Origin of the sequence: Trichlorobacter lovleyi (genome assembly GCF_015239775.1) — a bacterium.
Classification (GTDB): Bacteria; Desulfobacterota; Desulfuromonadia; order Geobacterales; family Pseudopelobacteraceae; genus Trichlorobacter; species Trichlorobacter lovleyi_B.
In genome coordinates, this window is sequence record NZ_CP058409.1 from 2788947 (window position 1) to 3711692 (window position 922746).

Annotated in this window: 855 protein-coding genes, 11 tRNA genes, 6 pseudogenes, 5 riboswitches and 1 other annotated feature (2 of these 878 running past the window's edge); of the genes and pseudogenes, 347 read left to right on the plus strand and 525 right to left on the minus strand. The window is 55.7% G+C overall.

The annotated features are described in order from the left end of the window. Window positions 1–141, minus strand: the 5' end (the start) of a protein-coding gene (gene hrcA, locus FY034_RS12820) for a heat-inducible transcriptional repressor HrcA (protein ID WP_265551145.1). 894 nt of this gene lie to the left of the window's left edge; 141 of the gene's 1035 nt are visible here — the first part of the coding sequence; it begins with the start codon at window positions 139–141; the stop codon falls past the left edge of the window. Between the two features lie 233 nt (window positions 142–374). On the opposite strand from hrcA, the gene murI reads away from it, so the two are divergent. From murI to FY034_RS12840, 4 genes are all read left to right on the plus strand, one after another. Continuing rightward, on the plus strand, window positions 375–1202 hold the full coding sequence (gene murI, locus FY034_RS12825; protein ID WP_265551147.1) for a glutamate racemase: 828 nt from the start codon (window positions 375–377) through the stop codon (window positions 1200–1202). Next, complete coding sequence (locus FY034_RS12830; protein ID WP_265551149.1) at window positions 1202–1798, plus strand: GerMN domain-containing protein; 597 nt, start codon at window positions 1202–1204, stop codon at window positions 1796–1798. The genes murI and FY034_RS12830 overlap by 1 nt, the downstream gene beginning before the upstream one ends. Window positions 1799–1809: 11 nt before the next feature. Beyond that, window positions 1810–2328, plus strand: a complete 519-nt coding sequence (locus FY034_RS12835; protein WP_265551151.1) for a hypothetical protein — start codon at window positions 1810–1812, stop codon at window positions 2326–2328. 101 nt (window positions 2329–2429) lie between these two features. Continuing rightward, window positions 2430–2504 (plus strand) — tRNA-Gly (locus FY034_RS12840). Window positions 2505–2740: 236 nt separating this feature from the next. Here FY034_RS12840 and FY034_RS12845 read toward each other — a convergent pair. From FY034_RS12845 to FY034_RS13105, 53 genes are all read right to left on the minus strand, one after another. Continuing rightward, entirely contained in the window at window positions 2741–3025 is a 285-nt protein-coding gene (locus tag FY034_RS12845) for a helix-turn-helix domain-containing protein (RefSeq protein ID WP_265551153.1), read from the minus strand. After that, complete coding sequence (locus FY034_RS12850) at window positions 3026–3268, minus strand: hypothetical protein (RefSeq protein ID WP_265551155.1); 243 nt, start codon at window positions 3266–3268, stop codon at window positions 3026–3028. Window positions 3269–3409: 141 nt separating this feature from the next. Further along, window positions 3410–3643 carry a DNA adenine methylase gene (locus FY034_RS12855; RefSeq protein ID WP_265551157.1) on the minus strand — a complete coding sequence of 78 codons (234 nt, stop codon included), beginning with the start codon at window positions 3641–3643 and terminating at the stop codon, window positions 3410–3412. A 148-nt stretch (window positions 3644–3791) separates the two neighbouring features. Beyond that, entirely contained in the window at window positions 3792–4178 is a 387-nt protein-coding gene (locus FY034_RS12860; protein ID WP_265551158.1) for a hypothetical protein, read from the minus strand. A gap of 1 nt (window position 4179) precedes the next feature. Next, entirely contained in the window at window positions 4180–6513 is a 2334-nt protein-coding gene (locus FY034_RS12865) for a hypothetical protein (protein ID WP_265551160.1), read from the minus strand. Further along, on the minus strand, window positions 6513–6884 hold the full coding sequence (locus tag FY034_RS12870) for a hypothetical protein (protein WP_265551162.1): 372 nt from the start codon (window positions 6882–6884) through the stop codon (window positions 6513–6515). Before FY034_RS12870 ends, FY034_RS12865 begins: the two co-directional genes overlap by 1 nt. After that, on the minus strand, window positions 6881–7324 hold the full coding sequence (locus FY034_RS12875; RefSeq protein WP_265551165.1) for a hypothetical protein: 444 nt from the start codon (window positions 7322–7324) through the stop codon (window positions 6881–6883). Before FY034_RS12875 ends, FY034_RS12870 begins: the two co-directional genes overlap by 4 nt. Next, window positions 7321–7695 (minus strand): hypothetical protein, encoded by a 375-nt coding sequence (locus tag FY034_RS12880; RefSeq protein WP_265551167.1) that lies wholly within the window; start codon window positions 7693–7695, stop codon window positions 7321–7323. The genes FY034_RS12875 and FY034_RS12880 overlap by 4 nt, the downstream gene beginning before the upstream one ends. Next, on the minus strand, window positions 7695–10247 hold the full coding sequence (locus tag FY034_RS12885; protein ID WP_265551168.1) for a hypothetical protein: 2553 nt from the start codon (window positions 10245–10247) through the stop codon (window positions 7695–7697). Before FY034_RS12885 ends, FY034_RS12880 begins: the two co-directional genes overlap by 1 nt. Before the next feature lie 9 nt (window positions 10248–10256). Further along, window positions 10257–10535, minus strand: a complete 279-nt coding sequence (locus FY034_RS12890; protein ID WP_265551170.1) for a hypothetical protein — start codon at window positions 10533–10535, stop codon at window positions 10257–10259. Between the two features lie 17 nt (window positions 10536–10552). After that, window positions 10553–10927, minus strand: coding sequence for a hypothetical protein (locus FY034_RS12895; protein WP_265551172.1), 375 nt, complete (start codon window positions 10925–10927; stop codon window positions 10553–10555). 101 nt (window positions 10928–11028) lie between these two features. Next, a complete protein-coding gene (locus FY034_RS12900; RefSeq protein ID WP_265551174.1) occupies window positions 11029–12093 on the minus strand; it encodes a phage tail tube protein in 1065 nt (354 codons plus the stop codon). Beyond that, window positions 12093–12338: a hypothetical protein gene (locus tag FY034_RS12905; protein ID WP_265551176.1), complete on the minus strand. Its 246-nt coding sequence runs from the start codon at window positions 12336–12338 to the stop codon at window positions 12093–12095. Before FY034_RS12905 ends, FY034_RS12900 begins: the two co-directional genes overlap by 1 nt. Window positions 12339–12349: 11 nt before the next feature. Further along, window positions 12350–13408, minus strand: a complete 1059-nt coding sequence (locus tag FY034_RS12910; RefSeq protein WP_265551178.1) for an Ig-like domain-containing protein — start codon at window positions 13406–13408, stop codon at window positions 12350–12352. 9 nt (window positions 13409–13417) lie between these two features. Then, complete coding sequence (locus FY034_RS12915) at window positions 13418–13831, minus strand: hypothetical protein (protein ID WP_265551180.1); 414 nt, start codon at window positions 13829–13831, stop codon at window positions 13418–13420. Further along, window positions 13831–14271, minus strand: a complete 441-nt coding sequence (locus FY034_RS12920) for a gp436 family protein (protein ID WP_265551182.1) — start codon at window positions 14269–14271, stop codon at window positions 13831–13833. Before FY034_RS12920 ends, FY034_RS12915 begins: the two co-directional genes overlap by 1 nt. Window positions 14272–14325: 54 nt before the next feature. Beyond that, window positions 14326–14505: an HI1506-related protein gene (locus tag FY034_RS12925; protein WP_265551183.1), complete on the minus strand. Its 180-nt coding sequence runs from the start codon at window positions 14503–14505 to the stop codon at window positions 14326–14328. A gap of 13 nt (window positions 14506–14518) precedes the next feature. Next, window positions 14519–15439: a Mu-like prophage major head subunit gpT family protein gene (locus tag FY034_RS12930; protein ID WP_265551185.1), complete on the minus strand. Its 921-nt coding sequence runs from the start codon at window positions 15437–15439 to the stop codon at window positions 14519–14521. 25 nt (window positions 15440–15464) lie between these two features. Beyond that, a complete protein-coding gene (locus FY034_RS12935) occupies window positions 15465–15869 on the minus strand; it encodes a hypothetical protein (protein ID WP_265551186.1) in 405 nt (134 codons plus the stop codon). Between the two features lie 3 nt (window positions 15870–15872). Then, complete coding sequence (locus tag FY034_RS12940; protein WP_265551188.1) at window positions 15873–16874, minus strand: phage protease; 1002 nt, start codon at window positions 16872–16874, stop codon at window positions 15873–15875. 304 nt (window positions 16875–17178) lie between these two features. Next, complete coding sequence (locus FY034_RS12945; protein ID WP_265551190.1) at window positions 17179–17799, minus strand: phage virion morphogenesis protein; 621 nt, start codon at window positions 17797–17799, stop codon at window positions 17179–17181. A gap of 2 nt (window positions 17800–17801) precedes the next feature. After that, a complete protein-coding gene (locus tag FY034_RS12950; RefSeq protein ID WP_265551192.1) occupies window positions 17802–18614 on the minus strand; it encodes a phage minor head protein in 813 nt (270 codons plus the stop codon). Beyond that, window positions 18611–20146 (minus strand): DUF935 domain-containing protein, encoded by a 1536-nt coding sequence (locus tag FY034_RS12955; protein ID WP_265551194.1) that lies wholly within the window; start codon window positions 20144–20146, stop codon window positions 18611–18613. The genes FY034_RS12950 and FY034_RS12955 overlap by 4 nt, the downstream gene beginning before the upstream one ends. A gap of 189 nt (window positions 20147–20335) precedes the next feature. Continuing rightward, window positions 20336–21778 carry a terminase large subunit domain-containing protein gene (locus FY034_RS12960; RefSeq protein ID WP_265551196.1) on the minus strand — a complete coding sequence of 481 codons (1443 nt, stop codon included), beginning with the start codon at window positions 21776–21778 and terminating at the stop codon, window positions 20336–20338. Further along, entirely contained in the window at window positions 21778–22347 is a 570-nt protein-coding gene (locus FY034_RS12965) for a DUF3486 family protein (RefSeq protein WP_265551197.1), read from the minus strand. Before FY034_RS12965 ends, FY034_RS12960 begins: the two co-directional genes overlap by 1 nt. 1 nt (window position 22348) lies before the next feature. Further along, window positions 22349–22681: an ArsR family transcriptional regulator gene (locus FY034_RS12970; RefSeq protein ID WP_265551198.1), complete on the minus strand. Its 333-nt coding sequence runs from the start codon at window positions 22679–22681 to the stop codon at window positions 22349–22351. A 1-nt stretch (window position 22682) separates the two neighbouring features. Further along, the gene (locus tag FY034_RS12975; protein ID WP_265551200.1) at window positions 22683–23084 is read right to left on the minus strand and encodes a hypothetical protein; all 402 of its coding nucleotides are present in this window, start codon (window positions 23082–23084) and stop codon (window positions 22683–22685) included. After that, the gene (locus tag FY034_RS12980) at window positions 23081–23293 is read right to left on the minus strand and encodes a TraR/DksA C4-type zinc finger protein (RefSeq protein ID WP_265551202.1); all 213 of its coding nucleotides are present in this window, start codon (window positions 23291–23293) and stop codon (window positions 23081–23083) included. Before FY034_RS12980 ends, FY034_RS12975 begins: the two co-directional genes overlap by 4 nt. Further along, a complete protein-coding gene (locus FY034_RS12985) occupies window positions 23283–23498 on the minus strand; it encodes a hypothetical protein (protein ID WP_265551203.1) in 216 nt (71 codons plus the stop codon). The genes FY034_RS12980 and FY034_RS12985 overlap by 11 nt, the downstream gene beginning before the upstream one ends. A 93-nt stretch (window positions 23499–23591) precedes the next feature. Next, on the minus strand, window positions 23592–24101 hold the full coding sequence (locus FY034_RS12990; RefSeq protein WP_265551205.1) for a hypothetical protein: 510 nt from the start codon (window positions 24099–24101) through the stop codon (window positions 23592–23594). Window positions 24102–24103: 2 nt separating this feature from the next. Continuing rightward, window positions 24104–24682: a hypothetical protein gene (locus FY034_RS12995; RefSeq protein ID WP_265551207.1), complete on the minus strand. Its 579-nt coding sequence runs from the start codon at window positions 24680–24682 to the stop codon at window positions 24104–24106. 644 nt (window positions 24683–25326) lie between these two features. After that, on the minus strand, window positions 25327–25980 hold the full coding sequence (locus FY034_RS13000; RefSeq protein ID WP_265551209.1) for a DNA-methyltransferase: 654 nt from the start codon (window positions 25978–25980) through the stop codon (window positions 25327–25329). Between the two features lie 144 nt (window positions 25981–26124). Next, entirely contained in the window at window positions 26125–26418 is a 294-nt protein-coding gene (locus FY034_RS13005; protein WP_265551214.1) for a hypothetical protein, read from the minus strand. Window positions 26419–26504: 86 nt separating this feature from the next. Further along, window positions 26505–26756 carry a hypothetical protein gene (locus tag FY034_RS13010; RefSeq protein WP_265551216.1) on the minus strand — a complete coding sequence of 84 codons (252 nt, stop codon included), beginning with the start codon at window positions 26754–26756 and terminating at the stop codon, window positions 26505–26507. A gap of 132 nt (window positions 26757–26888) precedes the next feature. Next, complete coding sequence (locus FY034_RS13015) at window positions 26889–27206, minus strand: hypothetical protein (RefSeq protein WP_265551217.1); 318 nt, start codon at window positions 27204–27206, stop codon at window positions 26889–26891. A gap of 54 nt (window positions 27207–27260) precedes the next feature. Further along, entirely contained in the window at window positions 27261–27512 is a 252-nt protein-coding gene (locus FY034_RS13020) for a helix-turn-helix domain-containing protein (protein WP_265551219.1), read from the minus strand. Between the two features lie 45 nt (window positions 27513–27557). After that, complete coding sequence (locus tag FY034_RS13025) at window positions 27558–27875, minus strand: Mor transcription activator family protein (protein ID WP_265551221.1); 318 nt, start codon at window positions 27873–27875, stop codon at window positions 27558–27560. Then, complete coding sequence (locus FY034_RS13030) at window positions 27862–28359, minus strand: hypothetical protein (RefSeq protein WP_265551223.1); 498 nt, start codon at window positions 28357–28359, stop codon at window positions 27862–27864. Before FY034_RS13030 ends, FY034_RS13025 begins: the two co-directional genes overlap by 14 nt. A 2-nt stretch (window positions 28360–28361) precedes the next feature. Beyond that, on the minus strand, window positions 28362–28769 hold the full coding sequence (locus FY034_RS13035) for a regulatory protein GemA (protein ID WP_265551225.1): 408 nt from the start codon (window positions 28767–28769) through the stop codon (window positions 28362–28364). Between the two features lie 3 nt (window positions 28770–28772). Continuing rightward, window positions 28773–28997, minus strand: coding sequence for a hypothetical protein (locus FY034_RS13040; RefSeq protein ID WP_265551227.1), 225 nt, complete (start codon window positions 28995–28997; stop codon window positions 28773–28775). A gap of 114 nt (window positions 28998–29111) precedes the next feature. Then, a complete protein-coding gene (locus FY034_RS13045; protein ID WP_265551229.1) occupies window positions 29112–29348 on the minus strand; it encodes an HU family DNA-binding protein in 237 nt (78 codons plus the stop codon). Between the two features lie 11 nt (window positions 29349–29359). After that, window positions 29360–29548 carry a hypothetical protein gene (locus FY034_RS13050; protein ID WP_265551231.1) on the minus strand — a complete coding sequence of 63 codons (189 nt, stop codon included), beginning with the start codon at window positions 29546–29548 and terminating at the stop codon, window positions 29360–29362. Beyond that, window positions 29548–29715: a hypothetical protein gene (locus FY034_RS13055; RefSeq protein WP_265551233.1), complete on the minus strand. Its 168-nt coding sequence runs from the start codon at window positions 29713–29715 to the stop codon at window positions 29548–29550. Before FY034_RS13055 ends, FY034_RS13050 begins: the two co-directional genes overlap by 1 nt. 11 nt (window positions 29716–29726) lie before the next feature. Next, complete coding sequence (locus tag FY034_RS13060) at window positions 29727–30560, minus strand: DUF3164 family protein (RefSeq protein ID WP_265551235.1); 834 nt, start codon at window positions 30558–30560, stop codon at window positions 29727–29729. Window positions 30561–30744: 184 nt separating this feature from the next. Continuing rightward, window positions 30745–30897 (minus strand): hypothetical protein, encoded by a 153-nt coding sequence (locus tag FY034_RS13065; protein WP_265551237.1) that lies wholly within the window; start codon window positions 30895–30897, stop codon window positions 30745–30747. After that, window positions 30890–31060, minus strand: a complete 171-nt coding sequence (locus FY034_RS13070) for a hypothetical protein (protein ID WP_265551239.1) — start codon at window positions 31058–31060, stop codon at window positions 30890–30892. Before FY034_RS13070 ends, FY034_RS13065 begins: the two co-directional genes overlap by 8 nt. A gap of 11 nt (window positions 31061–31071) precedes the next feature. Continuing rightward, window positions 31072–31380, minus strand: coding sequence for a helix-turn-helix domain-containing protein (locus tag FY034_RS13075; protein ID WP_265551241.1), 309 nt, complete (start codon window positions 31378–31380; stop codon window positions 31072–31074). Then, a complete protein-coding gene (locus tag FY034_RS13080; protein WP_265551242.1) occupies window positions 31377–31994 on the minus strand; it encodes a hypothetical protein in 618 nt (205 codons plus the stop codon). Before FY034_RS13080 ends, FY034_RS13075 begins: the two co-directional genes overlap by 4 nt. Then, window positions 31972–32166, minus strand: coding sequence for a hypothetical protein (locus FY034_RS13085; RefSeq protein WP_265551243.1), 195 nt, complete (start codon window positions 32164–32166; stop codon window positions 31972–31974). Before FY034_RS13085 ends, FY034_RS13080 begins: the two co-directional genes overlap by 23 nt. After that, window positions 32163–32900 (minus strand): AAA family ATPase, encoded by a 738-nt coding sequence (locus FY034_RS13090; protein ID WP_265551245.1) that lies wholly within the window; start codon window positions 32898–32900, stop codon window positions 32163–32165. The genes FY034_RS13085 and FY034_RS13090 overlap by 4 nt, the downstream gene beginning before the upstream one ends. Window positions 32901–32973: 73 nt before the next feature. Beyond that, window positions 32974–35085, minus strand: a complete 2112-nt coding sequence (locus tag FY034_RS13095; RefSeq protein WP_265551247.1) for a DNA-binding protein — start codon at window positions 35083–35085, stop codon at window positions 32974–32976. Then, window positions 35082–35513, minus strand: coding sequence for a hypothetical protein (locus tag FY034_RS13100; RefSeq protein WP_265551249.1), 432 nt, complete (start codon window positions 35511–35513; stop codon window positions 35082–35084). Before FY034_RS13100 ends, FY034_RS13095 begins: the two co-directional genes overlap by 4 nt. A gap of 37 nt (window positions 35514–35550) precedes the next feature. Further along, complete coding sequence (locus FY034_RS13105; protein ID WP_265551251.1) at window positions 35551–35754, minus strand: helix-turn-helix domain-containing protein; 204 nt, start codon at window positions 35752–35754, stop codon at window positions 35551–35553. A 21-nt stretch (window positions 35755–35775) separates the two neighbouring features. On the opposite strand from FY034_RS13105, the gene FY034_RS13110 reads away from it, so the two are divergent. From FY034_RS13110 to FY034_RS13120, 3 genes are all read left to right on the plus strand, one after another. Further along, a complete protein-coding gene (locus tag FY034_RS13110; RefSeq protein WP_265551254.1) occupies window positions 35776–36060 on the plus strand; it encodes a hypothetical protein in 285 nt (94 codons plus the stop codon). A 221-nt stretch (window positions 36061–36281) separates the two neighbouring features. Continuing rightward, the gene (locus FY034_RS13115; protein WP_265551256.1) at window positions 36282–36779 is read left to right on the plus strand and encodes a helix-turn-helix domain-containing protein; all 498 of its coding nucleotides are present in this window, start codon (window positions 36282–36284) and stop codon (window positions 36777–36779) included. Between the two features lie 9 nt (window positions 36780–36788). Next, window positions 36789–37340: a hypothetical protein gene (locus tag FY034_RS13120; RefSeq protein WP_265551259.1), complete on the plus strand. Its 552-nt coding sequence runs from the start codon at window positions 36789–36791 to the stop codon at window positions 37338–37340. Window positions 37341–37518: 178 nt separating this feature from the next. Here FY034_RS13120 and FY034_RS13125 read toward each other — a convergent pair whose 3' ends face one another. Both FY034_RS13125 and FY034_RS13130 read right to left on the minus strand, forming a co-directional pair. After that, a complete protein-coding gene (locus tag FY034_RS13125) occupies window positions 37519–38979 on the minus strand; it encodes an Arm DNA-binding domain-containing protein (RefSeq protein ID WP_265551261.1) in 1461 nt (486 codons plus the stop codon). A 60-nt stretch (window positions 38980–39039) separates the two neighbouring features. After that, on the minus strand, window positions 39040–39453 hold the full coding sequence (locus tag FY034_RS13130; RefSeq protein WP_265551263.1) for a hypothetical protein: 414 nt from the start codon (window positions 39451–39453) through the stop codon (window positions 39040–39042). Window positions 39454–39680: 227 nt separating this feature from the next. Here FY034_RS13130 and FY034_RS13135 point away from each other — a divergent pair, with 227 nt between their 5' ends. The 3 genes from FY034_RS13135 (at window position 39681) to FY034_RS13145 (ending at window position 41181) form a co-directional block, all read left to right on the plus strand. Continuing rightward, a complete protein-coding gene (locus FY034_RS13135) occupies window positions 39681–39872 on the plus strand; it encodes a hypothetical protein (RefSeq protein ID WP_265551265.1) in 192 nt (63 codons plus the stop codon). Between the two features lie 11 nt (window positions 39873–39883). Further along, window positions 39884–40459 (plus strand): hypothetical protein, encoded by a 576-nt coding sequence (locus tag FY034_RS13140; protein WP_265551266.1) that lies wholly within the window; start codon window positions 39884–39886, stop codon window positions 40457–40459. Window positions 40460–40605: 146 nt separating this feature from the next. Beyond that, window positions 40606–41181: a hypothetical protein gene (locus FY034_RS13145; protein WP_265551268.1), complete on the plus strand. Its 576-nt coding sequence runs from the start codon at window positions 40606–40608 to the stop codon at window positions 41179–41181. A gap of 187 nt (window positions 41182–41368) precedes the next feature. Here FY034_RS13145 and FY034_RS13150 read toward each other — a convergent pair whose 3' ends face one another. Continuing rightward, window positions 41369–41647, minus strand: coding sequence for a hypothetical protein (locus FY034_RS13150; protein ID WP_265551270.1), 279 nt, complete (start codon window positions 41645–41647; stop codon window positions 41369–41371). Window positions 41648–41649: 2 nt separating this feature from the next. Continuing rightward, window positions 41650–42459 (minus strand): hypothetical protein, encoded by an 810-nt coding sequence (locus FY034_RS13155; protein ID WP_265551273.1) that lies wholly within the window; start codon window positions 42457–42459, stop codon window positions 41650–41652. 323 nt (window positions 42460–42782) lie between these two features. On the opposite strand from FY034_RS13155, the gene FY034_RS13160 reads away from it, so the two are divergent. From FY034_RS13160 to FY034_RS13185, 6 genes are all read left to right on the plus strand, one after another. Continuing rightward, window positions 42783–45167: a type I restriction-modification system subunit M gene (locus tag FY034_RS13160; protein ID WP_265551274.1), complete on the plus strand. Its 2385-nt coding sequence runs from the start codon at window positions 42783–42785 to the stop codon at window positions 45165–45167. After that, entirely contained in the window at window positions 45158–46372 is a 1215-nt protein-coding gene (locus FY034_RS13165) for a restriction endonuclease subunit S (RefSeq protein WP_265551276.1), read from the plus strand. Before FY034_RS13160 ends, FY034_RS13165 begins: the two co-directional genes overlap by 10 nt. Further along, window positions 46365–46937, plus strand: coding sequence for a DUF1643 domain-containing protein (locus FY034_RS13170; protein WP_265551277.1), 573 nt, complete (start codon window positions 46365–46367; stop codon window positions 46935–46937). Before FY034_RS13165 ends, FY034_RS13170 begins: the two co-directional genes overlap by 8 nt. Before the next feature lie 127 nt (window positions 46938–47064). Then, window positions 47065–48222: a Fic family protein gene (locus FY034_RS13175; protein WP_265551279.1), complete on the plus strand. Its 1158-nt coding sequence runs from the start codon at window positions 47065–47067 to the stop codon at window positions 48220–48222. A 78-nt stretch (window positions 48223–48300) separates the two neighbouring features. Further along, on the plus strand, window positions 48301–51390 hold the full coding sequence (locus tag FY034_RS13180; RefSeq protein ID WP_265551280.1) for a type I restriction endonuclease subunit R: 3090 nt from the start codon (window positions 48301–48303) through the stop codon (window positions 51388–51390). Beyond that, entirely contained in the window at window positions 51377–52105 is a 729-nt protein-coding gene (locus FY034_RS13185; protein WP_265551281.1) for a M48 family metallopeptidase, read from the plus strand. Before FY034_RS13180 ends, FY034_RS13185 begins: the two co-directional genes overlap by 14 nt. A 29-nt stretch (window positions 52106–52134) precedes the next feature. On the opposite strand, the gene FY034_RS13190 is transcribed toward FY034_RS13185, so the two are convergent. The 12 genes from FY034_RS13190 to FY034_RS13245 all read right to left on the minus strand — a co-directional run bounded on the left by FY034_RS13190 (window position 52135) and on the right by FY034_RS13245 (window position 63666). Next, window positions 52135–52692, minus strand: a complete 558-nt coding sequence (locus tag FY034_RS13190) for a recombinase family protein (RefSeq protein ID WP_265551283.1) — start codon at window positions 52690–52692, stop codon at window positions 52135–52137. A gap of 224 nt (window positions 52693–52916) precedes the next feature. Beyond that, window positions 52917–53237, minus strand: coding sequence for a hypothetical protein (locus FY034_RS13195; protein WP_265551284.1), 321 nt, complete (start codon window positions 53235–53237; stop codon window positions 52917–52919). Window position 53238: 1 nt separating this feature from the next. Next, window positions 53239–53979, minus strand: a complete 741-nt coding sequence (locus FY034_RS13200) for a hypothetical protein (RefSeq protein ID WP_265551286.1) — start codon at window positions 53977–53979, stop codon at window positions 53239–53241. 148 nt (window positions 53980–54127) lie between these two features. Beyond that, the gene (locus FY034_RS13205; RefSeq protein ID WP_265551289.1) at window positions 54128–55423 is read right to left on the minus strand and encodes a WG repeat-containing protein; all 1296 of its coding nucleotides are present in this window, start codon (window positions 55421–55423) and stop codon (window positions 54128–54130) included. Next, window positions 55420–55737 (minus strand): hypothetical protein, encoded by a 318-nt coding sequence (locus FY034_RS13210; protein WP_265551291.1) that lies wholly within the window; start codon window positions 55735–55737, stop codon window positions 55420–55422. The genes FY034_RS13205 and FY034_RS13210 overlap by 4 nt, the downstream gene beginning before the upstream one ends. A 53-nt stretch (window positions 55738–55790) precedes the next feature. Next, complete coding sequence (locus FY034_RS13215) at window positions 55791–57158, minus strand: ATP-binding protein (protein ID WP_265551292.1); 1368 nt, start codon at window positions 57156–57158, stop codon at window positions 55791–55793. A gap of 87 nt (window positions 57159–57245) precedes the next feature. Further along, the gene (locus FY034_RS13220) at window positions 57246–58307 is read right to left on the minus strand and encodes a hypothetical protein (RefSeq protein WP_265551294.1); all 1062 of its coding nucleotides are present in this window, start codon (window positions 58305–58307) and stop codon (window positions 57246–57248) included. Further along, on the minus strand, window positions 58304–58612 hold the full coding sequence (locus FY034_RS13225) for a hypothetical protein (protein WP_265551296.1): 309 nt from the start codon (window positions 58610–58612) through the stop codon (window positions 58304–58306). Before FY034_RS13225 ends, FY034_RS13220 begins: the two co-directional genes overlap by 4 nt. A gap of 42 nt (window positions 58613–58654) precedes the next feature. Continuing rightward, complete coding sequence (locus tag FY034_RS13230) at window positions 58655–59749, minus strand: hypothetical protein (RefSeq protein ID WP_265551298.1); 1095 nt, start codon at window positions 59747–59749, stop codon at window positions 58655–58657. A 7-nt stretch (window positions 59750–59756) separates the two neighbouring features. After that, window positions 59757–61145, minus strand: a complete 1389-nt coding sequence (locus tag FY034_RS13235; protein WP_265551301.1) for a tetratricopeptide repeat protein — start codon at window positions 61143–61145, stop codon at window positions 59757–59759. A gap of 164 nt (window positions 61146–61309) precedes the next feature. Continuing rightward, window positions 61310–62167, minus strand: coding sequence for a CAP domain-containing protein (locus tag FY034_RS13240; RefSeq protein WP_265551303.1), 858 nt, complete (start codon window positions 62165–62167; stop codon window positions 61310–61312). Between the two features lie 23 nt (window positions 62168–62190). After that, complete coding sequence (locus tag FY034_RS13245; RefSeq protein WP_265551305.1) at window positions 62191–63666, minus strand: tetratricopeptide repeat protein; 1476 nt, start codon at window positions 63664–63666, stop codon at window positions 62191–62193. A 491-nt stretch (window positions 63667–64157) separates the two neighbouring features. Here FY034_RS13245 and FY034_RS13250 point away from each other — a divergent pair, with 491 nt between their 5' ends. After that, window positions 64158–64922, plus strand: a complete 765-nt coding sequence (locus FY034_RS13250) for a hypothetical protein (RefSeq protein ID WP_265551307.1) — start codon at window positions 64158–64160, stop codon at window positions 64920–64922. Window positions 64923–65215: 293 nt separating this feature from the next. Here the strand turns inward: FY034_RS13250 and FY034_RS13255 are convergent, their stop codons facing one another. From FY034_RS13255 to FY034_RS13280, 6 genes are all read right to left on the minus strand, one after another. After that, complete coding sequence (locus FY034_RS13255; protein ID WP_265551310.1) at window positions 65216–71245, minus strand: DUF1566 domain-containing protein; 6030 nt, start codon at window positions 71243–71245, stop codon at window positions 65216–65218. Window positions 71246–71522: 277 nt separating this feature from the next. Further along, window positions 71523–72536 carry an Ig-like domain-containing protein gene (locus FY034_RS13260; RefSeq protein ID WP_265551313.1) on the minus strand — a complete coding sequence of 338 codons (1014 nt, stop codon included), beginning with the start codon at window positions 72534–72536 and terminating at the stop codon, window positions 71523–71525. A gap of 191 nt (window positions 72537–72727) precedes the next feature. Then, window positions 72728–78133 (minus strand): RHS repeat-associated core domain-containing protein, encoded by a 5406-nt coding sequence (locus tag FY034_RS13265; RefSeq protein ID WP_265551314.1) that lies wholly within the window; start codon window positions 78131–78133, stop codon window positions 72728–72730. A gap of 251 nt (window positions 78134–78384) precedes the next feature. Then, window positions 78385–79044 (minus strand): hypothetical protein, encoded by a 660-nt coding sequence (locus FY034_RS13270; protein WP_265551316.1) that lies wholly within the window; start codon window positions 79042–79044, stop codon window positions 78385–78387. Window positions 79045–79085: 41 nt separating this feature from the next. Continuing rightward, the gene (locus FY034_RS13275) at window positions 79086–79997 is read right to left on the minus strand and encodes a sigma-70 family RNA polymerase sigma factor (RefSeq protein ID WP_265551318.1); all 912 of its coding nucleotides are present in this window, start codon (window positions 79995–79997) and stop codon (window positions 79086–79088) included. 46 nt (window positions 79998–80043) lie between these two features. Further along, entirely contained in the window at window positions 80044–80598 is a 555-nt protein-coding gene (locus FY034_RS13280; protein ID WP_265551320.1) for a hypothetical protein, read from the minus strand. Between the two features lie 125 nt (window positions 80599–80723). Here FY034_RS13280 and FY034_RS13285 point away from each other — a divergent pair, with 125 nt between their 5' ends. Next, window positions 80724–83906 carry an ankyrin repeat domain-containing protein gene (locus tag FY034_RS13285; protein WP_265551322.1) on the plus strand — a complete coding sequence of 1061 codons (3183 nt, stop codon included), beginning with the start codon at window positions 80724–80726 and terminating at the stop codon, window positions 83904–83906. A gap of 91 nt (window positions 83907–83997) precedes the next feature. Here the strand turns inward: FY034_RS13285 and FY034_RS13290 are convergent, their stop codons facing one another. From FY034_RS13290 to FY034_RS13310, 5 genes are all read right to left on the minus strand, one after another. Continuing rightward, the gene (locus tag FY034_RS13290) at window positions 83998–85074 is read right to left on the minus strand and encodes a leucine-rich repeat domain-containing protein (protein WP_265551324.1); all 1077 of its coding nucleotides are present in this window, start codon (window positions 85072–85074) and stop codon (window positions 83998–84000) included. Window positions 85075–85135: 61 nt separating this feature from the next. Beyond that, window positions 85136–86986, minus strand: coding sequence for a PcfJ domain-containing protein (locus FY034_RS13295; RefSeq protein WP_265551325.1), 1851 nt, complete (start codon window positions 86984–86986; stop codon window positions 85136–85138). A 172-nt stretch (window positions 86987–87158) separates the two neighbouring features. Further along, on the minus strand, window positions 87159–88208 hold the full coding sequence (locus tag FY034_RS13300) for an IS481 family transposase (protein WP_265551327.1): 1050 nt from the start codon (window positions 88206–88208) through the stop codon (window positions 87159–87161). 130 nt (window positions 88209–88338) lie between these two features. Further along, window positions 88339–89814, minus strand: a complete 1476-nt coding sequence (locus tag FY034_RS13305) for a WG repeat-containing protein (protein ID WP_265551329.1) — start codon at window positions 89812–89814, stop codon at window positions 88339–88341. 122 nt (window positions 89815–89936) lie between these two features. Further along, a complete protein-coding gene (locus FY034_RS13310; protein WP_265551331.1) occupies window positions 89937–91133 on the minus strand; it encodes a hypothetical protein in 1197 nt (398 codons plus the stop codon). Window positions 91134–91491: 358 nt separating this feature from the next. Here FY034_RS13310 and FY034_RS13315 point away from each other — a divergent pair, with 358 nt between their 5' ends. The 7 genes from FY034_RS13315 (at window position 91492) to FY034_RS13345 (ending at window position 98600) form a co-directional block, all read left to right on the plus strand. Beyond that, window positions 91492–92883, plus strand: a complete 1392-nt coding sequence (locus tag FY034_RS13315) for a rhomboid family intramembrane serine protease (RefSeq protein ID WP_265551333.1) — start codon at window positions 91492–91494, stop codon at window positions 92881–92883. Window positions 92884–92956: 73 nt separating this feature from the next. Further along, entirely contained in the window at window positions 92957–93460 is a 504-nt protein-coding gene (locus FY034_RS13320) for a MotA/TolQ/ExbB proton channel family protein (RefSeq protein WP_265551335.1), read from the plus strand. 241 nt (window positions 93461–93701) lie between these two features. Further along, on the plus strand, window positions 93702–95684 hold the full coding sequence (locus tag FY034_RS13325) for a hypothetical protein (RefSeq protein ID WP_265551337.1): 1983 nt from the start codon (window positions 93702–93704) through the stop codon (window positions 95682–95684). Between the two features lie 188 nt (window positions 95685–95872). Then, a complete protein-coding gene (locus FY034_RS13330; RefSeq protein ID WP_265551339.1) occupies window positions 95873–96160 on the plus strand; it encodes a nucleotidyltransferase family protein in 288 nt (95 codons plus the stop codon). Next, a complete protein-coding gene (locus tag FY034_RS13335) occupies window positions 96157–96489 on the plus strand; it encodes a DUF86 domain-containing protein (RefSeq protein ID WP_265551341.1) in 333 nt (110 codons plus the stop codon). The genes FY034_RS13330 and FY034_RS13335 overlap by 4 nt, the downstream gene beginning before the upstream one ends. A gap of 255 nt (window positions 96490–96744) precedes the next feature. Further along, entirely contained in the window at window positions 96745–97239 is a 495-nt protein-coding gene (locus tag FY034_RS13340; RefSeq protein ID WP_265551343.1) for a hypothetical protein, read from the plus strand. A gap of 14 nt (window positions 97240–97253) precedes the next feature. After that, a complete protein-coding gene (locus tag FY034_RS13345) occupies window positions 97254–98600 on the plus strand; it encodes a hypothetical protein (RefSeq protein WP_265551345.1) in 1347 nt (448 codons plus the stop codon). A gap of 707 nt (window positions 98601–99307) precedes the next feature. Here FY034_RS13345 and gptM read toward each other — a convergent pair. After that, a complete protein-coding gene (gene gptM, locus FY034_RS13350) occupies window positions 99308–100600 on the minus strand; it encodes a geopeptide radical SAM maturase (protein WP_265551347.1) in 1293 nt (430 codons plus the stop codon). Window positions 100601–100842: 242 nt separating this feature from the next. On the opposite strand from gptM, the gene FY034_RS13355 reads away from it, so the two are divergent. From FY034_RS13355 to FY034_RS13365, 3 genes are read left to right on the plus strand one after another with little or no spacing between them, the layout of a single operon-like run. Then, the gene (locus FY034_RS13355; protein ID WP_265551349.1) at window positions 100843–102690 is read left to right on the plus strand and encodes a TonB-dependent receptor plug domain-containing protein; all 1848 of its coding nucleotides are present in this window, start codon (window positions 100843–100845) and stop codon (window positions 102688–102690) included. Between the two features lie 11 nt (window positions 102691–102701). Further along, on the plus strand, window positions 102702–103574 hold the full coding sequence (locus tag FY034_RS13360) for an ABC transporter substrate-binding protein (RefSeq protein ID WP_265551351.1): 873 nt from the start codon (window positions 102702–102704) through the stop codon (window positions 103572–103574). Beyond that, window positions 103571–105157, plus strand: coding sequence for an ATP-binding protein (locus FY034_RS13365; RefSeq protein ID WP_265551353.1), 1587 nt, complete (start codon window positions 103571–103573; stop codon window positions 105155–105157). Before FY034_RS13360 ends, FY034_RS13365 begins: the two co-directional genes overlap by 4 nt. On the opposite strand, the gene FY034_RS13370 is transcribed toward FY034_RS13365, so the two are convergent. The 8 genes from FY034_RS13370 to trmB form a co-directional block, all read right to left on the minus strand. Then, on the minus strand, window positions 105154–106599 hold the full coding sequence (locus FY034_RS13370; RefSeq protein ID WP_265551355.1) for a sigma-54-dependent transcriptional regulator: 1446 nt from the start codon (window positions 106597–106599) through the stop codon (window positions 105154–105156). The genes FY034_RS13365 and FY034_RS13370 overlap by 4 nt on opposite strands. A gap of 163 nt (window positions 106600–106762) precedes the next feature. Further along, complete coding sequence (locus FY034_RS13375) at window positions 106763–107248, minus strand: hypothetical protein (protein WP_265551357.1); 486 nt, start codon at window positions 107246–107248, stop codon at window positions 106763–106765. A gap of 42 nt (window positions 107249–107290) precedes the next feature. Further along, entirely contained in the window at window positions 107291–108073 is a 783-nt protein-coding gene (locus FY034_RS13380) for an enoyl-CoA hydratase-related protein (RefSeq protein ID WP_265551358.1), read from the minus strand. Window positions 108074–108091: 18 nt separating this feature from the next. Next, on the minus strand, window positions 108092–108967 hold the full coding sequence (locus tag FY034_RS13385; RefSeq protein WP_265551361.1) for a sugar phosphate isomerase/epimerase family protein: 876 nt from the start codon (window positions 108965–108967) through the stop codon (window positions 108092–108094). Continuing rightward, window positions 108964–110175 carry a putative nucleotidyltransferase substrate binding domain-containing protein gene (locus FY034_RS13390; protein WP_265551363.1) on the minus strand — a complete coding sequence of 404 codons (1212 nt, stop codon included), beginning with the start codon at window positions 110173–110175 and terminating at the stop codon, window positions 108964–108966. Before FY034_RS13390 ends, FY034_RS13385 begins: the two co-directional genes overlap by 4 nt. Then, window positions 110175–111704, minus strand: coding sequence for a sodium:solute symporter family transporter (locus FY034_RS13395; RefSeq protein ID WP_265551365.1), 1530 nt, complete (start codon window positions 111702–111704; stop codon window positions 110175–110177). Before FY034_RS13395 ends, FY034_RS13390 begins: the two co-directional genes overlap by 1 nt. Next, window positions 111704–112054, minus strand: coding sequence for a DUF4212 domain-containing protein (locus tag FY034_RS13400; RefSeq protein ID WP_265551368.1), 351 nt, complete (start codon window positions 112052–112054; stop codon window positions 111704–111706). The genes FY034_RS13395 and FY034_RS13400 overlap by 1 nt, the downstream gene beginning before the upstream one ends. An 18-nt stretch (window positions 112055–112072) precedes the next feature. Next, window positions 112073–112702, minus strand: a complete 630-nt coding sequence (gene trmB, locus FY034_RS13405) for a tRNA (guanosine(46)-N7)-methyltransferase TrmB (protein ID WP_265551372.1) — start codon at window positions 112700–112702, stop codon at window positions 112073–112075. Between the two features lie 156 nt (window positions 112703–112858). On the opposite strand from trmB, the gene FY034_RS13410 reads away from it, so the two are divergent. Genes FY034_RS13410 through hflX form a run of 3 tightly spaced genes read left to right on the plus strand, consistent with a single transcriptional unit; the run spans window position 112859 to window position 115535 of the window. Beyond that, window positions 112859–113086 (plus strand): hypothetical protein, encoded by a 228-nt coding sequence (locus tag FY034_RS13410; protein ID WP_265551374.1) that lies wholly within the window; start codon window positions 112859–112861, stop codon window positions 113084–113086. After that, window positions 113067–113834: an enoyl-ACP reductase FabI gene (locus tag FY034_RS13415; protein ID WP_265551375.1), complete on the plus strand. Its 768-nt coding sequence runs from the start codon at window positions 113067–113069 to the stop codon at window positions 113832–113834. Before FY034_RS13410 ends, FY034_RS13415 begins: the two co-directional genes overlap by 20 nt. 12 nt (window positions 113835–113846) lie before the next feature. Then, window positions 113847–115535, plus strand: coding sequence for a GTPase HflX (gene hflX / locus FY034_RS13420; protein ID WP_265555274.1), 1689 nt, complete (start codon window positions 113847–113849; stop codon window positions 115533–115535). A gap of 30 nt (window positions 115536–115565) precedes the next feature. Here hflX and FY034_RS13425 read toward each other — a convergent pair whose 3' ends face one another. The 3 genes from FY034_RS13425 to FY034_RS13435 form a co-directional block, all read right to left on the minus strand. Next, window positions 115566–119000 carry a LamG-like jellyroll fold domain-containing protein gene (locus tag FY034_RS13425; protein WP_265551377.1) on the minus strand — a complete coding sequence of 1145 codons (3435 nt, stop codon included), beginning with the start codon at window positions 118998–119000 and terminating at the stop codon, window positions 115566–115568. A gap of 209 nt (window positions 119001–119209) precedes the next feature. Then, window positions 119210–119848 carry a response regulator gene (locus FY034_RS13430; RefSeq protein ID WP_265551379.1) on the minus strand — a complete coding sequence of 213 codons (639 nt, stop codon included), beginning with the start codon at window positions 119846–119848 and terminating at the stop codon, window positions 119210–119212. Next, window positions 119838–121697, minus strand: coding sequence for a 7TM diverse intracellular signaling domain-containing protein (locus FY034_RS13435; protein WP_265551381.1), 1860 nt, complete (start codon window positions 121695–121697; stop codon window positions 119838–119840). The genes FY034_RS13430 and FY034_RS13435 overlap by 11 nt, the downstream gene beginning before the upstream one ends. Window positions 121698–122062: 365 nt before the next feature. Here FY034_RS13435 and FY034_RS13440 point away from each other — a divergent pair, with 365 nt between their 5' ends. Further along, complete coding sequence (locus FY034_RS13440; RefSeq protein ID WP_265551382.1) at window positions 122063–123340, plus strand: penicillin-binding transpeptidase domain-containing protein; 1278 nt, start codon at window positions 122063–122065, stop codon at window positions 123338–123340. On the opposite strand, the gene FY034_RS13445 is transcribed toward FY034_RS13440, so the two are convergent. Continuing rightward, on the minus strand, window positions 123324–124040 hold the full coding sequence (locus FY034_RS13445; RefSeq protein ID WP_265551385.1) for a UDP-2,3-diacylglucosamine diphosphatase: 717 nt from the start codon (window positions 124038–124040) through the stop codon (window positions 123324–123326). The two genes, FY034_RS13440 and FY034_RS13445, sit on opposite strands and share 17 nt — an antisense overlap. A gap of 67 nt (window positions 124041–124107) precedes the next feature. Here FY034_RS13445 and FY034_RS13450 point away from each other — a divergent pair, with 67 nt between their 5' ends. From FY034_RS13450 to FY034_RS13465, 4 genes are read left to right on the plus strand one after another with little or no spacing between them, the layout of a single operon-like run. Then, window positions 124108–124548 (plus strand): UPF0158 family protein, encoded by a 441-nt coding sequence (locus FY034_RS13450; protein ID WP_265551387.1) that lies wholly within the window; start codon window positions 124108–124110, stop codon window positions 124546–124548. Between the two features lie 11 nt (window positions 124549–124559). Beyond that, window positions 124560–125633 (plus strand): AI-2E family transporter, encoded by a 1074-nt coding sequence (locus FY034_RS13455; protein WP_265551388.1) that lies wholly within the window; start codon window positions 124560–124562, stop codon window positions 125631–125633. After that, window positions 125630–128017: a heavy metal translocating P-type ATPase gene (locus tag FY034_RS13460; protein ID WP_265551390.1), complete on the plus strand. Its 2388-nt coding sequence runs from the start codon at window positions 125630–125632 to the stop codon at window positions 128015–128017. Before FY034_RS13455 ends, FY034_RS13460 begins: the two co-directional genes overlap by 4 nt. A gap of 11 nt (window positions 128018–128028) precedes the next feature. Continuing rightward, window positions 128029–128610: a flavodoxin family protein gene (locus tag FY034_RS13465; RefSeq protein WP_265551393.1), complete on the plus strand. Its 582-nt coding sequence runs from the start codon at window positions 128029–128031 to the stop codon at window positions 128608–128610. Here FY034_RS13465 and FY034_RS13470 read toward each other — a convergent pair. Together FY034_RS13470 and FY034_RS13475 are read right to left on the minus strand one after the other, a co-directional pair. Next, on the minus strand, window positions 128603–129865 hold the full coding sequence (locus FY034_RS13470) for a diguanylate cyclase domain-containing protein (protein WP_265551395.1): 1263 nt from the start codon (window positions 129863–129865) through the stop codon (window positions 128603–128605). The two genes, FY034_RS13465 and FY034_RS13470, sit on opposite strands and share 8 nt — an antisense overlap. A 398-nt stretch (window positions 129866–130263) precedes the next feature. Then, the gene (locus tag FY034_RS13475) at window positions 130264–132954 is read right to left on the minus strand and encodes a PAS domain S-box protein (protein WP_265551397.1); all 2691 of its coding nucleotides are present in this window, start codon (window positions 132952–132954) and stop codon (window positions 130264–130266) included. Between the two features lie 301 nt (window positions 132955–133255). On the opposite strand from FY034_RS13475, the gene FY034_RS13480 reads away from it, so the two are divergent. From FY034_RS13480 to FY034_RS13520, 9 genes are all read left to right on the plus strand, one after another. Continuing rightward, entirely contained in the window at window positions 133256–133510 is a 255-nt protein-coding gene (locus FY034_RS13480; RefSeq protein ID WP_416222764.1) for an STAS domain-containing protein, read from the plus strand. Between the two features lie 70 nt (window positions 133511–133580). Further along, window positions 133581–135683, plus strand: coding sequence for a chemotaxis protein CheA (locus FY034_RS13485; RefSeq protein ID WP_265551400.1), 2103 nt, complete (start codon window positions 133581–133583; stop codon window positions 135681–135683). 117 nt (window positions 135684–135800) lie between these two features. Further along, entirely contained in the window at window positions 135801–137507 is a 1707-nt protein-coding gene (locus FY034_RS13490) for a methyl-accepting chemotaxis protein (RefSeq protein ID WP_265551402.1), read from the plus strand. Between the two features lie 42 nt (window positions 137508–137549). Then, window positions 137550–138095 carry a chemotaxis protein CheW gene (locus FY034_RS13495; RefSeq protein ID WP_265551404.1) on the plus strand — a complete coding sequence of 182 codons (546 nt, stop codon included), beginning with the start codon at window positions 137550–137552 and terminating at the stop codon, window positions 138093–138095. 14 nt (window positions 138096–138109) lie between these two features. Next, on the plus strand, window positions 138110–138976 hold the full coding sequence (locus tag FY034_RS13500; RefSeq protein WP_265551406.1) for a CheR family methyltransferase: 867 nt from the start codon (window positions 138110–138112) through the stop codon (window positions 138974–138976). Beyond that, window positions 138973–140133 carry a CheR family methyltransferase gene (locus FY034_RS13505; RefSeq protein WP_265551408.1) on the plus strand — a complete coding sequence of 387 codons (1161 nt, stop codon included), beginning with the start codon at window positions 138973–138975 and terminating at the stop codon, window positions 140131–140133. The genes FY034_RS13500 and FY034_RS13505 overlap by 4 nt, the downstream gene beginning before the upstream one ends. A gap of 37 nt (window positions 140134–140170) precedes the next feature. After that, the gene (locus FY034_RS13510; protein WP_265551411.1) at window positions 140171–141232 is read left to right on the plus strand and encodes a protein-glutamate methylesterase/protein-glutamine glutaminase; all 1062 of its coding nucleotides are present in this window, start codon (window positions 140171–140173) and stop codon (window positions 141230–141232) included. 42 nt (window positions 141233–141274) lie between these two features. Continuing rightward, the gene (locus FY034_RS13515; RefSeq protein ID WP_265551413.1) at window positions 141275–143374 is read left to right on the plus strand and encodes a response regulator; all 2100 of its coding nucleotides are present in this window, start codon (window positions 141275–141277) and stop codon (window positions 143372–143374) included. Next, on the plus strand, window positions 143371–143763 hold the full coding sequence (locus FY034_RS13520; protein ID WP_265551415.1) for a response regulator: 393 nt from the start codon (window positions 143371–143373) through the stop codon (window positions 143761–143763). Before FY034_RS13515 ends, FY034_RS13520 begins: the two co-directional genes overlap by 4 nt. A 68-nt stretch (window positions 143764–143831) precedes the next feature. Here the strand turns inward: FY034_RS13520 and FY034_RS13525 are convergent, their stop codons facing one another. Together FY034_RS13525 and ligA are read right to left on the minus strand one after the other, a co-directional pair. After that, on the minus strand, window positions 143832–144620 hold the full coding sequence (locus FY034_RS13525; RefSeq protein ID WP_265551417.1) for a J domain-containing protein: 789 nt from the start codon (window positions 144618–144620) through the stop codon (window positions 143832–143834). Next, a complete protein-coding gene (gene ligA / locus FY034_RS13530) occupies window positions 144617–146668 on the minus strand; it encodes an NAD-dependent DNA ligase LigA (protein WP_265551419.1) in 2052 nt (683 codons plus the stop codon). Before ligA ends, FY034_RS13525 begins: the two co-directional genes overlap by 4 nt. A gap of 174 nt (window positions 146669–146842) precedes the next feature. On the opposite strand from ligA, the gene groES reads away from it, so the two are divergent. From groES to FY034_RS13575, 9 genes are all read left to right on the plus strand, one after another. Then, window positions 146843–147133: a co-chaperone GroES gene (gene groES / locus FY034_RS13535; RefSeq protein WP_265551421.1), complete on the plus strand. Its 291-nt coding sequence runs from the start codon at window positions 146843–146845 to the stop codon at window positions 147131–147133. Between the two features lie 192 nt (window positions 147134–147325). Further along, the gene (gene groL, locus FY034_RS13540) at window positions 147326–148972 is read left to right on the plus strand and encodes a chaperonin GroEL (protein WP_265551423.1); all 1647 of its coding nucleotides are present in this window, start codon (window positions 147326–147328) and stop codon (window positions 148970–148972) included. 163 nt (window positions 148973–149135) lie between these two features. After that, window positions 149136–150491, plus strand: coding sequence for a hypothetical protein (locus tag FY034_RS13545; RefSeq protein WP_265551426.1), 1356 nt, complete (start codon window positions 149136–149138; stop codon window positions 150489–150491). Next, the gene (locus FY034_RS13550) at window positions 150488–151024 is read left to right on the plus strand and encodes a hypothetical protein (RefSeq protein WP_265551428.1); all 537 of its coding nucleotides are present in this window, start codon (window positions 150488–150490) and stop codon (window positions 151022–151024) included. The genes FY034_RS13545 and FY034_RS13550 overlap by 4 nt, the downstream gene beginning before the upstream one ends. After that, window positions 151021–151461 carry a hypothetical protein gene (locus FY034_RS13555; RefSeq protein ID WP_265551430.1) on the plus strand — a complete coding sequence of 147 codons (441 nt, stop codon included), beginning with the start codon at window positions 151021–151023 and terminating at the stop codon, window positions 151459–151461. Before FY034_RS13550 ends, FY034_RS13555 begins: the two co-directional genes overlap by 4 nt. Continuing rightward, window positions 151443–153179, plus strand: a complete 1737-nt coding sequence (gene mshL, locus FY034_RS13560) for a pilus (MSHA type) biogenesis protein MshL (protein WP_265551432.1) — start codon at window positions 151443–151445, stop codon at window positions 153177–153179. The genes FY034_RS13555 and mshL overlap by 19 nt, the downstream gene beginning before the upstream one ends. Before the next feature lie 8 nt (window positions 153180–153187). Further along, window positions 153188–154843 (plus strand): GspE/PulE family protein, encoded by a 1656-nt coding sequence (locus FY034_RS13565; protein ID WP_265551434.1) that lies wholly within the window; start codon window positions 153188–153190, stop codon window positions 154841–154843. Next, on the plus strand, window positions 154840–156057 hold the full coding sequence (locus FY034_RS13570) for a type II secretion system F family protein (protein ID WP_265551436.1): 1218 nt from the start codon (window positions 154840–154842) through the stop codon (window positions 156055–156057). The genes FY034_RS13565 and FY034_RS13570 overlap by 4 nt, the downstream gene beginning before the upstream one ends. 4 nt (window positions 156058–156061) lie before the next feature. Further along, the gene (locus tag FY034_RS13575; protein ID WP_265551438.1) at window positions 156062–156988 is read left to right on the plus strand and encodes an ExeA family protein; all 927 of its coding nucleotides are present in this window, start codon (window positions 156062–156064) and stop codon (window positions 156986–156988) included. 4 nt (window positions 156989–156992) lie between these two features. Here FY034_RS13575 and FY034_RS13580 read toward each other — a convergent pair whose 3' ends face one another. Continuing rightward, entirely contained in the window at window positions 156993–158033 is a 1041-nt protein-coding gene (locus FY034_RS13580) for a tetratricopeptide repeat protein (protein ID WP_265551440.1), read from the minus strand. Between the two features lie 249 nt (window positions 158034–158282). Here FY034_RS13580 and FY034_RS13585 point away from each other — a divergent pair, with 249 nt between their 5' ends. The 15 genes and pseudogenes from FY034_RS13585 (at window position 158283) to larE (ending at window position 170698) form a co-directional block, all read left to right on the plus strand. After that, window positions 158283–158819 carry a type II secretion system protein gene (locus FY034_RS13585; protein ID WP_265551442.1) on the plus strand — a complete coding sequence of 179 codons (537 nt, stop codon included), beginning with the start codon at window positions 158283–158285 and terminating at the stop codon, window positions 158817–158819. 112 nt (window positions 158820–158931) lie between these two features. Beyond that, on the plus strand, window positions 158932–159591 hold the full coding sequence (locus FY034_RS13590; RefSeq protein WP_265551444.1) for a prepilin-type N-terminal cleavage/methylation domain-containing protein: 660 nt from the start codon (window positions 158932–158934) through the stop codon (window positions 159589–159591). Between the two features lie 173 nt (window positions 159592–159764). Beyond that, window positions 159765–159842, plus strand: a pseudogene (locus tag FY034_RS19055) (prepilin-type N-terminal cleavage/methylation domain-containing protein); the annotation flags it as partial. A 12-nt stretch (window positions 159843–159854) separates the two neighbouring features. Then, the gene (locus tag FY034_RS13595) at window positions 159855–160868 is read left to right on the plus strand and encodes a hypothetical protein (protein WP_265551446.1); all 1014 of its coding nucleotides are present in this window, start codon (window positions 159855–159857) and stop codon (window positions 160866–160868) included. Between the two features lie 2 nt (window positions 160869–160870). Then, entirely contained in the window at window positions 160871–163564 is a 2694-nt protein-coding gene (locus FY034_RS13600) for a hypothetical protein (protein WP_265551448.1), read from the plus strand. Window positions 163565–163574: 10 nt separating this feature from the next. After that, complete coding sequence (locus tag FY034_RS13605) at window positions 163575–163745, plus strand: hypothetical protein (RefSeq protein ID WP_265551450.1); 171 nt, start codon at window positions 163575–163577, stop codon at window positions 163743–163745. 20 nt (window positions 163746–163765) lie between these two features. Then, window positions 163766–164719, plus strand: coding sequence for a ferrochelatase (hemH, locus tag FY034_RS13610; protein WP_265551451.1), 954 nt, complete (start codon window positions 163766–163768; stop codon window positions 164717–164719). A gap of 172 nt (window positions 164720–164891) precedes the next feature. Next, window positions 164892–165335, plus strand: coding sequence for a hypothetical protein (locus tag FY034_RS13615; protein ID WP_265551453.1), 444 nt, complete (start codon window positions 164892–164894; stop codon window positions 165333–165335). Between the two features lie 112 nt (window positions 165336–165447). Continuing rightward, window positions 165448–165825: a hypothetical protein gene (locus FY034_RS13620; RefSeq protein ID WP_265551456.1), complete on the plus strand. Its 378-nt coding sequence runs from the start codon at window positions 165448–165450 to the stop codon at window positions 165823–165825. A 14-nt stretch (window positions 165826–165839) separates the two neighbouring features. After that, the gene (locus FY034_RS13625; protein ID WP_265551458.1) at window positions 165840–166541 is read left to right on the plus strand and encodes a response regulator transcription factor; all 702 of its coding nucleotides are present in this window, start codon (window positions 165840–165842) and stop codon (window positions 166539–166541) included. Beyond that, a complete protein-coding gene (locus FY034_RS13630; protein ID WP_265551461.1) occupies window positions 166531–167919 on the plus strand; it encodes a sensor histidine kinase in 1389 nt (462 codons plus the stop codon). Before FY034_RS13625 ends, FY034_RS13630 begins: the two co-directional genes overlap by 11 nt. Beyond that, window positions 167894–168547, plus strand: a complete 654-nt coding sequence (locus FY034_RS13635) for a lactate utilization protein (protein ID WP_265551463.1) — start codon at window positions 167894–167896, stop codon at window positions 168545–168547. The genes FY034_RS13630 and FY034_RS13635 overlap by 26 nt, the downstream gene beginning before the upstream one ends. A 12-nt stretch (window positions 168548–168559) precedes the next feature. Further along, entirely contained in the window at window positions 168560–169291 is a 732-nt protein-coding gene (locus tag FY034_RS13640; RefSeq protein ID WP_265551464.1) for a ComF family protein, read from the plus strand. Between the two features lie 101 nt (window positions 169292–169392). Beyond that, the gene (locus tag FY034_RS13645; RefSeq protein WP_265551466.1) at window positions 169393–169869 is read left to right on the plus strand and encodes an RrF2 family transcriptional regulator; all 477 of its coding nucleotides are present in this window, start codon (window positions 169393–169395) and stop codon (window positions 169867–169869) included. Between the two features lie 43 nt (window positions 169870–169912). Continuing rightward, window positions 169913–170698 (plus strand): ATP-dependent sacrificial sulfur transferase LarE, encoded by a 786-nt coding sequence (larE, locus tag FY034_RS13650; RefSeq protein ID WP_265551468.1) that lies wholly within the window; start codon window positions 169913–169915, stop codon window positions 170696–170698. Here larE and FY034_RS13655 read toward each other — a convergent pair. The 5 genes from FY034_RS13655 to FY034_RS13675 all read right to left on the minus strand — a co-directional run bounded on the left by FY034_RS13655 (window position 170689) and on the right by FY034_RS13675 (window position 175260). After that, window positions 170689–171561 carry a transporter gene (locus FY034_RS13655; RefSeq protein ID WP_265551471.1) on the minus strand — a complete coding sequence of 291 codons (873 nt, stop codon included), beginning with the start codon at window positions 171559–171561 and terminating at the stop codon, window positions 170689–170691. The two genes, larE and FY034_RS13655, sit on opposite strands and share 10 nt — an antisense overlap. 23 nt (window positions 171562–171584) lie before the next feature. Then, window positions 171585–172100 (minus strand): hypothetical protein, encoded by a 516-nt coding sequence (locus FY034_RS13660; protein ID WP_265551472.1) that lies wholly within the window; start codon window positions 172098–172100, stop codon window positions 171585–171587. Window positions 172101–172119: 19 nt separating this feature from the next. Further along, window positions 172120–172473 (minus strand): hypothetical protein, encoded by a 354-nt coding sequence (locus FY034_RS13665; RefSeq protein ID WP_265551474.1) that lies wholly within the window; start codon window positions 172471–172473, stop codon window positions 172120–172122. A gap of 187 nt (window positions 172474–172660) precedes the next feature. Further along, complete coding sequence (locus tag FY034_RS13670) at window positions 172661–174016, minus strand: sigma-54-dependent transcriptional regulator (RefSeq protein ID WP_265551477.1); 1356 nt, start codon at window positions 174014–174016, stop codon at window positions 172661–172663. Beyond that, entirely contained in the window at window positions 174013–175260 is a 1248-nt protein-coding gene (locus FY034_RS13675; RefSeq protein WP_265551479.1) for a sensor histidine kinase, read from the minus strand. The genes FY034_RS13670 and FY034_RS13675 overlap by 4 nt, the downstream gene beginning before the upstream one ends. A gap of 154 nt (window positions 175261–175414) precedes the next feature. Here FY034_RS13675 and FY034_RS13680 point away from each other — a divergent pair, with 154 nt between their 5' ends. Together FY034_RS13680 and FY034_RS13685 are read left to right on the plus strand one after the other, a co-directional pair. Beyond that, complete coding sequence (locus FY034_RS13680; protein WP_265551480.1) at window positions 175415–176149, plus strand: substrate-binding periplasmic protein; 735 nt, start codon at window positions 175415–175417, stop codon at window positions 176147–176149. Between the two features lie 2 nt (window positions 176150–176151). Next, complete coding sequence (locus FY034_RS13685; protein WP_265551482.1) at window positions 176152–177696, plus strand: ATP-binding protein; 1545 nt, start codon at window positions 176152–176154, stop codon at window positions 177694–177696. On the opposite strand, the gene FY034_RS13690 is transcribed toward FY034_RS13685, so the two are convergent. From FY034_RS13690 to hypE, 4 genes are all read right to left on the minus strand, one after another. Continuing rightward, on the minus strand, window positions 177691–178143 hold the full coding sequence (locus tag FY034_RS13690) for an N-acetyltransferase (protein ID WP_265551485.1): 453 nt from the start codon (window positions 178141–178143) through the stop codon (window positions 177691–177693). The genes FY034_RS13685 and FY034_RS13690 overlap by 6 nt on opposite strands. A gap of 22 nt (window positions 178144–178165) precedes the next feature. Then, entirely contained in the window at window positions 178166–179068 is a 903-nt protein-coding gene (locus FY034_RS13695) for an ATP-binding protein (protein WP_265551488.1), read from the minus strand. A 16-nt stretch (window positions 179069–179084) separates the two neighbouring features. After that, window positions 179085–179573 carry a Cys-tRNA(Pro) deacylase gene (gene ybaK, locus FY034_RS13700; protein WP_265551490.1) on the minus strand — a complete coding sequence of 163 codons (489 nt, stop codon included), beginning with the start codon at window positions 179571–179573 and terminating at the stop codon, window positions 179085–179087. A gap of 158 nt (window positions 179574–179731) precedes the next feature. Further along, complete coding sequence (gene hypE, locus FY034_RS13705; RefSeq protein ID WP_265551492.1) at window positions 179732–180742, minus strand: hydrogenase expression/formation protein HypE; 1011 nt, start codon at window positions 180740–180742, stop codon at window positions 179732–179734. Between the two features lie 173 nt (window positions 180743–180915). On the opposite strand from hypE, the gene FY034_RS13710 reads away from it, so the two are divergent. Genes FY034_RS13710 through plsY form a run of 3 tightly spaced genes read left to right on the plus strand, consistent with a single transcriptional unit; the run spans window position 180916 to window position 183595 of the window. Continuing rightward, window positions 180916–182244 (plus strand): enoyl ACP reductase FabMG family protein, encoded by a 1329-nt coding sequence (locus FY034_RS13710; RefSeq protein WP_265551494.1) that lies wholly within the window; start codon window positions 180916–180918, stop codon window positions 182242–182244. Between the two features lie 23 nt (window positions 182245–182267). Then, the gene (locus FY034_RS13715; protein ID WP_265551496.1) at window positions 182268–183014 is read left to right on the plus strand and encodes an outer membrane protein assembly factor BamD; all 747 of its coding nucleotides are present in this window, start codon (window positions 182268–182270) and stop codon (window positions 183012–183014) included. Continuing rightward, window positions 183011–183595: a glycerol-3-phosphate 1-O-acyltransferase PlsY gene (gene plsY, locus FY034_RS13720; protein WP_265551498.1), complete on the plus strand. Its 585-nt coding sequence runs from the start codon at window positions 183011–183013 to the stop codon at window positions 183593–183595. The genes FY034_RS13715 and plsY overlap by 4 nt, the downstream gene beginning before the upstream one ends. Window positions 183596–183600: 5 nt before the next feature. Here plsY and FY034_RS13725 read toward each other — a convergent pair whose 3' ends face one another. Then, window positions 183601–184224, minus strand: a complete 624-nt coding sequence (locus FY034_RS13725; RefSeq protein WP_265551500.1) for an NUDIX hydrolase — start codon at window positions 184222–184224, stop codon at window positions 183601–183603. A gap of 110 nt (window positions 184225–184334) precedes the next feature. Between FY034_RS13725 and FY034_RS13730 the strand changes: the two genes are divergently transcribed. The 3 genes from FY034_RS13730 to FY034_RS13740 are packed head-to-tail and all read left to right on the plus strand — an operon-like array spanning window position 184335 to window position 189554. Further along, entirely contained in the window at window positions 184335–187727 is a 3393-nt protein-coding gene (locus FY034_RS13730; protein ID WP_265551503.1) for an ATP-binding protein, read from the plus strand. Then, entirely contained in the window at window positions 187724–188650 is a 927-nt protein-coding gene (locus tag FY034_RS13735) for a diguanylate cyclase domain-containing protein (protein ID WP_265551505.1), read from the plus strand. The genes FY034_RS13730 and FY034_RS13735 overlap by 4 nt, the downstream gene beginning before the upstream one ends. Window positions 188651–188654: 4 nt before the next feature. Beyond that, a complete protein-coding gene (locus FY034_RS13740) occupies window positions 188655–189554 on the plus strand; it encodes a zinc dependent phospholipase C family protein (protein WP_265551507.1) in 900 nt (299 codons plus the stop codon). 100 nt (window positions 189555–189654) lie between these two features. On the opposite strand, the gene FY034_RS13745 is transcribed toward FY034_RS13740, so the two are convergent. The 3 genes from FY034_RS13745 to tpx are packed head-to-tail and all read right to left on the minus strand — an operon-like array spanning window position 189655 to window position 193467. Next, a complete protein-coding gene (locus FY034_RS13745) occupies window positions 189655–192087 on the minus strand; it encodes a response regulator (protein ID WP_265551509.1) in 2433 nt (810 codons plus the stop codon). Continuing rightward, a complete protein-coding gene (locus FY034_RS13750) occupies window positions 192084–192899 on the minus strand; it encodes a YihY/virulence factor BrkB family protein (RefSeq protein ID WP_265551511.1) in 816 nt (271 codons plus the stop codon). Before FY034_RS13750 ends, FY034_RS13745 begins: the two co-directional genes overlap by 4 nt. A 52-nt stretch (window positions 192900–192951) precedes the next feature. After that, window positions 192952–193467, minus strand: a complete 516-nt coding sequence (gene tpx, locus FY034_RS13755; RefSeq protein WP_265551513.1) for a thiol peroxidase — start codon at window positions 193465–193467, stop codon at window positions 192952–192954. Between the two features lie 178 nt (window positions 193468–193645). Between tpx and FY034_RS13760 the strand changes: the two genes are divergently transcribed. Next, the gene (locus FY034_RS13760) at window positions 193646–193978 is read left to right on the plus strand and encodes a cupin domain-containing protein (RefSeq protein ID WP_265551515.1); all 333 of its coding nucleotides are present in this window, start codon (window positions 193646–193648) and stop codon (window positions 193976–193978) included. Between the two features lie 21 nt (window positions 193979–193999). Here the strand turns inward: FY034_RS13760 and FY034_RS13765 are convergent, their stop codons facing one another. The 4 genes from FY034_RS13765 to FY034_RS13780 form a co-directional block, all read right to left on the minus strand. Further along, window positions 194000–195628, minus strand: a complete 1629-nt coding sequence (locus FY034_RS13765) for a methyl-accepting chemotaxis protein (protein WP_265551517.1) — start codon at window positions 195626–195628, stop codon at window positions 194000–194002. A gap of 105 nt (window positions 195629–195733) precedes the next feature. After that, window positions 195734–196339 carry a carbonic anhydrase gene (locus tag FY034_RS13770; protein ID WP_265551519.1) on the minus strand — a complete coding sequence of 202 codons (606 nt, stop codon included), beginning with the start codon at window positions 196337–196339 and terminating at the stop codon, window positions 195734–195736. A gap of 27 nt (window positions 196340–196366) precedes the next feature. After that, window positions 196367–196936, minus strand: a complete 570-nt coding sequence (locus FY034_RS13775) for a hydrolase (protein WP_265551522.1) — start codon at window positions 196934–196936, stop codon at window positions 196367–196369. Between the two features lie 105 nt (window positions 196937–197041). Then, window positions 197042–197359, minus strand: coding sequence for a DUF2288 domain-containing protein (locus FY034_RS13780; protein ID WP_265551524.1), 318 nt, complete (start codon window positions 197357–197359; stop codon window positions 197042–197044). Window positions 197360–197468: 109 nt separating this feature from the next. On the opposite strand from FY034_RS13780, the gene FY034_RS13785 reads away from it, so the two are divergent. From FY034_RS13785 to FY034_RS13795, 3 genes are read left to right on the plus strand one after another with little or no spacing between them, the layout of a single operon-like run. Continuing rightward, the gene (locus FY034_RS13785) at window positions 197469–198692 is read left to right on the plus strand and encodes a DUF4388 domain-containing protein (RefSeq protein WP_265551525.1); all 1224 of its coding nucleotides are present in this window, start codon (window positions 197469–197471) and stop codon (window positions 198690–198692) included. A gap of 14 nt (window positions 198693–198706) precedes the next feature. Then, window positions 198707–199780: a type IV pilus twitching motility protein PilT gene (locus FY034_RS13790; protein ID WP_265551527.1), complete on the plus strand. Its 1074-nt coding sequence runs from the start codon at window positions 198707–198709 to the stop codon at window positions 199778–199780. Window positions 199781–199806: 26 nt separating this feature from the next. Beyond that, window positions 199807–200490 carry a hypothetical protein gene (locus tag FY034_RS13795; protein WP_265551529.1) on the plus strand — a complete coding sequence of 228 codons (684 nt, stop codon included), beginning with the start codon at window positions 199807–199809 and terminating at the stop codon, window positions 200488–200490. Window positions 200491–200834: 344 nt separating this feature from the next. On the opposite strand, the gene FY034_RS13800 is transcribed toward FY034_RS13795, so the two are convergent. Both FY034_RS13800 and ovoA read right to left on the minus strand, forming a co-directional pair. After that, window positions 200835–201971 carry a MalY/PatB family protein gene (locus FY034_RS13800; RefSeq protein ID WP_265551531.1) on the minus strand — a complete coding sequence of 379 codons (1137 nt, stop codon included), beginning with the start codon at window positions 201969–201971 and terminating at the stop codon, window positions 200835–200837. Next, window positions 201971–204079, minus strand: coding sequence for a 5-histidylcysteine sulfoxide synthase (ovoA, locus tag FY034_RS13805; protein ID WP_265551533.1), 2109 nt, complete (start codon window positions 204077–204079; stop codon window positions 201971–201973). Before ovoA ends, FY034_RS13800 begins: the two co-directional genes overlap by 1 nt. A 156-nt stretch (window positions 204080–204235) precedes the next feature. On the opposite strand from ovoA, the gene FY034_RS13810 reads away from it, so the two are divergent. Further along, window positions 204236–204715: an FKBP-type peptidyl-prolyl cis-trans isomerase gene (locus FY034_RS13810; protein WP_265551536.1), complete on the plus strand. Its 480-nt coding sequence runs from the start codon at window positions 204236–204238 to the stop codon at window positions 204713–204715. 109 nt (window positions 204716–204824) lie between these two features. Beyond that, on the plus strand, window positions 204825–205802 hold the full coding sequence (locus tag FY034_RS13815; protein ID WP_265551538.1) for a tRNA-dihydrouridine synthase family protein: 978 nt from the start codon (window positions 204825–204827) through the stop codon (window positions 205800–205802). Here the strand turns inward: FY034_RS13815 and FY034_RS13820 are convergent. Together FY034_RS13820 and FY034_RS13825 are read right to left on the minus strand one after the other, a co-directional pair. Further along, a complete protein-coding gene (locus FY034_RS13820; RefSeq protein ID WP_265551540.1) occupies window positions 205782–207317 on the minus strand; it encodes a 4Fe-4S binding protein in 1536 nt (511 codons plus the stop codon). The genes FY034_RS13815 and FY034_RS13820 overlap by 21 nt on opposite strands. Continuing rightward, window positions 207318–208202 carry a DUF362 domain-containing protein gene (locus FY034_RS13825; RefSeq protein ID WP_265551542.1) on the minus strand — a complete coding sequence of 295 codons (885 nt, stop codon included), beginning with the start codon at window positions 208200–208202 and terminating at the stop codon, window positions 207318–207320. Between the two features lie 289 nt (window positions 208203–208491). Here FY034_RS13825 and FY034_RS13830 point away from each other — a divergent pair, with 289 nt between their 5' ends. From FY034_RS13830 to FY034_RS13840, 3 genes are read left to right on the plus strand one after another with little or no spacing between them, the layout of a single operon-like run. Next, window positions 208492–209010: a YeeE/YedE thiosulfate transporter family protein gene (locus FY034_RS13830; RefSeq protein ID WP_265551544.1), complete on the plus strand. Its 519-nt coding sequence runs from the start codon at window positions 208492–208494 to the stop codon at window positions 209008–209010. Then, window positions 209007–209534: a YeeE/YedE thiosulfate transporter family protein gene (locus FY034_RS13835; protein ID WP_265551546.1), complete on the plus strand. Its 528-nt coding sequence runs from the start codon at window positions 209007–209009 to the stop codon at window positions 209532–209534. Before FY034_RS13830 ends, FY034_RS13835 begins: the two co-directional genes overlap by 4 nt. A 39-nt stretch (window positions 209535–209573) precedes the next feature. Next, window positions 209574–210026 carry a phosphate-starvation-inducible PsiE family protein gene (locus FY034_RS13840; protein ID WP_265551547.1) on the plus strand — a complete coding sequence of 151 codons (453 nt, stop codon included), beginning with the start codon at window positions 209574–209576 and terminating at the stop codon, window positions 210024–210026. On the opposite strand, the gene FY034_RS13845 is transcribed toward FY034_RS13840, so the two are convergent. The 4 genes from FY034_RS13845 to FY034_RS13860 all read right to left on the minus strand — a co-directional run bounded on the left by FY034_RS13845 (window position 210017) and on the right by FY034_RS13860 (window position 215110). Continuing rightward, a complete protein-coding gene (locus FY034_RS13845; protein WP_265551549.1) occupies window positions 210017–211561 on the minus strand; it encodes a B12-binding domain-containing radical SAM protein in 1545 nt (514 codons plus the stop codon). The two genes, FY034_RS13840 and FY034_RS13845, sit on opposite strands and share 10 nt — an antisense overlap. A 105-nt stretch (window positions 211562–211666) precedes the next feature. Then, complete coding sequence (locus FY034_RS13850; RefSeq protein WP_265551551.1) at window positions 211667–212101, minus strand: hypothetical protein; 435 nt, start codon at window positions 212099–212101, stop codon at window positions 211667–211669. A gap of 201 nt (window positions 212102–212302) precedes the next feature. After that, entirely contained in the window at window positions 212303–212977 is a 675-nt protein-coding gene (locus FY034_RS13855; RefSeq protein WP_265551552.1) for a hypothetical protein, read from the minus strand. 264 nt (window positions 212978–213241) lie between these two features. After that, window positions 213242–215110 (minus strand): B12-binding domain-containing radical SAM protein, encoded by a 1869-nt coding sequence (locus FY034_RS13860; RefSeq protein WP_265551556.1) that lies wholly within the window; start codon window positions 215108–215110, stop codon window positions 213242–213244. Between the two features lie 142 nt (window positions 215111–215252). Between FY034_RS13860 and FY034_RS13865 the strand changes: the two genes are divergently transcribed. Genes FY034_RS13865 through FY034_RS13875 form a run of 3 tightly spaced genes read left to right on the plus strand, consistent with a single transcriptional unit; the run spans window position 215253 to window position 219005 of the window. Then, the gene (locus FY034_RS13865) at window positions 215253–215948 is read left to right on the plus strand and encodes a PilZ domain-containing protein (protein WP_265551558.1); all 696 of its coding nucleotides are present in this window, start codon (window positions 215253–215255) and stop codon (window positions 215946–215948) included. A 57-nt stretch (window positions 215949–216005) separates the two neighbouring features. Further along, a complete protein-coding gene (locus FY034_RS13870) occupies window positions 216006–217991 on the plus strand; it encodes a hypothetical protein (RefSeq protein WP_265551560.1) in 1986 nt (661 codons plus the stop codon). An 18-nt stretch (window positions 217992–218009) separates the two neighbouring features. Continuing rightward, entirely contained in the window at window positions 218010–219005 is a 996-nt protein-coding gene (locus tag FY034_RS13875; RefSeq protein ID WP_265551562.1) for a YhdH/YhfP family quinone oxidoreductase, read from the plus strand. Between the two features lie 81 nt (window positions 219006–219086). On the opposite strand, the gene FY034_RS13880 is transcribed toward FY034_RS13875, so the two are convergent. After that, window positions 219087–219248: a hypothetical protein gene (locus tag FY034_RS13880; RefSeq protein WP_153304697.1), complete on the minus strand. Its 162-nt coding sequence runs from the start codon at window positions 219246–219248 to the stop codon at window positions 219087–219089. A 155-nt stretch (window positions 219249–219403) separates the two neighbouring features. Here FY034_RS13880 and FY034_RS13885 point away from each other — a divergent pair, with 155 nt between their 5' ends. From FY034_RS13885 to FY034_RS13895, 3 genes are read left to right on the plus strand one after another with little or no spacing between them, the layout of a single operon-like run. Next, on the plus strand, window positions 219404–219892 hold the full coding sequence (locus FY034_RS13885) for a PaaI family thioesterase (protein ID WP_265551565.1): 489 nt from the start codon (window positions 219404–219406) through the stop codon (window positions 219890–219892). 49 nt (window positions 219893–219941) lie between these two features. Beyond that, entirely contained in the window at window positions 219942–220424 is a 483-nt protein-coding gene (locus tag FY034_RS13890; protein ID WP_265551568.1) for a YchJ family protein, read from the plus strand. After that, window positions 220421–221041 (plus strand): trimeric intracellular cation channel family protein, encoded by a 621-nt coding sequence (locus tag FY034_RS13895; protein ID WP_265551571.1) that lies wholly within the window; start codon window positions 220421–220423, stop codon window positions 221039–221041. Before FY034_RS13890 ends, FY034_RS13895 begins: the two co-directional genes overlap by 4 nt. Here FY034_RS13895 and FY034_RS13900 read toward each other — a convergent pair. After that, complete coding sequence (locus tag FY034_RS13900; protein ID WP_265551573.1) at window positions 221038–222141, minus strand: class I SAM-dependent methyltransferase; 1104 nt, start codon at window positions 222139–222141, stop codon at window positions 221038–221040. The genes FY034_RS13895 and FY034_RS13900 overlap by 4 nt on opposite strands. 72 nt (window positions 222142–222213) lie before the next feature. On the opposite strand from FY034_RS13900, the gene FY034_RS13905 reads away from it, so the two are divergent. Continuing rightward, complete coding sequence (locus FY034_RS13905; protein ID WP_265551574.1) at window positions 222214–222693, plus strand: DsrE family protein; 480 nt, start codon at window positions 222214–222216, stop codon at window positions 222691–222693. A 99-nt stretch (window positions 222694–222792) separates the two neighbouring features. On the opposite strand, the gene FY034_RS13910 is transcribed toward FY034_RS13905, so the two are convergent. From FY034_RS13910 to ald, 3 genes are read right to left on the minus strand one after another with little or no spacing between them, the layout of a single operon-like run. Next, window positions 222793–223332, minus strand: a complete 540-nt coding sequence (locus FY034_RS13910) for a nitroreductase family protein (protein WP_265551576.1) — start codon at window positions 223330–223332, stop codon at window positions 222793–222795. Continuing rightward, window positions 223325–224368: a zinc-dependent alcohol dehydrogenase family protein gene (locus FY034_RS13915; RefSeq protein ID WP_265551578.1), complete on the minus strand. Its 1044-nt coding sequence runs from the start codon at window positions 224366–224368 to the stop codon at window positions 223325–223327. The genes FY034_RS13910 and FY034_RS13915 overlap by 8 nt, the downstream gene beginning before the upstream one ends. Beyond that, window positions 224358–225464, minus strand: coding sequence for an alanine dehydrogenase (gene ald, locus FY034_RS13920; RefSeq protein ID WP_265551580.1), 1107 nt, complete (start codon window positions 225462–225464; stop codon window positions 224358–224360). The genes FY034_RS13915 and ald overlap by 11 nt, the downstream gene beginning before the upstream one ends. Before the next feature lie 375 nt (window positions 225465–225839). On the opposite strand from ald, the gene FY034_RS13925 reads away from it, so the two are divergent. Both FY034_RS13925 and FY034_RS13930 read left to right on the plus strand, forming a co-directional pair. After that, window positions 225840–226445, plus strand: coding sequence for an OmpW/AlkL family protein (locus FY034_RS13925; protein ID WP_265551582.1), 606 nt, complete (start codon window positions 225840–225842; stop codon window positions 226443–226445). Between the two features lie 90 nt (window positions 226446–226535). Next, on the plus strand, window positions 226536–227570 hold the full coding sequence (locus tag FY034_RS13930) for an MBL fold metallo-hydrolase (protein ID WP_265551585.1): 1035 nt from the start codon (window positions 226536–226538) through the stop codon (window positions 227568–227570). A gap of 26 nt (window positions 227571–227596) precedes the next feature. Here FY034_RS13930 and FY034_RS13935 read toward each other — a convergent pair whose 3' ends face one another. Beyond that, window positions 227597–228127, minus strand: coding sequence for a DTW domain-containing protein (locus FY034_RS13935; RefSeq protein ID WP_265551587.1), 531 nt, complete (start codon window positions 228125–228127; stop codon window positions 227597–227599). An 80-nt stretch (window positions 228128–228207) separates the two neighbouring features. Here FY034_RS13935 and FY034_RS13940 point away from each other — a divergent pair, with 80 nt between their 5' ends. The 3 genes from FY034_RS13940 (at window position 228208) to FY034_RS13950 (ending at window position 229549) form a co-directional block, all read left to right on the plus strand. Further along, window positions 228208–228894 (plus strand): zf-TFIIB domain-containing protein, encoded by a 687-nt coding sequence (locus tag FY034_RS13940; RefSeq protein ID WP_265551589.1) that lies wholly within the window; start codon window positions 228208–228210, stop codon window positions 228892–228894. 152 nt (window positions 228895–229046) lie between these two features. Then, complete coding sequence (locus tag FY034_RS13945; protein ID WP_012471040.1) at window positions 229047–229247, plus strand: cold-shock protein; 201 nt, start codon at window positions 229047–229049, stop codon at window positions 229245–229247. Window positions 229248–229381: 134 nt separating this feature from the next. Beyond that, window positions 229382–229549, plus strand: coding sequence for a hypothetical protein (locus FY034_RS13950; RefSeq protein ID WP_265551592.1), 168 nt, complete (start codon window positions 229382–229384; stop codon window positions 229547–229549). A 34-nt stretch (window positions 229550–229583) separates the two neighbouring features. Here the strand turns inward: FY034_RS13950 and FY034_RS13955 are convergent, their stop codons facing one another. Together FY034_RS13955 and FY034_RS13960 are read right to left on the minus strand one after the other, a co-directional pair. Beyond that, window positions 229584–231221: an ABC-F family ATP-binding cassette domain-containing protein gene (locus FY034_RS13955; RefSeq protein WP_265555276.1), complete on the minus strand. Its 1638-nt coding sequence runs from the start codon at window positions 231219–231221 to the stop codon at window positions 229584–229586. 126 nt (window positions 231222–231347) lie between these two features. After that, a complete protein-coding gene (locus FY034_RS13960; protein ID WP_265551594.1) occupies window positions 231348–231938 on the minus strand; it encodes a TetR/AcrR family transcriptional regulator in 591 nt (196 codons plus the stop codon). Window positions 231939–232178: 240 nt separating this feature from the next. Between FY034_RS13960 and FY034_RS13965 the strand changes: the two genes are divergently transcribed. Both FY034_RS13965 and FY034_RS13970 read left to right on the plus strand, forming a co-directional pair. Continuing rightward, window positions 232179–233741 (plus strand): acetyl-CoA hydrolase/transferase C-terminal domain-containing protein, encoded by a 1563-nt coding sequence (locus tag FY034_RS13965; protein ID WP_265551597.1) that lies wholly within the window; start codon window positions 232179–232181, stop codon window positions 233739–233741. A gap of 109 nt (window positions 233742–233850) precedes the next feature. Then, window positions 233851–234066: a hypothetical protein gene (locus FY034_RS13970; protein WP_265551598.1), complete on the plus strand. Its 216-nt coding sequence runs from the start codon at window positions 233851–233853 to the stop codon at window positions 234064–234066. 24 nt (window positions 234067–234090) lie between these two features. Here the strand turns inward: FY034_RS13970 and gltD are convergent, their stop codons facing one another. The 9 genes from gltD to FY034_RS14015 all read right to left on the minus strand — a co-directional run bounded on the left by gltD (window position 234091) and on the right by FY034_RS14015 (window position 245842). Then, window positions 234091–235572, minus strand: coding sequence for a glutamate synthase small subunit (gene gltD / locus FY034_RS13975; RefSeq protein WP_265551600.1), 1482 nt, complete (start codon window positions 235570–235572; stop codon window positions 234091–234093). 52 nt (window positions 235573–235624) lie between these two features. After that, entirely contained in the window at window positions 235625–240199 is a 4575-nt protein-coding gene (gltB, locus tag FY034_RS13980; RefSeq protein WP_265551601.1) for a glutamate synthase large subunit, read from the minus strand. After that, on the minus strand, window positions 240196–240345 hold the full coding sequence (locus FY034_RS13985) for a hypothetical protein (protein ID WP_265551603.1): 150 nt from the start codon (window positions 240343–240345) through the stop codon (window positions 240196–240198). The genes gltB and FY034_RS13985 overlap by 4 nt, the downstream gene beginning before the upstream one ends. A 205-nt stretch (window positions 240346–240550) precedes the next feature. Continuing rightward, complete coding sequence (locus FY034_RS13990; protein WP_265551604.1) at window positions 240551–241033, minus strand: transcription elongation factor GreAB; 483 nt, start codon at window positions 241031–241033, stop codon at window positions 240551–240553. A 29-nt stretch (window positions 241034–241062) separates the two neighbouring features. Continuing rightward, window positions 241063–241827, minus strand: a complete 765-nt coding sequence (locus tag FY034_RS13995; protein ID WP_265551607.1) for a SagB/ThcOx family dehydrogenase — start codon at window positions 241825–241827, stop codon at window positions 241063–241065. A 33-nt stretch (window positions 241828–241860) separates the two neighbouring features. Then, a complete protein-coding gene (locus FY034_RS14000; protein WP_265551609.1) occupies window positions 241861–242847 on the minus strand; it encodes a serine/threonine protein kinase in 987 nt (328 codons plus the stop codon). After that, on the minus strand, window positions 242844–244241 hold the full coding sequence (gene dbpA / locus FY034_RS14005; protein WP_265551611.1) for an ATP-dependent RNA helicase DbpA: 1398 nt from the start codon (window positions 244239–244241) through the stop codon (window positions 242844–242846). Before dbpA ends, FY034_RS14000 begins: the two co-directional genes overlap by 4 nt. A gap of 288 nt (window positions 244242–244529) precedes the next feature. Continuing rightward, window positions 244530–244745, minus strand: a complete 216-nt coding sequence (locus FY034_RS14010) for a hypothetical protein (protein ID WP_012471053.1) — start codon at window positions 244743–244745, stop codon at window positions 244530–244532. Between the two features lie 122 nt (window positions 244746–244867). Then, window positions 244868–245842, minus strand: a complete 975-nt coding sequence (locus FY034_RS14015; RefSeq protein ID WP_265551614.1) for a hypothetical protein — start codon at window positions 245840–245842, stop codon at window positions 244868–244870. Between the two features lie 189 nt (window positions 245843–246031). On the opposite strand from FY034_RS14015, the gene FY034_RS14020 reads away from it, so the two are divergent. Further along, the gene (locus FY034_RS14020) at window positions 246032–246880 is read left to right on the plus strand and encodes a mechanosensitive ion channel family protein (RefSeq protein WP_265551616.1); all 849 of its coding nucleotides are present in this window, start codon (window positions 246032–246034) and stop codon (window positions 246878–246880) included. 163 nt (window positions 246881–247043) lie between these two features. Here the strand turns inward: FY034_RS14020 and FY034_RS14025 are convergent, their stop codons facing one another. The 3 genes from FY034_RS14025 to FY034_RS14035 all read right to left on the minus strand — a co-directional run bounded on the left by FY034_RS14025 (window position 247044) and on the right by FY034_RS14035 (window position 249356). After that, window positions 247044–247565, minus strand: a complete 522-nt coding sequence (locus FY034_RS14025) for a GNAT family N-acetyltransferase (RefSeq protein ID WP_265551619.1) — start codon at window positions 247563–247565, stop codon at window positions 247044–247046. A 138-nt stretch (window positions 247566–247703) separates the two neighbouring features. Next, complete coding sequence (locus FY034_RS14030) at window positions 247704–248966, minus strand: DUF445 domain-containing protein (RefSeq protein WP_265551621.1); 1263 nt, start codon at window positions 248964–248966, stop codon at window positions 247704–247706. A gap of 117 nt (window positions 248967–249083) precedes the next feature. Then, complete coding sequence (locus FY034_RS14035; RefSeq protein WP_265551624.1) at window positions 249084–249356, minus strand: DUF1653 domain-containing protein; 273 nt, start codon at window positions 249354–249356, stop codon at window positions 249084–249086. Window positions 249357–249534: 178 nt separating this feature from the next. Between FY034_RS14035 and FY034_RS14040 the strand changes: the two are divergent. Together FY034_RS14040 and FY034_RS14045 are read left to right on the plus strand one after the other, a co-directional pair. Next, a pseudogene (locus tag FY034_RS14040) lies at window positions 249535–249804 on the plus strand (peptidylprolyl isomerase); the annotation flags it as partial. 51 nt (window positions 249805–249855) lie between these two features. After that, a pseudogene (locus tag FY034_RS14045) lies at window positions 249856–250263 on the plus strand (SseB family protein); the annotation flags it as partial. An 82-nt stretch (window positions 250264–250345) separates the two neighbouring features. On the opposite strand, the gene tsaA reads toward FY034_RS14045, so the two are convergent. Then, window positions 250346–250864, minus strand: coding sequence for a tRNA (N6-threonylcarbamoyladenosine(37)-N6)-methyltransferase TrmO (tsaA, locus tag FY034_RS14050; protein ID WP_265551627.1), 519 nt, complete (start codon window positions 250862–250864; stop codon window positions 250346–250348). A gap of 187 nt (window positions 250865–251051) precedes the next feature. Here tsaA and FY034_RS14055 point away from each other — a divergent pair, with 187 nt between their 5' ends. Next, the gene (locus FY034_RS14055) at window positions 251052–252143 is read left to right on the plus strand and encodes a phosphotransacetylase family protein (protein ID WP_265551629.1); all 1092 of its coding nucleotides are present in this window, start codon (window positions 251052–251054) and stop codon (window positions 252141–252143) included. Window positions 252144–252345: 202 nt separating this feature from the next. Here FY034_RS14055 and FY034_RS14060 read toward each other — a convergent pair whose 3' ends face one another. Beyond that, entirely contained in the window at window positions 252346–252753 is a 408-nt protein-coding gene (locus tag FY034_RS14060) for a hypothetical protein (protein ID WP_265551630.1), read from the minus strand. 270 nt (window positions 252754–253023) lie between these two features. On the opposite strand from FY034_RS14060, the gene FY034_RS14065 reads away from it, so the two are divergent. Continuing rightward, window positions 253024–254343, plus strand: coding sequence for a diaminopimelate decarboxylase (locus FY034_RS14065; protein WP_265551632.1), 1320 nt, complete (start codon window positions 253024–253026; stop codon window positions 254341–254343). 78 nt (window positions 254344–254421) lie between these two features. Here the strand turns inward: FY034_RS14065 and FY034_RS14070 are convergent, their stop codons facing one another. The 3 genes from FY034_RS14070 to FY034_RS14080 all read right to left on the minus strand — a co-directional run bounded on the left by FY034_RS14070 (window position 254422) and on the right by FY034_RS14080 (window position 255753). Further along, the gene (locus FY034_RS14070) at window positions 254422–254931 is read right to left on the minus strand and encodes a hypothetical protein (RefSeq protein ID WP_265551634.1); all 510 of its coding nucleotides are present in this window, start codon (window positions 254929–254931) and stop codon (window positions 254422–254424) included. After that, on the minus strand, window positions 254928–255353 hold the full coding sequence (locus FY034_RS14075) for a hypothetical protein (RefSeq protein WP_265551636.1): 426 nt from the start codon (window positions 255351–255353) through the stop codon (window positions 254928–254930). The genes FY034_RS14070 and FY034_RS14075 overlap by 4 nt, the downstream gene beginning before the upstream one ends. A 181-nt stretch (window positions 255354–255534) precedes the next feature. Next, window positions 255535–255753 (minus strand): hypothetical protein, encoded by a 219-nt coding sequence (locus FY034_RS14080; protein ID WP_265551638.1) that lies wholly within the window; start codon window positions 255751–255753, stop codon window positions 255535–255537. Window positions 255754–256065: 312 nt separating this feature from the next. Between FY034_RS14080 and FY034_RS14085 the strand changes: the two genes are divergently transcribed. Next, window positions 256066–257772, plus strand: a complete 1707-nt coding sequence (locus FY034_RS14085; RefSeq protein ID WP_265551639.1) for a GGDEF domain-containing phosphodiesterase — start codon at window positions 256066–256068, stop codon at window positions 257770–257772. Window positions 257773–257971: 199 nt separating this feature from the next. On the opposite strand, the gene FY034_RS14090 is transcribed toward FY034_RS14085, so the two are convergent. The 11 genes from FY034_RS14090 to FY034_RS14140 form a co-directional block, all read right to left on the minus strand. After that, window positions 257972–259114 (minus strand): M20/M25/M40 family metallo-hydrolase, encoded by a 1143-nt coding sequence (locus FY034_RS14090; RefSeq protein ID WP_265551641.1) that lies wholly within the window; start codon window positions 259112–259114, stop codon window positions 257972–257974. 254 nt (window positions 259115–259368) lie between these two features. Then, window positions 259369–259722, minus strand: coding sequence for a DUF86 domain-containing protein (locus tag FY034_RS14095; protein ID WP_265551643.1), 354 nt, complete (start codon window positions 259720–259722; stop codon window positions 259369–259371). Then, a complete protein-coding gene (locus FY034_RS14100) occupies window positions 259715–260005 on the minus strand; it encodes a nucleotidyltransferase family protein (RefSeq protein ID WP_265551645.1) in 291 nt (96 codons plus the stop codon). Before FY034_RS14100 ends, FY034_RS14095 begins: the two co-directional genes overlap by 8 nt. Window positions 260006–260200: 195 nt before the next feature. Beyond that, complete coding sequence (locus FY034_RS14105) at window positions 260201–261676, minus strand: DNA-directed RNA polymerase subunit alpha C-terminal domain-containing protein (protein WP_265551647.1); 1476 nt, start codon at window positions 261674–261676, stop codon at window positions 260201–260203. Continuing rightward, window positions 261673–262431, minus strand: coding sequence for a hypothetical protein (locus tag FY034_RS14110; RefSeq protein WP_265551649.1), 759 nt, complete (start codon window positions 262429–262431; stop codon window positions 261673–261675). Before FY034_RS14110 ends, FY034_RS14105 begins: the two co-directional genes overlap by 4 nt. 103 nt (window positions 262432–262534) lie before the next feature. Further along, window positions 262535–263767, minus strand: coding sequence for an LL-diaminopimelate aminotransferase (locus FY034_RS14115; protein WP_265551650.1), 1233 nt, complete (start codon window positions 263765–263767; stop codon window positions 262535–262537). A 27-nt stretch (window positions 263768–263794) separates the two neighbouring features. Beyond that, the gene (locus FY034_RS14120; protein WP_265551652.1) at window positions 263795–264238 is read right to left on the minus strand and encodes a DUF6036 family nucleotidyltransferase; all 444 of its coding nucleotides are present in this window, start codon (window positions 264236–264238) and stop codon (window positions 263795–263797) included. Next, window positions 264180–264368: a hypothetical protein gene (locus FY034_RS14125; RefSeq protein WP_265551653.1), complete on the minus strand. Its 189-nt coding sequence runs from the start codon at window positions 264366–264368 to the stop codon at window positions 264180–264182. Before FY034_RS14125 ends, FY034_RS14120 begins: the two co-directional genes overlap by 59 nt. Window positions 264369–264377: 9 nt before the next feature. Continuing rightward, window positions 264378–265178, minus strand: coding sequence for a 4-hydroxy-tetrahydrodipicolinate reductase (gene dapB / locus FY034_RS14130; protein WP_265551655.1), 801 nt, complete (start codon window positions 265176–265178; stop codon window positions 264378–264380). Window positions 265179–265216: 38 nt separating this feature from the next. Continuing rightward, entirely contained in the window at window positions 265217–266089 is an 873-nt protein-coding gene (dapA, locus tag FY034_RS14135) for a 4-hydroxy-tetrahydrodipicolinate synthase (protein WP_265551657.1), read from the minus strand. A gap of 102 nt (window positions 266090–266191) precedes the next feature. Next, on the minus strand, window positions 266192–267220 hold the full coding sequence (locus FY034_RS14140; protein WP_265551660.1) for a TIGR00730 family Rossman fold protein: 1029 nt from the start codon (window positions 267218–267220) through the stop codon (window positions 266192–266194). 174 nt (window positions 267221–267394) lie between these two features. Here FY034_RS14140 and FY034_RS14145 point away from each other — a divergent pair, with 174 nt between their 5' ends. From FY034_RS14145 to FY034_RS14160, 4 genes are all read left to right on the plus strand, one after another. After that, window positions 267395–268990 carry a peptidylprolyl isomerase gene (locus FY034_RS14145; RefSeq protein ID WP_265551662.1) on the plus strand — a complete coding sequence of 532 codons (1596 nt, stop codon included), beginning with the start codon at window positions 267395–267397 and terminating at the stop codon, window positions 268988–268990. Window positions 268991–269014: 24 nt separating this feature from the next. Next, the gene (locus FY034_RS14150) at window positions 269015–269905 is read left to right on the plus strand and encodes a phosphoribosylaminoimidazolesuccinocarboxamide synthase (RefSeq protein WP_012471078.1); all 891 of its coding nucleotides are present in this window, start codon (window positions 269015–269017) and stop codon (window positions 269903–269905) included. A gap of 430 nt (window positions 269906–270335) precedes the next feature. After that, entirely contained in the window at window positions 270336–272228 is a 1893-nt protein-coding gene (locus FY034_RS14155; RefSeq protein ID WP_265551666.1) for an MG2 domain-containing protein, read from the plus strand. Window positions 272229–272380: 152 nt separating this feature from the next. Further along, window positions 272381–272560, plus strand: coding sequence for a hypothetical protein (locus tag FY034_RS14160; protein ID WP_012471080.1), 180 nt, complete (start codon window positions 272381–272383; stop codon window positions 272558–272560). Between the two features lie 87 nt (window positions 272561–272647). On the opposite strand, the gene FY034_RS14165 is transcribed toward FY034_RS14160, so the two are convergent. From FY034_RS14165 to ubiE, 5 genes are all read right to left on the minus strand, one after another. After that, window positions 272648–273061, minus strand: a complete 414-nt coding sequence (locus FY034_RS14165; protein WP_012471081.1) for a bacteriohemerythrin — start codon at window positions 273059–273061, stop codon at window positions 272648–272650. Window position 273062: 1 nt separating this feature from the next. Then, window positions 273063–275540: a Lon protease family protein gene (locus FY034_RS14170; RefSeq protein ID WP_012471082.1), complete on the minus strand. Its 2478-nt coding sequence runs from the start codon at window positions 275538–275540 to the stop codon at window positions 273063–273065. A gap of 63 nt (window positions 275541–275603) precedes the next feature. After that, window positions 275604–276836, minus strand: coding sequence for a GGDEF domain-containing protein (locus FY034_RS14175; RefSeq protein WP_012471083.1), 1233 nt, complete (start codon window positions 276834–276836; stop codon window positions 275604–275606). Between the two features lie 17 nt (window positions 276837–276853). Beyond that, entirely contained in the window at window positions 276854–277642 is a 789-nt protein-coding gene (locus FY034_RS14180; protein WP_012471084.1) for an HD domain-containing protein, read from the minus strand. Then, window positions 277642–278352 carry a bifunctional demethylmenaquinone methyltransferase/2-methoxy-6-polyprenyl-1,4-benzoquinol methylase UbiE gene (gene ubiE, locus FY034_RS14185; RefSeq protein WP_265551673.1) on the minus strand — a complete coding sequence of 237 codons (711 nt, stop codon included), beginning with the start codon at window positions 278350–278352 and terminating at the stop codon, window positions 277642–277644. Before ubiE ends, FY034_RS14180 begins: the two co-directional genes overlap by 1 nt. Window positions 278353–278480: 128 nt before the next feature. Here ubiE and cdaA point away from each other — a divergent pair, with 128 nt between their 5' ends. The 3 genes from cdaA to FY034_RS14200 all read left to right on the plus strand — a co-directional run bounded on the left by cdaA (window position 278481) and on the right by FY034_RS14200 (window position 282401). Beyond that, the gene (cdaA, locus tag FY034_RS14190) at window positions 278481–279629 is read left to right on the plus strand and encodes a diadenylate cyclase CdaA (protein WP_265551675.1); all 1149 of its coding nucleotides are present in this window, start codon (window positions 278481–278483) and stop codon (window positions 279627–279629) included. A 107-nt stretch (window positions 279630–279736) separates the two neighbouring features. Continuing rightward, complete coding sequence (locus FY034_RS14195; RefSeq protein WP_265551678.1) at window positions 279737–280780, plus strand: C40 family peptidase; 1044 nt, start codon at window positions 279737–279739, stop codon at window positions 280778–280780. Window positions 280781–280844: 64 nt separating this feature from the next. Further along, on the plus strand, window positions 280845–282401 hold the full coding sequence (locus FY034_RS14200; protein ID WP_265551680.1) for a B12-binding domain-containing radical SAM protein: 1557 nt from the start codon (window positions 280845–280847) through the stop codon (window positions 282399–282401). A gap of 58 nt (window positions 282402–282459) precedes the next feature. On the opposite strand, the gene FY034_RS14205 is transcribed toward FY034_RS14200, so the two are convergent. Beyond that, complete coding sequence (locus FY034_RS14205) at window positions 282460–282927, minus strand: hypothetical protein (RefSeq protein WP_265551682.1); 468 nt, start codon at window positions 282925–282927, stop codon at window positions 282460–282462. 142 nt (window positions 282928–283069) lie between these two features. Between FY034_RS14205 and pap the strand changes: the two genes are divergently transcribed. Together pap and FY034_RS14215 are read left to right on the plus strand one after the other, a co-directional pair. Beyond that, window positions 283070–284557, plus strand: a complete 1488-nt coding sequence (gene pap, locus FY034_RS14210; RefSeq protein WP_012471090.1) for a polyphosphate:AMP phosphotransferase — start codon at window positions 283070–283072, stop codon at window positions 284555–284557. A 62-nt stretch (window positions 284558–284619) separates the two neighbouring features. Further along, on the plus strand, window positions 284620–285120 hold the full coding sequence (locus FY034_RS14215) for a chemotaxis protein CheX (RefSeq protein ID WP_012471091.1): 501 nt from the start codon (window positions 284620–284622) through the stop codon (window positions 285118–285120). A gap of 12 nt (window positions 285121–285132) precedes the next feature. On the opposite strand, the gene FY034_RS14220 is transcribed toward FY034_RS14215, so the two are convergent. The 7 genes from FY034_RS14220 to FY034_RS14250 form a co-directional block, all read right to left on the minus strand. Beyond that, a complete protein-coding gene (locus tag FY034_RS14220; protein ID WP_265551685.1) occupies window positions 285133–285765 on the minus strand; it encodes a YqeG family HAD IIIA-type phosphatase in 633 nt (210 codons plus the stop codon). Further along, window positions 285710–286618: a protoglobin domain-containing protein gene (locus FY034_RS14225; protein ID WP_012471093.1), complete on the minus strand. Its 909-nt coding sequence runs from the start codon at window positions 286616–286618 to the stop codon at window positions 285710–285712. Before FY034_RS14225 ends, FY034_RS14220 begins: the two co-directional genes overlap by 56 nt. Window positions 286619–286652: 34 nt before the next feature. Beyond that, window positions 286653–287750: a hydrogenase formation protein HypD gene (gene hypD / locus FY034_RS14230; protein ID WP_012471094.1), complete on the minus strand. Its 1098-nt coding sequence runs from the start codon at window positions 287748–287750 to the stop codon at window positions 286653–286655. Next, entirely contained in the window at window positions 287747–287977 is a 231-nt protein-coding gene (locus FY034_RS14235) for a HypC/HybG/HupF family hydrogenase formation chaperone (protein WP_012471095.1), read from the minus strand. Before FY034_RS14235 ends, hypD begins: the two co-directional genes overlap by 4 nt. 5 nt (window positions 287978–287982) lie before the next feature. Continuing rightward, window positions 287983–290205, minus strand: a complete 2223-nt coding sequence (gene hypF, locus FY034_RS14240) for a carbamoyltransferase HypF (protein ID WP_012471096.1) — start codon at window positions 290203–290205, stop codon at window positions 287983–287985. Between the two features lie 11 nt (window positions 290206–290216). Further along, the gene (gene hypB, locus FY034_RS14245) at window positions 290217–291077 is read right to left on the minus strand and encodes a hydrogenase nickel incorporation protein HypB (protein ID WP_265551690.1); all 861 of its coding nucleotides are present in this window, start codon (window positions 291075–291077) and stop codon (window positions 290217–290219) included. Between the two features lie 88 nt (window positions 291078–291165). After that, window positions 291166–293031, minus strand: a complete 1866-nt coding sequence (locus FY034_RS14250; RefSeq protein WP_265551692.1) for an ABC transporter ATP-binding protein — start codon at window positions 293029–293031, stop codon at window positions 291166–291168. Window positions 293032–293312: 281 nt separating this feature from the next. On the opposite strand from FY034_RS14250, the gene cysK reads away from it, so the two are divergent. From cysK to cobC, 18 genes are all read left to right on the plus strand, one after another. Next, on the plus strand, window positions 293313–294263 hold the full coding sequence (cysK, locus tag FY034_RS14255) for a cysteine synthase A (RefSeq protein WP_265555280.1): 951 nt from the start codon (window positions 293313–293315) through the stop codon (window positions 294261–294263). Between the two features lie 13 nt (window positions 294264–294276). Beyond that, window positions 294277–294468, plus strand: a complete 192-nt coding sequence (locus tag FY034_RS14260) for a YezD family protein (protein ID WP_265551694.1) — start codon at window positions 294277–294279, stop codon at window positions 294466–294468. A gap of 51 nt (window positions 294469–294519) precedes the next feature. After that, a riboswitch (SAM riboswitch) is annotated at window positions 294520–294630 on the plus strand. An 88-nt stretch (window positions 294631–294718) separates the two neighbouring features. After that, complete coding sequence (locus FY034_RS14265) at window positions 294719–295855, plus strand: trans-sulfuration enzyme family protein (RefSeq protein ID WP_265551696.1); 1137 nt, start codon at window positions 294719–294721, stop codon at window positions 295853–295855. A gap of 3 nt (window positions 295856–295858) precedes the next feature. Next, window positions 295859–296992, plus strand: a complete 1134-nt coding sequence (locus FY034_RS14270) for a trans-sulfuration enzyme family protein (RefSeq protein ID WP_265551698.1) — start codon at window positions 295859–295861, stop codon at window positions 296990–296992. A gap of 113 nt (window positions 296993–297105) precedes the next feature. Then, the gene (gene thiF, locus FY034_RS14275; RefSeq protein WP_265551701.1) at window positions 297106–297909 is read left to right on the plus strand and encodes a sulfur carrier protein ThiS adenylyltransferase ThiF; all 804 of its coding nucleotides are present in this window, start codon (window positions 297106–297108) and stop codon (window positions 297907–297909) included. Beyond that, window positions 297906–298964, plus strand: a complete 1059-nt coding sequence (mnmA, locus tag FY034_RS14280) for a tRNA 2-thiouridine(34) synthase MnmA (protein ID WP_265551703.1) — start codon at window positions 297906–297908, stop codon at window positions 298962–298964. Before thiF ends, mnmA begins: the two co-directional genes overlap by 4 nt. A gap of 27 nt (window positions 298965–298991) precedes the next feature. Then, on the plus strand, window positions 298992–300128 hold the full coding sequence (locus tag FY034_RS14285; RefSeq protein WP_265551705.1) for an ATP-binding protein: 1137 nt from the start codon (window positions 298992–298994) through the stop codon (window positions 300126–300128). 27 nt (window positions 300129–300155) lie between these two features. Beyond that, on the plus strand, window positions 300156–300668 hold the full coding sequence (locus FY034_RS14290; protein ID WP_265551707.1) for a hypothetical protein: 513 nt from the start codon (window positions 300156–300158) through the stop codon (window positions 300666–300668). A gap of 26 nt (window positions 300669–300694) precedes the next feature. Then, window positions 300695–301744, plus strand: coding sequence for a homocysteine S-methyltransferase family protein (locus FY034_RS14295; RefSeq protein ID WP_265551709.1), 1050 nt, complete (start codon window positions 300695–300697; stop codon window positions 301742–301744). A 75-nt stretch (window positions 301745–301819) separates the two neighbouring features. Then, on the plus strand, window positions 301820–303184 hold the full coding sequence (locus tag FY034_RS14300; protein ID WP_265551711.1) for a sigma-54-dependent transcriptional regulator: 1365 nt from the start codon (window positions 301820–301822) through the stop codon (window positions 303182–303184). 266 nt (window positions 303185–303450) lie between these two features. Further along, a complete protein-coding gene (locus tag FY034_RS14305; protein WP_265551713.1) occupies window positions 303451–304731 on the plus strand; it encodes a TolC family protein in 1281 nt (426 codons plus the stop codon). A 10-nt stretch (window positions 304732–304741) separates the two neighbouring features. After that, entirely contained in the window at window positions 304742–306124 is a 1383-nt protein-coding gene (locus FY034_RS14310) for an efflux RND transporter periplasmic adaptor subunit (protein WP_265551715.1), read from the plus strand. 218 nt (window positions 306125–306342) lie between these two features. Then, window positions 306343–309480, plus strand: a complete 3138-nt coding sequence (locus FY034_RS14315; protein WP_265551717.1) for an efflux RND transporter permease subunit — start codon at window positions 306343–306345, stop codon at window positions 309478–309480. Window positions 309481–309590: 110 nt separating this feature from the next. After that, a complete protein-coding gene (locus FY034_RS14320) occupies window positions 309591–310061 on the plus strand; it encodes a hypothetical protein (RefSeq protein ID WP_265551719.1) in 471 nt (156 codons plus the stop codon). 43 nt (window positions 310062–310104) lie between these two features. Further along, a riboswitch (cobalamin riboswitch) is annotated at window positions 310105–310236 on the plus strand. 107 nt (window positions 310237–310343) lie between these two features. Then, a complete protein-coding gene (cobU, locus tag FY034_RS14325) occupies window positions 310344–310877 on the plus strand; it encodes a bifunctional adenosylcobinamide kinase/adenosylcobinamide-phosphate guanylyltransferase (RefSeq protein WP_265551722.1) in 534 nt (177 codons plus the stop codon). Between the two features lie 16 nt (window positions 310878–310893). After that, the gene (gene cobT, locus FY034_RS14330; protein WP_265551724.1) at window positions 310894–311952 is read left to right on the plus strand and encodes a nicotinate-nucleotide--dimethylbenzimidazole phosphoribosyltransferase; all 1059 of its coding nucleotides are present in this window, start codon (window positions 310894–310896) and stop codon (window positions 311950–311952) included. An 8-nt stretch (window positions 311953–311960) separates the two neighbouring features. Beyond that, window positions 311961–312716 carry an adenosylcobinamide-GDP ribazoletransferase gene (gene cobS / locus FY034_RS14335; protein ID WP_265551727.1) on the plus strand — a complete coding sequence of 252 codons (756 nt, stop codon included), beginning with the start codon at window positions 311961–311963 and terminating at the stop codon, window positions 312714–312716. Continuing rightward, the gene (gene cobC / locus FY034_RS14340; protein WP_012471115.1) at window positions 312713–313315 is read left to right on the plus strand and encodes an alpha-ribazole phosphatase; all 603 of its coding nucleotides are present in this window, start codon (window positions 312713–312715) and stop codon (window positions 313313–313315) included. The genes cobS and cobC overlap by 4 nt, the downstream gene beginning before the upstream one ends. A 184-nt stretch (window positions 313316–313499) precedes the next feature. Here cobC and FY034_RS14345 read toward each other — a convergent pair whose 3' ends face one another. From FY034_RS14345 to FY034_RS14365, 5 genes are all read right to left on the minus strand, one after another. After that, the gene (locus FY034_RS14345) at window positions 313500–316400 is read right to left on the minus strand and encodes a hypothetical protein (RefSeq protein ID WP_012471116.1); all 2901 of its coding nucleotides are present in this window, start codon (window positions 316398–316400) and stop codon (window positions 313500–313502) included. Between the two features lie 309 nt (window positions 316401–316709). Next, complete coding sequence (locus FY034_RS14350) at window positions 316710–317096, minus strand: hypothetical protein (RefSeq protein ID WP_012471117.1); 387 nt, start codon at window positions 317094–317096, stop codon at window positions 316710–316712. A 156-nt stretch (window positions 317097–317252) separates the two neighbouring features. Further along, the gene (locus FY034_RS14355) at window positions 317253–317399 is read right to left on the minus strand and encodes a hypothetical protein (protein WP_012471118.1); all 147 of its coding nucleotides are present in this window, start codon (window positions 317397–317399) and stop codon (window positions 317253–317255) included. Window positions 317400–317444: 45 nt separating this feature from the next. Beyond that, window positions 317445–317597, minus strand: coding sequence for a hypothetical protein (locus tag FY034_RS14360; RefSeq protein ID WP_012471119.1), 153 nt, complete (start codon window positions 317595–317597; stop codon window positions 317445–317447). Window positions 317598–317616: 19 nt separating this feature from the next. Further along, window positions 317617–317964, minus strand: a complete 348-nt coding sequence (locus tag FY034_RS14365) for a hypothetical protein (protein ID WP_265551735.1) — start codon at window positions 317962–317964, stop codon at window positions 317617–317619. Between the two features lie 125 nt (window positions 317965–318089). On the opposite strand from FY034_RS14365, the gene FY034_RS14370 reads away from it, so the two are divergent. From FY034_RS14370 to proC, 5 genes are all read left to right on the plus strand, one after another. Then, window positions 318090–318506, plus strand: coding sequence for a ComEA family DNA-binding protein (locus FY034_RS14370; protein WP_265551737.1), 417 nt, complete (start codon window positions 318090–318092; stop codon window positions 318504–318506). Between the two features lie 131 nt (window positions 318507–318637). Beyond that, window positions 318638–320068 carry a hopanoid biosynthesis associated radical SAM protein HpnJ gene (hpnJ, locus tag FY034_RS14375; protein WP_265551739.1) on the plus strand — a complete coding sequence of 477 codons (1431 nt, stop codon included), beginning with the start codon at window positions 318638–318640 and terminating at the stop codon, window positions 320066–320068. Further along, window positions 320056–320922, plus strand: coding sequence for a hopanoid biosynthesis-associated protein HpnK (gene hpnK, locus FY034_RS14380; protein WP_265551741.1), 867 nt, complete (start codon window positions 320056–320058; stop codon window positions 320920–320922). Before hpnJ ends, hpnK begins: the two co-directional genes overlap by 13 nt. Further along, window positions 320915–321358 carry an EamA family transporter gene (locus FY034_RS14385; protein WP_265551743.1) on the plus strand — a complete coding sequence of 148 codons (444 nt, stop codon included), beginning with the start codon at window positions 320915–320917 and terminating at the stop codon, window positions 321356–321358. Before hpnK ends, FY034_RS14385 begins: the two co-directional genes overlap by 8 nt. Then, window positions 321358–322179: a pyrroline-5-carboxylate reductase gene (proC, locus tag FY034_RS14390; RefSeq protein ID WP_265551745.1), complete on the plus strand. Its 822-nt coding sequence runs from the start codon at window positions 321358–321360 to the stop codon at window positions 322177–322179. The genes FY034_RS14385 and proC overlap by 1 nt, the downstream gene beginning before the upstream one ends. Before the next feature lie 243 nt (window positions 322180–322422). Here the strand turns inward: proC and FY034_RS14395 are convergent, their stop codons facing one another. The 3 genes from FY034_RS14395 to FY034_RS14405 form a co-directional block, all read right to left on the minus strand. Beyond that, on the minus strand, window positions 322423–323748 hold the full coding sequence (locus FY034_RS14395; protein WP_265551747.1) for an alpha-amylase domain-containing protein: 1326 nt from the start codon (window positions 323746–323748) through the stop codon (window positions 322423–322425). A gap of 84 nt (window positions 323749–323832) precedes the next feature. Further along, entirely contained in the window at window positions 323833–323955 is a 123-nt protein-coding gene (locus tag FY034_RS14400) for a hypothetical protein (RefSeq protein WP_265551748.1), read from the minus strand. Window positions 323956–323976: 21 nt separating this feature from the next. Further along, window positions 323977–324780 (minus strand): N-acetylmuramoyl-L-alanine amidase, encoded by an 804-nt coding sequence (locus tag FY034_RS14405; protein WP_265551750.1) that lies wholly within the window; start codon window positions 324778–324780, stop codon window positions 323977–323979. A gap of 639 nt (window positions 324781–325419) precedes the next feature. On the opposite strand from FY034_RS14405, the gene FY034_RS14410 reads away from it, so the two are divergent. Continuing rightward, a complete protein-coding gene (locus FY034_RS14410; RefSeq protein WP_265551752.1) occupies window positions 325420–325938 on the plus strand; it encodes a shikimate kinase in 519 nt (172 codons plus the stop codon). A 213-nt stretch (window positions 325939–326151) separates the two neighbouring features. Next, on the plus strand, window positions 326152–327414 hold the full coding sequence (locus FY034_RS14415) for a DUF6178 family protein (RefSeq protein WP_265551754.1): 1263 nt from the start codon (window positions 326152–326154) through the stop codon (window positions 327412–327414). A 30-nt stretch (window positions 327415–327444) separates the two neighbouring features. Here the strand turns inward: FY034_RS14415 and FY034_RS14420 are convergent, their stop codons facing one another. The 3 genes from FY034_RS14420 to FY034_RS14430 form a co-directional block, all read right to left on the minus strand. After that, window positions 327445–327615 (minus strand): hypothetical protein, encoded by a 171-nt coding sequence (locus tag FY034_RS14420; RefSeq protein WP_265551755.1) that lies wholly within the window; start codon window positions 327613–327615, stop codon window positions 327445–327447. Between the two features lie 115 nt (window positions 327616–327730). After that, entirely contained in the window at window positions 327731–328519 is a 789-nt protein-coding gene (locus FY034_RS14425) for a polysaccharide deacetylase family protein (RefSeq protein WP_265551758.1), read from the minus strand. Between the two features lie 121 nt (window positions 328520–328640). Next, on the minus strand, window positions 328641–329096 hold the full coding sequence (locus FY034_RS14430; RefSeq protein ID WP_265551759.1) for a universal stress protein: 456 nt from the start codon (window positions 329094–329096) through the stop codon (window positions 328641–328643). 179 nt (window positions 329097–329275) lie between these two features. Here FY034_RS14430 and FY034_RS14435 point away from each other — a divergent pair, with 179 nt between their 5' ends. Further along, a complete protein-coding gene (locus tag FY034_RS14435) occupies window positions 329276–330058 on the plus strand; it encodes an IclR family transcriptional regulator (RefSeq protein ID WP_265551761.1) in 783 nt (260 codons plus the stop codon). 90 nt (window positions 330059–330148) lie between these two features. Here FY034_RS14435 and FY034_RS14440 read toward each other — a convergent pair whose 3' ends face one another. From FY034_RS14440 to FY034_RS14465, 6 genes are all read right to left on the minus strand, one after another. Further along, a complete protein-coding gene (locus FY034_RS14440; RefSeq protein WP_265551763.1) occupies window positions 330149–330589 on the minus strand; it encodes a hypothetical protein in 441 nt (146 codons plus the stop codon). Between the two features lie 78 nt (window positions 330590–330667). Next, window positions 330668–331792: an ABC transporter permease gene (locus tag FY034_RS14445; protein ID WP_265551764.1), complete on the minus strand. Its 1125-nt coding sequence runs from the start codon at window positions 331790–331792 to the stop codon at window positions 330668–330670. 3 nt (window positions 331793–331795) lie between these two features. Then, window positions 331796–333079, minus strand: coding sequence for an ABC transporter permease (locus FY034_RS14450; protein ID WP_265551766.1), 1284 nt, complete (start codon window positions 333077–333079; stop codon window positions 331796–331798). Then, on the minus strand, window positions 333076–334611 hold the full coding sequence (locus FY034_RS19060; RefSeq protein WP_265551768.1) for an ATP-binding cassette domain-containing protein: 1536 nt from the start codon (window positions 334609–334611) through the stop codon (window positions 333076–333078). Before FY034_RS19060 ends, FY034_RS14450 begins: the two co-directional genes overlap by 4 nt. Before the next feature lie 122 nt (window positions 334612–334733). Next, on the minus strand, window positions 334734–335717 hold the full coding sequence (locus tag FY034_RS14460) for an HlyD family secretion protein (protein ID WP_265551770.1): 984 nt from the start codon (window positions 335715–335717) through the stop codon (window positions 334734–334736). A gap of 170 nt (window positions 335718–335887) precedes the next feature. After that, window positions 335888–336079, minus strand: coding sequence for a hypothetical protein (locus FY034_RS14465; protein ID WP_265551772.1), 192 nt, complete (start codon window positions 336077–336079; stop codon window positions 335888–335890). 146 nt (window positions 336080–336225) lie between these two features. Here FY034_RS14465 and FY034_RS14470 point away from each other — a divergent pair, with 146 nt between their 5' ends. The 4 genes from FY034_RS14470 to FY034_RS14485 all read left to right on the plus strand — a co-directional run bounded on the left by FY034_RS14470 (window position 336226) and on the right by FY034_RS14485 (window position 338161). Then, complete coding sequence (locus FY034_RS14470) at window positions 336226–336672, plus strand: NfeD family protein (protein WP_265551774.1); 447 nt, start codon at window positions 336226–336228, stop codon at window positions 336670–336672. A gap of 10 nt (window positions 336673–336682) precedes the next feature. Then, the gene (locus tag FY034_RS14475; RefSeq protein ID WP_012471141.1) at window positions 336683–337531 is read left to right on the plus strand and encodes an SPFH domain-containing protein; all 849 of its coding nucleotides are present in this window, start codon (window positions 336683–336685) and stop codon (window positions 337529–337531) included. Next, window positions 337532–338005: a tRNA adenosine(34) deaminase TadA gene (tadA, locus tag FY034_RS14480; protein WP_265551776.1), complete on the plus strand. Its 474-nt coding sequence runs from the start codon at window positions 337532–337534 to the stop codon at window positions 338003–338005. Window positions 338006–338073: 68 nt separating this feature from the next. Then, window positions 338074–338161, plus strand: a tRNA-Ser gene (locus tag FY034_RS14485). Between the two features lie 164 nt (window positions 338162–338325). On the opposite strand, the gene FY034_RS14490 is transcribed toward FY034_RS14485, so the two are convergent. The 3 genes from FY034_RS14490 to FY034_RS14500 form a co-directional block, all read right to left on the minus strand. Next, window positions 338326–338688, minus strand: a complete 363-nt coding sequence (locus FY034_RS14490) for a DUF4189 domain-containing protein (RefSeq protein WP_265551778.1) — start codon at window positions 338686–338688, stop codon at window positions 338326–338328. A gap of 325 nt (window positions 338689–339013) precedes the next feature. Continuing rightward, window positions 339014–339089: transfer RNA gene (locus FY034_RS14495), tRNA-Phe, on the minus strand. Between the two features lie 48 nt (window positions 339090–339137). Then, window positions 339138–340202 carry a radical SAM/SPASM domain-containing protein gene (locus tag FY034_RS14500; protein WP_265551780.1) on the minus strand — a complete coding sequence of 355 codons (1065 nt, stop codon included), beginning with the start codon at window positions 340200–340202 and terminating at the stop codon, window positions 339138–339140. Between the two features lie 192 nt (window positions 340203–340394). Here FY034_RS14500 and FY034_RS14505 point away from each other — a divergent pair, with 192 nt between their 5' ends. From FY034_RS14505 to FY034_RS14525, 5 genes are all read left to right on the plus strand, one after another. After that, window positions 340395–340883: a roadblock/LC7 domain-containing protein gene (locus FY034_RS14505; RefSeq protein WP_012471153.1), complete on the plus strand. Its 489-nt coding sequence runs from the start codon at window positions 340395–340397 to the stop codon at window positions 340881–340883. Window positions 340884–340907: 24 nt separating this feature from the next. Further along, window positions 340908–341495 (plus strand): GTP-binding protein, encoded by a 588-nt coding sequence (locus FY034_RS14510; RefSeq protein WP_265551783.1) that lies wholly within the window; start codon window positions 340908–340910, stop codon window positions 341493–341495. 83 nt (window positions 341496–341578) lie between these two features. Next, a tRNA-Ser gene (locus FY034_RS14515) sits at window positions 341579–341671 on the plus strand. 16 nt (window positions 341672–341687) lie between these two features. After that, a tRNA-Arg gene (locus FY034_RS14520) sits at window positions 341688–341764 on the plus strand. A 64-nt stretch (window positions 341765–341828) separates the two neighbouring features. Next, a tRNA-Sec gene (locus FY034_RS14525) sits at window positions 341829–341926 on the plus strand. 75 nt (window positions 341927–342001) lie between these two features. Here the strand turns inward: FY034_RS14525 and FY034_RS14530 are convergent. The 14 genes from FY034_RS14530 to FY034_RS14595 all read right to left on the minus strand — a co-directional run bounded on the left by FY034_RS14530 (window position 342002) and on the right by FY034_RS14595 (window position 357097). Next, window positions 342002–343465, minus strand: coding sequence for an NADH-quinone oxidoreductase subunit N (locus FY034_RS14530; protein WP_265551785.1), 1464 nt, complete (start codon window positions 343463–343465; stop codon window positions 342002–342004). A 32-nt stretch (window positions 343466–343497) separates the two neighbouring features. Beyond that, window positions 343498–345105: an NADH-quinone oxidoreductase subunit M gene (locus FY034_RS14535; protein WP_265551787.1), complete on the minus strand. Its 1608-nt coding sequence runs from the start codon at window positions 345103–345105 to the stop codon at window positions 343498–343500. A gap of 37 nt (window positions 345106–345142) precedes the next feature. Next, complete coding sequence (gene nuoL / locus FY034_RS14540) at window positions 345143–347146, minus strand: NADH-quinone oxidoreductase subunit L (protein WP_265551789.1); 2004 nt, start codon at window positions 347144–347146, stop codon at window positions 345143–345145. Between the two features lie 66 nt (window positions 347147–347212). Next, on the minus strand, window positions 347213–347515 hold the full coding sequence (gene nuoK, locus FY034_RS14545; RefSeq protein ID WP_012471158.1) for an NADH-quinone oxidoreductase subunit NuoK: 303 nt from the start codon (window positions 347513–347515) through the stop codon (window positions 347213–347215). 13 nt (window positions 347516–347528) lie between these two features. Then, entirely contained in the window at window positions 347529–348035 is a 507-nt protein-coding gene (locus tag FY034_RS14550; protein WP_416222786.1) for an NADH-quinone oxidoreductase subunit J, read from the minus strand. A gap of 19 nt (window positions 348036–348054) precedes the next feature. Then, window positions 348055–348462 carry an NADH-quinone oxidoreductase subunit NuoI gene (gene nuoI, locus FY034_RS14555; protein ID WP_012471160.1) on the minus strand — a complete coding sequence of 136 codons (408 nt, stop codon included), beginning with the start codon at window positions 348460–348462 and terminating at the stop codon, window positions 348055–348057. Between the two features lie 58 nt (window positions 348463–348520). After that, on the minus strand, window positions 348521–349615 hold the full coding sequence (gene nuoH / locus FY034_RS14560; protein ID WP_265551795.1) for an NADH-quinone oxidoreductase subunit NuoH: 1095 nt from the start codon (window positions 349613–349615) through the stop codon (window positions 348521–348523). Between the two features lie 45 nt (window positions 349616–349660). Beyond that, window positions 349661–352108 carry a molybdopterin-dependent oxidoreductase gene (locus FY034_RS14565; RefSeq protein WP_265551797.1) on the minus strand — a complete coding sequence of 816 codons (2448 nt, stop codon included), beginning with the start codon at window positions 352106–352108 and terminating at the stop codon, window positions 349661–349663. Between the two features lie 38 nt (window positions 352109–352146). Next, window positions 352147–353919 (minus strand): NADH-quinone oxidoreductase subunit NuoF, encoded by a 1773-nt coding sequence (gene nuoF, locus FY034_RS14570; protein ID WP_012471163.1) that lies wholly within the window; start codon window positions 353917–353919, stop codon window positions 352147–352149. A gap of 29 nt (window positions 353920–353948) precedes the next feature. Further along, window positions 353949–354464: an NADH-quinone oxidoreductase subunit NuoE gene (nuoE, locus tag FY034_RS14575; protein ID WP_012471164.1), complete on the minus strand. Its 516-nt coding sequence runs from the start codon at window positions 354462–354464 to the stop codon at window positions 353949–353951. A gap of 26 nt (window positions 354465–354490) precedes the next feature. Next, a complete protein-coding gene (nuoD, locus tag FY034_RS14580) occupies window positions 354491–355663 on the minus strand; it encodes an NADH dehydrogenase (quinone) subunit D (protein WP_012471165.1) in 1173 nt (390 codons plus the stop codon). A gap of 40 nt (window positions 355664–355703) precedes the next feature. Beyond that, entirely contained in the window at window positions 355704–356192 is a 489-nt protein-coding gene (locus tag FY034_RS14585) for an NADH-quinone oxidoreductase subunit C (RefSeq protein WP_265551802.1), read from the minus strand. A 48-nt stretch (window positions 356193–356240) separates the two neighbouring features. Then, window positions 356241–356750: an NADH-quinone oxidoreductase subunit B gene (locus FY034_RS14590; protein ID WP_012471167.1), complete on the minus strand. Its 510-nt coding sequence runs from the start codon at window positions 356748–356750 to the stop codon at window positions 356241–356243. Continuing rightward, window positions 356741–357097 (minus strand): NADH-quinone oxidoreductase subunit A, encoded by a 357-nt coding sequence (locus FY034_RS14595; RefSeq protein ID WP_012471168.1) that lies wholly within the window; start codon window positions 357095–357097, stop codon window positions 356741–356743. The genes FY034_RS14590 and FY034_RS14595 overlap by 10 nt, the downstream gene beginning before the upstream one ends. A 299-nt stretch (window positions 357098–357396) precedes the next feature. Between FY034_RS14595 and hemL the strand changes: the two genes are divergently transcribed. From hemL to atpE, 5 genes are all read left to right on the plus strand, one after another. Further along, entirely contained in the window at window positions 357397–358683 is a 1287-nt protein-coding gene (gene hemL, locus FY034_RS14600; protein ID WP_265551807.1) for a glutamate-1-semialdehyde 2,1-aminomutase, read from the plus strand. A gap of 83 nt (window positions 358684–358766) precedes the next feature. Then, on the plus strand, window positions 358767–359009 hold the full coding sequence (locus FY034_RS14605) for an AtpZ/AtpI family protein (protein ID WP_012471170.1): 243 nt from the start codon (window positions 358767–358769) through the stop codon (window positions 359007–359009). Continuing rightward, entirely contained in the window at window positions 358987–359367 is a 381-nt protein-coding gene (locus tag FY034_RS14610) for an ATP synthase subunit I (RefSeq protein ID WP_265551809.1), read from the plus strand. The genes FY034_RS14605 and FY034_RS14610 overlap by 23 nt, the downstream gene beginning before the upstream one ends. Window positions 359368–359370: 3 nt before the next feature. Next, the gene (gene atpB, locus FY034_RS14615; protein WP_265551811.1) at window positions 359371–360063 is read left to right on the plus strand and encodes a F0F1 ATP synthase subunit A; all 693 of its coding nucleotides are present in this window, start codon (window positions 359371–359373) and stop codon (window positions 360061–360063) included. Window positions 360064–360129: 66 nt separating this feature from the next. Continuing rightward, complete coding sequence (atpE, locus tag FY034_RS14620; RefSeq protein WP_012471173.1) at window positions 360130–360405, plus strand: ATP synthase F0 subunit C; 276 nt, start codon at window positions 360130–360132, stop codon at window positions 360403–360405. A gap of 95 nt (window positions 360406–360500) precedes the next feature. Here atpE and FY034_RS14625 read toward each other — a convergent pair whose 3' ends face one another. From FY034_RS14625 to larB, 21 genes are all read right to left on the minus strand, one after another. After that, window positions 360501–361259, minus strand: coding sequence for a hypothetical protein (locus FY034_RS14625; protein WP_265551813.1), 759 nt, complete (start codon window positions 361257–361259; stop codon window positions 360501–360503). Between the two features lie 2 nt (window positions 361260–361261). Then, window positions 361262–362638, minus strand: coding sequence for an argininosuccinate lyase (argH, locus tag FY034_RS14630; protein WP_265551815.1), 1377 nt, complete (start codon window positions 362636–362638; stop codon window positions 361262–361264). A gap of 6 nt (window positions 362639–362644) precedes the next feature. After that, window positions 362645–363820, minus strand: a complete 1176-nt coding sequence (locus tag FY034_RS14635) for a hypothetical protein (protein WP_265551817.1) — start codon at window positions 363818–363820, stop codon at window positions 362645–362647. Between the two features lie 17 nt (window positions 363821–363837). Then, window positions 363838–364272: an NUDIX domain-containing protein gene (locus FY034_RS14640; protein WP_265551819.1), complete on the minus strand. Its 435-nt coding sequence runs from the start codon at window positions 364270–364272 to the stop codon at window positions 363838–363840. A 3-nt stretch (window positions 364273–364275) separates the two neighbouring features. Further along, the gene (locus tag FY034_RS14645) at window positions 364276–365493 is read right to left on the minus strand and encodes an argininosuccinate synthase (RefSeq protein WP_012471178.1); all 1218 of its coding nucleotides are present in this window, start codon (window positions 365491–365493) and stop codon (window positions 364276–364278) included. Window positions 365494–365517: 24 nt separating this feature from the next. Continuing rightward, on the minus strand, window positions 365518–366429 hold the full coding sequence (gene argF, locus FY034_RS14650) for an ornithine carbamoyltransferase (RefSeq protein ID WP_265551821.1): 912 nt from the start codon (window positions 366427–366429) through the stop codon (window positions 365518–365520). Further along, window positions 366426–367625, minus strand: coding sequence for an acetylornithine transaminase (locus tag FY034_RS14655; RefSeq protein ID WP_265551823.1), 1200 nt, complete (start codon window positions 367623–367625; stop codon window positions 366426–366428). The genes argF and FY034_RS14655 overlap by 4 nt, the downstream gene beginning before the upstream one ends. Before the next feature lie 11 nt (window positions 367626–367636). After that, window positions 367637–368218 (minus strand): hypothetical protein, encoded by a 582-nt coding sequence (locus FY034_RS14660; RefSeq protein WP_265551825.1) that lies wholly within the window; start codon window positions 368216–368218, stop codon window positions 367637–367639. Between the two features lie 21 nt (window positions 368219–368239). After that, complete coding sequence (argB, locus tag FY034_RS14665; RefSeq protein ID WP_265551827.1) at window positions 368240–369118, minus strand: acetylglutamate kinase; 879 nt, start codon at window positions 369116–369118, stop codon at window positions 368240–368242. Between the two features lie 7 nt (window positions 369119–369125). Further along, window positions 369126–370226, minus strand: a complete 1101-nt coding sequence (locus FY034_RS14670) for a hybrid sensor histidine kinase/response regulator (RefSeq protein ID WP_265551829.1) — start codon at window positions 370224–370226, stop codon at window positions 369126–369128. 5 nt (window positions 370227–370231) lie between these two features. Next, window positions 370232–372862 (minus strand): alanine--tRNA ligase, encoded by a 2631-nt coding sequence (alaS, locus tag FY034_RS14675; RefSeq protein WP_265551830.1) that lies wholly within the window; start codon window positions 372860–372862, stop codon window positions 370232–370234. A gap of 3 nt (window positions 372863–372865) precedes the next feature. Further along, window positions 372866–373186 (minus strand): hypothetical protein, encoded by a 321-nt coding sequence (locus FY034_RS14680; protein ID WP_265551831.1) that lies wholly within the window; start codon window positions 373184–373186, stop codon window positions 372866–372868. 9 nt (window positions 373187–373195) lie between these two features. Then, window positions 373196–375421 carry a fibronectin type III domain-containing protein gene (locus tag FY034_RS14685; RefSeq protein WP_265551833.1) on the minus strand — a complete coding sequence of 742 codons (2226 nt, stop codon included), beginning with the start codon at window positions 375419–375421 and terminating at the stop codon, window positions 373196–373198. Between the two features lie 23 nt (window positions 375422–375444). Beyond that, window positions 375445–377427 carry a CsgG/HfaB family protein gene (locus tag FY034_RS14690; RefSeq protein WP_265551835.1) on the minus strand — a complete coding sequence of 661 codons (1983 nt, stop codon included), beginning with the start codon at window positions 377425–377427 and terminating at the stop codon, window positions 375445–375447. Then, on the minus strand, window positions 377424–378620 hold the full coding sequence (locus FY034_RS14695) for a flagellar assembly protein T N-terminal domain-containing protein (RefSeq protein WP_265551837.1): 1197 nt from the start codon (window positions 378618–378620) through the stop codon (window positions 377424–377426). The genes FY034_RS14690 and FY034_RS14695 overlap by 4 nt, the downstream gene beginning before the upstream one ends. A 48-nt stretch (window positions 378621–378668) precedes the next feature. Continuing rightward, entirely contained in the window at window positions 378669–379133 is a 465-nt protein-coding gene (locus FY034_RS14700; RefSeq protein ID WP_265551839.1) for a regulatory protein RecX, read from the minus strand. Beyond that, window positions 379120–380283: a type IV pilus twitching motility protein PilT gene (locus FY034_RS14705; protein WP_265551842.1), complete on the minus strand. Its 1164-nt coding sequence runs from the start codon at window positions 380281–380283 to the stop codon at window positions 379120–379122. The genes FY034_RS14700 and FY034_RS14705 overlap by 14 nt, the downstream gene beginning before the upstream one ends. 27 nt (window positions 380284–380310) lie before the next feature. Beyond that, on the minus strand, window positions 380311–381321 hold the full coding sequence (gene recA, locus FY034_RS14710) for a recombinase RecA (RefSeq protein WP_265551844.1): 1011 nt from the start codon (window positions 381319–381321) through the stop codon (window positions 380311–380313). Between the two features lie 90 nt (window positions 381322–381411). Next, window positions 381412–381894: a CinA family protein gene (locus FY034_RS14715; RefSeq protein WP_265551847.1), complete on the minus strand. Its 483-nt coding sequence runs from the start codon at window positions 381892–381894 to the stop codon at window positions 381412–381414. Beyond that, entirely contained in the window at window positions 381884–383068 is a 1185-nt protein-coding gene (larC, locus tag FY034_RS14720; protein ID WP_265551849.1) for a nickel pincer cofactor biosynthesis protein LarC, read from the minus strand. The genes FY034_RS14715 and larC overlap by 11 nt, the downstream gene beginning before the upstream one ends. Before the next feature lies 1 nt (window position 383069). Then, window positions 383070–383819, minus strand: coding sequence for a nickel pincer cofactor biosynthesis protein LarB (gene larB, locus FY034_RS14725; RefSeq protein ID WP_265551851.1), 750 nt, complete (start codon window positions 383817–383819; stop codon window positions 383070–383072). 201 nt (window positions 383820–384020) lie between these two features. Here larB and FY034_RS14730 point away from each other — a divergent pair, with 201 nt between their 5' ends. The 3 genes from FY034_RS14730 to FY034_RS14740 all read left to right on the plus strand — a co-directional run bounded on the left by FY034_RS14730 (window position 384021) and on the right by FY034_RS14740 (window position 386142). Then, a complete protein-coding gene (locus tag FY034_RS14730) occupies window positions 384021–385304 on the plus strand; it encodes a 3-isopropylmalate dehydratase large subunit (RefSeq protein WP_265551853.1) in 1284 nt (427 codons plus the stop codon). A gap of 26 nt (window positions 385305–385330) precedes the next feature. Continuing rightward, window positions 385331–385858 carry a 3-isopropylmalate dehydratase small subunit gene (locus FY034_RS14735; RefSeq protein ID WP_265551855.1) on the plus strand — a complete coding sequence of 176 codons (528 nt, stop codon included), beginning with the start codon at window positions 385331–385333 and terminating at the stop codon, window positions 385856–385858. A 98-nt stretch (window positions 385859–385956) separates the two neighbouring features. Further along, window positions 385957–386142, plus strand: coding sequence for a twin-arginine translocase TatA/TatE family subunit (locus FY034_RS14740; RefSeq protein ID WP_265551857.1), 186 nt, complete (start codon window positions 385957–385959; stop codon window positions 386140–386142). On the opposite strand, the gene FY034_RS14745 is transcribed toward FY034_RS14740, so the two are convergent. The 11 genes from FY034_RS14745 to FY034_RS14795 all read right to left on the minus strand — a co-directional run bounded on the left by FY034_RS14745 (window position 386139) and on the right by FY034_RS14795 (window position 395789). Beyond that, window positions 386139–387077: a TIGR01212 family radical SAM protein gene (locus tag FY034_RS14745; RefSeq protein ID WP_265551858.1), complete on the minus strand. Its 939-nt coding sequence runs from the start codon at window positions 387075–387077 to the stop codon at window positions 386139–386141. The two genes, FY034_RS14740 and FY034_RS14745, sit on opposite strands and share 4 nt — an antisense overlap. A gap of 60 nt (window positions 387078–387137) precedes the next feature. Further along, window positions 387138–387554: a F0F1 ATP synthase subunit epsilon gene (locus FY034_RS14750; protein WP_265551860.1), complete on the minus strand. Its 417-nt coding sequence runs from the start codon at window positions 387552–387554 to the stop codon at window positions 387138–387140. Between the two features lie 48 nt (window positions 387555–387602). Then, on the minus strand, window positions 387603–389018 hold the full coding sequence (gene atpD / locus FY034_RS14755) for a F0F1 ATP synthase subunit beta (protein WP_012471200.1): 1416 nt from the start codon (window positions 389016–389018) through the stop codon (window positions 387603–387605). 52 nt (window positions 389019–389070) lie between these two features. Continuing rightward, window positions 389071–389937 carry an ATP synthase F1 subunit gamma gene (gene atpG / locus FY034_RS14760; protein WP_012471201.1) on the minus strand — a complete coding sequence of 289 codons (867 nt, stop codon included), beginning with the start codon at window positions 389935–389937 and terminating at the stop codon, window positions 389071–389073. A gap of 18 nt (window positions 389938–389955) precedes the next feature. Beyond that, window positions 389956–391464: a F0F1 ATP synthase subunit alpha gene (gene atpA, locus FY034_RS14765; RefSeq protein ID WP_265551863.1), complete on the minus strand. Its 1509-nt coding sequence runs from the start codon at window positions 391462–391464 to the stop codon at window positions 389956–389958. Between the two features lie 8 nt (window positions 391465–391472). Beyond that, a complete protein-coding gene (locus FY034_RS14770; protein WP_265551865.1) occupies window positions 391473–392015 on the minus strand; it encodes a F0F1 ATP synthase subunit delta in 543 nt (180 codons plus the stop codon). Further along, window positions 392012–392614, minus strand: a complete 603-nt coding sequence (locus FY034_RS14775; protein ID WP_416222765.1) for a hypothetical protein — start codon at window positions 392612–392614, stop codon at window positions 392012–392014. The genes FY034_RS14770 and FY034_RS14775 overlap by 4 nt, the downstream gene beginning before the upstream one ends. Window positions 392615–392618: 4 nt before the next feature. Next, complete coding sequence (locus tag FY034_RS14780; protein ID WP_265551867.1) at window positions 392619–393044, minus strand: ATP synthase F0 subunit B; 426 nt, start codon at window positions 393042–393044, stop codon at window positions 392619–392621. Between the two features lie 147 nt (window positions 393045–393191). Beyond that, the gene (locus tag FY034_RS14785) at window positions 393192–394040 is read right to left on the minus strand and encodes a ParB/RepB/Spo0J family partition protein (protein WP_265551870.1); all 849 of its coding nucleotides are present in this window, start codon (window positions 394038–394040) and stop codon (window positions 393192–393194) included. Next, window positions 394033–394806: a ParA family protein gene (locus FY034_RS14790; RefSeq protein WP_265551871.1), complete on the minus strand. Its 774-nt coding sequence runs from the start codon at window positions 394804–394806 to the stop codon at window positions 394033–394035. Before FY034_RS14790 ends, FY034_RS14785 begins: the two co-directional genes overlap by 8 nt. A gap of 98 nt (window positions 394807–394904) precedes the next feature. After that, window positions 394905–395789: an RluA family pseudouridine synthase gene (locus FY034_RS14795; RefSeq protein ID WP_265551874.1), complete on the minus strand. Its 885-nt coding sequence runs from the start codon at window positions 395787–395789 to the stop codon at window positions 394905–394907. Between the two features lie 81 nt (window positions 395790–395870). Here FY034_RS14795 and FY034_RS14800 point away from each other — a divergent pair, with 81 nt between their 5' ends. The 8 genes from FY034_RS14800 to FY034_RS14835 all read left to right on the plus strand — a co-directional run bounded on the left by FY034_RS14800 (window position 395871) and on the right by FY034_RS14835 (window position 402074). Next, window positions 395871–396473 carry a class I SAM-dependent methyltransferase gene (locus tag FY034_RS14800; RefSeq protein ID WP_265551876.1) on the plus strand — a complete coding sequence of 201 codons (603 nt, stop codon included), beginning with the start codon at window positions 395871–395873 and terminating at the stop codon, window positions 396471–396473. After that, on the plus strand, window positions 396463–397599 hold the full coding sequence (gene hpnI / locus FY034_RS14805; protein WP_265551878.1) for a bacteriohopanetetrol glucosamine biosynthesis glycosyltransferase HpnI: 1137 nt from the start codon (window positions 396463–396465) through the stop codon (window positions 397597–397599). Before FY034_RS14800 ends, hpnI begins: the two co-directional genes overlap by 11 nt. A gap of 80 nt (window positions 397600–397679) precedes the next feature. After that, the gene (locus tag FY034_RS14810; protein ID WP_265551880.1) at window positions 397680–398450 is read left to right on the plus strand and encodes an MlaE family ABC transporter permease; all 771 of its coding nucleotides are present in this window, start codon (window positions 397680–397682) and stop codon (window positions 398448–398450) included. Further along, a complete protein-coding gene (locus FY034_RS14815; protein ID WP_265551882.1) occupies window positions 398447–399199 on the plus strand; it encodes an ABC transporter ATP-binding protein in 753 nt (250 codons plus the stop codon). The genes FY034_RS14810 and FY034_RS14815 overlap by 4 nt, the downstream gene beginning before the upstream one ends. 3 nt (window positions 399200–399202) lie before the next feature. After that, a complete protein-coding gene (mlaD, locus tag FY034_RS14820) occupies window positions 399203–399655 on the plus strand; it encodes an outer membrane lipid asymmetry maintenance protein MlaD (protein ID WP_265551884.1) in 453 nt (150 codons plus the stop codon). A 14-nt stretch (window positions 399656–399669) separates the two neighbouring features. Next, on the plus strand, window positions 399670–401052 hold the full coding sequence (locus FY034_RS14825; RefSeq protein ID WP_265551886.1) for a TolC family protein: 1383 nt from the start codon (window positions 399670–399672) through the stop codon (window positions 401050–401052). 26 nt (window positions 401053–401078) lie between these two features. Beyond that, window positions 401079–401675, plus strand: a complete 597-nt coding sequence (locus tag FY034_RS14830; protein ID WP_265551888.1) for an MlaC/ttg2D family ABC transporter substrate-binding protein — start codon at window positions 401079–401081, stop codon at window positions 401673–401675. A 195-nt stretch (window positions 401676–401870) separates the two neighbouring features. Continuing rightward, the gene (locus FY034_RS14835) at window positions 401871–402074 is read left to right on the plus strand and encodes a cold-shock protein (RefSeq protein ID WP_012471216.1); all 204 of its coding nucleotides are present in this window, start codon (window positions 401871–401873) and stop codon (window positions 402072–402074) included. Between the two features lie 39 nt (window positions 402075–402113). On the opposite strand, the gene FY034_RS14840 is transcribed toward FY034_RS14835, so the two are convergent. The 5 genes from FY034_RS14840 to rplM form a co-directional block, all read right to left on the minus strand. Further along, complete coding sequence (locus FY034_RS14840; RefSeq protein WP_265551890.1) at window positions 402114–403937, minus strand: YgiQ family radical SAM protein; 1824 nt, start codon at window positions 403935–403937, stop codon at window positions 402114–402116. Continuing rightward, entirely contained in the window at window positions 403934–404974 is a 1041-nt protein-coding gene (gene argC, locus FY034_RS14845) for an N-acetyl-gamma-glutamyl-phosphate reductase (protein WP_265551892.1), read from the minus strand. The genes FY034_RS14840 and argC overlap by 4 nt, the downstream gene beginning before the upstream one ends. 3 nt (window positions 404975–404977) lie before the next feature. Further along, the gene (locus FY034_RS14850) at window positions 404978–406069 is read right to left on the minus strand and encodes an AI-2E family transporter (RefSeq protein WP_265551894.1); all 1092 of its coding nucleotides are present in this window, start codon (window positions 406067–406069) and stop codon (window positions 404978–404980) included. A 94-nt stretch (window positions 406070–406163) separates the two neighbouring features. Further along, window positions 406164–406556 (minus strand): 30S ribosomal protein S9, encoded by a 393-nt coding sequence (gene rpsI, locus FY034_RS14855; RefSeq protein WP_012471220.1) that lies wholly within the window; start codon window positions 406554–406556, stop codon window positions 406164–406166. 43 nt (window positions 406557–406599) lie between these two features. Further along, entirely contained in the window at window positions 406600–407028 is a 429-nt protein-coding gene (gene rplM / locus FY034_RS14860; protein ID WP_012471221.1) for a 50S ribosomal protein L13, read from the minus strand. A 199-nt stretch (window positions 407029–407227) separates the two neighbouring features. Here rplM and gatC point away from each other — a divergent pair, with 199 nt between their 5' ends. From gatC to rimO, 12 genes are all read left to right on the plus strand, one after another. Continuing rightward, window positions 407228–407515, plus strand: coding sequence for an Asp-tRNA(Asn)/Glu-tRNA(Gln) amidotransferase subunit GatC (gene gatC, locus FY034_RS14865; protein ID WP_265551896.1), 288 nt, complete (start codon window positions 407228–407230; stop codon window positions 407513–407515). Between the two features lie 12 nt (window positions 407516–407527). Beyond that, a complete protein-coding gene (gatA, locus tag FY034_RS14870; protein ID WP_265551899.1) occupies window positions 407528–408985 on the plus strand; it encodes an Asp-tRNA(Asn)/Glu-tRNA(Gln) amidotransferase subunit GatA in 1458 nt (485 codons plus the stop codon). Continuing rightward, window positions 408982–410409, plus strand: a complete 1428-nt coding sequence (gene gatB, locus FY034_RS14875) for an Asp-tRNA(Asn)/Glu-tRNA(Gln) amidotransferase subunit GatB (RefSeq protein WP_265551901.1) — start codon at window positions 408982–408984, stop codon at window positions 410407–410409. The genes gatA and gatB overlap by 4 nt, the downstream gene beginning before the upstream one ends. A 17-nt stretch (window positions 410410–410426) precedes the next feature. After that, window positions 410427–410792: a response regulator gene (locus FY034_RS14880; protein WP_265551903.1), complete on the plus strand. Its 366-nt coding sequence runs from the start codon at window positions 410427–410429 to the stop codon at window positions 410790–410792. 2 nt (window positions 410793–410794) lie between these two features. Continuing rightward, window positions 410795–412426: a chemotaxis protein CheA gene (locus FY034_RS14885; protein WP_265551905.1), complete on the plus strand. Its 1632-nt coding sequence runs from the start codon at window positions 410795–410797 to the stop codon at window positions 412424–412426. 3 nt (window positions 412427–412429) lie between these two features. Next, window positions 412430–413143, plus strand: a complete 714-nt coding sequence (locus FY034_RS14890) for a LolA family protein (protein WP_265551907.1) — start codon at window positions 412430–412432, stop codon at window positions 413141–413143. A gap of 10 nt (window positions 413144–413153) precedes the next feature. After that, the gene (locus tag FY034_RS14895) at window positions 413154–413639 is read left to right on the plus strand and encodes a YajQ family cyclic di-GMP-binding protein (protein WP_265551909.1); all 486 of its coding nucleotides are present in this window, start codon (window positions 413154–413156) and stop codon (window positions 413637–413639) included. Between the two features lie 170 nt (window positions 413640–413809). Beyond that, window positions 413810–414874: a hypothetical protein gene (locus FY034_RS14900; protein ID WP_265551911.1), complete on the plus strand. Its 1065-nt coding sequence runs from the start codon at window positions 413810–413812 to the stop codon at window positions 414872–414874. Further along, window positions 414864–415148, plus strand: coding sequence for a hypothetical protein (locus tag FY034_RS14905; RefSeq protein WP_265551912.1), 285 nt, complete (start codon window positions 414864–414866; stop codon window positions 415146–415148). Before FY034_RS14900 ends, FY034_RS14905 begins: the two co-directional genes overlap by 11 nt. Before the next feature lie 67 nt (window positions 415149–415215). Further along, complete coding sequence (locus tag FY034_RS14910; RefSeq protein ID WP_265551914.1) at window positions 415216–416802, plus strand: site-specific DNA-methyltransferase; 1587 nt, start codon at window positions 415216–415218, stop codon at window positions 416800–416802. Next, on the plus strand, window positions 416799–419354 hold the full coding sequence (locus tag FY034_RS14915) for a DEAD/DEAH box helicase (RefSeq protein ID WP_265551916.1): 2556 nt from the start codon (window positions 416799–416801) through the stop codon (window positions 419352–419354). Before FY034_RS14910 ends, FY034_RS14915 begins: the two co-directional genes overlap by 4 nt. Before the next feature lie 34 nt (window positions 419355–419388). Continuing rightward, window positions 419389–420729, plus strand: a complete 1341-nt coding sequence (rimO, locus tag FY034_RS14920; RefSeq protein WP_416222766.1) for a 30S ribosomal protein S12 methylthiotransferase RimO — start codon at window positions 419389–419391, stop codon at window positions 420727–420729. Window positions 420730–420921: 192 nt separating this feature from the next. On the opposite strand, the gene pelG is transcribed toward rimO, so the two are convergent. From pelG to FY034_RS14960, 8 genes are read right to left on the minus strand one after another with little or no spacing between them, the layout of a single operon-like run. Beyond that, entirely contained in the window at window positions 420922–422292 is a 1371-nt protein-coding gene (pelG, locus tag FY034_RS14925; protein WP_265551920.1) for an exopolysaccharide Pel transporter PelG, read from the minus strand. Continuing rightward, on the minus strand, window positions 422292–423809 hold the full coding sequence (gene pelF / locus FY034_RS14930) for a GT4 family glycosyltransferase PelF (RefSeq protein WP_265551923.1): 1518 nt from the start codon (window positions 423807–423809) through the stop codon (window positions 422292–422294). The genes pelG and pelF overlap by 1 nt, the downstream gene beginning before the upstream one ends. Continuing rightward, complete coding sequence (locus FY034_RS14935; protein WP_265551924.1) at window positions 423809–424804, minus strand: tetratricopeptide repeat protein; 996 nt, start codon at window positions 424802–424804, stop codon at window positions 423809–423811. The genes pelF and FY034_RS14935 overlap by 1 nt, the downstream gene beginning before the upstream one ends. Next, entirely contained in the window at window positions 424801–426114 is a 1314-nt protein-coding gene (locus tag FY034_RS14940; RefSeq protein WP_265551926.1) for a PelD GGDEF domain-containing protein, read from the minus strand. The genes FY034_RS14935 and FY034_RS14940 overlap by 4 nt, the downstream gene beginning before the upstream one ends. 1 nt (window position 426115) lies before the next feature. Further along, complete coding sequence (locus FY034_RS14945) at window positions 426116–426637, minus strand: penicillin-binding protein activator LpoB (RefSeq protein ID WP_265551928.1); 522 nt, start codon at window positions 426635–426637, stop codon at window positions 426116–426118. Between the two features lie 28 nt (window positions 426638–426665). Then, a complete protein-coding gene (locus FY034_RS14950) occupies window positions 426666–429494 on the minus strand; it encodes a tetratricopeptide repeat protein (protein ID WP_265551930.1) in 2829 nt (942 codons plus the stop codon). Further along, window positions 429491–430381 carry a hypothetical protein gene (locus FY034_RS14955; RefSeq protein ID WP_265551932.1) on the minus strand — a complete coding sequence of 297 codons (891 nt, stop codon included), beginning with the start codon at window positions 430379–430381 and terminating at the stop codon, window positions 429491–429493. The genes FY034_RS14950 and FY034_RS14955 overlap by 4 nt, the downstream gene beginning before the upstream one ends. Then, window positions 430356–433115 carry a bifunctional glycoside hydrolase 114/ polysaccharide deacetylase family protein gene (locus FY034_RS14960; RefSeq protein ID WP_265551934.1) on the minus strand — a complete coding sequence of 920 codons (2760 nt, stop codon included), beginning with the start codon at window positions 433113–433115 and terminating at the stop codon, window positions 430356–430358. The genes FY034_RS14955 and FY034_RS14960 overlap by 26 nt, the downstream gene beginning before the upstream one ends. A 194-nt stretch (window positions 433116–433309) precedes the next feature. Between FY034_RS14960 and FY034_RS14965 the strand changes: the two genes are divergently transcribed. Then, window positions 433310–433966 (plus strand): TraR/DksA C4-type zinc finger protein, encoded by a 657-nt coding sequence (locus FY034_RS14965; RefSeq protein ID WP_265551936.1) that lies wholly within the window; start codon window positions 433310–433312, stop codon window positions 433964–433966. A 3-nt stretch (window positions 433967–433969) separates the two neighbouring features. Here FY034_RS14965 and FY034_RS14970 read toward each other — a convergent pair whose 3' ends face one another. After that, the gene (locus FY034_RS14970) at window positions 433970–435097 is read right to left on the minus strand and encodes a DUF362 domain-containing protein (RefSeq protein ID WP_265551938.1); all 1128 of its coding nucleotides are present in this window, start codon (window positions 435095–435097) and stop codon (window positions 433970–433972) included. Window positions 435098–435182: 85 nt separating this feature from the next. Here FY034_RS14970 and FY034_RS14975 point away from each other — a divergent pair, with 85 nt between their 5' ends. Continuing rightward, window positions 435183–436460, plus strand: coding sequence for a diguanylate cyclase (locus FY034_RS14975; protein ID WP_265551940.1), 1278 nt, complete (start codon window positions 435183–435185; stop codon window positions 436458–436460). Window positions 436461–436472: 12 nt separating this feature from the next. Here the strand turns inward: FY034_RS14975 and FY034_RS14980 are convergent, their stop codons facing one another. The 3 genes from FY034_RS14980 to FY034_RS14990 form a co-directional block, all read right to left on the minus strand. Beyond that, window positions 436473–437453 carry a hypothetical protein gene (locus FY034_RS14980; RefSeq protein ID WP_265551942.1) on the minus strand — a complete coding sequence of 327 codons (981 nt, stop codon included), beginning with the start codon at window positions 437451–437453 and terminating at the stop codon, window positions 436473–436475. Then, the gene (locus FY034_RS14985) at window positions 437453–440842 is read right to left on the minus strand and encodes an alpha-amylase family glycosyl hydrolase (protein ID WP_265551944.1); all 3390 of its coding nucleotides are present in this window, start codon (window positions 440840–440842) and stop codon (window positions 437453–437455) included. Before FY034_RS14985 ends, FY034_RS14980 begins: the two co-directional genes overlap by 1 nt. An 81-nt stretch (window positions 440843–440923) precedes the next feature. Next, window positions 440924–442831, minus strand: a complete 1908-nt coding sequence (locus tag FY034_RS14990; protein ID WP_265551946.1) for a tetratricopeptide repeat protein — start codon at window positions 442829–442831, stop codon at window positions 440924–440926. 164 nt (window positions 442832–442995) lie between these two features. Between FY034_RS14990 and FY034_RS14995 the strand changes: the two genes are divergently transcribed. Next, a complete protein-coding gene (locus tag FY034_RS14995) occupies window positions 442996–443844 on the plus strand; it encodes an HDOD domain-containing protein (RefSeq protein ID WP_265551948.1) in 849 nt (282 codons plus the stop codon). A gap of 11 nt (window positions 443845–443855) precedes the next feature. Here the strand turns inward: FY034_RS14995 and FY034_RS15000 are convergent, their stop codons facing one another. Further along, the gene (locus FY034_RS15000) at window positions 443856–444071 is read right to left on the minus strand and encodes a hypothetical protein (RefSeq protein WP_265551950.1); all 216 of its coding nucleotides are present in this window, start codon (window positions 444069–444071) and stop codon (window positions 443856–443858) included. Between the two features lie 91 nt (window positions 444072–444162). Here FY034_RS15000 and def point away from each other — a divergent pair, with 91 nt between their 5' ends. The 3 genes from def to FY034_RS15015 are packed head-to-tail and all read left to right on the plus strand — an operon-like array spanning window position 444163 to window position 446392. Then, window positions 444163–444663 carry a peptide deformylase gene (gene def / locus FY034_RS15005; RefSeq protein ID WP_265551952.1) on the plus strand — a complete coding sequence of 167 codons (501 nt, stop codon included), beginning with the start codon at window positions 444163–444165 and terminating at the stop codon, window positions 444661–444663. Beyond that, on the plus strand, window positions 444660–445610 hold the full coding sequence (gene fmt, locus FY034_RS15010) for a methionyl-tRNA formyltransferase (RefSeq protein WP_265551953.1): 951 nt from the start codon (window positions 444660–444662) through the stop codon (window positions 445608–445610). Before def ends, fmt begins: the two co-directional genes overlap by 4 nt. Beyond that, a complete protein-coding gene (locus FY034_RS15015; RefSeq protein ID WP_265551954.1) occupies window positions 445607–446392 on the plus strand; it encodes a DUF116 domain-containing protein in 786 nt (261 codons plus the stop codon). The genes fmt and FY034_RS15015 overlap by 4 nt, the downstream gene beginning before the upstream one ends. Before the next feature lie 112 nt (window positions 446393–446504). Here the strand turns inward: FY034_RS15015 and FY034_RS15020 are convergent, their stop codons facing one another. Beyond that, window positions 446505–447506, minus strand: a complete 1002-nt coding sequence (locus FY034_RS15020) for a hypothetical protein (RefSeq protein ID WP_265551957.1) — start codon at window positions 447504–447506, stop codon at window positions 446505–446507. Between the two features lie 138 nt (window positions 447507–447644). Between FY034_RS15020 and FY034_RS15025 the strand changes: the two genes are divergently transcribed. Together FY034_RS15025 and FY034_RS15030 are read left to right on the plus strand one after the other, a co-directional pair. Beyond that, window positions 447645–449297 (plus strand): pilus assembly protein PilB, encoded by a 1653-nt coding sequence (locus FY034_RS15025; protein ID WP_265551959.1) that lies wholly within the window; start codon window positions 447645–447647, stop codon window positions 449295–449297. An 18-nt stretch (window positions 449298–449315) separates the two neighbouring features. Beyond that, window positions 449316–450386: a type IV pilus twitching motility protein PilT gene (locus FY034_RS15030; protein WP_265551961.1), complete on the plus strand. Its 1071-nt coding sequence runs from the start codon at window positions 449316–449318 to the stop codon at window positions 450384–450386. Window positions 450387–450652: 266 nt separating this feature from the next. Here the strand turns inward: FY034_RS15030 and FY034_RS15035 are convergent, their stop codons facing one another. The 8 genes from FY034_RS15035 to FY034_RS15070 form a co-directional block, all read right to left on the minus strand. Next, window positions 450653–452473 carry a KUP/HAK/KT family potassium transporter gene (locus tag FY034_RS15035; protein ID WP_265551963.1) on the minus strand — a complete coding sequence of 607 codons (1821 nt, stop codon included), beginning with the start codon at window positions 452471–452473 and terminating at the stop codon, window positions 450653–450655. 80 nt (window positions 452474–452553) lie between these two features. Further along, on the minus strand, window positions 452554–454374 hold the full coding sequence (locus FY034_RS15040) for a KUP/HAK/KT family potassium transporter (protein WP_265551965.1): 1821 nt from the start codon (window positions 454372–454374) through the stop codon (window positions 452554–452556). Window positions 454375–454483: 109 nt separating this feature from the next. Next, the gene (locus FY034_RS15045; RefSeq protein ID WP_265551967.1) at window positions 454484–455182 is read right to left on the minus strand and encodes a response regulator; all 699 of its coding nucleotides are present in this window, start codon (window positions 455180–455182) and stop codon (window positions 454484–454486) included. Then, on the minus strand, window positions 455179–457881 hold the full coding sequence (locus FY034_RS15050) for a sensor histidine kinase (protein WP_265551969.1): 2703 nt from the start codon (window positions 457879–457881) through the stop codon (window positions 455179–455181). The genes FY034_RS15045 and FY034_RS15050 overlap by 4 nt, the downstream gene beginning before the upstream one ends. Beyond that, a complete protein-coding gene (gene kdpC, locus FY034_RS15055) occupies window positions 457878–458447 on the minus strand; it encodes a potassium-transporting ATPase subunit KdpC (protein ID WP_265551971.1) in 570 nt (189 codons plus the stop codon). The genes FY034_RS15050 and kdpC overlap by 4 nt, the downstream gene beginning before the upstream one ends. A gap of 11 nt (window positions 458448–458458) precedes the next feature. Continuing rightward, window positions 458459–460528, minus strand: a complete 2070-nt coding sequence (gene kdpB, locus FY034_RS15060; RefSeq protein WP_265551973.1) for a potassium-transporting ATPase subunit KdpB — start codon at window positions 460526–460528, stop codon at window positions 458459–458461. A gap of 89 nt (window positions 460529–460617) precedes the next feature. Beyond that, complete coding sequence (kdpA, locus tag FY034_RS15065; RefSeq protein WP_265551977.1) at window positions 460618–462339, minus strand: potassium-transporting ATPase subunit KdpA; 1722 nt, start codon at window positions 462337–462339, stop codon at window positions 460618–460620. After that, on the minus strand, window positions 462339–462548 hold the full coding sequence (locus FY034_RS15070) for a hypothetical protein (protein WP_265551978.1): 210 nt from the start codon (window positions 462546–462548) through the stop codon (window positions 462339–462341). The genes kdpA and FY034_RS15070 overlap by 1 nt, the downstream gene beginning before the upstream one ends. Before the next feature lie 191 nt (window positions 462549–462739). Here FY034_RS15070 and FY034_RS15075 point away from each other — a divergent pair, with 191 nt between their 5' ends. The 3 genes from FY034_RS15075 to FY034_RS15085 are packed head-to-tail and all read left to right on the plus strand — an operon-like array spanning window position 462740 to window position 465074. Next, on the plus strand, window positions 462740–463645 hold the full coding sequence (locus FY034_RS15075; RefSeq protein ID WP_265551979.1) for a polysaccharide deacetylase family protein: 906 nt from the start codon (window positions 462740–462742) through the stop codon (window positions 463643–463645). Continuing rightward, complete coding sequence (locus tag FY034_RS15080; RefSeq protein ID WP_265551981.1) at window positions 463642–463860, plus strand: DUF4911 domain-containing protein; 219 nt, start codon at window positions 463642–463644, stop codon at window positions 463858–463860. Before FY034_RS15075 ends, FY034_RS15080 begins: the two co-directional genes overlap by 4 nt. Further along, a complete protein-coding gene (locus FY034_RS15085) occupies window positions 463845–465074 on the plus strand; it encodes a DUF1343 domain-containing protein (protein WP_265551983.1) in 1230 nt (409 codons plus the stop codon). The genes FY034_RS15080 and FY034_RS15085 overlap by 16 nt, the downstream gene beginning before the upstream one ends. Here FY034_RS15085 and FY034_RS15090 read toward each other — a convergent pair. Next, window positions 465071–466123 (minus strand): CapA family protein, encoded by a 1053-nt coding sequence (locus FY034_RS15090; RefSeq protein WP_265551985.1) that lies wholly within the window; start codon window positions 466121–466123, stop codon window positions 465071–465073. The two genes, FY034_RS15085 and FY034_RS15090, sit on opposite strands and share 4 nt — an antisense overlap. 49 nt (window positions 466124–466172) lie before the next feature. Between FY034_RS15090 and serS the strand changes: the two genes are divergently transcribed. From serS to FY034_RS15150, 12 genes are all read left to right on the plus strand, one after another. Further along, window positions 466173–467444 (plus strand): serine--tRNA ligase, encoded by a 1272-nt coding sequence (gene serS, locus FY034_RS15095; RefSeq protein ID WP_265551987.1) that lies wholly within the window; start codon window positions 466173–466175, stop codon window positions 467442–467444. A 49-nt stretch (window positions 467445–467493) separates the two neighbouring features. Continuing rightward, window positions 467494–467581, plus strand: a tRNA-Ser gene (locus FY034_RS15100). Window positions 467582–467782: 201 nt separating this feature from the next. Then, window positions 467783–468013, plus strand: a complete 231-nt coding sequence (locus tag FY034_RS15105) for an Arm DNA-binding domain-containing protein (RefSeq protein ID WP_265551989.1) — start codon at window positions 467783–467785, stop codon at window positions 468011–468013. A gap of 419 nt (window positions 468014–468432) precedes the next feature. Further along, complete coding sequence (locus tag FY034_RS15110; RefSeq protein WP_265551991.1) at window positions 468433–468768, plus strand: PepSY domain-containing protein; 336 nt, start codon at window positions 468433–468435, stop codon at window positions 468766–468768. A 229-nt stretch (window positions 468769–468997) separates the two neighbouring features. After that, window positions 468998–469594, plus strand: a complete 597-nt coding sequence (locus FY034_RS15115) for an undecaprenyl-diphosphatase (RefSeq protein WP_265551993.1) — start codon at window positions 468998–469000, stop codon at window positions 469592–469594. A 24-nt stretch (window positions 469595–469618) separates the two neighbouring features. Beyond that, window positions 469619–470425 (plus strand): hypothetical protein, encoded by an 807-nt coding sequence (locus FY034_RS15120; RefSeq protein ID WP_265551995.1) that lies wholly within the window; start codon window positions 469619–469621, stop codon window positions 470423–470425. A gap of 84 nt (window positions 470426–470509) precedes the next feature. After that, complete coding sequence (locus FY034_RS15125) at window positions 470510–470758, plus strand: hypothetical protein (RefSeq protein ID WP_265551997.1); 249 nt, start codon at window positions 470510–470512, stop codon at window positions 470756–470758. A 98-nt stretch (window positions 470759–470856) separates the two neighbouring features. Then, window positions 470857–471618: a hypothetical protein gene (locus tag FY034_RS15130; RefSeq protein ID WP_265552001.1), complete on the plus strand. Its 762-nt coding sequence runs from the start codon at window positions 470857–470859 to the stop codon at window positions 471616–471618. Beyond that, window positions 471615–472316 (plus strand): phosphatase PAP2 family protein, encoded by a 702-nt coding sequence (locus tag FY034_RS15135; protein ID WP_265552004.1) that lies wholly within the window; start codon window positions 471615–471617, stop codon window positions 472314–472316. The genes FY034_RS15130 and FY034_RS15135 overlap by 4 nt, the downstream gene beginning before the upstream one ends. Window positions 472317–472326: 10 nt before the next feature. After that, on the plus strand, window positions 472327–473544 hold the full coding sequence (locus tag FY034_RS15140; protein ID WP_265552007.1) for an MFS transporter: 1218 nt from the start codon (window positions 472327–472329) through the stop codon (window positions 473542–473544). A 4-nt stretch (window positions 473545–473548) separates the two neighbouring features. Further along, window positions 473549–474211 carry a response regulator gene (locus tag FY034_RS15145; protein WP_265552010.1) on the plus strand — a complete coding sequence of 221 codons (663 nt, stop codon included), beginning with the start codon at window positions 473549–473551 and terminating at the stop codon, window positions 474209–474211. Further along, window positions 474187–475512: an ATP-binding protein gene (locus FY034_RS15150; RefSeq protein ID WP_265552012.1), complete on the plus strand. Its 1326-nt coding sequence runs from the start codon at window positions 474187–474189 to the stop codon at window positions 475510–475512. The genes FY034_RS15145 and FY034_RS15150 overlap by 25 nt, the downstream gene beginning before the upstream one ends. 40 nt (window positions 475513–475552) lie before the next feature. Here FY034_RS15150 and FY034_RS15155 read toward each other — a convergent pair whose 3' ends face one another. Then, window positions 475553–476728 (minus strand): hypothetical protein, encoded by a 1176-nt coding sequence (locus tag FY034_RS15155; RefSeq protein WP_265552014.1) that lies wholly within the window; start codon window positions 476726–476728, stop codon window positions 475553–475555. Between the two features lie 375 nt (window positions 476729–477103). On the opposite strand from FY034_RS15155, the gene FY034_RS15160 reads away from it, so the two are divergent. Beyond that, the gene (locus tag FY034_RS15160) at window positions 477104–477457 is read left to right on the plus strand and encodes a hypothetical protein (RefSeq protein ID WP_265552016.1); all 354 of its coding nucleotides are present in this window, start codon (window positions 477104–477106) and stop codon (window positions 477455–477457) included. A 200-nt stretch (window positions 477458–477657) separates the two neighbouring features. On the opposite strand, the gene FY034_RS15165 is transcribed toward FY034_RS15160, so the two are convergent. Then, on the minus strand, window positions 477658–478374 hold the full coding sequence (locus FY034_RS15165) for a hypothetical protein (protein ID WP_265552019.1): 717 nt from the start codon (window positions 478372–478374) through the stop codon (window positions 477658–477660). Window positions 478375–478498: 124 nt separating this feature from the next. Between FY034_RS15165 and FY034_RS15170 the strand changes: the two genes are divergently transcribed. Further along, window positions 478499–479755 carry an MFS transporter gene (locus FY034_RS15170; protein ID WP_265552021.1) on the plus strand — a complete coding sequence of 419 codons (1257 nt, stop codon included), beginning with the start codon at window positions 478499–478501 and terminating at the stop codon, window positions 479753–479755. 146 nt (window positions 479756–479901) lie between these two features. Here the strand turns inward: FY034_RS15170 and FY034_RS15175 are convergent, their stop codons facing one another. Genes FY034_RS15175 through FY034_RS15195 form a run of 5 tightly spaced genes read right to left on the minus strand, consistent with a single transcriptional unit; the run spans window position 479902 to window position 484275 of the window. Further along, complete coding sequence (locus tag FY034_RS15175; RefSeq protein ID WP_265552023.1) at window positions 479902–480741, minus strand: S1 RNA-binding domain-containing protein; 840 nt, start codon at window positions 480739–480741, stop codon at window positions 479902–479904. 8 nt (window positions 480742–480749) lie between these two features. Further along, a complete protein-coding gene (locus FY034_RS15180) occupies window positions 480750–481349 on the minus strand; it encodes a PqiC family protein (RefSeq protein WP_265552025.1) in 600 nt (199 codons plus the stop codon). Continuing rightward, window positions 481346–483013 (minus strand): intermembrane transport protein PqiB, encoded by a 1668-nt coding sequence (locus FY034_RS15185; RefSeq protein ID WP_265552026.1) that lies wholly within the window; start codon window positions 483011–483013, stop codon window positions 481346–481348. The genes FY034_RS15180 and FY034_RS15185 overlap by 4 nt, the downstream gene beginning before the upstream one ends. Further along, on the minus strand, window positions 483010–483645 hold the full coding sequence (locus FY034_RS15190; protein ID WP_265552028.1) for a paraquat-inducible protein A: 636 nt from the start codon (window positions 483643–483645) through the stop codon (window positions 483010–483012). The genes FY034_RS15185 and FY034_RS15190 overlap by 4 nt, the downstream gene beginning before the upstream one ends. Next, window positions 483646–484275, minus strand: a complete 630-nt coding sequence (locus FY034_RS15195; protein WP_265552030.1) for a paraquat-inducible protein A — start codon at window positions 484273–484275, stop codon at window positions 483646–483648. A 141-nt stretch (window positions 484276–484416) separates the two neighbouring features. Here FY034_RS15195 and hemE point away from each other — a divergent pair, with 141 nt between their 5' ends. The 5 genes from hemE to FY034_RS15220 all read left to right on the plus strand — a co-directional run bounded on the left by hemE (window position 484417) and on the right by FY034_RS15220 (window position 488371). Continuing rightward, entirely contained in the window at window positions 484417–485439 is a 1023-nt protein-coding gene (gene hemE, locus FY034_RS15200; protein WP_265552031.1) for a uroporphyrinogen decarboxylase, read from the plus strand. Between the two features lie 6 nt (window positions 485440–485445). Then, window positions 485446–485805: a VOC family protein gene (locus FY034_RS15205; protein ID WP_265552033.1), complete on the plus strand. Its 360-nt coding sequence runs from the start codon at window positions 485446–485448 to the stop codon at window positions 485803–485805. Further along, window positions 485802–486275, plus strand: a complete 474-nt coding sequence (locus FY034_RS15210) for a WbuC family cupin fold metalloprotein (protein WP_265552034.1) — start codon at window positions 485802–485804, stop codon at window positions 486273–486275. Before FY034_RS15205 ends, FY034_RS15210 begins: the two co-directional genes overlap by 4 nt. Continuing rightward, the gene (locus FY034_RS15215) at window positions 486251–486841 is read left to right on the plus strand and encodes a hypothetical protein (protein ID WP_265552036.1); all 591 of its coding nucleotides are present in this window, start codon (window positions 486251–486253) and stop codon (window positions 486839–486841) included. The genes FY034_RS15210 and FY034_RS15215 overlap by 25 nt, the downstream gene beginning before the upstream one ends. A gap of 225 nt (window positions 486842–487066) precedes the next feature. Beyond that, entirely contained in the window at window positions 487067–488371 is a 1305-nt protein-coding gene (locus FY034_RS15220; protein WP_265552038.1) for a pyridoxal phosphate-dependent aminotransferase, read from the plus strand. A gap of 45 nt (window positions 488372–488416) precedes the next feature. On the opposite strand, the gene FY034_RS15225 is transcribed toward FY034_RS15220, so the two are convergent. The 19 genes from FY034_RS15225 to ybgF all read right to left on the minus strand — a co-directional run bounded on the left by FY034_RS15225 (window position 488417) and on the right by ybgF (window position 512707). Then, window positions 488417–488836, minus strand: coding sequence for a hypothetical protein (locus FY034_RS15225; protein WP_265552039.1), 420 nt, complete (start codon window positions 488834–488836; stop codon window positions 488417–488419). Window positions 488837–488991: 155 nt separating this feature from the next. Next, window positions 488992–489069, minus strand: a tRNA-Glu gene (locus FY034_RS15230). Window positions 489070–489075: 6 nt separating this feature from the next. Then, window positions 489076–489151, minus strand: a tRNA-Lys gene (locus tag FY034_RS15235). 47 nt (window positions 489152–489198) lie between these two features. Next, complete coding sequence (locus FY034_RS15240) at window positions 489199–490491, minus strand: adenylosuccinate synthase (protein ID WP_265552041.1); 1293 nt, start codon at window positions 490489–490491, stop codon at window positions 489199–489201. Between the two features lie 22 nt (window positions 490492–490513). Then, on the minus strand, window positions 490514–491803 hold the full coding sequence (locus tag FY034_RS15245; RefSeq protein WP_416222787.1) for an ATP phosphoribosyltransferase regulatory subunit: 1290 nt from the start codon (window positions 491801–491803) through the stop codon (window positions 490514–490516). Beyond that, on the minus strand, window positions 491804–493327 hold the full coding sequence (locus FY034_RS15250) for a VCBS repeat-containing protein (RefSeq protein WP_265552044.1): 1524 nt from the start codon (window positions 493325–493327) through the stop codon (window positions 491804–491806). 243 nt (window positions 493328–493570) lie between these two features. Further along, entirely contained in the window at window positions 493571–495010 is a 1440-nt protein-coding gene (locus FY034_RS15255) for a histidine kinase (protein ID WP_265552046.1), read from the minus strand. 394 nt (window positions 495011–495404) lie between these two features. After that, window positions 495405–495809 carry a methylmalonyl-CoA epimerase gene (mce, locus tag FY034_RS15260; protein WP_265552048.1) on the minus strand — a complete coding sequence of 135 codons (405 nt, stop codon included), beginning with the start codon at window positions 495807–495809 and terminating at the stop codon, window positions 495405–495407. A 13-nt stretch (window positions 495810–495822) separates the two neighbouring features. Then, on the minus strand, window positions 495823–496791 hold the full coding sequence (gene meaB / locus FY034_RS15265; protein WP_265552050.1) for a methylmalonyl Co-A mutase-associated GTPase MeaB: 969 nt from the start codon (window positions 496789–496791) through the stop codon (window positions 495823–495825). 92 nt (window positions 496792–496883) lie between these two features. Beyond that, entirely contained in the window at window positions 496884–499025 is a 2142-nt protein-coding gene (scpA, locus tag FY034_RS15270) for a methylmalonyl-CoA mutase (protein WP_265552052.1), read from the minus strand. A 147-nt stretch (window positions 499026–499172) separates the two neighbouring features. Beyond that, entirely contained in the window at window positions 499173–502070 is a 2898-nt protein-coding gene (locus FY034_RS15275) for a biotin/lipoyl-containing protein (RefSeq protein ID WP_265552054.1), read from the minus strand. Window positions 502071–502115: 45 nt separating this feature from the next. Beyond that, entirely contained in the window at window positions 502116–503840 is a 1725-nt protein-coding gene (locus FY034_RS15280; RefSeq protein WP_265552056.1) for an acyl-CoA carboxylase subunit beta, read from the minus strand. A gap of 64 nt (window positions 503841–503904) precedes the next feature. Next, window positions 503905–504471, minus strand: coding sequence for a helix-turn-helix domain-containing protein (locus tag FY034_RS15285; protein ID WP_012471293.1), 567 nt, complete (start codon window positions 504469–504471; stop codon window positions 503905–503907). A gap of 137 nt (window positions 504472–504608) precedes the next feature. Beyond that, the gene (locus tag FY034_RS15290; RefSeq protein WP_265552058.1) at window positions 504609–505892 is read right to left on the minus strand and encodes a (Fe-S)-binding protein; all 1284 of its coding nucleotides are present in this window, start codon (window positions 505890–505892) and stop codon (window positions 504609–504611) included. 106 nt (window positions 505893–505998) lie between these two features. Further along, on the minus strand, window positions 505999–507342 hold the full coding sequence (gene trmFO / locus FY034_RS15295) for a methylenetetrahydrofolate--tRNA-(uracil(54)-C(5))-methyltransferase (FADH(2)-oxidizing) TrmFO (protein ID WP_265552060.1): 1344 nt from the start codon (window positions 507340–507342) through the stop codon (window positions 505999–506001). A gap of 128 nt (window positions 507343–507470) precedes the next feature. Then, complete coding sequence (topA, locus tag FY034_RS15300; protein WP_265552062.1) at window positions 507471–509747, minus strand: type I DNA topoisomerase; 2277 nt, start codon at window positions 509745–509747, stop codon at window positions 507471–507473. 14 nt (window positions 509748–509761) lie between these two features. Further along, window positions 509762–510856: a DNA-processing protein DprA gene (gene dprA, locus FY034_RS15305; protein ID WP_265552063.1), complete on the minus strand. Its 1095-nt coding sequence runs from the start codon at window positions 510854–510856 to the stop codon at window positions 509762–509764. Window positions 510857–510919: 63 nt separating this feature from the next. Then, a complete protein-coding gene (locus FY034_RS15310; protein ID WP_265552065.1) occupies window positions 510920–511948 on the minus strand; it encodes a LysM peptidoglycan-binding domain-containing protein in 1029 nt (342 codons plus the stop codon). Between the two features lie 12 nt (window positions 511949–511960). Beyond that, on the minus strand, window positions 511961–512707 hold the full coding sequence (ybgF, locus tag FY034_RS15315) for a tol-pal system protein YbgF (protein ID WP_265552066.1): 747 nt from the start codon (window positions 512705–512707) through the stop codon (window positions 511961–511963). 198 nt (window positions 512708–512905) lie between these two features. On the opposite strand from ybgF, the gene FY034_RS15320 reads away from it, so the two are divergent. Genes FY034_RS15320 through dnaB form a run of 4 tightly spaced genes read left to right on the plus strand, consistent with a single transcriptional unit; the run spans window position 512906 to window position 518379 of the window. Further along, window positions 512906–514111, plus strand: coding sequence for a U32 family peptidase (locus tag FY034_RS15320; RefSeq protein WP_322573224.1), 1206 nt, complete (start codon window positions 512906–512908; stop codon window positions 514109–514111). Next, window positions 514108–515823, plus strand: a complete 1716-nt coding sequence (locus FY034_RS15325; RefSeq protein ID WP_265552071.1) for a phospholipid carrier-dependent glycosyltransferase — start codon at window positions 514108–514110, stop codon at window positions 515821–515823. The genes FY034_RS15320 and FY034_RS15325 overlap by 4 nt, the downstream gene beginning before the upstream one ends. A 19-nt stretch (window positions 515824–515842) precedes the next feature. Next, a complete protein-coding gene (locus tag FY034_RS15330; protein WP_265552073.1) occupies window positions 515843–517006 on the plus strand; it encodes a DegT/DnrJ/EryC1/StrS family aminotransferase in 1164 nt (387 codons plus the stop codon). A gap of 2 nt (window positions 517007–517008) precedes the next feature. Next, on the plus strand, window positions 517009–518379 hold the full coding sequence (dnaB, locus tag FY034_RS15335; protein WP_012471303.1) for a replicative DNA helicase: 1371 nt from the start codon (window positions 517009–517011) through the stop codon (window positions 518377–518379). A gap of 67 nt (window positions 518380–518446) precedes the next feature. On the opposite strand, the gene flgL is transcribed toward dnaB, so the two are convergent. The 39 genes from flgL to FY034_RS15530 form a co-directional block, all read right to left on the minus strand. After that, the gene (gene flgL, locus FY034_RS15340; RefSeq protein ID WP_265552075.1) at window positions 518447–519346 is read right to left on the minus strand and encodes a flagellar hook-associated protein FlgL; all 900 of its coding nucleotides are present in this window, start codon (window positions 519344–519346) and stop codon (window positions 518447–518449) included. 11 nt (window positions 519347–519357) lie between these two features. Beyond that, window positions 519358–520755, minus strand: coding sequence for a flagellar hook-associated protein FlgK (gene flgK / locus FY034_RS15345; RefSeq protein ID WP_265552076.1), 1398 nt, complete (start codon window positions 520753–520755; stop codon window positions 519358–519360). A gap of 1 nt (window position 520756) precedes the next feature. Then, complete coding sequence (locus tag FY034_RS15350; RefSeq protein WP_265552077.1) at window positions 520757–521254, minus strand: flagellar protein FlgN; 498 nt, start codon at window positions 521252–521254, stop codon at window positions 520757–520759. A 1-nt stretch (window position 521255) separates the two neighbouring features. Further along, window positions 521256–521642 carry a rod-binding protein gene (locus FY034_RS15355; protein WP_265552079.1) on the minus strand — a complete coding sequence of 129 codons (387 nt, stop codon included), beginning with the start codon at window positions 521640–521642 and terminating at the stop codon, window positions 521256–521258. A gap of 39 nt (window positions 521643–521681) precedes the next feature. Next, on the minus strand, window positions 521682–522773 hold the full coding sequence (locus tag FY034_RS15360; RefSeq protein ID WP_265552081.1) for a flagellar basal body P-ring protein FlgI: 1092 nt from the start codon (window positions 522771–522773) through the stop codon (window positions 521682–521684). Window positions 522774–522782: 9 nt separating this feature from the next. After that, window positions 522783–523457: a flagellar basal body L-ring protein FlgH gene (locus FY034_RS15365; protein WP_265552085.1), complete on the minus strand. Its 675-nt coding sequence runs from the start codon at window positions 523455–523457 to the stop codon at window positions 522783–522785. A gap of 13 nt (window positions 523458–523470) precedes the next feature. Beyond that, the gene (gene flgA, locus FY034_RS15370; RefSeq protein WP_265552086.1) at window positions 523471–524202 is read right to left on the minus strand and encodes a flagellar basal body P-ring formation chaperone FlgA; all 732 of its coding nucleotides are present in this window, start codon (window positions 524200–524202) and stop codon (window positions 523471–523473) included. 3 nt (window positions 524203–524205) lie between these two features. Beyond that, a complete protein-coding gene (gene flgG, locus FY034_RS15375; protein ID WP_265552088.1) occupies window positions 524206–524994 on the minus strand; it encodes a flagellar basal-body rod protein FlgG in 789 nt (262 codons plus the stop codon). A gap of 22 nt (window positions 524995–525016) precedes the next feature. After that, window positions 525017–525793 (minus strand): flagellar basal-body rod protein FlgF, encoded by a 777-nt coding sequence (flgF, locus tag FY034_RS15380; protein WP_265552091.1) that lies wholly within the window; start codon window positions 525791–525793, stop codon window positions 525017–525019. A 24-nt stretch (window positions 525794–525817) separates the two neighbouring features. Continuing rightward, window positions 525818–526570 carry a FliA/WhiG family RNA polymerase sigma factor gene (locus FY034_RS15385; RefSeq protein WP_265552092.1) on the minus strand — a complete coding sequence of 251 codons (753 nt, stop codon included), beginning with the start codon at window positions 526568–526570 and terminating at the stop codon, window positions 525818–525820. Next, window positions 526567–527496 carry a MinD/ParA family protein gene (locus FY034_RS15390; RefSeq protein WP_265552094.1) on the minus strand — a complete coding sequence of 310 codons (930 nt, stop codon included), beginning with the start codon at window positions 527494–527496 and terminating at the stop codon, window positions 526567–526569. Before FY034_RS15390 ends, FY034_RS15385 begins: the two co-directional genes overlap by 4 nt. Then, window positions 527493–528818 (minus strand): flagellar biosynthesis protein FlhF, encoded by a 1326-nt coding sequence (flhF, locus tag FY034_RS15395; RefSeq protein ID WP_265552096.1) that lies wholly within the window; start codon window positions 528816–528818, stop codon window positions 527493–527495. The genes FY034_RS15390 and flhF overlap by 4 nt, the downstream gene beginning before the upstream one ends. Then, window positions 528808–530898 carry a flagellar biosynthesis protein FlhA gene (gene flhA / locus FY034_RS15400; RefSeq protein ID WP_265552099.1) on the minus strand — a complete coding sequence of 697 codons (2091 nt, stop codon included), beginning with the start codon at window positions 530896–530898 and terminating at the stop codon, window positions 528808–528810. The genes flhF and flhA overlap by 11 nt, the downstream gene beginning before the upstream one ends. Window positions 530899–531138: 240 nt before the next feature. After that, window positions 531139–532212, minus strand: coding sequence for a flagellar biosynthesis protein FlhB (gene flhB, locus FY034_RS15405; protein ID WP_265555284.1), 1074 nt, complete (start codon window positions 532210–532212; stop codon window positions 531139–531141). Between the two features lie 3 nt (window positions 532213–532215). Continuing rightward, window positions 532216–533013, minus strand: coding sequence for a flagellar biosynthetic protein FliR (gene fliR, locus FY034_RS15410; protein WP_265552101.1), 798 nt, complete (start codon window positions 533011–533013; stop codon window positions 532216–532218). A gap of 6 nt (window positions 533014–533019) precedes the next feature. After that, entirely contained in the window at window positions 533020–533289 is a 270-nt protein-coding gene (gene fliQ, locus FY034_RS15415; protein ID WP_265552103.1) for a flagellar biosynthesis protein FliQ, read from the minus strand. A 12-nt stretch (window positions 533290–533301) separates the two neighbouring features. Then, entirely contained in the window at window positions 533302–534072 is a 771-nt protein-coding gene (gene fliP, locus FY034_RS15420; RefSeq protein ID WP_265552105.1) for a flagellar type III secretion system pore protein FliP, read from the minus strand. A gap of 38 nt (window positions 534073–534110) precedes the next feature. Further along, window positions 534111–534545 (minus strand): FliO/MopB family protein, encoded by a 435-nt coding sequence (locus FY034_RS15425; protein WP_265552107.1) that lies wholly within the window; start codon window positions 534543–534545, stop codon window positions 534111–534113. Then, on the minus strand, window positions 534542–534841 hold the full coding sequence (gene fliN, locus FY034_RS15430; protein WP_265552109.1) for a flagellar motor switch protein FliN: 300 nt from the start codon (window positions 534839–534841) through the stop codon (window positions 534542–534544). Before fliN ends, FY034_RS15425 begins: the two co-directional genes overlap by 4 nt. Beyond that, the gene (gene fliM / locus FY034_RS15435) at window positions 534825–535820 is read right to left on the minus strand and encodes a flagellar motor switch protein FliM (RefSeq protein WP_265552111.1); all 996 of its coding nucleotides are present in this window, start codon (window positions 535818–535820) and stop codon (window positions 534825–534827) included. Before fliM ends, fliN begins: the two co-directional genes overlap by 17 nt. Window positions 535821–535843: 23 nt before the next feature. Continuing rightward, on the minus strand, window positions 535844–536398 hold the full coding sequence (locus FY034_RS15440; protein ID WP_265552113.1) for a flagellar basal body-associated FliL family protein: 555 nt from the start codon (window positions 536396–536398) through the stop codon (window positions 535844–535846). Window positions 536399–536587: 189 nt separating this feature from the next. After that, window positions 536588–537478 (minus strand): flagellar hook-basal body protein, encoded by an 891-nt coding sequence (locus FY034_RS15445; RefSeq protein ID WP_265552114.1) that lies wholly within the window; start codon window positions 537476–537478, stop codon window positions 536588–536590. 92 nt (window positions 537479–537570) lie between these two features. Further along, window positions 537571–537954, minus strand: coding sequence for a TIGR02530 family flagellar biosynthesis protein (locus tag FY034_RS15450; protein ID WP_265552116.1), 384 nt, complete (start codon window positions 537952–537954; stop codon window positions 537571–537573). Beyond that, complete coding sequence (locus tag FY034_RS15455) at window positions 537951–538625, minus strand: flagellar hook assembly protein FlgD (protein ID WP_265552118.1); 675 nt, start codon at window positions 538623–538625, stop codon at window positions 537951–537953. Before FY034_RS15455 ends, FY034_RS15450 begins: the two co-directional genes overlap by 4 nt. A 20-nt stretch (window positions 538626–538645) precedes the next feature. Further along, window positions 538646–540721 (minus strand): flagellar hook-length control protein FliK, encoded by a 2076-nt coding sequence (locus FY034_RS15460; protein WP_265552120.1) that lies wholly within the window; start codon window positions 540719–540721, stop codon window positions 538646–538648. A 78-nt stretch (window positions 540722–540799) separates the two neighbouring features. Continuing rightward, window positions 540800–541354 (minus strand): hypothetical protein, encoded by a 555-nt coding sequence (locus FY034_RS15465; RefSeq protein WP_265552121.1) that lies wholly within the window; start codon window positions 541352–541354, stop codon window positions 540800–540802. A gap of 4 nt (window positions 541355–541358) precedes the next feature. Next, entirely contained in the window at window positions 541359–541802 is a 444-nt protein-coding gene (gene fliJ / locus FY034_RS15470) for a flagellar export protein FliJ (protein ID WP_265552123.1), read from the minus strand. 14 nt (window positions 541803–541816) lie between these two features. Beyond that, window positions 541817–543136 carry a FliI/YscN family ATPase gene (locus FY034_RS15475; RefSeq protein ID WP_265552125.1) on the minus strand — a complete coding sequence of 440 codons (1320 nt, stop codon included), beginning with the start codon at window positions 543134–543136 and terminating at the stop codon, window positions 541817–541819. Window positions 543137–543145: 9 nt separating this feature from the next. Further along, entirely contained in the window at window positions 543146–543919 is a 774-nt protein-coding gene (locus FY034_RS15480; protein WP_265552127.1) for a FliH/SctL family protein, read from the minus strand. Then, window positions 543906–544898 (minus strand): flagellar motor switch protein FliG, encoded by a 993-nt coding sequence (gene fliG, locus FY034_RS15485; RefSeq protein ID WP_041242978.1) that lies wholly within the window; start codon window positions 544896–544898, stop codon window positions 543906–543908. The genes FY034_RS15480 and fliG overlap by 14 nt, the downstream gene beginning before the upstream one ends. An 18-nt stretch (window positions 544899–544916) precedes the next feature. Continuing rightward, window positions 544917–546509, minus strand: a complete 1593-nt coding sequence (gene fliF / locus FY034_RS15490) for a flagellar basal-body MS-ring/collar protein FliF (protein WP_265552131.1) — start codon at window positions 546507–546509, stop codon at window positions 544917–544919. A 36-nt stretch (window positions 546510–546545) separates the two neighbouring features. Further along, window positions 546546–546845, minus strand: coding sequence for a flagellar hook-basal body complex protein FliE (gene fliE / locus FY034_RS15495; protein WP_265552133.1), 300 nt, complete (start codon window positions 546843–546845; stop codon window positions 546546–546548). An 11-nt stretch (window positions 546846–546856) separates the two neighbouring features. Further along, window positions 546857–547294: a flagellar basal body rod protein FlgC gene (flgC, locus tag FY034_RS15500; protein WP_265552136.1), complete on the minus strand. Its 438-nt coding sequence runs from the start codon at window positions 547292–547294 to the stop codon at window positions 546857–546859. Beyond that, window positions 547294–547734 carry a flagellar basal body rod protein FlgB gene (flgB, locus tag FY034_RS15505; RefSeq protein WP_265552138.1) on the minus strand — a complete coding sequence of 147 codons (441 nt, stop codon included), beginning with the start codon at window positions 547732–547734 and terminating at the stop codon, window positions 547294–547296. Before flgB ends, flgC begins: the two co-directional genes overlap by 1 nt. A 172-nt stretch (window positions 547735–547906) precedes the next feature. Then, a complete protein-coding gene (locus FY034_RS15510) occupies window positions 547907–550051 on the minus strand; it encodes a tetratricopeptide repeat protein (protein WP_265552139.1) in 2145 nt (714 codons plus the stop codon). Then, a complete protein-coding gene (locus FY034_RS15515; protein WP_265552141.1) occupies window positions 550030–551124 on the minus strand; it encodes a response regulator in 1095 nt (364 codons plus the stop codon). Before FY034_RS15515 ends, FY034_RS15510 begins: the two co-directional genes overlap by 22 nt. Window positions 551125–551198: 74 nt before the next feature. Next, the gene (locus FY034_RS15520; protein ID WP_012471340.1) at window positions 551199–551717 is read right to left on the minus strand and encodes a chemotaxis protein CheX; all 519 of its coding nucleotides are present in this window, start codon (window positions 551715–551717) and stop codon (window positions 551199–551201) included. After that, on the minus strand, window positions 551714–552082 hold the full coding sequence (locus FY034_RS15525) for a response regulator (protein ID WP_012471341.1): 369 nt from the start codon (window positions 552080–552082) through the stop codon (window positions 551714–551716). Before FY034_RS15525 ends, FY034_RS15520 begins: the two co-directional genes overlap by 4 nt. A gap of 91 nt (window positions 552083–552173) precedes the next feature. After that, the gene (locus FY034_RS15530; protein ID WP_265552144.1) at window positions 552174–553775 is read right to left on the minus strand and encodes a methyl-accepting chemotaxis protein; all 1602 of its coding nucleotides are present in this window, start codon (window positions 553773–553775) and stop codon (window positions 552174–552176) included. Between the two features lie 102 nt (window positions 553776–553877). Between FY034_RS15530 and FY034_RS15535 the strand changes: the two genes are divergently transcribed. The 5 genes from FY034_RS15535 (at window position 553878) to FY034_RS15555 (ending at window position 558466) form a co-directional block, all read left to right on the plus strand. After that, window positions 553878–554828 (plus strand): YbgA family protein, encoded by a 951-nt coding sequence (locus FY034_RS15535; protein WP_265552146.1) that lies wholly within the window; start codon window positions 553878–553880, stop codon window positions 554826–554828. Between the two features lie 93 nt (window positions 554829–554921). Continuing rightward, window positions 554922–555296 carry a response regulator gene (locus tag FY034_RS15540; protein ID WP_265552148.1) on the plus strand — a complete coding sequence of 125 codons (375 nt, stop codon included), beginning with the start codon at window positions 554922–554924 and terminating at the stop codon, window positions 555294–555296. Then, window positions 555293–555934: a chemotaxis protein CheC gene (locus tag FY034_RS15545; protein ID WP_265552150.1), complete on the plus strand. Its 642-nt coding sequence runs from the start codon at window positions 555293–555295 to the stop codon at window positions 555932–555934. Before FY034_RS15540 ends, FY034_RS15545 begins: the two co-directional genes overlap by 4 nt. Beyond that, window positions 555927–556850 (plus strand): sensor domain-containing diguanylate cyclase, encoded by a 924-nt coding sequence (locus FY034_RS15550; protein WP_265552152.1) that lies wholly within the window; start codon window positions 555927–555929, stop codon window positions 556848–556850. The genes FY034_RS15545 and FY034_RS15550 overlap by 8 nt, the downstream gene beginning before the upstream one ends. Continuing rightward, window positions 556847–558466 (plus strand): chemotaxis protein CheA, encoded by a 1620-nt coding sequence (locus FY034_RS15555; RefSeq protein ID WP_265552154.1) that lies wholly within the window; start codon window positions 556847–556849, stop codon window positions 558464–558466. Before FY034_RS15550 ends, FY034_RS15555 begins: the two co-directional genes overlap by 4 nt. 1 nt (window position 558467) lies before the next feature. Here the strand turns inward: FY034_RS15555 and FY034_RS15560 are convergent, their stop codons facing one another. The 6 genes from FY034_RS15560 to dapF form a co-directional block, all read right to left on the minus strand. After that, a complete protein-coding gene (locus tag FY034_RS15560) occupies window positions 558468–558638 on the minus strand; it encodes a hypothetical protein (protein WP_265552156.1) in 171 nt (56 codons plus the stop codon). 4 nt (window positions 558639–558642) lie between these two features. Continuing rightward, complete coding sequence (locus FY034_RS15565; RefSeq protein WP_265552158.1) at window positions 558643–560049, minus strand: phosphoglucomutase/phosphomannomutase family protein; 1407 nt, start codon at window positions 560047–560049, stop codon at window positions 558643–558645. Window positions 560050–560093: 44 nt separating this feature from the next. Continuing rightward, entirely contained in the window at window positions 560094–560369 is a 276-nt protein-coding gene (locus FY034_RS15570) for an EscU/YscU/HrcU family type III secretion system export apparatus switch protein (protein WP_012471350.1), read from the minus strand. After that, complete coding sequence (locus tag FY034_RS15575; protein ID WP_265552160.1) at window positions 560359–562479, minus strand: flagellar hook-length control protein FliK; 2121 nt, start codon at window positions 562477–562479, stop codon at window positions 560359–560361. Before FY034_RS15575 ends, FY034_RS15570 begins: the two co-directional genes overlap by 11 nt. A gap of 134 nt (window positions 562480–562613) precedes the next feature. Beyond that, the gene (locus FY034_RS15580) at window positions 562614–565178 is read right to left on the minus strand and encodes a glycosyltransferase family 1 protein (protein WP_265552162.1); all 2565 of its coding nucleotides are present in this window, start codon (window positions 565176–565178) and stop codon (window positions 562614–562616) included. Window positions 565179–565338: 160 nt separating this feature from the next. Continuing rightward, entirely contained in the window at window positions 565339–566175 is an 837-nt protein-coding gene (dapF, locus tag FY034_RS15585; RefSeq protein WP_265552164.1) for a diaminopimelate epimerase, read from the minus strand. Window positions 566176–566318: 143 nt separating this feature from the next. On the opposite strand from dapF, the gene FY034_RS15590 reads away from it, so the two are divergent. Continuing rightward, window positions 566319–566879 (plus strand): gamma carbonic anhydrase family protein, encoded by a 561-nt coding sequence (locus FY034_RS15590; protein WP_265552166.1) that lies wholly within the window; start codon window positions 566319–566321, stop codon window positions 566877–566879. A 78-nt stretch (window positions 566880–566957) separates the two neighbouring features. Beyond that, window positions 566958–567178 (plus strand) — a binding site (T-box leader). 48 nt (window positions 567179–567226) lie between these two features. Then, window positions 567227–568786 (plus strand): 2-isopropylmalate synthase, encoded by a 1560-nt coding sequence (locus FY034_RS15595; RefSeq protein ID WP_265552168.1) that lies wholly within the window; start codon window positions 567227–567229, stop codon window positions 568784–568786. Window positions 568787–568823: 37 nt separating this feature from the next. On the opposite strand, the gene FY034_RS15600 is transcribed toward FY034_RS15595, so the two are convergent. Continuing rightward, complete coding sequence (locus FY034_RS15600) at window positions 568824–571631, minus strand: GPMC system transcriptional regulator (RefSeq protein WP_265552170.1); 2808 nt, start codon at window positions 571629–571631, stop codon at window positions 568824–568826. A 206-nt stretch (window positions 571632–571837) separates the two neighbouring features. On the opposite strand from FY034_RS15600, the gene FY034_RS15605 reads away from it, so the two are divergent. Then, entirely contained in the window at window positions 571838–573919 is a 2082-nt protein-coding gene (locus FY034_RS15605; RefSeq protein ID WP_265552172.1) for a bifunctional diguanylate cyclase/phosphodiesterase, read from the plus strand. A gap of 52 nt (window positions 573920–573971) precedes the next feature. Beyond that, complete coding sequence (locus tag FY034_RS15610; RefSeq protein ID WP_265552174.1) at window positions 573972–576869, plus strand: EAL domain-containing protein; 2898 nt, start codon at window positions 573972–573974, stop codon at window positions 576867–576869. A 272-nt stretch (window positions 576870–577141) separates the two neighbouring features. Here FY034_RS15610 and FY034_RS15615 read toward each other — a convergent pair whose 3' ends face one another. Together FY034_RS15615 and FY034_RS15620 are read right to left on the minus strand one after the other, a co-directional pair. Then, a complete protein-coding gene (locus FY034_RS15615) occupies window positions 577142–578983 on the minus strand; it encodes a TIGR04442 family protein (protein WP_265552176.1) in 1842 nt (613 codons plus the stop codon). A gap of 123 nt (window positions 578984–579106) precedes the next feature. Next, on the minus strand, window positions 579107–579868 hold the full coding sequence (locus tag FY034_RS15620; protein WP_265552178.1) for a GPMC system MBL fold metallohydrolase: 762 nt from the start codon (window positions 579866–579868) through the stop codon (window positions 579107–579109). Between the two features lie 87 nt (window positions 579869–579955). On the opposite strand from FY034_RS15620, the gene FY034_RS15625 reads away from it, so the two are divergent. Beyond that, a complete protein-coding gene (locus FY034_RS15625) occupies window positions 579956–580972 on the plus strand; it encodes a GPMC system family 4 glycosyltransferase (RefSeq protein WP_265552180.1) in 1017 nt (338 codons plus the stop codon). Between the two features lie 69 nt (window positions 580973–581041). Here FY034_RS15625 and FY034_RS15630 read toward each other — a convergent pair whose 3' ends face one another. Beyond that, window positions 581042–581842: a hypothetical protein gene (locus tag FY034_RS15630; RefSeq protein WP_265552182.1), complete on the minus strand. Its 801-nt coding sequence runs from the start codon at window positions 581840–581842 to the stop codon at window positions 581042–581044. A gap of 249 nt (window positions 581843–582091) precedes the next feature. Here FY034_RS15630 and FY034_RS15635 point away from each other — a divergent pair, with 249 nt between their 5' ends. Continuing rightward, a complete protein-coding gene (locus FY034_RS15635; RefSeq protein ID WP_265552184.1) occupies window positions 582092–583165 on the plus strand; it encodes a threonine aldolase family protein in 1074 nt (357 codons plus the stop codon). Window positions 583166–583248: 83 nt separating this feature from the next. Here FY034_RS15635 and FY034_RS15640 read toward each other — a convergent pair whose 3' ends face one another. From FY034_RS15640 to FY034_RS15650, 3 genes are read right to left on the minus strand one after another with little or no spacing between them, the layout of a single operon-like run. Continuing rightward, entirely contained in the window at window positions 583249–583659 is a 411-nt protein-coding gene (locus FY034_RS15640) for a chemotaxis protein CheW (protein WP_265552185.1), read from the minus strand. Continuing rightward, complete coding sequence (locus FY034_RS15645) at window positions 583656–584948, minus strand: methyl-accepting chemotaxis protein (RefSeq protein ID WP_322573225.1); 1293 nt, start codon at window positions 584946–584948, stop codon at window positions 583656–583658. Before FY034_RS15645 ends, FY034_RS15640 begins: the two co-directional genes overlap by 4 nt. A 10-nt stretch (window positions 584949–584958) precedes the next feature. Next, the gene (locus tag FY034_RS15650; protein ID WP_265552187.1) at window positions 584959–585861 is read right to left on the minus strand and encodes a CheR family methyltransferase; all 903 of its coding nucleotides are present in this window, start codon (window positions 585859–585861) and stop codon (window positions 584959–584961) included. 281 nt (window positions 585862–586142) lie between these two features. On the opposite strand from FY034_RS15650, the gene FY034_RS15655 reads away from it, so the two are divergent. Both FY034_RS15655 and FY034_RS15660 read left to right on the plus strand, forming a co-directional pair. Continuing rightward, complete coding sequence (locus tag FY034_RS15655) at window positions 586143–586895, plus strand: hypothetical protein (protein ID WP_322573226.1); 753 nt, start codon at window positions 586143–586145, stop codon at window positions 586893–586895. Further along, window positions 586892–587716: an NlpC/P60 family protein gene (locus FY034_RS15660; protein ID WP_265552191.1), complete on the plus strand. Its 825-nt coding sequence runs from the start codon at window positions 586892–586894 to the stop codon at window positions 587714–587716. The genes FY034_RS15655 and FY034_RS15660 overlap by 4 nt, the downstream gene beginning before the upstream one ends. 56 nt (window positions 587717–587772) lie before the next feature. Here the strand turns inward: FY034_RS15660 and FY034_RS15665 are convergent, their stop codons facing one another. Beyond that, complete coding sequence (locus FY034_RS15665) at window positions 587773–588519, minus strand: uracil-DNA glycosylase (protein ID WP_265552193.1); 747 nt, start codon at window positions 588517–588519, stop codon at window positions 587773–587775. A 50-nt stretch (window positions 588520–588569) separates the two neighbouring features. On the opposite strand from FY034_RS15665, the gene FY034_RS15670 reads away from it, so the two are divergent. Beyond that, entirely contained in the window at window positions 588570–589508 is a 939-nt protein-coding gene (locus tag FY034_RS15670; protein ID WP_265552194.1) for a zinc dependent phospholipase C family protein, read from the plus strand. Here FY034_RS15670 and coaBC read toward each other — a convergent pair. Beyond that, complete coding sequence (gene coaBC / locus FY034_RS15675; protein WP_265552196.1) at window positions 589488–590693, minus strand: bifunctional phosphopantothenoylcysteine decarboxylase/phosphopantothenate--cysteine ligase CoaBC; 1206 nt, start codon at window positions 590691–590693, stop codon at window positions 589488–589490. The genes FY034_RS15670 and coaBC overlap by 21 nt on opposite strands. Window positions 590694–590697: 4 nt before the next feature. Then, on the minus strand, window positions 590698–591324 hold the full coding sequence (locus tag FY034_RS15680; protein ID WP_265552198.1) for an MBL fold metallo-hydrolase: 627 nt from the start codon (window positions 591322–591324) through the stop codon (window positions 590698–590700). A gap of 99 nt (window positions 591325–591423) precedes the next feature. Here FY034_RS15680 and FY034_RS15685 point away from each other — a divergent pair, with 99 nt between their 5' ends. Next, entirely contained in the window at window positions 591424–591615 is a 192-nt protein-coding gene (locus FY034_RS15685; RefSeq protein ID WP_265552201.1) for a ferredoxin, read from the plus strand. Window positions 591616–591657: 42 nt separating this feature from the next. Then, the gene (gene rd / locus FY034_RS15690) at window positions 591658–591816 is read left to right on the plus strand and encodes a rubredoxin (protein ID WP_012471374.1); all 159 of its coding nucleotides are present in this window, start codon (window positions 591658–591660) and stop codon (window positions 591814–591816) included. A 63-nt stretch (window positions 591817–591879) separates the two neighbouring features. On the opposite strand, the gene FY034_RS15695 is transcribed toward rd, so the two are convergent. After that, entirely contained in the window at window positions 591880–592947 is a 1068-nt protein-coding gene (locus FY034_RS15695; protein WP_265552203.1) for a pyridoxal-phosphate-dependent aminotransferase family protein, read from the minus strand. 237 nt (window positions 592948–593184) lie between these two features. Between FY034_RS15695 and nrfD the strand changes: the two genes are divergently transcribed. From nrfD to FY034_RS15710, 3 genes are read left to right on the plus strand one after another with little or no spacing between them, the layout of a single operon-like run. Then, a complete protein-coding gene (gene nrfD / locus FY034_RS15700; RefSeq protein WP_265552205.1) occupies window positions 593185–594393 on the plus strand; it encodes an NrfD/PsrC family molybdoenzyme membrane anchor subunit in 1209 nt (402 codons plus the stop codon). 40 nt (window positions 594394–594433) lie between these two features. After that, entirely contained in the window at window positions 594434–595186 is a 753-nt protein-coding gene (locus FY034_RS15705; protein WP_265552206.1) for a 4Fe-4S dicluster domain-containing protein, read from the plus strand. Between the two features lie 33 nt (window positions 595187–595219). Then, the gene (locus FY034_RS15710) at window positions 595220–595600 is read left to right on the plus strand and encodes a cytochrome c3 family protein (RefSeq protein ID WP_265552207.1); all 381 of its coding nucleotides are present in this window, start codon (window positions 595220–595222) and stop codon (window positions 595598–595600) included. A 94-nt stretch (window positions 595601–595694) separates the two neighbouring features. Here FY034_RS15710 and FY034_RS15715 read toward each other — a convergent pair whose 3' ends face one another. The 4 genes from FY034_RS15715 to FY034_RS15730 form a co-directional block, all read right to left on the minus strand. After that, window positions 595695–595865 (minus strand): hypothetical protein, encoded by a 171-nt coding sequence (locus FY034_RS15715; protein ID WP_265552209.1) that lies wholly within the window; start codon window positions 595863–595865, stop codon window positions 595695–595697. 3 nt (window positions 595866–595868) lie between these two features. Further along, the gene (gene trxB / locus FY034_RS15720) at window positions 595869–596828 is read right to left on the minus strand and encodes a thioredoxin-disulfide reductase (RefSeq protein WP_265552211.1); all 960 of its coding nucleotides are present in this window, start codon (window positions 596826–596828) and stop codon (window positions 595869–595871) included. 82 nt (window positions 596829–596910) lie between these two features. After that, on the minus strand, window positions 596911–597291 hold the full coding sequence (gene flaF, locus FY034_RS15725) for a flagellar biosynthesis regulator FlaF (RefSeq protein ID WP_265552214.1): 381 nt from the start codon (window positions 597289–597291) through the stop codon (window positions 596911–596913). Window positions 597292–597360: 69 nt separating this feature from the next. Next, complete coding sequence (locus FY034_RS15730) at window positions 597361–598551, minus strand: tetratricopeptide repeat protein (protein ID WP_265552216.1); 1191 nt, start codon at window positions 598549–598551, stop codon at window positions 597361–597363. A 131-nt stretch (window positions 598552–598682) separates the two neighbouring features. On the opposite strand from FY034_RS15730, the gene FY034_RS15735 reads away from it, so the two are divergent. The 16 genes from FY034_RS15735 to FY034_RS15810 all read left to right on the plus strand — a co-directional run bounded on the left by FY034_RS15735 (window position 598683) and on the right by FY034_RS15810 (window position 625120). Beyond that, window positions 598683–601298, plus strand: a complete 2616-nt coding sequence (locus tag FY034_RS15735) for a tetratricopeptide repeat protein (protein ID WP_265552218.1) — start codon at window positions 598683–598685, stop codon at window positions 601296–601298. Beyond that, window positions 601295–604912 (plus strand): tetratricopeptide repeat protein, encoded by a 3618-nt coding sequence (locus FY034_RS15740; protein ID WP_265552220.1) that lies wholly within the window; start codon window positions 601295–601297, stop codon window positions 604910–604912. The genes FY034_RS15735 and FY034_RS15740 overlap by 4 nt, the downstream gene beginning before the upstream one ends. Then, on the plus strand, window positions 604909–605169 hold the full coding sequence (locus FY034_RS15745; protein WP_265552222.1) for a hypothetical protein: 261 nt from the start codon (window positions 604909–604911) through the stop codon (window positions 605167–605169). The genes FY034_RS15740 and FY034_RS15745 overlap by 4 nt, the downstream gene beginning before the upstream one ends. Before the next feature lie 32 nt (window positions 605170–605201). Continuing rightward, entirely contained in the window at window positions 605202–605819 is a 618-nt protein-coding gene (locus FY034_RS15750) for a class I SAM-dependent methyltransferase (RefSeq protein ID WP_265552224.1), read from the plus strand. Continuing rightward, window positions 605816–606508 (plus strand): hypothetical protein, encoded by a 693-nt coding sequence (locus FY034_RS15755; protein WP_265552226.1) that lies wholly within the window; start codon window positions 605816–605818, stop codon window positions 606506–606508. Before FY034_RS15750 ends, FY034_RS15755 begins: the two co-directional genes overlap by 4 nt. A gap of 220 nt (window positions 606509–606728) precedes the next feature. Continuing rightward, the gene (locus tag FY034_RS15760; protein ID WP_265552228.1) at window positions 606729–609857 is read left to right on the plus strand and encodes a glycosyltransferase family protein; all 3129 of its coding nucleotides are present in this window, start codon (window positions 606729–606731) and stop codon (window positions 609855–609857) included. 75 nt (window positions 609858–609932) lie between these two features. After that, window positions 609933–610838, plus strand: coding sequence for a hypothetical protein (locus FY034_RS15765; RefSeq protein ID WP_265552230.1), 906 nt, complete (start codon window positions 609933–609935; stop codon window positions 610836–610838). A gap of 202 nt (window positions 610839–611040) precedes the next feature. Beyond that, on the plus strand, window positions 611041–613080 hold the full coding sequence (locus FY034_RS15770) for a glycosyltransferase family protein (protein WP_265552231.1): 2040 nt from the start codon (window positions 611041–611043) through the stop codon (window positions 613078–613080). Between the two features lie 50 nt (window positions 613081–613130). Continuing rightward, entirely contained in the window at window positions 613131–614867 is a 1737-nt protein-coding gene (locus FY034_RS15775) for a glycosyltransferase family protein (RefSeq protein ID WP_265552233.1), read from the plus strand. A 14-nt stretch (window positions 614868–614881) separates the two neighbouring features. Beyond that, on the plus strand, window positions 614882–615547 hold the full coding sequence (locus FY034_RS15780) for a methyltransferase domain-containing protein (RefSeq protein WP_265552235.1): 666 nt from the start codon (window positions 614882–614884) through the stop codon (window positions 615545–615547). Next, window positions 615547–616536, plus strand: a complete 990-nt coding sequence (locus tag FY034_RS15785; protein WP_265552237.1) for an NAD-dependent epimerase/dehydratase family protein — start codon at window positions 615547–615549, stop codon at window positions 616534–616536. The genes FY034_RS15780 and FY034_RS15785 overlap by 1 nt, the downstream gene beginning before the upstream one ends. A 1-nt stretch (window position 616537) precedes the next feature. Further along, window positions 616538–617659, plus strand: coding sequence for a DegT/DnrJ/EryC1/StrS family aminotransferase (locus FY034_RS15790; RefSeq protein ID WP_265552239.1), 1122 nt, complete (start codon window positions 616538–616540; stop codon window positions 617657–617659). Window positions 617660–617661: 2 nt separating this feature from the next. Beyond that, on the plus strand, window positions 617662–618804 hold the full coding sequence (locus tag FY034_RS15795) for a hypothetical protein (protein ID WP_265552241.1): 1143 nt from the start codon (window positions 617662–617664) through the stop codon (window positions 618802–618804). Window positions 618805–618819: 15 nt separating this feature from the next. After that, the gene (locus tag FY034_RS15800) at window positions 618820–619854 is read left to right on the plus strand and encodes a glycosyltransferase family 4 protein (RefSeq protein ID WP_265552244.1); all 1035 of its coding nucleotides are present in this window, start codon (window positions 618820–618822) and stop codon (window positions 619852–619854) included. 68 nt (window positions 619855–619922) lie between these two features. Further along, on the plus strand, window positions 619923–624059 hold the full coding sequence (locus FY034_RS15805; RefSeq protein ID WP_265552245.1) for a glycosyltransferase family protein: 4137 nt from the start codon (window positions 619923–619925) through the stop codon (window positions 624057–624059). After that, window positions 624056–625120: a hypothetical protein gene (locus FY034_RS15810; protein ID WP_265552247.1), complete on the plus strand. Its 1065-nt coding sequence runs from the start codon at window positions 624056–624058 to the stop codon at window positions 625118–625120. Before FY034_RS15805 ends, FY034_RS15810 begins: the two co-directional genes overlap by 4 nt. Here FY034_RS15810 and FY034_RS15815 read toward each other — a convergent pair. Continuing rightward, entirely contained in the window at window positions 625075–626805 is a 1731-nt protein-coding gene (locus FY034_RS15815; RefSeq protein ID WP_265552249.1) for a hypothetical protein, read from the minus strand. The two genes, FY034_RS15810 and FY034_RS15815, sit on opposite strands and share 46 nt — an antisense overlap. A 62-nt stretch (window positions 626806–626867) precedes the next feature. Then, complete coding sequence (locus FY034_RS15820; protein ID WP_265552251.1) at window positions 626868–628862, minus strand: tetratricopeptide repeat protein; 1995 nt, start codon at window positions 628860–628862, stop codon at window positions 626868–626870. 202 nt (window positions 628863–629064) lie between these two features. Here FY034_RS15820 and FY034_RS15825 point away from each other — a divergent pair, with 202 nt between their 5' ends. From FY034_RS15825 to FY034_RS15840, 4 genes are all read left to right on the plus strand, one after another. After that, window positions 629065–629892: a flagellin gene (locus FY034_RS15825; RefSeq protein WP_265552253.1), complete on the plus strand. Its 828-nt coding sequence runs from the start codon at window positions 629065–629067 to the stop codon at window positions 629890–629892. A 130-nt stretch (window positions 629893–630022) separates the two neighbouring features. Further along, window positions 630023–630847, plus strand: a complete 825-nt coding sequence (locus FY034_RS15830) for a flagellin (protein ID WP_265552255.1) — start codon at window positions 630023–630025, stop codon at window positions 630845–630847. Between the two features lie 303 nt (window positions 630848–631150). Further along, the gene (locus tag FY034_RS15835; RefSeq protein ID WP_265552258.1) at window positions 631151–631612 is read left to right on the plus strand and encodes a hypothetical protein; all 462 of its coding nucleotides are present in this window, start codon (window positions 631151–631153) and stop codon (window positions 631610–631612) included. A 5-nt stretch (window positions 631613–631617) separates the two neighbouring features. Next, window positions 631618–632043 carry a flagellar biosynthesis repressor FlbT gene (locus FY034_RS15840; protein ID WP_265552260.1) on the plus strand — a complete coding sequence of 142 codons (426 nt, stop codon included), beginning with the start codon at window positions 631618–631620 and terminating at the stop codon, window positions 632041–632043. Here the strand turns inward: FY034_RS15840 and FY034_RS15845 are convergent. From FY034_RS15845 to FY034_RS15935, 19 genes and pseudogenes are all read right to left on the minus strand, one after another. Further along, entirely contained in the window at window positions 631974–636257 is a 4284-nt protein-coding gene (locus FY034_RS15845) for a glycosyltransferase (RefSeq protein WP_265552262.1), read from the minus strand. The two genes, FY034_RS15840 and FY034_RS15845, sit on opposite strands and share 70 nt — an antisense overlap. A 2-nt stretch (window positions 636258–636259) precedes the next feature. Next, entirely contained in the window at window positions 636260–637180 is a 921-nt protein-coding gene (locus FY034_RS15850; RefSeq protein WP_265552264.1) for a tetratricopeptide repeat protein, read from the minus strand. Between the two features lie 58 nt (window positions 637181–637238). Further along, window positions 637239–642116, minus strand: a complete 4878-nt coding sequence (locus FY034_RS15855) for a glycosyltransferase (protein ID WP_265552266.1) — start codon at window positions 642114–642116, stop codon at window positions 637239–637241. A gap of 90 nt (window positions 642117–642206) precedes the next feature. Continuing rightward, complete coding sequence (locus FY034_RS15860) at window positions 642207–643283, minus strand: class I SAM-dependent methyltransferase (protein WP_265552268.1); 1077 nt, start codon at window positions 643281–643283, stop codon at window positions 642207–642209. After that, complete coding sequence (locus FY034_RS15865; protein WP_265552269.1) at window positions 643280–643888, minus strand: hypothetical protein; 609 nt, start codon at window positions 643886–643888, stop codon at window positions 643280–643282. The genes FY034_RS15860 and FY034_RS15865 overlap by 4 nt, the downstream gene beginning before the upstream one ends. A gap of 66 nt (window positions 643889–643954) precedes the next feature. Further along, entirely contained in the window at window positions 643955–645556 is a 1602-nt protein-coding gene (locus FY034_RS15870) for a glycosyltransferase (RefSeq protein WP_265552271.1), read from the minus strand. A gap of 41 nt (window positions 645557–645597) precedes the next feature. Beyond that, entirely contained in the window at window positions 645598–646734 is a 1137-nt protein-coding gene (locus FY034_RS15875; protein ID WP_265552273.1) for a DegT/DnrJ/EryC1/StrS family aminotransferase, read from the minus strand. 12 nt (window positions 646735–646746) lie between these two features. Continuing rightward, window positions 646747–647784, minus strand: a complete 1038-nt coding sequence (locus FY034_RS15880) for a dTDP-glucose 4,6-dehydratase (RefSeq protein ID WP_265552275.1) — start codon at window positions 647782–647784, stop codon at window positions 646747–646749. Next, complete coding sequence (locus FY034_RS15885) at window positions 647785–648492, minus strand: WbqC family protein (protein ID WP_265552276.1); 708 nt, start codon at window positions 648490–648492, stop codon at window positions 647785–647787. It lies immediately after the preceding gene. Further along, the gene (locus FY034_RS15890) at window positions 648493–649530 is read right to left on the minus strand and encodes a radical SAM protein (RefSeq protein WP_265552278.1); all 1038 of its coding nucleotides are present in this window, start codon (window positions 649528–649530) and stop codon (window positions 648493–648495) included. Then, on the minus strand, window positions 649530–649988 hold the full coding sequence (locus tag FY034_RS15895) for a GNAT family N-acetyltransferase (RefSeq protein ID WP_265552280.1): 459 nt from the start codon (window positions 649986–649988) through the stop codon (window positions 649530–649532). The genes FY034_RS15890 and FY034_RS15895 overlap by 1 nt, the downstream gene beginning before the upstream one ends. Continuing rightward, window positions 649988–650935: a radical SAM/SPASM domain-containing protein gene (locus FY034_RS15900; protein WP_265552282.1), complete on the minus strand. Its 948-nt coding sequence runs from the start codon at window positions 650933–650935 to the stop codon at window positions 649988–649990. Before FY034_RS15900 ends, FY034_RS15895 begins: the two co-directional genes overlap by 1 nt. A gap of 27 nt (window positions 650936–650962) precedes the next feature. Further along, window positions 650963–652840: an asparagine synthase (glutamine-hydrolyzing) gene (asnB, locus tag FY034_RS15905; RefSeq protein WP_265552284.1), complete on the minus strand. Its 1878-nt coding sequence runs from the start codon at window positions 652838–652840 to the stop codon at window positions 650963–650965. A 133-nt stretch (window positions 652841–652973) separates the two neighbouring features. Further along, window positions 652974–653464, minus strand: a pseudogene (tnpA, locus tag FY034_RS15910) (IS200/IS605 family transposase). A gap of 116 nt (window positions 653465–653580) precedes the next feature. Next, window positions 653581–654660: a non-hydrolyzing UDP-N-acetylglucosamine 2-epimerase gene (wecB, locus tag FY034_RS15915; RefSeq protein WP_265552288.1), complete on the minus strand. Its 1080-nt coding sequence runs from the start codon at window positions 654658–654660 to the stop codon at window positions 653581–653583. Further along, a complete protein-coding gene (locus FY034_RS15920; protein ID WP_265552290.1) occupies window positions 654657–655727 on the minus strand; it encodes a polysaccharide biosynthesis protein in 1071 nt (356 codons plus the stop codon). The genes wecB and FY034_RS15920 overlap by 4 nt, the downstream gene beginning before the upstream one ends. Then, window positions 655724–656635 (minus strand): dTDP-4-dehydrorhamnose reductase family protein, encoded by a 912-nt coding sequence (locus FY034_RS15925; RefSeq protein ID WP_265552293.1) that lies wholly within the window; start codon window positions 656633–656635, stop codon window positions 655724–655726. The genes FY034_RS15920 and FY034_RS15925 overlap by 4 nt, the downstream gene beginning before the upstream one ends. A 71-nt stretch (window positions 656636–656706) precedes the next feature. Further along, window positions 656707–658083, minus strand: a complete 1377-nt coding sequence (locus FY034_RS15930) for a sigma-54-dependent transcriptional regulator (RefSeq protein WP_265552295.1) — start codon at window positions 658081–658083, stop codon at window positions 656707–656709. Further along, complete coding sequence (locus FY034_RS15935) at window positions 658080–659501, minus strand: sensor histidine kinase (RefSeq protein WP_265552297.1); 1422 nt, start codon at window positions 659499–659501, stop codon at window positions 658080–658082. The genes FY034_RS15930 and FY034_RS15935 overlap by 4 nt, the downstream gene beginning before the upstream one ends. Window positions 659502–659623: 122 nt before the next feature. Between FY034_RS15935 and FY034_RS15940 the strand changes: the two genes are divergently transcribed. Beyond that, on the plus strand, window positions 659624–660916 hold the full coding sequence (locus tag FY034_RS15940; RefSeq protein ID WP_265552298.1) for a BamA/TamA family outer membrane protein: 1293 nt from the start codon (window positions 659624–659626) through the stop codon (window positions 660914–660916). On the opposite strand, the gene FY034_RS15945 is transcribed toward FY034_RS15940, so the two are convergent. Continuing rightward, window positions 660899–662662: an ABC transporter ATP-binding protein gene (locus FY034_RS15945; RefSeq protein ID WP_265552300.1), complete on the minus strand. Its 1764-nt coding sequence runs from the start codon at window positions 662660–662662 to the stop codon at window positions 660899–660901. The two genes, FY034_RS15940 and FY034_RS15945, sit on opposite strands and share 18 nt — an antisense overlap. A gap of 125 nt (window positions 662663–662787) precedes the next feature. Further along, the gene (locus FY034_RS15950) at window positions 662788–663726 is read right to left on the minus strand and encodes an NAD(P)-dependent oxidoreductase (RefSeq protein ID WP_265552302.1); all 939 of its coding nucleotides are present in this window, start codon (window positions 663724–663726) and stop codon (window positions 662788–662790) included. Window positions 663727–664147: 421 nt separating this feature from the next. Here FY034_RS15950 and FY034_RS15955 point away from each other — a divergent pair, with 421 nt between their 5' ends. The 9 genes from FY034_RS15955 to FY034_RS15995 all read left to right on the plus strand — a co-directional run bounded on the left by FY034_RS15955 (window position 664148) and on the right by FY034_RS15995 (window position 675151). Beyond that, complete coding sequence (locus FY034_RS15955; protein WP_265552305.1) at window positions 664148–665173, plus strand: ABC transporter substrate-binding protein; 1026 nt, start codon at window positions 664148–664150, stop codon at window positions 665171–665173. An 18-nt stretch (window positions 665174–665191) separates the two neighbouring features. Next, window positions 665192–666223 (plus strand): ABC transporter permease, encoded by a 1032-nt coding sequence (locus tag FY034_RS15960; protein WP_265552307.1) that lies wholly within the window; start codon window positions 665192–665194, stop codon window positions 666221–666223. Then, the gene (locus FY034_RS15965) at window positions 666220–667131 is read left to right on the plus strand and encodes an ABC transporter ATP-binding protein (RefSeq protein ID WP_265552309.1); all 912 of its coding nucleotides are present in this window, start codon (window positions 666220–666222) and stop codon (window positions 667129–667131) included. Before FY034_RS15960 ends, FY034_RS15965 begins: the two co-directional genes overlap by 4 nt. 78 nt (window positions 667132–667209) lie before the next feature. After that, window positions 667210–667677: a CopG family ribbon-helix-helix protein gene (locus tag FY034_RS15970; protein WP_265552311.1), complete on the plus strand. Its 468-nt coding sequence runs from the start codon at window positions 667210–667212 to the stop codon at window positions 667675–667677. After that, on the plus strand, window positions 667674–668396 hold the full coding sequence (locus FY034_RS15975; RefSeq protein WP_265552313.1) for an urea amidolyase associated protein UAAP1: 723 nt from the start codon (window positions 667674–667676) through the stop codon (window positions 668394–668396). Before FY034_RS15970 ends, FY034_RS15975 begins: the two co-directional genes overlap by 4 nt. A gap of 32 nt (window positions 668397–668428) precedes the next feature. After that, entirely contained in the window at window positions 668429–669076 is a 648-nt protein-coding gene (locus FY034_RS15980) for an urea amidolyase associated protein UAAP2 (RefSeq protein WP_265552315.1), read from the plus strand. 16 nt (window positions 669077–669092) lie between these two features. Continuing rightward, window positions 669093–672698 carry an urea carboxylase gene (uca, locus tag FY034_RS15985; RefSeq protein ID WP_265552317.1) on the plus strand — a complete coding sequence of 1202 codons (3606 nt, stop codon included), beginning with the start codon at window positions 669093–669095 and terminating at the stop codon, window positions 672696–672698. A gap of 11 nt (window positions 672699–672709) precedes the next feature. Further along, window positions 672710–674428 carry an allophanate hydrolase gene (gene atzF, locus FY034_RS15990; protein ID WP_265552318.1) on the plus strand — a complete coding sequence of 573 codons (1719 nt, stop codon included), beginning with the start codon at window positions 672710–672712 and terminating at the stop codon, window positions 674426–674428. A 12-nt stretch (window positions 674429–674440) separates the two neighbouring features. Next, on the plus strand, window positions 674441–675151 hold the full coding sequence (locus FY034_RS15995) for a type 1 glutamine amidotransferase (RefSeq protein WP_265552321.1): 711 nt from the start codon (window positions 674441–674443) through the stop codon (window positions 675149–675151). A 67-nt stretch (window positions 675152–675218) separates the two neighbouring features. Here the strand turns inward: FY034_RS15995 and FY034_RS16000 are convergent, their stop codons facing one another. Beyond that, window positions 675219–675662 (minus strand): single-stranded DNA-binding protein, encoded by a 444-nt coding sequence (locus FY034_RS16000; protein ID WP_265552323.1) that lies wholly within the window; start codon window positions 675660–675662, stop codon window positions 675219–675221. 139 nt (window positions 675663–675801) lie between these two features. On the opposite strand from FY034_RS16000, the gene FY034_RS16005 reads away from it, so the two are divergent. Genes FY034_RS16005 through FY034_RS16020 form a run of 4 tightly spaced genes read left to right on the plus strand, consistent with a single transcriptional unit; the run spans window position 675802 to window position 678865 of the window. After that, complete coding sequence (locus FY034_RS16005) at window positions 675802–676506, plus strand: lysophospholipid acyltransferase family protein (RefSeq protein WP_265552325.1); 705 nt, start codon at window positions 675802–675804, stop codon at window positions 676504–676506. Further along, entirely contained in the window at window positions 676503–676688 is a 186-nt protein-coding gene (locus FY034_RS16010; RefSeq protein ID WP_265552327.1) for a hypothetical protein, read from the plus strand. The genes FY034_RS16005 and FY034_RS16010 overlap by 4 nt, the downstream gene beginning before the upstream one ends. A gap of 3 nt (window positions 676689–676691) precedes the next feature. Beyond that, the gene (locus tag FY034_RS16015) at window positions 676692–677087 is read left to right on the plus strand and encodes a hypothetical protein (protein ID WP_265552329.1); all 396 of its coding nucleotides are present in this window, start codon (window positions 676692–676694) and stop codon (window positions 677085–677087) included. Further along, complete coding sequence (locus FY034_RS16020; RefSeq protein ID WP_265552331.1) at window positions 677084–678865, plus strand: ribonuclease J; 1782 nt, start codon at window positions 677084–677086, stop codon at window positions 678863–678865. Before FY034_RS16015 ends, FY034_RS16020 begins: the two co-directional genes overlap by 4 nt. Window positions 678866–679004: 139 nt before the next feature. Here FY034_RS16020 and FY034_RS16025 read toward each other — a convergent pair whose 3' ends face one another. From FY034_RS16025 to FY034_RS16130, 22 genes are all read right to left on the minus strand, one after another. Further along, window positions 679005–680642 carry a fatty acid--CoA ligase gene (locus FY034_RS16025; protein ID WP_265552333.1) on the minus strand — a complete coding sequence of 546 codons (1638 nt, stop codon included), beginning with the start codon at window positions 680640–680642 and terminating at the stop codon, window positions 679005–679007. Between the two features lie 21 nt (window positions 680643–680663). Continuing rightward, entirely contained in the window at window positions 680664–681884 is a 1221-nt protein-coding gene (gene cbiE / locus FY034_RS16030) for a precorrin-6y C5,15-methyltransferase (decarboxylating) subunit CbiE (RefSeq protein ID WP_265552335.1), read from the minus strand. 111 nt (window positions 681885–681995) lie between these two features. After that, entirely contained in the window at window positions 681996–683684 is a 1689-nt protein-coding gene (locus FY034_RS16035; protein WP_265552337.1) for an ABC1 kinase family protein, read from the minus strand. Next, a complete protein-coding gene (locus tag FY034_RS16040) occupies window positions 683684–684337 on the minus strand; it encodes a DUF6781 family protein (protein ID WP_265552339.1) in 654 nt (217 codons plus the stop codon). The genes FY034_RS16035 and FY034_RS16040 overlap by 1 nt, the downstream gene beginning before the upstream one ends. Window positions 684338–684531: 194 nt before the next feature. After that, window positions 684532–685713, minus strand: coding sequence for an MFS transporter (locus FY034_RS16045; RefSeq protein WP_265552341.1), 1182 nt, complete (start codon window positions 685711–685713; stop codon window positions 684532–684534). Continuing rightward, entirely contained in the window at window positions 685706–686698 is a 993-nt protein-coding gene (locus FY034_RS16050) for a patatin-like phospholipase family protein (RefSeq protein WP_265552342.1), read from the minus strand. The genes FY034_RS16045 and FY034_RS16050 overlap by 8 nt, the downstream gene beginning before the upstream one ends. 69 nt (window positions 686699–686767) lie before the next feature. Continuing rightward, a complete protein-coding gene (locus FY034_RS16055) occupies window positions 686768–687889 on the minus strand; it encodes an ABC transporter permease (RefSeq protein ID WP_265552343.1) in 1122 nt (373 codons plus the stop codon). A gap of 2 nt (window positions 687890–687891) precedes the next feature. Then, a complete protein-coding gene (rbbA, locus tag FY034_RS16060; RefSeq protein WP_265552345.1) occupies window positions 687892–690681 on the minus strand; it encodes a ribosome-associated ATPase/putative transporter RbbA in 2790 nt (929 codons plus the stop codon). Beyond that, complete coding sequence (locus FY034_RS16065; RefSeq protein WP_265552347.1) at window positions 690678–691751, minus strand: HlyD family secretion protein; 1074 nt, start codon at window positions 691749–691751, stop codon at window positions 690678–690680. The genes rbbA and FY034_RS16065 overlap by 4 nt, the downstream gene beginning before the upstream one ends. 16 nt (window positions 691752–691767) lie before the next feature. Continuing rightward, a complete protein-coding gene (locus FY034_RS16070; RefSeq protein ID WP_265552349.1) occupies window positions 691768–692841 on the minus strand; it encodes an HD domain-containing phosphohydrolase in 1074 nt (357 codons plus the stop codon). Between the two features lie 172 nt (window positions 692842–693013). Beyond that, on the minus strand, window positions 693014–693784 hold the full coding sequence (locus FY034_RS16075; RefSeq protein WP_265555289.1) for an enoyl-ACP reductase FabI: 771 nt from the start codon (window positions 693782–693784) through the stop codon (window positions 693014–693016). Window positions 693785–693834: 50 nt separating this feature from the next. Then, on the minus strand, window positions 693835–694866 hold the full coding sequence (locus FY034_RS16080; RefSeq protein ID WP_265552351.1) for a hypothetical protein: 1032 nt from the start codon (window positions 694864–694866) through the stop codon (window positions 693835–693837). 36 nt (window positions 694867–694902) lie between these two features. Then, the gene (locus FY034_RS16085) at window positions 694903–695457 is read right to left on the minus strand and encodes an acyloxyacyl hydrolase (RefSeq protein WP_265552353.1); all 555 of its coding nucleotides are present in this window, start codon (window positions 695455–695457) and stop codon (window positions 694903–694905) included. An 85-nt stretch (window positions 695458–695542) separates the two neighbouring features. After that, window positions 695543–697276 (minus strand): phospholipid carrier-dependent glycosyltransferase, encoded by a 1734-nt coding sequence (locus FY034_RS16090; RefSeq protein WP_265552355.1) that lies wholly within the window; start codon window positions 697274–697276, stop codon window positions 695543–695545. A gap of 48 nt (window positions 697277–697324) precedes the next feature. Further along, window positions 697325–698254, minus strand: a complete 930-nt coding sequence (locus FY034_RS16095; RefSeq protein WP_265552357.1) for a glycosyltransferase — start codon at window positions 698252–698254, stop codon at window positions 697325–697327. 74 nt (window positions 698255–698328) lie between these two features. Beyond that, window positions 698329–698898: an SOS response-associated peptidase family protein gene (locus FY034_RS16100; protein ID WP_265552359.1), complete on the minus strand. Its 570-nt coding sequence runs from the start codon at window positions 698896–698898 to the stop codon at window positions 698329–698331. Window positions 698899–699110: 212 nt separating this feature from the next. Then, complete coding sequence (locus FY034_RS16105; protein ID WP_265552361.1) at window positions 699111–699680, minus strand: TetR/AcrR family transcriptional regulator; 570 nt, start codon at window positions 699678–699680, stop codon at window positions 699111–699113. A gap of 95 nt (window positions 699681–699775) precedes the next feature. Further along, the gene (locus FY034_RS16110; protein ID WP_265552364.1) at window positions 699776–700600 is read right to left on the minus strand and encodes a phospholipase A; all 825 of its coding nucleotides are present in this window, start codon (window positions 700598–700600) and stop codon (window positions 699776–699778) included. Between the two features lie 113 nt (window positions 700601–700713). Then, window positions 700714–702147, minus strand: a complete 1434-nt coding sequence (adeC, locus tag FY034_RS16115; RefSeq protein WP_265552366.1) for an AdeC/AdeK/OprM family multidrug efflux complex outer membrane factor — start codon at window positions 702145–702147, stop codon at window positions 700714–700716. 1 nt (window position 702148) lies between these two features. Continuing rightward, window positions 702149–705316 (minus strand): efflux RND transporter permease subunit, encoded by a 3168-nt coding sequence (locus FY034_RS16120; protein WP_265552368.1) that lies wholly within the window; start codon window positions 705314–705316, stop codon window positions 702149–702151. Window positions 705317–705328: 12 nt separating this feature from the next. Further along, entirely contained in the window at window positions 705329–706528 is a 1200-nt protein-coding gene (locus tag FY034_RS16125; protein ID WP_322573227.1) for an efflux RND transporter periplasmic adaptor subunit, read from the minus strand. Window positions 706529–706587: 59 nt separating this feature from the next. Continuing rightward, window positions 706588–707172 carry a TetR/AcrR family transcriptional regulator gene (locus FY034_RS16130; RefSeq protein ID WP_265552370.1) on the minus strand — a complete coding sequence of 195 codons (585 nt, stop codon included), beginning with the start codon at window positions 707170–707172 and terminating at the stop codon, window positions 706588–706590. Window positions 707173–707460: 288 nt separating this feature from the next. Between FY034_RS16130 and FY034_RS16140 the strand changes: the two genes are divergently transcribed. Together FY034_RS16140 and FY034_RS16145 are read left to right on the plus strand one after the other, a co-directional pair. Continuing rightward, the gene (locus FY034_RS16140; protein ID WP_322573228.1) at window positions 707461–708057 is read left to right on the plus strand and encodes a TetR/AcrR family transcriptional regulator; all 597 of its coding nucleotides are present in this window, start codon (window positions 707461–707463) and stop codon (window positions 708055–708057) included. 49 nt (window positions 708058–708106) lie between these two features. Further along, window positions 708107–708946, plus strand: coding sequence for an OmpA family protein (locus FY034_RS16145; protein ID WP_265552372.1), 840 nt, complete (start codon window positions 708107–708109; stop codon window positions 708944–708946). Window positions 708947–708994: 48 nt separating this feature from the next. Here the strand turns inward: FY034_RS16145 and typA are convergent, their stop codons facing one another. From typA to FY034_RS16160, 3 genes are all read right to left on the minus strand, one after another. Continuing rightward, window positions 708995–710797, minus strand: coding sequence for a translational GTPase TypA (gene typA / locus FY034_RS16150; RefSeq protein ID WP_265552374.1), 1803 nt, complete (start codon window positions 710795–710797; stop codon window positions 708995–708997). 89 nt (window positions 710798–710886) lie between these two features. After that, the gene (locus FY034_RS16155; protein ID WP_265552376.1) at window positions 710887–712740 is read right to left on the minus strand and encodes a diguanylate cyclase; all 1854 of its coding nucleotides are present in this window, start codon (window positions 712738–712740) and stop codon (window positions 710887–710889) included. Window positions 712741–712833: 93 nt separating this feature from the next. Further along, a complete protein-coding gene (locus tag FY034_RS16160) occupies window positions 712834–713667 on the minus strand; it encodes a PhnD/SsuA/transferrin family substrate-binding protein (protein WP_265552378.1) in 834 nt (277 codons plus the stop codon). 113 nt (window positions 713668–713780) lie between these two features. Here FY034_RS16160 and uvrB point away from each other — a divergent pair, with 113 nt between their 5' ends. Next, entirely contained in the window at window positions 713781–715778 is a 1998-nt protein-coding gene (gene uvrB / locus FY034_RS16165; RefSeq protein WP_265552380.1) for an excinuclease ABC subunit UvrB, read from the plus strand. A gap of 71 nt (window positions 715779–715849) precedes the next feature. On the opposite strand, the gene FY034_RS16170 is transcribed toward uvrB, so the two are convergent. From FY034_RS16170 to FY034_RS16180, 3 genes are read right to left on the minus strand one after another with little or no spacing between them, the layout of a single operon-like run. Next, a complete protein-coding gene (locus tag FY034_RS16170; protein WP_265552382.1) occupies window positions 715850–718000 on the minus strand; it encodes an ATP-binding protein in 2151 nt (716 codons plus the stop codon). Beyond that, complete coding sequence (locus FY034_RS16175) at window positions 717997–718866, minus strand: HDOD domain-containing protein (protein ID WP_265552384.1); 870 nt, start codon at window positions 718864–718866, stop codon at window positions 717997–717999. Before FY034_RS16175 ends, FY034_RS16170 begins: the two co-directional genes overlap by 4 nt. Then, window positions 718853–719188, minus strand: coding sequence for a hypothetical protein (locus FY034_RS16180; RefSeq protein ID WP_265552386.1), 336 nt, complete (start codon window positions 719186–719188; stop codon window positions 718853–718855). Before FY034_RS16180 ends, FY034_RS16175 begins: the two co-directional genes overlap by 14 nt. A 134-nt stretch (window positions 719189–719322) precedes the next feature. Between FY034_RS16180 and FY034_RS16185 the strand changes: the two genes are divergently transcribed. From FY034_RS16185 to sfsA, 4 genes are all read left to right on the plus strand, one after another. Next, window positions 719323–719667 carry a nitrous oxide-stimulated promoter family protein gene (locus FY034_RS16185; protein ID WP_265552388.1) on the plus strand — a complete coding sequence of 115 codons (345 nt, stop codon included), beginning with the start codon at window positions 719323–719325 and terminating at the stop codon, window positions 719665–719667. 37 nt (window positions 719668–719704) lie between these two features. Then, window positions 719705–720460 (plus strand): ATP-binding protein, encoded by a 756-nt coding sequence (locus tag FY034_RS16190; protein ID WP_265552390.1) that lies wholly within the window; start codon window positions 719705–719707, stop codon window positions 720458–720460. An 83-nt stretch (window positions 720461–720543) separates the two neighbouring features. Further along, on the plus strand, window positions 720544–721548 hold the full coding sequence (gene pdxA / locus FY034_RS16195) for a 4-hydroxythreonine-4-phosphate dehydrogenase PdxA (RefSeq protein WP_265552392.1): 1005 nt from the start codon (window positions 720544–720546) through the stop codon (window positions 721546–721548). Further along, entirely contained in the window at window positions 721545–722243 is a 699-nt protein-coding gene (sfsA, locus tag FY034_RS16200; protein ID WP_265552394.1) for a DNA/RNA nuclease SfsA, read from the plus strand. The genes pdxA and sfsA overlap by 4 nt, the downstream gene beginning before the upstream one ends. A gap of 76 nt (window positions 722244–722319) precedes the next feature. Here the strand turns inward: sfsA and FY034_RS16205 are convergent, their stop codons facing one another. After that, a complete protein-coding gene (locus tag FY034_RS16205; protein WP_265552395.1) occupies window positions 722320–722610 on the minus strand; it encodes a Dabb family protein in 291 nt (96 codons plus the stop codon). Between the two features lie 170 nt (window positions 722611–722780). Here FY034_RS16205 and FY034_RS16210 point away from each other — a divergent pair, with 170 nt between their 5' ends. The 7 genes from FY034_RS16210 (at window position 722781) to FY034_RS16240 (ending at window position 727592) form a co-directional block, all read left to right on the plus strand. Further along, window positions 722781–723476: an AAA family ATPase gene (locus tag FY034_RS16210; RefSeq protein WP_265552397.1), complete on the plus strand. Its 696-nt coding sequence runs from the start codon at window positions 722781–722783 to the stop codon at window positions 723474–723476. A gap of 131 nt (window positions 723477–723607) precedes the next feature. Beyond that, window positions 723608–724525, plus strand: a complete 918-nt coding sequence (locus FY034_RS16215) for a transglycosylase domain-containing protein (RefSeq protein WP_265552399.1) — start codon at window positions 723608–723610, stop codon at window positions 724523–724525. A gap of 2 nt (window positions 724526–724527) precedes the next feature. Next, a complete protein-coding gene (locus tag FY034_RS16220; protein ID WP_265552401.1) occupies window positions 724528–725706 on the plus strand; it encodes a phospholipase D-like domain-containing protein in 1179 nt (392 codons plus the stop codon). Window positions 725707–725711: 5 nt separating this feature from the next. Further along, on the plus strand, window positions 725712–726467 hold the full coding sequence (locus FY034_RS16225) for a TatD family hydrolase (RefSeq protein ID WP_265552403.1): 756 nt from the start codon (window positions 725712–725714) through the stop codon (window positions 726465–726467). A gap of 57 nt (window positions 726468–726524) precedes the next feature. Then, window positions 726525–726866, plus strand: a complete 342-nt coding sequence (locus FY034_RS16230; RefSeq protein WP_265552405.1) for a cytochrome C — start codon at window positions 726525–726527, stop codon at window positions 726864–726866. A gap of 99 nt (window positions 726867–726965) precedes the next feature. Beyond that, entirely contained in the window at window positions 726966–727184 is a 219-nt protein-coding gene (locus FY034_RS16235) for a hypothetical protein (protein ID WP_265552407.1), read from the plus strand. A 72-nt stretch (window positions 727185–727256) separates the two neighbouring features. Further along, a complete protein-coding gene (locus FY034_RS16240; protein ID WP_265552409.1) occupies window positions 727257–727592 on the plus strand; it encodes a hydrogenase maturation nickel metallochaperone HypA in 336 nt (111 codons plus the stop codon). A gap of 63 nt (window positions 727593–727655) precedes the next feature. On the opposite strand, the gene FY034_RS16245 is transcribed toward FY034_RS16240, so the two are convergent. The 16 genes from FY034_RS16245 to FY034_RS16320 all read right to left on the minus strand — a co-directional run bounded on the left by FY034_RS16245 (window position 727656) and on the right by FY034_RS16320 (window position 745288). After that, window positions 727656–729557, minus strand: coding sequence for a phosphoenolpyruvate carboxykinase (GTP) (locus FY034_RS16245; RefSeq protein ID WP_265552411.1), 1902 nt, complete (start codon window positions 729555–729557; stop codon window positions 727656–727658). Between the two features lie 73 nt (window positions 729558–729630). Further along, a complete protein-coding gene (locus FY034_RS16250) occupies window positions 729631–730461 on the minus strand; it encodes an MBL fold metallo-hydrolase (protein ID WP_265552414.1) in 831 nt (276 codons plus the stop codon). A gap of 150 nt (window positions 730462–730611) precedes the next feature. After that, window positions 730612–730824, minus strand: a complete 213-nt coding sequence (locus tag FY034_RS16255; RefSeq protein WP_265552416.1) for a DUF2892 domain-containing protein — start codon at window positions 730822–730824, stop codon at window positions 730612–730614. 14 nt (window positions 730825–730838) lie between these two features. After that, complete coding sequence (locus FY034_RS16260; protein ID WP_265552418.1) at window positions 730839–734063, minus strand: efflux RND transporter permease subunit; 3225 nt, start codon at window positions 734061–734063, stop codon at window positions 730839–730841. A gap of 10 nt (window positions 734064–734073) precedes the next feature. After that, on the minus strand, window positions 734074–734385 hold the full coding sequence (locus FY034_RS16265) for a DUF2845 domain-containing protein (protein ID WP_265552420.1): 312 nt from the start codon (window positions 734383–734385) through the stop codon (window positions 734074–734076). Beyond that, window positions 734382–735512, minus strand: coding sequence for an efflux RND transporter periplasmic adaptor subunit (locus FY034_RS16270; protein WP_265552422.1), 1131 nt, complete (start codon window positions 735510–735512; stop codon window positions 734382–734384). Before FY034_RS16270 ends, FY034_RS16265 begins: the two co-directional genes overlap by 4 nt. Continuing rightward, on the minus strand, window positions 735512–736858 hold the full coding sequence (locus tag FY034_RS16275) for a TolC family protein (RefSeq protein ID WP_265552423.1): 1347 nt from the start codon (window positions 736856–736858) through the stop codon (window positions 735512–735514). Before FY034_RS16275 ends, FY034_RS16270 begins: the two co-directional genes overlap by 1 nt. A gap of 142 nt (window positions 736859–737000) precedes the next feature. After that, window positions 737001–737567: a peptidoglycan-associated lipoprotein Pal gene (pal, locus tag FY034_RS16280; RefSeq protein ID WP_265552425.1), complete on the minus strand. Its 567-nt coding sequence runs from the start codon at window positions 737565–737567 to the stop codon at window positions 737001–737003. A 109-nt stretch (window positions 737568–737676) separates the two neighbouring features. After that, window positions 737677–738969, minus strand: coding sequence for a Tol-Pal system beta propeller repeat protein TolB (tolB, locus tag FY034_RS16285; RefSeq protein WP_265552427.1), 1293 nt, complete (start codon window positions 738967–738969; stop codon window positions 737677–737679). Beyond that, entirely contained in the window at window positions 738966–739703 is a 738-nt protein-coding gene (locus tag FY034_RS16290) for an energy transducer TonB (RefSeq protein WP_265552429.1), read from the minus strand. The genes tolB and FY034_RS16290 overlap by 4 nt, the downstream gene beginning before the upstream one ends. Before the next feature lie 4 nt (window positions 739704–739707). Further along, a complete protein-coding gene (tolR, locus tag FY034_RS16295; RefSeq protein WP_265552431.1) occupies window positions 739708–740121 on the minus strand; it encodes a protein TolR in 414 nt (137 codons plus the stop codon). A 9-nt stretch (window positions 740122–740130) separates the two neighbouring features. Further along, window positions 740131–740802 carry a protein TolQ gene (gene tolQ / locus FY034_RS16300; protein WP_265555297.1) on the minus strand — a complete coding sequence of 224 codons (672 nt, stop codon included), beginning with the start codon at window positions 740800–740802 and terminating at the stop codon, window positions 740131–740133. A gap of 85 nt (window positions 740803–740887) precedes the next feature. Further along, entirely contained in the window at window positions 740888–741676 is a 789-nt protein-coding gene (locus tag FY034_RS16305; protein ID WP_265552433.1) for a carbon-nitrogen family hydrolase, read from the minus strand. Window positions 741677–741678: 2 nt separating this feature from the next. Then, window positions 741679–744021, minus strand: coding sequence for a DNA translocase FtsK (locus FY034_RS16310; protein WP_265552435.1), 2343 nt, complete (start codon window positions 744019–744021; stop codon window positions 741679–741681). A gap of 8 nt (window positions 744022–744029) precedes the next feature. Continuing rightward, complete coding sequence (locus FY034_RS16315) at window positions 744030–744437, minus strand: OsmC family protein (protein ID WP_265552437.1); 408 nt, start codon at window positions 744435–744437, stop codon at window positions 744030–744032. Then, the gene (locus tag FY034_RS16320) at window positions 744434–745288 is read right to left on the minus strand and encodes a hypothetical protein (protein ID WP_265552439.1); all 855 of its coding nucleotides are present in this window, start codon (window positions 745286–745288) and stop codon (window positions 744434–744436) included. Before FY034_RS16320 ends, FY034_RS16315 begins: the two co-directional genes overlap by 4 nt. Window positions 745289–745453: 165 nt before the next feature. Then, window positions 745454–745561, plus strand: a riboswitch (SAM riboswitch). Between the two features lie 68 nt (window positions 745562–745629). Here FY034_RS16320 and metX point away from each other — a divergent pair. The 5 genes from metX to FY034_RS16345 all read left to right on the plus strand — a co-directional run bounded on the left by metX (window position 745630) and on the right by FY034_RS16345 (window position 748683). Continuing rightward, window positions 745630–746733: a homoserine O-acetyltransferase MetX gene (gene metX / locus FY034_RS16325; RefSeq protein ID WP_265555299.1), complete on the plus strand. Its 1104-nt coding sequence runs from the start codon at window positions 745630–745632 to the stop codon at window positions 746731–746733. A gap of 3 nt (window positions 746734–746736) precedes the next feature. Next, the gene (ttcA, locus tag FY034_RS16330) at window positions 746737–747519 is read left to right on the plus strand and encodes a tRNA 2-thiocytidine(32) synthetase TtcA (RefSeq protein WP_265552441.1); all 783 of its coding nucleotides are present in this window, start codon (window positions 746737–746739) and stop codon (window positions 747517–747519) included. Next, complete coding sequence (ispF, locus tag FY034_RS16335) at window positions 747510–747983, plus strand: 2-C-methyl-D-erythritol 2,4-cyclodiphosphate synthase (RefSeq protein WP_265552444.1); 474 nt, start codon at window positions 747510–747512, stop codon at window positions 747981–747983. The genes ttcA and ispF overlap by 10 nt, the downstream gene beginning before the upstream one ends. Before the next feature lie 34 nt (window positions 747984–748017). Beyond that, on the plus strand, window positions 748018–748365 hold the full coding sequence (locus tag FY034_RS16340; RefSeq protein WP_265552448.1) for a response regulator: 348 nt from the start codon (window positions 748018–748020) through the stop codon (window positions 748363–748365). A 96-nt stretch (window positions 748366–748461) separates the two neighbouring features. Further along, entirely contained in the window at window positions 748462–748683 is a 222-nt protein-coding gene (locus tag FY034_RS16345) for a NifU family protein (protein ID WP_265552450.1), read from the plus strand. 77 nt (window positions 748684–748760) lie between these two features. Here the strand turns inward: FY034_RS16345 and FY034_RS16350 are convergent, their stop codons facing one another. Further along, window positions 748761–748907, minus strand: a complete 147-nt coding sequence (locus tag FY034_RS16350; RefSeq protein ID WP_012471508.1) for a hypothetical protein — start codon at window positions 748905–748907, stop codon at window positions 748761–748763. A 36-nt stretch (window positions 748908–748943) separates the two neighbouring features. Continuing rightward, window positions 748944–749096, minus strand: coding sequence for a hypothetical protein (locus FY034_RS16355; protein ID WP_167370378.1), 153 nt, complete (start codon window positions 749094–749096; stop codon window positions 748944–748946). A 362-nt stretch (window positions 749097–749458) separates the two neighbouring features. Between FY034_RS16355 and smc the strand changes: the two genes are divergently transcribed. From smc to tyrS, 9 genes are all read left to right on the plus strand, one after another. Further along, entirely contained in the window at window positions 749459–752992 is a 3534-nt protein-coding gene (gene smc / locus FY034_RS16360) for a chromosome segregation protein SMC (RefSeq protein WP_265552453.1), read from the plus strand. A 57-nt stretch (window positions 752993–753049) separates the two neighbouring features. Next, window positions 753050–753406 carry a roadblock/LC7 domain-containing protein gene (locus FY034_RS16365; RefSeq protein ID WP_265552455.1) on the plus strand — a complete coding sequence of 119 codons (357 nt, stop codon included), beginning with the start codon at window positions 753050–753052 and terminating at the stop codon, window positions 753404–753406. Continuing rightward, a complete protein-coding gene (gene ftsY, locus FY034_RS16370; protein WP_265552457.1) occupies window positions 753406–754434 on the plus strand; it encodes a signal recognition particle-docking protein FtsY in 1029 nt (342 codons plus the stop codon). Before FY034_RS16365 ends, ftsY begins: the two co-directional genes overlap by 1 nt. Then, window positions 754412–754702: a cell division protein ZapB gene (locus FY034_RS16375; RefSeq protein ID WP_265552459.1), complete on the plus strand. Its 291-nt coding sequence runs from the start codon at window positions 754412–754414 to the stop codon at window positions 754700–754702. Before ftsY ends, FY034_RS16375 begins: the two co-directional genes overlap by 23 nt. Window positions 754703–754705: 3 nt before the next feature. Next, a complete protein-coding gene (locus FY034_RS16380) occupies window positions 754706–754984 on the plus strand; it encodes a cell division protein ZapA (protein ID WP_265552461.1) in 279 nt (92 codons plus the stop codon). Between the two features lie 377 nt (window positions 754985–755361). Then, window positions 755362–755955, plus strand: coding sequence for a 5-formyltetrahydrofolate cyclo-ligase (locus FY034_RS16385; RefSeq protein ID WP_265552463.1), 594 nt, complete (start codon window positions 755362–755364; stop codon window positions 755953–755955). 19 nt (window positions 755956–755974) lie between these two features. Next, entirely contained in the window at window positions 755975–757540 is a 1566-nt protein-coding gene (gene rny / locus FY034_RS16390) for a ribonuclease Y (protein ID WP_265552465.1), read from the plus strand. Further along, window positions 757541–758326: a TIGR00282 family metallophosphoesterase gene (locus FY034_RS16395; protein ID WP_265552466.1), complete on the plus strand. Its 786-nt coding sequence runs from the start codon at window positions 757541–757543 to the stop codon at window positions 758324–758326. Window positions 758327–758432: 106 nt separating this feature from the next. Further along, entirely contained in the window at window positions 758433–759632 is a 1200-nt protein-coding gene (gene tyrS / locus FY034_RS16400) for a tyrosine--tRNA ligase (protein ID WP_265552468.1), read from the plus strand. A 182-nt stretch (window positions 759633–759814) separates the two neighbouring features. On the opposite strand, the gene FY034_RS16405 is transcribed toward tyrS, so the two are convergent. The 5 genes from FY034_RS16405 to FY034_RS16425 form a co-directional block, all read right to left on the minus strand. Next, on the minus strand, window positions 759815–760222 hold the full coding sequence (locus FY034_RS16405) for a hypothetical protein (protein WP_265552470.1): 408 nt from the start codon (window positions 760220–760222) through the stop codon (window positions 759815–759817). Window positions 760223–760291: 69 nt separating this feature from the next. Further along, a complete protein-coding gene (locus FY034_RS16410; protein WP_265552471.1) occupies window positions 760292–760555 on the minus strand; it encodes a hypothetical protein in 264 nt (87 codons plus the stop codon). A gap of 271 nt (window positions 760556–760826) precedes the next feature. Further along, window positions 760827–761693, minus strand: coding sequence for an archaetidylserine decarboxylase (gene asd, locus FY034_RS16415; protein ID WP_265552473.1), 867 nt, complete (start codon window positions 761691–761693; stop codon window positions 760827–760829). A gap of 294 nt (window positions 761694–761987) precedes the next feature. Continuing rightward, complete coding sequence (locus tag FY034_RS16420) at window positions 761988–762809, minus strand: nucleotidyltransferase domain-containing protein (protein ID WP_265552476.1); 822 nt, start codon at window positions 762807–762809, stop codon at window positions 761988–761990. A gap of 117 nt (window positions 762810–762926) precedes the next feature. After that, entirely contained in the window at window positions 762927–763271 is a 345-nt protein-coding gene (locus FY034_RS16425) for a hypothetical protein (RefSeq protein ID WP_265552478.1), read from the minus strand. Between the two features lie 48 nt (window positions 763272–763319). On the opposite strand from FY034_RS16425, the gene FY034_RS16430 reads away from it, so the two are divergent. The 6 genes and pseudogenes from FY034_RS16430 to FY034_RS16455 all read left to right on the plus strand — a co-directional run. Beyond that, complete coding sequence (locus tag FY034_RS16430) at window positions 763320–764753, plus strand: integron integrase (RefSeq protein ID WP_322573229.1); 1434 nt, start codon at window positions 763320–763322, stop codon at window positions 764751–764753. 48 nt (window positions 764754–764801) lie between these two features. Then, window positions 764802–765998, plus strand: coding sequence for a class I SAM-dependent rRNA methyltransferase (locus FY034_RS16435; protein WP_265552480.1), 1197 nt, complete (start codon window positions 764802–764804; stop codon window positions 765996–765998). A 3-nt stretch (window positions 765999–766001) separates the two neighbouring features. Then, window positions 766002–767804: a thiol reductant ABC exporter subunit CydD gene (gene cydD / locus FY034_RS16440; protein WP_265552482.1), complete on the plus strand. Its 1803-nt coding sequence runs from the start codon at window positions 766002–766004 to the stop codon at window positions 767802–767804. Further along, window positions 767801–769441 (plus strand): thiol reductant ABC exporter subunit CydC, encoded by a 1641-nt coding sequence (cydC, locus tag FY034_RS16445; RefSeq protein ID WP_265552484.1) that lies wholly within the window; start codon window positions 767801–767803, stop codon window positions 769439–769441. The genes cydD and cydC overlap by 4 nt, the downstream gene beginning before the upstream one ends. Window positions 769442–769459: 18 nt before the next feature. Next, window positions 769460–769801: a phage holin family protein gene (locus FY034_RS16450; protein WP_265552486.1), complete on the plus strand. Its 342-nt coding sequence runs from the start codon at window positions 769460–769462 to the stop codon at window positions 769799–769801. Then, window positions 769797–770114: pseudogene (locus FY034_RS16455) on the plus strand (peptide chain release factor-like protein); the annotation flags it as partial. The gene FY034_RS16450 and the pseudogene FY034_RS16455, both read left to right, overlap by 5 nt. Before the next feature lie 133 nt (window positions 770115–770247). On the opposite strand, the gene FY034_RS16460 reads toward FY034_RS16455, so the two are convergent. Continuing rightward, a complete protein-coding gene (locus FY034_RS16460) occupies window positions 770248–770505 on the minus strand; it encodes a hypothetical protein (protein ID WP_265552487.1) in 258 nt (85 codons plus the stop codon). A gap of 71 nt (window positions 770506–770576) precedes the next feature. After that, on the minus strand, window positions 770577–770795 hold the full coding sequence (locus FY034_RS16465) for a hypothetical protein (protein ID WP_265552489.1): 219 nt from the start codon (window positions 770793–770795) through the stop codon (window positions 770577–770579). A gap of 71 nt (window positions 770796–770866) precedes the next feature. Between FY034_RS16465 and FY034_RS16470 the strand changes: the two genes are divergently transcribed. The 8 genes from FY034_RS16470 to FY034_RS16505 all read left to right on the plus strand — a co-directional run bounded on the left by FY034_RS16470 (window position 770867) and on the right by FY034_RS16505 (window position 780436). After that, complete coding sequence (locus FY034_RS16470) at window positions 770867–772651, plus strand: ATP-binding cassette domain-containing protein (RefSeq protein WP_265552491.1); 1785 nt, start codon at window positions 770867–770869, stop codon at window positions 772649–772651. Continuing rightward, the gene (locus FY034_RS16475; protein ID WP_265552493.1) at window positions 772648–772899 is read left to right on the plus strand and encodes a VF530 family protein; all 252 of its coding nucleotides are present in this window, start codon (window positions 772648–772650) and stop codon (window positions 772897–772899) included. Before FY034_RS16470 ends, FY034_RS16475 begins: the two co-directional genes overlap by 4 nt. Next, on the plus strand, window positions 772886–774196 hold the full coding sequence (locus FY034_RS16480; protein ID WP_265552496.1) for a DEAD/DEAH box helicase: 1311 nt from the start codon (window positions 772886–772888) through the stop codon (window positions 774194–774196). Before FY034_RS16475 ends, FY034_RS16480 begins: the two co-directional genes overlap by 14 nt. Window positions 774197–774278: 82 nt before the next feature. Then, window positions 774279–775994 carry a transporter substrate-binding domain-containing protein gene (locus tag FY034_RS16485; protein ID WP_265552497.1) on the plus strand — a complete coding sequence of 572 codons (1716 nt, stop codon included), beginning with the start codon at window positions 774279–774281 and terminating at the stop codon, window positions 775992–775994. Then, window positions 775987–777396, plus strand: a complete 1410-nt coding sequence (locus tag FY034_RS16490; RefSeq protein ID WP_265552499.1) for a sigma-54-dependent transcriptional regulator — start codon at window positions 775987–775989, stop codon at window positions 777394–777396. The genes FY034_RS16485 and FY034_RS16490 overlap by 8 nt, the downstream gene beginning before the upstream one ends. A gap of 233 nt (window positions 777397–777629) precedes the next feature. Further along, window positions 777630–779066: a nicotinate phosphoribosyltransferase gene (locus tag FY034_RS16495; RefSeq protein ID WP_265552501.1), complete on the plus strand. Its 1437-nt coding sequence runs from the start codon at window positions 777630–777632 to the stop codon at window positions 779064–779066. After that, the gene (locus FY034_RS16500; protein ID WP_265552503.1) at window positions 779063–779671 is read left to right on the plus strand and encodes an isochorismatase family protein; all 609 of its coding nucleotides are present in this window, start codon (window positions 779063–779065) and stop codon (window positions 779669–779671) included. Before FY034_RS16495 ends, FY034_RS16500 begins: the two co-directional genes overlap by 4 nt. Before the next feature lie 324 nt (window positions 779672–779995). After that, window positions 779996–780436, plus strand: coding sequence for a C-GCAxxG-C-C family protein (locus FY034_RS16505; RefSeq protein WP_265552505.1), 441 nt, complete (start codon window positions 779996–779998; stop codon window positions 780434–780436). A gap of 139 nt (window positions 780437–780575) precedes the next feature. On the opposite strand, the gene FY034_RS16510 is transcribed toward FY034_RS16505, so the two are convergent. The 5 genes from FY034_RS16510 to FY034_RS16530 all read right to left on the minus strand — a co-directional run bounded on the left by FY034_RS16510 (window position 780576) and on the right by FY034_RS16530 (window position 785902). Beyond that, a complete protein-coding gene (locus tag FY034_RS16510) occupies window positions 780576–781577 on the minus strand; it encodes an aldo/keto reductase (RefSeq protein ID WP_265552507.1) in 1002 nt (333 codons plus the stop codon). A gap of 311 nt (window positions 781578–781888) precedes the next feature. Continuing rightward, window positions 781889–782476, minus strand: coding sequence for a nucleotidyltransferase family protein (locus FY034_RS16515; protein WP_265552509.1), 588 nt, complete (start codon window positions 782474–782476; stop codon window positions 781889–781891). Then, window positions 782473–783240, minus strand: coding sequence for an XdhC family protein (locus FY034_RS16520; RefSeq protein WP_265552510.1), 768 nt, complete (start codon window positions 783238–783240; stop codon window positions 782473–782475). The genes FY034_RS16515 and FY034_RS16520 overlap by 4 nt, the downstream gene beginning before the upstream one ends. Window positions 783241–783248: 8 nt before the next feature. After that, window positions 783249–785435 carry a xanthine dehydrogenase family protein molybdopterin-binding subunit gene (locus FY034_RS16525; RefSeq protein WP_265552512.1) on the minus strand — a complete coding sequence of 729 codons (2187 nt, stop codon included), beginning with the start codon at window positions 785433–785435 and terminating at the stop codon, window positions 783249–783251. Continuing rightward, on the minus strand, window positions 785432–785902 hold the full coding sequence (locus FY034_RS16530; RefSeq protein ID WP_265552514.1) for a (2Fe-2S)-binding protein: 471 nt from the start codon (window positions 785900–785902) through the stop codon (window positions 785432–785434). The genes FY034_RS16525 and FY034_RS16530 overlap by 4 nt, the downstream gene beginning before the upstream one ends. Window positions 785903–786508: 606 nt before the next feature. On the opposite strand from FY034_RS16530, the gene FY034_RS16535 reads away from it, so the two are divergent. The 3 genes and pseudogenes from FY034_RS16535 to FY034_RS16545 all read left to right on the plus strand — a co-directional run. Further along, window positions 786509–787345 carry an OmpA family protein gene (locus FY034_RS16535; protein WP_265552516.1) on the plus strand — a complete coding sequence of 279 codons (837 nt, stop codon included), beginning with the start codon at window positions 786509–786511 and terminating at the stop codon, window positions 787343–787345. A gap of 37 nt (window positions 787346–787382) precedes the next feature. Then, window positions 787383–788387, plus strand: a complete 1005-nt coding sequence (locus FY034_RS16540; protein ID WP_265552519.1) for a hypothetical protein — start codon at window positions 787383–787385, stop codon at window positions 788385–788387. Window positions 788388–788621: 234 nt separating this feature from the next. Continuing rightward, window positions 788622–789170: pseudogene (locus FY034_RS16545) on the plus strand (DsbA family oxidoreductase); the annotation flags it as partial. Window positions 789171–789247: 77 nt separating this feature from the next. On the opposite strand, the gene FY034_RS16550 reads toward FY034_RS16545, so the two are convergent. Then, window positions 789248–790435 (minus strand): iron-containing alcohol dehydrogenase, encoded by a 1188-nt coding sequence (locus tag FY034_RS16550; RefSeq protein WP_265552521.1) that lies wholly within the window; start codon window positions 790433–790435, stop codon window positions 789248–789250. A gap of 157 nt (window positions 790436–790592) precedes the next feature. Here FY034_RS16550 and FY034_RS16555 point away from each other — a divergent pair, with 157 nt between their 5' ends. Next, window positions 790593–791537 carry an AraC family transcriptional regulator gene (locus tag FY034_RS16555; protein ID WP_265552523.1) on the plus strand — a complete coding sequence of 315 codons (945 nt, stop codon included), beginning with the start codon at window positions 790593–790595 and terminating at the stop codon, window positions 791535–791537. 77 nt (window positions 791538–791614) lie between these two features. On the opposite strand, the gene FY034_RS16560 is transcribed toward FY034_RS16555, so the two are convergent. The 7 genes from FY034_RS16560 to FY034_RS16590 form a co-directional block, all read right to left on the minus strand. Continuing rightward, window positions 791615–792322, minus strand: coding sequence for a M48 family metallopeptidase (locus FY034_RS16560; protein ID WP_265552525.1), 708 nt, complete (start codon window positions 792320–792322; stop codon window positions 791615–791617). Between the two features lie 3 nt (window positions 792323–792325). After that, the gene (locus FY034_RS16565; protein WP_265552527.1) at window positions 792326–795520 is read right to left on the minus strand and encodes a type I restriction endonuclease subunit R; all 3195 of its coding nucleotides are present in this window, start codon (window positions 795518–795520) and stop codon (window positions 792326–792328) included. A gap of 3 nt (window positions 795521–795523) precedes the next feature. Beyond that, on the minus strand, window positions 795524–796366 hold the full coding sequence (locus FY034_RS16570) for an HAD family hydrolase (RefSeq protein ID WP_265552529.1): 843 nt from the start codon (window positions 796364–796366) through the stop codon (window positions 795524–795526). Further along, complete coding sequence (locus tag FY034_RS16575) at window positions 796366–797496, minus strand: restriction endonuclease subunit S (protein ID WP_265552530.1); 1131 nt, start codon at window positions 797494–797496, stop codon at window positions 796366–796368. The genes FY034_RS16570 and FY034_RS16575 overlap by 1 nt, the downstream gene beginning before the upstream one ends. Window positions 797497–797662: 166 nt before the next feature. Beyond that, window positions 797663–798700, minus strand: a complete 1038-nt coding sequence (locus tag FY034_RS16580) for a virulence RhuM family protein (RefSeq protein ID WP_265552532.1) — start codon at window positions 798698–798700, stop codon at window positions 797663–797665. Between the two features lie 151 nt (window positions 798701–798851). After that, the gene (locus FY034_RS16585) at window positions 798852–800408 is read right to left on the minus strand and encodes a type I restriction-modification system subunit M (protein WP_265552534.1); all 1557 of its coding nucleotides are present in this window, start codon (window positions 800406–800408) and stop codon (window positions 798852–798854) included. Window positions 800409–800413: 5 nt separating this feature from the next. Beyond that, a complete protein-coding gene (locus FY034_RS16590) occupies window positions 800414–800989 on the minus strand; it encodes a hypothetical protein (RefSeq protein ID WP_265552535.1) in 576 nt (191 codons plus the stop codon). Between the two features lie 277 nt (window positions 800990–801266). On the opposite strand from FY034_RS16590, the gene FY034_RS16595 reads away from it, so the two are divergent. From FY034_RS16595 to FY034_RS16630, 8 genes are all read left to right on the plus strand, one after another. Beyond that, the gene (locus FY034_RS16595) at window positions 801267–803840 is read left to right on the plus strand and encodes a sigma 54-interacting transcriptional regulator (RefSeq protein WP_265552537.1); all 2574 of its coding nucleotides are present in this window, start codon (window positions 801267–801269) and stop codon (window positions 803838–803840) included. 318 nt (window positions 803841–804158) lie between these two features. Next, on the plus strand, window positions 804159–805487 hold the full coding sequence (locus FY034_RS16600; protein WP_265552539.1) for an anaerobic C4-dicarboxylate transporter: 1329 nt from the start codon (window positions 804159–804161) through the stop codon (window positions 805485–805487). 126 nt (window positions 805488–805613) lie between these two features. Then, the gene (locus tag FY034_RS16605; protein ID WP_322573231.1) at window positions 805614–807386 is read left to right on the plus strand and encodes a flavocytochrome c; all 1773 of its coding nucleotides are present in this window, start codon (window positions 805614–805616) and stop codon (window positions 807384–807386) included. A 152-nt stretch (window positions 807387–807538) separates the two neighbouring features. Then, complete coding sequence (locus tag FY034_RS16610) at window positions 807539–808750, plus strand: LytS/YhcK type 5TM receptor domain-containing protein (protein WP_265552541.1); 1212 nt, start codon at window positions 807539–807541, stop codon at window positions 808748–808750. Further along, window positions 808747–809502: a LytR/AlgR family response regulator transcription factor gene (locus FY034_RS16615; protein WP_265552543.1), complete on the plus strand. Its 756-nt coding sequence runs from the start codon at window positions 808747–808749 to the stop codon at window positions 809500–809502. The genes FY034_RS16610 and FY034_RS16615 overlap by 4 nt, the downstream gene beginning before the upstream one ends. Before the next feature lie 379 nt (window positions 809503–809881). Beyond that, complete coding sequence (locus tag FY034_RS16620) at window positions 809882–811105, plus strand: alpha-hydroxy-acid oxidizing protein (RefSeq protein ID WP_265552545.1); 1224 nt, start codon at window positions 809882–809884, stop codon at window positions 811103–811105. Window positions 811106–811165: 60 nt separating this feature from the next. Beyond that, the gene (locus tag FY034_RS16625; RefSeq protein WP_265552547.1) at window positions 811166–812146 is read left to right on the plus strand and encodes a substrate-binding domain-containing protein; all 981 of its coding nucleotides are present in this window, start codon (window positions 811166–811168) and stop codon (window positions 812144–812146) included. An 18-nt stretch (window positions 812147–812164) separates the two neighbouring features. Continuing rightward, window positions 812165–812359, plus strand: coding sequence for a twin-arginine translocase TatA/TatE family subunit (locus tag FY034_RS16630; RefSeq protein WP_265552549.1), 195 nt, complete (start codon window positions 812165–812167; stop codon window positions 812357–812359). 64 nt (window positions 812360–812423) lie between these two features. On the opposite strand, the gene FY034_RS16635 is transcribed toward FY034_RS16630, so the two are convergent. From FY034_RS16635 to FY034_RS16645, 3 genes are all read right to left on the minus strand, one after another. After that, a complete protein-coding gene (locus FY034_RS16635; RefSeq protein WP_265552551.1) occupies window positions 812424–813092 on the minus strand; it encodes an OmpH family outer membrane protein in 669 nt (222 codons plus the stop codon). A 67-nt stretch (window positions 813093–813159) separates the two neighbouring features. Next, on the minus strand, window positions 813160–814341 hold the full coding sequence (locus tag FY034_RS16640; protein ID WP_265552554.1) for a methyl-accepting chemotaxis protein: 1182 nt from the start codon (window positions 814339–814341) through the stop codon (window positions 813160–813162). Between the two features lie 64 nt (window positions 814342–814405). Further along, window positions 814406–816415 carry a molybdopterin-dependent oxidoreductase gene (locus tag FY034_RS16645; protein WP_265552556.1) on the minus strand — a complete coding sequence of 670 codons (2010 nt, stop codon included), beginning with the start codon at window positions 816413–816415 and terminating at the stop codon, window positions 814406–814408. A 119-nt stretch (window positions 816416–816534) separates the two neighbouring features. Here FY034_RS16645 and rfaD point away from each other — a divergent pair, with 119 nt between their 5' ends. Beyond that, a complete protein-coding gene (gene rfaD, locus FY034_RS16650; protein WP_265552558.1) occupies window positions 816535–817524 on the plus strand; it encodes an ADP-glyceromanno-heptose 6-epimerase in 990 nt (329 codons plus the stop codon). Between the two features lie 26 nt (window positions 817525–817550). After that, entirely contained in the window at window positions 817551–818177 is a 627-nt protein-coding gene (locus tag FY034_RS16655; RefSeq protein ID WP_265552560.1) for a hypothetical protein, read from the plus strand. Window positions 818178–818262: 85 nt separating this feature from the next. Here FY034_RS16655 and cbiB read toward each other — a convergent pair whose 3' ends face one another. Then, window positions 818263–819210, minus strand: a complete 948-nt coding sequence (gene cbiB / locus FY034_RS16660) for an adenosylcobinamide-phosphate synthase CbiB (RefSeq protein ID WP_265552562.1) — start codon at window positions 819208–819210, stop codon at window positions 818263–818265. Window positions 819211–819336: 126 nt separating this feature from the next. Here cbiB and FY034_RS16665 point away from each other — a divergent pair, with 126 nt between their 5' ends. The 3 genes from FY034_RS16665 to FY034_RS16675 all read left to right on the plus strand — a co-directional run bounded on the left by FY034_RS16665 (window position 819337) and on the right by FY034_RS16675 (window position 821969). Beyond that, window positions 819337–819588 carry a type II toxin-antitoxin system Phd/YefM family antitoxin gene (locus tag FY034_RS16665; protein WP_265552564.1) on the plus strand — a complete coding sequence of 84 codons (252 nt, stop codon included), beginning with the start codon at window positions 819337–819339 and terminating at the stop codon, window positions 819586–819588. Continuing rightward, window positions 819585–819839 (plus strand): Txe/YoeB family addiction module toxin, encoded by a 255-nt coding sequence (locus tag FY034_RS16670; RefSeq protein ID WP_265552565.1) that lies wholly within the window; start codon window positions 819585–819587, stop codon window positions 819837–819839. Before FY034_RS16665 ends, FY034_RS16670 begins: the two co-directional genes overlap by 4 nt. Window positions 819840–820292: 453 nt before the next feature. After that, window positions 820293–821969, plus strand: a complete 1677-nt coding sequence (locus FY034_RS16675; RefSeq protein ID WP_265552568.1) for a DUF1566 domain-containing protein — start codon at window positions 820293–820295, stop codon at window positions 821967–821969. Between the two features lie 132 nt (window positions 821970–822101). Here the strand turns inward: FY034_RS16675 and FY034_RS16680 are convergent, their stop codons facing one another. The 5 genes from FY034_RS16680 to FY034_RS16700 all read right to left on the minus strand — a co-directional run bounded on the left by FY034_RS16680 (window position 822102) and on the right by FY034_RS16700 (window position 828190). Further along, window positions 822102–822689 (minus strand): DUF1643 domain-containing protein, encoded by a 588-nt coding sequence (locus FY034_RS16680; RefSeq protein ID WP_265552570.1) that lies wholly within the window; start codon window positions 822687–822689, stop codon window positions 822102–822104. 83 nt (window positions 822690–822772) lie between these two features. After that, window positions 822773–824068 carry a HipA domain-containing protein gene (locus FY034_RS16685; protein ID WP_265552572.1) on the minus strand — a complete coding sequence of 432 codons (1296 nt, stop codon included), beginning with the start codon at window positions 824066–824068 and terminating at the stop codon, window positions 822773–822775. After that, the gene (locus FY034_RS16690) at window positions 824065–824322 is read right to left on the minus strand and encodes a helix-turn-helix domain-containing protein (RefSeq protein WP_265552574.1); all 258 of its coding nucleotides are present in this window, start codon (window positions 824320–824322) and stop codon (window positions 824065–824067) included. Before FY034_RS16690 ends, FY034_RS16685 begins: the two co-directional genes overlap by 4 nt. Before the next feature lie 274 nt (window positions 824323–824596). Further along, entirely contained in the window at window positions 824597–827188 is a 2592-nt protein-coding gene (locus FY034_RS16695) for a cobyric acid synthase (RefSeq protein ID WP_265552576.1), read from the minus strand. Between the two features lie 24 nt (window positions 827189–827212). Next, on the minus strand, window positions 827213–828190 hold the full coding sequence (locus tag FY034_RS16700) for a response regulator (RefSeq protein WP_265552578.1): 978 nt from the start codon (window positions 828188–828190) through the stop codon (window positions 827213–827215). A gap of 103 nt (window positions 828191–828293) precedes the next feature. After that, a riboswitch (cobalamin riboswitch) is annotated at window positions 828294–828616 on the plus strand. Window positions 828617–828714: 98 nt separating this feature from the next. On the opposite strand from FY034_RS16700, the gene FY034_RS16705 reads away from it, so the two are divergent. From FY034_RS16705 to FY034_RS16735, 7 genes are all read left to right on the plus strand, one after another. Next, window positions 828715–829719, plus strand: a complete 1005-nt coding sequence (locus FY034_RS16705) for a zinc-dependent alcohol dehydrogenase (RefSeq protein ID WP_265552580.1) — start codon at window positions 828715–828717, stop codon at window positions 829717–829719. Next, window positions 829716–830822, plus strand: coding sequence for an anthranilate phosphoribosyltransferase (gene trpD, locus FY034_RS16710; protein WP_265552582.1), 1107 nt, complete (start codon window positions 829716–829718; stop codon window positions 830820–830822). Before FY034_RS16705 ends, trpD begins: the two co-directional genes overlap by 4 nt. Further along, window positions 830815–831639 carry an adenosylcobinamide amidohydrolase gene (locus FY034_RS16715; RefSeq protein WP_265552584.1) on the plus strand — a complete coding sequence of 275 codons (825 nt, stop codon included), beginning with the start codon at window positions 830815–830817 and terminating at the stop codon, window positions 831637–831639. Before trpD ends, FY034_RS16715 begins: the two co-directional genes overlap by 8 nt. Before the next feature lie 156 nt (window positions 831640–831795). Then, a riboswitch (cobalamin riboswitch) is annotated at window positions 831796–831927 on the plus strand. A 35-nt stretch (window positions 831928–831962) separates the two neighbouring features. After that, window positions 831963–833855 carry a TonB-dependent receptor plug domain-containing protein gene (locus tag FY034_RS16720; protein WP_265552586.1) on the plus strand — a complete coding sequence of 631 codons (1893 nt, stop codon included), beginning with the start codon at window positions 831963–831965 and terminating at the stop codon, window positions 833853–833855. A gap of 125 nt (window positions 833856–833980) precedes the next feature. Next, window positions 833981–834784: an ABC transporter substrate-binding protein gene (locus FY034_RS16725; protein WP_265552588.1), complete on the plus strand. Its 804-nt coding sequence runs from the start codon at window positions 833981–833983 to the stop codon at window positions 834782–834784. Then, complete coding sequence (locus tag FY034_RS16730; protein ID WP_265552590.1) at window positions 834781–835746, plus strand: FecCD family ABC transporter permease; 966 nt, start codon at window positions 834781–834783, stop codon at window positions 835744–835746. Before FY034_RS16725 ends, FY034_RS16730 begins: the two co-directional genes overlap by 4 nt. Further along, window positions 835743–836471: an ABC transporter ATP-binding protein gene (locus tag FY034_RS16735; RefSeq protein ID WP_265552592.1), complete on the plus strand. Its 729-nt coding sequence runs from the start codon at window positions 835743–835745 to the stop codon at window positions 836469–836471. The genes FY034_RS16730 and FY034_RS16735 overlap by 4 nt, the downstream gene beginning before the upstream one ends. 48 nt (window positions 836472–836519) lie before the next feature. On the opposite strand, the gene FY034_RS16740 is transcribed toward FY034_RS16735, so the two are convergent. Genes FY034_RS16740 through FY034_RS16750 form a run of 3 tightly spaced genes read right to left on the minus strand, consistent with a single transcriptional unit; the run spans window position 836520 to window position 838608 of the window. Beyond that, window positions 836520–836810 (minus strand): hypothetical protein, encoded by a 291-nt coding sequence (locus tag FY034_RS16740; protein WP_265552595.1) that lies wholly within the window; start codon window positions 836808–836810, stop codon window positions 836520–836522. Window positions 836811–836843: 33 nt separating this feature from the next. Continuing rightward, window positions 836844–838448, minus strand: coding sequence for an exonuclease domain-containing protein (locus FY034_RS16745; RefSeq protein ID WP_265552596.1), 1605 nt, complete (start codon window positions 838446–838448; stop codon window positions 836844–836846). A gap of 34 nt (window positions 838449–838482) precedes the next feature. Continuing rightward, a complete protein-coding gene (locus FY034_RS16750) occupies window positions 838483–838608 on the minus strand; it encodes a DUF4124 domain-containing protein (protein WP_265552599.1) in 126 nt (41 codons plus the stop codon). Window positions 838609–838786: 178 nt separating this feature from the next. Between FY034_RS16750 and FY034_RS16755 the strand changes: the two genes are divergently transcribed. Beyond that, window positions 838787–839326: a YaeQ family protein gene (locus FY034_RS16755; RefSeq protein WP_265552602.1), complete on the plus strand. Its 540-nt coding sequence runs from the start codon at window positions 838787–838789 to the stop codon at window positions 839324–839326. A 6-nt stretch (window positions 839327–839332) separates the two neighbouring features. Next, window positions 839333–839578, plus strand: coding sequence for a YheU family protein (locus FY034_RS16760; protein WP_265552604.1), 246 nt, complete (start codon window positions 839333–839335; stop codon window positions 839576–839578). A gap of 27 nt (window positions 839579–839605) precedes the next feature. Here the strand turns inward: FY034_RS16760 and FY034_RS16765 are convergent, their stop codons facing one another. The 4 genes from FY034_RS16765 to FY034_RS16780 all read right to left on the minus strand — a co-directional run bounded on the left by FY034_RS16765 (window position 839606) and on the right by FY034_RS16780 (window position 845475). Then, window positions 839606–840964 (minus strand): MATE family efflux transporter, encoded by a 1359-nt coding sequence (locus FY034_RS16765; protein WP_265552605.1) that lies wholly within the window; start codon window positions 840962–840964, stop codon window positions 839606–839608. 115 nt (window positions 840965–841079) lie between these two features. Continuing rightward, window positions 841080–841520 carry a response regulator gene (locus FY034_RS16770; RefSeq protein ID WP_265552607.1) on the minus strand — a complete coding sequence of 147 codons (441 nt, stop codon included), beginning with the start codon at window positions 841518–841520 and terminating at the stop codon, window positions 841080–841082. Between the two features lie 41 nt (window positions 841521–841561). Continuing rightward, window positions 841562–842470, minus strand: a complete 909-nt coding sequence (locus tag FY034_RS16775; protein WP_265552609.1) for a diguanylate cyclase — start codon at window positions 842468–842470, stop codon at window positions 841562–841564. Then, window positions 842467–845475, minus strand: coding sequence for an ATP-binding protein (locus FY034_RS16780; RefSeq protein WP_265552610.1), 3009 nt, complete (start codon window positions 845473–845475; stop codon window positions 842467–842469). The genes FY034_RS16775 and FY034_RS16780 overlap by 4 nt, the downstream gene beginning before the upstream one ends. Before the next feature lie 370 nt (window positions 845476–845845). Between FY034_RS16780 and FY034_RS16785 the strand changes: the two genes are divergently transcribed. After that, on the plus strand, window positions 845846–847855 hold the full coding sequence (locus FY034_RS16785) for a multicopper oxidase family protein (protein WP_265552611.1): 2010 nt from the start codon (window positions 845846–845848) through the stop codon (window positions 847853–847855). A 115-nt stretch (window positions 847856–847970) separates the two neighbouring features. On the opposite strand, the gene ppdK is transcribed toward FY034_RS16785, so the two are convergent. From ppdK to nadA, 21 genes are all read right to left on the minus strand, one after another. After that, on the minus strand, window positions 847971–850649 hold the full coding sequence (ppdK, locus tag FY034_RS16790; protein WP_265552614.1) for a pyruvate, phosphate dikinase: 2679 nt from the start codon (window positions 850647–850649) through the stop codon (window positions 847971–847973). A 317-nt stretch (window positions 850650–850966) separates the two neighbouring features. Then, complete coding sequence (gene selB, locus FY034_RS16795; RefSeq protein ID WP_265552616.1) at window positions 850967–852877, minus strand: selenocysteine-specific translation elongation factor; 1911 nt, start codon at window positions 852875–852877, stop codon at window positions 850967–850969. Next, window positions 852874–853176, minus strand: coding sequence for a type II toxin-antitoxin system RelE/ParE family toxin (locus tag FY034_RS16800; RefSeq protein WP_265552618.1), 303 nt, complete (start codon window positions 853174–853176; stop codon window positions 852874–852876). Before FY034_RS16800 ends, selB begins: the two co-directional genes overlap by 4 nt. Beyond that, on the minus strand, window positions 853173–853448 hold the full coding sequence (locus tag FY034_RS16805; protein WP_265552620.1) for a type II toxin-antitoxin system Phd/YefM family antitoxin: 276 nt from the start codon (window positions 853446–853448) through the stop codon (window positions 853173–853175). Before FY034_RS16805 ends, FY034_RS16800 begins: the two co-directional genes overlap by 4 nt. A gap of 71 nt (window positions 853449–853519) precedes the next feature. Beyond that, window positions 853520–853837: a YajD family HNH nuclease gene (locus FY034_RS16810; RefSeq protein ID WP_265552622.1), complete on the minus strand. Its 318-nt coding sequence runs from the start codon at window positions 853835–853837 to the stop codon at window positions 853520–853522. A 2-nt stretch (window positions 853838–853839) separates the two neighbouring features. Then, window positions 853840–854547, minus strand: a complete 708-nt coding sequence (locus tag FY034_RS16815) for a response regulator transcription factor (protein ID WP_265552624.1) — start codon at window positions 854545–854547, stop codon at window positions 853840–853842. Further along, window positions 854540–855769, minus strand: a complete 1230-nt coding sequence (locus tag FY034_RS16820; RefSeq protein WP_265552626.1) for an ABC transporter permease — start codon at window positions 855767–855769, stop codon at window positions 854540–854542. Before FY034_RS16820 ends, FY034_RS16815 begins: the two co-directional genes overlap by 8 nt. Further along, entirely contained in the window at window positions 855766–856296 is a 531-nt protein-coding gene (locus tag FY034_RS16825; RefSeq protein ID WP_265552628.1) for an O-acetyl-ADP-ribose deacetylase, read from the minus strand. Before FY034_RS16825 ends, FY034_RS16820 begins: the two co-directional genes overlap by 4 nt. Before the next feature lie 59 nt (window positions 856297–856355). Beyond that, entirely contained in the window at window positions 856356–857123 is a 768-nt protein-coding gene (locus FY034_RS16830) for an RDD family protein (RefSeq protein WP_265552630.1), read from the minus strand. Further along, complete coding sequence (locus FY034_RS16835) at window positions 857116–858123, minus strand: stage II sporulation protein M (protein ID WP_265552632.1); 1008 nt, start codon at window positions 858121–858123, stop codon at window positions 857116–857118. Before FY034_RS16835 ends, FY034_RS16830 begins: the two co-directional genes overlap by 8 nt. Continuing rightward, window positions 858120–859457: a DUF58 domain-containing protein gene (locus tag FY034_RS16840; protein WP_265552634.1), complete on the minus strand. Its 1338-nt coding sequence runs from the start codon at window positions 859455–859457 to the stop codon at window positions 858120–858122. Before FY034_RS16840 ends, FY034_RS16835 begins: the two co-directional genes overlap by 4 nt. Continuing rightward, on the minus strand, window positions 859454–860419 hold the full coding sequence (locus FY034_RS16845; RefSeq protein ID WP_265552636.1) for an AAA family ATPase: 966 nt from the start codon (window positions 860417–860419) through the stop codon (window positions 859454–859456). The genes FY034_RS16840 and FY034_RS16845 overlap by 4 nt, the downstream gene beginning before the upstream one ends. Next, window positions 860416–861576, minus strand: a complete 1161-nt coding sequence (locus FY034_RS16850) for a DUF4350 domain-containing protein (protein WP_265552638.1) — start codon at window positions 861574–861576, stop codon at window positions 860416–860418. The genes FY034_RS16845 and FY034_RS16850 overlap by 4 nt, the downstream gene beginning before the upstream one ends. After that, window positions 861560–863200, minus strand: a complete 1641-nt coding sequence (locus FY034_RS16855) for a DUF4129 domain-containing protein (protein WP_265552640.1) — start codon at window positions 863198–863200, stop codon at window positions 861560–861562. The genes FY034_RS16850 and FY034_RS16855 overlap by 17 nt, the downstream gene beginning before the upstream one ends. After that, window positions 863197–863517: a B-box zinc finger protein gene (locus tag FY034_RS16860; RefSeq protein ID WP_265552642.1), complete on the minus strand. Its 321-nt coding sequence runs from the start codon at window positions 863515–863517 to the stop codon at window positions 863197–863199. The genes FY034_RS16855 and FY034_RS16860 overlap by 4 nt, the downstream gene beginning before the upstream one ends. Further along, window positions 863514–864071: a hypothetical protein gene (locus FY034_RS16865; RefSeq protein ID WP_265552643.1), complete on the minus strand. Its 558-nt coding sequence runs from the start codon at window positions 864069–864071 to the stop codon at window positions 863514–863516. Before FY034_RS16865 ends, FY034_RS16860 begins: the two co-directional genes overlap by 4 nt. After that, window positions 864068–864667 carry a hypothetical protein gene (locus tag FY034_RS16870; RefSeq protein ID WP_265552645.1) on the minus strand — a complete coding sequence of 200 codons (600 nt, stop codon included), beginning with the start codon at window positions 864665–864667 and terminating at the stop codon, window positions 864068–864070. The genes FY034_RS16865 and FY034_RS16870 overlap by 4 nt, the downstream gene beginning before the upstream one ends. After that, entirely contained in the window at window positions 864667–865536 is an 870-nt protein-coding gene (locus FY034_RS16875) for an RDD family protein (RefSeq protein WP_265552646.1), read from the minus strand. The genes FY034_RS16870 and FY034_RS16875 overlap by 1 nt, the downstream gene beginning before the upstream one ends. Window positions 865537–865665: 129 nt before the next feature. Beyond that, on the minus strand, window positions 865666–866511 hold the full coding sequence (locus FY034_RS16880; RefSeq protein ID WP_265552648.1) for a deoxyribonuclease IV: 846 nt from the start codon (window positions 866509–866511) through the stop codon (window positions 865666–865668). Further along, the gene (gene glp, locus FY034_RS16885) at window positions 866512–867723 is read right to left on the minus strand and encodes a gephyrin-like molybdotransferase Glp (protein ID WP_265552649.1); all 1212 of its coding nucleotides are present in this window, start codon (window positions 867721–867723) and stop codon (window positions 866512–866514) included. 2 nt (window positions 867724–867725) lie between these two features. Continuing rightward, complete coding sequence (nadA, locus tag FY034_RS16890) at window positions 867726–868643, minus strand: quinolinate synthase NadA (protein WP_265552651.1); 918 nt, start codon at window positions 868641–868643, stop codon at window positions 867726–867728. Between the two features lie 63 nt (window positions 868644–868706). Between nadA and FY034_RS16895 the strand changes: the two genes are divergently transcribed. After that, window positions 868707–868783 (plus strand) — tRNA-Pro (locus FY034_RS16895). A gap of 182 nt (window positions 868784–868965) precedes the next feature. On the opposite strand, the gene FY034_RS16900 is transcribed toward FY034_RS16895, so the two are convergent. The 10 genes from FY034_RS16900 to FY034_RS16945 form a co-directional block, all read right to left on the minus strand. Next, a complete protein-coding gene (locus tag FY034_RS16900; protein ID WP_265552653.1) occupies window positions 868966–869649 on the minus strand; it encodes a hypothetical protein in 684 nt (227 codons plus the stop codon). Window position 869650: 1 nt separating this feature from the next. Then, a complete protein-coding gene (locus tag FY034_RS16905; protein ID WP_265552655.1) occupies window positions 869651–870031 on the minus strand; it encodes a hypothetical protein in 381 nt (126 codons plus the stop codon). 171 nt (window positions 870032–870202) lie between these two features. Next, window positions 870203–870457: a 50S ribosomal protein L27 gene (gene rpmA, locus FY034_RS16910; protein ID WP_012471608.1), complete on the minus strand. Its 255-nt coding sequence runs from the start codon at window positions 870455–870457 to the stop codon at window positions 870203–870205. 35 nt (window positions 870458–870492) lie between these two features. Continuing rightward, window positions 870493–870801, minus strand: a complete 309-nt coding sequence (gene rplU / locus FY034_RS16915; protein ID WP_012471609.1) for a 50S ribosomal protein L21 — start codon at window positions 870799–870801, stop codon at window positions 870493–870495. Between the two features lie 280 nt (window positions 870802–871081). Further along, window positions 871082–871738: a fumarylacetoacetate hydrolase family protein gene (locus FY034_RS16920; protein WP_265552658.1), complete on the minus strand. Its 657-nt coding sequence runs from the start codon at window positions 871736–871738 to the stop codon at window positions 871082–871084. A 45-nt stretch (window positions 871739–871783) separates the two neighbouring features. After that, the gene (locus FY034_RS16925) at window positions 871784–872074 is read right to left on the minus strand and encodes a nucleotidyltransferase family protein (RefSeq protein ID WP_265552660.1); all 291 of its coding nucleotides are present in this window, start codon (window positions 872072–872074) and stop codon (window positions 871784–871786) included. Continuing rightward, window positions 872067–872468, minus strand: coding sequence for a nucleotidyltransferase substrate binding protein (locus FY034_RS16930; RefSeq protein WP_265552662.1), 402 nt, complete (start codon window positions 872466–872468; stop codon window positions 872067–872069). Before FY034_RS16930 ends, FY034_RS16925 begins: the two co-directional genes overlap by 8 nt. A 12-nt stretch (window positions 872469–872480) precedes the next feature. After that, a complete protein-coding gene (gene gpmI / locus FY034_RS16935; RefSeq protein ID WP_265552664.1) occupies window positions 872481–874019 on the minus strand; it encodes a 2,3-bisphosphoglycerate-independent phosphoglycerate mutase in 1539 nt (512 codons plus the stop codon). 15 nt (window positions 874020–874034) lie between these two features. Continuing rightward, window positions 874035–875249 carry an efflux RND transporter periplasmic adaptor subunit gene (locus tag FY034_RS16940; RefSeq protein ID WP_265552666.1) on the minus strand — a complete coding sequence of 405 codons (1215 nt, stop codon included), beginning with the start codon at window positions 875247–875249 and terminating at the stop codon, window positions 874035–874037. A 385-nt stretch (window positions 875250–875634) separates the two neighbouring features. Next, window positions 875635–875710: transfer RNA gene (locus FY034_RS16945), tRNA-Lys, on the minus strand. Between the two features lie 206 nt (window positions 875711–875916). Between FY034_RS16945 and mtnA the strand changes: the two genes are divergently transcribed. From mtnA to FY034_RS16980, 7 genes are read left to right on the plus strand one after another with little or no spacing between them, the layout of a single operon-like run. Then, window positions 875917–876957, plus strand: a complete 1041-nt coding sequence (gene mtnA, locus FY034_RS16950; protein ID WP_265552669.1) for an S-methyl-5-thioribose-1-phosphate isomerase — start codon at window positions 875917–875919, stop codon at window positions 876955–876957. Window position 876958: 1 nt separating this feature from the next. Continuing rightward, window positions 876959–880153, plus strand: a complete 3195-nt coding sequence (gene glnE / locus FY034_RS16955) for a bifunctional [glutamate--ammonia ligase]-adenylyl-L-tyrosine phosphorylase/[glutamate--ammonia-ligase] adenylyltransferase (RefSeq protein ID WP_265552671.1) — start codon at window positions 876959–876961, stop codon at window positions 880151–880153. Then, entirely contained in the window at window positions 880153–882900 is a 2748-nt protein-coding gene (locus tag FY034_RS16960; protein WP_265552673.1) for a class I SAM-dependent DNA methyltransferase, read from the plus strand. Before glnE ends, FY034_RS16960 begins: the two co-directional genes overlap by 1 nt. 40 nt (window positions 882901–882940) lie before the next feature. After that, on the plus strand, window positions 882941–883507 hold the full coding sequence (locus FY034_RS16965) for a hypothetical protein (RefSeq protein ID WP_265552674.1): 567 nt from the start codon (window positions 882941–882943) through the stop codon (window positions 883505–883507). A 30-nt stretch (window positions 883508–883537) separates the two neighbouring features. Next, complete coding sequence (gene dinD, locus FY034_RS16970) at window positions 883538–884395, plus strand: DNA damage-inducible protein D (protein WP_265552676.1); 858 nt, start codon at window positions 883538–883540, stop codon at window positions 884393–884395. Then, a complete protein-coding gene (locus FY034_RS16975; RefSeq protein WP_265552678.1) occupies window positions 884392–885648 on the plus strand; it encodes a glutamate-5-semialdehyde dehydrogenase in 1257 nt (418 codons plus the stop codon). Before dinD ends, FY034_RS16975 begins: the two co-directional genes overlap by 4 nt. A gap of 12 nt (window positions 885649–885660) precedes the next feature. Further along, entirely contained in the window at window positions 885661–885843 is a 183-nt protein-coding gene (locus FY034_RS16980; RefSeq protein WP_265552680.1) for a LiaI-LiaF-like domain-containing protein, read from the plus strand. Here FY034_RS16980 and FY034_RS16985 read toward each other — a convergent pair. From FY034_RS16985 to ndk, 13 genes are all read right to left on the minus strand, one after another. Next, a complete protein-coding gene (locus tag FY034_RS16985; RefSeq protein WP_265552682.1) occupies window positions 885832–887409 on the minus strand; it encodes an NAD(P)/FAD-dependent oxidoreductase in 1578 nt (525 codons plus the stop codon). The genes FY034_RS16980 and FY034_RS16985 overlap by 12 nt on opposite strands. 6 nt (window positions 887410–887415) lie before the next feature. After that, entirely contained in the window at window positions 887416–887820 is a 405-nt protein-coding gene (locus FY034_RS16990; protein WP_265552684.1) for a response regulator, read from the minus strand. A gap of 6 nt (window positions 887821–887826) precedes the next feature. After that, window positions 887827–889026: a hybrid sensor histidine kinase/response regulator gene (locus tag FY034_RS16995; protein ID WP_265552686.1), complete on the minus strand. Its 1200-nt coding sequence runs from the start codon at window positions 889024–889026 to the stop codon at window positions 887827–887829. A gap of 29 nt (window positions 889027–889055) precedes the next feature. Further along, window positions 889056–889511, minus strand: a complete 456-nt coding sequence (locus FY034_RS17000) for a universal stress protein (protein ID WP_265552688.1) — start codon at window positions 889509–889511, stop codon at window positions 889056–889058. Beyond that, a complete protein-coding gene (locus FY034_RS17005; RefSeq protein WP_265552690.1) occupies window positions 889511–889906 on the minus strand; it encodes a response regulator in 396 nt (131 codons plus the stop codon). The genes FY034_RS17000 and FY034_RS17005 overlap by 1 nt, the downstream gene beginning before the upstream one ends. Window positions 889907–890025: 119 nt before the next feature. Beyond that, on the minus strand, window positions 890026–890865 hold the full coding sequence (locus tag FY034_RS17010) for a helix-turn-helix domain-containing protein (protein ID WP_265552692.1): 840 nt from the start codon (window positions 890863–890865) through the stop codon (window positions 890026–890028). A gap of 11 nt (window positions 890866–890876) precedes the next feature. After that, window positions 890877–891623: a tetratricopeptide repeat protein gene (locus FY034_RS17015; protein WP_265552694.1), complete on the minus strand. Its 747-nt coding sequence runs from the start codon at window positions 891621–891623 to the stop codon at window positions 890877–890879. A 68-nt stretch (window positions 891624–891691) separates the two neighbouring features. Further along, entirely contained in the window at window positions 891692–892609 is a 918-nt protein-coding gene (locus FY034_RS17020) for a PfkB family carbohydrate kinase (protein ID WP_265552696.1), read from the minus strand. Between the two features lie 13 nt (window positions 892610–892622). Continuing rightward, complete coding sequence (gene mtnP, locus FY034_RS17025; RefSeq protein ID WP_265552697.1) at window positions 892623–893477, minus strand: S-methyl-5'-thioadenosine phosphorylase; 855 nt, start codon at window positions 893475–893477, stop codon at window positions 892623–892625. Beyond that, on the minus strand, window positions 893474–894766 hold the full coding sequence (locus FY034_RS17030; protein WP_265552700.1) for a PAS domain S-box protein: 1293 nt from the start codon (window positions 894764–894766) through the stop codon (window positions 893474–893476). The genes mtnP and FY034_RS17030 overlap by 4 nt, the downstream gene beginning before the upstream one ends. A 1-nt stretch (window position 894767) precedes the next feature. Next, window positions 894768–895295, minus strand: coding sequence for a 4-vinyl reductase (locus tag FY034_RS17035; RefSeq protein WP_265552702.1), 528 nt, complete (start codon window positions 895293–895295; stop codon window positions 894768–894770). After that, complete coding sequence (rlmN, locus tag FY034_RS17040; RefSeq protein ID WP_265552704.1) at window positions 895288–896343, minus strand: 23S rRNA (adenine(2503)-C(2))-methyltransferase RlmN; 1056 nt, start codon at window positions 896341–896343, stop codon at window positions 895288–895290. The genes FY034_RS17035 and rlmN overlap by 8 nt, the downstream gene beginning before the upstream one ends. 55 nt (window positions 896344–896398) lie before the next feature. Then, a complete protein-coding gene (gene ndk, locus FY034_RS17045; protein ID WP_012471630.1) occupies window positions 896399–896815 on the minus strand; it encodes a nucleoside-diphosphate kinase in 417 nt (138 codons plus the stop codon). Window positions 896816–897010: 195 nt separating this feature from the next. Between ndk and rsmB the strand changes: the two genes are divergently transcribed. From rsmB to FY034_RS17065, 4 genes are read left to right on the plus strand one after another with little or no spacing between them, the layout of a single operon-like run. After that, window positions 897011–898381, plus strand: a complete 1371-nt coding sequence (gene rsmB, locus FY034_RS17050; protein WP_265552707.1) for a 16S rRNA (cytosine(967)-C(5))-methyltransferase RsmB — start codon at window positions 897011–897013, stop codon at window positions 898379–898381. Between the two features lie 31 nt (window positions 898382–898412). Beyond that, the gene (gene rpe, locus FY034_RS17055) at window positions 898413–899078 is read left to right on the plus strand and encodes a ribulose-phosphate 3-epimerase (protein ID WP_265552709.1); all 666 of its coding nucleotides are present in this window, start codon (window positions 898413–898415) and stop codon (window positions 899076–899078) included. Between the two features lie 13 nt (window positions 899079–899091). Then, window positions 899092–900024, plus strand: coding sequence for a diguanylate cyclase (locus tag FY034_RS17060; RefSeq protein ID WP_012471633.1), 933 nt, complete (start codon window positions 899092–899094; stop codon window positions 900022–900024). 47 nt (window positions 900025–900071) lie between these two features. Beyond that, window positions 900072–901526 carry a transglutaminase-like domain-containing protein gene (locus tag FY034_RS17065; RefSeq protein ID WP_265552713.1) on the plus strand — a complete coding sequence of 485 codons (1455 nt, stop codon included), beginning with the start codon at window positions 900072–900074 and terminating at the stop codon, window positions 901524–901526. A 132-nt stretch (window positions 901527–901658) separates the two neighbouring features. On the opposite strand, the gene FY034_RS17070 is transcribed toward FY034_RS17065, so the two are convergent. Genes FY034_RS17070 through FY034_RS17080 form a run of 3 tightly spaced genes read right to left on the minus strand, consistent with a single transcriptional unit; the run spans window position 901659 to window position 904311 of the window. Continuing rightward, the gene (locus FY034_RS17070) at window positions 901659–902936 is read right to left on the minus strand and encodes a M16 family metallopeptidase (RefSeq protein WP_265552715.1); all 1278 of its coding nucleotides are present in this window, start codon (window positions 902934–902936) and stop codon (window positions 901659–901661) included. Continuing rightward, window positions 902933–903370 (minus strand): HIT family protein, encoded by a 438-nt coding sequence (locus FY034_RS17075; RefSeq protein ID WP_265552717.1) that lies wholly within the window; start codon window positions 903368–903370, stop codon window positions 902933–902935. Before FY034_RS17075 ends, FY034_RS17070 begins: the two co-directional genes overlap by 4 nt. Continuing rightward, the gene (locus FY034_RS17080) at window positions 903370–904311 is read right to left on the minus strand and encodes a sensor histidine kinase (RefSeq protein WP_265552719.1); all 942 of its coding nucleotides are present in this window, start codon (window positions 904309–904311) and stop codon (window positions 903370–903372) included. The genes FY034_RS17075 and FY034_RS17080 overlap by 1 nt, the downstream gene beginning before the upstream one ends. Window positions 904312–904415: 104 nt before the next feature. Here FY034_RS17080 and FY034_RS17085 point away from each other — a divergent pair, with 104 nt between their 5' ends. Continuing rightward, window positions 904416–904898, plus strand: coding sequence for a hypothetical protein (locus tag FY034_RS17085; RefSeq protein WP_265552721.1), 483 nt, complete (start codon window positions 904416–904418; stop codon window positions 904896–904898). A 60-nt stretch (window positions 904899–904958) separates the two neighbouring features. Here the strand turns inward: FY034_RS17085 and FY034_RS17090 are convergent, their stop codons facing one another. The 18 genes from FY034_RS17090 to yidC all read right to left on the minus strand — a co-directional run. Continuing rightward, window positions 904959–905513 carry a hypothetical protein gene (locus FY034_RS17090; RefSeq protein ID WP_265552723.1) on the minus strand — a complete coding sequence of 185 codons (555 nt, stop codon included), beginning with the start codon at window positions 905511–905513 and terminating at the stop codon, window positions 904959–904961. A gap of 44 nt (window positions 905514–905557) precedes the next feature. Continuing rightward, window positions 905558–908074, minus strand: coding sequence for a helicase C-terminal domain-containing protein (locus FY034_RS17095; protein ID WP_265552725.1), 2517 nt, complete (start codon window positions 908072–908074; stop codon window positions 905558–905560). Between the two features lies 1 nt (window position 908075). Continuing rightward, a complete protein-coding gene (locus tag FY034_RS17100) occupies window positions 908076–908192 on the minus strand; it encodes an ABC transporter C-terminal domain-containing protein (protein WP_265552727.1) in 117 nt (38 codons plus the stop codon). Further along, window positions 908170–910047: an ABC-F family ATP-binding cassette domain-containing protein gene (locus tag FY034_RS17105; RefSeq protein WP_265552729.1), complete on the minus strand. Its 1878-nt coding sequence runs from the start codon at window positions 910045–910047 to the stop codon at window positions 908170–908172. The genes FY034_RS17100 and FY034_RS17105 overlap by 23 nt, the downstream gene beginning before the upstream one ends. Before the next feature lie 3 nt (window positions 910048–910050). After that, complete coding sequence (locus FY034_RS17110) at window positions 910051–910740, minus strand: ABC transporter ATP-binding protein (protein ID WP_265552731.1); 690 nt, start codon at window positions 910738–910740, stop codon at window positions 910051–910053. A gap of 3 nt (window positions 910741–910743) precedes the next feature. Beyond that, a complete protein-coding gene (locus FY034_RS17115) occupies window positions 910744–911205 on the minus strand; it encodes a 23S rRNA (pseudouridine(1915)-N(3))-methyltransferase RlmH (RefSeq protein ID WP_265552733.1) in 462 nt (153 codons plus the stop codon). A 12-nt stretch (window positions 911206–911217) separates the two neighbouring features. Further along, window positions 911218–911634, minus strand: coding sequence for a ribosome silencing factor (gene rsfS, locus FY034_RS17120; RefSeq protein ID WP_265552736.1), 417 nt, complete (start codon window positions 911632–911634; stop codon window positions 911218–911220). Then, the gene (nadD, locus tag FY034_RS17125; protein WP_265552738.1) at window positions 911631–912272 is read right to left on the minus strand and encodes a nicotinate-nucleotide adenylyltransferase; all 642 of its coding nucleotides are present in this window, start codon (window positions 912270–912272) and stop codon (window positions 911631–911633) included. The genes rsfS and nadD overlap by 4 nt, the downstream gene beginning before the upstream one ends. 8 nt (window positions 912273–912280) lie before the next feature. Next, window positions 912281–913321 carry a bifunctional UDP-4-keto-pentose/UDP-xylose synthase gene (locus tag FY034_RS17130; protein ID WP_012471651.1) on the minus strand — a complete coding sequence of 347 codons (1041 nt, stop codon included), beginning with the start codon at window positions 913319–913321 and terminating at the stop codon, window positions 912281–912283. 16 nt (window positions 913322–913337) lie between these two features. Beyond that, a complete protein-coding gene (locus FY034_RS17135; protein WP_265552740.1) occupies window positions 913338–914234 on the minus strand; it encodes a formyltransferase in 897 nt (298 codons plus the stop codon). Further along, window positions 914231–915169, minus strand: a complete 939-nt coding sequence (locus FY034_RS17140; protein WP_012471653.1) for a glycosyltransferase — start codon at window positions 915167–915169, stop codon at window positions 914231–914233. Before FY034_RS17140 ends, FY034_RS17135 begins: the two co-directional genes overlap by 4 nt. Continuing rightward, window positions 915166–916311, minus strand: a complete 1146-nt coding sequence (locus tag FY034_RS17145; protein WP_265552743.1) for a ribonuclease D — start codon at window positions 916309–916311, stop codon at window positions 915166–915168. Before FY034_RS17145 ends, FY034_RS17140 begins: the two co-directional genes overlap by 4 nt. Continuing rightward, complete coding sequence (gene mqnC, locus FY034_RS17150) at window positions 916311–917354, minus strand: cyclic dehypoxanthinyl futalosine synthase (protein ID WP_265552745.1); 1044 nt, start codon at window positions 917352–917354, stop codon at window positions 916311–916313. Before mqnC ends, FY034_RS17145 begins: the two co-directional genes overlap by 1 nt. Then, window positions 917351–917746 (minus strand): YbgC/FadM family acyl-CoA thioesterase, encoded by a 396-nt coding sequence (locus tag FY034_RS17155; protein WP_265552747.1) that lies wholly within the window; start codon window positions 917744–917746, stop codon window positions 917351–917353. The genes mqnC and FY034_RS17155 overlap by 4 nt, the downstream gene beginning before the upstream one ends. Before the next feature lie 218 nt (window positions 917747–917964). Continuing rightward, complete coding sequence (rsmG, locus tag FY034_RS17160) at window positions 917965–918612, minus strand: 16S rRNA (guanine(527)-N(7))-methyltransferase RsmG (RefSeq protein WP_265552749.1); 648 nt, start codon at window positions 918610–918612, stop codon at window positions 917965–917967. After that, on the minus strand, window positions 918602–920488 hold the full coding sequence (gene mnmG, locus FY034_RS17165) for a tRNA uridine-5-carboxymethylaminomethyl(34) synthesis enzyme MnmG (RefSeq protein ID WP_265555304.1): 1887 nt from the start codon (window positions 920486–920488) through the stop codon (window positions 918602–918604). The genes rsmG and mnmG overlap by 11 nt, the downstream gene beginning before the upstream one ends. Before the next feature lie 30 nt (window positions 920489–920518). Further along, entirely contained in the window at window positions 920519–921901 is a 1383-nt protein-coding gene (gene mnmE, locus FY034_RS17170) for a tRNA uridine-5-carboxymethylaminomethyl(34) synthesis GTPase MnmE (protein WP_265552750.1), read from the minus strand. 11 nt (window positions 921902–921912) lie between these two features. Then, window positions 921913–922746 carry the 3' portion of a membrane protein insertase YidC gene (gene yidC / locus FY034_RS17175; protein WP_265552751.1) on the minus strand. 759 nt of this gene lie beyond the right edge of the window, so only the last 834 of its 1593 coding nucleotides appear in the window; the start codon falls outside the window, past its right edge — the gene reads right to left on this strand; its stop codon occupies window positions 921913–921915.

Here is a 922746-nt window from a genome sequence, read left to right on the forward strand (position 1 = left end):
ACGAACCGTGGCCGAAGACAGGGACAAGGCATGACGCCGGGCAACAGCACTGCTGCCAACCGGTTCAGCCGTGGCAATGTAATCCTCTACAATTGCCTCCAAGATCTGCCTGCTTCGTTGTGAGAGTGTCAGATCAACCATGACACATCCTTTACCCGTTTCTTGCGCTGCTGTCAGACAGCCGGACAATCTGTTAGCACTCTATAAACTTGAGTGCTAACAGAGCACAAAGTAATCAGCAGGCCGTTATTTGTCAAGGCCATATTCAAACAAAACACGGCCCGCCCCAGTCGTAAAAACCAGCAAAGGACTTGCCTGGCGGAAAGAAACGCTATATATATAATTGTTCAAATAAATACAGGAGGATGATCCCGGTGTCCTGGCAGGCAATCGGCATATTTGATTCCGGAGTGGGTGGCTTGACGGTCTTGCGGGAATTGACCAAGGCCCTGCCCCAGGAAGACACCATCTACTTTGGTGATACGGCACGGGTTCCCTATGGCACCAAGTCACCGGACACGGTTATCCGCTACTCGCAGGAAATAGCCTCGTTTCTGATCAAACGTGACATCAAGCTGCTGGTGGTGGCCTGCAACACCGCCTCTGCCGTCGCATTGCCTACCCTGCGCCGTTCCCTGCCGGTCCCCGTGGTCGGCGTGATCGAGCCGGGGGCAAAACGGGCAGCAGAGGTAACCCGCAGCGGCGTTGTCGGAGTCATCGGCACCAGCGGCACCATCCGCAGCAGTGCCTACTCCCGGGCCATCAAGCGTCTGAATCCGGACATCTCGGTGCTTGCCAAACCCTGTCCACTCTTTGTCCCTCTGGCGGAGGAAGGCTGGATTGACAACGACGTCACCCGGATGACCGCCCGGCTCTACCTTGAAGAGCTGCGGGAGGCACGGGTCGACACGCTGGTACTGGGCTGCACCCACTACCCTTTGCTGAAAAAAATCATAGCCGAGGTCATGGGACCGGACGTTACCCTGGTGGACTCTGCCGAAGAGACCGCCCGCACCGTGGCGGCCATCCTGCAGGAAAAAAACCTGCTGCGCCCTCCGGCAGAACTTGGCAATCACCACTATTACGTCACCGATGTACCGGCCGGATTCATACGGGTAGGTAATCGTTTCCTGGGTGGCAAGCTGGGGGATGTGTATCAGGTTTCACTTGATGACTGCCGGCTTTCCACGGAGAAAGACTGATGGCTATACACCACAAACAACGTGTCGGCGCAGATGTGCTCGTGCCTTTTATCCTGATCGCCCTGGTATTTGGCGGATTGTTCTGGCAAAAATACCAGGAGGCCCGCCAGCTGCCTGACGCACCGCCCGGCAAACAGGGACCGGCTGCCACAAAAAAGGTGACACTCTTTTTTGGCGACAACGAATCCCACCTGGTCAGGGAAGCCCGTGAAGTTGACACGTGCGAAGACCGGACCACCTGCCTCCGCTCACTGCTGGAAGAACTGTTTGTCGGTCCGGTCGGAGAACTGGTCGCCGTTATCCCGGAATGGGCCTCAATCAACAACGTCAGGATAGAAGGGGATCTGGCCACTATTGATCTTGGCAAGGACTTTGCTGAAGCACTTGAGCCCGGCAGCTCGGCTGAAATGATGGCAGTCTACGCAATAGTCAACACAGTCTGCATCAACATGCCGGAGATACGGCACGTCAAGATCACCCTTGACGGCGATCAGGCAGCACGCCTGCGCCATCTGGATCTGTCCGAACCTCTGGAACCCGACTACTCTCTGGAACCGCCCTCACCTGCTGTAACGCCGCAGCAGAAAAGAATGTAGAGGATACCACCATGCTGCTGGGCTATAACCACAACATCAACTACAAAGGTTCTGTATTCCACATCCAGACCGAAGACAGCGGCGTTAAAAACCCCCACATCATCACCCTGCTGTATCGTGAAGGCGTGATTCTCTGCTCGAAGAAGACCAGCTATGCAGACATCCTCAAGATCGACAACCTAGAGGCTGTTGTTGAAGACCTGATGAAAGAGCAGCACAAAGACATGCTGCGCCGTCTGAAAAGCGGTGAATTTGATGATAAGGCCTTTGGCACCACTCAGCAGCAACCCCTCCAGACGCCCCCACCAGAACCACAACAAAAAGGAGAGCAGCCGGCGTCTGCCCCAGCAGCTGCAACGCCTGCCATGACAGACACCACCGGCATTGACCTGCTTTTTCAGGAAACCGTGCAGCCGCAGTCGTCCCCAGACACCACGCCCCCTCCCAAGCCCAGCGAAGCACCTGCCAAAAAGCAGGAGGCCGTTAGCCTGGATGACGCAATCCTCAATTTTTTTGGCGCCTCAAAGTAACATCCACCAAAATCTGATCTGATTTTTTATACACCGCAAAAAATATCGCAAAAAAATATTGACTCTTATCCCTACATTTGCTAAATAACTTTTCTCACCAAGCGGGAATAACTCAGTGGTAGAGTGCAACCTTGCCAAGGTTGAAGTCGCGAGTTCGAATCTCGTTTCCCGCTCCAATTAAAACAATCACTTACAGTGATGCGACCCCGGATTTTGACCATTTTTAGACCTAAAATGGACAATCCGGGGTTTCTATTTTTTGCTGTTTGCATTAGCATAGCTGTCAGCCTTGCTGTAGCGCGCGAAATGCTTTGGAAGTAATTGTGAGTGAATTGGAAGTAAAGAGGTTTATAAAAATGGGGTTGTAAAGGGGGTGTTTAAGCCCATCTTTACACCCCCTTTTTTTGTTTTTTCAGTGGGATTTTTTAAGGGTTTTTGGAGCCGCTTTTTTACCCTTCAAATAATTTCTGACGCTATTGTATTTTCTATCAAGCTTCTGAGCTATTTGATATGTATTTAAGCCTTCTCCGGCATATTTAATAATTAGTGCTTTTTCCTCATCAGTGAAGGGTTTTCTAAACTTTTCTGGTGGTACAAATTCAGTAGCATCCATAGTGCATACAAAATGGTTTAGTTCCTTTAAGAGCACCTTTAATCGGTTGAAATCGGATTCTCGGATTTTAATCATTCTTTCCATTTAACACCCCTTACCCTTAAAAGCTACGACACAGGAAGATCCCGTCATCTCACTTTCAGCATCATGAGATGCATCTGATAATTTTACAGAGAGTTGATCAAGGATCAATGACAACCCTACTTCGGCCCAATTTGACATCGGCGCAGAAGTATCTTTGGGTCGAGTAGTTGAAAATGAGTGGGATAAGAACGCGAGGACAGCCGAGCAGTCATTGGCAGTATCTACCAGCTCTTTTGTTTTCATGATTCAGCTCCTTAACATTTTGAGATTAACAGCTTGAGAGGCTGCTGGGCGTTCTCAACCGTGTTAAGGTACGGCGGGCATATTCCCTAAAAGGTATTGTATTAGCCCACACCCAGCAGCCCTTTCTACTGCTGGTACTTTTTACCTTAACATACGCGATTGAGTGTCGCTTGTAATCAACTTTATCACTCTTATTTGATTTGTCAATATATTAAATATATATTCAAACCAATAAGCCGATATTGGTTTAAGAAAGAACAGGGCTGCTCCGCCCGCAAATGGTTCGACGTAGCAGGTATGGGCCGGGAACATCGGTAAGATATGTTTTGCCAGGCGGCGCTTGCCGCCTATCCATGGGATAACTGGTTGATACATTGTGAGCCCTCCATTGTAGGTTAGGTGGTTTTATGGTAGGCTCCTCGCGCTCTGTACAGGGCGGGGCAGCCTTGGTTGGCTCACTGGGACGTACAGTGGGTCGGCGACCGGTTGGTGCTCGTAACATCAGCCGGTCGCTGCCTCTTCTTTATTTACCCTCCTTTATTATGTCTATCCCCGTGTTTTGCAGGGCCTTTTCAATCCTTGCCCGCAGTGGTGTCATTGTTGCGGGTGGTGCATGTTCGTAGCGCACCAGCTGGTCATATTTGATGTTGTTTGCCCGGCACCATTCGTGGACCGTTGTCCCGGTTGCCTTTATTGCCGTTGATAGTTGCAGCCGGTCGGATTGTTTGATATCCGGGCAAGTGGCTGGGTTGCGGGCCGGTTTGATCTTTTTTACCCTGCCCAAGGCCGATAACGGGCAGTCCAGCCGAGTGGGTTGACAATCCGGCAGAGGGCAGCCCAGGCACGCCTCTATGCACTCAGGCGGGTCAATATAGACAAATGATTCGGTGTCTGAGTACCTTGCAGACATGCTACACCTCCACAACCAGGGTGATCGTGTCCGGTGCCGAATCATCCCCGGGGGCCACGCGGGCCTCACGGACAAACCCTACCGGTGCACCGGTAATGAATCCCAGCGTTATACTATCCCCAAACTCTACCTCTATGTTGTCCAGGAACACCTCAACCTCATGAACCCAGTGGCGGGCAGCGTACCAGGTAAGGTAGGCATCACGCAGGGCCGTGGCGATAGCGCTGCTGGTGATGAATTGAAACAGGAACAGATCAGGCCGGTCCTGCACGCCGTACCGGGCCTGGCTGGTACTGTTAATGGCACTGACAGTTTGCCGGTACGGGTCAGCCGAGGTGGAGGCATAATCCAGATCAAACTTGAGGGCGATCTTGTTGATAATGTCTTCATAGGCTGATTTTCTGCGGCTGGAATGGCGGACCATGGCGGACGTGATAGGTTTTTGTGAGGCACCAGCGCCACGGGGCACCAGTTTTGAACCGGCACTGGATACCTTGAACAACGCCCAGGACTCGAACGCTATCCGCGTGAGCCAGTACAGGGCTGATTGCTGGGTGGTAATGGCCCCGTTGATGGCAGTGGTGATGTTGCTGCTGCCGGTGGCTGCAGGGTAGCCCACACGGGAGAGGATGTCATTGCAGGCCAGCAGAGGGGTGGCAACGGTGGTGCGGGCCACGTTGGCCATCAGCTGATCCATGGTGTAGACGTTGGCGATGCTGTTGCCAATTAGGGACAGATCACCGGTCAGGGCCACACCGGCAGCCGGTGAATAGGTGGTGGCAGTGCCGGTCTGGATCTCAAACCAGATCTCTTTGCAGCGGCAGTCAGATCCGTTCTGCATGACTATTTTGGCGAACGATGTTGAGGGGTAGCTGTAGAGGTCTGACATGTTGGTGAATGGATACCAGCCGGTATAAAACGTGCCGGAGGCAAACACGTTACCAATTGCCTGGTTTAGCACCATCACACCCTTGATAAACAGCTGGATACGGACAGGCGAGCCGTAATCATAGCCGCACTCGGCCACCACGCCGACTCTGATGTTGAGGCAGCTGGCAATATTATTGACGGTGGTGTAGGTGAAGCCGGGGCTGGCGTTATAGGTTCCGTCGCAGACCTGTGACAGCTGCACAGCGTTATTGCCCTGCATATAGGTGGCGGTATCGTTATCAAATGCCCGCTGGGCATAGGTGCCGTTATAGTTGTTGGCCAGGGTGCCGCCATAGACATAGATCACGTTGTTGGGACGCAGCACGGTTGTGCTGGTGCTGGTCGGGTGGGTGTGATTGCCCTGATCAACATCCAGGGCGTTGTTGATGGCCAGCCAGATCTGCTGCATCACTGCCGGGGTGGTGGCAATGGTGATGGCGGCCTTACCGGGATAGGCGGCCAGCTGGTTGCCACTGGTGCCCAGGTATTTGGTGACGCTGGCAGTGATGTTGACATCCACACCGGCCACACGGATGTAGATGTCGCCGATGGTGTCCAGGGCATGGTCGGCCAGTATAAACACAATAGGTGTGGCCTTTTTTTCGATCACCACGCTGCCCATTGAGTGATTGGCAATACTGGTGCTGTTGGCCCCCCTGGTGACCGTCAGCACCCGCGTTGTGGTATTGGCGCCGGTTACCGTGACCTGCTCGGCATCGACATAAAATGTTTTGCCTACCACGCTGGTGGAGGGCAGCTCTGAAACCGTAATGGTGGTGTCGGTTGATAATGCCTGATTGGCCAGGCTGGTGACCCACCCAGCATCAACGCAGAGGGCAGTCAGCTTGTTGACGGTGCCAAATACGATAGGCAGCAGTTTGCCGATGTGGTCAGGATCTGCCAGGGGATAGGTGACCGAATCCAGCACTGTGCCCAGGGTGCCCTGCAGTTTCAGAGTCGCGTCCTGCAGCCGCAACGAGACCCCTTCATCGTTCTGATCGACCGAGACTTCTTTGACGTACCCCACAAACTTTTTGATTGCAGCGGTACCGGCCACCATACCTTCGTACCAGTGCTGAATTTCGGCTGTACTAGTCTCAATATCGTAGGTATCTACCTGGTAGATAATGTTTGCAGCATCGGTGGGATCAGCCAGCAGGTGCAGGTCATAGTCTGCAATGTTCATCTCGCCAAGGCCGTTGGTGATGCCCTCCTTGAGCACGCCCCAGCTTGATACCCATGCCTTGGTGGTCTGGGTGGTGCCGTCTGCAGCGGTAATGGTCAGCACGCGGTCTGAGATATACAGTGCGGTGGTGCCGGTGCGGGAGAGTTTGAGCACCCAGACCGGCTTGGCACCGGCGGTCTTGTTTTTTTCGGTAGTCATTGGTGCTGGCAGGGTTTGCATTACAGGTACTCCTCGAGGGTGAACGTGACCTGGTATTTGCCGGGATGGGTCTCTACGGCCTTGACGCTGCCTTTGATCTTTGTGGTGTGGGCGGCGCTGGCATTGTCGTACCAGGTCAGGGTGTACTCATAGCCGTTACAGAGGTCGGCCAGCTGTAGCAGGCTATTCAGCAGGGCCTCTGGCACCTTTTTGTGGACCAGTTGCCAAGTGATTGACTTAACGCCCCGGTCGTACAGGTAGAGGGTCCCTCCCCGGGTAAAGTCGCTGGGTTGATTACGCCTGCTGGTGGGGGTGCAGACCGATGGTGCAGAGGGCATCTGACAGGATATGGTTGTAGCGCCTATGGTGGCGGTGAACAGGTTGGCACTCATGGAGCCCCCAGCATTTCAGAGCCATCAGCCATCAGCAGGGTATCACCATCAGCACCGATGTACGGTTCCAGATCAAGATTCAGATATTCAGCCACAGTCAAGGCCACGGTGAAGCGATCCGCCAGCGGCTCTTTAACCGTGATCGTTGAGGTGAGGTGGACAGAACGCTCACCGTAGAGCGGATCTACCCAGGTGAATGGAAGCTGTGCCCCTTTTACAGCATCGCCAAAATCAAGCAGGGCACCAACCACGGCAGGGGCCACGCGGGTGAACAACAGGCGATGTTCACGGATTTTCACGCCACGGTCGTACAGATAGAATATGCCGCCACGGCTTATGTCGTGGGGCTGCACACGGCGGACGGTTATTGGGTACGGGGCAGAGTGCAGGCGGTTCATGGCCACGGCGAGTGAAGCGGTTTTGAAGATTGATCCACTCATGGGGTGATCACCAACAGCTTGACGGTGGTCTGGAATACATCGGTGCTTTTCTCTGTAATGGTCAGTTCCGGCTCGGCAAAACGGGCGCTGATGGTGCTGCCATCGCTGAATGTTACGGTGAACAGGCTGGCCATAGCATTCATAGCTTCAAAAAACGCCAGTAGGCTGTCTCGGTTTGCGCGGGGCATGTTATCCCAGCTAACCGGGATGGTCTGGGTTTTGGCCCTGGGGGTCTGGGCAATGGGTAGGCCTGCGGTGGTTTTACCAATGGCCTGCAGCCAGGCCCGCTCGGACTGATCCGGCCGGGGCCGGTGGGTGAACGTGACACTGGCTACAGGACTGGTGCAGCTGAATGAGACAACGGCAGGCATTAGAGCGACCTACCCATGTAGGCCTTGATCTTGGGCACAATCGCCCGTGCCAGATCATCTGCAGTACGGTCGCTGATTTTGCTGAGGTTGGGAAAACTCAGCTCAATTTTTTCGATAGTAACCAGGTTGCTGTTGCCAGCTGCAGGACTGGAAGCAGCTGAACCTGATGATGGCACTACTACCGGGACATCAACCGTTGCACTGCCTAAAATAGGCGTATTGGGATCAACAAACGGTGTGGCTCCGGTGTAGTTCACGGCACTGCCCACAACCCCCTGAATAGCCGCCAACTGGTTCAGACCGTTAACCTGCAGATTGATGGTGATATCGCGGGTCATGCTCTTGAGCAGATTGTCCAGCTCAACCACTTTTTGCTTGTAGGCATCTACCTTTGACTGAGCAGTGTTCCACATGGTTTCCAGAGCGCTTTGCTCTGCTTGGGCACCTGATGTAATCTTTTCCTGTATCCTAGCACGCTCCTGCTCTACCACTGCCAGAGCTGATGATTTATCCAGCACCGTAGTGACCGTTTCAACCGTGGTCTCGGGAATGAATCCCTGAAAATTGAACGCCTGTGAAAAGTCAAAGCTGGTCTTTTTAGTAACCACGTCTACCTTTTCGCCCAGCTTGTCCCAGGCATCCATCAGCGCCAGCATTTTCTGAGTTTTACGTGCAGGGTCGCTGATCTGCTCATAAGCAGCCTCATCAGCCCGCAGCTTATCAATCATGGCCAGATATTTGGCCATACCATCCAGATTCGGGTCCAGATAGGCATAGCCGCCGCTGTAATCGCCAGATGCCTGACGCTTTTGTTCTTCAAACAGGGCGTTTGATTCGGCAAAGCGGACCTTTAACTCTTCAATCTCTTTTTTCTTGGCCCGGATCAGATCCAGCACTTTAGCGGCATATTGTTGTTCACCAGCAATCAGGGTTTTGTACCGATCTGTTTCAACCTTGATGATTTCAGTGGCCTGAGAGCGGACTTCTTTCAGGATCTCTACGCCCTGTTGCTTCACCTCTTTTGCATTGGCAGTGATCTTTACCTTGGCTTGGAATTCGGCGTACATGGCGCTGAGCTTATCCAGGGCGCTGCGCTCGTTGGCCAGCCGCTCGTTGTAAACGGCGTTGATTTCAGTGCCGTACTTACGCAGCGGTTTGATGGTCTCTTCAATCTTGCGGGCGCCCTCTCCGTACAGGAGGAACTCTTCTTCCAGTGCCTCTTTGTACTTATCATCGGCCAAGGCCAGGCGCTCTTTGCCGAGATCCTTCATGGCAGAAGCATATTCTTTGATGCCGGTAATATTGTTCCTGAGGTCGGACAGGTATTTCTTTTCAGCTGCTACCAACAGTTCTTTACCACGTTGTTCTTCTCTGGTGTTTTCGCCTGCTGCTATTCTGGCTTTTTCCTGAGCTTTAAATGCCTCTAAATTATTAGCCGCAGAATCCTTGATATTGAAATACTGGTTTGCCTTTTCCTGAAATGATGGACCAGACCATAGTTTACCCATATCATTCATAAATGCCTGTGTGGCCCCGGTCATTACCTTGTATTCATCAGCAGCGCCTTTGAAATCCAGTTTCATGGCGGAATATGCAATTTTTGAAAACGACAAAAAGCTTGAAGACAACCATGCAATGGTATTACCCATGCTGATCAACAGCTTGATTGGGAACGATATTGCATCAGCCAAAAACGCCAGACCATAGGCTGCTGATCTGCCCCATTTGTTAAGCTGATCTTTTGCAGCCATTTCATCCATTTCACCATTGGCTTTTTTTAAGCCATCAGTCATTTGCATAACAGCGATGTTCAGGGCGTCCTGGAATGTTTCTCCAACTTTGACTTTCAGGTTATCAAGATACCGCTGCATACTGGTGATCTGCTTTCCAGCGGTACCCATGGCCGCCTCATAGGCCCCAGCGATGTCTTTGCCTTTTTCCATTACTGCATTGGTACGTGCCTGCACTTTTTCAAACTCAGTTAAATCATCGGTATTTTTGCCCAACTGGGTTGCCAGTTTTTTGTAGCTATCTTCAAAATTAACGTTGATTCCGATAGTCCGCAGCACCTCGACCTGAGCCGACTGAATACCGTAGGTCATTCGGCTGAAGGCCTCAGAAGAGTTGATACCACCAATAACCGCGGCATCCTGGGCAATTCGGGCCAACTGTGCTGATTTGGATAGATCGATATGAGCAGAGGCCATGCTGATCAGGTTTTGGCGCGCCTCGACCATGGCAATACCAGTTTCTTCCAGCTTTGACTGGTATTTGTCCATCTCTGCTCGGGTGTATCCGGCATTGTTTCCGACCACAGTCATGGCCGCGCCCAGGGTTTCGTACCGGGCTGCCATAAGTGTGGCATCAGAGATCCACCCGGCAATTTTCCAGGCGCCGACTGCAGCGCCAATATTGACAAAGGCGCTTTTCATATCAAATAGAGGGCGCTGGATATCCTTTACAGCACCCTCTACCTGTTTGACACTCCCCTGTACCTTGGTCAGTACACCACTGGCCTGGTCTACGGCGGATATGACTAATTTCAGGTCCATGGTAAATCCCTATTGCTGGGCAGGCGCCGGAGCGTTTTTTCTGATCTCATCTTCCAGCACTGCCAGCAGTTCAATATCATCCAGATCCGCGCCGTACATCTTCAATACCGTCCCTGCATCAACCAGATCCTTCAGCCTCACCAGCTTGTCCCGTATCTGCATTACTCTGGCACCTCGTTCATCCAGGGCCGGGATAAGGCAGGCTTTTCCATCTTCGCAATCCGGCGTTACACCGTCCACCTGTTGAGCTTCCCGGCATGCCTCGCAGGACACGCCGGGGAAGTCCATACGAGCCCGCAGGTGGTCTAGCAGTTTTTTGCTGAGGCCTCTTTTTCCAGCCTGATCAGATTGTCAATGTCGCCGCAAACGGCGTTGATGAAATCGCTGAATGCGTTATGGCCCCTCATGGCGATCTCGATATTTTCAGGGGTGCAGGGTGCTGGCTCTTCACCATATTTAGGGCCTCTCCAGTCGTTAATTGCCTCTTTGCCCAGCAGTACGTCACCCAGGGTAGAATCAAACTCTTCAACCGGCTTATGGTTCACAAAGCGGGTGGTGGTGGCTTGTTTCATCAGCTGCCGCAAACGCTCTTTGGTAACGTGGCGCAGTTGCACTGAAACGGTTGCATCAAAATCCACCCAGAAAAGGCGGTCGTTGTTTTTCAGGTCATTCAAATTCATGGTTGTATCCTCTCTGGTTAAATGGCCCTTAAACGGGCATTAAAATGTTGAATGTTGGATGTTGAATTCAAAATTTAAAATTCAGCATTCAACATCTGTTTTTACGCCAGCGGATCTGTAGCAAACTTGTTAGTGCCTGACAGCCGGAACGGTTCGGTGATGCCGGTCATGCCGGTTGGTGCGGTGGCAGCACCATGGCAGATAAATTCAAGCGGCTCCTGGATGATACCTTTGGCATCAATGGCCTCTACGTTTTTGATCTGCAGATGTGGCCATTGCATCAGGAACAGGTAAGGTATTGCCAATTCAATAATTGGGCCGGTGAAAGTGGCGTCCATCTTATACCGGACATCATCACCCCAGGCAGTGAGCATGGTAGCGCTGGTATGGCGTGGGAAGGTCAGCTTGAGGCTAATTTCCGGCATATCATCATTGGTAGGCTCATCGACCACGCCACGGGGCGTTGTGGTGCCGGTGGTGTAGGCTCCGAAAACACCTTTCAGCTTGCGTTTGAAGGAGAATTCAAACGCACTGGGTACAATTTTATCGCCTACCCCCAGGGCCGCGCCGGACTGCACATTCATGCGGAAAACACCATGAGAAAATCTGACCCGGTTGCCTGTTTCGGCAATGGTAATGTTGTTGGCCGTGGTCAGGGTATTGGTACCAGTGGTGGTGTTACGGTTGGTATTGCTGCCGATGGTATCCAGAGACAGTTCCAGCGACCCGCCTGTTTCGCCTTTGATGGTGAATCCGTAGATTTTGAGGCTGGGCACCTCGGCGATGTAGTTTTTCATGTTCCGCACAAAGGTGGCGAACAGGCCGTCAATGTTCTTGGCAGGCTTGTAGACCCAGTCTTTAGACAGGGTGCCACCGGCATGGGTTGTAGGGACACCGGCTGTGCCGCACACCAGCGCCAGCAACAGCTCCTGCCCGGCATACCGCAGGTAGGGGGGTATAGCACCATCACAGGTAATGTCGCCTGCCGTGCCATCCGGTGAAAAATAGGTACCCAGGCTGTCGTCAATATCGACATCTGATTTGTCATTGATGGTGACCGGGCGACTGAGAAAACCGTTCAGGGCGCCGCAGGCCACAGGTGTTAACCAGGTCGCGGCCTTCTTGGCTGCATATTGAATTTCGACTCCGGCTACGCTACCGGGCATCACAGCACCTCCTGATTGATTTGTTCAGCACTGGCACCTGTTTGCAGCGGGCCAGAGGCGGCCGGCTGATCATCGGCTACAACCGGTTGCGGCCCGTAGGGTTTGGTGTCGAAACCCTTGGGCGGGATAAACAGCTCAATTGCAAAATCTGTTTCCTCGATGGTGTACTTCTGGCCTTTTCTGATGTCGCCGAACTTGGGACTGAATCCCAGATCGTCGCGGCCGGTTACAGTTATTTGTGCCATGCGGCACCTCCTTATGGTGCGGTGGTAAACGTAAATTTGCAGCTGTTACCGGTGTCGGTCCAGCCGGACGGGCAGGTGGTAATGCCGACCCGTTTTTTGATTGAAATGCCGTGGGTGGTCAAAAACGAGGAGCTGTAGCTCTTTTTGTAATTGCCCGGGAATGTCAGTGTTTGGTTATCGGATGTAGTCGGCAGTATTGTTATCAAGTTGGACGACCAGCCGCTGCCGGTCCAGTAGGTCAGATAGTACATGCAGTCATCAATAGCCCAGGTTGTCCCGGTAACCGGCGTATCCAGCGTGACGCTGATAACCGGATCAAACGGTTGGCCATCGGTGCCGGTTATGCCGCTGGCACCGGCTGCCGGGTATGAGCCGGTGATGGTGATGGGAGTGGTGGAAAACGTACTCTGACAGACACCGCCAACATCAGTCATGGCTGAACCGCAGCTGCTGGAGGTTTCGCCATCGGTCTGTACAATGTTGTTTTTGGCAACTACCACGGTGTAGGTAGTACCGTGGATCAGCGGGGCAGCCGGGATTGTCCAGATTGATTGCGTGTCCAAAGCAGCTACCGGCGCAGTGCTGTTGCCCTGCAGATAGATCTCTGCTACAGACGCCGACACAGCCTTGTTGAACGTAATTGTGGGCACGGCATTAACATCCGCACCGGTTGTCCCGTTTACCGGGTAGACCGACGCCACTGCCAGGGCCAATGGAGTACCAAACACCTGGGTACCGTTGGCAGTGACAAACATGGTGATTTTGCCGGTGCTGTCCTTGACCTCCAGTTTTCGCTGATAGGGGTTTGTGCCGGTGGCTGGCTGCACCGATAACGGCAGGTCCGACGGCTGGCTGATGGTGGTCAGAGTTTCGTCGGTACTGGGCGCTACCTGGTCGCGCAGTATTTCGCCTGTGATGTTCTTATCCGTGCCGGTGTTTGGGTCGTACATCAGGATGCGGCCTGATGGCGGCAGGCTGGTGGCGTCCGGCCTGGTGTACCAGTAACTACCGGCCAGGGCGTTGCCAGCCAGCAGGCAGCAGAGCAGTATGGTGATGATATGGCGTGTCATTGGTAACTCCTAGCGATACCAGGTGGTTTCAAAAGTCAGGGTGTATTCAATCATCCCTTCGGAATCGTCGTAATCCGTCAATTTGCGTCTGCGGCACCGGAAAGGTTCAATTTCATCCAGCCCCAGGGTTTTGCCCCTGATTGCATCACGCACCAGATCAATCAACGCATAGGCATCCAGGGCAGCCAGTTGTTCACCAGCCAGGTTGATGTTTTGCACAACCACCTGGAACACCTGTGTATCAGCAGCCTCGGCATAATCAGGTGTTTCTGCATCACCATCAAAATAGGCAAATACGGCTGGCCAAGTGTAGGTGTCTGGTATTGCCAACCGGCCACAACTCTCGACAGTGGCGAATACGCCCAGGTTGGTTATGGCGGCCAGAATGGCCTCTTCAATGGTGGTGATGGTCGGCGTAGGCATTACAGATCCCGCAGAGTGTCACGGCTGCAGAGCCTTGGTGATGAGCTGATCATAGGGGCGCTGGCGCTGGTTTGCGGTACAGTGGCACCGGCGGCGGTAACACCCAGGGAGAGCTTACCGGACTGAACATCGCGCAGCAGTTTCAGGGCATTGTCATGGGCGGCTTTTACCGCTTCGGGCGGTTCACCTTTTTTCCGACGCAGGTACAGCCGATAGACAGCCAGATCCAGAGCAATGGTTTTGATCAACTCTGGTACGCCAGTGAACGGGATGCTGTAACGCTCACCGATGTAACCATTGATCAGGGTATCAGCTGCAGCAATAGCCTGATCAATTACCGCCTGGCTGATTGCAGCAGGCGGGATAGCATCATCAGTCAGCTGGATCAGCTCACGCTGGGGGATAACGCCAAGTATGTCATCCAGGGTGCAGTAGGGCATGATTTACATTGGCCGGGGGATTGCTCCCCCGGCCTGCTCCTTTACGTTTCAGTCTTACTTGGCGGCTTTCTTTTCTTCCTTGTCCGCCACTATTTCCACCACCAGCATCGGTTCAGACTGCAGCTGTTTCAGCTGGCCAGCGGTAAAAGCGTTATTGGGATATTCGGTAGCTGCTTCGGGGTGAGCCACCCCACAACGACGGAAGCCTGCTTGTTTAGAGGTAATTCTGATCATGAGTCATATCTCCTTATGCCGTACCGGTTGAACCGTAGATCAGTTGCCAGAAACCATAACCGCCAGCCACACGGGCTTCTGCACCAAACTTGAACTTCTTGCGCATGAACACGTCATCGGCCTGCGGGTCTATCTGCTGCACGAAGACCGGTTTTTTACGCTCCTGATAGATAAACGGTCTGACCGGTTTGGTGGTATCCAGCAGGAACCAGGCAGTGTCAGAGGTAAGGCGGGGATCGCAGTCAACGACAATAGTACCTTTGAATGGGTTTGGTTTGCCGTCATCCAACTTGTCGTTGTTTGCCAGGATATTAGCGACATCCTGCAATGCAGGAGGTACCAACAACACGTTGGGAGTGATGTTCAGCGGCCTGCCTTCGTCATCGGTAAATTTTTGCATAGCCGTGCGGGCAGAGCCCAGGGAGGCGATGGCAGCGGCCTGGGTTGCAGCCGAGAGCGCAACCGTACCCTTATTGGACACAGACTGTACGTTGCCATCCTTATCAGTGACCGGGTGATCAGTGTCGCACATGTATTGGCCGTCGTAGCATTTCTGGGTGAATACGCCGTTTTCCAAATCGGAAACAATCTCATCCGGCAGTTGCTTAGCTGAGAACCCAGCCATTTCGGCCTGTGGGGCGTAGATACCAAGCTGATCATCCTCAATATCGTTACGGTCGACCTCAACGGTGGCCTCATAATCATCGTTGGTGATGGAGTAACCAAAAGCGGCCAAAGCTTTGACCTGCTTGTCGCCAATCCACTTCCGCATACGCGGGAAGTTCGCCAACCACTTATAGTCGTTAGTTTTGGTGCCGGACGGTACCAACATGGCGACCTTCTGCCAGCGGCTGGGAGCGGCATCAAATGCCTTGTTAAAGGTGGTCTTCAGATTGATGAAAATCTGAGACAGGGTGGATGCGTTGACAATCATATGATCCTCCTTGGATAGTTACGGGTTACAGAACCCAGACGCCGTCGGTATCAATGCCGACTACTTTTCCAGCTACCGATTGTGTGTTACCGCCTGCGTTGGTTTTGGATACGGTTTCATCGTCCACGATGTAACAATCCTTACCAAGGCTGGCCTGGGTAACTGCATCGCTACCGCTGTTCTTCCACTTGAACGCCTTGCCCCGGCGGACCAGCAGTTGCACCACGCCGTCGGTATAACCGGTGGCGTCGACAGCCTCTTCAGCCCGTCCAAGGTAGGTCAGGGTAGTAGCAGTTGCACCGGGTACGGCAAAACCGGTGGCGTTGGCAGCCACCATGGCCCCGGCGTGGATCACGGCATTGGCGGCAACGGGTACGGCGATCAGTTCGCCATCTTTCATTTGAGTATTGCGGTCTGCGGTCAGGGCCATGGGTTACGCTCCTTTGCCATACTTGGCGATATCGTCGGCAGTGTTGCCAAACATTGCGGCCATCTGTGATTCTTCAGCGTTCAGGGCCGTTTCACCCTCGGCTGCTTTTTTCTTATCCAGGTTCGTGTCAGCCGCTACTGTGGGAGCTGCCTGACAGAACGCCTTGAAGCGATCCAGGCCACCTTCCTGACGGCACTGCGCAATGTGGTACTCTTTGGTGGCCGGGGTGATCTTGCCAGCCTTCAACGCCGTGTCGATCTCGGCATTGATGGCGGTTTCCAGGGTGGCTTTTTCCTGGTCGGCCAGCGCGGTCTCGGCTGTTGTTGCCCGGTTCAGCGCCAGGTCGTAGTCGGCCTTGGGTACAAACTTATCCAGGGGCGGCTGGCTGGCATGGTTAAGGGCGGTAGCAAGGTCACCGTTCAACTTGGCAACCTGGTTCAGGGCCTGTTCTGCGGTGGATGTGGGAGCAAGCCCCAGGGCCACCAGCAGTGCTGCAAATTGCTGTTGATTCATAGACAGTTCCTCCATGTGTTGTTCGTGGTTCAGGGCGGGCAGATACAAATTTGGTCTATTGGTGAGGCCAACCGAGGTCAGCTTGATAATCAAATTGGTGGCGGTGTCATACATAAATACGGGGCTGATATATCGGTAGGCTTTTGATTCAACAGCCTCGCGGCCTTTGGAGGTCCATTCAATCCGACCCCAGACCGAACCATCCTCGCGGACCTGCAGTTCTTTAAACCAACCGGCTGCCGGTGCCTCTTCGCCTTTGGGGGCCTTTAACTCAGTGGCATGTTCCCAATCTAGCGGCATATCCTTGGCATCAGTGACGAACCCAGACACGACACCTTCAGGCGCGCTATTGATCCAAGATCGGCCATCACGGCCAACAAGCGCAGACCCGCCAGGCAAAAGCGGAATCCACTCTGGTGCGCCAGATGCCGACTGTGGCAGTTCAAAGTTAAGCGCCGCCCTGGTGGCGGTTTGTTGTCTGTTCAGAGCCATTGCCCCTCCCGTTAGTACGGTGCGATGTCCGCACCGTACACCGGGGGTGATGTCTGGACTAAATAAAGGGGTTTAGAAAAAACAGGGGAGAGGAAGAAGAGTGAAGGGCGAAGAGTGAAGGGGCGAAGAGTGAAGGGCGAAAAGGAGAGAGGGTTTGTTTCAAACTTCAAACTTCGCCCTTCTCACTTGGTTCACACCCCCGTTTAAACCGTCTTTAAATTTTGCCGTGTGCCAGTTTTGGGGTTTGCTGCCGGTGTCTGTTCGTCTGGCACCATAAAAACGGCTTACAGGGGCTGTGGTTGGCTTACGTCTTTTTGTTCAGCAGGTACTCGGCCAGAGCCGCTTCAATCTCTTTCCAGTCTTCTGGTTGGACCATCAGAAATTCACGCTTGGGCATGGTTATGGTGTAGGCATCAGTAGAGACCTTCATTGCATAGTGCGCCCGCTTATTGGCCCTGCTGAATCCGGCCCCGGCTTTTTTTCTGAAATACAATGTTTTGCCGTTCGTCATCCGCAACTGCCTGTTGGCATCGGCTGGGTTTGCAAACAGGTCTACCGTGTTACGCCTGAAATGTATCACCCGTTCTCTGGCCGGGTGGTTAACAGATCCGCCCAGCTGGTGGATGCGTGCATAGACCAGGTTGGTGCCGATCTCTACCGACGATTGACCGGCCTTTGATGTAATTGACTTCATCAACCGGCCAGACTTTGTAAGCGTCCGACCGCCCCTTTTTTCTGCCCTGCGGCTTTTCCTCCAGGGGGTTGGTCTACCTTCAGATTCAAAGTTTTTGACCACTGATGATCTGACGATCTGGCCGATGATCTTCATGGCCGGGGTCAGGTTGCCGGTTCGTTGCTGTATTTCCGACAGCAGCTGCTTTACAGCGGCATCAGTAATTTTAACCTCTATCGAAAAACCTGACACGGCTACCCTTCCAGATCTGCCAGCAGACGCCAGCGCAGTGGTTCAGGCATTGCTGCTGCAGATTCCCGCGCCACAGCCAGAGCATGGCCCACCGGGTCTTTGCCGGGGTTATAGGCCCAGCCGGGATCAATGCCGTTTGGCACGTAGAGCGTTTTGCCGGTTTTGGGGTTGGTCCAGGGCTGCAGATTTTCTGCGGGCATATCAGACACCCGCAGGCCATCGCGCTCAATCTCGCGCTTTGACATGGATACAACCGTGCAGCGGCAGTTCCAGCCATTGGGGGGGTAGTGGGTATCCCACCAGGGCGAATCGGCAGGCAGTATGATGTTGTGCCAGCTGCGGTGCATTGGCCGGGTCTGGCCATCCATAACAGCTGAGTAACGCCAGTACGGGCGGGCCAGCAAAACATCAGGATCAGTCATGGCCTGATAGTGGCCTACCTGCAGCGAGGTCTGGATATTGGTGTTAAAGATGGTACGCAGGCGGTAGGCGCTGCCCAGCTGCACCATGCTGGTTTCGCCTGTAACGGTATCAACCGCCTCTTGCCTGCCCCACCAGCCCTTGCGCTGTAAAAGGGGCGTTAAATCCTGTTTAAACTGTTCAAAGGTGGTGCCGTTTTCCATGGCTTCTACCAGGGAGTTACGGATATCGGCGAGGATATCGGCCCTGGTCACCTTGGCCACGGTAAAAGCCCTACTGTGGGCGGATTGCCACATTTCAGACCAGTCCCAGCTGAACTGGTAGCCTTTTGCCTTAAACCAGGCTATGGCCTGTTCTGGCGGCAGCGGTGGTATATCCAGGGCCTGGTTGATCATGGTGTGTTAATCCTGCCTGCCAGCTGCGCCATGAACATGGATTGGGCCAGTAGATCTGCCAGCGCACGGGCTTCAACGGTGCCGTAGGCGTCATCCAGCCGGGCCAGGGCTTCTTCAAACGTGGCAGCCCCGGCAATGATCTCTTTGACCTGACTTACCATCTCTTGCAGCGGACCAGCAGCAGCATCAATAGCGGCTGCCTTCAGGTTTTCTATTGATTGCTGTACTGGCGTAAATTGCGGGGTGACCTGTTCACGGTTTAAGGCGGTGTTTTTGGCACTGTCATTAACTGGCGGTTTATCGCCCAGGCAAACCGCATCCGAGGCGGCATCGGCAAAGCCCAGCCGGTCCAGCACCTGGGATGCCTCCACCCGGATACCGCCCAGCGGCACCAGCTTGGCCAGGGCCTCGGCCATGACGGTTATGTCTTCAGCCTTGGGCTCACGCAGGAACAGTTGAGGATAGTTCTCTCGTGGCCCCCAGTTGAGGTTTATGTAGGGTATAACCAGGTCACGCAGCAGGGTTTCAGCCAGCTGCTCGGCATCGGCGTCCCGCAGATCCTCGCGCACCTCATTATGCACGGTGGCCTGGCTCTGGCTGCTGCCGTTATCAGCGGTCATTGTTTGGCCCAGGATGGCCTTAGACATCTGGCGATCAAACCAATCGGCTATTCGCTCAAACGGCAGTTCCCCGGACATTTTCTGCTGGATGAACTCAATCAGCATGCCTTCAGGTATTACAGCGGCGGCATCGCTGCCCAGGTTGGCCACGGCGCTTTTGAGGATGTTGATGTTGTCCTCGGTTTCACCGGGGCGGTACTTGCCCACCCGCAACGGCATGCCAAAGACCTCACAAAACGCCACCCAGTCTTTAACGGTGAAGTTTTTAAAACAGTAGGTCCAGGCTGCCAGTCGGGCCAGGCCGTTACGCAGGGGGATGCCCATCTTGAGGCGCGGTTCGTGGACTATGAATTTGTAGGGCGGCAAGGGGATACCGTTCAACAGATCTGCTTCATCCTTCAGGCGCAGTTGAGTCAGGGTCTCACGATCATACTGGAAAAAGCGGGGATCACGCCAAGTGTAGGTCGGACGCCAGGGCAAACGTGATTTATCCCAGATCATCTCTACCACGCTGTAGCCCTTGCCCAGGCCGTCAAGGCACCCTTCAATCATAGCCTTGGTACCGGGGCGCTTGAACAGGGCGCGCACTTCATCGGCCATTTTAACGTCATCTGCACTGTCACTGGCAGCCTCTACCACAATAGGCAGCCGGGCCACGGCACGCTTGCGGGTGCCCAGCACACTGGCATAGTGCAGGTCTTTCTCTTCCATTTCTTCAGCCAGTGTCAGCTGGGCGTCTGCATCGCCTTCAGCAGCGGCCCGTAGCAGCGTGGCCAGCCGCTGAGGTGTCAGACCACCGGTGATGTAGGAGTAGTTCCAAAGACTGCGAACGCCGGACAGGGATGGCGCTGCCAGCGGTTTATCCAGGATCTGTTTTTGTATTGGGTGCCCGTAGGCATCATAGAGAGTCATTTTGTCACCTTCCCATGCTGTGGCCGAAATGATAGCCATTGCAAAACGTGCAGTAGTAGACATGCAAAAACCCGCTTCTGTGCAGGCCTTTACGGATTAGCGCATACATTGCGTCTTTTGCGAGTTTTGACGTTGTAAAGCGCTTTTTATGCCCGCACTGTTTACGGCGTATATTGCGCTTTGAGGCCATTACAGCGCGCCGCTGTGTCGGCCTATGCCGTGGGTTGTTCTGATCGATCTGGGCATGTCGGTCAGGTCCGCTTTTTTGATGCCGTGGTAGGCAAGCTTTACCGGGCCACTGTTCCCCGCCGCATGGATTGCCAGGGCCAGCGCCCAAAAACGGTCAGCATGGCCGTTTTCAGATCGCTCTGCAGTGAAACGAATATTCCCCGCCGGGGTGGTTTCTTTGGTGACAGCCCTCAGATCGGCACGGACTTCGGGCTTGTAAGGGATACGCAGCTTTTTATCTTCCATCTTGCCCCGCACCGGGTAGGCCAGAGTCTCTTTAACATGGGCCGAAAAGGTAACGTTTTCGTAGCGGTACTCACCGTAACGTTTCTTCGCATCGTCGCCCCAACCGATACCAAGACCGGTATAGTCCTGACAGGTACGGGCCATCCAGTTCACCCACGGCCACAGGATGGCTTCCTGATCAGGTTTGGCCATGTTGCGCAGTTCAATCACCTTGCGGGTGTAGAGCACATCACCTAGCAGCTCCAGCACCCAGAGTACGGTCAGGTCTTTGGTCCGGCCAATATCGATACCAGCGTAGATCTGCTTACCTTTACAATCTTCCGGTGAACCAAACTCCCAGTTATCCTGGCTGCCATACTCGCATCCGGCAATCAGGTCATATTCTAGGAAGGCGGTGGCATCGTCGGCAGGCACGCACATATATTCCTGCTGGAACGATTCCTCATCAGCGCAGCCTGACTTGATGAAATCAAAGTAAGCGGCCTCATCCATGGCCAACACTTCGTGGTCGGCAGGCAGGCTTTGCTGCAGCTTCCACAAAAAGCCCTGATCAAGAGCATCCTGCAATGTGACCCGGTGTAGGCTGATCTTCTTGGGGTTGTTGTGCTCGCGGATCTCTCGGATCAGCTGGTTGAAGAAGTTGCCGCTACCCCGGTGGGTGGAGATAACCTCCATGTTACCGCCCCAGGTAATACCGGGATAGGCGATGGACCAGAGCTTACGTGGATCAGGGTGCAGGGCAAATTCATCCAGGATACGACCGCCCCGCTTACCGGCTTGGGCGTCAGGGTTAGAAGACATGCTGTGGATACGCTTGCCATTGGCAAAGTGAAGAACGTAGGCGCTGATCTTCTTGTCCGGATCAATGACGATCTCGCCCAGATCCTGGGCTGCCAGATCAAGCACCTTTGCGAACATCTTGCAGTCTTCAATCACCAAACGGGCCTGCAGATCATCACGGCTGGAGATCCACTGGTCGAAGCGGGCGCCCTGTTCTGCAGTGCGTTCATCGGCGGCGTAGGCGGTGGACCAGGACAAACCGATCTGCCTGGCCTTTTCCATCAGCTTCAAGCGGCTGCGGTCAAGTATCCACTTTTCCTGGTATGGAAGAAACAGCCCTCCAGGGTTGGAGGGTATGAGCTTGGCGTTACCTATCATTATCCCGCCATCATCAAGACATCGCGCCGGATGCGCTGGATAGTCTCGGCAGATACGCCTGCAGCCTGGGCCACGTCTGCGGCTTTATCAGCTGCCTGTTCAACGGCCTGTTTCCTGATTTCCGCTTCGCGCTTGACGTTGATGGTGGCGGATTGTTCCAGACGCTGCATGGTAAGCGCCAGGTTCTTTAGCTGGCCGATAGTGGCGCTCATTGCTTCCGGATCTTCCACATCCGCCTCTTGCATCTTTAACGACAGTTCAAAGGCCATTGAACGGAGCATTTCATTGATCAACAGACCGGTTTGTCCCTGGGGAGCTGCACCTACCTGGGCGATGTACATCTGGGCCACTTCACGGCTCTGCCGCAGCTTATCGCCTATCTCTTTCATCTTGACGGCATAGCGGTTTACGCTGGATTTGGTGACCCGTTCTTCGTGCCCCTCAGCCGCCAATATTTCGTTGATTTTGGCGGTGGCTTCCAGCTGAGTGCAACGGGGATCCTGGAGTAGCTGCTGGAGCTGGCGCAGGATATCTTCCGGCAATCTATCAATGGTCGACGGGGTTGGCATGTTAGCGTTCCAGGCCGGGCATACCGGCTGTAGCACGTCCGGGGCTGGGGCGCTGTACGCCGGGGTTGGTGGTTACGCCTGTGGCTACATCAAGGCCGGATTCAGTAAGCATAACCCGCTGTGCGCCAGATTCACCCAGGGCGGTTAACGACACCAGGTTCTGATCAGCCAGCCATGTCAGTTCAGTGCGGACACGGTCACGGCTTACGGCCTGGCCCCATTCTGCCAGCACCATTCTTAACACGCTGTCGTTGCTGGCATAGCCGGTGGTATTGGCCAGCTCACGTAGGATAATCAGGCGGATGTTTGCGGTTACGGCGTCTGCATATCCCATACTATTTACCTCCAGTTAACAGATGCTGATTGACTATATCCATTGAGTTCCGTAGACCCTTTATTTCACCCACCAGCGTGCCGATATCACCGTGCAACTGGCGCAGGATCTGAAAAACCTCTTTATCGTTATCTTCCATCCGCTGGTGCTGACCACATACGTTTTTGCGCTCTATCTCCAGCCTCAGATCTGCAGCGGTTGTTGACAGGGCCTGTTTCTGGTCTGCAGTAGCTGTAGCTATAGCCTTTTCAGCGCTTGAGGCTGTTTTCTCGGCTGCTTCAAGCCGACTCTGGAACCCTTTGACTTCCCTTGAAATCAATATTTTGATTATCGTGACCAGGAAACCATTCCAAACCAGAAACAGACCAACAGCCCAAATAAACTGCGCCCAGGTAATCGTCACAACGCCCTCCAGTGTTCATGTAATGTCTGACAGTCTATGCATTTACGGCAGCCGGGCATGGCCATACGGCGGGCTTCCGGGATCTCTTCTCCGCAATCTTCGCACTCAACCAGGCTCTCACCTCTGGGCATGGCCCGCTGTTGTGCGGCTATTGCATCGCCTAGAAGCTGTTCGTTGATCTCCTGGGCGCGGTCAATCTCATCTGGCACGGCAGTCCTCCAGCGCCTTCAAAAGCAGCTCGTTATCCTGATAGATCCGGTCCAGCTCGCTTTTTTTTATAGTCACCTCGGTACCGCCCGCATCAATGGCCACGTACCGCGCTGAGCACCCGATCATGCTGATCAGCATGTAGATTAGCCAGCTGGCCAGCATCAGCCTGTGCAAGAGCCTTGCGGTAGATCTGGATGTTTGCATCGTGGTTTGCCCCCTTGTTCCGTGCGTCCCAGGACCGTATCCCCTCCACGATAATCGGGAGGAGATAGGCCAGGATCTGCAGTGCCGCTTCCATTACTGGACAGGCGATACGGGCGTAGCCAGCCCGACGATTGGATCACGGACCACAACCGCTTCCCGTGTGGCACCTACTCCAGGGATCTGGGCCAGCAGGGCCTCAACAATCCGTTCCGCCTGCTCTTTACTGACAGCAGGCATGGCAGCCAGAATGTGGCTGACGGCAACATCAAGTTTTTCACTGCCGGTCAGGGTTTTCATATCGCCCACCCGCTTGGCAGCCATTTCCTCAGCCAGACTGATCCCCTGGAAGGCCAGGCGTTCAATGGCGTTGTCCTTTTGCAGCAGATAGTCGATCTTGAACTTGTTACCCAACCAGTGCAGCGGAATGGCCAACAGGCCAAGCAGGGCGGCAGAGATCAGGGGAAACACTGAATCCCGCAGGAAGGTTGCCAGGGCAGCCGGGGCTGGGGAAACGGCGGGGGCAGCGGCAGGCTCGGCAGCGATCGCCAGGGCAGCTATGCAGAGGACGGACAGGGTCAACAGCAGGGTGAGCAGTTTTTTCATGGTTAGGCTCCTTTTGAAGTGGCAAACAATTTGCGGATGTTGTTGTAGCGGCGCTCCACATCGTCAGGGCGTTTCTTGCCCCAGATGGTGCCGAGCTTGTACTTATGGATATCTTGACCAGTAACCGGACGGCCCAGTTTGGCCAGGTATGAAATAGCCTTGCCGTGTGCCTTCATGTCGTACTGGTTGTGGTAATCGCAGGCGTGGATAAAGGCCTCATCATCGGCATAGACAATGCCAGCGGCCTTACTGATGCCGCGTACCCAGTTGATGGTGCCGTCGATCTGGGCGGTGTCGTACAGATCCACCACGGATTTATGCGCGGCCAGCTTGTCGTTCAGATCTCCGATAGGTCCGGTCTGAGTGCGGAGCCTGGCGATGTCTGCATCGGTAAATCCACACTCTTTTAGACATTCAATAGCTCGGTGGTTGTTGGCAATGTCAAATTGAGCAACGCCGAATGAATAGCCGGATTTGCCGGTACGGACGCCGTCTGCGTCACTGAAGCGGTAGACCAGGGCCATGTTGCCGCCCAGTTCGTTTTTGATCAGGGCCTGACGGAGTAGATCGTTGAGTTGCATACTGCCTCCTGTACTTCGGGGGGACGGCTTACGTCCCCCCTCTTGCTACGCGGGCCACTGCAGTAACGCTTACGCCTTTCGAGGGGAATTCCCGTTACCCATTCCCGGCACACCTTGCAGTTTTGAACGGCCCTTCTCGTGTGGGTTTTGATTTAACCGGTAAGGGGTTTATGGCCTCCTGTTTCGGTGCTGCAGCACCGTAACAGGAGGGAGGGGGCAGGAATAAATAAAGGAGTTTAGAAATAGAAAGCCCCGGCCGGGGTGGTCGGGGCTGGTAAAAGTTAATAAGTGGCGCGATTAAAATATTTTGCCGCAGCGGGTGCAGACACAGTCTCCGCGCGCAAAAACGTGATGGCTGGTCAGATGCCCATGGCGCGCGCACATTGTCTGTGCCCACACGTTATGTTTTTTAATGTGGATCTGAAGATCTAGCCAAATTTGTGCTTTTTTAGCTATTTTTTTCTTTACGCGTTTTCTCATGTTTGTCTCGCGGCTTATATGCCAGTTAGAGGCGGTGTGTCAATGGGGTTTTGTTGCGATAATGAATTCACCCTATTGAGCGTCAGATGTCGTTTTTTGTAGCTACATACAGGATTAGGCGACATTTTGTCGTTTTATCCTAAATTTAGGGTGTCTAATACTCGTTATAAGACTAAAACTGGCTGGCTCAACTCTTGCTCTATCCGCTTGCAGGCCGTTGCAAAATATTCTGGGTCTTTCTCAACTCCAATAAATTTTCGCCCTGTCCGTATGCATGCAATGCCGGTGGTTCCGCTGCCCATATACGGGTCAAGCACCGTTGCTTTTTGGGGAACCTTTGCCAAATCCAGACACCAGGACATGAGCGATATAGGCTTTTGCGTGGGGTGTACTCGCTCTTTAGACTCTCCCTGCAAAGATACGTCCCGCTTGCAATAGACTCCGTGCCCGCCCTTCATCCACGCAACTTCAGCATCAGACAAGAAAGAACCGAATCCTTCGTCATATCGTTTCAGCCATACCAAGGTGGTTCCAACCGGCAAACGGCAACCAAAATGGTTTGAACCCCACAAAATCACCCTGTCAAAATTAACCCACGGGGCAGGGTCAAACGGCTCGTTGTCGTGCAGTATTGTCTTTCCGTGGTGCTTAGTTGGTCCGGTCTTGCCTGTACCATTTTTGCCCCGTGTAACCTTTCCGTCCCACGCCATCCCATACGGCGGGTCAGAAATAACGGCATCAACTTCAGACATAAGCGGAAGCACGTCACGGCAATCAGCGTTGTATAAGGTCACGTTTTCAAATTCTACCTTGTGCATACAGCGTCCTTACGTCTTCTAACGGCTCAATCAACTCGGACTGACCTGCTGTGTCAGTCCCATCAGCATTCTGTGTTTCAGGTTTCCAATCAAATTTTTTCCGAGATTCACCGGTCAGCCGGTTATCTCGTTTTCGTTAGATGCCTATGCGAAACCCGGCCCACATTCATACGCAACCCAATTCTCTGCCCCTTGCCGTTGGTAATGAATCTCTGACAATGGGCCACATAGATGCACACGCCAGTCAGAATCAGGGAAATTAGCCGCTACAGCCTCCACCGCTGACATTGAAATGCAGCTGTCGTAATCAGACCCATGCGGTTCGCTGTAAAAACACTCGTTGTCTTTAGTAACAAATGCACTCCCAAAACCTACAGAGACATGCGCCGCCATCGGTATATTTGGCACACCGTCAAGCTGCTGCATTTTTTCGTACATATCATGCTCCCTTGCGGCTTCTAACCGCTCAATCAAGTGCGACTGGCTTACAGCCAGCGCCTTATCTCGTTCTCGTTAGAAACCCTTCAAAAAGGTATTTCGTCAATAGGCTCAACGCTGCAAACAACGTTAGTCACCCTACGCACCCTAGCAACAGATTCCAGAAGCACGAAATCAGTGTCCGGGTATTTGGCTCCAAGCCGCAAAAGTTCTTGTTCTGCAAGTTCTTTTGTCGGGTGCATAAATCTGGGCGCTTGTTTTTCCGGTATTTTTTCTCCGCCCCAAGCATCAACAGCATCATCAATATTAACAATCATCCAGAACTGTCCGTATGCCATACATGCTCCGGTTTCTAACCGCTCACTCAACACGGACTTGCTAACTGTACGTTGGTGTGCGGCGGTTACTTTCTATGTATTTTCAGTGTCTTAGTCATTCCAAATTACGCAAGCCGGTTACCTCGGTACTCGCTAAACAGTACGTCTCGCGGCCTGTACTTTGTCAAAATTGCCTGACTTTATAGCTGTGATAAAGCCGTCAACCAGTTTTTGAGATTGCTTCAATTCCCAAAAATCATAAATAGTTAACGAAGTGTTCGTTCCATTTAACTCAAATACATTTATCTCAAAGTGGAATCCATCAGCAGTAAAGCCTGCAGAGGCGGTCACTTGCAGTGTGCCTAGCTTTAAATTAGATACCTTAGTTAAGGCCTTGCGATACATATTCAGTAATTGCGAACGCTTGTATTCTTTTAATATCAACGCTTCTTCTCTGGTTTTATAAAACATATCCCCTCCAGCATGGTCCGGCGCTTGAGCCTTTGCATGGTTCAATTCAAGCCGTTATCCCTCAAATCTGATCCCATTCGGATACTCACGATCCAGCCTCTCTGCCTGTGCCGCTGCCAGCTCCGCCTTAATCCGGCGTTCTTTGATCTGCTCGGCCCGCAGCAGATCGGCAAACTCCTGCGGTATAGCCCTCTTTCCGCCCTCGTAGTTCTGTAATGTTCGGTACTTTTTGTGGGTGACCGCTGCCAGATCCCGCAGACTAAAGAGCATCTCTTCGCGGATTTCACGCATCTGTTCTTTGGTCATTACTGGGTGTACTTTTGGCTGTTTTTTGCTCAATTATGCACCCGCTTAAAATAGATCTTGCTGCTGGTCGTCATCACCTTGGTGGTCACAGAGCTGCCGCACCCACACCTCAGACAGGCCATACTTATGGGCGCAGCCCTTGTATCCGATCAGGGCCTTGTCGCGCCGTACCATCTGGTCGCGCAGCTGCCGCAGAACCGCATCAAGTTTGGCAACGTAGAACTGTTGACCGCCATAATGTTGAGCTATCTTAACGGCACCCTCGACGCCAACCACCGAAGCCAATTCACGCAGCTGTGGCGGCAGGTCGGCTTCTTGCAGGTCGGCTATCCATGGGCCAAGCTGCAGCTCATACTGGCTCATTGTCTTGTTCCTTTCCTAGTCCGTCCAGAATATCCTGCAGCTTTGATGCACCCTGGGCGTGCTGTTCTTCGGTACGTTGTGGCGCTGCCTGGGTTTTTTGTGGCCGTGCTGGCAAGTGGTCGATCAGGTCGATAATCTGGGGCCATTCGCGCAGCCTGGTGTACATAAGCCTGAACGCTTTGGCTATTCTCGGGTGGTCCAGTTCGGGGCAAAGATCCATGTCGCTCATCATGTTGAGCCACATTTCAGCCGTGGCCGGGAGCACTTCAACAGCCGGAGCTTTGGGCAGGGCCAAAGAGATCATCTGTTGAAAACCTTCGCCTATCAGCTGGCGCAGCCAGTAGTCTTTCTGGTCAGAGCCTTGCCGCCGCCATACCGATAGGTGCTGAATGGCCTGAACACGGCGGGGAACATGCCGGGTATCTTGTCCGGGCTGAACAGGGGCATTAAAGCGGTCTTCGAAACGTTGTATCGGGTTTTGCATGGTTATCGCTCCAGCCAAGCTTTAAGGGCTTCAATGATGCGGCCTTTTTCATAGGTGCTACACCACTTGAGGGCGTCTTTGCCTGACATACGCTTGACGTAGGCAGAGAGGGCTTTGGCGTTGTTTGATTCTACCTTGCCTGCCTTGTGCAGACTGGCCCAGAGGCCTTGTATCTTGCTGGTCTGAGGGTCATCACCCAGGCGACGCTTGACGTTTGTACGCTTTTCCCAGACACCGGCTGCCACCGCTTTATCTTCCAGATCTGCGATCAGTTCATCGGCCTTGGCAATGGATAGCCTGGTGCTGGTTTTAACGCCGTAGCCGGACAGGGTGGCACGGTAGGTATCATCATCAAGCTTTAAGGCGCCCTGAAGGGCGTGGATCTTCTTTATCTGGGCTGGGGTCGGCATGGTCTATCCCTCTATCAGGTGGTACTGGTACACGCCACGCTGTCCGGGCAGCTGGTTGCAGGTGATGGTGTGGCCGTTGGCCCGCAGTTCGGCAATGATGCTGTTGACGGCACAGACGCCGCAGCCCATGACTATTTCAAAGGTGGTTGCAGGGCCTTTGCGAAGGTAAGCCAGTACCTGCTGCAGACGCGGGCTGTTTTCTATTTTTGCGGCATGCATGCGTTTCATATTTTCCCTCTTTTCCTGTTTGGTTTGAGGTTTAACCGCTCAATGGGTGGCCGGACTCTCCCCCTCCTGATTCAGGAGGGGGCTGGGGGGTGGTACCGGCCACCGGTTCAACGGTTAAGCCGCTTTCTTTGGTTTTGCTGCTTTGAACTGCAGCACTACCTTTGCCGGTACCGCGACCTTTTCGCCTGGCTTCTGAGGGTTGACCGCCATGCGGGCCGGTTTGGTTACGGTTTTGAAGGTTCCAAAACCCTGGATGATTACCGGTTCCGGGCTGGTCTTGATTGCGTCAAGTACGGCCTTTGCCTGCTCTACGGTTACGTTTGCCACTTTTGCTACATCTGCGATTCCCATGGTTAAGCTCCTTAAGGTTTGTATTCCCGGCACGTATAGTCCGGGTTGATGGTGATGCCGAGCAGCTTGCATTTTGGTTCAGCCGCTGAAACGTTTTCCTGGTACTTTCTGTTACAGTACCGGCAGCGCTTGTTGCCGTCTTGTCTGCCTGCCGGTCGGTAGTCTGCCCTGATCTTGATGGAGGTACGCATCTGGGGCATTACGACACCTCCAGCACTTTGCCCTGGTCTGTTTCCAGCAGGGTGACCTGCAGCCCCGCCCGTTTGACGTAGTCACGTAGCGGCATGTTGTCCGGCACTGTTGTTGTAGCCCGGCGGAAATCGCCGAGGGTTAATACCTCGCGGGTGGTGATGATCTGTTCATTCATCAGGTCACCTCCTACAGCGCCGCTATATCAAGCGGGATGGCGATGTATTCGCCCAGGACGTTCCGCTCATACAGCCGGATCTGTTTCTTGCTGCTGATGACCACAATAGCTTCGTTGATGATCTGCATGGCTTCATTCCAGCGCTCGTTTTCAATCTTGAATCCGCGCAGGCGCAGGATTTCAGCTACTCGCAGCTGGCCACCATCCAGGCTAAACGCTGCCGTTACCAGTGTCCGCAGGTCTGAGGTGTCGTTGCTGGTCATTTCATCCAGGGCCTCATTAAGCTTTGCCTGGGCGGCCTGCAGTTCTGGGCCAAAGTTGATCTTTTTCTGGACGGCTATGGTGAGCTTGTAACGGCGATCAAAGGTAAAGAACTGCATGTTTCCGTCCTGACCACCCCGCTTGACCTGGTACTTTTCAAAGAGCAGATCAAGCACTGCTGCCACGTCCTCAAAGGTGTGCTGCTTAAAGCGCTGCACTTTGCCGGACAGGTCTTTCCAGATCACGGCGATGGAGAGCACCAGGTCATGATACAAAAGGTCTTTTTCGTGGATGTTTTTGACTAGTACCAGGCTTTCGTTCTGATCCAGCATCCGGCCATTAATCACCTGTGGATGCTCTGTTTCAAAGCTAAGTAAGTCCTGGCGCTTCAGGGCGTAACCGGTGTCACTGGTAGCCGCTGCCCGCTCGGTTACTTCGCCCCAGGTGACGTCTTGTAATTCAGCTGCGCTGTATTCCAGTGAGCTGATCATCGTCTTGATGGCAGTTTCAGAAGCGGTTTGCGCTTCTTTACCTGTTGCGTGGTACTGCATGCCCTCATGTGGGCTGTAGCTGTAATATTTCACTGCTTCCTCCTGTTGAGTGTGTTGTTGGTGATGATGTCGTTTGTTCTGGCTTCCCAATAACTGGCACGGGCTTCATGTAGTTCTGCCAGCGACCGGATGTAGCGGACGTTTGAGGTATGTTCCGCCCACATAAACCCAATATTTAGTCCTATTGCCAGGGCCAGCAGTATCAACCAGCCGGGTTTCATTTCCAAAGCCTCAACGCCCCACTGGCCAGCAGCCCGACGGTCATACGGCCATCATAGTAGGCGTGCTCTCGCATAAAGCGCTTGGTACGGTTCCATTTACGGCGGTTATCAAGGTGTTTAAGGACTCGTTTAAACATGCTTTTAAACATGGTCGGCCTCCTCCTCTGCTGTCTCAGTCATGATGTGTTTCAGTGCGATCGGCATTGGCAGATTTACATTTATAACGCGGCGCTCTATGGCCCAGGCGATTCGGACCAGGCCGCAGAAAATACCAATGGCGACAACGATACCGGCAAGAAATATGTAGTCCATGGTAGTCTCTCCTATCTGTTCTGTTCGCAGCTCTGGCAGGCTTTCCAGAGCCGGACGGCTTGATGGTTAACGGCGGCAAAGGGCTTTTTCCTCTCATCAGCGCAGCGGGACAGCGGTATGTCTTCAAGCACCGGGCAGGTAACGAAGAGGCCGCCAAAGGTCTCGATCACGCGGCGCAGGATGTGTTCAGGGTTTGGATAATCATCGTTTACGATCCTGCTGATAGTGGCGGGGCTGCACCCCAAAATACGGGCTACTTCGTTCTGGCCAAGTTCTTCCCGTTTTGCTTTAAGCAGCTGCATGGCGTCTGGGTAGGTCATTCGGCACCCCCTTCTACCTTGCTCCAGACAACCTTTTTAAGGTTGGGATCGTAGATCTGCTTGGTGCGCTGGATCTGAGGCGGCTGCGGCCCGGTCCACATGGTTGGTATCAGCATGTAACGGGTGGCCTGACCGCTGCCCGGTTTGCCTTTAAGCCCGGTTTTAGCGGGGGTCTTTACCGACAAATATCCAGCTCTGTGCAGGGCCTGGCAGTAGTTGCGGGCCTCTGATTCGGCGATCTCAACCTCATCGGTGGTGGCGTTGAAGGCCAGATCTACCGGCGTAAATTGCTTGATGATCCGCATGGCGTTCCACATCTGCAGGCGGCCATTACCCTGGGTGACCGGTGTGCCGTCTTTGCGTATCCGGGGGGCCTCATGACCTACGTCGTTGATCAGTCGGTAGACGTTTGATTCACCGCGTTTCCCTTCGCTGATGACTTGCAGGTACCCGGCCTTGGCCAGGGCTGCCAGATATTCGCGGATGGTGGAGGCATCAAGCATTACGTCCAGCTCTTTGGCGGTAAAGGTCCAATCTTCCTTGTTGCGGACCTCATCCCAGATGGCCTGGCGGCACTGGCTGGGCTGTTGTTTATCTATGGGCTTGCGGCTCATTAACCACCTCCAGGCCTGTGGCTATCAGTTGCCGGGCAGCCTCAGACCGGCTGCAGCGGTTCTTTTTCATAAACCTGACAAAGTGGCTTTCCTGCCGATTAGTAAGCCTGGTCTGCACATGGTAAGAACGCGGGTCATCCGAGTTCCGTTGAAAGGCCTTGTGGTGGCTCATGACAGCCTCCGTGGTTGCGGGGCTTCTCCGGTGTAGAGATCGCGCTTGCCCCATTGTTTGAGGCCAATGGTGGTTGTGCCCTGGTTGGCGGCTTCGTCTTTGATCAGTTCAAGGTTGGTGGCGATCCGGCGAACGCTGCCTTTTGCCTTGGTATGGATCAGGCTGAGCAGATCATCACCGATGGTGATGCCTGGGCAGTAGAAGTTGGCCAGTACCTTTACGTCGTTGACATCGGCTGCCGGTGCGGCGGTCCATTCCATTATTCTGCCGTGGAAGCGCTCCCACTTGACCAGTTTGGCTGGTAGACGTTCTTCCCCGATCAGCAGTATTGGGGCTTTGCTGCCTTCGTAGATGTCGCGGACGATCTCTACAGCGGCCTTTTCTACGATATGGTCCATTTCATCGATGATCAGTGGCCGCCCGGATCTGGCCAGTTGTTCGCAAACCTGGTCAAGCATGCTGGTGACGGTGTGGGCCGGAGTGATCCCCATGACCTTGAGGATGTTTTCCAGCAGGGCCTTTTTGGTCCAGACGCTTTTGCATTCGATGTAGTAGGCCCGCATCTTGTTGGCTACGAAGGCGGCTGCGGTTGATTTACCGAAGCCTGAGAACCCGTAAAGTACGGCCATACCGGGCAGGTGCTGGCGGCGTTCGGTGATCCGTTGCAGACTGGCCATGACAAGCATGACGATTGAGAGTGCGGCTGTGTTGACATCCAGTTTCTGCTGTGACATGATTCCTCCATTCGAGTTAATTGTGGGGAGCGGGCATCGCCCCCAAGGAAAGCCGGGTTGCCGCCCGGCTTTTCTATTTGACGGCCGTCAGGTGCGATTCCTGTGGCTGCATCATCTTTTGCAGGGTGTTCCACGCCTTCCATACGCCGCTGTTCTGCCAGTTCTTCCACCAGGCTATTTCTTGGTCTGACAACGTCATCCCCGCCTTTTTACGGTCATTCAGATCTTGCCAGCAGCGCAGCCGGGCCTGATCGTCTTCTGGCGGTTCCCACTCGGCCACGATCTGGGCCTCTTCAATCTGGAGCTGCTTGACGACACGCAGGCAGGTTTCCTGTATTTCTGGGGCGTGTTCGACAACAACCTGACCAGGGCCTTGCATTTCAAGCCGGACTTCTTCTGCCTGGCGTTCAAGCCGCTTTAACCGGCCTTTACCGCGCTTGACACGGGCCAGCTCAACGACTGATTCTGCAAAGTAGGCGCTGGAGTTGCCACCCAGGGTGGCGACGGCCAGCAAGCGGCCATGTTCCAGGTCACGCACCCATACTTTGCTGGCATCAGAGGGGCTGTAGGCGACCTGGACGCGCTGGCCGTTCCATTCTTCCAGATCTGCGCTGTAGTAGCGTTTGGGCTGTCCGGTGGTGAGGGTGCCAAACTGGATCTCACCGCGCACGACGGTGCGTTCAACAGCCGGGTGATAGAGGTCTGGCAGTTCATTGGCGGGGTGAAGCCATTCTTCTTGCTGCAGTTCTTGCCGCATCCGCTGCAGGCCGGATTCCCATGCCTGGTTGGGCGTCATGTGGATCCGCTTTTTGGTGTGTGGATCCCGGATGGCTGGCAGGCCGCTGTGGGGGGTGTTGTTGTAGCGGTCTATGATGGTGTTGACCTGGTTGATAAAGTCATCCCATTCAATCAGCAGGGCTGAAGCGCCTTGTTCGCGGAGCTGTTTTCGAGTGTGCTTGTAGGCCAGCTGTTTGGCATCGGTGTCCATGGGTGCGCCAATGTAGGTGCAAAGCTGCTTGGCCACTTTGATCAGTACGGTCTGGTGTGCCCGTTCTGACAGGCCGTGGGCCTGTGGGTTCCGTGGGCGGCTGTACTCAGGGGTAATTGACAGCCGGTTCAATATGCCGGTGCCTGGGGCGGTCATCATCTGGTTTTTGTATCCGCTTCCGTTATCGGTGTAAAAAATGGCCGGTACGCCCCAGGTTTCACAGGCAGCGCGCAGGGCATCCAGTACAGCCAGGCCGGATTCAGCCAGATCACAGGACCAGCCGACGACCTTGCGGGAGTAGACATCAAGCACCGGCGTGACTTCCGGCCGGAACGGGCGGCCGTGGTAGGGGTGGGCCACTTCTGCGTCTACGCAGTGGCCGTCTGCGGTGTAGGCATCCCCTGGGTACATGGTGGAGGTGTCGCGGCGGCGGAAGAGCTTCATGGCCTTGAGTTCATTGCCGGTTTTGCGGCCTTTTTCTTTATCTATGGCGCCAAGCTTTTGCAGGTAATGACGGGCCTGGCCGTAGGTTGGCATCGGCATACCCTTGGGCAGGTTGGCTTGCAGCGCCTCCAGTACCTCAGTCAAATGCGGTTTCTGCGGCCTGCGCCAGCAGACCATAAGAGCCTGCGCCCAGACCGGCTCTTGATAGTTTTCAACGTCTTTGGGTGCCAGGGCCAGGGGGTTATGGTTGCTGCTATTCCAGGTGGACCACCATTTGATGATGCCGCCGTAGGATAGGCTGCGGGCTGATCCTTTGCGGATGTTGGCAGCAGCGTAGATTTCAAGTTCGTGCCCTTCAGCGGCTTTAACGATGGTGTTAATGGCGTTGTTAACACCTACGACCGGAGCGGCCCGCTCTATCAACCGCATGATGGCCACACGGGCGTCCATGCAGTCACGCTGCCACTGTTTAAGCTGTGCGGTGGTAGTGGCTGGCTGCAGGGTGGAGCGGACGGCTGGCAGATCTGCGGCACCCTGGGTGGCCGGTACCGGCGCAGCAGCTACCAGGGCCTTGGTCAGATGGTTTTGTGTGGCTTCAGGCAGTGCAGAAAGAGGGTACTCACGCCCACCGCCACGACCGGCGCGTTTTTGGCTGGGCCAGTTGCTTGACTTAGCAAGACGGATCACTCCGCTTTCAGTCTCAGGCATGCCAGGCAGCCCTGCCAGCTCTTTGGCGGTGTAGTGGGTTTTCACTTTAAGCCACGCTTGGCCATAATGGCCTGCATCCTGGTCTTTATGGTGCGCTCTTGCTCTTGCAGGCGTGCCAGTTCAACCAGGTCTTTGTCTTCTGGGTGCAGTACATCGGCGTCAAGCGGTTCAAGCAGATATTTAAACGGGTCCAGACATCCCGTAATGTGGCATATAACCACAACCTGGACAGCAGAGGGCTGGTAATCAGGGTTGGAAGACAGGAGCTTGTCAAGGCTGTCTTTACTGATATCCTTAAGGGTAGCTTTGCTGATCTGAGCGGCCACCAGGTAACGATCATAGCCTTGCAACAGGCGCGAAAGCAGCTGCTTAAGTCCCAGAACGATATCCAGGCTACCCTCTGCCAGATCAGTATCAAACAGCGGCTGCTGTTTTGATGAACTGGTATCAATTTTCCGTGTATTTTTTGCCATGACAGGCCCCTTTGTTGCGTGGTAATGTTGCAACAGATCAGGCGTACAAGTTAGGCCACAGTTTTTCGATAGGTTTGCCTACCCGCTTGGCAACGGCTTCATGGACACGGCGGCTTTTATGCTGGCGGTAACCGCTTATGGCACCTGCAACAGAGGACCGGGCAAGGCCCAGCTCTTTTGCTATGTCAGTCTGTTTGATGCCGCGTTCTACCAGCATAGCTTTGATTTTATTAGGCGACATGGTTAATCTCCTGAGGTGGTTATGAACGAAGAAGCTATAATCAAACGATTCGCTGAAAATGCTACAGACATTGAAATGCTTAACGAGCGTGTCGAAGCCCTGGAATTAGCCGTCAGCTTCCTGCTGCACCAACTGCCTGATGGTGCAGGGCTTCGCTTTCTGAGCAGCCAGGCGAATTCTGTTGAAGAGGGCCAAAAAGCTCCTGGCGTAGTTGAGGCATTAGACTTTTTACGCGATCTTGTCGGCGGGCTTCGCGGGCAGCACGGATCTGTTCAAGTTTCTCAAAAGGGACAACTGGGATCATAAAAAGCACCCTCTCTTTTTTTATTCAGCATCCCGAACGTTTCCGGCTGCTGTTGTTTGAGAATATACCTTTTAGTTTTCTGCGCAGTCAACAAAAAAATACGCGTCAGAGTTTGGAAATCTTCGCACCCAGGGTGTATTATGAAAAACGTAATTAATTACAGTATATTACAAAACTATGACGCGTCAGAGTTTGATTGCTGTCATCGGTCAGAGTTAGGCACATGAACTCTGACGTATTCAAGGATAGGCTTCTTGCGGTTATGGGTAAGGAGTCAAAACGAGCATTCGCAGAAAAATGCGGGGTATCTGAAGGCACAATGCGCAGTTATCTGAGGGGCGACACAACTCCTGATCTAGATACACTCCAAGTAATCGCCGAAAAGAATGGTTGCAGCTTGGCGTGGTTGGCAAGTGGCGAAGGGAAGATGAAGCGGGGGGGCGAACCTGCGGTGCATGATGCGGCGCCTAGGTGGGAACCAACAAACGGGCACCCAGCGTCAAAGAGCGCCCCTCCAGACGGTCCTGAAGGATATTCTGATTATGAGTTGAGGCTTGTTCTGCTTAGGGATATCATTGAAACGTATGAAGGCATGAGACCCGGCAGGGAACCTGAACGTAAGGCGCGTGAAATAACTATCATCTATCGCCATTTTATGGAACATTTCGCACGTCATTTGGATGAAGTTGAGATCAGCGAGTATATTGATAGGTGGTTGTAAGGAGGGTGTATGAGATATTTTATGTTTTTTATGCTGTCATTGTTAGCTTTAAACGCGTCTTCTTATGCATCTGATTGTAAAATAATAGAAAAAGATGGATCTACCGAGGTTGTTTGTGTAGGCAATGATGATGATAAAATTATTTTGGACAAGGAAGAAAAGAGAGTTGATCAACTGAACAAAGAAAGGCTTATTGAAATAAAAAAGGAGTTGGAAGTATTAAAGTCAAAAGCAGATGAAGCCACAAGGCAGATGCAAGAAGAAGCTAAAACGCGGATCAATACTGTTAGGGTCGCTTCTTTAGATGTTATCGATATTTCAAGGTCGCCGTATTACGTAACATACAGCATTAAAGCGCAAATTGAAAATATAGGCCCTAAGGGCAATATATCGGTCGATATCATTGCATCAAATAATTCTGGTTATGAGTTGGAAAAGGTGGTTTTAAGAGGTTTTTTTGCTGCCGATTCATCGCGGATATTAACACACACGGTTATGGTTAAAACTGGTTTAGCAAATCGTATTGGTGGTTGGAAGGCCGTTAGTTACAGCAAGTATTAGGCTATAACGGTCTACATTACTTCCAAACCGCTCACAAAAAAGACGCTTTCAGGGGCGTCTTTGAATTTTACTTCCAAATGTCTCACAACAATGCTTCAAAATTTTTGCCACGTTTTTTTCAGTGTTTCTGGTCTGTCCCACAATATTCCATCTTATCCCGGTTCATCCCACCTACTTCCTAAGCTCCTAGCTCCTCACACTTGCCGAAGTTCAGCTTGGAAAAATCAGGCGGCTGCACAGCAGCTGTCTGCAGATGAGACAGCTGCTGCCCCCCGTGCATTTCTGTTGCCAACATGCTTGCAAGCCTTTTTATCACCTCTGTAGACATTCCTGTTGCCGGAGTTGGATCAAAACCCAGCTCCTGCAAATAGATATGCGGGAACGACCGCTTGAACTCCTCAGGATCCAGAATATCCCGTCCCAGGTGTTCCAGGATAGACTCCTTCTCTGCCAGCAAACCCTCCCTAAAATCACCGTATGTGTCTTCGGTCAGCGTTGAACGTGACGAGTGTCCCGTCAGATTTTTCAGACGCGTTGAATCTACCCCTAGTAAAACCATCCAACCGACAAACGTGTGGCGTAGGCTATACATGTTTCGGTGCGGAAGGCCTGCGGCCTTCAATGCCGGACCCCAGATCCGTTTTAAGATAGTTGTGTAATTGAGGGGAGTTTTGCCATCCTCCATGGTAAACACATACTCGCTTTGGGAAGATTCTGCTGCCTGCTGCATAATGTTGTTAAAATTTGACCCCAGTCTTAGCTCACGCGACCGGAATGTCGTTTTTGCCCGGTTTTTCTGGACACCGCGGGAGTAGGATCGCTTGATTTCAATGTGGTCATCGTGAATGCAATCTTTCTTGAGTCCCTTTAGCTCAGAGAAAATCATGCCCATCCGCATAGCCTCAAACAGAGGCCGATAATGTATCGGCACATGCATAATGAAATTCAGCCATTCACTCAGCAGCCATACTTCACGCGGTTTATGCCTGACGTCGCCGTCTTCATCGAAAAGCGCTTCAATCTTTTTGATCCGCCGGAATGCCGGTTGAAATGGATCAACATACGGCCACTCGTAATCTGAGCAGGCCTCTTGATACATTTTCCTTTGAAGATTGAGGATGTTTCGCATTCTCACCGCCGACAGGTATTGGCCCTGACGTTTACCGCTGATATGTTTAAGATTACGAACAAACATCTTCAGTGTGGATGAGGTTAGCTCTGCAAATGTCAGGTGCCCAATCATCGGCTTAATCCTTGATTCTATGAGATCCGTGTAATCTATTTCCATAGAAGCATGGATCGTTTGTTTCTCCTCCTCCAGCCAACTGTCCGCATATTCGCTGATGGTAACATCACCTGGCTTTACAACAGGCACGCCATAGAGCGACCGTTCCAATTCAGCAAACTTGTCCAACTTCTCTTGATCAGCATTAGGGAAAAATTCTTTGAATCTGAAGGTCTTGTTTTTTAGAGCTGCTCTGACGTCGTTCAAAAAAACAGCCAGGTCTCGCTGATTGTCTGGCGTATCCTCCATGCCGCTGGTCATGCGAACACGTTCTTTATAAATCCTGCAGTCAATATGCAGATACCCACGGACCACCCTGATGTTGCCAAATGTCGGTTTCACTTCCATTTTCATGTCCTTTCCATAGCCCACCCCCTCAGACGAGTTTCGTTCGCCTAAATAGGATACGCCTGTTTATGCCGCCTGTATAGCCGACCGCTTAACCTGAAATGCAGGTTTTCGACCACCAGGTCGTGAATTTGCGATCTGTGGTAATGCTCGTCTGCGATTATCCTTCGGTTTGATCAGATCCTCAGTCGACTTCATTGGCGGCTGGATTGCTAATGCCGTTTCAACCATCAACTCATTTGCAGAGTTTGGCTCTGTGTTTGCGTGAGCAACAGTCATCCCCATCTGCATGAGCAATTGATCGCGCATCACCATCTCCCGGCACGGCCAGAAAAATTTCTTTTCTGATCCGTCAGAGATGTAATCAAGACCATCGACATAGTGTCCATCCCTAATTCGCTGAAAAATAGAGGTCCGCCCCAATTTTCTGCGCTCACTGAACTCAGCCAGTGTCAGTATGTCGGTGGTTACCAGAGCCAATGAGCCGTCCTGTCCGTTAATGCTGTTGCCTGATGAATTCTATTAAAGCAAAAACCAGATCGAAAATTCCAGTCGAGGGCAAAGATTTATTTCTTGTAATATTAGTGTGTTATGATTTGAGGCAAAAATAATTGAATTTTTATTCAGAAGAATTTCTAAAAAACAATGGATATGATATAATTCAGCACACTGATTGTATGTATACTGAATTATATTAAGGAGGTCCCATGACCGAACTGTTGGAACGCTACACCGAACATCTACGCTGGTTAGCCGAATACAGCCTGCTACCAGCCCATCTTTTAGCTGTTGGACACTGGTATACGCCAGCTGTATGCGTTGGCTGCCTGGCGCTGTTGGCTCATGTTGCTGTAGCTGCCAGCCATCTCCGGTCAGGACACAATACTGTCAGGGTGTAGAGGGGGGACTCATGAATACTACTGTCGATAACATGGCATTACTGTCGAGAAACGGACATCAGCCAAGTTCTGCGGCACCTCTACGGGTGGTTGTTGTGGACGATACAGTGCTGTCTGAGCAAGCAGATGGACGGGTTCTATCCTGGCGGCCACTGTTGGTTGAAATCAGGATTCAAGAAAGTGAGCTGGCTTACCTGAACCGGGTTGCCAATTGTCAGGCCAAACGGGCCTGTGGTGCTGGTGTTGCCTGGGCATCAGGCCAGATAGTCGACCATTGTGACGAACTTATCAACGAGATTATCCATGGCATGATGGATGCACAGATACAACAGGCAGAACGCCTCGACAGGATATTTATACTGGTAGCGATAGTGGGGTTGATTATGATTCCATTCAGTCCCATGGTCGGCATGATGACTGTAATGTTCTGCATGCTGATTGGACGGGTTGTATGGTTGGTTGCACAGTACCGTAATTGCAAATTGGCAGCACTCCTGATCCAGCTGGATGACACGCATGATGCCCGGGTTGACCAGATATGCCTGCTGCATATCCGGCAGGATGTATTGCGCGGCGGTGTTCAATGAATTTGCCCTGTCGTGATTACCGGTGGCCACCATACCGGGTCATATGGCGTTCAGCGCAGATCAAACGGGTCGGATCAGTGCGACTGGCGCGAGCTCGGGTAAGGCAGGACCGGTTTCGTTGGTTTGAGAGTCATGATGTCATCGTAGTGATCATGGAGGCTGGCCCATCAGCTCCGCGGACACTGGCAACCTATGCCACACAAGACCCTGATGAGGTGATAGGCGGGCATGTCCAGCCGTTTTTGAAACTGTATCCAGGCGGGGTCGATATGTTGTCCTGTGATGAGTACTACGGCTGGCCCTGGGGCGAGGCACTGTGGTCGGCATTTCACAACGACGATCTGAGCCATATTGGCATTGAACGCCGAACTAAACTTCTGCTTGCAGATTGGATGAGCAGGCCGGTGCCCGGCTGGGAACCGGTTGATCGAGGTAAATCCGGTCTATCGATCATAAGCCATACCATCGCTCCCGATGGTGAGGACCTGATTGTAGCGGTGGAACCAGACCGGATAGCCATTTATGCAGGAGACATATTCTCAGCACCGACACTGACGCAGAAACGGTTGGCCCTGGCGGTGCCGCACTATGCGCCGGACACTGCAGTGCTGTCGAGATACCTGCCGCATCGCCTGCTACATGAGGCCAAATACATCATGCGCTGGTACCGTAAACTGATCTACGATTTAGTGTTGGCAGAGGCAAAAACGGCCATGGTCTGATCTGCACCATGATCAAGAAAATGGTAGAGTTAAATACGCAGTATTTTAAATGTGGATCTTGTCACTTGATAATTGCTCGAATCCCAGGAATTCGAGCTTTTGGCAGTGAATTTTCGGAAAATGGTCGCATAAGTAACTGCGTTACTTGTAATGTGGATTTTGTCACTGGATGAGACTGAAATAGCAGCTATGAGATACGGCCGTTTTCAGGTCGCAATGAACTAAGCCAGTCGGACCAGTGACGTTGTCCATCAGATATTGTGCCAGGAATGGCGGTCAGGTTGCTACCCAGCCGCTCACCAAACAATTTCATGGCATCATCGACCGACAGGCTGACATCCATTCGGGCACTCATTCGATCGCTGCAGTCCTGGCTAGCGATCATGACATCGGGATAGGCGCTACGGACCTGATTGGTTAGTGCATGGATGGCATTGCGCTCTCCAGACATGCGAAATTTGATCATAATTATGCCGCCTCCTGTTTAATTGTTGGAGTTGTGACACGCGGTCGGCCCCTGCGCGAACTTTTAACCGCTGCCCGTTCTCCAGCAACAGGTGTGCCGCTGGGGGACAATTCTGTGAAGGACGGATCAGCAGGTTTTTCGTCAGGTAGTTCCGGTTTTGCTCCTAAAGCTGGTTCATCAGCATGGTTTGATGAACCGGATGCAGCAAGTCCGGACAGCAGCGTTGTGTTGACCTGCTCAAATGTTGTTGCCCTGGCCCGTTCTGCAGTAGCCTCAGCCTTGGCGGTATCACGTTCGGCGGTCAAGCGCGCTACCTGTTCACGGAGTTGGCCGTTCTGCGCCAGCGCAGCCGCCACCTCCTCCTCTGCCACAGCCGTCGTCTGTGAGGCATCCTGCTTGGTTTGTTCAACCGCAACTCTCAATTTACCGGCTAACTCATCACTGGTCCGCTGCAACACATCAGCCAGTGCATTGGCCAGCTGGCCAAGCATGACCTGCCCCTGTCGGGCATATTGATCCAGCACATTCACCAGCTCACTTGGCAGGGTGGCTGGTGTGGCATTTATCTGGTCACTGCTGGTCGGTATTCGCTCTGCCATAACCTTGTCTCGCATACGGATCAAAGTAGAAGCTGATGGTGTAAGACCATCATAACGTTCAAATATCCTGGCTGATATGCTTGCGATGGTTGGTGTCATGCTATTAACCCGACTGACATTGCCTTCCGCGATCAGGTCAGCTACCACCTCAGCAACCATCGCTTCGGTGCAAACTTTGCGGACGTTCGTTGCATTGTTGTTCATCTCTTCCATCTGCCCTCCTGTTACTCGGTAGTATCGTAATACTCAGTAATACTGGTTCAGTATTACTGAGCCGACGTGACCTACTTGTTGAATATGCTGCAGGATCGGTGCCGTGAGATCATCATGGCAAATCGGATGGGCAAAAAGCAAATCACCGGAGCATTTTTTTACAACAAGCCGTTATTATGAAGTTTTATTAAATGTGATATGTCAGGCATGTATAAGCAAAAACATCGACATTTGCACTACTGGTCCAGATAGGCTAAAGAAATGAAGATGGAGTCAGTAATTTTAAAATTATCGGCCTCCATCCAACCAGCAAAGGACACTCCATGCCTATAAAAAAATCTGAACTCTACTCATCCCTCTGGAAATCCTGTGACGAGCTGCGCGGTGGTATGGATGCCAGCCAGTACAAGGACTACGTACTGGTGCTGTTGTTCGTCAAATATGTCTCTGACAAGTACGCCGGTGATCCTAATGCCTTGATTGACGTCCCTGACGGCGGTAGCTTCAAGGATATGGTGGCCCTCAAGGGTGACAAGGAGATCGGTGACAAGATCAACAAGATCATCGGCAAGCTGGCCGAGGCCAACGAGTTGAAGGGTGTCATCGATGTTGCCGACTTCAACGATGCCGACAAGCTGGGTAAGGGTAAAGACATGGTCGATACTCTTTCAAAGCTTGTGGCGATCTTTGAGAATCCCGGCCTTGATTTCAGCCGTAACCGGGCAGAGGGGGACGATATCCTTGGTGATGCCTATGAATACCTGATGCGCCACTTTGCCACCGAATCCGGCAAGAGCAAGGGGCAGTTCTACACCCCGGCCGAGGTCTCCCGCATCATGGCCAAGGTGATCGGCATCGGCAGCGCCACCAGCTCAACTCAGACAGTCTATGACCCCACCTGCGGATCCGGCTCGCTACTTCTCAAGGCCCATGACGAAGCACTGGTGGACATATCTATCTATGGACAGGAAAAGGACGTCGCCACGACAGCCTTGGCCAAGATGAACATGATCCTACATAACTGCCCCACTGCAGAGATTGCTCTAGGAGGAAGCAGCACCCTCTCATCCCCCCACTTCAAAGAGAAGGAAGGCGGCCTCAAGCGGCACGACTATGTGGTGGCCAATCCCCCCTTTTCCACCAAGGCATGGAGCAACGGCTTTGATCCGGCCAATGACCTGTACAACCGCTTTGCTGATGGCATCCCGCCAGCCAAGAACGGTGACTACGCCTTTCTGCTGCATATTCTCACCTCACTCAAGAGCAGCGGCAAGGGGGCGGTGATTCTGCCCCACGGTGTACTGTTCCGGGGCGGCGCAGAAGGCACCATCCGCACCAACATCATCCGCAAGGGCTACATCAAAGGGATCATCGGCCTGCCTGCCAACCTGTTCTACGGCACCGGTATTCCGGCCTGTATCATCGTGCTGGACAAGGAACATGCTGCCAGCCGCAGCGGCATCTTCATGATCGATGCCAGCAAGGGGTTTGTAAAGGATGGCAACAAGAACCGGCTGCGGCATCAGGATATTCACAAGATTGTGGATGTATTCACCAAGCAGACCGAGCTGGCCAAATACTCCCGTATGGTCAGCCGTGCCGAGATTGAGGCCAATGACTTCAACCTCAACATCCCGCGCTATATCGATGCCACTGAACCGGAAGACCTGCAGGATATTGAGGCTCACCTGAAAGGGGGCATCCCCAACCGGGATATTGATGACCTGAGCCGCTACTGGCAGGTCTTTCCCAGCCTGCGCCAGACCCTGTTTGCACCGCTGCAGCGCAGCGGCTACAGCAACCTGACCATCGCCGCTGCTGAGGTCAAGGCTGCCATCTTCAGCCACCCTGAGTTCAGCGCCTTCAACAGCAAGGTCACCGCCCTGTTTGAGCTTTGGAAGAACGCCAACCACCAAGAGCTAACCAGCATCAGCATTGGCGGTCATCCCAAACAGTTGATTGATACCATCAGTGAAAGCCTGCTGGACAGCTTCCGTGCTGCGCCGCTGCTTGATCCGTATGATGTCTACCAGCACCTGATGACCTACTGGAGCGAAACCATGCAGGATGATGTCTACCTGCTGGTGCAGGAGGGCTGGCAGGCAATCATTGAAGGCAAGCCTAATACCGACCTGATCCCACCCAGCCTGATGGTCAGTCGTTACTTTAAGGCAGAGCAGCAGCAGATTGAGCAGCTAGAGGCAGCACGGGATGCTATCAGCCGCCAGATGGAAGAGCTGGAAGAAGAGAACAGCGGCGAGGATGGCCTGCTGGAAGAGGCCAGGACCGACAAGGGCAAGCTGACCAGCAAGAGCATCAAGGATCGGCTCAAGGCAATCAAGAGCGACAAGGATGCTGCTGATGAACGCAAGCTGCTGGAGCAGTATCTGGAACTGCTGGAGCAGGAGGCTGCTGCCAACAAAAAGGTGAAGGATAGCCAGAAGGCGTTAGACACCACGGTAAAGGCTAAGTATGCCACCCTGAGCGAGGCCGAGGTCAAGACACTGGTGGTGGATGACAAATGGCTGGCCACCTTGGCTGCCGATGTGCAGACTGAACTGGACCGGGTATCGCAAGCCCTGACCAGCCGGATCAGGCAGCTGGCGGAACGGTATGCCATGCCGCTGCCGCAGTTAACGAGCGAGGTAGAGGCGTTGAGTGCCACGGTGGATGCACACCTTCAGCGGATGGGGTTTGTATGGAACTGAAGCCGGGGTACAAACAGACCGAGGTGGGGGTGATCCCGGAGGATTGGAGTGTAAAATGCTTCGGTGAAACTTGTTGGGTGAATCAGGGGCTCCAAATAGCAATACAAAATCGGAAAAAACATCCATCCGAAAAATCAAAGATTTATATAACTATTCAATTTTTGAATGACGGAAAAGAAGCTGAATATATCGACGTTTATACATCATCTGTCTGTTGCGGTAATGACGATGTCTTGATGACCAGAACTGGCAATACAGGCATTGTTGTAACAAATGTAGACGGCGTTTTTCATAATAATTTTTTCAAGATAAATTTTGATAAGCAACTGGTTGATAAAGACTTTCTTGTATATTCTTTGACTTCACCAAGCATGCAAAAAACCATTTTGACTAAAGCTGGAACAAGCACTATTCCAGATTTGAATCATAATGATTTCTACTCCATAAACACGCCCCTCCCCCCTCTCCCCGAACAACGCGCCATTGCCGCCGCCCTCTCCGATGTGGATGCCCTGATCGCCTCGCTGGACAAGCTGATCGCCAAGAAGCGCGATATGAAGCAGGCCGCCATGCAGAAACTGCTGACCGGCAAACGCCGCCTACCGGGGTTCAGTGGGGAGTGGGAGGTGAAGAGGTTGGGGGAGGTCAGTGAAATCTCAATGGGTAGAACACCAAGTCGTAGAAACGCTTCATACTGGGGGCGCGGTTACAAGTGGTTATCTATCGCAGACTTGCAGGAAAAGGTCGTTTCGGAATCGAAAGAAGAAATCACAGAGCTTGCAGCATCTGAAATGGCAATCATCCCCAAAGGCACTTTGTTGATGAGTTTCAAGCTGTCAATCGGCCGACTCTGCTTTGCTGGATGCAACCTGTTTACAAATGAGGCCATTTGCAGTTTCAACAAATTACAGGCAGACGCCAATTACCTCTACTATGCACTTAATCGTGTCGATTTCTCACTATATGGGAAGCAAGCCGTGAAGGGTTACACGTTAAATAAGGAGTCTTTGCAGCTTGTTGAGGTGCCATACCCAACAATCCCCGAACAAACCGCCATCGCCGCCATCCTCTCCGATATGGACACCGAGATCGCCAGCCTGGAGCAGAAGCGGGACAAGACCCGGCTGCTGAAACAGGGGATGATGCAGGAACTGCTGACCGGGAGGATTCGGCTGGTTAACAGTGCAGAGGCATTGCATGACTAGCTCTGCAGGGGCACATGATGCTGGCGGTAAATTACGTCCTGACTGGCCGGAGGATTCTGTTGTTACTGCCAGATTCTCGCCATGTGGTCGCTATCGGTATGAGTTGTCTGAGATATGGGATTGTAACAAGCCGTTGGTTCTTTGGATTTTGATGAATCCAAGCGTTGCCTGCCTAGACCATAGCGACCCAACATTGCGTAGAACCGGCAATTTCTCACGATCTTGGGGATATGGCGGACAATTAGTCGGCAATGTTCACGCCTACCGGGCAACTAACAAGCATGATCTTCTTAAAGTCGATGATCCTGTCGGGCCAGATAATGATCTGGTGATTTTGGATATGGCGAGCCGGGCTCAAACCGTTGTGCTTGCCTATGGTTCCCCACCCCGTCAGCTTAAAACACGCGGACAAAAGGTAACCCGGTTGCTGCAAGACCACCCGGGACTTTCCTACTTGAAGCTGTCAAAAGATGGCGTGACGCCGGTGCATCCGTTGTACTTGCCTTCCAGCTTGCAGCCAATCCTATTCAATAGTCATATGAATGCAACTTCCGGCATTCAGTGATTTGATATAATTTTTAACTGTATTTGAGATAATTGTTTTGCTGTATGAAAATAATATATTGATATTTAAACAGTATTAGTTATTAATTCGAGATATCCTTTTACACACCTTGAAGAAGAGTATCGCCATGCCCGTATTTAATCATCATGACCTGACGCTCCTGAAACCTTCGTACGACTCGCCACTGGTGGACGTCGTAACCGAACTGGAATATCTGCGCCGATTGGAACTACGCGGTACAACACCGGCCCCCGTATTTTTCCAGCTTAAATATATCTTTCACATTTTGGAGAGTTTGGGGTCGGCACGTATAGAGGGTAATCACACCACATTGGCCGATTACGTCGAGAGCAAACTTGAGGGCGGTCATCTGGCTCCGTCCGATCAGCTTCGTGAGATGGAGAATATCGAAATAGCTATGACATACATCGAGGATGCCATTCAATTGGGTACCGCGATAACAGAACATTTTATTCGTGAACTGCATACTCTAACGGTTAAGGAGTTAGAGCGGGAGGGAGACATAACACCGGGGGCATACCGGCAAAAGCCAGTAAGAATTGCCCAGTCCGAACATTTACCGCCCGAATCCATTCAAGTGCCTCACTACATGCAGGAGCTGGTGGCCTTCATAAATGAAGAACATCCACATAAATATGACTTGATCAAAGTTGCTTTGGCTCATCATCGCTTTGGCTGGACTCACCCGTTCAATAACGGCAACGGACGTGTGGTCCGCCTGCTCACCTATGCTTTGTTGATCAAATACGGTTTCAATGTGAGGGCTGGCGGCAGGGTACTTAACCCGACCGCTGTTTTCTGTAATGATCGCGACCGCTATTACTCCATGCTGTCACTTGCTGACATGGGAACTCCCGAAGGGCTGGAGAAATGGTGTATTTATGTTCTGGAAGGTGTTTTGAATGAACTACGTAAAGTTGACCGTTTAACCGATTCAGGTTATCTGACCAACAAAATTTTGGAACCGGCCTTGGCATATGCACGGGAAAGAGAGCTTATCACAGCACAGGAAGAGAAGGTCTTGCATATTGTTGCCAAGAAGGGTGTGGCAAAGTCTGCTGATCTTTCCGGAGCAATGCCTGATATGTCTGCACCCCAGAGAACATATCAGATCAAACGGTTGGTTGAGCGCAATATGCTGGTTCCAATCAAGGACGGGGCACGGCAATATACTATCGGTTTCAGCAACAATTATCTCATGCGGGGGATTATCCGTTCCTTGGCATCTGAAGGATTTATCCCGGCAAGTTTGAATGAGAAGTAATTCGAGAAATCTAAAATAACGCATCTCCTTATTTTAGATTCTTGTGAAAAACTAAAATAAGAGCAGAGTAACCACACTATGTCATCCGCCGTCGGACAAATCGAGAAGAAGACCCAGCAAAGAGTCATCAGACTGTTCCGAGAGCAGTTGGGGTATGACTACCTTGGCGACTGGATCGACCGCGAGAACAACCGCAATGTCGAGCCTGACCTGCTGCGCTCGTTCCTTGGCAAACAGGGGCACGATGACACTATCATCAACCGCACCCTTCACTTGCTGGACAAGGCTGCCAGTGATCAGAGCAAGAAGCTGTATGACCGCAACAAGGTGGTTTATGACCTGCTGCGCTATGCCGTAAAGGTCAAACCTGATGCTGGTACCAATACCATCGATGTCTGGCTGATCGACTGGAAGAATCCCCACAACAATCACTTTGCCATTGCCGAAGAGGTTACGATCAAGGGGGCCGATGCCAAGGCCAGCACCAAGCGGCCTGACCTTGTGCTCTACATCAACGGTATTGCCCTTGGCGTGCTGGAGCTGAAACGCTCCACGGTCTCTGTCTCTGAAGGTATCCGACAGAATCTGGACAACCAGAAGAAACAGTTTATTCAACACTTTTTTTCTACCATGCAACTGCTCATGGCAGGTAACGACACTGAAGGGCTGCGCTACGGCACCATTGAGACCCCGGAAAAGTACTACCTAACATGGAAAGAGGATGGCCCGGAGGAGAACCTGCTGGATCGCAGCCTGCTGCAGATGTGCGGCAAGGAGCGGCTGCTGGAGTTAATCCATGACTTTGTGGTCTTTGATGCCGGTACCAAGAAGCTCTGCCGTCATAACCAGTTCTTTGGGGTTAAGGCAGCGCAGCGGCATCTCGGAAGCCGTGAAGGGGGCATCATTTGGCACACTCAAGGATCGGGTAAATCCCTGACCATGGTCTGGCTGGCCAAGTGGATCAGGGAGAACATTACCGACAGCCGGGTGCTGATCATTACCGACCGGACCGAACTGGATGAGCAGATCGAGAAGGTCTTCAAAGGTGTGCATGAGGATATCTACCGCACCAGCAGCGGTGCAGACCTGATCACCACCCTCAATGCCACTGCCCCGTGGTTGGTCTGCTCGTTGATTCACAAGTTTGGCAACAAGGAAGACGGCGAAGATGTTGGCGATATTGATGCCTATATCACCGAGATTAAGCGTTCCCTGCCACCAGACTTCAGGGCCAAGGGCGACCTGTACGTGTTTGTGGATGAGTGCCACCGCACCCAGTCGGGTGAGCTGCACAAGGCTATGAAGGCGATCCTGCCCAATGCCCTGTTCATCGGCTTTACCGGCACCCCGCTCTTAAAGGCTGACAAGCAGAAGAGCATTGAGGTGTTTGGCCGCTACATCCACACCTACAAGTTTGATGAGGCGGTGCATGACAAGGTGGTGCTGGACCTGCGCTATGAGGCGCGAGACATCGACCAGAATGTTAAATCACAGAAGAAGATTGATGAATGGTTTGAGGCCAAGACCAAGGGACTGACCGATCTGGCCAAGGCCCAGCTCAAGGCGCGCTGGGGTACTCTGCAGAAGCTGTTCTCCTGCAAGGAGCGGCTGGAGATGATCGTCAACGACATTCTGCTGGATATGAACACCAAGCCGCGCCTGATGGATGGCCGGGGCAATGCCATGTTGGTGGCAGGCAGTATCTACGAAGCCTGCAAGTACTACGAGCTGTTTGCCAAGACCGAGCTAAAGGGTAAGTGCGCCATTGTCACCAGCTATAAGCCGCAGGTCAGTGACACCAAGGGAGAGACTACCGGCGAAGGTGAAACCGACAACCTGCGCAAGTACGACATCTACCGTACCATGCTGGCCGAGTGGTTCAATGAGGCACCGGAGACAGCGGTAAACAAGGTGGAAACCTTTGAGCAGCAGGTAAAGAAGCAGTTCATCGATGAGCCGGGGCAGATGAGGCTGCTGATAGTGGTGGACAAGCTGCTGACCGGCTTTGATGCACCCTCGGCCACCTACCTGTACATCGACAAGCAGATGCGGGATCATGGCCTGTTCCAAGCCATCTGCCGGGTGAACCGATTGGACGGCGATGACAAGGAGTACGGCTACATCATTGACTACAAGGACCTGTTCAAGAAACTGGAAGGGGCAGTTCAGAATTACACCTCCGGCGCACTGGACGGCTTTGACAGGGAGGATGTGGCCGGTCTGCTGGAGGATCGCCTGCAAAAGGCCAAGGAACATCTGGAAGAATCGCGGGAGTCGATCAAGGCTCTCTGTGAGCCGGTGGAACCGCCCAAGGATACGCTGGCCTATCTGCGCTTCTTCTGTGCAGTTGAGTCCGGCAATGCCGAGCAGTTGAAGGAAAACGAGCCTAAGCGGCTGGCCCTGTATAAAATGACCGCTACCTTGCTGCGTGCCTTTGCCAATCTTGCCAGCGAGCTGGCTGATGCAGGCTATAGCACCGCAGAGATCGAGACCATCAAGGCAGAGGTGGATCATTTTGAAAAGGTGCGCAATGAGGTGAAGCTGGCCAGTGGCGACTACATTGACCTGAAGATGTACGAGCCAGCCATGCGCTATCTGATCGACACCTACATTCGGGCTGATGAGAGCGAGAAGATATCAGCCTTTGATGATCTCTCTCTGATCAACCTGATTGTGGAGCGGGGCGAGGATGTGGTGGAAGCACTGCCCAAGTCAATCCGATCCAGCAAGAGCGCCACTGCTGAGACCATCGAGAACAACGTCCGCAAGCTGATTATTGACGAGCACCCGATCAATCCCAAGTACTACGATAATATGTCGGACTTACTGCAGGCCCTGATTGAGCAGCGCAGGCAGGAGGCGATCAGCTATCAGGAGTATCTGGCCAAGATTGTGGCCTTGACCAAGCAGGTCAAACAGCCGGGAACTGCTTCCTACCCATCTGCCATTAACACCAAGGCCAAGCAGGCACTGTATGACAACCTTGATAAGGATGAGGTGCTGGCAGTGGCGGTCCACAATGCCGTAAGGGAAAACATGCAGGACGGCTGGCTGGATAACGCCATCAAGGTCAAGAAGGTTAAAAACGCGATCAAGTCTACCCTGAGTGATGACAGCCGGACAGATACAATCCTAGAACTGGTGAAGCATCAGCATGAATACCAGTAGCAGCAAGCAGCTAGAGGTGAGCGATATCACGTTTGAGGTACACCGCAAGCCGATCAAGAACCTGCATATCGGGGTCTATCCGCCTGATGGCAGGGTGCGAGTCTCTGCCCCCAAACGGATGAGTTACGAGGCGATCCGGCTGGCAGTGGTCGGCAAGCTGGGCTGGATCAGGAAGCACCAGCAGAAGTTTGCCAGCCAAGAACGACAATCCCCCCGTGAGTATGTCACCGGTGAGACCCACTACTATCAGGGCAAACGCTACCGCTTGAATGTCCTGCTGACGGATGGACGTTCCTCAGTTCACCTGCGTCATGGCACCATTGAGATGCAGGTCGCTCCTGACGGTGACCACAGCTATCGCGAGGCACTGTTGTCTGGATGGTACCGCAAGCAGATGAAGGAGCAACTGCCGGAACTGTTGGACAAGTGGCAGCAGATCATCGGTGTGCAGATCGACAGCTTTGGCATCAAGCGAATGAAGACCCGTTGGGGTACCTGCAACCCCACTGCAAAGCGCATCTGGCTGAATCTGGAGCTGATCAAGAAACCGGCCCATTGTCTTGAGTACATCATTGTCCATGAACTGATGCACCTGCTTGAGAAGCATCACAATGACCGGTTTAAATCCCTGATGGACCAGTATCTGCCGCTGTGGCGGCAGTACCGTGAGGAGCTGAATCGGCAACCATTATGCAGTGATGAGTGGGTGGAGTAACCTTGTTGAGGATGAGCAGCTATGCGTGTTTACCCATTCTTGATGTACTGATATAGCGTCTCACGGCTTATACCTAAATCACGTGCAATCACGGCCTTTTTATCTCCAGCCTGCACTCTTTTTTTAAGATGATTAACCTGCTCAACCGACAAACTTTTTGCCCGCCCCCGATAAACCCCACGTCGTTTTGCCAGCTCAATACCCTCACGCTGACGCTCACGTATAATTGACCGTTCAAATTCAGCAAATGCCCCCATAACTGAGAGCAATAATGTCCCCATAGGAGTTGTTTCATTTGTGAAGGTGAGCCCTTCTTTTACAAATTCTACTGTCACCCCTTTGGTTGTCAGTTGTTGCACAATTCGTCTGAGATCATCGAGATTCCGAGCCAAGCGGTCGAGGCTATGAACTACAACAACATCACCCTCCCGGACGTAAGACATCATTGCTGATAATTCTGGTCGTTTGGTGTCCTTACCAGACGCCCTGTCGCTGAAAAGTCGATCAAACTGAACTTGGTCTAGTTGGCGATCCGGATTTTGATCGTAAGAGCTCACCCTCACATAACCAACCCGCTGCCCTGTCATATGTCACCCCCCGCAATATGTCAGATTAAGCTCAAGACATATTTTAACACATGTCAGATAAATACTAAAATGATTCTATTCTGACACTATCGGAGCATGATGCCTGACGTCAAGTTGGAGTAGACCCAAACCAGGCACGAATAACGACATGCTTTCTCCATAGTTCTGGCGAATAGGATATCAGTGTGACTTTAACCTTGACCTACATGCGTCTCCATAGAACATCAATTTTCAAACTCTTTCGATCTTTTTTTAATAACTAACCTTACGAGAATAATACATGCCCAGCAGCCCGCGATATATGGCCAACTATTCAGAGCGGGCCCCACTCCACCTTCATTGGCAGGAGGAAACCCGCCAGTAAAAATGCTTAGGATACCGATGATCAGGGAGATCAGAAGATAGCCTAACGGTTCATCAAGGCTGCAATTGCTACACATAAATATACCGGCAACAAAACCGCCGGACAGATAGGACACCACAAAAGACACTGGTAGAAATGATTTTAGGGGACCATAGAACCAGGTTGTTAGCTGTTTGCGCATACTATGCTCCCTCAGTTTTTGCTTTCGTCGTTGCTCTCATTGCTGCTTTCAATGCCAGGTATTCCTCGTCACTCTGCACAAACTCCAGATGCCCATACGGGATGCCAATCGTAATGTCATCCATTCCGTCTCGCTGAAAAATAACCGGTAGCTCTATAGACCAGTCAAACTCCCAGCCACTGATGTAGGGGCTGCCCAAGCCGATCTTCCCCGGTGTGCCGGCAGGTATTGGCAAAAAAGAGTCAGTGAATACCCTGGTAACGCACACCGGTCGGAATTGCAAAAGATGGGCAGCCAGTTGCAGGCGGTTGTATTGGTTGTAGCGGCCTTGCAGCCTGGCCAGAGAACGTGATAGCAGCTGCGGCTGCTTCTCATTGCAAAGTTGGTAGCAGGCTACCTCAGCATACTGCCAGGCATTAAAGGCATACGCCAGTTTAGAGAAACAGCCTAATTCAAACACAATGTACGGATCAGGCCCTTCATGCCGATAGAGATCGAAGAGCGTGCTACAACTCATGCCTGGCTTGATTGCCTCAGAAAGAAAGCTGTTGATCAGTTCGTGGCATTGCTGGAGCGCGCTGTTTTCATCCGTGTGTTCAGAATGCTGCTCAATAGCCTGATCAGAAGTGGCCTTGCTTGATGATGGAAGATACACAACATATCGCTCTGATTCGTCAGAACCAGGTCCAATGAACCTGCCTGCCCAAGGTCTTTGCTGGTTATGGATTACCTCATCAGCCATTGGATAGCCCTCAGTTGTGAACAAGACCAAAATACCGGCTACAGTCGTCGATCTTCTGCTGCAGGCGGGTTGCCAGGAATATACGGTTGACAGAGTAAACAGATTACACAGACAACGTGTCACTTGTTACAATCAGCATTGCATCAAATCACTCCTTCAGCAGTGCTGGCCGCCAGAGCAGTACTGCACCGCCGCTCACCAGCATGAGGCCGACTACCCAAAAGTTGAGAGTTCCCCAGACTTCCCTGCCCGTGCGGGCGCTGTCGTACATATCGCTAAAGCCGGACCAGAGGCTCTGCAGCAACCAAAGACCAATCAGCAACAGTGCCAACCCCAGTAATCGTTTACCTAATTGCATTTTTTGAGCTGGTGATTCAGCGTCTGAAAAATCCATCTCCGCTGCTCCGGCATCAACAGGTTCTGGCTCATCATCAGCCTGGTCTTGTTTTTGAAGCAGTTCCCGTACGGACGCTTCATTGCCATGTTCAAACCCAACCGCTAATTCACCCCGCATGGTAAAGGCTCCCCACATACCGGAATCATCGCAGGCCAGCACATACTCCCATGGCTCCCAGCTCTCCCATCCTGATCCGGTATAAAGAAGTCTGCTGTACTGGATCGGTACGATTGCTTCATTGGCGGTAGTGATCAGTCCATACTTCATCTGACCATCAAGCATACGGGCAACTTTAGCTAGACCATTGCTAAAGCGAATGCTGTCGGTATAGATCGGCGGAATAACCCACCTGCCGCTGCGGTCAATCTCGCCCCAGCCAGTTTCTGTCTGGGCTGAACAGATACCGTCATAAAAGAATCCCAGATGCAGATAGGCCGGTTCCAGCACCCATCTGTTGTTACGATCGATTACCCCGTAGTCCCCGTTGACCTTGGCAGCAGCAAGGTCTTCATGAAAGCCGTCAATGTTTTCGTACTGCGCTGGTATAACAATCTGCCCCTGCTGGTTAAACAGGCCGGCCAGTGGCGGGTCGGTTCTGGTAACAAAACGCTCGGTATCAGAGAGAGTGAAGTGGGCGCCGTCTTCAAACAGCACAATCCTTGTGCTATCTGCAGAAAGGTAGGCACTACTATCACGCTGCCAGAGATCAACCGGACGCGCTGCCGGATTATCAGCCAGTGCCTCGCGCACATGGCGGGCAAGCAAGTAATGAACGCGTGTATTTTGGGCCTGATTTCCAAGGATGGTTGCCTGGGTATAGATTTTCCAGGCTTCGGGACGCTGCTGTTGTGGACTGCAGGATGCAGCAAAATGGGCTTCGGGGAGTGAAAAATAAATGCCTTCGATATCAATCTGTCCGTCCAGCCTATCCTGCTCACAATGCAGGTATATCCGCTGATCAGACCAGCGTGGATCTGCAAGAACGGACTCCCACGAGGCACCATTCAAAATCTCAATACCGATATCATGCAATACTTGCTGGCTCATTTGGGATGTACCTGTTTAGCTGGTTGCGTCGAATCTGAAGCGTCATGGAGCGCCTCGGTCATCATAAACGGCTCACAGATGCGCCATGCCTGCTGGATATGCCCGGTAGCCGCCTGTAAATCGACTGCTGCATGGTTTAGCTCGGTTGCCAGCTTTATTCTGCCGCGCCCACTGTCCTTGGCTGCATCCAGTTCCAACTTACCTGCCAGCAGTTCCAGCAGTTCGGCCAGTGCATTATAGTACAGGTCCCCCATATCCTCTGCTAACTGCTGGGGACTGCCGCTGTAGTGCTGTATTGAAGTGGTATGTTTCATGACAATTCCTCTGGTGAGTTAGACGGACAGCATGATTAAATCTCAACCAGATTTTACAAAAAACCGAACGCCTTCTTTTTTGCCCCGCCTTCAGCAAGCCATAGCTTGATATCATCATACTGGCCACCCTCATTGGCAAACTCCACATAGTTTTTGGCAGTTTCCGCCCATTCACGGGTAGTTGGTTTGATAGTTGCCAAGGCAGCCTTTATATCCTGCATGGTGATGTCCCGTTCTGTGCCGGTCTCCAGCACTTCACGCAGCACCTGATCAGCAGCGGAATCAGCCAGGGCGGTCAGGTCAGCGCCGGAGAACTGGCTGGTCTGCTCTGCCAGCCAGCTAAAATCCAGCCCGCTGTGGGGGCGGTCTTTAAAGGCCAGCCGCAGTACCGCTTCCCGTCCGGTCTTGTCTGGTGGCGGCACAAAGATCAGTTGATCAAACCTGCCGGGCCGCTTGAAGGCGCTGTCCACATCCCAGGGGGCGTTGGTGGCGCCCACCACCAGCAGTTCACGGTTGTCGGTATCAGCGCCATCCATCTGGTTGAGAAAGGCGTTGATGGTGCCGGTGATGGCGGCATTGCGGGAGAGATCACGCTTGCGACCAAGAGCATCCACTTCATCAATAAAGATAATGGCCGGGCGGTGCCTGCGGGCGGTCTCAAACAGCCGGAAGACGTTGCGTTCACTGTTGCCCACATACATGTTAAGGATATCATGCAGGCCGATGCAGAAAAAGGCGGCCTGGCATTCTCCGGCAATGGCACGGGCAAACCAGGTCTTGCCGCAGCCGGGGGGGCCGTAAAGCAGAATACCGCCACCGGCGCTGGCACGGTACTTCTTGAACAGCTCCGGGTTTTTAAACGGCTGGATAATCTTCATCCGGGCGGTCTTCTTCAGCTCTTCCATGCCACCCACATCGTTAAAGGTGATGCTGCGATCACCGGGCAACAGCGGCGCAAAGTCGGACAGCTCTTCCAGCCGGTCGGCGTTTTTCTGTTTTATTCTAATCCGTGGGCGGTGTCCGTGGCGTTCAAACAGTTCCAGCAGCGGTTCCGGGTCGTAGCCCGGCAGTTTTTCCAGTAGGTCAGACAGCGCATCTTCAGCCTCTTCTGCCCGGTCTTCCTCAAGCAAGGCCCGGATCAGGGCAGGGTAGAGCTTCAGCAGCGTGGCATCGGGCAGATCTTTTGCTGTGGTCAGGGTATCCAGTTTGTCTATCGCCGCTTCAGGTTTGCCAGATTCAAGCAGGGCTATTCCCATATCCAGCAGCAGCCAGTCTTCCGGCAGCTCGCAGAGCGGCTCCAACACGGCACAGACCTCCTGCCAGCGTCCTGCCTCGGCCAGCTTGGTGGCGTACAGGCGGGCAAGATCCCGGTTGTCAGGGGTGGCGCTGTGGGCAGCCTTCAGTAGGGTCAGTTCATCCATCGGTTTATCCTCCGGTGTCGGTCGTCAATATAATCGGTTAGACGGACTATTTCCAATAATGGCATAAAATGGTTGTGTATTCCTTCGTCAAGGGGCATCTACAGTTGGAATGGATTCCTTTGCCCCACAGTCACAACCGGTAAAGCCACGAAACACAAGCCAGGACATCACCGGAATACTGATGAACGGCTCGGGGTAGATCAACCAGCCGATGCCAAACTTCTCCCGGGCGAAGTAAACCGGCAGATGAAGTACAAAACCGATCAAAATGGTGAACGCAATGCGAAAATAGGAACGTGCCCGGCAACGGCATGAACCGAGCTTGTCAGTAGCCCAGAAAAAGGCAAGCGTTAGCACGAGACCCACCACGAGCAGATCCAGCCGTGGTTGATCCTCGAACGTCATCGAAGAAAATGGGGATACACAGACCAGATAAATCACCAGGGCAAAGGCCCCGGAGTAGAGCCAGACAGTTTTTATCGGCGCGAGTACGAGCTGGTTACGGGACGTTTGCGGGGTGTCAACGGCGTAATCGTAACGGTAGCCGGACTGAATGCTTGCTTTGTCTTCTCTGGTCTCTTTTTGACGATTACCTTTTTTGCTGCTACTGCGCTGCCGGTTCAGATAGTCGGCAATCCATGCGGGGAGGTTGGCAATAGCATCTTCCCCAACCAGGTTTTCCAATTTCAGAATATTGGTAATGCGCTGTTCCTGACCATCGTAATAGGCCGCAAGATAAACGCTGGTAAGGGCATAATTTGTTGTGTTCCGCTCAATCCAGATTCTCCCGATCTTCGACAGCGTCAATCTCACCGGCTCGTTATCCTCACTGCAGGAAAAGGTCGCCACACCATCGACAACACTGACCTGGTACCAGATATCAAGCCCCTTGCGGCGTGACCTGATGCTACCCCAGGCGCCAAAGATAATGAGCCCGCCGATGACAAGATTGATGAGAATTGCGAACAGGGATGACGGTCCCTCCCATTGACTGATAAAGATAATTCCCAAGCCAGCAAACCCGGCACCGAGTAGCAGGGCGCACAGATCGCCAAAAGGCAATCCCGGTTTCTGATCCGTGTAGCGCAGTAGCAGTCCCGGATGATCAGGGTCGCTCTCAGTAAGTATGCATTCGGCGAGTTTGCTCATGGTTTCTTTCCGGTAGTTGTAAGATCCGCCACCAGTACCTGCAGACCAAAAGCGGTTGCCAGGCTGCCGCCCACAACGGCTAACAGCGCCAGAAGTGGTGGCAACGGCAGCAGCTCCGGCAACCAGCGCAGCAGATCAATCACAGGAATGTAGGCCAGCAGACAGACAAAAACCGTTCCAAAAGCGGTGCTTAGCGAGACATCGAGTACAAGCGGCAGCAGCACCAGCAGCAGTCCAAACCAGATAAGCAAGGCATTGGCATAAAACTCGCCAGATGGATCAAGCAGCGCAACCAGTGCCGGCACCAGACCGCCGCCAATGATAAACGGCAGGTGCGGGTTATGCAGTTATTCCCTGATCCAGGCAGTCTTGAAGCCACTGGAGGCTGCAGTCCGGTAGCCATGCCATAATCCTGTCATACGGCTGGCACTCCAATCAAACATGGACCGATAGAAAAAGAGCGCCACGGTAAACAGCAGACCGATCAGCAACGCAGCGGCAATGCCGACGGCAAGGCCTGGCAGCCAGTTTTCACCTTTCAGGTTATCGTGCAGCCAGACCAGCTCCAGATTAACCGCCACGTACAGGTACAGCAACCGTCTGTTCCGCATGCTGTCTTTGGCAAAGGACAGTCCGGCAAGCCCTGCAAGGTAGAGCATGCCTTCTTCAGCGACCAGCTTGGGCAGATGGGGAAACCATCCGGCTGCCAGCAGATAGCGAAACAGGGCGTGTGCCAGCGTGATCAACCCTGCTATCAGACAACTGCGCCGGAACTGGCTGGTGAGTGCGCGGTATTGTTGCTGCGCCTCTCTGCTGGTGGGACTGCTACCCAGCAGCCGTTGCAGGATGTTGGCAGCACGGGAGCGATCTTTTTCCATCTGGGCATGCAGATACAGCAACTCTTCATGATCAGGTTGCTGTGCCAGCCCTTCCTGCACCATCTGCCGGGCCTGCTCATTGTTATCCACAAACCAGAGAATCCGGGCATGATGCGCAAGGTGGTCGATATCCAGCGGATCAAGGGAACGGGCCTTCATGATAGACGATTCAGCTGCTTTCAGGTCATGCAGGTTATACTGAACCACTGACTGAAGATACCAGATGCCACTGTGCTCCGGGTTAAGCGTTAAGGCCTTATCCACACAAACAAGGGCTTCACGGTATAGTTCCAGCCGGGTAAAAAGGGTGATCTGCATCGCCAGCAGCGAGGTATCCAGAGGATGGTTTGCCAGCCCGGTATCCAGAATGGTCTGCGCTTTGGCGTGGTCTCCCAACTGTATGGCTGAGTCAGCGGCTAGCACGTATACCGCCGGCAGACTGGTCGGGTCGGCCAGCCAGGGCTGCGCCAGATCAAGCAGTTCTCGGTAACGCCCCAGATCGTGCAGCAGCAATAGTTTGTGCAGCAAGTCACTGGTCTGGTCTGTTGTCAGAATATCTTCCATTGGGTGCTCAGTCATCCTGGTTGGCTAGCCGGTACTGCCGCCAGGCACGGTAGAGGGTAAACAGGTATAGGATAATCAACAGCAACGGGCCTTTTTCTGGTTCCTGATGACCGATGATGGAGAAGAACATCAGCGGCAGGGCTGTCCAGGCAGCCAGCTTGAAACAGGCCACAAAGGCCTTGCCAAACGACATCACCCCGGCCCAGCGATAAAGTAGCGGGGCAGTGAACATGACCAGCAACAGGTGCGGTGGTGGATTGTAGAGCATGCCGTACAGAAACAGGGTGGGCAGGCCGGCCAATGCCAGTACAGCCACAATCACCTTTGACGGCAGCCATTCTTGCAGCAGCTCGCTGGCACGGCCATTCTTACGGGCAAACTGAAGCTGTTGGCGCTTTGTCTTCAGCTCTTCCACACCGTCAAACAGCTTGATGCGGAATACGGCAATCACTACGCTTGCAATCGCTCCCAGCAGGAGCCCCAGCGGGATGTTGCCGATACTGAAGTTGTTATCCCAATAACGCACTGAGCAGAAGACCGAAGCAAAGGTAACCGTAAATCCGGCCAGATGGTAGTAGCTGCGTCGCAGCATGAACAGACCGGAAACAAGCGTAAGCGGTATGGCTGCCTCTAAGAGCCAGTGAGCAGCCGGATGGGGGCGCATAATGCCGCTGCCACCCACCACAAGTGCTAACAGAAGCCAGAGTGCCAGATCACGGGGAATCTGTCTGGTATACAGAGTGTAGATGGCTTGCTTGTTGGTATTGGTGGGGTCCTGCGCAATCGCTGTACGCATCAGCCTTAAGCGATTTAAAAAGCCTTGTGCTGTTTCAGCCTTTACCGCCAACGCCTCAGCATGCTGCGGGTTATCGCGCAGCGCGGTTTCCAGAATTTCGGCAGAACGCTGCCTGTTATCAAGCCAGTATTCGATCAGTGCCAGTAGCGCCAGATAATTGGGATTTCCCGGGTCAAGGGAGAGGGCCGTCTCGATTGCTTCCTTGGCCTCCTTGCGCCTTTTCAGCCGAAACAGGGCGCCTGCCTTTCTATAGTGCGCTTCTGCCAACTCAGGGTCAACTGACAGTATCCGTTCAAGCTGCTCAAGGGCCCTGTCATACCTGCCCATAAAACTTAAGGCGCTTGCATGGAACAGATGCAGGTAGGTGTCGTCGGGGTGCTGTGCCAGACCATGTTCAGCCAGCAGCAGAGAATCTTCGTGACGGTTCAGGCGCTGGAGGGCAATAAAGCAGAGCCGGTAACCGATTGCCGAGTCTTCCTGGCTGTCAAGCTGTGGCATAAGCAGCTTCAGCAGGTCCTCGTAACGATCAAGTTCCAGCAATAGCCGCCCCTGTTCAAGGGGTGGTAATAGCTCGTTATGGAGGATGGTATCGGTGGTCATTAAGCATCTCCACGCTTTCTTTGCTTGGGCATTTTCAGTTGTATCTGTGGTTGCCTAAATGCTACGGGCCTTTCATGTCCAACAGCACTGGGTATCCCTCCCCCATCAACCTTTATGCCTGTTGAGAAGATAGACGGACAGACAATAGATAACTAAGTGTCAATTCACCTTTTACCAAACACCATCACGCTGTAGCTTCCTTCTATTGCAGCGCCAAGTTCGGTAAAATCAGGATTCATGATATTGGCACAATGGCCGGGACTGTTCAGCCAGCTCTCAACTGTGGCAGCAATCCCCATCGGATTCATAGCAATATTTTCTCCTACAGCCCTGTAGTCATACCCTTCACGCCGGGCACGATCCGATACCTGACTGCCATCACTTCCGGTATGACTGAACTCGCCTTTTGATGAAATATCTCTGGCATGCACTGCAGCAGCCGCAGCCAGCTTACTCTGCCATTGCAAAGGTTGAACCGCCTTAAATGCTCTGCTGCCACACCGGCGGGCCTCTGCCCGAGCCTTGTTTACCAGAGCCAGAAAGCCAGATACATCAACTGGTGTGGTATCTGGCTGTGACACTACGCGTTTTGCTGCATCAGCGAGAGCAGCTTGCTCTTGTTCAAAGGCCAGCACAATCCACCAACGGTTCTTTGCCCATACAGCTCCGATTTCAGTGAATTCAGGATTAGCAATATCCTCACAGTGGCGTTGCTGGAGGCGTTCAATGACCTGGTTTATTGTTCCTCCACCGACAACCAGTACTTTTGCATAAGGTGCACTGTAGCCAGTAATGTTCAACGATTCACTCAGCGCTCTACCTTCAGAGCGATACCGTGCTGCCTTCTCAAGTTTAGGATTTACGTGCAGAACTGCTGGTTTTGAAATACCGCAGCCAGTTGGGTTTTGCCGAAGCTCATGTAACCTGTGATACAGTACAGATGTATCAGGCTGTGCAGCTCCAGCTATGGCAACAGATAGTAACAGCAGGCAGAGTGTTATTATGCAACGCAAAGGATTCATGTAGTCCTCCAGAAGTAGCAGGCTTAAGGTTTCTGTTCCTTGATCATTTTGTCCCGTATCATCTGGGCTTTCAGGCCTTTGATATCTTCATATCGCAAGATGTCTTCTTCTTTTGTCAGCTTGGTGTCGGCATTTATAGTCATCCGTGCCGCTGCAAAGAGTGAATGTTTACTGGCGAAGTGCCAGGATAACAGCTCCAGCTCCTCATCAAGTCGATAGGTTTCGTGTCGCGATGCTTTGGCCAACCCCTGGTTGTAAAGTATTGTAGCTTCATCAATGTTGCCATGTATCAGATAGGCATGAGCCAGATGGAAGAGGCTGATTGCGCTGTTTATTTTTATAAACATATCTCTATTGGCAATAATGTCGGCACTTTCACCGGCCAGCAGTTGAAACCATACAGCCATTGCCTGGCACTCATCATCCTTCTTGTCGCAGTATTCTTTTCCAGCGTGGGCAGCCCTTTTTACTTCTTTCTGAACAAAAGCTGTTTCCGTATTCCGTATCCCCAGAGCCGTTGCATAAAAGGCTTTCTGCAGGTCGTAGTGTTTATTCATGAGATATTCAAGCTTAGTAGTTGAAACAGTTGCTTGCCTGCTACCACTCAAACCATCCACGCCCATACTCAAGTAATACAGAACAGCCAGACGCGGATCATCAGGAATAAAACTGAAACCCTCTCGATTTTTTCGTGCCTCTACAGCTTTTTTGAACCATCGTACCGCTTCATATTCAGACTTCAATCCGATCAGGTCGCCTTCGTAATACATAATCCCCATCCGCACTTGCGCTTGAGGGTTGCCAGCTTCAGCAGCCTTGCGATACCAGCGTTCGGCCTCCCATGGATTACGTAAATCACCTTGGGCTGATTCAAGCATCTCTGCTAGTTCATATCCGTAATATCCAGGTAAAGGCCCGGCCACGATACGCATGATTTCAATAGCCTTACGCTGCTCATTTTTGCCACCACGTCGAAACAACGTAGCCGCAGCGATGTAGTTTTTAAAAGGATCATGACTTAATTTTCTGGATACCGACTGAGCTAGCCAGTAACTTGATTGGTCAAATTCCTCTCGCTCCAGATACCATTCATCAAGTTTGGAGCAAGCCTTTGGGTCACCTCCGACGGCTCTCAGATGCAGCATACGGGCATCAGAATCCGTATTAATATTGAAGTCGCCCACAGTCGACTTCACAAGTTTCAGAGAAACTTGTGCCGGACGAAAACCTGCGGAGGCTGCTCTTTGATACCACTCATAAGCCTGCTGCGGTGTCATATTCGGCACAAGATTCATCTCTATCAACTCTGCGTACGCCCACTGACTATATGGCTTGCCCTGTCTAGCTTCTTCCAGCAATATGCTTGAGTCAATGGCAGGAAAGCCGCTAATCTCTGATGCCTGTTCATTTTGAGTTTGGCTATAATGGCAAAACAGAGCACCACCCCACGGGAGCAGCAGCACGGCTAATGTAACCACAATCCGCTTGAATACAATCATCACTGTTACCTCATTTTAAGAATAGGATATTCAAATCAATGGCCAAACATATTAGACGGACAAAGAGCACCTTAAACTAGCACCGTAGTAAGCCCAGAAGAGTTATCATACACTCTGTTATGTTAGTGGCAGTCAATACTGCTCAGTACAATATCAGGGCTTGCTGTCTCAATATACGCTACTGCGTAGTGTGAGCGCTAAAAGACAACTGTTATGACAATGTCTGTGCCGAAAACACCTTTTACATGAAAGATGTCGAAGACATCCAAGATGATCTCTTTGCACCAAGAAATAAAAATACATAAAAACAGTTTTATAAGATGTCGAAATATACTATAATAGCATATTAGGACACAGTAACGACGGCACTTGAATAACATAAAGCAGCTTAACAGTATGCCTATTATAAACCGATAAGATTATTGTGTTTAAATAGCAGTAAAACAGCACCTTAATAAAAAATATGTATAATTATTTCATTGGGGGATAAGATGGCGTATTATACTAAACCTACAGTAAAAAAAATCAAAAGAGGTTACATTTGTTTAGAATTATTAATAATTATAGTTTTATCAATCACATTTTTACACAATAACACATCAGCAATAGAAATTGAAAAAATAAATAATAAGTCAACAAATTGTACTATAAATAATTCAAAATATGTTTACGTGCCATCTGGGAGTAAAACAACAATAATATATCCGTTAGATTCAATATGGACTGACGGACTTAATATTATAAGTAGCGAAAAATCTTTAGTCAAAATTTGGGAACAAAATACAGGAATACTTAATACAAAATGCTTGACAGGAGACAGTTGGTCTAGGGTTAGCTCTGTCAGCCCAGGAAATAAGATCAAGGTAGTAGCTGTTGCAAATAGTGGCTGCGAAATCAACTTATCTCGAATCACTAGTACCGATTTGCCAGTGGCTTTCTTTGCTTTTGATATTGCAGTAAAACCAGAAATTGGAATAGAAAATGAGCCATCTACCCTTGAATATTTTTATTATGAACCTAACGATAGCTACAAACACAAACGTCAAATTTCAAATCAGATGCGGCGCAAATGGGGAAATTTAAATATACTTGATAGGGGTTGTCTTAGTGTTTATGTAAATTTCTGTGGTGACGGCAAATTAAATGTTTCTGACGGGGAAATATGTGACCCTGCAGACAATTCACATAAAGGCTGGGGGAGTGGCGGATGCAATTTTGATTGTACTCCTGTGACAGTCAACAAACAAAAAAGCTGAGGCTGGCTAAACTACACTCTTTCATATAAAAATCAGACGGTTACTCTTCGAATTGAGTAGGTAGTGTGTTATGATGTCAACAATCCTTTTGGAGGTGTCTTTCATCATGCAACCTGAACAACTCTTTGTTGGTATGCCCTTGGTATTGTTTCTCACTAGGAGATAAATGAGATTGTTTTTCCAAGGGATCCAGCCGACATATTAGACAGACAAAACTTTTAGGCACTTGATAAAAAATGGCAATTGGCGAAAACGCCAATTGCCATCTGAATCCGAAGACCGCATTAAAAATTTTAAAAATCAGGTCCGCCGGTTGGTGAGCCAATTATTATTCTATCCGCAACAACACTACCGCTACCAATAATCAGTGTCCCTTCCAGCACAGTATAACCACTGGTGCTTCTGGTATAATCTGACTTATACCCTCCTTGCAGGGTTACAGATTTATTGATTACGGTGCTAAGCGTCAGATTATCTTCCAGCAACATGATAACATCATTATTACCTGCTGCTGCATAGGCATCGGCAAAACTTCCATAACCACTGCTACCAATCTTCGCTTTAGGTGCCAGATTGAAAGTGGCAGTCACCACTTTATCAGCAGTCATGCTTAAGGCACATGTGCCTGTTAGGTTTGTGCAAGCACCACTCCAACCACCAAACGTGACAATACTGCTGGAACTGGCGGTAAGGGTGACATTTGTTGCGTCATCAAACAATGCAGTGCAGGTAGCATTGGAACAGCTGATACCTGCCGGTACACTGCTGACGGTCCCAACACCGTTAATGGTTGTGGTCAGTGTTGGGATACTAACAGCGGTAGACGCCTGCACCGGCGCAGAGACATTACCGGCAGCATCCTTGGCCCAGACATTCAACACCTTAAACCCATTTGAGCTGACCGCATAGCCAGTAGGTTTTGTTGCTAGCCAACCGGCATCTCCCGCCGATGGAGGTGTGCTTGTTTCTGTTACCACCCAACCGGTAATAGCCACGTTGTCTGTAGCAGTAAGGGTGGTAAACGGAATGGTTTTGGTCTTGACGGTTGCCGGCATGACAAAGGCGCTGATAACAGGAGCGCCACTATCAACACCGGTAACGCTCACAGGAACGGCCACCGAGGGTGTATCAGGGTCATTGGATGCAATGGTTACGGTGGCAGTCTTGGTTACCAGCGCAGTTGGGGTAATACTTACACCAATGGTGCAGGACAGCCCCGCCTGAATGGTGGGTGTCATGCCAGGGCAGGCATTGTCACCTGATGGCGCAACGGTGAATGCAGTTGCATCGGTACCAGACTTCGTAATACCGGATACAGTAAGTGGTGCGGTACCGGCATTCCGAATAGTCAACAGGGCGGTTGAAGTCTGTCCAATGTTTGCAGTGCCGCTCAGTGGATTAGGGAGCACACTGATGTCCTGCAGGTTGCCATCCAGTACTGCGGTAAAGCTGTTATTCAGTTCATCACTTTCTGCAATCAGGTTAGCTTCGTCCACCATTCCCACTACCGTATAATATGGCTGTATCGTGGCAGAGGCATCCCAGATGTATGCCAGGTCTACGCTGGCAAAGCGTTGTAATGTCGGCACTGTCAGTGTGGCAATAACCGGTCCGGTACTGCTGCCGTTATGCAGAGTAACAGTTGAGGCTGCGCTAGCAGTACCGCCAATATTGGCTACCGTAACAATCATGCTGTATTTGGTGGCTGCCAGCTTTTCCCAGGTAATGTTTCTAATAGAGAGATCCGGCTGAGCCAACGGGCTACTGATCACGTTGTTGGCACGGTTCAGGGTATCAATGGCTGAGTTTGGATCTATGACTGCATAGACCGTGAGGGGTGTTGTACCTGCCGGTGTGGTCCAGGGTACGGTCACGGTCTGTACGGCACCCGGCTTGAATGGCCCTGTAATGGTTGCCGTACCGATACTGGTGCCGCCATTGGCAGGGTCACCGTTGTAGAAGGTAACCGGTATATTCTGAGCAACCTTGTCTCCAAGGTTCTGTGCCACAGCACTCAGGGTTACGGTAGTACCGGGGGCAGGATTACGTGGATCAGAAACCAGACTACCTGCCTCAAGGGCAAGATCATCTCCCATGGTGTGCTTGAGCATATAGAGGTCGGTTAAGGCACCGGTTGTTGGGGTGCCGTCTGGGTTAATCAACAGCTTACGGTTATAGACAGAAATAATGGTGTCAGCCCCCAGGAAGGCGATGGATGGCCACTGCTCGGTTTCAGCATCAAAGGTTAATTGCTTTGGCTCACCCCAGACCTTGAAGACTGGATCATAGAACAGCCCAAAAAGGTCAGAGGTACTGTCTTCGCTGTTGTCAGCATAGATGACGGCTACCTTGCCATCAGTGGCCTGCGCCTGTTTGTAGTCTGCCAGGGTGCTAGAGTAGCTGTCTTCAGTGCGAATAACCGTCCGGTTGGCAAAGTCAAAATTCACTACGCTTGAAAGTTCATTTCCCTTAACCCAGGTCATGACTACGTTGTTGCTGCTGTCCAGAGCAAGTTGAGGGTTGTCGTCAATAACAGCGTCAGTTGTCAGCCGGGTCAGCCCCCCCCAAGTTCCGCCGCTGTTGGTCAGTCGGTACAGTTCCAGATCTTCCAGCGTGCTGGTATCGTTATTAGTATCCAAAGCCAGAACGATATTGGCAACAGTGCCGTCATAGACCACACTGTAACGCTTGATAGCATTAGGGATGCTGGCCAGTAGTTGTGGTGTACTCCAGACAGTGCCGTTAAAGATGGCGGCATACAGGCTGTTAGGCTTGGTTGCACTGCCCACAAGATCATTCTGGCTGTTGGAAATCCAAGTTAAAAGCAGATTGTTTTTGTCTTTGCCAGCAAGCTTGGGGGTTCGGTCAAGATTACCGTTATTGGTCAGACGAACAGCAGTCCCCCAGGTTTTGGTGGTGGGATCGTACACCGCAGCAGCAATCTCCATCAGCGGCGTCATATCCTCCAGTTGCGCAGTATCCGGCAGGGTGGTTTTAAGGTCTTCCCAGACCGCAACCATGCTACCATCGCTAAAGGTTAAAGAACTGGGGTTAAAGTCAGCCGTACCATTATCAGCCACAGCCACCGGTGTGCTCCAGGTGGCGCCATCAAAGCTGGCGTGTTGCAGCATGGTACGGTTCATGAGAGTTCGGGCTGTGTTATCTTTTAACCAGAGCAGGTTGACGTTACTGCCGTTGGAAGACAAAGAGGCGGAAGAAACAGGAAAGGTAGAGGTAATCACAGGGGCTGAAGCGACGCTGTATTCTTGGGTGGCAGTTGAAACCTGTTTGACCGTATAGCTGGGGGCTGCCTTGAAGTCAGCTGGAACTACGGATTTAAGGTAATCACGCGGGATGGGCTTGAAAGCACCAGGTCCCGAGCCTGACAATAATGTTTCAGCCGAAAGCTTAAATAAAGGATCATTACAACTACCAAGCAAGCATTTAGAACCAGACAAAATTACTACATCATATCGGTATAAAGTCACATATAAAGATGCCAGTATTTCAGCAGACACATTAACACTTGAATCATCAAGAGGTTTTGGTAGGCTCACACCAAAGCCGCCAGATGCCGTAATTTCACCTCCAAAGAGTTCATCAATACCCACACCAAGCGTAAAAGAAAGTTTAGGTTGTAGTGTAAGTTTCCCTGAGAGGTCTCCCCCTGTAATATCAGGACCAGTAGCAGCAAACGAGGCCTCTCCCTTACCCTCAAGTTTCATCTTGCCATACCAAGGGACTGGAACAATCACTGGAGGTGGGGTAAAAATAACGCCCTGGACAGCTTTGTTTATTTGTCCATCTATTGCCACCCCAATTTCGCCACCATATTTCCAGCCTTGATCATTATTTTGACATGAAGCGGGATTAAATTCTGCCTTGATATCGACATACGGGAAAAAAGTTAGAGAGACTGAATCAAAACCAATAGAAGGCAACTTTCCATCTAATTTATTGTCTTTTACGTATTTAAAAAAATCCTTTTTAAATGTTTCAAGCTTTCCATGCTCTTTATATTTTTCATTAAAAATATTACCTTTATTTTTGTCGCCCCAGTCTATTCTGTATTTAGCCTGATCTATACTGTCATACTCAAACGAAACAGTTGGCATCAATTTAAAAACAAATTTTTGATCTTTAAAAAAGCTCTCACTAAAATTAGCAAGATCAAGACTTAAATTATAAAAATTAAGTTGTTTTTTGCTATCATCATCTCCATAGCTTGAATTATTTCTATAAGAAAATGAACCTCCATCATCAACAAATTGATAAAGAGGAAGAGGATCACCAATATTTTTTGCCACCATGAAATCCGCAGTGGCAACAGAGGATTCATTTGAATTACTGTCTACGGCTACTACCTTTAATGTCGTGCAAGGATCAAATTCAGTAGACATGTTGAATGTTCTACTTACTGGTGCTGTTAAACCAAATGTATATTCATAATAGGTAGCACGTGGCGTTATAAATTTCACATAGTCCGGAGTTTTTCCATTCCAGTCCACATCCACAGTAAAGGTTACATTAACTGTCTGGCTGCCAATATATTCTTTGGGTAGAAAATAATACGGCTTGCCGTTGGAATACTTTGAGGTAACCGAGGTAACTCTGAGTCCACTGCTGGAAGGTTGTAAATAAATATCATGTAAAGAAGACTTATCTGGAAACAGAGTAATATTCTCTCGCTTTATTTCATAACCACTTTTTATGGCTACAAGGCTTAGGGTGCCGCTGGTAAGGTTTTCAGCAAGATACTTCCCGCCCATATCCGTTGTATAGGGACCACTACCGCCAACCGTTATGCTTGCACCGCTTATTGGCAGTTTGGTGGTTGCATCACGGACAACACCGCCCACTGCTGCAGGTCCTACACCACAGGAGCTGCCAGATAGAGCGGCTGTTAGATTGCCCTGATCTGTACCTACATTCAGGGTAGCATTCTGGATGCCACAACTGTGCGGGGTAAAGTTAACCGTAATATTACAGCTTGTTTTAGAAATGAGAGTTGTTCCGGAACAGCCGTCAGAAAGACTGAAATCGGCAGCGTTGGAACCGGTTATGCTTAAACTGGTGACGGTGGCGTTTGTTAGAAGGGTGTTGCCGACAGTAAAAACCTTTGAGGCGGTATCACTGGGATACAAGGATGGAAAGCTGGTAGTGGTAGGAGAAATAGATAAATCTCCTAACTTGCCACCTCGACCTCCACGAACTGGCCAAACAAAATAATTTTTACTTTTATAACTATTAGCATAATAAGAATGACCGTTAATGAAATGAACATATTTAGCACTAGTTGAATAAGCGGTGCTGGTAGATGTCCAATATATTGTAGTGGACAAATTTTCAAAACCTTGAGATGCCAACCAAGACACCAATAAATTTTGGCGTCTATCAACTATGCTACTTAATTCCAATACATTTGGTAATCTCCAATCGCTATACCCTTGATAATTAATTGCATTCAATGTTGAAACATAGTTTAACGCATCTTGCCATGGCATAGCAATTCCGGCTGGGTTAGTATCTTTACTCCAAATAAGAGTAGTTAGGTTATCAGTAATTGTTTTATTATCGGACTCTAGAATACTGTTATCAACAAAGCGTTGCTGCGGCAAAGAAACTCCTGTCTGCAACTCTCCATCCTGACCTGTTCCAAAACACGAAGCCAAAAGAGCCCCTTCAGCACTCCAACAACTAGTCTGACCAGTCTTTGCTATTACTTTTGACGACACTCCTCTAACTGGCCAAACATAGTAAGACGGATTTTGTTTTCCGAAGCAGTAGATATTTCCAGAAAGAGAAATATTCCAAGCACTAATAGTTTCATTGTTTGCTGCACACGTTGTCGAAGACCAGTAATAACTTAGTGCGATATTTGATATTTTTTGAGCGTTATACCATATTGGAAAATCTCCTCCTTGATAATAAATTACACTTATTAATTCATTTATATTTGGCAAACGCCAATCGTTATATCCCATATAATTTTGTATATTTAGAGCTTTTACATAATCCAAAGCTTCCTGCCAAGATTTAGTAACATTTGCGGGATTAGCATCCTTACTCCAAATCAGCCCGGTTAAATTATCCGTCACTGTACCATTGCCATTATCGGCAAAACGAGGATCTGGCCAAGCCTTACCAGCCTGTATTTCGCCATCCTGCCCTGTTCCGGCGCAGGCTATTTCAGTGCCAGTAGTGTCCCAGCATTTGGTCTGCCCGGTGGCTGGTAACTGAATAGTTGCGGCATAAGTGGAAATACTGCATAAAATGGCACATACTAAAACCATCAAAACTGTGGCAAACGATGATCGCTTCATATAAAACTCCATTCAAACATGCTGGTTCATTAAAAAGTTCACAAAGGAAAGCAACTAAAACGGTACAAACGCATTCTTATCCCACACAATGCCCCTGCAGAATCACCAACTCAAACAGACTGCGGCTGATTTTTCCAAAGCGCTCTGCCCGTTTTTTTGGCGCGGTTAGACGGACAGTTGCGACATGAGCATCAAAACACTAAAAAAATGGCAACAACCTTCTCTACGAAGATAGTTGCCATTAGATTTTCTCCTTATATCTAAGAAAATATGTTTCCTATTGAATGGTAACCCTATCCACCTTCAAGCTGCCGGTCCCGATAGTTAGCACACCTTGAAGAACAGTTGAGCCGCTGGTGGTTCTGGTGAAGTCTGCTTTGTAACCACCTTGCAGAGTTAACGCCTTGTTAATGATTGTGCTAATCGGCAGGGTGTCTTCAAGTAAATACAGCACATCTCCTGCCTGGGCATCAGTATAGGCATTTTGCAGACTATCGTATCCATAGCCGTTGCTTAAAACCACCGCCTTGGGGGCGTTGCTGAAGTAGGCCGTCACTGCCTTATTGGCATCCAGGGTAAGATTGCAACTGTTTGTGGCACTTGTGCAGCCGCCCCAACCAGTAAAGAGCGAGATACTATCCGGGTAAGCTGTCAGTATTACACTGCTGCCTTGGGTAAAACTGTTGCTACAGGTACCACTATTACAGGCTATACCTGCTGGGCTGCTGGTGACGTTACCAGAGCCGACAATACTCACATCCAGGCTTGCAGTGCTGCTACCGGCAGTCGTAAAAGTCCAGACCTTGTTTGAGCTAAGAGGATTACCGGCCTGGTCAGTTACCTGGGTTGTAATGGTTGCAGTATAGTTTGAAGCGATTGACAGAGGTACTGAAGGCGTAAATGTTGCAATAACGCCGCTGTAAGACACGATACCACTGACAGCGCCGGAAGGACCCGAGAGGGTAAAGGTAGAACTATTGAACAGCGAGGCATTCATCGCCTCTGAAAAGGTGGCGGTGATGTCGATGGAGGTTGCCACACCGGTTGCCCCATTGGCAGGAAAGGTACTTGTTACCGTCGGCGCAATGTTGTCATTACCTACCCTGGTTATCTGACTGATATTACCGGCAGCATCGTAGGTGTAGGTGATGCTGGCACCGTTGCCATAATTAATGTTGATCAGGCGGTTAAGCGGGTCATAGGTATAGCTGACCGCGGCAGATGCAGCGGTTGCAAGGGACAGCATACTGACAATGGTTACGGCAAAGACTGTTGACAAACGATATTTCATAATCAGGCTCCCTGATGGCTTGTTCTTATGAAAAGTTTTAATTGTAATTCCAATTTCCCATTCACAATTCTCAATTTCAAAACCGTTGGGTTTGCAAACGGGGGTATCGTTTGCGAACCGATTCCAGGATTCCAACATTTCAATCCGCGTGCGCAACACAAAGACGTTGCGCACCCTACGAAGCTACAAAGCTATTTTTTGAGATTGAATGAGATTTCTTTTACTGTATTAACCACCTTTTTGCCATCCTTATAAACCTCTTTAACATTCTTAACTGTTTGGTATGCCTGACAAAGCCCTACTATAAATTCTTTCTGTTTTTCATCAATTACTCCTAAATATGGGCAAGGGTCAGTTAAGTCTGAAAGAATTTCATATGTTCCACCAGCAAATACGGCAAAAACTTTTATCTTAGCGCCATCTGACTTTACATTTATTTTACTTAATTTATTTCCATAACCTTTAGCAGTGTTGTAAGCTTTGTTTAGTTTGTTGGCTGCCTCGTCATATAATTTTTCTCCCTTGTCTGTACCCCACTGAAGAGCTTCATCTTGCTTAGAGTTTAGTATTTTTTGCCAACCGCCAATCTGATAATATGTATCAAGAGATGGTGCTTTACACCCTGCAACATCACAAACCATTTTATTAGCACCATCTGCAGCTATGGAAAATGTTCCTAAAGCAATTTGAGTTATTTGAATAGACCCCCACATTATGCCTCCCCCTATTTTACCAGCCAGCCATTTCAAAATCATCCCACTCGGATCCACCTTCCCCATCGGATCCCCCTGCACATACGCAAACCGGTTCAAGCTCTGCGGTTCATCCATATCCCCCCAGACTGCATCCAGGCTCATAAACCGTGCTATCTCCGGTTTGTAGTACCGTGCCCGCATGTAGTTCAGGCCATTGCCGTCATCCATTACCCCATGTTTGCCGCTGTATTTGAACGGGTTCCAACTGCTGCCCTGCACAGTGATTTCTCCGTAGGGGGTGTAGGCGTAGCTGTCGGTTACGTTCTGGCTGCTGTCGGTCAGGGCCAGGGTGTTGCCGGTGGGGTCAAAGTGGTACCACTGCTCCTGCCCTGCTGCGTCTATCTTTGAGATCAGGCCATTGCCGTAGGTGTAGTAGGCGGTTACGGTGCCTGCGCTGTTGGTTTCTGCCAGTACATCGGGCAGGCTCTGGTTCAGGTCAAGCACATACCTTGTCTGTACGCCGTTCTTGGTCATGGCTATCCGGTTGCCATCGCCGTTGTAGATGTAGCTGTAGGTGTCGGTGCTGCCGGTGATGGCGGTGATCAGGTCGCGGTGATTGTAGCTGTAGTTTTTGGTTGCCCCTGCAGTGGTTTCAGCCACAATCCGGCCGGCAAGATCATGGATAAAGCTGGTGCTGCCACTGGTTATAATCCGGTTGGCCACATCAAAGGCAAGGCTGGTGTTTGCTGTATTGAAGGTGGGCTGCAGCGGAAGGGTTACGGTTGATTGCTGCAGGTTGCCATTGGCATCCAGGGTGTTGCTATGTGATGAGATAACCGCGTTGCTGCTTTTCAGGTTCTGCAGGCTGATAAGGCGGTTGGCATTGTCGTAGGCAAAGGTGGCCTTGGTAGCGTTAGCGTTGGCAATCTGGGTAAGCTGGTGAATCTTGTTGTAGCTGTAGGTGGTGGTGTGGTTCAACCAGTTGGTTACGGTTGCCAGACGTTCGACGGCATCGTAGTTGTAGTCAAGGTTTTTGGTGCCGGGGTAGACAACCCGCTTGACGTTACCCACGCCGTCATAAGTGTAGCTGACCACCTTACCAAAGGGGTCGGTGACGCTGGTGACCCGGTTGGCCTCATCGTAAACATAGCTGGTGGTGCCGCTGGCATCCACCATGCTGATACGGTTACCGTTCAGGTCATAGCCATACTGGACGGTGCTGCTGTCTGGCCAAGTTACCCGTGTGACTCGATTCAGTTCATCATACTGGTACTGGGTGGTTCCAGTGCCTGGCACGGTCTGGGTAAGCAAGTTACCGTTCTCATCATAGGTAAAGCTCCAGGTGCGGTTACCGGCATCAACCATGGAGGTCATCCGGTTGAGTGCATCGTAGTTGTAGGTTACCAGGTTGCCGGACTTGGGGCCGCTGACGGTTTTCAGGTTGCCAGCTGCATCGTAGGTTGCCGTGGTGACACCGCTGTTGGGGTCGGTGACGGTTTTGAGTTTGCCGTCGGCATAGTAGCTGTAACTGGTTACCTGCCCCTTGGGGTCAGTTACGCTCTGCAGGTTGCCCTCGGCATCGTAGCTATAGGTTACGGTGTTGTTCAGATGGTCTTTAACGGTCTTTACCCGGTCCAGTTCATCATAGGTGTAGGTGGTGACATGCCCCAGCGGGTCGGTTTTGGTCAGCACGTTGCCGTTGTTGTCGTAGGTGTAGGTGGTGGTGGCAGGCTGGGCATCGGTCTCGCTGGTCTTGCGCCCACCTGCGTCAAAATCACTCTGGCTGGTGTGGTTGTTTTCGTTGGTTACCTTCCAGAGACGGCCAAGTTCGTCGTAGATGTTGGTGCGAGTGTAGGTGGTGCCGCCAGAGGTGTACGATTCTGTGGCAAGTCTATTATCCTTTGTGTAGGTGTAGGTTCTGATGTTGTTGCGGGCGTCTTTTACCGTGGCAAGGTTACCGTTGACATCATAGGTATTGGTTACCGTTGCAGCCCGAGGAGTACCATAGGCGCTGGTGGTAGTAAGCACGTTGCCTGCGGCATCGTAGGTGTATTGGGTTATCACGCCACGCCGGTCGGTGGCGGTAACTACCCGTCCCAGGTTGTCATAGGTGTAGCTGGTGGCCTTACTGTTGGCATCAGTTACTGTCTGGGTATTACCATTTGCATCGTATTCAAAGGCAGTGCTGTTGTTGTTTGGGTCTTTTACACTCTGCAGTAACCCTGCTGTGCCGTAGGTGAAGTTTGTGGCAGCAGAAACCGGGGTGGTGATGGTTTTCACACTGCCGCTTGGTTCGTGGTCAAAGGCGTAGCTGTTGTTAAGCGGGGTTTTAAAGCTGCTCATTACGTTCAGGTTGGGTAGAGCGCCGGAGTAGTCAGCCTCGGTTTTGTGGCTGTAGTCGGTTTTCTGGTTTAAAGGGTTGGTGCTGCCGGTCTTGTTGCCGCGACCGTCGTCTGAATAGGTAAAAGTGGTGCTATAGTTACGCGGCGTGGTTATAGAGCCTACCAGCCCCTGATCTGCAGTACGCTTAGCGATTGTTGCACTATTATATTGTCGTTTAGCCCGATAATCTCCAATGTTTAAAGCATTGATCTCATCGGTAACCCGGCCAATAGTATCATACACAAATGCGGCATTATTATTGATTGTTCCACCGTTAGTTTTAGGACGTATAACTGCAGTTGCAGGAGCACTATCAATTGTTCCATACTGATACTCAGTACGGTTACCACTTGCATCATCAAAATATTGTACCCGCCCGCTTGCATCATAGCTGACCGTTACACTGTTGTACTGAGGTGACGCAGCAAGAGCGAGAGGCTCCCTAATTGATAGCAATTGCCTGTCAGAGTTATAAGCATACTGCGTAGTGTTTCCACGCAGATCTCTCACCGTTATTAAATTGCCATTTGCATCATACGTATACTGAACATATCTGCCGGTAAAGTCGGTAGCTTTGATTAGGCGCCCCGAAGCATCATAGTCAAGAGCATATTGACGGCCAGCAGAGTCAGTAATCAGTTTCTGAGTTGTTGAAACTGTGGTTATCAGCAACGCATTACCATCGCGGTCGCTGATTGACGCAAGACTAGCAACTCCGGAAGAATTAGGAGCAGTAAAATTCAGAATAGTGCTACCTTTAGTGTACAATGTGAAACTGCCGTCCGTTTTTTCAACAAGGCGATCAAACATACCAGATCGCCCCCCATACCACAGACCATCTACATCACGGTAATATCGATCTTCTCTTCCGTCTTCCCGATAAATCTGTATCTCTCTACCGCCCTTATTCGCGGGAAATTCAATTTTTTGATCATAATTAAACCTCCATTTACGAGCAGTAACATTCAAAGCTTTACTGGAGTTATAACTACGCCCCAGAGCAAAAGCAACACCCTTACCAGGAACCGTTATATCTGTTGCTGCTAAAAATAAATTGCCATTACTGACATCAACACCGTTAATCAGCTTACTACCACTACCGCTCTCTGCTGGGTTGCCAGTTTCCCAAGCGCTGTCTATGTAGGCTACATCCTGAACAAACTGGGTATTGCCAGCTGAATCAGTTACTACCAAGGTTATCAAACTACTTTCTTTGCTTGGCGCAACATCACCAAGTATTGTTGTGCCACTGATTGCAGTACTAAAAGCATAACCGTTATCCAACAGCCAGCGATACGTATAAGGTGCCGTTCCTCCAGAAGGAGCAGCGGTAAAGGTTACAGAGAGCTGCCCTGGCTGAGGAAATGTTATAAGCTGTCCTGATGCATTCTTCGCATTGAAAGAGGCTAAAAGAGTGCTTTGGTGAGCAAGGTTAAACACTTGAGAAGCATACATAGCACCATCGCTTTTAACAGCAATCAAGCGAAATGGAACAAATGAGGTTTCAGTTAAAATCTGGGCCCAGCTGGTTACAGGAGCACCTCCCATCGTTTTCCAACCATAGCGACCTAGATAGTTTTCTGGGAAAAGATCTGAAGCAGAAGCTATATCCGGTACTGTTGTTTTTGCGACAAACACACCATTTTTTTCAAGATAAAAGGTGTTAATTGGATTCTGAGTAGAAACAGGGATAAAGGCATCCATGAATAAGGAGCCACCGACATTCTTATTGTTGAGTGATGAAGTATCAATAGCAAGATCACCATAATTACCACCGGAAAAGCGTTCTACAGCTGTAATGCTCCAGGTGGCACCAGGGGATAGCGAAGAATAGCGCCACTCCATTGCATAACCATTGTCAACTGAATTAGTTTCTACATAATTTGAAAGTGCCCCACTACTGACATCCTGTGCTACTTGATAGTAGTATGTGCTTTCATAAGCAAAATGTGGTGTTATCGCCTGTAAATCCATTGTTATATATTGGTTATTTATTGTCCTTGAAGTACCAATGGCAGATCTTGTCGCATCATAGTAACCCGGACCTGAATCATTTCCCCCGAGATATGTGTCTCCACCATGAAAGAATCTTAGGTCGGAAACGGTGGCAAGGGATTCATTTTTAATTGTCCACTGATAGGTAATGGTATTACTTCCATCAACATATGAAACAGATTGAGCAATGTTTAGTGGACCAGCAGTCCAGGTTGTAACCACCTGATTGCCTGAACGCACGTTACTGACCGCTGTCTGGTATGAATTTGCTGCATAATACCCAAATGAGTAGCTGTTATCCGAGGTCTGGATACGTGAGCCTTTAGCGGATGTTGAGAAAAATTGATCCTGCCAACTACCACTGACATATCTCTGAACACCTATCTGCCCATTATCATAAATGGTGACTAACAGGTTGCCTTCTGTTTGAGTGCCGCCCAGAACCTGTGTTGCAGACCACGCCGTCATTACTAACGACAATACAAGAAACACAGCCAAGACCACCAGTATCGTCAATCGTTTCATACCCGCTCCTCTTGGGCTAAAATATTCTGAATTTGATACATACTATGATATCCTTTACCGCATATCATATAAAAACAAGATGTAGCATAAAGATGTGCGACATTACAAAAAGTTAACAGCACTACCCATCTTTTCCATAAACTTCTGCGCCTTCTGTTCTGCTGCAAGCGGCATCTCTGTTAAGGTCAATAGATATATTGTACTTTTTTACATGGCCGATGCTGTTGACGTTAAGAGTGTCGTTGCGAGTATCAATCAAAAACGAGTGACATCCCCTTCACCAGCCTACCCAGTTCCCCATACCACTCATCCGTGTCCTGCGGCTCTGCCAGATGCTTCACCAGTGGTTCCAGTTTGTCTGCCAGTGCCGTATCTCCCAATTGCCGGGCTTCCTGCTGAATAATTGCAGGCAGGGTTTTGTCAATCTTGTCATACTGCTTTGTCTCAATCGCCTTAATGGTCTCATCTGACCAGATTTTTAGCCGTTGATGCAGGCGAGCGGATTCTGCACTGGTGGTGTTGATGCCACCGATGGCGCTATGCCCCGCAGACTGTAATTGCCCGCTGGTTTTGCCCGGTTGCTGCTGCAGAACCAAGCCAATTGCCAGCACTGCCACAGCAGCTACTGCCAGGCCAGCGTAGAGGAATCCTTGGCCTTGTGATGCCTGTACCGCTTGCGGCGTTTCCTTGAGCAAAGTGGCGGTCATGCTGTAGCGGGCCAGGCAGCTATCACACGCAGCAATGTGGGCCATGCAGCGTTCCCGCTCCCCTGACGGCATACGGTTATCCAGCAGGCTTGCCAACTGTTGATCGCTCAGACAGTTATATGCTGCTGGCTGCTGCTGGATCGCTGAGGCAATGCTGCGTCCGATCTGCTGGTCGCGGTTATCTTTTTCAGTAGCCTGATTCATGGCGTTGGTCTCGTTCATCTAGTTAGACGGACAGTTCCGTTTTACAACAACACATTTAACGAAATTCCCTGTTTCAGCAGCAGTTCCCGGCAGGTTGTTAAGATGCGCCGGGTGCGGCGCTCCACCTCCTGCTGGTTAAGCCCCAGCATTTTAGCCACGGTGCTGTTATCAAGTGGGTCAGTGTCTTCATCAAGCGGAAAGCGCAGCCTGATCAGCAGTTTGTCCTCTGCGTTCATGCCATCCAGCACCTGTTTAAGCAGTTCTTTACGTTTGCGTTCAAGCTGTTGATCAACAACCTTCTGTTCCGGTGTGCTGCGCTGGATGCTGACCAGCACACCGCTGTCGCTCCAGGCCGTTTCATGGTCGGTATCAGTCTGGTGGCGTGTGCTACGCCCCTGCATCTCATCAAGCATGGCCTGCAACTGTTCTTGCGTAGAACTGATGTTGTGGCTGGTCTGAAGTATCGCAACAACGTCTGCCACACAATGCCCCTGCTGAATCACCAGCTCATACAGTCTGCGACCTGTTTCCCCAAACCGTTCTGCCCGTTCTTTAGCACGGTTACGGCCGGTGCGGCTGCGGATGATATCCACCACCAGTCGACTGATGATGGCGGTCAGGTAGGTGGTAATGGAGGAATTGCCCTTGAACTCCCGCAGACGGCGGTAGTCATCTTGCTGTAGATGATCCAGCACCAGCACAAACAGCTCGTCTTTATCCACTCTGCCGGGACGCTCCATCAGGTAGCGGTGTCCGCCTTCACCGGCAATGCATTGGTTGTAGGTTGATTCTGTCTGTCCGGCGGCCTTCTCGCAGACCTTGGTGATATAGTCTAGCTGCTCTGCTAATAGCAGTTTACAGGTGGCAACGTCATAGCCTCCGGTAGGTGGTGTTGTAGGAATTTCTTGTTGTTTGAATAGCTTAAGCATGGTGGTTGGGTAATGTGTATACAACTACTCCGCACCAATTGCAAGTAACGCTCTACTATTTTGTGGAGATTTAGTAGTACAGCTTCCCTCCCAGGCTACTGGTGTTTTCAATCAATAGTCCCATGCCAACCATAATGCCAATTGTGAGCCCCCAGAGCATGAGCGAACTAACCCAGCCAGCAAACCCTGTTGGCATAGACAGGCCAACGCTGACAAAACCACCAACACCGGCCAGTACTGCGGTAAAGCAGGCCGCTCCAATCAACATGAGAGCACCCATCTTCATCTTGACGTGCATGGTCTTAAACATGCCAAACTGCAGGTTTACTAGGGTGCAACAGACAAACGGCACAATACCGGGCATGGCTAGCAGCAGAGCCAGTGAGCCAAACAGGATAATCCGGTTCTTGCGGGCTGACCGTTGTTCGCAGCGGGTTTCAGTTGTCTGCTTACGCTGCAGGTTCTGAAGCTGTTCCATATTGGTGGCATGGCCGCCGCACAGACTGCAACTGGCGACATCCAGTCCACGTAGTAGCTTCTGCTGATATATTTTAACTTGACTATCAGTCAACTTGCAGCCGCACTGATTACAGCGCCAGGTATATCGTCCGCTTTCCTGTGTCATTTGCCACCTCCGATGTATGCTGCCTGAGATGGTTAGACGGACCAAACATAAAATATGTTAGTTTTTTGTTGTCACTGGCCGCTCTGTCCGTCTAAAAAAGCATAGGAACGCTGAAGGAGCCCTCAATGACCCGCTTTATCATGATGCTGCTCTGTTGTGCATTACTGGTACTTCTGACGTTGAAAACAACAGGGGCTTCACCAAGACCTGTTGTTGTTACTAAAAACAGTGTCGTTGACACACCGGACAAGGATGGCAACACGCCGCTGATGCTGGCAGCAAAAAAAGGTGACCTGGCCCGGATGAAGACACTGCTGAGCAGCGGGGCTGATCTGCACAAGCGCAATCCGCGTGGCAGTACAGCCCTGATGTTTGCTGTTGATGGTGGCCTTCCAGCGGTGGAACTGCTGTTGAAGAAAGGGGCTAAGGTCAATGACCAGCGTTATGATGGCATGGGAGCTCTTTCATGGGTAGTAGTGGGTAATCATGCTGCGACCTTCGAGCGACTGCTAGCTGCCGGAGCCAGCCCAAACATACTGGATGACCGCCAGCATACCTTGCTGCACTTTGCTGCATATAAAGGGCATGTTGCATTGGTTAAACGCCTGCTTGAGCTAAAGCTGAACCCGGATGCCCTGGACAGCTACAGCGAAACTCCGCTTATGATAGCTGCCGAGAACGGCCACGTTGAGGTTGTACGCCTGCTGGTTGCGCGCAAAGCCAATCTCTCACACTGGAATGCTGATAGTGAAACCGCACTGGTTCTGGCAGCAAAAAAAGGGCATCTGGCGGTGGTTAAAGAGTTGGTGCAGGCTGGAGTCTCTCTGAAGGGTAAAGAAGGTGATCGCGCTGTCAGCCTGGCGGTTGAATCAAAAAAGCCTGCAGTGGTGCGTTATCTGCTGGACAAAGGGGCGGATCTGAATGCCAAAGGGTTCTTTGGCAGGCCGCTTGTCAGTCTGGCAGCCTGGACCAGACAACCGGAACTGGCCATAGAGTTGCTCAAACGTGGTGCTGATCCGAATTTGCGCAGTAACGGCGGATCCACGCCACTTGAAATGGCTGTGTTCTGGACTGAATCCCCCGCTCTGGTACAGACGATCTTTAAGCGGGGAGTCAAGCCTGACCATGAAGCAACCCTGGATGCCTGCGGCACCCAGAAGCCGGATGTCTTAAAACAGTTCCTGGCTGTTGGAGCAGACCTGAGCATTACCGGTAAGTCGCTCAAGGACTCTAGCAGCGTGCTGGGCGTTACCGGTGGCAGTTGTCTGCATGTGGCAGCAATGAAGGCCAGCCCGGAAGTGGTTACCTGGCTGCTGCAAGAAACCAGAAAGCAGCGCAGAGATGGTAAGCGTCTGGATACCCTGCTTGTGCAGATGCAGGACAATTACGGCACAACCCCGTTAATGGATGCAGCCCGCCGGGAGAAGGGCTCAGCCGCAGTGGTAAAACTACTGATTGAGGCCGGCAGCCCGCTGGATATCAAAGATGGTAGCGGTAATACGGCCCTCCACCAGGCAGCAGAACATGGGAATGTAGATACCATCCGCCTGTTGCTGCAGAAAGGCGCCCACATCCAGAAGGGACAACACGATAGAACGCCGATGGAACTGGCTCTTGCCAGGGGCAAGCTTGATGCTGCGCTAACCTTTAAGGATCAGAAGCCTTCGGCTGCGATGTTGCAAACACTGTTCAAGGCGTTGGCTGAAGACAGGGACGGCGCTAAGCGGTTAAACCAGGCATTGCAACAGTACAGCAGACAACTGACACCAGAGCTGCTGGCCTCTGCCCTGTTTGCAGCAGTGTCAGAAGACCGGCTTGAAAACGCCCGCATTTTGCTACAACACAAGGCGCAGCCTAACGGTATAGGCAAGCTGGATACAGAATCACAGCGCTACCTCCAGGTGCTTTTACGCAAACACAACCTACCGGACGATTTTTTGGCAGAACCTGCCGTAGCAGCTTTGAAGAGCGTTGCCATGGCCGAGTTGCTAAGCCGGTACCATGCTGATTTTAATCAGTCAGACAGTAAAGGGGTTACCGCACTGCAACAGGCAGTTCGTTCGGAGAATCTGGCGTTGGTACGCTGGCTGATAAACAAAAAGGTAGACGTAAACAAGGCAAACAAGCGGGGAAGCGATCCTCTTGCCCTGGCAAGGTATGGTGGCCTGCCTGAACTGATCAGCCTGCTTGAAAAGGCTGGCGCTCAAACCACGTTCACCTCACCGGTACTCTGGGCATCAAGTATTACAGAAAAAGAAAACAAGACGCTCTACGGTTTTGCCTCTGGCCCGTTGCTTGTCGGAAACCTGGTGATAATCGGCCATGAAGATGGCTATCTCTACGCCTTTGACAAGGCAAACGGCTCACTGCGCTGGAAACGTCATCTTGGTGGCGAGATTAAGCACACACCCAGGCTGGTTGATGGTGATCTGTTTGTCACTGCTGATAGCCACACACTGATTCGCATTAGGCCCAAGGATGGCAGTGTTGTCTGGCAGTTTGCCTACAGTGGCAAGCAGGTGGCAGGTGGTGCCCAGTTCTGGCGTGACTTGGCATTGGTGGCTGATTATCAGGGTGGCCTGTGGGCGGTTGATCGCGCCAGTGGCAAACTGCGCTGGGAGCGCAACCTGGGCGAGCTTGAGGCAGTGGTACGCAATGAAGACGGGCTACGGATCGTCGGTGACGGGGCTTATTTCCTGAACAAGCAGGGGGTTAATCGCTATGATCTGATTAGCGGCAAGCTGAGCAACTTTAATATAAAGAATGCCGGTATGCCCGAGGTGGCTGACGGGCTGGCCTTCGTCCCCACCAAAGACAAAGAACTGCATGTACTTGACGCGGTTACTCTGCAACCAAAGCAGAAGGTGGTACTGGGGGCGGCAGCGTTGGTGCGGCCTTTACTGCACAACAGCCGTCTGATTGTTTCAGTCGAAGGCGGGTTGCAGGCATTCCGGGTACGTCCGGCACTGCTGCGCAAGATAGGCTTTAAACCGTTGGGCAATCTGGTCTGGCAGCGGGAAACCAACATAGAATCATACGCCCGTCCGGTTATTGATAAATACTGGCTGGTCGCCTATTCACTGGAGCCTGAGAATACACCGCAACCGGGCATCACCTCCATCATGAACCTGGTAACCCTGCTTTCGCTGGACCCGCAGACCGGGCAGGAGCATGACAAGGTTCCCCTGTGGGAAAGCTACCTCTATGGCGACCGGATGGTCACCCCGGCGGTGGATGACACTATTGTCTATGCTGCACCGTTGGGGCCCAACAAGCGGGTGCAGGCGGTTAAGCTGGGGTTGTGGTGAAATATTTGCAAGCAATTTAAGGAAGCAGCTTTTAGAATTCTCCGGTAGTCCAACAGGCTTTTATGGCACAGCTGAGAGGTTGCCGTGCTGGTTAATCGTTTTTATGTATAGTTGAAGGCAATCCAACTGACTTAAGATAATCTTCTAAAAATAAATAGTTTTCTACGACTGGAGTCGTATCTATTTGAAAACCGTTATCTTCAGCAACAATGTTAGGTAATGGCGTCGTAACTCGTTTACTGATAATAGTTAGATTAGGTCGATCACCCAATGCTGACGGAAGCTGAGTCACTTTGCAACGCAAGAGATTGAGCTTTTGGAGTGACGTGAGGTTAACGATGCAATCAGGTAATGCGGTTATTTTAGTACCTGATATGTCTAGTAGTTTTAGGTTTTTGAGATTAAAGAGCGAATCTGGAAGTGTCTCAACCTGTGAACTACCAATTTTTATTGCTTCAAGTGCACTTATCTCTCCGATGCTTTCAGGGAGCTGCCGAAAAGATTTGGCTTGCTCAAGATCAAGAGTGATTAATTTGGATAGTTTTGAAAATGATTCAGGCAGATCAACAATACTACTATAGGACATATCGAGACTTTCAAGGTTTACAAGGTTCCCTATCGACTCTGGTAGAGTACGTAGGCATAAACTACCAAAGAGACGGATTGCTTTCAGTGCATGGCATGTGCAAATTTCTTCAGGTAATTCGGTGAATTGCGATGTATACAAATCCAGTCTTTCCAGCTTGTTGAGTCGTCCAATGGCACACGGTAATGCAGGAATACTGGTTCTCCCAATAACAAGACACTCCAAAGGCAGATCAAACAGATTATCAGGGAGTTCAGTAAGTGGCATGTCCTCCAGGAATAGGGCTTTTAACTGTTTAAGGTTTCCGATGGTATGGGGTAGAGAGGTAATGGCATTTTTATCAAGGCTAAGTACTTTAAGCCCAGAAAGACGGTCTATGTTATGAGGAATGAAGGTTAGCGTTTCAAAATTCCCCCCGATTTGAAGCACCTCGATTCGAGTTAGATCACCGCTTGGTATGTCTATCTTTTTACGACTATATTTGTTCATCCACGCAACAAGGTCAGCTTGGTTATCTGTATCTAGACCTACCTTTATATTGTTATCGTTATTGTCTTTGCTCTTTTTATTCCAGAATGCCATTAATTCGTTACTCCTTTACCATAATATTTCCAGATACATGGTTTTGATCGGCGCATAACTTTCAAGCCTCACTCGCCTTCATCCCTAACTCCTCCAGCGCCGGATACCCGTGCAGCAGTTCCCGAAACTGGTTGATCTTGTTGTCTGACCAGGTGCGGAAGCGGACAAATTTGCTGAATGCCCTTGATTCGTCGCAGCGCTGCCGTAACTGGCGCTGAATATCATTGACCAGCTCCTGCTTCAAGGCCCAGCGCAGGTGCCACAGAAAGGCCTTAAGGGTTTGCTGGCATTCCGGTGTAGGATCGGCGTTGGCTAGGCCACGATGCTGCACAACATGTACCTTGCTGGCAAGAAAGCCTTCGTCAGACAGCTTCATCTCAACGGTTGAGAGCGATCTGTTGGTCTGGATATCACGGATTGAGAAGATCTGCGAGCCAAAGTAGAGGCAGGTGCTGGCATACCCGCCCACGCAGTGTCCCATCCGGGCACCTTCCTCCTTCAACATCAGCGCTGTGGTCAGCGGCACCACCTGCTGACGTCCGTGTGTCCAGGGGGTGTCGATCAGGCCAGGCCAGCTGGTATAGCGGTTGGCATCCTCATCAACCGGGCAGTTGGCAAACAGATCCGGCTCTGCCTCACCCACAATCCGCACCTGCCAATCATGCCAGCGCCGTGAAAGCTGCGCCAGCCTGAGGATGGAGTACTGGTGCAGGGCTGCAATGGCCTGTTCCGGGTCTGCATCCACCTGATCAGCCCAATCACGTAACGAATGCTCAAAGTCCGGCAGGGTGATGATATCCACCAGTGATGCGCCATGTTTTTCAAGTCGTTGCGGTATCCGCTCATAGCCCTCTTTGGCCAGTTCCTGCAGCCAGCCTGCCAGCTCTGGCCGATGGTTGCGGTAACGGGTGTCACCCAGAGAGAACAGAACAGGACGCAACCACTGGTTAAGCTGCTGCCACTGACCTGCATCCTTTGGCCAGTGATCAGGCGGCAGCATACCCAGCAGGTCAGTCAACAGGTGCAACTGCCCCTGCCATTCAGCGCCGATTTCATCAAGCCCTTTTCCAGACAGAAAACGGGGGATGGTCTTGCTGCAGCGGCAGTAATCAGCCACGCCGGTCAAGAGCGGATTACCGGCATCAACCCAGTTTTGCAGGCGGGTCGCGGCATGGTCGCTGGTATCACTGGCAAAGATATCTCGCAGCAGCGGAAAGGTCTGCAGAGCCTGACAACGGTAGGTGCTGATCTTGTCAATCGGATGCAGCAGGTAGTTGTATCTGGTGGTGTCAATCATGGTCTGCAGGTCGCTGATCCCCAGCAGTTGCAGCAGTTCCTGATCCAGCGCAGTATTAAACGCTGCCAGCCCGCTGATGAAACGCTGACGAAACGGCTCTGCAGCCCTGCATTTGGATTCATCGGTCAGCTGATAGCGCTGATCCCAGTTCTGGCAGGCTCTAAGTTTTTCCTGCACCAGATCCTGGGCAATCTCCCCCAGGTCTTCCCACGAGCTATAGCCGCAGGTAATCCAGCCAAACAGCTTGGCCAGATGATCCGGCAGAGTCTCAAGCTCACGCTGCTGAACGGATTCCAGCCGTTGCGCAATTTTTTCCAGTTCTCGAAAACCAAGCAGTGATGATCTGCCCCGGTAGGATAGCCCCCAGATTCTGCCGGAATCAAGTTGTAGCCAGAGCATCCGGCTAGAGACGCTGTTGTCCAGCAGAACGGCATCTTCCCGCACGGCAAGACTGGGCAGCACCAGCGCCTGTTTCCAGCCATTACCGCCAGGCAGCAGGGTGGCTTGTGTTGTCTGGCGGTTCATATCTGCTGCCACCAGCCCGGCTACTTCTTCATGGCGGGTATAGCGGTTGGTTTGCAGGGTGTAGTCCTGTGCGTATGCCTGGTTGTACATGGTCTGGCTCCCTTATCTGAATGCAGCCTCACTCAGCAAGGTTAGACGGACAGATGGGATGGGGTTGCAAAAGAAACCCCGCCACGGCAGATGCCGGGCGGGGTGAAAACCATCGCGAACAGTGTGTACTGAGATAGTATTCACCTGACAGTGCCCTTGAATGGTTTGTGATTTACGCTGCCAGTTTGTAGTCCTCAGTATCTGAATCGTCGTTCTTTGGCAAGCCGTCTATGAAAACTGCATAAGGTGTCCTGCCAAACATGTTTCTGCCCTGGTGTGGACGGTCGTAATTGTAGGTCTTGAGATAGGCTTCCAGATCAGCCTGCATCTCGTCCAGTGACTCGTACCATTTGGTACGCCCCATAATGCGGAAATGCTCGTCCAACAAGGTTCTGTGAAGCCGTTCAACAAAGCCGTTGCTCTGTGGCCTTCTGACCTTGGTTGTGCGGTGTTCGATTTCCTCAAGCTGCAAAAACAGCTCGTAGGGATGGTTGTCTGGCCTGCCGCAGAACTCTCTTCCGTTGTCTGACAAGACGGTGCTGATCTTGGCGTTATGCTCTTCAAAGAACGGCAGCACATCCTCGTTAAGGACATGCACGGCAGTGACAGGCAGCTTGTTGGTGTAGAGCCTGCCCCAGGCATAGCGTGAATAGCAGTCAATGACTGACTGCAGGTAGACCTTACCGACGCCTTTCAAGGTGCCGACAAAGAAGGTGTCGACAGCTACCAGATCGCCAGTATGCTTTGTCTCGATGTGGCGCTCACGAAACTCAGGGCTGAAACGCTCCAAGACGCGGATCTGTTCGTCTGAAAGTTCAAACGCCTGCTCTCTGACGCTCTTTTCAAGCCGGAGAAACCGTTCATGCTTGGTTAGAAGGCTGTGCCTGCTCCAAACGCCACGAACACCTCCAGAGCTAACCTGAATCCCTTTCAGCATCAGCTCATGGGCAACCCGAATAGGGCCATGGGAAGGATGAGCCAGGCAGTGATCAAGGATCGCCTGTTCAACAGCTTCATCAACCCGGTTAGGATGTGGGCCTCTGGCTCCAGGTAGCCGGTCAACTAAACCAGCTGAACCGTAGGTCTGATAATTACGACGGATTTCATAGAACTGCTGCCGTGAATAGCCCATAAGCTTACAGGCTCTGCTGACATTTGAGAGATCAGCGGCCAGGTCTAGCAAACTGAGCTTTCTTCGTGATACTTTCTCTGCGGTGGTCATACTGTTCTCCTTGATGGAAAAATGTTGTCTGAGCAACTTCATCTTTATCCATTCAAGGGCGGTATGGCCACCCCTAGAAAATGACCAACTGTCAGGTGAATACTATCTCAGTACAAACAGTGAAATAGAATCAATACTCTCGCGTTCCAGCGTCACGGCAGTCGTCGTAAACACGTATCATAACATTACATTTACCTCCACTCACATAAATCCTGCCAGAACAACCTTTACGATTATTATCCCACAGTGCGTTCCAAGTGTAGTAACCAGCCAGACTTTTATTGTAAGACCTAAATACAGTAGCTCCAGTTTTGCTATAGTCTTGTTTAACACTTCCAGTCGCATTATCTACTGCTGACATTGAGAAAACACGGTCAACTCCTTGAGTAGAAAAACCGGCCACAACATCAAAATTTACATTAATAAAATCACAGGATTTTGACACATTGCTATTTGATCCAGAATACGAACTGCGGGAGGCTTCTCGCTCCCTGCGTGCCGCTTCAGCCTGTTCACGCTTTTGTTTCTGGCATATCTGCTGAATATTGCGTGGCCAGGTAACCTTGCCGGCAGAGTCTTTTACAACCGTTACACCGCACTGGGTATCTTGCTTAATAACAGTCAGTCCTTGTTTGTTGATGTAGTTCCACTTTCCACCTTGCTTAATTTTTGCCAACCCGTTTTTAAAGTCAAACGCATGATCAAACTGCAGCTCAATCGCCATTTGACCCTGCTTGTTGATAAAGCCGTATTTATTACCTTGATTAACACGAGCCAAGCCATCGGAAAAATCGTCTGCAAAATTAAATTGCGGTCTAGCGATCATCCGCCCCTGCTTATTGATAAAGCCGTATTTATCACCTTGATTAACACGAGCCAATCCATTTTTAAAGTCAAACGCTTGATCAAACTGCGGTTCGATCACTATCCGTCCCTGCTTATTTATGTAGCCGTACTTGTCACCTTGCTTTACAGAAGCCAAGCCATCGGAAAAATCGCGTGCATCATCAAACTGCGGTTCGATCACTATCCGTCCCTGCTTGTTGATGTAGCCGTACTTGTCACCTTGCTTAATATAAGCCAAGGCATCGGAAAAAAATCCTGCACCATCAAACTGAGGTTCGATCACTGCCCGTCCCTGCTTGTTGATGAAACCGTATTTGCCACCGTGCTTAATACGAGCCAAGCCATCGGAAAAATCGCGTGCATCATCAAACTGCGGTTCGATCACTATCCGTCCCTGCTTATTTATGTAGCCGTACTTGTCACCTTGCTTAATATAAGCCAAGGCATCGGAAAAAATTCCTGCATCATCAAACTGAGGTTCGATCACCATTTTTCCCTGTTTGTTGATATAACCTATTTTTTCACCTTGTTTAGCTAAGGCCAAACCATCAATAAAAAGGCCTGCAAATGACACGAATTGTGGCTCGATCACCACCTGGCCTTGTCTGTTGAAATAACCGTATTTATCATCTACTTCGTAGGCAAAAAGTGCATTTAAATCAGAAGCTAGCGGTTTGGCTGAGGCGGCCTCGACCGCACTTGGCATGCCAGTCAGCAAACATCCCACAACTAGTAATGCTATAATTATTTGGTTCATCATCCGGTTTTCTCCCATGTTGTAAGGTAGACATTTTCGAGTCAGCGCTGTTTGATAGATCAAGGTAAATCTTTTAGACGGACAGTATCAAATATTTTCGACGGCCTCATCAAACTTTTGGCACATCACTCCTTAAAACTCCGCATGCAGGCCTCAAGCTTGTCCAGCAGTTCTTTGTCAATACCGCCAGGGTATCCCATCAGTTCCGGCAGCAGATCAACATCGGCAAACTCGGCCCGTTGAATGTCCATTGAGCGCTGCCCATCGCTTATATGCAGGCTGCCTTTGTGCCAGAAGCAGGTTGCAATCTCATCACGTTGTATCCTGCAGCCGTCAGATATGCTGGAAAGGCTGATATGGCCGTGCGTCAGCTCGATAAATTGCCGCTCACTCCGTCGTGAGGGGAAGATCAGCCTGCCTTTCTGTTCCAGTTCTTCCTGATAGCGGGGCAGGATATGCTCGTGCCAGCGCTCGATGATCTGATCGGCCAGATGCTGGATGCCGGTATCCTCGTCGTCCTTGGTGTTGTACTGGAACAGTTCACTGGTTACGGTGTCAAGTGAATGGTCGGTAAAGGTCAGGGTGTAGCTGGTGTGCATATACATGCCGCTGCAATAGTGGTTGACCGCCTCCACAAACAGATATCTGCAGTCGTTGAAATCAATCTCCCGGCGTTCTGGTGAGCTAGTGGTAACTCCGTTTTCAGTCGGCACCATAGCCACCTGCCGCTTGATCCGTGAGATCAATACGATGCCGACAAAGACCGCAACAGCGGCCAGGTACATTACCGGCAGCCCGGCGCCGGGCCATGTGTCGGTAAGGAACATGCATACCCAGAATACGATGATGCTTGCCAGACCGGCAGCCGTGGCATCAATAAACCAACGGTCGTTATCATTTGTGGGGCCGAAAGGGCGTGAACGGACCCAGCGGTTATGGAGTGCCGTGGTCATGCCAAGCGCCCAGGCCGAGGGAAACAGGCCATGCACAAAATCAAACGCCGAAGGAAAATATTTTTGCATGTCATCCGGTATTCCGGAGCGGTGCATGAAGAAACTGGCAGTCATCAGCACCGCCATGGTCGTAAAAACGGTGACGCTAAGAATCAGCCCAACATGGCTGAACAGCTTTTGCGCCGATAGCGGCAGCCCCAGTCGCCTACTTTCCACGGTAATGATAAGGCTGCTCAGGAGCAGAAATCCACTGATAATGGCTAAACCGTTGTCTGAAAGCTTCAGTGTTATGACGGCCAGTTCAAAAAGCGTGCTGATGGTCAGCGTGACAAGAAAGTAGACCAGTATGCGGCTGCGATAGATGTTCATGGATGGTCCTTGTGGCAATGGACGTTCATGCTTTTATGGTTGCCGTGTAGCATAATGCCTTGTAACCAGTGATCTGTGCAAGCCCTGGTATCGCCTTGCTGGTGGAACTTAGGCTGAAGTAGTGCCCGAAGAGTTTAGACGGACAGATGTTGTCAGTCACTAAAAATTCTGTTCAGTCCAGCAAACCAGGAATTCCCCGGTTTTGAATTTTTAAAAAATATGCTAAGGCTTTTTAAACTCCGCGCAAACTGGACCATTGATGGATTTTGACTCCTTACACAACCGTTTTGATCAATGGACAGAGCAGTTTCCTGACCGTTATTTCATCATTAAATCATTGTTGCTGCTTCTGATCGTTATGCTGGCCAAGCTGTTGCTCAGTGATACCGGCATCTTTTTTATCTTTGCCCTGTGGATACTTGGATTCATGCTGATTGATGGCGCCATGCGGGGCAAAGGTTACTTCAGGGTCCTGCGCGAAAACCTTTCACTCCTTAGCCTGCCTGCCAATGCTGACCGCGAACGCCGCAAAGAAACTCCCTACATCACCATCATCCTGATAGCGCTTAACTGCCTTTTCTTTCTGGGTACCGGTGATGATCGCGAGTCGATCAACCTGATCATGGATAATCTGGTCTGGTTCCCCCGTGATCCTGCTATTTGGAACGTTCCGGTTGCATTTGTATTCAGCTTTTTTCTCCATGCCGGATGGTTGCATCTATTAGGTAACATGGCTTTTTTGTGGGTATTTGGCTCTGTTATTGAACGCCGTATCGGCTGCCTGCTGTACCTTAAAATCTACCTGTTGTCCGGAGCCTTGGCGAACCTGATTCCTTGGTTTATCTATCTGCTGATGGGTGAACCGTTGTACGGATTGGGCGCTTCCGGTGCCATAACCGGTATAATGGGCGTTTACATGGTGCGCTGTTATTATCGACAAATGACCTTTCCGTTACCAATACTCGGTTTTCTACCCATTGCCATCAATGTAAAAATGAATGCCTTTGCCCTGATAGGCATCTACTTTGCTCTGGATCTGCGGGGAGGTTTTACCCAGATTATTGAGACTTCAGGTGGCGGCACCAACCATCTGGCCCATATTAGCGGCTTGCTTACCGGCATTATCTATGCCTACCGTATCGGTCTGCATGAAAAGGGAGTTGAAGAACGGCATCTTGAGCTTGGGCTGGGAGTAATTGAAGGTGGAACCCTGATGTCGGAGGGAATGGATAAGGCTGGCGGCACAGCTGGCGCTGAAAAGTCTTTACGGATCGTCATGACAAAAGACCCTACCAATCCGCTGCCTTGGCTGCAACTTGCCCGTATAAAATCCCACACCGTTACCACCGATGATGCTCGTGGACACTATCGGCATGCCTTTCAACTGTACCTGCATCAGCTACGAAACCTGAGACCAGGTGAAGAACGAAACCGCTATGCCGCTGAGTTAACAGAAGCGTATCGTGAATTTTGGGGAAAATACCAAGAGATAGTTGAACCGGAAATACAATATCGCATTGCCGGAATCATCTACCAGCAAGGTGATATCGATATGGCTTCCCGCATCTTGGAGCAGATTGCCAGCCACCCCGATACGGATCATTCATTAAGAGAACAGGCGCATTTTCTGTGTGCAAAAATGCTTGAAGAGATGGGTCTACATGAGGCGGCACAGGGGTTTTGGACCACATTCAGAAAACGTTTTCCCCAATCAGACATGTATGCCACGGCAAGGATGAGGGCTGAATAAAATATCGCTGAATCCGGGAAACTCATCTGTCCGTCTAACCATACAGAAGCGGTTTAATCGTATGGAGGCTGTCATGAAAATCATCTTGTTATGGGTTTGCTTTGGTCTTTGCATCATTGGCGGAATGGTGTTGCAGGGTATATCTGTCGGTGTGCTGCTGCAGCCGGCCGCAATGGTGATTATATTGCTGCCGGTACTGGTGTATCTGCTGTACAGCTATGGCAGCGGGTTGCCTAGTTTTACAGCCCGTCTGCTGAAACAGGAACTGCTGGATACAGATCAGGCTGTGCTTGATACGGTGATCAGTCTGGGGTTTGTCTTTGGAACCATCAGTATGGTGGCTGGCATGGTAATGACCATGGCTAACCTGTCAGATAGCAGCAAACTGGGGGCAGGAATTGCCATGTCATTTATCAGCGCGATCTATGGCGCTACCCCGGCAGTCTTACTGCTACCGCTGCGTAGCAATGCCACGCCTGCCGGGAATAACGCGGCAAAAGCCGGGGGCTATATGGCTGTTACTGCCTTTATGCTGGCTGCAAATGTCATGACGGTGCTGTATGCGTTGGGAAGGTAGCAAATGACTGCTTCTGTAAAAAGTTCTCTGGTTCGCCATTTGGTAACAATGCCCGCATGCGGCTGGAGCGTCTGCCCAAACCACAGACCGTTGCTGATATACTGAAACAGGCAAGAGAATATGAGACCCATGAGTACCACTATGGACTGGTACCGGAGGGTGAGTGATTTTTTTATAGGGATGTTGTGAGTAGATGTCCGTCTAATAGTTTTCAAACAACTCAAATCAAAGGAGACAATACATGTTGAGAGCAAAATTACCGCTAACATTGGCACTTGTTGTAGTGCTGTCAGGCATAGTTTATGCCGGGGAACCGGGCTACACCCCAGCTAATGATAGTGGATGCAAGGTTTTCAATTCGTCCGTGGAGCCTGACGATAGCGTTACCTGGTCAGGTAGCTGTAAAGGTGGCTATGCCTCCGGTAGTGGCACCCTGCAGTGGTTTAGCAATGGGAATCCTGCTGGCTCTTATGATGGTGAAATGAGCAACGGCAAACGTCATGGCACAGGCACCTATAAATGGACTGACGGCAGTTCGTATACTGGTGGTTGGGCAAATGGTCAAATGAATGGCAAAGGGGTATATACACTCAAAAATGGCACAAAAGATGATGCCTCTTTCAAGGATGGTAAATATGAAGGAATTGTGATCAGGCTAGACAGAAATGGTACTATTATTGAGTATAAAGCTAAAAACAATGAATTCGAATTAGTTAGAATTTACTATAAAGACATAAACGGCTGTAACGTAGGTTTTATGTACAATGGAGGTGTAAGTGAATGGGTTAAATCACAAAATGGCTCAGGATATATATTTGATTGGGTTATGAAAGAAGGTGACAGCTCTGTCCGTTTTTTGAGTGCTAGTGAAAGAATTATTCAGGCTAGGTGGAACGGTAAGTGTGTTAACAATTTGGCTGAAGGCAGAGGTAAACTTGAGTTGGATGTAAATGTTTCCAAAGGTTGGTCTGGAAGTGTAAATCTTACCTATACATTTAGCGGCACTATGTTTCGTGGAAAATTCAGGGGCCCTGTAGAAGGCTATTTTGCTGGCCGTATGGATTACAACACTCCTATAGTTAACTATCTATTTGACGATAAATATTTTGGGCAGAATCGAGTGGAATATGACACGTATGTTGCACAGCAAGGATTGTCAAATTGGAGTATAGATCCAGCCACTGAATGCAAAGTATATAATCCTGCGCCTGACCCAAATGACACATTATCATGGTCAGGAGGTTGTAAAGATGGGTATGCTCACGGTAGTGGGGTGCTACAATGGTATGTAGACAACAATCAAGCCGCCGGGCGATATCAGGGAGAAATGCTTAGGGGCAAAAGGCATGGCAGCGGAACTTATAAGTGGCAGAATGGCAATAGTTATGCAGGCGGCTGGGCATATGACAAACTTCATGGAAACGGTCGTATGACTCTTGTTGATGGCAAAATGTATGATTCCTACTATGTAAATGGTGAGGTATATACACCAGATACAAGGACAGGATGCAGAATATTTAATGCAGAGCCTAAGCCAGAACAAAAAGTTAGTTGGACAGGCAAGTGTCAAGCTGGCTACGCAACAGGTACCGGTATTTTGACATGGTATTCAAACGGACAAGTCACTTCAACATATAAAGGCGGAATGCGTTCTGGAAAGAAGCATGGCAAAGGTGAGCTTGTTATTCCTGGCGGTATTGGAAACTATACAGGTGATTATGTCGATGGCAAGCGCCATGGTAAAGGCATTGCAATCCACAAAAATGGCAGATATGAAGGAGCTTATTCAAATGATATGAGGAATGGTTACGGAGTCTATTACTTTAATGATGGGGATACACACACTGGTGAGTGGAAAGATGATATGCAGAATGGCTACGGTACTTACTACGAGGCTAGAAGTTTCTTTGGTGGCTCCAGGACATGCACGGGAACATGGGTTGATGGTAAAAAAGGTAATGATGTTTCTTGCGCTTCTCCAGATTCAAATACCTCATCCAACGCACCTTCCTCATACTGTAATTCAGGGGACACATGTTTTGAGGTGGTTAAGCAGATTGATTCTGCAGAAGTTAAGATTCGCTGTACAAAAGGATATCGAGTTGGAAGCGAATACAACATTTGTTCAAATGGTAAAAAATGGGCTGCTGGTTGTGGTATGTCTAGCTCTTTTGCCCATCATCATAACTTTAGAGAAGCGGGGAATCTTGCCTGTGGCAATTGAATGATTTTCTCCGAGTGTGCTGAGTTTCGTGAGATTACATCCATATAACTGTACTGAGATGATATTCACCTGACATTCCACTCCCGCCCCGGCACCTTGCCGTGGCGGGGTTTCTCTTCCTGCTGGCAGCAAGCCTGTTCGTATGGTAGAATTAGATTTATTACGAAAAGCGTTTATTGGAGCAACTAATGGCACACGTTACGCCGTTTGATACCACCATAATCAATTTTATGAAGGCACATGGTGCCGTAAAGGTTGGTGTGTTCGGTTCATATGCCCGCGGTGAGGCTCGCATTGACAGCGACCTTGATCTTATGGTCTGGTTTGCTGAGCAAAAAAGCCTACTTGGCGTTATCCGGCTAGAGCGAGAGCTGTCTGAGATGCTGGGTATAAAAATTGATCTTTTGACAGAGCAGGCCATCAGCCCATATCTGGTTGATCGAATCAGGCAAGAGTTAAAGGTGATTGAAGCATGATACGGGATGATATGGTCTATCATGCACACATCATGGATGCTTTGCACCAGATTGTGGAATATACAGCCGGTCTGGATTATGAGGCTTTCCGTAGCACCCGCATGGTACATGATGCTGTTATCAGACAGTTTGAGATAATTGGTGAAGCAACCAAGAATCTTTCCGATGAGTTTAGGGGCCAATTCTCGTCTGTCCCCTGGAAAGACCTGGCAGGATTCAGAGACAAGCTTATCCACCAGTATTTTGGTGTAGACCTGACGCTGGTTTGGCGCTCTGTTATTGATGATGTTCCATTTCTGATTACAGAACTGCAAAAGATAACGGGTTAGAAACGCTATCATTCTCGATGACCATTCCCCGCCCGGCATTTGCCGTGGCGGGGTTTCTTTTTAGCCCCACCCCATCTGTCCGTCTAATCCTCCAAGACCATCAATGTTATGTTCAGGAGAATGCCCATGCTATCCCTATCACTCACAGATCTGAGAAATCCAACCGCCCTGTTAGAGCACCTGACAGAACAGCAGGGTGAACGGTTTGCCATTGCTGCCCATCTACTGGCTGGCCTGCTGATCAGCAGTAGCCTGATGATCTTACCCGGCAGCTTTTTTGCTACACCAACGCTCATGTTCGTTATGACTTTTCTGCTGGCTCCCCCCCTTGGTTTTGTGCTTTCGCTGCGCACTCAACTGGAGCGGCTGGTGATTTCTCGCTTTGGCGAGGACATTGGACAGGAAACAACTCAACTGATGGTACTGCGCGCCGTTCAGATGTCAGTGGTCGGGCTGATTTTTTTGCCGGTCACAGCAGGTATCGTTGGATTGCACTACCTGGGAGGATTGGGCTTAGTGCAGTTGATAGTGCTTGGTATCGGCCTATTGCTGTTCACCTGGCTCTTGTGGGTTTCAAACCGTCTTGCAATGAAATTGCTGGGTATCACCTCTATCAGACGTTTTCTGATGCTCTCCCTTGCAGCAGACCTGGTTTGGTGTGGCGGCCTTGCCTTGGCTGGCTGGTTGTTTGTGCTGGCGCTGCGGCACAGTCTGCTGGCCGACCTGAACCTGATGATGATGTTCTTTTAACCAAGGAGATAGCCATGCGTACGATTACTGTAGGTCAGATAAGATGGTTTCTGTTTATTGGTTATTGTTTGGTGCTAGCACTGCTGGCCTGGTATGACCAGCCACTTTCACCGGAAGCACGCACGCTGCTGCAACGGCCTGAAAGTGGTGTCGCAGAGAGCAAAAACGCTTACCCCTATATGATTGGTATGAATTTCCCGGCAGCATCTGATCCAGCTGCAGAAGGTCAGGAGGTGGTGGATTGGTACCGTACAACGCTACTGCAGAAGAAGAAATTCACTGATTTCTACCAGTACCCGCCTGAGTATGAACAGAAACGATCCGCTCTGAAGGTAAATGGACGTCCTCCAGGCTTTCATGACAATGACAAAAGCGGCAGACTGTTGGAATTTGTGGCAAAGAACCCGCAAAAAGTATCTGATCTGCTGCGGAGTAACGAACTGCTGCTTAACCGTTACCGCAGGCTGCTGACATTTAGCCAGTATTATGAACCGCTGGAACTGGGCATCTGGATGCCGTTGCCAAGCACATCCGCCACGCTGGATCTGCACCGGCTGTATCTGCTGAACCTTGGACAGCAGTCCCATAATGGCAATAGTGATGCTGCTGTGCAGGGGGTAAAGCAGGTAATGGCGTTCTGGCTAGCCATAGCGAATGCCGATACCAGCCTGATGATGAAGTTCCATGCCTTCTCTGCGCTCCGTAGTTCACTGTATCTGGTTAGTGAGTTATCAGGTCTTCCTGGCCTTACAGGTGAAAAGCGTGAGGAGCTAACTCAAGCACTACAGTTTGGTGCCAGCCAATGGCAGACTGCTGATGTCTTGCGTTCTGAGGCTATTTGGGCTGAACGCACCATGGCGACTTTTCGGATGCTGGCCAAAGCATCACATAACCCAGTTGATTGGCTGCTGTTGGCGTGGCTGAAGCCCAACGCCATGGCAAATCAGCTTTATACGCAATATCGCCATGATCAGCACGTTGCAAGCCTCACTGCTCCTGCACTTGCGGACTACATTAAAAAGCAGAGCGGAGTCAGCCCGATTCAGGTCCGCAAACTCGACTTGACGTTTGTCTACAACCCGCTTGGTGAAGCACAGGCGATTAAGAGCTATAACCTGCAGTACAGTGGCTACGCACGCAAGGTGCATGATCTGGAAGGTATGCGCCGTCTGGCGCAACTGACCCAGAAGGCATCTGAAAAGAGAGTGACACCTGAGGGAATGAAGGCATTTCTGGCAACATCTGGGCCTGATTTAAACAATCCATACACCGGTCTGCCTATGTCTTGGAATGCAGACACAAAATCTATCTGGTTTGCTTCGCCCGGTAGTGAAAAACCGGTTGAGATGCGGGTGTTTTGAGATGATACAGGATTGCGGAACACCCGTGTGGTTGGTATGACCACTGTCGCCCAGATAGAACATGCTACCCAGAACCGTGTGGTTAAGCCGTTCCGGAGCGATCCTATTCTATGGCGCCAAGGTCGAAGCGGGCCAAGACCTGCGTAAGCAAGACAGCAGCAATTATATGCATACACTGAAAGCCGAATTTGACCATTTTTTTGACAACAGTGCTGAACTCTTATGGACGGCTCTGTATATTTGCGAACGATACTCGCCTACAGGAGTGCCAACACTTTTTAAATACACAAATAATAACAGATTGTTACACAGTACAAATCTTGTGTGAATTGAGAATTCGAATCTCGTTTCCCGCTCCAAAAAAAATCAAGGGTCCGGCTATACAGCCGGACCCTTTTCTTTTTTTAATATCCCGGCCCGACAAGACCGCATATTTTTTCATATCCCCAAATGACAAAAAAAATCTGACCGAACCATTTATCTACATCATGGATGCAAACAACCGCCACCCGCCCCCTCAAAAAAACGTCTCCAAGCCGCAATCGCACTGGCAAATAATTTTACACAAACCGCATCAATTTACATAACATACTGTATATACATGCATTATTAATGTGTAAAAAAACTTTACAGGATCACGGCTATTTTGAAATTATAGTGTAATTAATGTAGGTTACACAGTTGCAACCAGGTCCCAGCAGGCAATTTCAGGGGCGTTTTCTCAGGGTCAGGTCCTGAAGCAGGATCTGTTCAAGTGCAGCATCCAGATACTCACGACGGCAGTCAACGCCGTCAATGCCCCCGGTACGTAATCTTCGCAGGAACCGGCAGCCTCCAAAACAGAGCGGCAGGTAGGGGCAGTTCAGACATTCATCATTTTTCCAGATATCCAACCTGTGGGACACCCGGTAATCGTTTGTGCCATCAGCCAGCGTTCCGATACACATATCCTCCCATCCCATAAAGGCCGGGCACTTATACAACGAACCATCATAGCTGATGACAAGGTCGTTATCGAACTCAACCATACAGGCAACCAGTTTAGGTTTAGGGGCAGTGAAGCCACGGCGGAGAATCTCATGGCGCAGAAAAAGACTGGCCTCAATCAGCCACGGATCATTGGGACAGGCACATCCGCTTGAAAAATCGCTTAACCCTGCCTCACCTGCCTTGGGTGTCACCGGAGAGAACAATACTGATCCAAGCCGGTCCGCCGTGATCCCCCGTTCAGTGAGCAGATCCAACAGCAGCGGGAATTTCCGGTAGTTATCCCTGGTATAGTTGCCGCCCAACTGAACAGAAAGGATATCACAGGTCTGATTAAGGTTTTCAATGATCCGGTCAAAGCTGCCTTTACCGCTTATGAACGGGCGTTGCAGATTATGAACATCCGGTGGCCCGTCAATGGTAAAGCGGACCGAGACAAAGCCCAGCTCCTTGAGCTCCTGCGCCACCTCACGGGTCAACAGCGTGGCGTTACTGACCAGATTGAAGGAGGCCTGCGTGCCGGCCTCTGAAGCCTTATGCCTCACACGAGCAGCAATATCCTTCATCATTGCCAGGGAAAGCAGCGCCTCGCCTCCGTAGAAGTCCAGCGTGACATCCAGCCCCCGCTCAATCTGTGCAGAGACGTACTGCACCAGCAGGTCGGCCGTCTCTGGCGTCATATAGCGCTTGCCCCTGAAATGATCCTCATAGCAGTAACCGCAGGCCAGATTGCAGTCCAGGTTCATGGTAACCAGGGCGGTAAACTGCCTGCTGCGGCGGTTGCCTTCCTCAAACAGGGTCCGCATCTGCTCCTGTTCAGCCAGCCGGTCAGGGACCAGAACACCTATTTTTGCCAACAGGGCCTGTTCCTGATCAGAAAGTTTCTGGTCCCGGGCATCGGCCAGAACCGAGCTGTCAAGTTTCACAATGGCGCCACGGGCCGTTGAATAGACCAGCAGCTTTCCGGGCTCATGGGCATAGGAATAGGTTTTAAGGTAGATTGAAAGTTCCAAGATATACTCCAGACCATCAGGGGGATGCGCTCCCCCTGATGGCAGCCAGGCTGGTGTTACCGAACAATAGTCAAAGCAACGTAGCAGCAGCTATAGGTCGGGATGTCGATGAATGAACATGATCCCTGTTCAAGCACGTCGATTCGCTCCATGGTCGTTACCTCCTTTCTTTGTGTTGGTGCAAAACTCCCTCTGGTATTGGACAGGCAGGCACGGATTCTGCTAGAGTGCTTGACTGACCCATGAAAACCATTCTACGCCATAGCCTGAAGATACTGCTGCCCCTCTGGCTGCTCGCGGCACCGCTTGCTGTAGCTGCCGAGCCGGATGACAGCATCGGGCTGCTTGATGCCTGGCAGGGAGAGACCGTCTCTGCCAGCCGCCTGCCCAAGCCGGTTTCCCATACCGCTGAAAACGTCACCGTGGTAACCGCCGCTGAGATCCAGGCCATTAACGCCCATACCCTGGCCGATATCCTTGCCACCGTACCCGGCATGCAGCTTGAGTCCCTCAGGACCCTAGGCAGTGCTGCGTATTTGCATATACAAGGATCTTCCTTCAACCACATTTTGGTGATGGTTGACGGGGTACCGTTCAACAACCTTGGTGACAACTTCAGCGATATCGGCCTGATCCCAGCCCGGATCATTGAACGGGTCGAGATCGTCAAGGGTGCGGCCTCATCATCCTGGGGCCAAGCCCTGGGCGGGGTGATCAATGTTATCACCAAGGCACCTGACCGGGAGAGAAGAAGCGGCGGCAGCCTGTCCAGCTCAGTTGGCGAGCGGCGCACCAGTGACAGCGGTGCCGAACTATCCGGGAGCATTGAACGGTTCGGCTACTACCTCTCTGGGGGCTACAGCGGCTCCAAGGGGCTACTTGCCAACAATCATGGGGATTATAGCAACGCCTATGCCAAGCTTGTGTGCGACCTGCCGGGCACGGGGCAACTATCCGGCACATTCGGCTACAGCCAGGCCAACCGCGGTGACTTTGCCTTTGCTCCACGGGACTGGAAAGAGGAGACATACCCCCGCCAGCTGTTCAGCACCCTTACGCTGAGAACAGCACTAACGGATCAGCTTGAACTGGAGCTTAACGGGCGGCACGTCACCAGGAAAATCGGCAAGGAATTTGGCCTACTCAGCACCTATCAGCCTCTTCAAATCGCCACAATTGACGAGACTGTATCTGGAGCCTCTGGCAAAATCCTCTGGCGAAACCCAAAAAACCTGTTAGCTATTGGCGTAGAATACGAACACACTTGGCTCCAAGTAAATAGCATAATATACGACCCGCAGGATGCTTACAGCAGCACAACAGATAGGCAAAAGCAGAAGGCTGATCGCTGGGGTTTTTACCTGAACGACACCCTGACCGTTGGCAATTTCTCTTTTTCACCTGGCGTGCGGCTTGACCTGACCGGCACCTCCGGTGATCAGTTCAGCCCCTCCTTCGGCATTACCTGGCAGCTGACCGACACCACACTGCTGCGCGCCTACACGGCCCGAGGTTACAGCCTGCCGGCCTTTTTGCTGGATCGCACCTCAGAGAAGGTCTGGACGTCACAAATCGGTTTTGAAAGCACCACCATACCGTATCTCTGGCTGAAAGGTACCCTGTTCCGTAATGACATCTGGGATGTTGTCAGCAGCAGTTCTTCTTCAAACAATTATGAGCGCCACCTCAAGCAGGGCTTTGAGGTGGAGGCAAAGACTGCCGCGCTGCTCAACACATCACTATCAGCAGGCTACGATTATATTGATGCCCGCAACACCTCAACCCACCAGATCGTCCAGGACATCCCGCGGCATACGCTGCTGCTGGGCCTGCAGTACGATGACCGGCAGTACCTCAAGGGGGTGCTGAACGGCCGCCATATCTGGTGGAATGCAGCCGGCTACCGCAACGGCAGCTACCAGGGGATGATCTGGGATCTGCACCTGACCGCCACGCCGTTCGGCCGCAAGCAGCACGCCCCGGAGCTGTTCTTCTCCATCCGCAACATCTTTAACGGATCGCAGTATCTTGACGAGTTTTTCAAGAACACCGGACGCTGGGTTGAAGGCGGCGTGAGGATCTCGTTTTGAGGCGATGGCAGATGCTGATAGCCGCTTTAGGACTGTTGGCACTGCTGCCGCTCAGTGTTGAAGCCTATGAAGTACTGATTCTGCAGAGCAGCCGGGCGCCAGCCTACGATGAAGCCCTGAAGGGGATCAGGTCGGTACACCGCTTCACTGAACGGCTACTGGTACTAAGTGACTACATGGATGTTGACCTGCAGCGGATTGCCCGTGAAGACCACCCTCTCTTGATTATCGCCCTGGGAGACAATGCCTATCTCTCTGCGCGTAAAATCAGACAGATTCCGGTGGTGGTCCTGATGGCGCCCAACTATCGCGGCGGCTCAGGGGGGCACCCTGCCCTGACCGGTATTGAGCTGCACCTCCCCCCGGAACGCTATCTGACCGTCTTTAACGCCATGGGGCTGAAACGGGTTGGCATCATCGGCAACCCGGTCAAGAGCGGCCATTACATCCGTTTGATTCAACAATCAGCGCCTCGATACGGTATTGAGCCCATTGTACGCGAGGTCTCGTCCCCGAGGGAGGTCACGGGACAACTCGCTTCGTTACGGGGAGAGATTGACGCACTCTGGCTGCTGCCAGACGACACCGCCGTCACCAGAGAGACCACCGATGCCTACTTCCTGTTCTCCATGCAACAGCAGGTGCCGGTTGTGGCGTTTTCAAGCGCCTATCTGCAATCCGGCGCAGCAGTGGCGGTTGAAATACAGCGGCACGATATCGGGCGCCAGGCCGGTGAAATAGTCACAGCCCTGCTGGATGGCGATGATGTCTCAGCCCATGCACCTACCTTTCCCCGCAAATCGTCACTCAGGAGCAATCCCACGGTACTGCGCAGACTGGGCCTATCGCTGGATAGCGCCTCAAGGGCGGGAAGCAGCCGATGAACCAGCTCAGCAACACAAAGCAGTTTCTGCGCAGTTTCCAGAGCAGAATTTTCATTGCGTTTACACTCCTGACCCTGGTGATTGCCATCGCCTTCATGGTCATTATCGCCAACAACGAGATACAGAACTACCATCAGCGATCAAAGGAAAAAGCCCGCTTACTGGCCACCATACTGGCAGACAGTGTCAAACTGCCATTATTCTCCGGCGATGTTATCACCCTTGAAACCCTGGCTGATGCGCTGCTTGAAACACCTCAAGTAGCTCACGTGGTAATTGCTGACCACGACAAGCGTATCCTGGTTGAACGTTCTTCAAAATACATTCATGGCACCCCCTCGGACATGACAACAGAGGCGATGCCGGTACATGCAACAGCGTCAACACCTTCAGTGGATTCGGCACTTTCGGGCGGTCCTGCAACCATGCCCCCACCATTCGGTTTAGTGCATGTCTCAATCGACACCAGAGACCTGAAACTCTCCATCTGGAACACGTTGTTCAAGACCGGAGCCGCCGTGCTGCTGTTCTGGCTTGCCGTGCTTGCAGCAACCTATCCCATACTCAAGCGGATCACCAGATCATTTGACCTCCTGACCCAAGGCCTGGGAACGATGATGGAGGGGGACTTTTCCTTAAAGATCCCGGTGGAAAGCGACGACGAGGCGGGACGTGCCACACAGGCGGTCAACCGCCTGGCAGCCGCCCTGGAAGAGCGTGAGACGGAAAACCAGAATCTGCAGGCTGAACTGGTGAACGCGTTGCAACTTGAGATACAGGAAGAAAAACGCAAGTTCATGGCCAAGATGATCCAGACAAACCGGATGACGTCGTTGGGGCTGCTTATCTCCAGCATGGCGCACAACATCAACACACCGAATGGCGCCATCAAGCTGGCAGGACACTACATTCAGCGATCCTGGAAGGACCTGCTGCCAATCCTCGAAGGTGTGGCAAAAGATGAGGGGAATTTTCAGGTCGGCGGGCTTCAGTTCAGTGAAGCCAAAAACGAATTTTCAAGTGCTGCCGAGTCCATCTGCCGTAACGCGGAACGGGTTGAGCGGGTAATTCAGGATCTGAGGGCCTACAATGTGGGGGAACGAAGTGCCTTTGCCCCCGGAGTATCGGTCAATCAGGCTGTAGAGGGGGCCTTAACCATTGTGCGCGCCCATGGCAGTCAGGCCCAGGTAAAGATCGTACACCGGCTTGACCCGGCTCTCCCGACCATTACCGGCAACCAGAACCAGATTGAGCAGGTGGTCGTGAACCTCCTGCTGAATGCCATGCAGGCAACACCCGGCAACGGCGAAGGTGTCACGATTACAACCTGTCACATCCCGTCACAGCAAGAGATTCGGATTATTGTTATGGACGAGGGAGAGGGACTGCCCGAACAGGTTGCACAGAACCTGTTCAAGCCGTTTACCTCCACACGGATTGACAAGGGGGGCAGCGGCCTGGGGCTTTACATCTCCAACTTCATCATAACCGAGCACAAAGGCAGGATTGAGTTCAGTTCAAACAGCCCCCAGGGGACCATCGTGACCGTATGCCTGCCGGTTACGTCCGCCAACGACTGCTAAGACTTTGTGCCAGACCACTTCCTGCCGTCGCACTGATCCAGCTTCTTTTGCAGCGTCGGCCTGCTGACACCCAGCAGTTCGGCAGCGGCACTGCGGTTACCCTTTGCCTCTTCAATGGCTTCTTCGGTCAGGAGCAACTCCAGTTCTTCATAGGTTGGAAACTCCGAAAAGATGCCATGCAACACAAACTGGTTGCTGCCGATCCGGCGGATCATGTTGTTAAGTCCGCCACAACCGGTTGACACCCCTGGGAAATCCTCAGGCTGCAGGATGCCGGAACGGTTATTGGTGACTGCGTTGTTAATCTTGTTGATCAGCTCCCTGACATTGCCGTGGAAATCATAACACCTGAGCGACTTACGCACCTCGCGAGAAAAGCGTGGGATCACCTTTTTCAGCTCTAGTGCTATGCGGGCCGCATAATGCTCGGCCAGGGGCAGGATATCTTCGCGGCGCTCTCGCAGTGCCGGGACATGCAGGGAGTGGGCACTGATCCGGTAGTAGAGATCCTGACGGAAGGCGCCGGATTCGAAGAGGGCCTCGAAATTGGCGTTTGAAGCGGCAATGATGCGGGCGCTGCTTTTTTGCAGCACATCGGAACCGACACGGTAATATTCATTCTGCTGAATAAGCCGGAGCAGTTTAACCTGCGACTGGACGCTGATCTCTCCGATCTCGTCCAGAAACAGTGTGCCGTCCTTTGCCTTTTCGATCAACCCCTCCCGGCTTTCAGTCGCTCCGGTAAATGCCCCTTTTTTGTGACCAAAGAGGGAGTCGGAGAACATGTTGTCATCCAGCCCGGCCACGTTGACAGTCACCATGGGCCCCCTCAGGCCGCTGGATCTGTGAATGGCCTTGGCGATCAGCTCCTTGCCGACACCGGTCTCACCGGTAATCAGAACGGGCTGCCTTGAATGGCGCATGGCTTCAATAATCTTGAAAAGCGACTGCATCCGCTCACTACAGCTGATGATATCACTGAAGCATTCAGGATCTTCAAGTGGCTGCCCCTGCAGGTACCCTGTCAGCTTCTTGTTCTGGCTGGCCAGTTCTTCTGTGGTAAAGGCCTTCTGGACAATGGAAACCAGCCGATTGGCGTCAAGGGGTTTGGTTATGTAGTCATAGGCGCCCTGTTTGATACAGTTGACCACGTTCTCAAGATCAGCCACACCGGTCAGGATGATGACCGGCAGATACGGGTACTGCCTGACGATCTCCGGCAGCAGGTCTGCACCGCTCAGACCGGGCATGACCCAGTCGAGTATCAGTACGCTGTGGGCTCCCTCAGAGAGCTCCTGAAAAACCTTACTGCTGTCCTGAAGGGTTGTGATATTGGTTATCCCCTGGCTGTGCAGGGTGCGGCGGGCTTCTTCAAGGAATCCGTCATCATCATCAACCAGCAAAACTCCTTGTGCTTGTTTCGTTTGAGCAGGTTTCGACATCTCGTTTGTTCTCCTGAGGCAACAACAGATTATTGGGTGTTGGGTAACGTAGCAGAAGGTATGCCAAGATGTCAGACAGGCATGAACGAAAAAGGCACAGAATGGTTGTGTGTCGTGCCAGAGTTACCTGGGAAGATTCGATGCTGCCATTGCCGGCAAAGATTTACGGTTCCATCACGAATGTCAGGTCTCCGATCAGGCTCTCCGTAGCGGTGTCGCGATTCCAGAGATAAAACTCGATCTTCCAGGGACCGGTCTGGCCACCGGCATTGATAAAAACAGTCGTAAAGCCGGGCTTGTAAAAACTGTGGGGGCCGGACAGGCTGCTTTTGCCGGAGGGCTCGGTCAGACGGTAGCGGTAACCATAGAGGGGCACTCCGTAACGGTTCAGATAGCTGTCTACCGGAGGCCCAACCAGCCAGGCACCAAATTTCTTGTCCCGGTTGGCAAAGTAGCCCTGGTCATAGAGCTGCTTCTGTGACCAGCGTTCCCCCCGCTGAAGTACTGAAAGCACCGTGTCGTATCCTGCCGATTCGTCATAGACGCCGACCCCCATTTCCTTGAGCTGCCATTCGGCCGCAGGTGCGGTTGCCACCAGACCGCACAGAAGCGTCACCCCCATTATCAGCATACGGAAAACAGCGTGCATGTCATCTCCCCTTTCCAGGCCCGGGCCTGCTGCCATCAATACTTACCGGTCGCTAAAGACCGGCGCACGTTTTTCCAGAAAGGCGGCCATCCCTTCCTGCTGGTCAGCGGTGGCAAAGCTTAACGCAAACAGGTCGGCTTCGTAGCTGCAGGCCCGGTCAAGGTCCATCTCCAGGCCGTTTACCACCACCTCTTTGCAGAGTTTGAGGGCCATCAGGCTCTTACCGGCCAGCTTCTGCGCAATCGCGTTTGCAGCAGCCATCAGTTCTGCTGCCGGCACGACCTTGTTGACCAGGCCGATCCGCCAGGCCTCCTGGGCATCAATCATATCGCCGGTCAGAATCATCTCCAGCGCCCTGCCCTTGCCCACCAGACGGGGCAGGCGCTGGGAACCGCCAAAACCGGGCAGGATGCCGATATTGATCTCGGGCTGCCCGAACCTGGCGTTCTCCGCTGCAATCCGCAGGTCGCAGCAGAGGGCAAGTTCACAGCCGCCGCCGAGGGCATACCCGTTCACTGCGGCAATAAAGGGCTTGGGGCTCTGCTCAATGGCCCGGCAGAGCCCATGGGCCAGCAGTGCCAGCTCCCGTGCGGCAACAGGCCCCAGTTTCTGCAGCATGGCAATGTCACCACCGGCGATAAAGGCCTTTTCACCCGCACCGGTAATGATGACAGCCCGCACCGCTGCAGAGGCTGACAATTCCTGCACAACAACGCTCAGCTCCTGCAGTGTCGTAACGGTCATGGCATTCATGCTGGCCGGCCGGTTAACCGTTATGTTGGCAATACCATCCTTGTTCTCAACCATCAGTGTCGTCGTCGTCACCGTTTTACCCTCCCCCTGTCACAGTTCGCCATACACTCCCTCATCAATATCAACCGGTGTCAACACCTCAAAATCCTCCATCGCCTCAACCGGCAACATGCCGGTTTCAACCCGCATATAGGTCTGCAGCTCTTTCAGGCTTTGCAGGATGACCTCTTCATTTTTCGGAAACTCATGGGGACTGACTTCAAGGGTGACACAGCCTTTGTAGTCGGTATGTTTCAGGTGGTTCAGAAAGCGGGTCAACGGCAGGCGGCCATGGCCGGGGATCAGATGTTCGCGGTCAAAGCCATAGTCCGAGAAATGGATATTACGGATCCGTCCTGATTCGTAGAACAGGTAGAAGTCATTAATGAAGTTGGCCTTGCCTGACCCCATATGGGTGGTGTCAAAGGTAAGAAAGAGGTTGTGATCGTGAATAAAGGTGATCATATCCCGGGTGGAGGAGAGGATATTGGGATTCAGCTTGAAACGGCCGATACAGGGCATGTTTTCTATCGTAACCAGCACCTCGCCATCAATGCCGATCTCTTTTTGAAAATCCCGGATACGATACAGCCAGCGCCAGAACCCGATCTCCATCCCCATCCAGGATGGCGGATGGAAGTTTACCAGCGGGATACCGGTATCTGCAGCAAGTTCAATACTGTGAAAGAGTGATTGGATCGGTCCGCCCCAGCCGTCCAGCGGCATAAAGGGGGCATGAATGGAGTTGATCGGTGCAATTTCCTGCAGGGAGCGAACCACCTTGACCGGGTTAACCCGTTGAAAGTCCTGGTTGATGATCAGCTCAACCCCGTCAAAACCGGCTTCGGCAGACAGTTCAAAGGCCCGGCGCATCGGCAGGGTAAATAAAGATCCGCTTGAGAGCGATATCTTCAGACTGCTGCTCATCTGTAGGCACCAAAACTGACCTGCAGATAGCGCTGCAGGTCGCCAACCGTCTCCAGCGAGAGCCGCAGCCGTTCAGACTCGGCAGCCCCCAGTGCTGCCGTCGGCAGATAGAGAATATCCCTGCAGTCCAGCCCCGGCAGTGCCGTTTGCTCAAGCACAAGCCGGTGTTCACTGAAACAGTACCAGGCATGCAGGGTGCGTTCTGCCAGATCAACATCCAGCTTGCTGATCCGCACCAGCCCGCGCAGCCGTTCCGGCGTTCCTGTCAGATTGATCCCATGCATCAGGCTCAGTGCTGCCACCGCAGCAGCCAGGGGCAGAAAGGCATGATCAAGCAGCGAGAAACCGCCCCGATGGGGACCGCTTTTCTCAAGTTTAAGGCTGCCCATCATGCCGACACCGTTTGAGAGCAACAGACAGCGTTCCACCAGGTTGGCGACAAAGTCCCGCTGGCCGAGATACTGCTGACACTGGTTTCCAAAGCTGTCGGCAACGGCACTGTCACCGGCCAGCACAGTCCGGTCTGTCAGACGCAGCAGTTCAATCAGTACACGCTGGTCCTTTTTGGCTGCCGCCGCTTCAAAACGGGCCTGCCACTGGTCAAGACTGCCGCGCCAGTCAGGATTAAGCGGTGTTATGGTCTCCTCAAGGACAACACCGCAGACCCGCAACCAGGCAACCAGCGCCTCTCCCAGCTGGACCATCAACGCCTCAGGCACCTCGCCATCCCAGACCAGCGCCAGCTGCACCCGGCAAAAACGGGTCGCTTCGCGACGGCCGGCCGGCCCCATAACCAACAGGGCCAACGGCGGCAGAGGAGCGTCAATCTGTTGTCTGGCCAGACGCAGACAGCAGTCGCCCAAGGCAGACAGAAAGGTTTCTGTCATGCTGAACATCGCGATCGGAGAGCCGAAGCGGCCAAAATGCCGGTAGGCACGGTCGTAGAAATCAGCCAGCAGGGTGCGCAGCTGAGACTGCTCTCCGGCAGAGGAGAGCTCCTTGACCAGCCTCTCCAACCCTTCGCCCATGCTGCTGTTTTCACGTTCAACAGCGGCGAGCAGGTCCTCGCTCAACTCCAGCAGCTGTGCGATCCCCTCCGGGTGGCGGCGGGATGCGAGGCGGACTGCGGCCTCACGATAGGCAACCGCAAACTCCTCCACTCCGCGCCAGGAGGCAAAATCCTCACCTTTTGCAAGCAGAAGCGCCATTATTTCCCTCCGGTGTCATGGACATCACGAATCAGGAAGGCAACCATCTCGTCAGAGGGGGGACGGGTGAGCAGCGACACGACAATCATAACCAGACTGACCAGTGGTGCGCCGATAAAGGCTGAAGAGGTCAGGGGGAAGAGCACCTTGACCAACGGCACCAGATCCCCGAACAAGGGAGAGGCGGCGGTAATCAGGACACCGACCAGCATACCGCTCAGCACACCGGCGGCATTGGTGCGGCTCCACCAGATCCCCAGCAGAAAGGCCGGGAAGATCGTGTTGCCGGCCAGGGCAAAGGCTACTGCCGCAATCTCGGCAATCAGCCCCACCTGGTTCAGGGAGAACAGCATCACAATGCCGGCCAGCAGCAAAAAGGTCCCTTTGGCAGCATTGACCTTGTCACTATCGCTTGCGCTGCGATTGATAAAACGGGGGTAGATATCGTAGGCAAAGGCGGCAGCCCCGGACTGCAGCAGGCCGGCAGCGGCATAAAAGGCGGCAGCCATGCCGCCGGCCACCAAAAGCCCCAGCACCCAGCTTGGCAAGCCGGCCTGGGTAACCGCTGTCAGGGTTACCAGATCCGCCGTTGCCGGGTCCGGCAGCTTGAAGGCATTACCGGCCCGGGCATCAAACAGACGGGCCAGCACCCCGTAGGCCGGAGCCGACCAGTAGATCAGGGAGATGAAGAACAGACCCCAGACCACCCCCCAGCGGGCGTCGCGCATACTGGGGGCCAGATAAAAACGGGAAAGGACATGGGGTAGCCCGGCGGTACCGAACATCAGGGTGAAACAGAGCGCCAGCCACTGGAAGAGCGAAATCGAGGCAAACGGCTCTGACCAGTAGAAACCGAACTGTTCCTGGAGGGTGGTGATTGCCTCACCATAGCCAAACTGCGGCAGTACCCAGAAGTACCCCAGCTTGCGGTTGATGAACATCAACGGCAGGACAAAGGCGATGATCAGCACAAAATACTGCAGCCGCTGGTTCCTGATCACCCCCAGGGTGCCGGAAATAACCACAAAGGTGACCAGCAGGGCGGCACCGGTTAACACAGCCTCCCTGTAGTGCAAGCCGAAGAGCCAGGAGACCAGCAGGGCGATCCCCCTGAACTGGGCCACACAATAGATGATTGAGATAACAATCGAGATCAGCGCCACCACCGTACGGGCCGAGGCTGATTCATAACGGAATCCGACAAAATCCGGGGCGGTAAACTTGCCGAAACGCCTGATCTGGGTTGCCATCAGTACCAGCAGCAACACATAACCGCCGGTCCAGCCGATCACAAAGGCCATGGCATAGTAGCCCTTCAGATAGAAAAGACCGGCCAGCCCCAGGATACTGGCAGCGCTCATCCAGTTGCTGGCAATGGCGGCGCCGCTGCCCACCCGGCCGCTATAACTGCCTGAAAAACCGTAGTCACTGGCCTGACGCATCTTGCTGCCCAGACCGCTGACAATAAAGAGCAGGAACAGAGCAGCAACCATCAAGAGCGGTATGAACTGCACACCTTGCGCCACCATCAGGGCACCTCCCCCTTCTTGCGACCTGTTGCTCTGAAGCGAATCGTCCCCTCCATCCGCCGGAGCTCATGACGATCCATCCAGAGATTGAAGACCAGCCCCAGCACAATGAACAGCAGCGGCAGGAACTGCCCCGATATCCAGAAATGGATCGGCAGATTAAAGAAGATCAGTTCGGTCAGCCAGAAGCCGTCCAGCGACTCTTCCAGGACCCAGATGGCAACCTGGGTGCCCACCACCGCCAGCAGACAGGCAACCAGCAGCATGGCAATCACCTGCACCTCACCCTGCATGGTCCCGGGTAGCGGTTTAAAGATATTGATGCTCCGCTTCAGACCGTCATCCGACATGGCTGCACCTCCTCTGCGCTACTCCGCCACACGGCGGCGGTACTGCACAAAATAGATCTCTTTACCTTCTGCCATAAACTTCAGCATATATTTGGTGCGGGGATACCCTTCCAGGTCATGGCGCCAGTGATCAGGTGCCAGCAGATTCTCAAAACCGGGCTGCCGCCGCAGCAGATTGGCCACGTCAATGCCGTAATCATCAAAATCGGTGGCAAAGTGCAGTATCGCTCCGGGCTGCAGGTACGGCTCCAGAAAACTGACAAACTCCTGATTCACCAGCCGCCGTTTGCGCTGATAGCGCTTGGGCCACGGATCAGGGCAGTTGATGAACACCGCCTGCAGCGAGGCCGGGGCGAGGCAGCGGCGGATAAAGGAACGGGCCTCATCCCGTACGATCCTGACATTGGTCAGCTCAGCCCGCTCAGCCCGCTTACAGCTCTTCAGACAGCCCTTGTTGTAGAAATCGAGGGCAATGAAGTTAAGTTCCGGGTGCCGGGTTGCCATGGTCACCACAAAATCGCCAATACCGCAGCCGATCTCCAGCACCAGCGGATTCTGGTTGCCGAAGATCATAGCCCATGATGGTTGTTCGTCAAGCTCTGTGCCTGATAAAAAGAGAGGGGATTCAATCGGAATAAGTGTGTGCATAGTCGCCACTTGTAGCATAGCACTCCTGTTTTTTCACGTTTTTTGCATGTTTGCCATTTATCTCCAGGTATGGTATAGGCTTTGCGTTATTGCTGAAGACAGCTAAGGCAAAGGGAGTAACCAGGCCGGATGGAACTTTTTGGCGGATTCATGATCATGTCGATCCTACTGGGCCTCTTCTTCGCGGCCGTCTGGATCAGCCTGCCTGTTCTGGTGCTGGGCTTGCGTCGCCAAATCATGGAATCACACAGAACAATACTACGGCTTGAAGCCCGTATACTCAGTCTTGAACAAGAGATCTCACACCGCCACACCTCTGCCGGCCAATCGGCAGATGGTATCGACACGGTATCCGGAGGAGTTGATGGCACTGTTGGAAGGTAAAAAAGCGCTGATTCTGGGCGTTGCAAACGAAAAGAGTATTGCCTGGGCCATGGCCAAACTGTTTCAGGCCGAAGGTGCGGAACTGATGCTGACCTACGCCGGTGAGGCAATAGAGAAGCGGGTCCGCCCCCTGGCTGAATCGGTCGGTGCCCTTGTTGCCCCCTGCAACGTTACCAGCGACGAAGAGATAGCCGCCCTGATGGAGCTGGCACAGCAGCGCTGGGGCGGGATCGATATCCTGATCCACTCGGTGGCCTTTGCCGACAAGGAAGAGCTGAAAGGCACGATCCTCTCCACCACCCGGGCCGGATTTGCCACGGCCCTGGATATCAGCGCCTACTCGCTGATCGGGCTCTTAAAGGCAGCCCAGCCGCTGATGACCGGACGCAATGCCTGCGCCCTGGCCATGAGCTACTACGGTGCCGAAAAGGTATTTCCCAACTACAATGTGATGGGGGTTGCCAAGGCCGCCCTGGAGGCCTCGGTGCGTTACCTTGCCGCCGGCATGGGGGAGGACAACATCCGTGTCAACGCCATCTCGGCCGGCCCGATCAAGACCCTGGCCGCCGCCGGTGTCAACGGCTTCAACCAGATCCTCAACACCGTCGAAGAGCGCGCCCCGCTGCACCGCAACATCACCCAGGAAGAGGTGGCCAAGTCTGCCCTGTACCTCTGCAGCGACCTGGCCTCCGGGGTTACCGGTGAAATCCATTACGTTGATGCCGGCTACAACATCACCGGCATCTAACGAGGCCCTCCCATTCACGAACTTCACGGCAATCTTGCAGGGCTGAAGCAGAGCCAGATTCAGGCGGTAGAGCGACTCTACCGCCGTCGCATTCCGGCTGACGAGCTTTGCTCTGCCGAATTGGCCGGCCGCCTGCTTGAACTCTCCCTTGAACTGCGCCGCCAGATCGGCCTGCTGGTCAACCGCCAGGGCGCCATTGAACTGATCCTGATCGGCACGGAAAAAGGGTTGCTGATCCCCGACCTGAAGAACTACCCCTTGGGCCGCAAACGGTTGCGGGGGTTGCGTCTGATCCACACCCACCTGAAATCAGAACCGCTGACCGAAGATGACCTGACCGACCTGAAGCTGCTCAGGCTTGACCTGATTGCGGCCCTCAGCCCCCTTGACGGACGGCGCAGCATCGTGCATCTGGCTCACCTCTCTGCAGATCCCGGCGGCATCAGCGTGCTGCCGGCACAACTGCTGGAAAAGGCGGCAGACTACGGCAGCGATTTTATCACCACCCTGGAGCGCAGCCTTGATAAAGCGGTTCAGAGCGAGACTCCGGCGCAGGACGGCCAGGAACGGGCGATCCTGATCTCGGTCAGGGCCGGTGGTGAACGGCGTGAGGTGGATGATTCACTGGCGGAACTGCAGGAACTGGCCCGCACCGCCGGGGTGCAGGTATTGGACAGCTTTATCCAGCTGCCCCGCAAACTGAATCCCCGCACCCTGATGGGGGAAGGTAAACTGCAGGAGGTGGTGATCCGTGCCCTGCAGCGGGGCGCCACCCTCTTGATCTTTGATCAGGAACTGACACCGGCCCAGGTCAGGGCCATCTCCACCATGACCGAACTGAAGGTGATCGACCGCAGCCAGCTGATTCTGGATATCTTTGCCGGGCGGGCCAAGAGCCGGGACGGCAAGGTGCAGGTGGAGCTGGCGCAACTCAAGTACCTTTTGCCCCGCCTGACCGGCCGGGGGGTGCAGATGTCGCGGCTGATGGGGGGGATCGGCGGACGCGGTCCGGGTGAGACCAAACTGGAGATCGACCGCCGCCGGATCCGGGACCGGATCACGGCACTGGAGCGGGAACTGGTGGAACTCTCCCGCGACCGGGAACAGCGCCGCAGCCGCCGGGTACGCTCAGGCGTGCCGATCATCTCGATCGTGGGCTACACCAACGCCGGCAAATCCACCCTGCTGAATGCCCTGACCCAGAGCGAGATCTTCACCGAAAACCTGCTGTTCGCCACCCTGGACACCTCAAGCCGCCGCCTGCGTCTGCCCCGCGAACGGGAGGTGATCATCACCGACACCGTCGGTTTCATCCGCTCCCTGCCGGCCTCCCTGATGGGGGCCTTCAAGGCCACCCTGGAAGAGCTGCAGGATGCCGACCTGCTGCTGCACCTGGTGGACGCCTCCAATCCCCGTTTTGAAGACCAGATCAGCCAGGTTCACACCATCCTGGGCGAACTGGGACTGGCGGAAAAACCGGAACTGGTGGTCTTCAACAAGACCGATCAACTGGAAGGCCTCAAACGCAAGGATACCATCGCCTTTTTGCGGATCGCCCAGGCCCGCCGCCGTCACGACGCCATCAGCATCAGCGCGGTTGACCGCAAGAGCCTTGCCCCGCTGTTGGAAGAGCTCAAGCAACGCTTCTGGCCCGAGGCAGATGACACCTTCCAGGATAGCCCTGCCCCACCACAGGACTAACCCCAATCAGCACTGTTCAGCAGTAACCTCCTACGGCCCAACCACCAGACCGTTTACCAGCAGGCTGCCCCCCTGGATGAGCAGTTGCCCCTTTACCACAAGCGTATCAACGATTGAGGCGCCGCTTGTAACGGTCAGACCATCATTCAGCGTGGTGGGGAAACCGCTTTTGCTCGCGTAGGCGGCGTTCCAGCCGCCGTTCAGGATAAATCCCTTATCCAGGGCAACAACGCCATCATAGGACGCCCCCAGCAGCAGCAACTCATCGCCCGAGACCGCTGCCCTGTCTGTATCGGCCAACGCCTCGGCAAGGGTCCCGTAGCTCTTGTTATTGTAGGTTTTGTTCACTGCCCGCGGGGCCTGGATCAGGGTTGCTGAAACGGTTTTATCCGTATTCATGGTGAGACTGCAGGCACCGCTGCCGCTGCAATCGCCCCCCCACGCACCAAAGGTGGTGATGGCGTTGAGTGTCGGGGTGAGGGTAACGGGGGTGTTGTAGGGATAGCTCGTCGTACAGGTGCCTGCGGAGCAGGAGATGCCGTCCGGGTTGGTGCCCTGGGGGTCACTGGTGATCATATCGCCACCGTTGCCCGATACGGAGACCGTCAGGGTATAGGTATAGTTTTCCATCATTGCTGGAATTTCCGTTGCTGACAGCGCCCGGTTGTACCACAGCAGTTCATCGAGCTGGCCGTAAAACGGCACCTCGCTTCCCTGACTGACCCTGCCGGGGTTATAGCCCAAATACAGTTTGCCGCTGCTATTCGCCACATTCCCGCTGGCGGCAAGGCTTGCGTCCAGCACACCATCAAGATAGATCTTCATGGCCGCACCGTCATAGCTAGCCACAACATGGGTCCAGACGCCGGTCTGCAGGGCAGTGGCCGATGTCACGCCAGAGCTGGCGGTTGTGCCATACAGAACATAGTGTACCTTGCCGTCAGCATCGATGGTGACTTGCTTGTCTTCTTTTCCATCCACCCACTGGTTCACCAGGTAAAACGACTTGCCGCTAGCCGGCTTCGCGGCAAGCTTGACCCAGAAGGCAACGGTATGGGCACCGGAAATATCCAATAACGATGAATGCGGTATCGAGATATTCTGCGCGGTACCGTCAAAGTTGAACGCCTGCCCGAGCTTACCGGGCGCAAATGCATTATTATTACACACGATACTCAGCACACCTTGTTTAACATGCCCCGAATACGGATCACCACAATTGGCGTTGCTGTAGGTAACACTGCAGCTGGATGAGCCGATCTCACAAGTACCGCAGTTCACCCAGTAGGGATCCGCCCCGAAAACCGACGTGAATGACGTTATGGTAGACCCTGCGCCGCACGATAAGCTTGCGGTTTGATTTTCCGCCACAGTCACCGACTGTGTGTTGATCTGGCCATCATTGCCGTTCAAGGTGTCATTGGCATTATTCTCCGCCCGCCACCAGGATACCAGTCCAAGCCCGTTGACATTGAGAATGGGATCATCGGCTGCTGCCGTGGTGACGTTAAATACGCCGGATACGGCGCCGATCGTGAGTGTTGCGGAGGTCTGGGTGGCGGCGGTGGTAGACGATGTCAGCCGTACCCTGACCTGACTGTTGACTGCCACGGTGCCTGAGGTGTTTGTCCAGCCCCCCCAGGTGGCACCGTTATCGGTTGAAACTGAATAGTCACCGCCAGTTATCGAGATCGCCGTGGAGGCGGTAATACCGGTCACGGTGACCGGGTTTGAGACAATTGCCGTATTCAGCGGCATGCCGGTTCTGGCGGTAAAACTAAAGGCATCAGGCACCCTATTGGCGAGCAGACTAACCTCACTTGCCGACAACGTCCGGTTGTACCACCCCACTTCATCAAGCTGGCCAGTGAAAGGCTCTTCGAAGCCCTCGCTTGCCCTTAGGGGGTTATAGCCCAAGCATAAGGGACCGGTACTGTCCCCAACATCCTGGCTGGCTGCAACGCTTGCATCAAGAACACCGTTCAGATAGATCTTCATGTCCGCGCCGTCATAGGTAGCTACAACATGGGTCCAGACATTGGTCTGCACGGCTGTCGCCGATGTCACCCCCGCACTGGCGCTTGTGCCATACAGAAAATAGTGCAGCTTGCCGTCCGAATCGATGGTTACCCGCTTATCTTCTTGCGCACTCGTCCACTTGTTGACGAGATAGAACAACTTGCCCGTGGCCGGGTACGCGGCTGGCTTGACCCAGAACGCAACTGAATGGTTACCGTAAATATCCAATGTTGTAGAACTCGGTATTGCGACATACTGGCCAGTACCGTCAAAACTGAATGCCTGCCCGAGCTTGCCGGACGCAAACATGCTGCCGCACATGATAGCCAGTTTGCCTTGCTTTGCCTGAAGCGGGTACGGATCACCGCAAGCGATGTTGTTGTAGTCGACACTGCAGCTGGATGAGCCAATCTCGCAACTGCCACAGTTTACCCAGTTTGGATCTGCCCCGTAAACCGAGGTGAATGATGTTATGGTAGACCCTGCGCTGCACAATGCGGTTGCGGTTTGATTCTCCGCAACAGTTGCCGTTATCGTGTTGCTGGTGATGCCGTTATTGCTGCCTGCACTGTCAGTGGCGTCGTTCTCCCCCTTCCACCAGGAAACGGTAGGATCAGGATTGTTGCCGCTCAGCAGGATGGACGTATCAGGATTCTTGGCGGCGTTGGTGGTGTATATCCGCAGGTTGGTGGATTTGCCGCCGAGCTTGGTGGGGGTGAAACTGACGGAGACAGTACAACTGGCACCAGGATCCAGTCCCGGCGTAGCACCGCAGGTGCCGTTGGTTCCGTCCCCCTTGTCCAGGGTAAACATGCCGGTATCCCCCCCATCCAGCAGGATGTTGAGGGCGACAGTTATTGCACCGTCGTTGCTGATAGTAAAGGTCTGGCTGGCAGAGCTCGTGTTGGGTGGGACAGTGCCAAAGTCCTTGCTGGTAAGAGCAGGGGCAATCTTCAGCCAACCGATATGCCCCTCTCTGGCCGGCCAAAAGTACTCTGTGGTCGTGCTCGGATTGAAAGGGCCGAGCACTGCCCCAGGGTATAACCTCACCACCATAAAGTTATCGGTCACCTGCGAGCTAGTCCAGTAAGTTGCATAATAATAATAATCTACAGCAAATGTCGCCTTGAGCTCGGCTTCGCTCACAGATTCAGACGACATAAAACTCAGTTCGGTCGCATTCGGTAGCCGCCAGTCACCGGCAACCGAACCATCCGTCAAACCGCACTGGCCAGATGCCAGTTTGACGGTAAGCAGCATGGCATCATACCAGTTTACTTTGTTATAAAAACAGTTGGTGTCTTTCAGCCAGCGCACGTACACCCATCTGTCGAGTACCGTCCCATCCTCCATATCAACAAAGCGGGCCAGCGACGACCAGGCAGTACCGCTGTTAAAGATCAGCGCCGCGAGTAAAATCATTACAAACTGACTGAAACGTCGCATAAACGGAGCCCTCCGCTGTTGATGTCATCTCGTCTCATCCACTCATTTCAAGCGGTTGAGAGAAAAAGGTGCATCTCGTAGATACACCTTTCCGGCCCGGCTTGTCTGTCGTGGCTTGGGTGGTTTTTATGTAGGGGCTGTGTAGGGGATTTTACGGACAGAAATACAAGGAGTGCGAGGGGGCTTGGGTAGAAGGCGGCACGGTAGCGCTATGGCCTGAACATGACAGCATAACGGCGCAACGCCTTCATGCCGTCTAGTTTCAGCTTTTCAATAATCCGGCTGTAATAGGTCTCAACAGTGCGCACGCTGATGCCGAATACGGCGGCGATATCGCTGGTTGCTTCGCCGTTACCGAGTCGTTGCAAGACCTGTTGTTCTCGTTCGCTCAGCACAGCGGCATGTGCCGTTTCTGTGCCTGCCAGCACGCGACCGGCAAGACTCTGGGCTGAACAGGGGCTGACGTAACGCCTTCCAGCCAGGACAGCAGCCACCGCTTCCAGCAACAGATCCGTCGACTCACGCTTGGCAACATAGCCCAGTGCCCCGGCAGCAAAGGCGTGCTCGATGCTGTCCGGATCTTCATGCATGGAGTAGACCAGCGTTGCCACCCCCTGTTGCCGGATGGCCGGGATCAGGGTCAGGCCGCTCTCCCGGCCCAGCGTTATATCCAGCAGCGCCAGGGCTGGTCTGTTTTTTTCCAGAAAAGAGTGCACCGCAGCGCAACTGTCCGCCTCGCCGCAGATCCGATACCCTTCTTCTTCCAGCACCAGGGCCACCCCCTGTCTGACAGCGGGATGATCGTCGATCAGCATGATTCCGGCACAGGTTCCTTTGTCACTCGCCATGGTGTTGCTCCTTTATCACGTCGCAGGCAACCCTGCAGACAACAGTGGTACCGCCGCCTTCGCCATCGAGAATCTGCAGGTCGCCGTCGATTATCCGTGCCCGATGCTGCATGATCCCGGTACCGAGGCCGCCCGGAGACTCTGCTTCAGCGCTCCGCCCGATCCCATTATCCCGCACCTCCAAGACGATGCCGTTGCCGCAGCAATCAAAGCCCACCTGTATCATGCCGGCCTGGGCATGCTTGAGCGCATTGGTAATAGCCTCCTGGGCTATCCTGTGCAACTGAATGATATGCCTGCTGGTGCAGTTTTCACAGCGCTGTTTGCGGCTGAACTCGATCGGGATGCCGCTCGACTCCGACAGCCGGCGCGCCAGTTCCTGCAACGAGGGAATGGCGCCGACCGGATCAAGCTCAACCGGCCAGAGCCCGCGGGACAGGCTATAGGCATGATTTACCGCATCATCCAGCAGCGTTGCTATCGTTGTCAGCTCGGGCTGGGCCTCCCCCGCTGCCGCCTGTTTCCGCTTGAGCACGGAGAAGCGCAGCCGCGCCGCTGTCAGCTGTTGACACAAGCCATCGTGCAGATCGTGGCTGATGCGTCTACGTTCATCCTCACTGATATGGACAATTTCATGTTCAAGCCTGTTTCGCTCGAGCATCTCAGCCTCCTTTTCCCGCCGCATGATCGTGATACGGTCGGCCAGAGCAAAGGAGGTGAGCATGACCTCAAGGATCGAGCCGATCTGCAGGCCGAAGTTGGTCAGCGGGCTCGTGGAAAGCAGATTGTTTGCTCCAAAGACAAAACAGCCGATCCCCAGCACACGGAAGCTGCGGGCTGCCACATAATAGCGGGCCGGATGATACCCCCGGCGAAAACAGACCACCCCGGCAGCCAGGCCGAAAAGGGATGCGATACCCGTAATAGCGCCTATGGCGCGCTTCCAGATATCCGGAGGAACAACAAAAAATGCGGGGATAAACAGGACCGCCGCACCCAGCAATAGTTTAAAAATGCGATCGATGAAGGGGGCATTGCGGGCGGTATCCAGAAAGTTCCGGCTGAATAGCAACCCGGCAAGAAGCGCCAGTGCGGTATTCAAAGGAGCATACGTGTTAACCAACGGCCTGTTGCCGCTGACGAATTCAATCAAAAAGCCATTTGAGAAGAAAACGAACAGGGTAAAGCAACAGATATCAAAGATATAGAACAGGTAGTTTTTGTCGCGCAGGGATAGAAATACAAACAGGTTGTAGACGAACATCACCATCATGGCTCCAAAATAGCAGCCATGCACCAGGTTCCTGCGGCTATCCATCTGCGCAAACGCCTCGGGGGTCCAGAGCGTTAGCGGCATCAATATCCGCCCCCTGGCGTCAATCCGCAGGTAGAAGGTCTTGCCGGTACCACTAATGGAAATGGGGAAGACGGGATTGCGGTGCTGGAACTTCCGGATACTCATCGGCCGCATGGCCCCGGCCTGCATGAGTTCAAAGCCGCCACCTGCGGTCGGGACGTAAAAATCAAGGTAACTTGCGAGCGGAAAATTCAGCTCCAGCAGCCATTGTTTTTCCGTGGCCGCCTCACTGTCGATGGTAAACCTGACCCAGTAGACATGAGAGGTATAGCCGAAGTGCGGGACCGGCCGGGAATCGGGCTTGAACAACGCGGACGAAGCGGGAGCGCTTACCTCCCTGATCGTCAATTGTCCGGTTTTGTCTTCCAGGATGTCGATATGACCGGACAGAGGGGCTGACGCGGTAGTGGCATGGAGAACAAGTGGAGGCGAGACGGCTGCAAATGTAGAGGGTGTGCTGAACAGCAGAGACAACAGAAAAAGACCCGTCATAAACGCCATCCATAACGTATGAGTCTTTTTCATAGGCATGGCCGCCATGGTAATGGGAAATATGCGTGAAAGCAAGTGACCAGCAAAGCTTTAAACCCGGATTACCACCGTTTTGCACTATCCTGATCGAACTGAGACTGACAGGATAACCAGGACTGGTGTTTTTAAACAAGACCTACCCACCGTAAGGACTCTAGCCAAAAATCACCGAACCGCCCAGGCCAGGCACCGCCACAACGCCATCAGCATCAGCACAGTTGGCCGCAACAGCCTTACCCGCTTTTGGAAGAGCTCAAGCAACGCTTTTGGACTGACACCGATTGACACCCTCCCCCCAATTGGCCTATAGTTTTCTGATGCAAGATTTGAAACATTTGACCCGGCCCCAAAAGAACTTCTTTCAGCGCCACTGGAAAGGTGCTGTTCTCTGCATCGCCCTGGCACTCCTCTTGATTCCTTTAAGTGTCCTGCTGGTCCGGAAAGGCGCCCAGGCGGTCTCAGCCTGGCAGGATTCCCGTCAGCAGGCCGGCCGAAAGGCGCAGCCGATCTCGCTGGGGGATGACCTCTTTGCCACTGCCAGCAGCCTGATTCCCACTGCCGTTGCCAATGGAGAGATCCTGACAGCAACCGCCCCTGACGGCACGACGCTCAACCTTTCGATCAACCCGGCACTGCAGCAGCGGGTACAGGGATATCTGGAACAGACCCGCCCCCCCTACGCGATCTTTGTTGCGGTTGAACCGGCAACCGGCAGGGTGCTTTCCCTTGCCGGATATTCCGCCACAGACCCGAACTGGCAGCAGCAGGCCGCCTATCAGGTCTACCCGATGGCCTCACTGTTCAAGATGGTAACGGCGGCGGCAGCCCTGGAAAACCGCAAGATCCACCCTGCCACAGTGCTGGAGTTCCGGGGACGTCTGGTCTCTGAAACCCCCAAAAACTGGGATCCCAGTCCCAGAGGGCGCAACAACAAAATGGACGTGACCGAAGCCATGGCCAAATCGGTCAACCCGATCTACGGCATGATCGCCAGCGACCTGCTGGGCAGAGAACAACTCAAGCAGGCCTGTAACCGTTTCGGCTTCAACCGCAGCCTGTTGCTACCCGGTGTCCCGGCAGTGCCCAGCGCGGCACCTGCGGCAGAGACCACCAATGACCTGCGTTTGCAGGGCTGCGGGCTTGATCACGGTTTGCAGGTCTCACCCATTCATGCCGCTGTCATTACGGCTGCCATCGCCAACCGTGGCACCATGATGGCGCCGCGGCTGGTTGATCAGGCAGCACGTGACGGCAAGGAGCTGAAGGTTCCGACGGCCCGCGAACTGGAACGGGTGATCAGCCCAGAGACCGCCAACAGCCTGACCCGCATGCTGCTGAGCACGGTTACCAGCGGCACCTCCCGGCGGGCGTTCCGGAGCGGTGAAGGCCGCCAGCTGGTCCGCGAGATGCAGATTGCGGCCAAAACCGGTTCCATCGACGGCGACAACCCCAAGGGACACTATTCCTGGTTTGCCGCCTACGCGCCGGCCGACCGTCCGCAGATCGCACTGGTGGCGCTGGTGATTAACGGTGACAAATGGAAGATCAAGGCCTCGCAGCTGGGCGAACAGGCCCTGGCGGAATTTTTCAGGCAGGGTAGGTAAGCAGGCGGAAGGTGCCGTCAACCAGCTCGGCGTAGGAGTAGTGGGAAATCCAGTCCCCCAGTGAGACCAGCGTGAAGCCATCCTGCTGATCGATAAAGGGCTGATGAAAGTGTCCCAGCACCAGGGCCTGGGCCCCCTGGGTACGAATTGATGCCGCGTAGCTGCGGATCATGGCACTATAGTCCCAGCGTTTCCGGTCCCGGCTGTAGCGTTGTTTGCTTGTGCGCTGCAGCCTGCTGCGCAGCCCCTGCACCACTGCTGCAGGAAGCAGACGGCCGATCCGTAAGGTCAGGGGATTCCGCAGGGTGCGGTGAAGCAGACGATACCGCCAGTCGGCCCGGTTGATCAGGTCGCCATGGCAGAGAAAGACCTGCTTCCCCTGCAACGCAAGCTGTACCGGCCCGGAATGGATCTCCGCCCCCAGTCTGCTGCCAAGGCCTGCTCCAAGATGGAAGTCGTGATTCCCTTCCAGGTAGATCAGACGGGTACCGGAGGCATGCAGTTCCTCCAGCGCCGTGAGTATCGGTTCCTGTTCGGGAAAGTTCAGGGCCGGCAGACCGATCCTGAAATCAAACAGGTCGCCCAGAATGCAGAGGGTGGCGGTGCTGCCCTGTAGGGAGCGGATAAACGCAAGCAGCAGCCGGTAATTGGCATCGTCAGGGTGCTGCAGATGGGCATCAGCAAGAAAGATGGTACGCATAGTACTGCCGATTGTGCCGTTGACAGGGCTGACTGTCAACAGCAGGAATATATAAAGGAGCCTTTTTATGATACATAGTGTAGCCATCGCCTGGGATGATCTCCTGGGGGCTTTTTCAAATATGGAACAGGATCGGGTCTATTTCTTTGACCGGATGACCGGAGAGATCTTCTTTGTCGGTACTGACAGCGGTGACAGTTTCTGGGATCAGCTGGAACAGCAGCAGGGACGCTTTCTTGAGATTCCATACCTGGACTCAGCAGCTGAGCGCACACTCCTGAGCACTTTTCTTGCGAGCCAGAGCAACACGGAGCTCCGCAGCCTGCTGGATCACGCACTATCAGGGCGCCCCCCCTATGCCAGAGCGGCCGACATCCTGTCCTTCTTTCCGGATGAGGAACTGCAGCTGGCTGAACTGCGTGATACCTTCCTGAGCAACCGCGTCAAAAGCTGGCTGGAGGAGAACGAACTCTTTTCACTGAGCACCTCCCTGAACGCTGTCCACTAAAGGAGCGTCGCATGTCACCGCTGGAAACGTTTAAAAACCAGCACCCCATCAGCCATATCAGGCTGATTGCCGGCATACTGACCGTTGCTGCCGTTGCCTGGCTGGGAAATGCCCTAAGCCATACCCTCTCCTGCTTTCTGCTCTCCTTTGTGATTGCCTACCTGCTTGACCCGCTTGTGGTCAGACTGGAAAAGCGCCTCAAGCGTATTCATGCCATTGCGCTGTTGTATGTGGTACTGGGGATTATCTCCACCTTCGGTCTGGCCTTCCTGCTGCCGATGCTGACCATCAGCTGGGACAGTTTTCTGCGCAATCTTCCGCAACACCTGCAAATGATCAAACAGGCACTGCTCAGCTGGCAGGGTTCGCTCCCCACCCACTATGGGTCGGAGGAGATCAACTGGCTGCTTGACAACATCATCGGCAATGCCGACAGCATGGCGGAAAAGGCCGGAATCTGGGCCTACGGTTTTGCCACCAGGATGTTCTTCAACGTCTTCAACCTGATCCTGGCACCGATCCTGGTCTTCTTCATGCTCAACTACAAGCAGAAGATTATGGACACCACCGCGCTCTGGCTACCTGAGACACGACGTGACCTGATCCTGCAGATGGGACGTGAGATTGACAGCAGCATTGGCGGTTACCTGCGCGGGCAGGTCATGGTCTCCATCGTCGTGGCCCTGGCCACCATCCCGACCCTGATGCTGCTGGGGATCCCCCATCCGGTCCTGTGCGGCCTCTTTGCCGGGGCTGCCAGCATCCTCCCCTTTGTGGGGGTAATCCTGGCCATGCTGCCACCGTTGCTGTTCGCCTGGCTGACCTACGGCACCGGCACCATCATCATCAAGGTATTGATCGCCTTTGCCATCATCTACTTCCTGGAGGGCTATCTGGTAAAACCGCTGGTCTTCAAGGAATCGATGAACCTTAACCCCCTGCTGACCATTATTATGGTCATGGCCTTTGGTGAACTGATGGGGTTCTGGGGCATCCTGCTGGCCCTACCGATCACCGCAGCCATGATTATCGCCTCGCAACACTGGCTTAAAGGGGATTTTGCCAACCCAGGGAATGAACCATGACCAAGCTTTCTCTCCAGATCACCGGCATGTCCTGTGTCAACTGTGCAGGACGGATAGAACGGGAAGTCGGCGCACTGGCTGGCGTGGAATCCGCCGCAGTCAACTTTGCCATTGCCCAGTTGACCGTCTCATTCGATGCAACCATCATCAGCGCTGACAGCATCATGGAAAAGGTGCAATCACTGGGCTACGGCGTGGTAAAGCCGGAGCCGCCCGGTGAGCTGACCTTTTCCATCACCGGCCTGCACTGCGCCAACTGTGTTGCCCGCCTTGAAAAAATCCTGCGTGAGCAGCCGGGGATCAGCACCGCCGTGGTCAACCTGGTTTCCGCCACCGGCTTTGTCCGTTTTGACCCTGCCCTGCTGGATAAAGGGGCCATCTTCAGGATTGTGATTGATGCCGGCTACACCCCGGCCGAGACAGAGGCAGGGGAAGAGGCGGAGGCAGGAGAACTGGCCGGCCAGCGCAACTGGTTCCTGTTCTCACTGGCCCTCTCCCTGCCGATCATGGCCACCATGACGCTGCACCATCTACGCAGTGTGGGGTGGCTGAACCTGATCCTTGCCACCGTGATCCAGTTCAGCGCCGGCCTGGCCTTTTACCGTGGCGCCTGGTCAGCCCTGAAGAGCAAAAGCAGCAACATGGATGTGCTGGTGGCACTGGGCACCAGCGCTGCCTGGGGCTACTCGCTGCTGGCCTTCTTTGGGCTGTTAGGCAGCAGCCACGATGTCTTCTTTGAAACCTCGGCCTGGCTGATCACCTTTATCAGGCTGGGCAAATATCTGGAGGCACGGGCACGGGGCAAGGCCGGCGAGGCCTTGAAAAAGCTGCTGCATCTGCAGGCTGACAAGGCCCGCCTGGTTACCGCTGAAGGGGAAAAAGAGGTACCTGCCTCGGTGATCCGGATCAATGATCTGGTAGCGGTCCGCCCCGGTGAAACCATACCGGTGGATGGCGAAGTGGTTGAAGGGACCTCCAGCGTGGATGAGGCGATGGTCACCGGAGAGTCCCTGCCGGTCAGCAAACAGGTTGGTGATACGGTTACCGGCGCCACCATCAACAAGAACGGCCGCCTGATCGTCAGGGCAACCCGGATCGGTGAAGAGACCCTGCTGGCCCAGATTGTCAGGATGGTGCGGGATGCCCAGGGAGACAAGGCACCGATCCAGCGTTTTGCCGATGCGGTCTCATCCTGGTTCGTCCCCGCCGTGATCGGCTTGGCGCTGCTCACCTTTGTCGTCTGGCTGCTGATCCTAAAGGCACCGTTCCTGGTGGCCTTCAAGTTCGGCGTAGCGGTGGTGGTGATCGCCTGCCCCTGCGCCATGGGCCTGGCCACCCCCACCGCCATCATGGTGGGCAGCGGCGTCGCCCTTTCCCGCGGCATCCTGGTCAAGAAGGGCTCTGCCCTTGAGACCATTGCCAAACTGCAGGTCATGCTGCTGGACAAGACCGGCACCCTGACCAGCGGCAAGCTGGCCATGAGCGATCTGGTCACAGCGGCCGGCGTTGATGAGCTGCGGCTGTTGGAATGCCTGGCAGCTGCCGAGGCGTCGTCCAGCCATCCCCTGGCCCAGGCAGCCGTAGCGGCAGCACGCGAGCGGGGCAGCCTTCCCGGCGAGGTCAGCGACTTCCATGAGGCAGAAGGGCACGGTGTCACCTGCAGCTACAACGGCTTCCGTCTGGCCGTTGGCAACCAGCGCCTGATGGAGACGGAAGGGGTCAAGACGGCCGTCCTGGAGAACGAAGCCACCCGGCTGGCGGAAGAGGGGAAGTCCCTGATCTATGTCGCTGCCAACCAGACCCTGGTCGGCATCTGCGGTTTCAGCGACAGCATTAAAGCCACCTCCGCCCGGGCGGTGGCCGAGCTGAGACAGCTGGGTATCCGCACCGTCATGATTACCGGCGACCATGCAGCAGTGGCTGCCACGGTTGCCGCCCAGTCCGGTGTGGACAGTTTTGAGGCCCAGGTGCTGCCGGGACGCAAGCAGGAACTGGTCAAGGAATATCAGGCAGACGGCAAGGTGGTCGGCATGACCGGTGACGGCATCAACGACGCCCCGGCCCTTGCGGCAGCCGATGTCGGCATCGCCATTGGTGGCGGCACTGATGTAGCCAAGGAAACCGGCGACATCGTGCTGATCAAGGATGACTTGCTGGATGTGGTACGGGCCATCCAGGTGGGCCGGGCCACCCTTTCCAAGGTCAAGCAGAACCTGTTCTGGGCGCTGTTCTACAACGTGATCGGCATCCCGGTGGCCGCCGGTCTGTTTGCCGGTTACGGTCTCACCCTGAAGGCCGAATTTGCCGGACTGGCGATGGCCTTTTCATCGGTATCGGTCGTACTGAACTCACTGCTTTTGAAGCGGATTGCACACAAGCTCTAAGGAGGTTTCCCATGAAGGTCATCGGATTTAACGGCAGCGCCCGCACGGATGGCAACACCGCCAAACTGATCAACTATACCTTTGAGGAGCTGGTTAAAGAGGGGATTGAAACGGAGTTGGTGCAACTGTCCGGCAAGCCGATCCACGGCTGTATTGCCTGCTACAAATGCTTTGCCAGCAAGGATCGCCGCTGTGCTGTGACCGATGACTGTGCCAACGAATGTATTGAAAAAATGGATGGGGCCGACGGTATTATCATCGGCTCCCCCACCTACTTTGCCGGGATCACGCCGGAGGCCAAGGCCCTGATCGACCGCTCCGGCATGGTCTCACGGGCCAATGGTGACATGTACAAGCGCAAGCTGGGTGCTGCCGTGGTATCGGTACGCCGGGCAGGGGCCATGCATGTCTTTGACACCATCAACCACTTCTTTACCATCGGCCAGATGATCATCGTCAGCTCAAGCTACTGGAACATCGGGGTAGGCAGGAATATCGGCGATGTGGACGGAGATGAGGAAGGGATCAAGACCATGCGGGATCTGGGCAGCAACATGGCCTGGCTCCTGAAAAAGCTGGACGGTGCTAGATAATCTCCTGCACAACGGCAACCGGCTTGCAGTTATGGTAGAAACAGTAGCCGTTCTTGCCGTTACGCTTGACCTTATACATGGCATCGTCTGCCGTTGCCAACAGACCGTCACCATCCAGGGCATCTTCCGGAAAGACACTGATGCCGATGCTTGAACCGATGGCATCCTGTTGTCCACCCGGGAGGGTGATCGGCCGGCTCAATGCATCCAGAATCTTGTCGGCCACCTGACCGGCATCTTCGTAGTGGGCCAGCGTTGAGAGAATAATCGTGAATTCATCCCCCCCCATCCTGCCTACGGTATCCGACATCCTGATGCAGCCCGCCAGCCTGGCTGCAGCCGTTTTCAGCACCCGGTCACCGGCCTCGTGGCCATAGGAATCATTGATCCGCTTGAACCCGTCCAGATCAACAAACAGGAGTGCAAAACGCTGTTCAGTGCGCTGGGCAATGGCAACGGTCTGGGATAGCCGATCCAGAAACATCCGCCGATTGGGCAGGCCGGTCAGCATATCGAACTGGGCCATCTGCTCCAGCCGGTCCCGCAGCTCCTTGCGCTCGGTGATGTTTTCCTTGACGGCGACAAAGCTGAGGATCTCCCCTTTGCCGTTCAAAATCGGCGAGATGGAGGCCATCTCCCAGAACAGCGAACCATCCTTGCGCCGGTTATGAAACTCCCCGCGCCATTCCTCGCCGCGCAGCAAGACCGCCCATAACTCCCGATAAAACTCTTCCGGCTGATCTCCGGCCTTCAAAATACGTGGATTTTGCCCCAACGCCTCCTGCATGCTGTAGCCGGTCAGGCGGCTGAAGGCCGGATTGACATATTCAATCACGCCGTCCCGGTTGGTGATAACTATCGAGGCCGGACTGTGCTCAACCGCAGCCGAAAGCTTACGCAACTGTGCCTCTCGTGCCCGCCGGGCCGTAATATCCCGTAGTGTGGAGGCACGCATGGTATGTCTACCACTTTGGAAGGTCTTGCCACGCACCTCCAGCAGGTAGCGGCTACCATCCGCACGTACCCCTTCAATCTCGTAAGGGCCGTCAGCCCCATCGGCAACAGAGGCACGAACCAGTGTGTGGTACTCCGGGGCGATCAGGTCGTAGAGTGAGCATTGCAACAGCTCTTGACGACTGAATCCGCTCATCTCGGAGGCTCTTTCATTGCAGTCACAGATGGTGCCGCCATTGCGTGAGAGGATAATCCCCTCAAACGAGGCCTCAGCCAGGTTGCGGAAATGTTCTTCGCTCACACACAAACGTCGACGTGCATGCAGATACCACAGCATGATTGCCGTCAGCACACTGCAAACCAGCAGCGTCAAAGGCAGCAGCACAGCGTCCCATCGATGTAAGTAAGCCAGGTATGACTCGTAAAAACTATGCATATTGTGGCCGTCGCCATCTCATAACCAGATTGAATCAACTCAGGCGAAAAAGTCATTTGTACATGCCGATTACGACCGTATAAGAGCATAATCGGTGCCAAGCAAAGACACGCCACAACATACTGAAATAAATAAACTAATCCACGACCAGCAACAAGGACTGTATCTATTCAAGCACCATATTGTATCAAAGTGAGACAGGTTTGTTTCAGGATTAAGACTGAGACAGTGGCAGATATGAGGTGAAAGAGGAGACTAAAGTATCATGCAGCAGGTGCAGTGCTGCTGCGTGGTAACCTGACGGTGAAGCAGGCTCCCTTGCCGGGAGGGGAGTCAACGGTGATGCTTCCCCTGTGCCTGTTTACGATAATTGCATATGAGACCGACAACCCGAGTCCTGTACCTACACCAACCTCCTTGGTGGTATAAAACGGTTCAAAAATTCTGGCACGCCGGTCCTTGTCAATCCCCGGCCCGTTATCTTCAACCTCAACGCAGACGGAGCTGTCATCGTAGTAAAGCCGTACTGTAATCATCGGCCCAGCGGCTGGCGGGTGAGCAGCAAGGGCCTGGGCGGCATTTTTCAGAAGATTGAGCAAGACCTGCTCAATCTCCATCGGCACCACCTGTACCAAAGGACAATCAGGAACATACTCCCTGACAACGGTGACATTTTTAAAATCATAGTGTTTCTTCAAGTCATAATCACAAAGCGCCAGATCAATAGATTTTTCCACCAGAACGGCTAACGAGACAAATTCCGCCTGAATGGAACTCTTACGGCTAAATGTCAGCATGTTGGCAATGATGGTGGCTGCCCGTTCACATGAGCTGCCGATGGCCTCAAGCATACCCACTATCCCGCGCCGTTCCAGATAAGCCCTGAGATTGGGTAAAGACACCCCTGTTTCAACAGCTGCAGCGGTATTGGCCGGTAGCCGTGTTGAGATGCGGCGGAGAATATTCTGGGTATGCTGTGCAATCGTGCCGATCGGATTATTCAGCTCATGGGCCATGCCGGCAGCAAGTCCGCCAACGGTCATCATCTTCTCGGTCTGCACCATCACCTGCTGCATATTCTTCCGTTCGGTAATATCCTGGCCTATGCACAGGATCTCTTCAAGGGAGCCATCCGCAGCAAGGCAGGCCTTGTTCGACCAGGATATATAAATCTGATCACCATTTTTACGTTTGTTTTCCGTTTCAATCAGTGTGTACAGCTCCGGTATTTCGAGAATATTCGCAATTACTGTCAAAACTGTCTGTCGATTTTCGTCAGTATCGACGAAGATAGTCCCCAGTACCGACTGCCCCAACAGCTCATCCCCCTTATACCCAAAAAGCTGTTGAGCGAACTCATTAAAGAAGGTAATTCGTCCAGTGGTGTCCATCCGCAGAATGATGCTATTGGCGTTTTCAACCAGCTCCCGGTAGTTACGTTCGCTTTCCCGCAAGGCCTTGAGCGTATTTATCCGCTCAATGGCAATACTGGCGTAGTTTGCACTGGAAACAATCAGCCGGATATCCTCTGGCCCCGGTTCCCAGACCCGCTTTGAATACAGCGCGAGCGTTCCCAGCAGCTCGCCTTTTGAGGACAGAATCGGTTCAGCCCAACAGGACTTCAGACCGCAGGCCGAAGCACGCCGACAGTTGCGAATAGCCGCTATATCGCTTGAGATCACCCGTTTACGGGAAAATGCCGCCGTAGCGCAACAACAGCCGCCATCCTCTATGACCGTTTCAGGCATACCGGCCAGGTATTTTTCCGAAAGAGTTGGCGCGGCACCGCTGAGCAATTTGGTGCCTGCCTCATTAACCAGCATGATGGAACAGATCACCTCAGGCTGTTCCTGTTCCACCTCCAGGGCAATCGAAGCCAGCACCTCCTGCAGCGTGGCATCCTTGGCAATATGCTCCAGAATATCGGCCCGGGCATGCTCCCGCAACTCCGTCTGTTTGCGTTCAGTGATATCCAGCAAGGTTCCGATAATGGCGCAGGCACTGTCGCTATCGTCTTCAAATCTGGCTTTGTAGAAGATGACATCCCGCTCCACCCCTTCTGAGTTCCGTATTCTGGATTCGTACTGATGAGTCGCCCCCAAGGGTGCTGCCATAAGTTGTCGGTCATGTTCAACGTACTCTGCAGCGAGTTCGGGCGGCACGATATCGTAGGCCGTCTTGCCGATCACATCAGTCCGGGGCAATTTGAACATCGATTCAAAGGCCAGGTTGCAGCCCAGATAATGCCCCTGGCTATCTTTGTAAAATACCGGTGTCGGCAGGGTATCGATCAATGCCTGCAAAAATCGAAGATTGCGCTTCTGGAGCTGGTCGGCCCGGCGCCCCTGGCTCAGCAACATCCGGTACAGCACCATGGTGACCACAGCCAGAAACATAACCGGAGCCAGAAATATGATGAAGAGCTGATTGAAGTGATGAAGGAAAATTCCCTTTTCAACCCCGACATACAGTACACCGATCACCTCTCCCCGGGTATTGCGGATCGGGTCATAGGCGGTCAGGTACGGTTTGCCGAGAATCGCAACCTCCCCCCGATACGGCACCCCATGCCGTAAAACAGCCTCATAGGCCGGCCCAACCAGCTTTGTCCCCACAGCCCGGCTGCCATCATCCCTGGGAACGTTGGTGCTGACCCTGGTATCACCCATAAAGATCGTGGCCGTACCGCCAAAAATGGCCTTAACCTTGTCAGGCAGCTCATAATTTCCGTTTACCTCATAGGAGCCAATCAGAAGCTTGTTGTTCTGCACCCGGAACTGATCGCCTTTGGCATACACCAGTTCCCAAAAGGTCTTGATTTGCTGCTCCAGGCTCAGCTCGGCCTGATGGTAGGCTTCATTACGGACATGGTTGAAGGTGTAGATGCCGGCCACGACGACGGCAGCCAGAAAGGCTAAAACAATGACCGACAGATGATTACGTAGTGCGTGCATCGCAGAGCAGCTCCCCGCCTCCAAAAGCCAGCGCTAATACAGAGGTTGTCTCTCAACTACGTTTGTACAGAGAAGTATAAAAACTCTAGCAGAGCAATTACGAATCGCAACTCCAATTTTTATATTAAGCAAAGATAATTTAACCCTTCTTGACACATCTTTAAAACATGTAATAATTTAGCACATTGTTTTACAAAATCGGGCACCGAACTCAAACAACCAGACAGATACAGATGTTGTAATTTACTGTAATACTTTAAAATACGATTATCAGATCAACACAAAAGGCGAAAGGCAGCCAATGACAGGACAGGTGAAACTTACTGGAGAGCTTGGCATCAGCATGGCAGAAGAGCTGGTTGCCACCCTGCAGAATGCCCTGCAGGGCAGCCCGCAACTGCACGTTGATCTGACTGCTGTTGAGCGGCTGGATACGGCCGCGGCCCAGATCCTGGTGGCAACAAAACACCAGGCCCTTCAGAACTCCATTGCCATAACCTTCTCCTGTTCACCTGCCGTAAGCCAGCGTTTGCGAAGCATCGGCATCCAGCTCTAGACCCAGATCCGACTTTACGCGTACAGTGTAATACCACAGCGGCTTAACGGCACCACACGCCGGAGGTATCATGGACCTGTCACGATTTCACGCTGTCTTTGTTGAAGAGGCGGCAGAACATATCGAAAACCTTGAGAACGGCCTGCTGCAGCTGGAAAAGACCCCGGATGACGCTGAGCTGCTCAACGACATCTTCAGGTCGGCCCATACCATCAAAGGTTCCAGCGGCACCGTAGGGCTCCCGGACATTTCCCGTTTTACCCACGTCATGGAAGAGCTCCTTGACGACCTGCGTAACAAGGCGCTGACCCTCCACCGCGACATGATCAATGCCCTGCTTGAGGCAGTGGATATGATCAAAGAGATGATTGCCGCCGTGGGTGACAAGACCGAGTTTGAGTTTGCCCGCTGTGAGCCGTTGATGGAGCGGATTCGCGGTCTGCAGGGCAAGCAGGCGCCTGAAACCATCCCCGACCAGGAAAAAAACACGGCAGCGACACGCGAACAGGAAGGGCAGTTATTCCTGATCAGCTTTATCCCCTCCCCTGACCTCTTCAGGCAGGGCTGCGATCCTGCCAAACTGCTGGATGAGCTGGCCGAGCTGGGCAGTATCGAATCAATCCAGGCCGACACCGATACCGTTCCTGGGCTTGCAGAACTCAACCCCGAGACCCTCTACCTCTCCTGGCAGCTCAAACTACGCACCAGCCTGGACAAAGAGGCTGTGCAGGATGTTTTTGTGTTTGTCGAGGATGACTGCAGCATTGAAATCACCCCGCTCCTTACCCCTCAGCAGGAGATACCGCTCTTAGGCAAACTGCTCACCGAAGAAGGCATTGTCAGTGAGGAGGATGTGCGTAAGGCCCTGACCAAGCAGAAAAAGCTGGGTGAAATCCTGGTATCCCAAGGCAAGACCAGCCAGGCTGAGATCAGCAAGGTGCTTGAGAAGCAGGGGGTCCAGAAGGCCGAATCATTCAAAAAGGCGGTTTCATCCAGCATCCGGGTTGACCTGAACAAGCTGGACAATCTGGTTAACCTGGTGGGCGAGATGGTGATTACCCAATCCATGTTCCAGCAGGTTATGGCGGAATGGCAGCAGGGCAGCGCAAACGGATTCGGTCATGCCGCAGAACGTACCGATCGCCTCTTCTCCCAACTACAACGGATCGGCAAGGATATTCAGGAAGGCACCATGGCGCTGCGGATGCTGCCGGTGGGCGAGGTGTTCCAACGGTTTTCACGCCTAGTCCGGGAGCTTTCCACCAGCAAGGGCAAAGATATCGAACTGGTTATCAGCGGTGAGGATACCGAACTGGACAAAGGGGTGCTGGAAAAGGTGACTGACCCGCTGGTGCACCTGATCCGCAACGCCGTTGACCACGGCATTGAATCCACTGAAGAACGTACGGCAGCCGGCAAACCGGCCAGATCAACCGTATTCCTGCGGGCCTACCAACTGGGGGATGCGGTCTATATCGAAGTGGAAGATGACGGACGCGGCCTTGACCGGGACAGGATCATCGCCAAGGCGCTCAGTAACGGTGTCATCAACAGTGAAGCAGGCCTTTCAGAGGACGAAATCTGCAACCTGATCTTCCTGCCGGGCTTTTCAACCGCCGACAAGATCACCGACATCTCCGGCCGCGGCGTCGGTATGGATGTGGTCAAGCGCAATATCGAGGCCTTAAAAGGTTCTGTACAGCTGAGAACCAGAAAAGGGCACGGCACCACCATTTCCATCAGGCTGCCGTTAACCCTGGCCATTATCGACGGTCTTGCCGCCAGTGTTGGTGACGAGGTGTTCATCATACCGATCGCCTCGGTGGTTGAGTCGCTGCGACCAGCACAACAGGTGGTGCATACCGTTGAAGAACAGGGTGAGCTGGTCAATGTGCGGGGTGAATATATCCCTCTGATCCGCCTGAGCCGGGTCCTGGAGATACCGGGCAAGCAGCAGAATCCCTGGGAGGGGATCGTGGTGGTAACCCACTACCAGAGTCGCAAATACGGCCTGATGGTGGATGAGCTGCTGGGTGAACAGCAGGTGGTACTGAAAAACCTTGGTTCGGCCACCCCCAAGGTGCAGGATATATCCGGCGGCACCATCATGGGTGATGGCCGGGTGGCACTGGTACTCGACGTGGCAGGCATCGTCCAGATGGCCCACGTCTGAGACCGCTCGGCACTTTTAACGTTCCCGGTTCCGATGACAAACAGTTAAATACACTCGACAGGATCGCAGCTCCAACAGGATGACGTTTACGAAATCGCCGCACCAAGGAGGATCACAATGGGACTGAAATCGTTTAACAACTGGAAGATTCTCAACAAGATCATCAGCATCTCGGTGATTACCATCGTCATGATCTTTGCCGTCAGCATGGGGCTACTGCTGCCCTTTATTGAAAAAAAGCTGATGCATGAAAAAGAAACAGCCTTAAATGATATTACCGATATTGCAGTGACCCTGATTAAAAACCTCGACGAACGGGCTCAGAAAGGTGAGTTCACGTTAGAAGAGGCCCATATGCGGGCCAGAGAGGTAATCCGCGGCCTACGGTACGCTGAGGGCGAATACCTCTTTGTGCTCGACATGGATACCAAGATAGTCATGCATCCGATCAAACCGGAGCTGGAAGGCAAGAACGTCGCCGATTCCAAGGACCCGCACGGCAAGGCCCTGTTTGCTGAGATGGTCAAAGTTGCCAAGGACAAGGGAGAAGGTACGGTTGAGTACATGTGGCCGAAACCGGGCCAGACCGCACCAGCGCCAAAACTCTCCTACGTCAATCTGTACAAGCCCTGGGGCTGGATCATCGGTACCGGCATCTATATTGATGATGTGGCCAAAGAGATAAATACCATTCGCTACGGCATCATCATCTCACTGGTGGCCTGTGCCGTCATCATTCTGCTGTTCTCCTGGGTGGTGGCACGCAAGATCCGCCAGGCCCTGATGGAGGCGGTGGATGCCAGCAACAAGCTGGCCCAGGGAGACCTGACCATAGCCATTGATGTCAAGAGTGCAGATGAAACCGGACAGCTGCTGGGGGCCATGCAGGAGATGGTGACCGGCATCAAGGAGGTGGTTAATCAGACCATTGAGGCCTCCCATCAGGTTTCCCAGGCTGCAGACCAGATCTCCGAGGCCAACCAGAGCTTCTCGCAAAAGATCACCGAGCAGGCCGCCTCGGTTGAAGAGACCACCGCCACCATGGAAGAGATGTCGGCCTCGATCAAGAGTACGGCCGAAAACTCCCGTGAGGCCAGCAACCTGGCCCGCAGCAGCAAGAGCCTGGCTGACGGCGGCAGCGCCGTGATGGATGACACCATCAGGGCGATGGATGACATCAACAAATCGTCACGCAAGATCGCCAACATCTCCGACGTGATTGAAGAGATCGCCTTCCAGACCAACCTGTTGGCCCTGAATGCCGCCGTTGAGGCGGCCCGCGCCGGTGAGCACGGCAAAGGCTTTGCCGTGGTGGCCGCCGAGATCCGCAGCCTGGCGCAACGGACCACCCAGTCCGCCAAGGAGATCAACGGCCTGATTGAGGACAGCAGCGAAAAGACCAGCAAAGGGGTGGAGCTGGCCCAGGAGCTGAGCAAGAAACTGGCTGAGATCGGCATCAGCATCAAGAAGGTCACCGACCTGATGGATGAGGTGGCTGCGGCGTCCCAGGAACAGTCGGCCGGTATCAACCAGGTCAACACCGCCATGGGGCAGGTGGATCAGGCCACGCAGGCCAACGCCTCACTGGTGGAAGAGACCTCTGCAGCCGCAGAAGAACTGGCAGCCCAGGCCCGCTCCCTGCTGGATGTTGTTTCATTCTTCACCGTTGAAGATGCTCACCAGCGCGGCAGTTCTGTCCGCCATGAGTCGTTCAAGGCAAAGTCGGCTCCCAAGCCCAACAAGGTTGCAGCCCGGCGTCAAGCGGCGCTTCCGGCCAAGCCGGCAGCGGCCCGTGATGATCAGGATGATTTCTCGGAGTTTTAGCATGTCGCCCGGACGACACGACAAGCGACAGGGAGAAAGCTTATGAACGACCTTGAATCAGGAGTCGCCAGCAGGAACACAGGTGACACCGGTACAGCAGGAAAGGAGTACGTCACCTTTTCGCTCAACGCCGAGCTGTATGCCTTTGATGCCCTACAGGTACAGGAAATCATCGAACTGACAACGGTAACTAAAGTCCCGCATCTGCCCGGCCATCTAAAGGGGGTTATCAACCTGCGGGGGACCATCATACCGGTGATTGACCTGAAACAGAAGTTTGGCATGGAAGGGCATGGCCAGTATCGCAAGCATACCTGCATCATTGTGACTGAATTTTCTGCCGGTGTGATGGGGCTGATTGTGGACACGGTCTCCGATATCATGAACATACCTGCATCAAGCATCTCCGCTGCCCCGGATTTCGGCACCCGCATCAATACCGAATTCATCGCAGGCATGGCCAGAACCGGTGACAATCTGGTGCTGCTGTTGAATGTGGACAAGGTATTGACTGATGAGGAGAGTAGCGTGGTTGCGCAGGTAGCAGAGCAGCCACCGGAACTCCAGCCCGGCATGGCCGAGCAGTAAAACCGGCAGCAGCAATGCCCGAGCCAACGTCTTCCTTCGATCAGGCGGTCATGAGCGATGAGCTGTTCCAGCGCTTTGCCCGCCTGATCTATGATGTAGCCGGGATCCAGCTTTCCGACCAGAAAAAGACCCTGGTGGTGACACGCCTGCAAAAACGCCTGCGTGAGCTTGGCTTGGACTCATACGAAGAGTACTTTCAGCACATCAAGGACGATGATAACGAATTTGTGCTGATGTTGAATAACATCACCACCAACACAACAAAATTTTTCAGAGAAAATCATCACTTTGAGTTTTTGAAAAACACGTTACTACCGCAATTGTTCCAGCATAAACGGGCCAACCGCGAAATCCGCATCTGGAGCGCCGGTTGTTCAACCGGTGAAGAACCTTACACCATTGCCATCAGTCTGTTTGAAAAGCTGAAAACACTGACCGGCGGTTATGATCTTACTGACCCCTGCCGGGGCTGGGATATCAAGATTCTGGCAACCGACATCTCCACCAAGGTACTTGCCACGGCCCAGGCCGGCAGCTATGCCGCTGCTGCACTTCAAGAGGACCTGCCGGAAGCACTCTTGAAAACCTATTTTGATCGCAGCGCCTCCGGCAGCTATATCATCAAGGACTTTGTCAAACAGCTGATCAGATTTCGCAGGCTGAACTTCAAGGACCAGTCTTACCCCTTTAAGAAAAGCTTTGACCTGATTTTCTGCCGTAACGTCATGATCTATTTTGACGAGACCATGAAACAACATGTCCTGGCCAGGTTTCATCACCATCTTGCCCCCCACGGGCACCTGTTCCTGGGGCATTCTGAGACCATGTTCGGTAACAAACTGTTTTCACCGGTACATATCACCGTCTACCGGAAACAATGAAGCGGATACGCCTGAATATTGGCGATATTGTCGTAACACGGGAACCGGCCATCCTGGAAACCATCCTGGGATCATGCGTCGCAGTCTGTCTCTGGGATGCACGACGCCGGATCGGTGGCCTGAACCACTATCTGGTCCCTGCCGGACGGGGTGAACCGGGACGGGACAATCTCTACGGTACGACCTCAGTACGCAGGTTGATCGACCAGATCATCAATCTGGGCAGCGAGCGCCACAACCTGCAGGCGCGTATCTTCGGCGGCGGCTCAATCCTCAAATCCCTGGAGGATATCTTTACCATTGGCGCCGCCAATGTACGGATTGCACGGGAGATATTGCACGAATACGGGATTCCGGTGGTACATGACTTTGTTGGTGCCGAATGTGGTATCAGGATCGCGTTTCAGACCTGGAACGGGGCTGTTTCAGTCACCTGCTTTGATCAGGAGTCGGGCCACCGCTACCAGGATTTCATTCAGCAGCCGGTTGACAACAGTCAGGCCTACACATTCAGCTCAACCCACGCTGCCGGTTTTTTCAGAGAAGAACAGCAGTTCCGCTTCCTGGAAGAGAGGGTGCTTCCGGAACTGGCAGCCCAGAAGGGTTCTCTCCATGAGCTGAGGATCTGGAGCGCAGGCTGCGCCACCGGAGAGGCCGCCTACTCCATCGCCATCAGCGTGGGAGAGGCCTTGCAGCAGCGCCATGCTGTGACTGCTGACGATGCACCCTTTGGTAACTGGATTGTACGTATTCTGGCAACAGACACCTCCAGCAAGGCCCTGACCACCGCCATGGGGGCGACCTATGGCATTGAACAGCTGCCGGAGCTGTTGCCGGAGACGCTCAAATCACGCTACTTTCTCAAGGGCAGCGGTATCCATGCCGGTCATATCCGGGTTAAGTCTGACTTGATCAAGGTAGTAAAATTTCGGCGGCTGAACCTGAAAAATCAGAATTATCCGTTTAAAAAGCAGTTTGACCTGATATTCTGTCATGACGGCTTACGTGCCTTTGATGACAGTAGCAGACAGCAGACATTCATACGCCTGCACCGGCACCTGGCTCCACGCGGCTACCTGTTTCTGGGACCGCACGATTTCATACCGGACAGCAGCCTGTTTGAACAGATCGACACGGCAATTTTTCGCAAACACTGACACAGGTTACGCAGTCACAACAGTGGGAGTTTTCGCTATGGGAAGCAAAATAAAGGTCCTGATTATTGATGATTCAGCGGTCATCAGAACCGTACTGACCGAAATATTGAACGGTGCAGGGGATATTGAGGTAATCGGCACGGCTCCGGATCCCTTGTTTGCCAAAAACAAGCTCACCAGTCTGCAGCCGGACGTCATAACCTTGGACGTTGAAATGCCGCGCATGGATGGCCTGACGTTTCTGGAAGAGCTGATGCATACCAATCCGGTTCCGGTCCTGATGGTCAGCTCCCTGACCCAGCGGGCCTGCGACACCACCTTACGTGCCCTGGAGCTGGGGGCGATTGACTACGTTACCAAGCCGTCCATCGAAATTACGCAAGGTGTTGAGGCGCTGGCACACGAGATCATAGCCAAGGTGCGGATTGCGGCCAAGGCGCGCGTGCGCTTTGCAGCCCGCGGCAGCCTGCCGGCAACTGCTGCGGCGCCTGCAACTCCCAAGGCATCCGCCCTGGATACTAGCCGCATGGCCACCACTGACAAATTGATTGCCATTGGCGCCTCCACCGGAGGGACCCAGGCCATCACCGAGGTCATTACCCAGTTGCCGGCCTCAATACCAGGCATTGTGGTCGTGCAGCATATGCCGCCGGTCTTTACCAAATCCTATGCCGAACGCCTCAACACCATGTCGCGGGTCAACGTCAAGGAGGCCGAGCATGGTGACCGGATTCTGCGCGGCACGGCCTTTATTGCCCCAGGCGGCAGGCATATGTCCATCAGGCGGGATGGCGCCATGTACTACCTGGAGCTGTCGGACGGTCCGCCGGTGAACTACGTGAAACCGGCAGTGGATGTCCTGTTCAGATCGGTAGCCCGTTTTGCGGGTAGAAATGCCGTCGGGGTCATCCTGACCGGTATGGGCGAAGATGGTGCCCGCGGCCTGAAGGAGATGCGTGAACACGGTGCCCTGACCCTGGCGCAGGATGAGGCGTCCTGCATCGTCTTCGGCATGCCGAAACGTGCAATCGAGATGGATGCCGTAGATCGCGTACTCCCGTTGTCACAGATACCGCGACATATTCTGGAAGCGCTGTAAACAACCGGTTCAGTGAATGACAACCATCACCAGAGCAAAGCCATGGCCAATCCTGTAAAAGTGCTGATCATAGACGACGAGGCGATGCTGCGGGCAAGCTTCAGGGATTACTTTGAGGATGAAGGTTCCCTGGTGCTTGAGGCTGCCAACGGTGCTGAAGGGGTTGAGCTCTGCCTGAAGGAAAGACCGGACCTGGTGCTTACCGACCTGCGCATGCCGGTCATGGACGGTTTCGGTGTCATTGAACAGCTGAAAAAGGCCGCTCCCGAGATCCCGATCATTGTCGTCTCCGGCCAGGGTACGACCAGTGACGTCATTACCGCGGTCCGTCTGGGGGCTTGGGATTACGTCACCAAACCGGTGCTCAAGCTGGAAGAGCTCTCGATTGTGGTCGAGCGGGTCCTGGAGCGTGCACGCCTGATCCAGGACAACACCGCCTACAGAAAGAGACTTGAACAACTGCTTGACGACAACAGCGTCTACCAGGAACATCTGGAAGAGCTCGTGCACAAGCGGACTGAACAGCTCAAAGAGGCAGCCTCCAAATATAAGATCGTTGCCGATCACACCTACAGCTGGGAGTTCTGGTCAGACCCCCAAGGCCAGTTCATCTACTCGTCCCCCTCCTGTCTCAGAATCACCGGGCACAACGCAGATGAGTTCACCAAGCATCCGACGCTGCTCCATGAGATGATTCACCCTGATGACCGGGCTGTATTCAGAGCCCACCATCACTGCAGTCAGTCTGCCCATGAGCCGGGCACCCTTGAATTCAGGATCGTCAGGCCGGACGGCACGATCCGCTGGATTCACCACAACTGTCAGCCGGTCTTTGACGATCAGGGGCAGTTCCAGGGGACCCGCGGCAGCAACCGGGACGTCACCAAGCGTAAGCTGGCGCAAGAGGCGCTGCTGAAAAGTGAAAAGCGGCTGGCAGCCATTTTTGACTTCCTGCCGGATGCCACCTGGGCGATCGACAAGGAGTCCAACGTCATCGCCTGGAACAAGGCCTGCCAGGAGCTGACCGGAGTGCCTGCGGACAGGATGCTGGGGAAAAGCGGCTATTGCTATGCCGTCCCGTTTTACGGCAGCCCACGCCCGATGTTGATCGATTTTGCCTTGAACCCTTCAGCTGAACTGCTTGCCCCGTATCTTAACGGCTACAGCAACTTTGCAATCGAAAACGGCAACATCACAGCCGAGTCCGCCGGGCTGCTGCTGGCTGATGGACGCTATCTCTGGTGGAAGGCAACCAGGCTGTACGACAGTGACGGCCAGGTTGCAGGGGCGATTGAGTCGGTGCGGGACATCACCGAACTGCAACTGGCCAAAGAGGCGGCGATTGCATCAAGCCGGGCCAAAAGCGCCTTCCTGGCAACCATGAGCCATGAACTGCGCACCCCGCTCAATGCCATTATCGGTTTCAGTGACCTGATACGGGTCAAAGGTTGCGGCGAGATCAACGAAAGCCAGGAGGAATACCTGGGCTATATTCTTGAAAGCAGCAAGCATCTGCTGGCGTTGATTAACGATATCCTTGATCTCTCCAAAGTGGAGTCCGGCAAGATGGAGCTCACGCTGAGTGATATTGACCTTCGCGGGCTTATAACCGGGAGTCTGATCATCATCAAGAAGCGCGCCGAACAGCAGGAGATCACAATCCGCAGCGTTTTTGACGAACGGCTGCCCAAGGTCATTCGTGGCGATGAGCTGAGAATCAAGCAGATCCTGTTCAACCTGTTGTCAAATGCCGTAAAATTCACCCCGAGCGGCGGTTCTGTAACCGTATCCGCCTGCACCGTGATGGCTGAGTCACTCCTGTCAGCTCCCCACCACCAGGAGCTTCCCTCCGGCAACTACCTGCTGTTGTCGGTGACAGACACCGGTATCGGCGTTAAAACAGAGGACATCAAGCGGATTTTCGAGCCGTTTGAGCAGTCTGACAACTCATCCACCAGGCAACATGAGGGAACAGGGTTGGGATTGTCACTTTCAAAAATGCTGGCGCGGCTACATGGCGGGACCATCTGGGTCACGCCCAACCCCGCAGGTGCGGGAAGTATCTTTTATCTTGCCATTCCGGTCTGGCATCAGGAAGGCTGGAGAGGGTTATCAACAGACAGTGAGGAAACAAACCGATGAGAATTCTGATTGCCGAAGATGATTTCTACAGTCGAAAATTGATGATGGCCTACCTCTCACCGTTCGGCGAGTGTGATGTCGCCGCTAACGGCATTGAGGCCTGGGAGGCATTTATTGATGCCCATGACGCCGGCACCCCGTACAGCCTGATCTGCCTGGATATCATGATGCCTGAAATGGATGGTCAGGAAACCCTCAAAAAGTTGCGCGATGAAGAGGACAAACGCCAGATTGACCGCCATGAAAGGGCAAAAATCATTATGATCACCGCCCTGGACGAAATGAAGGCGATCATGACGTCATATCACTCCCTCTGTGACGGTTATTTGATGAAGCCGATCAACCATGCCATGGTTGTTGAACAGCTGAAGGAATGCGGTGTGATTTGAGTTCCTGCGACTTGCCGGGAACCGCACGCCTGCCTGCAGTACCCCGCTACCGGCCGGTCAGGCCACTGTCAGCACCCGCAGGTGCCGGCATTATGCCTGAGCCGTTCAGCGTTAAGCTGATTCATCCGGTAGTCTGAGATCCCCTGATAACGGACAAAATACTGACCAAGCCGCTCCTGACATGACTGCTGCTGCCTGAGCAGCTCCTGCTGTTGCCATGGCCTGAGCAGCCCCAACTGCACAGCCCGCTCACCGAAACGCCCCTGCACCTGCCCGGATTGCAAAATATAGTGCACGTCCGCATCATCAAGCCACCCGCTGCTGCGAGCGAGCAGACCGATTGACGGACGCTGCATACGCTGCCAGCTCAAGGCCGCCACGACGGCCTGAAATGAGGCGACCCCCGTAAAGTAGAGGTATCTGCCGATCTTCAACTCCACGGAGGGCACTGCCCCGGTATAATAAAGCGGAGTGTCCCGGCAACTCGATGCGTTTGCCGCGTTTGTGGCCGGCTGCATCCGTGGCTCCCGGGGGCGGTATCGTGCCGTGCAGGAAGCAGTGGTGCCGGATTGCGGCCGGTACTTCAAAAATGTCGACAGCTCGCGGTATGCATCTGAAACAGTGGCAAACTCATGCTTCAGGCGCTGCAGGTGTTCTCCGTCAACCCGTGGATGCGCATCGGGATGGCTTTCACGGGCTCTTTTACGGTAGGCGCTTTTTGCACCTTCGGGCTGCAGATAGGCCAGAAAGTCATCATTGAGTACCACATCAGCACCAAACAGCACACGGCATGCCGTCAGAACTGAGCTGCTTTCCGCCGCATAGCCGCACCCTGCTGCAGACTCCCAAGCACTCATGCCTTGCCTCCTGTGGCCAGCAATGTTGAAAACTCATCCTCTGAAAGCACGGTCACCCCCAGATTACGGGCCTTTTCCAGTTTACTGCCCGCCTCACTGCCCGCCACCACGTAATCGGTCTTTTTTGAGACTGAGCCAGTCACATTGCCCCCCTCCGCCTCAACCAGTTTTTTGGCTTCATCACGTCCCAGCGTGGCCAGTGTCCCGGTAAAGACAAAGGTCAGACCGGCCAGCCGGCCACCAACCCGTTTTTCCTCCACGGTTGGTGCAACGCCAGCCGCCTTGAGCCGCTGCAGCACCGCCTGGTTGGCCGGGGCATCAAAAAAGGAGCGGATACTGATCGCCACAGCCGGGCCGACATCACGGATACTGGTCAGCTCTTCCAGGGTGGCGGCCTGCAGGTTATCAATGCTGCCAAACCGCTCTGCCAGGGTCCTGGCAGTCCGTTCCCCCACATGCCGGATCCCCAGGGCAAAGATGAAGCGGGCCAGTTCCTGCTGTTTGCTGGCGCTAATGGCAGCCAGCAGGTTTTCAGCCAGCTTGTCCCCCATCCGCTCAAACTGCATGAAGTCATCCCTGGTCAAACGGTAGAGATCGGCAATATCCCTGACCAGCTCCAGGTTGATCAGCTGCTCGATATATTTGCTGCCCAACCCGTCAATATCCATGGCATCGCGGGAGGCAAAGTGGATGATCGATTCTGCCAGCTGGGGCGGACAGGCCAGCCCCCCTTGGCAGCGCACCGCCACCTCCCCAGCTGCACGGATCGCCCTGGAGCCACAGACCGGACAGGTTTCCGGCTCAGGCAGTTCCTGCTCTGCACCGTTACGCTGATCCAGCAGCACCCTGACCACTGCCGGGATCACGTCCCCTGCCCGCTCCACAATCACCCGGTCCCCTACCCGGATATCCTTGCGCCGGATCTCGTCCCAGTTGTGCAGAGTGGCCCGTGAGACCGTGACACCGGACAGTTCCACCGGTTCCAGATTGGCCACCGGTGTGATCACACCGGTCCTGCCCACCGAAAGGATGATCTCGTTGATCCGGGTGGTCGCCTGACGGGGCGGGAATTTACAGGCAATCGCCCAGCGAGGGGAGCGGCTCTTTTCCCCCAGCTCCTGCTGCAGGCGCAGGTCATCCACCTTGATCACCATACCGTCGATCTCGTACCGCAGGGAGTCACGCCGTTCCTGCAGATCCTGAAAACAGGCAACCGCCTCTGCAATACCGCTGACCTGTCTGGCCTGATCACTGACCGGCAAGCCCCAACCGGCAAGCTGGCTCATCAATTCTGTTTGTGTCCTGGCCTCCGTGTCCACCACTCCCACACCATAGCAGACCATGGCCAGGGGCCGTCTGGCCACCGCAGCCGGATCAAGCTGGCGGATGGAACCGGCTGCGGCATTACGGGGATTGGCAAAGGGCGCTTCCCCCTCTTCTTCCCGCTGCAGATTCAGCTGTTGAAAGGCCTGCAGCGGCAGGTAGACCTCCCCCCGCACCTCAAGTAGGGCGGGCAGCTGTTCTCCTGCCAGACGCAGCGGCACATTACGGACCGTGCGGATGTTGGCGGTCACCTCTTCACCGACCTCGCCGTCACCACGGGTTGAGGCCTGCACCAGCAGACCATCCTGGTAGACCAGCTCCACTGCCAGACCATCCATCTTCGGTTCACACTGGTACTGCAGCACAACCGCATCAGGCAGGGCCAGCAGGCTGCGGATACGCTGTTCAAAACCGTGAATTTCATCCTCCTGCATGGCGTTTTCCAGCGAGAGCATCGGCATCCGGTGCCGGACCTGGCTGAAACGGGCCAGGGGCTTGCCCCCCACCCGCAGGGTAGGCGAATCAGGGCTCAGCAGGTCCGGGCGCTCTGCCTCGATCGTCTGCAGTTCACGAAATAGCGCATCATATTCGGCATCGCTGATCTCCGGGGCATCCAGTTCATAGTAACAGCGGTTGTGATGTTCCAGCAGCTGGCGCAACTCTGCTGCCCGCAGCCGGGCCAAGTCAGGAATAACAGCGGGATCTAACAGGGAAAGTTGGTGCATAATAGCTCCTCTATCGGACACTAGGTTTCGTACTATAGCAAAAATTTCAAACTGACCCTTGATTTTTAACCAACCCCTCGCTATATTCCCTCTCGTTAGCACTCACCACTTCAGAGTGCTAGCAGACACAACACACACCATCACACCACCATAGCAATGAAAGGAGAAGTACCAATGAAACTGAGACCACTGCATGACCGTATCATCGTCAAGCGCCTTGAGGGCGAAGAGAAGACCGCCGGCGGCCTGTTTATCCCTGACACCGCCAAGGAAAAACCTCAAAAAGGCGAAGTCGTTGCTGTTGGCAACGGCAAGAAAAACGATGAAGGCAAGTGTGCTCCCCTGGATGTCAAGGTCGGTGATTCCATCCTGTTCGGCAAGTATGCCGGCACTGAAGTAAAGGTTGATGGCGATGAGTTCCTGATGATGCGCGAGGACGATGTCCTGGCCGTTATCGAGAAGTAGAGCGGTCTTTTTCCGCCCCGGCTTCGTCTCGTTTCACAACTGCCATTGTGCGACGTACCCTAGAGTACGCCTCCGCGCAGTTGCTTACGAACCAAACCCGGAACGGAAAAAATCCTCACTCTTGGCAAGCTGGGCAAACTAGAAAAACTAGACAAAGAATAACCAAAAACTATCAATCTGGAGGAATAGTCAATGTCTGCAAAAGAGATCCGTTTCAATGAGGAAGGCCGCAACGCCATCCTGCGCGGTGTTAATGCACTGGCTGATGCCGTCAAGGTAACCCTGGGTCCCAAAGGCCGTAACGTCATCATCGAAAAATCCTTCGGCTCCCCGCTGATCACCAAGGACGGTGTTTCCGTTGCCAAGGAAGTTGAACTGGAAAACAAGTTCGAAAACATGGGCGCTCAGCTGGTAAAAGAAGTTGCCTCCAAGACCTCCGATGTTGCCGGTGACGGCACCACCACGGCAACCGTACTGGCTCAGGCCATCTACAAGCAGGGCTCCAAGCTGGTGGCTGCCGGCCACAACCCGATGGAGATCAAGCGCGGTATCGATAAGGCTGTTGAGGCGATCGTAGCTGAGCTGCAGAAGATCTCCAAGCCGATCAAGGATCACAAGGAGATCGCCCAGGTTGGCACAATCTCCGCCAACAATGACAAGACCATCGGCGACATCATTGCCGAGGCAATGGAGAAGGTCGGCAAGGAAGGCGTGATCACCGTTGAGGAAGCCAAGGCGATGGAAACCAGCCTTGAGACCGTTGAAGGGATGCAGTTTGACCGCGGCTACCTCTCCCCCTACTTTGTGTCCGATCCGGAGCGGATGGAGGCCACCCTTGAGAACGCCACCATCCTGATCTACGACAAGAAGATCTCCAACATGAAGGACATGCTGCCGGTACTGGAGCAGACCGCCAAATCCGGCCGTCCGCTGATGATCATTGCCGAAGATATCGAAGGTGAGGCATTGGCAACCCTGGTTGTGAACAAACTGCGCGGCGTACTGAACGTCTGCGCCGTCAAGGCCCCCGGCTTCGGCGACCGTCGCAAGGCCATGCTGGAAGATATCGCAGTGCTGACCGGCGGCACCGTGATCTCCGAAGACATGGGCTTCAAACTGGAAAACGCCACGATGGACATGCTGGGCCGCGCCAAGCGTATCGTGGTTGACAAGGACAACACCACCATCATCGACGGTGACGGCACTGAGGCTGATATCCAGGGCCGCGTCAAGCAGATCCGCGCCCAGATCGAAGACACCACCTCCGACTACGACCGCGAGAAGCTGCAGGAGCGTCTGGCCAAGCTGGTTGGCGGCGTTGCCGTGATCAAGGTCGGTGCTGCAACCGAGACCGAGATGAAAGAGAAAAAGGCCCGTGTTGAAGACGCCCTGCACGCTACCCGCGCTGCGGTTGACGAAGGGATCGTCCCTGGCGGCGGCGTTGCCTACATCCGCGCCCTGAAGGCCCTTGACAGCGTGGTACTGCCTGCTGAGCAACAGTTCGGCGTCACCATCATCAAGAGCTCCCTGGAAGCCCCGATCCGTCAGATCGCCGACAACGCCGGCATCGACGCCTCCATCGTGGTGGACAAGGTCAAGAACGGCAAGGAAGCCTTCGGCTACAACGCTGCCGACGACACCTATGTTGACATGCTGGAAGCCGGCATCATCGACCCGACCAAGGTATCCCGCTGCGCACTGCAGAATGCCTCCTCCGTGGCCGGCCTGATGCTGACCACCGAGTGCATGATCGCCGAGAAGCCCAAGAAGGACAGCGGCATGCCTGCTATGCCCGGCGGCATGGGCGGCATGGGTGGTATGGGCGGCATGGACTACTAAGCCGACGACTGTTATTGCAGCACACAAAACCGGGCGGAGGAGGCTTCCTTCGCCCGGTTTTTGTATATGTAAAGAAACCGCTTTAATCTGGACATTTTTCAGTTTTTCCGGTATCCAAACAGGGTATTTAATCAACCTCCAGCACCAGATTACAGGGAAAAAAATGGGGCAACATATCACAGCTGTCAGCTTTGAAGCGGATGGTGTACAGGTCATCACTGTACAGACAACGCGATCAAGCCTGGTTGTTAAGCGGACCCTGACCCTGCAAGCTGATCAACTTGATGCCTTTCTTGCCAGTGATACTGCCTCAACCTATCTTGTTGCCATCAATCCGGCTGAGACCATCTTTGAGACCTTACAGATACCTCCTGCAGACAAGAAGCTTGAGGCGACTCTGGTGTACAGCGAGGCTGCCCGGTTACACCCGGAACTTGGACATTTTTCCTGTGCCTATCAGGTACTGGGTGATATTCCGGGGGATGGACGGATCATCCGTAAGGTGGCCTGTTGCCTGATCTCCCGCCAGGCACTACTGCCTGCCCTGGAGCCGTTCATCCGCAACAACAAAACCGTACGTCAGATGATCGCAGTTCCCCATGCCCTTGCAGCCCTTGTCGCCGAGCAGTTGGGAACCGCGCATGACCCGCTGCTCTGCGCCCATGATGATGGACACAGCAAGACACTCTTTCTGTTGGAAAATGGCGCTGTCAGCTTTTCACGTTCAATAGCCTCAAACGGCTACGGCTGGGACCCGCTTGATCGTCAAAATGTCTCCATGACCCTTGACTACTGCTTCCAGGCCCTCAGAACACGTGCCAGTCGGGTCATGCTGTTAAACTCAGACCAGCAGGATGACGCAGACCAACCGTTTCCACGTTTGGAACCGATCGACGCGCCGGCACAACTTGCGGATATAGCGCCAGAGACCAGGCAAACCATGCTGGTGCCGCTGGCACTGGCGCTGTACCGCTTTCCCGACCAGCAAAACCTGCTGCCGGAAGACTACTGCAGGGAGCGGTTCAAGCAACTGCTGTTCGGAACCGGCAGCAAACTGTTGGCCGGTATTGCTGCAATCATGCTGGTGTTGATTGTCTTTGGCCTTACCTCCATTCGATCAACCCGTACGACCATAAAAACACTACGGGCTCAGGAGGCACAGCTTGCTGAGACTGTTCAGGCCCATCAGCTCGCCCTGGCAGAAAAAAACAGCCTGCAACCGCTTCTTACCATCTGGAATGAGCATGTTGCGGGTGCAGACATTCCTCACACGTTTGCCACCATAAACAGTAGTGCAACCAGCACGGTCAATCTCACCTCACTGAAACTGAAACGTGAAAAAGAGACCGTCACCCTGACACTGGGCGGGACAATAAGCGGCACAGGCCTTGCCTCCATGCAGGAAGGGTTCGAGGCCTATATGACGGCTTTACGCACTATTCGCGGCATGCAGATCACACGCAACCAGCTCGACCCCAAAGGGCAGACGTTTACGCTTGAGGCGGCCTATAAACCATGATGGTTCAGATGCGGCAATACTCCACCAAACAGGCCCTCCGGCTGACAGCCATTCTGACGCTGGTACTGCTGCTCGGCAGCTCACTGGCACTTATTGTCCGCAAAAAACAGTCGCTCGACGAGCTGTTGCGGTATCACACCAGAATCAAGTCTAACTTGGTTGCCATGCAGGAGAATACACGGCGTCTCCAGAAACAGATGAGCGATTTCCGTACACAGCTCAAGCTGGATGAACAGCGGCATTCCAAAGAGGTCCGGCTTTTTCAGCGACTTGACCAGATCAAAGCAGCCGTGCAACCGACCGAAATGCTGGTCACCGCCATCGAGACCAAAGATGCTGCAAGCAGTATCGGCTTCACGCTGAAGCTCCCCTATGAACGTTACGAGGCGGGCGTCAATGCCATGGGGCAACTCCAGACCGAAGCGTTGCCGCTGGTCAGCTTTAATGAGGCCAGTCTCTCCAGCTCAGCAGGTAACGACATAACGATCACCGGGACGGTCCTGCTACCGGCATTACCGGGAGGGCAGCCATGAACCGCTGGCTGCAGCGCAGTGTTATCCTGGGCATACTGGCATGTATCGCATCACTGCTGATACCGGTCGTTATATTTTTCAAAACAGCGTACAGGCCGGAACTGTCAGAGGCAGAACGCACGGTTGCCAACTTCAGTCCGGCCCAGTTTGATGTTGCGACAAAGACCTGGCAGCCAACCGCCCTCCGGCAGCCAGTAACACGTGGCACACAACCAGCGGGGACCGCTGCCGCGCCGAATGCTGTCCGGACACCGCCTCCGGCGCCAGCTCCCACACTTTCCTTTGTCCTTCAGGATGGCAGCAAGAGCATGGCAATTATTGACGGCAACATGGTAAAGACGGGGTCTGAAGTGCGCGGCTGGACCGTAATCAAAATTGAACAGAACCGCGTGCTGCTCAGGAACCGAAAGGGGACCAGATGGCTCAAAATGGATTAGTGGCACGGCGCCCGACCATACTTTTTCTCACCGGCATTCTTTGCTGCGCCCTGGGGGGATGTGCCAACACCCCCCCGGCCGCTCCCCGGGTAGCAGCAGATATCCCGCTGGTCGCCTCAACACGCCCGCAGGACGCATTTATCAGGGACAATATCAAGGAGCTGAAACGCACTTCGCCACCAGCTCCACTCAAGACCCCTGACTACCAGCCGGTCAGCGATGATATCTCACCGGCCAAGACGCGCCTGGTGAACATCCAGGCCCGCAACAGTGCTTTAGGCGATATTCTGCATGTGATTGCCGATGCCGCCGGCCTGAATCTGGTGATCAATGACGGTGTACAGCAGGACCGTACCATCACCATCACCCTGAAACGGGTAACCGCTGATGACGCCCTTGCCACCATCCTCGACTCAGCAGACTATTTCTACACGATCAAGGACAACATCCTGAGTATTGAGGCCACCGGCACCAAGGTCTTTGAACTTGGTCATCCCGCCTTGATCCAAGGGTTTAACATTGATGTTGGCGGCGACATTCTGGGCAGTGCATCAGGACTGACCGCCAACGGTTCAGGAAGCGGCTCAGGAAGCGGTTCATCCAGCTCCGGCTCAGGATCCAACTCCGGCTCCGGCTCCGGCAGTTCAGGTTCTTCAAACATTAAAGGGACTATCAATCAAAGTACCAAATCAGACGCAAAGGCCTTTGACTTCTGGGAATCACTGGATAAATCCCTGCAACTGCTGCTTGGCAAGCAGGAAGCCGCTGCTACAGCAACGCAATCACAAGCAACAGCTCTCCTGCCACAACAGCGCACTACTCATTCGGCCCCCAACCAGACTGTCATCATCAACCGGCTGACCGGCACCATTGTGGTAACAGCCACCCGTCACAACCTGAATGCCATCGAAAAATACCTCGATCTGGTCAAGGCAGCCTTAAACCGTCAGGTGCTGGTGGAAGCACGGGTGATTGAGGTACAGCTCAACGATAGTCTCAAGTTTGGCATAGACTGGGACTTCCTCAACAACATCAGATGGTTCAACACAACCGGTGCAGCAGCAGGCGGTTTTGGCAATGCAGCAACCGCCGCCACCAATGCCGTGAATTCCGGTGCATTCCGCTTGGGATACGGTGGCGGTAATGTGCAGGCACTTCTGACCGCACTCAAGACACAGGGCGAGGTCAAAACGCTCTCAAATCCACGTATCAATGTCATGAACGGCCAGACCGCCCTCTTAACCGTGGGGCGGAACACCAATTATGTCGCTAAGATTTCCAGCACCATAAGTACCGGTACCGGCACAACACCGATCATCACCTATACCGCTGATACGGCCAACGTACTATCAGGAATCATGATCGGCATCGCCCCCAACATCAACAGCAAGGGGGAGATCCGCATGGCAATTACCCCCATCATTTCAGACCTTGTCAGTCTTACTCCCACCGATATCGGCAGTGGCGACTACAAGACCAATATCCAGATACCGATCGTTGACCTGCGTGAACTTTCAACCACGGTTAAGGTCAGAGATGGAGAAATGATCGTGATTGGCGGCCTCATCTCGAACAAACAGGACCTGCAGGACGAAAAGATACCGTTTGTCGGTGACATCCCCTGGCTGGGTACGCTGTTTTCCCGCAAGAACTATCAGGACAAGCGAACCGAACTGGTTGTGGTGCTGCAACCCTATCTAGTCGGTTCCGAGCAGTAAGGAGACCCATGGCTGCCCCGATCAGAATCGGAGAACTCCTGGTATCAAACGGCCTGATTACAGACCGTCAGCTTCAGATTGCCCTGGAGCATCAGAAAGTCACCGGCGCCATCCTGGGAGACCTGTTGATCAAGCTGGGGTTTGTCACGGCAACGGATTTTGCCCGCACCATCGCCCTGCAATCCGGCATAGACTTTATTGACCTGGGGGAAATACAGCCTGAAGATGAAGCGCTGCAGCTTATCTCCAAGGACACGGCTGAAAAGGCCGGGCTGATCCCGCTGGCTGTGGTTGAAGATGGACGGCTTGCCATCGGCATTACCAACCCCAGCAATATTGTGGCGGTTGACCTGGCCACCAAACTGACCGGCAAGCAACCCCGGGTGTTTCTGGTTGATAATGACCACTATCAGGAGACCCTTGAGAAGTCCTATTTCTTTTTCAGCCACCCGATTCAACAACGGATGGAAAAGATCGTCAGCTCGCTCAAACAGGCCACCGGGGCCATACCAGGTGCGATCATTGCCGAACTGGTTGAGTTGATCATGATGGATGGTGTCCGCAAACTGGCAACCGATATCCATGTCTCACCGGCTGATGACGTCACCAATGTCTTTTACCGGATAGACGGCGTGCTGCAACACGGACACTGCCTCCAAAAGCAGGCCCATACCGGTCTCATCTCCAGAATCAAGGTGTTGTCGCAACTGGACATTGCAGAACAACGCCTGCCGCAGGACGGCTCTTTTACCTACGAATTTCTTTCCAAACGGTTCGACGTCAGGGTTTCTACCGTACCCACCATCTTTGGCGAAAACCTGGTTCTCAGGCTGCTGGCCGGGGCAGGCCCGTTGCTGAGGATTGAGGCCCTGGGCATGAACCCGACAGCAACCCGCCAGGTACGGCAGCTGTTCCAGAAGTCATACGGCATCATCCTGATTGCCGGTCCGACAGGCAGCGGCAAAACAACCACGCTCTATGCAGCCCTGCGTGAATTGAACCGCCTTGAACGTAATATCCTGACCGTGGAAGACCCGGTGGAATATCGCTTGAGCTTTGTTAAACAGACCCAGGTCAATGACAAGGCAGGCTTTGATTTTGCCTTGGCTGCCCGGAACTTCATGCGCCAGGACCCGGATGTTATGCTGCTGGGTGAAATCCGTGACGAAGAGACCGCCCAGATCGCCGTACGGGCCGCCATAACCGGCCACCTGGTGCTTTCCACCATCCATACCAATGATGCGGTCACGGCTATCCCGCGTCTTCTAGATCTGAAGCTGGATGCCTTTTTACTTTCATCTGCCCTGACAGCTGTTGTGGCACAGCGGCTCGTTCGTAAAATCTGCCCTTCATGTAAAACTGAATACAGTATCACTGATGGAGAACGAGAACTGTGTACCAGCCATCACCTTGAAAAACGGCTTGCCTATCGGGGCACAGGCTGCGCAAAATGCAATCATACCGGCTACCTGGGGCGCCTAGCCATCTGTGAAGTGCTTATCCTGAATGACCAGATACGTCAGATGATCTTTGAGGGGGCCTCCACGGGCACTATTGTTGCCGTAGCCAGAAAACACGGCATGACATCAATGCTTGAGGACGGCCTGCACAAGGCAATTGAAGGACTGACGACCATTGCAGAAGTTATGCGGGTCGCCGGATGACCAGTTTCAGCTACCATGCCGTCGATGCCGCCGGACGCCTGATCAGAGGCTATATTGAGGCCGCCTCACCGGAAACAGCCTCACAGGACCTGACGGCACGGGGATACTACCTGCTCAAGCTTGACAAGAGCAGCGGCGTCTTGGCACGCCTTAGACGAAATCTTTTCAGACAGCGGGTCAAGCGTGCCGAAATAATTGAACTGGCAGGTAACCTATCGGTCATGGTTGGAGCAGGCATCCCGATAACCATATCACTCGGCGATCTTGCAGAAGCCACCACCAATACGACACTGCAAACCACTCTGACCGGTATCAAGCAAGAGATTGAGCAGGGCTCAACCTTTTCTGATGCCATTGAACGTTATGACGACATCTTCCCTGATATACTGATTCGATTGGTCCGGGTTGGTGAAGAAACCGGCCGTTTTGAAAAGAGCCTGTCTGATGTGGCAGAACACCTGCAGCGGATGGATGATCTTGCATCATCAATCAAGCGTGCCCTGATCTACCCGACCTTTGCCATCATTGCCACCGGTGGCGCTCTGATATTCTGGCTGGTCTTTGTTTTGCCCAAGATTATCGGAACGATCAAGGGCATGGGAGTCAAACTGCCGCTGTTAACCCGGATGCTGATGGCCACCAGCAGTTATACGCAACGCTACTGGTATCTGCTACCCATCATCGCTTTGTGTTGCTGGGCTCTATTCAAGCTGCTGAAGCGGAATGAAAAAGCCTGTTACCAGATTGACCGGCTTAAGCTCAAACTACCGATCTACAGCCTGATAGAATACAACCGGCTTCTGGCACTGTTTGCCGAGCAGATGCGTATTCTGATCGTAGCCGGCCTGACCGTTGACCGCACGCTGGGGATCATTGCCGAGGTCATGCGGAATCTGGTCTTTAGGCACGCCATCGACTCGGTTCGCGATGACATTACCTATGGCAGCACCATTGCCGATGCCCTCAAGAAACACCCGGTTTTCCCACTGCTACTGGTCCGTATGGTGGGTATTGGCGAGACCAGCGGTTCGCTGGATGATCAGTTCGGCTTCTTGTCAACACATTACCTGAAAAAGCTGGACGATATCTCGGACAAATTGGGCAAGATTATTGAGCCTGTCGTGATAGCTGTCATCGGTATCCTGTTTGCAATTATTATCATGGGACTCTTACTGCCGGTCTATGATCTGGTATCCACAGTAGGAAGAAGGTAGAACCATGAGCTCTTCGTACCTTGATTTTTTCAGTTTAAAGGAAGACCCGTTCGGCCTGACGCCTGACCCGGCCTTCTACTACCCCTTTAATGAGCATGCCAACGCCCTGCTGTCGCTTGATTACATCATGAACAACCGCGAGGGGTTCTACCTGCTGACCGGAGAACCAGGCACCGGCAAAACAACCCTGCTACGCATATTTATCAACAAATGGCACTCCCAGGCTGAAATTGCCCTGGTGATGACCCCGCGCCTGACCTCCGAAGAGTTTCTTCAAGCGGTACTGGATGATCTGGGGGTAATATTTCCGCTATCCGGCAACAAGAACGATATGATCAAAGAGTTCAGGGATTTCCTGCTGGAACAGGCACACTCAGGCCGGCGGGTCGCTATTGTTGTTGACGAGGCGCAACAACTGCCCGATGACACCCTTGAAGAGCTACGGCTGCTCTCCAACCTTGAAACGGAGAAGGAAAAGCTGCTGCAGATCATTCTGGTTGGCCAGCCTGAACTGGTGGATAAGCTGAATGCCCCTCACCTGCGACAGCTCAGCCAGCGGATAGCAGTCAGGTCAGCCCTGACACACTTATCCGGCAAGGCCACCGCAGATTACCTCACCACCCGCCTGCACCGGGCAGGGGCCTTAACAGGCGCCATTTTCAGCCCCAAGGCAGTCCTTGCAATACATCAGCTTTCCGGAGGGATCCCCAGACTGATCAACATGATGGCATCACGGGCACTGATGGTTGGTTTTTTGGAAGTGAAGCCGGTAATTGAAGAGAAACAGGTACAGGTTGCTGCGGCAGAAATTTTGAAGAGAGAAAAGCAGGCCCAATCAAGGACTCGGGGTTTGAATCGCACATGGCTTGGAATCGGCGGAATCTTACTGGCAGCGCTTACTGCCCTGTTGGTGCTGTTCTGGAGGCTGTGATGCCCTACTGCTCCAACGCCCTGATCCGTTCACGGGCAAGCTCCTTCGTACGTTGTCCCACATCTGCAGGAACCAGCACCTCACGATAGAGCCGCAGCGCCTCAGACGCGTTGCCACGCCGTTCCTGCATCCGACCCTGCCCTAACACCCCCCGGACATCGCCGGCCTCTGCCAGGCGTCGGTATGACACCAGGGCATCATCCAGAAGCCCGCCTCGTTCCAGAGAAACAGCCAGGCTGAACAGCGCGTTACGATTGGTAGGTTCCAAGGCAAGCGCCTTGTGAAACATCCCCCGCGATGCGGCATCATTGCCCATTTTCCCCAACGCAATACCGGCGTTCACCATGGCTGACGGGTAGTCGGGTTTGATCGACAGAGCACGGTTGGCAACAGCCAAGGCCTGTTCATTAAAGCCCAGTTGCAGCATGGTGCTGGCGACATTATTCATGATCCGGTAATTGAACGGGTCGGCATCCAATGCCTTCTGGTACTGCTTGAGTGCAACAGCAAAATCATGCCGTGCCTCAGCAGTACGGGCTGCAAACAACAAGGCATCAATGGTGGCGCGATCTTTGACAACCGGTTTTAATGCCTGCTGGGCAGCTGGTGGAGCAGATGGCGGTGCCGCACGGGTATGCTTGGCACTCCCCCCGGCAGTGAGCTGATGAGGTTTGGGCTTGACTGGCGTTTTTACTGATTCCGATCCGGCAGGCACAGACGGAGCGACAGGCTTGTTTGCGGTAACGGCTGCAGGTGTTGAAGCAGGGACACCTGCCGTTGAAAGCGGTTTTTGAACGGCTGCCGACGGCTTCGGCAGGGCCTGTTGAAGCGCAGGTGAATGGGGTGCGGGACGTTTGTCCAGGTACAGAGCCAGCAACCCGCCAACGGCAATCGACGCAACAGCCAGGATACCCAACAGCAGATATCTTTTCAGATTTACGGTACCGGCTGCCGATGACCGAACAGTCTGGAGCAAATCTGGTGGTATGTCCCCTTTAACTTGGCTTGTCTCTGCCTTCTTCAGCAGATTGGCAAGAATACTCATCCAGACACCCACTTAAGTTCAGTAATTCATTGATTATTCCGAATAACAGCCCACTGGTTGGATGTCAATACAAATTGGGCTAATAGAGCGATATCTTTGTTTAGATTTGTAAATAAGCACCAATAGGAGCTGATTTCTCTTGATATTTTTTTATGCTTGGTTGATTGTTTACAAAATTTATTTTTGCTGTATTCTTTAAACCAGTAAATATCAATTACTTACATACACCAAGCAAACAGGAGGTTTGGGATGCGCAACAACAAAGGCTTTACCCTGATTGAAATGGCTGTGGTTCTGGTCATTATCGGCATCATCCTCGGAGCGGTTATCAAAGGCAACGACCTGATTGAAAACGCCAAGGTCAAAGGCGTTATTCAGGCACCAACCAAGTGGGAAGTACCAATCATGACCTACTATGACAAAAAAGGATCTTTTCCTGGCAGCACCAGTGGACAGATTACAAGTTTTACCGCGCTCAAAACAGCTCTTGGCAACGAGAGCATTGCCTACCCTGCAGACACCATCTCCGATGTGACTTTTGACATCGCCTCAGTTACAGATCCATGTAAAGCCGGTGCTACCGTCGCACGGAACATTATGCTTATTACCAATGTTCCTGACACTACTGCAAGCCAGCTTGATCTTGCAATTGATGGTATCTCTGATGGAACAAAAGGTCGGGTTCGCTCGTGCGGAGCTGCTGGCACCGCAAATGTAGGAGCCGCATGGACTGCAACAGGAGCACTAGTGCCTGTAGTCTATTTCTTTGACAAAACTATTCCTTAACCATCTAACAGCAAGGGTCAGCAAGATTCATCACTATGCAGGGAGGCCGGAAAAGGCCTCCCTGCATAGTTTAATACGTCCACCACCTGAGGCTTACATAAGGAGAGTTTGCATGCAGAACGCAAAGGGTTTTACCTTGGTTGAACTTGCCATTGTACTGATCATTATCGGCATCCTGCTGGGAGCTATTCTCAAAGGGCAGGAGCTTGTCGACAATGCCAAAATAAAGCGGGCCGTATCAGACATGAACAGCATTTTTGTCGCCTATAACGGCTACATTGACCGCTACCAGAGAAAACCGGGGGATGACGGCCCATTGGCAACCCTGACGGCACGGGGCGGTGCATGGGCTTCTGTTACGGCTGCTGGAAACAGCGATGGCAACCTTGGTGCTTTGGTTGCCAACACCTTTACAAACGGTGCCGTTGAGACAACCAGTTTTTGGCAACATGTCAAGGCCGCCGGTTTTGTACCGGGCAGTATCACCGCAGCAGGCGCAGCAGCGCTGCCAAATAACGGTTTTAACGGCCTGGTCGGCGTATTCAACAACACGACAGCGGTCACCGGGGCAGCATCCGGTATCAATGTCTGCTTGAGCCAAGTTCCCGGCAAGGCTGCTGCAGCACTTGACAAGCAGCTGGATGATGGTGACCCCACGGCAGGCTCTGTGCGCGCAACACTGGGCACCGCAGGCACCAACACCGTACCCGGAGCTGCTGCCGCAGCCCCGTATTCGGAAGCAAGCGAATACACCTTGTGCAGAGCACTCTAGCGATGCGTTAATAACTCAGCAAAAAAAGGAGGCCAACGGCCTCCTTTTTTTATCTTTTTCGTTTCCAGCGGTGCAGTTGCCTTTTTAGACAGTTAAGGTAAGATGGCTCACGCGGTTAACCACGTTTGCCCATGGTTACAAAAACAATCAGTACTTACTACTAGGAGCATACGGTGAACGCTACGCGATCACAAGGCTTTACCTTGGTTGAACTTGCAATCTCACTCGTTGTGATTGGCCTGCTCATTGCTCTGGGTATGTCTATGATAGGCCCACTGACCGTTGCGATCAAGGTGCGGCAAAGCAGAGACAATCTGGGTGCGGCAGTGGAAGCAATCAACAGCTGGGCATCAGGTAACAATCGGCTGCCGGATAGTGCGGGTGGCACCACTGACGTTAAAAATGTTGTGCGGACACCGACTGATGCCTGGAATCATACTTTTATTTATCTGTACGATACGAACCTGTACAGTGCCACACCGACAAAAGACACTATTTGCGGGCGGCGTTCGACCTCTATCACCCTGACTGATTCAAACACCGGGGCCAGTATCCCGAATGTGGCCTATCTTATCCTGAGCCAGGGGGATGATGCAGTAACCGACACAACAAGCGGCGGAGTCGCCGTTACCACTACAGCTATTTCCTCCGCAACCACCGTTGCCGCCAATACCACCAGCGATCTGGTTCGCTGGGCTACGCTGGACGAACTGCGCAGCAAGGTGGGCTGTCAGGGGGCACAACTCAAGGTTGCGAATAACGAGCTGCCCTACGCCTATAACCAGACCACGTACACGGCAACCATCTATGCTGACGGCGGAGTTCCCTTCAGCTCCGTGGGCAGATACCGCTGGTGCCTGCAAAACAGTGCAGGTGCGGTCCCCGCCAACATGACCTTCAAAAACACAGCTGGCACCTCCAATATCCCCTTCAATACGGATTGCGCATCCCTGGCTGAATCCTCGTGGATACAGTCTGACAACATCCTGATCAGTGGCCTGCCGACCGTCAATGTAACCGGTACCGATGGCAAAATTTACACGGCCATCCAGAGCCACACCGCTGCTGCTGCCAACCAGCCAATAACCGGTGCAAACTACGCCACATACTGGCAACTTGCCTCAGGCGGCGCCGTTGGCTCTACCTGGGCAGCAGGGATATATTACACCACCATGTCACAATCACTTTCTATCTTTGTCAGAGATAATAACGATAGCTCAGGCACCAACGACAGCATTGCCTACAAGCAGTTGGTCCTGACCATCAACGCACAGTAATCATGTACTTTAGCCGCTCCAGATTCCACTTCGCATCCGCCCGCTCCGGCATGGCCCTACTCAATATTATCATGCTCCTGGTACTGATCGGCGCACTGGTCATGGCTGGGTACGCCTTGATGGGTCCGCTAATTGCCAGAGGCAAGATTACTGACACCAAAAGAACCATCAACAGTGCTGTTGAAGCGATTATCAGCTGGTCAGTAGCCCAGGGCAGGCTTCCCACCACCGCTGAATTCCAGGCTATTCTTCCAACTCCGTATGATGCCTGGGGAAAACCGCTTGTCTACCTCTACGATCAGAACCTGACGAATACGGCTACCGGTGGCGGGTTATGCGGCAGGATCACCACAAACCTGGGTGAAAGCTCCATCAGCATGGCCTTTGCGATCGTAAGCGGTGGAGACGACTACAGCATCCAGACCACCATGAACGGCACGGCTGTAACCGCATCAACAGCCATTACCAGTCTGACAACCCTGGCAAGCTACCAGACCGATCTGTACCGGATGATCCCCCTTGAAGAACTGAAGAGCAGAGCCGGTTGCTATGGAGCAACAGGCGGCCGCTTGACGATCATCAACAACGAGCTGCCACGGACCTGTTCCGGTGGCCAGTATAGTGCCACAATCTACGCTGCCGGTGGTGCGCCTTCAACTGCCGGCCAATACAGGTGGTGCATCAACGGGGTCATGCCGGGCAGCATAATTGCCAAAGGTGGCACCGAAACCATACCCGGCTGCCCAACCTTTTCAACAGGAACCTACCAGAACATACAACTTTCAGGGACAGCACCAATCCCCACCGCAACCACAGACTATCCCATAACGGTCAGAGTCCAGGATTCTGATATCAGTAACGCCTCTCCACCCTATGTTGAGCGGAGGCTCAGTATAAAAACGGTTGTAGGCGGGGTCTGCTCAACCAGCACGGGGCCTGGTGTAATCCCCCCCGGCACCACACCGGATACACCGATACAAGACCCGAGCAACCCGGGGTTCAACACCTCGGACCCAAGCCTGATTGAGTTCGGCCTCAACAACAACAACACCTCTGCCTGTGTCTGGTACCCGCAAAACCTGCCATTACCCGGCAAAACCATGCGGGCTTACTGGCATTTCTGCTATTCGGGCATTGATACTTCTGGCACCAGCTCAAACCTGGCAGACGGCTACACCTTTACCCTGATGCAGGCCAACAACCCAACCAGCTACTGCGGAACCGGCAGCAGTTACAACGCTATCACGAACCCGCGCTACGACTGCTCGGTCTGGGGGGGGCTGGGAGAATATCTGGCCTACTGCGGGTTACCCGGTAACAGCATGGCACTTGAGTTTGATATCTATCCCAGTGGAAGCCGTAACGATCCAGCCGGCAGCTATAACCATGTTGCGGTTGTCAACGGTTTTAGTCATACATCCGGCACACTGACCGGCCTTTTTAGCGACAACACCCATAATTCAGGTAGTAATCCTGCCTGCACAACAACCAGCAGCGGTTGTCTTTATGGCAACAAGACGGGCCAGAACTATCCGGTCACCTGGCTTGAAAATACCGGCTGCAACGCAACCTACGACAACCATAATGCCAGGGTTGAGCTGCATACCCGCTGTAACAGCGACTGCAGCCAGTGTGAGACAAACAGCTGTACCACCAAAGCACTGATCAAGCTGTGGGTCGACCGAGGCAACAGCAACCTGGATGCCAATGACACAACGACTCCGGACATGAGCTACTGTACTGACCTACCTACAGCCTTAAACCAATACAAGGTCGGTTTTACCGAGGCAACCGGCGGTGCCCACCAGTGGGGATACATTAAAAACTTCGCCCTGAAATCACTCGGTTCCTGCCCGCTGGCAACCATCTCGCCGAGTTCACTTCCGGCAGGGACGGTTGGCACAGCCTATTCAGCCACCTTAAGCGCAAGCGGGGGAACAGCCCCCTATTCAAACTGGCGCTGGAGTTCCGCTTCTATTAGCGGCGTTACCGCCAGCAACCTTCCACCCGGGCTATCGTTAAGCAGTGCCGGTGTAATCAGCGGCACACCGACAACGGCAGGAACCTATAATACCGTCCTAGTTTCGGTAGATGACTCCTGTACCGCCGACAAGTGCAGCAACACGGTATCCCGAAGCTATACCATTACCATTGCACCGGCACCGGTACCCAGCTGCACCTTATCCGCCTCACCGACCAGCGTTGCGTATAGTGGCACAACCACCTTCAACTGGACGATCAGCAATGGTCCGGCCAATGGCAGCTGGTCCATCGCACCGGGAGGTACCTGCTCAGACTTTACCGGCTCAACCGGAGGAAGTTGTACCAGTGGCAGCCTCACCACCCCAGGTACAACCATCTACACCCTGACGGTCAGCAATGCCGGCGGCAGCAGCAGCTGCTCTGCCACAGTCAAGGTAAGCTGCGGATCATACAGAGTCTGGAACAGCACGGGCAGCACCTATGACTTTATCATTAATGGCGTCTGTCGAAACAATGTCGGCAATGGCAGCGAAATCAGCAGTGGCACGAACCTGCTCTACCCAGGACAGAGGGTCTATCGATACCAGCGCAACCTGGGCAACTGCGGGGGAAGCGCACTGGGATCCATTGATTTCACAACAGCACAGACTGCAGATACAGATGAGCAGTGCGATATAAACTATGGTTCAGGTGATCAGGCCAACGATCATTGATAGGCTCTGCATGAAATCGACTCTCTTGTTGCTGGGTACTGTTCTTATTATTCTGGGCTATTATTTGCTGGCGGTGCCTCCCGCTGCCGGGTATGCGGAAATGTTTTCCAGGGCGCGCTATGGCACCCTCTCGGTTATGTGCGGCAGTGCCTGTATTATGCTCTGGCTTGCCAAGCGCTGACCATCAGAAAGGAGCGTTGATTGTCTGATACTACAGCCATACTTCTGCTGCAGATGGGTGGCCCCGACTCCCTGGAGGCGGTCCGCCCGTTCCTGCTCAATCTTTTCAGCGACCGGGAGATCATCAAGATCGGTCCTGCCTGGCTGCAACCGCTGATTGCACGGATGATTGTCAGGCGGCGCACCCCCGCGGTCATGGAAAAATACCGCGAGATCGGCGGCAGGTCCCCTATCCAGAAACTGACCCAGGCCCAGGCGGAGATGCTTGCTGCAGAGCTCGGTATCCCCTGCCATGTGGGCATGCGCTACTGGCATCCCTTTACGGCAGAGACGCTGGCCCGGCTGCGTAAAAACGGCGTCAGGAAGCTGGTGGCCCTGTCGCTCTACCCCCACTACTCCCGCGCCACCAGCGGCTCCAGCTTCAATGACCTGACCCGTTGTCTGGCTGATCTGGATAGCGACCTGGAGGTCGTGCGGATTCCCCACTTCTACAACCACCCGCTCTACATCGATGCCCTGGCGGAAAAGGTTGAAGCCGGGCTGGCATCCTTCCCTGACCGCGCTGGCGTACAGCTGCTTTTCTCGGCCCACTCCCTGCCGCAGTCGTTTATTGCCGAAGGCGATCCCTACCTTGAACAGATCCAGACCACCGTCCGGCTGGTGATGGAACGGTTTGAGGGGGTGCAACACCGGCTGGCCTTTCAATCACGGGCCGGGCCGGTCAAATGGCTTGAGCCATCCACCGATGACACACTGAAGGAGCTGGCAGCAAGCGGTTGCAGAAATCTGCTGGTGGTGCCGCTCTCCTTTGTGTCAGACCATATTGAAACGCTGCATGAGATTGACATTGAATATGCCGCAGAGGCCCACAAACTGGGAATCAGCAACTTCCGGCGCACGGAATCGCTCAACAGCTCTCCGGCCTTTATCAGCTGCCTGGCAGAGCTGGTCCGTCAGGCACTTAAAGCCCCCTAAGGCAGGCACAGAAGCACGCACCGCCAGCGCAGCAGACGGCCTCCGCAGCATGTTTTCAATCTTCATAATTGTTCATAATCCCTTCACAGGATCTTCCATCTGCCTTGGTATGGTAGCACCATCACACACAGGTTGGTTGCCAACCACTACCAAGACAGGGAGGAACAAGATCATGAAAAAATCACTTCTCGCACTTACCGTTGTAGCAGCAGTTGCAGTTGCCGGCGCATCCATGGCCATGCCGGGTATGGGTCCGGGTGCCGGTATGGGGGCTGGCATGGGCGCCCAAATGGGTCAGGCAGGCACGATGACCCCGCAAATGAAGAAATTCATTGCTGACACACTGCCGATCCGCGAAGAGATGCATGCCAAGCATATGCAGCTGCAGAAAGAGCTGATCAAGGACGCGCCTGATCAGGCAGTCATCAAGAAGTTGCAGGGTGAGATGGTTGAACTGCGCACGAAGATGATGGATGCCCGCACCAAGGCAGGCCTGCCGATGGGTATGATGGGCAAACGCGGCCACAAAGGGATGCGTGGTGGCGGTATGGGTATGGGTATGGGTATGATGCAAATGGACTGCCCGATGGTGGCACCGCCGGCAGCCGCCAAATAAGGGCTGACTAACTGGCGGAGATGGGGTACACAGAGGAAACAGGCTGCCGGAGTGGGCGCCTGCTTTCTCTGTGCCTTCTCTGCCTCCGGTCCCGATGAAGTCGAGGGTTTTGATGAAATATTTTCTCTCCACATACCTGTTGCTGGCACTTCTGGTGCTGACCGTTCTGCCGTCAGCAGCAGAAGAGGTTGAACCCGGCCAGGGCCCGGGATGGCGCGGCAGACATAAAGCCGGTGAAATGGGACCGCACCCCTTTGGTGATTACTGTCCCCGCCGGCATGCCGATCACTACGGTGCCCGCCAGCCGCTGCAAACACCGGATGAGGCAAAGGAACGGCTGAGAATCTTTTTTAACGTTCCAGCAGCGCAAATATCCCTGCACAGGGAGGTCCGCATGGGGTATATTGCCGATATCACCAATGCCGATGGATCACTGCTTGACCGGGTCATAATCGACAAACGCACCGGACGGATCCGTTCCATCCGCTAACTGGACAACATGCCATGCAGCCTCCCATTCTGATCGTTGAAGACGACCTGAAGATTGCCCGTATCATCAAGGCCTACCTTGAAGGGGCAGACTTTCGGGTCATCCACGCCGACACCGCACGTGCTGCATTGGAAAAAGCCGAGACGGAGCTTCCGCTGGCGGTGATCCTGGACCTGGGGCTACCGGACAAAAGCGGTGAAGAGCTCTGCCAGGAACTCAAAGACCTGGGATCGTTTCCGGTGATCATGCTGACCGCCAAATCCTCCGAAGAAGAACGGATCACCGGTTTTGCCCTGGGGGCTGACGACTATGTGGTCAAACCGGCCTCTCCCCGCGAACTGGTCTACCGTGTCAAGGCGGTTTTGAAACGCTACGACGGGGCCGGAGCCGGCGAGCATCCCATAAGCTTCAACAACGGCACGCTGATCCTGGACAGCCGCCGCCATACCGTGACCTGCCGTGGCGAGTCCTGCAGTGTCACCCCCACCGAATTCAAACTGTTGCAAGCGCTGGCAGCCTCTCCCGGCCGGACCTACAGCCGGGATGAACTGGTTTCAAAGGCGCTGGGATACCAGTTTGACGGCTATGAACGCAGCGTTGATGCCCATATCAAAAACCTGCGCCAGAAGATCGAGCTGGACAGCCGCAAGCCTGAGTTCATCAAGACGGTCTATGGGATCGGCTACCTCTTCAGCGGAGAGCGGGATGCCGTTTAACCTGCAACGCAAACTGCTGGTGCTGCTCGGTCTGGTGATCCTGATCGCCCTCTCCTCCTCCATTCTGCTCAGAAATTTTGTGATCCGTGACTTCAAGGCCTTTGGAGAAGGACGGATGCTTGATCGCCTCTACCAGGTACAGGCGGTGCTTGAGGGACGCTACGAGCAGTCGGGCGGCTGGCAGCAGGACCAGGTTGCCAATGACCTGGTCTGGGCCTGGCTTTCCGGTATCGAGCTACGGCTGTATGATGTTGACAACCGGCTGGTGATGGACACCGGGCAAGCCCTGGCAAGCCTGTCTCCGGTGATGCAGCAGCGCATTGCCGCCTCAAGCAGCAGGCGACCGCTTCCGCCGGAGACCTCCGAATTCCAGAGCTACCCCCTCTTTCTCAGGGGCGAAGAGATCGGCCATCTGGACCTGCAGCTACCCCACCCGATCTATGAAGCGTTCTTTATCCGCTCCTCAAATCAGTTTTTGATCTACTCCCTGCTGGGACTCGGACTGACAGCCGTCATACTCAGCTTTCTGGCAGCCCGGCGCATCTCGCGCCCCCTGCAGGAGCTGACGGCTGCCGCAGAGGGGCTGGCAAGCGGCGCCCCGGGCCCCAGGGTCCGGGCTGAAGGCAACGATGAAATCGGCCGTCTGGCGGCCGCCTTCAACCGGATGGCTGACAGCCTGGAGGCACAGGAGCAACTGCGCAAACAGCTGGTTTCAAACGCGGCCCATGAGCTGCGGACACCGCTGATGATCATCCGCGGAGAATTGGAAGGGATGATCGACGGGCTGCTGCCCACCACCCCGGAGGCATTACAGTCACTGCATGATGAGGCTACCCGGCTGGCAACCATCCTGGACGGTGTGGACGAACTGAGCAGGGCACAGGCCGCCGGACTGCAGCTCCAGCGCCAGGAGTTTCTCCTGCTGCCGCTGCTGCAGGGGATCATTTCCCGATTCAGCCGCAGCGCTGAAGAACAGCAGGTCACCATCACCCTGACCGGCGACCAGACGGTTAGTGCCTGGATCGACCCGGACCGCTTCACCCAAATCATCACCAACCTGATCTCAAACGCCTTGAAGGCCATGCCCCATGGCGGGCGACTGGAAATTCATCTTTCAGCAACGCCGCAGGCACGTTATATTGAGGTCAGCGATAGCGGGTCAGGTATCCCGGCTGAGCTGCTGCCCCATGTCTTTGAACGCTTCGCCAAGGGAAGGGATGGCGGCCTGGGCCTGGGACTGGCCATTGTCAAAGAGCTGGTTGCCGCCCACAACGGCACTATTGCCGCCAGCAGTTCACCCGGCAACGGCACCTGTTTCAGCATTACACTACCTGCTACTACCGGAGGATTGCATGAGCATGACCGAAGAACTGACTGACTGGAGCTGGGAACAAAAATGCCAGAAGGCGGTGGAGGCCCTGGGGACCAACGGCTTTACCGCCGTCTTCTGCCGGACCCCCGATGATGCCCGGAACTATATCCTTGAGGGAGCAGCCGATGCCGCAAGCATCGGTTTTGGCGGTTCCATGACCATTACCGACCTGGCGGTCCAGCAAACCCTTGCCGATCAGGGCAAAGAGATCCTCAACCACAGCAGCAGTGCTCTGTCGCGGGACCAGAAGATGGAGATCATGCGCCGCCAACTGACCTGCGACCTGTTTCTCTCCGGCAGCAATGCACTTACCATCTCAGGAGAGCTGATCAACATTGATGCGACCGGCAACCGGGTTGCAGCGATGTTCTTCGGCCCTCGCAGGGTGATTGTGGTGGTGGGTCGCAACAAACTGGTGGACGGCACACCGCAGGAGGCGATTCAGCGGGTAAAACAGTGGGCAACCCCGCCCAATGCCAAACGGCTCAGCTTCAACACCCCCTGCGCCAAGACCGGTTTTTGCAGCAACTGTAACTCACCCGACCGGCTCTGCCGGGTTACTACGATCATTGATCGCAAACCCCGCTTTACCGACCTGCGGGTTCTGGTGGTCAACGCTGACCTCGGTTTGTAACCACCGGTAGCCATGCAGCACTTTTTCCGCACGCTCGCAACCGCCCTGCAGGATCTGCTGCTGCCTCCGCGCTGCCATATCTGCCATAAACCGGTCCCCGATGCAGGCAGGCTGCATATCTGCCCCGACTGCCGGGCGGACCTGCCACTCGCAGGCTCGCCGGTCTGCTCAATCTGCGGCATCCCCTTTCAGTCTGCCGGGGATGACCACCCCTGTAGCCGCTGTATCGCTGCACCGCCACCCTATACGGCAGCCAGGGCCGCATTGCGCTATGAAGGTGCCTGCCGCGACCTGATTCACCACTTCAAATACAACGGCAAATCATACCTGCGTCGTCCCCTGGGACTTATAACGGCAGAGCTGCTGGCCCCGTTTGTAGCCGCCCAGCAACCAGACCTGCTGGTGCCGGTGCCGTTACATCCCAGCCGTCTGCGCAGCCGCGGCTTTAACCAGGCGGTGCTGCTGGGGGATCTGCTTTCCCGCCAATGGCAGATTCCGCTGCTGCGGCAGGGGTTGACGCGGACCCGTCCCACGCCCCCCCAGATGGAACTGAGCCGCGAACAGCGCTCCACCAACCTGCGGGGAGCCTTTGCCGTTACGGCCCCGGACAGTGTCAACAATCGCCATGTCATGCTGGTGGATGACGTCTTTACCACCGGCAGCACCCTGGCAGAATGCGCCCTGGTGCTGCAGCGGGCGGGCTGCCGCACCGTGTCGGCGGTTACCGTTGCCCACGCTCCCTGAATTCATACGTAATCATTGGATAATCCAGCCCAAAGTTCTTGACAACGACACTGCAGTATCATATACCGATAACCGTAAACAGATTTTCAGGAGGATTGTGTATGCGGTTATCTACCAAGAGTCGCTATGGTCTGCGGGCCCTTTTTGATATTGCGTATCACACGGGCACAGCACCGGCGCAAATCCAGGACATCTCACGCCGTCAGCTGATCTCCCCCCGCTACCTGGAGCAGATCTTCCAGAACCTGAAAAAAGCAGGGATACTGAAAAGCAAACGAGGGCCTCAAGGTGGCTACACCCTGGCAAGGACACCGGATCAGATCACGGTGCTCGAAATTATCCGGGCCACTGAACAGGACGCACTGCTGGTGGATTGTGCCGGCCAGGGCAAGAAAACCCGCCGCCGCAAGAATGAGTGTCCTTTTGAAGGTAACTGCGTGACCCAGACCGTCTGGAAAGATGCCAATGATCTGCTGGCTGATCTGTTTGGCAAGCTGACCCTGGAGACCCTTTGCCAGCGCGGCCAGGAGATGGGGATTGAGAAGGATCAGGCCAGCAAGATGATGTACTACATCTGACCTCGGACCCGCTTGCATCACCGCTGCACCACCATCGGAAATTGTGATCCACTACCAGCGCCTGAAAGCCATCCTGACCCGTTCAACCCCTCTTGCCGTAGCCTTTTCAGGAGGGGTTGATTCTACTCTGCTGTTGAAGGTTGCCCATGACACCCTGGGCGACCGTTGCTGCGCCATCACGGTTGATGCCCCCTATCATTTCAGACAGGAACAGGACGATGCTGCCCGGTTTGCCCGCCAGATCGGGGTCCGCCACCTGATCATCCCCTTTGACCCTGCCAGGGTGCCGGACCTGCTCAACAACCCGCCTGAACGCTGCTACCTGTGCAAGCAGGCCCTGCTCAAGGACTGTTTCAACGCCCTCCCACCGCACTGGAATCTGGCAGACGGCAGCACCTGTGACGACCAGAAGGCCCATCGCCCCGGCAGCAGGGCGCTTGCCGAGCTGGGAGTGCTCAGTCCCCTCACCGAAGCCGGCTTCAGCAAGCAGGATGTGCGCCTGCTCAGCAGGCAGCTGGGGCTGCCCGGCTGGGACAAACCGGCTCAAAGCTGCCTGCTGACCCGTTTCCCCCACCATACGACCATTACCCCGCAGGCCCTGCAACAGGTTGCGCAGACCGAGACAGCAGTCAGGGAACTGGGGTTCAGCGTGGTGCGGGTGAGAAACCTCGGAACAACGGCCAGGCTTGAGTTTGAAAAAGGGGAGCTGGCACAGGCCAAGCTCCCCGACGTACGTGATCAACTTGAGGCTATCTGCAGAAAAGCCGGTTTTGCCGAGGTCATTCTTGATCCGGCAGGCTACCGCAGTGGCAGCATGGATCAGAATTGATACATCAGCAACATGCCGCCACCGGCTGCCGGACTGGCATCGGTAAAGCCGGCCAGGGCGTAGAGTTCCCATGATATCCGGCGTGACTGCAGAAAATTAAGCTTCACGCGCCCTTCAACCGGTGCCGTACCGCCCTCCACCCTGGTCGATGAGCCTTTTGCATACAGCGAGACAAACAGGCGGTCCATTGCCTGCAGACCGGCACCGGCACTGTAACTGACGTAGTTTTTCCCCTGATAACTGCTGGTACTGTCCTGGAAGATATAGGCTGCGTCAGCAAACAGCTGGACATCCCCCAACCATTTTGAGACCGACAGCCCTGGGCCCGCCTCAAGAGTACCGGTCCCCAGCCCGCGGTCCTTATCACCGGTCGGGGCCTTCAGATACAGGGTAGGCCGGACCCTTGGACTCTGTTCCCCATCCGGCAGCACCGTCCAGCCGGCAGAGAGACTGATATCCCCCAGCCCTGCCTCAGTGACGGTAGTGCTGGTGGCAGTCGTAGTAGTGCTGGTTGTACCGCCGGCTCGACGCCCCCGGCCTCCCCCGCCGGACTGGGTGACCACAAAGCCTGACCCGCTTCTGCTGCTCAAAAAGACCATTGGCAGTTCCAGGGTCATATCAATGGCCTCGGTCGGGTTCACGGCCAGCAGCACCGGCAGGGTTACCACCGTTGCATCGGCATTGCTGCCATAATCACCATGGGTGACCTCGGCACCGATACCGGCAGCAAACGAGACCCCCTGCCCCAGACGATGTTCACTATCTTCAGCCCGGACAGGGCCGGCTGTCAGCACGATACCCAGACCGAGCACAAAACCGGAGACCATGCCACAGACCTGCTTACGATCAAGAAAACTGTTCACAACTCCCCCTCCTGTTTCAATAATCAGCGCCCTCTCCGGCCGCTGCCTGTTCCGCCATGCTGCTGCTGGCCTGCGGGCCCCTGCTGGCCGCCTTTAAAACCACCGGCCCAGCCGGGGCGTCCGTTTTCGTTGCGCAACAGCAACTGACCGCCGGATGGGCTGCTGATCCACTGGGCCAGCAGGTAGCTGCGGCCATCCTTGCCCTGGGCCTTTGAACCGCGCACCGTCACGCTGTCCCCAGCCTTCCAGTCCAGAGGATCATCCTGCAGATACCAACGCGGTCCCAACACAACGATAATCCGCTCTGCCCCGGCCGCCACCACCACCGTTAGTGGATCAAGCTCCGGGTTAACAGGAGCCGCAACACGACCGGTAACCGTTACCACCGTGTTGCGGTCATACCCCTGTACCAGATCCAGGCCGCTTGTCCCTCCATCGTTGCCGGAACCAAAGCCCCAAAAGGCTTCGGCCGGCCTCTGCAGCATGACCACCACACCCACTGCCACGATCAAGAAAAAGAAATGCCTGGTTCCGCTCATTGCTCGCTATCCTCTAGTTTTATTGTGCGGTCGTTGTTGCCGGTGTTGTTGCGTGGATACCGGTTCCATCCATGACTCCACGACCATTGGCAGGGCGGGTGGTAGAGCCGTTGGCGGTTGTACCGGTCTCCAGGAAGGTACCGTCACGGCGCTGCGAACCTTCCGGGCGGACCTGGGTCTGGGCAGAGGTTTGTGTTGCCGTACGGGTCTGCGTCCGGGTAGCCGTTTGTGTTGCGGTACGGCTCTGCGTCATGCTGCCATGCCCCATGCCGGCACCATTCCGGGCACCACCGCCACGGGCAAATGATTCACCGCCAAAGGCCAGTACTACGGTCAGGACTGCTGCTGCCATCAGAAATGCACTCGTTTTCATGGTTGTTTCTCCTTTGAAGTAGTTCGAGATTCGCTCTCGCTACCCAATCGGTTACAGCAACCATGCCAACGACCAGAACAAGACAAACAAGCTGATATTACTTGAAATAAATACCACCAGACTGATGCACGCGACAGACTTGTGGTGCAAAAGCTGCACCGGCCGTTGCAGCTTTTGCACCACGGCTTCAGGGCTTGACCAGGCCATACTCCTTGAGACGATACTGCAACGTCCTTTTCGAAATCCCCAGTTTTTCAGCAGCCAGCCTGCGGTTATTGCCACAGCTTGCCAGTGCATCCAGGATATCGTTTCGCTCACGATCCCTCAGGCTGCCGCTTGCCTTGGTCATTCCTGCGGCAGCAGGAGGCTGTCGCACCCCATCAGGCAGATCCCCAACCGTTACCTGCCCCTTGCAGAGGATAACCGCCCGTTCAATCACGTTCTGCAGCTCACGGATGTTGCCGGGCCAACCATACCCTGCAACGGCTGCCAACGCCTGTGGCTCGATCCCCTGCACCTCACGACCGGTCTGGATGGCTGCACGCTGCAGCAGGTACTGCACCAGAACCGTCAGACCATCGCGGCGGTCACGCAACGCCGGCAGATGGATCGGAAAGACATGCAGCCGGTAGTAAAGGTCTTCGCGAAAACGACGTTCCCTGACCTCTTCCCCCAAGTCCCGGTTGGTTGCGGCAATGACCCGCACATCGGCCCGCAGCTCACGGCTGCCCCCCACCCGCTCAAAGACCCGTTCCTGCAATACACGCAGGAACTTCGACTGCAACGCCAGCGGCAGTTCACCGATTTCATCCAGAAAGAGGGTACCGCCCGATGCCAGTTCAAACTTGCCCTGACGGGCCTGGGTTGCACCGGTAAAGGCCCCTTTTTCATGGCCGAACAGCTCACTCTCAAGCAGGGTCTCCGGTATGGCGGCACAGTTGAGCGCCACAAAGGGGGCATCCCGGCGGGGACTGGCCCGGTGGATCATCCGGGCAGCCAGCTCCTTGCCGGTACCGGACTCACCGCTAATCAGCACCGTGGCCTGGGTGGCGGCCACATCACCGATCAGCTTGCGTACCTGCTGCATGGCCTGCCCCGCAAACAGGACCTCGTCCGGCGGCAGTCCGGCGGCATCCCGTTCCTGCAAGACGTGCAGGCTGCGCTCCTGCATACTGCCGGCCAGGATACGACGCACCAGGAGACGCAAGGTATCAGGATCCTTTAACGGCTTGGTCAGAAAGTCAGCCACCCCTTCCTTCATGGCGGCAACCGCCTCTTCCACCGTCCCGAAGGCGGTCAGCAGGACAAACGGTGGCGCAATCCCTTCCGCCTGCGCCCTGCGAAACAGATCAAGACCGTTCAGACCGGGCAGACGCAGGTCTGACAACACCAGGTCAAAGGACTGCCTCTGCAGCGTCTTCAGCGCCGCCTTGCCATCCTCCCGCTCCACCAGCTCATACCCCTCGTCATCAAGGATTGCCGCCAGCAGCGAACGAAAGGTGGCATCATCCTCCACCAGCAGAATCCGCGCTGTTTTGCTCATGCACACTCCTTTACCAGCGGCAACTGCAGGGTAACTTCAGCCCCCCCGCCTGAACGGGCATTGGCCAGCCTCACGGTTCCGCCATAACCGGTTGCAATCTTGTGACAGACCGCCAGGCCCAGCCCGCTGCCACTGGCACGGGTGGTATAAAACGGATCAAAGGCCCGTTTCAGACTTTCCTCTGCAAAACCGGGGCCGTCATCGCTGACCATGATGGTTGCCTGTTCGCCATCATCCGACAGCTCAACCCGCAGGTTTCCCCCCTGTGGCATGGCCTGTATGGCGTTTGTAAACAGATTGAGCAGCAGTTGCCGCAAACGGTCCGCCGGACAGGCCACCGGCCTGCCAACGGCACCTGTTATCTGCAACGCCACCTTGGCCTGCAGGGCCTCCTTGGCAAGCTGGTCCCAGGCATCCTGCACCAGCTCCGGCACTACTGCAGAGCCATCCTGCAGTGTTTCCTGGCGGGTATAAGCCAGCAGGTCGCTCACCAGCCCCTCAAGACGCTCCGACTCGGCCACAATCTTCCCGGCATACTCCCGTTGTCTCGGCTCCTGCACCCGTTCCCGCAACAACTGGGCAAACCCCTTGATACCTGCCAGCGGCGTCCGTACCTCGTGGGCCAGCACCGCCCCCAGCTCCCCCAGCCGTACCAGCTGTTCATGGCGGGCCATCGCCTCAAGCCGCTGCAGATCACGCTTCTGCAGGCGCAACACCCAGACGCCAAACCCCCAGGTGACAGCCAGCAACACCACAATCACCACCACACCGCTGCGGGCCCGGCGGATAATCTGATCAGCCTGCCAGGTGTGCAATGCCAGACGCAATATCAGCGTCTCGTCCGGCAGATGCAGTTGTTGTTGCGTCTCAAACACCACCTCACCGGTGCCCAGCCTGATCCGCTCTTCAGTCACCACGGGACTGGCAACAACCGCCTGGAAGCGCTGATCATCAATCCGGCTGCCGATCAGATCCGGGTTTCTATGGAACCGGATCCTCCCCTGTTTATCGAGCAGGGAAAAATAGGCGCTATCACTGGAGCTAAAACCTGCCAACGTCTTCAGGGAGGGATCACGCACCGCCAGCGCCTCTATCGCCTGCCCAAGTGAAAGGGACATACCGCGCAGAATGGAATGGGCAACAGGCTCGGCATTACGATAGTTGGCAACCGCAAGCCAGAGTAAAAACGCCGTCAGGAGCAGGCCACCCAAAAGTATGCTGTACGTAAATTGTGAGCGGGGCATGTCCCCTATACTAACGGCCGTTTCTCCAAGGTCAAGCAGGATATCAGTTTTTTGCGCAACACTACCGGGAAGCGGGCGATAGCAATTGACAAACCACCGGGAGCAGCTACACTTTCAGCAACGTCACGTGAAGCAGAACAAAAGGAATCGTTCAATGAAGACATTCCTCCAACTTGTATGCCTGCTCCTGCTTGCAGCCCCGCTGCATGCCGGACAGACACTGGTTCTAGGTACAGCAGACCGTCCGCCGCTTTCAACCGAGGACCAGAAAGGCTTTTCTGATCAGGTGATCCGTGAGGCCTGCAGACGGCTGGGGATTGAGGTCCAGATTATTCCGGTATCCTCGGCACGTTCCTTAAGCAACGCCGAACAGGCCATTGATGACGGCAATTTCCTGCGGGTCCAGGGGATGGAAAAGAAGTTTCCCCACCTGATCAGGGTGCCGGAGGCGATCATTGATGTCCAGTTTGTGATTTTTTCCAAGCGCAAGGGACTGAAGACACCAAACTGGGCCAGCCTCAAGCCTTATCATGTCGGCTATATCAAGGGCTGGTATATCGCCGAGGAGAATATCAAGGATGTACGTCAACTGACCGTAGTGGAAAACCGTACCAGCCTGTTCAAGGTACTGGACAGCGACCGGATTGAGCTGGCCTTTGCCGAGCTGTATGGTGCGTACTACACGATCCACACACTGGGGTTAAAGGAGCTGTTTAGCGCCCAGCCTCCCCTGGCAAGCAAAGAGATGTTCCTCTATCTCAACAAAAAACATGAAAAACTGGCCCCCCGGCTGGCGGCAACCCTGCGGGAAATGAAGCGGGATGGCAGTTATGATGCCATTTTCAAGCAGACCCTGGCCCCCTATCTGCCTGCAAAGCTGGCTAAATAGCCTTGACTGCTGACCGGATCATACCGAAGTCCTTCGGCATCGCGCGCAGGTTTATCCTGGCCATCGTTATCTTCAGCACCGTCCTGACGTTGGGCGGAACCTGCCTGCAACTGTATATCGACTACCACAAAGATCTGGACAGTATCAGTCGACAGTTGACCGACATTGAAACCAGCCACCTGCCGAGCCTGATCAATGACATCTGGCTGTTTGATGATCGTGGGCTTAATGCCCAGCTGAAGGGAATTCTGGCACTGCCGATGATTGAATCGCTGCGGCTTGAACGGACGGATGAGCCGGTGCTGGTGGTGGGGCAGAGCAAGGCACGCCATCAGCTTATCCATACCATTCCACTCTCCTACCAGCACCGCGGTAAAAACATACCGCTCGGCACCCTGCAAATCACCGCCTGTACCGATCATGTCATCCAACGGATGAAGGAACGGGCACTGCTGATCCTCTTCACCCAGGCGGTCATGATTTTCTTCATCTCAACCTTTATCTTTTTGCTGTTTTATCAACTGATCGGGCGTCATCTGGCGGTTATGGCCCGCCATGCTGCAGCGCTCACCATCAGCAATCTGCATGAACCGCTCCGGCTGGAACGCAACCAAGCCAGCCCGCAGGACGCCAAGGATGAGCTTGATCTGTTGGTCGATTCACTCAACAGCATGCAGGGGCAGATCTGCGACTACCTCACGGAACGCAGACAGATTGAGGATACCCTGCATGAGCAGGCGGCGCTGCTGGAAGATGAGATTGCGCAACGCCAACAGGCCGAGGAAGAGCTGAACGCCATTAACTGTTCGCTTGAAGAACGGATTGCCGAGGCTATCGACGAACTGCGCAAAAAGGACACCCTGTTGCTGCAGCAAAGCAAGCTGGCTGCCATGGGTGAACTATTGAACAACATCGCCCATCAGTGGCGTCAACCGCTCAATAACATCGCGGTCTCAATTCAGACCATGCAGTACCTGAACAAGGCTGGGGAACTGTCACAGCAAGAGATGGACCGGGACATCAAGGCGGTGATGGACATACTTTTCTACATGTCCGGCACGATTGATGATTTCAGGAGCTTTTTCATCAAGGATCGGGAAAAACGGGAATTTGTCCTGCAGGAGGTTGTTGAAAAGACGCTGAACCTGCTCAGATCGACTCTGGATGACAAGGGGATCATGGTCAGTATAGCGGCGGAAGCGGATGTCCGGGCCATCGGCTACCCCAACGAATACGCCCAGAGCCTGATGAACATCCTCAATAATGCCCGTGACGCCCTGCTTGAGCGACAGGTGCCGGGGCCGGCCATTACCCTGGTGATCCGGCAGGAAGGCGACCGTTCTGTACTGACGGTCTCTGATAATGCCGGTGGCATTCCGCAGCAGATCCTGCCACAGATCTTCGAGCCCTACTTCACCACCAAGGGGCCGAGCCAGGGGACCGGCATCGGATTGTACATGGCCAAGACCATGATTGAACGCAACATGGGCGGCACCCTTACAGTCCGCAATACAGCCGCAGGGGCCGAGTTCAGGATCGAGTTATAAATCCAGAATCATGGCATTCTCATCGCAGTCAGGGAACTTGGGGCACTTGATACAGTCCCCCCAGACCTTGTGCGGCAGGGTTGACTTATCCACCAGCACAAAACCAAGCTTACCAAAAAACTCAGGCTTGTAGGTCAGACAGAAGATCCGCTTCAGCCCCAGGTCGCGGGCTTCATCAATGCAGGCGTTGACCAGGGTGGTCCCTACCCCTTTACGGCCGGAGTCTTCCACCACGGCCACCGAACGGACCTCGGCCAGATCATCCCAGACAATATGCAGGGCAGCGGCCCCCAGAATCCTGCCATCTTCAGCCACCTCCACATAAAAATCACGCAAGGCCTCATATAACTCCGACAGCGATCTGGAGAGCATGTCTCCTTTGCTGGCATAGGTGGTCAATAATTTCTGTATTTCCTTCACATCGCCGATCTGGGCCTTACGGAGCATGGCGTTACCCCCTGCTTTGATTTTAGTTGTTCGTCCCCTGCTTTAACAGGGTGCTGCCCACCCACTGATTGGCAAACTGCAGCGCAATCCGTCCGCTGTGATCCCCCTTCTGGCGTCCCCAGAGGACGGCAGCCTGACGGGCCTCTTCGCTCCAGCGCAGAGAGCTGCCGTTCCGCTGGCAGAGACGTTCGACCCATTGCCGGGCCACCTCCAGAAACTGATCCTGGCTAAAGGGATGGAAGCCGATCCAGAGACCGAAGCGGCCGGACAACGATATCTTTTCCTCCACCGTTTCACCGTGATGGATCTCATTATTGACCAGCATCGCGCCACGGTTGTCGCTTTCATATTCCGGCAGCAGATGGCGCCGGTTGGAGGTGACGTAGATCAGCACGTTTTCCGGCGGGGCATAGACCGAGCCATCCAGTGCGCTTTTCAGCATCTTGTAGCTGGACTCCCCTGTCTCAAACGAGACATCATCGGAAAACAGGATAAAACGGTACGGCTGACGCTTGATCTCATCCACAATCGCCGGCAGATGTATCAGGTCGTCCTTGTCCACCTGGATCACCCGTAACCCCTGCGGCGCATAACTGTGCAGCAAGGCCCGCACCAAGGAAGACTTGCCGGTGCCCCGTGTCCCCCACAGCAGGGTATTGTTGGCCGGCAGGCCGGCCAGAAACTGGCGGGTGTTCTCCTCCACCGTCCGCTTCTGCTCATCAATCCCCAGCAGGTCATCCAGATGAAACGCCTCGATCTCCGGCACCGGATCAAGATAGCCTCCGTTGCCACGGCGACGCCAGTTGGCGGCATGGGTTTCAGTCCAGTCGATCACCGGCACCGGCTTGGGCAGAACCTGCTCAACCGCCGTCAACACCCGCCGTAGCTGTTCAACCATCGCTGCATCAAGGGTTAATGAGGGCATCCTTTCACCTCTTCAATCATTTAGCATACCCGACCCGGACCGGGGTCGGCTGTAACAGCTGCATCAGATCAGCCGGTGCAAGCCCCACCAGAAAGCCGCGCTTGCCACCGTTAAGGTAAATCCTGGGCAGTTCCAGGATCGTTTCTTCCAGATAGACCGGCAGCTGCTTCTTCGTACCAAAGGGAGAAGTCCCGCCGGTCAGATAGCCGGTATGTTTCTGGGCGGTTTCCGGCTTGCACGGTTCCACGGAACGGGCACCGATCAGACGGCCAAGCTCCTTGGTGGAAACCTGCAGGTCACCATGCATCAGCACGATCAGCGGCTGCTTGCGGTCGTCCTCCATCACCAGGGTCTTGATGACACAATGTTCATCAACGCCCAGCTCCCGCGAGGAAACGGCGGTACCGCCCTTCTCTTCATAGGCATAGGGATGATCGCTAAAATTGATCCCGGCTGCCCGCAACGCCCGTACTGCCGGAGTAACCGGCGTCTTGTCCCTGGCCATGCCTAACTCCTGCAAACATGTAAATATGACCAACCTAGGAACGAGGATTTTTTTGTTCTGAGTCTGGCAAGCCAGGAATGGCGCGGAGGCGTACAGCGGAGTACGCCGCACAAGACATGCCGCAGCTTGACTGGCTCAGGGCAAAAAAGGACCGTTCCTCAACAAATACGGGGAAGCTGTTCCCCTGCCAGCATCTCCACCACCCGCATCCCGCCAACCGTTGTCCGCATCCGTACCCGCCCCGGTTCTCCGGCCTCAACCGTACCGATGATGGCGGCCTGGTGCCCCAGGGGATGCCGCTGCATCCGTGCCAGCAGCGCTTCTGCCAGCTCAGGCGCCACAATGGCCAGCAGTTTACCTTCATTGGCAACGTAGAGAGGATCAAATCCCAGTATCCCGCAGACGCCTTGCACCTGCGGATGAACCGGCAGCTGATCCTCTTCAAGCTGCAGCGTAACACCGGACTGGCCTGCAATCTCCTTCAGGGTCGTGGCCACACCACCGCGGGTCGGGTCTCGCAGCACCCTGATCCCTTCACCGGCCTCCTCCAGCATCTGTTCCACCAGATCCCAGAGTGGGGCAGAGTCACTGCAAAGCCCCTCAACCGGCAGCCCTTCCCGGGCGGCCATCACGGCAATCCCGTGATCCCCCATGCTGCCGGACAGGATAATCCGGTCGCCGGGACGGGCATTGGCGCCGTGGATGGCCAGATCATGTTCAAGCACCCCCACGCCGGAGGTGGTGATAAAGATCCGGTCCGCCTTGCCGCGGGGTACCACCTTGGTATCGCCGGTGACAATCCGCACGCCGGCAGCATCGGCAGCCTGGCGCATATCGTTCAGAATACCGGCCAGCTGGCTGCGGCTGAACCCCTCTTCAATGATCATGGCACAGGAAAGCCACAAGGGGCGTGCCCCCATCATGGCCAGGTCATTAACCGTGCCGTGGACAGCCAGAGAGCCGATTGTACCACCGGGAAAGACCGGCGGATCGACCACATAGCCATCAGTGGTAAAGGCCAGCCGGGTCTCTCCGGCAGCCAGTAAGGCTGCATCGTTCTGTTCCCCCGGTCCGTGACCGGACAGTGTGGCAACGATCAGATCATCCAGCAGGCGGTGCGAGAGCGTTCCGCCACTACCGTGTCCCAACAGAATCAGGTCATCATCCATCTGTCTACTCCTCCTGATATCGGCAAGCTTAAAAGGTAGCACCAATCCGGCAGCTTGTCACGATGGAACGTTTTCTGTTTTCAAGAGTTCGGGCTTCGTGGTAAAAAGGCAAATTCAATTCAGTAATTCCAGTCTCTGCCGAGCTGGAATTGAGATACCAAGGAGATGGAGAGATGGTTGACTACTGCCCGATGACAACCCTGCCAACAGCAGCAGGATACAAAGCTGGAGACGTACTGGTACTGGTGGGAGAGCTGTTTGGCCGCGGCTACGCCAACGGCCTGCTGGAAGAGGCCAAGCGCCTGGGAATGACCGTTCTGGGCACGACGGTGGGGCGTCGTGACAGTGACGGCACCCTGCGCCCCCTGACCGCTGAAGAACTGGCGGAGGCGGAGGCGCTGCTGGGCAGCAGGATCATCAACATCCCCCTGGAGGCCGGTTTTGACATGGAAAGCCCGAACGGCGCCCCATCCGTTGCCGAGCGGCTTAAAAAGGCCAAACCGGATGAGTGGGAGAGCATCAGCTTTGAGCCGGGCTTTCTTGAGCAGGCCTGCGCCGCCGGCAGGGCCCGCTTCTGCGCCAACCTGCAGCAGGTCATGACGGAACTGGCGCGGTTGATTCCCGCCTCAGCCAACATCATCCTGGCCCATACCATGGCCGGCGGTATTCCCCGCGCCCGCTTCTTCATGCCGCTCCTGAACCGGGTCTTCAAGGGGAGCGGCGACAAGTATCTGCCTTCCGAGCCGTTCTGGAACAGCGCCATCGGCCAGCTCTGCGACGCCAGCTTCAATGAGGTAACCGCTGACACCTTCAAATACCTGATTGACGCCTCTGCCGGACTCCGCAAACGGGCAGAGCAGGCAGGCAGCCGGGTGGCCTGCACGGCCTACGGCTATCACGGCACCGGCATTCTGGTCAACGGCAGCTACCAATGGCAGTCCTACACCCCCTACCTGCAGGGGTTTGCCAAGATGCGGCTGGAGGATCATGCTGTTGCGGCCCGCAAACAGGGCATCAACGCCACGGTCTTCAACTGCCCCGAGATCCTGACCAACTCCAGCGCCCTCTTTTTGGGGGTTGAGCTGTCGCTGTACCCATTGCTGACGGCACTCGGGCAGGTTGCCCCGGAACAGTCTGTGCCGCTGACTGAGCGCTGCAAGGCGCTGCTGGCTGATGGTTGCTCTCTTGACAGCCTGATGACCATTGCCGCCGAGTATCTGGCCGCACCGTTGATCAACGATGCGCTGGAGTTCAGCAGCTGGCCCCAGCACTCAACCCGTCAGCAGATGGAGCTGATGCTGGCCACCTCCGCAAAACTGATGGAGATGCACCGCGACCAGAAGCAGCTGATCTGCGCCGAACTGTCGCGACTGGTGTTCCGTTCCACCGGTCGTCTGATGGTGCAGGCATCCTGGAGCTGCAGCGAAGCTGCCGTCTGGCTGAACCATGATACGATTGCCGCACTGGTCACCGACCAGCGCGGTGCTGACCTGTTGGACTAAACCAGTTGCCCAAAGGACCTGCGATGAAACTGCTTCGATACAGTTTGCTGGTCGCCGGCACCGCCCTGCTGATGCTGCAGGGGTGTGCCAGCGCCCCCAAGACCGACCCGACACCGGAAGAACTCTACGCCCAGGGCGAAACCGCCTTCCAAAAAAGCCGCTACGAGCAGGCGGTTGAGAGCTGGAAAAGAGTCAAGGAGACCTTTCCTGACCCGGAACTAGCCGCCAAGGCGGAGATCGGTATTGGCAACGCCTACTTCCTAAACCACGACTTTATCGAGGCCGGAGCAGCCTACGAAGACTTTCGCAAACTGCACCCAACCCATGATCTAGTCCAGTTTGCGTTGTACCGCCAGGGGCTTGCCAGCTACAACCTGATCACCGGTATCGATACCGATCAGACCCCAACCAAAAATGCACTGGCCCTGTTTGAAAGTTTTATCCGCCAGTATCCCAAGTCACAATATGTCGCCAAGGTACAGGAGAAGATTGCCGATTGCCGAGGCAAGCTGGCCCAGTACGAGATCTATGTCGGGCGTTTCTACTACCGCACCGACCACTATCAGGCCGCCATCGGCCGCTTTGAAGGGGCGCTGGCAAACTTCCCCGATTATACCGGTAATGACGAAACCCTCTTCTACCTGGGCAAGGCCTACATTGCAAACAGGCAGCTGGACAAGATGCAGACCACCTTCAGCCGCCTGATCCGCGAATACCCTGCCAGCAAATATCTGGATGATGCCCGTAAGCTGCTGGCTGACAAACTATGACCACCGGTCTGCTCTGGATAGCAGGGGCCTACCTGCTGGGATCGGTCCCCACCGGCCTGCTGCTGGGCAAACTGTACGGCATTGATGTCCGCAACGAAGGCAGTGGCAACATCGGTGCCACCAACCTCTATCGTACCGTGGGACGCAAGGTCGGGATCATGACCCTGGTGGGTGACTGCCTGAAGGGGCTGCTGCCGGTACTGCTGGTCTGGCAGCTGGGCTATGCCGAGCCGATGCAGGCCTGGGTAGGGCTGGCCGCTTTCTGCGGCCATGTCTTCTCTGTTTTTTTGCTCTTCAAGGGAGGAAAAGGGGTTGCCACCGCCCTGGGGGTCTTCCTGGCCCTGGCCCCGCTCGCGGTGGTGGGCGCTTTGGCGGTCTTCATCCTGCTGGTGGCGATCTGGCGCTACATCTCGCTGGGCTCAATCATGGCTGCTGCAGTTATGCCGCTGATTATCTTTTTCCGGCCCCATTCACCGCAACTGCTGATTGCCACTGTCCTGATTGCAGCGGTTGTCATCATCAAGCATCACAGCAACATCAGCCGCCTGATCGCAGGGACAGAAAGCAAATTCAAGGCCTGACCGGTCTACAGCGGCAGTTCATAGGGCAGCTGCCGCTCTTCACCCGATTCCAGAATCTCCCGGAACTGTTCCACCAACCGGTAGGTGATCCCCCACAGCACCATCTTCCCCGGCAGTCCCAGGTCAATTGCCGGCGCCTCCAGCTGTTTCCCGCCAAAACTGACCCGGGCCGTTATCTGACGCTGCGGGTTGGACAACTGCTGCAGATCAAACCAGAAGGCATCATGGACCTCATGGGACAAAACCGGCATGACCGGTCTAGTGAGGCCATACACAAAACAGGAGACCCGCACCGGCAGGTTGGCCCCGATTATGTCGGACAGTCTGCCAAGCAAGGTGGCCGAAGTGAGATCGATCCCCACCTCTTCCATGGTCTCACGTTCGGCGGTATGACGCAGGCTTCTATCAACCGGATCGCGGCGGCCACCGGGAAAACCGATATTGCCTGACCAGGGATCGCCGGGATGGTGGGCACGTTCAATAAAAAGCAGTTCCGGGCTGACACGGTGGTTACTCAGAATAAGCGCGACAGCAGCCGGTTTCCGGTCATCCACGGGAAAGCACACAGGCCTGGTACGGGCAAGCCGTTGCGAGATATCGTCAAACCATTCTGAGCTGGACATGGTCATACTGTACACCGCATTTCCCCCACGGCGCAAGAATCACCGACAATCACTTGAGAATCCTGATAAACAGGGTATACTACCGCCGTCATTTCCTTTGGTGAAAGTGAGCGGCCATGACTATCCGCACACAGCTGATCATACTGGTACTGGTACCGCTGCTCTGCGCCGCAGGCGCTGCCGGCGGCATGCTCTATGGGCAACGTGCCGCCGCCCTTGCAGGCGAGGCGGTAGCCCAGACCGCCCCGCTCTCTGCAGAGCTGAATGACTTTGTCCTGTTCCTGCAGGAACCACCGCCAGGTTCCGGCAAGACAGCCCAATACCACCTGCAGGCAGCCCGCAACCGGATCAGCAGCCTGACCACAGGTCTGAAGCCGTTCTTCCCCTCCACAGATGAGCAGCAACTCCTTCAAAAACTCACCACAGCACCGCAGCACCTTTCAAAACAGCTTGATCAGATGACACGGGGCAGCAGCACCCTCTCCAGCCGCGGCGCCCTCCTGCTGACCCAGGAGATCAAGACGTTTCTCCCGGTAATTGACCAACTCAACAGCTACTACGCCCGCACCCTGCAGGCCCGCACCAACCAGATCAACACGCTGAACCAACTGTTACTGCTGGCAGCGGCAATCTGGCCTCTGCTCCTGTCCGTGCTGCTGTACCGCACCTTGGCCCACCCTCTGACACAGTTGAAAGATGCCGTGGCCGCTGTTACCCGTGGTGATCTTTCCTACCGCATCTCCGGTCAGCCAGCAGGAGAGCTGGGGCTCCTTGCAGGCTCCTTCAATAAAATGACCGAAGCCCGCCAGCGGGCTGAAGGTTCAGCAAAGGACAGTGAAGCACGACTGAAGGATGTCTTTGACAACCTGCCTATGCTGACCGTCTGCCTCGAGACCAACGGTGCCATCAGCTACTGCAATGACTACCTGCTGCAGATCACCGGCTACAGACGCCACGAGCTGATCGGTAAAAACTGGTTTGATCTCTTCATCGCAGAACCGGAGCCGGCCAGACAGGCCTTTAACCAGATGGTGACGAAAGCCGAGATCGTCCAGCACGACCAGAACGCCATCCTGACCAAATCAGGTGTACTGCGGACGGTGGCCTGGAGTAACACCCTCAACCACGACACCAGCGGGGCCATTAGCGGCGTCACCAGCATCGGCAGCGACATTACCGTCCAGCACGCTGCAGAACAGGCCCTGGAGCAAAGCCAGCGCATTCTCCGTTCTCTGGTGGACGGCAATCCTGAATCGCTCTACCTGGTGGATCGCACCGCAACGGTCCTGATTGCCAACAGCACCTTTGCACGGCGGCTTAATAAAAAAGGGCTCAGCCAGGTAACCGGCAGCAGCCTGGATGAACTGTTCAGCCCCGACGTGGCACAAAGACGCCGGGCCAGAATCGAGGAGGTCTTTTCCAGCGGCAGACCGCTGATCTTTAACGACGCCCAGGACCTCTGGCAGTTTGAACACCACCTCAACCCGGTCAGCACCCTTGACGGCGGCGTGGAAAGCGTCTCGATCCTGACCATCGACGTTACTGACCAGCGCCGTAATGAAGAGAACCTGCAGCAGGCCAATCAACTGCTCAAACAGAACAATGAAGAGCTTGAACAGCGGGTCGCTGAACGGACCCGTGAGCTGACCAGACTGAACGAAGAACTTGCCCTGGCCCGTGACACGGCAGAAGGGGCCAGCCGCTCAAAGAGCGAGTTTCTGGCCAATATGAGCCACGAAATCCGCACCCCGATGAATGCAATTCTGGGGCTGGTACATCTGGCCCTGCAAACCGACCTGAATCACAAACAACGGGAGTATCTGGATACCGTCAGCAACTCAGCCCAGTCGTTGCTGGGCATCATCAACGACATCCTTGATGTCTCCAAGATTGAGGCAGGCCGCCTGCAGATTGAAAAAACCAATTTTTCACTGGAAGGGGTGGTGACACGTGCCCTTGCCCTGCTGTCAATCAAGGCACGCGAGAAAGGGATCAACCTTGAACAGCAGGTTGACACCAGCATACCCGATGCCCTGGTGGGAGATCCGCTGCGCCTGGAGCAGGTCCTGGTCAACCTGCTGGGTAATGCCCTCAAGTTTACCGACAGCGGCACGGTCACGCTCCAGATCCGCCGGGGTGCAGAACGTGCCGACAGCGACGAGATAACAGTTGAGATCAGCATCACTGACACCGGCGTCGGGATGGATGAGCAGACGCTTGACCGCCTGTTCAAACCGTTCTCCCAGGGGGATACCTCCACCACCCGCACCCATGGCGGCACCGGCCTGGGCCTGACCATCTGCCGCCATCTGGTGGAAATGATGGGTGGCGCCATCAAGGTCACAAGCCGCCCCGGACAGGGTAGCTGTTTCACCTTCAGCGCTGTTTTCGGCATTGGAACCACCAGCGCACGCAGAAAGGCCGGATCAAACCGTAGTGCCCTGGTACAGCGCTACCGTTCTCTGCAGGGATTGCAACTGCTGGTGACGGAAGATCATCCGATCAACCGCCAGATCGCCCGCGAAATCCTTGAGGCAGTGGGTGTGCAGGTTGAAACCGCCAATAACGGCCGTGAGGCCGTCGCGTCAATGCACGACCACGGTGACAGGATTGACCTGATTCTGATGGATATCCAGATGCCGATCATGGACGGCTATGAAGCAACCCAGGAGATTCGTCGCCGCTACAGCCGCAACCGGCTACCGATCATCGCCATGACCGCCCACGCCTTGACTGAAGAACGGGAACGCTGCCTGTCTTCCGGTATGAATGAACACCTTGCCAAACCGATCGCAGTGGAAAAACTCTATGAACTGCTGGCACGCTTGACCGGCCGCGTTCCCGGCGCCCCTGCGGCCGATGAAACAGGAACCGAGTTGCCGGCAGACCTGCCGGACCAGCTGCCGCAGCAGTTGCCCGGCATCACGGTTGAAGCGGCTCTGAAGCGGGTGAATGGCAACACACGCCTCCTGAAACAACTGATCCGCATGTTTGCCCAGGAACATCAGGCAATGCCTGCCGAAGTCCGGCAGCTGATGGCAGATAACGATCTACCCTCTGCGGCGCGACTGGTCCACGGACTCAAGGGGGTTGCCGGCAATCTGGCGGCAGAGCGGCTGCATATTGCCGCTGCCAACCTTGAGGCGGCCCTCAAGAAACGGGATCCCAAGGCATCAGCGGCGTTGCTGCCGCTTTTTGAAGCCGCCCTGCAGGAGATCTGCTCGACAGCCGCCCTGCTGGACGAACCGGACACGATTTCAGCCGGTGCAAACACCGGATCTCCGGCTGAAATTGCCGCCCTGCTGGGAGAACTGCAGCATCTGCTGGAAATCCATTCGTTGGATATCACCACCCCCTTGAATCGCCTGCGCGGTCTGCTTCCGTCTGAATCGGATCGTCCCCAGTTGGCAGCCCTGGCTGACGCAGCCCAACGTCTTGATTATCAACAGGCTCTGATGCTGTTGCACACCCTGGCCGAAAAAACCGGCACCTGCGAGGAGACCCCGTGACACCGGAACGTGATGGAAAGCTCATGATCCTGCTGGTGGACGACGCCCCCACCAACATCCAGATGTTGAATGAGACCCTGAAGGACGGCTACCACCTCTTCTTTGCCACCAATGGTCGCGATGCCCTGCGGATTGCCTCAGAATCACTGCCGGACCTGATTCTGCTGGATGTCATCATGCCGGAAATGGACGGCTATGAGGTCTGCCGGAAGCTGAAGGCAGACCCTGTCCTGAGGGATGTACCGATCATCTTCATCACCGCCATGAGCCAGCAGGAAGATGAGGCGATCGGCCTTGAACTCGGGGCGGTTGATTATATTGCCAAGCCGTTCAACCCGACCATTGTCCGCTTAAGGATTCGCAACCAGATTGAACTGAAACGTCAACGTGATCTGCTGGCCCGGCTCTCCCATCTGGACGGCCTGACCGGCATACCCAACCGGCGGGCGCTGGATGAGGTACTGGAACGGGAATGGCGGCGTGGCAGCCGTTCCCTGAAGCCATTATCGCTGCTGATGATCGATATTGACCATTTCAAGGCCTATAATGACAGTTGCGGGCACCTGGCCGGTGACGACTGCCTGCGGACGGTTGCCCAGGCCCTCAAGCTGTCATTGGGGCGGGCGGCCGATTTTGTCGGGCGCTATGGCGGCGAGGAATTTCTGGCGGTTCTGCCGGAGACCGATGCAGACGGCGCCCAGGTGGTGGCCCGCGAGATCATCGAGCAAATGGCCAAGCTTGCCATTCCCCATCCTGCCTCACCACTGGGTGAACATGTCACGATCAGTATCGGTATTGCCACTGCCGTTGCCAAACGAGAGCACCAATCCGTCTGCCTGCTGCAAGAGGCGGACAGCGCCCTCTACCGGGCCAAACAGGAAGGACGCAACCGGATTGTAGCCACGCCGCTGCTCTCCTGCTGATCCCATGCCCAAGGAACTTACCCACTGGTGGCTGGCAGCAGAGGCAGTAAAACAGCTGCCGCTGGACCGGACCATCAGACAACTGCTTGAAGAGCACCAGGCAGCCTACCTGGTGGGAGCCGTGTTGCCCGACACCCTGCTGCATCTGGTGCGTGGCCCCTGGAGTGAGACCGCCCTGCAGCTGGCCCGGGGCTTTCATGAGCCTGCCGGCAGTAGCTATGCACCGCTGCTGCGTTTTGCCGAGCAAACCACACTCAGCCCTGCCGCCACCGCCTGCCTGCTGGGAATAGCCTCGCATATTGATGCAGACATCACCTTCCACCCCTACATCTGTGCCCTGGCGGGTGACGATCTGGGGCAGCATTACCGCCTGGAGACCGAGCTTGATCTCTGGTTGTTGTATCAGGGCAGGAAACCACCGGTCTTCCGGCTGGAGGAACTTTTGAGCGGGCCGGTCAGCGAGGTGGCGGCAACGGTATTACAGGGGGTTTTTGATCCGGAGAGAAAACTGCCGCAGGAGGTACTGCAGGAAACCATTCAGCTGCACAGCCGTATTCAGGCCATATACGGTTCTCCGTACTGGCAGCTCCTGGCCCGCCTGCTCGGAGTTTTACCGGTACCCAGCCTTCGTCGCTGGCAGAAACTGTTCTACCCCCCTGACTGGCAGCGGGGACGTGCGAGAGACTGGCCCGACCAATGGATCCATCACACCAGCGGTCAGCAACGTGGCGACACACCTGACGGACTTGCGGCTGATGCACTCAGCCGTATCGCAGGGTTGTTACGCAGGGTTGACGAACAGGGCAGTATCCGCAGTTTCCGGAGCCATCCCGGAGAAAACCTCATCACCGGCATGGCTCCGGCACAAACGGACCGGGATACTCCAATTCCAGATCAAGGATGATAGCAAGACGGCGAGGAACTCGGCGACGCAGGCGTACACGCAGTACGTTGAGGAGCCGATGACAAGCCAACGAAGATTGCGACTTGAAATGGAATTGAAATTACTCTTCCTGGCCGTACTCCCACAACAGCCGACGCAGCTGCTCGGTTGTAATCGGTTTGGGCAGGTAGGCATCCATGCCGGCATCAAGAAAGCGCTGTTTATCACCGATCATGGCATAGGCGGTCAGGGCAATGATCGGAATATGCCCGCCCTTCTCCGCCTCAGTGGCCCGGATAATCGCCGTGGCCTGCACGCCATCCATCTCGGGCATCTGGATATCCATCAGGATCAGGTCAAACGGCTCCTCCTGCCAGGCCTGCACGGCCTTGCGGCCGGTATCGGCAAAGCGTACCCGGTGCCCCTCCATCCGCAGGATGGCCTCCATCATTTTGCAGTTCACCACAGAATCCTCGGCCACCAGAATCCGCAGACGGCGGCAGATCTTCTGCGCTTCGTCACGGGCGGCACTGGCAAGCTCTGATGTCAGCTTTTTACTGATCGTGCACGGGATGCTACAGGTAAAGGTGCTCCCTTCGCCAATCCGGCTCTCAACCTTGATACTGCCCCCCAGCATCTCTGCCAGGTGCCGGGAGATCGCCAGGCCAAGCCCGGTACCGCCGAACTTACGGGTGGTGGAGAGGTCTTCCTGCACAAAGGGGCTGAAGACCCGTTCAATGTTTTCGGCCAGAATACCTTTGCCAGAATCCGAGACGATCAGGTCAAGCTGCACCGTATTGTCATCAAGGACACTGCCGGTCAGCCGCAGCCGGATGGCCCCCTGCTCCGTAAACTTGAGGGCATTGGACAACAGGTTGACGCCGATCTGCTGTATCCGGGCCGGATCTGACAGCAACAGCCCCGGCAGTCTGGCCCCCAGCGAGACATCAAAGCGCAGCCCCTTCTCCCGCACAATCGCGCCGAACATTCGCTCAAGCTGATTGACCAGCATGCGCGGGTCAAAGGGAACCGTGACGATCTCCAGCTTGCCCGCCTCGATCTTGGAGATATCCAGCACATCGCTGATGATATCCAGCAGGTTATTCGCAGCCGCCATGGAATCCTTGGCCAGCTCCTTCAACTCGCCGGCATCCAGGCGTTCCACCAGCAGCGAATTGATACCGATAATGGCATTCAAGGGGGTGCGGATCTCATGGCTCATGTTGGCCAGGAAGAGGCTCTTTGCCTCATTTGCCCCTTCAGCCGCCTGGCGGGCCTGCACCAGATCCTGCTGATTCTGGCGCAGCGCATTTTCCGCATCTATGCGGGCGGTGATGTCAATACCGACACTCAACATCTCAAGCACCTGGCCCTGATCATCATAAACCGGACGGTTATTCCAGGAAATCCAGACCAGACCGCCATCCTTACGCATATTCTGATTCAGGTTGACCCGGTACTGATCGGTATGTACGAAGATATCAGCCAGCAGCTGGTGCAGGTCGCGACCGTCCACCTGATTGTGCGGCACAATGGTCTGAAACAACGATTCTCCGATCAGCTCAGACGCCTCATAGCCAAAAAAACGGGCACCGTAATCATTAACAAAAATGATCAAGCCATCCCGTTTCCAGCGGAGGATGATACTGTCAGACCCCTGCACCAGCTCGCGATAGTTCCGTTCACTCTCCCGTAGTTCATGGGTCTTGCGGGCAATGATCCTGCGTAGGCCACGGTTCCAGAACAACAGCAGCAGTGCAAGCAGCGCCACACCGCCCAGTACCCACCAGAGCCAGTTATAACTGCTGTTGTATCGTGCAGCAGAACCGTACCAGGTTTCGTCGATCCGCTTAAGTTCAGCTGGTGTTATGGCGGCAAATCCTTTTTCAACCAGCTGTAGTGTCGCCATGTCTCCTTTTCTTACCGCACGGTGAAACTGTCCGCTATGCAGCGGTTCAGTCTGCTTGAAGCGGTCCACCATGCCCATTTTGTAGAGAAAATATGATGCGGGGGACTGATCAACAGAAAAGACCGCAACCTTGTCTTCTTTGGCAGCGCGTATGATCGCTTCGTAACTGGGATAGGTAACCAGGGTATCGATACCGTGCTGTCTCAGGAAGCCGATAATGGCGTCCCCTTCCTTGACGGCAATGGTAAATCCCTTCAGGGAGCCTATGTCTCGTATGCCGCTGATCTCGCGACGAAAGTAGACCGGCTGATCTATTTTCTGGTAGGGCTTACCAAAATCATACTTCTGGATGCGCTCCTCTGTTTTAAATATGGTATCAATAACATCAAACTCTCCGGCCTGCATCCGCTGCTGGGCAACGGCCCAATCCATGGCGCTCAGTTCTGCATGCACACCGGTCTTTTGTTCCCAGAGCTGCCACTGATCAACCAGAATGCCTTGCAGAGCGCCATCCGCAGACCTGAAGATAAAGGGAGGATAGTTGTCATCCATGACGACCCGGATAACCTGCTGCTGGCCCCGGCAGAGACAGGGCAGTACCAGCAACACCAGCAAACCGAGCAATAGACTACGTAGGGCCTTCATGACCGCACCTCACCTGCAGCGATAACCTCATCACCGGAAAAACCACCCTGCTGATGGCAACGAACCAGCTCAAATCCCAGCAGCACCACCAGCCAGCTGGTGTAGATCCAGATCAGCAGAAACGGCAGCAACGACAGGGCTCCGTAGATGGCATTATAACGTGTCACACCAAACTGAAAACGGAAATAGACCCAGTGGGCAAGCTGCCAGCAGGCCCCGGCGGCAACCCCTCCCGTCAGTGCCGAGGCAAACCTGACCTTTACGCCAGGCAGCAGCAGATACACCAGTACCAGCACCAGAGAACTGCAGAAGAAAGGGGTCAGCCTGAAGAGCAGCAGCACCCCTTCTCCGAGACTGGTGTTGTTGATCAGCCACTGAACCAGCCATTGGCTTTGAAGCAGCGAGGTCATGCCGATTGCCGTGGTCAGCAAAAGCGGCACTGCCGCAAGGACCAGCAGGTAGTCCAGACCGCGTCGCAGCAGGCTGCGCTGTTCGGCCCCCCCCCAGATCGCATTGAACGCCTCTCTGATGCTCTCCAGCAGAAACAACAGGGTAAGAATCAGCAGCAGGGTACTGAAAGAACCAAGCCCGGCAACCCTGGTGTTGCGTACATACTCATGCACCCTGGCAGCAATGACACTGGAATTACCGGTCAGCTGCTGCAGTATGAACGGTTCAACCAGCTCCCGCACGCCGACCGTTTGCAGCATCACAAAGACCAGCGCCAGTACCGGCACCAACGCCAGGGTTGTATCAAATGAAAGGGCAGAGGCCCGCAACATGCCCTGATGGCGTCCAAAGCGCTGCCACACGGCATGGATCGTCCTGATAGCTGTGTGCCAAGAGGGGAAAAGCACCGTCACCCTAAAGCAAGCTCTTTACCGCATCCAGCACAGCTGCATAATCAGGTTCACTGGTCACTTCCGGCACCTGCTGGATATACCGGATAACCCCCTGGGCATCCACGACAAAGATGCAACGGGAGAGCAGCAGTAACTCCTTGATCAGCACCCCGTAGTTGAGGCCGAAGGAGCGCTCACGGTAGTCGGACAGGGTCACCACCCGGTCAATTCCGGCAGCGCCGCACCAGCGCTTCTGGGCAAAAGGCAGATCGAGGCTGATGGTCAGCACCACGACATTTTCCGGCAGGCCAGCTGCTTCCTGGTTAAAGCGGCGGGTCTCGGTATCGCAGACCGGGGTGTCAAGCGACGGAACAGCACTGATCACCCTGATCTTCCCTGCATGGCTGTCCAGGCTGACCGGGGTAAGGGTAGTGTCAACCGTTAAAAAGTCAGGAGCCTTGTCACCGACCTTCAGCTCCGGTCCCAGCAGGGTCATCGGGTTACCTTTAAAAGTGATGCTGCCGCTGCGCTCATTCATGGTATTGTTCCTCCTCTGTCGATAGTTAGGAATAGTTCACGGCAAGCATACTTTTGAGTGGCAGGATGTCAAGCCGTTTCAACGAAAATGATCGGGCTTGACCTGCATCAAGGAGTTGGCGTCAACAGGGTGGTATGGTGACTCTCAGCACAACGCAACAAACCTACGGAGGCGCCAGATGAACACCACTCAACAAACCATTATCGGACAGCCATTCGACATGAACAGCCAGGTGGCCTACCAGCCCGGCTCGGTGGTCAGCCGCACCCTGATTGACAAAAAGATCGGCACCCTGACCCTGTTTGCCTTTGATGCGGGACAGGGGCTTTCAGAGCACACCGCCCCGTTTGATGCCGTGGTCCAGGTGCTGGACGGGACCGCCGCCGTTACCATCGACGGCACGCTGCATCAGGTGGCTGCCGGACAGATGATCATCATGCCGGCCAACCTGCCGCACGCACTCAAGGCCGAGGTCCCGTTCAAGATGCTGCTGGTCATGATCAGGGCGTAGAGATCAGCCAGACAGCTCCTTCTACAACCTGAACTGCCGTACCAGGGCCTGCAGCTCTTCCGCCTGATGCGCCAGACCGGCTGCAGCCCCGGCAGACTCATGGGCACCCTGTGAGGTCTGGTTCACCACCTGATTGATCTGGTTGATGTTATTGGTGATCTCACTGGTGGTCGCGGTCTGTTCTTCTGCTGCCGTGGCGATCTGACTGACCTGCATGGTCACGGCATTCACCTGTTCAAGGATTTCATTCAGGGCGGTTTCCAGCTGGATCGCTTCCGAGACCCCCTGTTCGGTGCCTCTCACCCCTTCCTCCATGGAAACGATGGCCTGCCTGGTCTCATTCTGGATGGCCCGGATCATCTCACTGATCTCTTTGGTGGCACGGGTGGTACGTTCCGCCAGGGCGCGCACCTCATCGGCAACCACGGCAAAACCGCGGCCCATCTCGCCCGCCCGTGCGGCCTCAATGGCGGCATTCAGAGCCAGCAGATTGGTCTGATCAGCAATATCTTCAATGGTTGAGACAATGGCACCAATCTGATCGGAGCGTCCCCCCAGCGATTCAACCAGCTTGGCATTGGCCTTGGTCCCCTCACCCCGCTGGCGAATGCCGTCAACGGTATGCCTGACCACATCAAACCCTTTTTGGGTGGTGTCTGCGGCATGCTGGGCGCTGTCTGCCGCCATATGGCAGTTATTGGCAATATCAGAGGAGGTGGCCGACATCTCTTCGCTGGCAGTTGCCACGGTACTGGCCTGGGCAGCCACCTCTTCGGTACCGGTGGACATCTGTTCGGCAGCAACCCGCAGCTGGCCGGAGGCTGACAGCAGTTGCGCCGATGTCTCGGTAAGCCGCCCGATCAGGTTACGCAGGTTGGTGGTCATGGTATTAAAGGCAGCACTCAGTTGACCGACCTCATCGCTGGAGTTCTGATCAACCGTGACATTCAGGTCGCCTCCGGCAATCTGTTCTGCCTTGCGGGTCAGGTCCTGCAACGGCGCGCTGATCAGGCGGGCGATCACAACCGCCTCAATCAGGCCGGCAATGATACAGACAACCAGCGCAACAAGAACCCAGGTCCGGGATGTTGCACTCAGGGAAACCATGGCAGAGCTGTCCTTGACCGTTTGCTTGACCTGTGCCGCCATAATGGCTTCAAGGGCCTTCAGGGCCCGATTGAAATTCTTGCTGGAGGCACCGCGGACAAGCTCACTGGCCTCAATATCCTTATTTTCCAAGGCCAGGGCAACAATCCTGGGGTTTTCCGCCAGGTACAAGGGGAGCGCTTCAGCAAATTCCGCATAGGCCTTTTTCTCTGCATCAGAATCCATCAATTTTTCATAGACCTGTTGCTCACTCTTCAGCTTCTCCAGCATCTCACTGTTACGTTTGACGTACTTTTCAATATCCTCTTTCTTTTCCGATAAGACCTCCAGCAGTTCTCCCCGGCGATAACTGCCGAAGTAGTCACTGATCCGGGAAATGGAGAGCAGCCCCGGCAGCTGCACCTTTGCCATATCCAGTGAGGAGGCGCTGATGCTACTGAGCCTGAGGATCATGAAAAGCCCCAGTGCTGCCATAAGAGTCAGAATAAACAGGAATGAGACAACCAGTTTGGTGCTGATCTTGAAGTTTCTGAACCATTGCATCACGATACCTCCCAAAACCTGTAATGGGACCACGTTTCAAAACGTTTCAAGCGTACCAGAGAGCGGGATACCTGCAAATGACAGCCCGCTTAAGGGTCGCAGCTGCTACCGGCAGATTATGTCGTTTTTCTGCATCACCTTGATCTCACCGCTATCCATGTCATACATCCAGCCGTGGATGGTCAGTTTGCCATCCAGCATGGCCCGCCGTACAAAGGGATATTCGTGCAGATGCTCCAGCTGCAGCCGGACGTTTTCCTCCTCAATCAGGCGCCGCCGCTGATCGTCAGTCACCTGCAGGCGCAACGAACGTAACTTGTCATCCACCCGCTCCAGCGCCTTGTAGGCATTGTTCAGCCAGATCGGGATATAGCGATCATCCGGGCTTTCATTGACCAGGGCATTGATGCCGCCGCAGTTGTAATGCCCGCAGACCACGACATCCGGTATGTTCAGGTGATTGATGGTGAACTCCAGCACCGCGGAAAGGTTCCAGTCGTTGGTGGCCACAATATTGCCCACGTTTCGGTGGACAAACACCTCTCCCGGCCTGGTCTGGGTGATGGTATTGACCGGTACCCTGGAGTCGGAGCAACCGATCCAGAGTACCGTTGGGCGTTGGTGTTTGGACAGCTCGGCAAAGTAGTCTTTCTCCCGGTCAAAGACCTCGGAGACAAAGCGCTTGTTGCCTTCCAGCAGGGTGGTGATCATGGCCGTACCTCCCGTGGAATATGGGGGCTACTTCACCAGCTTGGAAAGTTTTTTGAATGAGTCAGTACCGGCCGCCTTGAGCCATTGAAACAGCACCGATTCAGTGCAGGTGATCACCGCCCCGGCCTGTTGCATCATCCCTGTTGCCAACTGCTTGTTCTGTTCAGAACGGCTCATGACGGCATCCTGCACCAGATGCACGACATAGCCGGCATCCAGCAGCTCAACCGCCGTCTGCAGTACGCAGACATGGGTCTCCATACCGGTAATCACAATCTGCCGTCGCCCGCTGGCCCGAAGCTGCTCTACAAACTCCGTGCAGCCGCAGCAACTGAAGGTCATTTTCTCAAGCCGGGGGGCAGCCGCAGCCTTTTCCTGCAACTCCGCCAGGGTCTCGCCCAACCCCTTGACATACTGCTCCGTGATCACAACCGGCACCTGCAGTTCTGCGGCAGATTCAAGCAGAATAGCCGTGTTCGCGGTCAGACCGGCCAGCACCTGCGGGTCCATGGCCTTGCACAGCCGCTCCTGCACATCAATCACCACCAATACAGAATCTGCTGCATCGAGAAAAAAACGCTGCCGAATGGTTGTCATATCCGCCTCCTGTTTTTATAACCACAGTGTAGAGTTATTTTTCTTGTCGTGCAAGGTATAGCTGGATAGAAAACAGCAACAGGCAGAAATAGCGTTCTATTTTATTCAGGAGCAGGTGTGGGCTTTGTCCTCGTGCTGCTCCTGAATCAACACAAACGGGCTTACCACCAACATGGAGAACAGCTTGTCAGGCACGTCATTCCATGCTGCAACCTGTTCGGCAGTCGGCTTTGAGACAAGCCGTGACGCCAGCCAGGACTGCACGGCAGCAGCGTCGTCCGCCACGAGCCGTTCCCCCACCACAGCCAGCTCCAACATCCCCTCAACCAGTATTAAGGCCCCCCGTTCATTGTGGGCACGCAGCCACTGCCACTGGGCTGTATCAACCTGTGCCGCCAATCCCTGCATGGCGTCATCCTGCATAGAACATTTCCTCCTCTGGACAAAATTACGGTTCAGCTCCATTTTGTTGCTTGAATCATGGCTGTTTTCTGCTTAAATGTGAAGACAAACCTTTTCCAAGGAGCCAGCCATGGCCTTCTCAGGTGATCTGGAACACCTTTCCATAGTTGATGTGATCCAACTGTTGCATACGACCCGCAAGACCGGCACCTTGAAGGTACAGGGGCGCAAAGGGGAGATCTCGGTTGCCTTCAGCGACGGCTATATCGTGGGGGCAAGCCATTATTCAAAGGGAGCCCTGATCGGCACGATCCTGCAGGAGGCCGGGGTAATCACGGCCGAGACCCTGCAAAAGGCCCTGACTATCCAGGAACAGGCCGGCAAAGACAGAAAACCGCTGGTTGCAACGTTGTTGGAGAACGGGTTTGCTGATCGGGATGCCGCCTACCGTGGCCTTGAAACCTTGATCGAGCTGGCGATCGTCGAGATGCTGACCTGGAAAAAAGGGAGCTTTGCCCTGCAGGTGGATGAGATACTGCTCTGTGACGAATTCCGCTATTTCCCCGACAAGTTAGACCAGGAGATTACCCTGCCCACCGAGCATGTCCTGATGGATGCCTTGAGGATCTTTGACGAAAAGATGCGGGACGGCCTGCTGACGATGGAAGACGAGCCAGCCGAGATACAGCCCCCTGCTGCACCGGAACAACCGGACAGCAGCACGGTCCTCTCGGCTGATGATCTCGGTCTGGGCGATCTGGATACGGTCAAACGCAAGCTGCCTGCCTTCCATGAGGCCCTGAAAGATCAGTCCTCCCCATCGGATCTGCTGCAGTCCAAGTTCAACGCCGTCCTGAAAGACACCAGCGCCAGCCTGCAGCAGGTGGGCAGCCTGCCGGAAACCGCCAGAATCCTGTTGGAAACCGTGGCAGCCCTGTTTCCCCGCGCCCTGACCCTGGTGGCCTGGGATACCGAACTGGTGGCAGAGCGGGGGATCGGCATCACCACCCCCCGGGATGCCGGTCCCGGACCGGTCATGGGGTTCAAGATCCCGCTTGGCAGTGGCGCTCTGTTCAGTTTTATTCTTGACAAGGGGCACCTTTTCTACGGTAAATCCGATGATCAGGCCTTGCAAGAATATCTCTACCCGGTTATCGGAGCACCGGCAGACAACACGATACTCCTGCTGCCGCTGAAACTGGGTAAACGGGTTGTCTCGCTGATTTACGCTGACTTCGGCACCCAGCAGGCTGCAGAGGTGCCCACGGTTCAGCTGGAAGGGTGTGCCGAGCATGCCGGTCTGGCGATTGAAAGCGCCCTGCTGCGTAAGCAGCAAACCACGAAAACCACCTGACAGGGGAACATCACATGGACATGAACCTGCTCAACCAGATCCTGGGGATTGCCTTTGAAAAACGGGTCTCCGACCTGCACTTCGAGGTGGACAACCCGCCGTTTTTCAGGGCACACGGCCAACTGATCCGTTCAAAACTGCCCTCCCTGACCCCGCAGGACACCGAATTTATCGCCAAGACCGTGCTGGCCCAGAGCAATCGCCAGTTGCCCGAAGACCTGCGGGAACTTGATGCTGCCTACGCCCTGTCCAATGGCGGCCGGTTCCGGGTCAGCATCTTCCGCCAACGCTGCAGCGTCGGCATCGTCATGCGGGTCATCCCTCCCTACATTGCCGCCTTTAACGAGCTGAACCTGCCACCGGTGCTGGGAGAGATCTGCCAGGCCCCCAACGGCCTGATCCTGGTCACCGGCCCGACGGGAAACGGCAAGTCCACCACCCTGGCCTCCATGCTGCAGTTCATCAACCAGAACGACAGTTTCAACATCATCACCATAGAGGATCCGATTGAATTTCTGTTTGCCTCAGACAAAAGCTGCATCATTCAACGTGAAGTCGGGATCGATACCGGCAGCTTCAGCGCCGCCCTGAAGGCCTCACTGCGGATGGACCCTGACGTGATCATGGTGGGGGAGATGCGGGATCTGGAGACTATTGACTCCTGCATCAAGGCGGCCGAGACCGGCCACCTGGTCTTCTCCACCCTGCATACCCAGAGCGCCTCTTCAACCATCAACCGCCTGGTGGGGCACTTCCCCCCCGACGCCCAGGAGGTGATCCGCCAGCGGCTGGCCGACATTCTGGTGGCAACCGTGTCGTTACGCCTGATTAACGACAAGACCGGCGAACGGGTACTACCGGTGGTTGAGATCATGCGCACCACCACCACTATTCAGGCCTGCATCCGTGAGGGACGTTTCGACGAGATCGAGAAGCATATCGAGAACGGCCGCACCCAGTACCAGATGCAGTCCCTTGATCAGCACCTGGTACAGCTCTGTCAGCAGGAACTGATTACCTTTGAGCAGGCCAAACGGATCACCCGTTCCATGGACCTGGAGCGGAAACTGACATTCACCGGAGAATAGCAACGCCATCACAAGGAGGATTCGCTATGAAATTGGTTAAACTGCTGATCTTGGCACTCTGTGCCGGCCTGACCACGGTTTCTGTCTGCAGCGCCGACGAGAACGTGGAAGAGCTGCTGCAGCCCCAGGTCTACGACCTTGGTGAAACACCGAAACCGCCGCCGGTCAAGATCAAGAAACAGATACCGCCCCCGAAACCGGCACCAAAACCGGAGGTTGACAAGTTTGTACCGCCGCCACCTCCTCCACCACGCTACGAGGCACCTCCGGTCGCACCGCCGCCACGGCCCCAAATGGGAGACGACAGCCACTTCATCCAGCCTGACGACTACTTCATCCAGCGCCACGGCCTGGAGGGGCACACCTGGATCTGGGTGGAACTGGCAAAAATGGTGAATGCCCCGAGCGGCAGCACCAAGGGCGAAGCGGAGTTCATGAAGGTCAGGGATGGCAAGAACTACTGGACCAGCCATTACTGGCAGACCAGGATCGCCTCCCAGAACGAACTGCGCTTGGGTCTGGTGGTAATCGCCTTTAATGATTACCGCCGCCATGACGTCTATGGCGCACCAGAGAAGAAGGACCGCGCCCGCGGCGGCAGCTGGTTTATGGCCAAGATCACTGACACGTCGGATCTGTACAAAGGGTACGTCACCGTCTCCGGCAACTACAAGGTAAGCCTCCAGAACCTGCGGGTGATCGTGTACTGATCCGCCACGCCAAAACCTTACCGTAACAGAACAGGGGGTGTCCGGACCGGACACCCCCTGTGTTTTGTGCAACGCTGGATCAAGGCAATTTATAAACTATACGCCCATAAAAAATAAAAAAACAGACTGGAAAATTCTGCCGAATCTGACGATAGTATACTTAACGGTAGCGCTAACCGGAAGAGCAGAAGGCACCAGAACGACGAGCAGGAAAGGTGATCTGCATCGAAGATGTACTCAGCGAACATAGTGATCCACAGTACCTGTCCGGCGCACTCCAGGCGCCGGAACTCCCGTGAAACAGGGATGTAAGTATCAGAGGCCCGCGAACCATCGCGGGCCTTTCACGTTCCGCAGGCCGCTTGCATCCGCTCCAGGGCCTGCTGCAACAGGCTCCGGGGACAACCAAAATTAAGCCTGACAAACCCCGGCGCCCCGAACGGCGCCCCATCCGACAGCCCCACCCCGCCCCGCTCGAACAGACTGGCCGGATCAGCCACCTGCAGCCCCCGTGCATCAATCCAGGCCAGATAGGTTGCCTCCACCGGCCAGGTCTTCAGGCCGGGAACCGCCTGAACGGTCTCCAGCACCAGGTCACGGTTCTGCCGCAGATACGCACGCAGCGCCTGCCGCCAGGCTTCAGCATCGCGATAGGCCGCCAGGGCGGCCGTATAGCCCAGCAGGTTGACATGGGGCACGATCCCGGCCATCACCCCCCGGAACGACTGTCGCAGCCGCTTATCGGGAATAATGGCAAAGGAACAGCCCAGACCGGGAATATTATAGGTCTTGCTGGGGGCCAGCAGGGTAATGGTACGGTGGGCCAACTCCGGTGCAAGGGTGGCGAAAGGAATATGCGTTTTGCCACTATCCAACACCAGTCCGGCGTGAATCTCGTCAGAACAGACCATCAGGTCATGGCGTTCAACCAGATCCGCCAGCGCCAGCTGTTCTGACCGGCTCCAGACCCGCCCCACCGGATTGTGGGGGCTGCAAAGCATCAGCAGCCTGGTGCGGGGAGTAATGGCCTGCTCCAACGCCTCCAGATCCATCTCCCAGCCTCCCTGCTGTTCGACCAGCGGGACACTGATCAGTTCACGCCCGGCAAGTCCCGGCGCAGTCAAAAACGGCGGGTAGACCGGAGTAAAGGTAACAACCGCATCCCCGGGAGCCCCCACGGCACGGCAGCTCACATTCAGACCGCAGACCAGCCCCGGCAGCCAGACCAGCCACTCCGGCTGCACCTGCCAGCTGTACTCGTGCCGCAGCATTGCCAGCACAACAGCAACCAGCTCTTCAGGCGGTCTGCTGTAGCCGAAAACGCCATGAGCAACCCGCTGCTGCAGGGCCTCCAGCACTGCCGGCGGTGAACGGAAATCCATATCAGCCACCCAGAGCGGAATAATATCCTGCCCGGCATAGCGATCCCACTTCTCACTGGCGGTATTACGACGATCAACCACCCTGTCAAAATCGAACATCACAACAGCTCCCAGATGGTTAATTCAGCAATGCTATGCTGGAACTTGCGTCGGGTCTCGCGGATCACAAACGGCAGATCCTGCGGCTCACCCAACAGCCTGAAACGGGGTGACAGGACCGCCTTCAGGCCGTCAATCCCCCACACCGGCTCACCTGCCTCACGGTAGCCCCCCAGCCACTCCTCTTTCTTCGTGAACTCTTCCGACCAGCTGTAGGGGGATGCAAGCACCAACAGAGCGCCCCGGTTCATCCGCTGGTGAATGGTGTTCAAAAACCTGCGTGGCGAGTAGAGCCGGTCAATCAGGTTGGCTGCCAGCACCAGATCATAACCGCGAAACTTCTCCGGCAGGTTACAGGCATCGGCCTGGTAGAACTGTACCCGCTGTTTGGTCTGCTCAAGCCCGAACTCAGCCAGGGTCACTTCGTGGAACGAAACGATCTCACCCTCTTCAGGAAAGGCATAGCGCAGCCCCCCTTCCTCCTGCATCCTGGCAGCCAGCCTGAAAAAACGGGTGGAAAAATCCAGGCCGGTTACCTGCTGGAAACCGCCCCCGGCCAGCTCGAAGCTGGCCCGCCCCACGGCACAGCCCAGGTCCAGGGCGTGTCCCATCCTGCGTCCCAGCATCAGCCCGAGGCAGATCTCAGCGCAGCTTTTGGGAAAGTTGGGCACGCCAAACTGCTCCGGCCCGTAGTGGGCATGACAGTACTGGGCTGCCAGGGAGTCGCGTTCGTACTGATCATCATGGATCACCACCGGGGCGCTGCTCTCAACATAACGAAACCCGGCATGCTGAAAAAAATGCCGCCGGAAGGCATAGCGGGCATGCCGGGTGGCCTCATTGCCGGTTGAGATCCAGGAGCCGCCCTTGATCAGGTTATGACGGGTATCAAAGGTGGGGGTGGAGAAGTCATCGTACCAGGGATGCACGGCAAAACCGTGAAACGGGTAGATCGGGGTCTCGGTCCATTGCCAGACATTGCCGATCAGGTCAAAAAAATCACCCTGCTGAAAACGATCCACCGGACAGGAGGAAGCCCAGTATGCCAGGTTGATATTGCCCGGTGCACGATCCCAGTCTGTCTGATCAGGCAGGTTGCAGAGATCATGCAAGCGGTGCCATTCATCCTCGGTGGGCAAACGGACCGGCTTCCCGCTCTGCGCGGTCTTCCAGGTGCAGAACGCCCCGGCCTCCAGACAATTGACCTCCACCGGCCAGTTCCAGGGCATCGGAATCTCACTGGCCATGGTACGCAGCAGCCAGCCTGCCTCGCTTTTGATCCAGAACAGGGGATACTCTGCCTGTTTGAACTGACGCCAGCTCCAGCCCTCTTCGGTCCACCACTGCTGATCGCCATAGCAGCCTGCCTCGACAAAGGCCAGAAATTCACGGTTGGAGACCAGATACTGGGCAGCCATGAAGTCGGCCACTTCGGCATTATGGCTGCCGTACTCGTTATCCCAACCGTAGAGCGGGTGATCTTTGGGCCGGCCCAGATGCACCGTACCGGCGGGGACCGGCAGCAGCCGGTTCTGCGGGGGTTCACCCGCGTCAGGGCAGATATCCCAGAAAGGCAGCTGCTGCACCTGATCATGGGGCAGTTGGCGGATCAGGACCGACGAGGTTTCCAGATGAATCCGCTCATGCTCGATCCCCATCATGACCGCCCACCAGGGTGACTCCCAGGTAATGGGCAGCGTCAGCGGCATGGTACGGATCAGTCGCTCCAGCACGGAGCGAACCTGATCCCGGTACGCCTTGACCGCCGCCACCGATGGCCAGTCATAGTGGCTCTGGTCCAGATCATCCCAGGACATCTCGTCCACCCCCACCGCGAACATCGATTCAAAGGCCGGGTTGATCCGCTGTTCAAGCACCTTGGCAATGATCAGCTTGTTGATAAAAAAGGTTGCGGTATGGCCGTAGTAAAAGATCAGCGGATGGCGCAGCCGGTCGGGCCGCAGGTAAAAGGCCTCATCACAGCGCAGGGTTTCATACAGTTTTTCATCGATGTCAAAGCTGGCATGAAAGTAGTCAAGAATCTCCTGCCGTTTCTGTTCAGGGTCGCCGCTGTCCAGCACAACCGTATGTCTATCCTTCAGGCTCATCTCATCCCCCTTTTTTCTGCACGCTCAATGCCTGCCAGTATAGCCCAACTTTGACGGTTACACCTCACTGTTACAATAATTTTACTGGACGCTGGCAGCGGTTCCCCGTACCATGCAGCAAACTTCAGCACTAACAACAGATGAAAGGCTACAATCATGGCACAGGCAAAAAAAGGCGATAAAGTACGGATCAACTTTACCGGTAAACTGGAAGACGGCAGTATCATAGAGACCACCCTTGAGGCACAGGACTGCTGTACTGATGATGACTGCGGTGATGATTGCGGCTGTGAATACGGTCCGATGGAACTGGTCATTGGTGAAGAGGATTTCTTCCCGATGGTGGAAGAGGCGCTGGTCGGCATGACTCCCGGCGAGACCAAAACCGTGAGCATCCCCGCTGCAGAGGCCTTTGGTGAGTATGACGCCGAAGCGGTCTTCACCATTGAAAAAGAGCTGCTGCCGGAAGACCTGACCCCTGAAGTGGGCGACGACCTGGTACTGACCGGCGAAGATGGCGAGGAGCTGGAAGTAACGGTGGTGGAAATCGGCGACACCGCCATCACCTTTGACGCCAACCACCCCCTGGCCGGTGAAGACCTGACCTATGAGGTTGAACTGGTAGAAATCCTGTAGATACCCTCCCCGGCCCTCCCTTTTCAGGGAGGGAGTCACTCAATTCATGACAGACATCCCCCCTGAAAAGGGGGGGACTGAGGGGGGTTGAGTTTTCCACCCCGGATCCATGACTGACCTCCCATCACACCACACACTCCCCTGGCCCCCTGACACCCGGCCCTTGATGCTGGCCCCGATGCAGGGGCTGACCAACCGCGGCCTGCGTCACCTGTTTGCCCAATGGGTCAGGCCGGACACCCTCTTTACCGAGTTCATGCGGGTGGCCCCCGGCGAGACCAACCGGCGGCTGTCCTCATCCGACCTGCAGGAGATTGCAGCAGCCGAACAGGGTATCCCGCTGGTGGTCCAGCTGATCGGCCATGGCACTGCGGCGCTGGTTGCCGCGGCTCGGGCTGCACAGACTGCCGGAGCGGCCCATATCAACCTGAACCTGGGCTGCCCTTTCGGGCGCATGACCACCGGCCTGACTGGCGGCGGCATGCTGCAACAGCCGCAGCTGCTGCAGGAGCTGATCCCGGCGCTGCGTGCCGAGATTCAAGGCAGTTTCTCCGTCAAGCTGCGGGCCGGTTACAGCGACCCGCAGCAGATCTTCTCACTTTTGCCGCTCTTTGAGTCTGCCAAGGTGGATTTTCTGGTCCTGCATCCCCGCACGGTGCTGCAGGAGTATGCAGGATTGGCCGACCACGGCATCACGGCCCGGGTGGTGCAGGAGACCGGCCTGCCGGTGATTGCCAATGGTGATGTGCGCACGGTGGAGGACGGACTGCGGGTACTGGGGCAGACCAGAGCGGCCGGTCTGATGCTGGGCAGGGGTGCCATTGCCGACCCGCTGTTGTTCCAGCGGCTACGGGCAGGCAGGCCTGATCAGCCGGAGCGGGCTGCACGGGCTGCCATGCTGCGCCACTACCTGGCCGGACTGTTGGAACGCTATCAGGGACTGTTTTGCGGCGAACAGCAGATCCTGGGCAAGGTCAAGAGCGTGTTTGCCACCATGGATGACCCTGATTTTGCCAAACAGCTCAAGTCACTTAAAAAGGCCCGCACGATCCGGCAGTTTTCAGACCTAGTAACCCAGTTGACCTGATGCCGTCTCCGTAATCGGCGCCCGGTTCCTGACGGCATGCACCTTGATGCCGGCCCGGGTCTCCACCGGGCAGACGTTTTCGCAGATGCCGCAGCCGTTGCAGATCTCTTCGACAACATACGGTTCCTTGACCGTCTTCATCACCCCATCCAGCCCCATTACCCGCACCTCGCGGGAACGGATCGCCTTGTCCGGTATCGGGCAGTGCTCCTCACAGACGATGCAGTCGATCCTGCGGGCAAAGGGCAGGCAGTGATTCTTGTCGAAGACCGCCTTGCCGATCACCTGCCGCTTCTTCTCCTCAACAGCCAGGTTGGGAATGGCGCCGGTGGGGCAGACCTGACCGCAGAGGGTGCAGTGGTACTCACAGTAGCCAAGCCGGGGGATCACCAGCGGGGTATAGATCCCATCCAGCCCGGCCTGCCAGGCAGCGGGATAGAGGGCATTCTTGAGGCAGACCTTCATACACTCGCCGCAGCGGACACATTTCTTCAGAAAATCGTCTTCATCCCGTACGCCGGGCGGACGCAAAAGAGCGGCCTCCTTTTCTGGCGAGCGGAAACGGGTCGGCACCGCCAGCAGCAGTCCCCCTGCCAGCCCCCCCAGCAGCAGCCTGCGCTGCGGCAGAACCGGTTCGGACAGCTGCAGCGGCCACGACGGCCGGAAGCTGATCCGCTGGTTGGGGCAGCCCTGCTCACACTCCATGCAGAGGATACACTCCTCCCGGTTCAGGCCGCCCTGATCAAAGGTCGTCGGGCAGAGTTCACGGCACTGGCCGCAATCGCCACACAGACCCGGTGGAATCCGTTTGAAGGGGGAGAAGCGCCCCAACCAGCCCAGCAGGGTGCCCAGCGGGCAGAGATGACGGCACCAGGCCCGGGTCTCCAGCCGTTCCAGCAGGATGATCAGCACCAGCAGTAGTGCAGAGACAAAGGCCAGGGGATAGAGGGTCTCACGGAATGGCAGCAGGTAGTTCTTCAGCAGGCCATAGGCAGGCGCCAGACTGTCGCGCTGTTCACCGATCAGCCCGTACAGGCGTACCCAGCCTTCACGGGCGGTCAGCCCCAGCAGGGGATAGAAAAAGAAGGTCATCCCCCGCAGCAGGATGGCGATCGGATCAAGCAGCCCGGCCAGATTCAGGTTAAACAGCGAGGCAGACAACAGCGGCAGCAGCAACCAGTACTTCAGGTTGCCAGCCAGCCAGGGGACCGGCCTGGTGGAGCGTTGTTTGGGCGTCAGCAGATCCAGCAGGGTCCCCAGCGGACAGATCCAGCCGCAAAAGAAACGCCCCAGCAGCAGAGTGGCCAGTGTCATCAGAACCGCAGGCAGCAAAAGCCAGGTCCAGCTCTTGGCTGCCAGCAGGTAGCTGAACAGCACCAGCGGGTCAGCCCGGAAGAAGGAGTTGACCGCGGCATTGATCTGGTCATGGCCACGATACTCGGTCTGCAGGAACAGCAACAGAAACAGTGCCAGGAACAGCAGCTGGCTTATGCGGGCCTTGGTCGCTTTCACCAATCAGGCCTTAACCACCTTGATCCGGTCCAGATTCATCTGGCCCAGACCGCGCTTATGGGCCGCAACCGTCACCGCAATATCAGCCGGTTTCAGACCAAACAGGGTGGTGGCATAGGCGTCGGCGGCCACGATATCGGCTGAGGCGATCACCTTGTTCAGCACCTTGACATCGGCAAGGTTTCCCCCCTGGGGGCCGTGGGCCGTCAGGATCCTGGTGGCATCAATGATGGTCAGGTGGCTGCGCAGGTGACTGTTCACATCGGCCAGGGCCACCGCAAGGTTGCGATGGGTAAAGCCGCGGTTGCCCCCCATCACCCCCATGATGTTTTTCAGCCCCAGGGTCAGCCTGGACAGACCGTGGTGCTTGGCCACCGGCAGGTTGATAAAGACATTGGCAGCCAGCGCCTCATCATACAACTCCCACTCCTTCAGGAACTGCCCCTTCAAGGCGGTCATCCTGAACCGCTCCGGTTCAATCTGTTTGCACTCCACCCCTTTGAGCCCCTTCAGCGCCTTTTCAATACCGCTGTTCACATAGCAACGCCGCGGATCATTGCAGGTATGGTCAAAGACCTTGACCTTTCTGGCACCGGCTGCCAGACACTCCTCCACCACGGCCCGCACCACCAGCGGGTGGCTGTTGGCGGCAAACTCCGGCGAGCGATCCCAGCCCATGTTGGGCTTGACCACCACCAGATCCCCTGCCTTGACATAACGCTTCATCCCCCCCACGGCGTTAATCGCCTTGCGGGTTATGGCCGGGTAGTCCGTCCCTTCGGCCACCGCCACCAGCGACATCTCCGTTGCAGCCAGCAGTTCCTGCACCAGCACCGGTGCCAGCACCGTTGCTGCCCCTGCGCTCTTGATAAAGGTACGGCGATCCATGGTCACCTCCGACAATCGGTAATTGATTCCAGTCTACCCCTGTTAGCGATGAAATCAAGACAGAAACAAGGCGGCATGACTGGAGGTAAACTGCGGCGGGTCACGCCGGATGATCGCCGCTATTTCAGGGAGGACGGCTGAACTCCTGGCACAGGTCGCCGTGCTGGGCTACCCCCTGCTCCTGGCAGCATCAGACCTACCTCCGCCAGTTGCAAAGCCGCATTACCCTGCTATACTTCTGCTCTAACATTCACAACACCTCATGAGAGGGCGCAAAGGAGAGAGCATTATGACCAATCAGGAAAGACCCTGGAGCCCCTACCTGGCAGGGGCGCTGTCCGGCCTGGTGAGTATCGGCTCGGTCTGGTTCGTGGGCAAGTATTTCGGCGCCTCCACCACCTTTGTCCGCACCGCCGGCCTGCTTGAAAAAACGATCAGCCCGGAGCGGGTGGCCCAGATGGAGTACTTTCTGAAGGAGGTGCCCAAGGTGGATTGGCAGACCATGTTTGTGGTCGGCATCTTTGCCGGCGCCCTGATCGCCTCCATCAGGGACGCCTCGTTCCGTTACCAGGCGGTGCCGCCGCTCTGGGAGCGCCGGTTTGGTCCGAGCGTCATCAAACGGGGCGTTGTTGCCTTCCTGGGGGGCACCGTCGCCATGTTCGGAGCACGGCTTGCCGATGGCTGACCGAGCGGTCACGGGCTGAGCGGTTCGCTCCAGCTAGCGGTAAGCGGTTACATCTCACTGGCCTGCTTCTTCATCGGCGGCATCATCATGGCGCGGATGCTGTACGGCGGAGGTGACCAATGAATGATCTCTTCTACGGCCTGATCACCGGCCTGCTGTTTGGCTTTTTGCTGCAAAAGGGACGGGTGCTGCGCTACGACAAGCAGCTGGGCGCTCTGCTGCTCAAAGATATGACCATCATCAAGTTCATGCTCTCCAGCGTCATCGTCGCCATGGTGGGCACCTACCTGCTGCTCGACCTGGGCCTGGTCAAGCTCTCGATCAAGACCACCATCCTGGGGGCCAACATCATCGGCGGCATCACCTTCGGCCTGGGCTGGGGGCTATTGGGCTACTGCCCCGGCACCTCGGCCGGTGCCTTGGGCGAAGGGCGCTGGGACGCCCTGTGGGGCATTGCCGGCATGTTGCTGGGGGCGGCCCTGTACGCCGAGGCCTTCCCGGCCATGAAGGCCACCGTGCTGACCTGGGGCAACCTGGGCAAGATCACCCTGCCGCAGGTGCTGGGGGTCAACCACTGGCTGATCATCGTCCCCCTGGTGGCAGGCACCCTGCTGCTGTTCCGCTGGCTTGAAAAGAAGGGACTGTAAACATTCGCACCATGACAACAGGGCGCGCGCAGGTGAGGCATGAATGACGAAAACAAAAACATAATTCAGTTCTTAAAACAGTTTGATCATGTGATCATACTGATCATCACCTGTGCAATGGCATTGGTGCTGATACTGGCGACGCTCGACCTGCTCTGGCTGATCGCCAAAGACATCATTGAAAGCGGCCTGTTGCTCAAGATTGATCAACTACTGGAGATATTCGGTCTGTTCATGCTGGTATTGATCGGAGTTGAACTGTTCGAGAGCGTCTTTAAAAGCTATCTGCAACAGGAACACACGCTGCGGGTGGAACTGGTGATTGCCGTGGCGATCATTGCGGTCAGCAGAAAGGTCATCATCATCGACTGGAAAGAGTATGAAAGCAGCACCATGTTTGCCGCCGCCGCACTCATTATCAGCCTGTGCGCCGGTTTTTTCCTGATGCGTACCCGCCGTCAGCTGCCAGCTACAACCGAAGATCAGTCCTGACGCTGCTGCTGTGCATCTGCGGCAGTAGATGCGCAGCAGCAAAACAGCCCGGCATGGTTGGACGTGAATAGCGGCGGGTCACGCCGGATGATCGCTGAGATTTCAGGGGGACGGCTGAACTCCTGGCGCAGGAAACGCCGCACCTCTCCCCTGCCCCAGCCGGAGGGATGTCTGAATCCGGTATAGAGCGACAGATCTCCTTCATAAAACAGCTCGGTCTCGTATGCCGGCACCTCATCACCAAAGAGCGGCATGTTGAAGATCGCCAGATTCAGGAAGGTCAAGGCGGCATGGTGCTGCTGCACAAAGGCCAGGGTACGCCGGGCGGCAGCTTCATCCTCAGCCGGGGTGCCGAACAGCAGATAGCCATAGACCGCAATCCCCGCTGCCCGCAGGTTTTCCAGAATCAGCCCGGCCATCTCCAGCTCAATCCCCTTATGCAGACGGTCCAGCACCGCCTGATCACCGGACTCAATCCCCAGCTTCAGCATCACGCAGCCCGACTGTTTCAAGGCATGACAGAATTGCGGATCAGTCAACTGCCGTTCAAACCTGACAAAGCCGTACCAGGGGGCGCCTGGCGGCTGCCTGATCAGCCCCTGCAACAGGGCCGGGCTCAGGGCGTTATCCAGCAGATGCAGTGCTGTTGGCTGATACCGTTGCACCAACTGCTGCAGTTCAGCAAGTACCTGTGAGGTTGGCAGCGGCAGGTAACGGCTCCCCTCGGCCCGCTCCGGGCAGAAGGAGCAGCGGTTCCACCAGCAGCCGGACGCGGTGCTGTAGGGTAGGATCAGGCCGGGGCTCAGGTACTGCTGCAGCGGCAACTGCTGATAGTCAGGCAGGCTGTTGCAATACGACGTATTGTGTCCCAACAACTCCAGTAGCGGCCTTTCGCCGGGGCCACTGATCAGCTGATCGATCAGGTCGCCAAACGGATTCTGCCAATCCGGCCGCGACAGCCAGGAGGACACCAGACCGCCGCCAGCCACGATCATGATCTGCGGATACTGCTGCCGGATCAGACCGATCAGGCTGAAGCTGCAGAGGGCCTGGCTGAGAAAGTTGAGTGAGATGCCTACGGTGGAAATGCCATCCAGCAGCCCTGGCAGGCGCTCTTGAAAGAAGGGGAAGAACGGGCTCAGCTCAGGCCTGGCAGCGGCCTGCAGCAGATCCTTGCTGCGTACCGGCGTCAGATCGGCCTGGCGATAATCAGCCAGCCCGACCTCGGCCTGCAGCGGCTTGGCCGCCATCAGCAGCAGACGGTTCAGGTCATTGACCGCCGTGGCATAACGGCCGGGGTTGGCATAGGTCCGGCGATCCCGCAGGGCTGCCAGGTGGTTCTGGCGGCTGCGCCAGGCCCGCCCGGTCCAGGTATCATCTGCCTCTGGCTGCTGCTCCAGCAACCAGAGCTGCCCTTCCAAGTTCGCATCCCACAACCGGCAGGGGATCTTGTTGGCCTTAAGCACTCCGGCCAGCCGGGCGATCCCGGCCGGCGGCTCACAGGCCTTGGCAATGGGGGGGAAGATTAGCAGCACGATGCGGACTTACGGTTGCGGTCTGAGATCACGGATACGACTCCAGGACTTGAGCGATTGGTCGCCTGCATAAAGTAGCCTGTCCCCTTTTGGGGCCTCAGGTTGTTATTTGCACAGCTTTACGCCGCTGCATATGTGTTTTGCCGCCCCGCCCGGATCTTCTGACACCTTCTGGGGTGAGCCGTAATTGTACTGGCACACCTGTTTTGCGACACCGCCGCCGGCAAAACATAACACGCTGGCTGCCGGATTATCGCCCGATGCCTGCTCGCAGATAGTGCTGAAAAGACTGCCGAATGGGATGCAGCCCAACCCCTCCGGTATCGGCATGATCTCGATTGTCTTTTTGCTGAGCTCCTTACAGGAGCCGCAAAGAGGATGCAGATGTAAAATGTTTTCCGGTTCCATCTGGTCTTCCCCGGCGCTCCAAGAAACCTGAGGTGCAAAGCACAAACAGCATAACACAAGCAGACCCGCCATGAAATGTCGTCTCATTTTCCAGCCTCCCTTTCTCCTGATGTCATGCATCAATTGTGACATGGCGCCGGCACCTTCGACGGCTATTACTTCGGCAACTAAAACACAGCAACCCAATTTAGGGCACCTAACGGGGCGGGCGGTGAGCGGGTTCACCGCTCCACTGACCTGGTTGGGCATTATGGCTTCAGCGAGTACGTCGTAAGTGCGTCCGTGACGAATGAAGTGTTTGCCTCTTCACCGATGACATTACATCGATTGAGATCAACGGAGAATTTTCACAAACTGCGAGGAGTCCGGTTGCCAATGCCCATGTTCTTCATGAACTACCATTGCAACTTTCGACAGGCGATCAGGGCATCGTTGAAAGAACCACTTTTCGAATTTCTCGAGCGCTTCGTGGTACTCCAGTGGGGAGAAAGTTTTCGCGGCACCCATCGTAAAGTCGAATACAGGCATATTCTGCATTCTCCTCTGAAGTTGAGCCTCATTTAGGAACAGCATAGGGACTGCAGCTAGTTGTGCGTCCTCGGCGTGTTCCGGACTCAACTCTTGAAACTCGGCCTTCGCATGTGCGATCGAGTTTCTGACGCGAATGAGTGAGGCGAGACGCTCATACACAAAGTGCCGCTTGTTGATCGAGTACTTTCCTTCAGTCATCACCGGGACAACAATCAGCAGCTTCTTTGGTAAAGACAGTGAAATATACGCACCTGCCACTTCCTCTCCGTACTTCGAAAGCGTGTGGTGAAACAACGAATCGTTGAGCTTGGCCTCGAGGTACGCCGCACACATGATGACATACGGAACAACAAGGGTGTCAGGATCAGAGTCCGCCTGGTATCGTCCTCGCATCTTCTCAAGCACATGCCCAAGGGGGGTGCTCGCGTACGTGATGCGCGCGAACTTCCGTTTTGCCTTCGTAGAGTCAGTATTCATCAGTCATTGCCTCTTCAATGATTACGTCTTGAGGTGATTGCTTTCTCTTTATTGTAATTTCATCTTTGCACAACTCGCTATTGCCCGGTTCACGCACGTGAACCGCTCATCCTCCCACATGGAACAGTTCTTCAGCCTGCTTTAGGCAAACCTGCTGTCACAGTACCCACGCCAGCGAAGAGGAGCAGAGCAAGAAGAATAATGCGTCACCATGAAAATTCGAACGTGCAATCCGAATTTTCATGGCAAATGCTCAAATTGACGTTACTCACCCGTTACCATCCCCTCGGCCATGGCAAACTGCAGAAACTCCAGCGCCTCATCAGCAGGAATCCGCAACTGTTTGGCAATGACACCGGAGGTCCGGTTGCCATCCAACTCTTCAAGCAGGCGGAAGTAGGGCTTGATCAGCGATTCAGTACAGACCTCGCCGTGGGCCGGGTAGACGGCTGCCCAGGAGCCGGTCTGTTTCAGCTGTTTGGTGATCCAGGCCAGATCAGGTTCGCCGGAATCCAGAATATCCAGTATTTCATAGTGAAACGGCAGCAGGGTCAATGAGGAAGCGCGTATCAGCTTCATCTTCAGCAGATCAAGCTGTAGCAGCTGGTCATCATCCGGCGGGATCGGCGGCACCGCCATCAACGCCACACCGTAGGCATAGTGGTAATCCACGCAGTCCAGGGCAGCAGGCAGCAGTTTCTGGGCCTTACGCTCATCAAAGAGGTTGGTCAGGAATTGCCGTTGCAGTTGCCAGATCTGTTGGTCCTCCAACTCAGCCTCATCCGGCATACGGCCCATCCGCTGCTGCAACCAGTCGGCAAACCGTTCCAGCAGCTCCACCGGCTTCAACTTGAGCCCCCGCGCCACCCCGTTGAACCAGGCCACGGCCTTGCCGCGGGAGTAGAAGATGTCGCTGGCTGAACCGAGCTGACGCGCCCTGGCCATATCCGCCAGCGGGAATGTTGGTGATTCCAGCAGGGTGTAGGGGGGACCCGGCAGATGCCGCATGCCGATAGCGGCTGCCTTGTGGGCGACCTTGGTGCCGGGCAGCACGGCCAGCGGGAAGATATCCAGGTGGTTGGGGTAAAGCGACAGGGCAAAGTTGAGCCCTTCACGGAATTTGTCAAAACAATCGTCCGGCAGGCCGTAGATCAGGTCAAAACCAAAGGTGGCGCCGGAGTCATTCAGCAGCATCACCTTGGCAGTGAACTCGTCGCGGTTGAATGCTCTGCCCACCCCGCCGGCCACGGCCGGATCAGCGCTCTGCAGGCCGATCTGGACTGAGCAGGTCAGTTGCGCAAACAGCTGGGCCTGTTCCTTATCCAGCAGTTCATGGCGCACCTCAAAGTGGAAGTGCACACCCGGCGCAGTCTCACGAATCAGGCGCAGCAGGTGCTTGGCCCTTTTCTTGTCGGTGTTGAAGGTGGAATCCAGGGCAAAGATCTGGGAGGCACCGCGTTCCACCAGATAGGCCAGTTCCTGTTCCATCCGATCCAGCGGATAGCGCCGCACCTTGCGATCTCCCATACCATCATAGCAGAACTCGCAGGCATAGGGGCAGCCACGGGAGAGCTGCCAGACCATGCCGTTTTCAATATGCCGGTCCAGCAACCCCGCAAGATAGGGCGAAGGGAGCAGGGCAAGGTCTTCGATCTGCGCACGGGGAATCACCTGCAGCTCATCATTCATCAGTTGGGCGGTGCCGGGCAGTCCCTGCAGTGAGGCCCCGGCCAGGCGGCGTTCCAGCAGTTCGGCCGCAGTCAGCTCCCCCTCTCCCACCACCAGCAGGTCAAAGGGGGCCTCGGCCAGCAGGCGGGCCGGGTCAGCGGTGGCCTCAGGGCCGCCGGCAATCAGCAACAGATTTGGAAACTGCTGGCGCAATAACGTAATCAGTTTACAGCACTCCAGGCGGTTCCAGACATAGACCGGCAGGCCGACGATGTCAGGCTGTTGCTCTTTGATAGAGGCAACCAGTTGTTCTAAAGGAGTACCGCAGAAAAACTCGGCGCTGGTGACGGCGACCTTCCCCTGCAGGGCAGGAGACCGGTCCAGATAGGCCTTGAGAAAGGCAGCGGCAAGTGGCACGGCCTGGGCGGACGGCATGGCGTGAAGGGTAACAAGGTGTAAGTTCATGGCGGCTACAGTACACCAATCGGAAGGAAAGCTCCAGCACTCCGGTATGTTAAAGAGCTGCTGGACGGATGCTAATTCAATTGATGTTTCAAATATTTTTCTTTATTGTTTCAAGATTGAGAAACTGCCAAGGACAAATTTGATGCCCCTGCTTGACCATCCCATCATCGTAATCTCTGTCAATGATGACACCCGTGCGGCACTGGCCACAAGCCTGCACGCCTTTGACGTTGAGATTGCTACCTGCGCCACCTTTCTGGAGGCCGAAGATCTGGCACTCAAAAGTCTGTACTGCGGAATTCTGGTGGATCTCCCCTCCATCGTCAAGGCCAAGGGGGAGGAAAAGATCGTGGCCTGTTCCCTGACCGGCTTTTTCCCGACCCTGCGGGTACGGGTGATGGGAACCATGCTGATCCCGATGACCATGCCCGGCGCCGCAAAGCAGGAAAACAGTCTCAATGATTTCATCAACCGCGCCTGCTACAATTTTACCGCCCGTCAGCTCCGCGCCCACCACCGCCATGTCATCGGTATCTCAGTCGCCACCCGCTTCGGCGACACGGAAACCCGGGCCTTTACCCTGGATATCTCCTGGGGCGGCGCCTTCATTGTTGATTTCAACCCGGAACGTTTCTCCATCGGTGATGAACTGACCGTCTTCTTCCAGGAACCGGGCTGCGAGATCAAGGCAACGGTTCGCTGGAAGCAGTCCTGGGGCCTGCGTCACGCACCCGGCATCGGCGTGCATTTCCATGAGTTAACGCCATGCCTGAGCGAATTTCTGCTGCGGCTGCTGAAGCATGCCAAAGACCATGACCGCGACCGCCTGGTAGCCTGATAGTCGTTTCATACCAAAGCCCCCAACCGTTACGCCCATTGCAGATGGAGGTGATCCGTGTTCAGCAGAATCATCGCACTCTGTATTACCGCAGCAGGGCTGATCAGCGGCCAGTTGTCAGTTCCGGGACTGCAGCACTATAGCTTCACAGTAACTGAATCAAAAATCCTGCCGGGCAAGACCACGGATGCGAATCGTAACGCGACCGGCAGCGAGCAGGACCGGATTGGGCCTCTGACGCTGGTGGCCCTGAAATATCAGAACAATTACTGGGTTGATGGCCGCTTCAACCACAGCAGCTTTCCGGTTGAACTGGGCAGGGTCAGCGTTACCGGGCACAATCAGCGTTTTGATGCCTTCCGTCTTACTGAACCGCTCCACAAGGCTCGTAATTTTCTGGGTTCACACCACACCGTGTATTACCGTTTCCCTTCGAAATCACGATGGACAATCTACCGGCTGGATGACACAGGCGTCACACCAGTTAGCACGGTTACGGAAAATGAGATTATAGCGGGACAGGACACCCGGATAATGGGGCTGAGTGCCAGTAGCATCAAGGGCAGTGCCACCTACTTCCTTGCCCCGGCCCAAACCCGCATATCAAACTACCCCGAGCTTGACAGCAACCTAGAAGCGGCCAGCCTAACCGACACCCCCCTGGGCAAGATGCTTGTGTACCGCCACCGCATTGACGGGAATGTTCCTGACCCGCGCCACCGGCAGGACAGCCAAGGCATGACACGCCAGTTTTTCATCATCAAAACAGGAGCCGGCCCGGGCATCATCTGGCAGGACAAGAAGAGCCTGGAGATCCGCCTGACCCGCTTCAGTAGCGACCTGCAGAGCTCCGCCAGCATCACCCTGGCAATGGAACGGCCCGGCCGTCTGCTGGCAGCCTGCGCAGACCCCTCCGGCAACCTGTACTATCTGCTGGCCCGCGGGAAAGGTGACCCGGAGATTCTTGAACTGGCCAAGACAGACGCCGGCGGGAAACTGCTGGCCCGTTTTGTCCCTGACTCCTCACCCGCCAGCCTCAACATCTTTACCATGAAAACCGAAGCCGCCGACCTTGTCTGGTCAAACGGAAGGCTCTGCATGATGCTGATGCGAACCATGCACAAGTCAGCCGATGGCCTGAATCACCAGGGAGGCATCGCCGTGATCTTTGATGCCGACAGCCTGCGGCAGATCAGGAATCTGGGACAAACATCTGGCCATTCTTTTGATAATGTCTTAAGCGTGAATACAGCCGGCGAGTTCATCGGCGTTGATCTTGGCGACAACTACCCGCGCGGCATACACCTGCACAGACTTAGCGACCAAAACAGGACTTCACGGGTGGTCTACACCTTCAAAACAGGCCATGGCCAGACCGCCAGAAATCCTGCCGGCAAGACCTTCCCCCCCTACCCGGACATCAGCAGGCCTGACAAGACCTATTACAAATGGTCAAACGACAACAACACCTACTCGGAGCTTGGCGGAATCATCGAAACACCACAGGGCTACATGGTTGTCTTTGCCGGCGAACCTTCACCGGAAGGCAGGGTGCTGGACAACAGCCGGTTAGGGCTCGATAAGGCTGATCCACGCAATATCGGCCTGGTTGTGGTACGCAAGGATTTCTCCACACTGGCAGGCCGCGGCAACGTTGTCCCTGATGAGCTGCTGCTTACCAGGGGACCGGCAGAAACCGGCGGTTTTTACAGCTTTAACGGTGCATGGAACGAGCAGCGCAGCACCGGCATTGTCTGGCTGACCCGCTATACTGCGGGGGATGGCTCTTCGGCCCACAACATCAAGACCGCCCGGTTGCCCGATGGCAGCATCCTGATCCTCTGGAAGACCTATCAGCCTGACAGCAACTGGGCGATGACGGTTTCAACAGATGGCACGCAACGTATTGCACCGTTCAGGCTGCCGGATCAGCTGTATCTCAACCGCCGCGATGCCATCATGGTGGATGGCAAGCGGGTCTATGCCGTTTCAGGCCACCGTGATGACAAACGGCTGGAGCTGTTTGTACTGCAGTTGCACTAAAACAAGGGGAGAAAGCTCATGGAACCTGTATCGTTTAAGGCGTTCATTGTTGAAGAAACCGCTCCGAAGCAGTTCAGCCGCCGGATTGGCGAGCGGACAGTTGCCGATCTCCCGCCGGGTGAGGTCATCATCAAGGTGGCCTATTCATCCCTTAACTACAAGGATGCGCTCTCGGCCACCGGTAATCCGGGGGTGACCAGAAACTTCCCCCATACCCCCGGCATCGACGCTGCCGGTACCATTGCCGACTGCAGCGACAACAGCTTCTCCCCCGGCCAGCAGGTGCTGGTTACCGGCTACGACCTGGGGATGAACACCAGCGGCGGTTTTGGCCAGTACATTCGTGTGCCGTCGGCCTGGGTGGTGCCGCTGCCGGACGGCCTGACCCTGCGTGAGAGCATGATCCTGGGCACCGCCGGCTTTACGGCAGCACTGTCAGTGCTGAAGCTCGTCAACAACGGCGTGACGCCGGAGCAGGGCGACATTCTGGTGACCGGGGCCAGTGGCGGCGTTGGCAGTATTGCCGTGGCGCTTTTGGCCAGGGCAGGATACCGGGTCGTGGCTGCCACCGGTAAACCGGCTACGGAATCATTGTTGAAAAAGCTGGGGGCGGCTGAAAGTATCCATCGGGATGAGCTGCTGAAAGGGGCTGAACGTCCACTGATGAAGGAACGTTGGGCCGGCGCAGTGGATGTGGCGGGGGGAGCAACCCTGGCTGCGGTGCTGAAGGCTACCCGTTACGGCGGTACCGTAACCTGTTGCGGCCTCGTTGATTCAGCAGAGCTGCCGGCAAACGTTTTCCCGTTCATTCTCAGGGGAGTCAGTCTGCTTGGCATAGATTCAGTGCAGTGCCCAATGGCGCCACGCCTCGAGGTCTGGCACCGCCTGGCCAACGACTGGAAGCTGGACAACCTTGCAGACGCGGTACATGAAATCAGCCTGGATGGATTGGAGGCGGCTATCATGGCCATGCTGGAAGGCAGGGCACAGGGACGTACCCTTGTCAGACTGTAAGACCGCACCTCCTTGCAACGAACAAAAAAGCGGTCCGGCACTGGCCGGACCGCTCATATCAAATAGTGCTCGCAGCGTGCTTTACGTGGTACGCCCTTTACGACCGATCATAACCTTGCCATGATGCGTCATAACATGCACGTTGTGGTTCGGAGCACGGCGGATTACCAGCTCATGTTTGTTGAGCATCGGCACCACAACATGTCGCGTCATCTTGACCGGAGGCACCATACCTTTCATCATCGCCACCCCCTTTCAACGTCTGTTTCTCCATAGTTAGTATACCACAGCCCGCGCCCCCCACAGCAACAAATCTGTTCAGACTTTATTACTCCAACTGAATCTGGTACTGTGAGGCCCGCTGTTTGACCGGAACCATTTTCCCGAGGAGTATGACCGTGGCACCATTACCTGCTGAACAACCTGCTGTTACGCCGACCTTACCGGTGGATCTGAGCGGTGAGGCCGACTGGACCCCTTTTGATGCACCTTCACTGGTGGGCGACTCGCTCCGCTTTGTCTCCGGTGAACCGGACGGCAACCGTTTTCGAGTCCGTTACTACCGTGACCCTGAACAACACCTGCATGCACGTATCTGGTTCGGGCCGGGAACCGAAGGCCCCCCCGGGCATGCCCACGGCGGCGCCATTGCCGCCATAATGGACGAAGCCCTTGGGTTGGCCGCCTGGGCAGAAGGCTACCCGATTGTGGTGGGCAACCTGAATGTCAGTTTCCGCGCCATGCTGCCCCTGCAACGGGTGATCACCCTTGAAAGCAAGGTGGTCTCTGTGGAAGGGCGCAAAGTCATGGTACACGGCCGCCTCTTCTGCGAGGAAACAGTTTACGCAGAGGGGCAATGCCTCTGCATCACTATTCCCGGACGATAACAACTTTAACCAGCAAACCATCACACACTCTTATCTGGAGACGAAACCCATGACCACCTGTCCCTGCGGCAGCACCAAACCCTATAGCGATTGTTGTGAACCGATCATCAAAGGCAGCCAGCCGGCAGAAACCGCCGAACAGCTGATGCGGGCCCGTTACAGCGCCTACACCCGGACTGAAATGGACTTTGTCTTCAACAGTACCGATCCGGCAAACCGTGCGGGCTACGACCATGACGGCACCCGGGCCTGGGCGGAAAACTCGGAATGGCTGGGACTGCAGATTATCGGCACCAGCAAGGGTGAAAAGGATGACACAACCGGTGAGGTTGAATTCATTGCCCGTTTCAAAGAAAACGGCACCCTGCGGGAACACCATGAAAATGCGCTTTTCACACGCAAAGAGGGCAGCTGGTACTTCAGCGACGGCGTCATGGTCAAGCCGAAGCCGATCACCGTCACCAAGGTTGGCCGTAACGACCCCTGTCCGTGCGGCAGTGGTCAGAAGTACAAGAAGTGCTGTGGCAAATGAGTTTTCTCTACAGCCTTGATCTGCTGGGAACTGCCGCCTTTGCCGCTTCCGGGGCACTGGCGGCTATCCGGCGGGAAATGGATCTGTTCGGCGTATTGATGCTGGGGCTGGTTACCGCCTGCGGCGGCGGCACCCTGCGTGACCTGCTGCTGGGTGATACCCCGCCGTTCATCTTCAAGGATGAAACCTACCTCTACCTCTCGGTTGCGGTTGCGCTGCTTGTCTTCATCTTCCGCCACCACCTGGAGTTTCTGCATCATCCCCTGCCCTACTTTGATGCCGTTGGACTGGGCACCTTTGTGGTGATCGGCACCGGCAAGGCACTGGAGTTCAAGCTTGGGCTGTTCGGCTCGGTCATGATGGGAGTCATGACCGCCACTGCCGGCGGTATGATCCGTGATCTGCTGTCTGCCCAGGTACCGATGGTGCTGCAGCGTGAAGTCTACGCCTCAGCCTGCCTGGCGGGCGGAACCCTGCTGTATCTGCTGCACCGCTACACCAACATCCCCCATGCCTGGTCCCTGCTTGCTGCAGCCCTGCTGGTGATCAGCATGCGCCTGCTGGCCATCCGCTATAACTGGGCCTTGCCCCGCGCCAACGACTTCTACCGGGATTAATGACTGCAGCTCCCCTCCCGCAGCCTGACCAGAAACAGCCTCTGCAGATACTCTTCAGCCTGCTGCCTTTCAGTGACTGAGAGCTCCAGCTCGGCCCTGGGCCTGATGAAGCGGCGCAAAAAACGCCGCACGCCCCAGCTCAATGCAGGATTGTCATGCCCCAGCCGTTCAATCGGCACCGGCGCAGCAGGGCTGAGCAGTGAGACCGCCTCCCGCAAGGCCGGGTTCAACATCAGACGTGAACCTGATGACGGGCTGGCCGCACCTTTGCAATCCCGGCCCAGGTAACAGATGATATTGGCGCGGGTCTCTCGACGGCGGTCCAGCTCCCGCAGCCGGATGATCTCCTGCTGCGGGTCAGCCAGCGCATCCAGATGGGTAAACAGCAGCGGCTTCAGCCCGGTCCGCCCCACCAGTTCCATGAACTCGTCAATCCGGTAGGTGGTGACATTGGGATGCAGGAACAGGTCTGCCAGCCCGGAGTCATTTTTCGCCTCCCAGGCAGCATCGACATAGTTCCGCAACCGGCTGCCCGGTGCGGACCTTTTCACCATCCGCTTGACAGCAGCCAGATCCCGCACCTTCAAGAGCCGCATGGCACGCCGGACCGACTCCGCCTCCTGCCGTGCATAGCGGCCATAGACCATCACCCGCAGGATGCCGCCGGGCAGCAGCCGCCGCTCCAAGGCTTGCATGCCGGCTGCCGGGTCATCCAGGTGGTGCAGCACCCCGAACGCCTCAATAAAGTGATACGGCCCCGGAGTGACGGATGGATCGAGAAAATCACCCTGCCGTAAGGTGACGTTAAACCGTCGATGCAGCAGGCAATGCAGCCGTGCCCGCCTGAGATTGTGCCGTGCCAGATCAACCCCGGTAATCTCCGCCGCCGGGTTTGCAAGCGCCATCGGATACGGGGCAAAGGCCCCACAGCCGGAGAGCAGGATCTTCCCGTCCTGTTCCGGCAGCAACTCTCCGTTAAAGCGGCCCCAGAGCGCCGTCAGGTTCATGGCATAGGTATCGTAACGACGCACCGAGGCCAAAAGCGGATAATAGGGATAGGGATGGCGCTCGTAGTGACCGGTTACTTCACGAAACGACATAACGGCTCCTGATTGCAGTAATGCCATGATTGGCGTATGCTATTTAAAATACAGCAAAAGGGGGGATGTATCATGAAAAAGCTGGTTTTTGTTCTTGCCTCGACGCTGCTGCTCACACTGTTTGCTTTGCCGGCCGCCATCCATGCCGACAGCACTCTACCAGACGACCGGTTTGCCCTCAAGGGATTGAAGCAGGCCCATGCCATTTTTGATGTTCGCCTGGCAGAGCTGGACAAACTGCTGTTTAACCTGAAGCTGGTCAAGGAGACCTGGGAGGGGATCAGCAGCCAGAAGGTCAAACCGACCATGATTGTCTCCCTGCGGGGACCGGCGGTTAAACTGTTTACAAAGGAGCAGGCGGTGCCGGAGTTGAAGGAACTGCTGAACGATCTGAAGCAGAAAGGGATCAGGATTGAAATCTGCAGCGTGGCCACCAGGGTTTTCAAGGTTGATAACGCACAACTGCTGCCTGACCTGCTACTTGTGGGCAACGTCCTGACATCGCAGATTGCCTGGCAGAACAAGGGCTATGCCTTGATCACCCTCAACTGATTCCATCCCGGCTTCAGGGCACAATCTGCGCCAGGCTGAAGCCGGAATAAGAGCACCCTGCAGTACCGCAGCCCGGACTGGACGGTACTGCAGGCGTCCTCACGTCTCCCCCCAGAGCTTGTCGTAGCGGTTATGTCTGATCTTGCTGTAGTCCAGCTGGCTGACTGCCAGGGCACGGCGTTTTTCTGCCGGGTAGCCAATCCCGATGATCGCCTCTACCCTGATCCGCGCTGGCAGCCCCAACAACTCCTGTACAAACTGTTCAGCGGTCATCTGTTTGTCATGCTGCCGTTGCCGGATCTGCGCCCAGCAGCTGCCCAACCCCAGTGACTGGACCGTCATCTGGAGCAGAATGGCGGCAATTGAGCAGTCCTCCACCCAGACGTCCGACCTGGTCTCGTCGGCGCAGATCACAACCGCCAGCGCAGCCCCTTTCAGAAAGCCGGAACCATGCAGCTTGGCGGTTGACAATCGGGCCAGCAGTTCACCATCATCCACCAGCACGAACTCCCACGGATTGATGCTGCGGGATGTCGGTGCCCGCAGCAACGCCTCCACCAGCAGTTCAACCTGCTTCGTCTCAAGTGCCTGCCCGGTAAAGCTGCGAATACTGCGCCGTTTACGGATCAGCTCAATCACCTCTGGCTCCCCTCTTCCTCATCTGTTCATCAACCAGCAACACCCCGGCTCCTTCCAGCTGTCCTGACCGCAGCGCTGCAAGGGCCTCGTTGGCCTGCTCCAGCCTGAAGGCCGTGACCTCGGTCCGGACCGGCACCCGGGGTGCCAAAGCCAGAAACTCCTCGCCATCCCGGCGGGTCAGGTTGGCCACCGAGACCAGCGAACGCTCCCCCCACAGCAGATCGTAGGAAAAAGAGGGGATGGGACTCATATGGATACCGCCGCAGACCACCCGGCCGCCTTTACGCACCGCCTGCAGGGCAGCAGGCACCAGTTCTCCGGCCGGAGCAAAGATGATGGCACTGTCCAGCTCCTGCGGAGGCCTGTCAAAGGAACCGCCCGCCCAGCAGGCCCCCATCCGACGGGCAAAGGCCTGCCCGGTCAGGTCCCCCGGCCGGGTAAAGGCATAGACCTGCCGCCCCTGCCAGACCGCCAGCTGGGTCACAATATGCGCTGCTGCACCAAAGCCGTAGATCCCCAGCTGGCTGCCCTCCCCCGCCATCCGCAGCGAGCGGTAGCCGATCAGTCCGGCACACAGGAGCGGGGCCACCTGCAGATCGGGATAGCCGTCCGGCAGTGGAAAACAGAACCGTGCGTCAGCAAGGCAGTACCCGGCAAACCCGCCGTTGATCTGGTAGCCGGTAAAGACGGCATGATCGCACAGATTTTCCTGGCCGCCCAGGCAATAACGGCAGCTTCCGCAGGTCCCCCCCAGCCAGGGGACACCGACCCGCTGGCCAATGGCATCCCCGTTCACACCGGCTCCGCAACGGACCACCCTGCCAACAATCTGATGCCCCGGCACCAGCGGCAGCCGCGGCTCTGTCAGCTCACCGTCCACAATATGCAGATCCGTGCGGCAGATGCCACATGCCGTCACCTCCAGCAGCAACTGTCCGGCACCCGGCTGCGGCACGTCAAGCTCCCGCAACTCAAGGGGGGCACCCGGCCGATTCAAGACCATGGCCAGCATTTTCGGCGCCAGCTCAGGCAGCATGATCAGCCTCGGCAGGTGGTTCAGCCAGCGAAGCCGCCAGCCCGGGATGCATGACCATGCCGGCCTTGATATTCAACGCAGAGGCGAGTTCCGGCGACACCTGAACGGCCTGTTCTCCCCCCAATTGTGCCAGCAGACGGATGTAGGGCAGGGTTGCATTGGTCAAGGCCAGCGTAGATGTCCTGGGATAGGCGCCCGGCATGTTGGCCACGCAATAATGGATGATGCCATCAACGGCATAGACCGGCGCCTCGTGGGTGGTGGGACGGCTGCTCTCTGCACAGCCCCCCTGATCAATGGAGACATCCACAATCACCGCCCCCGGCTTCATCAGTGACAGCATGGCACGGCTGATCAGCAGTGGAGTTCTGCCGCCGGTGGCATACAGGGCACCGACCACCAGATCTGCCTGAGCCAATTCCTCCAGCAGACTCTTGTCAGACAGTAGTGCGGTTGCCACCCGGCCGTCAAACATGCGGGAAATGCTGCGCAGGCGCTCACTGCCGCGATTGAGCACCACGGTCTCCATACCGATCCCGAGAGCTATTTTTGCGGCCCCGGCTCCCACGATGCCGGCCCCCAGGATCAGGGCCCGGGCTGCCTGAACCCCCGGGGCACCGCACGGCAGCAGGCCGTTCCCTCCCTGCGGCCGCTGCAGATAGTAGCAGCCCATTAACGGTGCCATCCGTCCGGCGATCTCGCTCATCGGCTCCAGCAACGGCTTGCGGCCTGCCTTTTCAACGGTTTCGTAGGCAAAGGCGGTAACCTGACGCTCCAGCAGATGGTGAGTCAACGGCCGGTTGGGCGCCAAGTGCAGGTAGGTGAACAGCATCTGCCCCGGTCTGAGCAGGTCATATTCAGCCGGCAGCGGTTCTTTGACCTTGACCAGCAGCTCCGCCTGTTCAAACAGGACCTTCCGCTCCACCAGCTGCCCACCTGCCTGCCGGTATTCCTCATCACTGAAGCCGCTGCCGGCACCGGCACCTTGCTCCACCAGGATCTGATGTCCGTCGCCGCGCAGTTGCTCTACCCCCTGTGGCGTCAGCGCGACACGGTACTCATGGGTCTTGATCTCACATGCTACACCAACTCGCATCAGCCGCCTCCTGTCGTACCGGACCAGAACAGAATCTTTTCTGCAAGTCTAACAGTCCCGCCATCGATGTCAAACAGCGGCACCACGTTCCAAAAAATCAAAAAATATTAGACCACGTAAGACAGCTTCGTGCAAAAACAACATCTCTCAATGCGTGATTTATGCAGAAAGTTCTTGCCCTCTTTGTCGCGCAACTTGTTGCAAAAACGTCACAATTCAATATTCAATATATTTAACTTATCGCATTTACTGCATTTTTTTCTTGACTTAGGTCAAAAACAGGGCTAATTCCCACACAAAAAGACATGTAATATCTTTTTGGACCTTTTGGGGAGCAGGACTCCCCTTACTTCGAATGAAAGGCAGGGCAACAAGATGAAAAAATGGTGTGGCGTAGCAGCAGCGGCAGCGGTGTTGGTAATGGGGGCAGGTCAGATTGCACAGGCAGCCGATGACTACAAGTCATTCGGTGTGAGATTACGGGCGATCTACGTCAAACCAGCCGAATCATTTGATAGTCGCCTTAGTTCACTTTCACCTTCACTCACCGACAACATTATCCCCGAACTTGATCTAGAATACTTCTTCACAAAAAACATCTCAGCAGAACTGATTGCCGGTGTAACCAAGCACGACCTGAAGTTGGGAGCCAATGTTGCTGGCTCTACCTATGGTCTGCCTCCCACCGTCACCATCAAATATCATCCTCTGGCAGGCTCCATTGTCAGCCCCTACATCGGCTTCGGTATCAACGCAATGTTCCCGTTCGACTCTAAAATGAATGGACACTCTCTATCAATTGACAACAGTATTGGCTGGGCCGCCCAGGCAGGCACTGACTTCAAGGTTACTGAGAACCTTTATTTCAACATTGATTACAAGTATCTCAATGCTGATACCAAGGCTAATATTGATGGCACTAAATTCAATCTCGACTTAAACCCTCACCTGTTCGGTATTGGTGTAGGCTACCGCTTCTAAGTTGCCAACATCAAATAAAGAGGTCAAAGGGTATTTCTCCGCCCTTTGACCTCTTCGACGTACAACCTGCGTCTTACCTGAGGTGCTCTCATGGGCAGTCATAGCAGCCTGGACGAAGCGATTGAAATTTCAGCCGGCATTTACTGGGTTGGTGCCGGCACCAAGACCTTCCTGAGCAGAAACAGCTTCCTCAGGGTCTATGAGGGCAACAAAACAACCGGCACCTTACTGATTGATCCTGGTCCGACCAGCGATTTTGTCAGCCTCTCCCACAAAGTCTCCTCCATACTGCCCGGCGGACTGGCAAGCATCAACCTGGCGTTCATCAATCACCAGGACCCGGACGTGGTCGGGGTGCTGCCCAAGCTGTACGCCATGAACAGGAAACTGAACATTATCGCCACCGAAGACACCTGGCGTCTGGTCAGCCTCAACGGATTGGCCTCAGTCCGTTTCCGCTCGATTGATCAGGTCCAGGAACAACGGCTGGTCCTTCCCACCGGTCACAGACTCCAGTTCATCCCGACCCCCTACTGCCATTTCAGGGGGGCCAGCATGATTTATGACCTGGAATCACGGATACTTTTCACCGGCGACTTTCTAGGCGGGGTCGAAGCATCCGGTTTGATTGCAACCCAGGAAAACTGGGCCGGCATCAAGGCCTTCCATCAACTCTACATGCCGTCAAACGAGGCCATCAAGCTTGCCGTCAAAAAGATCAGGGCGCTTGAACCGGCACCACTGACCCTGGCGCCCCAGCATGGCGGCCTTATCAGGGGCGATCTGATTGAGCTGGTTCTGGAAAGGATCAGCGAACTGCCGGTGGGACTGGATATCGTCACCTCGTTCAACGACAGACTGCCGGCCCTGATTACCGGGCTGAACGACGTGCTGGTGGCGGTCAAGGAGACCATGGGAGAGTACAAGGTTGATAGGATCCTGAGGGATTTCAAACCGGAAGGGGAATACCCGTCCCTGATCACCCTGGGACGCGACGGTTTGGTGAAGGATATAAAGGGCGATCCGTTTGAGGCAATCAATGCACTGCTGAACTCCTTTATGGACTCGGCCACGGAAAAACAGCAGAAACTGTTACGTCCCATGTTCAACCTGTTGATGCTGTAACCGCGCACCGCCGGACCGGTAGCCGCTCAGGCGGGATCATCGTTACAGGCCGCCGTTCCAGTCACGTTTTGAGCTGACCTGATCGCCGTGAGGGGCCGCATGTACGCCAGAAAGAGTTCCTCAAGCCGGTCTGCCATGATAGCGTGGCCTGTTGCGCGCAGGATCTCGATCACCGATTCTGCAGTACACAAACCGGACGCCTTCTGATTTTTCCTGAGGTTATAGCGTGACTTTCCGGCCGGTTTCAGACTGATCCGGCGCACCTGCTGCAGATACGGACTGCGCTGGTGAATCTTGCGGGCTTCATGCCAGGTACTGTCAATTATGATAAACTGCCTGATGCCGGTCAGATCGGCCTCCTCTTCATCAGCACCACCAGGATAGAGCAACGCCACCCCACCGGATGAGATCTCATCCAGCAGCCCAGCCGGCGGATTCAGACGGTCCCAACGGATCTGCTCAGCCGCCGGGCCCAACACCTCCAACACCAGACGACCGGTATTCGATTTCTTTGGTATCTCTTTAAAATGTGTCAACAGGGTAATCTTCAGCTGCATCGGCTCCTGCTTCCCTTTGGCTGTTTTTTCAGTATACTAGCATGCTGTTTGTCAGAACCTATACCAAGAAGGTGGCATCAATGGCCAGATGTTCTAACTGTAAAGCCCCTTTGGCTCCTGGTTCCCTGCTCTGTGCCTACTGCGGAAACCGCACGGATGTTGACCTGAAAGGGATTCATTACTACACCACCCACGAAAATGACACCCCGCGCAGGTGCCCCCGCTGTGACATCAAGCTCAAAACCCTGGATCTCAAGCTGAACGGGCGATTCTTGATCGATCGTTGCGAAGAGTGCCTGGGAATATTCTTTGATCCCGGTGAGCTCGAGGCACTGCTTGAGGCAACCGTCAAACATGTTGCCGGCATTGATCGTGCCGGCCTGGAGGCCATCAACGAAAAGCGGGAGCCGAACCAGTACCCGATCGCCTATATCAAGTGTCCGGTCTGTTCACAGTTGATGCACCGGGTTAATTTTGGTGCCAGGAGCGGGGTTATTGTGGACCGCTGCAAGGAACACGGCCTCTGGCTTGATGGCGGTGAGCTGCGCCAGCTGTTTGAATGGATGAAGCTGGGCGGGCAGCTGCTTGAGCAACAGCGACAGGAACAGCAACGCAAGGAGGCTGATCAGCGTGAAAAGGAACAACGCCAGAAACTCAAGGGCTACGAAGACGAACCTTCGGCGTTTGGCAGCTTCAGTGATCCGCTGCGCAGCTCGGACCCGGACCTGCTCGGACTTATCATCAAGGCGTTCAGGTTTTTGATCTGAGCAATTTCCGGAGCGGGACCGGTACGCAGGTATTTATTTTTAATTATTGAAGGTATCGATTGACTTTACCGGAAGAAGACTGTTAGTGTGAATACTACATTTCAGCATCACGCTGAACACAACAACAGGAAGCATCAGGAGAAGGTACACAAATGGTAAACGGAACAGTAAAATGGTTCAACGACAGCAAGGGTTTTGGTTTTCTTGAGCAGGAGAACGGCGAAGATGTATTCTGCCATTTTTCCGCTATTACAGGTGAAGGATTCAAATCCCTTGCTGAAGGCGATAGAGTTACCTTTGAAGTAACCAAAGGCCCTAAAGGTCTGCAGGCTTCAAACGTAACCAGAATTTAAGCTTTAGCAAATGCAGTTTTATGAGCCCCGGGATAACCTCGGGGCTTTTTTTGTACTGCTGCGGCAGCAGCGATCCCGGCACCTGTCACCTTCGCTTATCCGATTACAATTCCCCGCCTACAGGAGCATGACCCATGGCAAAACCGAATTTTCAGTTTCAGAAACGTCAGAAAGAGCTGGAACGCAAGAAAAAGAACGATGAAAAACTGCAGCGCAAGCTTGCAAAAAACAACCAGGTTGATACTGACACTGACACTGACAGTGCTGAGGCAGAGCTAGAGGAAGAAGGGGAGACAGCATAACGCCGCCTGCCTCCCCTCTGCCTGTCTTTCAGCGCTACAACGTCAGGTCTGCATGCCCCTGACAGAGCTGGTCACGGGTCCTGGCCACCTCTTCATTTTCCAGATATTCCTCAAAGGTCATCATCCGGTCAATTATGCCACCCGAGGTGAACTCCACGATCCGGTTGGCCACGGTACTGACAAACTCGTGGTCATGGGAGGCAAACAGCACCACCTCGCTGAACGAGATCAGGCCGTTGTTCAGCGCCGTGATCGATTCCAGGTCAAGGTGGTTGGTCGGCTCATCCAGAATCAGCACATTGGCACCGGTCAGCATCATGCGGGAAAGCATGCAGCGTACCCGCTCCCCCCCGGAAAGGACCTTGGTCTTCTTGGTGGCCTCGTCACCGGAGAACAGCATCCGCCCCAGAAAACCGCGGGCAAAGGTCTCCCCTTCGTTGGGAGGCGAGTACTGGCCAAGCCATTCAATCAGGTTCAGATCATTATCAAAGTAGGACCCGTTTTCCTTGGGGAAATAGGCACTGGTGATGGTCACTCCCCAGCGGAAACTGCCGCTGTCCGGCTCCAGCTCACCCGCAAGAATCTGGAACAAGGTCGTCTTGGCCAGACTGTTGCCGCCGACAAAGGCGATCTTGTCCCCCTTGCGCAGATTCAGGTTCAGATCCTTGAAGACCTGGACACCATCGACGGCCTTGGAGAGGTCGGTAACCTCCAGGATAATATCGCCGCAGGGACGCTCCGGCTTGAAGACCACATGGGGATACTTGCGGGATGAAACCGGCATCTCCTCAATGGTCAGTTTTTCCAGCAGTTTTTTACGCGAGGTTGCCTGCTTGGCCTTGGAGGCGTTGGAACTGAAACGCTGGATAAACTCCTTCAGCTCATTGGCCCGGTCGGTCACCTTGCGGTTTTCATCCTGTTTCTGCTTGAGAGTCAACTGGCTGGCCTGATACCAGAAATCGTAGTTACCCACATAGACCTGAATCCGGCCAAAGTCGATATCCGCCATATGGGTACAGACCTGATTCAGAAAGTGACGGTCGTGGGAAACCACGATCACGGTGTTGTTGAAGCGGGACAGGAACTCCTCCAGCCAGTTGATGGTCTTCAGATCCAGGTGGTTAGTCGGTTCGTCCAGCAACAGGATATCCGGGTTGCCGAACAGCGCCTGAGCCAGCAGCACCCGCACCTTCTCGCCACCATCCAGTTCCTTCATCTGCTTATGCCGCAGCTCCTCCGGTATGCCCAGGCCGTTCAGCAGCACCGCGGCCTCTGACTCGGCCTCGTAACCGTTCATCTCGGCAAACTCGCCCTCCAGTTCGGCGGAGCGGATGCCGTCCTCCTCGGTGAACTCCCCCTTGCTATAGATCGCCTCCCGCTCATGCATCACCTCGTACAACCGGGGATTGCCCATGATAACGGTGTTGAAGACGGTATGTTCGTCAAAGGCAAACTGATCCTGCTTCAGGAACGAGATCCGCTCACGGGGGCCGACACTGATGGTGCCGGAGTCGGCCTCGGACAACCCGGCCAGGATCTTCAAAAAGGTCGATTTCCCGGCCCCGTTGGCACCGATCAGACCATAGCAGTTGCCCGCCACAAACTTGATGTTGACATCCTTGAAGATTACCCGCTTGCCGTAGGCCAGGCTGATGTTGTTGGCGCTGATCATCGTCATTCTCTCTTTCTGGTCAATAAAAGAGCCACAGGGAGGCTCCCTGTGGCTCAGGTGTTGTCTAGCTTATAGCATGATAGCCTGTATGTAGCAATTCTAAACCTTAGAAACGCCTTACTGTCACTATGTTGTCATAATGCCTTTGGTAAAAATCAGCAGGTACTGCTGTACCAGCTGTTCATCCTGCTCAGGCGCATGACTGATCAGGCTTTCTGTAGCCAGCAGACTGAGAAAAAAGTAGTTAACCATACCAGCCAAGGCCAAAGAGGCATTAACGGCATGGATCTCCTTGCGGAATACCCCCAACTGAACACCGTCCTCAATCACCTCTGCCAGCCCCCTGATTACCTTGTTGATTGCCGGCGCCACAATTGTCGGAAAGAAACCGGTGGGATTGGTCAGCTCACTGGTGTAGAACCGCAGCAGGTGTGGATGATTACGGTGACGTTGCAGCGTCCAGCGCAGATAGGCCTCAAGCACTCCCAGCGGTCCTGCTCCGGATTGGCGCAGATCCTCAATCTGGTCGAAACAGGCAAACTGTTCCTGAAGCACGGCAGCATACAGCCCCTCCTTGCCGCCAAAATAGTATGACACCATGGAAATACTGGCCCCGGCAGCCTGGGACAACGCCCTGATGCTGACACCATGCAGACCATGCTCGGCAAATAATCGTGTGCCAACCTCCACCAACCTGTCGCGGCAATCCGGCTTCATCGTTTCACTCCCAGCCATTCAGAGACGTTCTTCCAAAGAGTAACAAAGTCACCATCAGAATCCAATTTTATTGCTGCAGCCGCACAATTAATTCTTGCACCGCAGTTCGTCGTGTCGCTATTATATAATTCTAACGAACGTTCGATTTGCAACTCATACCATCGTTCGTCGCCCATGTAAACACATGGCTACTACAGCGGAACGGGCAGCTATCCCGATTCCAGAGGGGGATGCACACAGATGTTGGAACTACGTAACAGGATCAGAAAGACCAATCTTCACTCCCGGATCAAGACCGTCGAAGAGGTCATCCCACTCTTTAAAAACGGCATGAACATCGGCTGGTCAGGCTTTACCCCGGCCGGCTACCCCAAAATGGTACCGATTGCCCTGGCAGACCATGTGGAGAAAAACAACCTGCAGGGCAAGTTGAAGTTCAACCTGTTTATCGGCGCCTCGGTCGGGGTTGAGACCGAAGACCGCTGGGCATCACTTGATATGATCGACCGCCGCTGGCCCTACCAGACCGGCAAAAACATCCAGGCCGGCATCAACGAAGGGCGCATCCGCATGGGTGACCGCCACCTCTCCATGTTTGCCCAGGACCTGGGCTATGGTTTCTACACCAAGGATAACGGCGGCCGCCTTGATATCGCCATCATCGAATGTTCCGCCATCACTGAAAATGGCGGGCTGGTGCTGACCGCTTCCTGCGGCGCCGTGCCTGAGATCGTCCAGATCGCCGACCAGATCATCATCGAGATCAACACCTCGATCCCCAGCTTTGAAGGTCTGCACGACATTGTTGAGCCGATCAACCCGCCCAACCGCCTGCCCTACCTGATCAGCCGGGTTGACGACCGGGCCGGTTCACCCTTCGTACGGGTCGATACCGACAAGATCGTAGCGATCGTTGAGTCCACCCGCCCCGACAACGGCCGGGCCTTTTCCGAGCAGGACGACACCTCCGAGGCGATTGCCAACAACATCATCGACTTCTTCCAGGCCGAGGTTAAGGCCGGCCGCCTGCCCAAGAACCTGCTGCCGCTGCAGTCCGGGGTCGGCTCCATTGCCAATGCCGTGATCGGCGGCCTTGCCAAGGGTCCCTTCAACGGCCTGAAGGTCTGGACCGAGGTGTTGCAGGACACCATGCTGGACCTGTTTGATTCCGGCAAGCTGGACTTTGCCTCCACTGTTTCACTCTCCTTCTCGGTGGACGGTTTCAAGCGTTTCTACGACAACTGGGACAAGTATGCCAACAAGGTCATGATGCGGCCGCTCTCCATCGCCAACCACCCCGAGCCGATCCGTCGACTGGGCTGCATCGCCATGAACACCCCGGTTGAATTCGACATCTACGCCCATGCCAACTCAACCCTGGTGGGCGGCACCCGCATGATCAACGGCATCGGCGGCTCCGGCGACTTCCTGCGTAACGCCTACCTCTCGATCATGCATACCCCGTCAGCCCGTCCCACCAAGACCGACCCGACCGGCATCACCTGCGTGGTCCCGCATGTACCGCACGTCGACCACACCGAACATGACCTGGATGTGCTGGTAACCGAACAGGGGCTGGCTGACCTGCGCGGCCTGGCCCCCAAGGACAGGGCCCAGGAGATCATCACCAAGTGCGCTCACCCGGATTACAAGCCGCTGCTGCAGGAGTATCTGGATATGGCCACCAAGGACTGCCTGGCCCGCAAGGCCGGCCATGAGCCGCAACTGCTGGACCGGGTCTTCAAGATGCAGGTCAACCTTGCCAAGCAGGGCACCATGAAGATCGACAACTGGGAGATTTAATCCTGGCAGGGCTGCCCGCCGGTTGCCTGAACGAGAAAGAAAGCTTTATCTGACGAAGATTAAAAAACCGGCCCCGATCTAAGCGGGGCCGGTCATTTGGAGGGGAACCATGCGTGATAATGATACGAACTACTATTTGTTTATCGCATTGCAGGCCCTGGAAACTGCCTACAGTGAGAACAAGGACCTTACGGTGGCAAAGCACCTGTCACAGGCAATGGAAGCCCTGCACCGGGTGACCCATAAAGCGGTGAAAAACACACGGACCAGCCATAAAGCAACCTATGACCCGCACGAAATGGATGAATTCAACTCAGCTGTCTGACAACGCATCAGGGCTGCCCCTGCATCAGGGCAGCTCTGTTTCACCCATCAGGTAACGGTCGCATTCCCGTGCAGCCCCGCGGCCTTCGTTAAAGGCCCAGACCACCAGGCTCTGGCCGCGACGGCAGTCACCGGCAGCAAAGACACCGGGGATGCTGGTGGTGTAGTGGCCGTACTCGGCCTTGATGTTGCTGCGCCCATCACGTTCAACCCCCAGCGCATCCAGCAACGGCTGCTCCGGTCCCAGAAAGCCCATGGCCAGCAGCACCAGCCCTGCCGGACGGACCTGCTCGGTGCCGGGCACCGGGGTTGGCACAAACTGTCCCTTCTCATTCTTGCCCCAGCTGACCTGCACGGTATGGACCGCAGTCAGGTTACCGGCGGCATCCCCCTCAAACCTGGTGGCTGTGGTCAGATAGGTACGGGGATCAGCACCATACTTGGCGGCAGCCTCCTCCTGACCATAATCCACCTTGTGGGTCTTGGGCCATTCCGGCCAGGGGTTGTCAGCGGCACGCTGTTCAGGCGATTGCGGCATGATCTCCAGTTGGGTAACCGAGTTGCAGCCATGGCGCAGTGAGGTTGCCACGCAGTCGGTACCGGTATCGCCACCGCCGATGATAATCACATCCTTGCCCTTGGCAGAGATAAAGTCAGCGCCGGGATTCAGCACAGCAGCGGTGTTGGCAGCCAGGAAATCCATGGCAAAATGGATCCCTTTCAACTGGCGCCCTTCAATCGGCAGATCCCGGGGCAGGGTCGCGCCGGTTGCCAGCACCACCGCATCAAACTCGCTGCGCAGCTTCTCAACCGGATAGCCACTGCCGCCGATGGCGGTATTGCAGACAAAGCTGATCCCTTCCTGCTCCAGCAGCTTGACCCGCCGCAGCACAACCTCACGCTTGTCCAGCTTCATATTGGGAATGCCGTACATCAGCAGACCGCCCGGCAGGTCGGCACGCTCGAACACCGTCACCGCGTGACCGGCCTTATTCAGCTGGGCAGCGGCCGAAAGGCCGGCAGGGCCGGAACCGACCACCGCCACCTTCTTGCCGGTACGGTTCTTGGGCGGATTGGCCACAATCCAGCCCTCCTGCCAGCCGCGCTCAACAATGCTGACCTCGATATTCTTGATGGTCACCGCCGGATCACTCATCCCCAGGGTACAGGAGCCTTCACAGGGGGCCGGACAGACCCGGCCGGTAAACTCCGGGAAGTTGTTGGTGCGGTGCAGGCGGTCCAGGGCCTGGTGCCAGAGTCCGCGGTAGATCAGGTCGTTCCACTCCGGGATCAGGTTATTGATCGGGCAGCCACTGGCCATACCGGAAAGCAGCGTGCCGGTATGACAGAACGGGATGCCGCAATCCATGCAGCGGGCCCCCTGGGTACGCAGCCCTTCCTCCGACATATGCAGGTGGAACTCGTTCCAGTCGTTAATACGCTCAAGCGGTTCGCGGTCTGCCGGTATCTCACGGCAATATTCCATAAATCCGGTTGGTTTTCCCATGGTTGTGTTCCTGTAGTTCGTTAGTCTCTAAAACTTAAAAAGCGCACAGATGCTAGTGTTGCTCATCTCCTGAATTTTCCTCAAACGCGGCAATCAGTGCGGCCTCACCGCTCAACCCGGCAGCCTCCGCCCGGGCAATCGCCTCCAGCATCCGCTTGTAATCCCGCGGCATCACCTTGACGAACTTCGGCTGATAGCTGTTCCAGTCAGCCAGAACCGCTGCGGCCTTGGTACTGCCGGTCCGCTCTTTGTGATTGCTGATCATCTCACGCAATGTTGCCAGATCCTGTTCGTCAAGCGGCTCCAGGGCCACCATCTGGGTATTGCAATGGCCGCTGAAGTCACCTTTTTCATCCAGCACATAGGCAATCCCGCCGCTCATCCCGGCAGCAAAGTTACGTCCGGTTGAACCGAGGATGACCGCAATACCGCCGGTCATGTACTCGCAGCCATGATCGCCGACCCCTTCAACCACCGCATTGACACCGGAGTTCCGTACACAGAAACGCTCACCGGCCATGCCGCGGATGTAGGCGGTGCCGCTGGTGGCACCGTAGAAGGCCACGTTGCCGGCAATAATGTTTTCTTCAGCAACAAAGGTCGAACCGGCCGGCGGGAAGACCACAATCGTACCGCCGGAGAGGCCTTTACCCAGGTAGTCGTTGGCATCACCGGACAGTTCCAGGGTCATCCCCTTGGGAATAAAGGCGCCGAAACTCTGACCGGCTGAACCGTTGAAACGCAGGGTAACCGTTCCTTCAGGCAACCCTTCTGCACCAAAGTTACGGGTAATCTCGTTACCCACAATGGTACCGGCAACACGGTCAATATTGGTAATCGGCAGTTCTGCCGTCACCTTCTCACCCTTTTCAAGGGCCGGTTTGCAGATCTCCAGCAGCCTGGAAAGGTCAATGCACTTCTCAAGTCCGTGGTCCTGTGCCTCAGTGCAGTAGCTGACGGCACCGATCCCCATATCCGGGCTGTAAAGGATATTGCTGAAATCAAGCCCCTGTGCCTTCCAGTGGGCAACCGCCTTTTTCGGCTCCAGCACGTTGGCGCGGCCGACCATCTCGTTGAAGCTGCGGAAGCCCAACTGTGCCATGATTTCACGAACTTCCTGAGCCACAAAGCGCATGAAGTTGACCACATACTCAGGCTTGCCGCTGAAACGCTTCCGCAGTTCAGGGTCCTGGGTGGCCACACCGGCCGGGCAGGTGTTGCTGTGGCAGACCCGCATCATCACGCAGCCCAGGGTCACCAGCGGCGCGGTGGCAAAACCGAACTCCTCGGCCCCCAGCAGGGCGCCGATGACCACGTCACGACCGGTCTTCAACTGGCCGTCCACCTCAATGATGATCCGGCTGCGCAGGTTGTTCAGCATCAGGGTCTGATGGGTCTCGGCCAGACCAAGTTCCCAGGGCAGACCGGCATGCTTGATACTGGAGATCGGCGAAGCGCCGGTACCGCCATCGTACCCGCTGATCAGCACCACATCGGCGTGGGCCTTGGCCACACCGGCGGCAATGGTACCGACCCCCACCTCGGAAACCAGCTTGACGCTGATCCGGGCGCGGCGGTTGGCGTTCTTCAGGTCGTGGATCAGCTCTGCCAGATCCTCGATGGAGTAGATATCATGGTGCGGCGGCGGCGATACCAGACCAACCCCCGGCGTGGTATGACGGGTCTTGGCAACCCACGGGTAGACCTTGCTGCCCGGTAGCTCTCCGCCCTCACCCGGCTTGGCCCCCTGGGCCAGCTTGATCTGCAGCTCGCCGGCATTGGTCAGGTACTGGCTGGTCACCCCAAACCGGCCGGAAGCCACCTGTTTAATATTGCTGTTCTTGGAGTCACCCTGCTCGTTGGTCCAGGTAAAACGGGCAGGATCCTCGCCACCTTCACCGGTGTTGGAACGTCCACCGATCCGGTTCATGGCGATCGCCAACGCTTCGTGGGCTTCCTGGCTGATGGAGCCGTAGGACATGGCACCGGTCTTGAAGCGCTTCATGATCTCTTCCACCGATTCGACCTCTTCGATCGGTACCGGCACCCGCTTCTTGAAATCCAGCAGACCGCGCAGGGTGTAGTGACGTTCACTCTGCTCGTCAATCAGTTGCGAGAAGACCTTGAACTCCTGATAGTCATTGGTACGGGTCGCCTTCTGCAGGGCGGTAATGGTCAGCGGATTGAAAAGGTGCTCCTCACCATCCTTGCGCCACTGATACTGGCCGCCCGGGTCAAGGGTCGGATCGTTCGGTACCCGCTTGGGATAGGCCTTGGCGTGACGTGCCAGCAGCTCGGTGGCAATCCCTTGCAGATCAGTGCCGCCGATCCGGGACGGGGTCCAGGTAAAGTACTGGTCGATCACCGACTGGTGTAGTCCCACCGCCTCAAAGATCTGGGCGCCACGGTAGCTCTGAACCGTGGAGATTCCCATCTTTGCCATGGTCTTGACCACCCCTTTGATGGTCGCCTTGATAAAGTTTTTAACCGCCTTTTTGTGATCAATACCAGGCAGCATCCCCTGCTGGATCATGTCATCCAGCGACTCAAAGGCCAGATAGGGGTTGATGGCGTTGGCGCCGTAGCCCAACAGCACCGCAAAGTGGTGCACTTCACGCGGCTCACCCGACTCCAGCACCAGCGAGACGCGGGTACGGGTGGCGTTGCGGATCAGGAAGTGATGCAGACCGGAAACCGCCAGCAGGGCCGGAATGGCGGCAAACTCTTCATTCACGCCACGGTCGGACAGCACCAGAATGGTACTGCCGGCCTCAATATGACGGATGGCAGCACTGAACAGACTGTCCAGCGCCTTTTGCATCCCTTCGGCGCCATCGGCTGCCTTGAACAGCAGGGTCAGCGTAGTGGCCTTGAAACCGGGACGATCCAGGGCACGCAGCTTTTCAAAATCCTCATTGGAAAGGATCGGCTGTTCCAGCTTGATCATCCGGGCGTTCAGGGCGTTGGGCTTGAGCAGGTTGGCCTCGGCACCGATCAGCGTGGTGGTGGAGGTGATGATCTCCTCCCGGATCGGGTCGATCGGCGGGTTGGTCACCTGGGCAAACAGCTGCTTGAAATAGTTATAGAGCAGCTGGGGCTGATCTGAGAGCACCGCCAGCGGCGTGTCGGTGCCCATGGAGCCCAGGGGCTGAATGCCGTCACGGGCCATCGGCCCCAGGATCACCCGCTGATCTTCAAAGGTATAGCCAAAGGCCTGCTGACGCTGCAGTACCGTTGCATGATCCGGCTCCTGCACCGCAGCCTCGGGAAGTTCTTCAAGCAGCAGGTGATTCTCCTGCAACCATGTGGCATACGGCTTGGCAGCAGCAAGCTCCTGCTTGATCTCCTGATCAGGAATAATCCGTTGCTGTTCCATATCAAGCAGGAACATCTTACCCGGCTGCAGACGGCCCTTCTTGACCACCTGCTCCGGGGCAACCGGCAGCACGCCGGCCTCGGAGGCCATAATCACCCGATCATCGTTGGTAATGTAGTAACGGCAGGGACGCAGGCCGTTACGATCCAGCACGGCGCCGATACTGCGACCGTCAGTGAAGCAGACCGCAGCAGGGCCGTCCCACGGCTCCATCAGACAGGAATGATACTCATAGAAGGCACGCTTCTCGTCGTTCATCCCTTCGTGGCTCTCCCACGGCTCAGGCACCATCATCATCACGGCGTGGGGCAGCGAGTAGCCGGACATCACCAGCAGCTCAAGGCAGTTATCGAACATGGCCGAGTCAGAGCCGTTGGTGTTGATGATCGGCAGCGCCTTGGCAAGATCATCACCGAACAGCTCGCTGTTGAAAAGCGACTGACGGGCATGCATCCAGTTGACGTTACCCCGCAGGGTATTGATCTCGCCGTTGTGGGCCAGGAAGTGATAGGGGTGAGCCCGCTCCCAGCTGGGGAAGGTATTGGTGGAAAAACGGGAGTGGACCAGGGCCAGGGCCGACACCATATCTTCATCGCGCAGATCAGGGAAGTACTGATCCACCTGTACCGGCATCAACATACCCTTGTAGATAATGGTACGGGTAGAGATGCTGGAGACATACCAGTGGTTATCCACTTCCGGGTCGCGGATCTCATGGATGGCACGCTGATTGGCAATATAGAGTTTGCGGTTAAAAGCAGCCTCATCAAGGCTTTCGTCAACCGGCTTCAGAAAGAGCTGACGCACCAGGGGCTCACCGGCCTTGGCAGTGTTGCCCAGCGACGAGTTGTCAGTCGGCACATCACGCCAGCCAAGGAGATGCAACTGCTCCTCATGCAGAATCCGCTCAAGGATATGGCGGGCACTGTTACGCTCAGTCGCCTCGGGCGAGGTAAAGACCATGGCAACGCCGTATTTGCCCTGTGCAGGCAGCTCTATTCCCAGCGGTCCGCAGACCTTGCGCAGAAAACTGTCCGGCATCTGTAACAGGATACCGGCGCCGTCACCGGTGTTATGCTCACAGCCCACCGCACCGCGGTGGTCCAGATTGGCCAGAATGGTCAGGGCCTGCTGCACAATATCATGGGACTTTTTGCCCTTGATATTGGCTACAAAACCGACACCACAGGCATCATGCTCAAACTGGGGATCGTACAGTCCCTGCTTTTTGGGTACTCCGATAGTTTTCATAGTGCAACCCTTGTGAAGATATAAAGTTCGTGCCACCTGCCAGCAAAACGGACTTGTTTAACAGCAAATAACGCGCCAATCAGAGCCAACGAAGCCGCAAACAACGCAGCATCACGCACAACATACTGTTTTTCAAGCTGTTTCAAGCAACAACAACCAACCCTCAACATCTGGCAGGCCAATTGGGCACAAAAGCGGTAAACCGGAAAATACGATACAATTCAGCCAGCTAGAACGGGGGGCAAAAACCGGCCCGATGGCCTGCCACCCCGCCAACTTACACAACAGAGTTATCCATCTACTCAACAAATTACACAGTCACCCATCCGCCACCCCGCCGCAGCAGAACCGTTACACAACCTGCACCACCGTAAACGTTGCAGCCAGACCATAGTCTCCGGCCTGCAGTTCATCACCGACCTGCTTTCCCAGCAGGCCGCAGCCCAGTGGAGAACCGGGGGTGATCACTACGACCTCACCATCGGCAACCGGAATCTTCATACCGCCGGCATGGGGACCAAGCAGCAGCCTGCGCCGGTTGCCCGCTTCATCCTCCAGGGTCACCAGCGCGGAGAGGCGGATCGGACTCTCGTCGTCAAAGTCCTGCAACACCAGATTGCGGTACCCCTCCAGCGCAACCCGGATCTCCTGGGCACGGTTGGCCTGTCCCTGGGCAATATAGGAGGCCTCCAGCGCCGTGGTGTCGTACTTGTTGTCCGGGGCACATTCTTCGTGGGTGGCCGCCTCATGGGCCGCCTTTGCCGCAGCAAAAAACAGCGCCAGATCAGCTTCAAGGGAATGTATGATGGTTGTAAGCAGTTCAGCCTTTGTCATAGCGTCAAACACTTTCGGCAGAGAAAAGATTAATTACAGGTGAGTTTGCCAACAGGTGAGAGGTATACCACAAACTCGTCGTTACCATCCCCGCCGATCAACGCATCAGCCAGATCCTGATCATAGGCGGCAATGGCACAGGTACCGCACCCGATCGCCCCGCAGGCCAGGTAGAGATTCTGGCAGACATGCCCGGCATCCAGGGCTATCACCTTGGCCGATGCCTCGGCGTAACGCCACTCGGTACGGGCCGGGATCGCACTCCAGACAAAGGTTACGGCAGCCTGACCGGCAAAGCCCTGCCCGCGTGTTGCCGCGGTTATCCGTTGCGCCAGACCGGCAGGGGCCGATTCAAGGATCAGGGCCTGGTCAAGGGGCAGATAACGGTAGACACCGGGTACCAGCCCTTCCACCCGCAGCACCACCAGATAGGTTTCAAAGGGATGACGGCAACCGGCAGAGGGAACCGTCCGCAACACGGCTGCCTGGTGCAGCTTCTTGCGTACCCCCTGGGTACTCCAGAGCAGAAAAGCCAGCTCATCCAGCCGCAGCGCTGTATCACTGAAACGGCGCCGGCTTTCCCTGCCGGCTATCGCCTCGACCAGGTCACAGGCCGGGAGCTTCCAGTCCGCACGTTCCGGCAGCCGGATCAGCTCCGCACCATCGGCAACCGCTTTCTGCACCGGCGGCGGCTCTTCGCCCCGGGACTGCGGGGTGTCCCACCAATCCACCAGATCCCTGACCCGGTCGGTCAGGAACCAGCGCCCCATCTTCTTACTGAAAGCAGACTTCATACACAGTGCCTCCTGGCATCCGTCCGGACACCGTCATAACAGCTCCAGGGGCGGTTCATCCAGCGCTGCCAGCTGCTCACGCAGCTCAAGGATATGCTCGCCCCAGTAATGCATGCTGTTGAACCAGGGGAAGGCGATCGGAAAGGCCGGATCGTCCCAGCGACTGGCCAGCCAGGCGCTGTAGTGCAGCATCCGAAGGGTACGCAACGGCTCAATCAACCGCAGTTCGGCCGGGTCAAAGCTGTTGAACTCCTGATACCCCTCCAGCAGTGCATCCAGCTGCACCAGTTTGCGGGGACGATCACCGGACAGCATCATCCAGAGATCCTGCACTGCCGGTGCCATCCGGCTGTCATCAAAATCCACAAAGTGGGGGGCATTGTCACGCCAGAGGATGTTGCCGCTGTGGCAGTCACCATGCACCCGGATATAACGAATCTGTCCGGCAGCTGCCAGGGTCTGCTCGATCTTCTGCAGCAACTGGCTGGTCAGGACGGTGTAGCTCTCGCGATACTCGGACGGGATGAACTGCCCACCAATCAGGGCAACACTGGCATGGCCAAAGCCGGCACTATCCAGCAGCGGCCGGTGCTGAAACGGCCTGACTGCGCCGATCCGGTGCATCCTGCCCAGCATCCTGCCCAGGATCAGCAGGTTATCCAGATTGTCAAACTCCGGGGCATGACCGCCCTGCTGGGGGTAGAGGGCAAACCTGAAACCGTGGTATTGAAACAGGCTCTCTCCGCCGGGATTACGCCAGGGGGCCACCACCGGCAGTTCATGCCCGGCCAGCTCAAGGCTCAAGTCATGTTCCTCGACAATCTGTTGGTCTGTCCAGCGATTGGGACGGTAGAACTTGGCGATCAGCGGCTTGCCATCCTCGATCCCCACCTGGTAGACCCGGTTTTCATAGCTGTTGAGGGTCAGGTTGCGGCAGTCGCAGCGGAAGCCCTGACTCTCCACGGCATCCATGATAAAATCCGGGGTAAGTTGCTGAAACGGATGTTTGTGTACGGTCATGGTCTCTGTCCTGAGCCGATTCTGCGCACCTTGAAAAAACGCCCCTTGATCCGGTTGCCGCTCAGACAACCGAGGGCCTGTTCAACACTCTGGCGCATGATAGCCACATAGCTGTGAAAATCAAACAGATCAATCCTGCCCACCTCGCTGCCGGCTATCCCGCCTGCCCCGGTCAGGGCCCCCAGGATATCTCCGGGACGCAACTTGTTTTTGCGGCCGCCATCAATACAGAGCGTGACCATGGCAGGTGCAGGCGGCCTGCCGGTCAGCGGCGCCAGCGAGGAAAACGCCTGCAGGGCAATCCTGCAGTCAAGGCCGTCTTCCATCGCCTTGATCAGACGACTGTCCCTTCGGGAGACCAGGCTGATGGCCAGCCCCTGCTCACCTGCCCGGCCGGTCCGGCCAATACGGTGGGTATGCACCTCCGGGTTACGGGACAGCTCATAGTTGATCACCGCGGCCAGTTCCTTGATATCCAGACCACGGGCAGCAACATCGGTTGCCACCAGTACCGAGGCGCTCTTGTTGGAAAAACGGACCAGCACCTGATCCCGCTCCCGCTGCTCCAGATCGCCATGGATCGCCAATGCGGCAAAGCCGCGTTCCTTCAGGGCACCGGCCAGCTCCTGACAATCCAGCTTGGTGTTACAGAAGACCAGGGTTGATTCGGGGCGGTACTGACCGAGGATACGGGCCACCGCCTCACTGCGCTGATCCGGCTCTACCTCGTAAAAGAGCTGTTCGATCACCCCGGTTGCATGCTCCTCATCCACACTGACCTCAACCGGTCCATGCTGCATCGCGGCACTCATCTCGGCAATGCTGTCCGGGTAGGTGGCGGAGAAGAGCAGGGTCTGGCGCCTGACCGGGGCAGCGGCAATCAGGCTGCGGATATCATCCTGAAAGCCCATATCCAGCATCCGGTCCGCTTCATCCAGCACCAGGGCCTGCAGGGCAGACAGATCAAGACTGCCGCGCCGCAGGTGATCCAGCAGACGTCCGGGAGTGCCCACCACCACGTGGGCGCCATGTTCCAGAGAGCCCAGCTGCGGGCCAAAGGGTACCCCGCCACAGATGGTCAAGACCCGGATATTCTCCGTAACGCGGGCCAGACGTCGTAGCTCCTTGGCCACCTGATCAGCCAGCTCACGGGTGGGGCAGAGCACCAGCGCCTGCAGCTGTAGGGCTGTTGCATCAAGACGGCTTAGCAGCCCGATCCCGAAGGCTGCAGTCTTGCCGCTGCCGGTCTTGGCCCTGGCAATCACGTCTTTGCCGGCCAGAATCGGCGGCAGGCTGTGGGCCTGAATCGGTGTCATCGCGGCGTAGCCCAGCGAGGCCAGATTCTTCAGCATGGCCGGTTTCAGGTGTAATGAAGAAAAGGCAGTGGAACTCATGGGCTACAGCTCTCATTCTGCGCCAAAAAAACCACAGGGATGCTCCCTGTGGTTTTTCCAGGCATCGCTCAAACAGAGCGGTTCAGATTATTTCCTGTCAGCTTTTTTGATCTTCTTTCCGGCCTTTTCCCCTTCAGAGTCTTGGCCGGTGCCTGCGTGGTCTCTTTCTTACTGTCCACGCCTTTGCTCATAACGGTTCCTCCGGCCCGGTCCGGCTATTCCGATGCAACCGGGCTGCGGACAAGTATACCATCCTTCAAGACTGGGGCGTGATTTATTCCTGCCTGATCAGCGGGCAGGCTTATCCAGCAGAGGTTTCAGAAATTTGTCATAGGTGGCCCGTTGCTTGGCAGACAGCAGATCAAGATCCCCCTCGTTATCCAGCAGGAAGGTCCCCACCCCGATCACCGTCCTGGCCAGATAGCCGGTACCTTCTACAGCAGCCTCAATCTCATCGCCCCGCTTGCTCAACAGATTTTTCAACAGACGCAGATCCAGTTCCATAAAATAGGTTCTCTCCAATAAAGTAATAGGGCACCAGCCGCGCATCAGAGCCCGGTGACGATGATCTTCAAATTACAGCAGCAGCATCTTTTCCTGCCCTGATCCATCGAGCAGGTCTGCCACTATCTGCTCAGATACAGATCGGTACAGTACCTGACGCCGTTTTCTTCCCGGTAGAGCTCACCGGTCTGTACCTGGCGCAGGAAATTCTGAGCCTGGCTGCTGCCGATGTCACCAATCGCCTTGAGCGGCATAACCCGGTCATTGGCGGCGAAATAGTTAAATCTGCCTTCAAGAAACGCAAACTCATTCTGCGCCCCCAGCGTACCGATGGCGCTGACCGCACAGTTATGCACAAAAGAGTCTCCATGCCCGGCAAAGGTCTTCAGGGTCTCCATCGCAGCAGGATTGTTGGAGCCCCCCAGGTCAATCAACGGGAAGCAGGCGGTCGGACTGTCGGCCTTGACCGTGCTGAGCGCAGCCGCTGTCAGCTTCTGCAGCTCATCATTGCTGACCCCGTAGCCGAAGAGGCACTGGTTGATCTTGGAGGCCACATCCTTGACCACCACCGCCATCGGATCACTTATGCACGGTTTCTGGATCTCATCCATGGACCAGACCGGGATCTTGGAGTTGAAAAAGAAGGACGGGATCGAACAGCTCTTGCTGCCCATGGTGACCTGCCCCAGAAAGAGATTGTACGACTCCCAGGCGGAAAAACCGCTGGCACGGTGATTGATCAACTGATACTTCCTGACCGTCAGGGTCAGATCAGCAGGCGCACCGCCCTCCTTTGCTGCGAGTTGCAGCGGCACACCACGGGCGTTGAACTCTTTGACCAGTCCGTTGGCAATCCAGCCCACCGGGTCATTCAGGTTCTCCAGGGTCAGCTCAACCCGCTGCAGCCCCGAGATGCCGACCATATACTGCGCGCTGTCCCGCTGATCCACCACCTGCATGGTGATCGGCTTCCTGTCAACATGCTGATACACAAATCCGGGCGCAGGCGGGTCATCAGCCGTATACTTCAGTGAGCAGCCGGTGACACCCAAAAGCGCAATCATGCCGACGAACAACCTTACCACTGTAGAGCTCATGTCGTCCTCCCCGGTCAGATGAATGACACAACGCAGCAAGTATACCAGCCATTTGGCGGGGCTCAAGTGGTACGCTACAGCTACCTGCATCCATCTCGGCAGCTTCCGTCAGCTGCACAGGCAACCAAACCGGCGTTTTTTAGTGCTGCGTCGTTGCGAACCAGCTTATCCCATGGTACGCTTATTCACATGACCGATAATGCGCTGGCAAAAAAGGCTGCGGCCGCAACCTCACCGGAACTGACCGACAAGGTTGTACTCTATTTTATTGAACACGGGATGCAGATCCTTACCGCCATTGTCCTGATGGGGGCGGGTCTGTTCATTGCCCGCTGGGTCGGCACTATCGTGCAGCGCTGGCTGAGGTCAAAGGCCTATGATGAGCCGGTCAGCAACCTGATCGTCAAGGTGGTCAAGCTCCTGATCATCGTCTTCATCGGCGTCATGTCGCTTGGTCAAATGGGGGTGCAGATCACGCCGCTCATTGCCGGCATCGGCGTGGCCGGGGTCGGGGTCAGCCTTGCCATGCAGGGCCTGCTTGGCAATCTTGTTGCCGGGCTGACGATTATCTTTTCAAAGCCGTTCACCACCGGTGAATATATTGAGCTGCTCGGGGTCTATGGCCAGGTTACCGACATCTCCCTGTTTTCCACCACCCTGCAGCATACTGACAACTCCCGCGTGATTGTGCCCAACCGGAAGATCGTCGGTGAGATCCTGCACAACTATGGCAACATCCGTCAACTTAACCTGACTGCAGCCATCGCGTATAGTGCGGACATCACCCAGGCGCTTGCCCTGGTGAACACAATCCTGCAACAGAACCCTATGGTCCTGGCAGAACCGGTGCCTGCCGTGGGTATAGCAGCCCTGCATGAGTCATCCATTGCCCTGGCAATCCAGCCCTGGGTAAAGGTTGATGACTTTGTCCCCGCGCAGGCAGCCATCTATCAGGCGGTGATTGAACAGTTCCGTGACCACCAGATCGAAGTCCCCATTCCCCGCCATAACATCCAGATCCTGAATCCCGCCTCCTGATCCCTGATCCCTGATCCCTGGCAGGCTGCTGAAAAACGTTATGAGGAAGCACGGCTACAAGGCGCACGGCGCACAGCGACTGAGACATAACAGATAGTTAGAAGAAGGAGCGAGCACCGATCAACGCCGTAGACGGGCTCCGCAGTAGTTTTTCAACAGCCTGCTACCGTGGCCGACGCTTCTTGCCCTGTTTACCAGGCGGCAGGGCAGCGGTCTTAAACTCTGGCTCATAGCCCACCTCAAAGCTGGCAGCGCTGCTGTTACGCATGCTCAGGAAATGGGCGTTTCCCTGATCAAAGGGACAGGTCGGCTGACTGCAGGGTTCAAAGCCGAAGCGGGCATAGTAGGCTGGCTCCCCCAGCACAAACAGGGGCCGGCTTTTGATCTCCTCCTGGCGCAGGGCAAACCTGAGCAGTTCCGACCCCACCCCCTGTTTCTGGAAATCCGGGGCCACCGCCATCGGGGCCAGATGCAGACCACAAAGCTGTTTGCCGTTGTAGGCGTTGGAAAAGGCGATGTAGGCGATCACCTTGTTGGTATGGATGCAGACCCATTCATGGATCGGACGGTTATTTTCATGGAACTTCTGCACCAGCAACGTTTCATAGCTGCTGGCAGGGAAGGCGCGCTGCAGCAGGGCATAGACCTTGGGGCGATTTTCCGGGGTTACTTTCTGGATCTTCATATTCATCTCTCCACCGAGTTATTCCAATTCAAAATCAAGGATGAGATCAAGGCGGCGAGGAGTTCGGTGACGCAGGCGTACACGTAGTACGTTGAGGAACCGATGACAAGCCAACGAAGATATCGCCTTGAGTTGGAATTATGCCAGTAATAACGCCAAGGCATGCAGCAGCAGGCCGATCACACCACCCACCAGGGTGCCGTTCATCCTGATAAACTGCAGGTCGGAACCGATGGAGAGCTCGATCTCGTTACTGTAATCAGCACTGTCCCAGGTCTGTACCGTACCTGCAATATGCCCGGCAACGGCGTTGCGCAAGGTATCCCCGTAGTGCAGCACCAGCTTTGCAAGGTAGTCATTCAGCGAATCCTTCAGCCCCTGATTGTCCGACAGGGTCGTGCCAAGCCCGGCAACTGCCGCTGTGATCTTCTGCTGCAGTTTTGAATCAGGCTGCTGCAGTTCATGCTGCAGCCAGCTCTTGAGATCATTGCCGATACTCCGCGCATACTCGGTGACGGCCTGATTATGCAGCACCTCCTGTTTGATCCCCTCAACCGTGCTGCGCAACTCCGGGTCAGACTGCAACCGGGCAACAAGATCCGTCACCACGGCATCAAAGTTCCGGCGCAGTTCATGACCGGGATCAGCATTCACCGCCTGGATAAAGTCGTTGATCCTGGCGGCCACCTTTTCACCGGCACCGCGGGTAAACTGTTCCCGGTTGGGAATAAAGACGCTCAACAGCGGATACTCTTTGGTGACCATCTCATCAATCGAATTGGCCAGCCTGCTCTGGGCCTGTCCGGTGGCCAGCCAGGCCGCAAAGCGGTGCAGCAGCTCATCCAGCACCGCCTGGTGGCGGTTGTCGTTTCTCAGCGCCTGCAGCATCGCCCCGGCAGTACCGGAGAGATCGAAACGCTCGATCCGGCTTCCCAGGGCTGCCCGCAGCCACTGCTGCACCCGCTCATCATCAATAAAATCCAGCGAATCCGCCAGCAGCCGGGTCACCCCCCGGGACAGGTCAGCCCCGTGCTGTGGTGCCATCAGGTAAGCGGCCAGCTGTTCAGCCGGATTGTAGGCCCGCAGCTTGGCGATCAGGGTATCGCTGGCCAGGAACTTGTCACGGATGAAATTGGCCAGATTGCCGGCAATCGCCCCCTGTTTGTGCTTGATGATGGCGGTATGGGGGATCGGCAGCCCCAGGGGATGGCGGAACAGCGCCACCACCGCAAACCAGTCCGCCAGCGCGCCAACCATGGCCGCCTCGGCAAAGGCGGCAACCCATTCCCATACACCATGCCCCTTCTGCAGGCGGGCAATAACAAACAACAGGGCTGCACCGATCATCAGGCCGGTGGCGATTCTCTTGTTTCTGATCAGCAGTTTTCTTCTCGTTTCCACGTACTCTCTCCAGAACTGTTTCAGCTAAACGGATAAACACAAAAAACCGCCTCTCAGGTGGAAGCGGTTTCCAGTTTGCAGCCAATGTATGGCATGGCAAGGGTAATTTTGTCAATGTCAACCGGGCAGTTCTGCCCTGATCCGTTCAAAACGCGGCAGCTCGCGTCCGTCAACCGGCACGGTTTCCAGAAACATGGCCAGCGGCCGCACCCAGAGCGAATTGTTGTCATAGAGACAGCGATAGACCACCAGCTGCTCATCGCTCTCGCTGTGACGGGCTGTCCCGACAACCTCGTATTCGCCTCCCTTGTAATGCCGGTATCTGCCCGGCAACGGTTCCGGCAGCTTCATCAGATCAGCGTCCGGTCTTCCACCCTGGTGATTTTCCATGATTCCGCTCACTCTCCGGCATGCCTGTGCAGCACGCCCCGCACCTGCGCGGCAGCTGCAGCAGGGCTGTCAGCCGCACTTTTCGTTAAAATGTCTGTGCAGCAGGCCGGTGCCGGTTGCCATCCCCTGCTGATTCAGCTAGTATCGCAGCAGCTTTTACCACCAACAAGGAGTACATATGCCTGCTACCGCCCGCCACATTCTTGTGGATACCGAAGCCCGCTGCCTGCAACTCAAGGCTGACATTGAAGCCGGTGCCGACTTTGCCGACGTTGCCCAGCGCGAATCATCCTGCCCCTCCCGTCAAAAGGGGGGCGATCTTGGCACCTTTGGCCCCGGCCAGATGGTGCCCGAGTTTGACCAGGTCGTCTTCAGCGGTGAGCTGAACAAGGTGCTCGGCCCGGTCAAGACCCAGTTCGGTTACCACCTGATCGAGGTCACCAACCGCTGGGAACAGCCTGCGACACAGGCAGGGGGCGAATCCGACCTTGACCAGGCACTGGTTGCCCTGCGTCAGGACATGTCCGATGCCACCGCTCAATCGAAGTTCTACGACGCCTTTCTCAACACCCTGTTCTGCGTACCGACCCTTGACCCCAAGGAGTTCAAGGGAGAGGTCAAGATTGAGGAGGGACAGACCCTGCCGCTGATCATTGAGGCAGACGGGAACGACTACCTGATGATCTTCGACAGCGAAGAACGTCTGAAGGGCTGGGCAACCGGCCACACGCAATGGGTCAAGGTTCCGGGCTACGTGCTTGCGGCCACCACCATGCCGCCGCTGCATATCGCCATGAACGTCGGCACCGAATACTCAAAACAGTTCCTGCCCGATGAGATCACCTGGCTGCGTGAGGTGGTGGAGCGCTGTAATCAGGCCAACGCAGAGCAGGAACAGGCGGGCTGACGCCGGTTCCTGACCGTCATACCGATGCAGTATCACAGGCGGCCGATTGGCCGCCTTTTTCGTCTGCAAAACAAGCCCGTTACTACCTGGGCTTCTTCGGCCCCGGTGCCGAGTTCCGTCCCTGCCGGGCGTCCAGCTCGTCAATCCAGCCGGCCCTGGCATCGGGAAAGGCATCGGCATAGGGCACATAGGGTTTGATATCCAGCACCGGTGTGCCGTCCAGCAGATCCACACCGCGCAGCTGCAGCGTTCTGCCCTCAATTGCCACCAGTTCCACCGCCGTCAGACCGATGGCGTTGGGGCGGTGGGGTGAACGGGTGGCCAGCACCCCCCGCTTCGGCCCGCCCCGTGGCGGTTTGACCATCTTCTTCCAGCCCTGGCTGAGATGAAAGGCAAAGATCAGCCAGACCCGTTCAAAGCCGCTCAGATCCTGCACAACCTGCTCATCCAGCCACTCGGCAAGCTCCAGCGTGGCCAGTGCCGGCTGTCCGCTTGCCGTGCCCTCCACCACCGTCCCCTGGTGGGGTGCGTCAATACGGCGGGTATAGGGAGAATGCAGGATGCCGATGGGCTGATAGGTATAGCAGGTCGCGTGGGACATGGCATAAATGCTACCCCAGCCCTGCTGGCGAGGCAACAAAAACATGGGACGGGAACGGCCGTAGCGAACCGGCAAATACGGTTCGTCCGCTATGGTATACAGGTAGACAGGTATACACAATTGTCGACGTCCTCCTGAGACTTTATAGTGCCGCTACCGATACCGCACCCACGTTTCGAGGACGTACATGTGTAAAAAGCTTTTTATTGCCGCAACCGGACAACACTGCGGAAAAACGACCATCAGTCTGTCGCTGATGCATCTGGCGCTCAAGCAGTATGCACGGGTCGGCTACATCAAGCCGCTCGGTCCCAAATGCCAGGACTTTAACGGCACCATTGTCGACAAGGATGCGGCGCTAATGGCCCGTGTCTTTGGCCAGGAGGAACGGATCGCCCTGATGTCGCCGCTGGTACTGGGCAAAGGGGCCACCCGCCGGTTTCTGGATGGGGAACAGACCCGGGAATGGGCCGCAGAACGGATTCAGAACGCCTGTCATGAACTTGAGTCGCAGTGTGACCTGATCCTGATCGAAGGTGCCGGACACAGCGGCGTCGGCTCGGTGATCGGCCTGAACAATGCCGATATGGCCCGCATGCTGGGGGCGCCGGTGGTGATGGTGGCCGGTGGCGGCATCGGCAATGTGATTGACTCGGTCCGCATGAACCTGGCGCTGTATCAACAGGAAGGGGTCAACGTCAAACTGCTGCTGGTCAACAAGATGCTTCCTGACAAACGCCAGTCATCACTGGCCTATCTGGAAAAGTATTTTGCCCCCAAGGGGATCAAGGTCAGCGGGGCGTTTGACTATTCAGCGGTGCTGGCCGACCCGACCCTGCAGAACCTTTCCAAGCTGCTGGACAGGCCGCTGCAGGGAGACCAGGGCAAGCGTCAGAGAATCATTCACCACATCCATCTGGGGGCCGCCTCATCGCAGAAGGTGATCGACAACCTCAAGGATTCAACCCTGCTGCTCACCACCAGCTCACGGGATGAACTGCTGGTTACCCTCTCATCGCTCTATAACATCCCGGCCTTTCAGAGCAAGATTGCCGGCATTGTCATCCCCGGCCACGCCCCGGTGTCTGCCATTACCCAGCGGATCATCGACGACAGCGGCATTCCGTACATCCGGATCGAAAAGACCACGGCAGAGGTCTACAGCGCCCTGACCGACCATATTTCAAAGATCAGCCACGAAGACACGGAAAAGATCTCGCTGGTAACCAGCCAGGCTGAGCAGGTGATCGATTTCGAGGCGATCAAGGCGATCCTGTAACGCCAAAGGGCGGCCAACCGGCCGCCCTTTGCTACTGCTGATCATTATGTCTGCTGCTAGCAGGCTGTTGAAAAACGTTATGAGGAAGCACGGCTACAAGGCGCACGGCGCACAGCGACTGAGACATAACGTATAGTTAGGAGAAGGAGCGAGCACCGCGCAACGCCGTAGACGGGCTCCGTAGTAGTTTTTCAACAGCCTGCTAGGGAGCCACAACGTACCAGACATTGTTAACACCCTGCCCGGCCGTATCTCCCGGCTTCAGATCCTTGAAGAAGTAGTACAACGGCAACCCTTTGTAGGTGGTCTGTTTTTTGCCGTCAGCCCGCACAATGGTTCCAAAATCCCCGGCCTGCACCCCTGCGGGGACCGTCACACTTTCAGCGCTGAACAGGGGCCACTTCTCAACGCAGGGGCCTGCACAGGCGCTCGTACCGGCAGTATCCTTCTTGAAGAGATACAAGGTCATCCCTTTCTCATCAGTCAGGTATTTTCCAATACCATCCTTCTCCTTGACGCCGACACCAGCGGCAGCTGCCACGCTGGAAAACATCAGGACAGCAATGGCCATGGTAAGCATTCCGGATAGCATCATTTTGAGCGTTTTCATGAGTTTGCCCTCCTCTTGTCCTTTGTTTAATTTCACTGTAGTCCCCTGGCAAAAGCTTGTCAAAACAAAAAAGACCAAACCAGTCTTATTAAGAACACAAGCCCCATGCGGGCAGTTGCCCCTTCTTCATAACGCCATGAGTCATACTGGCTGCCAGAGAGCTATTGCACCACAGCGCACTAAAATGTTACATAGGTAAACTCATATCTGTAAGCTGCCCTAAAAGGTGCGGCAACTGCCACGCCCTATCACTTTTACGAGGTTGAAAGCATGTCAATCACACAGTTTGGCCCGACAAAACTGGACGCAACACTGATCCCGATAATAGCCCGGCAATGGGGCACCCCGGTTTACCTGCACGATCAGGAGTACATTGAAAACAGCTGTGAACAGCTGCTGAACATGCCCAATGCCTTTGGCCTGCATGTACGCTATGCCATGAAGGCCAACTCCGACCGCACCGTGCTGCGGGTGGTTACCAACAAGGGGCTGGATCTGGATTGTTCATCGCTGGATGAAGCGGCCCGCGCCCATGCTGCCGGGATCCCCTTCAGCCGGATGATGCTGACCACCCAGGAGGTCCCTGGCGGTGAAGAACGGACTGAACTGGAGGCGATGATCAAGGCCGGGCTCAAGTACAATGTCTGTTCCATGCTGCAGTTCAACCTGATTGCCGACTTTGCCAGGGCCAACCGGATCGATCTGTCCATGCGGGTCCATCCCGGTGCTGCCGGCGGCGGCGAAAGCGCCACCCGCGATACCGGCAGCGAGTATTCCTGCTTTGGCGTGCACCTGAATGATGTCCCCAAGGTCAAGGCCAGGGCCGATGAACTGGGGCTGAGCTTCACCCAGGTACATGTGCATATCGGTTCCGGCGGCGACCCGGAAAAATGGCGCCAGAACATCGACCGTGAACTGGGCTTTGTAAAGAGCTACTTCCCGGATGCCACCACCGTCAGCTTTGGCGGCGGTCTCAAGGTAGCCCGGATGCCGGGAGAGAAGCAGGCTGACATCGCCTCATTGGGGGCCTACGCCAAGCAGCGGATTGAAGAGTTCAAGGCGGAAACCGGCCGGGAACTGCAGATGGAGATTGAGCCGGGCACCTTTGTGGTGGCGAACTCCGGCCATATCATCACCCGTATCATCGACAAGAAGCTGACCAACGAACTGAACTTCCTGATCGTGGACGGCGGCATGGAACTGCTGACCCGCCCGCTTTTGTACGGCTCCGAGCATCCGATTACCATCGTGCGCCAGGACGGCACCCTGCTCTCCAGCGAGTATGACCAGGCCCCTGCACAAGGGCTGAAATCCTTCGGTATCGTGGGGCGCTGCTGTGAAAGCGGCGACTCGGTCCGCCTGGATAACGACGGCAACATTGTGCCGGTGCTGATTGCAGAACCGGAGATCGGCGACTACGTGGTGATCGGCGGAACCGGTGCCTATTCCGAAAGCATGTCGCCGGAAAACTACAACTCCCACCGCAAACCGGGGGCGGTCATGAAGACCAGGGGCGGTGAGCTGGTGCAGATCCGGAAAAAGCAGGTGCGGGAGCAGCTGACTCAGAATGAGCTGGATGTAGAACTGTAGCCGGCGTCCTTGCAACGCAGACAAACCAAGGTCAGGGGAGGATTCTCCCCTGGCCTTGTACGTTTCCTGCCGGTTTGTTCAGTGCCCCGCCCTGCCCAGGGGTGTCAGCGGGGCAAGCAGTTTCCGGAGTGCCTCCCCCTGCACGGCACCCTCTGCCAGCAGCGCGTCAGCCAGGGTCTCCACCACCTGCCAGATGGCAGCATCATCCATCCACTCCTGCAGCCGGTCCATGACGTTGCAGCTGACAAGGTTTACCCGGGCCTCACTCTGCAGCAGCTCAGCCGCCTGTTCCTGCCATGCAGCCAGGTCGCTCAGGGCCACCAGCGGTTCGCCGTCAGCAGGTATCCCGGCCAGATAGCGATCCTCAGCAGCAATACCGGCCAGGGTCACCAGACCGAATTCATACAGCCCGAGCAGCGCCTCCCGGTCAAGGAGCGCCACACCCTGGGCAGGCAGCCCCCGCCATGACTCACCCGGTTCGGCATTGATCGAGACACGGGCCACGGCATACCGCCCGCGTCCGACAATCGTCTGCACCACGGCATGCCCCGCCTGGTGGATGGCAATCCGTCTCGGTTCGGGGATCATGACTGCTGCGGTGCACTGCCGCGGGTGACGCAGGGGCAGTTGCGGGGATCGCGCTCCCCCACGCTTTCCAGCTTGAGACCGATCCAGTTATGCACCTGCGCCAGATCAAACCCGGCCAGCCGCTCCTCCCCCACCTGCATCAGCGGCCGCACAATGAACAACGGCTCTGCCACCATCAGCTGCAGGGCCTCACCGCGATCAAAGTCGACAGGGGTCAGCTCACCCGACTTGATCCGGGGATGGGCCGGATTGAACCACTCTGCCACCGGTCGCTCGCCGAAAAAGAGTGCCAGCCTGGCCGCGTCCCACGGCTCTGTCAGCAGGTCGCGTACCTCCAGCGTGTGTCCTGAGCTGCACAGAATCTCCTTCTGTTTCGCATTGCCCTGGCAGCCCGGTTTTTCCCAGAAAACAACTGTTGCCATGCCACCTCCCTAAGCTAAAAATCGGCAGTTCAACCGGCAACAGACAGATGCCCGGCTACCGTTTCAGAGGTAGGCCGGGCATCGTTGCAGGGCTGACTGCTGTCTTGTCTGGTGATTGTAGCTACGTCAGGCAGGTTGTCCCGGCAGCATGCCCTGCCGGAAGACAACAGGGGCTGCGCGATTACATTGGCGGATCCAGCGGCCCGCACCAGTCGCCGTTCAACGTCTCGATCGGTGCGCTCCCGGCTTCGCCATGCAGCAATGCCACAAGGTTTCCGTTCGCATCGGGACGAATGGCGACTATCCGCAATTCGTGTTTCTGGCGCCCGGCCTGATGATGCCCATTCGGGTCGTACCAGTACTTTCCCGCCTTAATCGGTTTTGTTGCTGTCCATGCCATGACTCATACCTCCTGTCGTTGTTGTACAACAAAAAGCCCGGCACACCTGAATAGGTATGCCGGGCTCCGTTGCCTGACTTGATCATAACGGGCACACCATATATGACCCTGGCCAATTATTCAAGCGCAACTGCAGCGGACAACCGGCAGCGGGCACCCTCCGCTGCCAGGCAGGCACCAGTGTCAATGGTTGACCAGTTGATTAACAACGTATATTGTTGTCATTAAATTTATACGCAAAATTTTGCCGGGGCGAACCCGGCTGCCGATGTCAGGGCGGCCTTCACCGCTGTTTCCAATCGGGGATTATCTATGAACGTCAAAAGCAGTAACGACAACATGTTTCAGGGACAGCAGATCCTGGAACACGCTCCAGACGGCATCTTCATGATCGATACCGAGCTAAAGATCCGGTATGTCAACCCGGCGTTTTGCCGCCTGCTGGATTATGATGCCAGCGAAGTGCTCGGCACCTCCATCACTGACTACCTGGGTGATCTCTCCATTCTGGCAAGCTGCATGGAGTCTGTAAGTGAAACAGGCTGCTGCATTGATCAGGAGACCATCTTCCGGCGCAAAGACGGTTCAATGGTTCACATTTCCAAGAATGTTCAGGCAATCCAGAACGAAGATGGCAGCCTGGCCAGCATTGTCGTCTTTATCCGTGATATGACCAGGCTTCATTTCCTTAATCAGCAGCTGAGTGAATCCAAGGAACAGCTGCAATCCTATATCAACAATCTTGAAACCGTGGTGGATGAGCGCACCAAGGAACTCTCCGAGCAACTCTACACGGACAGCCTGACAAGACTGCCGAACCGGATGAAACTGCTGGTTGACCTGACCAAGGGGCTGAATGGCAACACCCTGATTCTGCTTAACATTGATGGTTTCAAGGAGATCAACTCCTATTTTGGCCAGGATGCCGGTGATACCATCTTGACGCAGATGGGCAACGAACTGGTCGCCCAGACCTCCCGGCTGAACATGGGCAAGGTCTACAAGCTCCCCTCCGACGAGTTTGCCATTGTCATCCAGCAAAACCTGACACAAGAGCAGGTGGAAGCGATTGTTGTCAGCATCGGCGAGACCATCAAGCACCGCTCCCTGTTTGCCCGCTCAGACGAAGATATCAGCCTGGATGTGACGATCGGCGTGGCCATGATCGATGAAACCGACAACAGCTCGCGGGAGCTGCTGTCGTTTGCGGACATGGCGCAAAAACTTGCCAAAAAAGAACGCAAACCGTACCTTTTCTACACCCCCTCAATGCAGATCAAGGAAGAATACGAGCAGAACCTGGGTTGGATCAAACGGCTGAAACGCGCCATTGAGGAGGATCGGGTCGTTCCCTTTTTCCAGCCCATCGTCGACTCCCGGACACTTCGCATCACCAAATACGAGGCACTGGTCCGCATCCAGGAGGGAGATACGTTTGTCAGCCCGAGCGAGTTCCTGCGAATAGCAAAGAAAGTCAAGTTGTATCACCACATTACGAATGCCATGATCGACAAGGCACTCGCTGTTTTTGCCCCGCTGAAGGTAAGTGTCTCGATCAATCTCTCCATTGAAGATATCCTGAACGAATCCATCAACAGCTATGTGATACAGAAAGTCCGTGAGTGCGGTTTTGCCGAGCGGATTATCTTTGAGATCACCGAATCGGAAGGGATCAGCAACTATACTGCGGTCAACGAGTTCATCACCGAAGTGAAACATCATGGCGCCAAAATCGCGCTGGATGATTTTGGTTCAGGTTACTCGAATTTCTTCTATGTCACCCAGCTCAATGTTGATTTTATCAAGATCGACGGTTCCATCATCAGTCAGATAACCGACAACCGTTCAGCACATATCATTACGGAAACCATCATCGATTTTGCATCCAAACTCGGGATACAGACAGTGGCCGAGTTTGTAGCGGATGAAGCCATTTACCGCTGCCTTGAGGGATTAAGGATCGATGCCTATCAAGGCTTCTATTTCGGAGAACCGCTGCAGCAGGTCATTGACCTCTGATCCAGACAGACAAAGACGGCAGAGCAGCCCCCGGCAGTTTCCCCCGCCATAAACCGGCAGCAATCCCCCCCAACAACTATCGCACCAGGCCGCACTCAGCGGCACAACTCTTCATTCAGAACAGCTACTGACGGCTCCATGGCGAGGAGCCGGAGGCGATCCAACCGAGCGTACGCCTTGCAATGCAACGGGAATAGCATCAGCGGGAGGATAGCGATGCTTCGTCCCCGCCGGTCAGGATGGCTGCCACCCACTGCGCCAGCCGCGTCAGCTCCGCTACCGCTATCCGCTCCTGGCAGGTATGCACCTTTTCAAAACCGCAGCAGAGCACTGCGGTCGGGATGCCCCGTTCATTCAGGAAATTGGCGTCCGAGCCGCCGCCGGTGGAACGGTGGCGTACCGTCAGACCAAGACGACTGGCTGCTGCACCGGCGCGGCGCACCGGGGCACTGGCCGGATCAAGCCGGTACGAACGGTAGTTGGAGCGCAGGGAGATCTCCACCTGCCCGCCCGCGGCACGGGCCGCCTCTTCCAGGGCCTGCTGCATGGCTGCCACCTGAACAGCCAAACGGGCCGGATCAGTGGAGCGCACCTCAGCGTTGATCTCGCAACGGTCAGGCACGATATTGGTCGGCCCATCAGCCCGGATGCTGCCGATGTTGGCAGTGGTCTCAGCATCAATCCGCAGCAGCCTCATCCCTGCAATGGCTGTAGCAGCGATCTGAATGGCCGAGACCCCCTCCTGTGGGGCAATACCGGCATGGGCTGCCCGGCCGCGGATCACGGCGGACAAGCGCACCTGCTCCGGCGCCATAACCACGATCTCCCCCACCGGCCCGCCGGCATCCAGCACAAACCCGCAGCGTGAGACAAGCCGGCTCATATCGAACTGCTCAATCCCCAGCAGCGACAGCTCCTCCGCCACGCTGAACAACAGCTCCAAGGGCGGATGGGGCAGTCCCTGCTCCCGCACCGCCACAATCCCTTCCAGCACCGCTGCCAGACCAGCCACATCATCGGCTCCCAGCACCGTACTGCCGTCACTGACAATATACTCGCCCGCCAGCTGCGGTTTTACCCCGCAACCGGGCACCACCCGGTCCATGTGGCAGGAAAACAGCAAGGTCTCGCCAGACCCGCTGCCTGCCAGGGTGGCGTACAGGTTGCCGGCAGTCCCCCCAAGCCTGCAACCGGCATCATCCTCGGTCACGCTAAAGCCCAGCCCAATCAACAGCGCGGTCAGGTGGTCTGCCATGGCCCGTTCGCGGGTTGGCTCAGCATCAATGCTGCACAGTTCCAGAAAGCTGTTCAGCAGGCGTTTGGCGTTGATGTCAGGTGTCATGGGCAGTATCCGTCCTGATAAGATCGTTGTTGAACAGAGGCATCATGATACCTGCTCCGGTGTTGACAGGCAAGTTACAGACGGCCCGCAGCACCAAACAGCATTCCCTTCACAGCCCGCTGACAGGCCTCAGTGTTGACCCGGTTCTTCATTGTTTTCCAGAGGCAAACGGAAAAGAAGCCAGACGCACTCAAGCACAAAAAAGGCGGCCGATTGGCCACCTTTTGAGTTAAGGGTCAAATTCCGGAGACAGTTTACTTAATTCGCTTCTCGGCAACCAGATCTCCAACCAATGGCTTTATCTCTGGTAACCTTTCTTTTGCCACCTTCCAGACTGTCAGCAGGTCCACCCCCATGTAGTCATGGATCAGCACATCACGCATGCCAGCCATCTTACTCCACGGTATGTCGGGATGCTTGTTACGAAATGACGTGGGGATATGCTTAGTGGCTTCGCCTAAAACTTCCAGGCTTCTGATGACCGCATTGATGGTCTTGCGGTCCTCTTCAACCTGATCAAAGGTCATGTCGGCAATAAACTGCTCAACCTCGGTGATGGCTGTCAGGATATCAGCGAGATAATCGCCAAGCTCCCGCCCCTTAGACATACTCAACCTCGGCCAGAATCCGCTTTCCAATGGCAGGCTTGAGGGCCGACTCCATCACCAGGTCAACCTTGTGCTGTAGCCGGGCCTCCAGGTGTTCACGCAGATCGATAAAGTCAAATAAATCAATCTCACGGTTAAAGGACACCAGGATATCGATATCGCTGCGCTTGCGCTGTTGTCCACGCACGTAGGAACCGAATAGCCCCAGCCGTTCCACACCGTAGCGGGCGACCAATTCAGGCTTGGTATCCCTGATTATGTTAATAACTTCCTGTTTGCCCATGTTCACCTAGTACCATAAAAAAAGGTGCGCTGCAATCAGCGCCCCTTTTGTCCAATCTACTTCAGATTCTTCTTGATCGTAAACAGCGCCGGGATAATGGAGGCGAGGTTTGCGTGCGATGCAAGAGATGTAGCAGCGAATAGCAGAAAGTCAAGCCTGACCCCAAAGGTTTCTAAAGCCTTACGTCAACGTCGACTACATCCACACTGCCTGCCCTACGACATTTCTTATCCGTTGAAGGTATTTCTCCCCAATTGTCTCAAGTGAGAGTAATTTTTCATCCGATGCATCTGTTAGCTCGCCAACGGTATTAATATCGTTTTCTCTAAGCACCGCAATTCTTCTATCGGTTAGGCCATATGGATACGCTTTCGAAACTTTTAACTGATTAATGTCATACGACAAGATAGTTAAATCATGATCTTCAGGCAAGTCAGGCATTGTGACATCTAAGGCGCTGCTAGATGCATGTATCTCAGCGGGATCTACTTTGTCTCTGACCCAACTCTCAAATATTTCTGCAGTAACCCTTCTTCCTGGGTAACTCTCAAGAAGGTTGCACAGATTTAGTGAGAACCGTGAACCTCGTCCTCCAGACTTCATTGATCTTGAGGCTTCTCGTCTCGATATAAAACCGGCATATTCAAGAATTTCCATTGGTTTGGCATATCTTTGTAAAATGTCTCTGTGGATAATAACAGATGTTGTTTTTGATTGACCGGCGAAACTAAACAGTTTTTCAGCGATTAATCGACTCGGCTCAATCATTACCTCATATATACCAAGCTTAGGAGTTAATTCTTCTAGGAGTGGCCAGTAATAGTCAGCCGAAAGAGATAGCAACATTTCAGTCAATTCAGGAAATCCTATCCTTTCAACATCATGCAATTTATTGCAAGCAAATACAAAAGCACGCATATTGCCGACAACAGAACGTCCTAGGAAATACGGCAGGTCTACTTCTGGAAAAGCCCGTGAAGTTTTAGTCAGTAAATTAGCAGCTCTCGCCTTGATAACATCAGTGAAAAATTTTGCAAAATATTCAAGGCGCTCGTCTCTTGTAATATCGATAACTGTTGCATCATTAAATACATCAAAGCGAATTCCAAATTTTGTTACACCTGGATAAATAGCTGCTTTACATGAAACAGTACTGCTAGAAATAGTTCTAAAAATATCAAAAAACTCAGTAAGTGCAGTTTCACGCCCAAGATGCGCTGCATCATCAAAAAACAAGACTATTCGTTTTGACAATCGAGAACTTAAATAAACTAGCTCTTGCTGTACAGTGCCAACAGATGGACTTGAGACCAATTCAATGGACTTGAGGCCAAGTACTGAAAGTTTTTGATTAATTTTGTTGATCAATAATTGACAAAAAATATTCTCATACTGCTCGCCTTTACTTCTTAGCAGCGGTAAATATCGTAGACTGAGATAAACGCTAAACACGTTACTTTCACCGGTGTTAAGCCTTTTATGTGCTTCTAGTAATAATGCACTTTTGCCACTGCCTCGTCCACCGCGCAGCAAAATAGGACCATGAGCAATTAATTTTCTGATAATTTGCTCATCATAGGATGAAAACTTATGGAATCGCTCGAATAGTTCGTCCGGACATTCTTCTGAGGCGAGAATGAGTTGGCCCTGTTCCTCGTGTGGTTCATTCATATAAGCACCTCACTTTCGATCCCATTGAGACTTCTTACGATTTCCTTTTTCGACAAATTAACCATTGATACAGGGATATAGTTTGCAATAATCGACATTTTAGTAATAAGGCACAATGTGGATTCTAGAAGATCGATAACCGTAGCAGCATCATAACTGATGGTGCTTGGAACTACAAACTCTGTATGAATTCCTTTGGATAAGGCAGAAAACAACCTATCTGCTTCTCTCCTAAAATATGCAGTTATCCCTTCAGGCGGGATCTGACTAAGCTCATTTAGCCACTGAGATGTTTCGGCTGAAAGATCATCCAGCATAGCGATGAAAGCATACTGCCAATAGAGCTCATGTGTATAAGCGCTAAGTAATGCACGGCTTACGTCTTTTGAATCTATGTTTTGCGACCAAAGATCTGCTGGAGGTTTTGCTGGGATTATATCACCGGCCCATTGAATTGAGAGTTTACCTCTGGTACCAATGTCGAAATTTGGCTGTGATTGATACTTTTTTATAATCAATAATCTAAAAGGATCTATCCTACCTAGAAGTACAGTGCAAGCGCTCTCCAAAAGCCTTCTTCCTATAAAAGGGCCATATTCCGTAATATTTGCTTTAAGTTTCTCAGTAATATAGAGCGAGGATTTGTCGCCGAAAAAATGGATAGTGGAGCCAAGGTATAAAAAAATTTGCGAAAGGTCCCCGAGACTGGAACTCTTGCCACAAATAAGCAATTTTAAGTTTCGCCCTGTTTTCATACCAACTCCTGATGTGTCAAGGCAGACAATTTCTGGTGCCATCCATTTAGCGGGCAAGAAATAAACAAAAAGGCGCCACGTTGGGCGCCCTTTCTCATTCATCCTACTTCAAATTCTTCTTTATCCGCTCCACCGCTTCAATCACATTTTCTCTGTGACCGAAGGCTGAGAGTCGGAAGAACCCTTCCCCTGATGGGCCAAAACCGCTGCCGGGGGTACCGACCACGTTGCACTCTTTCAGCAGCTTGTCAAAGAAATCCCAACTGCTCATACCACCGGGGGTCTTGAGCCAGATGTAGGGGGCATCCACCCCGCCGTAGCAGGTGACACCAACCTCTTTCAACCCTTCACGGATGATGCGGGCATTTTCCATGTAGTAGTCAATGATCTCTTTGGTCTGCTTCCAGCCTTCATCACTGTAAACCGCAGCAGCAGCCTTCTGTACCGGATAGGAGGCGCCGTTGAACTTGGTGGTGGTGCGGCGCAGCCAGAGCTTGTTGAAGCTGTACTTTTCACCGCTGGCGGTGGTGCCCATGACCTCTTCCGGCACAACAACGAGGCCGCAGCGCACGCCGGTGAAGCCGGCGGTCTTGGAGAAGGAGCGGAACTCGATGGCGCACTTTTTGGCCCCTTCGATCTCATAGATGGAATGGGGGATCTCCGGGTTGGTGATAAAGGCCTCATAGGCGGCATCAAAGAAGATGATGGCGTCGTTGGCCAGGGCGTAATCAACCCACTTCTTCAGCTCGGCCTTGCTGGCCACGGTGCCGGTGGGGTTGTTGGGGAAGCAGAGATAGATGATGTCCACCTTCTGGGTGGGCAGCGAGGGGATGAAGTTGTTGGCCTCGTTGCAGGGCAGGTAGACGATGTTCTGGTAGTAGCCCTTCTCATCTGCCTCGCCGGTGCGGCCGATCATGACGTTGGTATCGTTGTAGACCGGGTAGACCGGGTCGCCGATGGCCACCACGTTGTCCAGGGCAAAGATATCCAGGATGTTGGCGCAGTCGCACTTGGAACCGTCGGAGATGAACATCTCCTCGGTCTTGAGCTCAACCCCCAGCGGCTTGTAGGATTTCTCGATGATGGCGTTGATCAGCCAGTCATAGCCCTGCTCAGGACCGTAGCCGGCAAAGTTGGCAGTGGTGGCCAGATCATCCACCGCGTCATGGAACGCCTTCAGCACAGCCGGGGCCAGAGGACGGGTCACATCGCCGATACCGAGGCGGATCACCTTGGCATCCGGGTTGGCAGCGGTGAACTCACGCACGCGACGGCCGATCTCGGGGAACAGGTAGCCAGCCTTCAACTTTAAGTAATTGTCATTGATTTTCGCCATTACTGAAAAACCTCCAGATATCAATAATTATTGTTCAAGCTGTTCAACATCAGCCAAATCTTTGAGGCGCCCGGTAGCCCTTTTGTTGATCTTGAGATCCTCAAGGTCAATGAAAGGGATCGTAAAATTTTCATATGCAACAAGATGTTTGCGCTGGAAACAGTCGCTGAATGAAACACCATCTATTGAGGTGAGAATATCAACCCGATAGGGCGGATAACCAAGCTGAATAATGGATCCCTCGCGGGAAAAATCTGCCTCTGAAAGCTGCAGTTCACCAAAACCAAACTCTTTCAGCGACTTCAAAAGTGCCAATGCATTTTCTGGTGTCGCACGTACCCACAAATCAATATCACCGGTTGCCCGGACATAGCCATACAGGATGGTGGCATAGCCACCGACGACCAGATACTCAACGTGGTTGTCGTTGAGTAACCGTAACAACTCTTTGAAGTCTTGGCTCAATATCATCTGCTATCCCATAGAAACCACGAATCAGGCGCTCACCCGCAATCAGGCGCTCTATCTCGCTTTTACCGAGCCAGTACTCCCGGTCACCCTTGTCATCCTTCATGTTGATGATCCGAACGACCTTTTCCATTACCTGCTCCTACTTCAGCCCTAACACATCTTGCATGTCATACAGCCCCGGCGCCTTGCCCACAATCCACTTGGCTGCACGGACGCTGCCGCGGGAGAACATGTCGCGGGTCATGGCGCGGTGGGAGATCTCGATCCGCTCACCCATGCCGATGAAGTAGACGGTATGCTCACCCACGATGTCGCCGCCCCGCACGGTCTGCATGCCGATCTCTTCCTTGGTGCGCTCGCCGCAGATACCTTCACGGTGGTAGTTGGCCACCTGGTTGTAGTCGCGGCCCAAGGCCTCGGCCACCACCTCGCCCATCCGCACGGCAGTGCCGGAAGGGGAGTCCTTTTTCTTGTTGTGGTGCAGCTCCACGATCTCCACATCAAAGTCATCGCCCAGGGTCTTGGCCACATCCTTCAGCACCTTGAAGCAGACATTGACCCCAACAGACATGTTGGGAGCCAGCACGGCCGGGATATCCTTGGCCAGTTCCGCGGCCAGGGCCCGCTCCTCTGGGGTGAAGCCGGTGGAGCCGATCACGATCGACTTTTTCTTCAGGCCGCAGACCTCCAGGTTCTTGAGCGAGACCTTGGGGGTGGTGAAGTCGATCAGCACGTCACAACCTTCCACCACGGCGTTCAGATCATCACTGATGGCCACGCCCAGGTTACCCACCCCGGCGATCAGACCGGCATCCTGGCCCAGCTGGGGATGAGCGGGACGCTCCAGGGCACCGGAAATGGTGCAACCTGCCTCAACAGCAGCGACAATGATACGTTGACCCATGCGGCCGGCGGCGCCGCAGACGGCTATCTTGATCATGGCAAACCTCTAAGAAATAAATTCAGGAAACTGTTCCGCTAGATCAGTTTGTACTCTTTCATAATTGCGGCAAGTTTATTCTTATTAGCTTCCGACATCGGGGCCAGCGGCAGGCGAACCTCGTCGGAGCACTTGCCCATCAGCGCCAGAGCGGTCTTGACCGGTACCGGGTTGCTCTCGATAAACATGGCGTTGCTGATCTTGAGCGTATCCAGATGCAGTTGACGGGCCTTTTCCAGGTCGCCGGCATAGAAGGCGTCGGTCAGGTCACCAATCGCCTTGGGCATGATGTTGGCAGTGACCGAGATCACCCCTTTGGCACCGCAGGCCATCATCGGGAAGGTGATGAAGTCATCACCGGAGAATACGTCGATCTGGTTGCCGCAGAGGGCCATGACTTCGGAGGCCTGCTGCAGAGAGCCGGTGGCCTCTTTGATGGCAACGATGTTTTTATGTCCGGCCAGGCGTGCCACGGTTTCCGGCAGCAGGTTGACACCGGTGCGGCCCGGTACGTTGTACAGGATCTGAGGGATCTCAACGGCATCGGCAATGGCGGTATAGTGGCGATACAACCCTTCCTGGGTCGGCTTGTTATAGTACGGAGTCACCAGCAGCACCCCGGCCACGCCGATCTCTTTGGCCTCGCGGGTCAGATGGATCGCCTCGGCAGTTGAGTTGGAACCGGTACCGGCAATGACCGGCACGCGCCCGTTGGCCTGCTCAAATACGATCTTGATGACGTTCAGGTGTTCTTCGTTATCCAGAGTGGACGATTCGCCGGTTGTCCCGCAGGCAACAATGGCGTCGGTACCGTTCTCGATCTGAAAATCAACCAATTCACGCAGCGTCTTCTCGTCAACCGCACCGTTATTGAATGGGGTTACGATAGCTACAATGCTTCCCTTGAACATGACTGCCTCCCCTATGCGTACACGCACTGTATAAAATCTTATGCTCTAAAAACGGTAATATATAGAAAAAGTGGAATTTTTTAACATAGCCCCCGACAAATGTCAAAACGTGTTTATACGGTTGATAAAGGCGATCAACAGACCGTAATGAAAGTGATTGAAGGGGAAGCTGATCCGGGGCAGCAGCGCCAGTTCCGGCTCATCATCCTCAACCAGCAGCGGCTCACAACTGACAATCCGCCCGCCCGGCAGGATCAGCTCGGGGAACTCCTGTTCCAGCATGTCAAGCTGTTCAGGCAGCAGCTCCCTGGTGAGGCGCACAATGATCCGGTCGTCATAGAAGCGGATGGAGTGATAGTTTTTGTAAAATGTCTCAATGACCGCGGCAGCCTCTTTCTCATCCTTGGTAATGGTGAAGATCGAAAAATCCTCGCCGGAGATCAGCCCCTTGGCCAGCAGCTGTTCCTTGACAAATTCGAAAAATTGTTCCCAGAACCCATCCTCATCATCCACCAGCACCAGCGGCTTGGGCGAGGTCTTGCCGGTCTGCACCAGGGTAAAGACCTCCATCGCCTCATCCAGGGTGCCGAAGCCGCCCGGAAAGACCGCCACCGCATCGGCCTCTTTCACGAAGGCCACCTTACGATTGAAGAAATACTTGTAGGTGACCAACCGGGGATTGTTGTGCATGACCGGGTTGGCACTCTGCTCAAACGGCAGCTTGATGTTGACGGCAAAGGAGTTCTCGCTGCCGGCCCCTTCGTTGCCAGCCTGCATGATACCGGGCCCGCCGCCGGTAATGGCCATCCAGCCCTGTTCCGCCAGCAGACGGCTGAAGCGGATACAGGTCTGGTAGATCGGCTCGTCTGGCCGGGTACGGGCGGAACCAAAGATGGTGACCTTTTTGCGCTCACGGTAGGGACCAAAAACCCGGGTGGTGTAGCGCATCTCCCGCAGGGTGCGGTTGATCAGCTTCAGGTCCGGCATGTAACTGGTCTCTTGACCGATTTTGAGCGAGGAAATAATCAGCTCCCGCACCAGATGCGGGTGTACTACCCCGCCTGCTGCGCTGATCAACCGGTCAAGCAGCCGGTCAACCTCTTCGTTCGTATGGGAAAAACTTAACTCCATAACACCCCCGGCATGACGTTCAAACCGTGCAAATAGTCGCGTACCCTAGCACAGTTACAGCTAACTGTAAACCGCCGGCCTCGGGAATCACAGCTTGATTTTATCTGAAGCGCTAGTGTAGTATGCAACCTCTTTTGACAACCATTTATCGATACAGACAAGGAGCCCCGCACCATGCTTGACGTCATACGTAAAAAGAAGGAATCGGTCGTTATCAAGGCCGTTTTCGTGATCATTGTGCTGTCATTCATCGGCACCATTTTCCTGGTCTGGGGCAAAGGTGACGAAGGGATGGGCAGGAGCTCCGGCTATGCCGCCAAGGTTGACCGCACCACCATCTCGATTGAGGCCTACCAGAACGCCTACCAGAACATGGCTGACACCTATCGCCAGATCTTTGGCGCCAACTTCACCCCGGAGCTGGAAAAACAGCTCAATCTACGCCAGCAGGCCATCGACCGCCTGATTGACAGCACCCTGATCATGAAGGCCGCCAAGAGCCAGGGGGTGTCGGTCAGCAAGGAAGAGATCTCTGCTGCCATCGCCGGCATGTCGGCCTTCCAGCAGAACGGTACCTTTGATTTCGGGCTCTACCAACAGATGCTGAAGGCGAACCGGATTACCCCGGATGCCTTTGAAGAATCAAAAAAACGTGAACTGCTGATTGAAAAGACCCGCAAGGCCGTGATGGACAAGGTTGTGATCAGCGATGACGAGGCCCTGAAGCAGTTCCACAAGCTGCAGGACAAACTGGAGCTGAGCTACGCCTCATTCAGCGCTGCCGATGTCAGTGCAGAAGTAAAGCTGAGCGACGCTGACCTGCAGGACTACCTGACCAAGAACGCTGAAAAATTCAAGAGCCCCGAGAAGGTGGCCCTGTCCTGGTTCGTACTGGAAAACTCCAGCCAGACCCACGTGCAACCGGTAACCGCTGAAGAGCAGGAAAGTTTCTACCGCAAAAACATGGACCGCTATGTTGACAAGGATAATGCCCCGATCCCCTATGAGCAGGTAAAAGAGCGGGTCAAGGCCGATGCACAGCGCCAGAAAGCAGCCAAGGCCCTCTATGAAAAGGCTGCCGACACCCTGTTCCAGAACATCAAGTCCGGCGACCTTGGCTTGGTGGCAGCCAAGCTGGGCGCAAAAACCCAGGACACCCCGCTTTTCAGTGCAAACGCAGCTCCGGCCGCTCTGGCCGGTGAGACTGCCCTGCTGAAAAAGGCCTTTGAGTTGAAGCAAGGCGAGCTGGGCGGCCCGGTGGAGACAGCAAAAGGGATTTACATCTTCAAGGTCAAGGAGAAGAAGGCTGCCGAACTGCCCCCCCTGGCCCAGGTCCGCACCACGGTCGAACAGCAACTGCGCGCCCTGAAGGCAGCGGAGCTGGCAAAGCAGAAGGCGGTTGAGGCGCAGAAACAGCTGGCAGGCAACGGCGCCGGGCTGAAGCTGCAGGCGACCCCGGCCTTCGGCTACAATTCCAAAGGTGATCTGCCCGGCATCGGCAACTCAAAACCGTTGATGGAGAAGGTCTTTGAATTGACAACAGCCGGCGCAACACCGTCTGAACCGATGCTGGTGGGCAATCGCTGGTATGCGGTACGGCTGAAGCAGCGTAGCGCTGCTCCCCAGGCGGACTTTGCTCCCCGCAAGGATGAAGTCAAACGGCAGCTTCTGCCGGCAAAACAGGAAGAGGCGCTGCGTGCCTGGCTGAAGGAGCTGCGCAGCAAGGCCAAGATCGTGTACAATCCGGCACTTACCGCCGCTAATCAGTAACGTTGAAAACAAAGGAGAGCTGACATGTCCCAGCCTGTTAAACAAACCGATTTCCCCGGCCTGAAACTGGTCAACCGCGGCAAGGTACGGGATATTTACGACCTGGGTGATGCCCTGCTGATGGTCACATCGGACCGGATCTCGGCCTTTGACGTGATCATGAACGAGCCGATCCCGGACAAGGGCAAGGTACTGACCCAGATTTCAAAATTCTGGTTCAGCCAGATGGAGGATATCATCCCGAACCACATCATCTCCACCGATGTGGCTGACTACCCGGCTGCCTGCCAGCCGTACGCCGAGGTGCTGGCCGGACGTTCCATGCTGGTCAAGAAGGCTGAGCCGCTGGCAGCCGAGTGTATCGTACGGGGCTATGTCTCCGGTTCCGGCTGGAAGGATTACAAGGCCACCGGTTCCATCTGCGGCATCAAACTGCCTGAAGGCCTGAAGGAATCCGACCGCCTGGCTGAGCCGATCTTCACCCCCTCCACCAAGGCCGAACTGGGAACCCATGATGAGAACATCAGCTTTGACGAGATGGTCAAGGTATGCGGCAAGGAGTTGGCCGAGCAGGCCCGCGAGGCGACCATCAGGATCTACTGCCGTGCCCGGGAGATTGCCGACCAGAAGGGAATCATCATTGCCGACACCAAGTTTGAATTTGGCGTCTATGAAGGCAAGCTGATCATCATCGACGAATGCCTGACCCCCGACTCCAGCCGTTTCTGGCCCAAGGATCAGTACCAGCCGGGCGGTCCTCAGCCCAGCTTTGACAAGCAGTTCCTGCGGGATTACCTGGAAACCCTGGATTGGGGCAAGACCGCACCGGCACCGCCGCTACCGGAGGAAATCGTGACCAAGACCGGCGAAAAGTACAAGGAAGCACTGTTTAAACTGGCGGGCATAACCGTCTAAAAAAGCAGTTTCCGGAGCAATGAGACAAGGGGGTGACTGCCAATCACCCCCTCTTTTTTTAATGAAACGAAAAGTATTACTACCCCGGCTACACTCCCCGCAAAACCTGCCGCCATCACGCCTTGACACATTTAATCAATCGTTTAACTAATTGAAATAACTAAATTATTAAATAATTATAAGTTGACACGCCCTCAAAAAGGTCGATAAACAGCAGTACAATAATTCATTAACCACTAACATTCATTTCCATCCAAATTCTTTGCAGCACCACCACTCAGCTTTCGCTACGAACTGTCCGGACTGTGGGGCGAACCGAAAGGAGTACTACCAGAAAACCCCGGAAGAACCCGTTGGAAAGAGTTTGAGCAACTGTTTGAGCAGTAGCGCAACACACACCCTGAGGTAACCACGCAAAGGAGAAGAGAAGATGAAGAGACTGTTTACCCTGATTGCCGTTGCCGGTAGTTTGGCAGTAACAGCAATTGCCTCCGCAGACACCCTGACACTGACCACTGACAAGCCCTGTTACACCCGTGGTCAACAGGTAAAGTTCACCGCTGTCTACAAAAAAAGTGACGGCAGCGCAATCACCTCTCCCAGCAAACGTGAACTCCGCCTGCGTGACAAGGCAAACGGCAACACCCTGGCTACGGTCAGCATGACCAATGCCGGCAGCGGCACTTATACCTACAACTATACCCTGTCTTCATCAGCAGTATACGGCACCTATGAAACCCGTCTCGACTTCATTTACAACAACGTTGAAACCAAGATCTACTTCAACCAGCCTGTCGTAGCTTCCAGTTGTACAACCACTCCGCCTCCGCCTCCGGTCAACAACCACGCCGGTCTGACCTACACCGGCACCACCATGTGCCTGCAGTGCCACACCAAACAGGCCACCGATCTGGCCGGTTCGGTCCACTACAAGTGGGAGACCCCCTACGCTGCCATCAGCAACAAGCCGGGGGTAACCGGCGGTAAACTGAACACCGCCGTCAACGCCTACTGCATCAACACCCTGGGCAACTGGAACGGCTGCGGTTCATGCCATATCGGTGCCGGTGCCAAGCCGGGTACCGTTGCCGATGCCACCCAGAACATCGACTGTCTGATCTGCCACCAGGTTGCCTACAAGCGGGTACGTAACGCCACCACCGGCCTGTTTGAGCCGGACACCGCCAAGATGACCATCTCCATGGATCAGGCCGTGCAGACCCTGCACAAGCCGGTTAAATCAAACTGTCTGCAGTGCCATGCCAAGGGCGGCGGCGGCGATGCCCTCAAGCGTGGCGACCTGGCAGTAATCAACGGCACCACCACCGACCGCAACTACGATGTCCATATGGCCTCCACCGGCGCCAACCTGACCTGTCAGCAGTGCCACACCTACACCAACCACCATGTGGCCGGTCGCGGCTCAGACCTGCGCCCAACCGACAGCACCGTAACCGTCGGCTGTGCAACCAGCAGCTGCCACAGCAACAAGGCTGCCCTGAATGCCGGTCATGCCACCACCGCCATCAACACCCACCTGAAGCGTGTGGCCTGCCAGACCTGCCATATCCCCTCCTACGGCAGAAAGGCGGCCGATGCCGTACTGGACACCGTGACCGGCTTTGGTGATCAGTCCACTGAAACCGACCGCACCTGGGTAACCCCCGAATGGTCAGTGGCCAACAACCGCTGGGAGCCGACCGTTGTCCGTGCCAACAACCTGAAGCCGGTCTACGCCTTCTATGACGGCAGCTCCTGGGTCTATGACCTGCATGATGTGGCCGTGATCGATCCGGCCACCGGCAACTACAAGATCAGCCGTCCCAACGGCGGCATCAACACCGCCAACACCAAGCTGTATCCGTTCAAGTACAAGACCTCGACCCAGCCGATGCACACTGCCAGCGGCAAGCTGATCGCCCTGAACACCTCGGTCTACTTCAAGACCGCCGATGTGGCCGGTGCCATCCAGTCCGGCCTGACCAACATGGGTCTCAACCCTGGTGATGCCTACAGCATGGTCAAGGCCGACGAGTACCAGATGCTGAACCACACCGTGGCACCCAAGGCCAACGCCCTGCAGTGTGCTGCCTGCCACGGCACCACCAGCGTACCGGCAACCCAGATGAACCTGAAGTCGATGGGCTATGCCCTGAAGGCTGCCCAGTCCGTGGTCTGCGTCCAGTGCCACGGCAATGAGAGCCTGCCGAGCTTCACCTCGCTGCACAGCAAGCACGTCACCAGCGAGAAGATCGACTGTTCCATGTGTCATACCTTCAGCCGGGCAGCCGAGCGCGGCCTGACCATCGGTATCAAAAACTAACCAGGCTGCATGCAAGACACAAACACCCCGCCGGTTTTCCGGCGGGGTGTTTGTGTTTCACCAGTCAATGCCAGGGCTCTTTTGCCTTGGATTTGACCAGACACCTAAACTGTGTATACTGTCCTCAAGATCATGCAGAAAAGGGGGCAGCCATGAAGCTGGATGATGTCAAGAAGATTGCAGCAGGACTCGGGATCAAGGCGGGCAAACTGCGTAAGGCGGACCTGATACAGCAGATACAGCAGACAGAGGGCAACGACCCGTGTTATGCCACCGGCAAGTCGGCAGTCTGCGGCCAGGATCAGTGCCTCTGGCGAGAAGACTGCAACTGATTTCGTCTTTATCCCGCCCAAAAACGGACAGCGCCCTGACAGCATAGGCTGGCGGGGCGCTGTCTGCCTCTACCGGCAGGCCAACAACTAGGCGGTGCCCTGGCTTTTCAGGTGCCGTCCCAGTGCCCGGTCTCTGACCGAAATATGCCGCAGCAGCCAATCCAGCAACAGCTTGTTGGTATCCAGCACATGGTCAATCTGCACACCGCCTTCGGAACGCATCCGTTCCTTCAGCTCGGCAAGACGGGCAATGAACGAGACATGTTCGGCATGGTGCGACTCGTACTCAGGAAAACCGCTCTGTTTCTGCAGTTTTTCTTCATCACTGAAGTGACTGATCACATAGTCATCCAGAAACGTCAGCAGATGCAGCACCTCTTCACGCCCCTTGCCCTCCTTGCAGGAACTCAGCAGCAGATCAAAGCGGGCCAGCAGTTCCTTGTGCTGGTCGTCAATCTGATCAACCCCTATGGCAAGGTCTTCTCTCCAGGTAATCCCCATCTTATGCCTCCCTGTCTGCTTCAACAGATTTTTTCTTGCGGGTAGCAGCCGTTTTTTTCTTGTGGGCGGCTGTCTTGCCTTTACCGTCATCTTCATCGCGCATCCGCGCATGCATCTTCTTCAGGGTTTGTGCCACCTGATAAAAGACCGTATCCTTGGGAAAGCTGCCGTTCTTGCCGGCAACACCGGCCTGAACCCCGGTCAGGATCTCAATCCCCTGCTCAATGGTCTCAATACTCCAGAGATGGAATCGTCCGGCGGCAATTGCCTCCACCACCTCTTCCTTCAGCATCAGGTGCCGTTCATTGGTCTTGGGAATCAGAACCCCCTGATCGCCGGTCAGCCCCTTTGCCTTGCAGACCGCGTAGAATCCCTCAATCTTGTGGTTCACACCACCGATCGGCTGGATCTGCCCCCGCTGGTTGACACTGCCGGTCACCGCAATCCCCTGTTTAATCGGTACTCCGGACAGGGCTGAGAGCAGGGCGTACAGCTCGGTGGAGGAGGCGCTGTCGCCCTCGACACCGTCATAGTTCTGCTCAAAACAGATCGAGGCGGACAGTGAAAGGGGATGGCTGCGGGCAAACAGCCCCCCCAGATAGCCGGTCAGGATCAGGACCCCCTTGTCATGGATCGGGCCGGACAGCTTGACCTCCCGCTCCACATTGACCATACCGGCCTGTCCCAGCCAGGTACGGGCCGTGATCCTGGAAGGACGGCCAAAGGTGTGGTCGCCCAGCGAGATGACCGAGAGGCCGTTGATCTGTCCCACCACCGCCCCCACGGTATCCACCATGATGGTGCCGTCCTCAAATAGTTCCTGCATCCGTTCTTCAATCCGGTTGACCCGGTAGAGCTGTTCTTCCGCAGCCCGGCGCACGTCACCGCAGGTTATCACCTCATGTCCGTCGCGCTCGGCCCAGAAGCTGGCCTCCCGCACGAAGTCGGCGATCTCCATGAAGCGGGAAGAGAGCTTCTGCTGATCATCCACCATCCGGGCGGTGTACTCCAGCAGGCAGGCCACACCGGCCCGGTCAAAATGCAGCAGCTTCTTGTCGCGGCAGAGGGTGGCCACAAACAGGGCATACTCCTGCATGACCACCGCCGTACGGGAGACGGAGCTGTCAAACTCCGCCTTGACCTTGAAAAATTTACGGTAGTCCGGATCCTGGTAGTAGAGCAGATAGTAGATCCAGGGGGTACCCACCAGCACAATCTTGGCTGAAAGCGGCACCGGCTCAGGTTTAAGCGAGACCATCGTCATGAAGCGATACTGCTCCAGTACATCCTCAATCCTGATCTCGGCGGTGCGGATACAACGTTTGAGGGAGTCCCAGACAAAGGGGTTGATCAGCACCTCACGGGCATCAATCACCAGGTAGCCGCCATTGGCGCGGTGCAAGGCCCCGGCCTTGATCATGGTAAAGTCGGTCACCGCCACGCCGCCGTACTGCATGACATGCTCGATCCGGCCAAACAGGTTGTTGTAGGTGGGGTTGGATTCAAAGACGATCGGCGCCCCCTCGGTCTCCTTGTTGTCCACCAGCAGGTTGACCTCATAGCGCTCAAAGCTGGGTTCCTGACGGGGGATCTTGAGACCGGGTATCTGGGGCTGGGTAGGCTGAGGCTTAAAATCCTCCAGGTTTTTCAGAATATCTTCCTGGACGGTTTCAAGATAGGCCAGCACCTTTTCCAGATCGACATATTTCTCCCGCAGCGGGTCCAGGCGATGTCCCAGACAGGAGAGACCAAGCTCACGGTCGGCCAGGGCCAGGGCGTCCTTGGTGGCCTTCTCGTTCTCGCGCACCTGCCGCAGGACATCATTCAGGCGCTCCGTCAATAATTTGCCCTGTTCCTCAAGCTTGGTACGCTCCTCGTCAGTCAAGGCATCGTACTCTTCCTGGGTGAAGTTATGGTCGTCCTTCTGCGGTACGATCACCAGGCCGGATACGGTCCGTTGCAGCACAAAACCATGCTGCTCCGATTCGGTTTCAAGGGTCTCAAACAGTTCATTGCTCTGGGCCTGATACTGTTCCAGGATCTCGGTACGGCGGGATTCGTACTCCTTGCTTTCAAGGGCCTTGGGGATATCGTTCTTGAACGCCTCCACCAGCTCCTTCATGTCGGCGGCCAGTTCACTGCCTCTGCCGGCCGGAAGCGACAGTGAGATCGGGTTGTCGGCATCCTTGAAGTTATAGACGTAGACCCAGTCATCCGGCGTGGGCTCAGACTTGGCCCGTTGGCGCAGCAGGTTGCGGATGGTAGAGGTACGGCCGGTTCCGGTCTGGCCGGAGATATAGAGGTTGAACCCGGTCTCCCTGACACCCAGGCCGAACTCGATCGAACGCAGGGCACGCTCCTGCCCCACCGCATCCACCAGGTCAGGCAGATCGGCCGTGGTAGTAAAATCAAACTGTTCAGGGTCGCATGTCCAGCGCAGCTTTTCTACCGGTAGACGACATTCATCTTGAACGGGCATCTGCCCTCCTCGAAACGTAGGCATATGATCTGGTACTCTAGTAAAATCGGACGGTATGTCAAGCTAACGTTGCCCAGCCAGACAGACCTGATTACGACCACCGTTTTTGGCACGGTACAAAGCCGAGTCCGCCGCCCTGATCACCTCTTCAGCAGTGGTATAGCGGCTGCCTGACTCTGCCACGCCGATGCTGACCGTCACCGAGACATCCCTGCTCGCGTACTGTCTGTTTCGGCTGACCTGCCCTTTGCTGTCATCCTTGGGACGGTCATCGGAACGCAGGGCCATTTTATACTCCTCAATCGCCTTGCGCAGCCGCTCAAGGTGGGGGGCGGCATCCTTGGCACTCTTGCCGGGGAAAATGACGGTAAACTCCTCACCGCCATACCTGAAGGGCCGGCCGCCGCCGGAGACCGCCATCAGACGTCCCGCCACCACCTTCAATACCTGGTCGCCCACATCATGACCATAGGTATCGTTAAAGCGTTTGAAGTGATCGACGTCAACCATGGCGATGGCATAGCGGCTGCCCAGACCACGCAGCAGTTCGTTCAGGGCCCGCCGCGACGGCAGACCGGTCATGTCGTCGCGGAAGGCCATGTTATGGGAATCCTGAATAATGGCCAACACCAGTATCAGACTGGCGGTGCCGCTGAAGATCGTAGTGACGAACGGCACCGCAGGCCATGCCAGCAGCACAGCAAAGGTGATCACCACGCCGAACAGCGCCCCCTCAACCGGGGCTGGACGCTGCCAGGCCTTCCATAAGGTTATACCGGCAGCAGCAACCAGCATCAGCAGGCTGAGCTGCGGGATCGGCAGGGAGGCCAGCAGTGACAGCTGCAGCAGCGGATGGGTCAGGGCCATCCAGAGCGCCTGACTGCCCTGATGCAACGTCAGCCAGAGCAGGAACAGCTGCCCGCCGAGGAAGGTCAGCCGCATCCGCCCGGTGCAGCCGGTAATCCCTTTTTCCCGCATCAGGGCAATCACCAGCAGGTTAAACGGAAGCAGGATCGCCAGGGCCCGATAGACCAGGTTGGCCTCCGGCGTGACTGTGCCAGCAGCCAGGTAATGGCTGCCCAGGTAGTAATTTACCGTAGCGAGAATGATCAGCAGACAGACCCTGCCCCGCTTGAAATGGTAACCGGATATAAGCGCCGCTGCTGCCAGCAGATAGGGAGCCAGGGTCAGCAGTTCCTGTTGTGCGGGCGAGAGGGAAAAGGCGCGTGAAAGCAGCAACCAGGAGAGCAGCAGGACGATCAGCGGAAGCAGCAGCGATGAAAGGTTGCGGAGCATAGGGGCCGGCCTTCGGGCTATGGCTGACCGGACTGCGTCAACAGTGACGACATGGCACGGTCAACGGCCCGCTGTATAAGGGGGGAAGCCGGCAGGGTGGCGGCCAGGCGTCTCAGATAGTCACGTTCAAGCAACAGGCGCCGGGTGGTGGTGAAGTTCAGATCATAGACCCAGGAGATCTGCAACAGCTTGAAGTCGTTCAGCACCCGGGCCTGCTCAAGCCTGACAATTTCCCCCGCTGCAAGGGCCTCCAGGCAGGCCGGCGTTACCTCCGGCAGGTCGGGAAACCCCAACCCCACCGCCGAGGCTCGTTCTCCCTCGGGCAACTGGAAATAGTCGAGAAAGACCCTCCAGATATCCAGTTTATCGGCATCACGGATCAAACGGATAAAACGGTCCGTCGGGGAGCTGATCCTGTCCGGCAGGGTCAGCAGGTTATGAAGGCGCACCGCCTCCTCTATCAGCAGTTGCTCTTCGGCAGGCAGACGTTGCAGCAGGGCTTCGTCGCGGATCACCTCCAGCGACAGGCGGGCGTGGTTGTCAGACTCGCTGTCACGAAAGGTACGCCAGCGGCGGTATTGAGGAAAACGACCGACATCATGCAGCAGGGCCACCGCACAAGCCAGTGTCGTCTCTGCGTCAGTCAGCCCTTCGCCTGCGGCCAGCGCCTCCATGCAGGCCACCACCCGCTGCGTATGATCCTGCTTGAGACGGATATTCCGCAACCCTTCCGGGTCCAGATCCCCAAAGGTTGCCACATAGCTGCCGAACCACTCCTGCAGCTGCTGAAGCTCGGCAATCTGCATTACTCTTTGGCCCCGGTATAGATCGAGGCGATACCGAAAGTCAACGCCTGACAACGCACATGCTTGAAGCCGATATCACCCATGGTGGCACAGAATTCTTCACTGGAGGGAAATTCAAGCACTGAATCGGGCAGGTACTTGTACGCATCATATTTGGAAAAAATCCCGCCGATCACCGGCAGAATGGTGCGGAAATAGAAGTGGTAGAGCCAGCGGAACAGGGCGGAGCGGGGCGTGGAGAATTCCAGGATCACCAAACGGCCGCCCGGCTTGATCACCCGCCAGAGTTCCGCCAGGCCAAGGCGACGGTCAACCACATTGCGGATACCAAAGGCGATCGTCACCGAGTCAAAGGTATCCGCCCCAAAGGGCAGATCCTCGCAGGGGGCCACCTTGAAGTCAATCCGGTCGGCATAGGCGGACGCGGCAATCTTGGCCTGCCCCAGGGCAACCATTTCAGGACTGAAATCGGCGCCGGTAATCTTCAGCGAGGCAGGGGTTACTCGTGCAATCTCAAGCGCAACATCGCCGGTTCCGGTGGCAACATCCAGTACACGGCCCCCTTCCGGTGCCTTGATCAGACGGACAGCGGTCCGGCGCCAGCGTTTATCAATACCGAAGCTGAGCAGATGATTAAGAAAATCATAGCGGGGCGCGATGGTGTCGAACATCTTCTGGATCTGCTCCCCTTTTTGCGATAGCCTGAACATGGTTTTTTGTACCCTTCAACGAGTGTTTGGTGATATAAAATAAGGCTTATTCATCTAGCATACTTTAGTACTCCATGCCAGCAGAAACGCCCCAAATCCCTGTTGCTGCAACAGGAGAAGCGCTTACCATGCCCCACTTCAGACTCCAGGACATCTTCGACATTCTGATCATGAGCATCCTGATCTATCAGCTCTACTCGTGGTTTCGCAAAAGCCGTGCCATCCAGGTTCTGGCCGGACTCGGCACGATTACGGCCATCTATTTCGTTACCCGCCAGACCGGGCTGCATATGACCAGCTGGGTACTGCAGCAGCTGGGTACCGTCGTGATCGTGGTCATCGTCGTCATCTTTCAGAACGAAATCCGCCAGACCCTCTACCGCTTCAGCAAGCTCCGAGAACTGGTGGGAGGGGGCAGTGAACAGCACTGCTCAGGCCCCAACATTATTGCCGAAGCTGTCTTCGGACTTGCCGAGTCACGCTGCGGGGCCATCATCGTTTTTCAACGCACCGATCAGCTGGACGACCACCTGAGCAACGGGACACAGCTGGAGGCACTGGTCTCCGCACCGCTCCTGAGCAGCATTTTCAAGGATGGCACACCGCTTCACGACGGAGCCGTACTGATCCGTGACGAGCGGATCATGCAGGCAGCATGCCTGCTGCCGCTGTCAGATTCCCAACAGCTGCCCCAGCAGTACGGCACCCGCCATCGGGCTGCCATTGGCCTGACGGAACGCACCGATGCAGTGGTACTGGTGGTATCGGAAGAACGGGGCGAGGTATCGCTGGCAGAGGCTGGTGAGCTGACCATTCTGCACACCCCCGCCCAGCTCAGGGGCAGACTCGAAGCCCTCCTGACCCCCCAGGAACAACAGCTGAAACGCCCGCTTATCAGGCGGCTCTTCAACGACCTGCTACCTAAAACGTCCATACTTCTCGGAGTTACCGTTATCTGGCTGCTGCTCTCCGCCCGCCAGGGAGAAGTGGCCATTGTGCCGGTACCACTCACCTTCCATGGCCTGCCCAACGGCATGACCCTGACGCGGGTATCCCCCGAAGAGATCACAGTCCGCCTGCGCTCGGCCTCCGGCCTGGTACCGTCACCCCGCCAGCTTGACCTGACCGCCGATCTGGACCTGGGGGGCGTCCAGGAAGGACATAACACCCTGCGGGTATCCCTCTCCCACGTCCGGGTTCCTCCCGGCATGACCGTGGTGGGTCTCGAACCGACCACGGTACGGGTCATCGTAAAAGGTCCGCAAAAGCAAAAATAATGGTACGCTTAATGCATATAGTCAGACAGCACCAGAACTTGACAAAAAAAGATTGTTGTTATATATGCTATAAACCTGTTTCATAAAATCTCCAGGAAGGAGGACACATGACGCATTGCATTCGACTCATATCAGCCATCTGCCTGCTACTGCTTGCCCTTCCCCTGTCGGCCCTTGCCTCCAAAACCCACCAGGTCCGCACAAAAGAATCTCTTCACAGCATCGCACGTAAATACCGCGTCTCAGTTGAAGAACTCAAGACTGCCAATAATTTAAGCAGTATCCGTATAGCCAAGGGCACCACCCTGATCATCCCCTCCCGCGCCTCTGCCCAGCCTGTCATTGAAAACTGCAGCAGCTATACGGTTGCAAAAGGGGATACCCTGCCAAAAATCGCCAAAAAAACCGGCAAAAAAATGTCTGAACTACGCCGGATTAACAATTTAAAGGCAAACAAGGTCAAGCCGGGACAGGTTCTCGCCCTGGCAGACACCGCTGCAACCTGCGATCTGACGGCTGCCCGGCAGACCCGCGGCAAGCGGCTGGAACTGGTCAACAGTGACTTGTTGAATGAGCAGGAGCTGAGTACCACCCTGTCAGAGCTTTCTGACATTGATGCCGACACACCGGTTGACCTCGCCAAAAACCTTGAAGAACGCTCCTCCACCTTCTCAACCCTGCAGAAGTCAGCCTACGGCTTTCTGGGGGCGCGTTACCGTTTTGGTGGCAACAGCCGTTCCGCCCTCGACTGTTCAAGCTTTACCCAGCAGGTGTTCCGTGAGCAGAAGGTTGCGCTGCCACGCACCGCACGTGAACAGTTCAGGGTAGGCAACGAGGTTCCCCGCGGCGACCTGCGGCGAGGTGATCTGGTCTTCTTCCGCACCTATGCCCCGTTTGCCTCACATGTCGGCATCTATCTGGGCAACCGCAAGATGATTCATGCCTCGTCTGCCGAGCACCGGGTGGTTATCTCCTCCATGGACACCCCCTACTACCTGTCACGCTATCTCGGTGCACGCCGGATTGACCGGGTCAACCCCGACACCATCAACATTAATGACCTGATGCTCGGCATTGAAGAGGAAAAGGAAAGCGATGTCCTGGCAAACGACCATTTAGGGCTTAATCTGCCGGACACGCTCACCAAGTAACTGCCAGCAGCTTTACGACCTGTACGGGCTCATACGTGAGCCCGTTTTTTTTGGCCTGCCCACCATGCACACACTCCTTGCCTACATAACAGCTTCCTCCCGGAATCACCGCCCGGGTGACTTTGAGACCCTGCTGCCGATCGGACTCTGCTCATTGTATGCGCTGTTGCGCTCCCGGGGCATGCCGACAACCCTGGCAAACCTGTGCGGAATGGACAACAGGGCCATCGTCGACCTGCTGCTCCAGCACCGCCCATCAGTTGTCGGCCTTTCGCTCTGGACCCATAATCGTCATGCCACCCTGCAGCTGGCCGGCCTGATCAGACAGACCCTGCCCGAAACCATCATCCTGTTGGGTGGCGGCCATGCGACCCATCAGGCAGAACTGATCCTCAGGCGTCACCCCGAAGTCGACCTGATTGCCACCGGCGAAGCGGAACAGACACTGCTGGAGCTTCTTGAGGCGCTGGGTAACGGCAGCCCGCTGTCAACCGTTCCCGGATTGGTTATACGCGATAACGGCATGATCAGGCACACCGGGCAACGTCCACCCTGGCCCGATCTGGACAGCCTGCCGTTTCCTGCCCTCTGGCTCCATGAAGCGATCAATGTCGACCACCCGCTGCAGGCGGAGTTTATCAGCAGTTCCCGCGGCTGCCCTGCCGCATGCAGCTTCTGCGCCTCCCCGACCTTCTGGGGTCGACGGGTACGCTATCGCTCAGCCCGCTCCGTGGCGGAGGAGATGCGCTACCTCCGGGATCACTATGGCCTGCTGTACCTTTCCCTGCGTGATGACACCTTTACGGCAGACCGCCGCAGAACGGTCGCGCTTTGTCGTGAACTGATTGACAGGCGGGTCAACATCTTCTGGAACTGCCAGTCACGGGTCGAGGCGATTGATCGTGAAACCCTGACATGGATGCGGCAGGCGGGCTGTGAATGCGTCCAGCTGGGGGTAGAATCAGGTTCGCCAGCCATGCTGAAACTGCTGGGCAAACGGATCATGCCGGACCAGGTTGTCAAGGCGGCTGAGCTGATCCGGCAGAGCGGCATGCAGCTTTCAGTCTACCTGATCAGCGGCATCCCCGAAGAATCTGATGCCGACCGGCAGCAGACCATCAACCTGATCAAACGGATCCGGCCCGACGACCTGCAGGTGGCGCCACTGGCCTACTACCCCGGCACAGCACTGTTTGAGGCGGCTGTCAGAGCGGGGAAGGTCGCGGAGACCCTGTTTGAGACCAGCAGGGACGAGGCCGTACTGGCGGCCCCGAACGGCCAGCAGCAGGTCAGGCGTCTGCTTACCCGCACCGCTCAGTACCACAACCGCTGCAGCATGCAACAGCTGCTTGCCATCCAGGCTGATGCCGGTTACAGCGCAGTAACGGCCATGCAGGCCGGTGACCGGTATGCTGCGGATGGCGACCCGCACCAGGCTGAACAGCAGTACTGCCAAATCACCCGGAATGAACCGGACCACCCCTGGGGCTGGTTTCTGCTTGCAGAGCTGTACGAGCAGCATGATCAGCTCAAACTGGCTGCAGACTGCTACCGGCAGCTCCTGAAGCTGGTGCCCCGGCACAGGCCTGCGGCAGAGGCACTACTGCGCCTGGGGCACTAAAAAAGGCGGCTGAACGAAAGTTCAGCCGCCTTTTTTACGCCTTCAACATCAAGCCGGTTTACTTTACGACCTCTACCGCCTGGGTCAGAACCAGGGCATCAAAGGTGCGCTTCAGGCTCTTGCTGGGGAAGTTCGGCAGAGCCGGTGCATCCGCATACTTGACCTTGTCACCCTTGGCAACCTTCATCGGCAGGGCGGCAACCCAGATCTTCTTGCCATCATCATGCTGTACCTGCATATAGATATACTGGCCGCCATCAAGAACTTCCAGCACCTTGCCGGACTTGGTGGGGACACCTTGCGGAATGGCGGTCGGCTTCAGACCGGCATGGGGATCGCCCTTTTCAGCCCCGCCAGGCATGGCAGCCTTACCATCCTGAGCTGGCGGCATGCCGCCAACCGGTGGATGGCCGGCAGGTAGAGCGCCCGCAGCCTGCTGGTTAGTTGGTGCTTCAGTCTTGGGCTTGTCCTGGCAACCCGCTAATGCAAGTGCAGCGATCATCAATGTTACGATAGTTGCTTTCACTGTTTCCTCCTGTTTGTTGGTACACATCGTTTTTGAATCATAGCATAACAGTCTGGAACTGGACAAAGAAAAAAGCGCTCCCGCTTGCCCCGGACAGATTGTGTGGTATACAGCCTTCAGATGCAGACCGGGAGGTGCCGCCATGTTCGAATCAGCTGAGCTCGGCCACAAAATCAGCAAGGAAGTCTATAAGAAAGAGCTGCCCAACCTGCGGGAGGCTCTTCTGGATGCCCAGCTTGACCTGCTGCAGTCAGCCCGTTTCCCGGTCATCATCCTGCTGGCCGGAGTTGACTGTGCGGGCAAGGGTGAAACCATGAACCTGCTGCACGAGTGGATGGACCCCCGTCACATTGAGTCCCACGCCCAGCGGGAGCTGACCGACGAAGAGCGGGAGCGGCCACCGATGTGGCGCTACTGGCGCGACCTGCCCCCCAAGGGAAAAATCGGCATCTTCATCGGTTCCTGGTACTCGGCCCCGCTGGTTGATAACGTCCATGGACGGACAAAGAATGCCGAACTGGATCAGCAACTGGACCGGATCATCCGCTTCGAGACCATGCTCTGCAACGAAGGGGCATTAATCCTCAAATTCTGGCTGCATCTCTCGGAAGACCAACAGAAAAAGCGGCTCAGGAAATTGGAAAAAGACCCCAAAACCAGCTGGCGGATCAAGGAGAGCGACTGGAAAAACTACAAGCAGTATGACCGCTTCCGGCTGGTTTCGGAACGGATGCTACGGACAACCAGCACACCGGAAGCACCCTGGATTATTGTGGAAGGCGCCGATGACCGCTACCGTTCGCTCTCCATCGGCAAGGCCCTGCTTGATGCACTGCGCCGGCGCCTTGATGCGCCGGAGACACCCCAGGCCAGCGAGCCGCTGCCCCCCCTTTTCAGCTCCATTGACGGGCTTCAGATTCTGCAGACCCTGGATATGACCAAAAAGGTCATCAAGAAGAAATATGATGATGAGCTTGAAATCCTGCAAGGCCGCCTGAACCTGCTTTCCCGTCATAAGGATTTTGACAGGATTTCGGTGGTGGTGTTGTTTGAGGGAAACGATGCCGCCGGCAAGGGTGGCAGTATCCGCCGGATAACCCAGGCCCTTGACGCCAGGGCCTACCGGATCATTCCGATTGCCGCCCCCAGTGAAGAAGAACGGGCACAGCCCTATCTGTGGCGTTTCTGGCGCCACCTCCCCCGCCGGGGACGTTTTGCGATCTTTGATCGCTCCTGGTATGGCCGGGTACTGGTTGAGCGGGTGGAGGGTTTTTGCTCCCAGACCGACTGGATGCGGGCCTATAGCGAGATCAACGACTTTGAGGAACAGATGGTGCGCAATCACACGGTAGTAGCCAAGTTCTGGCTGGCCATTACCCAGGATGAACAGCTGAAACGGTTCAAGGAACGGGAGAAAATCGGATTCAAGCGGTTCAAGATAACGGAGGAGGATTGGCGCAATCGTGAAAAGTGGCCGCTGTATGAACAGGCGGTCTGCGACATGATCGACCGTACCAGCACCGAGATCGCCCCCTGGACCCTGGTGGAGGCCAACGACAAGAATCATGCACGGATCAAGGTGTTAAAGACACTTTGCAGCCAGATTGAACAGGCACTTGCAAAACTTTAGATACCGCTGTATACCATGAATTCAATCGTTTTAGCAGATTGCAGCAGAAAAAGGATTGTCCTATGCCGATTCCAGTCGAGGTGCTGGCAGCCCTCAACACAACCCCCGAAGCGCTGGCCAAAAATCTGATAGACGACACGCGCAGTGTTTATTCAACCATGCTGGGCCTTGATCTGATGCATCTGCCCCTGGAAGTCGACCCGATGGAACACTTCCAGGACTGCGTATCGGCCATGGTCGGGCTGGCCGGCACCTACAACGGGCTGATCTCGATCCATCAGCCGACCTCGCTGGCCATGAAACTGACCGAGGCCATGCTTGACATGGAAGTCAACGAAATCGATCAGGATGTCTTTGACGCCCTGGGAGAGATCGCCAACATGGTGGCAGGCAATGTCAAGCAGCACCTTTCAAAGGGTGGGCTGGATGTCAGGCTATCAACGCCGTCAGTGGCAACCGGAAGCGACTACATCATTTGCACCAAACAGGCCAACTCAATGAACCTGCTGTTTGACCTGGATGAGGAATGGATTCTGGTCAGCGTAGTGCTGGAGATGGACTGAGCCGGTCCCGGCTCAGGGCACTAAGCGCACAAACAGCCGTTCACACCGCCTGAGCAGCATGAAAAACAGCTCTTTAGCAGGATGAGACGAAAACGAGCAATAGGGATTACGGATATACAAAGGACGGGCACCGGCCAGCAGGGCAGACAGACAGCCGGTCAGCAGACGATCATCAACCATCAGAATCGATGACAGGGGAACTGAAGCCAGTTCCCCTGTTTTTTTCAGGCCATCCGGATACGGTTTTTTACGCACACCGGAGACAAAACGCAGGCCGGGAAACTGGCTGGCAAACCAGTCCACCCGGGGACCAAAGGGACGATTTGAAAGGATACAGACCCGCTCTACACCGAACACCGCCACCGCGCGCCTCAACCAGTCGGTCACTTCAGGCAGCGGCTGGTCGGCAGCGTGGGGAGCCAGCACCCCGTCAAAATCAAGGGCCAGCGCCCTGACACCCTGTTCTGACAGCACTGACGGTTCCTGATCCAGCAGCATGCGGGACGCCGGTGTCTGTGCAACCAGATCCCGCAGCCGACCGCGATACTGCCAGCCGCCGGTTATTCCCTCCAGAATATGGCCGATGACGCTACTCCTTTTCCTTGAAGGGACACTTCTGGGCCTTGCTGACCAGGAAGTAGACAATTCCCAGCACCAGCAGGGTCACGGTCAGAAAGGCCTGGGTCTTCAGGTCGTCATGCCGCAGGGTCGAAATCAGGATCTCCCGCACCATGGCCACAATGATCACTCCCACAAAGACCAGGATGTTGAAACTCCCCCCCTTCAGGTTCTTGATCTCGTTATCCAGCAGCTCGATCATCATCCAGAGGATCAACATGGCCCCCAAGGCTGACAGAATCCCCTTTTCGACATCACCTTGAAATATCTTCATGATGTCACTGACAAACAGGCCCACCACACCGATTGAGACCCCGGCCAGGGCCAATACCAGCACCAGATTCAGGCCATAGGTAAACCGCTCCGACAGATGGATCAGACCCGACTCCAGCGAACGGGACACAAAGACCTTGCGCATTTCTTCATCTCGATAGGAAGAGGTCATCACCGCCAGGTTCATATCCAGAATCTTGTCCACCGATTCTCGGTACAGACGGCGCTGGTCGCGGTCCTCAAAGGTATCGTGAATCATATGCTGAATGGCATGGCGCACATGGTTCATGGCAGCATTGACATAGTGAACCGGCAGGCCGACCCGCACATGGGCCTGCCCGATCCGCTTCAGTGAACGCAGGTACTCATCGTCATAGGTCCCCTGAAAAAGGGTGCGAAACCAGTGCCGATGGAATGCTTCAAGCCGATCCCGGCTGGAATTGCCGGCAATGATCTTCTGTGCTTCGGGGATATCGGTCAGATATTGCATGAAGTGGTCAGACAACCCGTTAAGATACTCCTCTGCCACCGGCATCAGATCCAGCAGGTTGCCGGCATCCTCAGCGGTAAATCTATATTCTTCCCTCAGTTTGGCCATACTTTCCATCGGAGTGCTCCCTCGTCCTCGTAAGTAAATCGGATTATTCAGGACAACCATAGCGCCAGGCAGCGGCGCAACTTCCCTCGCTGGAGACCATGCAGGCCCCCACCGGCGTCTCGGGACTGCAGACAGAGCCAAACAACGGACAGTCCTTGGGGGCGATCCGGCCGGTCAGGACTTCACCACAGCGGCAGCCGGCCGGTTCACGGGCAGGCGGCAGCTCCACCGGCAACATACGGGCTGCATCATAGCCGGCATAGGCGGCACGCAGAACCAGACCACTGTCCGGCAGGACACCTAGACCACGCCAAACGGCATCAGCCGGTTCAAAGACACGCCTGATCAGCTCTTGAGCCTTCGCATTGCCCTGGTTCGATACCGCGCGGCTGTACTGATTCTCAACTGCGGCACGACCTGCGCGGCATTGTTGCACCAGCATCAGCACTCCCTGCAGCACATCTGCCGGCTCAAAACCGGTCACCACACAGGGGATGCCGAATTTTTCAGCCAGGGGCCGATAGGCATCAGCGCCGATCACGGTGCTGACATGGGCCGGACAGAGGTAGCCGCGGATCTGTAGTTGCGGGTCTGCCGACAGGGCCTGCATCGGGCCCGGCATGGTCTTGTGGCTGGTCAGCACAAAGAAGTTTGTACATCCCTGTTGTTCTGCTGAAAGGATGGCGGCTGCCACCGTAGGGGTGGTGGTTTCAAATCCCACCCCCAGGAACACCACCCGTTTGTGCGGCAGTTCAAGGGCCAGCTTGACCGCATCAAGCGCGGAATAGACGATCCTGATATCAGCCCCTTTGGCCCGCTCGGCCATCAGGGATGAATTGGAGCCGGGCACCCGCAACAGATCACCAAAGGTGGTGACAACCGTATCCGGCAGACCGGAAAGGGCAATGGCATGGTCAATATAACTGACCGGCGTCACGCAGACCGGACAACCGGGACCCGACACCAGTTTCACCGGCTCCGGCAGTAACGACTTCAGGCCAAAGCGGGCAATGGCCATGGTATGGGTACCGCAGACCTCCATCAGCCGCACCGGCTCCGGCAACTGCCGGGCCTCCTCTGCTATGGCGGCAGCCAGCCCCTGCACCAGTTCACGATCACGGTATTCATCCTGAAACTTCACGCCATATCCTCAGGGTTGAAGATCTCCCGCATGATCCGCAGGGTTTCCTCCGCCTCAGCCGGATCGATCCGCGAGATGGCAAACCCGGCATGTACGATCACATAATCCCCCACCGCAACCGGATCGCCCAACATCATAAGACTGGCCTCACGCTGTACGCCGTCGATCTCGGCCAGCACCATATCGTCATTGATTTCAAGAATCTGCATCGGCACGCCAAGACACATTCTGCCTACCTCCTTGCTGCTATTGCGGCCTGCCCCAGGGCTATCCCCCCGTCATTGGGCGGCACCAGCCGGTGTATAAAGACGGAAAAATTTGATTTTGCCAAGAAAGTATACACCAACTCGCTCAAAAGGCGATTCTGAAACACACCACCGGACAGCACCACACGGTCAAGCCCGGTCTCCTGGCGGATCAGGTCGCACCCATCCACCACCGCCGCAGCCAGACCGGCATGGAAGGCCCGGGCCAGCGACGCAGAGGATTCGCCTGCCTGGAGCCGCTGCAGCAGCCCCAGCAACAGCGGTGCCGGGTCAAGCTGAAACGGCGTCCCCGGCTGCAAGCGGTACAGCAGCAGCTCTGGTGCGGCTGCGGCCTCTGCCAACGCCTCCAGCGCCATGCCGGCCTGCCCGTCAAAGCTGTTGCGGGTTGCCGCCCCCACCAGGAATGCAGCCGCATCAAACAACCGCCCCATGCTTGAGGTAAGCGGTGCATTGATCCCCCGCTCCAGCACGGCCTGCAGTAATTGCCTGTCAGTGGCAGCAAGCACCGGCATGCCGGGTAGCTGCCAGATCCCGTCACCAAGCGGCTCCCACAGCCAGGCAGCAGCCATCCGCCACGGTTCACGGGCAGCAAGATCGCCGCCAGGCAGGCGCACCTGCTTCAGATGACCGGCCCGCTCCACTGCGCCATAGCCTCCCACCAGAAACTCACCGCCCCAGACCGTTCCATCATCCCCCAGACCGGTGCCGTCAAAGATCACACCGATCAGGTCGCCATCCAGGCCGTTTTCAGCCATGCAGGAGGCCATGTGGGCGTGATGGTGCTGGACCCGTACCAGCGGCAGTCCCAGCTCTTCGGCATAGCGGGTGGAGAGATAATCGGGGTGCCGGTCACAGGCCACCAGTTCAGGCTTGATCTCCATGATCGTGCCGAGATGGTCAATCGTCCGGCAAAAGGTGTCCAGCGTGGCCTCATTCTTCAGGTCACCGATATGCTGGCTGAGAAAGGCCTCCCTGCCGCGGGTCAGACAGACCGTGTTCTTCAGTTCCGCCCCCACCGCCAGGATCTTCCCGGCATCAAACGGCAGCGGCACCGGCCGCGGCACATAGCCCCGTGAGCGGCGATAGAAGAGCGGCCTGCCCTGAAAGACCCGCAGTACGGAATCGTCGGTGCGCACCTGTATCACACGGTTATGGGTCAGAATGGCATCGGCAATGCCTGCCAACTGTTCCGCAGCCTCAGCATCATCACTGAGCATCGGCTCGTCAGAGGCATTGGCGCTGGTCATCACCAACGCCTTCAGCCCGGTATCGGCAAACAGCAACTGGTGCAGCGGCGTATAGGCCAGCATCAGACCGATCCAGCGGCTGTCCGGCGCAACCAGCTCAGCAACCGGCGTAGCAGTTCTGCTGCGTACAATCACCACCGGCGCCTCAGGAGCGGCCAACAGCCGCTCCTCCAACTCCTCAAGTTCAGCCAGCTGCCTGGCCGTTACAAGATCCGGCACCATCACCGCAAACGGTTTTTCATCCCGTTGCTTACGCTGCCGCAGACGTGCCACCGCCTGATTGTTACAGGCATCCACCGCCAGGTGATAGCCGCCCAGTCCTTTGATTGCCACAATCAGCCCCTGCTGCAACAGGGCAATGGCCTGCCCCAGCGGATCGGCATGACCGGGCACCAAAGACAGCCGGGGACCGCAATCCGGGCAGGCGATCGGCTGGGCATGGAAGCGACGGTCAAGGGGATTGCGGTATTCCGCTTCACAATCCGGACAAAGGGGGAAAGCGGCCATGGTGGTCAGGGGACGGTCATAGGGGATGCCGGTCACAATGGTCCAGCGGGGACCGCAGTTGGTACAGGTGATAAAGGGATGCCGGTAACGGCGGTCAGCAGGATCAGACAGCTCCCTCAGACAGTCGACACACAGCGCGCTGTCCGGGGCAATCTGTGGTTCACGCCTGCCGTCGCTGCTGGCAAGAATCACAAAGCCGGTCTCATCGTGTAATAGCAGGAGGTCACGGAATTCAAGCGAGCTGATCACTGCCAGCGGCGGCAGTTCTGCCTGCAGGCGCTGACGAAAGCCGGCAAGCTGTTCTGCCCTGCCCTGCAGTTCCAGCTCAACCCCGGCCGGGCTGTTGCGGACCCAACCGGTCAGTCCCAACTCCGCTGCCAGGCGAAAGACAAAGGGGCGGAACCCCACCCCTTGTACAATCCCGGCTATGCGCACCCCCTGACGGATTATCTCCCCAGCTCCTGCTGCAGCCAGCCATACCAGGCATCCAGCCCCTGTCCGCTGGTGGCGGAGAGTTCAAGGATTGCCAGATCATGGCTGACCCGGCCCGCATACTCTTTGCACTGGGCCACGTCAAAGGAGAGGTGCGGCAGCAGGTCCACCTTGTTCAGCAGCATCAGGTCAGAGTTATGGAACATCTGGGGGTACTTCAGCGGCTTGTCCTCCCCTTCGGTCACCGACAGCACCACCACCTTGTGGGCCTCGCCAAGATCAAAGGCAGCCGGGCAGACCAGGTTGCCGACGTTCTCGATAAACAGGATATCCAGCTGATCCAGATCAAAGGCCTCAGTGGCATGCATCACCATATGGGCATCCAGATGGCAGCCGGCACCGGTATTGATCTGCTTGACCGGCACGCCGGTGGCGGCGATCCGGCGGGCATCGTTGTCGGTCTGCTGGTCACCCTCGATCACCGCGCAGCGGTAACGACCGGACAGATCTCGCAGGGTACGCTCCAGCAGGGTGGTCTTACCGGAACCCGGTGAAGAGACCAGATTCAGCACCAGTATCCCCTTTTCTCTGAACAGGGCTCGGTTGAAAGAGGCCAGCCGGTTGTTCTTGGCCAGGATATCCTCCTCAATGCTGATCCTTTTGCTGCGATGGGCCTCGTCATGGCTGTGCTGATGGGGCTGGCCGTCGTCGTGCAGATGATCATGGTGGTGATGCTGCTCGGCATGGTCATGATCATGACTGTGGGGGTGGGGATGACTATGGCTCAGGTCACCGTGGGTATGTTCATGCTCGTGGGTATGTTCGTGGTCATGATGATGGCCGGAAACAGGTCCGCAGCCGCAGGTGGTACACATGGGGAAACCTCCCGAATAGGGTTAATGTCTCAGTCTTACCGAGGCGGGTAGCGTTGGTCAAGCGCTAAAAGCAGGCGATCTTGTATACTCAATCGGCGCCGCAATCAAACTGCAGACAGTACAGGCGGGCATACTCGCCGTTCAGGCTCAGCAGCTGATCGTGGCGCCCCTCCTCCACCACCCGTCCCCGGTTGATCACCACGATCCGATCGGCATCCCGCACCGTGGAGAGCCGGTGGGCGATCACCAGGGCGGTACGTCCGGCCAGCAGCCGCTCAACCCCTTCCTGAATCAGGCGCTCACTTTCACTGTCCACGCTGGCGGTGGCCTCGTCCAGTATCAGCAGTTCAGGATCAAAGGCCACGGCCCGGGCAAAGCAGAGCAGCTGCCGCTCCCCCAGCGACAGGTCACCGCCCCGCTCGGCCAGCTCGGTCTCGTACCCCAGCGGCAGCTGTTCTATAAAGCGGTCCGCCCCCACGGTGACCGCTGCCTGGCGCACCCGTTCTGCAGCCCGGGGATCCCCCAGGCAGATATTAAAAGCGATGCTGCCCGCAAAGATGAACGGTTCCTGGGAGACCAGCGCCATGCGGCGGCGCAGCTGTTCCCGCGGAATCCGGCGGATATCAACACCATCAACCAGGATCTGTCCCTGATCCAGTTCATACATCCGGGACAACAGCCTGATCACGGTGGTCTTGCCGCCGCCGCTCTCCCCCACCAGGGCCAGCCGCTCCCCCTTCTGCAGGCTCAGGTTGACATCAATCAGGGCCGGCTCATCGGGACGATAGGAGAAGCTGACATTGCGGAACTCAACCAGAGGAAAGCCAAAGACGCTGTATTCGGCCTGAGAAGCAGGCGGCGAGGAAGGGGCGCCGCAGGCGTACAGATCAGTACGTCGAGAAGCCCCTGACGATGCCAACGAACTTATCTGGCTGAAGTCAGCGTCTTTTTCCTGCTTTTCATCCAGCAAAGCAAAGATCCGCTCCAGCGCAGCCATGGCCCCCTGCATGATGCCGTACTTGGCCGAGAGATCACGGATCGGACCAAAGAATTTTTCTATGTACTGGATAAAGGCCACCAGGGTGCCGAAGGTCAGCAGCCCCTGCAGCATCTGGCCGCTGCCGTACCAGATGATCAGGGCAATCGCCAGCGAGGAGAACATCTCAACAATGGCGTAGAGTGAGGCATCCCAACTGATCACCGGCCTGTTGGCATCACGGTGCGCTGCGTTGAGTTCGCTGAAACGGGCCTGTTCCTCCTGCTCCCTGCCAAAGGCCTGCACAACGGAGACCGCCCCAAGCACCTCGGCCAGATGCCCGTTCATCTTGCCCAGCCGCGAGCGGACCTCACGAAAGGCCTGACGCATATTGCGGCGGAACAGCCAGGCCACAAAGATCAGCGGCGGCAACACCGTAAAGGTCACCAGCGACAGCCTGGGGTCCATCCAGAGCATGGCTGCCACGATCCCGGCCAGCAGCAGGAAGTCACCGATCACCGACACGATCCCTGCGGCAAACATCTCCCCCAGCGCCTCCACATCACTGGTCAGACGCGTGACCACCCCGCCGGTGGCAGACCGGTCAAACCAGGGCACCGGCAGGCGCAGCAGGTGCTGAAACAGGGTAGCCCGCAGATCGGCCATCACCCGCTGTCCCACCATCTGCAGACCGTAGACCTCACCCCAGGTCAGCAGCGCCTCAAGCAACAGCAGCAACAGAAACAGGGCCGCCGGCCCTGCAAGCAGATCCAGCCGGCCGGGTGTAATGGCATGGTCAATGGCATATTTCAGCAGCAGCGGCTGCCCCAGACGACAGAGCGTGGTCAGCGGCAGCAGCAGCAAAATCCCCCCCACCGCCAGGCGGTAGGGCACCAGATAGCCCAGAAAACGGCGCAGCAGACGTGCGTCGTAGGCCTTGCCGGCTATGGCGTCCTCATGCAGACCGCCGTGGTGCATGGTGTCCTCCCGTCCGGATTCCGGTTCCAGCTGCAACGGCTGCAACCGCCCTGCACTGGAACCGGAATAAAACCTTTGCAGAGCATCGGGCGATTGTCAACCTGAATAGGTTGCCGCAACTGCCCGGCAGCAACCGCCGACCTATACAATACTATTTTAATGTATTTTAATAATATTATTCTTTACCAGATTGTGTATTTTTTACCTTGACGAATTAAACAGCATCACAGTAAAGTAAAAACAGATAGAAGATGAAACAGGATGCAGGAAAGGATCAGACCATGGCACGCATCTTCAGCGACAACTCACAATCAATCGGCAACACCCCCCTGGTTAAACTGAACAAGGTCACAGACGGAGCACAGGCAACGGTACTGGCAAAGATAGAGGGGCGCAACCCGGCCTACTCAGTCAAATGCCGCGTCGGCGCCAATCTGATCTGGGATGCCGAAAAACGGGGGATACTGAAGCCGGGCGTAGAGATCATAGAACCAACCAGCGGCAACACCGGCATCGCCCTGGCCTATGTGGCCGCTGCCCGGGGTTACCGGCTGACCCTGACCATGCCTGAGACCATGAGCATTGAGCGGCGCCGCGTGCTGGCTGCCCTGGGGGCCAACCTACTGCTGACGCCCGGTTCACTGGGCATGAAGGGGGCGATTGCCCAGGCAGAGGAGCTGGCCGCCAGCGACCCGAAACGCTACTTTCTGCCCCAGCAGTTCAAGAATCCGGCCAACCCCCAGATTCACGAACTGACCACCGGACCCGAAATCTGGGCCGATACCGATGGAGGTATAGACCTGCTGGTATCCGGGGTCGGCACCGGCGGCACCATCAGCGGCATCTCCCGCTATATCAAGCAGCAGCAGGGCAAGCAGATCCTCTCGGTGGCGGTGGAACCGGCTGAAAGTCCGGTCATCAGCCAGCAACTGGCAGGCAAGCCGCTGCAACCGGCCCCCCACAAAATCCAGGGGATCGGCGCCGGCTTCATACCTGACACCCTTGACCTGAGCCTGGTTGACCGGGTTGAAACGGTAACCGGCGATGAGGCGATCGATTTTGCCCGACGGCTGGCCCGGGAGGAAGGGATACTGGTCGGCATCTCCAGCGGTGCCGCCGCAGCCGCAGCTGTTCGCCTGGCCCGGCTGGACGAATTCAGGGGCAGGACGATTGTGGTCATCCTGCCGGACGGGGCGGAACGCTACCTTTCAACACCGTTGTTTGGTGAATAACACAGGTGCCGTCATGACAAACACACTGGCCCGGAGACAATCAGCGCTGCCGCCGCAGCTGGAGCAGAAACTGTACGAAGCGCTGGCGGAATTACGCACAGGCACCATCACCCTGCTTGTGCAGGATGGCAGGGTCGTGCAGCTGGACCGCCACGAGAAATTCCGCCTGACCGGCATGTACAACTGGCACGGAGACGGTATTTGAAGAGCTGAAAAGCTGTTTATCCGTTTCTTGGCAGACTGCAACAAACATAGCTTCTTATCAAGAGCGACCGAGGGACTTGGCCCGGTGACGTCGCGGCAACCCGCCTGAAAAGGTACGGTGCCAATTCCAGCAAAGCCGCACAGCGGTTTTGACAGATAAGGAAGAGAGAACCGTCACGTACATCCTCTTCCGCACCCCGGAAGGGGATTTTACTTTTGGGCCTTCCCAAACAGGCCCCGTGGAGGAGATCATGCAGATCACAACCCAGGCAGTACAGATCGGACTTGAGTGGGATACCCGTACCGGCGCCGTGTCGGTACCGATCTACCAGACCGCCACCTTCCGGCATCCGGGGCTGGGTCAGAGCACCGGCTTTGACTACACCCGATCCGGCAACCCTACCCGCCAGGCGCTTGAAGAGGGGATCGCCCGGCTGGATGGCGGGGTACGCGGCTTTGCCTACGCCACCGGCATGGCCGCCATCACCGGCCTGTTGATGCTGTTCAAGGCCGGCGATCATATCGTGGTGACCGAAGACCTCTACGGCGGCACCTGCCGTCTGTTCAATCAGGTCTTCAACCAGTTCGGCCTTTCCTTCAGCTATGTGGACACCACCGACCTTGCTGCGGTGGAGGCGGCCATCAGGCCGGAGACCAGGGCACTCTTCATCGAAACCCTGACCAACCCGCTGTTAAAATTCGCCGACCTGCCGGCCCTGGCGGAGCTGTCCCGCCGCAGGGGGCTGCTGCTGATCGCCGACAACACCTTCCTGACCCCCTACCTGCTGCGTCCACTGGATCTGGGGGCGGATATCACCGTCTACAGTGCCACCAAGTATCTGGCCGGCCATAACGACACCCTGGGAGGACTGGTAGTAACCAGCAACCCGGAGCTGGCCGAGCGGATCTACTTCTACCAGAACTCCGTCGGCGCGGTACTGGCCCCCCAGGACTCCTGGCTGATCATCAGGGGGATGAAGACACTGGGGATCCGCCTGGACCGGCACCAGGAAAACGCCCTGAAGATCGCCACCTGGCTGCAGCAGCAGCCCCGGATCAGTAAGGTACACTATCCCGGCCTGCCGCAGCACCCGGATCATGCCCTGATGAAGCGTCAGGCACGGGGTTTCGGCGCCATGATCGCCTTCGAGGTTGACAAGCATGCCCTTGTCGAGCAAGTCTTGCTGAAAACCAGACTGATCTCCTTTGCCGAAAGCCTGGGAGGGGTGGAGAGCCTGATCACCTTCCCGGAGGTGCAGACCCACGCCGATATTCCGGCGGAGCTGCGGGCACGACTGGGGATCAACAACGTACTGCTGCGGCTTTCGGTCGGCATTGAGGACGCCGATGACCTGATTGAGGACCTGCGCCAGGCCCTGGAGGGATAAACGATGAAGATAGCAACCCAACTGATTCACGCAGGCCCCACCGTTGACCAGCAGACCGGCGCGCTGGGGGTGCCGGTCTACCAGATCTCCACCTACCGCCAGACCTCTTTTGAGCATTTTGGCAAGTACGACTATGCCAGGGGTGACAACCCGACCCGCGAGGCGGTGGAAGAGGTGGTGGCCCGGCTGGAGGGGGGTACGCGCTGCCTGGCCTTTGCCTCCGGCATGGCGGCCATCTCCACCACCCTGATGATCTTCTCCCCGGGCGACCACTTGGTGGTCTGCGACGATGTCTACGGCGGTGCCTACCGGGTGCTGACCTCCATCTTCAGCCGGATGGGGATCAGCGCCAGCTTTGTGGATGCCACCGACCTTGCCGCCATCGAGGCGGCCATCCGCCCCGAGACCAGGGCACTCTATCTGGAGACCCCCTCCAACCCGCTGCTGAAGGTCACCGACCTGCGCGGGGCAGCCGCCATTGCCAAGCGGCACGGCATCATCACCCTGGTGGACAACACCTTCATGACCCCCTACCTGCAGCGGCCGCTGGAGCTGGGTTGTGATATCGTGCTGCACAGCGGCACCAAGTTCCTAAACGGCCACAGCGATGTGATCTGTGGTTTTGCCGTGACCCGTGACGACGAGCTGGGCCAGCGGATCCGTTACATCCAGAACGCCTTCGGCACCGGCCTGGGACCGCAGGACTCCTTCCTGACCCTGCGGGGGATCAAGACCCTCAAGGTGCGGATGGACCAGAGCCAGCAGAACACCGGGATCATCGTGGAGCGGCTGAAAAAGCACCCTAGGGTAACGGCGGTCCACTACCCCGGCCTGGCGGAACATCCCGGTCATGCCGTCCACGGGGCCCAGGCAGAGGGGCCCGGCGCGGTCTTCTCCTTTGAGGTGGATTCTCTGGAAACCACCCAACGGCTGCTGGAAAACGCCCGTCTGGCCGCCTTTGCCGTCAGCCTGGGAGGGGTGGAGAGCATTATCTCCTACCCGGCCAAGATGTCCCACGCCTCGGTGCCCAGGGAGGAGCGCCTGCGCAAGGGGATCAGCGACACCCTGATCCGGCTTTCGGTGGGATTGGAAGACCCGGATGACCTGTACGCCGACCTTGAACAGGCGATGCAGTAGTTCCAGTTCCATTTCACGGCCCTCTCTGCGTTGGCTCGTTGTCGTCTTGAGATCATCCGTGAACTGGAACCTGCATTTTTGAACACTCTAAAGCTGAAAGTATCCGAACAGTTATGAACATCCGCATTAATGAACAACCTGTCAGCATGACAGCCCCCTGCAGCCTGGCCGGGGCAGCGCAGCAGTTTAAACCCGACGCCGACCTGCTGATCCTGAACGGTTTTCCCGCTGAAGCGGAAACGCTGCTGCAGGAGGGGGACCAGCTGTTCCTGATCAAACGGGGGGAACAGCCGTCAGCCGATGAGCTGGAGGCGTTGATGGCGGCCCGCCATACCCCCGGCATCCATGCCCGCCTGAAACAGGCCTGTGTCGGTATTGCCGGTGCGGGCGGTCTCGGTTCGGCCGTGGCAACGGCCCTGGCGCGGATCGGGGTCGGCCGCCTGATCATTGCCGACTTTGACCTGGTCGAGCCGTCCAACCTGAACCGCCAGCAGTATTTCATCGACCAGATCGGCCTCTACAAGGTGGCGGCGCTGACGCAGAACCTGCAGCGGATCAACCCCTATATCAGCGTCGAGCCGCACCAGGCCCTGCTGGGGCCGGACAATATCCCGCAGCTGTTTGCCCCCTGCTCCGTGGTGGTGGAGGCCTTTGACCGGGCCGACATGAAGGCGATGCTGGTGGATACGGTGCTTTCCTGCCTGCCGGGCTGTTGCGTGGTGGCAGCATCAGGGGTGGCAGGCTATGATGACAACAACAGCATCACCACCCGCAGGATCTCATCAAGGCTGTATCTGGTGGGTGACGGTGTGTCGGAGGCCCAACCGGGCAACGGCCTGATGGCCCCCCGGGTGGTCATTGCCGCCGGTCATCAGGCAAATCAGGTGGTACGGATCATCCTGGGAGAGCGATCATGAGCAGAATAGCCGTGGCCATGAGCGGCGGGGTCGATTCCTCGGTGGTCGCCGCACTGCTGCAGCAGCAGGGGCATGAGGTAATCGGCATCACCATGCAGTTGTTCGAGCCGTGCAGCAGCGGCCCCGGCACCCCGGCCCACGATGGCGCCCAGGTGGCGGCACAGCTGGGGATTCCCCATCACCTGCTGCGGCTGGAGCCGCAGTTTCGCGACCTGATCATCGACAACTTTATCGACCAGTACCGCCAGGGGCAGACCCCCAACCCCTGTATCCTCTGCAACCGCCTGATCAAGTTCGGCCTGTTGCTGGAACAGGCCCGTGAGCTGGGGGCCGAACTGCTGGCAACCGGCCACTACGTCCGCAGGACCGTTGGCCCGGACGGCATCTGCCATCTGCGGACAGCAGCCAACCAGGCCAAGGACCAGTCCTACTTCCTGTACTCCCTGTCACAGCAGCAGCTGCGCCAGGTACGCTTTCCGCTGGGGGAGATCGCCAGCAAGGATGAGGTCCGCAGTCTGGCCACCGCTTTTGGCCTGGCGGTGGCAAACAAGGGGGACAGCCAGGAGGTCTGCTTTATCCCCAACGATGACTATGCCGTTTTTCTGGAGCAACAGGGGATCAAGGCCAATCCGGGGGATATTGTGCATATCAACGGTCAGGTGCTGGGCCGCCATTCCGGCACCCATCGCTACACCATCGGCCAACGCAAAGGGCTGGGAATCGGCTGGAGCGAACCACTCTATGTGCTGGAGATCGACAGTTCCCGCAACCTGATTGTGGTGGGCGAACAGCAGCATCTGCTCAAAGCAGGTCTGATCGGCGCTGATATCAGCTGGATCATCCCGCCGCCTGCCAACAGCTTCAACACAACCTGCAAGATCCGTTACCGCCACCAGCCGGTGCCCTGCCGGGTGGAGCTGCTGGCGGATGACCAGTGCCGGGTGCTGTTTGATCAAGCACAGCGCTCCGTCACACCGGGACAGTTTGTGGTCTTCTACCAGGATGATCAGGTCCTGGGCGGGGGCAGGATTCAGGCTGCCTGCACGGCAGCCTGAACGGCCGCGCAGACGCAGAGGCACACCATGACCAGAACGGCAGATACCGTACACCAGCACAGCTCCCCTCCCCGGCAACAGACATATGCACGCCTGTTGCTGCTGGTGTTTGTGATTGCCAGCATCAGCCTGACCCACTACCTGGCCCCGCTGCAGCTGCACTACCTGCATGACATCTTCCAGCGGCTCTACTACCTGCCGATCATCCTGTCCGCCTTCTGGTTCGGCCTGTGGGGCGGTGTTGGTTGCGCCCTGCTGGTCAGCCTGCTCTATGCCCCCCATATCGTGTTTCAGTGGGGTGGATCATTGACCCTGGAACTGGAAAAATATCTTGAAATCCTGATGTACAACGTGGTGGGGGGGCTGACCGGACTTCTAACCCAGCGGGACAGGCGGCAGCGCAAAGAGCTGCAACTGACCGCCGAAGGGCTTGAGCAATCCTACCGCGCCCTGCAGGAACAGACCGAACGGATCGGGGCGGTGGAAGAACAGCTGCGCCGCTCCGAGCGGCTCTCCACCCTGGGCGAGATGGCAGCCGTACTGGCCCACGAGGTGCGCAACCCCCTGGCCTCGCTGCGGGGTACGGCCGAGATCCTGCGGGATGATTTTCGTCCCGGCACCCCCAAACATGAATTTGTCGAGATCCAGATCAAGGAGACCGAACGCCTGAACCGGGTGGTGGAAGAGTTCCTGCGGATGGCCCGCCAGCAACCCGGTGAACTACAGCGCTGTGTGGTTGCAGAAGAGCTGGAGACCATCGTCACCCTGACCTCCAACGAGGCCAGACGCCGCAAGGTAACGCTGCAGCTGGAGGCTGCCAACAGGGATCTGGTGGTCAACGCCGATGGCGAAAAGCTGCGCCAGGCCTTCCTGAACATCATCCTGAATGCCCTGCAGGCCACCCCGGAAGGGGGCCGCGTCACCATTGCGGTCCAGCCCCAGCAGCAGAGCTGCGAGATCCGTATCAGCGACAGCGGCCCCGGCATCAACGACGAGATCAGGCAGCGGATCTTTGAGCCGTTCTTCACCACCAAGCCGGACGGCACCGGCCTGGGGCTGGCCGTCACCAAAAAGATCATCGAGGCCCATGGCGGCAGTTTAAGCGTAGAGAGCGCGGCCGGTTCAGGCACCACCATGGTGGTGCAGCTGCCGCTGTCGCACTGATTATTTCGCAACGCAAAAGGGACAAGCATGCGCATCAAGGTAACGGTTCCGGTTGATCTTACAACGTACCCGAAACTGACATTTAACGGGCTTTTCTACTTCATTGCCGACTCCTTGCGGGTCGAGCAGGTCAAAACCACGGTGTACGACGAACATCAGATCAACTTTTCAAACGGCCTTTTCCGCCTGTTTTGGGATTGGGCCCCCCTCTCCACGATCTATGGCGGGGAAATCCGTTTCCAGGCCGACACCGAACGCATTCTCGTCATCGGCCGCCTCAGCTTCCTTGATACGGTGCTCATGGCCTCTGTGCTGGTCGGCCTGCTGGCGTATTGCAACTACCGCATCTTCCTGCTTGGCCGGGATGACCTCGTTTTTTACCTGGTTGCCTGGCTCGGTATGATCGGCGGCATCATGATTGACTCAATAGCGCGCTGGCGGCGTTTTATCCGGCACTGCATCAGAGAGGCAGCCGACCGGGTCTACCTGACCAGAGCAGACCTGCTGGCAGCCAGGCCGGATGGGCAACCGGCATCATAGGGCTTGAAGTTGACCGGATCTGCGGTATGAGAGAGAGACAGCAGCCGCTGGATACAGCGCCACCGGGCAAGATCAGCAGAGACACGATCAATCCGGAAGTCAGGCAGGAGACGCCTTTACGTATGAACGATCAGAACTCTTTTCCGGAATTTTACGCCAATCTCCCCTGCATCCTTGGTGAGGGGGCGGTTATTGAACGGCTGCGGCGCGACGGCCAGGAACTTGATCCCTATCTTGTGAATTCGGCCTTTATCTATGAAGAGTCAAAACGCGCGGCACTGGAGACCATCTGCCGACAGTATCTGGATATTGGCTGTGGGTTTGACCTGCCGCTCCTGCTGTCCACTCCGACCTGGCGGGCAAGTCAGGAACGCATCGCTGCTGCCGGTTATGCCGGAGTAGATCTCAACGGCGATAATGTCAGGTTCCTGCGTGCCCTGCAGAAAACCTATGGACGGTACGGGGAGAAGGTTATCATCTGCGGGTTGATGAGCTGCCGCGGGGATGCCTATGCTCCCGGAGAGGCCTTGACCGCCGGCGAGGCAGAGCAGTTCCATGCCTGGCAGGCCGGAAAGCTGGCTGCAGCAGGGGTCGACTTCCTGCTCGCCTCCACACTGCCGGCCCTGGGTGAAGCCACCGGTCTCGCTTCTGCCCTTGCAGGCACCGGCAAGCCGTACGTCATCAGTTTTGTGGTGCGCCCTGAGGGGACCCTGTTGGATGGAACGCCACTCAAGGAGGCGTTGGCATCCATCGACGCCAGTGTGACTCCGCGCCCCTGGGCCTATATGATCAACTGCACCCATGCCTCCTTTGCCAGGTCGGCACTGACCCATGCAACCAACTCATCCGCCCTGGTCCGGCAACGCATCATCGGATTGCTGGCCAATACCGCAGCATATAGCCCCGAAGAACTTGACAACAGCAGCTGCCTGGTGGAGGAAGAGCCTGAACTTTTCGGCAGCTCTGTCGCAGCGTTACACCATGAATTGGGCCTGAAAATCCTGGGCGGCTGCTGCGGCACCGACGACCGGCATATCAGGTCGCTGGCCGCACAGTTGGCAAAAGGCGGCAGATAGCCGGATCTGACCAGTCAGCACGGGGCGGACAAGCAGTTGCGCTGTCCCCCGTTACGCAACACCGACAGGAACCCCATGCAACCAACCATCCTGATCATAGACGATGATGCCTCGCTGCGGCGGGTACTGGAGTACCAGCTGCAGGAAGCCGGTTACGAGGTGGCCACGGCTGCCTCGGGCGAGGAGGGGCTGACGCGCTTTGGTGAGCTTGCCCCGCAACTGGTGATCTGCGACATGCAGATGCCGGGCATGGACGGCATGCAGGTACTGAAAACCGTTAAGGAACGTTCACCGGAGACGCCGGTCATCATCATTACCGCCTTTGGCAGCGTGGATGTGGCGGTGCAGGCCATGAAACAGGGGGCCTACGACTACATCACCAAGCCGTTCAACCGCGACGAGCTGCACCTGACCGTGGCCCGGGCGCTGCACCTGACCACGCTGGCCCGTGAAAACCGCCGGTTGAAGGATGCCCTGGCAGGGGATGATGATTACCGCAGCATGGTGGGGGCCTCAGCGGCCATGGAGAAGGTCTACCAGGTGGTCCGCAAGGTGGCTGACAGCGATGCCAGCGTGCTGCTGAGCGGAGAATCCGGCACCGGCAAGGAACTGGTGGCGCGGGCCCTGCATGCCCGCAGCTCACGCCGCAGCGGCCCGTTTGTGGCAGTCAACTGCGCGGCCATTCCCCATGACCTGCTGGAAAGCGAACTGTTCGGCCACCTGAAAGGGGCCTTTACCGGCGCCATCAAGGACAAGCAAGGCAAATTCCAGCAGGCCGATGGTGGCACGATCTTCCTGGATGAGGTGGGGGAGCTGCCGCTGGAGCTGCAGCCCAAACTGTTGCGGGTGTTGCAGGAACGGGTGGTGACCCCGGTGGGCGGCAACCGCGAGCAGCGTCTGGATATCCGGGTAGTCGCTGCCACCAATCGCGATATTGAACAGGCCATCAGCGAGGGGCGCTTCCGTGAGGATCTCTACTACCGCCTGTCCGTTATCCCGCTGCACCTGCCGCCGCTGCGGCAGCGGCGTGAGGATATCCCGCTTTTGCTGCGGCATTTCTGCAGCAAGCACGGCGCTGACGAGGTGCACTTTGATGATGCAGCCCTGGTGATCCTGCAGCAGTATGCCTGGCCCGGCAATGTGCGTGAGCTTGAAAATCTGGTGGAACGCTTGCTAATCATGCGCAGCGGTGTCGAGATCACCAGTGCCGACCTGCCGGACAAGCTGAAGCAGCCGGCCAACGGTGTTGCTGCACATCCCGGCGTGATCAATCTGCCGGATGAGGGCTACCCCCTGGAGCAGCTGGAGCGGGAGGTGGTGGTGGAGGCCCTGGAGCGCAACCGCTGGAACCAGACCGCGGCTGCCAGGTTTCTGCAGATCCCCCGCCATACCTTGTTGTACCGCATGGAGAAGTACCAGATTACCCCGCCCAAACCTTAACCCTCCCCAGCCCTCCCTTCTCAGGGAGGGAGCAAACTGATCCGGCTTTCAAGCATCCCCCCTGACAAGGGGGGACTGAGGGGGGTTAGCGCCCCCTTCTGCTCTCTGTAGAATAACCTGCACCCCTCTGTAGACTATTCTGCAGTCCTGTTGCACAAACCATCCCACAAACAAATATATTCCAGCAATATCAGCATCTTAATGTCTTGGCATGATATCTGATTATAACCTCGTATCAACGCACTACACCATGATGCGAGGTTGCCATGAAAAGCGTGTTCACGATCCTGATAAGCCTTCTGCTGAGCAGCAGCATTGCCATCGCTGCAGAACAGGCATTGATCGAACCACTGCCCGGCCTGGTCGAAACCGCCCTGGCCAACAACCCTGAACTGAAATCATCACAGGCCCGCTGGCAGATGTACGTTGCCAAGGCCCGCCAGAGCTCTTCCTTTGAAGATCCGATGCTGATGTTCAAGCTGCAGAACCTGCTGGTGCGGGAGCCGTTCTCCCTTGGCGGCAAAGACCCCAATACCGCCAAGGTGGTCGGCATCAGCCAGCAGCTGCCGTTCTGGGGCAAGCGCAGCCTGCGGGAAGAGGTTGCCAGCCATGAGGCCGAGGCCTACCGCTTCAGCATTGAGGAGCGCAAGCTTGAGCTGAGGCGGATGGTCAAGGAGACCTACTACAAGCTGTATGCCGTGGACAACAGCCTGGCAATTGTGGCGAAGAACCTGCGGATCATGCAGGACTTCACCACCGTGGCCGAATCTCGCTACGCCGTGGGACAGGGGGCCCAGACCGACATCCTCAAGGCCGGCCTGGAACGTTCAAAGCTGCTGGATATGCAGATCAGCCTCCAGCAGCAGCGCAAGGGTCTGGAGGCCGGCCTGAACTACCTCTTGAGCCGCCCCACGGACACCCCGGTGGGACAGGTGACCGATTTTGAGCTGCCCCGTCTTACCCTTTCAGCTGCACAGCTCAAGGAGCTGGCGGAGCAGCAGCGCCCGCAGCTCAGGGTGCTGAACAGCCAGATCAACAAGAGCAGGGCGTCACACCAACTGGCCCGCAAGGAGCTCTGGCCCGACTTCAACCTCTCCGTTGAATATATGTTCCGCCAACCGGCCATGACAGATCCGGGCTATGACATGTTTACCGTGGGTCTGACCTTCAACCTGCCGATCCAGCGTGAACGCCGGGCCGCCATGATCGCCGAGTCAAACTCGGAAGCAACCATGTCCACAGAAGAGATACACAGCCTGAAAAACAACATCGACTACACCATCAACGACAGCCTCTCGCAACTGGAGCGCCGTCAAAGGCTGGTGGAACTGTACCAGGGCGGCATCATCCCCCAGGCCGAGCAGACCCTGGAGTCGTCCCTGATCAACTACCGGGTCGGCAAGGTGGATTTTCTGTCCGTGCTGGATAGCCGGGTCAGTCTGTTTAATTACGAACGTGAACTGTACGAGTCCAAGGCCGAGTACATGATGCAGCTGGCCCGGCTGGAAGCTGCCGTGGGCAGTGACCTGACAACAACGCAGAAGTGAGGGATGCACGATGAAACTGAACAAGAAGATTTATATTCCGATGACCATCCTGGCCCTGGCGGTTGTACTCGTCAGTTGGCTCGCCAAGTCGGGGAGGCTCGACAAGCTGCCTGGTTTTCACAAAGCCGACGGCCATAACCATCAGGAACAGGCCGGCAACCCGCTCTATACCTGCCCGATGCACCCCTTTATCATCCAGGACAAGCCGGGTAGCTGCCCGATCTGCGGCATGGAGCTGATCAAGAAGCTGAGTGATGCCCAGAACGTCGCGCAGACCCCGGAACAGCGGCAACAGGCCGAAAAACTGGGCCATATCGCCCTGTCCACCACCCAGCGGGTGATGGCCAATGTGGCGACCCAGGCCGCTGCCGTCCGGACCATCAGCAAAGAGATCTCCGCTGTTGGCGTTGTGCAGTACGACCAGTCCCGCCAGGCCAAGGTAACCGCCTGGATTGCCGGACGGATCGACCGGCTGCATGTGGATACGGTGGGGGCCTATGTTGCCAAGAACAGACCGGTGGCAGAGGTCTATTCGCCTGAACTGCTGGCTTCGCAGCAGGAATACCTGCTGGCGGTCAAGAGCCGGGAGCAGCTCAAGAACTCGCCGATCCCCTCGATAGCCCAGAACGGCGAGGGGCTGGTGGCCTCGGCCCGTCAGCGCCTGATGCTGTACGGGGTGAAAGAGAGCCAGATCGCCGAGCTGGAGCGGGCAGGCAAACCGAACATCCGCCTGCCGATCTACACCCCGCTCTCCGGGGTGGTGACCGAGAAGCTGGTGCAGCAGGGACAGTACGTGAATGTGGGCGATGCCCTGTTCAATATCGCCGATCTTTCCCGGGTCTGGATCGAGGTCGAGGTCTACGAGAGCGAGTTCCAGAACATCAAGATCGGCCAGACCGTGGAGATCGCCTCCCAGTCCTTTCCTGGCAAGCGCTTCAGCGGCCACGTTGCCTTTATCTACCCCTTCCTTGATCCCAAGACCCGCACAATCAGGGCGCGGGTAGAGATGCCCAACCCAGGGCTTAAGCTGAAGCCGGACATGTTTGTGAACGCCGTCATCAAGGTGGGCTTGAGCCCGGCCATTGTGGTGCCGGTCAGTGCGGTGATGGATTCCGGCAAGCGCCAGGTGGTCTGGATAGAGACACAAGCGGGCGTATTTGAGCCGCGTGAGGTCAAGGTGGGGCAGCGCAGCGACGACCAGATCCAGATCCTGTCCGGCATCAAGGCGGGCGACAAGGTGGCGGTCTCCGGTGCCTACCTGATCGATTCGGAATCGCAACTGCGGGGCGGCGTGCCGCAGGACCACAGCCAGCACAGCGCTGGCGGTCAGGCCGCACCGGCAGCGGCCAAGAAGAGTGACGGGCTGGATATGGATGACATGAAGATGAAATGAAACAGGTCTGCCGCTGGCCGGCATCTGGCTGCCAGAGTGAACGAATTTCCCTGAGGCGTTGTGACGCCCGGCGAAGTGCCGTAAAGGCGGCCGGACTGTTTGAACCCGCAGGGTGAGTTTACGGCCGCCGCGGAACAAGCCTTGGCGTCACAGCCGAGGGGAATCTGAGTGAACGATGAGCGGCCAGGGGCCGGCTCTCCACAAAGGATTGAACGACCATGATTGAGAAAATTATTGAATACAGTGCCCGCAACCGGATCGTCGTGTTGATGCTGTTCGGCCTGATCACCGCCTGGGGGATCTGGGCGGTCTACAAGACCCCGGTGGATGCCATCCCGGACCTTTCGGACAACCAGGTGATCGTCTTCACCGATTATCCCGGCCGTTCACCCCAGGTGGTGGAGGACCAGGTCACCTATCCGCTGGCCACCAACCTGCAGGGGCTGCCCCAGGTACGGGCGGTACGGGCCTCATCCGCCTTCGGCTTCTCCATGATCTATGTGATCTTTGAGGACAAGACCGACATCTACTGGGCCCGCACCAGGGTGCTGGAACGGCTGAACTACGCGGCTTCGCTGCTGCCTGCCGGTGTGGTGCCGACCCTGGGGCCGGACGGCACCGGCGTGGGGCATGTCTTCTGGTACACCATCGAGGGCAAGGGCTACGATCTGGAACAGTTGCGCACCCTGCAGGACTGGTTTGTGCGTTACCAGCTCAACACCGTGCCGGGGGTGGCTGAGGTGGCCTCCATCGGCGGCCTGGTGCGGGAATACCAGATCGACCTGGACCCGACCAAACTGCAGGCCTACAGCATCTCCAGCGCCAAGGTGATGGAGGCGCTTAAAGGCTCCAACAAGGATGTGGGGGGACGGCTGATCGAGCAGGCCGATGCCGAGTACCTGATCCGTGGCCAGGGGTATGTCAAATCGCTGGCCGATCTGGAGAATGTCGTGGTCGGCGCGGATATGCGCGGCACCCCGATCTATGTCAAGAACCTGGGTACGGTGCAGCTGGGCGGCGCCATCCGGCGCGGTATGCTGGACCTGAACGGCCAGGGCGAAGCGGTGGGCGGCATTGTGGTGATGCGCTACGGCGAGAACGCCAAGGATGTGATCGACCATGTCAAGGAGAAGATCGAGGCCCTCAAGAAGGGCCTGCCTCCCGGCGTGACCATCCAGGTGGCCTATGACCGCTCCGACCTGATCGAACGGGCCATCACCACCCTCAAGCATGCCCTGACCGAGGAATCGATCGTGGTGTCGCTGGTGATCCTGGCCTTCCTGCTGCATTTCCAGAGCTCATTGGTGATCGTGCTGACCCTGCCGATTGCGGTGCTGATCTCCTTCATCACCATGAAGCTGATGGGGGTCACCTCCAACATCATGTCCCTGGGCGGGATCGCCATTGCCATCGGCGTGCTGGTGGATGCCGGGGTGATCATGGTGGAGAACTGCTACCGCCGCCTGTCCGAGCTGTCCGAAGAGGAGCGCAAGGCGCAGCGCCTGGAGGTGGTTATTGCCAGCGCCAAACAGGTGGGCCGGGCGATCTTCTTCTCCCTGGCGATCATCGTGCTCTCCTTTGTGCCGGTCTTCCTGCTGGAGGGTCAGGAGGGCAAGCTGTTCCACCCGCTGGCCTTTACCAAGACCTTCTCGATGGTCGGCTCGGCCTTGATCGCCATCACCCTGGTGCCGGTGCTGATGTACTACTTCATGCGGGGCAAGATGCCGCGGGAGGAGTCCAACCCGGTTTCCACCTTCTTTATCCGGCTCTACTCGCCGGTGATCCGCTGGGTGCTGAAGTGGAAGAAGACCACCATTGCCCTTAATGTCGTTGCGCTCTTAGTGGCGGTGCCGCTCTTCATGCGGCTGGGCAGCGAATTCATGCCGCCTCTGGACGAGGGCTCGCTGCTCTACATGCCGGTGACCCTGCCCAACGTCTCGATCACCGAGGCCAAGCGGATCATCCAGGTGCAGGACAGCATCATCAAGAGCGTGCCTGAAGTGGAGTCGGTGCTCGGCAAGGTGGGACGGGCCGAGACCTCCACCGACCCGGCACCGGTCTCGATGTTCGAGTCGATCATCATCCTGAAGCCCAAGGGACAATGGCGTCCCGGCATCAAAAAGGCCGATATCGTGGCCGAGCTGGACAGCAAGCTGCAGCAGGTGGGGGTCCGCAACGGCTGGACCCAGCCGATCATCAACCGGATCAACATGCTCTCTACCGGTGTGCGGACCGACCTGGGGGTCAAGATCTTCGGCTCCGACCTGAACGTGCTGCGTGATCTGGCTATCCAGGCCGAGGGTATCCTGAAGCCGATCAAGGGTGCAGCCGATGTGGTGGCTGAGCGGGTCACCGGCGGCAACTACCTGGATATCGAGATTGACCGCGAGGCAGCGGCCCGTTACGGGGTCAGCGTGGATGAGATCCAGAACGTGATCAGCACCGCCCTGGGGGGTGAGATGCTGACCACCACCGTGGAAGGGCGTAACCGCTTCCCGGTCCGGCTGCGCTACCTGCGGGATTACCGCGACAATATCCCGGCCATCCGCCGCATCCTGGTTGGTGGCATGGGAGGCAGCCAGGTGCCGCTCTCGCTGGTGACCAGGCTGAAGGTCTCCACCGGCGCGCCGGAGATCAACAGTGAAGGCGGCCTGCTGCGTTCGATTGTCTTCCTGAACGTGCGGGGACGCGACATGGGCGGTTTTGTCAACGAGGCCAAACAGGTGCTGGATAAACAGCTCAAACTGCCCCCCGGCTACTACGTGGCCTGGTCAGGCCAGTGGGAGAACCAGGTGCGGGCCAAGGCACGTCTGCAACTGCTGGTACCGCTGGGGATGGTGATCATCTTTATCCTGCTCTACTTCACCTTCCACTCGGCCCTGGAGGCCAGCATGGTGATGCTCTCGGTGCCGTTCGCCCTGGTGGGCGGGGTCTACCTGGTGGCAGCCCTGGGGTACAACATGTCGGTGGCGGTCTGGGTCGGTTTCATCGCCCTCTACGGCATTGCCGTGGAGACCGGGGTGGTGATGGTGATCTACCTGCATGAGGCGCTGGACCGGCGCCTGGCCAAGGGACCGGTCACGGAACAGGATATCTATGACGCCACCTATGAAGGGGCCGTACTGCGGCTGCGGCCCAAGCTGATGACCGTGGCGGTGGCCCTGATCGGCCTGGTACCGATCATGTGGTCCAGCGGCACCGGCGCCGATGTGATGAAGCCGATTGCCGCACCGATGATCGGCGGCATGATCTCCTCGGCCGTGCATGTGCTGATCATGACCCCGGTGATCTTTGTATTGATGAAAAAGCGGGAAATGAAAAAAGGGACGTTGCAGTACTCCGGGATGAAGCACTGATTACACAAACCCCTCCCGGCCTCCCCGTGACAGGGGAGGAGCAGACCTGCACATCCCCCCTGACAAGGGGGGAATCGAGGGGGGTTATTTCCAACAAAAGGAGAAACACCATGAAGAAACTGGTACTCACACTTGCAGCAGTCCTGGCCCTGGCCGCTCCGGCAGCCTTTGCAGCCGAACATGGCGGTCATGCCGGACACGACATGGCAGGCATGGCCAAGATGGATGGCGTCGCCTATGAGGCGGTCATCGATGGCGTCAAGACCACCTTTTCCGTACAGACCATGAAGGAGGCGATGGCAGCGATGGGAATGAAGATGCCGGCCGGGGTCAAGGACACCCATCATATCTCGGTGGCCTTCAAGGATCCCAAAAGCGGCAAGGCACTGACCGGCGGCGAGGTCAAGGTCAAGCTGCTGAGCCCTGACAAATCAGAGCAGGTCAAGGATCTGATGGGGATGCACGGCCACTTTGGCGGCGATTTCGTGATGGCCCAGAAGGGAAAATACGGGGTCATGGCCAAGTTCAAACTGGCTGACGGTAAGATACGCAGCGCCAAGTTCTGGTACAGCGTCAACTAGGCTGACATCCTGTGGCGCCGGAAGCCAATTGACATTTATCCGGCCCGCTGTTACAAAAGCAGACTCTGTGCCAGACAAGGGGAAGAGGGTGCAACTCCCGCGCTGTCCCGCAACTGTAACCATCAGACCGGATCTGATGGGAGCCAGAACACCTTTCTGACACGCGCTTCAAGGAACCTCCGGGGAAAGAGGGACCGAAGCCGTGGTCTGTTCAACATGGTTTCCGTGCCCCTGTTCCTTTTTTGGGAACAGGGGTTTTTATTTTGACGGCAGGAGGCCCAGATGGCCAACAACACCCTGATCACCGGCGGTGCACGCAGCGGCAAGAGCCGCTTTGCCGAAGAGCTGACCCGCAGTTTCGGTCCGTCACTCTGCTATCTGGCCACGGCCCAGTCCCTGGACGGCGAGATGGATGAGCGGATCCATCGCCACCGCCTGCGGCGCGGCACCGCCTGGGAGACCCTTGAAGAACCGCTGATGATCCCCCAGACCCTGGCCCGGATCGACGGCATCTACAGCGCCATCCTGCTGGATTGTGTCACGCTCTGGCTCTCAAACCTGCTGTTGTCCTGCGACGAAAACGATCCCGGCTGCGAAGAACAGGTCTTGAGCCATGTCCACCGGCTGGCCGGCACCCTGCGGGGGATGTCCACCCCGGTGGTGCTGGTGACCAATGAAGTCGGCCAGGGCATTGTGCCGGAAAACCGGCTGGCGAGGATCTACCGCGACATTGCCGGGCAGGCCAACCAGCTGCTGGCCGCCAGCTGTGATGCCGTCTACGTCACGATCAGCGGCATCCCGCTGAAACTCAAATAACCTGAAGGACTCTTCCATGAACCTGCTAGAAACCACGCTTGCCCGGATCACCCCCCTTGACGCCGACCTGCTGCAACAGGCCCAGCTCCGGCTGGATAACAAGACAAAACCGCCGGGCTCACTGGGCCGACTGGAGGAATTTGCCCGCCGGGTGGTGGCCATCAGCGGTAAAACAGCCCCTGACCTCGCCAAAAAGGTGATCTTCACCTTTGCCGGTGACCACGGCGTGGTTGAGGAAGGGGTATCGGCCTTTCCCAAGGAGGTGACCCCCCAGATGGTGTTCAACTTTCTGCGCGGCGGGGCCGGGGTGAACGTGCTGGCCCGCCATGCCGGGGCCGAGGTGCGGGTGGTGGATGTGGGGGTTGATTTTGATTTTGAAGACTGCCCCGGCCTGCTGCATAAAAAGGTGGCCCGCGGCACCCGCAACCTGGCCAAAGGCCCGGCCATGACCCGCGACGAGGCCCTGGCTGCCCTGGCTGTCGGGATTGAGCTGGCTGAGCAGTGCAGCCGGGACGGGGTCGGCCTGGTGGGAACCGGCGAGATGGGGATCGGCAACACCACCCCCTCATCGGCCATTATCGCCGCCATTGGCGGCTTCTCGCCGGAACAGGTCACCCATCGCGGCACCGGTATCAACGACCAGGCCTTGCAGGTCAAGATCGCTGCCATCAAGAAAGGGCTTGAGCTGAACCGCCCGGATGCCGCAGATCCGCTGGATGTGCTGATCAAGGTGGGCGGACTGGAGATCGCCGCCATTGCCGGACTGGTGCTGGGCTGCGCCGCCAACCGGATTCCGGTGGTGGTGGACGGCTTTATCTCCACCGCCGGGGCGTTAATCGCCTCGGAACTGCACCCCCGGGTGCGGGAATACCTGTTTGCCGCCCACGAGTCGGTTGAGGTGGGACACCGCTTCATGCTGGAGCGGATCGGCGCCCGCCCCATGCTGGCCCTTGACCTGCGGCTCGGTGAAGGGACCGGCGCAGCCCTGGCCATGCACCTGATCGAGGCCGGGGTCAAGATCCTGCTGGAGATGGCCACCTTTGAACAGGCCGGTGTCACCGGGAAACAGGAGTAGGACCGGCGATGCGCCGCTTCCTGATCGCACTGCAGTTTCTGACCATTCTGCCGGTCCCCTCGCCCAAAAGCTGTGAGGCCGACGACCTGGGCCGCTCAACCGCCTGGTTTCCACTGGTGGGGCTCTGCATCGGCGGACTGCTGCTGCTGGCTGATCTGGCGCTGACCCCGCTCTTCCCCCGGCACCTGACCGATGCTCTGCTGGTGGCCCTGCTGGCCGGTATGACCGGTGCCCTGCATCTGGACGGTCTGGCCGACGTCTGCGACGGCCTGGCAGCCCGGGGCAGTAAAGAGCGTTTTCTGGCGATCATGAAGGACTCCCGCACGGGAGCGATCGGCGCGGTTGGCCTGATCCTGCTGCTGCTGCTCAAGTATGCGGCCCTGCTGGCGGTGCCGATCTACCTGAAACGGGCCACCCTGCTGCTGTTCCCGCTTCTGGGCCGCTTCACCCAGGTGCTGGTCATGACCGGCGCCCGGGCCGCCCGGAGCGATGGCCTGGGGCTCTGTTTCCTCTCCGGCATCACCGGCACCCAGTTCTCACTGGCAGCGGCCTGCACCATCCCGCTCTGCTGGCTGCTCGGCCACTCAGGCGGGGTTGTTGCCCTCGGCCTGACCGCGGTCTGGGGCCTTGCCGTCAGACGCTACTTCACCCGGCGTCTGGGCGGCATCAGCGGTGACATTGTCGGCTTCAGCAGTGAAATTGCCGAGCTGCTGGCCCTGCTTGCCGTTACCGCAACCACTACACTACTGACGAGGTACCTATGACCAGCATGACCCGCCTCTACCTGATCCGCCATGGTCAGGTGCAAGGCTTTGAACAGCGCCGCTACAACGGACACGCCGATGTTGCCCTGACCGACCTGGGGGTTGAACAGTACCATCTGCTGAAGGATCGACTGGCTGACAGCCATATCTCGGCCTGCTACTCCAGCGACCTGACCCGCTGCAAGATCGGCGCAAACATCATCTGTGAACAGTTCGGGATAGAGCCGGTCCACCGTTCAGAGCTGCGCGAACTGAATATCGGTATCTGGGAAAGCCTGACCTGGCAGGAGATCCAGAGCCGCTGGCCCAATGAATGGCAGGCCCGCCTGAACGACCTGGTCAACTACCGGGTGCCGGAGGGGGAAAACCTGCTGGATGTGGAGGCCAGGGCCATGCCGGTGGTACGTGAAATGCTGGAACGCCATCGTGGGCAGGAACTGCTGTTGGTGGGACACGGCGGTCTGAACCGGATCATCCTCTTGAATGCCATCGGGGCACCGCTGATCAACATGTTCAACATTGAGCAGAACTACGGCTGCCTGAATATCATCGACTACTATGCCGACGGCCGGGCAACGGTCAAGTTGCTGAACGGCTAATCAACGACGTACTCTCCTTCAAACAAACTATCCCCCGGCTTCACTCAACCGAAACCGGGGGATGTTTTGTTGGCACGCGCTCACGATTCCAATTACAGTTCAAGGATGATAGCACGGCGGCGAAGGGCTCGGCGACGCAGGCGTACCTGCAGTACGTCGAGAAGCCGAGGCCAAGCCAACAAAGCTAGCGCCTTGAAATGGAATTGGACTTGCGCTGAATATCCACCGTGGTCATCAACCCCTCCGGCGTAAACGTCAGCCGGGCATTAACCCGCTCCAGCGAATTGATCAGCCGCATGGTGGCTGAACTCTGATCACTGAAGGCCGGCTGTTTGGGATGGTAGCGGTTACCGTGGACGGAACAGACAACCGCGCCGCTGGCCTCATCCAGACGGTATGTTCCACCTGACGGGCAGTAGGGCTGATAGCCGCGCAACGCCTCGGCGGTGGAGGCGAAGCTGTCCGGCGGCAGGCCCAGATTGCGCATCAGGATCGCGGCCAGGGGAAGATTCTTCTGGCAGGCATGGCGGAGATCCTCCTGATAACCGATACTGGAGGCCTCTTCCAGCTGCTTGAAGGCGGAACGGTAGACCGACAGCTCCATGTTCCCCGCATGTTTTTCCACCTTTTGGGTTGTTCCCTTGGCCGAGGCATCCAGCAGGTCGGTCACGATATCACGCCGGGAGGCGATCACCAGCCGGTCATTCACCACTGCGGCATAGAGCCGCAGCTTGACCACAAACAGGGTGAAGTTGGCCACGTAGACCGGCTTGCCACGATGGTTTTCCAGGCTGTAGGTCTCCAGAGAAAGCTCATCCCGGCTGGAGTTTCCGGGGCCGACGGCCTGAAACAGCGCCGGGATGGACTGTTCCGCCTTTTTAGGGTCAGTGACCTTGACGGTCAGGTAGGTCGGCAGGTTGATGGCCGAGGCCAGATAGCCGATCACCAGCGGCTCAATCGAAGATGATCGTCCCACTTCCCGTCCCAGCAGCCCTGCAGCGCGGCCATCGGCACTGAACAGGATCTGGCCGTCACACAGGTTGATGGCGACCTCATTTCCCAGCCAGTCCAGCTGCAGGTTGTTCCGGTAGATCCGTTTGTTGCCCAGCAGATTCTTTTCCAGCCAATCCTGGGCCATGTGTCCCCGCAGGGAGAAGACCGTCCGCGGCAGCAGGGCGCTGTCGGTAACAACGCCGGGGTTCCGGCCCGAGAAGGCGGCCAGACCGTCATACCAGGAGTTTTCAATCAACGGCAGGATGCAGGTCTGGATACGGATGTTCCGGCCCAGCTTGACCCGGATGCCGATCGGATCAAAGAACTGGGTCCAGTAGCGGTTGTAGTTCTCGACAAAGCCCTTGTACTGTGCCGCCTCTTCAGGCGTTACTGCGGCAAGTTTCAGCTCGTTCAGCGGCGTCAGTCTTCCGGGACGGTTGTGCACCGGGCAGTAGACCTCACCCCGGGCATCGATTGCGTAGGCGCCATGTTCAGGGCAGACCGGCGGGTTCTTGCCCAGATACCCGCCTGCCACCAGTTCAGCCATGCCGGGTTCCCGCCGCCTCTCTGCCTTGAACCAGAGCCGGGCATTGGCAATCAGCCCCATGTTGGCGCTGCACTGCATCCGGCGGGCCTCGGCAATCTTCCAGTGCGGCCCCACCAGGTTGCGGATATGGGCATCGGAAAGGTAGATGAAGATATCCTCTTCCTTGGCATCCTGGGGAAAGATGGTGCGCATGTAGCGGAAGTCATCGGCCTGGGCCAGGGCCGGCGCCTGCCGTGCCTCCACCGCCAGCACCCGCTCCAGGGCGGCCTGACTGGTGGATACCACGGCAAGGTTCTTGATGATCACGGCGTAGGACGATACCCGGCGATCGGCGGAGACCGCAGCAATAACGTTCCTGCCGTGCAGTTCCGAGACCGACTGGACAGCACCGCGACTACGGGCAGCCTCGGCATACTGTTTTTCCAGCTGCTTGCGAAACCGGCCGGCATCCTTGAGGCTGAACAGCACGGTAACCGCCGTCCCCTCCTTCAGAAAGGGATCGCTGCCGGTAATGGCCATATCCGCCACCACCCGGTCACCAAACATCCGTGTCAACAGGCTGTTCTCAAGACAGAGCTGCCTGCTGACCTTCTCCCGCACCTTGAAATCCTGGGCACTGCTTTCCACCTGGCGCAACAGGTTGCCGCCCCATTCGTCCATCAAGTCGGCCAGTTCGATCTGTTTGTTGATATCATTAAAGAACACGGCATACTGGTCATCAGGTATAGAGGATGCCAACAGCGGCAGCGCAGGACTCCTCCCCTTCAGCATCTCCTTGAAGGGGTGCGATTTGATCTGCGGCCCCTGCAGGCCTACAAGGCTGACAGGTTGTTCCCTGCTAGCGGCAACGCGGGCATTGGCCCCGTTCAACAGCTCCAGCTGCAGCGTCTCCTGAATCGCCGCAGCACCGGTAAAGACGCTGTAGAGGTCGGGGCTTTCGCGGCGGGAACGGTTTCTGCTACCGGGCAGCTGAGCTTCAAGGCCATAGCGGGGGGCGATCGCCAGATTCCAGTACTGGCTGTAGGCATCATCGCCCTCGGGGTCTGACCTCCAGAGCGACCATTGGTACTGCTTGGCCCACTCGCTCCTGATGGTGGCATCGCCGGTGGCATCGGCATCCGGCAGGGTAAAGGCCAGGCGCAGCAGATCACCCTTTGCGGTACGGCTCTGAATGGCAAGCTGAGCCGGGCCGGGCTTCAGGTACCGGCCGGTAACCGTAATCATTTCTTCGGTCTGCTCAAGCCGGACCTGTCCTGCTTCGTCAGCATCCGTATGGGTATGCCGCCCCTTTGCAGGGGTCAGCAGGTTGACGGTCACCAGAAAGATATCACCATCCTCAACCCTGGGGGTAAGTAGCAGGGGCTGCTTTGTGCTGCTCTTTGGCAACTTCGTTACAATCCGGAAATACCCCTCATCACCGTTCCTATAGATCTCCGGCACAACCGTAACAGCGGGGGGTGCGCTGATCTTGACCGCTGCAACGGCCCCCAGGGCGGCAACGACCAACAACGCGGCCAGCAACGGCACCACTAGACGTCGAGACATATACGCTCCTTTCACCTGCACAAATTCAAACACGGGATTCCTCTTTGCACAGAGCGAACCAAGCCCCTAAAATTTAAAAAACAAAGCAATTTCAAATGAACACCGGCAGCCAGAGGCGACACCGCCCTGCGCCATCAGGCATTGGATGCACAACCGGCCAACATGCCATGTACTGCCATTCCGGCAGGCCACGCCCCGGAAAACAAAAAATGGGCTGCCCCAAAGGGCAACCCATTTCGTTACTGCATTCTGTCAGCTGGATGGCGACTCATGCCGGCACGCCGGTGACCTGCTGCACGGTTGGCTGTCCTAACCTTCCTGAGCAGCCTCTGCAGCGCCGCCTTCCATAAATTCCTGCTGAGCCTTCATAATGGCCTGCATCTGGCCCAGTTGCTCCCCCAGCCAGGCGTGAATCATGGCAGCGGTCTGGAAGTTCATGGTCACACCGGTTTCAATGAAACGGACCATGGAGCCGTTCAGGTTTTTGGGATCAGACTCAACCAGGGCGCCGATACCGCCTTCCGGGGTGATTTCGTGGGTCAGTTCCTTGGGCAGCGCAGGACGCTCCTGATAGAAATGCATGACCAGTTCACCCCTGGGGCTGAAGCCGCCCTGCACACCATTGGTATAGACCGGGTTATAGCTGTAGTTGTAGATGTAGTTAAAGTTGATCTCCGGCTTGCGCTGATGACTCATTGTGGTTCCTTCCTCATGGCTTTGAATGTGCAACAAAGGCCTGATTGTATAGCATATTTCCACACCGCCTGACAAGCGCAAGAAAAGACAGGAAAGGCCCGGTCAAAAACCGGGCCTTTCCTGTCTCGCGACCTGCCTGATGTCGGGATATCCCTCTTAACCGATCAACCGGCTCCCGATATGGCTGAGGGCAGGCCAGGCGATGTTCAGGGCAGCACCGGCGGCGAACATGCCGAAGACCACCAGGGTCCTGCCGATATATTTACGGTCATTCAGATCAGAGTAACTCAGTTTTGCTTTCATGGCTGTATCCTCCGGTGTACGCAGTGCAGCAACCTGCAGCGTTGGTTAGTTGAACAGGCTGGCAAGACCGCTGATGGCACCTGCTGCCGACCAGGTAATGAAGCCGCCCAGGAATACTGCTACGCCTGCAAAGATTGCCAAGCTGCCTTTTGCGGTGGTTTCTGCCAACAGGACCGAGAAATTGTTTTTTGCTTTCATGACATCCTCCTTTGGTTTGTTAAACCGTGTGTAGTGTGTGAACCGGGAATCGTCCGGATGCGTTGCTTTTGTTTTTACTATTACAAGGCACGTGCCAAGAAACCGCAGCCCAACAAATATTTTTAAAAACAAAAACAATTACAGGATATTGCATAATTTTAGCCGTACAAAGCTCCCCACTATGCAGACCGGACGTCCGGCCCGGATGGCGTTGCAGATGCAACAGCAACATACCGCCCCTTCCTGCAACAGGCCAGCCAGACTGACACAACAGCAGCCGTTGCATTGCAACAACGCTGCATTGCAACAACGCCCGCAGCCATTCCATCAAGATACCACGCAGCACAAAACCGACAGTCCGGGCCACACCGCAAAACCTGTCTGAAGCGACCGAAACAACTGACCCTTTTCAGATAAAATCAAATTGACAGCCACCGGACAGCACTGCTACAACCAGCACCAGAAGAACCCCATGCCAAGGAGGAATCAGCAATGAGAACGCTCTGGATCAAGGTTATCACCACCGTTGTTGCCCTGACCCTTTCTGCAACCATCGGCCTTGCCGCAGAACCGGCCCCCAAAGCCGCGGGTGGCGCAAAGGCCCTGGCAAAGACCGGACCGGCCAAACCGGCTGACACCAAGGCCCCGGCTGCCAAGCAGGAGCTGGTGGATATCAACAGCGCCAGCGATGCCGAACTGAAGGCCATCCCCGGACTTGGTGACGCCTACATAGCCAAGATCGTAGTCAACCGCCCCTACGCCAACAAGGCCCAGCTGGTTTCCCGCAAGGTGCTGCCGGAATCGGTCTACGAAAAGGTCAAGGACCGGATCATCGCCAAGCAGATCAAGAAAGAGGATAAAAAAGCCGACCCCAAGGCAGCTGCCAAACCGGAGCCAAAGAAGAAATAATCCACCGCCCGCCAACACCGAAGGGCAGCCCTCCGGCTGCCCTTTTTCACCTCCAACCCCTGTACCATGCTTGACTTTTACCCCGCAACTCCTCTATTGTATATCATTTCGCCAATAGTCAAGGAGTTGTAATGAAACCGCTTTTTCTCAATCCCCCTACCTTTGAGGATTTTGATGGTGGCGCCGGTGCCCGTTACCAGGCATCACGGGAAGTCACCTCATTCTGGTATCCCACCTGGCTCTGCTTTCCTGCCGGCATGATTGAAGGCAGCCGCGTGGTGGATGCCCCAGTACAAAAGCTTACCTTGGAAGACTGCCTAACCATTGCCAAAGGATTTGACATGGTGGTGATGTACACCTCCACCCCTACCCTGGCAATCGACATTGAGACCGCCCGCAGGATCAAAGAGGTCAAGCCGGATATCGTCACGGTCCTGACCGGCCCCCATGTCTCGATCCTGCCGGAAGAGTCGCTCAAGGCCGGCAACGGCATCATCGACATTGTCTGCCGCGGTGAGTTCGACTACTCCACCAAGGAGCTGTGCGAAGGACGCGACTGGTCCAAGGTGGACGGTATCAGCTTTATCAAGGACGGCAAGACCATCCACACCCCGGACCGCCCCTTGATTGAGGATCTGGACGCCCTGCCGTTTGTGGCGCCGATCTACAAACGTGACCTGCCGATTTCAGAATACGTGATCCCCCACTTCAAGAACCCCTATGTCTCGATCTACTCCAGCCGGGGCTGCCCCTCCAAGTGCATCTACTGCCTCTGGCCCCAGACCTTCTCCGGCCGTCAGATGCGCCTGCGCTCGCCGCAGAACGTCTATGAAGAGGTCAAGTGGATTGTGGACAACATCCCGGAGATGCGTGAGCTCTCCTTTGATGACGACACCTTCACCGCCAGCCGGGAGCATGCCCGCAATGTGGCCAACCTGCTCAAGCCGCTGGGGATCTCCTGGACCATCAACGCCCGGGCCAACTGCGATTACGAGACCCTCAAGGTCATGCGTGAGGCAGGCCTGCGCCATGTCGTTGTCGGGTATGAAAGCGGCAACGAACAGATCCTGAAGAACATCAAAAAGGGGGTCACCAAGGAACAGGCGATCCAGTTCACCAAGGATTGCAAGAAACTTGGGCTGTCCGTCCACGGCGCCTTTATCATGGGGCTGCCCGGTGAGACCAAAGAGACCATCCAGGAAACCATCAAGTATGCCAAGCAGCTGGACCTGAACTCGATTCAGGCCTCGCTGGCCTCCCCCTACCCCGGCACCGAGTTTTACACCCTGGCCAAGGAGCAGGGCTGGATCGCCTCCGATGACTTCATCGACAGCACCGGTCACCAGAAATGCGTGATCAACTACCCCAACCTGACCAACGCCGAGATCTTCAACTCGGTGGAGGAGTTCTACGACAAGTTCTACTTCCGCCCCAAGTACATCCTGCGCAGCATCGGCAAGATGATTGTGGATGGCGAGGAACGCCGCAAGCTGCTCAAGGAAGGCAAGCAGTACCTGGAGTACATGCGCAAGCGGAAGCAAGGCCAGGCTTGCGAAAGCTGATTGTCAACGCCGATGACTTCGGGCTCTCCTCCGGCGTCAACCGGGCTGTGGAACAGGCCTGGCAGCAGGGCATCCTGACCCAGGCCTCGCTGATGCCGGGCGGGGCCGCCTTTGACGAGGCGGTGGAAATAGCCAAACGTAATCCCGGCCTGCAGATCGGCCTGCACCTGACCCTGGTACAGGGCAGTCCGGTGCTGCCGCCGGAGATGATTCCCGGCCTGGTTGCCGCCAACGGCTGCTTCCCGGATAACCCAGTGGCCGTGGGGATGAAGCTGTTCTTTGATCCCACCATCCGCATGCAGCTGCGTTGCGAGATCGAGGCCCAGATCCTCAGGATCAAAGAGACCGGCCTGCCCCTTTCGCACATTGACGGCCACCTCAATATCCAGATGCACCCCACGGTCTTTACGCTGCTGACCGAACTGATGCCGCTGCACGGCATCACCAGCTTCCGGATTACCCGGGAGCGGTTGTTTGAAAACCTGAGGATTGATCGTTCCCGCCTGTTGGGTAAAACCATCGAGCGGGGCATCTTCGGCTCCCTGGCCCACTATGCCGAAACCGCGCTGAAGCGGCAGGAGATCGAGACTGCGGTGGAGGTCAAAGGGGTACTCAACTCCGGCTGCATGACCGAGGCATACCTGCTGGCCATCCTTGAACGGCTGCAACCCGGCACCTCAGAGATCTACTTCCACCCCGGCTGCCTGCCGGATGCCGAGATCAGCCGCCGGATGCCGGACTACAAGCATGCAGAAGAACTGGCGGCCCTGCTCTCGCCCAAGGTACGGGAACGGCTGCAGCAGCTGGAGATTGCATTAACTAACTATCGCGGAGAATCCAAACCGTATGCTTAAGACCATTATCATCATGCTCCTGGCCGTCACCGCCGGTACGGTCGGTGATATCCTGCTGGCCAAAGGGATGAAACAGCTGGGGGACCTCTCCACCATGAACCTGCGCGGCATCATGGAGGTGGCCTTCCGGGCCATGACCGAGTGGAAGATCGTGGTGGGCACCGCCATGCTGGCGCTGTTCTTCTTCCTCTGGCTGGCGGTACTCTCCTGGGAAGACCTCTCGGTGGCCCTGCCGATGCAGGCCCTCAACTACGTGCTGGTGGCGGTACTGGCAAAATATATCCTGCACGAAGAGGTTTCTGCGCTGCGCTGGGGCGGTATTGCCCTGGTCTGTATCGGGGTGATGCTGATCACCAAGAGCAGCAGCTCCGACAAGAAGCCGGCAACTGAACTGGCACAGCCAATCCCAATCGAAAGCAGAACCGGAGACACCTAATGTTACTGAACAGCACCGTAGGTTTTATCGGCGGCGGCAACATGGCAGAGGCGATCATCAAAGGCCTGATCTCCGGTGGCATGGCACCGCGCAGCATCATTGTTTCAGACCCGGTGCAGGACCGCCGCGCTCACCTTGCCTCAACCCTGTCGGTCCGCACCACTGACGACAACAGCGAAGTCGCCCAGCAGGCCGAGCTGATCGTGCTCTCGATCAAGCCCCAGATGGCAGCCAGTGTGCTCACGGCCCTTGAAAATGCGATTACCGCCCAGAAACTGGTGCTCTCCATCATGGCCGGCATCTCCACCACCATCATTGAAGAATCGCTCCAGAACGGTGTACGGGTGGTACGGGCCATGCCCAACACCCCGGCCCTGGTACAGGCCGGCGCCACCGCCATCTGCGGCGGCAGACGGGCCACCGAGGCCGATCTTGCCCTGGCCAAAGAACTGTTTAGCCTGGTGGGCACCGTCTACCAGGTGGGCGAGCGCCAGATGGATGCCGTCACCGGCGTCTCCGGCAGCGGTCCGGCCTATGTCTTCTCCTTCATCGAGGCGTTGTCCGATGCCGGGGTCAAAAACGGCCTGACCCGCGATGTTGCCACCGGCCTGGCTGTCCAGACCGTGCTAGGCTCAGCCCAGCTGCTGCAGCAAAGCAACGAGCACCCGGCGGTGCTGCGGGACCGGGTCAGCTCACCCGGCGGCACCACCATTGCCGCCCTGCACACCCTTGAAAACGGCCGCCTGCACGGCCTGCTGATGGATGCCGTGGATGCAGCGGTCAAGCGCTCCAAGGAACTGGCTGGGATCAAACTGCTGTAGTTTTTCTTATTAGTCTTTTCCAACGTCAAAGCGGGTGCGACCATGATGGTTGCACCCGCTTTTATTCTCATTTTGTGCTAAAAATATCGAGTAATTAACTAAATCACTCCTACAATCTTGGCAAGCCCTTTAAGGGCACTAACAGGTGAATACTATTTCTGTACATTTCATATCTTTCCCTTCCTAAATGCCTAGTTTTATAGTTCAAGAGTGTCTACTAAATTAGTGGTGTTTCAGACTGACTTACTCTCCGTATATCACATACCCCCGAGGTGGTACGCTCACACAACACCAGCCATCGCCATCAACCGTAACCGGCTGCGGATCAAAGATCGCCTCTGCGGCTCGCCAGGCCAGGGGACGCAGCGTCTTGTTGCCAAAGCCGCAGCGCACCCATTCCTGCCGGGGCCCAGCAGCATTGTTAAGTGCCATTAGCAAGCCGGTCTGTTTGCCTGCCCCGCCACGCTCCATCACGTAAAAGCCGTCATCCAGCCACAGGATGTTGGTCTGCCCGCCGGCATGGCTTTCATGCACCGCCACCAGCCGTTCGATACCGCTGGGCCCTCCCGGCTGGGCCAGCTCGTAGGTGTAGTAGTCCTTCCAGTAGACGCAGGGGTAGCCTTCGTGGGTCAGGATAAAGGCGTAGGCCAGCATCTTGTCGTTGGTCACCTCGTTACTGCCACGAAAATCATGATTATCCACAAAGGTGACCGCCTCAAGCGGACGCTCGTTGTACAGCGCCCCACCCGCCACCAGGCTGCGCAGGCTGTAGCCGGGTTTGTCGCACAGATCCTTCAGGCGATAGCGCAGGGGGAAGTCAAAGGCCCCCACCCGGTTGTCGGTCCAGTTGTTGACCGAATCAAGCCAGGCATCTATGGTGGCATCACTATCCCAGCACTCGCCGACGCCGTAGAGTGAGACCGTTTTCCCGTCTCGGGCATAGCTGCGATCATGAATGGCCCGGATCATCCATCCGCCGAACCCTTTGACGAAATCATAGCGAAAGCCGTCAAAGCCGATCTCCTCAATCAGCCACTTGGCGTGGTTGAGGATACCGGTCATGACGCGCGGGTTGGTGTGGCAGAGGTCAGGCATATCGCCAAAGGTGCCGGGGTTGGGGTTGGGGTAAGGCGAGGGGTTGAAACAGGTCCAGTCACGGGTAAAACGCTTGCTCTGGGGGGTGAACTTGGTCCAGCGCATCTGGTTCAAGATCGGATTCAGTTCCTGCGCATCAGCACCGTTGTTGTGGTTCAGCACCAGATCGGCATAGACCGTGAGCTTGGCGGTATGGGCGGCTTTAATCAGCGCCTTCAACTCTTCTTCGGAACCGAACCAGGTCTTGACGGAACCTTTTTGATCAAAAGCCCCCAGGTCGTAATAGTCGTAAACATCGTACCCCATCGACATGCCGCCGATATTGCCCCCCTTGCTGGCCGGTGGCAGCCAGAGTGCCGTAAAGCCAGCCTTACCCAATTCCTTGACCTTGCCTTTGAGGTGTTTCCACCAAGCATGTTCCTGCTGTTCTTCCCGCGGACAATCCCAGTAAAACGCCTGCATTAAGACACCCATAATATGCCTCCTTTCTATGAATTTTAGGCCATCCACACCTGGCTGCAATCGCAAACATCTACATTTCCTTAAACAAATGTAAATTCAGACACTGTATTCAACTATACTTTTCACGGCCTCTAATGCGACATTGATGAGAAAGCAGACCAGTATCAGATAGACAAAGACCAGACCAATCAGCACATCAGGCATGGGAATCCCGGGCATGGCAGCACCTCCTCAGGCAATCTACCGCTTCAGGTACCTTTCGCAGACCCACTCCTGGCGCTCCGCTGCAATGCGGCACCAACCATCCCTTTGTTCGTACAGGGGTACGGCTGTTCCATGCTGCAGCTGTTTTAAGACAGCGTAGTGCACGCCTGCACCGTTGCGTACGTTGAGCAATACTGGCGATACTGTTGCCGTCTGGGTTGTTGAGGGGATGGCAGCGGCCCAGCCGGCCTTGCTGATCAACGCTTGCCGGACAAGCGGCACAAAACCGGCTTCCGCCGCAGCCACCGAGTTACCGCCAAAGAAGTTCGTGCCGGGACAGCTCTTGGTAGTGCCGCTGCCATTGGTCCGTGTTCCGCTGTCCAGATCGTACCAATGGTGATAGACCAGTGATCCGGTCGAGGGAACAAGGCCAAAACACCGGCAGAGGGCAGCATTGACCCTGATGATGGTGTCACGTTGGGCAGCCGTCATGGTATCTCCGCCTTGATCGAAGTTGCCTAGGTGTTCGATGCAGATCCCCTTTTGATTGGCCCCTTTGATCCCGGCGGGGATACGATCCAGAGGGCGGCAGACCGCCACGATCCCATCCGGAAAGGTGGTCAGGTTCTGGGCAATCATGTCAAACCCCCGCTCTCTGACATGGAAATCCTCCATGGAGTGCAGCAGCGCATAATGGTTGGACCCGTTAAAGTGGGCGTAGGATGGCGACCAGGTATGGTGATTCTGGATAAGCGTTACGGCACGGCTGACCTTGACAGCAGCCAGCCAGTTATCAAACTCGTCACAGGTGCACAGGATAAACCGTCCTTGTATCTGCATATCCCCTCCTCAGGGCTGTCTCTATGGCCAGTAGTTCTTAAAACCGGCCAAGCCGGAGCCTCAGTAGCATTTAGTGCCGCCACCCGGCCAGGCCGATAAACAGGTGGCGTTGCGGAAGACGGTGAACAGGCTACGCAGTGTTGTGGACAAAGGTGCAGCGACTGAGAAATCAGCAGGGGCTGAAGTGGAGCACTGCCCGGCGGGATTTGCGGGGCAGACGTTATGGGATGTGTGTTGTGTGGAGCCTGCAGACATGGCCACTCCCCCGGGGCGCGTGATTAACAAAGACAGTTCACGCCGCGTGCCATTACCTCACCAGGGTACTTAGCTGTTATTATTGCGATTATTTTTTATACCGTTTTGAGCAGCTGTAAAGTTTCTTGCCACTTGGCCCAACAAACAGAAAAATCAAAACAATTCCAAGGCGTTAATAAAATTGTAAATTTCTTGCCAATTAAAATTTCTTTACATACTCTGATCCGGTCATTTTCCGTTCCGCCTGATCAGGTCGGGAACGGCTTCAGCCTGGCGAAGGATGTTATTGGAGAGACAAGAACGGTTTTCCGCTGGACAGTGCCACGGCAATGGACTACATACCGCTGACTGCAATGCAGCTATCGAGACCAAACGAGTGACACAATGCCCCAGCCCCCTTCAAATATCGTCCTGATCGGCATGCCCGGTGCCGGCAAAAGCACACTGGGGGTTATCCTGGCCAAGCTGGCTGCACTGCAGTTTGTGGATACGGATATCCTGCTGCAGACCGCCCTGCAACGCAGTCTGCAGGATGTGGTGGACAGGGATGGCTACCTGGCCCTGCGGCAGGCCGAGGAGCAGGTGCTGTTGGACTTGACGATCAGCAATGCGGTCATTGCCACCGGCGGCAGCGCCGTGTACAGCCAGCGGGCCATGACCCGGCTCAAGTCCGATGGACTGGTGGTGTTTCTTGATCTGCCGCTGGCGGTGCTGGAGACACGCATTCGCAACTACAGCAGCCGCGGCCTCGCAAAGCCCCCTGAACAAAGCTTTGCGGATATGTTTCAGGAACGCCGCCCGCTCTACAGCAGGTACGCTGATATCACGCTTGCCCCGGCCGGGCTGCCCCAGGAAGAGGTCTGCGGGCAGATCATGGCGCAGATACGGACCAGGCTGTCCTGATCTCAGTCCCGACAACGCTAACAGCTTCAGTCAGCCACAATCCGGAAACGGGTGATGCTACTCAGCAGCACCCGTTTTGCTTTCCGGCCTGATGCCGGACAGCAGCAGCAGGCGTCAGGCCGGTATCACGGCCAAACTCTTTCGGACGGATACCGCGCATCCATGTTAGTATGGCAGAGCCTGACGGATTGGGCGCATCAAGGAGAGTACCAAATGGAACAGAGCATCAGCACAGTGAAGACAAGCGGCCCGGAAGACCATCAGAACCGGTTCCACCTGCTGCCGTTTGAAGATAAACGCAGCTATCTGGCCAGCCTGCCCCCCGGGGACAAACTGGAGCTGCTGCTGGAAGACCCGGAGGCCACCAGGCTGCTGCGGGCAATGCCGCCCCAGGAGCTGTACTGGCTGCTTAAGGAGATCGATACTGCCGATGCACTGGAGCTGCTGGGGGTGGCAAACCCACGTCAGTGTATCTTTATTCTGGACATGGAACTCTGGAAGGGCTGGAACTTTGAAGAGGACAAGGCGGTCGAATATCTCGGTTATCTCATACAGGGCTCTGATGAACATTTTCTGGAGCTGCTGCCCCATCTGGATTTTAACCTGCTCTCCCTGTTGCTGGGCAGGGAGCTGACTGTCGCAGGAGGGGTCGGTGATCTTAATAGCGATGAAGAGCGCCAGACCGATTGGGATCATACCTTTGATGATATGTTCATGATCAAGTTCAAGAACCCCAAACACGCCCCGGTAATCGGCGCCTTTCTTGAGCTGGTCTGCCGCTTTGACAATCCGCTGTATGTGGCACTGATGGAAAGCGTCAGCGGCGAGATCGATATAGAATCGGAAGAGGAGTGCTATCACCTGAAATCAGGACGTCTGGCCGAGCTGGGGTTCCCCCCCCATGATGAGGCGCTGGAGATCTATTCCCGCATCAACCCGGAGACCTTTGTGCCCGGCCATACCAAGCTGCTGATACAGGCCGGTGAAGCGGGTACGCTTCCCGGAACCCTGTTGACCGGCACGACATTTCTGGAACGGGTGCTGCTGCTGATGGACTCGGAGCCCTTCCTGATGGAGCTGAGTTACCTCGTCAATACGGCCCTGGTGGCGGACCAGGCCCATCTGGCCGACACGGACCAGATGAAATCAGTTGTTGCAAGGGTGTACGGTTATCTGAACATCGCTCTGGAGCAGCTGTGCCGGGGGGATGAGGCCAAGGGGGTGGAGATCCTTACCGGTGAGCATCTGAAACGGCTGTTCCAGCTGGGGTTCAGCATCGTGCTTGATCTGAAGTTCAAGGCGGAGAGGCTTCCAGATACAGGCTATGCCACCGGCAAGGTCCTGCTGGGCCTGAAGAACGCCAGACCGCGCTACTATCGCGGACTTGATCCGGACGCCATTGACGGCTACCGGGAATTCCGGGAGCTGCTGGATGTCAGGAACATGGCTGATTTTCTTGCAGAGCTGAAGGCCTGACCATCGCAGGGACGTAACGCTCACAGAGGGCTACTCCTGCTTCCGGTTCAGTTCTTCATACAGCGCAATCTGTTCCTGCAGCGACAACTGCTTGCGGCAGCAGTCCTTTCTGAGGCACAGGCGGCAACGCTCATCAGAGCACCACTGGCAGAAGCGGCAGTCCGGGCAGGGATGTTTTTGGGCAGGTTTGTCCCGGGTCATAGGCTGGCAGTCCGTACCTTACAACGGCAGTGTGCCACAGGGTAACGGTGGCGCAGGCGAAAGCGGATGAAGAAGGCTGGTTGCCGTGGGCAGAGCCAGCCTCCGCAGACGCCTTCTAATACACGACATTTCTCTTGACGGCATTCCCCTGCATCAACTGTGCAAAGGCCTTTTCCTTATCGGCATTGACCAGCAGGTAACGGGGCAGAATCAGCAGCTTCTCCCTGGCCGTGGCATGACGGCGCTCAATGGAGAAGGTGCTGACAAAGCCGGCCTCCCTGGCCTTCTGCAACAGATGTTCATCGTAGATGCCAAAGGGCCAGGCCAGCAGATCCACCGGTCCTCCCACCTCCTGCTCCAGCTTCTTGCGCGACTTCAGCAACTGCTCCATCACCAGCTTATCGTAGGCCGCCGGAGCCAGCTTGCGCTTTTCACGCTTGAAGTTGGGATGCCAGTAGGTATGGGACTGGATATCGAACAGCCCGGTCTTCTTCAGTTTGCGCAACTGGTCCCAGGTCATGGCATACTTGGCATTTGAGATGGCCGAGGGATAGACAAAGATCGTGACCGGATAACGGTATTTTTGGATGATCGGCAGCATGTCGCTGTAGACCGTTTTGTGGGCATCATCCTCAACAATGACAACGGATTTTGGCGCCGGAGCCGCAGCTTTGCCCTGGTACCACTGTACCAGCTGGCGCAGCGGAATCACCTTGTAGCCGTTGTCATGCAGGTACTTCATATGGGCGTCAAAGACCGGGGTGGTGATGGTCATGCCATCGGCCACGGTGGGACCGAAGCGATGGTAGAGCAGAATCGGGACTGAGACTTCGGGAGCTACGGAAGAAAAAGCGGGACAGGACAGGGAAAACAGCACAACCAGGGCGAGCAGAAAACGGAACATCACAAAACCTTTCATAATGTAGATACGGGGAGACCCCAGTCAAACAAGCTACAAGCATACGATAAGAGACAGGAAAAAGGGCCGGAGGCCGGACACGGGGCCGACGACGGGGTCGAAACGGTTATGCCCGCACCAGGTACACCGAACAGGGTGCCAGCTCAGCCACCCGGCGGGAGACAGAGCCCTTCAGACGCCGTTCCAGAAAACCTTTGCCGGAACTGCCGATCACGATCACATCCACCCCCTCCTGCTTGGCAAACTCCACCAGCTTTTCTGCCGGTTCGCCTGCCTCAACAATCATTTCAAGGGGCACATCGTATTCGGCCGCAGATTTTTCAACGATATAGAAGATCCGCTTGCGCAGCTCATCCCACTGCTCTGTCTCGGTCAACGGCTTGACCGGCACGAAGTCGGAATAGCTGGAACTCTGGGCATTGGGCACCACCAACAGGGCAAAGACCTTGCTCTTGAACTGGCTGCGGTTTCCGGCCGCCATCCGGACCGCCTCTTCAGCAGCCTTATCCGAGTACGGCGAACCATCAATTGCCACCAGAATTTTCTTTCTCAAGTTCAGCATGTCCGCTCCGCTTTGTTTTATTTTTAGGCAGATCGTATATTGCAACTACAGACGCCATGATAAAAATATAATGCAATTATTCATACTTGACAATTATAAAACAAGATTCTATATAATAGTCCTAACAGTATGTTAAGTTACAATAAACTCCACACCACGCCCCTCAGGAACCACACAAAATGGCAAAAAAAGAGAAATCAGAATATCTTATTCAGGCAGTATCCCACGCGCTTGACCTGTTGGAACAGTTCCATGGGGAAACCGACGAGCTGGGCGTTACAGAGCTTTCAAAACGGCTCAAGCTCCACAAAAACAACGTCTTCCGCCTGCTGGCAACCCTCGAATCCCGTGGCTATATCGAACAAAACAAGGTCACCGAGAACTACCGGCTTGGTCTGAAGACCCTGGAACTGGGACAGACCTTTATCAAACAGATGGGGCTGTTGCGTCAATCAAAACCGGTCATCGAAGACCTGGTCAGAATCTGCAATGAAACCACCTATGTGGCGGTACTGAAGGATTTCCACATCATTTATCTGGACAGCGTTGAAACCAGCATGACCGTCCGGGTGGTCCCCAGGGTCGGTTCACGCCTGCCCGCCTACTGCACCGCAGCAGGCAAGGTGCAGATCGCCTATATGAGCAGCGACGAGATTGACCATTACCTGCCGAACCGCGAACTGCAGAAGTTTACGGCCAATACCATCGGAGACCGGGAAGAGCTGAAAAAACAGCTGGCCGAGATTGCAGAACAAGGCTTTGCCATTGACAACGAAGAGCTTGACGAGGGGGTCAAATGCGTCAGTGCCCCGATCCGTGACTATACCCGCCGGATCATCGGAGCGGTCAGCATCTCCGGCCCATCAATGCGTTTCTCGGATGAGCGGATCACCAAAGAGCTGATCCCGCTGGCAACAAAGGCTGCAGAAGAGATCTCCACCAAGCTGGGCTACCAGAAATAGACCCGGCCCTGTCCCATCTATCAGCAAGGGGATACCGGAAACCGGTATCCCCTTTTTGTTTGGCAACAGGCCATTACCACCCAACCGTGCCTAAAACAAGGTCTCGCGGTTCATCAGACTGTCAATAAACCCTGCCCCTTTTGGTCCCTTGTAATCGACACACTTGGCCCAGGCAACCAGGGCGAGATCAATATCCTTCTTCTGCTCGGCCGACATGGCGTCATACCCCAACTCCTTTGACGGGGTCAGCAGCACCTGTACAAACTGGCGGTAGTCAACCGCGGCGGGCAGTTTCTCGACCACGCAGGTGCAGTAACTCTCGACACCGACCACCTTCATACACTGGTCCCGCTTGACCGGCAGGCTCTGTTTTTTCAGCTTCAAAGCGGTCAGCTCGGCTATCTGCTGTTCCAGCTTCTGAATCTTCTCCAGCAACTCGGCCTGCTTCTTAGGATCCAACTCGGCAGCCCGGACCGGGGCATGCCACAGCAGTGCGCTCAAGACCAGCAGGCAGATCACCATCTTTTTCATTCATCACCTCGTTGCATTTGATACCTAGTGGCTGGGCGACCTTAACGAGTCAAGGCCGTCTTGTCAATCAGAACAAAGTCATCCGACGGTCTTCCTGAAACGCGCCACCGCCACCCCCAGCACCGCCGATCCGATCAAAAACAGCATCAGCAACTGCTTCCAGAGGATCATCAGCCCCACCCCCTTCAGATAGAGCCCCCGGATGATCTCCATGAACCAGCGCACCGGGTTGATCAGGGTCAGCCACTGCACCGGCAGCGGCATGTTCTCCACCGGAAAGGCGAAGCCGGACAACAGCATGGCGATGAAGATAATGAAAAATGCCGACATCTTGGCCTGCTGCTGGGTCTGGCTGATGGTGGAGAGGAACAGGCCGGTCCCCAGCGAACTCATCAGGAACAGGCCGGTGGCCACGATCAACAGGGTAATACTGCCCCGCACCGGCACCCGGAACACCAGCCAGCCCACCAGGCTGATCAGGAAGACGTTGGCATAGCCGATCAGCACGAACGGCAGGGTCTTGCCCAGGATAAACTCATACTTGCGGATCGGGGTCACAATCACCTGCTCGATGGTGCCGATTTCCTTCTCCCGCACCACCGCCATGGCCGACAGCAGCATGGTGATGATGTAGAGGATATTGGCGATCACAGCAGGTACGTAAAAGGGGGGGCTGGCCAGATCGGGGTTGAACCAGGCCCGTGACTCCATCCGGGGGGCAGCCGGTGGCACACCTCCGCTGCTGCCGGCCTGCTCCGTCAGCAGTTTGATATTCTGCGCCTCGCTGAAACGGGAGAGGTAGCCCAGGATCACACCGGCGGTGTTGGAATCGGAACCATCCACCAAGGCCTGCACCGTGGCGGTTTCCCCTCGCCCCAGCTTCTCCGCCAGGCCGTGGTTGATCACCAGCACCACCCGGATATCGCCACTGTCCAGCAGCCGGGCAGCCTGCTGCTCATTCTCCAGCCGGAGCGACTGGCGGAAATGTCCCGAGGCAAACAGCACCTGCAGCAGCTCACGGCTGCGGGGAGAGTTATCACGATCAATCACGGCGGTGGGGATCTTGCGCACATCCATGTTGACCGCATAACCGAAGATGATGGTCTGGATCGCCGGCAGAATGAACAGCACCAAGCGCATCCGCGGGTCGCGGAAGGTCTGGATGAACTCCTTGATCAACATGGCTTTTAAGCGCTCGAACATAGCCTACCCCAGTTTCTTCTTGAACTTCAGTACCGCCACTGAAAGGATCAGCACGGCAAAGCTCAGCAGGAACAGGGCCTGAGGCCAGAGGATGGCCAGCCCCACATCCTTGAGGTAGATCCCCCGCAGGATGGTGACAAAGTAGCGGGCCACCACGATATGGCTAACCGCCTGGATCGGAGCCGGCATGTTCTCCAGCGGGAAGATGAAACCGGATAGCAGGAAGGCGGGCAGCACCGTCACCAGCAGGGCCAGTTGACTGGCCAGCAGCTGGCTCTTGGCGATGATGCTGATCAGCATCCCCACCGCCAGCGCCCCCACCAGGAACAGCAACGACAGGGCCGAGAGCAGCAGCAGACTGCCTTTCAACGGCACACTGAACACGAAATAACCGACCCCCACCGACAGCAGCAGATCCACCACCCCGATGCAGAAATAGGGGGCCAGCTTGCCGATGATCAGCTCCCACTTGCGCACCGGCATGGTCACGATCTGCTCCATGGTGCCGGTTTCCCACTCCCGTGCCATGCTGAGCGAGGTCAACAGCGCTGCCACGATCATCATGATCACCGGGATCAGGCCGGGAAAGATGAAGTTACGGGATACCAGGTCGGTGTTGAACCAGACCCGCGGCCTGATTTCGAGCTGGGGTGAGGCCATATCCGGCCGGATACGTTCGTTGGCTTCGTCGGGTCCTCCTCGACGTACTGCACGGTACGCCTGCGTCGTCCCCTCCTCGCCGCCTGCTTCTCCGGCCGCCTCTGACCTCACTAGGTCTGATTTTTGGATGTACTTTTTCTGCAGTTGCTGAATCACGATCCTGCGCGACCAGGTCAGTATGATCGCCTCGGCATAGCCCTGGGCGATGGTGGCGGTGCTGGGGTCGCTGCCATCCAGGATCACCTGCAGGCTTGGGCTGTCCGCGGTCTCCAGCCGGTTGGCAAAGTCAGGCGGGATCACCAGGGCGATCAACGCCTCACGCCGGTCAACGGCCCGTTCCAGGTCGCCGTAGGAGGCGGCCATCAGGCGTAGCGAAAAGTAACGCGATCCCCCAAACCTGCTGATCAGCTCACGGCTCTGGACGGTGCCGCTCTGGTCCCAGACCGCCAGCTTGACCCGGTCCACATCCAGGGTCAGGGCATAGCCGAACAGAAACAGCATGATCAGCGGCATCAATACCCCTAAAGCCAGGCTGCGCGGGTCCCGCAGCACATGCAGGAACTCCTTGCGCCCCACTGCGCTGATCCGCCGCAAAGAGGCCTGTGCCACAGAGAAAACGGAGTTCATGGCACGCCCCCTTCAAGCGCATCCCGTTCCTCGATCAGGTCGATGAAGACCTGCTCCAGGCTGGGCAGCAGACCGTTCACGGCCTGTTGCTGCTTCAGCTCCAGCGGTGTACCCACCGCCACCAGTTCACCCCGGTAGATCAGTGCCAACCGGTCACAATATTCAGCCTCATCCATATAGTGGGTGGTGACGAAGATTGTGACGCCGTCGGCAGCCAGGTGGTGAATCAGTTGCCAAAAGCGGCGGCGGTTGAGGGGGTCAACTCCGGCGGTCGGCTCATCCAGAAAGATGATCGGCGGCTTATGCAGCAGGGCGCAGCCCAGGGCCAACCGCTGGCGCCAACCGGCGGAGAGTTCACCGGCCTTGGAATGGCGACGCTCGGTCAGTCCGGCCATCTCAATAACCCAATCAGCCCGTTCAGCCAGCGCCTTGGCAGGGAGACGGTAGATGCCGCCGTAAAAGGCGATGTTCTCGGCCACGGTCAGGTCTTCATACAGCGAGAACTTCTGACTCATGTAGCCGATGTTTTCCTTGATCAGTTCGGCCTGGCTGGCGACATCAAACCCGGCCACACAGCCTGATCCGCTGGTCGGCTCCAGGATGCCGCACAGCATCCGGATAGTGGTGGATTTACCGGCCCCGTTGGGCCCCAGGAAGCCGAAGATCTCCCCCTTGGGTACGCTCAGGCTGATGCTGTTGACCGCGACAAAAGTCCCGAAACGCCGGGTGAGTCTGTTGAGGGTAACGGCCGGGGCTGCTGATTGCAGCTCAGGCGCTGGTCGGCGCCTGACCGCCGTATCGGCCCCTTCGCCCAGTACCGTGATAAAAACGTCTTCAAGGGTCGGATTCTGAATGGCCGGGTCTGCCAGCGCCTTCAGGTTATGGGGCCTGTCGCAGGCCAGCAGCTTGCCGTGATGCAGCAGTCCGACCCGGTGGCAGCGCTCGGCCTCATCTAGATAGGCGGTGGCCACCACGATGGTGACCCCTTCCTCCAGCAGGGTATCGAGGATACGCCAGAAATCGCGGCGTGAGACCGGATCAACGCCGTTGGTGGGTTCATCGAGAAACAGTACCTCGGGGGTATGGATCAAGGCACAGCACAGCCCCAGCTTCTGCTTCATACCGCCGGACAGGGCACCGGCCCGACGCCCGGTGAACGGTGCCAGCCCGCTCATGGTCAGCAGCCGCTCGGCCCGGGCGGTCCATTCAGCCTTGGGAACGCCGAAGATATCGGCATGGAAACGGATATTTTCCAGTACGGTCAGATCAGGGTAGAGCCCGAAACGCTGGCTCATATACCCGACCCGGGAACGGACCGGTTCCAGGTCATGGCAGGGACACCCCAGCACCGTGGCCGCACCGCTGCTGGCATCCAGTACCCCGGTCAGCATCCGCAGGGTGGTGGTCTTACCGGCACCGTCGGAACCGACCAGCCCGAACAGCTCACCCTTGGGGATGCTAAGGTCAAGCCCGTCCACAGCGATCAGCTGGCCGAAGCTTCTGGTGAGATTGGAGAGTTCAATAGCATTCATCAAGATATGTCCAGGCGATGTCAGAATTCAGATGATACCAAGGCGGTGAGGAGAAAGCGACGCAGGCATAGTTATGCGCTATGTCGAGGAGCTTTCGACGAACCAACGCCGGTAGCGCTGGATTATGGCATCGCGATCACCGCGTCCACCGGCATGCCCGGCTTCAACTCCTGCTTCGGATTGGCAATCGTGATCTTGATCCGGTAGACCAGCTTGACCCGTTCTGCCTCGGTCTGTACGTTGCGCGGGGTAAACTCGGCCTCGGAGGCAATGAAGCTGACCCTGCCCTGGTAGATTCGTCCCTTCCAGCTGTCACTGGTCACCGTGGCCGTCTGGCCCAACCGCACTTTACCCAGCTGCGTCTCCGGCAGAAAGGCCCGCACCCAGACCTCGTCCAGCCGGGCCACGGTGATCACCGGACTGCCGGCAGCCAGCAGTTCCCCCGGCTCGGCATGTTTGGCCAGCACGGTGCCTGCGAGTGGCGCAACCAGCACCGCCTGGGACAGGCGGGTATCGGCCAGCGAACGGGAGGCGGCGGCCCCTTCCAGGCGGGCCTGAGCGGCCCGCACCGCATCGGGCCGGGGACCGGCCTTGGCAAGTTGCAGGCGCTGCTCTGCCTCACGCACCGCCGCCGCAGCAACATCCCTGGCCGCCCGGGCTGCATCCCACTCCTTGCGGGGGATCACCTCTTTTTTAAACAACGCCTCGGCCCGCAGCGCATCCTGGCCAGCCCGGTCTGACTCAGCCTTCAGGCGTGCCAGAGTGGCAGCAGCGGCGGAAATCTCCTCCTGGCGGCTACCGGCCTTCAGATCGGCCAGGGTGGCCTGGGCGGCCTGTTGATCGGCAGCACGCAGCAACCGCTCATCCTTCAGCTCGTCATCTTCCAGCCGTGCCACAATCTGGCCTGACCTGACCTGCTGCCCTTCATCCACCAGCCGCTCTTTCAGGCGGCCCGGCACCTTGAATGAGACCGCCACCGTGGTGGTTTCTATCGTACCGGTTAACTTCAGCCCCCCGTTGACAGCCTGCGTACGGCGTATAACCGTCACAGCCAGTCCCCCCAGCAGCAAAACAGCAAGCAGACCGATCAGTACCTTCTTTTTCATCCTGCACTCCCTTTTGGCTTTATACCTGTGCCTCTATGTTCATAGCACAACAGCCCCCTATCCAGCCATCGTTACGCAGAAAAACAGCAAAAAAAAAGACTCCTGAAACAATCTTGCTTCAGGAGTCAACGGTGTTATTCCGGCTTTCTGCTCAGATATACTGAAAACTGTCAGGCGTAGGTAGAAAACCCATAATCAGGACTTTTCACCGCTTGCGGTGCCTGCTTGGCATTGTTCTGGATCATGGAAGCAATCTGATTCTGTGCATCAGCGTTTTGCTTGATCATTGATGCCGACAGCGCCTGCTGGGTCTGCGACGACTTCATAAGACTGGCTGCACCTGCTATTGAACTAACGTCCATAATGCACCTCCTTCCTAGTATTGTTATTATTTCATCAGCGTCTGAAGAATGCAAATATTTTTTGACTACTCTGGTGTAGTTACTTTTCAAGCGGAAATCTTCTGCTATACTTTTGTCCAACAAGCGGCTCGCACAAGGGAGGCACAATGAAAATCGAGTGGTGGTACTGGGTACTGGCCGGCTTCATACTGATTGGGCTTGAGTTGGTAATTCCCTCATTTACCATTATCTGGTTTGGTTTGGGTGCCCTGCTGGTCGGCATCCTGGTCGCCGTATTCCCTTCACTGCCGGACTGGCTGCAGGTATTGCTCTGGGCGCTGGCCTCGGTGGCCTTTACCGTGATGTGGTTCAAATATCTCAAGCCCAAGGGAGACCGGACCCATGCCGGACTTTCAAAGGAAGGGATCATCGGCGAAACCGGCATTATCATCAAAGGCACACCTGACAGCTACGCCAAAGGCAGGATCAGGTTCAGGATATCCATACTGGGAGCAGATGAATGGGCCTGTTTTGCTGAAGAACCGCTGAATGTCGGTGATACGGTCATTGTTGAAGATATCGAAGGCCAGATTCTAAAAGTACGGAAATTTTAGGAGGGAAGAGATGCCAGCACTATTCGTTGTAGCTGTCCTGTTTATTGTTGTTGCCGCCACCATCTTTGCGGGAGTCAAAACGGTCCCGCAGGGCCAGGAATGGGTGGTTGAGCGGCTTGGCAAGTTTCATAAGGCGTTAAAACCGGGACTCAACTTTATTGTTCCCTACATCGACAATGTCTCCTACCGGGTTTCCACCAAGGGGGACGTGCTCTCAATCGGCTCGCAGGAGGTCATCACCAAGGACAATGCGGTTATCATCACCAACGCCGTGGCCTTTATCAAGGTAACGGACCCCACCCGCGCCGTCTACGAGATCCAGAACTATGAATATGCCATCCAGAATCTGGTGATGACCTCCTTACGGGCCATTATCGGCCAGATGGATCTTAACAATGCCCTGTCGGAGCGCGAGCATATCAAGGCACGCCTGCAGGAAAACATTGCCAAAGAGGTCGCCAACTGGGGTATTTATGTCCAGTCCGTTGAAATCCAGGACATCAAGCCCTCAGAATCGATGCAGCGGGCGATGGAGCAGCAGGCCAGTGCCGACCGTTTCAAGCAGGCCACTATCCTTGAGGCAGAAGGCAAGCGCGAAGCCATGATCCGCGAGGCGGATGGAAAGCTTGAGGCTGCCAAGCGTGAGGCAGAAGCCCAGGTCCGCCTGGCACAGGCCTCGGCACGTGCAATTTCGGACATCAGCGAATCGGTCAAGGACCGTGATCTGCCAACCCTCTTTCTGCTTGGTGATCGCTATATCAGTGCAATTCAAAAAATGGCAACGTCTCAAAACTCGAAGATGGTCATGCTGCCGGCAGACCTCCCTGCTGCCATACGCGGCATGATGGGGAAAAGCTAGGTGCAACGTACCCATGACTACTGGATGGACAAGGCAATTGCCGAGGCCCGTAAGGCTGAGTTGATTGCCGAGGTACCGATCGGCTGCGTAATTGTTCAGAACAATCGAATCATTGCCCGTGCCCATAACCTGCGTGAAACCAAACAGGACCCTGCTGCCCATGCCGAGTTGCTGGCCATTCGCAAGGCAGCACGCAAGCTGGGGAACTGGCGCCTGCTTGAGACCACGTTATATGTCACCCTTGAACCCTGCCTGATGTGCATGGGGGCCATTCTGCTGGCACGCATCCCCACGGTGGTCTTCGGCTGTCATGACCCCAAGGCCGGTGCTGCCGGCTCTCTCTACGACCTTTCCAGTGATCCACGCCTCAATCACCGCTTTGAACTTGTCAGCGGCATCCGCCGGCAGGAATGCTCAGGCATGCTCTCTGAGTTTTTTGCTGCACTGCGCTGCAAAAGGCGTAGCGAGCAATGACAGGGTTGAGTTTTTCAGCGGTATGATGTATAGACAAACCGGCCTGAGCAATCAGGCCGGTTTTTTCAGGAGGGGTGTCCGAGAGGTCGAAGGTGACAGACTCGAAATCTGTTGTACCGCAAGGTACCCAGGGTTCGAATCCCTGCCCCTCCGCCATAGATTAATCCGGCGTAGCCCGGCGAAACACAAAAGCCACGAGCAATCGTGGCTTTTGATCTTTGAGAGCCGGACATCCTTATAATCCATTAAAGGCATGATGCATTGCACAGGAGAATCCCCCTGCTACGCAGGCGCTACCCAACACATCCGGCCAAAGGATGTCAGTAATCTTCACATTGGTTGTCAACCACACTGCATTCATCACTCCCACAGTTGCGAAGTGACATTATCCGTGCATTTCGCCCCCTGATACCCCAACCGATTCCATAGGACTTGTTCGAGGCGGAAACAGCACCACACCTCTCAAAAGTCTGCAGCACCTGACACTTTGTCCCGCCCTTGGAGATACATTTTGCAAGCGCTGCCTTAGCTGCTTCGTCTTCAGAAGGGGCTCCGACCACAATGGCAAATACCAGCGCCCCTGCACCACGACTGTCATCGACAGCAATCGCACCCCTGGCATACGTGATGGATGGTGACAAGACAAACAGAACCAAGAACAGAATCAGGCATCTTTTTGACATTTAAGCCCCCCCTTTATCTATTACCCATGACAACACTACCATCAGGCAGAGGCGTGTCAACCCACAGGCTGTTTTCACCCCCAGTGTGGTCGCAGTCTGCCCTCTAACGGCGCATGAGACGACGCCTTCATTAGCATACTGCAGAAGATGGGATCTGACCGACTGAGCAGCCGCCTCTGACAGCACGGATATCGTCTGTCTGTCAGGTTGTGGCACAGGCACAGAGCTGGATACCATTTCGCCGTAACAGGCCTCACTGGAGCATGTGTGGTTTGTCGATACAGAAAAAGGGTTACGCTTGTCAGCGTAACCCTTTTGTTTTTGATGGTGCCCAGAGCCGGAGTCGAACCAGCGACACGTGGATTTTCAGTCCACTGCTCTACCTACTGAGCTATCTGGGCGAAGAGCTTTTGTTTATAGCCGTAGTTGTGATGCCTGTCAACATGAAATTACTTCTGCAATCGAATTGGCACGTAGTTGCAGAATGGCTCTTCAGCCATATAGTCACCATAGACCGCATCAGCCCTGGCCCGGCAGCCTCCGCAGACATTAATAAATTCGCATTCTCCACACTTCCCCTTATACGCCTTGAAATCACGCAGATCCTTAAATATCTCCGAATTCTCCCAGATCTCCCGGAAGGGGGTCGTCTTAACATTTCCGGCCACCCGGTGAAAATACGAGCAGGGCTTGACATTACCAAAACAATCAATCAGACAAATGCTTTGTGCGGCAATACAGCCTTTCCCCCCGCCCGTTGAGAAGGTGAGGCTTCTGCGCTCAAACTTGATCCCCTCCTGCTTTGCCCGCTGGGGGACAAAACGATAGTAGTGGGGCGCACAGGTAGGGCGCATCAGTATATCATCCTCCAGCTTTTCCTGCTGGTAGTGCCACTCCAGTATCTCCTCGTAGTCCTCTTTGCTGATCAGTTCGTTCATAATCTCTTCGCCGCGCCCGGTCGGCACGATCATGAACATATACCATGCCGTTGCCCCAAGGGATTTGGCAAGCTTGAAGGTTTCAGCGATGTCATGCTGGTTACGCTTGGTAAACGATGAATTGATCAAAAACTTTTGACCGTTACGCCGAAACGCGTCTGCTGCGCGAACAACCCCCTCAAACGCACCGGCACACTGGCGGAAATCGTCATGCACCGCCGCAGTCGAACCATCCAGCGAGAGCGACACCATCTTGATATCGGCCTGCTTCATCTTAGCGCAGACCTCATCAGTGACCAGCGCCCCGTTGGTTGCCATGCACATCCTCAAGCCGAGCGAGGTCCCATGCTCAGCCAGTTCAAAGATATCCGGACGCATCAGCGGCTCGCCACCCGAAAGCACCACGACCGGCTTTGAAAACGCTGCTATCTCTTCAAGCAAGCGCTTTCCCTCAGCGGTTGTAAAATCACCTTCGGACGAGGTTGACTCAGAGGAACAGCGACAGTGCACACAACGCAGATTGCATTTTTGCGTCGTCTCCCAGGCAATCCATTTAGGTATATAGTCAGACGCCATGCAGCCTCCATTTTTTACTAATTTAGTTCATCGTATTTGATATTAGCTCAAAACTCAAGCGTGTCCTGAAGCAGTCTGCGCTAACGAGAGATCCGCGGTTAAATGAGCTTGAATCAGAAGCACTGTTCTGCTATACAAATTCGGTGGTTGTGTTACACAGCCGACTCGTTGCTGGCAGATAAGGAGATTCGCATGTCCAACTCGCAGATGGTCATGTATGATGAAGAGTTTCAGGAAATCAATATTGTCATTGAGCGACTCCTCAAAGATTCAAACTCAAAGGTTATCTTCCTTGTCGACAAAAACGGCCAGTTGATTTCCGGTGTCGGCGAGACTGAGCGGTTTGACACGACTTCACTTGCGTCACTTACCGCTGGCAACATTGCTGCAACTGGCGGCCTTGCAAAACTGATCGGCGAAAAAGAGTTCTCCATCCTCTTCCATGAAGGAGAGAAAGACAACCTACATATTTCCATTGTTGGCGGCCGCGTCATTCTGGTTGTGCTGTTTGATAATCGTTCTTCACTCGGACTGGTAAGGTTGCGGGTCAAAAAGGCCTCTGAAGAACTATCCGTGATTTTTGAAAAGCTGATGAAGAAGTCAGACGAGAAAGTCAAGTCAGGCACCTCATTTCCTTTTGCCGAAATCACGGACGACGATATCGACAACCTGTTCAGCTAACCAGTTCCGCCGAGGTACGCTGCAATGTCATTCATCAACTATGCTTCACGCGAAATAAACTGCAAAATTGTCTATTACGGTCCAGGCCTTTGCGGCAAAACCACCAATTTGCAGCACGTTTACGCAAAAACAGCTCCAGAGGCCAAGGGCAAGATGATCAGCCTGGCAACGGAGACAGAAAGAACCCTCTTCTTTGACTTCCTGCCACTGGCACTTGGCGAGATCAGAGGCTTCAAAACCCGCTTTCACCTGTACACGGTGCCTGGACAGGTTTTTTATGACGCGTCCCGCAAACTGATCCTTAAGGGCGTTGACGGTATTGTCTTTGTTGCAGACTCCCAGGAAGAGCGAATGGATGCCAACATCGAGTCACTCGACAACCTTCGCCACAACCTGAAAGAGCAGGGCTATGACCTCGACAAGCTGCCCTACGTTGTCCAGTACAACAAGCGAGACCTGCCCAATGCCGTTTCCGTCGAAGAACTGCGCAGGGAGCTGAACCCAACGAACGTGCCAGATTTTGAAGCCTGTGCCTCAACCGGTGAAGGCGTTTTTGAAACCTTAAAAGCCGTAGCTAAGTTAATCCTTGTTGATTTAAAAAAGGGTCGCTAAAAGTTAGCCAGCAGCAGCACACAACCAGAAAAATCTTGCTTTTATTATCTGAATCAAGTATAACTATAAGTCCTTTTGCACAGGGAGAGATGGCCGAGTAGGTCGAAGGCGCTCGCCTGCTAAGCGAGTATACTGGGAAACCGGTATCGAGGGTTCGAATCCCTCTCTCTCCGCCACTTACACTGTTAATATGCGCTTGTAGCTCAGCTGGATAGAGTACCAGACTACGAATCTGGGTGTCGGGAGTTCGAATCTCTCCAAGCGCGCCATTTAAAAGGGCTAGATTCCATCTAGCCCTTTCCTGTATCATACAAGTGAATTTAACCAGTATCAGGAGGTACGTCGGGCGCTGGTGGCCCGCGCGGTCTTCAAAACCGTTGAGAGGGGTGAGAAACTCCTTTGGCAGGTTCGATTCCTGTGTACCTCCGCCATACAACAAAAAGGCGCCACCGTTTCCGGAGGCGCCTTTTTTATTGTATATAGTCTCTAGTTAAATAGTTACAGCACTAGATCAACTTAACGGCCTGTTGAGCAAACTGGAGGATCATGGAGGGGATAATACCCGGAATCAGTGAACCAGCTGCAGAGACAACCAGTGCAAGGGCAACAGGTGCCGTAACGCTGAACCAGTCAAACTCTTCCTCACCAGGTTTAAAGTACATGTACACAATCACACGCAGGTAATAGTACACAGAAGCTGCGCTGTTCAGTACGCCGATAATGGCCAGCCAGATATAACCGGCCTGCACAGCACCGGAGAAAAGATAGAACTTACCGATGAAGCCTGCGGTAGGAGGCATACCGGCCAGTGAGAACATAAAAATAGTCATGGCAAGTGCAAGCAACGGACGCTTATGGCCAAGACCGGCATAATCCATAACAGTGCCGTTAGGCTCTCCCTTCTTACCAATCAGGACAATCACCGCAAATGCGCCGATATTCATAAAGGTGTAGGAGAGCATATAGAACAGGATACCTGAGGTACCTGTTGCCGTTCCGGAGGCAAAACCTACGAGACAATAGCCGGCATGGGCAATTGAAGAATACGCCAGCATCCGTTTGATGTTGTCCTGACGAAGCGCGGTGAAGTTACCAACCGTCATGGTAAGTACAGCAAGAATCCAGAGCAGGTCACTCCAGTCGGCAATCATGCTAGGGAATGCCACCAGCAACAGACGCAACATGGCGGCAAAGCCAGCGGCCTTCGGGCCTGCAGACATGAAGGCAGTCATAGGGGTAGGAGCACCTTCGTAGACATCAGGAGTCCACATATGGAACGGAGCGGCAGCAATCTTGAACAGGAAGCCGGTAAGCATCAGGAACATGCCGATCAACAGCATGGTGTTGCTGGCACCGCCCACCTGAGTGACAAGTGCGGCAATCTTGGCAACACGGGTCGTACCGGTGACACCGTAAATGAGCGCCATACCGTAGAGCAGAAAACCGGTTGAAAAGGCGCCAAGCAGGAAATATTTCATACCGGCTTCATTGGATTTGATACTATCGCGATTAAAGCCTGCCAGCACATACAGCGAGATGGACATCAGTTCCAGACCGAGGAAGATGGTCATCAGGTCTGTCGCAGCAGCCATCAACATCATACCAACCGTAGTAAATAGGATGATCGGATACAACTCACCGTGGTTACACTCTTCACGAGACATGTATTGATCACTGATCAGTACAGCAAGGCCTGCAGCCAACAGGAAGATAATCTTGAAGAAGATTGCAAAATTATCCTGCACCACTGAATCACTGAAGCTTGAAACAGTCGTACCCCAACCGGTTACTGCGGCAAAACCTGCACCGACGATACCGATCAGGCTCAGCCAGGCGAGATAGCCTTTGGACTTGGAGGGAACGAAGACGTTAACCAGAAGAAGCGCCATACCGAGCACTGAGAGTATGACCTCAGGCATGATGACATTCAGGTTAATCGTCTGAAAGAGTTGAGCTACATTGATATCCATTTAACAATCCTCCAGGGCATTAACTCGTTCAACTAGTGGGCAGCCGGCTTGGCAGCGGCTGGTTCAGTTACAGGCTGCACCGGTGCAGCATGGTCAGCGGGTACAGCTTCAGCAGCGGGTACAACCGCAGGTACGGCAACCTTTGCAGTAGTGATCGGCTCAATTCTGGTATGGGCAATCACCTTCTTAATTGAAGGAGTCATCTTTTCAATGAAGGGATTGGGGTAGACACCCAGTACAAAAATCATAACCAGCAACGGAACCATAATTGCAATTTCACGTGCATTCAGATCAAGCAGCGCCTGGTTTTTAGGATTATCCAATTCACCGAACATAACACGCTGGAACATCCAGAGCATGTAGACGGCAGCAAAGATGACACCACTTGAGGCAACGATTGTCCACCAGCGCAGACTGCTTTCAAAACCACCGACCAGAATCAGGAACTCGCCGACGAAACCGTTCGTACCTGGAAGTGCGACTGAAGACAGGGTTACGATCATAAAGATGACAGCAAAGATCGGCATCTGTTTGGAGAGGCCACCGAAATCCGTGATAAGACGGGTGTGACGACGCTCATAGATAAAGCCAACGATAAGGAACAGTGCACCGGTTGAGATGCCGTGATTCAGGTTTTGCAGCAGTGCGCCAGTAACGCCCTGCTCGTTGAGGGCAAACAGGCCGAGCATCACAAAGCCAAGGTGAGCAACCGATGAGTACGCAACCAGCTTTTTTACATCCTCTTGCACCATCGCCACTAAAGCAGCGTAAATAATACCGATCACTGCGAGTGTCGCAATCAGAGGCGTAAACTGATGGGTCGCCTCCGGGAAGAGAGGCATGGCAAAGCGGATAAAGCCGTAGGTACCCATCTTCAGCATAATGGCAGCCAGGATTACAGAACCTGCAGTCGGAGCCTCGGTGTGAGCATCAGGCAACCAGGTATGGACCGGAAACATAGGCACCTTGATGGCAAAGGCCAGAGCGAAGGCGGCAAACAGCCAGGTCTGCGTTGCAGGGTCGATCTTGAGATCAAAGAAGTGAACCAGACTGAAATCGGTAATGCCTGTCTTGGTCCCCAGGAAATAGAGGTAGATTAGAGCCACCAGCATCAGCAACGAACCAACAAGGGTGTAGATGAAGAACTTGACTGTTGCGTAAAGGCGGTTTTTACCACCCCAGATGCCGATCATGAAGTACATCGGGATCAGCATCAATTCCCAGAAGATGTAGAACAGGAACAGATCCAATGAGATAAACGCACCCAGCATTGCCGTTTCAAGGATCAGGAGGCAGATCATGTACTCCTTGACCTTGTCCTCAACCGCAGTCCAGGTGGAGAGCACGGCAATAGGCATAATAAAGGTTGTAAGAATAACCAGCCAGAGACTGATACCGTCAATGCCGATATTGTAGCGCATGGCAAAAGGCCCGGCGGCAATCCAGGGTACATTCTCAACAAACTGATACTCTGCATTGGTTTGATAGCCGGTCAGAATTGGCAAACTGGCTATAAATGTGACCACCGTGGTCACTAAGGCGACACTGCGCAGTGCTCCATTGCTCCCCTTGGGGATGAAGAGCAGCAGAAGTACCCCCACGATGGGCAGGAAGGTCATCACGCTCAGAATGTTACTCATCGAATCTGCTCCTTTAGTACAAATTACAGAAGGTTAGTTACTTGAACAGGTAGTAGCCGATGATTACAACCACACCGAAGGCCATGGACCAGGCATAATTGTAGATCTGACCGGTTTGCATGTAGCGGATAACGCCACCAAATGCCATAACCACGTGGGCAACACCATTAACAATACCGTCAACAACCAGGACATCGAAGCCTTTCCAGAGGAACCGGCCAAGAGCCTTGCAAGGGTTGACGATCAGGAAGTCATACAGTTCGTCAATGTACCACTTGTTATAGACAGCGCGATGCAGAGCAGGGAATGCGCTGGTGAACTTCTTGGGGATTTCAGGACTTGCGATGTAGAGCACATATGCAGTGCAGATACCAACCACTGCAATTACCACGGAGGTACCCATCAGGCCCCACTCAAGTGCATGACCGTGATGTGCTTGGTGGGTATGAGCCTGCATGTAGGTATTGGCATTGGCAAATACCGGCTCAAGGTAGTGCTCAAGATAGTTGGGAATACCACCAAACAGGTCACCAATCAGTTTTGGCAGACCGATATAACCACCAACAACGGAGAGTATTGCCAGCACAATCAACGGAAAGACAATAACCATCGGTGATTCGTGCAGATGCTTTTCAGCACCGGGCTTGATCCGGCAGGTGCCGTGGAAGGTCATGAACACCAGACGGAACATATAGAAGGCGGTCATCAGAGCAGCACAGGCACCCAGCCCCCAGAGCAGCATATTCAGGCCGCCATGCAGAGGATTGGCAAAGGCTTGCCAGAGGATCTCGTCCTTGGAGAAGAAACCGGAGAAACCGGGGATACCTGCAATGGCAATGGTGGCAAGCAGGAACGTGCCGTAGGTCATGGGCATATACTTGGCAAGCCCACCCATGTTGCGCATATCCTGTGCGTCATCATGTGAATGTACGTGATGCAGTGCACCATGCATGGAGTGGATGACAGCACCGGAACCAAGGAACAGACAGGCCTTGAAGAATGCATGGGTCATCAGGTGGAACACACCCGCAGTAAAGGCGCCAACACCCATGGCAAGGAACATGTAACCAAGCTGTGAGACCGTTGAATACGCCAGTACCCGCTTGATATCATTCTGTGCAGTACCAATGGTTGCAGCAAAGAAGGCAGTACAGGCACCGATCACAGCAACCGTCATCATGGTTTCAGGAGAGCGGATAAACAGGTAGCTCATCCGGGCAATCATGTACACACCAGCAGTAACCATGGTAGCAGCATGGATCAAGGCGGAAACCGGTGTCGGACCCTCCATCGCATCAGGAAGCCAGGTATAGAGTGGAATCTGTGCGGACTTACCGGTTGCTCCCAGGAAGAAGCAGAGGGTGATAATGGTTACCACACCACCGGTAGGGAACAGATTGGCATTACTAGCCAGTTCGGTAAACTGGATGGTCCAGATACCGTGGTTCTGCCCCAGCCACCAGAACAGGGTGAAAGTACCCAGCAGGAAGCCGAAGTCGCCGACCCGGTTCATGACAAAGGCCTTCTTGCCAGCATCACCTGCAGACTTCTTATGGAAGTAGTAACCAATCAGCAGGTAGGAACAAAGACCAACACCTTCCCAGCCAACGAACATCAGCAACAGGTTGTTGCCAGTCACCAGCAGCAGCATGGAGAACACAAACAGGTTCAGGTACGCAAAGAAACGATAAAAACCTTCTTCGCCATGCATGTAACCAATGGAGTAGATGTGGATCAAGGTACCGATACCGGTGACCACCAATAACATCAGACAAGAAAGTGGGTCGATCAGAAAGGCGATATCAGCATTAAAAGTGCCTGCCGTCATCCAAGTGAAGATTTTGACGTTTACTGACCGTTCTGCCGACGGTAGACCGATCAGCTTGATGAAGGTCATAACCGACACGATGAAGGAAGCAAATACGGCAAGAGCGCCGATGCTACCAATGACCGTCTCGTTCTTGATCTTTTTCCCCAGGAGACCGTTAATCAAGAAACCGATCAGGGGAAACAGTGGTATCAGCCACACATTGTCGAACATTGAGCTACTCCTTTATCTCGTCATTACAGGTTCAAATTCGGACTATTGCTTAGTGCTGCAAGCCGACTACCACTTCATCAGGTTGGCATCATCAATATCAATTGATTCGCGGTTATTGAAGAAGGCAATAAACAGGGCCAAGCCGACAGCAGCCTCAGCGGCAGCAACGGTCATAATAAAGAATACAAAGATCTGACCGTCAAGGTTGCCAAGGTGGCGTGAAAAGGCGACAAAAGTCAGGTTAACAGCGTTCAGCATCAACTCAATGCACATGAAGACCACAATGGCATTTTTGCGGGTAAGAACCCCGATGGTGCCGATGGAGAACAGTACGGCGCTGACAATAAGATAGTTGCTCAGATTATCCATGGTAACGACACCTCTAGGAGAGTTTTCTCTTGGCCAGGATCACTGCGCCGACAATGGCAACCAGCAGCAGGATCGATGTTACTTCAAAAGGAAGCAGGAAGTCGGTAAACATCACCTTACCAATCAGCTCGGTATGCCCCTTGCTGTTGATCAGTTCTGAAGTAATCTGACCTACAGGTTGTGACACCTTGCCCCTGGTCAGAAACAGACCGGAAAGCAGTAGTGTGACAATTCCGATAACACTGCCCAGGGCAATCTGATGTGAACCTTTTTTGTTTGCATCAACCCTGATATTCAGCAGCATGATGGTGAAGATAATCAGAACCATGATAGCGCCGGCGTAAACTATGATCTGAACAGCGGCCATAAAGGGAGCGTTCAGCATGGCATAATAGGTTGCCAGGCAGAAGAACGTCAGCACCAGAGAGAGCGCACTGTTGATCGGGTTCTTGCAGGTCACGACCATCAGGGCCGATACTATGGCCACTACAGTGACGAGGGCAAAGAAGACAGATGAGATGTCCATGTACAGCGCTCCTTTATTTCTTTTCTAAAAGTCGTTCCTTGGTAAAAACAAAGTCTTCGCGACGATAGTTGGCCAGCTCAAACTCACCAGTCATCTTCAGTGCATCAACCGGACAGGCCTCAACACAGTAGCCGCAGAAGATACAGCGCAGCATATCTATTTCGTACTTGGCTGCAAACTTATCGTGATTAGCATCCTCGCCCGCCTCAACCGTAATACATTTTGCAGGACAAACTGTCGGACAAAGATAGCAGGCAACACACTTGGCCTTGTTATGGGAAACTTTCAGCGCATGCAAACCACGGAAACGCTCGGCAACCTTGGGGCGCTCATCGGGATACATAAGGGTGACAGGTTTTTTAAACACGTGACCCAGCGTGATTTTCATTCCTTGCATTATTGGTGTAAACGGATTCGGCATAACGTCGTCCTTTTTATTGCTTTAGTTCTTTATTGGCTCTGAAGGCAACCTAGTTGGTCTAGTTTCCGAACAAACCGCTAAAGGTATAGAAGCCGAAATGGCCGGCAATAGCGGTTATTACGATCAGGGCCAGTGTTGTTGGCAGCATCACCTTCCAGCCCAGATGCATCAGCTGGTCATAGCGATAACGGGGCAGAGTGGCTCTGATCCACATGGCCAGGAACATCAGGAAATACACCTTGGCAATGAAATAGAGCGGGGAAAGCCAAGGTATGGCACTTACAAAAGGTCCATCCCAACCACCAAGGAACAGGGTTACCATAACAGCACTGACGGTTACCATGTTGGCATACTCAGCCATAAAGAACATGGCGTATTTCATGGAAGAGTATTCAGTACAGAAACCTGAAACCAGCTCTGTTTCAGCCTCAGGAAGGTCAAATGGCGTCCGGTTGACTTCAGCCAGCGTTGCAACATAGAAAATCATACCGGCAACAAAGGTCATCGGGCTGTTCCAGATAAACCACTTCATGCCTGCCTGAGCCTTGATAATCTCCTGCAACGAAAGGGATTCAACCAGCATAAAGACAGGAATAATAGCCAGTCCGGCTGCAAGTTCATACGAGATCATCTGGGCTGACGAACGCAGACCACCAATCAGCGAATACTTACTGTTGGATGACCAACCGGCCAGCACAATCCCGTACACACCCAGCGAAGACATGGCAAGAACGTACAGAACGCCGACATTCATATCCACGACTTTGCCAACACCGGCATCATAGTAGCCGACAATCTGCAATGGCACATCATAGCCAAAGATCTTGATTGTGTCCCCGAACGGGATAACGGCAAATGTAATAAAAGCCGGAATCAGTGCAACGAGCGGCGCAAGCAGAAAGGCAAATCTGTTCGCTTCTGACGGTATAATCTCTTCCTTAAAAAAGAGCTTCAAGCCGTCCGCAATCGGTTGCAGCAAACCCATTGGTCCTGTCCGGTTCGGTCCGATCCGTACTTGCATCCAGCCGATTATCTTACGCTCGGCATAGGTCGCATAAGCCACGGTCAGAAGCACGAATACAAACGCGATCAGTACCTTGGCCACCATGGCGATGTAGTAGTACAGCGGTAGTCCTAGAATCTCGATTCCCATCGGTCCCTCTTCCTTCTCTGGTAGCGTTAAGACTCAGACAAATCGTTACTTGGAAATGGTTACGCCAGTTACAGCAGCACCAGACCAGACAGTATTAATTGGTGCATCGGCAAAGTGATACGGAGCAAAAACAACCCCCTCAGGCATCCGCGGAGAAATCCGCGCCTTGACGCAAACCGTACCGGCGGCTGACGTCAACTTCACTTCCGCACCTTCGGCAATATTCATTTTTGCCGCATCGCTGCGTGAAAGCTCAACGTAGGCCTCACCACAGACCGATACAGTTCCTTCTCCATGCAGTGACATGGTTCCGCAGTGATACAGGGCAGCACCGGTCAGCAAGGCAAACTTGCCGGGTTCAACAGCTGCAGTTGTTGCTTTAGGGACAACTTGTACCGGCTGCAGCTTAAGCGATGGGAATGCACCAGCTTCGCCAAGCTCATTGTATGAAATTCCGGCATAGGCGGAAATCTGAGCAAAAGCCTCTGCTGGAGTGACTGCAGGCTGTCCTCCGAGTTGACGGATCAGCTCGCCATAGACCTGAAACTCAGATCGGCTCTGGCCAATAGCCGGTATGACGGCTGCAATCTTTTGCACCCTGCGATCAGTCGAGGTAAAAGTGCCCTCTTTTTCTGCATAGGAGCAGACCGGTAACACAACATCTGCCATTTGGGCTGTCTCGGTCAGGAACAGATCTGCAACCACAAGGAACTCGACAGCATCAAGGGCCTTTTTAACCGACAGCTGACCAGGATAGGAAACCACCGGGTTTTCACCGGCGATCAGCAGTGTCTTGACGCTGCCATTGGCACAACCGGCAAGGATCTGCTGGGCATCCAGGCCACCGGCGCCAGGAATAAAGCCAACATCAAGTGCACCCTGGCTGTTATTCTTTTCCTGAAGCGCAAGGATACCGGACCCCTCTTTGCCCAGCTTGCCACCCAGGATAGCCAGATTGGCAGCGGCGTGGGCCAGCTGTGCATCAGCACCAGGATAGGCAAGCCCTGCAGTAAAGAGAATGATAGCCTTCTCAGCAGCGGCATAGGCACGAGCCAGCCCACGAATGGCATCAGCAGCAACACCGGTAAGTTCAGCAACTTTCTCCGGAGTAAAATCATTCAATGCAGCAGCAAGCTCAGCGGTCGCCGGAGTAACTGCCAGATTCTCATCAACCAACACCTTTGCAACGGCATTCAGCAGGGCTACATCACTACCAGGCTTGTTAAGTAGCAGATTTGCACCAGGCAGTCGGGACAGCTTGCCACGCTTATCTGATACAATCTGAAGGCTGGCACCCTTGTTCTTGACAGCCATGTTAATTTCAAAACCAACTACCGGGTGGGTCTCATAGACATCGGTCTTAATAGCCAGAATCAGATTACTCTTCTGAATATCAAGAATAGTTGCTGAAGAAGCGGCTACACCAAGACTCTTGCCAAGCCCTTCAGAAACTGCTGCATGGCCATAACCGGCTGAATGATCAATATTCTGTGAACCGACCTGTTGTGTCATCAACTGCTTCAACAGCACCAGTTCTTCATTGGTCATGCGTGGAGTTGCAAGGGCTGCAGCAGCAGAACCGGCCTCCTTCAAACGCTCAACTACCAGTGACAAGGCCTCATCCCAGCCAGCTTCCACCAGTTGACCATTCTTGCGAATCAGAGGATTTTTCAGACGCTTGTCAGAGCTGATGAATTGATAGCCAAAACGGCCACGCACACAGAGTTGACCATTATGGAAACCCTGGTTTTCATCATAGACTGTCGTCAGCACCTTGTTATCCTTAACACCAAGAGTGACGTTACAACCGGTGCCGCAGTAACCGCAGACCGACTTCTTCTTTGTCATAGCCCAGAAGCGGGATTTGAATTTAAAGGGACGAGCAAGCAACGCACCTACAGGGCAGACCGAGATACAGGAACCACAGAACTCACAGCTGAGCGGACCGTCAAACTCCGTGCCGATCTTGGTCTCAATACCCCTACTAATGAAGGTAAGAGCGCCACGAGCCACAATTTCATCACAGATACGGACGCACTTACCACAGAGCACGCAACGGTTTTGATCGCGCTCAATCAGTGGATTGTTATAGTCGATTTCATGATGGAATTTTTCATCGGCCAAGCGGTTGGAATTGACCTTGTGATCATAGGCAAGGTTCTGCAGCTCACAATCGCCACCCTTGTCGCAAACAGGGCAGTCAAGTGGATGGTTGAGCATCAGCAGCTCTAAAACCAGTTTACGTGCCTTATCAACCGGTGGTGTGCTGCTGCGGACGATCATACCTTCAGTGACCGGTGTCGTACAGGCAGGGATCAAACGCCCCTTCATCTGCTCAACCTCCACCAGGCACATACGGCAGGCGCCAAAGGGCTTCAGCTTCTTGTCATGGCAAAGGATCGGAATATTGATGCCAGCAGCTTTGGCAGCATCGTAAATCGTTGCATCCTTTTCTACTGATACCTGCTTGTCATCTATCGTCAGAGTGACCATCTCAACCTCGTCTTACGTAAGTTGTCTCTAGGAACCGTCTACTCAATCGCCATGAAACGGCAGGCGTCATAACAGGACTTACACTTGGTGCACTTTTCTTTATCCAGATAGGCGATTTGCCCTTTTTCCCAGACGATCGCATCAACCGGACAGGCCTTCTTGCAGGCACCGCACTTGACACACTTATCCTCAACAATCTGCCAGAGCAGCAGTTCTTTACAGGAGTTTGAAGGACAGCGTTTATCGGTGATATGCGCCTCATACTCATCACGGAAGTAACGAATGGTGGAGAGCACCGGGTTAGGTGCTGTCTGGCCGAGACCACACAAAGAGGCTTGCTTAATCGTGGTACCAAGATCAATCAAGGTCTCCAGATCACCCTCACGACCATTGCCTTCAGTAATTCTGATCAATATATCCAGCATGGCCTTCAGACCGATCCGGCAGGGAACACACTTACCGCATGACTCCATCCGGGTAAAGGTCAGGAAGAACTTTGACACATCGACCATACAGGTGGTTTCGTCCATAACAACCAGACCACCCGACCCCATCATGGCACCTGCCTTGATCAGGGAGTCATAATCAACCGGGGTGTCAAGAATTTCTGCCGGGATACAACCGCCCGATGGACCACCGGCCTGAACTGCCTTGAATTTACGGTTATTGAGAATACCGCCGCAAACGTCGTAGATAACCTCGCGCACCTTCATACCAGCCGGCACTTCAACCAGACCGGTATGCTTAACCTTACCGGTTACCGCAAAGATCTTGGTACCCTTGGTGGTCTCTGTTCCGATTGCCGCATACCACTCAGCACCGTTGTTAATGATGTGGCGAACGTTTGCAAAGGTTTCAACGTTGTTGATGTTGGAGGGGTGTTGCCAGAGGCCCTTGACCGCCGGGAAAGGCGGACGGGGACGGGGCATACCACGTTCCCCTTCAATGGAGGCCATCAGAGCGGTTTCCTCACCGCATACAAAGGCGCCCGCTCCTTTTTTAATCCGCATGTCGTACTCAAAACCGAGCCCCATGCAGTTTTTCCCCAGATAGCCCTTCTCATAGCAGACATCAATCGCCTTCTGAAGACGGTCAATGGCCAGAGGATATTCAGCCCGCACATAGACATAACCGAATTGTGCGCCGATGGCATAGCCGGCAATCATCATGCCTTCAATCAGGCAGTACGGGTCACCTTCGAGAATCGAACGGTCCATAAAGGCACCTGGATCACCTTCGTCGGCGTTACAGATGATATATTTATGGTGCCCTGGTGATGCTGCACAGAAAGACCATTTCAGGCCGGTAGGAAAACCGCCGCCCCCCCGACCACGCAGACCTGATTTTTTCACCTCTTCGGTAACTTCGGCAGGCTTCATGGTCTTGATGCACTTTTCAATCGCCTTAAAACCGTCTGTTGCAAGGTAGGCATCAAGCGACTCTGCATCAATCTGACCGCAACCCGACATAACAATCCGACGCTGGGCATCAACAAACTTGTTATAGTAAGGCTTGGCTTTGCGCTTCTCATTCGGCTCGCCAGCAACAATATGTTCTTCTACAAGCTTGGCAACCTCTTCAGGCTGAACAAAGTCATAGGTAGTACAGCCCTTGTCATCGACGATATCAACAAGTACGTCGTTGGCGCAGAGACCGCGACAACCGGTTTTAACAATATCACAGCGCTTGCCGACGGTAGCACTCAGCCCCTTTTCGGCAATGATCCGGTTGAACTCGGCTTCTACCTTCTTAGCGCCGGCGGAGATGCCGCCCGTTCCCTGGCAGATCAATATCTTGATAGCTTCAGCCATGTGTTCTGTCCCCTGACGAACGTCCCGAACTAGATCGGGAGCGAAGAATATTCCTTGATGATCTCATCTACCTTTTGAACTGTCATCTTGCCATAGGTCTCATCATTGACCATGGCAAGCGGTGCCATACCGCAGGCGCCCAGACAGGCCACCAGTTCAAACGTAAAGCGGCGATCCGGAGTCGTTTCAGCATGACCAATACCGATACGATCATAAAACGACTCTTTAATACGCTCCGCGCCCAGAACGTGACAGGCGGTCCCCATACAAACCCGGATAATAAACTTGCCACGCGGCTTGAGGTGGAACTGAGCATAGAAGGTCAACACACCATAGATCTGGCTGGGATAGACATTCAGACGCTCGGCCACATAATCAACAGTGATGCGTGGCACATACCCATAGGCATCTTGAATACCCTGCAGCACTGGCATCAGGTTGCCAGGGATATCCTTGTATTTTTGAATTACCTCTTCTGCAAGAGCCAAGTCGATGACAGGCTCTTCCATTTCGGCACTTTCTGTAACTGCAACCGCTTCACTCATCTGCGGCCTCCCTTTTCGGTCTCAGTTTAGCGGTCAATCTCACCCAACACGATGTCCAGCGTACCGATGATTGCAACAAGGTCTGCCAGCATGGCACCCTTTGCCATCTTTTCTATGGCCTGCAGGTTGACAAATGAAGGTGGACGCACCCTCATACGATAGGGCTTGCTGCTGCCATCACTGACCAGATAGAAGCCCAGCTCACCTTTCGGTGCCTCAACCCCCATGTAGACCTCACCCTCAGGAACCGGGTAGCCCTCACTGGCGATCTTGAAGTGGTGAATCAGGCCTTCAATACTGTTATAGACGGAATCTTTAGGCGGGTAACAAACTTGCGGGGCATCAGCCAGCACAGGGCCGGGCTTGAGACGCTCAAGAGCCTGATTGACGATCTTGCAGGACTCACGCATTTCAATCAGACGCACCTGATAGCGATCAAAGGTATCGCAGTTCTTGCCGGTAGGAACCTTGAACTGGTAGTTCTCGTAACCGGCGTAGGGGATATCACGACGCAGGTCAAAATCAACACCAGATCCACGGAGCGCAGGTCCGGTAATACCAATGTCAGTGGCATCCTCAGCAGAGATGACGCCGTTGCCGATGGTACGCTTGCGCCAGATCGGGTTACCAGTCAGCAGACCTTCATAGGTATCAATGAAGCCTGGCATCTCTGCCACAAAATCACGTACCTTCTTTTCAAACTCAGCAGGCACATCCTGAGACAGACCACCGGCACGGAAGAAGTTGGAGGTCATCCGGGCACCGGAGATCAGTTCATACGTCTCCATGATTACTTCACGCTCACGGAAGGCGTAGATAAAGACGGTCATGGCACCGATATCAAGTGCGTGGCAGGCCAGCCAGACCAAGTGGGACTGAAGGCGGGTCAGCTCAGTCATAATGATACGGATCGTCTGAGCCCGCTCAGGCACCTCGATGCCCAACAGCTTTTCAACTGCCAGCATATAGCCAAGGTTATTGCTCATCGGTGCCAGATAATCAAGACGGTCTGTCAATGGCAATGTCTGATGATAGGTGCGGTGCTCGGAGAGCTTCTCGACACCACGATGCAGGTAGCCGATATCCGGATCAATCTTAAGAATGGTCTCACCATCCAGCTCGATCACCATGCGCAAAACGCCGTGGGTACTGGGGTGTTGCGGCCCCATGTTAATAGTCATGATTTCATTGTTAGCCATGTATAGCCTCGTCTGCTCGTTAAGTGCGTAATGGTTCTAATCAGGAAAGACGTCCCTTGTACGGCTCACGGCCAGGTCCCTGCAACGGGTAGTCCTTGCGAAGCGGATGCCCTTCCCAGTCAGGCGTCATCAGAATACGACGCAGATCCGGATGCTTATCAAAGCGGATGCCAAACAGGTCAAAGACCTCACGCTCAAGCCAGTTGGCTGAGCCATAGACCTGTGTTGCACTACCAATAACACAGTCAGCCTCTGCAACCGGTGCCTTGATACGCAGCCGGTCTTTGAATGGCACCGATGTCAACTGGTAGACCATCATAAAACGATCAGCAGTCTTACCGAGATAGTCAACAGCCGTTACATCAGTCAGCATATCGAATTTGCACTCTTGCTTCAGAAACGCAAGAACAGCAACGATATCCTCTTTCTTGACTGTAACGATCCAGTCACCACGATCCTGCTTCACCTCCAGAATGGAGGCCTCGAACTTCCCTTGCAGTTTTTCAACGGCGCGATTTGTGTCTGCCATAGCGTCGAAACCTTTTCAGTAATAGTGAATTCGTAGCAACCTAGAAAATCAGACCGTGGATACCCGCTCACCCAGGCCGAATACGGAACCGAACGAGTTACTCTCCTGCATGATCTTATCCTGCAGCTTCATCAGACCATACAGCAGCGCCTCTGGACGAGGAGGACAACCCGGAATATACACATCAACCGGCAGCGCCTCATCAATACCCTGCACAACACTATAGGTATCAAAAATACCACCTGAGCAGGCACAGGCACCCATGGCAATTACCCACTTCGGCTCCGGCATCTGCTCATATACCGTCTGAATGACCGGCAACATCTTCTTGGTTACCGTACCGGCAATAATAATACAGTCAGCCTGACGTGGCGAAGCACGGAAGATGATACCAAAGCGGTCAAGGTCGTTGTGCGATGCACCAGTTGCCATCATCTCAATGGCACAGCAGGCCAGACCAAAGGTCATCGGCCAGATGGAAGATTTCCTGACCCAGTTGACCAGCTTGTCAAGTGACGTAACGGTTACGTTACCACCGAGGGGCTGATTTACTCCCATTCCAGTGCTCCTTTTTTCCAGACATAGATATAACCAACAAACAGGATCACGACAAAGAGCCCCATCTCCACCAGGCCGAACAGACCAAGCTTCTTGTACAAGACAGCCCAGGGATAGAGAAAGACAGCTTCAATATCAAACAAGATAAACAGCATTGCGATCAGATAGAACTTGATCGGGAAACGCTCACGCGCCGTTCCGATCGGCTCACAACCGCACTCGTAAGGCGCCATCTTGACCTTTGAGAACTTCTTTTGGCCAATCAACGAAGAAAACACCACTGAACCAAGACCAAAGGCCAACGCAACCAGGATCAGCAGCATAATTGGTAGATAGGTACCGAGCATTCGCTATTTCCTCCCCAATCGTTCATTCAATACTTAGGTATACTGTATACAAAACGCAGCAAACCTATTGCATTTGGGTATCGGTTGTCAAGCACTTTTTCCCGTTTTTTTCAGCCTACATTAAATCATTCTTAACTATGTAACATACTCATTTCGCTAATGTTTACAGGACCTATAGGACTATTTAGGTATTAATGAAGCAAGATTTTCCACGACAAATGAACTGAATTGACAAAAGAACACAGCAACAGGTACAAAAGCACTACTGATCCACGCTCATACCATGGAGGTGCCACCCGATGACCCACACCCGTTCACACACTCTCTTCGACCAAGCCCGCCGCATCATACCCGGTGGCGTTAACAGCCCGGTCCGGGCCTTTAAATCCGTTGGCGCAGACCCGCTCTTCATCAAACGCGCCTCCGGCAGCCATATCTTTGACGAAGACGACAACAGCTACATAGATTATGTAGGCTCCTGGGGGCCCATGATTCTTGGCCACTGTTTTCCCGGGGTGGTAAACGCTGTAAAACAATGCATGGAAAACGGTTCCAGCTTCGGCGCCCCGACAGAGCTTGAAATCACGCTTGCCCAGATGGTGATCGATGCCGTGCCATCGATTGAGATGGTCCGCATGGTCAGCTCCGGCACCGAAGCCACCATGAGCGCCATACGCCTGGCCCGTGGCTATACCGGTCGCGACAAGATCCTCAAATTCTCCGGCTGCTACCACGGCCATGCCGACGCATTGCTGGTCAAAGCCGGATCCGGAGCTGCCACCTTCGGCGTACCAGACTCACCAGGCGTGCCTGCGGATTTTGCCAAACACACCCTGACCGCCGAATACAACTCGCTAGCGTCCGTCAAGGCCCTTATCGCAGAGAACAGCGGACAGATCGCCTGTATAATTCTCGAACCCGTTGCCGGGAACATGGGCACCGTCCCTCCCCGCCCCGGCTTCCTTGAAGGCCTGCGGGAGCTCTGCAACAACGAAGGCATCATCCTGATCTTTGACGAGGTTATGTCCGGTTTCCGGGTTGCCTACGGCGGTGCACAATCCCTGTATGGCGTAACACCGGACATGACGACACTGGGCAAGATCATAGGCGGCGGCCTACCGGTTGGCGCCTTCGGCGGCAAACGTGAGATCATGGAAAAGCTTTCTCCCTCCGGGAGGGTGTACCAGGCAGGAACCCTGTCAGGCAATCCCTTGGCCATGACAGCCGGCATTGAGACCTTGAAACTTTTGCAACAGCCGGGATTTTATGATCGGCTTGAGGAAAAGAGCCGTCAGCTCTCCGAAGGAATTGCACTGGCTGCCCGCGAAGCGGGCTATCCACTGTATTCCACGAGAGTAGGCAGCATGTTTTGCGCCTTCTTCAGCCCCAACGAAGTCTTTGACTGGACAACTGCAGCAACCTGCGACACCAAGGCCTTTGCCCGATATTTTCTCGCCATGCTCGAAGAAGGGGTTTACCTGGCCCCCTCACAATTTGAGACGGCCTTTATGTCTGCGGCGCATTCTCAGCAGGACATCGAGGCAACCATTGCTGCTGCCCGTAAATGCTTCAAACTTATCAGATGATTCACGAAATAATTGACACTGAAAGCCATACCATGCTATGAGAGACAGGTTTTGTATACAATCCGTGTTGACAGGGGGCGGAAATGAGCGAACTTCGTGACATTTTCCGCAATATCGGTACTGTCTCCAGCATGGGTATATCGGTTGTGCTCGCGATTGCCATCGGTGTCTGGTTTGGCCTGACTCTTGACCGCTGGTTTGGTACAGCACCCTGGTTTTTCTGGTTATTTCTTTTGATTGGTATCGCTGCCGGATTTAAAAATGTGTATGTCATTACCCGGCGCGAAATTAAGAATTTGAACCGTGACACTGATCAACGAGGCTAGGCTGCCTACTGTTATTCTGCAATCAAGCGCAATTCTGCTCTTTATTGCAACAGTTGCCGGTTTCTTATTCTACACGACGCCGGTTGGCCTTGGTATTCTGGCTGGTGGCAGCATTGCCATTATTAATTTTGTCTGGCAGCGCAGGACACTACGCCAACTGCTTGACAGTCAGGCTTCCCCCACAGCGGGCTCTGCAGCACTGCGCTACCTGCTTCGCCTGAGTATTACCGCCGTTATACTGTATGCCGTACTGACTTCAGGGCATTTTTCCATTATCGCCCTTCTGGTCGGGCTGTCAGTCATAGTGGCAGTTATCATTGCATTAACACTGTATTCAGCGTTTTATAAAGGAGATTGACCCATGGTCCACCCGTTGTTGTTTCTCCAATTCCTGAGCACGAAGCTGCAGCACCTGCTGCATATCTCTGACGCCTCTGCAAACGCAGTCGTCTATACCTGGACGGTCATCGTGCTGTTGCTGGCGCTGTCACTGATTGCAACCCGTGCCCTGAAGACGATCCCGAGCGGCGTACAAAACTTCATGGAAGTGGTGGTTGACGGTATTGAAAACATGATCGTCGAAACCATGGGCGAGCATGGACGTCCCTTTTTCCCCTTAATCGCCACACTGGCCATTTTCATCCTGGTGTCCAACCTGATTGGCCTGATACCCGGTTTCTACCCGCCGACCGCCAACGTCAACACGACGGCGGCCTGTGCAATCGTGGTATTTCTGGCTACCCATGTGGTTGGTATCAAACACCACGGCTTTCACTACCTGAAGCATTTCATGGGTCCGATCTGGTGGTTGGCCCCGCTGATGTTCTTCATCGAGGTAATCGGTCACCTCTCCCGTCCGGTCTCACTTACCTTGCGTCTTTTCGGCAACATGAACGGTCACGAACTGGTTCTGATGATCTTCTTTGCACTGGCACCGTTCCTGGTACCCCTGCCGATGATGCTGATGGGTGTACTGGTTTCATTCATCCAGGCATTTGTATTCATGCTGCTGGCCATGATCTACATCCAGGGTTCCCTGGAAGAGGCACACTAAGACTTACGTTAATCCCATTTTACTCCTATACTGTTTAGGAGCACACACCACACGGAGGTAGTACAGATGAACTTTTTCACAATGTGTATGCTGGCTGCAGGTTTTGGTATGGCTATTGGCGCTTTCGGTACCGGTATTGGCCAAGGTCTGGCTGTTAAGAGTGCTGTTGAAGGCGTTTCCCGTAACCCCGGCGCTTCCGGCAAGATCCTGACCACCATGATGATCGGTCTGGCCATGATCGAGTCCTTGGCCATCTACGTTCTGGTTGTTTGTCTGATCATCCTGTTCGCCAACCCCTACAAGGATGTTGCGATCAAGGCTCTGGAGACCGTTGCGAAGTAATTTCGCTGCACGGCTTCACAATGTCAGAAACACAAATGGCGACCGGGCATCCGGTCGCCATTTGTGTTTCTACTGTCTCGACATCAGGGCGCCCATTAGCCGGGATCATCCGCGACCGTCAGGGCAACAGGTGCGGACAATTCGCTTTCCGCAACAACCCCGTCACTCCTTTTGACAACAGTGCTGACAGCGTAACGATAGGTGCGATTACGTTGTACCGCCTGATCCTCATAGTGGGTAATGCCACTGGCCAGCGAAGTAACCGGCACAAGTACACCATCACCTTCAGCCCTGTAGATGGTGTACCCAACCAGGGAGGCGCCGTGTGGCACCATGCCAGTGATATCAAGCGTAACAAATCCACCAAATGCTACGGAGGCCTTGAGCCCGGGTGCTGCTGGGGGGGGCAACAGCGCAGTCACCGCAGTGACCGTTGCATTACCGGTTATGCCGCCTTTTTGCACTGTCTGCAGACGATACTGATAACGCTCACCAGCACGGACATCGGCATCAATCAGGACAATCCGGTTGCCATGACGCTGAGCCGGTGCCGGCAAAACAGGATCAATCTTCTGCAGATTCTGGTACTGATCCTGACAACTGATGCAATCCTGTTCCTGGTAGACACGCCGCCCGACCAGTACCGCCTCCAGGTCTTCAAGCTTGCGGCCTGACAGGTCCTTAGCCGGCAGGTCAAATGACAACCGCAGGCGAGAGCCGCTCTGTTCAACCTTCAGCTGTTGCGGCGGTTGAGCAACCAGCATGTCCGGATAGAGCAATGGCCCTTTTTTGCCACAGCCGGACATCAGCACCAGCACAGACACAAGCAGGAGCCTGTTCCGTCGCGCCGGCATCCCTATTTACCTTCCCGACAACGCCGGATTTCATCCTCAACGCGGTTACGGGCAGTCCCACCAATCACATCACGGGCGTTGACACTGGCCTCCACCGTAATCGCAGCGAAGATATCATCGCTGAAATGGGGGGAGAAGAGCTGCCACTCAGCCAGGGACAGATCAATAATGTCCATCTCATTTTCGACACAGTAGGCCACCGCTTTCCCGACCGCCTCATGGGCATCTCTGAACGGCAGTCCTTTTCGCACCAGATAATCAGCGACATCAGTCGCCGTGGAAAATCCCTGACCAGCTGCACGCCCCATGGAGCTGCTATTTACCCGCATCTCACGAATCATGTCGGCAAAGATCTTGAGAGAGCCCTTTACGGTGTCAATCGTATCGAAGAGCGGCTCCTTGTCCTCCTGCATATCTTTGTTGTAGGCCAAGGGCAGGGCCTTCATCACCGTCAGCAAAGCCATCAGATTGCCATAGACACGCCCGGTCTTGCCCCGCACCAGCTCCGGCACGTCAGGATTCTTTTTCTGTGGCATGATCGAGGAGCCGGTACAGAAACCGTCGGACAGATCAACAAAACGGAAGGCGCTGGTTGACCAGATGATCAATTCCTCTGACAGCCTCGAAAGGTGCATCATCAGGATTGAAGAGGCAGCAATGAACTCAAGGGCGAAGTCACGATCAGAGACAGAATCCAGTGAGTTCCGGGTCACCGCTGGAAAATCGAGCTGTTCAGCCACATACTCCCGATCGATCGGGAAGGTGGTACCGGCCAGTGCACCAGCCCCCAGCGGCAGGACATTGACCCGCTTGAGACAGTCATCCATCCGCCCCTTGTCACGTTTGAACATCTCCACATAGGCCAGCATATGGTGCGAAAACAGAATCGGCTGGGCTGACTGCAGGTGCGTGAAGCCGGGCATCACCACTTCCAGATTCTTTTCAGCCTGCTCCAGTAACGAATCAATCAGCATATCCAGGTAGGCCACCACCTCAACGATCTCATCGCGCAGGTAGAGCCGGATATCCAGCGCCACCTGATCATTGCGCGAACGCCCGGTATGCAGCCGCTTGCCGGCCTCACCAATTTTCTGGGACAGACGGGCTTCAATATTCATATGGATATCTTCCAGCCCGACCGAGAAGTCGAACTGGCCGGACTCGATCTGCGCCAGGATATCCTTCAAACCATGGACAATCTGCTCCACATCCTGTTGAGGAATAATCCCCTGCCGTCCCAGCATCCGTGCATGGGCAACCGAGCCGCGGATATCCTGATGGTACAAACGCTTATCAAAATCAATTGAAGCGGTAAATTCCTCTACAAATTTATCCGTTGGCTGGGTAAAACGCCCGCCCCACAGCTTGTTTTGAGACATACTCTGCTACTCCTTCTGTACGTTGGACTCTGTTACAGCTTCATCTTCGCCGCTATACCCTGATGAGGTGACTTTTTCCCATCCACCCCGTGATGAACGCTGCATGATGGTATGGACCTTGAGCGGCACACGGGAGCTGCGTGGATCGATCTCATGGTGTAACGGCAGGTTAAAATACAGCAGCCGGGTGGCGCTGCCAAAACGCAGGCGACAGACCGGAGCGCCGCTGAAATCATCGGTTGCAAACTCACGGGACTGTACCTTTTCCAGGCGGTGATTCCGGTTGATCACCACATAGGAATGGCCAAAGCCTTGGGACTGGACCGTGCCTTCCAGCGTGGTTTCGTCAGAGGCATTACCGAAAACCGTTACTGTTTCACGGACACCGGGCAGGTCTTCCAGGTATTCTCCGTAGAATCCGCACACCACATCCCGGTAGGCCTGGTGTTCCGGTTTCGGATTACACTGGATCACAAACAGGGTATCCAGCCCTTGCCGCGTTGTAAAGAACAGCTGGTTGGCATGATCGATAATCTGTTTGATATTTGAGCTGTACAGATCCCGGTAGAGGTAGTCGAGACAGATGATCGCCATGAAATTGAAGCAGGAAGGTCTACTGCGCAGCAGGTAGAAGTGTCTTCCGCGATACAGGTCATGGTACTTGTCGATAAACTCCTCACCGTGAAACGGATGGCTCTTGGCCTCAAGAAAGACCCGCAGTCCTCCGTCTGACTCCTTGACCAGGACCATGCACCAGTTAACCGGCATCTCCAGCACATCACCCGAATCAATGTCACGGTCAACCAGTTCGATCGCCTCATGGTTATCTGCCTTGAAGCGTTCAAGAAACCGGCGATACTCCCGCAGCCTGACATGCTCAACACCGATCATGGTAACGGTATTGGGGCGGAATCCTTTTTCAATCACCAACAGCAGCTCATCCAGGCGGTTGACCGGCAGGCACGATTCAGGAAAGAGCAGAAAATGAAGTTTCTTAAGGTTCCCCTCGCCGGCAGCCACCAGGTCAAGGACTGATTTGATCGCCTCCCACTGTGCTTCCTGTTCAACAGGATGAAAACCAACCTCACGATGCAGGTGGTTAGGCAGTTGAGCAATCAGACAATGCAGATGGTGCCCCAACGGAAAGGAGAGCTGGACCTTTTTATCGATAACCATTGGCATCGCAGCTCTCCTGACGGTCAGGCAGCAAGCTCGGGAAACAGGGTTCCCAGAATAGAGCGCGTCCCTTCAGGCATATCGTACCGAGCAAGGTCTCCTCGCGCGACCCAGACTGCCTCAGAGACCTCATCGGGATTGTGGCTCAGGTCATAATGAACCGGCCTGCAGCGGTAAAAGAGGATAATGTAATGGCAGTTTTCCTCACCGGGGGTGACATGTTCAAACACATCGATCAGGCTGCCGACCTCAATATCCAGCCCGACCTCTTCATCCACTTCCCGTCTGAGTGCTGTGGCAATCGGCTCCCCCAGGTCGATCTTCCCCCCCGGCATAACCCACATATCCTTAAAGGGGGGGATGCTCCTCCTGGTGAGGAGCACCCGTTCCTGTTCATCAATAATTACCGCCACAACTGAAGTGACAATATGTTCCTTCCTGTAACGCGGTCTGGTCACACCTTACTTCTTGCCCTGCATCAGGGAGCGGATCCGCAACCGCAGGGAATTGATCTTGATAAAGCCTTCGGCATCGGCCTGATTGTAGACCTTGTCCTTTTCAAAGGTTGCAAAGTCCAGATTGAACAGCGAATTGGTCTCGGACTTGCGCCCAACCGTACGGCAATGTCCCTTGTACAGTTTGACCCGTGCCACGCCGTTGACCGTCTTTTGAGACTCGTCAATCAGCGTCTGCAGCATTTCACGCTCCGGCGAGAACCAGTAGCCGGCATAGACCTGACGGGCATATTCAGGGATCAGCGAATCACGGATCCGCATTACCTCGCGGTCCATGGTGATCTGCTCAACCGCGGAATGGGCCTCGCGCAGGATGGTGCCGCCGGGGGTCTCATAGACACCGCGTGACTTCATGCCAACCGAGCGGTTTTCCAGCAGGTCAACCCGGCCGACACCATGCAGGCCGCCAATGGTGTTCAGGTGCGCCAGCAGCTGGGCCGGTGTCATCCGCACACCGTCAACAGCCACGGCATTGCCCTGTTCAAACTCGATCTCAACATACTGCGGCTTGTTGGGGGCCTTTTCCGGCTTACAGGTCAGCACATACATCTCTTCCGGCGCCTCAGCCCAGGTATCTTCCAGGATGCCGCCTTCAAAGGAGATATGCAGCAGGTTACGGTCTGAGGACCAGGGACGTTTCTTGGTGATCGGAATCGGAATATCGTTCTTCTTGGCATAGGCGATCAGCGCCTTGCGGCTGTTCAGCTTCCACTCCCGCCAGGGCGCAATCACGGAGATGGAGGGGTCAAAATGGTAGTAGGCCAGCTCAAAACGGACCTGGTCGTTACCCTTGCCGGTGGCCCCGTGGGAGACGGCATCACACCCTTCCAGCTTGGCGATCTCCATCTGGCGCTTGGCGATCAACGGGCGGGCAATGGACGTACCCAGCAGGTAGTGCCCTTCGTAAATGGCATTGGCCCGGAACATCGGATAGACAAAGTCACGGACAAACTCTTCGCGCAGGTCATCGATATAGACGGTGCTTGCACCGGTCTTAAGCGCCTTTTCGCGCACCGGAGCCAGTTCATCCCCCTGCCCCAGATCAGCGGAAAATGCCACTATCTCCGCGCCATACTCATTTTTAAGCCACTTAAGGATGATGGAGGTATCCAGCCCGCCGGAGTAGGCCAGGACGATCTTTTTCACTTCTTGTTTCTTTGCCATTGCGTGTCTCCTTAAAAATCTCTGTTATTGCATCAGAGTGGCCATAATGGCCTTTTGTATATGCAGACGGTTTTCCGCTTCGTCCCATACCACAGAATGTTTTCCTTCAATCACGCTCTCACTGATCTCTTCGCCACGGTGGGCAGGCAGGCAGTGCAGCACGATGCTGTCTGGTCTGGCCACCGCCAGCAGCTCGTCATTCACGCAGTAGCCCTGAAACGCGAATTCCCGCTGTTTCTGCTCAGACTCCTGCCCCATGCTGGCCCAGACGTCGGTGTTGATTACATCGGCATCACGCACCGCTTCTTCAGGGTCTTCAGTAATGGTAATCGTGGCGGTACCCTGCTTCTGAGCCCATTCCCAGACATGACGGTCCGGCTCATAGCCTTGCGGACAGGCCAGCGCCAGGTCAAACCCCAAAATGGCGGCGGCCTCAATCCAGGTGTTGGCCATGTTGTTACCGTCACCCACCCAGGCAAACTTGAGCCCCTGGTAACCGCCCTTCTGTTCGATCACCGTCTGCAGGTCTGCCATGATCTGGCAGGGGTGAAACAGGTCGGTCAGACCGTTAATCACCGGCACATCAGAGTAGCGGGCGAACTCATCCACGATCTCCTGGCCAAAGGTACGGATCATCACGCCGTCACAGTAGCGCGCCATCACCCGGGCCGAGTCCTTGATCGGCTCACCGCGCCCCATCTGGGAGTTGGCAGACGAAATAAACAGACCGTGTCCACCCAGCTGGTAGATACCGACCTCAAAGGAGATGCGGGTACGGGTGGAGGCCTTTTCAAAGATCATGGCCAGGGTCTTGCCTTTCAGCAGGTGGTGTTCAACACCGTTTTTCTGTTTCTGCTTCAGGTCGGCAGCCAGGGCCAGCATGGCATCCAGCTCCTGCCTGGTGAAATCGTGCAGCGCAAGAAAATGCCGTGTCATGCCTCTATCTCCTTGAATATGCTCTCCAGAATCTCAATCATCCGGTTTACTTCCTGTTTGCTGACTGTCAGGGGCGGCACAAAACGCAGCACCGTGTCATGGGTCACATTCAGCAACACGCCCTTTTCATGTCCCTTTTTAACAATATCACCACCGGGAATTGAGAGCGACATGCCGATCATCAGGCCGATACCTCGCACCTCCTTGACAAAGGAATAGCGGGTACCCAGCCTTTCCAGCTCGCCATGCAGGTATTCGCCCATCTCCTCAGCCCGGTTCAGCAGCCCCTCCTCAAGAATGGCCCGCACCGTGGCCACCGCGGCAGCGGTTACCAACGGATTGCCACCAAAGGTGGAACCGTGGGTGCCTGGCACAAATGAAGCTGCCACCTCATCCCGTGCCAGCATGGTACCGATCGGCGCACCACCTGCCAGTGCCTTGGCAAGGGTCATGATGTCCGGTGTAATACCAAAGTGTTCGTGGGCAAACAGCTTGCCGGTACGCCCCATTCCCACCTGCACCTCATCCAGGATCAGCAGCAGCTGGTGACGGTCACACAGCTCCCGCACCCCCTGCATATACTCCATGGAAGGGATATTGATGCCCCCCTCCCCCTGAATCGGTTCCAGCATAATGGCGCAGGTCTGAGGGGTGATGGCTGCCGACAGCGCACTCAGATCATTGAACGCTACATGGGCAAAGCCATGCAGCAGGGGGTCAAAAAAGCGCTGTACCTTCTCCTGGCCGGTGGCTGAGACCGTGGCCATGGTACGGCCATGAAACGAGTCGGCAGCGGTAATGATGCCGTAGCGTTCCGGGTTATTGTGTTTCTCGCGGCTGTATTTCCGGGCCAGCTTGATGGCAGCCTCGTTGGCTTCAGCCCCGCTGTTGCAGAAAAAGGCCTTATCCGCAAAGCTGTGGCTGCAGAGCAGTTCGGCCAGCTCAATCTGTTGGGGGATCTGGTAGTAGTTGGAGCAGTGGATCAGGGTGGCTGCCTGGTCCTGCAGTGCCTTGACCACCTTGGGATGACAGTGCCCAAGATTGTTCACCGCCACACCGGCCAGAAAATCCAGATATTCCTTGCCGTCAGCATCCCACAGACGGCACCCTTCGCCTCTGACCGGCACGATCGGATAGCGTCCATAGGTCTTCATGATTACCTTGTCAGACCGTTCAACCCATTGCTGATTCGTCATTTCTGTCTTCCTTAGTTCTGCTTTAGTACCTTGATCCTGCCATCTGCCACGTAGCCCGCTTTACGCAATTCCTGAATGTAGGCCACATCATTTTTCCAGTCAATGGTCAGGTCCAGCTTACCGGTCCCCTTCTCTGTGGCTGCCTGTAGACGGAACTCATACTCACCCGGATCAAGCTTGTAACTGAGCCCCTTGCCGGTGGCAAAGTCCTCATTCATAAACAGTATGATATCCCTGCGGGGTTTTGACAGGGCGGGACGAAAGACCCCTTCCTGTTTCGCGTTGGCAGCATAGGACGAATACTTGCCGTCATAGCTCTTGGTCTGCTTGACGTACAGCACCACCCTGAACTTTTTGCCGCCATCCGCCTGGGGGCCAACCGGGTCAGTCAAACAGACCAGCGCCCACATCTCCTTGCTGAAATCCAGCTCCGTGACGGCTTCCGGCAGCGGCTTGTCACGGTCTATCTCGCGATCAAAAAAGGTGATCGTGCCCGGTGTCTTGCCCGCACACAGCTCCTTTGCCTGGACAGCAGCAACGGTTACCAGCAGCGACGCCAATACTGTAACGGCAACGGCAAGTCTCTTCATCATGGAATCCCCTTCCATAAGCGCTTATTTGGTTATCTCCGTCCCGATACCAACATCCGTAAAGATCTCAAGCAGAACCGAATGTTCCATCCTTCCGTCAATAATATGGGCCTTCTTCACGCCATCATTCAGCGCCTCGGCACAACAGACAACCTTCGGTATCATGCCGCCGGTGATTGATTCATCTTCAATCAGTCGATGCATCTGGGCAACGCTGATCTTCTGAATCAACTGTTTATTCTTGTCCAGCACGCCAGGGGTGTCCGTCAGCAGGATCAGCTTCTCTGCGTTTAAGGCTGCGGCGACCCGGCCAGCCACCACGTCGGCATTGATGTTGTAACTTTCGCCGGCCAGCCCGACACCAACCGGGGCAATCACCGGCAGGTAGCCGCCCTGCTCCAGGCTCTTGATCAGGTCCGTGTTGACCTTGACCACATCCCCCACATAACCGATGTCGATCTGTTCAATTGTGCCGTTCTCGCCGGTCACTTCCTGCAGCAGCTTTTTGGACAACAGCAGACTGCCGTCCTTGCCACAGAGACCAACCGCCTTACCGCCATGCTGGTTCAGGTAGCCCACCACCTCTTTGTTGACCTGCCCCACCAGCACCATCTCAACCACCGACATGGTCTCGCCGTCAGTCACCCGCATGCCGCGTACAAACTCGGAGACAATCCCGTAGCGTTTCAGGGTTTCATTGATCTGGGGACCGCCGCCATGCACTATCACGGCATTGATACCCAGCGACTTGAGCATGATCACATCCAGGGCAAAGGATTCCTTCAACCGTTCGTCCGACATGGCGTGACCGCCATACTTGATCACAAAGGTTCTGCCTGAAAAACGCTGGATATAGGGCAGTGCCTCCATCAGGGTATTGGCTTTATCAATAAGATGTTTCACAACGCAATCACTCCTCTGCACAGGTAAGGTTAATGGTCACCGTGGTCCCCTGCCCCAGCCGGCTGTTGACCGCAACTGAGCCGCCATGCTGCCTGACGATTTCCCGCACACAGAACAGGCCCAGGCCAAATCCCGGGATCTGTCCGGTGGCATCCGGGTCAACCTGATAAAACCGTTCAAAGATCTTGGGCATTTCCTCTTCCGCAATACCGCAACCGCTATCCTGGATTGCGATCTCCGCATGGCCATCAACACAGGTCAGCCTGATTGCCACCGTAGCGCCGTCGCTGGAAAACTTGAAGGCGTTTTCCAGGATCTGCTGCAGTGCAAACATAAGCCGGTCGCGGTTACCAAGCACCGTTGCCGAGGTTTCCAGCTCAAGTAAAAGTGCCATATCCCGCTTTGTTGAGGCACGTTGCACGGATGCTGCGGCGCTCTTTACCACCTCGGCCAGATCACACCTGACCGGTTCTCCTCCCGCGACCCCCAATGCCTGATGCATACGCACCAGTGACGTCATCAGGCTGGAAAGTGCCTCCAGGTCCTCCCGCATTGAAACCAGCCGCAGGTGACAGGCCTCGGTCGGATGCAGTCGGGAGGCATAACGTTCCAGTTCTTCAAGCCCCAGTGACAAGGAGGTTAGCGGCGTCTTCAGCTTATGGGAGACAAGCGAGAGAAATGCCCCTTTCAGGCTGTCAAGGCTGTGCATGGCAGCCAGTTCTTCCTTCAGGGCGCGTCTGCCAAGCGCCTTCTCGATTGCCGTCTGCAGTTGCAACAGATTAACCGGCTTCTGGATAAAGTCATCGGCATCGGCCCGCAAGGCCTCCAGTACCGTTTCCTTGTCTCCAAAGCCGGTCATGATCAGAACCACTGCATTGGGATCGTTCTTTTTGATCTCACGCAGCAGGTCGATACCGTTCCCACCCGGCATCTGCACATCCGTCAGCACCATATCAACCGGCTCAGCAGCGTAGCAGGCCAGGGCTTCCTGAGGTGAGCCGGCCTGCAGAACCCGGTAGTTCCTCAGCCCCTTGCTACAGAGGTCACGGATGACCAGCTCGTCATCCACGACCAGTATAACAATTTGCTTTCCGGAACGATTGAGCATGCCGGTTACCCCATCAGTGCTGCCACAGCAGCAAGTGCTTCCGGCAGCTTTTCAGGCTGACTGCCGCCGGCCTGAGCCAGTTCAGGCTTACCACCGCCACGTCCGCCAACAATCGGCGCCAATTTACCCACCAGCTCACCAGCCTTGAAACGGCTGGTCAGATCCTTGGTTACCGTGACCAGCAGGTTCGCCTTGCCATCCAGCTCTGCCCCCAACGCAACGACACCAGATCCAAGCTTGTCACGCAACTGATCAGCCATATCCCGCAGTGATTTGATATCCGCAACCTGTACCTGCACGGCCAGCAGCCTGACCCCTGCCACCTCCTGAGCCCGGGACAGCAGATCACCGGACTGGGCGGCATTCAGCCTGCCCTGTAACGTCTCCACTTCACGCTGCAGTTCACGCTGGCGCTCCACCAGTTTTTCCACCCGGTCAAGCAGTTTGCTGCTGTCGGCCTTGAGCAGATCTGCCACGGCCTGACGATCCCCTTCCAGCCGACGCACAAAACCGAGGGAGTTAAAGCCGGTTGCGCCTTCAATCCGGCGTACCCCGGCAGCAATCCCACCCTCGGACAGGATCTTGAACAGGCCGATATCTCCGGCTGCCCGCACATGGGTACCACCGCACAGTTCGGCACTCACTTCACCGATCCGCACAACCCGCACGGTACTGCCGTATTTTTCATCAAACAGCGCTGTAGCACCGCTTTCCACCGCCTCCTGCATCCCCATTTCACGGATGTTCAGCTCGGCATTATCCATAATCCAGCCGTTGACCAGATCTTCAACCTGTTGCAGCTCCTCAGGAGTCACACCGGTAAAGTGAGTAAAATCGAACCTCAGGCGGTTTGGTTCAACCAGCGAGCCGGCCTGTTTGATATGTTCGCCAAGCACCTGCCGCAAGGCCGCCTGCAACAGGTGGGTGGCAGAGTGGTTGCGGGCCGTTGCCCGGCGCTTATCAACGGCGACGGTCAGGCTGACGGCATCTCCGGTCTTTATGGCCCCTTCTTTGACCAAGGCATGATGCACCACCAGGTCAGTGAAAGGCCGGGAGGTTGCCAGCACCTCAAGATGGGCGCTGCCACTGGAGATACAACCGGTATCGCCGGCCTGGCCACCTGACTCGCCATAGAAAGGGGTGGTTTCACAGATCAGATCAATCTGGTCTCCGGCTGCTGCCGACTGGATCTTGCTGCCATCACGCAGCATTGCCGTGACCGGCGAAAAGGCCGTCAGGCTGCCGTAGCCGACAAAGTTGGTCCGCAGACCATGGTTGTGCAGTTCCTTGTAGACATCGGCAATACCGGCAGCCCCGGAGCCTTTCCAATGTTCGCGCCCCAGCTCCCGCTGATGCTCCATGCAGGCCTCAAAGCCAGGTTCGTCCACCGTGAACCCTTCAGCCCGGACAATGTCCTCGGTCAGATCCACGGGGAAGCCAAAGGTATCATAGAGTTTGAAAAGGGTCTCGCCGGGGATAACGGAACTACCGCTAGAACGCAGGCTGGCAACCTCTTCATTCAAAATTGCCAAACCACGGTCAAGGGTTTCGTTGAAGCGTTCCTCTTCGGCCAGCACCACCTTGCGGATATAGGTCTCACGCTCGGCCAGTTCCGGGTAGGCATCCCCCATCATCTCCCGCACCGCATCCACCATCCGGCAGAGCAGCGGCTCGGCCACTCCCAGCATCTTGGCATGTCGGGCAGCCCGGCGCATGATCCGGCGCAACACATAGCCGCGTCCTTCATTGCTGGGCAGGGCACCGTCACAGATCAGGAAGGTCACTGCCCGGCAATGATCAGCGATCACCCGCATCGAGACGCTATCCTTTTCATTATCGCCATATTTCTTGCCGCTGTGACGTTCGATATGACGGATAATCCCCTGCAGCAGGTCGGTATCGTAGTTGGAGCGAACACCCTGCATGACCGTGGTGATCCGTTCCAGTCCCATCCCGGTATCCACGGCCGGCTTGGGCAACGGATGCAGCACGCCGTCAGCCGTGCGATTGAACTGCATGAAGACGTTGTTCCAGATCTCCATATAGCGGTCACAGTCGCAGCCTACGGCACAATCAGGCGAGCCACAGCCAACCTCAGGACCGTTGTCCCAGAAGATCTCGGTACAGGGGCCGCAGGGACCGGTGTCACCCATGGACCAGAAATTATCCTTTTCACCAAAGCGGTAGATCCGCTCGCGAGGCACTCCCTCCTGTTGATGCCAGATATCGGCCGCCTCATCGTCATCGGTATAGACCGTCACATACAGGCGGCTGGTATCCAGCCCCAGATCCTTGGTCAGGAACTCCCACGCAAAGGCGATCGCCTCCTTCTTGAAGTAATCACCAAAGGAAAAGTTGCCCAGCATCTCGAAAAAGGTATGGTGGCGGGCAGTGCGCCCAACGTTTTCCAGGTCGTTATGCTTGCCACCGGCCCGGACACATTTCTGGGAGGAAGCAGCCCGGTAATAGCCCCGGTCCTCCATCCCCAGAAAACAGTCTTTAAACTGATTCATACCGGCGTTGGTAAACATCAGGGTCGGATCGTTCTGGGGAATCAGCCCGGAACTTGACACCACAACGTGTCCCCGATCCTCAAAATACTTCAAAAAACGTGCGCGAATTTCATTACCGGTCATGTACTATTTTCCTTCCTGAGCTGGTCGACGTTTGTCAGCTGACGGCAGGTCAGTGGGCAGCCAGGTTTCAATATAGCGGCCATTTTCGTCGATTTTATTAATATAACGTTTCACCTCGCCGGTATGGGTGTCCAGCAAAAACACGGCCTGGTGAACATAGGTCTCCTTGCGCTTGAGATCAAAGGTGGTGTAGCTGCCCTGAAACAGGGCATACCGTCCGGTCTCCTGATTTGGCGTTGCAGCCTTGACCGGATTGGCAAACGCCATGATCGGCACGATCAACAGGGCCAGATAGAGGCCCACCATTCTGCCATATCGTTTCATGTTGCCTCCCTACTCAACCACCAGCACTGCCGATGGTTCGCTTTCCAAGCCATCACCGTCCTCCGCCGTCACATACAGCTCCAGCTTGCCGGACTCAGTACACCGCCACTCGGTTGCTTCAACCGTTGTCAGCTTCTGCCCTCCCATAAAACTCTTCTTGTAGAGATGATAGCGCTTCACATCTGCCTGGCCGGACCGTTGCCAACTGACAAGACGGGTTGCCCTGTCTTTCAACTGCAGTCCCTCAACCGGCTTTGGCAGTGCCTTGGTGGTGCCCTTGACCGAGACAGACATCGGACTCATCAGCCCATCGCGGTCCAGCGCCTGCACCCGATACAGATAACTTGTGCCATCCTTCAGCTCGGTATCCACCGACACTGTAGCACTGGTCCGCTGAAGCTGTTTAAACTCGCCTTCTGCCTGTTGTCTGAACAGGATATATTCGGCGATATCAGGTTCAGGATTCTTTTGCCAGCGTACCGAAATCCTGCGTGGCTCACCGGATGCTGCGTTCAGACCTGAGGGTGCTGCCGGTAACGCCTTGGTGGTGGCATTGGCACGGGCACTCAGAGGGCTGACCGCACCGCCTGCGTTAAAGGCTGCAATCACATAGGAATAGGTTGTGGCGTCCTTCAGCGGCTCTTCGGCATCGCGGTACGAGCGTTTGTCGGCGGTTAACTCGGCGATCCTGGTCAGCTTTTCCTGGCCCGGTTCGCCACGGTACAGATAAAAGCCACTCACTTCATCATCAGCCACGGCAGCGGATTCCCAGCTGAGCGTAACCCTCCTTGGCTCCCCCTGCATTGCGGTCAGCTTGAGCGGTACCGGCGGCAGATCACGGGTTGTTGCGGCGACCTCGCCTGAGGCTCCACCAGTTCCCAATTCTTTACTGAATGCCACGATCCGGTACCAGTAGGTGGTTTTGTCCGCCAGACCTGTATCCAGATAACTGGTCTGCAGACGGTCGTTCATGGTGGCGATCACCTGGTAGGGGCCTTCTTTGGCCGTTGCCCTCTGCAGAACATAACCGTTCACACCGGCAAACGGGTGGACTGGCCAACTCAGCGCTACACGGCGGACCTTACCACTGCCGGCCGTCAAACCACTGGTTGCCGGCGGCGTTGTCAGGGAAAGCTGTACCGATTGTTCACTTTCAGCACCAGCCAGATTGTAGGCGGTCATGGTGTACAGATAGGTGGTGCCATCCTGCAATCCCTGGTCACGGAAAACGGGTTGGTCGTCCGCGACTCTGGCGATTGGAAGAAATTCCTTTTCGGCTGTTGAACGCCGATAGATCCGGACCCCTTTCGGCAGGGTCCTTTCATCGCTTCCCGGGCAGGGGCGTTGACGCCAGCTCAATATGGCCCCGCCAAGTATCGGCTCAACATTCATAAAGATCGGAACCGCAGGCGCAACCGACGTAGCCCCGCGCACAACGGCTGTCGGCTCACTGGCCGTACCACCTTGGCCAACAGCTGTCACCCGATAGAAGTAGGTCTCATTCAACCGCAACGGTTCATCACTGTAGCCCGGCTCGGTTACAGTGCCGACGGTGGTAAACGGTCCCTGGGGCTCATTGGCCCGCAGAACCAGATAACCGACCACGCGTTCCGGCGAGGGATGTCTCCAGCGCAGACGGATCGCACTGGTAGAACCAACAGCCTCAAGGGCCGCAGCAGGGGCAAGCGGTTTGGACAGTTCCGGTGCTGTTACAGCTTCAGCAGATCTCTGAGCAGCCTGGCGAATCCGCAGGGCCAGCTCCTGCAGTGAGCGGGTGGCATCAGCCTCGCTCAGCCGCAGCTTTTCAGTCAGAATTACCCGTTGCCCCCGCAGATTGAGTACACTCAGTTCCATCAGCATACCCTGGGGCTGGGTTGTCACACTGCCGCTGACCAGATACTCCACCCCCAGGCGTCCCCCAAGCCGTTGCAGTTCTGCACCGGAAAGGGAATCAGACCTGACCCCCTCCAGATCCATGGCAGCCTCAAGACGTTTGCGTTCAGCAACCTCAAATGAGCCGCTGCGCTCCAGCTCATTCAGCAGCACCGTGGTCAGATATTCGGTAAAACTCATGGCTTCGATAGTCCGGGCCACAAACGGCACGCAGCCCAGCTTGGCTTTCAGTTGCTGTTCAGCCGCCTCAGCCGCTCCCAACTGGATACAGAGCATGATGACAGCAGTCAGCCAGGCCACTGCCGTCAGGCACATTTTTTTACACGTGTCAGTGATTCCCATGCCGCTACTCTCCAGAATCGAACTTATTGCTGCTCAGCTGACTGCAGATACTGCTCGATACCCAGTTTTGCCTGGGACGTGACCTGGCTGGCGACGTGCTTGACCTCTTCAGCCACAATGGCATCCATGTACCGCTCGACCACCTGATCGCCGCCCCCCTTTTTGCTCAGCAACTCGGCTGCCTGCAGATAGCTGGCCTGACGATTCTGGAAGCGCGTAAGCACCAGGCGCCCCAGCTCGGCAATCCCCTCATCAACCGCCTTCTCTAACAGGACAGAATCAGACGGCAGTTCCAGCGGATCGAAGGGGATATTGGCAAACTCAACCCCTTCAGAAAACTTGTCTTCCGCCTCTTTACGGCTCTTGATCGTGGTGGTAATCACGACCTCCCCTGACTCCACATCAATCACCCGGAATGAGAGTGCTACGTTGGCGGTTTTCTTGTGGGTACCGACCTTGTATTTCACTGTCTCACGGATCTCTTCCTTCATCAGTGCCGGCGGTGCAAGGGCCATCTCCTTCTCGTTGGGAGACGGATGACTCAAAAGCCAGCTCTGGTAGGCCGGATTGGGAACCTGCTTGGTGGCCACCACCACGTTGACCATCTTGGAACCTTCTTCAGCACTTTTTTCCACATTGTACTGCAGTACGCTACCGAAGATAAAAATGTCAGTTCCCTTTAACTTACCGGTCTTTTTAGCACTTTCGATATCATAGAGCCCGGCTTGACCGAACTCGATCTCCTTGATGATGGCCCCCAGCACGTCCCTGGCCAGAATCTTGACATCGCTGCTGGCATTCTTGGTCATGTAGGAAAGCAGACTGTCGGTTACCAGCTTGCCGGCATCAGTGTTGTTCGTTGGCGGCGAAAAATCCATGACCGCAATTTTTTTCACCACCCGTTGCCGCAGCCGGTCTTTGAGGGTCTGCAACCGCTGCTGGCTTTCACGATCGCCGCCTCCCAGCCGTATGGACAGGTCAAGCCAATACCAGGCATTACCCAACAAGCCGGTTGTTTCCATTTCCTGGGATCTTGCAGCCATATCTGCTGCGAGCTGTTTGCGCAGATCCGCTGCCTCCGCCTCTTTCATAAATGCCGGAGAGAACTGCCCGCCTGCCTGTAACGACAGGTAGGCGGTATAGAACTGCTTCTTGCTGGTCTGGACCATCCCCTGTTGCAGCATCTTTTGCGCGCCCTGGCGCCGCAATTCTGTCATCCTGGCCTGCAACGCCTGATCCGGATTCAACAGTTCCGCCTTACGCAGATAGCCTGCAGCCTGGAGCCACTTCCCCTGTTTGGCGCTCTGCTCGGCCTTCGCAAACCAGACGCTGGCGGTATTTTTAGCCTTGGCATCCTTCAGCAACCCGGCAATCTGCTGATTCGCGGGTTGAATCGCCAGCGCCTGCTCCAGATTGACAATCATCGCATCCAGGTCATCCGCAGCCTGCATTTGCTCAGCCTGTTTCAGGTAGTATCCCAACGCGGCGTTTTCAGTCTGGGGCAGTTTGATCATCAGATCCAGATAGCCGGGGTAAAACTGGCGGATTTCCCGCAATTTGTTGATGGCCGTCGGCCAGTCCTTCAGATCTGCAGCTTTGGTTGAGGCGGCATATAACGCCTCAGCCCTCTTCAACAGGGCATCCATCTGAGACTTGACGCTGCTTGCCAGCACCTTTGCATCGCTATTGTAGGGATCAGCCTTGAGTGCCTTGTCAACATCCAGCTGAGCGGTACGCAGCTGGTCATAGGTGATCTCGGCGCCTTGCAGGCGTTTGCGGCCCTGCTCGACAAAACGGGCTGCAGCGGCCGAGCGGGCACTGGCCAGGACTGCCCGGTATTCCTGATTATCCTGTTCTTTGACAATTGCATCTTCATAAAGGGTAATGGCCTCATCAACCCGTCCCTGACGTTCCAGTTGCCGGCCAAGCTCAAAGCTCTCCTTGCCGGGATTGTTACAGCCGGCAAGCAATACCACTATGCCAAGTACCAACAGTATCCGTTTCATTTTACGCGCCCTCCTTTAATGGGGCGACCCTGCCACCTGGCCTGCACCTGCCCCGCTGAATAACTGATAATCTTCAGTGAATCCTGTTCCAGCCCCAATGCGGCCAGCTCATCAATCACTTCCCTGAATCCGCCTGTCACCTCGAGATCCAGACGCAGCTGCTGATCCCGGTAGCCTCGGTCATGCACCTCTTCAATCTGCCCCACTTTCTCCTTCAAGGCATCCTGTAAACGCCTGATATCTGCGTGGGGAATCATGCTCACCGTCATACGCAAGGTTCTCAAGCCGGTCAGCCGTTTGGTCCAGGCCGCAATCATCTGACGTTGCAACCCCTCGCTCAACTCTGCGGCGGCCTTTTCAAAGGCCTCATTCGTTGCGCTCGCCGGATTGACATGCAGGGCCTGCTGTGTCGCTGTCACAGTGGCCAGCAGTTCCCCGCTGTCCACCTCAACGGCACGACAGGTAACCGTTACCTGCACCGGGCGAAGATTGGTTCCGCTTAAGGCAGAGGTCGACCGGGCAGTGGCACGGCCGACAATGACAATTTCAGCCCCGCCTGCTGCTGCAGCACGAACCACGGCATCAGTCTGATCCCCCTGCTTGTTGACCACCTCATGTTGCACCGCCAGCATGGCCTGACGATCGACCAGGGCATAGCCGCGCTTGCCCAGACTTGAGACAAGGCAGTTCTCCACCACACCACCCGGAATGGCATTGCCAAAGCCGTTCTGTTCCATCACCACCACGGCAATCCGCGGTTTTCCCATTTTTTTGATCAGCAGTCCGGCATTATCCAGTCCCTGCTCCAGTTTATGGCGGGAAACCGAAGCAAAAACCAGGATCCGGAAGGCATCACCGTCCACCTTTTCACCAAGAATCCGGTAGGTTTTGATGAACCCCCTGCTCTTGGAAAAGATTTTATCGTTCAGCAGCTCCGAGTCCTTGACCACCGTCTTCGACTCAAGCGCCACCCCAACAACCTGCTCGACAGCCCGCCTGAAGGCATTCTGCAGGGCCGCCTCACGGGCCATATCCTTGCGCTCCGCCACAATGGTGGCATACCCTTCAACCTCGACAACACCGGTTTGCTGATCTGCAACGGCCATCCCCGCCGACAGCAGCACAGCCAAAGAGATCCCCAAGAACCGTCTCAGCAGCACAGTTACAGCAGCTTGAACTGTTGTATTTTTCATGGGTCTTCTCCTCTCCATCCACACCGGCACGCGCCGGGAGTCTGCCTATTATTTTTCAAACAGCTGCCTGATCAGATCACTCCGGTAGCCGCGACGCTGCAAAAAACCGGCTACCCGCCGCAGTTGTCGTTCATCAGCTGTCTGCGGATCAAACCCGGCATAACGGCGTTCAACCAAGTGGCGGGCCCGATCCAGTTCATCGCCATCAGCGGGTGATTCCCGCAAAACCTGATCAATCAGTTCCGGTGGCACTCCGCGACGGCGTAACTCCTGCTGCAGGCGGTAGCCGGTAAAACTCCCGTTCTGCCTCACTGCGGCGACCAGACGCTCGGCATAGCGCTGATCCTGCAGGTAACCTTCCCGCATCAGCCGTTCAACCGCTTGGTGCGCCTCTTCGGCAGCAAACCGTTTCTGCTGCAACTTACGTCGAAGGGCTGCACAGGTATAATCCCGGCCGGTCAGCAGCCTGAGCGCCGCCAGGTAGCAATCGCTGGACTGATCAGAACCGGTCAACGTCGAGTTTTTCCTCTTTCAGCACCTCATCAACCTTCTCGTCCTTGCTATCAAAATTATCCCAGGTTGCATCAGACGTAGATGAGATACCGGAGACCTTGAGGGCAAAATCATCCGGATTGGAACTTTGCCGCAACGCCTCTTCATAGGTAATCAGCTTTGAGGTGAACAGCTTCATCAAGGATTGGTCAAAGGTCTGCATGCCATAGGAGACAAAGCCCTGCGCAATGGCATCCTTGATCTGCTTGGTCTTGTCCTTGTCGTCAATACACTCTTTGACCCGTGCGGTTCCCAGCAGCACTTCAACGGCAGGAACACGGCCTTTGCCATCGGCCCGCGGTACCAGACGCTGGGAGACAATCCCCTTGATGATGCTGGCCATCTGAATCCGTACCTGGCGCTGGTGGTAGGGCGGGAAGACCGAGATGATCCGGTTGATGGTCTCAGGTGCATCCATGGTATGCAGGGTGGACATCACCAGGTGGCCGGTCTCGGCAGCGGTCATGGCGGTTTCAATGGTCTCGTAGTCCCGCATCTCACCCACCAGGATCACGTCCGGGTCCTGGCGCAAGGCACCCTTCAACGCACTTGAGAAGGTCGGCGTATCGGTACCCACCTCCCGCTGGCTGATAATGCACTTGTTATCGCGGTGCAAAAACTCCACCGGATCCTCAATCGTGATGATGTTACAGGTCCGGTGGTTGTTGATATGGTCGATCATGGCCGCCAGAGTGGACGATTTACCGGAGCCGGTGGTGCCGGTCACCAGAATCAGCCCCCGCTCCTCAAGGCAGAGCTTCTGCAATACCGGCGGCAGGTTCAGCTCCTCCATGGTCGGAATCTTCATCGAAATGGCCCGGAAGACCAGTGCAATCGTCCCCCGCTGCCGATAGCAGGCCACCCGGAAACGTCCCAGGCCCGGCACCGCATAGGCCATATCCACCTCGGAGTTTTCCTCAAAGATCCTCCGCTGGCGGTCATTCATCATCATGTTGGCAATGCTGCTGACCACATCAGGGCCCAGACGCTGGGCATTGGGGATCGGATGCAGCTTGCCGTCAATCCGTACAATAGGTGGCAGACCGGTCTTGATATGAATATCTGAGCCGCGTGCCTTGACGGCAATGGTGAGAATTTCGTTCAGCTCCACAGGGCACCTCCGAAATCCTGGTTGGTATTATTCAGCCTTTTCTTCCTTAGGGGCCGGCTTGATCAGCTCCATCAACTTGGCCTCTATCTCTGCCAGCATGACCGGATTTTCCTTCAGGAACTGACGTGAGTTTTCGCGCCCCTGGCCGATCCGTTCCTTGTTGTAGGAGAACCAGGCCCCGCTCTTGTCGATGATATTGCGGTCCACCGCCAGATCCAGCACGTCACCGGTACGGGAAATCCCTTCACCATAGAGGATATCGAACTCGGCCTCTTTAAAGGGTGGCGCCACCTTGTTCTTGACCACCTTGACCCGGGTACGTGAACCGATCACCTGGTCCCCCTGTTTGAGGGTGGCAATCTTACGAATGTCAAGCCGGACCGAGGCGTAGAACTTCAGGGCGTTACCACCGGTAGTAGTCTCAGGGTTGCCAAACATCACGCCGATCTTCATCCTGATCTGGTTGATAAAGATCACGCAGCAGTTTGATTTGGAGATGATGCCGGTCAGCTTACGCAGTGCCTGGGACATCAGGCGGGCCTGCAGACCGACATGGGAGTCCCCCATCTCACCCTCAATCTCGGCCTTGGGAACCAGGGCTGCAACCGAGTCAATCACCAGCACATCAATGGCACCACTACGCACCAGGGTTTCGGCAATCTCAAGCGCCTGCTCACCGGTGTCCGGCTGGGAGACCAGCAGGTCATCGGTCTTGACCCCCAGCTTGCGGGCATAATTGATATCCAGGGCATGCTCTGCATCCACAAAAGCCGCAATACCACCACTTTTCTGGGCTTCAGCCACAATATGCAGGGCCAGGGTGGTCTTGCCGGAGGATTCAGGTCCATAGACCTCAATCACCCGGCCGCGTGGTACACCGCCCACCCCCAGGGCCAGGTCAAGGGAGATGGCGCCGGTTGAAATCGACTCTACACCGGGCAGCACCTCGTCATTGCCGAGTCGCATGATGGCACCTTTGCCAAACTGCTTTTCAATCTGGGAAAGTGCCAGCTCTATGGCCTTGTTTTTATCACTCACAGGAGTACCTCCTTGGTACGGGAAAAGTTTGGAAAGAGTTGCGAAACGTACCACATCAAAACCGTCAGCGGCAAGCTAATTTGGGGCAATTCAGGCCGTTTCAGGCACCATAAGCCGCTTTTTTATCAAAAAAAGCGCCTGTTCCGCGGTTTGTTGCCGAACCGATTCGCGTCCGCCCTGAAACTGGTACCGTTCCGTTACACAGCCATCATGATCAGCAAGGGCGATATAGACCGTCCCGACCGGTTTTTCCCGGGTACCGCCCTCCGGTCCGGCAATACCGGTTACCGCCAGGGCCAGATCACTGCCGATTACCCTGCGGGCACCTTCTGCCATAGCCCGGGCAACCGCTTCACTCACCGCACCATGCTGTTCAAGAAGCTCGCCGGGAACCTGTAACAACTGCTGTTTTATATCATTATGGTAGGCCACGATCCCCCCTTTGAACCAGGCGGAACAGCCGGAGATAGCGGTAACCTGCTCTGCAATCATACCACCGGTACAGGATTCGGCCAGGGCCAGGGTCATGCCGGAGGCGAGAAACAGTGCCGCCAGCTCCAGATCAGCGTTCATGGTCATACTCCCTGCAGACGATCTGCTGCACCTCACGCAACGCAAGTCCCTGTTCACGGGCAATCCGGCAACAGTCTTCATATTCGGGCTTGCTGCCCTGCTGGCTGATCTTGAACCTCACCATCCCCAACGAGGTCTGACACTCCTCAATCCGGCGCTGCTGCACAAGACGCTGCATCTGCTGCAACCGCACCCCCAAGCTGCCGGTTTCTTTCATCAGCAGTTGCGCCATCCGGTCCTTCTGTTCTGGACGGCAGAGCAACGACAGCATCAGGCCAGGGCGCTGCTTCTTCATCTGGATCGGCGTATGCCAGACATCCAGCGCCCCGGCCGCAAAGAGTTGCGCCATGGTATACCCCAGCAGTTCCGGGGTCACATCATCCAGGTTACAGCTGAGCTCAAGTATCTCCTCATGAGCAGCCTGTTCCGACAGTTCCCCCAGGAAACCGCGCAGAATGTTGGGGCAGTCCGTAAAGTCACGACTCCCGGCTCCATGGCCGGTTTTTATGATCGTCATCTCCGGCATCCCGCCGCGCGACGCGGCCAGGGCTGCCAGAATAGCCGCACCGGTGGGGGTTACCCGCTCCCCCGTTCCGCAATCGGTATGAACCGCCAGACCTTTCAGCAACTCCGCCGTTGCCGGGGCCGGCACCGGCAAACGGCCATGGGCTGTCTGTACAAAACCACCGCCCAGCGGCACTGCGGAACAGTAGACCCTATCCACCTTCAGCCAGTCCAACCCGATCGCCGTCCCCACAATATCCACTATGCTGTCAACGGCCCCCACTTCATGAAACTGCACCTGCTCCACCGCCACCTGATGTGCCTTGGCCTCGGCCTCGGCCAGGTGCAAAAAGATCTTTTGTGACAGTTCCTTCACGTGACCAGCAAGACTACTTGCAGCGATCATCTGGCTGATATCGCCATAGCTCCGGTGATCATGATGGTCATGATGCTGATGTCCGTGTTGATGGGGCAGATGTACCTCAAAATACCTGCCGGTCATGCCACCGCGTTGGATCTGTTCTTCAGTGAGACTGAAGGCACCATCCGGCAGACCAAGCTTGTCCAGTTCACTCTTCAGATAGCTCAACGGCACACCGAGATCCAGCAGGGCGGCCACGGTCATATCACCGGCAATACCGGCAGTTGCATCTAAATAGAGAATACGCATTTTAGATCCGATTCATCAGGCTGGCGGCACAGGCAGCGCCAAAGCCGTTATCAATATTCACTACCGTAACTCCGCTGGCGCAGGTGTTGAGCATTCCCAGCAGCGCAGCAATACCACCAAACGATGCACCGTATCCCACCGAGGTGGGCACAGCGATCACCGGCCGGTCGACCAGCCCCCCCACCACCGATGGCAAGGCGCCCTCCATCCCTGCAACCACAATCAACACGGTTGCCGAGCGCAACAGTTCCATGCGGGATAACAGGCGGTGAATTCCTGCCACCCCGACATCACAGAGCAACTCTGCCTGATTTCCCATAAAACGGGCCGTCACCAGCGCCTCGCTGGCCACCGGCAGATCCGAGGTGCCGGCAGCCACAATCAGGATGGGTCCCCGGCCCTGTTCCTGTTTTGGGGTGGTTTCCAGGGTTAGACAACGGGCCTCGGCATGATAGAAGGAGCGTGGAAACACCGCCAGCAACTCCACTGCCCGTACCTCCTCGAGACGGGTTACCAGCACATTGCTGCCCCGCGCCACCATCGCCTCCATGATCCGGCCGATCTGTTCAACGGTCTTCCCCTGCCCGAAGATCACCTCTGGTTGCCCTTGTCGTAGCGCCCGGTGATGATCAACCTGAGCAAACCCGAGGTCTTCAAAGGGAAGATGGCGTAACCGTTCCAAGCCCTGCTCCGGCGTTGCCGTTCCTGCTGCAACCGCCTGCAGGAGTGCCTGTAACTCCTCTAAAACCATCAGTAGCTCCTGTTCTGTCCCCTGTTTTCTTTTGCCTGAGTTACTCTTATAGCACGCTCCCTCTTTTTTTCCATCCGTACTACGCCACCATTCAGTTTACTGATACGAAAACAACATGTTATCCCACCAAAGCAGTAGACTTAGCATCTGCTTTCTGCTACATCTGGACGACCAGAAACATCGGAAAGGAAGGACAGAAGAATGGGTAAGACCACTGCAGAAAAGATTTTCGCCGCCCATCTGGTGGATGAGCCGTTCAGCGGCACCAAGGTGCTGAAGCTGGATGTGGTGCTTTGCCACGAAATCACCACCCCGATTGCCATTGCAGACCTGATTGAGCGTGGTAAAGACCGTGTCTTTGATCCGGCCAGAATTAAGGCGGTTATTGACCACGTCACTCCGTCAAAGGATTCCAAGACCGCTACCCAGGCCAAGATTTTACGCGACTGGGCCCGTCGCCAGCAGATCAAAGACTTTTTTGATGTTGGTGCCAATGGCGTCTGTCATGCCCTGTTTCCTGAAAAGGGCTTTATCCGCCCCGGCAACACCGTGATCATGGGAGATTCCCACACCTGTACCCACGGCGCTTTTGGTGCCTTTGCCGCCGGTGTTGGCACCACTGACCTGGAGGTCGGCATCCTGAAAGGCGTCTGTGCATTCCGTGAACCCAAGACGATTCGCGTCAACGTGCATGGAGAGCTCCCTAAAGGCGTGTATGCCAAGGATGTAGTACTGACCCTGATCGGCAAGATCGGCGTTAACGGTGCCACCGACCGGGTGATCGAGTTCCGTGGTAGCACCATTGACACCATGACCATGGAATCTCGCATGACACTCTGCAACATGGCCATTGAGGCTGGCGGCACGTCAGGCATCTGTATGCCTGACATGACCACCGTCGAGTACCTCTGGCCGTTTATTCAGGGGGAATTTGCCTCCAAGGAGGCTGCACTGGGCGAGTATCAACAATGGTGCTCCGATGCAGATGCAAGCTATGAGCAGACCATTGAGATCGATGCTGCCACGCTGGTACCGGTTGCTACCTTCAATTTCAAGCCTGACCAGGTTAAAGCGGTAACAGAGTTCAGTGACAGCAGGATTGACCAGGTGTACCTCGGTTCCTGCACCAACGGCCGTTTGGAAGACCTGCGCATTGCCGCGCAGATCCTGAAGGGTCGCAAGCTGGCAGAAAATGTCCGCGGCATTCTCTCTCCTGCCACCCCCAAGATTTACCGTGATGCCATGAAGGAAGGGTTGATTGATATCTTTCTTGATGCCGGTTTCTGCGTTACCAACTCCACCTGCGGTGCCTGTCTGGGGATGAGTAACGGCGTGCTGGCTGATGGCGAGGTCTGTGCCTCCACCACCAACCGTAACTTTAACGGCCGGATGGGCAAGGGCGGCATGGTACACCTGATGTCACCGGCAACGGCTGCGGCCACTGCCATTGAGGGCAAGATTGCAGACCCTCGCAAGTATCTCTAGTTCATCTCTTCGACAAGGAGCTTTCCATGAAAACTTTTGGCGGGCCGGTTCTGTTTCTGGACCGTGCCGATATCAATACTGATGAGATTATTCCTGCCAAGTACCTGACTGAGATAACCAAGCAGGATCTTAAACCCTACATGCTTGAAGACCTCAAGCTTGACGGGTTTGACCCCAAGGGCGAGAAGACCTTGAAAGCCCGTGTGGTCGTGTCACGTGAGAATTTCGGGTGCGGCTCTTCACGCGAACATGCCCCTTGGGTCTTTGAGGTTAACAACATCACCGCGGTTGTTGCAGAGTCCTTTGCCCGCATCTTCCGCCAGAATATGTTCAACTGCGGCATGGCTGCCATTGAACTGCCCAAGGCGGATCTCGACCGGATCTTTGCCCATGCCCAGGATGCTGACGCAACCATGAACATCGATATCGAGGCACAAACCCTGACCCTGACTGCCGGTGGTACGCAGCTGGCCTTTAACTTCGAGCTCTCCCCCTTTGACAAGGCACTGGTTCTGGCCGGTGGCTGGGTTGATTACGCTGACACAAAATATTGAGACGTTGCATGTATACGGTTCCCTGCAACCAGAACACTTGATTTTTTCACAACCGGAATGCAATACTTACGTCCACTATTGAAGATGGAGGAGTGCTTATGTTTGGATTTGGCATGCCGGAACTGATCGTTATACTGGTTATTGTACTGGTGGTCTTCGGGGCGGGACGTCTGCCTGAGATCGGTGCTGCTTTTGGCAAAAGTATCAAGAACTTCAAGAACGCCTCTGAAGGCAAGGATGAGATTGAGATAAAGCCCAAGAAGGATGACGAGCACAAGGCCTAGTCATTCAGCTTCATGCCCCCCTTTACTGACAGCCGGCATCCCTGCCGGCTGTCTCTTTTTACAAGCTCAGCATCAATACGGTTCAAGACTTCAAGCTTACGGCGTGACCAGTCCGGCGCGACCAGCTCACTGCGCCCATCACCCATCAGACGATGAATCATGATCTGCGGATCAAGCAGTTCAACTGCATCAACCACCAGTGCAACATACTCATCGCGGGTCATCAACTGCAGACCACCTGTTCGGTACTCCTGCTCAAGCTGGCTGCCTTTCAGTACATGCAGGTGATGCAGCTTAACCCCATCAACCCCCAGACGATTCAACTCCTCTACCGAAGCCAGCATCTGTTCACGAGACTCACCGGGCAACCCCAATATCAGATGAGCGCAGATGCGTAGCCCCTTTTGTTTGCAACGCCTGACCGCCTCGACAAAACAGGCATGATCATGCCCTCGATTGACCGCCTGCAGGGTTTGGTTATGCATGGTTTGCATACCAAGCTCCAACCAGAGATAGGTTTGCTGATGCAACTCCGCAAGCAGCTCTAGCACGCTATCCGGCAGACAATCGGGGCGTGTGCCGATGATAAGCCCGACCATATCCGCATCAGCAAGGGCTGTTTCATAGAGCAGCCGCAAATCGTCTGCAGCAGCATAGGTGTTACTGTAGGCCTGGAAATATGCCAGAAACTTTTCAGCCCTGAACTTTTTCACCAGGTATTCCTTACTCTTCTGTAACTGTAGGTGTAACGGCAGTTCGATAGGCACACCTACCGCTGCAGCACCTCGATCACCGCAAAAGGTGCAGCCGCCAGTACCCAGACTGCCGTCACGGTTGGGACAACTGAAACCGGCATCCAGTGAGACCCGCTGTACACGACAGCCAAATCGCGTGCGCAGCTCATCCGTAAAGGTTGTATAGCGTTTAGTAGTCATGACAATAAAAAAGGAGCGACATCACTGCCGCTCCCGTATACCTCGCTCTGTTATACTCGCTTACTTACGCGCAGCCTTACCGGCCACCTGCATCCGGATCAGGGCACGTTCAAGAGCAGCTTCATACACCTTGAACTGCTTGTCTTCCGGAGTCAACTTCTTAAGCGCATCCTCGGCACGGCCAAGCGCTGCTTTGGCACGCTCAAGATCGATCTCGTCGGAGCGTTCGGCAGTCTCAACCAGGACAATGATCTTGTCGTCCTGCACCTCGAAGTAGCCCCAGTTGAGGGCCATGCTGACAGCCTGGCCATCTTTCTTGTAGCAAAGTTCACCGATATTGAGTGACGTCAGGAAAGGGGCATGACCCGGCAGTACACCGAACTCACCCATTTTTCCGGTCGCTGTCACTTCATCGACCATCTCATCAAGCACCTTGCTGTACGGTGTGACTATTTCAAGCTTCATCTTTTCAGCCATTGTATGGAGCTCCGTTGGGGCAGAGGTTCTGCCCTGCCAGGTAATAAATTATACAGCTGCCAGTTTAGCGGCTTTTTCAATTGCCTCTTCAATGGAACCGACCATGTAGAAGGCCTGCTCTGGGAGGTTGTCATGCTTACCCGCAACGATCTCCTGGAAGCCCTTGATGGTGTCCTTCAGCTCAACGTACTTACCAGGGGAGCCGGTAAAGGCCTCGGCTACGTGGAACGGCTGGGACAGGAAGCGCTGAATCTTACGGGCACGGGCAACAACCAGCTTATCCTCTTCGGACAGTTCGTCCATACCAAGAATGGCGATGATATCCTGAAGATCCTTGTACTTCTGCAGCACGTATTGTACCGAACGGGCAACAGCGTAATGCTCTTCACCGATGACCTGCGGATCCAGAATCCGTGAAGTGGAGTCCAACGGGTCCACTGCAGGGTAGATACCGAGTTCTGCGATCTGACGTGAAAGAACGGTAGTTGCATCCAAGTGAGCAAAAGCAGTTGCCGGAGCAGGGTCAGTCAAGTCGTCAGCAGGAACGTAGATAGCCTGAACCGAGGTAATGGACCCCTTTTTGGTTGAGGTAATACGCTCTTGCAACTCACCCATTTCAGTTGCCAGCGTAGGCTGGTAACCAACCGCAGAAGGAATCCGGCCAAGAAGGGCAGAAACTTCGGAACCGGCCTGGGTAAAGCGGAAGATGTTATCGATGAACAGCAGCACGTCCTGGTTTTCTTCGTCACGGAAATATTCCGCAACTGACAGAGCGGTCAGAGCAACCCGGGCACGGGCACCTGGGGGCTCGTTCATCTGGCCGTACACCAGAGCAGCCTTATCAAGAACGCCGGACTCTTTCATCTCCATCCAGAGGTCGTTACCTTCACGGGTACGCTCACCAACACCGGCGAACACGGAGTAACCACCGTGCTGCTTGGCGATATTGTTGATCAGCTCCATAATCAGAACGGTCTTGCCAACGCCGGCGCCACCGAACAGACCGATCTTACCGCCCCGCGCATAGGGAGCAAGCAGGTCAACAACCTTGATACCGGTGGTAAAGGCTTCAACCTTGGTGGACTGGTCTTCAAAGGCAGGAGCTTCACGGTGGATGCCGTACTCTTTTTCATTGCCGATCGGACCCATTTCGTCAACCGGCTCGCCGATAACGTTCATGATCCGGCCCAGGGTCTTGCGGCCAACCGGTGCACAGATCTGCTTGCCGGTATCGATAACAGCCTGGCCACGCTTGAGACCGTCGGTGGAGTCCATGGCGATGGTACGCACAGAGTTCTCACCCAGGTGCTGAGCAACTTCAAGCACCAGGTTGTTCTCACGGTCATCAATGGCCGGATTGGTCACTCTCAGGGCGTGATAAATCTCCGGCAACTTACCGGGCTCAAACTCGACGTCAATAACTGCGCCGATAACCTGTGAAATTTTACCGATATTCTGACTCATGGAACCATGTCCTCCTGCGGCCCTGGGGCCTCATATAGTGATTCGTTTGTAATTATCCCTTAATCGATTCAGCACCTGAGATGATTTCCATCAACTCGGTAGTAATGGCAGCCTGACGTGCGCGGTTGTACTGCAGGGTCAGTTTGCCGATCATTTCTGAGGCGTTCTTTGATGCACTGTCCATAGCGGTCATACGCGCACCGTGTTCACCAGCCACCGACTCAAGCATCGCCTTGAAGATCTGAACTTCGATATTCTTTGGCAATATCTCGGTCAACAGGTCACTGACCGAAGGCTCATAGATATATTCAACACCATTTTCATCAGCGGCGATCTTCTCTTCAGGCTCAATCGGCAGCAGCTGCTGGAAGGTGATATCCTGTGACATAACCGTACGGAACGAGTTAAACAGCATCACAACCTGGTCATACTCTTCTGCAAGGTAACCCTCGATCACATCCTGAGCAAGCATTGCTGCTGCCTGATAGTTGGGCTTGGAAAGCATATTGGCAAAGTTCTTGTAGACCGTATGGCGGCTTTTCAGAAACTCATACCCTTTACGGCCAACCGTCATGATTGAGATCTGATCGAACTCAGCCTGCTTCTCCTTGATGTAACGCTCGCCAGCCTTGCAGAGGTTTGTGTTAAAGCCACCACACAGACCACGATCTGAGGTTACCACAATCAGCAGCAGTTTTTTTGCATCACGCTTTTCCAGAAGGGGATGCAGATTGCCTTCCAGATTACCGGCCAAAGATTGCAGCACTTCACCCATCTTCTGGGCATAGGGACGTGCAGCTACCACGTTTTCCTGTGCACGGCGCAGTTTGGCAGCCGAAACCATTTTCATGGCCTTGGTTATCTGGCGTGTATTTTTTACGGATACAATCCGCTTTTTAATGCTTTTAAGGCTCGCCATGTCTCAAACCGTCCTTGTTTAAGCGGTAAATTCCTTCTTGAACTGATCAAGGGCACTAACCAGCTTGGCCTTCAGGTCATCACCGATTGCCTGCTTCTCACGCAATTCAGTGAGTACATCAGCCTGACGGTTATCAAAGAATGCATACAATTCGGTTTCATACTTCTTGAGAGCGGAAACCGGATAGTCATCAAGGTAGCCGTTGTTGGCAGCAAAAATAACCAGAACCTGCTTTTCGTTCGGAATCGGACGATACTGTGGTTGCTTAAGAATCTCAACCAGGCGCTCACCACGGGCAAGCTGCATCTGGGTTGCCTTGTCAAGATCGGAGCCGAACTGGGCAAAAGCAGCCATTTCACGGTACTGAGCCAGGTTAAGACGCAGTGTACCAGCCACCTGCTTCATCGACTTGGTTTGTGCTGAACCACCGACCCGTGAAACCGACAGGCCGACGTTGATCGCCGGACGAACGCCGGAGAAGAACAGGTCTGATTCAAGGTAAATCTGACCGTCGGTAATGGAGATAACGTTGGTCGGAATGTAGGCGGAAACGTCACCGGCCTGGGTCTCAATGATCGGCAGGGCGGTCAGTGAACCGGCACCGCACTCATCGGACAGTTTACAGGCACGCTCCAGCAGACGGCTGTGCAGATAGAAAACGTCGCCGGGATAGGCTTCACGGCCTGGCGGACGACGAAGCAGCAGAGAGAGCTGACGATAAGCGACTGCCTGCTTGGAAAGGTCATCATAGATGATCAGGGCATGCTTCTTGTTATCACGGAAGTACTCGCCCATGGTTACGCCGGTGTACGGTGCGATGAACTGCAGCGGTGCGGACTCGGAAGCAGTGGCGGCAACAACAATGGTGTAATCCATGGCACCATGCTCGGTCAGCTTGGATACAACCTGAGCAACCGTTGAACGTTTCTGGCCGATGGCAACATAAATACAGATTACATCGCCACCCTTCTGGTTAATGATGGTGTCAACCGCAACAGCCGTCTTACCGGTCTGACGGTCACCGATGATCAGTTCCCGTTGACCACGGCCGATTGGAACCATGGAGTCAATCGCCTTGAGACCGGTTGCCATCGGCTGATGAACCGATTTACGGGCAACGATACCAGGTGCCTTGATCTCCACCTTGCTGAAGGTACTGGTGTTGATCGGACCCTTGCCGTCAATTGGCTGGCCAATGGCGTTTACAACACGACCTACCAGGGCATCACCAACCGGCACCTCGGTAATCCGACCGGTACGCTTGACCGTATCGCCTTCTTTGATCTCGGCAAATTCACCAAGAATAGCAGCTCCGACGTTATCTTCCTCAAGGTTGAGAACCATACCGGATACGCCGCCGGGGAATTCCAGCAGCTCACCGGCCATGGCGCCGGCCAGGCCATGGATACGGGCAATACCGTCTCCGATCGAGATAATGGTACCGGTTTCCGATACCTCTACCTCTTTGCCATACTCGTTAATCTGTTTCTTGATGATTTCGCTAATTTCTTCGGCTCTGAGTTCCATAGAAGCGTTTACCCCTTCTGTAGTATATCGTGAATCCGTGCTAACTGAGTTTTAACACTGCTATCATAGGCGATATCGCCGATCTGGGTAACAACACCGCCGATCAGCGATTGATCAACCTTTACCTGTGGCACAACCTTCTTACCGGTTTTCTGCTCCAACGCACCTTTAATGGCATTGACCTGGCTGTCATCCAAGGCAAAGGCGGTCGTAATCATCGGACGGATCACCCCAGACTGCTCATCAGCCAGCTTTTCGTAGGTCTCAACAATTTCCGGCAGACAGACAACCCGGTTTTTATCCACCAGCAGCAACAGGAAGTTTGCCACCAGTTCCGAGCATTGCATACGTGCAATCAGGTCACGCATGATCTGTTTTTTTTGATCTGCAGTAAAGGCAGGGTTACCAAATGCGGCCCGCAGTTCTGCATTACCGGCAAAAACCCCGCTCACCACCTTCAGCTCCTGGCTGAAGCGATCAATCAGATCTCTCTCCGAGCCAAGCTGGACCAGCGCCTTGGCATACCGTCTGGCAATGGCGTTATTGATCACAGTTGCACCACCTTCCCAAGGTAATCCTGTACAAATCGGTCATGGTCCGCTTTTTGAACAGCAGCACCAAGTTTGCCACCAGCCAGCTCAACCGCAAGCCTGGCAGCCTCCACACGCAGTTCTGTGCGGGCCTTCAAGACCTCTTGATCAGCAGCCTGAGCGGCCTGTTCTGCAACCTTGGCTGCTGCAGCCTGGGCTTCAGCAATAATACGCTGTTTCTCGGCTTCAGCCTCTTTCAGCATGGCAGCACGCAGTGTATCGACCTCCTGATTGGCCTTTTCAAGCTTCTCAGTATATTCTTTCAGCTTGGCCTCAGCTGCCTCACGAGCCTCACGAGCCTCGCGGAGATTCTTCTCAATCTGCAGCTGGCGCTCAGCCAGCGAGCCCTTTACGTTAGCCTTTTTCAAGGCCCAGATCATAATACCGGCAAGCAGCGCAAAATCGACAACACGCCAGCCAAAGTCTTTCAACTGTGCACCACTATCGGGATGGTGCTCTCCGCCGCCCGAAGCAAGGGCCAGCACAGGAACCAGAATAGCGACAGCAACAGCCAGACCGGAGAGAATTCTTTGCATACGGCGATCATTCTGAATCAGCATGGGCTTACAGACTCCTCCCCAGAATTTTCTCACAAATATCGCCGGACAGGACATCAACCTGCTTTTGCAGCAGGGTACGTGCCTCGGCAGACTCTTTGGCGACCCGCTCACGAATCGAAGCGATTGAAGTTGCAGCATCCAGGCGCGCCTTGTCCAACAACGACGCCTCTTCCGCCTGAGCCTCTTTCACCAGCTCAGCCCGTTTGGCACCGACTTCAGCCTTGGCATCACGCAGACGCGCCTCATACTGAGCCACCTTTTCCTGCACCTGCTGATCCACAGCGACTGCACGCTCACGGGCAGACTGGATCTCCTGCCGCCGCTGGGCCAACAGCGCCCTGATCGGCTTGTACAGAAAGATATTCAGAACAAGAACCAGAAGTCCGAAGTTTACAATCTGGACAGCAAATGCGAGATCGAGATTGATCACGGCCTACCCCTTAACCTACGGTGAATTGTATACTGTATCCCACAAAAACATGCCTGACTGAGTGGTCAGGCGTAAACGCTGGTTAGCTATCATGGTTAAACACAGACTGTCAATCAAAAAAAGCAGCTAATTTGTTGCAGCACCGGATTAAGACTGCAACAAATCAATGATTCGCGTTAGCTCATCAGACGAACTGAAGTGAATTTCCAACGCCCCTTTACCACCACTGTTACGACGAATGGCGATCCTGGTTTGGAACTGTTTCTGCAGCTGCTCCTCCAGAGAAACCATCAAGAGATCAGGCTGACGGGCAGGCTTTTGAACTGCATGTGAGCCACGCTTAAGCTTGTTAACCAGCTCCTCCGTAGCCCTGACACTCAGCATCCTGTGCAGGATTTCATGGCGTGCCTTCTGAACCAGCTCTTCATTTTCAAGCCCCAGCAGTGCCCGGGCATGCCCCATGGAGAGCCGCTCTTCCACCACATCCCTCTGAATATCATCCGGCAAGCGCAACAGGCGCAACGCATTGGTGACCGTTGTGCGGTTTTTGCCAACCCGTTTTGCCACCTCATCCTGAGAAATGCCGAAATGCTCAACCAGCGACTTGTAGGCCTGGGCCTCTTCAATGGCGTTCAGATCTTCACGCTGGATGTTTTCAATCAGGGCCAGCTCCATCACCGCATCTTCGCTGGCCTCACGGATAACCACCGGCAGTTCGCGCAACCCGGCCTTCTGGGAAGCACGCCAGCGACGCTCACCGGCAATGATCTCGTAGTAGCCATCCTTTTTGGTGACTACCAGCGGCTGAATAATCCCTTTTTCACGGATTGAGGAGGCCAGTTCCTCCAGCTTGTCCGCGGCGAACTGCTTGCGGGGCTGGTTGCGATTCGGCCTGATCTGCTCAATGGGACAGAGAAAATAGTTTTTGTCCTCGGCAACGGACATCACCGGCAACAGTGCCGCCATCCCCTTGCCCAAACCACCCTTTTTAAGCACTGGGCACCTCCCGCTGGATCAGCTCGCGGGCCAGCTGCAGGTAGGCAGTGGCTCCCTTGGAGGTAATGTCATAATAGATAATCGGTTTGCCGTGGCTGGGCGCCTCCGAAAGGCGCACGTTACGGGGGATCACCACCTCAAAGGCCTCTTTCGGGAAGTGAGCCCGGATTTCATCCTCTACATCCTTTGACAGGCGGTTACGGGCATCGGCCATGGTCAACAATATACCTTCGATCGTAATGCGAGGATTCAATCCCTTTTGCACCAAACGGATGGTATTAAGGATCTGGGACAACCCCTCCATCGCGTAAAACTCACACTGTAGCGGAATCAGGACGGTATCGGCAGCGGTCATGGCGTTCACGGTCAAAAGACTTAAGGATGGCGGGCAATCAATCAGGATATACCGGTAGCGTTCCTGCAGCAGCGCCAAGGCGTTCTTTAGCTTCTGTTCACGCCCGGTCTCAGTGGCCAGTTCCAGCTCGGCACCGGCAAGGTCCGCAGTGGCTGGCAGGATATGCAGATAGGGATGACCGGTGTCAACCACCAGCGAGGCCGGGGCTGCCTCATTAATCAACAGATCATAGACCGAATGTTGCAGCTGGGACTTATCAACACCAACACCGCTGGTGGCGTTACCCTGAGGATCAATATCCACCAGCAGGGTAGGCCGCTCGGCAGCAGCCAGCGCAGCAGCGAGGTTAATGGCGGTGGTGGTCTTACCCACACCACCCTTCTGATTTGCAATGCAGATGATCTTTGACATAACCTGTTGTTCGATCTGAGGAAATATGGAATTGAGCTGGTCAGGTGCGAGATCGGCACCGTACCATAAAGCAGCTGAGCCTGCAAAGAACTTTTTATCTACTTCGGCACGCCGTCCCGGCAGAGACCGCAGCGACTGACAAACGAGCTGTCCGGCAACGCCTCCAGGTTACAGGGCTGACCATGCCGCCCGTCAAACTGCAACCCGACACAATGCAACATGAGCCGTTCAGACGCCAGGCCACCATAGGTAGCATCACCCACAATCGGAAGGCCGGCTGCTGAGAGGTGAACCCTGATCTGGTGAGTTCGCCCGGTTCGCGGAAAGGCCTCGATCAACGCCAGCCCGTCTGCGGCAGCAAGCAGCCGGAAGTCAGTCAGGGCCGCCCTGCCTTCAGGCATGATTCCCCACCGCGCACTGCCCAGTTTGCCGATCGGGCCAGCGCAGGACCAGCGCTCTTCAACGGGTTCCCCCGTAACCAGCGCCAGATAACGTTTCTGAATCCCCCCCTGTTTAAATAGCTCGGAAAGCCAGGCCGCTGCCTGACGGTGCTTGGGAAACAGCATCAGCCCTGATGTCCCCCGGTCAAGCCGGTGCACCACCCGTACCGGTTCTTTAATTCCTTGGCGTGCGAACTCCTCGGCAACCCAGTATTCCAGCGTTCCTTTCAGCTGATACGGAGTACGCTGGCTGGCAATACCGGAGGGCTTGTTGATTGCCAGCAGATCCTTATCCTGATACACGATCGCCTCAGGTGGCAGTACCAGCTCCTGAAACCGGCCCTGCTCCATAATACCAACCGTCAACTGGTCTTCAACCTTCATACCTCGGGAAGCCACCCGCACCATGGTCTGATTGACCGCACAACCGCCCCGGTCAATGATCCGCCGGGCCTCACCCTTACTGATTCCTGCCAGCTGTGCCAGGGTTTCATCAAGACGCCGACCGGCCATCTCTTTTGCTACACTGAATATCTTGATCATAGCCCTCTCTACCATGAAGCTCGTCTAAATCGCAAATAAACCTGTTGGCAGCGGCCCGATGAGTTTGCTACCCTGCCGTCCATGTCATCAGCCCAAGCCCCACATCCCGTCCTGCGTGGTCCGGTCCCCCTCAGCCATCTGTTGCTGCGGCGCTTTATCCAAACCGGCAACCGGGTCATTGACGCAACCTGCGGCAATGGCAAGGACACCCTGCTACTGGCTGAACTGGTGGGGGAAAGCGGCCATGTCTGGGCCTTTGACATCCAGCAGGAAGCCCTTGACCGCACCGCCCAACGCCTGGCAGACCAGAATCTGCTGCAACGGGTATCCCTGCTGCATGCCGGCCACGAACGCCTGCAGGAGCTGCTGGAACCGCCACTGCAGGCGATCATCTTTAATCTGGGCTGGCTTCCCGGTGCCCCCCGGGAGATTGCCACCAGTACCGCCACCACCCTGACCGCTCTCGAGGCATCGCTGCACCTGCTGGCACCGGCAGGCCTGCTGCTGATCACCTGCTACCCGGGCCATGCGGGCGGAGACCAGGAGGCGACAGCCGTTCAGGAATGGGCAGCATCCCTTTCTCCGCGCAGTTACTTTGTCTGGCGGATGGGACAACTGAATGTGACCTCAGATGCACCGTTCTGCCTGCTGATTCAGGATGGAAGACCCTCCGATGTCCGCTGACCTGCTGCCCTTCATCGCCATTCTGCCGGCCAGTATCTACTCCCTGCTGACACTGTGGTGCGGCTGGCTGTTTTTCAAGGATCGAGACCTCCTGAAAAAACGACACGACACGGCTATTTCAATCCTGAAACCGGTCAAGGGGATCGATGAAGGCAGTTACGAAAATTTTGCCTCGTTCTGTAAGCAGGACTATGCTGCAGCGCTACAACTGATCTTTTGCGTGGCAGCCGAAGATGACCCTGCGATTGCGATCATCAGGCAGCTGATGGCTGATTTTCCGCACCATGACATCAGCCTCAATATTGATCCGGCCATCCACGGCCCCAATTACAAGGTCTCCAACCTGATCAACGCCTTTCCCGCAGCAAAACATGATCTGCTGATGATCTGCGACAGCGACATCAGGGTAGGACCAAGTTTTTTACAGTCGGTTGCCGCGCACTTCTGCACCCCTGCCGTTGGCCTGGTCACCTCCCCCTATCGCAGCTCAACCGTGCATGGTGCCATCACCGCCTTTGAGGCCCTGGCTTTTACCTCAGAGATGGTTCCCAATGTGGTAACCGCCCTGAAGCTTGAGGGGCTCTCCTTTGCCCTGGGGGCAGCCATGACCTTCCGCAGGCAGGCACTGCAGGACATTGGCGGGCTGGAGGCGCTGGTGGAGTATCTGGCCGACGACTACCAGCTGGGTAACCAGATTCACCGGGCTGGCTGGCAGCTTGTACTCGACCGGCAGTTTGTGGAGAGCATGCTGAAACCGGAGACTCTGGCCTCAATCCTCTCCCGCCAACTGCGCTGGGCCCGCACCATGCGGGTCAGCCGTCCCGGTGGCTACCTCGCCTCAGGGATTACCCTGCCGGGCCTGGCAATCGTTGCAGCCCTCCTGAGCGGCCCGCCTCTTTTTGCCCTGTCTGCCATCAGTCTGCTGTATCTGGTTCGACTGACAGCCACCACCCTCTTCAGCCGCCGCTACATCCGCGACAATCTGCTCCCCTTCTGGGGCTGGCTGCTCCCGGTACGGGATTTACTGGCCTTCGGCACCTGGCTGCTGGCCTTTGCCGGAAATCGCGTCACCTGGCGTGGACACTGTTTTTTGATCAGATCAAACGGCAAACTTAAAGAACTATAATCCTATCACTTTACAACCACACAACTTCCCTCTATAGTAATCAGTCGCTAAAAATCAACCAAAGGCGTGTAACCAGACAAATGAGCAACTTTTTGCGGGCCATAGGTCGCAGGACCATCGCGCTGTTGCAAGAACTGGGCAACTGTGGCCAGTTTCTGGCCTATGCCCTGTACTCCATCCTGCGCCGTCCCGGACGACCGGTACATATATTGAAGCAGATCAGCTTCATTGGCGCCAAATCCCTGTTTGTGATTGTGCTGACCGCTGCATTTACCGGCATGGTACTGGGCTTGCAAGGCTACTATACCCTGACCAAGTTCGGCTCTGAAGGGATGTTGGGCACCGCCGTGGCGCTCTCCCTGATCCGCGAACTGGGGCCGGTTCTCTCAGCCCTGATGGTGACCGGCCGGGCCGGTTCGGCCATCACTGCCGAAATCGGCATCATGCGGATCAGTGAGCAGATTGATGCCCTGGAAACCATGGCGCTTGATCCATACAAATACCTGATTTCGCCCAAGTTCATAGCAGCCATGATCTCAATGCCGCTGCTCTGCGCTATTTTCGATGTGGTGGGCATCTACGGCGGCTGGCTGGTTGGTGTTAAACTGCTCGGCGTCAACCCGGGGGCCTACTTCAGTGAGATGTATAAATCCGTTGAGTGGAAGGATGTCTACTCAGGTTTTGTAAAATCGTACTCCTTTGGCATTATTATTGCTTGGATCGGCTGCTACAAAGGCTATTACGCCGGACACGGCGCCGAAGGAGTCTCCAAGGCCACCACAGAAGCGGTGGTGCTCACCTCGGTACTGATCCTGGTCTGGGACTACTTCCTGACCTCAATACTGCTATGATCGAACTTATCAATATCCATAAGAATTTTGGCAGCCAGACCGTCCTGAACGGCCTGAACCTTACCATCCCTGCCGGCAGGACCACCGCCGTGATCGGCCCCAGCGGCGAAGGCAAGAGCGTTCTGTTGAAGCATATGATCGGGCTGCTGCAGCCGGACCAGGGTGACGTACTGGTGGATGGTAAGAGCATTGTAGGGCTGCGCCGTTCACAGCTCAACCAGGTGCGTGAAAAATTTGCCATGGTGTTTCAAAACGCAGCACTGTTTGACTCCATGACCGTCTACGAAAATGTCGCCTTCCCGCTGGAGGAAAAGACCAGTCTCAGCACAGGCGAGATAGCAGAGCGGGTTGCCGTTGCACTACAGGAGGTTGGTCTGAAGAACGCCAACAACAAGTACCCTGACGAGTTGTCCGGCGGTATGAAAAAACGGGTCGGCCTGGCCAGGGCACTACTTTTGCAGCCACAGGTGGTGCTGTTTGATGAGCCGACCACCGGACTGGATCCGGTTATCCGGCGCGCCATTCACCAGCTGATCAAGGAGACCCAGCAGAAATTCGGGTTTACGGCGGTGATTGTCTCCCACGACATCCCGGACATCTTTGACGTAGCACACCATGTCGCCATGCTCTACCGTGGCGAAATTCTGCAGTTTGGCACGCCTGATGAGATTCAAACCTCCAATCATCCCGTGGTGCGCCAATTTATCAGCGGCAGCCTTGACGGCCCGATCAATAGCGGAGTTGCATAAACCATGAACAGCGCAAAACTGGAACTAATCGTCGGTATTTTCATGTTGATCGGTATCCTTTGCCTGGGATACCTCTCAATAAAACTGGGCAAGATGGAATTGATCGGTGGCAACAACTACCGGGTGACAGCCCGCTTCGACTCGGTTTCCGGCCTGAAACCCGGTGCACGGGTTGAACTGGCCGGGGTTGAAATCGGAACCGTCGAGCGGATCGGTCTTTCAAATGCCAGCGGGGATCAGGCTGAAGTAACCATGAAGATCAAAGACGGCATCAAGATTACCGACGATGTGATCGCCTCAGTCCGTACCAGCGGCATCATTGGCGACAAGTTTATCAAACTGAAGCCGGGCGGTTCAGATCAGCTTTTGAAAAACGGTGGCAGGATTCGTGAAACCGAATCTGCCATTGATATTGAAGAACTGGTCAGCAAGTTTATTCACGGCAAGGTGGATTAGGAGCAGATTAAACGATGAAAACGTTGGCTCATGCAGCATTAACTGCATTTCTAGTAATTGCCCTGACTGCCGGGAACACCCTGGCAGGCAGTCCCGGCCACACCACTTTGGTGCTGGATCTTGAGTCCTGCATCAGCACTGCCCTGCAGGCTGCTCCCGAGATCGGCGAAGCCCAGGCGGATCTGGCATTAACCAGCAGTAAACTTGAGGAGGCAAAAGCCTACCGCTACCCCCAGATCAACGTCATGTCACTCTTTGGCCCGGCACCAGGGGCCAAGCGGGAGGACATCAGCCCCACAATCAATACCAACAAGAGCTTCAGCATCCGTGACCTGACCTGGTTTGCCAGCACCGATCTAACGATCACTCAGCCTCTGTGGACCTTCGGCAAGATCAGCGAAAACATGAAGGCTGCGACCCACGGTACCGAAGTGGACAAATCGAAGAAACAACAAAAAGGGAACGAAGTCGCCCTTGAGGTCAAGAAGTACTACTACAGCGTGCTGCTGGCCCGTGAGATGCAAACAGTTCTTGCCGAACTGCAACTCTACATGCTGCAAGGCAAAAAGAAGATTCAGGAACTGATTGACAACGAATCAGATTCCGGTGACCCGATGGACCTTTACAAGCTTGACGCCTACTCGGGTGAGATCAATAAATATATGGAAGAGGCATTGAAGGGTGAGCAACTGGCAACAGCCGCACTGAAGGCACGCCTGGGTCTGGCCGACAATGTGGATGTCACCGTTGCCACAGAACGGCTTGAGCTGCCGGATGAACCCCTCCCGGATTTAAACAGCGCCATTAAGAAGGCACGGCTTCAGCGTCCCGAATTCAAGCAGCTTAAAGAGGGGATGGCCGCCCGTACGGCACTGGTTGAGGCAGCCAAGGCAAACTACTACCCCGATATCTTCCTGGCCGGCATGGCCTCATGGGCCTATGCCGACAATCGTGACCGGATAAAAAACCCCTATATCTCTGACACCTTCAAGCATGCCTACGGCGGTGTGGCCCTGGGCCTGAAATGGCATCTTGACTTTGGCATCACCTCTGCCAAGGTGGCTGGCGAGCAGGCGCAGCTGAACCGGCTTGAAAGCACAAAGGTGTACGCGGACAACTACATCCCGCTACAGGCTAAAAAGGCCTGGCTTGAGATGCAGGAAGCCCAGAAGAATGTCTCCATTACCCAGAATGCCTACCAGAGCGCCAAAAAGTGGGGGGCGGCAGCACTGGCCAATTTTGATTTCGGCATTGGTAATCCCCGTGACGTGTTTGATGCCGTCAGCATCTATGGCAAGATGAAGGCTGCCCACTACCAGTCTATCTTTGACTACAAGATGGCCAAGGCAAACCTCGAATATGCCCTGGGTGACCACCAGGCAATTTCTCCCAAATAGCCGTACGGCCCACAAGGAGTCTGATTATGTTAAAGCGTGTTGTATTGTTTACTGCCGTCTGCCTGCTGGCTGCCGCCACCGCATTTGCCACGGTTACCGACACTGTTAAAAAGACCGTTGACGATGTCATTCACATCGTGAGCGACAAGGAATTAAAGAAGAAAAGCAACGAACAGAGACGCCGGGCAGCAATCAAGCGATCGATTGCCACAATTTTTGACAGCCAGGAAATGGCTAAACGCAGCCTGGGCAAACACTGGAATCCGCGCACACCCGCTGAACGCAAGCAGTTTGTCGACCTGTTTGCCACCCTGCTTGAAAACTCCTATGCCGGCAAGATCGAGTCCTACAACAACGAAAAAATTGTCTATACCAAGGAGACCCTTGACGGGGAGTATGCCGAGGTAAAATCAAAGGTCATCACCCCCAAACAGGATGAGTACACCCTTGATTACCGCCTTATGAAAAAAGACAACGGCACCTGGATGGTGTACGACGTAGTCATTGAAGGAGTCAGTCTGGTATCCAACTATCGCACCCAGTTTAACAGGATCATTTCCACAAACGGCTACCCAGAACTGGTCAAAAAGCTTCAGGCCAAGAGCAACGAACTTAAAATGTAACCACTGCATTTATCTTGACAGACCTCTTACACTGTGTTACAGGGACGCAGCGATAAGTTTCGGACGTGACAGCAGTACTCACGAAGCACCCGCTGGATTGGCCTTGCTTGGCGACACTCCTGCAACAGCTCCGGAAACTTAGAGAACTTTTTTGATCCGGCGCTGTCCGGCAACACACGAAGGAGGAAGTAAAAGATGGCTCAAGGCAAGGTCAAGTGGTTTAACGACACCAAGGGGTTTGGCTTTATCGAGCAAGAAGGTGGCGAGGATGTTTTCGCACACTTTTCTGCGATTCAAAGCGAGGGCTTCAAGTCCCTGGCAGAGGGTGAGTCTGTAAGTTTTGACATTGTTCAGGGCCCGAAAGGTCTGCAGGCTGCAAACATTGTTAAACTGAAGTAAATTCCAGACACAAACCAACCGGAACGGCCCGTTGATCACTCAACGGGCCGTTCTTTTTTTCTGCGGGCCTTTTCTCTGGTGGTGTTGCCTCCGCTCATCGGATTGCTGACCTTCATCAAGCAGTTTGAGCAAATCGGCCCGTCCCAGTTCCTTTAACAGCTTAACCACGCGTTGTCGTTCTTCCGGCAGATGCCAGAGCAGGATTGATTTCTGCAGGATCTTCTCCCGATCAGTTCTGGCAACAAAGACCGGCTTACCACTGTCCGGATCCATGCCGGTATAATACATACAGGTGGCAGCAGTTCCCGGCGTAGGGGTAAACTCCTGCACCTGCTCAACCTTGAGTTTCAAACGTTGCAACTCCCTCAGCAGCAGCACCATCTCATCCACACGACACCCTGGGTGGCCTGACATCAGATACGGCACCACCGCCTGAACCTTACCTGCCTTGCGACTTTCGTCCCTGAAACGCTCAAGAAACCGGACAAAGGCAGCCTTGCCCGGCTTGCGCATCAGCATGGTAACCTGATCCACCAGGTGTTCCGGCGCCACCTTCAGAAGACCGCCCACATGCTGTTCAATCAACGTCTTGCAATAGTCAGGCTGCAGTTCCAGCAGGTCATTCCGAATTCCTGAGGTAACAGTCAGGGTCCGCACCCCGGCTGAGCCGGATGCCTTGCGTAGCAACTGCACTGCCGAACGATCATCAGCCTTCAGGTTTGGACAGGGCTTGGGATGCAGACAGCTGGGCCGCCTGCAACGGTGTCCGCCATCTGACGCACCACAACCGGTACCATACATATTGGCTGTCGGACCACCTACGTCGCTGATCGTGCCACGAAACCAGGGCTTTTTAATCAGGGCCTGCAGTTCTGCCATCACCGAAGCTGCGGATCGGGACTGAATAAATTTGCCCTGGTGTGAGCTGATGGCACAAAAGGAACAGCCACCATAGCACCCCCGATGGCTGGTCAGCGATGTCTTGATCTGCTCAAAGGCGGGAATCGATTCTCGATAGGAGGGATGCGGCTCCCGGCTGAAGGGCAGGGCATAGACGGCATCAAGCTCTGCGGTTGCCAGGGGCAGCGCGGGCGGATTACAGACCACAAGACGTTCAGCATGGGCCTGCACCAAAGCTTTAGCACAGTAGGGATTCTGCTCCCGTTCCGCTTGGCAAAAGGCCTCGAGATACGCCTCGCGAGAACTGCCAACCAGCTCAAAAGAGGGGAGCACCACTGACTCTTCAGGAGGTTGCCTGGAAATAAACACCGTGCCACGCAGGTCTCGAATCTGCTCAAGCGGTTCTCCGGCCTTCATCCGCCTGGCAAGCTCAAGCAACGACTGTTCTGCCATGCCGTACACCAGCAGATCAGCCTTGGCATCCAGCAGAATTGAACGCCGCACCTTGTCGTCCCAGTAGTCATAATGGGCAAGACGACGGAGTGACGCCTCAATCCCCCCCAGCACCACCGGAACATCCCGGTACGCCTCCTTGAGGCGGGAGGTATAGATCAATGCGGCACGATTGGGGCGAGCGCCATGCTTGCCGCCCGGCGTGTAGGCATCGTCATGGCGCAGCTTCTTGCGGGGGGTGTAGTGCGCCACCATCGAGTCCATGGCACCTGCCGACACGCCGAAGAACAGACGCGGGCGCCCCAGGGCCATAAACGGTTCTTTGGAACGCCAGTCAGGCTGCGCAATAATGCCGACCCTGAAACCATGCGCTTCCAGCCAACGCCCTAAAAGCGGCACACCAAAGGCCGGATGGTCAATATAGGCGTCGCCGGTGACCAGAATGATGTCCAGTTCATGCCAACCCCGACCGCGGGCCTCATCAAGGGTTATGGGCAGATGGCGGCTCACGGGAAGATCGCAAGCCCTTCCAGACCGCAGGTTTCAGGAAAACCGCAGATCAGGTTCATGTTCTGGATCGCTTGGCCGGAGGCACCCTTGACCAGATTATCAATCGCAGAGACCACCACAATCCGGTTGGCCCGGCTGTCCAGGGTGATGCCGATATCACAGAAGTTGGAACCGCGCACAAAGCCGGTGGCCGGGAACTGCCCCTGAGGCAAAGGGCGCACAAACGGTTCATCCTTGTAGCTATCAGTATAGAGCGATACCAGTTCTTCAGTCGTCACCGCCCGGGTGGGGGTGGCATAGATGGTGGAAAGTATTCCGCGATCCATCGGCACCAGATGAGGGGTGAAGGTAATGGTGACCGGCCGCCCTGCCAGCTCCGACAGTTCCTGTTCAATCTCAGGGGTATGACGGTGTGCGCCACCCACACCATAGGCCTTAAAGGAATCGTTGACCTCACAGTAGAGCGAATCCACCTTGGCACTCCGTCCGGCTCCGCTGGTGCCGGACTTTGAATCGGCAATGATGGTAGTGATATCGATCAAGCCCTGCTTCAGCAGTGGCTTCAGTCCCAGGATGACGCTGGTGGGGTAACAACCGGGGTTCGCCACCAGCCGTGCCTTCCTGATGGTCTCACGACGCAGTTCAGGCAGACCGAAGACCGCCTCAGGCAACAGCTCCGGATTCAGGTGGGCTTCATACCAGGCACCGTAGACCGCTGGATCATGCAGCCGGTAATCGGCCGAAAGATCAACCACCTTTCTGCCGGCCGCCAGTAAGTCAGGCACCACCTTCATGGCAGCCTGGTGTGGCAGGGCGGTAAAAATCATGTCGGCCTTGGCAGCTATGGCAGCCGGATCGAGCGGCTCCAGAACCAGGTCACAACGACCGCGCAGGGTCGGAAAGATCTCGGAAATCCGCTTACCGGCACTCTGTTCAGAGGTAACGCAACTGATCACCACCTCCGGATGGCGATCAAGCAGACGGATCAACTCAAGGCCGGTGTACCCGCTGGCCCCGACAATGGCAACGCGCAACATAGACTATTCCCCCTGTTCGGCAACATACGATGCATCAACAGCCGGCACCGGGGCCGGCTCAATCACATACAACTCATACAGGATGGCCAGCAGCAGCGGGCCCAAAATGGCACCCAGCACCCCAAAGGCCGCCAGACCTCCAAGGGCACCGATCATGATCGGCAGGATCGGCAGGGAGACCCGGCTGCTCATGAAAATAGGCTTGACCACATTGTCCGACATACCCACAGCAAAAAAGCCCCACAGAATCATAATAACCGCCTTGGCCACCGAGCCTTGCAGGTAAAGATACAATGCCGCAGGCAGCCAGATCAGGGCGGTACCCACCACGGGGATCAGTCCGCCGATGGCCGTCAGTACTGCCAGCAACAGAGGTGAAGGCACATCGAACAGCAGGTAGGCAGCACCGGCCAGGACTCCTTGCACCAGACAGGTCAGCAGGGTGCCAAAGATGAATCCGGAGAGCACATCCCTGACTACCCGGGACAGCTTTTCCTGCAGACTGCCTTCAAGCGGCAGCATCCTGTGCAGCCAGAGCAGCACACGTTCTCCGTCAAGATAGACAAAAAACAGGATAAACAGCATGAAGATCATATCCATGAGAAAACTGAATGAGTTTGCTAGAATAGAGGTCAGAAAACCGAGCAGCTTTGCCAGTCCCTCTTTTGAATTAGCCATGACACTGTCAGTCAGACTGAAGCTGCTACCACCGACCAGCGTCTTGAATTTAGCCACGTAGGGTGCCCACTGCGGTTGTCCGGCCCACTGCTGAAGCAGCTTTTCTGCACCACCGCTACTTACGGAGCTGCTGACAAACTGATAGGCCTGGGCAACCTCCTGTGCCAGTACGGAGACCAGACTGACGACCGGCAAGACAAAGACCAGCATCACTGCCAGGGTCATCAGGGCTGCAGACCAGGCCTCCCGCTGCTTCAAGAGATCGAGCAGGCGACGGTACGCAGGAAAGGTGATGATACCGATAATCAAGGCCCAGGCGATCGGCACCAGAAACGGCAGGAAGATCTTGCCCAACAGATAGACAACAAGCAGGATCAAGGTAAAGGCAAGCAATGTCTTCAACAGGGTACGGTCCATGGTAGCCTCTCAGACAGATGCAATACAAAAGGGGAAGACCCTTGCGGATCTCCCCCCGTGTAGCACACTTTGCAGTGTATGACCAGTATCCGGATTAACGCTTGGAGAACTGGAAGCGGGCGCGGGCTGCCTTGCGACCGTACTTCTTACGCTCCTTGACCCTTGAATCGCGGGTAATGAAACCGGCCTTTTTCAGGTTGGCACGCAGTTCCGGATCTGCCTCAAGCAGTGCCTTGGTGATGCCATGCTTGATGGCTCCGGCCTGACCGGAGTCTCCGCCACCGCAGACATTGACAAAAACATCAAACTTGCCGACATTTTCAGTCAGCTCCAAAGGTTGACGAACAACCATCTTGGAGGTCTCACGACCAAAGTACTCGTCAAGGGTCTTATTGTTAACCACGATGCGACCAGCGCCGGGCTTAAGCCACACGCGGGCTACGGAACTCTTTCTTTTACCTGTGCCGTAGAAGCTGACTGCTGCCATAACTTTATCTCCTCAAATGTAAAACGTGTATAATCTGAAACGGTTACAGAGACAGCTGAGCGGGCTGCTGTGCCTCATGGGGGTGAGCGCCGCCACTGTAGACCTTGAGCTTCTTCAGCATGTGACGGGCCAGCTTGTTCTTCGGCAGCATGCCCTTCACTGCCTTGCGGATCAGCTCTTCAGGCTTCTTTGACAGCATTGCAGCCGCTGTAGAAGACTTGATTCCGCCAGGGAAGCCGCTGTGGCTGTAGTAAACCTTGTCAGCCATCTTGTTGCCGGTCAGGGCAATCTTCTCAGCATTCACAATCACAACAAAATCGCCGGTATCAACACTGGGTGTGTACATCGGCTTATGCTTGCCCCGCAGCACGTTGGCGACCTGGGTTGCCAGACGGCCAAGCACGACATTTTCAGCATCCACCACAAACCACTGGTGGTTGACAGTCTCTTTTTTTGCTACTTCTGTTCTCATTACGAACCTCACACCGGTCTAGGCCGGATTTCACCAGCCGTAGCACCGCCTTAGTTTTACGAAGAGGTGTACCATACGTGAGCCCCCAAGGGCTGTCAAGCAAATTTTTTCACCCCTACCCCGAACGGAGTTGCCAGCTGACCGGAATATGTGGTAGAGAAGCAGTGCTTTTACCATCGTTTTTACAAGGAATCAACCGATGAGTATCAACCAGCACGAGATAGAACATGTGGCAAAACTTGCCCGGCTTACGCTGCGGGATGATGAAAAACAGCTCTTCACCGGCCAGATGGAGGCGATCCTGGCCTATGTCGAGACCCTGAACGAGCTGAATACCGAGGGCATCGCCCCCACCTCCCATGCCGTACCGATGGAGAACGCCTTCCGTCCTGACTGCGTGACGCCGTCCATTGGCCACGACCGCGCCCTGGCCAATGCCCCTGACAAGAACGAGACCTACTTCCGGGTCCCCCCGGTCATAGAATAGAAGAGTATACCCATGGAACTTTACGAACAGACCATCCATGACCTGCAGGCTCAATTACAGGCACGCCAGGTCTCCTCGGTTGAGATCACCAACTCCTTTTTGAACAGGATTGAATCCACCGACCAGTCCATCAACGCCTTTATCACCGTCACCAAAGAGCAGGCATTGCTTGATGCAGCGGCAGCAGACCAGCGGATTGCAGCCGGCGACTGCGCCCCCCTGACCGGCATCCCGGTGGCCCTGAAGGATATCTTCCTGACGGAAGGGGTACGCACCACCTGTGCCTCAAAGATGCTGGACAACTTCATCGCCCCCTATGATGCCACTGCCTGGGCCAGGATAAAGTCACAAGGCGCCGTACTGCTGGGCAAGCTGAACCAGGATGAGTTTGCCATGGGCTCTTCCTGTGAAAACAGCGCCTTTGGGCCAACCCGCAACCCCTGGAACCGCGAGCATATTCCAGGCGGTTCATCCGGCGGCTCTGCAGCCGCCATTGCAGCCCAACAGGCCGTGGCCACCCTGGGTACCGACACCGGCGGCTCCATCCGCCAGCCGGCCTCCCACTGCGGTTGTGTCGGCCTGAAGCCCACCTACGGCCGGGTCTCACGCTACGGCGTGATTGCCTATGCCTCCTCGCTGGATCAGGTTGGTCCCATAACCCGCGACGTGACCGATGCAGCCCTGCTGCTGGAGGCAATCGCCGGCCATGACCCCAAGGACTCCACCAGTGTGGACTGTCCGGTGCCGAACTACACGGCGGCACTGAAACAGGGTGTCAAAGGGCTCAAGATCGGTCTGCCCAAAGAGTACTTTATCGACGGGCTTGATGCCGATGTCCAACAGGCCATGGATCAGGCCATTGCCACCTATCGCCGGCTCGGGGCAGAATTCGTAGAGGTCTCGCTGCCCCACACCAACTATGCCGTGGCCACCTACTACCTGATTGCCACCGCTGAGGCCAGCTCCAACCTGGCCCGCTATGAAGGGGTCCGCTTCGGACACCGGGCCAAGGACACTGCCGGCCTGATCGACCTGATGATGCAGTCCCGCTCGGAAGGATTCGGGGCTGAAGTCAAACGCAGGATCATGCTGGGTACCTACGCCCTCTCCTCCGGCTACTACGATGCCTACTACATCAAGGCCCAGAAGGTACGGACCCTGATCCAGCAGGATTTCATTGAGGCGTTCAAATCAGTCGATCTGCTGCTGACCCCGGTGGCCCCCACCCCGGCCTTCAGGATCGGTGAAAAGACCGCCGACCCGCTGCAGATGTACCTGTCCGACATCTTCACCATCCCGGTCAACCTGGCCGGTATCTGCGGCATCTCGGTCCCGGCCGGGGCAAGCAGCACCGGCCTGCCGATCGGCCTGCAACTGCTGGGACGCCCATTTGGCGAAGAGACCATCCTGAGAGCGGCTTTTGATTTTGAACAAGCCACCGACTGGCATACCAAGAAGGCAGCACTATGAGATTCCAACCGGTTATCGGACTTGAGGTCCACGTACAACTGAAGACAGACAGCAAGATTTTTTGCGGCTGTTCCACCCGCTTCGGGGCGGAACCCAACCTGAACACCTGCCCGGTCTGTCTGGCCCTGCCCGGCGCACTGCCGGTACTGAACCAGAAGGTGGTGGAGTTTGCCATTATGGCCGGTCTGGCTACCAACTGCAGCATCAGCCCCACCAACATCTTTGCCCGCAAGAACTACTTCTATCCTGACCTGCCCAAAGGGTACCAGATCAGCCAGTTTGATCTACCGATCTGTCTGGCCGGTCACCTGGATATTGCAGTGGGTGATCAGACCAAACGGATCGGTATTACAAGAATCCATATGGAAGAGGATGCCGGCAAACTGGTCCACGGCCAGGATGGCGGTTCCGGGGTGGACCTGAACCGGGCCGGCACACCACTTCTGGAGGTAGTCTCCGAGCCGGATATGCGCACTGCCGATGAGGCGGTGGCCTATCTGAAAAAGCTGTACCAGATCGTGACTTACCTGGGGATCTGCGATGGCAACATGGAGGAAGGTTCCTTCCGCTGCGACGCCAACGTCTCGGTCATGCCGGTCGGCTCCGACACCTTCGGTACCAGAGCAGAGATCAAAAACGTCAACTCCTTCAAGTTCGTCAAGGCCGCCATTGACTACGAGATTGCCCGCCAGATTGAACTGATCGAGGATGGCGGCAAAGTGGTGCAGGAGACCCGCCTGTTTGATCCCAATAAAGGGGTCACCCGCTCCATGCGGGGCAAGGAAGAGGCCCACGACTACCGCTACTTCCCGGACCCGGATCTGGTGCCGGTGGTGATCTCTGACGACTGGATCAAGCGTGTTAAAAGAGAGCTGCCGGAACTGCCAGAGGTCAAATTCAACCGTTTCCTGACAGAATACAGCCTGCCGGAGTATGATGCCGATGTCCTGACATCCTCGCGCACCCTGGCCGACTACTTTGAACAGTGCGCCCAGACCTGCACTAATGCCAAGGCAGCTGCCAACTGGGTCATGGGTGAGCTGACCCGCTCCCTGAACGACAACGGGATCAGCCTTGAACAGTGCCCGGTCTCCCCTGCCCAACTGGCCGGACTGATCAGGCTGATTGATGGCGGCACCATCTCCGGTACTATTGCCAAGAAGGTCTTTGAAGAGATCTGGAAAAACGGCGGCGACGCCGCTGCCATTGTGGAACAACAGGGGCTGGCCCAGGTCTCCGACACCGGTGCCATTGAAGCAGCCATTGACCAGATCATGGCTGCCAACATGGGCCAGGTTGAGGAATACCGGGGTGGCAAGGACAAGGTCTTCGGTTTCTTTGTCGGTCAGGTCATGAAGGCGATGAAGGGTAAGGCCAACCCGGCCGTGGTCAACGACCTGTTGAAACAGAAACTGGCGGGATAACCCGCCCGGAGCACGCCATGCCGCAAACCGCCATGATTGTCGATGATGCCTTGTTCATCCGCACGGTCTTACGCACCATGCTGGAAGACTGCGGCTGTCAGATCCTGGCCGAGGCGGCCAGCGGCCTTGAGGCGTTGCGCTGTCTGCACGCGGTCACGCCGGACCTGATCTTTCTTGACATCATCCTGCCTGATGCCAACGGCATCGATATCCTGGACGACATCCGTCACAGACTGCCGGACACAGCGGTCATCATCTGCTCGTCCATCAGCCAGGAACAGACCATTCACAAGGCCCTGCAACACGGTGCTGCAGCCTACCTGCACAAGCCGTTTACCCAGGAAGCTGTCGCCGCCGTACTCAGGCAGCTGGAAGCCGCTTAATCATGGATATCTCCCGTTACCGTGACCTGTTTGTCAGTGAGGCACGGGAGCATCTGACTGCCCTCGGCTCTTTAAGCGTACGCTGCGAAGAAGGGGCTGCCGGATCCGATATCATCAACGAACTGTTCCGCCATGCCCACTCCCTGAAAGGGATGGCGGCAACCATGCAGCTCGATCCCATCGCCACCCTTGCCCATGCCCTGGAAGACCTGCTGGACAAGGTTCGCTCCGGCTCCCTGACCATCACCCGCAGTGCAGCAGACCTGATGCTGGCCGCCATTGATACCCTGGAGCAGCTGGTGACACATGTGGCAGACGGGGGGGAACTGCCTGACACGGAAGCCCTTGCCAACCGGATCCGCAACTACACACCGGCTGCAGCGGACAGTCTGCAGGCCACGGCGCGGAGTGCCGCTCCTCCCGTACGGGCAAGCGTGCCGGATGACAGTTCCTTCCGCAGCAGCGACAGCACCGGCATAACCAGGATCAAAACCGCATTGCTGGACCGGCTGGTCACCATCTCAGGCGAACTGCTGACCGTACGCCACAGCCTGGAAGACCGGGCAGCCTGCAACGATACCGCCAGCATGGGGCAGCCGCTCAAGGAACTATCATCCCTGCTGCGTCAACTGCAAAACGAGGTATTCCGGGCCAGGATGCTGCCGTTTGGGTCAATTGCCGAGCGCTACCCCCGTATGGTGCGGGATCTGGCACGCCAGAGCGGTAAAGAGGTCAGCTTCAGCATTACAGGCGACAGCATTGAACTGGACCGCGGGGTGCTGGAACAGATGATTGAGCCGCTGATGCACCTGCTGCGAAATGCCGTTGATCATGGGCTGGAGCCCCCGGCGGAACGGATAGCCGCCGGTAAGGCGGCAACCGGCAATCTGCAGCTGGCCGTCAGCCGCCAGGCTGATCAGATCCTGCTGGAGATCCGTGACGACGGCCGGGGCATGGACCCGGCGCGCATCCGTTCGAAAGCGGTCAGTCAGGGACTTCTAACCAAACCGCAGGCGGACGCCCTGACCCTGCAGGAGACCCTGCTGCTGATCTGCACCCCGGGGTTTTCAACGGCACCCAGGATTACCGACATCTCCGGTCGTGGCGTAGGGATGGATGTGGTTCAGAACGCCATCCAGACCATTGGGGGCACCCTGACGGTTGACTCAACACCGGGGCACGGTTCCACCATCACATTGCGGTTGCCAATCAGCGTAGCCATTATCCACGCCCTGATGGTAACCTGTGGAGAGCTGCTGCTGGCAGTGCCGGTCAGCGCCATTACCAACACCTGTGAGGTACAGCGCAACGAGATTATCCAGAAAGGGCGCGACCTGTATCTGCTGCGTGACGGCGTAGAGATACCGATCCGCAATCTGCCCCGTTTTTTCCGGCAGCGCGAAGCCTTGTCAGACAGTGCAATACTGCCGATATTACTTACAGAATCAAACAAGCAACCAATAGGCCTACTGGTGGATCGTCTGCTGGGCCAGCAGGAAATCTTTACCCGCCCCCTGCGTCATCCCCTGACAGACCTGCGCGGCATCTCCGGTTCCTGCCTGCTGGGCAACGGCCAGATTGTCTTTATTGTTGACCCAGCTGCCTGCGTCGGCAGGCTCTATACGGAGAACTAAACCATGAAACAGCTTATCAGCACCTGCATCCTTGCAGTTCTACTCTGCTGCAGCTCCACCCCGGCCCTGGCAGCCGAAGCCACCCTGCAACAGGTCATTGCTACCCTTGAGCAAGGCTATGCCTCACTGCAGGACCTGCAGGCCAGCTTTAGTCAGACCACCACCCTGGCAGGATTTCCCAAGCCCCAGAAAGGACACGGCGAACTGGCATTGCGACGTCCCCCACAGGGCACCGCCCAGTTCCGCTTTGACTACAGCGTGCCAAAGCAGAGTATCATCTCCAATGGCAAACAGGTCTGGTTCTATCAGCCGGAGAACAGGCAGGTGCTGGTATCGTCGCTGGAAGGGATGATGAAGGGGGGCAACAGCATCGGCATGGCCTACCTGACCGGCCTGGGCAATGTGTCAAAGGACTTCAACGCCGCATTTGCCAAGCCGAGCCGTGACAAACAGGGCAACTACCTGCTGGAACTGACCCCGCGCAAGCCGACTCCGATCCTGTCCCGCCTGCGCCTGACCATCCACGAAGAGGCGGTCAATGCCATGCTGGCCGATGGCCAGGCAAAGGAGTCGTTCCCGGTGGTAGCATCAACCGTGGTTGATGCGAGCGGCACCGAAACCCGGATCAGCTATAGCCGGATACGGACCAACAGTGGCCTCTCAGCCGCAAAATTCACCTTTAAAGTGCCGCAAGGCGTCGAAATTATCAAACCGTAGGAGGAAGCACATGCCGTCGTTCGACATCGTATCCAAAGTAGACATGCAGGAAGTAGACAACGCCGTCAATCAGGCCATCAAGGAAATCGGTCAGCGCTACGACTTCAAGGGCTCCAAGAGCGAAATCACCCAGGAAAAGGATAGCGTCAAGGTTCTCTCTGAAGATGATTACAAGCTGAAGGCGGTGATTGATGTACTGCAAAGCAAGTTCCTGAAGCGCAACATCTCCATCAAGGCGTTGCAGTACGGCAAGATAGAGCCCGCCTCAGGCGGCATGGTGCGCCAGATCATCTCGGTCCAGCAGGGCATATCCAAGGAAAAGGGCAAAGAAATCATCGCCGTGATCAAGGAAAGCAAACTCAAGGTCCAGGCCCAGATCCAGGATGATCAGGTACGGGTCACCGGCAAGAACCGTGATGACCTGCAGGACACGATCCAGCTTCTGAAGGGCAAAGATCTTGATGTTGAGATGCAGTTCACCAACTTCAGGGAATAGGGGACTTCAGATCACTTTGCCGACGCCGGCAAAGTGATCACACCTGAAGCAGGTATAAAGTGTTTGCCATCAGGTAGATTTTGAGTATATAGAAACATGCTTCGCCTAAGTTTTTAACTGGCTGTTACTATTAGGCAACTGGGGAAGATCGATACATTGGCCAGAAAACAATGAACGACAAACGACGCTTTGAAATACGCTTTGAAGGACGCTTTGCCGATGGCCAGATGCTGCCGGTTGCGACTCTAAGCCAGGTTTTAAGTGCCATGCAGCGCGCAGTACATCTGCTTGCCATGCAGCATGAAAATGTATCTGTACGCCAGCGCGAACGGATCAGTAAATCTGTTGAAGCAAAATATCCCCTGCTCTGCTCCTTGCCCAAACCCGGCAGTTATATTGTCCCTGTAGAAATTGGTGATCCGTCTGTTGAACTGTTTGCCCTGGATGATGTTGAGGCTGTCGGCGGTTTATTTTCAGCCTGTTGTGAATCTATTGCCACAGGCGACGCTTCCCGCTTAACAGGTACCATTCCTGACCATAGTCGGCGTGATCGGTTTATTGAAGCGATCCGCTCCATGTCGCCTGCTCAGGGTAGCGGCATCAAGGCCGGAATCTCTCAGCCGGGGGGGCTTTTAAAAGTTGCTTTAGAGACCTTGCACGAGCGCAGCAGAACCTACCTGTCCACCACCGCCGACCCGGAATGCCAACTCCGCACCGTAACCGGTCGGTTATCCGAGATTCAGTTTGATGACCGGAAAATCAAGCTTGTCTACCCGGCAAACAATAGGGAGCTGGAGTGTACCTACTGCGAGGCGTTGGAGGAAATGCTGCTTGAGCGTCCCCGAGAACTGATTCAGGTTACTGGTGAGGTCATTATGGATGAAAATGACCTGCCTAAAAAAATTATCAATGTCGGAAACATTGAAGAGGTTGACCTTACCCCCTTCTACCTCCAATCCATTGAATACAACGGAAGAATATTCGAATTTTTGAAACCGCTCGAGTTGACACCGGAACTTGATGAGACCCAGCAACTGTACTGCCTTGAGGAACAAGCTCTTGGTATCGACGTTTATGCTTATACGCGCGATCAACTGGATATAGAGCTAAAAGAGCAAATTGCCTTTCTTTGGGATGATTATGCACAGGCCCCTGATGCAGAGCTGACAGACGCGGCAATCCGGTTGAAACAAAATCTTCTTGCTGCTGTGCGCGAGGTGCCGCGTGCAGCGTGATATCCGTCGTATTGAATCCTCGCTGGAAAGTAAGGGGTTTGAACGTTCAGAAGGGGATCACAGCTATTTTGTTTATCGTTCTACCACTGGCAAGAAGACCACGGCTAAAACCAAGACCAGCCACACCCCCAAAATGAAAAGCATCGGCGATGACCTGCTGGGTAAAATGGCAAAACAGTGTCATTTGACAAAGCCTCAATTTCTCGATCTTGTTGATTGCCCCATGGATCGGCAAAAGTACGAAAACATCTTGTCCGCCAAAGGCCTGGCGTAAGAGCACAAACCTGCCGAATCATCTGGGCCGCTCAACCATGGGCGGCCTTTTCGTATAAAGGAGAAACATGCCCACCCTTGACTGGATAGGAAAGAAGGCCGTTGTCAACCATCACCGCGAGGTACCGTTTCATCTGCTTAAATGCAATGATGAACTGTCGGTAGGCGACCCCGGCAGCGGCAACCTGCTGGTGCAGGGGGACAACCTGGTGGCGCTCAAGGCCCTGCTGCCCTATTACGCCGGTCAGGTCAAGTGCATTTATATCGATCCTCCCTACAACACCGGCAACGAAGGCTGGGTGTACAACGACAACGTCAACAGCCCGGAAATGCGGGAATGGCTGGGAAGAGCGGTTGGCAAGGAAGCCGAAGACCTATCGCGGCATGACAAGTGGCTGTGCATGATGTATCCGCGTTTGTCATTGTTGCGTGAGTTCCTATCTGAGGATGGCGTCATCCTTGTTTCTTTGGACGATGTCGAAGCTGGCCACTTACGATTGCTGCTAGATGAAATTTTTGGATTTAGGAATCGACTTGCAACTATTGCTTGGAATACAAGAAACACTGATAACAGGATCAAAACTCGTCTATCACCTGATCACGAACATATTTTCGTCTACGGCAAATCAGAAACAGCTAAAATTCAAGGTCGTGTAATTGACAGGTCAGACTTTCGAAACCCGGATAACGACCCAAGAGGGCCGTATGTTACCGACCCTCTCAAGGGAAAAGCAACAGCCTCGGAACGTCCAAATCTTCACAACTATGATATGGAGCAACCTGGGACGAACAACATATGGAAACCAGATCCAGCCAAAGGCTGGATAACAGACAGGGCTGGTTATGAACAGTTATTGTCTGAAGATCGTATTTGGTGGCCACCCAATCCACAAACTGGCTGGCCGCGCAAAAAGCGTTTTCTCTCGGAGACACAAGAACGAATGCCAGCGTCAAGCTTCTGGCCTGAGTTCAAGACTCAATCGGGAGCGCGGGAACTTGATGAAATTCTCGATGAACGCCTTTTTGCATTTCCCAAGCCGCTAGCTCTAGTTCAGAGAATCATTTCCTATTGTGCACCGCCAGACTGCTTGGTTCTCGACTCTTTTGCTGGAAGCGGCACAACTGGTCATGCCGTGCTTGCCCAGAATACCGCTGATGGTGGCAATCGCCGGTTCATCCTGATTGAGATGGACAACAAAATTTGCCAAAATATCACCGCGCAGCGCCTTTCGCGGGTAGCTTTGGGGTATGGAGATGTTCCCGCACTGGGCGGCGGTTTTCGTTTCTGCGAGCTGAGCGAGCCGCTTTTCGACGAGCGGGGCAACATACGCACGACGGTTTCCTTTGCCGATCTGGCCCGGCATGTCTACTTCTCCGAAACCGGCGAACCGCTAACCCACGATGCAAAAACAGATTCAGTATTGCTGGGCATCCACAACGGCACCGCTATCTATCTGCTCTATAACGGCATCCTTAAAGACAAGACCATCAAAGGCGGCAATGTGCTGACCACGGCCCTGCTTTCGCTGCTGCCCGAGCACGAAGGCCCCAAAATCATCTATGGCACCGCCTGCCGGATTGATGCAGAACGTCTACGGCGTGAAGGAATCACCTTTAAACAGTTACCCTATAAACTCAAGCTGGGGGCGGCATGATTCTCAAAAGCTACCAAAGTGATGCCCTGAACTGGCTGGAAAAGTTCCTCAAGCGCTGCAATGAAACCGGTTGCCCCCGCGAGAGCTACGCCGCAACCACCCAGGAATGGCGCAATATGGCGCTGCTCTACCGGCCACTGCGCACCCTTGAACAGGTCCCCTATGTCTGTCTGCGCATTCCCACCGGCGGAGGCAAGACATTGGTGGCCGGAATGTCGATTGAACGGATCAACCGCAGTCTGTTACAGACACCGTTCAGCCTGACTCTCTGGCTGGTGCCGTCGGAGCCGATCCGCGAACAGACCTTGAAGGCCTTGCGCAACCCCAACTCTCTCTTGCGGCAGTCCATGTCGTCTGTGTTGGGTGACTTCGCGGTGCTGGATATTGAAGAGGCGTTACGCATGACTCCCCACCTGCTGGACGGTTCCAACGTGATCATCGTTGCCACCATGCAGGCCTTTAAGCAGGAAGAAACCGGACGCCTGAGCGTCTATAAGCAGAACGGCAGCCTGATGGAGCATTTCAGGGGAGTGACCGACCCGGTACAGCGGGGCAATGGTTCACTGGTAGATGTGCTACGGCTTAGAAGGCCGTTTCTCATTGTTGATGAGGCCCATAACCAGGGGACACCGCTAGCCTTTGAAACCCTGTCCCGCTTTGAACCCTGTGCCATACTGGAGCTGACGGCAACGCCTGACCGAACCTATCAGCCCAGTAACGTACTGTATAGCGTGTCGGCTTCTGTGCTCCATTCAGAAGATATGATCAAGATGCCGCTGAACCTGGTGCAACGCCCCAACTGGCTTGATGCTCTGCGGGATGCTATCGCCTGCCTGGACCAGTTACAGCAGCACGCAGCATCGGAACCGACCTATCTGCGACCAATCATGCTGATTCAGGCAGAACGCAAGGATACAAACCATGAAACATTGGTGCCGGAACGGGTAAGAAAAGCGCTGTTGGAGGATTTTAACATCCCGCCAGATGAAATTGCCGAGGCCACCGGCCTTAATGACGAAATATCAGGCAAAGACATTCTGTCCGACACCTGCAAATTGCGCTTCATCATTACCGTGGACAAACTGCGTGAAGGCTGGGATTGCCCTTTTGCCTATGTACTCTGTTCGTTGCGCAACACCAGCTCCGCCACAGCCGCAGAGCAGGTATTGGGTCGGATTTTGCGTATGCCCTACGCCGAGCGGCGGCAGCACCCGGAACTGAATATGGCCTATGCCTACCTGACCTCTACCAACTTTGCCGCAACGGTTGAAAGCCTCAAAGATGGTCTGGTACGTAACGGTTTTGAGCGTCAAGAGACAAAGGATCTGATAAACATACCGGACGATCCCCAGACCGATGACCTGTTCAGTCACCAACACAGCATCACCTACAGCACACCTGAGTTGCCTGAACCGGAAGCAATACCGGAAACCCTTGCGAAAAAGATCGAAATCACCCCCGAGAATGGCTCCATCACTCTGAAGGGTTCTTTTAGTGAGCCTCAGGTAAAGGCCTTACAGGAGGTCTTTCAGACGCCAGCAGGCAAGCAGGCCGTGCGCGAGGCCATTACCCGGCTGCGCTCTCCCCGTACCGTTCCGACAAAATCACCTGCGGAAAGCGGGGTGCGCTTCTCCGTTCCCCAGCTTCAGTACCGCCAAGGCGATCTATGGGAACCGTTTGAGGCGACCCACCTGCTACAAGGCGACTGGAGCCTACTGGACTACTCCAGTGAGCTTACGTCATTCAGCACCTCCAGCCAAAAACCACAGGGCGGAGTAATGTCGCTGGAAAAAGAGAAGGTAAAATTCACCCCATTCACTGAAACTGTGGCAGAGACACCGCTATTTGAGTACCATTCCGGCTGGAATCAGGTACAACTTGTTTCCTGGCTGGAGCGTAATATCTACGATCAGACCCTGCTGCCGGATGAAAAATCCGCATTTTTGAACAGGGCTATTGACTGGCTGCTAGCAAGTGGGTTTACCCTTGAAGAGTTGGCCTACGCAAAGTTCCGCCTGCGCAATGCGCTGGAGACCAAGATCAACGAGGCAAAAAAGCAAGCCATGCAACAGGTGCATCAGTCGCTTCTGTTTGCCGTTGAAGACTTTGCCGTGAATGATCGGAGTCAGGTGATTTTTGAACAAGGCCGCTACGCCTACGATTCTATTTACTGTGGTTTTACCGAGTTACCTAAACACTTTTTCCCGCAAATCGGCAACTTGAAGGGTGATGGCGAAGAGTTCGAATGCGCCCTTTTTCTGGCAACTCAACTTGAAGGTGTCACCTTCTGGGTCCGCAATGTGGAATGTAAGCGTACCTCGTTTTCACTTCAGACCGGCACTGACCGTTTCTATCCTGATTTTCTCTGCCAACTGGATAATGGTAAGATTCTGGCAGTGGAGTACAAAAACAGTCGCGACTGGGAACTTCGCGAGAACCTTGAAAAGCGTCAGCTTGGAGAACTCTGGGAAAAGCGAAGTAATGGACAGTGCCTTTTTATAATGCCGAAAGGTAAGGATTGGGAAGCAATCCGCGAGAAATCAAAGGAATAAACAAACCGGTTTACCGGCAATGCAAGAGGAAGCAATGACAAAACAAAAAGTAAGTATGGTCAGCCTGGGCTGCCCCAAAAACCTGGTGGATGCCGAGGTGATGCTGGGGGTTCTGGCAAAACAGGGCTATGAAATCACCATGGATGAAAAAGAGGCCGACGTCATCATCGTCAACACCTGTTCCTTCATCAAGGAGGCTCGGGAGGAAAGTGTCGACGCCATCCTTGATCTGGCTGACCGCAAGCAGGATGGCAAGTGCAAGACCTTGGTGGTGGCCGGATGCCTGCCCCAGCGTTACCAGGAAGAGCTGGCCCATGAGCTGCCCGAGGTGGACATCCTGATCGGCACCGGCGACTATCCCCGGATTGCTGAGATCCTGACTGAGCACCAGGCCCAGGAGGGTCAGATTAAGTATGTTGGCGACCCCAACTATATCTACGACGAGAGCCTGCCGCGTCTGAATTCATCACCCGGCTGGTACGCCTACCTGAAGATTGGCGAGGGCTGCTCAAACTGCTGTACCTACTGCGTGATCCCGTCACTGCGCGGCCCGTACCGCTCACGCCCCGTCGAGGCCCTGGTGGCCGAGGCAGAGCGGCTGGTCAAGGGCGGCGTGCGAGAACTGATCCTGGTCTCCCAGGATATCACCCGCTACGGCAGTGACATGGATGACACCAGCAGCCTTGCCGGATTGATCCGGCGCCTGGCAGCAATCGAGGACCTGAAATGGATCAGACTCCTGTATGCCTATCCCGACGGCATCAGCGACGAGCTGATCGAGCTGTTCAAGACCGAACCGAAACTCTGCAACTATCTGGATATCCCGATCCAGCATATCAGCGATAACGTCCTGCAACGGATGAAACGCCGCAGCAGCGAAGAGCAGATCCGGACCCTGATCACACGCCTGCGCAGCGAGATCCCCGGCATCACCCTGCGCACCTCCCTGATCGTCGGCTTTCCCGGTGAAACGGTGGATGATTTTCTCAACCTGACCCAGTTCGTGGAAAAGGCCCAGTTTGATCGCCTGGGTGTCTTCTGTTATTCAAAGGAAGAAGGCACACCGGCAGCCGAGATGCCTGACCAGATATCCGAGCGGGTCAAACGGGAGCGGCACCGCAAGCTGATGAAGGCCCAGGCACGGGTCTCCTTCCGCCGCAACCGGGCCATGGTGGGGCAAATTGAGCAGGTGATTGTGGAAGGCTATAGCGAAGAGACTGAACTATTACTGAAAGGCAGAACCAGCCGTCAGGCACCGGACATTGACGGGCAGGTCTACATCACCTCCGGCCATGCCGAGATCGGCGACATTGTGGCCTGCAAGATCGTTGATTCATCAGACTATGATCTGGTGGCCGAGATGATCGAAGAGTAGCTTGACTGTTGTTCCAGGGGTCCTGTACGCACGGCCAGGGTGCGCAGGACCCCTTTCCTACCCGACAAAATCTCACCCCATTTCCAGATCAAGGATGCTGCCAAGGCGACGAGGAGTTCGGCGACGCAGGCGTACACGCAGTACGTTAGGAGCCGATGACATGCCAGCAAAGAGAACGCCTTGAAATGAACTTCACTGCAACATGAAGGTCTCGTACTCCAGCTTATCCAGATCGTTATCCAGCAAGGCCATACCGACCGCGATGGTCATCATCAGGGCCAATGCAAAACCGTAGCCGTAGTAGAAGGGCCCCAGCCGGATTGAAATCAGGGTAAACGCCAGATTCAGCACCGTGAACAGCGCGGTCAGCAGCAGAACCCGGTTACGTTTATCCAGATAGAAAAAGACGTTCAGAAGCCCCAGCAGTACCACCTGAAAACCGGTTGCCACCACCTGGACGGAGAGCAGCGGCAGGTGGATTTCTGAAATCCTGGCCCACAGCAGCAGTTGCCGCCCGGCCACGATGACAACAATGGTGGCGATGGCCTGAATCTTGATGATGTCATAGAGCCCTTCACGGGCAACCCGCACCATTTCATCCTTCATCTCCCGGATGTAGGAGAGTGAGCCCCCCTCGCGAACCGCGTCGTAAAAGCGGTCATAGTACTCCACAAAGTCCGTCTCCATCCGGACCAGGAAAACCGCCATACCGGGAATGATCGCAAGGTAGGCCAGGAAAACCGGCAGGTCATAGACCAGTGAGGCCCGCAAAGGTCCGATTACGATCGAACCGGTCAACGGGTGAAACCAGAAGATAAACTTGTCGATCCAGATTCCCAGGTTATAGAACAGACCGGTCAGCATCAGGGAGCGATACATCCGCCCGCCCCCCAGAAAGTCAAATTCAATAAAAACCCTGGAGGGATACTCCCGGAAGAGCACCCAGAACATTCCCAGCAGCAGAATAAACTGACCGGCCAGAAAGGCCAGCAAAAGCCCTTCCAGGTTGCCGTGACGCAGCAGGAAGGCCAACAGCAGGGCAGAGCCATAGCCCAGGGCAAAGTTGATCAGGATCGCCTTGTAGGCCTTGAGTCCGGAAAGCAGGATCGCCGTGACCCAGACACAGCAGAGCACGACAAAGGTCGCCGCAAACAGCAGCCGGAAGAACAGGCTTTGCTGGGGAAACTCCAGCAGTCCGATCGGGTAGGAGAGCACGCCGCTGACAACAATGACCACCAGCAACAGGCCGTTCAGGTTCGGCAGCAGCCTGTAGTGTTCTTTTTCAAAGATCCGGTCCGCCGAATAGCGGGTGAAGGCCAGCTGGACCAGGCCGGTCAGGATCAGGCTGAAGGCGATCAGATAGGTTACCACGGTCTGGAATTTGGAGACCAGCAGCGCCGGAATGACCACCGGCAGCGAGATGACACCGATCAGCAGGACCGCAATGATCGAGAGGATCCAGGGACCGGAGCTGATGATGCCGGCATAGGCATAGGCCATCAACAGCGAGCTGTAGCTGTCCCCCTTCATCAATTTGCGCAGTTCAAAACCGATGCCTGCCATCAGCTCAATGCCTCCTGGTACAACGCCCGGTAACGTTCAAACATCTGCTGCTGGGTGTACAGCTTTTCAACCCGGTTGATACCGGCCTGACTGGCCCTGTCCCAGGCTTCCTGGTCCCCGATCAGCCTGCGGCAGGCCTCTGCAAGGGCCTGAGGGCTGTTGATCGGCACAATGCCACCGGCCACCCCCAGCGCCTGGTCCTCCTCTCCCACTCCTTCCACCAGCTGACGGCAGGAACCGACATCGGTGGAGACCAGCGGCACGCCGGCCGCAAATCCCTCCAACGCCACCAGCGGCAACCCTTCGCTGATGGAGGAAAGCACCAGCAGACCGATCTGGGGAAACAGCTCCACCGGATTCATGAAGCCGGTAAAACGGACCCGGTCCGCGATCTCGAGACTCTGGGCCAGGGCCCGGCATTCTGCGGCGTATTCCGGATCCTCACCGTCCGGCCCGACCACCCAGCCCTCCAGTTCCGGGATATGGCTGACCAGGATACGGATCGCGCGGATGTAGGTCTTGACATCCTTGATCGGCACCACCCTGCCCAGCAGCGCCAGCACCAGAGGGGGCTTTGCCGGCCGTGTGGCGCGTAGCGGCGCAAAACGGGCCACATCGATGCCGTTAGGCACGACACTGATCTTTTCAGGCAGGGCACCGTCGCTGATCTGGCGCTGGCGGACCCCTTCGTACAACGACACGATCCGCCCGGAGGCATCATAGCAAAACCGCCCCAGGGTCTCAAAAAACCTGATCCAGAGATCCCGGAAGTAACTGATCTCGGTGGGATCGCGTTGCAGGGCATTACGGTTATCCTGAATCCACTCGTTGTTAAAGATATCGATCCGGCGTTCCTTGGTGTAAATGCCGTGCTCTGACAAAAGCAGGGGGCGGCCGGTATGGTGGTGCAGTAATCCTCCGAGAAATCCGGCATAACCGGTGGATACGGTGTGGTAGACCCGGGCAGGGATCAGGCTGCCGGCTATGGCGGCCAGTTGCCAGATCGGGGCATGCATGTTACGCACGCTCCAGAAATAGTCCACAAAGGAGGGGTCGGTACACTGGGCGCTATACAGTTCACAGATGTACTCCCATGAACGGCGGGAATAAAGGAACTGCGAATAGTCCACGCCACCTTTGGCATTCAGGTAGAACGAGGCCTGCTTCAGCTCGGCAGGCAGGCCATCCGGGTGAGGATTGGCGAACCAGCCGTGCAGCCGTTTCAGGGTCTCAAACCCCTGGGCATCACCGCTGCAGGGCGTTATCGGCGGGGTGGTATGTTCATCATGCAGGTAGTGGACCTGCAGGTGTTTCAGGTTTGACGGCAGCTCATACTTGATACCGTCATATTCATCGGAGCTGCTGCCGATAAACACCGCCCCGAACTCAAGTTCGGGAAAGCCCCTGATAATCTGATTGACCCAGCTGGAGACCCCGCCGCTGACGTAGGGAAAGGTCCCCTCCAGCAGCAGCATGACATCAACCTTTTGTGCCTTCGGCAGCCTGTTGTCAGCCATTAGCGTGCTCCCCAGAACTGAGCCACCGGACCGATGCCCGGCCTGAAGCGGACCGTGGCATCCTGCATCAGAAAGGCCCTCACCCCCTGAAAGTCCCGGGCATAAAATGCCAGTTCAGCCTGATACGGCAGCAGTTTGAGCGGATCAGCACCCGCTGCAAGGGCGGTTTGGATCGCCTCATCTGCCAGGAGATAGTCACGTTTCTGCAGATGAATCCTGACCATCAGGATGAGCAACGCCGGGTTTCTGCTGTTCAACTGCAGCGCCTGTGCGGCATACTTGGCGGCCTGTTCCACAAAGAAATCGCGCAGGTCATCCTGTGCCAGTGCGCTGTAGACCATCTCCCAGTATGAGAAGGCCAGATTACGGCAGACCGAGGCCTTAACCGCTGCTGTTTTGGCCTGCTTCAGCTCTTCCAGTGAGGCGGAAATGGTCTGTTGAATCTTCTGTTCCTGGCGTTCATAGAGGTTGAAGGCCAAGAGCCGGATTTCATCGTCACTGTCGCCGGTGGCATGCTGCAGCAGCCGGCTGGAGTTATGTCCGCCACTCGCCCCCACTGACAGCAGGGCCTTCAAACGCAGCTCACGGGGCAGACCGGCCGTGCGCAGACGGGACCAGGCCCCCCCCTCACCCATACCGGACCCCAGGTCGGCAGATTCTGCCTGGAAGGGGGGTAAGGGTACATTGGAGAACTCGGCCCGTTCCTCGTTTGATAAAAACATCCTGAAGTACAGAAGAATCAGCAGGGTTCCGACCGCGCCGAAGGCAGGCACAAAGAAGTTGAAACAGAAGAACAGCCCTAACAGGCCCCGGCGCAGCGCAACAAAGCGTTTGGGAAAACTGATGGCGAGCAGCAGCGAAAAGAGTGAGGACGCAATCAGATGCCCGGCAAGAAACAGCAGTACCCGTTGCCAGACCGGTTGCGAACCAAAGACCGCCAGCAGGGCTGATTGCTCACTGCAGAGGCCATAGATGAGCAGTTTCAGGCTGTTCATAGATCCTCCGTCAACAGGTTTGCCAGTTGCACAAGCGGTTCATCGCCGGACAGGACCGCGTATTTTATGGTAATCCCCACGCTCTGCAGCGTCATGCTGAACTGCTTGCGCAGGACCTCGTTCAGGCGGGCCTGGTACCCTTCCAGGGCGGCCGGGCCGGTGAACGGCATCAGGGTCACAAACTGCACACACCAGCCCAGATCCCTCCGCCAGCCGTGATCCAGGCCACGCTGCTGCCGTTCCAGCACCTGGCACAACTCATCAAGCCGCGGTCCCGGTTGCAAATTGATCACCACCACAGTACTCACAATATCAAGGTCACGCCTCAAACGGGTCATCTTGACCAGTTCAGCTCCAAAGACGGTCGGACAATCGGGGTACACCGCTATCAGACGTTTGGCGATAGTGGCGGCCTCCACATGATCAGCCGCGTAGGCCAGCAAGACGCCGAGGATCTGCAGAGTTTCACGATGCAGCGCCATAAAGGGCATATCACTGACCAGCAAAACCCCCAGCATCCGTCCGCTGCTGGTGCGAAGCGGTGCCGCCACCAGATAACTGCTGTGCTGACCATCGCCAAGCCGGTTGGCCGCCTGATATGCCGTGGTGCCCGACTCCAGGGCAGAGCGCAGCAACAGATCATCCGGCCGGTAGGAGGCCCCCTGGCCGCACTGTGCCAGCGGTACGGGATCAGGCACCCCATGGCGCACGGCATAGATGGCGGCGCTTGATAGTGAGCAGTAGTGGGCCAGAATCACCATCAGCTCACCGGCCAATTCATTGCTGACCTCTCCGCCTCTCTCAACCAGCAGCCGGCGCAGCTCCATCATGGCCTGCCGCAGGGTGACCGGACGGCTGACCAGGTTCTGCTCAAGCCGGTCATGGGAATGGCGAACCATGAAGTAGGCCCGCGACAGCTGCTGAAAACGTTCGGAGGCATGACGGGAAAGCTGGTCAGAACGCCTGAGACGGGTTGTCCAGACCGAGCTGAATTGACCGGCAATCAGGGACAGCAGGGCTCCGCCAAGCATGAAATGCAGCGGGAACGCCCCCTTGAGCAGGCCTGTCAGGGAGAACACAAACCAGAGCACCACCAGGGACGAGACCGAACTGAGTGCCGGGGCAATGCCGTAACGCAGGGCCACCAGCAGCGGACCGAACCAGAGCCAGGGAAACGCTGACTGCACAAAAAACGGGTCGTCTTTGCTCAGCAGGCAGCCCAGCGCCGGCACCAGCAGGGTCAGCACCAGGGTCTCCAGCCACGGCGCCAGCTGCGGGAAACGGGAGGTTATGCCGTTTAACGGGGTCATACTAGCGCAGCTCTATTGTCTTAATCAGGTTCTCCAACACCTGCTGCGCAACGGCACTGACCGCCTCCCGGCTCCAGCCGCTTTTTCCTGAACTGCCGCTCCAGAGCACCTTGTCATCCCGCAGGTCAACCAGCTGCAGGGTCATACCGGCCACCGGCTCTCCGTCAAGCCCGACCTTGTAGCGCCACTCCGTTATTGTTCCTTGCAGGGCATAGCGAATGTTCTGCTTTTTGGCCCAGGCAAGCCCCTCCTGCCGCCGCTTCAGCCCCCGGTCCGGCAGTGCCTCGGCATCTGCCGCCGGGTCCTGGGGCGCTGTTACCACCCGCTGGATCCCACGGGCATAGAGCAGCGCGGTAGCAATCGCCTCAGCCCGCTCTGCGGCAAAGGGGGTCTCCGTATTGTTCACAAACGGGATGACCGCCCAGGTTTCCGCCTGCGGCACTGCCTCCCGCATCCCCTGATGCAGGGTAGTACAACCGGCAAGCATCATTAGTCCCACCAGAACAGGCACGACACGTTTCATGGTTTCCTCCTCATAGCCAGCATAGAACTTAGTAAAAATACCGATAGTTGACGCCGATGGTAGTGGTCAGGTCTGTGCTGCCGAACTTGCCGCTGCCCTGCGTCACTTCAAACATCAGCTGATCAAGACCAAAGACCGGCCCCACCAGGCCTGCCCCATAGCTGAAACCGGCCCCGGAGTTGCTGTTCCAATCAAAATCTGCCTCTGCAAACGGCTTCCAGTCGCGGCTATAGCTGCTTTTCCAGGCCTGTCCAAGGAACAGACCCGCCCCCAGATGTCCAAAACTGGCCGGTACAAAAAACGCCGCAGTCGGGCTGGCAGTGGCCGGCACGAGCATTGCCGACCTGTTGCTGACGCTGCCATCTGCCGTATAGCTGGTATAGCCGCCAAACAGGCGCACCCCGTAATCGGGCCAGGCGCGGGTAAACTGGTGTCTTACGTCAAGCTCCGCTGACTGCCCCTGCCCCAGATAGTGTCCCGCCTGATCATGAAAACGCGCTGCAGCCAGCTCCAGGGCAAACGAAACTGCTGGAGTCGGCGTACCAAGAGCGGTCAGACGCAGACGATCGCGGGTGCCCCCGACAGAAAGCGCCGCGGTTTCGTCGGCCCTGCCGTTCAGCTCCAGACCGGCTGCCAGCTGCAGGTCACGCCAGGGCTGCCAGTTTCCTGCAAGGGAGGCGGTGACAAAGCTGTCCAGACCACCATCACGCCCCCCCAGCGTCAGGGCCAGCTGTCCCCGCTCATGCTGGCGGGTAAGGGTCAGGCTGGCGCTGAGATCATGGTCCGGCAGGGCGCCCAACGCGTTACTCTTCAGCAGGCTGAACTGCCGCTCGGTCAGTTCCGCCTTCAGGCTGTAGCGACCGCTGACCGGTTGTGCCAGCGTCAGCCGTGACTCTGCCCAACCGACACCGGATTGATCCTGCAACTTCAACCCCGTGGCGAGGTAACCGGGGCGGAGGCCGAACAGTTGCCGCACCTGGGCATCCACCAGATTGTCCTCACGGTTCAGTTGCAGGCGCTGCCAGGCATGCTCTTGAGCCAGCGGGATACTACCTGATCGCTGCGCCGCTTCAATTGCGTCACGGTAGGGCAGCTGTTCCAGTTTGCGGTCAAGCAGCTCCGCCATGGTGTCCCGGTCGTTCTCTTCCAGGGCCAGTCCCAACCGGGCCCATTCAGGCCGGGTTACGGCCCGGGCAAAACTCTTCCAGTACCAGAGCCGGGCCAGATCGGTCTGACCGGTGGTCATGGCCCAGCCGAGAATCAGCTCATTGGCAAAATTATCCCGTTCACCTTCTGCAATCCGTCTGATGCGGGCTGAAAGGGGATCACCCGGGGCCAAATGCAGCAACAACTGGGCCTGGGTCAAGCGCAGGGTCCGGGCATCGGCAAGCGTCAGATCGTTCTGGATCTGCTGATGCAGCAGCCGGTAAGCCCGGCGCCTGACCGTCCAGGCAACCTCCTGCCGGCCAGCCTGCTCCAGGAGATCGGCAAAGGAGGCCAACCAGGCCGGGTCTGCCTGATGCTGCGCTGCCAGGATCTGATAGTGCCGTAACGCCCGGGGAGTATCACCCAGCAGCACCATGGCGGCTGCCAGCGGTTCACGCAGGGCAGGCAATGTGCCAATCCGCGCCTCCCACTCCCGCACCAGCGGCCGCAATTCAGCCACCTGCTTCAGGTCCACCAGCATCCAGAGGTAGGCCGCAAGCAGGTCGGCATCACCTGCTGCCAGACGTGCGGCAACCCGTGCGGCCGTCAGACTGGCGACAGGATTACCGGTCTGACGGTAGACCTGGGCCATGGCCATCCAGGAACGGGCATCACGGGCAAGCAGACCGCGCTCTTCAGCCCCCAGGTTTTTCAGAAACAGGGCCAGTGCCTTGGCCTTACCGCTGCGCAGACCGGTATCTGCCATGGCATACCAGTATAGCGGGGTATGGAAACGCTGCCAGCCGGCCAGGGCATAGCCGTATGCCCGCCGGGGGTCCGATCCGCTGTACAGCTCCAGCAGTCGCTGGTAATCCACGGCAATGGCCTGCCCCGTGGCAATCAGCTGCTCAGACGCCCTGGCTGAGGACGCTGTTTCCTGAACAGCCCAGGCCAGGTCCGCGTAGGTTCGCCAGAACGTCACAGCGCCCGCCGGAGCGGTCGCGGCCGCTTGCTTTAGCACCTGCCAGGCGTGTATCACGTCAGACTGACCATACCATAACGAGGCCAGTTTCAACGATTCATCAACATCGAGCGGCTTGAGTGCAGCCCGTTTTTCCCATGCCTGTAGCGCATCTGCCGGCTGTCCCAGCTGCTCGGCCAGCCGGGCCTCCTCCGTCAGGCGCCAGACCGGGTCAAAACTCCCCAGATCTCCCGAGGCCAGCAGTGCATAGGCATCCTGCGGCAGCCCCATCCCCTCGGCCACAGCAAGATATTCCCGCTGCAGGGCAGGGTCAGCGTTTCCCTCACGGATTGTCTGTTCAAGCAGCTGTTTGCGCAGCGGAAACTCCTGCAGCCCGCGGGAGAGACGCAGCACAGACTGACGGGCCTCGTGATTTCCCTGCCGGGCCAGATAAAACCACTGTTCCAGGGCCAGATCGGGCCGACCGGCCCACTCTGCCGTCTGGGCAGCCTTTTTCCGCCAGACCGGATCACCGGGCCGGGCCTTTACCGCACGCTGGGTAACCGCCAAGGCCTCCTTGAGATTTCCGTTTGCCAGAAAGACCGTATGGGCCAGTTCAAACAGTTCCTGCTCAAAGATGGCCCTGATCTCCGGGATGGAGTACTGCGACGGCTCAGCCAGGGCATACGCCCCGCTTGTCTGTCCAAGCAGCAGCCCGGCTGCAAGTATCCTGGCCGTAGCGGTTTTCATGGTTCCTTCGCCCCGGACGGCAGCCCCAGGGCTCGCCGGACATATTTCTGGGCAAGGTCGGGACGGTTTGCTGCCAGTGAAAGTCTGGTCAGATACAACAAGCTCTGGCGATCATGCGCCAGCCCCGCATCAAGATGCCGTTCGGCTGCCGCCAACGCCTCAGCCAGCAGGTTGCCCGACTGCAGGGTACGCACACCAGCCAGAAAGTAGACCCGTTTCTGACTCAAACCGGCGGAAGACTGCATCCCCTTGAAATAAAATTCTGCGGCGCCACGATAATCTCCCTTGGCCAGGGCAGCAGAGGCCGCAGCCTCAACCGCCGGAGCTGCGCCGTGATCGGCAGCCGCCCCCAGCAACGCCTCCAGCCGGTCCACGGTCAGTTTGTCGCCAAGTGCCCGGGCATCAGCCAGGCAGCGCACCAGCTCCTTCGGTGTGGCCCCGGCCTGCCTCAGCTGCTCAACCTGGGCCGCATATTGCTGCTGTGCAGCTTTCCAACCCGGCTCATCGGGCAGCATCAGCTCCAGTTGCTGCCGCCGGGCCTCGTAGTAGAGCTGCATGACAGTCTTTGCCTGTTCTCCGGTTAACACGCCGCGCCGGTGTTCCAGCACCTTGAGTGCCTTTTCCGTGCACCCTGCAGCCAGGTAACTACGCGCCAGGATGATGACCAGATTGGGATCTCCGGTGCGCAGATGTATCAGTGCCTCAAGATAGCGTTGCTGGGCCGGGCTGGTCACATTCGGCGCCTCAAGCAGTCTGAGCAGGCTTTTTTCCGGATAGAGCACAACCAGCAGCAGCAGCCCTGCCCCGACAAGACCGGCAATGGCGGCTGGTCCGGCAAAGCGCTCACGCTGATTCTGCTGCCTATTTACAGACCAGTTCCAGGCCATAGGTCCCTGTTTTCAGCGGGAGGATGAGTTGTTCCGCATCCCGTTGTACTGCCGCCGGGCGGCCATTGGACACCAAGCGGCAACCATCGGCAGCCCCAAACCTGAGATACCCTTCGGCATGGGCGGTCACCGCCAGACGCATGCCGCTGGAGGTCCACTCAAAGCGGTCGATAGTGGCAGCCGCTGCTGCCAGCCAGCTCCGTCCGGGGCGCTTATCCGTCAGCACCAGAAACGCCTCTTTGCCGGGCGCCAGATGGATGTAACGCTGGTCATGGTGATCAGAGAAGCCGAGCACCCCGCGGCTGGCAGCTAGATCAGGGTAACCGGCGCTGACCGGCAACCGCAGCTGACGCAGGTCACCATTGTTCCGGATCAACCAGCCGTTGCCGGAACGGGCAACCACGGTGCGGTTGAAATCAAGCACCTTATTGACATACTCAGAGGCAAAGATTGCATGGGGTTTCTGGGCCAAGGCCCAGTCATAGACATCCTCCAGCGCCCGCCGGGAGGCCTCCTTGGTCACCGAATAGGTGTGATAATAGATGTTAATCGGCTTTAGTCTGCGTGGACTGTCAGTCAGCTTGAAGGTTTCAATCACGCGACGGTAACCGTAAAAGGGACCGGTCCAGAGATTGGTATAGACATTTTCGTTCTGATTGGGGGCAAAGACCTGGAACCAGCCATTTTTTGCCACGCCCAGCGGTGCAACAGCCGTAATCGACCTGTTTGATTCTGTTATCATTGTATCGCCGCCATTAATATTGCCCAGCCCGGCACGATAGGTGGCAGCCAGGGCATCGCCTCCGGGCGCACAGTCTCCAGACCACTGAAGCAGGCGGGTTTTCTTGCCGGGAGGCAGCAGGGCCTGATTGATAAAGGCCGCCGAACCGGCAATCTCTGATTCAAGCTGAAAGCTGTAACCGGGAATGGGCAAATACTGGGCGGTGTAGCCCTGTTTGGCTACGTCAGTATTCTGCCAGTAAAAGGGGTGGGAAAAGGTGTGGCTCCCCGCCTCAATCCAGGGCAACGCGAAGATCTCGCGGGCCTCAGCCTGCAATGCCGGAGCTTGTTGGGGGTTCAGGCCATGATCGCCCAAGGTGCTGGTGATCACGGAATAGGTGGTCGGTATCCGGTATTTTTTCAGGATACGCTCCCGCAGTTCGGTTACTGCCAGCGGTCCACCGGGACGCTCAACCCTGCTTTCAAAGCCGTCTGCATCGATATGGGACAACAGCAGACGCACCCCGTTTTCGGTGGTGGTGTCCGGTACGGGGCTGTTTGCAAGGCGCAGGGCCTTTCTGAAAAAGTCAAAGGGATTGATCACCCAGCGTTCGCGCTCATTGATCAGCTCGTTCAGCACGTAGGGTTCCAGGGCGTATCCTCCCCAAGGAGTTATTGCAACCGCCTCACTGGCCACCTGTCGGCCATCACCCACAGCCAACAGCACCTCGCTCCCGGGAAAGTGAAGCGCCAGCGGCTGTCCCACGGACGGCATGACGGGCGCCTCAACCCCCATCAGGGCATCCTGCTGCATGACCTTAAGCCCTTTGCCGGTGGCACTGCCGACACGCAGCGTTCCTCCCATAGCCTGGGCAAACTGCTGGGGCGGCACACCGAAACGATCCAGAAAGACCAGCGGCAGCTTGAGATCCTTCTGACGCAGAATCCATTGCAGCAGGTTGCTCTTGCTGCCGGAACTGTCCGAGTTGGGCCAGACCACCACCCCGGCATAGCGTCCCGCAAGCTGCCCCTCCGGTAACGGCTGACGCATATCAACCAGCTCAACCTGATAGCCCAGGTAGTTCAGCGGCATAACCACAAAACGCTGCAGGTTGGTGTAGATCGGATCAGCCCCCTCACTGCCGTCATACAAGCCCAGGATCTTGCGCGGCAGCACCTCTACGGTTCCTACCCCCAACGACGCCAGATCCTTGTCGGTCACCCAGGGTATAAAGCCGGCCTTCCTGATCTTCTCTGCAGTCCTACGGGCCAGATCACGCTCTGCCGGAGCAACGTAGTCGATCACGATCACCGGAAGTCCTGCCTGGCGCACCTCGGCAAATTTTCCCAGCAGCCACTGGCGGTCATGTTCGTTCACTTCACCATAGCTGCCGGTGGCTGGATCAAAGTTCCGGAAAAGTGACTCTGCAGCGACCGCAAAGGCGACATCCCTGACACGCCCCAGCACCTCAAAACCGCGGTTCATAATCAGGCGGGCCTCGGGATGCCGTTTTTTGATACTGCGGATAATCTCAACCAACCCGGCCTCAAGGGCAGGATGGCGCTTTTTGTCCTGCACCAGTTGATACGAGTCAAGGGTATCCAGAAAGAAACCACGGTAGCCGGCTGCCCAGAGCGGCTCCACAACCTGATCCAGAAAAAATCTCCGCCAGGCAGGGTTGGCCAGGTCAACCAGCTTGCTTTTCCAGGCCCGGTTTTCACCAATCAACCAGGACGGTTTGATACTAGTGTAGTAACGGCGATGGGGATCGGCTTCTCCCACGCTTATGTAGGCAAACAGCGTGCTGAGTTTTGTGCTGTACGCAGCCGGGGTACTGCCGGCAGCATCAGGGTCAACCACCACCAGATCAAAGGCCTGCAGTTCATCCAATGGCGGGTTATCGGCATAGAAAAAGGCCACGCTGAACTGATCAGCGGCAGCAACCGCATCTGTCACAGCCGGTATGGCATACACCAGCAGCACCAGCAGGAGTATTGCGGACAGACGTTGCATAGAAATAACCTCAGGATACTATTGGTTGAACCGATTACTTCTTAACACAAAGCAAACCTGTTGCAAACATTCAAGATCCTATTAATCCTGACAAGCTTTATTCTTGACACTAATCTTGATTTCTGTTAGTGATTTCCGCCTTTCGCAGCACAGCCTTTATGTTTTAGACCGCTACTTGATGGAGCACATAACGCATGGCAACCACCAAGCCCGTAAAGAAAGCAGCCCAGGAGCCTTCTGCAACCTCCAAGAAGCCCGCAGCTTCGGCACCTGCCAAGTCACCTTCCAAAGAAGCCGCCAAGCCCGCACCGCCAAAATCCGAGATCAAGCCTGCTGACAAAGCGGCCGAGCCAAAGAAAAAAGCAGCGGGCGCTTCAGCCGAACCGTCGCTGCCGGCCACTGCCAAACCGGCAGAGACACCTGTTGCTTCAGGTGGCAAGTGGAAGGAGATCCAGCAGATCCTGCTGACCATGAAAGAACAGACGCTGCTTGAGATAAAACGCTCGATCAAAAAAGGTTCAGAGGTGTCAGTCGGCGAGGAACCTACCGGTGACATCTACGACCAGGCCTCATCGGAGCGGGACCGCGAGCTTGGTCTGCTTCTGAACGACCGGGAGCGGGAAAAGCTGCACAGCATTGACGAAGCACTGCTGCGGATTGCCGAGGGCGAGTACGGCATCTGTGAAGAGTGCGACGAAGATATCCCGATGGGGCGCCTGAAGGTGCTCCCTTTTACCCGGCACTGCGTCAAGTGCAAGTCGGATCTGGAAAAGTTCCAGGCCCAGACCCGCCGGATAGAAGAGGACCGGGCCTATCGCGAGATACCGGTCGGTGACGACGACGAGGGCTAGCCCCTACCGTAGACGCTCCAGCAGCTGAAGCAGCATTCCTTTCCGGATACCCATGGCATGCTGCGGGCACAGTTCCCGGCAGCACCAACAACGGATGCAACGCCCTGAATCAATCTTCAGGGCGTTTTTTGTTATGGTAATGGCGGCTGGCGGACAGGCATCGCGACAAACACCGCACAGGGTGCAGCTGGCCTTCTCCGCACCGGGCAACGGGGCCAACTGGTTGCGCAACAGCTTTTTCAAAAACCCGGGCAGGCCGAATTGCACATCCAGCCCCTCCGGCAGGACAAAGGGCGGGGCTGCAACCATAGCTGTCAGGTCTGCCGTCAACTCAATCCGGTCCAATTCGGTACCGGGCAGCCCTCTGCGACGGGCTTCTCGCTCCACCGGCAGCAGATCGGCCGGAATGCCTGCCAGATATGCTGCGACCGTATCAACTGCCACAGGATTTTCTCCCGCCAGCAACAACCCCAGTTGGCGCGGTGTGCCGCTGTTCGGCCCGTTTCCCTCCATGGCAACGATCCCATCCACAATGGTCAATGCCACAGGTCTGGCAAAGGCGATCTCCAGCAGCAGCCCGGCAAACAGCTCCTTTGAGTGCCCTGCGGTCAGGTGCAGCCCTGCCTTGGCAGCGCCGACAACCGTCCCGTACAGGTTCTTCACGGCACAGGTCAGGGTCATCATCTCATGGGTCTTCAACTTGGGCAGGTTGATGACCACATCAGCGTCCAGATAGGCGGTCGCCAGCTCCAGCTGCCGGAAGGTTCCCAAGGAACCCACACTGCGGGTCTCACCAAACGGGACCAGCTGTCCACCGGCTGACTCGACCGCCTTTCTGATACCGCTTTTTTCGGCAACACGTTCAAACGAGCCGAGGCCGGGGCTATCGCCTACCACCACCTCTGCTCCGGCCTCCCTGACCAACTCCGTCACCAGCTTGACCAGGGCAGGGTGTGTGGTAACAGCCGCTTCCGGCGGTTTGCCGGCCAGCAGATTGGGTTTTAGCAGCACCCGCTGGCCCGGCCTGACAAACCGTTCCATCCCCCCCAACGGCTGCAACAACGCAACAAGCCGTTCTCTCAGGAGATTCTCATCATATCCGTCACAACCTTGCAGGCTTATCAAATCCACAACAGCCCCCTTGCGTTTTATTCCAGTTCAGTTACACTACCCTTGCAAACGTCGACAGGCACTCTACCGCGGGCACGGGGTCCCCATGAAATCAGCGACCATGGATCATTACGACATATCATTACTCTATGTAGAGGATGAACGGGTCACCCGTGAGCAGATTTCCCGTATCCTGCAGCGGATCGTCACAGAGCTGTATGTCGCGGAAAACGGCCAGGAAGGTCTTGAACTCTACCGGGAGAAACACCCGGACATCATCATGACCGATATCATGATGCCGGTCATGAACGGCCTGGAAATGGCCCGTGAAATCCGCAAGCTGGATCATGACAGCCAGATTATCATGCTGACCGCCTATAGTGACACCGAATATCTGCTGGAATGCATCAGCCTGGGGATCAACCAGTATGTCCAGAAGCCGGTGGATTTTTCCCATTTGGCCACCGCGATCGAGACCTGCAGCAACTATGTCTTGCTGAAACGGAAACTGCACCAGCAGGAAAGCAAAATCCAGATGCTGTCCCAGGCGGTGGAGCAGGCGCCGGCACCGGTCATGATCACCTCATTAAGCGGCTCAATTGAATATGTCAATGCCATGTTCTGCCGTCTGACCGGCTATCAGGCTGCCGAAGTACTGGGCCGCAACCCCCGCCTGCTGAAATCGGGCCTGAACTCTGCAGAAGTCTACCATAACCTCTGGGAAACCATTTTGAACGGCGAGGAGTGGAAGGGCGAGCTGGCCAACAAGCGCAAAAACGGTTCCATCTATTGGGAGGTAGTCAAGATTTCCCCTTTGCGCGACGCAAACAATGTGGTTACCGGTTTTTTGAAGGTTTCCCAAGACATCACCGAGCGGAAGCAATACGAAGAAAGCCTGCAGTACCTGGGCACCCATGACCCATTGACCGGCCTGTTCAACCGGGCCTATTTCGATGCAGAGCTGCAACGGATCGAGTCAGGCCGAGAATACCCGGTCAGCATCGTGATGGCCGACATTGACGGGCTGAAGGGGGTAAACGACTCCCGCGGCCACGACGAGGGTGATCGCCTGATCAAAGGGGCGGCAGAAGTACTCTTGTCAGCCTTCCGCTCCAGCGACGTAGTTGCCCGGATCGGCGGAGACGAATTTGCCGTGCTGCTCTCCCGCACCGACCATGACGCGGTTATGGCGGCCATTCAACGGGTTAAGGGCTGCGAAACCGACCCCAAACTGGGAAGCTTTGCCCGTTCACTTTCATTGGGAGCTGCAACGGCAGCACACCCGGATGAACTGATGGACAGCATGAAGCTGGCTGACCGGCTTATGTACAAAGATAAGGCAGAACGCAAATCCAGACACCTGAACAGCTCCCTCAGGGCGTGAGAACCGCACCAGCTAAAACTGGATATTGGGCCGCAACACAAGTGTAAAGTTCGACGCATCGGTATCCCGCAGGCTCCCGCTGTAACGGGCCGGATCCTCCCAGATCATACCGACATCAAGTTTAAGCGCAACCCCCCACGACTTGATCGGAAACTTCTTCCCCAGGACATACTCCTGACGTAACAGATCACCATTTTTGGCACCGATATCCCAACGGACATCAAAGGTACTGTTCCTCAGGAACTCAAGTGGATTCACCCTGAAATCAAGGTTGCTGCGCCGGAATCCGACATAGAACGTGTTGGCAATGTTCTGGTTTTCATGCATCTTCGCACCAAGCCGGAAGCTCCAGGAAAGCTTTTCATCTTTAAAGCTGCGCTCCCCTTTCATCTTCCATTCTGCCTCAAGGGAATGGTCAGGAATCAGGATATTATTGCGGATATGCTGATTCGAGTAACTGAAGAGGTAGCCCATATAGCCCTTGTTTGATGACAGCCGCTCTTCACCCGGCTTGTTGAACTTGATCATATCACCAAAAAAGACTGAAAATGCGTAAGGTTCTTCAAAACCGGCGGTCAACCACTGGATTACATTCTGATTCCGGCCGATATCGGCAATACCGTAGAAATCCCTGGCATACTCCTTCAGGGCGACACCTGCCAGCGGTAACGGCATGACCGACGCCTCAACCAGCATGAAGCGCGGCACAAGAGAGTTGAGCAGCAGCCTGCTATAGACCTCAAACTCATGCTGATCGGCCACTGTCGTGATAGGTGAACCGTCCAGCGGAATATTCAGCGAAACATTTGAGTAGTAAAGGTCCGTCTCCCAGTCAAGGTCGGCCCAGCCAAGATCCTGGCTGCCAAAAAGATATTCTTTCAAGGTTTTTTCAGATGACGGCGGTTGTTGCGGCTTGGCCGGTTCATCGGCATGGACCGCGCTGACGAGGGACAGCAGCAGAAAGCAGGCCAGCAGCAAAAACCGGTGTCGCATTATCCTTCCCCCTCCAGAACGCCTTCTGCCAGCTGCACCAACAAGCGCACGCGATAACCTGCCGCCTTGGCCAGCGCCTCCAGCGCCTTCACCGGCACCAGTTGTGCCCCTGTCTCCTGGGCCCGCTCAAAGGCCACCTGGCATGCAAGCCAGCTGAGCAGTTCCTCAAACCGCTCCTTGTTAAACCAGACCACACCGGCATCCTCATGCACCAACAGGAAACGGTGCAGCAGCGGATTGCTGAACAACTGCGCCAAACGGTCTGTGACGCTCCCCGCGGACCAGATTTTCCCGGCTACAGCAACTGCAGCGCATAGTTCAACAATCCACGCCTCACGGTGACGCTCCACCGGCCCTTCTCCTGCCACAAAGGCCGCCAGCGGGCGACCCAAGCCGTACTCATGCAAGGCATCATCACCCAATGGCGCGACCAGGCAACCTGTCAGCAGTATGGCCAGGGCCTGACGGCGATTTTTCCGATCAAGGGGTAATGCCTGTCTGCTTACACCGCTCTTGCGCAGCAGCCGCAGGGTTTTAGCTGCAACAGCCGGCTGAAGCGCCGCCTCCAGAGCATCCATCAGCCGCTGCGGTTCAACTCCCGGCAGAGCCGATACCGGCAGCTCCGCACAGTAGTCCTGAATCGCCTTCTCCAGCAGCGCTGCCTGCGGCATCCCCTGCAGACAGGCAGCAAAGGCTGCAATCAGGGGCTGGTTGGCAAGCTGCACCCGCTCATCCTCAAGCGAGAGCACGCCACGCCCGGCCAGCTGAGCGCATAGCGCAGCCCACTCACCGTCCGGCGTGTCTTCAAGTATCCGGAAATCAAGAAAGACATGAAACTCATACTCAGAGAGTTCGGCATACATCCCGCGTTGGCAGATCTCAGAGGCGTTACGCAGATACTCATGCTGCGTAGAGATCTCACGGAACGCCAGAAAACAACGGGGATCATCCGGCACTGCCAAGGCCTGCCCCAGACTGCCGGTCTGCAGCGCAGTCGCATCAGCCCCGGTCCTGACAGCAACCGGCGCCGCAGTTTTGATCCACCCGGCAGTCCTGCCGTAGCGGTTGTTATACAGCACCAATGCCCTCTGTTCACCTGTCCGGTTGCTGTAGGCAAAGACATTCTCGTCCACACTGCCGTCATGGCAGTAAAAATCATACAGGGCAAAGTGCTCGGAACCGGAAAAAAGCCGGCGTCTCTTCAGCAGTGGAAAGATCCAGAGTTCATGCCCGCGCAGCAGCCCCTGATCCACCGCCTCATCCCAATAGGCCCGGCGATATTCCATACCGTATTTTTCATGGAACCCTTCGATCTGGCCGTGGCCGAACATCGGCAGCCCCGGCATGGTGGCCAGCAGCACACAGGCCCCGAAATACTTGCCCTGGGTGCCGAACTGCTCCACCGCCGTCTTCTCGTCAGGGTTGTTCATAAAGTTGACAAAGCGCTTCAGGATCTCAGGATTAAACTCCAGCACGTTCTTGACGGTCTGGCGATATTTGGCGTTTTCCTCCTGCTTGAGCATGTTCATAAAGGCGGAGTTATAGACCCGGTGCATCCCCAGCGTACGGACGAAGTAGCCCTCCATCATCCAGAACGCCTCGGCCAGCAGCAGGGTATCCGGCGCCTCGACCGCCATCCGGTCCACCACTTCACGCCAGAACTCCACCGGAAAGACCGCGTCAAACTCATCACGCCCCATGGCATGCTCAGCCCGGGAAGGGATGCCGCCCCCCAGTCCCCGTTGCGGGTACCAGAGCCGCTGGTAATGTTTCTTGGCCAGGGTCATGGCCGCATCAAAGCGGATGATCGGGGTCAGCCGGGCCACATGCAGGATAGTCTGGATGACGGTCTCCCGCACCTGCGGGATCAGGTAGTTCAACTGGGCCGTGTCATTCCAGGGGATACTGGTGCCGTCGTTACCGTGGTAGATGTAACGGGTACGGTTATCCCGGCGGTCAATCATCCTGAAGACCACCGCCGCATCCTGCTTGTTCCAGTAACCGTCTTCAATCTGGAGCGTGACTGACGGGTCAGGGGAAAGGTCTTGACCGTTAAACTGGTAGGTGGGAAAGGGGGCGTAGTCAGTCTGAACGAACCAGTCGGGATGTTCCAGCACCCAGCGGGAAAAGAGGCCGGTATGGTTGGGGACCATATCGCTGGCAAGCCGGATACCGCGTTGCCAGGCCCGCTGTTTCAGGTTCAGAAAGGCGGCTTCACCGCCCAGGTCTGCTGCGATGGTATAATCGTACAACGAGTAGGCTGAGGCATGGGCCTCAGGATTGCCGCACAGCTGCTTGATCCGCTGTGAAGCAGATGAGCGTTCCCAGAGACCGATCAGCCAGAGACCGCTGAATCCCCAGGCAGCCAGACGGTCCAGTTCGGCATCAGGCACCTGATCCAGGCGGGTAATGGGACGGGCGTAGTTTTTTGAGAGTTGATCCAGCCAGACATGGGTCATCTTGGCCATCATCACCACATTGGACATCCAGTCGGCATCGGCCGAAAAGGCCTCATACTCAGGCTGGTCATAACCGGCGTGGTGACCGGCACCATGGTAGACACCCCCAGGAACCGCCTCCGTGGCAGCACCTGCAGCAGCAGTGCCCGGCAAACCGAACTGAAGTACCTCCGCAGGACCGGCACCACCATCCGACCACTGGCGTTGTTCTTCATCCAGGATATCAAAGGCGGTCAGCAGTTCTTCCAGCAACTCCGGCGGCAGGGCTTCAGCCCATTGTTCCCGGATATAGCCAAGCTGCCCTGCCAGAGACTCCGGGGCAGCACTCAACGGGGCATACAGTGCCTCAACCAGGGTCACACCGAGTACAGGCAGCAGCGGCCCTTTTGCCAGCGACTGCTCAAGCCCGGCAACCACCTGGCGATACGGGACACGCGACGCCAATTCACGGTCATCCAGTAGTACGCGAAAGGGATCAAGCGCCCGGTTCCGGGTGGCAAGATTGAGCAACAGCAACTCACGCAGCAGCAGGTAGTCGCGTGGTTCCCGTTCCAGCGCTGCCAGCTCGCAGCCTGTTGGAAAGCTTTCCACAAAGGCATCAAACGTCTGGCTGACCTGTTCACCGGCAGGATCCAACCCAGCTTGCTGCAGGGCAGCTGCCAGCAGAGAAACCTGCCCACCACGGCAGACATCATCTACCAGGTGACGGTAAATCCGCAAAAGCGAGGCATACAGGTTAAGCTGGGCAGCGGTAACCGTGGCAGGAGGACCGCCCGACCTGGTCATGGCAGAGGCCAGCCGGCGATAAAACAGGATCTGGGGATAGTTGGTGCCACTGCGCGCCAACAACGCCTCTACGTCAAACCGTTGCTTCGCACGCGCAGCGATCTGAATGGCAAAAGGAAAATAATCCGGTAGTGATGGGGACATGGTCACGGCTCGAGTCTATCTGGATAGGTGCAGCAGACTACGAAAAAAAGGCGGCCAGGAGTGCTGGCCGCCGACGGTCTGTCAGGGAGACTTTTTCTTGGCCGGAGCCTTTGACTTGCTCGACTTGGTACTACTTTTCTTGCCCTTGCTCTTACTCTTGGCCTTACCTTTTTTTGATTTTTTCGATTTGCCGGCCTTCTGCGGCACCGGGTTGAACTCGTCCCGTATATTGTTCAGCAAAACCGAGGTTTCTTCCATGCTCGGGTCGGCCTTGCGGGCAGCCTCAAGCGCCTCCCGCGCCTCGGAAAGACGGCCGGTTTTCATATAGACCCGCCCAAGTGCATGCAGGGCACGGGCATGGTCAGGCTTCAGTTCAACCGCTTTCTTATAACTGGCAATGGCGTTATCGTACTCTTTCTTAAAGTCGTAAATCAGGCCGAGCTTGTAATGATTGTTCGCATCGTCAGGGGCCAGATCCACCGCTTCCTGCAGCAATTCCGCCAGTTCATCATATTTCTTGTCTTTGACATAAATCGCCACCAGGGCGTTACGGCTTTCGCTGTCATCCTCCTGTAAGTCAAGTGCCTTGGTATAATATTCAACGGCCTTGTCGGTTGCCCCCTTGGCGCGGTATACCGCTGCCAGCTCACGGTTTGCCTCGGGGTTATCAGGGGCCAGTTTCAGTACGGCCTTATAGGACTCTTCAGCGAGGTTCAGGTTCTTGTTTTTGACAAAGATCCTGGCAAGCTTCAGATGGATGTCGGCACTTTCCGGCTTTAACTTCAAAAACTCGACATACTGTTCCACCGCTTCCTGGGTATTGCCCCGTCCCAGCCGGATATCGGCCAGCTTCAGGCGTGCCTCGGCATGCGTCGGTCTTTTTTCAATGGCCCGTTTGTAGGCGACCACCGCCTCATCCAGCTGATTGCGCTTTTCGTACAGCAGCCCCAGATGGTAGTAGACCTCAGGATTGGAGCTGCCAAGGTGGGTTGCATCACGGTAGGCCAGCAGGGCATCACCATCCCGACCGGCCCGGAAATACAGAGCACCGAGTTTTTCCAGTGGCTCAATCGAATCGGGCTGTTGCTTGAGCACGCTCCGGTAGGCTTCAGCAGCCTTATCCACCTCACCCTTTGCTGCCAGCTGATCACCCAGGACAATCCCTTCGGGCCGGTCCGGCAACTCTTCTGTCACCACCACCTTTTTACCGCCCAGCAGACGCTCATATTCAGCCTGCTTTGCATCACCATTCTTTTCATAGATATCGGCCAGCATCAGGTGCAGGCTGCTGCTGCGGGGATTGGCCGTTGAGGCCTTCTTCAGCAGCTTCAAAGCGGCCTCCTGCTGGTTTTGCTGCAGGTAGATGCCTGCAAGGGCAAGTGAGGCCTGTTCATGGGAGGGATCCAGCAGCAGTGCCCGCCTGAACTCGTCAACAGCGCGGTCGGTCTGCCCCTGAGCGGCATACACCTCGGCCTGCCCCGCCAACACGCCGGCATCCGCAGGCAGCTTGGCAGATGCCTCGCCATAATGGTACAGGGCAAGGGCATAAAACTTCCTGTCGGTCATGATCTTGCCCAGCGCCTTGTGATAGGCCGGCAACGGCTGTCCTGCTATCCCTTTGGTCAGTGCAACAGCGGCATCATCCTGCAGGCCTTTTTGCAGATACAGCAAACCCAGGTTGCCAGAGGCAACAGCAAGTCCCGGTTCCTTCTGCAGGGCACGGCGGTAACCGGCAATGGCACCGTCAACATTGCCACTTCGTTCAGCCTGCAGGGCCTGCACAAACTGGGCAGCAGCTCCATCAGGGCAATTAGACAGTATCTGAGCTTCATCCTTGGTTCTGGTCGCATCATCACTATAGGCAGGAAGCTTGTTTGCCAGCTCAAGGGCATCCTTGCACTTGTCTCCACCGAAGTTCCAGCTGAAGCCGGTCAACAGAAAGAAAGCGCCGGCAAGGAGCGGCAGAACTGTCGTCCTTTTTTTATACATGGTTAATTTTCCTTTTGTTTGGCAGCAAGATTGGGGCGAAGTATACAGGCAAAACTGCAAAAATTCAAATAATTCTGCTGAACTGCTTGATTCTTTACAGTTTTATGGAATAGTATAGCCAAACATCAGCAAGCGTTTTGCGCACAAAAGACAGGGGAAACTGCATGATCACAGACCTGGAACAGATCATCATGGCGGCCGGCGATCTGCCCACCATTCCGGTTGTTGCCACCAAGGTAATGCAACTGATGGAGGATGAAAATTCCACGGCCGACGATCTGGCCAGGGTGGTTTCTTCTGATCCTGCCGTTGCCGCCAGGGTGCTGAAGATATCCAACTCATCATTTTATGGTGCCCAGCGTCAGATCCAGACCCTGCCCCATGCCATCATGATGCTTGGCTTTGTCACCCTGAAGAGCGTTGTTGTGACCGCATCGGTCAAACAGGTCTACCACCCCTATGGCCTGACGGAAAAACTGCTCTGGGAACATTCCTTTGGCGCCGGCCTGGCAGCCCGCCTGATTGCACAGGAGCTGCGCCAGATCAACCCGGACGAGGCCTTTCTAGGGGGGCTGTTCCACGACATCGGCAAGCAGATCATGAACTACCTGGACAAGGACAAATTTCAGGAGGTCATGCAGATCTGCTATAATGAGAAAATTCCGTTTGAAACCGCGGAACGGATGCTGTTTCCCTACACCCACGAAGAGGCCGGGGCACTGGTGTTAAAGAAGTGGAACTTCCCGGAACAGATGATCAAGGCGGTCATGGCACACCATGACCTTGACCTGTCAGACGACGAAGACCCCTACCTGATCAACCTCGCCAACGTGGTCAGCCTTTCAAGCCTGTTCTGCCACCGCTACGGAGTTGGCACACTGGGCGCGGAAGAAGATCTGGATGTTGCCGCCAGCGCTCCCGCCGTCCGTCTGGGGCTAAATGAAGAGCGGACCACAACCCTGCTGGAACGTTTTATTGAGACCTATACCAAGGATCAGTCGTTCTTCAGTTAGCCGGCACAGTGTCACTCATCGTCTTCAAGATGTTCCAGAATAGACTTGCGGTAGGTTCCCTCGGATCGCTGGCGCGCCTCCTCAGAGATATCCACCGTATCGTCCTCTTCCTCATCCCCACCGGCGTGCGCGGCGTCAGCGTAAAGACGACGCACGCGTTCCTGTGTCGTACTGCGACGGCGCTCAACCCCGTCTGCCTTCACAACTCCCTGTATCGGTTCCGTCATTATGCCACCCCGTGCAACGCAGTTGATTTTGTTGCTCAGAAATTGGTATAAAGTTAATTATGAATTTTACCAGACTACGAGTACGCAGACCATGATTCGTCCTATTCTCGCTTTTCCCGACCCGCTTCTCAAGCAAAAATCAGCCCCGGTCACCATCATAACCGATGAGATCATCCAGCTGGCCAGAGACATGGCTGAAACCATGTATGACGCCCCCGGTGTCGGTCTGGCAGCACCCCAGATCGGGGTCCTGCAACGGGTGATCGTGATTGATGTAGCTGCCAAAAACGAGCCTCCCCAGCTGATTACCGTTATCAACCCGGTTGTCATCCATGGCGAGGGAGAAACCTACGAGGAAGAAGGCTGCCTGTCAGTCCCCGATTTCTCGGCCAACGTCAAGCGGCATGAACGGGTGGTGGTTAAAGGTCTTTCCCTGGAGGGGCAGGAACGGATCTGGCATGCCGATGGACTGCTGGCGGTGGCCTTTCAGCACGAGATCGACCACCTGGATGGTATTCTGTTCGTGGATCGCCTCTCACCGCTCAAGCGGGATCTGTTTGTCAAAAAATGCAAAAAACGGAGTGCCCAATGACCGGCTGGCGGATCATCTTTATGGGCACGCCGGAGTTTGCCTGCCCCACCCTGCAGACCCTGCTTGACCGTAATGAAGAGCTGGTGGCGGTCTTTACCCAGCCTGACCGCCCCAAGGGGCGCGGCCAGAAACTGCAACCGACGCCGGTCAAAGAACTGGCTCTCCGGCACGGAATCCCGGTCCATCAGCCAGCCAAGGTACGGGCGCCGGAAGTGATCGAGCAGATTCGTGCGCTGCAGCCCGATCTGATTGTCGTGATTGCCTTTGGCCAGATCCTCCCCAAGGCACTGTTGGAGATCCCGCCGCAGGGCTGCGTCAATGTGCATGCCTCGCTACTGCCGCGCTACCGTGGTGCTGCCCCGCTCAACTGGTGTATTGTCAATGGTGAGACCGAGACCGGTGTTACCACCATGCTGATGGATGTGGGACTGGACACCGGGCCGATGCTGTTGAAAAAGGCAACCCCGATCAGCCCGGATGAAGACATCCAGTCACTGCATGACCGGATGTCGCAGCTGGGGGCAGCGTTGTTGGGAGAGACCCTGGACGGCCTGAAGGCCGGCCGGATAGTTCCCGAGGCACAGGATGACAGCCAGAGCTGCTATGCCCCGCTGCTCAAAAAGGAAGATGGCCTGATTGACTGGCAGAGACCGGCAACAACGATTCACAACCAGATTCGCGGCCTGTCGGTCTGGCCCGGTGCCGTGACCTCCCTTGAAGGGGCACCGCTGAAGCTGTACCGCAGCAGTGTCGGCCAGGGTACCGGCGCCCCCGGCACCATCATCGCCGCCGGCAAAAGCGGGATTGAGGTGGCCTGCGGCCAGGATTCCCTGGTCATCCACGAACTGCAGGCGGCAGGCAGCAAAAAGATGGATGCAGCCAGTTTTCTGGCCGGCCATCCCCTGGCACTCGGCACCCTGCTGATGCCCCATGAGGTAGCTGCATGAGTGATGTCCAGGAACAGACCGCCGCCCCGCGCAAGAGGCTCTTTATCGCCCTGATGGGGTTTACCTGCGTTGTTCTGGTGCTATTGATCTTTCTGGCCTGGTGGATACCCAGCCGCGGCCTGGCCAATATCCACCCTGACCTGCCCCGGATTGTCGGGCTTGTTGTCCTGGCCCTGTCCGGCGTCGCCATCCTGGGCACGGTCCTGTTGGTGCTGACCACGGCACTGGGCAAAGACATCTTCTTTACCCGCTTCATGCGTCTGGTGGTGATCAAGTTCCTGCTGCCGATGATTGAATTCGTAGGCAGGGTACTGGGGCTGGACAAGGACCGGATCCGCCAGTCCTTTATTGCCATGAACAACTCCCTGGTGATTTCACAGAAATACAAGGTGCGCCCGGACCGGATCCTGATCCTGCTGCCCCACTGCATTCAGCTGTTTGACTGCGAGATCAAGGTAACCGGCGATGTGAACAAATGCGTGCTGTGCGGCCGCTGCGACATCAAAGGACTGGTGGAGATCGGCAGAAAGTACGGGATCGACATCTCGGTGGCCACCGGCGGTACCCTGGCCCGCAAGGTGATTGTGGAAAAACGTCCCAAACTGGTGCTGGCCGTGGCCTGTGAACGGGATCTGACCTCCGGCATCAAGGATTGCTACCCGCTGCCGGTGATCGGCGTCCTGAACCTGCGCCCCCATGGCCCCTGTTTCAACACCATTGTGGATACGGCTGCCATCGATGCGGCCCTGCAACAGGTGCTTGAGCTACCAAAACAGGCTTAACAGCCTGACTGACCACAAAAGATCGCAAAGAGAGTAAAGAACAGCAAACCGTTTCAAAACCCGGCTTATGACTATTTTTTGTGTTCTTTGCCTTCTTTCGCGACTAACTGCTTTAAATCCTGAACCGCTCCAACTCATCCTCCTGCAGATTGTTCAGCACACTAATTTCTGATCGCCTCCCGTCTACCTGCAGGCTTACACAGGCCGCCTCCCCTTTGGCAGCCTTGGTGTAGCGCAGCAGGATCCGCCCGGCCTGCAGCAGATCCGCCTCCGACGGTTCTCCCACCAGCAGCACCAGCGGACTGGCACCATCCAGCCAGCGCAGGGTGCTTTCACCGGCAGCGATGGCGGCCAGGATTTTCTCGTTATCACTACTGTCCCGGCCAACCACCGCCTTACAGGTCTCAGACAGCCGGAAGTGCCGGCCGGTCCGCAGCAGATCAAAGTCCCTGATCACCGGCACGACCTGGTGCTCCAGCAGATCCTTGACCTTGGGGATGTAGCTCTCCTCGGTCAACAGGCAGCCGCCGCCCGGTGCCGGGTACTCATCAACCCCCAGTTCGGCTGCCAGCCGCATCTGATCCTTGCGTCCCCGCCCTTTGATGGCCGGCAGCTGTTCCCGGTTGACCCAGCCCTCCGCTTCAGGGATGGTCACCTTCATATATTTTGCGGAAAGCGGCCGCAGCAGCAGGCCGGCAATCCCGCAGTCACGTTCGATCAGGCGCAGGGTATCCTGACGCTGGCTCATGGGGCGCTGCCCCACCACCTCACCGGTAATCACAAAGTCAGCCTGCAACTCCTGCATCAGGGCACCGGCACAGCGCAGCATAAAGGTCTTGCAGTCAATGCAGGGGTTGAGGGCGCTGCCGTAGCCATGACGGGGATGCCGCAGCATCTCAATAAACTCTGCCCCCAGCGGGATGGAGCGGAACGGAATAGCGTAGCGCCGCGCATACTGCGCCGCCACCGGTTCACCATCAAGAATCGGAGAACAGCCGAAAAAAGGCGAGGTAAAGTTGATGGCAAGGACATCAATCCCCTGCTGCTGGATCACCTTCACTGCCAGGATTGAATCCAGGCCACCGGAAAATAACGCTAGGGCTCGACGCTGCATCTGCTGAAAACTCCTTGGTTTGATTACTCAGTTGCGGGGCAGCATCTGTATCACAACCGCACTGCCTTCTGCAACGGTTGACTCACCATCATATCAGGTTACAATAGCAGCCATTCCTCAGCAGCAGAAGGGAGCCCTATGCCGATCAATGTCAGAGAAGGTACACTGGGTGCCATCCTCTACAACTCACGCATCATCAGCGAAACCGACATCGCTGCCGCGCTTGAAGAGCAGCAGCGCAGCAGCAGCCGCTTTGGCGAGGCCCTGGTATCGCTGGGAATTGTCACTCAGGAGGATATTGACTGGGCGCTCTCCAATCAGCTGGACATCCCCTATATCCGTCTCAAGCAGGAGATGATCGACCCTGAGGCGCTGAGCCTGTTGCCGGCACAGCTCTGCCGGATACACCAGTTGATCCCGCTGATCCGGGCCGGAGATGAGCTTTCAATCGCCATTGCCGACCCGCTCAACAAGGAAGCGGTGACAGCAGCAGCAGAGGCTTCAGGCTGCCGGATCAACCTCTCGGTGGCCCTGATCCGGGAGATCAACGAGATGCTTGACCTCTGCTACGGCCTGCCCAGGGAAGATCTGCTGGGATTCAGCTCTGACCTGCTGCCCCCGGAGCAGCTCACCTCCATCAACGCCGACAGCAGCGGCCAACAGCTGATCAACAGTCTGCTTGTCTACAGCCTCCAGCACCAGCTGACCTCTTTCTCCTTCAGACCGCTTGATGATCTGATCAGCATCTCCGGCCGCAGCGGGGCAACCAGCCATGATCTGGGACAGTTGGCGCCTGAACACTACGCCGGGCTGAGCGCACTGATCAGAAAGGCTGCAGGGCTATTGCCATCGGGCGAGGCATCGCAGAGCGGCTGCCTCTTTTTTCAGTACCATGAACGGGAGATCTGCTTTCAGGTGCTGCTGCTGCAAGGGACAAACGGCGACTACCTCACCATCCGTCAGCACATCACCACCAGTATTCCGGCAAAACTGGATCTGCTGCAGCTGCCGGGCTTCCAGAAACAGCAGTTCAGGCGCCTGGCGACCCAACGCCAGGGGATGATCCTGTTTGCCTCCCGCTCGTTACAGGAACGTTGCCGTTTCATGGACCTGCTGCTGGAAGAGCTGGACACCGGCGGGCAATCGGTGCTGATCCTGGGCAGGGAACCGGGCCGCTTGGACAAGCGTTTCCCCCGCATCCCCCTTGCCGGTTCGGAAGCGACCAAGGGACGCCTGATCATGGACAGCCTGGAACATGGCCCGGACATCCTGGTGATTGAGGATGGTACGGCACTGGAGTCATTCACTGCAGCCGGCCGTGCCGCCATGCGGGGCAAGCTGGTGCTGGTGGGGATGGATATCCGCGGCACCCGCAACCTGTGCGACCACCTGATCCGCTACCGTCAGCGCAACGCCTTTCTGACCCCGTTCCTGAGCGGCATTGTGTCACTGAAAGGGATCCAGCTGCTCTGCCCGGCCTGCCGCGAATCCTATTCCGTGCCGGATCAGGAGCTGTTCAGCCTGCACCTGCAACCTCCTCCAAGCGATTTTTTTCATGCCACCGGCTGCAGCCAGTGCGGCTTCACCGGCATCAGCGAGCGGATGTTTCTGACCGACATCATCTGCTTTGACAAACAGGTGCAGGACCAGTTTGAGGCGGCGGCCGACGGCAACAGCTTTCTGGAACAGCTGCGTGCCGGCGGTTACAGCGGCATTGAGGCGGAAGGTGAGGCGCTGATCCGGGCCGGGGCGGTATCACCGGAGGAATATATTGCAGCAGTCATCCAGTAACATCACGGAGCTTTATTCATGGCCAAAATAGACGCACTCTTTAAAATGATGAAAGAGCAGGGGGCATCAGATCTGCACCTGTCATCCGGCAATCCGCCCATCTTCCGCCAGCATGGCGAGATGGTCCGGCTGCAGTTCAAACCGCTCTCCCACGAAGAGTTGATCCCGATCCTGTATGAGATCCTCAATGATGAGCAGCGGGCCCAGTTCGAGGCCACCAACGACCTTGACTTTGCCTACGCCGTGCCGGATCTGGCCCGGTTCCGGGGCAACATCATGATGACCCACCGCGGCGTGGCAGCGGTCTTCAGGATCATCCCGGCCAAGATTCTCTCGGCAGACCAGTTGAACCTGCCGGAGGGGGTGCGGCGGATGACCCAGTTCAAGAAAGGGCTGGTGCTGGTGACCGGCCCGACCGGTTCAGGCAAATCCACCACCCTGGCAGCCCTGATCGATCTGATCAACGCCACCCGCAAGGAACATATCCTGACCCTGGAAGACCCGCTGGAGTTCATCCATGAAAACAAACAGTCCCTGCTGAACCAGCGCCAGATCGGGGCACATACCCAGTCCTTTGCCTCGGCCCTGCGGGCCGCCCTGCGGGAAGACCCGGACATCATCCTGGTGGGAGAGATGCGTGATCTGGAGACGATCCAGCTGGCCATGAGCGCCGCCGAAACCGGTCACCTGGTCTTCGGCACCCTGCACACCAACACCGCGGCCAAGACGATTGACCGGATTATTGATGTCTTTCCCAAGGAATCCCAGGATCAGGTCCGCACCATGCTGTCGGAATCGCTCAAGGGGGTGGTCTGCCAGCAACTGCTCAAGACCACTGACGGCCACGGGCGGGTGGCTGCGCTGGAGATCATGCTGGGGACCCCGGCCATTGCCAACCTGATCCGCGAGGGCAAGACCTTCCAGATCCCCTCCATCATCCAGACCGCCAAGAAGGACGGCATGCAGCTGATGGACCAGCACCTGCTGGACCTGCTCAAGACCAGGCAGATCAACCCGGAAGAGGCCCACCGCTGCGCCATTGACAAGAAACAGTTTGAACAGTACCTACCGCAACCGACTGCAACATAGCAGCAACGCCCCACGAAAAAAATCCGTGGGGCGCAGACTTCCAGACATTTAAGGAAGCGAGAAATTTTTCGTTCCGGCTGCGGCAATCAAACCATGACGCGGAGGCGTACAGACCAGAACGCCGAGGAACTATCATCAAATTCAGGGTGAACGAGGAGGGCTGTATGCCAGGCGCACGGAGCGCAGCGACCGAGACATACCGTATCCGGTAGGCGAGGGAGTGAGCACCGCGCAACGACGCAGACAGCCTCCGCAGCCGCCCGGACCTACATTTCCACTCTTGTTACCACCCCTTGCAGCTTTGCCGCCGGCAGCTTGTTAAACTGCACAAAGTTGGGGGTCAGTTTCTTGATCAGGGCAAAGAACTTCCAGATCGGGTTGGTGGTGGCAATATCCTCGATACCGTAGAAGATGACCTTCTCTGTGATGCCGTAAGCCCTGATGATCTTTTCAATCTCGATCACCTCCATATAACCGGCCTGAATCTCAAATCCCTCCAGCCCCGGCCCCATCTCCTTGGTATGGACACTTTCCACCCCGAACGGTTCATCGGTCCGTACGATGGAAATCAACACGTTGCGCTCATAGATAATGTTGCTGCGGATCACACAGTGCACCAGATAGGGGGGGATCACATCCAGTCCCCGCACAAAGAACAGACCGGTGCCGGGAATGTTGCGCCCTTTGCCGAAGATCTGCTCATAGGAGATCATGAAGGTCTCCAGATCCAGCGGTTTGAGGGCATGGTAGAGCGCCTTCTGTCCCCTGGTCCAGACCATGATGGTGACAAACGGCACCGCCGCCAGAATGATCGACCAGTAGGCACCGTGGGGGATCTTGGAAAAGGTGGAGGTGAAATAGATCAGGTCCAGAATGCCCACCACCACCACGATCGGCACCTTCCATTTTTTCATGGTGTGCGAGTAGACCATCACCATCATGATGGCGGTGATGGTCATGGAGCCGGTCACGGCCATGCCGTAGGCCGCGGCCAGGTTCTCCGACTTCTGAAAAAAGAACATCACAAAGATCACGGCGGTCATCAGGGTCCAGTTGACCGCACCGATATAGATCTGGGACTGGATATGGGTGGAGGTGTAATCCACCTTCATCAGCGGCATCAGACGGGTGGTGATCCCCTGATAGACAATGGAGAAGACCCCGCTGATGATCGCCTGGGAGGCGATGATGGTGGCCATGATGGTCAACAGCAGGAACGGGATGTAGAGCAGCGGCGCCTGATGGTTGATCATGGCGAACAGGATGTTCTTGGTCTGGCCGCTGCCCAGGATAAAGGCCCCCTGGCCCAGATAGTTCAGGTAGAGGGCAAAGAAGACAAAATACCAGGCCCGCACGATCGGCTTGCGGCCCAGATGCCCCATATCGGCATAGAGCGCCTCGCCGCCGGTGGCGCAGAGGATCACCTCCGACAACACAATGTAACCGGCAAAGCCGTTCTGGCGGAAAAACTCAAAGGCGTAATGGGGGCTGACCGCCTTGACGATGCCCGGCATACCGGCGATGGAGACCAGACCGGAGACCAGCAGCGAACCGAAATAGAGCAGCATGATCGGCCCGAAGATCCGTGCCACCTTGTCGGTGCCGCGATGCTGGAAAAAGAACAGGGTAAAGGCGATCAGGGCGGCAATCAGCACCAGCAGCGACTGCTTCATGCCGGCAAGCGAGGGGATCAACAGCAGACCTTCCACGGCCGAAAGGATTGAGATGGCCGGGGTGATCACGCCGTCCCCCAGCAAGAGCGAGACCCCCAGAAACGAGAGAAATCCGGCAAAGGCCAGCAGGCGCCCCTGTTTGAGCATCTTGATCAGGATCTCCCGCAGGACGATCTCGCCCCCCTGCCCCTTGCGCCCCAGAGACATGGCCAGCCAGGCATACTCCACGGTCACCAGGATGGTCATGGTCCAGAACACCAGCGACAGGATGCCGTAGACGTTGGCAACGGTCGGCCGGGTCAGGGTAAAGACAATGGTCAGGGTATAGATCGGGCTGGTGCCGATATCGCCGAACACCAGTCCCAGGGCCTTGATGATACCGCCCCAGAAGGAATCTTCATGTTTGTGGGTCATGCAACATCCTGAGGTATACGTAGTAACGGCAGGGCCGTTCTTTGAGCTTATACCCCAAGAAGTCCGATTTGACCAGCATGCTACATTTCAACCCTCGTGACGACTCCCTGCAGGCGGCTGGCCGGCAGCTTATTGAACTGTACGAAGTTGGGGGTCTGGCGTTTGATGGTGGCAAACAGCTTCCAGACCGGGTTGGGGGTGCTGATATCCTCTACCCCGTAGAAGATCACCTTCTCCTTGATACCGTGCTGCTGCAGCAGTGTCTCAATATCCAGATGCTCCATATAGCCGGCATGGATCTCAAAGGCATCCAGTCCGGTGGCAATGCCGGTCTTGAGTTCCGACACCAGACCAAACGGTTCGTCAGTCCGCACAATGGAGATAAAGACGTTACGCTCGTAGATGATGTTGCTGCGAATGATGCAGTGCACCACGTAGGGGGGGACCACGGTGTATTCCTTGACAAAGAACAGGCCGGTGCCGGGGATGTTGCGTCCCTTGGCGTAGATCTGCTCATAGGCGATCTCAAAGGTATCCAGTTCAAGCGGGCGCAGGGCGCGATACAGGGCACGCTGGCCACGGGTCCAGACCAGCATGACCACCAGCGGCACCGAGGCCAGAATCAGGGACCAGTAGCCGCCATGGGGCAATTTGTACAGGTTGGAAACCAGAAAGAGCAGATCAATCAAGGTAACAAAGAGTGCCAGCGGCACCTTCCATTTCTTTTTGGTACGTGAAAAAATCATGACCATCATGATGCCGGTGATGGTCATGGTGCCGGTCACGGCCAGACCATAGGCCGCGGCCAGGTTTTCCGACTTTTGAAAAACCAGCATAATCATGACCACCAGCACCAGCAAAAGCCAGTTGATCGAGCCGATATAGATCTGTGACTTCAGATGGGTTGAAGTATAGTCCACCTTTAAAAGAGGAAGGATACGGGTAGTGATCCCCTGATAAACAATCGAGAAAACCCCGCTGATCAAGGCCTGGGATGCAATAATGGTGGCCAGGATAGTCAGGACCAGAAACGGGATATACAGCAGCGGCGCCTCCCATTTGATCATGCCAAACAGCACGCTCTTGGTATCAGGGTGACTAAGTAAAAAGGCGCCTTGGCCAAGATAGTTGATCAAAAGGGCGGCAAACACAAAATACCAGGCATGACGGATCGGCTTGCGTCCCAGGTGGCCCATATCGGCGTAGAGCGCCTCACCACCGGTGGCGCAGAGGATCACCTCGGAAAGCACAAAGAACCCCACCAGACCATTGTGCAGCATGAAATTGATCGCATAATGGGGACTCAGGGCCTTCAGAATCTCAGGATGGGTGGCAATTCCCAGCAGGCCCGAAACGGTCAGGGCAGCAAACCAGAGCACCATAATCGGACCAAAGGCACCAGCCACCCGGTCGGTCCCCTTGAACTGAAAGACAAACAGCACCATGGCAATGATGGCGGCAATCAGGATCAGAGCCGCATGGGGCGTTCCTTCAAGTCCGGGAATCAACACCAGACCTTCCACCGCCGAGAGGATTGAGATGGCCGGGGTGATCACGCCATCTCCCAATAGCAGTGCCACCCCCAGAAAAGAGAGGATGCCGATAAAGGCCAGACGCCGTCCCGGTTGCAACATCCGGGTCAGGATCTCCTTCAAAACAATCGTCCCCCCCTCTCCTTTACGGGAAAGGGACATGGCCAGCACCGCATATTCAAGGTGAACTAAAATAACCAAGGTCCAGAAAATCAGCGAGATGATACCGAAGATATGCTCGGGGGTGGGGCGGGTAATACCGAAGATAACAGCCAGGGTGTAAATCGGACTGGTACCGATGTCGCCGAATACCAGTCCCATTGCCTTGACAATACCGCCCCAGAAGGAATCACTGTCGTGCTGCTGCATGCTACTCCTCTTTAATGCTGATGAAGTACCTGCCTGTATAGGCCTTCCCGTGTCAAGGGGGTATCAAGATGGATGGCAAACATATCAAGAAAGTATCAAGAACCCGGCTTCAGACCAGACGGTAACCCACTCCCGGCTCGGTAGTGATATAGCGTGGCTGGGCCGGATCCGTTTCTATCTTGCGGCGCAGATTGCTGATGTTGACCCGCAGCACATGAGGTTGTTCCAGATGGGACGGCCCCCAGATCTTGTTCAGGATATGGCGGTGCGTCAAGACCTTGCCGGCCTGACTGATAAACAGCTTGAGCAGGTCATACTCGGTCGGGGTCAGTTGTACCTCCTGCCCCCTGACCAGGACCCGCCGCAACTCAAGGTTTACCTCCAGATCGTCACGTACAAAGGTCGGTTCAGGAGTCACCTGCCGGGCACGGCGCAAACTGGCCCGCATCCTGGCCAGCAACTCTCCCACGCCAAACGGCTTGGCCAGGTAATCATCGGCCCCGGCATCCAGTGCCGCGATCTTGTCCTCCTCCCGCTCTCGCACCGAGAGCACAATGATCGGCACCTGCGACCAGTCACGAATCCTTTTGATCACCTCGATACCATCCAAATCAGGCAACCCCAGATCAAGCAGAATGATATCAGGACGGATTGCTGCCGTGACCGATAATCCGGTATGGGCATTCTCCGCCTCGTACAGCAGGAACTCCTCACCGGACAAAACCGTACGCAGAAAACGCCGGATCGCCACTTCATCATCAATGATCAGGATGCGCGGAAGATTTTCTCCCGAAGTCTCAGATGTCATAGTTGCCCGTTCTCCTCCAGGGTGTTCTGCACGGCCAATGGCAACCGTACCACCATCATCAGCCCGCCGCCAGACTTGTTTATGGCCCTGATGCTGCCGTTATGGGCCTCAACAATCCCCTTGCAGATTGAAAGCCCCAACCCGGTGCCCCCGACCCCCTCCGGCACCGGTATCCGGTAAAATTTGTCAAAAACCCGTTTCAGATCCTGCTCCGGCACCCCCGGCCCCTGGTCGGCAATCTCCAGCAACAGCCAGCCCCGTTCAAGGCGGGCACTGATCTCAATACTACCCTCAGGCGGAGAATATTTCAGCGAATTATCCAGCAGGTTCACCAGCACCTGGGTCATCAGCACCAGATCCAGCGACACCATCGGCAGGTCATCCGGCAGTCTGATCCGGATGTTCCGGTTCCCCACCCGGTGCTTGATAGCAGCCATGGCACAGCCCACCAGATCCTGTATGTCGCACAGTTCCAGATTCAGCCTGATGGCTCCGGCCTCAATCCGCGTCATATCCAGCAGGTTACCCACAAAGCGGTTCAGGCGCTCGGCCTCGCCGGCTGCGGTATCCAGCAGTTCATGCCGGGCCTGATCATTGAGGTGCATCCCCTCATCCCGCAGGCTTGCCAGCACGCCGGTCACCGTAACCAGCGGGGTTCGCAGGTCATGGGAGATCGAGTTGAGCAGCGCCCGTTCCAGGTTTTCACGGGCCTGGAGTATCTGGGCCTGCTCGGCCTGATGGGAAAACTGAACCCGCTCAATGGCCATGGCCGCCTGGACGGCAAAGGCATCCAGCAGACGGCGGCTCTCGGTGGAACGATAATCCAGCTCATCCTCCATCCGCACCCCCAGTACACCCAGTTGGCTGGCCGGGGTCTGCAACGGCAGATAGATCAGCTCGGCCGAGATCAGGGTATCGGTACCGCAGCCGGCCGGCTGGCGGTTGCGGAAGGCCCAGTCTGCAACCGCCTGTTCCTTGCTGTTCAGCTGCACCCCCTCACTTGCAGCCAACTGCTCCAGGCGTTCCCCCTCCGGCAGAAAGATGACAGCCTTGGCATTCAAGGCCTCTTCCACGTTCCTGGTCACCGCCTGCAGCACCGTAACAATATCAGCCGCAGCCGCCAGATCACGGCTCAGGTAGTACAGTGAAGCGGTCTGGATCTCCCTGACCCGGATCACATCGGCCCGTTCCCGAGCCCGTGCCACCAGAGAGCTGATCACCAGCCCCACCATCAGCAGCCCGGCAAAGGTAATCAGATACTGGGTATCGGCCACGGCAAAGGTGATATGGGGTGGAACAAAGAAAAAGTCAAAGGCCAACACCCCCAGAAAGGCGGTCAGCATGGCCGGTCGGCGCCCCAGCCGTACCGCCGCCACCACCACGGTCAGCAGGTAGATCATCACCAGATTGGTCGGCTCCAGAAAACGGCTGACCAGCCCGCACAGCATGGTTGCTGCAGCCACCAGCAGCGCGGCAGCCGGATAGCCAAAAGGATGGGCATGGTGGGGAGGTCTGACCGCCTGCTGCGGCCGTCCCTGTTGGCCCTCACTGCTGATCCGTACCACAAAGACATCGCTGCTACTGCTGCGACGGATGATCTGGTCCACAATCGGCGGGTGCAGCAGTTCCTGCCAGCGGCTGCGGCTGGGCTTGCCCACCACGATGCGGGTCACGTTATGGCGGGCGGCATACTCCACCACCGCGTCCGGTACCGAAGTGGCGGTCAATGTGGCCACCTGCGCCCCCAGGCTTTCGGCAAAGCGCAGATCCTGCCAGATCCGTTCGCGATTCTCTCTGGTGTGGCGGTCACTGCCCGGTGTCTCGATATAGACCGTATGCCAGGGGGCCTTCAGCTCCTCGGCCAACCGTCGGGTGGCCCGGATCAACTGTTCGCTGAACGGGCTGCCGCTGACACAGACCAGCAGCCGTTCTGCCGTTGGCCAGGGGCCGGCAATCGACTGGCGCTCCATATAGGCCCGCATCTGGTCATCCACCCGGGCAGCGGTACGGCGCAGGGAGAGCTCCCGCAGCGCCATCAGATTCCCGGGCCGGAAAAACTTCTCAATCGCCTTGGCAGCCTGATCCGGGATATAGACCTTGCCCTCGTGCAGCCGTTGCAACAGGTCTTCCGGCGAGATATCAACCAGTTTGATCTCAAAGGCAATATCCAGCAGCCGGTCCGGTACGGTCTCCCGCACCGTAATGCCGGTGATCTGGGCCACCACGTCGTTCAGACTCTCAAAATGCTGGATATTGACCGTGGTATAGACATCAATCCCGGCGGCCAGCAGTTCCTCCAGATCCTGCCAGCGCTTTTCATGCCGCGAACCCGGCACGTTGCTGTGGGCCAGCTCATCCACCAGCACAATCTGTGGTTTGCGGGCCAGGATGGCATCCAGGTCCATCTCCGGCAGCAACACACCGGCATAGGGCAGCTCCCGGCGGGGGACCAGCTCCAGCCCCTCCAGCAGCGCATCGGTCTCGCTGCGGCCGTGGGATTCCACATACCCCACCACCAGATCACGGCCGTCCCGCTTGCGCTCCCGCGCCGCCTCCAGCATGGCATAGGTCTTGCCCACCCCGGCGGCATAGCCCAGAAACACCTTCAGTCTGCCCTGCCCGGATTGGGCCTCCTCAGCCTGGGCCAGCTTCAGCATCGCCTCCGGTGTGGGGCGTATGTCATTGACAGGGTTGGTCATTGTCCAAGAGTATCCAGTTTCAGATTAACCGCAAGCAGATTTACCCGTGCCCCTCCCAGAATTCCCAGCTGAGGACCTTCAGTATGCTCATTGATCAGCTTCTGCACCGCTGTTTCAGGGATACCACGAGCCTTGGCAATCCGCGGCACCTGCAGCTTGGCTGCCGCGGGTGAAAGATGCGGATCAAGCCCGCTGGCCGAGGCCTGCACCAGTTCAGCCGGGATCGGGCCGGTGATGCCGCTCTCTCGCAGGACCTTGACCCGTTCTGCCACGATTTTCAGATAATCCGGGTTGGTTGGTCCGCTATTGGAACCACCGGAGGCAGCCGGGTTGTAGCTGAACACTGCCGTGGCCGAGGGACGCGGCCAGAGATAGCGGGGTTCAGTGAACGGCTGACCGATCAGGCTGGAGCCGATTATCCGGCCGTCTTTGTCGTTGATCAGGCTGCCGTTGGCCTGGCCGGGGAACAGGGCGTGGGCAAGACCGGTCACCAGGGCCGGATAGATGCCACCGCAGATGACACTAAACAGAACAAAGAGCAGGATTGCCGGTTTTATATCTTTCATGGCTGTTCTCCCTAGACAAGCAGTGCGATGCAGAGGTCGACCAGCTTGATCCCCGCAAACGGTGCAATGATACCACCCAGCCCGTAGATCAGCAGGTTATGGATCAACAGCTTTTCAGCAGGCATGGCCCGGAATTTCGTCCCTTTCAGGGCCAGCGGCACCAGCAGCGGGATAATCAGGGCATTGAAGATAACGGCTGAAAGGATGGCACTGTGGGGACTGGCCAACCCCATTACGTTCAGCCTGCCAAGCTGGGGGTAGATTGAGATCAGCATGGCCGGGATGATGGCAAAATACTTGGCAATGTCGTTGGAGATACTGAAGGTGGTCAGGTTACCACGGGTCATCAGGATCTGCTTGCCCACCTCCACAATATCCAGCAACTTGGTGGGGTTGGAGTCCAGGTCGATGATATTGGCTGCCTCCCGGGCCGGCTGGGTGCCGGTGTTCATGGCCACCGCCACATCGGCCTGGGCCAGGGCCGGGGCATCGTTGGTGCCATCGCCGGTCATGGCCACCATGAAACCTGCCTCCTGATTATCCTTGATCAGGCGCAGCTTATCCTCCGGCCGGGCCTGGGCCAGGAAGTCATCAACCTGGGCCTCGGCAGCTATGGCTGCGGCGGTCAACGGATTGTCGCCGGTGATCATGATGGTCTTGATCCCCATACTGCGCAGTTGCAGAAAGCGTTCCTGAATACCGGACTTGACGATATCCTTCAGGTTGATCACCCCCAGGATCTGATCGTCCTTGCTGACCACCAGCGGGGTGGCGCCGGCCCGGGCAATCTTGTCCACCACATCGCCCAGCTCAGGCGGGACGTGGGTCGCCCCCTGTTGCTTCGCAAAGACGATCAGTGAGTCAGCAGCCCCCTTGCGGTACTGGTGCCCCTGCAGATTGATGCCGGAAAGCCGGGTATCGGCACTGAAGTCGATCACCTCTGCACCAGACAGCAGGCTGCCATTCGTCAGGCCATAGCCGCTGCGGGCCAGGGCAACCACGCTGCGTCCCTCCGGGGTTTCATCCGCCAGTGAGGCCATCAGGGCAGCCTCGGCCAGTTCCTGTTCGGAATGGCCATCCACCGCTATAAAGGCCACTGCCTCGCGGTTGCCGTGGGTAATCGTGCCGGTCTTGTCCAACAACAGCACATTCACATCACCGGCCGCCTCAATGGCCCGCCCGGACAGGGCGATCACGTTCTTCTGGAACAGGCGGTCCATACCGGCAATACCGATGGCGGGCAGCAGCGCTGCGATGGTGGTGGGGGCCAGACAGACAAACAGGGCTGCCAGAATGGTCAGAGAGACCGGCGTGCCCTGACCGGCTGCCTTGACGCTGTAAATCGAGAGCGGTGCGATATTGGCGCAGACCAGCAGAAAGACCACGGTCAGGGAGATCAGCAGCACCTCCAGTGCCACCTCGTTGGGGGTCTTGCGCCGCTTGGCCCCTTCAATCAGACCGATCATCCGGTCCAGAAAGGTCTCGCCCGGGTTGGCGGTGATCCGCACGATGATACTGTTGGCAATCACCGTGGTGCCGCCGGTCACGGCACTGCGGTCACCGCCTGATTCCCGGATCACCGGGGCTGATTCACCGGTTACGGCGGATTCATTCACCAGGGCCGCCCCTGCCACCACATCGCCATCACCGGCGATCATCTCACCCGCCTCCACCAGGATGCAGTCTCCTTTGCGAAGCCGGCTGGCACCGACCGAGCAGAAGGTGCTGGTAAACTCAGGCGTGGCGAGCAGCTTTGCGGTTACGTCAATACGGCTTTTGCGCAGGGAAGCAGCCCTGGCCTTACCCCGCCCTTCTGCCAGCGACTCGGCAAAGGTGGAGAAGAGCACGGTCAGCCAGAGCCAAGCCGAGACCGTGCCGGCAAACCAGGCCGGTTCTGCAGTGAGGCTGGAGAGCGACCGTCCAAAGGTGATCAGGGTAATAACGCCGGCGATCTCCACGCACAGCATGACCGGGTTACGCCAGAGCTGGCGGGGATCAAGTTTTTTCAGGGACTCCAGCAGGGCTGACTGCAGCAGGGCTGTATCAAAGGCCGATGTCGGCTGTTGGCTATGTTTGGACATCTGTTGTATCTCCTTGTTTTAACCCCTCCCCGCTCCCCTTATCAGGGGAGGGCTTTCGTTCCCCCCTGACAAGGGGGAACTAAGGGGGGTTATCCCAGCATGGCCAGCTGTTCCACAATCGGCCCCAAGGCCAGGGCCGGGAAGAAGGTCAGGGCTCCGACAATCAGGATGACCAGGGTCAGCCAGAAGGCAAACGCCGGCTTGTCGGTGGGCAGGGTACCCAGACTGGGGGGGATATATTTCTTTTCTGCCAGTGAACCGGCCATAGCCAGGATTGCAACAGCCGGCAGATAACGGCCCAACAGCATAGCCAGCCCACCCAGCAGGTTGTAGAACGGCACGTTACCATCCAACCCGGCAAAGGCACTGCCGTTGTTGTTGGCCATGGAGGCAAAGGCATACAGCACCTCTGACAAGCCATGGGCACCGGGATTGGCCATGGATGCCACAGCGGCTGGCGTGATCATGGCGATGCCGGACAGGATCAACACCATCACACCGGCAGCCAGGATGGTGATGATCGACAGCCACATCTCCTGCAGCTCGATCTTCTTGCCCAGGTACTCCGGGGTGCGACCGATCATCAGGCCGGAAACAAAGACTGCAATGATGGCAAAGGCCAGCATGGTATAGAGCCCGGAGCCGACCCCGCCAAAGACGATTTCGCCCAGCAGGATCAACGAAAGCGGGATCAGGCCGCCGATCGGGGTCAGTGAGTCATGCATGCTGTTGACCGCGCCGCATGAGGTGGCAGTGGTGGTCACGGTAAACAGGTTGCTGGCAACCATGCCGAAACGCAGCTCCTTGCCTTCCATGTTGCCACCCACAACGCCAAGCTTTGCAATCAACGGGTTGCCTGACTGCTCGGCACCCTGCAGCACACTGAAACAGAGCAGCAGCAGGAAGGTCATAACCCCCAGCAGGGCCCACCCCTGGCGGGTATTACCAACCATCACGCCAAAGGTATAGGTTAATGAGGCAGGTATCAAAAGGATCAGCAGGATCTCCAGGCCGTTGGACAGGGGGGTGGGATTCTCAAAGGGGTGAGACGAGTTGGCGTTGAAAAAGCCGCCGCCGTTGGTGCCAATAAGCTTGATTGACTCTTGGGAAGCTACGGGCCCCATTGGGAGACGCACGGCAGTCGGTTCCTGCTGACTGTACCGGGAAGCCTGCAATAACGGAACAGTCCTATGCGGTGAGAGGTTCTGAATCACTCCCTGTGAGACCAGCAGAATGGCAGCCACCAACGAGAGCGGCAGCAGAATATAGAGGGTGCCACGGGTCAAATCCACCCAGAAGTTGCCGATGGCAGCACTCCTGCGGCGGCTGAAACCCCGGATCAGGGCGATCACGATCGCCATACCGGTGGCAGCGGAGACAAAGTTATGCAGACCAAATCCCGCCATCTGGGTCAGATAGCTGGCAGCCTGTTCGCCGGAATAGTTCTGCCAGTTGGTATTGGTGGTAAAACTCACCGCCGTGTTAAGCGCCAGTTGCCAGGTAAAGGGGGGCAGCTTCTGCGGATTCAACGGCAGCAGGTGCTGGGTCAGCAGCAGGACAAACAGCCCGGCAAACAACACCAGATTAAACAGCAGCATGGACCAGGCATAACGCTGCCAACCCATTTCCTCATCCTGCCGCACCCCGCTGATCCGGTACAGCAGGTTTTCAACCGGTGCTACCAATGGTGTCAGAAAGGTACGTTCCCCTTGGTAGACCCTGGCCATAAAGCTGCCCAGCGGCTTGATCAACGCCAGCAGGATCAGCAGCAGGAACGCTACCTGCACCAGCTCAACCAGTAACTGACTCATTACCCTCTCCCCAGCAACAGTTGACGGGCCAATGCTGTCGGCAACAGTTCCCAACGCTGGGCCATGCTGTCGAACACCGGAACCTGACCGGCGCCATACTCCGGCGGAGCAACAGTGGTGACACCACCCACATAGGCAAGTGTAGCACTGTCTGCAAAGATTTCACCTTCGTACAGCCCGGTATCCTCGTTAAACTGGTACGCCTTCATGATCCGCCTCCGGCCTATCGATCTTGCTTCATGCTTGTACGATAGAAAATCAGAGATCAAACAGGCGTCAAAATCGGCCCTGATCAGGTCAAAGGGGCATCAAGATACACGCGGTGCAATCAGGCAATGCTCTTGGCTGAAAAATCTGCTAGAGTTATCCCCATTTCTGACACGACAAGGAAACACTGTTCATGGATGAGCGTATCGTTGCGCTGAAGATTGATGTTGATACCTATGTCGGCACCCGTGACGGCGTGCCGGTGCTGCTTGAGCTGCTGGCCCGCCACAATGCCAAAGGCACCTTTTATTTCTGTCTGGGACCGGACCACACCGGCCGGGCCCTGCGCCGCATCTTTACCCACAAGGGATTTCTTCAGAAGGCGCTGCGTTCCGGCGCCCCATCAGCCTACGGCCTCAAGACCATGCTCTATGGTGTGCTGCTGCCGGGACCGGTAATCCACCAGAAATGCGCCGGGATCATGCGTCAGACAGAACAACAGGGACATGAGGTGGGGATTCATGCCTGGGATCATACCAACTGGCATGATTTTCTGCTCAAGGGTGATCTTGGCTTTGTCAAATCCGAACTGGGCCAGGCGGCCAAAGGGTTCAAGCAGGTCTTTGATCGATTGACCACCACCACGGCAGCGCCTGGCTGGACCGTCTCGCCGGACTCGCTGGCCCTGCAGGACCAGATGGAGCTGTCCTATTGCAGCGACTGCCGGGGCAGCCATCCCTTTTATCCGGTGATGAACGGTCAGCGTTTCTCCACCCTGCAGATCCCCACCACGCTGCCGACGGCCGATGAACTGCTGGGCCGCGACGGCCTGACCCCGGATGACCTGCCTGACTACTACCTGCAGCAGTTACAGCCCGGCCTGAACGTCCTGACCATTCACACCGAACTGGAGGGGGGCGTGATCCGCAGCTCCTTCAGCCGCCTGCTGGAGCTGCTCGCGCAAAACCGCATCCCCTGCATCAGCCTGGCCGAGGCCAGGGCCCGGATTACCGATGCGCCTGTCTGTCAGCTTGCCATGGGAATGATTGCAGGCCGCACCCTGCCGGTGGCGCTGCAGGGTGCTGAGGTGACGGCATGACAACACGTTTTTTCCGGGTTGACCGCAGTCAGCACGCCTACCTGACCTTTATCACCGAATCCTACGAAGGGCTCTGCACGGTCAGTACCATGGATAATGCCAAAGGCATCGTCAGGATGATCGCCCCGGAAGGGCGGGAGGAAGAACTGGAAGGGTTGATTCGTGCCCTGCAGGAAGAGATCGGCATGGAGGAGGTGGCATGGCCCGCCTGCTGATTCTGCTCTGCCTGGCGATGGTGCTGTCTGCTGCGGATTCCCGTGCCGAGGTCATCCCCGGTATCGACATCCTGGCCCGCCGCAACTTTGACCTGCTGCAGGGCAAACGGGTCGGCCTGATCACCAACAACAGCGGACGTTCAATCAACGGCACCAGCAGCATTGACCTGCTGGCCGCGGCCCCAGGTGTCCAACTGGTGGCGCTTTTTTCTCCGGAGCACGGCATCAGGGGCGATTCAGACGTAAAACTTTCCTCTGGCCGCGACACACGCACCGGCCTGCCGGTCTACTCGCTCTACGGCGCAAGCTGCCGCCCCACACCGGAGATGATGACCGGCATCCAGACGCTGGTCTTTGATATCCAGGGGATCGGCACCCGTTTCTATACCTACATCGGCACCCTGCACCACGCCCTGTTGGCGGCCAAACAGCAGGGGATTCCGCTGGTGGTGCTGGATCGCCCCAACCCGCTGGGCGGTATGGCAGTTGAAGGTGCCGTGCCTGATGCCGACGAGATCTCCCGCAGAATTGCTGCGGACAAGACCGGCTGCCGCTCCCTGACGGTGGCCCACCCAATCCCGACCCGCCACGGTCTGACCATTGGCGAACTGGCCCGGCTGATCAACGCAGAGGCAAAGATCAATGCGAATCTGCAGGTGGTCTCCATGGAGGGCTGGAAACGGGAGCTACTCTGGCAGGATACCAATCTTCCCTGGATCAACCCCTCCCCCAACATGAAAGACCCGGTGGCTGCCCTGCTCTATCCCGGTTTTGGCCCGTTGGAGGCCACCAACCTCTCGGTGGCCAGGGGGACCGACAAGCCGTTCCACCAGTATGGGGCCCCCTGGCTTGATCCGGCAGCCGTCCTGAAAAACCTGCCAAGCCTGGCAGGGCTGAAATTCAGCGTCGCCAGCTTCACCCCCACCGCCCCCGGACACCCCTACCGGGGTAAACTCTGCCACGGTATTGAGGTTACCATCACCGACCTGAAGACAGCCAACCTGACGCTGGCAGGGCTCTACCTGGCCCAGGCGATCTACCGCGCCCACCCGAAGCAGTACCGGATTGCAGGAGGTTTTCGCGGCATGCTGGGAGATAATGCGGCCTGGAAGATGCTGACAACGGAATCGGCAAGACCGGATCAGGTGACGGCCCGCTGGCAGCAGGGGATTGAGGCGTTCAGGAAACTGCGGAAGAGCTACCTGTTGTATTAAAAACCAACGAACCAGCGTTCGCCTTCTTTTCGTGCGGCCAGCTTGGCGGGCGGCAGCTTTTTCACCCGCGCCACCAGCTCATCTGCCCGCTTGCCGGACAGCGGGGTAGCCTGAAAACCGACCTCTTTATGCAGGATATTGACCGGCACCAGCTCTGCGGTCCGTTTGTCGCCATCAAAGTGCAGCCGGACCAGCAGGGTCCGGTCGGCGATCCGGCTTTTATGGGCAAAGGCGAAGTTCCCCAGGCTGTAGCAGATAATCCCCCGCTTGTAGCGTTCAATCCCCTGCAGAATATGGGGATGGTGACCGATCACCGCATCAGCCCCGGCATCGATCATCATCCGGGCCAGACGAGGCTGATATTCCCGCAGCCGGATCTTGCCCTCTTCGCCCCAATGTGCGGTTACAATCACGATCGGCGCCTGTTTACGGGCTGCCACAATATCATCCTTAACCATCTTCTCCATAAGCGGAGCCGTGCCGACCCGTTTTTCACCGGCCCAGAACTCCTGCGGCAGGGTCAGGGAGTAGCCCAGCAGAGCCACCTTGGTGCCACCGATGTCGTAGACCACCGCTTTGCGGGCTGCTGCCAGGTTTTCACCACCACCCACATGGCTAATACCGGCCTTATCCAGTTGCTGCAGGGTATCCAGCAACCCCTGCGGACCGTAGTCCATGCTGTGGTTATTGGCCAGAGTCACCGTGGTAATGCCAGCCTTCTTGAGGGCTGCTATTGCTGATGGTTTAACCCGAAAGCGATACTTCTTATCAGTAAACTCTTTGCCGCGGCTGGTTAACGGTGCCTCAAGGTTAACCAGCGTGATATCCCCCTTTTTCAACTCCGGCGCAATGCGGGCAAAGGGGTGATAATAGCCATCCTGCGCCATCTGCTGTTCCCAGCGGCCGCCCAGCATCACATCACCGGTAGCCTGGATCACAACTTCAGCAGCAGTTGCCGAAAGAACCGTCGGCAGCAGCAGTAGAAGTGAGTAGAATAGCATCCTGAGTTGGTATTTAAGACCTGTTTTGCGTTGACGGTAGCGGTTCATAAGTGCTAGATAGTACACCTTCATATTGAAAGAACCAAAGGAATTTCCCATGCTTGACATGAAATTTATCCGTGAAAATCTTGACCAGGCCGAGGCCGCCCTCGCTACACGCGGCGGAAACATCTCCCTGGCTCGTTTTCGTGAACTGGACGAACAACGCCGCAAACTGCTGACCGAGAGCGAGACCCTCAAGGCGCTGAAGAACAGTGTCTCCGAAGAGATTGCCAAAGTGAAGGACAAGAGCACGGTCAAAGACAAGATCGCCGAGATGAAAGTGGTCTCAACCAAGATCAAGGGCTTTGACGATGAACTGAAGACGGTTGAGGAAGAGTTTGGCGCCCTGCTGATGACCATCCCCAACCTGCCCCATCCCACCACTCCGGTAGGCAGATCAGAAGATGAAAACGTGGTTGTGCGTAGCTGGGGCACCCTCCCCAACATGGCATTTGAACCGAAACCGCACTGGGATCTGGCAGAAGATCTGGATATCCTTGACTTTGAACGCGCTGCCAAGATCACCGGCGCCCGCTTCTGCCTCTCCAAAGGGGCCGGCGCGCGGCTGGAGCGGGCCCTGATCAGCTTCATGCTTGACCTGCACACCACCGAGCATGGCTACACCGAGGTGCTGCCCCCCTTCATGGTCAACCGGGCCAGCATGACCGGCACCGGCCAACTGCCCAAATTTGAAGAAGACCTGTTCCGCCTGGTGGACCCGGAATTTTTCCTGATCCCCACCGCTGAGGTGCCGGTCACCAATATTCACCGTGATGAAATCCTGAAAAAATCAGACCTGCCGATCTGCTACACCGCCTACACCCCCTGCTTCCGGCGTGAGGCCGGATCCTACGGCAAAGATACCCGTGGCCTGATCCGCCAGCACCAGTTTAACAAGGTGGAACTGGTGAAATTTGTTCACCCGGATGAATCCCAGGCAGAACTGGAGAAACTGACCGGCCATGCTGAAAAGGTACTGCAACTGCTTGAACTGCCCTACCGGGTCATGGCGCTCTGCTCCGGCGACATCGGCTTTTCCGCTTGCAAGACCTATGACCTTGAGGTCTGGCTACCCAGCCAAAATACCTACCGTGAGATCTCATCCTGCAGCAGCTTTGGAGATTTCCAGGCCCGCCGGGCCGGTATCCGCTTCCGGGAAGATGAAAAGAGCAAGCCGGAATATGTCCACACCCTGAACGGCTCCGGTCTGGCTGTAGGACGGACGTTGGTGGCTATTCTAGAAAACTACCAGCAGGCCGATGGCTCAATTGTTATCCCGGCCGCATTGCGCCCGTATATGGGTGGTATGGAAAAAATCACCAAATAGGGGCTTGAGCTTCTGCCCCAAAGTATGCTAGAAAGCTTACCTCTTCCACGGAGGGGTTGCCGAGTGGTTTAAGGCACCGGTCTTGAAAACCGGCGACGCGCAAGTGTCCGTGAGTTCGAATCTCACCCCCTCCGCCATTCAACAATCCTGACTAGTCCAAACTAGTCCACAAAGCCCTGAGAAATCAGGGCTTTTTTATTTGCACTTGTCCTGTACAGTCCTCACTGGTATGCTCAAATCCACGACTTTTGGCGGTATTTTTTACGGCATATCTCCCATACCGCCAAAAGGAGTCATTAAAATACCGCCAAAATACCGCCAAAACGAGGTGAGGCAGCATGCCTAAACGAATCGCACCACTCTCCGATATCCAAATAAGCAAAGCAAAACCCAAAGACCAAAACTATAAATTACAAGATGGCTACGGCATGTATCTTTTGGTTACGGTATCAGGTGGGAAGTTATGGCGGTATGATTACCGATTTGACGGTAGGCGCAAAACAATTGCTTTTGGGGCTTACCACATAGAAGAGAAACGGATGTGTCATCGGGACAGTCGTTCAGCTTGAGTCAATATCGCAACCTAAATACTAGCCGATAACATACCTCTGCCGACCGGTACGATACAAATCCAACGTTTCTTGGAGCTGCGTCAGTTCAGCCTGAATCCCATGGGGGTACACACCTGCCCGGTGCACAAGAACCAGCAGACGGACCCAAAGCTGCTGAAGATCAAGATCGGATCTGTTCCGGTAAAATGCTTCAAAGCTCTTGCCGTTTGTTTGTAAAATAGCGTAGATCAGAATCCATCAGTGAGGTAATGTCATCCCTCACCGCCAGAGCATTCACAAAGACACCAGTAATTTCTTTCATATTTATCGCATTTTGTAGTCACGACAAAAAAACTTCCTCATTTTCCCCTAAGTTTCCTCTGTTACGTTTTGACCATGCAGCACTGCTGCACAAATCATAACAGGAGGAAACATCTATGAAAAAACTCGTAAAGATTGGCGTTACATGTGCTGCACTTTCTGTCGCCGGTGTGCTGGGAGCCTATGCTGCCAAACCACAGGAAAACGACGCGCTGATCACCCGTCATGCCGCTATCTCCCTGACTCAGGCGGTGCAGACAGCAGAGCAGCAGGTTCACGGCCAGGCAGTGCGGGCCGAGCTTGAACATGGCAAACAGGGCTGGGTCTTTGATGTCGAGGTGGTAGCTGGAAATACCAGCTATGATGTTGCTGTCGATGCGGTCAAGGGGACCATACTGGCATCGGCTCAGGACAAGGCCGACCATGACGATGCCCAGGACAAAGAGGACTAGCTGAAGTAGGCAACAGCCGGGAGCAATCTCCCGGCTGTTTTTTTATTTCCTAAGTTTCAGCTAAGTATTGCTTGCTACGGTGTCACCAGATCATCTCACCAAGGAACAACAACCATGAAAACACTTACCAAAACCGCACTGCTGATTACTGTTCTTGCCGCTGTCGGGACTGCTGCACGCTACCTGTCACGTCAGTTTCAACAGAGCAGGGTTTAAGCCGGGAAACGCCATGGAAAGCCTGAACCTCCAGCTCTTTCTGCTGATAAATGCGCCGGCACACCCCGATCCGTTGACTCTGGCCCTTGCCAAAGGTCTGGCCGAAGGGGTCATCTGGTTGGTGCCGCTGTTCTTAACCGTTGGCTGGCTCTGGGGTACGGAACAGCATCGCCATAGTATGCTGGAGGCTACAGCAGCCGGGCTTGGCGCGCTGGCGCTCAATCAGATGATCGCTCTGGTCTGGCAGCATCCGCGGCCGTTCATGCTCGGTCTGGGACACACCTACCTGCTGCATGCCCCTGATTCATCATTTCCCAGTGATCATTTGACCCTGCTGTGGTCGGTGGCCTTCAGCCTTTGCTATCATAGGAGTTTTCGTTATCTGGGCATGCTGCTGGCCCTGTTGGGACTGCCGGTGGCCTGGTCGCGTGTCTATCTGGGTGTCCATTTTCCGCTGGATATGCTGGGTGCTGTAGTAACTGCCGAAATCAGCTCCTGGACGCTGCGCCGTGCTGCACCGTTACTCCTGTTCTACTGCTATCAGCCGTTGCAGACAGTGTATCACAACCTGACCGGGCCGCTGATACGGCGTGGCTGGATAGCTGAATAACCATCACTTGAAAGGAGAATAGAGATGCCAACAGCAACCGAGACAACCATGCGTCAGCTTTGGAATAAAGTGCCGGAAGTTACTATCTTCTTCTGGATTATCAAAATACTTGCCACCACAGTCGGAGAAACCGCAGCCGACTTTCTGAACTTCAACCTGCATTTTGGGCTGACCGGCACTTCAGCGGTCATGGCGCTACTGCTTGCTGTCTTCATGGTGCTGCAAGTGCGGGCCAAGGCCTACATCCCCTGGCTCTATTGGATCACCGTAGTGCTGATCAGCATCGTCGGCACCCTGGTGACGGACAACCTTGTGGATAACCTGGGGGTATCACTGGGAACCACCACCGCTGTTTTCAGTGTAGCGTTGCTGACCACGTTTATCGTCTGGTACGCCTTTGAGAAGACCCTCTCGATCCATTCGATCTTTACGGTCCGGCGAGAGCTGTTCTACTGGGCAGCGATCCTGTTTACCTTTGCCTTGGGTACTGCAGCTGGTGACCTGACCGCTGAAGGCCTGAAACTTGGATACGCCCACTCCGCCTTGCTGTTCGGGGCCCTGATCGTAGCGGTCACGGCAGTCTTCTATCTGTTAAAAGGGAACGCCATCACCTGCTTCTGGGCCGCCTACATCCTGACCCGTCCGCTGGGCGCCTCCTGCGGTGATCTGTTGGCGCAAAGCCCTCCCGATGGTGGGCTGGGGCTGGGAACCGTGGCCACTAGCGGCCTGTTTCTGGCAGCCATCGCTGGACTGGTGATCTATCTGAGTGCTACCCGCCGTGACCTGGAACCGGTGACAACAGCACAGGGAGAAAACGTTTTAACTCAGTAGCACCCACACGAGACGCAGGGCGGATCGGACCGGTGAGGCGCCGCCGCAGCTTCAACATAACACCTTATAAAGGAGGTGAAACCAATGACCATCCAACCAGTAGCAAATAACACCGCAGCAACCCAGGCTCAGCAGACACAGCAGGCACAACCTGAGCAAACACAGGAAACCGCACAGACTGCCAAAGCAGCTACGGCTGCAAAAGCTAAAGCTGACAGCGTTACCATCTCAAAGCAGGCAATGCTGATGAACTCACCTGGCTACAGTGCATCAGAAGAAGCAACGGAAAGTCCGGCAGCCAAGGCTGCTGAAAAAACCAAAGGTCAACGCTAGACAGGGACGAAAGACAGCAAAACCTTTTTCATATACAGGAGTCGCACAGCGTTGCGACGGCGCCTCACCGGCCCGAAAATGGTATAAGGAGCAACACGATGATAAACGTAAAAGCGGAGGAACAACTCATCAAGGTACCGGCAGTCGCGCTGGTCTTTTGGCTTATAAAGATAGCGGCAACCACTCTGGGAGAGACCGGTGGGGATGCTGTTTCCATGTCGATGCAGCTGGGTTACCTGCTCAGTACCGGCATCTTTGCCGTACTGTTTGCCGTTGCCGTCACCGCCCAGGTCTCGGCCAAACGCTATCAGCCGCTTTTATACTGGAGCACCATCATTGCCACCACCACGGTCGGCACCACCCTAGCTGATTTTGCCGACCGCTCCCTGGGGATCGGCTACGCCGGCGGCAGTTCACTACTGTTCCTGCTGTTGCTTGGCTCGCTCTTTGTCTGGCACCGCAGCATGGGTTCGATCTCGGTGGATACGATATACACTAAAAAAGCTGAGCTGTTCTACTGGGTCACCATCATGTTCTCACAGACCCTGGGCACGGCCCTGGGTGACTGGACAGCAGACAGCGCCGGGTTGGGCTATACCAAGGGCGCTCTGGTCTTCGGCATGCTGCTGGTTGTCATCGTGGCAGCCTACTACTGGACCAGTATCTCACGCACCACCTTATTCTGGGCCGCCTTTATCCTGACCCGCCCGCTGGGGGCTGTGGTTGGTGATCTGTTGGACAAGCCGGTCAGTGCCGGTGGACTGGCGCTCAGCCGCTATTCAGCCTCAGCCGTGCTGCTGGCGTTCATTCTGATCAGCCTGTTTGCCTTACCGCAACGGGCAGCAGAGAAACAACATTGAACCATTCACGGGTATGGCGGGAGGTCTGGCTTGTCCTGGCAGTGCTGGTGGCTGGGACAGCCCTGATCGCCGCAACCGGCGCCGACCTGACGGTTGCCTCCCACTTTTACCGGTCTGGAGGTTGGCCGACAGGAGAACAGTTCCCCTGGAAGCTGCTCTACCGCCTTGACCGTTATCCTGCCCTGGCTGTTGCAATTTTCGGTCTCTTTGCAGCCTGCTACAGCTATTACAGACCAGACTGGCGTGTTTGGCGGCGGCAGGGGGCCTTTCTGGTACTGCTGCTGGCATTGGGTCCGGGGCTGCTGGTCAATGCCACCTTCAAAGACCATTGGGGGCGGCCTCGTCCACGTGAACTGGTCCAGTTTGGCGGCACAAAGGCCTTTATGCAACCCTGGCAACCTAGAATCAACGGCGATGGACGCTCCTTTCCCTGCGGCCACGGCTCGGCAGCCTTTTATCTGGCAGCCCCCTATTTCATCTATCGCAGACGTAAACCGCGTGTAGCACAACGCTGGCTGTTTGGTGGCATGACATTTGGTCTGTTGATGAGCTATGCCAGGCTTGCCCAAGGGGGCCATTTCCTGAGTGATATTCTCTGGGCATGGGGTATAGTATGGTTGAGCGCTCTGGCATTGGCTGCGTTTCTGCTGCCTGACCAGGAAAGCGAAACAAACAGCTGTTGCGCATTACAGCAATGAGGTCACCTTGATGCCCCATGACCAGCAGAACAGACCGGTTTCCCGACTGCCAGCCGGCGTCTGGATCCTTGGTTTTGTCAGTATGCTGATGGACATCTCTTCCGAGATGATTCACAGCCTGCTGCCGTTGTTCATGGCCCAGGTACTTGGTGCGGGAGCCTTCTCCATCGGCCTTGTTGAAGGAGTCGCCGAATCGACCGCCCTGATCGTCAAGATATTTTCCGGTGTCGTGAGCGACTGGCTTGGCAGACGCAAACTGCTCGCTGTACTGGGCTATGCCTTGGGTACCATCACCAAGCCGTTTTTCGCTCTAGCGCCATCGCTGACGGTTGTTCTGGCAGCCCGTTTCTTCGACCGGATCGGCAAAGGGATTCGAGGTGCCCCGCGTGACGCACTAGTGGCCGACATGACACCGGCCTCGCTGCGTGGCGCTGCCTTTGGTCTGCGGCAGTCCCTTGACACGGTTGGCGCCTTTCTCGGGCCGCTTACGGCAGTTGCTCTGATGCTGGCCTGGAACAACAACTTCAGGGCGGTATTCTGGGTTGCCGTGATTCCGGGATGCCTTGCGGTTGGACTGCTGGTGTTCGGCCTGCGTGAGCCGCACGGCGGCACTGCACCCGACAAACGCAGCAACCCGATCAAAAAAGAAAACCTGCGGCGTTTAAGCAAGCGTTACTGGTGGGTAGTCGTTATTGGTGCAATCTTTACCCTGGCGCGTTTCAGCGAAGCCTTTCTGGTCCTACGTGCAAGCCAGACCGGCATGCCGCTGGCCTTTACCCCGCTGGTCATGGTGGCGATGAACCTGGTCTATGCGGTCTCCGCCTATCCGTGTGGACGGCTTTCTGATCGCATGAGTCACGCAAAGCTGCTGGGAATCGGTCTGCTCGTCCTGATTGCCGCAGACATCATCCTGGCCCTTGACGCCCATTGGGGCTTTGTGCTAACCGGCGTTGCATTCTGGGGCATGCATATGGGGATAACCCAGGGATTGCTCGCTACCATGGTCGCAGACACGGCCCCGCCTGATCTGTATGGCACCGCATATGGCTTTTTTAATCTGGTAAGCGGCATTGCCATGCTGGTTGCCAGCGCAGTGGCCGGCTTGGTGTGGCAGAAGATCGGCGCTCCGGCAACCTTTCTGACAGGGGCATTATTTTGCGGCGTGGCACTGTTCATACTGCTTGCCCGGCAAACAGATGCAAAGCTTACGGCAAGGGCACAGGGATGATTTTATGCGTATCCTCTTGATTGAAGATGACCTGATGATTGGTGAGGCCGTATCTCAGGCGCTGAAGGATGCCGCCTATGCGGTGGACTGGGTGCAGGATGGCATCTCAGCCTCTGACTCCCTGGAGACCGGCGAGTATGAACTGGTCGTACTGGATCTGGGGTTGCCTAAACAGGACGGCTTGCTGGTGTTGCAGCGGATGCGGGCGGACGGTAGTGCCACGCCGGTATTGATTGTCACGGCCCGAGATGCTGTCGAAGACCGGATTCGCGGTCTCGACTTCGGTGCCGACGATTATCTGGTCAAGCCGTTTGCCGTTGGTGAGTTGCTGGCCAGAATGCGGGCTGTTGTCCGGCGCAAGGCCGGCAGCGGCAGCCCCTTGCTGAGTAACGGCCTGCTGACCCTTGATCCAACCACCAAAGAAGCAACCTATGGCGAACGACGCTGTCGTCTGAGCGCTCGGGAGTTTTCCTTGCTGCAAGCATTATTACTACGACCCGGCACCATCCTGTCCCGTGATGAACTGGAAACTCGCATCTACGGCTGGAATGAAGAGGTGGAAAGCAACGCAGTTGAATTTCTTATTCACGCTGTCAGAAAAAAACTGGGAAGTGACGTTATCCGAAATGTGCGAGGAATAGGATGGATGGTAGACCGCAACCAATAAACAGATCTCTGCAGCGCAGGCTGTTGTACTGGATCGCCGGGGTAACCATTGTCAGTAGTCTGGCAGCAGGGGGTGTTTCTTTTGTTCTTGCCTTTCGAGAAGCTCAGGAACTACAGGATGAGCAACTCCGTCAGGTCTCACTGCTTGTGGAACGTTCAGGCAAAGCATCAGATCTGCTGTTAGGACCAGTCGGGAACGTTGACCGTAACGATCCTGATGCGCAGATGATTATTTGCCAGTTAGGGGCAAATGCAAAGAATACCAGCCTTGAAAAACTGCCGATCAATCTGCCTGAAGGATTCCTGACCTTGAAGAGCAGGGGTGTAGACTGGCGTCTTTTCGTAAATACACTGCCTACTGGAGAGCGGATTGCTACTGCTCAAATGACCTCTGTTCGGAATGAGATAGCGAGAGACAGTGGTCTGCGTACGCTACTGCCGATACTGCTATTGGTTCCAACATTGGCTTTTCTCGCATCCTGGATTATCAGGCGGTCTTTGACCCCGATCGTTGTGTTGGCAGAACAGTTGGACCAGCGGCATGACGGCAATCTGTCTGAAATCTCTACGCAGGAGGTGCCCTCAGAAATAGAGCCGTTTGTAACTGCTATCAATCGCCTGATGCAGCGTATTGATGGTGCGCTGGCTCAGCAGCGTCGTTTCATTGCCGATGCTGCCCATGAACTACGCTCACCACTCACTGCAATGACCGTGCAGGCTGAAAACCTTGAACATACGCCCTTGTCAGCCGAGACATCAGCTCGTGTTCTACAGCTTAAAGCTGGTCTGGGGCGTACCACCAAGCTGCTTGAGCAATTGCTTAATCTCGCTCGGAGCCAAAACGGTAGTTCACAGGCCCAAGCTATCCGTTTTGATGAGCTGGTTCGGCACGAGATGGAAGAATATCTGCCGTTTGCCGTGTCCAAACAGATTGATTTTGGTAGCAAACGCTTTGAACCTACCCCTGTTATGGCACCACCGGAAGAGTTGCGCATGCTTGTGCGCAATGCCGTTGACAATGCCCTGCGCTACACACCACAGGGCGGGACGGTTGATGTGAGTATCTATCAGGAAAGCGGTCAGACCGTTTTTATGGTGGTGGATAGCGGCCCCGGCATTCCACCTGATGAGGCAGAACGGATCTTTGAACCATTTTACCGGGTTCTGGGAAGCAGAGAATCCGGTAGTGGCCTGGGGCTGGCTATTGTCCGAAGCATTGCCGAGCGCCTGGGAGGGACAGTTGAGCTGAGTAACCGAGCAGGTGGACTGGGGAGCCGATTCTGTTATCAGCAACCTTCTTGACTTAGCTCTGTTAGTACACATTACGCCGGTTTAAAACTATTTACATACGTGCTCGATTTCCGACCAAAATAGCCTTAATTGCAGTCACGAAAGCCGGCGAAAAAAGCTTATCACCATGGCTATTAGTAATCCCACCATCTTCACAAATTTTCATACCTTGCCGGGCAAGCCTTGACCCATTCAATCCCTTTTCCAAGGCAGATATCATTCTAGGCGACAGTCCGCATCCAACTTTAGTTCCAGTAACATCACCAAGCTTATCTTTAGCTATCATACTGTTTTTTTTAAGCTTCTGTTTTTCTCTATATCTTTTTTGACGTTCCCTGTGGAGCTGTTTCTCCCGCTCCTGTTTATTAAATTTGGAGTCCATTGGAATTAATTCTGTTTTTTTCTCAACGCTGCTACTGGTTGTGGCGATAGAATCAATTATATATTTTTTATAGAAGGCCACTTTGTTTATGTATGCGTCCTGTATGTTATACAGTTCCGCCTGAAAAGCCTCATCTCCATATTGAGTATAGACAGAAGGCAAGTACACTTTGCATCCAGCATAATCGATTGCTTTCCAGTCGGCGGCTGACAAAGAAGCAATTAGATCACGTTTCATTTCTGTATTTCCCTTTTTTTCTTGCAACCCGCTCAGGCGGCGCAATCCTTTCGACCACGAAACATTATGCCTGCCTTTTACAGCCAAGGCATATTCTTGCAAGAGATTTAAGTCTGAGTAATTATTCTTTAAAATAGCACTAGCGATGATCTCAAATATATTTCTTCCCTTATTTTTTTTATCATTTAGACCACAAAGATAGTAGCCTACTGTATTGTCAGATTCGAACAATTTGAAACTAGCTGAATGATCAAAACTAACATCTAGCCCTTGCTTAAGCATAGCCGTTAACCAAATGTTACTGACCTCCGACTCCTCCGGAACAGGCGATTCTGGCTTAAAAAACAGAAGCATATGAATGTGCGGATGCCATCCGTTTTTCCCGTGTAATATGTGGAGCACAGTAATTGCCCCATCGAGGCAATTGCTCAATTTCCGCCATGACCGTAATAGAAACATCTGTTTTTTTATTTTGCTCAACCTCAAAAACACTTCAGATAAACTTTCTCCGGAATCATGCGGTACGGTTAGGCTAAGCATTGCCCGCTGCCCTCCCCTGGCTTTACATGCCTCCTCCGCACATTTGATTTCGTAAACACTTACAGCCATTGCCTTCTCTGCGCAACTTGCACAAAACCACTTTAAATTACACCTGTACGCGCCTCCAAAATATGCACGGGACTCGGACTTATAAAGACTGAGTCCTGGCTTGAAGGTGCCACATATTGTTAACCGATTATTACCCACAATATTTGCCAACCGGCGAACCACCTCAGGTGACCTGAGAAGTGGCAATAAACCACGTATAGCCATCCTAGTACTCGCCGATTCCTAAAAAATTTAGCTCCTTTAATTATGATCATTGTTGTGTCCACAGCGGTTCGCCAGCTTCCAAGAACACACATTAAACGTACTCAAACAAGCACATATTCACTGTGATTTAAGACTGTTAGAAATATGACCGTTTAATATGCGGTGACGGTGGTGACGGTGGTGACGGTGGTGACGGTGGTGACGGTGGTGACGGTGGTGACGGTGGTGACGGTGGTGACGGTGGTGACGGTGGTGATGGTGGTGATGGTGGTGATGGTGGTGATGGTGGTGATGGTGGTGATGGTGGTGATGGTGGTGATGGGGGTGATGGGGGTGATGGGGGTGATGGGGGTGATGGGGGTGATGGGGGTGATGGGGGTGATGGGGGTGATGGGGGTGATGGGGGTGATGGGGGTGATGGGGGTGATGGTGGTGATGGTGGTGATGGGGGTGATGGGGGTGATGGGGGTGATGGGGGCGGGAAAACACTCTTGGTTCTGCAGCTTTATCTTGACTATCCCCTAGATATCTTACTATGTAGATTACCGATTTCAGAATCGAGATATGATTCAATTAAAGCTTTTTACGGTATTTTTGGCGGTACCAAGCTAGATGCAATACAAATAATTATTTATTATTATTTACTTACAGACCAATGTTATGGACACCCCCATAAGCCCCCGGATCAGCAAGATCCGAGGGCTTTTTACTAACCTCAAGAAATATCAACGACAACTGGGATCATCAAGGAAGTAAACTTTCCACGGACCGCTGGCATCTACCCCCTCTTTCCCCTTTTCACCTTTGTAAAGCGTTGTGTAGTCATTGGAACATTTCTGCCTAGCACCATTCTCGCTAACAATATAGATATCTGCCCCAATATTGTACCACCAACGACCGGTACTGCTGTCATTTTTGTATTCTGCATCTGTTGCTTTGACTGTTTCAACCTTAGTCTCTGGATGCAGTTCCAACCAGTAAGCGGCGATCATTTTTTTAAACTCATCCTTGGAGGGTGCCTGTTGAGCAGACGGAGCTACTGCTGACGATTGTCCTACCCCCATATCATCAAATACAAAACCTTTTCCTGATTTGCGATAGATCGCCGAGACACTGAAAACCCGTTGGCCGCTGGACTGTCGAACCGTCACCTTGGCCGGCACCCTGCAATAGCTGTTTTTGGCATAAAACTCCCATTTATCACCATGGGCATCAATTTTTGTCTGGCCGGTACTCTTAAGCTTGTCATAACTTGACGGTTCCCCATCCTGCACAATCGAGAGGATCTTTTCAGTAGGATATCCCTTTGCCCATGCCTTGCGAAGAGACATCTCGGCATCCTTCCAGGAAGCACAAGGCACTCCACCAGCCCATGCACTCAGGGGCACCAGCACCAAACAGCACAAAAAGACCAACAGTAGATTCATTTTTTTGGCGACCATTTTCCCTCCTTTAGACATTGTTAACATCCCAAATATTTTGTATGAAGTTACCATAGCATAGTTACAAAATTTTACAGCCTCCACTACCTAAAAATAATTAACGACCAGACACAGGAGCACCTCCATGAACGGAACGAACCCGCCTGATGCCACCATTCCAGTTTTCAGCACCATCTTTAGCCTGCCGGTTATTGTTGCTGCTCTGGGCTATTTTGTGGATATCTACGATCTGGTGCTGTTCAGCATTGTACGGGTTCCCAGCCTGAAGGCACTGGGGTTGTCCGGCAAGGGATTGGTTGATCAGGGAGTATTTTTGCTGAATATGCAGATGGTTGGCATGCTGTTGGGTGGCATTCTCTGGGGAGTGTTGGGGGACCGTAAAGGGCGACTTAAAATCATGTTCGGTTCAATATTCCTCTATTCAATGGCCAATTTTGCCAATGGTTTTGTTGATTCAATTGGTGCCTATGCCACCCTGCGCTTCATCGCCGGTGTTGGCTTGGCAGGCGAGCTTGGTGCAGGGATTACACTGGTCAGCGAGGTGCTGCACAAGACCGTGCGGGGCTACGGCACCATGATCGTTGCCTCGGTGGGGGTTTCCGGAGCTATTTTAGCCAACTTTGTGGCCAAGAATTTTGACTGGCGCAATGCCTTTATTATCGGCGGCATACTAGGACTCTGCCTGCTGGCCCTGCGTTTCGGGGTCGTTGAATCCGGCATGTTCAGCACCATGAAGGTGCAGGAGCAGGTCAGCAAGGGCAACTTCCTGTCGCTCTTTACCAGCCGTGATCGTTTTGGCCGTTTTCTGCACTCGATCCTGATCGGCCTGCCTTCCTGGTTTGTGGTGGGGGTGCTGATTACCTTTTCGCCTGAGTTTGCCAAACTGCTGGGAGTAACCGGGACAATATCAGCAGGCAATGCGGTGATGTACTGTTATCTGGGCCTGGTGGCTGGCGACCTGCTGAGCGGTATTCTGAGCCAATTGCTCAAAAGCCGTAAAAAGGTTGTGCTGTTGTTTTTGATCATCACCGCAGCAGCAGTTGTGATTTACTTTATGGCTGGTGGCGTCAGCGCTGAGGCATTTTACGGAATTTGCGGTCTGCTTGGGTTCGGTATCGGCTACTGGGCCATCTTTGTTACCATTGCTGCGGAGCAGTTCGGCACCAACCTGCGAGCCACGGTAGCCACCTCGGTTCCCAACTTTGTACGGGGGATGACCGTGCCGATCACCATGCTATTTCTGTATTTTCGCAACCATTTTGGCCTGCAGCAGGGGGCGATCATGGTTGGCTGCCTGACCATGGCGATCGCCCTGTTCTCACTCTGGCGGCTGGAGGAAACCTTTCACAAGGATCTGGACTACTTTGAGGAATTTCTTTGATTCCGATTCCAGATCAAGGTGCTATCGTCGTCGGCTCCTCAACGTACTGCTTGGTACGCCTGCGTCGCCTCCTCCTTGCCGCCTTGATTTCATCCTTGATCTGAAATCGGAACAGTCTTTCAAATGTTACCTTGTCAAAACGTAGATCACGGCACCGATTTCAGCCTGATACCGTCGTCAGACATGGAGATCAGCCCTTCGCGGTACAGCCCGCCCACCGCTTTTTTAAAGCTCTTCTTACTTACCTTCAGCAGCGCGGAGATAGACTCTGGGCTGCTTTTATCGTTTAAGGGCAGAAATCCGTCTGTGGCATTGGTCAGCGCAGCCAGGACCAGATCCCGATCAGTCTGCGCCTCCTGGGCGCCCCCCTTACGCAGAGTGATATCAATCTTGCCGCCGTCCCGGATCTTTTTCACATAGCCTCGCAGCTTTTCACCTGCCTTGGGCTTGGCATACAGTTCATTGCGAAACAGCATCCCGGCGTAGCGGTTATTAACCACCACCTTGGCCCCCAGATCCGTGTAGGCATAGATGAATAGATCCACCCCATCCCCTTCAGCCAGCGCAGCGTCGGCAGGCCTCAAAAACCGGTCCAGCCGGGCAGAGGCTGCAATCCTGCCACTGCTGTCCTGGTAGAGACAGACCAGTACCTGCTCCCCCTTTTTTACCGGGGCAAGCTGTTCACCAAAAGGGAGCAACAGGTCTTTGTCTAGCCCCCAATCCAGAAAGGAGCCGACCTTGGCGTTGGTGTCCTTAACCGTGAGTAGGGCAAATTCCCCCACCACAGCAAACGGCTTCTGCACCGTTGCCACCGGCCGATCCTCTGAATCAAGATAGACAAACACCTCCAGCTCGGTGCCGATCCTGGCACCTTCAGGGATAAACTTGCCCGGCAGTAGGATATCTCCTTCTTCTGAGGCTAAAAAAGCACCTGAAGGGGTAATTCTGGCTATTGTAAGGCGGCTGTACTGACCAATTAACGACATAGCGTCTCTCATTCCTTTGTTTGCAGGTTACGAAGGGATTGGGCAATTTCTTTGGACAGGGTTGCCAGTGCCCGGCTGTAGCCGGCTACCACAGCTTCATGGTCAGTTGAGCCAATCGGTTCAAGCAGCTTTGCACGACCGGTTAACGACTTCGCACCTTTTGCGCTGCGGATCTCCCATAATGCATCAACCACCACTCTGCTGCCTAGCAGCTCAAAACGCTGAAAATCCACAAACAGCCGATAGTCTGTACTGTTTGCAGCATGCTGAGGATAGGCAGATATCCGGGCACTGTTCATTAAACGAGAGATATTTTCTGCCAGCAAGCGCGGAATAGCCGACTTCAACGGTTCTGCCCAGCGATGGCTTTCCAGAATGGCAACCCGTGTCCCTGCATCAGGCACCACAAGTTGGGGTCGATCCACCAGCTCGGGCAATGTTACTGATGCAATGGCAATGCTGGGACCTTCCAGCTTGGGAGCTGTCACCTCTGTCACCAGCGGCGTCAAGGCATAAAAAGAGGTTTGGGGAGATCTTCCGCAACCGGCCAACATAAGCAGACCAGACAGGCCGCAAACCATAGTGACGAGTAACTGTTTGACACTCATCGCAGATCCTCCTTTTTGCCACGAAGCAGGGCTTCAGGATTACGCTCCAGATAATCACCCAGTACCCGCAACGACTGGGCAGCCCGCCCCAGTTCACGCAGGGTATCACGCAGGTCAACCTGAAGTGGTGCATCAGCCGACATGGTCTGTTTGACCTCTGCCAACGCCTTGTTGGCACCATCCAGGGTCTTGCGGACATCCTCCATCATCAGCCGTGTTTCCGGCACCACCGACGTATCAATATTCTTCAACAGCTTATCTGCGCTCTTCAGCGTAGCATCCAGAGACTGTACGGTCTTGCGAGCATCACCGGTCAGCTCCTCAAGGGGCATTTTTTCAAGCTTTTGAACGATCTTCATCAGAGAGGTTTGGAACTGCGCCATATTGCCACCAATGGTGGGTAGTAGGGCAGGATTTCGATTCCAGTTGATTCTGGCTGGTGCTGCTTCAGGAAAGAAATCAAGCGCCACATAGAGCTGACCTGTGAGCAGGCTGCCACTTTTCAGCTGTGCCCGAAAACCTTTTTTCACCATGGCATCCAGCAGCTTGTGGGAGTCTATGATTGATTTCTGGTCGGTGGATGCCTGGGAACGGGGCTTGATCCGCTCAGGATAGAACCGGATCTGGACCGCCATGGTCACATTTTTACTTGATGGATCCAGTTCAGCCTTGATTTTGGTGACTTCACCCACCGTGATGCCACGCAGGTCCACCGGTGCACCAACCGACAGGCCACGCACCGACTCTTTGAACACCAGCATATAATTTTCAACAATACTATCAGGACGTTTCAACGCTTCATCCTTGTTGCTGAACAGGGTAAAGCTCCTGCCCTGCTCAGCCTGGGGCGCCTCATCAAAATCATCAGGGGTCTGAAAGGCGATCCCTCCCATCACAATGGAGAGCAGTGATTCAGTATTAACCGTCATCCCATTAGCATCCAGCTTAAAATCAATGCCGCTGGCATGCCAGAAAAGGGTGCTGTTTCTCACAAACGCATCGTAGGGTGACCGCACAAAAACTCTTAACGTAACAGTCTCACCGTCCTTGTCCAGATCAGAAGAGACCACCTCTCCCACCTGCAGGTGCCGGTAGAAGAGAGGAGAACCGACACTGAGCGACCCAACATCAGTAGCGTGCAGCACAAATTGGCGGCCCGGCATATCCATGGTAACCACCGGTGGCGTCTCCAATCCGGTAAAGGCGGTCTTATCTTCCTTTGACTTACCCACATCCATACCGATATAAGACCCTGCAGTCAGGGTGCCCAGGCCAGAGATGCTGCTGCCGGTAATCCGGGGGCGCACCACCCAGAAACGGGTATCTGTCTTGAGAAAGCCTTCCGCTTCTTTAGCCAGATCTGCCGTAACCAGCACACTGGAACGATCCTTGGCAATGGTGATTGATCTGACCAGACCGATCTGGACATCCTTATACTTGATTTTAGTTTTGCCTGCCTCGATCCCCTCACCACTCTTGAAGCTGATGGTGATCACCGGCCCTTTCTCCACATAAGCCTTGACTGCCAGCGAAAGACCGACGATCAGCGCAACAATCGGGATGAGCCAAATCAGTTGTGATGAGCTGCGACGGCGACGATCAATAATGGCATCAGGAATGTCAGCCGGCTGCTCAGTCTGTTGATTAGTGGCTGTTTCACTCATAATTCTCTCTCTTTTCTCAGCGGGTCCCACATCAAACGCGGGTCAAACTCCATGGCGGCAAACATGGTTAATACCACTACCGCACCAAAGGCGATGGCTCCGGTACCAGCCCTGACGGTTGCAAACGACTGGATCTGTACCAGAGCAGCCAGTAGTGTTACCACAAAAATATCCAGCATGGACCAGCGGCCCACCAGCTCAACAATCCGGTAGAGCAGGATCCGGTGCTTAATTCCCCAGGTTGATCCACGCCGGACAGAGACAAGCAGCAGCGTCAAAACCACCAGCTTGAACAGCGGCACCAGAATACTGGCAATAAAGACGATCACGGCTATACCTGGATTACCGTTATGCCAGAGATGGATCACGCCGCTGAGGATGGTATCCTTGCGATAACTGATCAGGGTGCCGGTTTCCATCATAATCATCAGGTTTGCCGGAATATAGAGAATATATGCTGCGATCAGAAAAGCCCAGCAACGGTGCAGACTATCCGGTTTACGAAAGTGAAGCCGTGTAGTGCAACGAGGGCAGCGTGCCGCAAGATCATCCTGTTCCAGTTTGGACACCAGACCACAGACATGACAGGAGCAAAAGCCCTGACCTGCTGCTGACCTGCCGGGCCAGTCCATCTATACACCCTCCCTGCGCTGTTTCACGTCAAGGTGCGACCAGACATCCCGCGGATTAAACGATGAGGCCAGTGCTGCCAGCAGCAGGGTCAATCCACCGAAGGACCAGAGCGCCACTCCCGGTATAATCTTGAAATCCTGCACCAACTTGACCAACGAAACCAGGATTCCCAGCATAAATACCTCAATCATCCCCCATGGTTTAATGACCTGTAACAGCCGCATCACCTGACTGGTTCCTGGCAATAGATGCCCGCGGTACAAGGGCAGCAGCAGATAGAGCATCAAGCATAGCTCCAGGGCCGGTACGAAAATGGCGGTGACAAAAGTAAGGCTGGAGACCAACGGCATATCCTGATTCCAGAGGTCGTGGACTGCCTGCAGCAGGGTGACTGCATTACCGTTGCCCTGCAGATTAATCCCTAGAATAGGAAAGGAGTTGGCAATCAGATACAGGATGGCAGCAGCCAGGGTGAGCGCCAGACTGCGGTTAACACTGTCGGGAAGATTCCGGTACAGCGTTGCACCACAACAGTGGCAACAGGCAGACCGGCCTGGAGGCAATGGAATTTCACGCAGCAGCAGATCACATTCCGGGCAGGCTATCAATGTTGTATGGGGTGCAGGCATAGAAAAAAACTATAAACGACCGCCAGAGAAAGTCAATCAGTCGTAGCGCTCTGCATAGTGCGCTTGAACGGCTTTTTTGTGGCACGAATACAGTTGATAATGCTATAGTGCCGCCGTTTCCAGATCTGCGAGGTATATACCATGAACAATCGTTTTCTTGATGCCTGTTGGGGCAAACCGGTGGACCGCACCCCGGTCTGGTTGATGCGTCAGGCTGGCCGTTATCTGCCCGAGTATATGGCTGTCCGCTCACGCTGCAGCTTTCTTGAACTGTGCAAGACTCCTGAGCTGGCTGCTGAGGTTACTATTCAGCCGGTTGATATTCTGGGGGTGGATGCTGCCATCCTGTTCTCGGACATCCTGACCCCGGTGGAGCCAATGGGACTGAAGCTGGACTTCGTACCAGGGCCGGTCTTTGAAAATCCGGTTCGCAGCATGGCTGATGTGGAGAAGCTGCGTATTCCTGACCCTGAGAACGACGTTCCCTATGTGCTACAGGCGATCAAGATCCTGCGCAAGGAACTGGCTGGCAAGGTACCACTGATCGGTTTTGGTGGTGCACCGTTCACTCTGGCCTGCTACATGGTGGAAGGCAAAGGCTCCAAAGATTGGGCCACCATCAAACGGATGATGTATGCCGCGCCTGAGGTCTATGCCGCCCTGATGGAAAAGGTGACCATGATGGATATGGAATACCTGAATGCCCAGATCAAGGCCGGTGCCCAGGCAATCCAGATCTTTGACACCTGGGGCGGGGTGCTTTCACCCACCGACTATGAAAAATATGTTCTGCCCTACACCACAAAACTGATCAACGGCCTGAATCGCAAGGAAACACCGGTCATCCATTTTGTGAAAGGTTCCGGCACCATGCTGCCTGTTGTACAAAAGGCCGGCGGCGATGTCATGGGTCTAGACTGGCATATCAATCTTGGCACTGCCCGCGATACTCTGGGACCAGAGATGGCAGTACAGGGCAACCTTGACCCCACCACACTCTATGCCCCCCATGCCGTCATTGAACAGGAAGTTAAACGGGTGCTGGATGAAAACGCCGGCCGCCCGGGCCACATCTTTAACCTGGGCCATGGCATTCTGCCCACCGTACCGCCAGAAAACGCCAAGTTTATGGTTGACTGCGTACACAGACTTTCACAGAGGTAAGCGCCCATGTCCGTTTCCATGAAGAATATCGTACTGTTTGTGACTGACCTGCAAAAGGCTAAGACCTTCTATGCAGATCTGCTGGGACTACCCCTGGCCGGTGAGAGTCAGATGATGATGGAATTTTTCCCCGGCTCCGCTACCACCCTTGGTATTGCACTGGCGCTGCAGGATGATGCCAAGGTGCTGGTTGGACGTTATACCGGCATTTCACTGAATGTAAAGGGAATTGACAAGCTCTGTGAGCGCCTGAAAGCTGGCGGTGCAACCTTTATTGAACCGTTGGAAGAGTCCCCCTGGGGCAAGATGGCGGTAGTGGCAGATCCGGACGGTAACCAGTTTGCCCTGGTAGAAATGCCTAAATGATCACCGTCGATTGCCAGTTGCTGGATCAGTTGACCGAAAAGGCAAGAACGTCTCCTCGCCTGCGGATGAATCACAACTTTCATCCCGCCAATGAATCTGCCTGCCATCGTCTGCTGAATGCCATTGAGCCTGGCTCATATATCCGCCCCCATTGCCACCTTGACTCGGAAAAGGATGAAACCTTTGTCCTACTGAGAGGGCGGTTGGGGGTGATCTGTTTTGACGCTTCCGGTAACGTAACTGAAACGGCACTACTGGTTGCAGGCACTGACCAGACAGTTATCACGATTCCCCACGGGATCTTTCATACTGCTGCCAGCCTTGTACCTGGCACGATCTTTTTTGAGGCCAAGGCAGGCCCTTATATCCCCTTTACTCAGGCAGAGGTCGCTTCCTGGGCTCCCTCAGACACAGATTCCAGCTCAACTGCCTACCTGCAACAGCTATGCGCCCTTTTCAACTCACCCTGATTATTCTTATACTGTTTGTCAGTACCACTACGGTTCTGGCTACCCCTAAAATGCGCCCTTACAGCGGTATCGGCGTATTGCAGATCTCCTCTGTTGGTGTGACTGATGCAATTCGACTTTATAGCGATCCAGGCATTGGACGTTGCTGTAAAGTTGAAACAACGGCCATCAAGGAACTGAACGGCTGGCTTTTTGGGGAAGAGCTATCCCCTTCGCTGCTCGTAACCGCCCGCAAGGGTGACTGGCTTGAGGTGGAACATGATGACGCCGGTAGAAGCGGCTGGATCATGCAGGAACGCCGCTGGATCTACACCCCGTGGGAACAGTACCTGAAAGGCAAACTGGCGCTATTTCTTCGCAATAGCCCCAAAAAAATGACTCAGGTGCTGCCGCGGCCCGGGGCAGCAGAAGGCACCCCGCTTAAACCAAAACAGCCGATGAAGATTATTCTGGCGCAAGGTGACTGGGCATATGTCCTGCTTGACCAGAACAGTGCCGGCTGGATCAGATGGCGCGACAGTGATGGACGCCTGCTGGTCGGTTTCGATGTCCCCCTGGCCAAATAATCCGTTGACGCCCTGTGGCTGCACGTGCTAAGAATACCATTTATGAATTCTAAGATTACTTTCATCGTAGCAGCACGAGCTATCATCGCCGCGGCAAACGCAGCCGCGGAGATCACTGCTGCCCGCTGATCGTTTCGACACACCCGTTACTGAACAGCCGTAGGCATGCAGCCTGCGGCTGTTTTCGTTTTAATCGCCATAACGTGCTAAAGGAGAAAGCAAATCATGCGTGTGCAACTTGTGCCAGCAGGAACCGGTGAACTGACCTATGAAATCAGGAACATCGTCAACGTTGCTGAAAAGCTGCAGAAATGCGGCGTAAGCATCAACTGGGAAAACATCGGCGACCCGATTGTCAAGGGGGAACAGATCCCGAGCTGGATGAAAGAAATCGTCTCAGCTGCGGTGATGGACAACGAGACCTGGGGCTACTGCCACACCCGCGGCGTGCTGAAGACCCGTGAGTTCATCTGCGCGACCACCAACAAGCGTGGCGGGGCACAGATCACCCCGGACGATATCATTTTTTTCAATGGCCTGGGGGATGCCATTGCCAAGCTTTACGGTTGCTTGACCCCGGAGGCCCGCGTCCTGATGCCTTCTCCTTCGTATACGACCCACACCCTGGGTGAAATCGGACATGCCAATGCCCCTTCCCTGCACTTCCGGCTCGACCCGGAAAACGGCTGGCGCCCTGACCTGAATGAACTACGCAGCCAGGTTGAGAACAACCCCTCGGTCTGCGCTATCATGATCATCAACCCCGACAACCCGACCGGCATGGTATACAGCAAAGAACTGCTCCAGCAGATTGTGGCCGTTGCCAGGGAGTTTGGACTCTTCATCATTGCCGATGAAGTCTACAATAACATTGTCTACAACGGTGAGCAGACCGTACCGATCAGTGATGTGATTGGCGACGTCCCGGCCATCTCCCTGAAAGGTATTTCCAAGGAGTTCCCCTGGCCCGGCTCACGTTGTGGCTGGATTGAGGTCTATAACGGCGAAAGCGATGAGCAGTTTCGCAAGTACATCAACCTGATTCTGACCAGCAAGATGAACGAAGTCTGCTCCACCACGCTGCCCCAGACCGTCATCCCGGCCATTATGCAGCACCCCCAGTACCAGATCTACCTCAAGGAACGGATCAGCCTGTACGAGAAGTCCAGTAACATCACCTACAACTATCTGAAAGAGGTGCCTGAACTGTTGGTCAACCGCACCAACGGTGCCTTTTACATGGCTGTTGCCTTCAAGGAAGGGATGCTGAACAACAAGCAGTCACTGCCTATTGAAAACCAGGAAGTGCGTGAGCTGGTGGAATCGCTGGTTAACCAGCCGGGGGTCTCAGCGGATAAGCGTTTTGTGTATTATACGCTGGCAGCAACCGGTATCTGCACCGTGCCGCTTTCGTCTTTTGCCACCAGCCTGCAGGGCTTCAGGGTTACCTTGCTTGAACGCGACCCGCTTGAAACGGAGCAGATCTACAGAACACTGGCCAGCAAAATCAAGGAATATCTGGCATCATAAACACGCAAGGGGAGGCCTCACAGGCCTCCCCTTTTTAATGCTCGCTCAGCGATGTCGCTGGGATGTTTTTTTATGGTGTTTCAGCAGCTGCTGCTGTTTTATAACCCCAACCGGCAACCGGAGGCTTTGCCTGATCTGCTGCGCCCGTTCCTCGACAGCCTGACGTTTCCGCTCTCGTTCTGCCTGCAGCACCTCAAGCTCCTGCCTGATTTTCAGTTGTCGCCGGTATTCACGCTCCTGCCTCTTCTGATCCTCCTGCAGCGCCTTGTTCATGGTATCTCCCATGATCAGCACCAACACCAGCGCAATCATCCCCCAAAAGACATAGGCCTGAGGAAAGACAAAAAGGATTTCATTCAAGGCAAGCAGGCAGGCCTTCAGTACCCCAATGAACAGCTCCAGGCATAACAGGAAGAGCTCTTTGGCTGCAGCACAAAAATCGACCAGAAACTCGAATACTGACATGCAAGCCCTCTCTTGAGCGTTCCCCCGCCATCCTCTCAGCCAGGCAGCTATCCTTGATCAAGCAACGTCACACACAGCAAAACCATTCAAAACAGAAAAGCCCGCGAATGATCGCGGGCTTCTGTGCTCAACCGGACAGTGTCCGGGATTTTGTTTGGCGTCCCCAGCCGGATTTGAACCGGCGTCGCCGCCGTGAAAGGGCGGTGTCCTGGGCCGGGCTAGACGATGGGGACGCATGATGGTGAGCCGCGTTGGGATCGAACCAACGACCACCTGATTAAAAGTCAGGTGCTCTACCATCTGAGCTAGCGGCTCAAAGGAATCTCTATTTACAACAGAAAGCGTGACGATGTCAATATTTTTTATTCACCAAACGGATTTTTTATCATCATGGTCTGATCGCGACGGGGACCAACCGAGACCATCACGATCGGACAACCCGCCAACTCTTCCAGTCGCTTGACATATTTCTTAGCATTTTCAGGCAGTTGATCGTATGACCGGACACCGGTAATATCAACCTGCCAGCCCGGCAACTCTTCATAGACCGGCTCACAATTTTCAAAGGTTTCCAGCTTTGCCGGCAGGGTTTCAAGCTCCTGGCCTTCAAAACGATACCCGGTACAAACTTTAATTGTCTCAAAATCGCTGAGCACATCCAGCTTAGTCAGGGCAATACCGGTCAGTCCATTAATACGCACCGCATAACGGATCACCATGGCATCGAACCAGCCGCAACGACGTGGACGCCCCGTTGTTGCGCCGAACTCGCCACCGACCTGGCGCAATTTTTCACCGGTTTCATCCAGCAGCTCCGTAGGGAACGGGCCACTGCCCACGCGGGTCACGTATGCCTTTGAAATCCCCACCACCTCATGGATTTCGCGGGGAGAAACACCGGTACCGGTTGCAGCACCACCAGCACAGGTGGAAGAAGAGGTAACAAACGGATAGGTACCATGATCAACGTCCAGCAAGGTGCCCTGGGCTCCTTCAAAAAGCAGCTTTTTACCGGCAGCAACTGATTTTGACAGCACCAGTGAGGTATCGGCCATATACTTTTTCAGAATTTCGGCAAAATCCTGATAGGTACGATAAATCTCATTATACCCCAGAGGCTCTTCACCGAGCCGTTCCAGGATGGCATTTTTCTCTTCAAGGTTCTCACGCAGTTTACGACTGAACGCCACCGGATCAATCAAGTCCATCAACCGGATACCACGGCGACCGATCTTGTCTTCATAGCAAGGCCCGATGCCGCGACCAGTGGTGCCGATCTTCTTGTCGCCGCTCTTGGCCTCGCGGGCAATATCAATCGCCTTGTGATACGGCATAATAATATGCAGAGACTCGGACAACAGCAAAGCGCTGTCATCCTGCAGACGGCCTGCCGCCTGCAGGCGCTTGACTTCCATGATAAACACTTCAGGATCAAGCACCACACCGTTACCAATCACACAACGCTTGCCGGCATGCAGCACCCCAGAAGGGATCAGGTGCAACACCACTTTCTCTTCGCCAACCACCAGTGTATGCCCGGCGTTGTTCCCGCCCTGATAGCGGACAATCTCGTCTGCATACTCGGTATAGATATCAACGACCTTACCCTTGCCCTCATCGCCCCACTGGGCACCAACCACCACTACGTTTGCCATTGTCCATGTACTCCCGAATTGTTTAGCTTCGTGAAGGGAACAGCTGCCAGAGCTGTTCACGCGTTATGCCTTGCTCTGCTCTATCTGTCGCCTGTATCAGTCGATAGGTCGACCGTGTATCCTGATTGTTGCCGATTACCAGCACAGCCCGTATCCCAGCCTCTGCAGCGTAGCACAATGACGCATCAAGATCACGCTTGATGATATCACGGGCCACAGCATAGCCACGCTGACGCAACTCCCGAGAAAGCTCCAGCGCTTCACTACGGTCGTCAGCACCATTAAAGACCAGCAGATCACGCTGCTCATGCGGCCTTGCCCCCTGCAGTTCAAGTGCCTGCATCAGACTAAAAAGGTTACAGGTAAAGCCGGTTGCCGGAGCATCAAAGCCATAGCGTCCGATCAGATCGTCGTAGCGGCCGCCACTGAACACGGCCTCACCAATGCCAGGGACAAATCCTTCAAAGGTCAGACCGGTGTGATAATCAAGTCCGCGGGTTTCCCCAAGATCAATGGTCAGGCACTCGCTCACACCATGCAGGCCAAGGATTGCAACTACGTCCTTAATATTCTGCAAGGCTGTTTTTGAACGTTGATTCTGCACTATCCGCGCTGCTTCTTCCAACACCTCACAGCCACCAAACAACCTCGGCAGCGCCAGCAGCTCACGTTGCGACGTTTCCGGCACCGGATAGTGCCTGAGCAACAATTCCACCGATGAGACATCTTTCAGTGCGATAGCCTGTCGAATAAGGCGCAGTGGCTCTCCCTGCAGACCAGAGGCCTCAAAGACGCCCTGGCAAAAAGCGACCTGGCCCAAGTCAACCTTAAAATCGTGCAAACCAGCTGCGGTCATCACCTCAACGGCCATGGCGACCATCTCGGCATCGGCCTCGGGCGAATCAAGCCCGATCAGCTCAACACCTGCCTGCATAATCTCACGGTTGCGCCCGCTTTGCAGCTCGGCATGGCGCAGTACGCGTCCGGCATAGCTTATCCGGTAAGGCAGCAGCTGTCCCTTCAGGCGGGTTGCAACAATCCGGGCAATCTGGGGTGTAATATCAGGAGGAATAGCCAGCAGGCGTCCCGACTGCCAGTCGTCAAACCGAAAGGTACGGGCACGTAACCCGTCACCCATCCCCATTGCAAGCACGTCTTCAAATTCAAGAGCTGGCGGGAGAATCTGCTGAAACCCCCAGGAGGTCGCCACCTGCAGCACCTGCTGTTCAAGCAGGGACAAGCGGGTGGCACTGGCCGGCAGGTAATCAGCCACGCCCCGGGGCAGGCTGGTATCAAAATGGTGCACGTTCAGTTACTCAACCTTCTTGATCTGCAGGGCGCTTGCCCCCTTGGTACGCATCAACACATCTTCACGCTGAGTGAGCTGCAGTAACAGCAGCTCGCTCTTTGCCTCATCAAAAGCAAAATCCGGCATGTAGTTCTGGGTATCCTTGGTGCGCCAGACCTCTTCCAAGGCAGCGCCGTTCCAGTACAGGCTGTAGACGGCACCTTTCTTATACATACGGGCATTCCCAATTACAAAGAAACCATCATTTTTACCCACCAACACCTCTTGCTGCTTGGTCACCAGAATACGCTGATTCATAAAAAACCAGCGGTATTTGTCGGTGGTTGGGTTGACCATTGCATCATCTTCCACCTTATAGAACAGTTCAGAGCCACCAAAAGCGTCATTACTGCGCCACAGCTCTTTTTGCTCCTTATCATACACAACAAGATAATTTTCTTCATGATAGACTACTGTTAGCAACTCACCGCTGGGGTGCTTGAACTGGTTAAAGCTATAGACATTGCCATAACGAGGCATTGTAATCTTTGTTTTTCTGACAATCCGCGTGCCTTCACGCACGACTTCATAGACATCACCGTAGTAGCGATCCGCCTTGCGTCCTTGCTCCTGTGCATACAACTTGAGCTGACCACCGGCTAAGGCGATGGCCCGGAAAAAGTAGGGGATATTGTCAGCAAGCTTAATTAATTTATTGTTCTTCAGCCCCCAGACCTGTGAAGCGACCTCATCTCCTCTAACCACCGTCACATACAAATCAGGGTTACCAGCGCCCGCAGGATCAACATAATCAATGCTAAGAATCTTATCGTTGACTCCCAAACCAAACCCACTGATCGGCCTATTGTCACCCTCACGTATCAGCTGCACAGCCCGATCCTGAGCAATAAATAGCAGACGTTTTCCACCGCTGTCAGTTCCGCCCATCGCCAGCAGATTAAACATACCATCCAATCGCTTAACGTCCCCTTTGTTGGGAGCACCACGGTAAAATGCCTGCGGGCGGATAACGTCCCCTTGTGTAACATGCTGCAGGTCGCCATTTGCAGCTGGCACTGTTGCCCGGACAATGTCATTGTTTACCGTCCGCACTGGCAATGCTACAGGCACCTGCGCCGCACGGGGTATTGCTCCTGCAGCCTGTTGTTTTTGAAGCTCAGCAGACAGCTTTTCCGCAAGCTTCGCCGTTGCTGCAAACAAGGCATCCTGCCCACCCTCACCCTGCACAAAGGTACGCACGACGGTCTGGCCTGCCACCGTTTTAGCAACGGCATCAATATTATATTGTTTTCCAATGGCAATGTAGGTACCGCTGACCACAAGATCTGCCTCAGCAACAGCACTGACAGCCAGCAGACTGCCATCACTCAGGCGCGAGGCCAGCAGCGACTGCAGAACCACCTTGGTATCATCTTTGGCTGCTACACCAACCGCATTAAATTCACCCACGTATATCCGCAACGGCGCAGCACCAAAGGCAGGCATCGTAACCAACAACAGCAGTATCACCAGCATCAATCGCTTCATAGTTCCCCCATCCTCTACACTAAGCATAAAAAGTCGAAGGAGTATGCCACATCCCCCAGCTACTGTCAAAATAAAGGCTGCTACCGTCAATAACCACCTCTGATGCTGCAACCCACCAGAAAGGCGGGCATAAAGCATCCTTTATCGATACGAAGCCTGCTGTTTCGGTAGGACTATAGAAAAAAAGAGGCGACACGATATTCGTGCCGCCTCTTTGATTACAACTTGTGCTACGTCAGCAGACTAGAAGCTATAACGAGCTTGCAGACGCATTGCATAGGGATTTTCAGGATCAGCAGCATTTGCAGCACCAGCAGTAGTGCCGGATTTAAATGCTGAATTCTTGTAGTAACCACCCAAAATCATGTAACCAGCCTGTGCCTGAAGCTTGAGGTTTTTGTAGAGCTGGTAGCCTGCCTCAAGGTTGATTTCAGTACCCATGAAGTCACTTTGATTCAGTCTTCCAGTTTTCTGGTCTTTCGGTGCATCATATGAAGAAGGTGCCCAACCAAAACCAACATTACCGTTCAGATTAAACTTCTCGGTCAGCTTAGCATCGTACCCCATGGTAGCTAGTGCAATATTGGTCACATTACGACGAATATAGCCATCAGTGCTGGTTGGGCTGTTATAGGTGTTACGAGCAATGATCATCATGCCGGACTCATTGTACGAGTTAACACTTGATGTTACCCAACCATGATTTGAACTTGTGCTATTGTTACCTGAAGTGAACAGCAAAGCGGTTTTAGCAGTACCTGGGCCAACCTTCATGTCAGCAGCAACGTTGGCTGCCCATCCATGAAACTGACGACTTGTAGAAGGAACACCAGTAGCATTTTTCATATGACCTGCCTGCATAGCAGCAAAACCTGAGAGGTTGATGCCAGCCAGTTTGGTTGCACCATTCAGGCCAAAAGTATGCAACAGCACAGCTTGATCAGCAGTATGGTTGTAAGGTGTAGTCGGCTTTGTAGCGTCATAAAGTTGACCACTTGCACCTTGCTGTGCATAGTCAGCGAGGAAGTAGTAGGACAGACCCACCTTGGTATCTTTGCTAAGAGCAAAGGTGTTGTCCATAATGAACAGATCTTTGTTAGCATCACCAAGACGTGTACCTGTGCTTGTGCCACCGGCAACATCATCAGCATAGCGAGCAAAGCCCATCCCCAGAGTGTAGGCACCCAGCTTGGTGGTGGTCATTATCATAGGAACATCAGCATCGACAAACACGCCTTTTAAGGCATCTTTATACGGTTGTATACCAAGCTTTACGTTAAATGATTTGCCAATGTTAAAATCAAGATAGGCGTGCTTAGTAACAATGTTCAGACCATCAGAGTCCAGATCTCCACCACCACCATTAGCATCTTTGTAGTTACCAAAACGGTTATTAATCTCAAAGTGGGTTACTAACTTGAGGTCGTCGCTGGCCTTGGCAGTGTACTGCAGGCGGGTACGTTGCTCAAAATAGTTGTTCATCTTACGCTTTTCACCCCAAGCATTTGTAGTACCTGGTGCGCCGGGGTTAAAGTCACCGCTGGTGCCCATATTACTGAACAGCGTATTGAAATTGTAAAGGCCATGGAACTCGTTCTCAAAGGCCATTGCAGGAAGGGCAGTCACGGCGGTCAGGGCACCGGCTGCGGCGATGGTCAACATCTGCTTTTGAAACTTAGTCATGAAACTTTCCTCCTTCATGTGGTGTATGTACTGCCTAAAAAAATGAAATAACTTTCTTGTTTGGCACTTCTTTTCGTTTCTCCGGGGGTCTCACCACCCTTCATATAAATTTATGAACATTTAAAGCCACTTACAAAAGCCATATGAATATTCAACTACTTATATGTTCTACTAATTGCTGCGAATAATACAATAAATATAACAACTGTCAAGCATTTATCTTATTCCACCAGCTAACCACTTGATTTTAAAGGCTGCGATCGTCGTCTCAGCAGAGCTTTTTACCCGAAATTTTATATAACGGCATTTCAAAAATCACAAAAACTGCACCAAAACTACTCAAAACCAATCAGGTCTTTATCTGATTTTCGTGCGTTACACCTTCTCAACCTGTTCAGTGTCCGGACTGACACAATTCAGTCAACACCCCGTTACTGCTCTTGGGGTGCACAAAGGCTATCCGGGTACCATGGGCACCATTGCGCGGCAACGTATCAATCATGCGCGCCCCCTGCGTCAGCATATGGGCTATGGCTGCCTCAAGATCCTCCACCTCATAGGCGATATGATGGATGCCCGGGCCATTTTTTTCCAAAAATTTTGCAATCGGGCTTGCCGGATCAGTGGGTTCAAGCAGCTCTATCTTGGACTCTCCAACCTGGAGCATGGCCACCTTTACCATCTGCTCGGCAACTTCTTCTTCACCTTTAAAGACCATACCTAGTGCTTCCCGGTAAAAAGGCAGGGTAGCATCCAATGATTGCACTGCTATGCCGATATGGTTAATTTTCTGTAACATGCCTAATCCTTTCTTACCGTCTAAACACATCCAGCAAACGGCGGGAGGCCGCCAAGGGCGTAGTGATTCCATGAGCAACTGCATCCTGCACCTGCGGGAAGATCCCCTTCACATCCCTGTGATTAAGGAACAGCCCTTTCAGATCATCCATCAACAAGGCCCACATCCAGTCCACAGCCTGCCGCCTACGGGTCTCGGCAAACTCACCTGATTGCTGCATCGCGCTGTTGAAGCTATCCAGCATATCCCATACCGCTGCAATCCCGTCATTACACAGGGCACTGACGGTCAGCACCGGCACCGTCCAGTTTCTACTTTTAGGCCGCAGGATATGCAGGGCGTTTTCATACTGCTGCCGGGCCAGTGCCGTCTTTTGCTGATCAATGTCAGACTTGTTGATGATGATGGCGTCGGCCAGTTCCATCACCCCTTTTTTGATCCCCTGCAGCTCATCACCGGCTGTTGCCAGCTGCAGCAGCATGAAAAAGTCTACCATGGATGCCACGGTGGTTTCAGACTGCCCCACCCCGACGGTTTCGACAATCACGATATCGTATCCGGCCGCCTCGCAGAGCAGCATGGTCTCACGGGTGCGACGGGCCACCCCCCCCAGGGTATCGCCAGCCGGCGAGGGACGGATGAAAGCCCGCTCATTACGTGACAACTCTTCCATGCGGGTCTTGTCACCAAGGATACTGCCACCGGTAATCTGGGATGACGGATCGACTGCCAGTACCGCCACTTTATGGCCTTGCGCCGTCAGGTAACTGCCAAAGGCCTCAATAAAGGTGCTCTTGCCGACGCCCGGCACCCCGGTGATGCCAACACGTAAACTATTTCCAGTATGGGGCAGCAGGATATCAAGCAACTGGGTAGCCCTTTGGGCATGCTCAGGCTTCTTGCTCTCAATCAGGGTAATCCCTTTGCCCATGGCACGGATATTACCTTTACGGATATTATCGGCGAGTGTGTGAAGTTCCATATGATAAACAACCCCCCTCTATCCCCCCTCTATCCCCCCTTTTCAGGGGGGAAGTTTTAAAGCCCTCCCCTGACAAGGGGAGCGGGGAGGGGTTACGCCTTTTTCTTGATCGCTTCCAGCGTTTCGCGGGCTGATTTTGTGATCGGCGTACCCGGCCCGAAGATGCAGGCAGCGCCGGCAGCATACAGTTCTTCATAATCCTGGCGCGGAATCACGCCGCCGCAGACCACGACGATATCAGCAGCATCAAGCTTCTTCAGCTCTGCCACCAGTTGCGGCACCAGGGTCTTGTGACCGGCTGCCAGGCTGGAGACACCGATCACATGGACATCGTTTTCAACCGCCATCTTGGCAGTCTCTTCCGGGGTCTGGAACAGGGGGCCCATATCCACGTCAAAGCCGACATCGGCAAAGGCGGTGGCAATCACCTTGGCGCCACGGTCATGGCCATCCTGTCCCATCTTGGCGATCAGAATCCGGGGACGGCGTCCTTCACCTTCCGCAAAGTCATCCACCTCTTTTTTCAGGGCCGCAAACTCTTCGCTCTGTTCAAACACTTTTCCGTATACCCCCGAAACCAGTTTGATCTCCGCCTTGTGACGGCCAAAGACCTTTTCCATGGCATCAGAAATCTCGCCCACCGAGGCCCGTTTGCGGGCCGCATCGACACAGGCCTCCAGCAAGTTACCCACCCCGGTCTCAGCCACCTTGGTAATGGCCTGCAGGGCCGCCTGACAGTCGGCTTCATTGCGCTCTGCCCTCAGTTTCTTCAGGCGGGCGATCTGGGCCTCACGCACAGCGGTGTTGTCAATATCCAGGGTCTCAATCGGATTTTCCTTTGCCAGCTTGTACTTGTTGACCCCGACGATTACCTCACTGCCAATATCAATCCGGGCCTGTTTGCGGGCTGCTGACTCCTCAATCTTCAGCTTGGGCATACCGGATTCAATCGCCTTGGTCATTCCCCCCAGACTGTCGATTTCAGCGATCAGTTTGCGTCCCTCCTCGATCAGGGAGGCGGTCAGGCTTTCAACATAGTAGGAACCGGCCAGCGGATCAACCACCTTGGTAATACCGGATTCCTCCTGAATCACCAGCTGGGTGTTGCGGGCGATACGGGCTGAATGTTCGGTGGGCAGGGCGATCGCTTCGTCCAGCGCATTGGTGTGCAGGGATTGTGTTCCACCCAGCACTGCCGCCATGGCTTCGATGGTAGTACGGATTACGTTGTTGTACGGGTCCTGCTCGGTCAGACTCCAACCGGAGGTCTGGCAGTGGGTCCGCAGGGCCAGGGAGAGCGGATTCTTCGGGTTGAATTGGGACATCAGCTCAGCCCAGAGGAAACGGGCAGCCCGCAGCTTGGCAATTTCCATAAAGAAGTTCATGCCGATGGCGAAGAAGAAGGAGAGCCGCGGTGCAAACTGGTCCACCTCCAGCCCTTTCGCCAGGGCGGCCTTGACGTACTCGATACCATCGGCCAGGGTAAAGGCCAGTTCCTGCACGTTGTTGGCCCCGGCCTCCTGAATGTGGTAACCGCTGATGGAGATGGAGTTGAATTTGGGCATATACTTGCTGGTATATTCAATAATATCAGCAATAATCTTCATTGAAGGGGTTGGTGGATAGATATAGGTGTTACGAACCATAAACTCTTTGAGGATGTCGTTCTGGATCGTGCCGGCCAGCTTGTCCTGGGACACGCCCTGTTCCTCGGCAGCCACGATGTAGAGAGCCAGGATCGGCAGCACCGCACCGTTCATGGTCATAGAGACCGAGACATCAGCCAGCGGGATATCCTTGAACAGAATCTCCATATCCAGGATTGAGTCGATCGCAACGCCGGCCTTGCCTACGTCACCAACCACGCGGGGGTGGTCAGAGTCATAGCCGCGGTGGGTTGCCAGGTCAAAGGCAACCGAAAGCCCCTGCTGACCGGCAGCCAGGTTGCGGCGATAAAAGGCGTTGGACTCTTCTGCAGTAGAAAAGCCGGCGTACTGACGTACGGTCCAGGGGCGGCCGGCATACATGGTGGCCTTGGGGCCGCGCAGAAACGGCGCAAAGCCGGGCATGGTATCGATATTTTCAAGTTTTTCCAGGTCAGCCTGGGTATAGAGCGGCTTGACCGCTATCCCCTCCGGCGTATCCCAGGTTAATGCTGCCGTGGTTTCTTTCTTGATCTCTTTGGCAGCCAGTTTTTCCCAATCCTGCACGTTTTTCTTATCAAATGTTGCCATGATGGTTACCTCGCTTGTAAGCAGTAAAGGCTCCAGATAGCGATACCTGGAGCCTTTTGAGTTGGAATTTTATAGAGGCGCGACCACCCCCACTCGCTCCGCTCGTTTCCCCCTCCTGAATCAGGAGGGGGCTGGGGGGTGGTATCTCTACAGTACCGCCTTCAGGTAGGCTGCGGTACGTTCACGTTTTTCTTTTTCAATCAGAGCCGGATCCACCTCAACAAACCGCTCATCCGGGGTGATCTTGAACAACGGCTGTCCCTTTTGGACAATCGTGCCGTCGCCACCTTCCATAATGATCTTGTCAATGGTGCCGGAGAACGGTGCCCGGATAGTGTTGAACATCTTCATGACTTCGATAATATAGAGCGGCTGGTCCTTCTCAAAGTGCATCCCTTCGGTCACAAAGGGAGGCAGTCCCGGAGCTTCCTGACCATAGTACATCCCGCCACAGACCGCCACGATCTCGTCAGCTTTGGTGGCTGGCGGCGGCACCAGAATCTTCTTCATGCGGGCCTGCAGGTCCAGGTCGGTCAGATAATCGGGAATAACCACTTCCAGATCATCCTGCACCTTCATATCCCAGAATCTGGTATTTTCGCCGATCAGGAACAGCATGCCCAGCATCTCAAGACCAACCTCGAAGCCGTAGTGGGCCGAACGGATCTGGTCCCACATCTCCTGATCAAAGCCGCCCTGGGGTTTATCTTTATGCAGAATTTCATTCAACTTATCATATTCGTCACGGTGCAGGCCGAAATGCTCGCGAATCTTGCGTGAGAAATCAAGTCCCTGCTGAAGCAGCTCATTATCGTGATCCCAGATAATCTCAGCTGCCGGCTTATGGGGGCGGTAATCCATGTGCAGGTAATCGTAGGTTTCTTTCAGCACCCCCAGCGGATTACGCAGCCAGATTACCTTGCCCTTCTCAATCTTGAAGTTCTTGGTGTTGACTGACAACCAGCCGGACAAAAGATGGGGATCATCCAGCAGACGCTCCATCGGACGGGTAATCAGGGTACCTTTGCGATCCAGCAGGGCGGACATGTTCTTCAGCTCTTTTGCCAGTACGTCAGGCTGATCACCAAACTGCTCGGTTACCAGCTTGGCATACTGCTTCTTCATTTGGAAAAAGGCATAGACCACATCCAGCTTGTTGGCCTCTTCCTTCAAGGTACCGACCAGGGTCAGGTACGGCACCACAAAACGGGTGGTTGGCTTGGCCATGACATTGCGGCCCAGGAACCAGTTGACCAGACCATAGTGGAATTCCAGGTTGGTGGCCAGCGAACTGCCCCGCAGGGTGGTGCTGCGCAGTACCTCGGACAGACGCTCGTAGCTGCAGAGGCGGTCTTCACCCTTGGTCAGCAGCAGGGCGATGTTGGAGTCGTAGGCGCCAGCCACCTTGTACTTCATGAATTGGTTGGTGTCAGGGTTCAGCATGCTGATCCCCTGATCATCCCGCACCTCACCCTTGATCGGCTTGGACCAGTAACGGATCATGCCGCCGGCATGGGGAGAGAGGGAGGCATCGGTGGCGTTGAGACGAGCCTCAACCGAGGCATTGAAACGCACGACCCGCTCCGGTTTGGGCAGACGCTGCTTGTGTTGTGCCAGCAGGGCCATCGCCTCTACCAGCGACTCAACCATGAAGAAGTCGTTCTTGTCCTTAGGGTTGGTAAACTTCAGGGAGTAGCAGAGCTCGGTTACCCGGTGCTCCACCTGGATCCGGGTGTTGACCTCCATGAAATAGTGACGGTCACGGTCCACAATACATTCAAAGGTTGAAGCAGAATCCAGACCAACGGCCTGACCAAAACGGGCTGATTCCTCTTCCATCCGCTGCAGCACCTTCAGATCAGACTCAAGCGCAGCAACCTCTTCCTTTTTCTTCTCTGCCTTGGCCTTGGCAATGGCAGCGATCAAGCCTTCCTGGGTGACTGAGACCTCAAGCAGCTTCTGCTCATGCATCTGCAGGGAGCAGTCACGCCCACCAAGGGAGATGCACCAGTCACCGTTACCCAGCAACTGGATTTCATTATGGCGGGTCTGTTCAATGTTCAGCTCGATCAGGACGTTTTTGTTATCGCCCACGCCGTTGGCCTTAACCTCCTGCAGTACCTCACGTACCATGGCAGGGGCCTCGGCGGCAGCCTTGGCAATCGCCTTTTCATCAGCATTTTTGGTCCCCAGCAGTGAGGCACCGAGAATCCGCTGTCCCTTACCACCACCGCCACCGATTGCCTTGAGACGGAAGCGGCTTTGGGGATACTTGCGGAACAGCTCAGCCACTTCCTCCTGCACCTGGGCACACAGTTCCTCAATCGAATAGAGGTCGATCCCCTTGGCATAGGAGGTCATCAGGATATGGTCAGCCAGGGCCTCAAGCGGCAGCTTGGTATCTTTCAGGATCTTGGCGTCGCACTCCAGCCCTTCTGCCTTAACCAGTGCCAGCAGTTTTTCACGGCTGTCATGCTTCTTGACCAGGGTACGGGCAGTGACGTTATCCACACCGGGGGTAACAGAGACGTTCACCTGCAGGGCGGTCCGCTTGGCTTCATCCTTTTTGCCGGCCCGGGCCTGGGTGGCGGCGCAGGGGCCGATAAATTTGAGACCGGCCTTTTCAATGGCAGCCACAAACTCTTCGTCTTCTGCCATGAAGCCATAGCCGGCAAAGATGGAGTCATAGCCGTTATCCTTGGCGATGCCGATAATCTGGTTGATCCGCTCGACCCGCTCTTCCTTGCTGGCACCCGAATAGTCAGGCACCCGGTGAACCCGGTTGGAATCGGTCAGCTGGCGCAGTTCGGGGGCCAGGGCATTGGGGTAGACAATCGAGTCCTTTTCTGAAAGCAGGATGCCGTAATGGCTGATCCCCATCTCCTGATAGACATCCATGGCTTCCTTACGGATCGGGCCACGGCAGACAATCAGCGGCTTCAACTCTTCGCAGGAAAAGGAACGGACCCACTCGGATGTAGACGTACTCAATCGGCGGTCCCGGTGGATCAGAGGGTTATGCTTATAGTAATCGGTCTGCGGCATGGGCTTATATCTCCAATTCAAATCAATAAGTTAAGTAACAACAGATTAGTGGAATTCGCGCTGGATCGCCTGCATCGGGCCGGGTTTGTAGTGCCGCAGCAGGAAGTTCATGTTCTCGCCCAGGACCTTACGCAGGTCAGTGGGCATTACCAGCGAGGAGATGGAGCCCAGAGCCAGACCTTCCTTCGGGTTCATCAATTCCTTTTCATAGCGGAGGTTCAGAGCAGCCTCTTCAATCCTCAACCAGTCAGCCACATCCTTCTCGGCATCCTTGGTGGCCTGACCAGCATCCATACCGGCAGCAACCCGTTCCTGCACCCCTGACTTGACCTTGTCCTTGACTGCACCACGCAGTTTGCGCAGCTCATCCTTGTAGACAAACTCCTTACCAGCCGGTCCCATAACCGCCAAGCGGGTGGTGGGCAGCGCCAGAACCAGATCCGCACCGGTGGGGTAGTTGTTGTAGGAGGCGTAGGCGCCGCCGTAGGCGTTCCGGATGATCAGCAGGATGCGGGGAGTGCGGATATCCACAATGGAATCCAGCATGGCCCGGCCAGCCTGGACGATACCGCGGGACTCCTGCTCACGGCCCGGCAGGAAGCCGGTGGTGTCTTCCATAAAGATGATTGGAATATTGTAGATGTTACAGAAGCGGTTGAAACGGGCAATCTTGTAGGCTGAATCCACTGAGATCTGGCCGGAAGCCACAGCGGAGTTGTTGGCCACAAAGCCGACCACGTTGCCCCCCAGACGACCAAAGGCGGTGACCGCCTCACGGGCACGGTCAGGCTGCATCTCAAAATAGTCACCATGGTCACAGATCTGCTGGATCATGATTGAGACATCAAAAGGGGTATTGAAGCCGGTGGGAGAGTTAAAGGCCTTCTTGAGCAGGGTATTGATCTCCCAGGTCTTGCGATCCAGCGGATCGCTGGTCTGCCGGAAGCGAGGGGAGACACTATTGTTATCAGGCACATAGGAAAGCAGTTGCAGTGCAGCACGCAGGGCGCCCACTTCATCCTCAACGGTCAGGTCAGCCACGCCGGAGGCACCATGCACCTTGGGTCCACCCAGATCTTCAGGGGTAACATCCTCACCCAGTACCGACTTGACCACGCCAGGTCCGGTCAGTCCGAAAAAGGTATCATTGGGCTGGATCACGAAGCTGCCCTGACGGGGCAGATAGGAACCGCCACCGGCGTTGAAGCCGAACATGCACATGATGGAAGGAACCACACCACTGATCTTACGCAGGGCGGTAAATGCCTCGGCATAGCCATCCAGACCACCCACACCGGCAGGCACAAAGGCGCCGGCCGAGTCGTTCATGCCGATGACCGGAATCCCTTTTTCACCAGCCATCTGAAACAGCAGGGCCAGTTTACGGCCGTTGGTGGCATCAATAGAGCCGGCCCGTACGGTAAAGTCATGACCGTACAACGCCACGTCGCGGCCATTGACGTTCAGGATGCCGGTAACCAGCGAGGCACCGTCAAGGTTCTTGCCCCAGTTCTGGAACAGGACATTGGGCTCCTTCTCAGTTAATACCTTGATCCGCTCCCAGACGGTCATCCGCTTCTTGAAGTGCTGTTTTTCAATCTGGGCAATACTGACCGACTTGATGGGGCGCTGAATCAGGTCGTGACCTTCCTTCATCGCCTCTTCATAGCCCCCCTTCTTGCCGGGGATCTCGCCGGGAATAGTAAACTCAACGGTTTCCGGTGGGGCAAACGGGTTCTTCAGTGAGGGCTTGATCGCTTTCTTGGACATCTGAACCATCCTTCCTCTGCAGTGTAATATACGTACAAAATCTAAAAATAGATAAACGAATCAACTACCTGGCAACGACTGCCAGTACCTGGACCTCGGTACCGTCCTTGGACAGCAAACGGTGCCGCAGGGATGAGTCAAAATAGACACAGTCCCCTTCGGTCAACTCATGACGCTGATCTTCCAGTACCAGCTCGGCAGTTCCCTTCATGATGAACAGGAACTCCTCACCATCATGGCTGTAGGTATTCTCTTCCGATACCTTTTCCATGACCGACAACAGGAACGGCTCCATCTTTTTGTTCTGTTTGCGCCAAGACAGCGACTCATAGGAGTAGCCCTGACTGGTGCCGGCACGGGAGATGACCCGCGGCATCAGTTTGCGCTCATCGGCACGCACGATTTCGTAACGGCATTCCTCCTCTTCTTCAGCAAAGAAGTGGCCTATCTTGACGTCAAAAAAGCGTGCGATCTTGGAGAGGGTAGCTATGGGGGGAGAAACGTTATTGTTTTCGATCTGGGAAATCAGGGCAGGCGAAAAGCCGGTCTCACGGGCAACGGCCTGGAGGGTCAGCTTCTTCGCCAATCGGAGTTTTTTGATTTTTGCACCAATATTGAATTCGCTGCTCATCACTTAATCCGCCGAAATATAAACCTGTTTTGGTCCGGCGTTTGTATACAAAACCCGTTATAATGTCAATAAAATAGTTTTATTCACAACAAAGACAACTACAGTTTTACTGTACTATTTTTAGCCATACTAAATGATTATTTTTCCTCTCCCAGCAGCTGACGCGCCAGCAACTCCATGGTGTGGACCACTTCAACAGTAGAACCATGTTGTTTCAGGCCGTCATCCAACTGCATCATACAGCCGGGACAGCCGGTAGCTACGGCATCTGCACCGGTGGCCATGATCGCCTCGCTCTTAAGGTCGTTGATCTCCATGGATGAGCCGTAGTGATAGACATTGAAGGTGCCACCCAAACCACAGCAGCGGTCCGCTCCTTCCATCTCCACCAGTTCAAGTCCGGGAGTGGCCTTGATCAGATCACGGGGTTGGGCAGTCAGTTTGCGGGTTCGCAGATGGCAGGGATCATGGTAGGTAATCTTTCCTCTGGCACCGGCACCGGTTTCTGCCGGTTTCAGCCCCAGCTGGACCAACAGCTGGGCAGCATCCACCGTCTTCGCAGCCAGCCGGTCAAGGCGCTCACGCAGTTCAGGGTTACGCTTACCCACCACCAGCGGATAGAGCCGGTGTAAGGCACCACCGCAGGTGGCGCAGGCACTCATCACATAATCGGCCTCGTAACGTTCCAAGGCAGCCAGGTTACGCTCGGCCAGATCACGAACCGTCTCGATGTCTCCACCGGACATACCGGGAAGACCGCAGCACTGCTGATCCTTGGGAATGATGATGGTACAGCCCAGGTGCTGGAACAGCTTGACCGTGGCCACCCCGACCCTGGGATAGGCAAAGTTGGTCATGCAGCCCACAAAGAAGATGATCCGCGGCTTACCCGGTTCTCCTTCAAGCACCTCCGGGTAGCGCTCCATAAAGGGGGTCTTGGCGATAGCAGGAATGTAACGCTTGTTGCCGACAAAGGGCAGCGGGAAACGCAGACGCAGGCCAGAGTTCTCCGGCACCTTCTTAAAGAACAACGGGCCCAGCAGAGAGGCAGCCTTGGCACCCAGCTTCATCCTGGTGCGGCTCTTGATCACCTGCCCCACGGCAGCATGGAAGGTGGTCAGGCCACGCTTCTTGGCCAGCGCCTCACGGGCGGCAATCACAATCTCATCGGTGGGCACGTCATTGGGACAGCGGTCCACGCAACTGCCACACAACAGACACTTGGACATGGCCAGATAGGTTTGATCATCCAGATCAATATCATCCTTCAGCAGGTGCTGAACCAGGGTCAACTTGCCACGGGCCGTGGCAGGCTCACGCTGAAAGGCGGTGAAGGCAGGACAGTTGGACCGGCAGGTACCGCACTTGACGCACTTCTTCAGTTCTTCTTCAATCCTCTGCAGGGTTGTTTGATCAGACATCTGTAAAAGCCTTTCTTACAAAGGCGTACCACACGCCAAAAAACTAAATGACTCTTATCAGGTTACAAAATCACGGGGAATACTTCAATCATTTTCCAGACAAATTTTATCGTATTTCCCTTGGTTCATTCAGCTTCAGACGAGATACGACGTGGAGCCTCCAGGCTTCCAGCGCAGTCAGGGCCCGCTCTGCCAGCAACAGCTTGCGATCCTTTTTCTTGACCCTGCTGTCGAGGGGCGGAAACAGACCGTAGTTGACGTTCATCGGTTGGAAATGGCGGCTGTCGGCATTGGTGATATGGTAGATCAACGCCCCCAGAGCGGTTTCACGCGGGGGCAATTCCGGTCCCTGTCCTGCAAGCAGCGCTGCAACGGCCAAACCTGCCAGAAAACCTGAACCTGCTGACTCGACGTAGCCCTCAACCCCGGTGATCTGACCGGCAAAGATGATACGGGGGGAGGATTGTAACTGCTGTGTGGGTAACAGCAAGGCCGGTGCGTTGATAAAGGTGTTACGGTGCATAACCCCCAAGCGGACAAATTCGGCCTGTTCCAGCCCGGGAATCATCCGCAGCACCCGACGTTGTTCCGGCCAGGTCATCTTGGTCTGGAATCCCACCAGATTGTAGAGGGTCTTTTCATTATTCTCTGCCCGCAACTGTACCACGGCATACGGGTCCTTCCCCGTGGCCGGATCAGGCAGACCGACCGGCTTCATCGGCCCAAAACGCAGGGTTTCATCACCACGCTCCGCCATCTCTTCAATCGGCATGCAGCCGTCAAAGTGGACGACCTTCTCGAATTCACGTGGCGCAACCTTTTCAGCTTCCTTCACGGCAGCAATAAATGCCGTGTACTGTTCATGATCCATGGGACAGTTAAGATAATCATCAGGATCACCCTTGCCGTAACGGGAGGCGGCATAGATCTGGGATCGGTCAAGGGATTCTGCCGTAACAATCGGGGCGATGGCATCGTAGAAATAGAGCCGCTCTCCCACCAGCCGGGACAGCTCATCAGCCAGGGCATCGCTGGTCAAGGGACCGGAGGCGATTACCACCAGCCCCTCAGACGGCAGGCAGGTCAGTTCTTCACGGATCAGGGTGATATTGGGGTGGGAGGAGATCCGTTCAGTTATCCAGGCCGAGAACAGGTCGCGATCAACAGCCAGGGCACCACCGGCCGGAACCCTGGTGGCATCGGCAGCCTGCATGATCAGTGAGCCGCAACGCCGCAGTTCTTCCTTCAGCAGGCCAACGGCATTACCCAGATCAGCCCCGCGCAGGGAGTTTGAACAGACCAGTTCCGCCAGCCCCTCCCGTTGATGGGCCGGAGAATAGCGATGCGGCTTCATCTCATACAGCCGAACCTGCAGCCCACGCTCAGCAGCCTGCCAGGCTGCCTCACAACCGGCCAGACCGGCTCCTATGATAGTCACACATGCATGCATAAAAACTCCAGGCCAGTCGCAGCCCACTATGCCGGGCAGAGAAAAGTCCGGCACAACGGCGTACAGGGTAGTACATCGAATGCCGGACATCCAAGGACAGCAAAGCGGTCAAGCCGCTGATACAGCCGTTACACGGAAGTGTAGTCGCAGCCCTCTTTGGGGCACTTCAGGAATTCACCTTTTTTCTTGTAGACCTTCTTGACCAGCACCGGAAAGCCGCACTTGGGGCAGGGCTGGGTAACCGGAGGATCCCAGAGGGCAAACTTGCAGTCCGGGTAGCGGTTACAGGAGTAGAACAGCTTGCCGTAACGGGATTTCTTCTCGGTCAGTTCCCCTTCCTTGCATTCAGGGCAGGTAACGCCGGTACTTTTGGGTTTGTTCAGCGGCTGGATGTTCTTGCAGGCCGGATAGCCGGAGCAGGCCAGATACTTGCCGTAGCGTCCTGACTTGATCAGCATCGGCTGGCCGCATTTGTCGCATTTTTCTTCTGAGACTTCCGGTTCAGCGGCCTCTTCAGCACCGCTGTTTTCCAGATTGCGGGTGTACTTACAGCCTTCCTTGAACCCGGTGCAGGCGATAAACTTGCCCCGCTTGCCCAGCTTGATGGCCAGCGGCTTGCCACACTCCGGGCAGGCCTCTTCCAGGGTCTCAGTGGTCAGGTCGTCCTTCTTGACCTCCCCCTCTTTTTGCTTAAGCAGGCTGATGAACGGGTTCCAGAACTCGCGCAGGAGCGGTTTCCACTGTTTTTCACCACGGGAGACCTGGTCCAGTTCCTCTTCCAGCCCGGCGGTGAAGTTATAATCCACGTACTTGGGAAAATGGGCCGTCAAGAGGTCATTGACCACCATGCCGACATCCTCAGGGAAGAAACGCTTCTTGTCCAGGCGGGCATACTTGCGCTCCACCAGGGTGTTGAGGGTACTGGCATAGGTGGATGGTCGGCCGATGCCGTACTCCTCCAGGGTCTTGACCAGGGTGGCTTCGGTGTAGCGGGGCGGAGGCTGGGTAAAATGTTGCTCCGGCAGCACCTCCAGTAGCTTGAGTGCCTCCCCCTCATCCAGTGTCGGCAGGGTCCCTTCCTTTTCCTCGTCTTCGTCATCCACCCCTTCAATATAGAGCTTCATGAAGCCGGGAAAGCGGATCACCGAGCCGGTGGCCCGCAGGGTGAAGCTGTCCTTTTTCTCACCACTGACCGCAATGTCCACCGAGGTCTGATCCAGCAGCGCCTCTGCCATCTGGCAGGCAACGGTCCGCTTCCAGATCAGCTCATACAGTTTAAACAGGTCAGGTGTCAGGTACTTCTTCAGCTCTGCCGGGGTCTTGTCAATATACGTCGGGCGGATCGCCTCGTGGGCCTCCTGGGCATTCTTCGACTTGTTTTTGTAAAAGCGGGGTTTGGTCAGGGCATATTCCTTACCATAGGCCACACTGATCAGGTCATGGGCATCTTTCAGGGCCTGGGCCGAGAGGTTGACGCTGTCAGTACGCATGTAGGTGATCAGACCAACCGTGCCCCCTTCACCGATTGCCACCCCTTCGTACAGTTTCTGGGCAGTGGACATGGTCTTTTTGGCTGAAAAACCCAGCTTGCGGGAGGCCTCCTGCTGCAGGGTGGAGGTGGTAAAGGGCGGGGCCGGATTACGTTTCATCTCTTTACGGACGACCGAGGCGACCTGTGCCTGACCTTGTACAATGGCATTTTTCAATGCATCGGCGCTTTTCTGATTCGGGATGTCAAACTTGCCCAGCTTCTTGCCATCCACCGCAACCAGACCGGCCTTGAAGCTCTGACCAGCCTGTTTTTCCAGCCGGGTTGCAATGGTCCAGTACTCCTGATCCACAAAGGCCTGAATCTCTTTTTCGCGCTCACAGACCAGCCGCAGGGCAACCGACTGCACCCGGCCGGCAGAAAGGCCGTAGCGGATCTTCTTCCAGAGAAACGGCGAAAGATTGAAGCCGACCAGGTAGTCCAGAATAGAACGGGCCTGCTGGGCATCCACCAGGTCTATGGCAATATCACGGGGATTTTGCACTGCATGGATGATGGCATCCTTGGTGATCTCATGGAACACCACTCGCTGGATCGGGATCTTGGGCTTTTTATCCAGCCCCAGGGCGGCCAGCAGGTGCCAGGAGATCGCCTCCCCCTCACGGTCGGGGTCAGTTGCCAACAGCAGACGATCCGCCCCCTTCAGCTCCTTCTTGATGGCGTCGATATGCTTCTTGCTCTCCGGCAGCACGTGGTACTTCGGCTCAAAATCATTGGCCGTATCAACCGACCCCTGCTTGCTGGGCAATGCCCTGACATGACCGAAAGAGGCCAGCACCCGATACTCGGAACCGAGGAATTTTTCAATGGTCTTGGCCTTGGCCGGAGACTCGACAATTACAAGCTGATGCGCCATAGGTTCTCTAATCCTTACGGGAGTGAATAGTATGATCCGGGAAGCTGCGAGAGCAACCCCTTTAGTTCAAGGCCAAGCACCATAGCCGAAACCTCTCCGGGCGTCAATTCCAGAGCCTGGGTAATCTCGTCAAGGTGGCGTGGCCCCTGGGCAACCAGCTCGTAGACGGCGGCCTCGCGCGGGGTCAGGCTACAACGCAGCGGCGGGGCATGCTGGTCAAGTAACGGCAGGGTATGCTCCGCCCTGACGACCCTGATTGTATGAAGTATATCCTCAACACAGTCAACCAGTTGGGCACCATCCTTGATCAGACGGTTGCTGCCGCGGCAGGCGGCAGTGCTGATCGGGCCCGGCACTGCCATCACCTCGCGTCCCTGGTCCAGGGCATAACGGGCCGTGATCAGGGAACCGCTCTTTTCCACCGCCTCCACCACCAGCACCCCTCGCGAGAGCCCGCTGATGATCCGGTTGCGGCGGGGAAAATGCTCAGCCAGCGGCTGGGTTGTCATGGGAAACTCGGAGATGATGCACCCCTGTCCGGCGATCTGGTGCGCAAGCTGCCCGTTTTCCGGCGGATAGTCGACATCCAGGCCACACCCCAACACTGCCACCGTTGGACCACCGCCTGCCAAAGCACCGCGATGGGCAGCAGTGTCTATCCCCCGTGCCAGACCGGACACCACCAGCACGCCGCTGGAGGCCAGCTCCGACGAAAGCCGCTCTGCAGCCTTCAATCCTTCACGGGTCGCCCTGCGGGAACCGACCACCGCAACCGCAGGTTCCCAGGAAGGGACCGTTCCGCGCAGATACAGCAGTGGAGGTGGGTCACCAATCTCAAACAGACGCCGGGGATACTCCGCATCCAGAAAGGTCAGCAGACGGACAGCGGCAGTTTCAATCCTGCGGCATTCCTCTTCTGCAAAATGACGACAGGCCGGGTCTGCAATGGCCTCCACAATTTGTGGCGTAACCCCCCGTACCGCAGAAAGGGCGCCCGGTGCCGCAGAGAATACATGAGCTGGCGTTTCAAACCGTTCCAGCAGCCGCCGGAACAGGACCGGGCCAACGCCTGCCACGGCCCGTAACGCTATCCAGGAACAGTAGTCCATACAGCTCCTTAAAAAACGAAGGCCGACGCGGGGTCGGCCTTCAAGACACTTGCCTGCTGGCCCTTAACGAGGGGCGCTGACAACCTCATTGCCCTTAAAAATCGCGTCAATGCTTTTCACCACAATGGCTGTGGAGGTCCTGTTGCCTACCTCCACAATCACCAGCGCACCAACCACTTCATTGGGCAGTTCTCCAACATAGCGCTCCACCAGCATCTTTTCGATCGCGACCTTGCGGACAACATACAGCAGGTTACCCGGCTCCGCCCCCTCTGAACGTCCCAAGTCAAGATAGACCACATCACCGGTGGCAAGCGCGGTATTACCGGTGGCACTCTCGACAAGGTAGCCTTTCAGCGGACGAGAAACCATTTTCAGGGCAACGGTCCGCCGTTTCACCTGCTGGTAGGGCACTAACAAATCACCTGGCTCAATCTCTTTAAATGACGTGGAGATAATGCCCCGGGAATTAAGCTGTGTCGCGTGGGTCAACTGCAGCGCCCCCAGCGGATAGACCTTGTACCCAAGATCATCACCGGTCACCGGATGTTTGACCTGTTTTGACTTACGCAGAATGGTATACTTACTGCCGTCACTCCCGCCATGATTGGTGCCGATATCGGTGAAGACCGTATCATCTTCACCAAGCACCAGGCGGCCGTGCTGTCCTGCGATAATTCTGCCGGTGGGTAACGTATCCGTTTCCATTAACCAGCCTTCATTGCCGCGCACGGTAAAGACCTTTTCCTCTGCAACCTCAAGCTGGGGAGCCGGCTGAACTGCCTGAGCCGTCGTTCCAGCTACGGCTTTCTGTCCGCTGCCCCCTTTAGAGGCATCAAAAATCTCCAGCTTACCATCCACAAAACGGACGGTTTGACCAGGATAAATAAAGTGAGGATTGGTTACCTGCTGATTTTTTGACCAGAGATTAGGCCAGTAATTGGGGTTGTTAAGGAATTTACCGGAAAGCCCCCACAGTGTGTCACCCTTCTGGATCACATAGGTCGTTGGCTCATCTGCAGCCCAGAGTAGCCATGGAACAGACAAAAGCATTACCATCAGGGACAGTACCAGCCGCATACGAGATTTCATGGTCACCTCACTTCAGTGCCGGACATGAGCCGGTTGGTCGCTGGACATCAGCCGTTCCCGAGCCTTGAGAGCTGCAGGACTGCCGGGATAACTGCGTATAAGCCGCTCAAAAGAGTTTTTGGCCTTATCAGGTTGTTTCTGGGCAAGATAGCTGTATCCGACCTTAAGCAGCGCATCTGCTGCCTTGGAGTGCCGGGGCCATCCATCGACAACCTTCTGAAATGCAACGAGGGCATTGGGCAGGTCAGAACTGCTGTAATAGCACTCGCCAATCCAGTAATAGGCATTTGGCACATACTCACTTGCAGGCAATTCTTTTATAAACTGCTCAAAGGCCTGAATTGCCGCTGCAAAATTGTTCGTACTGTACAGACCGAAGGCCTTGACATACGTTGGGGGAGGACCGGCATCTCTGCCCTTGGGGGCAGGGTCAGGATTAACCACCTCAACCTTGGGGGTCACAGCTGTTGGAGCAGTCTGAAGCTTGACCTGCAAGGCCTGATTGACCTCTTTCAGTTCACGGACACCACTGCCAAGCTCTTTGATAAGTGCCGAACGCTGGGTCTCCTGTTCTTCCAGACCCGCCAATCGACCGGAAAGCTCATTCAATCGGGCTTCAATCCCACCTGCAATCTGAAAAAGGTGTTCAAGCTTGGTCTCGGTCTCGGTCTGGCGCTTTACCATCAGATCATTGGCCGCACAGCCGCCAAAAACCAGTAGAGATAACGACAACAGACCCAGTTTATGCAGGTGGCCCATGCAACACTCCTGTTTTTTCTTGAGTTTCGCTGTAATTAAAGCCAGAAAAACTGCTTTGTCAAGCGAAAGTCAGGATTATCCGGTTTGCATTTTACAGAGAGAGTCCTCCTGTGCTAGCATTCCACATTTATCGCCTTCAATACTATTCAGAGTGGACCTGACGTGAACAAACCTGAATTGCTGGCCCCGGCAGGGACCATGGAAAAACTGAAATGTGCCATCAGGTACGGAGCTGATGCCGTCTATATGGGCGGACCTGACTTTGGCCTGCGTAACATGGCCGGCAACTTCACCCTTGCCGAAATGCCTCAGGCCCTGGCGCTCTGCCATGGGCACGGAATCCGCTGTTACCTGACCATCAACAGTTACCCGGCTGACCATGCCCTGGACCGCCTTGAAAACTACCTGCAGGAACTTGCTCCGCTGCCGTTTGACGCCTATATCGTCAGTGACCCGGGTGTGCTGCGCATGGTTCGCCGTATCTCGCCACAACGGGAAATTCACCTCTCGACCCAGGCCAATACCATCAACCACGAAAGTGTCCTGTTCTGGCAGGAGCAAGGGGTCAGCCGAGTCAATCTGGCGCGGGAAATGACACTGGATGACATCCGTGCAACAACCCGTGCGGTCTCAATACCTTGCGAGGTCTTCCTGCACGGCGCACTCTGTATCGCCTACTCGGGCCGTTGCCTGCTCTCCAGCGCCATGACCGGCCGCAGCGCAAATCTGGGAGAATGCACCCAGCCCTGCCGCTGGAAATACGCCCTGGTTGAGGAACGACGCCCTGGCGAGTACCAACCGATTGAAGAGGACGCGAGCGGCACCTTTATTTACAACTCGAAGGATCTCTGCCTGCTGGAGTATCTGCCAGAACTGGTTCGGGCCGGGGTCGGGGCGCTCAAGATTGAAGGCAGAATGAAGGGGATCCATTATCTTGCCGGTGTGTTGCGGATCTACCGCACAGCACTGGACCGTTTCTGCGCCGACCCCGACGGCTACACCGCCGACCCGGCCTGGATGGAGGAACTGGCCACCATCAGCCATCGCGGCTATACCACCGGGTTTCTGCTGGGCGATCCTAAAGATGTCGGGCAGTCCTATCAGGCCGGTTACCTGCGCAGCCACAAACTGGTTGGCGTTGTCGAGGCGATGCACGGGGAAAAACTGGCAGAGGTGGTGGTCAGAAACCGGTTTCAGGCTGGTGATCAACTTTCATTGATGGGACCCGCCATGAAAAATGCCGATTTTACGGCCACTGATCTGCAGCACTATGATCAGCAGGGCACACTACTGCCGGTCGCAACAGTCCACCCGAACATGCGTATCCTGATGCCGGTACCAGCCGGTACCGCCCCCGATGACCTGATCCGGCTCCCTGCCCCCATGCAGGAATTTGATTCATGAGCCCGCTCTACGAACATCTTAACCAGCCGGAAGGGCACTGGCTGCGGGACAGTCTGCTGCTGCTGATCCTGTTCGGCTTCCTCTTCCTCGTCGGGCTCGGATCAGCACCATTGATTGACCCGGATGAGGGACGCTATGCCGAGATCCCCCGCGAGATGCTGGTCCGGGGCGACTTTGTTACGCCCACGCTGAACTATGTAAAATACTTTGAAAAACCACCCCTGTTATACTGGGCTAATGCCGGTTCCATGGCTGTCTTCGGTCAGCATGAGTTTGCAGCCAGGCTCCCCTCAGCCCTGTCAGGGCTTTTCACCGTCCTGCTGACCTACCTTGCCGGGCGTCGATTATTCAACAGGCGCATAGCATTGATCGGCGCATTGATCCTGGGCAGCTGTGCGGCCTTCCTGCTCCAGTCGCGCATCATTCTGACAGACATGCTGCTGACCTTCTGTCTCTCGGCAGCCCTGTTCAGCTTTCTGCTTGCTGTCCGCAGCAGCGTGCGCCATTGCGCGAACCTCTACCGCCTGTTCTTTATCTGCTGCGGACTGGCAGTGCTGACCAAGGGGCTGATCGGCATTGTACTGCCCGGTGGCATCATCTTCTGGTATCTGCTACTGAGCAGACGCTGGCACCTGCTGAAGGAAATCCCCTGGGTCTCCGGTTTGCTGCTGTTTTCCCTGGTCACCGTGCCATGGTTTGTACTGGTGTCACAGGCAAACCCGGAGTTCCCGCATTTTTTCTTTATCAGGGAGCATTTCCAGCGTTATACCAGCACCATCCATCGCCGCAGTCAGCCATTCTGGTTTTTTCTGCCGATACTACTGCTGACCATGCTGCCCTGGTCCTTCTTCCTGCCGGGCAGCCTCACAAAGGCCTGGCAGCAGCGCCACAACAACAGAGGAACCACCCTCTTCCTGTTACTCTGGCCAGTGATTATTATCCTGTTTTTTTCACTGTCCAGCTCCAAGCTGATTCCATATATCCTGCCAACCTGCCCGCCGCTGGCATTGTTGCTGGCCAGCAGGATCACGGCCCACTGGCATACCCGCAGACCTGACTACACCACCGCGCAGGCAACGCTCGCCATCATACTGTTCTTGATGGGTACAGCCCTGGCCGTACTGCCGCTGCTGACATGGCTCCCGCCGCTGCTGCATGCAAGCGGTCAAACCGGTCGGGACCTGGCCGCCATGCTGAGCGGGCCTGCACCGGCACTTACCCTGCGTCAGACCCTGCTGCCTGGCAGCCTGCTGATGCTCTTCGGCCTGCTGCTGATCTGGAGCATCCGTACCCGCTCCAGCCTGCTGTTGATCAGCTTGCTCTGCTGTTTCGGCATCATGCTTGACCTGCTGCTCCCCTGGGCCTTTACCCGCTACGGTGCTGAACGACTCTCGTCACGCAGCCTGGCCAAGGCAGCCCTGCAGCAGAGCGGACCGGATACGGTTCTGGCTCAAAGCGGGCCGCACCAGGGGATGAACTTTTACACCGGCAAACGGCTGATCACCGTAGGTGATGCTGATGAACTGACCTTCGGCAGCAGCCAGGGCAACCAGTCCGGCTGGTTCCTTTCCCAGGAGCAGTTCATGGAGCTTTGGCGTTCAGACCGTCAGGTTATGATCGTCATTCCCCGCCACGAGGCAAACCGCTACGCTGCAACAGCGCCCCAAACCCTGGCGGATAACGGGGCATTGCTGTTGTTGTCCAACCGCTGATTGAAGGAGTACGTACCGTATGCGTGAAACATTTCTGCCTTTTTCCACCCCGTCGCTGGGTGATGAGGAGATTAACGAGGTTGTTGATTCGCTCCGTTCCGGCTGGATTACCACCGGCCCCAAGGTTAAGCGTTTTGAAGACGCCTTTAAGGCCTATGTCGGCGCTCCCTTTGCCGTACCGCTCAGTTCGGCCACTGCCGGTCTGCACCTGACCCTGCTGGCACTGAAGATCAAGGAGGGTGACGAAATCATCACCACCCCGATGACCTTTGCCTCCACGGTCAGCATGATCATTCTTGCCGGTGGTACACCGGTGCTGGCAGATATCGAGCCCGGCACCCTGAATATTGATGTGACCAAGGTCGCCGAAAAGATCACTCCCCGCACCCGCGCGGTGATTCCGGTCCACTTTGCCGGACAGTCCTGCGACCTTGACCCGCTGTTCAGCCTGGCCAGGCAGCATAACCTGACCATCATCGAAGATGCAGCCCATGCTGCCGGCACCGAATACAAAGGCCGGAAGATCGGCAGTTTCGACTCTGTTTCGATCTTCTCCTTTCACCCGAACAAGAACATTACCACCGGGGAGGGGGGCATGGTCTGCACACCGGATGAGGTGCTGGCTGAAGAGATTTCTCTGTTGAAATTCCACGGTATGAGCCGTGAGGCCTGGAAGCGGTTTGCTGCCAGCGGCACCCCCAACTACGACATCATGCTGCCGGGCTACAAATACAATATGATGGATATCCAGGCAGCCATCGGGCTGCACCAGTTGCCACGTCTGGATGGCTTCATTGACCGCCGCAGAGAGATTGCAGAACAGTACAACGCAGCCTTTGCCAACGTAACGGAACTGGCCCTGCCTGCCTACGCACCGTACCAGCAGCGCCATGCCTGGCACCTCTACACCCCTTTGATCAGGGTTGAACTGCTGACGATTGACCGGGACCGGTTCATGGCTGAACTGAAAAACCTGAATATCGGCAGCGGGCTGCATTACAAGGCGATCCACCACCACAGCTGGTATCGTGAGAACCTGCCGGTGGCCGATACGGAGCTGCCCAATGCCAGCTATGCCTCAGACCGGATTCTGTCGCTGCCGTTGTTCCCCGGCATGAACGGCAATGATGCCAATGATGTGATACAGGCAGTGACCGACGTCATCACGCGGTTCAGGAGATAGGCATGTCCCAGGAGCAGATTCACAAACTCCCCCCCCAGAGCCTTGAGGCCGAGATGTCGATCCTGGGCGGTATCCTGATTGATAACGACGCCATCAACCGCGTATTGGAGATGCTGGAGCCGGAAGAGTTCTACCGGGAGGCGCACCGCAAGATCTTTGGTGCCATGCTGGAACTGTCAGACCGCCGGGAACCCTGCGACCTGATCACCCTGACCGATGCCCTCAAACGCCGTGGCGACCTGGACAGCTGCGGCGGGGCAGCCTACCTGGCCACCCTGGTGGATTATGTCCCCACCGCTGCCAACATCACCTACTACTGCAAGATCGTAAAGGAAAAGGCCCTTAACCGGCGCCTGATCACCATTGCGACTGATATTGCCACCCGAGGTTACGACGAACAGGGTGATGTCAACGAATCGCTGGATGAGGCCCAGAAGGCGCTCTTCAGCCTGGCGGAAAACAAACTGCGGCCGCAATACTATCCGGTCAAGGATGTTATCAAAGACACCTTCAAGATGTTGCAGACCCTGTATGAGAAGAAGGAGCAGATTACCGGCACCCCCACCGGCTATATCGACCTGGATCATATGACCGCCGGCCTGCAGCCGGGTGACTTGATCATCGTTGCAGCCCGTCCCTCCATGGGCAAAACCACCCTGGCATTGAACATCGCCAGCCATGCCAGCGCCGAGGCCAAGGAGAAGGTCGGTTCGGTCATCTTCTCCCTGGAAATGGGCAAGGAACAGCTGGTAATGCGTTTTCTTTCTTCCTTGGCCAGGGTTGATGCAGGCCGGATGCGTACCGGGCATTTTCTGGACAGTGACTGGCCGAAGCTGCAACGGGCGGCCGCCACCTTGCACAACGCCAACATCTTTATTGACGACACCCCGGCCATCAGCGTGCTGGAACTGCGGGCCAAGGCACGCCGTCTGAAGACCGAACATAATATCGGCCTGATCATCATCGACTATCTGCAACTGATGCGGGCAGGGGCAAACCCGGAATCCCGCCAGCAGGAGATCTCAGAAATATCGCGCTCACTGAAGGCGCTGGCAAAGGAATTGAGTGTGCCGGTAGTGGCGTTGTCGCAGCTTAACCGCAGTCTGGAAAACCGCAGTGACAAGCGCCCCATGATGAGCGACTTGCGTGAATCAGGAGCCATTGAACAGGATGCCGACGTGATCATGTTCGTCTACCGGGAGGCGGTCTACTGTGAACATTGCCGGAAAAAGGATGGAAGCTGTACCGCCAACCATGAGCGCAGTGCCGAGGTCATTATCGGTAAGCAGCGGAACGGTCCGATCGGTACGGTGGAGCTGGCGTTCATGGGTGAACATACCCGCTTTGAAAACCTGACCAAAGCCCAACAATAACAACAAGGCCTGTATCCGGAGTACCGATACAGGCCTTGCCTGTCAGGCAAATTAACGTGATACCAAACTACATATAATCCAGCAACGACATCTGACTAACCTTGGCAGTGGTTGAAAGGGTGGCCTCAAAGGCAAGCTGCTGTTGCTGTAACTCCACTGCCAGTTTGGCATAGTCTGCATTCTGAATATTTGCCACAACACTTTGAATAACCGACTTAGTCGTCGCATTAAACTGCTGCATGGTATTAATCCTGGTAAGTCTGCCGCCAACATCGGCAATTGCATTTTCTATCTGCTTGGCCCCATCCTCCATTTTGAGGGCGCCAGCCTCGATATTTGCCGTATTATTGGTGCTTACTGCAGTAATCAGGTTATCCAGCTCGGTCAAAATATCCGTGCTGCCATACTGATACGGCACTCCATTAGTGCCCTTAAGAACCCTGCCGCCGGTAATGTTTATCGCCTGGGTTGAAGAGGAGTTCAATTCAATATCGATCGAGGCATCATTTCCACTAAAGGTTGAACCGTTAAAGGGTGCTGTTGATGCATTATCGGTACCGGCAAAGACATACCGGTCATCAAGCTGAGTATTGCCATAATCAATCAGCTGTTGTTTATAGGTCTTAAGTTGACTCACCGCATTATCACGGACTGCAACTATATCGGTGCCATTGGTCAAGGTAGAGGTAAGCTTCTTAATCTCAGCCAATGTTGCCGACATACCCTCCAGAGCGTTTTCCGTGACCTGCAGCCAGGTGTTGGCCTTGGTCATGTTACTTGAATACTGATCACCGGTTCGCAATTGGTCAGCAAAATTCACCAGCTGCCGCGCTGCAATCGGATCATCACTGGGACGATTGTAATTTTTCCCAGAGGCGATCTTTTCATTGATCTGGTCCAGAAGCGTTCGGGCCTTTTGAATATTATAGAGCGAGTTTTGCGATGTAATATTGGGGGTGATCCGCATGGCGGTCTCCTTTAGCGCACAAGGTTGACGACGATATCCAACATATCACCCGCCGTGGTAATCAGTTTTGCGCACGCCTGGTACGAACGTTGATACTTCATCAAATCAGTCAATTCTTCATCCAGCGAAACCCCTGAGTTGGAGTCCCGCAAGGTGGTAAGTTGCTTCGTAAACGCCGCATCCTGTGTAACAACCGTTGCGGCATTCTGCACATCAAGACCGACCTGTGCGACAAGCTTATTGTAATCAGCGCTGTAGCCGTTTGTACGATTCAAGGTGGCCAGGGCCAGGGCATTGCGGTTGTCCCCTGTTGCAATCGGCAATGGGCCTTGAGCTGCAGCCACCTTGTTAATGTCGCTGAATGCCAGGGCCATGCCAGCTGCTGCACCTGTGCTGGTGGCAGCTGGAGTAAAAAAGTTGTTTTGCGTGCTGTCCAGGCCATACCCGGCACTATGGACCGCATTGACCTGATTAATCATAGTGAACGCAAGCGTATCCACCTGATCAAGATACCCCTGCAGAGTCGTATCACGCATGGTGATTGTGGCTCCAAGTTCACCGGTTGTGGGAGCAATGGTCGCTGCAGCACCACCTCCGGCAGGAGTCACCTGGACTGAAAGCCTGGCACTGCCGTCCGGCAGGGTTGTGCCACTGTTCACCAAGGAAAAACTACCGGCAGACGAGCCGCTGACCAGCGAGTAGGTGCCGGTAGTATCGGTATAACTGACATCCGTGGAGCCATCACTGTTTTCAGTAAAACTGACCGCAACCTTCTCCGAAAGCTGCCGCACCAGATAATCCCGTTGATCACGCATTTCATTGGCATTGCCACTTACCAGCTCTGTCAGCTTTATCTGACCGTTCAACCGGGCAATGTCAGACAGCATGCTGTTCGTTTCATCCGTCAATGGTTGCAAGGACTCGTTCTGGGTTGTAATGGCATTGCTGACGGTGTTGGCAGCGTAATGAAACTGGTCAGCCAGGACCTGCCCCTGATTGAGGACTGCCTGCCGCTCGGCATTGCCGGTCGGATTCAATGACAGATCCTGCCAGGAACTGAAGTAGTCCGAGATGGCGGCCCCTAAGCCGTCATGTGCAACCTCGTTAAAAATCGGCTCTATCTGCTGAAGCACCTCTGATTTTTTGGAATCGTAGCCTGATGTGGTACTTGCATTGACCAGCTGCTTTTGCAGCAGTGCATCATAGTACCGCTCAACGGTTGCGACGTTGACGCCTGAGCCAAGTGGAAAACCGTTGTGAGTGGTGGCCTCTGCGGTTTCAAGTACAATACGCTGGCGTGAATAACCGGGGGTATTTACGTTGGCGATGTTTTCACTCACCACCTCCGTGGCTACCTGGTATACCCTCATACCGGTTGTGCCTATTTGTAGTACCGCACTGAGTCCCATCTTAGGCCTCCCTGTTAACCATGACCGCACCGCTTTGTGTGTTGTTAAGATAGGTACCCCGTACACCATAGGTATTCGAGGTATTCAGAATTCTTAAAATAAAGCTGAGCGACTCATTTACCACACCCAAAAAACGCTCCAGCATGCCCCGGTTCTGGTTTGCCAGTACGGAAACCGCCGACCCGGTCTGTTTCACAGACTGCTGCAACGGCTCAACCTGCGCCCTCAGGGACGCCGGCATTTTTTCCAGCATTTCGCTCAGCGTGACCGACGCAGGCAGACCAAGCTGACCCGCTGTCTCTGCCAACACGGTACGCAGACTCTCCGCAATGTTGCGTTGCCGCACGATCAGCAGCTCCTTTTGGCTGTTCAGCACCTCCATCAGCGGAGTGTCAAGGCCGGCAATCGCTTTTTGCTCGTCATGGAGCGTCTTTTGAAGTTCGTTCAGAACCTCCAGTTGTTGCGCTAATATATCAGTCAAACGGTTTGCTGTTGCCATGTTACTGCTCCTCACCTGTCGTTCCGGCCCCCTTTTTCTGAGCCGGGACGGCATAACGCTTCAACAACTCTTTTTCCACCATCGAGGCGATACTGTTGGTTCCACTCCGTTTGGCCGCTGCGGTGGCATACTCCTGGTCAAGCATATAGCGATAGGTCTCTTCCGCTTTGCCGCCGCCGGTCAGCTTATCTTCCGGCACTGTAGCCCGCATTGATTTGAGCATCATGCCGGTAAAGAGTGCTTCAAAATCCTGCGATATCTTCTTCAGCTTCTTACGTTCAGCATCAGTGAGCTGGTTAGCCAACAGCTTGGCCCGTGAGCCCAGCTGCTCCGCCTGTTTGTCCTGCACCAGCAGGTCCGGTGCTATGGTCAACGTACTGTCCATCATGGTTATCCTATCGGTCGTTCGGAGAGCTTCCTGAACAGTTTAGATGATCACTAACTCTGCCTGCAGTGCTCCGGCCGCTTTGATCGACTGCAAAATGGAGATCAGATCACGGGGGGTAACCCCCAGCAGGTTCAGCCCCCGGACAACGTCACCAATCGTATTCCCGTCCGGCAACACAGACAGCCGGTTCTTTTCTTCCTGAACCTTCAGCTCGGTGCGGGGCACCTCTTTGGTCTCGCCCTTTGCGAGTAGTTTCGGTTGCACCACCTTTGGCGTCTCCTTGACCGTTAGGGTCAGGTTGCCATGGGAAACGGCAACACTTGAGATCTTGACCTTGTCACCCATGACAATCGTACCGGTCCGTTCATTCACAACGACCCGTGCCGGCTGATCCTGGGCCACTTCAAGGTTTTCAAGCTGGGCGATAAACTCCACCGGGCGGCTGGCAAAGTCGTCAGGGATCTGCACCATAACTGAACCGCCGTCACTGCTACTGGCCGCCTCTTTAAAGTTTTTATTAATTGCAGCGACTATCCGCGAAGCGGTGGTAAAATCGGATTGAGCCAGATTCAAACGCAGACTGTGTTTTCCTGCCAACACATTGGGCAGTTCCCGTTCAACCAAGGCTCCGGTAGGTATGCGACCTGCTGTTGGGTGGTTTTTCGTTGCCGAGGCCCCCTGACCGGCAAAGGCAAAGGAGTTGGTCAGGATGGAGCCTTGGGCTACGGCGTAGACCTGATTGTCAGCACCTTTCAGCGGTGTCATTATCAAGGTACCACCGGCAATGGTCTTGGCATCCCCCAGCGACGAAACCAGCACATCTATTTTGGTGCCCTGTTTGGCAAAAGGCGGCAGGGTAGCGGTTACCATGACAGCGGCCACGTTCTTGACCTTGACATCACCACGGTTAATCGTGACCCCCATCCGCTCCAGCATACTTACCAGAGACTGTACCGGGAACTTTGTCTGATCGCTGTCACCGGAGCCGTTCAGCCCCACAACCAGGCCATACCCCACCAGCTGGTTATCCCGTACGCCATCAAAGGCTGCAATATCTTTAATCCTTGAAGCATGGGCCACCAATGGGAGCGCAACAATACAGAACAGGATCGCTGCAACAATTCGTTTCATAATGTCACCTTAAAATGGCCAGAGCTTATCCAGCACGTTCATCAACCAGCCTGGCTTCTGTCGGTCGGAGATTATCCCTTCCCCTGAATAGCTGATCTGGGCATCAGCAACATAGATTGAGTTGATGGTATTTTCCGCCGTGACATCCCGCTGGCGGATTGTACCTTTCACGGTCACAATCTGATCTTCGTTGTTTACCCTGACATTGCGGCGTCCCTCGATCTTCAGGTTGCTGTTCGGCAACACGTCGATCACCTTGGCCGAAATTGTTGCAGTCAGCGTTTCTTTCCGCGAGGTTGATCCGCTGCCGTCAAATTTTGAGCTGGCACTGGCGTTCAGCAGTTTTGAGAGGTCGGCAAAGTTGCTGGTAATAATCTTTGATTCCTCAAGCCCCAGCATATTCGGGATACCGGCGCTGATTTGGGAAGAACGTCCGGTTGCCGTGGCAGCCTGTTTACTGGCACTGGCGGTTTCAGTCACAATGATAGTAACGATATCGCCGATCCGGCGCGCCTTGCCATCTTCAGTCAGACCGATTGAAGAGGCCTGCCAGATCGATCCATTGCTATAGTTAGGGGCTGGCGATTTGAGTTGCTGATCAAAGGAGGGGCTCACCACCTCTGTCTGCTGGACCACACAACCGGACAGCAACAGGCCCGAAAGTGCAATAAGATACCATTTCATCGTTTTCTCCCGGCTAAAAGCCAACTTCAACGGTTGAAGCGTCCAGTACGCGGGCAGGGATTTCCTTGTTGGAGACCAGATTTTGAACCCTGATCAGATCGCCGACACCGCCGGCGCTCCTGGCCCGGCCAGACACCGTTATTCTGACGCCTGCATTTTCCGCTATAATCGTCACCAACTGACCACTGACAACAACCGGCACACTGACGAGCTGGTTGCTCCTGATCGGGGTCCCGGTACGCACCGTCATACGCAGCTTCTTGCCTACGGCATCGGAAATATTTTTGACCGGCAGGCCGCCTGCCTGTGCCAGATCCTGCTTTTGCAATTGCAGATCCGCTTCGGTCAGCACCGTACCGGCAAGCAGTTGACGACTGGCGGTCACCATCTCGGTTTGTGCATCAATCAACAACCGTAATGAAAGATTTTTCTCGACAACACCGTTCACTCTGACCACCAGAACAATGCTTGTCGCTCCCCAACCGTCCCAGCTGGCCGGAGCAATCAGCTCAAGGTCACGGACGCCGCTTGGAACCTTGATGCCTGCCGGTATAGTCAAACGCCGGATTGACGTCTCCCAGCCACGCCCTTCCAGTTTTTCTGCCAGAAAACGCTCAACTACGGCCCTGATTTCCTGCTCCGGTAACGGCACCTGTCTTGTCGATGAGGCCTGGCAATGCACTGTTGTGACCAGCCAGGTGAGCACAACCATCAAACCAGCTGCTAGCAGCTTACTGAGACGCATCTGTTACCGCTTCAGGTTATTGGCGAGCTGCAGCATTTCATCTGACGTGGTGATCGCCTTTGAATTCGCCTCATAGGCCCGCTGGCCGATAATCATATTGACCATCTCTTCGGCCACGTTGACGTTACTCATCTCAAGAAAACCCTGGGTAATCGTCCCCAGACCGGTTTGCCCCGGTGTACCGGTGGTAGCGTTTCCGGAGGCGTCAGTCTGCTGGTAGAAGTTTTTACCCATGGATGAGAGCCCGGCCGGGTTGGTAAAATTGGCGATCTGGATATTACCGACCGTAGAGGCGGTGGACTGTCCCGACTGCACTGCCGATACGGTGCCATCGGTACCGATCGTAATCTTGCTGGAGTTATTGGGGATGACAATCTCCGGCAGCATCGGATAGCCCTCAGGGGTCACCACCCGTCCGTTGCTGTCCATCTTGAAGGCCCCTGCCCTGGAGTAGGCGGTACTGCCATCGGGCATCTGGATCTGGAAAAAGCCGTCACCTTCAATGGCGATGTCAAGCTGCCCACCGGTGTTTGCAAAATCACCCTGGGTGAACTGCTTGGAAACTGCGGCCAGCTTGGAACCCATACCGAACTGAATCCCGACCGGTATCTGGGCTGCATTGGTTGAGGGTGAGCCGGGATTCTGGACGGTCTGATACATCAAATCCTGAAAATCAGCGCGGCTTTTCTTGAAGCCGGTGGTATTGACGTTGGCCAGGTTGTTGGCAATGACGTTAATATTCTGAGTCTGGGTATTCATGCCGGACGCGGCGGTCCATAGTGATCTCATCATGGCTTAGTACTCCTTGGTAGTATTAAACTCGTGCCAGGTCGTTGACAGCCTTGGCAGCCATATCATCAAAACTGCGCACCACACGTTGACAGGTTTCAAAGTAGCGGCTGGCATCCACCATCTGCACCATCTCCGCAATAGTATTGACGTTGGACTGTTCCAGTGCCCCCTGAGCCACCGTGGTCAGCGGCCCGGCGGCCTGAGCAGCGGTCCCGGCCGCTGGAACAAACAGCGTACTTGCGGTTTTGGTCAACTGGTACGGCTTGGGAAAATCAAAGAGGGCCAGATTGGCCACCGGCTCACCGTTGATCGTGATCCCCCCCTGACTATCCACCACCGGCCTGCCTCCGCCGTCCTGGCCCGCAACATCAATTTTGATCGGCTGCCCATCTTCAGGGCGGTCACCGGCCTTGGATAACACCGGATATCCGTCTGCCGTTATCAGGGTGCCGTCACTGGCAAGCCGGAAATTGCCCTGACGGGTATAGGCAACACCATCAGGCGTCCGAACGGCAAAAAAACCGTCCCCTTGCAGCGCAACATCAAGGGTGTTACCGGTCTGCACCAGGGTACCTGCTGAATAGTCGGTCAGCATCCGCTCCTGCAGCAGTACCGGATCAGCTGTCTGAGCCGGGGGCACAGCAGGAGGATTCCGGTTACCTGCCAGCACAGATTCAAAGGCCAGCCGGTCCTGCTTGAATCCGTTTGTCGAGGCATTTGCCAGATTGGAAGAAATCACATCCAGGCGCTTCATGGCAGCCAGATTGCCGGATAATGCCGAATACATACCACTGTTCATCGTTTACCTCCTCCACCGTCGCCGCTAGGGGCGAAACGGCTTGAGCTTTCCCTTCAGCCTGATCATGGCCTGACTCAGTATCTGGCAGATGCGGGACTCGGTTAACCCCAGCACGGCCCCGATCTCTTTCAGGTTGAGCTCCTCGTAGTAGTACAGGGTAACTGCCAGCCGCTCCTTTTCAGGCAACGACTCTATTGCACTTCCCAGGGCCTGGGCTGCCTGTCCGGCCATTACCTGAGACTGGGGGCCTTTATGCTCATCATCCCCCAGAATGTCAGCAAGACTTAACGGATGGCCTTCATCATCATCCCAGCTGTCATCAATGCTGATAAAACTGAACTCATGAATCTCGTCAAGCAGGCAGTAGTAGTCATCCAAACTGATCTGCAGCGCTTCCGCCATTTCCTGCCCGGTCGGGTTCCGCCCCAGTTGATGTTCCTGGCGGTGCATCTCGCGCTCAACCATTTTACACTTGTCCCGCATGGTGCGGCTCAAGGGGTCACAGGCTCTCAGTTCGTCCAGGATCGCTCCCCTGATATGCTGTTCGGCAAAGGTCTTGAATTGCACCCCGCGCCCCGGGTCATAGCGGTCAGCGGCATGGATCAGACCGATGACCGCCGCGCTGGCAAGATCCTGAGGATCAATATGAGACGGCAGCTGGGCGGCAAAACGGTTAACCAGGTAGCGTACCAGCGGCAGGTGCGCTGTGATCATGGATTCACGCAGCTGGTGGCTTCGTTCTCCGACCTGCTCTTCATAGGCCCTGAACCTGCTCATACCCCGCCTCCCCCCGGCCCCTCGAGATAGCGCCGGAAGAAGAACTGGATGTTGCCTTTCAGGCGGGTCTGGCGTGAGTTTTCAACGACCCGTCTGGCCAGGGTTGTAAAACAGTTTGCTGCCTCGGAATCCGGGTACAGCTCATAGACCGCCTTCTGCTTCTTCACGGAGTCGATCAGGCGTTCATCCCGGACAACACACCCCAGATAGTCCAGCGAGATGTCCAGAAATCGTCCCGCCACGTTGGCCAGTTTCCGAAACACCTCCAGCGCGTCTTCACTGTCGCGGGCCATATTGATCAGCACCTTGAAGTGATGTTCGGAATAACGTGTGGCCAGCAGCTTGATCAAGGCATAGACATCGGTAATGGAAGTCGGTTCAGGTGTCACCACGACCAGAATCTCCTGAGCCGCCACGGTAAAGTACGTCACATTCTCCGAGATGCCTGCCTCGGTATCAATGATCATGATGTCGAACTCTTCTTCCAGCATGTCCAGCTCATCCAGCAGCTTCAACTTTTCATGCTGCCCCAGACTGGTGTATTCCTGAACCCCGGAACCGGCCGGGATCAGCTTGATGCTGGGAGTAACCTCGACAATGATCTCCGCCAGGCTCTTTTCTCCAGACAGGACATGATTCAGGTTGTACTGCGGAGAAAGTCCCAGCAGTACATCCAGATTCCCCACCCCCAGGTCGCCGTCAATGATGAGGATCTTCTTGCCCTGTGCCGCCAGCGCCATGGCAAGATTGGCCACGACGTTACTTTTACCCACGCCGCCTTTACCGCTGGTGACTGAGATGACCCTGATCCCCTGCTGGTCGGTCAGTTGGGCAGGGGCCGCAGCATTCTGGTTATTCTGCTTGGCAGTTCTGGCCATCTGACGAAGGGTGTCGGCCTGATCGCCGGTTCCGCGCACTGCACTCATTGCGCACCCTCCTTCAGGATCAGTTCTGCCAGTTTTTCCGATGTTGCAACCTCAATATCCTCAGGGACCCGTTGGCCCGTGGTAAAATATGCAATCTGCAGATTTGCCTTCAAAAGCAGGTTGACAATGCAACCGACGCTTTCACACTCATCAAGTTTTGTGAACACCACTTTACTGATCGGGAAAATACTGAAGCGGTTAAGTATTTCTTCCAACTCACGGTCTTTGGTGGTGGCCGAAAGACAGAGATAAATATCGGACTGGATTGTTGTTTCCAGAAAACCTTTCATTTCCTCCAGCTTGTCTGAATCCTTGTGGCTGCGGCCGGCTGTATCGATCAGAATCAGGTCGCAATCGGCATGACGCTCCACCGCCCGTTCCAGCTCCTTCGGTGTCGAAGCTACCTCAAGGGGGATCCCCATGATCTTGGTGTAGGTCTTCAGTTGTTCCACGGCCCCAACCCGGAAGATATCCATGGTGATCAACGCGACCTTGTTGCCACGGTTCAGGGCATACATGGCCGCCAGCTTGGCCGTTGTGGTGGTTTTGCCGACACCGGTTGGCCCGACCAGGGCAATGATCCGGGGAGCGTTCTTTTTCATGCGCAAGGTGCCGGCGAAACGGATCAGCCGTCCAAACGCCTCACCAAGGCGTCCTTTCAGGGTTTCCTCCCCCTGCCCCATCGGCAGGGTATTCACCGTTTCAAGGATTTTGCCCTGCAGATCCGGCGCAATCCCCTGACGTTCCAGTTCACGGGCCAAAGGCGGCTTTTCAGCGGGAAGATCCCCTCCTGAAGAGACGCCCTGAGGCGTTGCATCAGGCCACTGCACAGACTTGACGCCCCCCTCCTGGCTCCTGACCAGCGTGTTCAACAGCATCTTTTTGATCTCTTCCAGGTCTTGGCGGGGGATATTGTTAAGGTTAATCCCGCCATCTCCCCCCTTACCCGGCTGATCAACAGGTACTGCACTCTGTTCAGCCTGGCGCTGACGCAGTTCCTCATCCCGCTTGGCCATTACCTCAACTTTTTCACGCAGGTCACGGAGTTCCCTGGCCAAGGGTGCCAGCATGGAGTTTTCAAACTCCTCCTTGGTCGTCCGCTCTCTTTCCGGACGCTCACGCAGCGGTTGCGGTGGCGGAACTGCCGGGCGATGAGGATCAATAGCAGCGGTTACCTTGACCACTTGCTTGCTGAAGAAGCCCAGGATACCCCCCTGCTTCTCCTTTTTGGTGGACAGGATCATCGCGTCGGGCCCCAGCTCAGCCTTAACCAGCCGCAGGGCCTCTGCCATAGTTGGAGCTTGAAAGGTTTTAACCAGCATGGAACGTCACCACTCCTAATGACTGAATTTTGACATTTTGAGGAATCTCGTTATGGGACAGTACGGAAACATGGGGGACAAAACGCTCGATCATTTTTTTGACATGGCGACGAATTGAAGGTGATGCCAGTATGACCGGCTGAGCACCGTACATGCCGAAACGGTCAACCATACCGCGCACAGATGCAATAATCTGCTGGGCAGAGCCTGGCTCTATTGCCAGGTAGCTGCCCTGGTCAGAAGGCTGGATCGCCTCGGCGATGGCGTCTTCCACCTCCCGGTCAATGGTCACCAGATACAACGTATCCTCATCAAGCTTGAACTGATCGACTATGAAACGCCCCAGCGCCTGCCGCACGAACTCAGTCAGCACATCCGGGTCTTTGGTAAGCGCGGAGTAGTCGGCAAGGCTCTCCAGAATCGTGCGCATATCCCGGATGGAAACCCCTTCCTTCAGCAGATTCTTGACGACCCGCAGCACCACCCCCAGACCGAGCTGTCCCGGAATCAGCTCGTCAACCACCTTGGGTGCTGTTACGGCAACATTATCCAGCAGTTGCTGCAGTTCCTGGCGACCGACCAGATCCTGAGCATAGCGGCGGATAGTCTCACTGATATGGGTTGCAATCACCGTTGTGCTGTCCACCACGGTGTAGCCATTGACCTGTGCCTGCTCACGGTCTTCACTGCGGATCCAGACCGCCGGGAGACCGAAGACCGGTTCCTTGGCGGTCGGTCCGGGCAGCTGAGCCATGACCGCACCGGAATCCATGGCAAGATACTGGCCGGACATCTCACTGCCCCCCACCCTGGCACCACGGATCAGGATGTTATATTCATACGGCTTCAGCTGCAGGTTGTCGTGGATATGGATAGGCGGGACCACAAAACCCATCTTCTGGGCAAACTGGCGGCGAATTGAACGGATACGCTCCAGCAGCTCTCCATCCTGCGCAGCATCAACCATCGGCACCAGACCATAACCCACCTCAAGTTCAAGGGTATCCAGCGGACGAATGGCAGAGGCCTGATCCTGTGATTCCTCCTCACCGGCTGCCTCTGCGGCCGCCGCTTCCTCTTCCACCACCTGAGCCATTTCGCGGGACATCCGTCCCACCAGCCACGCTATGCCGGACAGCAGCAGAAACGCAAAATGAGGCAGACCGGGGATCATGGCAAACAGAAACATGACCCCTGACACCACATAAAAAGCCTTGGGATAATTCAGGAACTGGCCGGTAACTTCCTGGCCGAAGTTGTTTTCATCGGCGGTTCTCGTCACAATAATACCGGCTGCGGTTGAGATGATCAGGGCCGGTATCTGGGCCACCAGCCCTTCACCGATGGTCAGCAGGGTGTAGTTGGTCAAGGCCACATCAAGCGCCAGCCCCTGCTGCCAGACACCGATGATCAAACCGCCGAATATATTGACCAGCATGATCAGGATACCGGCTACCGCATCCCCACGGACAAACTTGCTGGCACCATCCATGGCACCATAGAATTCCGATTCACGCCGAATTTTTTCTCGGCGCTTTCTGGCCTCCTTTTCCGTCAAAAAACCGGCTGACAGGTCGGCATCAATCGCCATCTGCTTTCCCGGCATGGCATCCAGGGTAAAACGGGCTGAGACTTCGGCAACACGCCCTGCCCCCTTGGTAATAACCACAAAGTTAATAATGACCAGAATCAGGAACATAACGGCACCGACCACGTAGTTCCCTCCGACGACAAAGGAACCGAAGGCCTTGATGACCGCACCGGCTGCCTCGACCCCTTCCCGTCCATGCATCAGAATCAGACGGGTTGAGGCCACGTTCAAGGCAAGGCGGAAAAGGGTGGTAACCAGCAGCACAGAGGGGAAAACTGAAAAATCAAGGGGGTGCAGGGTATACAAACAGACCAGCAGAATGGCAAGGGCAATGGTAATATTGGCCGCCAGAAAGATATCCAGCACAAAGGCAGGCAGAGGGATGATCATCAACGCCAGGACGCCGATCAGCGCCACCGCAACGTAGATGTCAGAATTTTTTCTAAAGCTGCTCAGCTCAAGAGCCTGTACAGAAGTTCCATTTGCCATGATGAAGACAGTTCCTTGCGGCCGTTGCGGCCATCAGATCAGGAGCAGCCGACACTACCCCATGTCCCATCATGCAGATTCCATGCCGTCAAAATTCGGTCACGACAGCATTCATGCCACTAGCAGCCTCCTATCATTTCAAGCAGTTGAGGACACAGACAACCGTAGTGACAGCACCCTGCAGTCATTATTTTGACCACGACTAAATTCTGACACCAGACTCACGCGATTGTACGTGCCTCACATGGCACCCTTAAGGCGATAGACGTAGGCCAGCACTTCGGCGACTGCCGCATAGAGCGTTTCCGGAATTTCCTGATTTTCAGCCACCTGTTCATACAGCTCACGCGCAAGGAAGCGGTTTTCCACCAGTGTCACCTTATGTTCACGGGCCATCTCCTTGATAGCCAGCGCCATCTCATCAGCCCCTTTTGCGATTACCATCGGCGCAACCATCCTGCTGCGGTCATACTTTAATGCAACTGCAAAGTGTGTCGGGTTGGTAATTACCACGTCGGCGGTTGGAATAATCTTGGTTAAACGCCGGCGTGCCGCCTGGAACTGCAACCTCTTGATCTTTCCCTTGATCTCGGGGTTACCCTCCATATCCTTGCTCTCATCTTTCACCTCCTGCTTGGTCATCTTGAGGTTTTCGATATAGCGCCACTTGACATACGCCATGTCAAGAATCGAGATGACGATCATGATACCGCAGGTATGTGTTACGATCTTGAAAGCCACATGCCCGGTATAGGACAAAATACCGTTGACATCAGACTCAGCCAGAATGGTGATATTCTGCAGTTCATCCCGCAGCACCTGATAGGCGATCCAACCGATTACAAAGAGCTTGATCAGAGACTTCAGGATCTCAACCAGGGCCTCCTTGTTGAACAATTTGCCAAAGCCGTTGATAAAGTTCAGCTTGGTGAGATCAAAGGTAATCCTGCCCCACTGAAAATCCAGCCTGCCGTTATCCTGGACGATATGCGCAAGTATACCGGTGCTCATGACCGCCAGAACAACCGGAGCGAGCAACATAAACAGCACACCAAAAATACGGAGCATCATGGTGTAGACGTTTTGTTCCGTCAGTTCAAAGCTTCCAATCTGGGAATACACCTGCACCGTGGTACTTTTCAGACCATTCACCAGGTAGCCCCCCAGCAGGTAGAGCGCCACAATACCGGCCAGCAGCGTAAAGCTCTGGCTCAGCATCTGCGAAGAAGGAGGCGCCCCTTTTTCTCTGGCCTTCTCCAGCCTTCGCCCGGTAGGTTGTTCTGTTTTAGAGTGTTTGTCGTCGTCTTCTGCCAGGTATCATCCCCCCTTTCCAAGCAGTCTGAAGATCATGGCAACCTGATTGGTCAAGTTACCAAACGAGAGCTCCAGCACATGAAAAAAGAGCAGCAGGGTCATGCCCAGCACCATAAAACCAAGACCGATATTGAGCGGGAAGCTGACCATAAACACGTTCATCTGGGGGAACGCTCGCGCCATGATGCCCAGCACCACACTGGTGAGCAGTAGTGCCACCATAACCGGTGCAGCCAACCTGATCCCCAGGATAAAGATATCCGAGGTGGCGTTAACCAGAAAGTGAATCAGTGCCTCACTCATCTTCCAGCCCCCCAACGGGATAACCGTAAAGCTGTCAACAATGGCACTAATAAAGACATGGTGAATGTTGAGGGAGAGAAAAAAAAGGGTCGCCAGCAGGCTCTGCACCACCGACATGATCTGCATCTGGTTACCCATGCTTGGGTCAAGCACCGATGAGATACTGAACCCCATCTGAAGACCGATGATCTGCCCGCTAAACTCGACAGCAGCAAAGATGATCTGGGTAATGAAGGCCAGGGTCAGCCCGATCAGCATCTCCCGCGTGACCAGCAGCCCCAGGGTAAAGGCATCGCCGGGCAGCGGCGGGGGAGTTATCTTCAAAACAGGCAGACAGACCAGGGTAATGGCAAGGACTGCCGTTATCTTGATGCGGGTAGGCAGGCGTTTACCCCCAAATACCGGCAGGGCAGCAAACAGACCTCCTATCCGGCACAATACCAGTGCAAACAGGAAAACATCCGACTGGCTCGGCAGGGGGGAGACAAACGGAAACATGACGCTCTAGCGCCGCATCACGGCAATCAGCGCATACACTTCTCGGGTAAAGTCACTCATGTAGCTCATCATCCAGGGGAAAAAGATGATAACAGCCACCATTACGGCGACAATCTTGGGGGCAAAGGCCAAGGTGGCCTCGTTGATGGAGGTAACAGCCTGAAACACGCTGATAGCGAGACCGACCACCAGACTGAACAGCAGTAGCGGTGCTGCCAACAGCAAGGTAGCTTCAAAGCTTCTACGGGCCAATTGTACGACCAGCTCGGGGGTCATGGCATATCCTTTCTATCCAAAACTCTTGACCAGAGAGCTGATCACCAGTCCCCACCCATCAACCAGCACAAAGAGCAGGATTTTGAACGGTAACGATATCATCACCGGGGGCAACATCATCATACCCATTGACATCAGCACCGAGGCAACCACCATGTCCACCACAATAAAGGGGATATAAATCAGAAAGCCGATCTGAAACGCGGTACGCAGTTCCGAGATCATGAAGGCGGGCACAATGGTAAGGGTTGGAATATCATCGGCATTTTTGGGGCGGGCCTGCTTTGAAAGGCTGACAAACAGCCCCAGATCCTTTTCACGGGTCTGGGAAAGCATAAACTTCCGGACCGGTTGCACCGCCTTTTCAAACGCCTGTTCCTGGGTAATGGTACCAGCCTTATAGGGTTGGTAGGCATCACGGTTTATCTGTTGCCACACCGGTGTCATGATAAAGAAGGTCAAAAACAGGGACAGGGCCAGGATGATCTGGTTTGAAGGCGCCTGTTGGGTCCCCAGAGCGGTACGAAGAAACGAAAGCACAACAACGATACGGGTAAAGGAGGTCGTCATGATCAGCAGGCTGGGAGCCAGCGAGAGCACCGTAAGCAGCAGAAAGATCTGGATGGTGGTTGCTACTTCTGCAGGCTTGGTGGCGGTACCGACCCCGATATTGAGCGATGGCAGCGGCACCGGTGCCGCTGCCGCGATGGCACCGGTGCCGACGATGACTGCAACCAGCAGTAGAAGCGTTATCCTGAATCTTTTCGCTACAGAGAAGGTCATGGGTTATCCGGATACGGCATACAAGTAGGAACGTCTTGCTAGCTACGTGAGGCGGCCCGCTTCAATAGTGCCAAAAACGACGGCCGCTCAGATGATTCTTCAACAACTTCAATTTCCTCCAGCATGTCAATCTGCTTTACCAGTGTCAAATGCTCACCGCTACTGGACAGCAGCAGATATTCTCCAGCCACCTCGATCAGAATCAGGACTTTGCGAGGCCCCATTGCCCGCACTTCAAGCACACGAATATGTTGATTGCCTGGACGCAAGGCCGGGATCTTGCGCATGAGGCGGGTAGAGACATAATAGGTCAGCAAGATCAAGCCGACAACCAACATCAGCGCCGCAACCATCTGCAGGAAGCTGGAGAGGAACCCAAAACCGCCTTCCCCCGCCTGCCCGCCTGCCCCCTGTGCCACAACCGGAAAAAACACTAAACACGATGTCAGCCACAGGGTAGCTGCTTTGATCACAAAATTTTCTCCACGCGCTCATTGGGACTGACAATATCAACCAGGCGCACGCCAAATTTCTCGTTGACCACCACCGCCTCGCCTCGTGCAACCAGCTTTGAGTTGACAAAAATATCCAGCGGTTCTCCAGCAAGCTTGGTCAGTTCAACCACCGCCCCCTGGTTCAACTGCAGGATATCCTTGACAAGCAGCTTGGTGCGTCCCAGCTCTACCGTTACCTGAAGCGGGATATCAAGTATGAACTCCAGGTTCTTCTTTTCCTGTTCAGCCTCTACGGCATCAGACTTGTCGTTCACGTGTGTTCCCCTTGGTGGAGATAATATCACTGATCTGCATTGCCTTGTTGCCATGCCGGATGCCGGGAATCCCTTGGTATTTCGGCACCCCTTCAACCTTGACCAGCAACTCGCTGGTGCATGGTTTGTCCAGCATGATCGTGTCACCAACCTCAAGATCCAGCAATTCTCTTAACGAGATGGTGGAGTTACCAAGTTCAACGCTAAGCTCCATCGGAGCATCCAGAATCTCCGATGAAAGGCGGTATGACCACTGCGGGTCAATCGCCATCAGGTCAAACTGCATCCCCTCTTTGAGCTTATCGCGAATCGGCTCGATTGTCATGATCGGCACAACAAAGATCATCGTGCCGACATTTTCTTCAATATGAACCTTAACCGTCATGGTCACCACCTGATATTCAGGGGGGACAATCGTCACCAGACGCGGGTTCATCTCCATCCGCAAGAGACTTAGTTTGGCTGGATACAGCGGTGCCCAGGATTTTTCCAGATCAGCCAGAACATCAGCCAGCACCATCTCAACCAACCGGAGCTCCAGGGTGGTAAAAAGGCGGTTCAGTGCCAGTGCGGTACGGCTGGTCCCCCCGAGCACACTATCTACAATAGCAAAAGCCAGGGAGCTGTCCATCGCTATCAGTGCAGCCCCCTTTAAGGGATCCAGCTTGAAAATTGCCATACAGACCGGAGATGGCAGGGTCTGCAAAAAATCATCAAACTTGTAGGAACGCGCCCCTACCTTTTTGATCTCCACCACCTTGCGGAGACGGTTTGACAGCGTAATCCGGTTAAAGCGGATGAAACCGTCATAGACAATATCTAGATTGGGAACAAAACCGCGGTAGGCCTCAGTATTGAAGAGGTCATAGCTGACAGCAGTACCTTCAGACTTGGAAAGCTCCTTCTCTGGCTCAATCCGTCCGTCAAAGACCGCGTTCAGCAGGGCCTCAATCTCGGCTTTGGTTAGAATCTTCTCCATGGCCACGCGGCGTCCCCGATCGGTTACTGGACAACAAAATCAGTAAAATAGACCTTGCTGACCTTGCCCTGAGCAACGATCTTGCTGATTGCCGTCAGGATCTCCTCCCGCAACTGGTTCTTACCCTGGACATCCTGAACCTCCTGCAGCGTCTTGGTTGTCAGGACCACCAGAATCGCATCCCGAATGGCAGCGAGACGCCCTTCCAACTCCGGCTTAACGGCTGCGCTGGCCATTTCAAGTTCTATCTTCACTTTCAGATAGCGCAGCTCCTGACCGTCATAGATATTCACAATGAATGGTTCCAGTGAAAAGACCGTAGATACACCCGGAGTGGCTGCACCGCCATGCGCCCCTCCCGCAGCTGGCGGAGCTGCACCATGGCCCCCCTCAGCAGCAGCCGGCGCCCCCTGTGCATCAGCCCCTTCTTTTTTCTTATCACCTTTGCCCATCATCATAAATACGACAACACCGGCGATAACCAGCACAAGCGCCGCTGCGCCAATAATGATGAACAATTTCTTTTTGCTGCCGCCTTCCGCCGGGGCTTCGGCTGCCGCCTGGTCGTCTTTTGCCATTCGATCCTCCAGTATACACCAACTAGTTAACTGATTCAGGCATTGCATTGCATTTGTAAAACGAAAACGAGGTTTTTGCAACCACTTGCCATCATTCTTCAGTATTGCTGATACAATTGTGCCCCCGCCCACCTGCAAACGTGTGCAGGCAAACGGGGGCTTCATCAGATTATATCGGGCTAAGTACGATTAACGCTTGAGGTTAAGTACCTCCTGGGTCATTTCATCAGCAGTGGTAATTGTCTTTGAGTTTGCGGAGTAAGCCCGTTGGGTCAGAATCATCTTGACCATTTCGGTTGCCATATCGACATTGCTCAACTCCAGGTTGTTTGAAAGAATTTTTTCGTTCGTACCGTTTGACCTTGTTACAATGGGGGTACCTGATCCGCCAACCGCATTACCGGTTGATTTAAAAAGTGTTGAGCCGACTTTTTCAAGCCCCGGGGGGTTCGGTATCCTGGCAGTACCCAGCCCAACCGCACCGGTTGTGGTGGGAACCGGCACAACACCATTGCCCGCATAATACACCTTTGAGCTGTTACCGTTATTGTCAGCATACAGCAGTTGCAGGCGCCCCTGAGCATCAACTCCCGCTACTTTTTGAAAATCCAGCACATTGCCAGAGGTATCGGTATAGGTCGACACAAAGACAACCGGCTGTTGATTTTCATCCAAGGCGACATAGCCGTCCGGGTTGATCAGCGAGCGGTTGTTACTGTCAATCCGCAAGGCACCGGCACGACTGTAATAGGCATCAGTAACAGCAACCGCTGCAGCTGCAGTTGTTCCGGGCACGGCAAAGGAGAAAAACTTATCCCCTTGAATCGCAAGGTCGGTAACGACCGTTGTACTTTCAAGTGACCCCTGGGAGAACAGGTTATCAACCTTCTGGATCTGTACCCCTCGACCCACCTGCGAGTTATTCCCGATAGGTGCGGAAAGCAGATCTGAAAACAGCATCCGCCCCCCTTTGAACCCTATGGTATTTGAGTTGGACAGATTGTTGCCAATCACGTTCAGACCTTCGGCATTTGCAAGCAAACCACTTACGCCGGTAAACATCGCTCCTGTTATACTCATGACTTTTTCCTCCCTTGTTAGGTTTGCTCAAGACACCTCAGTCGGTCGGTATCTTGCGGGCTTCCTCACAGAGGGCCAGCCCGTTTCTCGTGTTATAAAATGACTGCCGAATCGATATTGGTAAAAACATTACCTTTCATCTGAGTGCGATCCATGGCTGTCACCACGGTTCTATTTTTCACACTTACCACCAGTGCAGCCTCCCCCACCATAACCAATGAGTCCTTGCCGCCTTTCTGAGCCACGCTGTTTACCGCACCCTCCAGTTGCTGAAGCTGGTCAGTACTAAGGCTGATATTACGAGCCTTAAGACGATCCTGAGCATGCTGGGAGAATTTGACCCCCTGAGCCTGATCCAGAGCCTTTGAGAACGGAGTCTCGCCACCAGCCTGTGTCGCTTGCGGCTTGGCCGGCTGAGTAGGCTTGCTGACCGGCTGTGCCGGTCTTGGAAAATAGATCTGATCAATTGTGCTCATGCGGATTGAACTCTCATGACATCTGCAAACGGCACAAGAACAGCACCGATGGTGATATACGCCACACCGTTATCAAATGTGACGCCGTCGGCCCGGCCTGTTGTGTAGGTGATGGCCTGTTGTGTCTCACCTAACGCGTCGGTACCGCTGATTGAAAAGCTATACGCCCCTGCAGCCAGCACGTTTCCCTGGGCATCCTTGCCATCCCACTGGTAGGTTGCGTTGCCAACTTCTTGGGAACCCAGATCAATCGTGCGCACAACCTGACCTGACTCATTTTTAATGGTAAGCGTAGTACCTGTGGTTGCAGAGGTCTTTTGGTAGCTTAGCTCAACCGGATTGGTACCATCAAAGTTCAAACTATCTCCCAGCGCGACAATATCCTTGCCAATCAGTCCCACGGAACTCAGGGCCAAACTGTTGCTTTGAGCCGTCAACAGATTATTTAATGCCGTTGCCGTATTGTATGACTGCTCAACCTGGGTGAGTTGGGAAATTTGGGCCAACATATCGTTTGTATCTTGCGGCGCAAGCGGATCCTGGTATTGAATCTGCGCAATAAACAGTTTAAGAAAGGCATCCGTATCCATGCCAAACGTCTGCTTCATGGCATCAGCTGCTGCTGTTGTTGTTGTTGAAGCTGTCGTTACCCCACTAACCGTTGTTGCCATCTCCTGGCCACCTCCTTTCGTTAGAATCTCACATCAAGTGTTGATTGGTACTGCGCCTCAATATACCGTATCGGAATCTCGGCCGTCTCTCTAAACAGATTTCTTTCGGCACCCGTAATCCGCTGGGATTGTTGTTGAAACCCCACCTGCTGCTGCCGCCAGTCACGGGTCTGTTGTGACGCGCCACCTCCCAGCCCGGTTGATACATCAAACGAATCCATCTTGATATTTTGGCGGGCCAGGGTCTCTCTGAGGTCATCAGCCTGCTGAAGAAGCGTCTCGCGTACCCCGCGATTTTCGGCAACGATTTCAATTTTGACGCCCTGTTTGGCATCCATATGCATACTCAACTGAATATCGCCCAAATGCTCCGGGGACAACCTGAATGTGACACTCTGGTCTCCGACCTGCTCACGTGCTGATGGTTTCAGATGTGCCACTACTTGTTGGGCAACCTGATCACTAACAGCTGTTTTTTCACTATCAGCTGGCAGTGCTTCGCCCGCATGCCCCTGAACCGTCAGGCTGGCGGCATGAGCTGCTACCCCAAACGGATGTGGGGTTCCTGACTCTGGCAGCCCACGTTGCATGCCGGCTTCATCCGGGCTGTTTACTGCTAGGCCTGGCATAATAACGTCACTCTCAGCAGTTTGGAGTACCAAGGTTGCTGGCGTAACACCAGTTTCTCTGGCCTCACCCGGCACCTGCACTGCCTGCTGCCTAGTGGCAGTTTGATGTATTGGCTGGGTCGGGCGTCCATAAACCAGCCACGCAGCAGAGGGCTTTGTTGTTTGCTCCACCTCCACCTTGGTTTGCGGCTGGGCCTCCACCTTGGTTTGCGGCTGGGCCTCCACCTTGGTTTGTGGCTGAACCTCCACCTTGGTTTGTGGCTGAACCTCTACCTTGGTTTGCGGCTGAACCTCTACCTTGGTTTGCGGCTGAACCTCTACCTTGGTTTGTGGCTGGGCCTCCACCTTGGTTTGCGGCTGGGCCTCCACCTTGGTTTGTGGCTGAACCTCTACCTTGGTTTGCGGCTGAACCTCTACCTTGGTTTGCGGCTGAACCTCTACCTTGGTTTGCGGCTGAACCTCTACCTTGGTTTGCGGCTGAACCTCTACCTTGGTTTGCGGCTGAACCTCTACCTTGGTTTGCGGCTGGGCCTCCACCTTGGTTTGCGGCTGGGCCTCCACCTTGGTTTGCGGCTGGGCCTCCACCTTGGTTTGTGGCTGAACCTCTACCTTGGTTTGCGGCTGAACCTCTACCTTGGTTTGCGGCTGAACCTCTACCTTGGTTTGCGGCTGAACCTCTACCTTGGTTTGCGGCTGGGCCTCCACCTTGGTTTGCGGCTGGGCCTCCACCTTGGTTTGCGGCTGGGCCTCCACCTTGGTTTGCGGCTGGGCCTCCACCTTGGTTTGTGGCTGAACCTCTACCTTGGTTTGCGGCTGAACCTCTACCTTGGTTTGCGGCTGGGCCTCTACCTTGGTTTGCGGCTGAACCTCTACCTTGGTTTGCGGCTGAACCTCTACCTTGGTTTGCGGCTGAACCTCTACCTTGGTTTGCGGCTGAACCTCTACCTTGGTTTGCGGCTGAACCTCTACCTTGGTTTGCGGCTGAACCTCTACCTTGGTTTGCGGCTGAACCTCTACCTTGGTTTGTGGCTGAACCTCTGCCTTGGTTTGTGGCTGAACCTCTGCCTTGGTTTGCGGCTGGGCCTCCACCTTGGTTTGTGGCTGAACCTCTGCCTCAGCAACCACACCAACCGACACGGCATCTTCCGCTAATGCACCGGTAGTATTTACAGTAGTTGAAATTTGAGCATCTGTTTTTGCAAACAAGGAGACCATCATCTGAAGAACGGTGGGGTCAAGAACCATGCCAGTCTGTTCCTGCTGTTTTAGATCCAAGTCTGCCCCAACGCTTCCGGCATCCTTTTCTGACAGCAGATCCACCTGTTTTTGAGCCTTTTGAACAACTGACGTGAGGAGTTGATCAAACCCTGAGTCTTTGGCTGCCAGCTCTACCTGGCTTATGCCTTCCAACTGCAAACCGGCTACCTGTGCAGCTGCCGGCATCATCATAATCTGTCCTGCATCCATTGTCTCACCTCCTCCCTGTTTGAGTTTACGGCCATAGCGCCATAACACTCTTATCGGCAGAAGATGAGGACTCGTTGACTACTTTTCGCCGCGCTTTCGCAGGTTCTCGTTTACCCAACGGATGGTTCGCGGCTGATTAAGGTTGGGCACCAGCTTTGCCACCGTCTTGGTATCGAGCCGGTCCAGCAGCAGCTTAACCTCGTCCTCTTCCATCTTGTCAAGCAAATCAGCGGACTGAGCCGCCTTCATGGTCTTGAACAGCTTGACCATTTTAGTGACCCGTTCACTCTGGGCCTGCTTGCGACGTTCATCTTCAGCCTTCAGCATTTCCTCATAACGTTTTTTTGTCTCTTCCATCGCTTTCAACTGGGCATCAATCTTGGCTCCCATCTTTTTCAGCTCTTCTTCTTTGGCAGCCAGTGCAGCTTCCTTTTCAGCCAGCTGTTGCCGCCGCGCCTCCTGAATCGCCCGTTCTTCACGGGCAGCTCGGGTTGGAGGAACCGGATCGCCCTGCATCCCGGTCTGGGGGGTGCGGATCGGCTCCGTGGTGCCTTGTGATGCAGTAAGGGCAACGGTTGCAACCGTCCCCAGACTGCATGCCATGGCTATAATTGATATCCAGCGTTTGTTCACACCACTACTCCTGCCCTTTTTTCTGGGTGGCAATTTCATCCAGCAACAGGCCTTCCTTATAGGCCTGTTCCTTCCGAAACGCCTCTTTCTGTTTTTCTTTCAGACGCTCCATCACCTTTTTTTCCTTGGTGGCCTGCACCAGATCCTCACGGCGGTCCTCAAGCACCCGGTCAAGCGCTTCAATCCGGCGCTGTTGTTCCTTCATTTCTTCCCGCTTACGCGCAAAAAAATCAGCATATAGCTGCATCTCATAGATTGAGTTGATCTCCTGTTGACGTTTACTGAACTCTTCCGCCAGTTGGGCCGCCTCAGACTTTTCCTGTTCCAGCTTATCAGCAGCAGCATCCAGGTCCTGCTTGGCCAGGGCGAACTCCTGCTTACGCAATTTCTCCAGCTCAGCCCTGTAGTTAAGAACCGGCTGCAGCTCAAACTGTTTTTTTACAGCCATCCCCTAATCCCCTGCTAACTCTCAAATATCTGCTGAAGCCCGTCAACCGAGTCAGCCAGCGTTGCCGGATCTGCAACGGCCTGCTTCTGGTAGGCAACCATAGCATCGATCTTACGAATTGCCCGGTCAATTCCGGGGTTGCTACCTGCCTTATAGGCACCAATATTGATAAGATCTTCAGACTGACGGTAGGTTGCCATGGTCTCTTTAAACTGCCCAGCCAACTTCCGGTGCCGTTCATCGGCAACATCGGCCATGACCCTGCTCGCACTGGCCATGATATCAATCGGCGGATAGATGTTACGGGCCGCCAGATCCCTTGATAGGACAATATGACCATCGAGGATGCTGCGCATGGCATCAGAGATCGGCTCATTAAAGTCGTCTCCTTCAACCAGTACGGTATAGAGCCCGGTAATACTCCCTTCGGGAAAGTTGCCGGTTCTCTCAAGCAATTTCGGCAGGGCGGCAAAGACTGAAGGGGTGTACCCCTTGGTGGTGGGAGGCTCACCAATGGCAAGACCGACCTCCCGCATCGCCATGGCAAAGCGGGTGGCCGAGTCCATCATCATCAACACTTTTTTGCCTTGGTCCTTGAAATATTCCGCAATGGTTGTTGCCAGATAGGCCCCACGCATCCTGACCAGTGGCGGTTGGTCTGAGGTCGCCACCACTACCACTGATTTTTGCAAGCCCTGTTCCTGCAGGTCTTTTTCAACGAATTCGCGGAGTTCCCGTCCACGTTCACCAATCAGGGCGATCACATTGACATCTGCCTCGGTGTAGCGTGCAATCATGCCCAAGAGGGTTGATTTTCCTACTCCGGAACCGGCCATAATGCCAACCCGCTGTCCCTGGCCACAGGTCAGAAGACCATTGATTGAGCGAATGCCCAGATCCAGCGGGCGCCTGATCGGCGGGCGCTTCATGGGATTTACCGGTGCTGCATAGATCGGGTATTCCTCATCCAGATGCAGCGGACCTTTGTCATCTATCGGATTGCCCAAGCCGTCAATGACCCGCCCCAGCAGGCCGGGCCCCACCATGAGGGTCGCCTTGTCACGTCGCACCGCGATCAGGCTGTCCAGCCCCACCCCGCGCAGGTCTCCCAGCGGCATCAGCAGGGTTTTGTTGTCACGGAACCCCACTACTTCAGCCGGAATCGGGACACCGTCCTTGGGGCGAATCTCACAAATGGCTCCAACCGAGGTATCCGGACAGTACCCCTCAATCACCAAGCCAACAACCTGGGTGACCTTGCCATGCAAGCGGATCGGGTTAACCGACTCCACTGCCCGCAGGTACCTGCCCATATCTATCGTCCTGTTTGACATTATTGCGGCTTACTCCGCAGCTTCCGTTGCTTCACCCGCTGTACGCTCTTCCAACAGGCGCCGGTAGACTTCTTCCAGCTGTGCCTCAAAACTTGCATCCACCGTCCCGCGCCCCGTTTCAACCAGGCAGCTGCCGATCTCCACCGTTGGATCAGGTTTCAGTACAAAGCGGATCGTGGACAATTCATTTTTCAGGGCGTCACTTTTACTGCTGGTCAGCAAGGCGTGGTCATCCGGATGCAAGCGGATAACCAACTCATCCTGTTCATTAAGATCCATCAGCGCCGACTTGATCAGCCGCAGCACGGTCTGGCGATCCTGCGCGACCTCCCGCGCAATAACTTTACGGGCGACAGCAAGCGTCAGCGCCAGCAGGTCATCCTCTGAATCACGCAACACCTTTTCACGTAACAGTTGCAAATCTTCGGCTGCGGTACGCAGCCCCTTGAACACATTCAGCAGGCCACGTTCCGCAAGATTTTTACCATCCTGCAGACCACGTTGATAACTTTCTTCCTGATAGCGCTGCAGATCATCATCGGTAATGTAGCTACCGGGTGGCGGGGGTGGTTCCAGAATGGGTTCTTCTAGCTGAGGCTTTGGTATCAGGCTGCCTTTTTCGCCCAACTCAGATGGATCGAAAAGAGCCAGGGGGGTAAAATCTTCAGATTTTGTGGTAACACGAGCTACAGTCGGCGCACCGCCTTTCAGTATGTTCTGAAAACTGAAGCCGCCGATCTGCAGTTCTTCATCTCCGGCCTTGATGACCTTAGACGAGGACATCTTCGCTGCCCCGTCCACCAAGCACGATTTTGCCCTCTTCCTCCATCTTACGTACAATCTTGATGATCTCTGACTGGGCTTTTTCAACGTCAGAAAGCCGTACCGGCCCCATAACTTCGAGGTCTTCCTTGATCATTTCTGCCGCGCGGCTGGAGATGTTTTTGAATATCTTGTTTTTGACATCATCCGTCGAAGTCTTCATTGCAAGTGTCAGCGTGTCATTGGAAACTTCACGCATAATGGCCTGAATTGAACGGTCGTCCATGGCAAAGACGTCTTCAAAGGTAAAGAGGTGCTTACGGATAACCTCGGCCAGGGGTGGGCTGAGTACATCCAGTTTTTCAAGGATCTGTTTTTCCTTGCTGCGATCAAAGTGGTTAAACATATCAACGACTTTTTCAACACCACCCACCTTGTAGCGCTGAACCCCGCCCATCGATTTGATCTCGCGCTTCATGACCTCATCGATTTCCTGCAGAATCTCCGGCGACACCTGTTCAACATCGGCAATCCGCAACACAACTTCAGCCTGTAACTCCTGCGGCAGGGCAGCGATAATCTCGCTGGTCTGCTTTGACTTGAGCTTGGCCAGGATCACAGCAATTGCCTGGGGATGTTCCTGGGAAAGAAAGTTTGAAATGCTTTTCGGATCCATGGCAGAGAGGATATCCACCAGATCGCCATAGCTGGAGGCCTGGAGTTCTTCCATCAGCATCTGGGCCTTGGCCGGACCAAGCGCCTTTTCCAGTACCTTGCGGACAAACTCGTCACCCTGGGCAAAGATACCCGACTCCGGTGAGATAACCTCATTGAACTCTTCAACAACCTCACCAATGGTCTGCCGGTTCACGTGACCAAGACCGGCCATGCTCTTTGAGATCCTTTTGATCTCTTCATCCTCCATATGCTCATAAACCTTGGCGGTGACATCCGCACCAAGGTAGAGCAGTAGAATTGCAGCTTTATCAGCACCAGTCATGGCGATCATTCCCTCTCATCATGAGCTTTCACCCAACCAGTTTTGCAGGATTTGCGCTACCTGATACGGATTCGTCTTGGCCTTTTCCATCAGCTCCTGCTGTTCTGCCATATGCATGGCCAGCTGTGCCCGTTCGCTGGCTGACATCTTCTCCTGGGCATCCGGCACAATCGCCTCAAGGATATCCGGACGGGCCGGACGGGCGGCGCGCAGCGTGTTCAGCATCGGCTTGACCACGAACAACATCAGCGCAAGGAAGCCCAAGGCAATCAGCAGATTCTTGAAAAGTGTCAAGAAGAACGGGTTCATCCACCATTTGGCACTTTCCGTTGAGCCTGCGGCCTCCCCTGCATCCTGAAACGCAATATTCTGGATACTGATCTGATCGCCCCGTTCCTGATTGAACCCCACGGCCCCCTTGACCAGTGCCTCAATTTTCTGAAGTTCGTCCGGCGAGCGGGGGACGTATTTTGCCTTGCCGGCTGCGCCATCCTTGCCGGGAGCACCGGCCTCATATTTGCCATCTACAAGAATGGCTACCGACACCTTACTGAGAGTGCCTACCGGCTCTATCGTACGCGAGGTTGAACGGCTGACCTCATAGTTCAGGGTTTCATCGTTCTTGCTGCCGCCACCAGCTGCGCCACCAGCACCCGGAGTTGTTCTCCCCAGATTGGTCTGAACTCCCGGCACACCGGTTGAGGCGGCTGAACCTCCCGCCTTTTCTTCACTGCGCTGTTCACTGCGCACGGCAATGGTCTCAGGGTCAAATTTCTCTTCGACCCGCTCCACCTGTTTAAAATCAAACGTCGCCGACACCCTTGCAACAGATTTGCCTCCGCCAACCACACGGTCCAACAAGGTCTGGAGGCGTTCCTCCACGTTGCGCTCATAACCTCGCTGGGTTTCCTGCATTGCGCTGGTGGCCTTGGCGCTGGCGTCAGCCATGCCGTTGCCGCCCTTGCTCAGGATTTTGCCGCGGCTGTCAAGCACGGTTACGTTATCTGCATTCATCCCCTCAATCGAAGATGAGACAAGATGCACAACGCCCTGCACCTCACTGTCACGAAGGTTCTTATTTCCTTTCATCTTCAGCACAACCGACGCTGTAGGCGGCTTTTCAGCCTCCTTGAACAGGGTCTTTTCCGGAATAACCAGATGGACACGGGCCTGCTCAACCCCGCTGATCTGCGTAATGGTACGAGCCAGTTCCCCCTGTAGCGCCCGTTGATAGTTCAGCTTTTGCACAAATTCGGTCATACCGAAATTTTTTCGGTCAAAGATCTCAAATCCGACTCCGCCACCCTGGGGCAGACCTTCCGACGCAAGCGAAAGCCGAAGCTCGTAGACTTTGTCGGCGGGGACCATGATCCCCTTGCCATCAGGGGTAATCTGGTACGATGTCTTGGCCTCTTTCAACTTTTTGACAATCTCTCCAGCGTCCTCACTGGCCAGATTGGTAAACAACGGACGGTAGTCCGTCCGGTTGGCAAGCATGATCAGCAGCGCAAACGAAAGAAGGCAAGCCAGCACCACGCCGCCAACCAGCAAACGCTTACCGGGGGACAACGCCATAAACGGCTCAATAATTCGCTTTAATCCTTCAGGCATGGCTATTCACACCTCTGTTGTAAAAAAATACCATGGCTAGACCGGCATCCTCATCACTTCCTGATACGCCTCCAGTGCCTTGTTGCGCACCTGCGACATAAACAGAAACGACACACTGGCTTTTTCCACCGCAATCATGGTTTCATGCAGGTTACGGTTTTCGCCGGTTGCAAGCTTCTGAATTGCCTGATCAGACTGCTGCGACAGATCATTCACCTTGCCCACCAGTTCTTTGAAGAATTTGCCGGCCCCATCTGCCACTGAGGTCGCGGATGTATTTTTTTCAAGCGGAAAGGCCGCAGACATGCCAACACCACTGATACCCTTAATTTCCATAACCTAGACTCCTATTTGCTGATTTCAAGTGTCTTAAGCGCCATATTTTTGGCTGCCTGGGCAGACATGACATTTGCCTCATAGACCCGTGTCGCCGTGATCATATCGGCCATCTCTTCCACCACATTCACGTTAGGGAGGGCTACATATCCCTGAGGATTGGCATCAGGATGCGCAGGGTCATACTGCATACGGGGCGCGCTCTGGTCCTCAACAATCTCAACCACATTAACCTCACGGACATGCCTGTCGGCAGCGCCACCAAGCGCCTTTCCAAAGGCATCAAGTGGAGCTGTAGCGGCAAAAACAGCATCCTTGCGCTTATACGGCCCCCCTTCAGGCGTACGGGTGGTATTAACATTAGCCAGGTTACTGGATATGAGGTTCATTCTGGTGCGCTCAGCCGTAAGCGCCGATGAACTGGTATTCATTGCGGTAAAAAGGTCCATTATTTACCCTCCCTCAAGGCGGTACGTAACCCTTCAAACTTTTTTGCCAGCAGCTGAACCGAAGCATTAAACAGCACCTGGTTCTGCATCATCCGGCTCATTTCATTTTCCATCTCGACCGAATTGCCGTCGCGCCCTGGGGTCTTGGCCGGCGTTTCAACGACGGTTCCACGCACCTGGCTGATCTGCTCACCACCGCCACGCAAAGGAATATGTGCGGGATGCGTCGTTGCTCCGGAGAATTGCGAGCCCCCTCCGCGGGTCGTCGATTTCTTGACGGCAGATTGCAACTGCTGCTCAAACTCCAGACTTTTAGGGGTATATCCAGGAGTCTCCGCATTGGCGATATTGGATGAAATCAGATTTTGATTGCGTGTACGCAGATCAATACTCTTACCCAATACATCTATGGTTGTATTAAACAATCCCTCGACAGGCACGGCGAATCCCCCCTCCTGCGCTCAGCAGAATGCAGACCTTACAAAACTTTGCAATTTCTGTGCCTTACAATATGCACGCATAAACCAGGCAAAATCAGGGGAGTTGTGGGCGAATGTGCCCTGAAACGACAAAGACAAGTGTCGTTATTTTGACAAATACATTTTTTTGACGCTATTTTTTCTTTGACGGGGCAACAGCGGGGCGGGAAAGTTTATCATCTTCAAGGGCCTGACGGGCAAGACGCTGCCAATCCGGGTCTCTACCTTCATTGAGTACACGTTCGAACAGGGCACGTGCCTGCTGGCTGCGGCCGTCCAACGCGGCCAGCTCACCAAGTTTGTAAAGGAACTGTTCCTTACGCTCTTTGGAAGCCGCCTTCAAACCGGCTTCCAAGAGCACGGCAGCCGCCTTGCGTTCTCCGAGCACTTGACGGGAGCTTGCTGCAATATAATAGGCATCCCCGACCAGCACAGGAACCTCTTTCATATCTTTGACAGCATACAGATAGAGTTCCATTGCCTGGGCAGAGCGGGCATACTCCTTGTTATCCCAGAGGGCCCGGCCTAAATAATAATAACTGACCGGGAAAGTTGCCGATTCCTGTTTATTCAGGAGCCAGGAAAGACCGACCCGGACAGCCGGCAGCTCATGCGCGGCAAACTGAATCGCCCCCAGTCTTTCATGGGCCCAGCGTGTCTGGGCATGGGCGGGATTACGCAGCAAAAACCCCTGAAGCACCCTGCGGGCCATCAGGGTATCACCCAGCAGCTCTGCCTGGTCAGCGACCTGCAGCGTTAGATAGGGGATGTTATCCGCGCCTACCCACGGCCGCTCCAGTAACCCGCTATACAGCGCTATCAGATCAAGGGGCCGTCCAGCTTTTTCAAACGCCCCGGATACCGCGGGTAAAAAAACAGGATTTTTTACTGCCGTGGCCAGATACTCTTGATTATCCGTTACCAGCCGGATCAATCCAGCCGGATTTTTATCCCAGGGCGTCCCCTGGAAAACCAGCGCAACCAGATCTTCGCGGATATCGCGAATGACGGTACTGTATACCCCGGTGGGAAAACGTTTCTGATAGGTTATTGCCAAATCAAGCGCCGTGTCGGCCGGCCCGTTGATCGCTTCCAGCAGGGCATGCTTGAAAGTGGTCTCTTCACGCAGATCAAAATCGGTGGTGTTAGCAGCAATCTTGGCGTAGGTGGCGCCTAAGGCTTGGTAATCATCAGGTGTTGCTTCAAGAAAAGCTCGGTCAGCCAGCTTCATGACGGCAATCTGGTGCGCCTTGTTATCCTTGAACGCAGTGGAGATGTTGTTGTAAATTGCCAGCGCATCGCCTTCACCCCCCTGACGGGCCAGCACGTCGGCCATACGAACCAGCAGTACCGGCGCATACTTCTTATCGGCGTTGGAGACAATCAGTCGTGCCAGTAACTGCCGTCCGCCCGGCAGGTCTCCACTGCGGGCAATACTGTCGCCATAGTAAAACATGATCGCCGGATTCAGCGTCAGAAAATCCTGCCATTGGCGGGCAGCCTCACGAAAGGTTTCCAGCGCCGGCCCATACTTCTGCAAACGATACTGAGCCTCTGCCAGCCGGTAGAGCGCAAGCGGGCGGATTCGGGATGGTCTGGTTGCAAACGGGGCAAAGGCATCTTCGGCGGCAGTCAGTTTACCTTTGTAGAGTGCCCCTTCCGCAGCAAGAAACAGGCGTTGCTCATCCTCCGGCAGCAGGGTCTTGAGCACATTCCGGTCTGTGGGTACAAAGGGTATCTCCGGCTTGAGGGGAGGGTCAAAGTTGCTGAGCAGTTTTGCCGCACCATTCCTGATCCTCTCCCTGCCGGGCAATGCTGGGTGGGCGGTTACCCCGCTAAAAAGCGGGCCGACATCCAGAGAAAGTGCCGGCAGGCCGTCAACATGTACCATTCGCCAGCCAACACGGTTGGCGGCAATGGCAAAGGTCAGCAAGGCGTCATTGCCGCGCTGAGAGACCAGCACCCCTCCGATATTGGCATCTGAGTAGCGTCGTAATGATCTGAACGGCGCACCGGAGGTATCACTGAACCTGATCCTGAGACGATTGCCGGGAATTCTTGAGACCCTGAAATGCGGTTCTTCAGCCAGTTTTACGGTGATACGGGTAAACGAGGATTTGGGACGGATCTCTATCCGGTGGATCAGATTCTGAATTGACGCATCAGCGCACTGCGGGAATAAAATCAAGGCAAGGAACAGACAAAGCAACCCGGCAGCACTGCCATGCAGCCCCCGACACAGCAGAAGTTCTGTTATCAGGCGGAAGGCAATCGGCATAGCCGCTTCACCTTACTGGCAATTTCATCAGGATCACAGGGTTTGATGATGATATCACGCGCTCCGTATTTAAGCGCTTTTAGCACGGCAGTACGCGTCCAGCGCTGGGCACACATTATTATCGGTACCGGTTGATCCTGGCGCAAGGCATTAATCTTGATGCAAACCGCAAGTTCACGGTCGTCGGCATCCTGTGAGCCGATCACCACCAGCCGCACATTACCTTGCGAAAACACCTCTTTGACATCGGCGTTCAGGGTTGATTCTGCTAGTTTAAAGCCGGAAAATCGCAGTGAATCCAATAGATGTGCCCGTTCTTCATCGCTGTCTTCAAAGACAGCAATCATATCCTCACCGGTTGTACCGGCAATGCCGCCAGCCTTGCGGACCGGTACGTCTTCGCCGGTTTCAGCCACAGCGCTGGGCGTTACTTCGCCTGATTCGCCAACCGGTTCTGCAGCAATCTCTTCAACAGGAGCAGCCGGGGGCGCTTCAGGTGGAGGGTCATACTGATTCCCGAGCGCAACCGGGATCAGCACGTCCAGGTGATGCATCTCCTGGCCTTCCATCTCCAGCCGGGAGCGAAACATCAGATAGTCGCCATTCGGCAGGGGATCATCGTCCGTCAGCGGATCGATTTCAGGGACGTATTTCTTTGAGCCGAGCAGCTTGAGGTGGGCCTTGCCGGAAAGGGAACCCTGAAAGGTTGAATTCATGGCCCCATTGATCATATTGCCAATTTCGCCGAAGGCGTCGATGTCATCCGGCTCAATGATGGAGAGACGCTGTTTTTCCTTAATCCTCGGCGCCGGAATCCCTAACAACAGGCTGCTCATCAAAATAGCATCCCGCAGATTGAAGACCAGATGAAACTGACCGGGATATTCTTCCCGCGACTCAACAGCCAGCACAAAAACGCCGTCATCAAGATCGCCGAAGTAGGCGGCCTTGCTAAAGGTCAAAGAGTCCGTCAGGGTTGCAGTCAAGCCCTGTCCCAACAGCATACCGGCCTCTTCACCGGCCTGCCGTAGAGCGGTCTCCAGCATTTCGTGCAGCTTTACATAACCATCCATCAGGGGCTCGCGGGAGATACAGAGTGAACTGCACGGGGTGCACCTTTGCACCCCGTACTAGCTAAATCGGGGGATTACTCTTCTTTCTTGAGGGTCAGACCAACCAGGAACCGTTCACTGGCGTCGACATTGAACGGAATCACCACACAATCGATGTCCGAAAGTGAGTTAACCGTGTAATCTTCGCCAGCAATCACCGTCGGAATGGAGAGCTTGACATCAAGCCCCCCTTTGGAAAGAATCATTTTGACGCTGCCACCCAGCATGTTGGCAATCTCACCAATGGCATCATTCAGATCCTCACCACCCTCTTCAACCTCACTCTCATCCATCCCCAACATGGCGCCGGTGATTTTCTTTGCAAGGTGCATCGGGCAGTGCATGGAGATAACACCGGAATAGGTACCGGCAAACCCCACCATACCGGTGATACTGCACTTGAAATGGGTGATCGGCTCTTTGAGCGGGAAATCGTCGGCCGGCTCCATCATCACCATTGTGGAAAAGACTTCGCGAGTAGCGTTGATAATGTACTCGGAAAGCTGTTGTTCCGAGAACTTGAGGCTATCAGCAATCTCGGCATTCAGACTCATAGGAGTCCCCCAAGCTTTTCATTCAGCTGTTCAGGAGTAAAGGGCTTTTTGATGCTGTCCTTGGCACCGCTGGCAATGGCGTCGGCAATCACATCCTCGCCACCTTCCGTGGTTATCATGACAATCGGCATCGAGAACCCGTTGGCACGAACGGCCTTGACAAACTCAAGACCATCCATGTTGGGCATATTGATATCAGAAAGGATCAGGTCAACGGTCTTACCTGAAGTCTGCAGGACGTTCAGTCCCTCAATACCATCGCCCCCCTCAAGGATGTCGTCAACCGGCAGTCCTGCCTGACGCAGTGAGCGGGAAATAATCTTTCTCATGGTGGATGAATCGTCAACGATCAGGATATTTGCCATATAACAGTTCCTCCCTGTGCCCCATGGGCATTAATTGATTCGTATCATGAATAGCAATGCTGCTATTTTTAACACAGCTTGCACTTAAAATTCAAACCCTGAATTTCCCCATCAGACGTTGCAGTTCTTCAGCCAGACGGGACAGTTCCTCTGCAGAGCGTGAGGAGTCCTGAGCCTTGTCTGTGCTTTCCTGCACCACATCGGTTATCTGGCGGATGCTCTGGCTGATGGAGTTGGTAGTGGCACTCTGTTCTTCAGCCGCTGTGGCGATCTGACTCATCTGCTGGGTGACATTCTGTATTTCATTGGTTATCACCCCAAGCGCCTCGCCGGACCGACTCGCCTCCCGGGTACCGTTTTCAACCTCGGCCACACCGTTTTCAATGGCCCGCACCGCACCACCAGTCTCCTGCTGGATCATGCGGATCATATCGCCAATTTCCTTGGTGGCCTTGGTGGTCCGCTCTGAAAGCGCCCGCACTTCGTCGGCAACCACGGCAAAGCCCCGCCCCTGCTCACCGGCACGGGCTGCTTCAATGGCGGCATTCAAAGCCAGCATATTGGTCTGGTCGGCAATATCTTCAATGGTACCGACAATGGTACCGATCTGGTTTGATTTTGACCCCAGCTCTTCCACGTTTGCAGCAGCCTCACCAACCCGCTCCGCAATCCGTTGCATACCGGCAATGGTTTCCTGAATCACCCGTGCCCCGGTTTCAGTGGCCTGGTCCGCCTCGGCTGCACTTGCTGCAGAACGGGTGCATGAGCTGGCAATCTCAAACGCAGTGGCGGACATCTCTTCTGCCGCCACCGCCACAGAAGCAGCCTGTCCGGCCATCTCTTCAGAGCTTGCAACCATAGCCGAAGAATTGAGCCGTACGCTTTCGGCAACCGCCGTGACCTGACGGGCATTTGCGGCCACCTGCCCGATTATGACAGCCAGATTCTCAACAAAGGTATTGAACCAACCGGCCGTTTCGCCGATCTCATCCTTGCTTGACACCTCTATCCGCTTGGTCAGATCACCTTCTCCGGTGGCTATATCCTTCAACCGCTCAGTCATGCTTGAAATTGATTTAAGGACCGGCAACACGATAAAGAGCAGCAACATAACCTGGCCGATGGACGATCCGACCAGAACAACCAGCATGATGGTCTTGCCCTTGGCAATGGTGCTGTCCAGCTCATTGCTGGCCTTTTTATGCAGTGTTCCGGCAATTTTGGGGATATAGTCTTCCAGCTGGGGCTGAAACTCATTGATAACGTCACGCAGCTCTTCGCGTCCTTCAATCACATCACCACCGCTCTTAAAGGTCGCCACCAACCCCTTGAACTGCTCCACATAGGCCTTGCCGAGCTGCTGGGCCTTGGCACTATGTCCCTTGATCTTTTTGTCGGTATTGACCTTGTCAAGCTGCTCAAGCACCTTATAGACCTCACCCACCTCCTTCTCAGCCCGGGCGGTCCACTTGTCATCTTTACGGGTAAAAAACTCCCCTTCATACTCACGGGCCTTCAACATATGGATCGAGCCCTGCATGGCAGCATGCTGAATCTTGGTGATCCGGTCCATCTGATCCAGAGATGAATTAATCTTTAAAAAGGTAAACAGCATCAATCCGGTGACCAGCACAGCCACCCCAAGGAGAAAGGCAATTAATGCTGTCATCTTCTGTTTGATCGTAAAATTCATGACAAGGCAGCTCCTTTACGCTAAATGCTTATTTACCAACCAAAGTTAGTAGCACAAAACAAGGTGATGTCAATTGCTAAAAGCACTCTGGAAGGGGGTTGCATGAAACTATCACATCAAATAGTTCTGGGGGTCAGCAGCTGCCTGCTGGGGCAGCATGTCCGCTATGATGGCGGGCACAAACTGAACCACTACATTGCTGACCTGCTGTCACTCTATTTTGACTTTGTCCCGGTCTGTCCGGAGATTGAATGCGGCCTGCCAACCCCTCGTGAAGCGATGCATCTGACAGGCAACCCTGCAGCCCCCCGCCTGATAACGGCCAGGACCGGACATGATCTGACCGCCCAGATGCAGGACTGGTGTGCACAACGGGTGCGAGAGCTGGAAGCCCTTAAGTTGCGCGGTTTTATCTTCAAAAAGAACTCACCCAGTTCCGGGTTGTTCCGGGTTAAGGTCTATCAGGACAAAGGCCCGCCACTCAGCACCGGCAGAGGATTATTTGCCCGGGCCGTCACACACGCCTTCCCTCTTCTGCCGGTGGAAGAAGAGGGACGCCTTGCCGATACCCGGTTACGGGAAAACTTTATCGAACGGGTTTATGGATACGACCGCCTGTTGACCTTTCTTGACAGCAACCCGGCCAAAGGAGAGCTGGTCCAATTCCACACGCAACACAAGCTGCTGTTGATGGCCCACTCCCCTGATCACTACCGGCGCCTGGGGAGGCTGACAGCCGGCACGCTCCCTTTGCCGGAGCTTTTACAAGCCTATGCAACACTGTTTATGGAGGCGCTGCAACTGCTGGCTACGCCTGCCAAGCAGACCAATGTCCTGATGCATTGTATCGGCTATTTCAAGAAACAGCTCGAAGCGTGGGAAAAACAGGAGTTGCTGGAGCTGATTGAACGTTATCGCATGTGCCAGCTGCCACTGATTGTGCCGATTACGCTGCTTAAACACCATATACAACGTTTCGGCCAACCCTATCTGGAGCAACAACTCTATTTTTCACCCCAGCCGGACGAGCTGATGCTCCGTAACCACGCCTAGCCTGTTCAAAGCGGTTGCACACAGCGCCCCCTCTGGTATACTCACACGCCAGACAAGCAGGATAACTCAGGCTGCCCGAAGGAGATATCTCATATGGCCAGGATTATGATTATTGATGACTCGCTTGTCGCCCGGATGAGTCTCAAGGCCTGCATCCCGAAAGACGCGGGCCACGAGCTTAAAGAAGGAAACGACGGCAGTGTTGCGATCGAGCTGTACCAGTCGTTCAAGCCTGACGTCACCTTCATGGACCTTACCATGCCGGGGATGGATGGGATAGCTGCCCTGGAGGCGATTCGCAGACTTGACCCCGCTGCCCGGGTGATCATCCTTACCGCTGATATCCAGCGCCGCACTATTGAACGGGTCACCGAGCTGGGGGCCTGTGCCGTAGTCAAAAAACCGCCGGTCAAGGAGGCCGTGATTGCAGAATTGGACAAGGTACTGGCTGACGGTACAAAGCCATGACCGATTCCGCACGCGAGTTGACCGAGCTTGAAAAGGATGCGCTGCAGGAGATCATGAACATCGGTTTTGGCCGTGCTGCTGCCGATCTGGCCGAGATCATCAACCTGCATGTGATCCTGTCCGTACCACACATCGCCGTCCTGCAGTCGGACGAGGTGATCCGCTACGTTCAGGAAGAGATACCCGACACCACCGACATGAGCATGATCACCCAGTTTTTCAGCGGCAAGTTCAGTGGTGGCAGCTTCCTGGTTTTCCCCCACGGAGAAGGGCGTAAGCTTCTGAAAATTTTCGACGGGGAAATGTCTTTACTTGGTGAAAATTACGACATAGACATCCTTGAAAAGGAAACCCTGGTTGAGGTGGGGAATATCATTATCGGCGCCTGTGTCGGCAAGATCGCCGAGATGCTCGGCGATGTCGTCACCTATGCCCCCCCCCGCTTTTTCTCTCAGGAGCAGATTTACGGCACCCTGGGAAGTGTCTTGAATACATCCGACTCGTTTGCGATTCTATTCAAGACCGTTTTTAATTTTGAGCAGTATAATGTCAGTGGCTACCTGTTTCTGGTCAGCCAATACAGCATTATGCCGTGGTTGAAACAGGCCATTGCAGAATTCCTGGGTCCCTATGAGTGAGTACCACCAGATATTCAACACCATCAACCTCGGGTTGGTGGTGCTTGACCGTGAGCTTACCGTTACCTGCTGGAACCGCTGGATGGAGCTGCACAGCGATATCCCGGCCGAGGAGATCATCGGTCGCAACATCTGTGATGTATTCCCGGCACTCTGCGAAAACAGCGTTATCCGGATCATTAAAAGCGTCTTTGCCTTCGGCAACTACGCCTCATACTCACAGAAGCTGCACAAATATCTCTTCCCCATGAAAAATCCCCACGGCTCATCTGCGTTATTCCCCCAGATGCAGCAAAATTGCACGTTTGGCCCCTTACGCGATGACAACAAAGAAATTTCTGCCATCTACATCACGGTTCAGGATGTCACTGATTTTGTTATCTACGAACACAAGCTGATACAGATGGCCAAGGTCGACGGCCTGACCGGCGTCTTCAACCGCCGCTACCTTGACACCCGGCTTCAGGAGGAGCTGGAGCGTTCACGGCGGCACGGCAATCCCTTGAGTATCATGATGCTTGATATTGACCATTTCAAGGAGATCAACGACACCCATGGGCATATCTGCGGTGACTACACCCTGCGAAAATTTTCTGAACTGCTGCTGGAGCTGATACGGACCTCCGACATTCTCGGGCGTTATGGCGGCGAGGAATTTTGCTGCATCCTGCCGGAGACCTCGTTTGAGCAGGCCCTGGTGCTTGCCGAACGCTGTCGTACACAAGTTGCAGCCAGCCAGTTTTCCTGTACCGATCATCAAAGCAGGGTGACCGTCAGCATCGGGGTGACCGACCTGCACCGCGATGACACCCAGGACAGCATCATTAAACGGGCAGATGACGCCCTCTACCAGGCAAAACGGACTGGACGCAACCGGGTCTGCAGCTCCCCCGTGCCGGTAGAAAATGCCACATGACCAGTGAATTAGCCGAGATACGGGAGGCCTTTGCCCTTGAATCAGTCGAGATGCTGGCTGAAATGGAATCGGCACTTTTGTCACTTGAAACGACACCAGCGGTGGGAGACGATTTCAACCGCCTCTTCAGGGCAGTCCATACCATCAAAGGCTCTGCAAGTATTGTTGCTGCCGACCAGGTGGAAGCCTTCTGCCACGCCCTCGAACATCTGCTGGTGAAGGTCCGCGAAAACGAGCTGCCTCTGACAAAAGAACTGTGCGCACTCTGCCTGCAGTGTCACGACCATCTCAGAAAGTTGATCGCAGCCTTTGAGTCGGCAGAGCCAGAACTCCCCCCCCGCCATGATCAACTCCTGACCATGATTACCCAGTGGCAGCCACCTGCTATTGCTGAAGCGGCAGCTCCAGCAGAGCCCGATCTGCCGCAAACTGACGAATCGAGCACCGAAGAGTCCGCAGCTTCCCAAAAAGTGGTCCGGGTTGACGCTCAAAAACTGGACCAGCTGATCAACCTGGTGGTTGAACTGGTCACCGCCTCTTCAGAGCTGGAATCACATGTTAAACAGACAGGTGACAATGCGTCCCTTGAATCAGCTGCTGCAGTCTCGTTGTTGGTCAAAAAGATCCAGGAGCGGGCCATGGTGTTCCGCATGGTGCCGGTGGGAGACCTCTTCCGGCGCTTTCAACGCCTGGTACACGACCTTTCCTCTTCAAGCGGCAAAAAAATCCAACTGACAACTGCCGGGGCCGAGACCGAACTGGACAAGGTCATGGCGGAGCGGTTGCGTGAGCCGCTGGTTCACCTGATCAGAAACGCCATAGATCATGGCATCGAACCCCCTGCAGAACGACAGGCGGCCGGTAAACCGGCCACCGGCATGATCAGAATGAACGCCTTTCAAGAGGCCGGCAGTATTGTGATTGAAGTCAGGGATGACGGGCGCGGTATCTGCCGTGAGCGGGTGCTGCAGCGTGCAGTTGAACGAGGGTTGATCCGCCCGTTGGAGATGGTTGACCGTGATCCATTGGCGCTGATCTTTGAACCCGGTTTTTCCACCACGGAAGAAGCCACCCTGCTTTCCGGGCGCGGGGTGGGCATGGATGTGGTCAAACGGACCATTGAAGAGTTGCGCGGCAAGATCGATGTTACCAGCAGCGAAGGACAGGGAGCCTGCTTTCAGCTCAGGTTGCCGCTCTCACTGGCGCTGATTGACGGTTTTATGATTGCCGTCGGGGATGACAGCTACATCCTTCCCATGGACCTGGTGGACGAGACCATTGATCTGCCGGCGGAGGCAGCTGCCGAACTGCTGCTGCGCGGCTATCTGAATATTCGTGGCGAGGCCTTGCCCTGTCTTGACCTGCGTGATATTGTCGAGCCTGCGGTCCCGGCGCCGCTTTCACGCTTTATTGTGGTGGTCAAACAGGACGGACGACGGATCGGCCTGGTAGTTGACCTGCTGGTGGGCGAAGTTAAAGCGGTCATCAAACCGTTGGGAAGGATCTACCGGGATGCCCGTATCATCTCCGGCGCCACCATCCTGGGGGACGGCACCATCGCCCTGATTCTGGACCTGCCTGAGCTGTTGCGGCTACACGGCAGCCAGCCATCATAGGCTACAACTCTTTACGGTAGCGGATCAACAGATAGAAGGCACCTACGCCAAGCACGAGAGAACCGACCTCCACCAACCAGTTCATCGGCTTATCCACTCCCAGCGTCATCATCGGATAGATCACCACCGAGATCAGGCAGTTCACCGCAATCAAGGTCAGCAGCCACTTCATATCGTCATACCCCGGCTATCTGGCGGGCTGCCCGCAGCAGCGTATCAACCATGGCCGACTCCGCAGCCTCACTGTAGAGACGCAGGACCGGCTCGGTCCCGGAGGGACGCACCAGCAGCCAGTCGCCGTTATCAAACACAAACTTAAAGCCATCACTGAAGTTGGTGGCGGCAACAGTCCGCCCCGCAATGGTCGCAGGCGGTTCGTTCCTCAAACGCTGCAGCAACGCCTCCTTTGCCTCGCTACTGATATGGGTGTCAATCCGGCGGTAGTAAAAATGGCCAATCTCGTCCATGATCTCTTCCAGCTGCTGGCGCAGCCCCTTACCGGTCATTGCCACCGTTTCCAGCAACAGCAGCCCCATCAGTACGCCATCCCGCTCCGGGATATGGCCGCTGATACCCAGACCACCCGACTCCTCCCCGCCCATCAGGATCTGTTTGTCCAGCATCAGCTCACAGATATGCTTGAAGCCGATCGGTGTCTCATAGAGTGGCAGATCATACTTTTGGGCCAGCAGGTCAATCATGCGGGTTGACGAAACCGTCTTGACCACCCCGCCTGTCAGGCCTTTGCGTTCCACCAGGTGTTTCAGCAACAGGGTAAAGATCGCATGGGATGAAAAAAACTCGCCGCGTTCATCCACCGCACCAATCCGGTCGGCATCACCATCCAGGGCCAGGCCGACCCGATAACGGCCAGTTGCCAGCAGGCCGCACAGCTCCTGCAGATTTTCGCCGATCGGCTCCGGTGGACGGCCGCCAAACGAGGGATTCTGTTCCGCATGAATCTCGTCAATCCCCAGCAGACGTTTGAAAAATCCGCTGCCTGCCCCAAACATCGGGTCAGCCACGGCAGGGATACCGGCCCTGCGGATCGCCTCAATATCAACCAGATGACCAAGCTGTTGCAGATACCCGGTGGCGGCATCAAACTGCTCAATCCTGCCGCTACGGCAGGCCTCTTCAAACGGAATCGAGCGAACCAGGCGCCCTTCTGCCCTGTTGTAGGCAACAATCTGTTCCAGCAGCCGGGTCGTTTCCGGACGTGCTGAGCCGCCAAAATTTTCTTTGATCTTGAAACCGTTATAGATCGGCGGATTATGACTGGCCGTAATCATGACACCAGCTCCGGCCTTCAGCGCCCTGGCTGCCCAGGAAACCGCCGGTGTCGGCGCCACCTCATCACACAAAAACACCCTGATATCATTACCGGCTGCGACTTCAGCCACCCGCCAGGCAAATTCCTGCGACAGGAAACGACGATCATATCCCACCACCAGCCCCTGGTCCGCCAAACCCTCACGGGTCATCCAGTCCATGGTTGCCTGTGCCACCAGCCCCAGATTCTCAAAGGTAAACTCGCGGGCGATCACCCCGCGCCAGCCGTCGGTCCCAAATTTTATTTCCACGCGAACTCCTCCAGAATAATCAGGGCCAGGAAATGAGGCATTTCCTATTGTTTGCCCTCCATTTTATAGATCCATACCAGTATCTCGGCAACGGCTCGATAGAGCTCAGCCGGGATATGCTCATCCAGGTCAACCTGCATCAACAGGGTCACCAATTCCGGTGACTCATGCACATAGACGCCGGCCTCCTTGGCACAGGCAATGATCGCCTCGGCCATGATCCCCTTCCCCTTGGCCACCACCACCGGCGCATAAAAGCCCTGCTTATAGGATAGCGCTGCTGCCATCCGCTGGTCATGCAGCTGACGTTCACGAGCCATGTTTCACCACAATACTCCCCGGCTCAAAACCGGCTGCCAGCAGCTGTCCGTGCAGTTCTCCGCGTTCCGCTTCCATCAGACTGGCTGTGCCCTCATGGTCGGCACCGATCACCAGGTCCAGGCGGGTCCCGTTCAGACTCAAGGCAACCTCCACCCGTCCCAACTGCGGCAGGGTCAAGGCCAGCGAGGTCTCCCAGGGGGTGGTCTGCTGCTCTTCGCCACCACTGCGCCCCCGCCCTTCCCGATCCTTGATACGCCACTCCATCGGCTGGCCGGGAAACAGTTCGCCATGAAACAGCAATTGACCGGTCTGCAGTGAGGCCAGCTGTTCCTTGACCATTGCAAGGGTACGGGGATCGCTCCCCTCCTCTCGGTGCAGCTGAGCTGAGCGGGCCTCCTGACTGCCCGGCTGCAGGGAAAGCTGCCCCTGCGGTTCCTGCAGCAGCTGTTCAAGGCTGTACTCGCCACTGAACCAGCGGGAAAGATGGGCCTCATAGAACAGGCCGCTCTCCTTCAACCCCTTGCGCAGCATCTGCTCCAGCTGAACCGGATCGGACGGGGCCCCCTGCAACAGGGTGCGCAGGATACCCAGCCCCTCCTTGAGGGGCGCCGCTTGATTCTGCATGCCCAGCAAGGTACTGACCCAGCGCCCGGTCTGGCTGACCAGGGCATCGCCCCCCTTGCCGTAGCGCACCAGTAGAAAGGTGGCAGGGTCTTCGCCGATAAAGAACAGGTTCAGATTGTCACCGGCCTTCACCCCCTTGGGTAACAGCACCGCCATGGCCTGACCACCCACCTGGACCATGAACCGGCCACCACCGAGGGACTGCAGCACATCACCTCGCAGTTGCTGACCGGCCTGGAACCCCTTTAAGGCATCAGCGGAAACCTGAGGTTCAAGCAGGGTAAGGCGGTTGCCCTGCATCAATGACTGCAGCAGCTTCAGGACACTCTCGTCAATCTTTCCTTCAGCCGCTGGCACCGCACGGTTTTGCAATGAGCGCGCGGACAGATTGGCCGAGGCACCGTAGGTCATCGCCTCGTCCAGAATGGCAGCCAGGGCAGAGGAGCCTGGCGGCAAACTGCTGACAACCTGTTGCAGCCGCTCCATGACAGTACGCTGAACCTCATTCTGCCCGTTCTCTTTGCTTGTCAGGCTACTCAGCCAACGGGCAGCCTCACTCACGTTGCTGGGCTGATCCTGAACCGGCTGCCCCAGCAGGGCAAATACCAGCTTCGGCTGCTGGGTTACCAGCGCCAGCCGCAGAATTTCTCCCTGCGTCACCGGTTTTGAGAGCTGCAGCTCCAGCGATTCGCCAGCCAGCTGCACCAGCACCCGTCCACCGGGCAGGCGCCCCTGCACCAGGGCATTGGCCTCTTCACCCGGCTGCAACGGCAAGGGCGCCAGGGGCTGATTGGCCACATCCACCAGGGTCAGCCGCGCCCGCTGGGCAAGGTTTAACAGCATCTTTGCAGCGGCATCTTCAAAACCGGCGGTGGAACGTCCGGCAAGACCGGCAGCGGTATTCGGTGTTTGGCCGGACTCACCGCCGACTGTCTGGGTAGGCCGTTCAAGCAGCCCGCCGGGCGGGACCACCACCGCGCGACCATCGGTACGGTAGGTCAGAAAATCATCCAGAAAACCGGCCAGCACGCTGGTTTGGCCGCTTGATTGACGCAGCAGATCACCGATACTTTGCAGGGATGACCGCTGGTGGGGCTCCATGAACTGCTCATTGGAGACCAGCAGGGACAATAGCCGGGAGGCATCGGACAGGCTGACCGGCGGTGCGCTGACCCCTGGCCTTGCCAAGGCAAAGGTCGGGCGCGGATCATTACCGACAAAGGTCAGCTCAAGGTTTTGCCCTTGGCGGACCGCCATCTGCAGATCAAGCTGCAGCTGCAACCCACCGATCTGAACCGGAATCTTGCCTGCCTGGGGCTGACCGGTCACCTCGGCCGTTACCCGCTGCCCCGGCGCAAGGGTAAGCGGCTGTTGGCTGACCCCAATCGTAGTCGGTTCAACAGGTTCTGCAGGTATTATCGCCAGGTTGGAACTGCGGGACAGCAGGTCATAGACCTGCTGTTGTATGTCAGAGGGAAAGGCCATAATTTGTTTATCGGCAGAAAAGGCAGCGATCTAAAAAATGATCAGCCCCCACGTCTCTGCAATAAGACTCAGAAAACCATCAAAACTTGCGTGTTGCAGGCATGACGATGGGCAGACGGCCTTCGCAGCACGTTTTATCCCCAGATCAGATAGCCCGGCTCGTAGATCAGCCCCAGCTCCCCATGTCTCGGCATCACCCGCACCATGAAGCCGTAGCGTCCGCAAAAGCGGCATTCGAGATCTCCGGCAAAGCGGTAGCGGCCGTTCTCCAAGGTTTCCGTCACTGCCAACGGAACAATCTCGCCACCACGGATCACCCCCTGATTATCAAGGACACCGAAGTAGCCTTCCACTGCCACTTCATCCGGCTTCAGGCCACCCAGTCTGACGGTAACACTGACCGGCAGGCTGCTGCCCACTGCCACCGAATCGCTTAGCTTTGCCTCGGTGGCCTCAATTCCGACCTGATTCCAGCCTCCGAAGACCCGCTTCTTCCAGGCTGCCAGTTCCTTGGCAAGCCCGAGATCATTGGCCTCAAGCCGCGTCCATTGCCGATAGGAAGGGATATAGGAGAGCTGGGCATACTCCTCAACCATCCGGTCGGTTGAAAAGACCGGACAGAGCGACTGCATCGAGGCCTTCATCATGCTGACCCAATCCCTGGGGATACCATCACCGCCGCGCTGATAGTAGAGCGGCACCACTTCTTTTTCCAGCAGGTCATACAAAGCGCCACTCTCCACCTGATTCTGGTATTCCAGATCAGCGTAGACCTCACCTTTACCGATGGCCCAGCCGTTATTGCCCTGATAGCCCTCACACCACCAGCCATCCAGAATGGAAAGGTTCAGGCCCGCATTAAAGGCAACCTTCATACCGCTGGTACCGCTGGCCTCCATCGGGCGACGGGGTGTGTTCAGCCAGACATCCACCCCCTGCACCAGATGACGGGCCACCTCCATATCATAATCCTCAATAAAGACGATCCGGTGCCGGAAGCGCTCCTGATGGGAGACCTGTACGATCTGACGGATCAGCTCCTTGCCCTCGGTGTCATGGGGGTGGGCCTTGCCGGCAAAGATGATCTGTACCGGACGATCAGCATTGTTCAAAATCCGGTCCAGACGATCCAGATCCCGCATCAGCAGGGTGCCCCGCTTGTAGGTGGCAAAGCGTCGGGCAAAGCCGATGGTCAACACCTCAGGGTCCAGCACCTCATCAGCGGTGGCGATCTCCTTGGCGGTAGCCCCCACCTTTTTCAACTGTTCCTTCAGGCGGCAACGGGCAAAATCCACCAACCGTTCGCGGGTGCTCTGGCGGGTACGCCAGATCTCGGCATCCGGTATCTTACCGATCCTGCGCCAGACATTGTGATCGGTCGGGTCATCCAGCCAGCGGGTACCCAGGTAGCGTACCAGCAGACTGCCCATCTGGCCTGACATCCAGGTGCGGGTATGGACCCCGTTGGTAATGGAGCTGAGCGGCAACTGCTCTTCCGGCAGTTCCGGCCAGAGATTCTTCCACATGCTGCGGGAAACCTCGCCATGCAGCTGGCTGACACCATTGGCATGGCCTGCCAGTTTCAGGGCCAGCACCGCCATACAGAAGCTCTCGTACTGGTCTGCCGGATTCTGACGTCCCAGCCCCAGAAATTCGTCCCGCGAAAGGTTGAATGACCTGATATATTTAGTGAAGTACTTATCCAGCATCTCGGTGGGGAAGTGGTCGATCCCGGCCTCAACCGGGGTATGGGTGGTAAAGATGTTACCCGCCCTGGTCACCTCACGGGCCTCGCTAAAGCTGATCTTGCGTTTCTCCATCACCAGCCTGATCCGCTCCAGGGCCAGGAAGGCGGCATGGCCTTCATTCATGTGGCAGACATTGGGGATGATCCGCAGGGCACGCAGGGCACGCACCCCGCCGATCCCCAGCAGGATCTCCTGCAGCATCCGCATTTCCTGATTACCGCCGTACAGTTGCGAGGTAATCAGGCGGTCTTCAGGGCTGTTCTCCTCCAGGTTGGTATCCAGCAGGTAGAGTGGCACCCGTCCCACCTGCACCCGCCAGATATGGGCCTTGAAGTGGCGTGGACCGAACTCCAGCTCCACCTCAAACGGACGGCCCTGCTGATCCCGCTCCAGAATCAGCGGCAGGTTGTAGAAGTCATTTTCAGGATAGATTTCCTGCTGCCAGCCCTCGTTATTCAGATACTGGCGGAAATAGCCCTGGCGATACAGCAGCCCCACCCCCACCAGCGGCAAGCCCAGGTCAGAGGCCGATTTAAGGTGATCGCCGGCCAGAATCCCCAAGCCGCCGGAATAGACCGCCAGAGACTCATGCAGGCCAAACTCCATGGAAAAATAGGCGGTCTTCAGCTCGGCATCGCCGTTGTACTCCTTCTGGAACCAGGACTTCTCCGACAGATAGGCGGTCAGTTTCTCGTCCACCATCTGCAGATGGGCCATGAACCCTTCATCCTGCTTCAGGGATTCAAGCGTTGTCTGTTGCAGGATTCCCAGCATCTCCACCGGGTTGTGGCGGGTGGCGTTCCAGAGGTCAATATCCAGCCGTTTGAACAGGGCAATCGCATCCGGGTCCCAGGACCACCAGAGGTTGTAGGCAATCCGCTGCAGCGGGGCCAGCTCATCGGACAGGGAGGGGACAACGGTGAATTTGTGGAGCAGTTTGGAGAAATCCATGGAACACCTCGGGGATAGGACAACTAGATAACTAATCAGGAAACGAGGATTTTCTTGTTCCAGTTGCGGCTAGCAAGGGACGGCAGCGGAAGCGTACCAGACAGTACGCTGAGCATGCCGCCCCGCAGGTTGACGTGACTGGGGCGAGAAAAGACCGTTTCTACAACGTAATCTCACCATTAAACACTTCAGTTGCCGGACCGGTCATAAAGACAGGGCCATTCTCAACCCATTCCAGCTCCAGATCACCGCCCGCCAGATGGTTCAGGATCTTGCGGTCGGTCAGGTTGTTCAGTACACCTGCCACGCAGACGGCACTGGCACCGGTACCGCAAGCCAGGGTCTCACCTGCGCCGCGCTCCCAGGTGCGCTGCTTGACTTCAGTACGGGAGATGATCTGAATGAACTCCACGTTGGTACGACGGGGAAACAGCTGATGGTTCTCGATCAAGGGACCATAGGTGGCCACCGGAAAGTTGTCCACATCATCGACATAGATAATGCAGTGGGGGTTACCCATGGAAACGCAGGTGATCTTGAAGGTCTTGTCCAGCACGGTCAGCTCTTCAGCCACCACCTGGGCGACCGGAGTACCGTTCATCGGGATCTCTTCACGGGAAAGCCGTGGCGGCCCCATGTTGACCCGCACCCGCTCCACCTTGTTGGCGGCATTGGGGAACAGTTGCAGGGTCAGGATACCGGCACCGGTCTCAGCCGTAATCTCGGTCCTGGTCACAATGCCGTGGTCATAGGCATACTTTGCCACGCAGCGGATGCCGTTGCCGCACATCTCCGACTCGGAGCCGTCGCTGTTGAACATCCGCATCCGTACATCGGCCTTATCGCTGGGCATGATCAGGATCAGGCCGTCAGAGCCGATCCCGAAATTGCGGTTGGAAACCTTGATCGCTGTTTCAGCGGGATTATCCACGGTCTCCTTGAAACAGTCCACATACACGTAGTCGTTGCCAGCACCATGCATCTTGGTAAACTTCATTACCGCTCCTCCATTGAAAGCAATGTATTAGAATCAAGAAAGTAGCAGAATACCGTCACGGCAACAAGATGAAATCATGGACGTACCATGAATGTAACGTGTATACTTCGGCTCTATTCAGACCTGCCAAGGAGAACCCACGCATGATCCGTCCCTTCAAGGGTATCACCCCTCAAATCGACCCTTCCGCCTTTATTGCCGAGACCGCCGTGGTACTTGGAGAAGTCAGCATCGGGGCCCAGGCCAGCCTCTGGTACAACGTGGTGGCCCGCGGCGATGTCAACTTTATCAGTATTGGCGACCGCAGCAACATCCAGGACCTGACCATGCTGCATGTCACCCACAAGAAGCATGCCGATGATCCCGGTGCGCCGCTGGTTATTGGCAACGATGTCACCGTGGGCCATTCGGTCACCCTGCATGGCTGCACCCTGAAAGACGGCTGCTTTATCGGCATGCAGGCGATGGTGATGGACAAGGCAGTGGTGGGAGAAGGGGCCCTGGTGGGTGCCCGGGCACTGGTCACCGAGGGGACCATTATCCCGCCCCACACCCTCTGGGTTGGCGCTCCGGCCAAATACAAGCGTGATCTGACACCGGACGAGATCGCCTGGTTGAAGAAGTCTGCCGACAACTATGTGCGCTATTCACGGGAGTTTCTGGAGGATGGTCTGGGAGTGCCGCTTGCGCCCCCATCTGTTTGATATCTCTAAACCTACACCCTTAAAAACAAAACAGTTGACGGACTGATCCGGTCTTCTTATGATGTCAGCACATTTGTTGTAAAGGCTGGGAAGAGGAGTAGTAACAGAGGTACATCCTTGAGAGAGCCGGTGGGTGGTGCGAACCGGTGGATGGAGACTGTGAACTCGCCTCGGAGCCGCTCCGATGAAACAGCAGTAGTCGGAGCCGACTTATCCACGTAACGGATCAATTAAGGTTTGCAGTATGCTGCAAACGAAGTAGGGTGGTACCACGAAAGCTATACGCCTTCGTCCCTGCAACAGGGCGGAGGCGTTTTTATTTCAGGACACCACACAGGAGGTGGAGCATGGCAAAGGCCAAGCAGGCAGCAAAGGACGAGACACGGGTAATCAAAATTTTTGACACTACGTTGCGGGATGGCGAGCAGGCACCGGGCAACAGCATGAATATTGACGAAAAGCTGCGTTTTGCCAAGCAATTGCAGAAACTGAACGTAGACGTGATTGAGGCCGGCTTCCCGATCGCTTCGGAAGGTGACTTCGAGGCGGTCAAGAAGGTGGCGCAGACCATCAAGGGACCTGAGATTGCCGGTCTGTGTCGCTCTAACCTGAAGGATATTGACCGGGCCTGGGAGGCGCTGAAGTACGCCGGCGAAAAAGGACGGATCCACACCTTCATCGCCACCTCGGACATCCATATGAAGTACAAGCTGCAGATGGAGCCGGCGCAAGTGCTGGAGGCGGCTGTCAAGGCGGTCAAGCGGGCAGCAGGGTACACCCCCAACGTGGAATTTTCCTGTGAGGATGCGGTGCGGACCCAGTTGCCGTTCCTGGCCCAGGTGGTTGAGGCGGTAATCGCTGCCGGTGCCACCACGGTCAACATCCCGGATACGGTCGGTTACACGGTGCCGTTTGAGTACTTCAATATCATCAAGTACCTGAAGGATAACGTGCCCAACATTGAAAAGGCCGTAATCTCGGTCCACTGCCATAATGACCTGGGACTGTCGGTGGCCAACTCCATTGCAGCCATACAGGCTGGCGCCGGTCAGGTGGAATGCACCATCAACGGCATCGGTGAGCGGGCCGGCAACTGTTCGCTGGAAGAGTTCGTCATGATCCTGCGGACCCGCCGCGACATCCTGCCCTTTGTCACCGGCATCGCCACGGAGCAACTGACCCCGGCCAGCCGCCTGCTGACAAACATCACCGGCATCTCGGTGCAGCCCAACAAATCGGTGGTCGGCGCCAACGCCTTTGCCCATGAGGCCGGCATTCACCAGCACGGCATGCTGATGGACAAATCCACCTATGAGATCATGACCCCCGAATCAGTCGGCCTGACCGCCAGCGCCCTGGTACTTGGCAAGCACTCCGGCCGTCACGCCTTTAAAAAGCGGTTGGAGGAGCTGGGGCATGACCTGGACGACGAGATGCTGAACCGGGCCTTTGAGCGTTTCAAGGCCTTGGCTGACCTGAAAAAAGAGGTCTTTGATGAAGACCTGGATGCGATTGTCACCGACGAATCACGGGAAGAGGACCAGTACAAGCTGGAGCATATTACGGTAACCTGCGGTTCCTTTGCCGTGGCCACGGCCACGGTACAGATGGAGATCGACGGCAAACCGGTTCGCACCGCTGAACTGGGAGACGGACCGGTTGACTCGGCCTTCAAGGCGATCCGCAAGCTGACCAAGACCAAGGCCAAGCTGACTCAGTACAACGTCGGCTCGATCACCGGCGGCACCGATGCCCAGGGCGAGGTAACCGTCCGGGTGGAAGAAGGCGGTCATACCGTGGTGGGCAAAGGGGCCTCAACGGATATCATCGTGGCCTCGGCCAAGGCCTACATCCATGCCCTGAACCGGTTGCACTGCAAGCAGAAGCGTTTGATGGACGCCGTTTGATTTTACGGAAACAGAGGGGCAGGTCTGAGACCTGCCCCTACAGCCGTACTGTCTTGTAGAGGAAGTTTTTGAATTTATACAGCATCTTGCGTTGCTCATCATCGCTCATGCCGTCTGTCAAAGCCCTCAGATTACGTGCCACTGCCGGCAGCTGACGACCGGCAAAGGCGCGACTCTTCTCCACCACCAGCCTGACCACATCACGTGAGATGTCATTACGAGTAAACGGTTCGTACAGATCCTGCCAGAAGTTACCCCCCTGACGGATCTTCTCGATAATCGTGTCAGCCAGATGGTTTGCCAGCTCCCGTCCATCACCGGCCGAGGCCACACTACCCAGTCCGACCCCCTTGATCGCCTGCCGGATCGATTCCCCGCCGATCACATTCCCACGCCTGAAGAACATGGCCCGCAGCAGGATTGAACGCAGTTCCCGGATGTTACCCTCATACTGGTGCTGCACCAGCTCTGATTTGGCGTCTGCTGCCAATGCCGGCGGATCCTCAGGGTCATGCTGTCCTCGATAGGTACGGTAGAGCTTGCCCAGAAAGTGCACCGCCAGGTCAGGAATATCCTCCCGCCGCTCATTCAGGGACGGCAGGCGGATCGAGAGTTCTGCCAGACGGTGATAGAGATCCTCCCGGAAACGGCCTGCTGCGATCTCGGCCGGCAGATCCCTGTTGGTGGCTGCCACCAACAGCACCCGGCTGAAACGCTCCATGTTCTCTCCCAGCCGGACGAATCCGCCATTATCCAGAAAGCGCAGCAGTTGTACCTGGGTCTTTGGGTCGGCATCACCGATCTCATCCAGAAAGACCACCCCTCCCATACACTCTTCCAGGATGCCGCGCCGGTCACTGGAGGCACCGGTAAAGGCCCCCTTTTTATGTCCAAACAGCTCTGAATAGGTCAGTTCTCCACTGTAGGCCGCGATATTGGTCTTTTTTACGGGCAACTCACCTTGGGGATTCAGCTGCAACCGGTACAGCGAGTTGAGCGTGTTATAGAGGTTGTTGAAGAAAAACTCCTTGCCTGAACCGGTCGGTCCGGTAATCAGAATCGACGGCAGGCCGATGGTGGCCTCCTGCATCACATTCTTGCTCCAGAGCGTAACCCGGTTAAAGAGCGGTTGGGACACCGTATTGATAAAATCAATCACCGCCTGGGAGGTGGGGCTGACCCCGATGATGTTCCCCAGACGGTAGGAGGAGACATGGGGATCCTTGTAGCCGACATCGGTGGTCAGGCGCTGCACCTCTCCCTGCAGCCCCTCGATCCGCTGCAGGTCGGAGAGATGGCGGGCCGTCAGCGATCCGATAATCTGCAGGATGCGACGGTGTTCCTCGGTAAAATAGCTGTAACGCAACGAGTTAAGGCAGATGACCGCAATCACTTCACCGTCGCAGACCACCGGCACCGCAATCTCGCTCTTCAGCAGATCGCTCATGGAGCGGTGAAATCCCTCACCGGTCCGCTCTTCATCCACACTACCGATGATCTTGGGCTGCTGGCTCCAGGCCACATAGCCGGTCAGGCTGCGCTCTTCAGGGGCCAGCTCGACGCCCCCCACAAGAAAAGGCGGGATATAGCGCTTCAGCCACTCCTTGTTTTTGGCTCCGACAAGCGTCCCCTGCTCATCCTCCACCACCAGCCAGCGCCGGCCATCCCGTTCTTCGACCAGGGCAATGCTGCCGGTGTCGGCACCGATCAACTCGGTGGCCTTGGCCAGCACCTTGGTCAAAAACGGCTGCAGGGCCGCATCACCTTGATTCAGCAGGTCGGTGATCTCGGACAGGACCCGGATCTCCAGATGTTCGCCACCAACCCCGCTGACCACACTGGCAAGCATCTCGGCATGCCCCTGCAGGAGCCCCATCTCAAACTCTGAGAAGCGGTATTCTTCACGGCAGAAATAGTTGACCAGACAGATCACCCGGTGACTGTGGGGATCAAAACGGGGCACCACATAGAGGCTGCGCAGCGACATCTGTTCGGTCAGCTCACGCTTCTGCAGATCATGGCGGGTCAGGTCATTGATAAAGAGCGGCTTAAGCAACCGGTCGTCTCTGATGATGGCCTGCACATCAACATAGCGGGAGATCAGCGATGCACCGGGTTCCAGCAGGATCGCCCCCAGACGGTCATACTGCATCTGCAGGGCTGGATCTTCAGCATAGCAGGCCAGGACCTCCAAGGCAGCAGAGCCATCACCGGAGACCAGCGGGGTCAGCACCGAAGCCAGGGCAACCTTTTCCACCAGGCGTACTGCAGAACGGACCATCTGTCCGGCTGCCTCCCGTTTTTTTGACTCCTCAAGCCGCCGGGCCAGCTGCACCTGCTGATGGTAACTGCGGGCCTCATCCAGCCGCTCAGCCAGCTGCAGGATAAATTCTGCCAGACGGGATTTGATCTTGCCGGACAGCACCAGGTCGCCATGCCGGCTGTCGATGCACAGCACGCCGATGGAGCGGCCACGGCTGACAAGGGGCAGGTAGCTGCTGGATGCAATATTGAAGCGGCCGGCAACCGCACCATCAAGTGTTCCGGCCCCGCCGTCGCCGCTACGGAAGTCGGCAGGGTACTGGCTGACAAAGACCCGTGACACCACGGCGTCTTGCGTAATAATCGGAAAAGCCACCTCCCGCAGTTCAGCACCGTCAGGCCCACTGGCAAAGGCACAGGTCAAGGCACCCGAGATCAGGTCTTCAAGATAGATCCTGACCAGATCAACCCCGGAAATCAGCCTGACCCCTTCAGCCAGCACATAGAGCAGCTCTGTCTGGTTTTCCTTGCCATAGCCGTCAATCTTTACACGTAACGCCTGCAGCAACTCATCTTGTGGCATCGCCGCCCTCCTGAGTGTTTTACCTACACGCTTAAGATACACGCCATACACGATACAGGCAAGGTTCCAGGAGTTTACTGCCAACTACTGCGGTTCGTATTTCTAGCGATTGACTTACCCATAGTATTTAAATATTATAATTTTATAATTCAGCCAGACGCCGTTTTCTGCCACCTGCCAGCGTTCCTGTACAGAAGGGTTACCCGATGCCCGACACCAGCATACCCTACAAGCAGGTTTTTTCAGCAATCCCGGCGCCGGTGATTATGCTGGACACCCAGGGCCACTTTGCCTTTGCCAACAAGGCGGCCTATCAGATTCTCCCCTCCTGCATTCCCCTCAACGACGGGGCAAGCTGCATTCCGCCGGACTGGCTTGCCACTGAAATTGATGCATTCCTGTATCACGCCAAAGAAGAACATACGTTCGAGCATTGTCTGCCAGCCGACACGGGGCATCGCCATATCCAGTTCACCCTGACCCGGCTGGACCAGGACAAGCGCCAGAACGGCATCCTGATTACACTCCACGACATCAGCCGACACAAGCGGGCCGAGCAGGCCCTGCGCCTAAGCGAAGAACGGTACCGCATGCTGGTTGAACATCAGAGTGATCTGGTTGTCAGGGTTGATATCGAAGGCAAGTTGCAGTTTGCCAGCCCCTCCTTCTGCATGCTGTTCGGCATTGACGAAGAACAGCTGGTGGGGCGGGAGCTCTGCCCGATCATCAACAGCAGCGGTCAGGCGGTTATGAAAGAGGCCATGCAGCGCCTGGACTGCCATCCCAAGTCCTGTTATCACGAAATCTGCTCCCAGACCCTGGATGGTCTCCGCTGGATCGGCTGGGCCATGAAGGGGGTGGTGGATGAAAAGGGCCATATAGAGGCCATTGTCGGTATCGGACGTGACATTACCGACCGCAAAAAGGCCGAGCAGGAGATACTCCAGCTTGCCCATTACGACACCCTGACCGGCCTGCCTAACCGCAGCCTGCTCCAGGACCGCTTGTCCCAGGCCCTTTCGCTGGCCAACCGGGGCAATGTCACCCTGGCGGTACTCTTTCTGGACCTGGACCGTTTTAAGCATGTCAATGACGCCTTTGGTCACCAGATTGGCGACCTGCTGCTGCAGGAGGTGAGCCGCCGCCTGAAAGATTGCGTGCGTGCCACCGACACGGTATCCCGAATCGGCGGCGATGAGTTTGTGATCATCCTGACCAATCTGATCAAGTGCAGCCAGGCCGGATCAATAGCCGCCAAGATCATCAGCTCCATGAGTCGCCTCTTTCAGCTGGGAGGTCATGAACTGTACAGCGGCACCAGCATCGGCATTGCCCTCTACCCGACAGACGGCAATGATGTTGACACCCTGCTGAAGCATGCCGATATGGCCATGTACCAGGCCAAAGAGAGTGGCCGGGGCACCTTCAAGTTCTTTTCTCCGGAACACAACGAGAAAATGCTGCAGCGTATGCAGCTTGAACAGGCATTACGCCGGGCAATTGAGCATCAGGAGCTGTCCCTTGACTACCAGCCACAGATCGACAGTGCAACCGGCAGCATCAACGGCCTTGAAGCCTTGCTGCGCTGGCAGCACCCCCAGCTGGGGCTGTTACTGCCGGGACTGTTCATCACCATTGCAGAGGAAACCGGACTGATCATCCCGTTGGGGGAATGGGTATTACGGACCGCCTGCAGGCAGGCACGGGCCTGGCAGCGGGCCGGCTACCACCGGTTGCGGATAGCGGTCAACATCTCTCCCCGCCAGTTCCAGCAGCGGGGCCTGATACCGATGATCGACGCAATCCTGCAGGAAACCGGCTGCGATCCGCGCGGGCTGGAACTTGAACTGACCGAGACCACCCTGATGGACAGCCCCAAGGAAGCGACTGCCCTGCTGAAGGCGTTGAAACGCCGCGGGATCAGCCTGGCTATTGACGATTTCGGCACCGGCTATTCATCGCTCAGCCACCTCAAGCACTTTCCGATTGACCGGCTCAAGATTGACCGGTCCTTCGTCAATGACCTGACCCGCAGCCGCGAGGATAGCGCCATTGTCGAGGCAATCATCGCCATGGCCCACCGGTTGGGGCTGGAGGTGGTGGCCGAAGGCGTGGAACACCCTGATCAACATGTCATACTCAGCGACTGGGGCTGCAAAACATGCCAGGGCTTTCTCTACAGCAGGGCCGTTCCAGCCGACGAGGCGACGGCGTTACTGGCCTCGGCTCAGTATTCCATAGGGATCACAAGTGCTTTGACGCCTCTGGCAAAACCAGCAGACGATTGACAGAGGCACCTGCCAGAGCCTATTATGCCCCTGCGCCATCAGGAGGCTCCCTATGGAACAGGCATCTGACTGCTATACACAGATAGTTGAGGCGTTACCGACACCAATCCTGCTCCTTAGGCAAAATGGTATCATCCTGCACGCCAACGCCCCCGCCGTCTGCCTGCTTGAAGCCCTTGAAGGCATTACCCCCCAGCCGGAAATAACCCTGGCTCCGCATTGGATCATGGAAGAACTTGAGTGTTACCACTCACAGGGCCTGCCTTCCCACCAAGCAGAAAAAAGCCTGATTACCACCACCAACAGCCATTCCTTTGTCCTGATCAGCATTAAACGCCTGCGCCCCGACAACGACAATCTGCTGCTGGTTACCATCAACGATCTTTCCAAACTGCATCTGGTTGAAGACGGCCTGCGTCAGCTGGTGGAAGGGATCTCCGAGGCCACCGGTGAAAAATTCTTCCAGTTCCTGGCCCTGCATCTGGCAAAGGCTTTGGATGCCGATTTTGCCTTTATCGGCGAGTTTGCCGATAGCGAGCGCACCCTCATCCAGACCGTGGCGGTTGCTGCCGATGGCGCCATACATGCCAACTTCCGGTTCCCACTTGCGGAGACCCCCTGCGAACAGGTGCTGACCAACGGTCTGCGGATCTACCCCAAAGGGATCCCGGAGTTATTCCCGCTTGACCATCTTGCCCTGGAAATGGGTGTTGAGAGCTATATCGGCATCCCGCTCGTCAGCTCCCGCAGGATAACCCTGGGACCGATGGCGGTCTTCAGCCGGCGTCCGATCAGAGAGACCCACCTGGCCGCATCCATGCTGCAGGTATTTGCCGTACGGGCAGCCTCGGAGCTGGAACGCCGCCAGGCGGAACGGGTCCTGAAAGAGACGGAGGCACGTCTTAAGACCATTGTTGATTCGGTCCATACCGGCATTCTGGTGATTGATCCTGAAAACCACCGGATTGTTGATGTCAACGAGCTTGCTGCCAGCAGCCTCGGCAGAACACGCGAAGAGATGATCGGCACCTCATGCCATCGCTTCATCTGCCCCAACGAGGAAGGGCGCTGTCCCATCACCGACCTGAAGCAGGAGTTGGACAATGAAGAGCGTGATCTGATCCGGGCTGATGGCAGCCGCCTGCCGGTGATCAAGACCGTCAGTCGTGTTGTACTGGATGGGCGGGAGCATCTTCTGGAAAGTTTTGTCGACATCAGCAGGCGCAAACAGGTGGAGAACAGCCTGAAGGAAAGCGAAGAACGCTACCGGATGCTGGTTGAAAACCAGGCCGACCTGGTCATCAAGACCGATATGGCAGGTAACCTGCTCTTTGTCAGCCCCTCATTCTGCAAGCTTTTCGGCCAGACCGAGGAAAAGCTGCTCGGCAAAGCGCTCCTACCGGTCATCATGTCGCCTGAGCAGCTTGCCACAGCCGCCGGGATTGAGCAGATGATCTGCAGTGATACCAGCTATTACCGCGAATATCTCTCTCCGACACGGGAGGGCAAGCGCTGGATCGGCTGGGCGTTGCGCTGCATCTTCAACCAGGCCGGTCAGGCAGAGGCGATTATCGGTATGGGGCGGGATATTACTGATCGTAAAACAGCCGAAAGCACCATTGAGCAGTTGGCCTACCATGACCCGGTCACCGGCCTGCCGAACCGGACGCTGCTGTATGATCGTCTGCAGCTGGCAATCAACCGGGCTGAACGGGACAGCCAGGGTGTGGCGATCCTGTTTCTTGACCTGGACCGTTTCAAGGCAATTAACGATTCACTGGGACATGCCGTGGGTGATCAGCTACTGCGCCTGGTCGGCAATCGCCTGCTTGACTGCGTTCGTTCGTCGGATACCGTAGCCCGCCTGGGGGGTGATGAATTCGTCGTGCTGATCTCTGCCCTTGATAACGACCATGCCGTGGGCAGCGTGGTCATGAAGATCCTGGAGCAGCTGTGTGAGCCGTACCAGATTGACGATCATGAGGTCTACACCTCTTCCAGTATCGGCATCTCACTCTTCCCCCGTGATGGTCGTGATGCCGAGGAGCTGTTGAAAAATGCCGACATGGCCATGTACCAGGCCAAGGAGGCCGGCCGCAACACCTGCCACTTCTTCTCACCGGAGCTGAACATGCGGGCGACAGAGCGGCTCCTGCTCGAGAGCACCATGCGCCGAGCACTGGAGCGGGAAGAGTTCTTCCTGGTCTATCAGCCCCAGATGGAGCTGAACACCGGACATATTGCCGGGATCGAGGCACTACTGCGATGGCGGCATCCTGACCTGGGGATCGTGCCGCCAAACAATTTCATTCCGATTGCAGAAGAGACCGGCCTGATTGTGCCGCTGGGGGAATGGGTACTGGCCGAGGCCTGCCGGCAGGCAGTACGCTGGCAGCAGGAGGGGCAAGCCCCGCTGAGGATGGCGGTAAACGTTTCTGCCCGTCAGTTTCGCCAGCGCAACCTTGGCTTGCGGATCGAAAAGATCCTGATGGAGACCGGCCTTGACCCGGCACTGCTGGAGCTTGAACTGACTGAAAGTGCGGTAATGGAAAACCCGGAAGAAGCGATCCTGACCCTGCGGCAGCTAAAAAAAATGGGGATTACCCTCTCCATCGACGACTTCGGCACCGGCTACTCATCCCTGTCACATCTCAAGCACTTCCCGATCGACCGGCTCAAGATCGATCGTTCCTTTGTCAAGCATGTCACCCGTGACCACAACGACGCCACCATTGCCGAGGCAATCATCGCCCTGGCCCACAGTATGAAGCTGACGGTTGTTGCCGAGGGGATCGAGCATAGTGAGCAGATGGAGTTCATGCACCAGCGTCACTGCGACACCATGCAGGGCTACTACCTGTCGCGGCCGGTGACCGCTGAGGAGTTCAGCACGTTTCTTAAAAGGCTGGGGGAATCGGACGGCAAGGCCCATGGGCTGCTGGGAGGGTAAAACTACAAGGTTAAGCATCAAAGCAAAAATACAAAACCAGGAATGAGGTTTTTTTTGTTCTGGCTGTAGCGAGCAAAGTCTGGCGCGGAGGCGTACTACTGAGGCAGGTACCATTTTGAAATTATTTATAAAAACTACTTAGCTTTCATTCCAATTTTATAGCAAGGATGAAATCAAGGCGGCAAGAAAGTTGCGACGCAGGCGTAGATGACAATACGTCGAGGAGCAACCGACGAAGCCAACGCAGATAGCACCTTGATAGGAAATTGGAATCACAACCCCTGGCGGATCTGATACATCTCCTCCAGATCCAACCCATTCTGTTCATAGTACTCCCGCTCCAGTTCCTCGACATAAAAACGGTCCAACCCGGCATTGGCCAGAAAATCCTCCCTCAGGACCGCATTTTTCTCAGCAATGATGGTTGGCAGCAGGGACTGCAGGTAGACCGCCTCCTTCTGGATCGTGGTAACCGTTTCCTGGAAAACATGGTCAGGCAGGTCTACGGCCAGCTTTTTGCGGGCCTTTAACTCTTCCAGCACTTCACGGCGCAGTACATCCTGTTCCGCCTTGGTGCCATAGCTTGAATAGAAGTTGCGCACCCTGTGCCGCACCAGCTCAAGCACCATCAGATAGAGCCGTTCCTCCTGATCAACGGCAATCAGGCGGCTGTGCAACGTCTCAAGCGTCTGCTGGTCATCCTGCACCAGGGGCAGGCCCTCCATCAGGGCCGTCATCTTCATCCGTCCGAAACGCCCCAGATAGGGGTTTTCAAACAGCTCCTTCACAAACAGCTCTTCAAAACAGCCGGGCTCCAGATTTTCAAAGGCGGCACGATGTTCCAGCAGGCCCTGCAGCATCTCCTCGGTTATGCGCACGTTCTCCATGAAAGCCAGTTGCCCGATCAATGACAGGGTACTATCCAGCCGGTCAAGGTAGGTAATTACATAGGAAAAGCCTTCAAGCAAGGCAGGGTCGGCACCATCCCTGATTTTTTCGTCACAGGTACGGCTGAAATCCAGCATCAGCTGATCAAAATGATGATCACGGGCAGCAATTGCCCATTTTTTCGCCTTGATCAGGGTCAGCATATCATCCCGGTCAATGGAGCTGTCAATCTCTTGCTGATGCAGAAAGAACCCCTCCAGAATCTGGCGGGTCTGGGCAATGTAGTCGGCCTCCTCACGGGCCTCCTTCAGGTTGCGCCCCTTCTTCAGCAGCTCGTCAAGGGTGAAAAAGAGGGCACCGGGGATCTTGTTGCGTACTGAAAGCGCCTTCAGGCGGTTCAAGCGGGCATTTTCCAGTGTGCTGATCTCGCCTCTGGCAGTACAGCCGATCAGGATACTGCGGTATTCATCAACAATCCTGCGGTTTAACGGGTGACGGTACATCACATCAATCCGCATCCGCTCCTGCTGGTAACGGTCAATCTGGTAGCCGCTGGCCAGGCCCATCAAGCGGGCAAAATCATCATCGGCAATCTTCTTTGAGCGGAAATAAAGCGAACGGAACAGGTCACGATAGGCCTTGTGGCGGGTGTTGATCAGCTTGATAATAAACAGCTGGGCACCTTCATCCTGCAGCAGCGGGAACAACTCGTCAACCAGCAGGTCATCGCGTTCTTCACCCACTACCGGGGTGCGCTTCAGGGTCTTGCCCAGCAGACGGACCAATTCCTGCTGCTGTTCTCCCAGCTTGCGGGAAAGCCTGGGCGAGTGAACGCAGAAAAAGTAGTTACAGACCGCATTTCCTTCAAAAAATATGGTGTCGTAGGATTCATGTCCACTGGTCTGTTCGCTGAAGTGAAGGGTTCCCCCCTCCTCCTCAAGACAGGCACCGTTCATAACCAGACGATTGATGATCTCGGTCTTGGTCAGATCAGACGTGGGCTGTTCAACCCCGAACATATATTCGCAGAAATGACCACCATTCCCCTCAAAGCGGATCCCTTTCTGGCCCAGGACAAACTCGTTGCCGGGCGAAAAGATCCGCAGTTCATCGGCCTCCTGCACAATATTAAAAAAATAGCGCTGGTAGGCCTCAGTGCCCACCACCAACACAAAATACTCGATCCCGTTAGCAAGCTGGCCATGGAGGCGTATATCTTTCTGCATGCTGAACTCCCCCGCTTCAGATCAAGGAAACTGGCAAGCCGGCCGGACGTTGTCCCCCGGTCGGCTGCAAAGCAGATCGGAAAGCAGCCGGCAACGCCCCCAAACCGGTATCCTGACATTGACTCAGTGCTCTAGCTCGAAACTCATGCCGTCATACGCGAATTCAACGCCGTTCGGCAGACGGCGCTCATCTGCATGACTCACCTCATGGGTCAGGTGGGTCAGGATCATGCGCTGCACCCCCAATTCTCTGAGTGCAGCAATTGCCCCTTCAATATTGAAGTGAAATGGATGGGGCGACCAGCGCAGACCGTCAACCACTACTGTAGCAACTCCCTGCAACAATGCAAGTGATGCCGGTGGAATTGCACTGCAATCCGTCAGGTAGGCAAAAGAACCGATCCGGTAGCCACAGGAACCGTCGACACCATGCTCCAGCGGAACCGGAATCACCTGCAGCCCGAACAGCTCAAAGGGACCACCGGGTACCCTGGGCTCCAGAAGGGGGGGATGCGTGGCGCCCTCCTGTTGATGGAAGACATAACCGAATCCGCTTAACAGGCGCTCCATGGTGGCCGGGCAGGCATAGCAGGGGATCACCTGACGGTGCAGAAAATAAAAACCACGCAGATCATCGATACCATTCACATGATCGGCATGGGCATGGGTAAACAGCACTGCATCAATCTGCGGCACCACCTCACGCAGCATCTGGCTGCGCAGATCAGTTGAACTGTCCACCAGAATGTTCTTTCCGGCATGGCAGATCAGCAGTGACGCCCTGCTGCGGCGGTCGCGCGGGTCGGAAGAACTGCAGACCGGACAACTGCAGCCAACCATGGGAACTCCGGTCGAGGTTCCACTGCCAAGGACAATGATCTTCATAAGGCAGGCAGAATACCAGATGGCCTTGACGCAGGCAAGGCGGTTTTCCCCCTTGCATCAGCCCCGGCCAGCCGCCATAATGCCACCATGCGTATTGCACTTTTCTGCCCCTTTACCCAGGGCCCTACCCGGGGAAATATTACCAGCGTGCAGCGGATAGCACGGCATCTGCAGCTTAGCGGCAACCAGATCGACTTGGTTCCCCTTGACAGCCCGGATCGGTCCCGCTGCCTGCAGCAGCTGCTTGTATCACCACCAGACCTGCTGCATGGTTTCCATGCCTTTCATGCCGGACCAGTAACCCGCAGTATGGCGCAGACCCTTGGCGTTCCCTATCTGATCACCCTGACCGGCAGCGATCTGTTTGACCCGGCCCTGCGTGACCACCCCGAAACCCTGTTGGCCCTCAACGATGCGACCACCCTTACCTGCTTTGACCACTTGGTGGCAGAACTGGCAACCCAGACCTTCCCCCGGATTGCCGACAAGCTGGTGGTGATCCCCCAGGGGGTCGAAACGTTCGAGATTCCTGACACAGCGGAGCGGCCTGCTGACAGTTTTCGTATCCTGCTGCCTGCAGCACTGCGCCCGGTTAAAGGGGTTGACTACGCCATTACCCACCTGGCTCCGCTTGCAGCAGAGCGGCCCGAGTTGCGGCTCTGGATTGCCGGAGGGAGCCTTGACAACACATATGCTGACGTAATCGAGCGGCAAGCCGCTGAGCAGCCATGGGTAACGCTGTTAGGCGAGATCCCCCATCAGGAGATGGGAACGCTCTATGCCGCTGCGGACCTGATGCTGAACAGCTCGCAGTTTGAAGGGGGGATGGCTAACGCCCTGCTGGAAGCCATGGCAATGGCAAAACCGGTACTGGCCCGTGATGTACCGGGCAACCGCTCACTGATCCAACATGGCAGGACCGGCTGGCTCTACCGGGACGGCAGCGACCTGCGCAACCAGACCAGGCAGCTGATGGACGATCCCGCACTGCGGGATAGCGTTGCGCACCAAGCACAACAGCATGTCCTGACACAGTATTCTCCGCAGCAGGAAGCCGGATTACTGCTCCAGCTGTACCGGTCACTGCTGTCTGCCCATACCTGAGATGAAGCACAACAAAAACGGGGGGCATAACGCCCCCCGTTTTTTCATGCAGCGATGAAGGTGCTGTTTCTAGAAGTTCACATACAGCTGAGTGGTGAAGGCCGGCTTGCCACCAGGAATTGCCTCGCCATTGCTTGTTTTGTAAAAAGGATTAAAGGTAATGACACCCAATGCCAGTGTAACATTCTTCGTGAAGGTCCAAGAGCCACCAACGGAAAGTGCACCATTTGCGTTGTTACCGCTCATGTAATCCACAGCCAGCCAGAGCTTGTCAGAGATCTCGGTCATGCTGCGATCCCATGATGCCATCACCCCGGTGTTATTATTCTTAGGATTCTCTTGTGTTGCCAAAGCGCGCTCTGAACCGATATAGCCACCAGCAGAAAGTCGACCAATTACGGGGAAGGTTTTGCCCACCAAGCCATAGGCAATATTTTGACGGGTTGAACCGTTAACCTCAGGTTTATCATAAGTACCCATATTATAGATACCAACTGCAAAAGCAGGCATGCCTTTAATACCAAAGGCATCTTCAGGGGTAGCAAGTTTTGCGTTAAAATAGATCGGGTGATTGTCAAACCAGGCATCTTGCTGAAGGTTGCTTGTCAGATAATCAACACCGATCTCAAGCTTCAGGTTTTCAAACGGCAACACACCCACAACGGCACCGACATCATAGCTGCTGGCACCAGCATCTGCAGCTGATTTTTGAGAAAAACGGCCAGTATAGGTCAGGTTTACGGTAGCGTCTTTAAATCCTTTGGCATCTGGAGATGGGATCCAGATTTGGCCCGTAGGTGTAGCCAATGCTGCTGAGGCAAAAGACAGGGTCAGGGCTGCTGCCAGGATCATGCTGCGAACTGATTTCATAAATTATTCCTCCTATGGGATGAGTGGCACCTGCATAAAGCTGGTCAAATGCGCCGTTGTTAACATTGCTGTAACAGTAAGCGTGCCAACAACGAGTACAAATTTGGTTGCAGTTGTTTAGCATTTGATTACAACAGGTTACAAACAAGAGCAACTAGAGCCTGATGCACTTAATCGCACCACACCCACACAATATGACTATTTATTCAGCATCACATGCCCTATTGTGCAGCATCAAGGAGGTAGATCGTGCCCAACTATCTTGCATTTGCCAGCGACAACTACGCCGGTATCTGCCCGGAGGCTTGGCAGGCCATGGCAGAGGCCAATGCCGGCTTTGTCAGTTCCTATGGCGACGACCCCTGGACTGCAAAGGCCTGCAGCCTGATTCGGGACACCTTTGAGACCGACTGCCAGGTTTTTTTCGTCTTTAACGGTACAGCTGCCAATTCACTGGCCCTGGCTTCACTCTGCCAGTCCTACCACAGTGTGATCTGCCATGAGTTGGCCCACATTGAGACTGACGAATGTGGGGCACCCGAATTTTTCTCCAACGGCACCAAGATTCTGCCTGCAACCGGTGCAAACGGCAAGCTTGACCTGGCAGCTGTCGAGCAGCTGATCACACGGCGCACTGACATCCACTACCCCAAACCACGGGTAGTATCCCTGACGCAGGCCACGGAACTGGGCACCCTCTATAGCCCTGCAGAGGTGGCCGCGACAGGTGAGCTGGCCAGGCGTTACGGACTGCGCCTGCAGATGGACGGAGCCCGTTTTGCCAATGCAGCTGCCTCGCTGGGCTGTCATCCCGGTGACATCACCTGGCGGGCAGGAGTGGATGTGCTCTGTCTGGGGGGCGCAAAAAACGGCATGGCCGTGGGGGAGGCGGTTGTTTTTTTCAAAAAGGAGCTGGCCGAGGAGTTTGATTACCGTTGCAAACAGGCTGGACAGCTGGCTTCAAAGATGCGCTTTCTGGCAGCCCCTTGGAACGGCATGCTACAGAATGATGCATGGCTTAAACGGGCAAGCCATGCCAACCACTGCGCCCAATCCCTGGCAAAACGGCTCCGTGCAGTACCACAGCTGGAGATCATGTTTCCGGTAGAGGCCAATGCCGTCTTTGTCAGCATGCCGCAAGCCCTGGTTGACTCACTGCACCGGCTGGGCTGGCATTTCTACAGCTTTATCGGTGCCGGCGGCGCCCGGCTGATGTGTTCATGGGCAACGGAGGAAAGCGATATTGAAGCGTTGGTGGGGGATATTCAAAAGTTGGCAGCAGAAAACACAGAGTTTCAGGAGCATTTTCTATCCTGGGGGTGAGAAACAGAAAATGCTGCGGGGCCTACAAAACAGCACGTCGCACAGGGCTGTTCTAGAGCGTTATCCGCTCAGCCCGGTGCTTCTTAACGGGCCATGGCAGCCGAGATCTCCTGCACCAACTCCATAGCATCCAGCAGCTCCGCCTTGCTGTCAGGCGTCATCAGCCAGACACCCTGGTTGTCCTGCTCAAGCCTGACCGGAGCCTCCAATGCCACGCTGGAGACCTGCCCCACCTGCAATGCCAGCCCGCCCAGCCGCAGGTCCAGCACCACCAGCTTTTCCGGCGCCTGTTCCGGCTCTGCGCCGATATACCAGGCAAGATCCACCACCGCCGCAACCACGCCGGCAGACCGGACAGCCCCCAGACACCAGACCGGGGCACGTGGCACCGGAGACAGAGGCCGCAACTCACTTACCTCGGATACCTGTTCAAGGGGCAAGGCATAGTTCTGGCAGCCTGCCTGCAGCAGCAGGAAACGCCGGACCTCATTCATACTGTTTCCACCAGCTCTATGGCCTCCTCCAGGGTAAACCGGCGCACAAGCCGTTCCAGTTCATCGGCCAGCTGGGTCAGTTCTCTGGTTGCCAGGGCCATATCCTGCATGGCAGCCAGCTGTTCCTCTGTCGCAGCCGAGACCTCTTCGGTGGCAGCGGCATTGTCATCCGCAACCCTGGCAATCTCATCAACGGCCTGCACCATCTTGCCTGCCCCCTCCATCTGCATCTGCGACAGATCGGCAATACTGTTGGCCCGCCGCTCGGTTTCCTGAACACTGGTAATAATCTCGCCAAAGGCGTTGGCCGTGATATCAACATTCTTCTTGCCGTCATGGATCATGCGGGAGCTCTCCAGCAGACTCTCATGCACCCGCTGGCTCTCATCACGCAAGGTCGCGATCAGGTCGGTGATCTCTCCCACAGAATGGGAGGTGCTGTCGGCCAGCTTACGGACCTCATCAGCCACCACGGCAAAGCCTTTGCCATATTCACCGGCCCGCACCGCCTCAATCGAGGCATTCAGGGCTAACAGATTGGTCTGGCGGGCCACTTCACCAATAAAATCAGCAACCTTACCCACCCGCTGCAGACGACTGTTCAGCTGGTCAAAACGGGTGCTGAGTTCTTCGGTCCGCACAAAAAAGTCTTTCATCAGCAGCAGGGCATCACCGGCCAGATCAGCGCCACGCCTGGCAGTCTGACTGGTTTCACGGGCACAGCGGGAGCTTTCCCGGGCCCGTGAGGCCACCAGCTCGATCGAGATCGCGGTCTCCTTTATAATGCGGGAGCTACGCTCCACCAGTCCGGCCTGGGTCTCGGCACCATGGGAGATCTGCTCAATGGCCCGCGCCACCTCTTCGGTAGAGGCACTGATCTCCACAGCGGTGCCGTTAATCTCCTTGGAAGCCCCGGCCAGCTTGGCGGAACTGCTCCGGATATGCCCGACCAGATCCCGCAGGTTCTGGATCATCTGGTTAATGGCGTCGGTCAACTCATGGGTTTCATCCGGGGTACTGGTGGGAGGCAGTTGAATATCACAGGAGAGATCGCCCTGGCTGACCTCATGGGCAGACTCAGTTAACATACCTATATTGCGGGCAAATTTTCTTGAAAAGAGCCATCCCATGATCAGACCCACGGTCAGGGCGACCACAAGGGTCAAAAACTGGGTAACCCCGGGAGAATAACCCAGTGCCGCCACCACTGGCGGAGCAAAGGCCACCACCGCCACAACGGCAACAAAGCCGAGGATGAATTTATACCCGAGCGGTACCCGCATCTGCATAGCTAGCTCCTCATCTGCGAGAGTAAATTCGTTCAACCGGGTCCAAGGTGGCAAACCTGCCCCGCAGGATTGTCGGCATACTCTCGGATTTGCCGAGCACCAGTATACCATCCTGCGGCAAAATATCCGCAATGGCGTGCAGAATTTTTTCCTGGGCCGGTCGATTGAAATATATCAGGGTATTGCGACACAGCACGAGCTCTGCCTGAGGGTAACAGGCAACCTGGTGCAGATCCATCTGCCTGAACCTGACCATCGAACTCACTTCCGGGCAGAGCAGCAAACCGTCTGCTGTCTCTGTAAAGAATCTTGCCCGGCGGTCGCAAGAGACTTCGCGCAGGGCCGACTCTGCATAGAGTGCATTCCGGGCCCGGGCCAGCGAATTGCCGTCTATATCAGTCGCCATAATTTCGAACAGCGTATGCGCGGCCTGTTCACCAAACAGCTCGGCAAGCAGTATGGCCAGTGAATACGGTTCCTCACCGGCAGCACAGCCGATACTCCAATAACGCTGCGGCTGGCCTGCGGCGCGCCGTACCAGTGCCGGCAGAACAACCGTTTGCAGTGTCTTGAACAGGCTTGGATTCCGAAAAAACTGGCTGACATGAATCATCAGGAAGGCGGTCAGCCGCTCCCGCTCTGCTGCATCAGCACCGAGCAGCTGCAGATACCGGTCAACATCCCGGCAACCGCTGCGCCTGATCCGCGAGGCAACCCGCCTTTTGATGCAGGACTCCTTATAGGCATCAAGTACCGGCAGACCGTTCTGCTGGACCAACAGGGCAAAGATTGCCGCAAGCTGTTCTCGGTCCAAATCCGGCAGGGGATCTCGTTCTCCAAACAGCTCCACCGGCACTCCATTCATGGCGCAGACAATTAAATTGGTGTAGTGTTCACCAGCAGGTTGTACCATGCAGCATCCTCACTCGCAACCGGACTGAACCTAAAAACGGCAGTTGGCATTGCTCCGAGCAAGCGACTCGCCCATAAATCGTCGTAGCTCTTGGCGAAATGAAGCGTAAAACAGCCGATACTGTCTGAACCCGCAGGGTGAGTTTATCGGCTGTAGCGAAATAAGCCTTAGAGCTACAGATTTCGGGCGCCGGAGCGAAGCCGGGGTAACACCAACTGCCGCATCCAGGCTAAATGGACATGAGCCTCCAACATACCGATACAGCTCATGATGAGCTACATTTGTTGCACCGAGCGCTGAGCGGAAGCAAGGAAGAGCTGTTCAGCCTGATGGAACGTCCCTCACCGGACATCCTGCGGGCAGCCTTGCGCAACCCGGCCCTGGACGAAGGACACCTGCTGGCACTGCTGCGCCACACCGGTCTGCACCCTGACCTGTTTACCCTGCTGCACCAGCAGCATGAGCCCCCGGCCGGGAACTATCAGGTACTTTTGGCACTGGCGCAGCATGCCGATGCGCCAGCCCCTATTGTCAGCGCCCTGCTGCCCAGGCTCTACCTGTTTGACCTGCTTAAACTCTGCTGCCTGCCGGGCGTCCCGCAGGACCAGAAGGTGGCAGCTGAACGGGTGATTATCCAGCGCATCCCGGCACAGCCGCTGGGAAACAAACTCACCCTGGCCCGCAGAGGCACTGCAGCTATTGTTGAGGCACTGCTGAAAGAAGGGCAGCCCCAACTGGTAGCGGCCTGCCTGGACAACCCCCACCTGAAGGAGGGAGCTGTCCATCAGTTTCTTGCCTCTGCCGTCGCCAGTGCCGAGACCATCTCCCAGATCGCCCGCCACAGCCGCTGGCAGCACCGGCCGGAACTGCAGCAGGCCATCCTGAAAAACCCGCGCACACCGGCCATCTGGTTTACCCTGCTGCTGCCCCGGCTCCCCCGCTCCGTGGTGAAAAACCTTGCACTTTCGCCGCGGCTGACACCACAACAACGGCAACTGATTGCCGAAGCACTCGGAGGTAAAAAACGGCCATGACCCTACGGAGCATACCCCTGATACTGTTCTGTCACACCATTACGTTGCTATCGGCCATGGCTGCAGAACTGCCCGGCTTTGCCATTGCCGACAAACCGGTACCGGTGTTTAACACCCCTCAATCAGCCGCACCCCAGGCACCACAGCGAAAAGATCGCTGCGGTCAAGTGCGACAGCTTGAGTTTATCGCCCTGCCCGGCACGGCATTCGAGGTTGTGGCTGTTCCGCCCGGCAGTCCTGCGGTACTGCAGGTGCGCACCAACGACTATCAGGCCCCACCCGGCACCCGCCTGTATGTCGCTGCAGACCTGCTGACACCACAACCGGCTGCACCGCCCGGACGCACACCGCAGCGGCCTGAACCATCCAAGATCATTCAGCAGCTGCGGAGCGCCGTGGGTCTGCCCTATGTCTGGGGGGGGAATTTGCGCAGCGGCGTGACCGTGGCCGGCCAGTTGCGTTTTGCCGGGCTGGACTGCTCCGGCCTGCTATATGAAGCAACTGACGGCTATACGCCCCGCAATACGGAGCAACTGGTGGCATTCGGCAGCCCGGTTGCCATCGAAGGCAAGGACAGCCATGCGCTGCTGCAGTTGCTACGCCCCCTCGACCTGATCGTCTGGAAGGGGCATGTTGTCATTGTGCTGGATCAAAAAACAGTGGTGGAGAGCATCTTGAACTGCGGCGGGGCTCGGGACGGCGTTGTGACAATAGCGCTGGAAAAGCGGTTGGAACAGCTGCTGAAACAGCGCAGGCCGGCCAATAGCTGGCCTGCCGGTGGCGCTAAATCAGCATATTTTGTGGTGCGGAGGTGGATCTGACAGAAACCGGCAGCTGGCGGGGAAGACAGGCCAACGACCTTGCATTGAACCCGCAGCTAGGCGCGTTTTTTCTTTTCAGGGATCGGCAGCTTCAGCCTGCGCAGCACCTGCTCCATATCACTCCAGACATCCCAGTAATGCTGTTTGTTTTCCTTGTTACGCAGCAGAAAAGAGGGGTGAAAGGTCGGCATCACCGGGATGCCGTGCCAGTTATGAAACTGCCCCCGCATCCGGGAGATCGGTTCCTTGCTCTCCAACAGGGTCTGGGTGGCAAAGGTGCCCAGGGCCACAATCACCTCCGGCTTGATGATCTGCAGCTGCTGCACCAGAAACGGTGAACAGGTATTGATCTCGTCCTTATGGGGGTTGCGGTTGGCAGGCGGACGGCACTTCAACACATTACAGATGTAGACCTGGGGGCGTTTTAGCCCCATCGCCTCAATCAGGCGGGTCAGAACCTGACCGGCCTCACCCACGAACGGTTGCCCCTGCCGATCCTCATCTGCACCGGGAGCCTCTCCCACAAACACCAGACGGGCCCTTTCATGGCCTGCACCAAACACCAGATTGGTGCGGGACTGGGCAAGATCGCAGCGCTGGCAGTCTCCAATCATCTGGCGCAGTCCATCCAGGCTCCGGGGCGCGGCAGGCTGCAGCGGTTCCTGCGGCTGTTCAGGCTCCCACGGCCTGCCGCCGGTCTGCTGCAATTCCTCAAGCGGCAGCCCGTCAATACCACTTTCTTCCAGTCCCTGCAGATATTCTCGCACCGAGGCGTACATGCTCTGGGGGTGCAGTCTGTTCATGGCGCAAACCTCATCTTTGCTTTTGGCTCATCCTGCAGTATGCTGAAACCATGCCTGTACTACTCTTGACATCACTCTTGATCCTGCTCTGCCCTGCCACCGGTCTTGCCTGGGGGGGCGGCACCCATCTGCTGATCGGCCTTGATGTACTGGCCAGACTGCAACAGTTACCGCCGCAGCTTGCCACCCTGCTGGGAAACTACGCCAACGACTTCCTCTACGGTTGTCTGGCAGCCGATATCATTGTGGGTAAGAAACATACCCACTACCTGCTGAACTGCCATCGCTGGCGGGTGGGGGCACGGCTGCTGCAGTCTGCCCAGGACGACCCGCAGCGGGCCTGTGCCTATGGCTACCTCTGCCATCTGGCAGCCGATGTGGTGGCCCACAACTACTATGTGCCGTACAAGACCATCCGTTCCTTCTCAACGATTGCCCTGCGGCATACCTACTGGGAACTGCGCTTTGAATCCTTTATCGAGCCGCAGATCTGGGAACGTGCCCAGGAGATCTGCCGCGCCGGCCGCCCCCATGACGACGCCCTGCTGCGCCGGGTCATGGCACCGACCCTGTTTTCCTTTGGCAACAACAAGCGGATCTTCAACTCGATCCTGCTGCTCTCGCGGCTTGAGCGCTGGCAGCTGTTGATCAAGGCGCTTTCAACCCGCTCACAGCACAGCCTTAGCCCTGAAGACCGTCAAGAGTATCTGAAATGTACCATGGAAGTGGTGATGGACCTGTTGACCCATGGTGAGGAGTCATTCTGCTGGTTGGCTGATCCAACGGGCGAGGCGGCCCTGGAGGTCGCGCAGGAGATGCGGCGCCATCTGCGCTTTCTGTACAAGAGTGGTCGTTTTACCCGTGAAGAGGGGATGGAACGGGTTGAGTTCATTAAGCCGACCCTCAAGCGCTCAATCCACCACCCTGAACTGCTGACCATCCTGAAAGGGGCCTGCCACGAGTCAAGCTCACCCTTTATTCTGCAGTAGCTCCCGTATCCGATCCAGAATCAGTTCTGCCAGCCGGGTCTTGGCCATCAGCTCAAGCGGTTCGATCCTGCCATCCCGGTAGAGCAGTCTGGCAATATTGGTGGCCACATTGAACCCGGCCCCTTCCTGACTGACATCATTGGCTACAATCATATCGAGATTCTTGGCGGCCAGTTTGGCTGCGGCATGGGCCTGCAGATCAGTGGTCTCTGCGGCAAAACCCACCAATAACGGACGGCGTTCCAGCTGTCCCAGCTCAGCCAGGATATCCGGATTTTTCTCCAGCTCCAGGGTCAGTGTTTCACCGGCCTTTTTCATCTTTTCGCCACTGCGCAGCACAGGGCGATAGTCCGCCACGGCTGCCGCCTTGATCACCACACTGCAGTCTGCCACCCGTGCCATAACCGCCCCATGCATCTGGCGGGCTGACTCAACCTGCACCAGCTCAACACCGGATGGTGGTTCCAGGCAGGTCGGTCCGCTGACCAGAATCACCTTCGCCCCACGGTGCCGGGCTGCCCGGGCCAGGGCATAGCCCATCTTGCCTGAGGAATGATTGCTGATATAGCGTACCGGGTCCAACTCTTCCCGGGTTGGACCGGCAGTTATCAGAATAGTTTCACCGACAAGGTCATCACCTGTAAGCAGGGCACAGGCCTCATCAAAGATCCGCTCCGGCTGTGCCAGACGCCCGCTCCCTTCCCAACCGCAAGCCAGACTGCCGCTTTCAGCATCAACAAAATAATAGCCATGCCGCCGCAAACGGGCTTCGTTCTCCTGATAGAGCGGATTCTGATACATATTCACATTCATGGCCGGGGCCAACAGTACCGGCGCCTTGGTGGCCATGATGGTTGTGGCCAGCAGATCATCGGCAATGCCATGGGCTATCTTGCCGATCAGGTTGGCTGTGGCTGGTGCGATCAGCAGCAGATCAGCACGGTCAGCCAGGGAGATATGACCGATCTCCCGTTCCTGATACAGGTTAAACAGCTCTGTTGAAACCGGATTACCTGAGAGGGTCTGAAAGGTGAGTGGCGTCACAAACTCTGTTGCCGCCCTGGTCATGATCACATGCACCTCAGCACCGGCCTTGGTCAGCAGCCGCAGCAGCTCCACCGCCTTGTACACTGCAATGCCGCCGGTTACCCCCAGTACTACGGTCTTGCCAGTCAGTTCTGTCATGGTGTTAGTCCAGATACGGGTTATGACGTTTTTCATGGCCAATGGTGGTGGTGGGGCCGTGACCGGGATATACCTGAACCTGATCAGGCAGGGTAAAGAGACGGTTCTTGATTGACTCCACCAGTTGTTGATGAGAACCGCCCGGCAGATCGGTCCGCCCGACACCATCGGCGAACAGGGTATCCCCGGCGATCAGCCTGCCTTCTGCCTCAAGATACAGGCAGCAGCCTCCCGGGGTATGGCCCGGCGTATGAATCACCTGCAGCCGGTGTGTGTCAAACTCGATCAGCATGCCGTCTTCCAATAGACGATCAGGCTGGGGTGAGTTTTCACCCGGCAGCCCGTAGATGGCTGCCGTCTTGGCTACCCGTTCCAGCATCGGGACATCGGCCTGGTGGATGTAGAGCGGTGCCTGTGTGGCTTGCGCCAGCTGCCGGTTAGCACCGACATGATCAAAATGTCCATGGGTGTTAATGATTGCAACGATAGTAAGACCACGCTGCCTGACCTGTGCAAGGATGCGGTCTGCCTCATCACCGGGGTCAACCACAACCCCCTGTCCGGTGGCTTCGCACCCGAGCACAAAGCAGTTAACTCCCAGTGCCCCAACAACAACTGTATCGAAGATCATCTTTAGGTATCCTTCATCTGCTGGATGGCATTCTGAAGCAGCCTCTTGCCGCTGCATCAGTTTAATGGTATCTTTTCCCATACTCAGGAGGGACCAGAAATGGCAAAAAAACCGGTCGTTGACCAAGAAGTCTGCATCAGTTGTGGTCTCTGTGTTAGCCTCTGCCCGGAGGTATTCCGTTTTAACGCTTCCGGCAGGTCAGAATGCTTCAACCCTGCAGGGGCCAGTGAGGCCGATATCCAGGCCGCCATTGACGGCTGCCCGGTACAGGCCATCAGCTGGGAATCCTGAGCCACCTGTAAGTTCAGTACATTACACCAAAGGAGAGAACCGATGCAAAAGTATGTCTGCACTATCTGCCAGTATGAGTATGATCCCGCTGTTGGCGACCCTGACCACGGTATTGCACCCGGCACTGCCTTTGAAGACCTGCCGGCCGACTGGTGTTGCCCGCTGTGCGGCGCCGGCAAGGATGTCTTTGAAGCAGTGTAACCGCACCCCCTTCCCCTTTGCCAGGGTGGTAACGCCACCGGCAGAGGGGAAGGCTGTCTGACCTCACCCCTTAAGCTCACCATCCAGAACAGCCAGAAACTCTTCCAGTTCAGCCGGTTGCAAGTCTCCCATATGGGCGATCCGGAAGGTCTTGCCCTTGATCTTGCCATAGCCGTCATCAAAGGCGTATCCCTTTTCACCCAGTTGCTTTTTGACCGCAGCCAAGTCCACCCCACGGCTGTTTGCCACACTGGTCAAGGTCACGGAACGGGCACCTTCAGGAGCAAACAGCTCAAACCCGCGCTCCTGCACCCAATTCCTGGTTCGCTCCGCCATGACGCGATGCCGCTCCCAGCGAGCCTCCAGTCCTTCGGCAAAGAACCGCTGTAACTGGCAGTCAAGTCCGTAGATCAGAGAGATACAGGGGGTTGAAGGGGTGTTATCCTTGTCGTCGTTGGTTGCAAACTCCATAAAATCAAAGTAGTAACCACGATTTTCAACGCTTTGCGCACGCTGCAGCGCCTTTTCCGTTGCCGTGAAGATGGCCAGGCCCGGCGGCAGCGCAAAGGCCTTCTGGACACCAAAGATGCAGCAGTCAATTCCCAGCTCATCCAACCCGATCGGCATGGCGCTCATGGATGAAACCGTATCAACAATAAACATGACATCAGGGTACTTGCGCATGACGGCAGCAATCTCAGCTAACGGTGACAGCACCCCGGTGGAGGTCTCATTGTGGATCATGGTCATGCTGTCGTACTTGCCGGTGGCCAGGGTTGCATCCACCAGCTCCCCAGTAATCGGCTGCCCCCAGGGGACCTTGATCGCATCAGCCTCTTTACCGCACCGAAGCGTCACATCGTGCCACTTGTCAGAGAAGGCGCCATTACAAAAATTAGCACAACGCCCTTTGACCAGGTTGCGTAGCGCACCTTCCATGGCACCAAAGGCACTGGAGGTGGCCAGGAACACACGGCTCTCCGTCATCATCAAACGTTTCAGGTGTGTCTTTATCCGTCCATGCAGTTCAGCATACTCTTTCATCCGATGGCCGATCATCGGCTGAGACATTGCCGCAAACACCTCTGGAGCCACATTGACCGGACCGGGAATAAACAGCTTCTTGACCATTGCGCACAAACTCCGAATATCAGTAATAATAAGCTGTTTCGCTATAGCAGAGCAGCCGTTTAAAGTCAAGGCAGCCCCCATGCAACATTGTCGCAACGCACACTGCAACACATGCAACTACGCACAATCCTGTTGCTTTTCTGTTTACAGCATGTTAGTTAGAGAAAATTTTGCAACATTCAATAATATGAATCTGTAGCATGTCTCAGAAATCAGATAACAAAGGGGAATCGACGCATGGCACACCACCACACCACTCCATCTCTCAATGAGCTGGTCACCGGGGTAGCCAACCGGCTCAAGACAGCGGGAACCGGCTTCTACCTCATGGTCTTCATTGCCGCAGCCGTGGTACTGGCCTCTGCCGGTACCGGCCTGATGGCCATGATCAAGGGGCACGAAGCATACTACAATGTTTATCGCGAGGTTCCCTGGGGTGTTCTGATCGCCACCTACGTCTTTTTCGTCGTAAGCTCCACCGGCCTCTGCCTGATCTCCTCCATCGGCCACGTCTTCGGGGTCCAGGACTTCATGCCGATCGCCAAGCGCTCGGTCTTCCTCTCCATCGCCACCATCCTTTCCGGCTTCTTCGTCATCGCCTTTGAGATCAAACTCCCCTGGCGGATGGCAATCTGGAACGTGATTTCCCCCAACCTGACCTCCAACATCTGGTGGATGGGCACCCTCTACGGCATCTACCTGGCCTTCATGTTTGCCGAATACATCTTCCTGCTGATGAACAAGCACCGTCCGGCCGTCATCTGCGGCTTCAGCGGCTCAGTGGCCGGTATTGCAGCCCACTCAAACCTGGGCGCCGTGTTTGGTCTTCTGATGGGACGCCCCTACTGGCAGGGCCCCTATATGCCGATCTACTTCATCGCCTCTGCCATGATGACCGGCTGCGCGGTTATCCTGATGTTCCACATCCTTGGCTACAAGATCAACAAGCAGGAGATGGCGCCTGACATGCAGCGCGCCCTTGAGGTTACCACCAAGATCGGTATCCTGCTGATCTGCGTGATCCTGTTCTTCACCACCTGGAAGCTGATTGCCGGAGCCGCCGGCCAGCCCAATGGCGCCTTCCCGGTCGTTCAGTCCGAAGTTGTCGGCCACCACGCCTTTGTATTCTGGTTCTTTGAGATCCTGCTGGGGATGGCCGGTCCGCTGGTACTCTTCATTCTCTCCAAAGGGCGCAACCTGAAGTTGATGCTGATCGCTTCTCTGTCGATGGTGATCGGTATATTTGTCATGCGCTTCAACCTGGTCTATCTCGGCCAGTCTCTGCCGGTCTACTATGATCTGGGGGTCAATGAGTTCAAGGAAATGCTGCACTATTCCCCTTCAGTATATGAATGGATCATTACCGCCGGCGGCTTTGGCCTGACTGCCCTGCTGTTCCTGATCGGAGAAAAGGTTTTTGACGGTCACAAGGTTGAAGATCACTAGACCATACGGCACACCAATCACTACGACAAGGATACCAATCATGAATAAAAACATAGATCTGAACAATCTGCAGAACGAAGGGGTCGAGAACGTACCGATGCAGGAGCGCCGGGACTTCCTCAAGATGGGCCTGGCCATCACCGGCATTTTTGCCGGCGGCACCCTGTTTTCCGCCATCTCCACCTTCAACAGCGCCCACGCTTCCGACTTTGCCAAGAAATACCCCTACAAGCCCCATTACAGTATGGTGATGCAACAGCACCGCTGTATCGACTGCGAGCGTTGCATGGAGGCCTGCGTGGCCACCAACCATGTACCCCACGTACATGGCGCCTATCGCACCACCATCCTTGAGAAGGAAACCCCGGATGCCGTAGGCGGCAAGCGTGAATTCATTCCGGTGCTGTGCAACCAGTGCAACCTGCCGCAATGCACCCGGGTCTGCCCCACCAAGGCCACCTATAAGGACAAGACCACCGGCATCGTGCTGATGGACATCAAAAAGTGCATCGGCTGCCTGACCTGCCAGGAAGGTTGCCCCTATAACGCCCGTTACTTCAACGATGAGAAGAAGGCGGTCGACAAATGCAACTTCTGCTGGGATACCCGCCTTTCCAAAGGAGAGAAAGACACGGCCTGCGCCCATGCCTGTCCGGCAGACGTGCGGGTCTTTGGCGACCTGTCAAACCAGGAGGACCGGGTCTTCAAGATTGTCCATCAGATCGAGCGTCCGGTATGGGTTCTGCGGCCCGAGGCAGGCACCCGTCCCAACGTGTTCTATACCAAAGGATAACCAACACTATTTCTTTTACGAGGATTCTACGCTATGACGATACGCACACTGTTTATGACCGCTGTAGCCGCACTGTCCCTGGCAGCCGGAGTTGCCGTTGCCGCCAGCTACCCTGAGGCTCCGATCGTCTATGACAAGCCGGTCCGTGGGGTGATCTTCTCCCACAAGGCTCACGTTGACAAGGGTCTGGGCTGCGACATGTGCCACAACCACCTCTTTGAGCAGCAGGCCAAAAAAGTCCAGGCCAATAAGGACTTTGTCATGGAGTCGCTGTATCAGGGCAAATACTGTGGCACCTGCCACAACGGCTCCTTGGCCTTTGCCTCCAACACCCGCTGCGCCACCTGCCATATTGGTGTAAAAGGTGATGAGCGCTCAAAGAACGGCGATAAAGCAGAGAAAAAAGGACACTAATCCGCGCTCGCGCGGCCTCATACCCCAAACAGAAAAGGCGCCTACCGTTTCCGGTGGCGCCTTTCTTCGTATCAGCCCGTTTCATGCTGGCTCATTATAACTCCTCAAACGGCTCCTCGTCGGCCTCCGGGTCTGCAAGGTCATCAACCTCATCAATCCGGTCCTCCTTCAAGGCCTGAAGAAAACGCTGGTTTTCACCAAGCGTCCTGGAGACCTCCTGCAGCAGAAGCTCCAGTTGTTCATCCTGCGGCGGGTCAACAGTCATACCTTATCCGCCAAGTCCATCCAGATAGCGTTCAGCATCCAAGGCAGCCATGCAGCCGGTCCCGGCCGAGGTAATGGCCTGACGGTAGATGTAATCCTGCACGTCGCCGGCTGCAAAGACACCGGGAACACTGGTCTGGGTTGCAAACCCTTCGGAACCGCCCCTGGTCTTGAGGTAGCCGTCCTTCATCTCAAGCTGCCCCTCAAAAATGCCGGTATTGGGGGAATGCCCAATGGCAATAAACACCCCCTCCACGGCAAGATCCTTGGTGCTGCCATCACGAACATCCTTGATCCGCATGCCGGTCACTCCCATGGCATCACCAAGCACCTCATCAAGGACATGAAACCACTCGATGGTTACCTTACCCTCTGCAGCCCTGGACTTGAGCTTGTCTGCCAGGATCTTTTCAGAGCGGAACTGGTCACGACGATGCACCACCGTTACATGACTGGCGATATTGGCCAGATACAGGGCTTCTTCAACGGCCGTATTACCGCCGCCGATCACCGCAACCGGCTTGTTGCGGTAGAAAAAACCGTCGCAGGTGGCGCAGGCCGAGACCCCTTTACCTTTAAAGGCCTCCTCGGACGGCAGTCCCAGGTAGCGGGCTGAAGCACCGGTGGCAATAATCAGCGCATCGCAGCTGTAGCTGCCGCCATCCCCCTGCAGGATGAAGGGGCGCTGCGTCAGGTCGGTGCTCACAATCGTGTCATAGATAATCTGCGTAGTAAACCGCTCGGCATGCTGACGCATCCGCTCCATCAGATCCGGTCCCTGCACCCCTTCAAAATCACCGGGCCAATTATCTACCTCGGTCGTTGTGGTCAGTTGCCCACCAGGCTGCAGACCGGCGATCAGAACCGGATTCAGGTTTGCCCGGGCCGCATAGACAGCAGCCGTATACCCGGCAGGGCCGGAGCCAAGGATAATCAGACGATGATGTTGTACTGCAGACGGCATAAAACCTCCTGAAATGAAACTATCCCCTACTGGATGAGTAGAGGATAGCAGGTGCTACACAAATTGTCACTACGGCTTAGTATTACTCTGGTTTGGCTCTGAGTCCGGCAGCAATATTGAAATCAATGTCTACCACGATATTAAGCTTGTCCTTGTCAGGATTCGCCATTACCTCAAACAGACGTTTATCGACAAAGAGGCTCAGATTGAGGATATCCTGACGCAAATTAACCGGCAGGGGGTTTTCAGGGTCAGAAAGTTCTGCCTGAAAAAAGCTCCAGACCTTCTGATTGAACTTGATCGCCTCCAGCAGCTTTTCAGTACGATCAGGGGCTGCCCAGTTTTCTTGCACCTGTTTCAGCATCAGTCCGGCACGGGTCAGGACTGATGCCTCAAGCTCACGCCCTGAAAGGGTCTCTTTCTGCATACTGGTATAGCTGTTGATTGCTGTCGTCTGACTCATGCTTCAACTCTCCTTCAGAATAAATGATCGATTCCAATCATACGGTATATTCAACTAAAATCAAGACAACTAAAACACGCCACCCTTCCAGCCTTCGTACTCATCTGCGGTGGGGTCCATGGTCTTGCCATTCACATCCTTACCAAGAAACTTGAAGACAAGATGTTTGGGGTCAAGGGTCCCGTCAATACTTGATGCCAGCTGCCCTATAGAAAAGGTCAGGGTTGCTTCCTTCGTGGTAGGATCATAGGTGACACTCTTCGGAATATAAGGCACTGAAACATCCTTGGCGGAATAGAGGCCGTTGTTATACAGACCGGCGGTACCGCCTGACGCCTTTGAGATCCGCCAGTTAAGGGGATCCATAACCGAACCGATATCCATTTCAGAATCAAAGCCAAAGGTAACGGTAAAATCACGCCTACTGCCTGGATCAATAAAGGTAACAGGATCAAGTACCAGTAGTGACGAAGTAGCAAAGCTGAGCGGCATGGAGCTTTTGACATTGCTGTAGTAGCTGATCTTGGGATGCCTTATCTCCTCAGCAAGTTCTGCCGCTGAAAGGCGCGCATCACTGGTTTCTATCTTGTTAAGCGCATCAACCTGTTGTTGGGCCTTATCCATGTCACCCAGGCCGGCATAGGCCCTGCCCAGTTCCAGTAGCGCCGGAGAAAACTCCTTCTTCAGGGTGATTGCCTTCTCAAGCTGAACAGCGGCCTCTTTGTAACGTTCCTGGCCGTTCAGCGCCATCCCCAGTGCGTAGTAACCATTGCCGTCCTTCGGCTCCAGCTTGATCACCTGGCGAAAGTTTGCCTCCGCCTCAGAAAATCTGCCATCCTGTTCCTGCATCAACCCCAACGTGTAATAGGCCAGGGTATTCAGCTTGTTCTGCTTGATACCGTCTTTCAGCACCTTTTCCGCTTCAGATTTCTGACCATTATCCACATAGACGCTGGCCAGAGTGGTGTAGACCTCATCCTGTGTCTTGTCTACCGACAGAGACATCTTGTAGGCAGCTATCGCCTCCTTGCGCTTGCCCATCCGGGCATAGGCATCTCCCTGATAGGTGTATGCCTCAGTAAGGTCAGGCTGTAGTGCAGCAGCCTGCCGAAAAGATGCCGCAGCCTGCTTGTAGTCCTTGTTCTGCATTGAGTTAATGCCGCTTGAAAGCAGGGTGTTGGCCAGATTGGTTTGCAAATCCGCTGTAGAGGTCAGGGCAGAGAAAAGTTTCTGCACATTGTCTGAAAAATCAAATGCCACGCCTGCCACCTCCTTTCCACGGAAACCGCCAGCTTCTGTTGCGCCGGTCAGCGCTTTTCGTGTATACTCCACTCCGGTTGAGTACATTAACCCTACTTCAGTATATCGGAGTATACCGCACTTTACTTTACATGAATAGTCCCGCCCTTCACCATATGCTGGCACAAGCCGAAAAATTCCATGCCAATGGCCAGCTTGATCAGGCTAAAGCCCTCTATGTACAGATTTTGGAAGAGCGCCCAGACTTTTCACGAACCGCATACAACCTGGGGATTCTGTACCTTACACAACAGGACTACATACAGGCGGAACATGCCTTTACGCACTGCCTCAGATTTGAGCCACACCTGCTTGAAGCACGCCTCAACCAGGCCTTTGCCATACAAGAGCAGGGGATGATCCGGGAGGCCCATGATCAGTACCAGGCCATCCTCCAGACAGATCCTGGCTGTACTGAAGCCCGCTTCAACCGTGCCTGCCTGCAGCTCCTGCAGGGCACTTTCGCCTCTGCTCTGGATGATTATGAACTGCGCTTTACCACCAACGATCCGGTCATCTCACGCCACCAGGATATCCCTGCATGGTCGGGAGCACCCCGGCCCGGTCTACGGCTGCTGATCCACGCCGAACAGGGTTATGGCGACACCATCCAGATGCTACGCTACCTGCCGTTACTTGTTCAAAAAGGTATCCAGGTCATCCTGGAAGTACCGACTGCACTCTCCGTCATCTGCAGTACGATTCCCTCACTCTCTTGCATTGAGCGAGGCTCCCCACTTCCTGAAATTGACTGCCGCCTCCCGATCATGAGCCTGCCCAGGATATTTCACACACAACTGCATACGATACCAGCTGATGTTCCGTATCTGCATGCAGACCAGGAATTGATTCAGGCATGGAAAAGACGTCTGCCAGACACAACGAAAATCAGGGTCGGATTGGCATGGGCTGGCCGTTTTGATCTGCCGGTCAATCGCAAACGCAGCTGCCCGCCGGCATTCCTTCAGCCTCTGCTGGAGGTTGAGCGAGTACAGTTTATCAGCCTGCAGCTTTCGCCACCGGATGGCTTTCAGCTCCATGACTCACACCTGCTTGATTACAGTTCGGAACTGACCGACTTCAGCCAGACAGCCGCCCTAGTTGCCAATCTTGACCTGGTTATCACCATTGACACTTCCGTGGCCCATCTGGCCGGAGCCCTGGGAGTGCCCGTCTGGCTGGTACTACCCAAAGTACCGGACTGGCGCTGGCTGCTGGATCGTGATGACTCGCCCTGGTATCCGTCCATGCGGCTCTTCAGACAACCGACATCCGGCGACTGGAAAACGGTGATCAACTCGGTCACCACAGAACTACAGTGCTACGTCACCCCTCGCATTTGGTGCTACCGTGACGGCCAGGATTTTGACCACAGCCTGACCGGCGACCGCCCGACACCGCTGACCGATCAGAACAACTGGCAATCGCTTGGCCTTCGAACGGCAGCCAGGCCTGAAGATGCCGACTGGCTGCTCTTCCCCTACTACCTTGAGCATCTGGCCGAATACCAGACCAGTGAAGGCATGTGGCGTTTCCTGGAACAATTGCGCCACTTTTCTTCGGCACAAAACCAGCATATCCTATTCAGTGACCATGACTGTCAGGCCCCCTATCATTCATCTGCAATCTGGTTCAGGGCGAGCATCGACCCCTACCAGCAGGATTTAAACGCCTTTATCATCCCCTATCACGTTACAATTCCGGATGAATTCCTCCACTTTGATACGACCCGCATCCGCTTTCATGCCAGTTTTGTCGGTTACCTGGGGCTACTGCGCGAACGCTCGCCAATGATCAACGGCCTGATCAGCGAAGCCAGGTTGGTACACCAACTCGATTTGCACACCTCATTCCACCTCCATCAATCTCCCGCTGTACAGCAGGAGCGCCGCAGCCGCTACCTTCAGATCTCCAGTGAATCGATCTGCGTACTCTGCCCGCCTGGCGCTGGCAGTTCCTCCATTCGATTCTTTGAAACTCTGGCCCTCGGCAGGATCGCAGTAATCCAGGAGCCGACGCTGCTCCCCTTTAACGACCGGATCAACTACAATCGTTTTGTTATCCGCATACCGGCAGGGATGGCCGCACAGACCGGAGCCATCATCACTGGCTGGCTTGCGCAGTTCTCAAGCGATGAACTGCTGCAGCGTTGCAAGGAGGCACGGAGCGCATGGGAAACCCACCTCTCACCAGCGGCACTGCCGTCAGGAATCGTACGTAAACTTATCCAGGTCAGACTGACCACCTGGAACAGGCCTGTGACTCAACCCTGCCAACCCAGAATCGACTGGCAGACAAATGCCGCCAAAGCCGCCATGCTCTTACTTGATGGCGATTCCATCACTTCACGGCAACTGGTGAGCGAAGCCCTTGCAGCCAATCCCAGATCAGCAGTTCTACACCTTACACTGGGAGGTATTGAACGTGAACTGGGCAACACTGCCGCCGCCGAATTCCAACTGAAGCTTGCTATACAGTACGATCATCGCTGCTATGACGCCTACCTGCACCTAGGCAGCCTCCTGATCACCTGTGAACGGCATGAAGAGGCTGTTGGTCGCCTCTACCAGGCAAGCCTGCTTCGCCCAAATGAGCCGGCACCCTATCGGCTTGCGCTGACACCACTCCTCCGCCTGGGGCGAACTGAAGAGGCTGATTACTGTCGCTCGTGGCTGATGCAGAACAGCAAAGAAGAGGCCACAGCATGAGTTTACACCACAACCGCGGGAGGGCGGCGGCATGGTACCGACTGGGCACGATCAAGCTTAATCGCAACCGGCTGGATGAGGCGGCAGACTGTTTTCGCCAGGCACTCGCACAGGCGCCTGGCTTTGCAGCTGGCTGGCACAACCTGGCTCACACCTACCAGAAGATGCAGCAGCACGACGAGGCCCTGATCTGCTATCGCCGTGCCTTGTATTGCTGCCCGGATGACCCCTGCAGCCTCAACAATATGGGGGTACTCCTGCGTGACATGGGACGACTTGACGAATCACTGGATCTGTTTGAAAGGCTCATCACCTGCCATCCTACTGACGGAGATGGCCACTGGAACCGCGCCCTAAGCTTACTAATGGCAGGAGATTACGCTACAGGATGGCTGGAGTATGAGTGGCGTTTCCAGCGTACCCGCCCAGTTCCGATATTCGACCCGGGCACCCCCCGTTGGCAGGGGGAACCGTTGGAAGGCAAGACGATCCTGCTCTGCTGTGAGCAGGGATATGGAGACAGCATCCAGTTTATCCGGTTCGCCCCCCTGCTTGCCGACTGGGGAGCAACTGTGCTGGTGCGTTGCCCTGACCGATCCCTTGCCGATCTCTTATCAGGAGCCCCCGGCATTCATCAGGCCCTCATACCCGGCGACCAGATCCCCGATCATGACTTCTGGAGCCCCCTGCTCAGCCTGCCGCTCCATCTTGCGGCCATCCGCGAAAACCTGCCGCAACCACCCTATCTCTTTGCTGATTCACGCTCTGACCTGCCCGATCTCTCACAAGATCGCCTCACCATAGGACTGGTCTGGTCAGGACGCAGCACCGACCCCTATCGGGCCTGCCCTGCCAGAATGCTCGCATCGTTACGCCGTTTTGTCGGGCAGGTTTCATTTTTTTCACTGCAGTTGAATGCACAGGAGTCGGACCTGTCGCTACTGCAGGATCTCCTCAAGATAACCGACCTGTCGCATCTGCTTGTCGATTTTCAGGCAACAGCGTCCATCATGGCCCAGCTCGACCTGATCATCTGCATAGACAGTGCCCCGGCACACCTCGCTGGCGCCCTGGGGCGCGAAGTCTGGCTGCTGGCGCACCATAGCCCGGATTGGCGTTGGGGCCTGAACCGCAGCGACTCCGACTGGTATCCAACCATGCGTATCTTTCGCCAGGCTAGCCCGGGGCTCTGGGAGCGCACGGTTGAGGATATGGTAGAAGCCCTTGAACATCGGCTGGCAGGAAGCTCTCCCAATATCCCGACATCAACGGCAAAAGACCTGATCGCCATCGGTGATCGGCTTCGCGAGCAGGAACAATGGTCTTCAGCCTGTCATTGTTACCGTCGGGCAGCAGAACGAGAGCCAGACAACTTCCTTGCCCGACTTTGTACGGGAGGCTGCCTGATCTTCCTTAACCGCCCGCATGAGGCTGCAGACTGGTTCCGGCAGGCCATTGCACTACAACCTGATTATCCAGATGCCCATATCAATCTGGGGTTGGCACTGCTCTCCTGCGGATGCCACGTCGAAGGTTGGCGTGAATTTGACTGGCGCTGCCAGCGCATGCTCCAGCATCTGCCGCCGATCCCCTGCCTGCCTGAGCTGGATACCGACAGCACCCTTACCGGCAAAACAGTCCTGATCCACACCGAACAGGGCTACGGCGACACCCTTCAGTTTCTGCGCTATCTGCCGACCCTTGCTGCCACTGGTGCCAGCATCGTCATCAGCGTGCCGCCCCACCTGGTTCGGCTGGTCAGCTCAATGGGGGGCGCCATCCAGGTCATCGCCCATGGTGAACTGCTGCCCCAGGCAGACTTTCAGCTCCCGCTTCTTTCCCTGCCGCAGCGGCTGTCCCGCAGAAGCTTGGAAATTTCCGCTGCCTCCTATCTCAAAGCAGACCCAATGTTACGCACCGATTGGCAACAACGTCTCGCTGAAGCCGAGCACTTCAAGGTCGGACTGGTCTGGCGCGGCAGCGATCTGGGAAAGAGTGGCTATCGGCGGGCACTGACAACCGATCTTCTGGCACCGTTCACCTGGATCGACGGGGTCAAGCTGTACAGTCTCCAACTGGGCGCAACAGCGGAGGAATTGAAGCAACTACCTGGCATCGTCGACCTGACCCCACACATCACTGACTTCTCAGACACCGCCGCAATCATGACCACGCTCGACCTAGTGATCAGCGTTGATACAGCAACCGCACATCTAGCTGGCGCCCTGGGGGTACGCTGCTGGGTGCCGCTACTATTCTCCCCGGATTGGCGCTGGTATCCGCTTCAGGAACAGGGCAGCTGCTGGTATCTTACCATAACCGCCTTTCGCCAAACGATACCGGGAAGGTGGGAACCCGTTATTACGGCCATTGCATCTACTCTACAGGGCGAGGCGTTACTGTACAAAGGGCATCAGCTGGGTAGATTAGGGAAGCGAAAAGAGGCCATTGCCGTTTTCCGCAAAGCGACTGAACTACCAGACAAAAATGGACCAGCTCTACTAAACCTGGGTATCTACCTGCGTGCCGATAGCGAGCTGCTACTGGCAAAAGAGGCACTACTCAAAGCGACCGAAGCCGATCCAAGCTACCCCGAGGCGTGGCAGAATCTTGGCTTGGTGCATCAAGACCTGCTGGAACTGCCCGAGGCGTACCTCTGCCTGAAGCGGGCCCTTGCCCTGCGACCGGATTATGCCACCGCCCGCTGGAATTTTGCCCTGCTACAACTACTACTGGGTGATTATACCGAAGGCTTCCGCAACTTTGAATCACGCTTCACCAAGCTCGGCGCTGTCGCACGACTGCATGCAGACATTCCAGCCTGGGACGGTGCCAACCCTGCCGAAAAGACTATTCTGATTCATGCCGAGCAAGGGTATGGCGACACCATCCAGTTTGTCCGTTACATCCCAGAACTGATTGACGCCGGAGCACACGTTGTGCTGGAGGTCCAAGACACTAAACTACGTGAACTCTGCCGTTCTACCAGCACGTTTACGCAGGTGATTGTCCGTGGCGACACACTGCCACAGGTTAACTTGCAGGCGCCTCTCCTATCGCTACCCCATCTTCTCGGCAGCAGCATTGCCACCATTCAGCGCAAGATTCCCTATCTTTCTGCCGATAAAGATAAAACAGCCCTATGGAAAAGCCGGCTTCCTGATGACAAGCGGCGAAAAATTGGCATCTGCTGGAAGGGGCGGCCGATTCCGGATCCGAAACGTTCAATACCGTTCAGCGAGTTGTGCTCGCTCTGGGCCCTCCCTGATGTGACCTGGGTTTCACTGCAGATGGAGCCGGATGACGCAGCAGAGCTACCGGATTGCATGCTTGACCTGACCGATAAAATCAGAGACTTTTCAGATACCGCAGCCCTGATGAGTTGCCTGGATTTGGTCATCAGCATTGACTCAGCCGTCGCCCACCTTGCTGGAGCTCTGGGCATGAAGGCTATTATCCTGCTACCGTTCAGTTCAGACTGGCGGTGGACCTGCGACCAGGAAGGAACTCCCTGGTATCCGACGTTACGCCTGGCGAGGCAGACATCTCCCCAAGCATGGAACACACCCATTCATACTGCAAGAAACATCATAGAATCAGGAACGCTTCAATGAAAAAGCTAACTATCGGGATTCGCCTCAGAGAGATCGGTTCGCTGGATATTAATTTCAATGGTTTTATGAACGGCGATGAGTTGGTTGCTCGAAGCTGGGCAAAATATCTGCTGCGCCGAGATGACGTACAATCTGTAGAATTATACGGGAAAAGTGGAGAGGCTTCGCATGATCTAGATTTTCTGCTTCATTTCAACCCTGAGACCGAATGTGTGCGTGGTATCAAGAATTTTCAAAGGCTCCCCTCATGCGACTGAAACCGATATATGTACAGCGATTGGAGTACTTCATGGGAGGTATCAGCAGGGAAACCTACCCTGAAGAGCCGTCCCCAATCCACACCCAGATTACTACAAAAGCAATCGACCATCTGTTCTCCACCTACACCCCACCCCAGGGGGCATTAGTGCTTGATGTCGGTTGCGGTCAAGGGGTTGCGCTTCATCAGTTTACAGAACGTGGCTGTCGCCCGGTGGGTATAACTCTTAATACTACCGATCTACGTGAGTGTCAGAAACAGGGCTTCACGGTCGCCCAGATGGATCAATCATTTCTTGAATTTGATGATGACACCTTTGACCTGGTCTGGGCACGCCATGTTGTTGAACACAGCATATTTCCCTATTTTACACTCACAGAGCTTACCAGGGTACTGAAACCAGAAGGACTGTTGTACCTTGAGGTACCCGGAGCAGAAACTGGGTACAGACACGAGCTGAACGCTAACCACTACAGCATTCTCAGCAATACCATGTGGTTATCACTACTTGAACGGTGCGGTGCTCCTGCATTAGAGGCACAGAAGTACTATTTAAAGGGCGAGGGTGGGGCTGATGAGTACTGGGGCTTCTTTGCCAAGAAACAGACTCTGAAAACTCTTACAACTGACGGAGATTCAAAGCAATGAAGACTGCCGTTCTCATGCATACCTTCGATCAAAGAGCGTTTATATGGCCCAAGTTTTTTGAGTATTTCATGCATAGTTTTCCAACGTCCAATGAGTTCAGCTACTACTTTGCAAATGAAGCTGTTGATTTTGACATTCCTAATTTTTTTCGCCATATTCCGACAGGGACGGGAGAATGGTCGGAGCGACTAACCATTGCTCTTGACAGAATTCAGGAAGACACCGTCCTCTATCTTCAAGAGGATTTCCTACTAACATCTGTTAATCAAGAGGCACTGTTCAACGCTCTGGCATGGCACAAAAACCATGGCAACCTCATAACCAAACTTGGCTCCCACAATTTTTTTCACACAGAACCTACGGACGAAATCCTGTTAGGACACAAAATACTGAAACACTGCACCGGCAGTATGTTTGCCATGAGCCATCAGCCAATAGCCATATTCAACTCTGCTTTTTTGAGACACACCAACCCGAATCCGCCGGTCTCTGCCCGCAATCATGAAAGCATCGCGACAGCCGCAATCAACTGCATACCCGAATTGCTTGATAAAATTAAAATCATCCCCGACTCTACAATAATTGAATATTTGCACTGCATCGCTGACGGGGAGTTAATCATTAAACTCAACGAACTGCCTACATTGCCCCCATTTCAGCAGCAAACCAAGGACGGGCAGCTGTATTAAGTAGGGTGAATTATGAATCTATTGGGCCTCCCTGCTTGACGAGCTGAATGCCGACCGCCCCATGACAAGCGGCATTCGTTGCACAAGCTTCGGGCCTCGGAACTCACACAGACAACCATATCGATGCACTGCTATAACAGCATGGTCGTCTTTGAGCGTGGACGCAGCATAAACAAAGGGATTATGACCACCATGGAAAAACTATCTATATGGAAAAATCATGAAAATTTGGCTGGCATACGTTAACTACCCTATTACCACCGCAGTCTATATCAGACGAGCCCTGCTCCAGGCTGGCCATCAGGTTACGACAATAGGACCGCGCCTGCCCGAGGAGGCCATTGAATTGTGGCAGTTGCAGAACATGCTGTTACCCTTGGATCCGCTTGATATCGACACATCCTTTACCCCTAAAATGGCGGAGATCTGGGAGGCAACGCCTGCTAATGAACGCCCGGATTTGTACCTGTGGGTAGAATCAGTTGCCGGCTACCAGCCTCAAAATCTTGATGCTGTTTCCTGTCCCAAAGCCTGCTGGTTGATTGATACTCACTATCATCTACAGCCGGCTCTGGCGCGTGCTCGGGATTACGACTATATTTTTATCGCCCAGCTGGTCGACCTTCAAGAATTCAGAGAGATTTACCCACATACCTATTGGCTCCCACTGGCCTGCGATCCAGAAATTCATGGGCGACAAAACATGTCCAAAAGATTCGATATCGGCTTTGTCGGCAGCATGAATCGCCGCAGAGAGGAGATGCTAGATTATCTGGCCCAGAAGTTCACGGTTCACCGAGAGCGTTCATTCTGGACCGACATGGCTCGAACTTTTTCAGAATCCCGCATCGTATTGAACGATGCCAGCTTTGATGACTTGAATATGCGTTTTTTTGAGGCGCTTTGCTCGGGCTCACTACTACTTTCCAACCCTACCAATGGTAGCGGACAGGATTTGCTGTTCCATAACGGTGAAGAGTACATCTGCCATAATGATCATAATGTGATTGATATCGTACGGCGCTACCTTGAGAATGCCTCACTGCGGGAGAGGATTGCAGCCAGAGGGCGTTGCTTAGTGCTGACTGCCCACACCTACCTGCACCGAGTCACAGATATGCTGGATCTAATTACCAGCAGAAAAACTGACACTTTTTCACCACAGGAGCTACGCTTACGCTCACTGCAGGGCAGGCCTGAAAAGGTTGTTCCGACCATGGAACATCCTCCAAGAATACGCTCTATAATCTCCACCCGCTACCACAGCAACTGGCCAACATGGCAGATGGTTCATGAATGGGAAGATATCCTGTCAACCATCCTTGCTGTGCCGCTACGTCCTATCGGCAAGACCTGTATGCTGCCAAATCCACACTGTCTTCAAGGCAACTACGATCTACTGTTCCTCCAACTGGCAAGCGAGCTCCGCTACTACTCCAACAACCCCCAGCTGATTCCTGTTGTAATGGATCTGTGGAGGGATGATTTTGATGATTTCATCACCTATGCCCCCAGCTTCCCTTTGGTTTTTGTATGCAACCTTCAGTCATTCAAGGATCTGGCAACACGCCTAAACAATCTGCACTACATGCCGTTTACGCTGGCAGACCAGTATTTTGATCGCCCACTACCGGAAAAGGATATTGATATTATCCACTACGGTCGCCGCAATCCGCTCCTTGAGCAATTCATGGAACGCTTGCTTGTTGACCACCCCGAACTGCAGTACATAACCACCGAAGCACTCAATGACGAGAAGAAAGTTCTTATCTATTCAAATCAGCAAGGCTGTTTGGGGGAAAGCGATTCTCGCACCACCTTCATGGCGCTGCTTGACCGAAGCAGGATCAGCCTAGTCTCAACTGTTAGTATGGATGGTTCCCGCAACACCGGCAATATTGACCCGGTCTCCCCCCGATTCCTGGAAAGCATGTCTGCTGGCTGTTATCTGGCAGGCCGAATACCAGACAATGATGAGTTCGAAGATACAGGCATCAAGAAAGTCTGCTACCATGTCACCGACTATGAAAGTTTTAAGGAAACCATTCTTAACCTTCTTGCCAAGCCTGCGAATAATAGACCAAACTATCGGCGCATACTGCAGCCACGACTGACATCGTCTCTTGCACTGCTCATCTTAAAAACCTTGGGCACACTGTGCGACTGCCAGCCACCTGAACCAACCTACGAGGTAATCATGCAAGGAACCGTGCCTAGAACAGACATACTGCATCGGTTGCAGAACCTGAAGCACATGGGACCTGAACTATCTGAGTGGAACTCATTCATGGGTTATCTTACCCTGGTGGATGCGATCGCATTTTACCGGGAATTTCACAACCTTGATCTGAGTGATCTTTTTTCAACAATCATCACTCATCAGTCCTCACGAAGCGCCGCTCTTTTGTTCTCTGCCCTGGAGCTTCAGGTGAAGGGATATCATGATGCCGCCTGCTGTCTTGCAGAACGCACAGCCACACTGGCGCCCGAGTCTCCCCCCGCAACATTTTTACATGCGGAACTACTTCGACGAACTGACAGGCGAGAAGCAAGCAGACTGACCTGCCTGCAATCTCTAAAGCAGTGGCCAAGTCAGGGAGAGTTCCAGGCCGCACTCGACATGTGTGATATTGATGAGGCAATGCCAACTCCACAGGAGCACTACCATGTACTGCATTATGCACACACCTTGCTGCGCCCGAGGCGCTACCTCGAAATTGGCATATCAAACGGCAAATCACTGGGGTTATGCCAAGCCGGAACCGATTCTATCGGCGTTGATCCGATAACTGCCGAGATATCTCAGTTAACCTTCCACTCCCCTGCAGCAGCACCGATACTTTTCAAACTGACCAGCAATGATTTTTTCCAGCAGAATTGCCTGGGACACACATGGGGCAGCCAGCCTTTTGACTTTGCTTTTATCGACGGTCTGCACCTTTTTGAGCAGGTGTTGATGGACTTTGTCCACCTGGAACAGCGCTCTGCTCCAGACTCCATCATCTTTATCCACGATTGCCTGCCGGTCAGTATTGCCGGCGCAGAGAGGGAACGCCAGACAATGGTCTGGACCGGCGATGTCTGGAAAGTGATTGCTTGCCTTAAAGCCACCAGGACTGATCTTGAAATCGTCACCTTTCCCGTTAGACCGTCAGGGCTGGCCATGATACGAAAACTTGACCAGAAGTCACGGCTACTTGCCAACCAGTTTGATACACTAGTCGCTCACTTTATGGATGCAAAACTGCCTGAGTCAATGTCAGAACGTTTCGAGCTGCTTAATGTAACCGAAAAACCACATGAGGTTGTTTTAGAGGAGATTCGGCGGCAACAGGGAGCATGGCAGTGACCAACTCTTCTCAACATATACTAGCTGGCCTATGTCCAGTTCCGGCTACCACGCCATCTAAGAAAGTCGCATAACATGAAAATACTGTTTGTAATACCTCACTTCTATAAGCCTTGCCCCACTCAAAACACATTGCATGCTTCCCATGATCCAGCCAAAGCGAATACTCGGTCTATAACATTGAAGAATTGCATCTACTCTTTATACCGCACATTTTCATTAAACCAACACATGTGTAGTCTAATACAAAGAAAAATAGACACAGCCAATATATCCACATCAACACATATAGATATTATATTGATTACGCATGAGAAGCATAATTTAATTGAAAGTTCAAAGATAGACACTAGCTTGATACATACAAATTATGCATCAAATATTGAACCACTTTTCTTGGGATTCAAAGCCTATGAAATATTTGCTGAGCACTCAGATGAATATGATTGGTTTTGCTATATTGAAGATGACATTATTATAAATGACCCTCTATTTTTTACCAAGATTTCGGCTTTCAATTCAACAGCAAATAATGATTTATATCTGATACAGCCAAATAGATTTGAACATTTCGACAATTATTTTCCAAGCAAGCTATATATAGATGGCGATTTATGGCAGGATTTTGACAAAATAATATACAAGCATCATGGATCAACCTATACAAACAATTTTAAGGTAGCGATTGGAGACTGCACCTACCATACAGAGTTAGCATCAAATCCTCACTCAGGATGTTTTTTTATTACTAAATCACAGTTAAATTTATTAAAAAAACAACCATGGTACGGTCATATCACCACTGGATTTATGGGCCCCCTTGAGAGTGCAGCAACGTTACCAATTATGTCGACATTTTATATCCACAAACCTGCCGTTATTAATGCTAACTTCCTCGAAGTACACCATGATGACGAAAAGATTTCAATTCATGCTAAAGAAATCTTCGAAGAGGCATCTCGGCAAAAAACAGGCTGGTAATTTACCAAACCGGGAAGTCTGGCGATGGCACGCAGATTTGACCGCAATTCGACCATATCGCAGGATAGCTTTAATCAGCTGGCAGAACGTTTTATTGAACACTTTCGCAGCCCATGGAAGAGCGCCTTAAGCGGCTGAGTGTCACCTCAGAGTTGCCGTTTCATGCCTTGACCAGACGGCTAAAACAGCATGGTAGGTACTAATGAACACCGATTGCCCTCATATCTGGCTGGCCTATGTCCCGTATCCGGTTACTACCGCCGTCTATCTGGAACGGTCTTTGCGCAAGCACTACCGTGTAACCACCGTCGGCCCCTCCTTTCCCCATGAACTGGTCGAGACCTGGCACCTGCAAAAACTTCGTCTACCTTTTGAAGAGCTTGACGTCGTCACCGACTTTACCCCGGATATTGCTGAACATGCTGACCGACTGGCAACAGACCGGCCTGACCTCTACCTCTGGGTGGAGTCGGTGGGCGGCTATTTTCCTGAAAATATTGGTGCGCTTGACTGTCCCACAGCCTGCTGGCTCATTGACACCCACTTGAACCTTCCATGGCATCTGCAGTGGGCTGAAAGATTCGATTTTGTCTTCCTGGCACAACGGGAGTATGTTCAACAATTTCGGGATAAAGCGGTAAATGCCCACTGGCTGCCTCTGGCCTGCGATCCAGAGATTCATGCACCAAGCAACACCCCTAAGATACATGACCTCTCCTTTGTAGGCAGTCTTTCACACAATCCCCGCCGCCAACAGTTGCTGAAAAGCATTGACGAGGTCTTTGGTATCTATTGCGAGCGTTGCTGGTGGGACGACATGGCCCGAGTAATCAGCGAATCGCGGATAACCTTCAACAATGCCGTCAAAAACGACCTAAACATGCGGGTTTTTGAGGCACTTTCCATCGGCAGCCTGCTTGTAACCGATCAAGCGCCGGGCAGTGGCCTGGAGACGCTATTCCATGACGGTGAAGATTTGGCCATCTACCGGAGTGACAACGAGTTAAACGACGTAATCCGTTTTTATCTGGCAAATCCCCTGCTTCAAGAACAGATTGCCCAACGCGGCAGACAGATTGTCCATAATGCCCACACCTACGCCCACCGGATGCAAGACCTCCTTTCCGTATGCCTCCATGGAAAGCCTGACACCTGGACAGCTGAAGAACTGCGCGAGCAATCGACAACAGGACTCACCTCACCCTTTGATGCGATCCGGCAACAGCAAATCAGCTGTTCATCAGCTTCTCGCAGCTTTGTGATCCCGGTGCTGGACCATTCACCGGCCAGCCCGTACAATATCACCAGCCTGCTGCAAGACCTGGAAGGGATTCCCGGCGATGTCATCGCAATCTTCAACAATCCCGCCCTTGCAGACCAGCTGAAAGGGCACCCCCGTATCACCCGCTCGGCCACTATGTCCGAAAACATCGGTGTTGCCCGGGCATGGAACGTGGGGGTCAGTATGGCCGACACCCCGTATGTGATGATCCTGAATGCCGACCTGCACCTGGAGGTAACAACTGTCGACACCATAGAGCAGGGGTTGCAGCAGCTGAGCAGAGCGGCCTGCGTCGGACCACAGGGGTCGTTCGTCAATTATCGTCTAACCACAGATTTCCTCTATTTTGACAAAGGCGGTTTCGACCACCCGCTTGAGGTTGATGCAGTTTCCGGATTCCTGTTCGGTGTCAGACGTGAACTATTCAGCCCGGGCGGACTTAAATTCGAAGAGGCCTACACCCCCTGCTATTTTGAGGAGTGGGACCTAGGCCTGCAGATCAGGCAGGCAGGCATGAAAAGCTGGATTGTGCCGGCGACCTCCTATGACCACCGCTGGGGCGGCAGTATTGGCGGTCTGCGTGAGATCACCTGTCTTGGTAGAAGTGAGACCGCACAAGAGATTCTACAACGCAATCGCCAGTATTTTCTCGCCAAGTGGCGGCGCAACAGCCCAACACCGACTGACCCGCTGCCGTTCCCCAGCCTCTGGCGACTATTTGCGCCTGATTATGCTCTCAGGCTACTTGAGGACGGGGAAAAAGACCAGGCGCATGCCGTGAGTGAGTCCCTGCTTGTCAATTACCCAGAGGACCCTCAGGCACTAGCCTCAGCTGCTCTAGTCGCCTTTGCCACAGACAATATGCAACAGTTGTCAACACTGGCAAAACGGCTTCAGACAATTGCACCCGACCTTGACCTCAGAGAGCTACTCAACAACAGACAGCGGGGCACGAGCTGATGTCCGGACGGCCTTCTATACTCTTCATAAACACCTATTATGAGGTTTTTTTGTCTAATCATTATGCTCGCCACCCAGATCTACAGGATCAGGACTACCAAACCCAACTGGCGTCATTGCTGGGCACCCGTCTAGGTGACAGCGACTTTTACAGCCGTGGAATGGAACTATCAGGCTGGGAAGCCAATGAGCTGATTGTCAATGCCCTGCCGCTACAACTGGCTTGGTTGCGCGAAAACCGCTCAACAGCCACTGACAGCATCGAGATACTCTGCGATCAAATCCGACAGATTTCCCCCGATGTCATCTACCTGCAGGATCTTTCGCTGGCCACCTCCCGGCTGCTGACGGCTATCCGCTCCCACGTCCGCCTGATCTGTGGTCAGATCGCCTCGCCATTGCCACCCGATGCCTGCCTGGAACAGATTGATCTGATCTTTTCATCATTTCCTCATTTTGTGCAGCGGTTCCGACAGCAGGGTTTGACTGCCTACTACCAGCCACTTGCCTTTGAACCGCGTGTTCTTGAACGCCTGCACGGGAAAAGCCGCTGCTACCCATTGACGTTCATCGGAGGTATATCGCCCTACCACAAGAAAAGCACTGAACTGCTTGAAGCGATCGCCTCTGCAATCCAACTTGATGTTTGGGGGTACGGTGCGGCTTCTCTGACACCTGATTCCCCCCTTGCTCGGCACCATCATGGAGAAGCCTGGGGGCTTGAGATGTTCGCGCTGCTTGCCTCCTCACGCATAACCCTCAACCGCCACATCGATGCTGCTGAAAACTACGCCAACAACATGCGCCTTTTTGAGGCCACCGGATGCGGGGCACTGTTGTTGACCGATTATCGCGACAACCTGCAGGAGTTGTTCGATATCGGCAGGGAGGTGGTCGTCTATAGAAGCCCAGAAGAAGCGGTACTACTGGCCCGCTACTACCTGCAGCATCCCGATGAGGCGGCAGCCATCGCTCAGGCCGGGCAGCGCCGTACGCTACAAGAGCATAGCTATGCCCAGCGCATGGAGAAGACCGCCGAACTGCTGGAACGACATCTTAGGTACCGTAGCGATACCGGGACGTTATGCCTGCCCGATCGGATCTCCGACGGGCATCAGACCCTCGATCGATCACAGATAACACCTGCCATGACCTCGGCATGCCTTTCACCCGAGATTCCAGCCCGCCAGCGGGCCCTCGTGCAGCAGGAACTGGCAGAGATGTACCGGGGAGTTCTTGCCCCCCCCTTCAGGATGCTGGCTGAAATTATCAAACCGTTTGCGCACAAGGCGCTGAAAATTCTGGAAATTGGTTGCGCCAGCGGCTACTATTACGAGGTACTGGAATACCTGCTCTCACAACCTTTATGCTACACTGGCGTGGATTATTCCCAGCCAATGATCGATATGGCGCGGCAGTACTATCCCAAAGCCAGTTTCTTCTGCTGTGACAGAGCAAGCCTGTTCTTTGCAGACCGCCAATTTGAAGTGGTGATCTCATCCTGCGTTCTGTTGCATGTAGCTGATTACCGCCAGCATATTTTTGAAACAACACGGGTGGCACAGCAATATCTGGTGGTGGCGCGAACACCAATCTGTAAACGCCGCACGACCCAGTACCTGAAGAAGTTTGCCTACGGCATAGAGACCGTCGAGCTGATCTTCAACGAGGGTGAGTTACTGAAGGAGTTTGAACTTCATGGTTTCAGGCTGCACGAGGCCATTGAATACCAGACCACCCCGCAGCATGACCGTTATGAAACCACCTATCTACTAATACGGGAGTAGCCAAGGGAGCAATCATGTTCTGGGATGACATCAGGCTGGTAACCGAACAGATTGAGAAATACGGTCTGCGACGGCCGTTTGTCGATCTGGGAGGTATGGACCGCCCCTGCATCGCCGATTACGACCTGACCAGTGCAACCGGTGACCAGTATGCACGCTATGTGACCATTCCCCAACGTCCCTTCGACCATATTGATCCAGACTATCTGGTTTTGAATCCGGACAAGGGGGATCCGTTCATTGAAGACCTTCCGTACCACTACCAGAATCATTTTGGCACAGCGGTCTGCCTGAACGTGCTTGAGCATGTCCTGAACCCATTTCGGGTCTTTGCCGCGCTGTATCAGATCATGCAGCCGGACAGCCTGCTGATTGTTGAAACGGTCTTCTCTTTTCCCTATCATCCCTCGCCTCAGGATTACTGGCGTTTTAGCCCGGATTGCCTCCAGCATCTTGCAGAACAGGCGAGGTTTCAGGTACTTGAATGCAATTGGCGCATGACCGTTGCAGCAGACAAAGGTATACGTAATATCACCAACAACGAACCACAAGAGATTCGATCCGTCTACTGCACGCTCACAAAGGGCACGTTCACAGCAAAACCGACCGATCAGTATAAACTGCCGCAGCGTTGTTCGAGCAACGGGGCTGCGAATCTCATCATCCAGCGAGACCACTGATGCATTTTTCAGACTCAAAGACACTCATCACCGGCGGCCTCGGCTTTATCGGTTCAAATCTTGCCATCCGACTGGTTGAGCTGGGAGCCGAAGTAACGCTGGTGGACAGCCTGATCCCTGAATACGGCGGCAATCTTTTGAATGTTGAATCGGTCAAAGACCGTGTACGGATCAATATCTCTGATGTCAGGGATGAGCATGCCATGAAATATCTGGTGCAAGGCCAGGACTACCTCTTTAATCTGGCAGGCCAGACCAGTCATCTCGACTCGATGCTGAACCCGTATCCCGACCTGGAAATCAACGCCCGCGCCCAACTTTCCATTCTTGAGGCCTGCCGCCACCACAACCCCGGCATCAAGATCGTCTTTGCCAGCACCCGGCAGATGTACGGTGCTCCGCGTTACCTGCCGGTGGATGAACAGCACCCCCTGGCCCCGATTGATGTCAATGGCATCAACAAAATGGCCGGCGAATGGTACCATCTGGTCTATAATAACGTCTACGGCATCCGGGCTACCGTGCTGCGGCTAACTAACACCTACGGTCCGCGGATGCGGGTAAAGGACGCACGCCAGACCTTCCTGGGAATCTGGATTCGCAATATCCTGACCGACCGGCCGGTGCTGGTGTACGGTGACGGCAACCAGATCCGGGATTTTAATTATGTTGATGACGTTGTCGAGGCACTGCTGCTCTGCGCGGCATCAGAGACGGCCAACGGAGAAATATTCAACCTCGGTGCCGACGATCCGACTGACCTGAAAACTACTGCCGGACTGCTGGTACAGCTTGCAGGATCTGGCAGTTTTCAGTTAGTGCCGTTTCCGCCAGACCGCAAGTCAATTGATATCGGTGACTACTATGCCGATTTCAGCAAGATCAGGAAGGCTCTGGGCTGGCAGCCGTCCGTACCTCTTGGCGAGGGACTACGGCGCACCCTGGCGTACTACCGTGCAAACGGCGCTTACTACTGGGGCGAGTCATAACATGATGCCATCAGGACAGATACCGGTTGCCAACCCCCTCTTGGATTCGATGCGCCATGAGGCGGTTATCCGTGCCGCAATGGGGCGGGTACTGACCTCAGGGGACTACATACTCGGACCGGAAGTGCTTGCTTTTGAGCAGGAGTTTGCCACCTGGCTCGGCGTAGACCACTGCATCGGTGTCGCCAGTGGCACCGATGCAGTAGCCCTTGCGTTGCGATCCTGCGGGGTGCAGCCGGGAGATGAGGTTATCACCGTCTCGCTGACTGCAGTCGCCACTGTTGCCGCCATTCAACAGATCGGGGCAGTCCCTGTGTTTGCCGATATTGATCCGCTGACCCGCTGCATCAATCCCAGTCTGCTTCCCCTACTGGTATCCGACCGAACCAAGGCAATTGTTCCGGTACACCTCTACGGCCAGCCTGCTCCGATGCCCGATATTATGAGAATTGCAGCACAGTATGGCCTTTGGGTTGTGGAGGACTGCGCCCAGGCTCACGGTGCCGCAATCGCCAATCAAAAGGTTGGCAGTTTTGGTCATGCAGCAGCCTTCAGCTTTTACCCGACCAAAAATTTGGGGGCTCTAGGCGATGGCGGCGCCGTCGTCACCAGCCTGACTGATGTGGCTGATACCTGTCGTGCCCTACGCCAGTACGGCTGGCAGGAACGCTTTATCAGCAGTCTACCCGGCATCAACTCACGGCTGGATGAGCTGCAGGCTGCAATTTTACGGATCAAGCTACCGTTTCTGACTGATGATAACCACAAAAGAAACCTGATTGCTGCACAGTACCGATCCGCCTTGCACGGCACGGATATCACGACCCCACCGTTAATCGCGAACACAGCGCACGCCATGCACCTGTTTGTGGTGGAATGCCCGCAGCGCGATAAGTTTCGAAAATTCTTACTGGAGCACCAGATTGCTACGGCGCTCCACTACCCGCAGGCGGTGCATCAGCAGCCTGCGTATCGAGGGTGCATACGAGGAGGCGAAAACCTGCCGATCACCGAAACCCTGACGCAGCGCATAGTAACGCTGCCGCTCTTTCCGTCTCTACCGGAATCATCCGTCACCAAAATCTGCGCCGCCCTGGAAGCGTGGCGTTATCGGGAGCAATGAACATGCGCTGGTACTGCACCTATTGCGACCGTAATTATCTGATCAAGCTGCTGGCCCTGGCCACCTCACTCAGTAGGCACGAGCAACAGCCCCACACCCTGCTGGTGGTCTGCCTGGACGAACTGACCCGAACACTGCTTGACCACCTCAAGCCACCCGGTGTCGTTCCCATCCCCCTGCATCAGCTGGAACAGGGTGACGAACCGTTACGGACCGCGCGGACAAATCGTAATTCGTTGGAATACTTCTGGACCCTTACGCCAACGATTCTGCTCCGGCTGATGGCATGGTATCCGCAGGCGGAATCACTCACCTATCTGGATGCCGACCTATTCTTCTTCAGTTCGCCCGATCCGCTCTTTGATGAGTATCCGGACGCCCCGGTTATCATCCATGGTCATAATTTCGCCCCAAAATATCGAATGATGGAACGTTACGGCCGTTTTAATGTCGGTCTGCTGATCTTCCGACGCAGTCCGGCAGCAGACGCCATACTCTGCTGGTGGCGCGAGCGCTGCCTGGAGTGGTGTCGCGACTGCTACGAAGATGGCAAATTTGGCGACCAGCTCTACCTTGAACAGTGGCCGCAACTCTGTGACAGCATCGGCATCCTGACCCATCCCGGTGCTGGAGTGGCCCCCTGGAACCAGAACAACCTCCGTTTTAGCAGGCAAGAGGATGGCATTGTAACAGTGAATGATCGCTCGCTGATCTTCTACCATTTTCACTCACTGGATATGGTAACGACCGACCTGTACCGGCCTTCCAAGCTGTTACACTATCAGTTTGACCTGCCGGTACTACTGTACTGCTACCTACCCTATGTAGCAGCGCTGCAGCAGGCAGTTAAACACATACAAAACAGCTTGCCTGAATTCACCTGCGGTATAAGCTGTTACGACAATCAGCTGCCGATTGCCCACACCCTGCTGAGTACCCTGGATACAGCCAAAACCCTCGCTTCACACCTTACCGGCATGGAGCGGACAAACCTCGGTGAAGGCTGGGTGCTTTGCAGGCTGCCGATCGAGGCTCCTGACCCCGAGGCCCTGTTCCAGGCACAGCTTAAGACTGAAATCGAGGCTGAGCACCACCGCACGTGCAATAAGCAGACATCACTGGCAACAGGGCAGCCGCTGTTATAAAAGGAGTTACATGCTATGCAGATTTCCATGCCCAGAGGGGCCGCCCACGGTTGGGGTGTAGCCGGCACCTATCTGGCCAGCGAGATAGCTAGGCTTGAACCGCTGCCGGGAGTGACGCTGCACGGTATCCGTACTGTGGCTCTCGATCCCTTTGACCCGCAGGTTTGGGACCAAATCAACATTGGCTACTGTTTTTTTGAGGACACCATCACTGTTTTGGAGTACGCCAGACAGGCGGCTCAGCGCTGGGACTACATTGTGGCAGGATCATCCTGGTGCGAGCAACATCTGCGGATCGGCGGGGTACGCAACACCACCACCATACTCCAGGGAGTTGACAGCAGCCTCTTTTACCCCGGCCCCAAACGAAACTTAGCTGAGCGTTTCGTGATCTTTTCAGGCGGCAAATTTGAGCTGCGCAAGGGACAGGATCTGGTAATTGCTGCCATGAAGACCTTCATGGAACGGCATGACGATGTACTGCTGTCCTGTGCCTGGTACAACCAGTGGCCCTTCTCGCTGGCCACTATGGAGCTTTCAAAGCTGATCAACTACCGTCACCGGGAGGGCGCATGCCTTGAAATTCTTGCAGAGACCCTCTCGGCAAACGGCATACCGCTTGACCGGGTTATTCTGCATCCCCTGCTAGACAACCAGCAGATGCGACAGGTCTATCACAACTCCGACGTGGGACTGTTCCCTAACCGTGGCGAGGGCGGCAACAACCTGGTGATGTGCGAATACATGGCCTGCGGCCGCACAGTAATAGCCTCGGACATGACCGGTCACGCTGATGTGATCACTGCTGGAAATGCACTGCCGCTTACCAGCTATCGTCCGTTCCACTACCGGCACCATGCCGAAGGGATCTGGTTTGAACCGTCGGTTGACGAAATCATTGAATATCTGGAATACGCCTACTCGCACCGTAACGAACTGCGCCTGAAAGGTCTGCAGGCGGCGGCAGATATGGCACAACTTACCTGGAGCGGTGCTGCCGCCCAGTTTCACTCCCTTGCTGCCAAGCTCAGCAATAAAAGGTTACACTGACAATGCACACTAAGCCTCCCCTAAAACTTCTTCTACTCTCTTTGCCTGCACTACACACAGGCAACCCAATGCAATTCCCCTTGGGAATCGGTTATCTCATTGCGACAATTAAAAAAGATCGTCCGACTCAAGCATTTCATTTTACCAATGCGTCAGAAGTTGAGTCACAGCTACCCGATATTATCAATTCTTTTAATCCAGGAATTATTGGCTTGACCTGCACCACCTTCAACAGGGGGGCCGTCCGGCAGGTAATTGGATGGTTAAAATCCGCACATCCCCAACTGCGTATAATTGTTGGCGGTGTACATGCTTCTTTCCAATACGAACAAGTATTAAAAGACTATGGCGCGGATTACGTTGTAATTGGTGAAGGGGAAAAGACCTTTCAGGAACTTTGTAGGGTGCTTGACCAAGAGGAGTCCCCAAATGCTGTCGATGGCATCGCTTTCCTCGACAGCGACAACAATGTGATCAAGACCCCTGTTCGAGAGATAATTGATAACTTGGATGACCTGCCAATACCGGATTATACATTTGCTGAAGAATACATAAAAAAACTGGGGATTGCCTTTATTATTACTTCCCGTGGCTGTCCTGTGCACTGTTCGTTCTGTTCAACCAGCAGCTACTGGGGGCAAAAAGTTCGTATGAACTCACCAAACAGGGTTGTCGATGAGATGGAGTACCTCGTCAATCGTTTTGGTGTAAACAAAATTTTCTTTTACGATGACACCTTCAATCTTAGTTCGGGGAGAGTAAAAGCAATTTGTGACGAAATTCAACGACGCGGGTTTAAAGTTGAATGGGGCGCTTCTTGCCGCGTTGTTCCTGTCTCTCCAGAAATGATAAACATGATGTTTGCCGCCGGATGCCGACATATCTGTTGGGGCGTAGAGTCCGGATCATCACAGATGCTGCAGAAAATTAACAAGAAAATTTCACTGGAACAGATACGTAACGCATTTCAGCTCTGCCTGCCACATATGAATAAAATGAGTGTGGGATGCTATACAATGGTTGGAAACCCTGGAGAAAATGAACATACCATTTCAGAAACGGTTGAGTTCCTTAACACACTTCCAATGACTGACCCTCCCAGCACTTCTACACTATACATACTGCCCGGCACACCGCTAGCAAATTCCCTTGAGGAAGAACTGCCTTATTTAAATAATTTTTGGGCAGAACATGATTACATACCCTTCTATACCCGAGAGAACACGATGGAACAGCTCGATCGCTGGTGTACCAGAGTATCAAAGGCAGGCAAGAGAAGACCTTTTGATCAGACAAAACACTTCTGGAACAATATTCTCTTTAACTTCAAGCACAAAGAAGACAAAACGACTGTGTATAAAACGGATCGGATCAAGTTACTGCTCGTATATTCTCTACACCCTGTACACCCAAAAATCACACTACCAGAATGGATAAAAGAAACATTAAGAGAGTGTTTTGCTGAGAAGGTTGAGGTGCTTGCCTGTGGCCCACATAATGAAATAGACATTCAGGATTGCCCTGATTTTTATCATCGTGTTGCAGACCTTATTGATTCAGAAAAAATTGATATCATGTGGGAAATTGAGGGTGCCGCCTCATCTCTTGACTTTATGTTCAAACGTTTTCCCACAACGATCACCATTCCAAAAGTTTACTGGGCTATTGATACTCACCAGTACCTGGGCTTTCAGGTTCAGAAATCTTCTTATTTTGATTTAATATTTTCCGCCCAATATGATGCTTTGAAGTCTTTGGGCAAGCAAGCTGTCTGGCTACCAGCTGGCGCGGCACTTCATGAACGTGATTATCACCTTGAACGTGATATCGTTGTTGGGTTTGTAGGCAGTTTGTCTCCATTACATAGTAGAAGAATACAGCTTCTAACTCATGTCAAAAAGGAGTTCCCCCATCTTGTTGTTGCGGAAGATATATTTCTTGAAGAGAAAGCCAAACTTGTCAGCCGGATGAAAATCGTTATCAACGTCAGCTTGAATAATGACATTAATTTTAGGATTTTTGAAACATTAGCCTGTGGCGCTCTGCTGATTACTGATCGTATTTACAATAATGGTCTCGAGCAGTTATTCAATGATGGCGAACACCTGGTGACATTCACAGACGCTGATGACCTTATCGACAAGATACGATATTACAGTGAGCATGAAGATGAGCGCTGCAATATCGCTGACGCAGGGAAAAGACATGTATTAGATCATTTCACTCATGAGCATATTGTCAGGAAAGCCCTTGAACACATGGAGACGCTTTTGCAAAATGATACCGACTGCATAACATCACCCTCATGCTGGTGTGGTGGGCGTCTCGAGCAAGCAGTTCACCCACAGTATTCACGGTGCATACAATGCGGCACCCACATCTCAAAACAAAGTGATCATCCTGACATCCTTAAGCAATTTTACAGCTTTGGAAATTACTGGCATCATTACCAAGAACAGGTGGGCGGTTATCCTCCTCTTCCAGTGCGGGCAGTTACCGACTTCCAGGATCGGATACCAATCTGGTATAAAATCCTGACTACATTTAAACCGCTTCCCTCCAGTATCCTTGAAATAGGTTGTGCACATGGTGGTTTTCTTAGCTACTGCCGAGAGCATGGCACAAAGCTGATTGTTGGGATTGAAGTTGATAATACGACCTGTCATTTTGCAAAAAAGCGATTTGACCTCCCCCACATCTACAGTGGGCTCTTCCCTGATGTTGACATCCCTTTTAATGAGTTTGAGGTCATTATTGGTTTTGACGTTATTGAACACTTCAAAGACCAAACCCAGGCATTAACAACGGTTAAAAATCTTTTGGCAGAAGATGGCATCGTCATTTTCCAAACCCCGTGCTACCGCGGCGAAGGTGCAGACTGGTCTCAGTTCAAACCTGGAGAGCACCTGTACCTGTTCAACTCAAACAGTATCCGGCAACTTTTCTTTCTAAGCGGCCTCATCATAACAGAGATACTGCCAGGCCTTTTTCACGATGACATGTTTGTGATTGCTAAAAAAATACCACCCGTTCATCGCCTACTCTACCTGCGCACCGACGCCATCGGCGACAGCATACTCTCAGCCGGCATACTACCCCATCTCCGGGAACGCTACCCAGGTGCCCTGATTACTGTTGTCTGCCAGGAGCGGACCGCACCGCTGTACGACGCCTGCCCCTTTGCAGATGCGGTAATTCCGTTCGATCTGATCCGCCTGTTCACGGTGCCACACTACCGTTCGCTGCTCCTTGAAAAGATCAATCGCACGTCACCCGACCTGCTGCTCAATCCGATCTATTCGCATGATCTGCACGACGAATTTCTGGTTCACCATATCCAGGCGCCGCTCAAAATTACGGTTGAGGGAGACTCCTCAAACCGCAGCAGTGAAAAACTGAATGAGCTGAGGGAGCTCTACAGCTTGGTCATCCCCAATAACCCCGATGACCTGACCGAGCTAGACCACAACCGCACCTTCCTGCGCGGCATAGGCATTAGCGCTGATTCTCTCTCCCCCCAGGTCTGGATCACCCGGCAGGACCGGGAATGGGCCGCTGCAACCCTGCGTGAACTAGACATCGCCCCCAAAATAGCGATCATGCTCTTCCCGGGAGCACTGCTGGACTGCAAGACCTATCCCCACTACGCCGAAGTGGCTGCCGGACTGTCTGAACATCCGCTACTTATCTGCGGTGGAGATGAATTGCGACAGAAAGCTGACCAGCTGTGTCGTGCCCACGGCGGCAAAGCGGTTAATCTGGCCGGGCAGACCTCTCTGGGACAACTGTCAGCCCTGATGGAGTTGGCCCGTCTCTACCTGGGGTCAGACTCATCTGGACTGCATATTGCCTGTGCCGTTGGGCTCCCCAACAACGTGCTGCTCGGTGGTGGCCATTTTGGCAGATTCTGCCCCTATTCGCCGCTGACCACTGTAATCTGCCTGCCACTACAGTGTTACGGATGCAACTGGCAGTGTCAGTACAAGCGGGTGCATTGCCTGCATGGTATACAGCCCGACACGGTACTATGGGCGGCAGCCCGACTCCTCTCCCTGGCGGAGCAGCCCACAAGTCCGACCGTGGTTGTGCAAGCAGATCAGCCAGACACGCAGTTGCCGCCGCTACTAAATGTTGAGGGACTGCTTAAACTGGTACCAGGGGCCAAGCTGCTTCATACAGAAGCAAGAGGGGAAATACTGACATGACCACCGCTGTTCTTCAGGAGATCTACAGGCATGGCATCTTCTTTCTGTCTGACAATGCTGATTATTCTTATGCAGCGGTCTGCCTGGCTGACGGCCTGAACCAATTAGGCATCCCCATTCGCTCAAACATCAGCTACCATGAACCACTGATCTCTGACTTCGCCTTCAGCGCATCCCCACCTGCAGAATCATCATCAATCGGCCTCGTGGTGCTTGACCTTACAGAGACGCTGCCGTTGCACAATCAGATCGTCCGTTTCAGTGCCCCCCATCCCCGCACCGTCGTGCTCTGCATGCATGACAATGCAGGAGAAATATGCTTCCCAGATCATTATGCCTTCTGCAGCCATGAGAACAGGTTTCGTGCCATAGCCGGAAACCGCATTCCAATCGCTTTCGGCATATCATCAGCCATGCTGCAGCACTCTCAGAAAATGCTTACGAACCAGACAGCCAGATGCCCTGACTTTCTTGCCGGTTTTCGTCCGTCTGAAAGCCAGAGTCTGCGGGCATCTCTGGATTTAAGCTTTGTACCTCTTTTAATGCAGCACTTTAATGTAAACAAAACCCTGACCGGCACAGAGCGATGGGGAGAAGACTACTACCGTTTTCTGTCAGCTCACACCGGATGCCTCGCCTATGGCGGCTACTATGGACAGAACCTGCTGAACAACCCGTGGTTTCACTTCGTAGAGCCACTCAGCAGTTTTCTACAGCAGGTTACCTGGCAGCGTGACACGGCAGTACTGCGCTGGGACAGTTGGCGTTTTTGGGAATCGCTGGTCTTCGGGTGCGCCACAGTACATCTGGATTTTGAGCAGTACGGTTTTTCTCTACCGGTACTGCCGGTAAACTGGGAGCATTATATCGGCATACGGCTGGAGCACCTAAAGGAAGATGTAGAACGCATCCACGACGAGCGTCAACGACTGCCGGAAATAGGCCGTGCCGGCAGGGAGTGGGCCATCCGTCATTACAGCCCGACAGCAATTGCCCAGCGCTTTATCAATGATATTCAGGGGATATTTTCTCCGCAGCACTCTTGCCAGGCCCGCTCATAGGCAGCCTCCAGGTCGCGGGTAAAACCGAAGGTATCGCAGATCGCTGAAGCTGCCATCTGCTGCCGCAGTCCGGCACGCAGTTCAGCCAGCTGGCGCAGATTGCGGCTCACCGCAACTGCTTTGGCAAGGTATTCCTCTTGTGAGGTGAAAATCCAGTCCCCCAAACCTACAGACATCAAGTGACTTTCTGCATGTCGTACAAAACCAGAGCGATTGCCTTGCAACACCAGGGTCGGCACCCCCATCCAGAGTGATTCCAAAACCGTAACACCACCTTGATACGGGACAGGATCAAGTGAGATGTCTACCTTTTGATAGGCTTCCAGCAGGCACACTCGTGGAGAGTATCCCTCAAAAGAAATCCTGTTTTTGTCTATACCTTCAGCAGCAAACTGCTCCCAGAAGTCAACACATACCAATGGGTCATCAAACCCCCGCGCCTTTAATAAAAGGCGAGAATCTGGCACCGCTCTCAAAATCTTTGACCACAACCTGATGGTGGCACCACTCAACTTCTGTACCGTATTGAACGAACCAAAAGTAAGGTAGCCGGTACTCAAGGCAGGCAGAGGACCTGGCAACGGTGCTTCTTCAGGAGGGGAAAAACTGACATAATCATAAGGAAGCCTTAGAGGCTTCTCACTGTACTGTATTTCATCACTGCGTGGCAGAGCAATTGGATCAGCCACAATATAATCCATCGTAAAAAGTCCGGTTGTTGCCGGGTAGCCACCCCAGGCTATCTGAACGGGAGCAAGCCGTTGAGCAAAGAGATCCAGATAATTACCACCGGTATGTCCCGCCATATCTATGGCTATCGCAAGATTACATTCACGAATACGTATCAGCGCCCCCTGCCGGTCCGAATCATCCAGCAGAATCCAATGTTCTACAGAGGTCTTAAGCTTTTGGGTCAACCTATCCCGATCAGCATAGGGAGCAAAGATGAATACCTCCCAATGGTTTCTGTCATGATTTTGAACGACTCCCTCAAGAAAAAAACCTACTGGATGGGTATACAGATCGGCAGAGATATAACCGATTCGTATCCTTCCAGGCTCAACCGTCCCACCGGCATGAAAAGAATTTTCGGCATATCCCAGATGCCTTGCCAGCTGCTTATGCAGGCTTACAATCTTCTGGCCCGTAAGCTCCTCCAGCCAGGCAGCCTGTTTGTATAGATTTTCAACCAACCCGATATTACCCGCCAACAGCACCGCCTCACTCATAAGCGTTACTGGCGATATCTCTGTCACCATCAAAGTAGTATACAGAAAGTTACTCACGACTGTCCGGTCATATCTGTTACCTGACAAGGCTATTCCATACCAAAGCAGTGCTGCTTCTGCTTTGCCTGCCATGACAAGACTATTACCAAGGGCAGCAGCAATTTCAGGCAGGTCCGCAGATAATGTAACTGCTTGACGTAACACCTCAACCGCCTGGACATAACAACTGTGACGTTCCAGCATACGGGCGTAACCTATAGCAGCTTTGCCATAATCAGGGGCCTGTTCAAAGAGCAATCTGTACTGCTGCAATGCTTCAGTCTGCTGACCAGTCTTCTCAAGCATGAGAGCGTAGTTGTAACGTACCTGCAGACTGTCAGGAAGTAGCTGCAACAGTTCATTAAACAGGTCAAGAGCCTGCTGTTGGTCATGGCGCGCCACTTCAACAGCCGTCAAAAACGCCTCCTCATACACCCCCTTTTGCAGTAGCAGACGGAAGTATGTCACGGCATGGAGAATCACTGTGTTTCCCCGCAGCACCAGCGCTGCCAGACCTGCCGGTAAATCTGCTCAAGATGGCGGGCAAACCGGACGTTGTCGGTTAACGGTGACGCAAGCAGAAGCTCACGCAGTCCGCTACGCAGCGCCAGCAGCCTGCTGCTGTCTCCAGCCAGACCAACCGCCAGCCGTTGATACTGCTCCGGCGTCTCCGCAATCAGCTCCGGCATCCCCACGCTGTTCAACAGGCTGACACCGACTCGAGAGACATGGGCATCACCAGCCAGCGTAATGACAGGAACCCCCATGCAGAGCGCTTCACAGGTGGTAGTGGTACCGTGGTAGGGAAAGGTGTCGAGAGCGATATCGATCTTTCCGTAATCAAGCAGATTTTCAACCACCGAACGGGCATGGCCCAGCACCGTAATTCTTTCAGGATCGACACCATGGTGAAGAAAAATAGGCGCAATAGTGGTCTGAAAACGTGATTCCGTCAGGCCGCGCGCCCTGAAGACTAGACGTGAGCCGGGGACCGCTGCAAGGATATGGGCCCAAAGCTCCAGCATGGCCGGGGTAACCTTCAAAAAGTTGCTGAACGAACCAAAGGTGATGTAACCGTTCTGTTGACAAGGGGGCGCAGCAGGTTCAGGGAAATCCATACCTGGGCGGTAACAGAGAAAACTGTCCGGCATCCTCAGCAATGCCTCGGTATGCAGCTGCTCGGTCAGGCCCGGCGGGTCGGCCCAGCCATCACTGATACGGTAGTCCATCTGCTGTAGTCCGGTGCTGTTGGGATACCCGATCCAGCTGATCTGGACCGGTGCACTGCGGCGGGCAAAAAGTGGCAGCCGGTTCCCAGCGGTATGACCGGCAAGATCCACAAGGAGATCAATTTGGTCATCGTGGAGCTGTTGCACTACCGCATCGTCATCCAGGCCGGAACAGTCGCGCCATTGCACTGCATGCTGATCCTTAAGCTGCCTGGTTACCGCATCAGGCTTCTTGACATCAGAGTAGAGATATATCGATACCTGTGAGGGGTCATGGGCGGCCAGCACCGGCTGCAGAAAAAAAACGACCGCATGAATCCGCAGATCGGGCGAAAGATAGGCCACCCTCATCGGACGATCCGGTTCCCGGCTGTTTGAAAACGTTCTCTGGGGTGAGACACCAAAATATGTAATGCCCCATCTCCGGTGTTCTGCAGCTATTGCAGATGATGACCACTGCGGAGAATAATGCAACACAAACAGCCTGGTACTGGCAAGGGCAGATTTTTGGTGCATATCCGTTGATATTTCAATTGCATGATCAAAACAGGCAATCGCCTCGTCCACCTTCCAGAGATCGCTAAGACAGTTTGCCATTCTGCCAAGCACCTCAGCCTTTTCACACGGCTCAATCAGCTGAACCAGGCGTTCATAGCAGCCAAAGGACTCTTCAAACCGGAACAGCTTGCTGTAGGCGGTGGCAAGATTTGCCGTAAGGGCAGAATTGCCAGGAGCATGGCGCAATGCATGATGGCAACTGTGCAAAGCACCTACAGCATCGTCCTGAGCAAGGCAAACGGCTGAAAGGTTGATCCATGCTCCGACATGTTCAGGATCAACTGCAAGGGCATGCTCCAGGTCATCCCTCGCCTCATCCAGCCGCTGCAGACGAAAAAACAGCGTACCGCGATTGTAATAAATTCCTGCAGAGGCGCCATCCAACTGCAACGCTTGGTTAAAAGCCTCCAGTGCCTCTTCTTCAGCGCCAGCCTCCTGCAAGGCCAGGGCACGGTTCATAGAGAGAAAGCCAATCTGGGGGGCAAGGTCTTGTGCGTTCCGGAATAATGCCGCAGATTCATGATACTGCTTCTGATTGTAGTAAATCGTTGCCATCAGAAAAACGGCTTCAATATTTTCAGGACAATCCTGTAACACCTGCCGACAGATCGAGGTCGCCTCAGCATACTTCTTATCCAAGACAAGTGCTTCGGCTCTATCAATCAACTGTTCAGGTGACACTACCACGTAATCTATCCAGCCTTTCTTGGCAGAAACAGCAGGTTATCAACAAAGCAGACCGTGTTCTCAAAAACTTCTAAAAATTTGGCCGATTGTCCCGAAAAAGTAAACATAATTAAATTAGCGCGCACGGGCTGGCCCTCTTGCAGGAAGCCCACAAAACGCCGACCGACTGACGCGTTTTGCTACCGCACAAGGAGGCATCATCATGGCTATGGGCGACATTTCACTCACCGCCGGCATGCGGAGTAACCTGCTTTCGCTGCAAACAACGACCGGCCTGATTGACAAAACCCAGACCCGTCTATCAACCGGCAAAAAAGTCAACACCCCGCTTGACAACCCTACAAACTTTTTTGCAGCACAAGGCCATGTCACCCGGGCAAACGACCTGTCTGTACGCAAGGATGGAATGGCAGAAGCCATTCAAATGGTCACAGCAGCAGATACCGGCATTAAAGGCATATCATCTTTGATCCAGGCTGCTCAGGGTGTAGCCGGTGCTGCGCTGGCAACCAGCGACGTGAACGAACGATCAAGCTACTCATCGACCTTCAGCACTCTCCTCAACCAGATTTCAATGATGGCCAGTGACTCCGGCTATCGGGGTACAAACCTGTTGACCGGTGGCTCCCAGACCGTAGAGTTTGGTCAGCGCACCAACTCATCAACACTCCAGATTAACGGCTTTGATGCTACTGCTACCGGCCTGACAACCAAATCTGCAACTGCAGAGGCATGGTCAGTTTCCGGCAATTCGGCCATCAACTCATCATCCAGCGAGCTTGAATCAGCACTTAGTTTTCTGCGGGCCAAGTCTTCGACCCTGTCTGCCAGCCTGAGTGCTGTTACCACCAGGCAGGATTTTACCAGCAACATGATTAACACACTGAAGATCGGGGCTGATAATATCACCTTGGCCGACACCAATGAAGAAGGAGCCAACATGCTGATGCTTCAGACCCGGCAAAATCTTGGTATCACGTCACTCTCCATGGCATCACAATCTGCCCAGGCCGTCATGAGACTATTCTAACCACCTAATATCGTGCCGAAAAATAATTTTGCATTTTTTCTTAAACCTCTTGCGACAACCAACCGATATGTTACACTAAGCAACACAAACGGCAAGAATGCCGTGAAAACATCCAGAAAGGAGAAGTACCATGGCAGACAGCATCTCTCTAACCTCCGGCATGAGGAGCAACCTCCTCTCACTCCAAGGCACAGCAAAACTGATTGATCAGACCCAGACCCGACTGGCAAGCGGCAAGAAGGTAAACACACCGCTTGACAACCCGACCAACTATTTTGCAGCACAGGGGCACATGACACGTGCCAGCGACCTATCTGTACGTAAAGACGGCATGGCTGAAGCCATCTCAATGGTTACCGCCGCTGACACAGGCATCAAGGCCATAACCTCCCTGATTTCTGCTGCACAAGGTGTTGCAGGCGCAGCTCTGGCCACCAGTGATGCCAATGAGCGTTCTACCTACACCGGCACCTTTAACACCCTGCTGAGCCAGATATCCCAGCTGGCTTCAGACTCCGGTTATCGCGGCACCAACCTGCTGACAGCCGGTTCACAGACCGTTGAATTCGGTCAACGTACCAACTCAGCAACCCTGCAGATCAGCGGCTTCGACGCAACTGCTACTGGCCTCACCACAAAATCAGCAACTGCGAATGCTTGGTCCGTTACCGGCAACTCAGCCATTAACTCATCTTCTGGTGAGTTGGAGTCTGCACTGAGCTTCCTGCGCGCCAAGTCTTCATCGCTTTCCGCAAACCTGAGCGTTGTGACCACCCGTCAGGACTTCACCAACAACATGATCAACACCCTGCAGACCGGTGCTGACAACCTGACCTTGGCTGACACCAACGAGGAAGGCGCTAACATGCTGATGCTGCAGACCCGTCAGAACCTGGGCATCACCTCCCTGAGCATGGCATCTCAGTCCGCTCAGGCAGTTCTGAGACTGTTCTAATCCAACAGTAGCCGTTCCTTAGGTTAGACCTTTTGAGTGAAAGAGGGGTGGGGATACCTAAATCCCCACCCCTCTTTCTACAATTGGTCAAAAACCGTTGGTTACTACGAGGAGGGTGACATGGATGTCAATTCAACCACGAATGCATCAGCTTCATATCTTAATACGCAATCCCTTCAAAGGACTGCAGATTCTCAGCCCGCATCAACAACACTGCAGCAGTTACAAACGCAAGGTTATCAGCAGCCACCCTCGGATGTTCAAAACAGCCAGCCAGCAGACAAAGTAAACATATCATCTACCGTGACGGTTAAGAATCTTGACACCGTCCGGGCCATTGAACAGATGAACGCCCGCATGAACCAACTGGCTAAAGGGGCCCGCGAGACCAATGAGGAAATCAACAAAGCTGTTGAGCAGGTCAATGCCATGCAGAGCAACCTGACGGCTATTGTGAAAAATTTCCCGCCATTCCCGATGGAAAGCAAGGAACGCCAGGAACTGCTGATGAGTTACTCATCCATCCGACAGGAGCTCATGAGGATGACCGTACCACAGCCTCCCCCGCCACTCTATGAGCAGGTAAAGCATGAGTGGGACAAGACTGTCGGGCAGAATGGCCAGATGCTTGCGAGTGCGGTACCAGCTCTTGATACCGGCAGCAGCGACGCACAGGTCAAACAGACTGCTGCTCAACTGGAAACATTCAGCACGAGCCTTGCTGACCTGAGTTCAGGCGTAACCAAGGCTCTGATCGGCGGTTAAACGGCATGTCACTCAAAATTCGATTGAAGCCGAACGAGAAAATGCTCATCGGTAATGCTGTCATCTCAAACGGCGAGCGCACCACCGAGTTTTACATCGAAAACAGGGTTCCTATCCTGCGTGAAAAAGAGATCATGAAGGAAGACGCCGCCTCGACACCGGGGCGGCAGGTCTACTTTCTTGTTCAGCTCATGTATGTTGATGAAGAGAATTTTGAAACCTATCACAATAGATTCTGGGAGATTGTGCGGCAGATCATTCTGGCGGCTCCCAGCACCACACCGATTATCACCAGCATCTGCCACGAAATCATGGGACGCCGCTTCTATCAGGCCATGAAAGAGGCACGGCACCTGATAGACTATGAGCAGGAACTGGTTGACGCCGCTTCAGCCGATGGAGAGACCGCAAAGGCATCAGAAAGCGCCTGATAAACAGCAACAAGATCAGCTCTTTCCTTTTTTTGCTCCATTATTGCGGCAACCCCCTGCAACAGCTGAGTACAGCCTATCCCCTTGTCAGCAAGCCCCTGCAACAGGGCACGACCCTCCATAGCCCTGCCAACACGGTATAGCCCCAGCGCAACCAGGGCAATAAGCGCCGTGTTTTCTGGGCATCGGGCCTGAGCTTCAACACTCTTCCTGAAGGCTTCATCACTGGCGCAGATGCAGACCTCGGCCAGGGCGCTGTTAACCAGAGCATCCGTCAGTGTTGAATCCAACACAACCGCTTTATGGCTGGCGGCAAGAGACTCCTGAAGATCACCCGTTCGTAGCAGCACATACCCCAGATTGAACCACCCCCGTGCGAACTCAGGTTGCAGCCGAAGCAGGTCTCTCCACAGACGTTCGGCAGTGGCGAACTGCTCAAGCTCACCAGCCTGTACGGCAAGCTCATAGAGCGCCTTCTGATCATCCGGACTCTCAGCCAACTTTTGCAGACCAAGCTCAAGATACCGAAGCTGCTTGTCCCTGTTTGACCTCTTAAGCAGTTCACCATAATGGTGGATCGGCACCTGATGCTTTTCCATCTGTAGGCCTGCCAGCCGCACCGTATCTTCAACCATTTCATGGATACGACCCTGAAAACGGATTTCTGGCTGATTGGGAAAGATACGAACCTTGTCGCTAGCTGTCCAACCTGCACCTGCCTCATCCTCCGGGTACTCCCCCTGGCAGGGCACAAACCCCTCATAACTGGTGGTGTTAGAATAATTTCGTGTGGTCATGACAAAGGCACGATCAGGGGGTGTCGCAGCCAAAGCTGCATTAAAAATCTGACGATCCCTGGCAGAGAGCACCTCATCAGCATCCATCACCAGAATCCAGTTGCCAGTGGCCAGATCAAGGCTTCGGTTGCGGGCATGGGAAAAGTCTTCCTGCCACGCATAATGAGCCACTTTTGCCCCGAAAAGTTCCGCAATCAGAACTGTCCGATCTGATGAGCCGGTATCAACAACTACTATCTCATGCACCAGTGGCTTACAGGAGGCAAGGCAACGCGCCAGACTGTTCTCCTCATCCTTCACAATCATGCAAAGAGAAACTGATCGACCAGGCTCTGCTGTAGCCTGATGTGGTCCACACTCTCTGCGCTGGGCGAGAGCAACCTGAATCACCTGATCATCAGGCCCGAATACGACAAGGAACTCCTCGGCCCAAGATAATAGTTTAGGACATTGATCCAGGGCCGCCAGTTCAACCCGCAGACGAGCAAGCCCTCTAGAGAGAGGATAAAGCCGAAAAGCCTCATCCACAACGGACAAAAGCCCCTCAACACCTCGCTGCGCAGCTTTAAGCAGTGCCTTTTGCAACTGCGAATACCACGGCTCAAGCATAAATCTATTCACAAGCAGTGCATCAGCATATGCCTGATCATCCTGGTCAACCAGCATCACGTCAGGGGCAGAAGCTGATTTTACCCGTCCAGCAAGGTTCTGCACCCGAATATCATCCGGGTGGTCCCTCAGACAGATTAAGAGCAGTTCTTCAGCTTCTTTATACCGCTCATCGAGCAGAAAGCGCTCAGCCTGTTCAAGCATACGGTAGACTGCAATCTGCTTTCCCAATACCGGGTCTATCACCGGCTTGCTCCATTTTTGCTGAAACAAGGCAGCATTTCTGGACAGTGCGGAACCGTAATCGATCCTATTAGCCCTGAACGATATACTGCCGTGATGATGAATATACACATCGGCAGCGATCATGTTCTGGTGGCCAGCCACGGCAGAACGAATGCAAAAATCATCATCCTCGTAATTGCCGGTGCCGAACTGTTCATCCAGCAAGCCTATTTTATCAGTCAAACTTCTGCTAAACAGCATGCAGAAGCCAACAATACGCCGAGAGTTCACCTTCCGGAAGCGATGCTGTACCCTGAACTGGCGTGCAAACGCATCAAGCTCTCCAGAATCGGCATAATCAGGGTCAGACACCACCTGGATCCCGCTTGCATTGTTTGTCAGAGGCCCTACAATGCCTGCCAGAGGATCAGATGCATGACATTCAAGCAGGCCTGCCAGCCATTCCGGCGTCACAATCACATCATTGTTCAACAGCACAATATAACTGCCGCACGCCTGGTGCATTCCCTGGTTACAGCCAGCGGCATAGCCTCGGTTCTCAGGATTCAGCACAAGCCGGTATCGTCCGTCTTCAGCCGCTCGCTCCATCAGTCGCTGCGGGGTACCGTCAGTTGAGCCGTTATCCACCACAATCAGCTCATACGGTTCAGGTGTATGACGCTTAATTGATGCGAGGCATTCTTCTGTAACGTCCCATTGGTTAAAAGTCAGGATAACAAGGGAGACCAGCGGTTTCCCATCAGCAGTTATCGGACACTCCCAAGCCTTAGGCAGACGCAGAATCTGGTTAAAGCCCACAGCGGGGTTAAAAACCGGACAGGATGGCGAAAACCAGTCAACACCCCATAGTTCTCGAGGAACGGGAACCCGCCCGGATCCATAGTGTGCTGCAAGAATCCAGTACAGGGCATCACTGCTCTCCTGCAGCAACCTGCCGGTAGTGGTTACAGAATCTGTCTTAAAACTATGCTGACCTTCATGCCAGACAAAGCAATCAGTAGCGATCAGCAGACGATAGTTGTGTATCCGTAGTCGCCATGATAATTCCAGATCGTCATTACCCAGAAACAGCCGTTCATCAAGCCCCCCCAGCTGTTCAAGAATACTCCTCCTGATCATCAGACAGAACCCGATCAAAAGCCTGGCTTCCTCTGACTTCCCTTTGTTCATCTGGTAGAGCTGATCTGCAGCCTGCTCAGGGCTCACCCCGTTCGGCAAGGTTCCCGACCAGTGACAGGCCACCGATTGCCGAGCAGCGGCAAAATTTGAAACCGGCCCTACTGCAGCAATTTTGGGATCATTAAGGCGACCTGCCAGACGGTCAAGCCAGCACTCTGTCACAACAGTATCCGGATTCAACAGCACCACAAGAGGAGTCTTTACTTGCCTAATCCCCTGGTTGGTCGCCACAGAGAACCCTCTGTTTTCCTTGTTCTGAATAAGCTCAAGCAGCAGTTTTGATTGAAACGTTTCGATAATTGCACAGGTTGTATCACGGGAGTTGTTGTCCACCACCACCACCCGATCTGAAGCCGCAACCGTCCGCTCCAGACTTTCAAGGCATGCGGCGATAGTTGCAGCAGAGTTATAGGTGACAATGACAATGGTAACGGCATCACGTTGCTCAGAAGCCGGCTTTAAGAGCCTCGGCAGCGCCTCCCCCCACTTGGCAAAAAAGAGGCTCCGGTTATTTTGGTATACCCGCTCAAACTGCTCAGCCTTTGCCCTGGCCTGCTGCTGCATCCCGATCAGAAGCGGGTCATCGGCAGCAAGAGTTATCCCTTTACCCTTCAGCACCCCCAGATAACGTTCCAGCACCAACGCCTCTGCCTTTAGTGTCCCGCCCTGATGGTGGATCAATGTAGTATCGGCACAAACCCATGACAAAAGCCCCTGTGACCGAAATGCCAGGCAAAGGTCATCATCCTCCCATCCGTTTTCATAACGTTCATCAAAGGGACCAATCGTAAAAAACTGTTCCCGTCGCAGCAGCATGCAGGCGCCGGTAATGGTCAAAAAGGAACCACCCTGGCACGCTTCTGGCAACTTGGCAGACTGCTCATAGAGATAATGTTCACTGCGAGGCCAACTGGACTGATCAAGATGCCAAACCTTACCGCAGTGCTGCACCGTTTCATCAGGAAATAGCAGGCGTGGCGCCACAATACCCACCTCAGGCCGTTGCTGAAGAACCTCTGCTAGCGGTTCAAACCATCCCGGTGAGCGCACCTCAATATCGTTGTTCATGAACAGAAGCAACTCACCGCGTGCTGAACGTGCTCCATAGTTACAGGCCCGGGCAAAGCGATGTGGTGCAGTGTTGGCAACTACCTTGATACGACCATCAGACCGCACCAATTCTTCTAGTTTTTCAACGGTTTCATCCGTTGAACCATCGTCAACGATGACTATTTCAAAGGGGATATTTAGCGGATAGACTAGTAAGGAATCAATACAGGCCCGCGTTAAGGGCCACTGGTTATGGACGGGGATGATGATGGAGAGACCTGGAACGGCCAAGGGGGCATCAGCCCCCTTGACAGAACCTTCAGCGAAAGACATTGCTAAATACCTGCCAGGAAGGTCCGGGCCTCTGTATTCCAGGGCTGAAGTGTCAGCACCTTATTGATGAATATCCGGGCCTGTTCCTTCAGCTCTGCAGCCTTTGAAAAAATAGCCAACGCAGTCAACACCTCCACATCGTTCGGGTAGTCCTTAAGCAGCTGGACGTACATTTCGACCGCATCATCAGTCATTCCGAATGCGACATAACACAGGTCAGCAAGGTTTTTGCGATACATGGCATTAGCTGGCTCATACTTCACCGCTTGCTCATGGTGTACACGGGCCAGTTCATACTCACCCCGCCCGGTATAGATGATGCCGAGGTTGTTATGGGCAAGGGCATTGGCAGGATTCTGTTCCAGTAAACGCTTAAGCGGGGCTATTTCTTCATCCACCTGCGGCAAGTCAACCGACTGGCGATATTCAGCCGCCGAGACCGGCCCATCCAGCCGGGCCAGAATTTCACGGACCGCTGCATTGTCCGGTTCAAGCTGATTGGCTTTACGGTAGAATGCCCGTGCCTCATCAGGCCGGCCAATTTTCTCACTGATATTGCCTAGCGCGGTCAGGATCTCAAAATCGTCTGGCCAAGCATTCAACAACTCAGTCAGCATCTCGATCGCATCATCATTCCAGCCCATAACCACAAAGTAAAATTCGGCCAGATTCTTGACTACCGTAGGATTATTCGGCTGCAACCGGTTGGCCTTCTCATAGTGTGCCAAGGCAAGCAGTTCATTACCTGCCTGGTGGTACAACACCCCGAGATCATTATGGGCCAGCGGCACATCTGAAAACATCTTGAGAAACGTTTTGATCTCAGTAATGGCAGCTTCCGTAGACTCCCGGGTAAGGCAGGCCCGCAACCGTTGATATGCATTCTGGGCTTCATATTGGTTGTAAGGGACAACGGCAGTCATTTGGCGCTCCTAACGTTACGTAAATTTTGAAGAATTTTACCCACAAATGGCGATTTATTCAACAGCATTCTCGTATCACACCAACAATTTCCTGGTAGCATGATGACCATTTGGCGGCATCCTGAGTAATCGTCAAAACCGGCTCGATCTTACCTGCAAGCTGAGAAATCATTTCCGGAGCGTCTATCATTTGCTGCATATACTGCCGCAACATATCTAGATCATTCGGGTCAAAGAGAATGCCATTTTCCATATGACAAACCGCCTCTGGAATTCCACCGACCTGTGCAGCAAGCACCGGAACTCCAGCGGCAAGCGACTCGCGCACCGTGAGGCAGTAACTCTCAATGTACGACGGCACTACCGTAACATCAAATCCAGCAAGAATAGAGCATAGTTCATGGGGCTGATATCCACCGCAGAATTCGATCCGAGGATTGTTGATGAACTCTCTCAGCAAAGAAGTAATCTGGTTGGTTCCACAGCCGTGAATGCGTAGCCGGGCGTGGTTGCCCTTGGTCTTGGAAAAGGCATGCACCAGACCAAAGACATTTTTTATCTCATTGATTGAGCCGATATAACCAAAAACCAGTTCCTGTCCCAATTGCCGTCCCCGCTGTGGACATGGCTCTACTCCCAGCGGCCGTACCTCAATCTCCCGTTGAATGCCGTAGCGAGCGAACATATCGGCAACAAAACGGGATGGAGCGCTTACCATGGTTGCCTCAGTCAAGATCCGTTGTACACTCTGTGCACGTTCCTCCATAAACTGCTCATACTGTCCACCAGGCTCGCCCATACACAACAGGCAGTCATGCTTTGATACTGGCCCTTGACAGACATTACCTACACCTCGAAACAAGTGAGTGCGCAGACACAGCAACCAGAAATCGTGCAGAGTTACCACCACAGGCACACCAACCTCTGACGCGCATGAAACCAACGAGTTGGGCAAAAACTGCAGGTGCTGAATATGCACCAGGTCAAACTGCTCTTGAATCAGCAGTTCCTTAAACAGCTGTTCAATTTCAGGATTTTCAAGCGTAGAAGTGAAAGGAGGCACACCGTCACCAGTCAACCTGAATGCAGGTATACCATCCCATGCATATGGCTCAATCCCAAGACGGGCCCCGGCGTAGCGGAAAGGGTAGAACACCGCCAGATGATGCCCCAATTCCTGCAATGCCTTAGCCATACGATGGCAGTAGCTCTCCACGCCGCCAACATTTTGGGGTAGATAGTCGTGCAGCACAAACAGAATCTTGAGCCCCTTATTCATGCCTGAGGCTGTTGCCCGCCCATCCATCTGCATATCTGTACGATAGTTCAGGTAGGTGTCCAGAATAGCAGCCTGTTGTCCCTGTCCCCTTGCACACAAACGAGCTCGGTAAGACTCAAGCAATTCACTACACTCCTGGCTTTTATAGACGGGCGGAACACCAACACGGCACCCAAGATACTCGAAGAGCTCAAGCACCTCCCTGTCGCCCTCTTGTAGCGCAATTAGCCCACACACCTGCTTGACCTGCGTTGTCAACTCCTGCTGCAACATTGGATCGGCACAATCTGCCAGCCAGGCCATTAGTCGGTCGGCTAGGAGCCTGCCGAACCCTGCTGAATGCAGATAAGCCTGCCTATCCGCCAACACACAAAGAGATTGTTGCACTGCAGCCCGTGCCTCTGCTGGATTTAACAAATTCAACAGGGGAAACAGCTCCCTAAAACTATGACTGTTCAGAAATTGTATCGCTGCACAGCAGGAATCAAGTATACCTGCCTCCATGAAACGGTTGGTCCCCTGGTCGGGATGAATCCTGGTAATGCTGGAACTTTGGTTGATGAACCGTGATGGATAGCGTGCTGAAATCCGCAGCCACAGATCATAATCCTGGCCATAATGCAGCGTTTCGTCAAAACCGCCAATCTCGCAGAAAACATCTCGCCTGACAGCAATGGTGATACCGTTGACATAGTTAAAACGAAAAAACCAAAGCACCTGAAATTCCTGAGGAGGAATAACAAGCTCAGACTGCACCACATCGTGCATCACGATGCCTGTATCCTCATATAGCAGGCCGTGGTTGGTATGCATGAACCTGACATCAGGTTCCTTCTTAAGCACGGCAAGATGGCAGGCTAATTTATCGGGCAGAAACAGGTCATCAGAAGAAAGCCAGCAGATCCACTCGCCCCTTGCCTCTGACAAGGCCCGGTTCAGGGCAGACCCCACACCTCCATTTTCCTTATGGAATACACGAATTCTGGCATCACGTGCCGCATACTCTGCCAAAACCAGTTGAGTGTGGTCTGTGGAGCCGTCGTTCACCACCACAGCCTCCCAATCCGCTACTGTCTGGGCCAGCAAGGAATCCAGAGACTGGCAGAGAAAATCAGCCTGGTTATACGTAGGAACAAGAACGGAGAACAGGGGGGCAGCGCTAGAAAGAGATCGTTTTGCTGTCATCTCATTAGCGGCAGTGACCATAGTAATATAACGACGAATGGCTGCAACTTCCTGCTGTTCACCGGCAGCTGCCAGCTTGTCGGCGTGGCACTCAAGATCGGTGCGCCAATCATGAGCAACATAGGCAACAGGCATGGGAATCGACTGAAGCAGTTTAAGCATAACCTGTAAAATCTCGTTGCCTAGTCCAAGCGCACTGGGGCGATCCATGACCATCTTCAAAAAGTCTGAAAGCTGCTCAGCTCTCCGTGGTGTCATGGCGGCCTTGAGCCTGTCCCAAACAGCAGCTGCATACCCACAACGATTGACAAACGCTTTCGGATTCACGAGCACCCTGGACAGGGCAATAAACGCATAGTTCATCTGTTCCGGTTGATCAAGATCAAGCAAAGGGAAGAGTTCTTCAAGGGTTTGACTATTTAGGCACGCAAGAGCCGCGCGGGCTGAGTCATAGATACCGGCCTCAACAAACTGGCTGGTGCCCTGGCCGGCATGTATCCTGGTCACACAGGTCGGCTTGTCAATAAAGCGGGAGCGAAAGCGAGTGCTTATTCTCATCCAGAGATCAAAGTCTTGTCCATACTGATATGATGCATTAAACGTCCCTACTGCATCAAAGACGCTACGGTGCACCGCAATGCTGATTCCGTTTACATAGTTGATCTCCAGAAACCTTACCAGCTGTTCTTCAACTGGAGGGATGAGCGTGGCAACATCGATGGGGGCTGAAGTCACACTCCCATCCTCCTCATACAAAACCAAATAGTTAGTATGCATGAACCGCACACCCGAATCGTTCCGGATCACCTCAACATGACAGGCGAGCTTATCTGGCAGAAAAAGATCATCTGAAGAGAGCCAGCAAATCCAGTCTCCCTGCGTTTCGGCCAAAGCCCGATTAAGAGCGCTCCCCACACCAGCATTCTTTTGGCAAAACACCCGAATTCTGGCGTCTCTTTCAGCATATTCAGCTAATACGCGAGAAGTATGATCTGTGGAACCATCGTTCACAACCACAGCTTCCCATTTAGCATAGGTCTGAGCCAGCAATGAATCAAGGGCAACCCGAAGAAATTCGGCCTGATTATACGTGGGAACAAGAATGGAAAAGAAGGGGGAAGTACCGCCTGCCAGGTTACAAGACCTCGATGCAAACGGGAAGCCCGTTACCTGTTCAAAACCGGCAGCAAACATCTGTTTTTGATTGAAGAGCGAAAAATGCTCGGCAGTTGTCCTGCCGTTCTCAATCAAGCGTGTTCTTAATGCTGCATCCTTCAGCAGCCGCTCCATAGCTACAGCAAGAGCCGCCACATCACCAACCGGCACTTTCAGACAATTTACACCATCCTCCGCAATGCCATCCAGCCCATGACTTTCTGTCATTACAACCGGAGTTCCGCATGCCATCGCCTCCAGCACAGGCAGACCAAACCCTTCATACCAGGAAGATGAGACAAACAAATCCGACTGACTATACAGCTCACGCATTGCACCTGAGGTATTGCAGCAGCGCAGCTCATATGTATAAACGCCAACATGCTCATGCCCTATTTGCTCAGGAAGAATCTGCTCACCACAACTATTGAGTAGGTGCAGCTTCCATTCTGCATGCCGTGCTGCCAGCGCCATTACCGCATCTTTTACTGTACGCACGCCCTTCAAGGCATGATTGGGGTTGCCACAGACCAGAATCCTGTAATTCTCCGAATTGGTGCAATGTGCTGCAGGCCTGAAAACATCCAGGTCCACACCATTGGTTATCAATATCGTATCCTGCTGATACTTCTGCCTAAAGTAGTGTTGCAGGTGGGGTGAAACAACAATTCTCCCCACCGGTAACGTATTAAGCAGATCAAATAATGGAACGGGAGTCATAAGGTCGTCTGTGGCTGGAGGGGCATAGTGGAATTCCTCCACCCCCTGACAGAGGTGGTAAATCCTTTTACCACAGGTATCCGCATAGCGGAGGATCAATGGGATCTCTAAGACAGAATAGACTACCACCACCGGATCGGCTATTGCCCCATAGCGGACCTGCTCATCGACAATGCATTTAAAACGGGCATTGACGGACATCCAGGCAGGCGGATAATCATCAGAATAGACCGTTACCCTGCAGCCAAGATCTGTCAGCCAGTTGATATAACGAAAAATATTTAAGGTACCACCCCCCATAGCAGTTGAGTGGCGGACGGTGAAGGCAATGCTGGGAGGCATCTCCGGTTGCCCCCCAGGGCAACAGGAGACCGACTCCCGCTCGAAATCATACCTGGCAGAGAGATGATCTAAAATCTCACGATATGTCACCGTTACCTGTTCGTCCGAAAGACAGGCTAGCGTTACTTCATCAAGCGATGCGTCATAGTTGACTTTGGTAGTACCTTCAATGACAACACCTTCTCTTTCGAAAGAAAATGTGAGTACGAAGCTGCCGTCATGCCGAGGTGATATGCTGCAGTCACGTATAACCACAGCAGGGGCTCTAGCACCACTACTGCTGACACCAGAGGATGCCGTATTTGCTATAGCATATTCAGTCATAGTATTTGAGGCAGGAGCTCTTCATGTTTTTTGCCGACGCAACCAGATACTTTGACTCCCACTCAGATGGCATGCCGGGTCGTACAGAGGGAATGCAGCTCCAAGAATCTCAGGCATTTCTGATGTGACGGCAGCCATTGAGACAAGAATTTCAAACTCATTATTGAAAGCCAAAAAAGCCTGCAACAGATACGACTCAGTCCAGAACATCCTAAATGATGGATTGGTATGATACACTTCAGCATATTCGTACGGCATAGGAATGTCATGAAAATGGATGATAACGCCGGGTGCCAGCCTGGGAAGGACCTCCAGAATCAGATAATTAACATCCCCACCAGTTTTGACCACATGCCCGGAATCAATAAAGAGCACATCGCCATCACGTAGGTGACTAAAAAATGATACGGGCAAAGTCTCCACCCGCTGTTTGAGGAGGTTGCTCACGCACTGAAGTTTTCCAATATGTGCATCATCAGGATAGGGGTCAACAATGGTATAGTCACACTGTCTGCCAAACTCCTTCATATTTTGCAGAACTGCCGCGTTTATAATTTGCGAGGAATTACCCGAGCCGATTTCAACAATACGTTGTGGCTGAAAAAAACGGAGAATGCAGTGCAACGCGGCTGCACAGCCAAAGGAAAAACAACCATTCTCAGTATAAAAAGCATCATTATTCCCAGCTGGTTTTGGCGACCAGTCACACTCATGTCCAAAACGACGCCCCAGATAAAGAAGCAACTCAGACTGGCGCTTCAAATCCCAGTCAATGCCAGACAGATTACTGGTCCGTTGGTATACTCCCCGCTCCTGAAGATCTCTTATGTCCGGCAATGGTGAGTAGAAATGTACCGGCATCGGCAAGCAGCCATGTTCTAGGCAAGCATCGGTACCTTTTCCGGTTTTTGCCATGGTTGCAACAGCAGGGGCCAGGGCAACGTAAAAATTTTCGATTTCTTCTGGGGGCAACCTTTGAACCATCAAAGCGAGATGCCCAATCACTTCGGCAGCGGTCAGCGTCTCCTCATCTCGCGCCACTGTTGACGAAGATGGCTTGCCTTGTGAAAATACGTTTTTTGATAGCCCGTCAATCATAGCCGTATACCGATGGATGGAGGAAGTTTTCTGAACTGCCCCAGCAACCTCAAGTCGGCTCGCCTGCTGCTCGAGGTCTGAGCGCCAATCCCATAACGTGACCGGTCGTCGGTGATGCAGCGAAACCGTGCGTTCAGGGTGGTCCAGCGAGGGTGGAAATCGTCGGAGAATACCGTAACCTCAGCCCCCATATCTGTCAGCCAGTTGACGTAGCGAAAGAGGGCCATGGTGCCGCCCCCCATGGCTGTCGAGTGACGTACGGTGACGGCGATGCGGGGAGGCAGCTCCGGTCTCAATTCGGAGAAATAGACGGGCGATTCCCGATCGAACTCGTAGCCATTGGCAAGAAAAGCTCTCACATCTGCTATGGATAGGACTAACTGCTCACCGCTAGCTTGGTCGATGAGTATTACGCCATCAAGAGGGCTGTGATACTGGAGCTGGACAGAGGCGCCAAAGCGTCTCCCGCTCCTCTCCCAGACGACGTTGAGCGCATAGTTACCGCCGTGGCCAGGCAATACCGCACAGTCCCTGATTGTGGGGATGGGATCATCCTCCGCTCCGGAATATAGAAGCCGGTCATTGCCGTTCGTCAACTGCGCCATGTTAGTGCATCTCCACTCTTAAAGTTTACTAAGACCAAGTGCTGCTTTTGCACCATATTCCCTTATTTACCAATGCTCGACAGACAGCAACTTACGGTAAACATCCTCGCACCGCCTTATGCCTTTGGTTGGATTACCTTGTCTCTTTTGTACCTGCTCCCAGCATGTTTCAGACATCACCCTGTAAAAGCCGTCATCATCCAGAAGGCGGAATACCGTCTCTTTCATCCTCTCGAAGTCATTGCGTTGAATGATCAGTTCAGGAATATCTGCGAAACAATCAACAACGGACCACTCGGTTTGGTCATAATTTCTTAGATAGTTATTTTCAAAGGAAACGAATGGAATAGATAAGGCCATGGCGTCTGCCAATACATGTCCTCCACCGGAAGGGAATGTATCGATAAGCAGGTCGGCAAGACACATAATATTCAAACAGTCCTTTCTCCACCCCAACATCCTGACTCGCTGCCACTCAGGGCATTTTCTGAGTTCGTCCCTAAAGGGTAGTTGCATCTCTTCAGCGCCAACAACCAGATAGTAGGAATCCTGTCGCAGTTGTAAAATTTCCAGCACAGCGATCCAGTATTCGAAAAGCTGAAATTTTTCTGCTCTGCCGACACTCATCAAGACTCGGCTGGCACCCGGCAAACCAAAATCATCCCTTGTCGCTGGCCTGATCTCTCTCCGATCAGGCAAACCGATCTCGAAAGAGACCAGTGACCCGTTACAAGGGGTATCCATGAGTGGGTGAGGCGACCATGACAATACCCAGTCCAGCAGTGGAGCCGCATATTGGGCTGGGGGCCCCTGCAACAGCCCGGCAACCAATGGCGCGGGGCGAGTAGCGGCGATGAAATAATGCTCAAAATCAGCAAGTAGTGCCGAAGTCACCAATAAATCGGTTTCTGATTCAAAAATCTTGCTGGCAATGCAAAGCAATCGGTCCTTTCTAGATAGATGAGCTGGTGCAACATGGACCTTACATCCATACGAAACAAAATCTTTCACGTGCTCGCTCCCCTGAGGAGCACGGACCACGTCCTCAATACTGTCCGGTATATAGAAACTGATGTCAAACCGTTCCTTATCATGGTATTTGGCCATAATCTTATTGTTTTTTATCAGTACAGAATTTATGTGAGTGACACCGAAAACCAGATATGCAATTTTTATCTTGTTCCCTTGAAGAATTTTTCTCCGTGGAGGGTTCATTCTATATGGACTCGCGAGCTTCTCTACACATCTGAGGACTTCGTAATCATATTCATAGTAGTCCCTGTGGAGATGAGTGGCCACAGCATACTGCCAGAGATTGAAATAGTTCAGAGTGGCATCAACGTTTGAGGACAGAGATTCCTTTACCCCACGCTGCTTATATGCCTCTTTTATTGCGGTAATATCATTGCGGGCAAGGTGGATCTTGACGAAGAGAGGTAGAATCTCAGGAGAAAAGTCAGATATTATCCAGGCTCGTTTGATGCAAACGGAGGCATTTTCAAAATCTGAGACATCCAAAAAAGCTGATGCCAAACGGCAATTTACCTCACAGCGGAGTTCCCTGCTTTCTGAACAAAGACAAGCTAGCAGGTCAACCTGCCGAGGTTTTCCGCCCGAACGTATTTGTTGAACGTTTTCTTCAACTTGCTCGCACAACGCACTTTTCATACGGCTGCCAATCTCCCCTAACTCACACAAGGACTTTTCTCCTAGACAACGGCCCTCAAGGCTGCGCAGACCCTTCTGACCTCGTCTTCGCCGAGTTTGGGATAGAGCGGCAGCGTCACCGTCCGGCAGCCGATGTCGTAGGCAATGGGGAAATCCTCCGGACGGTATCCGTACGACTCCCGGAAGTATGTGAGCGTGTGGACCGCCCGGTAATTCACCGCGCAGCCGATACCGCGTTCCTGGAGACTGTTGAGGACCGCGTCTCGCGAACATTCCCGCGGCAGCAGGACCGTAAAGAGATGATGGCCGCTCTCCTCCCCTTCTGCGGGAGGTTCGATGAACTCAAGCCCTTTGATGTCGGCGAGCATTTCCCGGTACAGCTGTTCAAGATGCTGGCGCCGTCTGCGATAGCCGTAGATTTGGTCGATCTGATGAATCAGCAGTGCTGCCTGGATATCGTCCATGTTATATTTCCATCCCATCATATCCATATCCCAGTGTTGATAGCTGCCTGTATAACGTGAAGCAGCGTTTTTTGATATACCGTGATGTCTCGCAGACCTGTACCACGCTGCGTCACCGTCGGTTTTGCAGACGAGTGCTCCGCCTTCGCCACAGGTAATATTTTTGGTTGCGTAAAATGAGAAACATGCTGCGTGCCCTAGTTGGCCAGGTCTAACTCCATCACGCTGACCTTCTAAGCAATGAGCAGCATCTTCTATAACAACTAGGTTGTAAGGCTTGGCTAGTTCGGCGAAACCACGCATGTCGGCCATACGCCCATATAAGTGGACGGGTATGATAGCTTTAGTTTTAGCGGTTATGGCTTTTTCTGCATCTTCGGGTTTAATTAAAGCGCTATGCGGACAAACGTCCACAAAAATCGGCGTTGCACCCGCTTGTAGTATCGCGGTGGCAGTGGCACAAAATGTCATGGGCGTTGTGATGACCTCATCTCCCGGCCCGATGCCGTGGCGCAGCAAGGCAAGGTGCAATGCGGCAGTACAGCTGGTGAGGCCGACAACATGGCCATTGCTCAGGTAGTTGGAAAGTTTACGCTCAAATTCGGCTACCTTAGGCCCGGTAGTGAGGAATACGGAGCGCATTACATCTGTTGCCAGAGCAATATCCTCTTCAGTCAAATTATGCCTGAAAAACTCCACCCTACGTTCAGTCATGCGGGTATCCTTTTAATGAAGCTCTTTTTTGCCAGTCTGCGTGACAATGGGAACTGAGCGCATCCAGAGCTGTTTCTCCCACCATTTACGATTTGCTGAATACCATTCAATGGTTCTTCTCAAGCCATCTTGCCAGTCTGTTCTGGGCCTCCAGCCAATGACACGCTCAATCTTTGAAATATCCCCGGTATGCCGGAACACCTGTCCCGGCCGGTCACCGACAAACGTAATCAAAGAATCATCAGCTCCCATAATTGAAACGATATCCTTTGCAACCGATAGCATTGACCTGTCGACAGCTGAGGCAACATTAAATACTTCGCCGTTTACCAGTTTGTCATCTGCGTGGAGAACCAAGTCAATAGCTGCACAGGTGTCCTCGGCATGTATATAGTCACGAGCTGCGCTGCCGTCGCCATGAAGCCGAATCGGTTCGTCAAGGATGCAGCTGGTAATGAATCTTGGAACCGCCTTTTCCAGATGCTGCTGAGTTCCGTAATTGTTGAATGGCCGGATTATGACTGCCGGAATCTTGTAGGTGGCCCAGTAGGAATACACCAGGCGGTCTGCACCTGCTTTGGCGGCGGCATAAGGACTCATCGGCATAAGGGGGTGATCTTCATCCATTAAAGGATTGTAGGCAGTGCCATAGACTTCGGAAGTTGAGATGTGGACGAACCGCTTGATACGGTCACGATATTTGAGAACGGCATTTGCGACGGTCTGCGTACCTATTACATCTGTCTCGAAGAAGAGAAAGTTATCGTAGATAGAACGGGTCACATGAGTTTCCGCAGCAAAATGCACAACTGCATCTGCTTGAGAAACCAGGGTCCCCACAAGTTCGCCGTTGGTAACGTTGCCGTACCAGAAGATCAGACGGCTGCCGTTGTCTTCATTGATGTCGACAGGGAGGTTTTCAACATGTCCTGCATAGGTGAGTGCGTCGAGAACGATGATACGGTAATCCGGATATGTATTGTAGATGTGACGCACAAAATTGCTACCAATGAATCCTGCTCCGCCTGTCACCAGAATGGTCTTTTTCATTCAGTTCACTACCTCCGGACTAGTATTTCCAATCAATATGTCGAGACTTTTGTCACCGCAATTGAACAACAGATCCACGAGAGAAAGGTAAGGCATAAAATCTCCATAAAGCTGGGGGTACGTGGGGTGACGGTACTCCTGGAATTTTACTCTAATGCCGTTTTCAAGGAATACGGCCGGATCGATGTAATTCACTCCCGATGCGCCCTCATAAAACGTGTCGGCGCCGAAATAGGTGCAGATTTTTATCAGTCTATCTATTCTTCCACCTTCTATTCCTAGCGTCGAAGATCTGACCATCGGTTTTTCAGGGAGTCCTAAAGCACGTACCAGTTCTGTCATGAGGTGAACATCCAGATCGATAAGGTATTCCCAATTACAAGCAAAGGAACTTTCGAATATGTTGAAATAGTGCTCGAAATACGGAGCACGTGAATAACTCTGGCGAATGGTCTCCAGATGTTTCTTGCGCCATTTTGCCATATTGTCGATGCGCACCTCGCAGATCTGCGGATGCTTATTGTACTTGAGCAGCACCGGAACTGTCAGCCACTGGATACCATTGGCGGTTTTTATTCGGTTGCGATTTCGCCAGCCATGTTTGTCGTACTGGACATCATCATATATTACAAAGATATCGCTCCGGTGTAATTGTTCGAAAAAACCAAGCCATGGAAGATATCCGGGCTGCAGAATGCCGATGACCATTCAGGCGCCCTTTTTCTCGTCAACTGCCAGGCATCCCTCCGAATCCATGAGATCTAGCTTGTCAAATCTTTCCTGGCGAGCCTTTTCTGCCACATCCACAATTTTCCAATAATTGTGTTTCCAGGAGCGGTATTTCCAGTCTGGACAATTGGCGCAAAGCTCTAAATCATTGCCAGCTTTATTCAGATGTTTCTGCCGGTAGAATTCGAAGCCTTCACCATGCCAGATATCCTTGATGCTCTTTTCGTGAATGTTCCCCATGTCGGTTTTGGCTGCTATGTCGAAGCCGCACACCATAACTTTACCGCGTGAATCTATGTTGAGGCGTTCAAAGATAAACGGACATGGGATCTGTTCATCTGGCGGCAGGTAGGGGGTTGGGTCCGCTGATTTGTCGGGGTCATTTATTCCCCAGGTAAGGAATTTGCGTTTCTGGAAGTTATCGACAAACGGCTCCCAAAAAGCTGCTACCGCATCTATGTCTACCCCTTCCTGGTTAACTCCGCTGGCAATGATCTTGGTGACGCTGCCAAGCTTGTTTCGCATTCTGACCATTCGCTCCACATTACACTTAAGGGTTGACCAGTCCAGTCCAGGCCTTACGTGACGATACGTATCAGGATCAGAGGCGTCCACACTGAACTCGATCATATCTATCTTGGCTTCTAGCAAACGCCGGGTACTTTCCTCGGTAAATCTGGAACCATTGGTAATCAACCCGACCTTTGCCCCCTGAAGCTTGGCGTACTCCATAAGTTCAACCGCCTGCGGGTGCAGCATCGGTTCTCCTCCACCAGAGATACGAACCCATGCTCCATATTCACCACATTGGTCGGCAATCAGCTTGAAAGTTTCAGGGTTCATCAAAGGTCTGTCTTTATAGCTGGAGCGAATGTCTGAATTGGTGTAAGGACAATTAGGGCAATAGGCATTGCATGTGTAAATAAAGGATATGACACACATCATAGGGAATTCGAGTGCTTCAGGTCTGATTCCATATTGTATGTCCTTGTGATCGATATGGTCTTTGCCAGTCATTAAATCATCTTCTCCATGATATTTTTTATGAATCTAGTGCCTTTGATTCGCTGATCTCTAAATGTTCTATCTTCATCTCCTGATTCACTATAGCCGCATTTCTTGAAAACATTTGCCGCAATAGGATTGTCCTTACGCACCCATGCCCATATGGAAGCCAGTTTCTTCTTTTGTGCAATCTGATCAGCGAGATGCAATAATTTGGTTCCTGTTCCTCGGTTTTTTTGAGTGGCGAAAAAAGCGATTTCTCCCCCACGGGAAATATAGAGTAAAAGTACTCCGTGTATGCAGTTATCCTCAGCAATTGCCCATATTTCAGTAGTAGTTTCATGCATCCATTGAATAGTTTCTGCAATTTCAACTGGCTGAGTAAGCAGCAGCTCACAGTAACGGTTTCTAAGATCTACATATTGGGGAAGGAGTTCCGGATGATTTTTCAGGTCCAGTACGTTATCCATTACTTACTAGGTTCTGCCGTTGAGTAATAGTCTGCTCGTGCCGACTGCCAGTCTTTGCAGTTGCGGCATATTTCTGGAAGTTCCGCAAATCGATTTTGCTGGTGAATTATTCTCAGTTCCTTCAGTTTTCCGTTCCAAACTTCTTTTAGGGTTGAATTGTTAACATCACCTGCGACGAAACGGGCATCAAGGTCGACAGCACAGGTAACCACCTTGCCCTGGTCCGTAATAGACATGGTTTGCATTGCCCAGTAACAAGGCCAGCGATCCTCTTCTCCGAGTACGAGGTTGGGAGCCTCGATCAATCCTGCCCAGCTTACCTTGGGGCGAATTTTGACCTTTGCACCCTTGTCACTCCAGAACGAAATGAATGCCTCTTTTTCATGTGCGTTGATATCCATCTCGACAAACTGTACAAAGACATCCGGTTTATCAGACTTTAATTCTTCTTTGAGCTGTAGCAGATACTGAATATTTTTTACCGTACCCTCGTAGTCGCCTTTAACTCTGATTTTTGCGTATGATTCCGGAGAAAAAGCGTCTATTCCGATATAAATCGCATCAAGCCCTGACTCTATAAGTCTCCTGGAGGCATCTTCATCCATCAGATTGGCATTAGTGTTGGTTACTACATCGGTCAGACCTTTATCCTTTGAATACCGTATCATGTCGAATATAGAAGGATTCCTGTTTTTCAGTATGAACGGTTCCCCGAAAAACACCATCCAGACACGGACATTTTTGTCCTCATCAGCCACTTCATCGATAATCTTTGTGAAAAGTTTCCACGACATGACTCCTTTTTCTCGTGTCATCTCGGGGTGTACGCACATGGAGCAAGCCAAGTTGCAGAAACTGACTGTATCTATCAGAACGACTTTAGGGAATTCGCCGGCATCTGTAAGTCTGCCCTGCGCCATTTGGGACTGTAAAATTTCTGCCTTCATATCGTCCTCAATTCACATAGAAATAATTTAACAGATGCTGTCTTCGCCGAAATAAGCTTCCCACCACAATTGGAACATCATCAGGTTCCATATCCTAGCGTTCAAAGGCTTCTCACCACTATCGAAACGCACCAGCAAGTCTTGCACCAGCGGGATATTCAGGCAACCATGGGCACTGAGCCGCTCGGGTGAAAGTATCTGGGAGCAATACCCGCGGTATTTCTTCTGCATCCAGTCAAAGATCGGCAGGACGAAACCTTCTTTTGGCCGATCGATGATGCCTGATGGCAGTATCGGCCGGACCGCCCGCTTCAACACGTCCTTTACTACACCTTGTCTGATCTTGAGTTCTCCGGGGATTGTGGCTGCAAACTCCACTAGCCTGTAATCGAGAAACGGTGATCGAACCTCGACCGAATGTGCCATAGAAAGAAAATCCACGAACGCAAGAACTTGATCCGGAAGCTGGGTCTTCCACTCCATTTCCAGTATGCGGTTGAGAGGGTTGTGCGCCGTTAGACCGGTAAAGTAACCGGCAATGACATTTGCCGTGCTGGCCGTTGCACACTGAGATATGAAGTCGTCAGACAGAATAGAACGCTTCTCGTTGTCATTGAACAGATATAGCTTGGATCTCCACAGTGCTTCGTTTCCCTGTGATATTTCATACAGATCATCAAGATATTTCAGATTGCATGGGGCAAGCAGAGCCTGTTCATCAGCAGTCAACCCGATGGTGCGGATCTTTTCGACCAGTCGGACATAGTGCCATAGTGGCTGGGCAGTACGATGGGTGAGATAGCTGCCGAAAAGTTCGTCTGCTCCGTCGCCGGAAAGCGCCACTTTGACATGTTTTGAGATGAGCTTTGACAGGAAAAAGGTTGAAATCGTACCGGAAAAGGGTTGGTCAAAGGAGCTAATGACTTTGTCAATATCCTCCAGAAGCTCGCCGCTGGACATTATGTATTCATGGTGATCGGTACCATACTGTGCTGCCACGCGGCGGGCGTGATAAAGATCTGCTGCCTTGTTTTCCAGTTCATCCTCGTACCCCAGACAGAAGGTCTTGACCGGTTTGTCGGAATACCTGCTCATCAGTGCAACTACGCTGCTGGAATCAACCCCTCCGCTAAGATAAGCTCCGAAAGGTACGTCGCAGCGCATCCGAATACGTGTTGCGTCATCGAGAAGTTCGAGAATACGGTTTTGGACTTCCCCCTCATTCCTGTTGTATTGTTCATCGAATCGGATCTGCCACCAGTTCTTTAGGGAGATTCGACCATCTTCCCATATGAGCATTTCCCCTGGCCGAAGGGTCTTGATCCCTTTGAATGCTGTAAAGGGGGCGGGAACATGTTTGAAGGTAAAATAGTGATATATCCCTTCATGGTCCATTTCCTTCACATAATTTGGGTGTGCAAGGATACCCTTGATTTCCGATGAAAAAATCACTCTGCTGTCGTTTACTGTGTAATAGAGCGGTTTTACCCCCATGCGGTCTCGGACCAGAAGAAGCCGCTGCTTGGAGCTATCCCACAGGGCTATTGCAAACATGCCGTTTATCCTGCTGGCAAAATCGAGGCCATGGTCTTCGTATAGGTGAACGATCACCTCGGTATCGGAGTGGTCGGTGTAGAATTGGTGTCCTGACAGCACTAGGTCGGAGCGTAATTCTGAGTAGTTGTATATCTCTCCGTTGAATATGACCCAAATGGCTCTGTCTTCATTGTGAACCGGCTGCATCCCTGTTTCTACATCAACAACACTTAGGCGGCGCATAGCAAGGCTAATTTGATCGTTACTGAAAACGCCTTCATCATCAGGGCCACGATGAATAATTGAACTTACCATTGCGTGTAAGGCAAGCTGGTTAGGAGCCCCGGTAAAACCGCAAATTCCACACATCTTCAGCCTTTCACTCCTTCGTTAAGTACACAATTATGCTCTGCTTATTTGTAACAGCCGGGCACCCCACTGTCACTCCTCAACCCAGCCACCCCTTAATAGTAGGGCTGTCCTAGATAATTATCTGAGTTGTCTAGCAGTCATGACCACCCGCAGAGCGGGTGGCTTGAGGAAAGCCCCTAAAAGGGGCTAGGTATTTTGGGTAAAGTCCAACTCTTCTTGTTTGTCCAGATGTTCCTGATCACGGACGTAGGCTCGGATCATTTCTTCATCCAGCCCAACTGTGCTGACACAGTAACCTCGTGACCAGAAGTGCCGACCGGTAAAACCTTTCTTGACGCCTTGGGCTTTGCGGTGGATATGGATCACTGACTTACCCTTCAGATAACCGATAACCATCGCAACGCTGTACTTCGGCGGAATACTTAATACCAGATGGATATGGTCTGCCATGGCATGACCTTCGATAAGTTCGACTTCCTTCTGGCGACACAACTGACGGATGATTTTGCCAACTTCTCCTCGAAGCCTACCATAAAGCACTTTCTTACGGTACTTCGGCACTATCACCACATGGTATTTGCACTCCCATTTTACATGCGCTAAGCTTTGCCACTCTCGCATGGCATTTCCTCCTGTTGATTGCCTCTAGGGGCTTTCCTCAGGAGGAAATGTCGCTGGAACGGCATAGCCTTTTCAAGTCTCACCGGCAGAGCCGGTGGTTTACTGAAAACCTACAATTAGTTAGCAGCTATCGCTATCCTACAGACCGCATTACTCACATTCTCCACCAGATATTCTTGCGGCGCTCTCCAGCACGTACCGAGCTTGAGAACAGTTTTGACACTGGATAATATCGCATCGGTTCCTGCCCCGCTGAGTATATTGCTGCCACACTCCACGGTTTCTGGCCTTTCAGTGACGTCGCGAAGGGTCACATTGGGAACGCCGAATATGGCGCACTCTTCTTGCACTGTGCCGCTATCACTAAGAACGCAATAGGCATTTCTCTCCAGTGCAATAAAATCAAAAAAACCAAATGGTGACATGAAGCGAAGCATGGGATCAGAGGTAGACAAGCTGAACTGCTCCATGCGTACCTTGGTACGAGGATGGGTACTAATGATGAAGGGTAGGCCATACTCCTTCTGTAGCCTGGCGAATGCTTGCGTTAAACTTTCAATGCGCTCCTTTATATCAACATTCTCAGCACGATGCATTGTGACAAGGAAGTATTTACCCGCCTCAACACATAACTCTTCCAGTATGCGTGACTTGGTTATCTGAGGCTGATAATAATTGATTACCTCGTTGATAGGATTGCCGGTGACATAGATCCGCTCACCGGGGATGCCTTCCCTTAGCAGGTTCTGGCGGCTCCGCTCGGTGTAGGGCAACAGGATGTCGCTGGAATGGTCAATGATACGGCGGTTTACCTCTTCCGGCACCCGGTCATCGTAACAGCGGTTACCGGCCTCCATATGGTAGACCGGAATGCCCAGCCGTTTAGCGGCAATGGCAGACAGGGCGCTGTTTGTATCTCCAAGAATAAGCAGACGGTCTGGCCTTTCCTGGAGCATAACCTGCTCAGAGGCTTCCAGGATACGACCCACCTGGCCCATAGGGCTCGAGCCACTGCAACCCAACAGGTGATCAGGCTCTCGCAGTCCAAGTTCCTCAAAAAACAGCTCATTCAGGTTGCGGTCAAAATTCTGTCCGGTATGCACCATGATGTGTTCACAGAGGACGTCAAGCTTCGGCATAATCCGACTCAGACGGATAATTTCAGGCCGCGTACCCAGGATTGTCATGATTTTCATCGCAACAGCTCTCCATCCTCTTCCTCGTCACCATATCCAAGTAGGCCGTGGTGTGCCAGAAGTTGACCAGTCTCCTCTGGTGAAAGAAGAATGTCACCCGAACTGTATTCTGTCATCAGTGCCGATCCTTCGACCGGAGCAACCGTGAGTTCCGGCAGCATCGGACGGATGGCATAGTAGTCACCACGGGGGTAGGTGCGCCACGCTTCTTCCTCGGAAACCATGATTTCGTGGACTTTCTCTCCCGGCCTTATGCCGGTGATACTGATCTCAACCGACCGTCGACCGATCAGTGCCCGTGCCACATCAACGATTCGCGCTGCCGGGACACGCGGCACAAAGGTTTCTCCTGGCTCTGCATCTTCAAGGGCAGCAACAATGGTATCCACAGCTCGTTCCAAGGGAAGCAGGAAACGGGTCATTGCTTCAGTGGTGATTGTGACAGGCCCACCATTACGAATCTGCTCATGGAAAAGTGGGATCACCGAACCGCGCGAAGCAAGGACATTGCCATAACGGACGCAAATGAACCGTGTTGCAGGCACCGTAATATTGCCGGCTATAAATACTCGCTCTTGCAATGCCTTTGTCATTCCCATGACATTGACCGGCTTGCAGGCTTTGTCTGTGGAGACTCCGACTACCGTTGAAACCTGCAAGTTATGGTCACGAATCGCTCTGACGATGTTCTCAGCGCCCAGGATGTTAGTCTGAACAGCTTCTTGCGGGAAATATTCACAGGATGGCACCTGCTTGAGCGCGGCAGCATTAATGACAATATCCGATGTTCTGATGGCAGCTGTAACCGACGCATAAGAGCGGACATCTCCGATTCTAAACTCAAGCAATTGAGCAAAGTTGTTGTAGATGACCTCATCGGTCACTTTGCTTTTCTGTTGGTACGCCACTCGCATATAGTGTTGCTTGGCTTCATCGCGGGAGAAGACAATTATTTTCTTTGGTGTGCCATGAACACCTGAGAGCAGACGTCGCGTGAGCACTTTGCCCAATGATCCAGTGCCACCTGTGATGAGGACCGTCTTGTTACTGAAGATCTGTGAGGTCAATTCCGCTTCCTTTCAGCATAGTGGTGTGACAAGACAAAATCGTCATACATCGCATCAACAAGTCGCTCCCATGATGGAGGACAATAGCCCGTTGCCTGTCGAAATCTTGTCGAATCAAGAGATCTGTCAGCAAAAAAATCGGCGTAAGGCTCTATAACTGCTGATACACCATACCGACTTGCAATGATCTTCAGCAGATCGTATTTACTGATTGCTGCAGATGAGACATGGTAGAGTCCACTTAGTGAGGCGTTGGGAATCACACGTTCTATGATAATATTCGCGAGCTCTACAGTAGGAAATCCGGAAAAGACCGCTTTGGTGAAGCCTTTCACATCACCTCGCTGCGCAAGAAACCACTCAACCAGTCCATAGCGGGTTCCCAGTTCATGGCCAATTATTGATGTACGCAAAGTAACGCTGTGTGGTGAGTCAGCAACCTCCCCCAAAAACTTCGTACGTCCATAAAGATCAGAAGCATTTGAGAGATCGCTTTCCAGATAGCTACCCTTCTGGCCATCAAAAACGCAGTCGCTACTAATATGAATCAGTCTGGCTCCAGCTGCCTTGCAGAGCATATTCAAACGGTGCGGAAACAAAGAGTTAACCGACAAGGCAGGAATATGCTCGGCTGACGCAGCAAGCTGTTTGATGATACCGACACAGTTTATGACTACGTCAGGGTTAAATTCTCCGATAATTTTAACAATAGAGTCAAAATTGTCAGTATCAATACCGCCGCAAATGTTAGCAAGCAATTCGGCATCAAAATAACCCGTCAGAACGTCTTTTTTTCTAGCAGTAGCCCGCACGTTGAAACGACGTGTCTGGCACAGCCGCGAAAAAAGTGTATGCCCCAGCATACCAGAAGCACCAAGCAGCAATATGTTTAGTTTGCGGACCGTCATAAGGCAACCACCATCACTCTATATGTCGTATATTAATCGGTACGATATGGAGCAAACTAAATACGAACTCCCTATCGTCCCCGCTTCTCCGGCTTCTCGATCCCGTGTTTATCCAGACGGTACTGCAATGTTTTATAGGAAAGTCCCAGGATCGGCGCGGCCTTGCCGATCACCCAGTCGGCCCGTTCCATCGCCTTCAGGATCAGCGCCTTTTCCATCTCCTCAAAATTGATCCCCTCCGGTGGCAGCTCAAAGGGGACCATGACACCCTCGCCCAGACTGCTGATTTCGCTTGGCAGGTCCTCCGGCTGGATGATGCTGCCCTCCGCCATCAGGACTGCCCGTTCAATGACCGACTCCAGCTGGCGTACATTGCCCGGCCAGGTATAGTTCATCAGCTGCTTGAGTGCCGCCTTTGAGATCCCTTCAACGGCAATGCCGGAGGCCTCACGGTATTTTGCCACAAAGAAGTTTGCCAGGGTGGCAATATCACTGCCACGTTCCCGCAACGGCGGCAGATTGATCCGGATCACGTTCAGCCGGTAGTAGAGATCCTCACGGAAGGTGCCGCGTTTGATCTCCTGCTCCAGATCCCGGTTAGTGGCTGATATGATCCGCACATCCAGCGGCAGGTTGACCTTGCCTCCCACCCGCCGGATCTCCTTTTCCTGGATGGCCCGCAGCAGCTTGGCCTGCATGGAGACGTTCATCTCACCAATCTCATCCAGAAAAACGGTCCCGCCGTTGGCAGCCTCAAGAATACCGATTTCGCGGGCATTGGCCCCGGTGAAACTGCCTTTTTCATGACCAAACAGTTCACTTTCAATCAGGGTTTCAGGTATGGCCGCACAGTTGATTGCCATAAAAGGGCAATCCTTGCGGGGCGAACGGTCGTGTACCGCCCGTGCAACCAGCTCCTTGCCGGTACCCGATTCACCGTAGACCAGCACAGTGGATGAGGTGGCAGCAATCTTGGTGACAATCCGGTAGACCTCCTTCATTTTGGGATGCTCTCCAATGATTGAGGGGATCCGTTCGATCTCAGCCACCCGTTTTTGCAGCACCCGGTTCTCCCACACCAGGGTTATCCGTTCAAAGGCCCGCTTCAGGGTCAAGAGCAGATTTTCTCGTTCAAGCGGTTTTTCAAGATAATCAAAGGCACCGCGTTTCATGGCCCCAACCGCCGTATCAACGGTACCATGGGCGGTCATCATGATCACGCATTGCTGCGGATCATCGGCCATGACCTGTTCCAACAGATCAAGACCGGACTGCCCCTGCATCTTCAGATCGGTCAGGATCAGATCAAATTCCCGTTTTCCCAGCATGGCAAGGGCTTCCTGCACGCCGGAGGCCTCAGCGGTATCGTACCCGACCCCCTGCAGGATCATGGTCAGGATCTCACGTTGGCTTTTTTCATCATCAACGATCAGAATACTTCCGCTCATCCCTTCAGCTCCTCCATCGGCAACCGCACCGAAAATGTTGTCCCTTCACCGGGACTGCTGGCTACCAGTATTTCACCACCGTGGGCCTTGACAATCCGTTCGGTAATGGCAAGCCCCAGGCCGATCCCCACGTCCTTGGTGGTAAAGTAGGGCTGGAAGACCTTTTCCTGATCTTCAACAGCGATGCCGCAGCCCTGATCCTTGAAGCTGAGCCGCACCCAGCCGGGCTGATCATCGAGTTCCCCCTCCAGCACAATCGTGCCGCCATTGGGCATGGCCTGGGCCGCATTGGTAATAAAGTTGGTAATGCAGTTCCGCATCAACTCAGGGTCAAGCAGCAATACCGGCAAATCCGGTGAAATCCTCTGTTCAACCACCACCTGCTGCTCAGCCAGGCGCTCATACAGCACCGAAAGCGTACGCTCCAGCAGTTCCGGGTAGGCGATCTCGCTCTTGCGCAACTTCAACGGACGGCCATAGTTCATGAAGTTGATCACCATGTAGTTGGCACGCCGGACCTCTTCCCGGATCTTGTCAGCCAGTGCGGTTACCTCACCGGCCCGCTCGGGACACTGTTCCACCACTTCGCTGCGCAGGTGATCGATGGCCAGGCTGATGTAGTTAAGCGGATTGCGGATCTCATGGGCAATACCGGAGGCCAGCTGTCCGACCCGTGAAAGATGCTCCGCCTCATACAGGCGTTTTTCCAGGGTTTCCCGCTCCCGCAGTTTTTCCACCATTTCGTTAAAACCCTTGGCAAGCTCACCGACTTCATCAGTGCTTTCAACAGGGATGGTAACCGACAGGTCACCGCTGGAAACCTTCTTGAAGTCCTGCACCAGGCGGTGAATCGGGTCGGTATAGCGCCGGGAGAGGTAGATTGAAAAGGCGATGCCAACGGTGAAGACCATGGCCGTTGCGGCCAGGCGCTTGATGAAATTGGAGTGTTGGATATTCTGGATGTTGTCCAGCAGCATGTTGACCTGCACATAGCCCAGATGCTCGTCTCCGACAATAACCGGCACGACCACATCATACGGTTTCTGCGACAGGATTGTGCCGCCCTCTGATTTTTTCGGCGCAGACCGGACACCTTTTTCCAGCTTTTTCAGGTCCTTGAGTTTGCCGATCTTCTCAGGGTTGGTGGAATCAATGATCTCACCCTCACTGTTAATGATGTTGATCTCGTTGATCCCTTTTTGGCGGGCACCTTCAAAATATTCCGTCAGCCTGGATGTTTCCGCCTCTGAGGTAAGGTCTGCAATACTCAGCTGCACCGCCTTCGAGATCTCCTGAGAGCTTTCCTGAATCTCCCGTACCAGCGTATTCTGCGAAAACTGGTTCAGCGAGAAAAGCGTCATCACCGCCAGAACCAGCAGCGAGATCATGATCAATACCAGACGGGTATTCAGGTTCATCAAGCGACTCCAGCCAGGATAAAAGTGTTGTCAGAGTAGCAGTAAAGCCCTACTCTTGCAAGGACACGCTCTGACGAGCGAAATTATTGACACCCTCCCGCAGGCGGTGTAGAACCTCCTCGATGAAAACGTTACGTTCCGATAGTCCACACCCCTGGCACTGTTTTCCCGGAAAGGCATTCCTACTCGCCTTACTCATTCTGGCAAGCGGTTGTACCACCACCATCCCCCGCACCGACCTGCCGCTGATCACCAATGAATCCTGCGGCGATCAGGTCAAGGTGGTCACGGTGCCGTTGCCGGTGATCGCCTCCTCTCCGAACGAAGGGATTACGGCCGGTGCCCTGTCAGCCTTTCTGATCCATGACACACGGGATGAAATCTATTCCCTGCTGGCACCTCAGCTCAACTACAACCAGAATTTCGGGTTTACCGGCACCCTCTACGGTTCTGTCAACCCCTCGCCTGAACAGAACATTGAATTCAACCTCTCCCAATCCCAGAAAAAGAACTTCGACTATGAAGCCAGGATACGGGATATCAGCCAGATGAACGGCGATCTTGAGCTAAAAGGTTTTCTGGGCTGGTTTGCCGACGGTTCATCCCGCTTTTTTGGTTTTCATGCCCGCACCCCAGGGGAACTGGAAACAAACTACACCAACCGTGAAATCACCTATAACCTCTCAGCCACCTGGTTTCTGGGACGACACTACTATCTGGAGCTGGGACACCGTTTTCGCTCCGTCTCTATCGGTCAGGGGGCGATCACATCCGTACCCTTTATTACGGAAAAGTTTGCAAAACAGGACGTTCCGGGGGTGGAAGGGTTTACCACCCATGCCCCACGTATCTCACTGATCTACAGCACCTATGACAGCAAGACCCTGCCCACCTATGGCGGCTATGCCCGGATCACCTTTGAGCCCACCATCAAGCTACTGGGAGGGGCCGAGGACTACCGCCACTATGAGGTGGAACTGAAGGGCTACCTGCCCCATGACCAGGCAAAACGTTTTATCTCGGTCTTTCGACTGATGTACAACCAGACCCTGGGTGACACCGACAACAGCAAGGTGCCGTTTCTTGAGCAAAGTATCCTGGGGGGGGAAAACACACTGCGGGGCTACGGCAAAAACCGTTTCATTGACAACAGTTTCCTGCTCTTGAACCTGGAAGAGCGGATCCGCTTGTTTCGTTGGGAGGTTTTTAACGTCACAGCTGATTGGGAACTGGCCCCCTTCGTTGATCTGGGGGCGGTGATGGAGAGTTTTGACAAGGCCAGCTCCCGCAATTTCGAGTTTAACCCCGGCGTCGGCTTCAGGGCCACGGTACGTCCCAATATTGTTGGCCGCGTCGATATCGGCGTAGGCAAAGATGGACCGGCGGTCTACGTGGGGCTAGGGTACCCCTTCTAACGTCACTCTTCCAACTTCACTCTTCAGCATTCCCTGCATCTTGGCCAGCTCGGCATAGCGGCCTCCCAGCTGCAGCAGCTCATCCGGCGCCCCCTGTTCCACAATCCTGCCCTCATCAAGCACCAGCACCCGCTGGCAATCCCGAAAGGCCGATAACCGCTGCGAGACCATCAACACCGTCTTGCCCTGCCAGCTTTCAGCCAACGCCCCCAGAATCTCATCCTCCCGCCCGGCATCCACCGAGGCCAATGGATCATCCAGCAGCAGCAGTTCAGGCTCCCGCACCAGAGATCGGGCCAGGGCAACCCGTTGACGCTGCCCGCCGGAGAGGGTTACCCCCCGCTCCCCCACCACGGTTGCCAGGCCGGCAGTGAAACTCTGCAGATCCGCTGCAAGCCCGGCCCGCTGTGCCGCTGTTGCGACGTCACCGTTGCCGCCGTAGGCGACATTGTCCGTAATGCTGCGTGAGAAAAGGGTCGCTTCCTGGGGCACATAGCCCATCAAGCGGCGCAGCGAGGCAAGTTCCAGAGAATTGACATCCTGGCCGTCCACAAACAGCATGCCGTCAGGCAGTGGCAACAGACGTGGTATCAGACGCAGCAGGGTTGATTTGCCACATCCCACCGGCCCTGTAATCCCGACCCGTTCGCCGGGAGCAATTGAAAATGAGATACCATCCAGTATCCGGCGTTCGCCATAACTGAAACGAAGCTCGCGCAGTTCCAGCCCCCTGCCGATACCGCCAAGCGGGCGGGCTTCCGGGGATTCAACAACCGCGGGAATGCTCTGCAGCAGCTCATTCAGGCGGGCCATGGAGGCGGCACCCCGCTGCACCAGGGTCAGGATCCAGCCCAGCACCGCTGTCGGCCAGGCCAAAAGCGCCAGATAGCCGGAAAAGGCCACAAACTGTCCCAGGCTGATCTGATTGGTAATCACCAGACGGCCGCCAAGATAGAGCACCGCCAGGGTTCCTGCCCCGGTCGCCAGGGCCATGACCGGCATCACCAGCCCACGCAGCCTGGCAAGCTCGAGGTTCTTTGCAAGACAGTGGTCCGAGATGCGGTCAAACTGACCGGCAACATACGCCTCCCGGCAATAGCTTTTGATCAGACGAATAGCGCCGACAGACTCCTCGGTCAGACTGGAAAGCCGGGCAAGCTCGTCCTGAGCCTGCCGGGAAACCGCAAAAATCCTGCTGCTCATTGCCCTGACCGCAAGTACCATTAAAGGGAGGGGTGCCACCGCTGCCACGGTCAGCCAGAGATTGATCTGAAGCATCAGCCAGAGTCCTGCCAGATACAGCACACCCGTATTCAGGAGGCTCATCACCCCGAACCCGGTCAACATCCGCAGATTGGTCAGGTCATTGGCAAAACGGGAAAGGATATCCCCGGAGCGTTCGCGGGAGAAAAAGACCAGATCAAGGGTCATCAGACGGGCAAACAGTGCCTCACGGATCTGAAACTCAAGCAGGCGTGCCGCATTGAGTATGACGGTACGGGAAAAGATGCGGACCAGGGCGTAGCCAACCGCAATCAATCCGATCAGCAGCGCTGCCTTGCCGGGTGATAAAAGCGCGTGTTCAGGCCGCTGTAACCCGTCAATCACCAGTTTCAGCAGCCAGGGGATCAGCAGGGCACAGGCGTTGGTAAGTACCAGCAGGAAGGCCCCGGTGGCATAACGCCAGCGGAGCCCGTCAAGAAACGGCAGCAATGCCTTTAATTCACGGACACTGGAGGTTTTCATGCGCTGCCTTCCTGCAAAGCGATGGCGTCAGCAACGTGCTGACCTGACTGCATGTGCTGCCATGATCTTGAGGCGCATCTACGGTACTCTGGCCTGATTCTTCAATCCAACGCCGGTACTCAATCCTATCCTCTGATGACTCGATTGACAGCGGCAAAATCAACTTCCCCCAAACCGGCGGCCAGGGCCTTTTTAAACAGCTCATTGACCGTTGCCGTGGCAAACAGCGGCTGACCTGCCTTTTCTGCAAGCTGCAGGGCCAGGCGAAGATCCTTTTGCATATGCTTAAGCGGGAAGGCCACCGGGAACTCTGCGTTCTCCACCACAGCGGCACCCTTCATCCGAAACATGGGATTTGACATGGCGCCTGAATCCAGCACATCCAGGAACTGGACAGGGTCAAGACCGGTCTTGATCGCCAGCGCCATTCCTTCGCAAAAGGCGGTCAACATGCCGCCCATGACCAGATTGTTGGCCAGTTTCATCCGTGCGGCACTCCCCGCCTCCCCCAGATACAGTATTTTCTTACCCATTTTTTCAAGCAACGGCAGCGCCTTGTCATACAGCGCCCGGTCACCGGCCGCCATAATCGTCAAGGTGCCATCCTCTGCAGGCTTCCGGCTACCGGCCACCGGTGCCTCCAAAAACAGGGCAGAGCATTGATGGGCATACTGTGCAGAAGCCAGCGTTGTTTCCGTATCCACGGTTGACATGTCGAGATATCCGCTACCCGGCCTGAGTCCGGCAATGATACCCTGTTCACCGTCACGTACAGCAGCTACTGCAGCAGGGTCGGCCATCATGCTGATCACCATATCCGACTTTTCAGCCACTTCCCGCGGAGAGGCTGCACGCCCGGCCCCGCCTGCCACCAGTTGGTCTGTTTTGCTCAGATCACGGTTCCAGACCGTCAGTGCGTAACCGGCTTTTTGAAGGTTATTGGCCATGGCGCCACCCATAATTCCGAGCCCGACAAATCCCACCCTCATGTTGCCTGCTGCCTGAGCCGCTTCGGTACGTCTGGCCTCTGCCTCCATCTCTTCATTGTATTGAGTCTCAAACATGGCTTCCCCCGGACACTGATTTTGTACACGTTGCTATTCTATTCCGCTAGACAGCACAATTAATATCACTTCAGTTTTTCCGGGACAAGCGAACAGATCAGTTCCAACAAACTGTGTGCCATTTCACCAGCAGCTGCAAGCCTAAAAAACCGGCTCCAAAGCTCAATATTTAAGCACAACAGCACCTGAAAAGCCTGTTTGCACCTACCAAGTCGGCATCTGGCAGTCAAGCATACCGGACTATTATCTGCCTAAACGGCTGTAGCCAGCGCATCTATAATACTAATCACAAAAAAAGTATTACTCTGGCACATTGCTTGCTTCGCCCGGAAACACGATCAAATGTGTCCCGGCCAGGTGCAATCCTTTTGTTTTATGGCGGTGATTCGGATTGATCCACTACCCGATTAAGGAGGTTGCAATGAGAGTAAAGCATCTGTTTGGTCTGTTGCTGGTGATTGCCCTGTCAGCTTTGACCCTGGCTGCCTGCAAACCGGCAGGCAAGGAAGGTACGCAGGCAAAACCTGCGGCACAGGCAAAGGGCCCGTTGAAGATCGCGTACAGCGATTGGCCCGGCTGGGTTGCCTGGGAGATCGGCATCCAGAAAGGCTTCTTCAAAGAAGCCGGGGTTGATGCCCAGTTCCAGTGGTTTGAGTATGCCCCTTCCATGGACGCCTTTGTTGCCGGCAAGGTTGACGCGGTGGCCATGTCCAACGGCGATACGCTGGTGAACGGAGCCAAAGGCAAAAAAGGGACCATGATTCTGATCAACGATTACAGCAACGGCAATGACATGATCATCGCCCGTCCCGGCATCAAGTCCATCAAGGATCTGAAAGGGAAAAAGGTGGCGCTTGAGGTGGGGCTGCTGGAGCACCTGATGTTGAACCACGCCCTGAAGCAGAACGGCATGAAACCTGAAGATGTCACCCTGATCAACACCCCGACCCATCAGACAGCACAAACCCTGGCATCCGGTGATGTTGACGCCATTGCCGCCTGGCAGCCGAACTCCGGCCAGGCCCTTAAGGCGGTCAACGGCGCCAAGGCGATCTATACCAGTGCCAACGCCCCCGGCCTGATCTACGATGCCCTGGTGGTTGACCCCCAAAGCCTGTCAGATCGCAAGGAGGATTGGCAGAAGGTGGTCAAAGTCTGGTACCGGATCATTGATTATATGAAGAACCCGGCCAATGAGAAGGAAGTCCTGCAGATCATGTCAGCCCGCGTCAATGTCCCGGCAGCCGAATATGCCACCTATATGAAAGGGACCCGCTTCCTGTCCCTGGCAGAAGCGCAAGAGGCCTTTAAGCAGTCCGCCTCCCTCACCTCTCTCTACGGTTCCAGCAAGAATGCCGATGACTTCAACATCGCCAACAAGGTCTATGACAAGCCCCAGAACCCGGCTGACTACATTGATGCCTCGCTTGTTGCAAACCTGAAGTAGAAAGCAAGGGACACTTCCATGGCACGCGCACGGTACTTTATCATCTGGAAAGAGCTGGACCCCACCCGTCGTCGGGTTTTCCAGATCTGCTCCTTCATCATCCCGCTGCTGGTCTGGTCGGTAGTCAGCTACTGCCCTGCTGTCTGGCATCCGATGGTGCGAGTCACCGAACCGGGAAGCATCGCCCATTTCAGGGTTGATGCCCTGATAGAAAAGCGGGCCTTTTTCCGGGAAAATGCCAAAGCCGTGGAAGAGCACCGTCAACCAGCCTCCGGGGTGCCGACTAATCCGGTCTACCTGCCGGCACCCCATGAGGTTGCGGTCAGCTTTTACAAGGCATTCGTCACACCGCCCCGGCTCCCTGATGAGCCATGGCTGCACCAGAGCCTTGGTCACAGCATCAAGATTATTCTCTGGGGTTTCCTGATCTCGTCACTGCTTGCCGTCCCGCTTGGTATCGTTGGCGGAACCTACCGGCTGTTCTCATACCTGACCGACCCGTTTATTGAGTTTTTCCGCTACCTGCCGGCACCGGCATTTGCCGCACTGGCGGTGGCAGTACTGGGGATCTACGACGGGCCCAAGGTTGCCATTATTGTCATCGGCACCTTTTTCCAACAGGTCCTGATGATCTCAAACACCACCCAGCGGCTGGACCCCGCCCTGCTTGAGGCAGCCCAGACCCTGGGGGCACGCGGATTCAAGCTTTTCACCCGGGTGGTCATCCCCGGCATCCTGCCCGATGTCTACCGCGACATGCGCATCCTGCTCGGCTGGGCCTGGACCTATCTGATCGTGGCAGAGGTGGTGGGCAACAGTACCGGCATTACCTGGTTCATCAACCAGCAGGCCAAGTATCGCATCTATGACAACGTCTATGCCGCCATCATCATGATCGGCATCATCGGCCTGACCACCGATCTTTTCCTGGCCTGGATCGGATCGCAGCTCTTTACCTGGAAAAGCGGCAAGAAGAGCATCCTGTCCAGACTACGGACCGTCTACAGCTCACCCAGGCCCAAGCCGGAACTTTCGCAGGAGGCGCCATGACCATCCATGACGTGACACTACCAAGCTACCGCGATCAGAGCCCGGAAGTCAGAGCCCGTTTCCAGCGCATTGCAACACGGCCGGTGGTCCTCAAGGTCAACAACCTTGGCAAGACCTTTGACAGCGTCAAAGGAAAGGTGCAGGCACTCCACGACCTTTCCTTTCAGGTCCATCGCCGTGAATTTATCAGTATCATCGGCCCATCCGGCTGCGGCAAGTCAACCCTGATCAGGATCCTGGCCGGCCTGGAAGAGCACACCTCAGGTCAGATCCTGCTGGATGACCGCGAAGTAACCGGCCCCGGACCGGACCGCGGCATGGTCTTTCAGGGCTACACCCTCTTTCCCTGGCTGACCGTCCTGAAGAATGTCATGTTTGGCCTGGAAGTCTCAAGCAGCACCCGCGGGATTGCCGGGATCACCATTGAACAGGAGGCACGGGGCTGGATCGAGATGGTGGGACTGGCTGCGTTTGCCGACTCCTATCCCCATGAGCTCTCCGGCGGCATGAAACAACGGGTGGCCATTGCCCGGGCCCTGGCTAACCGGCCACGTATCCTGCTGATGGATGAACCGTTCGGCGCCCTGGATGCCCAGACCCGGGCCAAGATGCAATCCTATCTGCTTCAGATCTGGAAAAACGTGGATGTCACGATTGTCTTTATTACCCATGACCTTGACGAGGCGATCTACCTTTCTGACCGGATTCTGGTGCTCAAGGCAAACCCTGGTGAGCTCCAGGAGATTATCGAGGTGCCGATCGAGCATCCACGCACCCCGGCCCAGTTTCTTTCCCAGGAATTTCTGGCAACCAAAAAGAGACTTGAGGAGCTGATCCATCCCCCGTCTGCAACCGAGGAGATGTTGCCCGTCGTCAGAATGACCCAGATCGGTGATGACGTCTACTAACCGAGCTCTTTTTTTGGTATAAAGTATTACGAATAATTAAATTATTCATACCAGTTCAAAAAAAGGAATCAGATGATCATGAAAAAAACACAGGGCGTGAAACGGATCTGCATTGCGTTACCGGAGGCACTGGCTGAAGAACTTGACCAGGCCACCGCCTCCAGCAGCTTCCCCAACCGGAGCAATGCGGTTGCCGAAATGCTGCGGGATGCCCTTATCTCCCGTCGCGAAAAGCTCAACCAGCGGGAGGTCATGGCCGGCAGCATCACGATCTTTTATGACGAATCCCGCAACCAGATCCAGCAGCGGCTGGCGGATATTCAGCGTATCTACCTCAAGGAGGTGGTCAGTTCACTCAATGTCATGCTGGAAAGCAATTACCGCATGGAGGTCTTCATCGTGCAGGGGCCGGTCTATCGCCTGCGTGAAATGGTGCAAGAACTGGTGGCCTGCAAAGGGGTAGAAACCGGCAAACTGACCCTCACCGGCGCCACCCTGCCGCAACTCCATGCCCGCAGAAGACAAAAACAGGAGATACTGCCATGACCGTGACACCCGATACCATCCTCTTCGAAGAGATCATGCCTGGCGGCTGGAACCGTTCGCTGATCCTTAAACGGGGAACGGCACTACGCCTGACTGATATAGAGGGAGGGGCCAACCTGTCAGCCCTGTTCTATAACGCCCACAATACCACTGAACGCTACAACATGCCGGATACCCTCAAGGCCCAGTTTATCTCCTGCATCAGCAAAGGAAACGTCTGCTACTCAGACATGGGCAGGATTCTGGTCTCGATCATTGATGACGGCTGCGGCTGGCACGACACCATCAGCGGGCTCTCCAATGCCGCAACCAACCAGCGCAAGTATGGTTCAAGCCCCTATCAAAGTGCCAGAAATAGCTATTATCGTAACGGCTTTGACGCCCTGCTGCTGGAACTGGCCAAGCATGGCATGGGCAAACGCGACCTGATCGCGCCGGTCAATTTTTTCACCAAGATCGCCGTTGATACCGCCGGTGACCTTGCGTTCATCACGGGAAACTCTCCTGCCGGCAGCTACGTCGACCTGCAGGCCGAGATGGATACGCTGGTTGTACTCTGCAGCTGCCCCCATCCGATGGACCCGCGACCGGACTACGGGCCAGGGCCGGTCAAGCTGACGGTCTGGAACTCCGGCATCGCACCGGAGCAGAACCCCTGCCGCAGCTTCTGTGCCCAAAACCAGCGCGGGTTCATGAACACCATCGAGTACCATCTCTAAGCCCGCAGCCAGCGAAGCGAAAGGAATCTGCCATGAGCATGACACCATTACAGGAAAGTCCGCTGGATCCCCGTCAGGCGGTGTATGAAACCGTCCTGCCGGCAGGGGAGCACTGGATGCACCTGATACAAAAAGGCCAGACCTTCAGGATTATCGACCTGGAAGGCAATCAGGCCGTGGATACCCTTTTTTACAATGCCCACGACTACAGCGAGCGTTACAGCGCCGTGGACACCATCCGTGAACAGGGCAATGTCTATCTCTCAACCGGGTCACCGCTGTTGTCATCCGAAGGCAACACCATGCTGGTGATCACCGCCGACACCTGTGGCCGCCACGACACCCTGGGCGGCGGTTGCTCAGCCGAGAGCAACTCGGTGCGTTACCCACGGGAAACCCGCTACATGCATAACTGCCGCGACACCTTCATGCAGGGGCTGCTGCAGTGGGGCCAAGGCATGGACAAGCGGGAGATCACCCACAACATCAACTTCTTCATGAATGTCCCGATCTCGCCGGAGGGAAAATCCACCTTTGCCGACGGGATCTCAGAACCGGGCAAATATGTTGAAATGCGCGCAGAAATGGATGTCATTTGCCTGATCTCCAACTGTCCGCAGCTCAACAATCCCTGTAATGCCTATAATCCAACCCCGGTCAGGCTGCTGATCTGGGACTGATCCAAGGACCCCCTCCATGTTCACTAAAGTGCTCATAGCCAATCGCGGCGAAATCGCCTGCCGGATCATCCGGACCCTGCGTAGCATGGGGATCAGATCCGTTGCCGTCTATTCCGAGGCCGATGTCAATGCCCGCCATGCCATTGAGGCAGACGAGGCCTGTTGCCTGGGTGATCCGGCACCTGCAGCCAGCTATCTCAATATCGACAAGATCATACAGGCCGCGCTGGCATCCGGCGCCCAAGCCATCCATCCCGGCTATGGGTTCCTGAGTGAAAACCCTGAGTTTGCCGAGCAGTGCGCCAGTCACGGGATTGTCTTTATCGGTCCGTCTGCGGAAAGCATGCGCGCCTTTGGCCTGAAGCACCGGGCGCGGGAGCTGGCAGAACAGTGTAACGTGCCATTGCTGCCCGGCAGCGGCATCCTGGGAGATGAGAATCATGCCGTGGCCCAGGCAGCCAGGATCGGCTATCCGGTCATGCTGAAAAGCACGGCCGGCGGAGGCGGTATCGGCATGGCGCTCTGCCGCGATGAGGAGGAGTTGCTGACCTCCTTTGCCGGCATTGAACGCCTGGCCCGCAACAACTTCAAGGAATGCGGCCTGTTTCTGGAAAAATATGTGGCCCGGGCGCGCCATGTCGAGGTGCAGATCTTCGGTGATGGCCAGGGCACGGCCATCACCCTGGGGACACGGGATTGCTCGGTCCAGCGCCGCAACCAGAAGGTGATTGAAGAGACGCCTGCCCCCGGCCTGTCGCCAGAGCAGACAACGGCCCTCTGTACTGCCGCGCAGCGGCTGGCAGCAACCGCTTGCTATGCCTCGGCAGGCACGGTGGAGTTCGTTGTTGATGCCGAGAGCGGCGCCTTTTACTTCCTGGAGGTCAACACCCGCCTGCAGGTTGAACATACGGTAACGGAAGAGGTGCATGGTATTGATCTGGTGGAATGGATGATCCGCCAGGCCTGCGGTGAACTGCCCCCCCTGTCTGCCTGCGCACCGCAGGCGAACGGCTGTGCCATGCAGGTGCGGGTCTATGCCGAAGATCCGGGTAAGAACTTCCAGCCCTGCTCAGGCATCCTGACCGATGTCTTTTTTCCGGCCGATGTTCGCTGTGATGGCTGGATCGAGCGGGGCACCGCCGTTACCGCCTACTACGATCCGCTACTGGCCAAACTGATTGTGACCGGCAAGGACCGGGCCGAGGTGCTGCGAAAGCTTGCAGCTGCCCTGGCTGAAACCCGTTTGGCCGGCATTGAGACCAACCTGGCCTATCTGCGCCAGATCTGTGCTGACCCGCGTTTTATCAGCGGCTCGGTCTATACCAAGATGCTGGAGACGCTCACCTACCAGGCCCGGACCATTGATGTGCTGACACCGGGCACCAGCAGCACCATACAGGATTATCCCGGTCGCACCGGCTACTGGGAGGTTGGTGTGCCGCCTTCCGGGCCGATGGATCATCTCAGTTTCCGGCTGGGCAACCGCCTGTTGGGCAATCCGGAGGATGCTGCCGGACTGGAGCTGACCATTACCGGTCCAACCCTCAAATTCAACGCTGCCACCACCATCTGTCTGACCGGGGCCACCATGCAGGCCACCCTGGACGGCTCAGCGGTCCCCTACTGGCAGGCCGTGCCGGTTGCACAGGGCGCCGTCCTGAAACTGGGGGCCATTGTCGGGGCCGGACAACGCAGCTATCTCTGCATTCAAGGCGGCTTTGATGTCCCGGACTATCTGGGCAGCAAGGCCACCTTTACCCTGGGAGAGTTCGGCGGCCATGGCGGCCGCGCACTGCTGGCCGGTGATGTGCTGCGTTTCTTACCCGGCAGCGAAACCGTCCTTGAAGCGCCGCTGGCGGAGGCACTGCGTCCGTCACTGGCAACGCGCTGGGAGATCGGCGTCCTGTACGGCCCCCACGGTGCGCCGGACTTCTTTACCGAGAGCGACATCGCCACCTTTTTCAGTACCGACTGGGAGGTCCATTACAACTCGGCCCGCACCGGCGTGCGGCTGATCGGACCAAAACCGGACTGGGCCCGCCAGGATGGCGGCGAGGCCGGACTGCACCCCTCCAATATCCATGACAACGCCTATGCCATCGGCACGATTGACTTTACCGGCGACATGCCGATCATCCTCGGACCGGACGGCCCGAGCCTGGGCGGGTTTGTCTGCCCGGCCACGATTGTCCAGGCAGAGCTCTGGAAGATGGGGCAACTCCGTCCCGGCGACCGGGTCTGTTTTCGCAGGATCTCGCAGCAGGATGCCGAACGCCTTGAGCAGCAGCAGGATCTGGTGCTGCAGACCCTGCAACCACAACCGGTGCTCTCCCTGGAAGGGGACGCAGCAACTGCGGCAACCGGACCGATCGTTGCGACACTGCCGGCTGTGGGGGAACGGCCCGGCGTGGTCTACCGCCGCTCCGGCGATAAATACCTGCTGATTGAGTACGGCGAGCCCCGGATCGATCTCAACTACCGTTTCCGCGCCCATGCCCTGATCGAATGGCTGCGCAGCAGGATCACCAACGGCATCCTGGACCTGACACCGGGCATCCGCTCGCTGCAGGTGCACTATGATAACCGGCTGCTGCCCCTGGCTGAGTTGCTGTCGCTCCTGCAGCAGGCCGAGGAGGCGATCCCTTCAATCGAGGACCTGGTGGTGCCAAGCCGGATCGTGCATCTCCCCTTGAGCTGGGATGACCCCTCCACCCGCCTGGCCATCGAAAAATATACCCAGTCGGTGCGCCCGGATGCCCCCTGGTGCCCGAGCAACATCGAATTCATCCGCCGTATCAACGGCCTGGAGAACATCCAGGAGGTACAGGATATCCTCTTCAACGCCAGCTATCTGGTGATGGGGCTGGGCGATGTCTACCTGGGGGCCCCGGTTGCCACCCCGCTGGACCCCCGCCAGCGGCTGGTGACTACCAAGTACAACCCGGCCCGCACCTGGACACCGGAAAATGCGGTCGGCATCGGCGGTGCCTACCTCTGTGTCTACGGCATGGAGGGACCGGGCGGCTACCAGTTTGTCGGCCGTACCGTGCAGATGTGGAACCGTTATCGCCAGACCAGCCAGTTTGAAGCAGGCAAGCCGTGGCTGCTGCGTCACTTTGACCAGCTCCGCTTTTATCCGGTATCCCATGACGAACTGCTGCAGATGCGGCGCGACTTCATCAACGGCACCTGCAGCCTGCGGATAGAAGAGACCTCGCTCTCCCTGCGGGACTACCACGCCTTCCTTGCCCAGCACGCAGACGAGATCGCTGCTGCCAAGGGACGTCAGGCCACGGCCTTTGAGGCTGAACGCCAGCACTGGGAGGCAACCGGACAGGCCCACTTTGTCTCGGAAAGCGCTGATTGCCAAGAGGTGACCGAAGAGGAGGAGCTGGCTGTTGGCTGTGAGGCGGTTGCCTCACCGGTCTCCGGGGTGGTCTGGAAGATCGTGGTCCAGCCGGGCGAACGGGTTGCGGAAGGGGACTGCGTGGTGATCATGGAAAGCATGAAGATGGAGACCGCAGTGCTGGCCACCTGCAGTGGTGTGGTGGCACAGCTTTTCTGCGGAGAAGGCACCTACCTGAATGGTGGGCGGAACCTGCTGAGTATCAGGCCGGATTAGAGGAGCAGACCATGCAGATCAGATCACTACAGCAACAGTATCGTGACGGATCACTGACCCCCCATAGGCTGGTTGACCGTGTCCTGGCCACCATTGCCGCCAACAGCGATTCCAACAGCTGGATTTACCTGCTCTCCCGTGAAGAGCTGTATGTCTATGCCGACCGCCTGACTGGCTGTTCGCCTGACAGCCTGCCGCTCTACGGCATCCCCTTTGCCATCAAGGACAACATTGATCTGGCCGGGGTGCCGACAACGGCAGCGTGCCCAGAGTATGCCTATACCCCGCAACAGTCGGCGTTTGTGGTGCAGCGGCTGCTGGATGCCGGTGCCATCCCGATTGGCAAGACCAACATGGATCAATTCGCCACCGGCCTGGTGGGAACACGCAGCCCCTACGGCACGGCCCGCAACCCCTACAGCAGCGAACATATCCCGGGCGGCTCCAGCTCCGGCTCTGCCGTGACCGTGGCAAACCAGGAGGTCTGTTTCTCGCTGGGGACCGACACCGCCGGTTCAGGGCGTGTCCCGGCGGCCTTCTGCAACCTGGTCGGGGTCAAGCCCACCAAAGGACTGCTCAGCACCGCGGGTGTTGTCCCTGCCTGCCGCAGCCTGGACTGCGTTTCCATCTTTGCCGCAACCATTGCCGATGCCACACTGGTCCTGGAGGTTGCCCAAGGTTTTGATGAGCAGGACCCGTTCTCCCGGCCAGCCATTAGCTCACAACAGGTGCCAAGGCACTGCTTTACCTTTGGTGTGCCCAGCGCAGCGGATCTGGCCTTTTTTGGCAATGAGCACTATGCAGCGCTCTTTGAAAAGGCGGTTGCCAGACTGGAACAGATGGGGGGTAAAAAGCTGGAGATTGACTTCACCCCGTTCCGTGAAGCAGCCAGGCTGCTGTATGAAGGCCCCTGGGTAGCTGAACGGTATGCTGCGCTGCAGGGCTTTATCGAGAACAACGCTGCTGCCTTTGTTCCTGTGACCCACGCGATCATCAGCAAGGGGATCACCCCCACGGCAGTGGCGGCATTTCAGGCAGAGTACCGCCTGCAGGCCCTGCGCAGGGAGACAGCCGCGGTCTGGGACATGATCGACCTGCTGGTCACCCCCACTGCCGGCACGATCTATCGCATTGCCGAGGTGGAGGCTGATCCGATCAGCCTGAACAGCAATCTCGGCTACTACACCAATTTCATGAACCTGCTGGATCTGGCTGCCCTGGCAGTACCGGCAGGTTTTACCCCGGCCGGTCTGCCGTTCGGGATTACCCTGGCTGCTCCGGCCTTCAGTGACAACTATCTGCTTTCACTTGCGGCTAGATTCAGTTCGCTGGATGACCAGCAACCACTGCAGGTGGCAGTCTGTGGCGCCCACCTGCGCGGCCTGCCCTTGAACCGGCAGTTGCTTGAACTTGGCGGCCGGTTTGTCCGTGAGGCCCGTACCGCCCCCAGTTACCGTTTCTTTGCCTTGGAGACTGAGCCACCCAAACCGGGTCTGCTCTACAGCCGATCTGGCGGGGCTGCCATCGACCTGGAGGTCTGGGAGTTGCCGGCAGCCGGTCTGGGACAGTTGCTGGCCAGTATCCCGGCGCCGTTGGGACTCGGCAAGGTCATGCTGGAGGATGGCAGTAGTGTGACCTGTTTTCTGGTGGAGGCGGCTGCGGTTGAACAGGCCCAGGAGATTACCTCGTTCGGCGGCTGGAAAAACTATCTGGGAAGCAAGGTTCCGTAACAGGGAGAGCAGATGAGAGCACATTACTTTCAGCACGATCCAGCAGAAGGGTTGGGAAGCATCGAGACCTGGCTGCAGCGCCAGGGAGCAGAGATCAGCGTTACCCGCTGGTATGAGCCAGATACCACCATGCCTGTTCTTGATGGGATCGATCTGCTGATCATCATGGGTGGCCCCATGAGCGTCAACGATGAGGAACAACTGCCCTGGCTGGTATCGGAAAAGGCCCTGGTGCGTCAAGCCGTGTCGCAGGGCAGTGCCATTCTGGGGATCTGCCTCGGCGCCCAGATGATTGCCAGTGCCCTGGGTGCCAGAATTTACCCGAACCACTGTCGTGAGATCGGCTGGTTTCCGGTGACCGCAGTTGCACCAGCGGCAACGGATCTCTTCCCGTTTCCCGAGCAATCCATGGTACTTCACTGGCACGGCGAGACCTTTGACCTGCCTTCAGGCGCCGCACACCTGGCGCGCAGCGTTGGCTGCGAACATCAGGCCTTTCAGTTGGGGGAGAGGGTCATCGGGCTCCAGTTTCATCCCGAGGCCACCCCTGAGGTCATCAACGCCTTTCTGGCCAGCACCGGAGACCTGCCGACAGAACCGTACGTGGCAACGGCACCACAGATTGCAGCCACCCCGGCATCCTATTTCAGTGGAGCAGCAGCCTTGCTGGAACAGCTGCTCACCTACCTGACCAGCGGGACAGCCAGACCATCAAGCACCTGACATCACGCAAAAGGGCATACAACCGATGTTGTATGCCCTTTAAGCGCCACTAGTCTTCAAGAAAAACCTAGAACGGGATATCGTCGTCCTGGAAGGGCGGTTCGTCATAGCTGACCGTGGTATCGGCCACACCACCAGCTGCCGGACGACGGGCACCGCCGCCAGCGCCACCGCCATCCCCCTTGCCGCTCAGCATCTGCATCCGGTCACCGACGATCTCGGTGGTATATTTATCATTGCCGTCACGGTCAGTCCACTTGCGGGTCTGCAAACGCCCCTCAATATAGACGGTCTTGCCCTTGGCAAGATATTCACCGGCAATTTCAGCCAGTTTTCCCCACAGAGTCACCCGGTGCCATTCGGTCCGCTCTTCCCAGTCACCGCTCTTGTTCTTGAACTTCTCGCTGGTGGCCAGGTTAAAACTTGCCACTGCCTGACCTGAGGTGGTGTAGCGCACCTCAGGGTCTTTCCCCAAATTTCCGATCAGCATTACCTTATTAAGACTGGCCATAGGATTCCTCCTGATTTCTTGGTCTGTGTGGAAGGACGTTATAGCATCGCCATGAGAGGGGTGCAAGGTAAAGCGGGCGCTGCTTGACCTGATGCATTAAAATAGCTAAACTCACGCAGATTTTTCAAGGGGTGGTACTGTGGCGCTGATTCGTGGCTTGCTTTATATGGCTGTTTTTTTCCCCCTGACCTTCCTGATTGCTGCGGTTGCAATCCTGTCGACGCTTATTGAACGCAGCTATTACGCATGGTTTGCCCGTTTCTGGGGACGCCTGGGGATCGCCATGGCCGGTATCAACGTAACGGTCAGTGGCGGAGAACAGCTCCCTGACGGCCCGATCATCGTCATGAGCAACCATGCCAGCAACTTTGATATCCTGGCCATGCAAGGCTATTTCCCCCGCCCGTTGTCCTGGATCGCCAAAAAAGAGCTCTTCTCGATTCCGGTCTTTGGCTGGTCCATGCGGCGGGGCGGCTATATCGCCCTGGATCGCGGCGATGGCCGCAAGGCGCTGAAAAGCATGGATGAGGCGGCCCAGCAGATCAGAAGCGGCACCAGCGTCATCATCTTTCCGGAGGGGACCCGCACCAGAGATGGACGGTTACTGCCGTTCAAACGGGGTGGTTTCCTGTTGGCAGTCAAGGCCGGTGTACCGGTGGTGCCGGTCAGTATCGTGGGCAGCTTTGCCATCAATCCCGGCGGCAGCCTGGGGCTGAATCTCGGACGGCCGGTCCGGCTCAAGATCCATGCCCCGATCACCCTGCCAGCAGGCCTGAAGCGGGCGGAGGCGGAAGAGCTGTTGATGCAGCAGGTCCATACCGCCATTACAGGCGGGCTGCCATGAAGGGGCCTCAGTACCTGCTGCTGGTCCTGGCCGGTCTGGCTGCCCTCAGCTGGAGCCTGCCGGCTGCCCACCGCTGGCCCTCGCCCCGCAACCTGCTACCCAGTCTGCTGGCCCTGCTGGGGGTTGTCATGCTGCTGCTGGGGGCGCTGCTCACCTTTCTGCCCCGTTTTTTCCAGGAGTAAACGATGGCCCGCCCCCTGATTACCATCCTGATCGCCCTGCTGCTGAGCCTGATTCTGCTGGTTGTCAACATCAACTACCGCCAGAAGAGCCAGTACCTTGAAGGGCGCAAGGGCGAAAAAGCCGGCAACTTCATGGTGGCCCTGACCGGCTACGAGTCCGCCATCAGGATGTACCTCCCGTTCTCTGAGCGCGTTGAAGCATCTGCGGCACGTATCTGGGCCATGGCCGAGGCTGCCGAACAACGGGGCGATCTTGACCAGGCGCTGGCGGCCTACCGTTCATTGCGCAGCGCCTTCTACGGCGTACGCTGGCTGCGACAACCCGGCACAGACTGGATCAGCCGCTGCGATAAAAAGATTGCGGCACTGGTACCGCTGCGCAAAGGAAATCGACCATGAATTCTGACAATAAAGAAACGGCAATGGTGTACTCGGGCGGCGAGCAAGGCGGCAAGGAAGAGGCGACGCAGGCGTACAAAGCAGTACGTCGAGAAGCCTCTGACGAAGCCAACGCTGCTCCCCGTTCGAATACACCGTTGCGGATAGTGGCATTGGGCGGCCTGGGTGAAATCGGCATTAACTGCATGGCCTACGAGTACGGTGACGACCTGATCCTGGTGGATGCCGGCCTGATGTTCCCCGATGCCGACATGCCGGGTGTGGATTATGTCATCCCTGATTTCAGCTGGTTGAGGGAACGGCCTGATAAGCTGCGCGGGATCATCTTGACCCATGGCCATGAGGATCATATCGGCGCCCTGCCGTTCCTGCTGCGTGAATTTCCGGCCCCGATCTACGGCACCGCCCTGACCCTGGGCATTCTGGAAGGCAAGCTGCTGGAATACAAGGTCGAGGCAGACCTGAATCCGGTTCAGCCCCGCGACACCGTCACCCTGGGCTGCTTTCAGGTCGAATTCATCCGGGTCGCCCACTCGGTGGTGGATGGCTGCGCCCTGGCGATCCGCTCACCGGAAGGGGTGGTGATCCATACCGGCGACTTCAAGCTTGATCAGACCCCGGTGGATGGCGAGGTAACCGATCTGGCCACCTTTGCCCGCTACGGCGAGCAGGGCGTCCTGGCGTTGCTGTCCGACTCTACCAATGTGGAGCGCGAAGGGTACACCATCTCTGAGCGTTATGTCGGGGAGGCCCTGTCCGACCTGTTCCCCAAATGCAAGGGCAGGATCATTGTGGCTGCCTTTTCCAGCAACATCCATCGCGTCCAGCAGGTGGCCGACGTGGCTGCTGCCAGTGGCCGCAAGGTCCTGTTGAACGGGCGTTCCATGATCGCCAACGTCAGGATCGCCCGCCAGCTGGGCTACCTGAAGATCAATGACGACCTGTTGATGGACATTCGCGAACTGCCCCACATCCCCCGCGAACAGGTCTGCATGATCACCACCGGCAGCCAGGGGGAACCGCTCTCGGCCCTCTCCCGGATCGCCATGGATGACCACAAACAGATCAAGCTGGAAAAGGGTGACACCGTCATCCTCTCCTCCCGTTACATCCCCGGCAACGAACGGACCATCTCGGAGCTGATCAACCACCTCTACCGCCGTGGCGCCGACGTGCACCACGAAAAGGTCTCCGAGGTGCATGTCTCCGGCCACGCCAGCCAGGAAGAGCTGAAGCTGATGATGAACATCACCCGGCCCCGCTTTTTTCTGCCGATCCACGGCGAGTACCGCCACCTGGTGTTGCACCGCCGTCTGGCCATGAAGGTGGGGATACCGGAAGAACGCTGCCTGCTGGCGGTCAACGGCGAGGTGGTCAGTTTCTACAATGATACCGCCTGCATTGAAGAAACCGTGGAGACCGGCCGGGTCTTTGTGGATGGCAAAGGGGTTGGCGATGTGGGCGAGGTGGTGCTGAAGGACCGACGCCACCTCTCTGAGGATGGCATGGTACTGGTGATCCTGGGGGTCAACCAGCACACCGGCGAATTCATCTACGGCCCGGAGATCGTCTCACGGGGCTTTGTGTTTGAGGATGAAAGCCAGGCCTACCTGCAGACCGCCAGGGAGATGGTCCGGGAGGCCCTGAAAGAGTTGAGCGTTGAATTCCTGGCTGACCGGGATGAGGTGCGCCAGATCGTACGTCAGACCCTGAAACGGTTCTTCAAGAAGAGTATTGAGCGCCGCCCGATGGTGCTGCCGGTGATATTGGAGATGTAAAATCCATCACAAAATCAGGAACGACGATTTTTTCGTTCTGGGTGCGGCAAGCAAGGCATGGCGCGGAGGCGTACAGAACAGTACGTCGCACAAGCCATGCCGCAGGTTGACGAAGCCAGGGCGAAAAAAGACCGTTCCTTTACAAATACTTCTCCCGCAGCGCCACCTTGTTGACCTTCCCCACGCTGGTCTTGTCGATCGCCTCAACCAGCTTGACCTTCAAGAGCACCACCTGCTTGGTGACCACCCCTTTATCGGCATATTCCCGCACCAGATGGGTCAGTTCCTTCTCAGTCACTGCATTATCAGGCTTGGCCACCACCAGGGCCAGCGGGCGCTCCCCCCATTTCTCATCCGGCTGACCGATCACCGCCACCTCGGCCACGCCGGGGTGGTGGGCAATGATATCCTCCAGCTCCAGTGACGAGACCCACTCCCCCGATACCTTCAGCACATCCTTGGTCCGATCGGTAATTCGCACGTACCCCGCTTCATCACGCACCGCCACATCGCCGGTATGCAGGTAGCCGCCCTCCCAGAGCCGTTCCGAGGCCTTGTGATCCTTGAGGTAGCCCTGGGTCAGCCAGGGAGCCCGCACCACGATCTCGCCGGCGCTCTTGCCGTCACGGGGCTGCTCCTGCCGGGTGCTATCCACAATTTTCAGGTCCACCAGCGGCAGCGCACGGCCGGTCTTGCAGCGGATAACCGCCTGTTCCTCAGCGGAAAGTTCCAGCATCTCAGGGGTCAGATGCGAGATGGTCAGGATCGGGCAGGTCTCGGACATGCCGTAGCCGGTAAAGAGATCAATCCCGCGCTGCAGGGCATCAAGACAGAGTGCCCGCGACATGGCTGCCCCGCCGATAATCACCTTCCAGCCGGACAGGTCCATCCTTCCGGCATGGGGATGTTTCAACAGCATATGTAGGATGGTGGGGACGCAGTGGGAGAAGGTGACCTTTTCCCTGTCAATCAGCTCCAGCAGGTGATCCGGCAGATAGCGGCCAGGGTAGACCTGTTTGACCCCCAGCATGGTGGCCACGTACGGCAGCCCCCAGGCATGGACATGGAACATCGGGGTGATCGGCATGTAGACATCCTGGCGGTTGAAGCCGCCGTGGCTGACCGACGATCCCAGCACCGCAAGCACCCCCAGGGTGTGCAGCACCAGCTGGCGATGACTGAAGTAGACCCCCTTTGGCATGCCGGTGGTACCGGTGGTGTAAAAGGTGGTGGCGCGGGTATTCTCATCAAAATCCGCAAAGCTGAACTGATCTGAGGCTGCTGCCAGCAACGCCTCGTATTCACCGGCAAAGGGGATGTGGCTTTCAGGCACAGCCGGTTCATCATTCAGCAGTACAAAGCTCTTGACCGTATCCATCCTGCCGCGGATCTGCTCCAGAATCGGCAGAAACTCACTGTTGACCAGCAGCACGTCATCTTCGGCATGGTCAATGGTGTAGAGGATCTGCTCCGGCGAGAGCCTGACGTTGATGGTGTGCAGTACGGCACCGATCATCGGCACGGCAAAGAAGCATTCCAGGTAACGGTGGGAATCCCAGTCCATCACCGCCACGGTATCACCCGGCTTGACGCCGAGGGAGGTCAGGGCATTGGCCAGTTTCGCCACCCGCTGCCGCAGGTCGCGATAGCTGAAGCGATGATTGCGGTAGACAATTTCCTGTTCCGGCGCATCTACCACCGGGCAGAACAGCAGATTCTTGATCAATAGCGGATAGTCATAGGCAGAAGGGGTACGCATGATCAGCGCATCGGGCATGGTAAACTCCAGCAATAGTCTTTAATGCGATTCCGTCTTCCAGGCAGAGATGACGTAGACCGGGTCATGGGCCTCAAACATCTTGAACTCAGTCAGGGGGCGGGTACGGGAGACGTTGATACAGGCCACTTCCACCTGATAGCCGTGGTACTCAAGCGCCTCAATGCTCTTGGTCAGCGTATCGAGGGTCACGGCATTAATGACAATGATACCATCCATTTTCAGACGCCGGTCAACCTGTTCAATGATCTCTTCCAGGTTGCCACCTGCCCCGCCGATAAAGACCCGGTCCGGGTCCGGCAGGTCATCCAGCCCGTCCGGGGCATAGGCCTCCACCAGCTTGACGTTGCGGGCACAGAACTTATCCAGGTTCTGCTTCAACAACTGCACATAATGACTGTTCTTTTCCACAGCAAACAACTTGCCGTTGGGCAGCAGATTTGAGGCCTCGATTGATATGGAGCCAGAACCGGCACCGATATCCCAGACCACCAGATCGTTCTGCAGCTTGAGTTTGGCCAGGGTGACGGCCCGCACCTCCTGACGGGTAAACAACTTCTTGATTGAGGCAAACTCCTCATCATCAACGCCGATCAACGGGTATTGAGTCAGGTTGGGCTCATAGATGCGAATCAGGATCAGGATGTTCAGCTCGGAATGCTGCAGGGTCAACAACCCCTTGATGGTGGTACGGGTGAATTTTTCGGTCGGCATGCCCAGATCTTCACAGACCCAGGCCTCATACCCTTCAGCACCTCGGCTGATCAGCTCACGGGCAATGGCAGCCGGGGTATTGATCTCGTCAGTCAGCACACAGGCCTTTTCAGCAGCAACAATCTTGTCAAGGGAAGGTCCCATGCCGCGCCCCTGAACCGAGAGAAAGATAGCATCGTCCCACGGCTCCTTGATCCGGGCAAAGGCGTACTGCATACTGGTCACATTGGCAAAGATCTCAAGCCGCTCCTTGGGCAGGTTGCGCAACAGAAAGCGGCCGGTACCAAAGAAGTTGGGGTCACCGGTGGCCAGTACCGCCACCGGTTTGTCCGTGGACTGCAGGAAGGCCAGCAAAGGCGGCAATTCCCCCAACTCCATCTTCTGCCCGGCAAACTCGGGAAAACGGTCGAGGTGACGCCGTCTCCCCACCAGCACCTCTGCCGACGCTATCGCCTCCAGCGCCCTGGCACTTAAGCCCTCACAGCCGGCAATCCCTGACCCGATCAAATAGATAGTGTTCTGCGACATACTGTCCTCCCTGGAGCACGGCCGTTACAAGTGCCGGAAGTATAGTGCAAGTTCACCACAGCCGCAAATGGAGAATGAGCAGCAAGCGACACCAAAAGAATCTTGTCAGATTCAAGGCGAACGTTTTCTGCCACTGCGCCAGATTGAGAACAAGAGCCAGATACCGCCAATAATGGCGCCGATAAAACTGAACAGACCAAAGGAGATGCCGCCGGGCAGTAACGTGTGACGTTCAATGGTCAACACAATGGCCGAGCCCACAATCAGGGCGGCAATCACAATGCTAAGTGCAAGACGGCTGGTGGCCCGGTCAACCTGATCACCAAACTGTTTCAGCGGCAGCAGTTCAACCTGCATCTGCAGTTTGCCACGCCTTGCTGACCGGATGAGCTGACGCAGATCGCGCGGCAAACCGCCAATCAGCCCCAAAGCGCCGGAAAGCATCCGCCAACTGCGCCTTGCCACATTTGCAGGTGCGGCATGAGTACGCAACACCTGGGTAAGAAACGGGGCTGCCTCACTGGCCATGTCAAAACTGGGGTCAAGCTGGCTGCCCATGCCTTCCAGGGTTATGAAGGCCTTGATCATCAGTGCCAGATCAGGCGGCAGCGTCAAGCCATGCTCCCGCAGGATTGCAACCAGATCAGACAGCATGGCAGCGAGATCCAGCTGTTTCAGTGGCACCCCGTGATACTGGTCAACAAAGGCATCAATCTCATTCTGCAACAGATCAGCGCCAGACTCACTGCCGCCGCTCCAATCAAGCAGAACCTCAACTACCGCATTCGTATCATAACTGACAAGACCATGCAGCAGCAGCGCCAACTGGTAACGCCGCTCTTCTGATATCCGCCCGGTCATACCGAAATCGATCAAGGCGATCCGGTTTCCTGGCAGATAGAAGATATTGCCGGGATGGGGGTCGGCATGAAAAAAGCCGTCTTCCAGAATCATCTTCAAAACCGCTGTGGCCCCCCTGCGTGCCAACAGCTTGCGGTCCAGGCCAGCTGTATCCACGGCTGCCAGATCACGCCCAGGAATCCCTTCAATGTAGTCCTGCACATTCAACCGCTCACCGGTCCAGCTCCAATGAATCTGAGGCAGGATAATTTCCGGGTAGCTGGACAGGTTGGCGGCAATACGCTCAGCACTGCGCCCCTCAGCGGAAAAATCCAGCTCACGACGCAATGACAGGGTAAACTGGCGAATCACCTCACAGGGCCGGAATCGACGCAGGTTAGGGGCTTCCGTCTCTACAATCTCTGCCAGATGGGCAAGCAGGCGCAGATCAGCCTCAACAATAGGGCGAATACCAGGACGCCGCACCTTGAGGACCACTGCAGTTCCATCAACAAGCCAAGCCCGATGCACCTGGGCCAGTGATGCTGCGGCCAGCGCCTGTATCTCCAGGCGCGGAAAAACCTGTTCGGGTGGTTCCCCCAGGTCTTCCGTCAGCTGTTCCCGCAACTCGTCAAATGGCAACACAGGGGCTGCATCCTGCAATTTGCTGAACTCAGCAATCCACTCCGGCGCAAACAGGTCAACACGGGTGGCAAGAATCTGCCCCAGCTTGACAAAGGTCGGACCCAACTCCTCAAGGATACGACGCACCCGTGCCGGCGGCTCTAGCTGCACCAGCTCCCTTGACTCCGCCCAGTGCAGGACATGTCCGGCTCGTTCCAGCACACCAACCATGCCGATCCTACGCACCAGATCAGCAAAGCCATAACGGATCAGGACGCTGGCGATATCATGCAAACGCCCCAGGTCACGCACCGCACTGATTGCCTGCCAGAACATCACGTATCCCGGCGTGAGGATGGTGGTGTTGATTGCAGACGCTCGGCTATCCCCTTGAGTATGCCGGCAGCAAGTCCGGCAAGCAAGGCACCCTCCTTACGCACAATGTCCGCCCCTGCTTCCACCTGCTCGCGGGTCGTGTCAGCAACGGCACTGCCAAGCTGAACAAGCGCCGTTTTAACCTGGCTCCCCACAGCCGTACCACTGGCACTGAAGTGCCCCATCAGCTCGCGCATACCACTCTGAGCGGCCCCAACTGTGCTCTTGGCAGCTTCGGCAAGCGTTTCAATAAACAGTGATTCCAGTGCAGCAAGATCATCCAGCGTTTGCTTCAACCCCTGCCGGGAAAATTCATTACTGCGGCCAGCGGCCTCCTGGATTGCCAGCTGAGTGGCCTCGGCTGCGGCAGCCAAGGCGGCATCCAACCCCTGCATGGCCTGCTGCAGCGCCTGTGTCCCCTGCTCACTACGACGGGAGGCCCCCTTTTGGGCGCCTTTCACCACTGCAGAGATTACCTGTTTGAGGGCTGCAGAATCCAGCTGACCGGTTGAGAGCATCTGAAGCGCAATCATCCGTACCTTGTCGGAAATCGCTGCCATCTCGTCCTCGGTTGCATCCTGAACCAATTTTTCCAGCTTTTCAGCATTGACCATGATGGTTTCCCCCCATTTCTGCCTGCTGCTGCAGGCGGTCAAACATCATTCCGAATACAAACCGGCCTTATCGAGCGCAGTTAGTTCCTCTTGTACTGTACCGCCAATAAAGCGGTGTAGTATTGTGCTGCTTGTAACGTGCGGCAAACTGAGAATACAAATTGGCAGCATCTGAAGCACCCCTGAGGTACCGTTTAAGCTGGCAAATTTTTCAAACCCGTAAGTAGCAGGGCTGCCAAAGCCAGTGACGAAAAAGCTGCACCGGCATAAAAAGTCAGTTGTGGGCCTACTGCAGTCCAGAACACACCGGCGATCATGCTGGCAGCAAGTAACGCAATGCCGCTGATCAGATTGAAGATTCCGAAGGCAGTGCCGCGCAAGCCAGCAGGAGCGGTATCCGAGACCAGTGTAGCCAACAGACCCTGGGTAGCCCCCATATGCAGTCCCCAAAGTGCCGTGCCAATCCCCACCACCCAGACATTAGCGGCAAGGGCGAGTATGAGATCGGCCATGATGAGAAAGATGATGCCCCAGGCAAGCAGTATGCATCGGTTACAGTTGTCGGACAACTTACCAAGGGAGTAGGCGCTGATGGCGTAGACGATGTTCATAACGATCAAGATCAGCGGCACCCAGGTGACAGACATCCCCAAATCCTGTGCGCGTAGTAACAGAAACGCCTCGGAAAAGCGTGCTAAGGTCAGGACGGCTGCAAATATGACCACCCGCCAGAAATGGATTGGCAGGCGTCGCAAATTCACCCGGCTGATCGGGAAGCTAGGCTGACCAACCTGCTGCGTCGTATCCGGTTCCTCAACACCAAAGGCAATCAGAAGCACACAGACGAGGGCCGGAACGACTGCCACCCAAAACACCAAGCGAAAGTTGTCGTGGCTGATTGCCATTAATCCAACCGCAAACAACGGTCCGGCAAAGGCTCCCACGGTATCCATCGACTGACGCAGGCCGTAGGCTGCCCCCCTGCTTTCCTGCGGGGTAATGTCAGCGATCAGGGCGTCGCGTGGTGCACCACGGATCCCCTTGCCGATACGGTCGATGAAACGTGCAGTCAGTATAGCACCGATACCGTTTGCAAGCGGGAAGAGCGGCTTGGTCAGGGTGGCAAGACCGTATCCCAACAGCAGTAACGGCTTTCTGCGAGCGGTCCAGTCAGAGAGCACCCCGGAGAACACCTTGGCGATGGCGGCGGTAGCCTCGGCAACCCCCTCAATAATTCCAACTGACAGCGCACTGGCCCCCAGCGCAGTCACCATGAAGATAGGCAGCAGACTATGGATCATCTCAGAGGAGAGGTCCATGCAAAGACTCACCAGGCCGAGGGCGATAGCCACTTTGGGTAATTTGCTGCTAGCCATCCATAATCCCTGATCGTTTTAGCATCATCAGCTGCTCTCGCGCACTCTCGTACCCAATGGCGATGATCTCCTCTGCCCGGTTGAACTCCAGGAAACGGAACTCTCCCAGCGGAGGACGAATGACCATGTCAGGTTTATCATTCCGAAGACGGTATTCAGTAATACTGGTCTCCATGATGTTGACCGAGGCCAACAATAGTTCAAAAATGTTCGGAAGAGGTTCTGGTGAAAGCCAACTGTTGAATTGCCCCGAGGCAGGAGCATCCTGAGCGAGTAGTTTCTGTTTCAATTTATGCATCGAGCAGAGGCATTCATCCATCCAACGCGACATTTGCCCTGACATACTGTTGCCTTCGGCTGTTACCTTGTTTGCTAGCAACGGCTTAAGATTCTTCCCGGTAACGATCTGATGGTTCAAATCCACGGCAATTACGATATCGGCGCCCATGGCACGGACAACACTGACCGGGACCGGATTAACAAGCCCACCATCCACCACCAGCCGCCCGTTACTGCGGGTCGGAGTAAAGATGCCTGGCACTGAAATGCTGGCGCGCACTGCCTCTATGACATCGCCTTGGCCTATAACGACCTCTTCACCGGTCTGGATATCAGTTGCCACGGCACAAAACGGAATCGCCAACGACTCAATTACTTCCGAATCGATATGTGCGCGTACCAGTTCACTTACTTTTGCTCCGTCGATCAACCCTGATTTGGGAAAGACAATATCAAAGACGGAGGCTGTCCTCTTCCAGTCAAATCTTTGAAAGGTACTTTCCAGCAAGTCCAATTTTCCGGAGGCGTAGACCGCGCCGATCAAGGCACCTATACTGGTCCCGGCGATGAAATCCGTCTTGATTCCAGTTGCTTCCAACGCACGGATTACACCAAGATGTGCCAAACCACGAGCTGAACCGCTACCAAGCGCCAGCCCTATTTTGCTGGCACCATTACGTTTCTTGCGGCCTGGGCAATTTGCCATGACAATCTCTCTTCCCCCGCCCCGGATTTGGGCATAATCAGACAGAATCCACCTCTCATTTTGTACTGTTCACACCATCGTACCGATGGTTTTGCGGAAGCGTGCCAATGAGAGGACAAACAGGACCGCCCCGATCAAACCCAGGGCGGCAAACTGGGGCCAGACCACGGTAATCCCTGCACCACGGTACAGGATGGCCTGGGCCAACATCACAAAATGGGTGTTCGGTGCAGCCAGCATGATCCACTGGACAATGTCCGGCATGCTCTCGCGAGGAGTGGTACTGCCCGAAAGGATTTGGAGCGGTAACAGCACCAGCATCATCAGCAGTCCGAACTGCGGCATGGAACGGGCGATCGTACCGAGGAAGATGCCAAGGGAGGTGGTGGCAAACAGGTGCAAGGCGGTGCCTGCCAGAAAGAGGGCGACGGAACCCTCAATAGGCACCCTGAGCAGCCCTTGGACAACCAGGATCAGCGAGCAGGCGGTGGTTGTCAGTACCACCAGCGCCATGGCCCAGACCTTGCCGGCCATGATCTCGAACGGGGTAACCGGCATCACCAGCAGGTGCTCCACCGTGCCATGCTCCCGCTCGCGAATCAGGGCCGCGCCGGTCAGAATAATGGAGAGCATGGTAACACTGTTGATAACCTGCATGACTGAGCCGAACCAGAACTGGTTCAATTCGGGGTTGAAGCGTGCCCGCAGGTTCAGTGCGACATTCACGCCGGTGTCGGCTCGATAGCCTTGCAGAAAAGCGCTTGTTTCAGTGGTAATGATGGACTGGATGTAGCCGCTGCCGGTAAAAGCCTGACTCATCCGGGTAGCATCAACATTCAGCTGAATGGCTGGCGAACGACCAGCCAGGACATCCCGCTGAAAGTTAGGAGGAATATTGATAGCAAAGGTATCAAGACCACTATCCATGCGTCTGTCCATCTCAGCGCGAGTGATCATGGACGGCAGGTCAAAATGTGGAGCGATAAAGGCATCAGCAATGCGGATAGAAAGCTGCGAACGATCCTCGTCAACAATGGCAATCGGTGCCCGGTGCAGGGTTTCAGGCATCGCCTTGGCAGCGGAATAGACCTCGAAGCTGAAGGCATACACGATCAACAGCAGCAGAATGGGATCGCCCAGCAGACTGCGCAGTTCTTTGATGCCAAGCTGCATGATGTTGGCAACCCGCATGGTCAGAGCTCCTGCTTCCTGAGCAAAGCTGCGGCAAGGGCCAACAACAGAGGAACGGCCAGCAACAGAGGCACAAATGATGCCTGGAGGTCGGCAAATCCCAGCCCCTTGGAAAAGGTACCCCGTGTGATAACCAGAAAATAGGTGGTCGGATAAAACCTGCCGATTACTGCCCCGGCCCCTTCCAGCGAGGAGACCGGATGAATCAGGCCGGAAAACTGCACCGCCGGCACAAGGGTCAAAATGGCGGTGCCGAACAGAGCGGCGATCTGGCTGTGCATAAAGGTAGAAATCACCAGACCAAAGGCGGTTGCTACAGCCACGTACAGAAAGGCTCCGGCTGTAAGGGCCGTAAAACTACCTTTCAACGGTACCCCGAAGACAAAAACCGCCTGCAGGCTCAACATCAGAAAGCTAAGCATGGCCAGCGCCAGATAGGGGAGCTGTTTGCCCAGTAGAAACTCCAGCCGGGTCACCGGGGTGACATAGAGATTGACAATAGAGCCCAGTTCCTTCTCCCGCACCACTGCAAGCGCGCTCAGCATGGCCGGAATCAGCATCAAAAGGAGCGGAATGACTGCCGGCACCATCGCCACTAGGCTCTTAACATCAGGATTGTAGCGAAAGCGGGTCTCGATGGATGCCACCGCGGTGGTGGCCGACACACCGAGCTTTTCCCGAGCCAGCGCTGTCAGCCACTGGGCATGCATGCCCTGCACATAGCCTCGGATTGTTTCAGCCCGTTGTGGCATGGCGCCATCAATCCAAGCACCGACAGCAACCGGTGAGCCACGACGCAGGTCACGGGCAAAACCAGGCGGAATTTCAATTGCCAGGCTGATCTCACCGGCGCGCATACGCTGGTCCAGATCAGCATAACTTTTAAGGGCAGGACGCTCACTAAAATAACGCGAACCACTAAGACTGAGCAGGTAGTCTCGGCTGAGGGCGGTCTGATCGCGGTCAAGCACGGCAAAGGTGAGATCCTCCACGTCCAGGGTAATGCCGTAGCCCATCACGAACATCAGGATCACGCTCCCCAGCAACGCCAGGGTCAGGCGGATCGGATCACGCACGAGCTCCAGCGCCTCGCGCCGGGCATAGCTGAACAGGCGCTGCAGGCTAAAAAAGCCTGGTTGGGCTGCTGGAATATTTGGCTGTGAGTGATTGAAGGCACGAACAGCATCGAGCGGCTCGGTAACGGCTTCAGTGGAGGCAGGCGCGGCTGTATCAATGGCTTCCTCCAGATACCCGATAAACGCCTCTTCCAACGTGGCTGTACCTCGAGCCGCCCTCAACGCTGCCGGTGTATCACTGACCAGCACCCGGCCAGCGTGCATCAATGAGATCCGGTCGCAACGTTCTGCCTCGTTCATGAAGTGGGTCGAGATAAAGATGGTGACCTTATCCTGCCGGGCAAGGTCAACCATGATCTGCCAGAAGGCATCCCTGGCCACGGGGTCAACCCCCGAGGTCGGCTCGTCAAGGATCAACATCTCCGGCCCGTGGATCATGGCCACTGCCAGCGACAGGCGTTGGCGCTGCCCCAGCGGCAGGGCATCGGGCAGGCTCTCCATCACCTGATTCAGGCCAAAGCGCTCCGCCATGCTGGCAACCCTGGCAGGAATCTCCGCTTCCGCTAGACTGAAGAGGCGTGCATGCAGAATCAGGTTCTGGCGCACGGTCAACTCGCTGTACAAAGAAAAAGATTGGGTCATATAGCCGACCCGGCGGCGGGTATCGATGTCGCGGGGATCAACCGGTCGCCCGAAGAGCCGGGCCTCTCCTGCGCTGGCCGGCAGCAGGCCGGTCAGCATCTTCATGGTGGTGGTTTTGCCACAGCCGTTTGAGCCGAGAAAACCAAAGATCTCACCCTGGGCGATGCGGAAACTGACCTGATCAACAGCAACAAAATCACCGAAACGCATGGTCAGGCCTTGGGCCTCAATGGCGGCCTTATCGTCGGCCTCCACCTGCCGTGGCGGAATACTGACCGGCCGGTACCCCACCCGCTGTGCAGAGGGCAGCAGGGCAATGAACGCCTCTTCCAGTGTTGTGCTGTTGGTCTGGCTCAGCAATTCCTGTGGCGCACCGGTGGCAAGTATCTGTCCGGCACTCATGGCTACCAGCCAGTCAAAACGGGCTGCCTCTTCCATGTAGGCCGTGGCAATCAGCACACTCATGCCGGGTCTACCGGCTCGGATATGCTCGATCAACTCCCAGAACTGGCGGCGCGACAAGGGATCAACACCGGTGGTGGGTTCGTCCAGGATCAGCAGGTCGGGATCGTGGATCAAGGCGCAACAGAGCCCCAGTTTCTGTTTCATCCCCCCGGAGAGCTTACCAGCCGGCCGGTCGACAAAAGGTGCCAGTCCGGTGGCCTGCAACAGTTCGTCAATGCGATGTTCGCGTTCCTGACGTTCATGGCCGAATAAACGAGCAAAGAAATCCACATTTTCAAAAACTGAGAGGGTTGGATAGAGATTTTTACCCAACCCCTGCGGCATGAAGGCGATCCGAGGACAGACATTGCGACGATGTCGCCGGCTGGCCATGCTGCCACCCAACACCTCTACCTGACCGGCCTGAATGGCCCGCGAACCGGCAATCAGCGAAAAGAGGCTGGATTTACCCACGCCGTCAGGGCCGATCACACCGACCAGACAGCCGGCCGGCAATTCCAGGCTGATATCTGTCAACGCCACAGTCTTGCCGTAGCGCAGACTGATCCCCTGCAGCCGTGCTACAGGCGGCAAAGTCAGATGCCTGCGTGGTGTGGCAGCTCCGTTCATTGCGGCAGTTTGATCTGCAGACGGGCTGGCCAGGGTTTGGTGGCATCAAGCCGTACCCAGGCCACGCCGGGCAGGCCGGTCTTGACCCGGGTGATATGTTTTTTCAGCAGTTCTGGTGGGATCTGGGCCCGCACCCGGAACATCAGCTTCTCACGTTCGCTGGCGGTCTCCACTGTCTTGGGGGTAAACTGGGCCACATCGGCAACAAATGACACCCTGGCCGGAATCACATACTGTGGAGCGGCATCCAGCACCAGCCGCACCTCGCTGCCCATCGCCAGCTTGCCTGCTTCAGTAGTGGGCAGGAAAAAGGTCATATAGACATCGCTCAGGTCAACCAGACTTAAAACACGCCCCCCTGCCCCCACCACTTCACCGAGCTGGGCCACCTTGTACTGCACCCGGCCGTCGCGGGGGGACTTCAAGGTACTGTCACGCAGCTCAGCCTGAATCCGCTCGACATTGGCCCGGGCCGCCTCCACCGCTGCCTGTGCGCCGCCAATCTGGGTTCTGGCTGCCATGATGGTTGAATCAACGGCTGAACTCTGGGCCTGGGCCGCATGGAGTGCCGCCTCAGCACTTCGCAGCAGTGCCGCATCGTCATCTGCATCCTGCTTTGCAATTGCCCGATTCTGCACCAACTCTGCAGAGCGGCGCGCATGCTGGCGGGCCTTGACCAGCTCAACTTCCCGCTGGCTAACCATAGCCAGGGCTGCCGCCTTTTCGCTTTGTCGTTGAGCAAGCTGGCTCTGGCTCGTGGCAACCACACTCCGGGCCTGCTGCAACTGTGCCTTGGCCTGCCATAATTCGGCTTCCAACGTCTCGGTATCCATGACCGCCACAACCTGACCGGCTGTTACAAAATCACCCTCGCGTACCAGGATGTCCTTGACCCGTCCGGCAGACTTCGCCGCCACATCGATCTCCACCGCCTCAATCCGGCCATTGCCGCTCGTGACACCTGCATCCTGATTGTTACGAAAGTATTTGTACCAGCCAAAGACTACACCCAAGGCTGTTACAACTACCAGCCCAACCACTCCCATCATCTTTCGCTGGGTTATGCGCATGGTTTCCTCTCTTGGATTACAGGCTATACAACAAAACCGAGTTCACCACACCACGAAATGCACCAACAGCTTCTTCCAGCATAAATCCCTTTCTGAAAACTGCAAGGCAGGCATTCACAACCTGTGAATCAAAGGCTGCGCCGCTGGCTGCTACGATTTCTTCCATCGCCGCCTCAAGCCCTTTCGCTGGGCGATACGGACGATGCGACGACATGGCTTCAACCACGTCTGCAACGGCAATGATGCGGGCTTCGATAAGAATATCCGAACCAGTCAAATTGCAAGGGTAACCTGTACCGTCTAGACGTTCATGGTGCTGTTGAATCATTTGTGCGATAGGCCACGGAAATTCAATTTGTTGAAGGATTTCATAACCAGCCTGTGGATGCGTTTTAATCAACGCAAACTCAAGGTCTGTTAGCCGCCCGGGTCTTGTCAAAATTTCTGCGGGCACATATAATTTACCAATGTCATGAATACTCGCCGCTGTTATTACGCCTTTGATCTGTTCCTCGTTAAAACAGCCCATTTCTCTGGCAATTGCGCCAGCCAATTGGGCCACACGCTGCTGATGTCCGAACGTGTAGGGATCTCGTTTTTCAATGGCTGTTGCTAAGGCATGCACGGTTTCATCAATGATTCTGCCCTGCTTTACAATCTGCATTTTCAAATTGTTTTCAAGCTCCATCTTTTCGGTAATGTCATACAGAATTGCCATCGCTCCAATAACGTGCCCAGCCGCATTGAGCACCGGTGCCGTTGAGTAACTTATCTGAATTGCTGTACCGTCCTTTTGGGTTGCCTGCATGGGAAGCGAGGAAAAAATCTCAAGCTTTTGCGTCCGCTCTCGAAGCTCTTCATACTTTTTCCAGCCCTGACCTGAAAGGACCCTGATAGACTGACCAAGTACTTCATTTTCTTGCCAGCCCAATATCTTTTCAGCCGCCTTATTCCACAAACGGATAATACCCTTTGTGTCAACCGCAAGTATGCCTAGCGGTGATGCCATCACAAGCCCGCGCAAAACCTTGGCGTTTGAGCCAAGATCAGTTCCCCACGTTTCAGATTCGGATGTTTCCAAAATCAACATCACGTTGCTTTCATCGTTTAAATAGCAGATGAATAAGATTTATGGGCCACCCAGGTGCGGGCTCTTGAGCAAGAATATACAGTGCCAGGCCTGCCACAATCAGGGCCATGCAGAAATACATAATAAATCTAGATTTTTTTATGGCAGTTTCTTCTTTTTTTTTGATCATGACTCACACCCCCAGCACGTTATAGCCTGCGTCAACATAATGAACTTCTCCGGAAACACCGCTTGACAAATTGCTACAGAGGTACAGTGCCGAGTTCGCCACCTCCTCCCGTGTAACATTACGGCGAAGCGGTGCCTTTTCTCCAACACAAGCGGCTATAGTACTGAACCCACTCAGACAAAAGGAGGCGGTGGTTAGTATTGGTCCGGATGAAATTGCATTAACACGTACTCCTTTGTTACCAACTGCTTCAGCCAGGTAGCGAACTGACGCTTCAAGGGCCGCTTTGGCCACCCCCATTACATTGTAATGGGGGAAAACCTTGACGGCGCCATAATAACTAAGTGTCAAAATCGCGCTATTTCTCCCTTCCATTAAGGGTAGCGCCTCCTTGACAATATTGATAAGCGAATAAACACTGACCTCCAAGGCTCTCTCAAAACCTCGCCGGTCTGTATCAAGAATGGTCCCTGCCAGATCATCCTTTTCTGCAAAAGCCACCGCATGAACAATAATATCCAATCCATCCCACGTAGCTTTAATCTTATCGGTGATCTTCCGAATCTGCGCACTGCTCCTTACATCGCAGGGTAGAATCAGCTGGGCATTCAGTGATTCTGCCAAAATCCTCACACGTTTTTCCCGAGTCTTATCCTGATACGTAATGGCGAGGTCGGCGCCTTGCTCATGAAAAGCCCGGGCAATACCCCAGGCGATACTTTTTTCATTGAGTATCCCTAAAATCAGAATTTTTTTCCCGTGGAGTAATTGCATAAAGTCTCTGGCTGCGGCATTTGATGCCATGGCAATGCGTCTTTCAGACGCTAGAATCGGTACCCAACTCCTGCAAGTAATACATCAGTATCTCTGTCATAATCGGTTGCTATCCGACTCCAGGAAATACGTGCTGACCAGTCGGGATGAAGCCGATAGCTTCCGGTCAGGGTGCCAATGGCGGAAACAATTCGATCATCCCCCCAGTTGTGCCCAGCACGATGATCGGCCGCTAGATAAGCCCCACATCCAACACCCAAGCTTGTCATCCCATCAAAAAACTCTTTGGTCAGCCAAAGCTGGCTTGCTATTCCATGCCGCCTGATCAGGCGGTTATCTCCTTCGTATAGCCATGTCGCAGTCCAATCCAGATAAGGTAATACGCCGCGTCGATATTCAATGCTCACCGCAACAGATTTTTCAGACTCAAAACTATTTGTTATTGTTTGCCCGACAAACAGCGTCACCTCATTGTGCTTGGCGTCGCGACTCGTTTGGGCAGTATCTTGTTTAGACTTCTTGTGGCCGTCCAGTTGGTACCCAATCCCAGCTAAGGTAGAAAAAGCATCCATTTCTCCGAAGGTAGTAACCCAGTTACTGCGTATTTGAAAAAGCCAGGGTGAAGTTATCTGTACTGTCGCCGCCAAGCTGAAGACAGAGCCAAAACCATGCTTGTTTTTGTAGGTACTGCTACCTGCAGCAGTGGTGTCGTAATACCAGTAAGTGCCCATTCCTGCTGACAGTATAAGTTGCTGTTTGTACACGGGCTGGCTTATCCACAACTGCAGTGCACTACCATCGCGATGATGACCGGGAATGTGCCCTTCGTTCAAATAAGAAAAACTTGCCGAAAACCGCTGGGTAAAAGGCAGGCGATAGTCCAGTTGCCAGACAGGAGATGAGCCGTCACCTTCAGCCGAGTCTCCCTTGCTTATGCCTCCCAGCGCAACCAATTCATCAGCATGCGCTATGTCGCTACTAAGAGAACCATGCAAAGCCAGCAGGAGACCAGACCAAACCAGTGTTGTACTAGCCAGACGGCAACTGAAAGCCCAAAAACTAGGGGCTGTTTCTACGTTCACTTTGCGCCTCTATGAACAATATCCAATAAACAAGTCCTAAAAGTGCCAGCTCACACTGAACATGTGCATATCCACGCCTGGATTTGGTGTGCATCGGGTATATAAAATGCGATTGTTTGAGAGATGCTGCAGTCGATAGCCTATTCCCATGCCTCCTTTAAAACGATAGGAGACTCCCATATGAGCGCCCCACAAAAGAATACTTCCAAAATCCTGCTCCCCGAACTGGCGCCTATCCATAACGTCAAGACCTACACCAATTTCCAGTGCGATGCCCCCATTGTCGTTGTTAAATACAAGCCCCGCCCCAGTACCTCCAATAAAACCGCTTTCATTGCCGCCTGTCAGAGCTCCAGCAGACACATTCAAGGACGGAGCCATACCCCATCCTGAAGGACATCGCCACTCCCAAGGCAGACCATAGACTGCAAATGCCTGATACAGATGAAAATATTCACGTCGAGGCCCTGCCTGGAGCCCCATACGTATACCGGCTTCCTGCCACTCAGCCTGCGCCGTTACTGAGTGAAACAGCACACTGCTGTGCAGCAAAGACATAATGGCAAACTTCATACATTTCTTTACGAGCATGTTGCCCAGCCTCTTAGCGCACCCAATTACTTTGTTGTTTCTATTGTGTACTTTGAGTACTACCTGTTTATTTTTATGATTACCGCTACTCCTGAAGCGGCTTATTTGTTATTAATAGTTTTTTGTACTTCTGCCCCAGCACTGTTGCTGCTGGGTGTAATAACGGCGCAACTTTCTTCAACTCATCCTGTTTGAGCAATACAATCACCTGGCGCTTTCCCTGCCAGAGTTGTAAAAAGCCTGCTTCATCAATAAACCAGGCCGATTGATCACCCCGGTTGCTACCGAAGGTAAGCTCCCCTTTACTGCCAACCACAACCACCCGCTGCCTGGCATAAAACGGCATCGACTGTTCATAGCCGAAGCTTGCCAGGATACCCTCATTGCTTAGTAGCCGCCCTGCCATTTCAGCTAATTCACGTGAAGACTTCTTTACGGCAATTCGTTCCAGCACATGCGGTTGCCCAACGACCTCTAGCAAATAGGAACCAGATAAAAGTCCGATGAGCAGTAGTACAGCGCTCTTCCTACGAACAGCCCAAAACACACTTATGGCCATGCCTAAAAAGATCAACCCCAGCAGCCAACCAGCTAGGGGCGTTAGAATAGTCATTTTTGTAAGCAGACTGCTGCCTACTGGCAACAAATTGAGCTGTATAAGCAAAGGCGCTAAGATTGGCAGTTGCGAGTAGGCCACCACCCCAACTGCACCAATTGACAGCACAACGAGCAGGCTGATGTGTTCCAATTTAAGTGTTGCCATTATCTTGTGCTCGCCAAGCCGCACAAACATGATGCCTATCAGCATGGCAATAGGTGGAAAAATCGGCAGGATGTAGGGGATCAGTTTGGAATGCGATGCTGAAAAAAACAGAAAGATAAAAACAACCCAGATTACCAGGAAAAAACGGGGATCCTGTGCTTGACAGCGGGTCTTGGCCCCATCCACGAGTGCTCGGGCTGCATAAAATGACCAAGGCAACATCGTGAGCAAGAAGATCGGCACAAAGAACCAAAACGGCTGGTAACGCCCATGTGTTGTGGTTAAAAAGCGTTCAAAATGTTCATGTATAAAGAAAAATTGTGCGAAGTCTGGATTTTTTATTGATGCCAACACAAACCAGGGTGCCGCTACCACAAGCAACAGCAGACTGCCGCGTATCAGCCGCAATTCCCGCAGCAGGTAGCCGTTACAGCCCAAGGTCAGGTAGAGCGTAACGATACCTGCTGGAAAAATAATCCCGATTAAGCCTTTGGCAAGTACAGATAGCCCGCAGAAGACATAGAAAAGATAGTAATGCAGTGCTTTGTGCTGTTCTCTGGTTGCTGCCAGCAAAAAATGACACAATGCGGCGGTCAAACAGAAGGTCAGGGTCATGTCGGTCAGGTTTATCCGTGACTGCACCAGGAAGCCGGTGGACGCCCCCAGGATTGCTGCAGAAACTACTGCTTCTTGCCGCCCCCAGATAGCCCGCGTGGTACTGTACACTAACAACACTGTTAGCAAGCCAGCTGTGGCACCAGTGAAGCGCGCAGCAAACTCACTCAGCCCGAATATCTTGAAGGCCAGCGCGGTCAGCCAATAATGCAACGGTGGTTTTTCAAAATAGGCGACATAATTAAGCGTGGGCGTTATAAAATCGAACCGTTCCAGCATCTCACGCGGAATCTCGGCATAGCGTCCTTCATCGGGTTCGATTAGGCCGATCCTCCCAAGCCACAAAAAAAATGCACTGCCATAGAACGCGGTCAACAGCAATAAATCACCCTGCCAAGGAAAAGACGACGTTTGCAGGTATGACTTGATTTTGCGCATCATGAAGTTTTACTCCCCGTGAGCCGCCTCTTAGTTTTCGACACTCTGTCTTCAAAACCCGTAGGTTTTTCTGACCACGTAGCGCGGCCGCCTGCGGACCTCCTGGTAGATCCGCCCCACATACTCCCCCACGATCCCGATCCCGAAGATGATGATCCCGATGAAGAAGAACAGGATCGCAAACAGGGTGAAGACCCCTTCCACCTCAGCCCCGATCATGAAACGCCGGATAAACAGCGACAGCGCAAATCCGACCGACAAGAAGGAGGTGATGATCCCCAGAAGGGCAAAAAGCTGCAGCGGCACGACCGAGAAACCGGTCATCAGGTCGAAGTTGAGCCGGATCAGACGGTAGAAGGAGTATTTGCTCTCTCCCAGGGTCCGCTCGGCATGGCCCACCATGATCTCGCTCGGATTGGAGGAGAAGGTCTGGGCCAGGGCCGGGATGAAGGTGGTGGATTCGCCGCACTGGTTGATGTTGTTGATGACGTTGCGGTGGTAGGCCCGCAGCATGCAGCCGTAGTCGCTCATCTGCATGCCGGTCATCTTGTTGGTGGTGATGTTCACGATCCGCGAGGCCACCCGTCGAAAGAGCGGGTCCTGACGTTTTTCGCGTATCGTGCCGACCACGTCATGACCCTGTTCGATCTCGGCAATCATGCGGGGGATCTCTTCCGGAGGATTCTGCAGATCAGCATCCAGGGTGATGACGATTTCGCCGGTTGAACGTTCAAAGGCTGCCAGGATCGCCATATGCTGGCCAAAGTTGCCGTTGAACTCGACCACCTTGACACCGGGGTATTGCTGGACATACTCCCGCAGCATCTCAAGTGAGCGGTCACGGGAACCGTCGTTGGTGAAGATGATCTCAAACGGCTTGCCCAGCGACTCTGCCACCGGGTAGAGACGGTCCATCAACGGCTGCAGCGATTTCTCTTCGTTGTAGACCGGCACGATAAGGCTGACATAGGGCGTACTCATACTGACTGCTTCTCCTTTGCTCCGTTTCTACCCGTTCCTCCCACAGACAATGGCCTGTTGGGCATCGCTGGCGTTTACTCAGACGTGCCTAAGGGAATTACACACATCAGTTCAGATGGATACGGACTTGCAAGCCGTTGCAGATCCTGTTTGAGTGGCCTTTTGCTTTGTAACCAGTCACTAAGTTCAGAGGGATGCAAGATAAGTGGCATTGTTTTTTGAAAAGGTGCCAATAGTACGTTTGCCATGGTTGTAATGAGCACAACACCCTCTTGCTGCAGTCCAGCGTCATTCTGCCAAGCCTCCCAAATTCCGACGCAACTCATGTACGAGCCATCATTCAGCACGACTTCATACCATCTGCCATCTTTCATGATGCGGAAGCAGCTCACCGGCATAATGCAGCGCTGAGTCGTGTGACGATACCACCCCAGCCTGCTTTCATCATTAATGCTCCATGCATCTTCAACGCTCCACAACCGTGCCAGAGACGCTTGACGTTCTCCTTGCTTTCCTTGACGAATGACCAACCATTGTTGACCATACGTGCTGCAGACGCATGTATCCCACTGCAAAGGCACCCGAATATCAAATGCCTTTTGCAAGCATGCAACGGTACCTCGCATAACAAGTCGAAGCTGCATACCCGCGCCCTTTCTACTAACTGCCCACGCACATCACCTGCCAACGTCACAGTACTTATTTAATTAAATTCTATTGAGGTCGGAATCAGCAGTTGCATGCGACGGCAAAGATGCACTGTTCTGCTGGTTCTAAGGTTTTTACGTTAGGAACGAAGTAACTCGATTGAATATTCATTTGAAATCAGTTTGTTAATATTTCAGACCAAATCTATTTAACACTTTAGTGCCTCCCAACAGGCTTGGACTGTTTTTTCAATCAGAAGATCATCAAGTGTTATAAGCCCAAAGATATGATCACGACATATAAGCAGCAAGGGGCCAAATGATAGGGCAAAAATTACCGGCAAGGGCAAATCTTTGACAAGACCCTGTTGCCGCGCTTCTTCAAAAAGTGAAGAGACAAGGTCGTTTTTTCTCCCCAACATCCTTTCCCGTCTGCTGGCAACCCCATAGGGAGAATTATGAAACTGTTCAATAAAACGTGATTTCATAGGGAATACGATAAAAGAGCTTACCAGCATCCGTCCTATATGCAGGAAGCGCTCCTGTACAGAGCTATCTTCGCAATACCCTTGTCTGATGGACTCAAGTAATTGTTCTTCAAGAAGGGCATAGGTAGCCTCAATAAGCGCGTCTTTGCTTTCAAAGTAATGGTAAATGGTACCTGCTGCCACACCGGCACGCTTGGCAATCCCGGACATCGGTGTCCCATGAAATCCATTTTCAGCAATCAGCTCCATGGCAGCCTGTATCACGGCCATACGCTTATCAGTGTTCTCCATTGGTCACTCCCACATTTTACCGAATGAACATTCAATCTAAACATATCAAACAATGTGGTGGTGTCAAGCACCTATTCCAAAGAATATGTTACTTACTACAGCCAATCCGTCAGCATCACTCCGATCCCAAGCCGGTTATTGGCATGGTTGTAGTCTACCAGGCTTTCACCATAACCGTTAAAATACTGGACGTATCCCCGTAACTTCTTGTGCAGGGGAAAACTCCAGTCGAGCTGGATGGCTCCCTTATTCTGAGAGGTACGCAGATTGTTGCGCAGCATCATGCTTACGGTATGTTCGCCCAGCTTTTGCACGACGAACAACTCGCCATAACCGTAATATTTTTCCATGGACGGGTTATCATCGTCCTGTGCGCTTTCAGGAATACGAAACCAGGGTTTTAGGACAAAACAGGTCGTACCGGCACAGAAGGGCAGTTGCGCCATGATCCTGTTCCAACTGCGAGATAGAGGGCGTGATCTGCCATTTGACTGATGATTAAAACCAATGGTCATGATCTCGCTGCGCATCCCGAACAGGTCAAATCCGGTGTTGAAAGACACAAAGGTTTCCGGCTCAAAGTTTATCTCTCTGAATGGAGAGGATATCTTGCTGTTATAAGCCTGCCAAAAGGCAACCTGGCTGTATGCCACATACAGTGTGCCCGTACTGCCGAACATATTTTCCCACAACGCAGTCTTGATACTGAGCTGAAATTTAACTTCTAGCTTGTCAAGCTGGTCGCGCCCATCACTTAAGGTGCCATAGGCATCGTTATTGGGTGAAGCATTATACGTAATGGGCAGAAGGTAGTTGGGCTTATGCGGCAGAATAGAAAAAGCCAAGCCTTTTGCCTGCTGCTCCTGACTGAGGCGTTTTTCAATCACAGACAGCGTCTGGCCTGACGTATCCTGTTCCACGAACGGCGGATCAGGTGGCAGCTGGGCGGGAGCCTGCTCCGCGCAGGCTCCCGATGGCACACGTGCCGTACAGAGCAAGACCAAGAGGAAGCCTATTACTGTACGCCACCTGTTCAATCCTTACCCCCGCCCCCCAGTACCTTGTAGGCGGTGGTCTGGTTGGCCAGCCTGGCCAACCGGACCGTGATCAGGTTCTGCTGGGCCGCATACAGGGCACGTTGTGCAACGATCACGGTCAGATAACTGTCCACTCCCCTGTCGTAGCGGGCCTGCGAAAGACGATGGCTTTCAGCCGTGGCATCGGTCAGCGACTGTTGGGCAGCCAGCTGGTCATTAATAGTACCACGCTGGGCCAGGGTATCAGCCACCTCCCGGAAGGCGATCTGGATCGCCTTTTCGTACTGGGCCACGGCGATATCCCGGTCTGCCTTGCTGACCTCCAGCCCGGCAAGATTGCGGCCACTGTCAAACAGCGGCACACTGATTTGCGGCACAAAATTCCAGGCCACCGAACCGGGCTGGAACAGATCGGTCAGCTTGGCGCTGGCCGTACCAAAACCGGCACTCAGGCCAATCCGGGGAAAGAAGGCGGCCCGGGCAGCGCCAATGTTGGCATTGGCCCCTTTCAGCCGATGTTCGGCAGCCAGGATGTCAGGCCGTTTCAGCAGCACTTCGGACGGCAGCCCCACCGACAGTTCCTGCACTGCCGTCAGGCTGCCCAGCTCTGTTGGCAACAGGTCAGCCGGCACCGATCTGCCCACCAGCAGGCCAAGGGCATTCTCATCCTGAGCCACCAGAGTGGTGTAGCGGGCGATATCCACCCGGGCCGCATCCACGGCGGTCTGGGCCTGATAGAGATCAAGAGCCGAAGTGATCCCGGCATCATAGCGATGTTTGATGATCTGGTAGTACTCCTGCTGACTCGCCAGGGTCTCGCGGGTAATCTTCAGCCGCTCCCGGTCAGCGGCCAGGGTCAGCCAGGCATTGGCCACTTCGGCCACCAGGCTGATCTGGACACTGTTTCTGGCCTGTTCAGTTGCCAGGTACTGCTCCAGAGCCTGGTCCTTCAGGCTCTGCACCCGGCCGAACAGGTCCAGCTCATAATTGCTGACCCCCAGACCGACGTTATACTGTTCACTGACACGGGCCCGGCCGGTTGAGGAGAGGTCGGCCGGGGTGCGCTGAATGGTGGCCCCGGCAGTGCCGTTGATGGTCGGCAGCAGGTCGGCCCGTTGAATCCGGTACTGGGCACGGGTCTTCTCAATGGTCAGGGCTGCCACCCGCAGGTCACGGTTGTTGGCCAGGGCCAGTTCAATCACCTTCTGCAGGCGGGGCTCCACAAAAAACTCCCGCCAGGGTACCTCGGCCAGCGGTTTCTGATCAGCCTTGGCAGTCTCGGCCTTATAGGCCTCGCCGCTGGGCCAGCCGGTCGTAACCGGCGCATCAGGCCGGGTGTAGGTCGGAGCCATGGTGCAGCCGGACAGGGCACCGGCCAGAAGTGATGCACAAAGCACCGAAGCAACAGGAAATGACGCTCGTTTTTTCATATCAATGCCCCTCCTGTACAGCAGTCGGCAGTGCATGGCCCGCATCCTTTTTGTACTTCTTGCGCCCAAACAAGCGCGATATCATCACAAAGAAAAACGGAATAAAGATCAGATCGATAAAAGTGGCCGAGAGCAGACCGCCGGTTACCGCAGTACCAATGGCATTCTGCGCCGCGGCACCGGCCCCCTTGGTCAACGCCAGCGGCAGGGTGCCGAAGAAGAAGGCCAGCGAGGTCATGATAACCGGCCGTAACCGGATCTTGACCGCCGCCAGGGTGGCATCCACCAGTTCATGCCCCTGGTGCAGCTGTTCCTTGATGAACTGGATGATCAGGATCGCGTTCTTGGTAGAAAGGCCAACGGTGGTCAGCAGACCGATCTGCAGATAGACGTCGTTGGGCAGCAAGCGCAGGGTTACCGCAGTAACGGCCCCCACCAGGCCCAATGGCAGCATCAGCAGGTTCACAAACGGGATGGTCCAGCTTTCATACAAGGCGGCCACTGCCAGGAACACCACCAAAAGCGAGATGGCATACAGGGCCGGCGCCTGGGCCCCGGCATTTTTCTCTTCATAGGAAAGGCCGGTCCATTCATAACCGATACCGGGCGGCAGTTTGGCCGCCATCTTTTCCATCTCGGCCATCGCCTCTCCGGTACTGATTCCCGCTGCCGCCTGCCCCATGATCTCTACCGACGGGATGCCGTTATAGCGTTCAAGGCGGGGAGAACCGTACTGCCAACGTGCTGTGGCAAAGGCCGAGAACGGAACCATCTCGCCCTTGCTGTTGCGGACATACCATTTGCCGATATCCTCAGGCAACATCCGGTACTTGGCATCGGCCTGCAGATAGACCTTCTTGACCCGGCCGTTCTCGATGAAGTCGTTGACATAGGAGCTGCCCCAGGCCGTGGCCAGCACCTCGTTGATGCTGGCAAGCGAGACCCCCAGGGCACCTGCCCGGACGTCGTCAATATCCAGCTTGAACTGAGGTGAGTCATCCTGGCCATTGGGACGTACCGCCACCAGTTTTTTGTTCTGCATGGCCATACCCAACAGCATATTACGGGCTTCCATCAATTTGTCATGGCCAACACCACCGCGGTCCTGCAGCTGGAAGTCAAAACCGTTGGCCTGCCCCAACTCCACCACCGCAGGCGGTGAAAAGGCAAATGCCAGACCATCCTTGATCTTTGAAAAGGCCCCCATGGCCCTGCCGGCAACCGCCTGGGCCTTCAGGGCAGGATCCTTGCGCAATTTCCAGTCCTTGAGCCTGACAAACGCCAGGCCCATGTTCTGCCCCTGGCCGGCAAAGCTGAAGCCGGCCACGGCGATGATGGTTTCTACGGCCTTGTTTTCCTTTTCCAGAAAATGCTTTTCGAGCTGTTCAACCACCTTGAGGGTCCGCTCCTGAGTGGCCCCGGCCGGCAGCTGAATCTGGCAGATGATGAAACCCTGGTCTTCATCCGGCAGGAAGGCGGTCGGCAGGCGATGGAAGAACAACATCATGGCTGCGACGATACAGCCGTAAATCACCAGATAGCGGACCGGCTTGCCAAAGGAACGGCCGACGATGGCTTCATATTTGCCTCTGCCCCAGTCGAATTTGCGGTTAAACCAGCGGAAAAACCTGCAGAACGGTCCGCATTCACCCGGCTCATGCCCCTTTTCGACCGGTTTGAGCAGGGTCGCGCAGAGCGCTGGGGTCAGGATCAATGCCACCAGCACCGACAGGATCATGGCCGAGATGATGGTGATGGAAAACTGGCGGTAGATCACGCCGGTGGAACCGCCGAAGAAGGCCATCGGCAGGAACACGGCCGATAGCACGGTGGCGATGCCAACCAAGGCGCTGGTGATCTGGCCCATCGACTTGATGGTGGCGTCGTGGGGAGACAACCCCTCCTCGGACATGATCCGTTCCACGTTTTCCACCACCACGATGGCATCGTCCACCAACAGACCGATCACGATCACCAGGGCGAACATGGTCAGGGTGTTGATCGAGAACCCGGCGGCCGACAGCACGCCCATGGTGCCCAGCAAGACCACCGGCACCGCGATGGTGGGGATCAGGGTGGCACGCAGGTTCTGCAGGAACAGAAACATGATGATAAAGACCAGGAAGACCGCCTCGATCAGGGTCTGCACCACCTCTTCAATGGATATCTTGACAAAGGGGGTGGTGTCGTAGGGATAGACCACCTTCATGCCGGCGGGGAAGTATTTGGACAGTTCAGCCATCTTGGTCTTGACCCGATCGGCAGTATCCAGGGCGTTGGCGCCGGCGGCCAGACGGATCGCCATGCCGGCCAATGGTTTGCCTTTATAGCGGGCCACGATATCGTAATTTTCCGTACCGATCTTGCTGATGGCAACATCCTTCAACCGCACCGTAGAACCATCAGGATTTGTACGCAGGATGACCGCATCAAACTGTTCGGGCGTCTGCAACAGCGTTCTTGCCGTAATGGTGGCATTCAACTGCTGCCCTTCATTCGAGGGAGTGCCGCCGAATTGCCCGGCTGAGACCTGGGCGTTCTGGGCCTGCAGGGCAGTGACGACATCACTGCTGGTCAGCCCGAAGCTGTTCAACTTGGTGGGGTTCAACCAGATCCGCATGGCATTCTGGGTACCGAACTGCTGCAGTTCGCCCACCCCCTCCACCCGGCTGACAATATCCTGCAGATTGGAGACCATGTAATCGGTCAGTTGATGCCGGTCCATCGAACCGTCTTCTGATATCAGACCGACGATCAGCAGGAAGTTTTTGGTGGATTTTACCACCTGAATCCCCTGTTTTTGTACCACCTGCGGCAACAGCGGTGTGGCCAGCTGTAGCTTGTTCTGCACCTGCACCTGGGCAATATTGGGATCGGTACCGGCCTTAAAGGTCAGGTTGATCGATACTGCACCGGCCGAGTCGCTGGTGGAGGACATGTAGATCAGGTTGTCAATACCGTTCAGCTTCTGCTCGATCACCTGGGTGACGGTATCCTGCACCGTCTGGGCAGAGGCCCCCGGATAGACGGCGTTAATGGTGATCTGGGGCGGCGCAATCGGCGGATATTGTGACACCGGCAGCGTCTTGATCGCCAGCAGGCCGGCCAGCATTACCAGGATGGCAATCACCCAGGCAAAAATCGGTCTGTCTATGAAAAACCTGGCCATGAATAGGCTCCTTTACTTTTTAGCTGCTGCAGGTTGCTGTTGCTGGCCAGGGGCAGCTGCCGGCTTTGCACCAAACGGCACCGCCTTGACCGGTGTACCGGGACGAGCCTTCTGGAGCCCTTCCAGAATCACCCGGTCTCCCGGCTTCAAACCGCCGGATACCAACCAGTTCTCACCAACCGTCCGCACCACCTGAATCACTCGCGGTTCAACTTTTTCTTCAGCACTCACCATCATCACGACGGCATCCCCTTTGGGGTTACGGGTCACACCACGCTGCGGCACCAGCATCGCCTGCTCATTTAGCCCCTCCTCCAGCACAGCCCGTACAAACATGCCTGGCAGCAGCACCTGTTTCGGGTTGGGAAATACCGCCCGTAAGGTGATGGAACCGGTACTCTGGTCAACCGTGACCTCGGAGAATTTGAGGGTGCCGGTCAACGGATAGGGAGAACCATCTTCCAGCACCAGCTTGACTCGGGCCTGGGCCGTCGCTGTGTCCTTCTTCAGTACGCCACTGGCCAGAGTCTGCTTCAGTCGGAGCAGTTCGGCGCTTGATTGCGTCACATCCACATACATAGTGTCCAGTTTTTGGATGGTTGCCAGGGCAGTGGCCTGGTTGGCCGTCACCAGTGCGCCATCGGTGATTGACGAACGCCCGATCCGGCCTGAAATAGGCGCGGTGATCTTGGTATAGGCCAGGTTGATCCGGGCGGTCTCCACTGCTGCCTTTGCGGCAGCAAGATCTGCCTCAGCCTGTTTGAGGGCTGCCTGGGCATCGTCGTTATCCTGCTGGCTGACCGCCTTGATCTTGACCAGATCCTGATAGCGTTCCGCCTTCAGGCGAACCATCCCCAAGGTTGCCTCGGCCCGTGCCTGACTTGCCCGGGCACTGGCATGGGCAGCTTCATAGCTGGCCGGATCGATCTGGTACAGCACCTGTCCTGCCTTGACGTCACTACCTTCGGTAAAGAGGCGTTTCTTGATGATGCCACCCACCTGAGGGCGAACTTCGGCAATCAGATGTGGAGCGGTTCGGCCGGAAAGTTCAGTTGTCAACGCTACCCGCTGGGGCTGAACCGTAATGACACCTACCTCCGGTGGCCCTGAAGGCGGCATGGCAGCCTGTTTTTTACTGCAGGCCGTTGTCATAAATCCCACTGCCACCACTATTGCGGCAGTCATCAGTCGTACATAGCTGGTTTGTTTCATGGGCTGCACCTCACTGTTAGTCATACTTTAAATGAATGATTATTCACAATCATACAATCTTAACGCTTCAGAGAATCCCAGCTGGCCTCGGCAATCTGCTCAATCAGGTCATCATCAAGTTGAATGAAACCAAGAATATGGTTTCTGGCAACTGAAATAATCGGCCCAAAAGCAAGATCAAACAACACCACCCGCGGTAAATCCTTGATTACCTGCTGAGCCACCCCCTGCCGAAAAAGCTCACTGTAGATACAGCAACAACTCTCTGACTCTGTCTGGCCCAGCATACGGTCGCGCCGGAATGCCACACCATACGGCGAATGGTGGAACTGCTCGATGTATTTGAACTCAAGCGGTGACGAGATAAAGAATTTCAGCAAGCCGCGAACCACATGCAGAAACCGCTCACGAAAAGGCATTTCCTCTGAATAACCTTCCAGCAATGCGGTATTAATCCGATTTTCAAGGGAAAGGTACAGTTCATTGATCAAAACGTCCTTATTCTCAAAGTAGCGATAGATAGTCCCTGTCGCTACTCCGGCCTGTTCGGCAATGGCTGCGCAGGGGGCACCATGAAAGCCATGGGTGGCAACCAGCTCAAGCGTTGCCTGCAGCAATAGTTCACGCTTATCATCTTTTGCCATCACATAGCCCTCCCCAGGAAATGAATGATCGTTCATTCACTACGCTTTTATGGTGTCACGGTCAAGCAGAAATTTTACACCACGGAATACTGTCATCACCTTCTCTACAACACGCCTGTGAAGATGGTATGAACTGATTGTGAATTTTTCGGAAAGATGCGCCGTATCCGGCAACCTGTGGTCTGACTGTCCAGCCACCGAATGTTCTGCTGCATCAAACCTTCAGCATTGTTGCAGAGCTAAAATTCCTGCTTGTCTTTAGCAAGTGACCGGTCGTATATTAATAATATGAGTCGCCCCAAAAATCCTGATATGATCCGCTCACGCCTGTTGGATGCCGGATTAGCTGCCTTTGCCAAACGAGGCTACCACGGTACCGGCATCAAAGAGATTGTGGATACCGCCCAGATCCCCAAAGGCTCGTTCTACAACTACTTCAAGAGCAAGGAAGAGTTCGGCCTGGCAATCGTGCTGCGCCACTCAGAAGAGTTCTGGCAAAAATGGCATGACAGCATTGATACAACCCTGTCAGATCCGCTTGCTGCCCTACGCAGCTGTTTCAACCTCATGTTGACAGAGCACCTCTGCTGTGCAGTCAACACCTGTAGCGTGGTCGTTCATCTGGCCGGTGAGATCTGCGAAAGCAGCGAACTTTGCCGCGCCACCATGAGTGCCGTAGTACAGGAATGGTCTGAAAATCTGGCTGTACTTATTCGGCAGGCGCAACAAGCCGGAACCGTACGTCAGGATATTGATGCGCTTCAATTGGCCACACTCTTTTGGGATGCCTGGCTGGGGGCGATGCAGCGGATGAAGATGTACGATTCTGTGTCACCACTTAATCAACTGGTGGAGCTGATGTTTGGCACTCTTTTAAAGGCGTAATTTTTTTTGCTCACATTCAAGACGACCGGTCATATTAAAAGGTGACGCCATGGCCATCAAACGAGAACCTGAAAAGCATGCCAACCATGAACGCTGGCTGGTCTCCTACGGCGATTTTTTAACCCTGCTGTTTGCCGTCTTTGTCGCCATGTATGCCATGGGACAGACCGACAAGAAAAAAGCTGAAGAGCTGACCCAGTCTCTGCGGGAATCATTCGGTTACTCAACCCAGGCCTCTGCAGGCCAAAAAGGTGTACTGCAATCCCATGACATCAAACCGATACCGGCCATCAAACCTGAAATGGCAGTCATTCCAATCACCGACAGGATGCCTCCAGCCGGACCGCGGCAGGGGAACGTCGGTGGAAGAGCCGGTTCAAAACAGATGGCCGGAGAAAAGGAATTCCGTGAAATGGCCTCTGCGATAGAGGCCTATCTGGTCAAGCAGGGGTTCCAGAACAAGGTGGCGCTCTCAATTACTCAGCGGGGGCTGGTGATCAGCTTGAAAGAGGCTGGCTTCTTTGATTCAGGCAGCGCAAAACTAAAGCAGGCATCCGTAGCTACGTTGCAAGGCATTGCAGAGGGGCTTCAACAGTATGCAAACCGGTTCCGGGTTGAAGGTCACACCGACTCCGTGCCGATCAGGTCATCTGAATTCCGCTCAAACTGGGAGCTTTCGACAGCGCGTGCAACCAATGTGATCCATTTCCTGGTGGATTCAGCCTCATTTTCACCAGAAGCACTATCTGCTGTCGGCTATGGAGAATACCAGCCGCTTGTCGCCAACGACACACCGGAACAGCGGGCAAAGAACCGGCGGGTGGATATCGTGGTGCTGGCAGCAGAGGCCTCAGCTGGCGAGGCGAAAGGCATAACAACCATAAAGTAGAAGAGGCCGGGGACTCTCCCCGGCCTCTTCTGCAATTATAGTGTCATACTACTTACTTTTTTTCTTGCGCTGGTTCGGGTCCAGTTCCTTCTTACGCAGACGGACCGAGGTGGGGGTCACCTCCACCAGCTCATCATCATCGATAAATTCCAGGGCCTGCTCCAGGGTCATGCTGCGGGGCGGAGTCAGCTTGATGGCATCGTCGGAACCGGAGGCCCGCACGTTGGTCAGCTTCTTACCCCGGCAGGCGTTGACCTCCAGGTCATTGTCACGGGCATGCTCACCAATGATCATACCACCGTAGACCTCAACACCGGCACCGATGAACAGTACCCCACGGGGCTGCAGGGCATCCAGCGAATAGGCGGTGGTTTCACCATGTTCCATGGCGATCAGCACGCCGTTTTTACGACCGGGGATATCCCCCTTGTACGGGGCATATTCATGGAAGGTGTGGGTCATGACAGCGGTACCGCGGGTATCGGTCAGCACCTCGCCCCGCAGACCGATCAGACCACGGGCAGGGACGACAAACTCCAGCCGGACCATCTCACCCATCGGGTGCATGGCCACCATCTCACCTTTACGGGGCCCCATCTTTTCGATGATTGCACCCTGGAATTCAGTGGCCACATCCACCACCAGATATTCCATCGGCTCCATTTTAACGCCGTCTTTTTCGCGGACAATCACCTCTGGTTTGGAAACTGCCAACTCAAAACCTTCGCGACGCATGTTCTCGATCAGGATTGACAGGTGCAGCTCACCACGACCTGAGATTTTGAAAGTATCCGGGGAATCGGTGTCCTCCACCCGCAGCGAGACGTTGGTACGCAGTTCCTTGGTCAGACGCTCGCGAATGTTACGGGAGGTAACCCACTTCCCTTCACGACCGGCAAAGGGGGAGGTGTTGACGATGAAGTTCATGGCCAGGGTCGGCTCGTCAATCGAGACGTACGGTACGGCCACCGGATTCTCAGCCGAGGCCAGGGTCTCACCGATGCTGACATCATCAAAACCGGCCACGGTAACGATATCACCGGTACCGGCTTCCAGAATCTCCACCTGCTTAAGGCCTTCATAGCCCAGCAATTTGGTGATCCGGCTGCGGCTGATCGTGCCGTCCTGTTTGATCATGGCCACGGTTTCTCCGGCCTTGACCTGACCGTTAAAGATCCGGCCCGTAGCAATCCGGCCGATGTAGTCGTTGTAATCGATGTTAGCGATCAACATCTGGAACGGCGCGTTGGCATCACCCTTGGGCGGGCGCACATTGGACTCGACCACGGCAAACAGCGGCTCCATGCTGTTTGACTCCACATTCACATCAAGCTTGGCATAACCCATCTTGGCGCTGGTGTAGACCACCGGAAAGTCAAGCTGCTCGTCAGAGGCTTCCAGTTCGCAGAACAGGTCAAAGACCATGTTCAACACTTCATCGGGACGTGAACCGGGGCGGTCAATCTTGTTGATCACCACGATCGGCTTCAGGCCCAGATCAAGGGATTTCTTCAACACGAAACGGGTCTGGGGCATCGGCCCGTCCAAGGCATCCACCAGCAGCAGCACCGAATCGACCATCTTCAAGACCCGCTCCACCTCGCCGCCGAAGTCGGCGTGGCCGGGGGTGTCCACAATGTTGATCTTGTACTGACCATGATGGATTGAGAGGTTCTTGGCCAGGATGGTGATGCCACGTTCTTTCTCAAGGTCGTTGCTGTCCATGACCCGCTCGGTAATGGCTTCATGTTCCCGGTAAACCCCGGCATGCTTTAACATGGCGTCAACCAGGGTGGTCTTGCCGTGGTCAACGTGGGCAATAATGGCGATATTACGGATACGTTCCTGCATGAAAATTCTCCTTAACAATGAAAAAGACGGGCATGTGAGCCCGTCAGCTTGTCGATACTATGGCAGATTATTGTTTTAAGGGCAAGGAGTTATACACTCTCAGCACAAACGCAGTTCCGACCGGCCTGCTTAGCTGCATACATCAAAGCATCGGCCCGCTGTCCCAGCTGTTCTACTGTATCGCCAGGCCTGGAAACAGCCACGCCGAAACTCGCCGTCACATAACCGACCCCCTTTAATTCTGAGACACGTAGGTCTTCCAATAGAGCTTCTGCAAGGGCTGTGGCAGCTAACAAACCGGTGTGCGGCAAGAGCACGATGAACTCTTCCCCCCCCCAACGGGCTAGGCAATCTGAACTACGGATCCGCTTCTGAATCAGTTTTACCAGATGCTGCAACACCTGATCACCCACGTCATGCCCATAATGGTCGTTAACCCGCTTAAAGTGATCAATATCCAACATAATCAAGCTGAACGGCTCACCATGCCGCTCGGCCCTATACAACTCTTTCAACAGGGTTTCCTGCAGAAAACGCCGGTTATATACACCGGTCAGCGGATCAGTAATCGACAAGAGCCGCAACTGTTCCTCAAGCTGTTTACGCTCAGTAATATCGCGAAAGACCGTAACTGAACCGACAACCCGTCCACTCTTGAGCATCGGCTGGCTGGCAACTTCCACCACCAGGAAATCACCATTTTTTCGAACAAACTGTTCTTCACCTTCATAGCGTCCCCTGGTCTGGATCACACGGTAAATCGGGCACTCTTCCAAGGGCGTCTGGCCTCCACCAACATGCCGATGAAACAGATCATGGGCTACCTTACTATGCAGCTCATCGGTGGTAAACCCCAGTATTTGTGTTGCACGCTCATTAACAAAGGTTATCCTACCCTGACCATCCATGACATAAATACCATCGGCAATATTCGACGTAATCAGCGCTAGACGTTGTTCCTGCTCCAGCACCATCTGCATACTGCTTAAAAACAGGTACAAAGCTGTACCGCCAAACAGTGTCATAACCGTGAAGACAAACAGGTTGGTTCGATGACTGGTATAGAGGCTTTCCAGCTCCGGTGTCCGAACAAATGTAAGCATCACAGCGCTGGCAACACCATCAGTATCATGCAACGGAACCAGGCTAACTTGAAATACCTGCCCAGCATGACTGATGGCAACAGATGCAGGTTTTCCTGCTGCCAATGCGGCCTGAAAGCCTTGATCTGTTTTAAGCAGTTCATACACCTGCTGAGATACTGGAGAAAGAGGAGGAGGTGAATCAGGCAGTTCCCTTCGAGGGTCCTCAATCAACCAGTCCTGGCTGATGAATGACGGAGCATAATTTTTCTTATGCTCATCAAACAGCTTGGGCAACAGAACGGATGATTTCAAGAGCAGCAGGTAATCCTTAGCAGCATCAAGATCATGCAGTCCTTTACGCACGGCCTCGAATGGCTGAGACAGCTCGACGCTGCCCAGATGTTGTCCTTGCAGGATAATTGGAAAGACATTGCGAAATCCGATGATAACTCGCCCGGTTTCGAAGCCAAAAACCGGTTTGCGTGTCCGATTCGCCTCAACTACGGAAGGCCGGCTGGCCACTAGTGAGTCACCAAAGTTGTGGGGAGAATGAAAACGTAGGAATGAGCGGTTATCGGGGGTATGAAAATGCAGCTGACGAACATCGCGCTGACGAAAGTGTTCGTAGACCGGAAACAGCTTACGGTACAGCCTAACCCGCTCAACATCCTGACGATTATGGTCACCAGTCATGGCAGCCTGCAGAATATCAAGCACCCCGGGCTGCATAATGTAGCTGTCAAAATAGGCCTGCATGGCAATACGATGAGCGGTAGTAACGGCCTGCCACGCGACTTCCTGAGCATGGGTCTGCCCAGCAAGCTGTAATTTTTCCTGTGTGTCCCGTTCATGGTACAAATAGGCTGTGCCACAGCCCCAGAAAACCAAGGACAGCAGACACACTCCCCAGCAGATACCCTTATGTAGTCTGTTCGGCAATGTCATCAAGTGTTACCGGAAAAATTTCAGATTTTTGCGAATCAGATCGTAGTTTGTATCAAGCACAGGTGCAAAACCATGCTGTCCCATCACCAACGCTGCACGATCCTTTGAATCAATCCCCAGTAACAAGCCCCTGACTTCCCTGATCTGCTCAGAGGTCAGCGTTGCCCTGTTAGCAACCAGAATAAAACCTGGAAAGGCCGGCGTTTCTTCAATTACCCTCAGGGTCAGGCGCGCATATTTTTTAGCCACAACGGTCTTAAGGGTTCCAACCTCATAGTCCCCCCTGACCACTGCCAGGGCGACCTGATCCTGATTACCAAGGTAGTCATGGCGCAACGCTTCCAGCTTAACACCATATTTGTCTAACAGGTAGCCTGCTGCCAAGTGGCCACAGGTCGAGAGCGGCTGTGAAAAAGCTATTGAGCGGTGCACCTGTTTAGCTGAACTGGGACCGTCAAAGGCGGTTACCATGGCACAGGTATAAGTGGCCTTCCCGTCTGCCTCGTTGATGGCAACCAGCGGTTCTGCCTTGGCATAACTGTTTCGCAGAATAACATACGGCAGCGGACCTAAAAGAATGATATCAATCTTGCCTTCCCGAAAAAGCTGCAGAATATCCGAATAGTTTTTCTCATACCGGATAGCTATGGGAACTTTCAGCTGTTTTTCAAGATAAGAGACCAAGGGGCGATTGGCAGCGATAACTGTTTCAGGCTGTTCAATTGGTAGTGGTGTATAGACCAGCTTACGGCCTGCCGTATGCCCGGATGCTGCAACTAGGCATGACAACAACAGGACAGTAGCAAACCAGGGCAGCCCCTTCCATTTCAGCTTTAGCATGCACAACCTCAATCAAGTTAGTAAATTACAAAATTGGATCTTTTACATCATATTTGTCCATCAATCAACTACAGGCAGACTTTTCTCTTACTGTAGTATAAAGTACATCCATTATGTCATATTTCAAGTTAGTGACAGATTACAACCCCAGCGGCGACCAGCCCCAGGCGATTGATGAGCTGGTGGCCGGGATTGAGCGGGGTGACAAGCATCAGGTGCTGCTGGGGGTAACCGGTTCGGGCAAGACCTTTACGGTAGCCAATGTCATCGCCCGCACCGGCCGGCCATCCCTGGTGCTGGCCCCCAACAAGACCCTGGCCGCCCAGCTCTACGGTGAGTTCAAGGAACTATTCCCGGATAATGCCGTGGAATATTTCGTCTCCTACTACGATTACTACCAGCCTGAGGCCTACCTGCCCAATACCGATACCTTCATCGAGAAGGACTCATCGATCAACGACGAGATCGACAAGCTGCGTCACTCCGCCACGATGTCCTTGCTGACCCGCCCGGATGTGATCATCGTGGCATCCGTCTCCTGCATCTACGGTATCGGCTCACCCGAAGCCTATCAGGCCATGCATATCTTCTTCCATCAGGGGGACGATTACGGCCGCGACACCCTGCTGCAGAAGCTGGTGGAGATCCAGTACGAACGGAACGACACCGACTTCCACCGCGGCACCTTCCGGGTACGGGGTGATGTGATCGAGATCTTTCCCGCCTACGACAGTGAGCGGGCGCTGCGGATCGAGTTCTTTGGCGATGAGGTGGAGGCGATCTCCCAGATTGACCCGTTGCGTGGCGTGGTGCTGCAGAAGCTGACCAAGGTATCGATCTTCCCGGCCTCGCACTATGTCTCCAGCAAAGAAAATCTGGAACGTTCGGTGGCCCAGATCAGGCTGGACCTGGAGGAGCGGATCAGGCTGTTTAAAGACCAGGGCAAGCTGCTGGAGGCCCAGCGGATTGAGCAGCGTACCTACTATGATATTGAGATGATGGAGGAGATGGGCTTTTGTCAGGGGATTGAGAACTATTCCCGCTACCTGGACAATCGCCAGCCAGGCGAGCCCCCCTTTACCCTGATTGATTATTTCCCCAAGGATTTCATCCTGTTTGTGGATGAATCCCACATCACCAACGCACAGGTCGGCGGCATGTACCGGGGCGACCGCAGTCGCAAGGAGACCCTGGTGGAGTACGGCTTCCGCCTGCCGGCAGCCCTGGATAACCGCCCGCTTAATTTCCAGGAATTCGAGTCGCGCATCAACCAGGTGGTGCATGTCTCTGCCACCCCGGCAGATTACGAGTTGCAACAGGCCGGCGGCGCCTTTGTGGAACAGGTCATCCGCCCCACCGGCCTGGTTGATCCACCGATTGAGATCCGTCCGGCTGCCGGACAGGTGGATGACCTGCTGCACGAGGTACGGCTAACCGTGGCCAAAGGGGACCGGGTGCTGGTCACCACCTTGACCAAACGGATGGCTGAGGAGTTGACCAACTATTACCAGGAACTAGGGGTACGGGTTCGCTACCTGCACTCAGATATTGATACCATTGAGCGGATGCAGATCCTGCGATCTCTGCGTCTGGGGGAATTTGACGTACTGGTGGGTATCAACCTGCTGCGGGAGGGACTGGATCTGCCTGAGGTCTCACTGGTGGCAATTCTTGACGCGGACAAGGAAGGCTTCCTGCGTTCGGCCCGTTCCCTGATCCAGACCTGCGGCCGGGCTGCCCGGAATGTTGACGGCAGGGTGCTGATGTACGCCGATCAGGTGACCCGCTCCATGCAGGCCTGTCTTGACGAAACCGGACGCCGCCGCAGCAAGCAGCTGGCCTATAACCAGGAACACGGCATTACCCCCGAGACCGTCAGGAAGGGGATGCGCAGCATACTGGAATCGATTGCGGAAAAGGATTATGTCACCCCGCCGGTGGTGGCAGATCTGGAAGAAGCCTACGGGATAGAGCTGAAGGAAATTCCCAAGCTGATCAAGAAGATGCGCAAGGAGATGTTGGCTGCCGCCAAAGAGCTGGACTTCGAGAAGGCGGCAGAGCTGCGGGACCGGATCAAGCAGCTGGAGGAGGCGGAGCTGAAACTACGGTAACCCCCCTTGTCAGGGTGGAAGTCACATGTCACACAATCATCCCTCCCTGGGCAAGGAAAGGCCGGGATAGCTTATTCTGTTGCAGCCTTGAACTCCTCCAACTGCCGTTTCAGCTTCTCAAGCCCCGCCGGGGCACCCGTAATATCGCCGGTCTTGGCAGCGGCCTCAATGCCGGCAGCGGTTTCCCGCATCTGCATGGCACCGATATTGGCGGAAGAGCCCTTAATGGCATGGGAACTGGTCCGCACCTTGTCCGGGTTTCCTTCTGCAATCGCCTCTTCCAGGGCAGCCATATTCGGCTCAACCCCTTTAAAGAAGAGCCCCATAAAACGGGGGATCAACGCCTCAGCCCCGCCCAGCCGTTCCAGCAGATCCGCCTTGGCATAGACCGGAATTTCATCTTCAACAGCAGCAGTAGGGACAGCCACGGCATCCGGTTCCGGTTCCACCACGACAGCCCCACAGTAGCGCTGCAGCATTTCCAACATCTGGGCCGGCTTGACCGGTTTGGACAGATAGTCATCCATTCCGGCAGCCAGACACTTGTCGCGGTCCTCCTTGCCGGCATAAGCCGTCATGGCAACAATCGGTGTCCGCCCGCTTCCCCGCTCCTGCTCCAGCCTCCTGATGGCAGTGGCGGCCTGCAGGCCATCCATCTCGGGCATCTGCACATCCAGCAGCACGACCTCGAACGGTCCCCTGCCAAAGGCCTCAAGGGCCTCCTTACCATTGGTCGCCTCGGTAATGCGGTGCTCGTACCGTTCCAGCACGGCCTTGGCAAGTTCCCGGTTAACCTCGACATCGTCAGCCAAAAGTATGGCCAGCCCTTTGGGTGGCTCCAGCGGCAGGGTAGCTGCAACGCCTTCCCCTTCAATCACCAGATCATCGTCAACCGTGGCCAACAGGGTCGTAAAGTAGAAACTGCTGCCCTTTCCCGGCTCGCTCTCCACCCAGATCCGGCCGCCCATCAGCTCTGCCAGCCGGCGGCAGATGGTCAGTCCCAGACCGGTGCCACCAAACTTTTTAGTGGTGGTAACGTCAGCCTGTTCAAAGGTCTCAAAGATACGGGACTGTGACTCATACGGAATACCGATCCCCTGGTCTGCCACGCAGAATCGCACCAGCAGGAATCCGCCCCGGGTTACCTCCAGCTGTGCCGATACGGTAATCTCCCCCTGTTCACTGAACTTGATGGCATTCCCCACCAGGTTGATCAAAATCTGACGCAGCTTGTAACTATCACCATCAAGTCGATCAGGCACCGCCTGATCCACCCGGATTGCCAGCCGCAACCCTTTCTGCTCTGCCTTCAGACCAAGGGAGTACAGCCCCTGTTCAAGGCTTTTGCGCAGCAGGAACGGCGCCGCCGCCAGCTCCAGTTTGCCGGCTTCAATCTTTGAAAAGTCCAGGATATCATTGATAATCACCATCAGGTTTTCAGCTGAGTCCCGGATTGCCAGCAACTGTTTGCGCTGTTGTTCAGGAGAAAAACCACCTTCCAGCAGCAGTTCGGTCATCCCCATCACACCGTTCATCGGGGTGCGGATTTCATGGGACATGTTGGCCAGAAACTCGCTCTTGGCCCGGCTGGCTGCCTCGGCCTTTTCACGGGCCACTGCCAGTTCACGGGTACGCTCCTCAACCCGCTGTTCAAGGTTGGCCATATGCTCCTTCAGCAGCCCTCGCAGGGTGGTACTCTCCAGGGCATAGGCGGCTGCATTCAGCAAAATTGAAAGGGCGTTCAGGGAGGGGGCGTCAAAAGTGGCCGATTCATCCGGCACCTGGCCGACAAACATACCGTGGATACGGGAACGGGTGGTGATACTCTGCAGTAACAGAGTGCCGCCCCCCTGGGCAGGCACCATGACCGCCTGATTGCGATTCAAGGCCCAGGCAAAGGCCCCGTCCATGATGGCGGCATCACAGGCCTCCTGTAACCGGGCGGCACAGGAGTCGCTATCGCAGGTGGTCAGCTCGAAGCTGCCGTCATCCATCGCCTCAAGGATACCGGTCAGCGTAAACGGGATCAAACGCCGTACCTGCGTCAGGGTGGCCCTGAAGATATCCTGCAGCCCTTCAGCCCTGGCCAGGTCCGCCTGAAAATCACCGCTGGAGGCCAGCATCTCAAGGATCGCCACGTAGCGGCGGTTTGCTTCCTCCAGGTAGTCAACCCGTTCCTGCAGAAAGAGAGGAACCGTTATGGCAGCGTCATCTGAAATCATGCGGCATCCGTCAGAATGGCAAAGGTCTCTTCAATCTGCGGCTCTGCCTGTTTCATCACCGCCCCCAGCTGATGGGGTGTCATGCCCAGCCTGTCCCAGGCTGCCCCGTCAAGGGGAGGGACAAACCGTTCACAGCTCTGGCCCAGCTCAAAGGCCTGACAGATGATGTCAGCGATATGAATCAGTGAGGCCTCCAGCGGAAACTGCTCCGCCCTGGCGGGGCGGTGGTGAAAGGCAACCGGGTCGGCAATATTGGCCGGGATCTTCCAGTCCTTCAGCAGTGCCCCACCTGCCTCGGCGTGGTCAAAGCCGACCCGCTTCAATTCAACATCAAAATAGAGCAGCTCCTCTGTCTGGGTCTCTTCAATCATCTTCCGTACCAGTTCACCCAGCACGGTGGCCATAATCAACTGGCCGATATCATGCAGCATGCCGGCCACAAAGAAGCGCTCCACATTGGTCTCCCTCCGCCAGGTGGCCAAGGCACGGGCAATAATGCCGCAGGCAATGGAATGGCGCCAGAAGGTGGCCATGCTCATCAACTCCTCGGGAATCCCCTTGAAGATCCCCATCACCGAGGCAGCCAGGGCGAGATCCCGCAACTGCTGGGTGCCGATGATGGTGACCGCCTTGCTGATGGAGTCAACCTTGCCGAAATAGCCGAACATCGGGCTGTTGGCCAGCCGCAGCAGTCGGGCGGTCAGGCCCTGATCTTCGGTAATAATCTTGCCGATATCATCAACAGAGGTACGGGGATGGTTAATCGCCTCATTGAGACGATCATAGAATAGCGGCAGGGAGTAAACCGTGCTGGTACGGTCAATCAGCCATTGCACCGTATAGGTGGGGGCATCAGCAAAGGCCATGGAGTACCTTTCTGATGGCGGCCAGTCGCAATAACTCCCGCAGGGCGGGATGCTCGGTGCCGGAATGTTTGAAATGCGGCAGCAGCGCCTCTTCGGCAGCGACCAGCGCGACAGGGTCGATCTCGGCCGGCAACGGCAGTTCATTATCAACGTAATCAATGCCGGCAATGTCCGCTTCTGCCACCCCCCAGGTGCGGAAGATGGTCAAATGCTTCTGATTCAGCTCGGCTCCGGCCCCCAGAAGCATACGACCGTTACGGTCAAGCACGTCGCTTGCCAGTACCATCCCGATCCCAAGATTATCAAGCGCAACAAGTCCCATGCTTTTAGCCTGTCCCGTTCTGTAAAGTTTTATTAGAATAGCACGTTCACCACGCAACTCAAGATTTTGTGCGATTTTTCGTTTTTTGACCGTTGTCATGCCACTGGCGCCAGAAATAGGACAGGATGGGATCCATGCAAAACGAACCGACGCCACAACAGACCAGGGACCTCAAGGTTATCGCCAGATTTACGGAAGTCTGGTGTGCCGGTCAGCAGCATACCGGCAGGCAGCAGCGCACCCTGCAGCAAGGGATGCCTCCCCTGCTGCTCTGCCCTGATTGTGCAGCTTTTCTAGAGTATGCCGTCCAAAAGCGGATGAACTGCCCGTTTGAGGCTGAAAAGCCGACCTGCAGACGCTGCCGGATTCATTGCTACGCACCGCAGCAACGGGCCTTGGTCAAACAGATCATGGCCTGGTCAGGGAAGCGGATGATTCTCAGAGGCCGACTGGATTACCTGTGGCACTACTTTTTTTGAAACAACAAACAACAGCTTGAACCCAAGGAGAGATCAAATGCTGAGAAAGATCGTAAAAATTGACCCGGACAAATGTGACGGCTGTGGCCTCTGCGTTCCTTCCTGTGCCGAAGGGGCCATTACGATCATCAACGGCAAGGCGGTGCTGGCAGCAGACAACCTCTGCGACGGACTGGGGGCCTGCCTGGGTGAGTGTCCCAAAGACGCCATCAGTATTGAGGAACGTGACACCGAAGCCTTTGATGAAGCTGCTGTTGTACAACACCTGACCAAAGCAGGCAAAGCGGCACCTGCCCAGCATGGCCATGGCCAGGCAGCTCATGCCCACGGCGGCGGTTGTCCCGGCTCACGGATGCAGAGTTTTGGCAAGCCGGAGACCGCAGCAGCCCCGGCCACAGCTACAGGCTCCGCCAGAGCAAACCGCCAGAGCAGACTGACCCAATGGCCGGTACAGATGCAGCTGGTATCCCCTACCGCCCCCTATTTTCAGGGAGCCGACCTGCTCTTGACCGCTGACTGTGTACCGGTCGCCTACGCCGGTTACCATGAAGATTTTCTGGACGGCAAGGCGGTCATCATGGGCTGCCCCAAACTGGACGACAACCAGTTCTTCATGAACAAGCTGATAGAGATCCTGAAGAGTTCAGACATCCGCAGCGTTACCGTACTGAAGATGGAGGTTCCCTGTTGTGGCGGCATCGCCTGGGCAGCCAAGGAAGCGATCAAACACTGCGGCAAGATAATCCCCTATGCCGAGGTGACCATCGGCATCCAGGGCAACCTGAAGAGATAATGCTATCTGTTCCTTGCAAATTTCATGATGGCACGGGAGAATTCCCGTGCCATTGTTCAATGAAAATATGCTAGAAACATTACATGAACAAACCTCAAACTGCCATCACCATGGGCGACCCTTGCGGGGTCGGACCGGAAATCATCGTTGCAGCCCTGACCGATCCGGCCATCCGTGCCGTGTGCAGCCCGCTGGTGCTGGGAGACCGGCTGGCCATGCAACGGGCGCTGACCGTGTGCAACAGCCCACTGGAACTCGTTACGGTGTCCTCCCCTGCTGGGGCAGCCGATCTCCCGGATGACGTCATTCCCCTGCTGGAGCTGTCCAGCCTGGCTGATGCCGATATCGCCTACGGCAAGCCTTCAGAGCTGGCCGGTGATGCGGTCTACCGCTATATCCGCCGCGCAGCCGAGTTGTGCCTGACCGGCGAGGTGTCAGCCATGGCCACCGCCCCGATCTGCAAGGAGGCGATGCACCGCGCCGGTCACCACTACCCCGGCCATACCGAGCTACTGGCCGAGTTGTGCCGCTGCGATGAATTTGTGATGATGCTGGCAGGCGACGTGCTGCGGGTGGCCCTGGTCACCATCCATGAGGCGCTAAGCAATGTGCCGGGCCTGATCAGCGCCGGGCAGGTACTGAAGACCATCCGGGTTACGGCCAAGGGGGTTGCCCCGCTCTGCGGCAGCCGTTCGCCCCGGATCGCCGTACTGGCACTGAACCCCCACTGCGGTGAAGGCGGCATGTTCGGCACCGAAGAGGAAGAGTCCATCATCCCGGCCATTGCTGCCGCAAAGCTGGAGGGACTGGATGTTGCAGGCCCCTTCTCCGCCGACACCTTCTTCCACTTTGCCGTACAGGAGCCTGCCCCCTATGATGCCGTGGTGGCCATGTACCACGACCAGGGACTGATCCCGCTCAAGATGCGGCACTTTGACGATGGCATCAATATTACCCTGGGGTTGCCGATCATCAGAACCTCGGTTGACCATGGTACGGCCTATAACCTGGCCGGTAACGGCACCGCCTCAGCCAGCAGTATGAAGGCATCCCTCAGGATTGCCGCAAAACTGGCGGTGGGCCGATGATCCTTCCACCGCTGACCCCAGGCAGACTGATCAAACGCTACAAGCGTTTTCTGGCTGACATTGAGCTGGCCGACGGCTCTATCGTCACGGCCCACTGCCCCAACTCCGGCAGCATGCTGGGTTGCAACCTGCCCGGCAGCCCGGTGCTGCTCTCCTTAAGCCCCAATCCAAACCGTAAACTGGCCTACACCTGGGAGCTGGTACAGATTAACGGCTACTGGGTGGGGCTGAACACCATGCTGCCCAACCGCTTGGCTGAAGAGGCGATTCTGGACGGAACCGTTGCCGAGCTGCAGGGGTATCCAAACCTGCGGCGGGAAGTTGCCTACGGCAGTGAGCGCAGCCGGATCGACATCCTGCTGGAGGGGGAGGGAAGGCGCTGCTATGTTGAAGTAAAGAATGTCACCCTGGTGGAAGGAGGTCAGGCGCTCTTTCCTGATGCCGTCACCACCCGGGGGCAGAAGCATCTGCGGGAGCTGATGGAGATGGTCAGAAACGGCGACCGGGGGGTACTGCTGTTTACCGTCCAGCGCGGCGACGGTAACGCCGTTGCCCCAGCCGACCGGATAGATCCTGAGTACGGCACCCTGTTACGGGAAGCGGTTGCAAACGGCGTTGAGGCACTGGCGTATCAGGCGTTGGTGCAGCCGGATCAGATCCGGCTGATCAAGCGGCTGGCAGTAGTGCTGAATTAACCTTAAAACGGCAATTGGCGTTATCCCGAGAGAGCGAACCGGGAAGACGCCAATTGCCGAATCCAGATTTACAGGATTAGCCTTCGAAATCCACCGCAACTATCGATGAGCAGTTGGCCTTCATGAACGGCACCACCTCACCGGCATGGTAGGGATGCACCTGGTAGCTTTGCAGATCAGCCAATGAATCAAACCTGGTAATCAGGGCCACATCATAGGAGCGTTCTGAGCGGATCACATCAATTCCCGCTTCAAGATGACGCAGTTCCGCAATCTTCCCTTCCATTGACAACAGCTTGTCCCGCACTGCAGCGATCTTCTCCGCGGTCTGTTCGGCCAGCTTGAAAAATACGATATGGGTAACCATGGTGTTCCTCCTTAGCATTCATTTGAGCCTCTTGCAAAATGTTCTGTTCAGATACCGCGAGTCAGGCATTTCTGTCAACCAGTCCCCTTGAGTGTTGTAAAATTGGTGGTACAGTTATTTCAGACTCCCCTATGGCCTGTGGCCGTTGAACTCATCCAGGAGGTGCTGCCATGTCAGAATCCAAGCTCATTCCTTCCATTGACAACCGTCTGGGGGCCTTACTTGAGGTATCACGACGTCAAAGTGCCCTCCGCCTTGAGGAGCCTCAGCCAAAGCCAACGGTCACCATCTCACGGGAATTCGGGTGTGAAGCCTATCCAATGGCTGAACTGCTACGCCAGCAGCTGGAAAAGAGGACGAAAGAGCCCTGGACCCTGATGGATAAGGCGTTACTGGATGAGGTCGCCAAAAACCACAGCCTTTCTGATCAGGTCCTGCACAACCTGGGCGACAAGAACCGTTTTCTGGATGACTTTCTCTCAACCTTTTCAAACCGCTGGAAGAGTGACAAGGATTACTATCGGCTGCTGTCACGCCAGATTATTGCCTTGGCGGAGCAGGGAAACGTCATTCTGGTTGGCCGGGGCGCCCCGATTGTCACCCGCAAAATGAAGAACTGCTTTCATTTCAGGATGTACGCCTCAGAGACATTCAAAATCACCTCCATTGCCAAACGGCTGGGACTTGATACCGGTGAGGCCCGGACCCTGGTTGAGCGCCGCCAGAAAGAACGGGACCGTTTTATCCGGGATTTTCTGGACCGTGACCCCTATGACTTGAGCGTCTACCATCTGGCGTTTAATAATGACCGCAACAGTGCCGCCAAGATAGCCCAGACGATTCTGGACTACCTGTTGAATCCCTAGCCGCTACGCTAAACTGCCAACCAAGTAGAAAGGCCGGTTCTACCGGCCTTTCTACTTGGCGGTTTCCGTACTGCCTGATTTCATGTTATACACACTGCTTGAAATTGCATCAGCACCGGTTGGAGGGCACTGTGAAGAAGTTCCTGCTGGGTAGTGGCATCATCATCATACTGTATCTGGGATATGTGGTCATCTCACTGGCCCTGTTGCCGCCGGTGAGCAGCCTTGCCGACAAGAAACTGAATCTTACCATCGATATACGTGACTGGCAGGGCAACGAGCACCCCTTCCTGCTGGGGCCGAAAAACCGGCGTTGGACTCCTTCCAACCGGATACCGCCTGAAATGAAGTGGGCGGTAATCCTGGCTGAAGACAGCAACTTTTACAAACACGAAGGGATTGACGTCAAGGCGATTAAAGAGGCGATCAAATACGACCTGGAAAAGAAGAGCATGGCCCGTGGCGCCTCCACCATCACCCAACAGGTGGCGAAAAACGTCTTTCTATCCCGTGAAAAGACCATTACCCGCAAACTGAAAGAGGTCTACCTGGCCTGGCGGATGGAACAGGAGCTGACCAAGGGTCGCATCCTTGAACTGTACCTGAATGTGGTCGAACTGGGCCCGATGGTGTATGGCATCGGTCATGGAGCCCAATACTACTTCGGCAAACCGGCCTCAGCCATGACCCCGCGCGAATGCGCCTTTCTGGCCGCCATGCTGCCCGGCCCGCGCGTGGCTTACAACCCCTACCGCAACCTGGGTAAGGTCCTGAGCCGCTCCAACATGATCCTGCGCAAGCTGCGCAGTAAAGGGGTAATCAGCGCCGATGAGCTGCAGGTGGCCCTGGGAACATCCCCCAACATTGCCGGTCTGCAACGCAAGGTGGATACCGCCATTCAGCAGGAGGTAATCATGAAGCCGACCTCCTCGGCAACGGTACCTGCCGCCCCACAGGAACCGTCTGGGCCTGAGCCTGCCACCCCCGCCAGACCTGAACCAGCCCCGCAAGAACAGCCTGCCGCCCCGGCAGCTGAAGGAAAGCCCTGACCATGCCGCTCCGTCGTCATCAGGAACGGTTCCCGCGCCTGATACGGCATCTGCGCCACCACGGCACTGCCCTGTTGCCGATGCCGATCGGTGCGGGCCAGGTGACACTGCTGCCGGATGGCCCCCACTTCTTTGAGGCACTCTTCAACGACCTCAAGACCGCCCGCCAGCTGATCTGCCTGGAATATTACCGTATCCGGGCCGATCTGACCGGGCAACGGTTTGCCGATCTGCTGGTAGAAGCGGTCGCACGGGGGGTCAAGGTCTTTCTGATCTATGATGCCCTGGGCTGCCATGTGACACCTGACAGCTACTTTGAACGGCTGCAGACTGCCGGCGTTTCCTGTCTGGCGTTCAACCCCATCTCGCTGAGCCGTCTCCACTGGTTTGATCGTCGCAACCACCGCAAACTGGCATTGATTGACAACCGGGTAGCCTATCTGGGCGGACTGAACATCAGTGACGCCTACGCCGGCCTGACCGACGAACAGCTGCGGTTTCGGGATGTCGGCTTCAGTCTTGGCGGCGCTGCGCTGACAGCCTTGCTGGAGCTGTTTACCGAAACCTGGCAGATGGAGCGGGGCGAGCGGCCCGCCCTGCCTGCGTCTGGCACGGTCAGCAGCAGTTCCGATGACACCGAGGTGACGCTGATCAGTGGCGGTCCACACCAGCGCCGTTCAACCATCCGTACCGCCTTTCGGGTTGCCATGGCCTCATCCTGCCATGAGCTGCTGATCGCCAACCCCTATTTTGTCCCAGGTCCGCGGATACTGCGCTCACTGCTACGCGCTGCCCGCCGCGGGGTCAAGGTCAAGCTACTCTTGCCTGCACGAAATGATGTTCCGGTAGTGCGGGTGGTCAGCCGCAGTTATTACGAGGTGCTGCTCAAGGCAGGTATCGAAATCTATGAGCTGGAGCGCCAGCTTCTGCACGCAAAGCTGATGCTGATTGACGGGATGCAAACCGTCATTGGCTCTGCCAATCTTGACCAGCGCAGCTTTCACCGCAATTTCGAGATCAATGCAATTGTACGCAGCCAGCCTTTCGGTGCTCAGGTTCGCAGTCTGTTCGAACATGACTTTGCCGGCTCCAGGCGTATCAGCCTTGATGAACATGCCCGTCGCGGCCTGGGCCTGCGCCTGCTTGAACTGCTGCTTAAACCGATCTGCTGGTTTCTGTAACAGCCATGCTGATTGACACCCACTGCCACCTCGACCTGCCACCACTGGTTAACCAGCTTGATGAGCTGTTGGCTGAGGCACGGGCTGTCGGAGTCACCAGATGGGTCGTGCCGTCTGTCCACCCTGAAGGCTGGCAACGCATTTCCGGGCTGACCGCACAGCACCCAGCCCTGCGCCCGGCCTATGGCGTGCACCCCCTGCATGCCGGCATTGCCACTGCCGACCATCTGCTGCAGCTGAGGCAGCTGGCACCTGCCGGGGTTGCCATCGGAGAGATTGGGCTGGATGGGAGCTATGGTGATCCCGGACAACAGGAAGCACTGTTTCGTGAGCAGCTGAGAATTGCGCGACAGCACGGTCTTCCGGTCCTGATCCACTGCCGTAAAGCGATCGGACGCACCGTGGCAATCCTGCGCGAAGAACGGGCTGATCAGGTCGGCGGCATCATGCACGCCTTTTCCGGTTCACTGGAATCGGCCCGGGAGTGCATCAAACTCGGCTTTGTCCTCTCACTCAGCGCTACGCTGACCAGGAACAATGCCGTCCGGCCGCTGCAGCTTGCTGCTCAGCTGCCACTTGAGCAGTTGGTACTTGAGACTGACGCTCCCGACCTGCCCCCCTCGGCTCACCCGGGCTGCTCAAACAGGCCGGCCTGGCTGCATGAAACAGCCAGCAGACTGGCTGCTATCAAAGGGATCAGCATTGCGGAGGTCGCACGCCGGACAACGGCTACCGCTCAACGGATACTACCACGGCTCTGAAAGGGGTCTTGTCCACCAGTGCACTGCATGGTACAGTGCCGCAAAAGGAGATCTGCCATGAAACAGTTTTTACCCGCTATTTTTCTGCTGATCCTGGCCCTGCCCGGATGCAGTATGTTTACAGCTTGGAAGAGCATCCCTCCACCGGGTGGCTGTGATCAATGCCACTCAACCGAGCTCTCCACCAACTGGACCGTGGCTTATCACGCAGCAACAGTAGCCGATGAGCGCGGACAGCTTGCTTTTCAGACTCCCCAGTACAACACCCCAATCAGAAAGAATCAACCGGCTTCTGCCCTGGATCTGCGTAAGGTTGAGGATTCACGCTGCTTTGACTGTCATAATGCTCCGACCCCGGCCCATAAGGAACGTAAGGGCAAGTACCACCACGGCCTATAAAAAAAATATTGACATTATTTCAGCGCTGAGTATAGTTTCCCTTTGTTGCTTACACTGCCCTGTTGTAACAGGGTTAAATAACCCAAGAGGTGAAATCAAATGAAAAAAATGCTCTCCCTGTCCCTGGTACTGGCTCTGGCTCTCGGCGTTGCTGCTGGCTGCAAGAAGAAAGAAGAAGCTGCTCCTGCTGCTCCTGCTGCAGAAGCTCCTAAGGCTCCCGAAGCTCAGAAGCCTATGTCTTCTGTAAAAGCTCCTGAAGCTGCTGCTCCTGCTGCTGCTCCTGCTGCTGCTCCTGCAAAAGAAGAGAAGAAGCACTAATTCTCGTTTTTTGTTCATGAAAGCCTGTCAGGGTAACCTGACAGGCTTTTTTTGTTTCAGGAGTACGATCTTATGCATGAAATGGCTCTTACCCAAGGGATTGTTGATATCTGCCTGCAGCATGCCGCTGGGCAGCGGATCTCCACCGTTGTCATCGAGATCGGAACATTATCCGGCGTTGTGCCTGAGGCCGTTGAATTTTGTTTCTCAGCCTGCAGCAGTGACACGCTGGCAGCATCAGCCCGGCTTGAAATTCGCAAAATAGAGGCACAGGGACGTTGCCTTGACTGCTCTGGCGTGCAAACGGTTGAACGACTCTATGACCCATGCAGGCAGTGCGGCAGCTATGCCCTGGAGCTTCTCAGCGGTGAAGAGATGCGGGTAATAGAGATAGAGGTGGATGACTAAAAAGGGCTGATCCGTTACCGGACCAGCCCTTCCTGTTTCTCCTATTTCAACAGCCCCTTCTGACTATTCATTCCAACCCTCAGGATGCACCTCACCGATCTGTTCCCAATGCTCCGGTGAACGCCAGAGCGAGGAAAGAATCAGTTCACGGATATGCAGAAACTCCTTGGGAAGCTTGTCGTACATCTTGACGAACAGCTCTTCGTGGGAGATGACCTCATTCTGCCAGACATCACGGTCAACGGACATCAGTTCGTTGAACTTCTCACGGGACATCTCGATCCCTTCCCAGTCCATATCCTCATAGCGTGGCATCCAGCCCAGCGGGCATTCAACAGAACCGGTCTTGCCCTGCACCCGCTCTGCAATCCACTTCAGTACCCGCATGTTCTCGCCATAGCCGGGCCAGATAAACTTGCCGTTGGCATCCTTGCGGAACCAGTTGACGCTGAAGATACGCGGTGGACGGGCAATCGAGCGGCCGAACTGCAGCCAGTGTGCAAAGTAGTCAGCCATATGGTAGCCACAGAACGGCAGCATGGCAAACGGATCGCGGCGCACGTTACCGGTGGCACCCACTGCGGCGGCCGTGGTCTCGGACCCAAGGGTGGAGGCAAGGTAGACACCATAGTTCCAGTTAAAGGCCTGGTAAACCAGCGGTACGGTATCCTTACGGCGGCCACCGAAGATAAAGGCGCTCATCGGCACCCCTTTGGGATTTTCCCACTCCGGATCAATGCAGGGGCACTGGGAGGCCGGTGCGGTGAAACGGGCATTGGGGTGAGCTGCCGGACGGCCACAGTCAGGGGTCCAGGCATTACCCTGCCAGTCGGTCAGCTTGGCAGGCACTTCACCGTCCATCCCTTCCCACCAGACATCGCCGTCCTCAGTCAGGGCGACGTTGGTAAAGATTGAATTTTTCTCGCAGGAGATCATGGCGTTGGGGTTGGTCTTGTAGTTGGTACCCGGCGCCACACCGAAGTAGCCATACTCGGGGTTGATAGCATAGACCTGCCCATCGGCACCCGGCTTGATCCAGGCGATGTCATCACCAATGGTAGTCACCTTCCAGCCCTTGTCCTGGAACGGTTTGGGCGGAATCAGCATGGCAAAGTTGGTCTTGCCACAGGCACTGGGGAAGGCGGCGCCCACATAGGATTTCTCACCGGTGGGGGACTCGACTCCCAGGATCAGCATATGCTCGGCCAGCCAGCCTTCATCACGGGCCTGTACTGAAGCGATCCGCAGGGCCAGACACTTCTTGCCCAGCAGGGCGTTGCCACCGTAACCGGAGCCGAAGGACCAGATCGCACGCTCTTCCGGGAAGTGCACGATGTACTTTTCCTTGTTACAGGGCCAGGCCACATCCTTCTGCCCTTCTGCCAGCGGCATGCCGACCGAATGCAGGCAGGGAACAAATTCACCGTTGCCCAGCACATCCAGCACCTGCTTGCCCATACGGGTCATGATCCGCATGTTGACCACCACGTAGGGGGAGTCGGTGATCTCAACCCCGATCTTGGCGATGTTGGACCCCAGCGGCCCCATGCTGAACGGAATCACGTACATGGTACGGCCCTTCATGCAGCCCTTGAAGAGGCCTTTCAGGGTTTCCTTCATCTCTTTTGGAGCGACCCAGTTGTTGGTGGGGCCCGCATCCTGCTTATTCAGCGAACAGATAAAGGTACGGTCTTCAACCCGGGCCACGTCGATAGGATCAGAAAAGGCCAGATAGCTGTTGGGGCGTTTTTCCGGATTCAACTTCCGGAAGGTCCCGCTTTCAACCATCTGGCCACAGAGCCGGTCATATTCCTCTTGCGAACCATCACACCAGTGGATGTTTGCCGGTTCGCACATCGCTTCAACTTCAGCAACCCACGTCTTGAGCTGCTCGTTCTTTACCTCATAACTCATGTCTACCGCCTCCCCTTCAAGAAATTGAAATGGACTTGTGTCATAGGGCACAAAATTTAGTGGTACTTATGTAACATAAGAGAGGCTAAAACAAAAGGGGCGAACAAAAGTTTAAGACGATTTTTCAGATTTCGATCGAATAGCCTACCTGGGCGGATTGAAAGGCTGCAGGAAATTCCTGTTTCAGTCGTGTTGCAGCAGCAAAGCCGGTACAGTGGCTAACCGCCAACCTGCTGATCTGCCACTGCTTGAGTAGTGCAACAGTCTGATCCAGCTGCTGACCAGTACAGAATCCCAGGTGGGTGCCGCCGATCACTGCCTGGATGTCACGGCGGCCCGTCTGGTCTGCAATATGGTCAAGGGTGTTGATCAGACCGGCGTGGCAGCAGCCCAGAATCACCACCAGCCCCTTACCTGTCGTAATCACCAGAGACTGGTCATCCTCAAACGGATCACGGCTGCAGCCACAGGTGTCAAGGTACAGGCCGCTGTCCCCGGTCTCAAAAGTAGAGCTCCGTGGCACGTGGCCGGTCATGAAGATGTTCGGCAGGATTTCCCGGAACTGGCCGGAGAGGTCAAACCGGGCTCCCTGCCCCTCAAGATACTCCTTGGGATAGGGCATCCCCAACGACAGAGACTCACCGGTATCCTTGTGACGGTAACGGGGGGTGAAGATGGCCGGATGGCCGAAGACCTGCTTGGGGCCGCAGGCACGCAGCAGCGGCAACAGGCCGCCGGAGTGGTCATAGTGACCATGAGACAGCGCCACCTGCTGCAGCCCATGCAGATTCTTGTTCATCCGCTGGGCATTGTGCAGCAGGGTAAGGCCTTGTCCGGTGTCCCACAGCAGCGAACCACCATTCCATTCGATCAGGGCACTGAAACCATGTTCACCCAGGGTGCCGGAAATCGGGCCGACAGAATTCTCACAGAGAATGGTGATACGATAGGTCATCGGTTGCCCCCAAATCCACTAGAGTTGATCGATTTCGAATCAAGGATGAGACCAAGGCGGCGAGTGTTTTAACGACGCAGGCGTACACGGCAGTACGTCGAGGGGCCAAAAACGAACCAACCCAGATATCGCCTTGAGTTGGAATCAATCCTATTTGCAGCAGGCATCCTTGGGAAACTTTGGTACACCCATCTTCTCAAGAATGGTAAACAGCGGGCAAAACTGGGTAAATCCTGATTGAAACAGGTTCAAGCCCACAAACCCGGTAAACCAGAGCCAGTTCTGATTATGAAAGTGGGCCAGCAACAACGATAGTACGATGAAGGCTCCGGCTACGATTCTGACAATTCGCTCGATATACATGCTTATTCTCCTGATCAGGCTGTTTCTTCGGCAGCATCATGCTGCCCGATATGGTGACGTTCTTTCCATCCTTGAACGAGATAATAGAGGATCGGGATAGTGACCCGGGACAGGGTGGTTGAGGCGATCTCGCCGCACATCATGGCTATGGCCAACCCCTGGAAGATCGGATCGAACACGATCACAAAACTCCCCACAACCACGGCAGCGGCGGTCAGCAGCATGGGGCGGAAACGGACCGCACCGGCCTCGATGATCGCCTCATCCAGTTTCATCCCCTCTTTGCGCTTCATCTCGGCAAAATCAATCAGGATGATCGAGTTTCGCACAATGATCCCGGCCAGGGCGATAAAGCCGATCATTGAGGTGGCGGTGAAGAAGGCACCAAACAGGGCATGACCCGGCAGGATGCCGATCAGGGTCAACGGAATCGGTGCCATGATCACGATTGGGGTGGTGAAATCCTTGAACCAGGCCACCACCAGAATGTAGATCAACACCATGACTGCGGCAAAGGCGATCCCCAGATCACGGAAGACCTCGTAGGTGATATGCCACTCACCGTCCCACTTCATCCCCATCTTTTCTTCCGACCAGGGCTGACGGGATGCCAGAATTTCGATCTTTGAACCATCGGGCGTGGGTAAGGCCGCGATCTGCTTCTGCATCTTCAGGATAGCATAGACCGGTGCCTCAATCACACCTGCTACGTCGCCGATCACATAGACGACATTCTTGAGATTTTTCCGGTAGAGGGTCTTTTCTTCACTCCCCTGGCTCGGCTTGACCAGTTGTGAGAGCGGCACACTCCCTTTAGGACCGGGCAGATAGATGGCGGACAGGGCTGCTAAAGAACTGCGTTGCGACTCAGCCAGACGCAGATTGATGGTCACCGCTTCCTTTTCTTTGGGCAGATGCAGAATCCCCACATCCATACCGGCCAGGGCAACCCGCAACGCCTTGGCCACCTCATCCACAGAAATACCGGACAGGGCCGCCTTCTCACGATCCACCGCCAGGGTCAGCTTGGGCTGATCAGACTCGCGATACCAGTCTGCATCCACCACCCCTTTGGTCTTGGCAAAGATCCTTTTGATCTGCTCCGCAACCGATGCCCGGGCAGCGTCATTGGGTCCGTAGACCTCTGCCACCAGGGTGGAGAGTACCGGCGGGCCGGGCGGTATCTCGGCCACCTTGACCCGTGCCCCGTAGCGTTCTGCCACAGCGGTCAAAAGCGGCCTGATTTTTTTGGCAATCTCATGGGACTGGGCCTTGCGCTCGGTCTTGTGTTGCAGGTTGACCTGGATATCAGCCAGATTTGGGCCTTTACGCAGGAAGTAATGCCTGACCAGGCCGTTAAAGTTAAAGGGAGAACTGGTGCCCACATAGCTCTGGAAGTCGGTAACTTCCGGCACCGAGCGCAGGGCGTCCCCCATCTCCCGGGTCATCCGGGCGGTCTGTTCCAGCGGCGTCCCCTCCGGCGCATCAATGATCACCTGCAGTTCGTTCTTGTTATCAAACGGCAGCATCTTGACCGTAACCGCCTTGAAGTAGATCAGAGAGCAGGCCCCCAGCAGCAACAGCACCACCAGCACCAGAAAACCGTTACGCAGCTTGACGTCGTGCAGTAACCTGCCCATCCAGTGCCGGTAGAAGATGGTCAGCTTTGATTCCGCAAGGTCATCCTCGGACTCGTGGTGTCCCTTCATCAAACGATAGGCAAAATAGGGGGTGACGATAAAGGCGATGAACATGGAGAGCAGCATGGCCATGCTGGCTCCAACCGGGATCGGCCGCATGTAGGGCCCCATCAGACCACCGACAAATCCCATCGGCAGAATCGAGGCAATAACCGCAAAGGTTGCCAATACCGTGGGGTTACCGATCTCATCCACCGCCTTGATTGCTGCCTCCAACGGCTTCATGACCGTGGTGGTGAAGTAGCTATGAATGTTCTCCACCACCACAATCGCATCATCCACCAGAATGCCGATTGAGAAGATCAGGGCAAACAGGGTAATCCGGTTCAGGGTGTAGCCGATCAGGTAGAAGATCAGCATGGTCAGGGCCAGGGTAACCGGGATGGCGATTGCGGCTACTGCTCCCGCCCGCCAGCCCATGAACAGGGCGATCAGGATCGTGACTGAAATGGCGGCCAGGAACATATGAAACAGCAGCTCATTGTTCTTTTCACGGGCAGTCTCTCCGTAATTGCGGGTGACCGTTACCTGCACCTCGGACGGAATAACCTTACCTTTCAGAAACTCAACTTTTTTGACCAGATCATCGGCAACCCAGGTGGCGTTAGCCCCCTTACGCTTGGCGATTGATACCGTAACCGCAGGATAATCCTGTGCACGATTACCGGTCAGCCCTTTCTCGGCAGCTGCCGGTCCCATCCCCATAAAGACATAATCATCAGGCTCTTTGACCGTGTCTGAGATTTTTGCCACATCATCCAGATAGACCGGCTTGCCGCCATAGACCCCCACCACCAGCTGACGCAGCGACTCCTGATTATCCAGAAACGATCCGGTTTCCACCAGCATCTCTTTGTTGGCACCGCTGAAGGCCCCGGAAGGCAGGGCCTTGTTGCCGGCCTGCAGGGCACCGGCTACCTGTAGCGGGGACAGGCCGTAGCCTGCCAGACGGGAGGCATCAAGGATGACCCGCACCTGTCGTGTCAGGCCGCCTTTGATTTCGGCTTCAGAGACATTGGCACTCTTTTTCAGTTCGTCACAGACCTCGCGGGCCACTTTACGCAGCATGGTATGGTCATAGCGGTCCGACCAGAGCGTCAAAGCCAGAATCGGCACGTCGTCAATCGACTTGGCAACAACCTGCGGCTCTGTTGCGCCCAAGGGTAGTATGCCGCGGTTGCTCATGACCTTGTTGTACAGCTTGACCAGCGACTCCTCCATATTTTCGCCGACCTTGTAACGAACCGTGATCACCCCCATGCCGGGGCGACTCATGGAGTAGAGGTACTCCACACCGGAGATCTCCCAGAGGCGGCCCTCCAACGGCTTGACAACCCGTTCCTGTATCTCCTGGGGGGATGAGCCGGGCATCGGCAGATAGACATCCATCATCGGAACCGAAATCTGCGGTTCCTCTTCACGGGGGGTCATCTTGATGGCAAAAGCGCCCAGCAGTAGCGAAGCCGCTACAATCAACGGGGTAAGTTTTGAATCTATGAAGGCGCGGGCGATCTTCCCCGCAAATCCCAGCTTGAGCATGACCTGTCCCCTACTTGCCAAATCCTGCGGTTTGTACTGAATCCAGAATGCCATTTTTGAAGGTCAGGATATGGACCAGCCGGTTGGGACCCTCGTTGTAGGTCCATTCCTCCACGGAGACCAAAATAGTAGCACCCCTGTAGCCCGCTTCACTCTCGGTTCTGCTGCTTTTGTAGGTCGGGGGGTCGCATTTCATGGCCACAATTGAGAGGCGATCACCGGTGGAGACGATCTCACCGTTAGGACAGCGGAAGTTGTCCGCAGCAGCAACAGATGCCAGGCCAAGCACCAGCCCGACTACAAGCAGCGTCCTGCGTATCATTTGGCACCTCCTGTGACCGTTTGAAGGCGTGCACCATCCACGGCCTTTTCCATACCGGCAGTCACAATCCGGTCACCATCCGCCAGACCTGACAGGATCTCAATAGTATCCCCCACAATCCGGCCGGTCTTTACCAGACGCATCCGGATCACCTCATCAGCCCCGACTGACCAGACCGCCGTCAGTGCACCACGCTCGAAAACCGCTATACGTGGGATCCGAACCCCTTTGACCGAACTGCCCAGCGCGATACTGCCCCGTCCGAACATCCCGCTGCGCACCCCTTTTTGCGGTACAGCAACCTTGGCAATGTAGGTCCTGCTGGCCGGGTCACTGGTGGGTACCACCTCGGTGACCCGCGTTGAAAAACTGCTTCCGGTTGCGTCAATCAGCACCTGCACAGATGTACCTGCATGCACCGCACGCACCTGTGATTCAGGGATGGAAAGTTCAAGCTGGTAGCTGCCTTCATCATCAATGGTCATCAGCGGCTGCCCAGGAAAGACCGTCGTCCCCAGATCAGCCTGTTTTGCCACAATGACGCCTGAGATCGGCGCCACAATCTTGGTATAGTCAGCCATGGCACCTGCTGCCCGCGATGCCTCTTGGGTCTGGCGCAACCTGGCCTCTGCGCGGGCAACGGCCTGATGGGCCAATTCCCGTTCGGTCTGACGGGTATCGAACTCCTGCCGGGTCAGCGCCTGTTCGTCATACAGCTTTTTAAAGCGTCCAAAGGTGTTGTCGGCCAGTTTCTGCCTCGCCTGGGCCTCTTCCAGACCACGTTTTGCCTCGTCAATTGCGGCAACCGCGCCGGTGGCCTGGGCCAGATTCTCCTTGGAGTCAAGCTGTCCCAGCACCTGGCCTTTGCGCACCCGGTCCCCTTCCCGCACATGCAGTACGCTGACCGTGCCGGAAATACGGGCTGATACCAGCGCGCTGGTACGGGCGCGGACGGTACCCACCACATCCAGTGTCTCCGGCAGATCTGATACCTTCACTGCGGTTACGGTCAGCCCGCTGACAGCCGGTGGAGGTGCCTGCACCCCGTGCTTGGTGTCGGAACAGCCGCCCAGGACCAGGCCAACGGCAGTAAGCAATGAGAGAACAGCGCTATATGAACGATTCATTACTGAACCTCCTTCAGAAAGATACCTGCGGAGTGGTACAGCCGGCCGGTGGCAAGCATCAGATTGGCATCGCTTTCCACCAGGTTGGCTCTGGCCTGATTCAAGGCACTTTGGGCATCCAGCAGCTCAACCATGGTTGCCAGCGCATTGTCAAAGCGCTTTGCCAGCAGCCGGGTTGCCTCATCAGCCGCGGCCACAGCAGAGCTGGCCACTTCACGACGTTTTTCAGCCTCTAGCCTGCGCAGCCATGCCTCATGCACCTGATAGCTGACCCCTTTTCTGGCCTGCTCCAGTTGTTCAACAGCTGCAGCACGGGAGGCCTGGGCCTGTCCGTTGCCATGCCAGGTACGAAAACCGTCGAAGATATTCCAGCGCAGGGAGACCCCGATCATCCAGGCATCATGGTCTCTACCGAACGCGCTGTTCTTGTCATTCATCTGCCATGCTCCAACCGCCCCCACCGTTGGCAGAAACCCGGAACGTGCCTGCAGCAAGGCAGCATCTGCCTGTTCCTTTCCCCGCTCAGAGGCCTGCAGATCACGCCTTTCCTGCTGTGCCGTGCCAATCAGTCCGCTCAGTTCACCCATTGGACGCTTCAGCTGCACCGGCTCTGCGGCATCCAGTTCATCACCGGGCTGGCCACCGGTTGCCAGGGCCAGCTGCATCCTGGCCAGCGTAAGGTTATTTGCGGCACTGATATTGTGCTGTTCCATGGCCGCCAGCTGGGTTGCCGCCCGCAGTTCATCAGATTTAAGCCCAAGGCCAGCTGCAGTCCTGACCGCTGCCTGACGCCTGCTTTCCCGCGCCTCATCCAGGGCCTTTAGCGATGCCTGCAACTGGGCATGAGCCTTCTGGACCTCCAGATAAAGCTGGAATATCTGGAAGGCAACCTGCTGACGCGCCTGCTCTGACATCGCCTCCTGGCGTTCCGCCCCCCGCTGGGCCACCTTGTGTGCAGCCCAGGCGGCAGGCACCAGAATCGGCTGTTCCATCGACACGACGGTCCGGAAGTCGCTCACCGGCGCCGGGTTATTCAACTTGGCAGCATCAAAGTCCTGGTTGGTGAAACGGCCCTGATTCAGCTTCATCATAAAGGTACTGACCGGCAGATCTGAGCGAGACCAGGCTTCTTCTACGGTCACACTCGGCAGATAGTGCAATGAGGCGGCCGTTGCTCCGGACCTGACAGACTCTGCCTGAAAGCGGGCGGCCCGGGCCTCATTATTCCGCTCCAAACCCCTTGTTATCGCTTCACGCAGCGTTACACGCTGCACCTCAGCAGCCTGAGCCCCAGTCCCGACCAGCAGTAAAATCAGCCCCGATACGATGATCTGCTTTACCTGCATTGATTTCACCCCACAGCTTAATATATAAAAATCAATATATATTAAAAAGCAAAATGTCAAGTACCACAGCCTAAAAAAATGCACCGGTACCGGAACAGATCCGGACACCGGTGCATGAAGTTGTTACGATAGAGCTGAAAGGTTACTTGACGATTACAAACTCAGCGCGACGGTTTTTGGACCAGGCAGCCTCGTCACTTCCCTGAACAGCAGGCTTCTCTTTGCCGTAGCTGATGGTGCTGATACGGTCAGCCTTAACACCCAGGGTAATCAGATACTTGGCAACTGATTTGGCACGACGGTCACCCAGGGCAAGGTTGTACTCGTCAGAACCACGCTCGTCACAGTGACCTTCGATCTTGATCTTGGCATCCGCAACCTTCTTCAACAACGCCTCAGCGTTTTTGGAGAGGGTGTCACGGGCGTCCTGACGCAGGTCCGACTTGTCAAAGTCAAAGTAAACGGTCTCCAGGGCAACAGCCTCTGATGCCTTGGCAGCGGTTGCGGTTGCTTCTTCCTGCTTCGGCGCTTCCTGCTTCGGGGCCTCCGGCTTTGCTACCTCAACCGGCTTGACCGGCTCCTGCTGCTTGACGGTCTGCTCCTGCACAACCGGCTCGTCCTTCTTGACTACCTCTTCCTTGGCGCAACCTGCTGCCATCATTGCCACAACACCAAGGGCCACGACCATCCCTTTAAATCCGTTACGCATTGCTGCCTCCTTGTGACTTACGGTATTCAACGGCCTTGTGAGCCTGATAAAACAATGTATGCGTGGATTATACATCCCTTGAATCTTTTTGCAACCACCTGATTATTTTTTATTGCCCGCGCGGAGACCAGATCGGATGCTGGCTCAGCCCCTTACTACGGCTGACCTTTGTCTGTCCGGAGCCGTCGGCACGCATGACGTAGATCGCCTCCTGGCCGCCACGGCGGGAACTGAAGGCAATCAGCCGCCCATCCGGTGACCAACGGGGCCGCTCATTGTTGCCTTCAAAGGTCAACTGCGTTTCGTTGCTGCCATCGGCATTGGCCACAAAGATCTGAAATCCTCCCGCCATCCGGGCAAAGGCCAGCTTATCCCCCTTGGGAGACCAGGAGGGATTGACATTGTAGGACCCGTTGGTGATCAGACGTCTGACATTGCCGCCATTGGCATCCATGACAAATATCTGTGGCTTGCCCAACCGGTCCGACACAAAGGCGATTTTACTGCCGTCAGGTGTCCAGGCCGGTGAGACGTTGGCGGCATGGCTGACCGTCAAGCGGTTGGGGGATGAGCCATCCTTGGCTACCGTGTAGATCTCGGTGTTGCCATCTTTCGACAGCGCCAAAGCGATTTTGCTGCCATCCGGCGACCAGGCACCGGTAATATTAAGACCTGACCGGCTGGAGACCGGCACTTCCAGGTTACTTGACAGGGCACGTTTGTACAGATCGGGATTACCCCGCTTATAGGAGGTAAAGATCACTTCCCGACCGTCCGGCGAGATATCCGGAGAAAGGTTGATTGAACGGTTACCGGTCAACTGCTGACCGTTAAAGCCGTCCCAGTCCATCATAGCCAGCTCTTTGTTGCCGCTCTGGGTGGAGACATAGATGATTTTCGAGGTAAAGGCCCCCTTTTCACCGGTCAGAACCCGCAGTACTTCATCACTGAAGCTGTGTGCATAACGCCGCAGATCCTTTTCACGCCCCAGAAAGCGCTTCGAGGTCAACAGCTTCTTGGCCACAACATCATACAGCCTGAACTCAAGGGTTAGTTCCTGACCGCGCAGCTCATATTCACCACGAATCAGCAGATCATAGCCCGCCGAAAGCCAGGGGATAAAATCCATCGGGGTCAAGGCCAGTCCATGCTCCAGCAAGGCGGCATCACGCCGTTCAGCGGCAACCAGGCCAGACATGGTCAGGTCAAAGGAGTGCACCTCTGCAGTCTCATTGGCCAGTTCAGGCCGAATCACCGTACCCATCGGCTGTGGTGGGACCACGGCAAGTTTCAGCAGGCGATTACCTGCAGCGGTTACCTCGATATAATTGGCTGCTGCCGTATCCTGCTGCATGCTCAAAAGCAGCAGACAGGCAAGGACCAGATGTACGAGTTGTTTCATTGTTGGCTGACCCCCTGGGGCTTGAAGACAAATGCCCCTTCAAACACGGTGCGACCCGGCGGCGGGACAATGGTCTGTTCAGCCAGGGCAATGGCCCGGGTGACCGAAAGCTCAAAGACCTTATCGCCACTGCTTTTTTCAAAACGGGTTCTGATAATCCGGCCATCACCGTCGATAGTCAGTCGCACCATGACAAAAGGTTTTTTACTTTGAAAACTGATGGTTTCCCGAAAGGCATCCTTCAGCCGGGAATGCAGGTAGGCGGTATAGTCGCTACCTGCCTCTGAGCCTGTTCCCCGGGGCATGCCAACCTTGCCACGCGCAGCAACCTTTTTACGTAAGGTCTCAAAGGCGGCAGCCTGCCGTTGGGCATCAACCTTCCCCTCCAGCTTGGCCATACGCTCCTGAAAGGCAGCAGATTCTGCGACCGGAACAGGCGAGGGCTTTTTGCCGGGTGTTACTTTTGTTGGCACTGCCGGGCTGGTCATGACAGGGGGCGTCGGAGGGGGAGGAGCCATTTTCTCTTCATTACCACTCTGGGTCGGGCTGCCGGCACGCGGGTCAGCCACCGGCAGATTGACGACATCAACATAATAGGTGGTCTGCACCGGCCCTGACGCTGGTATGAACTGTTGCCACCAGACCAAAAAAGCAAACGCCGCCGCGTGTAACGCGACGGACAGTGCTGTGGCAACACCCAATCCGGGATCTTTGCGAGCTTCAAGCTGGTACATGTCCCTACTTCTGGGCCGGCTCCGTTACCATACCCAACCGTTCAATCCCGGCCCCTTTGATTTCGGCCATTGCGCGCACCACTTCACCATAAGGCACTCCGGCGTCCGCCTTCAGAAAGACCTCCTTTTTGGTGCGGGTTGCAAACATCTCTGCCAGTTTCCTGCGCAAATCGCCGGAGGGCACTTCATCCTTATTGACAAAGGTACGCCCGTTTCTGTCTACAGCAACAATGACGGTATCCTCCTGGGCGTTCATGCCTTTGGTATCTGCCTTGGGCAGATTGACCTGCACCCCCTGTTGCATCATCGGGGCGGTCACCATGAAGATCACCAACAGCACCAGCATAACGTCAACCAGCGGGGTGACGTTGATCTGCGCCATCATGCCCCGTTCATCATCATTTCCGCCCATGGCCATGGTGTCCTCCTACTTCCCGGCGATGTTGCGCTGAACGATGTTGAGAAACTCGGTTGAGAAGCTGTCCATCTCCTTCACCAGCACCCGGATCTTGTGCTGAAAATGGTTGTAGGCCATGACTGCCGGGATAGCGGCAACCAAGCCGACCGCCGTGGCAATCAGCGCCTCGGCAATGCCCGGGGCAACAACGGCCAGCGAGGCGGAACCGGTTTTGCCGATCCCTTCAAAGGCCACCATGATACCCCAGACCGTACCGAACAGGCCGATAAACGGAGAGGTGGAACCGGTGGTTGCCAGGAAGGTGGTGTACTTCTCCAGGCGGTTAACTTCCAGGTTGGTTGCCCGCCGCAAGGCCCGGGAGACGTTGGCCACCCCGCCCAGATCGGTACTGACACCACCCTGATCAGGCTTGACCCCCTCAGCCTCCATCAACTGTCTCAGTTCACTGTAGCCTTCGTTAAACAGGGCCGTAAGCGGCGAACTGGAGAAACGGTCCACCTGCGATGAAATGGCGTCAAACCGTTTGGTCTTCCAGAAGAAGTCCATAAAACGGCCCGATTCGCTGAAGGCCTTGTGGATCTGAAAAAATTTGAACATGATGATGGCCCAGGAGACCACTGAAAACATGATCAGCAGTAACAAAACCGCCTTCACAACCAGGCCGGTGCTGGTAAAAAACATTTCCAATCCCACGGGATCTAACCTCCAGAAAGAATATTCGTAAACCTAGTCCTTCGGGGACAGGCCGTCAAGCAACAATCACAACTCAGTAGAGTTCAGGGCGACGGTCGCCAAAACAGGGAATCTGGGCTCGCCATGCCTCCATGGCCTGCCAGTCAAGCGGTGCAAACACCTCACACGCAGCCTCCCCTGCATCGGCCAGCACCTCACCCTTGGGATCGATCACCATACTCATACCGAAGAAATCCAGTTTGCCGATCTGGCCGCAGGCGTTGCATGACACAACATACAGCTGGTTTTCGATCGCCCTGGCCCGCAGCAGTGTCCGCCAGTGCTCCTGACGGGGCTTGGGCCACTGGGCCGGCACGCAGATCACCCGCGCACCCTCCAGGGCAAGTCTACGGGAAAGTTCAGGAAAACGCAGGTCATAGCAGATGATCACCCCCACCTTGCCGATGGAGGTCTCTGCCAGACACCAGCTGTCGCCCCCCTTGAAGGCCCTGTCCTCACCCAACAGCGAGAAAAGGTGCAACTTGCGGTAGCGGGCCACCACCTGGCCGTTATCAATCAGATGGATCGTGTTGAAGACACGGCCATCGTCGGCCGGTTCCGGCTGGCTGCCGACAATCACCAGCTTGTAACGGGCTGAAAGCTCACAGAGCTCAGCAACCACCGCATCGGTGCGCTGCGCCAGCTCGGTCAGGTTCTTGTAGGCAAACCCGGTGGACCACATCTCCGGCAGCACCACCAGATTGGCACCCTGTTCCGCAACCCGCTTCAGGGCCGCACGGACATAGGTCAGGTTGGCGTCGACGTCCCCCTGGTTGACCGTAAACTGGAGTGCAGCAGCAGTAATCGTCTGTGGCTCTGTCATTGCTACCTCGTTAGCTGTGAATTCAGATAGGCGTTGATGATGTCCATGTAGATCTCGCGGGGTTTGCTGGTGCCGTCACTGGGGGCGATCATCCCTTCCCGCTCCATCATCTCGACGATCCGGGCGGCCCGGTTATAGCCGATCCGCAGACGGCGCTGCACCATGGAGATACTGGCCTGCCTGGTCTCTGCCACCAGCCGCAGGGCATCCTCCCAGCGCTCATCCTGTTCTTCATCATCATCACCGCCGCCCTTGTCATCACTATCCTTCATCTCAAGGATTGACTTCTCATAGACCGGCTTGCCCTGTTTCTTGAGGAAATCAACCACCCGCTGCACCTCGGCATCGGAAACAAAGGCGCCATGCACCCGCTGCAGACGGCCGGTGCCGGGGGGCAGATAGAGCATGTCCCCCATCCCCAGCAGCGCCTCGGCACCGTTGCAATCCAGGATGGTACGGGAGTCAACCTTGGAAGAGACCTGGAACGAGATGCGCGACGGCAGGTTGGCCTTGATCAGGCCGGTGATCACATCCACCGATGGCCGCTGGGTGGCCAGAATCAGGTGGATACCGGCTGCCCGGGCCTTCTGGGCCAGACGGGCGATATGCTCTTCAACCTCACGTCCGGCCACCATCATCAGGTCGGCCAGCTCATCCACAATCACCACGATATAGGGCAGGTGGCTGTGTTCCAGCTCATCCACCTCGTCATCAATGACAAACGGCAGCGGTTCATCCAGCACTGCCGGGTCTTCCCCCTCAATCACCTCTTCAAGCTCTTCAATGATCTCTTCATCATCCAGATCATGCTCGACCAGCTCTTCTTCCTCGGTTGCCAGCTTGCGATTGTAGGATTCAATATTACGAACCCCCTTGTCAGCCAGCAGGCGGTAGCGGCGCTCCATCTCGTTCACCGCCCACTTCAAGGCCAGCGAGGCCTTTTTCGGTTCGGTCACCACCGGCAGCAGCAGGTGCGGAATCCCCTCGTACATGGAAAATTCCAGCATCTTCGGATCAACCATGATAAAGCGGACATCCCGCGGGGTGGCCGTATAGAGCAGCGACAGGATCATCGTGTTGACCGATACCGACTTGCCGGAACCGGTGGAACCGGCCACCAGCAGGTGCGGAGCCTTGGCCAGATCGGTCAGCGAGGGCAGACCGGCAATATCCTTGCCCAGCACCAGCGGCAACTTCATCCGGCTTTGCAGAAAATCATCACAGGTAAAGATCTCACGCAGATAGACCGTTTCGCGGTCACGGTTCGGCACCTCGATCCCCACCACTCCCTTGCCGGGGATCGGCGCAACAATGCGGATCGAGAGCGCCTGCAGCGCCATGGTCAGGTCATCGGACAATCCGGCGATCCGGCTGATCTTGATCCCGGGGGCCGGGGCGAACTCGTACATGGTAATCACCGGCCCGGGACAGATCTCCTTCACCTCGCCATCAATCCCGAAGTCCAGCAGCTTCTTTTCCAGCAGACGGGCGTTCATCTCCAGCGCTTCGCGGTCAACCCGGCGTTCTGTGGCGGGCGGCGGATCGAGCAGCGAGAGCGGCGGCGTGATAAAATCACCTTCCTGCTTGATAAAATCAAACGACTCCTGGACCGGCTTATCCTTGGCCGCTTCCTTCTTCTTTTCTTTTTTGAAGAAATTAGGGCGGGCAGCCGCAGGCGCAGCAGCGGCAGTCTTGATCACGGGACCGCTCGCAGGGGCAGGTTTTCCTTCCGCCAAGGCCTTTTCCCGCTCACGCCCGTCCCGGGCATGGGCGTTCCGTTCTTTACGGGCAGCCCACCTGGTACGCAGATTTTCAATCCACCAGGAGGCAAACAGCACAAAGGAGAAGCCGGACAGAATCATGATGGAGGCGGCCAGCAGCGGCAACAGCACCAACAGGGCGCCGAATGCATTCATGCTGCCGCGCAACATCAGCACGGCCCCCCGTCCGATCAGACCACCGGTGGGGACCTGCTGTCCCAGGAAACTTGTTGACTCAAAACTGAAGGCAAACAACGAGGCCAGAGAGAAGAGCAGACCACAAAAGGCCGCCACCTTGTAAAAGCGTAGCCGTGGCTCCTTGAAGCGCAGCAAGTTGTAGGCGATAAACAGCAACGCCCCCGGCAGCAGGTAGGATGCCAGTCCAAACAGCATGAAGAACAGGTCAGCCACCTGGGCCCCCAGGCGGCCGCCCAGGTTACGGATCCCCCCCTCGGTTGACCAGCTGTTCAGCGACTGGTCGGCAGAGCTGAAGGTTATGAAGGCCAGCAGGATGAACAGCCCGACAGCGCCGATAGCGATCCCCTGCAGCTCTTTGGTAAGTTTTTCTTTGCGCGCTTCGTCCACGGCGTCCTTTATACCACCTGATACTCAACAACAAATTCGGGTGGATGCATGATTGCCTTTTTAACTGAGCAAAGTTCAGCCGCCTTGACAATCGCCTTCTGGTAGCGCTCCGGAAATTCAGGGGGGAGATTGATGGTCAAGCCCACCTTGCTGACCCTGCGCTTGCCCTGTTGATCAAGTTCAAACTCGATATGCTGGGTCAGCGACACCCGGTCGGTCGGAATCTGGCGTGCCTTGCAGAACTCCAATACATAAATACCGGCGCAGGTACCGATAGAGCCCAGAAAATACGCAAACGGGGTTGGCGCCTCGCCGGGTGCCCCATCGGCACCGGGCTGGTCTGTCAGCATCTGCAACCCATCGGGAAAGCTGGCGGCCACCTTCTGACCACCTTCAAAGCTGATATCTATCTTCACTTTTTCCCCTCCCGCTGTTCCTGTTTTGGTGTTGGCTCTGCCGCAGGAACAGGTTTGCGGTCCTTGTCAATCTCCAGCATGGAGGTCATCTCCTCAAACTGCCCCATGTAGAGCTCAACTTCATTGGTTTCACGGCGCAACAGATCCTGACGCCGCTTTTCAAGACTACGCCGAATTCCTTCCAGCGTCTTGAACTTGACCTGTACCCGGGGGCTCATATTGGCCTTGGCTTCATCAAAGTCAGGGTATTGCAGGTTCATCAGCGGGCTGTAGGAAAGGTTGCGCTGCCTGAAGTTGGGGTACTCCCAGAGGATGGTGCCTTTTGCATCCACAATCTGGGCCGTCATGACCAGAAAGTTATAATCCGTGGTCAGTGAATCCAGCAGATTGGAGGAGGTGATCTTGTCCGGCCGGGTGATACCGCTGACCACCACAAACATCACGGCATCCAGGCTGTTTTTGCGCATGAAGTCAGCCAGGGCATCTTCCTTCCAGAAGTACTTGTTGTACTGGATTGCCGCATCATCACGACGTTCACGCCGGAACAGAATATTGGAAAAGACCGCCTTGGGGTCGGCATCCAGCAGGGTAACGGTATAAAAACTGTTGGTATTTTTCAGCAGGCGCAGCAGATCCCGCTCAAAGGAGCGGTTGACATTAACCAGCAGCGTAATCAACTCTTCCCGCTGCGGGTGACGGATATCGGAATCGGTGTCAACAATGATCGGCACCATCCCCAGCACCTTCACCTTTTCCGCCACCGCATCCTGCGGCAGATTATAGTAGTTATGGGCACAGCCTCCCAAAAGGGGTAGTAACAACAAACCCAACAGCAGCACCAACCGTTGCATAGAATCCTCCCGGCTCCATTGTGTCATGGCAGTTTGTCTGGTCCAGAAATCTTGGTAGTTATACCAGATGGCAACGGCATTTTCCAGAGCTATCCCGTCAGGCGGTAACTCACTCAATTTACATTGACTCTCACCAGCCATTCACGTATTTTAGCCCTCACAACCTGCTTATCAAGAGTGGTGGAGGGACAAGGCCCGATGAAACCACAGCAACCGGCCCTGCTACAAACAGGGCGCCAGGTGCTAAATCCTGCCGCAAGGCGAAGATGAGCGAGGATCTTGACGTTATCAAGGCCCCTGCTCCCATTTATCAGCAGGGGCTTTTTTCTATCGGGGTGATCATGTCCATCGGTGTTGTGCACGAGCAGACCATAACCTTTGAGGCGGGCATACGGCTTGAAAGCGGCCGGATCCTTGCGCCAATCACCCTGGTCTACGAGCTTTACGGCACCATGAATGCTGATTGCTCCAACGTGATCATGGTGGAACATGCCTGGACCGGCGATGCCCATCTGGCCGGCAAGCGTCGCGAAGACGACCCCAAGCCGGGTTGGTGGGATGCCATTGTCGGCCCCGGCAAACTGCTGGATACCGACCGCTACTGCGTGCTCTGTTCCAATGTGATCGGTTCCTGCTACGGCTCAACCGGCCCCGCCTCGATCAACCCCAGGACCGGCAAGCGTTACAACCTCTCCTTTCCGGTCATCACCGTCCGCGACATGGTCCGCGCCCAGGAACTGCTGCTGGGTCACCTGGGGATCAGGCGCCTGCTCTGCGTGATGGGGGGCAGCATGGGAGGGATGCAGGCCCTGGAATGGGCCACTCAGTACCCGGAACGGGTCGCCTCGGTCGTCGCCCTGGCCACCACACCACGCCCCTCACCACAGGCGATCTCTCTTAATGCCGTGGCCCGCTGGGCCATTTATAATGATCCCACCTGGAAGAAGGGGGAGTACAAACACAACCCCAAGGACGGTCTGGCGCTGGCCCGTGGCATCGGCCATATCACCTTCTTGTCAGACGAATCGATGTGGCAGAAGTTTGAGCGCCGTTTCTCAGCCAAGGACGGCCTGTTTGATTTCTTTGGACAGTTTGAGGTGGAACGCTACCTGAACTACAACGGCTACAACTTTGTGGACCGTTTTGACGCCAACTGTTTCCTCTATCTGGCCAAGGCACTGGACCTCTATGATGTCACCTGGGGCTACGAATCCATGGCTGATGCCTTCAGCCGGGTTACGGCGCCGATCCAGTTTTTCGCCTTCAGCTCAGACTGGCTCTACCCCCCCTACCAGACCGAAGAGATGGTGACCTGTCTGCAGGGACTGGGCAAAGAGGTGGAGTACCACCTGATTCAATCCGCCTACGGCCATGACGCCTTCCTGCTGGAACATGAAACCTTCACCCCGATGGTCCGTTCCCTGCTGGAACGGGTCGCTGCCTAGCCGATGTCCTGCCCGGCGGGTGTTGATCCCAAGCTCTGGCGCTCTTTGCGCAACGGAACGGGCAGAGCGATCGGCGACTTCGACCTGATCAAGGACGGCGACCGGATCTGCGTCGGCATCTCCGGCGGCAAGGACTCCTTGACACTGCTGATGCTACTGAAGGAGTTGCAACAGCGGGCTCCCATCCACTACGAACTGCTGCCGGTTACGGTGGATGCCGGCTTTCCCGGATTCAACACCGCTGCCATCCATGATTTTGTTGCTGCGCTTGGCCTTAAGCTGGTTATCGAACAGACCGACCACGCCGAGCTGATCACCACCAAGCTGCGGCCCGGTTCATCCTACTGCTCATTTTGTGCCCGGCTGAAACGGGGTGCCCTCTACGGGGCAGCCCGCCGCCTGGGCTGCAACCTGCTGGCCTTGGGACACCACCGCGATGACTTTATCGAGACCCTGCTGCTGAACCAGTTTTTCATCGGCACCCTCAAGGCCATGGCTGCCAAGACCGTCTGCGATACCGGCGATATCACCGTCATCCGCCCCCTGGTCTACCTGGCTGAAGAGGATATTCTCACCACCGTCCGGCAGGCCGGCATCACGGCGGTCAGCTGCAACTGCCCGGTGGCGGATGTCGACCAGCAACGGCAACGGATGAAGCAGCTGCTGCGCCGGCTTGAACAGGACATCCCGCAGATCAAAAACAGCCTGCTGGCAGCGCTGGGGAACGTACAGCCCCGGCATCTGCTGGACAACCATCTCCACAAGGATGATACACAATGCGCATAGGACACGGCTACGATGTCCACCGACTGGTGGAAGGCAGAAAACTGATTATGGGCGGGGTGGATATCCCCTGGGAAAAAGGGCTGCTGGGGCATTCCGATGCCGACGTACTGCTGCATGCCATAGCCGATGCCCTGCTGGGTGCCCTGGCCATGGGCGATATCGGCAAGCACTTCCCCGACACTGATCCGGCCTTCAAGGGGGCGGATTCCATGAAACTGCTGGAGCATGTGGTCGGCCTGATCAGGGCACAGGGATATGCTGTTGGCAACCTGGATGCCACCATCATTGCTCAGAGGCCCAAAATGGCCCCGCACATTCAGGCCATGCGTGAGAACGTTGCCCGTGCCTGCGGGGTGAATGTTGACCGGATCAATGTCAAGGCCACCACCGAAGAAGGACTGGGCTTTACCGGCACCGGCGAGGGGATCTCGGCCCATGCGGTGGTGTTACTGATCCAGAAATGACCATCGAGACTACTTTGTAGTGGAGGAATCGCCCATGGCGCAGAAGACTATTCTGATTGTTGAAGACGATGAAATGACTTTGGCAATGCTGCAAATGATCGCAAGCGAGGCCGGTTATCATACCTTGATCGCTGCGGATGGTGTGACCGCCCTAGAGCTGTACCAACGACATGAACCGACTATTGTGCTGCTTGATCTTAACCTGCCCCAACTGAATGGCTACTCCTTTGCCTCGCTGGTCAGGAACTTCTCAGGTCATACCTCGCGAATTATTGTGGTCACCTCAAGCCCCGCTGATTACGAACAGCACTTGCAGGAGCTGGCTGATGGTTGCCTGACCAAACCGATTAAACGGCAGGAGCTGCTTGACCTGCTTGCATAAAAACAGGTGCACTTTTTTCTTAAAAACGCTATACAAGACTAATGTCGTCCCATTCAACGGATGCAGAGCAGATAATTAATAGAAGGAGATACAACGATGATTGAAAAAGTCCAGGCAGTACTTGATCAGGTCCGCCCCATGCTGCAGCGCGACGGCGGCGATGTAGAGCTTATCGACGTGGTTGATGGCATTGTAAAGGTGAAACTGCAGGGTGCCTGCGGTTCCTGCCCCATGTCCACCATGACCCTCAAGATGGGAATTGAAAAGGCGATCAAGGAGCAGATTCCTGAGATCGTTGAAGTTCAGCAAGTCCGCTAAACTTTGCTGATTCGCTCTCGAAACAGAAAAACCCGGTCAAAGCCGGGTTTTTCTGTTTCTACTGAATTGTAATCGGATTAGCCGATCAACTTACCACCTATATGGCTCAGTGCCGGCCAGGCAACGTTCAGGGCAGCGCCTGCAGCGAAGAGGCCAAACACACCAAGCACCCTTCCAATGTATTTCCTGTCATCTAAATCGGAATAACTGACTTTAACTTTCATGGTACATTCCTCCTATGATCTGGTTAGTTGGGTTGGTTAGTTAAAAAGGCTCATCAGGCCACTGACGGTACCGGCTGCTGACCAAGTGATAAAGCCACCAAGGAATACTGCTGCACCGGCGAAGATTGCCAGGCTGCCTTTTGCGGTGGTTTCTGCCAACAGGACTGAAAAATTGTTTTTTGCTTTCATGACGATTCTCCTTTGTTTGTGTTTTTATGGTGCGTGTCGTATAACTGGGATCTTGTTTTGGCACCCTGTGATGTGCCGTTCATGTTTTCTCTATTACAGCTTGCGTGCCAATCCGTAAAAAAATACACATTATTTTAAAAAAATATAGTAGTTTAAGCATGTTACACAAGATATCAGCCTGCAGAGGCCGATACCAGGCCTGCCGGTTTCAGGGCCATGTTGCAGACAGCACTGCAACACACAGCCAGCCAGTAACCTGAACCTAATCAGCAATAACAGTAGGTTATCGGCTGTTGCATGCAACGATGTTGCGTTGCAGCACCCTGGCAACCTGCAGCAATAGAGGGAAAATCAGCTTCAGCATGAAAATCAAGCGACTCGAAATAGCCGGGTTTAAATCGTTTGCCGACAAGGTGGTTCTGGATTTCCAGCAGGGGGTGACCGGCGTGGTAGGCCCCAACGGCTGCGGCAAATCCAACATTGTGGATGCGATGCGCTGGTGTATGGGGGAGCAGTCTGCCAAGAACCTGCGCGGCAAGGCGATGGAAGACATCATCTTTGCAGGCAGCGATAGCAGGAAACCGTTGGGGATGGCAGAGGTTTCGCTTGTTTTTTCCACCGAAGACGGGCGTGCCCCGGCCAAATATCTGGAATTCAGCGAGATACAGCTGACCCGCCGCCTCTATCGCGATGGCGAGAGTGAATACCTGATCAACAAGACCCCCTGTCGCCTGCTGGATATCTCGGAGCTGTTCATGGATACCGGGGTGGGGACCAAGGCCTATTCAATCATCGAGCAAGGCAAGATCGGCCAGATTCTGCACTCACGTCCTGAAGAGCGGCGGTTGCTGATCGAAGAGGCCGCCGGCGTTACCAAATACAAGACCAGAAAACAGCTCGCCCTGAAAAAGATTGAAGCCACCCGCCAGAACCTGCTGCGGCTGGCAGATGTACTCGGCGAGATCAAGCGGCAGCTCAACAGCCTGCAGCGCCAGGCCAAAAAGGCGGAAAAGTTCCGCGAATACCGTGAAGAACTGCGGGAGATCGACCTGCAGTTCACCCTGCATCAAGCCTCGACACTGCAGCAGGACCAGCACCAGTCCAAACAGCAGTTAGCGGAACTGAAAAACCGGATGCAGGAGATAGTAACGGCAGCCGACACGGCAGACAACCAGGTGGAACTGCAGCGTCTGGCCATGCTGGAGGCCGAAAAGGCATTAAACATCCAGCAGGAAGAGCAGTTCAGGTTTCGCAGCGAAGCCGCTGCCTGCGAGAGCAGTCTGAACTTCTGTCGCAAAGAGCGCGACGCCATTGCAGAACGGCTGACCAGACTGGTGGCCGAGCTTCAGACCATCTCCCTGCGAAGGGATGTACTTGCAACAGAACTGACCAATCTGCTGCAACTGCAACAGACGACCGGCAGCGACCTGCTCACTGCGGAAGCAGAGCTGGCCGGCCTGCTTGAGGGGCATAAGGAACAGGAACAGCGCTATGAAGAGCTTAACCGGCAGCTTGACACGAAACGCAGAGAGCTTTTCAGCGCAACCGGTGAGGCAACCCACTGCCGTACCCGCCATGAACAGGCACAGAAACGGCTGGTCATGCTGGCAGAGCGCCTTGAGCGCCATGCACGGGAAGAGGCCCAACTGATTGAAAAGCAGGCCGAAAACGCAGCCAGCCACACAAAGGTTGAAGCGGAATGCCAGCACTGCGCCCTGGAACATCAAGCGGCAACGACCGAGCTTGCTCGGCTTACCGAGCAGGAGCGGGTGCTGAAGGCACAACTGCCCGAGCTGGAACAGCTGGTACAAAGCCGACGTGATGCGTTGAGCCAGAACCGCTCACGCCTGACATCGCTACAGGAGCTTGAGGCCCAGTTTGCCGGCTACGGTCAGGGGGTACGTCTTTTAATGACGGAATCACCGCTACGGAGCCGTTTTGGCGGATTGCTGGCCGACAACCTGCTGGTGCCCGAGGAGTACGAGGTTGCTGTTGAGGCGGTACTGGCTGAACGCCTGCAAACAATCCTGTGCGGGTCGGAACAGGAACTGATCAGTTCAATTCAGTATCTTCGGCAGCACGCCGCAGGACGAGCCCAGCTGGCCTTTCCCGCCGGCAACACGTCACCCCGCACCAGCAGTGCAATTAGCGGTGCACCCGCCCTCCTCTCGCTGGTGGAGGTCAATGACAATGCCAGGCTGCCGGTACAGCGGATGCTTGCCCAGGTGCACCTGGCACACAGTCTTGAAGAGGCCCTGGCCTATTCCCGCCGCTATCCAGAGCAGACCTTTGTCACCAGAGAGGGCGATGTTGTTGCACCCGACGGCACTGTCAGCGGCGGTTCAGCCGAGACCGCCCAGAATGGTATCATCCATAAAAAACGTGAGATCAGATCACTTGAACTGCTGGTGGAAGGCCTGCTGGCCGAGCTGGAGTCCTGCGAGTCCGAGCGGGACCGGGTACGCGCCGACCTGCAGGTTGCCGCTCAAGAGCTGCTGCAGGCACGCAGCAGCCTGCATCAGCTCGATCTGACCCTGGCAGGGCTGGTCAAGGACCGGCAGCAACTCGAGGCTCAGGCGGCCCAGCTTGCTGAACGGCTCAAGCTGTTAGTGCTTGAACGTTCCACGCTTGACGAAGAACAGTGCCTACTGCAGGAAGAACTGAAAAGCGCCGCGATCGGCCAGGAGGCTGCCGAGCTCCAGGCCAGACAACTTGAGCAGGAATCCCGCGGCATTACTGCCGAGATCGAAGGGCAGCGCCTGATCCTGGCTACGGCACGCGAGACCCTGACCACACAACGGGTCACCGTTGCCACCCTCCGGGAGCAGGGCGAGGCCCATCAGCGCACCAGGGCCTCCCTTACAGCCCAACTGGATGAGCATGAGCGCAGAATCAAAAACGGTGCGGACGAACAGGAGCAATCCGAGAACAACCGCCAAGAGCTGCATAACCGGATAGAATCCGAGGAGATCCGTCTTGCAGACCTGCTTGAACAGCAACGCCGGCAGGATGAACTGCTGCTGCTTGTCAGAAAACAGTACGAGACAGCGGCAACAGAGCTAACCACGGCAGAACATGATGCACGCCTGCGTCGCGACGAGCGTGAGGCGATCCGCCAGCTGCATGCCGACCTGTCGCTGAAGGTCTCATCGCTCACCCTGCAGCGGGAACACCTTGAGCAGTCCCTGCAAGACCGCCACCGGATCGGCCTGTCCGAGGTGCGGGAGCGCCTGGGTGAACAGACGCTGGACCCTGTGGTTGCGCGGGTCCGCCAGACCGACCTTGAACGGCTGATCGACGAGTTGGGTGAAGTTAACCTGATGGCCATCGAAGAGTATGCCGGCATGGAGCAGCGCTATGATTTTCTTGCCTCGCAGAAATCAGACCTTGAAGAGTCGCTGCAGGATCTGCAACAGGCGATCCACCGCATCAACCGCACCACACGCAAACGCTTCCTTGAGGCCTTTACCCTGATCAACGAAAAGTTTCAGGAGGTCTTTCCACGTCTGTTCTGCGGCGGCCGGGCAGAGCTGAAGCTGACCGACGAGCAGGATCTGCTGGAGACCGGTATCGACATCATCGTCCAGCCTCCCGGCAAAAAGCTGGCCAATGTGATGCTGCTGTCAGGGGGCGAAAAGGCGCTGACCGCTGTTGCCTTGATCTTCTCGATCTTTTTGATCAAGCCGACGCCGTTCTGCCTGCTTGACGAGGTTGATGCCCCGCTGGACGATGCAAACATCGGGCGTTTCAACGACATGGTGCGTGAGATGAGCGCCATATCCCAATTCATCATTATCACGCACAACAAAACCACCATGGCAGTTGCCGACACACTGTACGGCGTCACGATGGAAGAGCCGGGGGCATCGCGACTGGTGTCTGTACGATTGCATTAGACAGGCTGTTCTGCTATCTAATGAGGACATTTCCTGCGTATCTGCAAGGAGTTTTCCATGCCGTTTCATGCCATACTGAAAGAGCTGGTGGATGCCGTACCCGGTGCCGTGGGTGCCATTCTGGTAGACTGGGAGGGCGAGGCGGTACAGGAATACTGCCACTGCGACTCCTACGATATACGCTTTGTCGGCGCCCACAAGGGAATTATCCTGTCACGGCTGCGTGAAACCCATGCCGAAAGCCAGGGGGGCGAAATCGAAGATGTGGTGATCACCTCGGAGCGCCAGGTTCTGCTGATCGGCACGGTAGACCCGGATTATTCACTGGTACTCCAGACAGAAAGGGCCTGTCCGGCCGGTCTGGCACGCCACCATTTCAACAATGCGTTGGCACGTTTGAAGAAGGAGCTTTGATGTCTGAAGAGCGGAAAGGGTTTTTGCGGGGGATGTTTGAACGGGCAACCGGAACCGCTCCCCAGGAGTTACAAACCGAACAGCCACCTGCAGACGAATCCCGGAAAAAGCCGGGCCTGTTTGAACGCCTCAAGGCAGGCCTGAAAAAGACCACCGACGGCCTGGTGGGCCGGATCGATGCGCTGGTACTCGGCAAAAAGGAGATCGATGCCGACACCCTGGAGGAGCTGGAAGAGATCCTGATCACATCCGATATCGGGGTCAAGACCACGGTAGAGCTGATCCGCAGCCTGGAGCAGCGCCTCTCACGCAATGAACTGAAAGATGGTGCCGCCTTGCGCGGTGCCTTGAAAGATGAACTGCTGGCACGCCTGCTGGCACACCATACCCCGCTGCGGCTTGAGGGAACGGCACCGTTTACCATCCTGGTGGTAGGGGTCAACGGCGTCGGCAAGACCACCACCATCGGCAAGCTGGCCGCCAAATATGCTGCTGAAGGCCGCAAGGTACTGCTGGCGGCAGGTGATACCTTCCGTGCCGCTGCAGCAGAACAGCTTGAGATCTGGGGCGACCGGGCCGGCGTGTCCGTTATCCGCCATCAGGAGGGTGCCGACCCGTCGGCAGTTGCCTTTGATGCCTGCAAGGCTGCGGTCAGCCGTGGCACAGAGATCCTGATCATCGACACGGCCGGACGGTTACATACCAAGGTCAACCTGATGGAAGAGATGAAGAAGATCCATCGTGTTATCGGACGTGAAATCCCCGGGGCCCCCCACGAAACGCTGCTGGTACTTGATGGCGCCACCGGCCAGAATGCCCTTTCCCAGGCCCGGCTCTTTAAGGAGTCTGCCGGGGTGACCGGCATTGCCCTGACCAAGCTGGATGGCACTGCCAAAGGCGGTATTGTGGTGGCGGTTTCCCATGAATTCGGCCTGCCTGTCCGCTTTATCGGGGTAGGCGAAGGTATTGACGACCTGCGCGAATTTGAACCCAACGAGTTTGTGGATGCCCTCTTCCAAACCTCATAACCAGCACGGCACGGACGCCCCCATGCAAATGGGCCTTGACTTTATTCAGGAAAATCAATACATTATTGCACCTTCAGAAGGAGACACCGTCGTGGAAGCAGAACTTTTTGAAAAACTTGAAGAAAAAATCAGCACCCTGTTGTCCAACTATGCGGCCCTCAAGGAAGAAAAGCGGATGCTGGCTGAAGAAAATGCACGTCTGCAGCAGGAGCGTGAAGGCCTCAAAGGACGCATTGATAGCATACTGAGTAGACTTGAAGGCGTGTAAGGCATGATCAGGGGCCATCTGGTCACGGTACTGGGACGTGAAATTCCGGTCCGTAGTGCAGCACCTGAGGAAAAGGTGCGTGAGGTCGAGGCCTTTGTCAATGAGCGGATTGAAGCGATCCGCTCCCGGCTGACCACAGCCGACCCACAGCTGCTGGTGACCCTGGCATTGCTGAACCTGTCGGAATCATACCTGGAACTGCAGCACCGGCAGGACGGCTCAGGCAGCACACTGGAAGCCAGACTTACCAGCATGCTTGAGCAGTTGGATCACGTTTTGTAATCAAATAATTGACAAATTACATCAACGACGCAGCTTTCTGCGGCATGGATGAATGGGCGTACAGGAACAGACAGTAATAATCAGCAGGATACAACAGTGAAGCCAGGCCTGGGACAGCGGCCTGAACTGGCATGAGCACCCGGTCTCTTCAGGGAGACTTGATATATACTACCAACGCATGAACCATCTGTATTAGTTCAGTTTTCGCATTTGTTGCGTACTGATACCTGCACTGGCTTTATATATCCCCGGCATGAAAGGGGCATCCGGTAACAGCAGAACCGGCACTACCGGATTTTTCTTCCATCCTCCCTGCAGCAGACCAGACCCAGCTCCTGGGTAACATCCTGTTTGTACGCATTTTTATGAGGGCTGGCATGCCCAAGAAATCATTACGCTCCGATCTGTTGGCCCGCCGCCGGGCCATTGATCACGCCCTCTGGCAGGATGCGAGTACAGCGGCACAATTACGCCTGATCAGCCTTGAGGCCTTTCAACGGGCAGCGTGCATCGCACTCTATTCGCCGATCCAGCGGGAAATCGATACCGGGCTGCTTTTTTCCAAGGCACGCTGCGAGGGGAAGCGGGTGCTGTATCCCGTTGTCTGCGGCACAACCCTGCAATTCAGGGAGGTTAACACGCCGGAGCAATGTACTCCCGGTGCCTTTGGCATCCTCGAGCCATGCCGGCTGGGCGAGGACCACGCACTTGAAACGGCGGACCTGATTGTGGTGCCGGGGGTTGCCTTTGACCTGCAGGGGCACCGCATCGGTTTTGGCAAAGGCTACTATGACCGCTGCCTGAGCCAGCTGCCACAACACGGCACACTTGTTGGATTATGCCATGATTTTCAGCTCTTGGAACGGATACCGGCAGAGGGGCATGACATCAGGATGCAGCATATTGTAACGGACAAACGCCTGATCAGCGTATCAGGAACCGAGGCAGGAACCGGCAGTACGCCGGATTAAATATACGGAAGGAGGCGGTATGATAACCAGTATCGTCATGGCGTTGGTGATCGTTGCGGTCGCCGGTGTAGCGTATGTCGCAGGCAACCGTTTTGGACGCAAAAGCACTGAGGGACTTGTAGCTCAGGCGGAAGAGTTGGCAGCACGCCTGCTTGAAGATGCCCGTCGTGAAGCAGACAACATCGCAAAAGAGGCTGAACTGAAGGCAAAGGACGCGGCCCTTGAAGCCAAAGAGGCTGCTGAAGGTGAGTTAAAAGAAAAGAAGCGTGAAATTCAGGTTCAGGAAAAAAGGATACAGCAAAAGGAAGAACATCTGGATAAAAAATCAGCCTTGGTCGATCAGAAAGAGATGGACCTGCTGAAGAAGGAACAGTCCGTCTCCGTTAAAGAACAGACCCTGTCAGCCAAAGAGGAAGAGCTGGCCAAAGCTGCCAGTGAACAGCGGGCGCGGCTTGAGCAGATCTCCGGCATGACCGCAGAGGAGGCAAAAAACTCTCTGATCGAGACCATGGAGAGTGAGGCACGTCACGATGCGGCCAAGCGGATCAAACTGATTGAGGAAGAAGCCAAGGAAACTGCCGACAAGAAGGCAAAGGAGATCATCGCAGCGGCGATTCAACGTTATGCCGGCGAGTATGTCTCTGAAAAATGCGTCTCCGTGGTACCACTGCCGTCTGATGAAATGAAAGGCCGGATTATCGGACGTGAAGGCCGCAACATCCGCGCACTGGAGGCTGCCACCGGTATAGACCTGATCATTGATGACACCCCCGAAGCGGTAATCCTGTCCGGCTTCAACCCGGTCCGCCGTGAGGTTGCCCGCCTGTCGCTGGAAAAACTGCTGGCCGATGGCCGGATTCACCCGGGCCGGATTGAAGAAGTGGTTGCAAAATCTGAAGAAGAGGTTGAAAAGGCGATCAAGGAGGCTGGCGAACAGGCCGCCTTTGACCTGGGTGTGCATGGCATCCATCCTGAGGTGCTCAAGCTGATCGGCCGCCTCAAATACCGCACCTCCTACACTCAGAACGTCTATCAGCACTCCCTTGAAGTCGCCTTCCTGTGCGGTATCATGGCTGCCGAGCTGGGGATCAACGTCAAGCAGGCCAAGCGGGCCGGGCTGCTGCATGACCTGGGCAAGGCGGTTGACCATGAGGTTGAAGGTTCCCATGCCGTCATCGGCGCTGATCTGGCACGGAAATACGGGGAATCACCCAAGATTGTCCACGCCATTGCGGCTCACCATGAAGACGAAAAACCCTCCACGATCCTGGCGGTGCTGGTACAGGCAGCCGATGCCCTCTCCGGCGCACGTCCCGGCGCACGGCGCGAGATGATGGAATCCTATGTCAAGCGGTTGGAAGACCTGGAGCGGATCGCCACCTCCTTTAACGGTGTCAGCGGTTCCTTTGCCATCCAGGCCGGTCGCGAGATCCGGGTCATGGTCTCCAGTGATCAGGTTTCCGACGAACAATCGGTACTGCTGGCACGGGATATTGCCAAAAAGATCGAGAGCGAGATGACCTACCCCGGCATGATCAAGGTCAATGTGATTCGTGAAACGCGAGCCACAGAGTTTGCACGGTAAATGTCAGTCCGCATCTTATTCATAGGCGACATCGTCGGCAGCCCGGGCCGGACCGCCATCAACCGGGAACTGCACCGGCTGGTGGATCGTCATGCGGTTGACCTGGTGATTGCCAACGGCGAAAACGCTGCCGGTGGTTTCGGCATCACCCCGGACACGGCTGACGAACTGTATCGTCAGGGGGTCCATCTGCTGACCAGCGGCAACCATATCTGGGACAAGAAAGACAACAGCGGGTTTCTGGATCGGGAAGAGCGGATCATCCGTCCGCTCAACTACCCGCCCGGCACCCCGGGCCGCGGCTCCACCCTGCTTGAAACCCCGGGCGGTATCAAGGTCGGCGTGCTGAATCTGGAAGGCCGGGTCTACATGAAGAACCTGGACTGTCCTTTCCGTTGCGCCGATGCGGAGCTGGAACTCCTGAGGAAGCAAACGTCCATCATTCTGCTGGATTTCCATGCCGAGACCACCTCTGAGAAGGCCTCCCTGGGCTGGTACCTGGATGGCCGGGTCTCTGCGGTGGTGGGCACCCACACTCATGTCCAGACCGCTGATGAGCGGATCCTGCCGAACGGCACCGCTTACATCACCGATGTGGGGATGACCGGTTCCTTTGATTCGGTGATCGGCGTGGACAAAGGACAGGCGATCCAGCGTTTCCTGACCCAGCAGTCAGTCAAGTTCGACATCCCCAAGAAGGATCTGCGGATTAATGCCGTGGTGATCGGGATAGACACAAAAACAGGCAAAGCCGTCAGCATTGAGCGGATCAATGCTGCCTGTTGAAGATAGAAACTGATTAACCCCCCTCAGTCCCCCTTTGTCAGGGGGATGTTTTTGGCTCTCCCCTGACAAGGGGAGCGGGGAGGGGTTGTACCTGAAGGAGTAGGATATGACCGTTGCCGAACAGATTGCCGTGATCAAGCGCGGCTGTGTTGAACTGCTGATCCAGAAGGAACTGGAAGACAAACTGGCCACCGGCCGACCGCTGATCATCAAGGCCGGTTTTGACCCCACCGCACCCGACCTGCACCTGGGGCATACGGTACTGATCCAGAAGCTGCGTCAGTTTCAGCAGTTAGGCCATGATGTCCACTTCCTGATCGGCGACTTCACCGGTATGATCGGCGACCCCACCGGCAAGTCCGAGACCCGCAAGGTCCTCACCCGCGAAGATGTCCTGCGCAATGCCGAGACCTACAAAGAGCAGGTCTTCAAGATCCTTGACCCGGAAAAGACCAAGGTGGTCTTCAACTCCTCCTGGCTGAACGAACTGGGCTGCGGCGGCATGATCGGCCTGGCCTCAAAATACACCGTGGCCCGCATGCTGGAACGGGATGACTTCCACAAGCGCTACAGCACCCAACAGCCGATTGCGATCCACGAATTCCTGTACCCGTTGATCCAGGGCTATGACTCGGTGGCCATGAAGGCCGATGTGGAGCTGGGCGGCACCGATCAGAAGTTCAACCTGCTGATGGGGCGCGAGCTGCAGCGTGAGTGGGGTCAGACACCCCAGTGCGTGCTGACCATGCCGCTGCTGGAAGGTCTGGATGGCGTCAACAAGATGTCGAAATCATTGGGCAACTACATCGGCATCAGCGAGGCGCCGGACGAGATCTTCGGCAAGGTCATGTCCATCTCTGATGAATTGATGCTGCGTTACTATGAACTGCTGTCTGACAAGAGCATTGCCGAGATCGAGCAGTTAAAGGTAGCTCTGGCTGATGGCTCAGTACATCCGATGGCTGCCAAAAAGGCCTTGGGCCGCGAGATTGTGACCCGTTTCCACGGGGCCGGTACCGGCGATGCTGCTGAAGAAAACTTTGTGAAACGGTTCAAGGAAAATGAGATCCCGGATGAGATGCCCCAGGTCAGTTATGGCGCGGCTGATTGCCCCCTGCTGCTGGCCAAGGCCTTGACCGAGGCCGGGTTAACCAAATCCAATGGCGAAGCCCGCCGCTCCATTGATCAGGGCGGGGTCAAGCTGAATGGTGAGAAAGTCAGCAATACCAACCTGGAGCTGACCGCCAGCGGCGAGTACATTGTCCAGATCGGCAAGCGTCGCTTTCTCAGGATCGTAATCGCTTAAAGGCTAATGAATATCTGCTATGAACCCCGTGTAATTGCAATTATGCGGGGTTTTTTTGTTCAACGGGGATGAGGCTGACCGGCCCGTTTTTTGGGCCGGTCTTGCCGATGGTTGAACCATCGTGTTCCGTTTTACAGACGCGTAGCGTCTCCAATCTTAAGGAGTAGTTACAAAACACATACTCAAAAGTAGTCTCCAAATTCAGCCATGGCTGCTTCAAGTGTAATTCGTTCGAAAGTTTTGAGATTATCTACCAGTTGGTATTTTATTAGTCCCTTTTTGAATGTCATGTAATACGAGCTGGTGAAAAATATTGTCCCTTCATATTCAACGGCAGAAAAGCTTACAAATATATATTCCTCGTTCATTTTGTTGGCGATTTGCGACGCTGTTGCCATATTTATATTTTTCATTCTATTGAAAAAATGAAATTTGATCAGTTTGCGGTCTGAATCCACGGTAACATTGACAGGTACTTTTTCTCCCTTCACTCTGAACGAATCTGCATCAAAATCGGTAACATCCATAAAAGCAGCCCCAAAAATTTCAACAAGCGCTGACGCGTTAACCTGACTTTCAACTAATTGCATAAATTTCTCCTTTGATTTTATTTCCCACATGTGGGGCGAATTGGTTTGATTTGCCTTTAAATCGGCTGGTTATAAGTTTTCTGTAAAACTGATGACGGCAGGTTTTAGAACAAGATTGATCGAGCTGACTTTGTAATTTTTTGACTGAATAAGTATCTTCGATGAATCAGAAATAGCGAAATATGGCAAATCCATGGGATTATTCGGATCAGGCGCCACGTATTTGCACTCAACAATGAACTCGTCGGTTTCTGGGTCTGTTATTGAAACGGTTGCCAGATAGACATTCTGTTGGGTTCCCTCCAATTTCACATCAGTAACTTTTGCCCTCATTTGGTCCTCCTTTGAATGTTTTGTTCAACGGCCCGGCAGTTGACCCGCCAGCCCAGTCTTTTCGGGCAGGCGGTGTCCAACTGTCTGGTTGGGGACTCCTGTTATTTCAGTAAATTCTCACAACTGTCAAATGTGTACGGTTTGACACCTATATCTTCTTTCAAGGTCACTGTTTCAGGGCGACAAGTATTTTCATGTGATGCCGGAAACCAGCCGAAAAAAATATTTCGCCAGCCTCTGAACTATGTGGAGATCCTTTCCCGGCAGAAGCTTATTGCACTGCTTGCCCCATGAACTCGCCCATACGGACTTGACGAGCGTACGACCACGCTGGGTTAAAAGTTAGGGTGCTTTTGGGGAATAATATAACGACCGTCGATCCGAGGAGGAAGCGTCCCATTTCTTCACCTTTTTTGAGACAGATCGCTGTATCGGCTTCGTAGTTCCATTCACGAACACGTCCGGGGCGCGGTGGGTTGATAATGCCGTGCCAAAAGGTTGCCATGCTACCGACGATGGTCGCGCCGACGAGGGTCAGTGCAAAACGGCCGAATTCAGAGTCGAAAATGCATACCACGCGCTCGTTTCGTGCAAACAAGCCGGGCACCTTGCTGACTGTTGTCGGGTTGACCGAGAAATGGGTGCCAGGGATATAGACCATGCGTATTAGGCGTCCGTCGCAAGGCATATGGACGCGGTGGTAGTCGCCCGGGCTGAGATAGAGTGTAGCGTAGCTGCCATTTTCGAACTCAGCTGCCAAGTCCCTGTCACCACCGACCAACGCGGCAATCGAATATTTGTGGCCTTTAGTCTGTAAAATTTGGTCGCATTCGATTTGGCCGAAATTGCTGATCGCGCCATCCACAGGACAAACGAAATCAGTATTGGCCAACGGACGTGCACCGGACTTTAACGGCCGGGTAAAAAACTCTTGAAAGGTTTTATAGCTAGCGATATCGGTGGTCGCCGCCTCAGTCATATTGACGCTGTAACGGTCCACGTACCAGCGGATCACGCGTGTCGTTAGGCTACCGGCTTTAATAGAAGCCAAGCTGCCAGCCAGTACAGTGAGCGCCAGTTTGGGGATCAAATAATTAGGTAAGCTGACAAATCTATTCAACAATACATTCAGGTTCAAAATATTCATCCTTTCGTTTACACTTAATGCCTTTGTTAAGGCAATGAGCTGGCATTGCAGGGTAATTGTTAAAATTTAACGGTTCCTTAAGAACAAACAACCCTCTGATGCCACGGAAGCGTTTCCATCCATATTTCGTATCAATTCATACTGGCATCTCTAGGTTCAGCCAGCTCAGCATTCTTCACAGTTTCAATCAGTCTCAGCATAACGGGCCGGGAGATCACCGGCCGGTCCTTTTTGGGCCGGTGCATCTTCCTGGTTGAGCATTTTGCGTCTGTTGCCAAAGAGGACTCACCCACCAGGATCTGCTGCTACGTTAGCAAGCAGAATGTCCACCTGTGCCATGACAGATTGTGGGAGTTCGATGTTATGTGGTTTGGCAACAGCATCCACGAGTTCTCTACTCCACGCCCACGACTCACGATAGGCCCTGTACAAAGGAACACATTCAGCGCTGGCCGTACAAGTCAGGTAGCGATGATATGCACTACCGGAAAGATCGGTCTCCAGTCCCCGCGAAGGGGTGGGCCAATGGTCGGTTTTCCCCTCGTAAAGTCGAGCTAGCTTTAGGAGGCTTTCGTGAGCCTTACCCAACAAGGCCCATGCACGAGCATATTCGCCTCTATTAAGAAGATTTGCACCAAACAGCGTCAGGTTTATAAGGTTAAGGCCCAGCCCCTCCACCAGTTCAGCCCCTTCACGTTTGGGGGGTCCTCCCACCAGAACCCGCGCATATTTGGACAGTTCGCCCGCTCGATCCAGCACAACACCAGCGTCAAGCGTAGGAAACCACCCGTAACCCTGCCAGCCGGCAACAACTGACTGCTCTGAGGCTCGCATAAAGTGGAACTCGCCACGTACTCCGTTTGAGAAAAGTGCTGTGTGGTGGCCGAAATCGTCCTGGAAGTAAGCCGCTACTGGACTGACCGTATTAAGCCACGTGCGCTGTTCAAACTCATCGAATGACTCGTCGCTGATAAATACTGCGAATTCAATATCAGAAAATCGATCCCCTTCACCAGTCGCAAATGATCCGAACATCAGCGCGGAAACAACACGATTGTCCTGATGACACCTCTCGCGGAAACTCTCGATCATCGTCTGCTGTACCATTTTTACCTCTCTGTTCAACTCGTTAATCACCAGCTTAGACTGGCATATAGTATTATATGCCGGCATCTAATGTTATATACTGGCATCCAATATTAGATGCTTTGGTGGCATATAACATTAGATGCTTTTCTGCTTTAACTGGGCATCTAATAGTATATGCTTTTCCAGTTCCGTACCTTTGATGTTTCCGTACCGGATATACCACAACTTGACATCAGCATCCCAGCTTCCACCTGCAGATCGCGCCATTTTGCCCAGCTCTTTTGCACCGTAGGCGATCTGTACCGGTACCATTGCATTGTCAGGCATACTTTGCACGGGTGGTAGCTGCTTCTTTTCTACAATAATCTCTACCGTTTTTATTCGAGTGCGGCTTGCTTCATCGTAACGGTAGCGGACACAGACCAGATCCTCGCCATATTTTTCTACCAGAGCTTTGGTCCCTTTTTGGCCCGGTTTCAACTTCAGTCGCGTGATCAATAATCACCTCAAACATAGCGATAGTGTGGATTGGTATGCTATACATCCACTGCTTACTTTCTTCAATTATTATATCGTAATTTTACTGGCAACGACGGGGGTCTTATGCTTCTCATTCCGAAAGCAGTGTATGCCCAATATATGAACCATTTGAAGAGGAATGGCATTGCTGCTGATCAGCATCAAACCTATGTAAAATGGTTGCGTTACTTTCTCGACTTCTGCTCCAAGCATTTAATTGTACATGATAAAATGGAGCGGTTGCGTCTATTTACTGAAAAACTTCGTGAAAAGAAGCAGGGTGACGAGCAATGTCGACAGGCTACCCATGCCGTAATCCTTTACTTTAAGATGCGACCTCATGAACCCCTGGCACAGGAAAGCAGACCTGTTGCGGATGAACCCTCTTCAGTGATCTTGGAACCTGTTTCGTTATTGCCATCACCTACCCCGCAGCGACCATCCCAATTCCGCCTGGCCGGTTATCAGGAAGCATCCGATTCACCTGCATGGGACACGGTTCTGGCAACCATGGCCAATGAAATCAAGGTGCGGCATTATTCCCGCAAGACGTTGATCACCTATGCCAAATGGTCACGGCATTTTCAGCGTTTTTTGAAGAACAAACCCCCACAGGAACTTACAGCCGAGGATGTGAAGGCGTACCTGACCTTCCTGGCGGTGCAGTGCAAGGTGGCCGCTTCTACCCAAAACCAGGCATTCAACTCGCTGTTGTTCTTCTTTAGACATGGCCTGAAGCGGGAGTTTGGCGAACTGCGCGATGTGCCCCGTGCCAAGAAGTCGCTGTATGTTCCAGTGGTGCTGTCTCGGCCTGAGATAGACGCTATTCTTGCCCAGCTTTCCTATCCCTTTGATCTGGTGGTGAAATTGCTGTTTGGTTGCGGTTTACGGCAGTTTGAATGTCTGCAACTGCGGGTGCGTGATTTTAATTTTGATGCAGGGATTCTTACCATACATGGCAAGGGGAAGAAGGATCGTACGGTACCGATTCCAGAGGCGATACGGCCGGAGTTACAGGCACAGATCAAGGCGGTAGGTGAACTGCACGATCGGGACCTGGCCGCAGGGTATGACGGGGTGTTTCTGGATGATGCCGTGGAAAAGAAATATCCGAAAGCGCCTAAAGAGTTTGTCCATCAGTGGTTTTTTCCGCAGAAAAACCTGACCACGGTTCAGGAAAACGGGCAGCGGAGGCGCTGGCACCTGCATGAATCAGAGCTGCAGGAAGCGTTGTATCCGGCAGTGCGTAAGGCTAAAATTCCAAAGCGGGTTACGTCACACACCTTCCGGCATTCTTTTGCCACTCATTTATTACAGGCAGGGTATGATATCCGCGTTATTCAGACTCTGTTGGGGCATTCAAGTTTAAAAACTACCATGATTTACACCCACTGCGTACCGGTACGGACGGTAAAGGAACCAAAAAGTCCGCTGGATTTGTGAGTTACCAATATGCCGTGGCAAGACAATTACACTGTTTGGGAGCAATAGATGGAACAACGAACCGTAGGAGCTGATACAGTCAGGATGCTGGAACTGGGGCACCCCTGGATCATTGCGGACAATTTCACCAAGCGTTGGCCCAAGGGTAAAGCCGGCGATCTGGTACAGCTGACTGATGAGCGGGGCAGACCACTGGCCATTGCCCTGCTGGACCCGGCTGACCGGATCGTGGCACGGGTGCTTGCCCATCATTCGATGCAGCTGGATCGCGGCTGGATCAAAAAGCGGCTGCAGGCCGCCATCACCCTGCGGGAACGGTATGCCGACCTGGCTGACACCAGCGCCTACCGCCTGGTGAATGCCGAGGGAGACGGCCTGCCCGGCCTGACCGTGGACCGCTATGCAGACTACCTGATGATCCAGCTCTACTGCGAAGGCTGGCGACCCCACCTGAAACTGGTGACCAGCGCACTTCAGGAACTGCTGAACCCGACTGGCATCTACGAAAAGGCGCGTCCGCAGAACACCCGTGAACTGGAGGCGGTCAGTGACAGCAAGAAGTATGGCAGACTGCTGGCAGGCAGCGCTGCACCGCAACGGCTGGAGGTAGAGGAAAACGGTCTGACCTTTCTGGTTTCACTGGAAGAAGGGCTCAACACCGGACTGTTTCTGGACCAACGGGAAAACCGCCGTTGTCTGATGCCCCGCATGGCAGGCAAGCGCTTCCTGAACCTGTTTGCCTACACCGGTGCCTTTTCCGTTGCTGCTGCCGCAAGCGGTGCAAGCCAGGTCACTTCGGTGGATGTCTCTCCCGGCTACACTGACTGGAACCGGGCTAATTTCAACGCCAACCGGCTGAATCCTAAAAGGCACCGCTTCCTGGTGGGGGACTGCATGGCCAAACTCGCAGAACTGGCTGGCAGTACCGAGCAGTTTGACATCATCCTGATGGACCCCCCCTCTTTCTCCACCACCACCAAGGGGCGCTTTACCACCCGTGGCGGCACCAGCGACCTAGTGGCAGCCTGCCTGCCATTACTGACCGATGGTGGCCTGCTGATCTGCTCCTCCAATCACCAGAAGACAGATCTGGCTGACTACCTGAAGGAGCTGCGTCGTGGTGCCCTGCAGGCCAAAGCTGAACTGCGAGTAATTGAGCAAAAGGGACAACCGGTTGACTTCCCCTACCCGGTTACCCTGCCTGAAGGTCGCTATCTGAAGTATCTGGTCTGTGTGAAGGGATAGCTGTTGACTGAAAAACAGGACAACATACCAAACCAGCCCACCCCTGAAGCCTGGCTACGACAGCAGGCCCGCACTGTCAAAGGCAGCATGCTGGCGGCTATCCTGGCTGCCTTTGGCGGTGGTCTGCTGATCATCCTGCAGGCACGGTTACTGGCCCTGGTCTGCCAGCGAGCCGTGATTGAGGGGATCGGCCTGGCTCCGCTGCTGCCGCTGCTGGCATGGGTAGGGGCCGTCGCGCTGCTGCGGGGCCTGGCTGCCTATCTGAGTGAACATGCCGCCATCAAGGCGGCAGCACAGGTCAGGCAGCAGGTCCGCACTGCCCTGTACCAACGGCTGTTGCTGCTGCGCCCCACCGGCATGGCCGGTGAAGTGGGACCATTGACCGAGGTAGTTACTGCTGGCGTGGAAGGGCTTGAGGCCTATATTGCCCGCTTTCTGCCCCAGATGGTGTTGGCTGGTCTGTTGCCGCTGGCAGTGCTGCTGGTGGTACTGCCCTCAGAGTGGCGTTCCTCACTGGTACTGATATTTTCTGCACCGTTTATCCCGCTCTTGATGGTGCTGATCGGCAAAGGGACCGAGACCCTTAACCGCCGCCAGTTTGCCCGGCTTTCCCGCATGGCAGGCCATCTGCTGGATCTGGTGCAGGGGCTGCCTGACCTGAAGATCTTTGGCGCTGCCAAACGGGAGGCAGAACTGGTGGCACAGGTTTCGGACCAGTACCGCACCGGCACCATGGCCGTGCTGCGGGTGGCCTTTCTGTCTGCCTTTACCCTGGAATTTTTCTCAACCGTGGGCACCGCAGTGGTGGCGGTGATCATCGGCTTCCGCCTGCTGGCCGGAAATCTGTCCCTGCTGGATGGCCTGTTTGTATTGCTGTTGGCACCGGAATACTACCTGCCCCTACGCAACCTGGGGCTGGCCTACCATAGCCGGATGAACGGCATGGCTGCGGCCGAGCGGATCATTCCGTTATTGGCGGAAAACAAAAAGGCATTTAACACAGAGACACAGAGACACAGAGAAAACAGAACAAAAGAGAAAAGCACAAATAAAGAGTTTCACTCTGTGCCTCCGTGCCTCCGTGTTTCAGATTCAGAAGGTTTTAATCCATTTGCACCTGAAATAATTTGCGATTCCGTAAGCTTCCGTTACGGCGGCCAGCGGGGTGGCGTACAGGATATAACTCTGACCATCCCGGCAGGCAGTATAGTCGCCCTGGCCGGCGCCAGCGGCAGTGGTAAATCAACCCTGGCCCGCCTGCTGCTGGGGTTGGCCCAACCGGAGTCCGGCCAGATCCTGGTAAACAGCGTTGACCTGGCACAACTGGATCAGGCTGCCTGGCGGTCGCAACTGGCCTGGGTGCCGCAGCAGCCGTTCTTCTTCAGCGCCACGATCCGGGAGAACCTGCTGCTGGGCAGGCCCGATGCCGATGATCAGGCGATCCAACAGGCCCTTGAGGCGGCTGCCCTGACCGGCGTGATCAGTGCACTGCCGGAGGGGCTGGCAACCCGGCTGGGTGATCGCGGGGCCGGACTGTCCGGCGGTGAACTGCGGCGACTGGCCCTGGCACGGGTCTTTCTGCGGGATGCCAGCCTGGTGATGCTGGACGAACCCACTGCCGGGCTGGACGCAGAGAACGAACAGCTGGTGCTGGCTGCCATGGAACAGCTGGCTGTTGGACGGACCATGCTGATCATCAGCCACCGCGAGGCCACCATCAGCCGCTGTCAGCAGGTTGTGGTGCTGGCCGCAGGCAGGCTGGAGCAGGTCACCACCTCCCGGGAGTATCTGGAGGTCGCCCCATGAGAGAACTGCTGCGGATGCTGAAACCTGCCTCACAACACTGGCGCTGGATGGCCGGCGGTATCGGGCTGGGGGTGGCAGTGATTGCTGCCAATGCCGCCCTGATGGCGATCTCCGGCTGGTTCATCGCCTCCATGGCCGTGGCCGGAGTCAGCCAGGCCTCCTTTAACTACTTCTTTGCCTCGGCCTCCATCCGTGCCCTGGCCATCCTGCGGGCCCTGGGGCGCTACGGCGAACGGCTGGTGAGCCATGAGGCAGCCTTCCATATCCTGGCCTCCTTGAGGGTCTGGCTGTTTAAGCGCCTGATCCCACTGGCACCGGCCGGGCTCGAAAGCTACGCTGGCGGCGACCTGGCCGGTCGGCTACGGGCCGATGTGGATAGTCTGGAAAATCTCTACCTGCGGATCATTGCACCACTTTTTACCGGTGGTTTTACCATTCTGCTGGCAGGGCTGTTTGTGCTTGTCTGGAGCGGATCAGCGGCCCTGGTGCTGGTGGGGTTGCTACTGCTGGCCGGACTACTGCTGCCGTTGCTGGCACGTCACCTGGCTACGCAGCCGGGCAAACGCTCAACAGAGCTGGCCGGAGCACTGCGCACCACAGTAACCGAAGGGCTACAGGGCGCAGAAGAACTGTTGCTACTGGGGGCAACTGATAAACAGGCTCTGACGGTTGAGGGATTGTCCGGCGATCTGGTACAGCAGCAGGTCCGGCTGGGGCAGATCAGCAGCCTGACCCTGGCCGGTGTCACCACCTGCGGCGCCCTAGCCATGGCCGGTCTGGCCCTGGTCTGCATCCCGCTGGTACAGTCCGGTCAACTGGCAGGCCCCAATCTAGTGATGTTGCTGCTGTTCAGCGCAGCTTCCTTTGAGGCGGTCGGCCCCCTGGCTCACTCGCTGCAGTTGATCCCTGCCACCAGTGAAGCGATCCGCCGGATTCGAGAACTGGCTGATGCACCGATACCGCTGCCAGAACCGCTGCAGCCGCAGCTACCGGAGTCATGCAGGATCGTGCTGGATCAGGTCAGCTGTGGCTATGGTGAAGGCAAGCCAGTGCTGGAGCAGTTCTCGCTGGTCATTAATCCCGGTGAGCGGGTGGCGGTGGTGGGCCCCAGCGGTAGCGGCAAGTCCACCCTGGTTGAGCTATTACTCCGTTTCCGCCCCTACCAGGGCAGCATCAGTATTGGTGGTTGTGAACTGCGGGATATAGCACCAGATCAGCTTTCCCGACTGGTTGCCGCAGTACCGCAACAACCGCACCTGTTTAACAGCACAATCCGGGAAAACATCCTGCTGGGGCGGGAAATTACTGATGAACAGCTAAGTGCTGTTCTGGCTGACAGTGGCCTTAAGCAGTGGATTGCAGGCTTGCCGCAGGGGCTGGACACCCCGGTGGGTGAGACCGGCAGCGCAGTGTCTGGTGGCGAGGCACGACGGATCGCCCTGGCCCGAGCCCTGGTCGGTAAGGCACCGATTCTGCTGTTGGATGAGCCGACCGAAGGGCTGGATGGCGCTATTGAGCAGTCTGTGGTACAACATCTGACAGAACGCTTGCAGGGAACGACTGTGCTGGTGGTGACCCATCGACCAGCCTGTCTGGCACTGGCCCAGCGGGTAGTACGGATCGGGAAAACTGTTTAACCTGAAGGAGAAGAGACCATGAGCTTTCTGATCAACTGGCTGTTATCCGGTCTGGCCATTGTCATCACTGCCTACCTGTTACCAGGTGTGCATCTATCCGGTATCAAAGCGGCTCTACTGACGGCAATCGTCTTGGGGCTGATCAATGCGATTATCAAACCGGTCCTGAAACTTTTAACGCTGCCATTGACGATCATGACCCTGGGACTGTTCAGTCTGGTGATCAATGCCCTGCTGATTATGCTGACGGCCAAGCTGGTGCCCGGCTTTCAGGTACAGGGATTCCTCTGGGCCCTCGCCTTCAGCCTGGTGCTGGCACTGGTGAACTGGGTCTTAAGTATTTTCAAGCAAGATGATTGAGATTAACGAAACAGATATCCGGGTAGAATTCTACCGCGCCTCCGGACCGGGTGGACAGCACCGCAACACCACTGATTCTGCGGTGCGGATCAGGCATCTACCCACCGGTATTGTAGTGCATGCTGCCGAGAACCGCTCCCAGCTGCGCAACCGTGAGGTGGCTATGGAGCGGCTACGGCTGGCGCTGGAGAAGCGCAACCGGGTAGAAAAGAAACGGCTGGCCACCAAGGTGCCAAAAGGGCAGAAACTGCAGCGGGTGGCGGAAAAACGGATGGCAGCCTTGCGTAAAAAGATGAGAAGGCCAGAAGAGTGATATCAAAAGCGGTAGATTGCCGCAAAAGATCTCAAAGAGACAAAAGACACACTATACAATCATAACAATTAGTTACAATGTAGTAGCAAGGTATGCATTCTTTTCTCTCTGTGTTCTTTGCGTTCTTTCGCGGCTACATTAAGAACGATGCTGCCACCGCCTGATCAGTCCCTTTCAGCCGCGTCACCATCTTGTGCCGTTCATCAGCCGGGATCAGGGCGGCCAGATGATCACGGGCACTGTCCGGGCTTCCGGCAATGGCGGATGCCATTTGAAACATGATCTCAAGAGAAAGTCCGGCACGATGGCCTTCCACCAGCTTGCCTATTTCAGCACGGCGTTGGTCCTCACTCCAGGTTTTATAGATATCAACACCGATATTTGCGAGCATGGGATGACCCCTTCAGATTTGGTATGAAGTTGCGTTGGTAGCATGAGAAACAATGGATGGCAACCGCAAAACTAACGTATCAGGCGATCCAGCAACCGGTCAATCTCCTCAACCACGACAGTTGGTAGTTGATCCGTCTGCACGATCCGGTTCACCAGATCAGCCTGAATAAAACCGGGCAACAGCTTCAGAATCTCTCCGGCATGTTCAGCGGGCAGGCGGGACAAAGCCACCGCAATGGTCTGGGGATGTTCATTCAGCAACTCTTTAGCGATCCGACGGTAGTCCATGGCGACTCCCTTGAAGGTTTTTCAGATAGTACGACACTGCAGATAAATTGCAACAACAGGATTGGAATAGTATGGCCCTGATTACCCTGCGCGACATATCCCTGGCCTTTGGCGGCCCTCCGCTGTTTGACGGCATCAACCTGCAGATCGAACCGGGGGACCGGCTCTGTCTGATGGGCAGAAACGGTACCGGTAAATCCACCCTGATGAAACTGATCAGCGGAGAGATCCCGCCTGAAGGGGGTGAAGTCATCCGCAGCCAGGGATTACGGGTTGCGCTGGTCTCCCAGGAGATCCCCCAGGAGGTGGCCGGTACGGTCTTTGAGGTGGTGGCACAGCATCCCCATGCTGCAGCCGGTGCTGAGCAGTGGGAACATGAACAGCAGGTGGAACGGGTGCTGAACCGGCTGCATCTGGAGCCTGAGGCGGAGTTTGCCACGCTATCCGGCGGCACCAAGCGGCGGGTGCTGCTGGCCCGTGCCCTGGTGGCAGCACCGGATATCCTGCTTTTGGACGAACCAACCAACCACCTGGATATTGAAACCATCCTCTGGCTGGAGGAGTTTCTGGCCAGAAACATCACCACCTGCATCTTTGTCACCCACGACCGTGCCTTTGCCCGGCGGCTGGCGAATAGAATTGCCGAGCTGGACCGGGGTAGAATCTACGCCTTTTCCTGTGGTTACGACCAGTTTGTGGATCGTCGCGAGGCACTGCTGGAGGCGGAGATCACCCGGATGGCCCTGTTTGACAAGAAGCTGGCCCAGGAAGAGGCCTGGATCCGCCAGGGGATCAAGGCCCGCCGCACCCGCAACGAAGGCAGGGTCCGGGCACTGAAGGCACTGCGGGAGGAATACCGCCAGCGCCGTACCCGCCAGGGCACCGCAACCATCCGGCTGCAGGAGGCAGAACGCTCCGGCCGGCTGGTGATCGAGGCGGAACAGGTCGGCTTCAGCTATGGCGACCGGACGGTGATCCGCGACCTCTCCACCACCATCATGCGGGGTGACAAACTGGGGATCATCGGCCCCAACGGTTCCGGCAAGACCACTCTGCTGCGGCTGTTGCTGGGTGAGTTGGAGCCCGGGACCGGCTCAATCCGGCAGGGTACCCGGCTGGAGGTGCTCTACATGGATCAGATGCGTGACCAGCTTGATCCCCAGAAGAGCGTGGCTGAAAACGTGGGGGAAGGGAACGACACCCTGGTGATTGGCGGCAAATCACGTCATATTATCGGCTACCTGCAGGATTTTCTGTTCTCGCCGGAACGGGCCCGTTCACCGGTTTCAATCCTCTCCGGCGGCGAACGCAACCGGCTGCTGCTGGCCAAGCTGTTCACCAAGCCGGGCAACGTACTGGTGCTGGACGAGCCGACCAACGACCTGGATGCCGAGACCCTGGAGCTGCTGGAGGACCTGCTGATGGAGTACAGCGGCACCCTGCTGCTGGTCAGCCACGACCGGGAGTTCCTGAACAACGTGGTCAGCTCCACCCTGGCGATCAACAGCGACGGCACGGTCAAGGAGACCGTCGGCGGCTATGATGACTGGCTGCGGGAGCAACAGCTTGAGGCTGCCCCGCCCGTTGCAGCCAAACCGGTTCAGGAAAAGGGCAAACCGCAGAAAGAGCGGCCCCGCAAACTCTCTTTCAAGGAAGAGCGTGAACTGGAGGCACTGCCGGAGCGGATCACCACCCTTGAAGCGGAACAGGAGCAGCTCCACAGCACCCTGGCTGATCCTGAATTCTATAAAAGCGCCGGGGCCGAGGTGGCACGCCTCAACAGCCGCCTGGAAGAGCTGGAGGCAGAGCTGCTGGCTGCCTACGAACGCTGGGAAGAGCTGGAGGCGCTGCGGTGACGGCGGCTGGTCAAACAGCGGGACAATCCCGTGATCCCCTGCACGGTGTCACGCTTGAAACCATCCTGAAGGAGCTGGTGAGCCGGATCGGCTGGACTGCAATGGGCAAGGCGGTTGAGATCCGCTGTTTTACCCATGATCCGAACATCAAATCCAGCCTTACCTTTTTGCGCCGCACCCCCTGGGCCAGAGCCAAGGTCGAAGAGCTCTATCTTCGACAGAAAGCGGTATCCTGTGAAAAACACTGACGTCTCCTTTGATTCCCTTGGTCTGCGCCCTGAACTGCTGAGCGCGATTGCCACCCTGGGGTACAGCAGCCCCACCCCGATTCAGGCCGAGGCGATCCCGGTAATCTTTGAGGGGGGCGACCTGCTGGCCGGAGCCCAGACCGGTACCGGCAAGACCGCAGCCTTTGCCCTGCCGATCGTCCAGATGCTGGGTGAACATATCCCCGCGGAAAAACGGCGCAAACCCCGTGCCCTGGTACTGGTGCCCACCCGCGAACTGGCTGCCCAGGTCAGCGACGAGATGAACCGCTATGCCCGCCGCCTGTCGCTGCGCTCCACCATGATCTACGGCGGGGTGACCATCCAGGCCCAGATCGAGCGGCTGCACCGCGGCGTGGACATTGTGGTGGCAACGCCGGGACGGCTGCTGGATCACGCCGAGCGGGGCACGATTGACCTCTCGCGGATCAAGTTTCTGGTGCTGGATGAGGCAGACCGGATGCTGGACCTGGGCTTTATCGACGACATCAAAAAGGTGGCCGAGTACCTGCCTGCCAAGCATCAGGCCCTGCTATTCTCGGCCACCTACTCCCCAACCATCAAACAGTTGGCTGATCAACTGCTGGATCACCCCAAACGGGTTGAGGTGGCGCGCCGTACCCTGACCGCCGAGGCCGTGACCCAGGCAGTCTACCAGGTGGAGCGCAGCCGCAAGCGTGAGATGCTGTCGTTCCTGATCCGCAAAAACGGCTGGAACCAGGTGCTGGTCTTTACCCGTACCCGCTACGGCGCAGACAAACTGACCGAGGAGCTGCAGTTTGACGGGATCAAGGCCGCAGCCATCCACAGCAACAAGAGCCAGTCAATCCGCACCCGCACCCTGGCGGAATTCAAACAGGGGCTGTTCCGGGTACTGGCGGCAACCGATGTGGCTGCCCGCGGCCTGGATATTGAACGGCTGCCCCATGTGATCAACTATGACCTGCCCCAGGTGCCTGAAGATTATGTACACCGGATCGGCCGCACCGGCCGGGCCGGAGAAGAGGGGATCGCCATTTCGCTGGTCAGCCCGGAAGAACAGGTCCTGTTGGCTGCCATCGAAAAGCTGGTCAAGCAGAGTATTCCGCGCCAGAGCCTGGCAGAGTTTCCTCAGTATGCGGTGAGACGGACCGTGAAGGCAAAGGAAGGCAAGCTGGCTAAAGAACAGGCCAAGCCAAAGAAGGCAGAGGTTAAAGCTGCCACCCCCAGGCGGAAAAAGGTGGTGCCGGAGCGTCCTGCCCCCAAGACCGGCCGCCGGGGGCAGCGCTCAAGCAGATAGTCACCGAAGGACTGTCACCGGGCAGTTACTGGTGTAACGATTGGTTCCGATCAGTTCCAGACGAACCATCAGTGGAGGTCACGTGCTGCGTCCAGCCACCCTTTGCATAGCCCTGTTTTTCTGCCTGCTGCTACCGCTCAGCGCCCTTGCCAAGACCATCATTGTGGGCGGTGACCGGGACTACCCCCCCTACGAGTTTCTCGATCCCAACGGCAAGCCGGCCGGTTACAACGTGGAGCTGACCAAGGCGATTGCCGAGGTGATGGGGCTGCAGGTGGAGTTCCGGCTGGGGGGCTGGTCCGAACAGCTGCGGGACCTGAAGGAAGACCGGATCGATCTGCTGCAGGGGATCTCCTGGTCGGAACAGCGGGCCGCCCAGATTGACTTCACCCCGCCCCACACCATTGTCAACCACGCCATCTTTGCCCGCAGGGAATCGCCGGTGGTCAGCTCACTGGCAGAACTGAAGGGGAAAAAGGTTGCGCTGCATAAAGACGGTATCATGTACGAAGAGCTGACCCGGCTCGGCTACGGCAAGGATCTGCTGCCCACCCACACCCCGGCCGATGCCCTGCGGCTGCTGGCCGCGGGGCAGTGCGACTATGCCGTGGTGGCGATTGTACCGGGGATGTATATCATCCGAGAATTCAAACTGACCAATCTGGTGGCGGTGGCCCACAGCATCGCCTCACAGAAGTACGGCTACGGGGTCAGGAAGGGCAATGCCGAGCTGCTCTCCAAGATGACGGAAGGGCTGGCAATCCTGAAGAAAACCGGCCAGTACGACACCATCTACACCAAATGGCTGGGGGTGCTGGAACCGCGCGGTCTGGCAATGCACAAGGTCATCAAGCTGGCAGCCCTGGTTGTGGTGCCGCTCTTGCTGGTGCTGGGCGGCATGGCGTTCTGGTCCCGCTCACTGCACCAACAGGTCTCCCTGCGGACCGCCGACCTGACCCGTGAGATTGCCGAGCGGACCACTGCCGAGCAGGAGCTGCGCCGTAACCAGCAGCAGCTGGTGCAGGCCGACAAGATGGCAGCCCTGGGGGTGCTGGTCTCCGGGGTGGCCCATGAGATCAACAACCCGAACGGCCTGATCCTGCTCAACATGCCGATCCTGAAAGATGTCTGCGCTGACGCCCTGGAGCTGCTGGAGCAGCACTGCCCGGATCAGGATCAGATCCGGCTGGGGGGGCTGCCGTACCGGCGCATCCGGCAGGAGCTGCCCCAAATGCTGGACGAGATGCAGGATGGTGCGCGGCGGATCAAGCGGATTGTGGAAGACCTGAAGGACTTTGCCCGCCAGGATGATGCCGCCCTGATGGAGCCGCTGAATCTGAACCATGTCGTCCAGGCGGCGGTACGGCTGGTGGAACGTTCATTACGCACGGCAACCAACCGCTTTGAGGCGGAATATGCCGAGCCGTTGCCGCTGGTACAGGGTAACAGCCAGCGGATTGAGCAGATACTGGTCAACCTGCTGCTGAACGCCTGCCAGGCGCTAACTGACCAGAATCGTGGAATTTTTCTACGCACCTTTGTAGACCTGCATGAAAATCTGGTTGGCGTCATGGTCCGTGATGAGGGCTGCGGCATCGCCCCGGAACACCTGGACCGCCTGACCGACCCGTTCTTTACCACCAAGCGGGAGAGCGGCGGCACCGGCCTGGGGCTGTCGGTCTCAGCCGGAATCGTCAAGGAGCATGGCGGCAGCCTGCAATTTTCCTCACCGCCCGGCCAGGGCACCACCGTTACCCTGCTGCTGCCGATCCATACGGAGGCACCCCATCATGTCTGAGACCCTGTTTCCCGCCTTTGGTATCCTGCTGGTGGATGATGAACCGGCCTGGCTGCGCTCCGTCTCCCTGACCCTGGAGCGCTCCGCCGGCATCACCAACATCCGCAGCTGCTCCGACAGCCGTCAGGTGATGGAGATCCTGGCCGGAGGAGGTTTCGGGCTGGTACTGCTGGACCTGACCATGCCGCACCTCTCCGGCGAAGAGCTGCTGACCCTGATTGCCGAACAGCACCCCGAAATTACCTGCATCGTGATCAGCGGCCTGAATCAGGTGGCAACCGCGGTCAACTGCATCAAAAAAGGGGCCTTTGACTACTTTGTCAAGACCGTGGAAGAAGACCGGCTGGTGGGGGGGGTGCTGCGGGCGATCCGGGTGCTGGAGCTTGAGCGGGAAAACCGGGAGATGCACAGCCGTCTGCTGAGTGGCGGCCTGCGGAGGCCGGAGCTGTTCAGCCCGTTTGTGACTGCCGACCCGGCCATGCTGACCCAGTTCGCCTATATCGAGGCGGTGGCCAAAAGCCCACAACCCCTTTTGATTACGGGAGAAAGCGGCACCGGCAAGGAACTTTTGGCACGGGCCGCCCATGGTGCCTCCGACTGCAAGGGACCGCTGGTGGCAGTCAACGTGGCCGGCCTGGATGACACGGTCTTCAGCGACACCCTCTTTGGCCACCAGCGCGGTGCCTACACCGGTGCCGACCAGGCCCGCAGGGGGATGATCGAGGAGGCCGCCGACGGCACCCTCTTTCTGGACGAGATCGGCGACCTAGGTATCGCCTCCCAGGTCAAACTGCTGCGGCTGCTGCAGGAAGGGGAATACTACCCGCTGGGCAGTGACCGGCCCAAGCGGTTGCGGGCCCGGGTGATCGTAGCCACCCATGCCGACCTGGCGGCCAAAGAGGCCTCCGGCCAGTTCCGGCGTGACCTCTACTACCGCCTGAAGACCCATCAGGTGCGGATTCCGGCGCTGCGGGACCGGCGCTGCGATATCCCGCTGCTGCTGGAACACTTTCTGGCTGAGGCGGCCCGGGCCCTGGGCAAGAAAAAGCCCACCGCCCCGCGGGAACTGGCCCAGCTGCTGGCCACCTACTCCTTTCCCGGCAATGTGCGGGAACTGAAGGCGCTGGTCTACGATGCGGTCAGCCTGCATGGCGGCGGCGTGCTCTCCATGGAGCGTTTCATCACGGCCATCGGTCCCCGGCCCGCAGCAACGGCACCCCCCTCCCCGGAGCGGCGCAATCCGTTTCTCTGCTGCGAACGGCTGCCCACCTTCAGTGAGGCGGCTGAACTGCTGGTCAGCGAGGCGATGCAGCGCAGCAACGGCAACCAGACCATTGCCGCCCGCCTGCTGGGTATCTCCCAGCCGGCCCTGTCAAAACGCCTGAAACAGCGGGAACTTTGAAAAGCTGAGGGAAGGAAGGAAATTTGGCAGGCACTATGCACACGTAATGAACCGTTTGTGTGGTGACGGACCAGTTACCCTGTAAAACTGCTGACGCGCGTGGGCACACCGGCTTCTTCCACCAACAAATACAGACTGATATCAGCACGTTGCAACATCTCCCGTTTGATCCGCATCTGTCGGCATATACATTGAAACACTATCTGCGGAATTGATTAAAATCTGGTGACCTGATGCGCTATTCAGCATTATTTACTGATTTATATGAACTGACCATGCTTGCAGGCTATCATGAGCAGGGGATGACGGACAGGAAAGCGGTTTTTGACCTGTTTTTCCGCACCAATCCTTTTAACGGAAGTTATGCAGTTTTTGCCGGACTGGAACCGGTGCTTGAATTCCTTGAGCAGCTGCACTTTCTACCGGAGGAACTTGACTACCTGAACAGCCTGAATCAATTCAAACCAGCATTTCTGGACTATCTGCGGCAGTTACGTTTCCGTGGCACCGTGACAGCAGTGCCGGAGGGCACCGTGGTGTTTGCCGGAGAACCGCTGCTGACCATAGAGGGAAGTCTGGCCGAGGCTCAGTTTGTAGAAACGGCTGTGCTTAATAGCATCAATTTTCAGACATTGATTGCTACCAAGGCAGCCCGCATCACCCACGCAGCTGCAGGGGCAGAGGTAATCGAGTTCGGCCTGCGCCGGGCCCACGGACCGGATGGCGGACTTTCCTGTGCACGTGCCGCCTGTGTTGGCGGCATCTGCAGCACCAGCAACGTACAGGCAGGGATGCAGTATGGGCTTCCGGTACGCGGTACCCATGCCCACAGCTGGGTACAGGCCTTTCCTGATGAACTGAGCGCGTTCCGGGCCTATGCCGAGGCATTCCCCGACAACACGATACTGCTTGTTGATACCTACGATACGCTGAAAAGCGGCATTCCCAACGCCATTATCGTGGCGCGGGAGCTGCGGGAACGCGGTTATGAGCTGCGGGGCATCAGGCTTGACTCCGGGGATCTTGCTTTCCTTTCCAGGGAGAGTCGGCGCATGCTTGACGCGGCAGGTTTTGCACAGGTCAGGATCGTGGCCTCAAATGATCTCGACGAATACCAGATCAGCACCCTTAAAACTGCCGGGGGGCAGGTGGATATCTACGGCATCGGGACACAACTGGCAACCGCCGGCGGTAGCGGAGGCGGTGCGCTGGGAGGGGTCTATAAACTTGTTGAGCTTGAAGGATTACCGAAACTGAAGCTGACCAGTGATCTCGCCAAGGCCACGCTGCCCGGCAGGAAGCGGGTTCTAAGGGGCTTTGCTCCTGATGGCGGGATGCTGCAAGATTTGATCTGTATGGAGCATGAACAGCAACCTGTTGCAGGGGCAACGGTCCATAACCTTTGCAACCCGTTATCACCGGTATCCTTGCCGCTTGCGACAACGTTGCATGATCTGCGGCAGGTCGTCATGCGGGATGGCTGTCGGACTGTGGCGCCTGAGCCTCTGTCCGCAATGGCTGAACGCAGCCGTCAGCAGCTGGCAACTTTACCTCAGGGCTGTTTGCGTCTACACGCACCTGAACGCTATACCGTCTCTATTTCAGAACCGTTGCATGACCTGAACAACCGGCTGACTGCCAAAGTAACCGGAGAAAGGCCGTTGCCATGACAGAGGACTCAGCATTACTTATCGTAGATCTGCAGAATGACTTTTGCCCCGGCGGTGCACTTCAGATCATCAACGGTGACCGCATAATCGAACCGACCAACGAGCTGATCCGTTCGTTCAGTGCCGCCGGTTTGCCGGTGTTGGCAAGCAGAGACTGGCACCTGCCGAATACCAGCCACTTTCACGATTTTGGCGGTCAATGGCCGGTTCACTGCGTCCGTGAGACCGAGGGTGCCGCCTTTCATCCGGCACTGTGTCTGCCGCAGGATGCCATCATCATCTCAAAGGGAACCGAACTGACATCAGACGGGTATTCTGCTTTTGCCGGCACAACCGCAGAGGGTAAGGAGCTGGAACTGTTTCTGCGCGACCGCAAGGTAACGAAGCTTTGCATATGTGGGCTGGCCACTGACTACTGTGTCTTGTCCACAACCCGTGATGCCCTTGGCAGGGGATTTCAGGTTATGGTGCTTTCCGATGCTGTTGCAGGGGTCGACAGCGCACCAGGGGATTCCGAGCGAGCTCTTGAGGAGATGGATAAGGCCGGTGCACAGCTGATAACATCCCACACCTTAAAAAGTATGTTGCAGAAAAAGATCGAATAGCAGGATGCAGGCAGATCGTGCGTTACTGGATGCACCCTGTGACCCGCCTTAACACCTTGATTTCATGTACCATGCTGTTATGCGCGATAGTGCGCCGGATAACGGAAAAAATACATTTGGCCGCCCTTTAGCAGGCTGTTGAAAAACGTCACGAGGAAGCTCGGCTACAAGGCGCACGGCGCACAGCGACTGAGACATAACAGATAGTTAGGCGAAGGAGCGAGCACCGCGCAACGCCGTAGACGGGCACCACAGTAGTTTTTCAACAACCTGTTAGCTTTGAATTAAGGATACTAGCCGCCCCCCACACAGGAGCATGCCCCAATGAGCCGTACCCAGGCCGAACAACTGGCCCTGGCCCATTCAGAGTCCGGTCTGCATTGCGCCGAATCCGTGGCCTCAGCCATCACAAAACTGTTTTGCCCCGACCAGGCCGGGATCGTCTGCCGGATGGCAACCGGCTTTGGCGGCGGTCTGGCCGGCTCCCGCCAGGAGGCCTGCGGTGCATTGACCGGCGGCGTGCTTGCCATCGGTCTGCTCTGTGGCAGGACAACGCCTGACCAGGACCGGGAGACGGCCTATCGGGTCAGCGCCGCCTACCGCGAACGCTTCATGGCGCGCTTCAACGGCACCATCTGCCAGACGATCCGTAACGGTTTCACCACCAGCGACACCAGAACCGCCTGCCGCAGCCTGACCGCCGAGGCCGCAGGAATCCTGTATGATATCCTGCAGGAGCATGGGTATGCGGTGAACCGCTCTTGATACGTTATTTTGCTGTTCCGGTTCCAGTGCAAGGGAAGATTGCCAGACGGCGAGCAATCCGGCGATGCAGCTGTACATGCAGCACGTCGGGGAGCCGCAGACGAGCCGACAAAGCTTGCACCTTGCAATCGAATCGGCATTAAAGTCCGGTCATCTGCTCCAGCTGTTCAGGATAGCGCCCACCCTGCAGCGTAATCTGTGCAGCGGCCCTGTTGATCTCAGCCAGGTCATTACCCGTCAATTCGATGGCAACCGCAGCGATGTTCTCCTCCAGCCGCTCCAGCCTGGTGATGCCCGGAATCGGTACAATCCAGGGCCTTTGGGCCAGCAGCCAGGCCAGGGCAATCTGGGCAGGAGTTGCCTGTTTCTGCGCTGCAATGGCGGCAAGCAGATCAATCATGGCCTGATTGGCCTGCAACGCCTCGTGTGTGAAACGCGGCAGGATACTGCGGAAGTCGCTGCTGTCAAAGGTCGTACTCCCGTTGATCGTGCCGGTCAGAAAGCCTTTGCCCAGCGGACTGTAGGCCACCAGACCGATCCCCAGCTCTTCCAGCACCGCCAGCAGTTCCTCCTCCGGTCGCCGCCACCACAACGAGTATTCGTTCTGCACCGCAGCCACCGGCTGCACGGCGTGGGCACGGCGGATCGTCTGCACCCCGGCCTCGGACAGGCCGAAATGTTTGACCTTGCCGTCCCAGATCAGCTCCTTCACCGCACCGGCCACCTCTTCAATCGGCACATCCGGGTCAACCCGGTGCTGGTAGAACAGGTCAATGGCCTCTATCCGCAGCCGTTTGAGCGAGGCCTCAGCCACCTGTTTGATATGCTCCGGCCGGCTGTTCAGGACCGGCGCCCCTTGGGTCCCCCTGGGATCGACATCGGTATTAAAGCCGAATTTGGTGGCGATCACCACCTGATCCCGCAGCGGCGCCAATGCCTCACCCACCAGTTTTTCGTTGGTAAACGGGCCATAGACCTCTGCCGTATCAAAAAAGCTGATGCCCCGCTCCACGGCGGTACGCAGCAGCGTGATCATCTCCTGCCTGTCTTTGGGGGGGCCGTAGGAAAAACTCGTCCCCATGCAGCCAAGCCCGAGCGCTGAAACCTCCAGGCCGTTTTTCCCCAACACACGCTTTTGCATTATTCTTCTCCTTTCAACTGTACGGACGACCTTCGTAATGATTCTACCGTACGCCGGAACGGGCACAGCCAGGTAGACCGATCCTGCCTGATTCTTGCCTGATCGTACGATCAACGGCAATACAGGCTTGTCACGTGCAGCAGGACTGGTGAGGGGAACGGCACAAATATCGACGGGAAGGAGGCGGTTATCTGCAAGCCCCGGGGGAGAGCGTTGCCCGATGGTCCGGCCCGGCGGGGCAGACCGGAGCGGCACCGGTGCCATGCCGGGGAGGCAGGGCCGTCCCGGCATGGCAGGGTTCCAGACCCCGGCTACGGAAGCAGTGCACACACGGCACGGTAATCGTCAGGGGTGTCCATGTCGATCAGGACCCCGCTATCCTCAAGCGGAAGGTCGCGGATTCGTGCAGCATCTTTTTGCAGCAAATCCCGCAGGGTGTTCCCCTCGCTCAGTTCTTCAAGCATGAGGCGTGGCAGCAGCAGCGGGTGTCCACGGCGTCCCCCGCAGGTGGGGGTGATAATCGATTCAGGGTGCAGCAGATGCTGGTCGATCAGCGCCGTTACCGTGTCCGGCAACACCAGCGGGTAATCGCAGAGGGCGACGATGATCCCGCTGGTTTCCGGAGTGATGCTGTCGCGGCCGACCCGGATGGATGAGGCCATATCCCCGCCTTCGTCCGGATTTACCACGCACCGCACCCCATGATCACGGGCCGCACGGGCAACCGCCTCCCCCTGCAGCGACACAACAACCACAACCTCGTTGACTCCGCCACGCTGAAGCGTATCCAGGCAACGGCTTATGACCGTCCCGTCTCCCAGAGGCAGGAGTGGCTTGCAACTGCCCATACGGCTTGATTTACCGGCTGCCAGCAGCACTGCGGCCACGGTCCTTTTCATGCCTTTCGCTTTACACTGATCAACTGGGCAACAATGCTTACCGCGATCTCTTCCGGTGTCCGGGCACCGATGTCCAACCCCACCGGGGTAATGACGCGGCTGCGCTGATCTGAATCGAACCCTTCCCGCGTAAGGGTCAGCATCAGGGCCTCCCGCTTTCTGCGGCTCCCCAGAATCCCTATGAATCCGGCATCCGTTGCCAGGCTGCCCCGCACGGCATCGAAGTCGCTGACATGGGCGGGGGTCGCGATGACGACGGAGGTCTCCCGATCAAGCTCCAACTGCTCGAACGCCGCCGGGACCGTGCAGCAGAGAATCCTGTCTGCCGCGGGCAGCAGCTCCTGCACGGCACAGTCCCGACGTTCATCCACCACGACCACCCTGAAGCCGCAGTCACCGGCGAGACGGGTAATCGCCCGGCCGACATGACCGGCACCGAACAGCACCAGCAGGGGCCGTTGTCCACACGGTTCCACAAAGACGGTCATACTGCCGCCGCAGGCGAAACCATGCTCTTCAGTCAGGCTGAACTCCAGCAAGCGCGGCTCGCGGGCGGCCAGCGCCTGCAGCGCCGAGTCGATGGTCTCCTTCTCAACCCCTCCACCGCCAACCGAGCCGAGTGAGCTGCCATCCCTGCGTATCAGCATCTTGGCCCCCGCCTTGCGGGGAGACGAACCTCCATTGGCCACAACGGTGGCCAGCGCATACGGTTCGCCGCAGCGGGTAAGCCGCACAACCTCTTGATACAGTTCCAGATCAGTCATAGCTCTCCTTACGCTTGGGGACGGTTCTCCGCTGCCATGGCAGACCGGACCCTTTCAGGTGTCATCGGCAGTGTCCGCACCCGGGCGCCGGTCAGGGCAAACAGGGCATTGGCGACCGCCGGTGCGATGGGCGGCACCCCTGGCTCGCCAACGCCGCCCGGCGCCTCGTTGCTGGGGATGATATGGACCTCAATCCTGGGGGCGGCGTTCATCCGCACCAGGGGATAGCTGTCGAAGTTCCCCTGCTCAACCCGGCCGTTCTTGAGGGTAATGGCCCCATGCAGGGCCGCAGACAGGCCAAAGATGATGCCCGACTCCATCTGGGCCTTGATGGTATCCGGATTGACGATCCGTCCACAGTCGATCGCGCAGACAACCCGGTGAACCGTGATGCCGCCCCCCTTGTTCAACGAGACCTCGGCCACCTGAGCAGCGTAGCTGCCAAAGGACTCGTGCACCGCGATTCCACGGGCATGCCCCTCTGGCAGTGCCTTTCCCCAACCGGCCTTTTCGGCAGCGGTCTGCAGCACCTTCAGGTTGCGGGGATGCCCGGCCAGCAGGGTCCGGCGGTAGCGGTAGGGGTCAATCCCTGCCTTGTGGGCCAGTTCGTCCATAAAGCTTTCCATCACAAAGGCGGTATGCGAATGACCAACCGAGCGCCACCAGAGCACCGGAACGCCGTTGGTGGTGCTGTGAAGCTCAACCTGCAGATTGGGGATGGCATAGGGGGTATCTGCAGCACCTTCAACCGAGGTATGGTCGATCCCGTTTTTCACCATGGCCGATTCAAAAGAGGTACCGGTGATAATCGACTGCCCCACGATACGGTGACGCCAGGCCAGCGGGTATCCCTTCTTGTCCAGCGCCGCCTCAACCCGGTTGTACCACATGGGGCGGTAGTAGCCCGACCGCATGTCATCTTCCCTGGTATAGACGACCTTCACGGGCCGGTTGAGGGCCTTGGCAGCCTGCACCGCCTCGACAACGAAATCCGAGGCCGGGTTGCCCCTGCGTCCGAAACCGCCCCCCAGGAAGGTGGTTTCAAACACGATCTGCTCCGGCTTCAACCCTGCAACACGGGCAGCGGCGGCACGGTCAACCGTCTGGAACTGGCTGCCGGTCCGGATCAGGGCGCTGTCCTTTTTCAGATCCACAAAACAGTTCAGCGGCTCCATGGTGGCGTGCGCCAGATAGGGCATCTCAAATACCGCCTCGATCTTTTCGGGGTTATTGTCCAGGTACGCGGCCGCATCACCATCCTTACGGGCCACCAGGCCCGGGGTCTCTGCCAGGCGCGCATACTGTTCGTGCATTACCGGGGTTGCCAGTGTATTCCATCTGCCTTCGTCCCAGGTTATCTCCAGCTGTTCCCGCCCCTTCAGGGCCTGCCAGAAATCGTCAGCGGCAACCACGACACCGGCCTCAATGGTAACGACACTGCGGACCCCCGCTACCGCCTTGGCCTTGTCGGCATGAACGCTGACGACTTTTCCGCCGAAAACCGGCGACCGGGCGATCACGGCCGTCAGCATGCCCGGCTCCTGCACATCGATACCGAAGATGGCGGTACCATTGATTTTGGCCGGACTGTCCAGTCGTTTGGCAGGCGTTCCCAGCAGGGTCTTCTTTCCGGCCTTCAGCTGCGGGTTTTTCGGCACGGGCAGCGTTGCCGCCTTTTTCACAAGCTTGCCGTAGGAGAGCTTGGCCCCTGCAGGGCCGATCACATAACCGTTTTCAGCCCTGCAGGCGGCCGGATCGACCTTCCAGGTGAGTGCTGCAGCCGCAATCAGCATCTCGCGGGCGGCGGCCCCTGCCAATGAGAGCCGTGACCATTCCGATCGTACGCTGGTACTCCCCCCGGTCACCATGATCGGGCCGAACTGCGTATGATTATATTCCGGGGCAACCGGCGAAGGGACGAAGCCCACCTTTTTCCAGTTGCAGCACAACTCCTCCGCCACCAGCATCGGAAGTGAGGTATAGACCCCTTGTCCCATTTCGGATTTATTGACGATTATGGTGACCCGCTCATCCGGGCTGATTCTCAGGAATGCGTTTGGCGCAAACGGTTCCTGTTGGCCTGCCAGGGCCTCTTTCCGGCCAAAGGGGAGATGGCATGCCAGCACCAGACCGCCACTCAGCAATGCACCGGCCTTGATGAATTGACGCCGCGTGATGTCATTGGATCTGCTCATGGCTTTTTACCTCCCCGTGTCGTTTTCCTGCCGCTGGCTGCGTGGATTGCCGTACGGATGCGGCCATAGGTGCCGCAGCGGCAGAGGTTTCCACTCATGGCGCGGTCGATCTCCGCATCGGTCGGCTTCGGAATTGCGTCCAGCAGGGCCACCGCGGACATGATCTGCCCCGGTTGGCAGTAGCCGCACTGGGACACCTCCTGAGCAAGCCAGGCCTGCTTGACCGGGTGCTGCTCCGGAATCCCTTCTATGGTCGTGACGGATTTCCCCCGAACGTCCCCCAGCGGGGTCACGCAGGACCGTTCCGGCTTGCCGTCGATCAGCACGGTGCAGGCGCCGCACAACCCTTCACCGCAGCCGTATTTGGTGCCGGTCATCTTCAAATGATCCCTGAGCACCCACAGCAGCGGGGTATCCGCACTGGCCTCGGTTTGCAGTTGTTTTCCGTTTACCTTGATTTCAATCATCGTCTTCCTCCCTCTGAATGGGTTCTGATGTTCAATCGGCAGTAAATCAAAACTGGTTAAAGGAGCGATCCTTCCGCAGGCACGTTTGAATTTTACCAAGATTTCCGATCTTTGCCAGACGAAAACGGTTACGTATGCAAGACAGAAAATCCGACCTCCAACGACGCTGGTTCAGCCCCATCCCCCCCGGCAATTACGGACTGCCCGTTTATGCCCCCTACCCTACGCCGGAAACCGGCAAGACCGGTAGACCGATCCTGCCTGATTCTTGCCTGATCGTACGATTGCATGGAAAGGCGGGCTGTCAGCCGCAGCGGAAACGGTCGGAAAACAAACCGGTAACAGGATCATGCATAATGGAGTTATCCCGACGACGCAGGAATACCGCTCCGGCAGTTGCACCGTACGTTCCGAAAAGGGGCGATTGCCCGATAGCCTGAAGACGGGGCAGCGTCACCCCCCCGGCAAGGGTCGCTAAAAAAACCGTCCTCCCCACCCGTTGCATGTCATCAAAAACGCGCTACACTGTCTTCACACGAGCACCAAAAACCCTTGAATCACTTATTGTATCACTATGTTGCAACACCCCTTCAAGGAGGCAGAGACATGAAAAAGACCCTGATCGCACTCTTCTGTCTGTTCTGTGTGGTGGCAAGCCTTGCTCCCGGCATGGCAGCCGAGCAGGATGTCCGGGGAGGCAAAGACCACCCCCTGCTCTCGCGGATGCCTGATTTCCGGCTCTCTGACTACAAAGAGGCGGAATTCGGCAGCTACCGGTTTATTGGTCAGGACAAAAAACAGGTCAGCATTGAAGGGCATAAATACTATCTGGAGTACAAACTACAGAAAGGTGTTCCCGAACCGGGTGAGCTGAAGATCCGCCGGAACATCCAGGAGGCCTTAAAGAAGATCAACGGCAAGGTTATCTTTGATGACAACTTCAACCGGGTTGCAACCATTGTGCTGAAAAAGGATGCCAAGGAGACCTGGGTAGAGGTGAGGTCCTACAACGCCATGTATCGGCTGAATATTATTGAAAAAGAGGCCATGCAACAGGAGGTGGTGGCTGATGCCGCAGCCATGGGCAACGACATCACCAGCAGCGGACGTGTGGCGATCTACGGCATCTACTTTGATACCGCCAAGGCAGAGCTGAAACCGGAATCTGATGCCGCCCTGGCCGAGATTGCCAGCCTGCTTAAGCAAAACAGCAGCCTCAAGTTGTACGTGGTCGGCCATACCGACAACCAGGGTTCTTTTGATCTGAACATGCGGCTATCAAAAGAGCGTGCCGAGGCGGTTACCCAGGCCCTGGCAACCAGATACGGGATCAAGGCCACCCGTCTCAAGCCCGCTGGTGTTGGCTCACTGGCACCGCTTGCCTCAAACGACCATGAAGAGGGCAGGGCCAAAAACCGCAGGGTTGAGCTGGTCAAACAGTAATGCAGCGGCGCTGCAGCGTGCGGTAAAGGAGACAGATATGCGTGTTCGTACCGGCATAACCATTGCTTGGCTGGCCCTTGCCCTGTCCAGTCCGCTGGCACAACCGCTGGCTGCGGCTGAATTTGAATTTCTGCCCGATCATCCCGGAGGCTTCAGTGCCACGGCAACCGCCAGCAATGTACCGGTCAGGAAACTCAGCAAGGCCGATGCAGCAGCCTTTAAGAAAAAACTGGAACAGCTGCGCAACCTGCTGGCCAAACAACCGGTACTGCAGGCCCCCAAAGGGGTGGAGATCATCGGCTACTTCAGGCCGCTTGATGAATTCCCCTCGGCACAGAACCTGCCGGTGCCCGGCTTCGGCTACCTCAGGTTTCACTTCTATCACCGCGCCAAAAACGGCAAAGCGGTCAGGATCTGCTGCACCACCGATGAGATCCATGCCTCAATCAATGACCCTGATCAGAGCTTTGAGGTCTATGGCAGCCGGGATTTCGCCACCAAGACCTTTTATGAACCTGACCTGGTGGGGCAGGTGGATGGTTTTCCGCTCTACCGGACCGCCGGTGGGGATGAACTGCTGGTATTCAGCCGTGGCACGGCACGGCCCTGGCTCCCGGTTACCCGGGAGGAGTATGTCAGGGCCTGGCTGACGTTCTGGCAGAAGCAGCTACAGGAATCCGTACCGCAGGACACGATCACCCCGGAGATTGTCAGGCATCACCAGCAGGCCCTGGCGCAGATGAAGCCGGAGGAACGGAGCATGCAGGCCCGTTCGCTGACCTGGGATGTCTATGAACCGACCCTGGCCCCGGTTGGCAGCGCTGAAGGCCGTCCCCTGGTGCGGGTCAACCCGGACTGGTTTGACCCCAGCCTACCGCGCAGCGCAGTACAGTTGCTGATACTCAGATTCAGCACAACCGGCCTGATGGACCCGATTCAGCCCGGACCGTCAAAAACCGGCAGTGTCAGTGCCTACCGAGTCTGGCAGGCATTACACAGCTCAAACTGGAGAGAGGTCAGCACTGTTTTGACCACCAGGTAAACTGCACGGGGAGAGAGGAGCAGTTCTCCTGGTGGCTGCACAAGACGGCCAGTCGCCAGCCTTTTACTTGTGTGTGCCTTGAAATCATTACCTGTTCGGTGCATCGACTTATCTGCGGTACACTCTAGTAAACACCACACAAGCTGCTCCACGAACTGACCTGAGGAGAACAGCATGAACAGCAGCCCCACCATAGTTGAGGTCTTTTTCGATTACATCTGACCCTGGTGCTACCTCGGTACCGTGCGTACCGAACGCCTGCAACGGGAATACGGCGTGCAACTGCGCTGGAGCGCCTTCCCGCTCCACCCCGAAACCCCGCTGGAAGGAAGGGAGCTTGCCGAGCTCTTTGCCGGACGGGAGGCCATGATCCGCGACATGCAGGCCCGGCTGCGGCAGGTTGCCGCGACCGAGGGGTTGCCGCTGACAGAACGAAGTCGCACCTACAACAGCCGGCTGGCCCAGGAGCTGGGCAAATGGGCAGAGGTGCAGGGACGCGGCAATCAGTTCCACCAGGCCGTCTACCGGGCCTTTTTCGTGGACGGGGTCAACATCGCGCTGGCTGACGAGTTGGTGCGGATCGCCGCAGCCGTTGGACTACCAGCAGATCAGGCCCGGACGGTGCTGGCGGAGCGGAGTTATGCTGCGGCAGTGGATGCCGACTGGCAGCGGGCCATGGAACTGCACATTACCGCAGTGCCGACGCACCTCTGCGGAGGCAGGCGCCTGAGCGGTTTCGCAGCCTATGACGATTTTGTGCGACTGATCGGGCAGAGCCGCTAAGCTCTTCTGCAGAACAATCAAGGCGGCCGATCGGCCGCCTTTGTTCGATGTAGCTGCAACTATTCAATTTCTACTGATCAAAATGCTGCCTGCATGATTTGCAGGGCCTCATCCTTACCAAGCAGGGCCAGGCAGCCCAGTTTGCCGTTTTCGACCGCCTTGGCGGCCATACCATCCAGGTCTGCTTGCTGGACCCCTGCCTCACGCAGGTTTAGCGGCATCTTGATGGTGGCGTAGAACGCCTCCAACGCCTTGATACCTGCCTCTGCTGCCTTGGTATCGTCCTCTTCGCAGATTTCCATGACGTTGCGGGCGAACCTGGCAAAGACCGGCAGGTGCTGGGGAGCCGCCTGCATGGTGTAGCGCATCCAGGCCGGTGTCAGCAGTGCCAAGGTAACGCCGTGGGTCATGTCGTACTTGCTGGAGAGCTCATGCCCCATGCCGTGTAGCGGGAAGGCGAAGCCCGGCTTGCCGAGCAGAAACTGGAACCCGGCCAGGGCCATGGAGCTGGCCCACATGATGTTGGCGCGGGCATCATAGTCCTGCGGATTGGCCAGCAGCTTGGGGGCCTCCTCCAGCACCACCTTCATGACCCCTTCATTCATCCGGTCCTGCACCTTGGCAGCAACATCGGGGGTGAAGTACTGTTCCATCAGGTGGCAGAGGATGTCCGCCACACCGGCCATGGTGTGATGTTCCGGCACCGTATAGGTGTACTCCGGGTCCAGGATGGAGAAGCGGGGATTGACCAGCGGGTGCAGCAGCACCTTTTTCTTGTGATCCTCACCCACGGTGATAACCGCGCCCATATCCAGCTCGGAGCCGGTACCGGCCATGGTCAGGATGGTTGCCAGCGGAGCGGCCGCAGTGATTTTGGATGAGAGGCCTGATGCATCGACAAACAGGTCATTGACCGGACCAGCATACATCACCCCGGCGGCAATGGCCTTGCAGGCATCCAGGGTTGATCCGCCCCCCACAGCCAGAATGAAATCGCAGTTATTGTCGCGATAGAGTTTGATCCCTTGCTCAACACTTTCAATCCGCGGATTGGGCTGGATACCGCTCAGTTCCACATAGGCAAGGCCTGCTGTGCTGAGCTGTTCAAGGATGGTGTCATAGATGCCGTTCTGCTTGATGCTGCCGCCGCCATAGGCCAGCAGCACCTTGGAGCCACCCTGTGCTTTGATGGTCTGGCCGAGAACCTTGATCTGTCCCTTGCCGAAGTAGGCGGTGGTGGGAATACTGAAAATGAAGTTGCGCATGTCTGTTCTCCTGTACGGATGTGATGATCGTATCCTACACCCTGAAAATAAAATGGCGATAGATTGATCCTGTCGATTTATTGCCTGATTCTCTTGATCATGGAAATGGCGTTGTAACGCCGGAACTGGTTGGGTACTATGCAATCAGGAGGTGTTTATGGAAAATCCTGCTGTTTGCGACGATTCTGATGTTGTTCGTCTGGCTGGAGCCATTGAAGAACTGAACAGAAGCATTGCCCGATGGACCGAACAGGGGGAGATGCATACAACAGCCATCCCGGGACTGGCGCTGTTCCGGCGGACCGAGCCGACCGAACCGGTCAGCGGCATCTATGAACCGGGCGTCTGCCTGATTGCCCAGGGGGCCAAACGGGTCATGCTGGGTGATGACAGGTACCGCTATGACGCACAGCATTATCTGATCACCTCGGTACATCTGCCGACCATTGTGCAGGTTATCGAGGCAAGCCCTGAAAAACCGTATCTTGGGCTGAGGCTGACATTCGACCTGCGCGAGGTTTCGCAGTTGATGGTGGACAGCAACCTGCCGCAGCCACGGCCCCAGCAGTCGAGCCGCGGTATGGCAACCGGCCAGGTGACCCTGCAGCTGGCTAACGCCTTTAACCGTTTGATTGACCTGCTGGCAGATGAAAAGGATATCCCGATCCTGGCGCCGGTCATCCAGCGCGAAATCATCTACCGGTTGCTGGTGGGAGACCAGGGGGAGCGGCTACGCCAGATCGCCACGGCGGGCAGCCAGAGCCAGCAGATTGCCAAGGCGATCGGCTGGTTGCAGAACAACTTTTCCCAGTCGATCAGCATGGATCAGCTTGCTGCTCAGACCAACATGAGTACGTCGACATTCCATCATCACTTCCGATCCTTGACCGCCTTGAGCCCGCTGCAGTATCAGAAGCAGCTGCGGCTGCAGGAGGCCAGACGCCTGATGCTGGCAGAACGGATGGATGCCGCCAATGCCGCTTTTCAGGTGGGCTACGAAAGCCCTTCCCAGTTCAACCGTGAGTACAGCCGCATGTTTGGCGCACCGCCGCTGCGGGATATCACCAGCTTGCGCCAGCTGGCTGCCGACGGGAGGGGCTGATTTGCAGCAACCCTATCATATCGATAAGAGGAAATCAGCTGACGTATTTGGCGGTTACAGCATAAAACAGTTCAAGCCTACACCAGCGCCAGTTCCAGCTTATGCTTCCGTTTCTCCCAGTCAGGCATCATCTTCTCCAACAGACTATAGAAGTCACCACTGTGATCATGGCATTGCAGATGGCAAAGCTCGTGGGTAATAACGTATTCAATACACTCTTTGGGGGCACGAATCAGATCCGTATTAAGTGTCAGTTGTCCATTGCTTGAAAGACTGCCCCAGCGTTTCTTCATACGCCTGATCTTCATCTGAGGTCTTGCCAGCCCAAGCGGCTCAAAATGTCGCCAGCAACCTTCAAAGCTTTCCTGAAAGATGCTTGCCGCCTTTTCTCCGTACCATCTTTCCAGCAGCAACCGGACCTTGTCTGGGTGAGCAGATGTACTTGTCTCGACAACAAAATATCCCCTCAACAGCTTGACCGAATCCTTGCCAGCTTCACTGACCTTCAGTCGGAACTGCTTGCCCAGATACAGATGCGTCTCACCGCCAATAAAGCACCGCTCTGGCGTTCTTGGCTCAAACTGATGAAAATACTGCAGTTGCTTGATGACCCAGCGGGCTCTTTTGCTGACCTTCAACTGTATCTCATCAAGACTGGTCGCTTTTGGGGCCTTAATCACCACACTGCTATCCGGATGCACCTCAATAGCCAGCGTCTTTCTGCTGCAATAGAGTACGTGGTAACGGATACTCTCCTTGCCATAATGAATGGTACCGAGTGACATCAGCTACTTTCTCCGGCTTCTGGATACGTTCAGCGTTTTTTCAATCAGCGCATCCATCTGCTCAAGACCGATTACAACACCCCTGGCACCTTTTATCTCATCAAACAGATAATCGTCGATATCGTTGATCACCTTATTCTGTGCATCATCGTCATCCCAGAACTGCACCTTCCAATGACGATCAAGAATGGCCTGGATTGCCAGGGCCGTATCAACGGACACAGCTTCACAGGTCTCAGGATCAACGGACAATTCTGTAAAGAACGCCTTCAGCACGCCAAAAAACGCCATGGCCTCTTCGTTATGCGCAAGCCTTTCCGGCATGTCATCATGCTGGCGGGTAACCACCTTGGTACGGTACTCCATGGTGCGGTTCAGATATTCAAGATCAGAGATCCGTCTGGCCCGGAAATCTTCGATTGCCTGCTGAATCAATTTGGAAAATTTATCGTAAAAGGCCGGATCTTCGGCCATCTTCTCGGTAATGACCTTTTTGGTGGCATGGGCAATAGCATCGGCCTTTGCAGCGGTTGTCCTGCCGTAAACACCCTGTTCTTCCTTGACCACGGCAAACATCTTTTCATCAAAGATGTTGACCGGTTCATTCAACTGGATCGCCTCATTGGCCTGAATATGGGTATCCAGCAGCTTCTTGATCTTTGGCTCGTAATCTCGATAATCAATCGCCTCGGCATAGCGAAGTTTGACCGCCGCCTTCAGGTTATGGAAACGTTTCAGGTCGGTCTTGTAGCGATATAGCGTATCCTCATCAACCGTCGAGATAAACGCCTCGGACGAAAGGGCAATTCCCAGGGTTCTGCTGTACTCGGCCAGCCGCTGATAGAACCCCTCCCGAACAGCATCATCGGCCAGCACCACCTCATAGGCCTCTTCATCGTAACGGCTCTTCACCTCTTTAAAAATATCCCACAGGTTGGAATAGCGCTGGGGCAGCTTGTCAACCTCTGCCTGTATGGAGGTCAGTGCCCCTTTCAGATCATCCGCATCGTATCCTTCAAAGGCGCTGTACATGGTCAGGGCCTTATCCAGTTCTCCTAACAATCCCACGTAATCCACCACAAAGCCTTCGTCCTTGTCTTCCGAAAGACGGTTGACACGTGCAATGGCCTGCAGCAACGTATGCTCCTTCAACTCCTTACAGATATAGATCACCCGGTTACGCGGGGCATCAAAACCGGTCAGCAACTTACTGACCACAATCAGGATCTCCGGTTCCGCACCAAACTTGAACTGATTGATAATCTGCTTGGTATATTCATCTTCGCTGCCGTAGCGCTTCATCATCTTCAGCCAGAACTTGACCACCTCGTCCGTTGGCTCGTCATCCGTCTCCTCATACCCTTCACGGCTGTCCGGTGCAGAAATAACCACCTCGGACGAGACAAAACCGATCTCCTGAAGATGCTCATGGTACTTCAGGGCAACCGCCTTGCTGGGGGCAACCAATTGCGCCTTGAAACCGGTCCCCTGCCAGTTGGCCCGGAAGTGCTCACTGATATCGAAGGCCCGCATATAGACAACCTGATCCGCCTTGTTCAACATTGACGCCTTGGCGTATTTGCGCTTCAGATCGGCCTTTTCCTGCCTACTCAGTGCCTGGGTATGACGCTCAAACCAGAGGTCGATGGCGGCCTTGTTCTGTTCCATCTCCACGTGGCGTCCTTCATAGAGCAACGGCACAACCGCACCATCCTCCACCGCCTGGTTGATGGAGTAGTGCGGCTCAATCAGCCCGCCAAACTTGATAAAATTGTTTTTCTCCTTCTTCAGCAACGGTGTACCGGTAAAACCGATGTAGCAGGCATGGGGAAACATCTGCCGCATCCGTGCAGAAAAACCGCCAAAGTTGGTACGGTGACCCTCGTCAATCAGCATGAAGATGTCAGGCGAGTCATCCTGAAACTTTTTGATGTTCAGCGCCTTATCAAACTTATGAATCAGGGTGGTCACAATGCTGGCTTTATGCTCTGCCACCAGCTCCATCAGGTGCCGTCCAGAGGTGGCCCGGTTCGGATCAAGGCCGCATGCGGCAAAGGTATTGCCCAACTGTTTATCCAGATCATCACGGTCAGTCACCAGCACAATCCGCGGATTATTCACGCAGGGATCAAGGGCCAGATTCCGGGCCAGCATAACCATGGTCAGAGACTTGCCGGACCCCTGCGTATGCCAGATAATGCCGCCCTTTCGCCGCCCCTCATGATCCAGTTGTCTGATCTGCTCCAGGGTCGCCTTAACCACAAAATACTGCTGGTAGCGGGCGATCTTTTTGATACCGCCATCAAACAGGGTGAACTTGAAGGCCAACTCCAGCAGCCGTTCGGGCCGACAGAGGCTGTAAATGGCGCGGTCCTGCTCAGTGACAAGCCGTTCCCCCTCTGCCTCGTGGGCGTCAAAAGCTGACCGTGCAGCGCCAAACTCGCCTCTAAACAGAAGATCTTTATCGGCTGGCGCAAGAGCCGTATTCACGCACCGGCTGACATCGCCTGCTGTATCCTGCAACTCTTTCCAGACACCCCAGAATTTGGACGGTGTCCCTGCGGTTGCATACTGGGCGGCGTTCTTATTAAGCGCCAGTACCAGCTGTATAAACACAAACAGTTTGGGAATATACTCATCACTCTGGTTGCGGATAGCCTGGGAAACCGCCTGCTCCAGTTCCACTGCGGGTGACTTGCACTCAATCACTGCCAGCGGAATGCCGTTGACAAACAGGACAATGTCAGGCCGGGCCGTCTCAGTACTGCGTGAGCGATCAACGCTGAATTCAGCGGTTACATGAAAGCTATTCCGCTCCCAGTTGCGCCAGTCGATGTAGTCCAGGTTAAAACTCTTGGAGTCGCCCTCGACGGTCTGTTCCAGAGCCGTACCCAGGGTGATCAGGTCGTAGATCGCCTCGTTTGTCTTGAGCAGGCCGTCGTATTTGACGTTCTTCAGTTTCTGGATGCCGGTCTGGATATTTTCTTCACTGAACAGGAATTCGCGGCTTTTGTAGTTGATGCGGTTGAGGCGTTTCAGTTGGTCACGCAGGATGCCTTCGAGCAGGACATTACCGGTTTTGCCCTGGCGCTGGTGCATAACCTGTTCAGGGGGAAGGTAGGCATAGCCCAGATTGATGAGAAGTTGCAGGGCGGGGATCTGGGAGAGGTATTTTTCGTTGGTCTGGAAACCGGTCATGGTTTAGCCCCTCTTACCCAACTGTATAAGTGCCGTATCTGCGGCGACCTTATCAATAATGGCCTTCACAACCGTATCAATTTCACCATTTTCTGAATAATTTGCCGGGGCAATAAAGTTTACGCGGCCTTCCTGTATAAGCTTATCCGCTTTTCCCTTGGTGCCGCGTGTATTGGGTTTATAGACGGCTATGGCGTGTCCGCCCTGTTCCTTGACCATCCGGAAACAGGGGATATCCGTATCGCCATCTCCAATAAACACCATATTTTTGAAAGGAACCGGCCGATCTTCTTTGGGAACAAACTCATTGACCTTACTGTTGTCGTACACGTTCATCACCCCTTTATTGATCCGAAAAAGGAATTGGGTTTTGGTCGTGTAGTTGACCGCCAGTGCCGGCCACTTGGCGACACCGTTGTGATCATAAACAAAAGAGGAGGCATAGATTGCAGTGAATTTTTTCGCTATTGAGGTACCTTCAATCATCTCACGGTTGCCAGATGAGATAATATAATGCTCAATCTTCAGGCCGCGCTCTTTGCCGTATTTATCGATACGGTCAAACCAGTCACGCACACCTTCGAAAAGCGTAACGGATCGCCCAAAATTAATAAAATCGGTTTTACGGACAGGCACATGCGCAGCATGGGCCTTGTCAAGCATGTGCATCATGTACATGAGAATGCTATCGGCGTTGTGCTCTTTGGCAAGCTCAGCCACCTCTTTCCAGAATGCCGTTTTTGTCATGCCGACTGACGGAACAAAGTCATACTCCTGCATATTGCCCGGTGCCAGGGTGCCGTCAAAGTCATACGCTATTGCAAAGGGGATCAATTTCTTAGCCATTAGCTGTTCTCCTTCATGCTCCGTACCCGCCACTGCCCGGTCAACAGTTTCTGCATCAAGCCGCGCTTCTGTCTGCGGCAGGCATCGGCCTGCTGCTTCAGCAGGTCGATTTCCTGGCGGGCTGTGGTGAGGATTGCAGCGATTTTTCTTTGCTCGTTGATCGCCGGCAATGCCATTTTCAAACTGAAAAAGTCCGCTTTCGTGATGTTCAACAAACCATGGCTCCTTGCACCTTCCTGACAAACCCCCACAAGCTGCTTGTTCAGCAAGCCTGCCTCAAAGGCGTGGGCCATAAAGTCAGAATCACAAGGTGCATCTGTTCTTAGGGAAAAGCAAAGATACAGTGTGGAGAGGACGCCTTGAGGATAATCTTCAAGGCGCTTGATTGCGCCATATGGATAGCCATTGGAGGAACTTCGGTTATAGGCAAATTCGCCTTTTTTAAGCAGGTAATATCCTCTGACGTCTTCTGCTGAAACGCTCTTCTTGTAGTAATCCATTTGGCTTATAAGGCCATGTTGTGCCGAGGTTGTTAAGACATTCAGCTCGTTGACGCTATTCTTTCGGGTTATCGGTTCACAAATGTCCCTGAGATAAACGTGTCGCAATCCTTCGGTACAGTTGTGAATTAATTCCTGCGTAAGCGATGTAAACCACTTCTCCTTGGCCGCAATCAGCCGCTCTGTCTTTTCGATGCTGAGATCCCAGGTGGAGAGCACGGAGGCGATGGCGGTTTGTTCGGGGAGGGGAGGAATTTCAATCTCTATTGGATAAATGAAATTCCTGTTTAGCGATGGTTGAGCACCACCAGAATTGTATGTTGAAAAATCAAACCATTTTAAAAAATGGTAAACATAATTGGTGTCATTTCCATTGAAATTCTTAACAAAAAGCACGGTGTTGTGTGCCCAAAAATCGTCCTCACTGTAAAAAGCAGTGCCGAAGCCTGCTCCGCTCCGACCGATAACAACTCCAGGGCCTTTAACATTGGCAACTGCATGAAATCCATTCAAACCACCACCCCCCATTACCGGAATATTTCCCGGAAGTCGGTCTTGTGATGGCAGGTCATAACCCCTCTGTAATTCAACCAAATCATGCAGTGTTGCTCTCTTCCAAGCGTGACTCATTCCCCCACCCTCCACCTTTTCCACCAATATCCGCAGATTTCACAGATGTACGCAGATTAAAATCAAAGACTGATTACTGAAACTGCTTAAAAACAAGATACTAAAAAGGAATGTTTAAGGTTTTATCTGCGTTAATCTGCGTAATCTGCGGACAAATCTCTCTTCCTCATTTCCCACTCCCAAACACCCGCGCCGCTTCCTCCAGCGCCTTGATCGACTCTTCCTCCCCAACAGCCTCCTTATGCTCCCGCCGTTGCTGGGCAAACTGCTCATACTCATCACGGGCATGGGCTTCCGCATGCTTCTTGCTGACCGAACCGGCATTTTCCAAAACCCGCCGGTCATTGAAACGCAAAAACTCATCCAGCTTCTGCTCCCAGTCCTTCATAAACACCTGCTTGCGCCGCAATGCCTGATCTTCTGCGAAATCAAGCCACATGGTCACAATCCTGTTCAACTGCCTGATTTCCTCCTCATTCAGGTAGTTCTTGGCAATGGTGACATCGGTTTTGCGAACCTCGCCAGCCTTGAAACTCGTGAGCCCCATATTTGACTTGGTGTGGTCGGCACGGCTATGGATAAGCTCCGGAGCGGTCATGCCGGTTGCGGCAAAATGGAGCTTGTTCTGAATAATGCTGAAGAACTTGGTAGTCTCCGGCCAGGACGGGTCATAATCACTCGCCATGGTGAAAATCTCCTTCACCCGCAGATACATCCTGCGCTCGCTGGCTCGAATGTCGCGGATGCGTTCGAGCATCTCGTCAAAATAGTCAGGTACGGCCGAACCGGCCACGGGCGGGCTTTTCAACCGCTCGTCGTCCATGGTAAAGCCTTTGACGAGATATTCCTTCAAGCGCTCCGTTGCCCAACGGCGGAATTGTGTGCCCTGCTTACTACGAACCCGATAGCCAACAGCAAGAATAGCTTCAAGAGAATAGTGGTCAATCTCCCGCGCCACCTCACGAGCACCTTCGATTTGAACTATCCGGAATTTCCGGATAGTTGCTTGCGGATCAAGTTCCTTGTCATCAAAAATATTTTTCAGGTGTTCATTAATGGTGCGGACATCTTTCTGATACAGCTCTGCAAGTAACGCCTGAGATAGCCATAAGGTTTCATTCTCGAACCGGCATTCGACTCGTGTCCGTCCATCATCTGTCTGGTAAACGAGAAACTCACCTTTTACCGGTAAATTATCAGTCATGAGCTAATTCTCCTTTGGCGCCTGTACATAACTTCATAACCATTTATTCCATCAGTTAAATATGTCGGAACCAATCCGAGCTTGTCCTCGAAATGGTCTTAACCTTCTGTGCCAGATGCAATGAACTATCCGGAATTTCCAAACAGTTGCGCTATCTTTCAATCTCCTTCAACAGCTCCGCCATCCGTGCCCGCACAGTTACCAGCTCCTTTTCCAGCTGCTCAATCTCCATCTGCACGGCATCGATATCAATCTCAACCTCCTCCTCAAAGGTATCCACATAGCGCGGAATGTTGAGGTTGAAATCATTATCCCTGATCTCCTCGAATGTGGCGACGTGGGCGTATTTATCCTCGTCCTTCCGGGCAGCAACAGCATCGACAATCTTCCGGATATGGTCGTCGGAAAGGGAGTTCTGGTTTTTCCCTGGCAGATAGTCGCGGCTGGCATCCACAAAAAGCACATCTTTACGGGTATGGTTGGCGCCACCTTTTTCCCGGCTGCGGTCGAAGACCAGGATCGCCACCGGAATAGAGGTGGTGGTGAAAAGGTTGCCCGGCAGACCGATTACGGCATCCAACAGGTTTTCTTCTATCATCTTCTGGCGGATGCGTCCTTCAGCAGCGCCCCGGAACAGGACACCGTGGGGCACGACAACCGAGACCCGCCCCTCTTTTTCCAGAGCCGATTCGACCATGTGGCTGATAAAGGCCCAATCGGCCTTTGATTTAGGTGGCACGCCGCGCCAAAAGCGGTTAAAGCGGTCACTTTCAGCATTTTCAGCGCCCCACTTGTCGAGAGAAAAGGGCGGGTTTGCCACCACGACATTGAACTTCATCAGAGCGTCATTTTCCACCAGCGCCGGACTGTTAAGGGTATCACACCATTCAATACGGGCACTGTCGGCGCCGTGCAGGAACATGTTCATCCGGGCCAGCGCCCAGGTGCTGCCGTTGGATTCCATGCCGAACAGGGCGAAGTTGCGGTCGTTCACCTCCCGTGCTGCCTCAATCAACAGACCGCCGGAACCGCAGGTCGGGTCACAGATACGGTCGCCCTGTTTTGGCCTGCCCAGTTTGGCCACCAGGGTTGAAATCTTGTGCGGGGTGTAGAACTCACCGGCCTTTTTGCCGGAGTCAGAGGCAAAACGCTCAATCAGGTAGATGTAGGTGTTGCCGATGACATCTTCTGAAACCTTGCCGGGGCTCATATCCAGCAGCGGCTTGTTGAAATCTTCCAGCAACGTCTTCAGGCGGCGGTTGCGGTCTTTGGTCTTACCGAGATTTGCCTCACTGTTGAAGTCGATGTTACGAAATACGCTCTCCAGCTTCGTCTTGTTGGCCTCTTCAATGGCATCCAGAACAATGTTGATCAGCTCACCGATGTTGGCCGCGTTACGCCGTTCATACAGACTGTAATAGTCGGCCAGAAAACGGTCTTGCACCTTGCCGGTTTTGTGGTCTTTCAGTTCAGCATACGGCAGCACAAACCGTTCCCGCTCCAACCTGCGTCTGATGCGGGTGTCATCATCGCCGTACTGCTGGCGATATTCCTCGTAGTGGCTTTTCCAGACATCCGAGATGTATTTTACAAACAACATGACTAGGATGTAGTCTTTATACTGTGCCGGATCAACCACCCCCCGGAAGGTATCGCACGCTGCCCATGCTGCATTATTAATGTCTTTTTGATCAATTTGTTCGGCCATTACCGTCATTCTCCTTGAGCCAACTGAAGTAATTGGGATGCAATATAGTGGTTTCGTTTTTCTGTAAGCATTTTCAAAATGCGCTGCTCTTCTGCCGCCAGCTCCGCCATGTCTACAATCAAACGTTGCCGGGCAATTGACGGCACACACAATTCAAGATTCTCAAGCGACTGTTTGCTGATCATCTTGAGCGCCGTGCCTGCAGCGCAACTGGCAAAGTAGGACTGGGCCGGAAGCTGACTGATATACCAGTTTAAATACGCGGGCAGGACTGATCGGCTGGTAACCCTGATACGCAGCAAGGGGGCAGCAAGAACCGCATCGCCCGGATCATCCACCAGCAGGGCTGCATTACTGGTTAGTCCGCGCGACCGGAATACCAGATCCCCCGGCTTTAGCAGGTGGTGTTCCCTTGGCCTGTCCAGGTCTACCCTTACCAGCTCATCACAACAGACACGACTGGAGCTGGTCAGGTCTTTCATCTGGATGACGGCAATCGGACCAGCCTCCATGACTTCAAGCCCCGTACGAAACGAGTAGCCTGCCTGAACATCAGCGATATTTTTTAAAACAACCTTCATACAGCTCCCCAACACAGTAACGAGATAACTGCATAATAAAAGCATCTACTGAATCCGTCAATGAATAATTTAGCAGTAACGACATTACTGCATTATTTTCAAAAGGGCTGCAGAGGCCCCGCCATATCGTTATCTGCCCTGCGGCTCCTGCGTATACGCGCCACGCCGCCATCATGGCCCCCTCCTTGCTACACCAGACTACAGCCGCTATCCGCCTGTCCGGCGCCGGCGGCGTCACTCAGCGCATCCTTTAAGACCCCGAGGAAACTATCGTTTTATGCCGGCATGTTATGAGGATCTTGCTGCAGTCCGGATCTTTGCCGGGTTGTCACCCCACGAGTTGGAGCGTATCAGCCAGCGGCTGAAGGAATGTGTCTTTTTGTCCGGCATGGTCATTTTGTCCAGAAATGCACCACCGGAAGAGCTGTACCTGATCCTGGAGGGACAGGTCCGGGTCGAGCTGCAGGACGGCAACGGCCAGATCTTTAATGTAACCGAGCTGGGCAGGGGTGAGATCATCGGTGAGCGGGCGATCCTGACCGGAGAAGCACGCACTGCCGATGTGCGGGCCATCAGCGAGGTGCGGGCCGTCAGCCTGGGCCGCAGCGATTTTGAAGAGCTGCTCCATGAAACCCCGCAGATCTACGCCAATCTCTGCCGCATCCTGGCTTATCAGCTGGGCAGCTGGGCCCAACGCCATCAACGGGAGGAGCGGGAGCACCGCGATGCAATCACCAATGTCATCGGCTGGCAGCTGCTGCCCGAGTTCGGCGCCTTTCCCGGCAACTCCTCCAACGTGCGGGCCCTCAACGCGCGGCTTGTCCAGCTGGGGCGCCAACGCAACCATGTGCTGATCACCGGTGAGCCGGGCACCTGGAAGGATCTGGCGGCACGCCTGATCCACTTCCATGCCGATGCCTCCTGTCCGGTGCTGTTTCTCGATTGCGCCACACCGCCGCCGGTGATCGGCAGCGAGCAGCGCGGCGCCATTGCGGTCAAGGATGCCCTGCTGCTTGAAATTGCCCAAGAGGCGGCCCTGTTCGGCCATGTCCCGGACGGAGCGGTCTATGCCCGGCGGATACGGCGCGGCATGCTGGAGCTGGCCGCCGGGGGGGATCTGATCCTGCGTAACGTGGACTGCCTGACTCCGGCGGTGCAGGAGCTGCTGGCACAGTTCATGGCAAGCGGCCAGTTCAAACGGCGCGGCGAGCAGCGCCTGCGCAGCGCCGAGGTCAGGATCATCGCCACCAGCAGCGAACCGCTGGCTGAACAGGCTGCAGCCGGCAGTTTCCACGGCGGGCTGTACCGCCGGCTGGCAACGGAGCGTCTGGAGATGGCGCCGCTGCGTGAGCGCAAGCATGATATCCCGCTGATCGCCCGCAGCCTGCTGGCCAGCCTCAACGCCAAGCACCACAAGCAGGTGCGGCGGATCTCCCAGGATGCCCTCAACCGCCTGGTGGACCACGATTGGCCGCTTAACGGCAGCGAGCTGTACCAGGTCATCAGCCGCGCCGTGGTGGTCTGCAACGCTGACGAGATCCAGGCGGAACATATCTTTCTGCAGGGGCAGTCCTTCGGCGGCCGCTTCAACCTGCTCTCGCTGCCGTCGCTGGAGCGGCTGGCCCGCCGCCCTGACTTCCCCCGTCTGCTACGCTGGACGACCGTGCCGCTGTTTCTGCTGGTGATGGGCTACACCCTGACCGGTCCCCGCACCGGCAATGCCGCCAACCTGGCGGTCTGGACCCTCTGGTGGCCGGCCCTGCTTGCCACCGCCTTTCTGGTGGCGCGGGGGTGGTGCAGCTACTGCCCGCTGGAGGCGATCGGCGAGTTTGTCGGCGTCAAGACGCGGGTCACCCATGAACCGATGCAGTGGCTGAAACAGTGGGGTGCGCCGATCAGCCTGGCCGGGATGATCTTGATACTGCTGGTGGAACAGGCCACCGGCATGTTTTCCCATGCCCTGGCCACCGGCATCCTGCTGGCCGGGTTGCTGGCTGCCACGGCTATGGCCGACTTGATCATCGGCCGGCGGGGCTGGTGCAAGTTTCTCTGTCCGCTGGGCCGGATCGTCAGCCTGGTGTCACGGATTTCCCTGCTTGAGATGCACAGTAACCGCACGGTCTGCGTCAGCCGCTGCCGGGTTGACGACTGCGTCAAGGAACGGGGCTGCCCGATGGGGTTGCACCCCACCGGCATCGATAACTCCGACCATTGCGTACTCTGCCTCAACTGTGTACGCAGCTGCCCGCACCACTCCATGCAGCTCGATCTGCGCAATCCGGCCTGGGGCCTGCTCAACCGCTCCCGCCACGGTTTTTATGAGGCCCTGTTCAGCGTGGCACTCTGCGGGGTGATTGCCGCTGCCAAAGGGACCCCGCTTCTGGTGGGACGGGCCAAGGAGGTCTTTCCCTCCACCGTCTGGAGCGGACCTGATTTTGCCCTGGCCGTGGGGATGGTACTGCTGTATTGCCTGGCGGCGATGGCCTGTTCAGGGGCGTCATCCGCGCTGCGCTGGCGGCAGGCCTTTACGGTCTATGGCCTGGCCTACCTGCCGCTGGCGATCACCGGCCTGTTCATGATCTACTTCCGTGCCCTGGTTGAAGGGGGAGCGCAGCTGATACCGCTGCTCTTGACCGCCTTCGGCCTGACCCAGCTGACCGATCCGGCCCGGCTCACCCCGGAACTGGGCACCCTGCGCCTGCTGATCTACCCCGGCATCCTCGCCGGGATGGCCTTCTCGCTGGTTGCCCTGGCCAGCCTGCAACGTCAGCACAGCCTGAGCGGGCCCGGCCTGTTGGGGCACCGCCTGCTGCTGGTGCTGACCACTGCCGTCTTCCTCATTCTTCTTTAGCCGATACCACCTCGAGATAACGGGCTATTCTTACCATTCCCCTCAGCTTGTCCGCCCCGCCATAACCCTGGTTATGGCTATAACGTCCGTCATCTCAGGCTATCTCGCCGATATCACTGAAATATACAGCATCAATCCCTTTCCCGCCATAACCTTGGTTATACCCTTTGGGCATCCCAAACCGGCCCCACACAGCAAAATAAATTAGCTATATCAGCATGTTACAAAAACAAATCAACATTGGCACTGTTGCTGCTCCTGTCAGGGCAAAGGCTTTCTTCGCAACCCATGACAAACGTCATCGACAGGAGGTGTACCATGTTAATGTTCTGGATCCAATTCGTGCTGGTACTTGGAGCGGTTTTAATCGGTATCCGCCGGGGCGGTGTCTCCCTCGGCCTGATCGGCGGTCTGGGGGTTTCGCTGCTGGTGCTGGGCTTCCGCAGTGCGCCGTCCGAGCCTCCCATTGCGGTGATGCTGATCATCCTGGCGGTGGTGACCGCCTCGGCCACCCTGCAGGTGGCAGGCGGGCTTGACTACCTGGTGCAGCTGACCGAGCGGATGCTGCGCGCCCATCCCAAGTACGTCACCATCCTTGCCCCGCTCTCCACCTTTTTCCTGACCGTCTGCTGCGGTACCGGCCATGCCGTCTACGCCCTGCTGCCGGTTATCTCCGACGTGGCACTCAAGACCGGTATCCGTCCGGAACGCCCCATGGCCATCTCCAGTGTGGCCTCCCAGATGGGTATTACCGCCAGTCCGGTTGCCGCTGCCGTGACCTTCTTTCTCGGCTTTGCCGCCAAGGCCGGCTATCCGGTCACCCTGGTGGATATCATCATGGTCACCATGCCGGCCGGTGTGTTGGGTGTGCTGGCAGCAGCCGCCTGGAGCTTCAACCGTGGCAAAGACCTGGATAAAGATCAGGAATTTCAGGCCCGTCTGGAAGATCCCGACTTCCGTAACGCCCTGAACGCCAACGTCACAACCCTGGACCAGAAGATCTCCACCACGGCCAAACTGTCAGTGCTGCTGTTCTTTGCCGGGGTCGGCTCCATCATCCTCCTGGCCAGTTTCCCTGAACTGCTTCCCCTTGACCACAAAGGCAAGACGGTGGCCATGACCACGGTGGTGCAGTTCGTCATGCTGGCCTTTGGCGCCTTCATCATGTTCGCCGGTAACGTCAAGGCCAAGGATATCGCCCACTCCAGCGTCTTCACCGCCGGTATGATCGCCGTGGTCTCCATCTTCGGTATTGCCTGGATGAGCGACACCTTTATCTCCGCCAACAAGGGTTATCTGATCGAGACCATCGGTGCCATGGTCAAGACAGCCCCCTGGACCTTTGCCATCGCCACCTTCTGTATCTCGGCCTTTGTCAAGAGTCAGGCCGCCACCCTGGCCATTACCCTGCCGCTGGGGCTGGCCCTGGGTCTGCCGGTGCCCCTGCTGCTGGGCCTGATGCCGGCCAGCTACGCCTACTTCTTCTTTGCCTTCTATCCCAGCGACCTGGCTGCCATCAACATGGACCGTACCGGCACCACCCGGATCGGCAAGTACCTGTTAAACCACAGTTTCATGATCCCCGGCCTGATCGGCGTCAGCACCTCAACCGTCATAGCCTACATCATCTCGCGCTTCATGTTCTAACAGATACCCCGGTTGACAACCGGTAAAACAGGGATAGCATTTCAATACATACCATCAGGCGGTCTGACCGGAATCCGGCCGGACCGCCCTCGTATCGTGCAGCGCCACCAAGAGAGGAGAACAACCATGAAACAGATGTTTGGACGGATCATCATGCTGCTGGGGCTGGCAGTCCTGTTGCTGCCCACCGGTGCACTCCGGGCCGCAGAAGGAGGGAAAAGCGCGTTGGCGGAACTGCACAAGGCCAAGCAGATCGGCTGTGCCGACTGCCACGGCACCGCCAAAAAGATCACCGTTGACGACAGCGAAAAAGGTATCAACCAGAGCTGTGTCGGCTGCCACGGCGACCTGGAGGCCGTGGGTGCCAAGGCCAAGGGGCCGATCAATCCCCACAAATCCCACCTGGGCCAGCCCAACTGCACCGCCTGTCACAGCGGTCACAGCCGTTCTCAGGCCTACTGCCTGAAGTGCCACAGCTACGATATGCCGATTCCGGGCGGCGCAGCCGCAGTAGTGCCGCTGAAACTGAAGAAGTCCGCCAGAAAGGCTGAAAGCACCGATGTTGTCGTGATCGGGGCCGGTGCCGCCGGTATGACCGCCGCCATTACGGCCCATGACGCCGGAGCCAAGGTGATTCTGCTGGAAAAACAGCCGATCACCGGCGGCAACAGCATGCTGGCCGCAGGTGGTATGAACGCTGCCGAGACCAGATTTCAGAACACTAAAGGGATCAAGGACTCGGTTGAACTGATGTATCAGGACACCATGAAGGGCGGCAAGAATATGGGGGATCCGGCTCTGGTCAGAATCCTCGCCCAGAATTCGTCCGGCTCGGTTGACTGGCTGACCTCCATCGGCGCCGATATCAGTGATGTCGGCCGGATGGGTGGTGCCAGCGTCAACCGGACCCACCGCCCCACCGGCGGCCATGCCGTGGGTGCCCATATTGCCAATGTGCTGCGTAAAAACGCTGCTGATCGCAAGATTGATATCCGCGTCAACAGCAAAGTGGTCAAGATCATTGAAGACAAGCAGGGCCGGGTAACCGGCGTTGTCGTGGAAGGCAAACACAGCGGCAGCTACACCATCAAGGCCAAGGCAGTGGTGCTGACCGCCGGTGGATTCTCCGCCAACCCTGAAAAGGTGGCCTTCTACCGCCCTGAATTCAAGGGGATGACCACCTCCAACCAGCCCGGCGCCACCGGTGACGGTCTGGAACTGGGTGAAAAGGCAGGCGCTGAGCTGAAGGATATGAAGGAGATCCAGATCCACCCCACCGTGGCTGCCGGCAGCCGGATCCTGATTACCGAGGCGGTGCGCGGTAACGGCGCCATCCTGGTCAACCACGAGGGCAAACGTTTTGTGAACGAACTGACCACCCGCGACAAGGCCTCCGCAGCTATCCTGCAGCAGACCGGCAAGTCGGCCTATCTGGTCTTTGATGAAGGTGTACGCAAGAGCCTGAAGCAGATTGACGGCTACTTCCATCTGGAACTGGTCAAGGAGGGGGCAACCATCAAGGATCTGGCAGCAGCCCTGAAGATGCCGGCCGCGACCCTTGAGACCACCATCGATACCTACAACAAGGCGGTGGATGCGAAAAATGACAGCGAGTTCAAACGGCCAGACATGCCGCGCGCCCTGCGGACCGCCAAGTACTACGCCATTGAGATCAAACCGGGCGTGCATTACACCATGGGCGGCCTGAAGATCAACACCGACACCCAGGTAATCGCCAAGAACGGCAAGCCGATTGCCGGTTTCTATGCCGCCGGTGAAGTGACCGGCGGGGTGCATGGCGCCAACCGCCTGGGGGGCAACTCCATCTCCGAGACCATCACCTTTGGCCGGATTGCCGGAGCCAACGCCGCCAAGCTGGTAAAACCTGCCACAAAGTAGTCCAGACAGACCGGCGCGGGGCGGACCATCCGTCCCGCGCCCGGTCATCCTCAGGAGCGGCGTCTTGGCCCGGTAGTGCTGGCAAAGAGCGTTCCGGTCTGTTACATTAAACACACCAGCAGCTAAAAACCTGCCAGAGATCAGGAGCACCCATGGGACTCTTTCTTGATCTGTTCGAACGCCTCGGCCTGTTTGCCATCCTGTTCATATTCCTGATCCGTTTCAAGGCCTTTAAACGTCTGCTGACCGGCATCGCCAGCAGAAGGGACAAGCTGGTGCTGGCGTTCATGTTCGGCGGGGCCGGCATCATGGCCACCTACAGCGGCTTTGCCTTTCACGGTGCCATAGCCAACCTGCGCGGGGTGGCGGTGGCCCTGGCCGGTATCCTGGGCGGACCGCTGGTCGGCCTGGCAGCCGGACTGGTGGCGGGCATCCACCGCTATGCCATTGATCCTGCCGGGCTGACCTCCCTTTCCTGCGGCATTGCCACGGTCCTGCAGGGGCTGGTGGCGGCCTGGCTCTATCCCCGCCTGCGCCGGGTCGAATACGACATCTTTGCCGCCTTTGCGGTGGGCGCCGTCAATGAAATCCTGAAGATGGCGCTGATCCTGCTGCTGGCCAAACCGTTCTCCTCGGCCCTGCACCTTGTGGCGGTACTGGCCTTCCCCTCGATTCTGGTCAACGGACTTGGCAACGCCGTCTTTGTCCAGCTGATCTCCACCGTCTTCCGGGAGCAGCAGCTGGCCAAGGCGGAGATCCGGGCGCTGCAGGCCCAGATCAACCCCCATTTCCTCTTCAATGCCATCTCCACCATCATCAGCTATACCCGCACCGACCCGGCCGTCGCCACCAACCTGCTGGTAAAACTTGCAGAGTTCTTCCGCAACAGCACCGCCACCACCGAGCGCGAGGTGCCGCTCTCGGTTGAACTGCAACACTGCGAGGCCTATCTGGCGATTGAGCAGGCCCGTTTTGAGGAGCGGGTCCGGATACACTACCAGATCGATGAGGCCGCCCTAGACTGCCCGGTGCCGCCATTGATCCTGCAACCCCTGGTGGAAAACGGCATCCGCCACGGCATCCTGCCGCGGGATGCAGGCGGAGATATCACGATCCAGGCCCGCAAAGAGCAGCAAAACCTGCATATCAGGGTTGCGGACAACGGGGTCGGCATGGACCAGGCCAAGCTGTCCGGCCTGTTGACAACCCGGCAGCATCCCACCGGCAAAGAGGGGCTGGGGATTGCCCTGAAAAACGTCAATGCCCGCCTGGTGGCACTCTATGGCCGCAAACGGGCCCTCAGGATCGAGAGCACCCCCGGCGCCGGCACGACGATCTCCTTTTCAATCCCGGTGGCCGCATGAACATCACGGTCTATCTGATCGACGACGAGGCCCCTGCCCGGCGGGAGCTGCGCTACCTGCTGGAGCAACTGCCGGGACTTGAGATTGTCGGCGAGGCCGCCACCGCAACGGAAGGGCTGCGTCTGCTGCGCCAGCTGAAGCCCCAGCTGCTGTTTCTGGATATCCAGATGCCGGGACTGACCGGGATTGAACTGTCCCAGATCCTCCAGGAACTGCCGGAACGCCCGCTGGTGGTCTTTTCCACCGCCTACAGCCAGTTTGCGGTGGATGCCTTCAATCTTGAGGCGTTTGATTATCTGCTCAAGCCGGTCACCCTGGAACGGCTTGGCAGGACCATCGACAAGGTACGCAAGCAGCTGGCCACAACGCCGCCCGGCCCTGAAAGGCCCCTGCCTGAACCGCCCCATGACGACCGCAAGTGGGTAGCGGCCCGCCAGGGCAGCAAGATCCTGCCGATAGCACCGGAGAGTATTGTCTTCGTCCGCTGTACCGAAGCGGTCACCCATATCCATACCGCCACGCGGATCTACCAGACCAGCCACACCATTACCGCGCTGCAGGAACAGCTTGAGCCGTACGCCTTCTTCCGTGCCCACCGCAACTCCCTGGTCAATCTCAACTGCATACTGGAGATCATCCCCTGGTTCAGCGGCAGCTGCAAACTGGTGATGAACGACCCGGCCCGGACCGAGATCCTGGTCAGTCGCTACCATGCCAAGGATCTCAAGAAACACCTGATCTCCCAGGTCTGACCGTAGCTGAAACCAACCCCCCTCATTCCCCCCTTGTCAGGGGGGAGGTTTTAAGCCTCCCTTGCGGTTGCCCCTCCCCTGACAAGGGGAGGCCGGGAGGGGTTAGAGATGTTTGTAGGGGTTGTATGCCTAACAATACGCGTTTCAGTGTTCAAACCATCCCAGTCCAACCGTTCACCCCCTGTTTTGTGCCATTCAGCCCCGCAATCTGCTGCTCAGCAGGTTGTGATTCAGCTTGCGCTGAAGCTGCGCTAGGCTGAAATCATCCGGGACCACCCTTAGCGTAAACCTCAACATCCCGATATTCTTTGTTTCTGTCACCAACTCCAGTTGCCGGCCCACGGGCCTGAAGCTGGAAAACACCAAAGGAGGCAAGGCCATGTCACAGATCCATGACGAGCAGGAAAGCATCTCAGCAGGTGGTTTCAGCAGGCGTGACTTCATCAAGACCGCAGCAGTGGTTGGTGCCAGCGTGCTGGCAGTACAGGCCGTGGGCAGCCCACGGGAGGCCAATGCCGCTGAGGAGGCAAAGAAGGCCGCCACCGGCGCAACGGCAGCCGCAACAGGCAAGAGTGCCCTCAAGCTGGATCAGGTCTTGAAGGTGGCCCGTGAGAAGATGTACCCGCGCTGCCGGGTCTGCCCGGAATGCGACGGCGTGGCCTGTTCCGGCGAAGTCCCCGGCATGGGCGGCATCGACTCCGGCAAGGCCTTCCGCAACAATCTGGCCGCACTGGCCAAGTATGAGCTGAATATGCGGACCTTCCACGAGATCAAGAAGCCGGACACCTCGCTGACCCTGTTCGGGGTCAAACTGTCCATGCCGATCCTCTCCGGTATTACCGGTGGTGTGACCTACAACATGGGGCTGCAGGGCAAGGTCTCGGAAGAGGAGTACATCGAGGGGATCATTGCCGGTTGTATCCAGGCCGGTACGATCGGTTTTGCCGCTGACGGCATCGGTGATCCGCTCTCGGTCTATCAGACCCGCCTGCAAACCGTGGCAAAATACCGCGGCAAGGCAGCAGGTCAGATCAAGCCCCGCACCCAGGCCGAGATCATCGAGCGGATCCGCCTGCTGGAAGCTGCCGGGGCACCGTTCTTTGCCATTGATATCGACTCGGCAGGACGGGCCTCACGGGCCCTGCCCGGCAAGACCGTGGAACCCAAAAACCTGAAGCAGCTGCGTGAACTGGCAAACGCAACCAAAATGCCGTTCATCATCAAAGGGATCATGACCGTGGATGAGGCCAAGCAGGCGGTTGACGTCGGCGCAGCCGGGATCGTGGTTTCCAACCACGGCGGACGGGTGATGGACCACACCCCCGGTACCGCCCAGGTGCTGGCGGCCATTGCCGACAAGGTCAAGGGGGATATCGTTATCCTTGCTGACGGCGGTGTCCGTTACGGTGCCGATGTGCTCAAGATGCTGGCCCTGGGGGCTGATGCGGTGCTGGTGGGCCGTCCGCTGGTGCGCGGTTCCGTGGGTGGCGGCCCTGAAGGTGTGGCCCTGATGTTGAAGAAGATGCAGGGTGAGCTGGTGGTTGCCATGACCCTGACCGGTACCGCTGATGTCAAGAAGGTCAGCAGGACTATTCTGGTTTAACCATACCCTTTCCCGGTTGCGGCAGGCTGATGCCTGCCGCAGCTGTATCAGGAGCGACCCATGTACAGAACACTCATGCTGATGATCTGCCTGCTGCTGACTCTGTCCGGTCTGTCATTTGCCACCCATGACAAGGCCCTGTTGTATGGGGGGGCCGGCCAGGGCCGGGTCATCTTTGACGGCAGGCTGCACGCGTCCAAGGGGATGGTCTGCAATGACTGCCACAGTGCCATCTTTGAGACCCAGAAGAAGGCCCTGATCACCATGCAGAACCACTTTGAGGACAAGGCCTGTTTTGTCTGCCATAACGGCAAGCGGGCCTTTAACGACTGCAACTCCTGCCACCGCAAATTCGAGGCTGCCAAGACGGTAGTCAAGCTGTACGGCGCCGCCAGTGTGGTGGACAGCCTGATCAATCCCCACAAGGCCGCGGTTGAGAAGGCCACCGGCTACAGCCTTGAGATCGTCAAGAGCAATGCCGGCAAAGGTCTGATTGATCTGGCTGATGGCAAGTGCGATGCCTCACTGGCCTCTGCCTCGGTTGAGACCGTTGCCAAGGGGGCCAAGGCCGCCGGGCGTGAGGTGGACACCTCCAAGTTACAGCTGCACGCCATTCAGATGGATCAGGTGGTCTTTGTGGTCAACCCGGCCAACAAGGTCCAGACACTGACCTTCCCGCAGCTGAAGGATATCCACACCGGCAAGATCACCAACTGGAAAGAGCTGGGCGGGGCTGACCAGACCATCAAGGTGGTCACCGATACCCTCTCCAGCGCCACCCGGGGCCTGATCAAACAGAAGGTTCTCAAAAATGAGGAGTATCTCAAGGAGACCCTGCCGGTCAATGTGGCCACCATCAGCGCCGAGGTGGCCAAAGATCCTGCCGCCATCGGCGGCCTGGGAGCCGGGTTTGTCAAAGCGGGGGTAGTGGTGGTCAAGACGGACAAGATCGAACGTCCCCTGGGATTGATCACAGTCGGCCCGCCCTCTGAAAAGGTGCGTAAGGTGATTGAGGCCTACAAGGCGGCCATAGCCAAGTAGCCGAAAGGAGAGCTGCCCATGTTTGGATTTGGTATGCCGGAACTGGTCCTGATCCTGGTGATCTGCCTGGTGGTGTTCGGACCGGGCAAGCTGCCTCAGCTGGGCTCGTCGCTGGGGGGGGCCATCAAGGGTTTTCGCCGGGCAACGGAGGAACCGCTGAGCGTTGATACCACGGCCCAGGGTGCAGAGGCCGGTGCCCGGAAGGAGGCCTGAGTGCCGGACAGAAAAAGGGCCACCGTTACCCGGTGGCCCTTTTTCTACGCAGGCTCAAAGCTGCCTACTTCGACTTTGTTTTTCCATCCAGCAGCGTGATCAAATCCGCTGTGATGTCAAGCGGCTCAACCCCTGCCCCCAGAAAAAGCAGCTCACGATTGATCACAACCGCGGCCAATCCCTTGGCCCTACCCAGCTCGTCTGCAGCCTTGCCGATCGCCTCAAACAGCCCCTTGGTCAGCTTCTGCTGGCTTTCCATCAGCTCTTTTTCCGACTTCAGGCCAAACTTCTGAAACTCTTCAATTTTTTTCTGGAATTCCCGCTGCTTTGCCTCCCGCTGCTGGGGTGACAGGCTGGGCAGCTGACGTTCGGTATCAGCCTTGAACTTATCCAGCTGCTTCCGCTTTGCCTCGACCTGCTTCTGCAATTTGGTCTGTTGCGCCTTGATCTGATGCTGGGCTGCCTTGCCCATGGCTGAGTCGGTGGAGACCTTGTTGACATCCACCACACCGATCTTTGCTACCGCCAGCGCTTGGGGAGCGGGCTTGGCTGCGGGCAGCAGGCTCAGCCCCGGAACAGGTTTCAGATCCGGTTGTGCCGCAGGGGCAGCAGACGCAGGCCCAAGAGCAGCTGACGGCGTTGCCGGGGCTGCCGGTTGCTCAGCAGCCTGGACAGTCAGGGCTGCCAGACAAAGGAAAAACGAACAAAGTGTACTGCGCACGAAACGTCGCATAAAGAACCTTTCAAACTCGAGATAGAGAAAACGTCATGGGGAGGGACGATGGCCTCCGCAACGGTTTTCAGTTGATACGGAACTTGCTGACCATCTGCTGCAGTTCTGCCGATGACGATGCCATCTGGGCAGCAGCGTTTCTGGTTTCATCGGCGCCGTGGGCAGCCTCACGGATCACGGAGGTAATGCCATGCATGCTGCCGGAAATAGCCACCGTTGAACTTGACTGTTGGGCAGCGGCGGAAGCGACATGGGATACCTGGCTGAGCAGTTCACCGATCTTTTCACGGATGCTGCCGATCGCCTCACAGGAAAGCCGCACCCCCTCGCCCCCTTCATGCACACTGCCGGCACTCTGTTCCATGGAACCGACCACGGCCCGCACATCCCGCTGCAGGGCGGTGATGATCCCCTGAATCTCGCGGGTGGCGCTGGTGGTCCGCTCTGCCAGATGGCGCACCTCATCGGCAACAACGGCAAAACCACGCCCCTGATCACCTGCCCGGGCCGCCTCTATGGCGGCGTTCAGGGCCAGCAGGTTGGTCTGATCGGCAATGTCGCTGATGGTGGAAAGGATATCGCCGATCTGGTTGGAGGTATCACCCAGGTTCTTGACCGCAGAGGTGGTCTCGGTCATCACCCCTTCAATACTGCCCATCACCACCGACATGCCGGCGATGATCCGCTCCCCTTCCCGTGAGACCTGCTCGGCCTCGGTGGCCATGGCCGACATGGTATCGCAACTGCAGGCGATCTCACTGCTGACGCTGGCCATACCATCGGCTGACTGGCTGACCGCATCGGACTGGGAGGCCGCACTGCCGGTGCCATCGGCAATGTTTTCAGCTGTCTGACGGAGCCGCTCCGATGCTGAAGCAACACTGTCGGTTGTCTGCCGGATGCCGGAGATCATGGTCTGCATGGCGGTCTGCAGGGTGGCGATGGAACGGATGATGGCACTGATCTCGTTATTCCGTTTGGCCGAAATGGTCTGGCGCAGGTTGCCTTCGGTCATTTCCTTCAGGTAGGAAAGAATCCGTTGCAGGGCATCGTTGACCGACCAGAACAGCAGGCCGCCGAAGAACGCCCCGGCCGCCACAAACAGGGCGGTGGTCAGGATTGAGTAGGTCAGGGGCAGTGAGCGGCCGGCCCCGACCCCGAAGATGATGCAGAAACTGTAGCAGGCACAGAGCAGGTAAATACGGGTCTTGATCTTTAAGCCCAAGTATTTATCGAGGAAGAAGCTCATGGGGTACTCCTTATAAATGTGTTCTAAAATAGCTACTATACCACCCTCTTCTGGGGTATTTCACCTACTTTTTTGCAGCGGCCACCTCAACCGCCACATCATAGAGGGTGCTGCCTTCACCGCAGTCGGTCAGACGCTGCGAGGTCAGGGCATTGATGCCACGCCCGGACCGGCTGCGATCAAGCCGGTAAACCCCTTCGCTGACCACGGTACCGCAGGGCACCTGTTCCGTTACCTGCAGCGCCAGCTCAACTGATCCGAGCTGGTTGTAGAGACAGACCGGCTGACCATCGTGCAGCTGCCGGGCAGCGGCATCAGCAGGGTGCATCAGCAGCGTCGGCTCTCCCCGCTTCTGCAGCAGGTCGTCGCGCTCGTTGAAGCTGGAGTTCAGACTGTACAGACTGACACTTGGCTGCAGCCGCAGCGGAAACCCGTCTGCCTCGGCATGGGTGGGCAGCAGGCAGGGCAGCGGCTGCGATTCCCGCTCATTGCGCAGCTCAATCTTCCCGGTTGGTGTCAACCAGGGGCCCCGCGGCGAGGTCGGGGGCGTCAGCAAGACCGGCTCCCCCTGCCGGAGCTGTTCGGTAACCGCAGCATCACGCCATTCATTGGGCTCGGCCAGCAGCTGGTCAATCAGGTCATCCGCCGACTGCCTGAAAAACGGCTCATCCCAGCCCATCCCCTGTGCCAGCAGACAGAAGGTTTCCCAGTTGGATTTTGTCTCACCCAGCGGCGGGATCACCCTACTGCAGCGCTGGGCCTGGTAACTGCCGTAACTGCGGTACAGATCGGGATGTTCCAGCGAACTGGTGGCAGGTAGGACGATGTCGGCATAGCGGGCGGTGTCGGTCATGAAACGTTCATGCACCACCGTGAACAGCTCCTCCCGCTCCAGCCCCTGTATGACCGCATTCTGGTCCGGGGCAATGGCAGCCGGGTTGGAATGGTAGACGTACAACGACATCACCTTGGGATCATTCAGATTATTCAGGGCCGCCCCCAGCTGATTCATGTTCACGATCCGGGTCGGACTGGTCATGAAATCCTCACGGGTGACCCGCTGCAGCGGAAAGGCGGCCCCGGTGGAGGTACCACAGAACAGACCTGCGCCTGGCCGCTGCCAGGCCCCGCTAACGGCCGGCAAGGCGGCAATGCAGCGGATGGTCATGGCACCGTTGCCATAGCGGGTCAAACCGCCCCCGACCTGGATCAGGGGGGCCTTGGCTGCGGCATAGACCCGTGCCAGACCACGGATCGTATCAGCCGGAAGACCACAGATGGCAGCCATCTGTTCAGGCTTGCAATCCGGCAGAACCTGGCCACAAAGCTCCTCAAAACCAGCCACATTGTCACGGATAAACGTCTGATCCGACAACCCTTCTGCCACCATCACCTGCAGCATCCCCAGGGCCAGGGCACTATCACTGCCCGGCTTGACGATAATCGCCCGGTCCACGGCCTGACAGGTAGGAGTCCGATAGGTATCAACGGCCCAGACCTGTGCCCCCCGTTTCCGGGCCGCCTGGGCAGCAGCCATGCTGTGGATGCTGGTGGCAGCGGCATTCAGCCCCCAGAGGATAATCAGATCACTCTGACTGCGCTCAGCAGGGTCAAGGGCCGGGGTATCACCCATGACCGCCTTCCAGCCGTAATCCTTGGCAGGGGTGCAGATGGTGCGGGCCAGACGGCTGGCCCCCAGTTTGTGGAAGAAAGGGTGACCGCTGTTGCGCTGTACCAGCCCCATGGTACCGGCATAGGAATAGGGCAGGATCGCCTCGGCGCCATACTGCGGGATGATCTCCTGCCAGCGGGAGCAGATCCGCTGCACGGCTTCGTCCCAGCTGATCGGGGCAAACCGGCCGCTGCCCTTGGGACCGGTCCGCAGCAGCGGCGTGGTCAGGCGTTGCGGCGAGTGGACGGTCTGCTGGTACTGACGCATCTTGCCGCAGATCAGCCCTTGGGTAATCGGATGATGTGGGTCAGCCTCAATCTTGACCGCCTGGTCATTTTCAACGGTTATCAGCAGACCACAGGCATCGGGACAGTCATAGGGGCAGACAGAACGGCAGAGCATGCAACACCTCCGGCAATAGCAATGAAGATAGCACCTTGCTATCGGACTGGAATTACATTTGACAGCATTCGATTCTTCGGTAATCATCCCTAACAGAATCGTGAGGGAGGAATCAAGAGATGATCATTGTAACCGGAGGCGCCGGCCTGATCGGCAGCGCTGTTGTACATGGCCTGAACCAGCGTGGTATCGAGAACATCCTGGTGGTGGACCACCTGGGTCTGACCGAGAAATGGCGCAACCTGGCACCACTCAAGTTCAGGGATTACCTTGAAAAGGACGCCTTTGAGGTACTGCTGGACAACGGCACCCTGCCAGCACGCCTTTCCGGACCGCTGCAGGCGATTATCCACCTCGGGGCCTGTTCTGCCACCACCGAGCGGGATGCCAGCTACCTGATCCGCAACAACTTCGAATATTCCCGTAAGACAGCCCTGTTTGCCAAAGAGCAGGGGGCCCGCTTCATCTATGCCTCCAGCGCTGCCACCTACGGCAACGGCGAACTGGGTTTTTCCGATGACGAAACCCTGCTGACCAAGTTGCGCCCCATGAACATGTACGGTTATTCCAAGCAGTTGTTTGATCTCTGGGCCCAGCAGCAGGGGCTGCTGACCGAGCTGGTGGGGCTGAAATACTACAACGTCTACGGCCCCAATGAGCAGCACAAGGGGGAGATGCGCTCCCTGGTGCAGAAGGCCTTTGAACAGATCTCCGAAACCGGCCGGCTCAAGCTGTTCAAATCCCACCGCCCGGACTACGCCGATGGCGAGCAGGTGCGGGACTTTGTCTATGTCAAGGATGCAGCGGCCATGACCCTGCACTTTCTGGACAACCGTGAGGCGGCCGGCATCTTCAACGTGGGGGGCGGCAGCACCGCCAGCTGGAACCGGCTGGCAACGGCGGTCTTTAACGCCATGGACCTGCCGGTGGCGATTGACTACATCGACATGCCGGAATCGATCCGCAATACCTACCAGTATCACACCTGTGCCGAGACCCAGAAGATCCGCCAGACCGGCTACACCGCAGCAACCCTCTCACTGGAGGCGGCTGTCAGCGATTACATCCGCAACTACCTGATCCCCAACAAACATCTGGGGGATGCATAAACCAGCCTGCGCAAGGAGGAATGATCATGAAAAGCATTGACGCAAAAAGCTTCATCATCGGTATCCTGGTGACCCTGCTGACCGTCTTTGCCGCAGGAGCGGCCCATGACGCCTTTGCTCCCCATGAGATCCAGCGCCTGAAACAGCTGGCCTCCTACCTGCAGGATGACGGCAACCTCAACCTGGGCAACCACAAGATTATCATGCTCGGTTCCAGCATCTATGATGACGGCTCCCAGGGAGGCGGCCTGATCATCCGCGGCGGCGCCAGCCGGGTCCATCTGCACGGCAACCCGATCATCTACGATCAACCGGAGTTCCGCCAGGGGACCATCACGATCAACAGTAACCTGAACCTGGGCAGCAGGAAGATCATCATGCAGGGCTCATCCATCTATGACGACGGCTCCCAGGGTGGCGGCCTGATCCTGCGGGGCGGCGCCAACCGGATTCACCAGCACGGCAGTTCCATCTTCTACGACAATCCGGAATTCCGCCAGACCCTCGCCCTTGGCACCGACCTGAACCTGAACAACCACAAGCTCATCATGCTCGGTTCCAGCATCTATGATGACGGTTCCTGGGGTGGCGGCCTGCAGATCCACGGCGGTGCCAACCGGATTCACACCTTCGGCCAGATGCTGCCGCATTAAGCTACCGCACCTACCCAAAACGACGAGGCACCTGGACAAATCCGGGTGCCTCGTTTGCTCTGCAGCACTGTATTTCCAGCCAGTTTCATCCGACCAATAGCCTGCACCCCACCCCGATCAGCGCCGTCAGACCGTACACCAGCCACATCAACCGCACTGCCTGCAGGATATGTCGTGCCTGCAGCGGTTGCAGCGGATCTCCCATAAACGGTCTGGTACTGGGCTGACCAAAGTAGCTGTTGACCCCGCCCAGACGCACCCTCAGGGCACCGGCCACGCTGGCCTCGATCTGACCGCCGTTGGGGCTGGGGTGGTTATGGCGGTCACGTAAAAAGATCCGCCAGGCATCAGCAGCACATAATCCCAACAACTTGGCCGCAACAATGGTCAGCAGGGCCGTGAGCCTGCTGGGAATCAGGTTTGCCAAGTCATCCAGCCGGGCTGATGCCCAGCCAAACTGCAGGTAGCGCTCATTTTTGTAGCCAAAGGTGGAATCAAGCGTACTGATCGCCTTGTAGGCCAGCGCCCCCATCGGTCCGGCCAGACAGGCATACAGCAGTGGGGCGGTACAACCGTCCACCGTGTTTTCCGCCACCGACTCCACCGCAGCACGGGTAACCTCCCCCTCATCCAGCTCAGCCGTATCCCGGCCCACCAGCCAGCTGACCCGTTGCCGCGCTGCTGCCAGATTACCAGCCTTCAGCGGACGATAGACCGCCAGGGCATGATCATGCAGGGAACGGGTTGCAAAACAGGTATAGAGCAGCAGCACGGACACCAGATCACCTAACAGCGGATGGATACTGCCTGCCAGCCTCAGCAGGCCAAAGCCAACTGCCGTCGCACTGCCCACCACCCAAAAAACAGCAACAATACCGGCAAGTTTCTGATGGGTAATCAGACGCCGCAACGGCGCTTCAGAACGCTGGGCCAGCCAGCCGATCCCCTGCACCGGGTGCGGTAACCAACGGGGGTCACCCAGCAGCAGATCCAGCAGGATAGCAAGCAGTATTTGTTGGTAGAGAGGGATCACAGACTGTTAATAGCACGCGGATAACGTGGATTGAACGGATTTTCGCAGATTACCCTGAATCGTCGCCTTGTTTTTCTTAGCAATATGTACTAAGTTATGTACATATTCAGCAAGGAGGTACCAACAATGAACGCCCTGACCTATACCTATACACGCCAGCATTTTGCAGAGGTCATGAAATCAGTGAATGAAGACCACGTTCCCGTGGTAGTGACAAGCCAGCGTGGCAAACCGGTTGTCATCCTTTCCCTCGACGATTTCCACGCATACGAAGAAACCGCCTATCTGCTCCGTAATCCCCAGGGAGCCAAACGGTTGCTTGAATCTGTGGAGGAACTGCGTGCAGGCGGCGGGCAGGTCAGAGACCTAGTGGAATGATGATTAAATTCTCAACCGCAGCATGGGAGGACTACCTCTACTGGCAGACAACCGACAAGGCGATGCTGAAACGGATCAATCAACTTATCCGTGATATCCAGCGAGAACCGTTTGCCGGTATCGGCAAGCCGGAGCCGCTCAAGCATCAGTTGGCCGGTTTCTGGTCACGCAGAATAGACAGCTGCCACCGCTTGGTCTATGCGGTTGAAGGTGATACGCTCCTGATTGCTCAATGTAGGGATCATTATTGAACAGCAGTTGCTTGATACAGTGAATAAGCCGTTTTTCTGCTCTTAATCAATATACGGTCACCAGAACTGTCCGGCCAAGCAGGATGTTAGCCAACAAATAATCATTGACTTTTTATAACAAAACTGATTCCGTCTGTCCCAATTTTATGGGCAACTCGGGCTGATTTCACGAGCTATGTATACTGGGTTTCCTGCGTACAGTGTGTACGTACCTCTTTTTTGATTCTGTATATCCACATTAAATATGTATAGATACGGGAGGTTACCATGCACACACGATTATCTTCAGCAGCCCGCTTTTCTCTGCCCATTGCAGCGGTTGCCCTTTTTTCACTGCTGTCTGCCTCACCTTCAGCAGCTGCTGCCACCATCAACCTGCCTGCAACTGGGCAAACCACCTGCTATGTCAACGGTCGTGCCGTCGCCTGTGAGGGCACCGGACAGGATGGAGCCGTGCAAGCTGGAGTACCTTGGCCATCTTCACGGTTTACCGATAATGGCAACCAGACAATAACCGATACTATGACCGGTCTGACCTGGGTATCAAACCCGAACCTGATGAGTACCAGAGACCCGTCCTTTGACAATGACAGTACCCCGCAAGACGGGAGAGTCTACTGGCAGCATGCCCTTGATTATGTTGCCAAGCTGAACACAGAAAAATACTTGGGGTTCAGTGACTGGCGTTTGCCAAATGTTGTTGAACTGCTTAGTCTCGATAATACATCCTTATACAGATCGTACTACTATTGGAGTTCAAACACTGATCCGTTGGATAGCAGTAATGCTATTTATATTTCTATGAGCGTTGGTACTCCAACTTCTGTTACAAAAATTGATCCTGCTCATTTCTTTGTGCTGCCGGTTCGTGGTCAGGCTGACTCTACAACTTCGGCAGCATTACGTAAGACCGGACAGACAACGAAGTATGCAGCAGGTGACGATGGAGATCTGCAAGCTGGTGTTGCCTGGCCAACACCACGTTTTGTTGAAAATGGCGATGGCACGGTTACCGACAAACTAACCGGATTGATCTGGCTGCAGTACGCCAACTGCTTTGGCAATATGGACTGGTATAACGCTCTTACTACTGCCAATACTCTGGCAAGTGGTGCCTGTGGTTTGAGCGATGGTTCCACGGCCGGGCAATGGCGATTACCTAACGTCAAAGAACTTGAAAGCTTGGTTGATTTTCAGCAGCAAGCTCCGCCAGTGCCTGTTGATAGCCCGTTCTTATTTTCTAATTTACAGGCGGTCTATTGGAGCTCAACTGTTTACCAGGTGTATCCTGCTGTAGATCAGCAGTACCTCTATACAATCTCGCCAACCGGATTTAAGTGGTTTGCTCGATCCGATTCTCTATTGGCCGCTTGGCCAGTCCGCGGTGGTCAGATGAAACTGACCACGACGCTTGCCGGTACCGGAAGTGGCACGATAACCGGCAGCCCGGTCAGTGCAAGTTGCAGCAGCGGCAGTTGCACCTCCTTACATGATCAAGGAACGGTAGTCACCCTTACCGCAACGCCTAATGCCGGTTCTTTATTTGTGGGTTGGTCCGGCGCCTGTACCGGTTCAGGCACCTGCTCTGTAACGGTTGATGCAGCAAAAACCGTTACCGCCACCTTTGATCAGGCAGCTAAACTGACGGTCGGCATCTTCGGCAAGGGCACGGTTACCAGTAACCCCAGCGGCATATCCTGCTCTACCGGCACCTGTTTTGCTTATTTCCCCAAAAACAGCAGTGTCGTCCTCTACCACACAGAAGCCTATGGGTATACTTTTTCTGCCTGGACAAGCATCTGCCCCGGCACCGGAGACTGCACCGTCAACCTGACCGGCAACCTGTATATTCCGGCGACCTTTGCAGCACAGGACAACGTGCGCAGAAACCTTCTGACCACCCCCTACGGCACACTGACTACCGCCTACGAGGCTGCTGTTACTAGTGATGTCTTAAAGGCAAAGACCATGACCTTTCTTGAGAGCCTTTCGTTGGGAAGGGATATAAGTGTTGTGCTGCAAGGTGGATACGACCCTGCCTTCGGCACACCCAGCGATTTCACCTCTGTGGAGGGAGGACTGACCATTGCTGCCGGTAGCGTGACGCTGGATCGTATTATTATTAAATAGGTCGGACCGATTGTTGGACTCTGGTCTTTCCGTTATTGTTTGAAACGAGGGAATGAAGAGTTGCATCTTTCATTCCCTCGTGTTCCTTCGTCTTTTAGAGAGTCTGTTTGAGCCGTCCCTATATTCCTCACCTCATTTAATCCTGACATGGCTGTCACAAAATTCCTCAAAGTAGGGGACCAATGGTGCGTCAATCCGTTGATAGAGAGGATGGGCTGGAGACCCATTCTTGTTCTTACCAAAGCAAAATATTTTCGTTGGATCACACACTTCACGTAAAATCTTTTCCACTGCAACTCCACGGCCTGACTTGTGACCAGGATTCCCCCAGCTCACTACAACGATTCGTGCTCTTGCAGCGACCCGCCGAATCCATTCATCGTTCTCAGGAAGATTGACCACAGAAGTTTTAGTAAGGTCTGACGAATAGGTACCTCGAACAGACATAACGTTAAGCTGATAATATGCACCAACACCCCAGTGCTCCTGTGCCCGGCGAACCATACCGTCAACAGTCGGATCGCTCACGTCTTCTGCCGCACCTGAGGGATTCATGCTGATTCCACACGCGTAGTCCTCTGGGTTGCTCCAGTAACGAAAGAGCGTAAACCGGTGAGTTCGGTCGTCGTTAAAAACGGTGCGTTCAGCGATAAGTGGATCAATCGTTTTTGAGGGAAGCGGGGCAGCTGATCCGATTATAGCGGTAGCAAAGTTGGACATTAGATTATTCCATCGCAGACGATAGTTAAGTTACATCGCTCTTTAATGTGTCAGTACCAACTAACTGAAAAAAATCAATTGGCCTACAGCACCACGTTGGGCAGCTCAGCTGCAAACATCAGATATTTCTCTGCATTCTTCCGCAGGTGCGCCAGCAGGGCAGTGCTAAAGGCCTGCTCATCATTGGCCAGATCAACCGTTAACGCAAAATTATCAAGCTGTTGCAGCATGCTACGGCAGAGCGTGGCCAAGGTGCGCGCCACCTGGCGTTGCGGCAGTTTGCAGGCTTCACACATCTCGGCCAGTTGAAATGGCTGTATTTCTTCAGGATCAAAGGTATCACCCACTGCCAGTGCCAGATCACGGTCGTACTGGCCAGCGTAGCTGTCCAGGCAGAGCAGATCATAGGCCGGGGCGATACGGATACCGTTTGGCCCAACAAACCAAGAGATATTCTTGGCATGGGCATCACTGTTACCGATCAGCAGATTGAACAGCACCCACTGCAGCAGGTCGCGCAGGGCTGCAGCAGGTACCCGGCAGCGGTTGCAGGCTGCAAAGAGCTGCGCTAGGCTGGCGCCGGAGCGGATCACAGCGGCATGGCCACCTTTGCCAAAGGGACGTTCGTATTTATAGATCGGCGGCAGGTCAAGCATCTGGCAGCCATCAATCAGATGCAGGCGGTCTACCGTCCCCTGCTGGGTCCATGTGCGGTCAAAGCGTTGCACAGCCAGCACCGGTTCACCAAGCCGGAGCAGCTGCACCGTTGCAACCGGCAACTTTATCCTGCGAGCCAGCTCCATGCAGATATATTCATTGATAACCAGGTGCAGATCCGGTTTGGTACCGAACTTGAGGATATGGGTGGAGGCCAGTGCCCCCTCACCAAAGCCGATTGTGCCATCCGGCATGATCAGCACCGGCAGTTTGTCCTGTACACCGGCTACTGACAGGCGCGGCTTGTTATCCCAGATGGCAATGGAGCGATCTGCCCGTAGGCTGATCCGTTCTGTCAGTTCAGCAGTCGAAATCTCCCGAAAGTAGGCCTGTTGCTCTGCTGGCCGGGTACTGTGCTGAAAGGTGAGAGCGCCAGTGGTTTCGCTACCAATGGCGTTGATCAGGCCAAAGATATTGGCTTTGGAGATCTGCTGGGTAAGTGAAAGTTCATCCAGCCAGCGCCCTTCCGGCAGCAGGTTGGCAAGAAAGCGTTTCAGTGCCTCGGATGGTACGGTTTCAAGTGGCAGGTGGGGAGAGATGCTGTAACCGCCGTTGTCCTGCCAGCTCTGGTCATAGGTAAGGGAATACTGATCTGTTGCGCCATCAAAGCCCAACTGACCTAATGTCGTGCGGTTCAAACAGACCAACAGGCTCTCGCTCATTGGCTGTCTCCGGCTGAAATGCTGAGCGTGATCCCCAGCATACGGCAGACCTGCAGGATGCTGCTGAGGCGGACATCACCTTTGGCACGTTCCAGACTGCTCATGGTGCTGACCGAAACACCACAAAAGGCAGCAGCTTCGTGAATACCCATGCCACTCTGGGTTCTGGCAGCACGGATAAACCGGCCCAGGGTATCGGCATCAGCCATGGTCTGGGCAACCGGTATCGGCAACGGGGTGACAGTCTTAGCCATGCTACACACCTCTTTATACGTACTGGTATAGCAGAAGTATTGCATGGTATGTGGCTTCAGACAATATAAATTATGCTAAAGTGGTATTTATTGCTTTGGTGGAATATTATCCGCCTATAAATACTGCTAACGCAGCACAAATGACGAGTTATCCCGATTTCAAATCAAGAGTGATAGCAAGACGGCAAGGAATTCGGCGACGCAGGCGTACACGCAGTACGTCGAGGAGCCGAAGACGAGCCAACGAAGCTAGCGCCTTGAGTTGGAATCGGAATCACAACCGCAACAACCGATAGATTTCCTGCATATCCAGGCTGTTACGCACCGCATCAGCCAAACGGTCCAGGGCCGGTTCCAGATCATAGCAGGCCCGGATCAGCCCATCTGCCTGCCAGCCTTTGCGCTGCCGCAGCCGGTCAAGCAGCCAGCGCCGGAATGGGTCTGCATCAAAGATCCCATGCAGGTAGCTGCCCCAGATCAGGCCGTTGACACTGCCTGCGCCAAGTAGGCTGCCATCCGAGCTGCTGATCAATGGCTGGAGCTGTTCTCCACTGGTAATGCCGTGGTGGATCTCATACCCGGTCAGTTCACAGCCGGAAGGGAGGTGATGGCAGCGGGTCTGCAGGGTGGTTTTTTCTTCAGCCATGACCGTATTGATCGCCAGCAGCCCCAATCCTTGTTGTTGCCCAGCCCCGGACTCAATGGCGTGGGGGTCGCTGATCTGCTCGCCCAGCAACTGAAAACCACCGCAGATGCCGATGATCTCGCACTGTCCCTCCTGTGCGAGATTGATAATTGCCGCTGCCAGTCCGGTCTGTTGCAACCAGGCCAGGTCAGCCAGGGTGTTCTTGCTGCCAGGCAGGATCAGGAGATCAGGCCGGCCCAGGTCAGCTGCTGAGCGGACGATCCGCAGGCCCACATCCGGCTCCAGCCCCAGTGGATCAAGGTCGGTAAAGTTGGAGATATGGGGCAGATCCAGCACCGCAATATCAAGCAGTTGGCTATCCTTTGCCCCAACCGGCAGCAAGCCCTGCTTGAAGGAGACCGAATCCTCCTCCGGCAACCCCAGATTGCGTAGATAGGGAATTGTGCCCAGCACCGGCCTGTTGGTATGGAAGCGGGTGTAGGCCAGGGCATCCCCCAACAGGGAGGCATCGCCCCGGAAGCGGTTGATCACGAATCCGGCCACCATGGCACGCTCAGCCTCGCTTAGGACCTCCATGGTACCCACAAAGGAGGCAAACACGCCACCCCGGTCAATATCACCCACCAGCAGCACCGGTGCCCCGGCATACTGCGCCATCCGCATATTGACGATATCATTGGCCTTCAGGTTGACCTCAGCCGGACTGCCCGCTCCCTCCAGCACCATCAGCTGATGTTCCTGTGCCAGCTCGTCATAGCAGCACTTGACCGTAGCCCAGACCTTTTCCCGCTGTTCGGCATAGCTCTTAAAATCAGTGTTTCCCACTGCAGTGCCGCAGAGGATCACCTGGGAACCGGTCTCGCTGTTCGGTTTCAGCAGCACCGGATTCATCCGCACGTCCGGGTTGAGCCGGCAGGCCTGGGCCTGCAGCACCTGGGCCCGTCCCATCTCGCCCCCCTGGCGGGTCACAAAGGAGTTGAGCGACATGTTCTGGGCCTTGAACGGCGCCACGTCATGACCATCCTGTTTCAGAATCCTGCAGAGCGCAGCGGTCAGGATGCTCTTGCCGGCATTGGAACCGGTGCCCTGAAACATGATCGCCGGGGTTTGACGCCTGACGCTCCGCGGCCGGGATGGTGCCAGAATATTCTGCAACACGCCGTACAGCCGCTGCTGTTCCGCTTCGGTCCGTACTGCCAGACGGAAGTAACGCTGATCAAGGCCGCTGAAATTACTGCAGACCCGCAGGGCAATCCCCTGCTGCAGGCTCAGTTCGGCAAGCAGGCCTGCATCCATGTTGGGGTGGTCCAGCCGTAGCAGCAGGAAGTTGGCCTCACCGGGGTAGACCGTCAGGCCCGACAGACTGGACAGCAGCGTTACAAGCGATTCACGCTGTTTGGTCACAAAGCTGCGGCTGTGCTGCAGGTACTCTGCATCCTGCACCGCCCGTACCCCCACGGCCTGGGCCAGGCTGTTAACGGTCCAGTTGGGCAGATAGTTTTTAAGTTGCCGGATATGCCCTGCAGCGCCGGTCAGGTAGCCCAGACGCAGGCCGGGGATGGCATACAGCTTGGTCAATGAGGTGAGGATCAGGATATTTTCAGGACGGTTCTGCTGCAGGCTTTGGCTGGCATCGGTAAAGCCAATGAACGACTCATCCACCACAAACAGGGTGGCCGGATGTTGCAAGGCGATTGCACGCAGGGCTTCAGCATCAAAGGTGCGCCCGGTGGGATTATTGGGCTGACCCAACAGCACCAGCTGGGCTGGCTTCAGGAGCGGTACAAGGCCGGTTGGATCAAGCGCAAAACCGGTATCAGGAGAGAGAAAAAACTGTTCGATGGCCAGGCCGGAGAGTCTGGCCGGTTCCTCATAATCGGCATAGCTGGGTACCGGCAGCAGCAGCGAAGAACAGCCCAGCGCCCGGGGAAGCAGGTGCAGCAGTTCGGTGGCACCGTTACCCACCAGGACCTGATCAATGTTTAGGCCGTGCAGGCTGGCCAGGGCCTGCACCAGCTCGGTGGCATCCGGGTCAGGGTAATGGATCAGGTCACTGATCCGGCTTTCGATCAGGGGACGCAACCAGTCCGGCGGCCCCAGCGGGTTGATATTGGCTGAAAAATCGAGCAGTTCTGATTGTGGAAGCCCTGACAGGGCGCTCAGGCCGCGCAGATTGCCACCATGGCTATGTCGTACCGGCTGCCGGCTCTGGTCTGTCATGTCGGGGTAGGAGGTGAAAGCAGGTTATGCCGCTGCGGCAAGCTGTTTTTTCAGATTGTACACCACGCCGGCATTGGCCAGTGCGATGGTTGCGTAACGGGACAGCATGGCAAGGAATTCCAGATGGTCGTTGTGGAACGGTTCTCCCCTGACACCGCCTGAAATGGTTAACACTCCGGCAATCCGATCCTGCACCAGCAACGGGACCGAAAGGATGCTGGGGCTGGCCAGCATAACACCGTCAGGATCTTCCTCCCTGACATCATCCATAAAGCCTTCGTCAGTAATATCGCAGATAATCAGCGGTTTGCCGTCTACGGCAACCCTGCCGGAGATCCCCTTGCCCAAGGGCAGGCTGTACTGTTGGGAGTACAGCGGGTCTAATCCGGTGGCCACCTTTGCCTGCAGGGTACTCCCGGCCTTGTCCAGCAGCAGTATGTAGCCGCGACGCGCCTGCAGATGCTCGGTGACAAGCTCCACCAGTTTTTTCATGATATCCGGCACACTGAAGGTTGACATAAGCGCCGCACTGATCTGGTTGGCTGATTTCATCATTTCCAGCGTTTCCTGCAAGACATTGTTTTTTCTGGTCAGTTCACTCAACAGGTGCGCCTTCTTGCGTAGCAGTTCCTGTTTTTCCAAAGCCTTTTCAATCACATTGTACAGTACGCTCTCGTCATCCAGCGGCATGACGATATAGTCATAGGCACCGAGACGAAGCGCCTTGATGATATTGAAACCTGAGTCGTTGGAGCTGAGGATGATGACGTCAATCTCCGGCTTGTGGCGCCTGAAGACCTTCATCATATTGAAACAACTCATACCGGAAAGCATCAGACCGGTCAGAACCAGGTCAAAATCCTGTGCGCTGAAAAGCGGAATCGCCTCTTCAGCCGATGCGGTAACGGAGACCAGATAGCCCTGGGCCTCAAGGATTTCAACCAGCATGCTGCTGTTTGCCCGTGAATCGTCTACAACCAGGATATTTGCCGGCCGTGCCATGATTCTGCCCCCCTCTGCTGCGTAGGTAACCCGAGCGATACTACGGCATGGATTGGCAAAAGACAACCGTATCCTCACCATAAATTCTTGACAGATGAACTGTTTCTTGGCATCTGTTACAGAGCTTGCAACACCGAATGGAAGCGAGGAAGAGGGGTGCAAGGCCCCCGCTGCCCCGCAGCCGTAAAGGGAACGAACGTCCAACCCAAGTAAGTTAACGGTTTCAGTTCAAGGATGATGGCAAGGCGTCAAGGAGGAGGCGACGGAGGCGTACTAATCAGTACGTTGAGGAAGCCGACGACGAGCCGACACAGCCAGCGCCTTGAACGGGAAGCGTAAGGGTACAGCCACTGGGGAAACACCCTGGGAAGGCGGACAAGTAGGTCGCCCTGAGCCGGAACACCGCTCCATTCGTACGCTTCGGGGGAGGCAACTCATGTACAACCAGCAGCAATCCGCGCCGGAAATCTCTTCAGCTTCCAGCAGCCAATCCAATCCAACCAACAGGGTACGGTAGTCCGGCCATGGTCCAACCGTTACCCGCCACCATGCAGGCGGTCTCCGTGCGCGAGATCGGCTCATTTCAGTTTGAACGCCGTCCGGTTCCCCAACCGGGACCGGGCGAGGCGCTCTTGCGCGTCACCGTCACCGGTCTCTGCCGCACCGACCTGAAGATCATCCAGGTCGGACATCGCGATCTGGTACTGCCCTGTGTCCCCGGTGAAGAGGTGGTGGGCCAGGTGGTGGCCCTTGGACCAGAGGCTGATGCAGCTCTTTTAAACCAGAGATTCTACGTCTACCCCGGTGAATGGTGCGGCCACTGTCCGGCCTGCCGCGCTGGGGCTGAAAACCTCTGCCGTTCGATGCGGATCATGGGCTTCCACCGCGATGGCGGTTTTGCCGGCTACGTGATTGCACCGCTCAAGAGCCTGATTCCGTTGCCGGAAGGATTGAGCGATGAACAGGCGGTCTTTGCCGAGCCGCTCTCCTGCTGTCTGAACGCCCTGGAACTGGCCCGCCTGGCCCCCTTTGAGAACATTGCCATCTGGGGCGGCGGTCCGGCAGGGCAACTGCTGGCCCGCGCTGCATCGGCCTATGAGGCCCTGCCCACCGTGATTGAGCCTGATCCGCAACGAAGAGAACCGGCCAAGGGTGTCGCTGAGGCGCCTGACCAGCTGTTCGATGTCTGCGTGGTGGCGGTCGGCAATAACGATGCCTATCAACAGGCCCTGGCCCGCCTGGCTCCCCGTGGCAGGCTGGTGGTCTTTTCCGGCCTCTCCAAGGAAACCCCTGTTATCGCAACTGATTTCAACCAACTACACTATCTGGAACAGACGGTGGTGGGGGCCTATGGCTGCTGTTACCGCCACGGCCGGCAGGCCATCGCCCTGCTGCAGTCCGGCAGGCTTCATGTCAACGATCTGATCAGCCATCGGATGCCGCTGTCCCGCCTGGCTGAAGCCCTTGAGCTGGTGGCCAACCGGCAGTGCATGAAGATTCACCTCTACCCGGAGGACGGCAAAAAATGACTCCTGAACAGTTTGGCGCACAGATTCAGCTGCTGATTGAGAAACAGGATCTGACACAGGAGCAGAGCTATCTGCTGTTCCGTGAACTGATGCTGGATCAGCAAAGTCCGCTGCAGCAGGGGGCCTTGCTGGCGGCCCTGACCGCCAAGGGCGAAACCGTTGACGAGATCGCCGGGGCCTGGCAGGCCATTGATGAGTTTGATACGGTCCACCCGGAAGGTCTGCCGGACGGGCTGTTTGAGAACTCCGGCACCGGCATGGACGGCTTCAAGACCTTCAACGTCAGCAGTGCCGCTGCCATTGTCGGGGCAGCCAACGGCGTGAACATGGCCCGTCACGGCGCCCGGGCCATTACCTCCCGTTGCGGCACCGTGGATATCATGGAGGCGATGGGGATTGATGTAGACTGCCCGGTCACCCGGGTGGCCGACAGCATCCGTCAGGCCGGGATCGGCCTGTTTAACGGCATGTCCCCCGCAGTCCACCCCGGTGGCCTGGGCCGCATCCTCTCCCAGATCCGCTTTGGTTCCACCCTTAACATTGCAGCATCACTGGCTAATCCTGCCCGCCCCCGCCAGGCGCTACGGGGGGTCTACAGCCGCCGGATGGTGCCGGCCACCGCAGCGGTCATGGCAAAAATCGGCTACCAGCATGGCATGGTGGTGTACGGCAGTGATGCCGCAAGCGGCCTGGGGATGGATGAGCTGTCAATCTGCGGCCCTTCAACCATCTGCCGCTTTGACGGAGAGCAACGGGAAGAATACGACATTGTCCCGGAAGAGCTGGGGCTGGCCTGCCGCCGTGGAAGCGAGATTGCCGCCTGCAACTTACGGGAGGATGAGATCCGGCGCTTCATGCAGGTCATTGCCGGTACCGGTCGTTTCAAGGCCTGTGAAGATTTTGTCAGTCTGAATGCCGGTGCGCTGCTCTGGACCGCAGGCAAGGCATCTGATCTGAAGCAGGGGATAACCATGGCACGGGAAACTCTGGCTAGCGGGGCAGCCCTGAGCAAACTGCAGCAGTGGGTAACCTGTCAGAACCGTAATGCAGAGACCGGCCTGGAACGGTTTGAACAGGTAAAAAAGGTGGCCTGTAATGCGTAAAATCACTTTGATAGCAGTAACAATCTGCCTGTTTCTGGCAACACCGCTGTGTGCAGCCAACCTGACCTTGCCGCCTGAGCTTGGCGCAACCGCCCAGGTACTGAAGACCGAACAAGACGGCCTCTGGGAAAAGAGCCTGATCGTGCAGCTGCCTGCACGCCGCCATCTCCTCTCCACCAGCGACGGCATCATCAACGGCCTGGGGGCGATCAACCATGCCGCCCACCCGCTGCTCTGGAAGAAGCTGTCAGTCGAGCTGGCCACCAAGTTGCAGTGCGGCGGCAAGACCTATGAGCAACAGCGCAAGGCAATGATCGCTAACAAGCTGCGGCTGCAGCCCGCTGACCTGACCCTGGTGGGCACGGCAGCAGACATGGACAACCTGGCCGTGGTAACCAAGCAGTTTCAGCCCTTTACGGTGACTGCCCTGGTCACTGCCGGGGCCAAAAGCAACGCCCTGCGGGCCGGGGTTGATGAGGGGACCAACATTGAACCGGCTGATCCGCCCGCCGGGACCATCAACATCATTGTCCTGACCAATGCGCGCCTGAGCGACGGAGCCCTGGCCCGGGCCGTGGTCACCATCACCGAGGCCAAGACCGCAGCGTTGGAGGACCTGAAAGTCCCCAGCAGCTACACCAAAGGGGTCCAGGCCACCGGCACCGGCACCGACAGCGTGATCGTCGTGTCCGGCAGCAGCGGCCCCAGGGTTACCTACAGCGGCGGCCACAGCCGGATCGGCGAGCTGATCGCCAAGGCGGTCCATCAGGCGGTGCTGGAGGCATTGGAAAAGCAGAACGGATTTAAACAGAAGTAATCCGATTCCATTTCAAGGCGCTAGCTTCGTTGGCTCGTCGTCGGCTTCCTCAACGTACGGTTATGTACGCTTTCGTCGCCACCGCCGAGCCGCCTAGCTATCATCCTTGAACTGAAACCGGGAACAGCAAGCAGATTTCACAACAGATGGAGACGAGGAAGAGGGGTTAAATTCCCCCGCTGCCCCGCAGCCGTAATGGAAACGAACGCCCGATGCCGCAAGGCATACAACCACTGGGGGCACTAACCCTGGGAAGGTGGGCAAGTAGGCTGTCCTAAGCCGGAAGACCGCTCCATCTGAATACTCGCGGGAGGAAAGACCGTATGAAGAGAAGTAGACAGAAGTATGCAGTAGCATTGGGGCTGGTCCTGGCAGTCTGTGGTTCAGCAATGGCAGAGGAAAAGACCGCACAACTGGGCGAAGTGGTGGTGACCGCCACCCGTGATGAGGTGCCGATTGAGCAGGTGGGCAGCTCCATCAGCGTGGTCACGGCCAAGGAGATCGAGCAACAGCAGAAACGGACCGTGGCGGATGCGCTACGGATGGTGCCGGGGCTGGATGTAAAACAGAGCGGCGCATATGGTGGCAGCACTTCGGTCTTCATCCGAGGGGCAAAACCTGAACACACTCTGGTGCTGATTGATGGTGTTGAAATGAATGACCCAACGGCAATTGGAGCTGCATATGATTTTGCCAATTTAACTGCGGACAACATTGAGCGCATCGAGGTATTAAGCGGCCCACAGAGCACACTCTACGGCTCCCATGCCATGGGCGGCGTGATTAACATCATTACCAAACGCGGAGACGGCAAGCTGAAGGCCTACTTCTCTGCTGAAGGCGGCTCTCACTATACTGCCAAGGAAACTGCCGGTCTGAGCGGTGGCACCTCACTGCTCCAGTATGCGCTGAACGTCTCCCGACTTGACACGGACGGCATCTCTGCCGCCAACAGCAAGAACGGTAATCCCGAAAACGACCCGTACCAGAACAGCACGGTGTCTGCCCGCTTGGGAATTACACCGCTCAGCAACCTTGATTTCGATGTTGCCCTACGGTACAGCAAAAGCCGTGCTGATCTTGACGGCAGCCCACCGCCTCTTTATGCTCTGACTGACGTACTTGGCTACAATGTAAAAACAGACCAACTTTTTCTACGCACTGAAGGCAATCTTTCGCTCTTTCACAATTTTTGGGATCAGAAGCTGGGGCTCTCGTTCAACGATTCAAAACGTGATTATTCAGACGGCTACTACTACAACGGGCAGAGCCTCAAGTTTGATTGGCAGCATGTACTGCACCTGCACAAAACCAATGATTTTACGCTTGGGGTAGAACGCAAGGATGAGTACGCTGTAACGGATGGTATGGAAGAAAAACATGCCGCTACAAACAGTGTCTATCTGCAGGAGCAGATTAAACTGTTTGACAGCTGGTTCACCACCCTGGGCGTTCGTGTGGATGATCATAACCGTTTTGGTACCGAAGCCACTTATCGCTTTACGACCGCGTACCTGATCAAACAAACCGGAACTAAAATAAGAGGTAGTTACGGAACCGGCTTCAGATCTCCTTCCCTCTATGAACTGTATGCTCCAGCACTTCCCGTATTCTGGTTTCTTGGAGGCAATTCAAACCTAAAACCAGAAAAAAGCGCTGGCTGGGATATTGGCGTAGAGCAGACCATTCCAGTCATGAAGACACATCTGAGTGCAACCTGGTTCAGAAACGACTTTAAGGATATGATCAGCTACATGACTGATCCTAGTTGGAACACATATTATGATAACGTCAACAAAGCACACAGTCAGGGGCTTGAACTGACGGCATCCCTGCAGCCTATTGATGAACTGATACTTAAGGCGACCTATACCTATACCGAGACGAAAGACGATACCATTGGAAGCGCAACCTATGGAAAACAGTGGGCCTATCGCCCCAAGAACAAGCTGACCTTTGATGCCAACTACAGCTTCCTGAAAAAGGCCAATCTTAATCTGGGGGTGGTCTATGTGGGTACCCGCTATGCCGACACGGCAAACACGAAAAAGATGAAGGATTACCTGCTGGTAAACCTGGCCGGTTCCTACGACGTTACCAAGAATCTGCAGCTCTTCGGGCGGATAGACAACCTGTTTGACCGCCAGTATGAAGAGGTGGCCGGCTACGGCACCCCCGGTATTGGCGCCTATGGCGGCGTAAAGGTATCATTCTGATGAACAAACGACCCCCCTCAATCCCCCCTTGTCAGGGGGGAAGCATAAAAATACTGACGTTACCCCCCTCCCTGACAAGGGAGGGCCGGGGTGGGTTGCGCCTTTTGTCTGTCTTGTGCCTCGTCATGTTCTCTCTGCTTGCGGTGGCCCCCGGTTTTGCCGGGGAGCCGCCCAGGCGGATCGTCTCGCTGGCCCCCAGCCTGACCGAGCTGGCCTGTGCCCTGGGCCTGGAGAAGAATCTGGTGGGGGTGACCACCTTCTGCGACCGGCCGGCATCGATCAAAGGCAAGCCCACCGTAGGGGGTCCGGCCAACCCGTCTCTGGAGGCGGTGCTGAATCTGAAGCCGGATGTGGTGCTGGTGGATGAAGAGGGGATCGGCTCCAAGCTGGCAAAACGGCTGCACAAGCTGGGAATCAGGACTATCACCTTCCGCGGCTCCCGCCTGGACAAGCTGGCTGCGGCCGTCAGGCAACTGGGTAGTGATCTTGGGGTGCAACAACCGGCAAACCAGTTGGCCAGCCGGATTGAGCAGTCGTTAAAGCCACTTAAAACTGCTGTGCAGGTCAAGACCATGTTTGTGATCTGGCCTGACCCGCTGGTGGCGGCCGGTCCCGGCTCCATGCTGGATGATGCCATGAAACTGTCCGGCATGACCAACATCGCCGCCGATGCCCGTTCCGGCTATCCCCGGCTTTCACTTGAGGCGGTCATCACCCGCAACCCGCAACTGATCATTGCCGGGCAGGGGGAAAAACTGGCCGGACCGATGAAGCGGATGCTGGGCCATCTCAATTCACTGGAGGCCGTCAAACAGGGCCGGGTCTGCATGGTCAGCGATGCCCTCTACCGTCCCGGCCCCCGCATCCCGGAAGGGATCGCCGAGCTGCGCCACTGCCTTGAGCTGGCCCATAAAGGTCAGCGCCCGTGAAACGCCACCCCCTGTTTACCATGCTGGGCTGCCTGGGGGCGGTCCTGCTGCTGTCGCTCTCGCTGGGGCAACAGACCATCAATCCCTTTCAGCTTGATCCGCTGCAGATGAAGATTGTGCTGGAGCTGCGCCTGCCCCGCATCGTGGTGGCCCTGCTGATGGGTGGATCACTGGGGGTGGCCGGAGCGATCCTGCAGGGGGTTTTCCGCAACCCGCTGGCTGATCCCTATGTGTTGGGCACCTCCAGCGGCGCAGCCCTGGCAGCGGCCTTCGGTCTGCTGGCCACCCAAGGGACCGCGGTCTGGCTGGTACCTGCCCTGGCTCTGGCCGGAGCCCTGGTTACCAGCGCCGTGGTGGTATCGTTGGGGCGGGATGCCTGGGGGGTACGGGCAGAGCGGCTGCTGCTGGCCGGGGTGGGGATGGGCTTTTTCCTGTCCGCCATCCTGATGCTGGTAATGTCCCTGGCCCAGGCCGATGGAGTCAAACGGGCCCTGCTCTGGATGGCCGGTGACCTGGCCGGGGCAGACTGGTCGGTGGTGCCGGTGGCCGGACTGCTGATGCTGATCGGCTTTGTGCTGGCCCTGGCCCGGCGGCGCGGCCTGAACGCCCTGGCACTGGGGGATGAAGTGGCCTTTGGCCTGGGGCTGGAACCGGGCCGGGAGCGGGCCCTGCTGGTGCTGGCTGCCTCGCTGCTGACGGCAGCTGCGGTGGCACTGGGCGGCATTGTCGGCTTTGTGGGCCTGATGGTGCCCCACGGGGTGCGTGCCCTGGTGGGTGCCGATGCCCGGCGGGTGCTGCCGCTGTCTGCCATTGGGGGCGGCATGCTGCTCTGTCTGGCCGACACGGTGGGGCGCAGCGTACTGCCGCCGGTGGAGATCCCGGCCGGGGTGGTCACCACCCTGATCGGCGCCCCCTGGTTTCTGATCATGCTGCGCCGGGCAACCAATGGAGGTATGCGATGAGCAGCCTCAGGTTTGATCAGGTCTGTTTCAGTTACGGCAACGCCCCCTGCGTGGTGCAGTTTTCCTGCAACCTGGTCAAGGGTGAGCTGGTGGGACTGATCGGCGCCAACGGTTCCGGCAAATCCACCCTGCTGCGGCTGGCGGCAGGTCTGTTGACCCCCACGGCGGGACAGGTGGAGCTGGATGGTCAGCCGGTCCGCTCCTGGCGGGGTGAAGAGCGGGCCACCCGCCTGGGCTACCTGCCCCAATCCATTGAGGCGCCGCTGCCGTTCAGGGTGGGTGAGCTGGTGGAGATGGGCCGGGCTGCCGCCCGCAGGGATCATCTGCTTTCCTGCCAAGAGGTGCTGGCAGCGGTGGGGCTGGACGGCTATGAGCAGACCCCGCTGTCACAGATCAGCGGCGGTGAACGGCGGCGGGCCTTTATCGCCATGATCCTGGCCCAGGGGGGCACGACCCTGCTGCTGGATGAACCGCTGGCCGGGCTTGACCTGCGTTACCAGTATGAGCTGCTGACCCTGCTGCGGGGGCTCTGCCAGACCCACAACCTGACCATCCTGCTTTCGCTGCACGACCTGATCCTGACCCGCAACCTGGATCGCCTGCTGGTAATCCGCCAGGGGCAGCTGCTGGCCGATGGCCTGCCGACGGCAATCCTGACCCAGCAGCTGGTGCAGCAGACCTTTGACCTTGATCCCGGCTTTCAGGTGGCCGGGATCTGCGGCTAACGGCCCGTTCCGCAGCACCAACCGGTCATCCCCTAAAACCACCTGAGTTCAGGTTCTTGGCTCTGTCCTGGTCAGCATGCTGCGGTAGTTCAGGCCGAGCAGGTCATGGGCCTCCTGCATGGCACTACAGAAACCACCCTTGCTTGCTTGCGCGATGGCGTTCGGCGTCCCCTCTTCATCCCAGGGCCAGCCGGTCCTCACCAGCATGATCAGCAACTTCTCAAACTGGTCCGCCCGATGCTGCAGCTCCCTGTACTCCTCTTCAAGTTCGGACAGCCTTGCCAGATCAATCTGACCGTTCTGCAAAGCGGTTTTTAGTTTTTCCAAGGCGTTCGACATCGGTATCTCCACATAGCAACCTGCCGGGCAGGATCAATAGCTGATTCTGGCATAGGGTGAACGGGTTGACGCCTGCAGGGCGTCGTTCAGGGTCACAATCCCCCTGGCCTCCAGCAGCGGGATCATTTTAAGCAGCACTTCTGCCGTCACAATGGCATCACCGAGTGCGGTATGGCGGCCGATATTGGTCAGACTGAGCCGGGCGGCAACTTCATCAAGCGAGTGGGACTCCTGATGGGGATGGATGATGGAGGAAAGCAGCAACGTATCCAGCACCGGGTTATCGAACCTCACGCCGGTCTGAGCCTCCTTGACCTGCAGGCAGCGCATATCAAAGGCGGCGTTGTGGGCAACCAGCACCGCACCTTCGGTAAAACGGTGAAAATGGGGCAGCACCTGGCCGATGGTCGGCTGATTGGCGACCATTTTGGGCGTAATGCCGTGAATCGCCACAGATACCGCCGGGATTGAGCGCTGCGGATCGATCAGCTGGTCAATCACCTCTCCGGAGATCAGCTTGCCGTTGACGATACGCACCGCGCCAAGCTGAATAATCTCGTCCCCCTGGGTTGGTTCGAGGCCGGTGGTCTCAGTATCAAACGCCACGTAGGTAAGCCGGCGCAGTGACTCCTCCCCCAGCTTTTCAGGCACCCGGTTATGAAACAGGTCGAATTCATAGAACACCGGCCGGGGGTCGCTGATCGGCGTCACCCCACTCCGCAGCGGCAAGGGCTCCGCAGCGGGCGGTTCCGCCGGAGCCACTGATCCGGCTGCCTCATCAGGACCGCCCGGAGAAGGCCGGTCATCGATGGTGAGGACCAGCCCGGAGATGCGGCGGCGCTCGCACGGCAGACATTCTTCGTGCTGCTCGCAATGGAAGCTGAATACCGGCGCCATGGAGATGTTCAGGCAGTACCCCTCCTCAAGGGAGACCTTGAACCGCCTGATCGGGGTGGCATCCCCAGCCTCCACCGCCTGCTGCAGCTGCTCGATACGGTCAGCCACCTGTTCCCGCGGCACCAGGCCGAACAGCGAGCGTCCCAGGCCGATCAGGCCATGCCGCCCCTCGCTTCCGCTGAAGTCCGTCTGGCCGGTTGCCCGGAAAAGCGTCTGGGCCTGACTGTTGTAGAGCAGGATCTGACCGTGGATATTGCAGACCAGCACCCCCACCGGCAGCTCAGACATCAGCACGGCAAAGCGGTTGCGCTCTTCCAGCAGGTCCGCCCGGGCATCATAGATGGTGGCCTCAACCTCCTGCTGCAATTTTTGATAGGCATCCGCCGAGGCGTTGATTATCCGGGCAAGGTGCGCCACCTCACGGGCGCCGATCTCGGGGACCCGGTGATTGGGGTTGGCAAGGGCGATCAGCTGGGTTGACTCGGCGATCCTCATGATCGGCATGATGTAATAGCGGAACAACAGGCTGACCATGCCACCGATTACCAGAAAGAGCACAAAGGCCCCCATGATCGGAAACGGGATGATACGGTCCTGCAACCCCAGCAGAAAGGCCTGCTCCTGAGGCGCCAGATTCAGCCAGGAAGCCAGCACACTGGCAAGAATGTCGCCAAAGATGACGCAGGCCATGCCGAGAATGAAGATCCAGTATTTCTGTGACGGTTTCAGCTCAGGGAACATTCCGCACCTCATCAAGGGCAACAACCTGCTGTCTCTAACCGACCGGAACCTCTGCCAGAGAGTCTGAAAAGTGTACCGTACCGGCGCTGTCAGTCCATTGGTAGGTCTCTGCATGGGCGGCAGGAGCCAACAGCAGTAAGAACAGAATCAGTTTTTTCATGGGTTATCCTTTGGACGATCAGACGATAGCTAGTACCCTGTACCACATACGCTGCTGAAATCAATAAGCTCTTTCAGAAAAGCCACACCTGCACGGCAAATGAACACGTTGTTTTTACGCACCATCACTGCTGTCCGTGCTACTGTAGCCCAACAACAGACCAAGGAGCATCTGCCTGATGGCATTACCGGTAACCATTTACAAGGCGAGCATTCAGCTTGCCGATCTTGATCGCGGCATCTACGAAACCCTGCAGGCCACGCTGGCCCGTCACCCGTCTGAGACCGAGGAGCGTCTGGTGGGCAGGCTGCTGGCCTATGCCCTGCTGTATGAAGAGGGGCTTATGTTTACCAAGGGGGTCTGTGAAGGGGATGAGCCGGATCTCTGGTCCAAGGCGCCGGACGACCGGATCAGGTCCTGGATTGAGGTGGGGCTGCCTGATCCCGAGCGGCTGCTGAAGGCCCGGCGGCATGCCGATCAGGTGGTGCTGCTGGCCTTTGGCGCCAAGCTGCCGGGCTGGGAGCGCCAGCATCTGGACAAGCTGATCAACAGCAGCAATATTACGGTGATCATCCTGGAGCAGGAGTTTATCAACCAGCTGGTCAGCCGGCTTAAGCGTACTGTTTCCTGGTCCATCACCGTAACCGAAGGTAACCTCTATCTGCAGGACGGCGCTGAGACCTTGGAGACCAGCCCCACACGCTACGCGCAGGGCTAGCTGAGCATGGAAGATGAGCAATACCGGCATGATGCAGCAGAAGAGGGGGTTGAGATCCCGCTGGAACGGATTGACCCGGCAATCCTGCAGGCCCTGCTGGCTGATTTTGTCAGCCGGGAGTGGTCTGAGCTGTCTGATGCCGGTTTTACTCAGGAGGAGAAGATTGAACAGGTCCTGCAGCAGTTGAAGAGCGGACAGGCGCGGATACTGTTTGATCTGACGTCAGGAAGCTGGAATATCGTCCCGGTGTGACCCCCTCACCCGGCCTGCGCAGTTGTTTTATAGCGTTATCCCGTGCAGATCACGCTTGTGATAACGCCAGGCAAAGGCCACGGCCCGCACATACCAATCCACCAGAAACACCCCCCAGACCGCATACAGTGACAGATGCAGCAGCGGCCCCACAATCCAGGCCAGCAGCACCCGCACCCCCCACATGGTCAACAGGGTGACGATAAAGACGTAGAAGGTGTCACCCGCACCCCGCAGAGAACCGGCATAGACAAAGGAGATGGCCAGCGGGATCTGGGCAAAGGCCACGATCCGCAGAAAAACCGCCCCCTGCCGGATCACCTCCGGGTCATGGGTGAAGATCATCACCAGATACTGCGGAATCAGCAGGAAGATCAGCGCCATGACCCCCATCACCACCAGGGCCAGCCGTAGCGCCTCCACATGGCTGACATGGGCCCGTTGGTACTTTCTGGCCCCCAGCGACTGCCCCATCAGGGTGGCAGCGGCGATCCCCATCCCAGCCCCCGGCATGAAGGAGAGCGATTCAATCGAAAGCCCGATCTGGTGGGCAGCGTAGGCAGTGGTGCCGTAGGCGATCACCACGCTGGAGTAGACCAGCTGCCCGGACTGCTGGGCCACCCGCTCCAGGGCCACCGGCCAGCCCACCTGCCAGATCCTGCCGAACAGCTCCCGGTCCGGCCAGCCGATACGCAGGTAGCCCCGCCGGAAGGCCTGCCAGAGCAGGTACGAACAGCCCATAAATTCCGACAGGTTAATGGCGATTGCCGCGCCTTTGACCCCCATGGCAGGCAGCCCCAGTTTGCCGTAGATCAGCGGCCAGGCCAGCAGGATATGCAGGATGTTAACCAGCAGAATCCCTTCCATCGGGGTGCGGGTGTTGCCCACGCCATGCATGATGGCGGAGAGGATATTGACCCCGGTGGTCCAGACCAGCCAGAGAAAGACCAGCCGGATATATTCGTGGGCCAGCTTTTGCACCTCCGGCGTTGCCCCCATCACACGGGCCAGCTCACCACCGCCATAGGCCCCGATCAGCGAGACCAGCGTTGTCAGCCCCAGGCAGAACAACACCGCCGTACCGGCGGCCCGTCTGGCCTCTTCGCGGCGACCCGCACCGCTCAGGTGGGCGATCACCACCGTGGTACCGGTGGAGAGCCCCCAGAAGATGGTCATGATTACAAATATCTGCAGCTGGCCCAGCCCGGTGGCGGCAATGGCGGATGCCCCCAGACCGCCGGTCAGAAAGATATCCACAATGGCAACCAGCCGTTGGAACAGTGAGGAGAGCAGCACCGGCAGCGAGAGCCGGAAGACGTTGCAGCGGATTGAGGCAGGCTTGTTGCTGTCCAGACAGGGGAATATGCGATGCAGCAGGGACGACATGCAAAAGAATGTAGACCCTAAGGCTGCAGGGCGTCAATAGAAAGGCCGCCGGCCCGTGAAGAAACTGCTCCGCTCACAGGCACGACGGCCACAGCTACTGCAGCAGGTGGTGGTGCTATTCCTTGGGCGGCATCTTGACCACCGTGAACCAGAACTCCTCCAGCGAACGTACCACCTTCAAAAAGTCATCAAAACCGACCGGCTTGGCAATATAGCAGCTGGCCCCCAGATCGTAGCAGTTGTAGACATCACCCTCCGCCTCGGAGGTGGTCAGCACCACCACCGGGATACTGCGCAACTGGGGATCGGCCTTGATCGCCTTGAGGGTCTCCCGGCCATCCATGCGGGGCATGTTCAGGTCAAGCAGGATGATATCAGGACGGACAGCCTCGGCGTAAGGAGGCTCCCGGCGCAGGTAGCTGAGGGCCTTGATGCCGTCGTCAACCGTCTGCATGTTAACCAGCAGCTTGCCCGCTGCCAGCCCTTCACGGGTCAGCTCAACATCCCCCGGATCGTCCTCCACCAGCAGTATATCCACTACCTTTTTACCGTTCATTGCATCGTCTCCCCGGTTCTCGTTCTGCTGCAATCTGCTGTCTAAAGCGCTTCAACCCGGTTTCTGCCGTTACTCTTGGCCCGATAGAGCGCCTGGTCGGCACGCCCGATAAAAAGCTCAACCGTCTCATCGGTCCGCAGTTGCGTAACCCCAAAGCTGGCCGTTACCTTCAGGCCGTCACCGAAATCGTGTTCTTCGCACAGCTGACGCAATTTTTCTGCCAGTATCAGCGCCTGATCACGATTGCTCTTCGGGATCAGCACCGTAAACTCTTCACCGCCCCAACGGGTAAAAATATCGTGGGCCCGGATATTCTCACTGACCAGCTGGGCCACTTCCTTGAGGACATGGTCACCCATGGTGTGGCTGTAGGTATCATTGACCTGCTTGAAGTGGTCCAGGTCAAACATGATCAACGCCAGATCTGAACCATAGCGTCTGGCACGCTGCAGCTCCGCCTCCAGCAGCTCGTTAAACATCAGGCGGTTATAAATGCCGGTCAGGTAGTCGATCCGCGCCTGGCGTTCAAACAGGTCGCGGGTCTGCTTCAGGGCCAGCTCCAGCTTTTTACGCTCAACCGCGTAGAACATGGCCCGCTTCAGGACCCTGCCGTCGATGTCGCTTTTAACCAGATAATCCTGTGCCCCCAGCTTGACCGCCTCAACACCGAAGCCTTCATCGGAGAGTCCGGTCAGCACAATAATCGGAACACCGGGCTCGGCATCCAGCAGACGGGTCATGGTGGAAAGTCCGCTGCTGTCCGGCAGGTTCATATCCAGCAGGATCACATCGCAGCAGTGTTGCTGCAGGTGGCTGATGCCGGCGGAGAGCCGTTCAACCGTGACAACCCGGGCCCTGCAGCCCTGCTGCTCCAGCATCTCCCGGATCAGTGCCGCATCGCCGGGATCGTCCTCAATCAGCAGAATGGTGTGAAGGGATTGTTTGCTCATGCAGATTTCTCCTGCCTGCCCGGATATGCGGGAATGGTGAAAAAGAAGGTTGAGCCGTTGCCAACGCTTGATTCAAGCCAGATCCTGCCGCCATGGCGTTCAACGATCTTCTGACAGACCGCCAGACCAATGCCGGTGCCGGGATATTCGGTCCGGGTGTGCAGGCGCTGGAAGATGGCGAAGATCCGTTCAAAAAATTCAGGGGCGATCCCGATACCGTTGTCCCTGACGGAAAAGAGCCAGTCACCCTGCTGCCGTACTGCCGTGACCTCAATGCGGGGTGCGCCGACACCACGGTACTTGATGGCATTCCCGATCAGATTCTGGAACAGCTGCCCCAGCTGAACCTGGTCGCCCCGGACCACCGGCAGCGGCCCGCAGCTGATCTCGGCATTGCTCTCCTTGACGGCTATCTCCATATCTTTCAGAACTTTAGAGAATACCTCAGAACAGTCGGTATCGGCAAGTTCCTTGGTACTGCGCATGACACGGGAATAGCTCAGCAGGTCATTAATCAGGGTCCGCATACGGGTGGCGCCATCCACAATGTAGCCCATGTAGGAGTCGGCCTTGTCATCCAGCTCGCCTTTGTAACGATTCGCCAGCAGCTCGGTAAATCCGGCGATCTTTCGCAACGGTTCCTGCAGGTCATGGGAGGCCACATAGGCAAACTGCTCCAGCTCCTGGTTGGAGCGGGCCAGATTGGCTTCAATATCCTTGATGGCCGTGATATCCCGGATCGATTCTATCGCGCCGATCCGCCTGCCGTCGGTGTCGTACAGCGGGGCAACGATCGCCCAGACATGGGCGCCTTTGCCGCCATACAGGGCCGGACAGAAGGTTTCAGCATAGAGGTGCGTCCCGATACGGGTGACCCCTTTATATTTTGATTGCAGCTCTTCATCATCCAGATCGATCAGGTCCAGCAGCTGACTGCGCCGCTCGCCATAAAACGGAATCGTATAGGCGTGGTCCCCCTGGCCCAGCATCTCCTGCTTGGGCACGCCGCTCATCTCTTCCATGGCCCTGTTCCAGGCGATCACCCGCTTCTCCAGATCGATTACAAAGGTTGCGTCGGGCAGAAAGTCAAAGATATCAGCCTGCAACTGCCTGGACTCCTCCAGGGTCTGTTCCAGCTCCTTGCGTTTGGATATGTCACGGGACGAGGCGTACAGATAGCAGCCGTCATCCAGCTCAACCCCGCTGACACTGACCTCTACATCAAATACCGTTCCGTCCCGGCGGCGATGTTTGGTTTCAAACACGGCTGAACCGTGCAGGAGCCGCTTTGCCATGACGGCCAGTTCCTCCGGCTGCATGCCGGCGTCCCAGTCCTTGATGCTGAGCTGCAGTTCCTCCTGCTCGCCATACCCCAGCATCTTGCGGAAGGCGGCATTTGATTCGACCAGCCTGCCCTCCTGGTTGATGATATGGATCCCGTCGCTTGAGACCGCCTGCAGGGTCTGGTAACGGAGCCCCAGCCTGTGGCGCTCTTCCTCGCTACGCTTGCGCCCCGCGATCTCCCAGACCACATCGGCCAGATAGCTGACCAGCTCTACGTCCTGCCCGCTGTAGTCGCTTTGCTTATTCCCCACCCCCAGGATTGCCACCACCTTGTCTGCGCGAAAGATCGGCACCACCAGCTCCCGCACGAGCATGGCATGGCCTTCCGGCAGCCCTTTCCGGTTGGGCAGCGTGCCGTAGTCGTTGTGGATGATCACCTTTCTCTGTCTGACGCAGTCTGCCCAGACCCCGGCCTGTTCAAGCGGGTAATGCAGCCCGTGCCCCTCGGTCCGGCAGAACTCCGCCAGGGTCCGGGTTGACCAGGCCTGCAGCGAAAGGGTCTGCTGGTCGGCCTCGACAAAATGGTAGAACCCGATCGGGCTGCCACAGAGTTGGCAGACCTCATCAAGGGCCTGCTGCAGCAGTTCATGCATCGTGTGAGTAGCGGCATACTCCATCAGGCTCAGGCGGAGCGCCATCACCTCCTGCATCTGCACGGCCTGGAATTCAAGCTGTTGCTGGCGCCTCTGGAGCAGTTGCAGGCCAATGACGGCAGCCGAACTCAGCAGCATCAGGAAGAGTGCGCTGCCCGCCAGTTGGCGGTACCATTCCCCATACACCGCCTCAATCCGGCGGCTGACAAAAATGTACAGCGGCTTGTTCATCCTCAGCTCAGCCGGGTTAACCGTCTGCACCACCATCAGGTTTTCTTCACCGGTGGAAACAGAGCGGCCCCTGAGGATATTCTCCAGCTTGCCGCTGCTCCGGTGCCGGAGCAGAAATGAGCCGGGTGCAGCCTGATTTTTCCCCGTCAATGCCGGTTTTTCCGGAACCAGCATAAAGCGCAGGCCGTCACCGTGGGTAATGGCGCAGGTCATATCCTCGGCATAGCGCACCGACTTGAGCAGCACCCCGAAATACTCAGGGTCCAGTGCCGCGACAACCACACCGCCAAACGCGCCGTCCGGCGCAGGGATAACCCTGCTCAGATTCAGAATGGTCGGCCCCAGCACCGACTTGAACGGCGGCGAGACATACAGCACAGCCGCATCATTCTGCTGCAGTGGTACCTGATAGTAATCCCTGCTGCTGAAACTGCGGCCGACAAACTCCTCCCGGCTCGAGGCCAACACCGTCCCATCCGCATTAAAGATCAGCATGGTACGGATGCCGGGCAGGGCATCTGACAGCGCCTTGAGGCGCCGGACCGCCCGTGTGGTATCCGTACCGACAATGATGGCCCGCTTGTCCCTGACAATATCCTGTAAGGCCTGATTGGCCGCCTGCAGCTGGCGCTCCATGTTGAGCCTGATGACATGGGACTGGGTCAGCAGGCGTTGTTCTTCCTGACGGGTAATGGCCTGGTAGCTGCGGTAATGCTGATAACCGAGAATGATACAGAAAATCCCCAATGCAGCACCCAGCAACCACCACTGCGAACGGATATAGTCAGGGCGCTGGTGCTGCCCCGGTTGTGAATCATCTGCCTGCGGGATATCCATGAAAGGCTCCGGATCTGGGTTTAAAACCTTCGTACACACCATACCTTGTTCATAGCTGTGCGGTAAACAGCTTCTTACGTCATGTCAGCAGGATTATTGTCCGGGCACCGGGCAGCCTGTTCCGCCCTTGCACGGTGGCAAGACACTCTTCCCGCTCCTTCCTGGTAAGACTGGCCACACAGGCCTGTCGCATTTTGAGACAAACCTGTATCATTCCCAACCAATTCTGTAGATATCAGATCACAACCGACTGTAGTTACTTGACATTTAATCAAGATAGCCCTTGGCACCCTCTTTGCGTAAGTAGTTCCGCACACATTATTAAGCGGAAATCTGATCGTCTTATCAGCCCAGCCTTTGGAGGATGACCATGAACATCAAGACTATCTGTGCAGCAGGGACAATGCTACTCGGGCTACTGGCGGGATGCGGCGGCAAGGACACGACAACCGTCGTAACCGTTGTCGGCGCATCCCCCACAACGGTTCTCGATCCATTGCAACTACAGCAGTTTGCCACCCCGCTGCCGCTCATTCCCATTGCGGCGCCTGACACGGCAACCTTTCCGGGGTTTGAATACTATACGGTTGTTGCGGAGCAGACCGCTGACTATGATTTTGGTTTACGGAAAAAGGATGGCAGCGAGTTCATCAACCCGGCCACCAATCGCCCGATTCGTACCACTGTCTGGGGGTATGCAACCAACGGCATCAAGACCGGCTACCTGGGAGCCACCATTGAGGCCCGTTCCACCTTGCCCGGAGAAACGGGCAAGCAGGTTAAAGTAAAATATATCAACAACCTCAGGGATGCTTCCGGCAGACTGCTGACCAAGCATATCCTGCGGGTAGACCCAACCTTGCATGGTGCCAATATGGGCGAGCCGGAAGTGCGTATGGTTACCCACCTGCATGGCGCCCATGTTGAGACTGAATCAGACGGCCACCCCGAGGCATGGATCACCAACGATCCTACCGCACTGACCGGCCTGCCCGCTGATCCGGTCAGTGGACGTCCGGCCCGCCCGAACGGAAACACGGTCACCTATACCTACCGTAATGATCAGCTTGCAAACCAGCTCTGGTACCATGACCATGCCATGGGTATCACACGCTTGAATGTCTATGCCGGGCTTGCTGCCAACTATCTGCTGCGGGACACCCATGAAACCAGCCTCTCGTTGCCTTCGGGCAGCTACGAAATACCGCTGGTGATCCAGGACAAAAGCTTCAATGAGGATGGGTCGCTGCACTATGATTCCAATACCCTGCTCGAAAGCGACGGTCACCCCGAGACCGACATGGATGGCAATCCGGTCTATTCCTCCAAACCTGAATTTTTTGGTAATGTCATCACGGTGAATGGCAAGGCATGGCCCTACCTGAGCGTGGAACCCCGTAAATACCGGTTCAGGATGCTGAACGGTTCCGATTCACGTTTTTACAACATCTGGCTGGAGGCAAAGGCACCCAACGGTTCTTCTCTGCCGATCCCGGCCGGCGCAATCAAGCTGATCGGCAATGACGGCGGTCTGATGCCTGCCGCTGTGAACGTTGGCCATGACAGGAACCATGCACTCCTGTTTGCCCTGGCTGAACGGGCCGACCTGATTGTTGACTTTTCAACGGCCAACTTCCCTGCAGGGACGGTCATCACGATGCGCAATGACGCAGCCACCCCTTTCCCGATGGGGACGCCCGTTGATGACATAGCCACCACCAGCAAGATTATGCAGTTCAGGATCACAAAGCCGCTGGCGGCTCCCGACACCAGCCTGGTACCAGCCTCCCCCCGTCTGCCTGCGGCGTTCCCCAGTGCCCCGGTGCTGACACGCTACGTTGATCTTCAGGAAGGCACTGACCCCTACCTGATCTTTGACCCGGCAACCGGCACCACATCGCAACGGCTTAAAATCCTGCTGAACGGGTTGGGCTTCAGCGCCCCTGTCACTGAAATCATCGCCAACAACACGGTTGAGGACTGGGTAATTATTAATAATACCGTTGATATGCACCCAATGCACCTCCATCTGGTGGATTTTGAGGTCATTGAGAAGGGCAGCATTCATCCTGGCCATTACACCCCTGCTGATGGTGCCGGTGCCATGCCGGTTGTGACGCTAAACGGACTCCGTCCCAATGCAGAGCCGGGGGCAGATCCTGTCATTGATTCAGCACCGGCAGATTCCTACTACCGGCTTCAGAATACGGAGAAAGGGCGCAAGGATACGGTACGGGTGCCACCGGCTGACGAAATCACGGGCTCACCCGGCTATGTCAGGATCCGGGCGCACTTTGATATCATTGGCACCTATATGTGGCACTGCCATATCCTGGCCCACGAAGACCATGAAATGATGCGCCCCTTCAGGGTCAACTGATGGGTGGCGTCCGGCGCTGAAAACGCCGGATACCGGCAACAGAAGAGGGGTTAGCCGTTTTGGCTAACCCCTCTTCTTGTTGGTGCTTATTCAGTGCAGTGGCAAGCTTTACGCACTACTTGGTGGTGTCGGTACCCCCGCCCAATGCGGCATGGGCTGCTGCCAGACGGGCAATCGGTACCCGGAACGGTGAGCAGGAGACATAATCCAGGCCGATCTTGTGGCAGAAGATGACCGATTCCGGATCACCGCCATGCTCGCCGCAGATCCCCAGTTTGATGTTGGGACGGGTGGCACGGCCCTTTTCGCAGCCCATCTTGACCAGCTGGCCCACGCCGTTCTGGTCCAGCGAGACAAACGGGTCTTCCGGCAGGATGTTGGCATCCACGTAGAACGGCAGGAACTTGCCGGCATCGTCACGGGAGAGGCCGAAGGTGGTCTGGGTCAGGTCGTTGGTGCCGTAGGAGAAGAACTCCGCCTCAACCGCGATCTCGTCAGCGGTCAGGGCAGCGCGGGGCAGTTCGATCATGGTGCCGATCAGGTACTCGACCTTGACGCCGTACTGGGCAATCACTTCATCGCAGATTGTAACTGCATTCGCCTTCAGTACGGCCAGCTCCTTGACGGTGGCGATCAGCGGGATCATGATCTCCGGCACAATCGAGAAGCCTTCATTCTTGACCAGCTCACAGGCCGCTTCCATGATGGCACGCACCTGCATGTCATAGATCTCGGGGAAGGTGATCCCCAGCCGGCAGCCCCGGTGTCCCAGCATCGGGTTGAATTCATGCAGGAACTCCACCTTGGCCTTGAGGGTCTGGGCAGAGACCTTCATGGTGGCGGCCAGCTCATCAATATCCTTGTCTTCCTGGGGCAGGAACTCGTGCAGCGGCGGATCAAGCAGACGGATCGTAACCGGCAGCCCCTTCATTTCACGGAAGAGACCAATGAAATCGCCCTTCTGCATCGGCAGGATCTTGGCCAGCGCCTTCTCGCGCCCTTCGACATCGGCGGAAAGGATCATCTCGCGCACGGCAGCGATCCGCTCGGCATCAAAGAACATATGTTCGGTACGGCAGAGGCCGATCCCTTCAGCACCAAACTCACGGGCCACCTTGGCATCGTGGGGGGTGTCGGCGTTGGTGCGGACCTTCAGCTTGCGGAACTGGTCCACCCAGACCATCAGCTTGCCAAAGTCGCCGGTCAATTGCGGCGGTACGGTCTTGACTTCGCCCAGCATGACCTGACCGGTGGAGCCGTCCAGGGTGATCATATCACCCTTTTTGACCACCACGCCGTTACAGGCCACAAAGGACTGGTCGGCATAGTTGACCTTGATGTCGCCACAACCGGCCACGCAGCACTTGCCCATACCGCGGGCAACCACCGCGGCGTGGGAGGTCATGCCGCCACGGGCGGTCAGGATACCCTGGGCAGCATGCATGCCGTGGATATCCTCCGGTGAGGTCTCAATCCGGACCAGGATCACCTTCTTACCGTTCTTGGCCAGCTCTTCGGCCTCATCAGCGGTAAAGACCACGCTGCCGCCGGCAGCACCGGGGGAGGCGGGCAGACCCTTGGCAATCACCTTCTTCTCAGCCTTGGGATCCAGGGAGGGGTGCAGCAGCTGGTCAAGCTGGGAAGGAGCCACCCGCAGTACGGCGGTCTTCTCGTCGATCAGCCCTTCCGCTACCATGTCCACTGCCACCTTGATGGCAGCGGTGGCGGTCCGCTTGCCGTTACGGGTCTGCAGCATGAACAGCTTGCCTTTTTCAATGGTAAACTCGATATCCTGCATATCCTTGTAGTGCTTCTCAAGAATAGTTCTGATATCAGCCAGTTGGTGATAACATTCCGGCAGCACCTCTTCCATGGAAGGCAGGTCGCCCGGCTTTTTCTGATGATTGTTGATCGGCTGCGGGGTGCGGATACCGGCCACCACGTCCTCGCCCTGGGCATTGACCAGATACTCGCCATAGAAGTAGTTCTCGCCGGTGGAGGGGTCGCGGGTAAAGGCCACGCCGGTGGCGCAATCATCCCCCATGTTGCCGAACACCATCGACTGGACGTTGACGGCAGTGCCCCAGTCAGCCGGGATGTTGTTCAGTTTGCGATAGGTGATGGCACGCTGGTTCATCCAGGAACCGAACACCGCACCGATGGCGCCCCAGAGCTGCTGCTTGGGATCTTCCGGAAACTCCTGACCGAGCTCCTGCTTGATCTTGGCCTTGAACTGGGCCACCAGGTCCTTCCAGTCGGCAGCGGTCAGCTCGGTGTCAAGGTGGACGTTTTTCTCTGCCTTTTTCAGTTCCAGCAGGTGTTCCAGGGCATGCTTGTCCATCCCCATGACCACATCTGAATACATCTGCACAAAACGGCGGTAGGCATCGTAGGCGAAACGCTCGTCACCGGACTGGGCAATGATCCCCTGCACGGTGGTGTCGTTCAGACCCAGGTTCAGGATGGTGTCCATCATGCCCGGCATGGAGGCCCGGGCACCGGAGCGGACCGAAACCAGCAGCGGGTTTTTGGCATCGCCAAAGGTGCGCTCCATGATCTGCTCAACCTGCTTCAGGTTGGCTTCAACTTCATCATTCAAAGAGGTCGGATAGGTTTCGCCATTGGCATAATAGTAGGTACAGACCTCGGTGCTGATGGTAAAGCCCGGCGGCACCGGCAGCCCGATGCTGGTCATCTCTGCCAGGTTGGCCCCTTTGCCGCCCAACAGATTCTTCATGTCGGCCCGGCCTTCAGCCTTGCCATTCCCGAAAAAGTACACGTACTTCTCTGCCATTGCGTCCTCCTTGATTAAAGATCAGTTTTACTGTCCGTGAAAAGGTTTTATTATTAGTATAATCAATAACTTATACAACATACCGAAATTTCAGCCAATTCTCAAGGTAAATTTTACCAGAAAAAAAGGAAGATGCAGCGCGCACCTCCCTTTTTTATCCGGCTCCCGGGGCACCAATGATCCTTCGCCCGGCAGCTGGCCGCTCATGGCGCAAGGATCACCAGGCAGGTAAACCTGTGAGAACTGGCTTGGGAGAAACCGGCCCGCCACTCCGGGGACCAGCTTCAACCGGCTGTTTTTCTTTTGTTTCCCTGCCTTTACCTGCCCCGCAGCACCCGCTTGTCCCCGATCCGTATGGTTACTTTGCGGCTGTCAAAATACTCCAGCAACGGGATCATGAACTTGCGAGACAGGCCGGTCAGCTCACGGAACTCTGACGGGATGATCTCAGCCTTGGCCCTCAGATGTGAAATCAGCTTTTCCTCAATGGTTTTAAGCAGAGCACTGTCGTAGAAGATATCACCCGAGACCCGCGTCACCCCTCCTTCGCGGGTTAGCAGGGCCAGATGATCCCGCACCTCTTTTTCGGTACTGCGCAGCGCCTCGGCCAGCTCCTTGATGGTGGGCGGCTCAATACCCCGCTCTGCCAGCAGCCTGGCAATACTGGCGCCAAGCCCGGAGGACGGCGCCGCCGCCTGCTTTCTGACGCCTGCAGGACGGACCAGCTCCCGCTCGGCGGCCAGCTTGCCCTCCTTTTCCAGCTCTGCCAGCAGCGGGGCAAAGAAACGCTGGTCACTGCGCTTGGGTATCCGGGTCTTCAACTCCTCCTTGCTGATCCCCTCTTTAAGCGGGTTGGCCGCAAGGTAGCCCGACAGTTCATCCACCAGCAGCTGCTTCAGGCCGGCAACCGCAGCCTTGGCCAGAAAGACCCGCGGTTCACGGGTCATCTGCACAATCTCGCCAGCCGTCAACAACCCCTGCAAGGCTGTCTCAGCCTGCTTACGGGCAATACCGGAACGCAACACGATCTCATCAAACGAGACGCCGGACAGCAGGGCCTGGGACACGATCAAGTTGCAGGTTTTCTGATGTTCTGCCGCATCCAGCGACACCAGCAGGCGCAAGGCATCGTCACTGCGCCGCCGACGGGCCGGAGGAAACGGGTCAAGCACGATCCCGCCGCCGATGGTGACGGAAGGAGAGCTGGCCCGGATCAGGTACGGGTCACCGGAAACCAGCAACAACGGTTGATCCAGCCGCAGCTGGGCATAGCCGCTCTGTCCCGGCGGCAGTGCATCATGCTCCAGCAGGATGATCTGGGCCGTGACTTCGGAGGTGCCGGAATGGAAGCGCACCGTGGAGCGATGCCGCAGATCCCGCGGGGCCGAGGCCAGATGGTCCAGCCGCACATCCACCCGACGGCTGGTGCGGAAGACCCCCGCCGGGACCACCACATCACCCCGATGGGCCTGATCCAGATCAATCCCCTGCAGGTTGACCGCCAGCCGCTGACCGGCCTGCCCGACCTCGGTCCTGGCGCCGTGGGCCTGAATCCCCCGCACCCGACCAGGAATCCTGCCGGGCAGCAGTTCCAGTTCATCCCCCACCCGGATCTCACCGGCCAGCAGGGTACCGGTTACCACCGTACCAAAACCGGCCACGGTAAAGACCCGGTCCACCGGCAACCGGAAGGCGCCGTCCCGTTTCTTTTCCGCCGCCCCTTCTGCCAGCCGCACCAGCTCTGCCTTCAACTCCTCCAGGCCGGCGCCGGTTCTGGAGGAAACCGGGATGATCGGAGCCGATTCCAGAAAGGTACCGGCCACAAACTCCCGCACCTCTTCCTGCACCAGCGGCAACCAGTCCGGCTCAACCATATCCTGTTTGGTCAGGGCCACCAGGCCGGTATGTACCCCCAACAGACGCAGGATATCCAGGTGTTCGCGGGTCTGGGGCATGATCCCCTCATCCGCCGCAATCACCAGCATCACCAGGTCCATGCCGGCCACACCGGCCACCATGGCCCGCACAAACTTCTCATGTCCCGGTACATCCACCACGCCGAACTCGATCCCACCCGGCAGCTCAAGGTGGGCAAAACCCAGCTCAATCGTGATGCCGCGGGCCTTCTCTTCCTTGAGCCGGTCGGTATCAGTACCGGTCAACGCCTTAACCAGCGAGGTCTTGCCGTGGTCAATATGTCCGGCCGTGCCGAGGATCAGGTGTTTCATGGCAATTTCAGCAACCTTTCACTACGCCAAATCCGCACAATAGAGATACTGTCCGGGTCAATGCGGTAGACAACACGAAAGGGCGGATGGATCAGTTCCCTAAGTAAGGGAATACCAAACTCAGGGACAATCCGCCCACTTTCTGGAAACTCTACCAACTGTTCAACCTTGGCAACCAATTCGCGCACCAACCGCTCGCCGACGTCCGGCACCAATTGTCCCGTATACCAGTGTTGGATATCCTCAAGATCACATAGCGCCGACTCGGCAAAGGTAATGGCTTTTAGCTGAACCGTCATACCAGACCAAGACGCTTTTTGGCATCAGCCAGGCTTACGGTACGGCCAGCATCGATATCAGCCATCCCCTGCACCACTGCCCGCATAAAGGCGCGCTCTTCTTCGGCAGCTTCATAATCGTGCAACGACTGCACCACCGCAACCCCGCGCCCCCGGCTGGTCAGCAATACCGGGCGGTGCGTGGCATCAACCTGGCTGACAATTCGGCCCGGGTTCACCTTCAGGTCGGTAAGCGGCACAATGTCTTCGGAAAACTTGGGGGCTGTTTGCATGGTGTTCACCTCTTAACATTCGATGACCTGACAATAGCACCTATTAAAAGGTTATTAAAGATGTATTGCGGCTATTTTCCGTTCAGGTACTCCGCCAGGATCAGACGACTATGCTCATCGTCATGACAGTAAACGCAGAGGTTTTCCCAGTTGCTGCCATCCTTGGGGTTATTGTGGTGGTTGCCGTCCTTGTGGTGGACCGTCAGCAGCTGCAGGTTTTCCCGTTCAAACTCGCGGCCACACTTGGCGCAGATCCAGCCGTGAATCTTGAGGGACTGTTCGCGGTAGTTGGCATTGGTTGGCCTGTTGTCTGTTTTCAACTGGTTAACCAGCTGACTGAGCGCCTCGGCAGAAGGGAGTTTGCGGGATTGGGGTCGACGGGCCGGCATGCTCAGGCTCCGCTGCGGGAAAAGCGGTAGCCGACGCCGCGCACGGTCAGGAAATGGCTCGGACGGGCCGGATCAGGTTCAAAATATTTACGCAGCCGTACGATGAAGTTGTCCAGGGTGCGGGTCTCGGTGTCGGAGCTGTAGCCCCAGACCGACTCCAGCAGCTCGCCGCGGGGGATCACCTGGCCTTCGCGCTGGAAGAAGAGCGCCAGCACCCGTACCTCCATCTCGGTCAGGTCGATCTCGCCCTGGGCGGTCTTGGCCCGGTAGGAGAGCAGATAGACCTCGTTGACACCGAACTGGTAGCCCTCTTCCACCGGATCGGGACGGTACCAGGAGGAGCGCCGCAGCATCCCCTTGACCCGCAGCAGGAACTCGGCCAGGTTGAACGGCTTGGTCAGGTAGTCATCGGCGCCGGATTCCAGGCCACTGACCCGGTCCACATCCTCGGAGCGGGCGGTCAGCATCAGGATCGGCACCCGTGAATCAAGCTCCCGCATCGCCTTGCAGACCTGAAAACCATCCATACCGGGCAGCATCACATCCAGGATGATCAGGTCACAGCGTTCAACCCGCAACGCCTCCAGCGCGGCTTCACCCCGGTCAAAATGACTGACCGCATAGCCATCCTGCTCCAGGTTAAAACAGATCCCCCGGGCCAGATGCAGTTCATCTTCCACCAGCATGATACGTGGCTTGTCATCACTCATAACGTAACGCCTCAATCGGGTTCAGACCGGCAGCCTTGCGGGCCGGATAGAAGCCAAAAAAGATCCCCACGGCGCCGGAAAACAGCACCGCAACCGTAATGGCCAGGGGTGATATCAGGGTGGGCCAGGAGAGCATCCGTGAGACAATGATGGCACCGCCTGCTCCCAGCACGATCCCCAGCAGCCCTCCCAACAGCGTCAGCAGCACCGCCTCGGTCAGAAACTGCAGCAGGATGTCATGTTTTTTGGCGCCAATGGCCATACGGATACCGATCTCGCGGGTCCGCTCGGTGACGGAAACCAGCATGATGTTCATGATGCCGATACCGCCGACGATCAGGGAGATGGAGGCCACCGCCCCCAGCAGCAGTGACATCGCCTTGGAGGACTGCTCGGCAACAGCAAGGATTTCAGACAGGTTACGCACCGTAAAATCCGGTTCTTTGCCACTGGTAATCCTGTGCCGTTGCTTCAACAGGTCATTGATCTCTTTTTCTGCCTTGGGCAGCAGTTCTTCACTGCGGGCCTTGACCAGGATGGAACCGACCGTATCCGGAAACTGGCTGCCCATCAGTTTACGCTGGGCGGTGCGCAACGGCACAAAAATCACGTCATCCTGATCGGTGCCCTGGGGCGACTGCCCCTTGGACTCCAGCACCCCCACCACAACAAACGGCACCTTCTTGATCCTGATCATCTTGCCTAAGGGATCTTCAGCCCCGAACAGGTTCTGAACGATCGTGCTGCCGATGACACAGACCTTGGCGGCGCCATCCACATCAGAGTTGGTAATGCTTCGTCCAATTGCCGCCGGCCACTCCCGGATCACAAACAGCTCCGGCGTCGTCCCCATCAACAGGGTGGACCAGTTCTGATTGCCGTAGACGATCTGGCCGGAACTGCGCACCACTGACGAGGCCAGCTCCACCGAAGGGCATTCATTCATCATGGCCCTGGCATCTTCCGACTTCAGAGTCTGCACGCCACCGCTACCGGTACGCAGGCCGCCGCTGGTCATAGAGCCGGGCAGTACCAGCAGGATATTACTGCCGATACTGGCGATCTGCTGCGAAATGACATAGCTGGCCCCGGAGCCGACCGCCATCATGGCGATCACCGCCGCAATGCCGATGATGATCCCCAGCATGGTCAGGAAGGAACGCATCTTGTTGATCCGCAAGGCCCGCAGGGCGATGCGTAATGCCTGAAGAAAATTGCTCATGACTGGAAAGGGATGGCGCGTTGACGGGCAACCGACTGATAACATTCAAGAGCAGGGCTGTTGTACTGGATCAGGATGATCCGGTCGAAGTCACCGGAAGCAGCCTCGGCCTGTGCGACATCAAGGGCAATGGCCGCTCCAAGCTTCATAGGATAGCCATACACCCCGCAGCTGATGGCAGGAAAGGCGATGCTGCGCAGCCTGTTTTCACGGGCCAGCCTGAAGCAATTGCGGTAGGCAGCCTCCAGCAGCTCCGGCTCGCCCTTTGTCCCGTCGGTCCAAACCGGCCCCACGGTATGGATCACAAACCGGGCCGGCAGGTTGTAACCTTTGGTAATGCGGGCTTCGCCAGTCGGGCAGCCCCCCAGTGAGGCACACTCCTGCACCAGCTGGGGACCGGCAGCCCTGTGGATGGCACCGTCCACACCGCCACCCCCCAGCAGGGTGTTGTTGGCGGCATTGACGATGGCATCAACCGCTAACGTGGTGATATCGCCCTGGATGATCGCTATGATTGCGGATGACATGCCTGTATCCCTCATTGTGTAATAGCGACAGCATAGGCCTGATCACCGCATGCTGTCAATTACCGCCCGCGCTGTTCAAACAACAGTTCCACCACGTTGCGGACATAGCGTTCATCCGACACGCCGTCCACGGCCTCAGCGGGAAAGGCCACCCGGCTGCGGAACAGGGCTGCCAGTTCACGGAACAGCTCCAGCCGGGCAGCCGGGTCAAGTTCTTCCCGCCGGATCAGGGCCCGCAGGGCAATGGCCCCTTCCTCCCGGCTGACCTTCTGCCGCAGACGGGCCACCAGATGGGGATAGGCCGTTAAAGAGTTGAATTTTTCTGTGCCCAGTTGTTCCAGATCAGGCAGTTGCACCTTGGGGGTACGGATCACGATCGTTCCGGCAGCCAGATCACCCAGCCGCTGGCACCTGCGGCTGGTCAGGCTGGCAATCCCCCCCACCAGATAGAGCGCAGGCAGGGAGTCAACGATCCGCAGCAGGTTCCTGATCACCACCTGGCTGAACTGCAGCTTCAAGCCCTGCTCATCCATCACCCGCAGCCGCAGCAGACGCTTGCCCACGGTCTGCCCCTGCCAGTACCATTCACAGACGATGCCGTAGCCTATCGAAATCACAAAACCGGCCAAAATGGTCAGGGCCATAAAGATATCCTGGCTGATCAGCGCAAACAGCCTTAATACCGTGCTGATGGTGGTTGAAGCAACGCCGATACAGGCAAAATCAACCAGCAGCGCCAGCAGACGGCTGGTGGGACCGGCCAGCACGAGGGAGAAGCGGATCCCCTCCGGGGTGCGGATCTGCAGGGTAGTGGTCTGATCAGCCACGTCCGGCCACCTTCCCGCCCCGGCCTGAACGGCCCAGAAACAGCACCAGCAGGCAGAATTCAACCACGCCAAAGGCGATCTTGACACTGTAGGGCAGTACCGGCTCGTGGTACTGGGAGAAAAAGGCCTCGACAATCCCGGCCCAGACCAGCATCAGTGCCACACCGCCGATCAGGGTGGTCAGATCAGCCCAGATCAGCCGCATCCGGGCCACCAGGGTCAGACCGCTGCCCTTGCCGATCAGGGCAGTGGCCAGTACCAGGCCGGCCTGACCGGCAATCAGGATGGCCGGTATCTCGATCACCCCGTGGGGCAGCAGCCAGCCGGCCAGGAATACCCCCTGCCCTGCAGCCAGGTAATCCAGCACCACCGCCCCCAGAATCACGCCGTTGTAGAACAGCAGGATGATGGTCCCCACCCCCCAGGTCATGCCGGTGGCCATACAGGCGATGGAAACCTGGGTGTTGTGGGTCATCAGGCTGCTGGAGAAGGTGGCCTTGTGACCGGCCAGCCGCTTGCCTGCCTCCTGCTCTTCTGTGGCCACCCGCTCCGCTGGTGAGCCGTGCAGATGATCAAACGGCAGCAGCATCCCCTTTTCTTCCGGCGCCACCATCAGCACGGCTGCACCAAAGATCGCCCCGACAATGGTGATCAGCACGGCCAGCTGAAACTGGCGGATAGAACGCCTGAAGGTTTGGGGGAAGGTCTCCAGCAACCAGATGCGGGGCACCAGACGATGGGCGTTGTCCCGGCTGGAGTGGATCTCGCCATAGGCCCGCGCCACCAGACTCTCCAGATAGCGGCGAAACTCAGGCGGGGCGGCCAGACCGTCAAGCCGGGCCAGGCCGGCGCTGGCCCGCTGGTAGAGGTAGTGAAAACGGGCAGCGCCCTCAAGCCCCAGCCTGCAGGCCGGGTCATCTTCAACACGTTTGAGCAGCCGTTCCAGCTCATCCCAGAACGGTTTTTCCGTTGCAGTGAAACGTTCCAGATCGATGATCATAGCAGTTGTCTCCGCTTCACATCCAGGTAGTTGGAGACCAGATCGGCGCTCAACCGTTCATCCTTTACCAGCAGCAGCCGGACCCCCTGCAGCCGGAGGCTCTGCTGCAACTCCCGCAGCTGATGCCAGGTCAGGTGCCCGGCCAACTGGCGGTAGAGATCAGCGCTGCTGCGCAGCTCGGCAGTGCTGAACAGCGGTGCAGCCATGGGCGGTTGCGGCATGGCAACACAGATCAGATGACGGCGGGACAGGATACGGATGGCCCGGACAAAATCCTCGGCCAGGGCCGGTTCATCCAGCGGTGCGATGAAGATCAACAGGGCCCGGCGGCGCAGGCGGGCGGCCATGAAGGTGGCCAACTCACCAAAGGAGGGGCTGTCCTGCCCCGGCTGCAGGGTGTAGAGCAGGTCGCGGCAGTGGCCAAAGTGGGTCTTGCCGGTCTTGGCCCGCACAAAGCCCTGCACCCGGCTGCCAAAGGCAGCCACCCCGAACAGGTCACCCTGGCGCTGGGCCACCGACCCCAGGATCAGGGCGGTACGCACCGCCTGTTCCAGAAACGGCTCACTGCCCCCTTCGGCGTTGGGTACCGGCCGGCCGCTGAGACGGGAGCTGTCGATCAGCAGGTAGACCTCCTGGGTCCGCTCGATCTGATACTCTTTGGTGATCAACTGGTTCCGTTTGGCAGTGGCCTTCCAGTGGATATCCCCCAGACTGTCACCGGTCTGATACTGGCGCAGCCGGTCAAACTCCCGGCCCTGGCCCCGCTGACGCTGGGCCCGCAGCTGCCGGTCATTGCGCTCCAGGAACAGGGCGGCCAGACGACGGCGTTCTGCCCGCAGGTTGGGATAGACCCGCAGTTCCGTATTGATGCCGTGGCGGACCTGCAGCTGCCACAAACGGAAGGGTGAGGCAATCCGCAGGGCGCACGCCGTTACCTGAAACCTGCCCCGCTGGCTACCGGTCAGGGGCCAGTCCAGGCAGATCGCATCACCACCTTTGGCCAAATTCAACCGGGTCTCCCTGAAGGGTGACGCAAAACCAGCGGGCAGCGTCAGCCCCACCTGCAGCGTGTAACCGGCCCGGTTGCCGGCCCGGATGGCAAGCGCAAGCTGGCCCGGTCGGCCACAGATCAGTGATAGCCGGACAGGTGCCGTAACGGTCAGCCTGTTGCGGCGGAGCAACAGGGCCAACAGATCAGCAAGCGCGACACTCCCCACCAGTGGCGGCACAAACAGCAGCAGCGGACGGAACTGGGGGGTAAGCGCATACAACAGTGCCGCCGGGATCAGGGTGGCGGCAACAAGCCGCAGTATGGCCGGGGCCGGGATGATCACCGGGGTACCGTAACCTCCTGCAGGATCGAAGCGATCACCTCGGCAGGGGTCAGTCCTTCAATCTCGTAATCAGGCTGCAGAATCAGGCGGTGTTCCAGCACCGGCAGGGCCATCAGCTTGATATCGTCCGGGGTGATGAAGTCACGGCCTGCCACGGCAGCAGCGGCCCGGGCCGCCAGGATCAGCGACTGTGAGGCCCGGGGACCGCCCCCCAGCAACACGGCATGGTGGCTGCGGGTGGCCCGTACCACCTCCAGGGCATAGGCGGCAATCTCGTCCTGCACCACCAGCGTCATCAACGCACGCCGCAGGGTGACCAGATCATCGGCACTGATCACACAGCGCACCGTATCACCGGCCAGCACCGTTTCCGGCGCATCGTTCCCCAGGGTACGGCGCACCAGGGCCAGCTCCTCTTCGCGGGTAGGCGGCGGCATGGTGATCTTCAGCATGAAGCGATCCTTCTGGGCCTCCGGCAGCGGATAGGTCCCTTCAAACTCCACCGGGTTCTGGGTGGCAAAGACCGTAAAACTGGCCGGCAGGCTGTAGCTCTTGCGGTCAATGGTCACCAGCCGCTCCTGCATGGCCTGCAGCAGGGCCGACTGGGTCTTGGACGGGGCACGGTTGATCTCATCGGCCAGCAGGAAATTGCAGAAGATCGGGCCGGGATTGAGCACAAACTCGTTTTCCTTCATGTTGAAGATATTGGAGCCGGTGATATCGCTCGGCATCAGGTCCGGGGTAAACTGAATCCGGGAAAACCGCCCCCCCACCACCTTGGCCAGGGTACGCACCAGCAGGGTCTTGCCGATCCCCGGCACCCCTTCAATCAGGGCATGCTGCCCGGTCAAAAGCGCCACCAGCACCCGGTCAATCACCTCATGCTGGCCGATGATCACCTTGCCCAGCTCACCCTTTAACGCCTGTACCACTGCGATCAACTGTTGCAACCCCTGGTTCATCGTCCTGTCCTCTCTGCCCGCAGCCGGGCTATCCGCTGATACCGGGCAACCGGATCATCCTGCGCGGTCATTGCATCGCTCAGCTCTTTGCGCAACGCAGCATCCTGCTGTAACTCACGTTTAAAACTCTTCTGCCATTCCTGACAGCAGACCTTCAGCAGCTGATTTGCCGGGATATTCCGTTGCAGCAGGTTCACCAGACCGCTGAAGCTGTCGTGGCTTACCCCAACGGCCGGATCATCAGACAGTGGGACAGCAGCAGAGATCAAGGGGATTGATTGCTGCCAGATGTAGAGCCCTGCCAGCAGCAACAGCACCCCGATCAGCGGCAACAGGCCAAAACGGCGGGCCAGCGCCATGATGCCGCCCTGCTCACGTACCCCAAGATGGAATTCATCAAAGATAACCCTGTGCTGATCCCCCAGCAGCCAGACCAGCAGGGCTGCCTGGCGGTCCGCCTGCAGTGCCTCGTTGCTGAAGAGCGAGCTGTCCGACACCAGCACCAGACTCCCGCTGCCGATCCTGCGCTCCAGCACCACCGCCTTCCCATCCAGACCGTAGATGGTGCGCCAGCCTGTTGGCGGCGGCTGTAGCGTCAGGCGGGACAGCAGGCGTATCTCTGTTGGCAGCCCCTCCCCCGGCTCAACCAGGTTCGCCTTGACCGCCTGCTTGTCAGGAACTGCCTCTGATACAGGCAGATAGCCTGTACTGACCCCCCAGGCCGTATCCGGCTTTTTGGTGTTTTTGGAGTCTGCAGGTTGCAGTGCCGGCGCAGAGCTACACGCCGGTGCCGTGGTGACCGGATTGAAGGCAACCACCACCCGACTGCCTGCCGTAACCAGCTGTTCCAGCTCGCCAATCTCTTTCTTGTCGGCTGTTGCCAGCTCGTGGTGGTCATTTCCCAGCAGCAGGATCGTGCTTGCTGTCACCTTCTGGCGGCTAAGGGGGCGGTAATTGCGCTCCACCTTGACCCCGCCGGTGCGTTCCAGGGCCTGATAGAATGCCATGCTTCCCAGGGGGTCGCTACGCAGGGATGAACCTGCCGGAAAGAGATCCCCGGCCTCAAAACGCAAGGCAAAGAGCTGGTAGAGGGAGGCAGCCGCCAGAACCAGCAACAGGCAAAAGGTGAGGATCAGCAGTTTACTGCGTGCGGACATCGCTGGTGATCCTCCGGTGGTTATCCAGGTAGCTGCGGACGGTCTCGTCATCCGGCAGGTGCATACCGTACCAGGCTGCCTCGAAGATCCGCAGGTTCAGAGAAAACGCCTCGCTTATGCGGGGCAGGGCGTGGCTGAAGCGGAGCAGTTCCCGCTCGTAGTCGTGGTTGGTCTTGCAGCGGGCGATGACCACCAGCTTTGCATCGGCCAGGGCAGCCAGGGTGGCCAGGTACAGTGCCCGCAGCCCCAGGCGCAGCTCGCCCTTTTCCAGCAGCTCCCGGGCCAGGGCCAGCCAGCGTTCTTCGGTCAGCTCACTGGCAATCAGCGATTCATCATGGAGATCAGGCGCCACCTGCAGGGTGTGCATCGGCAGTTCGGCTTCCGGTTGGGTGGTACGACGCAGCCGACGCCAGGCAAAGATGGCCCCAAAGCAGAGCAGCAGCGCCAGCAGGAGGTACAAAAGCAACAGGGCAACATCTGAAAAATTACCGCCCCAGCCCGGTTTTCCCCCGTGTAACGACGGCTTGGGCAGCTTTTTCAGCAGCCACTTGATGACATCGTCGATCCAGCCTCCCACCGTAGCGGCGCTATCCTGAATCCAGGTAATGATGGACTGCATGAAACCGGGCAGCGCCCTCTTTTCCAGCTGGTGGTGCTCCCGTGGCAGACGCCAGGCAAAGCGCGGATCTTTGATCACCTCTGCAGCCGCACGGTCAAGCCGGGCGGCACGCTGCTGCAGCCGCTGCTGCGGCTCGTCCGTCTGCGGTGCAGCAGAGACGGGCAGGCTGCCGCAGGTTACCAGCCAGAAAGCGATCAGCGGCACCAGCAGGGCTGCCCGTCCCGCGATGCTCTTGATCTGGGCCCGCAGGTCCGCACCGCTGGATAATGATTCGCCATAGTGGCAGCGCAGCACGTAACAGGCCTTGACCAGCGGGTCGAGGCAGAGCTGGGTGAGTACCGCAATTGCCGCCCAGAAGGTGGAATTAAGCAGCATCTGGTCGCTGCGGGTAAAGATGGTTTCAATCCCGAACAGGGTCTTGAGCAGGTGGGGCAGGAAGTAGACGCCAACCGCAATATTGGCAAACAGCACCAGGAAGATGAGCGCTAGCAGTGCCAGCAGCAGATGGTTCTGGCCGGGCCAGAGCAGGGCCAGCCGGCGTGCCTTGCGTTGCACCGTACGCCAGTCCGGACCGCCCAGTACGGTGATATTCTGAAAAAAGGCATAGCACCAGCCGAACGGCAGGGTGATCAGCCCTGCCATCGGCAGGATGATAAATCCCCAGGGCTGCAGCCCGCCCTGCACCATGACGCTGCCGGAGAGTGCAGGCAGCTCGGCAGCGCCCCCCAGCTGCTGCAGCAGCCTGCCGCTAAAGCGGCTTTGCCAGACCTTCATCCAGACAAACAGGATCGACAGGACCAGCGCCCCTCCGGCCAGCCGCTGATCCGCATCGGCGTTGCGGCTCATATCGGCCCAGAACCAGAGCAGCACCAGCATAAAGGGCAAGCTGCCCAGATAATAGCAGGCCAGGGTGTCCAGGGGGGCCTGGCGCAGCAGGGCGGTGGCCTGTTCCAGCAGTTCAACGGCTCCGATCCCTTTTTCACGGCTTTTGGGGATGCGGATCATTGCTCCCCCGTCATCTGGCGCCAGATTGAGCCTTCATGCACGGAAGACGGGATCTGCAGCAACCCGCGGCCTGCCATGAAAAAGCAGAACCAGAGGATCAACACACCGATCCCAAGCTGGACAACACCACTCAGAATGGTGCGGAACCGCAAAGAGCGGGCCGTCTCGGCCGGTTGCCCCAGGCAACGGCCGCAGATCATACGCCCGGCATGTTCCGTGACACATTCACGGCAGAAAAAACTGCCGCATTGGGCACAGCGGGCCACTGCCTCGCGGTTTGCATGGTTAAAGCAACGCTGGACCTTCAGACTGCTCATGGGGTTGGGGATGGTGTCGCTGCCGCGCCGGCAGGAGTGCCTGCCCGTTGCCTGTCATAGCGGGACAACAGTTCACTGCGCAGCATACTGCCTTGGTGGGCTGCGATCAAAGGCCGCAGCTCCTTGATCAGGCGGGTGACGTGACGTGAACGCTGCAAAGCTGGAATCTCAACCGGCCCCAGCGGGGTCAGCAGACTGGTTTTGCAGGTGGGGCCCTTGACCAGATTGGCCAGAAAGATGATCAAAATCGGCGTACCGGCAATCATGAGCGCAATGGTGCCGCCGGAAAAGATATCATCAGTTTTCAGGATACCGATTGCGACCAGGGCCAGCAGACCACCCAGGATGAGGTTGAGCAGCATCCAGGTTTTGGTGCGCCGGGCAACCACCCCTTTGAGATCCTTCAGGTAAATCCGCACATAGTCTTCAGTATAACCGGTTGATTTAACCGACAATAGATGATCATTTGCCTGCCAGAGCGAGCAGCGCATGATCATGGCGACGGTGCCGCGGACGATACGGCGGTATTTGACAGGCTGGGCCGGGCTGCTCATGAGTCCCACTTTTGAAACAGGAATATCCCCAACACGACCCAACCGACTATCTGCAGTACTGAAAACAGCAGGGCCAGGATCAGGCGGATCCTGGTACGGGGCAGAATACTGGAAGGTTTGCGCCAGGCGGTCAGTGCCAGGTAGAAGGCGACCGGTGAGGTAACCAGGGTTACAGGCCAGATCAGGAGCGGCAAAAAGGTTGTATTCAGGGCAATACTGTCATGCAGGGTACGTTTGGTGACCAGCTCGGAAAGCTGCTCATTCTGTCGCCCCTGTTCCAGGCAGACCGGACAGAGGCAGCGGCCGGCCACATCGATTTCGCAGAGGCTGCAGATAAAGCGGCCGCAACTGCTGCAGATCTTAACCGCCTGCTTGTCCGGATGATAAAAACAGCTTGCCTCCCCCTCTGTCACCTGCAGACCGACAGTGCCACCTTCATGCAAAGGCCTCAGGATTGCCGGAAACAGCTCAACCAGCAGCTGCGTTGAGCAGTGCGGACAGCGGACCGGCTCACCACTGTTGCAGAGCGCGGCAGGTAACGGTGTCTGACAGGAGCTGCACAGGAGCGGGAAAAGCGGCTGCTCTCCGGCGGGCATTACTTGAAAACCACCCTGGTGTTGCAAATCCGGTCGTGCAGGGTACGTTTTTCATCATCAAAGGCAGCCATGATATAGCCGATCAGCAAGATCATACCACTCAGCATCTCGGCAAAATAGCGGCCCACCGCACGGCCGGCGCTGATCTTGTCGCCGTCTGCAGTCACCACCTTCAGGCCGCAGGCCAGCTTGCCGGGAGTTGCCTGATACTTTCCACTTAAAAAGTAGATGTTGTAGCCAATGCCGATCCCGATTTGGATACAAACGTTCATAATGCCTGCCACGATTGCCATTTGAGGGGAGTTATTCGAGGCGATCAGAAAGGTTGTTGCCATGGTGGTGGCGAAATTTACGACCCAGAGGATAAGACCGTCGATGCATTTTGCCCCGAAGCGGATCCAGAAACCGGCATAGCGCAGATCGCCAATAGTTCCCATCCCCATGGCAAGCATCTGGACATAGGTCGGCTTGCAGGAGGCGCAGACCAGTTTGTTGCCAAAGCGGACCATCTCGCTTTGGGCAAAATGCCCCTTGCAGACCGTACAGACACCGGAGTTTCTCTCTTCAGTTGCAGGAAGGGGCGGAGGAAGCGTGTTTATGCCGTTGCCTTGTCCCGGCTGACGGCTGCGGGCAGCCTCACAGGCATTGCAGAGCCCACCGCTGCCTTCGATAATGCCGCCACAGGAGGGACAGGGGCGCAGGGATGCAGCCTCAGGTGTTGGCGGGGCTGTTGGCAGTGCAACGGACTCCAGTGGCGGGAGCGGGAAACTTTGCTTGCAACGGGGACAGTTGATACTGGTGGCACCGGCTGGTCGTTTTGAATCGTCAAGCTGGCCGCTGAGACCACAGTGGGGGCAGGTTATGGTCATGGATACCTCTGAAGATGTGCTGCCGATTTTGAGGTAGTCTAGCGCAGCTTTAGAATTTGTCAAATGCCGTCAAAGCGGGCGCTAACAGGCGATAACGGCCTAAAGGCCGCCGCTGCCGACAAAAAAGAGCTACAAGCTCCGTAATAACGCCAGGTTGACCTGATCCATGGCATCATCATCCCCTTTGGGGGTTTCCAGAATCTTGGGGATCATGGCAAAGCGGGGATCATGCATGATAAAGCGGAACGGCTCCAGCCCCAAGGTTCCCTGACCGATATGCTCATGGCGGTCAACCCGGCTGCCCAAACCCTTTTTGGAGTCATTGAAGTGAAAACAGAGCAGCCGTTCCAGCCCCAGCAGCCGATCAAACTGCGCCATGACATCGGCGTAGCCTTCCGGGGTGGCGGTGTTGTAACCAGCGGCAAAGGTGTGGCAGGTATCAAAACAGATCCCGAACCGGTCAGGATATTTTGAACCGTTGATGATGATCTGCAGCTCTTCAAAGGTGCGCCCCAGGTTGGTACCCTGACCGGCGGTGGTCTCCAGCAGCACCAGACCTTCATACTCCGGGGTCTGTTCAAAGAGCTGGTCAAAGGCACTGATCACCCGTTCCAGCCCAGCCTCAGGCGAATCGGTGGTGTGGGAACCGGGGTGCATCACGATCTTGTTGATCCCCAATCTGGCACAGCAGGTCATCTCATCGCCAAAGGCTGCCAGGCTCTTGTCACGGGTATCCCCGGCCGGTGCCGCCAGGTTGATCAGGTAGATATCGTGGGAGATCACCTCATGCAGTCCGGAAGCGGCGAAACCGCTGCGGAACAGATCCGCATCCCTGTCACTGACCGGCTTGCCCTTCCACTGGTTGGAAGAACGGGTAAAGATCTGCACCGTACCGCAACCGGCAGCAACCGCACGCTCGATGGACTTGTGCAGGCCGCCTGCAATGGACATATGGGCACCGAGATAATCGACCATCTAGGCCTCCACTAACTGTTCGCCCACCAGCCGGACCGTAATTTCATCACCGCTTGCGTAGGCCTTGTCGGCTGGCACCAGGGCCAGCGCATCTGAAAGCAGCGAGGTGCGCAGGATGCCGGTTTCCTGGTTACCGGCAGAGGCAACCAGCCAGCGGCCATCCTGCTGTGTCAGCTGCACCCGCAGGAACCGCATCCGGCTGCCGGCCTTGATCGGCTCCTGCACGGTTGCGGTAAGAGCCGGCCGCAGGATACGCCGGTGTCCCATCATCCGCAGCAAGGCCGGGCGGACAAACTGGTCAAACGTGATCTGGCTGGCCACCGGATTGCCGGGCAGGCAGAAGACCGGCCGCCCTTCAAACAGGCCAAAGGCAGTCGGCTTGCCCGGCTTGATCGCCACCTTCCAGAACAGGAACTTGACCCCCAGTTCCTCCAACACCACCCGCACCAGGTCCCGGTCACCGGCAGAGATACCGGCGGAGGTCACCAGTGCATCGGCTTGCAACCCCTGGCGCATCTTTTCCAGATGGGAAAGACGGTTGTCACGGGCGATCCCCAGAACACGGGGGACGGCACCGGCCTCACGCACCGCTGCAGCCAGTGTGGTGGTGTTACTGTTAATCAGTTGGGCCGGCCCCGGCGGGGTACCGATCTCAACCAGCTCATCTCCGGTAGACAGCACGGCAACCGTTGGACGGCGCTGCACCAGCACGGAAGGCCTGCCGCAGGAGGCCAGCAGCGAGATCTCCGATGGCCGCAACACGCTACCGGCCTTCAGAATCTGCTCTCCCCGCCGGATATCCTCACCCTGGCGCCTGATATGCTGGCCAGGCTTTACCGTCTCCTTGATCGTGACCTGTTCGCCGGAGGTGTCGCCGGTTTCTTCCACCGGCACCACGGCATCGGCACCGGCCGGCACCGGCGCCCCGGTCATGATCCGTATCGCGCATCCCGCTTCCAGAGCGATCCCCTCGGCTGAAGCACCGGCCGGCAGATACCCGGTTACCCGCAGCTTGCACGGGATGGTCCGGCAATCGTCATAGCGGACCGCATACCCATCCATGGCGGAGTTGTCCCAGAGCGGCAGATCCCAGGGGGAACTGATATCCTCAGCCAGCACCTGCCCGACGGCCTGCAGCAGCGGAAGCTGTTCGGTACCCACGCCGGAGACATTGTCAAGTATGGTCTTTAACGCCTCTTCAAAGGAAACCATGGCTAATCCCTCGGTACAGCAAGCATTTTATCCAGCGCGGCTTTCGCCTTGACCCTGACATCCTCTGCAACGGTCACCACCGGCTGCATGCTCTGCAGCGCCAGCAGGATATCCTCCAGCGAGGTCAGCTTCATGTTGGGGCAGATCAGGGCAGGAGAGGCCAGCACAAACTCCTTCTCAGGATTGTCCTCCCGCAGTTTGAAGAGAATCCCGGCCTCGGTGCCGATAATGAACTTCTTGGCCGGGCTCTTGCTGCAGTAAAGATACATGCCGCTGGTGGAGCAGACATGGTCCGCCAGGGCCGAGACCTCCGGGGCACATTCCGGGTGACAGATGAAGAGCGCATCGGGATGGGCGGCCTTGATCTCCTGCACCCTGGCAGCAGTCAGACGTTCATGGGTTGGACAATAGCCCTCCCAGTAGATAAACTCCTTGTCCGGCAACGCCTTGGCGATCCAGCGTCCCAGGTTACGATCCGGTGCAAAGATCAGCCTCTGCTCACTCAGAGAGCGGACAACGGAGACCGCATTGGCTGAGGTGCAGCAGATATCCGATTCGGCCTTGACCGCGGCTGATGAGTTGACATAGGTCACCACCGGCACGCCGGGATGCTGCGCCTTCAGCGCCTGCAGCCCGGTGACATCAACCATGTCGGCCATGGGACAGCCGGCATCGGCACGGGGTAACAGGACGGTCTTGTGCGGCGAAAGAATTGCCGCGGACTCGGCCATAAAATGAACGCCACAAAAGACGATCACGTCGGCATCGGTCTTGGCCGCCTCCATCGAGAGCTGCAGTGAGTCGCCGGTGATATCGGCAATCTCCTGGACTTCATCGCGCATATAGTTGTGAGCCAGCAGCACGGCATTGCGTTCCTTGAGCAGATGCCGGATTTCAGTACGGATATCAGTAGTGGACATGTCCCCTCCAGTGCGACTTGCCTGTTGACAAGCGCAGGAATAAAAAGTTATAAAAATCTTCTTCGGGATGTAGCGCAGTCTGGTAGCGCACCTGCTTCGGGAGCAGGGGGTCGCACGTTCAAATCGTGTCATCCCGACCATCTAAATTCAAGGGGTTACGCCAACCGGTGTAACCCTTTCTTTTTGCCGGTTTAATCTGCAGCCGCACAGCAACACACTTTTTTAACAAAGTCCTGAAGCAAATACAATGCCTCATCAAGCAGTAAGGCCCCATACTGGTGCATGGGGCCTTACGTATCTGAGCAGAGTGAGCTGGTATCAGTTACTTGGCAGCGGCGGGCGGTGCGTTTTGTGGTACCGCTGCAGGTGGCGGTACCGTAGGCGGAGCCTTTTTCAAGGCCTCAAGCTGGTCTGTCAGGGCTGCTTTTTCAGCAGCAAGCGCCGCCAACTGCGTCTCCAGCTTCTTTTTCTCGCCGGTTACCTGTTCCAGCTGGGTAGCAAGTTTTTGCTGGTCCGCCTTGACGCTGCCCAGCTCTTTTGCCGCAGCCTCACACTTCTGCAGATCCTGACGCAGTTTCTCCTCACCCTGCTTGCGCTCCTCCAGCAGCTTGACCCGCCCCTTTACCACAGCCGCCTGCCTGTCAATGGCAGCCGCCTCCTCATCGGCGCGCCCCTTGGCAGCCCGCGAAACGGCAAGAACCATCGTACTATCAACCATCTGCAGATTATGGGCGATCTCCTGTTCTGCCTCAGGCTTAAGCCCCCCCAGCCCCATCCACTGCCGCCCTTTGTCGTAGCTCTGCTCTGCCTTTTTCAGGGAGGCCCGCGCCTTCTCCAGTTCTTCCAAGGCCTTGGGATAATTGCCGACCTTGGCAGCAAGCTCTTCAATGCCGCTCTTGGCAGCAGCAATCTTTGCCGGGTAGTCAATCTTGTCAGCCGCCCCACCCAAGGAGCCGCAACCGATGACGGCCATAACGACCAGCACCATCAAATGAACACGTGTCATATCACTTCCCTCCTGCCTGCAACAGCTGATCAAACTGCGCCTCAAGCTTTTTCAGCTCAGCCCTGTGCAGCACCAGTTGCTCAGCAGCCTCCATCTCAACGGCCCTGGCCTCGGCAATGGTCAACTGGAGATCCACCAGTTCTGTTTTCTGCAGGGCAAGCGCCCCGTTCTTGGCAGAAATGGCTGCCTTTACCGCGCCAAGGGTCTCCTGTGCCGAGGCCAGCTGGCCTTTGGCATAGTCAGCGGCCTTGCCCGAGCTCAGCTTTGCGATCCGCTCCGTTAATGGCTGCAGCTTGTCCGAGGCATCTTTCAGGTCATCAGCACATGCACTGCCTGTTGTAACACCCAGCAAGCAGAGTACACCCAGTATCTGACGTTTCATGCAGTACCCCCTTTGAGAACATTGGCTTGCACTTCACAAGCCCGTGCTACCCTATACACCCGGAACCACACCGGGTCAAACCGTCGGGTCTGCATTTTGCCGGACACCGGACAAAAAAAAGCCCGGCGGCTGTAACCGTCGGGCTTCAAAAAAACAGGTGTGGTGCTGATATCAGGAAGGATAGACCGAAACCTTCTTGCGATCACGCCCCAGACGCTCAAACTTGACGACCCCTTCAATCAGGGCGAACAGGGTGTAATCCTTGCCGCAACCCACATTGTTGCCGGGGTGGATCTGGGTACCACGTTGACGATAGATGATGTTGCCGGCCTTAACCAGCTCACCACCGAATTTTTTACAGCCAAGCCGCTGGCCGTCTGAATCGCGACCGTTCCTGGAACTGCCGACGCCTTTTTTATGTGCCATGGTTTTCTCTCCTCAGAAAAATAAGTCGTAAGCGCTTAGGCGCTGATCTTTTCAATCTTCAGTACCGTGTGGTACTGGCGGTGACCGATCAGCTTACGGCTGTTCTTACGGCGCTTTGACTTGAAGACCAGAATCTTCTTGTCACGACCCTGCACAGCAACCTTGGCAGTTACTGATGCGCCAGCCACCAGCGGAGCTCCGACCTTAACGGCGTCGCCGCCGATCATCAGCACCTCGCCGAACTCAATCGTGTCGCCCACGATGTTGTCCAGCTTCTCAACCTTCAGGAAATCGCCTTCAGCGACTTTGTATTGCTTGCCACCTGTCTTGATCACTGCGTACATGGTTGGTACCACCTCTTCGTTTTTTACAGAGTTGTGGACTATAGTTAAAGCGGTCCACGACGTCAAGCACTTTTTCTGATGGACAAATAAAAAACCGGAATGGCCAGCAACTACGAGCAGCTACAGCTCTGCTGATCTTTATGGTACGAAAGCCGCACCCCGCACTTCTGGCACCGCCAGAAGAGACCACCTCAGCCGGGCAGCAGGATCATCTTGCCGTTACACTCGGGACATTCTTTTTCATTTTGCATAGCAAACACGTCCTTTTCCGTTCATATTTTCAGACAACCGTCACACAAACGCTGCCCACACCGGCAATACTGGCCTCCATCCGGTCTCCGGCCTGCACCCGGCCAACCCCGGCCGGTGTACCGGTCAGGATCACATCCCCTTCTTCCAGGGTAAAGATGCCGGACAGGTAGCTGATGATCCTGGCCACGCTGTTGATCATCAGTCCGGTTGAGCCGTTCTGACGCTGCTCACCATTCAAGGAGAGGCAGATGGTAAGATTCTGGGGATCTGTCACCTTGTCCGCCGGGACAAAATCAGACAACGGACAGGAGGTGTCAAAGCCTTTGGCAATCTCCCAGGGCAGCCCCTTTTTTTTCAGATTGTCCTGCACGTCCCGCAGGGTCATATCGATTGCCACACCATAGCCTGCCACATGGGCAAGCGCATCTGCCTCAGCAATCTGCTTGCCTTCGGTACCGATCAACACGGCCAGTTCTGCCTCATAGTGGCAGTCACTGCTGTAAGCCGGGATCACCAGCGCCTCGCCATTGCCGATTATCGCCGTGGCTGGCTTCATGAACACCACCGGCGCAGAGGGGGCCTCGTTACCCAGCTCTTTGATATGATCCACATAGTTGCGGCCAATACAGAGGATCTTGCCGACGATATATTCGTTATCGGTTGCCGGGATGGATACGGTTTTCATAGTACAATCCTTTGTGTGACTTAATTGTTACATGTTTCTTCTACCCTATACTTGCCCCCATGCTTGTTCAACTATCCGCCTGAACTCAGCGCTGGTTGCCGCCCAATCAACAACATCCACCCGGAACGGCAGGTTTGACTCGGCAAAGGCATCTTTTAAGGCAGCCAGTTGACGGAACTCCAACGGGGTATCTCCCATGACTACCAGGTCAAGATCTGAAAATGGCTTGGCAGTACCGTTAACACGGGAGCCAAAGGCACGAACAGCACGTTCCGGGATATGCTGGCTAAGGATGCTACGGACTTCTGCCAATTGCTGCGCTGTCAGGTCAAGCATGACGGGCTTTAAGGCGGCTTAACAGGCTTGCAGCATCAGCTGTGAACTCGGTTAAAATATCGAATACCTCACGCGCCTTCGCCTCGTCATAGGTATGGGAGGTAAGGTTGCGTTTGTCACGGTAATCAAACCAGCGCTGCGGATCCGCTATCAGTCCCCGTTCAGCCCCAACCCGGATCAACTCCTTAAACGGCAGGTGGTCCAGTTCTTCACTGGAGGGAAGTTCCTGTTCCAATTGACGTTTCAGCATCTTGTAGGCCAACTCATAGGTATATTCAAAGCGCTGGATACAGGCATCGCGGATGTCTTCATCATCCGGCATGGTGCGGCTACGCTCCAGTACCCGCTGCAGCGAGGCAAGCGCCTTTTCATATGAACTGAAGTCAAGTTGCATGGGTTTTCCTTGTCAAGCCTGCAACAGGCTTTCTCCGGTCATCTCCTTGGGCTGCGGCATCCCCAGCAGCTTCAGCATGGTGGGGGCGATGTCGGCCAGCTTGCCCCCATCTTTTAATACCGTACCCTTGCGGCTGTCATCCACCAGGATCAGCCAGACCGGATTGCAGGTATGGGCGGTGTGGGGCTCCCCCTTTTCGTCCTTCATCTGCTCGGCATTGCCATGGTCAGCCGTGATCAGTACCGTGCCACCAAGGGCACGCACCTTTTCCACCACCTTGCCGGCGCAGGCATCCACCGCCTCGACGGCACTGATGGCTGCCGGCAGAATTCCGGTGTGGCCAACCATGTCGCAGTTGGCAAAGTTGAGGATGATCACATCATAGCGGTCCTGCTCCAGACGGCTGACCAGTTCATCCGCCACCAGATAGGCGCTCATCTCCGGCTTCTGATCATAGGTCGCCACCTCTTTGGGAGAAGGAATCAGGGCACGCTCTTCATTGGCAAAGGGGGTCTCGACCCCGCCGTTAAAGAAGAAGGTGACGTGGGCATATTTTTCCGTCTCGGCGATTCGCAACTGGTTCAGACCGGCCTCTGCCAGTACCCCCCCCAGCAGGTTGGTCAGCTGCTGTTGTTCATAGGCGATCGGCAGGCCAAAGGTGGCATCGTACTCGGTCATACAGACATAGGCTGCCAGCTGCGGAACCCGCTGGCGCTGAAACCCGTCAAAATCCTTGAAGGTCAGGCTACGGGTGATCTCCCGGGCCCGGTCAGAACGGAAGTTAAAGAAGATGATACCGTCACCGTCATTGACGGTACCGAGCGGTGCCGCATCAGCACAGATCACACAGGGCAACACAAATTCATCATGCAGACCGGCGGCATAACTGGATTGGATCGCCTCGGCGGATGAAGCACGGCATGCTCCCTGCCCCATCACCAGCGCATTATAGGCCTTTTCAACCCGTTCCCAGCGATTGTCCCGGTCCATGGCGTAGTAGCGCCCCATCACCGTGGCAATCGTGCCGCAGCCGATCCTGGCCAGCTCGGCCTCAAGCTCTTCAAGGTAGCCGGCGCCGCTCTGGGGAGGGGTATCACGTCCGTCCAGCAGGCAGTGTATGAATACCTCTGTCAGCCCCTGCTGCCTGGCCAGTTCAACCAGGGCATAGAGATGGCTGTTGTGGGAGTGGACGCCACCATCGGACAACAGCCCTGCCAGGTGCAGACGGCCGCCACTGGCCCTGACCTTGGCAATGCAGTCCAGCAACACCGGATTGGTGAAGAAGTCGCCATCCTGGATTGACTTGGTGATGCGGGTAAAGTCCTGATAGACGATCCGGCCGGCGCCCAGGTTAAGGTGCCCTACTTCGGAGTTGCCCATCTGGCCTTCCGGCAACCCCACCGCCATACCGGATGTCTTGATCTGCACATGGGGAAACTCCTGCAGGTATCCGGCCAGATTGGGGGCCTTGGCCATGGCAACGGCATTGCTGTCAGGACAGGGATTAATGCCCCAGCCATCCAGGATCATCAGCATCAAAGGTTTTTTCATCCGCTCAACTCCTTCTTAAAAACGAGGGCCCATGGGTGAAGCACTGCTTCCGGCTGCCTTTTTCTTTGAATTATCAATCTGTTCAATTATCACCTGATCACCTTCCTTCAGGCTGCCCTCAACAAGCTCGACAAAGCTGGAGTCACCAAGGCCGGTGGTAACCGTTAGCGCTACCGGCTGGCCCTCCTTCAACAGATAGACCTTCTGCTGTGCCCCACCAGGCTTCCCTTTACCGCTCCCTGCCGGTCTTTGGCCCGCTTTGGCCGCCTTCTTATCCACGTCTGACTTGGGGCGGAAGCGCAGCGCTGCAGCCGGCAGCTTCAGGACACCGTCACGACGGCCGGTCTCAATCGAGACGTTGGCGGTCATGCCGGGTTTAAGACGCAGGTCTTTGTTATCCACCTGTACCACCACAATATAGGTGACCACATTCTGAACAGTAATCGGGGCAGAGCGGACCTGGGTAACCCGCCCCTTGAAGCTGCGGTCAGGGTAGGCGTCAACCGTAAAGGTAACGGCCTGATCCAGGCGGGTACGGCTGATATCGGCCTCATCCACGCTGGTTTCAATCTGCATCTTGGTCAGGTCACGGGCAATGGAGAACAGGGTCGGTGTCTGAAACGAGGCGGCCACGGTCTGGCCCACATCAATACTGCGTGAAATAACAATGCCGTCCACCGGTGAGCGGATCACCGAGTTTTTCAGGTTGGTCTCAGCCTGCATCAGGGTGCCGCGGTACTGGGTTACTCCGGCCTCAGCCGATTTGATCCCGGCCAGGGCTGAATCATAGGCGGTCTGGGAGGCATCAAAATCGCTCTGGGCCACAATCCCCTGGTTGATCAGCTGCCTGTTCCGCTCCAGGGTCCGTTTTGCATCGGCCAGGGCGACTTTTGCCTTCTGCAGGTTGGCCTGGGCATTCAGAAAGTTGCCCCTGGCCTGCTCAACCTGGGCCAGAAACAGGGCCGGATCGATCTCGGCAATTACCTGCCCCTTTTTTACCCGTGAGTTATAATCAACCAGCAGTTTTTGAATGGTACCGGAGACCTGGGAGCCGACCTGCACCGTGGTGACCGGATTTACCGTGCCGGTGGCTGAGATGGCGGCAACAATGTTCCCTTTTTCAAGCGGGACCGTCTTGTAGCTGAGCTTGGGGGTACGCCCGAAAAAGAACCAGACTCCGGCGGCAATGGCAACAAAAAGTATGGCGGCTATGATGAGATATTTTTTCATGATTCAGCAGATTACGCACAAAAAAACCCCGTGTCAACCGACACGGGGTTCGTGTTGTCTGCCTGCCGACAGCTCATCGGCAGGCTAGCTTCGGCACCCTTCCTTGCAGTGGGATACCGGACGGATTCTAAAGTGTGCAGTCCACATGACAGGATTCTCCTTTCGGGCGGAGTTAACTGATGTACAAAAATAATAATAACCGCTACTGCAAAAGTCAATCTCCCAGACAGAATTTAATTTGTCGGGTGATTGGCAGGGGTAGCAGGATTCGAACCTGCGGTGACGGAGTCAGAGTCCGTTGCCTTACCGCTTGGCGATACCCCATCATCGTTACGCTGCTCCAGCAGCCAGCACCATCCCAATAGAGCGGCGGGCGGCAAAGAGATGGTGGACCAGGTAGGGTTCGAACCTACGACCTGACGATTAAGAGTCGCCTGCTCTACCAGCTGAGCTACTAGTCCATCGGTCTGCCGCTGCTCACAAAATGCCTGCGCATGTTATTTATTTTATCTATTTTGTCAATTGATTTTTACGCTTTAACATGGCACATACGGCATCAACAGCTGACCGGCAACCCTTCAGATCCATCCCTGTACGGCTTTTGCTTGAAACAGACCGTGGCCGACGTTATAACTGTTCCGAACAACAAATAAAACGAGGTGCCCTGATGTCCTTCCGTACCATAGAATGGCGCGACGACGCCGTGATCATGATTGACCAGACCCGTCTGCCGATGGAAGAGGTCTACCAGCGCTATACCGATTTCAACGCCGTGGCAGATGCGATCAAGGGGATGGTGGTACGGGGCGCACCGGCCATTGGTGTGGCTGCTGCCATGGGGGTTGCCCTGGGAGCGCGGGAGATCATTGCCGACACCCAGGAATCGTTCTTCCGGCAGCTGGAAAATGTCTGCGACGTGATGGCACGCACCCGGCCCACGGCAGTCAACCTGTTCTGGGCGATTGAACGGATGAAACAGAAGGCACTGTCTCTCAAAGGCAACCCGCTGGAAATGATCCGGACCGGGCTGAAGGAAGAGGCGATCCGGATTGAAGAGGAAGACCTGGCGATCTGTAAAGACATCGGCAGGCACGGCGCAGAGCTGATCCCAGAAGGGGCAACCATCCTGACCCACTGCAACGCCGGCGGCCTGGCAACCGCAGGCTACGGCACCGCCCTGGGGGTGATCCGGGCGGCCCATGAGGCTGGTAAAAAGATCCAGGTCTTTTCCGATGAGACCCGCCCCTGGCTGCAGGGTGCCCGACTGACCACCTGGGAACTGATGAAGGACAGTATCCCGGTGACCCTGATCTCGGACAATATGGCCGGCTTCTTCATGTCGCGGGGTGAGATCACCTGCTGCGTGGTCGGCGCGGACCGGATTGCCGCCAACGGCGATACAGCCAACAAGATCGGCACCTTCAGCGTGGCGGTACTGGCCAGAGAGCATGGCATCCCGTTCTATGTGGCGGCGCCGGTCTCCACCCTTGACCTGTCCCTGGCGGACGGTTCCCGGATCCCGATTGAAGAGCGCCCCAGCACTGAAGTCACCCATATCCGCGGCCTGCCGATTGCGCCGGAGGGGGTCAAGGTACGCAACCCTTCCTTTGACGTAACACCGGCAAAGTACATTACCGCCATCATTACCGAGCACGGCGTGGCCCGGGGCGACTATATACGGGAGCTGGCAGCCCTGGCTGCAGTCTGATATGCCCGGCGCCCGTTTTGACCACCGTTTTTCCTGGATCATGGCAATGGAGGATGAACCGTCCCGTGACCAGGAGCTGATCCGGCTGCTGGAGCAGTCCGGCTTTGCCTATGGTACCCGTTCGGCCACCAACCTGCTGCTGATGGCCGCCTCTTTTTCCGTTGAACCTCTACTGAAGATCGCCCTGGCAGCACTGCATACCCCCTCACCGGACATGGCCCTGAACGGTTTTGAACGTCTGGTCGGGGTATTGGACCGTTCCCACCTGGACGCTCTGATTGCCAACCGCAGACGGCTGGGCCAGTGCATGTTCCTGTGCGGCGCGTCACCGTTTCTGACCAACCTGATCTTCAAGGAACCGGTCTTCTTCTCCCGCCTCTTTACCGACAATGAGCTGGAGCAGTCACATACCAGGACTGAACTGCTGGCCGCTCTGCGCCGGAGCACCCCTGAGCATGAAGACCTGCAGGGCCTGATGAAGGTGCTGCGCAGCTTCAAACGTTTTGAGATCCTGCGGATTGCCGCCCGTGACCTGAACGGTCTGGCGCCGCTGGAAGAGGTGACCAGAGAGTTGTCGGATCTGGCTTCGGCGACACTGCAGGTCGCCTACGAGACCTGCCATCGCCTGCTGGTTCAGGATTACGGCATCCCGCTCAAGGAGACCGCCGACGGTCTCCGCCCGACCGTCATGACCATCCTGGGTATGGGCAAGTTTGGTGGACGGGAACTGAACTTCTCCTCTGACATCGACATCATCTTCTTTTATGAGACCGACAAGGGTGAAACCGCCGGGATTGACGATGGCCGTGGCGGACGCAAGGGCGTGATCTCGCTGCACACCTTCTTCAACAAACTGGCCGAGTTGGTAACCAAGGCCATGAACCAGGTCACGGAAGACGGCTTTGTCTTCCGGGTTGACGTGGGACTGAGGCCGGAAGGGAAATCCGGTGACATGGCCGTGTCGCTGCGTTCCGCCGAGATCTACTACGAATCCTGGGGACAGTCCTGGGAGCGCACCGCCATGCTCAAGGCCCGCCCGGTGGCCGGTTCCCGGGAGTTGGGTGAGCAGCTGCTGCAAACCCTGATCCCCTTTGTGTATCGTAAATACCTCGACTACACCCTGATCGAGGACATGAAGCTGATGAAGCAGAAGATTGACGCCTCTCTGACCCGCAACCGTGAAGGGGAAATCAACCTGAAGCTGGGCAGGGGGGGCATCCGGGAGGTCGAATTCTTTATCCAGGCCCTGCAGCTGGTCTACGCCGGCAAGATGCCCCGGCTGCGCGAACGCAACTCACTGATAGCACTTGATCTTCTGGCAGAGGCCAAGCTGATCAGCGATGACGACCGGCAGCAGTTGAGCGAGGCCTACCGTTTCCTGCGTACGGTTGAACACCGCATCCAGGTGGTACAGGAGCGTCAGACCCACAGCCTACCGACAAAAGAGGATGAACTGCTGGCACTGGCCCGCCGTAGCGGTTTCCTGCGGGATAACGGCCTGCAGCGCTTCAGGGAAACCCTGGAGCAGCATCGCCAGCGGGTGGCCGCCATCTACGGCAGCCTGTTCCACAGCCGCGATGAACAGCTGCAACACCAGCAGGCCAAGCCGGAAATCCTCTACCTGCTGGATACCAAGGCCGAGCCGGATCTGGTCAAGGATATGCTGGCCGAGCGCCGGCTTGAGGATGTGGACCGGGCCTTTGAAAACCTGGCAATGCTGCGCAGCGGGCCGGTCAAAGGCAACATCACCGAACGCAACCGTCGCATCCACGCCCAGATCGCCCCGCCATTCCTGCAGGCGCTGCTTGAAGCGGCTGATCCGGATATGGCCCTGGCCCATGCCGAACGTTTTCTGACGGTGATCAGCGGCAGGCCCTCCTGCTACGCCCTGCTGGCTGAAAATCATGACGCCCTGCGGCTGCTGGCCACCCTGTTCGGCACCTCGGCCTTCCTGTCCAAGATCCTGATCGGCCATCCGGAACTGCTGGAGTCCATGGTGGCTCACACCTACGCCTCCATGGTCAAACCGCGGGAGGTCATGGATGAAGAGCTCTCAAGCCTGCTGCTGCAGGCGGAGGATTTCGAGGAGCGGCTGGATGTCTTGCGCCGCTACCGCAACGAAGAGTTCCTGCGAATCGGCCTGAACGATATCCACGGCCACCTGGGGCAGGGGGCGATCGCCTCCCAGCTTTCCTGCCTGGCTGAGGTCTGCCTGGAAGAGGCCTACCGTCTGGCCACCACGGAACTGGCCCGCTTCGGTCGCCCCGGCTATCAGGACCTAGGCCAGTTTCACAGCGCAAGCCTGGCCATTATCGGCATGGGCAAACTGGGTGGCGAAGAACTGAATTACCACTCAGACCTGGATATCATCTTCATCTACGACCACCAGGGAAACACCAACGGCGAGAAACAGATCAGCAATCACGAGTATTTTGCCAAGCTGGCCCAGAAGCTGATCTCGATCCTCTCCACCGCCACCCGCGAAGGCTACGTCTACAAGCTGGACACCCGGCTGCGCCCCTCCGGCAATGCCGGCCCGCTGGTCACCTCGCTGGAGTCATTCCTGACCTACCACCGTACCGAGGCCCAGACCTGGGAACGCCAGGCCCTGGCCAAGGCCCGGGTGGTGATCGGTGAGCCGACCTTGCGCTCAAGTATTGATGCCGTTATCCGCCAGACCGTCTATGGCGCATCACTGGGCGATGAAGGACGTCAGGAGATCCACCGCCTGCGGATGCGGATGGAAAACGAGATCGCCAAAGAGACCGCCGGCTCCTATAATATCAAGACCGGCCGTGGCGGCATGGTGGATGTCGAGTTCATCGCCCAGTATCTGCAACTGCGTTACGGCCAGCACTACCCGGAGCTGCGCGTCCAGAACACGGTGGTAGCGCTCAAAGAGGTCCAGACCCTGGGTATTATTACCGAACAACAGGCAGATACCCTGATTGCCGGCTACAAATTCCTGCGCAAACTGGAAAACCGGCTACGATTGCTGCATGATCACTCCATCAACGACCTGGCCGGAGACCAGCACTACCTGGACAAACTGGCCCGGCGGCTGGCCTATGACCCGCGCCTGCGACACCCCGGCGAGGCCCTTTTAAAAGATTATGAAGCCACCACCGAAGGGATCCGGGATGTCTATGAACGGGTTCTAGGGGAGTTGGCTGAAGGAGTGGAGGCGCAGCCCTGATGCCGCTGTCCTGGAATGAAATACGCGACCGTGCCCTGACCTTTTCCCGCGAATGGGCTGATGAAAGCTCAGAAGATGCCGAGGCAAAAAGCTTTTGGGATGGTTTCTTTAATGTCTTTGGCATTACCCGTCGCCGGGTGGCCTCCTTTGAAGCGCCGGTTAAAAAGGGAGATGGCGCCGGTGGCTTCATAGACCTGCTCTGGAAAGGTGTGCTGCTGGTAGAGCACAAGTCACGGGGCAAGGATCTGGACAGGGCGGCAAAACAGGCCTTTGATTACTTCCCCGGACTGAAAGAACGGGATCTGCCCCGCTATGTGCTGGTATCCGACTTTGCCCGTTTCCGGCTGTATGATCTGGATACAAACGAGCAGCACAACTTTACCCTTGCCGAACTCTCCAAACATATCCAGTTGTTTGGCTTCATAGCTGGCTACCAGACCCGCAGCTTTGGACAGCAAGACCCGGTCAACGTCCAGGCAGCAGAAAAACTGGGCAAGCTGCATGATCAGTTTAAGGCCACCGGCTACGACGGCCACCCGCTGGAGGTGCTGCTGGTGCGGTTGCTGTTCTGTCTGTTCAGCGAAGACACCGCCCTGTTTGAACGCTGCCAGTTTCAGGATTATCTGGAACAACGCACGGCTGAAGACGGCAGCGACCTAGGCATGCACCTGGCCCAGTTTTTTCAGGTGCTGGATACCCCGCCGGAGAAACGTTCAAAGACTCTTGACGAACAGCTAGCAGCCTTTCCCTACGTTAACGGACAGCTCTTCAGCGAGATGTTGCCGATTACCTCTTGCGACAAGACCATGCGGGAAACCCTGCTGGACTGCTGCGCTCTTGATTGGAGCCGGATCAGTCCGGCCATCTTCGGCTCACTGTTCCAGAGCATCATGGACACCACCGCCCGCCGTAATCTGGGTGCCCACTACACCAGTGAAACCAACATTCTCAAGCTGATCCGTCCCCTGTTTCTTGATGAGCTATGGGCAGAGTTTGGCAGGATAAAGAACAACCGTAACAAGCTCTTTGAGTTTCTGAAAAAGCTGGGGCACCTGAATTTCTTTGACCCGGCCTGCGGCTGCGGCAACTTTCTGGTTATCGCCTACCGTGAGCTGCGCCTGCTTGAGTTGGAGGTGCTGCGCCATGTGAGGCAGAACGACCAGTTGATGCTGGATGTGTTTCAGTTAATTGGCGTCAACGTGGATCAGTTTCACGGCATAGAGATTGAAGAATGGCCTGCCCGGATTGCCGAGGTGGCGCTCTGGCTGACCGACCACCAGATGAACCTGCAGGTATCTGAGGAGTTTGGCCAGTACTACGCCCGTCTGCCGCTTAAGAAAGCGCCGCATATTGTGCATGGTAACGCCCTGCGGCTGGATTGGCGGGATGTTGTGCCACCTCACCGGCTGTCCTATCTGCTGGGGAATCCACCGTTTGTTGGTTCAAAACTCTTAAAAGACGAGCAACGTACCGAAGTTGCGGCAGTCTTTCCCGACACCAAAGGGGCAGGTGTACTGGACTATGTTGCTTGCTGGTACCGCAAAGCTGCCGATTACTTGGCTGACAATTCCACAATCCGCGCCGCCTTTGTCTCTACCAACTCCATCACTCAGGGAGAGCAGGTTGGCATCCTCTGGCCCGATCTGCTACGTCGGGGGATCAGGATTCAGTTTGCCCACCGCACCTTTCAGTGGAGCAGTGAGGCTCGCGGCAAGGCAGCCGTCCATTGCGTGATTATCGGTTTTGGCCTGCAGGATCTAGCTGAAAAGTGGCTGTTTGATTATGACACACCCAAAAGTGAACCCCATGCAGTAAAGGCTGCCAATATCAACCCCTATCTGGTAGATGGGCCAAACATCCCGATTTTGAAAAGAGGTACGCCTATCTGTAATGTACCAGCCATGAAATTTGGGAATCAGCCAATTGATGGCGGTCATCTCTTGCTGGACGCAAAAGAAAAGCTGGAGCTCGCTTTAAAAGAACCTATCTCTCAAAAGTGGTTACGCCGTTATTTTGGCTCTGTTGAATTTATAAACGGTATAGAGCGTTGGTGTTTGTGGCTTAGAAATTGTAATCCAGATGAATTGCGCCGTTCTCCGTCTGTTATGCAAAGGATTGAAGAGGTCAAGCAGTTCAGGTTGTCCAGCGATAGAGCTGCAACACGTGAATTAGCTATTACACCGACGCAATTTGCATTTATTTCGCATCAAGACACTTTGTACATAATTGTGCCTAGCGTTTCTTCAGAACGGCGTCAATTTATCCCAATTGGCTTTATGCCATCTGAAGTTATTGCCAGCAACCTATGCCTAATTATCCCCAACGCCACTCTCTATCACTTTGGCATTCTCAGCTCCACCTTTCACAATTCTTGGATGCGCGCAGTCTGTGGGCGCCTCAAAAGTGACTATCGCTACTCTGCCGGTATCGTCTACAACAACTTCCCCTGGCCGGAACCGACCGAAAAACAGCAGTCAGCCATCGAAGCCGCTGCACAAAAGGTACTGGACACCCGCGCACAGTATCCGTCCGCAACCCTGGCCGACCTGTACGATCCCCTGACCATGCCGCCTGATCTGGTAAAGGCCCATCAAGCCCTTGATAAAGCAGTAGATGCTGCTTACGGCAAGACCGGCTTCAAGACCGAGGCTGAGCGAGTGGCGTTTCTGTTTGAACGTTACCAGCAGCTTACCGCCCCGCTGGTGGCGGCAGAAAAAAAGAAGGCCGTAAAGAAAAGGAATGCCTAGCCACTTAACCCCAAAGTTCGATGTACAACAGGTGTGTTCAATGAAATTTGACGATGACAGGCTTATCTATCTTGATCTGGAGTTTATTTCCCGAAAATATGAAGCCCATTTTGGACAAGATCCTGCTACAAAAATCACTAAACAAGAAGGCTGCACAGCAGGCCTAAAAGCACTCTTTGCAACGGCTGGCATCTCAACCCAAGAGTCTAGAACATATTCCGTGACATCACGTCAAATGCTCCATAACCTTTGGGCTCACCTTATTAAAACATATCCTCTTTTTGAAAACTTCCAAAATTATCAGGGGACAAAACTGGTTTGGATGCAAGGGGAGTTAACGCTTGCCGAATGGACTCCTTCTGGTAGCAAGAGAAAAGGATTTGAATTTTTTCAGCTCAACAGCGGAGTTCAGCGCACTGCTTTTTTGGCTGACAAAAGTTATTTTTCTGCAGGTTTTGCAGAAGTCTTTGACGCTTCCATGGCACTTAAGGGGAACATTGGAATCCCTGTTTACTGCTTAGCCCGGGTTATGTGGAATGTCGAAGCAGCAATGAATTATGTCGCTTGTCCATATATCATAACAGAACGAATAGAAAGTCATGTGTAATCACATAATTTTTCATGGAGTAGTCCTATAATGAAAAACGAACTCATCATCCAACTGCACAAAAACTTTGAAGAGTATGCCCAACAGATTGACGGCGAAGAGTTTTGGTTTGCCCGTGACCTGCAAGGCCTGCTTGGCTACTCCAAATGGGAGAACTTTGCCAAGGTTATCGACAAGGCAAAAACTGCTTGCCAAACCGCTGGTCATGCGGTCGCAGACCATTTTCCTGACGTCAGGAAAATGGTCGACATCGGTTCTGGCGCAGAACGACCGATTGAGGATATCGCTCTCACCCGCTATGCCTGCTACCTGATTGCCCAGAATGGCAATCCCCGTAAAACGGAAATCGCCTTTGCACAGACCTACTTTGCAGTTCAGACCCGCCGTATTGAACTGATTGAAAAACGGCTTGAAGAACAGGAGCGGCTGACTGCACGCCAAAAGTTGAGTCTTTCAGAAAAAGAGCTGTCCGGCTTGATCTTTGAACGGGTCGGCGACAACAGCGGCTTTGCCAGAATTCGCAGTAAGGGTGACACCGCTTTATTTGGCGGCCAAAGCACCCAGCAGATGAAAGATCGGCTGGGTGTGCCAGACAGTAGGGCACTGGCGGATTTCCTGCCTACTATCACCATCAAGGCAAAGGACTTTGCCACCGAGATAACCAATTTTAACATCCGTCGTGATGATCTGCGCCACGAAGAAACCATCGCCAAAGAGCATATCAAGAACAATCAGGATGTTCGCAAGGTGCTGACAGACCGCGGCATCAAGCCTGAAGCGTTACCACCGGCAGAAGACCTGAAAAAGCTCGAGCGACGCTTGAAATCAGAAGAAAAGCAGCTTATCAATCAAGGGGCCAAACCCACAACAAAGAGGAAATCATCATGACCATTGCAGAACAGGTTGTCACCATTGCAAAGAATGCCCGCCAGGCCTCCATCGCCCTGGCGCGCCTGTCTACCAACGTTAAAAACGAGATGTTGCTGAAGATGGCTGATGCCCTTGAGGCCGACAGCACTCCCCTGATTGCCGAAAATGCCAAAGATCTGGCAGCGGGCAAGGAGAAGGGGCTGTCCGATGCCATGCTGGACCGGCTGATGCTGGATGCCAAGCGGATCACGGGAATGGCCGATGCCCTGCGTGAGGTAGCGGCCCTGGCCGACCCGGTGGGTGAAGTGACGAAGATGTGGAAACGTCCCAACGGCCTGATGGTGGGCAAGATGCGGATTCCGCTGGGCGTGATCGGGATTGTCTATGAATCCCGGCCCAATGTGACTGCCGATGCTGCGGCGCTCTGCCTCAAGTCAGGCAATGCCGTAGTGCTGCGGGGCGGCTCCGAGGCGATCCACTCCAACCGGTCCATTGCCGCCATCCTGCAGGGGGTGATGAAGGCGTTGGACATCCCTGAGGCAGCCCTGTCGCTGATCCCGTTCACTGAGCGGGAAGGGGTGCTGGAGATGCTGAAACAGGAGGAGCTGATCGACCTGATCATCCCCCGTGGCGGTGAGAGCCTGATCCGCTTTGTGGTGGAGAATTCCCGCATCCCGGTCATCAAACATTACAAAGGGGTCTGCCACCTGTTTGTGGATGCCTCGGCAGATTTCGAGATGGCCACCCGGATCATCATCAATGCCAAGACGCAGCGCCCCGGTGTCTGTAATGCCCTGGAAACACTCTTGATCCACAGGGATGTGGCGGCACGCTTTATTCCGCCCTTTGCCAAGGCGCTCGGTGATCTGCAGGTCGAACTGCGGGGGGACGAAGCATTTTGCAGCTATGCACCTCAGGCAAAGCGTGCCACGGAAGAAGACTGGGCAGCCGAATATCTGGAGCTGATCCTGGCCTGCAAGGTAGTGGACGACATGGATGCGGCCATTGACCATATCAATCAGTACGGCTCACTGCACAGCGAGGTGATCGTGACCCGTGATTATGCCAATGCCCAGCGTTTTATCCGCGAGGTCAACTCCTCCTGCGTGCTGGTCAACGCCTCCACCCGCTTTAACGACGGCGGCCAGCTGGGGCTGGGGGCCGAGATCGGCATCTCCACCACCAAGCTGCATTCTTTTGGTCCGATGGGGCTGGAGGATCTCACCACAACAAAATTCATCGTCTACGGTGATGGGCAGGTGCGTCTCTAGGAAGGAGGCGGTATGAAATCCAAAACGTCACGGACCGGTGGCATTGTGCTGGTGGCCCTGGGAGTTTACTTTCTGCTGAGCAACCATGGCCTGGTCCCGCCACTGGGTCAATTACTCGACAAATGGTGGCCACTCTTCATGATTGTTCCCGGTGCCGTTATCCTGCTGGGGCGCAGTGGCACGTCACGGAGCTAGCTGTTCGGCGATCTTATCTGCCACCCGTACCCCGTCCAGGGCCGCCGACATGATCCCCCCTGCATAGCCTGCCCCTTCACCACAGGGATATAGGCCCTGCAGGGCGGGCGACTGGCAGTCTTCATTCCGCAGGATTCGCAACGGGGCTGAGGTGCGGGTCTCCACCCCGGTCAAGGTCGCCTCACGGGTCACAAACCCCTTCATCTTCCGATCAAATGAGACAATCCCCTCCCGCAGGGTGGTCGCCACATACTCCGGCAGCAGGCTTGCCAGATCCGCCTCCACCACACCGGGGCGGTAGCTTGAGCAGTATCCGCCGGTACCCTGACCGATAAAGGCCAACAGGTTCTGGGCCGGGGCGCAGTAGCCGCCTCCACCGGCTGCAAAGGCCGTACGTTCCCACTGTTGCTGAAAACGGACCCCGGCCAGCGGATCTTTTCCGTCAAAATCCTCCGGCCTGACATTGACCACTAACGCACTGTTGGCAAGGCCGGAATCCCGCCCCAGGTTGCTCATGCCGTTGACCACCACCATCCCTGCCTCTGAAGAACTGGCAACCACCAGGCCGCCCGGACACATACAGAAAGAGTAACAGCTGCGTCGGGTCAGGTCGTTATTATAGGTCAGGGCATAGTCTGCCTTGGGCAGGGCGGGGTGGGGCTTGCCATACTGGATCCGGTCGATCAACCCCTGGGGATGCTCCACCCGCAGGCCAATGGCAAACGGCTTGGCCTCCATCACCAGATTCTGACGGGACAGCATGGCATAGGTATCTCTGGCACTGTGGCCGATGGCCAGCACCAGATGCCTGCAGGCAAGCTCATCAACCTGGTTGCTGCGTACGGCTCTGAGCTGACCGTTGCTGCAGACCAACCCGGTCAGGCAGGTGGAGAAGCGGAGATCAGCACCGCTTTCCAGCAGTCCGGCCCGCAGGGCGGCAACGACACGGCGCAGACGGTCCGTGCCGACGTGAGGCTTGGCCTGATAGCGGATCTCCGGCGGCGCGCCAAAACGGATCAGCTGATCCAGCACCCAGCCAGTGTTAGGGTCGCGCAGGCGGCAGGTCAGTTTGCCATCTGAAAAGGTACCGGCGCCACCTTCACCAAACTGGACATTGCTTTCCGGGTCAAGGGCTCCGTCCCGCCAAAAGCGGGCCACATCCTTGACCCGCTCTTCAACCGGCTTGCCTCGCTCAAGAATGGTTGCAGCAATACCGTAGGCGGCCAGACGCAGGGCGCAGAACAACCCGGCCGGCCCCATACCGACAATCACCACCGGTTCCGCAGTGCTGCATCTGCTGAACAGCTGCGGAGTCTCAACCGGAAGTTGCTCAAGATTGGGCAGACCACCATGCTTCTTCCAGAAGCCGGCCTCGTCGGCCACGCAGAAACTGGCGGTATAGACCAGCAGTACCCGGGGCTTTTTACGGGCATCAACCCCTTTACGCAGGATGCGGAACTGCAGCAGGGCAGCAGCATCAAGCCCGAAGCAACGGGCTGCGAGAACGACGAGACGTCCTTCATCCTCGCCGGGCTGCAGGGTGAGATTACGGAAAAGAAAGGGCATGATAGCTCAGTAGAGGGTAGTCTGGGTCTTGGCGCGTTCGATCAGCTGTTCAACCAGAATCACGATATCCAGCGGTGCCGTTGATTTGGGAATATGAAAGCGGGCCCCCATTTCAGGGGTCTCATGTTCGTGGGGCCCTTCCTGAAACATGGAGGTCAACAGGATGATGACCGGCTGCCGCTCTCCAGCAAGTCTGGCAATCTCCATGCAGGTGCTGACCCCGCCCATACGGGGCATGACCAGGTCAGAAAGGACCACCTCAGGGTACTGCTCCAGATAGAGTTTGACCCCTTCAATGCCGTCGTTGGCAGTGTACACGGCAAAGCCGGCCTCCCTGAAGGCATCGGACAAAATCCGCTGAAAAAAGGGATCATCATCGATAATCTCTATTTTAGTAGCTGCTTCTGTCATGGCTCCTCAGCTACGACTTGATTTCTGTTCGCGAGGGATGGTGACCAGAAAGGTCGTACCGGTTTCTGATGTCTGGTCAACCGTAACATCACCATGGTACAGGCGTGCAATACGCCGTGCCACCGGCAGACCGATCCCGGTGCCACGGCTTTTGGTTGAAAAAAACGGCTTGAAGATTGACTCAAGATGGTCACTGGCAATACCGCCGCCATTATCTGCGACGCGTACCGCAATCAGCCCTTCAGGGCTGTCAATCCGGATTGACAGCTCTCCGCCCTGCGGCAGCTCCTCAACCGCGTTCATCAGCAGATTGGTAAATATCTGTTCCAGCTCAGTCCGGTCAGCCTTGATCGGCGGGACCGGTTCAGCGCAGGTAAAACTGACCTGAAGCTGACGTGCATCAATCTGGGGAGAAAAAATATCCAGGGCATCTGTAACAACTTGGTCCAACCGGATATCATCCACCACCACCCGGCTGCGGTTGGCAGCATCCACCAGTTTGCGGATGATACCATCAATCCGGTCCACCTCTTTCAGGATCTTGCCAAGGTAATCGCCGATCTCAATCTCTTCCACCCCCTGCCCGAGCAGCTGGGTGAACAGCGAAATGGAGTTGAGCGGATTACGGATCTCATGGGCCATACCGGCAGCCAGATACCCCAGGGCGGCCAGCTTCTCTGTCTGTGCTATCTCCGTCTGAGCCCGGTGTAACGCCTCGGTCCGCTCCTGCACCCTGGTCTGCAGCTCACGGTTCCAGGTTTCAATCTCCAGCAGCAGGTGTTCGCGTTCGGCCTGCAGCGCCTGATTCGCCAGCTCAATCTCCCGTAATTTGAGGACCGCATCAACCCGGTCCGGCAACAGGCGTGCATCAAACGGTTTCAGCAGGTACTCTGATGCTCCGGCCTTCATCAGCTCTACGGCCAGCTCTTCATTTCCTCTGCCGGTTGCCATGATGACATAGCTGGATGGATGGTGGGTCTTGATTTCCTGCAGCATCGACAAACCATCCCGATCCGGCAGTTGATAATCCATCAGGACCAGTTCAGGTTTGTGGGCCGCCACCAATGCCAGCCCCTCGCCAGCACTACCGGCAGTTAGAACCTGATAGCCCCGCCGGAGGAGCATAGCCGCAAGCAGGCCTTGTATCGCAGGATCGTCATCAACAATCAGAACCGTTGCCAAAGCCGCTGGGTCAGCAGGGTGCATGGATTTTTACCGCTCGTCAGCGCAGATCATCAGGGAGTGGCAACGGGAAGGCGAATGGTCATGACCGGACAGGGAGCACTGCGCACCACCCGCTCTGCAGTGCTGCCAAAAATCAGATGATCCAGGCCGGTCCTGCCATGGGTGCCGATTATTATCAACGAGATATCCTCTTCAGTGGCAACCCGCATTATTTCTTCATACGGTACCCCTGTGGCCACCAATGTTTCAAAATTACTGAACTCCTTGATGTTCTCCTGGCAGAAACTGTCAAGCATCTTGGCTGCTCCGGTTTCAATCTCCTTTTCCAGCTGTTCAAAGGAGATATGGGGCACATAGAAACCGCGCAGATCAACCGGTTCATTGATGACGTGCAGCACCAGCAGTGACGAGTTGAAGGTCTGGGCCAGACTCAGGGCATACTCACAAGCGACCTCAGAGTAGTCAGAGAAATCAGTTGCCAGCAGAATCTTTTCAAAACGTTTCATCAGTGGTTCTCCTCTCGCTTGGCAGATGCCGGGAACATCTTGCCCATAACCTTGCGCAACTCTTCCAATCTGAGCGGCTTGTTCAGATATTCAAAGGCCCCCAGATTCAATGCTTCAAGATAGGATTCGACCTCGCCAAAGGCGGTAATCATAATCACATTGCTGGTGGGATACTCACGGTTCAGCTCCCGCAGAAAGCTCAGCCCGTTCATCTCCGGCATATTAAGGTCGGTAATGATCAGTTCAGCCGGATTATTCCGCAGGCTGCTCAGGGCCTCAAGTCCGTTTGCAGCGGTCTTGACCTCGTATCCTTCACGGCTCAACAGACGCGTCAGTGCGAGACGGGTATTTTCCTCGTCATCCACCACCAGAATTCTCTTGAGCTGCTCAGCCACACCACACCCCGGCCAGAAAAGTACCCGCTTTCAGGTAAGTCTAGCACGGAGTCGCACGCTGTCAAGACAGCCGGATGAACCTTTATTGATCAGCGGTGGGAGAGGCTCTGCAACCGGTCCTAACGGCGAAGCCCGTTGGCATCGAGGACGACGTAGGCCGGTTTACCCGGCGTGGCCTGCAGCTTCAGGGGGGTGCCGTTCAGTTCAATATCAACACTGCCTGCGTCAGACAGGTCCAGGGCAATGGTACGGGCAGCCTTCCACTCAATCAGGTCGCCACTGGTCAACTCGTAGCCCTGTGACGCTGCATCATCGATAACTACCGACAGAGAGCTGTTCCGGTTGACCTTCATCCTGATCATGAAACCATCACGGGCCTTGGGAGGAGCCGCCACGGTTTCCTGAGGCACCTCCGTTGTAACGGCTTGCGGGGCTGCGCTGTTCGCCGCTGCAGCAAGCGCACTGGAACGGGCCGGTTGCACTGCGGCGGCCGGAATTGCGGGCTGTGGCGCAGGTGTTACCGGTTGGGGGGCTGGGGGCTTAGGCCGCTCAGGTGTCGAGGGAACCAGGAAAATGGCTGAGACAATTACGGCAGTCAGCAGTGCAGCCGGCAGAATCAGGCGCTGCCAGTTAAAACCACCTCGGGACTGGACCGCCTGATCATTTTTCAGCGGTTCCGCTGGAACCGTTCCAGACTGCTGGGCAGCCAACTGGAGCAGCTCTTCGGCCTGGAGCCCAAGATAGGCAGCATAGGTCCTGAGAAATCCCTTCAGGTAAGCCGGGCTGGGAAGATCCTGGGGGCGGTCTTCCTCCAGGGCCCGCAGATAGTTTTTGCCGATCTTGGTGGCTTCCGCAGCGTCTTCAAGCGAAATATGGTTGAATTCGCGGCAGCGGCGGAGAATGGAACCTGCTGAATGTACTTCCGGTTCGGTGATGACTGCGTTCTGGTCAGTATCCACAGTAGGCTCTCCTACCTGAGCAGATCAATGTAACCGATGGCGGTGTGGCCAATCTCCGAATCCGGGGCAATCCTGACCACTTCTTTAAAAGCTGCCCGGGCAGCAGCCAGCTGGCTTTCCTTCATCAACGCCAGGCCCAGCTGAAAATGGGCCTGGGCATAATCAGGGGCGATTTCGATGGCCCGCCGGTACTCCTGCACAGCCTGCTGGGTCTTACCCTGGCCAAACAGCACGCGACCGATGGCTACCTTGACGATGGGATTGCGTGGGTCGGCAGAGCGGGCAGTATACAGTTCCTCCAGAGCGGCACTGTAGTCACCCTTACCGAGGTAGGCCAACCCGAGATTGATCAGGGCGTGGTCATGGCGGGGGTAAAACAGGTCATCCTTAACGGCACGGAACTGCTGGATGGCATTATCCCAGCGGCCGGTTTCAAGATAAAGTACCCCTAAATCGTTGCGGGCCTCTGAATACTTGGGACGCAGGGCCAACGCCCGCAAATAGCGCTGTTCCGCCAGGTCAAGACGCCGTTTGCCGGTCAGGGCCCGCCCAAGATTATACTGCAGTTCCGCATTATCGGGATCCAGCTTTTCAGCCTCACTCAGATCGGTCAGGGCAGCGGTATAGTTACGCTCTTCAAGGAATGAGACCCCCATCTGATAATGGTACGAGGCGGGACGCCCGCTTGACGACGTGGCGGCACAGCCGGCCAGTGTGGATACAGCCACCAACACTGTCAGCAGGGTTCCATAACGCATGGCGACTCCTTGAAATGGGCATGAATCACGTAACATGCCGTAAAAACTACCAGACATCAGTATGCTTGTCAATTAAACCCCAGATCGCGGAAACTGGTCAGCCCCTTGAAGCTGCGGTAGCGGGCCTCAATTTCCGGATAGGTCAAGCGTTTCATCCGGTTCAGGCTGAAGTCCTCCACATTGAAGGAGGCCATCACCGAGCCGAATACCAGGGCCTGGCGGATACCGTCTTCCGAGAGGTCACCGGTATTGGCAAGATAGCCCATAAAGCCGCCGGCAAAGGTATCGCCTGCCCCGGTGGGATCAAAGACCTCTTCCAGAGGCCAGGCCGGTGCGGCAAAGACCGTATCGGCAGTAAACATCAGCACGCCGTACTCACCCCGCTTTACCACCAGGCGCTTGCAGCCCAGGCCGATAATCTGACGGGCCGCCTTGACCAGATTGGCCTCGCCGGTCAGCATGCGGGCCTCCCCCTCGTTGATCACCACAATGTCAACCCGCTTCATCACCTCTTTCAACGCCTCAGGTTTGGAAGAGATCCAGAAGTTCATGCTGTCACAGGCGGTCAGGCGCGGCTTTTCCACCTGATCAAGCACCTGCAGTTGCAGTTCGGGATCAATGTTGGCCAGAAAGAGCACATCGGTAGAGCGGTAGGCAGCCGGCAGTTCCGGTTTAAAATCCAGCAGCACATTCAATTGGGTATCAAGGGTCTGGGCCTCATTCAGGTCGTAGCCGTACTTGCCGGACCAGTGAAAGGTCTTGCCCGGTATCCGCTGCAATCCCTGCAGGTCAATCTCCCGCGACTTAAGAAAGCTGACATGCTCTTCGGGGAAGTCCTCACCAACCACTGCCACCAGTGAGACATCACTGAAAAAACTGGCCGAGGTGGAAAAATAGGTGGCTGAACCGCCCAGCACATTTTCTCCCCTGCCAAAGGGGGTTTCTACCGTATCAAAGGCAACCGTACCAACAACGACAATACCCATACTCTCAGACTCCTTAAGGTAGATACTTGGAAACGACCGGACCAAGCTTGGCAATGGTTTCAGCCGGGATCCTGGCCCGATCGGTTATAATGGCATACTGCAGGGCAGAGCTGCAGTTGCAGGTCTGTTCAAGCACGCAGTCCTGTACCGCATGGCGGATGATCTCCTTGGCCATGGTCACATTCTGGTGGATGATTTCCAGGATCGCCTCCACCGTGACGTCATCATGGGAGTCATGCCAGCAGTCATAATCGGTGGAAAGCGCGATCACACCGTAACAGATCTCAGCCTCGCGGGCCAGCTTGGCCTCGGTCAGGTTGGTCATACCGATGATATCCCCTCCCATGCTGCGGTACAGGAATGATTCCGCACGGGTGGAGAAGGCCGGACCCTCCATACAGATGTAGGTTCCCCCTTTATGGGTAACAGCGCCGGCCTTCTGCGCTGCCTGGTACAATTTGTTAGACAGACAGGCACAGGTTGGATCGGCAAAACCGACATGGGCCACAATCCCCTCGCCAAAAAAGGTGCACTGACGTACCCCTTTGGTACGGTCAATAAACTGATCCGGAATCACGATATGCCCCGGCACGATTGCCTCTTTGAGACTGCCAACCGCTGAGACCGAGATAATCCGTTCCACCCCCAGCTGCTTCATGCCATAGATATTGGCGCGATAGTTGACCTCGGAGGGCAGCAGCCGGTGTCCCCGGCCATGGCGGGGGAGAAAAACCATCCTGACGCCGTTCAGCACGCCGGTAATAAAGGCATCCGAAGGCTGCCCAAAGGGGGTCTCCAGCGTTACCTCCTCAATCTGTTGCAACCCTTCCATCTCATACAGTCCGCTGCCGCCAATCACGCCAATCATTCCGGTGCACCCTCCTCCTGCTCTTTTTCCTGCTGTTCGCGTTGTTTCTTTCTCAATACCTTTTCGGCAACCATGGCAGCCGAGGCCTCGCGCTGCGCCCGCAACAGCTCACTGCCGGTATGGGCCGTACTGGCTCCCATGCAGAGAAAGACCGCCGGGGCATGTTCCGAGGCACGAGCCACCGCCGCCCTGAAGCGGATCAGGCCTGCTGCCGTCTGCTGTTCATCCAGCCCCGGCAACAGGATTGCAAAGCCGTCACCACCGGTGCGGGAGACCAGATCTTCGGCCCGGAACCCCTCCTTCAGCAGACGGGCTGCCTTCATCAGGATCAGATCGCCCTGTTCCCGCCCCTGTTCGTCATTGGTCAGCTGGAGATTGTCAAGCGAGGCGATCACCACGCTGACCGGGAAACGCCGGCCGCGGGAAAGCCGCTCAAACTCGGTGTCAAAATAGGCCCGGTTATAGAGCCCGGTCATCGGGTCATGCACCGTCAGATAGGCCAGCTGTTTTTCCCGCTGCCGCCGTTCCGAGACGTCATGGCCGACACTCAGGATCTCCAGCCGTCCCTTTTCATCATAGGCAGGCGAATTGTTCCAGGCGACCCAGATCCGGCTGCCGTCCCAGCAGATGGTTTCATGTTCCGAGGTACGAAACTGTTCAGGATTTGCCCCGATTTGCGCTATTAACTGGCGCAGACTCTGGCCGGTGCTCTCGACCTCCGGCACAATCGTTCCCACCAGATGACGGCCGACCAGCTCTTCCGGCAAAAACCCGAAAAATTCACAGACATGGGAGTTGGCAAAGGTGATGGTGCCGTCGCTGGTCCAACGCAGGATGAAACTGCTGGAACGCTCCACCAGTTCACGGTAGTTACGTTCGGAAAGCCGCATCCGCTCTTCAATCCGCACCCTGTCGGAGATGTTGCGGGTTACGCCCTGGAAACCGACCAGATCGCCGGCATCATTATGGATGGCAGCAACCGTCACCTCAGAGGGGATCAGTCTGCCTGCTTTGCTGATAATCTGGATCTCGAGCAGACGCTGGCCAAGCTTCTTGCCGCTCAGCTCATCGGCCATCCTGGCGGCCAGGCGGGCCAGAACAAAGTCACGGGAGGCGGGAGCAAGCAGCTCCGTCAGTGTGCGTCCCAGCAGCTCTTCCGGGCTGTAGCCGAACTGCTCGGTGACGGCAGGATTCAGGTAGCAGAAACGCAGCTCATGATCCGTCTGCCAGATCACATCCGGGCTGTTCTCCACCAGGGCTTGATAGAGTGAGCAGGACTCAGGCTGCATCTCACACCTCGCAGGCGGTGGCCACAAAACGACAGGTCCGGGCTCCATTGGCCCAGCAGTCCACCTCGCGCACCACAAAGGGGCGACCGCTGTAACTCTCCAGCAGGGCCGAAATAAATCCTTCGTCATAGGTACAGATCGAATTATCCAGCACTGGCAGGCCTGAACAGTCCAGATCCTCGGAAACCGTCACCACAAACCGCCCGTCAATCAGGTCGGCCTCTTCAATCGCCAGAATCCCGATCCCCAGATCACGCAGGGCCTGTCCGAGCCGTTTGCTAAAGAGATGCAGGTCTGCCACCGGCCCGACCAACTGGTCGTAGAAATGCTTTCCGGCCAGGTAACCTGACTCATACAGCAGGCTGTCGGTAACCGTAGTGCCGTAGTGCCGTTCCAGCACCTCCCGCAGGGTAAACTGCATCAGGCGGTACGCCTCAACCCGCACCTGCGGTCCCAGAGAGGGGCGGCCAACGGCAAGATCACCAAGCAACTCCCAGCTAAAGGGGTGATTACATTGCGAATCAGACATCGGAAGACTCCTGGGACGGTTTGCGATCCAGCTTGCCTTTCAGCTGTCCACAGGCAGCGGATATATCGCTGCCGCGGCTGTCACGGGTGATCACAGTGAAATGGCGGTCCAGCAGATACTTATGGAACGCATCCAGCGCCGCACGGGTGGGGGGTCTGAAATCGGCCCCTTCATGGGGATTGAACGGTATCAGGTTGATCTTGCAGGGAATATCAGACAACAGCCGGACCAGACGCTTGGCATCCTCCGGCGTATCATTCAATCCCCCCAGCAGGACATATTCAATGGTGATCTTACGCCGTCCCGGCAGAGGGTAGTTTTTCAAGGCAGCCAGCAGTGTCGCGATCGGATAGGCCTTATTGACCGGCATGATCCGGTCCCGCAACTCATCGGTAGTGGCGTTCAGGGAGACAGCCAGATTGACGGTCACCTCACGCCCCAGCCGCTCCAGTTCCGGCACCAACCCGCAGGTAGAGACCGTCACCCGCCGGGAGGAAAGCTGCAGTCCATTATCCTCAGCCATGATCTGCAGCGCCGGGATGACGTTGTCCAGATTATGCAACGGCTCTCCCATCCCCATCATCACGATGTTGCGCACCTCCACATCGCGCCGCACCGCCAGGATCTGGTTGACGATCTCGGCGGTCGTCAGATTGCGGGTCAGACTGAAGGTACCGGTCAGACAGAAGGCACACTGCATGGCACAGCCGGCCTGGGATGAAATACAGAGGGTGTTGCGATCTTCGTCAGGAATGATCACCGACTCTACGGCATTGCCGTCCTCAAGCATGAACAGGTACTTGCGGGTGCCGTCAGTGCCCACCTCGACGGTCTCAGGCTCAAGACGGCTGATGCAGGCAGTCCGGGCCAGCTCGGCACGCAGCGCCTTGGAGACGTTGGTCATCTCCTCAAAACTGCTGACATCGTGTTGATACAGCCACTTGAAGATCTGGGTTGCGCGATAGCGTTCTTTGCCCTGCCCCTGAAGAAACTGCTCCAGGGCAGCCAGGGTCAGGTTTTTGAGGTCGGTTCGGAGGGAATCGGGCATACGCCGCACAAAAAAGCGGCCCTGTCACCAGCGTGAAAGGGCCGCTTCCTTATGGTTAGCCCACCAGCTCGAAGCTGTTGAAGAAATAGGGGATCTCGAAGGCTGCGGTCTCAGGTGCATCTGAACCGTGGGATGAGTTCTCCTCGATATTCTTGGCAAACTCCTTACGGATGGTGCCGGGCTCTGCATTGGCAGGGTTGGTGGCACCCATCAGGGTCCGCCAGTCAGCAATGGCATTCTCTTTTTGCAGGCACATCACGATCACCGGCGAACGGGACATGAAGCTGCAGAGGTCGTTGAAGAACGGACGTTCTTTGTGTACATAGTAGAAACCTTCAGCCTGGGCACGGGAAAGATGGATCTTCTTCATGCCGACGATGGCAAAACCGGCTTCTTCAATCTTGGTGATGATCTTACCGGACAGGCCCCGCTCAACGGCATCCGGCTTGATGATGGCAAAGGTACGTTCCATAAACTTTTCTCCTTCGTAATTCAAGTGGCAATGAAAGGATGCTCATAGCACGTGACTGCGTGAAATGTCAAGCTGTTACGGGCAATCGGCCTGCTACGAAGAATTGCTGTGCCGGCCATATCTCTGCCCAGCCGCCGCCCTAAGCGGGGTCTTAAATGATTGCCAATACAACCTGTTACGTTCTATGCTACGACCATGTCCAAACATCAACCTGCCACACCAGCGACCGGTTCTCCCCGCCAGGCTGCCTATACGACCCTGCAGCGGCTTTCTGGCAGTGACCTGCATGCCGATGACCTGATCGACCAGGAGTTATCCCGTAACCAGCTACAGGGACCGGATCGCGGCCTGTTTGCCGAGTTGGTCTTCGGTGTACTGCGCCGCCAGGCAACCCTTGACCACTACCTGAAACAGCTGGTACAGCAGCCCCTTGAAAAACTGGAGCTGCCGGTGCTGCTGCTGTTGCGCCTGGGGCTTTATCAACTGCGCTACCTGGACCGGGTCCCCAGCCATGCGGCAGTGCATGCCACCGTTGAACTGACCAATGCCATCCTTCCTCGCGCCAAAGGGTTGATCAACGGCGTCCTGCGCAGCTACCTGCGCCAGCAGGGGTCGCTGACCCTGCCCGATCCAGCCCAGCAACCGGTAGCCTGGTTGTCTGCGGCCTATTCTCTGCCGGGCTGGCTGGCGGAACAGTGGCTGCAGCAGTTTCCCCAAAACGAGGCAGCCGGACTTGCGGCTGCCTCCACCGAGATTCCGCCGCTAACCCTGCGGGTCAACAGCCTCAGGATCAGCCGTAGCGACCTGCTGGAGCGTTTCCATGCCGCCGGGCTGGCTGTTGAGCCCTGCCGCTTCGCGCCCGAAGGGATCCAGATCCTGCAGCGCTGTCAGATCACCGGCCTGCCCGGTTTTGACGAAGGGCTCTTCATGGTACAGGACGAGGCATCACAACTGGTGGCCCACCTGCTGGCGCCCCAAACCGGTGAACAGATCCTTGATATGTGCGCTGCACCGGGTGGTAAGGCCACCCATCTGGCGCAGTTGATGAATGACCGCGGCTGCGTTACCGCAACGGATCTGAACGCCCGACGAATCCGACGGATCTGTGAGTCGGCGCAGCGACTCGGCCTGACGAGCATTCAGGCCGTGGCTGCCGATGCCCTAACCAGCGATTATCTGGAGGGACTGCAGTTCGACCGGATTCTGCTGGATGCTCCCTGCTCCGGCCTGGGGGTCATCCGGCGCAACCCGGAGGCGAAATGGCGGTTGACCCCTGCCGAAATCAGCCGTTGTGCCGCCCGCCAGCGCCTGTTGATTGATGCGGCAGCCGCCCGGTTAAAAGCGGGCGGTGTACTGGTCTATGCCACCTGCTCCACCGCCCGGGAAGAAGATGAAGCCGTTATCAAGGATTTTCTTTCACGCCATCCGGAGTTTGTGGTAGAAAATGGCGCTCAGCTCTTTCCTGCATGGGCAGATCTGTTTGACAGCTCCGGCTATCTGCGTGCCTGGCCCCACCGTCACGGGACTGATGGCTTTTTTGCTGCACGATTACACAGAGTTCATTGAAAAAACCAAAACTCTGGACAAGGATTGACCGATGAAAAAGATAGCACCTTCCATACTTTCCGCTGATTTTTCCCGTCTGGGCGACGAAGTCCGGGCTGTCGAGGCTGCCGGTGCCGATTACATCCATATCGATGTCATGGATGGCCGCTTTGTACCCAACATCACCATTGGGCCGCTGGTGGTTGAGGCGGTACGCAAGGTAACCAGCCTGCCGCTGGATGTGCATCTGATGATTGAAGAACCGGAGCGGTATGTGGAGGAGTTTGCCAAGGCCGGCGCCGATATTATTGTGGTACATGCCGAGGCCTGCCGTCACCTGCACCGGGTGGTGCAGCAGATCAAGGGACTGGGCAAGAAGGTCGGCGTCTCCCTGAACCCCGCCACTCCCCTGAATGTACTGGACTATGTCCTTGAAGAGCTTGATCTGGTGCTGCTGATGACCGTTAACCCCGGTTTTGGCGGCCAGTCGTTCATTGAGGCCTGTATCCCCAAGATCCAGGCCTTGCGCGGCATGTTGGACCGCCGCGGCTGTGAGGCAGAGCTGGAGATAGACGGCGGCGCCAAACCATCCAATGTCGCCCGGATCGCCCATGCCGGGGCTGATGTCTTGGTGGCCGGCAGCGCCGTATTCGGCAGTTCTGACTACGCTGCCACCATTGCTGAAATGAAGCGCCTGATGCAGGAACCTCGCCTGTAAAAAAGGGAGTCTTATGGCCGACAGTGTACTGATCATTGACGATTCTGAAGCTGTCCGGGAAAAGATCATCAAGACCCTGGAGTCCCGTGATCTCTTTTCCCGTTTCTACCAGGCTGAAGACGGCCTGGAGGGTTTCAAGAAGCTGCTGGCATCGCCGGTGGATATCATCCTCTGCGACCTTGAAATGCCCCGCATGGACGGTTTCAAGTTCCTGGGGATGCTGAAGGGACGGCCGGAAGTATCCGATACCCCGGTCATCATCCTGACCGGCAACGATGACCGCGAGTTGAAGATCAAGGGGCTTGAGCAGGGGGCCTGCGACTTCATCACCAAACCGTTTGATCCGGAAGAGCTGGTGGCCCGGATGCGGGTACATCTCAAGATCAAACACCTGCAGGATGACCTCAAACGCTCCAATGAGCTGCTGCTGGAGCTGTCCAACACCGACCACCTGACCGGCCTGTTCAACCGCCGTTTTTTGATGGAGGCGCTGGATAAAGAGGTACAGCGGGCACGGCGCAAGGATGGCCAGGTGGCCCTGCTGCTGATGGATATCGACCACTTCAAGCGGGTCAACGACACCCATGGTCATCTGCAGGGAGACGTGGTGTTACAGAAGGTGGCGCTGCATATTCAGAAAGAGCTGCGCAGCTATGATATTGCAGCCCGTTACGGCGGCGAGGAGTTTGTTGCCGTGCTGCCGGACACCTCGCTGAAAGAGGCCTTTAATGTGGCGGACCGGATCCGGCTTTCCGTACAGGGGATGCATTTTGCCGGTTCCCTTGCCAACGAGCGGGTCACGGTCAGCCTGGGGGTTGCCCTCTTCCCCTCTCCCTGCTTCGATGACATTGACGGCCTGCTGCGGGCCGCCGACGAGGCGCTCTATCAGGCCAAGGAGCGGGGCCGCAACCGGGTCATCATCAGCGATCCCGGCTGCTCACAGTAGCCGGTTCGTGCCGTAGTGCGACATTCTATCTAACAGGACAGTTTACGATGTCACGATTCAAACGATCTGTTTTTTTCCTGCTGTCGGCGGCCCTGGCCGCCGTTTTTTTATCCCTGCCGGCCTTTGCTGCTGCGCTGCACCAGCTTACGGTCCCCCCGCTGGGAGAGCGCTGGTTTGCCATCCTGATCGACAATGAGCAGGTCGGATTTTACCGGCAACTGACCACCGCCCTGCCTGAAGGCGGCTACCGGATTGAAGGCGATGGATCTGTCCGGATGAAGGTAATGGGCTTTACCAAAGAGTCCAGCTCGCGGGAGATCTATCAGGTCGGACCGAATCTGGTTTTGAAGACGCTGGAGGTGGAGCAGACCATCAACGGCAGCAAATCCCGCCTGAGCGGCAAGATGGTTCCTGGCGGACTGCAGATCAAGCGGGAGGCGGATGGCAAGAGCAGCCTGAAAACCCTGAAAGCCAAGGCAGAACTGTTTCCGGGCCCAGTCTTGAACCTGATACCGCTCTTTAAAGCAACGCCAACAGGAAAAACCCTGCGGGTATTCAGTTTTGATCCGGAAGAGATGGCAGTTAAAGAGGTAAAAATCAGCGTACTGGGAGAGGAGAAGACCCCGGAAGGACAACCGGCCCTGAAGCTGCGCAACAACCTGTATCCCTTTGTTGACAACGACATCTGGCTTGATCAGCAGGGCAACACCCTGCTGGAATCGGTGCGGGACGGCCTGGTTATTACCAAGGCTGAACCGGCAGAAAAGCTGGCCGCTTTTATCAGCGGCATGGCCCTCGCAAAAAAGGATCTGATCTATGATTTCAGTCTGGTCCGGATCAAACCCGCCCTGCAGCAGCCGCTCGCCAAGCTTAGCGGCCTGTCCGCTGCCATTACCGGTTACGGCGACCAGATCCCGGTGCTGAGTAACGGCTCACAACAGGTTGAGCGTCAGCAGGGCAGGGTGGTCATAACAACCGGCAACCTGCGCAAACCGTCCGACACGGTCCCCAATCAGGTTGCTGAAGGCTACCTGCAGCCCTCGGAAGGGATTGAGTCCACAGCAGCAGAGATCTCAGCCAAGGCCAGGGAGGTGAGCGCCAGCTTAAAGACCGATCAGGAGCGGGTCCAGGCACTGGCAAGCTGGACCGCCAAATGGCTTGAGGACAGCATTGAGGATGGCGGCAGCGCCCTGGTGGCGCTCAACAAAAAGACGGGCAACTGTCAGACCCATGCCAAATTGTACACCGCCCTGGCCCGTGCCGCCGGTATCCCGACCCGTTTTGTCTCCGGTCTGGTTTCACAGGACGGGGCCAGTTTTTTGTACCACAGCTGGGCGGAGAGCCTGCTGGAGGGGCGCTGGGTGGCGGTCGATCCCACCTTTAACCAGGTTCCGGCTGACCCGACCCACCTGGCCTTTTTCGAAGGCAACCGGCCGGCTGACCTGGCCCCGCTGGTGGGGGTGATCGGTAAAATAAGGGTAACCATACTGGAAGAACGGTAACACGACCTTACTCCGATTCCAGTTCAAGGGTGGCAGCAAGGCGGTGAGAGATTCGGCGACCCAGGCGTACAGGCAGTCCGTTGAGGAGTCACCGACGAGCCAACGAAGTTGCACCAGCCAATGGAATCGGAACTACCGTTGTAACAGCTGTTCAATCTCCTGCTGATCAATACTCTCAATCGGCCCGATGACCCCCAGAAAACGGTTTTCGGGCCGGAACAGTTCTGCTGCCAACCGTTGCAGCTCTGCCGCTGAAACCTGCGCAACCAGCTGCTGGTCCTCATCAATGCTGCGGGCCACCCCCATCAGGGTACCCCAGCCAAACCTGATCCCCATCTCGCTGACCGAATCCCGGCTGTAGTCCAGATCTGCCAGATAGACGGTTCTGACCCGCTCCAGCTCCTGTTCCGGCACCGGAGACGCTGCCAGCAGCCGCAACTCTTCCAGGGTTGCCTGCAACACGGTGGCAAGATTTTCAGGTGCTGTTGAGAGATCAATCGAGAGGCAACCGGTTTCATCATAACTGCCGATTGAGGCGTCGACCGAATAGATCAGCCCCAGCCGCTCACGTAACGCCAGGTGCAGCCGGGAGCAGCCACCACCGGCCAGAATCCTGCGCAGCAGCTTCAGGGCGGTCAGCTCCGGTGCCGCCCGGTGGCAGGCCCGAAAGGCAAGCTGCATCGTCATCTGGCTGTCAGAATCCCTGACAAAGCGGCAACGCGGGCCATCAGCAGGTACTGCCGCTACCGGTTGGACAACCGGCAGCACTGCCCCCTGCCAATCCCCCAGAAAACGCTCGGCAGCCTCAAGCATCTGCCGATGCTGCACCGGGCCGGCAGCCACCACCACGGCATTATTGGGGCGATACCAGGAGGCAAGGTGCTGTCGCAGGTCTTGTTCCGTTATCCGGGCAATATCCGCCAGACTGCCCACGGTGGACTCCCCCAGCGGGTGGTCAGGCCAGAGCATCCGCCCCACCACCACATCAGGGCTGATCTCATCCCCATCCTGACTGATATCCTCCAGCGCCTCTTCACCGATAATCCTCCGCTCCAGCTCAATCCCCTCCAAACGGGGACGCAGCAGCATGGAGGCCAGGATTTCAAGCCCCTGTGCTGCAAAACGGGGGTGGATCCTGCCGTAGTAGCAGGTTGAGTCGGCATCGGTGGCAGCATTGATCCCGCCGCCCAGCGACTCGAAGGCCGCCTCAATCTCAAGCGAACTGGCGTAGTCGTCAGTACCACGAAACAGCATATGCTCCAGAAAGTGGGACAGACCGGTCTTCCCGGCCGGATCATTGCGCCCACCCACCTTCAGGTAGACCGCCACATCGGCGCTGTGCAGGTGGGGCAACTCCACCGTAACCACCTGCAGACCATTGGCCAGGGTTGTACAGCAGGGCCTTTTCATACCGCCACCTCCAGTGCCTGGCGGATCTGTTCACAACGCTGACGATAGCCTTCATTTGAAAGATGGCTTTCTGGATGTGGCTCTGCCCAGACCGGCCTGGGCCAGAGCGGCTCACTGCTGAAACGGGGTATCAGATGCCAATGGATATGGGGCACCATATTGCCCAGCAGCTCGTAATTGATCTTGTCCGGCTTAAAAAGACCGGCAAGAGCGGCTGCGGTTCTGGTCACCTCTTCCATCATCCCCTGGCGGGTCTTGAGGTCCAGATCAAACAGTTCGGTGACATGCTGCTTGCTGAACAACAGACAGTAGCCGGGAAAGAACTGATCCCGGTTCAGAATCAGATAGCTGTACTCAAATTCAACGATCCGCAGGTCGGCATCATCGTCCCAACGGCTGCACATTTGGCAGGTCAGATCATTTTTAGGGCTCATTATTTCTCCACAAGAGGTAGTTGCAGGGTAATGGTACAGCCGCTGCCGGGACCGGCACTTTCAGCCAGCACCGTGCCGCCGCTGCCTTCAATCACGGACTGGACAATGTAAAGCCCCAGGCCGGTGCCGCGAATCCGTTCACCCGGCAGCTCTACCCGGTAAAAACGGCGGAAGATCTTGCGTAGCTCCTCTGCAGCAATACCACGCCCATGATCTTTTAGCGCGATCATCGCCCAGCGTCCTTTGCGGCTCAGCCGCAGCTCCAGCTCCGGCACACCGGGTGAATACAGCACGGCATTTTCCAGCAGGTTACGCAAGACGGTCCCCAGCTCATCCGGCTCCACCGCCGCCTTCAGATCAGGTTCCAGCTCCAGCTCAAGCCGGGTACCCGGCGGCAGGCGGTCACGGTTTTCATCCAGATATTTCTGTACAAAGGCCGAGAGATCAATCACCCGCCGGTCAGCCGGGCGCCGGCGCTGCTCAATCCGGGCGGCCAGCAGCAGATTATCGATCTGGGAATGCAGTCGATGGGTATCATCCAGCATGGTATCCACAAAGCTGTCCAGGCGGTCTGCCGGCGGACGGCGCAACTGGATGGTCTCAAGATGAAGCTGGATTGATGCCAGGGGCGATTTCAGCTCATGGGTCACCTGGGTGATAAACTCGCGCTGTTCCTGATAGAGCCGCGACTGACGGCGCCAGAAGATAAACAGGGTATAGACCCCTGCCAGAATCGCGGCCAGCAGCAGCAGCCCCTGCACCAGTGGAGACCAGCCCTCGGTCCGGGCCAGCAGCTCGGGACTGTAGCGGGTGGCCAGCTCTTTCAGCTGACGGTGCCTGCCCACAAACCAGGTCACCCACAGTACCACCACCACCACCCAGACCAGCTGGATGGCAACCAGTGCGATCACCGGGTTAAAGATACGACGGATCAGCTTCATCTGTTATGGCACGTCTTTCCTGGTTGAATTTGTAACGCCGTTCTGTTATAACCCAGACCCGCTGCAGATGACACCACTAAATACACGCAAGTAAGGAAGAAATAATGGCATCCTACGACTTCACCCGCCTCAGACGTCTCTCGGTCATCTACAATGTGGTGCAGGTCGGCCTGCTGGGTCTGCTGATGTTTATGTCCTACAATTTCATGCTGGTTTTTGCCAAGTACGGCATGTCCGGTTTTTTTGTCAAGAGCTTCATCATGGCGGTGGTCGTGCAGCTGATCTGTATGTACCCTGCCTGGTGGCTGGCCCGTAAGGATGTCGAGGTGGAGGTTGAGACCAGCCTTGTGGGGGTCACACCCGAACAACTGGTGGCGCTGCGCCGCAGACGGTTGATCGGTGACATCTGGAAGCTTTCCGTCCTGGGGGCCTTTGTGGTCTTTATCGCCATGTCGCCCAGTGTGGATAAGGGGCGTGGGGCATCGCTGATCCTGTCGGTTTCCTACTACTCATTCCTGCTGGTGGCCATTACCTACTTCCAGTGCTTTAACTTCGTTGCCAAAAAGCGCCGCAGGGAACTTGCCTGAAACACTACCGCCGTACTTGCATGAAACGGCCCGGTGTACACCGGGCCGTTTCTGTCTCAACTAGTCATTATCACGGCCATGGCCGCGGCCATGTTTTTTGTGTTCCTTCCACTCCTCGCGTGCTTCCCGCTTGTCTTCCTTACGACGGTCCTTCTCATCCCGCCACTCTTCCCGATCCTCCCGGCCAGGCCGGAAATGCTTGCCGCGGTAGTGATCACGATTCGCATGGTAGGCCCGGTACTCATGATCGCGGTAGTAGCGGATCTTCTCCACCTTGTATTTTCTGACCGGCGCCGGAAGCTGCTCGTAACGGGTCACCACCCAGGGACCGTTATAATGGTTGGCCCGGTACCAGTGATTACCCTGAAAGAGGTAGTACACGCCGGAAATGAGAACCATGTCATAGGACATATCGACTCCCACATAGAACCCCAGTGACGACGGCGCCAGAAAGAGCGGCGGCGCATCAAAGACCACCCGGGGCGCCACCACGACCGTTGGCGGAGGCGGCACCGGCACCCCCAGATTAACATTGACATTGAAATTTGATTCGGCACTTCCCAGTGACGGGAGCGCCATAACTACTGCCAGAACCAGAGCTGTTGCGATTCGCATCTGCTGTTTCCTCCTTGTAATGGAATACTCTGCATAAAGCATATTCAATGCCATGACTGGAAAAACTGCTCCATCCGGCTGAATACCTGATCCAACGGCGCAATCAGCTGTGCGGCCTCCGGCAGGGATTTCCTGAAACGGGCCCCATAATTCTTGTTGACCATCCGGCTGTCCAGAATCAGCACGGCCCCACGGTCGGTACGGCTGCGGATCAGGCGGCCAAAACCCTGACGCAGCTTGAGTACGGCCTGGGGCACCGACATCTCACGGAACGGATCCCCCCCCAGACTGGAGATCCGCTCGGCCCTGGCCTGCTGGATCGGTTCGGTGGGCACCTGAAACGGCAGCCGGGCAATCACCACCAGCCGCAGGGCATCACCTTTGACATCCACCCCTTCCCAGAAGGAATCGGTGCCGAACAGCACGGCATGCTGTTCCTTGCGGAAACGGGCCAACAGCTGGTGCCTGCCGCCACCTTCTCCCTGCCGCAGCACCGTTAATCCCTGATTCTCCAACGCAGACTTGAGCGCGGCATGGGTCTGACGCAGCAGGTCAAAGGAGGTGAACAGCACAAAGGCGCCCCCCTGCGAGATGCTGACCGCCCGCAGCACCGCCTCGGCCAATGGTTGACGGAAGGCAAAACTGGTTGGGTCAGGCAGATCACGGGGGATGGCCACCAACGACTGTTCGGCATAATCAAACGGTGAGGCCAGGGCCAGTTCCTGCAACCGCTCAGGCTCCAGCAGATCAAGGCCGGCCCTTCTGCGCAGATAACCGAATGAACCGCCCACGGTCAGGGTGGCAGAGGTCAGCACCACCGTGGGGATCGGATCAAGCAATGCGGTCTTGATGGTCTCTGCCACATCCAGGGGCGCCACACAGACCGTGGCCTGGCTGCCCCGGCTGGTCTGCTTGGCCTCAAGCCAGCAACAGGCCTCAGGATCATCGGTGCAAAACCAGGCCAGCTCGCGGCTGATCGCCACCAGCCGTTGGCCAATACCAAAGGCATCGGTCAACAGCCCGTTGACCGTCTGCATGACCGTGTCCGGCAGTTTGGCAGCCGCTCGGTCCAGTGCCCCCAGACCATCGGCCAGTTCCTGCAACTGCTCACCCAGCCGCTTCAGGCGGGTCTCCAGCTCATGCCAGAACGGTGTTGCCCGCACCTCTGTGGTAATCCTGCGCTTCAGCTCACCACCGCGCTGGTCATCTCCTCGCTGCAGCTCTGCCTGCAAGGACTGGGCAAGCCAGTCCAGCTCACGGTCAACCGCGCCTGCCAGCTCATGGACCTGGGGCAGCAGGGCCGCCTCGATCAGGCCGGACAGTTCCTGATACAGGGCATCCAGCTCTTCCGGCAGTTCCTTGCCGATCTTGGTGTTCAGTACGCTCAGGATGCCAGCCCTGCCGCCGGACGGCGCCAGCCTGGACAACTGCTTCATCAGTCCGGCCCGGCTGATCCGCACCGACAGGGCGCCGGTGGCAGCCTCTTCCAGGTGGTGGGCCTCATCAATGATCAGCCGACTGAAGGGGGGCAAGATGGCAACCGCGTCGTAGCCGCTCTCGCGGCGCAGGGCGATATCAGCCAGCAGCAGGGCATGGTTCACCACCAGCAGCCGGGCCGAGGCGGCATCGCGGCGGGCCTTGTAGAAAAAGCAGCGGTTAAATTCCGGACAGCGGGAACGTCCGCACTGGTCCGCCTCGCAGCGCAGGTCATCCCAGACCTCCCAGGCAGGATGGAAGGAGAGGTCACTCAGACAACCGCTGCGGGTGGTCTCACTCCAGCTTGCTATGGCCTGCAGCTCCTCCGAAGCACTGTCCGGGAACAGGGACGGCTCATCCAGCACCCCACCCAGCTTGCGCAGGCAGAGGTAGTTGCCGCGCCCCTTGACCAGGCAGGCCGTGAACTCCGTGGCAGCATGGCGCTGCAGCAGGGGGATATCCTTCTTGATCAGCTGTTCCTGCAGGTTGATGGTGTTGGTGGAGATCACCACCCGTTGGTCGTTACGCATGGCCCAGAGCAGGGCAGGCACCAGATAGGCCAGCGACTTGCCGGTGCCGGTGCCGGCCTCGATCAGTGCCACGGTGTTGTCGTTAAAGGCGGTGGCGACATTAAAGGCCATCCGCACCTGTTCATCCCGTTTTTCATATCCCTTCAGGTGTTTGGCCAGCATCCCGTCAGATCCAAAGACCTTTTCCAGCTCATCGAAATTGAGCCGTTCGCCGGTGCGGGGGGTATGGGGTGCCACCACCAGATAGCAACGCTGGCAGTCATTGTCGATGATGCCGAAACCGATCCCGTTGTTGCCGCAGATCGAGGCCAGATCCAGATCAGCATCAGAGGGGGTCAGCTCGCCGGAGGGATGGTTGTGCAGCACCATCTGGCCGGCCGAGGCGCGGGAGAGGATGGCCGGTACGGCGTGCTTATTGCCACGGGCAATGGCCTCGGCAGAGACCATACAGCCGTTGTCGTCCAGACAGGCGATGAAGAAGACCTCATTACCACGGGCCTGTTTGATCTCAAAACGGATCAGGGCGCTGCAGTCAGGAGAGAATTCAGCGGCCATCTCAGGCGCAGCTTTCCCACTGCGCGTACAGCTCCTCAAGCCTGGTGTTCAGCGCCGTATGCTGCTCACCGGCAGCCAGTCCTTGTTCCGGGTCATCAAAGAAACCGGGCCGGGTCATCAAAGAAACCGGGCCGGTTCATCTCTGTCTCAAGCTCTGCAATCTTTTGCTCAACCGTAGCGATCTCCTTCTCAATCGCCTGTTGTTGCTTCTCCCGGGCCTGTTCTTCCTTCTTGCGGCGCTTCTGTTCTTCCCGATCTTTAAGGCGGTCTTCCTTGTTCTGGGGGGGCAACGACGCTACAGCGGATACGTTTGGCGCCGGTTCGGCTGCCGTCTTGACCTGGCGTGCCGGTGCAGCAGCTGCCTGGGCAGATTCGCCCTCTTTTTTCGACAAATAGTATTCGTAGTCGCCGTAATAGTCGGTCAGCTTGCCGTCACCCACTTCTACGACCCGTGTTGCCAGCCCGTTCACAAAGTAGCGGTCGTGGGAGACGAACACCACGGTGCCGTCAAAACCCTTCAGGGCATCCAGCAGCACCTCTTTGCTGAACAGGTCCAGGTGGTTGGTGGGCTCATCCATCAGCAGCAGGTTGGAGGGACGCAGCAGCATTTTGGCCAGGGCCAGGCGGTTACGTTCACCACCGGACAGTACCCCGACCTTTTTGTGGATATCATCACCGGAAAACAGGAACGCCCCCAGGATATCACGCAGCTTGGGCACCATCTCATAGGGGCAGTCACTGTACAGCTCATCATAGGCGGTTCTGGTGGCATCCAGCACATTGGCCTGGTCCTGGGCAAAATAATCAGCCACCACGTTATGGCCCGGCTTCAGACTGCCGCCCTGATACTCGCCACCGGCCAGCACCGCCATCAGGGTGGATTTACCGGCCCCGTTATGCCCCACCAGGGCAACCCGCTCCCCTTTTTCAACGGTCAGATCCACCTTGTTCAGGACAACGTTGGTGCCGTAGCTGCGGGTCAGCCCCTGCAGTTCCAGCACAATCCGGCCGCTCTTGGGGGCATCGGGAAACTGGAAGCGGATCTTCTTGCGCTCCGGCGGCAGCGCAATCCGCTCCACCTTCTCCAGCTGCTTGATCCGTGACTGGACCAGTGAGGCCTTGTTGGCCTGATAGCGGAAACGGCGGATAAAGTCTTCGGTCTTCTGGACCTCCTCATCCTGCAGCCGCTTGGCCTCCCGTAGCGCAGAGACCCGTTCTTCCCGCTGGATCAGGTAGGTGGAGTAGGAACAGTGGTAATCGGCAATGGTGTGGTTCCAGACCTCGGCGATCCTGGAGCAGACCTGGTCCATGAAGAAGCGGTCGTGGGAGACCAGGATAACGGAACCGGGGTAGCAGCAGAGGTACTGCTCAAGCCAGTTGCGGGCCTCGATATCCAGGTGGTTGGTCGGTTCGTCCAGCAGCAGCACATCCGGTTTCTGCAGCAGCAGCCTGGCCAGGGCGATCCGCATCTGCCAACCGCCGGAAAACTCGCCGCAGTCCTTGTGCCAGTCCTCCTGGCTGAACCCCAGACCTTTCAGCACGGTGCCGATCTCGGCCTCCATGGTGTAGCCGCCACGATGGCGGAACTGTTCCTGCAGTTCACCATAGCGTGCCAGCAGGGCATCATGCCCAGCCGCATCGTGGGGCATCTGCTCCAGCTCCTGTCCCAGCCGGTGCAGTTCTTCTTCCAGGGCCAGCAGCTCCGACAGGGCCGAGCGGGCCTCGTGGAACAGCATCCTGCCGCTGGTGACAATGCCGTCCTGGGGCAGGTAGGCAGCCCTGGCCCCCTTGGCCAGCTGGATATCACCGTCACTTGACTCCTCAAGCCCGGCAATGATCTTCATCAGGGTTGATTTACCGGCCCCGTTTTCGCCGATCAGGGCCACCCGCTCACCCTTGCGCAGGTGCCAGGAGATGTTCGCAAACAGAACGCGACCGGAATAGTCTTTAGAGAGATTAACGAGTTGGAGCATGATTTAGTCTTGGTGTGCGGTGTCGGAGATAATCGAACCATCGCGGAAGGTAATCCGGCGGGAGGCATATTCTGCCACTTCCGGTTCATGGGTGATCATCACAATTGTGATCCCCTGCTGGTTCAGGTCTGTGAACAACTGCATGATTTCATGGGTGGTGGTGGTGTCCAGGTTACCGGTCGGTTCATCTGCCAGGATCACGGCCGGTTCGTTGACCAGGGCGCGGGCGATCGCCACCCGCTGCTGCTGCCCGCCGGAAAGCTGGGCGCTGGTGTGGTTGATCCGCTCTCCCAGGCCGACCCGCTCCAGGGCAGCCTGGGCCCGGCTGTGACGCTCTGCTGCCGGCACCCCGGCATAGACCAGCGGCAGTTCCACGTTTTCAAGGGCCGTGGTGCGGGGCAACAGGTTAAAGCCCTGGAACACAAAGCCCAGTTTTTTGTTGCGCACCTCGGCAAGGCTGTCCGGACTCATTCCGGCAGTATCAATGCCGTCCAGCCAGTAGGTACCGCTGGTGGGTTTATCCAGGCAGCCCAAGGTGTTCATGCAGGTGGATTTACCACTGCCTGAGGCGCCCATGATCGCCACAAACTCCCCCACGCCGATCGTAAAGGAGATCCCCCGCAGTGCCTCAACGGTGTGGTCATCCTCGCCGAACACCCGGCGGATATCTTCCAGTTTGATCACGTCAGGCATGGTTCAGTGGTGGTACGGCTCGTTATTCAGGATGGTGCAGGCCCGGTAGATCTGCTCAAGCAGAAACGGTCGCACCATCTGGTGGGTAAAGGTCATGGCGGAAAGAGCCAGCACCTTGCCGGCACGGCTGCGGACTTCATCGCTGAAACCGTAGGAACCGCCAATGGCAAAGACCAGCTCGGTGGTACCACTGTCACGATGTTTGCCGATAAATTCAGCAAATTTGACGGAATCCAGCTGCTGGCCCCGTTCATCCAGTGCCACCAGCACCGCGTTGGGGGAAAGCTGTTTCAGCAGCCGCTCGCCTTCACGTCGGCGTCCCTCTTCCAGGGTGGCATCCTTCTCATCTTTCAGTTCATCAATCACCAAGGGCAGATAGCGGCCAATCCGCCCGCTGTACTCCGCAACCCCCTCTTTGATCCAGGGGTCACGTGTCTTTCCAAGCCAGATAATACGGAGCTTCATGGCATTTGCTGATCAGATTGTGAACGAGTCTTTGTTGGCTGCGTCGGTGGCCTGCAGCGCTGCCGACAGCTCCACCTGCTCTGCCTTTTCCCACAGCCCGTCCAGATCATAGCGCTTGCGCTGTTCCTCGTGGAAGATATGCACCAGCACATCGCTGTAGTCCATCACGATCCACTTGCCTTCAGTCTCCCCCTCAATCTCCTGCACCTTTCCGAACTTTTTCAGCTCCCTGCGGATATGGTCGCAGATCGCCTGATTCTGCTTGTCGGACTGGCCGGAGATGATCACCAGAAAATCGGCAATGGTGCTGATGGCGGTGATATCCAGCACCCGGAGGTCGTAGCCCTTCTTGTCGCTGGCCAGTTCGGCACAGCGGATCGCCCGTTCACGTGGGCTGAGGGTCGGCTTTTCTGCAGTTTTTTCTGTCATGGTTGATACAATCCCTTCTGGGTAATAAATGATTCAATTTCAGGCGGAACAAGATAACGGATCGATTGCTGCCGTGCTACCCGTTCGCGCAGCTGGCTGGATGAAATATCCAGCCGGGTTCCGATCACAAAGCGGATACTGGTGCCGCTGCTGTGTCGCACCAGGCTACCGGCCTCTTGCACAAACTGGTCGCGCACCAGTTCCGGCAACTGCTGTAGTGGCTCGGTAATCGCTTTTTCAGGCCGTTCCAATACTATCAGTGAGGCCAGCGGAAAAATGTCGGCATAACGGTGCCACAGGCCCAGCTCCAGAAATGAGTCGCTGCCGATAATAAAATGCAGCTCGTCACCCGGCCGCGCTGTCCTGAGGGCGGTCAGGGTATCAACCGTGTAGGACTTTCCTGCCCGGTGCGCTTCTAGGTCACTGAAACGGAAAGCCGGATTGGCAGCAATGGCCCGTTGTACCATGGCTGCCCGCAGCTCGAAGGAGACATCCCCGGCCAGCGGTTTATGCGGCGGATCGGCTGCCGGGATAAACAGCACCTGGTCCAGACCGACTGCCTCGCGGGCCTCTTCGGCTATCCGCAGGTGGGCCAGATGGATCGGGTTAAAGGTGCCGCCGAGCAGTCCGAGCTTCATGGCGGTTCCTACAGAAACTCGGAGAGCTTCTCCCGCTCATCCACCAGATAAAACTCCAGGGTCTTGCGCAGGGCATCGTCAATGGTGGTGGTTGGTTCCCAGCCCAGGCATTCCTTGGCCCGCTTGACCGACGGCACCCGGGTCAGCATATCCTGATAGCCTTTGCCGTAGAAGGAATCCGAAGAGGTCTCCACGATCCGGCACTTGTCAGCCTTTTCCTTGTAGAGCGGGAAGGTGGCCACCATGTCACGCAGTTTTTCGGCCAGCTCCTTGACCGACAGGTCGTTGTTGGGGTTGCCGATATTGAAGATCTTGCCGTCGGCGCAACCGTTGCGGTTCTCGATGATCTTCATCAGGGCATCGATGCCATCTTCAATAAAGGTGAAGGAACGACGCTGGTTACCGCCATCCACCAGTTCAATCGGCTTTTCAGCCAGGATATCATACAGAAACTGGGTCAGTACCCGTGAGCTGCCTTCCTTGGCAGTATGGATGCTGTCCAGCTTGGGGCCGATCCAGTTGAAAGGGCGGAACAGGGTGAATTTAAAGTTTTCGTGGTTGCCGTAGGCATAGATCACCCGGTCCAGCATCTGCTTGGCGCAGGAGTAAATCCAGCGTTCCTTGGCAATCGGTCCCAGCACCAGCGGTGAATTTTCCTCATCAAACTCGGCATCCGGGCTCATGCCGTAAACCTCGGAGGTGGAGGGAAAGATAACCCGCTTCTTGTGCTTGACGCACTGGCGAATGATCTTGAGATTTTCCTCGAAATCCAGTTCGAAGACCCGCAGCGGGTCCTTGACATAGGTGACCGGCGTGGCAATCGCCACCAGCGGCAGCACCACATCGCACTTCTTGATATGATACTCGATCCATTCCTTGTTGATGGTGATGTCACCCTCCAGAAAATGGAATCGCTCGTGTCCCAGCGACCGCTCCAGCTTGTCGCAGGCCATATCAAGACCGTAGACCTCCCAGTCCGTGGTGGTCAGGATGCGATGGGTCAATGCATTGCCGATAAAACCGTTCACGCCGAGTATCAGTACTTTCATCAGTGTCTCCTAGTTGTTATGCGAATCGATCAGATTCGCTCAATGAACATGCTGTTGCTTCTTGTTCCTGCCCACCCTCAAACTGCACCCTGCGGAGCTCCAGCAGCCCATCGCCGGTGCCGATACACAACGGTTTCAGTGAGACCACCTGACCGGGTTGGCCGCTGCCAGCTACCGGCCAGGCGGACCAGATGAGCAGCTTCGTGCCGTTCAACTCGGTGAAGGCGCCTGGATAGGGATGGGTCACCCCACGGATCAGGTTATAGATCTGGACGGCACCTTTTGCCCAGTCAATCCTGCCATCTTCCGGCTTACGGCCGCCAAAGTAGCTGCCTGCCGCAAGGTCCATCGGGATGCGATCTGCGCTGCCATCCACCAGCCTGGGCCAGGCCCTGCGCAGCACGGTCACCGCTGCTTCGTTTACCTTGCCAAAGACGTCGTGGGCCGTGTCGGTGAAGGCGATCGCAACCTTTTCCTGATCAACAATATCACCGGCATCCGGCTTGGCAACCATGTAATGCAGGGTTGCACCGGTCTCGGTCTCGCCGTTGATCACGGCCCAGTTAACCGGCACCCGGCCGCGGTATTTCGGCAGCCAGGAACCATGCAGGTTCAGTGCCCCTCTCGTTGGCAGCTCCAGCAGCTCCGGCTTGATCATGTTGCGGTAATAGAACGACAACAAAAAATCAGGCGCAATCTGCCGTACCCGCTCACGATTCTCCGGTTCGTTGATGGAACTGGTCAGGCAGGGGATCTTGTTCGCCTCGGCCAGTTCACGCACTGAACTGAACCAGATCTGCTCAGTAGGTGAATCCTCATGGGTGAAGATCAGGCAGATCTCGGCCCCCTGGCGCAACAGCTCCTCAATGCAGCGGTAACCGACGTTATGATAGGCACAGACGACAAGTTTCATGGTTCGTTAAACCCGTAGGTCTTTCTGACCACGTAGCGTGGGCGCTTACGCACTTCCTGGTAGATCCTGCCCACATACTCACCCACAATGCCGATCCCGAAGATGACGATCCCGATGAAGAAGAACAGGATGGCAAACAGGGTGAAGACCCCCTCCACCTCGGCCCCGATCATGAAACGCCTGACAAACAGAAACAGGGCAAACCCGACTGACAGAAACGAGGTGATGATCCCCAGCAGGGCAAACAGCTGCAACGGCACCACGGAAAAGCCGGTCATCAGGTCGAAGTTGAGCCGGATCAGCCGGTAAAAGGAATACTTGCTCTCGCCCAGGGTCCGCTCGGCATGCCCCACCATGATTTCGGTCGGGTTCGACGAAAAGGTCTGGGCCAGGGCGGGGATAAAGGTGGTGGACTCACCGCATTGGTTGATGTTGTTGATGATGTTGCGATGGTAGCCCCGCAGCATGCAGCCGTAGTCACTCATCTGCATCCCGGTCATCTTGTTGGTGGTGATGTTGACGATCCGTGAGGCCACCCGGCGAAAGAGCGGGTCCTGCCGCTTTTCACGGATCGTGCCGACCACATCATGCCCGGACTCAATGGCAGCAACCATGCGGGGAATCTCTTCCGGCGGGTTCTGCAGGTCGGCATCCAGGGTGATGACGATTTCTCCGCTGCTGCGCTCAAAGGCCGCCAGGATGGCCATATGCTGGCCAAAGTTACCGTTGAACTCCACCACTTTCACACCGGGATAGCGCTGTACATACCCACGCAGCATCTCCAGCGAACGGTCACGTGAACCGTCATTGGTAAAGATGATCTCGAACGGACGCCCCAGCGCCTGTGCCACCGGGTAGAGCCGATCCATCAACGGCTGCAGCGATTTTTCTTCATTGTACACCGGAACGACAATACTGACGTATGGCGCTGTCATGCTGTCTGCGTCTCCTTTGCCAGAGTCTCAACCATCTCTGTACCCCACAGCCCGACCTGCCAGCGGCGGATCCCCGGTATGGCCTGCAGCTGTTCCAACGTCACCGGCTGCTGCTCGGCAATTCGCTCCAGCAACCAGTTCGGTGCCAGCAGACCTGAAGCCAGCTCCATCCGGCTGCTGATCCCTTCACGCCATGTCTTGAGCCGTGCAATCCTCGCCTTGATACCCGGGTTAGGCTCACCCCTGCCCCGGGGAAAACGTGGCAGATCCGCTTCAGCCATGCCGCGCCCCTGGCGAACAGCTGCCAGCAGCTGTTCGCCATAGCGCCCGAGAAGACGCGGCGTCAGTCCTGCTATTCCGTTCATATCGCGAACAGAGGCAGGTAGCAGTTCAGCAATTTTAAGCAATGTCTCCGCCGGTATGACCTTGAAGGCGGGCCGGTCGACCTCCCGCGCCTGCTGGTCCCGGAACTGCAACAGGGCCTCAAGCACCGCCAGATTGCGGGGCTTCAACTTACCGGCACCCTTGCAGTTCAAAAAGAGCGGCCCGTTACCCTTTTCTGTTACCCGGTTGCCCACCAGCAGGGCGCACTCTTCAGCCACCCATGCCGTACGGCCAAGCTGCTCCAGCCGTTCATGCAGCTGATCTGCCAGTTCCAGCAGATGAGCCGTATCATGGGCAGCGTAGTCTGTCATTTCAGTGCTCAGCGGCCGCGTGCTCCAATCCGCCTTCTGAAAACGCTTATCCAGTTCAATGCCGAAATGTTCCCGCAGTAGTGCAGCAAGACCAAACTCAGTAGCGCCGGTAAACTGCGCCGCGACCATCGTGTCAAACATCTGCTGCACCACAATGCCAAAGTCACGGTGCAGGGAACGGATATCATAGTCGCCACCATGCAGCACGGTACGGAGTCCCGGCTGTGCCAGTAAGACCCCCAGTGGCGAAAGATCTGAAAGCCGCAGCGGATCAATCAGCCAGGTGTCCGTACGGTTTGAAAGCTGTAGCAGACAGACCTTTTCACGGTAGTGGTGCATGGAGTCAGCTTCGAGATCAAGCGCCAGCTCGGTCTCTTTTGCCAGCTCGGCACAGAGCTGTGCAAGCTGATGATTGTGCTCTATCACGGTGTAGTGCAGTAACGGCATCAGAACTGCCTCAGAATTGCATAGCCGGTGCTGCGCTGGGCAGCGCTAAAGCCGGCAGTTTGAATCAGCTCAATCATCTCCTGTTGCGACATCCTGAAACAACAGCCGGCCGCAGCCACCACATTCTCTTCCAGCATGGTGCCACCCAGATCATTGGCGCCAAAGAACAGCGCAACCTGGGCCAGTTTTGCCCCTTGGGTCACCCAGCTGGCCTGAATATTCGGGATATTATCCAGTACGATCCTGGACAGCGCCAACACCTTGAGGTATTCCACTCCGGTGGCTGTAGCGCCACCCAGTTCTGTATTTCCGGGCTGGTATGTCCACGGTATGAACGCAGTGAACGACCCTCCCGAGGCCTGCAACTCCCGCACCCTGAAGATATGTTCCACAATCTGTTCCGGTGTCTCTGTGCTGCCAAACATCATGGTGGCAGTGGTGGTCATACCCAGCGAGGCTGCGGCCAGCATTACCTCTCCCCAGCGCTTCCAGCCGATCTTTTTGGGCGAGATGGCCTGACGTACCTCATCCACCAGTATCTCAGCACCGCCGCCTGGTACCGAAGCCAGACCGGCTGCCTGCAAACGTGCCAGTACCTGCATAACCGTAAGGCCATGCCGGTCTGCCAGATGGCAGACTTCTGCCGGGGACAGTGAATGATTTTGTACTGTTGGAAAACGCCGCCGGATCTCGCCGAACAGCTCTTCAAAGTAGCTAATGGTAAGCTTCGGATGCAGCCCGCCCTGCATCAGTAGTTGCGTGCCGCCATGCTCCACCAGCTCAGCAATCTTGGCGAAAATGGTTTCATGATCCAGCAGATAGGCATCAGGCGCGTCAAGATCCCGGTAGAACGCGCAGAACGAACAGCGCGATTCACAGACATTGGTATAGTTGACGTTACGGTCCACCACAAAGGTGACCTGGTTATCCGGGTGCCGCCTACGTCTGATGCTGTCTGCCCAACGGCCAAGCTGCAGCAGGTCCCCCTGCAGCAGTAGTTCAAGCGCCTCGGACCGGTCCGGTGTCTGTCGCTGCCCGATCATGGTTGCAGCCCCCGTATCAGCAGTTCTCGCACCTCAGCGGGAATCCTCTTGGCCTTTAGCCCTGGTGTTACACAGGCCAGGGTAACCTCTGCCTGCACCAGCAGCTGGCCATCAGCCTCGCGCAGCACCTGCTGCTGCAGGGTAAAGGAGGAGCCCCCCACGCGCACAGGTACGGTTGTTACCTGCAGCAGCTCGTCATGACGTGCCGCGGCCTTGAAATCAATCGTCATCCGCACCACCGGAAAGACAGCCCCTTCGGCTGCCAGCTGAGCCACCGAGCAGCCCTGCTCACGCAGGAACTCGGTTCTGGCCCGTTCCATGTAGTTCAGGTAATTGGAGTGGTAGACCACCCCGGCAGCATCGGTATCTTCGTAGTAGACTCTAATCTTCATAGCTGTTCCAAGCCTGTCACTCTACTGCAGTTGGCCCTGCTCTGCAACCGCAGATGCCGGGGCGGCCAACAAATCGGCCCCCCAGGGGCAAAACAAGCAAAAAGGCGCCAATTTAAGGCGCCAGACAATTTTACATAAAAACCCATAGTCCAACAACAACCACAGCAAAAAACGCCCTTGTGGGCAGTTTTCGGCAGCGCACTGCGCTAGCCCTGTGTTTATCTAGCTTTGCGCATGATCACCAGACTGCGTTCACCCATTTTGAGCGGCAGACGGTAGCTGACAGCCGGTTCGAGCTCTAATCCTGCGGCTGCAATCGATTCCCGCAGATAGAAGGCCTCCTGTTCACCATCAGCACCGCGCATCGAGATCAGCCTTCCGGAAGCCGACACCAGAGGTGCAGCCAACTCGACAAAGAGCGACAGGCTACTGAAGGCCCGCGACGTCACCAGATTAAATCCACCCGGCCGATCAGTTGCCAGCACCTCGACCCTGCCATGCAGCGGCTCAAGATTTGCCAGCTTGAGCATCCGGTCGATATGCTTCTGAAAGCTGATCTTTTTCCCAACGGCATCAATCGAGGTGATCAGACAATCAGGTCTGGCAATGGCAAGCACCAGGGCAGGAAAGCCGGCGCCTGAGCCGATGTCCAGTATCCGGTCACCCGGCCTGAGCTCAGTCACCAGATGCAATGAGTCAACCAGATGTTTGACGGTCATCGCATCCCTGCCGGTGATCGCCGTCAGATTGATTTTCTTGTTCCAACGCAGCAACTCCTGCAGCAACAAGCCACAGGCCTCATACTGCTGCTCCGTCAGCGCAAGATGCAGCTCCTTAGCGGCCGCGGTTAACAGCTCACGGTTCACCGGGCTGCTCTCCTCTGCCTTTCAGCATCACCGAAATAATTGCAATCGCAGCCGGAGTAACCCCTTGAATGCGGGCCGCCTGCCCCAAAGTATCGGGCCTGAACCGCTCCAGTTTTTCACGCACCTCCGAGGTCAGACCGGGAATCGCGCCGTAATCCAGTTCAGTCGGGATCCGGGCCTCTTCCTGTTTCCGCATCCGCTCAATCTGCTCCAGCTGACGTTCAATATAGCCCTGGTACTTGACCTGGATCTCAACCTGTTCCCGCACCGCGTCAGGCAGCCCCGCAACCTGCGGGTCAATCTCCTGCAGCTGCTGGTAACCGATTTGAGGCCTGCGCAGCAGCTGCTCAAAACTGGTGCCCTTCTGCAGATCTGCACAGCCGTACTGATCACACCAGCGTTTTTCTTCGGAACTCAGACTCAGACGTGTGGCGCGAACCCGCTCCAGCTCCTCCCGGATCTGCTCCCGCTTGCGACAGAAACCGGCATAGGTTGCCTCGTCGACCAGACCGACTGCATGGCCGATCTCACGCAGCCTGATATCGGCATTATCCTCACGCAGCAACAACCGGTATTCGGCCCGCGAGGTAAACATCCTGTACGGTTCCTTGGTACCCAGCGTGACAAGATCATCCACCATGACCCCAATATATGACTCATGCCTGCCCAGCATAATCGGCTGCCTGCCCTGAACCTTCAGGGCGGCATTGATGCCTGCCAGAATACCCTGTGCAGCAGCCTCTTCATACCCGGAGGTGCCGTTAATCTGCCCGGCATGGAACAGGTTTGCAATCAGTTTGGTTTCAAGGGTGGCATGCAGCTGCACCGGATTAACGTAATCATACTCAATGCCGTAGGCCGGCCGCATGATCTCCACCTGTTCAAGACCGACCATGGAGCGATAGAAGGCGATCTGGATATCAATCGGCAGCGAGGTGGACATGCCGCTGGGGTAATACTCCACCGTCTCCAGCCCCTCCGGTTCAATAAAGGTCTGATGACGCTCCTTATCGGGAAAACGCACCACCTTGTCTTCAATCGAGGGACAGTAACGCGGACCGATCCCCTCAATGATCCCGGCGTAGAGCGGCGAGCGATCCAGACCGCTACGGATGATCTCATGGGTGCGCTGATTGGTGTAGGCAATATAACAGGGCACCTGAGGCATGGTGATCCGCTCGGTACTGAACGAGAACGGCACGGGCGGATCATCGCTGTATTGAGCCTCAAGTTTTCTGAAATCAATGGTCCTGCCATCAAGTCGGGCCGGCGTACCGGTCTTGAGCCGCCCCACCTCAAACCCCAGCGTCTTCAATTGGTCTGAAAGCCCCAGAGAAGGCAGATCCCCTGCCCTGCCGCCGGAGTAATTGATCAGGCCGATATGGATCAGCCCCCGCATAAAGGTACCGGTAGTCAGCACAACCGTCTTTCCAAGAAAGCGTATGCCACTGCGGGTATCTACCCCGCGTAGTTCTCCACTCTCAAGATGTAGCGCCGTAACCTCACCCTGCTTGACATGCAGGTTCGGTTGTTGTTCAAGTACCCGCTTCATACGCAAACGATAAAGCTGCTTGTCTGCCTGGGCACGACCGGCACGTACCGCCGGCCCCTTGCGTGTATTCAAGACGCGGAACTGTATTCCGGTGGCATCAATATTTTTCGCCATCTCGCCACCCAGCGCATCGATCTCACGCACCAGGTGCCCTTTGGCCAATCCCCCGATTGAAGGGTTACACGACATCACTGCCATGCCATCGAGGCTCATGTTCAACAGCAAGGTCAGGCATCCCATTCTTGCGGCAGCCAGTGCGGCCTCGCAGCCGGCATGACCGGCACCCACCACAATCACATCGTATCTGGTTTCATAGCTATGCATCATGGCCACCATGTTCCACGTGAAACATCATTACTTGCCAATACAAAATGAAGAAAAAATCAGATCAAGCAGGTCGTCGGTCGTGGTCTCGCCGGTAATCTCACCAAGGGCGCCAAGGGCGGCCCTGAGATCCAGGGCCAGCAGCTCCGGGGGTAACCCCAGCAGCAGATTATCCGCAAAGGCCTGGAGAGACTGTTGGACACGAACAAGAACATCACGATGACGAACGTTTGAGATCACAGCAGCAGCATCGGATGAAAAGGCCGAAGACTGTACGAAGTGGTCGTAGATCTGAGCGGCAAGCAGATCAATACCCGCCCTGCTCTTTGCAGAAACGCTGCATACTCCGAGAGGTGCAGCCAGATCTGACAGATCAAGCAACTGAGGAAGGTCTGACTTGGTCACCACCAGCAGATACGGAAGCGCGGCAAGCGATCTAGTCAGCTCCAACAATTCATCACTCAACGGGGCAGTGCCATCGACCAGCAAAAGCAGCAGATCGGCCTCAGACACCTTATCAAGCGCCCGACGGACACCCTCCTGCTCAACACAGTCGGCGTGATGGGCACGAATACCGGCAGCATCGATAACCTTAACCGGCAACCCCCGCAGGGAGACCGTCTCTTCAATCAAGTCGCGGGTGGTGCCGGGCAGTGCTGAGACAATCGCCCGGTCGGTCCCTGACAGGGCGTTCAAGAGGCTGGATTTACCAGCATTCGGAAGCCCCAGCAGAAGGACCGAAACACCGTCGCGCAGCACCTTTCCCGTTGCAAAGCTCGCGAGCAGCCGATCAATTCCGGCAGAAACCGATGCAACTCTGGTTTCTATGACCGCGAACACAGCAGGATCAACCTCATCCTCTGGAAAGTCTATGTGAGCCTCTACCAAGGCCAACGCATCAACCAGCGGTGTCTTCAAGGCGGTCAATGCACGGGACAGATGACCTTCGCGTTGCGACTGGGCCAGGCTCAAAGAACGCCCTGTACGGCTGGCGATCAGGTCCATAACAGATTCTGCCTGGGCAAGGTCGATACGGCCGTTCAGGAAAGCACGCCGGGTAAATTCGCCCGCCTCAGCCAGTCGTGCGCCAGCAGCAATGCAGGCCTCCAAGACAGCACGAACCACGTAATAGCCACCATGGCAGTGAAGCTCAAGCACGTCCTCACGGGTGTACGAACGAGGAGCACGCATCAGAACCGCCATGGCTTCATCAATCAGAGCGCCGTCAAGCGGATTGATCAGGCGGCCATAGAAAAGGCGGTGGCTCTCAAAGCCACCGCCGTTCTTCGTGCCTGATCCTTTAAAAACCTTCCGGCCAATCTGCTCTGCGTCAGGCCCGCTGACCCGTACTATGCCCACTCCTCCCGAACCAAGCGGGGTCGCTATGGCAGCAATGGTATCACGAATATACATGGCGCACCGGATCAGTCTTTGACGAGCTTGTTGATATATGCCTGCTGACCAATGGTCAGTATGTTGTTTATCAGCCAGTACAAAACCAGACCAGCGGGAAAACTGAGAAACATAAAGGTAAAGATGACCGGTAGGCCCAGCATGATCTTCTGCTGCATTTCATCCATATTGGAAGGGGTCATCTTCTGCTGGACAAACATGGTGATACCCATGATGACCGGAGTCACATAATAAGGATCTTTGTCTGACAGGTCAGTGATCCAGAACATGAACGGAGCATGGCGCAGCTCGATCGAGTACATCAGTGCCTTGTAAAGGGCAAAAAAGACCGGGATCTGGACAATCATGGGGAGACAGCCACCCAGAGGGTTGACCTTATGATCACGGTACAATTCCATGACCGCGCGGTTCATGGCATCTTTGTCATTTTTATACTTCTCTTTCAATGCAGCCATCTTAGGCTGCAATTTACCCATCTCTTTCATTGACTTGTAACTCTTATGGGTAAGTGGAAAGAAAAATATTTTCAGAATAACGGTGATGATGATGATCGCAATACCGTAGTTACCTACGTAACGATAAAAGAATTTGAGCGAATAGAGCATCGGCTTGGCAATGGCAGAGAACCAGCCAAGATCAAGGGACTGTTCCAGGGAGCTGCCCTGGGCCTTGAGGATGTCGATCTCCTTGGGTCCAATAAACAGCTTATGGGCAACCGTCACGGCCTGGCCAGGCGCAACAGAGAATGCCGGCGTACTGATATCAGACTCAAGGTAACCGGTGGCCCCCTTCTTTAACTCAACTGATGCGATACTGTTGTTAACAGAAAGCAAGGCGCTTAAAAA

What these genes read in the sequence shown, in the direction of transcription:
- FY034_RS12830 (WP_265551149.1), top strand. Translation starts at nt 1,202, where the DNA reads ATGGCTATACACCACAAACAACGTGTCGGCGCAGATGTGCTCGTGCCT.
- FY034_RS12835 (WP_265551151.1), top strand. Translation starts at nt 1,810, where the DNA reads ATGCTGCTGGGCTATAACCACAACATCAACTACAAAGGTTCTGTATTC.
- FY034_RS12845 (WP_265551153.1), bottom strand. Translation starts at nt 3,025, where the DNA reads ATGGAAAGAATGATTAAAATCCGAGAATCCGATTTCAACCGATTAAAG.
- FY034_RS12850 (WP_265551155.1), bottom strand. Translation starts at nt 3,268, where the DNA reads ATGAAAACAAAAGAGCTGGTAGATACTGCCAATGACTGCTCGGCTGTC.
- FY034_RS12855 (WP_265551157.1), bottom strand. Translation starts at nt 3,643, where the DNA reads ATGTATCAACCAGTTATCCCATGGATAGGCGGCAAGCGCCGCCTGGCA.
- FY034_RS12860 (WP_265551158.1), bottom strand. Translation starts at nt 4,178, where the DNA reads ATGTCTGCAAGGTACTCAGACACCGAATCATTTGTCTATATTGACCCG.
- FY034_RS12865 (WP_265551160.1), bottom strand. Translation starts at nt 6,513, where the DNA reads ATGCAAACCCTGCCAGCACCAATGACTACCGAAAAAAACAAGACCGCC.
- FY034_RS12870 (WP_265551162.1), bottom strand. Translation starts at nt 6,884, where the DNA reads ATGAGTGCCAACCTGTTCACCGCCACCATAGGCGCTACAACCATATCC.
- FY034_RS12875 (WP_265551165.1), bottom strand. Translation starts at nt 7,324, where the DNA reads ATGAGTGGATCAATCTTCAAAACCGCTTCACTCGCCGTGGCCATGAAC.
- FY034_RS12880 (WP_265551167.1), bottom strand. Translation starts at nt 7,695, where the DNA reads ATGCCTGCCGTTGTCTCATTCAGCTGCACCAGTCCTGTAGCCAGTGTC.
- FY034_RS12885 (WP_265551168.1), bottom strand. Translation starts at nt 10,247, where the DNA reads ATGGACCTGAAATTAGTCATATCCGCCGTAGACCAGGCCAGTGGTGTA.
- FY034_RS12890 (WP_265551170.1), bottom strand. Translation starts at nt 10,535, where the DNA reads ATGGACTTCCCCGGCGTGTCCTGCGAGGCATGCCGGGAAGCTCAACAG.
- FY034_RS12895 (WP_265551172.1), bottom strand. Translation starts at nt 10,927, where the DNA reads ATGAATTTGAATGACCTGAAAAACAACGACCGCCTTTTCTGGGTGGAT.
- FY034_RS12900 (WP_265551174.1), bottom strand. Translation starts at nt 12,093, where the DNA reads ATGCCCGGTAGCGTAGCCGGAGTCGAAATTCAATATGCAGCCAAGAAG.
- FY034_RS12905 (WP_265551176.1), bottom strand. Translation starts at nt 12,338, where the DNA reads ATGGCACAAATAACTGTAACCGGCCGCGACGATCTGGGATTCAGTCCC.
- FY034_RS12910 (WP_265551178.1), bottom strand. Translation starts at nt 13,408, where the DNA reads ATGACACGCCATATCATCACCATACTGCTCTGCTGCCTGCTGGCTGGC.
- FY034_RS12915 (WP_265551180.1), bottom strand. Translation starts at nt 13,831, where the DNA reads ATGCCTACGCCGACCATCACCACCATTGAAGAGGCCATTCTGGCCGCC.
- FY034_RS12920 (WP_265551182.1), bottom strand. Translation starts at nt 14,271, where the DNA reads ATGCCCTACTGCACCCTGGATGACATACTTGGCGTTATCCCCCAGCGT.
- FY034_RS12925 (WP_265551183.1), bottom strand. Translation starts at nt 14,505, where the DNA reads ATGATCAGAATTACCTCTAAACAAGCAGGCTTCCGTCGTTGTGGGGTG.
- FY034_RS12930 (WP_265551185.1), bottom strand. Translation starts at nt 15,439, where the DNA reads ATGATTGTCAACGCATCCACCCTGTCTCAGATTTTCATCAATCTGAAG.
- FY034_RS12935 (WP_265551186.1), bottom strand. Translation starts at nt 15,869, where the DNA reads ATGGCCCTGACCGCAGACCGCAATACTCAAATGAAAGATGGCGAACTG.
- FY034_RS12940 (WP_265551188.1), bottom strand. Translation starts at nt 16,874, where the DNA reads ATGGCTCTGAACAGACAACAAACCGCCACCAGGGCGGCGCTTAACTTT.
- FY034_RS12950 (WP_265551192.1), bottom strand. Translation starts at nt 18,614, where the DNA reads ATGATCAACCAGGCCCTGGATATACCACCGCTGCCGCCAGAACAGGCC.
- FY034_RS12955 (WP_265551194.1), bottom strand. Translation starts at nt 20,146, where the DNA reads ATGACTCTCTATGATGCCTACGGGCACCCAATACAAAAACAGATCCTG.
- FY034_RS12960 (WP_265551196.1), bottom strand. Translation starts at nt 21,778, where the DNA reads ATGATAGGTAACGCCAAGCTCATACCCTCCAACCCTGGAGGGCTGTTT.
- FY034_RS12965 (WP_265551197.1), bottom strand. Translation starts at nt 22,347, where the DNA reads ATGCCAACCCCGTCGACCATTGATAGATTGCCGGAAGATATCCTGCGC.
- FY034_RS12970 (WP_265551198.1), bottom strand. Translation starts at nt 22,681, where the DNA reads ATGGGATATGCAGACGCCGTAACCGCAAACATCCGCCTGATTATCCTA.
- FY034_RS12985 (WP_265551203.1), bottom strand. Translation starts at nt 23,498, where the DNA reads ATGCAAACATCCAGATCTACCGCAAGGCTCTTGCACAGGCTGATGCTG.
- FY034_RS12990 (WP_265551205.1), bottom strand. Translation starts at nt 24,101, where the DNA reads ATGAAAAAACTGCTCACCCTGCTGTTGACCCTGTCCGTCCTCTGCATA.
- FY034_RS12995 (WP_265551207.1), bottom strand. Translation starts at nt 24,682, where the DNA reads ATGCAACTCAACGATCTACTCCGTCAGGCCCTGATCAAAAACGAACTG.
- FY034_RS13000 (WP_265551209.1), bottom strand. Translation starts at nt 25,980, where the DNA reads ATGCACAAGGTAGAATTTGAAAACGTGACCTTATACAACGCTGATTGC.
- FY034_RS13005 (WP_265551214.1), bottom strand. Translation starts at nt 26,418, where the DNA reads ATGTACGAAAAAATGCAGCAGCTTGACGGTGTGCCAAATATACCGATG.
- FY034_RS13010 (WP_265551216.1), bottom strand. Translation starts at nt 26,756, where the DNA reads ATGGCATACGGACAGTTCTGGATGATTGTTAATATTGATGATGCTGTT.
- FY034_RS13015 (WP_265551217.1), bottom strand. Translation starts at nt 27,206, where the DNA reads ATGTTTTATAAAACCAGAGAAGAAGCGTTGATATTAAAAGAATACAAG.
- FY034_RS13020 (WP_265551219.1), bottom strand. Translation starts at nt 27,512, where the DNA reads ATGACCAAAGAACAGATGCGTGAAATCCGCGAAGAGATGCTCTTTAGT.
- FY034_RS13025 (WP_265551221.1), bottom strand. Translation starts at nt 27,875, where the DNA reads ATGAGCCAGTATGAGCTGCAGCTTGGCCCATGGATAGCCGACCTGCAA.
- FY034_RS13030 (WP_265551223.1), bottom strand. Translation starts at nt 28,359, where the DNA reads ATGCAAAACCCGATACAACGTTTCGAAGACCGCTTTAATGCCCCTGTT.
- FY034_RS13035 (WP_265551225.1), bottom strand. Translation starts at nt 28,769, where the DNA reads ATGCCGACCCCAGCCCAGATAAAGAAGATCCACGCCCTTCAGGGCGCC.
- FY034_RS13040 (WP_265551227.1), bottom strand. Translation starts at nt 28,997, where the DNA reads ATGAAACGCATGCATGCCGCAAAAATAGAAAACAGCCCGCGTCTGCAG.
- FY034_RS13045 (WP_265551229.1), bottom strand. Translation starts at nt 29,348, where the DNA reads ATGGGAATCGCAGATGTAGCAAAAGTGGCAAACGTAACCGTAGAGCAG.
- FY034_RS13050 (WP_265551231.1), bottom strand. Translation starts at nt 29,548, where the DNA reads ATGCCCCAGATGCGTACCTCCATCAAGATCAGGGCAGACTACCGACCG.
- FY034_RS13055 (WP_265551233.1), bottom strand. Translation starts at nt 29,715, where the DNA reads ATGAATGAACAGATCATCACCACCCGCGAGGTATTAACCCTCGGCGAT.
- FY034_RS13065 (WP_265551237.1), bottom strand. Translation starts at nt 30,897, where the DNA reads ATGTTTAAAAGCATGTTTAAACGAGTCCTTAAACACCTTGATAACCGC.
- FY034_RS13070 (WP_265551239.1), bottom strand. Translation starts at nt 31,060, where the DNA reads ATGGACTACATATTTCTTGCCGGTATCGTTGTCGCCATTGGTATTTTC.
- FY034_RS13075 (WP_265551241.1), bottom strand. Translation starts at nt 31,380, where the DNA reads ATGACCTACCCAGACGCCATGCAGCTGCTTAAAGCAAAACGGGAAGAA.
- FY034_RS13080 (WP_265551242.1), bottom strand. Translation starts at nt 31,994, where the DNA reads ATGAGCCGCAAGCCCATAGATAAACAACAGCCCAGCCAGTGCCGCCAG.
- FY034_RS13085 (WP_265551243.1), bottom strand. Translation starts at nt 32,166, where the DNA reads ATGAGCCACCACAAGGCCTTTCAACGGAACTCGGATGACCCGCGTTCT.
- FY034_RS13090 (WP_265551245.1), bottom strand. Translation starts at nt 32,900, where the DNA reads ATGTCACAGCAGAAACTGGATGTCAACACAGCCGCACTCTCAATCGTC.
- FY034_RS13100 (WP_265551249.1), bottom strand. Translation starts at nt 35,513, where the DNA reads ATGGCAAAAAATACACGGAAAATTGATACCAGTTCATCAAAACAGCAG.
- FY034_RS13105 (WP_265551251.1), bottom strand. Translation starts at nt 35,754, where the DNA reads ATGTCGCCTAATAAAATCAAAGCTATGCTGGTAGAACGCGGCATCAAA.
- FY034_RS13110 (WP_265551254.1), top strand. Translation starts at nt 35,776, where the DNA reads ATGAACGAAGAAGCTATAATCAAACGATTCGCTGAAAATGCTACAGAC.
- FY034_RS13115 (WP_265551256.1), top strand. Translation starts at nt 36,282, where the DNA reads ATGAACTCTGACGTATTCAAGGATAGGCTTCTTGCGGTTATGGGTAAG.
- FY034_RS13120 (WP_265551259.1), top strand. Translation starts at nt 36,789, where the DNA reads ATGAGATATTTTATGTTTTTTATGCTGTCATTGTTAGCTTTAAACGCG.
- FY034_RS13125 (WP_265551261.1), bottom strand. Translation starts at nt 38,979, where the DNA reads ATGAAAATGGAAGTGAAACCGACATTTGGCAACATCAGGGTGGTCCGT.
- FY034_RS13135 (WP_265551265.1), top strand. Translation starts at nt 39,681, where the DNA reads ATGACCGAACTGTTGGAACGCTACACCGAACATCTACGCTGGTTAGCC.
- FY034_RS13140 (WP_265551266.1), top strand. Translation starts at nt 39,884, where the DNA reads ATGAATACTACTGTCGATAACATGGCATTACTGTCGAGAAACGGACAT.
- FY034_RS13150 (WP_265551270.1), bottom strand. Translation starts at nt 41,647, where the DNA reads ATGATCAAATTTCGCATGTCTGGAGAGCGCAATGCCATCCATGCACTA.
- FY034_RS13155 (WP_265551273.1), bottom strand. Translation starts at nt 42,459, where the DNA reads ATGGAAGAGATGAACAACAATGCAACGAACGTCCGCAAAGTTTGCACC.
- FY034_RS13160 (WP_265551274.1), top strand. Translation starts at nt 42,783, where the DNA reads ATGCCTATAAAAAAATCTGAACTCTACTCATCCCTCTGGAAATCCTGT.
- FY034_RS13165 (WP_265551276.1), top strand. Translation starts at nt 45,158, where the DNA reads ATGGAACTGAAGCCGGGGTACAAACAGACCGAGGTGGGGGTGATCCCG.
- FY034_RS13170 (WP_265551277.1), top strand. Translation starts at nt 46,365, where the DNA reads ATGACTAGCTCTGCAGGGGCACATGATGCTGGCGGTAAATTACGTCCT.
- FY034_RS13175 (WP_265551279.1), top strand. Translation starts at nt 47,065, where the DNA reads ATGCCCGTATTTAATCATCATGACCTGACGCTCCTGAAACCTTCGTAC.
- FY034_RS13180 (WP_265551280.1), top strand. Translation starts at nt 48,301, where the DNA reads ATGTCATCCGCCGTCGGACAAATCGAGAAGAAGACCCAGCAAAGAGTC.
- FY034_RS13185 (WP_265551281.1), top strand. Translation starts at nt 51,377, where the DNA reads ATGAATACCAGTAGCAGCAAGCAGCTAGAGGTGAGCGATATCACGTTT.
- FY034_RS13190 (WP_265551283.1), bottom strand. Translation starts at nt 52,692, where the DNA reads ATGACAGGGCAGCGGGTTGGTTATGTGAGGGTGAGCTCTTACGATCAA.
- FY034_RS13195 (WP_265551284.1), bottom strand. Translation starts at nt 53,237, where the DNA reads ATGCGCAAACAGCTAACAACCTGGTTCTATGGTCCCCTAAAATCATTT.
- FY034_RS13200 (WP_265551286.1), bottom strand. Translation starts at nt 53,979, where the DNA reads ATGGCTGATGAGGTAATCCATAACCAGCAAAGACCTTGGGCAGGCAGG.
- FY034_RS13205 (WP_265551289.1), bottom strand. Translation starts at nt 55,423, where the DNA reads ATGAGCCAGCAAGTATTGCATGATATCGGTATTGAGATTTTGAATGGT.
- FY034_RS13210 (WP_265551291.1), bottom strand. Translation starts at nt 55,737, where the DNA reads ATGAAACATACCACTTCAATACAGCACTACAGCGGCAGTCCCCAGCAG.
- FY034_RS13215 (WP_265551292.1), bottom strand. Translation starts at nt 57,158, where the DNA reads ATGGATGAACTGACCCTACTGAAGGCTGCCCACAGCGCCACCCCTGAC.
- FY034_RS13220 (WP_265551294.1), bottom strand. Translation starts at nt 58,307, where the DNA reads ATGAGCAAACTCGCCGAATGCATACTTACTGAGAGCGACCCTGATCAT.
- FY034_RS13230 (WP_265551298.1), bottom strand. Translation starts at nt 59,749, where the DNA reads ATGGAAGATATTCTGACAACAGACCAGACCAGTGACTTGCTGCACAAA.
- FY034_RS13235 (WP_265551301.1), bottom strand. Translation starts at nt 61,145, where the DNA reads ATGACCACCGATACCATCCTCCATAACGAGCTATTACCACCCCTTGAA.
- FY034_RS13240 (WP_265551303.1), bottom strand. Translation starts at nt 62,167, where the DNA reads ATGAATCCTTTGCGTTGCATAATAACACTCTGCCTGCTGTTACTATCT.
- FY034_RS13245 (WP_265551305.1), bottom strand. Translation starts at nt 63,666, where the DNA reads ATGATTGTATTCAAGCGGATTGTGGTTACATTAGCCGTGCTGCTGCTC.
- FY034_RS13250 (WP_265551307.1), top strand. Translation starts at nt 64,158, where the DNA reads ATGGCGTATTATACTAAACCTACAGTAAAAAAAATCAAAAGAGGTTAC.
- FY034_RS13255 (WP_265551310.1), bottom strand. Translation starts at nt 71,245, where the DNA reads ATGAAGCGATCATCGTTTGCCACAGTTTTGATGGTTTTAGTATGTGCC.
- FY034_RS13260 (WP_265551313.1), bottom strand. Translation starts at nt 72,536, where the DNA reads ATGAAATATCGTTTGTCAACAGTCTTTGCCGTAACCATTGTCAGTATG.
- FY034_RS13265 (WP_265551314.1), bottom strand. Translation starts at nt 78,133, where the DNA reads ATGAAACGATTGACGATACTGGTGGTCTTGGCTGTGTTTCTTGTATTG.
- FY034_RS13270 (WP_265551316.1), bottom strand. Translation starts at nt 79,044, where the DNA reads ATGAATCAGGCTACTGAAAAAGATAACCGCGACCAGCAGATCGGACGC.
- FY034_RS13280 (WP_265551320.1), bottom strand. Translation starts at nt 80,598, where the DNA reads ATGACACAGGAAAGCGGACGATATACCTGGCGCTGTAATCAGTGCGGC.
- FY034_RS13285 (WP_265551322.1), top strand. Translation starts at nt 80,724, where the DNA reads ATGACCCGCTTTATCATGATGCTGCTCTGTTGTGCATTACTGGTACTT.
- FY034_RS13290 (WP_265551324.1), bottom strand. Translation starts at nt 85,074, where the DNA reads ATGGCATTCTGGAATAAAAAGAGCAAAGACAATAACGATAACAATATA.
- FY034_RS13295 (WP_265551325.1), bottom strand. Translation starts at nt 86,986, where the DNA reads ATGTACAACCAGGCATACGCACAGGACTACACCCTGCAAACCAACCGC.
- FY034_RS13300 (WP_265551327.1), bottom strand. Translation starts at nt 88,208, where the DNA reads ATGACCACCGCAGAGAAAGTATCACGAAGAAAGCTCAGTTTGCTAGAC.
- FY034_RS13305 (WP_265551329.1), bottom strand. Translation starts at nt 89,814, where the DNA reads ATGATGAACCAAATAATTATAGCATTACTAGTTGTGGGATGTTTGCTG.
- FY034_RS13310 (WP_265551331.1), bottom strand. Translation starts at nt 91,133, where the DNA reads ATGAACATCTATCGCAGCCGCATACTGGTCTACTTTCTTGTCACGCTG.
- FY034_RS13315 (WP_265551333.1), top strand. Translation starts at nt 91,492, where the DNA reads ATGCTGGCCAAGCTGTTGCTCAGTGATACCGGCATCTTTTTTATCTTT.
- FY034_RS13320 (WP_265551335.1), top strand. Translation starts at nt 92,957, where the DNA reads ATGAAAATCATCTTGTTATGGGTTTGCTTTGGTCTTTGCATCATTGGC.
- FY034_RS13325 (WP_265551337.1), top strand. Translation starts at nt 93,702, where the DNA reads ATGTTGAGAGCAAAATTACCGCTAACATTGGCACTTGTTGTAGTGCTG.
- FY034_RS13330 (WP_265551339.1), top strand. Translation starts at nt 95,873, where the DNA reads ATGGCACACGTTACGCCGTTTGATACCACCATAATCAATTTTATGAAG.
- FY034_RS13335 (WP_265551341.1), top strand. Translation starts at nt 96,157, where the DNA reads ATGATACGGGATGATATGGTCTATCATGCACACATCATGGATGCTTTG.
- FY034_RS13340 (WP_265551343.1), top strand. Translation starts at nt 96,745, where the DNA reads ATGATCTTACCCGGCAGCTTTTTTGCTACACCAACGCTCATGTTCGTT.
- FY034_RS13345 (WP_265551345.1), top strand. Translation starts at nt 97,254, where the DNA reads ATGCGTACGATTACTGTAGGTCAGATAAGATGGTTTCTGTTTATTGGT.
- FY034_RS13355 (WP_265551349.1), top strand. Translation starts at nt 100,843, where the DNA reads ATGAAAACCATTCTACGCCATAGCCTGAAGATACTGCTGCCCCTCTGG.
- FY034_RS13360 (WP_265551351.1), top strand. Translation starts at nt 102,702, where the DNA reads ATGCTGATAGCCGCTTTAGGACTGTTGGCACTGCTGCCGCTCAGTGTT.
- FY034_RS13365 (WP_265551353.1), top strand. Translation starts at nt 103,571, where the DNA reads ATGAACCAGCTCAGCAACACAAAGCAGTTTCTGCGCAGTTTCCAGAGC.
- FY034_RS13370 (WP_265551355.1), bottom strand. Translation starts at nt 106,599, where the DNA reads ATGTCGAAACCTGCTCAAACGAAACAAGCACAAGGAGTTTTGCTGGTT.
- FY034_RS13375 (WP_265551357.1), bottom strand. Translation starts at nt 107,248, where the DNA reads ATGCACGCTGTTTTCCGTATGCTGATAATGGGGGTGACGCTTCTGTGC.
- FY034_RS13385 (WP_265551361.1), bottom strand. Translation starts at nt 108,967, where the DNA reads ATGAGCAGCAGTCTGAAGATATCGCTCTCAAGCGGATCTTTATTTACC.
- FY034_RS13390 (WP_265551363.1), bottom strand. Translation starts at nt 110,175, where the DNA reads ATGGCGCTTCTGCTTGCAAAAGGTGAGGATTTTGCCTCCTGGCGCGGA.
- FY034_RS13395 (WP_265551365.1), bottom strand. Translation starts at nt 111,704, where the DNA reads ATGGTGGCGCAAGGTGTGCAGTTCATACCGCTCTTGATGGTTGCTGCT.
- FY034_RS13400 (WP_265551368.1), bottom strand. Translation starts at nt 112,054, where the DNA reads ATGTCGGATGACGGTCTGAAGCGGAGCATCAATATCTTTAAACCGCTA.
- trmB (WP_265551372.1), bottom strand. Translation starts at nt 112,702, where the DNA reads ATGCACACACTTATTCCGATTGAATCCCCTCTCTTTTTATCAGGCACA.
- FY034_RS13410 (WP_265551374.1), top strand. Translation starts at nt 112,859, where the DNA reads ATGTCGATCCTACTGGGCCTCTTCTTCGCGGCCGTCTGGATCAGCCTG.
- FY034_RS13415 (WP_265551375.1), top strand. Translation starts at nt 113,067, where the DNA reads ATGGCACTGTTGGAAGGTAAAAAAGCGCTGATTCTGGGCGTTGCAAAC.
- FY034_RS13425 (WP_265551377.1), bottom strand. Translation starts at nt 119,000, where the DNA reads ATGCGACGTTTCAGTCAGTTTGTAATGATTTTACTCGCGGCGCTGATC.
- FY034_RS13430 (WP_265551379.1), bottom strand. Translation starts at nt 119,848, where the DNA reads ATGGCGAGTGACAAAGGAACCTGTGCCGGAATCATGCTGATCGACGAT.
- FY034_RS13435 (WP_265551381.1), bottom strand. Translation starts at nt 121,697, where the DNA reads ATGACGGGTCTTTTTCTGTTGTCTCTGCTGTTCAGCACACCCTCTACA.
- FY034_RS13445 (WP_265551385.1), bottom strand. Translation starts at nt 124,040, where the DNA reads ATGCGTACCATCTTTCTTGCTGATGCCCATCTGCAGCACCCTGACGAT.
- FY034_RS13450 (WP_265551387.1), top strand. Translation starts at nt 124,108, where the DNA reads ATGATACATAGTGTAGCCATCGCCTGGGATGATCTCCTGGGGGCTTTT.
- FY034_RS13455 (WP_265551388.1), top strand. Translation starts at nt 124,560, where the DNA reads ATGTCACCGCTGGAAACGTTTAAAAACCAGCACCCCATCAGCCATATC.
- FY034_RS13460 (WP_265551390.1), top strand. Translation starts at nt 125,630, where the DNA reads ATGACCAAGCTTTCTCTCCAGATCACCGGCATGTCCTGTGTCAACTGT.
- FY034_RS13465 (WP_265551393.1), top strand. Translation starts at nt 128,029, where the DNA reads ATGAAGGTCATCGGATTTAACGGCAGCGCCCGCACGGATGGCAACACC.
- FY034_RS13475 (WP_265551397.1), bottom strand. Translation starts at nt 132,954, where the DNA reads ATGCACGCACTACGTAATCATCTGTCGGTCATTGTTTTAGCCTTTCTG.
- FY034_RS13480 (WP_416222764.1), top strand. Translation starts at nt 133,256, where the DNA reads ATGACAGGACAGGTGAAACTTACTGGAGAGCTTGGCATCAGCATGGCA.
- FY034_RS13485 (WP_265551400.1), top strand. Translation starts at nt 133,581, where the DNA reads ATGGACCTGTCACGATTTCACGCTGTCTTTGTTGAAGAGGCGGCAGAA.
- FY034_RS13490 (WP_265551402.1), top strand. Translation starts at nt 135,801, where the DNA reads ATGGGACTGAAATCGTTTAACAACTGGAAGATTCTCAACAAGATCATC.
- FY034_RS13495 (WP_265551404.1), top strand. Translation starts at nt 137,550, where the DNA reads ATGAACGACCTTGAATCAGGAGTCGCCAGCAGGAACACAGGTGACACC.
- FY034_RS13500 (WP_265551406.1), top strand. Translation starts at nt 138,110, where the DNA reads ATGCCCGAGCCAACGTCTTCCTTCGATCAGGCGGTCATGAGCGATGAG.
- FY034_RS13505 (WP_265551408.1), top strand. Translation starts at nt 138,973, where the DNA reads ATGAAGCGGATACGCCTGAATATTGGCGATATTGTCGTAACACGGGAA.
- FY034_RS13510 (WP_265551411.1), top strand. Translation starts at nt 140,171, where the DNA reads ATGGGAAGCAAAATAAAGGTCCTGATTATTGATGATTCAGCGGTCATC.
- FY034_RS13515 (WP_265551413.1), top strand. Translation starts at nt 141,275, where the DNA reads ATGGCCAATCCTGTAAAAGTGCTGATCATAGACGACGAGGCGATGCTG.
- FY034_RS13520 (WP_265551415.1), top strand. Translation starts at nt 143,371, where the DNA reads ATGAGAATTCTGATTGCCGAAGATGATTTCTACAGTCGAAAATTGATG.
- FY034_RS13525 (WP_265551417.1), bottom strand. Translation starts at nt 144,620, where the DNA reads ATGAGTGCTTGGGAGTCTGCAGCAGGGTGCGGCTATGCGGCGGAAAGC.
- ligA (WP_265551419.1), bottom strand. Translation starts at nt 146,668, where the DNA reads ATGCACCAACTTTCCCTGTTAGATCCCGCTGTTATTCCTGACTTGGCC.
- groES (WP_265551421.1), top strand. Translation starts at nt 146,843, where the DNA reads ATGAAACTGAGACCACTGCATGACCGTATCATCGTCAAGCGCCTTGAG.
- groL (WP_265551423.1), top strand. Translation starts at nt 147,326, where the DNA reads ATGTCTGCAAAAGAGATCCGTTTCAATGAGGAAGGCCGCAACGCCATC.
- FY034_RS13545 (WP_265551426.1), top strand. Translation starts at nt 149,136, where the DNA reads ATGGGGCAACATATCACAGCTGTCAGCTTTGAAGCGGATGGTGTACAG.
- FY034_RS13550 (WP_265551428.1), top strand. Translation starts at nt 150,488, where the DNA reads ATGATGGTTCAGATGCGGCAATACTCCACCAAACAGGCCCTCCGGCTG.
- FY034_RS13555 (WP_265551430.1), top strand. Translation starts at nt 151,021, where the DNA reads ATGAACCGCTGGCTGCAGCGCAGTGTTATCCTGGGCATACTGGCATGT.
- mshL (WP_265551432.1), top strand. Translation starts at nt 151,443, where the DNA reads ATGGCTCAAAATGGATTAGTGGCACGGCGCCCGACCATACTTTTTCTC.
- FY034_RS13565 (WP_265551434.1), top strand. Translation starts at nt 153,188, where the DNA reads ATGGCTGCCCCGATCAGAATCGGAGAACTCCTGGTATCAAACGGCCTG.
- FY034_RS13570 (WP_265551436.1), top strand. Translation starts at nt 154,840, where the DNA reads ATGACCAGTTTCAGCTACCATGCCGTCGATGCCGCCGGACGCCTGATC.
- FY034_RS13575 (WP_265551438.1), top strand. Translation starts at nt 156,062, where the DNA reads ATGAGCTCTTCGTACCTTGATTTTTTCAGTTTAAAGGAAGACCCGTTC.
- FY034_RS13580 (WP_265551440.1), bottom strand. Translation starts at nt 158,033, where the DNA reads ATGAGTATTCTTGCCAATCTGCTGAAGAAGGCAGAGACAAGCCAAGTT.
- FY034_RS13585 (WP_265551442.1), top strand. Translation starts at nt 158,283, where the DNA reads ATGCGCAACAACAAAGGCTTTACCCTGATTGAAATGGCTGTGGTTCTG.
- FY034_RS13590 (WP_265551444.1), top strand. Translation starts at nt 158,932, where the DNA reads ATGCAGAACGCAAAGGGTTTTACCTTGGTTGAACTTGCCATTGTACTG.
- FY034_RS13595 (WP_265551446.1), top strand. Translation starts at nt 159,855, where the DNA reads ATGATAGGCCCACTGACCGTTGCGATCAAGGTGCGGCAAAGCAGAGAC.
- FY034_RS13600 (WP_265551448.1), top strand. Translation starts at nt 160,871, where the DNA reads ATGTACTTTAGCCGCTCCAGATTCCACTTCGCATCCGCCCGCTCCGGC.
- FY034_RS13605 (WP_265551450.1), top strand. Translation starts at nt 163,575, where the DNA reads ATGAAATCGACTCTCTTGTTGCTGGGTACTGTTCTTATTATTCTGGGC.
- FY034_RS13615 (WP_265551453.1), top strand. Translation starts at nt 164,892, where the DNA reads ATGAAAAAATCACTTCTCGCACTTACCGTTGTAGCAGCAGTTGCAGTT.
- FY034_RS13620 (WP_265551456.1), top strand. Translation starts at nt 165,448, where the DNA reads ATGAAATATTTTCTCTCCACATACCTGTTGCTGGCACTTCTGGTGCTG.
- FY034_RS13625 (WP_265551458.1), top strand. Translation starts at nt 165,840, where the DNA reads ATGCAGCCTCCCATTCTGATCGTTGAAGACGACCTGAAGATTGCCCGT.
- FY034_RS13630 (WP_265551461.1), top strand. Translation starts at nt 166,531, where the DNA reads ATGCCGTTTAACCTGCAACGCAAACTGCTGGTGCTGCTCGGTCTGGTG.
- FY034_RS13635 (WP_265551463.1), top strand. Translation starts at nt 167,894, where the DNA reads ATGAGCATGACCGAAGAACTGACTGACTGGAGCTGGGAACAAAAATGC.
- FY034_RS13640 (WP_265551464.1), top strand. Translation starts at nt 168,560, where the DNA reads ATGCAGCACTTTTTCCGCACGCTCGCAACCGCCCTGCAGGATCTGCTG.
- FY034_RS13645 (WP_265551466.1), top strand. Translation starts at nt 169,393, where the DNA reads ATGCGGTTATCTACCAAGAGTCGCTATGGTCTGCGGGCCCTTTTTGAT.
- FY034_RS13660 (WP_265551472.1), bottom strand. Translation starts at nt 172,100, where the DNA reads ATGAGCGGAACCAGGCATTTCTTTTTCTTGATCGTGGCAGTGGGTGTG.
- FY034_RS13665 (WP_265551474.1), bottom strand. Translation starts at nt 172,473, where the DNA reads ATGAAAACGAGTGCATTTCTGATGGCAGCAGCAGTCCTGACCGTAGTA.
- FY034_RS13670 (WP_265551477.1), bottom strand. Translation starts at nt 174,016, where the DNA reads ATGAGCAAAACAGCGCGGATTCTGCTGGTGGAGGATGATGCCACCTTT.
- FY034_RS13675 (WP_265551479.1), bottom strand. Translation starts at nt 175,260, where the DNA reads ATGCCCCGCTCACAATTTACGTACAGCATACTTTTGGGTGGCCTGCTC.
- FY034_RS13680 (WP_265551480.1), top strand. Translation starts at nt 175,415, where the DNA reads ATGAAGACATTCCTCCAACTTGTATGCCTGCTCCTGCTTGCAGCCCCG.
- FY034_RS13690 (WP_265551485.1), bottom strand. Translation starts at nt 178,143, where the DNA reads ATGCTCCGTAAGGCCCAGATCGGCGATGTGAAGGAAATACAGAAATTA.
- FY034_RS13695 (WP_265551488.1), bottom strand. Translation starts at nt 179,068, where the DNA reads ATGCCCTCATTAACCCTTGATGCAGCGATGGTTGAACAGCTACGGCGG.
- ybaK (WP_265551490.1), bottom strand. Translation starts at nt 179,573, where the DNA reads ATGGCCAGGGACAAGACGCCGGTTACTCCGGCAGTACGGGCGTTGCGG.
- hypE (WP_265551492.1), bottom strand. Translation starts at nt 180,742, where the DNA reads ATGGATGATGACCTGATTCTGTTGGGACACGGTAGTGGCGGAACGCTC.
- FY034_RS13710 (WP_265551494.1), top strand. Translation starts at nt 180,916, where the DNA reads ATGGTTGACTACTGCCCGATGACAACCCTGCCAACAGCAGCAGGATAC.
- FY034_RS13715 (WP_265551496.1), top strand. Translation starts at nt 182,268, where the DNA reads ATGAAACTGCTTCGATACAGTTTGCTGGTCGCCGGCACCGCCCTGCTG.
- plsY (WP_265551498.1), top strand. Translation starts at nt 183,011, where the DNA reads ATGACCACCGGTCTGCTCTGGATAGCAGGGGCCTACCTGCTGGGATCG.
- FY034_RS13725 (WP_265551500.1), bottom strand. Translation starts at nt 184,224, where the DNA reads ATGACCATGTCCAGCTCAGAATGGTTTGACGATATCTCGCAACGGCTT.
- FY034_RS13730 (WP_265551503.1), top strand. Translation starts at nt 184,335, where the DNA reads ATGACTATCCGCACACAGCTGATCATACTGGTACTGGTACCGCTGCTC.
- FY034_RS13740 (WP_265551507.1), top strand. Translation starts at nt 188,655, where the DNA reads ATGCCCAAGGAACTTACCCACTGGTGGCTGGCAGCAGAGGCAGTAAAA.
- FY034_RS13745 (WP_265551509.1), bottom strand. Translation starts at nt 192,087, where the DNA reads ATGAAGGCCCTACGTAGTCTATTGCTCGGTTTGCTGGTGTTGCTGGTA.
- tpx (WP_265551513.1), bottom strand. Translation starts at nt 193,467, where the DNA reads ATGAATGAGCGCAGCGGCAGCATCACTTTTAAAGGTAACCCGATGACC.
- FY034_RS13760 (WP_265551515.1), top strand. Translation starts at nt 193,646, where the DNA reads ATGAACACCACTCAACAAACCATTATCGGACAGCCATTCGACATGAAC.
- FY034_RS13765 (WP_265551517.1), bottom strand. Translation starts at nt 195,628, where the DNA reads ATGCAATGGTTCAGAAACTTCAAGATCAGCACCAAACTGGTTGTCTCA.
- FY034_RS13770 (WP_265551519.1), bottom strand. Translation starts at nt 196,339, where the DNA reads ATGATCACCACCCTGCTGGAAGGCAACAAGCGCTTTGTCTCCGAGGTC.
- FY034_RS13775 (WP_265551522.1), bottom strand. Translation starts at nt 196,936, where the DNA reads ATGACAACCATTCGGCAGCGTTTTTTTCTCGATGCAGCAGATTCTGTA.
- FY034_RS13780 (WP_265551524.1), bottom strand. Translation starts at nt 197,359, where the DNA reads ATGCAGGATGACGCCATGCAGGGATTGGCGGCACAGGTTGATACAGCC.
- FY034_RS13785 (WP_265551525.1), top strand. Translation starts at nt 197,469, where the DNA reads ATGGCCTTCTCAGGTGATCTGGAACACCTTTCCATAGTTGATGTGATC.
- FY034_RS13790 (WP_265551527.1), top strand. Translation starts at nt 198,707, where the DNA reads ATGGACATGAACCTGCTCAACCAGATCCTGGGGATTGCCTTTGAAAAA.
- FY034_RS13795 (WP_265551529.1), top strand. Translation starts at nt 199,807, where the DNA reads ATGAAATTGGTTAAACTGCTGATCTTGGCACTCTGTGCCGGCCTGACC.
- FY034_RS13800 (WP_265551531.1), bottom strand. Translation starts at nt 201,971, where the DNA reads ATGTTCGATTTTGACAGGGTGGTTGATCGTCGTAATACCGCCAGTGAG.
- ovoA (WP_265551533.1), bottom strand. Translation starts at nt 204,079, where the DNA reads ATGAGCCTGAAGGATAGACATACGGTTGTGCTGGACAGCGGCGACCCT.
- FY034_RS13810 (WP_265551536.1), top strand. Translation starts at nt 204,236, where the DNA reads ATGGCACAGGCAAAAAAAGGCGATAAAGTACGGATCAACTTTACCGGT.
- FY034_RS13815 (WP_265551538.1), top strand. Translation starts at nt 204,825, where the DNA reads ATGACTGACCTCCCATCACACCACACACTCCCCTGGCCCCCTGACACC.
- FY034_RS13825 (WP_265551542.1), bottom strand. Translation starts at nt 208,202, where the DNA reads ATGGATCGCCGTACCTTTATCAAGAGCGCAGGGGCAGCAACGGTGCTG.
- FY034_RS13835 (WP_265551546.1), top strand. Translation starts at nt 209,007, where the DNA reads ATGAATGATCTCTTCTACGGCCTGATCACCGGCCTGCTGTTTGGCTTT.
- FY034_RS13840 (WP_265551547.1), top strand. Translation starts at nt 209,574, where the DNA reads ATGAATGACGAAAACAAAAACATAATTCAGTTCTTAAAACAGTTTGAT.
- FY034_RS13850 (WP_265551551.1), bottom strand. Translation starts at nt 212,101, where the DNA reads ATGTCACAATTGATGCATGACATCAGGAGAAAGGGAGGCTGGAAAATG.
- FY034_RS13855 (WP_265551552.1), bottom strand. Translation starts at nt 212,977, where the DNA reads ATGAATACTGACTCTACGAAGGCAAAACGGAAGTTCGCGCGCATCACG.
- FY034_RS13860 (WP_265551556.1), bottom strand. Translation starts at nt 215,110, where the DNA reads ATGAACTTACACCTTGTTACCCTTCACGCCATGCCGTCCGCCCAGGCC.
- FY034_RS13865 (WP_265551558.1), top strand. Translation starts at nt 215,253, where the DNA reads ATGCCCCTGCTTGACCATCCCATCATCGTAATCTCTGTCAATGATGAC.
- FY034_RS13875 (WP_265551562.1), top strand. Translation starts at nt 218,010, where the DNA reads ATGGAACCTGTATCGTTTAAGGCGTTCATTGTTGAAGAAACCGCTCCG.
- FY034_RS13880 (WP_153304697.1), bottom strand. Translation starts at nt 219,248, where the DNA reads ATGATGAAAGGTATGGTGCCTCCGGTCAAGATGACGCGACATGTTGTG.
- FY034_RS13890 (WP_265551568.1), top strand. Translation starts at nt 219,942, where the DNA reads ATGACCACCTGTCCCTGCGGCAGCACCAAACCCTATAGCGATTGTTGT.
- FY034_RS13895 (WP_265551571.1), top strand. Translation starts at nt 220,421, where the DNA reads ATGAGTTTTCTCTACAGCCTTGATCTGCTGGGAACTGCCGCCTTTGCC.
- FY034_RS13900 (WP_265551573.1), bottom strand. Translation starts at nt 222,141, where the DNA reads ATGTCGTTTCGTGAAGTAACCGGTCACTACGAGCGCCATCCCTATCCC.
- FY034_RS13905 (WP_265551574.1), top strand. Translation starts at nt 222,214, where the DNA reads ATGAAAAAGCTGGTTTTTGTTCTTGCCTCGACGCTGCTGCTCACACTG.
- FY034_RS13915 (WP_265551578.1), bottom strand. Translation starts at nt 224,368, where the DNA reads ATGCTGCCTGAGCTGGCGCCGAAAATGCTGGCCATGGTCTTGAATCGG.
- ald (WP_265551580.1), bottom strand. Translation starts at nt 225,464, where the DNA reads ATGCGAGTTGGTGTAGCATGTGAGATCAAGACCCATGAGTACCGTGTC.
- FY034_RS13925 (WP_265551582.1), top strand. Translation starts at nt 225,840, where the DNA reads ATGAAAAAATGGTGTGGCGTAGCAGCAGCGGCAGCGGTGTTGGTAATG.
- FY034_RS13930 (WP_265551585.1), top strand. Translation starts at nt 226,536, where the DNA reads ATGGGCAGTCATAGCAGCCTGGACGAAGCGATTGAAATTTCAGCCGGC.
- FY034_RS13935 (WP_265551587.1), bottom strand. Translation starts at nt 228,127, where the DNA reads ATGCAGCTGAAGATTACCCTGTTGACACATTTTAAAGAGATACCAAAG.
- FY034_RS13940 (WP_265551589.1), top strand. Translation starts at nt 228,208, where the DNA reads ATGGCCAGATGTTCTAACTGTAAAGCCCCTTTGGCTCCTGGTTCCCTG.
- FY034_RS13945 (WP_012471040.1), top strand. Translation starts at nt 229,047, where the DNA reads ATGGTAAACGGAACAGTAAAATGGTTCAACGACAGCAAGGGTTTTGGT.
- FY034_RS13950 (WP_265551592.1), top strand. Translation starts at nt 229,382, where the DNA reads ATGGCAAAACCGAATTTTCAGTTTCAGAAACGTCAGAAAGAGCTGGAA.
- FY034_RS13955 (WP_265555276.1), bottom strand. Translation starts at nt 231,221, where the DNA reads ATGATCAGCGCCAACAACATCAGCCTGGCCTACGGCAAGCGGGTAATC.
- FY034_RS13960 (WP_265551594.1), bottom strand. Translation starts at nt 231,938, where the DNA reads ATGAAGCCGGATTGCCGCGACAGGTTGGTGGAGGTTGGCACACGATTA.
- FY034_RS13965 (WP_265551597.1), top strand. Translation starts at nt 232,179, where the DNA reads ATGTTGGAACTACGTAACAGGATCAGAAAGACCAATCTTCACTCCCGG.
- FY034_RS13970 (WP_265551598.1), top strand. Translation starts at nt 233,851, where the DNA reads ATGCGTGATAATGATACGAACTACTATTTGTTTATCGCATTGCAGGCC.
- gltD (WP_265551600.1), bottom strand. Translation starts at nt 235,572, where the DNA reads ATGGGAAAACCAACCGGATTTATGGAATATTGCCGTGAGATACCGGCA.
- gltB (WP_265551601.1), bottom strand. Translation starts at nt 240,199, where the DNA reads ATGAAAACTATCGGAGTACCCAAAAAGCAGGGACTGTACGATCCCCAG.
- FY034_RS13990 (WP_265551604.1), bottom strand. Translation starts at nt 241,033, where the DNA reads ATGACAAAGGCTGAACTGCTTACAACCATCATACATTCCCTTGAAGCT.
- FY034_RS13995 (WP_265551607.1), bottom strand. Translation starts at nt 241,827, where the DNA reads ATGAAGTCTGCTTTCAGTAAGAAGATGGGGCGCTGGTTCCTGACCGAC.
- FY034_RS14000 (WP_265551609.1), bottom strand. Translation starts at nt 242,847, where the DNA reads ATGACCGTACACAAACATCCGTTTCAGCAACTTACCCCGGATTTTATC.
- dbpA (WP_265551611.1), bottom strand. Translation starts at nt 244,241, where the DNA reads ATGAGTTCCACTGCCTTTTCTTCATTACACCTGAAACCGGCCATGCTG.
- FY034_RS14010 (WP_012471053.1), bottom strand. Translation starts at nt 244,745, where the DNA reads ATGGAACTGGATCTGCGTCTGTTGAAAAATCTGTTGAGCAAGCGGGGC.
- FY034_RS14015 (WP_265551614.1), bottom strand. Translation starts at nt 245,842, where the DNA reads ATGAGCTCTACAGTGGTAAGGTTGTTCGTCGGCATGATTGCGCTTTTG.
- FY034_RS14020 (WP_265551616.1), top strand. Translation starts at nt 246,032, where the DNA reads ATGACCGATAATGCGCTGGCAAAAAAGGCTGCGGCCGCAACCTCACCG.
- FY034_RS14025 (WP_265551619.1), bottom strand. Translation starts at nt 247,565, where the DNA reads ATGAAGATCCAGAAAGTAACCCCGGAAAATCGCCCCAAGGTCTATGCC.
- FY034_RS14035 (WP_265551624.1), bottom strand. Translation starts at nt 249,356, where the DNA reads ATGGAAAATCACCAGGGTGGAAGACCGGACGCTGATCTGATGAAGCTG.
- tsaA (WP_265551627.1), bottom strand. Translation starts at nt 250,864, where the DNA reads ATGTCCCACGCGACCTGCTATACCTATCAGCCCATCGGCATCCTGCAT.
- FY034_RS14055 (WP_265551629.1), top strand. Translation starts at nt 251,052, where the DNA reads ATGTGTAAAAAGCTTTTTATTGCCGCAACCGGACAACACTGCGGAAAA.
- FY034_RS14060 (WP_265551630.1), bottom strand. Translation starts at nt 252,753, where the DNA reads ATGAAAACGCTCAAAATGATGCTATCCGGAATGCTTACCATGGCCATT.
- FY034_RS14065 (WP_265551632.1), top strand. Translation starts at nt 253,024, where the DNA reads ATGTCAATCACACAGTTTGGCCCGACAAAACTGGACGCAACACTGATC.
- FY034_RS14070 (WP_265551634.1), bottom strand. Translation starts at nt 254,931, where the DNA reads ATGATCCCCGAACCGAGACGGATTGCCATCCACCAGGCGGGGCATGCC.
- FY034_RS14075 (WP_265551636.1), bottom strand. Translation starts at nt 255,353, where the DNA reads ATGGCAACAGTTGTTTTCTGGGAAAAACCGGGCTGCCAGGGCAATGCG.
- FY034_RS14080 (WP_265551638.1), bottom strand. Translation starts at nt 255,753, where the DNA reads ATGGCATGGACAGCAACAAAACCGATTAAGGCGGGAAAGTACTGGTAC.
- FY034_RS14085 (WP_265551639.1), top strand. Translation starts at nt 256,066, where the DNA reads ATGAACGTCAAAAGCAGTAACGACAACATGTTTCAGGGACAGCAGATC.
- FY034_RS14090 (WP_265551641.1), bottom strand. Translation starts at nt 259,114, where the DNA reads ATGACACCTGACATCAACGCCAAACGCCTGCTGAACAGCTTTCTGGAA.
- FY034_RS14095 (WP_265551643.1), bottom strand. Translation starts at nt 259,722, where the DNA reads ATGTCTAAGGGGCGGGAGCTTGGCGATTATCTCGCTGATATCCTGACA.
- FY034_RS14100 (WP_265551645.1), bottom strand. Translation starts at nt 260,005, where the DNA reads ATGGGCAAACAGGAAGTTATTAACATAATCAGGGATACCAAGCCTGAA.
- FY034_RS14105 (WP_265551647.1), bottom strand. Translation starts at nt 261,676, where the DNA reads ATGAATGAACCACACGAGGAACAGGGCCAACTCATTCTCGCCTCAGAA.
- FY034_RS14110 (WP_265551649.1), bottom strand. Translation starts at nt 262,431, where the DNA reads ATGAAAACAGGGCGAAACTTAAAATTGCTTATTTGTGGCAAGAGTTCC.
- FY034_RS14115 (WP_265551650.1), bottom strand. Translation starts at nt 263,767, where the DNA reads ATGGCGAAAATCAATGACAATTACTTAAAGTTGAAGGCTGGCTACCTG.
- FY034_RS14120 (WP_265551652.1), bottom strand. Translation starts at nt 264,238, where the DNA reads ATGATATTGAGCCAAGACTTCAAAGAGTTGTTACGGTTACTCAACGAC.
- FY034_RS14125 (WP_265551653.1), bottom strand. Translation starts at nt 264,368, where the DNA reads ATGGAAAAGGTCGTTCGGATCATCAACATGAAGGATGACAAGGGTGAC.
- dapB (WP_265551655.1), bottom strand. Translation starts at nt 265,178, where the DNA reads ATGATCAAGATAGCCGTCTGCGGCGCCGCCGGCCGCATGGGTCAACGT.
- dapA (WP_265551657.1), bottom strand. Translation starts at nt 266,089, where the DNA reads ATGTTCAAGGGAAGCATTGTAGCTATCGTAACCCCATTCAATAACGGT.
- FY034_RS14140 (WP_265551660.1), bottom strand. Translation starts at nt 267,220, where the DNA reads ATGGAGTTAAGTTTTTCCCATACGAACGAAGAGGTTGACCGGCTGCTT.
- FY034_RS14145 (WP_265551662.1), top strand. Translation starts at nt 267,395, where the DNA reads ATGCTTGACGTCATACGTAAAAAGAAGGAATCGGTCGTTATCAAGGCC.
- FY034_RS14150 (WP_012471078.1), top strand. Translation starts at nt 269,015, where the DNA reads ATGTCCCAGCCTGTTAAACAAACCGATTTCCCCGGCCTGAAACTGGTC.
- FY034_RS14155 (WP_265551666.1), top strand. Translation starts at nt 270,336, where the DNA reads ATGAAGAGACTGTTTACCCTGATTGCCGTTGCCGGTAGTTTGGCAGTA.
- FY034_RS14160 (WP_012471080.1), top strand. Translation starts at nt 272,381, where the DNA reads ATGAAGCTGGATGATGTCAAGAAGATTGCAGCAGGACTCGGGATCAAG.
- FY034_RS14165 (WP_012471081.1), bottom strand. Translation starts at nt 273,061, where the DNA reads ATGGGGATTACCTGGAGAGAAGACCTTGCCATAGGGGTTGATCAGATT.
- FY034_RS14170 (WP_012471082.1), bottom strand. Translation starts at nt 275,540, where the DNA reads ATGCCCGTTCAAGATGAATGTCGTCTACCGGTAGAAAAGCTGCGCTGG.
- FY034_RS14175 (WP_012471083.1), bottom strand. Translation starts at nt 276,836, where the DNA reads ATGCTCCGCAACCTTTCATCGCTGCTGCTTCCGCTGATCGTCCTGCTG.
- FY034_RS14180 (WP_012471084.1), bottom strand. Translation starts at nt 277,642, where the DNA reads ATGCAGATTGCCGAGCTTCAGCAGCTGCAGGAGTGGTTCGGCAGCTAT.
- ubiE (WP_265551673.1), bottom strand. Translation starts at nt 278,352, where the DNA reads ATGTTCAGGCTATCGCAAAAAGGGGAGCAGATCCAGAAGATGTTCGAC.
- cdaA (WP_265551675.1), top strand. Translation starts at nt 278,481, where the DNA reads ATGCCCCACTTCAGACTCCAGGACATCTTCGACATTCTGATCATGAGC.
- FY034_RS14195 (WP_265551678.1), top strand. Translation starts at nt 279,737, where the DNA reads ATGACGCATTGCATTCGACTCATATCAGCCATCTGCCTGCTACTGCTT.
- FY034_RS14200 (WP_265551680.1), top strand. Translation starts at nt 280,845, where the DNA reads ATGCACACACTCCTTGCCTACATAACAGCTTCCTCCCGGAATCACCGC.
- pap (WP_012471090.1), top strand. Translation starts at nt 283,070, where the DNA reads ATGTTCGAATCAGCTGAGCTCGGCCACAAAATCAGCAAGGAAGTCTAT.
- FY034_RS14215 (WP_012471091.1), top strand. Translation starts at nt 284,620, where the DNA reads ATGCCGATTCCAGTCGAGGTGCTGGCAGCCCTCAACACAACCCCCGAA.
- FY034_RS14225 (WP_012471093.1), bottom strand. Translation starts at nt 286,618, where the DNA reads ATGGAAAGTATGGCCAAACTGAGGGAAGAATATAGATTTACCGCTGAG.
- FY034_RS14235 (WP_012471095.1), bottom strand. Translation starts at nt 287,977, where the DNA reads ATGTGTCTTGGCGTGCCGATGCAGATTCTTGAAATCAATGACGATATG.
- hypB (WP_265551690.1), bottom strand. Translation starts at nt 291,077, where the DNA reads ATGTGTACCACCTGCGGCTGCGGACCTGTTTCCGGCCATCATCATGAC.
- FY034_RS14250 (WP_265551692.1), bottom strand. Translation starts at nt 293,031, where the DNA reads ATGCACCACGGCGGTCTGCATGAGGACGCCATAGCCGGCAAGGCCTAC.
- cysK (WP_265555280.1), top strand. Translation starts at nt 293,313, where the DNA reads ATGGCACGCATCTTCAGCGACAACTCACAATCAATCGGCAACACCCCC.
- FY034_RS14260 (WP_265551694.1), top strand. Translation starts at nt 294,277, where the DNA reads ATGACAAACACACTGGCCCGGAGACAATCAGCGCTGCCGCCGCAGCTG.
- FY034_RS14265 (WP_265551696.1), top strand. Translation starts at nt 294,719, where the DNA reads ATGCAGATCACAACCCAGGCAGTACAGATCGGACTTGAGTGGGATACC.
- FY034_RS14270 (WP_265551698.1), top strand. Translation starts at nt 295,859, where the DNA reads ATGAAGATAGCAACCCAACTGATTCACGCAGGCCCCACCGTTGACCAG.
- thiF (WP_265551701.1), top strand. Translation starts at nt 297,106, where the DNA reads ATGAACATCCGCATTAATGAACAACCTGTCAGCATGACAGCCCCCTGC.
- mnmA (WP_265551703.1), top strand. Translation starts at nt 297,906, where the DNA reads ATGAGCAGAATAGCCGTGGCCATGAGCGGCGGGGTCGATTCCTCGGTG.
- FY034_RS14285 (WP_265551705.1), top strand. Translation starts at nt 298,992, where the DNA reads ATGACCAGAACGGCAGATACCGTACACCAGCACAGCTCCCCTCCCCGG.
- FY034_RS14290 (WP_265551707.1), top strand. Translation starts at nt 300,156, where the DNA reads ATGCGCATCAAGGTAACGGTTCCGGTTGATCTTACAACGTACCCGAAA.
- FY034_RS14295 (WP_265551709.1), top strand. Translation starts at nt 300,695, where the DNA reads ATGAGAGAGAGACAGCAGCCGCTGGATACAGCGCCACCGGGCAAGATC.
- FY034_RS14300 (WP_265551711.1), top strand. Translation starts at nt 301,820, where the DNA reads ATGCAACCAACCATCCTGATCATAGACGATGATGCCTCGCTGCGGCGG.
- FY034_RS14305 (WP_265551713.1), top strand. Translation starts at nt 303,451, where the DNA reads ATGAAAAGCGTGTTCACGATCCTGATAAGCCTTCTGCTGAGCAGCAGC.
- FY034_RS14310 (WP_265551715.1), top strand. Translation starts at nt 304,742, where the DNA reads ATGAAACTGAACAAGAAGATTTATATTCCGATGACCATCCTGGCCCTG.
- FY034_RS14315 (WP_265551717.1), top strand. Translation starts at nt 306,343, where the DNA reads ATGATTGAGAAAATTATTGAATACAGTGCCCGCAACCGGATCGTCGTG.
- FY034_RS14320 (WP_265551719.1), top strand. Translation starts at nt 309,591, where the DNA reads ATGAAGAAACTGGTACTCACACTTGCAGCAGTCCTGGCCCTGGCCGCT.
- cobU (WP_265551722.1), top strand. Translation starts at nt 310,344, where the DNA reads ATGGCCAACAACACCCTGATCACCGGCGGTGCACGCAGCGGCAAGAGC.
- cobT (WP_265551724.1), top strand. Translation starts at nt 310,894, where the DNA reads ATGAACCTGCTAGAAACCACGCTTGCCCGGATCACCCCCCTTGACGCC.
- cobS (WP_265551727.1), top strand. Translation starts at nt 311,961, where the DNA reads ATGCGCCGCTTCCTGATCGCACTGCAGTTTCTGACCATTCTGCCGGTC.
- cobC (WP_012471115.1), top strand. Translation starts at nt 312,713, where the DNA reads ATGACCAGCATGACCCGCCTCTACCTGATCCGCCATGGTCAGGTGCAA.
- FY034_RS14345 (WP_012471116.1), bottom strand. Translation starts at nt 316,400, where the DNA reads ATGTCTCGACGTCTAGTGGTGCCGTTGCTGGCCGCGTTGTTGGTCGTT.
- FY034_RS14350 (WP_012471117.1), bottom strand. Translation starts at nt 317,096, where the DNA reads ATGAGTCATCAGCGCAAGCCGGAGATCAACTTTAACTACATCTACAAC.
- FY034_RS14355 (WP_012471118.1), bottom strand. Translation starts at nt 317,399, where the DNA reads ATGAAAGCAAAACTGAGTTACTCTGATCTGAATGACCGTAAATATATC.
- FY034_RS14360 (WP_012471119.1), bottom strand. Translation starts at nt 317,597, where the DNA reads ATGAAAGCAAAAAACAATTTCTCGGTCCTGTTGGCAGAAACCACCGCA.
- FY034_RS14370 (WP_265551737.1), top strand. Translation starts at nt 318,090, where the DNA reads ATGAGAACGCTCTGGATCAAGGTTATCACCACCGTTGTTGCCCTGACC.
- hpnJ (WP_265551739.1), top strand. Translation starts at nt 318,638, where the DNA reads ATGAAACCGCTTTTTCTCAATCCCCCTACCTTTGAGGATTTTGATGGT.
- FY034_RS14385 (WP_265551743.1), top strand. Translation starts at nt 320,915, where the DNA reads ATGCTTAAGACCATTATCATCATGCTCCTGGCCGTCACCGCCGGTACG.
- proC (WP_265551745.1), top strand. Translation starts at nt 321,358, where the DNA reads ATGTTACTGAACAGCACCGTAGGTTTTATCGGCGGCGGCAACATGGCA.
- FY034_RS14395 (WP_265551747.1), bottom strand. Translation starts at nt 323,748, where the DNA reads ATGGGTGTCTTAATGCAGGCGTTTTACTGGGATTGTCCGCGGGAAGAA.
- FY034_RS14400 (WP_265551748.1), bottom strand. Translation starts at nt 323,955, where the DNA reads ATGCCCGGGATTCCCATGCCTGATGTGCTGATTGGTCTGGTCTTTGTC.
- FY034_RS14405 (WP_265551750.1), bottom strand. Translation starts at nt 324,780, where the DNA reads ATGCAGATACAAGGACGGTTTATCCTGTGCACCTGTGACGAGTTTGAT.
- FY034_RS14410 (WP_265551752.1), top strand. Translation starts at nt 325,420, where the DNA reads ATGCCCCAGCCCCCTTCAAATATCGTCCTGATCGGCATGCCCGGTGCC.
- FY034_RS14415 (WP_265551754.1), top strand. Translation starts at nt 326,152, where the DNA reads ATGGAACAGAGCATCAGCACAGTGAAGACAAGCGGCCCGGAAGACCAT.
- FY034_RS14420 (WP_265551755.1), bottom strand. Translation starts at nt 327,615, where the DNA reads ATGACCCGGGACAAACCTGCCCAAAAACATCCCTGCCCGGACTGCCGC.
- FY034_RS14425 (WP_265551758.1), bottom strand. Translation starts at nt 328,519, where the DNA reads ATGTTCCGTTTTCTGCTCGCCCTGGTTGTGCTGTTTTCCCTGTCCTGT.
- FY034_RS14430 (WP_265551759.1), bottom strand. Translation starts at nt 329,096, where the DNA reads ATGCTGAACTTGAGAAAGAAAATTCTGGTGGCAATTGATGGTTCGCCG.
- FY034_RS14435 (WP_265551761.1), top strand. Translation starts at nt 329,276, where the DNA reads ATGGCAAAAAAAGAGAAATCAGAATATCTTATTCAGGCAGTATCCCAC.
- FY034_RS14440 (WP_265551763.1), bottom strand. Translation starts at nt 330,589, where the DNA reads ATGAAAAAGATGGTGATCTGCCTGCTGGTCTTGAGCGCACTGCTGTGG.
- FY034_RS14445 (WP_265551764.1), bottom strand. Translation starts at nt 331,792, where the DNA reads ATGTTCGAGCGCTTAAAAGCCATGTTGATCAAGGAGTTCATCCAGACC.
- FY034_RS14450 (WP_265551766.1), bottom strand. Translation starts at nt 333,079, where the DNA reads ATGAACTCCGTTTTCTCTGTGGCACAGGCCTCTTTGCGGCGGATCAGC.
- FY034_RS19060 (WP_265551768.1), bottom strand. Translation starts at nt 334,611, where the DNA reads ATGAATGCTATTGAACTCTCCAATCTCACCAGAAGCTTCGGCCAGCTG.
- FY034_RS14460 (WP_265551770.1), bottom strand. Translation starts at nt 335,717, where the DNA reads ATGAAAAAGAAGGTACTGATCGGTCTGCTTGCTGTTTTGCTGCTGGGG.
- FY034_RS14465 (WP_265551772.1), bottom strand. Translation starts at nt 336,079, where the DNA reads ATGGACGTTAGTTCAATAGCAGGTGCAGCCAGTCTTATGAAGTCGTCG.
- FY034_RS14470 (WP_265551774.1), top strand. Translation starts at nt 336,226, where the DNA reads ATGAAAATCGAGTGGTGGTACTGGGTACTGGCCGGCTTCATACTGATT.
- FY034_RS14475 (WP_012471141.1), top strand. Translation starts at nt 336,683, where the DNA reads ATGCCAGCACTATTCGTTGTAGCTGTCCTGTTTATTGTTGTTGCCGCC.
- FY034_RS14490 (WP_265551778.1), bottom strand. Translation starts at nt 338,688, where the DNA reads ATGTCAAAAAGATGCCTGATTCTGTTCTTGGTTCTGTTTGTCTTGTCA.
- FY034_RS14500 (WP_265551780.1), bottom strand. Translation starts at nt 340,202, where the DNA reads ATGGCGTCTGACTATATACCTAAATGGATTGCCTGGGAGACGACGCAA.
- FY034_RS14505 (WP_012471153.1), top strand. Translation starts at nt 340,395, where the DNA reads ATGTCCAACTCGCAGATGGTCATGTATGATGAAGAGTTTCAGGAAATC.
- FY034_RS14510 (WP_265551783.1), top strand. Translation starts at nt 340,908, where the DNA reads ATGTCATTCATCAACTATGCTTCACGCGAAATAAACTGCAAAATTGTC.
- FY034_RS14530 (WP_265551785.1), bottom strand. Translation starts at nt 343,465, where the DNA reads ATGGATATCAATGTAGCTCAACTCTTTCAGACGATTAACCTGAATGTC.
- FY034_RS14535 (WP_265551787.1), bottom strand. Translation starts at nt 345,105, where the DNA reads ATGAGTAACATTCTGAGCGTGATGACCTTCCTGCCCATCGTGGGGGTA.
- nuoL (WP_265551789.1), bottom strand. Translation starts at nt 347,146, where the DNA reads ATGTTCGACAATGTGTGGCTGATACCACTGTTTCCCCTGATCGGTTTC.
- nuoK (WP_012471158.1), bottom strand. Translation starts at nt 347,515, where the DNA reads ATGGATAATCTGAGCAACTATCTTATTGTCAGCGCCGTACTGTTCTCC.
- nuoI (WP_012471160.1), bottom strand. Translation starts at nt 348,462, where the DNA reads ATGCCGAATCCGTTTACACCAATAATGCAAGGAATGAAAATCACGCTG.
- nuoH (WP_265551795.1), bottom strand. Translation starts at nt 349,615, where the DNA reads ATGGGAATCGAGATTCTAGGACTACCGCTGTACTACTACATCGCCATG.
- FY034_RS14565 (WP_265551797.1), bottom strand. Translation starts at nt 352,108, where the DNA reads ATGGTCACTCTGACGATAGATGACAAGCAGGTATCAGTAGAAAAGGAT.
- nuoF (WP_012471163.1), bottom strand. Translation starts at nt 353,919, where the DNA reads ATGGCTGAAGCTATCAAGATATTGATCTGCCAGGGAACGGGCGGCATC.
- nuoE (WP_012471164.1), bottom strand. Translation starts at nt 354,464, where the DNA reads ATGAGTGAAGCGGTTGCAGTTACAGAAAGTGCCGAAATGGAAGAGCCT.
- nuoD (WP_012471165.1), bottom strand. Translation starts at nt 355,663, where the DNA reads ATGGCTAACAATGAAATCATGACTATTAACATGGGGCCGCAACACCCC.
- FY034_RS14585 (WP_265551802.1), bottom strand. Translation starts at nt 356,192, where the DNA reads ATGGCAGACACAAATCGCGCCGTTGAAAAACTGCAAGGGAAGTTCGAG.
- FY034_RS14590 (WP_012471167.1), bottom strand. Translation starts at nt 356,750, where the DNA reads ATGGGAGTAAATCAGCCCCTCGGTGGTAACGTAACCGTTACGTCACTT.
- FY034_RS14595 (WP_012471168.1), bottom strand. Translation starts at nt 357,097, where the DNA reads ATGCTCGGTACCTATCTACCAATTATGCTGCTGATCCTGGTTGCGTTG.
- hemL (WP_265551807.1), top strand. Translation starts at nt 357,397, where the DNA reads ATGACCCACACCCGTTCACACACTCTCTTCGACCAAGCCCGCCGCATC.
- FY034_RS14605 (WP_012471170.1), top strand. Translation starts at nt 358,767, where the DNA reads ATGAGCGAACTTCGTGACATTTTCCGCAATATCGGTACTGTCTCCAGC.
- atpB (WP_265551811.1), top strand. Translation starts at nt 359,371, where the DNA reads ATGGTCCACCCGTTGTTGTTTCTCCAATTCCTGAGCACGAAGCTGCAG.
- atpE (WP_012471173.1), top strand. Translation starts at nt 360,130, where the DNA reads ATGAACTTTTTCACAATGTGTATGCTGGCTGCAGGTTTTGGTATGGCT.
- FY034_RS14625 (WP_265551813.1), bottom strand. Translation starts at nt 361,259, where the DNA reads ATGCCGGCGCGACGGAACAGGCTCCTGCTTGTGTCTGTGCTGGTGCTG.
- argH (WP_265551815.1), bottom strand. Translation starts at nt 362,638, where the DNA reads ATGTCTCAAAACAAGCTGTGGGGCGGGCGTTTTACCCAGCCAACGGAT.
- FY034_RS14635 (WP_265551817.1), bottom strand. Translation starts at nt 363,820, where the DNA reads ATGCCAATGGTTATCGATAAAAAGGTCCAGCTCTCCTTTCCGTTGGGG.
- FY034_RS14645 (WP_012471178.1), bottom strand. Translation starts at nt 365,493, where the DNA reads ATGGCAAAGAAACAAGAAGTGAAAAAGATCGTCCTGGCCTACTCCGGC.
- argF (WP_265551821.1), bottom strand. Translation starts at nt 366,429, where the DNA reads ATGACACGGCATTTTCTTGCGCTGCACGATTTCACCAGGCAGGAGCTG.
- FY034_RS14655 (WP_265551823.1), bottom strand. Translation starts at nt 367,625, where the DNA reads ATGACGAATCAGCAATGGGTTGAACGGTCTGACAAGGTAATCATGAAG.
- FY034_RS14660 (WP_265551825.1), bottom strand. Translation starts at nt 368,218, where the DNA reads ATGATGAAGAGACTTGCCGTTGCCGTTACAGTATTGGCGTCGCTGCTG.
- FY034_RS14670 (WP_265551829.1), bottom strand. Translation starts at nt 370,226, where the DNA reads ATGCTCAATCGTTCCGGAAAGCAAATTGTTATACTGGTCGTGGATGAC.
- alaS (WP_265551830.1), bottom strand. Translation starts at nt 372,862, where the DNA reads ATGACCGGTAATGAAATTCGCGCACGTTTTTTGAAGTATTTTGAGGAT.
- FY034_RS14680 (WP_265551831.1), bottom strand. Translation starts at nt 373,186, where the DNA reads ATGAAACGATATGGCAGAATGGTGGGCCTCTATCTGGCCCTGTTGATC.
- FY034_RS14685 (WP_265551833.1), bottom strand. Translation starts at nt 375,421, where the DNA reads ATGGGAATCACTGACACGTGTAAAAAAATGTGCCTGACGGCAGTGGCC.
- FY034_RS14690 (WP_265551835.1), bottom strand. Translation starts at nt 377,427, where the DNA reads ATGAAACGGATACTGTTGGTACTTGGCATAGTGGTATTGCTTGCCGGC.
- FY034_RS14695 (WP_265551837.1), bottom strand. Translation starts at nt 378,620, where the DNA reads ATGAAAAATACAACAGTTCAAGCTGCTGTAACTGTGCTGCTGAGACGG.
- FY034_RS14715 (WP_265551847.1), bottom strand. Translation starts at nt 381,894, where the DNA reads ATGAACGCTGATCTGGAGCTGGCGGCACTGTTTCTCGCCTCCGGCATG.
- larC (WP_265551849.1), bottom strand. Translation starts at nt 383,068, where the DNA reads ATGCGTATTCTCTATTTAGATGCAACTGCCGGTATTGCCGGTGATATG.
- larB (WP_265551851.1), bottom strand. Translation starts at nt 383,819, where the DNA reads ATGGTTTTAGAGGAGTTACAGGCACTCCTGCAGGCGGTTGCAGCAGGA.
- FY034_RS14730 (WP_265551853.1), top strand. Translation starts at nt 384,021, where the DNA reads ATGGGTAAGACCACTGCAGAAAAGATTTTCGCCGCCCATCTGGTGGAT.
- FY034_RS14735 (WP_265551855.1), top strand. Translation starts at nt 385,331, where the DNA reads ATGAAAACTTTTGGCGGGCCGGTTCTGTTTCTGGACCGTGCCGATATC.
- FY034_RS14740 (WP_265551857.1), top strand. Translation starts at nt 385,957, where the DNA reads ATGTTTGGATTTGGCATGCCGGAACTGATCGTTATACTGGTTATTGTA.
- FY034_RS14745 (WP_265551858.1), bottom strand. Translation starts at nt 387,077, where the DNA reads ATGACTACTAAACGCTATACAACCTTTACGGATGAGCTGCGCACGCGA.
- FY034_RS14750 (WP_265551860.1), bottom strand. Translation starts at nt 387,554, where the DNA reads ATGGCTGAAAAGATGAAGCTTGAAATAGTCACACCGTACAGCAAGGTG.
- atpD (WP_012471200.1), bottom strand. Translation starts at nt 389,018, where the DNA reads ATGAGTCAGAATATCGGTAAAATTTCACAGGTTATCGGCGCAGTTATT.
- atpG (WP_012471201.1), bottom strand. Translation starts at nt 389,937, where the DNA reads ATGGCGAGCCTTAAAAGCATTAAAAAGCGGATTGTATCCGTAAAAAAT.
- atpA (WP_265551863.1), bottom strand. Translation starts at nt 391,464, where the DNA reads ATGGAACTCAGAGCCGAAGAAATTAGCGAAATCATCAAGAAACAGATT.
- FY034_RS14775 (WP_416222765.1), bottom strand. Translation starts at nt 392,614, where the DNA reads ATGCTGATTCAGAATGATCGCCGTATGCAAAGAATTCTCTCCGGTCTG.
- FY034_RS14790 (WP_265551871.1), bottom strand. Translation starts at nt 394,806, where the DNA reads ATGTCAAAGATCATCTGCATTGCAAATCAGAAGGGTGGTGTGGGTAAG.
- FY034_RS14795 (WP_265551874.1), bottom strand. Translation starts at nt 395,789, where the DNA reads ATGATCAAGATATTCAGTGTAGCAAAAGAGATGGCCGGTCGGCGTCTT.
- FY034_RS14800 (WP_265551876.1), top strand. Translation starts at nt 395,871, where the DNA reads ATGTCATCAGCCCAAGCCCCACATCCCGTCCTGCGTGGTCCGGTCCCC.
- hpnI (WP_265551878.1), top strand. Translation starts at nt 396,463, where the DNA reads ATGTCCGCTGACCTGCTGCCCTTCATCGCCATTCTGCCGGCCAGTATC.
- FY034_RS14810 (WP_265551880.1), top strand. Translation starts at nt 397,680, where the DNA reads ATGAGCAACTTTTTGCGGGCCATAGGTCGCAGGACCATCGCGCTGTTG.
- FY034_RS14815 (WP_265551882.1), top strand. Translation starts at nt 398,447, where the DNA reads ATGATCGAACTTATCAATATCCATAAGAATTTTGGCAGCCAGACCGTC.
- mlaD (WP_265551884.1), top strand. Translation starts at nt 399,203, where the DNA reads ATGAACAGCGCAAAACTGGAACTAATCGTCGGTATTTTCATGTTGATC.
- FY034_RS14825 (WP_265551886.1), top strand. Translation starts at nt 399,670, where the DNA reads ATGAAAACGTTGGCTCATGCAGCATTAACTGCATTTCTAGTAATTGCC.
- FY034_RS14830 (WP_265551888.1), top strand. Translation starts at nt 401,079, where the DNA reads ATGTTAAAGCGTGTTGTATTGTTTACTGCCGTCTGCCTGCTGGCTGCC.
- FY034_RS14835 (WP_012471216.1), top strand. Translation starts at nt 401,871, where the DNA reads ATGGCTCAAGGCAAGGTCAAGTGGTTTAACGACACCAAGGGGTTTGGC.
- argC (WP_265551892.1), bottom strand. Translation starts at nt 404,974, where the DNA reads ATGTTGCGCGTTGCCATTGTCGGGGCCAGCGGGTACACCGGCCTTGAG.
- FY034_RS14850 (WP_265551894.1), bottom strand. Translation starts at nt 406,069, where the DNA reads ATGGACCGTACCCTGTTGAAGACATTGCTTGCCTTTACCTTGATCCTG.
- rpsI (WP_012471220.1), bottom strand. Translation starts at nt 406,556, where the DNA reads ATGGCAGCAGTCAGCTTCTACGGCACAGGTAAAAGAAAGAGTTCCGTA.
- rplM (WP_012471221.1), bottom strand. Translation starts at nt 407,028, where the DNA reads ATGAGAACAGAAGTAGCAAAAAAAGAGACTGTCAACCACCAGTGGTTT.
- gatC (WP_265551896.1), top strand. Translation starts at nt 407,228, where the DNA reads ATGAGTATCAACCAGCACGAGATAGAACATGTGGCAAAACTTGCCCGG.
- gatA (WP_265551899.1), top strand. Translation starts at nt 407,528, where the DNA reads ATGGAACTTTACGAACAGACCATCCATGACCTGCAGGCTCAATTACAG.
- gatB (WP_265551901.1), top strand. Translation starts at nt 408,982, where the DNA reads ATGAGATTCCAACCGGTTATCGGACTTGAGGTCCACGTACAACTGAAG.
- FY034_RS14880 (WP_265551903.1), top strand. Translation starts at nt 410,427, where the DNA reads ATGCCGCAAACCGCCATGATTGTCGATGATGCCTTGTTCATCCGCACG.
- FY034_RS14885 (WP_265551905.1), top strand. Translation starts at nt 410,795, where the DNA reads ATGGATATCTCCCGTTACCGTGACCTGTTTGTCAGTGAGGCACGGGAG.
- FY034_RS14890 (WP_265551907.1), top strand. Translation starts at nt 412,430, where the DNA reads ATGAAACAGCTTATCAGCACCTGCATCCTTGCAGTTCTACTCTGCTGC.
- FY034_RS14895 (WP_265551909.1), top strand. Translation starts at nt 413,154, where the DNA reads ATGCCGTCGTTCGACATCGTATCCAAAGTAGACATGCAGGAAGTAGAC.
- FY034_RS14900 (WP_265551911.1), top strand. Translation starts at nt 413,810, where the DNA reads ATGAACGACAAACGACGCTTTGAAATACGCTTTGAAGGACGCTTTGCC.
- FY034_RS14910 (WP_265551914.1), top strand. Translation starts at nt 415,216, where the DNA reads ATGCCCACCCTTGACTGGATAGGAAAGAAGGCCGTTGTCAACCATCAC.
- FY034_RS14915 (WP_265551916.1), top strand. Translation starts at nt 416,799, where the DNA reads ATGATTCTCAAAAGCTACCAAAGTGATGCCCTGAACTGGCTGGAAAAG.
- rimO (WP_416222766.1), top strand. Translation starts at nt 419,389, where the DNA reads ATGACAAAACAAAAAGTAAGTATGGTCAGCCTGGGCTGCCCCAAAAAC.
- pelG (WP_265551920.1), bottom strand. Translation starts at nt 422,292, where the DNA reads ATGGCAGGCATCGGTTTTGAACTGCGCAAATTGATGAAGGGGGACAGC.
- pelF (WP_265551923.1), bottom strand. Translation starts at nt 423,809, where the DNA reads ATGGCTGACAACAGGCTGCCGAAGGCACAAAAGGTTGATGTCATGCTG.
- FY034_RS14935 (WP_265551924.1), bottom strand. Translation starts at nt 424,804, where the DNA reads ATGAACAGCCTGAAACTGCTCATCTATGGCCTCTGCAGTGAGCAATCA.
- FY034_RS14940 (WP_265551926.1), bottom strand. Translation starts at nt 426,114, where the DNA reads ATGACCCCGTTAAACGGCATAACCTCCCGTTTCCCGCAGCTGGCGCCG.
- FY034_RS14945 (WP_265551928.1), bottom strand. Translation starts at nt 426,637, where the DNA reads ATGAAACGTGTCGTGCCTGTTCTGGTGGGACTAATGATGCTTGCCGGT.
- FY034_RS14950 (WP_265551930.1), bottom strand. Translation starts at nt 429,494, where the DNA reads ATGAAAACCGCTACGGCCAGGATACTTGCAGCCGGGCTGCTGCTTGGA.
- FY034_RS14955 (WP_265551932.1), bottom strand. Translation starts at nt 430,381, where the DNA reads ATGGCCTGGAACTGGTCTGTAAATAGGCAGCAGAATCAGCGTGAGCGC.
- FY034_RS14960 (WP_265551934.1), bottom strand. Translation starts at nt 433,115, where the DNA reads ATGCAACGTCTGTCCGCAATACTCCTGCTGGTGCTGCTGGTGTATGCC.
- FY034_RS14965 (WP_265551936.1), top strand. Translation starts at nt 433,310, where the DNA reads ATGGCAACCACCAAGCCCGTAAAGAAAGCAGCCCAGGAGCCTTCTGCA.
- FY034_RS14975 (WP_265551940.1), top strand. Translation starts at nt 435,183, where the DNA reads ATGAAATCAGCGACCATGGATCATTACGACATATCATTACTCTATGTA.
- FY034_RS14980 (WP_265551942.1), bottom strand. Translation starts at nt 437,453, where the DNA reads ATGCGACACCGGTTTTTGCTGCTGGCCTGCTTTCTGCTGCTGTCCCTC.
- FY034_RS14985 (WP_265551944.1), bottom strand. Translation starts at nt 440,842, where the DNA reads ATGTCCCCATCACTACCGGATTATTTTCCTTTTGCCATTCAGATCGCT.
- FY034_RS14990 (WP_265551946.1), bottom strand. Translation starts at nt 442,831, where the DNA reads ATGTATAAAAAAAGGACGACAGTTCTGCCGCTCCTTGCCGGCGCTTTC.
- FY034_RS14995 (WP_265551948.1), top strand. Translation starts at nt 442,996, where the DNA reads ATGATCACAGACCTGGAACAGATCATCATGGCGGCCGGCGATCTGCCC.
- FY034_RS15000 (WP_265551950.1), bottom strand. Translation starts at nt 444,071, where the DNA reads ATGACGGAACCGATACAGGGAGTTGTGAAGGCAGACGGGGTTGAGCGC.
- def (WP_265551952.1), top strand. Translation starts at nt 444,163, where the DNA reads ATGATTCGTCCTATTCTCGCTTTTCCCGACCCGCTTCTCAAGCAAAAA.
- fmt (WP_265551953.1), top strand. Translation starts at nt 444,660, where the DNA reads ATGACCGGCTGGCGGATCATCTTTATGGGCACGCCGGAGTTTGCCTGC.
- FY034_RS15015 (WP_265551954.1), top strand. Translation starts at nt 445,607, where the DNA reads ATGAGTGATGTCCAGGAACAGACCGCCGCCCCGCGCAAGAGGCTCTTT.
- FY034_RS15020 (WP_265551957.1), bottom strand. Translation starts at nt 447,506, where the DNA reads ATGCAGCGTCGAGCCCTAGCGTTATTTTCCGGTGGCCTGGATTCAATC.
- FY034_RS15025 (WP_265551959.1), top strand. Translation starts at nt 447,645, where the DNA reads ATGCCGATCAATGTCAGAGAAGGTACACTGGGTGCCATCCTCTACAAC.
- FY034_RS15030 (WP_265551961.1), top strand. Translation starts at nt 449,316, where the DNA reads ATGGCCAAAATAGACGCACTCTTTAAAATGATGAAAGAGCAGGGGGCA.
- FY034_RS15035 (WP_265551963.1), bottom strand. Translation starts at nt 452,473, where the DNA reads ATGACCCACAAACATGAAGATTCCTTCTGGGGCGGTATCATCAAGGCC.
- FY034_RS15040 (WP_265551965.1), bottom strand. Translation starts at nt 454,374, where the DNA reads ATGCAGCAGCACGACAGTGATTCCTTCTGGGGCGGTATTGTCAAGGCA.
- FY034_RS15045 (WP_265551967.1), bottom strand. Translation starts at nt 455,182, where the DNA reads ATGACATCTGAGACTTCGGGAGAAAATCTTCCGCGCATCCTGATCATT.
- FY034_RS15050 (WP_265551969.1), bottom strand. Translation starts at nt 457,881, where the DNA reads ATGACCAACCCTGTCAATGACATACGCCCCACACCGGAGGCGATGCTG.
- kdpC (WP_265551971.1), bottom strand. Translation starts at nt 458,447, where the DNA reads ATGAAAGATATAAAACCGGCAATCCTGCTCTTTGTTCTGTTTAGTGTC.
- kdpB (WP_265551973.1), bottom strand. Translation starts at nt 460,528, where the DNA reads ATGTCCAAACATAGCCAACAGCCGACATCGGCCTTTGATACAGCCCTG.
- kdpA (WP_265551977.1), bottom strand. Translation starts at nt 462,339, where the DNA reads ATGAGTCAGTTACTGGTTGAGCTGGTGCAGGTAGCGTTCCTGCTGCTG.
- FY034_RS15070 (WP_265551978.1), bottom strand. Translation starts at nt 462,548, where the DNA reads ATGAAGGCGTACCAGTTTAACGAGGATACCGGGCTGTACGAAGGTGAA.
- FY034_RS15075 (WP_265551979.1), top strand. Translation starts at nt 462,740, where the DNA reads ATGGATGAGCGTATCGTTGCGCTGAAGATTGATGTTGATACCTATGTC.
- FY034_RS15080 (WP_265551981.1), top strand. Translation starts at nt 463,642, where the DNA reads ATGACAACACGTTTTTTCCGGGTTGACCGCAGTCAGCACGCCTACCTG.
- FY034_RS15085 (WP_265551983.1), top strand. Translation starts at nt 463,845, where the DNA reads ATGGCCCGCCTGCTGATTCTGCTCTGCCTGGCGATGGTGCTGTCTGCT.
- FY034_RS15090 (WP_265551985.1), bottom strand. Translation starts at nt 466,123, where the DNA reads ATGAACCGCTACCGTCAACGCAAAACAGGTCTTAAATACCAACTCAGG.
- serS (WP_265551987.1), top strand. Translation starts at nt 466,173, where the DNA reads ATGCTTGACATGAAATTTATCCGTGAAAATCTTGACCAGGCCGAGGCC.
- FY034_RS15105 (WP_265551989.1), top strand. Translation starts at nt 467,783, where the DNA reads ATGCCTAAACGAATCGCACCACTCTCCGATATCCAAATAAGCAAAGCA.
- FY034_RS15110 (WP_265551991.1), top strand. Translation starts at nt 468,433, where the DNA reads ATGAAAAAACTCGTAAAGATTGGCGTTACATGTGCTGCACTTTCTGTC.
- FY034_RS15115 (WP_265551993.1), top strand. Translation starts at nt 468,998, where the DNA reads ATGGAAAGCCTGAACCTCCAGCTCTTTCTGCTGATAAATGCGCCGGCA.
- FY034_RS15120 (WP_265551995.1), top strand. Translation starts at nt 469,619, where the DNA reads ATGCCAACAGCAACCGAGACAACCATGCGTCAGCTTTGGAATAAAGTG.
- FY034_RS15125 (WP_265551997.1), top strand. Translation starts at nt 470,510, where the DNA reads ATGACCATCCAACCAGTAGCAAATAACACCGCAGCAACCCAGGCTCAG.
- FY034_RS15130 (WP_265552001.1), top strand. Translation starts at nt 470,857, where the DNA reads ATGATAAACGTAAAAGCGGAGGAACAACTCATCAAGGTACCGGCAGTC.
- FY034_RS15140 (WP_265552007.1), top strand. Translation starts at nt 472,327, where the DNA reads ATGCCCCATGACCAGCAGAACAGACCGGTTTCCCGACTGCCAGCCGGC.
- FY034_RS15145 (WP_265552010.1), top strand. Translation starts at nt 473,549, where the DNA reads ATGCGTATCCTCTTGATTGAAGATGACCTGATGATTGGTGAGGCCGTA.
- FY034_RS15150 (WP_265552012.1), top strand. Translation starts at nt 474,187, where the DNA reads ATGGATGGTAGACCGCAACCAATAAACAGATCTCTGCAGCGCAGGCTG.
- FY034_RS15155 (WP_265552014.1), bottom strand. Translation starts at nt 476,728, where the DNA reads ATGGCTGTAAGTGTTTACGAAATCAAATGTGCGGAGGAGGCATGTAAA.
- FY034_RS15165 (WP_265552019.1), bottom strand. Translation starts at nt 478,374, where the DNA reads ATGGTCGCCAAAAAAATGAATCTACTGTTGGTCTTTTTGTGCTGTTTG.
- FY034_RS15170 (WP_265552021.1), top strand. Translation starts at nt 478,499, where the DNA reads ATGAACGGAACGAACCCGCCTGATGCCACCATTCCAGTTTTCAGCACC.
- FY034_RS15175 (WP_265552023.1), bottom strand. Translation starts at nt 480,741, where the DNA reads ATGTCGTTAATTGGTCAGTACAGCCGCCTTACAATAGCCAGAATTACC.
- FY034_RS15180 (WP_265552025.1), bottom strand. Translation starts at nt 481,349, where the DNA reads ATGAGTGTCAAACAGTTACTCGTCACTATGGTTTGCGGCCTGTCTGGT.
- FY034_RS15185 (WP_265552026.1), bottom strand. Translation starts at nt 483,013, where the DNA reads ATGAGTGAAACAGCCACTAATCAACAGACTGAGCAGCCGGCTGACATT.
- FY034_RS15190 (WP_265552028.1), bottom strand. Translation starts at nt 483,645, where the DNA reads ATGGACTGGCCCGGCAGGTCAGCAGCAGGTCAGGGCTTTTGCTCCTGT.
- FY034_RS15195 (WP_265552030.1), bottom strand. Translation starts at nt 484,275, where the DNA reads ATGCCTGCACCCCATACAACATTGATAGCCTGCCCGGAATGTGATCTG.
- hemE (WP_265552031.1), top strand. Translation starts at nt 484,417, where the DNA reads ATGAACAATCGTTTTCTTGATGCCTGTTGGGGCAAACCGGTGGACCGC.
- FY034_RS15205 (WP_265552033.1), top strand. Translation starts at nt 485,446, where the DNA reads ATGTCCGTTTCCATGAAGAATATCGTACTGTTTGTGACTGACCTGCAA.
- FY034_RS15210 (WP_265552034.1), top strand. Translation starts at nt 485,802, where the DNA reads ATGATCACCGTCGATTGCCAGTTGCTGGATCAGTTGACCGAAAAGGCA.
- FY034_RS15215 (WP_265552036.1), top strand. Translation starts at nt 486,251, where the DNA reads ATGCGCCCTTTTCAACTCACCCTGATTATTCTTATACTGTTTGTCAGT.
- FY034_RS15220 (WP_265552038.1), top strand. Translation starts at nt 487,067, where the DNA reads ATGCGTGTGCAACTTGTGCCAGCAGGAACCGGTGAACTGACCTATGAA.
- FY034_RS15225 (WP_265552039.1), bottom strand. Translation starts at nt 488,836, where the DNA reads ATGTCAGTATTCGAGTTTCTGGTCGATTTTTGTGCTGCAGCCAAAGAG.
- FY034_RS15240 (WP_265552041.1), bottom strand. Translation starts at nt 490,491, where the DNA reads ATGGCAAACGTAGTGGTGGTTGGTGCCCAGTGGGGCGATGAGGGCAAG.
- FY034_RS15250 (WP_265552044.1), bottom strand. Translation starts at nt 493,327, where the DNA reads ATGAAGCGATTGATGCTGGTGATACTGCTGTTGTTGGTTACGATGCCT.
- FY034_RS15255 (WP_265552046.1), bottom strand. Translation starts at nt 495,010, where the DNA reads ATGACTAAGTTTCAAAAGCAGATGTTGACCATCGCCGCAGCCGGTGCC.
- mce (WP_265552048.1), bottom strand. Translation starts at nt 495,809, where the DNA reads ATGTTACAGAAAATTAACCATATCGGCATAGCAGTGCAATCATTGGAT.
- meaB (WP_265552050.1), bottom strand. Translation starts at nt 496,791, where the DNA reads ATGGAACTTCACACACTCGCCGATAATATCCGTAAAGGTAATATCCGT.
- scpA (WP_265552052.1), bottom strand. Translation starts at nt 499,025, where the DNA reads ATGGCAACATTTGATAAGAAAAACGTGCAGGATTGGGAAAAACTGGCT.
- FY034_RS15275 (WP_265552054.1), bottom strand. Translation starts at nt 502,070, where the DNA reads ATGCCGCAGACCGATTACTATAAGCATAACCCTCTGATCCACCGGGAC.
- FY034_RS15280 (WP_265552056.1), bottom strand. Translation starts at nt 503,840, where the DNA reads ATGTCCAAGAAAGCGATCAAGCCCTCACTGAAGAACCCGTTTGCCCCA.
- FY034_RS15285 (WP_012471293.1), bottom strand. Translation starts at nt 504,471, where the DNA reads ATGAGCAGCGAATTCAATATTGGTGCAAAAATCAAAAAACTCCGATTG.
- FY034_RS15290 (WP_265552058.1), bottom strand. Translation starts at nt 505,892, where the DNA reads ATGTCTGATCAAACAACCCTGCAGAGGATTGAAGAAGAACTGAAGAAG.
- trmFO (WP_265552060.1), bottom strand. Translation starts at nt 507,342, where the DNA reads ATGCATGCATGTGTGACTATCATAGGAGCCGGTCTGGCCGGTTGTGAG.
- topA (WP_265552062.1), bottom strand. Translation starts at nt 509,747, where the DNA reads ATGGCGCATCAGCTTGTAATTGTCGAGTCTCCGGCCAAGGCCAAGACC.
- dprA (WP_265552063.1), bottom strand. Translation starts at nt 510,856, where the DNA reads ATGGACTACTGTTCCTGGATAGCGTTACGGGCCGTGGCAGGCGTTGGC.
- FY034_RS15310 (WP_265552065.1), bottom strand. Translation starts at nt 511,948, where the DNA reads ATGAAATCTCGTATGCGGCTGGTACTGTCCCTGATGGTAATGCTTTTG.
- ybgF (WP_265552066.1), bottom strand. Translation starts at nt 512,707, where the DNA reads ATGGGCCACCTGCATAAACTGGGTCTGTTGTCGTTATCTCTACTGGTT.
- FY034_RS15320 (WP_322573224.1), top strand. Translation starts at nt 512,906, where the DNA reads ATGGAAAAACTGAAATGTGCCATCAGGTACGGAGCTGATGCCGTCTAT.
- FY034_RS15325 (WP_265552071.1), top strand. Translation starts at nt 514,108, where the DNA reads ATGAGCCCGCTCTACGAACATCTTAACCAGCCGGAAGGGCACTGGCTG.
- FY034_RS15330 (WP_265552073.1), top strand. Translation starts at nt 515,843, where the DNA reads ATGCGTGAAACATTTCTGCCTTTTTCCACCCCGTCGCTGGGTGATGAG.
- dnaB (WP_012471303.1), top strand. Translation starts at nt 517,009, where the DNA reads ATGTCCCAGGAGCAGATTCACAAACTCCCCCCCCAGAGCCTTGAGGCC.
- flgL (WP_265552075.1), bottom strand. Translation starts at nt 519,346, where the DNA reads ATGCGGATCACCCCCAATATTACATCGCAAAACTCGCTCTATAATATT.
- flgK (WP_265552076.1), bottom strand. Translation starts at nt 520,755, where the DNA reads ATGGGACTCAGTGCGGTACTACAAATAGGCACAACCGGTATGAGGGTA.
- FY034_RS15350 (WP_265552077.1), bottom strand. Translation starts at nt 521,254, where the DNA reads ATGGCAACAGCAAACCGTTTGACTGATATATTAGCGCAACAACTGGAG.
- FY034_RS15355 (WP_265552079.1), bottom strand. Translation starts at nt 521,642, where the DNA reads ATGATGGACAGTACGTTGACCATAGCACCGGACCTGCTGGTGCAGGAC.
- FY034_RS15360 (WP_265552081.1), bottom strand. Translation starts at nt 522,773, where the DNA reads ATGAAACGAATTGTTGCAGCGATCCTGTTCTGTATTGTTGCGCTCCCA.
- FY034_RS15365 (WP_265552085.1), bottom strand. Translation starts at nt 523,457, where the DNA reads ATGAAATGGTATCTTATTGCACTTTCGGGCCTGTTGCTGTCCGGTTGT.
- flgA (WP_265552086.1), bottom strand. Translation starts at nt 524,202, where the DNA reads ATGCGTCTCAGTAAGCTGCTAGCAGCTGGTTTGATGGTTGTGCTCACC.
- flgG (WP_265552088.1), bottom strand. Translation starts at nt 524,994, where the DNA reads ATGATGAGATCACTATGGACCGCCGCGTCCGGCATGAATACCCAGACT.
- flgF (WP_265552091.1), bottom strand. Translation starts at nt 525,793, where the DNA reads ATGAACAGTGGTATGTATTCGGCATTATCCGGCAATCTGGCTGCCATG.
- FY034_RS15385 (WP_265552092.1), bottom strand. Translation starts at nt 526,570, where the DNA reads ATGAGCAGGTTCAGGGCCTATGAAGAGCAGGTCGGAGAACGAAGCCAC.
- FY034_RS15390 (WP_265552094.1), bottom strand. Translation starts at nt 527,496, where the DNA reads ATGAGTGCAGTGCGCGGAACCGGCGATCAGGCCGACACCCTTCGTCAG.
- flhF (WP_265552096.1), bottom strand. Translation starts at nt 528,818, where the DNA reads ATGCTGGTTAAAACCTTTCAAGCTCCAACTATGGCAGAGGCCCTGCGG.
- flhA (WP_265552099.1), bottom strand. Translation starts at nt 530,898, where the DNA reads ATGGCAAATGGAACTTCTGTACAGGCTCTTGAGCTGAGCAGCTTTAGA.
- fliR (WP_265552101.1), bottom strand. Translation starts at nt 533,013, where the DNA reads ATGTTTCCGTTTGTCTCCCCCCTGCCGAGCCAGTCGGATGTTTTCCTG.
- fliQ (WP_265552103.1), bottom strand. Translation starts at nt 533,289, where the DNA reads ATGACCCCCGAGCTGGTCGTACAATTGGCCCGTAGAAGCTTTGAAGCT.
- fliP (WP_265552105.1), bottom strand. Translation starts at nt 534,072, where the DNA reads ATGACCTTCTCTGTAGCGAAAAGATTCAGGATAACGCTTCTACTGCTG.
- fliM (WP_265552111.1), bottom strand. Translation starts at nt 535,820, where the DNA reads ATGGAGAAGATTCTAACCAAAGCCGAGATTGAGGCCCTGCTGAACGCG.
- FY034_RS15440 (WP_265552113.1), bottom strand. Translation starts at nt 536,398, where the DNA reads ATGGCAAAAGACGACCAGGCGGCAGCCGAAGCCCCGGCGGAAGGCGGC.
- FY034_RS15445 (WP_265552114.1), bottom strand. Translation starts at nt 537,478, where the DNA reads ATGAGTATAACAGGAGCGATGTTTACCGGCGTAAGTGGTTTGCTTGCA.
- FY034_RS15450 (WP_265552116.1), bottom strand. Translation starts at nt 537,954, where the DNA reads ATGAGCACAATTGATCAGATCTATTTTCCAAGACCGGCACAGCCGGTC.
- FY034_RS15455 (WP_265552118.1), bottom strand. Translation starts at nt 538,625, where the DNA reads ATGGCAACAACGGTTAGTGGGGTAACGACAGCTTCAACAACAACAACA.
- FY034_RS15460 (WP_265552120.1), bottom strand. Translation starts at nt 540,721, where the DNA reads ATGGATGCAGGACAGATTATGATGATGCCGGCAGCTGCACAGGTAGCC.
- fliJ (WP_265552123.1), bottom strand. Translation starts at nt 541,802, where the DNA reads ATGGCTGTAAAAAAACAGTTTGAGCTGCAGCCGGTTCTTAACTACAGG.
- FY034_RS15475 (WP_265552125.1), bottom strand. Translation starts at nt 543,136, where the DNA reads ATGTCAAACAGGACGATAGATATGGGCAGGTACCTGCGGGCAGTGGAG.
- FY034_RS15480 (WP_265552127.1), bottom strand. Translation starts at nt 543,919, where the DNA reads ATGTCCTCGTCTAAGGTCATCAAGGCCGGAGATGAAGAACTGCAGATC.
- fliG (WP_041242978.1), bottom strand. Translation starts at nt 544,898, where the DNA reads ATGACTGGTGCTGATAAAGCTGCAATTCTACTGCTCTACCTTGGTGCG.
- fliF (WP_265552131.1), bottom strand. Translation starts at nt 546,509, where the DNA reads ATGCCTGAAGGATTAAAGCGAATTATTGAGCCGTTTATGGCGTTGTCC.
- fliE (WP_265552133.1), bottom strand. Translation starts at nt 546,845, where the DNA reads ATGGAAATTAAGGGTATCAGTGGTGTTGGCATGTCTGCGGCCTTTCCG.
- flgC (WP_265552136.1), bottom strand. Translation starts at nt 547,294, where the DNA reads ATGGACCTTTTTACCGCAATGAATACCAGTTCATCGGCGCTTACGGCT.
- FY034_RS15510 (WP_265552139.1), bottom strand. Translation starts at nt 550,051, where the DNA reads ATGCCGATTGCCTTCCGCCTGATAACAGAACTTCTGCTGTGTCGGGGG.
- FY034_RS15515 (WP_265552141.1), bottom strand. Translation starts at nt 551,124, where the DNA reads ATGGATGGTTATGTAAAGCTGCACGAAATGCTGGAGACCGCTCTACGG.
- FY034_RS15520 (WP_012471340.1), bottom strand. Translation starts at nt 551,717, where the DNA reads ATGAGTCTGAATGCCGAGATTGCTGATAGCCTCAAGTTCTCGGAACAA.
- FY034_RS15525 (WP_012471341.1), bottom strand. Translation starts at nt 552,082, where the DNA reads ATGGCAAATATCCTGATCGTTGACGATTCATCCACCATGAGAAAGATT.
- FY034_RS15530 (WP_265552144.1), bottom strand. Translation starts at nt 553,775, where the DNA reads ATGAATTTTACGATCAAACAGAAGATGACAGCATTAATTGCCTTTCTC.
- FY034_RS15535 (WP_265552146.1), top strand. Translation starts at nt 553,878, where the DNA reads ATGAAACTATCACATCAAATAGTTCTGGGGGTCAGCAGCTGCCTGCTG.
- FY034_RS15540 (WP_265552148.1), top strand. Translation starts at nt 554,922, where the DNA reads ATGGCCAGGATTATGATTATTGATGACTCGCTTGTCGCCCGGATGAGT.
- FY034_RS15545 (WP_265552150.1), top strand. Translation starts at nt 555,293, where the DNA reads ATGACCGATTCCGCACGCGAGTTGACCGAGCTTGAAAAGGATGCGCTG.
- FY034_RS15550 (WP_265552152.1), top strand. Translation starts at nt 555,927, where the DNA reads ATGAGTGAGTACCACCAGATATTCAACACCATCAACCTCGGGTTGGTG.
- FY034_RS15555 (WP_265552154.1), top strand. Translation starts at nt 556,847, where the DNA reads ATGACCAGTGAATTAGCCGAGATACGGGAGGCCTTTGCCCTTGAATCA.
- FY034_RS15560 (WP_265552156.1), bottom strand. Translation starts at nt 558,638, where the DNA reads ATGAAGTGGCTGCTGACCTTGATTGCGGTGAACTGCCTGATCTCGGTG.
- FY034_RS15570 (WP_012471350.1), bottom strand. Translation starts at nt 560,369, where the DNA reads ATGGCTCGTGAACGTCAGCTGCATGACCAGCGGATGGCAGCAGCGCTA.
- FY034_RS15575 (WP_265552160.1), bottom strand. Translation starts at nt 562,479, where the DNA reads ATGGCCTTTCCCTCTGACATACAACAGCAGGTCTATGACCTGCTGTCC.
- FY034_RS15580 (WP_265552162.1), bottom strand. Translation starts at nt 565,178, where the DNA reads ATGGATTTCTCCAAACTGCTCCACAAATTCACCGTTGTCCCCTCCCTG.
- dapF (WP_265552164.1), bottom strand. Translation starts at nt 566,175, where the DNA reads ATGAAGTTTACCAAGATGCATGGTGCTGGCAACGACTACGTGTATGTG.
- FY034_RS15590 (WP_265552166.1), top strand. Translation starts at nt 566,319, where the DNA reads ATGATCCGTCCCTTCAAGGGTATCACCCCTCAAATCGACCCTTCCGCC.
- FY034_RS15595 (WP_265552168.1), top strand. Translation starts at nt 567,227, where the DNA reads ATGGCAAAGGCCAAGCAGGCAGCAAAGGACGAGACACGGGTAATCAAA.
- FY034_RS15600 (WP_265552170.1), bottom strand. Translation starts at nt 571,631, where the DNA reads ATGCCACAAGATGAGTTGCTGCAGGCGTTACGTGTAAAGATTGACGGC.
- FY034_RS15605 (WP_265552172.1), top strand. Translation starts at nt 571,838, where the DNA reads ATGCCCGACACCAGCATACCCTACAAGCAGGTTTTTTCAGCAATCCCG.
- FY034_RS15610 (WP_265552174.1), top strand. Translation starts at nt 573,972, where the DNA reads ATGGAACAGGCATCTGACTGCTATACACAGATAGTTGAGGCGTTACCG.
- FY034_RS15615 (WP_265552176.1), bottom strand. Translation starts at nt 578,983, where the DNA reads ATGCAGAAAGATATACGCCTCCATGGCCAGCTTGCTAACGGGATCGAG.
- FY034_RS15620 (WP_265552178.1), bottom strand. Translation starts at nt 579,868, where the DNA reads ATGAAGATCATTGTCCTTGGCAGTGGAACCTCGACCGGAGTTCCCATG.
- FY034_RS15625 (WP_265552180.1), top strand. Translation starts at nt 579,956, where the DNA reads ATGCGTATTGCACTTTTCTGCCCCTTTACCCAGGGCCCTACCCGGGGA.
- FY034_RS15630 (WP_265552182.1), bottom strand. Translation starts at nt 581,842, where the DNA reads ATGAAATCAGTTCGCAGCATGATCCTGGCAGCAGCCCTGACCCTGTCT.
- FY034_RS15640 (WP_265552185.1), bottom strand. Translation starts at nt 583,659, where the DNA reads ATGAATGAGGTCCGGCGTTTCCTGCTGCTGCAGGCAGGCTGCCAGAAC.
- FY034_RS15645 (WP_322573225.1), bottom strand. Translation starts at nt 584,948, where the DNA reads ATGCAGATGCGGGTACCGCTCGGGTATAAATTCATCCTCGGCTTTGTT.
- FY034_RS15650 (WP_265552187.1), bottom strand. Translation starts at nt 585,861, where the DNA reads ATGGTACAACCTGCTGGTGAACACTACACCAATTTAATTGTCTGCGCC.
- FY034_RS15660 (WP_265552191.1), top strand. Translation starts at nt 586,892, where the DNA reads ATGACCCTACGGAGCATACCCCTGATACTGTTCTGTCACACCATTACG.
- FY034_RS15665 (WP_265552193.1), bottom strand. Translation starts at nt 588,519, where the DNA reads ATGAACAGACTGCACCCCCAGAGCATGTACGCCTCGGTGCGAGAATAT.
- FY034_RS15670 (WP_265552194.1), top strand. Translation starts at nt 588,570, where the DNA reads ATGCCTGTACTACTCTTGACATCACTCTTGATCCTGCTCTGCCCTGCC.
- coaBC (WP_265552196.1), bottom strand. Translation starts at nt 590,693, where the DNA reads ATGACAGAACTGACTGGCAAGACCGTAGTACTGGGGGTAACCGGCGGC.
- FY034_RS15680 (WP_265552198.1), bottom strand. Translation starts at nt 591,324, where the DNA reads ATGATCTTCGATACAGTTGTTGTTGGGGCACTGGGAGTTAACTGCTTT.
- FY034_RS15685 (WP_265552201.1), top strand. Translation starts at nt 591,424, where the DNA reads ATGGCAAAAAAACCGGTCGTTGACCAAGAAGTCTGCATCAGTTGTGGT.
- rd (WP_012471374.1), top strand. Translation starts at nt 591,658, where the DNA reads ATGCAAAAGTATGTCTGCACTATCTGCCAGTATGAGTATGATCCCGCT.
- FY034_RS15695 (WP_265552203.1), bottom strand. Translation starts at nt 592,947, where the DNA reads ATGGTCAAGAAGCTGTTTATTCCCGGTCCGGTCAATGTGGCTCCAGAG.
- nrfD (WP_265552205.1), top strand. Translation starts at nt 593,185, where the DNA reads ATGGCACACCACCACACCACTCCATCTCTCAATGAGCTGGTCACCGGG.
- FY034_RS15705 (WP_265552206.1), top strand. Translation starts at nt 594,434, where the DNA reads ATGAATAAAAACATAGATCTGAACAATCTGCAGAACGAAGGGGTCGAG.
- FY034_RS15710 (WP_265552207.1), top strand. Translation starts at nt 595,220, where the DNA reads ATGACGATACGCACACTGTTTATGACCGCTGTAGCCGCACTGTCCCTG.
- FY034_RS15715 (WP_265552209.1), bottom strand. Translation starts at nt 595,865, where the DNA reads ATGACTGTTGACCCGCCGCAGGATGAACAACTGGAGCTTCTGCTGCAG.
- trxB (WP_265552211.1), bottom strand. Translation starts at nt 596,828, where the DNA reads ATGCCGTCTGCAGTACAACATCATCGTCTGATTATCCTTGGCTCCGGC.
- flaF (WP_265552214.1), bottom strand. Translation starts at nt 597,291, where the DNA reads ATGAGTCAGACGACAGCAATCAACAGCTATACCAGTATGCAGAAAGAG.
- FY034_RS15735 (WP_265552218.1), top strand. Translation starts at nt 598,683, where the DNA reads ATGAATAGTCCCGCCCTTCACCATATGCTGGCACAAGCCGAAAAATTC.
- FY034_RS15740 (WP_265552220.1), top strand. Translation starts at nt 601,295, where the DNA reads ATGAGTTTACACCACAACCGCGGGAGGGCGGCGGCATGGTACCGACTG.
- FY034_RS15745 (WP_265552222.1), top strand. Translation starts at nt 604,909, where the DNA reads ATGAAAAAGCTAACTATCGGGATTCGCCTCAGAGAGATCGGTTCGCTG.
- FY034_RS15750 (WP_265552224.1), top strand. Translation starts at nt 605,202, where the DNA reads ATGGGAGGTATCAGCAGGGAAACCTACCCTGAAGAGCCGTCCCCAATC.
- FY034_RS15755 (WP_265552226.1), top strand. Translation starts at nt 605,816, where the DNA reads ATGAAGACTGCCGTTCTCATGCATACCTTCGATCAAAGAGCGTTTATA.
- FY034_RS15760 (WP_265552228.1), top strand. Translation starts at nt 606,729, where the DNA reads ATGAAAATTTGGCTGGCATACGTTAACTACCCTATTACCACCGCAGTC.
- FY034_RS15765 (WP_265552230.1), top strand. Translation starts at nt 609,933, where the DNA reads ATGAAAATACTGTTTGTAATACCTCACTTCTATAAGCCTTGCCCCACT.
- FY034_RS15770 (WP_265552231.1), top strand. Translation starts at nt 611,041, where the DNA reads ATGAACACCGATTGCCCTCATATCTGGCTGGCCTATGTCCCGTATCCG.
- FY034_RS15780 (WP_265552235.1), top strand. Translation starts at nt 614,882, where the DNA reads ATGTTCTGGGATGACATCAGGCTGGTAACCGAACAGATTGAGAAATAC.
- FY034_RS15785 (WP_265552237.1), top strand. Translation starts at nt 615,547, where the DNA reads ATGCATTTTTCAGACTCAAAGACACTCATCACCGGCGGCCTCGGCTTT.
- FY034_RS15790 (WP_265552239.1), top strand. Translation starts at nt 616,538, where the DNA reads ATGATGCCATCAGGACAGATACCGGTTGCCAACCCCCTCTTGGATTCG.
- FY034_RS15795 (WP_265552241.1), top strand. Translation starts at nt 617,662, where the DNA reads ATGCGCTGGTACTGCACCTATTGCGACCGTAATTATCTGATCAAGCTG.
- FY034_RS15800 (WP_265552244.1), top strand. Translation starts at nt 618,820, where the DNA reads ATGCAGATTTCCATGCCCAGAGGGGCCGCCCACGGTTGGGGTGTAGCC.
- FY034_RS15805 (WP_265552245.1), top strand. Translation starts at nt 619,923, where the DNA reads ATGCAATTCCCCTTGGGAATCGGTTATCTCATTGCGACAATTAAAAAA.
- FY034_RS15810 (WP_265552247.1), top strand. Translation starts at nt 624,056, where the DNA reads ATGACCACCGCTGTTCTTCAGGAGATCTACAGGCATGGCATCTTCTTT.
- FY034_RS15825 (WP_265552253.1), top strand. Translation starts at nt 629,065, where the DNA reads ATGGCTATGGGCGACATTTCACTCACCGCCGGCATGCGGAGTAACCTG.
- FY034_RS15830 (WP_265552255.1), top strand. Translation starts at nt 630,023, where the DNA reads ATGGCAGACAGCATCTCTCTAACCTCCGGCATGAGGAGCAACCTCCTC.
- FY034_RS15840 (WP_265552260.1), top strand. Translation starts at nt 631,618, where the DNA reads ATGTCACTCAAAATTCGATTGAAGCCGAACGAGAAAATGCTCATCGGT.
- FY034_RS15845 (WP_265552262.1), bottom strand. Translation starts at nt 636,257, where the DNA reads ATGTCTTTCGCTGAAGGTTCTGTCAAGGGGGCTGATGCCCCCTTGGCC.
- FY034_RS15850 (WP_265552264.1), bottom strand. Translation starts at nt 637,180, where the DNA reads ATGACTGCCGTTGTCCCTTACAACCAATATGAAGCCCAGAATGCATAT.
- FY034_RS15860 (WP_265552268.1), bottom strand. Translation starts at nt 643,283, where the DNA reads ATGATTGACGGGCTATCAAAAAACGTATTTTCACAAGGCAAGCCATCT.
- FY034_RS15865 (WP_265552269.1), bottom strand. Translation starts at nt 643,888, where the DNA reads ATGGCGCAGTTGACGAACGGCAATGACCGGCTTCTATATTCCGGAGCG.
- FY034_RS15870 (WP_265552271.1), bottom strand. Translation starts at nt 645,556, where the DNA reads ATGAAAAGTGCGTTGTGCGAGCAAGTTGAAGAAAACGTTCAACAAATA.
- FY034_RS15875 (WP_265552273.1), bottom strand. Translation starts at nt 646,734, where the DNA reads ATGACTGAACGTAGGGTGGAGTTTTTCAGGCATAATTTGACTGAAGAG.
- FY034_RS15880 (WP_265552275.1), bottom strand. Translation starts at nt 647,784, where the DNA reads ATGAAAAAGACCATTCTGGTGACAGGCGGAGCAGGATTCATTGGTAGC.
- FY034_RS15885 (WP_265552276.1), bottom strand. Translation starts at nt 648,492, where the DNA reads ATGGTCATCGGCATTCTGCAGCCCGGATATCTTCCATGGCTTGGTTTT.
- FY034_RS15890 (WP_265552278.1), bottom strand. Translation starts at nt 649,530, where the DNA reads ATGACTGGCAAAGACCATATCGATCACAAGGACATACAATATGGAATC.
- FY034_RS15895 (WP_265552280.1), bottom strand. Translation starts at nt 649,988, where the DNA reads ATGGATAACGTACTGGACCTGAAAAATCATCCGGAACTCCTTCCCCAA.
- FY034_RS15900 (WP_265552282.1), bottom strand. Translation starts at nt 650,935, where the DNA reads ATGAAGGCAGAAATTTTACAGTCCCAAATGGCGCAGGGCAGACTTACA.
- asnB (WP_265552284.1), bottom strand. Translation starts at nt 652,840, where the DNA reads ATGTGTGGAATTTGCGGTTTTACCGGGGCTCCTAACCAGCTTGCCTTA.
- wecB (WP_265552288.1), bottom strand. Translation starts at nt 654,660, where the DNA reads ATGAAAATCATGACAATCCTGGGTACGCGGCCTGAAATTATCCGTCTG.
- FY034_RS15925 (WP_265552293.1), bottom strand. Translation starts at nt 656,635, where the DNA reads ATGACGGTCCGCAAACTAAACATATTGCTGCTTGGTGCTTCTGGTATG.
- FY034_RS15930 (WP_265552295.1), bottom strand. Translation starts at nt 658,083, where the DNA reads ATGAGCGGAAGTATTCTGATCGTTGATGATGAAAAAAGCCAACGTGAG.
- FY034_RS15935 (WP_265552297.1), bottom strand. Translation starts at nt 659,501, where the DNA reads ATGAACCTGAATACCCGTCTGGTATTGATCATGATCTCGCTGCTGGTT.
- FY034_RS15940 (WP_265552298.1), top strand. Translation starts at nt 659,624, where the DNA reads ATGAAAACGTTACGTTCCGATAGTCCACACCCCTGGCACTGTTTTCCC.
- FY034_RS15945 (WP_265552300.1), bottom strand. Translation starts at nt 662,662, where the DNA reads ATGAAAACCTCCAGTGTCCGTGAATTAAAGGCATTGCTGCCGTTTCTT.
- FY034_RS15950 (WP_265552302.1), bottom strand. Translation starts at nt 663,726, where the DNA reads ATGTTTGAGACTCAATACAATGAAGAGATGGAGGCAGAGGCCAGACGT.
- FY034_RS15955 (WP_265552305.1), top strand. Translation starts at nt 664,148, where the DNA reads ATGAGAGTAAAGCATCTGTTTGGTCTGTTGCTGGTGATTGCCCTGTCA.
- FY034_RS15960 (WP_265552307.1), top strand. Translation starts at nt 665,192, where the DNA reads ATGGCACGCGCACGGTACTTTATCATCTGGAAAGAGCTGGACCCCACC.
- FY034_RS15965 (WP_265552309.1), top strand. Translation starts at nt 666,220, where the DNA reads ATGACCATCCATGACGTGACACTACCAAGCTACCGCGATCAGAGCCCG.
- FY034_RS15970 (WP_265552311.1), top strand. Translation starts at nt 667,210, where the DNA reads ATGAAAAAAACACAGGGCGTGAAACGGATCTGCATTGCGTTACCGGAG.
- FY034_RS15975 (WP_265552313.1), top strand. Translation starts at nt 667,674, where the DNA reads ATGACCGTGACACCCGATACCATCCTCTTCGAAGAGATCATGCCTGGC.
- FY034_RS15980 (WP_265552315.1), top strand. Translation starts at nt 668,429, where the DNA reads ATGAGCATGACACCATTACAGGAAAGTCCGCTGGATCCCCGTCAGGCG.
- uca (WP_265552317.1), top strand. Translation starts at nt 669,093, where the DNA reads ATGTTCACTAAAGTGCTCATAGCCAATCGCGGCGAAATCGCCTGCCGG.
- atzF (WP_265552318.1), top strand. Translation starts at nt 672,710, where the DNA reads ATGCAGATCAGATCACTACAGCAACAGTATCGTGACGGATCACTGACC.
- FY034_RS15995 (WP_265552321.1), top strand. Translation starts at nt 674,441, where the DNA reads ATGAGAGCACATTACTTTCAGCACGATCCAGCAGAAGGGTTGGGAAGC.
- FY034_RS16000 (WP_265552323.1), bottom strand. Translation starts at nt 675,662, where the DNA reads ATGGCCAGTCTTAATAAGGTAATGCTGATCGGAAATTTGGGGAAAGAC.
- FY034_RS16010 (WP_265552327.1), top strand. Translation starts at nt 676,503, where the DNA reads ATGAAGGGGCCTCAGTACCTGCTGCTGGTCCTGGCCGGTCTGGCTGCC.
- FY034_RS16015 (WP_265552329.1), top strand. Translation starts at nt 676,692, where the DNA reads ATGGCCCGCCCCCTGATTACCATCCTGATCGCCCTGCTGCTGAGCCTG.
- FY034_RS16020 (WP_265552331.1), top strand. Translation starts at nt 677,084, where the DNA reads ATGAATTCTGACAATAAAGAAACGGCAATGGTGTACTCGGGCGGCGAG.
- FY034_RS16025 (WP_265552333.1), bottom strand. Translation starts at nt 680,642, where the DNA reads ATGCCCGATGCGCTGATCATGCGTACCCCTTCTGCCTATGACTATCCG.
- cbiE (WP_265552335.1), bottom strand. Translation starts at nt 681,884, where the DNA reads ATGTCGCAGAACACTATCTATTTGATCGGGTCAGGGATTGCCGGCTGT.
- FY034_RS16035 (WP_265552337.1), bottom strand. Translation starts at nt 683,684, where the DNA reads ATGTTCTGGCAGGCAATCAGTGCGGTGCGTGACCTGGGGCGTTTGCAT.
- FY034_RS16040 (WP_265552339.1), bottom strand. Translation starts at nt 684,337, where the DNA reads ATGGTCAATGCTGAAAAGCTGGAAAAATTGGTTCAGGATGCAACCGAG.
- FY034_RS16045 (WP_265552341.1), bottom strand. Translation starts at nt 685,713, where the DNA reads ATGGCTAGCAGCAAATTACCCAAAGTGGCTATCGCCCTCGGCCTGGTG.
- FY034_RS16050 (WP_265552342.1), bottom strand. Translation starts at nt 686,698, where the DNA reads ATGGCAAATTGCCCAGGCCGCAAGAAACGTAATGGTGCCAGCAAAATA.
- FY034_RS16055 (WP_265552343.1), bottom strand. Translation starts at nt 687,889, where the DNA reads ATGCGGGTTGCCAACATCATGCAGCTTGGCATCAAAGAACTGCGCAGT.
- rbbA (WP_265552345.1), bottom strand. Translation starts at nt 690,681, where the DNA reads ATGAACGGAGCTGCCACACCACGCAGGCATCTGACTTTGCCGCCTGTA.
- FY034_RS16065 (WP_265552347.1), bottom strand. Translation starts at nt 691,751, where the DNA reads ATGCGCATAACCCAGCGAAAGATGATGGGAGTGGTTGGGCTGGTAGTT.
- FY034_RS16070 (WP_265552349.1), bottom strand. Translation starts at nt 692,841, where the DNA reads ATGTTGATTTTGGAAACATCCGAATCTGAAACGTGGGGAACTGATCTT.
- FY034_RS16075 (WP_265555289.1), bottom strand. Translation starts at nt 693,784, where the DNA reads ATGCAATTACTCCACGGGAAAAAAATTCTGATTTTAGGGATACTCAAT.
- FY034_RS16085 (WP_265552353.1), bottom strand. Translation starts at nt 695,457, where the DNA reads ATGCTCGTAAAGAAATGTATGAAGTTTGCCATTATGTCTTTGCTGCAC.
- FY034_RS16090 (WP_265552355.1), bottom strand. Translation starts at nt 697,276, where the DNA reads ATGATGCGCAAAATCAAGTCATACCTGCAAACGTCGTCTTTTCCTTGG.
- FY034_RS16095 (WP_265552357.1), bottom strand. Translation starts at nt 698,254, where the DNA reads ATGAGTACGCCCTATGTCAGCCTTATCGTGCCGGTCTACAACGAAGAG.
- FY034_RS16100 (WP_265552359.1), bottom strand. Translation starts at nt 698,898, where the DNA reads ATGCAGCTTCGACTTGTTATGCGAGGTACCGTTGCATGCTTGCAAAAG.
- FY034_RS16105 (WP_265552361.1), bottom strand. Translation starts at nt 699,680, where the DNA reads ATGGAGAACACTGATAAGCGTATGGCCGTGATACAGGCTGCCATGGAG.
- adeC (WP_265552366.1), bottom strand. Translation starts at nt 702,147, where the DNA reads ATGAAAAAACGAGCGTCATTTCCTGTTGCTTCGGTGCTTTGTGCATCA.
- FY034_RS16120 (WP_265552368.1), bottom strand. Translation starts at nt 705,316, where the DNA reads ATGGCCAGGTTTTTCATAGACAGACCGATTTTTGCCTGGGTGATTGCC.
- FY034_RS16125 (WP_322573227.1), bottom strand. Translation starts at nt 706,528, where the DNA reads ATGAAACAAACCAGCTATGTACGACTGATGACTGCCGCAATAGTGGTG.
- FY034_RS16130 (WP_265552370.1), bottom strand. Translation starts at nt 707,172, where the DNA reads ATGGCAAAAGATGATAAGCGTGAACTATTGCTGCAGGCAACGCTTGAG.
- FY034_RS16140 (WP_322573228.1), top strand. Translation starts at nt 707,461, where the DNA reads ATGAGTCGCCCCAAAAATCCTGATATGATCCGCTCACGCCTGTTGGAT.
- FY034_RS16145 (WP_265552372.1), top strand. Translation starts at nt 708,107, where the DNA reads ATGGCCATCAAACGAGAACCTGAAAAGCATGCCAACCATGAACGCTGG.
- typA (WP_265552374.1), bottom strand. Translation starts at nt 710,797, where the DNA reads ATGCAGGAACGTATCCGTAATATCGCCATTATTGCCCACGTTGACCAC.
- FY034_RS16160 (WP_265552378.1), bottom strand. Translation starts at nt 713,667, where the DNA reads ATGCTAAAGCTGAAATGGAAGGGGCTGCCCTGGTTTGCTACTGTCCTG.
- uvrB (WP_265552380.1), top strand. Translation starts at nt 713,781, where the DNA reads ATGTCATATTTCAAGTTAGTGACAGATTACAACCCCAGCGGCGACCAG.
- FY034_RS16170 (WP_265552382.1), bottom strand. Translation starts at nt 718,000, where the DNA reads ATGATTTCAGATGACGCTGCCATAACGGTTCCTCTCTTTCTGCAGGAA.
- FY034_RS16175 (WP_265552384.1), bottom strand. Translation starts at nt 718,866, where the DNA reads ATGGCCTTTGCTGATGCCCCCACCTATACGGTGCAATGGCTGATTGAC.
- FY034_RS16180 (WP_265552386.1), bottom strand. Translation starts at nt 719,188, where the DNA reads ATGGGACTTGTTGCGCTTGATAATCTTGGGATCGGGATGGTACTGGCA.
- FY034_RS16185 (WP_265552388.1), top strand. Translation starts at nt 719,323, where the DNA reads ATGCAAAACGAACCGACGCCACAACAGACCAGGGACCTCAAGGTTATC.
- FY034_RS16190 (WP_265552390.1), top strand. Translation starts at nt 719,705, where the DNA reads ATGCTGAGAAAGATCGTAAAAATTGACCCGGACAAATGTGACGGCTGT.
- pdxA (WP_265552392.1), top strand. Translation starts at nt 720,544, where the DNA reads ATGAACAAACCTCAAACTGCCATCACCATGGGCGACCCTTGCGGGGTC.
- sfsA (WP_265552394.1), top strand. Translation starts at nt 721,545, where the DNA reads ATGATCCTTCCACCGCTGACCCCAGGCAGACTGATCAAACGCTACAAG.
- FY034_RS16205 (WP_265552395.1), bottom strand. Translation starts at nt 722,610, where the DNA reads ATGGTTACCCATATCGTATTTTTCAAGCTGGCCGAACAGACCGCGGAG.
- FY034_RS16210 (WP_265552397.1), top strand. Translation starts at nt 722,781, where the DNA reads ATGTCAGAATCCAAGCTCATTCCTTCCATTGACAACCGTCTGGGGGCC.
- FY034_RS16220 (WP_265552401.1), top strand. Translation starts at nt 724,528, where the DNA reads ATGCCGCTCCGTCGTCATCAGGAACGGTTCCCGCGCCTGATACGGCAT.
- FY034_RS16225 (WP_265552403.1), top strand. Translation starts at nt 725,712, where the DNA reads ATGCTGATTGACACCCACTGCCACCTCGACCTGCCACCACTGGTTAAC.
- FY034_RS16230 (WP_265552405.1), top strand. Translation starts at nt 726,525, where the DNA reads ATGAAACAGTTTTTACCCGCTATTTTTCTGCTGATCCTGGCCCTGCCC.
- FY034_RS16235 (WP_265552407.1), top strand. Translation starts at nt 726,966, where the DNA reads ATGAAAAAAATGCTCTCCCTGTCCCTGGTACTGGCTCTGGCTCTCGGC.
- FY034_RS16240 (WP_265552409.1), top strand. Translation starts at nt 727,257, where the DNA reads ATGCATGAAATGGCTCTTACCCAAGGGATTGTTGATATCTGCCTGCAG.
- FY034_RS16250 (WP_265552414.1), bottom strand. Translation starts at nt 730,461, where the DNA reads ATGACCTATCGTATCACCATTCTCTGTGAGAATTCTGTCGGCCCGATT.
- FY034_RS16255 (WP_265552416.1), bottom strand. Translation starts at nt 730,824, where the DNA reads ATGTATATCGAGCGAATTGTCAGAATCGTAGCCGGAGCCTTCATCGTA.
- FY034_RS16260 (WP_265552418.1), bottom strand. Translation starts at nt 734,063, where the DNA reads ATGCTCAAGCTGGGATTTGCGGGGAAGATCGCCCGCGCCTTCATAGAT.
- FY034_RS16265 (WP_265552420.1), bottom strand. Translation starts at nt 734,385, where the DNA reads ATGATACGCAGGACGCTGCTTGTAGTCGGGCTGGTGCTTGGCCTGGCA.
- FY034_RS16270 (WP_265552422.1), bottom strand. Translation starts at nt 735,512, where the DNA reads ATGAATCGTTCATATAGCGCTGTTCTCTCATTGCTTACTGCCGTTGGC.
- FY034_RS16275 (WP_265552423.1), bottom strand. Translation starts at nt 736,858, where the DNA reads ATGCAGGTAAAGCAGATCATCGTATCGGGGCTGATTTTACTGCTGGTC.
- pal (WP_265552425.1), bottom strand. Translation starts at nt 737,567, where the DNA reads ATGCGTAACGGATTTAAAGGGATGGTCGTGGCCCTTGGTGTTGTGGCA.
- tolB (WP_265552427.1), bottom strand. Translation starts at nt 738,969, where the DNA reads ATGAAACAACTCGTACATCTGGTCCTTGCCTGTCTGCTGCTTTTGAGC.
- FY034_RS16290 (WP_265552429.1), bottom strand. Translation starts at nt 739,703, where the DNA reads ATGTACCAGCTTGAAGCTCGCAAAGATCCCGGATTGGGTGTTGCCACA.
- tolR (WP_265552431.1), bottom strand. Translation starts at nt 740,121, where the DNA reads ATGGCCATGGGCGGAAATGATGATGAACGGGGCATGATGGCGCAGATC.
- tolQ (WP_265555297.1), bottom strand. Translation starts at nt 740,802, where the DNA reads ATGTTTTTTACCAGCACCGGCCTGGTTGTGAAGGCGGTTTTGTTACTG.
- FY034_RS16305 (WP_265552433.1), bottom strand. Translation starts at nt 741,676, where the DNA reads ATGACAGAGCCACAGACGATTACTGCTGCTGCACTCCAGTTTACGGTC.
- FY034_RS16320 (WP_265552439.1), bottom strand. Translation starts at nt 745,288, where the DNA reads ATGCAACGGTTGGTGCTGCTGTTGGGTTTGTTGTTACTACCCCTTTTG.
- metX (WP_265555299.1), top strand. Translation starts at nt 745,630, where the DNA reads ATGTCCATCGGTGTTGTGCACGAGCAGACCATAACCTTTGAGGCGGGC.
- ttcA (WP_265552441.1), top strand. Translation starts at nt 746,737, where the DNA reads ATGTCCTGCCCGGCGGGTGTTGATCCCAAGCTCTGGCGCTCTTTGCGC.
- ispF (WP_265552444.1), top strand. Translation starts at nt 747,510, where the DNA reads ATGCGCATAGGACACGGCTACGATGTCCACCGACTGGTGGAAGGCAGA.
- FY034_RS16340 (WP_265552448.1), top strand. Translation starts at nt 748,018, where the DNA reads ATGGCGCAGAAGACTATTCTGATTGTTGAAGACGATGAAATGACTTTG.
- FY034_RS16345 (WP_265552450.1), top strand. Translation starts at nt 748,462, where the DNA reads ATGATTGAAAAAGTCCAGGCAGTACTTGATCAGGTCCGCCCCATGCTG.
- FY034_RS16350 (WP_012471508.1), bottom strand. Translation starts at nt 748,907, where the DNA reads ATGAAAGTTAAAGTCAGTTATTCCGATTTAGATGACAGGAAATACATT.
- FY034_RS16355 (WP_167370378.1), bottom strand. Translation starts at nt 749,096, where the DNA reads ATGAAAGCAAAAAACAATTTTTCAGTCCTGTTGGCAGAAACCACCGCA.
- smc (WP_265552453.1), top strand. Translation starts at nt 749,459, where the DNA reads ATGAAAATCAAGCGACTCGAAATAGCCGGGTTTAAATCGTTTGCCGAC.
- FY034_RS16365 (WP_265552455.1), top strand. Translation starts at nt 753,050, where the DNA reads ATGCCGTTTCATGCCATACTGAAAGAGCTGGTGGATGCCGTACCCGGT.
- ftsY (WP_265552457.1), top strand. Translation starts at nt 753,406, where the DNA reads ATGTCTGAAGAGCGGAAAGGGTTTTTGCGGGGGATGTTTGAACGGGCA.
- FY034_RS16375 (WP_265552459.1), top strand. Translation starts at nt 754,412, where the DNA reads ATGCCCTCTTCCAAACCTCATAACCAGCACGGCACGGACGCCCCCATG.
- FY034_RS16380 (WP_265552461.1), top strand. Translation starts at nt 754,706, where the DNA reads ATGATCAGGGGCCATCTGGTCACGGTACTGGGACGTGAAATTCCGGTC.
- FY034_RS16385 (WP_265552463.1), top strand. Translation starts at nt 755,362, where the DNA reads ATGCCCAAGAAATCATTACGCTCCGATCTGTTGGCCCGCCGCCGGGCC.
- rny (WP_265552465.1), top strand. Translation starts at nt 755,975, where the DNA reads ATGATAACCAGTATCGTCATGGCGTTGGTGATCGTTGCGGTCGCCGGT.
- FY034_RS16395 (WP_265552466.1), top strand. Translation starts at nt 757,541, where the DNA reads ATGTCAGTCCGCATCTTATTCATAGGCGACATCGTCGGCAGCCCGGGC.
- tyrS (WP_265552468.1), top strand. Translation starts at nt 758,433, where the DNA reads ATGACCGTTGCCGAACAGATTGCCGTGATCAAGCGCGGCTGTGTTGAA.
- FY034_RS16405 (WP_265552470.1), bottom strand. Translation starts at nt 760,222, where the DNA reads ATGCAATTAGTTGAAAGTCAGGTTAACGCGTCAGCGCTTGTTGAAATT.
- FY034_RS16410 (WP_265552471.1), bottom strand. Translation starts at nt 760,555, where the DNA reads ATGAGGGCAAAAGTTACTGATGTGAAATTGGAGGGAACCCAACAGAAT.
- FY034_RS16420 (WP_265552476.1), bottom strand. Translation starts at nt 762,809, where the DNA reads ATGGTACAGCAGACGATGATCGAGAGTTTCCGCGAGAGGTGTCATCAG.
- FY034_RS16435 (WP_265552480.1), top strand. Translation starts at nt 764,802, where the DNA reads ATGGAACAACGAACCGTAGGAGCTGATACAGTCAGGATGCTGGAACTG.
- cydC (WP_265552484.1), top strand. Translation starts at nt 767,801, where the DNA reads ATGAGAGAACTGCTGCGGATGCTGAAACCTGCCTCACAACACTGGCGC.
- FY034_RS16450 (WP_265552486.1), top strand. Translation starts at nt 769,460, where the DNA reads ATGAGCTTTCTGATCAACTGGCTGTTATCCGGTCTGGCCATTGTCATC.
- FY034_RS16460 (WP_265552487.1), bottom strand. Translation starts at nt 770,505, where the DNA reads ATGCTCGCAAATATCGGTGTTGATATCTATAAAACCTGGAGTGAGGAC.
- FY034_RS16465 (WP_265552489.1), bottom strand. Translation starts at nt 770,795, where the DNA reads ATGGACTACCGTCGGATCGCTAAAGAGTTGCTGAATGAACATCCCCAG.
- FY034_RS16470 (WP_265552491.1), top strand. Translation starts at nt 770,867, where the DNA reads ATGGCCCTGATTACCCTGCGCGACATATCCCTGGCCTTTGGCGGCCCT.
- FY034_RS16490 (WP_265552499.1), top strand. Translation starts at nt 775,987, where the DNA reads ATGTCTGAGACCCTGTTTCCCGCCTTTGGTATCCTGCTGGTGGATGAT.
- FY034_RS16495 (WP_265552501.1), top strand. Translation starts at nt 777,630, where the DNA reads ATGCGCTATTCAGCATTATTTACTGATTTATATGAACTGACCATGCTT.
- FY034_RS16500 (WP_265552503.1), top strand. Translation starts at nt 779,063, where the DNA reads ATGACAGAGGACTCAGCATTACTTATCGTAGATCTGCAGAATGACTTT.
- FY034_RS16505 (WP_265552505.1), top strand. Translation starts at nt 779,996, where the DNA reads ATGAGCCGTACCCAGGCCGAACAACTGGCCCTGGCCCATTCAGAGTCC.
- FY034_RS16510 (WP_265552507.1), bottom strand. Translation starts at nt 781,577, where the DNA reads ATGCAAAAGCGTGTGTTGGGGAAAAACGGCCTGGAGGTTTCAGCGCTC.
- FY034_RS16515 (WP_265552509.1), bottom strand. Translation starts at nt 782,476, where the DNA reads ATGAAAAGGACCGTGGCCGCAGTGCTGCTGGCAGCCGGTAAATCAAGC.
- FY034_RS16520 (WP_265552510.1), bottom strand. Translation starts at nt 783,240, where the DNA reads ATGACTGATCTGGAACTGTATCAAGAGGTTGTGCGGCTTACCCGCTGC.
- FY034_RS16525 (WP_265552512.1), bottom strand. Translation starts at nt 785,435, where the DNA reads ATGAGCAGATCCAATGACATCACGCGGCGTCAATTCATCAAGGCCGGT.
- FY034_RS16530 (WP_265552514.1), bottom strand. Translation starts at nt 785,902, where the DNA reads ATGATTGAAATCAAGGTAAACGGAAAACAACTGCAAACCGAGGCCAGT.
- FY034_RS16535 (WP_265552516.1), top strand. Translation starts at nt 786,509, where the DNA reads ATGAAAAAGACCCTGATCGCACTCTTCTGTCTGTTCTGTGTGGTGGCA.
- FY034_RS16540 (WP_265552519.1), top strand. Translation starts at nt 787,383, where the DNA reads ATGCGTGTTCGTACCGGCATAACCATTGCTTGGCTGGCCCTTGCCCTG.
- FY034_RS16550 (WP_265552521.1), bottom strand. Translation starts at nt 790,435, where the DNA reads ATGCGCAACTTCATTTTCAGTATTCCCACCACCGCCTACTTCGGCAAG.
- FY034_RS16555 (WP_265552523.1), top strand. Translation starts at nt 790,593, where the DNA reads ATGGAAAATCCTGCTGTTTGCGACGATTCTGATGTTGTTCGTCTGGCT.
- FY034_RS16560 (WP_265552525.1), bottom strand. Translation starts at nt 792,322, where the DNA reads ATGTCACTCGGTACCATTCATTATGGCAAGGAGAGTATCCGTTACCAC.
- FY034_RS16565 (WP_265552527.1), bottom strand. Translation starts at nt 795,520, where the DNA reads ATGACCGGTTTCCAGACCAACGAAAAATACCTCTCCCAGATCCCCGCC.
- FY034_RS16570 (WP_265552529.1), bottom strand. Translation starts at nt 796,366, where the DNA reads ATGGCTAAGAAATTGATCCCCTTTGCAATAGCGTATGACTTTGACGGC.
- FY034_RS16575 (WP_265552530.1), bottom strand. Translation starts at nt 797,496, where the DNA reads ATGAGTCACGCTTGGAAGAGAGCAACACTGCATGATTTGGTTGAATTA.
- FY034_RS16580 (WP_265552532.1), bottom strand. Translation starts at nt 798,700, where the DNA reads ATGACTGATAATTTACCGGTAAAAGGTGAGTTTCTCGTTTACCAGACA.
- FY034_RS16585 (WP_265552534.1), bottom strand. Translation starts at nt 800,408, where the DNA reads ATGGCCGAACAAATTGATCAAAAAGACATTAATAATGCAGCATGGGCA.
- FY034_RS16590 (WP_265552535.1), bottom strand. Translation starts at nt 800,989, where the DNA reads ATGAAGGTTGTTTTAAAAAATATCGCTGATGTTCAGGCAGGCTACTCG.
- FY034_RS16595 (WP_265552537.1), top strand. Translation starts at nt 801,267, where the DNA reads ATGCCGGCATGTTATGAGGATCTTGCTGCAGTCCGGATCTTTGCCGGG.
- FY034_RS16600 (WP_265552539.1), top strand. Translation starts at nt 804,159, where the DNA reads ATGTTAATGTTCTGGATCCAATTCGTGCTGGTACTTGGAGCGGTTTTA.
- FY034_RS16605 (WP_322573231.1), top strand. Translation starts at nt 805,614, where the DNA reads ATGAAACAGATGTTTGGACGGATCATCATGCTGCTGGGGCTGGCAGTC.
- FY034_RS16610 (WP_265552541.1), top strand. Translation starts at nt 807,539, where the DNA reads ATGGGACTCTTTCTTGATCTGTTCGAACGCCTCGGCCTGTTTGCCATC.
- FY034_RS16615 (WP_265552543.1), top strand. Translation starts at nt 808,747, where the DNA reads ATGAACATCACGGTCTATCTGATCGACGACGAGGCCCCTGCCCGGCGG.
- FY034_RS16620 (WP_265552545.1), top strand. Translation starts at nt 809,882, where the DNA reads ATGTCACAGATCCATGACGAGCAGGAAAGCATCTCAGCAGGTGGTTTC.
- FY034_RS16625 (WP_265552547.1), top strand. Translation starts at nt 811,166, where the DNA reads ATGTACAGAACACTCATGCTGATGATCTGCCTGCTGCTGACTCTGTCC.
- FY034_RS16630 (WP_265552549.1), top strand. Translation starts at nt 812,165, where the DNA reads ATGTTTGGATTTGGTATGCCGGAACTGGTCCTGATCCTGGTGATCTGC.
- FY034_RS16635 (WP_265552551.1), bottom strand. Translation starts at nt 813,092, where the DNA reads ATGCGACGTTTCGTGCGCAGTACACTTTGTTCGTTTTTCCTTTGTCTG.
- FY034_RS16640 (WP_265552554.1), bottom strand. Translation starts at nt 814,341, where the DNA reads ATGAGCTTCTTCCTCGATAAATACTTGGGCTTAAAGATCAAGACCCGT.
- FY034_RS16645 (WP_265552556.1), bottom strand. Translation starts at nt 816,415, where the DNA reads ATGCTCTGCCGTTCTGTCTGCCCCTATGACTGTCCCGATGCCTGTGGT.
- rfaD (WP_265552558.1), top strand. Translation starts at nt 816,535, where the DNA reads ATGATCATTGTAACCGGAGGCGCCGGCCTGATCGGCAGCGCTGTTGTA.
- FY034_RS16655 (WP_265552560.1), top strand. Translation starts at nt 817,551, where the DNA reads ATGAAAAGCATTGACGCAAAAAGCTTCATCATCGGTATCCTGGTGACC.
- FY034_RS16665 (WP_265552564.1), top strand. Translation starts at nt 819,337, where the DNA reads ATGAACGCCCTGACCTATACCTATACACGCCAGCATTTTGCAGAGGTC.
- FY034_RS16670 (WP_265552565.1), top strand. Translation starts at nt 819,585, where the DNA reads ATGATGATTAAATTCTCAACCGCAGCATGGGAGGACTACCTCTACTGG.
- FY034_RS16680 (WP_265552570.1), bottom strand. Translation starts at nt 822,689, where the DNA reads ATGTCCAACTTTGCTACCGCTATAATCGGATCAGCTGCCCCGCTTCCC.
- FY034_RS16685 (WP_265552572.1), bottom strand. Translation starts at nt 824,068, where the DNA reads ATGAGCGAGAGCCTGTTGGTCTGTTTGAACCGCACGACATTAGGTCAG.
- FY034_RS16690 (WP_265552574.1), bottom strand. Translation starts at nt 824,322, where the DNA reads ATGGCTAAGACTGTCACCCCGTTGCCGATACCGGTTGCCCAGACCATG.
- FY034_RS16695 (WP_265552576.1), bottom strand. Translation starts at nt 827,188, where the DNA reads ATGACAGACCAGAGCCGGCAGCCGGTACGACATAGCCATGGTGGCAAT.
- FY034_RS16700 (WP_265552578.1), bottom strand. Translation starts at nt 828,190, where the DNA reads ATGGCACGGCCGGCAAATATCCTGGTTGTAGACGATTCACGGGCAAAC.
- FY034_RS16705 (WP_265552580.1), top strand. Translation starts at nt 828,715, where the DNA reads ATGGTCCAACCGTTACCCGCCACCATGCAGGCGGTCTCCGTGCGCGAG.
- trpD (WP_265552582.1), top strand. Translation starts at nt 829,716, where the DNA reads ATGACTCCTGAACAGTTTGGCGCACAGATTCAGCTGCTGATTGAGAAA.
- FY034_RS16715 (WP_265552584.1), top strand. Translation starts at nt 830,815, where the DNA reads ATGCGTAAAATCACTTTGATAGCAGTAACAATCTGCCTGTTTCTGGCA.
- FY034_RS16720 (WP_265552586.1), top strand. Translation starts at nt 831,963, where the DNA reads ATGAAGAGAAGTAGACAGAAGTATGCAGTAGCATTGGGGCTGGTCCTG.
- FY034_RS16725 (WP_265552588.1), top strand. Translation starts at nt 833,981, where the DNA reads ATGTTCTCTCTGCTTGCGGTGGCCCCCGGTTTTGCCGGGGAGCCGCCC.
- FY034_RS16735 (WP_265552592.1), top strand. Translation starts at nt 835,743, where the DNA reads ATGAGCAGCCTCAGGTTTGATCAGGTCTGTTTCAGTTACGGCAACGCC.
- FY034_RS16740 (WP_265552595.1), bottom strand. Translation starts at nt 836,810, where the DNA reads ATGTCGAACGCCTTGGAAAAACTAAAAACCGCTTTGCAGAACGGTCAG.
- FY034_RS16745 (WP_265552596.1), bottom strand. Translation starts at nt 838,448, where the DNA reads ATGTTCCCTGAGCTGAAACCGTCACAGAAATACTGGATCTTCATTCTC.
- FY034_RS16750 (WP_265552599.1), bottom strand. Translation starts at nt 838,608, where the DNA reads ATGAAAAAACTGATTCTGTTCTTACTGCTGTTGGCTCCTGCCGCCCAT.
- FY034_RS16755 (WP_265552602.1), top strand. Translation starts at nt 838,787, where the DNA reads ATGGCATTACCGGTAACCATTTACAAGGCGAGCATTCAGCTTGCCGAT.
- FY034_RS16760 (WP_265552604.1), top strand. Translation starts at nt 839,333, where the DNA reads ATGGAAGATGAGCAATACCGGCATGATGCAGCAGAAGAGGGGGTTGAG.
- FY034_RS16765 (WP_265552605.1), bottom strand. Translation starts at nt 840,964, where the DNA reads ATGTCGTCCCTGCTGCATCGCATATTCCCCTGTCTGGACAGCAACAAG.
- FY034_RS16770 (WP_265552607.1), bottom strand. Translation starts at nt 841,520, where the DNA reads ATGAACGGTAAAAAGGTAGTGGATATACTGCTGGTGGAGGACGATCCG.
- FY034_RS16775 (WP_265552609.1), bottom strand. Translation starts at nt 842,470, where the DNA reads ATGAGCAAACAATCCCTTCACACCATTCTGCTGATTGAGGACGATCCC.
- FY034_RS16780 (WP_265552610.1), bottom strand. Translation starts at nt 845,475, where the DNA reads ATGGATATCCCGCAGGCAGATGATTCACAACCGGGGCAGCACCAGCGC.
- FY034_RS16785 (WP_265552611.1), top strand. Translation starts at nt 845,846, where the DNA reads ATGAACATCAAGACTATCTGTGCAGCAGGGACAATGCTACTCGGGCTA.
- ppdK (WP_265552614.1), bottom strand. Translation starts at nt 850,649, where the DNA reads ATGGCAGAGAAGTACGTGTACTTTTTCGGGAATGGCAAGGCTGAAGGC.
- selB (WP_265552616.1), bottom strand. Translation starts at nt 852,877, where the DNA reads ATGAAACACCTGATCCTCGGCACGGCCGGACATATTGACCACGGCAAG.
- FY034_RS16800 (WP_265552618.1), bottom strand. Translation starts at nt 853,176, where the DNA reads ATGACGGTTCAGCTAAAAGCCATTACCTTTGCCGAGTCGGCGCTATGT.
- FY034_RS16805 (WP_265552620.1), bottom strand. Translation starts at nt 853,448, where the DNA reads ATGCAAACAGCCCCCAAGTTTTCCGAAGACATTGTGCCGCTTACCGAC.
- FY034_RS16810 (WP_265552622.1), bottom strand. Translation starts at nt 853,837, where the DNA reads ATGCCGGCCCGTCGACCCCAATCCCGCAAACTCCCTTCTGCCGAGGCG.
- FY034_RS16815 (WP_265552624.1), bottom strand. Translation starts at nt 854,547, where the DNA reads ATGAGTGATGACAAGCCACGTATCATGCTGGTGGAAGATGAACTGCAT.
- FY034_RS16820 (WP_265552626.1), bottom strand. Translation starts at nt 855,769, where the DNA reads ATGAGCAATTTTCTTCAGGCATTACGCATCGCCCTGCGGGCCTTGCGG.
- FY034_RS16825 (WP_265552628.1), bottom strand. Translation starts at nt 856,296, where the DNA reads ATGTCATCCGCAATCATAGCGATCATCCAGGGCGATATCACCACGTTA.
- FY034_RS16835 (WP_265552632.1), bottom strand. Translation starts at nt 858,123, where the DNA reads ATGATCATCGATCTGGAACGTTTCACTGCAACGGAAAAACCGTTCTGG.
- FY034_RS16845 (WP_265552636.1), bottom strand. Translation starts at nt 860,419, where the DNA reads ATGAACCAGGGGTTGCAACAGTTGATCGCAGTGGTACAGGCGTTAAAG.
- FY034_RS16850 (WP_265552638.1), bottom strand. Translation starts at nt 861,576, where the DNA reads ATGTCCGCACGCAGTAAACTGCTGATCCTCACCTTTTGCCTGTTGCTG.
- FY034_RS16855 (WP_265552640.1), bottom strand. Translation starts at nt 863,200, where the DNA reads ATGATCCGCATCCCCAAAAGCCGTGAAAAAGGGATCGGAGCCGTTGAA.
- FY034_RS16860 (WP_265552642.1), bottom strand. Translation starts at nt 863,517, where the DNA reads ATGAGCAGTCTGAAGGTCCAGCGTTGCTTTAACCATGCAAACCGCGAG.
- FY034_RS16865 (WP_265552643.1), bottom strand. Translation starts at nt 864,071, where the DNA reads ATGAGCAGCCCGGCCCAGCCTGTCAAATACCGCCGTATCGTCCGCGGC.
- FY034_RS16870 (WP_265552645.1), bottom strand. Translation starts at nt 864,667, where the DNA reads ATGCCCGCCGGAGAGCAGCCGCTTTTCCCGCTCCTGTGCAGCTCCTGT.
- FY034_RS16875 (WP_265552646.1), bottom strand. Translation starts at nt 865,536, where the DNA reads ATGACCATAACCTGCCCCCACTGTGGTCTCAGCGGCCAGCTTGACGAT.
- FY034_RS16880 (WP_265552648.1), bottom strand. Translation starts at nt 866,511, where the DNA reads ATGGTCGATTATCTCGGTGCCCATATGTCCATTGCAGGCGGCCTGCAC.
- glp (WP_265552649.1), bottom strand. Translation starts at nt 867,723, where the DNA reads ATGGTTTCCTTTGAAGAGGCGTTAAAGACCATACTTGACAATGTCTCC.
- nadA (WP_265552651.1), bottom strand. Translation starts at nt 868,643, where the DNA reads ATGTCCACTACTGATATCCGTACTGAAATCCGGCATCTGCTCAAGGAA.
- FY034_RS16900 (WP_265552653.1), bottom strand. Translation starts at nt 869,649, where the DNA reads ATGACACGTGTTCATTTGATGGTGCTGGTCGTTATGGCCGTCATCGGT.
- FY034_RS16905 (WP_265552655.1), bottom strand. Translation starts at nt 870,031, where the DNA reads ATGAAACGTCAGATACTGGGTGTACTCTGCTTGCTGGGTGTTACAACA.
- rpmA (WP_012471608.1), bottom strand. Translation starts at nt 870,457, where the DNA reads ATGGCACATAAAAAAGGCGTCGGCAGTTCCAGGAACGGTCGCGATTCA.
- rplU (WP_012471609.1), bottom strand. Translation starts at nt 870,801, where the DNA reads ATGTACGCAGTGATCAAGACAGGTGGCAAGCAATACAAAGTCGCTGAA.
- FY034_RS16920 (WP_265552658.1), bottom strand. Translation starts at nt 871,738, where the DNA reads ATGAAAACCGTATCCATCCCGGCAACCGATAACGAATATATCGTCGGC.
- FY034_RS16925 (WP_265552660.1), bottom strand. Translation starts at nt 872,074, where the DNA reads ATGCTTGACCTGACAGCGCAGCAATTGGCAGAAGTCCGTAGCATCCTT.
- FY034_RS16930 (WP_265552662.1), bottom strand. Translation starts at nt 872,468, where the DNA reads ATGCAACTTGACTTCAGTTCATATGAAAAGGCGCTTGCCTCGCTGCAG.
- gpmI (WP_265552664.1), bottom strand. Translation starts at nt 874,019, where the DNA reads ATGAAAAAACCTTTGATGCTGATGATCCTGGATGGCTGGGGCATTAAT.
- FY034_RS16940 (WP_265552666.1), bottom strand. Translation starts at nt 875,249, where the DNA reads ATGAAAAAATATCTCATCATAGCCGCCATACTTTTTGTTGCCATTGCC.
- mtnA (WP_265552669.1), top strand. Translation starts at nt 875,917, where the DNA reads ATGTCCTTCCGTACCATAGAATGGCGCGACGACGCCGTGATCATGATT.
- glnE (WP_265552671.1), top strand. Translation starts at nt 876,959, where the DNA reads ATGCCCGGCGCCCGTTTTGACCACCGTTTTTCCTGGATCATGGCAATG.
- FY034_RS16960 (WP_265552673.1), top strand. Translation starts at nt 880,153, where the DNA reads ATGCCGCTGTCCTGGAATGAAATACGCGACCGTGCCCTGACCTTTTCC.
- FY034_RS16965 (WP_265552674.1), top strand. Translation starts at nt 882,941, where the DNA reads ATGAAATTTGACGATGACAGGCTTATCTATCTTGATCTGGAGTTTATT.
- dinD (WP_265552676.1), top strand. Translation starts at nt 883,538, where the DNA reads ATGAAAAACGAACTCATCATCCAACTGCACAAAAACTTTGAAGAGTAT.
- FY034_RS16975 (WP_265552678.1), top strand. Translation starts at nt 884,392, where the DNA reads ATGACCATTGCAGAACAGGTTGTCACCATTGCAAAGAATGCCCGCCAG.
- FY034_RS16980 (WP_265552680.1), top strand. Translation starts at nt 885,661, where the DNA reads ATGAAATCCAAAACGTCACGGACCGGTGGCATTGTGCTGGTGGCCCTG.
- FY034_RS16985 (WP_265552682.1), bottom strand. Translation starts at nt 887,409, where the DNA reads ATGCCCTTTCTTTTCCGTAATCTCACCCTGCAGCCCGGCGAGGATGAA.
- FY034_RS16990 (WP_265552684.1), bottom strand. Translation starts at nt 887,820, where the DNA reads ATGACAGAAGCAGCTACTAAAATAGAGATTATCGATGATGATCCCTTT.
- FY034_RS16995 (WP_265552686.1), bottom strand. Translation starts at nt 889,026, where the DNA reads ATGCACCCTGCTGACCCAGCGGCTTTGGCAACGGTTCTGATTGTTGAT.
- FY034_RS17000 (WP_265552688.1), bottom strand. Translation starts at nt 889,511, where the DNA reads ATGAAACGTTTTGAAAAGATTCTGCTGGCAACTGATTTCTCTGACTAC.
- FY034_RS17015 (WP_265552694.1), bottom strand. Translation starts at nt 891,623, where the DNA reads ATGCGTTATGGAACCCTGCTGACAGTGTTGGTGGCTGTATCCACACTG.
- FY034_RS17020 (WP_265552696.1), bottom strand. Translation starts at nt 892,609, where the DNA reads ATGGGTATTGTCGTTGTTGGTACGGTTGCCTTTGATACGGTAGAAACC.
- mtnP (WP_265552697.1), bottom strand. Translation starts at nt 893,477, where the DNA reads ATGATTGGCGTGATTGGCGGCAGCGGACTGTATGAGATGGAAGGGTTG.
- FY034_RS17030 (WP_265552700.1), bottom strand. Translation starts at nt 894,766, where the DNA reads ATGCAGCCTGAGTCCTGCTCACTCTATCAAGCCCTGGTGGAGAACAGC.
- FY034_RS17035 (WP_265552702.1), bottom strand. Translation starts at nt 895,295, where the DNA reads ATGTCTGATTCGCAATGTAATCACCCCTTTAGCTGGGAGTTGCTTGGT.
- rlmN (WP_265552704.1), bottom strand. Translation starts at nt 896,343, where the DNA reads ATGCCCGATTCCCTCCGAACCGACCTCAAAAACCTGACCCTGGCTGCC.
- ndk (WP_012471630.1), bottom strand. Translation starts at nt 896,815, where the DNA reads ATGGAACGTACCTTTGCCATCATCAAGCCGGATGCCGTTGAGCGGGGC.
- rsmB (WP_265552707.1), top strand. Translation starts at nt 897,011, where the DNA reads ATGTCCAAACATCAACCTGCCACACCAGCGACCGGTTCTCCCCGCCAG.
- rpe (WP_265552709.1), top strand. Translation starts at nt 898,413, where the DNA reads ATGAAAAAGATAGCACCTTCCATACTTTCCGCTGATTTTTCCCGTCTG.
- FY034_RS17060 (WP_012471633.1), top strand. Translation starts at nt 899,092, where the DNA reads ATGGCCGACAGTGTACTGATCATTGACGATTCTGAAGCTGTCCGGGAA.
- FY034_RS17065 (WP_265552713.1), top strand. Translation starts at nt 900,072, where the DNA reads ATGTCACGATTCAAACGATCTGTTTTTTTCCTGCTGTCGGCGGCCCTG.
- FY034_RS17070 (WP_265552715.1), bottom strand. Translation starts at nt 902,936, where the DNA reads ATGAAAAGGCCCTGCTGTACAACCCTGGCCAATGGTCTGCAGGTGGTT.
- FY034_RS17075 (WP_265552717.1), bottom strand. Translation starts at nt 903,370, where the DNA reads ATGAGCCCTAAAAATGATCTGACCTGCCAAATGTGCAGCCGTTGGGAC.
- FY034_RS17080 (WP_265552719.1), bottom strand. Translation starts at nt 904,311, where the DNA reads ATGAAGCTGATCCGTCGTATCTTTAACCCGGTGATCGCACTGGTTGCC.
- FY034_RS17085 (WP_265552721.1), top strand. Translation starts at nt 904,416, where the DNA reads ATGGCATCCTACGACTTCACCCGCCTCAGACGTCTCTCGGTCATCTAC.
- FY034_RS17090 (WP_265552723.1), bottom strand. Translation starts at nt 905,513, where the DNA reads ATGCGAATCGCAACAGCTCTGGTTCTGGCAGTAGTTATGGCGCTCCCG.
- FY034_RS17095 (WP_265552725.1), bottom strand. Translation starts at nt 908,074, where the DNA reads ATGGCCGCTGAATTCTCTCCTGACTGCAGCGCCCTGATCCGTTTTGAG.
- FY034_RS17100 (WP_265552727.1), bottom strand. Translation starts at nt 908,192, where the DNA reads ATGACCCGGCCCGGTTTCTTTGATGACCCGGAACAAGGACTGGCTGCC.
- FY034_RS17105 (WP_265552729.1), bottom strand. Translation starts at nt 910,047, where the DNA reads ATGCTCCAACTCGTTAATCTCTCTAAAGACTATTCCGGTCGCGTTCTG.
- FY034_RS17110 (WP_265552731.1), bottom strand. Translation starts at nt 910,740, where the DNA reads ATGCCTGACGTGATCAAACTGGAAGATATCCGCCGGGTGTTCGGCGAG.
- FY034_RS17115 (WP_265552733.1), bottom strand. Translation starts at nt 911,205, where the DNA reads ATGAAGCTCCGTATTATCTGGCTTGGAAAGACACGTGACCCCTGGATC.
- rsfS (WP_265552736.1), bottom strand. Translation starts at nt 911,634, where the DNA reads ATGACAGAAAAAACTGCAGAAAAGCCGACCCTCAGCCCACGTGAACGG.
- nadD (WP_265552738.1), bottom strand. Translation starts at nt 912,272, where the DNA reads ATGAAGCTCGGACTGCTCGGCGGCACCTTTAACCCGATCCATCTGGCC.
- FY034_RS17130 (WP_012471651.1), bottom strand. Translation starts at nt 913,321, where the DNA reads ATGAAAGTACTGATACTCGGCGTGAACGGTTTTATCGGCAATGCATTG.
- FY034_RS17135 (WP_265552740.1), bottom strand. Translation starts at nt 914,234, where the DNA reads ATGAAACTTGTCGTCTGTGCCTATCATAACGTCGGTTACCGCTGCATT.
- FY034_RS17140 (WP_012471653.1), bottom strand. Translation starts at nt 915,169, where the DNA reads ATGACAGCGCCATACGTCAGTATTGTCGTTCCGGTGTACAATGAAGAA.
- FY034_RS17145 (WP_265552743.1), bottom strand. Translation starts at nt 916,311, where the DNA reads ATGCCGTTACTGCACTACACCGTGATAGAGCACAATCATCAGCTTGCA.
- mqnC (WP_265552745.1), bottom strand. Translation starts at nt 917,354, where the DNA reads ATGATCGGGCAGCGACAGACACCGGACCGGTCCGAGGCGCTTGAACTA.
- FY034_RS17155 (WP_265552747.1), bottom strand. Translation starts at nt 917,746, where the DNA reads ATGAAGATTAGAGTCTACTACGAAGATACCGATGCTGCCGGGGTGGTC.
- mnmG (WP_265555304.1), bottom strand. Translation starts at nt 920,488, where the DNA reads ATGCATAGCTATGAAACCAGATACGATGTGATTGTGGTGGGTGCCGGT.
- mnmE (WP_265552750.1), bottom strand. Translation starts at nt 921,901, where the DNA reads ATGTATATTCGTGATACCATTGCTGCCATAGCGACCCCGCTTGGTTCG.